At 62.8% G+C, this 922746-nt stretch carries 785 protein-coding genes, 11 tRNA genes, 2 other RNA genes and 17 pseudogenes (2 of these 815 cut by a window edge); 433 read left to right on the forward strand and 382 right to left on the reverse strand.

Translation table 11 applies throughout. From position 1 onward, the window contains the following. The 20 genes from B9N93_RS05970 to B9N93_RS06060 form a co-directional block, all read left to right on the forward strand. Window positions 1-339: the 3' portion of a head completion/stabilization protein gene (locus B9N93_RS05970; RefSeq protein WP_085211790.1), read on the forward strand. The gene continues 198 nt to the left of window position 1, outside the view; 339 of the gene's 537 nt are visible here — the last part of the coding sequence; its start codon lies off the left edge, out of view; its stop codon occupies window positions 337-339. Next, window positions 336-788, forward strand: coding sequence for a phage tail protein (locus B9N93_RS05975; protein WP_085211792.1), 453 nt, complete (start codon window positions 336-338; stop codon window positions 786-788). The genes B9N93_RS05970 and B9N93_RS05975 overlap by 4 nt, the downstream gene beginning before the upstream one ends. Next, on the forward strand, window positions 788-1489 hold the full coding sequence (locus tag B9N93_RS05980; RefSeq protein WP_085211794.1) for a hypothetical protein: 702 nt from the start codon (window positions 788-790) through the stop codon (window positions 1487-1489). The genes B9N93_RS05975 and B9N93_RS05980 overlap by 1 nt, the downstream gene beginning before the upstream one ends. Before the next feature lie 34 nt (window positions 1490-1523). Then, window positions 1524-2654: a DUF2586 domain-containing protein gene (locus tag B9N93_RS05985; protein ID WP_085211796.1), complete on the forward strand. Its 1131-nt coding sequence runs from the start codon at window positions 1524-1526 to the stop codon at window positions 2652-2654. Window positions 2655-2668: 14 nt separating this feature from the next. Further along, on the forward strand, window positions 2669-2863 hold the full coding sequence (locus B9N93_RS05990) for a hypothetical protein (protein ID WP_085211798.1): 195 nt from the start codon (window positions 2669-2671) through the stop codon (window positions 2861-2863). Further along, on the forward strand, window positions 2860-3306 hold the full coding sequence (locus B9N93_RS05995) for a phage protein (protein WP_085211800.1): 447 nt from the start codon (window positions 2860-2862) through the stop codon (window positions 3304-3306). The genes B9N93_RS05990 and B9N93_RS05995 overlap by 4 nt, the downstream gene beginning before the upstream one ends. 2 nt (window positions 3307-3308) lie before the next feature. Beyond that, window positions 3309-3602, forward strand: a complete 294-nt coding sequence (locus tag B9N93_RS06000; protein ID WP_085211803.1) for a hypothetical protein — start codon at window positions 3309-3311, stop codon at window positions 3600-3602. 1 nt (window position 3603) lies between these two features. After that, window positions 3604-3897 carry a hypothetical protein gene (locus tag B9N93_RS06005; protein WP_085211805.1) on the forward strand — a complete coding sequence of 98 codons (294 nt, stop codon included), beginning with the start codon at window positions 3604-3606 and terminating at the stop codon, window positions 3895-3897. Between the two features lie 9 nt (window positions 3898-3906). Continuing rightward, on the forward strand, window positions 3907-4200 hold the full coding sequence (locus tag B9N93_RS06010; protein ID WP_085211807.1) for a putative phage tail assembly chaperone: 294 nt from the start codon (window positions 3907-3909) through the stop codon (window positions 4198-4200). 20 nt (window positions 4201-4220) lie between these two features. Next, a complete protein-coding gene (locus tag B9N93_RS25350) occupies window positions 4221-4367 on the forward strand; it encodes a DUF6890 family protein (RefSeq protein WP_176225150.1) in 147 nt (48 codons plus the stop codon). Window position 4368: 1 nt separating this feature from the next. Then, complete coding sequence (locus tag B9N93_RS06015; RefSeq protein ID WP_085211809.1) at window positions 4369-4854, forward strand: lysozyme; 486 nt, start codon at window positions 4369-4371, stop codon at window positions 4852-4854. After that, window positions 4851-5303: a lysozyme gene (locus tag B9N93_RS06020; RefSeq protein ID WP_176225151.1), complete on the forward strand. Its 453-nt coding sequence runs from the start codon at window positions 4851-4853 to the stop codon at window positions 5301-5303. Before B9N93_RS06015 ends, B9N93_RS06020 begins: the two co-directional genes overlap by 4 nt. 3 nt (window positions 5304-5306) lie before the next feature. After that, entirely contained in the window at window positions 5307-8108 is a 2802-nt protein-coding gene (locus B9N93_RS06025) for a phage tail tape measure protein (protein ID WP_085211813.1), read from the forward strand. A gap of 18 nt (window positions 8109-8126) precedes the next feature. Further along, window positions 8127-9446, forward strand: a complete 1320-nt coding sequence (locus B9N93_RS06030; protein WP_085211815.1) for a hypothetical protein — start codon at window positions 8127-8129, stop codon at window positions 9444-9446. Between the two features lie 698 nt (window positions 9447-10144). Continuing rightward, on the forward strand, window positions 10145-10564 hold the full coding sequence (locus B9N93_RS06035) for a DUF2590 family protein (RefSeq protein ID WP_085211817.1): 420 nt from the start codon (window positions 10145-10147) through the stop codon (window positions 10562-10564). Next, entirely contained in the window at window positions 10561-11742 is a 1182-nt protein-coding gene (locus B9N93_RS06040) for a baseplate J/gp47 family protein (RefSeq protein ID WP_085211819.1), read from the forward strand. Before B9N93_RS06035 ends, B9N93_RS06040 begins: the two co-directional genes overlap by 4 nt. Further along, complete coding sequence (locus tag B9N93_RS06045; protein WP_085211821.1) at window positions 11739-12266, forward strand: hypothetical protein; 528 nt, start codon at window positions 11739-11741, stop codon at window positions 12264-12266. The genes B9N93_RS06040 and B9N93_RS06045 overlap by 4 nt, the downstream gene beginning before the upstream one ends. Window positions 12267-12275: 9 nt before the next feature. Beyond that, entirely contained in the window at window positions 12276-13784 is a 1509-nt protein-coding gene (locus B9N93_RS06050; RefSeq protein ID WP_085211823.1) for a phage tail-collar fiber domain-containing protein, read from the forward strand. Next, window positions 13784-14515 (forward strand): hypothetical protein, encoded by a 732-nt coding sequence (locus B9N93_RS06055; protein ID WP_085211825.1) that lies wholly within the window; start codon window positions 13784-13786, stop codon window positions 14513-14515. The genes B9N93_RS06050 and B9N93_RS06055 overlap by 1 nt, the downstream gene beginning before the upstream one ends. Next, window positions 14502-15062: a baseplate complex protein gene (locus B9N93_RS06060; RefSeq protein WP_085211827.1), complete on the forward strand. Its 561-nt coding sequence runs from the start codon at window positions 14502-14504 to the stop codon at window positions 15060-15062. The genes B9N93_RS06055 and B9N93_RS06060 overlap by 14 nt, the downstream gene beginning before the upstream one ends. Window positions 15063-15116: 54 nt before the next feature. Here B9N93_RS06060 and B9N93_RS06065 read toward each other — a convergent pair whose 3' ends face one another. The 3 genes from B9N93_RS06065 to B9N93_RS06075 all read right to left on the reverse strand — a co-directional run bounded on the left by B9N93_RS06065 (window position 15117) and on the right by B9N93_RS06075 (window position 16717). After that, window positions 15117-15452 carry a hypothetical protein gene (locus B9N93_RS06065; protein ID WP_085211829.1) on the reverse strand — a complete coding sequence of 112 codons (336 nt, stop codon included), beginning with the start codon at window positions 15450-15452 and terminating at the stop codon, window positions 15117-15119. A gap of 2 nt (window positions 15453-15454) precedes the next feature. Continuing rightward, window positions 15455-15997, reverse strand: coding sequence for a hypothetical protein (locus B9N93_RS06070; RefSeq protein WP_085211831.1), 543 nt, complete (start codon window positions 15995-15997; stop codon window positions 15455-15457). Between the two features lie 222 nt (window positions 15998-16219). Then, window positions 16220-16717, reverse strand: coding sequence for a WYL domain-containing protein (locus B9N93_RS06075; protein WP_085211833.1), 498 nt, complete (start codon window positions 16715-16717; stop codon window positions 16220-16222). A 46-nt stretch (window positions 16718-16763) separates the two neighbouring features. On the opposite strand from B9N93_RS06075, the gene B9N93_RS06080 reads away from it, so the two are divergent. Together B9N93_RS06080 and B9N93_RS06085 are read left to right on the forward strand one after the other, a co-directional pair. Beyond that, entirely contained in the window at window positions 16764-17465 is a 702-nt protein-coding gene (locus tag B9N93_RS06080) for a hypothetical protein (protein WP_085211835.1), read from the forward strand. Beyond that, a complete protein-coding gene (locus B9N93_RS06085) occupies window positions 17450-18325 on the forward strand; it encodes a hypothetical protein (RefSeq protein ID WP_125468863.1) in 876 nt (291 codons plus the stop codon). Before B9N93_RS06080 ends, B9N93_RS06085 begins: the two co-directional genes overlap by 16 nt. 468 nt (window positions 18326-18793) lie before the next feature. On the opposite strand, the gene ssrA is transcribed toward B9N93_RS06085, so the two are convergent. From ssrA to B9N93_RS06100, 3 genes are all read right to left on the reverse strand, one after another. Next, window positions 18794-19150, reverse strand: a transfer-messenger RNA (tmRNA) gene (gene ssrA / locus B9N93_RS06090). 109 nt (window positions 19151-19259) lie between these two features. Continuing rightward, a complete protein-coding gene (locus B9N93_RS06095) occupies window positions 19260-19697 on the reverse strand; it encodes a DUF4124 domain-containing protein (RefSeq protein WP_085211839.1) in 438 nt (145 codons plus the stop codon). 18 nt (window positions 19698-19715) lie between these two features. Further along, window positions 19716-20420, reverse strand: a complete 705-nt coding sequence (locus B9N93_RS06100; RefSeq protein ID WP_125468864.1) for a hypothetical protein — start codon at window positions 20418-20420, stop codon at window positions 19716-19718. Between the two features lie 395 nt (window positions 20421-20815). Between B9N93_RS06100 and B9N93_RS06105 the strand changes: the two genes are divergently transcribed. The 4 genes from B9N93_RS06105 (at window position 20816) to B9N93_RS06120 (ending at window position 25960) form a co-directional block, all read left to right on the forward strand. Further along, entirely contained in the window at window positions 20816-22036 is a 1221-nt protein-coding gene (locus B9N93_RS06105) for a toxic anion resistance protein (protein WP_085211842.1), read from the forward strand. A 298-nt stretch (window positions 22037-22334) separates the two neighbouring features. After that, window positions 22335-23345: a type I glyceraldehyde-3-phosphate dehydrogenase gene (gap, locus tag B9N93_RS06110; RefSeq protein WP_085211844.1), complete on the forward strand. Its 1011-nt coding sequence runs from the start codon at window positions 22335-22337 to the stop codon at window positions 23343-23345. A 90-nt stretch (window positions 23346-23435) separates the two neighbouring features. Then, a complete protein-coding gene (gene pyk / locus B9N93_RS06115) occupies window positions 23436-24938 on the forward strand; it encodes a pyruvate kinase (RefSeq protein WP_085211846.1) in 1503 nt (500 codons plus the stop codon). A gap of 23 nt (window positions 24939-24961) precedes the next feature. Continuing rightward, a complete protein-coding gene (locus tag B9N93_RS06120; protein ID WP_085211848.1) occupies window positions 24962-25960 on the forward strand; it encodes a class 1 fructose-bisphosphatase in 999 nt (332 codons plus the stop codon). A gap of 142 nt (window positions 25961-26102) precedes the next feature. Here B9N93_RS06120 and B9N93_RS06125 read toward each other — a convergent pair whose 3' ends face one another. Together B9N93_RS06125 and B9N93_RS06130 are read right to left on the reverse strand one after the other, a co-directional pair. Next, window positions 26103-28439 carry a DUF1631 domain-containing protein gene (locus B9N93_RS06125; protein WP_176225152.1) on the reverse strand — a complete coding sequence of 779 codons (2337 nt, stop codon included), beginning with the start codon at window positions 28437-28439 and terminating at the stop codon, window positions 26103-26105. Window positions 28440-28691: 252 nt separating this feature from the next. Next, window positions 28692-28949 (reverse strand): twin transmembrane helix small protein, encoded by a 258-nt coding sequence (locus tag B9N93_RS06130; protein ID WP_254899343.1) that lies wholly within the window; start codon window positions 28947-28949, stop codon window positions 28692-28694. A 102-nt stretch (window positions 28950-29051) separates the two neighbouring features. Between B9N93_RS06130 and B9N93_RS06135 the strand changes: the two genes are divergently transcribed. The 3 genes from B9N93_RS06135 to ftsY all read left to right on the forward strand — a co-directional run bounded on the left by B9N93_RS06135 (window position 29052) and on the right by ftsY (window position 32458). After that, the gene (locus tag B9N93_RS06135; protein WP_254899344.1) at window positions 29052-29774 is read left to right on the forward strand and encodes an SURF1 family protein; all 723 of its coding nucleotides are present in this window, start codon (window positions 29052-29054) and stop codon (window positions 29772-29774) included. After that, window positions 29771-30355, forward strand: coding sequence for a hypothetical protein (locus B9N93_RS06140; protein ID WP_125468865.1), 585 nt, complete (start codon window positions 29771-29773; stop codon window positions 30353-30355). Before B9N93_RS06135 ends, B9N93_RS06140 begins: the two co-directional genes overlap by 4 nt. Before the next feature lie 84 nt (window positions 30356-30439). Further along, window positions 30440-32458 (forward strand): signal recognition particle-docking protein FtsY, encoded by a 2019-nt coding sequence (gene ftsY / locus B9N93_RS06145; RefSeq protein ID WP_085211856.1) that lies wholly within the window; start codon window positions 30440-30442, stop codon window positions 32456-32458. Between the two features lie 56 nt (window positions 32459-32514). Here ftsY and B9N93_RS06150 read toward each other — a convergent pair whose 3' ends face one another. The 3 genes from B9N93_RS06150 to B9N93_RS06160 all read right to left on the reverse strand — a co-directional run bounded on the left by B9N93_RS06150 (window position 32515) and on the right by B9N93_RS06160 (window position 34899). Continuing rightward, the gene (locus tag B9N93_RS06150) at window positions 32515-33549 is read right to left on the reverse strand and encodes a ribonuclease T2 family protein (RefSeq protein ID WP_085211858.1); all 1035 of its coding nucleotides are present in this window, start codon (window positions 33547-33549) and stop codon (window positions 32515-32517) included. A gap of 110 nt (window positions 33550-33659) precedes the next feature. Then, complete coding sequence (locus B9N93_RS06155; RefSeq protein ID WP_085211860.1) at window positions 33660-34325, reverse strand: DUF1614 domain-containing protein; 666 nt, start codon at window positions 34323-34325, stop codon at window positions 33660-33662. 64 nt (window positions 34326-34389) lie between these two features. Then, the gene (locus B9N93_RS06160) at window positions 34390-34899 is read right to left on the reverse strand and encodes an Hsp20/alpha crystallin family protein (RefSeq protein ID WP_085211862.1); all 510 of its coding nucleotides are present in this window, start codon (window positions 34897-34899) and stop codon (window positions 34390-34392) included. 183 nt (window positions 34900-35082) lie between these two features. On the opposite strand from B9N93_RS06160, the gene B9N93_RS06165 reads away from it, so the two are divergent. Together B9N93_RS06165 and B9N93_RS06170 are read left to right on the forward strand one after the other, a co-directional pair. Next, a complete protein-coding gene (locus tag B9N93_RS06165) occupies window positions 35083-35316 on the forward strand; it encodes a type II toxin-antitoxin system Phd/YefM family antitoxin (RefSeq protein ID WP_085211864.1) in 234 nt (77 codons plus the stop codon). Next, window positions 35313-35699 (forward strand): type II toxin-antitoxin system VapC family toxin, encoded by a 387-nt coding sequence (locus tag B9N93_RS06170; protein ID WP_085211865.1) that lies wholly within the window; start codon window positions 35313-35315, stop codon window positions 35697-35699. Before B9N93_RS06165 ends, B9N93_RS06170 begins: the two co-directional genes overlap by 4 nt. A gap of 43 nt (window positions 35700-35742) precedes the next feature. On the opposite strand, the gene lysS is transcribed toward B9N93_RS06170, so the two are convergent. From lysS to B9N93_RS25355, 3 genes are all read right to left on the reverse strand, one after another. Continuing rightward, the gene (lysS, locus tag B9N93_RS06175; RefSeq protein ID WP_085211867.1) at window positions 35743-37266 is read right to left on the reverse strand and encodes a lysine--tRNA ligase; all 1524 of its coding nucleotides are present in this window, start codon (window positions 37264-37266) and stop codon (window positions 35743-35745) included. A gap of 1 nt (window position 37267) precedes the next feature. Beyond that, window positions 37268-38366, reverse strand: a protein-coding gene (gene prfB / locus B9N93_RS06180; protein ID WP_125468866.1) for a peptide chain release factor 2 whose coding sequence is annotated in 2 segments (ribosomal slippage) — window positions 37268-38290 and window positions 38292-38366 — 1098 coding nt in all. Because the reading frame shifts where the segments join, the coding sequence is not laid out codon by codon here. A 69-nt stretch (window positions 38367-38435) separates the two neighbouring features. Continuing rightward, entirely contained in the window at window positions 38436-38609 is a 174-nt protein-coding gene (locus tag B9N93_RS25355) for a hypothetical protein (RefSeq protein WP_176225153.1), read from the reverse strand. Window positions 38610-39240: 631 nt separating this feature from the next. On the opposite strand from B9N93_RS25355, the gene B9N93_RS06185 reads away from it, so the two are divergent. Next, window positions 39241-40092 carry an HDOD domain-containing protein gene (locus B9N93_RS06185; RefSeq protein WP_085211873.1) on the forward strand — a complete coding sequence of 284 codons (852 nt, stop codon included), beginning with the start codon at window positions 39241-39243 and terminating at the stop codon, window positions 40090-40092. A 182-nt stretch (window positions 40093-40274) separates the two neighbouring features. Here the strand turns inward: B9N93_RS06185 and B9N93_RS06190 are convergent, their stop codons facing one another. Continuing rightward, the gene (locus B9N93_RS06190; RefSeq protein WP_085211875.1) at window positions 40275-41291 is read right to left on the reverse strand and encodes an IS4 family transposase; all 1017 of its coding nucleotides are present in this window, start codon (window positions 41289-41291) and stop codon (window positions 40275-40277) included. A gap of 69 nt (window positions 41292-41360) precedes the next feature. On the opposite strand from B9N93_RS06190, the gene B9N93_RS25945 reads away from it, so the two are divergent. The 3 genes from B9N93_RS25945 (at window position 41361) to B9N93_RS06200 (ending at window position 42784) form a co-directional block, all read left to right on the forward strand. Beyond that, complete coding sequence (locus B9N93_RS25945; protein WP_217807272.1) at window positions 41361-41612, forward strand: DUF3782 domain-containing protein; 252 nt, start codon at window positions 41361-41363, stop codon at window positions 41610-41612. Continuing rightward, window positions 41609-41896 carry a hypothetical protein gene (locus B9N93_RS25950; protein ID WP_217807273.1) on the forward strand — a complete coding sequence of 96 codons (288 nt, stop codon included), beginning with the start codon at window positions 41609-41611 and terminating at the stop codon, window positions 41894-41896. Before B9N93_RS25945 ends, B9N93_RS25950 begins: the two co-directional genes overlap by 4 nt. 126 nt (window positions 41897-42022) lie before the next feature. Beyond that, window positions 42023-42784: a TerC family protein gene (locus B9N93_RS06200; protein WP_085211877.1), complete on the forward strand. Its 762-nt coding sequence runs from the start codon at window positions 42023-42025 to the stop codon at window positions 42782-42784. Window positions 42785-42886: 102 nt separating this feature from the next. Here B9N93_RS06200 and B9N93_RS06205 read toward each other — a convergent pair whose 3' ends face one another. Further along, a complete protein-coding gene (locus B9N93_RS06205; protein WP_085211879.1) occupies window positions 42887-43099 on the reverse strand; it encodes a hypothetical protein in 213 nt (70 codons plus the stop codon). Window positions 43100-43620: 521 nt separating this feature from the next. On the opposite strand from B9N93_RS06205, the gene B9N93_RS25360 reads away from it, so the two are divergent. Together B9N93_RS25360 and B9N93_RS06210 are read left to right on the forward strand one after the other, a co-directional pair. After that, complete coding sequence (locus tag B9N93_RS25360; RefSeq protein WP_176225154.1) at window positions 43621-43797, forward strand: hypothetical protein; 177 nt, start codon at window positions 43621-43623, stop codon at window positions 43795-43797. A 16-nt stretch (window positions 43798-43813) separates the two neighbouring features. Next, the gene (locus B9N93_RS06210; protein WP_085211881.1) at window positions 43814-44182 is read left to right on the forward strand and encodes a hypothetical protein; all 369 of its coding nucleotides are present in this window, start codon (window positions 43814-43816) and stop codon (window positions 44180-44182) included. A 145-nt stretch (window positions 44183-44327) separates the two neighbouring features. Here the strand turns inward: B9N93_RS06210 and mfd are convergent, their stop codons facing one another. Then, window positions 44328-47795, reverse strand: a complete 3468-nt coding sequence (gene mfd / locus B9N93_RS06215; protein ID WP_085211883.1) for a transcription-repair coupling factor — start codon at window positions 47793-47795, stop codon at window positions 44328-44330. Between the two features lie 516 nt (window positions 47796-48311). Between mfd and B9N93_RS06220 the strand changes: the two genes are divergently transcribed. Further along, window positions 48312-48635: an H-NS histone family protein gene (locus tag B9N93_RS06220; protein WP_085211885.1), complete on the forward strand. Its 324-nt coding sequence runs from the start codon at window positions 48312-48314 to the stop codon at window positions 48633-48635. A gap of 337 nt (window positions 48636-48972) precedes the next feature. Here B9N93_RS06220 and B9N93_RS06225 read toward each other — a convergent pair whose 3' ends face one another. The 6 genes from B9N93_RS06225 to epmB form a co-directional block, all read right to left on the reverse strand. Then, entirely contained in the window at window positions 48973-49863 is an 891-nt protein-coding gene (locus B9N93_RS06225; protein WP_085211887.1) for a carbon-nitrogen hydrolase, read from the reverse strand. A gap of 21 nt (window positions 49864-49884) precedes the next feature. Further along, on the reverse strand, window positions 49885-50913 hold the full coding sequence (locus B9N93_RS06230; protein ID WP_085211889.1) for an agmatine deiminase family protein: 1029 nt from the start codon (window positions 50911-50913) through the stop codon (window positions 49885-49887). Between the two features lie 163 nt (window positions 50914-51076). Further along, window positions 51077-51340, reverse strand: a complete 264-nt coding sequence (locus tag B9N93_RS06235) for a hypothetical protein (protein WP_085211891.1) — start codon at window positions 51338-51340, stop codon at window positions 51077-51079. Between the two features lie 50 nt (window positions 51341-51390). After that, window positions 51391-51954 (reverse strand): chorismate mutase, encoded by a 564-nt coding sequence (locus tag B9N93_RS06240; RefSeq protein ID WP_085211894.1) that lies wholly within the window; start codon window positions 51952-51954, stop codon window positions 51391-51393. Window positions 51955-52034: 80 nt separating this feature from the next. Further along, window positions 52035-52541 (reverse strand): superoxide dismutase family protein, encoded by a 507-nt coding sequence (locus tag B9N93_RS06245; protein WP_085211896.1) that lies wholly within the window; start codon window positions 52539-52541, stop codon window positions 52035-52037. A 56-nt stretch (window positions 52542-52597) separates the two neighbouring features. After that, on the reverse strand, window positions 52598-53578 hold the full coding sequence (gene epmB, locus B9N93_RS06250; RefSeq protein ID WP_085211898.1) for an EF-P beta-lysylation protein EpmB: 981 nt from the start codon (window positions 53576-53578) through the stop codon (window positions 52598-52600). An 81-nt stretch (window positions 53579-53659) separates the two neighbouring features. Between epmB and efp the strand changes: the two genes are divergently transcribed. Together efp and epmA are read left to right on the forward strand one after the other, a co-directional pair. Then, complete coding sequence (gene efp / locus B9N93_RS06255; RefSeq protein ID WP_085211900.1) at window positions 53660-54229, forward strand: elongation factor P; 570 nt, start codon at window positions 53660-53662, stop codon at window positions 54227-54229. Window positions 54230-54307: 78 nt separating this feature from the next. Further along, window positions 54308-55300, forward strand: coding sequence for an EF-P lysine aminoacylase EpmA (gene epmA / locus B9N93_RS06260; protein WP_085211902.1), 993 nt, complete (start codon window positions 54308-54310; stop codon window positions 55298-55300). A 226-nt stretch (window positions 55301-55526) separates the two neighbouring features. On the opposite strand, the gene B9N93_RS06265 is transcribed toward epmA, so the two are convergent. The 6 genes from B9N93_RS06265 to B9N93_RS06290 form a co-directional block, all read right to left on the reverse strand. After that, window positions 55527-56168 (reverse strand): tetratricopeptide repeat protein, encoded by a 642-nt coding sequence (locus B9N93_RS06265; protein WP_085211904.1) that lies wholly within the window; start codon window positions 56166-56168, stop codon window positions 55527-55529. A 37-nt stretch (window positions 56169-56205) separates the two neighbouring features. Beyond that, on the reverse strand, window positions 56206-57318 hold the full coding sequence (gene ribD / locus B9N93_RS06270; protein ID WP_085211906.1) for a bifunctional diaminohydroxyphosphoribosylaminopyrimidine deaminase/5-amino-6-(5-phosphoribosylamino)uracil reductase RibD: 1113 nt from the start codon (window positions 57316-57318) through the stop codon (window positions 56206-56208). A 13-nt stretch (window positions 57319-57331) separates the two neighbouring features. Then, on the reverse strand, window positions 57332-57829 hold the full coding sequence (gene nrdR / locus B9N93_RS06275; protein ID WP_085211908.1) for a transcriptional regulator NrdR: 498 nt from the start codon (window positions 57827-57829) through the stop codon (window positions 57332-57334). Window positions 57830-57894: 65 nt separating this feature from the next. Continuing rightward, window positions 57895-59151 (reverse strand): serine hydroxymethyltransferase, encoded by a 1257-nt coding sequence (gene glyA, locus B9N93_RS06280; RefSeq protein WP_085211910.1) that lies wholly within the window; start codon window positions 59149-59151, stop codon window positions 57895-57897. A 317-nt stretch (window positions 59152-59468) separates the two neighbouring features. Continuing rightward, window positions 59469-61649 carry an HzsA-related protein gene (locus B9N93_RS06285; protein ID WP_085211912.1) on the reverse strand — a complete coding sequence of 727 codons (2181 nt, stop codon included), beginning with the start codon at window positions 61647-61649 and terminating at the stop codon, window positions 59469-59471. 260 nt (window positions 61650-61909) lie between these two features. After that, window positions 61910-62581, reverse strand: coding sequence for a Bax inhibitor-1/YccA family protein (locus tag B9N93_RS06290; RefSeq protein WP_085211914.1), 672 nt, complete (start codon window positions 62579-62581; stop codon window positions 61910-61912). A gap of 100 nt (window positions 62582-62681) precedes the next feature. On the opposite strand from B9N93_RS06290, the gene B9N93_RS06295 reads away from it, so the two are divergent. From B9N93_RS06295 to B9N93_RS25365, 6 genes are all read left to right on the forward strand, one after another. After that, window positions 62682-63725, forward strand: a complete 1044-nt coding sequence (locus B9N93_RS06295) for a M42 family metallopeptidase (RefSeq protein ID WP_085211916.1) — start codon at window positions 62682-62684, stop codon at window positions 63723-63725. A 120-nt stretch (window positions 63726-63845) separates the two neighbouring features. Continuing rightward, window positions 63846-64805, forward strand: a complete 960-nt coding sequence (locus B9N93_RS06300) for a Tim44 domain-containing protein (RefSeq protein ID WP_085211918.1) — start codon at window positions 63846-63848, stop codon at window positions 64803-64805. A gap of 60 nt (window positions 64806-64865) precedes the next feature. Beyond that, on the forward strand, window positions 64866-65357 hold the full coding sequence (locus tag B9N93_RS06305) for a TlpA disulfide reductase family protein (protein ID WP_085211921.1): 492 nt from the start codon (window positions 64866-64868) through the stop codon (window positions 65355-65357). A gap of 4 nt (window positions 65358-65361) precedes the next feature. After that, window positions 65362-65784: a protoporphyrinogen oxidase HemJ gene (gene hemJ / locus B9N93_RS06310; protein ID WP_085211924.1), complete on the forward strand. Its 423-nt coding sequence runs from the start codon at window positions 65362-65364 to the stop codon at window positions 65782-65784. Between the two features lie 39 nt (window positions 65785-65823). Next, a complete protein-coding gene (locus B9N93_RS06315) occupies window positions 65824-66054 on the forward strand; it encodes an FmdB family zinc ribbon protein (protein WP_085211926.1) in 231 nt (76 codons plus the stop codon). A gap of 54 nt (window positions 66055-66108) precedes the next feature. After that, the gene (locus B9N93_RS25365; protein ID WP_176225155.1) at window positions 66109-66258 is read left to right on the forward strand and encodes a hypothetical protein; all 150 of its coding nucleotides are present in this window, start codon (window positions 66109-66111) and stop codon (window positions 66256-66258) included. Window positions 66259-66273: 15 nt separating this feature from the next. On the opposite strand, the gene B9N93_RS06320 is transcribed toward B9N93_RS25365, so the two are convergent. The 12 genes from B9N93_RS06320 to B9N93_RS06375 all read right to left on the reverse strand — a co-directional run bounded on the left by B9N93_RS06320 (window position 66274) and on the right by B9N93_RS06375 (window position 83371). Continuing rightward, window positions 66274-66999, reverse strand: a complete 726-nt coding sequence (locus B9N93_RS06320; RefSeq protein ID WP_085211928.1) for a UDP-2,3-diacylglucosamine diphosphatase — start codon at window positions 66997-66999, stop codon at window positions 66274-66276. Window positions 67000-67004: 5 nt separating this feature from the next. After that, window positions 67005-67616: a peptidylprolyl isomerase gene (locus tag B9N93_RS06325; protein ID WP_085211930.1), complete on the reverse strand. Its 612-nt coding sequence runs from the start codon at window positions 67614-67616 to the stop codon at window positions 67005-67007. A 66-nt stretch (window positions 67617-67682) separates the two neighbouring features. Then, entirely contained in the window at window positions 67683-69302 is a 1620-nt protein-coding gene (locus B9N93_RS06330) for a SulP family inorganic anion transporter (protein WP_085211932.1), read from the reverse strand. Between the two features lie 9 nt (window positions 69303-69311). Then, on the reverse strand, window positions 69312-69953 hold the full coding sequence (locus B9N93_RS06335) for a carbonic anhydrase (RefSeq protein WP_085211934.1): 642 nt from the start codon (window positions 69951-69953) through the stop codon (window positions 69312-69314). Window positions 69954-70097: 144 nt separating this feature from the next. Then, complete coding sequence (locus B9N93_RS06340; protein ID WP_085211936.1) at window positions 70098-71657, reverse strand: complex I subunit 4 family protein; 1560 nt, start codon at window positions 71655-71657, stop codon at window positions 70098-70100. 11 nt (window positions 71658-71668) lie between these two features. Further along, on the reverse strand, window positions 71669-73171 hold the full coding sequence (locus B9N93_RS06345; RefSeq protein ID WP_085211939.1) for a complex I subunit 4 family protein: 1503 nt from the start codon (window positions 73169-73171) through the stop codon (window positions 71669-71671). 5 nt (window positions 73172-73176) lie between these two features. Beyond that, on the reverse strand, window positions 73177-74688 hold the full coding sequence (locus B9N93_RS06350; RefSeq protein WP_085211941.1) for a proton-conducting transporter transmembrane domain-containing protein: 1512 nt from the start codon (window positions 74686-74688) through the stop codon (window positions 73177-73179). Then, window positions 74681-77938 (reverse strand): DUF2309 domain-containing protein, encoded by a 3258-nt coding sequence (locus tag B9N93_RS06355; protein ID WP_085211943.1) that lies wholly within the window; start codon window positions 77936-77938, stop codon window positions 74681-74683. The genes B9N93_RS06350 and B9N93_RS06355 overlap by 8 nt, the downstream gene beginning before the upstream one ends. Window positions 77939-77948: 10 nt before the next feature. Further along, window positions 77949-79427 carry a complex I subunit 4 family protein gene (locus B9N93_RS06360; protein WP_085211945.1) on the reverse strand — a complete coding sequence of 493 codons (1479 nt, stop codon included), beginning with the start codon at window positions 79425-79427 and terminating at the stop codon, window positions 77949-77951. A 206-nt stretch (window positions 79428-79633) separates the two neighbouring features. Next, window positions 79634-81226 carry a methyl-accepting chemotaxis protein gene (locus B9N93_RS25370; protein WP_085211947.1) on the reverse strand — a complete coding sequence of 531 codons (1593 nt, stop codon included), beginning with the start codon at window positions 81224-81226 and terminating at the stop codon, window positions 79634-79636. A gap of 782 nt (window positions 81227-82008) precedes the next feature. Then, window positions 82009-82368 (reverse strand): hypothetical protein, encoded by a 360-nt coding sequence (locus B9N93_RS06370; RefSeq protein ID WP_085211949.1) that lies wholly within the window; start codon window positions 82366-82368, stop codon window positions 82009-82011. A gap of 100 nt (window positions 82369-82468) precedes the next feature. After that, window positions 82469-83371, reverse strand: a complete 903-nt coding sequence (locus B9N93_RS06375) for a GTP-binding protein (RefSeq protein WP_176225156.1) — start codon at window positions 83369-83371, stop codon at window positions 82469-82471. 290 nt (window positions 83372-83661) lie between these two features. Here B9N93_RS06375 and B9N93_RS24525 point away from each other — a divergent pair, with 290 nt between their 5' ends. From B9N93_RS24525 to B9N93_RS06390, 4 genes are all read left to right on the forward strand, one after another. Beyond that, window positions 83662-83865 (forward strand): hypothetical protein, encoded by a 204-nt coding sequence (locus B9N93_RS24525; protein WP_125468867.1) that lies wholly within the window; start codon window positions 83662-83664, stop codon window positions 83863-83865. Between the two features lie 185 nt (window positions 83866-84050). Then, complete coding sequence (gene gltX / locus B9N93_RS06380) at window positions 84051-85559, forward strand: glutamate--tRNA ligase (protein WP_254899346.1); 1509 nt, start codon at window positions 84051-84053, stop codon at window positions 85557-85559. A 13-nt stretch (window positions 85560-85572) separates the two neighbouring features. After that, entirely contained in the window at window positions 85573-86964 is a 1392-nt protein-coding gene (gene cysS / locus B9N93_RS06385) for a cysteine--tRNA ligase (RefSeq protein WP_085211953.1), read from the forward strand. Between the two features lie 104 nt (window positions 86965-87068). After that, window positions 87069-87872 carry a hypothetical protein gene (locus tag B9N93_RS06390; RefSeq protein ID WP_085211955.1) on the forward strand — a complete coding sequence of 268 codons (804 nt, stop codon included), beginning with the start codon at window positions 87069-87071 and terminating at the stop codon, window positions 87870-87872. Between the two features lie 34 nt (window positions 87873-87906). Here B9N93_RS06390 and ispH read toward each other — a convergent pair whose 3' ends face one another. The 5 genes from ispH to B9N93_RS06415 all read right to left on the reverse strand — a co-directional run bounded on the left by ispH (window position 87907) and on the right by B9N93_RS06415 (window position 92541). Continuing rightward, window positions 87907-88845, reverse strand: a complete 939-nt coding sequence (gene ispH / locus B9N93_RS06395) for a 4-hydroxy-3-methylbut-2-enyl diphosphate reductase (protein WP_085211957.1) — start codon at window positions 88843-88845, stop codon at window positions 87907-87909. 60 nt (window positions 88846-88905) lie between these two features. Continuing rightward, entirely contained in the window at window positions 88906-89463 is a 558-nt protein-coding gene (locus B9N93_RS06400) for a cob(I)yrinic acid a,c-diamide adenosyltransferase (RefSeq protein ID WP_085211959.1), read from the reverse strand. A 3-nt stretch (window positions 89464-89466) separates the two neighbouring features. After that, entirely contained in the window at window positions 89467-89952 is a 486-nt protein-coding gene (rraA, locus tag B9N93_RS06405; protein ID WP_085216184.1) for a ribonuclease E activity regulator RraA, read from the reverse strand. A gap of 74 nt (window positions 89953-90026) precedes the next feature. Next, window positions 90027-90725, reverse strand: a complete 699-nt coding sequence (locus B9N93_RS06410; protein ID WP_125468868.1) for a glycine-rich domain-containing protein — start codon at window positions 90723-90725, stop codon at window positions 90027-90029. A gap of 82 nt (window positions 90726-90807) precedes the next feature. Then, the gene (locus B9N93_RS06415) at window positions 90808-92541 is read right to left on the reverse strand and encodes a phosphohexomutase domain-containing protein (RefSeq protein ID WP_085211961.1); all 1734 of its coding nucleotides are present in this window, start codon (window positions 92539-92541) and stop codon (window positions 90808-90810) included. 137 nt (window positions 92542-92678) lie between these two features. On the opposite strand from B9N93_RS06415, the gene B9N93_RS06420 reads away from it, so the two are divergent. After that, the gene (locus B9N93_RS06420; protein WP_085211963.1) at window positions 92679-93719 is read left to right on the forward strand and encodes a PspC domain-containing protein; all 1041 of its coding nucleotides are present in this window, start codon (window positions 92679-92681) and stop codon (window positions 93717-93719) included. 1 nt (window position 93720) lies between these two features. Here the strand turns inward: B9N93_RS06420 and B9N93_RS06425 are convergent, their stop codons facing one another. Then, window positions 93721-94401 (reverse strand): hypothetical protein, encoded by a 681-nt coding sequence (locus B9N93_RS06425; protein WP_085211965.1) that lies wholly within the window; start codon window positions 94399-94401, stop codon window positions 93721-93723. Between the two features lie 173 nt (window positions 94402-94574). On the opposite strand from B9N93_RS06425, the gene B9N93_RS06430 reads away from it, so the two are divergent. Both B9N93_RS06430 and B9N93_RS06435 read left to right on the forward strand, forming a co-directional pair. After that, window positions 94575-95792 (forward strand): AAA family ATPase, encoded by a 1218-nt coding sequence (locus B9N93_RS06430; RefSeq protein ID WP_254899461.1) that lies wholly within the window; start codon window positions 94575-94577, stop codon window positions 95790-95792. Continuing rightward, the gene (locus B9N93_RS06435) at window positions 95789-96373 is read left to right on the forward strand and encodes a hypothetical protein (RefSeq protein ID WP_085211969.1); all 585 of its coding nucleotides are present in this window, start codon (window positions 95789-95791) and stop codon (window positions 96371-96373) included. Before B9N93_RS06430 ends, B9N93_RS06435 begins: the two co-directional genes overlap by 4 nt. Window positions 96374-96391: 18 nt before the next feature. Here B9N93_RS06435 and B9N93_RS06440 read toward each other — a convergent pair whose 3' ends face one another. Beyond that, window positions 96392-97450 (reverse strand): alpha/beta hydrolase, encoded by a 1059-nt coding sequence (locus B9N93_RS06440; RefSeq protein WP_085211971.1) that lies wholly within the window; start codon window positions 97448-97450, stop codon window positions 96392-96394. Window positions 97451-97612: 162 nt separating this feature from the next. Between B9N93_RS06440 and B9N93_RS06445 the strand changes: the two genes are divergently transcribed. Together B9N93_RS06445 and lplT are read left to right on the forward strand one after the other, a co-directional pair. Further along, window positions 97613-99775 carry an AMP-binding protein gene (locus tag B9N93_RS06445; protein WP_085211973.1) on the forward strand — a complete coding sequence of 721 codons (2163 nt, stop codon included), beginning with the start codon at window positions 97613-97615 and terminating at the stop codon, window positions 99773-99775. Further along, window positions 99772-100932 carry a lysophospholipid transporter LplT gene (gene lplT, locus B9N93_RS06450; protein WP_085211975.1) on the forward strand — a complete coding sequence of 387 codons (1161 nt, stop codon included), beginning with the start codon at window positions 99772-99774 and terminating at the stop codon, window positions 100930-100932. Before B9N93_RS06445 ends, lplT begins: the two co-directional genes overlap by 4 nt. A 105-nt stretch (window positions 100933-101037) precedes the next feature. Here the strand turns inward: lplT and B9N93_RS06455 are convergent, their stop codons facing one another. The 5 genes from B9N93_RS06455 to B9N93_RS06475 all read right to left on the reverse strand — a co-directional run bounded on the left by B9N93_RS06455 (window position 101038) and on the right by B9N93_RS06475 (window position 107373). Further along, entirely contained in the window at window positions 101038-103086 is a 2049-nt protein-coding gene (locus B9N93_RS06455) for a cytochrome-c peroxidase (RefSeq protein ID WP_125468869.1), read from the reverse strand. Between the two features lie 223 nt (window positions 103087-103309). Next, window positions 103310-103954, reverse strand: a complete 645-nt coding sequence (gene corA, locus B9N93_RS06460) for a copper(I)-binding protein CorA (RefSeq protein WP_085211979.1) — start codon at window positions 103952-103954, stop codon at window positions 103310-103312. A 317-nt stretch (window positions 103955-104271) separates the two neighbouring features. Next, a complete protein-coding gene (gene sucD / locus B9N93_RS06465) occupies window positions 104272-105162 on the reverse strand; it encodes a succinate--CoA ligase subunit alpha (protein ID WP_085211981.1) in 891 nt (296 codons plus the stop codon). An 8-nt stretch (window positions 105163-105170) separates the two neighbouring features. Then, window positions 105171-106340, reverse strand: a complete 1170-nt coding sequence (sucC, locus tag B9N93_RS06470; RefSeq protein WP_085211984.1) for an ADP-forming succinate--CoA ligase subunit beta — start codon at window positions 106338-106340, stop codon at window positions 105171-105173. Between the two features lie 67 nt (window positions 106341-106407). Further along, complete coding sequence (locus B9N93_RS06475) at window positions 106408-107373, reverse strand: HpcH/HpaI aldolase/citrate lyase family protein (protein ID WP_085211986.1); 966 nt, start codon at window positions 107371-107373, stop codon at window positions 106408-106410. A gap of 499 nt (window positions 107374-107872) precedes the next feature. Here B9N93_RS06475 and B9N93_RS06480 point away from each other — a divergent pair, with 499 nt between their 5' ends. The 3 genes from B9N93_RS06480 (at window position 107873) to B9N93_RS06490 (ending at window position 110492) form a co-directional block, all read left to right on the forward strand. Further along, window positions 107873-108802 (forward strand): hypothetical protein, encoded by a 930-nt coding sequence (locus tag B9N93_RS06480; RefSeq protein WP_085211988.1) that lies wholly within the window; start codon window positions 107873-107875, stop codon window positions 108800-108802. Window positions 108803-108951: 149 nt separating this feature from the next. Further along, a complete protein-coding gene (gene pip / locus B9N93_RS06485; RefSeq protein WP_085211990.1) occupies window positions 108952-109905 on the forward strand; it encodes a prolyl aminopeptidase in 954 nt (317 codons plus the stop codon). Next, window positions 109902-110492, forward strand: a complete 591-nt coding sequence (locus B9N93_RS06490; protein WP_085211992.1) for a UbiX family flavin prenyltransferase — start codon at window positions 109902-109904, stop codon at window positions 110490-110492. The genes pip and B9N93_RS06490 overlap by 4 nt, the downstream gene beginning before the upstream one ends. Before the next feature lie 18 nt (window positions 110493-110510). Here B9N93_RS06490 and B9N93_RS06495 read toward each other — a convergent pair whose 3' ends face one another. The 5 genes from B9N93_RS06495 to B9N93_RS06515 form a co-directional block, all read right to left on the reverse strand. After that, window positions 110511-111095 carry a hypothetical protein gene (locus B9N93_RS06495; RefSeq protein WP_085211994.1) on the reverse strand — a complete coding sequence of 195 codons (585 nt, stop codon included), beginning with the start codon at window positions 111093-111095 and terminating at the stop codon, window positions 110511-110513. A 67-nt stretch (window positions 111096-111162) separates the two neighbouring features. Then, complete coding sequence (locus B9N93_RS06500) at window positions 111163-111789, reverse strand: hypothetical protein (protein WP_085211996.1); 627 nt, start codon at window positions 111787-111789, stop codon at window positions 111163-111165. A 96-nt stretch (window positions 111790-111885) separates the two neighbouring features. After that, window positions 111886-113256, reverse strand: coding sequence for a cytochrome C (locus B9N93_RS06505; protein WP_254899347.1), 1371 nt, complete (start codon window positions 113254-113256; stop codon window positions 111886-111888). 519 nt (window positions 113257-113775) lie between these two features. Beyond that, window positions 113776-114225, reverse strand: coding sequence for a type 2 periplasmic-binding domain-containing protein (locus B9N93_RS06510; RefSeq protein ID WP_254899348.1), 450 nt, complete (start codon window positions 114223-114225; stop codon window positions 113776-113778). Then, a complete protein-coding gene (locus B9N93_RS06515) occupies window positions 114222-115331 on the reverse strand; it encodes a porin family protein (protein ID WP_254899349.1) in 1110 nt (369 codons plus the stop codon). Before B9N93_RS06515 ends, B9N93_RS06510 begins: the two co-directional genes overlap by 4 nt. A 159-nt stretch (window positions 115332-115490) precedes the next feature. Between B9N93_RS06515 and B9N93_RS06520 the strand changes: the two genes are divergently transcribed. From B9N93_RS06520 to B9N93_RS06530, 3 genes are all read left to right on the forward strand, one after another. Then, complete coding sequence (locus B9N93_RS06520; RefSeq protein ID WP_085211998.1) at window positions 115491-117269, forward strand: sensor histidine kinase; 1779 nt, start codon at window positions 115491-115493, stop codon at window positions 117267-117269. Then, window positions 117266-118660 (forward strand): sigma-54-dependent transcriptional regulator, encoded by a 1395-nt coding sequence (locus B9N93_RS06525; RefSeq protein ID WP_085211999.1) that lies wholly within the window; start codon window positions 117266-117268, stop codon window positions 118658-118660. Before B9N93_RS06520 ends, B9N93_RS06525 begins: the two co-directional genes overlap by 4 nt. Before the next feature lie 232 nt (window positions 118661-118892). Then, on the forward strand, window positions 118893-120008 hold the full coding sequence (locus tag B9N93_RS06530; protein WP_176225157.1) for a tyrosinase family protein: 1116 nt from the start codon (window positions 118893-118895) through the stop codon (window positions 120006-120008). A gap of 96 nt (window positions 120009-120104) precedes the next feature. Here the strand turns inward: B9N93_RS06530 and asd are convergent, their stop codons facing one another. The 5 genes from asd to B9N93_RS06555 form a co-directional block, all read right to left on the reverse strand. Beyond that, window positions 120105-120980, reverse strand: a complete 876-nt coding sequence (gene asd, locus B9N93_RS06535) for an archaetidylserine decarboxylase (RefSeq protein ID WP_085212002.1) — start codon at window positions 120978-120980, stop codon at window positions 120105-120107. Window positions 120981-121069: 89 nt separating this feature from the next. After that, entirely contained in the window at window positions 121070-121954 is an 885-nt protein-coding gene (ypfJ, locus tag B9N93_RS06540; RefSeq protein WP_085212004.1) for a KPN_02809 family neutral zinc metallopeptidase, read from the reverse strand. Between the two features lie 98 nt (window positions 121955-122052). Next, a complete protein-coding gene (locus B9N93_RS06545; RefSeq protein WP_085212006.1) occupies window positions 122053-123483 on the reverse strand; it encodes a TolC family protein in 1431 nt (476 codons plus the stop codon). Beyond that, window positions 123476-126658, reverse strand: a complete 3183-nt coding sequence (locus B9N93_RS06550) for an efflux RND transporter permease subunit (RefSeq protein WP_085212008.1) — start codon at window positions 126656-126658, stop codon at window positions 123476-123478. The genes B9N93_RS06545 and B9N93_RS06550 overlap by 8 nt, the downstream gene beginning before the upstream one ends. A 22-nt stretch (window positions 126659-126680) precedes the next feature. Beyond that, window positions 126681-127718: an efflux RND transporter periplasmic adaptor subunit gene (locus B9N93_RS06555; protein ID WP_254899350.1), complete on the reverse strand. Its 1038-nt coding sequence runs from the start codon at window positions 127716-127718 to the stop codon at window positions 126681-126683. Window positions 127719-128904: 1186 nt separating this feature from the next. On the opposite strand from B9N93_RS06555, the gene bfr reads away from it, so the two are divergent. Both bfr and B9N93_RS06565 read left to right on the forward strand, forming a co-directional pair. Next, entirely contained in the window at window positions 128905-129369 is a 465-nt protein-coding gene (bfr, locus tag B9N93_RS06560; protein WP_085212012.1) for a bacterioferritin, read from the forward strand. 166 nt (window positions 129370-129535) lie between these two features. Beyond that, window positions 129536-131680 carry a YgiQ family radical SAM protein gene (locus B9N93_RS06565; protein ID WP_085212014.1) on the forward strand — a complete coding sequence of 715 codons (2145 nt, stop codon included), beginning with the start codon at window positions 129536-129538 and terminating at the stop codon, window positions 131678-131680. A gap of 7 nt (window positions 131681-131687) precedes the next feature. Here B9N93_RS06565 and B9N93_RS06570 read toward each other — a convergent pair whose 3' ends face one another. From B9N93_RS06570 to B9N93_RS06580, 3 genes are all read right to left on the reverse strand, one after another. Next, window positions 131688-132308: a Uma2 family endonuclease gene (locus B9N93_RS06570; protein ID WP_085212016.1), complete on the reverse strand. Its 621-nt coding sequence runs from the start codon at window positions 132306-132308 to the stop codon at window positions 131688-131690. A 285-nt stretch (window positions 132309-132593) separates the two neighbouring features. Further along, window positions 132594-133991 carry a sigma-54-dependent transcriptional regulator gene (locus B9N93_RS06575; protein ID WP_085212018.1) on the reverse strand — a complete coding sequence of 466 codons (1398 nt, stop codon included), beginning with the start codon at window positions 133989-133991 and terminating at the stop codon, window positions 132594-132596. 27 nt (window positions 133992-134018) lie between these two features. Next, window positions 134019-134735 (reverse strand): DUF2490 domain-containing protein, encoded by a 717-nt coding sequence (locus B9N93_RS06580; RefSeq protein ID WP_368655804.1) that lies wholly within the window; start codon window positions 134733-134735, stop codon window positions 134019-134021. A gap of 484 nt (window positions 134736-135219) precedes the next feature. Here B9N93_RS06580 and B9N93_RS06585 point away from each other — a divergent pair, with 484 nt between their 5' ends. The 3 genes from B9N93_RS06585 (at window position 135220) to B9N93_RS06595 (ending at window position 138860) form a co-directional block, all read left to right on the forward strand. Continuing rightward, window positions 135220-136794: a Kelch repeat-containing protein gene (locus B9N93_RS06585; RefSeq protein ID WP_125468870.1), complete on the forward strand. Its 1575-nt coding sequence runs from the start codon at window positions 135220-135222 to the stop codon at window positions 136792-136794. Between the two features lie 245 nt (window positions 136795-137039). Beyond that, window positions 137040-138461, forward strand: a complete 1422-nt coding sequence (locus tag B9N93_RS06590; RefSeq protein WP_085216190.1) for a form I ribulose bisphosphate carboxylase large subunit — start codon at window positions 137040-137042, stop codon at window positions 138459-138461. Window positions 138462-138515: 54 nt separating this feature from the next. Further along, complete coding sequence (locus B9N93_RS06595) at window positions 138516-138860, forward strand: ribulose bisphosphate carboxylase small subunit (protein WP_085212022.1); 345 nt, start codon at window positions 138516-138518, stop codon at window positions 138858-138860. Between the two features lie 49 nt (window positions 138861-138909). Here the strand turns inward: B9N93_RS06595 and rnpB are convergent. Further along, an RNA gene (gene rnpB / locus B9N93_RS06600) (RNase P RNA component class A) lies at window positions 138910-139274 on the reverse strand. Between the two features lie 545 nt (window positions 139275-139819). Between rnpB and B9N93_RS06605 the strand changes: the two genes are divergently transcribed. The 19 genes from B9N93_RS06605 to ahbB (B9N93_RS06695) all read left to right on the forward strand — a co-directional run bounded on the left by B9N93_RS06605 (window position 139820) and on the right by ahbB (B9N93_RS06695) (window position 155469). Beyond that, window positions 139820-141178, forward strand: a complete 1359-nt coding sequence (locus B9N93_RS06605) for a Na(+)-translocating NADH-quinone reductase subunit A (protein ID WP_085212024.1) — start codon at window positions 139820-139822, stop codon at window positions 141176-141178. After that, window positions 141178-142383 (forward strand): NADH:ubiquinone reductase (Na(+)-transporting) subunit B, encoded by a 1206-nt coding sequence (locus tag B9N93_RS06610; RefSeq protein ID WP_085212026.1) that lies wholly within the window; start codon window positions 141178-141180, stop codon window positions 142381-142383. Before B9N93_RS06605 ends, B9N93_RS06610 begins: the two co-directional genes overlap by 1 nt. Window positions 142384-142411: 28 nt before the next feature. Beyond that, complete coding sequence (locus B9N93_RS06615; RefSeq protein ID WP_085212029.1) at window positions 142412-143302, forward strand: Na(+)-translocating NADH-quinone reductase subunit C; 891 nt, start codon at window positions 142412-142414, stop codon at window positions 143300-143302. Window positions 143303-143306: 4 nt separating this feature from the next. Then, window positions 143307-143984 (forward strand): NADH:ubiquinone reductase (Na(+)-transporting) subunit D, encoded by a 678-nt coding sequence (locus tag B9N93_RS06620; RefSeq protein ID WP_085212031.1) that lies wholly within the window; start codon window positions 143307-143309, stop codon window positions 143982-143984. 1 nt (window position 143985) lies between these two features. Further along, the gene (nqrE, locus tag B9N93_RS06625; protein WP_085212033.1) at window positions 143986-144594 is read left to right on the forward strand and encodes an NADH:ubiquinone reductase (Na(+)-transporting) subunit E; all 609 of its coding nucleotides are present in this window, start codon (window positions 143986-143988) and stop codon (window positions 144592-144594) included. Between the two features lie 15 nt (window positions 144595-144609). Next, complete coding sequence (gene nqrF, locus B9N93_RS06630; protein ID WP_085212036.1) at window positions 144610-145830, forward strand: NADH:ubiquinone reductase (Na(+)-transporting) subunit F; 1221 nt, start codon at window positions 144610-144612, stop codon at window positions 145828-145830. 133 nt (window positions 145831-145963) lie between these two features. Beyond that, window positions 145964-146155, forward strand: a complete 192-nt coding sequence (gene nqrM, locus B9N93_RS06635) for a (Na+)-NQR maturation NqrM (RefSeq protein WP_085212037.1) — start codon at window positions 145964-145966, stop codon at window positions 146153-146155. Window positions 146156-146256: 101 nt separating this feature from the next. Beyond that, the gene (locus tag B9N93_RS06640) at window positions 146257-146652 is read left to right on the forward strand and encodes a CBS domain-containing protein (RefSeq protein WP_085212039.1); all 396 of its coding nucleotides are present in this window, start codon (window positions 146257-146259) and stop codon (window positions 146650-146652) included. Window positions 146653-146662: 10 nt separating this feature from the next. Continuing rightward, window positions 146663-148090, forward strand: a complete 1428-nt coding sequence (sbcB, locus tag B9N93_RS06645) for an exodeoxyribonuclease I (RefSeq protein ID WP_085212040.1) — start codon at window positions 146663-146665, stop codon at window positions 148088-148090. Between the two features lie 62 nt (window positions 148091-148152). Next, window positions 148153-148689 carry an SRPBCC family protein gene (locus B9N93_RS06650; RefSeq protein WP_085212042.1) on the forward strand — a complete coding sequence of 179 codons (537 nt, stop codon included), beginning with the start codon at window positions 148153-148155 and terminating at the stop codon, window positions 148687-148689. A 5-nt stretch (window positions 148690-148694) separates the two neighbouring features. Next, window positions 148695-149675 carry a YncE family protein gene (locus B9N93_RS06655; RefSeq protein ID WP_085212044.1) on the forward strand — a complete coding sequence of 327 codons (981 nt, stop codon included), beginning with the start codon at window positions 148695-148697 and terminating at the stop codon, window positions 149673-149675. A 211-nt stretch (window positions 149676-149886) separates the two neighbouring features. Next, window positions 149887-151470, forward strand: coding sequence for a nitrite reductase (locus B9N93_RS06660; protein ID WP_085212046.1), 1584 nt, complete (start codon window positions 149887-149889; stop codon window positions 151468-151470). Window positions 151471-151529: 59 nt separating this feature from the next. Then, on the forward strand, window positions 151530-151844 hold the full coding sequence (locus B9N93_RS06665; protein WP_085212047.1) for a c-type cytochrome: 315 nt from the start codon (window positions 151530-151532) through the stop codon (window positions 151842-151844). Beyond that, complete coding sequence (locus B9N93_RS06670; RefSeq protein WP_217807274.1) at window positions 151837-152157, forward strand: c-type cytochrome; 321 nt, start codon at window positions 151837-151839, stop codon at window positions 152155-152157. Before B9N93_RS06665 ends, B9N93_RS06670 begins: the two co-directional genes overlap by 8 nt. After that, the gene (locus B9N93_RS06675; RefSeq protein ID WP_368655805.1) at window positions 152154-153332 is read left to right on the forward strand and encodes a cytochrome D1 domain-containing protein; all 1179 of its coding nucleotides are present in this window, start codon (window positions 152154-152156) and stop codon (window positions 153330-153332) included. The genes B9N93_RS06670 and B9N93_RS06675 overlap by 4 nt, the downstream gene beginning before the upstream one ends. A 10-nt stretch (window positions 153333-153342) precedes the next feature. Further along, window positions 153343-153810 carry an Lrp/AsnC family transcriptional regulator gene (locus B9N93_RS06680; RefSeq protein ID WP_085216194.1) on the forward strand — a complete coding sequence of 156 codons (468 nt, stop codon included), beginning with the start codon at window positions 153343-153345 and terminating at the stop codon, window positions 153808-153810. Next, a complete protein-coding gene (gene ahbB / locus B9N93_RS06685; protein ID WP_254899351.1) occupies window positions 153807-154358 on the forward strand; it encodes a siroheme decarboxylase subunit beta in 552 nt (183 codons plus the stop codon). The genes B9N93_RS06680 and ahbB (B9N93_RS06685) overlap by 4 nt, the downstream gene beginning before the upstream one ends. A gap of 173 nt (window positions 154359-154531) precedes the next feature. Continuing rightward, window positions 154532-154975: an Lrp/AsnC family transcriptional regulator gene (locus B9N93_RS06690; protein ID WP_085212049.1), complete on the forward strand. Its 444-nt coding sequence runs from the start codon at window positions 154532-154534 to the stop codon at window positions 154973-154975. A 2-nt stretch (window positions 154976-154977) separates the two neighbouring features. Further along, complete coding sequence (gene ahbB, locus B9N93_RS06695; protein WP_176225158.1) at window positions 154978-155469, forward strand: siroheme decarboxylase subunit beta; 492 nt, start codon at window positions 154978-154980, stop codon at window positions 155467-155469. 61 nt (window positions 155470-155530) lie between these two features. On the opposite strand, the gene B9N93_RS06700 is transcribed toward ahbB (B9N93_RS06695), so the two are convergent. After that, window positions 155531-156663, reverse strand: a protein-coding gene (locus tag B9N93_RS06700) for an IS3 family transposase (RefSeq protein ID WP_125468871.1) whose coding sequence is annotated in 2 segments (ribosomal slippage) — window positions 155531-156414 and window positions 156414-156663 — 1134 coding nt in all. Because the reading frame shifts where the segments join, the coding sequence is not laid out codon by codon here. A gap of 96 nt (window positions 156664-156759) precedes the next feature. Here B9N93_RS06700 and nirJ point away from each other — a divergent pair. Continuing rightward, window positions 156760-157929, forward strand: coding sequence for a heme d1 biosynthesis radical SAM protein NirJ (gene nirJ, locus B9N93_RS06705; RefSeq protein ID WP_085212053.1), 1170 nt, complete (start codon window positions 156760-156762; stop codon window positions 157927-157929). Window positions 157930-158054: 125 nt separating this feature from the next. Here nirJ and ssb read toward each other — a convergent pair whose 3' ends face one another. From ssb to recQ, 3 genes are all read right to left on the reverse strand, one after another. Beyond that, complete coding sequence (ssb, locus tag B9N93_RS06710; RefSeq protein ID WP_085212055.1) at window positions 158055-158588, reverse strand: single-stranded DNA-binding protein; 534 nt, start codon at window positions 158586-158588, stop codon at window positions 158055-158057. Window positions 158589-158692: 104 nt separating this feature from the next. Further along, window positions 158693-160057 carry an MFS transporter gene (locus tag B9N93_RS06715; protein WP_085216195.1) on the reverse strand — a complete coding sequence of 455 codons (1365 nt, stop codon included), beginning with the start codon at window positions 160055-160057 and terminating at the stop codon, window positions 158693-158695. A 160-nt stretch (window positions 160058-160217) separates the two neighbouring features. Then, entirely contained in the window at window positions 160218-162386 is a 2169-nt protein-coding gene (gene recQ, locus B9N93_RS06720) for a DNA helicase RecQ (protein ID WP_085212058.1), read from the reverse strand. 207 nt (window positions 162387-162593) lie between these two features. Here recQ and B9N93_RS06725 point away from each other — a divergent pair, with 207 nt between their 5' ends. Next, the gene (locus tag B9N93_RS06725) at window positions 162594-163388 is read left to right on the forward strand and encodes a sulfite exporter TauE/SafE family protein (protein WP_085216196.1); all 795 of its coding nucleotides are present in this window, start codon (window positions 162594-162596) and stop codon (window positions 163386-163388) included. 68 nt (window positions 163389-163456) lie between these two features. Here B9N93_RS06725 and B9N93_RS06730 read toward each other — a convergent pair whose 3' ends face one another. After that, the gene (locus tag B9N93_RS06730; RefSeq protein WP_085212060.1) at window positions 163457-166849 is read right to left on the reverse strand and encodes a GH36-type glycosyl hydrolase domain-containing protein; all 3393 of its coding nucleotides are present in this window, start codon (window positions 166847-166849) and stop codon (window positions 163457-163459) included. 332 nt (window positions 166850-167181) lie between these two features. Here B9N93_RS06730 and B9N93_RS06735 point away from each other — a divergent pair, with 332 nt between their 5' ends. From B9N93_RS06735 to B9N93_RS25380, 3 genes are all read left to right on the forward strand, one after another. Next, window positions 167182-169608 carry a phosphoketolase family protein gene (locus B9N93_RS06735; protein ID WP_085212062.1) on the forward strand — a complete coding sequence of 809 codons (2427 nt, stop codon included), beginning with the start codon at window positions 167182-167184 and terminating at the stop codon, window positions 169606-169608. Window positions 169609-169703: 95 nt separating this feature from the next. Further along, window positions 169704-169904 (forward strand): hypothetical protein, encoded by a 201-nt coding sequence (locus B9N93_RS06740; protein ID WP_085212064.1) that lies wholly within the window; start codon window positions 169704-169706, stop codon window positions 169902-169904. A 270-nt stretch (window positions 169905-170174) separates the two neighbouring features. Then, window positions 170175-170669, forward strand: a complete 495-nt coding sequence (locus B9N93_RS25380; RefSeq protein ID WP_176225159.1) for a hypothetical protein — start codon at window positions 170175-170177, stop codon at window positions 170667-170669. Between the two features lie 45 nt (window positions 170670-170714). Here B9N93_RS25380 and B9N93_RS06750 read toward each other — a convergent pair whose 3' ends face one another. Then, window positions 170715-173186, reverse strand: coding sequence for a glycogen/starch/alpha-glucan phosphorylase (locus B9N93_RS06750; RefSeq protein WP_125468872.1), 2472 nt, complete (start codon window positions 173184-173186; stop codon window positions 170715-170717). Between the two features lie 142 nt (window positions 173187-173328). Between B9N93_RS06750 and B9N93_RS06755 the strand changes: the two genes are divergently transcribed. Continuing rightward, window positions 173329-175218 carry a cytochrome c peroxidase gene (locus tag B9N93_RS06755; protein WP_439897115.1) on the forward strand — a complete coding sequence of 630 codons (1890 nt, stop codon included), beginning with the start codon at window positions 173329-173331 and terminating at the stop codon, window positions 175216-175218. An 11-nt stretch (window positions 175219-175229) separates the two neighbouring features. Here the strand turns inward: B9N93_RS06755 and B9N93_RS06760 are convergent, their stop codons facing one another. Further along, a complete protein-coding gene (locus B9N93_RS06760) occupies window positions 175230-175673 on the reverse strand; it encodes a YqaA family protein (RefSeq protein ID WP_085212072.1) in 444 nt (147 codons plus the stop codon). A gap of 95 nt (window positions 175674-175768) precedes the next feature. On the opposite strand from B9N93_RS06760, the gene B9N93_RS06765 reads away from it, so the two are divergent. Next, window positions 175769-175845, forward strand: a tRNA-Met gene (locus tag B9N93_RS06765). A gap of 72 nt (window positions 175846-175917) precedes the next feature. On the opposite strand, the gene B9N93_RS06770 is transcribed toward B9N93_RS06765, so the two are convergent. From B9N93_RS06770 to B9N93_RS06785, 4 genes are all read right to left on the reverse strand, one after another. Continuing rightward, window positions 175918-177033 (reverse strand): tyrosine-type recombinase/integrase, encoded by a 1116-nt coding sequence (locus B9N93_RS06770; protein ID WP_085212074.1) that lies wholly within the window; start codon window positions 177031-177033, stop codon window positions 175918-175920. A 285-nt stretch (window positions 177034-177318) separates the two neighbouring features. Then, window positions 177319-177537 (reverse strand): hypothetical protein, encoded by a 219-nt coding sequence (locus tag B9N93_RS06775; protein WP_085212076.1) that lies wholly within the window; start codon window positions 177535-177537, stop codon window positions 177319-177321. 15 nt (window positions 177538-177552) lie between these two features. Next, window positions 177553-178026: a hypothetical protein gene (locus tag B9N93_RS06780; RefSeq protein WP_085212078.1), complete on the reverse strand. Its 474-nt coding sequence runs from the start codon at window positions 178024-178026 to the stop codon at window positions 177553-177555. A gap of 250 nt (window positions 178027-178276) precedes the next feature. After that, a complete protein-coding gene (locus B9N93_RS06785) occupies window positions 178277-178639 on the reverse strand; it encodes a helix-turn-helix domain-containing protein (protein ID WP_176225160.1) in 363 nt (120 codons plus the stop codon). A 97-nt stretch (window positions 178640-178736) separates the two neighbouring features. On the opposite strand from B9N93_RS06785, the gene B9N93_RS06790 reads away from it, so the two are divergent. From B9N93_RS06790 to B9N93_RS06945, 34 genes are all read left to right on the forward strand, one after another. Further along, complete coding sequence (locus B9N93_RS06790) at window positions 178737-178988, forward strand: hypothetical protein (RefSeq protein WP_125468873.1); 252 nt, start codon at window positions 178737-178739, stop codon at window positions 178986-178988. A 78-nt stretch (window positions 178989-179066) separates the two neighbouring features. After that, window positions 179067-179270, forward strand: a complete 204-nt coding sequence (locus B9N93_RS06795) for a hypothetical protein (RefSeq protein ID WP_085212085.1) — start codon at window positions 179067-179069, stop codon at window positions 179268-179270. Beyond that, entirely contained in the window at window positions 179258-179485 is a 228-nt protein-coding gene (locus B9N93_RS06800) for a hypothetical protein (protein ID WP_125468874.1), read from the forward strand. Before B9N93_RS06795 ends, B9N93_RS06800 begins: the two co-directional genes overlap by 13 nt. 8 nt (window positions 179486-179493) lie before the next feature. Beyond that, window positions 179494-180042, forward strand: a complete 549-nt coding sequence (locus B9N93_RS06805) for a glycoside hydrolase family 108 protein (RefSeq protein WP_217807275.1) — start codon at window positions 179494-179496, stop codon at window positions 180040-180042. A gap of 331 nt (window positions 180043-180373) precedes the next feature. Beyond that, window positions 180374-180931 (forward strand): Rha family transcriptional regulator, encoded by a 558-nt coding sequence (locus tag B9N93_RS06810; protein ID WP_085212091.1) that lies wholly within the window; start codon window positions 180374-180376, stop codon window positions 180929-180931. Beyond that, entirely contained in the window at window positions 180924-181262 is a 339-nt protein-coding gene (locus B9N93_RS06815) for a hypothetical protein (RefSeq protein ID WP_085212093.1), read from the forward strand. Before B9N93_RS06810 ends, B9N93_RS06815 begins: the two co-directional genes overlap by 8 nt. Window positions 181263-181413: 151 nt before the next feature. Further along, window positions 181414-184179 (forward strand): CHC2 zinc finger domain-containing protein, encoded by a 2766-nt coding sequence (locus tag B9N93_RS06820; protein ID WP_085212095.1) that lies wholly within the window; start codon window positions 181414-181416, stop codon window positions 184177-184179. A gap of 400 nt (window positions 184180-184579) precedes the next feature. Then, complete coding sequence (locus B9N93_RS06825; protein WP_085212097.1) at window positions 184580-185032, forward strand: hypothetical protein; 453 nt, start codon at window positions 184580-184582, stop codon at window positions 185030-185032. A gap of 119 nt (window positions 185033-185151) precedes the next feature. Continuing rightward, entirely contained in the window at window positions 185152-185316 is a 165-nt protein-coding gene (locus B9N93_RS25385; protein ID WP_176225161.1) for a hypothetical protein, read from the forward strand. Continuing rightward, complete coding sequence (locus tag B9N93_RS06830; protein WP_085212099.1) at window positions 185306-185536, forward strand: hypothetical protein; 231 nt, start codon at window positions 185306-185308, stop codon at window positions 185534-185536. The genes B9N93_RS25385 and B9N93_RS06830 overlap by 11 nt, the downstream gene beginning before the upstream one ends. Continuing rightward, window positions 185536-185826, forward strand: a complete 291-nt coding sequence (locus B9N93_RS06835) for a hypothetical protein (RefSeq protein ID WP_176225162.1) — start codon at window positions 185536-185538, stop codon at window positions 185824-185826. Before B9N93_RS06830 ends, B9N93_RS06835 begins: the two co-directional genes overlap by 1 nt. After that, window positions 185789-186184: a hypothetical protein gene (locus tag B9N93_RS24530; protein ID WP_176225163.1), complete on the forward strand. Its 396-nt coding sequence runs from the start codon at window positions 185789-185791 to the stop codon at window positions 186182-186184. Before B9N93_RS06835 ends, B9N93_RS24530 begins: the two co-directional genes overlap by 38 nt. Then, window positions 186120-187667 (forward strand): phage terminase large subunit family protein, encoded by a 1548-nt coding sequence (locus tag B9N93_RS06840; RefSeq protein ID WP_176225164.1) that lies wholly within the window; start codon window positions 186120-186122, stop codon window positions 187665-187667. The genes B9N93_RS24530 and B9N93_RS06840 overlap by 65 nt, the downstream gene beginning before the upstream one ends. An 11-nt stretch (window positions 187668-187678) precedes the next feature. Continuing rightward, complete coding sequence (locus B9N93_RS06845) at window positions 187679-189703, forward strand: portal protein (protein WP_125468877.1); 2025 nt, start codon at window positions 187679-187681, stop codon at window positions 189701-189703. 65 nt (window positions 189704-189768) lie between these two features. Then, window positions 189769-190851: a hypothetical protein gene (locus B9N93_RS06850; RefSeq protein ID WP_085212109.1), complete on the forward strand. Its 1083-nt coding sequence runs from the start codon at window positions 189769-189771 to the stop codon at window positions 190849-190851. Between the two features lie 54 nt (window positions 190852-190905). After that, entirely contained in the window at window positions 190906-192210 is a 1305-nt protein-coding gene (locus tag B9N93_RS06855) for a phage capsid family protein (protein WP_176225165.1), read from the forward strand. Between the two features lie 12 nt (window positions 192211-192222). Next, the gene (locus tag B9N93_RS06860; RefSeq protein ID WP_085212114.1) at window positions 192223-192666 is read left to right on the forward strand and encodes a hypothetical protein; all 444 of its coding nucleotides are present in this window, start codon (window positions 192223-192225) and stop codon (window positions 192664-192666) included. Between the two features lie 43 nt (window positions 192667-192709). Further along, window positions 192710-193282, forward strand: a complete 573-nt coding sequence (locus tag B9N93_RS26695) for a cell division protein ZapB (protein WP_085212116.1) — start codon at window positions 192710-192712, stop codon at window positions 193280-193282. Window positions 193283-193285: 3 nt separating this feature from the next. Further along, window positions 193286-193924, forward strand: coding sequence for a hypothetical protein (locus B9N93_RS06870; RefSeq protein WP_085212118.1), 639 nt, complete (start codon window positions 193286-193288; stop codon window positions 193922-193924). A 12-nt stretch (window positions 193925-193936) separates the two neighbouring features. Further along, window positions 193937-194383 carry a hypothetical protein gene (locus B9N93_RS06875; protein WP_085212121.1) on the forward strand — a complete coding sequence of 149 codons (447 nt, stop codon included), beginning with the start codon at window positions 193937-193939 and terminating at the stop codon, window positions 194381-194383. 3 nt (window positions 194384-194386) lie between these two features. After that, complete coding sequence (locus B9N93_RS06880; RefSeq protein WP_085212123.1) at window positions 194387-195025, forward strand: hypothetical protein; 639 nt, start codon at window positions 194387-194389, stop codon at window positions 195023-195025. A gap of 5 nt (window positions 195026-195030) precedes the next feature. Continuing rightward, the gene (locus B9N93_RS06885) at window positions 195031-195387 is read left to right on the forward strand and encodes a hypothetical protein (RefSeq protein WP_085212125.1); all 357 of its coding nucleotides are present in this window, start codon (window positions 195031-195033) and stop codon (window positions 195385-195387) included. Beyond that, the gene (locus tag B9N93_RS06890) at window positions 195384-195989 is read left to right on the forward strand and encodes a phage adaptor protein (RefSeq protein WP_085212127.1); all 606 of its coding nucleotides are present in this window, start codon (window positions 195384-195386) and stop codon (window positions 195987-195989) included. Before B9N93_RS06885 ends, B9N93_RS06890 begins: the two co-directional genes overlap by 4 nt. Before the next feature lie 4 nt (window positions 195990-195993). Then, window positions 195994-196608 carry a phage adaptor protein gene (locus tag B9N93_RS06895; protein WP_085212129.1) on the forward strand — a complete coding sequence of 205 codons (615 nt, stop codon included), beginning with the start codon at window positions 195994-195996 and terminating at the stop codon, window positions 196606-196608. Then, window positions 196605-199493, forward strand: coding sequence for a phage adaptor protein (locus tag B9N93_RS06900; protein WP_085212131.1), 2889 nt, complete (start codon window positions 196605-196607; stop codon window positions 199491-199493). Before B9N93_RS06895 ends, B9N93_RS06900 begins: the two co-directional genes overlap by 4 nt. A 16-nt stretch (window positions 199494-199509) precedes the next feature. After that, window positions 199510-199965, forward strand: a complete 456-nt coding sequence (locus B9N93_RS06905; protein WP_085212133.1) for a phage adaptor protein — start codon at window positions 199510-199512, stop codon at window positions 199963-199965. Next, window positions 199965-202292 (forward strand): hypothetical protein, encoded by a 2328-nt coding sequence (locus B9N93_RS06910; protein ID WP_085212136.1) that lies wholly within the window; start codon window positions 199965-199967, stop codon window positions 202290-202292. The genes B9N93_RS06905 and B9N93_RS06910 overlap by 1 nt, the downstream gene beginning before the upstream one ends. Beyond that, on the forward strand, window positions 202289-203131 hold the full coding sequence (locus B9N93_RS06915) for a hypothetical protein (RefSeq protein WP_085212138.1): 843 nt from the start codon (window positions 202289-202291) through the stop codon (window positions 203129-203131). Before B9N93_RS06910 ends, B9N93_RS06915 begins: the two co-directional genes overlap by 4 nt. Before the next feature lie 60 nt (window positions 203132-203191). Continuing rightward, entirely contained in the window at window positions 203192-203752 is a 561-nt protein-coding gene (locus B9N93_RS06920) for a hypothetical protein (protein WP_085212140.1), read from the forward strand. An 11-nt stretch (window positions 203753-203763) separates the two neighbouring features. Then, a complete protein-coding gene (locus tag B9N93_RS06925) occupies window positions 203764-204210 on the forward strand; it encodes a GNAT family N-acetyltransferase (RefSeq protein ID WP_085212142.1) in 447 nt (148 codons plus the stop codon). A gap of 1 nt (window position 204211) precedes the next feature. Further along, window positions 204212-204631, forward strand: a complete 420-nt coding sequence (locus B9N93_RS06930) for a hypothetical protein (protein ID WP_085212144.1) — start codon at window positions 204212-204214, stop codon at window positions 204629-204631. 3 nt (window positions 204632-204634) lie between these two features. Continuing rightward, the gene (locus B9N93_RS06935) at window positions 204635-205162 is read left to right on the forward strand and encodes a hypothetical protein (RefSeq protein ID WP_085212146.1); all 528 of its coding nucleotides are present in this window, start codon (window positions 204635-204637) and stop codon (window positions 205160-205162) included. A gap of 11 nt (window positions 205163-205173) precedes the next feature. Next, entirely contained in the window at window positions 205174-206610 is a 1437-nt protein-coding gene (locus B9N93_RS06940) for a hypothetical protein (RefSeq protein WP_085212148.1), read from the forward strand. A gap of 118 nt (window positions 206611-206728) precedes the next feature. Then, window positions 206729-223462, forward strand: a complete 16734-nt coding sequence (locus tag B9N93_RS06945) for a PLxRFG domain-containing protein (protein ID WP_085212150.1) — start codon at window positions 206729-206731, stop codon at window positions 223460-223462. A gap of 99 nt (window positions 223463-223561) precedes the next feature. Here the strand turns inward: B9N93_RS06945 and B9N93_RS06950 are convergent, their stop codons facing one another. Both B9N93_RS06950 and B9N93_RS25955 read right to left on the reverse strand, forming a co-directional pair. Then, a complete protein-coding gene (locus tag B9N93_RS06950) occupies window positions 223562-224416 on the reverse strand; it encodes a ProQ/FinO family protein (protein ID WP_085212152.1) in 855 nt (284 codons plus the stop codon). Window positions 224417-224505: 89 nt separating this feature from the next. Beyond that, complete coding sequence (locus tag B9N93_RS25955; protein WP_085212154.1) at window positions 224506-225315, reverse strand: KilA-N domain-containing protein; 810 nt, start codon at window positions 225313-225315, stop codon at window positions 224506-224508. 356 nt (window positions 225316-225671) lie between these two features. Here B9N93_RS25955 and B9N93_RS06960 point away from each other — a divergent pair, with 356 nt between their 5' ends. From B9N93_RS06960 to B9N93_RS06970, 3 genes are all read left to right on the forward strand, one after another. Further along, on the forward strand, window positions 225672-227456 hold the full coding sequence (locus B9N93_RS06960; protein WP_217807276.1) for an ATP-dependent nuclease: 1785 nt from the start codon (window positions 225672-225674) through the stop codon (window positions 227454-227456). Between the two features lie 775 nt (window positions 227457-228231). Then, window positions 228232-228483 carry a hypothetical protein gene (locus tag B9N93_RS06965; RefSeq protein WP_085212158.1) on the forward strand — a complete coding sequence of 84 codons (252 nt, stop codon included), beginning with the start codon at window positions 228232-228234 and terminating at the stop codon, window positions 228481-228483. Further along, on the forward strand, window positions 228480-229010 hold the full coding sequence (locus B9N93_RS06970) for a type II toxin-antitoxin system VapC family toxin (RefSeq protein ID WP_085212160.1): 531 nt from the start codon (window positions 228480-228482) through the stop codon (window positions 229008-229010). Before B9N93_RS06965 ends, B9N93_RS06970 begins: the two co-directional genes overlap by 4 nt. Window positions 229011-229151: 141 nt before the next feature. Here B9N93_RS06970 and B9N93_RS06975 read toward each other — a convergent pair whose 3' ends face one another. Next, window positions 229152-229514, reverse strand: a complete 363-nt coding sequence (locus tag B9N93_RS06975) for a helix-turn-helix domain-containing protein (protein ID WP_085212162.1) — start codon at window positions 229512-229514, stop codon at window positions 229152-229154. Continuing rightward, complete coding sequence (locus B9N93_RS06980; RefSeq protein WP_085212164.1) at window positions 229507-229821, reverse strand: transcriptional regulator; 315 nt, start codon at window positions 229819-229821, stop codon at window positions 229507-229509. The genes B9N93_RS06975 and B9N93_RS06980 overlap by 8 nt, the downstream gene beginning before the upstream one ends. A gap of 2575 nt (window positions 229822-232396) precedes the next feature. Here B9N93_RS06980 and B9N93_RS26215 point away from each other — a divergent pair. Then, a pseudogene (locus B9N93_RS26215) lies at window positions 232397-232696 on the forward strand (hypothetical protein); the annotation flags it as partial. 1444 nt (window positions 232697-234140) lie between these two features. Here the strand turns inward: B9N93_RS26215 and tnpC are convergent. From tnpC to tnpA, 3 genes and pseudogenes are all read right to left on the reverse strand, one after another. Continuing rightward, window positions 234141-235577: pseudogene (gene tnpC, locus B9N93_RS07005) on the reverse strand (IS66 family transposase); the annotation flags it as partial. 78 nt (window positions 235578-235655) lie between these two features. Further along, on the reverse strand, window positions 235656-235997 hold the full coding sequence (tnpB, locus tag B9N93_RS07010) for an IS66 family insertion sequence element accessory protein TnpB (protein ID WP_254899462.1): 342 nt from the start codon (window positions 235995-235997) through the stop codon (window positions 235656-235658). Then, window positions 235994-236296: an IS66 family insertion sequence element accessory protein TnpA gene (gene tnpA / locus B9N93_RS07015; RefSeq protein ID WP_085210508.1), complete on the reverse strand. Its 303-nt coding sequence runs from the start codon at window positions 236294-236296 to the stop codon at window positions 235994-235996. The genes tnpB and tnpA overlap by 4 nt, the downstream gene beginning before the upstream one ends. A 123-nt stretch (window positions 236297-236419) precedes the next feature. On the opposite strand from tnpA, the gene B9N93_RS07020 reads away from it, so the two are divergent. From B9N93_RS07020 to B9N93_RS07030, 3 genes are all read left to right on the forward strand, one after another. Continuing rightward, window positions 236420-237244, forward strand: a complete 825-nt coding sequence (locus B9N93_RS07020) for an IS5 family transposase (RefSeq protein WP_176225166.1) — start codon at window positions 236420-236422, stop codon at window positions 237242-237244. A 63-nt stretch (window positions 237245-237307) separates the two neighbouring features. Next, a complete protein-coding gene (locus tag B9N93_RS26975) occupies window positions 237308-237547 on the forward strand; it encodes a hypothetical protein (RefSeq protein WP_125468878.1) in 240 nt (79 codons plus the stop codon). 382 nt (window positions 237548-237929) lie between these two features. Further along, the gene (locus B9N93_RS07030; RefSeq protein ID WP_085212178.1) at window positions 237930-239378 is read left to right on the forward strand and encodes a lipase family protein; all 1449 of its coding nucleotides are present in this window, start codon (window positions 237930-237932) and stop codon (window positions 239376-239378) included. Between the two features lie 445 nt (window positions 239379-239823). Here B9N93_RS07030 and B9N93_RS07035 read toward each other — a convergent pair whose 3' ends face one another. Continuing rightward, window positions 239824-240441, reverse strand: coding sequence for a response regulator (locus B9N93_RS07035; RefSeq protein WP_176225167.1), 618 nt, complete (start codon window positions 240439-240441; stop codon window positions 239824-239826). A 57-nt stretch (window positions 240442-240498) separates the two neighbouring features. Between B9N93_RS07035 and B9N93_RS07040 the strand changes: the two genes are divergently transcribed. Next, on the forward strand, window positions 240499-242394 hold the full coding sequence (locus B9N93_RS07040) for a sensor histidine kinase (protein ID WP_176225168.1): 1896 nt from the start codon (window positions 240499-240501) through the stop codon (window positions 242392-242394). 517 nt (window positions 242395-242911) lie between these two features. On the opposite strand, the gene B9N93_RS07050 is transcribed toward B9N93_RS07040, so the two are convergent. Next, entirely contained in the window at window positions 242912-243655 is a 744-nt protein-coding gene (locus tag B9N93_RS07050) for a DVUA0089 family protein (protein WP_085212185.1), read from the reverse strand. Between the two features lie 263 nt (window positions 243656-243918). On the opposite strand from B9N93_RS07050, the gene B9N93_RS07055 reads away from it, so the two are divergent. The 12 genes and pseudogenes from B9N93_RS07055 to B9N93_RS07105 all read left to right on the forward strand — a co-directional run bounded on the left by B9N93_RS07055 (window position 243919) and on the right by B9N93_RS07105 (window position 261210). Then, complete coding sequence (locus B9N93_RS07055) at window positions 243919-246546, forward strand: CHASE domain-containing protein (protein ID WP_176225169.1); 2628 nt, start codon at window positions 243919-243921, stop codon at window positions 246544-246546. A gap of 80 nt (window positions 246547-246626) precedes the next feature. Beyond that, on the forward strand, window positions 246627-247379 hold the full coding sequence (locus B9N93_RS07060; protein WP_085212188.1) for an ABC transporter ATP-binding protein: 753 nt from the start codon (window positions 246627-246629) through the stop codon (window positions 247377-247379). Further along, window positions 247379-248179 (forward strand): ABC transporter permease, encoded by an 801-nt coding sequence (locus B9N93_RS07065; protein WP_085212190.1) that lies wholly within the window; start codon window positions 247379-247381, stop codon window positions 248177-248179. Before B9N93_RS07060 ends, B9N93_RS07065 begins: the two co-directional genes overlap by 1 nt. Further along, on the forward strand, window positions 248176-249243 hold the full coding sequence (gene rfbB / locus B9N93_RS07070) for a dTDP-glucose 4,6-dehydratase (protein WP_368655807.1): 1068 nt from the start codon (window positions 248176-248178) through the stop codon (window positions 249241-249243). Before B9N93_RS07065 ends, rfbB begins: the two co-directional genes overlap by 4 nt. Window positions 249244-249283: 40 nt before the next feature. Continuing rightward, entirely contained in the window at window positions 249284-250174 is an 891-nt protein-coding gene (gene rfbA / locus B9N93_RS07075) for a glucose-1-phosphate thymidylyltransferase RfbA (protein ID WP_085212192.1), read from the forward strand. Continuing rightward, entirely contained in the window at window positions 250171-250728 is a 558-nt protein-coding gene (gene rfbC, locus B9N93_RS07080; protein ID WP_085212194.1) for a dTDP-4-dehydrorhamnose 3,5-epimerase, read from the forward strand. The genes rfbA and rfbC overlap by 4 nt, the downstream gene beginning before the upstream one ends. After that, a complete protein-coding gene (gene rfbD / locus B9N93_RS07085; protein WP_085212196.1) occupies window positions 250725-251627 on the forward strand; it encodes a dTDP-4-dehydrorhamnose reductase in 903 nt (300 codons plus the stop codon). The genes rfbC and rfbD overlap by 4 nt, the downstream gene beginning before the upstream one ends. 146 nt (window positions 251628-251773) lie before the next feature. Then, a pseudogene (gene dnaE / locus B9N93_RS26225) lies at window positions 251774-254050 on the forward strand (DNA polymerase III subunit alpha); the annotation flags it as partial. Between the two features lie 6 nt (window positions 254051-254056). Continuing rightward, entirely contained in the window at window positions 254057-256672 is a 2616-nt protein-coding gene (locus B9N93_RS26230; RefSeq protein WP_254899463.1) for a helix-hairpin-helix domain-containing protein, read from the forward strand. Window positions 256673-257183: 511 nt separating this feature from the next. Beyond that, a complete protein-coding gene (locus B9N93_RS07095; protein WP_176225170.1) occupies window positions 257184-259292 on the forward strand; it encodes a DUF3604 domain-containing protein in 2109 nt (702 codons plus the stop codon). Then, window positions 259256-260248, forward strand: a complete 993-nt coding sequence (locus B9N93_RS07100) for a peptidylprolyl isomerase (protein ID WP_085212201.1) — start codon at window positions 259256-259258, stop codon at window positions 260246-260248. The genes B9N93_RS07095 and B9N93_RS07100 overlap by 37 nt, the downstream gene beginning before the upstream one ends. Then, window positions 260245-261210, forward strand: coding sequence for a HupE/UreJ family protein (locus B9N93_RS07105; protein WP_176225171.1), 966 nt, complete (start codon window positions 260245-260247; stop codon window positions 261208-261210). Before B9N93_RS07100 ends, B9N93_RS07105 begins: the two co-directional genes overlap by 4 nt. On the opposite strand, the gene amrS is transcribed toward B9N93_RS07105, so the two are convergent. Next, window positions 261207-262310, reverse strand: coding sequence for an AmmeMemoRadiSam system radical SAM enzyme (gene amrS / locus B9N93_RS07110; RefSeq protein ID WP_085216199.1), 1104 nt, complete (start codon window positions 262308-262310; stop codon window positions 261207-261209). The genes B9N93_RS07105 and amrS overlap by 4 nt on opposite strands. An 82-nt stretch (window positions 262311-262392) precedes the next feature. On the opposite strand from amrS, the gene amrB reads away from it, so the two are divergent. Together amrB and amrA are read left to right on the forward strand one after the other, a co-directional pair. Beyond that, on the forward strand, window positions 262393-263178 hold the full coding sequence (gene amrB, locus B9N93_RS07115) for an AmmeMemoRadiSam system protein B (protein WP_085212205.1): 786 nt from the start codon (window positions 262393-262395) through the stop codon (window positions 263176-263178). Continuing rightward, a complete protein-coding gene (amrA, locus tag B9N93_RS07120; RefSeq protein WP_085212207.1) occupies window positions 263165-263737 on the forward strand; it encodes an AmmeMemoRadiSam system protein A in 573 nt (190 codons plus the stop codon). Before amrB ends, amrA begins: the two co-directional genes overlap by 14 nt. A gap of 132 nt (window positions 263738-263869) precedes the next feature. Here the strand turns inward: amrA and B9N93_RS07125 are convergent, their stop codons facing one another. The 4 genes from B9N93_RS07125 to B9N93_RS07140 form a co-directional block, all read right to left on the reverse strand. Next, on the reverse strand, window positions 263870-264757 hold the full coding sequence (locus B9N93_RS07125; RefSeq protein WP_085212209.1) for a hypothetical protein: 888 nt from the start codon (window positions 264755-264757) through the stop codon (window positions 263870-263872). A gap of 113 nt (window positions 264758-264870) precedes the next feature. Further along, window positions 264871-266322: a DUF1254 domain-containing protein gene (locus B9N93_RS07130; protein ID WP_217807277.1), complete on the reverse strand. Its 1452-nt coding sequence runs from the start codon at window positions 266320-266322 to the stop codon at window positions 264871-264873. A 138-nt stretch (window positions 266323-266460) separates the two neighbouring features. Then, on the reverse strand, window positions 266461-266970 hold the full coding sequence (locus B9N93_RS07135) for a hypothetical protein (protein ID WP_085212211.1): 510 nt from the start codon (window positions 266968-266970) through the stop codon (window positions 266461-266463). Window positions 266971-267398: 428 nt separating this feature from the next. Next, window positions 267399-268217, reverse strand: a complete 819-nt coding sequence (locus tag B9N93_RS07140) for a hypothetical protein (RefSeq protein ID WP_085212213.1) — start codon at window positions 268215-268217, stop codon at window positions 267399-267401. Between the two features lie 500 nt (window positions 268218-268717). Here B9N93_RS07140 and B9N93_RS07145 point away from each other — a divergent pair. Together B9N93_RS07145 and B9N93_RS07150 are read left to right on the forward strand one after the other, a co-directional pair. Next, window positions 268718-269469, forward strand: a pseudogene (locus B9N93_RS07145) (ISNCY family transposase); the annotation flags it as partial. Between the two features lie 199 nt (window positions 269470-269668). Further along, a complete protein-coding gene (locus tag B9N93_RS07150) occupies window positions 269669-270061 on the forward strand; it encodes a hypothetical protein (protein ID WP_085212217.1) in 393 nt (130 codons plus the stop codon). Here the strand turns inward: B9N93_RS07150 and B9N93_RS25395 are convergent. Together B9N93_RS25395 and B9N93_RS25400 are read right to left on the reverse strand one after the other, a co-directional pair. Then, the gene (locus B9N93_RS25395) at window positions 270058-270234 is read right to left on the reverse strand and encodes a hypothetical protein (protein WP_176225172.1); all 177 of its coding nucleotides are present in this window, start codon (window positions 270232-270234) and stop codon (window positions 270058-270060) included. The two genes, B9N93_RS07150 and B9N93_RS25395, sit on opposite strands and share 4 nt — an antisense overlap. Further along, a complete protein-coding gene (locus B9N93_RS25400) occupies window positions 270194-270778 on the reverse strand; it encodes a hypothetical protein (protein ID WP_176225173.1) in 585 nt (194 codons plus the stop codon). Before B9N93_RS25400 ends, B9N93_RS25395 begins: the two co-directional genes overlap by 41 nt. Before the next feature lie 293 nt (window positions 270779-271071). Between B9N93_RS25400 and yjjJ the strand changes: the two genes are divergently transcribed. Beyond that, window positions 271072-272373 carry a type II toxin-antitoxin system HipA family toxin YjjJ gene (gene yjjJ / locus B9N93_RS07165; protein WP_085212223.1) on the forward strand — a complete coding sequence of 434 codons (1302 nt, stop codon included), beginning with the start codon at window positions 271072-271074 and terminating at the stop codon, window positions 272371-272373. A 93-nt stretch (window positions 272374-272466) separates the two neighbouring features. Here yjjJ and B9N93_RS07170 read toward each other — a convergent pair. From B9N93_RS07170 to B9N93_RS07250, 17 genes are all read right to left on the reverse strand, one after another. Further along, window positions 272467-272542: transfer RNA gene (locus B9N93_RS07170), tRNA-Ala, on the reverse strand. An 82-nt stretch (window positions 272543-272624) separates the two neighbouring features. Then, window positions 272625-273245 carry a hypothetical protein gene (locus tag B9N93_RS07175; protein WP_085212225.1) on the reverse strand — a complete coding sequence of 207 codons (621 nt, stop codon included), beginning with the start codon at window positions 273243-273245 and terminating at the stop codon, window positions 272625-272627. A gap of 175 nt (window positions 273246-273420) precedes the next feature. Continuing rightward, window positions 273421-273900: a cupin domain-containing protein gene (locus B9N93_RS07180; protein ID WP_085212227.1), complete on the reverse strand. Its 480-nt coding sequence runs from the start codon at window positions 273898-273900 to the stop codon at window positions 273421-273423. A gap of 65 nt (window positions 273901-273965) precedes the next feature. Further along, window positions 273966-274289, reverse strand: a complete 324-nt coding sequence (locus tag B9N93_RS07185) for a PilZ domain-containing protein (RefSeq protein WP_085212229.1) — start codon at window positions 274287-274289, stop codon at window positions 273966-273968. An 87-nt stretch (window positions 274290-274376) separates the two neighbouring features. Continuing rightward, a complete protein-coding gene (locus B9N93_RS07190; protein WP_085212231.1) occupies window positions 274377-275303 on the reverse strand; it encodes a ketopantoate reductase family protein in 927 nt (308 codons plus the stop codon). A 121-nt stretch (window positions 275304-275424) separates the two neighbouring features. After that, a complete protein-coding gene (gene hda, locus B9N93_RS07195) occupies window positions 275425-276153 on the reverse strand; it encodes a DnaA regulatory inactivator Hda (protein ID WP_085212233.1) in 729 nt (242 codons plus the stop codon). 11 nt (window positions 276154-276164) lie between these two features. Continuing rightward, window positions 276165-276761: an NAD(P)H:quinone oxidoreductase gene (gene wrbA / locus B9N93_RS07200; protein ID WP_085212235.1), complete on the reverse strand. Its 597-nt coding sequence runs from the start codon at window positions 276759-276761 to the stop codon at window positions 276165-276167. Between the two features lie 74 nt (window positions 276762-276835). Further along, window positions 276836-277183, reverse strand: coding sequence for an arsenate reductase (glutaredoxin) (arsC, locus tag B9N93_RS07205; RefSeq protein WP_085212237.1), 348 nt, complete (start codon window positions 277181-277183; stop codon window positions 276836-276838). Beyond that, entirely contained in the window at window positions 277180-277641 is a 462-nt protein-coding gene (locus tag B9N93_RS07210; protein ID WP_085212239.1) for a CBS domain-containing protein, read from the reverse strand. The genes arsC and B9N93_RS07210 overlap by 4 nt, the downstream gene beginning before the upstream one ends. A 184-nt stretch (window positions 277642-277825) precedes the next feature. After that, complete coding sequence (gene truD, locus B9N93_RS07215) at window positions 277826-278863, reverse strand: tRNA pseudouridine(13) synthase TruD (RefSeq protein WP_085212241.1); 1038 nt, start codon at window positions 278861-278863, stop codon at window positions 277826-277828. Continuing rightward, window positions 278863-279345 carry a 2-C-methyl-D-erythritol 2,4-cyclodiphosphate synthase gene (ispF, locus tag B9N93_RS07220; RefSeq protein WP_085212243.1) on the reverse strand — a complete coding sequence of 161 codons (483 nt, stop codon included), beginning with the start codon at window positions 279343-279345 and terminating at the stop codon, window positions 278863-278865. The genes truD and ispF overlap by 1 nt, the downstream gene beginning before the upstream one ends. Further along, the gene (ispD, locus tag B9N93_RS07225; RefSeq protein WP_254899352.1) at window positions 279333-280034 is read right to left on the reverse strand and encodes a 2-C-methyl-D-erythritol 4-phosphate cytidylyltransferase; all 702 of its coding nucleotides are present in this window, start codon (window positions 280032-280034) and stop codon (window positions 279333-279335) included. Before ispD ends, ispF begins: the two co-directional genes overlap by 13 nt. Before the next feature lie 81 nt (window positions 280035-280115). Further along, entirely contained in the window at window positions 280116-280451 is a 336-nt protein-coding gene (gene ftsB / locus B9N93_RS07230) for a cell division protein FtsB (protein ID WP_085212247.1), read from the reverse strand. Window positions 280452-280474: 23 nt separating this feature from the next. After that, a complete protein-coding gene (eno, locus tag B9N93_RS07235; RefSeq protein WP_085212249.1) occupies window positions 280475-281758 on the reverse strand; it encodes a phosphopyruvate hydratase in 1284 nt (427 codons plus the stop codon). 261 nt (window positions 281759-282019) lie between these two features. After that, entirely contained in the window at window positions 282020-283219 is a 1200-nt protein-coding gene (locus B9N93_RS07240) for a class I SAM-dependent methyltransferase (RefSeq protein ID WP_176225174.1), read from the reverse strand. A 131-nt stretch (window positions 283220-283350) separates the two neighbouring features. After that, entirely contained in the window at window positions 283351-284172 is an 822-nt protein-coding gene (gene kdsA / locus B9N93_RS07245; protein WP_085212253.1) for a 3-deoxy-8-phosphooctulonate synthase, read from the reverse strand. Between the two features lie 60 nt (window positions 284173-284232). Beyond that, window positions 284233-285867, reverse strand: a complete 1635-nt coding sequence (locus B9N93_RS07250; RefSeq protein WP_085212255.1) for a CTP synthase — start codon at window positions 285865-285867, stop codon at window positions 284233-284235. Window positions 285868-286060: 193 nt separating this feature from the next. Between B9N93_RS07250 and B9N93_RS07255 the strand changes: the two genes are divergently transcribed. After that, complete coding sequence (locus tag B9N93_RS07255) at window positions 286061-286393, forward strand: DUF4156 domain-containing protein (RefSeq protein WP_085212257.1); 333 nt, start codon at window positions 286061-286063, stop codon at window positions 286391-286393. Here the strand turns inward: B9N93_RS07255 and tilS are convergent. The 7 genes from tilS to B9N93_RS07290 form a co-directional block, all read right to left on the reverse strand. Further along, the gene (tilS, locus tag B9N93_RS07260; RefSeq protein ID WP_085212259.1) at window positions 286383-287753 is read right to left on the reverse strand and encodes a tRNA lysidine(34) synthetase TilS; all 1371 of its coding nucleotides are present in this window, start codon (window positions 287751-287753) and stop codon (window positions 286383-286385) included. The genes B9N93_RS07255 and tilS overlap by 11 nt on opposite strands. 67 nt (window positions 287754-287820) lie before the next feature. Then, a complete protein-coding gene (gene accA, locus B9N93_RS07265; protein ID WP_085212261.1) occupies window positions 287821-288786 on the reverse strand; it encodes an acetyl-CoA carboxylase carboxyl transferase subunit alpha in 966 nt (321 codons plus the stop codon). A 33-nt stretch (window positions 288787-288819) separates the two neighbouring features. After that, window positions 288820-289539 (reverse strand): dienelactone hydrolase family protein, encoded by a 720-nt coding sequence (locus B9N93_RS07270; protein WP_085212263.1) that lies wholly within the window; start codon window positions 289537-289539, stop codon window positions 288820-288822. A gap of 500 nt (window positions 289540-290039) precedes the next feature. Continuing rightward, entirely contained in the window at window positions 290040-290222 is a 183-nt protein-coding gene (locus B9N93_RS07275) for a hypothetical protein (protein ID WP_085212265.1), read from the reverse strand. Between the two features lie 365 nt (window positions 290223-290587). Next, window positions 290588-290863, reverse strand: a complete 276-nt coding sequence (locus tag B9N93_RS07280) for a hypothetical protein (protein ID WP_125468880.1) — start codon at window positions 290861-290863, stop codon at window positions 290588-290590. A 215-nt stretch (window positions 290864-291078) separates the two neighbouring features. Continuing rightward, window positions 291079-291846: a zinc metalloprotease gene (locus B9N93_RS07285; RefSeq protein ID WP_176225175.1), complete on the reverse strand. Its 768-nt coding sequence runs from the start codon at window positions 291844-291846 to the stop codon at window positions 291079-291081. Window positions 291847-292446: 600 nt separating this feature from the next. Further along, complete coding sequence (locus B9N93_RS07290; RefSeq protein WP_085216201.1) at window positions 292447-292845, reverse strand: HMA2 domain-containing protein; 399 nt, start codon at window positions 292843-292845, stop codon at window positions 292447-292449. Between the two features lie 200 nt (window positions 292846-293045). Here B9N93_RS07290 and B9N93_RS07295 point away from each other — a divergent pair, with 200 nt between their 5' ends. From B9N93_RS07295 to B9N93_RS26240, 8 genes are all read left to right on the forward strand, one after another. Then, entirely contained in the window at window positions 293046-294440 is a 1395-nt protein-coding gene (locus B9N93_RS07295) for an ethanolamine ammonia-lyase subunit EutB (protein ID WP_085212271.1), read from the forward strand. After that, the gene (gene eutC, locus B9N93_RS07300; RefSeq protein WP_085212273.1) at window positions 294437-295213 is read left to right on the forward strand and encodes an ethanolamine ammonia-lyase subunit EutC; all 777 of its coding nucleotides are present in this window, start codon (window positions 294437-294439) and stop codon (window positions 295211-295213) included. The genes B9N93_RS07295 and eutC overlap by 4 nt, the downstream gene beginning before the upstream one ends. Window positions 295214-295432: 219 nt before the next feature. Next, window positions 295433-296221, forward strand: coding sequence for a UDP-2,3-diacylglucosamine diphosphatase (locus B9N93_RS07305; RefSeq protein WP_085212274.1), 789 nt, complete (start codon window positions 295433-295435; stop codon window positions 296219-296221). A 3-nt stretch (window positions 296222-296224) separates the two neighbouring features. Further along, window positions 296225-296626: a DUF3329 domain-containing protein gene (locus B9N93_RS07310; RefSeq protein WP_125468881.1), complete on the forward strand. Its 402-nt coding sequence runs from the start codon at window positions 296225-296227 to the stop codon at window positions 296624-296626. 182 nt (window positions 296627-296808) lie between these two features. After that, window positions 296809-296958: a hypothetical protein gene (locus B9N93_RS25405; protein WP_176225176.1), complete on the forward strand. Its 150-nt coding sequence runs from the start codon at window positions 296809-296811 to the stop codon at window positions 296956-296958. A 386-nt stretch (window positions 296959-297344) separates the two neighbouring features. Beyond that, window positions 297345-299342, forward strand: coding sequence for a CehA/McbA family metallohydrolase (locus B9N93_RS07315; protein WP_125468882.1), 1998 nt, complete (start codon window positions 297345-297347; stop codon window positions 299340-299342). Between the two features lie 67 nt (window positions 299343-299409). Continuing rightward, window positions 299410-299781: a transposase gene (locus tag B9N93_RS26235; RefSeq protein WP_085210740.1), complete on the forward strand. Its 372-nt coding sequence runs from the start codon at window positions 299410-299412 to the stop codon at window positions 299779-299781. After that, on the forward strand, window positions 299760-300173 hold the full coding sequence (locus B9N93_RS26240; protein WP_254899464.1) for a transposase: 414 nt from the start codon (window positions 299760-299762) through the stop codon (window positions 300171-300173). Before B9N93_RS26235 ends, B9N93_RS26240 begins: the two co-directional genes overlap by 22 nt. Window positions 300174-300191: 18 nt before the next feature. Here the strand turns inward: B9N93_RS26240 and B9N93_RS07330 are convergent, their stop codons facing one another. Then, complete coding sequence (locus B9N93_RS07330) at window positions 300192-301034, reverse strand: EcsC family protein (RefSeq protein WP_085212280.1); 843 nt, start codon at window positions 301032-301034, stop codon at window positions 300192-300194. Window positions 301035-301160: 126 nt separating this feature from the next. Between B9N93_RS07330 and B9N93_RS07335 the strand changes: the two genes are divergently transcribed. Next, complete coding sequence (locus B9N93_RS07335) at window positions 301161-301370, forward strand: hypothetical protein (protein WP_125468883.1); 210 nt, start codon at window positions 301161-301163, stop codon at window positions 301368-301370. 9 nt (window positions 301371-301379) lie between these two features. Here the strand turns inward: B9N93_RS07335 and B9N93_RS07340 are convergent, their stop codons facing one another. Next, the gene (locus tag B9N93_RS07340) at window positions 301380-302897 is read right to left on the reverse strand and encodes a R3H domain-containing nucleic acid-binding protein (RefSeq protein ID WP_085212284.1); all 1518 of its coding nucleotides are present in this window, start codon (window positions 302895-302897) and stop codon (window positions 301380-301382) included. A 237-nt stretch (window positions 302898-303134) separates the two neighbouring features. Here B9N93_RS07340 and B9N93_RS07345 point away from each other — a divergent pair. The 4 genes from B9N93_RS07345 (at window position 303135) to B9N93_RS07360 (ending at window position 303483) form a co-directional block, all read left to right on the forward strand. Then, window positions 303135-303211 (forward strand) — tRNA-Pro (locus B9N93_RS07345). Between the two features lies 1 nt (window position 303212). Beyond that, window positions 303213-303289: transfer RNA gene (locus B9N93_RS07350), tRNA-Arg, on the forward strand. Between the two features lie 19 nt (window positions 303290-303308). Next, window positions 303309-303384 (forward strand) — tRNA-His (locus B9N93_RS07355). Between the two features lie 23 nt (window positions 303385-303407). After that, window positions 303408-303483 (forward strand) — tRNA-Lys (locus tag B9N93_RS07360). A 195-nt stretch (window positions 303484-303678) separates the two neighbouring features. Here B9N93_RS07360 and B9N93_RS07365 read toward each other — a convergent pair. Next, window positions 303679-304128 (reverse strand): hypothetical protein, encoded by a 450-nt coding sequence (locus tag B9N93_RS07365; RefSeq protein ID WP_125468884.1) that lies wholly within the window; start codon window positions 304126-304128, stop codon window positions 303679-303681. Window positions 304129-304336: 208 nt separating this feature from the next. Here B9N93_RS07365 and B9N93_RS24540 point away from each other — a divergent pair, with 208 nt between their 5' ends. The 29 genes and pseudogenes from B9N93_RS24540 to cax (B9N93_RS07500) all read left to right on the forward strand — a co-directional run bounded on the left by B9N93_RS24540 (window position 304337) and on the right by cax (B9N93_RS07500) (window position 340553). Next, window positions 304337-304642, forward strand: coding sequence for a hypothetical protein (locus B9N93_RS24540; protein ID WP_125468885.1), 306 nt, complete (start codon window positions 304337-304339; stop codon window positions 304640-304642). Then, a complete protein-coding gene (locus B9N93_RS07370; protein WP_176225177.1) occupies window positions 304639-306048 on the forward strand; it encodes a PriCT-2 domain-containing protein in 1410 nt (469 codons plus the stop codon). Before B9N93_RS24540 ends, B9N93_RS07370 begins: the two co-directional genes overlap by 4 nt. After that, window positions 306042-307370 (forward strand): transposase, encoded by a 1329-nt coding sequence (locus B9N93_RS07375; protein WP_085212290.1) that lies wholly within the window; start codon window positions 306042-306044, stop codon window positions 307368-307370. The genes B9N93_RS07370 and B9N93_RS07375 overlap by 7 nt, the downstream gene beginning before the upstream one ends. Window positions 307371-308043: 673 nt before the next feature. Further along, window positions 308044-308571, forward strand: a complete 528-nt coding sequence (gene tssB / locus B9N93_RS07380) for a type VI secretion system contractile sheath small subunit (RefSeq protein WP_085212293.1) — start codon at window positions 308044-308046, stop codon at window positions 308569-308571. Window positions 308572-308605: 34 nt separating this feature from the next. Further along, window positions 308606-310105: a type VI secretion system contractile sheath large subunit gene (gene tssC, locus B9N93_RS07385; protein WP_085212296.1), complete on the forward strand. Its 1500-nt coding sequence runs from the start codon at window positions 308606-308608 to the stop codon at window positions 310103-310105. A gap of 34 nt (window positions 310106-310139) precedes the next feature. Beyond that, window positions 310140-310715, forward strand: a complete 576-nt coding sequence (locus B9N93_RS07390) for a hypothetical protein (RefSeq protein ID WP_085212298.1) — start codon at window positions 310140-310142, stop codon at window positions 310713-310715. 97 nt (window positions 310716-310812) lie between these two features. Beyond that, the gene (tssK, locus tag B9N93_RS07395) at window positions 310813-312063 is read left to right on the forward strand and encodes a type VI secretion system baseplate subunit TssK (RefSeq protein WP_085212300.1); all 1251 of its coding nucleotides are present in this window, start codon (window positions 310813-310815) and stop codon (window positions 312061-312063) included. After that, window positions 312063-312434, forward strand: a complete 372-nt coding sequence (tssE, locus tag B9N93_RS07400; RefSeq protein ID WP_176225178.1) for a type VI secretion system baseplate subunit TssE — start codon at window positions 312063-312065, stop codon at window positions 312432-312434. The genes tssK and tssE overlap by 1 nt, the downstream gene beginning before the upstream one ends. Further along, complete coding sequence (locus B9N93_RS07405) at window positions 312431-314059, forward strand: hypothetical protein (RefSeq protein ID WP_085212305.1); 1629 nt, start codon at window positions 312431-312433, stop codon at window positions 314057-314059. The genes tssE and B9N93_RS07405 overlap by 4 nt, the downstream gene beginning before the upstream one ends. Window positions 314060-314062: 3 nt before the next feature. After that, window positions 314063-314650: a hypothetical protein gene (locus B9N93_RS07410; RefSeq protein ID WP_085212307.1), complete on the forward strand. Its 588-nt coding sequence runs from the start codon at window positions 314063-314065 to the stop codon at window positions 314648-314650. A gap of 2 nt (window positions 314651-314652) precedes the next feature. After that, on the forward strand, window positions 314653-316299 hold the full coding sequence (locus B9N93_RS07415) for a type VI secretion system baseplate subunit TssF (protein WP_085212309.1): 1647 nt from the start codon (window positions 314653-314655) through the stop codon (window positions 316297-316299). Next, complete coding sequence (locus tag B9N93_RS07420) at window positions 316296-316925, forward strand: DotU family type IV/VI secretion system protein (RefSeq protein WP_085212311.1); 630 nt, start codon at window positions 316296-316298, stop codon at window positions 316923-316925. The genes B9N93_RS07415 and B9N93_RS07420 overlap by 4 nt, the downstream gene beginning before the upstream one ends. Before the next feature lie 7 nt (window positions 316926-316932). Next, a complete protein-coding gene (locus B9N93_RS07425) occupies window positions 316933-317265 on the forward strand; it encodes a hypothetical protein (RefSeq protein ID WP_085212313.1) in 333 nt (110 codons plus the stop codon). Continuing rightward, on the forward strand, window positions 317262-318116 hold the full coding sequence (locus tag B9N93_RS07430; RefSeq protein WP_085212315.1) for a hypothetical protein: 855 nt from the start codon (window positions 317262-317264) through the stop codon (window positions 318114-318116). The genes B9N93_RS07425 and B9N93_RS07430 overlap by 4 nt, the downstream gene beginning before the upstream one ends. Before the next feature lie 225 nt (window positions 318117-318341). Next, entirely contained in the window at window positions 318342-319991 is a 1650-nt protein-coding gene (locus B9N93_RS07435) for a PI-PLC domain-containing protein (protein WP_085212317.1), read from the forward strand. A gap of 138 nt (window positions 319992-320129) precedes the next feature. Then, window positions 320130-321080: a type VI secretion system protein IglI family protein gene (locus B9N93_RS07440; protein ID WP_085212319.1), complete on the forward strand. Its 951-nt coding sequence runs from the start codon at window positions 320130-320132 to the stop codon at window positions 321078-321080. 9 nt (window positions 321081-321089) lie between these two features. Next, a complete protein-coding gene (locus B9N93_RS07445) occupies window positions 321090-321476 on the forward strand; it encodes a DUF4280 domain-containing protein (RefSeq protein WP_085212321.1) in 387 nt (128 codons plus the stop codon). Window positions 321477-321494: 18 nt separating this feature from the next. Next, window positions 321495-323183 carry an AMP-binding protein gene (locus tag B9N93_RS07450; RefSeq protein ID WP_176225179.1) on the forward strand — a complete coding sequence of 563 codons (1689 nt, stop codon included), beginning with the start codon at window positions 321495-321497 and terminating at the stop codon, window positions 323181-323183. A gap of 63 nt (window positions 323184-323246) precedes the next feature. Beyond that, the gene (locus tag B9N93_RS07455) at window positions 323247-327452 is read left to right on the forward strand and encodes an FYVE zinc finger domain-containing protein (protein WP_085212325.1); all 4206 of its coding nucleotides are present in this window, start codon (window positions 323247-323249) and stop codon (window positions 327450-327452) included. 37 nt (window positions 327453-327489) lie between these two features. Continuing rightward, window positions 327490-330081: an ATP-dependent Clp protease ATP-binding subunit gene (locus B9N93_RS07460; protein WP_085212327.1), complete on the forward strand. Its 2592-nt coding sequence runs from the start codon at window positions 327490-327492 to the stop codon at window positions 330079-330081. Between the two features lie 2 nt (window positions 330082-330083). Beyond that, the gene (locus B9N93_RS07465) at window positions 330084-333641 is read left to right on the forward strand and encodes a type VI secretion IcmF C-terminal domain-containing protein (protein WP_085212329.1); all 3558 of its coding nucleotides are present in this window, start codon (window positions 330084-330086) and stop codon (window positions 333639-333641) included. 4 nt (window positions 333642-333645) lie between these two features. Then, window positions 333646-334083: a hypothetical protein gene (locus B9N93_RS07470; protein ID WP_085212331.1), complete on the forward strand. Its 438-nt coding sequence runs from the start codon at window positions 333646-333648 to the stop codon at window positions 334081-334083. A gap of 168 nt (window positions 334084-334251) precedes the next feature. Continuing rightward, a pseudogene (locus B9N93_RS07475) lies at window positions 334252-335368 on the forward strand (IS630 family transposase). A 304-nt stretch (window positions 335369-335672) separates the two neighbouring features. Next, complete coding sequence (locus tag B9N93_RS07480; protein ID WP_085212333.1) at window positions 335673-336386, forward strand: DUF3313 domain-containing protein; 714 nt, start codon at window positions 335673-335675, stop codon at window positions 336384-336386. Window positions 336387-336458: 72 nt separating this feature from the next. Then, complete coding sequence (locus B9N93_RS07485) at window positions 336459-336845, forward strand: hypothetical protein (protein WP_085212335.1); 387 nt, start codon at window positions 336459-336461, stop codon at window positions 336843-336845. Between the two features lie 64 nt (window positions 336846-336909). Further along, window positions 336910-337794, forward strand: a complete 885-nt coding sequence (locus B9N93_RS25410) for a hypothetical protein (protein WP_176225180.1) — start codon at window positions 336910-336912, stop codon at window positions 337792-337794. 43 nt (window positions 337795-337837) lie between these two features. Then, the gene (locus B9N93_RS25415) at window positions 337838-338713 is read left to right on the forward strand and encodes a DUF2092 domain-containing protein (RefSeq protein ID WP_176225181.1); all 876 of its coding nucleotides are present in this window, start codon (window positions 337838-337840) and stop codon (window positions 338711-338713) included. Between the two features lie 92 nt (window positions 338714-338805). Next, window positions 338806-339285 carry a glycine zipper domain-containing protein gene (locus B9N93_RS25420; RefSeq protein WP_085212340.1) on the forward strand — a complete coding sequence of 160 codons (480 nt, stop codon included), beginning with the start codon at window positions 338806-338808 and terminating at the stop codon, window positions 339283-339285. A 125-nt stretch (window positions 339286-339410) separates the two neighbouring features. Then, a complete protein-coding gene (cax, locus tag B9N93_RS07500; protein WP_085212342.1) occupies window positions 339411-340553 on the forward strand; it encodes a calcium/proton exchanger in 1143 nt (380 codons plus the stop codon). Window positions 340554-340646: 93 nt separating this feature from the next. Here cax (B9N93_RS07500) and B9N93_RS07505 read toward each other — a convergent pair whose 3' ends face one another. The 11 genes from B9N93_RS07505 to dksA form a co-directional block, all read right to left on the reverse strand. Continuing rightward, on the reverse strand, window positions 340647-341156 hold the full coding sequence (locus B9N93_RS07505; protein WP_085212344.1) for a hypothetical protein: 510 nt from the start codon (window positions 341154-341156) through the stop codon (window positions 340647-340649). Window positions 341157-341170: 14 nt separating this feature from the next. After that, complete coding sequence (locus tag B9N93_RS07510; RefSeq protein WP_085212346.1) at window positions 341171-342250, reverse strand: fatty acid desaturase family protein; 1080 nt, start codon at window positions 342248-342250, stop codon at window positions 341171-341173. An 83-nt stretch (window positions 342251-342333) separates the two neighbouring features. Next, a complete protein-coding gene (nth, locus tag B9N93_RS07515; RefSeq protein ID WP_085212348.1) occupies window positions 342334-342978 on the reverse strand; it encodes an endonuclease III in 645 nt (214 codons plus the stop codon). Further along, window positions 342975-343685 (reverse strand): electron transport complex subunit E, encoded by a 711-nt coding sequence (locus tag B9N93_RS07520; RefSeq protein WP_085212350.1) that lies wholly within the window; start codon window positions 343683-343685, stop codon window positions 342975-342977. Before B9N93_RS07520 ends, nth begins: the two co-directional genes overlap by 4 nt. Before the next feature lies 1 nt (window position 343686). Then, complete coding sequence (rsxG, locus tag B9N93_RS07525; protein WP_085212353.1) at window positions 343687-344310, reverse strand: electron transport complex subunit RsxG; 624 nt, start codon at window positions 344308-344310, stop codon at window positions 343687-343689. Further along, the gene (locus tag B9N93_RS07530; RefSeq protein WP_085212355.1) at window positions 344307-345320 is read right to left on the reverse strand and encodes an RnfABCDGE type electron transport complex subunit D; all 1014 of its coding nucleotides are present in this window, start codon (window positions 345318-345320) and stop codon (window positions 344307-344309) included. Before B9N93_RS07530 ends, rsxG begins: the two co-directional genes overlap by 4 nt. A 10-nt stretch (window positions 345321-345330) precedes the next feature. Further along, window positions 345331-346869 carry an electron transport complex subunit RsxC gene (gene rsxC, locus B9N93_RS07535; RefSeq protein ID WP_085212357.1) on the reverse strand — a complete coding sequence of 513 codons (1539 nt, stop codon included), beginning with the start codon at window positions 346867-346869 and terminating at the stop codon, window positions 345331-345333. Continuing rightward, window positions 346866-347393, reverse strand: a complete 528-nt coding sequence (rsxB, locus tag B9N93_RS07540) for an electron transport complex subunit RsxB (protein ID WP_085212359.1) — start codon at window positions 347391-347393, stop codon at window positions 346866-346868. The genes rsxC and rsxB overlap by 4 nt, the downstream gene beginning before the upstream one ends. A gap of 7 nt (window positions 347394-347400) precedes the next feature. Then, window positions 347401-347982, reverse strand: coding sequence for an electron transport complex subunit RsxA (gene rsxA, locus B9N93_RS07545; RefSeq protein ID WP_085212361.1), 582 nt, complete (start codon window positions 347980-347982; stop codon window positions 347401-347403). A gap of 46 nt (window positions 347983-348028) precedes the next feature. Then, window positions 348029-348964 carry a tRNA glutamyl-Q(34) synthetase GluQRS gene (gene gluQRS / locus B9N93_RS07550; protein WP_254899353.1) on the reverse strand — a complete coding sequence of 312 codons (936 nt, stop codon included), beginning with the start codon at window positions 348962-348964 and terminating at the stop codon, window positions 348029-348031. Window positions 348965-348988: 24 nt separating this feature from the next. Further along, the gene (dksA, locus tag B9N93_RS07555; protein WP_085212362.1) at window positions 348989-349429 is read right to left on the reverse strand and encodes an RNA polymerase-binding protein DksA; all 441 of its coding nucleotides are present in this window, start codon (window positions 349427-349429) and stop codon (window positions 348989-348991) included. A gap of 130 nt (window positions 349430-349559) precedes the next feature. Here dksA and B9N93_RS07560 point away from each other — a divergent pair, with 130 nt between their 5' ends. The 14 genes from B9N93_RS07560 to B9N93_RS07625 all read left to right on the forward strand — a co-directional run bounded on the left by B9N93_RS07560 (window position 349560) and on the right by B9N93_RS07625 (window position 367152). Continuing rightward, window positions 349560-350729 (forward strand): aminotransferase class I/II-fold pyridoxal phosphate-dependent enzyme, encoded by a 1170-nt coding sequence (locus tag B9N93_RS07560; RefSeq protein WP_085212364.1) that lies wholly within the window; start codon window positions 349560-349562, stop codon window positions 350727-350729. Window positions 350730-351008: 279 nt separating this feature from the next. Continuing rightward, on the forward strand, window positions 351009-351620 hold the full coding sequence (locus tag B9N93_RS07565) for an XrtA/PEP-CTERM system exopolysaccharide export protein (RefSeq protein ID WP_085212365.1): 612 nt from the start codon (window positions 351009-351011) through the stop codon (window positions 351618-351620). Between the two features lie 21 nt (window positions 351621-351641). Further along, window positions 351642-353213, forward strand: a complete 1572-nt coding sequence (locus B9N93_RS07570) for an XrtA system polysaccharide chain length determinant (RefSeq protein ID WP_085212366.1) — start codon at window positions 351642-351644, stop codon at window positions 353211-353213. 24 nt (window positions 353214-353237) lie between these two features. After that, on the forward strand, window positions 353238-354152 hold the full coding sequence (locus B9N93_RS07575; RefSeq protein ID WP_085212368.1) for an XrtA-associated tyrosine autokinase: 915 nt from the start codon (window positions 353238-353240) through the stop codon (window positions 354150-354152). Then, window positions 354130-356076 (forward strand): porin family protein, encoded by a 1947-nt coding sequence (locus B9N93_RS24550; RefSeq protein ID WP_125468886.1) that lies wholly within the window; start codon window positions 354130-354132, stop codon window positions 356074-356076. Before B9N93_RS07575 ends, B9N93_RS24550 begins: the two co-directional genes overlap by 23 nt. Window positions 356077-356082: 6 nt before the next feature. Beyond that, complete coding sequence (locus B9N93_RS07585; RefSeq protein WP_085212372.1) at window positions 356083-357132, forward strand: XrtA/PEP-CTERM system-associated ATPase; 1050 nt, start codon at window positions 356083-356085, stop codon at window positions 357130-357132. Window positions 357133-357187: 55 nt separating this feature from the next. Continuing rightward, on the forward strand, window positions 357188-358084 hold the full coding sequence (locus B9N93_RS07590) for an XrtA system polysaccharide deacetylase (protein WP_254899354.1): 897 nt from the start codon (window positions 357188-357190) through the stop codon (window positions 358082-358084). Between the two features lie 5 nt (window positions 358085-358089). Beyond that, window positions 358090-359112 (forward strand): FemAB family XrtA/PEP-CTERM system-associated protein, encoded by a 1023-nt coding sequence (locus B9N93_RS07595; RefSeq protein WP_085212376.1) that lies wholly within the window; start codon window positions 358090-358092, stop codon window positions 359110-359112. Window positions 359113-359136: 24 nt separating this feature from the next. Continuing rightward, window positions 359137-360336 (forward strand): TIGR03087 family PEP-CTERM/XrtA system glycosyltransferase, encoded by a 1200-nt coding sequence (locus tag B9N93_RS07600; protein ID WP_085212378.1) that lies wholly within the window; start codon window positions 359137-359139, stop codon window positions 360334-360336. Next, the gene (gene xrtA / locus B9N93_RS07605; RefSeq protein WP_085212379.1) at window positions 360333-361898 is read left to right on the forward strand and encodes an exosortase A; all 1566 of its coding nucleotides are present in this window, start codon (window positions 360333-360335) and stop codon (window positions 361896-361898) included. Before B9N93_RS07600 ends, xrtA begins: the two co-directional genes overlap by 4 nt. Beyond that, window positions 361895-363058, forward strand: coding sequence for a TIGR03088 family PEP-CTERM/XrtA system glycosyltransferase (locus B9N93_RS07610; protein WP_085212381.1), 1164 nt, complete (start codon window positions 361895-361897; stop codon window positions 363056-363058). The genes xrtA and B9N93_RS07610 overlap by 4 nt, the downstream gene beginning before the upstream one ends. Then, complete coding sequence (locus B9N93_RS07615; RefSeq protein WP_085212383.1) at window positions 363059-364948, forward strand: XrtA/PEP-CTERM system amidotransferase; 1890 nt, start codon at window positions 363059-363061, stop codon at window positions 364946-364948. It begins immediately after the preceding gene. Between the two features lie 21 nt (window positions 364949-364969). After that, window positions 364970-366184, forward strand: coding sequence for a TIGR04063 family PEP-CTERM/XrtA system glycosyltransferase (locus B9N93_RS07620; protein WP_085212385.1), 1215 nt, complete (start codon window positions 364970-364972; stop codon window positions 366182-366184). Further along, window positions 366181-367152 carry a polysaccharide deacetylase family protein gene (locus B9N93_RS07625; RefSeq protein WP_217807278.1) on the forward strand — a complete coding sequence of 324 codons (972 nt, stop codon included), beginning with the start codon at window positions 366181-366183 and terminating at the stop codon, window positions 367150-367152. Before B9N93_RS07620 ends, B9N93_RS07625 begins: the two co-directional genes overlap by 4 nt. 222 nt (window positions 367153-367374) lie before the next feature. Here B9N93_RS07625 and B9N93_RS07630 read toward each other — a convergent pair whose 3' ends face one another. Further along, the gene (locus B9N93_RS07630) at window positions 367375-368601 is read right to left on the reverse strand and encodes an argininosuccinate synthase (protein WP_085212387.1); all 1227 of its coding nucleotides are present in this window, start codon (window positions 368599-368601) and stop codon (window positions 367375-367377) included. 504 nt (window positions 368602-369105) lie between these two features. Here B9N93_RS07630 and B9N93_RS07635 point away from each other — a divergent pair. Together B9N93_RS07635 and B9N93_RS07640 are read left to right on the forward strand one after the other, a co-directional pair. After that, window positions 369106-369768, forward strand: a complete 663-nt coding sequence (locus B9N93_RS07635; RefSeq protein ID WP_176225182.1) for an HAD family hydrolase — start codon at window positions 369106-369108, stop codon at window positions 369766-369768. A 222-nt stretch (window positions 369769-369990) separates the two neighbouring features. After that, window positions 369991-371700, forward strand: coding sequence for a pilin (locus tag B9N93_RS07640; protein WP_125468887.1), 1710 nt, complete (start codon window positions 369991-369993; stop codon window positions 371698-371700). Window positions 371701-371760: 60 nt separating this feature from the next. On the opposite strand, the gene B9N93_RS07645 is transcribed toward B9N93_RS07640, so the two are convergent. From B9N93_RS07645 to B9N93_RS07665, 5 genes are all read right to left on the reverse strand, one after another. After that, window positions 371761-372240 (reverse strand): YchJ family protein, encoded by a 480-nt coding sequence (locus tag B9N93_RS07645; RefSeq protein WP_085212393.1) that lies wholly within the window; start codon window positions 372238-372240, stop codon window positions 371761-371763. 108 nt (window positions 372241-372348) lie between these two features. Continuing rightward, window positions 372349-372606, reverse strand: coding sequence for a hypothetical protein (locus B9N93_RS07650; protein ID WP_125468888.1), 258 nt, complete (start codon window positions 372604-372606; stop codon window positions 372349-372351). Between the two features lie 110 nt (window positions 372607-372716). Then, window positions 372717-373955, reverse strand: a complete 1239-nt coding sequence (locus B9N93_RS07655) for a hypothetical protein (RefSeq protein ID WP_085212397.1) — start codon at window positions 373953-373955, stop codon at window positions 372717-372719. Window positions 373956-374084: 129 nt separating this feature from the next. Beyond that, entirely contained in the window at window positions 374085-375056 is a 972-nt protein-coding gene (locus B9N93_RS07660; RefSeq protein WP_085212399.1) for an alpha-E domain-containing protein, read from the reverse strand. 5 nt (window positions 375057-375061) lie between these two features. Then, window positions 375062-376510 (reverse strand): circularly permuted type 2 ATP-grasp protein, encoded by a 1449-nt coding sequence (locus B9N93_RS07665; protein WP_085212401.1) that lies wholly within the window; start codon window positions 376508-376510, stop codon window positions 375062-375064. Window positions 376511-377385: 875 nt separating this feature from the next. On the opposite strand from B9N93_RS07665, the gene B9N93_RS07670 reads away from it, so the two are divergent. The 3 genes from B9N93_RS07670 to B9N93_RS07680 all read left to right on the forward strand — a co-directional run bounded on the left by B9N93_RS07670 (window position 377386) and on the right by B9N93_RS07680 (window position 380803). Further along, window positions 377386-379368: a TonB-dependent receptor plug domain-containing protein gene (locus B9N93_RS07670; RefSeq protein WP_176225183.1), complete on the forward strand. Its 1983-nt coding sequence runs from the start codon at window positions 377386-377388 to the stop codon at window positions 379366-379368. Between the two features lie 75 nt (window positions 379369-379443). Then, entirely contained in the window at window positions 379444-379959 is a 516-nt protein-coding gene (locus B9N93_RS07675) for a YfiR family protein (RefSeq protein WP_176225184.1), read from the forward strand. A 175-nt stretch (window positions 379960-380134) separates the two neighbouring features. Further along, on the forward strand, window positions 380135-380803 hold the full coding sequence (locus B9N93_RS07680; RefSeq protein WP_085212407.1) for a pilin: 669 nt from the start codon (window positions 380135-380137) through the stop codon (window positions 380801-380803). A gap of 10 nt (window positions 380804-380813) precedes the next feature. Here B9N93_RS07680 and B9N93_RS07685 read toward each other — a convergent pair whose 3' ends face one another. From B9N93_RS07685 to B9N93_RS07695, 3 genes are read right to left on the reverse strand one after another with little or no spacing between them, the layout of a single operon-like run. Continuing rightward, window positions 380814-381563, reverse strand: a complete 750-nt coding sequence (locus tag B9N93_RS07685; RefSeq protein ID WP_085212409.1) for a YdcF family protein — start codon at window positions 381561-381563, stop codon at window positions 380814-380816. A gap of 21 nt (window positions 381564-381584) precedes the next feature. Further along, complete coding sequence (gene thiE, locus B9N93_RS07690; protein ID WP_085212411.1) at window positions 381585-382232, reverse strand: thiamine phosphate synthase; 648 nt, start codon at window positions 382230-382232, stop codon at window positions 381585-381587. A gap of 14 nt (window positions 382233-382246) precedes the next feature. Then, window positions 382247-382987, reverse strand: coding sequence for a hypothetical protein (locus B9N93_RS07695; protein WP_085212414.1), 741 nt, complete (start codon window positions 382985-382987; stop codon window positions 382247-382249). Window positions 382988-383191: 204 nt separating this feature from the next. On the opposite strand from B9N93_RS07695, the gene B9N93_RS07700 reads away from it, so the two are divergent. Beyond that, a complete protein-coding gene (locus tag B9N93_RS07700) occupies window positions 383192-384571 on the forward strand; it encodes a sigma-54 interaction domain-containing protein (RefSeq protein WP_085212417.1) in 1380 nt (459 codons plus the stop codon). An 18-nt stretch (window positions 384572-384589) separates the two neighbouring features. Here B9N93_RS07700 and B9N93_RS07705 read toward each other — a convergent pair whose 3' ends face one another. Both B9N93_RS07705 and B9N93_RS07710 read right to left on the reverse strand, forming a co-directional pair. Continuing rightward, window positions 384590-386089, reverse strand: a complete 1500-nt coding sequence (locus B9N93_RS07705) for a glycosyltransferase family 32 protein (RefSeq protein ID WP_085212419.1) — start codon at window positions 386087-386089, stop codon at window positions 384590-384592. A gap of 389 nt (window positions 386090-386478) precedes the next feature. Then, window positions 386479-387135, reverse strand: a complete 657-nt coding sequence (locus tag B9N93_RS07710) for a PEGA domain-containing protein (protein WP_176225185.1) — start codon at window positions 387133-387135, stop codon at window positions 386479-386481. A gap of 40 nt (window positions 387136-387175) precedes the next feature. On the opposite strand from B9N93_RS07710, the gene B9N93_RS07715 reads away from it, so the two are divergent. Then, window positions 387176-388108 (forward strand): transposase family protein, encoded by a 933-nt coding sequence (locus B9N93_RS07715; protein ID WP_085212429.1) that lies wholly within the window; start codon window positions 387176-387178, stop codon window positions 388106-388108. A gap of 220 nt (window positions 388109-388328) precedes the next feature. Here B9N93_RS07715 and B9N93_RS07720 read toward each other — a convergent pair whose 3' ends face one another. From B9N93_RS07720 to B9N93_RS07815, 20 genes are all read right to left on the reverse strand, one after another. Continuing rightward, entirely contained in the window at window positions 388329-389462 is a 1134-nt protein-coding gene (locus tag B9N93_RS07720; protein ID WP_085212431.1) for an MlaE family ABC transporter permease, read from the reverse strand. 80 nt (window positions 389463-389542) lie between these two features. Then, window positions 389543-390403 (reverse strand): NAD(P)-dependent oxidoreductase, encoded by an 861-nt coding sequence (locus B9N93_RS07725; RefSeq protein ID WP_085212433.1) that lies wholly within the window; start codon window positions 390401-390403, stop codon window positions 389543-389545. 3 nt (window positions 390404-390406) lie between these two features. Further along, window positions 390407-390832 carry a hypothetical protein gene (locus tag B9N93_RS07730; RefSeq protein WP_254899355.1) on the reverse strand — a complete coding sequence of 142 codons (426 nt, stop codon included), beginning with the start codon at window positions 390830-390832 and terminating at the stop codon, window positions 390407-390409. 98 nt (window positions 390833-390930) lie between these two features. Beyond that, window positions 390931-392349, reverse strand: coding sequence for a siroheme synthase CysG (gene cysG / locus B9N93_RS07735; protein WP_085212435.1), 1419 nt, complete (start codon window positions 392347-392349; stop codon window positions 390931-390933). 56 nt (window positions 392350-392405) lie between these two features. Then, entirely contained in the window at window positions 392406-392813 is a 408-nt protein-coding gene (locus B9N93_RS07740; protein ID WP_217807279.1) for a hypothetical protein, read from the reverse strand. Between the two features lie 25 nt (window positions 392814-392838). Then, window positions 392839-393303 (reverse strand): peptide-methionine (R)-S-oxide reductase MsrB, encoded by a 465-nt coding sequence (gene msrB, locus B9N93_RS07745; RefSeq protein WP_085212437.1) that lies wholly within the window; start codon window positions 393301-393303, stop codon window positions 392839-392841. Window positions 393304-393495: 192 nt separating this feature from the next. After that, the gene (locus B9N93_RS07750; protein WP_085212439.1) at window positions 393496-394074 is read right to left on the reverse strand and encodes a hypothetical protein; all 579 of its coding nucleotides are present in this window, start codon (window positions 394072-394074) and stop codon (window positions 393496-393498) included. 56 nt (window positions 394075-394130) lie between these two features. Next, a complete protein-coding gene (locus B9N93_RS07755) occupies window positions 394131-394538 on the reverse strand; it encodes a ClpXP protease specificity-enhancing factor (RefSeq protein ID WP_085212440.1) in 408 nt (135 codons plus the stop codon). Next, the gene (locus B9N93_RS07760) at window positions 394538-395155 is read right to left on the reverse strand and encodes a glutathione S-transferase N-terminal domain-containing protein (protein ID WP_176225186.1); all 618 of its coding nucleotides are present in this window, start codon (window positions 395153-395155) and stop codon (window positions 394538-394540) included. Before B9N93_RS07760 ends, B9N93_RS07755 begins: the two co-directional genes overlap by 1 nt. A gap of 178 nt (window positions 395156-395333) precedes the next feature. Further along, on the reverse strand, window positions 395334-396059 hold the full coding sequence (locus tag B9N93_RS07765; RefSeq protein WP_085212441.1) for a cytochrome c1: 726 nt from the start codon (window positions 396057-396059) through the stop codon (window positions 395334-395336). Further along, on the reverse strand, window positions 396056-397447 hold the full coding sequence (locus B9N93_RS07770) for a cytochrome b (protein WP_085212442.1): 1392 nt from the start codon (window positions 397445-397447) through the stop codon (window positions 396056-396058). The genes B9N93_RS07765 and B9N93_RS07770 overlap by 4 nt, the downstream gene beginning before the upstream one ends. Window positions 397448-397450: 3 nt before the next feature. Beyond that, complete coding sequence (gene petA / locus B9N93_RS07775; RefSeq protein WP_085212443.1) at window positions 397451-398035, reverse strand: ubiquinol-cytochrome c reductase iron-sulfur subunit; 585 nt, start codon at window positions 398033-398035, stop codon at window positions 397451-397453. Window positions 398036-398430: 395 nt separating this feature from the next. Further along, complete coding sequence (hisC, locus tag B9N93_RS07780; protein WP_085212446.1) at window positions 398431-399519, reverse strand: histidinol-phosphate transaminase; 1089 nt, start codon at window positions 399517-399519, stop codon at window positions 398431-398433. Next, entirely contained in the window at window positions 399516-400832 is a 1317-nt protein-coding gene (hisD, locus tag B9N93_RS07785) for a histidinol dehydrogenase (RefSeq protein ID WP_085212448.1), read from the reverse strand. Before hisD ends, hisC (B9N93_RS07780) begins: the two co-directional genes overlap by 4 nt. Before the next feature lie 4 nt (window positions 400833-400836). Further along, window positions 400837-401472 carry an ATP phosphoribosyltransferase gene (gene hisG, locus B9N93_RS07790; protein ID WP_085212450.1) on the reverse strand — a complete coding sequence of 212 codons (636 nt, stop codon included), beginning with the start codon at window positions 401470-401472 and terminating at the stop codon, window positions 400837-400839. A gap of 10 nt (window positions 401473-401482) precedes the next feature. Then, on the reverse strand, window positions 401483-402748 hold the full coding sequence (murA, locus tag B9N93_RS07795; protein ID WP_085212451.1) for a UDP-N-acetylglucosamine 1-carboxyvinyltransferase: 1266 nt from the start codon (window positions 402746-402748) through the stop codon (window positions 401483-401485). A 22-nt stretch (window positions 402749-402770) separates the two neighbouring features. Continuing rightward, entirely contained in the window at window positions 402771-403028 is a 258-nt protein-coding gene (locus B9N93_RS07800; protein ID WP_176225187.1) for an STAS domain-containing protein, read from the reverse strand. Further along, window positions 402976-403842: an outer membrane lipid asymmetry maintenance protein MlaD gene (mlaD, locus tag B9N93_RS26980; RefSeq protein ID WP_085212453.1), complete on the reverse strand. Its 867-nt coding sequence runs from the start codon at window positions 403840-403842 to the stop codon at window positions 402976-402978. The genes B9N93_RS07800 and mlaD overlap by 53 nt, the downstream gene beginning before the upstream one ends. A gap of 2 nt (window positions 403843-403844) precedes the next feature. Beyond that, complete coding sequence (gene mlaE / locus B9N93_RS07810) at window positions 403845-404627, reverse strand: lipid asymmetry maintenance ABC transporter permease subunit MlaE (protein ID WP_085212454.1); 783 nt, start codon at window positions 404625-404627, stop codon at window positions 403845-403847. A gap of 24 nt (window positions 404628-404651) precedes the next feature. Continuing rightward, complete coding sequence (locus B9N93_RS07815; RefSeq protein WP_085212455.1) at window positions 404652-405473, reverse strand: ABC transporter ATP-binding protein; 822 nt, start codon at window positions 405471-405473, stop codon at window positions 404652-404654. A gap of 208 nt (window positions 405474-405681) precedes the next feature. Between B9N93_RS07815 and mtgA the strand changes: the two genes are divergently transcribed. Beyond that, window positions 405682-406428: a monofunctional biosynthetic peptidoglycan transglycosylase gene (gene mtgA, locus B9N93_RS07820; RefSeq protein WP_217807280.1), complete on the forward strand. Its 747-nt coding sequence runs from the start codon at window positions 405682-405684 to the stop codon at window positions 406426-406428. A gap of 27 nt (window positions 406429-406455) precedes the next feature. Here the strand turns inward: mtgA and B9N93_RS07825 are convergent, their stop codons facing one another. The 3 genes from B9N93_RS07825 to speE all read right to left on the reverse strand — a co-directional run bounded on the left by B9N93_RS07825 (window position 406456) and on the right by speE (window position 411425). Beyond that, window positions 406456-410064: a PAS domain S-box protein gene (locus tag B9N93_RS07825; RefSeq protein ID WP_176225188.1), complete on the reverse strand. Its 3609-nt coding sequence runs from the start codon at window positions 410062-410064 to the stop codon at window positions 406456-406458. Window positions 410065-410250: 186 nt separating this feature from the next. Continuing rightward, a complete protein-coding gene (locus B9N93_RS07830; protein ID WP_085212458.1) occupies window positions 410251-410514 on the reverse strand; it encodes a DUF4404 family protein in 264 nt (87 codons plus the stop codon). A 59-nt stretch (window positions 410515-410573) separates the two neighbouring features. Beyond that, complete coding sequence (speE, locus tag B9N93_RS07835) at window positions 410574-411425, reverse strand: polyamine aminopropyltransferase (protein ID WP_085212460.1); 852 nt, start codon at window positions 411423-411425, stop codon at window positions 410574-410576. A 79-nt stretch (window positions 411426-411504) separates the two neighbouring features. Between speE and speA the strand changes: the two genes are divergently transcribed. After that, window positions 411505-413415 carry a biosynthetic arginine decarboxylase gene (gene speA / locus B9N93_RS07840; protein ID WP_085212462.1) on the forward strand — a complete coding sequence of 637 codons (1911 nt, stop codon included), beginning with the start codon at window positions 411505-411507 and terminating at the stop codon, window positions 413413-413415. 48 nt (window positions 413416-413463) lie between these two features. Here speA and B9N93_RS07845 read toward each other — a convergent pair whose 3' ends face one another. The 3 genes from B9N93_RS07845 to B9N93_RS07855 all read right to left on the reverse strand — a co-directional run bounded on the left by B9N93_RS07845 (window position 413464) and on the right by B9N93_RS07855 (window position 416983). Next, on the reverse strand, window positions 413464-415116 hold the full coding sequence (locus tag B9N93_RS07845) for an NHL repeat-containing protein (RefSeq protein WP_085212465.1): 1653 nt from the start codon (window positions 415114-415116) through the stop codon (window positions 413464-413466). A gap of 162 nt (window positions 415117-415278) precedes the next feature. Continuing rightward, the gene (locus B9N93_RS07850) at window positions 415279-415788 is read right to left on the reverse strand and encodes a hypothetical protein (protein ID WP_085212466.1); all 510 of its coding nucleotides are present in this window, start codon (window positions 415786-415788) and stop codon (window positions 415279-415281) included. A gap of 262 nt (window positions 415789-416050) precedes the next feature. Next, the gene (locus tag B9N93_RS07855; RefSeq protein WP_085212468.1) at window positions 416051-416983 is read right to left on the reverse strand and encodes a hypothetical protein; all 933 of its coding nucleotides are present in this window, start codon (window positions 416981-416983) and stop codon (window positions 416051-416053) included. 152 nt (window positions 416984-417135) lie between these two features. On the opposite strand from B9N93_RS07855, the gene B9N93_RS07860 reads away from it, so the two are divergent. Beyond that, window positions 417136-417600, forward strand: a complete 465-nt coding sequence (locus B9N93_RS07860) for a hypothetical protein (RefSeq protein WP_085212470.1) — start codon at window positions 417136-417138, stop codon at window positions 417598-417600. Between the two features lie 19 nt (window positions 417601-417619). Here B9N93_RS07860 and B9N93_RS07865 read toward each other — a convergent pair whose 3' ends face one another. The 3 genes from B9N93_RS07865 to B9N93_RS07875 form a co-directional block, all read right to left on the reverse strand. Beyond that, window positions 417620-418366 carry an HNH endonuclease family protein gene (locus B9N93_RS07865; RefSeq protein WP_085212471.1) on the reverse strand — a complete coding sequence of 249 codons (747 nt, stop codon included), beginning with the start codon at window positions 418364-418366 and terminating at the stop codon, window positions 417620-417622. A gap of 3 nt (window positions 418367-418369) precedes the next feature. Further along, window positions 418370-419665 (reverse strand): AAA family ATPase, encoded by a 1296-nt coding sequence (locus tag B9N93_RS07870; protein ID WP_085212473.1) that lies wholly within the window; start codon window positions 419663-419665, stop codon window positions 418370-418372. Window positions 419666-419745: 80 nt separating this feature from the next. Next, entirely contained in the window at window positions 419746-421206 is a 1461-nt protein-coding gene (locus tag B9N93_RS07875; RefSeq protein ID WP_085212475.1) for an aldehyde dehydrogenase family protein, read from the reverse strand. A 131-nt stretch (window positions 421207-421337) separates the two neighbouring features. On the opposite strand from B9N93_RS07875, the gene B9N93_RS07880 reads away from it, so the two are divergent. From B9N93_RS07880 to siaD, 11 genes are all read left to right on the forward strand, one after another. Beyond that, entirely contained in the window at window positions 421338-422828 is a 1491-nt protein-coding gene (locus B9N93_RS07880) for an AAA family ATPase (RefSeq protein WP_085212477.1), read from the forward strand. 105 nt (window positions 422829-422933) lie between these two features. Beyond that, window positions 422934-424544 (forward strand): inorganic phosphate transporter, encoded by a 1611-nt coding sequence (locus B9N93_RS07885; protein WP_085212479.1) that lies wholly within the window; start codon window positions 422934-422936, stop codon window positions 424542-424544. A gap of 117 nt (window positions 424545-424661) precedes the next feature. Next, window positions 424662-426068 carry a glutamate--tRNA ligase gene (gene gltX / locus B9N93_RS07890; RefSeq protein WP_085212481.1) on the forward strand — a complete coding sequence of 469 codons (1407 nt, stop codon included), beginning with the start codon at window positions 424662-424664 and terminating at the stop codon, window positions 426066-426068. A 46-nt stretch (window positions 426069-426114) separates the two neighbouring features. After that, window positions 426115-426190: transfer RNA gene (locus B9N93_RS07895), tRNA-Ala, on the forward strand. 18 nt (window positions 426191-426208) lie between these two features. Continuing rightward, window positions 426209-426284: transfer RNA gene (locus tag B9N93_RS07900), tRNA-Glu, on the forward strand. A gap of 64 nt (window positions 426285-426348) precedes the next feature. Then, window positions 426349-426786: a VanZ family protein gene (locus tag B9N93_RS07905; protein ID WP_085212483.1), complete on the forward strand. Its 438-nt coding sequence runs from the start codon at window positions 426349-426351 to the stop codon at window positions 426784-426786. 598 nt (window positions 426787-427384) lie between these two features. After that, window positions 427385-428008, forward strand: coding sequence for a PEP-CTERM sorting domain-containing protein (locus tag B9N93_RS07910; RefSeq protein ID WP_085212485.1), 624 nt, complete (start codon window positions 427385-427387; stop codon window positions 428006-428008). 316 nt (window positions 428009-428324) lie between these two features. Next, entirely contained in the window at window positions 428325-430136 is a 1812-nt protein-coding gene (locus B9N93_RS07915; RefSeq protein ID WP_176225189.1) for a SpoIIE family protein phosphatase, read from the forward strand. Window positions 430137-430158: 22 nt separating this feature from the next. After that, on the forward strand, window positions 430159-430698 hold the full coding sequence (siaB, locus tag B9N93_RS07920; protein ID WP_085212489.1) for a biofilm regulation protein kinase SiaB: 540 nt from the start codon (window positions 430159-430161) through the stop codon (window positions 430696-430698). A 14-nt stretch (window positions 430699-430712) separates the two neighbouring features. Then, window positions 430713-431105, forward strand: coding sequence for a biofilm regulation phosphoprotein SiaC (gene siaC / locus B9N93_RS07925; protein WP_085212490.1), 393 nt, complete (start codon window positions 430713-430715; stop codon window positions 431103-431105). 1 nt (window position 431106) lies between these two features. Beyond that, a complete protein-coding gene (siaD, locus tag B9N93_RS07930) occupies window positions 431107-431898 on the forward strand; it encodes a biofilm regulation diguanylate cyclase SiaD (protein ID WP_085212491.1) in 792 nt (263 codons plus the stop codon). A gap of 29 nt (window positions 431899-431927) precedes the next feature. Here the strand turns inward: siaD and B9N93_RS24555 are convergent, their stop codons facing one another. Beyond that, a complete protein-coding gene (locus tag B9N93_RS24555) occupies window positions 431928-435986 on the reverse strand; it encodes a hypothetical protein (protein ID WP_125468890.1) in 4059 nt (1352 codons plus the stop codon). 365 nt (window positions 435987-436351) lie between these two features. Here B9N93_RS24555 and gyrA point away from each other — a divergent pair, with 365 nt between their 5' ends. From gyrA to galU, 14 genes are all read left to right on the forward strand, one after another. Then, on the forward strand, window positions 436352-438982 hold the full coding sequence (gene gyrA, locus B9N93_RS07940; protein WP_085212494.1) for a DNA gyrase subunit A: 2631 nt from the start codon (window positions 436352-436354) through the stop codon (window positions 438980-438982). Continuing rightward, window positions 438966-440048: a 3-phosphoserine/phosphohydroxythreonine transaminase gene (gene serC, locus B9N93_RS07945; protein WP_085212495.1), complete on the forward strand. Its 1083-nt coding sequence runs from the start codon at window positions 438966-438968 to the stop codon at window positions 440046-440048. Before gyrA ends, serC begins: the two co-directional genes overlap by 17 nt. Window positions 440049-440053: 5 nt before the next feature. Further along, entirely contained in the window at window positions 440054-441217 is a 1164-nt protein-coding gene (locus B9N93_RS07950; protein WP_085212496.1) for a phosphoglycerate dehydrogenase, read from the forward strand. 11 nt (window positions 441218-441228) lie between these two features. Further along, the gene (gene pheA / locus B9N93_RS07955; protein WP_085212497.1) at window positions 441229-442332 is read left to right on the forward strand and encodes a prephenate dehydratase; all 1104 of its coding nucleotides are present in this window, start codon (window positions 441229-441231) and stop codon (window positions 442330-442332) included. A 29-nt stretch (window positions 442333-442361) separates the two neighbouring features. Further along, window positions 442362-443477 carry a histidinol-phosphate transaminase gene (gene hisC / locus B9N93_RS07960; protein ID WP_085212498.1) on the forward strand — a complete coding sequence of 372 codons (1116 nt, stop codon included), beginning with the start codon at window positions 442362-442364 and terminating at the stop codon, window positions 443475-443477. Further along, entirely contained in the window at window positions 443474-444343 is an 870-nt protein-coding gene (locus B9N93_RS07965) for a prephenate dehydrogenase (protein WP_085212499.1), read from the forward strand. The genes hisC (B9N93_RS07960) and B9N93_RS07965 overlap by 4 nt, the downstream gene beginning before the upstream one ends. 16 nt (window positions 444344-444359) lie before the next feature. Then, window positions 444360-445688: a 3-phosphoshikimate 1-carboxyvinyltransferase gene (aroA, locus tag B9N93_RS07970; protein ID WP_085212500.1), complete on the forward strand. Its 1329-nt coding sequence runs from the start codon at window positions 444360-444362 to the stop codon at window positions 445686-445688. Next, complete coding sequence (gene cmk, locus B9N93_RS07975; RefSeq protein WP_085212501.1) at window positions 445685-446350, forward strand: (d)CMP kinase; 666 nt, start codon at window positions 445685-445687, stop codon at window positions 446348-446350. The genes aroA and cmk overlap by 4 nt, the downstream gene beginning before the upstream one ends. 108 nt (window positions 446351-446458) lie before the next feature. Continuing rightward, window positions 446459-448129 carry a 30S ribosomal protein S1 gene (gene rpsA / locus B9N93_RS07980; RefSeq protein WP_085212502.1) on the forward strand — a complete coding sequence of 557 codons (1671 nt, stop codon included), beginning with the start codon at window positions 446459-446461 and terminating at the stop codon, window positions 448127-448129. 51 nt (window positions 448130-448180) lie between these two features. After that, complete coding sequence (locus tag B9N93_RS07985; RefSeq protein WP_085212504.1) at window positions 448181-448492, forward strand: integration host factor subunit beta; 312 nt, start codon at window positions 448181-448183, stop codon at window positions 448490-448492. Between the two features lie 103 nt (window positions 448493-448595). After that, the gene (lapB, locus tag B9N93_RS07990; RefSeq protein WP_176225190.1) at window positions 448596-449738 is read left to right on the forward strand and encodes a lipopolysaccharide assembly protein LapB; all 1143 of its coding nucleotides are present in this window, start codon (window positions 448596-448598) and stop codon (window positions 449736-449738) included. A 145-nt stretch (window positions 449739-449883) separates the two neighbouring features. Then, the gene (locus tag B9N93_RS07995) at window positions 449884-450201 is read left to right on the forward strand and encodes a ComEA family DNA-binding protein (protein ID WP_085212508.1); all 318 of its coding nucleotides are present in this window, start codon (window positions 449884-449886) and stop codon (window positions 450199-450201) included. A 126-nt stretch (window positions 450202-450327) separates the two neighbouring features. Then, the gene (cysC, locus tag B9N93_RS08000; protein ID WP_085212510.1) at window positions 450328-450933 is read left to right on the forward strand and encodes an adenylyl-sulfate kinase; all 606 of its coding nucleotides are present in this window, start codon (window positions 450328-450330) and stop codon (window positions 450931-450933) included. Window positions 450934-450949: 16 nt separating this feature from the next. After that, window positions 450950-451828, forward strand: a complete 879-nt coding sequence (gene galU, locus B9N93_RS08005) for a UTP--glucose-1-phosphate uridylyltransferase GalU (protein ID WP_085212512.1) — start codon at window positions 450950-450952, stop codon at window positions 451826-451828. Between the two features lie 63 nt (window positions 451829-451891). Here galU and B9N93_RS08010 read toward each other — a convergent pair whose 3' ends face one another. Beyond that, entirely contained in the window at window positions 451892-453073 is a 1182-nt protein-coding gene (locus tag B9N93_RS08010; RefSeq protein WP_085212515.1) for a pyridoxal phosphate-dependent aminotransferase, read from the reverse strand. Between the two features lie 166 nt (window positions 453074-453239). Between B9N93_RS08010 and uvrB the strand changes: the two genes are divergently transcribed. The 4 genes from uvrB to B9N93_RS08030 all read left to right on the forward strand — a co-directional run bounded on the left by uvrB (window position 453240) and on the right by B9N93_RS08030 (window position 459364). Further along, window positions 453240-455306 carry an excinuclease ABC subunit UvrB gene (gene uvrB / locus B9N93_RS08015; protein WP_085212517.1) on the forward strand — a complete coding sequence of 689 codons (2067 nt, stop codon included), beginning with the start codon at window positions 453240-453242 and terminating at the stop codon, window positions 455304-455306. A 332-nt stretch (window positions 455307-455638) separates the two neighbouring features. Beyond that, complete coding sequence (locus B9N93_RS08020) at window positions 455639-456853, forward strand: polysaccharide deacetylase family protein (RefSeq protein WP_085212520.1); 1215 nt, start codon at window positions 455639-455641, stop codon at window positions 456851-456853. Between the two features lie 170 nt (window positions 456854-457023). Beyond that, a complete protein-coding gene (locus tag B9N93_RS08025) occupies window positions 457024-458583 on the forward strand; it encodes a reprolysin-like metallopeptidase (protein ID WP_085212522.1) in 1560 nt (519 codons plus the stop codon). Window positions 458584-458638: 55 nt separating this feature from the next. Continuing rightward, window positions 458639-459364: a DUF4410 domain-containing protein gene (locus tag B9N93_RS08030; RefSeq protein ID WP_085212524.1), complete on the forward strand. Its 726-nt coding sequence runs from the start codon at window positions 458639-458641 to the stop codon at window positions 459362-459364. 91 nt (window positions 459365-459455) lie between these two features. On the opposite strand, the gene B9N93_RS08035 is transcribed toward B9N93_RS08030, so the two are convergent. The 11 genes from B9N93_RS08035 to B9N93_RS08085 all read right to left on the reverse strand — a co-directional run bounded on the left by B9N93_RS08035 (window position 459456) and on the right by B9N93_RS08085 (window position 469978). Then, window positions 459456-460202, reverse strand: coding sequence for a hypothetical protein (locus B9N93_RS08035; protein ID WP_085212526.1), 747 nt, complete (start codon window positions 460200-460202; stop codon window positions 459456-459458). 12 nt (window positions 460203-460214) lie between these two features. Then, on the reverse strand, window positions 460215-461306 hold the full coding sequence (gene cax / locus B9N93_RS08040; protein ID WP_085212534.1) for a calcium/proton exchanger: 1092 nt from the start codon (window positions 461304-461306) through the stop codon (window positions 460215-460217). Window positions 461307-461486: 180 nt separating this feature from the next. Then, complete coding sequence (locus B9N93_RS08045) at window positions 461487-462305, reverse strand: EcsC family protein (protein ID WP_176225191.1); 819 nt, start codon at window positions 462303-462305, stop codon at window positions 461487-461489. A 2-nt stretch (window positions 462306-462307) separates the two neighbouring features. Beyond that, window positions 462308-462904 (reverse strand): hypothetical protein, encoded by a 597-nt coding sequence (locus tag B9N93_RS08050; RefSeq protein WP_085212536.1) that lies wholly within the window; start codon window positions 462902-462904, stop codon window positions 462308-462310. Window positions 462905-462964: 60 nt separating this feature from the next. Then, complete coding sequence (locus B9N93_RS08055) at window positions 462965-465349, reverse strand: heavy metal translocating P-type ATPase (protein ID WP_085212537.1); 2385 nt, start codon at window positions 465347-465349, stop codon at window positions 462965-462967. Then, a complete protein-coding gene (locus tag B9N93_RS08060; RefSeq protein ID WP_085212538.1) occupies window positions 465346-465549 on the reverse strand; it encodes a hypothetical protein in 204 nt (67 codons plus the stop codon). The genes B9N93_RS08055 and B9N93_RS08060 overlap by 4 nt, the downstream gene beginning before the upstream one ends. Before the next feature lie 31 nt (window positions 465550-465580). Continuing rightward, entirely contained in the window at window positions 465581-466114 is a 534-nt protein-coding gene (locus B9N93_RS08065; RefSeq protein WP_085212539.1) for a hypothetical protein, read from the reverse strand. 66 nt (window positions 466115-466180) lie between these two features. Beyond that, entirely contained in the window at window positions 466181-466390 is a 210-nt protein-coding gene (locus B9N93_RS08070; protein ID WP_085212541.1) for a hypothetical protein, read from the reverse strand. Between the two features lie 40 nt (window positions 466391-466430). Continuing rightward, a complete protein-coding gene (locus B9N93_RS08075) occupies window positions 466431-466868 on the reverse strand; it encodes a hypothetical protein (protein WP_085212543.1) in 438 nt (145 codons plus the stop codon). A 91-nt stretch (window positions 466869-466959) separates the two neighbouring features. Further along, the gene (locus B9N93_RS08080) at window positions 466960-469533 is read right to left on the reverse strand and encodes a heavy metal translocating P-type ATPase (RefSeq protein ID WP_085212545.1); all 2574 of its coding nucleotides are present in this window, start codon (window positions 469531-469533) and stop codon (window positions 466960-466962) included. Between the two features lie 94 nt (window positions 469534-469627). Beyond that, window positions 469628-469978 (reverse strand): hypothetical protein, encoded by a 351-nt coding sequence (locus B9N93_RS08085; protein ID WP_246628592.1) that lies wholly within the window; start codon window positions 469976-469978, stop codon window positions 469628-469630. A 719-nt stretch (window positions 469979-470697) separates the two neighbouring features. On the opposite strand from B9N93_RS08085, the gene B9N93_RS08090 reads away from it, so the two are divergent. After that, entirely contained in the window at window positions 470698-472494 is a 1797-nt protein-coding gene (locus B9N93_RS08090) for a hypothetical protein (protein ID WP_085212547.1), read from the forward strand. Window positions 472495-472564: 70 nt separating this feature from the next. Next, window positions 472565-473335, forward strand: a complete 771-nt coding sequence (locus B9N93_RS08095; protein WP_085212549.1) for a DUF2272 domain-containing protein — start codon at window positions 472565-472567, stop codon at window positions 473333-473335. 180 nt (window positions 473336-473515) lie between these two features. Here B9N93_RS08095 and B9N93_RS08100 read toward each other — a convergent pair whose 3' ends face one another. From B9N93_RS08100 to B9N93_RS08130, 7 genes and pseudogenes are all read right to left on the reverse strand, one after another. After that, on the reverse strand, window positions 473516-474205 hold the full coding sequence (locus tag B9N93_RS08100; RefSeq protein WP_085212552.1) for a HupE/UreJ family protein: 690 nt from the start codon (window positions 474203-474205) through the stop codon (window positions 473516-473518). 12 nt (window positions 474206-474217) lie between these two features. After that, complete coding sequence (locus tag B9N93_RS08105; protein ID WP_085212554.1) at window positions 474218-474553, reverse strand: hypothetical protein; 336 nt, start codon at window positions 474551-474553, stop codon at window positions 474218-474220. Then, entirely contained in the window at window positions 474550-475404 is an 855-nt protein-coding gene (locus B9N93_RS08110) for a peptidylprolyl isomerase (protein WP_176225192.1), read from the reverse strand. Before B9N93_RS08110 ends, B9N93_RS08105 begins: the two co-directional genes overlap by 4 nt. A gap of 91 nt (window positions 475405-475495) precedes the next feature. Next, window positions 475496-475831 (reverse strand): DUF3604 domain-containing protein, encoded by a 336-nt coding sequence (locus B9N93_RS08115; RefSeq protein WP_085212558.1) that lies wholly within the window; start codon window positions 475829-475831, stop codon window positions 475496-475498. Between the two features lie 45 nt (window positions 475832-475876). Next, window positions 475877-476206: a DUF3604 domain-containing protein gene (locus tag B9N93_RS26250; protein WP_254899465.1), complete on the reverse strand. Its 330-nt coding sequence runs from the start codon at window positions 476204-476206 to the stop codon at window positions 475877-475879. Between the two features lie 24 nt (window positions 476207-476230). Further along, window positions 476231-477139: pseudogene (locus B9N93_RS26255) on the reverse strand (DUF3604 domain-containing protein); the annotation flags it as partial. 226 nt (window positions 477140-477365) lie between these two features. Then, the gene (locus tag B9N93_RS08130) at window positions 477366-478094 is read right to left on the reverse strand and encodes a metallophosphoesterase (RefSeq protein WP_085212564.1); all 729 of its coding nucleotides are present in this window, start codon (window positions 478092-478094) and stop codon (window positions 477366-477368) included. A gap of 158 nt (window positions 478095-478252) precedes the next feature. On the opposite strand from B9N93_RS08130, the gene ispG reads away from it, so the two are divergent. Next, a complete protein-coding gene (ispG, locus tag B9N93_RS08135; RefSeq protein ID WP_085212566.1) occupies window positions 478253-479482 on the forward strand; it encodes a flavodoxin-dependent (E)-4-hydroxy-3-methylbut-2-enyl-diphosphate synthase in 1230 nt (409 codons plus the stop codon). Between the two features lie 26 nt (window positions 479483-479508). Here the strand turns inward: ispG and B9N93_RS08140 are convergent, their stop codons facing one another. The 8 genes from B9N93_RS08140 to acnB form a co-directional block, all read right to left on the reverse strand. After that, complete coding sequence (locus tag B9N93_RS08140) at window positions 479509-480336, reverse strand: ferritin-like domain-containing protein (RefSeq protein WP_085212568.1); 828 nt, start codon at window positions 480334-480336, stop codon at window positions 479509-479511. Further along, a complete protein-coding gene (locus tag B9N93_RS08145) occupies window positions 480326-480682 on the reverse strand; it encodes a nuclear transport factor 2 family protein (RefSeq protein ID WP_085212570.1) in 357 nt (118 codons plus the stop codon). The genes B9N93_RS08140 and B9N93_RS08145 overlap by 11 nt, the downstream gene beginning before the upstream one ends. Before the next feature lie 31 nt (window positions 480683-480713). Beyond that, the gene (locus B9N93_RS08150; RefSeq protein WP_085212572.1) at window positions 480714-481769 is read right to left on the reverse strand and encodes a TIGR03032 family protein; all 1056 of its coding nucleotides are present in this window, start codon (window positions 481767-481769) and stop codon (window positions 480714-480716) included. Window positions 481770-481791: 22 nt separating this feature from the next. After that, window positions 481792-483147, reverse strand: coding sequence for a calcium-binding protein (locus B9N93_RS08155; protein ID WP_085212573.1), 1356 nt, complete (start codon window positions 483145-483147; stop codon window positions 481792-481794). A 157-nt stretch (window positions 483148-483304) separates the two neighbouring features. Continuing rightward, the gene (locus B9N93_RS25425; RefSeq protein ID WP_176225193.1) at window positions 483305-486415 is read right to left on the reverse strand and encodes a beta strand repeat-containing protein; all 3111 of its coding nucleotides are present in this window, start codon (window positions 486413-486415) and stop codon (window positions 483305-483307) included. Between the two features lie 264 nt (window positions 486416-486679). Beyond that, on the reverse strand, window positions 486680-489841 hold the full coding sequence (locus tag B9N93_RS08165) for a beta strand repeat-containing protein (protein WP_125468891.1): 3162 nt from the start codon (window positions 489839-489841) through the stop codon (window positions 486680-486682). 199 nt (window positions 489842-490040) lie between these two features. Next, window positions 490041-490805 carry a hypothetical protein gene (locus tag B9N93_RS08170; RefSeq protein WP_125468892.1) on the reverse strand — a complete coding sequence of 255 codons (765 nt, stop codon included), beginning with the start codon at window positions 490803-490805 and terminating at the stop codon, window positions 490041-490043. A gap of 147 nt (window positions 490806-490952) precedes the next feature. Then, window positions 490953-493523: a bifunctional aconitate hydratase 2/2-methylisocitrate dehydratase gene (gene acnB / locus B9N93_RS08175; protein ID WP_085212577.1), complete on the reverse strand. Its 2571-nt coding sequence runs from the start codon at window positions 493521-493523 to the stop codon at window positions 490953-490955. Window positions 493524-493633: 110 nt separating this feature from the next. Here acnB and B9N93_RS08180 point away from each other — a divergent pair, with 110 nt between their 5' ends. Next, a complete protein-coding gene (locus tag B9N93_RS08180) occupies window positions 493634-494560 on the forward strand; it encodes a histone deacetylase family protein (RefSeq protein ID WP_085212579.1) in 927 nt (308 codons plus the stop codon). 65 nt (window positions 494561-494625) lie between these two features. Here the strand turns inward: B9N93_RS08180 and B9N93_RS08185 are convergent, their stop codons facing one another. Then, entirely contained in the window at window positions 494626-495375 is a 750-nt protein-coding gene (locus tag B9N93_RS08185; RefSeq protein ID WP_085212581.1) for a HesA/MoeB/ThiF family protein, read from the reverse strand. Window positions 495376-495597: 222 nt separating this feature from the next. Here B9N93_RS08185 and B9N93_RS08190 point away from each other — a divergent pair, with 222 nt between their 5' ends. The 3 genes from B9N93_RS08190 to B9N93_RS08200 all read left to right on the forward strand — a co-directional run bounded on the left by B9N93_RS08190 (window position 495598) and on the right by B9N93_RS08200 (window position 498824). Next, window positions 495598-497085 carry an NAD(P)H-hydrate dehydratase gene (locus B9N93_RS08190; protein WP_125468893.1) on the forward strand — a complete coding sequence of 496 codons (1488 nt, stop codon included), beginning with the start codon at window positions 495598-495600 and terminating at the stop codon, window positions 497083-497085. Beyond that, window positions 497082-497543: a tRNA (adenosine(37)-N6)-threonylcarbamoyltransferase complex ATPase subunit type 1 TsaE gene (tsaE, locus tag B9N93_RS08195; protein ID WP_085212586.1), complete on the forward strand. Its 462-nt coding sequence runs from the start codon at window positions 497082-497084 to the stop codon at window positions 497541-497543. Before B9N93_RS08190 ends, tsaE begins: the two co-directional genes overlap by 4 nt. Before the next feature lie 105 nt (window positions 497544-497648). Continuing rightward, window positions 497649-498824: an N-acetylmuramoyl-L-alanine amidase family protein gene (locus B9N93_RS08200; protein ID WP_085212588.1), complete on the forward strand. Its 1176-nt coding sequence runs from the start codon at window positions 497649-497651 to the stop codon at window positions 498822-498824. Window positions 498825-498905: 81 nt separating this feature from the next. Here the strand turns inward: B9N93_RS08200 and B9N93_RS08205 are convergent, their stop codons facing one another. After that, complete coding sequence (locus B9N93_RS08205; protein WP_085212590.1) at window positions 498906-499832, reverse strand: alpha/beta fold hydrolase; 927 nt, start codon at window positions 499830-499832, stop codon at window positions 498906-498908. Between the two features lie 314 nt (window positions 499833-500146). Between B9N93_RS08205 and B9N93_RS08210 the strand changes: the two genes are divergently transcribed. Beyond that, window positions 500147-500977, forward strand: coding sequence for a carbohydrate ABC transporter permease (locus B9N93_RS08210; RefSeq protein ID WP_085216212.1), 831 nt, complete (start codon window positions 500147-500149; stop codon window positions 500975-500977). A gap of 68 nt (window positions 500978-501045) precedes the next feature. Here the strand turns inward: B9N93_RS08210 and fbaA are convergent, their stop codons facing one another. The 7 genes from fbaA to B9N93_RS08245 all read right to left on the reverse strand — a co-directional run bounded on the left by fbaA (window position 501046) and on the right by B9N93_RS08245 (window position 509889). Beyond that, complete coding sequence (gene fbaA, locus B9N93_RS08215; protein ID WP_085212593.1) at window positions 501046-502125, reverse strand: class II fructose-bisphosphate aldolase; 1080 nt, start codon at window positions 502123-502125, stop codon at window positions 501046-501048. Between the two features lie 126 nt (window positions 502126-502251). Further along, window positions 502252-504183, reverse strand: a complete 1932-nt coding sequence (locus tag B9N93_RS08220; protein ID WP_085212595.1) for a TIGR03986 family type III CRISPR-associated RAMP protein — start codon at window positions 504181-504183, stop codon at window positions 502252-502254. A gap of 34 nt (window positions 504184-504217) precedes the next feature. Further along, the gene (locus B9N93_RS08225; protein WP_085212597.1) at window positions 504218-504739 is read right to left on the reverse strand and encodes a hypothetical protein; all 522 of its coding nucleotides are present in this window, start codon (window positions 504737-504739) and stop codon (window positions 504218-504220) included. Next, entirely contained in the window at window positions 504736-506145 is a 1410-nt protein-coding gene (locus B9N93_RS08230) for an RAMP superfamily CRISPR-associated protein (protein WP_085212599.1), read from the reverse strand. Before B9N93_RS08230 ends, B9N93_RS08225 begins: the two co-directional genes overlap by 4 nt. 10 nt (window positions 506146-506155) lie before the next feature. Further along, entirely contained in the window at window positions 506156-507691 is a 1536-nt protein-coding gene (locus tag B9N93_RS08235; RefSeq protein WP_085212601.1) for a hypothetical protein, read from the reverse strand. After that, window positions 507678-508280, reverse strand: a complete 603-nt coding sequence (locus tag B9N93_RS08240) for an RAMP superfamily CRISPR-associated protein (protein WP_085212603.1) — start codon at window positions 508278-508280, stop codon at window positions 507678-507680. Before B9N93_RS08240 ends, B9N93_RS08235 begins: the two co-directional genes overlap by 14 nt. Further along, complete coding sequence (locus B9N93_RS08245) at window positions 508273-509889, reverse strand: hypothetical protein (protein ID WP_085212605.1); 1617 nt, start codon at window positions 509887-509889, stop codon at window positions 508273-508275. Before B9N93_RS08245 ends, B9N93_RS08240 begins: the two co-directional genes overlap by 8 nt. Window positions 509890-510278: 389 nt before the next feature. On the opposite strand from B9N93_RS08245, the gene B9N93_RS08250 reads away from it, so the two are divergent. Both B9N93_RS08250 and B9N93_RS08255 read left to right on the forward strand, forming a co-directional pair. Beyond that, on the forward strand, window positions 510279-511496 hold the full coding sequence (locus B9N93_RS08250) for an HD-GYP domain-containing protein (protein WP_085212607.1): 1218 nt from the start codon (window positions 510279-510281) through the stop codon (window positions 511494-511496). 125 nt (window positions 511497-511621) lie between these two features. Beyond that, on the forward strand, window positions 511622-512476 hold the full coding sequence (locus tag B9N93_RS08255; RefSeq protein WP_085212609.1) for an HDOD domain-containing protein: 855 nt from the start codon (window positions 511622-511624) through the stop codon (window positions 512474-512476). A 10-nt stretch (window positions 512477-512486) separates the two neighbouring features. Here B9N93_RS08255 and B9N93_RS08260 read toward each other — a convergent pair whose 3' ends face one another. The 11 genes from B9N93_RS08260 to B9N93_RS24560 all read right to left on the reverse strand — a co-directional run bounded on the left by B9N93_RS08260 (window position 512487) and on the right by B9N93_RS24560 (window position 523583). Continuing rightward, window positions 512487-513926, reverse strand: a complete 1440-nt coding sequence (locus tag B9N93_RS08260; RefSeq protein WP_254899356.1) for an NADH-quinone oxidoreductase subunit N — start codon at window positions 513924-513926, stop codon at window positions 512487-512489. Beyond that, entirely contained in the window at window positions 513923-515407 is a 1485-nt protein-coding gene (locus B9N93_RS08265) for a complex I subunit 4 family protein (RefSeq protein WP_085212611.1), read from the reverse strand. Before B9N93_RS08265 ends, B9N93_RS08260 begins: the two co-directional genes overlap by 4 nt. Next, complete coding sequence (gene nuoL / locus B9N93_RS08270; protein ID WP_085212613.1) at window positions 515404-517236, reverse strand: NADH-quinone oxidoreductase subunit L; 1833 nt, start codon at window positions 517234-517236, stop codon at window positions 515404-515406. The genes B9N93_RS08265 and nuoL overlap by 4 nt, the downstream gene beginning before the upstream one ends. 104 nt (window positions 517237-517340) lie before the next feature. Next, complete coding sequence (locus tag B9N93_RS08275) at window positions 517341-517925, reverse strand: Uma2 family endonuclease (RefSeq protein WP_085212615.1); 585 nt, start codon at window positions 517923-517925, stop codon at window positions 517341-517343. Window positions 517926-517973: 48 nt separating this feature from the next. Further along, window positions 517974-518285, reverse strand: coding sequence for an NADH-quinone oxidoreductase subunit NuoK (gene nuoK / locus B9N93_RS08280; protein ID WP_085212617.1), 312 nt, complete (start codon window positions 518283-518285; stop codon window positions 517974-517976). Then, window positions 518282-518782, reverse strand: a complete 501-nt coding sequence (nuoJ, locus tag B9N93_RS08285) for an NADH-quinone oxidoreductase subunit J (protein WP_085212619.1) — start codon at window positions 518780-518782, stop codon at window positions 518282-518284. Before nuoJ ends, nuoK begins: the two co-directional genes overlap by 4 nt. Next, complete coding sequence (gene nuoI / locus B9N93_RS08290) at window positions 518782-519315, reverse strand: NADH-quinone oxidoreductase subunit NuoI (RefSeq protein ID WP_085212621.1); 534 nt, start codon at window positions 519313-519315, stop codon at window positions 518782-518784. The genes nuoJ and nuoI overlap by 1 nt, the downstream gene beginning before the upstream one ends. Then, entirely contained in the window at window positions 519306-520250 is a 945-nt protein-coding gene (gene nuoH, locus B9N93_RS08295; RefSeq protein ID WP_085212623.1) for an NADH-quinone oxidoreductase subunit NuoH, read from the reverse strand. Before nuoH ends, nuoI begins: the two co-directional genes overlap by 10 nt. Further along, window positions 520247-522922 (reverse strand): NADH-quinone oxidoreductase subunit NuoG, encoded by a 2676-nt coding sequence (nuoG, locus tag B9N93_RS08300; RefSeq protein WP_085212625.1) that lies wholly within the window; start codon window positions 522920-522922, stop codon window positions 520247-520249. Before nuoG ends, nuoH begins: the two co-directional genes overlap by 4 nt. Window positions 522923-522955: 33 nt before the next feature. Beyond that, on the reverse strand, window positions 522956-523378 hold the full coding sequence (locus tag B9N93_RS08305; RefSeq protein WP_085212627.1) for a type II toxin-antitoxin system VapC family toxin: 423 nt from the start codon (window positions 523376-523378) through the stop codon (window positions 522956-522958). Then, window positions 523365-523583 carry a DUF2281 domain-containing protein gene (locus tag B9N93_RS24560; RefSeq protein WP_176225194.1) on the reverse strand — a complete coding sequence of 73 codons (219 nt, stop codon included), beginning with the start codon at window positions 523581-523583 and terminating at the stop codon, window positions 523365-523367. The genes B9N93_RS08305 and B9N93_RS24560 overlap by 14 nt, the downstream gene beginning before the upstream one ends. A 117-nt stretch (window positions 523584-523700) precedes the next feature. On the opposite strand from B9N93_RS24560, the gene B9N93_RS08310 reads away from it, so the two are divergent. The 3 genes from B9N93_RS08310 to B9N93_RS08320 all read left to right on the forward strand — a co-directional run bounded on the left by B9N93_RS08310 (window position 523701) and on the right by B9N93_RS08320 (window position 526337). Next, window positions 523701-524249 carry a winged helix-turn-helix domain-containing protein gene (locus B9N93_RS08310; protein ID WP_085211012.1) on the forward strand — a complete coding sequence of 183 codons (549 nt, stop codon included), beginning with the start codon at window positions 523701-523703 and terminating at the stop codon, window positions 524247-524249. A 20-nt stretch (window positions 524250-524269) separates the two neighbouring features. Then, window positions 524270-524815 (forward strand): transposase, encoded by a 546-nt coding sequence (locus B9N93_RS25430; RefSeq protein WP_254899467.1) that lies wholly within the window; start codon window positions 524270-524272, stop codon window positions 524813-524815. Between the two features lie 589 nt (window positions 524816-525404). After that, complete coding sequence (locus B9N93_RS08320; RefSeq protein WP_085212632.1) at window positions 525405-526337, forward strand: transposase family protein; 933 nt, start codon at window positions 525405-525407, stop codon at window positions 526335-526337. Here B9N93_RS08320 and B9N93_RS24565 read toward each other — a convergent pair. The 7 genes from B9N93_RS24565 to B9N93_RS08350 all read right to left on the reverse strand — a co-directional run bounded on the left by B9N93_RS24565 (window position 526334) and on the right by B9N93_RS08350 (window position 532229). Beyond that, on the reverse strand, window positions 526334-526561 hold the full coding sequence (locus B9N93_RS24565) for a hypothetical protein (RefSeq protein ID WP_125468895.1): 228 nt from the start codon (window positions 526559-526561) through the stop codon (window positions 526334-526336). The two genes, B9N93_RS08320 and B9N93_RS24565, sit on opposite strands and share 4 nt — an antisense overlap. Window positions 526562-526586: 25 nt before the next feature. After that, window positions 526587-527828 carry an NADH-quinone oxidoreductase subunit NuoF gene (nuoF, locus tag B9N93_RS08325; protein WP_085212634.1) on the reverse strand — a complete coding sequence of 414 codons (1242 nt, stop codon included), beginning with the start codon at window positions 527826-527828 and terminating at the stop codon, window positions 526587-526589. After that, window positions 527821-528309: an NADH-quinone oxidoreductase subunit NuoE gene (gene nuoE, locus B9N93_RS08330; protein ID WP_085212636.1), complete on the reverse strand. Its 489-nt coding sequence runs from the start codon at window positions 528307-528309 to the stop codon at window positions 527821-527823. Before nuoE ends, nuoF begins: the two co-directional genes overlap by 8 nt. A gap of 35 nt (window positions 528310-528344) precedes the next feature. Further along, a complete protein-coding gene (gene nuoC, locus B9N93_RS08335) occupies window positions 528345-530090 on the reverse strand; it encodes an NADH-quinone oxidoreductase subunit C/D (RefSeq protein ID WP_085212638.1) in 1746 nt (581 codons plus the stop codon). 10 nt (window positions 530091-530100) lie between these two features. Next, window positions 530101-530745: an NADH-quinone oxidoreductase subunit B gene (locus tag B9N93_RS08340; RefSeq protein WP_085212640.1), complete on the reverse strand. Its 645-nt coding sequence runs from the start codon at window positions 530743-530745 to the stop codon at window positions 530101-530103. 13 nt (window positions 530746-530758) lie between these two features. Beyond that, window positions 530759-531172, reverse strand: a complete 414-nt coding sequence (gene ndhC / locus B9N93_RS08345; RefSeq protein ID WP_085212642.1) for an NADH-quinone oxidoreductase subunit A — start codon at window positions 531170-531172, stop codon at window positions 530759-530761. A 130-nt stretch (window positions 531173-531302) separates the two neighbouring features. Then, window positions 531303-532229 (reverse strand): AEC family transporter, encoded by a 927-nt coding sequence (locus B9N93_RS08350; RefSeq protein ID WP_085212644.1) that lies wholly within the window; start codon window positions 532227-532229, stop codon window positions 531303-531305. Window positions 532230-532323: 94 nt separating this feature from the next. On the opposite strand from B9N93_RS08350, the gene pyrF reads away from it, so the two are divergent. The 4 genes and pseudogenes from pyrF to B9N93_RS25960 all read left to right on the forward strand — a co-directional run bounded on the left by pyrF (window position 532324) and on the right by B9N93_RS25960 (window position 535394). Beyond that, window positions 532324-533052 carry an orotidine-5'-phosphate decarboxylase gene (gene pyrF, locus B9N93_RS08355; protein ID WP_085212646.1) on the forward strand — a complete coding sequence of 243 codons (729 nt, stop codon included), beginning with the start codon at window positions 532324-532326 and terminating at the stop codon, window positions 533050-533052. 10 nt (window positions 533053-533062) lie between these two features. After that, the gene (locus tag B9N93_RS08360) at window positions 533063-534016 is read left to right on the forward strand and encodes an MDR/zinc-dependent alcohol dehydrogenase-like family protein (RefSeq protein WP_085212648.1); all 954 of its coding nucleotides are present in this window, start codon (window positions 533063-533065) and stop codon (window positions 534014-534016) included. A 12-nt stretch (window positions 534017-534028) separates the two neighbouring features. Continuing rightward, a pseudogene (locus tag B9N93_RS08365) lies at window positions 534029-534853 on the forward strand (aldehyde dehydrogenase family protein); the annotation flags it as partial. 112 nt (window positions 534854-534965) lie between these two features. Beyond that, window positions 534966-535394 (forward strand): aldehyde dehydrogenase family protein, encoded by a 429-nt coding sequence (locus B9N93_RS25960; protein WP_254899357.1) that lies wholly within the window; start codon window positions 534966-534968, stop codon window positions 535392-535394. A 48-nt stretch (window positions 535395-535442) separates the two neighbouring features. Here the strand turns inward: B9N93_RS25960 and B9N93_RS24570 are convergent, their stop codons facing one another. From B9N93_RS24570 to recG, 5 genes are all read right to left on the reverse strand, one after another. Next, window positions 535443-535610: a PEP-CTERM sorting domain-containing protein gene (locus B9N93_RS24570; RefSeq protein WP_125468896.1), complete on the reverse strand. Its 168-nt coding sequence runs from the start codon at window positions 535608-535610 to the stop codon at window positions 535443-535445. 140 nt (window positions 535611-535750) lie between these two features. Further along, window positions 535751-536854, reverse strand: a complete 1104-nt coding sequence (locus B9N93_RS08370) for a glycosyltransferase family 4 protein (protein ID WP_085212650.1) — start codon at window positions 536852-536854, stop codon at window positions 535751-535753. Beyond that, window positions 536851-538692: an asparagine synthetase B family protein gene (locus tag B9N93_RS08375; RefSeq protein WP_085212652.1), complete on the reverse strand. Its 1842-nt coding sequence runs from the start codon at window positions 538690-538692 to the stop codon at window positions 536851-536853. Before B9N93_RS08375 ends, B9N93_RS08370 begins: the two co-directional genes overlap by 4 nt. A 143-nt stretch (window positions 538693-538835) precedes the next feature. After that, on the reverse strand, window positions 538836-539264 hold the full coding sequence (locus B9N93_RS08380; protein ID WP_217807347.1) for a Uma2 family endonuclease: 429 nt from the start codon (window positions 539262-539264) through the stop codon (window positions 538836-538838). Between the two features lie 102 nt (window positions 539265-539366). Continuing rightward, on the reverse strand, window positions 539367-541445 hold the full coding sequence (gene recG / locus B9N93_RS08385) for an ATP-dependent DNA helicase RecG (RefSeq protein WP_085212655.1): 2079 nt from the start codon (window positions 541443-541445) through the stop codon (window positions 539367-539369). A gap of 72 nt (window positions 541446-541517) precedes the next feature. On the opposite strand from recG, the gene purT reads away from it, so the two are divergent. Next, window positions 541518-542714: a formate-dependent phosphoribosylglycinamide formyltransferase gene (gene purT, locus B9N93_RS08390; protein WP_085212657.1), complete on the forward strand. Its 1197-nt coding sequence runs from the start codon at window positions 541518-541520 to the stop codon at window positions 542712-542714. A 187-nt stretch (window positions 542715-542901) separates the two neighbouring features. Continuing rightward, window positions 542902-543594 (forward strand): lytic transglycosylase domain-containing protein, encoded by a 693-nt coding sequence (locus B9N93_RS08395; protein ID WP_085212659.1) that lies wholly within the window; start codon window positions 542902-542904, stop codon window positions 543592-543594. A gap of 19 nt (window positions 543595-543613) precedes the next feature. Here B9N93_RS08395 and B9N93_RS08400 read toward each other — a convergent pair whose 3' ends face one another. Next, window positions 543614-544192, reverse strand: a complete 579-nt coding sequence (locus B9N93_RS08400; RefSeq protein ID WP_085212661.1) for a Maf family protein — start codon at window positions 544190-544192, stop codon at window positions 543614-543616. Between the two features lie 125 nt (window positions 544193-544317). Between B9N93_RS08400 and B9N93_RS08405 the strand changes: the two genes are divergently transcribed. From B9N93_RS08405 to B9N93_RS08485, 18 genes and pseudogenes are all read left to right on the forward strand, one after another. After that, the gene (locus B9N93_RS08405) at window positions 544318-544821 is read left to right on the forward strand and encodes a YceD family protein (RefSeq protein WP_085212664.1); all 504 of its coding nucleotides are present in this window, start codon (window positions 544318-544320) and stop codon (window positions 544819-544821) included. A gap of 9 nt (window positions 544822-544830) precedes the next feature. Further along, complete coding sequence (gene rpmF / locus B9N93_RS08410; RefSeq protein ID WP_085212666.1) at window positions 544831-545025, forward strand: 50S ribosomal protein L32; 195 nt, start codon at window positions 544831-544833, stop codon at window positions 545023-545025. Between the two features lie 109 nt (window positions 545026-545134). Continuing rightward, the gene (gene plsX, locus B9N93_RS08415) at window positions 545135-546166 is read left to right on the forward strand and encodes a phosphate acyltransferase PlsX (RefSeq protein WP_085212668.1); all 1032 of its coding nucleotides are present in this window, start codon (window positions 545135-545137) and stop codon (window positions 546164-546166) included. Beyond that, the gene (locus B9N93_RS08420) at window positions 546163-547128 is read left to right on the forward strand and encodes a beta-ketoacyl-ACP synthase III (protein WP_085212669.1); all 966 of its coding nucleotides are present in this window, start codon (window positions 546163-546165) and stop codon (window positions 547126-547128) included. Before plsX ends, B9N93_RS08420 begins: the two co-directional genes overlap by 4 nt. Window positions 547129-547137: 9 nt before the next feature. Then, complete coding sequence (gene fabD, locus B9N93_RS08425; protein WP_085212671.1) at window positions 547138-548094, forward strand: ACP S-malonyltransferase; 957 nt, start codon at window positions 547138-547140, stop codon at window positions 548092-548094. Then, on the forward strand, window positions 548091-548828 hold the full coding sequence (gene fabG, locus B9N93_RS08430; RefSeq protein ID WP_085212673.1) for a 3-oxoacyl-ACP reductase FabG: 738 nt from the start codon (window positions 548091-548093) through the stop codon (window positions 548826-548828). Before fabD ends, fabG begins: the two co-directional genes overlap by 4 nt. Window positions 548829-549005: 177 nt before the next feature. Then, the gene (gene acpP, locus B9N93_RS08435; protein WP_085212675.1) at window positions 549006-549236 is read left to right on the forward strand and encodes an acyl carrier protein; all 231 of its coding nucleotides are present in this window, start codon (window positions 549006-549008) and stop codon (window positions 549234-549236) included. Between the two features lie 86 nt (window positions 549237-549322). Then, entirely contained in the window at window positions 549323-550564 is a 1242-nt protein-coding gene (fabF, locus tag B9N93_RS08440) for a beta-ketoacyl-ACP synthase II (RefSeq protein ID WP_085216214.1), read from the forward strand. Between the two features lie 85 nt (window positions 550565-550649). Continuing rightward, window positions 550650-551495: an aminodeoxychorismate lyase gene (pabC, locus tag B9N93_RS08445; RefSeq protein WP_085212677.1), complete on the forward strand. Its 846-nt coding sequence runs from the start codon at window positions 550650-550652 to the stop codon at window positions 551493-551495. Next, a complete protein-coding gene (mltG, locus tag B9N93_RS08450) occupies window positions 551438-552484 on the forward strand; it encodes an endolytic transglycosylase MltG (protein WP_085212680.1) in 1047 nt (348 codons plus the stop codon). The genes pabC and mltG overlap by 58 nt, the downstream gene beginning before the upstream one ends. A 26-nt stretch (window positions 552485-552510) precedes the next feature. After that, complete coding sequence (gene tmk, locus B9N93_RS08455; RefSeq protein ID WP_085212683.1) at window positions 552511-553140, forward strand: dTMP kinase; 630 nt, start codon at window positions 552511-552513, stop codon at window positions 553138-553140. Window positions 553141-553244: 104 nt separating this feature from the next. After that, the gene (locus tag B9N93_RS08460; protein WP_085212685.1) at window positions 553245-554867 is read left to right on the forward strand and encodes an MFS transporter; all 1623 of its coding nucleotides are present in this window, start codon (window positions 553245-553247) and stop codon (window positions 554865-554867) included. A 90-nt stretch (window positions 554868-554957) separates the two neighbouring features. Continuing rightward, window positions 554958-555962, forward strand: coding sequence for a DNA polymerase III subunit delta' (locus tag B9N93_RS08465; protein ID WP_085212687.1), 1005 nt, complete (start codon window positions 554958-554960; stop codon window positions 555960-555962). A gap of 97 nt (window positions 555963-556059) precedes the next feature. Beyond that, window positions 556060-556416 (forward strand): PilZ domain-containing protein, encoded by a 357-nt coding sequence (locus tag B9N93_RS08470; protein WP_085212689.1) that lies wholly within the window; start codon window positions 556060-556062, stop codon window positions 556414-556416. Window positions 556417-556441: 25 nt separating this feature from the next. Continuing rightward, the gene (locus tag B9N93_RS08475; RefSeq protein ID WP_176225195.1) at window positions 556442-558844 is read left to right on the forward strand and encodes a PAS domain S-box protein; all 2403 of its coding nucleotides are present in this window, start codon (window positions 556442-556444) and stop codon (window positions 558842-558844) included. Between the two features lie 277 nt (window positions 558845-559121). Further along, window positions 559122-559613 (forward strand): annotated as a pseudogene (locus tag B9N93_RS26810) (WD40 repeat domain-containing protein); the annotation flags it as partial. 795 nt (window positions 559614-560408) lie between these two features. Beyond that, the gene (locus B9N93_RS26265) at window positions 560409-561941 is read left to right on the forward strand and encodes a caspase family protein (protein WP_254899358.1); all 1533 of its coding nucleotides are present in this window, start codon (window positions 560409-560411) and stop codon (window positions 561939-561941) included. A gap of 282 nt (window positions 561942-562223) precedes the next feature. Next, window positions 562224-563741 carry a toll/interleukin-1 receptor domain-containing protein gene (locus B9N93_RS08485; RefSeq protein WP_085212695.1) on the forward strand — a complete coding sequence of 506 codons (1518 nt, stop codon included), beginning with the start codon at window positions 562224-562226 and terminating at the stop codon, window positions 563739-563741. Window positions 563742-563781: 40 nt separating this feature from the next. Here the strand turns inward: B9N93_RS08485 and B9N93_RS08490 are convergent, their stop codons facing one another. Genes B9N93_RS08490 through B9N93_RS08500 form a run of 3 tightly spaced genes read right to left on the reverse strand, consistent with a single transcriptional unit; the run spans window position 563782 to window position 569430 of the window. Next, window positions 563782-565173: a TolC family protein gene (locus tag B9N93_RS08490; RefSeq protein ID WP_085212697.1), complete on the reverse strand. Its 1392-nt coding sequence runs from the start codon at window positions 565171-565173 to the stop codon at window positions 563782-563784. After that, complete coding sequence (locus B9N93_RS08495) at window positions 565170-568274, reverse strand: efflux RND transporter permease subunit (RefSeq protein WP_085212699.1); 3105 nt, start codon at window positions 568272-568274, stop codon at window positions 565170-565172. Before B9N93_RS08495 ends, B9N93_RS08490 begins: the two co-directional genes overlap by 4 nt. Before the next feature lie 10 nt (window positions 568275-568284). After that, complete coding sequence (locus B9N93_RS08500) at window positions 568285-569430, reverse strand: efflux RND transporter periplasmic adaptor subunit (RefSeq protein WP_254899359.1); 1146 nt, start codon at window positions 569428-569430, stop codon at window positions 568285-568287. A gap of 721 nt (window positions 569431-570151) precedes the next feature. On the opposite strand from B9N93_RS08500, the gene gpmI reads away from it, so the two are divergent. From gpmI to rpoS, 7 genes are all read left to right on the forward strand, one after another. Continuing rightward, the gene (gpmI, locus tag B9N93_RS08505) at window positions 570152-571798 is read left to right on the forward strand and encodes a 2,3-bisphosphoglycerate-independent phosphoglycerate mutase (protein ID WP_085212701.1); all 1647 of its coding nucleotides are present in this window, start codon (window positions 570152-570154) and stop codon (window positions 571796-571798) included. Between the two features lie 113 nt (window positions 571799-571911). Further along, the gene (locus B9N93_RS08510; RefSeq protein ID WP_125468897.1) at window positions 571912-572730 is read left to right on the forward strand and encodes an RpnC/YadD family protein; all 819 of its coding nucleotides are present in this window, start codon (window positions 571912-571914) and stop codon (window positions 572728-572730) included. 248 nt (window positions 572731-572978) lie between these two features. Continuing rightward, the gene (locus B9N93_RS08515; protein ID WP_085212705.1) at window positions 572979-573353 is read left to right on the forward strand and encodes a helix-turn-helix domain-containing protein; all 375 of its coding nucleotides are present in this window, start codon (window positions 572979-572981) and stop codon (window positions 573351-573353) included. A gap of 86 nt (window positions 573354-573439) precedes the next feature. Then, window positions 573440-573988 (forward strand): BrnT family toxin, encoded by a 549-nt coding sequence (locus tag B9N93_RS25970; protein WP_217807283.1) that lies wholly within the window; start codon window positions 573440-573442, stop codon window positions 573986-573988. Between the two features lie 64 nt (window positions 573989-574052). Then, on the forward strand, window positions 574053-577640 hold the full coding sequence (gene nifJ / locus B9N93_RS08530) for a pyruvate:ferredoxin (flavodoxin) oxidoreductase (protein WP_085212707.1): 3588 nt from the start codon (window positions 574053-574055) through the stop codon (window positions 577638-577640). A gap of 87 nt (window positions 577641-577727) precedes the next feature. Further along, window positions 577728-578720 (forward strand): dihydroorotate dehydrogenase-like protein, encoded by a 993-nt coding sequence (locus B9N93_RS08535; RefSeq protein ID WP_085212709.1) that lies wholly within the window; start codon window positions 577728-577730, stop codon window positions 578718-578720. A 775-nt stretch (window positions 578721-579495) separates the two neighbouring features. Further along, the gene (gene rpoS, locus B9N93_RS08540) at window positions 579496-580485 is read left to right on the forward strand and encodes an RNA polymerase sigma factor RpoS (protein WP_085212711.1); all 990 of its coding nucleotides are present in this window, start codon (window positions 579496-579498) and stop codon (window positions 580483-580485) included. A 138-nt stretch (window positions 580486-580623) separates the two neighbouring features. On the opposite strand, the gene B9N93_RS08545 is transcribed toward rpoS, so the two are convergent. Both B9N93_RS08545 and B9N93_RS08550 read right to left on the reverse strand, forming a co-directional pair. Next, entirely contained in the window at window positions 580624-581352 is a 729-nt protein-coding gene (locus tag B9N93_RS08545) for an ABC transporter ATP-binding protein (protein WP_176225196.1), read from the reverse strand. Then, on the reverse strand, window positions 581349-582092 hold the full coding sequence (locus B9N93_RS08550) for an ABC transporter permease (RefSeq protein WP_085212716.1): 744 nt from the start codon (window positions 582090-582092) through the stop codon (window positions 581349-581351). Before B9N93_RS08550 ends, B9N93_RS08545 begins: the two co-directional genes overlap by 4 nt. Window positions 582093-582467: 375 nt before the next feature. Between B9N93_RS08550 and B9N93_RS08555 the strand changes: the two genes are divergently transcribed. Both B9N93_RS08555 and B9N93_RS08560 read left to right on the forward strand, forming a co-directional pair. Then, a complete protein-coding gene (locus tag B9N93_RS08555) occupies window positions 582468-583538 on the forward strand; it encodes a hypothetical protein (RefSeq protein WP_368655808.1) in 1071 nt (356 codons plus the stop codon). Between the two features lie 304 nt (window positions 583539-583842). Then, window positions 583843-585231, forward strand: a complete 1389-nt coding sequence (locus B9N93_RS08560) for a sigma 54-interacting transcriptional regulator (RefSeq protein WP_085212720.1) — start codon at window positions 583843-583845, stop codon at window positions 585229-585231. Window positions 585232-585309: 78 nt separating this feature from the next. Here the strand turns inward: B9N93_RS08560 and mtaB are convergent, their stop codons facing one another. The 4 genes from mtaB to B9N93_RS08580 all read right to left on the reverse strand — a co-directional run bounded on the left by mtaB (window position 585310) and on the right by B9N93_RS08580 (window position 592485). Then, window positions 585310-586587 carry a tRNA (N(6)-L-threonylcarbamoyladenosine(37)-C(2))-methylthiotransferase MtaB gene (gene mtaB / locus B9N93_RS08565; protein WP_085212721.1) on the reverse strand — a complete coding sequence of 426 codons (1278 nt, stop codon included), beginning with the start codon at window positions 586585-586587 and terminating at the stop codon, window positions 585310-585312. A gap of 124 nt (window positions 586588-586711) precedes the next feature. After that, window positions 586712-589399, reverse strand: a complete 2688-nt coding sequence (locus B9N93_RS08570; protein ID WP_085212723.1) for a PKD domain-containing protein — start codon at window positions 589397-589399, stop codon at window positions 586712-586714. 34 nt (window positions 589400-589433) lie between these two features. After that, window positions 589434-591329, reverse strand: a complete 1896-nt coding sequence (locus tag B9N93_RS08575) for an Ig-like domain-containing protein (protein ID WP_085212724.1) — start codon at window positions 591327-591329, stop codon at window positions 589434-589436. A gap of 16 nt (window positions 591330-591345) precedes the next feature. Next, complete coding sequence (locus tag B9N93_RS08580; protein ID WP_085212726.1) at window positions 591346-592485, reverse strand: hypothetical protein; 1140 nt, start codon at window positions 592483-592485, stop codon at window positions 591346-591348. Window positions 592486-593000: 515 nt separating this feature from the next. Here B9N93_RS08580 and B9N93_RS08585 point away from each other — a divergent pair. The 4 genes from B9N93_RS08585 (at window position 593001) to B9N93_RS08600 (ending at window position 599458) form a co-directional block, all read left to right on the forward strand. Next, window positions 593001-594149, forward strand: coding sequence for a hypothetical protein (locus B9N93_RS08585; RefSeq protein ID WP_085212727.1), 1149 nt, complete (start codon window positions 593001-593003; stop codon window positions 594147-594149). 102 nt (window positions 594150-594251) lie between these two features. Next, window positions 594252-596639, forward strand: a complete 2388-nt coding sequence (locus B9N93_RS08590) for an Ig-like domain-containing protein (RefSeq protein WP_085212729.1) — start codon at window positions 594252-594254, stop codon at window positions 596637-596639. A gap of 134 nt (window positions 596640-596773) precedes the next feature. Further along, a complete protein-coding gene (locus tag B9N93_RS08595) occupies window positions 596774-598315 on the forward strand; it encodes a fused MFS/spermidine synthase (RefSeq protein ID WP_085212730.1) in 1542 nt (513 codons plus the stop codon). Between the two features lie 132 nt (window positions 598316-598447). Beyond that, entirely contained in the window at window positions 598448-599458 is a 1011-nt protein-coding gene (locus B9N93_RS08600; RefSeq protein WP_085212731.1) for a glycoside hydrolase family 18 protein, read from the forward strand. A gap of 47 nt (window positions 599459-599505) precedes the next feature. Here the strand turns inward: B9N93_RS08600 and B9N93_RS08605 are convergent, their stop codons facing one another. The 3 genes from B9N93_RS08605 to B9N93_RS08615 all read right to left on the reverse strand — a co-directional run bounded on the left by B9N93_RS08605 (window position 599506) and on the right by B9N93_RS08615 (window position 603489). Next, window positions 599506-600705 (reverse strand): cytochrome P450, encoded by a 1200-nt coding sequence (locus B9N93_RS08605; protein ID WP_085212733.1) that lies wholly within the window; start codon window positions 600703-600705, stop codon window positions 599506-599508. Window positions 600706-600763: 58 nt separating this feature from the next. Then, window positions 600764-602314: an NAD(P)-binding protein gene (locus tag B9N93_RS08610; protein ID WP_217807284.1), complete on the reverse strand. Its 1551-nt coding sequence runs from the start codon at window positions 602312-602314 to the stop codon at window positions 600764-600766. A 65-nt stretch (window positions 602315-602379) separates the two neighbouring features. Beyond that, window positions 602380-603489 carry a fatty acid desaturase gene (locus B9N93_RS08615; protein ID WP_085212737.1) on the reverse strand — a complete coding sequence of 370 codons (1110 nt, stop codon included), beginning with the start codon at window positions 603487-603489 and terminating at the stop codon, window positions 602380-602382. A 20-nt stretch (window positions 603490-603509) separates the two neighbouring features. Between B9N93_RS08615 and B9N93_RS08620 the strand changes: the two genes are divergently transcribed. Beyond that, complete coding sequence (locus B9N93_RS08620) at window positions 603510-605276, forward strand: carbamoyltransferase family protein (protein ID WP_085212738.1); 1767 nt, start codon at window positions 603510-603512, stop codon at window positions 605274-605276. Beyond that, window positions 605273-607285 (forward strand): iron-containing redox enzyme family protein, encoded by a 2013-nt coding sequence (locus tag B9N93_RS08625; protein ID WP_085212740.1) that lies wholly within the window; start codon window positions 605273-605275, stop codon window positions 607283-607285. The genes B9N93_RS08620 and B9N93_RS08625 overlap by 4 nt, the downstream gene beginning before the upstream one ends. Window positions 607286-607297: 12 nt before the next feature. On the opposite strand, the gene B9N93_RS08630 is transcribed toward B9N93_RS08625, so the two are convergent. Then, window positions 607298-607621 (reverse strand): PilZ domain-containing protein, encoded by a 324-nt coding sequence (locus tag B9N93_RS08630; RefSeq protein WP_085212742.1) that lies wholly within the window; start codon window positions 607619-607621, stop codon window positions 607298-607300. 390 nt (window positions 607622-608011) lie between these two features. Here B9N93_RS08630 and aceE point away from each other — a divergent pair, with 390 nt between their 5' ends. The 7 genes from aceE (at window position 608012) to B9N93_RS08665 (ending at window position 618975) form a co-directional block, all read left to right on the forward strand. Continuing rightward, window positions 608012-610702, forward strand: a complete 2691-nt coding sequence (gene aceE, locus B9N93_RS08635) for a pyruvate dehydrogenase (acetyl-transferring), homodimeric type (RefSeq protein WP_085212744.1) — start codon at window positions 608012-608014, stop codon at window positions 610700-610702. Between the two features lie 12 nt (window positions 610703-610714). Further along, entirely contained in the window at window positions 610715-612385 is a 1671-nt protein-coding gene (gene aceF / locus B9N93_RS08640) for a dihydrolipoyllysine-residue acetyltransferase (RefSeq protein ID WP_085212746.1), read from the forward strand. Between the two features lie 45 nt (window positions 612386-612430). Next, on the forward strand, window positions 612431-613009 hold the full coding sequence (locus tag B9N93_RS08645) for a Uma2 family endonuclease (protein ID WP_085212748.1): 579 nt from the start codon (window positions 612431-612433) through the stop codon (window positions 613007-613009). Between the two features lie 48 nt (window positions 613010-613057). Further along, entirely contained in the window at window positions 613058-614476 is a 1419-nt protein-coding gene (gene lpdA, locus B9N93_RS08650) for a dihydrolipoyl dehydrogenase (protein ID WP_085212750.1), read from the forward strand. 47 nt (window positions 614477-614523) lie between these two features. Further along, window positions 614524-615498, forward strand: a complete 975-nt coding sequence (locus B9N93_RS08655; protein WP_085212753.1) for a glycosyltransferase family 2 protein — start codon at window positions 614524-614526, stop codon at window positions 615496-615498. Between the two features lie 3 nt (window positions 615499-615501). Continuing rightward, window positions 615502-616215, forward strand: coding sequence for a class I SAM-dependent methyltransferase (locus tag B9N93_RS08660; RefSeq protein ID WP_085212755.1), 714 nt, complete (start codon window positions 615502-615504; stop codon window positions 616213-616215). Window positions 616216-616398: 183 nt separating this feature from the next. Continuing rightward, window positions 616399-618975: a DUF6311 domain-containing protein gene (locus B9N93_RS08665; RefSeq protein ID WP_176225197.1), complete on the forward strand. Its 2577-nt coding sequence runs from the start codon at window positions 616399-616401 to the stop codon at window positions 618973-618975. 12 nt (window positions 618976-618987) lie between these two features. On the opposite strand, the gene B9N93_RS08670 is transcribed toward B9N93_RS08665, so the two are convergent. The 4 genes from B9N93_RS08670 to B9N93_RS08685 are packed head-to-tail and all read right to left on the reverse strand — an operon-like array spanning window position 618988 to window position 626272. After that, the gene (locus B9N93_RS08670; RefSeq protein WP_085212759.1) at window positions 618988-622743 is read right to left on the reverse strand and encodes a glycosyltransferase; all 3756 of its coding nucleotides are present in this window, start codon (window positions 622741-622743) and stop codon (window positions 618988-618990) included. Window positions 622744-622765: 22 nt separating this feature from the next. After that, window positions 622766-624265, reverse strand: a complete 1500-nt coding sequence (locus tag B9N93_RS25975; protein WP_085212761.1) for a class I SAM-dependent methyltransferase — start codon at window positions 624263-624265, stop codon at window positions 622766-622768. Beyond that, on the reverse strand, window positions 624255-625481 hold the full coding sequence (locus B9N93_RS08680; RefSeq protein ID WP_085212763.1) for an ABC transporter ATP-binding protein: 1227 nt from the start codon (window positions 625479-625481) through the stop codon (window positions 624255-624257). The genes B9N93_RS25975 and B9N93_RS08680 overlap by 11 nt, the downstream gene beginning before the upstream one ends. Then, on the reverse strand, window positions 625478-626272 hold the full coding sequence (locus B9N93_RS08685; protein ID WP_085212765.1) for an ABC transporter permease: 795 nt from the start codon (window positions 626270-626272) through the stop codon (window positions 625478-625480). Before B9N93_RS08685 ends, B9N93_RS08680 begins: the two co-directional genes overlap by 4 nt. 329 nt (window positions 626273-626601) lie before the next feature. On the opposite strand from B9N93_RS08685, the gene B9N93_RS08690 reads away from it, so the two are divergent. Genes B9N93_RS08690 through B9N93_RS08705 form a run of 4 tightly spaced genes read left to right on the forward strand, consistent with a single transcriptional unit; the run spans window position 626602 to window position 631858 of the window. After that, window positions 626602-627978, forward strand: a complete 1377-nt coding sequence (locus B9N93_RS08690; protein WP_085212767.1) for a glycosyltransferase — start codon at window positions 626602-626604, stop codon at window positions 627976-627978. Beyond that, window positions 627975-629786, forward strand: coding sequence for a glycosyltransferase family protein (locus B9N93_RS08695; protein ID WP_085212769.1), 1812 nt, complete (start codon window positions 627975-627977; stop codon window positions 629784-629786). The genes B9N93_RS08690 and B9N93_RS08695 overlap by 4 nt, the downstream gene beginning before the upstream one ends. Before the next feature lie 24 nt (window positions 629787-629810). After that, the gene (locus B9N93_RS08700) at window positions 629811-630962 is read left to right on the forward strand and encodes a UDP-galactopyranose/dTDP-fucopyranose mutase family protein (protein WP_085212771.1); all 1152 of its coding nucleotides are present in this window, start codon (window positions 629811-629813) and stop codon (window positions 630960-630962) included. Beyond that, on the forward strand, window positions 630962-631858 hold the full coding sequence (locus tag B9N93_RS08705; RefSeq protein ID WP_085212773.1) for a glycosyltransferase: 897 nt from the start codon (window positions 630962-630964) through the stop codon (window positions 631856-631858). Before B9N93_RS08700 ends, B9N93_RS08705 begins: the two co-directional genes overlap by 1 nt. Before the next feature lie 4 nt (window positions 631859-631862). Here B9N93_RS08705 and B9N93_RS25980 read toward each other — a convergent pair whose 3' ends face one another. Together B9N93_RS25980 and mpl are read right to left on the reverse strand one after the other, a co-directional pair. Beyond that, a complete protein-coding gene (locus B9N93_RS25980) occupies window positions 631863-633707 on the reverse strand; it encodes a glycosyltransferase (protein ID WP_217807285.1) in 1845 nt (614 codons plus the stop codon). Window positions 633708-633907: 200 nt separating this feature from the next. After that, the gene (mpl, locus tag B9N93_RS08720) at window positions 633908-635278 is read right to left on the reverse strand and encodes a UDP-N-acetylmuramate:L-alanyl-gamma-D-glutamyl-meso-diaminopimelate ligase (protein ID WP_085212776.1); all 1371 of its coding nucleotides are present in this window, start codon (window positions 635276-635278) and stop codon (window positions 633908-633910) included. Between the two features lie 105 nt (window positions 635279-635383). Between mpl and apaG the strand changes: the two genes are divergently transcribed. The 19 genes from apaG to B9N93_RS08815 all read left to right on the forward strand — a co-directional run bounded on the left by apaG (window position 635384) and on the right by B9N93_RS08815 (window position 653137). After that, window positions 635384-635761 (forward strand): Co2+/Mg2+ efflux protein ApaG, encoded by a 378-nt coding sequence (apaG, locus tag B9N93_RS08725; RefSeq protein WP_085212778.1) that lies wholly within the window; start codon window positions 635384-635386, stop codon window positions 635759-635761. Window positions 635762-635764: 3 nt separating this feature from the next. Then, entirely contained in the window at window positions 635765-636601 is an 837-nt protein-coding gene (locus B9N93_RS08730) for a symmetrical bis(5'-nucleosyl)-tetraphosphatase (protein ID WP_085212780.1), read from the forward strand. Between the two features lie 124 nt (window positions 636602-636725). Continuing rightward, window positions 636726-637349: a ParA family partition ATPase gene (parA, locus tag B9N93_RS08735; protein WP_085216218.1), complete on the forward strand. Its 624-nt coding sequence runs from the start codon at window positions 636726-636728 to the stop codon at window positions 637347-637349. 1 nt (window position 637350) lies between these two features. After that, window positions 637351-637758: a hypothetical protein gene (locus B9N93_RS08740; RefSeq protein ID WP_085212782.1), complete on the forward strand. Its 408-nt coding sequence runs from the start codon at window positions 637351-637353 to the stop codon at window positions 637756-637758. Between the two features lie 146 nt (window positions 637759-637904). Then, window positions 637905-639995, forward strand: a complete 2091-nt coding sequence (flhA, locus tag B9N93_RS08745) for a flagellar biosynthesis protein FlhA (RefSeq protein ID WP_085212784.1) — start codon at window positions 637905-637907, stop codon at window positions 639993-639995. A gap of 44 nt (window positions 639996-640039) precedes the next feature. After that, window positions 640040-641641 (forward strand): flagellar biosynthesis protein FlhF, encoded by a 1602-nt coding sequence (gene flhF, locus B9N93_RS08750; RefSeq protein ID WP_085212786.1) that lies wholly within the window; start codon window positions 640040-640042, stop codon window positions 641639-641641. A gap of 28 nt (window positions 641642-641669) precedes the next feature. Further along, complete coding sequence (locus B9N93_RS08755; protein ID WP_085212788.1) at window positions 641670-642500, forward strand: MinD/ParA family protein; 831 nt, start codon at window positions 641670-641672, stop codon at window positions 642498-642500. Beyond that, entirely contained in the window at window positions 642497-643276 is a 780-nt protein-coding gene (locus B9N93_RS08760; RefSeq protein WP_085212790.1) for an RNA polymerase sigma factor FliA, read from the forward strand. The genes B9N93_RS08755 and B9N93_RS08760 overlap by 4 nt, the downstream gene beginning before the upstream one ends. Before the next feature lie 196 nt (window positions 643277-643472). Then, on the forward strand, window positions 643473-643847 hold the full coding sequence (locus B9N93_RS08765; RefSeq protein WP_246628602.1) for a chemotaxis response regulator CheY: 375 nt from the start codon (window positions 643473-643475) through the stop codon (window positions 643845-643847). Between the two features lie 14 nt (window positions 643848-643861). Next, entirely contained in the window at window positions 643862-644614 is a 753-nt protein-coding gene (locus B9N93_RS08770; RefSeq protein ID WP_085212793.1) for a protein phosphatase CheZ, read from the forward strand. A gap of 12 nt (window positions 644615-644626) precedes the next feature. Then, window positions 644627-646855: a chemotaxis protein CheA gene (locus B9N93_RS08775; RefSeq protein ID WP_085212795.1), complete on the forward strand. Its 2229-nt coding sequence runs from the start codon at window positions 644627-644629 to the stop codon at window positions 646853-646855. A 9-nt stretch (window positions 646856-646864) separates the two neighbouring features. Beyond that, window positions 646865-647935 (forward strand): protein-glutamate methylesterase/protein-glutamine glutaminase, encoded by a 1071-nt coding sequence (locus B9N93_RS08780; protein ID WP_085212797.1) that lies wholly within the window; start codon window positions 646865-646867, stop codon window positions 647933-647935. Next, window positions 647923-648666: a flagellar motor protein gene (locus B9N93_RS08785; protein ID WP_085212798.1), complete on the forward strand. Its 744-nt coding sequence runs from the start codon at window positions 647923-647925 to the stop codon at window positions 648664-648666. Before B9N93_RS08780 ends, B9N93_RS08785 begins: the two co-directional genes overlap by 13 nt. A gap of 3 nt (window positions 648667-648669) precedes the next feature. Beyond that, on the forward strand, window positions 648670-649518 hold the full coding sequence (motD, locus tag B9N93_RS08790) for a flagellar motor protein MotD (RefSeq protein WP_085212800.1): 849 nt from the start codon (window positions 648670-648672) through the stop codon (window positions 649516-649518). Then, on the forward strand, window positions 649515-650315 hold the full coding sequence (locus tag B9N93_RS08795) for a ParA family protein (protein WP_085212802.1): 801 nt from the start codon (window positions 649515-649517) through the stop codon (window positions 650313-650315). The genes motD and B9N93_RS08795 overlap by 4 nt, the downstream gene beginning before the upstream one ends. Window positions 650316-650459: 144 nt before the next feature. Further along, on the forward strand, window positions 650460-650924 hold the full coding sequence (locus B9N93_RS08800) for a chemotaxis protein CheW (protein WP_246628603.1): 465 nt from the start codon (window positions 650460-650462) through the stop codon (window positions 650922-650924). A gap of 125 nt (window positions 650925-651049) precedes the next feature. Then, window positions 651050-651436 carry a DUF2802 domain-containing protein gene (locus B9N93_RS08805; RefSeq protein WP_085212804.1) on the forward strand — a complete coding sequence of 129 codons (387 nt, stop codon included), beginning with the start codon at window positions 651050-651052 and terminating at the stop codon, window positions 651434-651436. Window positions 651437-651513: 77 nt separating this feature from the next. After that, window positions 651514-652149, forward strand: coding sequence for an HpnM family protein (locus tag B9N93_RS08810; RefSeq protein ID WP_085212806.1), 636 nt, complete (start codon window positions 651514-651516; stop codon window positions 652147-652149). Between the two features lie 223 nt (window positions 652150-652372). Further along, on the forward strand, window positions 652373-653137 hold the full coding sequence (locus B9N93_RS08815) for a hypothetical protein (protein WP_125468898.1): 765 nt from the start codon (window positions 652373-652375) through the stop codon (window positions 653135-653137). 88 nt (window positions 653138-653225) lie between these two features. Here B9N93_RS08815 and groL (B9N93_RS08820) read toward each other — a convergent pair whose 3' ends face one another. Beyond that, entirely contained in the window at window positions 653226-654851 is a 1626-nt protein-coding gene (groL, locus tag B9N93_RS08820) for a chaperonin GroEL (RefSeq protein WP_085212810.1), read from the reverse strand. Window positions 654852-654893: 42 nt separating this feature from the next. Beyond that, window positions 654894-655184, reverse strand: coding sequence for a co-chaperone GroES (gene groES / locus B9N93_RS08825; RefSeq protein WP_085212812.1), 291 nt, complete (start codon window positions 655182-655184; stop codon window positions 654894-654896). Window positions 655185-655474: 290 nt separating this feature from the next. Here groES (B9N93_RS08825) and B9N93_RS08830 point away from each other — a divergent pair. Beyond that, a protein-coding gene (locus B9N93_RS08830) for an IS630 family transposase (protein WP_125468899.1) occupies window positions 655475-656607 on the forward strand; the annotation gives its coding sequence in 2 pieces (ribosomal slippage) (window positions 655475-655907 and window positions 655907-656607; 1134 coding nt in all). A gap of 7 nt (window positions 656608-656614) precedes the next feature. Here the strand turns inward: B9N93_RS08830 and yacG are convergent. The 11 genes from yacG to B9N93_RS08885 all read right to left on the reverse strand — a co-directional run bounded on the left by yacG (window position 656615) and on the right by B9N93_RS08885 (window position 669786). After that, the gene (gene yacG / locus B9N93_RS08835) at window positions 656615-656800 is read right to left on the reverse strand and encodes a DNA gyrase inhibitor YacG (protein WP_085212813.1); all 186 of its coding nucleotides are present in this window, start codon (window positions 656798-656800) and stop codon (window positions 656615-656617) included. Window positions 656801-656807: 7 nt separating this feature from the next. Next, window positions 656808-657578 carry a cell division protein ZapD gene (gene zapD / locus B9N93_RS08840; protein WP_254899360.1) on the reverse strand — a complete coding sequence of 257 codons (771 nt, stop codon included), beginning with the start codon at window positions 657576-657578 and terminating at the stop codon, window positions 656808-656810. Window positions 657579-657693: 115 nt separating this feature from the next. Beyond that, window positions 657694-658317, reverse strand: a complete 624-nt coding sequence (coaE, locus tag B9N93_RS08845) for a dephospho-CoA kinase (protein WP_085212817.1) — start codon at window positions 658315-658317, stop codon at window positions 657694-657696. A gap of 4 nt (window positions 658318-658321) precedes the next feature. Continuing rightward, window positions 658322-659191: a prepilin peptidase gene (locus B9N93_RS08850; protein WP_085212819.1), complete on the reverse strand. Its 870-nt coding sequence runs from the start codon at window positions 659189-659191 to the stop codon at window positions 658322-658324. Window positions 659192-659195: 4 nt separating this feature from the next. Further along, window positions 659196-660413, reverse strand: coding sequence for a type II secretion system F family protein (locus B9N93_RS08855; protein ID WP_085212821.1), 1218 nt, complete (start codon window positions 660411-660413; stop codon window positions 659196-659198). Window positions 660414-660416: 3 nt separating this feature from the next. Continuing rightward, on the reverse strand, window positions 660417-662132 hold the full coding sequence (gene pilB / locus B9N93_RS08860) for a type IV-A pilus assembly ATPase PilB (RefSeq protein WP_085212823.1): 1716 nt from the start codon (window positions 662130-662132) through the stop codon (window positions 660417-660419). Window positions 662133-662267: 135 nt separating this feature from the next. Then, window positions 662268-665090, reverse strand: a complete 2823-nt coding sequence (locus B9N93_RS08865) for a valine--tRNA ligase (RefSeq protein ID WP_085212825.1) — start codon at window positions 665088-665090, stop codon at window positions 662268-662270. Window positions 665091-665141: 51 nt separating this feature from the next. Next, window positions 665142-665423, reverse strand: coding sequence for an antibiotic biosynthesis monooxygenase (locus B9N93_RS08870; RefSeq protein ID WP_085212826.1), 282 nt, complete (start codon window positions 665421-665423; stop codon window positions 665142-665144). 56 nt (window positions 665424-665479) lie between these two features. Further along, window positions 665480-665917, reverse strand: a complete 438-nt coding sequence (locus B9N93_RS08875) for a DNA polymerase III subunit chi (protein ID WP_085212828.1) — start codon at window positions 665915-665917, stop codon at window positions 665480-665482. A 9-nt stretch (window positions 665918-665926) separates the two neighbouring features. Further along, complete coding sequence (locus tag B9N93_RS08880; RefSeq protein WP_085212829.1) at window positions 665927-667426, reverse strand: leucyl aminopeptidase; 1500 nt, start codon at window positions 667424-667426, stop codon at window positions 665927-665929. Window positions 667427-667650: 224 nt separating this feature from the next. Beyond that, window positions 667651-669786: a multicopper oxidase domain-containing protein gene (locus B9N93_RS08885; protein WP_176225199.1), complete on the reverse strand. Its 2136-nt coding sequence runs from the start codon at window positions 669784-669786 to the stop codon at window positions 667651-667653. Window positions 669787-669953: 167 nt separating this feature from the next. Here B9N93_RS08885 and B9N93_RS08890 point away from each other — a divergent pair, with 167 nt between their 5' ends. Continuing rightward, window positions 669954-670805, forward strand: a complete 852-nt coding sequence (locus B9N93_RS08890) for an alpha/beta hydrolase (RefSeq protein WP_085212833.1) — start codon at window positions 669954-669956, stop codon at window positions 670803-670805. Between the two features lie 12 nt (window positions 670806-670817). On the opposite strand, the gene B9N93_RS08895 is transcribed toward B9N93_RS08890, so the two are convergent. Both B9N93_RS08895 and B9N93_RS08900 read right to left on the reverse strand, forming a co-directional pair. Further along, complete coding sequence (locus B9N93_RS08895) at window positions 670818-671885, reverse strand: starch-binding protein (RefSeq protein WP_085212834.1); 1068 nt, start codon at window positions 671883-671885, stop codon at window positions 670818-670820. 36 nt (window positions 671886-671921) lie between these two features. Further along, complete coding sequence (locus B9N93_RS08900; RefSeq protein ID WP_085212836.1) at window positions 671922-672719, reverse strand: hypothetical protein; 798 nt, start codon at window positions 672717-672719, stop codon at window positions 671922-671924. 498 nt (window positions 672720-673217) lie between these two features. Here B9N93_RS08900 and groES (B9N93_RS08910) point away from each other — a divergent pair, with 498 nt between their 5' ends. Next, on the forward strand, window positions 673218-673508 hold the full coding sequence (gene groES / locus B9N93_RS08910; protein ID WP_085212839.1) for a co-chaperone GroES: 291 nt from the start codon (window positions 673218-673220) through the stop codon (window positions 673506-673508). Window positions 673509-673566: 58 nt separating this feature from the next. Continuing rightward, entirely contained in the window at window positions 673567-675207 is a 1641-nt protein-coding gene (groL, locus tag B9N93_RS08915) for a chaperonin GroEL (RefSeq protein ID WP_085212841.1), read from the forward strand. Window positions 675208-675333: 126 nt separating this feature from the next. Here groL (B9N93_RS08915) and B9N93_RS24580 read toward each other — a convergent pair whose 3' ends face one another. Both B9N93_RS24580 and B9N93_RS24585 read right to left on the reverse strand, forming a co-directional pair. Then, window positions 675334-676020: a PEP-CTERM sorting domain-containing protein gene (locus tag B9N93_RS24580; protein WP_125468902.1), complete on the reverse strand. Its 687-nt coding sequence runs from the start codon at window positions 676018-676020 to the stop codon at window positions 675334-675336. A 522-nt stretch (window positions 676021-676542) separates the two neighbouring features. Further along, window positions 676543-676749 (reverse strand): hypothetical protein, encoded by a 207-nt coding sequence (locus B9N93_RS24585; protein WP_125468903.1) that lies wholly within the window; start codon window positions 676747-676749, stop codon window positions 676543-676545. Between the two features lie 47 nt (window positions 676750-676796). On the opposite strand from B9N93_RS24585, the gene egtB reads away from it, so the two are divergent. Then, window positions 676797-678089, forward strand: coding sequence for an ergothioneine biosynthesis protein EgtB (egtB, locus tag B9N93_RS08920; RefSeq protein WP_085212843.1), 1293 nt, complete (start codon window positions 676797-676799; stop codon window positions 678087-678089). Then, complete coding sequence (egtD, locus tag B9N93_RS08925) at window positions 678086-679066, forward strand: L-histidine N(alpha)-methyltransferase (protein ID WP_085212845.1); 981 nt, start codon at window positions 678086-678088, stop codon at window positions 679064-679066. Before egtB ends, egtD begins: the two co-directional genes overlap by 4 nt. A 56-nt stretch (window positions 679067-679122) precedes the next feature. Here the strand turns inward: egtD and recC are convergent, their stop codons facing one another. Further along, window positions 679123-682416: an exodeoxyribonuclease V subunit gamma gene (gene recC, locus B9N93_RS25440; protein ID WP_176225200.1), complete on the reverse strand. Its 3294-nt coding sequence runs from the start codon at window positions 682414-682416 to the stop codon at window positions 679123-679125. A gap of 251 nt (window positions 682417-682667) precedes the next feature. Continuing rightward, a pseudogene (locus B9N93_RS08935) lies at window positions 682668-683345 on the reverse strand (ATP-binding protein); the annotation flags it as partial. Between the two features lie 106 nt (window positions 683346-683451). Here B9N93_RS08935 and B9N93_RS08940 point away from each other — a divergent pair. The 6 genes and pseudogenes from B9N93_RS08940 (at window position 683452) to B9N93_RS08960 (ending at window position 689471) form a co-directional block, all read left to right on the forward strand. Next, the gene (locus B9N93_RS08940) at window positions 683452-684144 is read left to right on the forward strand and encodes a TnsA endonuclease N-terminal domain-containing protein (protein WP_085212850.1); all 693 of its coding nucleotides are present in this window, start codon (window positions 683452-683454) and stop codon (window positions 684142-684144) included. Further along, window positions 684137-686074 (forward strand): Mu transposase C-terminal domain-containing protein, encoded by a 1938-nt coding sequence (locus tag B9N93_RS08945; protein ID WP_085212852.1) that lies wholly within the window; start codon window positions 684137-684139, stop codon window positions 686072-686074. Before B9N93_RS08940 ends, B9N93_RS08945 begins: the two co-directional genes overlap by 8 nt. Next, window positions 686071-686961 carry a TniB family NTP-binding protein gene (locus tag B9N93_RS08950; protein ID WP_085212853.1) on the forward strand — a complete coding sequence of 297 codons (891 nt, stop codon included), beginning with the start codon at window positions 686071-686073 and terminating at the stop codon, window positions 686959-686961. The genes B9N93_RS08945 and B9N93_RS08950 overlap by 4 nt, the downstream gene beginning before the upstream one ends. Then, window positions 686919-687386 (forward strand): annotated as a pseudogene (locus B9N93_RS26815) (TniQ family protein); the annotation flags it as partial. The gene B9N93_RS08950 and the pseudogene B9N93_RS26815, both read left to right, overlap by 43 nt. 78 nt (window positions 687387-687464) lie before the next feature. Beyond that, window positions 687465-688034 carry a hypothetical protein gene (locus B9N93_RS26275; RefSeq protein ID WP_254899361.1) on the forward strand — a complete coding sequence of 190 codons (570 nt, stop codon included), beginning with the start codon at window positions 687465-687467 and terminating at the stop codon, window positions 688032-688034. Between the two features lie 459 nt (window positions 688035-688493). Beyond that, window positions 688494-689471, forward strand: a complete 978-nt coding sequence (locus B9N93_RS08960) for a hypothetical protein (RefSeq protein WP_125468904.1) — start codon at window positions 688494-688496, stop codon at window positions 689469-689471. A 280-nt stretch (window positions 689472-689751) separates the two neighbouring features. Here B9N93_RS08960 and B9N93_RS08965 read toward each other — a convergent pair whose 3' ends face one another. The 7 genes from B9N93_RS08965 to B9N93_RS08995 all read right to left on the reverse strand — a co-directional run bounded on the left by B9N93_RS08965 (window position 689752) and on the right by B9N93_RS08995 (window position 698521). Then, window positions 689752-690954 carry an HD-GYP domain-containing protein gene (locus tag B9N93_RS08965; RefSeq protein WP_254899362.1) on the reverse strand — a complete coding sequence of 401 codons (1203 nt, stop codon included), beginning with the start codon at window positions 690952-690954 and terminating at the stop codon, window positions 689752-689754. A 278-nt stretch (window positions 690955-691232) separates the two neighbouring features. Next, on the reverse strand, window positions 691233-691622 hold the full coding sequence (gene smbP / locus B9N93_RS08970; RefSeq protein WP_085212861.1) for a small metal-binding protein SmbP: 390 nt from the start codon (window positions 691620-691622) through the stop codon (window positions 691233-691235). Window positions 691623-691673: 51 nt separating this feature from the next. After that, on the reverse strand, window positions 691674-692039 hold the full coding sequence (locus B9N93_RS08975) for a hypothetical protein (protein WP_085212863.1): 366 nt from the start codon (window positions 692037-692039) through the stop codon (window positions 691674-691676). A gap of 71 nt (window positions 692040-692110) precedes the next feature. Next, window positions 692111-695269 (reverse strand): efflux RND transporter permease subunit, encoded by a 3159-nt coding sequence (locus B9N93_RS08980; RefSeq protein WP_085212865.1) that lies wholly within the window; start codon window positions 695267-695269, stop codon window positions 692111-692113. A 2-nt stretch (window positions 695270-695271) separates the two neighbouring features. Next, window positions 695272-696708: an efflux RND transporter periplasmic adaptor subunit gene (locus B9N93_RS08985; RefSeq protein WP_085212867.1), complete on the reverse strand. Its 1437-nt coding sequence runs from the start codon at window positions 696706-696708 to the stop codon at window positions 695272-695274. Continuing rightward, window positions 696701-698008, reverse strand: coding sequence for a TolC family protein (locus tag B9N93_RS08990; RefSeq protein WP_085212869.1), 1308 nt, complete (start codon window positions 698006-698008; stop codon window positions 696701-696703). The genes B9N93_RS08985 and B9N93_RS08990 overlap by 8 nt, the downstream gene beginning before the upstream one ends. 93 nt (window positions 698009-698101) lie before the next feature. Further along, entirely contained in the window at window positions 698102-698521 is a 420-nt protein-coding gene (locus tag B9N93_RS08995) for a hypothetical protein (RefSeq protein ID WP_125468905.1), read from the reverse strand. Between the two features lie 572 nt (window positions 698522-699093). On the opposite strand from B9N93_RS08995, the gene B9N93_RS09000 reads away from it, so the two are divergent. Genes B9N93_RS09000 through B9N93_RS09010 form a run of 3 tightly spaced genes read left to right on the forward strand, consistent with a single transcriptional unit; the run spans window position 699094 to window position 701299 of the window. Next, window positions 699094-699429: a helix-turn-helix domain-containing protein gene (locus B9N93_RS09000; RefSeq protein WP_085212873.1), complete on the forward strand. Its 336-nt coding sequence runs from the start codon at window positions 699094-699096 to the stop codon at window positions 699427-699429. Beyond that, entirely contained in the window at window positions 699422-700777 is a 1356-nt protein-coding gene (locus B9N93_RS09005) for a type II toxin-antitoxin system HipA family toxin (RefSeq protein ID WP_085212874.1), read from the forward strand. Before B9N93_RS09000 ends, B9N93_RS09005 begins: the two co-directional genes overlap by 8 nt. Window positions 700778-700837: 60 nt before the next feature. Continuing rightward, window positions 700838-701299, forward strand: coding sequence for a ferritin family protein (locus B9N93_RS09010; protein ID WP_085212876.1), 462 nt, complete (start codon window positions 700838-700840; stop codon window positions 701297-701299). On the opposite strand, the gene B9N93_RS09015 is transcribed toward B9N93_RS09010, so the two are convergent. The 4 genes from B9N93_RS09015 to B9N93_RS24600 all read right to left on the reverse strand — a co-directional run bounded on the left by B9N93_RS09015 (window position 701267) and on the right by B9N93_RS24600 (window position 706414). Further along, entirely contained in the window at window positions 701267-702493 is a 1227-nt protein-coding gene (locus B9N93_RS09015; RefSeq protein ID WP_217807286.1) for a hypothetical protein, read from the reverse strand. The two genes, B9N93_RS09010 and B9N93_RS09015, sit on opposite strands and share 33 nt — an antisense overlap. 332 nt (window positions 702494-702825) lie before the next feature. Beyond that, the gene (locus B9N93_RS09020; protein ID WP_085212880.1) at window positions 702826-703770 is read right to left on the reverse strand and encodes a hypothetical protein; all 945 of its coding nucleotides are present in this window, start codon (window positions 703768-703770) and stop codon (window positions 702826-702828) included. After that, window positions 703767-704363, reverse strand: a complete 597-nt coding sequence (locus B9N93_RS24595) for a DUF6932 family protein (protein ID WP_125468906.1) — start codon at window positions 704361-704363, stop codon at window positions 703767-703769. Before B9N93_RS24595 ends, B9N93_RS09020 begins: the two co-directional genes overlap by 4 nt. A 509-nt stretch (window positions 704364-704872) precedes the next feature. Continuing rightward, a complete protein-coding gene (locus B9N93_RS24600) occupies window positions 704873-706414 on the reverse strand; it encodes a hypothetical protein (protein ID WP_125468907.1) in 1542 nt (513 codons plus the stop codon). 485 nt (window positions 706415-706899) lie between these two features. Between B9N93_RS24600 and B9N93_RS26280 the strand changes: the two are divergent. Next, window positions 706900-707073 (forward strand): annotated as a pseudogene (locus tag B9N93_RS26280) (class I SAM-dependent methyltransferase); the annotation flags it as partial. Between the two features lie 465 nt (window positions 707074-707538). Here B9N93_RS26280 and B9N93_RS09035 read toward each other — a convergent pair. From B9N93_RS09035 to B9N93_RS09045, 3 genes are read right to left on the reverse strand one after another with little or no spacing between them, the layout of a single operon-like run. Continuing rightward, entirely contained in the window at window positions 707539-707760 is a 222-nt protein-coding gene (locus B9N93_RS09035) for a GDCCVxC domain-containing (seleno)protein (RefSeq protein WP_085212884.1), read from the reverse strand. A 6-nt stretch (window positions 707761-707766) separates the two neighbouring features. After that, window positions 707767-708042: a mercury resistance system periplasmic binding protein MerP gene (gene merP, locus B9N93_RS09040; RefSeq protein WP_085212886.1), complete on the reverse strand. Its 276-nt coding sequence runs from the start codon at window positions 708040-708042 to the stop codon at window positions 707767-707769. A 15-nt stretch (window positions 708043-708057) separates the two neighbouring features. Further along, window positions 708058-708405, reverse strand: a complete 348-nt coding sequence (locus tag B9N93_RS09045) for a mercuric transporter MerT family protein (RefSeq protein ID WP_085212888.1) — start codon at window positions 708403-708405, stop codon at window positions 708058-708060. A 73-nt stretch (window positions 708406-708478) separates the two neighbouring features. On the opposite strand from B9N93_RS09045, the gene B9N93_RS09050 reads away from it, so the two are divergent. The 9 genes and pseudogenes from B9N93_RS09050 to B9N93_RS09090 form a co-directional block, all read left to right on the forward strand. Beyond that, window positions 708479-708802, forward strand: a complete 324-nt coding sequence (locus tag B9N93_RS09050; protein ID WP_085212890.1) for a YnfA family protein — start codon at window positions 708479-708481, stop codon at window positions 708800-708802. Continuing rightward, window positions 708799-709200, forward strand: coding sequence for an Hg(II)-responsive transcriptional regulator (gene merR, locus B9N93_RS09055; RefSeq protein WP_085212892.1), 402 nt, complete (start codon window positions 708799-708801; stop codon window positions 709198-709200). Before B9N93_RS09050 ends, merR begins: the two co-directional genes overlap by 4 nt. A 244-nt stretch (window positions 709201-709444) precedes the next feature. Next, entirely contained in the window at window positions 709445-710110 is a 666-nt protein-coding gene (locus tag B9N93_RS09060; protein WP_085212894.1) for a response regulator, read from the forward strand. Further along, window positions 710107-711429: an ATP-binding protein gene (locus B9N93_RS09065; RefSeq protein WP_085212895.1), complete on the forward strand. Its 1323-nt coding sequence runs from the start codon at window positions 710107-710109 to the stop codon at window positions 711427-711429. Before B9N93_RS09060 ends, B9N93_RS09065 begins: the two co-directional genes overlap by 4 nt. Then, window positions 711426-712838 carry a TolC family protein gene (locus B9N93_RS09070; protein WP_085212897.1) on the forward strand — a complete coding sequence of 471 codons (1413 nt, stop codon included), beginning with the start codon at window positions 711426-711428 and terminating at the stop codon, window positions 712836-712838. The genes B9N93_RS09065 and B9N93_RS09070 overlap by 4 nt, the downstream gene beginning before the upstream one ends. An 83-nt stretch (window positions 712839-712921) precedes the next feature. After that, window positions 712922-713974, forward strand: coding sequence for an efflux RND transporter periplasmic adaptor subunit (locus B9N93_RS09075; protein WP_176225202.1), 1053 nt, complete (start codon window positions 712922-712924; stop codon window positions 713972-713974). Window positions 713975-713990: 16 nt separating this feature from the next. Beyond that, entirely contained in the window at window positions 713991-717080 is a 3090-nt protein-coding gene (locus B9N93_RS09080) for an efflux RND transporter permease subunit (protein WP_085212901.1), read from the forward strand. Between the two features lie 59 nt (window positions 717081-717139). Continuing rightward, window positions 717140-717550: pseudogene (locus B9N93_RS09085) on the forward strand (transposase); the annotation flags it as partial. 214 nt (window positions 717551-717764) lie between these two features. Continuing rightward, window positions 717765-718292 (forward strand): annotated as a pseudogene (locus B9N93_RS09090) (transposase); the annotation flags it as partial. A gap of 830 nt (window positions 718293-719122) precedes the next feature. Here B9N93_RS09090 and B9N93_RS09095 read toward each other — a convergent pair. Both B9N93_RS09095 and B9N93_RS09100 read right to left on the reverse strand, forming a co-directional pair. Further along, complete coding sequence (locus B9N93_RS09095; protein WP_085212907.1) at window positions 719123-719989, reverse strand: YifB family Mg chelatase-like AAA ATPase; 867 nt, start codon at window positions 719987-719989, stop codon at window positions 719123-719125. An 11-nt stretch (window positions 719990-720000) separates the two neighbouring features. Next, entirely contained in the window at window positions 720001-720261 is a 261-nt protein-coding gene (locus B9N93_RS09100) for an accessory factor UbiK family protein (protein ID WP_085212909.1), read from the reverse strand. A gap of 300 nt (window positions 720262-720561) precedes the next feature. Between B9N93_RS09100 and B9N93_RS09105 the strand changes: the two genes are divergently transcribed. Then, a complete protein-coding gene (locus B9N93_RS09105; RefSeq protein ID WP_085212911.1) occupies window positions 720562-721485 on the forward strand; it encodes an adenylate/guanylate cyclase domain-containing protein in 924 nt (307 codons plus the stop codon). A 38-nt stretch (window positions 721486-721523) separates the two neighbouring features. Then, complete coding sequence (locus tag B9N93_RS09110; protein ID WP_085212913.1) at window positions 721524-722465, forward strand: adenylate/guanylate cyclase domain-containing protein; 942 nt, start codon at window positions 721524-721526, stop codon at window positions 722463-722465. On the opposite strand, the gene B9N93_RS09115 is transcribed toward B9N93_RS09110, so the two are convergent. Genes B9N93_RS09115 through nagZ form a run of 3 tightly spaced genes read right to left on the reverse strand, consistent with a single transcriptional unit; the run spans window position 722452 to window position 724787 of the window. Beyond that, window positions 722452-723189 (reverse strand): S-methyl-5'-thioinosine phosphorylase, encoded by a 738-nt coding sequence (locus B9N93_RS09115; protein ID WP_085212915.1) that lies wholly within the window; start codon window positions 723187-723189, stop codon window positions 722452-722454. The two genes, B9N93_RS09110 and B9N93_RS09115, sit on opposite strands and share 14 nt — an antisense overlap. Window positions 723190-723201: 12 nt before the next feature. Further along, the gene (locus B9N93_RS09120; protein WP_085212917.1) at window positions 723202-723756 is read right to left on the reverse strand and encodes a hypoxanthine-guanine phosphoribosyltransferase; all 555 of its coding nucleotides are present in this window, start codon (window positions 723754-723756) and stop codon (window positions 723202-723204) included. An 8-nt stretch (window positions 723757-723764) separates the two neighbouring features. Then, complete coding sequence (nagZ, locus tag B9N93_RS09125; RefSeq protein ID WP_254899363.1) at window positions 723765-724787, reverse strand: beta-N-acetylhexosaminidase; 1023 nt, start codon at window positions 724785-724787, stop codon at window positions 723765-723767. A gap of 88 nt (window positions 724788-724875) precedes the next feature. On the opposite strand from nagZ, the gene B9N93_RS09130 reads away from it, so the two are divergent. Continuing rightward, window positions 724876-725280: a flagellar basal body-associated FliL family protein gene (locus B9N93_RS09130; protein ID WP_176225203.1), complete on the forward strand. Its 405-nt coding sequence runs from the start codon at window positions 724876-724878 to the stop codon at window positions 725278-725280. Between the two features lie 25 nt (window positions 725281-725305). Here the strand turns inward: B9N93_RS09130 and B9N93_RS26285 are convergent, their stop codons facing one another. The 3 genes from B9N93_RS26285 to B9N93_RS09145 form a co-directional block, all read right to left on the reverse strand. Next, window positions 725306-725770: a transposase gene (locus tag B9N93_RS26285; protein WP_085216151.1), complete on the reverse strand. Its 465-nt coding sequence runs from the start codon at window positions 725768-725770 to the stop codon at window positions 725306-725308. Continuing rightward, window positions 725698-726069 (reverse strand): transposase, encoded by a 372-nt coding sequence (locus tag B9N93_RS26290; RefSeq protein WP_085210740.1) that lies wholly within the window; start codon window positions 726067-726069, stop codon window positions 725698-725700. Before B9N93_RS26290 ends, B9N93_RS26285 begins: the two co-directional genes overlap by 73 nt. A 67-nt stretch (window positions 726070-726136) precedes the next feature. Then, complete coding sequence (locus B9N93_RS09145; RefSeq protein WP_085212921.1) at window positions 726137-726448, reverse strand: DUF1244 domain-containing protein; 312 nt, start codon at window positions 726446-726448, stop codon at window positions 726137-726139. Between the two features lie 157 nt (window positions 726449-726605). On the opposite strand from B9N93_RS09145, the gene B9N93_RS09150 reads away from it, so the two are divergent. From B9N93_RS09150 to B9N93_RS09250, 23 genes are all read left to right on the forward strand, one after another. Continuing rightward, a complete protein-coding gene (locus tag B9N93_RS09150) occupies window positions 726606-726953 on the forward strand; it encodes a hypothetical protein (protein WP_085212923.1) in 348 nt (115 codons plus the stop codon). Between the two features lie 26 nt (window positions 726954-726979). Next, a complete protein-coding gene (locus B9N93_RS09155; protein WP_085212925.1) occupies window positions 726980-727564 on the forward strand; it encodes a septation protein A in 585 nt (194 codons plus the stop codon). A gap of 3 nt (window positions 727565-727567) precedes the next feature. Further along, a complete protein-coding gene (locus B9N93_RS09160) occupies window positions 727568-727867 on the forward strand; it encodes a YciI family protein (RefSeq protein WP_085212927.1) in 300 nt (99 codons plus the stop codon). 44 nt (window positions 727868-727911) lie between these two features. Beyond that, window positions 727912-728190, forward strand: a complete 279-nt coding sequence (locus B9N93_RS09165) for a BolA family protein (protein ID WP_085212929.1) — start codon at window positions 727912-727914, stop codon at window positions 728188-728190. 12 nt (window positions 728191-728202) lie between these two features. Continuing rightward, window positions 728203-729156, forward strand: coding sequence for a peptidylprolyl isomerase (locus B9N93_RS09170; RefSeq protein ID WP_085212931.1), 954 nt, complete (start codon window positions 728203-728205; stop codon window positions 729154-729156). Between the two features lie 282 nt (window positions 729157-729438). Next, window positions 729439-730881, forward strand: coding sequence for a TolC family outer membrane protein (locus B9N93_RS09175; RefSeq protein WP_085212933.1), 1443 nt, complete (start codon window positions 729439-729441; stop codon window positions 730879-730881). A 129-nt stretch (window positions 730882-731010) separates the two neighbouring features. Then, a complete protein-coding gene (locus B9N93_RS09180) occupies window positions 731011-732267 on the forward strand; it encodes a glycosyltransferase family 4 protein (RefSeq protein WP_085212935.1) in 1257 nt (418 codons plus the stop codon). Continuing rightward, window positions 732264-733979, forward strand: a complete 1716-nt coding sequence (locus B9N93_RS09185; protein WP_085212937.1) for a type I secretion system permease/ATPase — start codon at window positions 732264-732266, stop codon at window positions 733977-733979. The genes B9N93_RS09180 and B9N93_RS09185 overlap by 4 nt, the downstream gene beginning before the upstream one ends. Before the next feature lie 196 nt (window positions 733980-734175). Then, complete coding sequence (locus B9N93_RS09190) at window positions 734176-735489, forward strand: HlyD family type I secretion periplasmic adaptor subunit (protein WP_085212939.1); 1314 nt, start codon at window positions 734176-734178, stop codon at window positions 735487-735489. A gap of 111 nt (window positions 735490-735600) precedes the next feature. Further along, window positions 735601-736431, forward strand: coding sequence for a calcium-binding protein (locus tag B9N93_RS09195; protein WP_085212941.1), 831 nt, complete (start codon window positions 735601-735603; stop codon window positions 736429-736431). Between the two features lie 127 nt (window positions 736432-736558). Continuing rightward, on the forward strand, window positions 736559-740536 hold the full coding sequence (locus B9N93_RS09200) for a glycosyltransferase (protein WP_085212943.1): 3978 nt from the start codon (window positions 736559-736561) through the stop codon (window positions 740534-740536). Window positions 740537-740618: 82 nt separating this feature from the next. Continuing rightward, window positions 740619-741581, forward strand: coding sequence for a hypothetical protein (locus tag B9N93_RS09205; protein WP_085212945.1), 963 nt, complete (start codon window positions 740619-740621; stop codon window positions 741579-741581). A 62-nt stretch (window positions 741582-741643) separates the two neighbouring features. Continuing rightward, the gene (locus B9N93_RS09210) at window positions 741644-742762 is read left to right on the forward strand and encodes a glycosyltransferase family 2 protein (protein ID WP_085212947.1); all 1119 of its coding nucleotides are present in this window, start codon (window positions 741644-741646) and stop codon (window positions 742760-742762) included. Between the two features lie 243 nt (window positions 742763-743005). Further along, on the forward strand, window positions 743006-745549 hold the full coding sequence (locus B9N93_RS09215) for a glycoside hydrolase family 99-like domain-containing protein (RefSeq protein WP_085212949.1): 2544 nt from the start codon (window positions 743006-743008) through the stop codon (window positions 745547-745549). Next, window positions 745542-746468, forward strand: coding sequence for a glycosyltransferase family 2 protein (locus B9N93_RS09220; RefSeq protein ID WP_085212950.1), 927 nt, complete (start codon window positions 745542-745544; stop codon window positions 746466-746468). Before B9N93_RS09215 ends, B9N93_RS09220 begins: the two co-directional genes overlap by 8 nt. 182 nt (window positions 746469-746650) lie before the next feature. Next, the gene (locus B9N93_RS09225; protein WP_125468909.1) at window positions 746651-750181 is read left to right on the forward strand and encodes a glycosyltransferase; all 3531 of its coding nucleotides are present in this window, start codon (window positions 746651-746653) and stop codon (window positions 750179-750181) included. Window positions 750182-750370: 189 nt separating this feature from the next. Continuing rightward, window positions 750371-751159: a sulfotransferase family 2 domain-containing protein gene (locus tag B9N93_RS09230; protein ID WP_085212954.1), complete on the forward strand. Its 789-nt coding sequence runs from the start codon at window positions 750371-750373 to the stop codon at window positions 751157-751159. Beyond that, complete coding sequence (locus B9N93_RS09235; RefSeq protein ID WP_085212956.1) at window positions 751160-752755, forward strand: sulfotransferase family protein; 1596 nt, start codon at window positions 751160-751162, stop codon at window positions 752753-752755. Window positions 752756-752801: 46 nt separating this feature from the next. Further along, window positions 752802-753776: a hypothetical protein gene (locus B9N93_RS24610; protein WP_125468910.1), complete on the forward strand. Its 975-nt coding sequence runs from the start codon at window positions 752802-752804 to the stop codon at window positions 753774-753776. A 417-nt stretch (window positions 753777-754193) separates the two neighbouring features. Continuing rightward, window positions 754194-755033, forward strand: coding sequence for a sulfotransferase (locus B9N93_RS24615; protein WP_125468911.1), 840 nt, complete (start codon window positions 754194-754196; stop codon window positions 755031-755033). Between the two features lie 100 nt (window positions 755034-755133). After that, the gene (locus tag B9N93_RS09240; RefSeq protein ID WP_085212958.1) at window positions 755134-755433 is read left to right on the forward strand and encodes a hypothetical protein; all 300 of its coding nucleotides are present in this window, start codon (window positions 755134-755136) and stop codon (window positions 755431-755433) included. Window positions 755434-755827: 394 nt separating this feature from the next. Continuing rightward, window positions 755828-757213 (forward strand): DUF1800 domain-containing protein, encoded by a 1386-nt coding sequence (locus B9N93_RS09245; protein WP_085212960.1) that lies wholly within the window; start codon window positions 755828-755830, stop codon window positions 757211-757213. Between the two features lie 9 nt (window positions 757214-757222). Then, on the forward strand, window positions 757223-758449 hold the full coding sequence (locus B9N93_RS09250) for a DUF1501 domain-containing protein (RefSeq protein ID WP_085212962.1): 1227 nt from the start codon (window positions 757223-757225) through the stop codon (window positions 758447-758449). A gap of 35 nt (window positions 758450-758484) precedes the next feature. Here the strand turns inward: B9N93_RS09250 and B9N93_RS09255 are convergent, their stop codons facing one another. The 7 genes from B9N93_RS09255 to rluC form a co-directional block, all read right to left on the reverse strand. Then, window positions 758485-759702: a DUF3570 domain-containing protein gene (locus B9N93_RS09255; RefSeq protein WP_254899364.1), complete on the reverse strand. Its 1218-nt coding sequence runs from the start codon at window positions 759700-759702 to the stop codon at window positions 758485-758487. Continuing rightward, window positions 759689-759910: a DUF4266 domain-containing protein gene (locus B9N93_RS09260; RefSeq protein WP_085212966.1), complete on the reverse strand. Its 222-nt coding sequence runs from the start codon at window positions 759908-759910 to the stop codon at window positions 759689-759691. Before B9N93_RS09260 ends, B9N93_RS09255 begins: the two co-directional genes overlap by 14 nt. Window positions 759911-759921: 11 nt before the next feature. Beyond that, entirely contained in the window at window positions 759922-760419 is a 498-nt protein-coding gene (locus B9N93_RS09265) for a TlpA family protein disulfide reductase (RefSeq protein ID WP_085212968.1), read from the reverse strand. A gap of 175 nt (window positions 760420-760594) precedes the next feature. After that, window positions 760595-761197, reverse strand: a complete 603-nt coding sequence (locus B9N93_RS09275) for an NUDIX domain-containing protein (RefSeq protein WP_085212972.1) — start codon at window positions 761195-761197, stop codon at window positions 760595-760597. A gap of 11 nt (window positions 761198-761208) precedes the next feature. Next, window positions 761209-762186, reverse strand: coding sequence for a S49 family peptidase (locus B9N93_RS09280; protein WP_085212974.1), 978 nt, complete (start codon window positions 762184-762186; stop codon window positions 761209-761211). Window positions 762187-762226: 40 nt separating this feature from the next. Continuing rightward, entirely contained in the window at window positions 762227-762877 is a 651-nt protein-coding gene (locus tag B9N93_RS09285) for an HAD-IIIA family hydrolase (protein ID WP_085212976.1), read from the reverse strand. Next, entirely contained in the window at window positions 762874-763824 is a 951-nt protein-coding gene (rluC, locus tag B9N93_RS09290) for a 23S rRNA pseudouridine(955/2504/2580) synthase RluC (RefSeq protein ID WP_085216221.1), read from the reverse strand. Before rluC ends, B9N93_RS09285 begins: the two co-directional genes overlap by 4 nt. Before the next feature lie 663 nt (window positions 763825-764487). Between rluC and B9N93_RS26295 the strand changes: the two are divergent. Together B9N93_RS26295 and B9N93_RS09300 are read left to right on the forward strand one after the other, a co-directional pair. Beyond that, window positions 764488-766248 (forward strand): annotated as a pseudogene (locus tag B9N93_RS26295) (Rne/Rng family ribonuclease); the annotation flags it as partial. Between the two features lie 1634 nt (window positions 766249-767882). Beyond that, entirely contained in the window at window positions 767883-769244 is a 1362-nt protein-coding gene (locus tag B9N93_RS09300) for a DUF1800 family protein (RefSeq protein WP_085212980.1), read from the forward strand. 64 nt (window positions 769245-769308) lie between these two features. Here B9N93_RS09300 and B9N93_RS09305 read toward each other — a convergent pair whose 3' ends face one another. The 3 genes from B9N93_RS09305 to B9N93_RS09315 are packed head-to-tail and all read right to left on the reverse strand — an operon-like array spanning window position 769309 to window position 771683. Further along, window positions 769309-769797, reverse strand: a complete 489-nt coding sequence (locus tag B9N93_RS09305) for a WbuC family cupin fold metalloprotein (RefSeq protein ID WP_085212982.1) — start codon at window positions 769795-769797, stop codon at window positions 769309-769311. Window positions 769798-769807: 10 nt separating this feature from the next. Continuing rightward, a complete protein-coding gene (locus tag B9N93_RS26700) occupies window positions 769808-770830 on the reverse strand; it encodes a DUF3298 and DUF4163 domain-containing protein (protein WP_085212984.1) in 1023 nt (340 codons plus the stop codon). A gap of 46 nt (window positions 770831-770876) precedes the next feature. After that, on the reverse strand, window positions 770877-771683 hold the full coding sequence (locus B9N93_RS09315) for a M90 family metallopeptidase (protein ID WP_085212986.1): 807 nt from the start codon (window positions 771681-771683) through the stop codon (window positions 770877-770879). A gap of 99 nt (window positions 771684-771782) precedes the next feature. Here B9N93_RS09315 and B9N93_RS25445 point away from each other — a divergent pair, with 99 nt between their 5' ends. Both B9N93_RS25445 and B9N93_RS09320 read left to right on the forward strand, forming a co-directional pair. Then, window positions 771783-771950, forward strand: coding sequence for a hypothetical protein (locus tag B9N93_RS25445; RefSeq protein WP_176225205.1), 168 nt, complete (start codon window positions 771783-771785; stop codon window positions 771948-771950). Window positions 771951-772048: 98 nt separating this feature from the next. Further along, window positions 772049-772603, forward strand: coding sequence for a hypothetical protein (locus tag B9N93_RS09320; protein WP_085212988.1), 555 nt, complete (start codon window positions 772049-772051; stop codon window positions 772601-772603). An 18-nt stretch (window positions 772604-772621) separates the two neighbouring features. Here B9N93_RS09320 and B9N93_RS26305 read toward each other — a convergent pair whose 3' ends face one another. Further along, window positions 772622-772747: a hypothetical protein gene (locus B9N93_RS26305; protein ID WP_254899365.1), complete on the reverse strand. Its 126-nt coding sequence runs from the start codon at window positions 772745-772747 to the stop codon at window positions 772622-772624. A 224-nt stretch (window positions 772748-772971) separates the two neighbouring features. Here B9N93_RS26305 and B9N93_RS09325 point away from each other — a divergent pair, with 224 nt between their 5' ends. The 4 genes from B9N93_RS09325 (at window position 772972) to B9N93_RS25450 (ending at window position 777155) form a co-directional block, all read left to right on the forward strand. Beyond that, on the forward strand, window positions 772972-773688 hold the full coding sequence (locus B9N93_RS09325; RefSeq protein WP_085212990.1) for a cytidylate kinase-like family protein: 717 nt from the start codon (window positions 772972-772974) through the stop codon (window positions 773686-773688). Between the two features lie 4 nt (window positions 773689-773692). Then, complete coding sequence (atpC, locus tag B9N93_RS09330) at window positions 773693-774145, forward strand: ATP synthase F1 subunit epsilon (RefSeq protein ID WP_085212992.1); 453 nt, start codon at window positions 773693-773695, stop codon at window positions 774143-774145. Between the two features lie 77 nt (window positions 774146-774222). Further along, a complete protein-coding gene (gene ppdK, locus B9N93_RS09335) occupies window positions 774223-776958 on the forward strand; it encodes a pyruvate, phosphate dikinase (protein WP_085212994.1) in 2736 nt (911 codons plus the stop codon). Between the two features lie 50 nt (window positions 776959-777008). Further along, on the forward strand, window positions 777009-777155 hold the full coding sequence (locus B9N93_RS25450) for a hypothetical protein (protein WP_176225206.1): 147 nt from the start codon (window positions 777009-777011) through the stop codon (window positions 777153-777155). A gap of 5 nt (window positions 777156-777160) precedes the next feature. Here the strand turns inward: B9N93_RS25450 and B9N93_RS09340 are convergent, their stop codons facing one another. The 6 genes from B9N93_RS09340 to B9N93_RS09365 form a co-directional block, all read right to left on the reverse strand. Next, a complete protein-coding gene (locus tag B9N93_RS09340) occupies window positions 777161-779395 on the reverse strand; it encodes an FUSC family protein (protein ID WP_085212996.1) in 2235 nt (744 codons plus the stop codon). 47 nt (window positions 779396-779442) lie between these two features. Beyond that, on the reverse strand, window positions 779443-780558 hold the full coding sequence (locus B9N93_RS09345; protein WP_085212998.1) for an HlyD family efflux transporter periplasmic adaptor subunit: 1116 nt from the start codon (window positions 780556-780558) through the stop codon (window positions 779443-779445). 30 nt (window positions 780559-780588) lie between these two features. After that, the gene (locus B9N93_RS09350) at window positions 780589-780873 is read right to left on the reverse strand and encodes a YtcA family lipoprotein (protein WP_254899366.1); all 285 of its coding nucleotides are present in this window, start codon (window positions 780871-780873) and stop codon (window positions 780589-780591) included. Next, the gene (locus tag B9N93_RS09355; protein WP_125468912.1) at window positions 780860-782347 is read right to left on the reverse strand and encodes a TolC family protein; all 1488 of its coding nucleotides are present in this window, start codon (window positions 782345-782347) and stop codon (window positions 780860-780862) included. The genes B9N93_RS09350 and B9N93_RS09355 overlap by 14 nt, the downstream gene beginning before the upstream one ends. Before the next feature lie 48 nt (window positions 782348-782395). Next, entirely contained in the window at window positions 782396-782932 is a 537-nt protein-coding gene (locus B9N93_RS09360) for a MarR family winged helix-turn-helix transcriptional regulator (RefSeq protein WP_085213004.1), read from the reverse strand. Between the two features lie 177 nt (window positions 782933-783109). Beyond that, on the reverse strand, window positions 783110-785071 hold the full coding sequence (locus B9N93_RS09365) for a cyclic nucleotide-binding domain-containing protein (RefSeq protein WP_085213006.1): 1962 nt from the start codon (window positions 785069-785071) through the stop codon (window positions 783110-783112). 213 nt (window positions 785072-785284) lie between these two features. Between B9N93_RS09365 and B9N93_RS09370 the strand changes: the two genes are divergently transcribed. Then, entirely contained in the window at window positions 785285-786643 is a 1359-nt protein-coding gene (locus B9N93_RS09370) for a DegQ family serine endoprotease (protein ID WP_085213008.1), read from the forward strand. Window positions 786644-786696: 53 nt separating this feature from the next. On the opposite strand, the gene B9N93_RS09375 is transcribed toward B9N93_RS09370, so the two are convergent. The 13 genes from B9N93_RS09375 to gmhB all read right to left on the reverse strand — a co-directional run bounded on the left by B9N93_RS09375 (window position 786697) and on the right by gmhB (window position 798860). After that, window positions 786697-787059, reverse strand: coding sequence for a roadblock/LC7 domain-containing protein (locus tag B9N93_RS09375; RefSeq protein ID WP_085213010.1), 363 nt, complete (start codon window positions 787057-787059; stop codon window positions 786697-786699). 22 nt (window positions 787060-787081) lie between these two features. Continuing rightward, the gene (locus B9N93_RS09380) at window positions 787082-787639 is read right to left on the reverse strand and encodes a protoglobin domain-containing protein (protein WP_254899367.1); all 558 of its coding nucleotides are present in this window, start codon (window positions 787637-787639) and stop codon (window positions 787082-787084) included. Window positions 787640-788256: 617 nt separating this feature from the next. Next, window positions 788257-788451: a PIN domain-containing protein gene (locus B9N93_RS09385; RefSeq protein ID WP_217807288.1), complete on the reverse strand. Its 195-nt coding sequence runs from the start codon at window positions 788449-788451 to the stop codon at window positions 788257-788259. A 78-nt stretch (window positions 788452-788529) separates the two neighbouring features. Beyond that, window positions 788530-789546 carry an IS4 family transposase gene (locus B9N93_RS09390; RefSeq protein ID WP_085213016.1) on the reverse strand — a complete coding sequence of 339 codons (1017 nt, stop codon included), beginning with the start codon at window positions 789544-789546 and terminating at the stop codon, window positions 788530-788532. 63 nt (window positions 789547-789609) lie between these two features. Then, a complete protein-coding gene (locus tag B9N93_RS09395) occupies window positions 789610-789822 on the reverse strand; it encodes a PIN domain-containing protein (protein ID WP_085213018.1) in 213 nt (70 codons plus the stop codon). After that, a complete protein-coding gene (locus B9N93_RS09400) occupies window positions 789819-790058 on the reverse strand; it encodes a hypothetical protein (RefSeq protein ID WP_085213020.1) in 240 nt (79 codons plus the stop codon). Before B9N93_RS09400 ends, B9N93_RS09395 begins: the two co-directional genes overlap by 4 nt. A 135-nt stretch (window positions 790059-790193) precedes the next feature. After that, entirely contained in the window at window positions 790194-790886 is a 693-nt protein-coding gene (locus B9N93_RS09405; RefSeq protein ID WP_085213022.1) for a DarT1-associated NADAR antitoxin family protein, read from the reverse strand. Then, entirely contained in the window at window positions 790879-791400 is a 522-nt protein-coding gene (locus tag B9N93_RS09410) for a DarT ssDNA thymidine ADP-ribosyltransferase family protein (RefSeq protein WP_085213024.1), read from the reverse strand. The genes B9N93_RS09405 and B9N93_RS09410 overlap by 8 nt, the downstream gene beginning before the upstream one ends. A gap of 262 nt (window positions 791401-791662) precedes the next feature. Continuing rightward, entirely contained in the window at window positions 791663-792586 is a 924-nt protein-coding gene (locus B9N93_RS09415) for a branched-chain amino acid transaminase (protein ID WP_085213027.1), read from the reverse strand. A 36-nt stretch (window positions 792587-792622) separates the two neighbouring features. Beyond that, a complete protein-coding gene (gene glnE, locus B9N93_RS09420) occupies window positions 792623-795463 on the reverse strand; it encodes a bifunctional [glutamate--ammonia ligase]-adenylyl-L-tyrosine phosphorylase/[glutamate--ammonia-ligase] adenylyltransferase (protein WP_085213029.1) in 2841 nt (946 codons plus the stop codon). 147 nt (window positions 795464-795610) lie between these two features. Then, on the reverse strand, window positions 795611-797350 hold the full coding sequence (locus B9N93_RS09425) for a bifunctional metallophosphatase/5'-nucleotidase (protein WP_085213031.1): 1740 nt from the start codon (window positions 797348-797350) through the stop codon (window positions 795611-795613). Window positions 797351-797566: 216 nt separating this feature from the next. Continuing rightward, on the reverse strand, window positions 797567-798334 hold the full coding sequence (locus B9N93_RS09430; RefSeq protein WP_254899368.1) for a lysophospholipid acyltransferase family protein: 768 nt from the start codon (window positions 798332-798334) through the stop codon (window positions 797567-797569). After that, on the reverse strand, window positions 798321-798860 hold the full coding sequence (gmhB, locus tag B9N93_RS09435; RefSeq protein ID WP_085213034.1) for a D-glycero-beta-D-manno-heptose 1,7-bisphosphate 7-phosphatase: 540 nt from the start codon (window positions 798858-798860) through the stop codon (window positions 798321-798323). Before gmhB ends, B9N93_RS09430 begins: the two co-directional genes overlap by 14 nt. 188 nt (window positions 798861-799048) lie before the next feature. Here gmhB and B9N93_RS09440 point away from each other — a divergent pair, with 188 nt between their 5' ends. From B9N93_RS09440 to B9N93_RS09450, 3 genes are all read left to right on the forward strand, one after another. Beyond that, window positions 799049-799426, forward strand: a complete 378-nt coding sequence (locus B9N93_RS09440) for a HopJ type III effector protein (RefSeq protein WP_254899369.1) — start codon at window positions 799049-799051, stop codon at window positions 799424-799426. Between the two features lie 143 nt (window positions 799427-799569). Continuing rightward, the gene (locus tag B9N93_RS09445) at window positions 799570-799863 is read left to right on the forward strand and encodes a hypothetical protein (RefSeq protein WP_085213038.1); all 294 of its coding nucleotides are present in this window, start codon (window positions 799570-799572) and stop codon (window positions 799861-799863) included. Further along, window positions 799860-801122 carry an MFS transporter gene (locus B9N93_RS09450; protein ID WP_254899370.1) on the forward strand — a complete coding sequence of 421 codons (1263 nt, stop codon included), beginning with the start codon at window positions 799860-799862 and terminating at the stop codon, window positions 801120-801122. The genes B9N93_RS09445 and B9N93_RS09450 overlap by 4 nt, the downstream gene beginning before the upstream one ends. A 1-nt stretch (window position 801123) precedes the next feature. Here B9N93_RS09450 and B9N93_RS09455 read toward each other — a convergent pair whose 3' ends face one another. Next, on the reverse strand, window positions 801124-801978 hold the full coding sequence (locus B9N93_RS09455; RefSeq protein WP_217807289.1) for a pyruvate, water dikinase regulatory protein: 855 nt from the start codon (window positions 801976-801978) through the stop codon (window positions 801124-801126). A 59-nt stretch (window positions 801979-802037) separates the two neighbouring features. Between B9N93_RS09455 and B9N93_RS09460 the strand changes: the two genes are divergently transcribed. Next, complete coding sequence (locus B9N93_RS09460) at window positions 802038-802592, forward strand: NUDIX hydrolase (RefSeq protein WP_085213040.1); 555 nt, start codon at window positions 802038-802040, stop codon at window positions 802590-802592. Here B9N93_RS09460 and B9N93_RS09465 read toward each other — a convergent pair. The 3 genes from B9N93_RS09465 to ispB form a co-directional block, all read right to left on the reverse strand. Next, complete coding sequence (locus tag B9N93_RS09465) at window positions 802589-803095, reverse strand: NUDIX hydrolase (RefSeq protein WP_085213042.1); 507 nt, start codon at window positions 803093-803095, stop codon at window positions 802589-802591. The two genes, B9N93_RS09460 and B9N93_RS09465, sit on opposite strands and share 4 nt — an antisense overlap. Window positions 803096-803300: 205 nt before the next feature. Beyond that, window positions 803301-803377, reverse strand: a tRNA-Pro gene (locus B9N93_RS09470). A gap of 14 nt (window positions 803378-803391) precedes the next feature. Further along, on the reverse strand, window positions 803392-804411 hold the full coding sequence (gene ispB, locus B9N93_RS09475) for an octaprenyl diphosphate synthase (protein ID WP_085213043.1): 1020 nt from the start codon (window positions 804409-804411) through the stop codon (window positions 803392-803394). 229 nt (window positions 804412-804640) lie between these two features. On the opposite strand from ispB, the gene B9N93_RS09480 reads away from it, so the two are divergent. The 4 genes from B9N93_RS09480 (at window position 804641) to B9N93_RS09495 (ending at window position 807867) form a co-directional block, all read left to right on the forward strand. Beyond that, a complete protein-coding gene (locus tag B9N93_RS09480; protein WP_085213045.1) occupies window positions 804641-805153 on the forward strand; it encodes a hypothetical protein in 513 nt (170 codons plus the stop codon). 138 nt (window positions 805154-805291) lie between these two features. Next, window positions 805292-806395 carry a 3-deoxy-7-phosphoheptulonate synthase AroG gene (gene aroG, locus B9N93_RS09485; RefSeq protein ID WP_085216224.1) on the forward strand — a complete coding sequence of 368 codons (1104 nt, stop codon included), beginning with the start codon at window positions 805292-805294 and terminating at the stop codon, window positions 806393-806395. A 269-nt stretch (window positions 806396-806664) separates the two neighbouring features. Next, entirely contained in the window at window positions 806665-807138 is a 474-nt protein-coding gene (locus tag B9N93_RS09490) for a hypothetical protein (protein ID WP_176225207.1), read from the forward strand. 123 nt (window positions 807139-807261) lie between these two features. Beyond that, window positions 807262-807867 (forward strand): peroxiredoxin, encoded by a 606-nt coding sequence (locus tag B9N93_RS09495; RefSeq protein ID WP_085213049.1) that lies wholly within the window; start codon window positions 807262-807264, stop codon window positions 807865-807867. Between the two features lie 82 nt (window positions 807868-807949). On the opposite strand, the gene B9N93_RS09500 is transcribed toward B9N93_RS09495, so the two are convergent. From B9N93_RS09500 to B9N93_RS09505, 3 genes are all read right to left on the reverse strand, one after another. Continuing rightward, window positions 807950-808234: a hypothetical protein gene (locus B9N93_RS09500; RefSeq protein ID WP_085213051.1), complete on the reverse strand. Its 285-nt coding sequence runs from the start codon at window positions 808232-808234 to the stop codon at window positions 807950-807952. 144 nt (window positions 808235-808378) lie between these two features. Continuing rightward, window positions 808379-808477, reverse strand: coding sequence for a hypothetical protein (locus B9N93_RS26820; RefSeq protein WP_368655810.1), 99 nt, complete (start codon window positions 808475-808477; stop codon window positions 808379-808381). A 142-nt stretch (window positions 808478-808619) separates the two neighbouring features. Further along, complete coding sequence (locus B9N93_RS09505; protein WP_085213053.1) at window positions 808620-809636, reverse strand: IS4 family transposase; 1017 nt, start codon at window positions 809634-809636, stop codon at window positions 808620-808622. Window positions 809637-809997: 361 nt separating this feature from the next. Between B9N93_RS09505 and B9N93_RS09510 the strand changes: the two genes are divergently transcribed. Beyond that, window positions 809998-811128: an ISAs1 family transposase gene (locus B9N93_RS09510; RefSeq protein WP_085211327.1), complete on the forward strand. Its 1131-nt coding sequence runs from the start codon at window positions 809998-810000 to the stop codon at window positions 811126-811128. A 386-nt stretch (window positions 811129-811514) separates the two neighbouring features. Here the strand turns inward: B9N93_RS09510 and B9N93_RS09515 are convergent, their stop codons facing one another. Next, window positions 811515-812903: an APC family permease gene (locus tag B9N93_RS09515; RefSeq protein WP_085213054.1), complete on the reverse strand. Its 1389-nt coding sequence runs from the start codon at window positions 812901-812903 to the stop codon at window positions 811515-811517. Between the two features lie 854 nt (window positions 812904-813757). On the opposite strand from B9N93_RS09515, the pseudogene B9N93_RS26985 reads away from it, so the two are divergent. From B9N93_RS26985 to B9N93_RS09555, 8 genes and pseudogenes are all read left to right on the forward strand, one after another. Further along, window positions 813758-814345 (forward strand): annotated as a pseudogene (locus tag B9N93_RS26985) (methyl-accepting chemotaxis protein); the annotation flags it as partial. A gap of 9 nt (window positions 814346-814354) precedes the next feature. Beyond that, a complete protein-coding gene (locus tag B9N93_RS09525; protein ID WP_085213057.1) occupies window positions 814355-814723 on the forward strand; it encodes a response regulator in 369 nt (122 codons plus the stop codon). 44 nt (window positions 814724-814767) lie between these two features. Continuing rightward, window positions 814768-815088, forward strand: a complete 321-nt coding sequence (locus B9N93_RS09530) for an STAS domain-containing protein (protein ID WP_085213059.1) — start codon at window positions 814768-814770, stop codon at window positions 815086-815088. Window positions 815089-815171: 83 nt separating this feature from the next. Next, window positions 815172-817400, forward strand: coding sequence for a chemotaxis protein CheA (locus B9N93_RS09535; protein WP_085213061.1), 2229 nt, complete (start codon window positions 815172-815174; stop codon window positions 817398-817400). A gap of 75 nt (window positions 817401-817475) precedes the next feature. Further along, window positions 817476-819593: a methyl-accepting chemotaxis protein gene (locus B9N93_RS09540; protein ID WP_085213063.1), complete on the forward strand. Its 2118-nt coding sequence runs from the start codon at window positions 817476-817478 to the stop codon at window positions 819591-819593. 15 nt (window positions 819594-819608) lie between these two features. Continuing rightward, complete coding sequence (locus B9N93_RS09545) at window positions 819609-820424, forward strand: CheR family methyltransferase (protein WP_085213064.1); 816 nt, start codon at window positions 819609-819611, stop codon at window positions 820422-820424. After that, the gene (locus B9N93_RS09550; protein ID WP_085213066.1) at window positions 820408-820911 is read left to right on the forward strand and encodes a chemotaxis protein CheD; all 504 of its coding nucleotides are present in this window, start codon (window positions 820408-820410) and stop codon (window positions 820909-820911) included. The genes B9N93_RS09545 and B9N93_RS09550 overlap by 17 nt, the downstream gene beginning before the upstream one ends. A gap of 83 nt (window positions 820912-820994) precedes the next feature. Then, complete coding sequence (locus tag B9N93_RS09555) at window positions 820995-822080, forward strand: protein-glutamate methylesterase/protein-glutamine glutaminase (protein ID WP_085213068.1); 1086 nt, start codon at window positions 820995-820997, stop codon at window positions 822078-822080. On the opposite strand, the gene B9N93_RS09560 is transcribed toward B9N93_RS09555, so the two are convergent. Further along, window positions 822068-823021 carry a LysR substrate-binding domain-containing protein gene (locus tag B9N93_RS09560; protein ID WP_176225208.1) on the reverse strand — a complete coding sequence of 318 codons (954 nt, stop codon included), beginning with the start codon at window positions 823019-823021 and terminating at the stop codon, window positions 822068-822070. The two genes, B9N93_RS09555 and B9N93_RS09560, sit on opposite strands and share 13 nt — an antisense overlap. Before the next feature lie 285 nt (window positions 823022-823306). Between B9N93_RS09560 and B9N93_RS09565 the strand changes: the two genes are divergently transcribed. Then, window positions 823307-824158: a sigma-54 interaction domain-containing protein gene (locus tag B9N93_RS09565; protein WP_085213072.1), complete on the forward strand. Its 852-nt coding sequence runs from the start codon at window positions 823307-823309 to the stop codon at window positions 824156-824158. A gap of 52 nt (window positions 824159-824210) precedes the next feature. On the opposite strand, the gene B9N93_RS09570 is transcribed toward B9N93_RS09565, so the two are convergent. The 3 genes from B9N93_RS09570 to fchA all read right to left on the reverse strand — a co-directional run bounded on the left by B9N93_RS09570 (window position 824211) and on the right by fchA (window position 825828). Next, window positions 824211-824900: a fumarylacetoacetate hydrolase family protein gene (locus tag B9N93_RS09570; RefSeq protein WP_085213074.1), complete on the reverse strand. Its 690-nt coding sequence runs from the start codon at window positions 824898-824900 to the stop codon at window positions 824211-824213. Further along, window positions 824897-825115, reverse strand: a complete 219-nt coding sequence (locus tag B9N93_RS09575; RefSeq protein WP_085213076.1) for a hypothetical protein — start codon at window positions 825113-825115, stop codon at window positions 824897-824899. Before B9N93_RS09575 ends, B9N93_RS09570 begins: the two co-directional genes overlap by 4 nt. A gap of 89 nt (window positions 825116-825204) precedes the next feature. Beyond that, complete coding sequence (fchA, locus tag B9N93_RS09580) at window positions 825205-825828, reverse strand: methenyltetrahydrofolate cyclohydrolase (RefSeq protein WP_085213078.1); 624 nt, start codon at window positions 825826-825828, stop codon at window positions 825205-825207. A gap of 189 nt (window positions 825829-826017) precedes the next feature. Between fchA and B9N93_RS09585 the strand changes: the two genes are divergently transcribed. Further along, entirely contained in the window at window positions 826018-826878 is an 861-nt protein-coding gene (locus B9N93_RS09585) for an NADP-dependent methylenetetrahydromethanopterin/methylenetetrahydrofolate dehydrogenase (RefSeq protein WP_085213080.1), read from the forward strand. Window positions 826879-826989: 111 nt separating this feature from the next. Here the strand turns inward: B9N93_RS09585 and B9N93_RS09590 are convergent, their stop codons facing one another. From B9N93_RS09590 to cysK, 4 genes are all read right to left on the reverse strand, one after another. Next, a complete protein-coding gene (locus tag B9N93_RS09590; RefSeq protein WP_085213082.1) occupies window positions 826990-828825 on the reverse strand; it encodes a family 2A encapsulin nanocompartment cargo protein cysteine desulfurase in 1836 nt (611 codons plus the stop codon). Beyond that, complete coding sequence (locus B9N93_RS09595) at window positions 828800-829729, reverse strand: family 2A encapsulin nanocompartment shell protein (RefSeq protein WP_085213084.1); 930 nt, start codon at window positions 829727-829729, stop codon at window positions 828800-828802. Before B9N93_RS09595 ends, B9N93_RS09590 begins: the two co-directional genes overlap by 26 nt. Window positions 829730-829863: 134 nt before the next feature. Beyond that, window positions 829864-830838 carry a serine O-acetyltransferase EpsC gene (gene epsC, locus B9N93_RS09600; protein ID WP_085213086.1) on the reverse strand — a complete coding sequence of 325 codons (975 nt, stop codon included), beginning with the start codon at window positions 830836-830838 and terminating at the stop codon, window positions 829864-829866. Next, entirely contained in the window at window positions 830816-831793 is a 978-nt protein-coding gene (cysK, locus tag B9N93_RS09605; RefSeq protein ID WP_085213088.1) for a cysteine synthase A, read from the reverse strand. Before cysK ends, epsC begins: the two co-directional genes overlap by 23 nt. A gap of 184 nt (window positions 831794-831977) precedes the next feature. Here cysK and B9N93_RS09610 point away from each other — a divergent pair. Together B9N93_RS09610 and B9N93_RS09615 are read left to right on the forward strand one after the other, a co-directional pair. After that, window positions 831978-833110 (forward strand): IS630 family transposase gene (locus tag B9N93_RS09610; protein ID WP_125468899.1). Its coding sequence is split into 2 segments (ribosomal slippage): window positions 831978-832410 and window positions 832410-833110, totalling 1134 coding nucleotides; the frame shifts between segments, so codons are not numbered across the junction. 327 nt (window positions 833111-833437) lie between these two features. Continuing rightward, window positions 833438-834589 (forward strand): sigma-54 interaction domain-containing protein, encoded by a 1152-nt coding sequence (locus B9N93_RS09615; RefSeq protein ID WP_085216225.1) that lies wholly within the window; start codon window positions 833438-833440, stop codon window positions 834587-834589. A gap of 7 nt (window positions 834590-834596) precedes the next feature. On the opposite strand, the gene B9N93_RS26825 is transcribed toward B9N93_RS09615, so the two are convergent. The 15 genes from B9N93_RS26825 to B9N93_RS09685 all read right to left on the reverse strand — a co-directional run bounded on the left by B9N93_RS26825 (window position 834597) and on the right by B9N93_RS09685 (window position 861940). Then, window positions 834597-834722: a PIN domain-containing protein gene (locus B9N93_RS26825; protein WP_217807350.1), complete on the reverse strand. Its 126-nt coding sequence runs from the start codon at window positions 834720-834722 to the stop codon at window positions 834597-834599. Further along, window positions 834719-835099, reverse strand: a complete 381-nt coding sequence (locus B9N93_RS25995; protein WP_085213090.1) for a hypothetical protein — start codon at window positions 835097-835099, stop codon at window positions 834719-834721. The genes B9N93_RS26825 and B9N93_RS25995 overlap by 4 nt, the downstream gene beginning before the upstream one ends. Further along, window positions 835096-835356, reverse strand: a complete 261-nt coding sequence (locus B9N93_RS09625) for a UPF0175 family protein (RefSeq protein ID WP_085213092.1) — start codon at window positions 835354-835356, stop codon at window positions 835096-835098. Before B9N93_RS09625 ends, B9N93_RS25995 begins: the two co-directional genes overlap by 4 nt. Before the next feature lie 67 nt (window positions 835357-835423). Then, window positions 835424-837037, reverse strand: coding sequence for a ShlB/FhaC/HecB family hemolysin secretion/activation protein (locus B9N93_RS09630; RefSeq protein ID WP_085213094.1), 1614 nt, complete (start codon window positions 837035-837037; stop codon window positions 835424-835426). Next, window positions 837034-837780: a hypothetical protein gene (locus B9N93_RS09635; RefSeq protein ID WP_085213096.1), complete on the reverse strand. Its 747-nt coding sequence runs from the start codon at window positions 837778-837780 to the stop codon at window positions 837034-837036. The genes B9N93_RS09630 and B9N93_RS09635 overlap by 4 nt, the downstream gene beginning before the upstream one ends. Window positions 837781-837793: 13 nt before the next feature. Next, the gene (locus B9N93_RS09640) at window positions 837794-839554 is read right to left on the reverse strand and encodes a putative porin (protein WP_085213098.1); all 1761 of its coding nucleotides are present in this window, start codon (window positions 839552-839554) and stop codon (window positions 837794-837796) included. A 98-nt stretch (window positions 839555-839652) separates the two neighbouring features. After that, entirely contained in the window at window positions 839653-840324 is a 672-nt protein-coding gene (locus tag B9N93_RS09645) for an energy transducer TonB family protein (RefSeq protein WP_085213100.1), read from the reverse strand. 9 nt (window positions 840325-840333) lie between these two features. Next, window positions 840334-840738, reverse strand: coding sequence for an ExbD/TolR family protein (locus B9N93_RS09650; RefSeq protein WP_085213102.1), 405 nt, complete (start codon window positions 840736-840738; stop codon window positions 840334-840336). Window positions 840739-840790: 52 nt separating this feature from the next. Then, on the reverse strand, window positions 840791-842593 hold the full coding sequence (locus tag B9N93_RS09655) for a DUF2341 domain-containing protein (protein WP_085213104.1): 1803 nt from the start codon (window positions 842591-842593) through the stop codon (window positions 840791-840793). Between the two features lie 225 nt (window positions 842594-842818). Then, window positions 842819-853573, reverse strand: a complete 10755-nt coding sequence (locus B9N93_RS09660) for a filamentous haemagglutinin family protein (RefSeq protein WP_085213106.1) — start codon at window positions 853571-853573, stop codon at window positions 842819-842821. A 145-nt stretch (window positions 853574-853718) separates the two neighbouring features. After that, window positions 853719-855347, reverse strand: coding sequence for a hypothetical protein (locus B9N93_RS09665; RefSeq protein WP_085213108.1), 1629 nt, complete (start codon window positions 855345-855347; stop codon window positions 853719-853721). A 630-nt stretch (window positions 855348-855977) separates the two neighbouring features. Beyond that, a complete protein-coding gene (locus B9N93_RS09670; RefSeq protein ID WP_085213110.1) occupies window positions 855978-857948 on the reverse strand; it encodes a PKD domain-containing protein in 1971 nt (656 codons plus the stop codon). Next, the gene (locus B9N93_RS09675) at window positions 857945-860779 is read right to left on the reverse strand and encodes a PKD domain-containing protein (RefSeq protein WP_085213112.1); all 2835 of its coding nucleotides are present in this window, start codon (window positions 860777-860779) and stop codon (window positions 857945-857947) included. The genes B9N93_RS09670 and B9N93_RS09675 overlap by 4 nt, the downstream gene beginning before the upstream one ends. Before the next feature lie 28 nt (window positions 860780-860807). Then, window positions 860808-861458: a helix-turn-helix domain-containing protein gene (locus B9N93_RS09680; RefSeq protein ID WP_085213114.1), complete on the reverse strand. Its 651-nt coding sequence runs from the start codon at window positions 861456-861458 to the stop codon at window positions 860808-860810. Between the two features lie 269 nt (window positions 861459-861727). Then, entirely contained in the window at window positions 861728-861940 is a 213-nt protein-coding gene (locus B9N93_RS09685; RefSeq protein WP_085213116.1) for a YezD family protein, read from the reverse strand. Between the two features lie 466 nt (window positions 861941-862406). Here B9N93_RS09685 and B9N93_RS09690 point away from each other — a divergent pair, with 466 nt between their 5' ends. Beyond that, window positions 862407-866036 (forward strand): PAS domain S-box protein, encoded by a 3630-nt coding sequence (locus tag B9N93_RS09690; protein ID WP_125468914.1) that lies wholly within the window; start codon window positions 862407-862409, stop codon window positions 866034-866036. A gap of 7 nt (window positions 866037-866043) precedes the next feature. On the opposite strand, the gene B9N93_RS09695 is transcribed toward B9N93_RS09690, so the two are convergent. From B9N93_RS09695 to B9N93_RS09715, 5 genes are all read right to left on the reverse strand, one after another. Further along, a complete protein-coding gene (locus B9N93_RS09695; protein WP_085213120.1) occupies window positions 866044-868002 on the reverse strand; it encodes a bifunctional diguanylate cyclase/phosphodiesterase in 1959 nt (652 codons plus the stop codon). A 16-nt stretch (window positions 868003-868018) separates the two neighbouring features. Next, window positions 868019-868675, reverse strand: a complete 657-nt coding sequence (locus tag B9N93_RS09700; protein WP_085213122.1) for a transglutaminase-like cysteine peptidase — start codon at window positions 868673-868675, stop codon at window positions 868019-868021. Window positions 868676-868811: 136 nt separating this feature from the next. Next, on the reverse strand, window positions 868812-872732 hold the full coding sequence (locus B9N93_RS09705; RefSeq protein WP_085213124.1) for a Calx-beta domain-containing protein: 3921 nt from the start codon (window positions 872730-872732) through the stop codon (window positions 868812-868814). Between the two features lie 287 nt (window positions 872733-873019). Next, the gene (locus B9N93_RS09710) at window positions 873020-873430 is read right to left on the reverse strand and encodes a type 2 periplasmic-binding domain-containing protein (RefSeq protein WP_176225210.1); all 411 of its coding nucleotides are present in this window, start codon (window positions 873428-873430) and stop codon (window positions 873020-873022) included. Window positions 873431-873432: 2 nt separating this feature from the next. Beyond that, on the reverse strand, window positions 873433-874686 hold the full coding sequence (locus B9N93_RS09715) for a hypothetical protein (RefSeq protein WP_085213126.1): 1254 nt from the start codon (window positions 874684-874686) through the stop codon (window positions 873433-873435). Window positions 874687-874834: 148 nt separating this feature from the next. Between B9N93_RS09715 and B9N93_RS09720 the strand changes: the two genes are divergently transcribed. Continuing rightward, window positions 874835-875038, forward strand: coding sequence for a (2Fe-2S)-binding protein (locus tag B9N93_RS09720; RefSeq protein ID WP_085213128.1), 204 nt, complete (start codon window positions 874835-874837; stop codon window positions 875036-875038). 79 nt (window positions 875039-875117) lie between these two features. Here the strand turns inward: B9N93_RS09720 and B9N93_RS09725 are convergent, their stop codons facing one another. The 4 genes from B9N93_RS09725 to B9N93_RS09740 all read right to left on the reverse strand — a co-directional run bounded on the left by B9N93_RS09725 (window position 875118) and on the right by B9N93_RS09740 (window position 881339). Continuing rightward, window positions 875118-875870, reverse strand: a complete 753-nt coding sequence (locus tag B9N93_RS09725; RefSeq protein ID WP_085213130.1) for a slipin family protein — start codon at window positions 875868-875870, stop codon at window positions 875118-875120. Between the two features lie 164 nt (window positions 875871-876034). Beyond that, window positions 876035-877369, reverse strand: coding sequence for a DUF1501 domain-containing protein (locus B9N93_RS09730; RefSeq protein WP_085213132.1), 1335 nt, complete (start codon window positions 877367-877369; stop codon window positions 876035-876037). Window positions 877370-877392: 23 nt separating this feature from the next. Beyond that, entirely contained in the window at window positions 877393-879708 is a 2316-nt protein-coding gene (locus B9N93_RS09735; RefSeq protein ID WP_085213134.1) for a DUF1800 domain-containing protein, read from the reverse strand. 278 nt (window positions 879709-879986) lie between these two features. Then, window positions 879987-881339: an esterase-like activity of phytase family protein gene (locus tag B9N93_RS09740; RefSeq protein WP_085213136.1), complete on the reverse strand. Its 1353-nt coding sequence runs from the start codon at window positions 881337-881339 to the stop codon at window positions 879987-879989. A gap of 224 nt (window positions 881340-881563) precedes the next feature. Here B9N93_RS09740 and B9N93_RS09745 point away from each other — a divergent pair, with 224 nt between their 5' ends. Beyond that, window positions 881564-881899: a hypothetical protein gene (locus tag B9N93_RS09745; RefSeq protein ID WP_085213138.1), complete on the forward strand. Its 336-nt coding sequence runs from the start codon at window positions 881564-881566 to the stop codon at window positions 881897-881899. 43 nt (window positions 881900-881942) lie between these two features. Here B9N93_RS09745 and B9N93_RS09750 read toward each other — a convergent pair whose 3' ends face one another. Continuing rightward, window positions 881943-882323, reverse strand: coding sequence for a hypothetical protein (locus tag B9N93_RS09750; protein WP_085213140.1), 381 nt, complete (start codon window positions 882321-882323; stop codon window positions 881943-881945). Window positions 882324-882466: 143 nt separating this feature from the next. On the opposite strand from B9N93_RS09750, the gene B9N93_RS09755 reads away from it, so the two are divergent. The 14 genes from B9N93_RS09755 (at window position 882467) to B9N93_RS09815 (ending at window position 900255) form a co-directional block, all read left to right on the forward strand. Continuing rightward, window positions 882467-882829 (forward strand): hypothetical protein, encoded by a 363-nt coding sequence (locus B9N93_RS09755; RefSeq protein WP_085213142.1) that lies wholly within the window; start codon window positions 882467-882469, stop codon window positions 882827-882829. A gap of 6 nt (window positions 882830-882835) precedes the next feature. Then, window positions 882836-884563, forward strand: coding sequence for an ExeA family protein (locus tag B9N93_RS09760; protein ID WP_085213144.1), 1728 nt, complete (start codon window positions 882836-882838; stop codon window positions 884561-884563). Window positions 884564-884579: 16 nt separating this feature from the next. Further along, window positions 884580-885410, forward strand: a complete 831-nt coding sequence (locus tag B9N93_RS09765; protein ID WP_085213146.1) for a general secretion pathway protein GspB — start codon at window positions 884580-884582, stop codon at window positions 885408-885410. Window positions 885411-885476: 66 nt separating this feature from the next. After that, window positions 885477-889688, forward strand: coding sequence for a DEAD/DEAH box helicase (locus B9N93_RS09770; RefSeq protein WP_085213148.1), 4212 nt, complete (start codon window positions 885477-885479; stop codon window positions 889686-889688). Window positions 889689-889915: 227 nt separating this feature from the next. After that, window positions 889916-890149, forward strand: coding sequence for a hypothetical protein (locus B9N93_RS09775; protein ID WP_085213150.1), 234 nt, complete (start codon window positions 889916-889918; stop codon window positions 890147-890149). Window positions 890150-890333: 184 nt separating this feature from the next. After that, window positions 890334-891629: a tyrosine-type recombinase/integrase gene (locus B9N93_RS09780; RefSeq protein WP_085213152.1), complete on the forward strand. Its 1296-nt coding sequence runs from the start codon at window positions 890334-890336 to the stop codon at window positions 891627-891629. A 251-nt stretch (window positions 891630-891880) separates the two neighbouring features. Then, window positions 891881-892075: a hypothetical protein gene (locus B9N93_RS09785; RefSeq protein ID WP_085213154.1), complete on the forward strand. Its 195-nt coding sequence runs from the start codon at window positions 891881-891883 to the stop codon at window positions 892073-892075. Between the two features lie 131 nt (window positions 892076-892206). After that, a complete protein-coding gene (locus tag B9N93_RS09790; RefSeq protein ID WP_125468915.1) occupies window positions 892207-894669 on the forward strand; it encodes a DUF3987 domain-containing protein in 2463 nt (820 codons plus the stop codon). Window positions 894670-894752: 83 nt separating this feature from the next. Beyond that, window positions 894753-894953, forward strand: a complete 201-nt coding sequence (locus B9N93_RS24620; protein ID WP_125468916.1) for a hypothetical protein — start codon at window positions 894753-894755, stop codon at window positions 894951-894953. A 336-nt stretch (window positions 894954-895289) separates the two neighbouring features. Further along, a complete protein-coding gene (locus tag B9N93_RS09795) occupies window positions 895290-898382 on the forward strand; it encodes a class I SAM-dependent DNA methyltransferase (RefSeq protein ID WP_125468917.1) in 3093 nt (1030 codons plus the stop codon). Window positions 898383-898450: 68 nt separating this feature from the next. After that, complete coding sequence (locus B9N93_RS09800; RefSeq protein ID WP_085213158.1) at window positions 898451-898675, forward strand: hypothetical protein; 225 nt, start codon at window positions 898451-898453, stop codon at window positions 898673-898675. Between the two features lies 1 nt (window position 898676). Then, window positions 898677-899075, forward strand: coding sequence for a type II toxin-antitoxin system VapC family toxin (locus B9N93_RS09805; protein WP_085213160.1), 399 nt, complete (start codon window positions 898677-898679; stop codon window positions 899073-899075). Window positions 899076-899085: 10 nt separating this feature from the next. After that, window positions 899086-899511: an ankyrin repeat domain-containing protein gene (locus tag B9N93_RS09810; RefSeq protein WP_085213162.1), complete on the forward strand. Its 426-nt coding sequence runs from the start codon at window positions 899086-899088 to the stop codon at window positions 899509-899511. Window positions 899512-899520: 9 nt separating this feature from the next. Continuing rightward, the gene (locus B9N93_RS09815) at window positions 899521-900255 is read left to right on the forward strand and encodes a hypothetical protein (protein ID WP_085213164.1); all 735 of its coding nucleotides are present in this window, start codon (window positions 899521-899523) and stop codon (window positions 900253-900255) included. Window positions 900256-900436: 181 nt separating this feature from the next. On the opposite strand, the gene B9N93_RS09820 is transcribed toward B9N93_RS09815, so the two are convergent. The 7 genes from B9N93_RS09820 to B9N93_RS09850 form a co-directional block, all read right to left on the reverse strand. Further along, window positions 900437-900513: transfer RNA gene (locus B9N93_RS09820), tRNA-Met, on the reverse strand. Between the two features lie 76 nt (window positions 900514-900589). Further along, window positions 900590-901114, reverse strand: coding sequence for a phosphatidylglycerophosphatase A family protein (locus tag B9N93_RS09825; RefSeq protein ID WP_085213166.1), 525 nt, complete (start codon window positions 901112-901114; stop codon window positions 900590-900592). Continuing rightward, complete coding sequence (gene thiL / locus B9N93_RS09830; protein WP_085213168.1) at window positions 901092-902054, reverse strand: thiamine-phosphate kinase; 963 nt, start codon at window positions 902052-902054, stop codon at window positions 901092-901094. Before thiL ends, B9N93_RS09825 begins: the two co-directional genes overlap by 23 nt. Beyond that, window positions 902054-902659 carry a transcription antitermination factor NusB gene (gene nusB / locus B9N93_RS09835; RefSeq protein ID WP_085213170.1) on the reverse strand — a complete coding sequence of 202 codons (606 nt, stop codon included), beginning with the start codon at window positions 902657-902659 and terminating at the stop codon, window positions 902054-902056. The genes thiL and nusB overlap by 1 nt, the downstream gene beginning before the upstream one ends. Then, complete coding sequence (gene ribH, locus B9N93_RS09840; protein WP_085213172.1) at window positions 902656-903135, reverse strand: 6,7-dimethyl-8-ribityllumazine synthase; 480 nt, start codon at window positions 903133-903135, stop codon at window positions 902656-902658. Before ribH ends, nusB begins: the two co-directional genes overlap by 4 nt. A gap of 117 nt (window positions 903136-903252) precedes the next feature. Beyond that, window positions 903253-904365, reverse strand: coding sequence for a bifunctional 3,4-dihydroxy-2-butanone-4-phosphate synthase/GTP cyclohydrolase II (gene ribBA, locus B9N93_RS09845; RefSeq protein ID WP_085213174.1), 1113 nt, complete (start codon window positions 904363-904365; stop codon window positions 903253-903255). 78 nt (window positions 904366-904443) lie between these two features. Beyond that, window positions 904444-905100: a riboflavin synthase gene (locus tag B9N93_RS09850; protein ID WP_085213176.1), complete on the reverse strand. Its 657-nt coding sequence runs from the start codon at window positions 905098-905100 to the stop codon at window positions 904444-904446. Between the two features lie 172 nt (window positions 905101-905272). On the opposite strand from B9N93_RS09850, the gene B9N93_RS09855 reads away from it, so the two are divergent. The 3 genes from B9N93_RS09855 to B9N93_RS09865 all read left to right on the forward strand — a co-directional run bounded on the left by B9N93_RS09855 (window position 905273) and on the right by B9N93_RS09865 (window position 910934). Next, complete coding sequence (locus tag B9N93_RS09855; RefSeq protein WP_085213178.1) at window positions 905273-908143, forward strand: tetratricopeptide repeat protein; 2871 nt, start codon at window positions 905273-905275, stop codon at window positions 908141-908143. A 355-nt stretch (window positions 908144-908498) separates the two neighbouring features. After that, window positions 908499-910259 carry an arginine--tRNA ligase gene (argS, locus tag B9N93_RS09860; RefSeq protein ID WP_085213180.1) on the forward strand — a complete coding sequence of 587 codons (1761 nt, stop codon included), beginning with the start codon at window positions 908499-908501 and terminating at the stop codon, window positions 910257-910259. A gap of 15 nt (window positions 910260-910274) precedes the next feature. After that, entirely contained in the window at window positions 910275-910934 is a 660-nt protein-coding gene (locus tag B9N93_RS09865; protein WP_085213181.1) for an SPOR domain-containing protein, read from the forward strand. A 21-nt stretch (window positions 910935-910955) separates the two neighbouring features. On the opposite strand, the gene B9N93_RS09870 is transcribed toward B9N93_RS09865, so the two are convergent. Both B9N93_RS09870 and B9N93_RS09875 read right to left on the reverse strand, forming a co-directional pair. Further along, window positions 910956-912161, reverse strand: coding sequence for an exo-beta-N-acetylmuramidase NamZ family protein (locus tag B9N93_RS09870; RefSeq protein ID WP_085213183.1), 1206 nt, complete (start codon window positions 912159-912161; stop codon window positions 910956-910958). An 18-nt stretch (window positions 912162-912179) separates the two neighbouring features. Next, complete coding sequence (locus B9N93_RS09875; RefSeq protein WP_125468918.1) at window positions 912180-912734, reverse strand: DOMON-like domain-containing protein; 555 nt, start codon at window positions 912732-912734, stop codon at window positions 912180-912182. Between the two features lie 210 nt (window positions 912735-912944). Here B9N93_RS09875 and B9N93_RS09880 point away from each other — a divergent pair, with 210 nt between their 5' ends. Together B9N93_RS09880 and B9N93_RS09885 are read left to right on the forward strand one after the other, a co-directional pair. Continuing rightward, a complete protein-coding gene (locus B9N93_RS09880) occupies window positions 912945-913955 on the forward strand; it encodes a GGDEF domain-containing protein (protein WP_085213187.1) in 1011 nt (336 codons plus the stop codon). A gap of 84 nt (window positions 913956-914039) precedes the next feature. After that, a tRNA-Thr gene (locus B9N93_RS09885) sits at window positions 914040-914115 on the forward strand. Window positions 914116-914136: 21 nt separating this feature from the next. Here B9N93_RS09885 and B9N93_RS09890 read toward each other — a convergent pair. Both B9N93_RS09890 and B9N93_RS09895 read right to left on the reverse strand, forming a co-directional pair. Beyond that, a pseudogene (locus tag B9N93_RS09890) lies at window positions 914137-914412 on the reverse strand (tyrosine-type recombinase/integrase); the annotation flags it as partial. 55 nt (window positions 914413-914467) lie between these two features. Continuing rightward, window positions 914468-915163, reverse strand: a complete 696-nt coding sequence (locus B9N93_RS09895) for an IS5 family transposase (RefSeq protein WP_176225211.1) — start codon at window positions 915161-915163, stop codon at window positions 914468-914470. 79 nt (window positions 915164-915242) lie between these two features. On the opposite strand from B9N93_RS09895, the gene B9N93_RS09900 reads away from it, so the two are divergent. After that, window positions 915243-916259 carry an IS4 family transposase gene (locus tag B9N93_RS09900; RefSeq protein WP_085213193.1) on the forward strand — a complete coding sequence of 339 codons (1017 nt, stop codon included), beginning with the start codon at window positions 915243-915245 and terminating at the stop codon, window positions 916257-916259. Here the strand turns inward: B9N93_RS09900 and B9N93_RS09905 are convergent. From B9N93_RS09905 to B9N93_RS09930, 7 genes and pseudogenes are all read right to left on the reverse strand, one after another. Beyond that, complete coding sequence (locus B9N93_RS09905) at window positions 916184-916690, reverse strand: tyrosine-type recombinase/integrase (RefSeq protein ID WP_085213195.1); 507 nt, start codon at window positions 916688-916690, stop codon at window positions 916184-916186. The genes B9N93_RS09900 and B9N93_RS09905 overlap by 76 nt on opposite strands. 19 nt (window positions 916691-916709) lie before the next feature. After that, window positions 916710-916784, reverse strand: a pseudogene (locus tag B9N93_RS24625) (transposase); the annotation flags it as partial. A 104-nt stretch (window positions 916785-916888) separates the two neighbouring features. Beyond that, window positions 916889-918475, reverse strand: coding sequence for a L,D-transpeptidase family protein (locus B9N93_RS09910; protein WP_085213197.1), 1587 nt, complete (start codon window positions 918473-918475; stop codon window positions 916889-916891). 45 nt (window positions 918476-918520) lie between these two features. Continuing rightward, window positions 918521-919153 carry an HNH endonuclease gene (locus tag B9N93_RS09915; RefSeq protein ID WP_217807290.1) on the reverse strand — a complete coding sequence of 211 codons (633 nt, stop codon included), beginning with the start codon at window positions 919151-919153 and terminating at the stop codon, window positions 918521-918523. Window positions 919154-919156: 3 nt separating this feature from the next. Further along, window positions 919157-920119 (reverse strand): DNA cytosine methyltransferase, encoded by a 963-nt coding sequence (locus B9N93_RS09920; protein WP_085213199.1) that lies wholly within the window; start codon window positions 920117-920119, stop codon window positions 919157-919159. Between the two features lie 65 nt (window positions 920120-920184). Further along, on the reverse strand, window positions 920185-921654 hold the full coding sequence (locus tag B9N93_RS09925) for an efflux transporter outer membrane subunit (RefSeq protein WP_085213201.1): 1470 nt from the start codon (window positions 921652-921654) through the stop codon (window positions 920185-920187). Further along, a protein-coding gene (locus B9N93_RS09930; protein WP_085213203.1) for an efflux RND transporter permease subunit crosses the window boundary here: on the reverse strand, window positions 921651-922746 show its final stretch. It continues 2093 nt past the right edge of the window; the window shows 1096 of its 3189 coding nt (coding positions 2094-3189); the start codon falls outside the window, past its right edge — the gene reads right to left on this strand; its stop codon occupies window positions 921651-921653. Before B9N93_RS09930 ends, B9N93_RS09925 begins: the two co-directional genes overlap by 4 nt.

A 922746-nucleotide genomic window follows, 5' to 3' on the forward strand; every position in this document is an offset into this window, starting at 1 on the left:
GCGATAGCCCTCGGCCATGACCGCCTCGTGGCGGACCCGGCCATCAACGATAGCGACCTTGTGACCTGGGCCGAGGCCCACCCCGAACTGATCGACGGGGAGCCCGTGGTGGCCGTGCTGTACCGCAACGCCGCGTACAACCTCGCCAAGGCCAAAGCCTTGCGCCGGTTCGCCACCATCGACCGCCGCCCCGTCGCCGAGAACGAAGCCAAATCGGGGCCGGACACCGAGGCGTACTTCCTGGACGAAGCCCAGCAAAACCTGGGTGGAATCCAGATGCGGATGCTGCCGGGCAACCCCGGCAAGACCAACCACGGCGTGTACGTGGCGTTGCTATGAACAAGTTGGCCGCGCTCGCCCAATTCCTCTATGCCCTGGACCTCGTGGCATCGGAGCAAATCGACGCCTGGGCCGAGGATATGAGTCTGGTTCCGCGCTACCAGAGCCGGGGCGATGGCGGCGTGATCCTGTTCGAGCGCTGGTATACCGCATGGTTTGTGTTCGAGCGCTGGCCGCACCAGAACATCGACGTGGATATCCTGCTTTCCCACATCATGGTGTGGCTGCTGGCCAACGATCCCGAGCGGGACCGGGACCGGGGCGAAACCGATCCCGAGATCGACGTGGACATCCTGGACAACAACCTCGCGGACTTGACCGTCACGATCCGCTTCCGCGAAGAGGTGGGCATCGTCCCGGACGCAGCCGGGGCCATCGAATACCAGGGCCAGCGCTGGCGGGTCGAAACGCCCGCCGTGTGGCCCGCCGAGGCCGGGGAGATCGCCTGATGCCCGCCACAATCCGCGTTGAGGTGAAGGGCAAGCTGGCGGCGCGGGAACAGCTACGGCTGTTGGCCCTGCCCGAAGCCAAGCGCCGCCGCATCCTGGGTCGCGTAGCCCGCAAGGTGGCGATGGATGCGAAAAAGCGAATCTCCAGGCAAACCGACCTGGGCGGCGCGAAGTATCCGAAGCGCCACAAGCGCCGCAAGGATGGCCGCAAGATGCTGGCCGGGCTGCGTGGGCGGCTGGCGGTGGTGGCGGTGTCCGGGGTGGAAGCCAAGATCGGTTTCAAGGATGGCCGGACCGGCGCCATCGCCAGCCAACAACAAAACGGCGCGTCCCAAACCGTGACGGCGGCCAGCCTGAAGCGGGCCGACCCGAGGCGGCAGAGGAACGGACGCCACGATCTACAGGCGGGGCTGATGGCAACGCCTCGACAGGCCAAGGTGCTGGCCGACGAGTTGAACGCGAAGTTCCGGCGCAAGGGAAGCGGCTGGAAAAAGCAAAGCAAGCGCTGGATCACGCAGAACATTTCCATGCTCCAGGCGGGCGCGATCATTAGATCGATGCGTGGCGGCGGGAAGGCGAGTTGGAATACCACGTTACCGCCCAGGAGCTTTTTGGGACTGCCGGAAGAACCTGAACTTGATCCTTACGTCCAGGAACTCCGGCAACGGATTTTTGAAATGTGCAAGGCGAAGGGCATGTAGCCCGAGCCTTGAGCAACACACCAGAGGTGAACCCATGGCCCTAGGCTCTGTATCCGTCATCGCCGCCAACCAGCAACAAGGCGAAGTCACGGCGATTGAAAAGTATTTTTTGTTCGTGGGCATCGGACCCGAGCATGTCGGCGAACTGGTGTTCTTGAACGCGCAAAGCGACCTGGACGCCGAACTCGGCAGCGCGTCCAGCCAACTGAAAACCCAGGTGGCGGCGGCGCAGTTGAACGGCGGCGAGAACTGGGCGTGCATCGCCGCGCCCATCGCCGAATCGACCGATTGGGACGCGGCGGTCGATCTCGGTACGGGCTACGCCAAGGGCGTGGAAGCGGTGGTGGATTGCCGCGTCATCAACGGCAATGCGAATCGGTTAACGCAAAGCCAGAACAAGGCGGACGCGCTGCTGGCCGCCACCGGACGCCGCATATTTTTCATGATCGCCGCCGCCGCCATCAACAACGACGCCGAGGACGGCCAATCCTGGAGCGATTACATCACCGACACCGCCGCCATCGTTACCAATGCCGTAGCGCCCCGCGTCATGATCGTCCCGCTGATTTTCCCGGACGCCCTGGGCATCCTGGCCGGGCGGTTGTGCCGGGCCGATGTGTCCATCGCCGACAGCCCGATGCGGGTGGCGACCGGCACGATCCTCGGTCGTTCGTCGGCGGATTTGCCGGTGGATATGGACGGTGTGACCTATAGCAATGCCCATGCCCTGGCCCTCAACAACGCCCGCTTGACCGTGCCCCAGGTCTACGCCGATCAAGCCGGGGTGTATTGGAGCGACGGGCAGATGTTGGACGTGGAAGGCGGGGATTTCCAGGTGGTGGAAAACCTGCGGGTGGTGGACAAGGCGGCGCGGCGCGTGCGGCTGATCCTCATTTCCATGGTGGCGGACCGCCGCCTCAATTCATCGCCCGAATCCATCGCCTGGGCCACCACCCGGCTATCCGCGCCGCTACGCGCGATGGCCAAGTCCTACGTGTTCCAGGGCATCCCGTTCGTGGCGGACATAGAACCGCCGCAAGAGGGCGATATCGCCATTCAATGGGTGTCCCGGACCGAGGTGCGGATTTACATGGTGGTGCGGCCTTTCGAGTCGCCGAAAACCATCACCGCCTACATCGTGCTGGACCTGAGCGCCCCGGCCTAAAAGGAAACCGAACCATGCGCCAAGATGAAAAAGTTGCCCTGCTTAGGGCCGCGCTTATCGGTTTGATCGGGGCGGAAACCGAGCAAGAACTAAAGCAGTTGGAGGTGCAAATGCGGTTGATGCCAGCCCCGGAAGCCGACAAGGCGGCGGCGATCAATGGCATTCACGCGCTGTTGGCGACGATGCCCACCCAAGAGGAAAAACCATGAGCCACCTATCCGGCAAGAACTTCCACATCATCATCGGCAACACCGCCGTGAACGTGGAGAACATGACGGCCACTATCACCGACAACAGCACCTTCGCCAGCACCAACGGCGTGCCCGATGGCGATATCGACGGGGATGTGTCGTGCGAGGGCGAACTGGAATTCGGCCTGAAGGAATTCAAGAAGCTGAATGACCAGGCGCAGACCGCCGGTTCCTGGAAAGACCTGGGCGCGTTCGACATCGTGTGTTCGGGCAGCTTCGGGGAACAATCGGAAAAGCTGGAACTGTTCGGCTGCAAGCTGAAGATTTCCGACCTCGTGAGCATCGACCCGAAGGCGGCGGAAAAGGTGAAGCGCAAGGTGCCGTTCTATGTGACCTCGCCCGACTTCGTGCGGATCAACGGCGTGCCGTACCTGCGCAAAACCGACACCCAGGGGCTGTAGCCATGGACCCGTGGAAGGCCGCTTTGACTTTGTACGCCCTGGCCGGATTGGGGGCGCTCGCCCATTGGGCCAAGCGCCGCTTGCGCGGCGAAACCCCGGACGGCTTGTTCGACCACCTGGGCGAGAACTTCGGGCACACCCTGCTGTCGCTGTTCGCCTCGCTGGGGGCGATCACCAGCGAAATCGCCGCCCTCGTGGCGAACGGTACGCCCGTGGACGGTTCGCCGCAGTCGCTGGCCCTGGCCTTCCTGACCGGCTACGGCGCGGATTCGGCGCTGAACAAGGGGAGCGGGTGACATGGCGGTGAACGGGCAGAACATCACGCTGCGCGATGCCTTGACCGCCGCGCTTACAGTGCTGGCGGCGCTGGCCGGGCTGTACATCCATGGCCTTGAGGGCATGGTGGGCAAACTGAGCGAGCGCATGGAACAGGATACCGCCAAGCTGCACGCCATCGAAACCCAGGTGGCGGCGGGCTATCCGACCAAGGACGATTTGGCCCGGTCCATCGGCGGGGTTCACGCCCGCCTGGACCGGATCGAGGACAAGCTGGACGCCCGGATTGGGCCGATTTCCAAACCACACAATTAGGGGATACCCATGCCAGAGACAACACTATCCATCGGCGCCGTGGACTTCGCGTTCACCGTGGACCACACCGCCATCAACACTTTCCTGAACGACACCACGCCCGCCGACAAGATCGGCCCCGCGTTCAATTTCGTGATGGGCTGCGTGGCCCCGGATCAAAAAGCGGCGCTCAAAAACGCCTTGACCTCGGGCGGCGAAATCAAGGGCATCCTGGCCTTGCAGGTGGCCGGGACGCTGGTGGAAGAAGGGGCCGATACCGTCAAGGTGGCGGTAAAAAAGCCCAAGCCCAAGCCGAGCGCCTAGAGGCGGACGGCTACGGGCAGTTGGTTTGGCTGGCCCGGCACTGGCTCCCAGGCCGCGAGCCGGACCCCGAGACGCTCGGGGCCGCGCTGTGGCTGGAACAGCGGCACTGGGAACACATGCGGGCGGCGGTGGCGGCGGGTATCGACAAGGCGTTTTCGGGGAAATGACATGGCGGCGAAGCTCAAGAAAAGCCGGTTGACCGGCGGCGTGCTGGCGGCGGCGGTGGCATTGACCGGGGGCTACGAAGGGCTGCGCACCGTGGCCTATCGCGACCCCATTGGTATCCCCACGATCTGTTTTGGCGAGACTCGCGGCGTCCGAATGGGCGACCGTGCGACCGCCGACCAATGCCGGATCCTGCTCGGTTCCCGGCTGCGCGAATTCGAGGCGGGCATGGTGGCATGCCTGGACCGGCCCGAGTCCATCCCGGACGGTGCCTATATCGCGGCGCTAGACCTCACATACAACATCGGGACCGGGGCGTTCTGCAAGTCCACTTTGCGGCGCAAGCTCAATGCCGGTGACATCGCCGGGGCGTGCGAAGAGTTCCCCCGGTGGAACAAGGCCGGGGGCGTGGAATGGCCGGGCTTGACCCGCCGCCGGGCCGAAGAGCGCGAACTGTGCCGCGCTGGGTTCAAGGGGGCGGGGGCATGAACGCGGAAATGCGGCTATCGGCGAACGGCCTGGACGCCATCATGCGGATGGAAACCTTCCTGTCGGCCTGGGGGCTGGGCAAGTGGGGGCACGCGGAAATCGGCTACGGCCACATCAAGCGACAGGGGGACATGGTGCCCGACCGCTTGACCAAGAACGAGGCTAAAGCGCTGCTGAAGGACGATTGCGAGATCGCGGCCAAGAACATCCGGCTGTATGTCAAGGTGGCGCTGAATCAGCACCAGTTCGATGCGTTGGTGTCGCTGGCCTTCAGCCTGGGCCAGCAAAAGCAATCCTTCGCCGGGTGCGAAGTCGCCAAGCGCTTGAACGATGGCGATTATGCGGGCGCGGCACGGGCCTTCGGGATTTATATCAATGATGGATTGGTGGCTTGCGAATACCTGATCGCCCGGCGACGGGCCGAGCGGGCGCTATTCGAGGGGCGTTGATCCATGGCCGCCGCAACCTCCCGCCTCGAATTCGTCCTATCCCTGATCGACCGCATGACCGGCCCGGCGGGAAAGGCCATGAAGGCGCTGGACAAGCTCACCGGCCATGCCGAAAAGGGCTACCAACGCATCGGCTACGGCGTGGCCGGACTGGTGGGTACCGGCGCGGCGCTGGTCGAGATCGTGAATCCGGCCCGCAAGATGAACAAAGCCCTGGGCGAGGTGAAATCGCTGGGCGTGGCCCAAGATGTCCTCGACAGCCTCAACATCACCGCCCTGAAATTCAGCACACAGTACGGCACAAGCGCCGCGGAATTCGTGTCCGCTTCCTACGACATTCAGGGCGCTATCGCGGGCCTCGTGGGCAACGAACTTCCCGCCTTCACCACGGCCTCGGCCTTGCTCGCCAAGGGCACCAAGGCGGACGTGGGCGATATCACCAGCTACGTGGGCACCATGTACGGCATTTTCCAGAAGACCGCCGACCAAATGGGCCGGTCCAACTGGGTCGAAATGCTGGCCGCGCAAACCGCCATGGCCGTGAACGTATTCAAGACGGACGGCAAGGGCATGTCCGAGGCATTCACCAATCTGGGCGCGAACGCCACCACCGCCGGGATCGCCATGGCCGAACAGTTCGCCGTGCTGGGCACCCTGCAAGCCACCATGCCGGGGGCCGAGGCGGGCACCAAGTACCGGGCGTTCCTGGACGGCGTGGGCGGGGCGCAGAAGGAGCTCGGACTGAAGTTCACCGATGCCCGTGGGCGGCTGCTGCCCATGGTGGACGTGCTGAACAAGATCAAGGGCAAGTACGGCGAGATCGACACCGTGGCCGAATCGGGCGCCCTCAAGAAAGCGTTTGGCTCGGGCGATGCCGTGTCGCTCATTAAGCTCTTGATGACGGACGTGGACGGCCTCGGCAAGAACATCAAGGACATCGGCCAGCAAAAGGGACTGGCCGAACTACAGCGCATGGCCGATGCGATGGTGGACCCGTTCGACCGGGTGATTTCGGGCGCGAACGCGCTACGCATCGCCGTGGGCCAGAAGATGGTTTCGGCGCTCACGCCCACCCTGGACAAGATCACCGCCCTGGAACAGCGCCTGCTGCGCTGGACCTACCTGTTTCCCCACCTCACCGCCGCGCTCGGGAAGGGCGTGCTGGGCATCCTGGCTTTGATCGCCGCCGTATCCGCGCTGTCCATCGCCGTGGGCGTGGGCCGATTCCTGTTGGTGGGACTGCAAGGCGGGATGATGCTGCTACAGGGCGCGGTATGGCTGCTGATCGCGCCGTTCAAGCTGCTGCGCCTGGCGTGGCTCGCGGCCCTGGCCGTGGGCGGGCTGTGGCGCGGGATGCTCGCGGGGCTGCGGGCCTTGATGCTCGCCTTCGCCCTGCAAACCAGCCTGAGCGCCGCCGGGATGTGGCTGTGGGGCGCGGCCAGCAAAGGCGCGGCCATCGCCGCCGGGCTGTGGCGCGGGATGTTGGTGGGACTGCGGGCCTTGATGCTCGCCTTCGCCCTGCAAACCAGCCTGAGCGCCGCCGGGATGTGGCTGTGGGGCGCGGCCAGCAAAGGCGCGGCCATCGCCGCCGGGATGTGGCGCGGGATGTTGGTGGGACTGCGGGCCTTGATGCTCGCCTTCGCCCTGCAAACCAGCCTGAGCGCCGCCGGGATGTGGCTGTGGGGCGCGGCCAGCAAAGGCGCGGCCATCGCCGCCGGGCTGTGGCGCGGGATGTTGGTGGGACTGCGGGCCTTGATGCTCGCCTTCGCCCTGCAAACCAGCCTGAGCGCCGCCGGGATGTGGCTGTGGGGTGCGGCCAGCAAGGGCGCGGCCATCGCCGCCGGGCTGTGGCGCGGGATGCTCGCGGGGCTGCGGGCCTTGATGCTCGCCTTCGCCCTGCAAACCAGCCTGAGCGCCGCCAGGATGTGGCTGTGGGGCGCGGCCAGCAAGGGCGCGGCCATCGCCGCCGGGCTGTGGCGCGGGATGTTGGTGGGACTGCGGGCCTTGATGCTCGCCTTCGCCCTGCAAACCAGCCTGAGCGCCGCCGGGATGCTGGCATGGCAGGCGGCGGCTCGGCTTGCCGGGGCGGTGGGCGCGGTTTGGCAGGGCAGCATGGCCGTGGTGTCCGGGGCGCTGGCCCTGCTGCGCGGCGCGTTGTTCGCCAGCCTGCCCGCCGTGTGGGGTTTCGCCGCCGCCTTGCTGGCGAACCCAATCACCTGGGTTGTCGCGGGCGTGATCGCCCTGGGCGCGGCGGTGGTGGCGGCGGTCGTGTACTGGGATGAATGGACCGGCGCGGTGGGCCGTTGGACCGGATCGATTCTGGGCGCGGTCCAAACTTGGCTGGCGTCCATCGGTTCGTTCGGGGTCGGCGATATCGTCGCCGGATGGGATAGCCTCACGCTGTGGTGGGACGGTTTCACTGCCGGGATGGGCGGCTATGTCGCCAGCATCCTGGGCGCGTGGTCCGGCCTTACAGGCTGGTGGGATGGCTTCATCGGCGGCATTTCCGCCCAATGGCAAGCCCTGGTGGGAGCCATCGCCAGCTTGAACCCGTTCGCCGGGTGGTCGATGCCTTCGTTTACGATGCCCAGCTTCGGGGCCGCGCCCGCCGCCGCCCTGCCCCCGCCCCCGGCGGGATTGGCCGCGCCCAAAGGGGGCGGTGCGCCCGGTGGTGTCGCCAAGCAAATCAGCACCGCCATCAACACCAACAGCAGCCGCTCCATCGGCGCGGTGCATGTCCACAACTACGGCCAGCCCATGAGCGGGCAACGCCTCGCCCACGAACTCAACATGGCCGCGCCCTAAGCAGGAGGTTTATCCCGCATGTCCCAGGCTATTTTCGTCAATAACTGCACCACCGCCTTATCCGCAGACGTGGCCCAGGGCGCGACCTCGCTCCCGGTGCGGGCCGGGGAAGGGACCAAGTTCGGTACGATCTCCACCGGGCAACATATTTGGACCCGGATCGGTCTGCCCAACGGGGATCAGCGGGTGCGGGTGATCGGTCGGACCGGCGACGTGTTGACGCTGGACCCGTCCACCCCAACCACGCGGGCGTGGAGCGCGGGCACGACGGTCAAGGTTACGGTGTGCGCGGAACTCCTGGCCGAAATACAACAGGTGGAAGCGGGCACTACGGCCATCGCCGCCGCCATCGCGGCGCACAAAGCGGAGGAAAACCCGCACCCGGTGTATCTGACCCAAACCGAGGCGGACGGGCGCTATGTCCAGCCGGACGATATCAGCGGGTTTGGGACCGGGGATATGCTCGGATCGCGCAACCTGAACGAAGTCACCGACCCGGCGGAAGCGCGGGGCAACCTGGGTCTGGGCGAGGTGGACAACACCTCGGACCTGGACAAGCCGGTTTCGACGGCCACGCAAACAGCCCTGGATTTGAAGCTGGACGCATCGGCCTATAACGACCGTTTCAAGGGGCTGTACACCACGTTGTCCGCCCTGCAAGCGGCCTACCCCGCGGGGGCGGCGGGTGACTATGCCCAGGTGGACAGCGGGACCGGCGGGGCGCTGCACATCTATTCGTGGGACGTGAGCGACTCGGCTTGGGTGTTGACCAGCGCGGACGGCACCGGGGCGGCGAACACGGACCAACTCCCGGAGGGTACGAGCAACCTTTATTTCACGGTGGGGCGGGCCATCGCGGCCTGTACCGGGGTGTTCCAGGCGGCATCCAGTCTACTATCAGCCATTGCCGCGCTATCCGGCTCGGGCTGGCTCAAATTCACATCCGGCACGCCTTCGGTGGCGGCCATCGCCGTTGCGGACCTTCCCGTCAATATCACCACCTACGACATGGCATTTGGCTACATGGGTAAGCCGGGCGCAGACCAGAAATTCAACGCATTCCGTGTTGTCACCCCAACTGTATTGCCCGCCGGATTAACCGGATCGAGCGGTGCCCCGGTATCGGCCAATCCAACCTCAAACTACGTGGTATCTATCCATGTTAATGGGATACAGATCGGCACTGTGACTTATACCGGCGGCGGCAGTTCGGTGTCGTTTGCCTTGGCAGCCGATGTGACGCTGGCTGTGGGGGATACCATATTGCCAGTCGGGCAAAGCACCACCGATGCCACCCTGGATTATCCGATTTTTACCCTAAAAGGCCGGGTGGTTTAAATGGATTTTTCACGATTCAATCGAAAAAGCCGGGGTGGAATATTAGTCCCGGACTCGGATATTGCCGCCCAGTCCCGGCGCGGACGGTGCGATGGGTTGATGCACTCGATGTTGATGGGGGGCGGCGCTCCAGATACGCGCCCTGTCGTCACCTGGAATCCATTGGATGCCCATGCCAGCATGTCTCTTAGCAACGGCAATCTAACCGCTACGCCGCTATCCTCTGCGGGCACCGGAATAGCTGTTCGCGCCACATCATATATTACCCAATCATGTTACTGGGAAATGATGGCTAATAATTCGTGGGGGGGCGCTCAGTATGCGTGGTTGTGTGGGGCGATAAGCGCAACGCATACGCTGGCGGCGGCACTGGGTAAAGGCACTTATGGCGGTGGTCATACCAAGGCGGGTTACTGGTATATCGACAACTCAAGCTCCGGTGGGCCGGACGGAACGTCGTGGGGCGATAATATTAGAGTCGGCATCGACTTTGATTATTCAACCAGAACGATCTATTTTTATAAGTTGGCATTGGGGTCTATGGTGTTTCAGGCCGCATTATCACTAAGCAATAATGGACCATACTATCCAGCGGTATCGGGAATAGGAAGCGGGTCGTATAGTTTTAATGGGTATTTTAATTCCGCATCACAAGTAAGCGCATCGCCACGCGGATACCCGGCTATAGGTAAGTAGTTATGATCATAAACGACCTCGCCATCAACGAACACGAGAGCGACGGCCAGCCCGGCCCTTCGGCACAGCCCTATCTGGGGAATCCTGGGCTGTATATCGATTGGCGTATTACTAATAATGACCTGGATATAGGCCCGGATTTCGAGCCTATCCTATTAGCGAATAAGGACAGTGTGGTGCAGGACGTGAAGCACATGATCCGGGAAAGCGGCCTGCTATGGCGCTGCATCGCGGAGCGGGACGGGGTGAAGGTCAAAGCGCTACTGGACCGGCTGGTTTTGTTGATCGAAGAGGATATCCGTTTAGTGCCGGGCACGATCACGGTCGAGCGGTCTGATACCCAGACATTCTTTATCCTGGGGGATACCGTGGATTACGGGAAGTTCGGGTTTCCGGCCAGCATATTGCCGGGGCTGTTATGAGTGTGAATGTCGATTTCTGGCAGGTATTGCGGGATGCGGGGATTCCCACCACCCAAGCCGATCTTGAGACGCAATGGCGGACCGAGCTAACGGCGGTGGATTCGCCGATTTCCAACCTCCCGGCTTATTCGCCGTTCTGGCGGACCGTGACGGCGCTCATCACCCAGCCTGTGCTGTGGCTGGTGAAGCTGGTGGCCGATACCGTGCTGCCGAATGCGTTCCTGGCCTATGCGTCCGGGACGTTCCTGGAATTGCTGGCCGATGCGGTAAACCTAAGCCGCAAACCGGGCGTGCGGGCCGAGGGGTTGATGGTTTTCAGCCGCGCCACGGCGGGCGGGGCGCTAACCATTGCTACTGGGACCACGGTCCGCACGGCGGAAATCAACGGCGTGGCCTACGTGGTCACTACCACCGCCGACGCCACGATCCCCACCGGGGAGTTGAGCGTGTCCGCGCCCGTGATCGCCGCCGCCCCAGGCGCGGCCTACAACCTGGGCGCGGGCTACTATTCGATCCTGCCGACCCCGATCAACGGGGTATCCGTAACCAACGAGGCGGACTGGCTGGTCCTGCCTGGCGCGGACGCCGAGACGGATGACGCGCTCAGGGCGCGATGCCGGAACCAGTTCGCCACCGCGTCCAGTTATCACACCGACGCGGCCTACAAGTCCATCATCGCCAGTTTCCCCGGCGTGGATATCGATTCGATCTGGTTTGTCCACGATGCGCCGCGCGGGCCGGGCACCGCCAACGCCTATGTGCTATTCGAGTTCGGGGCCGATGTCACCGAATACCTGAGCGCCATCAATACCCACATCATGGACGATGGCAACCACGGCCATGGGGACGATCTGCTCGTGGCGCAGATGCCCGAGACCGGCTATTCCCTGGCCGTCACGGCCTGGGCCGAACCGGGCACGTCCACCGAGGCCAAGGCGGCGCTACGGGCTGGGGTGGAGGACTTCATCGGGACCGCGTTCCGGGCGAACCTCGCCTATCAGGGCAAGGCTACGCTGGCCCATCCCTATTCCCGATTCAGCTTCAGCCGACTGGCGAAGGAGCTGCACGAGCAATTCCCGGCCCTGCACAGCATCGACTTCGGGGAATCCGACATCGTGGCCGGGCTGTGGATTCCAGTGCTGGACGGCCTGGACGTGACGGTGGAGGACGCCGAATGATCGACCTCAAGTTGCCGTTTTGGCTGAACGGCCCCGAACTCGACAAGCTGCGGCGGGCGGCGCTGTCGTGGTGGACGCGGGCGGAAGGCTGGATGCGCTGGCCGCTCGGACAACTGGACCCGCTGACCTGTGCCGAGCCGATGCTGGATTTGCTGGCCTATCAGCGGCGGGTGGTGCGGTTCCGGGGCGAGCCGTTGCCCCTGTACCGGCGCAGGGTGAAACACGCCTACGCCAACGCCAAGGACTCGGGCCAGACGGCGGGGTTTTTCCGCATCTTTGACCGGCTGGGAATCCCGCTGCTGGACCAACGCGAGCGCGTCGATCCGGTGGATTGGGACGTGATCCTGCTGGTTCTGCCGGACGGTATCACATCCGAATATGGCGCCGTGCTGGACTTCATCGTGCAGGAATACGGGCGCACCTGCCGCCGGTACCGGCTGGGGGGCACCGACACCGCCGGGGTTTTCATCGCGGCGGGCGAGACCGGGCATACCTGGTATTACGATCACGCCGAATTACCGTAGGGAATCACCATGGCATTTATCACCGTAGCCGGGGAAAACTGGTTTGCCGCGCATCAAGTCGCCGGTACCCACCCGAATATCGAACGCTTCGTGCTGGCCTATATCGAAGGGCTGGGCGCAGAGCCCGCCGACCGGATCGAATCCATGCCCGCGCCCGCCGCTATCGTGCTGGAACGGGCCTGGGATCGGCGCGGGTCGGCGGGGCCGAACCAGGTCGTTTATTCGATGCTGTTGGACGCGACCATCGGCGATTTCGTGTTCAACTGGGTGGGGTTGGCCGGGGCCGATGACGTTTTGGTGGCGGCATCCCACATCGCCCCAATCACCAAGACCGCCACGGACGGGGACGTGCGCGGGAACAACTTGACCCGCAATTTCGCGCTGGCTTTTTCCGGGATCGCGGCGTTGCTGGACTTGGACGTGCCCGCCGATGCGTGGCAGATGGATTTCACCTGGGCCGCGCTCGCGGGCAAGCCGGACACATTCCCCCCCGATCCGCACAACCACGATGACCGCTACTACACCGTGGAGGAAGTGGACGCGGAACTCGCGGGCAAGTCGAACACCGGGCACAACCACGATGACCGCTACTACACCGAGGCGGAAGTGGACACGGCCCTCGCGGGCAAGTCGGACACCGGGCACAACCACGATGACCGCTACTACACCGAGGCGGAAGTGGACGCGGAACTCGCGGGCAAGTCGAACACCGGGCACAACCACGATGACCGCTACTACACCGAGGCGGAAGTGGACACGGCCCTCGCGGGCAAGTCGGACACCGGGCACAACCACGATGACCGCTACTACACCGAGGCGGAAGTGGATACGGCCCTCGCGGGCAAGTCGAACACCGGGCACAACCACGATGACCGCTACTACACCGAGGCGGAAGTGGATACGGCCCTCGCGGGCAAGTCGGACACCGGACACAACCACGATGACCGCTACTACACCAAAACACAGCTACAAACCTCAGGCCAAGCGTCGGCACATTGGGACAATGTAGGGACGGGGCGGCGCAATGCCATTACCCATTTGGGTAGCGACCTGCGGGATACCATGCCGTTTTCTGGCGATATGGATGCCCTGGTTACGCCCGGCGATTACTACTACAACTCGGATTGCACCCATGCGCCGTCCGATTATGGGTTGGTGAAGGTATGGCGGGAAGTAGCGGGGGTGGTGTATCAGCAAGCCCAGGAATCACACGGCGGGCGGCTCTATAGCCGTTATTTGACCGGCGGCGTCTGGACGGCCTGGCGGACCTATGCGGATAGCGCCGATGTGGTGCCGAGGGCGGCGGATTTGCGGGTGGGTAGCATCGCGCTGGGCGCGATCTATGGTTTGAGTGCTGGTTATGCGCCGGGCACCGTGTTGGATTCGAGCGGCGACCACAGATTTATTCTGTGGAACATTAACGGCGACAACAACTGGGCCACGCCGACCGGCACATGGGTATCCCTGGGCTGCATAGATGGCGCGGGGTCCGGCCAACTCGCCATCAGGACCGCCTGATGGCCTGGGCACCGCTCGCCATCCGCGCCCCTGGCGGTGATGCCTCGGCCATCCTGGCCGGGATTCCGGCGGCGCTCGGGCTGATTCAGGTGGACCCATGGCAATACGGCGTGGGCGAGGGGAGCGGCGCTTACCGCTACCTGTCCTTTCCCAACGCGGTACGGGCGGCGGTCCAGCGCCTGCCCGCCGACTATGGCGGCGCGGTCCTGGCCATTGGCGTGGCGGCCGCCAGCCTGCCGGACCTGTCGCGTGGACTCGGGGATTTGGCCGCGGGCTTTCCCCTGCCGATGTTCGGCAAGGCGGCGCGGCGGGTGGCGAGCCTCATCAACCTGGAAACCGACAAGTGGAACCTGCCCGCGCCTTTGCCGCCGGGGCTGGGCACGGTGTTGACCGGGGGCTTGCCGTCGCTGGCCGCGATCAAGCGGGCGGCGTTGATGCAGGCCAGCCAAGCGGCGGCGGACGCCCTGGGCGATCCCCTGGCCGCGCTGGACGAACTGGCGGCGGCGAAGGATGAATTCCTGGCCCAGGTGGGCGATGCCCTGGCCGGGGCCACCGCCGGGCTGTCCGGCGAGCCTGCCGGGTGTTGGCGTTGCTATGCCGAGGCGGACTACGCGGCGGCGCTCAGGGCGGGCGTGCCGGGCCACGAGCATACGCTGTCCACCGTGTCGGTGTTCCTGGGCCGGCCGGGCGAGCTGGCGGTTTTGGCGGGGATTCTCGATGCTGTGGCTTGATGGCAAGAAAATCCAGGGCCATGGACTGAGGGTGTCGGCGGCGTTGCCGCTGGCCTCGGAGGACATGAGCGGCAATAGTTCCGCCACCCCGAAGGCCGAGACCGGCGACAAGGGCAAGAGCTTGTCTGTCAGCCTGCAAATCCGCTACCAGGATGCCACGTGGCTATCGGACTTGATCGCCCTGGCCGAGGGCAAGGACGGCAATCAGGAGCGGCGCATGTTCGCGGTTCAGAACCGGACGGCCCAGGCCATGGGCATCAAGCAAGTGAAGTTCGATGGCAACTTGGACGTGAAGGAAGCGGACCGGCTCAGGGCGTGGGAGGTGTCTTTCACCCTGGCCGAATACCGAAGCACGCCCGAGAAGGTGGAGGAACGCAACCCGAAGGCGGCGGCGCGGAAGGTATCCAGTCAAACCGCCACTGGCACGGTGGCGGGCGGCACGAGCGGCGGGACCGGCGCGGCGGCTTCCGGGGCGACCGCCAACAGCGCGGAACCCCTGAGCGGGGTTGAAAAAGTCTTGAAGTGGTTGGATGACAGGGTGAAATAAAAACGGGGCGAAGAACGAGGGAAGGCCGCGCATCCTTGCGCGGGAGAAGAGAGGCTAGATGATTTCGTCGATCAACCGCTGATGGGCGCGGCTGATCTTGGTATGGATGGGTTCCATGAGGCATTGCAGCGAGCCGCCATCCAGCGGTTCGCTACTTGATGCGAGCAGCAAGCGCAAGAGCATGTCCATGGCACCATCGGCCCTACCGAGTTCCTCATATATTTCGTCGAGGGTTTGGAGTCCAGCCAGGATGTCGCGCAGGGCGTCAAGCTGTTCGTCGAATTCCGCGACCTTAAACAGTTGATGGTCGGTCCCGCGCAGGGTTTCCAGGCGCTCGGACACGGTGGCGAGCCGCCGCACGGGATGGCTGTGGAATGGAAGCACGGCCATGGTCAGAACCCCTCCAAGGCGGTTTGCTTGGGGTCTTTGCCGATCAGGGCCACGTCCGGGACGGGCTGGCCGAGTTCGCGGCAGACCTCGCGGATTTGGTCGAGCAGGAGGCGCTGCGAGAAGGCGCACTTGCAGCTTTGCAGGGCGGCGAGGGCTTTCAGGAGGTGGGCGCGGAGGGACACGGCGTCCCGGAGGGATGGCCGCGAACCGCCGCAGAAGTGCCAGACGAAGGCGGCGATGGCGACCTTCGCGGCCTGGGCTTTGGGCTGGCCGGATTCCATCACGACGAGCAAAAGGCCCATCGGATGGTAGACCGTGGTGTCGCGCAATTTGCCGTCAACCGCCGTCAACTTGACGGCGGTTGAGAACTCTTCGATGTAGGGGTTGCGCTCCAAAACCTTGTTCACGCCGTCGCGTGGATCGGCATATTCCAGCCATTCGCCGATGGCGGTTTTGGTGGCGTGGGGGATGCCGTTGACGTGGACGACTTCGGAGAGGGAGACATCGCCCCAGGAGAAGGGCGTGATTTCGGTAGAGGTGGACATGATGAACTCCAAGTGTTTGTCAAGAACCGCCCCGATGGGGGCGACTGTGGCGCTTGACACCTGACTTGGGCAGGCTCCCGGTATTGGGTATTTCCGGGAACACCACAGCCGCGAGAACTCTACGGCCACGGCAAGCGGCTTGCAAGCGGCACTTGCAAGCTGAAAGCGAGGAACACAAAAAAAGCCAAGTCTATCGGGTGGCGCTTCCGCCAAGTGGAGGTGTCAAGCTCCGGCCCACAGGATAACGAGGACGAAGGGCAGGAGCAAGAGCGCCGCCATGCCCAGGCAACCGGATTTGGAATCGGCGGCCTTCCACCCTTCGGTGGGGGCTGGTGAAGCTTCCCGTGCCGAGTCCTTGAACGGAATGAAAGTGCCATCAGAATCTATCCATCCACCCCAGGCGTTTTCAATGTCCGCATCGGTAACGCCTAAGAGTTCTTGGAACTCCAATGGGTAGTAATACTTTTTATCGTGGCGGATTTTGGACTCTATCCGGTGAATGGCGAACGTCCGATAGTCCTGACGGGCTTGGCAATATCCATACAGGTAGACATTCATACGGTCGGATACCAGGACTTTGGAAACATTGACCTTTCGGCGTTCTTTTTTGCCGTCCCGGTCCTTGTAGGTGAATTCGACGGATTTGGGATACCCTGTCCAAACCGGCCTTAACGAGCGCTGCCATGCGTCGAAGTCAAAAGGCTCTTGTTGCTCAGTCATATTGTCAACCCATGGTGATTCAAAATTTGAAGTTTAGGCGGGTTCGATGAAGCTGGAACGGCGATTGAACATCGGCGGCACGCTCTATCCGGTGATCGAGGACCGGGTGATCTTGGACCTGAATTCACCGGGCCGGGCCGAATTCATGGTGGCCGTGGACGGGGGCGGGCCGGTGGCGGAACTCGCGCCGGTGGCCTTCGATCTGGCCTGGGCCAGTTCGGACGATTGGCAACGGTTATTCCTGGGGTATGTCGAGAGTATCACGCCGGTGGACTATACCCGGCAGCGCCTGTTTTGCCGCGAATTGGCCGGGGCGCTGCGCTTGCCTCTGCCCCTGGCGCTGCGCCATTGCGCGATCCCGGACGTATGCAACGCCATCGCCGACGCCACCGGCCTATCCTTCAGCATCCCCGCCGCCGACTATTCCAGGCGGCGCATCCCCAACTTCTACAACATCGGGAGCGGCTACAACGCCCTGGACCACATCGGCGCGGCGTTCCAGGTGGACGATTATTTTTGGCAACAACAGGGCGGGGGCGTGGTCTACGTGGGGACGTGGGCCGATAGCCGCTACGCCGGGCGCGAGGTGGACGCGCCGGACGACCTGTTCCACGAACACCTCGCCAGCGATAGCGCCCGGATCGCGGCGGTTCCGGCGCTGCGGCCCGGAGCCAGCCTTAACGGCAACCGGATCAAGCGCCTCGAATTCCAGGGCAACCACATGGTGGTCACATGGACGACGCGATAAGGCGGATGGTGGAACGGCAGTTCCCCGAACTCTCGGGCGGGTTGCACTTGCCCAAGCACGCCGAGGTGGTGGGCATCCGGGAGGGTTCGGCCTCGGGCGATATCGCCGACCCGTACCGGCCCCGGCTCGCGGTCGATCTCCAAGTGCTGGACGCTCACGGCAACCCGGACACGGCTATTCCCATCCTGCGCGACGTGCCTGTGCCGATCCCGACTGGCGGACACGAGCGCGGGCAGTTCGCCCTGCCGGAACCGGGGACCAAGGTGGAAATGGGATTCGCCTACGGTTCGCCCGATAAGCCGATGATCCGTGCCATCTTGGCCGATGGCCTGGGCTTGCCGGACCTCGAACCCGGTGAACAGCGCCGCCAGCACAGCGCCGAGAGCTTCGACCGGATCGACGCCCAGGGCAACCACGAGCGCCGGACCAATGGGCGGATCACCGATCACAGCGTGGAGCGGGTGATCGAGGCATTGGAGGTGTTGGAACAATTCACCCAGGCCAGCCGCGCCGTGGACGCGGACGAGCTGCACGAGGTGGGCGGACTCTACCGGCTGCGGGCTATGGGGGCGCTACAGGCGTTGAGCGGCGGGCGGCTGGACCTTGGGGCGGTGGGCGATGCCAACTTGTCAAGCAAGGGCGCGGCGAAGATTCGCGCCCCGGCGGTGTGGGTGGGCAGCGAAAGCGAGAACCTGCTGGAACTGGTCAGCCTATTGATGGGCGCGGTGAAGCAGCTTTGCACGATCCTGGCCGCGCACACGCACCCCAGCACGGGGCCGTGCGACCAGGGCGGGGACATTGCGGGCGTGGGCGGGGATGTGGACGGCTACAAGGGTAGGGTGGACGGGATCAAGGCGTGACTGCAATATGGATCGCACGATATCGCGCCGATATTGCACAAAGCGGCGGCGGACAACCCGCTGATCCCACAAGGGAATCAGCGGTTTCTTGGCGATAGGTTGCAGTTTTAACGGGACTCCCTAGGCCGCGATGGAATCGGCGGCGGGAAAGGCCCGCTGGCGGAAGCCGGCGGGCTTTTTCGTGCCCATCGGAAAGGGCGCGGGGTGGGGCTGGCGGCGCGGGATAAGCCAAGCGGGGGCCGGCCGCGCACTCCTCCCCACCTGCCCGGTTTTTGCGCTTTTTTGGTGCATTGCGGTTGGGGTTGCGGCATGGAGTCAGCCGTGTCCCGCGCTCAGCAAGGGCGGAGCAACACGGCGCACCGGGTGGGGATTGATGGATTTGGAGGGGATTTGTTGATGATCGCCGCCGCGCCGCCTCCACTTTATAGCGTCGGCAGGCGCAAACGGCTTTTAGATCAATGACTTAATTGGTGGAGGTGGCGGGAATTGAACCCGCGTCCGCAAATCCTCCGCCATTGGCTCTACATGCTTATCCGACTCTATTGATTTTTAACCGCGCATCACCCGAACGGCAGGGCGGGAGAGCGGCGATTCCGTGGGTTTTAGCGATTCGGCCCCGGACGTGCCTCTTCGCGAGCTTATGATTGTGTTACCCCTGAAAGCCAGCGTCCGTAAGCAAACCCTGGTCAGAGGCTAGCTGCTTAAGCAGCTAGGGCGTAGTTGTCGTCGTTGGCAACTATAAGATTGCGAATTGTTTTACGAGGTAATCCGCACCTCGGCATGCACCTCAGGGTTTGTAATCCACGTCGAAGCCAAGTCACCCCCGGTTCGGAAGATCGGACAGTATAGCGGGGGAAAAGTTTATGGCAAGCGTCCGCCGCGCCATCGGCCCGGATCGCGCCGGGCGGTTCGGGGGTTCGCTTGGGAGCCGGATTTAGCGCCCTCCCGCCGATCCCCGGTTCGTGCCGGAACCGCTGGACGCCGTGTCCGGCGCGATGGGCACGGTCGCTTTCTCCGGGCCGGGGTCCGCGCCCAGGCCGGATTGCCACTGGCCGCCCTTGGTTGAACGGCGGGGGTTGGTTTTCACCGCGTCCAACTCCGCCTTGCGCCGTTGTTGCGTAGCTTTGGCCTCGCGGGCGAGGCTGTCCTGGACCATTTCCCTGCGCTGCTCGTTCCAAAGCTCGGTTTCCCGGCGGAGGCGGGCGGCTTCCTTGGGGTCGGCTTCGATCACCTTGAGTCCCATGGGCTGGCACGATGGCCCGGTCGGTGTGGCGGTGAACACCGCCTTGCCGTTGTCCTCGCATTTATAGATGGTGTCGGCCCCGGCCAGCGCGGGGACCATGACGAACAGGAAGCGCAGCGCCGCTTTCATGCCATCCTCCGGGAAAAGCTACTTGCCTGCCGGGCGTTCCCGGAGCATGAAATAGAACGGGGCGTTTTGCCCGGTTTCGAGCGTGATCTTGTCCGAATAGGAGCGGATTTCGCCGGGGTCGAGGACGATGGGGGCGGGACCGAGTTCGTTGCCGCCGACATCGGCCCGGCCGCTCTGCACGCCGGCTTGGTTGAATAGCATGATTTCCATGGGGGCGCGGGTGGTGGCGCTACCGGGGTTGTACAGCACGACCCGGTATTCGGTGGCTTGTTCGTCGCCGATGCCGGATTGGGTGAACATGATGTTCTTGACCCGGCCCGTGTCGATGGGGATGACCCGGTCGAACACCAAAGGGCGCAGCCCAGGCAGGCGGGCGTGGACTTGCTGGGCGATGAGTCCGGTCATTTCGACCACTTGGGCGTTGAGGTCCTTGATTTCCTTGTCGCCATGCTTGAGGGTGGCGTTCAAGGTTTGCTGCTCGGTTTTTTCCACGTTGAAGCTGGCGTGGATGGCGAGCAGCACCGCCGATTCGATGCCGATGAAGAACAGGAGCGTGCCGATCCAGAGCGAGCGCGGGCGGCTGTAGCGGATGCGCTCCCGCGTCCTGATGCGGCGGCGGCTCCCGCTGTGGACCGGGGGGCGGGGGATTGCGGGCGGGGCGGGGGCCGGTTGGGCGATGAGGGGGTCCATCTCGGAGGTGTCGGGTGCGTTCTGGTCGGTCATGGCGGTGCCGGTGGTGGACGGGGCGGGGATTGCGGTCGTGTGGGGCGCTGGGTTTCCCAGGCGCCCCGGTTCAATTCTGCCGGTCCGGGCATGGGGTTCGGCGCGGTGCGGACGCCCATCCATTCCATCGTCGATGGCGGGATTCCCCTGGGCGCGGTGCGGAGTATATCCAAGGGAGGATACAGGGCATTCAATAACCTTATTCTAGCGGTATCCCCTGGGAGCCGGGAGGTATTCGCGGCGGATCGCCCGGCGGCTGGGGGTGGGGGATCCGCGCCGGGCGGTGGACTCGGGGGCCGCGACGTGGAAAGCTTTGCCGCCCAGGCCGGGAGGCCCAAGGCACCGGACCCGGCATTTCCAATCGTAATAGTAGCAATAGCAACAGGAGTATCGCGATGAGCGCCACCATCGAACTGACCCCGCCGGAAACCTTGACCCCGCCCGCCGCCGTCGCCCCGGTGGAGAAGGAACAGGCGGCCGGCATGGTCAAGCTGGAACCGGCCAAGTTCCAGGAGCTGGACAAGAAGGTCGAGGACTTCGTCAATATCATCCTGAACGAGCAGGTCCAGAGCGAAGCCTTCAAGGCCAAGATTTCCGGGGTCCACACCCTCGCCAACGACGAAATCCGCGCCGCCGCCGGGATTTCCAACCGCCTGTTGGACAAGCCGATGCAGGCCATGAATACCGGCCTGTTCGACGAGGGTTCGGCGATTTCCAAGTCTTTGTTGGATTTGCGGGTGCGGATCGAGGCGCTGGACCCGGTGAAGCAGGGCAATTTGCTGGAGCCTAGGAAGCTGTTGGGTTTCATCCCGATGGGCACCAAGGTCCAGGATTATTTCCGCCAGTACCAATCGGCCCAGACCCATCTCAACGCCATCCTGGAATCGCTCTACCACGGCCAGGACGAGTTGCGTAAGGACAACGCCGCCGTCGAGGAGGAGAAGGCCAATGCCTGGCGGATCATGGAGCGGCTGGAACAATACGTCTATGTAGGCAAGAAGATCGACGCCGCCATCAGCGCCAAGCTCGCCGAGATCGAGGGCCAAGACCCGGAGAAGGCCCGCGTGGTCAAGGAGGAATTGTTGTTCTACGTGCGGCAGAAGGTGCAGGATTTGCTGACTCAGTTGGCGGTCACCATCCAGGGCTATCTGGCGATGGACATGATCCGCAAGAACAATCTGGAACTCATCAAGGGCGTGGACCGCGCCACCACCACCACCATTTCCGCCTTGAGGACGGCGGTGATCGTGGCCCAGGCGCTGGCGAATCAAAAGCTGGTGCTGGACCAGATCGGCGCTTTGAACGCCACCACCAGCGGCATGATCGAGTCCACCTCGGCCCTGCTCAAGCAGCAGGCGGGCCGGGTCCACGAACAGGCCAGCAGCGCCGCCGTCAGCCTCGACAAGCTCAAGCTGGCGTTCCAGAACATCTACGACACCATGGACATGGTGTCCAGCTACAAGGTCAAGGCGCTGGAGAACATGCAGAAGACCGTGGACGTGCTGGGCGCGGAGGTCGAGAAATCCAAGTCCTACCTGGACCGCACCCGCCAGGAAACCGTGCGCCAGGTCAGCGCCACCCTCACCACGGCCTCGGGCGATGAAATCCGGCTGTGAAGCCGCGGATTCCGGGCCGGGCGGGTGCTTGGCGCGATGGTTCCAGGGTTCTGCTGCGGGGCCGCGCACACAGAAGCAGGCTTCCGAAAATTAGGCGCGTTTGTTATATTCCCCGGCTAAATTATCAGGAAAAGCCGGGATTTAGCGGAGCGGGCGACTGGTCCGCGACGCGCCTGTCATCCGGCGACGCCACCCGCCATCCCCGCGCTTCCCGGCGGCGCACAGGCTCTAGGAGCCGGGATTGCCGGAATCTCCGTCCCGCTCCCCATCCTTTCCCTAACCCTTTGGAGAAAAACCCATGACGATCAAAGTTGCAATCAACGGATATGGCCGTATCGGACGCAACGTGCTGCGCGCATTGTTCGAGTCCGGCCGCCAGGACGTTGAAATCGTCGCCATCAACGATCTGGGCGATGCCAAGATCAACGCCCATCTGACCAAGCACGATACCGTCCACGGTCCGTTCAAAGGCACCGTCGTGCTGGGCGAAGGCGAAATCGTCGTCAACGGCAAGAGCATCAAGGCCTTCTCCGAGCGCGATCCTTCCAAGCTGCCCTGGGGCGCGATGGGTGTGGACGTGGTGCTGGAATGCACCGGCATCTTCCGCAACAAGGCCAAGTGCATGCCGCACATCCAAGCCGGTGCCAAGAAGGTCATCATCTCCGCCCCCGCCGACAAGAACGAAGCCGACGCCACCGTCGTCTACGGCGTCAACCATGACGTGTTGAAGGCCGAGCATCAGGTCATCTCCAACGCCTCCTGCACCACCAACTGTCTGGCCCCCTTGGTCAAGCCGCTGAACGACAAGATCGGCCTGGTGTCCGGCCTGATGACCACCATCCACGCCTACACCAACGACCAGGTGCTGACCGACGTCTACCACAGCGACCTGTACCGCGCCCGCGCCGCCGCCCTCAACATGATCCCGACCAAGACCGGCGCGGCCCAGGCCGTGGGCCTGGTGCTGCCGGAACTGAACGGCAAGCTGTCCGGCTTCGCCATCCGCGTGCCGACCCCGAACGTCTCCGTGGTCGATCTGACCTTCGTCGCGGGCCGCGAAACCACCAAGGATGAAGTCAACGCCATCCTGAAGGAAGCTTCCGAGGGCTACTTGCAGGGCATCCTGGGCTACAACGTCGAGCCCTTGGTTTCCAGCGACTTCAACCACAGCACCACTTCCTCCAACTTCGATTCCACCCAGACCCAGGTGATCGGCAATCTGGTGAAGGTGCTGTCCTGGTACGACAACGAGTGGGGCTTCTCCAACCGCATGTTGGATACCACCGTGGCCCTGATGAACGCCCACTAAGCCGGGCCGGGGGCTTTGCGCCCCTCTCTGTTCGCTTGACCGGGACCGCCCACGGGGCGGTCCCAACACATCCGAGGCAAGCTAAATCGAATGAACAAGGTCTTCCGTAGAACCAAGATCATCGCCACCTTGGGCCCGGCTTCCGAGTCGCCCGAGATGCTCGAAAAAATCATCCGCGCCGGGGCCGATGTGGTCCGGCTTAATTTCTCCCACGGCACCGCCGACGAACACCGCGCCCGCGCCGAGCGGGTCCGCGAGATTTCCAAGAAGCTCAAGCGCCATGTGGCGATCCTGGCCGACTTGCAGGGTCCGAAGATCCGCGTCGCCCGCTTCAAGGACAACCGCAAGGTCACCCTGGTGCGCGGCCAGAAATTCGACCTCGACATCGACCTGCCCAAAGACGTGGGCGACGAGACCCAGGTCGGTTGCGATTACAAGGACTTGCCCCGCGACGTGAAACCCGGCGACCTGCTGCTGTTGAACGACGGCCTGATCGCCATGCAGGTCGATACCGTGGTCGGCAACCGGATTAGTTGCACCGTGACCGTGGGCGGCGTCCTCTCCAACCACAAGGGCATCAACAAGCAAGGCGGCGGCCTGTCCGCCCCGGCCCTGACCGACAAGGACAAGCAAGACCTCAAGACCGCCGTCTCCATCGGGGCCGATTATCTGGCGATCTCCTTCCCGCGTTCCCGCGAGGACATGGAGGAAGCCCGCGCCCTGTTGGATCAGGAAGGCAGCGACATGCGCCTAGTGGCCAAGGTCGAACGCGCCGAGGCCATCATCGAAGAAACCCTGATCGGCATCATCCAGGCGTCCGACGCCATCATGGTGGCGCGGGGCGATCTCGGCGTCGAGATCGGCGACGCCCGGCTGCCGCATGTGCAAAAGCACATGATCAAGCTGGCCCGCACCTACAACAAGGTCGCGATCACCGCCACCCAGATGATGGAGTCGATGATCAACAACCCCTTGCCGACCCGCGCCGAGGTGTCGGACGTGGCCAACGCGGTGTTCGACGGTACCGACGCGGTGATGTTGTCCGCCGAGACCGCTTCCGGCGACTACCCGGACGCGGCGGTGGAAGCCATGGCCCGCGTCTGCGTCGAGGCCGAGAAATATCCCCGCGAGCGCTCCAAGCATCGCCTGCACGAGTCCTTCAGCCGCATCGACGAAACCATCGCCATGTCGGCGATGTACGCCGCCAACCATCTGGAGGTCCGCGCCATCGGCGCCTTGACCGAGAGCGGCTCGACCCCCTTGTGGATGTCGCGCATCAGCTCGGGCATCCCGATCTTCGCGCTGACCTCGCACGAAAAGACCTGTCGGCGCGTCACCCTGTTCCGTGGCGTTTATCCCATCAGTTTCGACGACCGGGGCATCCACGACCACGCGGTGCTGAACCGCGCCATCGTCGAGGAATTCATGCGGCGCGGCCTGGTGGACGAGTCCGATACCTTGATCCTGACCAAGGGCGACCTGAGCGGCCATACCGGCGGCACCAACGCCATGAAAATCGCCCATGTGACGGACATCATCGCGGCCGCTCCGGAAAACTGGAAGGACTTATGTCCTGGTTGCGGTAAATCCTAAGAAAATCAAACAGGAGGGAGACAATGCAAGGCCAACACCTGACCCAATTCCTGATTTCCGAGCAACGCCGGGTGGGCGGCACGGGCGAATTGACCCTGTTGCTGACCGATATCGCCGGGGCGTGCAAGGGCATCGGCCACGAGGTGAACCGCGGCGCCCTGGCGGGCAACCTGGACAGCATCGGCAGCCACGAGAACATCCAGGGCGAGGTCCAGAAGAAGCTGGACGTGCTGTCGGATGAAATCTTCGTCAATTCGCTGAGCTGGACCGGCCATCTGGCCGGGATGGCGTCCGAGGAACACGACGAGATCATCCCGATCCCGGAAGGCTATCCGCGTGGCAAATACCTGATTTGCTTCGACCCCTTGGACGGTTCCAGCAATATCGAGGTGAACCTCAGCATCGGCACCATCTTCTCGGTGCTGTTGGCTCCGAACGACAACCCCACCGCCGAGGATTTTCTGCAACCGGGTACGCAGCAAGTGGCGGCGGGCTTTTGCATCTACGGCCCGACCACCATCCTGATCCTGACCACCGGCAACGGCGTCAATGGCTTCACCCTGGACCGCAACGTCGGCGAGTTCATCCTGACCCACCCGAACATCACCATCCCGGAGGACACCTCTGAGTTCGCCATCAACATGTCCAACCACCGCTTCTGGGAAGCTCCGATGCGGCGCTATGTGGACGAGTGCGTGGCGGGCAAATCCGGCGGGCGCGAGAAGGATTTCAACATGCGCTGGCTGGCGTCGATGGTGGCCGAGGTCTACCGCGTGTTGATGCGCGGCGGCTTGTTCACCTATCCGATGGACGAGAAGCTCAAGACCAAGGGCGGCCGCCTGCGCCTGTTGTACGAGGCCAACCCGATGTCCTTCATCGTGGAGCAGGCCGGCGGCATGGCTTCCACGGGCCGCGAGCGCATCCTGGATATCCAGCCGGTCAGCGTCCACCAGCGCGTGCCGGTGATTCTGGGTTCCAAGAACGAAGTGGCGCGGTTGGTTGCTTACCACCTGGAAGGCTGAGGTCTTAGCCGGTCCCGCTGCCCGAGATGGCAAAGCCCGGTCGCGAGGCCGGGCTTTTTTGTGTCCGTGATCGGGTGGGGTCCAAAGCGGGCTTTGGGCTCCGAATATACCGCTCGACCGGGGGGCGGCCGGGGACGCTGGGTCAGGCCGGTTGTTTGTCGGATTGCCCGAGCAGGCTGTGGACCGTCTCCAAGGCCCGGTCCATCAGGGGTTTCTTGGCGATGGGCACGATCCGGGTCTCGCCCCGCGCCATCTCGTGGCAGAGGGTGCGCATGGACTTGACCGCGACCTGGATGCCGCCCTGGTCCACGAAGATGTAGTACGAGGTGTGCGGGCTGAACCAGGACAGCTTGGCCCGGATGCGGGCCTTGGTTTCGGGGACGCCGAACTCGAACCAGGTGCCGAGCTTGACCACCTTGAGGATTTCGGCGTACCGGACCACCTCCGGCGGCAGATACTTGGACGGCGGCTCGGTGGGCGGGAGCGGCGGGTCGATATCGTCCCAGACCGCGCGGTCGGATTGGATTTCCGGCGGGGCGGGGGTGATGTCCAACCGGATATCGGGCAGCGGGCCGGGCGGTGGCTCCAGCAGGTTCCGGGTTTCCTCTTCTTCCTTCGCGCTCAGGAGATCGTCGAACACGGCGTCGATATCGTTCATTACCGCCTTGGTGTTGACTTCGGGGTCGCCGATGAGGGCGAGGCCGTCCTGGATGCGGCTTTTGAGTCCGGGGAGCATGTCCCACAGCTTATACCGCTCCGCCGGGCTGGTTTTGGGTTGCACGCTCCAGATGATATCGGTCACCACCTGGATGCCGTCCCGCCATTGCTGGCTGTCCGGGCCGTTGCGGAGGTAGACCAGCACCAGGAGGTTGGCCCAGGAACCCATGACCAGGGTGTCGATGGTCTTGGGCAGGGGATGGTCCCAGGTCATATCGACCAGCGCCCTGGACACCGCCTGCCGGGCTTCCCGGAGGCGCTCGCGGCCCTTGGCGGCTTCCACCGAACGCTTCTCCATGGCCTCGGAGCGGTGGCCGAACTGGTCGACGAAAGCGGTGAAATCCTCCAACAAAGTGTTGAACAACCGGGTGTCGTCCTCGAAATCCTGGACGACCCGCTCGACCACCCCGCGCATCTTGGCGAAGATGCCTTGGACATCGCCCTCGCCATTGCACAGCGCCCCGGCCTGGGACAGGGCGTTCAGCAGGCGGCGGGCCGGATGTTTGTTGCGGAAGAAAAATTTGCGGTCCAGCATCGCGACCTTGAGGTAGGGCGTATGCAGGTGGCTCAGCAGCGCCTTGGCCGAATCGGGCAGGCTCTTGTCGTTGAGGATGAACTCGAACAGCATCCCCACCAGGTCGATGATATCGGCGTCGGCGCTCGATACCTGTTGTTCCTGCACCAGGGTGGCCAGCGCGGCGGATTGCTGGGCGAAATTTTCCTTGACCGCGTCCAGGGGCATCTGGGCGAACGATACCTGGGCCAAGGACGGGGCGTTGAATTGCAACGCGTTCAGCGAGCGCATCAGGCTGGCGTAATCGGTGTGCATGGCCGGGCTGGTGGCGGTCCGCGCCGGTCGTGCCGCCATGGGGCCGGGCGACTCCGTCGGGGCGTGGCCGGGGAGCGCGGACTCGTCGTCCGGGGGGACGATGGCGGGCAAGGGCTCCCGCCGCCGGTTCGCCAATAAATCCTGGATGCCCTGGAACAACTCGTGTTCCGGGGTGGCTTCGGGTTCCTCGTCCTCGGGCGGGGCGGACGCGGGTGGTTCGACGGGTTCGGGCGGCGTCGGCTTGAGCAGGCTGGAGCCGGTGGTCGCGGCCTCGAAGCCGATGGCCTCCAGCGACAGATGGGGGAGGATGCCGCCCAGGATGAGTTCCCGGTTGTAGGCCTGGTAGAGTCCATCCGCCTGCTGCATGATGCGCCGCTCGAACTCCCCCGCCCATTGGATCAGCAGGTCGAATTCCACCTCCGGGCTCAGGGCTTCCAAGGCGGTCTGCATGGCGTCGCAGATTTGCGCGGGGCAGCCCGGCAGGCCCGGATGGGTCTCGCCCAGCTTGACGCCCCCGGCCAGCACTGCCAGCCGGTGGTTCAGGGCCAGCAACTGGCCCATGTAGGCTTCGTTGGCCTTGCGCGTCACCTCGGCATAGGCCAGGGAAACCTCGTAATCATCCTGGTCGATCAGGCTGAGTTTGCGCTGCTGCTGGGCCACCGGGGTCCTGAGCGGCTCGGCCTGCCCGGCAGCGAAATTGTCGAACCCCTTGGCGATTTCCCCGGTGAAGATTTGCTTGAGGCCGGCTTGGTTGAGCAGGGCGGTATGCATGGCCTCGAAATAATGGCCCCGCTGTTGGTTGGTCTCGGCGTTCTCGGCCAGTTGCAGCATGAAATCGTCCAACTCGTCGAACATAGACTCGAACAACCCGCCGAACCCCTCGACCACCCGGTCCCGGCAAGTCCGCAATAAATCCAGGTAGCGCGGGAGCATGCCTGGGTATGCCGCTTCTGTCGCGCTGGAATGGGTTTTGTAAGAGTCCATCGTATGCAGTCTCGTGATTTATGCTGGGAATTGCGCGGGACGCGGAAATCCGGGCGATGGGGGTTTTATCGGACTGGCCCTGGCGGCGATGCGTGGCCGCGATACATCCGCTGCCGGATCGGGAGGATTCCGCGGTAAAACCCGTATCCCGCGGAAGCGCGTGGCCGGAAACGCAGGCGTCCCATTGGTCGCGACCGGGACTTAGGGTAAATTGCCGGGGTTTTGGGCGGGGCCGGCCAGAGACGCTCCCGAGATATGCCCGCGCACCCCATGGGGTTGGATGATCCCGGTGGCATAGGCCAGCAATAGCAGCAAGAACAATCCGATGGACAATGCGATGCGGACCGTGAGCGCCTTGACCGTGCGCTCGGAGCGGTTGGGGTCTTTGAGCAAGTAATACAGCGCCGAGCCGAGGCTGACGACGATGACCAGGAGTATCAAGAGGATAATTGCCTTCACGGGAAATAGATGCCGATGTGTTTGCTGGAATGCCGGGGGTTCCGGGCTTTGCGCGACGGGGGATGATGTTTGAATCATTATAGCTTTAAACCGGGTTGGGGTATGTCCCTGCTATTTGCCATGGGCTTGGGTTTGTTCCTGGCCTTGGGGATTTGGCAATTGCATCGCGCCGATGAGAAGAAGGCTTTGATGGCCGCGCGCGAATCGCGCGGCCAGGATACCCCCTTGCGCCTGGATGGACAGCAGACCGACCTGGAAGCGCTGCGCTACCGCCGGGTCGTTGTCGCGGGCGAATACGATGCCGCCCACCAATTCCTGCTCGACAACCGGATGCGCGGGCAGCAGCCGGGCTACGAGGTGCTGACGCCCTTGCGCATCGCCGGCAGCGGGATGGCGGTCTTGGTCAACCGGGGCTGGATGCCCCTGGGCCGGGACCGCGCCCGGCTTCCCGACCCCACGCTGGCGGTGGCGGCGGTGCGGCTGTCCGGCGTGGTGGAACATTTTCCGGCGGTGGGGCTCAAGCTCAAGGGGGCGGAGGTGCCCGCGCCCGGTTGGCCCGCCCTGGTGCAGGTGGCGGAACCGGAGGCGCTGGCCGGACGGCTTGGTTATCCGGTGTTGCCGTATCAGGTATTATTGGACGAATCGGCAGGCGAGGGCTATGTCCGCGCTTGGCGGGAGAACCGCCTGACGCCGGAAAAGAATCTGGGCTACGCCCTGCAATGGTTCCTGTTCGCCCTGGTGGCGACCGTGCTGTATATCCGGCACGGTTTCGCCGCCGGGAAACGCGCCGCGAGCCCCGACCCCATCGACCGACCCTGCCCATGACACCACGACCGCATCCCTCCCAATGGCGCAGCCGCGCCGTGATCGTCATCATCGCCTTGCTGGCGGTGGTTCCTTTCGTCCTGGCTTGGTATTACGCCAAGCATCCCGAACTCATCGCCAGCCGCAGCAATTACGGCCAGCTCGCCTTGCCGCCCCGGCCCATCGATCCCGCCGGGTTGCTGAAAAACCCGGTCAGCCCACCGGAAGCCTTGGCCGGGATCAAAGGGCGCTGGGTGTTGCTGCATGTGGCCGCGGGCGGGTGCGGGGCGGTGTGTGCCGACACCCTGCACAAGACCCATCAGGTCCGGTTGATGGTCAACAAAGATATCGCCAGGGTCGCACGCCTACTGTTGGTGCCCGTCGGCACCCCGTTCCAGGCCGACGACGATCTGGTGGTGGCGGGCGCTTCCGAGGCCGTGACCCGCGTCCTGGCCGAAGCCACGGGGGGGCCGTCCAGCGACGACCGGGTGTACCTGCTCGATCCCCTGGGTAACTTGGTATTGTGGTACGCGGGTGGCTTCGATCCCTACGGGCTATTGAAAGACCTCAAGCATTTGCTCAGGGCGTCCCAGATCGGCTGACCCGGACCTTTTCCAGGGCGGCGGCGGGACGACTCCGCCCATCGCGACGATGCGATCCATAACAAGAAACGACAAGCTAGGACCATGTTCAGAAAACTGACCTTTTTAACCCTGTTGCTGGCCTTCTGCGTGGTGGCGGCGGGAGCTTATGTGCGTATTTCCGATGCCGGCCTCGGTTGCCCGGATTGGCCCGGCTGCTATGGCAAGCTATGGGTCGAGCCGCCCCAGCCCGGTTCCGGCGGGGCCGAAGCGGGCTTCGACGCGGTGAAGGCCTGGAAGGAAATGGGCCATCGCTATCTGGCCGGTGCCTTGGGCGTTTTAATGCTGGTTCTGGCGGGGCTGGTGTTCACCGTGCGCGAGAACCGGGGCCGGGCCATTGCCTGGACCTACACCGGGCTGGTGCTGGTGGCGGGGCAGGCCGCGCTGGGGATGTGGACGGTGCGGCTGCATGTGCTGCCGCCGGTGGTGACGGCGCATCTATTGCTGGGCTTGTTGACCCTGGCTGGCTTGTACCGGCTGTTCCTGACCGTGGGACCGCAGTCCGCCCCGGTCGGCGAGACCACGGGTCTGCGCTGGTTGGGCCGGTTCGGGCTGCTGGCCTTGTTCGCGCAACTGTTCCTGGGCGGCTGGGTGTCGTCGAATTACGCCGCGCTATCCTGCCCCGATTTCCCGACTTGCCTGGGCGAACCCTGGCCCGAGGCCGATTACGCCGGGGGCTTCGAGATTTTGCGGGCGCTCGAACCGGGTTATCTCGGGGCTTTGTTGCCGCCGTCCGCCTTGGTCGCCGTGCATTGGGCGCACCGGATCGGGGCCGGGGTGGTGTTCGTGCTGCTCAGCGTTCTGGCCATGGGCGTGACTTCCAATCCCAAGGTGCCGCGTTTGAGCAAGGCCGGGCTGCTGCTGAGCTTCCTGCTGCTGGTGCAGGTCGGGTTGGGGGTGGCGGCGGTGCTGCTGCGCCTGCCGGTGGCGGTGGCCGTGGCGCATAGCGTGGTCGCTGCCTTGTTGCTGCTGGATTTGGTGCATATCCAGTATTTCCTGGGCGTGCCGCGCCGGGCCGAGGTGCCCGCACAACGTCCGCTGCCGGTCGGGCAGGAAATCCCGGTCGGCGAATTACCCACCGAGATCGAGTTGCCGCCGACCTTGGTGCCGCCGCCGCTGGTCGAAGTCCCGGCCCGCGCCCCGGCGGACAACCTGTTCGGCAAGCTCAAGAGCGGCCTCGGCAAGACCCGCGGCGGCTTGACCGGCTTCCTGGCCGATCTGGCCCTGGGCAAGAAGGCCATCGACCGCGATTTGCTGGACGATATCGAAGCCCAGTTGCTCACCGCCGATATCGGCGTCACCGCCACCCGCGATATCGTCGATCATCTCACCGACAGCCTGGACCGCAACCAACTGGCCGACGTGCGGACCTTGACCGCGAAATTGCGCGAATACCTCTACGATATCCTGGCCCCGGTCGATGCACCCTTGGTGATCCCGCCCGAGACCCGGCCCTATGTCGTCCTGGTCGTGGGTGTCAACGGGGTGGGCAAGACCACCACCATCGGCAAACTGGCCAAGCGTTTCCAGCAGGATGGGCATAGCGTGATGCTGGCGGCGGGCGATACCTTCCGCGCGGCGGCGGTGGAGCAATTGCAGACCTGGGGCGAGCGCAACCATGTCCATGTGGTGGCCCAGCACACCGGGGCGGATTCGGCTTCGGTGATCTTCGACGCGGTGCAGGCAGCCCAGGCCCGCAATATCGATGTCTTGATCGCCGATACCGCCGGACGCCTGCACACCAAGTCCAACCTGATGGACGAACTCAGCAAGATCAAACGCATCATGCGCCGCTTGGACGAGACCGCCCCGCACGAGGTATTACTGGTGGTGGATTCCGGTACCGGCCAGAACGCCATCAACCAGGCGCGGCAGTTCAACGACGCCGTGGGTTTGACCGGCATCGCCTTGACCAAGCTGGACGGCACGGCCAAGGGTGGGGTGATTTTCGCGCTGGCCAAGCAGTTCGGGATTCCGATCCGTTATATCGGCGTGGGCGAGGGCATCGACGACTTGCAGGATTTCGACGCCAAGCAGTTCATCGAGGCTTTGTTCGCCGAGTAACGGTGGAGTTGAAACCCCGTCCGCGCCAGGGTGCCCGGTGCGGACGGGGTTTTTTGTTATTGACCAATGGCGTCGATTTTGAAACGCTGGCCACAGTCACCCGCGCCGGGGCTGGCCTCGCCCTGCGCGATCAGGGTTTTCAAATCGCTCTTGGGATCGAGCGGGGCGGGCAGATTGATGGCGACATCGACCAATAGCCCTTTTTTGCAACCCAGGCTTATCTTCTGGCTTGCGCCCACGCCCAGCGCCGTATCCACCTGCTTGAAGAATTCCGCCGTATCCACCGACTGGCCGATATGGTCGCCGACGAAGCGGGCCACGCCGGAATCGTTGAACTCGTGGTCCAGCCGGATCGCCAGCGCGAAATACGCATCGGGCGTCCAAGCCCCGCAAGCGCCGTGCTTATGCCATTCGTGCCGTTCCAGGCAAGAATCGGCGGCGACGCTGGGCATCACCACCCCCAATCCTGCACGTACCGGCCCGCCCAGTTCCACCGGGGGATAAGCGCAGAAGCCGCCCGCCGGTTTGTCCTTCACCGCGCCGCAATAGGCGTAATAGCCCTGTCTTTGGCCGCAGTCCTTTTGGTTGGGCCACAGGCCGTGCAGGGTGAAGTTGCGGGCTTGGAACGCCTTGCGGTCGTCGATCCCGCATTCGGGTTTGTCGCCATGGCTTTCACAGAAAGCTGGCTCCCAGCTCAAGGCCAGGACGTAGCTGTCGGCGTGGTGGGCGATCTGGCAGCTTGCACCGCTGGTGTGGGAAATCGGCGGGTTTTGGGGTGGCCCGGACGCCGTGCCGTCCGCCGTGAAGCTGCCGCAATCCTTTGCCACCCAGCGGGCGGTGCCGCCCACCGCGCCCGGTACGGCGATCTGGTAGTAATCGGGATCGACCGGCTTGTTGAAGGCGAGGACGGTGTAATCGGTGCCGGGTTGGGTTTGGGCGTGGTCCGGGTTGGTCTTTTTGTTTTTCGAGAGATAGGCTTCGCAGGCGCTGTCGGCGTGGAAACTGCCGAGTGGGGCGGCCTGGGCCATGGAAAACCAAGCCGCGCCCAAGGCCAGCGCGGTGCATAAACAATAGGAATGGCGCGTTTGCATTCGGATTCGCTCGTCGACGGGATGGGTGGGGAATCGGCGGATTGGGTTCCGCAAGGATCATCCGGCTTAAGCGGGAATCTGTCGATCAAAACCGGCTGCGGTATCGAGGCTCAACTCAACAATACCGCCACCAGTCCCGTAATGAAAATCCCATCGAACGTCCCGGCCCCGCCGATGGACGCCATCGGCGCGTTCATCGCCCGCACATCCTTGAGCCTGAGCAAATCGGCCCCGATCAACACCCCCAGCGAGCCGGAGATATAGGCCAGCGCGGCGCGGTATTCGCCGCCCAGCCACACCGCCAGCAGCGCCGCCGACACCGGGGCCACCAGCATGGGCATCCCGATACCGACGCCGGGGATCGGGCGGCTCAGCGCATAGCTGATGGCGGCGACCGCCGCCGTCGCGGCCAGCACATGCAGCGGCGGGATCGCCGCATGGCGCAGCAAGAAGCCCGAGAAGAACACCGGCACCAAACAGCCGCCCACGTTCACCGCGATCTGGATGCGGCCCGTGAACGGCAGCAGCGGACGCCGCAGCAGCCCATGGTATAGCAGGTCGATATCGTGGCGCGGCGGGTCCGCCTTCAGGCTGAACAGCGGCAGGTTGATGGCGCTGCCAAGTAGGGAGGTCAGCAGCAAAGTGAAGGCGGAATCGGGGTCTAGCCCTAATTTCTCGAAGCTCAGGGCGATCAGCCCGAGGTTGATGCTGAAGACCAGCCACAGCAGCAAGCCCATGAATAGGAATAGATAGAGGGGCGAAAAGGGAGAACGCATGGGCGGGTGTGGCGGGTATAGGGAAGGGCGGGGCCGCAGCCCTTGGGACCGCGACCCGTGAAGGTCATTCGACCTTGATGGATTGGCGTTTGGCGCTCTGGACCTTGGGGATCGTCAGTTCCAGGACGCCATCCTTGAAGCTGGCCTTGGTGTTCTCGCTATCCACCGCGCCCGGCAGTTGGATGATGCGCTGAAATTCGCCCCGGCTGGTTTCGCGCCGGTGATATTGGCCTTTTTCCTCCTGCTCGTCCTTCTGGACTGTGGCCTTGAGGCTCAGGGTGCTTTCTTCCAAGCTCACTTCCAGGTGGTCCTTGCTGACGCCGGGGAGTTCGGCCCGGACACAGTATTCGGTGTCGCGGTCGATCACGTCCACTTTGGGCATCCGCCCGCCGAAAACGGGGGATGCGCCCAATTCCGGCCAGTGACGGCCTATGAACATGGGCGATAGCCAATGACGCCGGACCTCATCGAACCATTGGTCGAACTCGTCGAGCGGGCTCAGGACTTGGCCCTTCGGGGTTTGGGGGACGGTTTGGTTTTGGGCGGGTTGCTGGGTGTTGAGTTCGGTAGCCATGATCTTGCTCCTTTAATCTCATAACCAACGTGGGGAGGCCGGTTCCGGCCTGTTCCACCCAAAGAAATGGGGGCGGCGGCGGGGGATTTCAATGGCGAAAAACCGGATTGCGATGGGTGTCTTGTATTTACCCCGACATCCCGACATCATGGGTGGGTCAACCGAACTTGGTCAGGTAAAGAGATGAGTACTTATACGATTTATTCCGCCAAAACCCACTTTTCCCGGCTCATCGAGGAGGCTTGCGCCGGCGAGGAAGTCGTCATTGCCCGTGGCAAGCAGCCCTTGGTCAAGCTGGTGCCGATAGAGGCCAAACCGCCCGCACGGGTGTTCGGGGCTATGAAGGGCCGCGCCAGCGTGACCGAGGCGTTTTTCGAGCCTTTGCCGGAGGATGAACTGCGGGTTTGGGAATCATGAAGTTGCTGTTGGATACCCATGCTTTGCTGTGGTGGTTGGATGGGGATGAGCGCCTGCCGGAGCCATGTCGGGAATTGATCGGGGGCGAGGGCAATATCGTTTTGGTCAGCGCGGCCTCGGCCTGGGAAATCACCACCAAGGCGCGCTTGGGCAAGCTACCGGGGGCGGTCGCGGTGGCGGCGGATTTCCGAAAATGCTTGGCCACCCAGGACTTCACGCCTTTGGCGATTTCCCTGGATCACGCGGTGCGGGCTGGAAACCTGCCCGGTCCCCATCGCGACCCGTTCGACCGGATGTTGATCGCCCAATCCCAAGCGGAGGGGGTTCCGCTGATAAGCAACGAAACCTTGTTCGATCAGTACGGGATTCGGCGGGTTTGGTGAGCGCGTTCCCCGCCGGGAGGGCGGGGAACGCGCTTGGTAGCTTTTACACTTCCCGCCGCATATGCGGGAACAAGATCACATCCCGGATCGACGGGCTATCGCTGAAGAACATCACCAAGCGGTCGATGCCGATACCTTCGCCGGCGGTCGGGGGCAGGCCGTATTCCAGGGCGCGGATATAGTCGGCGTCGTAGTGCATCGCCTCCTCGTCGCCGGAATCCTTGTCCTCCACCTGCCGTTTGAAGCGCTCGGCCTGGTCCTCGGCGTCGTTCAACTCGGAAAAGCCGTTCGCCAACTCCCGCCCGCCGACGAAGAACTCGAAGCGGTCGGTGATGAAGGGATTGTCGTCGTTGCGCCGGGCCAGGGGCGACACTTCCGCCGGATATTCGGTGATGAAGGTCGGCTCGAACAGCTTGTCCTCGACGGTCTTCTCGAAAATCTCGGTTTGGACTTTCCCCAAGCCATCGCCCGCCGCGATCTTGATCCCCAAGCCTTGGGCGATGCGGACGGCGCTGTCGCGCTCGGCCAAGTCTTCCGCCTTGATGTCGGGGTTGTAGTGCAAGATCGATTCCAGCACTGTCATCCGCCGGAATGGCTGGGACAGGTCGTAGGTTGCGCCTTGATAGGGAATCTCCAGCGTCCCCACGAGGCTCTGGGCGATGCCGCGCAGCAGTTCCTCGGTCAGGTCCATCAGGTCGCGGTAATCCGCGTAAGCCTGATAGAACTCGATCATGGTGAACTCGGGATTGTGCTTGGTCGATAAGCCTTCGTTGCGGAAGCTGCGGTTGATCTCGAACACCTTCTCGAACCCGCCCACCACCAAGCGCTTGAGATAAAGTTCGGGCGCGATCCGCAGGTACAAATCCATGTCCAGCGCGTTGTGATGGGTGACGAAGGGCTTGGCGCGGGCGCCGCCCGGAATCACCTGCATCATCGGGGTTTCCACTTCCAGGAAGCCGCGCTCGGCCAGGAATTCCCGGATATGGCGCACAATGGCGCTACGCAGCAGGAACACCCGCCGCGAATCCTCGTTCATGATGAGATCGACATAGCGTTGCCGGTAGCGGGTTTCGTTGTCGGTCAGGCCGTGGAATTTCTCCGGCAAGGGCCGCAGCGACTTCGACAACAGGCGGATGTTGTGCGCCTTGAGCGACAGTTCGCCGGTCTTGGTTTTGAACAGCGTGCCCTCGACCCCGACGATATCGCCCAAATCCCAGCCCTTGAACGCCTCGTAAGCGCCTTCCGGCAGCCCGTCGCGTTGCAGGAAGATTTGGATGCGGCCCGACATGTCTTGGAGATGCGCGAACGAGGCTTTGCCCATAATGCGCTTGGCCATCAAACGCCCGGCCAGCTTGGCGGGCAGGGCTAGTGCTTCCAGGTGTTCGGCGGTTTCCTCGCCGAATTGGGCGTGGAGTTCCTGCGCCAGGGCGTCGCGGCGGAAATCGTTGGGGAAGGCCACGCCCTGTTCGCGGATCGCGGCCAGCTTCTCGCGGCGCTGGGCGATCAGGCGGTTGTCTTCTTGGGCCGCTTCCGCTGCCGATGTTTCTACTTGTGCTTCGTTGCTCATCTTATAAACCACTCTTCAAACTGGCCTCGATGAAGGGATCGAGGTCGCCATCCAACACGGGCTGCGGGTTGCTGGTTTCATAGCCGGTGCGCAAATCCTTGATGCGGGATTGATCCAGCACATACGACCGGATTTGGCTGCCCCAGCCGATATCCGACTTGGAATCCTCCAGCTTCTGCTTCTCGGTGTTGCGCTTCTGGATTTCCATTTCGTAGAGCTTGGCGCGGAGTTGCTTCATACACCAATCGCGGTTGGCGTGCTGGGAGCGCTGGCTCTGGCATTGCACCACGACGCCGCTGGGGACGTGGGTGATACGCACGGCGGATTCGGTGCGGTTGACGTGCTGGCCGCCCGCGCCCGAGGCCCGGTAGACATCGGTGCGCAAATCGGCGGGGTTGATGTCGATGTCGATGTTGTCGTCGATCTCGGGCGAGACGAACACCGAGGAGAACGAGGTGTGGCGGCGGTTGCCGGAATCGAACGGCGATTTCCTGACCAGGCGGTGGACGCCGGTTTCGGTGCGCAGCCAGCCGTAGGCATATTCGCCCTCGAAGCGGATGGTGGCGCTTTTGATACCGGCCACGTCGCCGGAGGATTCTTCCACCAGTTCGGTCTTGAAGCCGCGGCGCTCGCCCCAGCGCAAATACATGCGTTCCAGCATCGCGGCCCAGTCCTGGGCTTCGGTGCCGCCGGAACCGGCTTGGATATCGAGGAAGGCGTTGTTGGGGTCCATTTCGCCGGCGAACATGCGGCGGAATTCGAGTCCCGCGACTTGGGATTCGAACTTGGCGAGGTCGGCGGCGACCGATTCGACGCTGTCCTCGTCGTTCTCTTCCACGGCGAGTTCGAGCAGTTCCTCGGCGTCGGCGATGCCTTGTTGGAGGGAATTAAGGGTGTGGACCACGCCTTCGAGCAGGGTGCGTTCCTTGCCCAGGGCTTGTGCCAGTTCGGGCTTGTCCCAGATTTTGGGGTCTTCGAGTTCGCGGAGAACTTCGGTCAGGCGTTCGGCTTTGATTTCGAAGTCAAAGATACCCCCTAAGGGCTTCCTGGCGGCCCCTCAGGTCTTTGATTTGGTGGTAGAGCGGGTTGAGTTCGCGCATGGTCGTTGGGGTTTCCTGTGCTGGTTAAAGGGGTGGGGATGCTAGCACAGAATGGGGGAGGGATTGGCGTTATAGCAAGCTGAAGCCGTGCCCGTCCGGTAGCCGATAGCGGGGAAAACCGGCGGTATCCACCGCCATGATTTCGGTGATGCCGGTTTCGACCGCGACCCAGTAGAGCGAGGCGTCGGCGAAATCCATTTCGTGCTTGCTTGCTTCTGTGTAGCGCTTAATCCATTTCCTCATTTGCGCGGTTAGCCGGGCAATTCAGACGGGGGCGAACCCTATGGATAGGAACATGATGCTTCTCTATGGTGTGAGCTGACCAAGGTTTTTGGGTCCCAAGATAGGGGTTGGTGGGTAGATTATTGGCGAAGTCTGGCGATAGTATCCTGGTGTTTGTATCTTAGCGGTGATCAATAGATGATTTTTTGTGAGTCATTATATGGGGGGTGGTATATGTTTTTTTGATGCATTTGTATATTTATTAGAATATTTGAAATTTCTTAGTATTGCTGTCATAAGTAACACTTGAGAAACAAGGGTTATAATCTGCGTTTTGTCGTTTGCCAAAATTCGATATCAGACTTATCATCAGATCGGGAGTTCGATCATGAGTTTGGGGTGCTGCAAAATGGTTAACTTGCCATCGGCTCTGCGATGATACTGTTTGCAGGGCTAGCGTCGGATTCCAAAGTTTTCGGATTCATTGCCGCGCTGAGTAAAGGCTTGCCAGACTGGCTTTATATCTAAGAAGTCGTGCGGTTTTTTGTATCTTCAGGCCTGTCACACAGAGGGGTGGCATAAAAAAGGTTCCAAACCCCGAAAGTAGGTGGCTGGTCCGGAGATGAATGGCAATATGATTATGGTATAAAATATGAATACTGTGGTAGATAAGTTCGTTATTCCTGCGCAGCCTAGTATTATGATAGAGTTAAACGGGCTGCTGAATAATGATGGTGTAAATATGGATACTATTGCGGAGGTTATTGGTAAGGATCCCGCGTTATCCGCAATGATGCTAAGAACCGTTAATACCCCGTTTTTTTCCCGAGGCCGTAAGTTTAATTCAATTAAACAAGCCACTGGCGTCATGGGGTTGGGTTGCATAAGAAGAGTTATGTTGAGTGCGGTTTTTAAAAGTCAATATTCAAAAATCAACGCAAAGAAGATGGAGCTGTTTTGGAGGCATTCTGAACTTAGTGCGATAGCATGTGAGATTATAGCGAGATGCTGTTATCCTGAATTGTCGGAGAGCGCTTATCTTGCCGGTTTGTTCCATGACTGCGCAGCACCGCTTTTTATCCAAAAATATGATGATTATTGTGAGTTTTTTAATAAGCATATCGAGAAAAGTGATAGCAAAATCGTAGACGAAGAAAATCGACGCTATTCTATAAATCACTGCATTATTGGAAATAGGTTTTGTAAAGCTTGGTCTCTTCCTGAAGTGGTTTGCTCTGGGATACTGTATCACCATGCCTCTTTGGAGAGGTCTACAGGTTTTAGTGAGGCCGCTCAGGCAAACACGTTAGTTGAAAAAATGGTCGCGATTCTTGCTGTCAATGACAAGATAGTCCAGAGGTTCGATTTATCGAAAAAGACTATAGCAATATCTTTGGATGAATATATGGAAAAACATAATGTTTTTATCGAGATATTAAGCATTGATAAGGATGATTTGTTGAATATAAAAGAAGATTTTCTGGATAAGGCATTTGGAGCCTGAGCGTCACCCAAGTCGTATGGGTTAAGCAAAAGCCCTTTCTTTCTCTAGGTCGGCAGCTTGTATGGTGGGTTATCGACATAACAAAACATACGTGTTTTAAATCTGGATATAACTCTATGGTCACTATGTACAGGACAAAACCCGCAATGCCCAGGCGAACTCATCGGACTTCTCGGTTGGGTTCAGGACGGTGTTGCGAAGGAAGTCGAGTCCGTGGCGGAAGAGGGACTTGAGGGGGCGCGACAGCGTTTTTTTTGACGGACGGGGCTGGGGCCGTCGTGGAGCAGTTCGCCGGTGCGGTAGGACCAGGCGAAGGCCAGGGCAAGCAGGCCCATGAGCTTGGCGAGGCGCTTGGGGTCGGTGAGGTGGGTATCCTCCAAGTTGAAGCCCCTGGATTTCAAAGCGCCGAACAGGGTTTCCACTTGCCAACGGTTGGCGTAGGCGTCGATGGCCCCGGCCTGTGGGGTGCCGGAGGAGGCGATGAACAGGAAGCCGCCGTCGTCGAGGCGCAGGGCGGAGAGGTGGACGAAGCAGCCCCACACCGGACGGCGCCCGACCAGGCGGTGGGTCTCGCCGGGCCGGAGCGAGCCGAACAATTGGTCCAAGCGCATCATCCGGATCCAACTGTTGGGAACGCGGGTGTCGCGCTTGAGGCGCTGGTGGAAGGGAATGCCCTTCTGTTGCAGCCAGCGGAACCAGTCCTCGCCGATGAACTCGCGGTCGGCCAGCAGGGCGGCGATCCGGGCGGTGCCGAAGACCTTCAGGAAGCGCTCCATCAACGCGATGCGCTCGGCGGTGTCGGAGTTCCCCGCTTTGCCGAGGACGCTCCAGAACACCGGCACGGCCATCCCCCGGTGGGCGATCCCCAGGACCAGGAAGTTGATCTCGGCCAGGCCGAACTTCCAGTTCGTGCGGTCCAGGGTCAGCCGCCAGGGGCCGTCGCCGACCGGGACCAGCCGCACCAACAGGCGGGCGAGGACGTCCTGGTCCAACTCGAACGCGCGGAAGAAGCGCTGGAGCCGCTTGTAGTGGGACTCCACCTTGGCCGGACCGCCGAAGCCGGTGGCGAGTTCCGCCAGGTTGACGCTGCGCACCTTGAGCAGGGCCAGCAGGAAATGCGCGAGGAAGCCGATCCGGGCCCCGTGCCACGGCAAGTGCTCGGACAGGACGGCCTTGAGGTCTTGATGAGGGTCAGCCATCGGAGGTAAAAGCCGGATAGTTTACGCCTTTGGCAATCAAGCAGTTAGGTTTTTGTCCTGTACTTAGCTATGGTCAACACCGCACTGAAGGAAACCGACTGCCGCCTCAAGAAATTGGGCAAACAAATCAGCAGCCTGGGCGAGAAATTCGGCAGTTTCATCGAAGGGCTGGTCCTGCCGTCCATGCAGAAAATCCTCAACGAACGCTTCGGGATGCAAATCGTCAGCCCCAGCGTGCGGGCCTACACGAACAGCGACCAGAATGTCGCCTATACGTCGAAGTCAAAAGCCATTTGCGCCCCGAGGCCATCGCCCAGATGAAAACCATCCTGAAGGATTTCAGGGAGTTCTTCCCCGAGCATCGGGATAAAACGGTATATGGCATCCTCGCCGCCGTGGACATCAGCGAAAAAATGCGCGAGGAAGTATTGAAAGCCGGGGTTTATGTCGCGGAAATCACGATGGCGTGTTCAGGCTGGATATGCCGGAAGGGTTTCAGCCGATGGCGTATTGAGCCTGGATTCGGTGCGGGACCGTGGCGAATATTCGGTTGCCAAGCACGTCCGGCGGGAATGACACCCTTCCCTATCCTACGAACGGGATAGGGTAGACCATCGCTTCACCGCGCCCTTGGCGACGATGGGTTTTCTGCGGTTCAGCAGATGCCGGGTTGATCGGAGTAGAATCCGGCTCGAATTTCAACCTTTGTCTATTGCCAGGAATGGATTCCTATGGACATTTTCAACGTGGACGTATCGTCCCCCGAAATCTGGTTCTCTTTCCTTGCCCTCGCGTTCATGGAAATCGTGTTGGGTATCGACAATATCCTATTCATTTCCATCCTGGTGGCCCAACTCCCGGCCGCCCGGCAGTTTTCCGCCCGCGTGGTCGGCCTGAGCTTCGCGCTGGTGCTACGGGTATTGTTCTTGATGGGCGTGGTCTGGCTGACCCGTTTGGTGGAACCGGTGGTCGAGGTCGCCGGGATGGCGTTCTCCTGGCGCGATCTGATCCTACTCGCGGGCGGTGTCTTCCTGATCGGCAAGGCCACCACCGAAATCCATGGCACCGTCGAAAGCCGGGAAGCGGACACCAAGGCCGCGTCCGCCCGGCTGTTCGGTCTGGTGATTGTCCAGATCGTATTGCTCGACCTGGTTTTTTCGGTCGATTCGGTATTGACCGCCATCGGCATGAGCGACGTCCTTGGGGTGATGGTGGCTGCGGTATTCGTCGCCATCGTCGTGATGCTCGTGGCTTCGGGGCCGCTGTCGAGGTTTATCGAGCGGCATCCGACCACCAAAATGTTGGCGCTCGCCTTTTTGCTGATAATCGGCATTGCCTTGGTTGCCGATGGGCTCGAATTCCACATTCCCCGTGGATATCTTTATTTCGCGATAGTCTTTTCGGCCTTCGTCGAGTTCCTGAACTTACTGCGTGGGCAACGGCGAAAGCCCGGCAAAAACCCATCGACCCTCCAGGAAAGGCGGGGTGGGTAATTGCGTTGGGGGAATAGTGGTATACTGGATTGTTCTCAGATATGCCCGTGAATCACACCATCTATCCAGGCTGATGCGGAGAGTTAGGCCAACGGCTTCGGCCTATGAACTGCGGTCGAGCAACTCCCATTGCTGATGTTGCAATAGCCGATCCCGCTCGTTCGAACAATCCGCGCTAGGCATTGCCAAACAATCTTCGTATTCCCCTTCCAAGACAGCCTCATGATCGTATTTGGGCGGACTGGGTGTATAAGAGATGCAGCCCGTAATGATCAGGGTTATGGTCATGATGAGAGTGGCTATAAGCTTGTTCATGGATGGACTCCTTTGATTTTGAATAATAAAAAGGTAGCCATTGTTAATCCCAAGGGAGTAACTCGTAAAACTTCGACAGCGTAGATCGAATTAAATTCCGTGGTCACTGCGGCGGCCATTTCCAGCTATGATGCGAGACGGCATTGATTGGAGCTATCCTGGAAAAAACCGCCAAACTTTCCGGGAAATTGTTGCCAAGCGCATTCAGCGCGAAAGACACACCCGTGTTCGACAGGATTTACCCGCTTTTTTCCGGGAGTCCGGTCTCCGGCCCCGGCCTATCGAAGACACATTCCAGGGCTTGACAAGCCCGGCTTTCCCCACTAAAGTTTCGACACGAAACAATAGTGGTCTGGGCTTTTGCCATCATCGTTCCCCGGTTTTTCTCGATGCCGCCCTGGATGCATATACGGCGCGGATAGATAGGGTATTGTCCAAAGGTTTTGACCCTACCGGAATCGGTATTTATGGCCTGGGGCTATTGTGGGCATGTCAACAACCCAAAGAGAGAGGAAACAGCTATGAGCGCACAAATCGGCGAAGAGAAAGATTTGTTCTGGGGCTATGTGGCGCTGGTGACCACATTACTGGTGGTGGTGGTGGCGATGGTCAAGTTGAGCGAGAACGATAAATACGATCCCATCCGCCAGCAACAGGCGGAAGAGGCCGCGCAGATGAATATCCGCGTCATCCATTGATCGGGAGGGCTGGACGATGAATATCACGATAAAATCCGGTTTGGCCCTGGCGGCGGTGCTGGTCGCATACTGCGGCAGCGCCCCGGCCTCGGAATATATCTACCGCGACCTATTGGGCAATACCTTGGCCTCGCGGCAATGCGCGGCCAAATCCGACGCCGAACAGCGGGCCAGCGATGCCTATACTATCGGTAAGTTCGCCAAGCGTTTCTGCGAAACCCAGGGCTATGGCTGGTATGTATCGGAACAGAAAGCACCGGGCAGGCTGGTTTGCGAACCCTGCGCCGGGGCCGACACGGGATATCGCTGCCATGTGGAGGATGTCGAGGTATCTTGCAAGCGGCTCAAACCCGGCTCGGCGGGGTTGATTCCCGGTAAAAGCTAGGGCATTCCAGTTTAGGCTTACCCCTCGGCCGTAGAGTGGGCATGTGCTCATGCCCACCATTTTTAGGTTATCCAAGTGGGCACGGAATACCTGCCCGCCTTTCCCCCGAAGTCGCGGCGGGCCGGGAATACCGGCCCACCCCACGCTATCCCGCCAATTCCCCTACCAATTTCTCCACGAACCCAAGTTTCGCCTCCGGTCCGTCGAAGCTGGCCGTGAAACGCAGCTTGTCCGGCCCGTCCAGCTTGTAGACCTTGGGCTGGGTTTGGATCAAGCGGATCACCTGGATCGGATCGATGGACGGATTGGGATGGAACAAAATCCGCCCGCCGCCCGGCCCCGCCTCGATCTTGCGGATACCCAGCTTCTCCGCCTTGAGCTTGAGCGCGGTGATGGCGAACAGCACCTTGGTCTGCGGCGGCAACAGGCCGAAACGGTCGATCATCTCCACTTGCAGCGCCCTTAAACCTTCGTCGTCGCGGGCGTTGGCGATGCGCTTGTACAGCACCAAGCGGGTGTGGGCGTCCCACAGGTAATCGTCGGGGATCAGGGCCGGGGCTTGCAGATCGATCTCGGGGCCGGCTTCGTGCGGGAGCAGGTCGAGGTCGGGTTGCCGCCCGGATTGGAGTGCTTCCACCGCCCGTTCTAGCATTTCCGTATACATCGTCAGGCCGATTTCCTGGATTTGGCCGCTCTGTTCGTCGCCCAGCAATTCGCCCGCGCCGCGGATTTCCAAATCGTGCGAGGACAGCATGAAACCCGCGCCCAGTTCGCCGCTGGCCTCGATGGCTTCCAGGCGCTTGATGGCGTCGGCGGTCATCAGGCTCTTGGGCGGCACCATCAGATAGGCATAGGCCCGGTGGTGCGAGCGCCCGACCCGGCCCCGGATTTGGTGCAATTGCGCCAGGCCCAGCATATCGGCGCGGTTGATGACGATGGTGTTGGCGCTGGGCACGTCGATGCCACTCTCGATGATGGTGGTGCAGATCAGCACGTTGAAGCGCTGGTGGTAGAAGTCCAGCATGATGTTTTCCAGTTCCCGCTCCGGCATCTGGCCGTGGGCGGTACGGATGCGGGCCAAGGGCACCAGCTTCGCCAATTCCCGCGCCATCTTGTCCATGGTCTCGATCTTGTTGTGGAGGAAATAGGCCTGCCCGCCGCGCTTGATTTCGCGCAACAGGGCTTCCTGTACCAAGGCGTCGTCCCATTCGCTGACGAAGGTCTTGATGGCGTGGCGGTTGGGCGGCGGGGTGGCGATGATGGAAATATCCCGAAGTCCCGACATGGCGAGGTTCAAGGTGCGCGGGATCGGGGTCGCGGTCAGGGCCAGGAAATCCACCTCGCTCCTCAGCTTCTTGAAATGCTCCTTCTGGGTCACGCCGAAACGGTGTTCCTCGTCCACGACCACCAGCCCCAAATCCTTGAACTTCACATCCTTCTGCAACACCTTGTGGGTGCCGATGAGGATATCGAGCTTGCCTTCGGCCAATTCCTTCAACGCTTGCTCCTGCTGCTTCTTGCCGACGAAGCGCGACACGGTCTCGACCCGGATCGGCCAATCGGCGAAGCGGTCGCGGAAGTTCTGATAATGCTGCTGGGCCAGGAGGGTGGTGGGCACCAGCACCGCCACCTGCTTGCCGTTCTGCACCGCCACGAAGGCGGCCCGCATCGCCACCTCGGTCTTGCCGAATCCCACATCGCCGCACACCACCCGGTCCATGGGCCGGGGCGAGGCCATGTCGCCCAGGCAATCGAGGATGGCGCTTTCCTGGTCCGGGGTTTCCTCGAACGGGAAGGCGGCGGCGAAGGCCAGATATTCCTCGGTCTGGGTTTGATGGCCGAAGCCGAGCCGGGCGGCGCGTTTGGCGTGGATATCGAGCAATTCCGCCGCCACGTCGCGCACCCGTTCCAGAGCTTTGCGGCGGGCTTTGCGCCATTGTTCGCCGCCGAGCTTGTGGAGGGGGGCCGCGTCCGGGTCGGCCCCGCTGTAGCGGCCGATCAAATGCAGCGAGGACACCGGCACGTAGAGCTTGTCGCCGCCCGCGTATTCCAGGGCCAGGAATTCGGTGTCGATGCCGCCCACGGTGAGCTTGGCCAGTCCCAGGTAGCGGCCCACGCCGTGGTCCTGATGCACGACCGGGGAGCCGACATCCAGTTCTTCCAGGTTGCGGAGGAGTTGGTCGAGCTTATGGCCCCCGGCGCGGCGGCGGCGGCGGCGCTGCTGGACTTTCTCGCCGGACAGCTGGGTTTCGGTGACGATGGCGAGTGGTGGTTCCGCCAGCCATAGCCCGTGGTCCATCGGCGCGATGACCAGGCACGGGCCTTCGGGCCGGTCGAGGAACTCCCGCCAGCTTTCCACCACCTTGGGCCGCAGCCCGGCCTTGCCGAGTTGTTCCAGCAAAGCCTCGCGGTGGCCGGCGGTCTCGGCCACGAACAAGACCCGGCCTTGCAGTTCGGCGATGAAGGCGGAAAGGGCGGCGGCGGGTTGTTTTTGCTTGGGATCGAGGGCGAGCGGGGGCAGCGGCTTGCAGGTGTAGACCGTGCCTTCAGCGCTCGAATCCGCCGGGTCGATTTCGATTCGGGGATAGGCCGAGAGCCGTTGTTCCAGCGTTTCGGGGTCCAGGAACAGCGTCGCGGGTAGCAGCGGCGGCTTGTCGATATGGCCGGAACGCTGGCGGTAACGGGCTTCGGTTTCGGCATGGAAGGCGTTGGCGGCGGCCCGCGCCGCCCCGCGCAGCACCACCACCGCGCCCTTGGGCAGGTAATCGAACAGGGTTTCCGTGGTATCCACGAACAGCGGCAGGTAATACTCGATCCCGCCCGGCGCGATGCCCTTGCTGACCTCCAGATACAGCGGATTATTGGAAGCCGCCTCCGGGAAATGGACCCGGAACGCCTTCCTGAAGCGCTTGATGGCGTCTTCGTCGAATGGGAATTCCCGCGCCGGGAATAGGTTGATCTCGCCGACCTTCTGCGCCGAGCGTTGGCTTTCGACATCGAAGGTGCGGATCGATTCTACTTCCTCGTCGAACAGTTCGATGCGGTAGGGCACTGCGCTCCCCATCGGGAACAGGTCGAGGATGGCCCCGCGTACCGCGAATTCCCCATGTTGCAACACCTGCGACACGCATTGATAGCCGACGCTTTCCAGGCGTTGGCGGGTTTCTTCCAGGCTCAGGCGGTGGCCCGGTTTCAGGACGAAGGTATTGCCCAGGACGTGGCTGCGCGGCGTCAAGCGTTGCATCAGCGTCGCCACGGGAGTGAGCAACACGCCCTGTCCGGCCCGCGCCAGTGCCGCCAGGGTCTTCAGCCGCTCCGACACGATCTCGGGCAGCGGCGAGAAAATATCGTAGGGCAGGGTTTCCCAATCCGGGAAGTGCAGCACCGGGGCCGCCCCGCCCAGGAAGAAGGCGATCTCGTGTTCCAAGCGCACCGCCGTTTGGGTGTCCTCGGTGGCCACCAGGAACAGCCGCTTTTCCCGCAACACCGCCTGGGCCAAGGCCAGCGCGTCGGCACAGCCCAAAAGGTTCCGCCAAAGGGCCGGGCCGCCCTCGCCCTGGGTGGAAGCTGGGGTCGTGGGAGTCAAAGGAGTGGTGGGGGAGGCTGGGGTCATGCTGGGAAATCCGTGCGGAGGCTATTCGGGAATCCGGGGATTATCGCCGGAAATGGCGGGAAAATCCTTCATGCGTGCGGGTCCAACCGGTAAGTTCGGAATGAACAGGCATGCTGATAGTTTAAGCCAGGGGATTTGCCGGGGTGGGATTCCTTGTATTGCCGCTCCCGCCCGCAGGGATCGGCCACTATTATCGCCGCTTTGGCGGGAGCGGCCCGTGGGCCGCGCCGTCGGCGAATCCTGGGCCGCCGCCAGGGTGCTAGGGTGGGTGGTATGTCGGCACGGAAAGCTTGGGATTGCCCGGCGTAATGGGCGGCTTGCCAAGACCGGGCCTTGGGGAATGGCTACGGTCGGCCCCGCCATAAGGCATCGGCGCATTAAAAGCTAACCCTGGGAAAACTTGGAGGCCCCCACCAAGAATTGTTCTCATATGACAGAATTCATAATATACTATGGACGTGTTAACTGAGATGGTTAACATGCCCCCAGTCCTAAATCCAAACATAGAGGTTTCCCATGAAGAGCAACTTTGCCGAGTTTTCCGAATCAGAGTTGGCCAGTATGATCGACAATGCCCAGAAAGCGCTGAGGGAGAAACACGATAATAAACGCAAGGAAGTTGTTAACAAAATCAAAGAGTTGGCGACATCCATCGGTGTGAACGTGGATATCACCGAAATCACCAAGCCGGTGGGAAGAAAAGGTAGCAAGGTTCCGGTGAAATATCAGAATCCCCAGAACCTTTCCCAGAAGTGGACCGGGCGCGGCATGAAGCCCAAGTGGCTGCAAGCCCTGCTCGAAGAAGGCCGTGACATCAAGGAATTCGAACTCGGCGCTTGAACCGACGAATCCACGTCCCCCGGCGGAATGCCGGGGGACGTTTTTTTATGCCCGGAGGTTTTGGACGGCGGCTATCGGTGGATGGTCGGTATGGACATTGACGCGGGGAGGAAATTCCCGTGCCCGGAGAATAACCCCACTATTGGGCCTTGGCTCAAAACGCCCGATTCCCTTGTCGTAGGGGATCAATACCCCCAATTCCGGCCCAGGGTCCGGTTCTTATCGGCACGTTAAAAACGCTTGGCCAAGCACAATAAGCCGGGCGGCCCATGGGCCGGATCGAGGGCGATATTGGGGTATCCGCCGGGAACGCGCCTCCACGGGCCGATGCCGAGGATCAATCCAGGAAGCGCCGGGTCAGGCCGCCGTATTCGTCGATCCGGCGGTCGCGCAGGAAGGGCCAGATGCGCCGCACTTCCTCGGAGCGGTGGCGATCAATATCCACGATCAGCACCCGGCTTTCCTGGGCGTCGGCCCGGCACAGGAATTCGCCCTGCGGACCCACCGCGAAGCTATTGCCCCAGAATTGGATGCCGGGGCTGTGCCCGCTGGGGTCGGCTTCGTGGCCGATGCGGTTGCAGGCCACCACCGGCAGGCCGTTGGCGACCGCGTGGCCGCGCTGCACCGTGACCCAGGCTTCCAACTGGCGCTGGCGCTCGGCCTCGGGGTCGTCCGGGTTCCAGCCGATGGCGGTGGGGTAGAGCAGGAGGTCGGCCCCAGCCAGGGCCATCAGCCGCGCCGCTTCCGGGTACCACTGGTCCCAGCACACCAGGACGCCCAATTTGCCCACCGAGGTGCGGATCGGCGCGAAGCCCAGGTCGCCGGGAGTGAAATAGAACTTTTCGTAATAGCCCGGATCGTCCGGGATGTGCATCTTGCGGTATTTGCCAATCAGCGAGCCATCGCGTTCCAGCACCACGGCGGTGTTGTGGTAGAGGCCGGGGGCGCGTTTCTCGAACAGCGAGGCGACGATGACCACGCCGAGTTCCTGGGCCAGCGCGGCCAGGCTGCCGGTGGTGGGACCGGGGATGGACTCGGCCAGATCGAAGCGGACGCAATCCTCGGTTTGGCAGAAATAAGGACCGAGGTGTAATTCTGGCAGCAATACCAGTTCCGCGCCCTGCGCGGCGGCCTCGCGGATACCTTGGAAGGAGATTGCCAGGTTGCGGGCGGGGTCCGCATCGCCACAGGTTTGTTGGACGAATCCCAGTTTGAGCGTGGGGTGCATGGCTTGGGGAATCCTCGGGGGCTAAAGCGGGAATTGCATGGTCATGCAATGCAGACTGCCGTATTGACGAATCAAGGGTACACAATCGATGCCGACCACCTCCCGGCCTGGGAAACAACCGGCCAGCCGTTCCAGCGCGATGGCGTCGGCGGGATCGTTATAGGTGGGCACCAGGACCGCGCCATTGATAATCAGGAAATTGGCATAGGTGGCGGGTAGGCGGTCGCCCGCCTCGCTATGGATCGGTTGGGGTATGGGCAGTGGCACTAGGCGGTAGGCCGTCCCGGAATACGTGGTGAAAGTCGCGAGTTGCGCCGCCATCCTTTGGAACTCGGGATATAAGGGGTCTTCCGGGTTTTCGACGGCGGTATAGGCGAGGGTATCGGGCGTGCAGAACCGGGCCAGGGTGTCGATATGGGCGTCGGTGTCATCGCCTTCGGCGTGGCCGTGTTCCAGCCATAACACTCTTTCCGCGCCGAGATATTCCCGCAGCCGGGCTTCGATTCGGGCTTGATCGAGGGAGGGATTGCGGTTGGGGTTCAACAAGCAGCGGGTGGTGGTTAACACGGTGCCCAGCCCGTCGGATTCGACGCTGCCGCCTTCCAGCACGAAATCCACACCGGCCAGGGGTATATCGCCCAGCAATCCCGTGGCATAAAGGTTCCGCGCCAAGGCCGCGTCGGCACCATGTCCGTATTTACCGCCCCAGCCGTTGAAGCGGAAATCCAGGAGTTTCCGTCCGCCTTCCGGGGTCGCGACCGAGAGCGGCGCGGTATCCCGTACCCATACATCTTCATAGGGCAGTATCGCGTAGTGGACCCGCCCGGTATCGACGCCCCGCCCGGCCAGCATCGCGGCGATCCGGGCGCGGTGGGCCGCGTCGCAGCAGGCGACGATCAAGGTTTCCCGCCGGGCGATTTCCGCGCCGATATGGGTGTAGGTTTGTTCCACGGCGGCTAACCAGGGTTGGAAGTCGCTTTCCGGGTAGGGCCAGGCGATGAGGGTGGCCGTTTGTTCGGCCCATTCGGGGATCAGGGTGGCGGTGGACATGGGGTTCACGGGAGCTGTTTTTCTCTGGGTAATCGCTAATTTCGATATTCTATCGTAAAACCGGTATGCCATCGACATAGTGGCTTTTCAGATCGCCGCGCTTGTCCGTGCGGGCGGCGCGGAATGGACCGGAGCCGGGTGCCGCCGTCCGGGGGTGGGACGCTCAGAAATAGCGGGAATAGGGTTTTTGATGCGGGCGCGGCGGGGCGTTCCTGAGCGCTTTCCCCAACAGGTAAACGCTGAGGCTGAGCAGGGTCGCCAAGCCGCCGAATCCGCCATAGAGGATCAAGTCCCGGCCACCCTCCCGGCCCAGGGTGCCGATGAACCCGACCAGGGAGATGCCGATAAAGCCCAGGCTGACCAAACCGCAATAAAGGGTGGCCATCGCGCCCAAGGCCATGAGGATCAGGCCCAGGAAATTCTTCATCGGATCGCGCCCTCCTCGACTGGTGTTGGCGCTGCCAGGAGGCTGCCGCCTCAACGCGGCGGGAATGCCCGTGGCGGTAGCGCGTCCAACAGCGTTTCGATTTGCCCGGCGTCCAACCAAGGGCCGAGATCGTGCCGCAACGCCACCGCCATGGTGTCGGGATGGCCGGCCAGCAGTGGGACGCAACGGTGGATTTCGGGTAGCAAAGTGCTGCCCGCCGCCGCCACGGCCCGGCGCAGGGTGGCGAGGTCCGGCCCGGTGGCATCGCCGTCGGGCGTTTGGGCCTGTACCGCTTTGGACAGGTCGATCAACACGGCGAACAGCTGTTCCGCCGCCGCCGCGGACAATCCTTGCCGGGTGGCGTCGGTCCGCGCCTGCCGCAAGACCTTGGCTTCCTGTGCCGGGTCCGTGAGCGCTACGCCCTCGCGGCGCTTGGCGGCGGCGACCTCGGGCATCAGGGCGAAACGCCGGCCCAGGGCCGCCGCGATGGAGTCCGCGCAGGATTGTGCCGCGGGCGGGGAGGCGGTGGGGAGGGGCGGCGGTTTCGGAGCGGCGCAGGCCGCGAGCAGGAGGGGAGTGGCGAGGAGGCCGGTGGCGAGGCATCGGGGAGTCATGGTGGGGAGGCTTGATGGAGGAAGATTGGATAAAACGCCGCTCCTTGTGCGGGGAACGGCGCTCCGGGCACACCGCTTGCTTATTTCGCCACGCCGCAGGCGATCCGCCCGCCGCCCGGCTGGTCGGCGTAGTTGTCGGCCTCGGCATGGATCACCAAGGCCCGGCCCGCCAAATCGGCGACATGCAAGCGCTTGGCCGTGACCGCCGTCTGGGTGCCGCCATCCGCCGCCACCGTCAGCAGGGGCAAGTCGCCCAGGTGGCCCGCGCCTTCCGGTCCGAGATGCTGTCCAGTCTTGGCGGGATCGTAGTGGCTACCGGCGGCCAGTCCGGCGGCGGGTTTGCCGTCCTTCTCGCCCGGACCGCAGGCCGGGGTTTCATGGACATGGAAACCGTGCGGCCCCGGCGGCAAGCCTTTGAGGTCGGGGGTCAGCACCAGGCCCGCCGGGCCGTCCGCGGCGGTGACGGTGCCCAGGCTTGCACCCACACCTTGAGGGTCGATCTTGTGCAGTTCGAAAACCAAGGGCGCGGCTCCGGCGCCGGTCGTGGCGAGGACCAGCCCCGCCGTCAATAACAGGGATAAACGCATCGCTCTCTCCTGGGATGATTGTTATGGCGAGGCGGCAGTATAGGGGATTTCCCGCATCAGGCGACGGGCCGCTTGAACGCCTCGCCCTCGATTTCCCGCACTAGTTTCGGCACCAGATAACCGGGTAGCGTTGCCCGCAATTCCCGCAGCAAGGCCATGGCCCGCGCCTCGTCCACCTCGAAATGCGCCGTGCCCCGCGCCCGGTCCAAGAGGTGCAGGTAATAAGGCAGGACGCCGTGGGCGAACAGGGTTTCGCCGAGTTCGGCCAGGGCGTCGGCGCTGTCGTTGATGCCGCGCAACAACACGGCTTGGTTGAGCAAGGTCACGCCCGCCCCGCGCAAGGCCAACAGCGCCGCCCCGACCGCGCCGTCGAATTCCCGCGCATGGTTGGCGTGGATCACCAACACCGTCCGCAAACGGCTGTCCGCGAGGTGGCGCAGCAAAGCCCCCGTCACCCGGCTCGGCAGCACCACCGGCAAGCGGCTGTGTAGCCGCAACCGTCGCACCTGGGGGATGGCTTCCAGTGCCGCGACCAGCCGTTCCAAGCGCTCGTCGCCCAGCACCAAAGGGTCGCCGCCGCTGAGGATGACTTCGCGGATGCTGGCGTCCCCGGCGATATGGTCCAGGGCCGCTTGTTCGCGGCTCCGGCCCAACAGATTGTCTTCATACGGGAACTCGCGGCGGAAGCAATAGCGGCAATGGATGGCGCACGCCCCGGTCGCGATCAGCAAGACCCGCCCCCGGTATTTGTGCAACAGGCCGGGGGCCGCCACCGCCGCCAAATCCCCCACCGGATCGGCCAGGAAACCGGGGTATTCCCGGAGTTCCGCGCCCAGCGGCAACACCTGCCGCAAGAGGGGGTCGTCCGGGTTGCCGGGCTCCATGCGGGCGGCATAGCAGCGGGTCACTCGGAACGGGAAATCCAGGGCGGCGGCGTCCAATCCGGGGAAGTCGGCGGGGTCGAGCGCGAGGGATTGGAGCAGGGTTCGGGGCTGGGTGAAGGAGTCGGCCAGTTCGGCCTGCCAGGAGGGATACATCGTGGCTGTGGTTTGGTAAGCGCAAGGCGCTCCATTATAATGGCGTGATTTTTTTCAGCTAATTCAAGCAACGAGGACAGAATGGCGACAGTCAGCACCAACGAATTCAAGGGCGGTTTGAAGATCATGCTCGACGGCGACCCGTACAACATGCTCGAAAACGAATTCGTCAAGCCCGGCAAGGGCCAGGCGTTCAACCGCGTGAAGCTCCGCAACCTCAAGACCGGTCGCGTCCTGGAGCGCACCTTCAAGTCGGGCGACACCTTCGAGACCGCCGATGTGGTCGATACCGACATGCAGTACCTTTACAACGACGGCGAGCGCTGGCATTTCATGGTGGTCGAGACCTTCGAGCAATACGAGGCCGACGCCGCCGCCGTGGCCGACGCCGCCAAATGGCTGAAGGAACAGGATGTTTGCCAAGTCACCCTGTACAACAACGCGCCCATCGGCGTGATCCCGCCCAATTTCGTGGAACTCAAGATCGTCGAGACCGATCCGGGCGTCCGCGGCGACACCTCCGGCGGCGGCGGCAAACCGGCCACCCTGGAAACCGGGGCCGTGGTGCGCGTGCCCTTGTTCATCCAGACCGACGAGGTCATCAAGGTCGATACCCGCAAGGGCGAATACGTGTCCCGCGTCGGCAAATAAGCGCCGGTTCGCCGTGGGCGGTTGCCAGGCCGCGATTGGATCGAGCCAATCGCGGCCTTTGTTTTTGGGAGGGAGATTGTGAGCGCCGACCTTGATTGGATGCCGGCTTGTTCCCTGGACCTCCTGCGGCGGCGGGCGGAACTGCTGGCCGCGATCCGCCGCTTTTTCGCCGGGCGCGAGGTGCTGGAGGTCGAAACCCCGCTGCTCTGCCACGCCGCCGTCACCGATCCCAACCTGCACGCCTTCGCCACCCGCTTCCTGCCGCCCGGTGCCCGCGAGGGCTGTGGGCTGTATCTGCAAACCTCCCCCGAATTCGCCATGAAACGCTTGTTGGCGGCGGGCAGCGGCTCGATCTACCAAATCTGCAAAGCCTTCCGCGACGAGGAAGCCGGGCGCTACCACAACCCGGAATTCACCCTGCTGGAATGGTACCGGGTGGGCTTCTCGCTGGCCGATTTGATGGACGAGATCGAAGCCTTGTTCGCCGCGGTGTGCGGGGCGGGTTATCCGCTGGCGGTTGCCGAGCGCCATGCCTATGCGGACCTGTTCCAGCGCCATCTGGGCATCGATCCCTTGAGCGCCGATATTGCCGATTTCGTGCGCTGCACGGCGGCCCAGGGCTTCCACGAGGCCGAAGCCCTGTGCGGCGAAGACCGCGGCATTTGGCTGGATTTGCTGTTCGGCTATTTCGTGCAGCCGCGGTTGGGGCGGGGCCGGGTGGCGTTTGTCTACGACTATCCCGCTTGCCTGCCGTCGCTGGCCCGCAAGCGCCCGGACGATCCGCGCGTGGTGGAGCGGGTGGAGGTGTTCCTGGAGGGCATGGAACTCGGCAACGGCTTCCACGAATTGGCCGACGCCGTGGAGCAGGAGGCCCGGTTCGAGGCCGATCTGGCGGAACGGCGGGCGCGGGGCGCGGTCTTACCGCCCAAGGATGGCCGGTTGCTGGCGGCTTTGAGCCATGGCTTGCCGGATTGCTCGGGCGTGGCGGTGGGCTTGGACCGCTGGTTGATGTTGCTGGCGGGGGAGCAAGCCATCGGGGGGGTGCTGGCGTTTCCGGTGGACCGGGCTTGAAGCGCCCGGCCACATCTTGACGTCGCAAACCTGGGTGTCGCGTCCGCCCGAAGCCCCGGACTGGCCGGCTTTACGCCGCCATCCCTTGTTCGCCTATGCCGAAGCCTTCCTGTCCAGCCCGGAACTGGCCGAAGCCCTGCTCGCCCCACTCGCCGGGGAAACCGCTCTGACCGTGGCGCTGCTGGCCTACGCGGTCCAGCCATCTCCCGGTTTTATAAGGAAAAGGCTATTTGCTCATCCTCTGGGCGCAGAACGCCTGATGCTCGGCGATGGCCTGGGTCTGGTCGTGTTTCTTGCCGAATTTCCGCTGGGCGATATCCAAAGCCCGCGCATACAGTGGCAGGGCGATATCGTGCTGGCCCTTGGCATGGTAGGCGCTGGCCAGGTTGTCGAGGCTCATCGCGACATTGGGATGGTCCTTGCCGAGACTGGATTCGGTGATCTCGAACGCCCGTTTATACAAGGGCAGGGAATTATCGTGGCGGCCCTGCGAGCGGTAGGCGTCGGCCACGTTGTTGAGGCAATCCACGATATTCATATGGTCCTGGCCGTATTTGCGTTCCTGGATCGCCAATGCCCTTTGGTAATAATCCATGGCCTTGTCGGGCTGTTGCTTGGCGGCGTGGATATCCCCGATGCTGTTCAGGGTATCGACCAGTTTGAAATGGGATTTGCCGAATCTCTTTTCGAGGCGGGCCAGGGTTTTCAGGTGCAGGGGCAGGGCTTGGTCGAAGCGGCCCTGCTTGTGGAGGAATGAGGCCAATAACCGGGAGACGTGGAAAACCAGGGGTTTGTAGAACAGCATCAATCCGATGGGCACTACCAGCAACAGGATGGCGCTCAACAACAACAGGGTGATATTACTCATGGGGTAAGCCTATGGGTATTTTGGGGGATGGGGTGGATCACGCTTTGAGGAAACTCAGCCGGATATCCTGGCCGATTTGCCGGGTATCGGCCAGCCGCAATTCATGACGGTCGGCCATGCGGGATAGCCCCGGCAGATGGAACAGGCCGCGGGCTTGGTCGCCCAGGACCACCGGGGCCAGATAGACGATCCATTCATCCACCAACCCGGCCCGCAACAGGGCACCGTTCAGGGTAGGACCGGCCTCGACCAGAACCTCGTTGCATCCGGCCCGGCCCAGCCATTCGACCACCGTCAATAAGTCTATCCGGTCTTCCGCGCCCGTGGGCAAGGCGACCGCTTCCAACGTGGCGGGGATATCCGCCCGCGCCGCGCGGCCCGCCGCCGTGGTCAGGACCACGGTGCGCACCCGGCCATCGGCGAGCCGAGCCGTGGACGGCAGGCGGAATTGAGAATCCAGCACGATGCGGATGGGCTGGACGATTGCGCCCGCATCTTCGCCGAGCCGGGCCGTCAGTTCGGGATCGTCGGCCAGGGCGGTACCGATGCCGGTGACGATGGCCGAACTCCGCGCCCGTAGCCGATGCACATCGCGGCGGGCATCGGCTCCGGTGATCCACCGGCTTTCGCCCGAGGCCATCGCGGTGCGGCCATCCAGGCTCATCGCCAGCTTGCTGCGGAGCCAAGGGCGTCCGGTGGCCATGCGCTGGCAGAAACCCCGGTTCAGGTTCAAGGCGTCGCCCGCCAACAAGCCGCAGGCGGTGTCGATGCCCGCCGCGGCCAAGCGGGCCAGTCCGGCCCCCGCCACCTTGGGATTGGGGTCTTCCAGCGCGGCCACCACCCGCGTTATCCCGGCGGCGATCAGGGCTTCGGTGCAGGGGGGCGTTCTGCCGTGGTGGCAACAGGGTTCCAGGTTGACATAGGCGGTCGCACCCCGTGCTTCGGCTCCGGCCACGGCCAGGGCTTCGATCTCGGCGTGCGGGCCGCCGGCCTTGCGGTGCCAGCCTTCGCCGACGACGCGGCCTGCTTTCACCAGGACGCAGCCTACCCTGGGGTTGGGGTCGGTGGTGTATAAACCGCGTTCGGCGAGGCGGAGGGCGCGGGCCATGTGGTCCGCGTCGGCGCGGGAGAAGGGGGTGTGGGCATTCATGGGGGCGGGGGATTCAGGAAGCGGCGGGGGGGTCGGAGGGATGGGCCGCGCCGCCGTCGTGGGGGTTTTCCAACTGGTCGATGACTTCGCGGAAGGCGTTCACATCCTGGAAACTGCGATAGACCGAAGCGAAGCGCACATAGGCCACATGGTCGAGTTCGCCCAGTTCGCGCATCACGTTTTCGCCGATCAGCCGGGAGGGGATTTCGCGCTCGCCGCGGGCCAGCAGTTGCTTCTTGATGCGGTTGATGGCGGCTTCGATGCGGTCGCTGCCGACGGGGCGTTTCTCCAAGGCCCGGAGCATCCCGGCGCGGAGCTTTTCTTCCCGGAACGGCTCGCGGCTGCCATTGCTCTTGACGATGCGCGGCAGGTTGAGTTCGGCGGCTTCGTAGGTGGTGAAGCGCTCCTTGCATTCGACGCATTCGCGCCGTCGGCGGACTTGGTCGCCTTCCTGGGACAGCCGGGAGTCGATGACGCGGGTATCGTGGGCTCCGCAAAAGGGACAGCGCATATCGGGTTCGCCTCGCTCGCGGGGCCGGGGACGGCACGCGGCCGCCCGCCGGACCTCCCGCTTAATTAATCGGCATACACCGGATAACGGCGGCAAATCTCGCTGACGTTGTCCCGGACCCTGGCGATGACCGCCTCGTTCTCCAGGTCGTCCAGCACATCGCACATCCAATCGGCCAGGGTTTCGCAATCCTGCACGTTGAAGCCGCGGGTGGTCACCGCCGGGGTGCCGACCCGGATGCCACTGGTGACGAAGGGCGATTGCGGATCGTTGGGCACGGCGTTCTTGTTGACCGTGATATGGGCGCGGCCCAGGGCGGCGTCGGCGGCCTTGCCGGTGATGCCCTTGGCGATCAGGTCCACCAGCATCAGGTGGTTGTCGGTGCCGCCGGAGACGATTTTAAGTCCCCGGTCCACGAAGCGCTGGGCCATGGCGCGGGCATTGTCCACCACGCGCTGTTGGTATTCCTTGAATTCGGGTTGCAGGGCTTCCTTGAGCGCCACGGCCTTGGCGGCGATGACGTGCATCAAGGGACCGCCCTGGATGCCGGGGAACACCAGCGAATTCAGCTTCTTCTCGATCTCCTCGTTGGCCTTGGCCAGGATCAGGCCGCCGCGCGGGCCGCGCAGGGTCTTGTGGGTGGTGGTGGTGGTGACATCGGCGATTTGCACCGGGCTGGGATAGTGGCCGGTGGCGACTAGGCCCGCGACATGGGCCATGTCCACCAACAGGAAAGCGCCCACCGAATCGGCGATTTCGCGGAAGCGCTGCCAATCGACCACGCGGCTATAGGCGGAGAAACCGGCCACGATCATCTTGGGGCGGTGTTCCTGGGCAAGGGCCGCGACCTGCTCGTAATCGATATAGCCGGTGCTGGTGTCGAGGCCGTATTGGAAGGCGTTGTAGATTTTGCCGGAGAAATTGACCTTGGCCCCGTGGGTCAGGTGGCCACCGTGGGCGAGGCTCATCCCCAGCACGGTGTCGCCGGGGTTGAGCAGGGCCATGTAGACGGCGGCGTTGGCCTGGGAACCGGAATGCGGCTGGACGTTGGCGTAATCGGCCCCGAACAATTGCTTGGCGCGGTCGATGGCGAGGCTTTCGACCACATCGACATATTCGCAGCCGCCGTAGTAGCGCTTGGCGGGATAGCCTTCGGCGTATTTGTTGGTCAGCACCGTGCCCTGGGCCTGGAGGACGCGGGGGCTGGCGTAGTTTTCGGAGGCGATCAGTTCGATGTGGTGTTCCTGGCGGTCCACTTCGTGTTGGATGGCCGACCACAGTTCGTCGTCGAAACCGGCGATTTCCATACCTTTGCTAAACATGATTTCTGACCTTCGGGGGGTGAAAAAGAGGGGAGCGGGAACCGGCATCGGGTATGCATGGGCAGGCCGCATGAGGGGGTCTTTATAGCAGAAATGGCGGGGCGTGGCACGGGGGTGGGGCGGTGCCGGAGTGTTCGTTGGGGTGGGGTCGTGGGTGGGAGTCCTGGCTTTGGGAACAAGTAGGGCGTGGTGGGCCGGTATTTCCGGCCCACCGCGATGATTGGAACTGGTGGACATGGGTACATGCCCATCCAGGCTTGCCAAAAACAAAACGCCGCTTCCCGCGAAGGCAGCGGCGTTTCCCGGTTTTCCCCCGCCTACAGGCTCCCGATGCTCTTCAAATAAGCCAGCAATTCCCGCAAAGCCTCCGGCTTGTTGGTCGGCGCGGGCTGGCCAAGCTGGTCGGCGCTATTGACGCCATGGCAGGCCGGACAGGTGCGGATTTCCCCCGGTTGCAGCGATAGCCAATTGCGTTCCCGCACCACGAAATTGCCATCCTTGTCGGTCAATTGCCAAGTCAGCGCCCGGCGGGTGGGCAGGAGCATCGCCACCGAGCCATCGCTGGCGATCTTCACGCTGCCTTGGGGCGCGTCCGCGGCTTGCGGCGGATTGACCTTGACGCTGTGCAGGGGTTGGGCCAGCACCCGCCGACCGGGCCGCGGCCCGTTCGAACCTTTCAAGCCGCGAATCTGGTCGGCCTGGAATGCCTGGAAATGCGCGACCTCGTAGACCTTGCCGACCGGGGTCACGGTCTGGACGCCGCCATCGGCCACCTTTAGGTTGAAGGGCTGTTGCTTGTCGCTATGGTCGCGGCGGGTGACGTTGCGCATCACGGCCAGGGCCAGCCCCTTGCTCTTGAGGTATTGCCGCAGGGCCGCCTCGTCCACGCCTTCTTCCTGCAAGATCTGGGCTTCCGGCGCTTCCAGGCTCGGCAGCAGCTTGGCGGGCTTGGTCCGGGCCTTGACTTCCACCGGCTGCAATTCCCACAACTCGCCCGAGTAATGGATCAGGGAATCCGGGTTGTAGTAGCTCACGTCCTTGCTGATGCCGTCGGTGAGGGTCGGTCCCGCCGCCCAGGTGCCGCCCGGCTGTGGCTGCACGAGGCGGATGCGGAAGGCGTAGCGCGATTTGGGATGGAAGCCATCCCCCGCCTGGGTGCCTTCGTCGCGGTCGGCGCGGGTTTCGAAGGTGTGGGCGGCCAGCAACTTGCCGTCCGAGAGGATGGCCGGGTCGCGGTAATGGCCGCTGTTCTCGGGTGTCGGCTGCTCGCCATCCCCGGTGAACGAGGAAGTACTTTTGTCGGTGAGGTAGGTGGTCCGCATCTGGTCGGCGTTGTAGAGCGGGTTGACGTGGCTCAGGCGCACGATCTGGCCGGCAGCGTGGGTGCCGAATTCGGGAGCGTCGATGCCGATGAAATCGTCCGGCTGGGTTGGGTCTTGGGCGATCTGGAGGAAATTCTCGATCTTGTTGGGGTTGGCGGGATTGGTCTGGTCGGTCAAGGCCGGGTCGTCCTTGAAGACGCCCTGGACGTAGGAACCGCCCAATTCGTGGCGACCGATATGGTTGACCAGTTCCAAGACGGTGCCGTCCTCGTGCATCTGCCAGGGGAAGAAATGGTTGAAGCGGAGTCCGTTCAGGTGGGTGCCGGCCAGGGACACCGTGTCGGAGGCCAGGGGTTCGGGGAACACCTCGGCGCGGCTGTTGAGGATTTTGGCATTGGCGGATTCGCTGGAATAGTTGAACGTCCCGTAGTAATCGCCGAAATTGCGGTCGCTGGCGGCTTGCTGATCTTGTTGCAAATGGTCCCAGCGGGTGAAGGTCACCCGGCCATAGCTATCCACGAACGGTTTGAAATCCCCGGAAGGCGAATGCGTCAACATGGTTTGCTTGCCGGTCTTGGGGTTGAGCTTCCACAGGCCGGTGTTGGACGGGGCTTCCTCGTACTCGTCCAACTGCGGATAGAGATGGGCCTGTCCGCCACGGGGCTGGTCGGAGGCGAAAATGATCTGCTCGTCGGTGCCGTAGGTCGGGCTGGTATTGTTGTAGGCCGGTTGGTTCGGCACCTTGGTGATGACCGGCGGTTCGTTCTTGCCGAGTCCCGTAACTTCGTAGAGCTGCCAGCGGTACTCGTTCCATTGATATTGCTGGGGGGCACCGATGGCCATGCTGAAGATGATTTTTTTGCCCTTCCAATGCACGGCGGGATCGCGCACCTGGATCGACGAGTTGCCCTGCGGACCGGCCTGGCCGTAGCCGGCGGCCTGGGTCAGGTTCTTGAGCGTGCCGTCGGGATAGCGGACCCATAAATCGCCGCCCCGGCCGGAACCGCCGATGGCGGCGGATTGGTTGCAGAAGGGCGAATTGATCGAGCAAAAATCCCCAGGGATCGGTACCTGGGTCACGAAGGCGATGGGATAGGGCGTGGTGATGGCGGCGTGGCCGGGTGACCCAAGCTGCGCCAGCAGGACGAGGCCCAGGGGGGCGATTTTACGGTTCATAAGCTCTCCTCGCGGGCCGGGCCCGGATGGTGGGGGGGTGGGTTGCCGGGACGAATCCGGCCAGGTGGGAGAGCTTAAGCGGTGGGAGTGGGGGTTTCCGTGGCCTATTGCCCGGTTTTGGGGCGTACTATTTGCCGGAAATCGGCCTTGCAGGAAGGTGGAGTTTGGACTAACGGGGAATCGGTCGCTGGAAAGATAGGGATTTGGGCAGGGAGGCGGGCGGCCCCAGCCGCCCGCCAATCAACCGGAAGCCCCCCGGATCAGTCGTCGCCGCCCAGCACGCCCAGGATTTGCAGCAGGCTGGTGAACAGGTTATAGATCGATACGTACAGGCTCACCGTCGCCATGATGTAGTTGGTTTCGCCGCCGTGGATGATCTGGCTGGTCTCGAACAGGATCATGCCGGCCATCAGCACGATGAACATGGCCGACACCGCCAGCGACAGCCCCGGAATTTCGAAGAAGATCGCCCCGAGTCCCGCCAGGAACGCCACCAACACGCCCGCCATCAACATCCCGCCCAGATAGCTGAAATCCTTGCGGGTGGTCAGCGCATAGGCCGACAGCCCGACGAAGGTCACGCCGGTGCCGCCGAGGGCGGTCATCACCAACTGGCCGCCGTTGGCGTAATGGCCGATATAGGCGTTGAGGATCGGTCCCAGGGTCAGCCCCATGAAGCCGGTCAGCGCGAACACAAACCCGATGCCGAGGGTGCTGTTGCGGAACTTGGTGGTCAGGAACAGCAGCCCGAAATAGCCGACCAAGGTCACGATCAGCCCCGGATGCGGCAGGTCGAAAGCCATGGACAGCCCGGCGGTCAGGGCGCTGAACAGTAAGGTCATCGACAACAGCAGATAGGTGTTGCGGATGACCTTGTTGGTTTCCAAAACGCCCGCCTGGGCGCGGGAATAAGCCACATTCACTTCGTTCATAACATAAGCTCCTTGGATTGTTGAACGATGGATAGAGACCGGAAAATGGTACAGTAGTTTTTTCCAGCCGTGCAAAAAGCCCCCGAATAGGAAACCCACCATGTCCGATCCGTTCCGCGAGCGCCTGTTCCGATTGATCGCCGACCTGGTGCTATGCCATTCGCCCAGCGGCGCGGAGCAGGAGATCGACGCCTATCTGCTGGCCTGGCTGGGCGAGCGCGGCATTCCCGCCAACCAGGACGCGGCGGGCAATATCATCGTCCGCATTCCGGGCCGCGACGGTTCGAGGCGCCTGGCCATCACCGCCCACAAGGACGAAATCGGCGGCATCGTCAAAGGCATCCGCGACAATGGCCGGATCGAGGTCCGCAAACTGGGCGGGGCGTTCCCCTGGGTGTGGGGCGAGGGCGTGGTGGACCTTCTGGGCGACCGCGCCACCTTGCCCGGCATCCTGAGTTTCGGTTCCCGCCATGTCTCGCACGAATCCCCGCAAAAGGTCTACGAGGAAGAGCGCCCGCCGCGCTGGGAAACCGTGTGGGTGGATTGCAAATGCAGCCGTTATGAACTGGCGGAGGCCGGCATCCGGCCCGGCACCCGCGTGGTGGTGGGCAAGCACCGCAAGCAGCCGTTCCGCCTGGGCGACGACTACATCGCCAGCTATGCCCTGGACAACAAGGCGGTGGTGGCGGTGTTGCTGCTCCTGGCCGAATCCCTCCGGCATCCGGGGCCGGAACTGTCTTTGGTGTTTTCCTCCAAAGAAGAAGTGGGCGGCATCGGCGCTTTGTATTTCACCCAGCGCAACCCCATCGACGAACTGATCGCCTTGGATATTGCCCCCAAGTCTTCCGAATACCCGATTGTTTCCGACCGCGACCCGGTGCTGTTATCCCAGGACAGCTATGGCATGTACGACGAAGCCCTCAACGCCCGGCTCAAAGCCGCCGCCCGCGAGGCCGGGTTCGCCATCCAGCACGCCATCCTCTGCCAATTCGGCACCGACGCCTCGGTGGCGATGAAATGGGGCCATGTGCCACGGGCCGCGTGCCTGGGATTTCCCGCCGATAATACCCATGGCTACGAAATCGCCCACTTCGGGGCGCTCGAAGCCTGTTTCCGCATCCTGGAAACCTATGGTCGAACTTGAACCGCCGTGGCCGGGTTTGGTCAGAAGGGATGTCACGCAATCGGCCCGCAGGCTTGATTTTGCCCGCGCCAACACCATATAAAACCGCAATCCCCCAGTACCTAGATAGGTTGTTATCCCATGAAGAAACTCACCGGATTGATGTTCAGCGTCTTGATCGCCGCCACCTTGGCGGTGTCGGGCAGCGGCGATGCCTATGCCAAACGCCTGGGCGGTGGCTCCTCCTTCGGCAGCCGTCCGTCCTATAGCCAACCCTATAGCCGCTCCGCCACGCCCAGCACCCAGCCGGGCTACGGCCAACCGGGCGCGACGGCCCAGCAACCGGCCTATTCCCCGGCGGCGCAACGCAACCAAGGCATCCGCGATTCCCTGGCCCAGCGCGGCGGTTTCATGCGGATGCTGGGTGGTTTGGCCCTGGGCGGCTTGCTCGGGGCGATGCTGTTCGGTGGCGGTTTCGAGGGCATCAACTTCCTCGATATCCTGCTGTTCGCCGGGGTCGCCTTCCTCTTGTTCAAGCTGTTCGCGGCGCGGCGGGGTGCCGCGATGGGTCGGCCCGCGCCGGCCCAGGGCTATTATCCGCCCGAGCCGGAGTCCCAATCGCAGCCTTATCAGCGCCAGGCCGGGGCCGGTTTCGATACCGATGTGATGTCCACTAAGAACCACGTGGGCGGGACCGCCGGTTTCCAAGCCGCGCCCGCGTTGCCCGCCGACTTCGACGCGGCGGCGTTCTTGAACGGTGCCAAGGCGGCTTACGCCCTGATGCAGCAGGCTTGGGACCGGGGCGATCTGGCCGACCTCCGCAGCCTGACCACTGACAAGGTGTTCGGCGAATTGCAGGATCAACTGCGCGCCCGTGGCGGTGCCCCCAACCAGACCGAACTGCTCCAGGTCGAGGCCGAAATCCTCGAAGTCCGCGATGCCGGGGCGGATCGGGAAGTGGCGGTGTTGTTCGATACCGTGCTGCGGGAAGCGCCGGGCGCGGCCCCGGCCCAGGTCCGCGAAGTTTGGCACTTCACGCGGCCCCGCAATAGCCGCCAGCCGACTTGGTTCCTGGACGGCATCCAGCAAGTGGAAGCCTGACGACCCTGGCGGGGCCGACCGGGGCGATGTCCCGGTCGGCCTCGCCGCGTTTGGGGCGCTATGAAAATAAAGCTCGGCTTGTGGTTGGCGGTGGCCTGGGTCGCCGTGTTGGCTTGGCGCGGATTCGCGGGCGGCGTTTCCCCCGAGGTGGTGTTCATGAGCCTCCAGGGCGAGCGTATCCGGCTCGGGGACTTGCGGGGGCATCCGGTGCTGGTAAGCTTCTGGGCCAGCGATTGCCGGGCCTGCGTCGAGGAAATGCCCGCTCTGGCCGCGCTCCACCGCGAGTACGCCGGGCGCGGCTTCAAGCTGGTCGCGGTGGCGATGCGCTACGATGTGCCGAACCATGTGGTCGAGTTGTCGCGGGCGGCGCGGTTGCCCTATGTGGTGGCCTTGGACCCCTTGGGGGAAATCGCCGCCGCGTTCGGCGAGGTCGAACTGGTGCCCAACCATTTCCTGCTCGATCCCCAGGGCCGCGTCGTCCTGCATAAGCTGGGGCGGGTTTCCGCCGAGGAACTCAGCCCCTTGATCGAACCCATGCTAGGAGAGAACTGATTCCATGTGGTTGAAAGCCTTCCATTTGATTTTCATGGTGACTTGGTTCGCCGGCTTGTTCTATCTGCCGCGCTTGTTTGTCTATCACGCCATGAGTTCCGACGCGGTCGGCGTGGAGCGCTTCAAGATCATGGAGCGCAAGCTCTACTATGGCATCATGACGCCGGGGATGGTGCTGACCTTCGTGTTCGGTATCTGGATGCTGGCCGATTATGCCTGGGCCAGCTATGGCAGCCAGGGTTGGTTCCACGCCAAACTGGGCTTGTTGGTGCTGCTGGTGGGCTATCACTTCATGTGCGGTAAGTGGCTGGACGACTTCAAGCACGACCGCAATGTCCGCAGCCATGTTTATTACCGCTGGGCCAACGAAATCCCGGTGCTGTTCCTATTCGCCATCGTGGTGCTGGCGGTGGTCAAGCCGTTTTGAAGCCGCCGCGCCTTGTTCATTCATCTTTCGGAGAAAGCCATGCCGACCTACGACTATCAATGCCAAGCCTGTTCCCATCCCTATACCGCCATGCACAAGATTAGCGAATCCGCCCCGCCTTGCCCGGAATGCGGCAGCACCGAGGTGAAGAAGCTGTTATCGGCTCCGGCGGTGCATGGCGGTTCCAGCAGCCGCCAGGAATTCGCGCCCTGCGGTGTGCCGGCGGCGGCGGCGGGCTGTGGTTCGGGGATGTGCGGGCATAGCCATTAGTTCGAGATATCTTCCCGCGGATGGCCCCGCCTGCCGCGGGAGGAGATCGGAACCATGCCGCACTTGATCGATGTCGAGTGGAAGGACACGCGGTTTTATCAGGAAGTGTTCGCCAAGGGTGAAGAGGTGGGCCGCGAGGAGGGCGAAGCCGTGTTGGATTGCAGGGAGCCGCAGGACTTCGCGGCTTGGCTGGCCCGGTCTTGAATCTTGTTCCGGGGTTCAGGCGATCCGCTCCCGCCTGTATCCCGCCGCATCGAAGCACAGCGCCCATTCTTCCCCGTTCCATTCGGGCAGTACGAAGCGCTGGCCGCTTTTCCCCTCGATATTCATGTCATGCACCTGGGGTCTGTGGGTATGGCCATGGATCAGCCGGGCCACGCCCGCCCCGCGTAGGGCTTCCGCCACCGCGTCCCCGTTCACGTCCATGATCTCGTAGGTTTTGCCGCTTTTGTCCAAGCCGCTCTTGATGCGGTACCAACGGGCATAGAGCCGCCGCAGCCACAAGGGTTTGCCCAATGCGTCCTGTTTCCAGGCATCCGTGCGTATCCTGGCGCGGGCCGTTTGGTACTGGACATCGTCGGTGCAGAGCAAATCGCCGTGGGTCAGGAGGGTAGGCGTGCCGTAGAGGTCGATCACAGCGTAATCGCCGAGCAATCGGACGCCGGTTTCCTCCGCGAAGCGCTGGCCCAGCAGGAAATCGCGGTTGCCATGTTGGAAGAAAACTTCGGTGCCGCCGTCCACCAGCCGCCGCAAACCCGCTTTGACAGCGCGGTTGGGCTGGGAATCGTCGTCGTCGCCGAGATAGGCGTCGAACAAATCGCCCAGGATGTAGAGCCTTTCGGCCTGGGATGCCTGGGCGTCGAGGAAGCGCAGGAAACGCCGCGCCGTGTCGGGCCGCGCGGTTGAAAGGTGCAGGTCGGAGACGAACAGCGTTTCCCGGCGCATGGGGCTTATTCGCCGCCGATAAGGGTGGCTTTTTCGATGGTGATGGGGGTTTTGGGCACGTCGCCGTAGGGGCCGTGGTTGCCGGTGGGGATGGTCGCCATCTTGTCCACCACGTCCATGCCGGAGGTTACTTCGCCGAACACGGCGTAGCCCCAGCCCTGCGGGGTTTTGCTCTTGAAGTCCAGGAAGCCGTTGTCCTTGTAGTTGATGAAGAATTGCGCCGAGGCGGAATCCGGGTCGGGGGTGCGGGCCATGGCGAGGGTGCCGCGCAGGTTTTTGAGGCCGTTGTCGGCTTCGTTCTTGATGGGGGCGTGGGTGGGTTTCTGGGTGAAATCCGCCGTGAAGCCGCCGCCCTGGGCCATGAAGCCGGGGATGACGCGGTGGAAGATGGTGCCGTCGTAATGGCCTTCCTTGACGTAGGCCAGGAAGTTCTGGACGGTTGCGGGGGCTTTGGCGGCGTCCAGCTTGATGACGATATCGCCGAGGCTGGTTTGCAGTTTCACTTGGGGGGAGGTGTCGGTCACTTTGGGTTTCTCCTGGGGTTTGGGTTTGTCGGCGGCTTGGCAGTTCAGGGCCAGGCCAAGGGCGCAAAGGAACAGGGCGGCTGGAACTCGCATCGTGGTTCGCTCGTGATATTGGGATTTTTTGGGAAAACCATGGCGGGGTCGCCAGAAGGCGCAAGTTTAACCGCGCCGCCGCCGGTTCCCAAGCGGAGCTTGGGCGTCCGTGGGCGCGGGCCGCGTCCCGGCTGCTGTCACCACCCCGGACTGCCCGTCCAGGTGCTTGTATTCCACCGTGATATTCCGGTCCCGCGCCGCGACCACGAAATCGGCCAGGGTTTCCAAAATATCCTGGTCGATGAACTGCGCCCGTCCGCCATCGACGATGACATAGCCGCCATCCCCGATCCTTCCCAGCACATCGCGCAGCGGTGCCTTGTTCAGGAAGGACACGTCCTTGTGCAGCCGCAACAGGTAATGGTGGCCATCGCGGGTCAGGGTGATGGCGGCGTGGAAGTTGGCGCGGATCACGTAGAACATGCCGCACACCATGCCGATGGCGATGCCTTCGAGCAGATCGGTCAGGAGGATCGCCACCAGGGTCACGAGGAAGGGCGCGAACTGACTGATGCCCTTGCGGTATAGCGCCACGAACAGCCGGGGCCGGGCCAGCTTGTAGCCGGTCAGGATCAAAATGGCGGCGAGGCAGGCCAGGGGGATCAGGTTCAGATAGGCCGGGAGCCACAACACGCTCAAGAGCAAAAGCAGGCCATGGACGAAGCTCGCCACCTTGGTCCTGCCGCCCGCGACCACATTGGCCGAACTGCGCACGATCACCGAGGTCATCGGCAAGCCGCCCAGCAGCCCGCTGAGGATATTGCCCAAGCCTTGCGCCCGTAGCTCGCGGTCGGTGGGTGCGACCCGTTTCCAGGGGTCGAGCTTGTCCACGGCTTCGAGGCTCAGCAGCGATTCCAGGCTGGCGACCAAGGCCAGGGTGAGGGCCACGGTATAGGCTTCGGGATTGTCCCATTGCCCGAAATCCGGCGGGGCCAGTTGTTGCAGGAAGCCCTGGACGCCATGGAAGCCCGGCAGGCTGACCAGATGTTCCGGCGGGATGGCGAATCCGGGCGCGTGGTCGCGGCTGTACAGGTTGAAGCCGATGCCCCAAGCCACGGCGGCCAAGGGTCCGGGCACCAGCGACAACACCGGGTTGCGCTTGAACCATCCGGTTTCCCACAGCCGCATGACCAGGATCGCTCCCAGGCTGACCACCATGGCCCCTGGACACAGCGCGTCCAGCGAATAGGCCAATTCCGAGAAGGTGGTGTGGGCGTCGTTCTGGGTGAAGGCTTCGTCGCCCTCGTAGTCGGCGTCGTAGCCCACGGCGTGCGGAATCTGCTTGAGGATCAGGATCAAGCCGATGGCCGCCAACATGCCCTTGATGACCGCCGCCGGGAAATACGCCCCGATCACCCCGGCCCGCAGCCAGCCCAGCACGACTTGCATGAGGCCCGCCACCACCACGCTATAGAGGAAGGCCGGATAGCTCCCCAGCTTCTCGATGGAGCCCAGCACGATGACCGTGAGCCCCGCCGCCGGGCCGCTGACGCTGAGCTGGGAACCGCTGGCCCAGGTCACCACTAAACCGCCGATGAGTCCTGTCACCAAACCCGCCAGCAAGGGTGCGCCGGAAGCCAGGGCCACGCCTAGGCACAAGGGCAGGGCGACCAAGAACACCACGATCCCGGCGGGTACATCGTGGCGTAGATGGGCGAGATAGTCCGTGGGGCGTTTGGGGTTCATCCCGTAGCCTCAGTCCGGGTCGGCATATTGGTAGATCGATTCGATCCTATGGTCCGGGGTCAGGGTGATCAATTCCTTGATGATGCCGTCGTCGAGTCCGTAGACCCAGCCGTGCAGGGACGGGCGGCGCTCTTGCTTCCAGGCGTGTTGGATGATCGAGGTATGGGCCAGCCGGTACACTTGCTCGATGATGTTGTGCTCCACCAATCTATCGACCTGGGCCTCGCGGGTCGGCAGGGTTTCGATGTCGTCCTGGTGCAAGCGGTACACGTCCTTGATGTGCATCAGCCATTTGTTGACCAGGGTCAGGTCGGGGCGCTGCTTTTGCAGGGCGGCTTTCACGCCGCCGCAGTTGTAATGGCCGCAGACGATGACGTGCTTGACCTTCAGCACCGCCACCGCGAACTGCACCACGCTGAGGCTGTTGAAATCGGTGGTGATGACCTGGTTGGCGATATTGCGGTGGACGAAGATTTCCCCCGGCTCGGCGTTGATGGTGAGTTCGGCGGGCACCCGGCTATCGGAGCAGCCGATCCACAGGAAATCCGGGGTCTGGGCCTTGGCGAGGCGCATGAAATATTCGGGTTCGCGGACGGTCTTCTCTTCCGCCCAGGCTTTGTTTTCCAGTAGCAAGCGTTCGTAGGGTCTCATGGCGGCGTTCCTTGATGGTGGGGCCAGACTGAAGGTCCATGGGGTTTGGGATGGGGCGGAATGTATCGCACCTCTGGCGGGATGGATAGCGGGAATTCGCCGGTTCCCGCGTTCCGTTCCTGGGAGCAGGCCAGGACCGATGGCCTATGGCACCAGATAGCGCGTCGGCGAATTCAAGGTATCGGCATAGGCGGGCGCATCCTCGACCTGGTTCACATGGTAGACCCAAGCCTGCACCGAGGCCCGGCTGGCGTCCAGTACCACGCCGGGCGCAAGCCCTAGCCACAGCGCCAAGCCGGCCAGGATCGCCATCAGCAGGGTTTCGCGGGGCCGCAGGTCCAGCCCGCTCCGGCCAGCATCCGCCGACACCGGCCCGAAGCCCGCCCGCCGGTAGAAGCCCAGGCAATACGCCGCGCCCAGCACCGCTCCGAGCAAGGCCGCGAAGCCCGAACCGGGATGGGCGATGAACGCCCCGATCACGATCAAATGCTCGGCGGCGAAGCCATTGGTGCCCGGCACCCCCATGGTCGCCAACCCGAACAAGAACAGGAAACCGGCCCAGCGCGGCAAGGTCCGGGCCGTGCCGCCCACATGGATAAGGTCGGTCGAACCCAAGCGCTGGTGCAGGCAGCCCGCCAGCAAGAACAAGCCGCCCGAGATCAGCGGGAAATTGATGAGTTGGAACAACGCCCCCTGCACGCCCTGCGGATTCAACGTGGCGAGTCCGATCACCACCAAGCCGGCATGGCTGATGCTGGAATAGGCCAGCAAGCGCCGCAGGTTGGTCTGCCGGAGCGCGAGCAAAGCGCCATACACCACGCCCACGCTGCCCAGAAAACTCAAGAGCCAAGCATGGTGCTGGGCCGCTTCCGGCACCAAGGGCAGGGCGTAGCGCAGCATCCCGAACAAGCCCAACTTCAGCCCGGTCAGCAAGGCCGCGAGTCCCGCCGGGCCTTCCATCGCCACCGTCGGCAGCCAGGTGTGGAACGGCACCAAGGGCGCTTTCACCGCGAAGCCCAGCAACAACAGCAGGAAGACCGCCGTGCGCGGTTCCTCCGCCGGGGCCAGCTTGAGCAGGGTCGGATAATCGAACGACAACCCGCCCGGCAAGGGCAGCCCCATTTGCTGCCCATGCTCGAAGGCCAACAGCAGGATGCCGAACAGCAGGGGAATCCCGCCGCCCAGCATGAACAAGGTGTACTTCAGGGCGGCGTGGCGGCGCTCCGGCCCGATGCCCCATAGGCTGATGAGGAAGAAAATCGGCACCAGGGTCAATTCCCAGCACAGGAAGAACAAGCCCAGGTCGATGGCGCAGAACACGCCCAGGGTGGCGCTTTCCAGCAGCAATAGCAGCGCCAGATACAGCCGGACCTGGGTCAGCACCGCGGTCCAGGACGCCACCATCACCGCGAGGGTCAACAGCGCGGTCAGGGCCGGGAACGGCAGCGACAAGCCATCCAGCCCCAAAGCGTATTCAAGATTCAAACTGGGTATCCAAGGGTGGCGCTCGATGAATTGCATCCCGGTGACCGTGCCGTCGAATGCCGCGAACAGGCCGAGGGACAACGCTAATTCCACGCCCGCCACGGCCAGGGCGTAGCGCCGGGCCGTCCGTGCCTCGCGGCAGCCGAATAACAGCGGGACAGCGGCGGCGAGCGGCAGCAGGACCAGCAGGGAGAGATAAGGGAAACCAGCGGGATGCATCCGGGAGCCTGTCAAGGTTTGGAAATAGGATCGAACCGCGCCGCCAGCGCTCCCACCGAGGTTTCCACCAGGGCCAGCCAAGGCTCGGAATAAAATCCCACGCCCACCAGCACCGCGCATAAACTGCCGGTCAGCAAGGCTTCCGTCCAACCGAGCCGGGTTTTGAGCGGGCGGATCACGGTTTCCCGGCGCGGAGCCAAAAACGCCTGTTGGAACGCCCGCAACAAGAACGCCGCTGCCAGCACGTTGCCGATGGCGAGCGCGGTCGCCACGCCCCAGTCATGGGTTTCGATGGCCCCTTCCAGCAGCAGATGGGCGGCGTCGAAACCGGGCGTGCCCGGCATCGCCATGGTGCTGAGCGCGGCCAGCAGGAAGGTCAGGCCCAGCAGCGGCATGGGATCGAACAATTCCCCCAGCCGCGGCAGCAAGGCGCTGCCGGCCCGGTGCAATACCAAACCCGAGGCGAACAACAAGGCGCTCGCCGCCACCCCGAAATTGACCGCCAGCAGCAGCGCCCCGGCCAAGCCTTCCCGGTTCAGGCAGAACACCCCGATCACCAACATGCCGGTATGGCTGACCGCCGCGAAGGCCAGGAGGCGGCGCAGGTTCAATTGCATCAGGGCCAGCAGCGCCCCGTAGAAAATCCCGCACAGCCCCAGGCCCGCCGCCAGCGGCTTGAAGGCATGGACGGCCTCGGGCAGTAGCGGCAGGAAGCGCAGCAAGGCATAGATGCCCAGTTTGGTGCCGACCAGGAACACCCCGGCGGTGGCCAAGGTGCCGTGCTGGGAGAGTTCGGGTAGCCAGGCATGGAAAGGGAATTGCGCCATCCTTACCCCCAGCCCGAAGAACACGAAGGCGAACGCCAGGTTTTGCAGGCTCCCCGCGGGCGGCGTGGCGGCGAGGTCGGCCAGTTCGAACGACCAATCCCCGGTGGCGTCAGCATGGTTCCAGCCCAGGATGGCCAGTCCCACCCCCAGCAGGAACAAGCCGCTGACGATGAAATGCACATACAACCCTGTGGCCCGCCGCCGTTCGCGGCCCCGGCCCCAGCGCAGCGAAATATAGGCGGCGGGCAGCATTTCGATCCCGGCCAGCAGCCAGAATTGCAGGGCGTCCAGCGCCGTGAACAAGCCCATCAACACCGCCTCGTAGCCGAAGATCGCCGCCATGTACTGGCCGGGCGGTTTGGCCCCGGCCACATGCCCGTACAACACCAGCCACAGGCCCGACAAGGCCGTGGCGGCGATGAACAGCGCGTTCAGCCCATCGATGCCGCTGTGCCAATTCAAAAAGGGCAACAAGGCGACGCGCTCCACGAATTGCGCCTGGGCCGAACCGGGGTCCAGCGCGTACAGCGCATAGCCCGCCAAGGCTAATTCCAGCCCGGCGATCAACAGGGAGGCCAGCAAGGTTTCCCGGCGGCTACGGGTCAGCGGCAGGACCAACAGGCCCAGCCCAGGCAGGGCGATCAAAGCGGCGCAGACCGGGAACGCTGGGCTAGGGGCGATGGGCATGGCGGTTACAAACAGGCGAGCAAAACGATGACGACCAAAAGGGTCGGATAGCGGGGCCGCAACAGGCCCGCCTCGATGCGGTTGAGTTGGGTGCCGAGCTTGCGGCCCTGGGCGATCAAATCACGGCCCACGCCCGCCAGCACCAGCCGTTCCTCGAACCAATGCAGGCTTTCGGCGATGCGTTGGAGGACCCGCCCCGGCAAGCCGCCCAGGTGCGGAGCGCCGCCGTCCACGCTGGGCGCGGCGGGACTCGATAGTCCGATCAGGGGATCGACCACGGCGCCGTCGAAACGCTCCAAATCGGCGGCATAGCCCTGGACTTGCCGGGTGGTGAAGATATCCACCGCCTCCTCCAGCCAGAACCGCCGCGTCGCCGCCAGATACAGCCAGCGCTGCCGCGCCATCCAGGCGGGGGGCGGGCGGGTGGGCATCCCGGCGATGTGGTGCATGAGCGCGGGCGCGGTGAGGAATTGATAGCCGCGCACCACGGCATGGGCCGCGAGATGCCAAGCCGCGAGGCTCCACAGCCCCAGCCCGCATTCCAGGAACATCAGCCCGACCTGGCCCATTGTCGAAAACACCAGGGCCGATTTCACATCGGTCTGCACCAGTCCGCACAGGAAGCCATACAAAGCCGTCGCCAGTCCCAACAGCGCCATCAAAGCCATGACCAGCGGGGCTTGGGAAAACACCGGCTCCAAGCGCAGCACCAAATACACCCCGGCATGGACCATCACCGCGCCGTAGAACACCGCGCTCGAAGGCGTCGGCCCTTCCATGGCGCGGGCCAGCCAGGGCGCGAAGGGTATTTGGGCCGATTTGGCCGTCGCCGCCAGCAGGAAACAGGCGGCGAGGACGCCCGCCTTGGCCGGTTCCAAGGCCGCGCCTTGGGCCAGGATTTGCGGCCATTCCACGCCTCCGGTCCAGACATAGGCGAAATAAATCCCCAGCACGAAACCGGCGTCCCCGACCCGGTTGGTGACGAAGGCTCGGGTGGCGTTGCCCACCGCCGTCGGGCGGTCGTAGGCATAGGCGATGAGCAGGTAGGAACAGACGCCCGCCAGTTCCCAGCCCGCGAAGGCCAGGGGCGCGTTGCCTGCCAGCACGATCAACTGCATGGCCCCGGCGAACAGGGCCAGGATCATGAAAAAGCGGTGGAATCCGGTTTCCCGGTGCAGGTAATGGACCGAGAACCGCGCCACCATCCAGGCGAACAGCCCGAACAACAACGAGAGTCCAAGCCCCAGGCCGTCGGCGTGGAAGCTGATATCGATGCGGTAATCGCCGCTTTCCAGCCAGGGACCGAAGTTGATTTGTTCCGGGATCGAGCCCTGGCCGCGCCAGAAGGTTGCGGCGAGCGCGGCGAGCAGGCTCGACGCGGTCGCGCCCGTGACCAGCCGGGCGCTGGCGCGTTCCCAGGCTTCGCCGTGGATTCGGCCCGTGAGCAGGCCCAGGCCCAGCGCGGCGGCGGCCAGGATGGGCGGTAGGATGATGGCGGGGACGAGCCCATCAAGCATGGGCGCGATCCCCGCCCGCCGCCTGTCGGATCAAAGCCGGTCCCAAGGCTCCGCTTTTCCCCGCATACCAATCCCCGGACCGCGCCACTTCCGCCAAGGGCCGTAGTTCTTGCGTCCAAGGCTCGAAGCCCCGGCCCGGCACGAACCGGGCTATCGCTCCGCTGGCGGGGTCGAGGCTGGCCAGATGCAGCCAGCCATTGCCGATCAATTCCCGCAGCGGCGGCTGGCGTTGGTAGATCGCCGCCAGCACCTCCGGTTGATGCTCCACCACGACCTGCAAGCGCATGGCTTCGTGGATTTCGACCATCTGCCGGGGCAATCCGGTACGCAGGTCGCTGGCCGTGCCTTCCATCACCCCGAACAAGCCCGCCACGTTATGCGGCACTTTGGTCCCGCAGCCATAGCGCTCGTTATCCACGGTGGAAAAATAATATTCCAGGTTGATTCCCGCCCCCACCGGACCCACCGCGAGCAAGATGCCCTCCAACACCGTGCCGGTGGGGTCTTGGCTGGGATCGTAGGAAATCAGGAACACCCGCCGGTCGAAGAACACCCCCCGGCTCAGGGAACGCCGTCCGATCACGGCGGCGGCATTGGTGGCATGGCCCAGTTCCGGGCGGGCTTGGCTGAAATCGGCGGCGCGGCCTTGGATATGGGCCAGGGCGCTGGCGGGGCTGGGTCGGCGCGGGGCCGAGGCCAATCTGCGGCAGCGTTCGTGGGCGGAAAGTTGCCGCGCCCGGTCCAATTCGGCCTTGAGCCGGTCGAAGCCGGGCCGGGCGGCGGGCGGCAGGTCCGCCAGGTCGAACCATTCGATATCCTCGTTGCAGGTGTTGTGTTCCGCCCCGATGAACCGGGTGTCGGCGGGGATAACGATGCCGCGCCCGGCCAGCAGCGCCCGCACCGCCGGGCGGTTGGCCATGGCGGCGAAGGCGCGGGCGTTGGGCCCGCCGTGGCGTCCGCTGCACGCCCCGCAATCGTAGGCCGCGAGATGGGGATTGTTCTGGCTGATCGAGCCATGGCCCATCAGCACCACCAGGGGACCGAAACCATAGGTCAACCCGGTGTTGCGGAGGAAACCGGCCACCCGGTCGGCCTGCTCGGCGTCGGTGAAGCCCAGCCGGGGCCGGGCGGGCGTGGCGGGCGGGCCGTCGTCCGGGGCGGTGAGCGCGAGTTGGGTGGGGACTTGGGGCACCAGCCGGGTTTTGATCCATCCGGCCAGACCGGCTTGGCGCAGGGGCAGGGCGAGCTTGGCCCAGAGGTTCAGCAGGACGCCTGGGGCCAAGACCGGCATCAGCCAGGACGAGGTGACGAGGTTGCGGCGGATTTCCTGATGGAATAGGGCCGAGAGCTTCCGCCAGAAGGCGCGGCCCCGCTCGTGGCGGTCTTGCGCGGCGGTTTGCCCGGCGCGGGGCGTTTCCCGGACTTCGTGCGCGGGCGTGACCACGACGGGACAGAGCGGCGTGACCTGGGCATCGTCCAAACCCCGCCAGTTGAGCGCCACCCCGAAGAAACCCGCCGCGCCCAGGGTTTCCAACCGGGGGTTGATTTCTTCCAGGTGGCGGCGGAAACCTTCCTCGCGGTCGTCCATGCAGAAGATGATTTGCGCTGCGGGCCGTTCCCCGCGCCCGGCCCAGGGACCGCGGCCCCGGTTGTGGGCGAGGGCGTTGAAGAGGTCTTCACGGTAGCGGCGTTCGTAGGCGTTGAGCCAGAGGAAGCCGCGCCGGGAGGGCGTGAATCCATCCAGGGTGGACAATAGTTCCGCGCAGCCGCTGGACGCAACCGCGCGGATATCCCGCCCGCACCAACCGAGGTGCTGGGCCAGGCGGAACAAGCGCCAGCCGTCGCCGTGCGGGGTCGGCGCCTGGGGCCGGCCGGCCCGTTGGTTCCAGGCGAAAACCTGGTCGGCCAGTCCGCGCCAACGCTCGCGGTCGGCGGGTTCGTTCCCGGCCTCGGCCAGTGCGCGGCGGACGGCCTGGGCCAGTGATTCCGGCAAGCGGCCTTGGAACAGGCTGTGCCGCACCAGGAATTCCGAGAAGTTGCGCTCGAAATGACCGCGTAGGGCGGGCAGGGTGGCGGCAACGCCCCAGGTTGCCCGACACACCTGTTCCAGGGCCAGCCGGTCCAGCACCAGCCGGATCGCCAGATAATCCATCAGGGCGGTGGGCGCGGCGCGGTTGGCCGCGTAGCCGGGACGGGTGGCCCGCCAGTTCACCAAACCGGACCAGCCCGGCAATTCCAGCGCCAGCCGCCGCAGATAGCCTGCCCAGCGGTCGCGCGGCAGCTCCAGCCGGGTGAGTTCGCCCGCGACGGCGTCCACGGCCTGGACCGGCAAGGCTTGGAGCGTGGCCCGCCCATCGGGGGTTTCGGCCAGCAGATGGCCCACATCGTCCACGGCCAATCCGCGCCAACCGGCGTAGAGTCCCGCGCCGCGGTCCGGGACGGTCCAGGCGGCCAAGCCTTGGTCCAGGTGGGCGGCGGTGTGGCGGATCAAGGCCGGGCGCACCGTGTCCAGCACATCGGTTCCGGTCAGGCCGAGGATCAGGCCGCGCAGGGTGGTGCCCTCGCCCAGGTCGGCCCAGGCGGTTTCCAGCAGGGCGCGGGCGGCCTCGCGCCGCTGGCGGTGGGCCGATGGGTCCACGGTTGGCGGTGCCGCTGGACCGGGCGGTGCCTCCTCGATGCCCAGCGTTTCCAGGCAAGCGTTCCACAACTCGGCCACCAGCGCCCGCTCGTTGACCGCAGCCCTGGGGTCGGCCCATCCGCGTCGATAGGCGTCGAGGAGGTGGCGACGCGCCGTCGCGGGCAGATCGTCTTGCAGGCGCTCCAGAACCTGGAATTCCGCAGCCCGCCAAGCCAGTTCGGCGGGTGCGAGCGGCTCCACGCCATGGACCAGGGCGATGCGGTACACCGCTTGCCGGGTGATGGCGCGGCCATTCACCGTCCAGCCTTCGGCTCCGTCGGCATGTTCCGCCAGGACGGCATCCAGGTCTTCGTCCAGGATGCGGCCCTGGGCGTAAAAACGGCGGAACTCGGATTCCGGCAGATAGCCCCGGTTCCCGGTCAGGCGCTCGGCGGCGTCCAGCGCCGCGGCAAACGGCAGGTGTTGATAGCCGTGCAAAGTGTTGTGGTGGACGAAATCCAGGATCGGCGCTTGGCCGGGCAGGATGGGGTCGAGCTGGGCCACCGCCGCTTCCAACAAGGCGCGGGGATCGTCGGTGGTGGGAAGAGCGGTCGGGGCGTGCGGCGCGGACATGGCTTCCCCCTCAGAGCGGCGGCATGAATTTGGGGACGAACAAGGCGCTGAGTTCGCCCACCTTGGCGCTCATCAAGGCGATGGCACCGGTCGGGGCCAAGCCCAGCCACAGGATGCCGAGCGCTAGCGCCCCGGCGGCGGCGAGTTCGTGGCCGCGCAAATCGGCGATGCCATTCAGGCCGGGCTGCGGCACCCCGGCGAACAAACCGTCCACCACGCGCAAGCCATAGGCCGCGCCGACCAGGATGCCCACACTGGTGCAGGCCATGGTCCAGCCGAAGCGCTGGAAGCCGCCGACGAGCGCGTGCAATTCCGCCACGAAGCCCGCCGAACCCGGCAAGCCCATCGCCGCCAGTAGGGCCAAGGTGGCGAACCCGGCGCAGCGTGGCGCAGTCTGGGCCAATGCGCCGTAATCGGCGATTTCGCGGGTATGGGTGCGCTCGTACAACAACCCGGCCAGCAGGAACAGGATGGCGGCGGTCAAGCCATGGGCGCTCATTTGCAGGACCGCGCCCAGCAATCCGGCCTGGTTTAGGGAGGCGATGCCGAGCAGGACCACGCCCATATGGCTGACCGAGGAATAGGCGATCATGGCTTTGAGGTCGGTCTGCCGGAACGCCAGCAAAGCCCCGTAGAGGATGCTGACCAGGGCCATCCCCGCCAGCCAGCCGTGTAGTTCCAAGGCGGCGGCCGGGAGCATCCCGGTGGCCTTGATGAGTCCATAGGCGCCCATCTTGAGCATGGCCCCGGACAACAGGATGCTGACCGGGCTGGGCGCTTCGACATGGGCCAGGGGTAGCCAGCCATGCAGGGGGAAGACCGGCATCTTGACCCCGAAGCCGATCAGGAACCCCAGGAACACCCACAGCTGTTGCTCGCGGGGCAGGGCGCGGGCGGTGCGGAGCATGGCGTCCATGCCGGTGGAATGCTCCGCCGAGAGGGTGAAGATCAGCAAAAGGCTCATCAGCATGAACACCGAGCCACCCATGGTATACAGCACGAAATTGAGGCTGGCGGTATGGCGGCGCGGCCCGCCCCATTGGTCGATAAGGAAGAACAGGGGAATCAGGGTCAGCTCCCAGAACACGAAGAACAGCGACCAATCCTGCGCCATGAACACCCCGAGCATCCCGAATTCCAGGGCCAGCAGGGCGATGTGGTAGCCCTTGGCGCGTTGCTTCACGCCGCCCGAGGCCACCAGGGCCACCAGGCATAGCACGCTGGACAGCAGCACCATGGGCAAGGAAACGCCATCCACGCCCAGGGCGTAATAACTGCCGAGTTCCGGGTTCCAGACCCTGGATTCCATGAATTGCACGCTGGGCGCCGTGGTATCGAAACCCCAAGGCAGGCCACAGGCCAACAGCGCGGTCAGCCCGGCGCTGGCGAAGGCGATGCGGCGGATCAAGCGCCTGCGCCAGGGCGGCACGAAGGCCAAGGCCAAGGCACCCAGGAACGGTGTCCAAAGGATCAAACTCAGGATTTGCATGGGTATTCGGAGGGAGTCCGGGCCTTGCCGGCGGGGGCGTGTGGTTGAGGGTGGGATGGAGTGGTTCAAAAATACCATGGACGCTGGTTTAGGAAAACCATCGCGCTGGATTTTTGGCTGGGACGGCGGGATATGAGGTGGATTTGAACCGTGAACCAAGCTGCGCGGGACGAGCCCCCCGGTTTTCCACCGGGGGGCGGGAGCGGTTAGAACGACGTGAATTTGCCCGGCTGCGGCAGGTTGGAGCGCGGAAGGGGCATATGGGCCATGGGTTGGGGAACGAAGTCCTGCTCGCCCCCGGTCCCTGTGAACAGCGCGATGACCTGTTTCAATTCCACCGTCTGGTGCTTCATCTCCTGGGCCGTCGCCGCCAGTTCCTCCGAGGCCGCGGCGTTTTGCTGGGTGGCCAGGCTGATCTGGGCCAGGGCGGTGTTGATTTGGCCGACCCCCGCCGACTGCTCTTCCGAAGCCGCCGTGATCTCCTGGATGAGGTCCGAGGTTTTCTGGATCGAGGGCACGATATTGCCGATGATGAGTTGCCCGGCCTGTTCCGACAGCCGCACGCTCTTGTCCGCCACCGCGCCGATTTCCTGGGCCGCCACTTGGCTGCGCTCGGCCAGCTTCCGCACCTCGGCGGCCACCACCGCGAAGCCCCTGCCGTATTCCCCGGCGCGGGCCGCTTCGATGGCCGCGTTCAGCGCCAGGAGATTGGTTTGGTAGGCGATGTCGTCGATGATCCCGATCCGTTCGGCGATTTGTTGCATCGCCGCCACCGTCTCCCGCATGGCTTGGGCACCGTCGGCGGCCACCGAGGAAGCCTGGGTCGCCACGCCGTTGGTGACTTTCGCGTTCTCGGTGTTCTGGGTCACCGAGGCCGTGATTTCTTCGAGCGAGGCGCTGGTTTCCTCCACGCTGGCCGATTGCTCGCTGGCCCCCTGGCTCAGGGTTTGCGCTGTGGTGTTCACCTGTTCCGAGGCGTTCGCGATCCTGCCCACGGTTTCCGCGAGTTTGGCGACTTGCTGGTTCATCAGGCGGATGATCCAGAAGGCGGTGCCCAGGGAGATAATCAAGGCGCTGGTGGCCAAACCGATCAACCAGACCCGCGCTTGCGCCATGTTTTCTAGCGCGGAGTCGGAGATGGTTTTCATCAGTTCCCCTTGGAATTTTGCCAATTCTTCCAAATCCCCCCAATAGGCGGTACTGGCCGGGCCGAAATCGTGCATGATGAATTGGGCGGCTTTCTGACGGTCGATTTTGATTTGTTGATATAGCGGCTCGTATAGGGTACCCAGCATGGAACGCTTGGCAACAATGGTGTTGAACAGCCCGCGACCGCGGGCGGTGTTAATCATTTTGTCTAATTTTTCCAGGTCTTCGGCATTTTTTCTCCGATTTTCTTCCATCGCTTTGATGGTTTGATCAGTGGTCACTGTATCGTTGAGAAAAATTAGGTTGTGTGCTAAACGCCCATTATCCAAGCTGCGCTTGATAAGCTCGTTGGCGATCACGGTTTTGGGATAGCGGTCCTGGGTAATTTCCTCAAGGGTAATGGCGGTTTGGGAAAGAGTTATAACGGATTTGATCGATATGCCAAGTAATAAAATAATAATAAGCCCGAAGCCCAGTTTTGTTTTTGCGCTCATTGTTGTAAACATAATGCCTCCAAATGTTCGTGTGAAAAACTGGAAAACCGCTATAAGATCGATTTGTATGATGCCGCCGCCTAGCCGGTGGCAATGACTCAATCTCGTATCACCGGAAAAGGCCGAGCCAAGCCCGTCCCACCGATAATGGGCCATCGGGTCTTGGAATTAGGCGCGGGCGATGCTTATCCATCGAACCGCCTGGGTTTCGCCACACGCCAGGAGCTTCCATGCCATGCCCCATCCTACCGGGCTGAAGAATACAATTGTCCAGAGCATAGACCATGCGGGGCGTTTTGGACGGCGAAATCCGCCGCGCCGTCGGCGATGGGATTAAATATATGATTTTTATATGTTATTTCTCTAGGCGCGGAATGGGGACGTAGAGGTGCCCCCTAGTTGTCGGAAAGTTCGTGGTAGGTGTTCGCAGGGGATATGAGAGTCACTTTGGATAGGGGTATTTCCGCTGAAAACGCTATGGGTTGGATGAAAAAGAAGTTGGATTCCGGTCGGCGGCTCAGCCCGAGTCCAAATAGGCAATCCAGTGTTATGGCAGCCACCAAGCACGAATGCGATAAGGGGATATTTTGCCAAAACCGCCCCTCAGGCGATATACAACGAGATGGGGAGTAAAATAAGGGTTTCTATGGAGAGGTTGCGCCAAAAATAGCCGTTAAGGATATTCAGGCTTCCGGCGCTGGGTAGAATCCCGATCCGGGAGTGAAGACCGCCGCCCAGTCAATAAATCAGATAATCGAGGTCGGGTAGTGCCGCCAGGAAAGCGGTTTGCCGGTTGCCTGGAATTGGCGGGCTAGGCCGGGACGGTCGATTTGGACTGGAAGGGGTTGGGAGAGGGGCCGCATTGGCGGAACGCCGGGCGTTCCGCCAATGCGGTTTAGGCTGGATAAACCGGGATCGCTATCGAACCGGGGGGCGGGTTAGATGCGCTTGATCGAGCTTTCCACCTTTTTCAATTCCAGCCGGGCCATCGCCAGATTGGCGCGGCTACGGTCCAGGGCGAGATAGATGAAGATTTCGCGGTTGGAAGTCAGTGGGCGCAGCAAATGATACTGGCTGCCGAGGCTGATCAGGATGTCTTCGATGTTGTCGTCGCCGAGGCCGATGGCATCCATCGCCTTGAGCTTGGACTGTAACACTTCGGTATTGGCCGCCGCGGCGATTTCCACCGGGTAATTACCGACCACCAGCGATTCGAGCATCATGCCGCTGCTGGAATCGACCAGGGCGGCGGCGATGAAACCATCCAGTTTTTTGAGAGAGTCAACGGTATTTGCCATAGATTGAGTTTCCTTATGGTTATGGGTTGCCGCGAGGGAGGGTCCTTCATGGCTTTCGCGGCGGAAAAGGTCCTTGAAGGTTTTGAGAAGGATCGCTTGGTCAACCATGGGCGATGGTCGAGCCGAGCAGGGTCGTGACCAGTTGCATCAGGTCGCCGTGTTGGCGGGCATCGACCTTGAAAATCGGCCAGGATGCACCCCTGGCCTGGAGGGCGCGGGTATATTCGTTCAGCGAGGGGGTGGGGCTGACGTCGTTATGGGTGACGCCGATGACGGCGTGGTGGTTCGCCAGGAATTCCCGGTGGGCGTCCAGATAATAATTCAGTTCCTTGATGGAGTCGCTGGCCGCGTTGCTGACCAGGATGATGATCCCCAAGGCTTTTTGGATGAGTATTTCGCCCATGAAGTCGAAGCGCCGTTGGCCGGGAGCGCCATACACATGGAGTTGGGTGTCCTCGTTCAGGGCCAGGGTGCCGAAGTCCATGGCCACGGTGGTGGATTGCTTATGCAACTGGGTTTGGTCGCTGGGCGCGGCCTCGGTGGAGATCACCTTGTCGCCGCATAGGGTGGAGATGGCGGTGGTTTTGCCCGAACCGACGCTGCCCACGATCAATATTTTCAGTTTCTCCCGCCAGTCGAACGGCTGGGCGCGGGGCCGCGGGGCTGGTTGTAGCCCGGTCGGCGCCGGTGTGGCGAGGGCCAAGGCCTGGCTGATTTCCTTGAGCAGGATGGTGAATTCGAGGGGGGAGGGTGTTTGTCCTTGCGGAGGGCGGCGTAGATGCCAGCGTGCTTCTTGTGGCCGTTGCTGTGAGTAACAAATCAAGCGGTCTTGGGTGAAACCGCCGGTATCGCTATGCCAGCCAGCCAGTTCCTCGGAGGAATTCGCCGTGACCAGCAGCAAATCCGCCATGTCGGCGTCCGGTACGACTTGCCAGGGCTGTTGCCAGCGGTTGGCGTGGGAAAACAGGTTATTCAGAACGGTGGCCTCGTCGGGGTTGGACAATCCGCATAAGGCGATCCGAATAGGGAGGGAGCGGGAGGGGGTATGTGGGTTGTTCATTGCGTGCCTGCGGGTCATGGACAAATTAGTATGCAAAAGGTTCTTGCCAATCGGCAGGTAGGAACTCTCTTTCATGCTGCAATGTCTTTTTGCTATCGGCATAAACCCGTTCCCACCATGAAGGTAGAAGTGATTGTTCGTGTCTTGTCGTGATGATTTTTATCTTTTCCTCTTGATTGATATGGATTTATGTTACGCTGCCCCCGTCTCAAATTTGAGATGGGGGGCCGTCCGTGCCGCTGGGCTACGAATGGAACCGCTGGCAAGCCGACTGGCTGATCCGACCCTGTCGGCCAGCCCGCAAACCAGGTGGGCTGGAAAAGATTTCCAATCCTTTGGCTATTTTAAAAAAACGGGGATGGCATCGTTTTAATGGTGATTTAAGCGGTTTTAGCGGTTTAAAGAGGGTGCTTATCCTCATTACTAATAATAATTGAAAGAAAGTAGCACAAGTTCGCTCGGAGCGTGAAAAACGGCACATTCATTTCCACGCACTTGTGAAGGCTGCGCACCACCTTTTCCCTGGCGGTTGCTTGGCCGTGTTGGCTTCGACAGTCTTTCGTGCGGGATGCTCCGGTTGATGTCAAGGCGCACGGATATCCCATTCCGAACCGAGCCAAAGGTGACAGGGGAAGCCAATCAAGCCGCTCCCCGGCCCTGGGCCAAGGTTGCCCCGCCCAAACCCTTGTTGCTAAAGTTCCCGGCCATCCTCCTTTCCTTCATCGCTTCCATGAACCCGACCAAAACCCGTTTCGCCCCGAGTCCCACCGGGCTGATGCACATCGGCAACGCCCGCACGGCCTTGTTCAGCGCCCTGTATGGCGAAAGCTTCCTGCTCCGCATCGAGGACACCGACGCCGAGCGCAGCCGCCGCGAATTCGTCGATGAACTCCTGGCCGACTTGCGCTGGATGGGCCTCCCCTGGCAGGAAGGTCCGCAAACCGCCGAACCCGGCCCGGATTATTTCCAGTCCCGCCGCGGGGCGGTCTACCAGCGCTATTACGACGCGCTGGAACAGAACGGCTTGGCCTATCCCTGTTTCTGCACCCCGCGTGAACTGGAAATCTCCCGCAAGATTCAACTCAGTTCCGGCCAGCCGCCGCGCTACACCGGCAAATGCGCCCATCTCAACCCCGAGGAAGTGGCCCGCAAACGCGCCGAAGGCTTGGAACCCACCCTGCGGTTCAAGGTGCCGAAGCGGGAAACCGTGGAATTCCTGGACGGGGTGCGCGGACCGCAGAAATTCGCCACCGACGATATCGGCGATTTCATCATCCGCCGGGCCGATGGCAGCGCCGCGTTCTTTTTCTGCAACGCCATCGACGACGCCTTGATGGGCGTGACCCATGTTTTGCGCGGCGAGGACCATCTCGCCAACACGCCCCGGCAATTGCTGGTGCTGAAAGCCTTGGACCTGCCCGCGCCGCAATATGCCCATAATTCGCTGATCCTGGGCGACGACGGCGCGCCCCTGTCCAAGCGCAACGGCAGCCGCAGTATCGCCCAGTTGCGGGAGGAGGGTTATTTCCCGCTGGCCTTGCTCAATATGCTGGCCCGGCTCGGCCACCATTACGACAGCGAGGACATCATGGATTTCGCCGCGCTCAAGGCCCGGTTCGATCTCTCGCGCCTGGGCAAATCCCCGGCCCGTTTCGATATCGACCATCTCAAGCACTGGCAGCAACTGGCGGTGCGGTCGGCGGACCCCGCCACGCTCAAGCCCTGGTTGCACGCCGAGACCCGCGCCCTGGTGCCGGAAGACCAACTCGCCGCCTTCCTCGATATCGTCCGCAGCAATTGCCTGTTCCCCGCCGAGGCCGATGGATGGGCGCGTATCCTGTTCGCCGACGAATTGAAGGCCGAGCCGGACATGGCGGCGGCGGCGCGGGGCGCGGGCGAAGCTTTCTTCCTGGCCGCGCTCGACGCCGCGACCCTGGCCGGGGCGGATTTCGACGCCTTCATGAAAGCGCTCAAGGCCAAGACCGGGGCCAAGGGCAAGGGTTTGTTCCTGCCGCTCCGCGCCGCCTTGACCGGACGCCACGACGGCCCGGAACTCGGCGCCCTGTACCGCATCCTGGACCCCGCCCGCTTGCACCGCCGCCTGGCCGAATTCACCTATGAGTCCGAATAATTGAGTCCGAATCATGCTGACCATCTACAACACCCTCACCCGCCAGAAAGAAACCTTCGTTCCCATCGAGCCGGGCCGGGCCCGCTTGTATGTCTGCGGCATGACCGTGTACGACTATTGCCATCTGGGCCATGCCAGGGTGATGGTGGTGTTCGATATCGTGGCCCGTTATCTCCGGCATCTGGGCTATACAGTGACTTATGTCCGCAATGTCACCGATATCGACGACAAGATCATCAAGCGGGCCAACGACAACGGCGAACCTTACACCGCCCTGACCGGGCGTTTCATCGAGGCCATGCATGCGGACGAACGGGCCTTGGGCGTGTTGCCGCCCGATGTGGAGCCACGGGCCACGGGTTCCATCGCCGAGATGCTGGCGATGATCGAGACCTTGATCGGGCGCGGCTATGCCTATGTCGGCGGCAATGGCGATGTGTTCTACGCCGTGTCGAAGTTCCAGGGCTATGGACGCTTGTCCGGCAAGAACCTGGACGAACTCCGGGCCGGCGAGCGGGTGGACGTGGACGCGGCCAAGCGCGATCCTTTGGATTTCGTGCTGTGGAAGCGGGCGAAGCCGGGCGAGCCTTCGTGGGAGTCGCCGTGGGGACCGGGCCGTCCCGGTTGGCATATCGAATGCTCGGCCATGTCCACCTGCTGCCTCGGAAACCATTTCGATATCCACGGCGGCGGCATGGACCTACAATTCCCGCATCACGAGAACGAGATCGCCCAGTCGGAAGGCGCGACCGGCGAGAAATTCGTGAATCTGTGGATGCACAATGGCTTCGTGCGGGTGAACGAGGAGAAGATGTCGAAGTCGCTCGGCAACTTCTTCACGGTGCGGGAAATCCTGAACCGTTATCGCCCGGAGGCCGTGCGCTTCTTCATCCTCAACAGCCATTACCGCAGTCCCTTGAACTACTGCGACGAGAACCTGGACGAAGCCAACGCGGCCCTGACCCGGTTGTATACCGCGCTGCGTGGCGTGGAGCCGGTGGCCCAGGCCGGAATCGGCGCGGCTTACCGGACGCGGTTCGGCGCGGCGATGGACGATGATTTCAATACGCCCGAGGCGGTGGCGGTGTTGTTCGAACTGGCCCGCGAACTGAACAAGGCGCGTACCGAGCAGCCGGAGGCAACGGCGGGTTTGGCGGCGGTGTTGCGGGAGTTGGGCGCGGTATTGGGTTTGCTCGGGACCGACCCGGAAGAATTCCTCCAGGGCGGGGTGGCCGAAGAGGATTCCGGCTTGGACGCCGCCGCCATCGAAGCCTTGATCCAGCAACGGCTGGATGCCCGCAAAAATAAGAACTGGGCCGAGGCCGACCGGATTCGCAATGAGTTGAAGGAACAGGGGATTGTGCTGGAAGATGGGGCGGGGGGGACGACTTGGCGGAGGGAATAGGCTTTATGATCGATGGCTAGGGCATTTTCATGTTCCCCGCCCCATGGCGCTCATCCGCGCCCTGAAGTTTAATCAACCCTCCCATCAGGGTGACAGGAGGATTCGTGGGACTGTTAGACGATTTGAAGCGCGAAGCCGACCAGGCCCGCACCGCCAAGGAAGCGGAAACCTTGCGCCAGGCCGGGCTGGACCGGATTTTCCGGGCCGAGATCGCGCCGCGCCTGACCCAGGTCCATCGCTATCTGGGCGAGATGCTCAAGCATCTCGAAGATGCCGAGCGTCCGGTGGCCGCCGCCTTCGATATTCCCGCGCTGGGCCGGGTCGAAGGCTTCCGTCAGGAAGCCTATACCTTGCGCATCGACGGCCATGGCACGCCCAAGAAAGTCACCCTGAATTGCGATTGCGTCTTGCCGGAAGAGCGCAAATTCACCGTCCCCCTCGCCGAGGCCGAGTCTTTGCGCCAACACCTCATCGCCAATCAGGTCATGTTCACCGAATGGCCGGTGCGGGGCGGGGCGGGTCCGGTCCAGATGCTGCTGTTCCAGGCCAAGCTCAGGGTGCGGGCCGGCCTCGGTTTCGAGGCCGATATCGAGGCGTCCAAGGTCCGTGTCCTCAGCTACAACTTCGAGGGCTTGTCGATCCGCGAGTATTCCTTCGACTATGCGAGGATCGACGCCGCCTGGCTGGACGACATGGGCCGCTATCTGTTGCGCGAGGCCAAGACCCTGGGCTATCTGGAAATCTCGGAGGAGGCCCGCGCCCGCCTGCGGCAACGGGCGGCGGAGGAAAAAGCCCGCCAGGAGCGGCTGTTGGCGCTGACGCAGGATAAGGATAAGGATAAGAAATCGGCGGAGCGGGGTTTGCTGGGGGGCTTGCGGAGCCTGTTCGGGCCGGGCAAGCGCGATTGACGGGGAATCCCGGCCCGCCGGGATTCCCAGGGGATCAGGCCGAGCGGCGCAGTTCCTTGGGCAGGGAGAACACCACTTTTTCTTCGATGCCGCGGTTCTCGGTCACGGCGATGCCGCCCCATTCCTTGAGCTTGGCCACCACCTGGGTCACCAGGTTTTCCGGGGCCGAGGCGCCGGCGGTGACGCCGATGGCGTTCGCGCCTTCCACCCATTCCCGCTGGAGTTCCTCTGCGTCGTCGATCAGATAGGCCGCCTTGCCCAGTTTCTCGGCGATTTCCCGCAGCCGGTTCGAGTTCGAGCTGTTGGGCGAACCCACCACCAGGATCACATCGCAGCGCCCCGCCAGTTTCTTCACCGCGTCCTGGCGGTTCTGGGTGGCGTAGCAGATATCGTCCTTTTTCGGCCCGTTGATATTGGGGAAGCGGGTTTTCAGGGTATCGACCACGGCCTGGGTATCGTCCAGCGACAGGGTGGTCTGGGTCACATAGGCCAGGTTGTCCGGGTTCTTCACCTGCAAATCCGCCACGTCGGCGGGCGATTCCACCAGGTAGATGCCGCCCTCGGGGTTGTCGTACTGGCCCATGGTGCCTTCCACCTCCGGGTGGCCGGCGTGGCCGATAAAGATGATTTCGCGACCGGCGTGGGCGTGGTGGTGGACTTCGATATGGACCTTGGTGACGAGGGGGCAGGTGGCGTCGAACACTTGCAGGCCGCGTTCCTTGGCTTCTTCCTGGATGGCTTTCGAGACCCCGTGGGCGCTGAAGATCACCGTGGAATTCTCGGGCACCTCCGCCAATTCCTCCACGAATACCGCGCCGCGTTGGCGCAATCCATCCACGACATGGGTGTTGTGGACCACTTCGTGGCGCACGTAGAGCGGTGCGCCGAAGACTTCGATGCCGCGTTCGACGATTTCGATGGCGCGGTCCACGCCCGCGCAGAAGCCGCGGGGATTGGCGAGAATGATTTCCATGGGTTTACCGATGAGTCTGAGTAAAAAACTAGGGAATTCTCACACGCCATCCCGTGCGAATCAACGCGGTGGCAGGATGGGGGGGCGTCCGGGTTGCCACAGGGTTTCGCCGCCCTGGGCCAGTATCCGCGCCAGCACGAACAAAAGGTCGGATAGCCGGTTGACCCAGGCCAGGGCCACCGGCGCGACCGGCTCGGCGCGGGCCAGGGTGGTGAGGGTGCGTTCGGCGCGGCGGCAGACGGTGCGGGCCACCTGGCAATGGGCGGCGGACGGGCCGCCGCCGGGCAGGATGAAGTCCTTGAGCGGCGGCAGGCGCTCGTTGAAATAATCCAGCCAGCGTTCCAGTCCCTCGACATGGCTTTGCTCCAGGCTGGCGCGGCCGGGGATGCAGAGGTCGCCGCCCAGGTCGAACAATCGGTGCTGGACTTCGATCAGGCAATCGCGGACTTCGTCGGGGAGGCCGTGGGCCAGGACCAGCCCGAGATGGCTGTTGAGTTCGTCCAGTTCGCCATAGGCCGCGACGCGGGGGGCGTCCTTGTCGATGCGGCTGCCATCGCCGAGGCCGGTGGTGCCGGTGTCGCCGGTGCGGGTGTAGATGCGGGTGAGTCGGTGGCCCATGGCTTACACCAAGGGGTCGTCGGCGACGACGATGCCATCCTCGTCGGCGTAGAGGTAATGGCCGGTGCGGAAATTGACCCCGGCGAAGGTGATGAGGATGTCTCTTTCGCCCGTGCCGCGCTTGTGACTGCGGAGCGGATGGGTGTGCAAGGCGCGGACGCCGAGGGGCAGGCGGCCGATCTCGACCGAATCGCGGATGCAGCCGTAGACGATGATGCCTTCCCAGCCGTGGTCGCAGGCCAGCTTGGCGAGGTCCGCCCCCAGCAGGGCGCAGCGGTGCGAGCCGCCGCCGTCCACCACCAGGACGCCGCCTTCGGATTTTTCGCCCAGGATTTCGCGGATTTTCACGGGGTCCTCGAACACCTTGAGCGTGGTGATGCGGCCCGAGAAGGCGGTGTGCCCGCCGAAGGAACGCAACAGCGGTTCGGCGATTTGCAAGCGTTTGGATTCGGCGAATTGATCGCAGAGGTCGGAGGTTTTGAAGATCATGGTCGGCTTCCGGGCGTGGGTGGGATGGCCGGTATGATAACCGAGCGGGACGCAAGGTTCCCCGGCGGGCCGGATCAATCGCCGCCGCCGCAACCGCCGTCGCCGCCCGAATCGCCATCCCCGGCGTCGCCCTCGCCGCCGAAGCCGTCCAGGTCGCCATCGATCCCGCTGTCCGAGAAATCCCCGCCGCAATAGCAATCGCCGCGCCCGTTCCGGCGCAAGGCCGCGCAATCGGGGACGTAATGGAAGCCATCGCCGATGCCCAACTGGGCATCCAGCGCGAACAGCAGGGGTAGCCGGTGCGGGGCTTTGGGGTCGATGCCCTCGGCCCGGCAGGCGTACCACCAGGTCCGGCGCAAGCCTTCGTTGCTCTTGCGCCGGGCGGGGCCGAGGACGGCGGCGGGCGTGTGGTGCAGGAAGCGCCCGAAGGCCCGGCCACAGAACAGCTCGTAATTCTTGGTGTAGAGGATGAATTCATGCCAGACCTCGTCCACGATCTGGGAAGGCATGGACACGAATTTTTGGCCGCCATCGAGATAGACCCGGAAAAATTGGCGCAAGCCCCGCTCGACCAGTGCCCAATCGTCCGGGGCCAAACCGGGCCGTTTTTTCGCCGCCCGTTGGATGAGTCCGGGCGGGAAGGCGTAGCCGTCGATGTAGTCGCGCCGTTTCCGCCGCCCGCCGTCGGCGAATTTGGCGCGTAGCGCCCGTAGCGCCGCCCAGCCGGGGATGGCGAGGAATGCCCATTGGAGCAGGGGGGTCAGCTTCGACATATCGTCTCCGGTGGGTCGGGTGGGATGGCACGGTCGCGCCGGATCGACGGCCCTCTGTGGCCTGGGCGCGGATTCCGCCCGCCTATCCGACCAGGCGCTCCAAGCGCCGCAACATCCCGTCGGGTTCCGCCACCGCCCAGGCCGCGATGGCATCGGCCCGAGCCTGGGTGTCGGCCACCGCGTAAATCCGCAGTTCGTCGGCGTTGCCCGAAGGCCGCAGGTGCGCCACATCGCCGTTGGCGAAATACACCCGCACGCCGTCCACATAATTGAGGGCGGTGATCGCGTCGAAGCCCGCCGCCGCCCCGAAATATTCCGCCAGTTCGGCGCGGAGGGCGGCGCAGGCGGCGGCTTCCGCTGCGGTCAGGGTGACGGCCCGCCGGTTCGCGTCGAGGGCCGAGGTTTCGGCTTGCGCGAACACCAGTTCGCGGATCGCGGGATTTTCCGGTGTGAACCGCGCCAGGATGCGGAGGCTCACCGGCCTCGGGAAATCCTTGAGCAAGGCGGCGCGGCTATAGCGCCGGGGCAGCAGCCCGAACAGCGCCGTCAAGGACAGGCCGCGTTCCTTCGCCGCCACCAGCACGGCGACCAGGGGCAGTAGCGCATCCCGCGTCGGCAGGGCCGCGAGCGTCCGCCCATGCTTCACGATATCCGAGCCGGTCAGGAAACCGCCGTTGGCCTCCCAGCCGCACACGGCGTGCTTGCCCTGGGCGCGGGCCGCTTCCATCCCGGCGATGACGAAGGGCGAGCCGATCCGGGTCTTGGGTTCCAGCAAGGACCGCAGCGGTCCCCGGTCGATGGCGTCGTTGCAACTGATGGGCACCACCACGGCATCCGCGCCCAGGTATTCCGCCGCGATCATACCGACCAGATCGCCGCCGAAGAACCGCACCGCGCCCGAATCCACCCCCAGGATCAAGGGGCGGTCGCTGTCGCCATCGGTGGAAACCACGGCGTCCACCGGGCCGTGTGCGGCCACGGCGGCATCGTGCAGGGCTTGGAGCGTCGCCAATTGGGCGGCGTCGATGTTCTCGGTGTCGATGGGCATGAAGGTTTCGCTGCGGCCCGCCGGGAACACCTCGGCCCCGAGTCCGCGCAGAATCTCCACCAGGATATCCCGTCCCACCGCCGAATGCTGGTAGGCCAGCAACCGGATGCCCGCCAGCGCGCCCGCCCCGAAGAAATCTATATAGCGCCGCACATAGGCCAGGGCGGCGGCGGGGTTTTCCGGGGCCAGGTCGCGCTGGCCGGTCTTGAACAGGCCGTCGGCATCGAACGGCGAGCTTGCATAAGGCTCGGCATACAGCCGTTCCCGCACCGTTCGCACCTGGGCGTTGACCGGGGCTTCGTGCTGTTTCAGCAATTCGCCGCGCGAGGTGTTGGTCTTGTAACCGTTGCGGTCGAACGGGATATGGCTGCCGGTGATCATCATGCTGCCCTTGCCTTGGGCGAGGGCGTAGCGGGTCAAGGCCGGGGTGGGGATGCGGCCCAGGTTCACCGGGAGCATCCCGGCGGCACGGATGGCGGCTTCGACCGCTTGGGCCAGTTCGCCGCGCCGGGGATTATTGCCGACATAGGCGCTGGAACTGGGCCTGAGATCGTAGGCGTAGAAAAACTCTTCGCCCCGCACGATGCCGCCGTCCACGACCGGCAGGGCTTGCAGATATTCCAGTTCCCCGAGGGCGCAGAGGTAGATTTCCAACTGGGTCAGGTGGATGACTTCGCCCCGGCGACCACTGGTGCCGAAATTGGCGGCGCGGGGTTCGTAGGCGAGGCGGGCGCGTAGCGAATCCGGGGGATAACTGGCTGGGGTCATGGCGGGAGGCTCCTTGAAAAAACAGCGGGCAGACGATACACCATATCCGGCGGCTTGGGGCGCGGAGCCGTGGGGTACAATGCCCGCAATCTTGGCCTTATCCGCCGCATCCTCTGACTACCCTCCTATCACCGCTTATGTCCACCCCATCCTTACCCAAAACTTCCCGCCGCCGCCTGCAACGCAACCGCCGCCGTAAACGCCTGGGCGGGGTCTGCGCCGGGATCGCCGATTACCTGGAGATGAATCCGACCCTGGTGCGCTTCCTGTTCCTGCTGCTGATCCCGCTGACGGGCAGCTTGATCGTCTGGGTCTATCTGGCGCTGTGGTTCTTGTTGCCCGCCGGGATCGAGACGCCGCTGCCGAAGGTGTCCTGGGAACTGGGGCGCGAACTGCGGCGCATGGACGACAAGATCGCCAAACTACACCGCCGCCACGATCCCGCCATCGCCGATTTGGCCCAGCAGGCGTTCGACGCCATCAAGCTGATCGCCCCGCGCTTCGAGCAACCCGGCGACGCCCCGGTCGGCGCGGAAGTGCGCGAGGCGGTGCTGGTGCGTTTCCCCAAGCTGTTGGAGCGGATCGGCGCGACCCCCGCCGAGGCGTTCGCGGGCGGCCAAGGGGCCATCAACACCGCCGCCGGGACTTTGTTGAATCAGTTGATCGAATTGCACGAACAATTCCAGCAGGTGGCTACGGCCCAGGTGGAGCAGGAATTCAAAGCCAGCTTCCGGGAGCGCACCGACGAATCCCCGGAACTCTCGGCTTGGCGGGAAAAGCTGCGCCCCATGCGCGACCGCCTGCAAGACCGGGTCGGCCCGGAGACGTTGGGGGTGTTGGCCGGGATCGAGGAGAAACTGGCCTTCTTGCTGGAACGGCTGGCTCAGGGCGGGGAGATGTTCGACCTGCGGCCTTTCGAGGTGCGGAAAATCGCCTTCGATTATCTGCCGGACGCGCTGAACCAATATCTGGCCTTGCCGCCGTCCATGGCCCGCAGCCAACGCCTCAACAGCGGCAAGACCGCCGAGGAAGCCTTGGGCGAACAATTGGGCCTGCTCGATACCACTTTGCACGATCTGGCGAAAAGCCTGTTCGAGCAGGACGCCGGGAGCTTGCTGGTGCATGGCCGGTTCTTGAAGGAGAAGTTCGCGGAGCAGCCGTTCCGCTTGCCGGAATGAATCAATAAGGCGGGTCCGCCGGGCCTTCGTAGCCGCACAGGCCCAGCCGGGGCGAATTCACAATGTGGATGGGGGCGCCGTAAGTGTCGTGGGGATGGTTTTGGGCGTGGCGGTCGCACAGCGTCCCCTCGGTCTCGTCGTCGATCAAGCACTCCATGCACAGCCAGGTGGCGGGTTCCTGGCATTCGATGCAGGCGGCGGGCGGCATGAGGTTGCGGATCAAGAGGGTGATGGGATGTTTGCCGATGGGCTTGCCTTCGCGCCGGTCCAGCGGCTTGATCAGCGAGATCGATTCGGTCCCGAAATCGTAGATATGGGTCAGCTCGCCGCCCGCCAGCGCCGAGGCCAGGGATTGGTTCATGGGCAGTTCCTCGCCGCCCCAGCCGCCGTGGGAAAACTGGCTCATATGGCCGCAGCATTCCAGCCAGATGGCCCGGAGGTATTCGTCCAAGTCCTTGAGTTTGGCCGAGCCGCGCATTTCCAGGTCCAGCCAGAATTCCGGCTGTCCCTCGGCCTGCACCCGGAGGTGGTAAAGGGTTTCGGCTTTCCGCTTGCTGCCTTCGGCGTGGGCGGTGGCTTCCTTCCAGGCCGGGCAGGCCGGGAAGTGGCGGGAGGCCATGTTCTTGGCGATGTCCTGCTGGCAGAAGGCACAGCGTCCTTTGCTGGTTTTGGCGCGGGCCATGGGTTTGCTCCGGGTGGATTGAAGGGCTTATCAGGCTACACCTGCCGCTTGGGGATGGCTATGGGGGGTGCTAACTTGGTCTTTTACTCATGCAAAGCTGATTGTTGGGGCTGGACATGTTGACTTCGCTGCGCTTGGTTGGATTCAAGAATTTCCGCGATGCGACCCTGGATATGGGACCGCTGACTTTATTGGTGGGGGCTAATGCTTCCGGCAAGAGCAATCTGCGGGATGCCTTCAGGTTTTTGCACGGCATCGCGCGGGGATATTCGCTGGCGGAGATTATTGGCGAGAAATATGGCGAAGGCGGGGAACGGGTGTGGCGGGGGATTCGTGGCGGAGTGCGCGAATTTGTATTCCAAGGCGGTAATTGCTGCGAATTTGAAGCGGATTTCTTCCTTGATCAAAAAAAATGCAGTTATTTTCTCAAAGTTAATGTAAGTAATGACGGGACACCTCCACGATCAATAAGCGAGAAATTAATATTAGACTCGCGCATAATTTTTGATACAGAAATGGTTTTCCATTTGGAACCCAGCGACCGATTCGATTTAAAGGTTGGTGTGAGAGATCGTGACATTCCTATTGAGGACGAATTCAATCCTTGGGAGTATTATGAATTCACAAGCCTAAGCTTTAGGCCCGCTCTTAATCAAATTGCCGAAAACGCCTCCAATAAATTTATAAATGCTAGCGAGATAGCCCAAGAAGCTTTAAGCGCCTTCGCCTCCATGCGTTTCCTCGACCTCGACCCCGAAGCCCTGCGCCGCCCGTCCATCCCCGGCCAAACCATCCTGGGCGATAAGGGCGAAAACCTGTCTTCGGTCCTGCAAGCCATTTGCCAGCAACCCGAATCCAAGGCCGCGCTGCTGTCCTGGATCGCCGAACTCACGCCCATGGACGCCGTGGATTTCGAGTTCCCGGCGGACCATGCCGGGCGCGTCCTGGTTACGCTGGTGGAGCGGAGCGGACAGCGGATTTCGGCCTACAGCGCTTCCGATGGCACCTTGCGCTTCCTCGCCATGATCGCGGCCTTGCTGGGGCCGGACGCTTCCCGCTTCTATTTTTTCGAGGAGCTGGACAACGGCATCCATCCGGCCCGCTTGCACCTGCTGTTAGGCTTGATCGAACGGCAGGCCGCGCTGGGCAAGGTGCAAGTGGTGGCGACGACCCATTCTCCAGAATTGCTCGCTTTACTGGATGCTAAAACCTTGGAACATGCCTCGCTGATCTACCGCCTGCCCGACAGCCACGAAGGCCGGATCCAGCGCATCCTCGATATACCGGGAGCCGCCGAGGTGATCGAACAGCAGGATATCGCCAAGCTGCATGCCACCGGCTGGTTGGAAGACGCCGCTTATTTCACCAGCGACGAGGACGCGGCGGCGTGAACGTACTTATCATCCCCGAGGATTTCCGCAAAGACCAATACCTGCTGCAACCCATCGTCGCCGCTTTGCTGAGCCATCTTGGCAAGCCCCGCGCCAAGGTCACGGTACTGAAAGACCCCTTGCTCGGCGGGGTGGCGCGGGCACTGGATTTCCAGCAACTCAAACCCATCATCGAACGTTATCGGGGAATGGTGGATGTGTTCTTGCTCTGCGTAGACCGGGACGGCGAACAAAGCCGCCGGTTACGGCTGGGCAATCTGGAAAGCCAAGCGCGGGCGATCCTGCCGGAAAACCGGATATTCCTGGCCGAGAACGCTTGGCAGGAGTTGGAGGTTTGGGCCTTGGCCGGTTTGGATTTGCCCAAGGAATGGGCGTGGCGGGATATCCGCGCCGAACGCGATCCCAAGGAGCGCTATTTCAAGCCTATCGCCGAGCGGCGCGGGCTGTTGGATGAACCGGGCGAGGGGCGGCGGACCTTGGGTATCGAAGCTGCCAAGCGCTACGCCAAGATTCGCCAGCGTTGCCCGGAAGATATCCAGGCGTTGGAAGGCCGGATCGAAACCGCTTGCGCCAGCCGCTGAGTTCCGTGTTGTGGCGTTTCATCGCCCTTTCCCGACCGCCGCCCCGCCTTGCCCGGTCCACGCTCCGTGCGCTTCAGCCGCCTCGGGTCGCAGCGCCGCGGCTTTGAGGTCCGCTCCCGAAGGCAGGCCGCCCGCATGATCTACGGTCCAGGCCGCGATATCCGCCCAGGGCCGTTCCGCCCCCAAATCCCTAAGCAGCAAGTGATAACCGCCTTCGTAATAGCCGATCCGGGTCGGGGTGGTTTTGGGCAGCTTGTCCAGCATCAGCCGGATCGGCTCTTGCGGGATGATTTCGTCCTTGGCCCCGTATAGCACCAGCACCGGCTTGTCCAACTTGGCCGCGTCCTGTTGGGCCGCATCCATCAAATCGGCCAGTCCGGCGATGGCACCCACCCGTGTGGCCTTGATGACCCAGGGATCGCGGCCCAGGCCGATGAGCATGGGGATATTGTCGGAGGCCTGGACCTTGAGGCCGGAGCCGGTCAGTTCCAGTTCCGGCAACGTGCGCGCGGCGATGGATAACAAGGCCCGTTGATACCAGGGCATGGTGTCCCGCGCCCACACGGCGGGGGCCGAGAGGATCGCGCCATCGGCGTCCGGCGGCTGGGACGAGGTCAGCGCGACCAGGGCGACCGCCCCGCCCATGCTCTCGCCCAAGAGGTAGAGCGGCGTTTTGCCGTGACGCTTGCGGAGTTGCGCGACGAACTCGGCGAGGTCGCGGGTATAGGCTTCGATGCCTGCCCAACGGCCCCGGCCCGGCGCCAGTCCGAAGCCGCGCTGGTCGTAGGCGTAGACCGCGATGCCGTGTTCCCCGAGATAACGGCCCGGCGGCTCGAAAGCGCGGCTGTAATCGTTGAAACCATGCAGGCATACCATCACGGCCTTGGGTTCGCCCTGGGGCAGCCAGGAACGCACTGGCAACACCGCGCCGTCGGAGGCGGTGAAATGGGCGCGGGCGAGCCTGGGTGCTTGGTGGGATGCCGGGCCGGGGCTGGGCAAGACGGCGCAGCCGCCCAGCCATAGGGGCAGGAGCAGTCCGAAGGCGATCAGCGGAGGAACGGGGCGATGCTTTAACATAGGCTTCAGGCGGAGGGAATGGATCGGGATAGTATGGTCCGGCGGCGGGCCTGTACCAAGCCCGGCCTGCCGTGGATGGGGGAACGCCGGGTGCGGCGCTCCCAGGACGCATTCCCACCGCCGCGTGGGAAGGAAAATAAACACTACTCAAGAGGAAGCGCGATGGTCAAACAAGGGCTGCGTTGGCTGCTATCCCGGCTGTTCCGGGTCAGGCTCAACGGCATCGATAATTATCATAAGGCCGGCGAACGGGTATTGATCGTCGCCAACCACACCTCCTATCTGGACCCCATCCTGCTGTGGGTGTTCCTGCCGGACGATGTCACCTTCGCCATCAATACCCAGATCGCCCGGCAATGGTGGGTCCGGCCCGGCCTGTGGTTTTCCAAGGTGTTCCCCATGGACCCGATGCAGCCCTTGTCGATCAAGGCGCTGACCCATTATGTGAAGGAAGGCCGCAAGGCGGCGATCTTCCCGGAAGGCCGCATCACCGTGACCGGGGCTTTGATGAAGATTTACGAAGGCGCGGGACTCATCGCCGACAAGGCCGGGGCGCGGGTGCTGCCGGTCCGTATCGACGGGGCGCAATACACCCCGGTGTCCCGCTTGCGCGGCGTGGTGCGGCAACGCTGGTTCCCGCCCATCAGCATCAATATCCTGCCGCCGCAGGCCATCGACCTGCCGCCGGAAAGCCACGGCCACGACCGGCGGCATCTGGCCGGTTTCCTGCTGTCGGACATCATGAGTGATATGGTGTTCGAGACCGGCAACCATCGCCAGACCTTGTTCGCGGCCCTGCTCGACGCCCGCAAAATCCATGGCGGCGGCCACGTCCTGCTGGAGGATGTCCAACGCAAGCCGCTCAACTATAACCGTTTGATCGCCCAAATCCTGGCCTTGGGCGAAAAGCTGGCGGCGGAGACCGAAGCCGGCGAAACCGTGGGCCTGTTGTTGCCCAACCTCAATAGCACGGTGGCGGCTTTGTTCGGGCTGCAAATCCATGGCCGGGTGCCCGCCATGCTGAATTTCAGCACCGGGGTCAAGCAAATGGCCTCGGCCCTGACCACGGCCCAAATCAAGACCCTCGTCACCGCCCGCCGTTTCGTCGAGAACGCCAAGCTGGAGGACACGGTGGCGACCCTGGCCACCCAGGCGCGGATTCTCTACCTGGAAGATTTGGCGGCGGGCATCGGCAAACAGGACAAACTCCGCGCCTTGGCGACCGCGTTCACCGCCGAAACTTGGTATGCCCGCCAAGCCCACCGGCCCGGCGCGGACGATCCGGCGGTGGTGTTGTTCACCTCGGGTTCGGAGGGCGAACCCAAGGGCGTGGTGTTGTCCCATCAAAACCTGTTGGCGAACCGCGAGCAGCTAGCCGCGCGGCTCGACCTCAATGCCCGCGACACCATCCTCAACGCCCTGCCGATGTTTCATGCTTTCGGGCTGACGGCGGGCACCTTGCTGCCGTTGTTGAACGGCATGTACACCTTCCTCTATCCCAGCCCGCTGCATTACCGGATCATCCCGGAAGTCGCCTACGAGATCAACGCGACCCTGTTGTTCGGCACCAATACCTTCCTGGCGGGCTATGCCAAGCATGCCCATCCTTACGATTTCTACAGCGTGCGCTATGTGTTCGCCGGGGCGGAGAAACTGCAAGCCGATACCCGCAAGCTTTGGGCCGACAAATTCGGGCTGCGCATCCTGGAGGGCTATGGCGCGACCGAAACCTCGCCCATCCTCTCGGCCAATACCCCGATGTTCTACAAGGAGGGCACGGTCGGGCGCTTCATGCCGGGCGTCCAATGGCGCTTGGAGCCGGTGGCGGGGGTCGAGGGCGGCGGCAGGCTGCATGTGGCGGGGCCGAATATCATGCTGGGCTATCTCAAGCCGGAGCGTCCGGGGGAATTGCAACCGCCGGCGTCGGTGTTCGGGGTGGGCTGGTACGATACCGGCGATATCGTCCATGTGGACGAGGAGGGTTTCGTCACCATCCTGGGTCGGGTCAAGCGCTTCGCCAAGATCGGCGGGGAAATGGTGTCCTTGGGCGTGATTGAGGAATTGGCGGCGCGGCTGTGGCCCGGCCATCTCCACGCCGCCGTCACCGTGCCCGACGAGAAGAAGGGCGAGCGCATCGTCCTCGCCAGCCAGGCCAAGGACGCCCACCGCAACGCCTTGGCCAAGGAAGCCCAGCGCTTGGGCTATACCGAGCTTTATCAACCCAAGGCGGTGCGGATACTCAAGGAGCTACCGCTGCTGCCCACCGGCAAGGTCGATTATCCGACCCTGACCGCGCAGATACGCGCCGACGAGGTGGAGGCATGAACCGGGGACTCTATGCCTTGGTCGGCTCGCAATTCCTGTCGGCCTTCGCCGACAACGCCATCCTGTTCACCGTCATCGCCATCGTGATGCAGAACAAGGCCACCCCGGCCTGGTACATCCCGGCCTTGCAGAGCGTGTTCCTCATCGCCTATGTGGTGTTGACGCCGTGGGTGGGCCATCTGGCCGACCGTTTCCCCAAGCCCTGGATTTTGATCGCGGCCAACGCGGTGAAGGCGGTCGGCGGCGGCTTGATCCTGGTGGGCGTGGACCCCTTGTTCGCCTATGGCGTGGTCGGCATGGGCGCGGCGGCCTACAGCCCGGCCAAATACGGCATCCTGCCCGAACTCACCGACACCGAACACTTGGTGAAGGCCAATAGCTGGGTGGAGGGCGCGACCATCGCGGCGATCCTGCTCGGCACCGTGGCTGGGGCCAAGCTGGCCGATCATTCCATCGACCTGGGCCTCTGGGCGAGCGTCGGCTTGTTCCTGGTGTCGGCTTTGGCGGTGTTGCTGTTGCCGAAGCTGGCGGCGCGGGGCGTGTCGCCGGGTTCGCCCTTGGGCAAGCTGTGGGGTTTGATCCGGGGCTTGCTGGATACCCAACGCGCCCGCTTGATCCTGTTGGCGCTGAGCTTGTTCTGGGCCTGCGCCGCGACCTTGCGCGTGGCCTTGGTGGCCTGGGCACCCGCCGTGCTGCACAGCCAGACCGCCAGCGATATCGCCGAACTCACGCTGTACTTGTCCATCGGCATCGTGATCGGCTCCGGCATCGTGCCGCGCTTGATTCCGCTGGCACAGGTGCGGCGGGTGCGGTTCGCGGGTTATGGGCTGGGTTGTGCGTTCCTGGCGCTGGCCTTCGTGGATAGCCTGTGGCCGGCGCGGGCGGCTTTGTTGGGGGTCGGGGTGTTCGGCGGCATCATGGTGGTGCCTTTGAACGCGGCCATCCAGCAAATCGGCTATCGCACCGTGGGCAGCGGCAGCGCGGTGGCGGTGCAGAATTTCTTCCAGAACGCGGCGATGTTGGTCAGTGTGGGGGGATATAGTCTGGCCGCCGGCCATGGGGCGGGGCCGGTGGCGACCATTTTCGGCCTGAGTGGGCTGGTGTGGCTGATGACGGTGTTGGTGTCCTGGCGCTTGCCGAAGCAAGTGGCGGAATGAGCGGTTCCCAAGCGGGGGGATGAAGGCGGCGGGTTGGGTGTCATCCCGCCGTTTTTATGCCCGGCATGGCACGCTGGGCTTGCCATGCCGGGTGGGACAATCCGTTCAGGGCCGCAGGAAGCTCTCGAACGGTTGCAAAGGGCCACGGCTGGCCGGACGGCCCAGTTTCCCCACGGCGGGGATGCTCAGCATTTTGTCCGCCGTTTGTTGCGGGTCTTGCGCCGAGGGCTGGATGCCCGCACTCTGCGGTATCGGCAGGGCCGGATGGTCGAAGGGTGCGCGTTCCCAGCGGACCCGCTCGTCGGTGAGCGATTTCAGGAAGGCCACCAAATCCGCCTTTTGCAAGGCGCTGAAGCCCTGCGGAAACACCACGGTGGCGAAATGCTCGGGGTTGTCGAAATTGCCGCCCCGGCTATAGAAATCCACCACTTCTTCCAGAGTCTTCATCCCGCCGTTGTGCATGTAAGGGCCGGTCAGCTCAACATTGCGCAGGCTGGGGATTTTGAACGCCCCCTGCACCGAGGCGAGGGCGCGGCCCTGGCCCGGCTTGGCCAATTCCGCCGCCAGCACGGCGCTGGCGGGCACCTTGGCATAGGGGAGCCGCGCCCCGCAGCCCTCGCTGCCAAGCGGATCGTCCACCCGCTCCGCCGCGACATAATCGCTGGTGAACGGCACATCGAAGGAACAGGCCTTGATGCTGATGGGGTCCGTCAAGGCCGTGCGCGAACCCATCAGCAGTTCCAGGTATTGCGCGGTGTAGGACAGCGGATTGCCGAAGGGATCGGTGCCGCCGAGTCCGGGATCGTAGGCGTCGGGGGTCACGCTGGTGTTGGCGAAACCCTCGTCCATCAGGGCGAAGGCCACGCCCTGGCCGGTGAACGAACCCCGCAGGGTCTTGCGGTTGACCCATTGCGGCCCGGTGGCGGCGGGATAGCTATAAACATAGGGATGCGCCGCCGACGACAGGGTCGGCCCCCGGTGGCAGATCGGACAATGCGCGTCCACGAACAAGACCAGGCCGCGGGCTTGCTGTTCGTTCAGGCCCAGGGGGATGTCGTCGGCGTCCCTGGGGGTGTCGAAGGGCGAATCGTCGGAAATCAAGGTCTCTTGATAGAGTTGCAGGGCCAGCCCGAAGAAGAACGAGAAATTGGCTTCCATTTGGGTGTAGGCGCTGCCTTGGGGCGGAGCGCCGAATTTCCCGATGCCCGACCAATAGCGCGGGGCGAAGGCTTTTTGGACCAGGGCGGCGTAGGTGGTGTCCAAGCCCTGGCCGGAGGCGTGGCGGGACGGGCCGAGGACGCTGTCTTGCTTGTGGACCGCCTGGATGGCCAGGGGGCGGCGTTGCAGGAGCTTCCGGCCCAATTCGGGGAAGGTCCGGCCCGCGCAGGACATTTCGATATCGTTGACCGGCGGGGCCATCGCCTGCGAGGCCAGGGCGGCGTTTTCCAACCGCACTTGCTGTTTTTGCGCTTTGCCGCCGGGCTTCTGGGCGACCCAGACCCCGGCGGCGCTGTCGCGGGCACCGAACGGCGTTTCCCCGTTGAAGATATTGTTGGCGCGGCCATCCCAGAAGTTGCGGGAGTTAAAGGCCGCGTTGATGACGGTCGGCGTGTTGCGGGGCTCGACCCGGCGCGTGTTCAAATCCCGGCGGTGGAATAGTGGGTCTGTGCTGGAGAGGCAGGTATCGCGGGAGCCATCGCCCGCCACCGCTTGGAAATCGGCGTGGAACACCCCGGCGGAAGCGACCACATCGTCGGTGTCGTACAACACCGCCGAGGTTTTGTCGTCCGGGTTGGCGACCTGGTGCAGAGGGAAATCACCCAGCCGCAGCGCATAGCCCGGCCCGCCCTTGGCACCCGAGGCGGTTTTCTCGAAGCTTTGCCCGGTGGCGGCGTCCGTGTGGAAGGTGCCGGGGGCCAATTGGTTGGTGATGCGGCGGTCGGCTCCGGCGTGGAAATGGCAACTGGCGCAGGCCATGCCATCGCTGCCGACATTGATGTCCCAGAACAATGCCTTGCCCAGGACCACGGCGGCGGCGCTATCGACCACGATGGGGTTGGTCCCGTCCAGCAGGCCCGGTGTCGCGGGCACCTGGACGCCTTTGAGCGAGGGTGGGGAGGCACCGTGCGCCCCGGCCTCGCCCCAGGGCAGCATGGCCCAGCAGAGGGGAGCGAGCCATCCAAGAATTATCCGGGACCGGCGGGTCCGGTCCGTTACCAAGCGTTGAAGTTGAAGCATGGCGAGCCTGTCGTGTGAATGCGGAGACGGCCCGGACTAGGGCCGGGCCGTCGATATGGCGGGGAGGGCGGGGGGCGGCTTGTCCCCGCCGGGCCGGGCTTAAGCGGCGCGGGTCCGGCGCGGAGCCGGGACAGGCCCGTTATTGCAGGGACAGCGTGACATCGACCGGGTAGCGGGCGGTGGAGTCGCTGGCACCGGCCCCAGGCGCGATACCGCCGACCACGAACAGGTAGTTGCAGGTTCTCCCGATGGGGAAAGTCCTGACCAGCCGCCCCGGCACGCCATCTTTGACCCCGTGCAAGCCGACGACTTTCGAGGCCTTGGCCACGCCATCCAGGTCGTAGCCGTAGTTTTTGATCTGCATGACGATATTGCCCACGGTCTGCCCGGTGCTTTCGTCCACCGCGCCCAGTTCGAACTGTTGGGCGTTCTGGGCGTAGAAATGGTCGGTGACATAGGTGTCGGGCGCGGTATCGGCCTTGCAGCGGGCCCAGACGGTGACGCCGGGATGCAGGTCCGGGTTGCTGGAGACCAGGGTGAGGGTGGCGGTCTGGCCGGCGGTGCCTTGGAACGAACCCCAGTCGGAGAAGTGGGTCCAGCCCATGTCGCCGAAGGCCGGGTCGCGCCAGGATTTGTAGCGCACGTTGAGCGTATGGGTGGGTTGCTCGGCGCTGAATTGGGCGATGGTGGCGGGTTGGGTGGCCGCTTGGACGGCGGGCGCGGCCCATAGGGCGGTGCCGCCCAGGACGATGGCGAGGGCCGTGGTGCGAAGATTTTGTTTCATGGCATATCCCGTTTGGCTCTAGTTTTGAAAAACCGCTCCGGGCCGGGAGGCAGGAGCGGAACGCCACGGGGAGAGCAATTTGCGGGCCGGATCGAAAGCCGAATGGAATCATTCACCTACGGTATGCATGGAAAAGCGGGCTCGGGCATTTCACGCATAACAATATGGTAAAAGTCTAATATTTATGGGAAGGCCGGGGCCGGGGCCGGGGCCGGGGCCGGGCTCGCGGGGAGCCGGTCGGTCCGTCCAGGGGCTGCAAAAAAGCCGCGGGTTCCTGGGAAACCAGCGGCTTTTCCGCGCGGATGAGAGGGATGGCCCTATTTCACCGCGATCCCTTTCTCCCGCATCGCCTTCAGCACTGTCTGCCCGATATGCGCCGGATTGCGCGAGACATACAGGCCCAGGGCTTCCATGGCGTCCATCTTGGCGCTGGCGGTGTCGGCTTCGCTGGAGATGATGGCCCCGGCGTGGCCCATGCGGCGTCCGGCGGGCGCGGCGATACCGGCCACGAAGCCGACCACCGGCTTGGTCATGTTGTCCTTGGCCCAGCGGGCGGCGGCGACTTCCTGCGGGCCGCCGATCTCGCCGATCATCACCACGATTTCGGTTTCCGGGTCGGCCTCGAACGCCTTCAGCACGGTCACGAAATCGGTGCCGTTGATGGGGTCGCCGCCGATGCCGACCGAGGTGCTGATGCCGAGGCCCAGCGCCGCCATCTGTTCGGTAGCTTCGTAGTTCAGCGTGCCGGAGCGCGACACGATGCCGATGTTGCCCTTCTGGTAGATGTGCGAGGGCATGATGCCGACCTTGCACTCGCCAGGAGTGATGATGCCGGGGGTGTTGGGACCGATCAGGATGCTGTCGCGGCCCACGCGGTAGCGTTGCAGGCGGATCATGTCGTGGATCGGCACGCCGTCGGCGATGGTGACGGCGACCTTGATGCCGGCGTCGATGGCTTCCATCAGCGCGTCGGCATTGAAGGGCGGCGGCACGAACACGGCGGACACATCCGCGCCCGTGGCGGCCACGGCTTCGGCCACGGTGTCGAACACCGGCAGGCCCAAATGGGTGGTGCCGCCCTTGCCGGGGGTGACGCCGCCGACCACCTGGGTGCCGATCTTCATGGCGTCCTGGGCGTGGAAGGTGGCGTGTTCGCCGGTGAAGCCCTGGAAGATGACCTTGGAATTTTTATTTACGAATACGCTCATGGTGCTGCTTACCCTTGTACCGTGGCCACGGCTTTGGCGGCGGCGGCGTCCAGATTCTCGGCGGTGATGAAGGAAAGTCCTGATTCGGCCAGGATTTGGCGGCCTTCCTCGACGTTGGTGCCGGCCAGCCGGACGATCAGCGGAACCTTGATCTGGAGGCTGTTGCAAGCTTGGATCAAGCCTTGGGCGATCCAGTCGCAGCGGTTGATCCCGGCGAAGATGTTGACCAGGATGCACTTGACGTTGGGGTCTTGCAGCACGATGCGGCAGGCGTTGGTGACTTTCTCGGGGGAGGCGCCGCCGCCCACGTCGAGGAAATTGGCCGGGCGTCCACCGTGCAGGGTGATGGCGTCGAGCGAGGCCATGGCGAGGCCAGCGCCGTTGACGATGCAGCCGATATTGCCGTCGAGGGCGATGTAGTTGAGGCCGTGGCCGGTGGCTTCGACTTCCTTGGGGTCTTCCTCGGCCAGGTCGCGGAGGTCGGTGACGCCGCGTTGGCGGAATAGGGCGTTGTCGTCGAAGCTGAACTTGGCGTCCAGCACCATCAGTTTTTCATCGCCATCGCCGACCACGGCCAGCGGGTTGATTTCGGCTTGCAGCACGTCCTTGTCGCGCATGCAGCGGTAGATGGCTTTCATGAGCTTGACCATCTGCGGCATCAGCTTGCCCTTGAGTCCGATGGCGGTGGCGACCTTGCGGCATTGGAAATCCCGGAGGCCAATGGCGGGATCGACCACTTCCTTGACGATCTTGTCGGGATGGGCCTGGGCGACTTCCTCGATATCCATGCCGCCCTCGCTGGAGGCGATCACGGTGATGCGCTGGGTGGCGCGGTCGATCACGAAACCCAGGTAGAACTCGTGCTTGATGTCGCTGGCCTGCTCGATCCACACCCGTTGCACCATCGAACCCGCCGGGCCGGTCTGGTGGGTGACGAGGCGGTGGCCGATCATGGCGTCGGCGGCTTTCTTCACTTGGTCGATGGAGTCGACCACCTTCACGCCGCCCGCCTTGCCGCGACCTCCGGCGTGGATTTGCGCCTTGACCACCCAGCGGCTGCCGCCGAGTTCCTCGGCGACCTGGGCGGCTTGTTTGTCGTTGAAGGCGACATCGCCATTCGGCACCGGAACCCCGAAGGATTTCAAAAGCTCCTTGGCCTGGTATTCATGGATGTTCACTGCTCGCTGTCCTCTCTGTCTCGAATAGGGTGCGGCGGGTGGTGTTCACCCGCCCGACGGGTCTGGCTTATGCGCTGCGGGATTCGATCTGCTCGATTTGCTTCACCACGTTCTCGGCCATGCGGATGGAGGCGGCGTCGATCAAGCGGCCATCCAGGGACACGGCCCCCTTGCCTTCCTTCGCCGCCTGTTCCATCTCGACCAGGATGCGGCGGGCGCGGGCGACTTCTTTTTCGGTGGGGGTGAAAACCTCGTTGGCGAGCGCGACCTGGGAGGGATGGATGGCCCATTTGCCCTCGCAGCCCAGGGCGGCGGCGCGGCGGGCGGCGGCCTTGAAACCCTCCGGGTCGCCGAAATCGCCGAACGGCCCGTCGATGGGCCGGAGGCCATAGGCGCGGCAGGCCGAGACCATGCGCGAGATGGCGTAATGCCATTGGTCGCCCCAGTGGTAGGCGCGGGAACCGTGGTCGTCGGCGTCGGCCAACATGCCGTATTCGGGATTGGCCCCGCCGATCTGGGTGGTGCGGGCGCGGACCGAAGCGGCGTAGTCGGCCACGCCGAACACCATGGCCTCCATGCGCTCGGGGCAGGTGCGGGCGATTTCCTCGACGTTGGCCATACCCATGGCGGTCTCGATCAGGACGTGGATATTGATCGGCTTGTAGCCTTTGTAGGCCTCGATCTGGGACAGCATCGTCGCCACGAACAGCACGTCGGCGGCGCTGCCCACCTTGGGGATGAGGATGGTGTCGAGCTTGTCGCCGCAGGCTTCGACCACATCGACCAGGTCGCGGTAGGCGTAATGGGTGTCGAGGCCGTTCATGCGGATCGACACCGCGCACTTGGACCAGTCGTAGGTGTTCAGCGCTTCGATGATGTTGGCGCGGGCTTGTGCCTTGTCGTCCGGGGCGACCGCGTCTTCGAGGTCGAGGAAGACGATATCGGCCCCGGAATGGGGGGCTTTTTCCAACATGCGTTTGTTGCTGCCGGGGACTGCCAATTCGCTGCGGTGTAAACGGTTCTTAACGGCCATGCCTTGCCTCTGGTTTTTTATGGGTATCGCGTCGGGGTTTCCAAAATAGTTATCCGGGGCACCGTTTTCCCGTTCCTGTCTGGGATGGAGGGACGGGCGGTGCCTGGTAGGTCCGGCCTGATGGATGGGGGGGATCGAGCGGGGCCGGCCTTCCCGTCGGGCGGTCCCGGCCAGCTCACTCGAAAGTTTTGGCGATGCGACCCGGAGTCGCGCGGAAGGCGCTCATGCCCGATGCGGAGGAAGGGCATTATAGCCGCAAGGCCGGGTGGCTCCGCTAGTGAGTAACAGCTTGTTTATCATCGGTCTGTCGGGCTCGGAACCGGATCGGCGGTGGGGTGGAAAGGGCCGTTCTTGGCAATATGGCGATTTTTTGAGATTGGGCAAAAGGACCGATTGTTGTGTGGGCAAATTTTTGTTAGCATCCAGCCGTTACGCAACGGTTTGTTGCTAACACGCAACGGGGTTAACTTCCTAACACTTCGAGGGGGTAAATAAGACTATGAAAACGATCCAAAAAACCACCGGTATTGCCGCCATTATCGCTGTCGGCGCGGTCGCTGGCCTGGCTTCCCAGGGCGCGGTTGCCGCCGAAAAGCATCACCACGCCACGACTTCTTCCACCGCTTCCTCTTCCGCCGTGAACAGCATGGAGCGCCGTCTGGAGCAGATGGAAGCCGAGATGCAGTCCCTGCGTTCCGATCTGGCCCGCGCCCGCACCGATGCCCGCCAGGCGTCCGAGAAGGTCGATGCCCAGCAGCAGCAGGTCGAGCAGGAACTGGCCCAGGTCAAACAAGAAGAAGATGCCTCGAATGATTTGCTCTTCTTCCGGGGCGGTTTCACGCATATGTCCCAGTCTCGCAATAACGAGTTGTTGCTCAACAACCAGTACCTTAATCCAGCCGGCCCGGTGGCGAACGAGGATGGCGATGGTTGGTATGTGGGCGCGGGCTTCGACCACCGCCTGACCAGCGACATGTGGGGCATGTCCGATATGATCGCCGTCGATGGCGAGGTCATGTTCCAATACATGAACTTCGGTTCCAGCTACAACGCGCTGATCCCCTTTGCGTCCAGCAGCGCCGTGCAGATCAAGAACCAGCTCACCCAGCTGACCATCACCGCCTCGCCGAAAATCAAATTCAACTTGATGGATGGCGCACTGCGCCCCTGGATTATCCCGTTCGGTCTGAGCATCAATGTCATCAGCCCGCCGTCCAGCGGCGTCACCGTGTTGGATCCGGGTTTGCAATTGGGTACCGGCGTCGAGTACCAGATTTGGAAGAGCCTGTGGGCGGGTATCGATTTCCGCTATAACTTCACCGGCGGCGACCTGAACTACAAGACCACCCTGCCGGGCGGCACCGTGTTGTTGAACAAGACCAACATCGACGGCCTGACCACCGGCGCCTACCTCGGCTTCGGCTTCTAAGCCCGTCCGAGCTTGGTGATAGAGGGGGCGTTCCGCCCCCTTTTTCATGCCCGTGATTCCCCCCATGTCCGGGCGGCGACGGTGTAGAATCCGGTCCGGGCGTTTCCGCCCTGCCGACCCGCCGTTTTTCCCAGCCGTTCCGGTCCGACATGAAATCCCTCTATCCCGAAATCGAGCCCTATGCCGCCGGGTTGCTCAAGCGCGGCAAGCACCAGATTTACCTGGAACAATGCGGCAATCCCCAAGGGTTGCCGGTGCTGTTCTTGCACGGCGGGCCGGGTTCCGGCTGCAAGTCCTACCACCGCCGTTTCTTCGATCCCGCTAAATACCGCATCCTGCTCCTGGACCAGCGCGGCGCGGGCCGCTCCTTGCCGCACGGCGACTTGGAGGACAACACCACCGCCGATCTGGTCCGCGACCTCGAATACATCCGCCAGCACCTGGAGCTGGAGACCTGGGCGCTGTTCGGCGGTTCCTGGGGCGCGACCCTGGCCTTGTTGTACGCGCAGAAGCATCCGGCCAGGGTGGCGGGGCTGGTGCTGCGCGGGACGTTCCTGGCCCGGCGGCGCGACCTGGATTGGTTCGTGGGCGAGGAAGGCGTGCGCCGGGTCTATCCCGACCGTTGGGAGCATTTGCTGGCCGGCCTGCCCGAGGCCGAGCGCGGCGACCCGGTGGCCGCGCTGCACCGCCGCCTGACCGGCCCGGATGAATTGGCCCGCCGCCGCGCCGCCCGCGATTGGAGCCTATGGAGCGGGCAGGTGGTCTTGGGCGAAAACTTCGCCGCCGACGAAACCAGCGACGCTGTTTCCGCCGCCACGCTGCAACAGGCCCGTGTCGAACTGCATTACGCCGTGAACCGCTACTTCCTGGAGGAGAACGCCGTGCTGGACGGCTGCGGCAAACTGGCCCGCATTCCCACCCTCATCCTGCACGGTCGCCGCGATCTGGTCTGTCCCTTGGAAGCGGCCCATACCCTGCACCACCACCTGCCACGGTCGGAGTTGCGCATCCTGCCGCGTTCCGGGCATGTGGCTGGGGGCGAGGAAATGATCGACGCCCTGGTCGCCGCCGCCGCCGATCTGGCCGCGTGGCTCGCGCCATGAACAAGCGCCTCGTCATCGGCATGACCGGCGCGACCGGCGCGGTCTATGGCCAGCGCTTGCTGGAGGTGCTGCGCGATCTGGGCGGGTGGGAAACCCATTTGGTGGTGTCCGCCGCCGGGGCGCTCAACGTTTTCCACGAACTCGGCATGAAGCGCCGCGAAATCCACGCCCTGGCCGATGTGGTCCACGATATCGACGATATCGCCGCCAGTATCGCCAGCGGTGCCTTCAAGACCGAGGGCATGGTGATCGCGCCCTGTTCGATGAAGACCCTGGCCGCCGTGGCCCATGGCTTCGGCGACAATCTGATTTCCCGCGCCGCCGACGTGGCCTTGAAGGAGCGCCGCCGCTTGGTGGTCGTGCCGCGCGAAACCCCCCTGAACCTGGCCCATATCCGCAACATGGCAGCGGTCACGGAAATGGGCGGCATCATCTATCCGCCCTTGCCCGCGTTCTACGGCGGGGCCAAGACCCTGCCCGCCCTGATCGACGAGACGGTCGGGCGCATCCTGGGTTTGTTCGGGATCGAGGTGGGCTTGTATACGTCCTGGGAAGGGCTGGGCGGGCCGGGCCGGGAGCCTGTTTGAGGATGCCGCCGGTCCTGATTATTTCTTGACGAACGCGCCGCGGGCGAAGGTTTGCTCCCCGTCCGGGGTGACATGCACCAGGGTCAACGTGTCGCGGGCCTGGGGCTGGGGCAGGCCCGGTCCTATCGGGGCGACGCTGAGTTCGCAAAACCCCGTCTTTTGCTGCACCGTGCCCCGGCGCTTGACCAGGTTGAGCCGGTAATGGGCGGCCCGGGGTTTGCCGCCGACGCCCGCGAAGTCGAGCGCGCATTCGGCATAGGCGGTGCCCTGGCGGCTGGTCCTCAGCAGGATTTCGGCGTTTTGCGCGGCGGTGGCGTCGGCGAGTCCGAGCGCGGCGTTGGGCAGGGGGATGCGCAAGCTGCCCGAGAAGGTTTGCTTTTTGCCGGTTATGGTGCGGGTGAACTTGCCCTGGGCCGAACTGCCGGCGGTGTCCCGCGCCTGGGCCACGATGCGCTGGACTGTGGGCGTCGCGGGTGGGGCGCTGGTGGTGTTGCTGGCGCCGGTGGCGGCGTCGTAGCCGGTGAGCAGGGGCGCGGAGCCGACGAGGGCCACGGCCAGCGACAGGCCGGGCAGTCTGGACGCTTTCGCTATGAAAGAGGGCATGGGGGCTTCCTTCGGTGGGAACGGGCGGTGGGACCGGGTTCCGGGGCCGCCCCGGAACCCGGCGTGGCTAGAACGCGCCTTGCAGGAAGGCCGCGCCGTTGGTGTCGGTGGTCACGGTCGCGCTATCGCCGGCTTGGACCGCAGGCACGCCTTGCTGCGCTCCCTCCGTGGACAGGTCGGTATCGCAAAGACCGAAGCGTTCTTGCAAAACGCCGCGGCGGAGGCTGATTTGGATTTTGTATTCGGCCTTGACGAGACCGGAGCGCTTGTTGCGCTTGGTTTTGGTCAGGTCGAAATCGCACTCGGCGTAAGCCGTGCCATCGGCGTGGCTCAAGGTCAAGCTCAGGGTGGCGGTTTCGGCGGCGGCGCGGTCCGGGATGGCGAGCGCGTCGGCGGGCAGGGGAATCCTGAGTTCCGCCTCGAAGCGGGTGGCGCGGGTTTGTTGCCTGAGCTTCACCCGGCCGGACGCCCCGGCTTGCACGGTGCCGCCGAGCGTGGCCGCGAGGGCGGTTTTGCCGTCCGAGTGCCCTTGGCTATCGTCGGACGGATTCCCGGAGTGGTGGTCGGAACCGCTGGCATGGCTTTCGTTTTCCGCGCCGCCGCGCTCGTCTTGGGACGCGAGGCCCGGTGTGGCGCAGAGCGTGGCCAGGAGTATGGCGACCGGGCCGGAAAGGGTTTTGAAACATTTGTTCATGGTATTTATCCTTTTTTATGATGGAGGAAGCAGGAAGTCGCCATCCTTGGCGTTGATCCCGCCGTCCCCGGCGGGGAAATACGCGCGGTCGCCGCTTCAGAACGCCAACCAGCCGCTCACGAACAAGGTATTGTTATTCCCCGCCGCCTTGTTCGCCCCGTCGAATTGGGTATAGCCCACATACTGCACCGCCAACCGCAGGTTCATGAAGGATTCCGCCAAGCCGTAGCTCTTGCCGAAAGGAATATAGTCCAACTCGGCGATGAAGCCCTGGCTAGCGGGCCGGTACGAGGTATAGTCGGCATAGAGCAAGGGGTCTGTGCTGCCGCTGATATCGAAGAATCCTAGGTTGCCGACATAGGTTTGCTGGAAGGTATAACTACCGTTCAGGTTCAAGGTGTTCAACATCAGGTTGGATTTGGCCACGGCTCCCATGGCCTGCGAACCATTCAGGCTTTGGTGTTCGCGGATATAGCTGGCCCGGAACTCGAAAATATGTTCCATCGTGCCCAGGTATTGGTAGGTCAAATCCATGCCCAGGTCGGTATATTGGTTGGTGCCCGAGCCTTTGTTGAAACGGTCGGCATAGGTGGTGGTATCCAGCCCGAAAGTACCCAGCCCCACATATTGCTTATCCCAGCTATGTTGTAATTCCACCCGCCAATAAGGCGCTCCGCCGTTCAACAAGGCATTGCCAGGGTCCCACACGCCCATATTTTTCTGGGCGCTCACCGAGAAGTCCCCATAAGCCCCGGCTTCCAGGTATAGGAAATTGTCGATCATGGCATAGACGCTGCCGCCGCCGACCTGTTGGGCCAAGGCTCCCGAAATCAGGGGACCGGCACCGGGCGAGGGCGCGATGGGCGAGGTGGCGAAGGGAAAGCCCCAGGCCGGGGTGGTATTCCACAGGTCGGAAACCGTGGGCGAATTGTTCAGTGAAATACCATAATCGAACTGGTGACCCAGGATATCGGTGCCGCGCGCGAAACGCAGGTCAATATTATCCACCGCCACGATATTGGCAACCCCGTCATAGGTGAATTGGGCGAATGCCCCGATTGACCCATAAACCCGGCCACCATAGAAGAAGCTGGCTTGATCCATCGCGAAATTATTATTGCTATCGAACCGGGGCGAGCTGGGGCCGGTGGTAGGCTGCGGCTCCTGGTTTTTCTGGGTATTGGTGAAGGAGCCCATCAACATACCGCTGAGGGGTGGGATACCTCGGGTCATCGGTCCCTGGCTGTCGTCGCTGCCCTGGGTATAACCATCGAGTTTGAATTTGCGCCCGAACGGGGTCAAGTTCGGGCCGAAGCTGCTGGTATGGCAGGACGAGCAGGCCATACTGGTCTGCCGGGAGAAACTGGGGATGGCGTGGGCCGGATGGGCATGGAATAGCGAGGCGAGGGAAGCGAGGGCGGCGAGCAAGGCGATATAGTATCGATGCCGGGTTTTCTTGAGAACCATGGCGGGTTCTGAGGGTAAGCGATCTAGGGTCAGCATAGGGAAGCCGTTGGGTTTGGGATAAGGGGTTTTGAGTAACAGGCTGGGTGGATGATTCCGTAGTCGACGGTAATGGCGTAGGCAATAGCCTACGGAAAAAGCCAAGGTGCCCAATAACCACGTGGCTAAAATGATTTCCACCCAGGTGATCTCGATCATTGTTTCCTCTCTATCCTTTGTGATGAGTCCGGTCCCGCATCGGTGGCGCTTGGGTTCGATGGCCCAGGGTTTCCTCTCTATGCCTGCGGGATGGCTTTGGGTTCAGGGGGAAACAGCGTGGCCTCGACCATCGGCGGAAGGCTGGAAGCTCGCGAACACGCTTCCTTGTATGGGAAGCGCCGCTATTGCGGTATAGATAAGCATGAAAAATGCCACGTTGATTTACTTTGTTAAATCAGTGGTTTATGTGGGATTGCTGAAGGTTGGGGCGTTCCTGATCTGCATCCATGCAAAGCTGGACTGCAAATTTGGTATGGATTGGGCTCAGTGCCGCAAGTCCGGGATGGGCAGGAGCAGCAGCACTTTCACCCGCGCGTCCACCAGATGGGCGCGGACATAGCCCATCGCGCCCGGTGTGGCGGCGACGAAGCGCAGCACGGCCTCCTCGGAAGCCAGCACTTGCGGCGGGTTGACGCCTTGGAAATATTGGATGTTCCAGTATTCCTCCAGGTCTTCCGGCAGGGCGTCGAACACGGCCAGCGAGAACGCCCGCCGCAGGGGATCGGCGGCGGGCAGGTTCACCGGAATCCAGCGGATGCCGTGGGGGTCTAGCTGGCTTTTGCGGCTGTAGACCCGCTTGAGGGTGTCGGGCGCGAGTTTGTCCAGCGGGCTGTGGGCGGCGGCGATGACCGCCAGGGGTTCGGCCAGGCTGGCCGGGGCGCAGCCGAGCAGCAGCGCGAAAAGCAGGCTCGCGAGGCGGCGCGGGGCTTTCAAAACAACACCGCGATGGAGCCGTACAGGCCATCCGGGGCGATGGCCTCGTTGTGCGAACCCAGCCGGTATTCCACTTTCCAGACCAGGGGCGGGATGGGCCTGAGCGCCAGTCCGAACACGCCCAATTGCCCTGGCGGTCCCCATTCCTGCTGGAAGTATTCATAGCGCCCCACGGCGTACCAGGGGGTTCCGGCCAGGGGGGCCACGCCTTGCACATAACCCTGCCAGAACCGTTCCTGTCCGCCGGCGCGGAACACCCATTCGCTCATGACCTCGAAGCGCCGGTATGACCAGGCGGCGTCCAGGCCGACCAGGTTCTGGCGCTGGTCGGCGTCGTGGTCGGGGAATTCCACTGGATAGAGGACGGTGATGTTGGAATAGCCCAGGCCGCCCGGCGGCTGGGTGCCGGATGGCGCGTGGTTTTCATCGAGCCGGAAATTGGCATAGGACAGCCCGAGTTCCAGGGTGTCGGTGAGCGCCAGGTTCAGATGGGCACCGACGCTGTTCGCGAACGGGTTGTCCGGCTGCTTGGGGTCCAGGGCGCTGCCCAGGCCGCCGTAGACCTGGTATTCCAGCCGCTTGCCCAGCAGCGGCACGTTGCCATGCAGCATCAGTCCGGTGTCGTTGGTGGCGAACAGCAGATAGGTCGCCACCGGCCGCGTGGTGGTCCAGACCACGGGTTCGGCGTGCAATAGGTTCCAGCGGCCTATGGGGGTGAGGAATTTGCCGAAACGCAGCGCCAGGGCGTCGTCGTGCAGATAGTCCAGGTATAGCCGTTCGATCTCGACCTCGGCCTCGTTCACGCCGAAAGACTGGTCCTGCCCGGCGCTGAGGGCGTTGCTGATCTCGGTTTCGGAGAAGAAGCGCCAGTGTTCCTGTTCCCAGGTGACGAACAGGCTGAGGTCCTTCAGCGCGAAGCTCCATGGTAGCTCGCGGGGTGCGGCCACCACGGCGCTGGCATAGCCGCCGAGCCGGATGCCGCTGTCGCCCAGGGCGTAGCCCCGGCCCAGCCGGTAGCCCATGGCGTCCCCGTCCCCGTCCCCGGCGTGGACGGGCAGGGCGGATAGCAGCAGCAGGGCGGGCACGATGGAGCGGCGGATGGGCATTCGGGGCGGAGGGCGTATCGGCCGGCGGGGTTGAGAGGATTTGTGGTGCCGTGTCGGGTCCGGCGAGCGGGGAATGGTACATTATCGCCGCCGCCGAAAACCCCGAGGAATTCATGAAAATTCCGGGTGGCTCCGCTGTTTCCTCCGCCCGGTACCGCCATGAGCATCGCCCGCCTCTTGCTGATCGCTTTCCTGCTGCTGAATTTCCTGGCCTCGGCCTTGCTGGCGGGGCTGTCGTTCTTCGCTTCGCGGCAGGCCTTGGCCGCCGAGATCGGGCTCAACCTGGGGCAGGACGCCGCCATGCTGATGGAGCAGATCGATATGCTGATGTTCGAGCGTCTGCAAAACGTGCATTCCTGGAGCCATCTCGACATCATGCAGGAGGCCCGGCTCGGCGACGTGGATAAGCGCCTGGCCGGGTTCCTCGCCGAAATCCGCGATGGCTATGGCGATGCCTACCGCGAGGTGTTCTATGCCGATCCCGCCGGGAAGGTGGTGGCGTCCAGCGATCCCGGTAGGATCGGCCAGCCGTTGCCGGTACAGGGGGCTTGGGTGGAAACCCGGGTGCCGATTGGCGAGGTGTTCCTGCGCCTGCCCACGGCGGACGCCATGGACTTGCTGGTCCGTGCCCCGGTCGATAACCGCTATGGGCCGGGCTTGATCGGCGATCTATACGGCGCGGTCGATCTGGCCGGGATTTTCCGGCTGTTCGACCGGACCGAGCGTTCCGAACCCGGCGGCAAGCGGGTCGCGCTGCTGGACCGGGAAGGCCGCTTGATCGCCGCCTCGGAATCCTTGCGCCGCCATGGCTTGTTGCTGGGCGATGCCTTCGCCGCTTGGCGCGAGGGTGGCGGCACCCAGTCGGTCCATGGCGCGGCCCCGGCCGGGCAAGGGCCGGTGCTGGCGGGCTATGCGGTGTCGCGGGGCCATCAGGGCTATCCGGGCTTGGGCTGGTCGCTGTTGGTGTTCCAATCCACCGAGCAGGCGTTCCGGCCCATCCGCAATTTGCTGTGGCTGTTTTCGCTGGCTTTCCTGCTTACCGGCTTGTTGGCGGGGATCGCGGCCCGGATCGTGGCCCGGCGCATCGCCCGGCCCTTGGTGGGGTTGAGGGATTGGGCGCGGAGCGGGGTGCAGGCCGCGCCGCCGGTCCGGTCCGATAGCGGCGGTACCCGCGAGGTCCGGGAACTGGGCGCGGCGTTCGGGCAGATGCTCGATCACCTGGAGCAGTCCCGGCAACAGGTGATCCACGCCGCCAAGCTGGCCGTGGTCGGGGAAATGGCCGCCATCATGGCGCACGAGGTGCGGACGCCCTTGGGCGTATTGCACACCTCGGCCCAGATGCTGCGGCGGGAACCCGAGCTGAGCCCCGAAGGCCGGGAAATGACCCGCTTCATCCTGGACGAATCGACCCGGCTGGAACGGCTGGTGTCGACCCTGCTGGAATGCGCCCGGCCCCGTCCGCCCAAACGACTGCCCCAGGATGTCCACGCCATCCTGCGCCGCGTGGCCGAGTTGCTCGCGGCCCAGGCCCGTAAGAAATCCATCGCGTTCGAATGGCAACTCGACGCCCAGGACGCGGTGGTTCCCTGCGACGAGGAGTTATTGATGCAGGTGTTTTTGAATCTGATTTTGAACGCCATCCAAATCCTGTCCCCTGGTTCCAGGATCGGGCTGCGCTCCCGGCGCGGGGAAGGACGGCTGGTGGTCGAGGTGATCGACGACGGTCCGGGCGTCCCGGTGGAACACCGCCTACGGGTGTTCGATCCCTTTTTCACCCAGCGCGAGGGCGGCATCGGCTTGGGGCTGGCGGTGACCCGGCAGATCGTCGAGGCCCACGGCGGCGGGATCGAGGTGTCCCAATCGGTTTGGGGCGGGGCGGCTTTCGCGGTGGGCTTGCCCTGTTCGGGCGGGGCGTCGTGCGAGGAGGCGATACGATGAAACATTCCCGCGTCCTGGTGGTGGACGACGAGGCCAACGCCCGGCGGATGCTGGAAATCCTCCTGGCCCGGCTGGGGTGCCAAGTGCTGACGGCGGCGGATGGGCAGGAGGCTTTGGACCTCCTCCATGGCGGTGCCGTGCATTTGGTGATCACCGACCTCAACATGCCCCGGTTGGACGGGCTGGGCCTTTTGGCCGCGCTCAGGCAAGAGGACAACCCGGTCCCGGTGATCCTGGTGACGGCCTATGGCACGGTGGAAACCGCGGTGGCGGCGATGAAGCAGGGCGCGTTCGATTACTTGATCCGCCCGCTGGATTTGGACCAGGTGGAACTGGTGGTGCGGCGGGCCTTGGACCGCCAGCGCATCGTGCGGGAGAACGCGTTCCTGCGTGGCCAGATGGACCGGGGTTGGGAGGAATTCGTCGGCCAGGGCGCCGCCATGCGCCAGGTCTACGAACTGATCCGCCAGGTCGCGCCGACCAAGGCCAACGTCCTGGTCACGGGCGAAACCGGCACCGGCAAGGAACTGGCGGCGCGGGCCATCCACCGCCATTCCGGGCGGGAAGGCTTGTTCGTGCCGATCAATTGCGCGGCCATCCCCGCCGAGATTCTGGAAAGCGAGTTGTTCGGCTATGCTAAGGGCGCGTTCACCGGGGCCAACAAGGACCGGGTCGGCAAATTCGAGCTGGCCGATGGCGGCACCTTGTTCCTGGACGAAATCACCGAGATGAGCCCGGCCTTGCAGGCCAAGCTGCTGCGGGTCTTGCAAGAAAGCACCATCGACCGCCTGGGCTGCAACCGCCCGATTGCCGTGGATATCCGCCTCGTCGCCGCCACCAACCGCGATCCCCGCGAGGCGGTGCGTGAAGGGCGGCTGCGGGAGGATTTGTTCTACCGGCTCAATGTGTTCGGTATCCAACTGCCGCCCTTGCGCGACCGCCGCGAGGATATTCCGGTACTGGCCGCGCATTTCCTGGAGAAGTATGGTGCCCAACTCGGTTGTGGCTGCGGGCGGCTGGACCCGGCGGCGGAGCGGACCTTGCGGGCCTATCCCTGGCCGGGCAATGTGCGGGAATTGGAAAACATGATGGAGCGGGCGGCGGTGTTGTGCCGGGGCGGGACGGTGGAGCCGCGCCACCTGCCCTTGGAAATCGCCGGGACCGGCGGGCCGGTGGCGGCTGTGGCCGCGCCGGTGGTGATATCCGCCGACCCGGTGGCGGAGGATTTGGACCTGGAACGGCGGGTGGAAGCCCTGGAACGGGGCTTGTTGACCCGCGCCCTGGCCGAGTCCGGCGACAACAAGGCCAAGGCGGCGCGGCTGTTGAAAATCAGCGAGCGGACCTTGTGGTACAAGCTCAAGAAATATGGGTTTTCGGGTGAAAAAGGGTAGTAGGGAATGGGAACCGCGCTCTGCAACAGGGCCGCTGTTGATCCCATAAATAGGTCAGCGTTGCCTTGTGTGGCGAGGGTGCTACTCTTGCGTTTGGCCGTGTCACGGGGCGGGTTTAGGCGCGGCATTCCTCTGGTGTCGCAAGTTTTCTATCTATCTGGGGTAAATATTGATGTTGTCGCGCAAATCTGTGGTTGGGGGTATTGCCCTAATGGTTCTAGGGTGTGGTGGTATGGATGCGGTTGCCGCTCCGTTCAACCCGATGAATCCACATCTGAGTGTCACTGCGAATGCACTCATCGTTCGCAAGGATGTTAAAAATATGACGGCACGGGAAAAAGCTGATTTTGTGGGTGCCATCTTGACACTGAAGCAAACCCCTTCCCCGACCGACGATATGGTGGGGAATTGGTACGACCATTTCGTCGCCGAGCATATGCGTAAGTTGGTCTGCTGGACGGACCAGCCCAACCAGGGCGGGTTGGGCCATAGCGGCCCGGACCTCCTGACATGGCATCGGGCGTTCCTGCTTGAATTCGAGTACGCGCTTTCGAAAGTCGCCAGGAAACCTATCGCGATCCCCTATTGGGATTGGACCGATCCCGCCTCGGAGGCGGCGATGCTGGCGGACGACATGATGGGACCGGCCGGGAAAGCTGGAGATGGCTATGTCGTCATGTCCGGCCCGTTCAGGAAGGGGCAATGGAAGATCAACGTCAAGGGTTTTACCACCGACAATCCGGGTCAGTTCGACGATCTTGTCCGCGGGACCGGCAAGATGGCCGGTGCGACCACCGCGCCGTTGGCGGCGGACGTGGTGGCGCTCCTGCAACGTCCGGTATATGACATCGCGCCCTGGGGCGTCACCTCCGACACGGCCCAAAGTTTCCGCAATTTCTTGGATGGCGGCATCAACGCGACCGGCCTGGAATGCAAGGACGGTGTGATCTGGGATATCGTCGGTGCCACTTCCGCACGTTTGCATGCCCAAGGCCATATGTATATTGGCGGTGTCGATGCCAACGGCAATCCAGGGTCGCTCACCGACACCGTGACCTCACCGAACGATCCCATATTCTGGTTGCACCACGCGAACGTGGACCGGATTTTGGAGATTTGGTGGAAGAATCACAGGTATCAATACCTTCCGAAAACCGGCGGGCCACGCGGCGACAATATCGGTGATAGCCTCTGGCCTTATCCGAAGTTGACGAATGGCGATATGGCCCGTCCAACGCGGGTATTCGGATACCGCTACGCCGATCTCACGCCGCCGAAGGTGCCTGAGGGACAAACCGGTTCGGAGGGCCAGACGGCCCAGGCCATGGGGACCATGTCCCACCACTGAGGTTCGTGGTCGGCCAGGACCGGCCTGCATGGTGGTTTCGGAAGGCGGGGTATGGGATGTCCCATATCCCGCCAAGAAACCCGGTACCCAACGACCCTATGGGGAAACCACGGCGGTCGGCGCACGGCGTCCCAATTTCCCGCCCATCTTTACCTTGTCCCCTGGCACCAAGCTTTCCCAGCCCACGGTGTTTTCCCCGAACAGCACGATGATGGTCGACCCCATATTGAACCGGCCCATCTCCTGCCCGCGCTCCAGTTTTATCGGGGTGTCCCGGTAATCCCAACTCCGCACCGTGGTCCCGGCGGGTGGCGTGACCACGCCCTGCCATACCGTTTCGATGCTCGCCACGAAGATCGCCCCCACCAGCACCAGGGCCATCGGCCCGGCTTCGGTATCGAAGATCGCCACGACCCGTTCGTTGCGGGCGAACAGGTTCGGTACTTGGCGGGCGGTGGCGTTGTTGACGCTGAACAGCCGCCCCGGCACATGGACCATCTCCCGCAGCGTGCCGGCCAGGGGCATGTGCAGGCGGTGGTAATCGCGGGGCGAGAGGTAGACCGTGGCGAACTTGCCGTTCTGGAACGCCGCCGCCCGCGCCGGGTCGCCGCCCAGGAGTTCGGTGGCGGTGTAGCTTTTGCCCTTGGCCTGCAAGATCGAACCCGCCTCGATAGCGCCGATCTGGCTGATGGCCCCGTCGGCGGGACAGAGTACGGCGTCCGGGTCGGGGCACAAGGGGCGGGCGTCCGGTTTCAGTTCGCGGGTGAAGAAGGCGTTGAAGCTGGGATAGGCACCGGGGTCGGGTTGCAAGGCTTCCGCCATGTCCACCTTGTAGAGCTTGATGATCTGCCGGATGAAGGCGTTCTTGAACGCCCGGTTCTCGCAGCGGGTTAGGCGGTGCATGAGGCGGGACAAGGCGTGGTGGGGCAGGGGATATTGGATCAGGGAGAACAGGATTTCGCGGAGCGGCATGGGCGTCTCGTGGTGCTGGTGCGGGGAACGGTCCGGGGGGGGCGTTCCCGCAAGGTCCATGGGGAAAAGCCGCCATGATAACCCGGAGCCTACAAATCCCGCTCTTTGAACGTGTCGCATTGGCGGATATCGCCGGTTTCGATGCCGCGTTTGAACCAGCGCACCCGCTGGGCCGAAGTGCCATGGGTGAAGGTTTCCGGCACGGCGTAGCCCTTGGCTTGCTGTTGCAGGCGGTCGTCACCGATGGCGGTGGCGGCGGTGAGGGCTTGTTCGATCTCGCCGGGTTCGATGATGTGCTTCAGACTGTCGGCGCGTCGGCCCCAGACCCCGGCGAAACAATCGGCTTGCAATTCCAGCCGCACCGATAGCGCGTTGGCCTGGGCCTTGCTGCGGGCGTGTTGCTGGGCGGCGTGGACCTTGCCGGAAATCCCCAGGAGGTTCTGCACATGGTGGCCGACCTCGTGGGCGATGACATAGGCCTCGGCGAATTCGCCCGGCGCGTGGAAGCGCTGTTTCAGGTCGCGGTAGAAAGCGAGGTCGATGTAGACCTTGCGGTCGCCGGGGCAATAGAACGGTCCCATCGCCGCCTGCCCGGTGCCGCAGGCGGTGGGGGTCGCGCCGGTGAACAGCACCAACTTGGGGTCGAGATATTGGCGGTCCATGTCCTGGAAGATGCCGCGCCAAGTGGTTTCGGTACTGTGCAATACCTTGGCGACGAAGCGGGCCATGTCGTCGTCGGGCGGCGGTTTGTGGGCTTGGACCTGCTGGGGTTGGTGCTGCTCGACCTGGCGTTCGGCCTGGCGCACCAGGCCCAGCATCATCGAGGGATCGACCCCCAGGAAATAGCTCGCGCCCAGGGCCAGCACGATGGCCCCGATGCCCAAGCCACCACCGCCCAGGCCGAAACCGCCGCCGCCACCCTCGCCCCGCCGGTCTTCCACGTTGTCGCTTTCGTTTTCGTCGTCCAGGCGCATGCTTGTTCTCCGCTGGTGTTGGGGAATGGCTTCAACATAGGGGCGGGCGCGGGGGAGCGCAAGGGTGGCGGCGGGTTGGGTTGCCTGCCAGCGGAAGTCTACTGCCAGCCACCACCCAGCGCCTTGTAAAGGTCCACCGCCGCGTTGACCTGCTTCTGTTTGGTTTCGATCAACTCCCGTTTGGCCTCCAGGGCGTCGCGCTGGGTCAATAATACATCCAGATAATCGGCGCGGGCGGACTTGAAAAGCTGGCTGGCGACATCGATGGATTGCACCAGGGAATCGACCTGCTGCCGTTTGAGCCGATAGTTTTTATCTAGATTATCTATATTCGAGAGTTGGTTGGCGACCTCGGCATAGGCGTTGAGGAGGGTTTGCTCGTATTCATAGGCGGTTTGGATTTGCTTGGCGTTGGCGTTTTTATACTCCGCGATGATGGCGTTTTTGTTCACCAAGGGAGCCACCAATTCACCGGCGACCATGGCCGCCAAGGATTCCGGGGTATTGACGAGATATTTGAGGGCGAAAGCGTCGAATCCTATGCCGGCTTTGATGCCGAAGCTGGGATAGAAATCGGCCCTGGCCACGTCGATATTCAAATCCGCCGCCTTCAGTTCGAGTTCCGCTTTTCTGATATCGGGCCGGTTTTGCAGCAACTGCGAAGGAATGCCGGTATCGGGCACTTTGGGCTTCATCTCCATGAACCCTATGGAAGTGCGCTCGATAGGCTGTGGCGTCCGCCCCAATAAGTAATTGAGGCGGTTTTCGACCACGGTGATCTGTTGCATGATCTCGAATCTCCGGCTTTGGTTCTTCGCCACTTCCGCCTGGTAGCGTTTGACCGCGAGTGTATTGGTCCGGGCATAAATCTGGAGTTGCTTGACCACTTCCAAACCGTTTTGCTGGATATCTATATTCTGATTGAGATTTTCAAGCTGGTTGTCCAGGGCGACCAGTTCATAATAGGCATGGGCCACTTCACCGACCAAATTGGTCACCAAAAAGTTTTTCCCTTCCTGGGTTGCCATATATTCCAATACGGCTACTTCTTTGGCGTTCCTCAGCTTTTTCCAAATATCGACTTCCCAGCTTGAAAACAAGCCAAATTGATAATTGCCCAAAAACGTGGGAAAGGACTGGCCATTTGCCAGTTTCAGGCCGTCTTCGACCGCACCGTTGCGCGTGTATTTGCCGACCTTTTCGCCGTCCGCCCCGGCACCGATACCCACGAAGGGCAGATAGGCACCTTGCCGCGCTTGAATCTCGTTTTCAGCGGTGCTGATGCGTTGCAGCATCATATTGACTTCCTTGTTATTCGCGACCGCGATATCGATCAGCTTGGATAAGTTCCGGTCCTCGAAAAAGTCCTTCCATTTCACAGTGCCCGAGGAGACCTTTTCCGAAAGGCCCGGCTTGAAGTGGTCGGGCAAATGGACCTCGGTTTGTTTCTTGGTCAACTCCGGGATGCCACAGGCTTGTAGCGTCAAGCCTATAAAAGTAAGTACCATCAGATGGGATACTTTAATCATAATCGCTCTCGTCGCCCAAGCCATACTGATAGGTTTCAGTCAAAGGATTAACATCTTCCCCGCTAATCAAGCGCTTGCTGCCCATTAGCTTGGCGAACATGTAATAAAGCCCCGGAATCAGCACGACGCCGAATATCGTGCCGAACAGCATCCCGCCCAGGGCGGAAGTGCCTATTGTCCGGTTGCCGACCGCGCCCGCCCCGGTGGCTATCGCCAGTGGAATCAAGCCCGCGATAAAGGCGAAGGAGGTCATCAAAATCGGTCGGAAACGCGCTTTCGCTCCTTCGATAGCCGCCTCTTTGGTGGACATGCCCTGGGCTTGTTTTTGCACCGCGTATTCCACGATCAAAACCGCGTTCTTACCGAGCAAGCCGATCAACATGACCAAACCGACTTGGGAATATACATCGTTGGCTAGCCCCGTTTCTTTAAGCAATAAAAATGATCCAAATAGACCGGGTGGCAAAGACAGTAATACCGCCAATGGCAGGATAAAGCTTTCATACTGGGCCGCCAGCACTAGGTAAACAAACACCAATACGACCACGAAAATAATAAGTGCTTCACTTCCTCGGGCGGCTTCGTCGAAAGATAAACCTTCCCACGCCACGGAATAGCCGCGGGGTAGGGTAGCGTCGGCCACTTCCTGGACGGTTTTGATGGCGTCGCCGGTGGTATAGCCAGCCGCCGGCTCGGCGCGGATGGCCGCCGAGTTATAGAGGTTGTAACGGGTCAGCTCGTTGGGGCCTTGTTGCTTCTTCATGGTCATGAAGGCGGAGTAGGGCACCATCTCGCCCTTATCGTTTTTCACGTAATAATTCAAAACATCCGAAGGAAAACGCCGGAATTCCGGCATGGCCTGGGCGTAAACCTTGAAGAAGTTATTGAAACGGATGAAACCTTGCTCGTAGGTACTGCCGATCATGATGTCCAGGTTTTCCATGGCCTTGTCGATGGAAACCCCTTTTTGCATGGCGAGCTTGTTATCGATAACCAATTCATATTGCGGATAATTGGTCGCGAAAAAGGTAAATAGGCCGGTTAACTCCTTGCGTTTACGTAAAGCCGCCATGAATTCATCGTTGATTTTGCCAAACGCGTAATAATCGGTCGTGGGGTCTTTATTCAATAAGCGGAATGCCAAGCCGGACGCCGCGCCGTAACCCGGAACCGCTGGTGGTTGGAAAAACTCGACGACGGCACCGAAGTCGCGGGTTTTTTCTTCTAGTTCGCGGATGACATCCTGCACGGATACCTTGCGTTCCGACCAATCCTTCAGGTTGATCACGCAAGTACCCGCGTTGGAACCGCGGCCTTCGGTCAGGACTTCATAACCCGCCAAGGACGAAACCGATTGCACCCCATCGATTTTCTCGGCCACGGCTTCCAGTTGCTGAGCTACTTTGTTGGTCACCTCGATGGTGGAGCCGGGTGGGGTTTGGATAATCGCGTAAATCATCCCTTGGTCCTCGCCGGGAATAAAACCGGCGGGCAAGGTTTGATTCACCATGAAAATACCGTAGGAAAACCCACCCAAGGCCAGCAGCGTCACAATGCGCCTAGTGACCACGACGTTGAGGAGCTTGACATAGCGTCCCGTGGCTTTCTCGAAGACATAGTTGAAGGCGTCGATGAACAAACTAATCGGGGTTTTCCGCTTGGGTTGGCCGTGGGTATTTTTCAGGATCATCGCGCATAGCACCGGAGCCAGCGACAAAGCCACAATCGCCGAGATAATGATCGACGAGGCCATGGCGATGGAGAATTGCCGGTAAAACACGCCGACCGGTCCGGTCATAAAGGCCAGGGGGACGAATACCGAAGTCATGACCAAGGTAATCGCGATAATGGCACCGCCGATTTCCCCCAGGACTTTTTGCGAGGCGACAAAGGGTGAACAATGCTCGGCCTCCATTTTGGCGTGTACCGCCTCGACCACCACGATGGCGTCATCGACCACGATACCAATGGCCAATACCAAGGCGAACAGGGTAATCAGGTTGATGGAAAGCCCGAAGGCCGACATGACCGCGAAGGAGCCCACCAGCGAAACCGGTACCGCCAAAATGGGAATCAAGGTGGAACGCCAATCCCCCAGGAATATGAAAACCACCAAAGTCACCAGCACGAAGGCTTCCGCCAAGGTGTGCAGCACTTTCTCGATGGAGGCATCCACGAAACGCGAGACATCGTAGTTGATTTCGTAGTCCATCCCTTCCGGGAACGAGGCTTTCAATTCTTCCAGCTTTGCTTTGACATCCTCGATGACCTTGCTGGCGTTGGTGCCGTAATTTTGTTTAAGCACAATCGAGGCGGAAGGATAGGAGTCCTTGTCCGAATAAATGTTATAGAACTCGCTATTCAAATTGACTTTGGCAATGTCCTTGATGCGTAGAATCTCGCCTCCCGGAGTGGCGCGGATAATGATGTTTTCATACTGCTCCGGTGTGTTATACCAGCCTTGATAAACCAGTACATATTCTTTGGACTGGGCGACCATGCCGGTACTTTGCCCTAGCCGTCCGGGGCGACCGATAATACTTTGCTTGGAGATGGCGTCCATCACCTCGTCGACCGAGACACTATAGGCCCGCATCCGGTCTGGATTCAGCCAAATCCGCATCGCATATTGACGCTCACCCAATATTTGGGCTTGGGCGATGCCATAGACACGCTGGATTTCCGGGATGACACTGACGTAGGCGTAATTGAATAAAAACTTTTGGTCGGCGTTTTTATCTTTACTATAGAGATTGACATACATCAGCATACTGGGCTGAACGAAGTTCACGATCACGCCTTCCAACCGTACCAAGTTGGGTAGGCGGCTCATCACCTGATCCACGCGCGTTTTTACGTTCACCATCGCGATATTGGGATCGACGCCGAGGTTGAAATAGATTTGGATGGTCGCTTCGCCAGCGCTGGTCGCATCCGAGACGATATATTTCATACCGGGCACGCCGTTGACGGCGCGTTCGATGGTAATCAGCGAGGATTTCACCAATACATCGGCACTGGCTCCGGGAAATGATAATGAAATCGTTACTCGGGGCGGCGCTATATCCGGGAATTGGGAAATGGGTAGGGACCGGATCGCCAACCCGCCCATGAACAAAAATAGCAACGACAACACGATCGCCATGACCGGTCGTTTGATAAAAATATTAAACATGGATTAATCCCTTATGGCGGGGTTACTCGGTATACAATTCAAGTTCCGAGCGGACTTTTTCCGGCGCTTTGAAGGCGATTTCCACTTCCTCCCCGGAATGGACTTTACGCAAGCCTTCGAGCAAAATCTTGTCGTCGTCTTTCAGTCCGTCCTTGACAATGAACAAATGCGGTATATCGGCTTCGATATGGATGAGCCGTTGCTCTAATTTGCCTTCCGAGGTGACGACATAAACATAGGTTTTATCCAAGATTTCGAAGGTCGCTTTCTGTGGGATTAGCATGGCGTTGGGATAGGGCTTTTCCATCAGGATCGTGCCGGTTTCCCCATGCCGCAGCAGCCGGTCCGGGTTGGGGAAGGTGGCGCGGAATTCGATATTGCCAGCAGTATTGTCGAAATCCGCTTCGATGGTCTCGATCACTCCGGTTTGGTTGAAAATCTCGCCATTGGCCATCCGCAACCGCACTTGGGTCGGTGTGTTGCTTTGCTTATGGGCTTTATAATCCAGATATTCCGCTTCCGGCACATTGAAATATACCCATAATTTGCTGATATCGGAAAGCGTGGTTAATAGGTCACCCTCATCGAGTAGGCTGCCGTTCCTAGCGGCCAGATGATCCATGATTCCATCGAAAGGCGCATTGATGTCCGTAAAGCCCAAATGGGTTTCCGCTAGTTTCACCTCCGCTTCGGCCTTGTCCAGTTTCGCCTTCGCCAAGGCTAACTCATTGGGCGAGACGATTTTTTGATCCGCCAGTCCCTTGGTGTTGAGATATTCGATATTCATATTGTTGGCTTCGGCCTTCGCCTTCAGCAACTCGGCTTGATAGATGTTCGGCATGATTTTGAACATCGGCTGTCCTTGGCGTACCCATTGTCCTTCGTCCACGAAGATATTCTGCAAGTATCCGCGTTCCAGGGCGCGGATTTCGATATGCCGGATGGCATGGATTTGACAGACATATTCTTTGAAAACGGAAGTGTTTTCGTGGAGGGGTGTGGTTGCTTCCAGTTTTGGAGTTTCTTCGTGCTTTTCGGTGTCTTTGGGGTGGCAACCCATTAAAAGGATACCGATCAAGCTTAGAGCCACGGGTGCTTTGGCGATGTGTTTAGGGTTCATAAGCATGGAATAGGGTGCTTAGGGCAGGTAGCTTCGGGGCTGGGGTGGGCGTGGTTTGGCTAGGTATGCCGTCGGGGAACAGTGGGTTTTGGTAGGGGTTGGAGGGCGGTTTGGCTGTGGCTGGGGCCGGTGTGATTTTGGTGCTTGGCGGTGGTTCGTGGACATATGGGTGATGTTTGATCTTGTTAAGTTGTCGGCCACACCGCATCTTCCGTGCCTAAATCGGTAAGCTTTTGATTTTTAAAATAAAGCTGCCATGCTGTCGGTGCGGTGGGGGTGGTCGACTGGTTGTAATAAACCAAAAATATCCGCGTTTCCTTGGGTTTGGGTTGATCTCGCCGTCATGACGTGGGTGTTCCACCCATGACGGCAGTCCCGCTATCCCAACGCTTAACACCTGGGGAGAGCCTCTGCCACACCACGGGTGCGCCGGTACCGGATCGGGGCTGTTTTTCCGCGTCGTAGGTCAGGGGAGCAGCCCATTTCTGGGTTGCTATCGCCGTGGATATCCGCCCGATGGCGTGTTGGCGCTGGATAGTGGTTTCCATTTTGGAAACAGTGTGGCATGACCGGGCCTATATCCGGCCTTTCCATACCCGCCGGTCCCTGTTTTCTCCCTTTCTTGCGACAATCCGCCCCATTTTGGCGCGGGATTTCCCGCTCCACCGCCCACGCCGGTCCCGGCCGCCGTCCCTTACCGCCCCAAAATCCCCGTCCCGCCTGGGATTGCCAGCCTTCCCGGCCCGCTTCCCGGTCCCGGCACGCCGCTTGCTAAATCTATAGCGCTCTTGGGAGGAAGCTTCCGCAGGTTTTAAAGCCCCCGGAACTGCGGGCCACATGGGCTTCCGGCCCCACGAGGCACAATACCGGGCGGGTTTCTTGCCCTAGGCTTCCTGGTTGCCGACAAGCCCTCCATCGGTCGCAAGCTGGCCTGGCGCAAACCCGCCGCATCGGTTCCTTGGGAGGACTTGGCCTCATCGTCCGGGCCTACGCAAGGCAAGCATCTTCGGTAAAATCGCGGTCGGAACCGGCAGGATGTCCCGGAACGCTGCCGACTTCCGCAACCCTAAAAGGGATGGGGAACACCGGGTTCCATACCGATCAACCTTACCGAAGGAATAAGACCATGAAGGGCGACACCAAAGTCATCGAGTACCTGAACAAGGTGCTGACCAACGAACTGACCGCGATCAACCAGTATTTCCTGCATGCGCGGATGTTCAAAAATTGGGGCTTCAGCAAGCTCAACGAGAAGGAGTACCACGAATCCATCGACGAGATGAAGCACGCCGATAAGCTGATCGAGCGCATCCTGTTCCTCGAAGGCTTGCCTAATCTGCAAGACCTCGGCCGGCTCAAGATCGGCGAGCATACCCAGGAAATGCTCGAATGCGATCTGGCTCTGGAACTGGCGGCGATGCCGCTGCTGCGCGAAGCCATCGCTTATTGCGAGCAGGTGCAGGATTTCGTCACCCGTGAGCTGTTCGAGCATATCCTCGACAGCGAGGAAGAACACGTCGATTGGCTGGAAACCCAATTGGACCTGATCGCCAAGATCGGTATCCAGAACTACCAGCAATCCATGATGTAAACGATGTTGTAAGCGAAAGGCGCACTCGGGCGGCGATAAGCCGCCCTTTTTTTGGGCTGTTGGCCGGATATTTTCCCCAACACGGCCTCCCCCGCTGTAATTCCCAGCGCCATGCTCGGGAAATCGCCTTACAATAGCCGGTTCCGATTTCCCAGCCCCACGCCCGATGAACACAGCCACCGACCTCTTCTCCTACCGGAAATTCTGGGCCAAGCGCTTCGGCCCCGCCCCGCAACTCCCCACCTGCCGCGCCGAAATGGACGCTTTGGGCTGGGATGCCTGCGATATCGTGATCGTGACCGGCGATGCCTATGTGGACCATCCCAGCTTTGGCATGGCGATCATCGGGCGCTTGCTGGAGGCGCAAGGCTTCCGGGTCGGTATCCTGGCGCAGCCGGATTGGACCTCGGCGGAGGATTTCAAGCGGCTGGGGCGGCCCAACCTGTTCTTCGGCGTCACCGGCGGCAATATGGATTCCATGGTCAACCGTTACACCTCCGACCGCCGCATCCGTTCCAACGACGCCTACACCCCCGGCGGCGAGGCCGATAAGCGCCCCGACCGCTGCGTGACCGTGTATTCGCACCGCTGCCGGGAGGCTTTTAAGGAGGTGCCCATCGTTTTGGGCGGGATCGAGGCCAGTTTGCGCCGCATCGCCCATTACGATTATTGGTCCGATACGGTGCGGCGCTCGGTGCTGGTGGATGCCAAGGCCGACTTGCTGGTGTATGGCAATGGCGAGCGGCAGGTGGTTGAAATCGCCCACCGCCTGGCGGCGGGTGTGGCTATCGCCGAACTCACCGATATCCGCGGCACGGCCTTCTTGCGTAAAACCCTGCCCGAAGGCTGGACCGAGTTGGATTCGACCCAGGTGGACACGCCCGGCCCGCTGGCCGCGCCGGTCGATCCGTATCAGGAAGCGCCGCCCGCCTGTGCCACCGAATCCGCGCCCAAAGCGTCCGGCGTGCTGCGTTTCGAGCGCCGCCGCGCCATCGATCCCGCCCGCGCGGTGATCCGCCTGCCCGCGTTTGAGGCGGTGAAGGTGGATACGGTGTTGTATGCCCACGCTTCCCGCGTGCTGCATCAGGAAACCAATCCCGGCAATGCCCGCGCCCTGATCCAGCGCCATGGCGACCGCGAAGTCTGGATCAATCCGCCGCCCATCCCGCTGACCACCCAGGAAATGGATGGCGTCTACGGCCTGCCGTATTCGCGTTTGCCGCATCAGTCCTACGGCGGCGATAAGATTCCGGCCTTCGAGATGATCCAGCATTCGGTGACGATCATGCGCGGCTGCTTCGGTGGCTGCACTTTCTGTTCGATCACCGAGCATGAGGGCCGCATCATCCAGAACCGCTCGGAAGATTCGATCATCCGCGAACTCGAAGCCATCCGCGACACCTCGCCCGCCTTCACCGGCCATATTTCGGACCTGGGCGGACCCACCGCCAATATGTACCGGCTGGCCTGCAAAGACCCCAAGATCGAAGCCGCCTGCCGCCGCCCATCCTGCGTCTATCCTGGCATCTGCAAGAACCTCGATACCGACCACGGCCCGCTGATCAAGCTATACCGCCGCGCCCGCGCCTTGCCCGGCATTAAGAAGATCACCATCGGCTCGGGCCTGCGCTACGACTTGGCGGTGGAATCGCCCGAATACGTGAAGGAACTGGTGACCCACCATGTCGGCGGCTACCTCAAGATCGCCCCGGAGCATACCGAAACCGGCCCCTTGTCCAAGATGATGAAGCCGGGGATGGGCACCTACGACCGCTTCAAGGCGCTGTTCGACCAATACTCGAAGGAAGCGGGCAAGGAGCAATACCTGATTCCCTATTTCATCGCGGCCCATCCCGGCACCACCGACGCGGATATGCTGAATCTGGCGCTATGGCTCAAGCGCAATGGGTTCCGGGCCGACCAGGTGCAGGCGTTCCTGCCTTCGCCGCTGGCGACCGCGACCGCCATGTACCACACCGGCAAGAATCCCTTGCACCGCATTGGCCGCGATAGCGAGGACGTCTATATCCCCAGGAATATGAAACAGCGCCGTTTGCACAAGGCTTTTCTGCGCTACCACGACGCCGAGAACTGGCCGCTATTGCGCGAAGCCCTGAAACGTATGGGTCGGGCCGATTTGATCGGCAATGGCAAGCATCATCTGGTGCCGAGTTGGCAGCCCGCCGGGACCGGCGTACAGCCGGAAGGGGCGCGGGCCGTGCGTAAGTCCCAGCCGTTCCGCACCCAGCACACGGGTTTGCCGCCCTTGGGCGGCAAGCCGGGCAAACCGGCGCGGAAGGGGAAGAAATAGGGCCGGGTTATTCCGGCGGGTGGATTTCGCTCTCGGGTTCCGGCTCCAGAAACTCCACCTTGGCGTAGATTTCCGCCAACGGGATCGAAAATTCCAGGGTCGGAATCCAGAGTTCCGTCCCGCAATCGTCGATTTCTGAGAATTCCCAGATGCCGCCGGTTTTGCGGGTGTAATGCTCGATATGGCAGGGCCGTTGATCGATCAGGATGTATTCCCGCAAGGAGTCCAGGCGGCGGTAGCTGGCGAATTTGTCGCCACGGTCGTAGTTGCGGGTGCTGTTCGAGAGGACTTCCACGATGATGAGCGGATTGGTCGCCGTGTCGCGGCGGTCGTCGCGGTACTCGGGGCGTCCGCAAATCACGGTCACGTCGGGATAGTGGAAGGCTTTGCCGCGATCCGCCTGGACCCTCAAGTCCGATGAGTACACTTGGCAATGGGTCGATTTGAGCCGGTTGCCCAGTTCGCGGGCGATATTGCTGGTGATGAGTACATGGCGGAAGGACGCCCCGCCCATGGCGAAGATTTCCCCGTTCACGTACTCGCTTTTATATTCGGCGGCGCGGTCCAGGGCGAGGTATTCATCGACGGTGTGGCGGTGTGGGCTATGAAACGAGGGTAGGGCGGACATGGCGGCGGACTCCCGGAAGGATGGTGGGCCTTGATTATCCGCCATCCCGCCCGGTTTGGGCGGAAGGCGGTCAGGGTGCGGGGCGGGGTGTCGGCGCGGACGGGGTGGGATTGGGCGCGATTTGAGGGGAAGATTGGACGGGCTGTGGCTCGGGCTGGGACAGTCGGACGACGCCAAACACGATGGCCGAGGTGACGCTTATTCCGGCGATCAAGGTCGATAGGCACGGTGGATTCTCCTCCCAGTAGATGCCCGGTGTAGCGGGCTGGGATTCCCGCCGATAGCCTACACCGATTCCCGCAACCCATATTTCCGCACCCGGTAGCGCAGGGTCTCCCGCGTGGTGCCGAGGGCGCGGGCGGCGGCGGTGACATTGCCCTGGTGCCGGTTCAGCGTGGTTTCGATGATATAGCGGTCCATGTCGTCCAGGTCCATGCTGCCATCGAGCGGGATGAACAGGCCATCGACGCCACCCTCCACCATGGGGCGCACCGCCGCCGGAGTCTGGGCACCGGGCAATTGCAGCCATTGCGTCGGGAACACCGGCCCGTCGGCGAACAACACGCAACGCTCGACCAGGTTGCGGAGTTCGCGCACATTGCCGGGCCAATCATGGGCGCGGAGCGCGGTCCAGACCTCCTGCGGCACCATCTTCACCTGCTTGCCGGCCTTGGCGTTGATCTCGGCGATGAAGATCGGCACCAGTTCCTCCAAATCCTCCTTGACTTCCCTGAGCGGCGGCAGCGCCAGCTTGAACACGCTGAGCCGGTGATAAAGATCGCCGCGGAATTCGCCGTGCTTCACCATGGTTTCCAGGTCGCGGTGGCTGGCGGCGAGGATTTGCACATCCACCGCGATTTCCCGCTCCGAACCCAGGCGGCGGAATTTGCGGTCCTCGATGGCTTTCAGCAGCTTGGCCTGCAAGTCCATCGACATCTCGCCGATCTCGTCCAGGAACAAGGTGCCGCCGTCGGCCTGTTCGATCAGGCCACGATGGCGGCCCGACGCCCCGGTGAACGCGCCGGCCTCGTGTCCGAACAACTGCGATTCCAAGAGTTCGCGGGGCAGGGCGGCGCAATTGAGTTCCACCAGGGGGCTTTGCCCGCGCTTGCCGCCGTAATGGAGGATACGCGCCGCCAGCCCCTTGCCGGTGCCGGTTTCCCCGGCGATCACGATGGCGCTGAACGGCACCTTGGTCAGCCGGGCCAGCATTTCCCGCACGTTGCGGGCGGCGGAGCTGCGGCCCACGAAGGCTTCCGGGGAATAGCGCCGGTAGCCGTGTTCGGCCTGTTCGATCAAGCGGCGCTGGGCCAGGGCGCTGCGCGAGGCGCTGGCCATCACCAAATCCAGCCGGTCCATCTCGCAGGGTTTTTCCAGGAACTCATAGGCGCCGAGCCGCAAGGCCCGCACCGAATCCTGAACGCTGCCATAGCCGGTCAGGAACAGCCATTCGCAATGCGGTACCCGGTCCTTGATTTGTTCCATCAGGTCCAGGGCGTTGCCGTCCGGCAGGTTCATATCGGACAGGATCAGCAAGGGTTCGCAGTGCTGGTCCAACAATAAACGGCGGGCCTCGGCCAGGCTGCGCACCCATTCGACCTCCCAGCCGCCGCGGCGGTAGTGGCGGGTGAGTTCCTGGCCGAGCAGGGTTTCGTCCTCGATAAGCAATAGGCTATTGGGCATGGCGGTCCTCGTGCCGGGGCGCGTCGTTTAGAAGTTGATGAATAGGGAACCCATGATGAGGTGATGCATGGTTTCGGCGCTATGGGTCGCGTTGTCGATGTACTGGTTTAGATAACCCAACTCGGTGCGGAAGTTCGGGTTGAAGGTCCACGCCCCGCCGAGGAAGGCCCGGTTCTGGTCGAAGCCGGATTGGCCACCGACCGGGGTGCTGTTCACCCGCACGAAGAACTCGTCCCAGGCCACCAGCGCCAGCCGTGGCTCGAAATCGAAGGGGCGCATATAGCGGATCATTTGCCTGGGGCGGACCCGGACCGAGTCGGCGACGATGAAGTTGGTCTCCAACAGGGTCCTGAAGGTGAATGTGCCAAAATCGGTCGGTAGGACGTAGCGGAACGCGGGCCATAAATCCTGTTGGGCGTAATAGGGCTTGCCGACGTTCTGGGTGGGCAGGAAGGTATAGCCCATCCACACCGTGGCCCGTTCGCTCAGCGAGTAGCCCAGCGCCACCCGGGCCATGCCCTGGTACCAATGGCTCCAGTTGTCATCCCAGCGCGACTGGCCTTCCAGCCAGAGGCGGCCTTGTTGCAGGTTGGGATCGATGAAGCCCAGGCTGCCCTCGGCGACCACCTGCGCCCAGGAGCCGCCGTCCTCGGTGAGGTCGTCGGCGTGAGCGGCGGGGCTCGCACCCAGGACGGTGCAGGCGGTGGCGGAGATCATCAGGCTTTTGATTTTGGAATTGAGCATGCCTTGGTGTATTGCGACGGTGTGGAGCAAAAAACTATGGGTGAGGGTAGTCCAGGCGGGGCGAAGCGGAATCCGCAAGTGGATTCCCCGCATTGCCTCGGTTAAGGGATTTTGGGGCGCGACGGCTCCGGGGCCGCAGGCGGAAGGCAGCATGGCTGGCGTGCTTTCGTGCTGGGGCGATGGCCTTCTTTAGCGACTTGCATGCCATGGCCGGGCTGGGCCGATAAGCCTATGAAATCGCGCCGTTTATCGCCGTTTCCCAAGGTCGGGGCCGCTTGGAATCCGGTGGATTGGGACCGGAAGTGGTGGATATAAACCTATTTCTGGGATGGCTGTGCCGATGGGGCGATGGGTTAAACTTGGAAGTCGGTCACGGCATGGCGTGACGGCTTATGCAGGAGGCCGCAGCGTCCTGGCGGGCCGGGCTGGTGGGAGGTTCGAGGCTCCGCGACGGGGTCGGCTTTTTTAACGCGAGACTTGAAGCATGCCGAAGCAACGTGGACGCCTGCGGGCGCTTGCGCTCGGGACCGTTTTGGGCCTGGGAGAATTGGGGATGGCGGGCGGGGCCGGAGCCGCCACCTGGACGCCGTTGTGGAATGCCGCGCCCGATAAGGCCGGCACGATGCTGCTGCTGACCGATGGCACGGTCATGGTCCAGCAGAACGGCGCGGGCAATACCGCCCGATGGATGAAGCTGACCCCCGACCCCAACGGCGGCTATGTCGCCGGGACGTGGTCCAAACTGGCGGCCATGGGCACACCCCGGTTGTATTTCCCCTCGCAGGTGCTGCCGGATGGCCGGGTCTGGGTCTTGGGCGGCGAATACAGCGCCTCCGCGACCGCCGTTCACCTCAACACCGGGGAAATCTACGATCCCGTGGCCGACCGCTGGTCCCCCATCGCCCACCATCCGCAATCCTTGTTCGGGGATGTGCCGACCCTGTTGCTGGACGGGGGCAAAATCCTGGCCGGTTCCATCCTGAGTTCGGGCTTTGCCGCGGGCCGCTCCACCTTCCTCTACGATATCGCCAGCAATACTTGGTCGGGCGCGATTCCCAAGGTCCATGCCGATTCCAGCGCCGAGGAATCCTGGGCGCTGATGGGCGATGGCCGGGTGTTGACCTACGATGTCTACAAGAGCAACGCCACGGCGTCCGCCGTCGGCGGCGGCAGGTATGCCGAGGCGTTCGACCCCGCCCATTACACCGACGGCGATCCCGCGACCCGGCCCTGGGTTTCCATCAGTCCCAGCGACGGCACCGCCTCCGGCACGATTCCCTTGCTGGGGCAAAGCGACGGCGAGATGGGGCCGATCCTGCGCCTCTACGATGGGCGGATGTTCCTGATCGGGGCCACTGGCCGCACCGCGTTCTATGCGCCCGACACCCATGCCTGGGCGACCGGACCCAGCGTCCCCGGCGGCTTGGCGGTGAACGACGCGCCCGCCGCCCTCCTGCCCAACGGCCATGTGATCCTGGCCGCCGAAGGGGGCGGGGGGCGGCCTTTGTTCGATTTCAACCCCGCCACCCAAACCATGGCCCGGTTGTCCCTGCCTAGCGCTTTAGCGGGCGATCTGGGCAACACCGCTTATCAAATCAGGCTGCTGTTGTTGCCGACCGGGCAATTGCTGCTGGCCACGGCGTCCACCCGGCTCTGGGTCTACACGCCGGACGGCACGCCCAAAGCGGCCTACCGTCCCTTGGTGAAGAAGGTGGTCGCCCAGGGTTGCGGCAAGTTCACCCTGACCGGCAAGCGCCTCACCGGGCAGTCGGCGGGCGCGGCCTATGGCGACGATGCCGAGATGGACGAGAACTATCCCATCGTCCGATTCCAGGACGCCGCGGGCGATAGTGTCTACGCCAAGACCTTGCATTGGAGTACTACTCATATCGCGACCGGCGACGCCCTGGTCACCACCGATTTCAGCTTGCCAGCCGGGTTCGCCGCCGGGAATTATCAGATGACGGTGAGTGCCGCCGGTATCCAATCCCTCGCCACGGCGGTCAATATCACGGCTTCCCAATTGCCGTCCCAGCCCGGTTGTCCCGCCGCCCGATAAGGCATGGCGGGCCGGTGTTCAAACCGGCCCGTTTTTTTGCGCCCACGGACTGGGCTTTCCAGGATAACCCCGGAAGGCGAAAGGCTATTTATAAGGCTTGGTTATTGATTCAATCATGACAATTTAATTTTCTTTATATACCAAGCCACTTATAGTCTGTTCACTGGATAAGGATGCGGGAGCGGGGGGGCTGGGAATGGAAGCCGCCACATAACAACAATCCAAAAAACGAGGAGGAAGGCCGCATGGCCACGAAAACCTATAGCGCGGGCGTCAAGCAATATCGCGAGACCTACTGGGACCCCGATTACACCCCCGCCGCCACCGATTTGCTCGCGGTGTTCAAGATCACCCCGCAACCGGGCGTGGACCCCGAGGAAGCCGCCGCCGCCGTCGCCTCCGAATCCTCCACCGGCACCTGGACCACGGTCTGGACCGACCTCCTCACCGACCTCGATTATTACAAGGGCCGCGCCTACCGCATCGAGGCCGTGCCCGGCCATCCCGAGCAGTTCTACGCCTTCATCGCTTATCCCATCGATTTGTTCGAGGAAGGCTCGGTGGTCAACGTGCTGACTTCCTTGGTCGGCAATGTGTTCGGTTTCAAGGCCGTGCGCGGGTTGAGGCTGGAGGACGTGCATTTCCCCATCGCCTATATCAAGACCTGCGGCGGTCCGCCCCATGGCATCCAGGTCGAGCGCGACATCATGAATATCTATGGGCGTCCCTTGCTGGGTTGCACCATCAAGCCCAAGCTCGGTTTGTCGGCCAAGAACTATGGCCGCGCCGTGTACGAATGCCTGCGCGGCGGGCTGGATTTCACCAAGGACGACGAGAACGTCAACAGCCAGCCGTTCATGCGCTGGCGGCAACGCTTCGATTTCGTGCAGGAGGCCATCGATAAGGCCGAGGTCGAAACCGGCGAGCGCAAGGGCCATTACCTCAACGTGACCGCGCCCACCCCGGAAGAGATGTATAAGCGGGCCGAATACGCCAAAGCCATCGGCTCGCGCATCATCATGCACGATTTCCTCAGTGGCGGTTTCTGCGCCAATACCGGGCTGGCCAATTGGTGCCGCGAGAACGGGATGCTGCTGCACATCCACCGCGCCATGCACGCCGTCATCGACCGCAATCCCAGCCATGGCATCCATTTCCGCGTGCTGGCGAAGGTGCTGCGCCTGTCGGGCGGCGACCATCTCCACACCGGCACCGTGGTCGGCAAGCTGGAAGGCGACCGCGCCGCCGTGCTGGGCGTGATCGACCTATTACGCGAGCGCCGCGTCAAGGAAGATCGAAGCCGGGGCATCTTCTTCGACCAGGATTGGGGTTCGATGCCCGGCGTGTTCACGGTGGGCTCGGGCGGCATCCATGTTTGGCATATGCCCGCCTTATTGGGGATTTTCGGCGACGACGCGGTGTTCCAGTTCGGCGGCGGCACGCTCGGCCATCCCTGGGGCAACGCGGCGGGGGCGGCGGCCAACCGGGTCGCGCTGGAAGCCTGCGTCGCGGCCCGCAACGAAGGCCGGTCCCTGGAACAGGAGGGCCGGGCGGTCCTGCTGGCGGCGGCGGAGCATTCGCCCGAGCTCAAGGCCGCTTTGGAGACCTGGAAGGAAATCAAGTTCGAGTTCGACACCGTGGACAAACTCGACGTGGCCCGCCCCTGAGCGCGGAGCCTCATCACCATCGACAGATTTTTGATAGCAACGAGGAGCCAAGATATGAGCGAAATCCGGGATTTTTCCCCATCCAGCCGCAAGCTCGGAACCTTTTCCTATCTGAAGGAGATGGAGCCGGAGCGCATCCGCAAGCAGGTCGAGTACATCGTGCGCCGGGGTTGGAATCCGGCGGTGGAGCATAGCGAGCCGGAGAACGCCTTCGATCATTATTGGTATATGTGGAAACTGCCGCTGTTCGGCGAGACCGATGTGGATAAAATCCTGGCCGAGGCCGCAGCCTGCCGCGCCGCCCATCCCCACAACCATGTGCGCCTGGTCGGCTACGATACCCGCAGGCAATCGCAGGGGGCGGCGCTGGTGGTCTACCGGGGTTTGGCGGCGGCTTGATGGGATTGGGAAGGAGGACCGGGGCGTCGGCCCCGGTGCGTAGGGAAATAAGTGGAGTTGGCCGATAAGCCGGGTTCTGTCTTGGACAGCCATTCATCTGGGACACGCCTCGCGACGCGCCTCAAGCGACCTACCCGGGAGCCGTGCGGACCACACGTCCGGGTTGCCCCGATGCCCCCCTATTTGGTCTTGCTCCGGGTGGGGTTTGCCCTGCCACCGCCGTTGCCGGCCGCGCGGTGCGCTCTTACCGCACCATTTCACCCTTACCCCGCCCGCCTGTGAGGGCTGATGGGGCGGTATATTTTCTGTGGCACTTTCCATAGGCTCGCGCCTTCCAGGCATTACCTGGCACCCTGTCCTGTGGAGCCCGGACTTTCCTCCACCCCGAAGGGCAGCGGCTGCCTGGCCGACTCCGCCGCCAAGTCTACCACGAAAAGCGGGGATATCTTGATCCAGGTCAAGAAGTGGCTTGGAGTTTGCCGCTATCCTAATCACCAATGGTGAAGCACTGGTTTACAGTGAATTCATTCCCCTATTCCTTGTCCCCCACCCTGGGTGACATCCACCGAACTTTCGAATCCTCTGGGATGGTGTTGCGGGCTAAGGCATTGCCGAAGCCCGCTTTTTTTTGTCCGCCGCCTGGTTTTCGGAACCCCCACCAGACCCCCCGAAACCGCCGTTTTTCCCTTCTAACTCAAGGACTCGCCGCGTTGAGGCAGTGGGGCATTTATGTTCTAATACCGGACTGGTTTACCTAAGTCTTAGGATTGCGCCGAGCGAACCTCGCGTTGCGCGGTGTCCGAATTCCGGCCATGTCCGGGAACCCGGCTCCCCGTCTTTCGGCGTGCCTTAAACCGAACGAAATCCTTGCACTCCCCCCTGCGTCTTCCTTGTGAACCATTGCGGGCCGCGATGAGGAGTGGTTTGGCCGTTAATTTGTGCGATCCACAGGCTCACTTATGTTAATCAAAACCAAGAAAGGGTTGAATCTGCCTATCACGGGAGAGCCCGAACAGGCCATTTACGACGATGGTGGCGTTGTAAGTTCCGTGGCGCTGTTGGGGCCGGATTACAACGGATTGAAGCCCACCATGGCCGTCGCCGAGGGCGACCGGGTCAAGTTGGGCGATGTGTTGTTCTCCGAGAAGCAAAATTCCAAGGTGGTTTACACGTCCCCCGGTTGCGGCGTGGTCAAGTCCATCGTCCGTGGCGCCCGCCGCGTGCTGCAAGCCGTCATCATCGAACTGGACGGAACCGATAGCGTCGAGTTCAGCGCCTATGCCGAATCCGAACTGTCCAATCTGACCACCGAACAGGTCAAGGATAACCTGCTCGCTTCCGGGCTGTGGACGGCGTTCCGCACCCGCCCCTACAGCAAGGTGCCCGACCCCGACACCGCGCCCCGCTCCATCTTCGTCACCGCCATCGACACCAATCCCCTGGCCGCCAATCCCGAAGTGGTCATCGCGGAACGGGCGCAGGATTTCAAGAATGGCTTGGCCGTCATCGCCAAGCTGACCGAAGGCAAGCTGTTCCTGTGCAAGGCACCGGGCCAGACTTTCCCAGCGGGCGAAATCGGCAAGCTGGAAATCGCCGAGTTCGACGGCCCGCACCCGGCGGGTTTGCCCGGCACCCATATCCACCACCTCGATCCGGTCGGTCCCGCCAAGACCGTTTGGCATCTCGATTATCAATCCGTCATCGCCATCGGTGCGCTATTCACCACGGGCCGCTTGAATGTCGAGCGCGTGGTGTCCTTGGCGGGTACCTTGGTCGAGCGCCCGCGTTTGGTGCGCACCCGTTTGGGGGCCAATCTGTCCGATCTGGTCAAGGGCCAACTGGTGGCGGGCAAGGAACCCCGCGTGATTTCCGGCTCCGTGCTGCACGGTCACAAGGGCGAGGATTGGGCCGATTACCTGGGCCGTTATAGCCACCAAGTCACCGTCATCGAGGAAGGCCGCGCCAGGGATTTCATGGGCTGGATCATTCCTTCCCGCGACAAGTACTCGTTCCTGAACGTCCTCTTGTCCAGCTTGCCCAAAGAGCGCGGGCGCAAGTTCGCCTTCAATACCAACAAGCTCGGCAGTCCCCGCGCCATTGTGCCGGTGGGCGTCTACGAGGAAGTAGTGCCGATGGATATCCTGCCGACCCAGTTGCTGCGCTACATGATCGTGGGCGATACCGATATGGCCCAAGCCCTGGGTTGCCTGGAGCTGGACGAAGAGGATTTGGCGCTTTGCACCTTCGTCGATCCGGGCAAGCATGACTTCGGTGCGGTGCTCAGAAACAATCTCACCCAAATCGAGAAGGAAGGCTAATGTCCAGTACCCGGCAATTTCTAGACAAGCTACACCCGCACTTCGTCAAAGGCGGGAAGTTGGAGAAGCTCTATCCCGTCTACGAGATGGTGGATACCTTCCTCTATAGCCCGCCCGATGTCACCCACGGCTCGGCCCATGTCCGCGACGCGGTGGACCTCAAGCGGGTCATGACCTATGTATGGATCGCGGCCCTGCCGTGCATGTTGATGGCGATCTTCAACACCGGCTATCAGGCCAACGCCGCCATGCAGGCTTTGGGTTTGACCGAAGTCCCGAATTGGCGCGGTCTGATCCAGAACTTCTTCGGCTTCAATCCGAACAATCCCATTTCCGACCTCGTTCATGGCGCTTTGTATTTCCTGCCGGTTTATATCGTCACCCTGGTGGCGGGCGGCATCTGGGAAGTGTTGTTCGCCGTGGTGCGTAAGCACGATGTCAACGAAGGCTTTTTCGTTTCTTCCATTTTGTTCGCCCTGACCCTGCCGCCGGATATTCCCCTGTGGCAAGTCGCCCTCGGTATTTCCTTCGGCGTGGTCATTGGCAAGGAAATCTTCGGCGGTACCGGCAAGAATTTCTTGAACCCGGCGCTGACGGGCCGCGCTTTCCTGTACTTCGCTTATCCGGCTTCCATGTCGGGCGACGCGGTGTGGACGGCGGTGGACGGCTTCAGCGGCGCAACCGCCCTGGGCGTCGCGGCCATGGGTGGTGTGCAAGGTATCCACGAGGCGGGCATTTCCTGGATGCAGACCTTCTTCGGCTTTGAACAGGGTTCCATGGGTGAAACCTCCACCTTCGCCTGTTTGATCGGCGCGGCTTTCCTGCTCTACACCCGCATCGCCAATTACCGCATCATCGCGGGCGTCCTGGTCGGCATGATCGCCACCTCCACCTTGTTGAACATCATCGGCAGCGATTCCAACGCCATGTTCTCCATGCCGTGGTATTGGCATCTGACCTTGGGCGGTTTCGCCTTCGGCACGGTCTATATGGCTACCGATCCGGTCAGCGCGGCCCAGACCAACACCGGTCGGTGGATTTTCGGTGCCTTGATCGGCTTCATGACCGTCTTGATCCGCGTGGTCAACCCGGCCTTCCCGGAAGGCATCATGTTGGCGATCCTGTTCTCGAACATCTTCGCGCCGCTCATCGATTACGCGGTCATCAAGGCCAATATCGCCCGGAGGGTCAGACGCCATGTCTAATTCTGAGAATCTCAACGCCGCGCCGCCGATGCCCAAGAGCAAGCTGGCGCAATATATCGAGACGATGCAGCAGAAGATGCAGCCCATCCTCGACCTGCCCAACGACAGCTTCAAGAAGACGGTGATGGTGGCCCTGTGGTTGTGCCTCGCGGGCGCGGTCGTGGTGGCCGGTTCCGCCGTGTCGCTCAAGCCCTTGCAGGAAAGCAACAAGGCCCGCGATGAAAAGGTCAACATCCTGGAGGTCGCCGACCTGTTGAAGGCCGACACCAATGTGGACGCGGTGTTCAACAACATTGAAACCAAGATCGTGGACCTCGCGACCGGCGACTATGTCGATTCGGTCGATGCCAAGACCTACGATCAATGGAAGGCCGCGAAAGACCCCGGTATGAGCGACGCCATCCCGCCGGAAAAGGACATTGCCAGCATCAAGCGCAAGCCCAAATACGCCAAGGTCTACTTGGTGAAAGAGGGCGGCCAGCTCAAGTCGGTGATCCTGCCGGTCAATGGTTATGGCCTGTGGTCCACCATGTATGGCTTCATTTCCCTGGAAGCGGACGCCCAGACCGTGGTGGGTATGAACCTCTACGACCAGGCCGAAACCCCCGGTCTTGGCGGCGAGGTGGTCAACCCGAAATGGAAAGCCCTGTGGAAAGGGAAGAAGGTCTACAACTTCACCGGCAAGGAACTGCACGAGAGCAACCTGAGCGAAAAGGGCCAGGCCATCGAGATCGGCGAAGTCGCTTTGGGCTTGGTCAAAGGTTCGGTCGAACCCGGCAAGCCCGGTTCCGAATTCCAGGTGGACGCCCTGGCCGGCGCCACCCTCACCAGCCGCGGCGTGAGCAATCTCGTGCAGTACTGGATGGGCAAGGAAGGCTACGGCATCTATCTCGCCAAGCTTAGAAGCGCAAGAGGATAAACCCATGAACCTGAACGCAGAACACAAGAAAGTTCTTGTCGATCCGTTGGTGGACAATAATCCCATCACCTTGCAGGTGTTGGGCATTTGTTCGGCGCTGGCGGTGACTTCCCAATTGTCCACGGCGCTCATCATGAGCTTGGCGCTGACCTCGGTCACGGCTTGCTCCAGCGCTGGTATCGCTATGATCCGCAATCATATCCCGAGCAGCATCCGCATCATCGCGCAGATGGTCATCATCGCCTCGCTGGTGATCGTGGTGGACCAGATGCTCAAGGCTTTCGCCTATGACATCAGCAAAAAGCTGTCGGTGTTCGTCGGCCTCATCATCACCAATTGCATCGTGATGGGCCGCGCCGAAGCCTACGCCATGAAGAACCCGCCCTGGGAAAGCTTCCTGGACGGCATCGGCAATGGTCTGGGCTACAGCCTGATCCTGGTCACCGTCGCCGTGGTCCGCGAGTTGTTCGGCTCCGGCAAATTGCTGGGGTTGGACATCCTACCCTTGGTCAAGGATGGCGGCTGGTACGTCCCGAATGGCCTGTTGCTGCTGCCGCCCAGCGCCTTCTTCCTGATCGGTTTGATCATCTGGGCGGTGCGTTCCTGGAAGCCGAAGCAGGTCGAAAAGGCCGACTTCGCGATCCAACCGGCCCATGGTCTGGCCCACGGGGAGGCCCACTGAGATGGAAGCCTATATCAACCTGTTCATTAAATCGGTCTTCATCGAGAACATGGCGCTCTCCTTCTTCCTGGGGATGTGTACCTTCATCGCCGTCTCGAAGAAGATCGAAACCGCCGTCGGCCTCGGCATCGCGGTCGTCATCGTGCAAACGCTGACGGTCCCGGCCAACAACGTGATCTATTCCTATTTATTGAAGGAAAACGCCCTGACCTGGGCGGGCATCCAAGGCGTGGACCTGTCGTTCATCGCCCTGATGGCCTGTATCGGCGTGATCGCGGCCATCGTGCAAATCCTGGAAATGGTGCTGGATAAGTTCTTCCCCGCGCTCTACAACGCGCTGGGCATTTTCCTCCCGCTCATCACCGTGAACTGCGCGATCCTGGCGGGTAGCTTGTTCATGATCGAGCGCGATTACAACTTCAAGGAAAGCGTGGTGTATGGCGTGGGCAGCGGCTTCGGCTGGGCCTTGGCCATCGTGCTGATGGCCGGTGTGCGCGAAAAGCTGAAATACAGCGACGTGCCCGCCGGTTTGCGCGGCTTGGGCATCACGTTCATCACCGCGGGGCTGATGGCCTTGGGCTTCATGGCCTTCTCCGGTATTCAGCTATAAGGCGGGGCAGAACCGATGTTGGAAATTATCCTAGGTGTATTGTTTTTCACGGTCATCGTGATCGCCTTGGTCTTCGTCATTTTGGGGGCGAAATCCAAGCTGGTCGCGGAAGGCTCCGTGGAAGTTGTGATTAACGACGAGAAGAAGATTCAAGTGCCCATCGGCGCCAAGCTGCTGACCGGGTTGGCGGATGCCAACCTGTTCGTGTCCTCTGCCTGTGGCGGCGGCGGCACTTGCGGCCAGTGCAAGGTGAAAGTGCATGAAGGCGGCGGCGATATCCTGCCGACCGAGCTTTCGCACATCTCCAAGCGCGAGGCGAAGGATGGCGACCGGCTGGCTTGTCAGGTCACGGTCAAGCAGAACATGAAGATTCACGTCCACGACGATGTGTTCGGCGTCAAGAAGTGGGAGACCACCGTGCGCTCGAACCACAACGTGGCGACCTTCATCAAGGAACTGGTGCTGGAGTTGCCGAAGGGCCAGACCGTGGACTTCCGTGCGGGTGGCTACATCCAGATCGAATGTCCGCCCTACCATGCGAAGTTCAAGGACTTCGCGGTGGAGGAGCGCTTCCACGAGGATTGGGACAAGTACAACATTTGGCGCTACGAGTCCGTGGTCAAGGAGCCGGCCATCCGCGCCTACTCCATGGCCAACTACCCGGAAGAAAGCGACATCATCATGCTCAACGTGCGTATCGCCACGCCGCCTCCGGGCCGCGACGAGATTCCGCCGGGCATCATGTCGTCCTATATCTTCAACCTGAAGCCGGGCGACAAAGTCACCATCTCCGGGCCGTTCGGCGAATTCTTCGCCCGCGAGACCGACAAGGAAATGGTGTTCGTCGGCGGTGGCGCGGGTATGGCGCCGATGCGTTCGCACATCTTCGACCAACTGCGCCGCATCAAGACCCGGCGCAAGATGACCTTCTGGTACGGTGCCCGTTCGTTGCGTGAAATGTTCTACGTGGACGATTTCAACACCTTGCAGGCCGAGAACGAGAACTTCACTTGGCATATCGCACTGTCCGAGCCGAAGCCGGAAGACAACTGGACCGGCTACACCGGGTTCATCCATAACGTCCTGTTCGAGAACTACATCAAGAACCACCCGGCACCGGAAGACTGCGAGTTCTACATGTGCGGTCCGCCCATGATGAACTCCGCCGTCATCAAGATGCTGGTGGATAACGGTGTGGACCGCGAAAACATCATGCTGGACGACTTCGGCGGCTGATCGCCACCGGGTCCGATGGTTTGAGAAAGCGGGGGGTGTTCCGGCACCCTCCGCTTTTATTTTCTGGGAAAAGGAGTAAATTCCTCGTCCCATTCCATCCACCCATAACATCGATATTTTCCGAGGATCGATCATGGCTATCTTCCTGGTTACTTTCGTCATCATCGCCGTGGTGATCGCGCTCATGGCGGTTGGCGTCATGTTTGGCCGCGCCGCCATCAAAGGCTCTTGCGGCGGGGTCAACAGCGATTGCGTCTGCGTTACCAAGTGCGACAAACGGCTGCAATGGGAGGCCGAACAAGCCAAGCTGGCCGCCCAGGAATAACCGGCGACGGCGGCGGGTCCGGCGCCGCGCTCCATTCCACCCGCCCACGACCCGCCGCTGCGTGATCCATAGCGGCCCAATAACAAGAAGGAGCAGGAACCATGTTAGCGAACATCGGCGTGCGCGAGCACATGACCGCGAATCCTTTGGTATTCAGCCCGGAGTTGGACGTATTCGAAGCCATACGCCAGCTCATCGACCATAAAATCACCGGGGCGCCGGTAGTGGACGCCAAGGGCAAACTGGTGGGGGTGTTTTCGGAACTGGACTGTATGAAACTGGCGGTGGAGGCGTCCTATCACGAGGGAATGCCGGGCAAAGTGGGCGATAACATGACCACCAACTTCAAAGCGGTCGGCGGCGATACCAGCATCCTCGAAGCCGCCGAAATCTTCGCTAAAAGCCCCTTGCGCAACCTGCCCGTGGTGGACGGGAGCCATGTGGTGGGCATTCTCAGCCGGGTGGACGTGCTGAAAGCGGTCATTAAAATCAGGTGAGTCCCGGCCCGTGACCGCTACGTTCTATTGGTACGACTATGAAACCTTCGGGGCCGATCCGCGGCTGGATCGCCCCGCCCAATTCGCCGGCATCCGCACCGACACCGATTTGAATCCCATCGCCGCGCCCTTGGTGCGCTATTGCCGTCCCGCCCCGGATTATCTGCCCCAGCCCGACGCCTGCCTGATTACCGGCATCACGCCGCAAGTCGCCCGGCGCGAGGGGTTGCCCGAAGCCGAATTCATCGCCGAAATCAACGCCGAGTTCTCGGTGCCCGGCACTTGCGTGGCCGGGTTCAACAATTTGCGCTTCGACGACGAAGTGACCCGCCACAGCCTTTACCGCAACCTGCTCGACCCCTACGCCCGCGAATGGCGCAACGGCAATTCCCGCTGGGATATGATCGACCCGCTACGGCTGGCCCGCGCCTTACGGCCCGAAGGCATTGTCTGGCCTAACGATCCCGCCACCGGACGCCCGAGTTTCCGCTTGCAGGCGTTGACTGCGGCCAACGGCATAGCCCACGCCGACGCCCACGACGCGCTGGGCGATGTCCGGGCCACCATCGCCCTGGCCCGCTTGCTGCGCGAACGCCAGCCCAAGCTGTTCCAGTTCCTGCTGGACCGCCGCAGCAAGCAGAAAGCCGCCGATTTGTTGGGCCTGGGCAAACTGATCCCGGTGATCCACGCTTCGGAGAAATTCCCCGCCGAGCGCCATTGCATCGGCGTCGTGGTGGCTTTGGCGCGGCATCCGACCAATCCCAATGGCGTCGTGGTCTACGATCTCGCTTTCGATCCCACGCCCTTGCTGACGCTGGACGCCGCCACCCTGCGCCAGCGTCTTTATACCCCGGTGGCCGATTTGCCCGAGGGCGTCGAGCGCCTGCACCTCAAGACCGTGCATATCAATAAATGCCCGGTCCTCGCGCCCCAAGAAACCCTGCGGCCCCAGGATAGCGAGCGTTTGGGCTTGGATAAGCGGCGCTGTCTCGAACATCTGGATATGCTGCGCGGCGTGCCCGGCCTCGCGGCCAAGGTCCAAGAGATCGTGGGCGGCGAACGGGAAGAGGCCGGGGACGACGCCGCCACCGATCCCGACACGATGCTCTACAGCGGCGGTTTTTTCAGCGACCACGACCGGGCCGCGCTGGACTATCTGCGCGGCTTGGCGCCCGCCGAATTGGGCCGGGCCAAGCCGGTGTTCGAGGATGAGCGCCTGCCGGAAATGCTGTTCCGTTACCGGGCGCGGAATTATCCGGAAACCCTGGACGCCGCCGAAACCGCCCGCTGGGAAAGCTTCCGCCGTGGACGCCTGCAAGCCGCCCGCGATGGCTACCAAGCCCGGCTGCGGGAATTGGAATCCGGGCCGGATACCCATCCCGGACGGCAACGAATCCTGGCCGAACTCGCGGCCTACCTCCGGGAAATCCTCCCTTAATCGACCGGCGGGTTTGCCTTATACTTCCGCGCTTTGTTCGCTACAACTCTTGGGAGATATTGATGAAAAAGCTGTTGTCCATCGTCGCCGCCGGTTCCTTATTGTGGGGAGGGCTGGCCGAAGCCCACGGCCCCACCCGCCAGAAGATGGTGGAAACCATCGAGATCAACGCCGCGCCGGAAGCCGTGTGGGCCTTGGTCGGCGACTTCGCCCATCCCGAAAAATGGCTGCCCCCGGTCGAAAGCACCACCGCCACCGGCGGCAATGAAAAAGGCGCGACCCGCGAATTGCACATCAAGTCCGGCGGTACCTTGAAAGAAGAACTCAAGGACATCGACGCCGCCAAGATGAGCATCAAGTACAAGGCCATCGACCCGACCGACCCCAAGGTTTTGCCGGTCAACAACTACGCTTCCGAAATCAGCGTCGAATCCAATGGCGCGGGCGGCAGCAAGGTGGAATGGAAGGGCGCGTATTACCGCTGGTTCCTGAACAACAACCCGCCCGAAGGCGAGAACGAAGAAGCCGCCAACGGCGTGGTCGGCAAGATTTACAAGGAAGGTTTGGCGAACCTGAAAGCGGTCGCCGAGAAGAAGTAAGCGCCATGTTCGCGTTGGGCGAAATATCCCTGAAAGCGGCGGCCTTGGCCGCCGCTTGCTTTTGCGTGGGCGGAGCTGCGGTGGCGGCACCCTTCGCCTATATCACCAACCAGAAGGACGATTCCGTCTCGGTCATCGACACCGCCAGTGGCCAGGTGGTGAAAACCCTCGCTGTCGGTGGGCAACCGGCGGGCGTGGCGACCAGCCACGACGGCGCGGTGGTCGCCATCAGCAATCCGGCCGGCAAACGGATCACCCTCATCGACGGGCGCAGCCAAACGGTGCGGGCATCCATTCCCGTGGGCGAAGGACCGTTGGGGTTGGCCCTGGACGCGCGGGGTGGCCGGGCTTTCGTCGCCGATTTCTACGAGAACTATCTATCGGTGCTGGATGTGTCGGAACAGCGGGTGGTTAAGCGGATTGCGGTGGGTAGCCATCCCGCCGGGGTGTTGGTCGGACCCGACGGCGCGAAAGTCTATGTGGCGAACCGCGACGACGATTCGATCACCGCCATCGACGCCGCCACGCTGGAAGTGGGCAAGACCGTGAAGGTCGGCAAACACCCGTTCGGCCTGCTGGTGGTTGGCAATCACCTGTTCGCGGCCAATGTGGAAAGCAACGATGTCTCGGTGGTCGATACCGGGCGCATGGAACTGGTGAAAACCATCCCGGTGGGCGACCGGCCTTATGCCTTGGCCGCGGCCCTGGGCGGTTCGCGGGTGTTCGTGACCAACCAGTACGACAACACCTTGTCGGTGATCGATACCCGGAAGCTGGAAACCGTGGGCAGCGTCAAGGTCGGCGAATACCCGGAAGGCATTGCCGCGCACCCGGACGACCGCCATGTCTATGTCGCTAACTGGTTCAACAACACGGTGTCGGTGGTCGATGCCCAAACGCTCAAGGTCGAGAAGACGGTCCTGACCGGGGATGGCAGCCGGGCGTTCGGGCAGTTCATACCGTTGGGGAAGGGGACGGCGCGTTAGGGGTTTAGGTTTTCTTGAACCGCGCCGCTTCCCGAACCGCCGATGGCGTTGCCTTTGGGTGGACACAAGCCGGTCCGGTGGGCGATTGACAGGCGCGGAATAATTGTTTAGAGTCGAAACTATAATCGGTCGGGGCTGGTTTTCCGGCCCCCGCATCAAATAAATCCAGCGGCCATGGCCGGACCCACTTTGCGCGAGGTTTCTTGTCCCCATGAATAAAGCGATCCTATTTGGCATCGCGGCGGCCCTGTTCGGGGCTGGCGCGGCATCCGCCACCGAATTCACCGCCGCCGACCAACAACGCGCCGAGCAAATCTTCAACGAGAATTGCGCGAGTTGCCACGGCCACGACCTGGGCGGCTACCTCGCCCCGCCCTTGAACCAGGACCGGCTCAAGGGCCGTAGCCCCACCAGCCTCCGCAGCCTCATCATGGCCGGATCGTTCGATACCCTGATGCCGCCCTTCTACGGCAAGCTGTCCGACGAGGACATCCGGCTAGTGGTCAAGCGCATTCTCAATACGCCCAAGCTCGACCCGCAATGGACCCTGGACGATATCAAGAAGTCGCTGAAGGTCCATGTCGCCGACGAATCCACCCTGCCCGATAAACCCGGCTACGCCATCGATAACATGGACGACCTGATCGGCGTCGCCGCCCGCGGCCGCTATGGCCGGGGCGAAGGCTCGAAAGCGGTGTTCATCAACAGCGCCACCAACACCCAGGTCGGCGAAGTCCCCACCAAAACCGCCGCCCATATCATCGAATTCAACCCGGTCAATCCGCGCTGGGCCTATGTCAAGACCGACACCGCCGAGGTCTACAAGGTCGATCTTTATTCCATGAAGATCGTGCGCGAAATCAAGACCGGCCTCAACGGCCCGGCCCTGGGCGTGTCGCGCGATGGTAAATACCTGATGGCCGGTTCCTTCGTGCCGCATTTCGCCGTGCTGCTGGACGCCAACACCTTGGAACCACTGAAATATTTCAAGCTGGAAGGCACCGACCCGGACGGCAAGTTCGTCACTTCCGATTCCGGCATGATCACCGGCACGCCCTATGCCGATATCTTCGCCATCGCCCTGGAAAACGCCGGACAGGTCTGGGTGGTGGACCTGACCCAGCCGGATTTCCCCGTCACCCAGATTCCCAATGTGGGCCGCCATTTGCACGACGCCTTCCTCTCCCACGGCGGGCGTAAGCTGATGGTCGCCTCCTACGACGACAGCATCGTCGCCGCCATCGACCTCGCCGATAAGAAAGTGCTGGCCAAGCTGCCCGCCGGTTGCGTGCCCCATGTCGGCGGCGGCTCGGTGGTGCAGGTGAATGGCCGGACCCTGGGTTTCGGCACCAACTTCGGCGATTGCGCCAAGGAAGTGGTCAGCGTGTGGGACTTGGACAAGATGGAAGTGGTGAAGCAGGTGCCGGTCTCGGGCGGCACCGAATCCCCGGCGGCGCATTACAACGCGCCCTATGTGGCGGTGGACATCATCAGCAAGGACCGCCGCGCCCGCACTATCCAATTGATCGACAAAAACACCCTGGAAGTCGCCAAGACCTTGGATGTGGGTGGCCATGCCTATTTCCCGGAATATAACGCCAAGGGCGACCGGCTCTATGTCAGTGCGGGCTATAACGGCGACGAGGTGGTGGCTTTCGATTCCAAGACCCTGGAACGGGTGGCGTCCTTCCCCATGCAAAGCCCGGCGGGCATCTTCTCCCGCGCCCGCGCCAAGTTCATGACCCGTGGCCTATCGCCGGAAGCGGTGCAAGCGGATTTGGCGAAACCCCAATAAGCAATAAGAACAAGGTCGCGCACGGGGTTCGGCCCCGTCCGGCACAGGAGGACGATTGCATGAAAAGCTTCATTCCGAGAGTTCTAACCGGCTTGGCCCTGGTCGCCGGAACCGCCCACGCCGCCAACCCGGAAGCGGGCAAAGCCAAGGTGGAAGCGGTCTGCGCGGCTTGCCATGGCATCGCCGGCATCAGTGCTTCCCCGGCCTTCCCCAATCTGGCGGGCCAGAAGGAGGCTTATCTCCAAGCCGCCTTGACCGCCTACAAGGACGGCAGCCGCAAGAATCCCATCATGGGCAATCTGGCCGCTGGCCTTTCCGATACGGATATCGCCGACCTCGCGGCCTACCTGTCCGGGCTGAAGCGTTGTGAGTAATCGGCCCTGGGCCTGGATCGCCTGCGGCGGCGGGCTGCTGCTGGGTTCCGCCCAGGCGGCGGACCCGTCGCCGGAACGGCAAGCCGCGCTGACCCATTTGCTGCGGCAGGACTGCGGTTCCTGCCACGGCATGACCTTGCACGGGGGCTTGGGCCCGGCGCTGTTGCCCGAAGCCCTGGCCGGGAAGCCCGATGCCTTCCTGGTTGAAACCCTCCTGAACGGACGCCCCGGCACGGCCATGCCGCCGTGGCGGAGCTTGTTGACGCCGGACGAAGCCGTGTGGCTGGTCCGGCAATTGCGGAAGACGCCATGATCCGAATGAAAAAGCTGGCCCTGGCCTTGACCCTCACCCTGCTGCCCGTCTTGGGCGGGCATGCCGCCGAATTGCGCGGTACCGGCGACCTGGGCCTCGTGGTCGAGCGGGCGGCGGGCAGCGTGCAGATCGTCGATACCACCCACAGGACCAGCCTGGGCCGGGTGCAGGGCTTGGGCGATTTATCCCACGCCAGCCTGGTGTATTCCCCGGATGAGCGCTACGCCTATGTGTTCGGGCGCGACGGGGCCTTGACCAAGATCGATCTGCTGGAAGCCCGCATCGTCAAACGCATCGAGCAGGCCCACAACAGCGTGGGCGGGGCGATTTCCCAGGATGGCCGCTGGATCGCCACCTCCAACTACGAACCCGGCGGGGTGCGGGTGTTCTCCGCCGACACCCTGGACAAGGTGGCGGATATCCCCTCCGTGACCGCCGATGGCAAAGCCTCCAAGGTCGTGGGCTTGGTGGACGCGCCCGGACAGCGCTTCGTGTTCAGCCTGTTCGAGGCCGGGGAAATCTGGGTGGCCGATCTACACGACCCGAAATCTCCGAAACTCCAGAAGTTCAAGGCGGGCAAGGAACCCTACGACGCGCTGATTTCGCCCGAGGGCCGTTATTACATCGCCGGGCTGTTCGGCGAGGAAGGCGTGGCCTTGTTGGACCTGTGGAACCTGGACTCAGGGATAAAGCGCGTCCTGCCGGAACACGCCAAGGACGATCCCAAGTTTCCCGTGTTCAAGATGCCCCACTTGGAAGGCCGAGCGCTGATTGGCGATTACTGGTTCCTACCCGCCGTGGGTCGCCATGAAATGCTGGTGATCGACCGCCGCGATTGGAAGGTGGTGAAGAAAATCCCGCTGGACGGCCAGCCGGTGTTCGTCATCCCCAGGCCGGACGAGCGCCAGGTCTGGATCAATTTCGCCCTGCCCGACAACAACAAGCTGGAAATCATCGATACCCGCGACCTCAGCGTGGTCAAGCGCTTGAATCCCGGCCAGGCGGTGTTGCACATGGAATTCACCCCCAAGGGCGACGAAGTCTGGGTCTCGGTGCGCGACGACGACCGGGTGATGGTCTACGACACCGAAACCTTCGCCGAATTGGCCCGGATCAAGGCCGATAAGCCCAGCGGTATTTTCTTCACGGCGCGTGCCCACCGCCTGGGATTGTGAGGATGCGGCCTTGTCGCTGACCCCGTTGCAAAAGCGCTTGCTCAACGATTTCCAGCGCGGCTTCCCGCTGTCGCCACAGCCTTTCCAAGCCCTGGCCGACGCTTTGGGCGTGGACGAGGCCGAGGTGCTGGAAAACCTCCGCACCTTGAGCGATAGCCAGATGGTCAGCCGGGTCGGGCCGGTGTTCGCGCCCCAGCGGGTCGGGTCCAGCACGCTGGCGGCCCTGGCCGTACCGGCGGAACGCCTGGAAGCCGTCGCCGCCTGGATCAGCGATCTCCCCGAAGTGAACCATAACTACGAGCGGGAACACCGCTACAACCTGTGGTTCGTCCTCACCGCCGCCGACCCGGAACGCTTGGATGCGGTATTGGCCCGGATCGAGCGGCACACGGGATTGGCCGTGTTGTCGCTGCCCTTGCTGGAGGATTTCCATATCGACCTGGGGTTCCCGCTGGACTTCGGGAGCGGACCCACATGAGCGGGATGCCCCTCCGGGCGGTGGATTTCCCCGCCGTGTTTCCCGGTCCGGCCCCGGTCCATTGCGGAACCCATTCCGACGCGGCCAGCGACCTGCGCCTGCTCGCGGCGATCCAACACGGTCTGCCCTTGGTGCCCCGGCCCTATGCCGAATTGGGGCGGCAGACGGGTTTGAGCGAGGCCGAGGTCATCGAACGGCTGGAACGCTGGCTTGAAACCGGGATCATCAAGCGCCTGGGCGTGGTGGTCCGTCACCGCAAACTCGGCTACCGCGCCAACGCCATGGTGGTGTTCGATGTGCCGGACGCCCAGGTCGGTGCCATAGGTGCCCGGCTGGCGGCTTTCGCCTGCGTCACGCTGTGTTACCGCCGTCCGCGCCGGGGCGAGGCTTGGCCCTATAACCTGTTCTGCATGATCCATGGCCGGGACCGCGCCACCGTCGAAACCCAGGTGGAAGCCCTGACCCTGGCCTGCGGCCTGGAAGCCATACCCCGCGCCGTTTTGTTCAGCCGCCGCTGTTTCAAGCAGCGCGGCGCGGTCTACCGTTAAGGATTTGGCTGAAATTAACTTCCCTTTTTTCACGCAAAGGCGCAAAGGCACGAAGGTTTTTTTGCTTGTTTTTTCCTTTGCGTCCCTTGCGCCTTGGCGTGAGGAGGCTTCGATGGCCGACTTTGGAAAACCGGGAAGTTATTCGCGGCCATATCCTAAGCTTTGCCCCATCCATGAACGCACTGGAACGCACCCTCATCAACGACCTACAAGGCGGTTTTCCCATCTGCGAGCGGCCCTACTTGGCGGTCGCGGAACGCCTGGGCTTGACCGAGGAAGCAGTCATCGAAGGACTGCGCGGCTTGTTGGACCAAGGCATCCTGAGCCGTTTCGGGCCGCTCTACCATGCTGAGCGCATGGGCGGGGCGCTGAGCCTGGCGGCGCTGGCCGTGCCCGAGGCCGATTACGAGCGGGTGGTGGCCGAGGTCAACGCCTTCCCGGAAGTCGCCCACAACTACGCCCGCGACCATGCCTTGAACATGTGGTTCGTCCTCGCGACCGAAAAGCCGGAGCGCAAGGCCGAAGTCATCGCGGGGATAGAAGCCACCACCGGCTTGAAGGTCCACGATATGCCCAAGCTGGCCGAATATTACGTGGGCCTGCGCCTGGAGGTATGACCATGCAAGACCGCGATGCCATCGACGAGATCGACCGCCAGATCATCCGCGCCACCCAGGCTGGTTTGCCGCTGACGCCCCGGCCCTACGCGGCCATCGCCGAACAACTGGGCCTCTCCGCCGATGTGGTGATGGCGCGGCTGCGGGCGATGCAGGAACGCGGGGTGGTTCGCCGCATCGGCGCGGTGCCCAATCATTACAAACTGGGCTACCGGGCCAATGGTATGACGGTCTGGGATGTGCCGGATGAATTGATCGACACACTGGGGGCACGGGTCGGTGCCTTGGACGCGGTCAGTCATTGTTACCACCGCCCGCGCCATCGGCCCGACTGGCCTTATAACCTGTTCGCCATGGTCCACGGGCGGACCCGCGACGACGTGGAGCGGGAAACCGCACGCATCGCCGCGCTCTTGGGCGCGGCCAACCGGGGCCATGCCGTGCTGTACAGCACGCGCATCTTGAAAAAGACCGGCTTGCGCATCGGCGATTAACAGAGGTGGCCCCGATTGTTTGAACAAGATTTAAGCCGGGATAAGTGGATACCCTGCTGGGTTAAGCGGCCTTGGGAAGGGCCGGTCGGGGTTTAAAGTAGACCTCATCCGGGGTTTGGCTGTCCAGGCTCGAATGGGGCCGCCGGGTATTGTAGAAATCCAGGTACCGACCGATGGATTCGCGGGCTTCCCGGACCGAGTCGTAGGCTTTGAGGTAAACCTCCTCGTACTTCACCGTCCGCCAGAGGCGTTCGACGAAGACGTTGTCGCGCCAGGAACCCTTGCCGTCCATGCTGATGCGGATGTTCCGGCCCGTCAGCACCTCGATGAACTCCCCGCTGGTGAACTGGGAACCTTGGTCGGTGTGGACGATATCCGGCGGGCCGTAGCGGCGCAGCGCCTCCTCCAGGGCCTCGACGCAGAAGCCCGCGTCCATGGCGACCGATACCCGATGGGCCAGGGCCTTGCGGCTGGCCCAGTCGAGGACCACGCACAGGTAGACGAAGCCCCGTGCCATCGGGATGTAGGTGATGTCCAAGGCCCAGACCGCGTTGGGCCGGTCGATGGTCAGGCCGCGTAGCAGATAGGGATAGACCTTGTGGGCCGGATGCCTCTGGGTGGTTTTGGGACGCCGGTACAGGGCTTCGATGCCCATGCGGGCCATCAGCGTGGCCACATGGCGGCGTCCGACCCGGAAGCCTTCCCGGTTCAGGGTGTCGCGCAGCAGCCGGGCGCCCATGAACGGGTGTTCCAGGTGCAACGCGTCGATCCGCCGCATCAGCGCGAGGTCCGACTCCGGCACCGGCTTGGGCGCGTAGTAGGCGCCGCCCCGGCTGATGCCCAGCAATTCCGCCTGTCGGGTCAGGGAAACATCGTGGTCCCGGTCGATCATCGCTTTGCGCTCAGCTTTCCGGCCTTGCTGAGCGCGCCGGATAAAAAATCGATCTCCAGCGCCTGTTGGCCGATCTTGGCGTGCAGGGCTTTGAGGTCCACGGCGGGTTCGCTTTTGTCGTTCTCGCCACCGAACACGCTGGCGGCCCGTTCCAGAAGTTGGCTCCGCCACTCACCGATCTGGGTCGGATGGATATCGAATTCCTGCGCCAACTCGGCCAGGGTCTTTTCGCCCCGCAGGGCCGCCAGGGCCACTTTGGCCTTGAAACTCGCTGAATGGTTGCGGCGTGGTCGTTTGCTCATCGTATGCTCCAGTCCATCGGCGTTGCCCACGCCGTCAGGGAGCAGTTTATCCACTTAGCCGACTGTTCAGATTTCCGAGACCACCTCTAACCCCCCATGTTCCGCATCACCCAATACATCGCCGAACTGCTGAATCCCCCGGTGGAACCGCCCCCCGCCGCGCCGCGCCGCCGGGTCATGCCCGGACCTGTGGTGATCTGGAACCTGATCCGCCGCTGCAATCTGGCCTGCAAGCATTGCTACACCACTTCGGCGGACATCGATTTCCCCGGCGAACTCGATACCGATGCGGTCTTCGCGGTGATGGACGACCTGAAGGCGTTCCGGGTGCCGGTGTTGATCCTGTCCGGCGGGGAACCGCTGCTGCGGCCCGATATTTTCGCCATCGCCCAACGCGCCAAGGCCATGGGTTTCTATGTGGGCCTGTCCAGCAACGGCACCCTCATCACCGAACAGAACATCGCCGCCATCGCCGCCACCGGCTTCGACTACGTGGGCGTCAGCATCGACGGTATGGGCAAGACCCACGACGATTTCCGCCAGAGTCCCGGTTCCTTCGAGCGTTCGCTGCATGGCGTCCGGCTCTGTCGCGAACGGGACATCAAGGTCGGCCTGCGCTTCACCCTGACCCGTGACAACCACGCCGACCTGCCCGCCCTGCTGGACCTGATGGAACGGGAAGGCGTGGACAAGTTCTATCTCTCCCACCTCAACTACGGCGGTCGCGGCCACCGCAACCGCAAGGACGACGCGGTGTTCGCCACGACCCGCGCCGCCATGGACCTGCTGTTCGACACCTGCCTGGCCCGGCTCCGGGCGGGACGACCCGCCGAATTCGTCACCGGCAACAATGACGCCGATGGGGTTTATTTGCTGCATTGGGCGAGCAAGCGCTTCCCCGATCAGGCCGGAAGGCTGCGCGCCCGGCTGGCCCAATGGGGCGGCAATGCCTCCGGCGTCAACATCGCCAATATCGACAATCTGGGGAACGTCCATCCCGACACCTTCTGGTGGCATTACCGCCTGGGGAATGTGCGGGAACGGCCTTTTTCGGAGATTTGGCGGGATGTGTCGGACCCGTTGATGGCGGGCCTGAAAGCCAGTCCGCGTCCGGTCCAGGGCCGTTGCGCGGAATGCGCCCATCTCGATCTTTGCAATGGCAACACGCGGGTGCGTGCCCACCAGACCACCGGGGATTTCTGGGCCGAAGACCCTGGCTGTTATCTCGCCGACGACGAGATCGGCCTTCAGGCACGGGACCGCTGACGCCGATTGCCCGGTACCGCCCCGTGTCTGCGGCGACCCGCTCCCCTGACCACGTCCCGCGAACCCATACAGCCACAAAAAAGCCCGCTTGCCGCAGGCTTCCAGAAAATTCTGGGTAGAACCCGTCAAAACGGGATATCGTCGTCGAAATCGTCCATGCCGCCGCCTGCCGGTGGCGCGGGCGGGCGTTGGGGCGCTGGGGAACCCGTGGCCTGGGGCGGCGGGGTGTAGCGTTCGGAATCGCGGTCGCGGGTGGCGGCGGGCGGCGTCGCTTCCGACCAGGGGCCGGGGTCGCCACCGCCGCCCATGCCGCCGCCACCACCGGCGCGGTCGAGCATCTGCATTTCGTTGGCGATGATTTCGGTGGTGTAGCGGTCCTGGCCGTTCTTGTCCTGCCATTTGCGGGTGCGGAGGCTGCCTTCGACGTAGACCTTGCCGCCTTTCTTCAGGTATTGGCCGACGATTTCCGCCAGCTTGCGATAGAACACCACGTTATGCCATTCGGTGCGCTCTTGGGGGTTGCCTTGCGGGTCTTTCCAAGAGTCGCTGGTGGCGATGGTGACGTTGGCGACGGCTTCGCCGTTGGACATGTAGCGGACTTCGGGGTCTTTGCCCAGGTTGCCGATGAGGATGACTTTGTTGATGCCGCGAGAGGCCATGGGAAGTTTCTCCGATAGTGTGCATTCGATGTGTCCGGGGCCGTAGGGGCGGCCCGGACGGGTCTTGCCGGGTTCGCCCCGGTCTTGCTGTCGTGTAAGGCGGATCAGGCCGCTTGGGTTTGGAACAATTCTTCGCTCAGGGCGGCGCGGTCCAGGGTGTCTTTGTCCACCTTAAGATAGGCCACGCCGTCCTCGGCCAGCACCACCGCCTCGGCCACGCCCGGCACTTGCAGCAAACGGCCCGAAAGGGTGGCGGCTTGTTCCCGGCTCAACGCGCCGACATTGACCAGGAGGCTGCTGACATGGCGCGGCGGGCGCATCCCCAGGGCCACCGCCAGCCAGATGAGGGCCGCCACCGCGCAATACAGGAACACCGCCGGGATGCCGTGATGCCCGTAAATCCAGCCCCCGCCCGCGCCGCCCGCGAACGCGCCCAGGAATTGGGCGGTGGAATAGACGCCCATGGCCGTGCCCTTGAGGTCGGGTGGGGCGATCTTGGACACCATGGAGGGCAGGGTGGCTTCCAGCAGGTTGAAGCCGGTGAAATACAGGTAGAGCAGCCCGAACACCGCCCAGAAGCTCGCGCCGAAGCCCAGGAAACCCAGGTCGGCCAGCGCCACCACGGCGATGGCCCCGAGGAACACCGGCTTCATCTTGCGTTTTTTCTCGGCCACGATCACGAAGGGCACCATGCTCGCCATCGCCAGCACGAACACCGGCAGGTAGAGATGCCAATGCTGGGCGGTGGGCAGGTCCAAGGTGTCGCGCAGCACCAGGGGCAGCACCACGAAGGTGGCGGTGAGGATCAGGTGCAGGCAGAAAATGCCGAGATCGAGCCGTAACAGTTCCGGGTTGCCCAGCACCGTGCCGAACGCGGCGGTCCTGACCTCGGCGTCGCGGTGGAAGCGGCTGACCACGGGGTCGGGCACGGCGGTATACAGCACCACGATGCCCAGCGCGGCCAGGGCGGTGACCACCCAGAACAAGCCCTTCAGCCCCATCCAGGCCGAGAGCATCGGTCCCGCCACCATCGACAGGGCGAAGGAAAAGCCGATGCTGATGCCGATCAAGGCCATGGCCTTGGTGCGGTGTTCCTCGCGGGTGAGGTCGGCGGCGAGGGCCATCACCACCGCCGCCACCGCGCCCGCGCCTTGCAGGGCGCGGCCCGCGATGATGCCGTAGATATCGTCGGACAGGGCGGCGAGGGCGCTGCCCAGCACGAACAGGACGAGTCCGATGGTGATGACGGGCTTGCGGCCATAGCGGTCGGACCACAGGCCGAAGGGGATTTGGAACAGGGCCTGGGTCAGCCCATAGGCGCTGATGGCGAGGCCGACCAGGGTCGGGGTGGCACCGGGCAGGTCGCGGGCGAACACCGAGAACACCGGCAGGATCAGGAACATTCCCAGCATCCTCAGCATATAGATGCCGGCCAGGGACAGGCTGGCGCGGACCTCGGCGCGGGTCATGGGGGTATCGATTTCCAGGGCCGGTTTCAAGGGAGGCTCCTTCTACGGGATGTGGAAGCCCGGTATGGTAGCAGGTTCGCCCATGGCCTTGAATTTGCGGGAAGGTCCGGTTCTTTTGATTGAGCGTTTCGTTGGGTGGGGCGTGTAGGGCGATGCCGGTTCAGTGGTCACGGGTCCAGCCCGCCAGCAAACACCGCAGCACCTCGTAGCCATATTGCCCGCCCAAGGCCTCGAACAAAGGTTTCAAGCCCTGGCGCTCCTCCTCCGGCAGGCTGCGCCACACGCCTTGGATCCGCCGTATTTCGGCCAGCTCCAAGCCCACCACGGCGCTGGAATCGGCCAAACCCTGGGCGATGGCCCCGGCCAGATGCCCATACACCGTGGTCGGTTTCAAGCCGCGCCGCCCGGCGATGGCCGCCACGTCCAAGCCCTGGCGCAGCAGTTCCAGGGATTCCAAGGCCGTGCCGTTGAGTTCGGCATTTTCCACCACCGGCGGCGGCCCCTGCTCCAGGATCACCTGCAAGAATACCGCGCCATAGCGTTCCAGCTTGGTCGCGCCGATGCCGGACAAACGCCCAAGTTCCAACAAATCCTTGGGCCGGAGTTCCACCATGTCCATCAGCACCGAATCGTGGAAGATGACATAGGGCGGCACGCCTTGCTCGGAGGCCAGCCGTTTGCGCAAGGCCCGCAAGGCTTCCCAGAGCCGGTGGTTGTCGGGATGGGCCAGGCTGGTGGCGGGCACCGTCCCCCGGCTTTGCGGCTTGGCCGCGCCGCGTCGCTCGCGGCTGGATGCCGATGGGTCCGGGTCGCGCCGGAGCCGGAGTTGCGCTTCGCCCCTTAGCACCGGCCTACAGGCGTCGGTCAGCTTCACCACGCCATGGGCTTCGTGATCCACCATCAGATAGCCCAGGGTAATGAGTTGGCGGAACAGCGACAGCCATTGCTTTTCGTCCAAATCCTTGCCGATGCCGTAGGTGCTGAGCCGGTCGTGGCCCAGCCGCAGGAGGCGCTCGCCCGCCCGGCCCAATAGCACATCGATCACATGGCGGGTGCCGAACCGCTGTTGGGTCCGGTACACGCAGGACAGCGCCTTGCGGGCGGCTTCGGTGGCGTCCCAGGTGGCGGGCGGCGACAGGCAGTTATCGCAGTTGCCGCAGGGTTCGGCGAGTTCCTCGCCGAAATAGCGCAACAGCGCCTGCCGCCGGCACGCAGTCGCCTCGCACAGCCCCAGCATGGCTTCCAACTTGTGGCGTTCCACCCGCTTGTGGATTTCGTCGGCCTCGGAATCCTCCACCAGCTTGCGCAGGGTGATGACATCCTGTAGCCCGTACACCATCCAGGCCTCCGCCGCCAAGCCATCGCGCCCGGCCCGGCCCGTTTCCTGGTAATAGGCTTCCACGCTCTTGGGCAGGTCGAGGTGGGCGACGAAGCGCACATTGGGCTTGTCGATGCCCATGCCGAAGGCGATGGTGGCGACCACGACCACGCCTTCCTCCATCAGGAAGCGGCGTTGGTGGCGCTGGCGTTCTTCGCTCGACAAACCGGCATGGTAGGGCAGGGCGGTGAAGCCCTCGCTTTGCAGGAAGGCGGCGGTGTCCTCAACCTTCTTGCGCGACAGGCAATAGACGATGCCGGCGTCCTCCGGGTGTTCGGCGCGGAGGAAATGCAGGAGCTGGGCCTTGGGATTGCGCTTGTCGGCGATGGTGTAGCGGATATTGGGCCGGTCGAAGCCGCTGCAAAACACCTCGGCCCGCTCCAAACCCAGCCGGGCGATGATTTCCTGGCGGGTGCGCTCGTCGGCGGTGGCGGTGAGGGCGATGCGGGGAATCTGGGGGAAGCGCTGGTGCAGCAGGGATAACTGCCAGTAATCGGCGCGGAAATCATGGCCCCATTGCGACACGCAATGGGCCTCGTCGATGGCGAACAGACCGACGGTGGCCCGTGCCAGCGTATCGAGGAAGCGTTCGGTGGTCAGCCGTTCCGGGGCCACGTACAGCAAATCCAGGTCGCCGTCGAGGAACTGGCGTTCGACCTTGCGTTGTTGGTCCGGTGCCAGGGTGGAATTCAGGAAGGCCGCCCGCACCCCCAATTGGCGCAGGGCATCGACCTGGTCCTGCATCAAGGCGATCAAGGGCGACACCACCACGCCGACGCCGGGCCGGATCAAGGCCGGAATCTGGTAGCACAGCGATTTGCCGCCGCCGGTGGGCATCAACACCAAGGCGTCGCCGCCCTGGGCCACCCGCTCCACGATGGCGGCTTGCGGACCGCGGAATTGCCGGTAGCCGAACACGGTACGCAGGATTTCTAGGGGGGATGGGGGCATGCGCCGGTTCCGATGGGGTTGGAAACCTCCATTCTTCCATGCCGTACCGGACCCCGCCACTGTTGCCGCCGTTGCGGCCCGGCGGGCACATGCATATAAGCCTATGCCAAAACGTTATAGCTATAAGTTAGCGGAAGAACATCCGTTATAACGGATGGCACTTATACTGTGCCCCTTTCCTATATCGATCCCAACGAAGGCACTTCCATGGAAACAGCGTACATCGTCTCCGGCGTCCTGGTCGGGGTATTGGTCGGGTTGACCGGCGTCGGCGGCGGTTCCCTGATGACCCCGCTCTTGGTGTTCTTGTTCGGTTTCGCGCCCAGCACGGCGGTCGGCACCGATTTGTTGTTCGCCTCCATCACCAAGACCGGCGGCACTTTGGTCCATCATGGCAAGCACAAGTCGGTGGAATGGAAGATCGTGGGCTGGTTGGCCCTCGGTAGCCTGCCGGCCGCGGGCCTGGTGCTGTACCTGCTGGAAACCACCTTCAAGAAAGACCCCGCCATCACCGCGATCATGACCACGACCCTGGGCGTGGCCTTGCTGCTGACCGCCGTGGCCTTGTTGTTCCGCAACCGCTTGATGAGGAAATCCCACGACTCCGCCCTACAGCGCAAAACCCACGGCGAGCGCTTCGGACGCTGGCAAGCGCCGATCACGATATGCGTGGGCGTGATGCTGGGGGTGTTGGTGACCTTGTCCTCGGTGGGGGCGGGGGCTTTGGGCACGGTGGCCTTGTTGTTCCTGTATCCGCGCTTGGCGACGGTGCGGGTGGTGGGGACCGACCTGGCCCATGCCATTCCCTTGACCGCCGTGGCGGGGCTGGGCCATCTGCACATGGGCAATGTGAATTTCGAGCTGTTGGGGAGCCTGTTGATCGGTTCGCTGCCGGGGATTTATGTCGGGAGCCATTTGAGCGGCAGGATTCCCGAACACATCATGCGCCCCGTCCTGGCGAGCATCCTGGTGTTGATCGGACTCAAGTTCGTGCTGGCTTGATGTCCCATGCCCAATAGGGCGCGATTATCGCGGTGGGCACGGAATACGCGCCCACCAAATAACCACGTTTAGCCGATGCTCACCAGCAACTCGTTCCCGTCCTCCACCCACCGCGCCGATAGATCCGCCAACGGCACCACCGCTCCGCCCGGACGATAGGGATTGGCCCGGCGCTCGAACGCCAGCGCGTTCCCATTCAGGCTTAGGGCCACCACCCCGCACCCCCGCGGCCCGACCCGATAACACAGCGTCAAGGGATGGCCCACCATCCGGGTGTCCACCCGCAAGCCATCCAGGGCCGGCGGTAACACCGGGTCGATCACCAGGGCCGAGGCTTCCCGCTGTATCCCGAACAAGCCGCGCACGATCAAGCCCAGCCCGATCCCCGCCCCGCTGGAATAAATGCGCCAGCCGCCTTCCAGCCCGATTTCACCGCGCAGTGCCTTCCCATAATCGGCGTAGGCTTGGTAGCGGTCGGCGAAATCGGCGTCCGAGCTGGAGTAATAGCAATTCGCCTGGCGTGGCCGTGCGCCGGGCACCCGCGCCGCGATGCCGATGGGATGGGCGAGGCACAAGGCCGCGAAGAACTTTTCGGCCTCGCCCAGCCGGGCCAGCGCCTCGGCGTAGCGCAAATGGGCGTGGGTGTACATCAGGCCGATTTCCCGGCCAAAGTAGGTGCTGCTCTCGGCCCGCTGGAAAAACTTCTGCGGCCCGCCGCGGTAGATCATAGGCCGGTCGAACAAGCGGGCACCGTCCGGGCCGGATAGCTGGCTTTGGATGATGTCGAGGTGTTTGCGGGCTTGATCGGGGCGCAACAGGCCGTTGGTGATGGCGTGGATCATCGGCAACAGGCTGTAATGCAGGCCGGTTTGGCCGTCGCGGGGATGCAGGAGGTAATCGACGCGCCCGTCTTCGTGGAAATAGGCGTAACCGGCCAGTACGCCATCCACCACCAAAAGCCTCTGGAAGTCCTGACGCACGGCTTCTGCCTCGCGCTCGAACCGCCCCGCCGGTAAATCATGGCCCAGACGCCGCAATGCCTGGGCCAAGGTGGTCAGCACTTGGTGGTGCAAGGTCACGGTCCAGGCGCTGCACAGCCGTTCGCGCATGGCGGGATCGACCGGCTGTAGCGAGTCGTTCCAATCGCCGTGCCCATAGGCCGCCAACCAGGTGCCGGGAATCCGGCGGCGGGCGATGACTTCCAAGGCGCGTTCGACATGGATATCCAGGGTGGCGCGTTCGGCCTTATCCTCGCCTTCCGGGTGGAAGAAGGGCAGCACCTCGTTGATGAAACCGGCGTCTTCGCTCGCCAAGAGATATTGCCCCAGCGCCAGCAGCGGCCAGAACACGATATCGCCATGCGAATCCTGCGGCCTGATGCCGCGCTCGCGCTCGAAGAACATGAACCATTGCGGCCAATCGCCGTCCGGGTTCTGGTTCTTGAACACCCGGACCAGGAGGTCGCGGATCGGCGCGGTTTGGCCCAGGGCCAGCAGCAGTTCCACCGGACCTTGGGATACATCGCGGGTGCCCCAGCCGCCGCCGGAATATTGTTCCAGGCCGCGCGGGCTGAGATAGTGGATCAAGGCGTTATGGGCGAACCAAGGCAGGATTTCCACCAGACCGGCCAATTCCGTGGCCAGGGGGCTGTTTTGCGGTGGATCGACCCGCAAGTCGCCCGCCATCGCCGCCCAATAGCTATCGGAATCGGTTTCGTCCTCGTCGGCCAGTGCGGTCTCGACGAAGGCGAGATGCCCGGTGATCCGCAGGCGATGCTCCAAGGCCGGGGCCAGGACCAAGCACAGGAACGGCTGGTTGCGGGAAACCCCGTCGGCGTACAGGAGTTCATCCCCGCCGACCTGTTCCAACAGCGTGCCGGGCAGGGGATCGACCCGGAAGCCGCCTTCGGGGAAACGGCGGCCCACATCGCTGTCCGGGCGGGCCTGGACGAACACGCCTTCCTCGTCCGGCGCGAAACAGGCCGGTCCCGGCACCGCGCCATCGTCGCCGTTCAGCGCGATGTGGTGGGTGACGAGGCATCTCGGGGCCGGTCCCGAATGCACGGCCAGGGCCAGTCCCAATTCATGGCGCTGGGCCGGGGCGGTGGCGCGGACTTCGAGCAAGCCATCGGCGTGGCGATAAAACCAGCGGCAGCCGTCCGGGCTGGTCTCGTAGGCCGAGGGCAGGTCCAGCAAGCGCCAGCCTTCCACCAGTTCCACGAACACCCGTTGCCCGTGCGAGCGGAACAGCCCGAGATAGCTATGGGTGGTCGAGAGGAAACGGTTGATGCTGACATGGCCTTGGGTCAGCATCGAATGGAACACGCCGTTCATCCAGGGGGTGGAGGTGAGGGCGGTTTCGTCCGGCGTGGGCAAGGTTCCGGTGCGGAGGATATGGCCGTGGGGCCGCAACACCTTGAGTTCCTTGGCTTTCAGCACCACATGGCGGCGCTCGTCATGGAAGAAGGACAGGATTTGCCCATCCGCGTCCCGTTCGACTTCGCGGAGGTCGGTGCCGAACAGCGCGGCGAGGGTCTCGGTGTCGAGGTCCAGCGCGGCCAGCGGCGGCGCGGTGGCGAACAGGCTGGGGCAGGGCGGGGCGCTGCCGTCCGGCGGCGCGGCGGGTGCGGGTGGCTGGGCTTCCGGCAAGGCCAGCAAGACATCCACAAAGCCCAAATCCTCCACTGCGGTCGCCGCCGGATGATCGATAATGAAACCGCCGAAAAAGCCGCGTTCGATCCGTTGCCCCGGTTCCAGCCGGAAGGGCGCGTCCTGGATTGCCGCCATCGAATGTTCATGTTGGCGGCGGCTACCGGGCAAGCCTTGGGCGAGTCCCGTCGGCATCGCCCCGGCCCGCTGGGCCAGCCCGTGGACTTGCAGGGCGTCGGTGGCGTAGCTCGCGCCCCGGCCCAGGCTGCCGACGAGGCTCCAAGGGTGGTGGCCCGCCATGGCTTGATTCTGCCGCGAGGCCACGACCCAGCCGCGTTCGGGATGTTCCAGCGGCGTATGGTCCACGTATTGGCTGACGTAATATTCGTTCAGCCGCACCGCGCCATACTGGGCCAGCCCCACATCCTGGGTGTGGATCACATCCAGTTCCGCCGCCGTGTCGCCGGTATTTTCCAGGGCGATATGCCAGAACCACGCGGGCAGAGCCGCGGCCAGCGCCAGCGTCACCGTGTAGCGGAGGCCGCGCCATTGGCCTTGTAGCCGTAGGCGTTCCCCTTCCTGCCAGACCACGCCCCCGCCTCCCGGACCCAGCAACGGCACTGCCTCGACCGTTCCGCCCAGCCAGCGTAGATACAGATTGGCCGGACCGCCCTCGACCGCGTTGCCGGGAAACAGGTTCAGCAAGATATCGCCATGGTCGATGCGGTGGAGCGAACCGTCGGCGTTGAATTGGAAGGCGAGGCCGGACGGGCTAGCGATGCGGAAAGATTGGGGGGTCGGGGCGGCATTCATAGGCGGTTTCCTTGTTGTGGCGGTTGGCGTCTAGAGCATTTTCGGTTGGGGGCTACGCTCAGCCTTAGGGTGGGCACGGAATGCGTGCCCACCCTATAAAAATGTGAAAATGCGCCAGGTTGGGTTCGGCCTTGTCTGGCCCGCTTCATCATAGAAGCTATCCTTCACGGGCGACAGCCGCGGCTTTGCCGTATCCGCCCGCCCCGCTGCGCCCGTTGGGACCGCTACGGCTTCGCGGATACCCAATCCGCACTTTCCGTATTGAAAGCCTTCAAAAAACCGGCGTACCCTTGCCGCCGGATCGTAAAAATCGCACATCCCAGGAGGGACTCATGTCGGATACCGCCCAAGCCAATGCCAGCATCACCGCTTTTGGTCCGGCCCGCGCCACCGTGGCAGGTGCGCCCCTAAGCCCTGAACAATTGCGCCAGACCCACGCCTTCTGGCGGGCTTGCAATTACCTCGCCCTGGGAATGATCTATCTCCAGGACAATCCCCTGCTGCGGGAGCCGCTCAAGCCGGAACAGATCAAGAACCGCCTCTTGGGCCATTGGGGCGCGAGCCCGGCCCTGTCCTTCGCCTATACCCATCTCAACCGCGCCATCCGGCAATACGATCTCGACGCCATCTTCCTGGCGGGGCCGGGCCATGGGGCGCCGGGCGTGCTGGGTCCGGTGTACCTCGAAGGCAGTTATTCCGAAATCTATCCCGACAAGAGCCTGGACGAAGAAGGCTTGCTGGCTTTCTTCAAGCAGTTTTCCTTTCCTGGCGGCATCGGCAGCCATTGCACCCCGGAAACCCCCGGTTCCATCCACGAGGGCGGCGAACTGGGCTATGTGCTGTCCCATGCCTGCGGGGCGGCGTTCGATAATCCGGGGCTGATCGTGGCGGCGGTGGTGGGCGATGGCGAGGCCGAAACCGGACCCTTGGCGACCTCCTGGCATATCAACAAATACCTCAACCCGGCCCGCGACGGCGCGGTGTTGCCGATCCTCAACCTCAACGGCTACAAGATCAATAATCCCACCTTGTTGGCCCGCATCGGCCATGCCGAGTTGGAAAAGCTGTTCGAGGGCTACGGATGGAGGCCGTATTTCGTGGAAGGCTCCGATCCCGACACCATGCACCAGGCCATGGCCGCGACCCTCGACCGCTGCGTCGAGGATATCCGCGCCATCCGGGCCACGGCCCGCGCCGGGGGGCCGGTCCAGCGTCCGCGTTGGCCGATGATCGTGCTGCGGAGTCCCAAGGGCTGGACCGCGCCCGGCGAGATCGACGGCCACAAGGTCGAGGGCTTCTGGCGTGCCCACCAAGTCCCCATCGCCGATGTGAAGAAAAATCCCGCGCACTTGAAGTTGCTGGAAGACTGGATGCGGAGCTACCAGCCGGAAGAATTATTCGACGCCGACGGCGCCCCGGTCCCGGAACTCCGCGCCTACGCCCCGACCGGCAACCGCCGCATGGGGATCAATCCCCACGCCAACGGCGGCTTGTTGCGGAAGGCGCTCAGGATGCCCGATTTCCGCGACTACGCCCAGGCGGTCGAACGGCCAGGCCGGATCGAGGCCGAGAACACCCGGCCCTTGGGCGTGTTTCTGCGCGATATCATGCAGGCCAATATGAGGAATTTCCGGGTGTTCGGGCCGGATGAGAACACTTCTAACAAGCTCAACGCGGTGTACGAGACGGCCAGGAAATTCTGGATCGCCGAGTATTTCCCCGAGGACGCCGATGGCACCGAGATGGACCCCGAGGGCCGGGTCATGGAGATGCTGAGCGAACACACCCTGGAAGGCATGTTGGAAGGCTATTTGCTGACCGGGCGGCATGGCTTCTTTTCCACTTACGAGGCTTTCGTCCATGTCATCGATTCCATGTTCAACCAGCACGCCAAATGGCTGTCGATCTGCAACCATCTGTCGTGGCGGGCGGGCATCGCCTCGCTGAACCTGCTCATCACCTCCACCGTGTGGCGGCAGGACCACAACGGCTTCACCCACCAAGACCCCGGTTTCCTCGATGTGGTGGTGAACAAGAGCGCCCAAGTCACCCGCATCTATCTGCCACCCGATGTGAATTGCCTGCTGTCGGTGACCGACCATTGCCTCCGTAGCGAAAACTACGTCAACGTCATCGTGTGCGATAAGCAGAACCACCTGCAATACCTGGACATGGAGAGGGCCATTGTCCATTGCACCAAGGGTATCGGGCTGTGGGACTGGGCCAGCAACGACCAGGGCGTGGAGCCGGATGTGGTGATCGCCAGCGCCGGCGATATTCCGACCAAGGAGGCGCTGGCCGCCGTCGCCATGCTGCGGGCGGAATTCCCCGACCTCAAGCTCCGCTTCGTCAACGTGGTGGACCTCTTCAAGCTGCAACCGGACACCGAGCATCCGCACGGGCTGAGCGACCGCGATTTCGATAGCTTGTTCACGGTGGACAAGCCCATCATCTTCAATTTCCACGGCTATCCCTGGTTGATCCACCGTCTCGCCTACCGCCGCACCAACCATAAGAACCTGCACGTCCGCGGCTACAAGGAAAAAGGCAATATCAACACGCCCCTGGAATTGGCGATCAACAACCAGATCGACCGTTTCAGCCTCGCCATCGACGTGATTGACCGGGTGCCGAGGCTGCATGTGGCCGGGGCGCACGCCAAGGAGAAGTTCAAGAACCGGCAACTGGCCTGCCGCCATTATGCCTACGCCCACGGGACGGATTTGCCGGAGGTGGCGGATTGGCGGTGGGAGGGTTGAGCGGGGGTTGATATTGGGGCGGGGCGGGGGCGATTCCCGGCCCTGTTCCGTCCCTGTGGAGAAAATCTTGTCGTTCCAGATTCCCGGAGGTTCCGATGTTATCGAAAGTGTTTTTGCCTATCGTCCTGGTGGCGCTGTGGTTGGATGGGTGTTCCGGCGATACCGATAAAACCCCGCAAGATAGGGTGTTGCTGGATGCGGCCAAGGTACCGTTGGACAAAGCCCGTGAGGTCGAGCAGCAGACCTTGGAAGCCGCCGAGGCGCAGCGGCGGCAAATCGAGGAGGAATCGAGGTAGGTAGGCGGGGGGTTCCGACGGCGATCCGTCGTTCCAGCGGGACTGCCGGAACGACGCTATCGAGGTTGCCTTACCGAGAGCGGCGGTATATCCACGGCCTACTTGGCGGGCCGCACCGGCTAACACTGCTTTGTTAAGTTTTTATGAAAATTCGCGGATCGATCCATTTCGCGATAGCGGGAGCCGCCCGATTTGATTTATAAAAGGGGTTAATCGCCGAACTGGCGAGATCATTCAATCCGTTCCATCCTCCCCAAGGAGCAACCGAAGATGGCAAGAAAGCATTCCGCTAGCACCGACACCACCGTGGAAACCACCCCGGAAACCGTGGAAACCACCGAGACCGCCGAAACCGTGGCACTCAGCGAAGCCGTGGAAGCCACCACCGACACCGTGACCGTCAGCGAAGCCGTGGAAACCCCGGAAGCCGCCGGTATCATGGAGTCCGAAGCGGCCCAGACCACCGCCCTGGAAGTGACCCAGGCGCCCAGCGAAGGACTCTCCGAGGCCATCCGCGAGGGCGCGACCGATGCCCGCGCCGCCGTGGCCAGTCTCAAGGGCTTCGTCCGCAAGGGGGTTTATACCGGCTTCTACTACGCCACTTACGGCGTGGTGTTCGGCGCCCTGATGGTCGGCAGCCTGATCCCTAGCAACAACGCCATGGGCGAAGGCGTCCGCGATGGCTTCAAAGCCGCCCAGAAGGACTTCGAGACCGACAAGCACGCCGAGGAAGGTCTGGCCGAAGCCGGATTGGCCGCGGCCTGAGCCCGTGCGGGGAGTGGAACGCCGCTCCCCGCGCTATCCATCCCGTCAAGCCTGGGGCTGGATGTTCCAGATCGACCCGGCATATTCCCGGATCGAGCGGTCGCTGGAAAACCAACCCGACCCCGCCACGTTCAACACCGCCTGCCTAGCCCACGCCTCCCCGTCCCCATAGAGCCGGTCCACCGCCTCCTGCGCCGCCACATAGTCCGCGTAATCGGCCAGCACCGCCCACTGGTCGCCGCCCATCAGCAAGGAATCCACCAGGGGCTTGAACCGATCCGGCTCCTCCGGCGAGAAATACCCGGAGGCGATCATGTCCAAGGCCCGCCGCAGTTCGCTGTTGGCGTGGTAATAATCCCAGGGCTGGTAGCCGCGGCGGCGCAGTTCCGCCAATTCCCCGGCGGTCAGGCCGAAGATGAACAGATTGTCCCGGCCCACCTGCTCGGCGATTTCGATATTGGCCCCGTCCAGGGTGCCGATGGTGAGGGCGCCGTTCATCGTCATCTTCATATTGCTGGTGCCGGACGCCTCGGTGCCCGCCGTCGAAATCTGCTCCGACAAATCCACGGCGGGAATCAGTTCCATGGCCCGCGACACGTTGTAATCGGGCACAAACACCAGTTTCAGCCGTCCTTGCAGCGCCGGGTCGCGGTCCATCACGCGGGCGATGTCGTTGGCGAGCTTGATGACCAGCTTGGCCATGCGGTAGCCCGGCGCGGCCTTGCCGCCCAGGATCACGGTGCGCGGTATCCAGGCCGCTGTGGGCTGGTCCTTGATGCGGTTGTAGCGGGTGACCACATGCAGCAGGTTGAGCAATTGCCGCTTGTATTCGTGGATGCGCTTGATCTGCACATCGAACAGCGAGGCGGGGTCGAGTGCCAGGCCCAGCCGCTGTTTCAGCAGCCCGGCCAGCCGCGCCTTGTTGTCGAACTTGGCGGTGCGGAACCGGCTGCGGAATTCGGCGTCCCCGGCCAAGGGGACCAAACCGCGCAGCCGTTCCAAATCCGAGACCCAGGCGCTATCGCCCAAGGCTTCGGTGATGAGTCCCGCGAGGCCGGGATTGGCCTGGTGCAGCCAGCGCCGGGGCGTGACGCCGTTGGTGATGTTGATGAAGCGGTCGGGGAACAGGCGGGCGAAATCGCGGAAGATGGTGCTTTGCATCAGCTCGCTATGGAGTTTGGCCACGCCGTTGACCTTGTGGCTGCCGACGATGGCGAGGTGCGACATGCGGACCCGCTTGCCGCCGTCCTCGTCAATCAAGGACACCCGCCGGATCAGATCGCCATCGCCGGGGAAGCGCCGCCCGACCTCGTCCAGGAATTTCTGGTTGATGTCGTAGATGATCTGTAGATGGCGCGGCAACAGCCGCTCGAACAAACGCACCGGCCAGGTTTCCAGGGCTTCCGGTAAAAGGGTGTGGTTGGTGTAGGCGAAAATCCGCACCGTGATCCCGAACGCCTGGTCCCAGGCCAGCCCGTGCTGGTCCAGCAGGATGCGCATGAGTTCGGCGATGGCGATGGCGGGATGGGTGTCGTTGAGCTGGATCGCCACCTCGTCCGGCAATTCCGCCAGGTCCCGATGCTCGGTGCCGAAATGGACCAGGATATCTTGCAGCGAGGCGCTGACGAAGAAATACTCCTGCTTCAGCCGCAGTTCCCGGCCCATCTGGGTGGTGTCGTCGGGATACAGCACCTTCGAGAGGTTTTCCGACGAGGTTTTCTGCTCCACCGCCTTGATGTAATTGCCCTCGTTGAAGTAGCGCAACTCGAAATCTCGGGTGGCTTTGGCGGCCCACAGCCGGAGGTTGTTCACCGTGCCCTCGCCGTAGCCGGGGATGGGCAGGTCGTAGGCCATCGCCATCACGTCCTGGGTATCCAGCCATTGATAGCGGCGCTGGCCGTCGGTGTCCTGGGTCTCGACCAGCCGCCCGTAGAATTGCACCCGGTACAGCACTTCGGGCCGGGCGAATTCCCAGGGGTTGCCGTAGCGCAGCCAGTTGTCGGGATGCTCGACCTGCCAGCCGTCCTCGATGCGCTGGGAGAAGATGCCGTAGTCGTAGCGGATGCCGTAGCCGAAGCCCGGCATCCTGAGCGAGGCCAGCGAATCCAGGAAGCAGGCCGCCAGCCGTCCCAGGCCGCCATTGCCGAGCGCGGCTTCCTCCTCTTCGCCGCCGATCTCATCCAGGTTCATGCCCATGTCCTCCAGGGCGAGGCGGAAAGCCTCGTAGCCGCCGGTATTGAGCAAGGCGTTGTCCAGGGTGCGGCCTATGAGGAATTCCATCGACAGGTAATACACCCGTTTGGCGTCGCTCAGGTAATACTGGCGCATGGACTCCATCCAGCGCAGGGTGATTTGGTCGCGCACCACATGGGCCAGGGCGAAGAACCAATCCCGTTCGTGGGTGTCGATGGGGTCTTTGCCGATGGAATAAATCAGGCGGTTGACCAAGGCCGTTTTCAGTTCCCCGATATTCTTGGGATTGGTGGAGGCGGCATCAGCATCATGGAATTCCTTCATGTTGTTCTCCATCGAGTGTTGGAACGATCCGGCTGTGGGGTGGGAGCGGCGGCGCGTTTTGGCACGGGCTTGGATGGGGCGCTCCCGAATAGCGCTTAAACTTGTCCCGACCCTTTCCATTTAAATCCAGACCATGCGATCCATGCACAGTATCTTATCCATGAGCGCGGCGCTCCTCGCCGCCACCGGCCTGCTGGCGGGCTCCGTCCGGGCCGGGGAAGCCGCCCAGCCTTTGGCGCCGGGCTACCAAGAACTCCCGTTCAAGTTGCCGGAACCCGGCTCCTATGAACTGCCCGCCCTGGGCCAGGCCGCCGATGGCCGCGTGCTGGACAGCACGGGCCGGGATTTGAACCTGCACCAACTCTACGGCGACAAGCTGGTGCTGCTCAGCTTCATCTATTCGGCCTGTGGCGATGTGAACGGTTGTCCGCTGGCGACCGCCGTGTTCCACAAGCTGCAAAAGCGCTTGTTGCAACAGCCCGATATCGCCCGCCAATTGCGGCTCGTCACCTTGAGCTTCAACCCCGGCCACGATACGCCCGAAGTCATGGCCCAATATGGGAAATCCTTCGGCGAGGGCTTGGAATGGCGCTTCCTCACCACCCGTTCCGAGGCCGATATCCAGCCGATCCTCGCAGCCTACGGCCAGACGGCGCAAAAGGATTACGACGCCCAAGGCCATTTCACCGGGACATTTTCCCATATCCTCCGGGTGTATTTGATCGACCGCGACCGGCGCATCCGCAACATTTATACCGTGTCGTTCCTGCATCCCGATACCTTGTTCAACGATGTCAGGACGCTGCTGCTGGAACGGCCCAAAACCACCACCGTCCTCCGACCGCCCGCCGCCGGTGCCTTGGGTCCGGGCGATGTCAAAGCTGGCTATGAAAGCGGCGACTACCAAACCCGCTCGGCGGCGTTGACCGAGCGCCAGGGCAAGCGGGCCGATCTGGGAAGCTACATCAAGCATCCACCCTTGGGTTTGCCCAAGGTGCCGGTGCCGCCCGACAACCCCATCACCCCCGCCAAGCTCGAACTCGGGCGCAAGCTGTTCTACGACCGCCGCCTCTCGCTCAACAATACGTTTTCCTGCGCCATGTGCCATATCCCGGAGCAGGGTTTCGCCAGCAACGAGCAGGCCATGGCGGTCGGGATCGAAGGCCGCAGTGTGCGGCGCAACGCCCCGACCCTGTATAACACGGCCTATCTCCAACGGCTGTTCCACGATGGCCGCGAGGACAGCCTGGAACAACAGGTCTGGGGTCCGCTGTTGGCTCGGAACGAAATGGGCGCACCCTCGGTGGGCTATGTGGTCGGCAAACTCAAGGGCTTGGCGGATTATGCCGGACTGTTCGAGCGGGCTTTCAACAAGCGCGGGCCGTCCATGGAAACCCTCGGCATGGCCATCGCCGCCTACGAGCGGGCCTTGGATTCCGCCGATTCGCCTTTCGACCGCTGGCGCTATGGCCAGCAGGCGGGGGCGCTCGGTTCCGCCGCCCAGCGCGGGTTCGCGCTATTCACCGGCAAGGCGGGCTGTTCCGCCTGCCATACGGTGGGGGAAAAATACGCGCTGTTCACCGACCAGGGCTTGCACAACACCGGTATCGGCTACCGTGCCGCCATGGGTCCGGCGGCGACCGCCCCGATCCAGGTCGCGCCGGGGGTCGCGGTGAACATCGATCCCGCCGCGCTGGCCTCGGTCAGCGAACCCAGGCCCAACGACCTTGGGCGCTACGAAATCACCCAGAACCCGGCGGATCGCTGGCAATACCGGACGCCCTCCTTGCGCAATATCGCCCTGACCGCGCCCTATATGCACGATGGCTCGCTGGCGACGCTCAAGGCTGTGGTGGAGTTCTACAACCAGGGCGGCGTGCCCAATGAAAACCTCGATCCTTTGATTAAACCCTTGAATCTCGATGCCGGGGAAAGGGCCGATCTGGTCGGGTTCCTGAACGCCTTGACCGGGTCCAATGTCCGCGACTTGGTGCTGGACGCCTTCGCCGCCCCGGTGGGCGACCCGCGTTGAGCTTGGAGAGGTCAGAGGAAGGCGTAGACGATGGCGGCGTAGCGCAGAGCCTTGCCCAAGGCCATCGCCAGCAAGGAACGCCAGAAGGGTAGCCGTAGCCAGCCCGCGGCGAAGCAAAAGCCATCGCCCACCACCGGCAGCCAGGATAGCAGTAAAAGATAGACCCCATGTCGCCGCACCGCGGCCACGGCTTTTTGGCGGCGCGGGTCGGCGGCGGGGTGTTGGGCGGGATAACGCCCAGCGGCCAACCAGCCCAACAGCCAAGTGGTGACGGCTCCCAGGGTATTGCCCAAGGTGGCTGTTCCCAGCAGGATCAGCGGTTCGTGCCGAGCCTGATGGACCAGATAGGCCAACACCGCCTCCGAACCACCCGGCGCCAAGGTCGCCGAAACGAAGGCGCTGGCGAACAGGCTCCACAGCGCGAACGAGCCTTGCAATGCTTCCACCCGGATCATCCTCCATTCAGGGTAGGCGCCCATCCGACGCGGATGGGCGCGGGCTGTGGATATTGACACGGCGTGGCCGGAAACGTAAGATGCGCGTCTTCCAAGGCAACGTAGCTCAGTTGGTTAGAGCACCGCATTCATAATGCGGGTGTCGCAGGTTCAAGTCCCGCCGTTGCTACCAATGAATTCAAAGGCTTAGGGCATCAGCCCTGAGCCTTTTTTGTTGCCTGGGTAAATCGCTGGGTAAATCCGTTCACCGCGCCACCCGCAACAGGGTCGGCGCTTCTTCCATTTCCACGATGCGCTCCACCGCGTCCAACAGTTCCCGGAGTTCCGCCGGGCTGTAGTGGACGGTGATGTCGCCATCGGCGTGATCCATCAGCGCCTTCCGGGTTTCGAGCGGCACGCCCACGAGGCGCAAGCGCCGGGCGAAGGTGTGCCGGAGGTTGTGGACCCCGGCGAGGGTCCGGTCGTCGCGGGGTAGCCCCGCCGCCCTCCAGGCTTTCCGCCATCCGCTGTTGTTCATACGGTCGATGCGGTGGCCCCGGTAGGTGAACACCCATTCCGGGTCGAGGCCGCGCCGGGCTTCGATGACGGCGCGGGCGGTGCGGTTCAGCACGATCACGCCATCCTCTTTGCTCTTGGTGCCTTCCCAGCCGTAGCGGGCGACGGGTCGGCCCGGCACCATGAATACCTTCGCGTCCAGTTCGGGAATCCCTTCCTCCCAGTCCCAGCGCAGGGAACAGACGACTTGTTCCCGTTGGCCGGTGTTGACGGCGAATAGGGCCATTTCCGCCAGGTGCTTGGGGAGCGCCTGGAACAGCGCCCGCTGTTCTTCCCATTTGAGCGGGTGGGGTTCGGCGGCGTCGTCCCAGTCGGGGGCTTCCAGTAGCGGCACGGCCTGGGATAGCCAGGGTTTGCCGTCCGGGTCGCGCCAGACCCGCGCCGCTTTGGTCAGCACCATGCGGACCACGGCCAAGTCCCGGCGGAGGGTGGAGGATTTGATGCCTTCCCCGCGCCGGGCCGCGATGAAATCCTCCAGGGTGCCCTGGTGGATTTGGTCGAGCGGCAGGTGGCCGATATGGGGGCGGAGCGCCGCGAGGCTGTCGGCGTCGCGCCCGATGCTGGCCTTGGTGGCGGTTTCCAGGTATTGGGCCGCCGCGTCCAGGAAGGTCAGCTTCCGGGGTTGGTTGGCCTGGGCCTGCCCGGTCCTGGCGCGGTCGATGGCGGCGAGGTATTCGGCTTCGGCTTCCTGTTGCGTGCCCGCCTTAAAGCGGTGTCGAACGCGGCTTCCGCCGACGCGCTTGTCGATGCTGCCTTCGCCGGTTTTCTTGTTCCAGTACAGTCCTGGGTGGGTTCGTTTCGCCATGGGGTTTCCTCCGCGTTGTCGGTGGTCACGCCCGGCGACAGGTTGCGGGCCTTATAGTCGTCGAGGGCGTGGTCGAGGTCAACGCGGTCGAAGCCGATGCCCTGCTTGCCGATGGGTATGGCCGGTACGTATGGCTTGATTTCGCGCTCGAACAGGGTGCGGCCCATGCCGCAGTAGTAGGCGGCTTGGTCGGGACGAAAGAAGCGCGGGGGGAATTCAGGCATTGGTTCCCTCCAAGTGGGGAAGGTCGGGCGCGGGGCCGTCCGTGGCCCCGCTGGGGGGTGGTTAGTGTGCGCGTGTGGCTCGGGGCGCGGGTTCCGGCCCGGACGTGCCTTGTTCCAGGCGGCGGATGGCGCGGTCGAGTTCGAAGGCTTCCTGGCTGCGGAGGTGTTCCATGTAGAGCGCGTCCAGGGCTTGGCCGTGGTGGAGTTTGGCGGCGGCCCGCGCCTTGTCCCGGCGGTTGCGGAGCCATGCGAGGTAGAGGCGGCGGGCAAGGAGGGTCATGGCGGCGGGTCTCCCTTAGTAGGCCAGCGCGGCTTCGACGGCGGCGCGGCCTTCTTCCCAATCCGTCGCCGCGTGGGTGCCGATGGGATGGGGGTTGTCGGTGGCGGTCCGGCCCGCGAGTCCGGCTTCCTGGCCTTGGACGTAGTGGGTGCCGGGGCCGTCGCTGGCGGTGGGTCCGGCCTGTGCCGTCCCGGCGGATGGGTGCGGGGCGGCGCTGGCCCGGCCCGTTTCCCAGTCGCCATATCCGATGCCGGGTTTGGAGTAGGGGTTGTTGTCGGCGGTCAATCCCAGCGTGCCCGCCGCCACGCCTTCGCGGAAGGCGGGGCTTTGGGCGGGGGCCGCGTCGTTGGCGGGGTCCGGCAAAATGGCCGCGAGGCGGTCGAGCAGCGCGGACTTGCTGCCGAAGACGTGGGTGTCGGTGGCGTTTTCGCTGGTCATGAGGACGAAGCCGTTGGCGGCGATGTGGATTCCGAGTCGATGGGCGGGCATGGGATGCTCCTGTCGGGTGGGTGTGAAAAGCGCGGGCCGTGGGTCCGGCCCGCCGAGTGGGGCTCACAACAACACGCCTTGGGGACGTGCTGGCGGCTATTTTTACGAGTTTATCGTAAAAGTCAAGCGGGGATTTTACGAATAAAACGTAAAAAAGCCCGCGATGGAAGGCGGGCTGGGCTGGGGGACGGTTTTGGGAAGGGGTAAGGGTCAGCCGTCGGGCGGCGGCTCGGGATCGTGTGCGCCAGGGTCAGGCGGCGTTGGCTGGGGTTTCGGTTGTTTCGGGTGTGCGACCGGGTTGAGGTTGAGATTCCGCAACGTTCCAGATGGTGCGCTTGCCTTGTTCGTTGGTCTGACGGAAGGCCTGGATGATCTGGCGCTCCCGTTCATTCAGCAAGTCTTCGTCGCAATTCAGCACATAGGCCTCGGAGACTTCCAGGACTTTCGCCAGCCGTTTGTAGGTCGAAACCTTCGCTTCGCTCTTGCCGAGTTCGTAGCCGTTCAGCGTGGAGGGTTTCAGGCCCGGCACGCGGTCGCAAACCTCTTGGAGCGTCCAGTTTTTGGCGTCGCGGGCTGCTTTGAGCCGTAATCCGATGATGGTGGTTTCGTCCATGGTCGAATTGTCGGCGGGGGATGGGCGGGTGGCTATCAAATAATCTCGTAGATTTTGGCCTTGACAATTACGAATATCTCGTAAGAATAGGGTGTCCATGAGCAAGATGACCTTGAGCGATTTCATTAGGCAAAAAGGTGATGAGGCCGTGGCCGGGGCGTGCGGGGTGAAACCCCGTACCGCCGCCGATTGGCGGCGCGGCGACCGCGTGCCGTTGGCGAAGTATCACCGTGCGCTGCTGGACCTGGGGTTGAGCATCGAGGGCATTTGCGCCGCGAATGGCCCGCCCCGCCAGAAGCGCCGGTATGTGCGGCGGTATCCCGCGCTCGAATCCCCTCCGGTCCGATGAAGCCCACCGCGCCGGGGATGTCGGCGCTTCCTCCTCTCGCGCCGGGCTGCGGCCCGGCTTTTTTCAGGAGTCCATGCTGTGCCGGATAAGCGGTTCATCAATCTCAAGCTCACCGTGTCGGTGCCGGTGGCCGATGCCTTGGAGCGGTCGGCGGCGCGGCGCGGGGTGAAGCTGGCGACGCGGGCCAGCGAGATATTGGAGGAGAAGTTGCTGGGCGAGGATTGTACGGCCCGGAAGCTGATGGAGCGGCTGGAACGGTCGCACCGCAAGTGCGAGCGATAACGCTGGACTTGCCGATTCCGGCGGAACTGTGGTTCCGCTTGGAGTCGGCGGCGAACCTGCGCGGATGCACGGTCGAGGAGTTCGCGGCCCGGATCATTACGCGGGAGGTCGCCATCGAGCATTTGGTGGGCGGGGACACGGACGCCTTGGTCGCCGATTTCATCGCCGGATTCCAGGCCCAGGCCGGAACCGGCCCGGACCCGGAGTGCGAGTGATGACTGGAATGAGCAATGCGTTTTTGCGGGCGTTCCGCGAGGTGGTGGGTATCGAGGGGCGGTATAGCAACCATCCGGCGGATTCCGGTGGGGAGACCCTGTACGGCATCACGTTGGCGACCGCCCGTGCGGCGGGCTACAGCGGTCCTATGAAGTTGATGCCGCTGAGCGAGGCCCGCCGCATCTACAAGAGGGAGTTTTGGGACAAGTTGAATCTGGATGCCATCGCGGATACCTCGCCGGAGGTGGCGCTGGAGGTGTTCGAGCAGGGGGTGAACATGGGTATCGCCCGCGCCGGACGGAACCTACAGAGCGCTTTGAACGTGTTGAACCGGGCCGGGATCGATTACCCGGATGTGTCGGTGGATGGCAAGGTCGGGCCGGTGACCGCCCGTGCGTTGTTCGGTTTGAGCCAGCGCCGCAAGACGGACGGTTTGAAGGCGTTATGCCGGGCGTTGAATGTCCAGCAAGGGGCGTTCTACCTTGAGCTGGCCGGGCGCAGGGAGAAGGATGAGTCGTTCGTGTTGGGCTGGTTGCTGAATCGGGTGGCCTTGTGAAACGGCTTGCCCTGCCCCTGGCCGATTAGGGGCGTCGTGGCCGTGCTTTACACCCATTCCGCCCGGCGCTATCCTCTTTTCCGCTCCCCGGACGCATCCGGGGCCGGGAGTCGAAACCCGCGAGTCTTGAAGGCGCACAGCCCCAGTTTCGTGCGTACCAGGGGATTTTTTATGTCCATGGTATGCCTATCGAGTGCTGACGGGCGGTGTGTGGGCACGCGCAAGCGTGGCCGGTGCCTTCAAGCCGGTTTTCGACCCCACGCATCGTCCGTCGCCAATCTCTCGTCGAAAAGAGACGCGACGGCTCCAATCTCGCTTGAAGGAGTCCGTCATGGCTAATCAGCCGAATCGTGCCCAAAATCCGCCCGTCGTCTCCATGTCCTCCCGCGAAATCGCAGAGCTTTGTGGTAAGCGCCATGACAATGTAATGGCCGATTGCCGCAAGATGTTGGTCGAGCTTTATGGGGAGGCGGGTCTCCTGAATTTTCAGGACACCCATACGAATCCCCAGAACAGCCAAACCTATCCCGTTTTCATCTTGCCGAAGCGCGAAACCCTGATCCTGGTTTCCGGCTATAGCATCAAAGTGCGTGCCAGGATCATCGACCGTTTGACGGAATTAGAGCAAGCCATCCTCATTCCGCCTATCTCCATTCCCACCCGTTCCCGCCTCCTATTGACCCTCGAAGAGGGCCGCGTGGTCGAGTCGCGGCCCGTGCCGCCGGATGCAGTGCCCGTGTCGGCGCAACTGCTGATGGACCTCTGCGCCACGGTGAATACCCTCGACGTGATCGCCGGGCAGGCCATGGCGTTGGTGGGCGAGTTGCGGACCGTGACCGGCTTGACCTTGCACGGCAAGGTGCGGGACCGGGGGGTGGGCCATGGCTGAAACCGACCCGCAAGTCCTGGCCCTCGAACAGGAGGCCCGGCGGATGCGGGCCGAGGGCTCGTTGAAAGCCCCGAAGCGCAACCGCGCCCACGGGAAAGCCCACGCCGGAGGCCGCGCCAAGGGGCGGACCTGCCGGTATCCCGTTCCGCTGTCGCCCACCACCAAGGAACGGGTGTTGCGGGTGTCCGCCCGGCTGGGTGTCGAGCCGCACGCTTTCATGGCGGACGCCATCGAGGAGAAGGTGCGGGCGGTTTTGGCGGAAATGGAGGCCACGCAGCCGCCCGCGCCGGATGGCCAGCCCGGTGCGGGCCGGACCGGGTATGGGGGTTAGGAATGCCCGCCGCCCTGGTGAAATATGGTTGTCGCGCGGCGACACCTTTCGGGGCTGGGTTCCGGTTTTTTTTTCGCCCGAATCCGGGCCAACCCCGGACCCCGTGGGCTGAAGCGGACACGGAGACTCAGCACAAAGCCGGGAGGCGCTGATGGCCGCCCCGGACCGGATCGATACCCGCGCCGTGCTGGCGGGGGTGGATATTGTCGAGGTGGTGCGCCGGTATTTGGGCGACGGGCTTCGGCGCGATGGCGCGGAATGGGCGGCGTGCTGCCCGTTCCACACCGAGGCGACGCCCTCGTTCAAGGTGAACCCGGCCAAGCAGATGTACCACTGCTTCGGCTGCGGCGCGAACGGGGACGCCATCAAGTTCGTGCGGGACTATGAGCGGGTGGGATTCCGCAAGGCGGTGGAAATCCTGGGCGGCGGGGCGTTCGTGCCCACGTCCAGGCCTGCGGCCAGCCCGGCCCCGCCAGCGCGGAAAGCCAGCGGCGAATGGACGCCCATCGTCCCGGCGGATGCCGATGCCTTCGCGGCGAAGCTGAATCACGGCCATCGGGGTACGCCGGAAGCGGTGTACACCTACCGGGATCAACAGGGACGGCTGCTGGGCTATACCCGGCGCTTCCGCACTTCGGACGGCGGCAAGGATGTCCTGCCGCTGACCTGGGCACGGAACGAAGCCGGAGAGCGCATGTGGCGCGACCTGTCGTTTCCGGTGCCGCGCCCGCTGTATGGATTGGATCGGCTGGCCGGTGGCAAGCCGGTGCTGATCGTCGAGGGAGAAAAATGCGTGGATGTCGCATCCGCGCAAGTGGAAACGGATTTCGTGGTGGTGAGCTGGCCCGGCGGCGGCAAAGCCGTCGATAAGGCCGATTGGTCGCCGTTGGCGGGCCGGATCGTCGCGATCTGGCCGGACTGCGACGCCAAGCGGGTCAAGTTGACCCGCGAGGAAACGGCGGTGGGTGTGGACCCGCTGTCGAAACCGTTGCTGCCGGAGGCGGAGCAACCGGGGATGAAGGCGGCGCGGCTGATCATCGCGCGGCTGCACGCCCTGGAACCGCCTGCGGTGGTGAATTTGGTGGCGATTCCCCGCCCCGGCGACAAGCCGGACGGCTGGGATATCGCCGATGCCATCGGGGAGGGGCTCATCGGCGACGCGCTGGTGGCCCATATCCGTAAAGGGTCCGTCTACATCGCGCCCGAGGCGCATCGAACCCAGACCTGTAGGACCGATGATGGTCCCCCACCCCCGGCTACCGTGTCGCATGGTTCCGGGCGTGTCGCGAGGCTGGGTGGCGATACGGCGCGGCCAGGGGGCGGCCCGGACGATGGCGGGGGCGGCGGCGAGGGCAGGCCGGAGGTCAAGATCGGCCCCGACCGGCTCATTAGCGCCATGTTGGAAGCGGAGCGGGTGCTGTTCGCGGGCACCGACCCGCCCTTTTTCGAGCGGGGCGGGATATTGACGCGGACGGCCTACATCGACCGGGTGCGCGAGCGTCAAGGCGAAGTGGTGGTTGAACCCGGCGCTTTGACCCTGGTGCCGGTCAACGTGGGTTGGTTGCGCCGCCGGATGCAGGTGGCGTGCAAGTTCATGTCTTGGAATAGCCGGGCCGAAAGTTGGCTGCCCTGCAACTTGCCGAAGGAGTACGCGGAATCGTACATCGACGGCAACGAATGGATGGTGCCGGTGCTGCGGGCGGTGGTGGAAGCGCCGGTATTGCGCCCGGATGGCTCGATCATGTCCAGGCCGGGCTTCGACCCGAAGACCGGGATTTATCTGGCCAGCGACGTGAAATGGAAGCTACCGCCAGCCAGGACCAAGGGGGAGAAGATCGACCCCGGCACCGATACGGCGGTGCAATGGGCACGGGCGCAGTTTGAGGATTTGTTCAATCCGTTCAAGCCGGAGGCCGGGGCCGATATTGCGGTGTTGATCACAGCGGTGTTGACCGGGCTGGTCAAGACGATGTGCGGCCCCGCGCCGGGATTCATCATCACCGCCCCGGTGTTCGGTTCGGGCAAGGGCAAGCTGGCGGACATCATCGGCATCATCCTGACCGGGCGCACCGTGCCCATGATGACGATGCCGGTGGATTCCAAGGGCAAGGCCGATGAGAAGGAGTTCAAGAAGGCGCTGTTCGCGACCCTGCTGGGCGGCGAGCGCATCGTTTGTATCGACGAGGTGAATCGGACGCTGGCCAGCCCGACCTTGGATTCGATGCTGACCCAGGAAACGGTGTTCGACCGGGTGTTGGGGGTGTCGAAGAACGCCACCGTGCGGCCCACGGATAGCCTGTTCCTGGCGCTGGGCAACAACGTCACGGTCTCGGCGGACAGCTCGCGGCGCTGGCTGCGGTGCTATTTGAACCCGAACTGCGCGGACCCGCACCTGCGGGTGTTCGACCGCGACGCCATCCTGCACGCCAAGGAAAACCGGGTGAAGCTGGTGTGCGCGGCCCTGACCTTGCTGCACGCCTATGTCGTGGCGGGTTCGCCGGATATGGGGGTGCGGCTGGGCAGTTTCGAGCGCTGGGCGGCCCTGGTGCCGTCCACCGTGCGCTGGCTGGGGTTGCCGGACCCGTGCAAGACCCAGGAGGCGTGGAAGGAACAGGACGAGGACCGGGCCGACCTGGCGCGGCTGCTGGAGGCTTGGGCGGAATGCTACGGGAATTTGCCCATGACTGCCCAAGCGGTTTGCCGGGAGGTATTGGAGCGGCCCAAATCCGAGCCCCACGCGAAACTGGGCGAGGTGCTGAAGGACATTTGCGGCGAAAAGACCGGCTACAACCCCAACCGGCTGGGTGTCCACCTGAGCCGCAAAGGTAAGCGGGTGGTCGATGGGAAGCGCTTTGAGGATGCCGGCAAGGTGAGCCACAAGACGCAGTGGAAGGTGGTCGAGGTCGGCAAGGCGTGAGTCTGGAAATCCCAAAGTACCAGACTCACGGCAGACTCACGGCAGACTCACGGGGATAACCGATTGAATCTGAACGGGTTTATGGCCGTTCCGTGAGTCTGCTGAGTTTGGATTCCATTTCTACGCGCGGGTGGTTTCGCACAAGGCCATAGCCTACAGGGGGAATGATGAAAAAGCTTCCGCGTGAATATGGAAAGCAGACTCACCAGACTCACCAAAGCGGGGTAAATGTTTTGGAAATCATTGGCTTGCGCCCGTGAGTCTGCCGTGAGTCTGCCGTGAGTCTGGGAGTCTGCCCTGTGGCGTGCGCTTATTGGTTTATCCGGTGGGTGCCGGTCGGGGTTTGGTCCTGTCACCAAGAGGCGTGGGGATGGTCGGTTCAGCAACGGGGAATGAAGGCATGAGGCAGGGGAATCCAATCCAGAAAACGGTCACGCCCATCGTCGCCTTGGACGTGGTGGAGGCCACGTTGAAGCTCTGGGGCGAGTACGCGGCGTCCGGGGCGGCGGCGGACGCGGAGCTACGCGGTTATCCCAGGCGTAGCGCCCACGTCCCGCGCCCGCCGCGCTCCGGTCGTTGCGGCCACGACCCGGACCGGGCGGCGGCGGCCCAGGTGCGGACCCTGGCCGGATTGGTCGAAGAAATCCTGCCCCAGATCGAACCCCGGTTGCGGGTGATCCTGCGCCAGCGCTACCAGTTGCGGATGCCGTGCCGCACGGGACGGGAAGATGTGCGGTTGGTGGGCGCGGGCGGCGGGCGGATGGGCGAGCGGGAATACCAATCGCTACGGAAACTGGCGGTGGAACGGGTGGGGCAATTGCTGGGTCATCGTTTGCGCCAGTCGATACGCTAGGGGGTTGCAACCGTGTCGGAGCTGTGGTAGAAAGTAGCTAATATCGAATAGGTATGTCCAAAGCCCGCTATGGCCCATAGCGGGCTTTTTTTTGGCCCGAATTCCACCGGAGGCGGCGCGTGCGGAACTGGAAGACGACCTTGTGCGGACTCGGCGGCGCGGTCGCCGTCGCTTGGCAACCTTATCTGACCGGCGGGCAATCCCCAGAGCCGGAGGATTTGATTCTGGCCGCGACGGTGGCCGCGCTGGGTTTCTTCGCGCGGGACGCTTCCCATGGCGGCTAAGGGCAGGCCCGGCCAGGAAGGCCAGCACGGGGACGACAGGGTGCGGGTCGTGGATATCGACGATGGCCGCACGTTGTCCATCCAGGACATCGCGGATTTCCACGAGTTGATCAACGCCTACAGGGCGTTGAGATGGCTGCTGGCGGCGGGGATCGCCTTCGTGATGCTGGTGGGTTTCGACAAGCTCTACGGTTTCGTCAAGGCGCATTGGGTGGGTTGATGGCTGCGCAAGGGTATTCGTCGTTGGGGGAGGGTATCGCCACGCTGTGGCGCGGCAAGCCCCGTCCGCCCGCCAAGGCCGTCAAGGTCGATCTGGCGGAGGTCCGGGCGCGGGCCATCGAGGAGGCCCGCCTGCGCGGGGTGGACATCGATGTGGATGGGTTGATCGAGGCGGCGGTGGCGGACCGGGGCGTCCTGGACGCGCGGACCCGTGTCGGCGCGGCCCTCGCCCTGGCCGAGGAGGGATTGAGCGATGGAAGCCGGGGAAAAGCCACGGACCGGACAGGTTGAATCGAGGCTGGCGCAAATCCGCGCGATGTTCCGCGAGCGGGGGTTCGACCCCATCGCGGTGGTGATCGAGGAAATCCAGGCCGGGCCACGGGTGGTCGGGGGGATCGTCATGGGGTTGTCGGCGTCGGAGACGGTTTCGGCGGCGCTCGGCGTGGCGAAGCTGGAAGCGGAGTGGGAGAAGATCGAACTCGCCAAGAACCCCCCGGCGGGGAAGCGCGGCGGGGCGCGGGTCACGGTCAACCCGGATGGGTCGGTACAGACCGATATTTTCGCGGACCTGGAAAGCATCTCGGATGAGCAACTCGAACAACGCATCGCCCGCCGACAGGAAGCGCTCGGAATTGTTGGCGCTGGATAGGGAACTGGCGGAACTGGAGCGGCGGCGGGCACGGCGGAAGTTGTTCACGTACTACCCGGAGACCGGCCCGCTCCGGCGTGGGGTGTACCCCAAGCACCTGGAGTTCTTCCGGGCCGGGAGGGATTTCCAGGAGCGCTGCGCCATGGCGGCGAACCGGATCGGCAAAACCGAGGGCATGGGCGGCTACGAGTGCGCCCTGCATCTGACGGGCCGGTACCCGGATTGGTGGCCGGGGCGGCGGTTCGATAGGCCGGTCAAGGCCATCGTGGCGGGCAAGCTGAAGGAGTCCACCCGCGACATCGTGCAGGAGAAGTTGTTCGGGCCCATCCTCTACCGGGGCGGCGGCAAGGCGTTCGCGGGCACGGGCCTGGTGCCGGGCGACGACATCGCCAAGGCGTTGTGGCGCACGGGGATCAACCCGCCGATGGCCGACACGGTGTATGTCGTCCATTGGAAGGAGGGACAACCGGATGGCTATTCGATTTGCAAGTTGAAGAGCTATGAGCAGGGCCGGGCGGTGTTCGAGGGGTTCGAGGCCGATGTGTTCTGGGGCGACGAGGAGCCGCCGTGGGAAGTCTATGACGAGGCGATGATCCGGCTCATGACGACCGGCGGACTGTCGATGCTGACCTACACGCCGCTGGACGGCATCACCGAGGTGGTGGAACTGTTCATGCCGGGGATCGGCATCGGGCCGGTGCCGGAGTCCACCACCAAGTACACGGTCAACGCGGGGTGGGACGACGCGCCGCATTTGAGCCCGGAGGAAATCGCCAAGCGCCGGGCGGAAACGCCGAAAAGGTTGTTGGCGGCGCGGTCGCAGGGGTTGCCGGTGCTGGGGTCGGGGCTGATCTTCCCGGTGGACGACGATGGGATCGTGGTCGATCCGTTCCCCCTCCCGGACCATTGGCCGCGCATCTGCGGGCAGGATTTCGGGTGGGACCATCCGCACGCCAATGTGTGGCTGGCCTGGGACCGGGAGACCGACACCGTGTACGTCTACGACGAGTACGCGGCGTCGGAATCGTCGGCCCCCATCCATGCCTCGGCGATCAAGGCGCGGGGGGATTGGATTCCGGTGGCCTGGCCCGCCGATGGCTTGCAGCACGAGAAGGGGTCGGGCACCCAGTTGGCCGGGCAATACCGGGCCGAAGGCGTGGCGATGCTGCACGAACACGCGAGGTTCCCGGAGGTGGGGGAAAGCACCGAGACGGAATCCAGCCGGGTGAGCGTCGAGGCCGGGCTGAACGAGATGTTGACCCGGATGGAAACCGGGCGTTGGAAGGTGTTCCGGGCGTGCCAGGGCTGGTTGAAGGAAAAGGCCATCTACCGGAGGGACAAGAAAGGCAAGATCGTGAAGACCAACGACGACCGGATCGACGCCAGCCGCTACGGGCTGATGATGCTCAGGTTCGCCCGGACCCGGCCCGTGGCGCGGGACTCCCTGTCCGGCTATTACGGCCGCAAGGCGGGTTGGCGCTGATGGAGGGCGGGATGCAGCAGCGGGTGGTGGACAAGCTGGACCGGGACCGCGACCCGCGTTCCGATGGCCTGACCCTGGCGCAGTTCGAGAAGTTCACCCAGCAAATCCGGGATCAACCGGACTGGCGGGGGGAGGCGGACAGGTGTGCCGACTACTACGACAACAACCAGTTGGACCGGGAAACCCTGGCGCGGCTGGAAGCGCGGGGTATGGGGCCGCTGATCCGCAACCTGGTCAAGCCGACCATCGATCTGGTCCTGGGGATCGAGGCACAGAACAAGCGGGACTGGCGGGTGGAGGCCGATACCGACGAGGTGGAGGCGACCGCCGAGGGGCTTTCCAGCAAGCTGCACGAATCGGAGCGGGAGACGCGGGCCGACCGGGCGATTTCCGATGCGTTCGGCGCGTCGGTCAAGGCCGGGCTGGGTTGGGTGGAGGTCGGGGAAAGCCCGGACCCGTTCGACTATCCCGACACCGTGGAATACATCCACCGCCGGGAAATGTGGTGGGACTGGTTCGCCCGGAAGCCGGACCTGAAGGACGCGGGCTGGTTGATCCGGCGGCGCTGGTACGAGGTGGATTACCTCAAGGGGCTGCTGCCGCAATGGGCCTGGGTGTTCGACACGGCGTTCGACAACTGGGGCCGGGCCTGGATCGATAGCGGCGACCGGCAACCCTGGCTGAGCGAGGGGCCGGAACAGCCCGCGCGGTCCTCGTTGACGGAAATGGAGTGGATCGACCGGACCCGGCGGCGGGTGTGCCTGCACGAGGTCCGGCACCGGGTCTATGTGCGCGGGCATGTACTCGCGCTGCCGGATGGCCGGGTGGTGGAGTTGGACCTGGACAATCCGATGCACCTCCTGGCGGTCAATCAGGGCGTCAGGCCGGAGGCGCGGCTGTATTCCAAGTGGCAGGTGAGCCTGTGGGCCGGACCCTATCGGCTTTCGGCCAGCGACAAAATCCCCAACGGGTTGCCCTGGATTCCGTTCTGGGCGTTCCGGGAGGATTTGACGGGCATCCCCTACGGGATGATCCGCACCATGGTCTCGCAGCAGGACGAGGTGAACGCCCGGCGGCAGATGCTGATGTGGCTGCTGTCGTCGGTGGTGGTGCAGATGGACGCCGATGCCCTGGACCAGAACAACAACACCGTGACGGATGTCATGGAACGGGTGGCCCGCCCGGATTTCGCGGTGATCCTCGACCCGAACCGGACCAACAAGGCGGGCGGGTTCAATATCAGCCGCAACGCCCAGTTGGCGAACCAGCAGTTCGAGGTGATGAAGGACGCAGAACAAGGCTTGCAGTCGGTGGCCGGGGTGTTCGGGCAGATGCTCGGCGACGCCGGGTCGGTGACGGCGGGCACGGCGATCAACCAGCTCATCAACCAGGGCACCACGGGGCTGGCGGAACTGTTCGATAACCTCGGCTATGCCCGGCGGCTGGTCGGCGAGCGGTTGCTGGGCCAAATCCGCCAGCGCATCAAGGGTGTGGAGGTGGACGTGGTGGTGGGCGAACGGGGCAAGCCCCGGTCGATCATCACCCTGAACCGGCCTGCGGTGGACCCGCGGACCGGCCTGGTTTACCTGGAAAACGACACCGAGCGCTGCAAGCTGAAGGTGGCGCTGGAGGATGTGCCGTCCACGCCGACCTACCGCACCCAGCAGCAAACCATGATGGCCGAGATGATCAAGGGCCTGCCGCCCCAACTACAGGCCGTCGCCGCGCCGTATTGGGTGGAACTGGGCGATAGTCCCAGGAAACACGAGTTGGCCGGGGCGATGCGGAAAGTCCTGGGGTTGGACGACGACACCGGGGAAGACCCCGAGAAGATGGCCTTACAGCAGCAGGTCCAGCAACTCACGGCGGCGCTGGAGCAACTCAAGCAAGCGCCGGTCATCGCCAAGACCCAGGCCGAGGCCGAGCGGGCGCGGGCCGACGCCGAGCATAAACGGGCGCAGACCGATAGGTTGCAGTTGGAGACGCTCGACCAAATCCATAGGCCGGCCGGGGACGCCCCGGCGGCCCGGCACTGATTACGGCCCCCCGCCGATACGGGGGATTTTCGGACCTATCCGACAAACTAGGCGAGGGTAATGGGATGAGTGTGAATAGCGGGGATTGGGTGTCGTTCGACGACGCGGACGATGATTCCACGGGATTCGGGGATTTATATCAGCCGGAAGCCACCGGGCCGAGCCTTTCCGAACTGGCGCGGCAGATGGATTCCGGCGCGGTCCAGGTTCCCGGCGGGGTCGCAACGGGCGATAAGCAAACGGCCACGGTCGCGCCCACCGGGGCCAACGGCGGCGGCGAGCAGCCCAACAACCCGGCGGACGAGGAGGGGAGGCCGGTCCTGACGGCGGATGGCAAGCACGCCATCCCCTACGAGGTGTTGAAAAGCACCCGGATGAACCTGCAGGCGATGGAGCAGCGCAACCGCGAGGCGGAAGCGGAAATCGCGAGGCTGAAGGCCCAATTGGGCCAGGAACCGGCGTCAGCCGGGGCCGGGCAGCCACCGGGCGCACAGCCGACGGCGGAGGCCGTTGCGGCGGGCGGGCTGACGGAAGATGAGTTGGCGATCCTGGAGGAGGATTTCCCGGAACAGGCCAAGGCCTACCGGAGCCAACAAGCGGTGCTGAAAGCCCTGCAAGACAAGGTCACCGCGATGGAGGCGCGGGTGGACCCGATCCATCAACAGGCCCGGCAGCAACGCCAGACCCAGGAGCGGGAGCAAATGGCGGCGATCCAAGCCGCCGTGGACCAAGTGCCGGTGTTGAGCTATTTGCGGGCGACGGCGGGGGCCAATCCCGCCAATGCCCGATTGCTGGCCGAGGCCAAGGAGATCGCCGACCGGTTCGAGGGTTTGCCGCGTTGGCGGAACGAACCCCCAGGATCGGTGAGGTTCTTCCAGGCCGTGGCCCAGGAGCTTGAACAGACCGTCGGCAAGGTCGCCCTACCCCCCGAATACCAATCCTCCCAAACCCTCAGGCAGCAAGCGGACACCGCCGTGGCGCGGGCCGGACAGTTCGTGCCGACACGGATTGCCGACCTGCCCGGCGGGGTCGCGCCAGAGTCGGACGAGGGCCGCTACAACCATATGAGCCTGTCGGAGCTTTCCAACCTCATGATCACCATGAGCGAAGCGCAGCGGCAGGAATTCATGCGGCGTCACGTCTGGTAACGATGTCGCCGTCCGGGGATGGCCCCGGATGGCCTTACTCGATTGGGTGCAAGTATGCAGACACAAAGACCCGCGGGCCATGTCGATGCCGTGAAAGCCTATACGGTATCGACCTTTGGCCGCATCGCACGGGCACCGGGATGGTTCAAGAACCTGACCGGCCCCGCCCAGACCGGGCAGGTGCAAGCCCAGGACGCCCTGGAAGGGCGCAGCACGCCGACCATGCCGGTGGTGCGGATCAGCGCCCTGGCCAATACGCCGGGCGACAAGGCCAGCGTCACCCTGTTCGATACGCTGAAGGGTTCGCCGATCATGGGGAACCGCAACCTGGAAGGCAATGAACAGAGCCTGGAGTCGTCCAGCCAGGATATCCGGCTGGACGAGATGGGGCAGGGGGTCGATGCCGGTAAGCGCATGGATCAGAAGCGCATCGTGACCGAACTGTTGCCGATGGCGGAATCGGCGCTGGCCGGGTGGTTCCCCAAAGCCTACAACCAGTTGGCCTTGATCCATGTGGCGGGCTCGCGCGGAACCCGGACGGGCGGCGATTGGGTGATTCCGTTGGCGTCCGATACCAACTTCGACCGGATCGCCGTCAACAGGATATTGGCACCGAGCTACAACCGGCATTTGGTCATCGACGGACCGGGGTTCGCGGGCAACAACGGGGCGGGGCTGGGGTCGGTCGACTCGGGGGACGTTTGGACCCTGGACCACATCGACTATCTGGCGCTGCTGCTGAACGTGCTGGACGTGCCGCTCCAGCCGGTGATCATCCCCGGCGACCGGGCGGCGATGGACAAGCCCATCAAGGCGGTGCTGTTCCTGACCCCCGCGCAGATGAACCAGTTCACCACGCAGAACAGCGGGCGGACCTGGGCGGATATGGTGAAGATGGCTTATGCCCGCAAATCCAGCATGTCCGAGCCGCATCCGCTGTTCGACGGCGAGCCGGGGCTGTGGAAGGGCATCCTCATCAAGGAAATGCCGGTGAACTACGTGGTGGGCTGGAATCCCGGCGACACCACCAGGATCGTCACCGAGGCGGACCGGTATACGGGCACCGAAAGCGATCAAACCGTGAACGGCTCGCTGGGTTCCAGCTATCAGGTGGAGCGGGCCTTGCTGATGGGCGGGCAAGCGCTGGGGTTCCTGGAAGGCGGCTTGAAGTCGAACGGCTATTGGTTCGAGTTGAAGCGGCGCAAGTACGACTACGACCGGGGCAACGCCATCGGGGGCTTCACCTGTATGGGGATGCAGAAACTCCGGTTCACCCCGCAAGCGGCCAACGGCCAGCTGGAACCCACCGATCATGGCGTCATCGTCGTCGATTCGGTGGTCAAGAAAATCTCTTTGTGAGGAGCGGCCCCCATGACGGTTTATTACACGGACCGGATGGTGCCGGTCTACACGCCCGGCGATGGCTGCGCGGTGGTTTATCCGGGGCGGGTGGCGGTATCCGCCGCGCCCGCCCAGGATGACGAAATCCGGTTGGTACTCATTCCCGCCGGGACCGAGGTCCACCGCGTGGTCATCAAAAACCCGGACCTGGACAGCAACGGCAGCCCCGCCCTCGCGGCCAAGATCGGGTTCGCGCCCGCCGATGGGACGGAGGGGGCTTCCGGCGACGATACCCAGGTGAAGGCGGCGGGGGCGTGGGCGCAAGCGGCGGCGACCACGACCTATGAGCTGTTCCCGCCGGTCCAGGTCGATGTGGATTCCTACCTGAACATCGTCGTCACCACCGGACCCGGCACGGGGGCGACCGGCACGGTCTATGGCAAGGTGGAAGGGCGGGCTACGGGCCGACCTTGAACTGGGCGGGGGTTTCCCCGCCTTTTGGGTTTTTGGAGCGTATATGAACACAGTGGTTGCAAGCGGCGCGGGGAATGTGGCCCGGCGGATCAAGTACATCGGCAGCAAGCCGGGGGGACGGCGCGATACGGTGGCGGGAACCGACCTGCATTGGCCCGGCCCCGGCGCGGTGTTGGTGGTCGCGCCGCATGTCGCGGCGAGGCTGGTGGCCTACCCGGATATTTGGGAGGACGTGACCGACCGGGATCAACCCGACTTGTTGGCGGAGGCCGCGTCCAGCGGCTTGGAAGTGGCGCGGTTGCGGGAGGAAAACGCGCAACTGCGCGAGGAGGTGTATTTGCTGCGGCAGGAGAAAGCCTTGCTGGAGGAGCGGATACAACGGTTGGAGGCCGGGCCGACGCGGGCCGGGGTGTTGGAGCCGCTGGCACCGGGCGCAAACGCCGACCCGCCCGCGCCGGAAACCCTTCCCATCCCGCAGGTGCCGGACCTGGACAGGATGGACAAGCGGGCGCTGATGGAATTCGCGCAGCAGGAGTTGCAGTTGGACCTGGACGGGAAACTGTACCCGAAGGACATGCGGGCGCAAATCGCCAGCACATTGATGGCGCGGGGCTAGGCCATGGCCACGCCGGGAGACTTCCTGGGCCATGTGCTGCCAGCGGTGCCGGGCTGCCCGGACCTGGCGGCGAAGCTCGACATCCGGCGGGCGTGCGTCCAGTTCTGCCGCGAGGCGCGGGTGTGGCGGGCCTGGCTCGATCCGGTGGATGTGGTGGCGGGGTGGATGGAATACGCCTTGCCGGTGCCGGTCGGGGCGACCGTTGCGCGGGTCGAGGAGGCGAAGCTGGGCGATACCCGGCTGGGGCCGATGACGCGGGAGGACGCCCTGGCGGCCTACGGGGAAACCTGGGACACGGGCTTGCGCGGGGAGTCCCGGAATTATCTGGTGCCGGGGCCGGGGACGCTGGCCCTGGTGCCGATCCCGGCGCGGGACGGGGCGGGGCTGTTGAAGGTCTTCGCGACGCTGGAACCCACCCCGACAGCGGCCACGGTGCCGGATTGGTTGCTGGCGGATTACCCGGAAACCATCGCGCACGGGGCTTTGGCCCGGTTGTTGGCGGTGCCGGGGAAACCTTGGAGCAATCCGCAGTTGGCGCTATGGCATGGGCGGAGGTTCCAGGCCGATATCGGGAGTTATGCGGCGGTGGTCGCGCAGGGGTGGACGTGTAGGCCGCTGGGTACGCGGTCGGTTTTCAGGTAGCGGGGATGCGGTATGGTGCTGGTGAGGGCGTTGTCGGGCGGTGCCCGCGTGGAGACGGGCAATGGCCATCGATATTATTTTTCCGGGCGGGCGGACGGGACGTTCTGCGCCGATGTGGGCGTGGCGGACGTGGCTTATTTCGCTGGGCGGGCGGCGGAGTTCGAGGTGGTGGATTCCGTGGCCACCGGCCTTGCCAGCGCGACCCTGGCCAATGTGGCGTCCAGCGCCACCAGCGTCGTCTTGGTGGTCGCCAATGCCCGCCGCAATCGGCTCATCGTCGTCAACGACTCGGCCTCGATCTTGTACCTCAAGTTCGGCGTGGGGGCTTCCAGCACCTCCTTCAGTATCAGGCTCTATCCCAACGAGACCTACGAGAGCCCGCCGTCCGGGGTCTATACGGGCCGGGTGGACGCCATTTGGAGCGCGGTCAATGGCGCCGCCCGCGTGACGGAGTTGTAGGCCATGATTTCCTCGCCCAAGGCATTTCTATCCACGACCCTTGCCGCGCTGCTGGCATTGCCCGCCGCCGCTTATGCCGGACAGATCGTCCGCGCCACCGATTACGGTGTGGGGTTCGGTTCCCTGTGGTTTTCCGATGGTTCGGCGTGGCGGTTGCTCGGTCCGACGCAGGTTTACAACACCACCACCGATTTCGTCGGCACCTATGCCGGGGCCACGCTGGTGGCCCAGGTCGTGTTCCCCGCCAATTCGCTGCGGGTGGGGGATGCCTTGTCGCTGGTGATCCGCACGGTGAAATCGGGGACCGCCGATGCGTTCGCCCGGAATATCCGGTTCGGCGGCACCGGGGATATAGGCACCGATAGCAGCGTCTTTTCACTTGGGTATGGGTCCACCAACACCCATACCGCCGAGAATCCGCGCCTCAAGATCGTTTCGGCCACGTCGATCCGGGTCACGACCATTGGCTCAACCGCTTCGTTCAGCGGCGGCACGTCCACCGTGGGCGCGACCGATACCACGATCCCGGACATCGCCGCGAACAATAGCTACCTCAGTATCACCTTCAACAAGAACGCCGGGTCGGCGGGAGAAACCCTGACGACCAAGGAATTGACGATCATCCACCATCCCGGACCCTGACCATCATGCAGAACGTCAAGACACCCGCCGAACGTGACGCCCTCAAGCCGGTCCTGGCCGTCCATGTGGAGGCGGATGATTCCTGGGATTGCTACCTGCCGGGGGATGAACTACCGGCGATGCCGTCGCCTTTGGATAGCATCGTGGCGACTCCCAGCCAGTTCCGGCTCGCCTTGTTGCAAAGCGGCTTGCTGGATGCGGTCGAGGCTTATGTCGCTACCCAGCCGCGCCCGACCCAGATCGAGTATGAGTACGCCCCGCAAATCCATTCCCAGAATCCTTTGATCGTTGCCGCCGCCCAGGCGTTGGGGCTGACGGACGGGCAGCGGTTGGCGCTGTTCCAGTTGGCGGTGACGTTGTGACCACCGCCGCCACGATCATCGACAACGACATCAGCCCGGTGCTGAACGACACCGCCGCGACGTTTTGGAGCGCCGCCGAGCGGCTGGCCGCGCTGAATCTGGCTGTGCTGGCGGTGGTGGCGATGCGGCCCGACCAGTTCGCCACCAATCAAGATGTGGCCCTGGTAGCCGGGTATCTGCAAAACATCCCGGCGGATGGGTTGGCCTTCGTCGATGTCCTGGGGGTGCAGCGGCGTGACTTGGAGATGGCGAACCGGATGAACCCGGATTGGCGGACGGCGGCGGCGGGGGCGACACGGGCGGTGTTGTTCGATCCGCGCAATCCCAGGCAGTTCATGGTATTTCCGCCCGCGATGGCGGGGGCGACGGTGCCCCTGGTCTACGTGAAAACGCCTGCGGCCTTGGCGTCCACCGCCGACACGGTGCCGGTACCGGAGCCGTTCCGGCCCGCGCTGGCGGCCTATGCGCTGGGGGTGTTGTTTTCCAAGGACATCGCGGGGGCCAAGGGGCCGGGGTATTTCCAGTTGTTCCAAGCCTTGATGGGCGGCAAGGTGCCGGTGGACGCCGCGATGGCGCAGCCGGTGCCCACGGCGGAGGCGTAGCGGTATGGCGATGACGGCGGGCGGAATCATCGGTCAGGCGCGGGGGGTCTTGTTGGACCAGATCGGCCTGGATTACCCGGATGCGGAGTTGCTGGCCTGGGCCAACGAGGCGGCGCGGGAGGTGGCGAACCTCCGGCCCGATTTGGCCGTGGTGATCGAGGAGATGGACTTAGTGGTGGGCACCCTGCAAACCATTCCGGCCAGCGGGGTGCGATTTTGGAATTTGCTCCGTAATTCCGCCGGGCCGGGCGTGCAGCATTTGGATAAGGCCGAGGTGGAGCGGTTCAATCCGGGATGGGCGGCGGCGGTGGCCTCGGCCACGGTGAAGGGGTTTTTCCATGATCCGCGCACGCCCACGGTGTTCGAGGTGTTCCCGCCGAATACCGGCGCGGGGCGGGTGTTGTGCGCCTATACGAGGGTTCCGGCGGCGATGGCGTCCTTGTCCGACCCGTGGCCGCTGCCGGATTTGTACGCGGGTCCGGCGGTGGATTGGGTGTTGTTCCGGGCGTTCTCGAAAGACCCCAGGGCGCGGGCGGTGGGGGCCGGGTATCTGGCGGCGTTCGATCACCGGATGGGCGGCAAGGCCCAGGTGGATATGGCGGCGGAGGCGGCGCGATGACGGTATCGGCGGGCGAGTTGGTGGCGCGGGCGTCCACGTTGGTGTTGGACTCGATCAATGCGCGGTTCACGGAGGCGGAGTGGTTGGCGTGGCTGAACGATGCCCAGCGGGAGATCGTGAACCTGCGGCCCGAGGCCAATACCGTGGTCGCGGTGGGCAGGCTGGACCCCGGCGTGCGCCAGGTGTTGCCGGACGATGCGGTCCGGCTGGTGGATGTGCCGCGCAACCTCCGCGCCGTCGCCGTGCCATCCCTGGCTATCGCCGCGGTCGATGCCGACCGGGTGGAGGGCGATGGCGGCGCGACCGGTTTCGTCTTCGCCGTGACGCTTTCCGCCGTGGCGGCGGGCGATGTTTTTGTCGATTGGGGCGTGGCCGGGTCGGGCGGGCATCCGGCGGACGCCGCCGATTTCGTCGATGGGGTTTTCCCCGCCGGGACGCTGACGATCCCCGCCGGGCAAGCTTCCGGCGTCATCACGGTGCCGGTCCAGGGGGATACGGCGGTGGAAAGCGACGAGGGCTTCGCCGTGACCCTATCCAATCCGGTGGGGGCCACGATAGCGGTCGCCACCGCGTTTGGCACGATCATCAACGACGATGCCAATGAGCCGAACCTGTTGATCGCGACGCCGGGCACGCTGGCTTTCACCGCCGACTTCGGGGCGACCTATACCCATATCGGCTATCCCGCCGGGGTCAATCCGCCCTTCGTGTCGATGGCGTCGGATTTGGCGGGCGGGATACTGGCGGCGTACAACCTGCCCGAAGCCGCCGGGATGGGGTTGGCCTATTCCACGGACTATGGGCAAACCTGGGCGGTGGTCGGCGCGGGGCCGGGTATCGCGACGCCCGACAGCGCCTGTGTGCGGTTCGGGGCCGGGCCGCTTTGGGTGGTTTTCGCCACGGATGCCACCGGGGCCGTTTATTCGGCCAGCGACCCCTTGGGCGCTTGGACCGCCCATGCTGCGCTGACGGAAAGCTTGCCGATAGTGGATATGGTCTACTCGCCGTTCGGTTATTGGGTCGCGTTGATGAGCGGGCCGCTGGTCGCTTTGCAAAGCACCACCGATTTCGAGGGCTGGACCGTGGTGGCCAATAGTCATGGAGGTTCGGCCACGGTGCATTTGGATGATGTCGAGGTGGGGGCCGCTGGACGGTCCATCGCGGCCAATGACGACGCCACCCTGGCGATTGTCCAGCCGGTGGCGAATCCTTGGTTGGGGTTGGTCATGGATGCTTTCGATAGGCCCGATCCCCCGGTTGGTTTTGGGATGGGACCGGCCCTTACCGACCAGGATCAACCGCCTTTCTATTACGACACCGAATCTCCCGGCGTGGTCGGTAGTCTGATATGCCCGAATTTGCGTAGGACGGGTTTGGATTGCATGGGCGGCGTAAGGGATATTGTTTATGAAGATGCCAGCGCATTCCATACTTTTGTGGATGGAAACGCGATAAGCTTTGGGCATGGATTGCAGAATGGGAGCGGCCTGCTCATTTTCTCGTCAACTTTTTCGACCCAGGAGTTCACGGTATATTGGAATGGCAGTAACAGCTACCATGGGCCATTCACGGGTTTGGATGCCGTGGATTTGACTGTGAACGGGGCCACGGGTATCTATCTCGATGTGCGTTCCATCGATGTCGGGGATATGATAACGGTGACCCTTTGGTCGGACTCGGGTTTCAACACGGCGAGCAGTGGTTATACCTATACAGCGGGGGCCGCCCAACCGTTTTTCGAGTTCGCCTCTTTCGCGGGGATCGATCCCACGAATATAAGCGCCATTGCTTTGAATGTGGTTTGTGGCGCGGAGGATAGGCTAAATTCTTCATTTTCGCTGGCGTCCATCTCGGCTACCAGGGGATTGCCGGATAAGCTATTGATCGATAATTTTCAAGAACCCCCCCTGGAGCAGGTGATTGTATTCGACGGCGATACCCCCACCACCGCCGACGAAAGCGTATACGATGTGGTGGATACCGCGTTGGGTGGGTATCGCGGCCTGCGTATGTACTTCGGTGGCGATCCGGTTACCCTGGGTGATCGCACCTGCACACTGGTGGCGGGCGGTTTGGGGACTTTGGCTTTTATCCCGGTCGAGGAAACCTTTGGGCTTGAAGTGGTGACTATCGAATCCCTATGGAATGGCCCGGATGGTTTCGACGGCGTATTCGCCGGTCTTGGCGCTATCGACCTGACCGCTACCGAGGGGAATGGTATTTATGTGGAGAATACCGAAGCGCAACCGGCCACCTTGACTATTTGGAGTGGTGGCGGGGCTGTTTCCCATTCGGTCAGCGGGACGCAAGCCCCTATTAGAAGACAAGATTCCGGTAACGGTTTCCAGTTCTTCAATTTCTCGCTATTCACCGGGGCGGGTGTGGACTTGACCGAGGTCAGCGCCATCCGGTTATCCTGGACGGTACTGATCGGACTGCCACAAAATGTACCCCGGATATCGGTGCGATACCTGTCCGATAAGGCGGGGGTGTTATCCACCACGGATGGGATGAATTGGGAAGTATATAGCGCCACAACGATAGACAGCACTTTCCCCGACCCATCGGTACCGATGGACGTATTACGCGCCCAACGTAGTGGGCTGGCGGGTGGCTTTATCGGTGTGCCACGCTCGGGCACTCCGTTACCCGCCGTCTCCTATGGGGTGGGGGGCGTACCCGATTTTGGATATTCTTGGAATATGTGGGATGCGGATAGTCCCGCCACGGACTATTACGAAGGTATCCAGCCCGTGGCGGACAGTTTCGTCATGATCGGCGGCGGACGGCTTTATCGCCAGACTGGCAGCGCGGCTTGGTCGATCCTGCCGGATGCCGGGGTGGATGCGGGGGATCATCCCCGCTCCCTGGTCGCCATCCGCTGAGCCTTGGGAGGAAAAGATGGCGGTTACGGTTGTTTTGGACGCCGCCGGGTTCGATCCGGGGCCGGGCATCGCCTTGACCGAGATGGAGACCCTCCGTGCCTACCGCCCGGATTGGCCGATGGATGCGCCCGCCGATAGGGTCGAGAACTATATGTACGACGAGCGCAAGCCCACCTTGTTCTATGTGTATCCGCCCGCGACGGAGGATGCCCATGTCGAAATCGTCTATGTGCGGAATCCTACGCCCTGCGTCGGTCTGGACAGCGGTTTCGCCTTGCCGGATGCCTACGCCAACGCGGCCTTGTATTACATGCTGATGCGGGCGGCGGAGAAGGCGCAACGGTTCGATGTGGCGCGGGGGTTCGGGGAGCAGTATAGGGCAGCGCTACAGGTGCGGGCGGTGAACGATTTGCGCGGGTCGCCGAATCTGCGGAACCAGGGCGGCGCGGGCGTGCCGGGGCTGGGCGGCTGATGCCACTCATCCGCTTTTCCGGGTTCAAGGGCGAAGCGCCCCGCGTCGCGCCACACCAGTTGCCGCCGGGCTTCGCCCAGACGGCGCTGGATGTGGATTTGCGGCGGGGGATGCTGGAACCCCTGCGCGATCCGGCCACGATCCTGGCCGGGGTAGGCGCGGCGACAACCCTGTTCCTGCATTCCTCCGGGAAGTGGCTGTTGTGGACGGACCCGGTGAACGTGGTCGAGGGGGTGGTGGCGGCGGATGCCACGGGCCGGGTGTTCTGGACCGATGGGGATTATCCGAAGCAGTCGAACACGGCCTTGCTGGACATCGCCGGGGATTACGCGGTGGACACGGTGAACTTCCACCGGCTGGGGGTGCCCGCGCCGGACGCCGCGCCGGTCGTGACCGTCGCCGAGGATGCGCCCGAGGGTTATGGCGTCGAGCGCACCTTCGTGTATTGCTGGACGCACCGGGCCACCTTGGGCGGTCTGTCGGCCCCAGTCACGGTGATGGTGGGGCCGGGGCGGTCGGCCCATATCTTTGGACTGGACGTGGTGCCGCCCACGGTGTTCCCGACCGGGGGCGCGGCGGCGAAGGCCAATAGCTTCAGGAAGTTCCTGTTTGAGTATGACGCCGCCACCGACACCTATGTCCTGGTCAAGAAGCTGGCCTATGACGACGACGGTTATACCGACGACGGGGCCGCGCGGGGGACGCGGAAAAAGACGGCGGCGTTCAAACCCGCCAAGATCGCCGCGCCGACGCCGGGGTGGGGGGTCGATGTGGTGGACGCGGTGCCGGACGCGGCCCATGACCGGGATTATGTGTATTGCTGGCTCTATCAGGGAGCGGGCGGGGTGTGGTGGCGGACGGACGCGAGCGCGGCGGCGACCGTGGCTGGGGTGAAGGATACGGACGCGGTGGCGGTGTCCGGCATGGCGCAGGATTACGCGACGCCGTTCCCGGACGGGGCGCATGGCATCCGCAAGATGGTGTTCCGCACCGATGGCGATGGGGATTTGCGCCTGGTCGCCAAGATTCCGAGGAACGCGGCGCAGTGGCGCGACGCCAAGCCCACGGAGAAGTTGGGCCGCAAGATCGGCCATTGGCCGGTGGGCCTGACCGGTGCCCCGGCCACGCCCACGGCGGAGATCGTGAGTGAGGCGGATACGGAGGTGGTGTCGGTGGCCTATGTCCAAACCTGGGTGACGGGTTGGGGTGAGGAGTCCGCGCCGTCACTGGTCTCGAATACCCTCGACCTGTACCCGTGGCAGGAGGCGTCGGTCGCGACGGCCACCGCCGCGCCCAGCGGCTACGACAACATCACGCAAAAACGGCTGTACCGGGCGGACGTGACCGGGACGTTCCGGCTGGCGACCACGCTGGATTTGGCGGTGGGGGATTGGGTGGACGCCTTGGCCGATGAAGACCTGGGCGACCCTATCGAAACCACGTTGTGGGATGCGCCGCCGGACGATTTGCAAGGGCTGGCGGGGTTGCCCAACGGGGTGTTGGCCGGGTTCGCCGGGAACCAAGTGCTGTTTTCCGAGACGGATGTGCCCTATGCGTGGCCGGTGGCCTACCGCTATACCGTGGCCGCGCCCGTGGTGGCGCTGGCGGTGGTGGATGGGGGCGTGCTGGTGTTGACGGAGGGACGGCCCTATCTGTGCCGGGGCTTCGATCCGGCGGCGGCGGTGCCGGAGTTGATCCGGGAGCGGGCGGCGTGCGTGTCGGCGCGGTCGGTGGTGGATATGGGCGGCTGGGCCATGTGGGCTTCGCCGGATGGGTTGATGTCCACCCGGTCGGGTGCCCCGGCGCTGGAAACGGCGGGCCTTTTGACCCGCGAGCAGTGGCAGGCATTCGCGCCTTCAACCCTAGTGGGTGGATTTTGGCAGGGCCGGTATGTGGGGTTCTACGACGACGGGGAAGCGCCCGCGGCGTTTGTGTTCGACCTGGAAGGCGGGTTTCTCGCCCTGGTGGAAGTAGCGGCGGATGCGTGCTGGAACGATGCGGCCACGGATCGGCTGTTCGTGGTGGCCGGGGGCGACCTGGGGGCGTGGAACGAAGGCGCGGCCAAGGCTTTTATTTGGAAGTCGGGCCGGGCGCTGGTCGATGCGGCCATGACGCCACTGTGTGCGCGGGTGGATGCGGAGGCCTATCCGGTGTTGTTCAAGCTGTATGCCGATGGGGCGCTGAAATTGACGCAGAGCGTGGCGGACAACCGGGCCTTCCGGTTGCCGGGCGGCTACCGGGCGTTTGGGTTTGAGGTTGAAATCGGCGGCACCGTGCAGGTGCGGCAGGCGGTGGTGGCTTCGACGATGGCGGAGTTGGCGGGATGAGCGCCCGCCCGCCCAAGATTCCCGGCCTTCCGCAGCCCACGGACCCGCAGTTCGGGCACCGGGTGCGGGAAGCGCTGCAAACCCTGTTGGGCCAGCGTGGCGGGACGGCGGGCACGGCGGTGACGGAATCCCGGTTGCAGGAAGCCTTGGCCGGGTTGAAATCGGCGGCGCAGACGGTGACGCAGACGGTTTCGCGGGCGGAGGTGCTGGCGATGCTGCGCGGGGCCATCAACCAGGACATGCTGGACGACGAGTTGCAGCAGCGCATCGCGGTCGAGGCCGAGGACGAGGAGGGGCTGGCCGACCAGCGGGTCGAGGACTTGGAGGACCGGGATTTCGATGAACTGGTGGCGCGGGTGGCGGCGCTGGAAGCCTTCCTGGACGCGGACCGGGCGGCGAACGCGGTGTTCGCCGGTCCCGCCGCGGGTGGCGCGGCGGTGGCGGGGTTCCGGGGTTTGGTGGTGGCGGATTTGCCCGCCGTGGTGAATCAACGCCCGGTGCGGGTGGGGTTCGCCGGGACGCCCGTGGGGGGCCAGGTGTTCGGGATCGAGGTGTTCGAGTCGGCCCGCCTGTTCAAGGCCGGGCTGGCGGGATCGGTGGGGCGCGTGGCCGGGGCCAACCCGGCGGCACCCTACACGGTGGCTTTGACGATCTACGACGGCACCGGGGCGGTCCGGGCGGTGGGCGGCTTCGCCATCGATGCCGCCGGGGCGTTTTCGTTCGACTGGAGCGGCGATTACACCACGGCGGCGGGGGATTATCTGGTGATGGTGGGGCAGGCCGCGCCGGATGCGGCCCTGTCCACCTTCGGGGCGGCGCTGATGGCGTGGACGGCGTAGTTTCGGTCCGCGAACGGCTCTTCTATCCATGGGAATGCCTGCCCAAGACGAGGTGAATCTATGTGCGGTACCACCCGACGTTCCGAGCAAAAGGAATCCCCGTATCAAGCGGCTTTGGCGGACATCGCCGAGAATAAGCTGCATTTGTATAACCGGGATTTCAAGCCGCTGGAAAATCAATACATCAGCCGCGTGGATAACCTGGGTAGCCCGTTCCAAACCGACCGGGCCGGCGGGTTGGCCGAGAGCGGGGTGGTGCGGGCGCTTTCCCCCAAGCTCCAAGCCGCGCGGCGCGACCTGGGGGTGTCCGGCGTGGGCGCGGGGAGCGGGGCGGCGGTCATGCGTTCCGCCGCGCTGAGGAGCGCGGGCGGGGATGCGGTGGCCTCCGCCGGGGTCGGCGCGGAGATGGGGCAGCGGACCCGGTATTTGGCGGGACTCATCAACGGGGTGGGGTTGGGCAACGGGCAGGCGGGGCAGGCCGACGCCTCCATGGCGGCCCTGGCCGGACAGGAGGCCTCCCGCGCCCAATCCCAGCTCGAATACGACACGGCCAACGATTTGGCCGTGGGCCGGGGCGTCGGCACGGTGGGCGGGCTGGCCTTGGCGTCGGCGTTGAAATAGGGGGCGGGATCATGGGTGTCCGGTCGGCCACGGTGATGGATGTGCCCGCCCTGGTGGGCTTGGCGAAGGCGATGCACGCGGAAAGCGGGTTCGCCGGGTTGGATTTCAACGAGAACATCATGGCGGCGACCTTCCTGGAACTGCTGGGCCAGGGGCAATTCCTGGCGGTGTACGAGCGGGAGGGGCGCGTCGTCGGCGGCTATGCCGGGTATCTGTCCCGGTGCTGCTTCGGGGCCGATTTGATGGCCCACGACTACGGGGTGTTCGTGGCCCCGGAGGCGCGGGGGTCGCGGGCGGCTTGGGTGTTGGCCAAGGCGTTCGTGGCGTGGGCCCAACAGGCCGGGGCCAAGCAGATCAGGCCGGGGGTGTCCACGGGCGGGGCGGGGGCGGGCGCGGAAGCGCTGTACGCCAAGCTGGGCTTCCGGCGGGTCGGGGCTTTGTTCGCGATGGAGGTTTGAGATGTGCGGCGATGGTGGCGGGACGAAGCAGGAATTCGCGCAGAGCGCCCGGTTCGCGGGGGTGGCGCGGAACCTTTGGGACGATTACCAGCAGCGGTTCGCGCCGGTCCAGCGCACGCTTGCGAACACGTTGCTCATGGATGGCTTGGACGCCAACCGCCAGGCCGACGCGGCGGCGGACACGGTGGGCAAGGCGTTCGATGCCCAGCGGGCCGGGTTCGACCTGGATTCGTCCCGGCGCGGCCTCGTGTTGACGCCCGAGCAGCGGACGGCGGCGGACCGTCAGTTCGACCTGGGGCGGGCCAGCGCCCTGGTGGCCAATCGGAACGCGGTGCGGCAGGGGGTGTTGGACACCGATACGGCGCTGGTGGGGGGCGGCACGTTGTCGTCCGCCGGGCGTGGTATCCAGATGGGGGGTTAGGCCATGCCGGGGATCGTCGATATGGGGCGGGGCTTGCGCGGGCAGGCCTTGCAGAGCATGGGAGAGCTTTCCGCGCAGGAAACGCAGCGGGCGAACACCAACCGGGCCTTGCGGGGGCAGCGGGGCCAGGCGTTGGGGCAGGGGTTGGGGACGCTGGGCGGGGTGGCGGCGAGCTACGTGCTGGGCCAAACGTTGAACGGCGCTGGCTTGGCCATGACTGGCGCGGGCGGCGGTATCACCGGCGGATTGACCACGGGCGGGCTGGGCGCGACGGGTGCCGGAACCGGCCTGACCGGGATGACGGCGGGCGGGAATGCCTTGGTGCTGTCGCCCCAGGCCACCGCTGCCGGGCAAGCGGCGTTGACGCCGGGTTTGGCGAACGCGGGCGGTGTTACGGCAGGGGGTACGGCGGGAACTGCGGGCGGCACTACGGCCAGTTCGACGGGCCTGGGCACGGCATTGGTAAATGGCGCTTACGCGGTTGGTAATGCCGCTGGGGCTGCTTGGTCTTGGCTGGCGGCACTGCTTTAGGAGGCAGAGGCATGAACGGTTCGATGGGTGCGGGTTTGGTCCAAGGCTTGGCCCAGGGGCTGGAATTGGGGGACCAGATGTCGTTGCGGAAGGCCGCGCTGGACCTCCAGGGCCGGGCGGATGCGCGGGCCGAGCAGGAACAGGCGTTCAGCCAAGGCTTGAGGGGCCAAGCCTTGCGGTTGCAGCAAGACCAGTTGGCCGAGCAAACCCGGCAGGCCCAGGCGCGGGAGGGGCAGTCCGAGCGGCAAATCGGCATCGCGGCCCAGGCGTTGGGCTTGGACGAGTCCAAGTTCAAGCAGACGCAACAGCAACAGGCGTTCGAGAACCAAGTCACCAGCGAGAAATTGGGGCGGGAGCGGGCGCTATTCCCCTTGCAGCAGCAGGGCGCGGAACTGGAACTGGCGAAGGCCCGGCAGGCGCAGGCCGAGACCGAAAAGGCGCTGGCGGTGCGGAAATCCATGAACATCCTGACCCAGATGCAGGGCGGGTTGATCGATCCGAACAGCGCCGAGGATTATTACCAGACCTTGAAGACCGCGACCGGCATCGACCCGATGGGCTTCGCCGATGGCCAGGTGGACGGGCTGCTGCGGACCTTCACCGCGGTGCATGACGGCAAGCTGGACCCGAATGCGCCGGAAGCCCTCGACGCGGCGAACGGGATGTTCGGGGCGCGGCTACAGCGGGGGATCGGCGACCGGATCGACCTGCCGGGCGTGCAGGCGGTGGGGGCGGATGGCAAGCCGGTGGCCGGGGTGAAGGGGGAAGTGGTGGACAAACGGCTAAGCCGGGTGATTCCCGTCCCGGACGACGCGGGGAACCCATCGGGGAGGTTCGTCTTCGGGGTGGCTTCGACGGTGAAGGCACCGGACGGGAAGCTCTATACCTACGAAGCGCCGTTGTCGTTGTATGGCACCAGTCATCCCGACGATCCGGCGCTTGTGCTGGATGGCAACGATGTCAGCGGGCACGCGGCGGCGTTGCTGCAAATCCAGCATCGGTACCTGACGGACCCCAAGTTCAAGGCGGGGTTCGATACGATGCTGGTGGGCCGGACCCCGCCGAAGGAGGCGGCGGAGATCGAACTGAAACAGGCCGAGGCCACGAACAAGCGGGCGGAGGCGGTCAAGCACCTGGCGGAGGCGGGAACCCACGACAAGGTGCTGAAATCGGTCCACGACCTTTTGAACAAGCGCTTCGCCGCCGATAGTTTGGAGGGCGTTGCCAAGGATCAGCGGGAATTGATGGACCAAAGCCGGGTGTTGGCCGGGAAGTACCGGGCGCGGTATCCGAACGCCACGGCGGAACAGATTTATGGGGCCGTGGTGCGGGATTTGGGCGGGGGCCAATCCAAGGATTCAGGGGACTACCAGGAGGGGGAGGTTTACCAGGATGGGCAGGGGAACCAGGCGGTTTATAAGGGCGGGAAATGGGTGGATTTGCCGTGATCCGATAATGCCTATCTATACACGGCGATAGCGGATGGTGTGCCTTCCCTGGACGCTGGATTCCGGCATCCATGCCGGGATGACGGCGCGAATCGATTTCTGAACCAAGGGGTTCGTCATGGCCTTCGATCCTTCCACCGCACGGCCCCTTGCGGCTGTTCCTTCGACCTCCGGCGGCGATGATTTCGAGTTGCCCCCGTTGGAGCCTGTCGCCGCGAGGACGACACGGTTCGATCCTTCCACCGCACGCCCTTACAGCCCGCCGCTGTCCGGGCGCGTCAAGGGTTGGGCCGGTGCCGCCCTGTCCCTGGCCGAACCCGAACTGGCGGGCGCGGCCAAGCTGTTGAAAACCCCCGCTTCAACGCCCGCCCCGGAGGCGCAATCGCGCCGGGATTTCATCGAGGCGCTACGCCCCCATGCGGAGCGGGTCGGTGCCCGGCTCGGCATCGCGCCGGAATATCTCATCGCCCAAGCGGCCCAGGAAACCGGCTGGGGCAAGCACGTCCCCGGTAACAACCTGTTCGGGATCAAGGGCCGGTATCGCGGGCAGGGCCGGGAACTCGACACCACCGAGGGCGCGGGCACGCCGGAGCGGGCGGTGTTCAAGACCTATCCCTCCCCCGCCGAAGCGTTCGACGACCTGGGCGCGACGCTGCGGAATCCGCGCTATGCCGCCGCGCTGCATCCGAAGTCGGTGGAGGAATACGGCAACGGCCTGAAAGCGGGCGGCTATGCCACCGACCCCCACTATGCGCGGAACATCGGCGACCGGCTGCGGGAATACCGTGCGGCCCTGGGGCAGGCACCCACGGCGGGCGATTATGGGCGGGTGCTGGCCGGGAGCGCCGGGGCGTTGGTGCCGGAGACCCTGGCCGGGCTGGGGCGCATGGAACTGGGGGCGGAGCGGGCGCTGGGCGTGCGCCCGTTGGGGCGGGATGCGCGGGCGGCGGTTTTCGATTGGCTGGGCGGGCTGGCGAAGTCCACGCGGGATTACTGGCATTCGGGCATGACCCCGGCGGGCCGGGAACAGCTTCTGAATGGCGAGTTGATCCGCAGCGACACCGACCCGGCGACGGGGGAAACCTCGTATGCCTTGGGCGGGCATCCGGGGCAAACCATCCTGTCCGGTGCCTTGGAATCCGCGCCGGGCGTCCTGGCCATGGGGGGCTTGGGCAAGGCGGCGCTGTCCGGGCTGGGCTTCACGGCGGAGCAGGTGGCGGAGCGGGCCGTCGAACACGGCATCGCGCCGGGGCTGGCCGGGTGGCTCGGCAAGGTGGCGACTTCGGGCGCGGCCTATGGCGGCGCGGAGGGTTTGATTTCCGGGGCGCAGGATGCCGAGCAGACTTTCCAGGACTTCATGGCGATCCCGCCCGAGGGCTATACCCGGCTGCCCGCGTTCCGGGAGGCTTTCCTGGAAACCGACCGCGATTTGCCGTTGTTGGAGCGACAGGCGCGGGCCTGGCGGACGGTGGCCGAGCGGGCGGCGCTGGACGTGGGCGCGAAGGCGGGCGCGGTGGCGGGCCTGACCAGCGCGGCGACCGGCGGCGGGATGTTCCGCGCCCTGGAAGCGCCGTCGCGCACGGCGGTGGGCGGTCTGGCCAAGAACGCCTTGGTCGAGGCGGGGCAGGAAGCGCCGCAGAGTGGCTATGAGCAGTGGGCCCAGAACGAGGCCAAGCGGGATTATATCGACCCGGCCCAATCCCCGTGGGCGGGGGTGGCCAATGCCGCCGCCACGGGCGCGGCGGTGGGGGGATTGCTCGGGGGCGTCACGGGTGGATTCACGGGCGGCGGGACCGGCGAACCGGCGCGGGCGGTGGGGGATGTAGCCGAGCAGACGGTTATCCAAGAGGGTGGTGGTCAAACCGCGCCGGGAACCGCGCAAGCCGTTGATGCGCAAAGTATTGGCGAGGGTGCTGAAGCAGCTCCACAAGCTGTGCCCGAAACCCCTATTCCAGCGCCCGCGCCACAGCCCGTCGTGTCCGCGCCCACCGATGCCGATTACCGGGAAGCGGTGATCGCTGCACGGGAGAAGTGGGACCAAAAGCTATCGCCGCAAGCGCGGCAGGTCGCCTTGAACCGTCTGGGCGTGACCGGTGAGGGACTGGCGGATACGGCGTTCTTCGAGTTGCCGCAGGTGGTGCAGGGCGTCTTGGTCCAATCGCGGTTACAAGCGATGGGTAGGGCAAAGCAACCGCCAAAGGCAGAGATCAAGCCCGCCAAACTGCCCAAAGCGAAGAAAACCGCTCCGGCCCCGCCGTCCGCCGCGCCCGCGCCCGCGCCCTTTGACGAGGATGTGCCGCTGTCCTGGCCGACCGCTGGCGGCGGGCCGGCCACCCCGGCCCCGGTCGCGGTGCCCGCTCCGGCGCAAGTTCCGGTCGCGTCCACAGGCCCGGCGGCGCGAAGCCCCGCCGCCAAGCTTCCGGCGGATTTGGCGGGGGCGAAACCCCGGTTCGGGTATCAGGGCCAGGGGTTCGGGTTGGATTTCGAGTCCGACCTGGACAAGGCGGCGTATATCACGGCGCAGGCGACGCAATCGAAGCGGGATGCCGATTATCTGCGCTTCGTCCAGGACCATACCGGCTGGGACGAGCCCGCCGTCCGGGCGCATGGGGCACGGGTCCGGGAGCGGGTCAAGGCGCTGGCGAAGGCGGGCGATTCCGCCGCCGGGCCGTTGCGGGTCGTGGCCGAAAAGCCCGCCAGCCCTATCGACCAAGCGGCGCATACCGCCGCGACCTCGCCGCGCAATCCGCTACCGGAACCTTCGCCAGCCCAGAAAGAGGCGGGTAACTACCCAAAGGGCCATGTGCGGGCGTTCGGCTTGGATTTGAGTATCGAGAACCCCGAAGGCTCGGAGCGTACGGGCGTCGATCCGGGCGGCAAGCCCTGGTCGGTGCGGATGCGCGACCATTATGGGTATATCAAGGGGACGGTGGGCAAGGACAAGGACCCCATCGACCTGTTCATCAAGCCGGGCACGTCGCCGGACCATGGGGGGCCGCTGTTCGTGGTCGATCAGGTGGGCGGGGATGGCCGGTTCGATGAACACAAGGTGATGGCCGGGTATTCCAGCCGCCAGGAGGCCGAACGCGCCTATTTGCGGAATTACGCTCGCGGCTGGAAGGGGCTGGGCGCGATGACCGAGATGTCGCCGGACGGGTTCAAGTCCTGGTTGGCGAGCGGTAAGACCCGGCGTCCGGCGGCGGAATTTATGCCTGAGGGGGCGCGGCCCGGCGATCCGGTGCCGACCGGGGGGAATGTCGGCGAAGCCGACTCCGGTGAAGTGGCCGGGCCGGGGCGGCGAAGCGATGGGGACGGCGGGGCTGTGGTTCCGCCTCCGTTCGGGGTTTTGCCGGAGGGGGGTGGTGTGGGCGAAGCCGCCGCACCCGAGGCCGTGGCCGGGCCGGTACAGGATGGGGCGGGTGGGGCGGTGGCGTCGTCCGAAGCTCTGGACCGCTTCAAGGACAACAAGCTGTTCACTGCCGACAAGGTGGCGGCGGCGCGGGCGCGGCTGAAATCGAAGCTCGGGCAGTTGAATAGCGGTTTGGACCCCGAGTTGCTGGTCGATGGCATGGTCATCGCCGGGGCGTATATCGAAAGCGGGGTGCGGTCGTTCCGCGAGTATGCCCGGTTGATGATGGACGACCTGGGCGATACGGTGAAGCCCTACCTGTTGTCGTTCTGGGAGGGGGCGCGGAATTATCCAGGGCTGGATACCCAAGGCATGACCGGGGTGGAGGAGTCGCGGCGGGATCATGCGGCGTTGATGGCGGGAAAAGATTTGGAAGGAATTAAGCCGTTGTCCGCCGCACCAGAAGCCGCGCCCGCCGGGGGCTCCGGCGATGATCGGACGAATCCGCAAAATTCGGGCGGGGATTCGTCCGTTTCCCCGGCGGCGGATGAGGGACAGGCTTATCATGCTGGTGTGGCCGATTTTCTGGCCAAAAAGCCCCGTGTGTTGCCGAGTTATTTCACCAAGCCCAGCGGAAAGCTGGCTAGGGATTGGTACCGGGGGTGGGATGCGGCGAACTTGGCCGCGCCGGTTGCCGAACCGAACCAACCACAGGAGCAAACCCATGAACAACCCACCCAATCCAACCCCACCAGCGCAGGACGGCCCGGACTTCGAGCAGTGGGTGCGGAGGACGGCGCGGAGGTTCCAGGAAGCGGACATGACGCAAGCGATGGGAACGCCCAAGCAGAAGGCCATGATCGCGTATTGGAAGGAATATCGCCCGAAGATGTACCAGCGGATGAAGGCGTTGAGGCTGCTGGAAAAGCTGGCGTTCGTGCTGGAAAACCTGGCGATAGAGGAAGAGGACCGCAACCTGAAGGGCGGCATGGGCTGGCCGGACAGCCGGGAACAGGCGGAACAGGGGTGGCTGTTGATGGAGCCGGAGGAGGACGATCCGTTGGAGAACCTGCCGCCAACGGAGAGGCGGCAGGCGGAGAGGTTCCTGGAGTGGGAACGGGAGGCCGAGGCGAACGGGACTCCGGCGGAGGATCGTTGGTGGCGGCAACACCTGGAGGACTGGGGGGTACCCTGGACTCAAACGCCGGGACCGTGGACGGAGCTACAGCAAGCCCTGGACCACGGGCAGGAGCTGGTGGCGCAGTCGCAAGCGCGGCGGGCGGCAAAGGCAAGCGTCGAAAAAAGGCCGCCGAAGAACCCGGCGTAACCCCGGAACTGCGGGTGGAGGTGGACGGCGGCGAACAGACGCGCCTGCCGAACTATCACTTGACCGACCCGAAAGCCATTGTTGGCGGCGGGCCGAAGGAACGCTTCCGGCGTAATCGGCGGGCCATCGAGGCCTATAACACCCTGGTGGACGAGAACCGCCAGCCGACCCCGGAAGAACGGGACGCCCTGGCGGCTTATATGGGGTGGGGGTCGTTCGGCCAGGAGTTGTTCCAAGGGTCTTGGGCCAAGCCGGTGTACCGGGAGGGCTGGCAGGCGGAAAACGATTGGCTGCGCGAACACTTGGGCGAGGAGGCTTGGAAGTCGGCCCAAGGGTCCATCCTCAACGCGCACTATACCGACCCGCCCACGGTGGAAGCACTGTGGGGCATGGTCGAGCGCATGGGTTTTATCGGTGGGCGGGTGTTGGAGCCGTCCATGGGGATCGGCAATTTCTTCGCGCTGATGCCCCGGCATTTGATGGCGTCCAGTGACTTGACCGGGATTGAACTGGACCAGATGACCGCCGGTATGACGCGGTTCCTGTACCCGGATGCCAATATCCAGCGCAAGGGCTACGAGGAGTCGCAGACGGCGGACGATTTCTACGATGTGGTGATCGGCAATTGGCCGTTCGCGGCGCAAGGTCCATCCGACCGGCGCTACAACAAGTACGCGCCTTCCCTCCATGATTATTTCTTCCTGAAAGCCCTGGACCAGGTGCGGCCCGGTGGGCTGGTGGTCGGCATCACGTCCGCCGGTTCGATGGACAAGCAGGGGAGGACGGTGCGTTTGGCGCTGTCCAAGGCGGGGAATCTGGTGGCGGCGTACCGGTTGCCTACGGGGGCATTCCAGGATTACGCCGGGACCAAGGTGGTGACGGACATCCTGGTGTTCCAGAAAAAGGGCGAAGGGGTGCCGAACGGGATTCCCGCCGAGGAGTGGATGGAGGCCGACCATGTGATCGGCCAGCGTAGCGACGGCTCGGACGTGCGGGTGAACCGCTTCTGGCAGAAGCATCCGGCCAACATCCTGGGCGAAATGGCTGTGGGGCGCGGCACGACGCAAGGCCGGGACGGGATGATCGTGAACCGGACGGAGGATTTCGAGCGCTGGTTGCGGAAGTTGCCGCAGTTGGTACCGGAAAACATCATGACCCGGCGTGAGAGCCTGGGGAATGTCAGCTACATCAATAATACCGTGAAGGACCGCGAGGGCGCGGTGGTGGTGAAGGCGGGCGGGTTGTTCGTGGTCCAGGGCGAGCGGCTGGCGGCGCTGGCCGATGTGAAGAATTACCGGATGAAATCGGCGGCTGAAACCGCCAAGCGGGAGGCGCAGGTCCGTGCCTTGGTGGGCATGCGCGAAGCCTATGACGCGCTGATTGCCGCCGAACGGTCGGGTGCGGCTCCAGAAGTGGCGCGGTTGGCTTTGGCTGGCCAGTATCGGGCGTTTGTAGATGAGCATGGGCCGTTGGCCGAATCCAAAGGATTGAAAATCCTGAAGGATGTGCGCGACCCGTACTATCCGGCGCTGGCGGCACTGGAAACCCGGACACCGGAAGGCCGCTACGAACCTGCGGCGATTCTGTCGCAGCCCACGATGCGGGCGAAGGCGCGGCCCGCCAATCCCGGTATCCGCGATGCCTTCGTCTTGATGCGGAACGAGTCGGCCCAGGTCGATCTGGCGCGGGTGGCGGAGTTGGCGCGGACCACAGAGGAGGCCGTCGCGGCGGAACTCCTGGGCGCGGGGGCGGTGTTCAGGACACCCGCCGGAAGCTACGAGGTGCGGGACGTGTACTTGTCGGGCAACGTGCGGCGCAAGCTGCGCGAGGCTATCGAGGCGCAGGACGCGGGCCAGGACATGGCGGCGAATATCGAAGCCCTGAGGCCGGTGATTCCGCCGGACATCCCGTATTTTTCCATCGAGGCCAAGCTGGGGGCACCGTGGGTGCCAGCCGAATATTACCGGCAGTTCGTGGCCGGGCTGGTCGGGGTGTCGGGGAAGGAGGTTGGGGATATCAATATCCGGCCCATGCCGAACGGCTGGAAGGTGAAACTGGAGACCTGGATCAACAACAAGCCGGAAGCGACCAACCTGCACGGGGTGCCGTTCCATCCGTTTTCAGGGTTGGTCCAGGCGGCGATGAACAACACCAGCATCACCATCCGGGTGCCGGACAAGGACGGCAACCTGGTGGTGGACGAGGCCCGGAGCAAGGCGGCGAACGAGAAGGCTGGGGCGATCCGGGAGAAGTACGGGGAATGGGTATGGAAGGATGCCGCCCGTCGGATCGAGTTGGAGCGGGCTTATAACGAGACGATGAATGCGGCGGCGGAACCGCAGTTCGATGGTGCGTTCCTGACCTTCGAGGGGATGGCGCTGCATCGTGGCCAGGGGGAATTCAACCTCCGGTCCCATCAGCAGGATGCCATTTGGCGGGGCATCGCCAACGGGAAGGGCATCTACGCGCACGAGGTCGGGACCGGGAAGACGTTCACGATGGGCGGGCTGGCGGTGGAATCGCGCCGCTATGGCTTGGCCCGGAAGCCGGTGATCTTCGCCCACAACGCCAACAGTGCCAGCGTGGCGGCGGAAATCCAGGAGATGTATCCGGCGGCGAAGGTGCTGTATGTGGATAACCTGACGCCGGATACCCTCCCGACCACGTTGCGGCGTATCGCCAACGACGATTGGGACGCGGTGGTAGTGCCGCATTCCTTGATCGACCGCTTCGCCCTGTCGGAAAAAACCTTGAAGGGTCTGGCCGAGGCTGATATTGCCGCGTTGGAAGAGGAGGCCATGGACGCGGCGCAGGATGATGGTGCCGATCTGACGCCGGGCATGATGGACGACGAGGAGGCCATGAAAAAGGTCCGGTCGTCCACCGCCAAGCAGTTGGTGAAGGCGCGGAACGCCATCAAGAAGAAGGTCGCGGACATGGCGGTGCGGGCGTCCAGGCCGGACGCGGTGATTTTCGAGGACTTGGGGATCGACATGATCCTGGTGGACGAGGCCCACGAGTTCAAGAAACCGCCGCTGGCGACCCGGATGAAGCTCAAGGGTTTGAATACCGGCACGTCCGATAGGTCCATCACCTTGCGGTTCCTGACCGACTATGTGCGGTCGATCAGCGGCGGGAAGGGGGTGCATGTGTTCACCGGCACGCCCATCACCAACACGCTGAACGAAATCTACAACCTGATGCGCTACGTCATGGACGAGGACATGGCGCGGGACGGGGTGAAGAACTGGGATGCGTGGTTCAACACCTTCGCCGACCAGACCACCGACGTGGAGTTGACCGCGACCGGGGAGTACGAGCCGGTGTCGCGGTTGGCGGCGTTCGTGAACGTGGCGGAACTGCGGCGGATGGCCGGGCAGTTCATGCATATCGTGTTCGCCGACGAGATGCCGGAGTTCAAGCCCAGGGCCACGGCCAGCGGCAAGACCAACTTCGACAAGGATTTGACCGAGGCCGAGCGCGACGAGCTTTTGAACGGGCGGAACGAACACCCGGCGGGGCGTCCGTATAAGAAGATCGTGAATGAAACCGCCGAGATGAACCCGGTCCAGCGGTCCATCCTCGCGGAATTGATTGGCCGGGCGCGGTCGTTCAAGAGCGCGACCAAGCGGGAGCGGCGGGAAATCATGCTGTCCGGTGATCCGCGTTCTCCCATCCTGGTGGAGACGGCGGCGGGGAATGCCGGGTTCGATGCGCGGCTGTACGACCTGTCCGCGCCGGACGATCCGAACAGCAAGGTGAACCGGGCGGTGCGGAACGTCCTGGCCCATTACCATGAACATCCCCTGGCCACCCAGGTGATTTTCATGGAGCGCGGCTATAACGATTCCAGCGTGCAGCGTGGACAGAAGGTGCCCAAGTTCAATATCGCCAAGGATATCGTGGACAAGCTGGTGGCGGGCGGGGTGCCCCGCGAGCAAATCGCCATCGTCACGGGCGATACCTCGAAGGATAAGCGCAGGGATATCGCCGAAGCCATGAACCGGGCGGACATCCGGGTGGTGATCGGGAGTTCCGCCACGCTGGGCGTGGGCGTGAACATGCAGGCGAACCTGCGGGCCATGCACCACTTGGACGCGCCATGGATGCCGGGCTTGCTGGAACAGCGCAATGGACGCGGCCAGCGGCAGGGGAATAGATGGAATACGGTGTTGGAATACCGCTATTTGACGGAAGGACTGGACGGGCGGCGCTGGCAAGTCCTGGCGGTGAAGCAGAAATTCATCACGGCGTTCCTGAAGGCCGATGCGTCGGTGCGCGTCATCGAGGGCGATGCCGTGAACCTGGACGAGGGCGAGGGGATGGACGACCTGGCCGAGTCGTTGAGTTCGGCCAGCGGCGACCCGCGCATCCTGGTTCGGGAGAAGCTGAAGGCCGATGTGCGCAAGCTGGAAATGCGGGAGCGGATGCACTCGCAGGGGATCGAGGATGCCCAGCGGCAGGCGCGGCGGTTGGTGGAGGATAACGTCGATCTGGAGGCGCGGCTGGCCGCGTATCGGGGTGATGCGGACCTGTGGGCGGCGGAGAAGGACAGGCCGTTCGCGATGGTGGTGGATGGCAAGTCCTATGCCGAACGCAAGGCGGCGCAGGAGGCCATGGCCCAGGTGTTCAAGGGTGTCCTGGATTTCGATTGGCATCCGTTGGGGGAATTCCGCGGCTTCGCCCTGCGCTGGCGCAACCGGGCGACCGCCGGGGGGATGATCGAAATCACGGTGGAACTGCACCGGCCCGGTAGTCGCTATGCCCAGGTGGACGTGACGCATTATGCCGAGGGCACCATCGCCAGTATCGAGGGCAAGTTGCGGGCGTTGCCCCGCGCCGTGGAGAACCTCCAGGAGCGTATCCGGGATAACGAGTCAGCCATCGCCAAGTTCCAGATGGCGGCGGAAACACCGTTCGGACAGGAAACCGCGTTGAAGAAGAAGCGGGAACTGCTGGCCCAGACGGAACGGGACTTGGCCGATTTCCCGGCGGCGGCTCCGGCCTGGCTGCGGAACGGTGCGCCCACAGGGACGGATGTGTTCCTGAAAGATGAGGAAGCGCCTACGGTCTACAAGGTGCCGGGCTATGGTTGGGCGCGGCCCTTCAAACGCGGCGATGATCCGCTCGGAGCCGATTTGATCGAGGGGTACGGCTGGTTGGTTCCGGCGAATCAGGGCGATGTCCGGCCCACCCAGGAGCGGCGCACGGCCACCGTGCAAAGCCATCGGTGGGGCCGGGACAACTGGTGGGTGCTGGTGGACGATGGCGAGAAGGTCCGGGCGGTGCCCTATACCGACTTGCGCGACGAGAACAATTTGCCGGTGTTCGAGGCCAGGCCGTTTGAACGCCCGCCGATGGCCGGGGTGGGTCCGGCCACGGTGGGACAGGTTTCCGCGCCCGCGCCGGACAGGCCACGTGCGGCCACGCCCAAGGGGGTGAAGGTCGGCGATGTGGTGCGGTTCGAGGGGCGGGAAGGGGATTGGGTGGTGGGCCGGTTGGTGCCGCCCGGCAATTCCGCCGATATGGACCGCGAAAGCCGGTGGAGCCTGGAGGTGGAGCCGGTCAGCGGCGGGGAAAGGGAGATGCTTCCGGCGGGGGCGGTGGCGGCGCGAGAAGCAGGGGAAGCCGGTAAGTTTTCGCGCCACAGGTTTTCCTGGGAGGCTGACCAGGGCGGCGGTACGCCGGAATCCATCCGCGCCGAACTGGCCAAGCGCTTCGGGGACCGGCGGGTCCGGCGCTTGGAGCGGGCGAAGCGCTTGTACATCTTGGATTCCTGGCAGGCGCTACGCCGGTTCGCGCCCGAGGCAGGACCTAACGACAAGGCGCTGTTCAAGGAGGGCCGGGTGTACTTGGTCGCGCCGAATATCCGGGCGGGGGATGCGGTCGGGGTGTTCCTGCACGAGACCGGGGTGCATGGCGGGCTGGTGGACTGGCTGGGCGGGCGCTTCCCGGAATTCGCGGCGCGGTTCCATGAACTGGTCGGGGCCGGGGACGCGGCGGCGGTGCGGGCCGAGGCGCAGGTGCAACGGTTATTGCGCGACAACGCGCTTAACCCCGCCGATGCCGACGAAGAGCGCATCGCCTATCTGGTCGAATACGTGACCCGGCTGGATGGCAAGGATCGGGCGCGGCTGTCGGCGCGGGTGCGGGCCTGGGTCCGGGAGGTGGTCGCGGCCTTGCGGGCGGCGCTGTATGCCTCGCCGCTCGGGGAGTGGCTGCGAAAGCGCGGGTTCGAGTTGACGGCGCGGGATTTCGCGGCCTTGGCGCGGGCGGCGGTGCGGCGGAATGCGGCTTCAATCTCCACGGATTCGCGGAGATTGGCTAGCCAGTTCAACCTCGCGCCGATGTTCTACTCGGCGTTGACCCGCGCCGTGCAGGCCATGAAGCAGCCCAAGGCACCGGGTAGCCAGTGGGCGGCGATGATCGACAAGGCTCCCGGCGTGAAGGCGGAGGAAGTCGAGTGGTCGGGGGTGAAGGAATGGCTGGCCGGGCGCGGGGGTTCGGTGGGCAAGGCAGAGTTGCTGGATTTCCTGGCGCAGAACGAGATCAGGGTGGAGGAGGTTCAATCGCCGGAAAATGCCTCTATCGGGACCATGGATTTTCGGAAATACCAAGTGCCGGGCGGCGGCGGGTATCGGGAAGTGTTGTTGACCTTGCCGCCCAAGATGCGCGATGCGTGGGAGGTTTTCGATCCCCGTTCGGGTGAAGTGGTGGATACCTTTTCGACCGAGGCATCGGCCAGGGATCATGTGGATGATCAGAACCGGCGCGGGGCCACCTTGGATTATGGCCGTATCCAAGTGCCCGATATTGCGCTGTCCTATCGCTCCGGCCATTGGCGGGAACCCAATATCCTGGCCCATATCAGGTTGAACGAACGGGCGGACGCCGAGGGGCGGCGGGTGTTGTTCCTGGAAGAGGTGCAGAGCGATTGGCATCAAGAGGGGCGGAAGCGGGGGTATAAGCCGAGCATTCAGGCTTTTCGGGTTGAGCGGAAGGATGATGGCGATAGTTTCGGGGAGTGGGCCGTTATCGGGCCGGATGGCGAATATGGGCGCTATATGCGTGAGCAGGACGCGCAGCGCAGGGTAGATGCCGATAATTCGAGGCACATACAAAAGTTCGTACCCGATGCGCCGTTCAAGCAATCGTGGGCGCTGTTGGCGATGAAGCGCATGATCCGCTACGCCGCCGAAAACGGCTTCGACCGGATCGCGTGGGCACCGGGGGCGGTGCAGACGGAACGGTATGAGCTGAACCGGCAGGTGGACAGCATCCTCGTGAACGCCGACCCGGATGGCGGGCGGAGGCTGGACATCGATATGGTCGGTCGGCGGGAGTATGAGGCGCTGGTGAATTTGACGGTCGGCCCGGACGGGAAGGTGTTGGCCGGGGATATGGCCGAGGCGGTCGGGAAGCCGCTGGACGAGGTGGTCGGCAAGGAGATGGCCGAGCGGGTGATGGCGGTCGAGGGGGTGAAAACCTTCGAGGGCGACGGGTTGCGCGTCGGCGGCGAGGGGATGAAAGGGTTCTACGACAGGATTCTGCCCGCCGAGGTGAACAAGTACGTCAAGAAGTGGGGGGTGAAGGTGGTGCCGGTGGAGTTGGGCCGGGAGGTCCGCCCGGAACCTTGGGAACTGGACGACGATGAGGCAACTCCCGCGCCGCGCTATGGGCGAACCCTGGTCGCGCAGGGCGTGGACATCACGCCCGCGATGAAGCTGGCGGCGCTGGAGGAAGGACAACCGTTGTTCAGCCGCGATGGGGCGGCGGGTGGTGGCCGCTTGGCGGAGGTGTGGAAACTGTTGGCGCGGCATTCGGAGGCGTTCCAGTATTCCAAGCCCCAATCCGGCGACATGGCGGACATCGCGGCGGAGATCGATCCTGGCATGGAAGTGACCGACCTGGGCGGTTCCTCCACCGGGGAGAACCGCCATCTGTGGTTTGTTCAGATGCCGAACGGCGATCCCGCCACGGTACGGGAGGACCGGCAAGGCCGGGTGATCGTCAACGCCGCTTCGTTGACCGAGGGCGGGGGCGGCAGCGCCCTGTACGCGCTGGTGTCGGCTTATGCCCACAACAACGGCAAGGTGTTCATCGGCGACCCGGAGGGGTTGTCGGACGAGGCTTTGTTCCGCCGCACGGAAAATATGCTGTCGTCGGCGCTGAAATACGGCACCACCCGGCATCTCCGGCCCCACCCCCGGCAGGAGGGGTTCTGGAAGCGGTGGGGGCTGGCCTGGAAGGACGGCGACGACGCGCACAACCTGGAAACGCTGTTGCTGGCGTCTTATCATGCCGTGACCGAAGCTTTTCCCGAAATAAAGGATGTTGTTTATGACTTCGATGCCCGAGCCTTCCGAAACACCCGCGACGGCCAGTTCGTGGGCGACCCTGATTTCAAGCTTGCCGCCGCTCAGTCCCGAGGAGGAAGAGCGGCTAAGGCTGGGAGCGCTACGCTTAAAAGAACGGTTATCACCAATACCCTGGTACGCGGAGCAGGCGGAGATATGTGGGGAGGGCTATTGGGAGAAGCTCTACGCCAGCCGGGTGAACGAATAGACCCGGCCCTACAGAAAATCCTCTACAGCCGGGCCGACCAGGAACCCGACCCCGCCGCAGTCCAGTCTTCCGCACGGGAAATGGGCCGGGCGGCGCGGCTGTTGAAGCGTGGGTGGCGGGATTTGGGCGACGGCTTCGACGGGCTGGCGGACGACGCGAAAGCCCTGGCGCTGGGCGGTTTCACGGTGCGGATGAACGCCGAACTGGCCCAGGGATACCTGCCGGTGCTGGAACAGCGCTTCGTACCGGCGATGGCGGCGCGGGAGGCGGTGGCGGGGCAGGTGCGGGAATATTTCGCCAACCGGATCGGCATCCCCTTCGAGAAGCTGTACGCGGCCCATCCGGCGGAAGCGGACGCGGTGGCGGAATTGCTCCAGGAGGCGACGATCACCGGGGTGAACCCGGCGGAAACCGAACGGCAGATGTTGCGGCGGGCGGCGGCGGGGTTGGGCATCACGGATGAACCCGGATGGGAGGACGGCGCGGATTACGCGGCGCTGGTCAAGGGTGCGCAAGAGGCGGTCAAGCTGGAAGCGGCGATGGCGGCGGCTTCGGGGAATCCGCCACGCGATGGCTCGGCGGTGGTGCATCGCTTCGTGGCTGACCGGCTGGTGGCGCACTATCGGCAGCAAATCGCCCATATCAACCGGCGGTTGAAGTCGCTGGATACCCTCGGATCGAACCCGGCGCGGCAAATCGAGCTGTTCGAGCAGCGCAAGCGCTATGACGTGGCCATCGGCCACGAGGTGAACCGCGACCGGGCGCGGGAGGACGTGGTGGGGCGGTATCGGCAGTTGTCGGCCTCGGCGTTCTACACCCAGGGCGCGGCGCGGTATTCGGCGCGGTCGCTGTTCGCGTCGGTGGTGCGGTTCGAGGACCGCATCGCGGACCTCGAAACCGCGGCGCTGGAACGCAAGATCAACGACCTGGAAATGGACGCGAAGCAGAAGGCCAAGATCATGGCTTCGCTGCGGAAGAGCCGGCAGTCGCTGCGGGTGCAGGGGCCGTATATCCCGCTGTCGCGGTTCGGGCGGTTCTGGGTGGCCAGCAAGGAGCAGGATAGTTCGGAGTTCGATGTGCCCCTGACGCTGCAAACGCTCGGGAATGGGCGGTTGTTGGTGGCCGGGCGGGAAATGCGGGAGCATGAGGAGTGGTTGAAGTCCTTGGGCGGGAAATATAGCCGGGCGCGGGGCGGGATGCTGTTCGGGGTGCGGCGGTCGCGGGAGGTGGCGCAGCGCATCCGGGAAAGCGGCCTGCTGGAAAAGACGGCGTATGTGAAGCCGGGCGCGGTGCATTACGAGCGGTTCGAGACTTCGCGGCAGGCGGACGAGCGGATCGCGGAGATCAAGGCGAACCCGGATTTGGAGTTCCTGGGGCATGGGTTGAACGTGCCGGACGAAAGCCAAATGCGCTTGATCGACCCGGCCTATGTGGCGGAGGTGGATACGCTGCTGGCGGGTCTCGGCGAGTCGCCGGAGGTACAGGCGATCCGGGACGCGATGTACCAGGGGTTCCTGCGGCGCTTGCCGGAGGTGTCGGCGCAGAAGCATTGGCTGCATCGGAAGAAGACGCCGGGGTTTTCGCGGGATGTGCTGCGGGCCTTGGCGAGCAAGGCGGTCCACGACGCCCACAATATCGCCAGGGTGAAGCATGGCTATCAGGCGTCCGACGCGCTGGACGAGGCCGAGCAAGCCTTGCGGGCGGCGGGCACCTTGAACAGCTTCGGGGCGGCGGTGGCGAAGCTCGGGGCGCTGGAGACCTATCAGCGGGATTGGATGGGGGTGCCGAAACTGGATTTCGAGGTGGGCATGGACCGGGTGGAGGATGTGACCGAGCGGAAGCGCATCCAGGAGGCCCGGCGGTTGTTCGGGAAGGATTCGGTGGCGCTGGCGCGGGCCATCGCCCGGCAGCGGCGGATTCTCGCGCAGGCGGGTTCGATCCGGGCCGGGAACAAGGAGCGGGCGGCGGCGCTGGCGCTGGGCGAGATGCGGAAAGCCTACGACGACGCGGCCAATCCGACGATCCACCCGATGGCGCTGAAGCTGAACGGGCTGGGCTTCGCGATGCACATGGGCATCAGCCCGGCGGCGGCGCTGGTGAACACCTTGCAGACGCCCATCATGACGATGCCGGTGGTGGCGGCGCGGTTCGGGTTCGGCCCGACCCACGCGGCGTTCGGCAAGGCGCTGGGGGATTTTTTCAAGGGGGCGCGGAACCGGGAGGGGGATATTTCCATCGAGACCGGCGGTTTGGACGCCATCGAGCAGCGGGCGCTGTACCGGGTGCGGCGGCGCGGGATGCTGGATAAGACCCTGGCGCACGATACCAGCGAACTTTCCAACGATCCGGCCTTGCTGATGGCCCCGCGCCGGGCGCTGCGGCGGGTGATGGCGGGAATGTTCCACCATGCGGAGCGCTTCAACCGGGAGGTGTCGTTCGTGGCGGCGTTCCGGTTGGCGCGGGCGGCGGGGGATGGTTTCGACACCGCGTATGCCTATGCGGAGAAGGTGTTGCATGACACCCATTACGATTATGCCCAGTGGAACCGTGCCCGTTTCATGCGCGGCGACTGGCCCAGGGTGGTGTTCCAGTTCAAGCAGTATTCCTTGGGTACCACTTGGCTGTTGACGCGGAATTTCCTGTGGACGGTGAAGGAGTTCTTGCGGGCGGCGAAGGGGGAGCAGTCGGTGAAGGACGCCTTCCGGTCGGAAGCCTATAAGACGCTGGCGGGCATCATGGGGATGCAGATGTTGTTCGCGGGGGCGCTGGGTTTGCCGTTCGTGGGCGGGATCGCGCTGGCGGTGAATCTGGCCGCGAAGGGATTCACCGACGACGACGACGAGCCGTTCGAGTTCGAGGTGTGGTTCCGGCGCTGGGCGGCGGAGACTTTCGGGGTGGAGGCCGGGAACGCCATCAGCAAGGGGTTGTTCCCCTGGGCGGTGGGGCAGATTCCGGGGGTTCCGGCGGTGGACCTGCAAGGCAAGCTGTCGATGGCGGATTTGTGGTGGCGGGAGCCGGACCGGGAGCTTGAGGGCAACGATGCGGCGCTGTTCTGGGGGACGCAGTTCATGGGGCCGACCGCGCAACTGTTCGTGAACGCCTTCGCCACGGCCAAGCTGTGGGGCGACGGCCATCCCTGGCGGGCGGTGGAGAAGATCGTGCCGTTGAAGGCGGCGGCGGACCTGATGAAGGCTTACCGCTACGCGACCGAGGGGGCGACGACCTTGAAGGGGGACGAGTTGGTCGAGGACGTGAACGCGGCAGAGGTGTTGGCGACCGCCTTGGGGTTCGCGCCGATGCGGATCGGCGAAACCTACGCGGAGAACCACGCCTATGTGAACGCCAGCAAGGCGCTACACGAACGGCGGCAGGACATCCTGGACACGGTGGCGCGGGGGCGGATGAAGGACGACCCGGAAGCGCTGGGCCGGGGGCTGGCGGAGGCGGAAGCCTTCACGGCGAAGCATCCCGATATGGCCATCTCGGGGGGCGACGTGGCGCGGTCGGTGAAGGCGCGGTTGCGGCGGCGGGCATTGACGGAGGGCGGGCAGTATGTGCCGCCGAAGGAAAGGGAATTGCGGGATCGGTTCCGGTTCGGGGCGACGGAATAGGGTGGGCCGGGATGGGAAAGGCCGGGAGGGGGAACCTTCCCGGCCTTTTTTCGTGGTTAGCGGTTGGCGGGCCTGCCGCGTCATGCGGTGTGTGGCGGCTTAGGGTTTGGGCTTGGGTTTCAGGCTGAGTTTTGGTTTGCCGAGCGGGGACGGGGTGGGTTGGGGCGGTTGCGCCGGGGGCTGCGGCTGCGCCGGGGCGCGGGACTTGGCGACCGTGACCACCGGGACGGGTTTGCCGGAGGTGGCCGGGGCGGGTTTTTGGTCCGGGGCGGGCGCGGGCGTGGCTTGGGGCTTGGGCCGGTTGGGCGGCTTCTTGTCCTTGACCCGGATGTGGGCCGAGTCGATCCGGGGTTCCTGGGCGTCCAGCTTGATGACGCCTTCGACCACGACCACGGGTTGCCCGGCTTCGCGGAAGGCCGCGACCGCCTTGCGGAAGCTGGTGGGGTTCAGGTGGGCGGTGAATTCGCGTCCGTTGATATCGACGGCGATGGGCACGGTGGCCGCGCCTTCGGTGGCGTGGTCCAGGCATTGGCGGAACGAGTCGTTTTGCAGGGTGATGGCGAGCTGGGTTTGGACGGCTTTCATGCGGAGGGTCTCCAGGATGCGGGCGTGGGCTTTTTTGCCGTGGCGCTGGCGGCGGCGGCGGTAGGGCTTGCCGGGGTGTTCGAGGTGGTGGGCGGCTTTGTGGCGTTCGGCGGGCGACACCGGGCCGACGGGTTGGCCGTCGAGGCCGATGCGGGGCTGGGTGCCGTCGGCCAGGGCGCGTTGGTAGGCGGCGCTGGCGGTGTAATGGGCCAGCGCGGCGCGGACGGCTTCGAGGTCGTGGCCCTGGGCGACGAGGGTTTCGCGGATGCCGATGGCGAGGGGCAGCACGGCGTCCGGGTCGTCGGGGAAGGCCAGGGGGTATTGGCGGCGCAGGGTCGCCAGCAGGGGGGGTGGCGTGGTGGGGTCCATGGGGTTCTCCTCAAGGGTGGATCGGGCGGGGGTGGGGTGCCCCCGCGAACGAAGCACAGGGCGGTTAGACCCCCCTGTGCGGTGTTGGATCAACGGGCTTGGCTCCTGCCGTACCAGGGGCGGCCGGTGCGGGCTTCGAGGGCGTGGACGGCGTCCATCGCCGCCGCGACGCCGATTTCCGCCGTGCGGACCTGGGCGCAGAGGGTGTTCAGTTCTTCTTCGGTCAGCGTGACCCACCCGGCGGTTGCCGGAGGCGCGGCCCGCGTGGTTTGGGCGGCGGCGCGGAGCAGGTAGTAGTCGCGGGGTCCGTCGCGGCCTTCGCGGCAGACGGCCTTCTTGCGGATGAAGCCGAGCCGGTGGAGCAGCTTGCCCATGGGGGCGTGGGCGCGGCGGTGGGGGTCGGTGTCGGGGTCGCCGAGGAACATGGCGATGAGGTCGCGCACCGAGACGTAGGCCAGCCCGGCGACGTGGGCGGCGATGCGGGTTTCCAGGTCGGGCGGGATGTCCACGAAGGGCGCGGGGGCGTCGGGGAGGTAGCGCAGGGCGTTGCGCGGTTGGGTCGCCAGCGCGTCGTAGGCACGGATGACCTTGAGGTGGAAGGCCGGGCTGATCCACATAGCGTAGCTGTAGACCAGTTCCTTGACGACGAAGGTGCCGCCGTACCTACCAGCTTTGGACTCGATGGGTTTAATTCCGGGAATTCCCGGAATTAGATTTTCAGCTGAATCCATGTGTTCGCGCTCAAGCTCAGCAATCAAATCCTGAGTTTGTTGGATGCGTAACCAGTCCGATGGCTGATGCTTTTTCTTGCCGCCGCTGGCCTTGTGAAGATCGTTGAGGGAGTAACGCCCTTCGGCGTCTTGATGGATGCGGGTGTCCGCGATGATGAGGTTAGCCATGATGGCCTCCTGAGCTGGGTTTGAGGCCGTCACTTTTCTTTTCGACGAGAATTTGGTGACGGACGATGCGTGGGGTCGAAAACCAGGGCTCAGGAACCCGGCCACCCTTACAGGTGCCCACGCATCGCCGTCATGACTCGGGCGCATCGCGGACATGAAAAATGCCCGATGCGCGGAATTTGGGGGCTATGCGCCTGAGCTAAGTCCAGGTTTCGACACCCGGCCCCGGATGCGTCCGGGGTTCAACAGCGTAGGCGCGTTTTTGGGCGGTTGTCAATGGTGAATATTTACGTTGACGGGGAGGATGGGGGTGTTGAAGGATTGGTGGGCGGCATAAAGCCCTAGATTGATGGGGTATGCTGGAAAAAATTAATAATCGCCAATATAATATTATTGGATTCTCTATGAAAATTCAGCAAATTATTATTCATAACTTTCGATCTGTGCTTGATGCTGACATTGAGGTGCATGATTACATGTTATTGGTTGGAGCGAACAATGCTGGTAAAAGCACTATTTTGAATGCATTGCGAGTTTTTTATGATGATATAAAATGGTCAACAGAAGACTTCCCAAAAACGGAAACGCTTGATAACGAGTCATGGGTACAGCTCAAATTTAAATTAGATGATGAGGAATGGGTTGGACTTGCAGATGAATATAAAAGAGGGGTAACCAGCCAATGCTTAACAGTTCGTCGCTATTTTAAATCTGATGAAAAAGGTAGAGTTCAAAAGGAGCAAAGTAATATTTATGGTTTCGTAAATGGAGAAATCAGCAAAGAGCTATTCTATGGCGCAAAAAATGTCGGAACAGCTAAGGTCGGTCAGGTTCTATATGTGCCAGCGCTAGCTAACCCTACCGATCAAACAAAAATGAGCGGTCCATCACCTCTTCGCAACATGCTCAACTTTTTATTAAAAAAAGTCGTCTCTAAAAGCGAAGCTTTTAAAGAGGTTACTGCTGCCTTTGAAAAACTTAACGAAGAGGCCAGAAAGGAAAATGGTTTTTTAACAGAAATATCAAATCCGCTTAACGTCGCAATCGAAGCGTGGGGCATTAAAATTGATCTCTCGGTCGACTCTGTCGCGCCAGAAGATATTTCAAAATCATTGGTTAGATTTGCATTTTTAGATGCATCGTTAGGTGATACTGGTTTTGATCTTGATCGCTACGGACATGGGTTTCAACGTTCTGTAATTTATGAGCTAATTCGGTTGGCACCGACATTCAAAGATGAGAAAAAAACCAGTAAAAAGGAGTTTAATCCATTATACAATCTAGTGCTTTTTGAAGAGCCAGAGGCATTTTTGCATCCAAGCCAGCAGGAAAGCATGGCTTATCACTTGCGCCGTCTAAGTGCAGAAAGTGGACAACAGGTATTTATCACTACCCACTCACCGATCTTTGCTGGCAAAGCTGCTCAGCAAATTGGTCAGATTATCCGTGTTCAACGCAGTAATGGCGTGACCAAAATTTTCCAACCTAAAGGAACACAGATAAATGAAGTATTCGATCAAGGTGGTGAATTGCTTATAGCCCTACAGGCATTCGTTGCAAATAAAACCATACATGACAATAAAAAAAGTCGTGCACGTAAAATGATTGAAAACCCACCTGAAGCTGATATTGCTATTCAAGAGGAACGCTTTCGCTTTCAACTTTGGCTGGATAGTGAGCGGTCTTCCTTGTTTTTTGCGGACAAAGTGCTTTTAGTGGAAGGTGCGACAGAGCGAGCTTTATTTAACTATCTTCTCGCCAATGATTGGCATGATCTTAGTACGCAACGCATCTGTATTGTTGATGCTCTTGGGAAATTTAATTTCCATCGATTTATGGCGTTATTTAAAGTTTATGGCATCCCTCACGGTGTCATGCTGGATGATGACAACAACAATGGAAAAGATGCCGCTTTCCATGGTGCTATAAATGATTTAGTTGGAGCGTCGGCTAATTTGCATACGCTCGCCACACCAGTAATGTTTCCTATATGCCTGGAAAATTTTTTAGGATTACAAACACCAGATAGAGATGATAAAAAACCCTTGGAAATACTGAAAGTAATTGCATCTGGACAAGTCGCAACTAACAGTCTCTTGGCGCTTCGAGAGAAGTTTTGTGAGGCACTTGCAATTGCTTAAAGCTGAAGCAAAAGTGTGAACGGCCCGCGCAACCAGCATGACGGGATAACAGCCGGGCGGGCCAGTATTCCCGGCCCACCGGGGTGTTCTACCCGACTGCCTGAAGGTAAAACTCGGAACATGTCATCGATGGATAAACCCAGATGAAGGCATCAAGCGTATTTCTGCTCAGTATTTTCATGGGTTTAACCCCGTCACTGGCGCTTTCCATTTGTCCTTCAACACAGAAAAAATGCCTGGGTAAAGGTGGGTTTTGGGCAGAGACTTTTGACGGGTTGCATTATTGCGAAGCATCTATAAGTGATGGAAAGCGTTGTACTGGTAGCAATGACTGTGATAATGCATCCTGTATTTACTACAGACCCTATCCAAAGAATATCGGGCAACCGCTACTAGGTTTTTGCCTTGGGACAGAAAAGCCGGGAGACGGGCTGATGGGGTGCGAGGTACATCCCGGCTGTAGCGGGCGGATTGAAAATGCGCACCTGCTTCATCCTGATGGGATGAGATGTATGGTTCTGGATTAGCCGGGTAGCCCGTGTAGGGTGAAATAGCCGGTACTCTGGCGTATTCCGCCGCATGGATGGGGGCTCCGCATCCGGCGCAATACGGGAGTACCCTATTGCGCCCTACGCGCTCATGAAAATCACAATTAGGTGGGGTGGGCCGATATTCCCAGCCCGCCGTGATATTCGGAGGCGGTGGGCATGAGTACATGCCCACCCTACATATACGGCCCGACCGGCCAACCCTGCCCCTTTTTGGAGAACCCGAAATGCACATCGAAACCGAACTGGACGACATCCACGCCGCCCGCCTGCTGGAACTGCAAAAACACTCGGATCAACCCTTGGCGGAAATCGTCGCCCAACTCCTGGCCCAAGCCCTGGACGAACCCCCCCCGCCTCTGGAAACCGAAGGCGGCAAGGTGCTACGCATCCTGGAACAACGCGGGTTGCTCGGCTGCATGGAGGGCGATGGACAACTTGCCGTCGATTACAAGAACCATCTCTGGGGCAAGCCGTGATTATCGCCGACACCGGGTTTTGGGTGGCCTTGCTCGACCGGCGCGATAACCTACACGCCCGCGTGAGGGCCAAAGCGGCCCGACTCACCGAACCGCTCATCACCACCGTGCCCGTCGTCACCGAAGTTTGCTATTTGTTGCAAACCCGCCGTGGCCCGGAAGTGTCCGCGCAATTCCCGCTCGCGCAACAGGATGGCCTGTTCCGGCTTTTCAGCATCGAAGAAAGCCATCTGCCACGCATGGCGGAACTCATGCGGCAATATGCCAACCTGCCCATGGATTTCGCCGACGCATCCCTGGTCATCCTGGCCGAATACCTGGGGCATGGGCGCATTGTTTCCATCGACCAGCCGGGTAGGGTGGGCCGGTATTCCCGGCCCACCGGGGTGTTTGGAATGGTGGGCATGAAGTACATGCCCACCCTACTTCGGTTGCCGTGCTGCCGGAATCCCGGCGGTTTCATTCACAAGCTCAACGGGACGGTATGGGACAGGCGGATCACGGCGGGGTGTCGCGCAGCCGGGTAGGGTGGGCTGGTATTCCCGGTCCACCGGGATGTTTGGAGGTGGTGGGCATGAAGTACATGCCCACCCTACTTCGGTTGCCGTGCTGCCGGAATCCCGGCGGTTTCATTCACAAGCGCAACGGGACGGTATGGGACAGGCGGATCACGGCGGGGCGTCGCGCAGGACTTCGGGATGCCGGGCGACGATGCCGAGCAACACGCGGGCCGCGCCGGAGGGCCGCTTACGGCCCTGCTCCCATTCCTGCAAGGTGCGCTTGGAGACGCCCAGGCTCTTGGCGAACTCGGCCTGGGACAGCCCGGCCTTGGCGCGGGCGTTCAAGGCCGCCCAGCGCTCGGCGGGAATGACGCCGTCCTCCTCGACCGTGCCATCGGCGCGGGTGACGATGCGCCGCGCCGACCCGTCCGGCTGCTCGACGTACTCGGTCTTGCAAGCCCAGGTTGCGGTTTTCATCTCGCGGACCGATTGCAGCAGGTCTCCGCAGAACCTCTCCATTTCCTCATCCATCGCTGGCTTCCCCTCTCAGTTGGTTAAGGACCGCCGTGGGCAGGTTGTCGAACTTGGCCTTGGTGTAGACGATCAGCAGCACGATCAGCCCGTTGTCCAGTGGGTTGAAATAAATGATCCTCGCGCCCCCGCGCTTGCCCATGCCTTGGCGCGCCCAGCGTACCTTGCGCAGCCCGCCGGTGCCGGGGATGACCGCGCCCGCCTCGGGATGCGCGGCGATCCAGTCGATGAATTCCTCGCGCTCCGCGCCGGTCCACACCGTGGCGGCGTATCTTTGGAAAGTGGGGGTTTCGACGACCGTGTACATGGACGGGATTGTACGCCCTTGGCGTATATCCGCCAACGCGGGCGGCTATGGGCGGTGCCCGTGGCCTCCGCTTCCGCTCCTTGACCCTTGAGGTGCCCCGCCTATGAATTGCCTGGAAAAACACTTGGACGCCATGGTTGCCCAGTCCCGCATTGCCCCACAGGACCGGGACGCCCTGTTGCAAGCCGCCGAAGCCCACCGGGCGGGCGGGATGGTCTGGGCCGAAGCCCAGGTCCGGGCCATCGATGATCGGCTGGAAGCGTTGCGGGCGGAGCGGGCGCGGGCCGGGGTGGCGGCGGGGTCCGCCGACGCGGGTGAGCATCCGGCGATGGCGCGGGGGGAAGGCAAAACCGGCGAGGCTTCGCGCCACAGGTTTTCCTGGGAGGCCAGCCAGGGCGGCGGCACGCCCGAATCCATCCGCGCCGAGTTGGTCCGCCGTTTCGGGGGCCGATTGATCCGGCGGCTGGAGCGGGCGAAGCGGCTCCACATCCTGGATGCCTGGCAGGCGCTGCGCCGGTTCGCGCCCGAGGCAGGACCTAACGACAAGGCGCTGTTCAAGGAGGGCCGGGTGTACTTGGTCGCGCCGAATATCCGGCCCGGCGATGCCGTTGGGGTGTTCCTGCACGAGACCGGGGTCCATGGCGGGCTGGTGGACTGGCTGGGCGGGCGCTTCCCGGAATTCGCGGCGCGGTTCCATGAACTGGTCGGGGCCGGGGACGCGGCGGCGGTGCGGGCCGAGGCGCAGGTGCAACGGTTATTGCGCGACAACGCGCTTAACCCCGCCGATGCCGACGAAGAGCGCATCGCCTATCTGGTCGAATACGTGACCCGGTTGGACGGCAAGGGCAAGGCCAAGCTGTCGGCGCGGGTGCGGGCCTGGGCACGGGAGGTGGTGGCGGCCTTGCGGGCGGCGCTGTATGCCTCGCCGTTCGGGCAATGGCTGCAACGGCGCGGGTTCGAGTTGACGGCGCGGGATTTCGCGGCCTTGGCGCGGGCGGCGGTGCGGCGGGATGCGGCTTCAATCTCCACGGATTCGCGGAGATTGGCTAGCCAGTTCAACCTCGCGCCGATGTTCTACTCGGCGTTGACCCGCGCCGTGCAGGCCATGAAGCAGCCGAAGGCACCGGGTAGCCAGTGGGCGGCGATGCTCGACAAGGCTCCCGGCGTGAAGGTGGAGGAAGTCGAGTGGTCGGGGGTGAAGGAATGGCTGGCCGGGCGCGGGGGTTCGGTGGGCAAGGCGGAATTGTTGGATTTCCTGGCGCAGAACGAGATCAGGGTGGAGGAGGTTCAATCGCCGGAAAACGCCTCTATCGGGACCATGGATTTTCGGAAATACCAAGTGCCGGGCGGCGGCGGGTATCGGGAAGTGTTGTTGACCTTGCCGCCCAAGATGCGGGATGCGTGGGAGGTTTTCGATCCCCGTTCGGGTGAAGTGGTGGATACCTTTTCGACCGAGGCATCGGCCAGGGATCATGTGGATGATCAGAACCGGCGCGGGGCCACCTTGGATTATGGCCGTATCCAAGTGCCCGATATTGCGCTGTCCTATCGCTCCGGCCATTGGCGGGAACCCAATATCCTGGCCCATATCAGGTTGAACGAACGGGCGGACGCCGAGGGGCGGCGGGTGTTGTTCCTGGAAGAGGTGCAGAGCGATTGGCATCAAGAGGGGCGGAAGCGGGGGTATAAGCCGAGCATTCAGGCTTTTCGGGTTGAGCGGAAGGATGATGGCGATAGTTTCGGGGAGTGGGCCGTTATCGGGCCGGATGGCGAATATGGGCGCTATATGCGTGAGCAGGACGCGCAGCGCAGGGTAGATGCCGATAATTCGAGGCACATACAAAAGTTCGTACCCGATGCGCCGTTCAAGCAATCGTGGGCGCTGTTGGCGATGAAGCGCATGATCCGCTACGCCGCCGAAAACGGCTTCGACCGGATCGCGTGGGCACCGGGGGCGGTGCAGACGGAACGGTATGAGCTGAACCGGCAGGTGGACAGCATCCTCGTGAACGCCGACCCGGATGGCGGGCGGAGGCTGGACATCGATATGGTTGGGCGGCGGGAGTACGAGGCGCTGGTGAGTTTGACGGTCGGCCCGGACGGGAAGGTGTTGGCCGGGGATATGGCCGAGGCGGTCGGGAAGCCGCTGGACGAGGTGGTCGGCAAGGAGATGGCCGAGCGGGTGATGGCGGTCGAGGGGGTGAAAACCTTCGAGGGCGACGGGTTGCGCGTCGGCGGCGAGGGGATGAAAGGGTTCTACGACAGGATTCTGCCCGCCGAGGTGAACAAGTACGTCAAGAAGTGGGGGGTGAAGGTGGTGCCGGTGGAGTTGGGCCGGGAGGTCCGCCCGGAACCTTGGGAACTGGACGACGATGAGGCAACTCCCGCGCCGCGCTATGGGCGAACCCTGGTCGCGCAGGGCGTGGACATCACGCCCGCGATGAAGCTGGCGGCGCTGGAGGAAGGACAACCGTTGTTCAGCCGCTCCGCGATGAAGGACATCGACGCCAACATCCGCAGGGGGCGGGACGCCCTGGCGAAGGCCGTCTTGGAGAAAACCTCCGTGCATCGCGCCATGTTCCGCAATGGCCTGGGATGGGTCGATTTCGTGTGGGGCAAAACCGGGCGGGTGAAGCCTTCGGGCAAAACAGTCGGCGGCATGGGGTTGGCCCATATCCTGGAAGCCAGGGGGCGCAAGGATGGAATGGCAGAGGCGGAGGCGTTGCGCCTGTTCGATCATTTGATCGAAACGATTGCCGCCGGTACGGAAATCCGTAGGAACGAAACCGGCGGTTCTATCAGGGCTGTGATCGCCAAGGGCGGCTACGAGGCCGTGCTGGTCCGTAACCGTGGAAGCAATGCGTGGGTTTTGAGCGGGTGGCGGGTGAATCCCGGTGCATCCGTGGAGGCCAATGACACCGACGGCGCTACGCATATCGCGGCTGACTCTAGCGACCATAATATGGGCGCGGGATTCGATTCAACTATAGGCCCGCATGATGGGATTGACAATATCCGTTTCAGCCGGGCCGATCAGGAACCCGACCCCGCCGCAGTCCAGTCTTCCGCACGGGAAATGGGCCGCGCTGCGCGGATCATGCGGCGGGCAGGGCGGGATGTCGTGGATGGCTTCGATGGGATGGCCGACGACGCCAAGGCCGTGGCGCTGGGCGGCTTCACGGTGCGGATGAACGCGGAACTGGCCCAGGGATACCTGCCGGTGCTGGAACAGCGCTTCGTACCGGCGATGGCGGCGCGGGAGGTGGCGCAGCGCATCCGGGAAAGCGGCCTGCTGGAAAAGACGGCGTATGTGAAGCCGGGCGCGGTGCATTACGAGCGGTTCGAGACTTCGCGGCAGGCGGACGAGCGGATCGCGGAGATCAAGGCGAACCCGGATTTGGAGTTCCTGGGGCATGGGTTGAACGTGCCGGACGAAAGCCAAATGCGCTTGATCGACCCGGCCTATGTGGCGGAGGTGGATACGCTGCTGGCGGGTCTCGGCGAGTCGCCGGAGGTACAGGCGATCCGGGACGCGATGTACCAGGGGTTCCTGCGGCGCTTGCCGGAGGTGTCGGCGCAGAAGCATTGGCTGCACCGCAAGAAGACGCCGGGGTTTTCGCGGGATGTGCTGCGGGCCTTGGCGAGCAAGGCGGTCCACGACGCCCACAATATCGCCAGGGTGAAGCATGGCTATCAGGCGTCCGACGCGCTGGAAGAGGGCGAACAGGCGCTGAAGGCGGCGGGCACCACCCATGGCATGAAGGCGGCGGTGGCGCGGCTGGCGGCGCTGGAAACCTATCAGCGGGATTGGCAGGCGGCGTCGAAGTTGGACTTCGACGTGGGGATGGACGCCCTGGAGGACGCCGGGCAGCGGAAGTTGATCCGGGAGGCGCGGCGGTTGTTCGGGAAGGATTCGGTGGCGCTGGCGCGGGCCATCGCCCGGCAGCGGCGGATTCTCGCGCAGGCGGGTTCGATTCGGGCCGGGAATAAGGAGCGGGCGGCGGCGTTGGCGCTGGGCGAAATGCGGCGGGCCTACGACGACGCGGCCAATCCGACCATCCATCCCCTGGCCTTGAAGCTGAACGGGTTGGGTTTCGCGATGCACATGGGGATTTCCCCGGCGGCGGCGCTGGTGAACACCTTGCAGACGCCCATCATGACGATGCCGGTGGTGGCGGCACGGTTCGGGTTCGGCCCGACCCACGCGGCGTTCGGCAAGGCGCTGGGGGATTTTTTCAAGGGGGCGCGGAACCGGGAGGGGGATATTTCCATCGAGACCGGCGGTTTGGACGCCATCGAGCAGCGGGCGCTGTACCGGGTGCGGCGGCGCGGGATGCTGGATAAGACCCTGGCGCACGATACCAGTGAGCTTTCCAACGATTCTTTTTCCCGACGGCGATGGGGCGGATGGCGTTCTCCACTGGATTGTTATCCACGGGCAAATCGCCGGTCTCGGCATAGCGGACGAGGGCGGGCCAGCGTTTCAGGGTGTAGTCCAGCGCCTTGGCGGCCCCGGTGCCCGGGGCGGTGCGGGCGCGGGTCTCGGCCAGCCAGGCGCGCAGGGACTCCAGTTCCGGCAGGGCGCGTTCGGCCCGCAGCCGCTGGCGGGCCGGGATGTCCAGCGACCGGGCCTCGGCTTCGACGGCGTAGAGCTGGCCGATGCGCCGCAACGCCTCCCCGGCCATGGGGCTTTGGTTGGCTTGGTGGAGTTCGAAGAACTTGCGCCGCGCATGGGCCCAGCAGCCCAGTTCGACGCAGGGCGGGGCCGCTTCCCGTTCCGGGGCGAACAGCGCCTTGTACCCGGCATAGTCGTCGACCCGCAGGTGGCCTTGCCAGGTGCCGAGGAACGCCCGCGCGTGCCCGCCGCCCCGGCCCGGCCGGTAGTCGAACACGACGATGCGGGGTCCCGGTTCCAGGTCGTTGCTGCGGTAGGCCCAGAGGTAGGCCTTCTTGGCCTTGCCGCTGCCGGGGTCGAGTTGCGCCACCGGGGTTTCGTCGGCGTGGAGCATGCCGCCCCGGCGCAGGTGCCAGGCGAGCCGGTCCGCCAGGGGTTGCAGGGCCACGCCGAGGCGGCCCACCCAGTCGGCCAGGGTCGAGCGCGACAGGACCACCCCGTCGCGGGCGGCGATCTGTTCCAGGCGGTACAGGGGGAGGTGGTCGACGTGCTTGCCGATCAGCACCCAGGCCAGCAAGCCCACCGCCGCCAGGCCGCCGTCGATGACGGCGGGCGGCACCGGGGCGGCGGCGACGGTTTCGCAGGGGCGGCAGGCATATTGGGGCCGGATGTGGCGGTGGACGAAGAACCGGGCCGGTTCGACGTCCAGTTGCTCGGTGACGTCCTCGCCGATCAGGACCAGGTCGGTGTTGCCGCAACGGGGACATTGGCAGGCCTCCGGTTCGTGGCGGTGCTCGATCCTCGGCAGGGGGTCCGGCAACGGCTGGCGTCCGGCCCTCGCGCGCTTCGGCTTGGCGGCGGCGGGGGCCGCCGCGCCGTCGGCCAGGCGCTCGATCTCCGCCTCCACCGCCGCCGAGTCCTCGTTCCAGGTGTCCTGGAACAGGTTGCGCTGGGTCTGGGGCAGGGCTTCGCTTTTGACCCCGAAGCGGATCCGCCGCAAATGGGCGAGTTCCAGGGTGAGCGCCTGGATCTTGAGGTCCTTGGCTGCCGACGCCCTTTGCAACGCCGCGATCATCGCCGCCAATCGGGTTCTGGCGGACGGTTCCAGGTTCAGCAGGTCGAGTTGGGCCAGCGCTTCCATAGCCCCGATCATACCCCCGCCCGACCCCCCGGAACCCTTGGAAACACTGGGTTCCGGGGGAATGCTCCGTCCCCGTCCTCAGGCTTGCCAATCCACCGGCGGCGTGGCCGACAGGCGTCGCCAGTCCACCCCCGCCACCAACCATTCCCTCTGCGCCGGCGTCAGCGCGAACACCGCCTCGCCCAGCGCGGGCCACGCGAACCCGCCCCGGTGCAGCCGACGCTGGCACAGCCACGCCCCGTTCCCGTCCCACACCAGCAGCTTCAGCCGTGTGCCCGCCTTGTTCCGGAAGATGAACCCCGCGCCGGAACACGGCGACCGGCCCAGCCGGTGCTGGACATGGGCCGACAGCCCATCGATGCCCCGCCTCATGTCCACCGGCTCGACCACCAACCACAGATGCTCCGGACGCCGGATCACGCCAAGCCCCTCAGCAATTCCGCCACCCAGCGCGCCGGTACCGTCGCGGGAATATCCAACCGGACACCCGGGGCCAGCCGCAGCACCAAAGCCGGCCCCTCCTCGGCGGCGACCGGGGCCGGGGCCACCCGGACCGGAATCAATCCAAGGCCGGCCAACCCCCCGGCGGCGGGTTCCCGCTTCACCCAGCCCGAGAAGGTCTTGGGGTTCACTCCCCGTTGACGGCAATACTCGGCCTGGCTCAACCCGCTCTTCCTCCACGCCTCGACGTGGACCTCCGGCAAATCCCGCTTCTTCATCCCGCTCCTCCAACAAAAGGCCCAAGGGTGTCGCGGTTTAGAGGACATCCGGCACATCTTGTGCTTTTCGCGGCGAGCGTTTAAAAGCCCCGTTTTTTGCAAGGCGGGAAGCGAAGGAGAGTCGTGAGTTGCTTGGAAATCTCGGATCGACTGTGGGAGCGGGTAGCGTCGTTGTTGGAGCCGTTCAAGCGGCGCAGGCCGGGCGGTTCCAAGCCGCTGGGGTTCCGGACGGTCATGAATGGGATTTTGTACGTGCTCAAAACTGGTTGCCAATGGAATTGCCTGCCGCCCTGCTATGGCTCGAAGAGCGCGGTCCACGAACACTTCCAGCGATGGGCCGCTGCGGGCGTGTTCACGGAGATGTTCCGCTGGTCGGCGGCGGATTATGAGGAGCTTGAGGGTTTTGAACTGGCCTGGCAGTCGATGGACGGCAGCCTGGTGCAGGCCCCGGTGCGCCAAGCCCACTGCCGGAAGGACGAGGGGTTGGGGCGCAATCCCACGGATCGCGGGCGTAGTGGCGGCAAGATCCACCTCCAGGTGGATGGGAAAGGGATGCCCTTTGCCGTCGTGCAAGCCGGGGCCAACGTACACGACAGCCGCTTGGTGACTGTCACGGTCGAGGCGGCCGTGATCGCGGCACCCGCCGGCACCCAGCAAGGACCCCGGCATCTTTGCCTGGACAAGGGTTATGGGTACGAGCGGGTTGAGCGGGAGGTTGCGGGATTGGGCTACGTTCCCCACATTCGCAAGATCGGCGAGGAAAAACGCCCCGGCTCCGCGGAAACACACCCCGCTCGGCGGTGGGTGGTGGAGCGGACATTCGCTTGGCTCAAGGGCTTCCGGGCCATCCGAACCCGCTACACCTGCCGTGGAGCCAATTATTTGGCCCTTCTTCAATTCGCCTGCGCCCTAATCCTTGAAAGACGGATCAAGGCCAACTCCGCGTAAGCAGCTTATGTGCCGGATATCCTCTTAGCCAGGGCGTCCATGTGGGAGGGTTGGAGGCTTACAGTGGAAACCCTGTTCGGCGCTTTGAAATCCAGGGGCTTCAACTTGGAGGATACCCACCTCACCGACCCCAAGCGCCTCGCCAAGCTCATGGGCCTGCTTGCCCTGGCCTTCGCCTGGTCCTACCGCACCGGCGAACTGCTCCACGACGGCCCCAGCCCCGTCCGTCAAAAAAAACGCTGTCGCGCCCCCTCAAGTCCCTCTTCCGCCACGGACTCGACTTCCTTCGCAACACCGTCCTGAACCCAACCGAGAAGTCCGATGAGTTCGCCTGGGCATTGCGGGTTTTGTCCTGTACATAGGGCAACTGGATTCATAATGCGGGTGTCGCAGGTTCAAGTCCCGCCGTTGCTACCAATGAATTCAAAGGCTTAGGGCGTCAGCCCTGAGCCTTTTTTGTTGCCTGGGTAAATCCGTTCACCGTGCCACCGCAACGTAAGCGTCCGGCCACCGCCCGAGTGCGCTATTCGATGGACGGCGGTTGCTGGAGTTATTAGACGGGTGTAGGATTGTATCGTGTCTCGATGGTTTGTCATAATACCCAGTTGTCCGCAAATTAAACCCTAGGAATTCATAAATTTTTTACTAGGGTATAAAACACAACAAAATTTCAAGAGAAACCCTCATGAAAAAAGCAAATGCAGTTGCCAATAAGGTAGTCATAATCCTACTTGCCTGTTTGGCCTCAATATCAAACGCCGAAAGCGCTGCGCCAGAGTGTCTGAATACTATGGCCCCGCCGAAAAATAGCTTCGACCTCACTCAGACCGCTTATTTGTTCAATTTTATCGCGAATGCCGACGCCTCGATTCGCGGCAACCCGCAAAATCTCGCTGACTTTGTTTTTGCTGCGGTTACCAATGGCAACGAAAACAGGCCTTATGTATTTGTCGATAAAACGGGCAATGCGAGTTTCAAGTCGGTAGCCCCCGGATTGATTAAAACATTAGGTCCAAGGCTAGCCGGTGGAGATTGGGAGCTTGTTTGGGGGCCTGGTGTATATGAGTTATCAGACAGTAACGGCGAATCCGATAACGCTGCCTTTGTGGTTCATAGCGCCTCCCAAGATGCTTACATTCTCGCTATTGCTGGCACCAATCCCAGCGCGAACTTGGATTGGTTGCTGGAGGATTTCAAGGTCGGCCCGGACTATCTTGTCAAATGGCCGCTGTCTTTCGATTATCCGCCGACAACCATTCCTCGCGATCAAGTGGTTAACTCGGACCAGATGATTTCAACGGGAACCGCCAAGGGCGTTTATTATCTTTTGACCAGCCTCGTCCAATCGCGATACGCACCATCGGTGAGGCTCACGTTACAAGCCTTTTTATCGCGATTATCACAAAGTTCAAGCGGCAATACTAAGCTTATCGTGACCGGGCACAGCTTGGGCGGCGCACTTTCTCCAACGGTTGCGAACTGGGCGCAGGACACACTCACCGCTATTGATTCAAGATGGGCGGGACATGTCTTTGCCATGCCAACCGCTGGCCCCACGCCCGGCAATGCCGCCTATGCCCGTAGCTGGAATGTTAAGTTCCAGCCATGCACCGTACCAGTTAACGACGGCAACATTGTCAAATCCCTGAATTCATTGGTTTATAGCCAATGGGATATTGTTCCCCATGCCTGGGACCGCATCTTTAAACCATTGGCTACACAAGAGGAAAATTATTACTTATGGGATCCGCATCCCATCGGTAAACGCTATGGTATCAATACCCAGCTTGGTGAACTTTCCCTACCCTCGAATAAAACCTCCAAAGCGTTTGGTGCAGCTGTTGTCGCGGCCCAACGCTTAGGAGACGAGGCTGGCATGACATCACAAAGAAGCAAAATAGAAATCAAGGATAATAATGCCAGGCCACCTTATGCGGCTTGGCCGGTTCTCACTTTGGATACTGGCAATTTCAATCAAGTTGTGCCTTATTATATGCCAGACTCACCAATACAAGATCTTGGTACGTTTTTTGATGCTATTGGTAATATTCACACTTGGGGATATACATCCGCATTCGGCATACAAATCCAAGATATACAAGATATATTCCCGCTTACGCAACGTATCAAATAAAACGGGAGCGCTAAATTGCAAGGTGTGAGTCGAATTTTAAGCGCCGCCTGGTAAAATACCTACGAGTTCGAGACTGACGAGGTGATCGACTTCGTATTCCTTCGGTTGGCGATGCCCTAGTTCCGTCCGATGAAATTGATCTTTCAGCATTTGGGGGACGGCACGCACGGTCTTGATATAGCCGGGCGCAGAGCGTGCCCTTGTCGGTGGTCAGGACCGGCACCGCCTTGGCGGGCTAGGCGGGGCGAATCCTGTCAAAACGAGGCGGGGATGCACGGGGAAATGTTTCTAAGTTATTGATGCGATTTCCATTTTTATGTGGCAACTGGTTTCATAACGCGGGTGTCGCAGGTTCGGGTCACGCCGTTGCTACCAGATAAATCAAGCCCTTGCGCGTAAGCCAAGGGCTTTTTTGTTGCCCGTGGACCAGCACAGGGCCAACCCCTCAGCTTTCCGGCAAGGACTCGAACAAACCCAGGGCTTCGACCTTGCGGATCAACTGCACCACGTTGTTCACGCCCAGCTTGCGCAGGATATTCTCGCGGTGCTTGTCCACGGTGCGGGTCGATAGGGCAAAGCGCTCGGCGATGGCCGGGTTGGCCCAGCCCGCGCAGATCAGGTGCAAGACCTGGAATTCACGCGCCGTCAGGTTCAAATCGGCTTGGTCGATCCGCTCCCGCACGTTGTTGGGGATCAGCCTGCCGCCGCCGCCCACGGTACGGACGGCGGCGAGCAGGGCTTCCGCCGAACCTTCCTTCAAGAAAATGCCGTCGGCTCCGCTATCCGCCAGATGCTTGAGCAACGCCCCGGAGCGCTCGGCAGTCAGCATCAGCACCCGCAGTTCCGGGTGGCGCTGCTTGAGATAGGCCAGCGTTTCGCCCACATCCCCACCCGGCATGTTGTAATCCAGGATCAAAAGCTCGGGTCCGTGTTCGCGGACCAGGGCTTTCAGCGTTTCCGCCGTGCCGGTCTCGGCCACGATCCGGCATTCCGGGCACTGGCCGAGCAGCAGCTTGAGTCCTTCCCGAAAGATCATGTGGTCGTCCGCTATGATGATGCGCATCGCTGTCATCCGCCGCTGTGAAAAATGGTTTCAATCCCGCGATCCCGCCGTGCCCTGTTGTACATCTTGTTATGGCCGCTGGCGATGTTTTCGTCCGCCGCCGGGGGGGGCGGCGATGCCCTGGTGGTGACGCCCGCCGTCGAGCGGGTCGCGGCGCGGTCCTATGCGGGGTTCCTGGATGATCCGGGCCAAACCCTGACCCTGGCCGAAGTGCTGGCCGACCCAGGGCGTTTCTCCCCCGCCGGACGCTATCAGTCCCGCTTGGGTGGCGTGGCGATGCGCTGGGCGCGGCTGCCGCTGCTCAATGCCGGGGCCACGACCGGCCATTGGTTGCTGGCCCTGGGTGTGCCCGACGCCGAAGTCTTGGAGGTCTACCGGGTGGCGGACGGCCACACGGCCATCCTGGCCCGGCTTGGGCCGGATGCGGATTTCGCCGCCCGGCCCGTGCCGTCCCGGATGTTGGCGGTGCCGGTGGCGTTGGCGGCGGGGCAGCGGGTCGAACTTTATCTGCGCTACCGCACCCATGCCAACACCCCCCTGAGCCTGGAATTATTATCCCCGCAACGGTTCCAGCGCGATTTGGCCGAGGGCGATTTCTTCAACGGCTTGGTGGTCGGCTTGTTGTTGGCCCTGACCGTGTTCGCGCTGCTGCAATATCTGGCGCTGGGCCGGGCGGCGTTCCTGGCCTATATGGTCCTGGCCTTGCTGATGGCGGTCTTCGTGTTGGAATTCGAGGGTTACGGTTTCCAATACTTGTGGCCGGGCCGGGGGGCCTGGAACCAGGACGTGCCGTTCTATCTGACCATGGGCGTCCAGGTCGGCCATGCCCTGTTCGCGGTGCTGTTGTTCGACCTGCGCCGCGAGTCGCCCCGCTTGTGCCGGGCCTATCTCGCCTATCTCCCCGTGCCGCTGTTGTGTTTCCTGGCCTACCGCCTGGGCTATTGGACCTGGCCCACCTTGTTGGCGATGCTGATTTACGGCGGCTTGGTATGCGCCACGGGCGTCCTGTGCCTGCGCCGGAGGTTCCCGGCGGCGGCGTGGTTCCTGGCCGGTGCCCTGGGTTATGTCCTGTTCATCAATCTTCTGTTCGGGTTGAGTGTGTGCGGGTTCGCCCCCGAAGGGTTGAATCCTTTCGTGTTGCCCAAGCTCGGTTATGTCTGGGAGGCGGTGTGCTTCGCCACCGCCTTGGCGCGGCAAGTCCAGGCTTTGCGGCGGCGTTTGGAGGACGGCCTGCGCCGCCATCTGGCCGAGGCCGAGCAATTGGCGCGGGTCGAGGCCGAGAAGAACCGCGCCCTGCTGGCCGCCCAGGCCCAGCAATTGCAATGGGCGGCGGCCGGCCACGACTTGGCCCAGCCCTTGGCCTCGATCCGGTTCGGGCTGGCGGTACTCCGCGCCCAGGCCGGGAGCGAGGCCGCCACCCGCCATCTCGACCAAGCCCTGGATTACACCGAGGGTTTGCTGCGGGCCTTGATCGACGAGGCCAAGCGTGGCTATGCGGCGGGACAGCGGGCGCTGGACCTGGAAGACCTCCTGGCCGAGGCCCACCAGCGCCATCTTTCCGCCGCTCGGCGCAAGGGCTTGGAATTGCGTTACAGCCCCACGGGCCAGCGTATCCAAGGTTCGGCCCTGGTGCTGGGGCGCATCCTCGATAACCTGATCGGCAACGCCATCCGCTATACCGAACGGGGCCGCGTCCTGGTCGGGGTACGCCGCCGCGCCGATGGCCTGGAAATCCAGGTGTGCGACACCGGCCCTGGCTTCGATACCGCCCGCCGCGAGCGTTTGCTGACGCCCTTCGCCCAAAGCGGTGCCCTGGTGGCCGAGCGGCTGGGCCATGGCCTGGGGCTGCATATCGTCCACGCCCTTTGCGCCCAATCCGGTTATCGCTTCCATATCGCGGCCAAGCCGGGCCGGGGCAGCGTGTTCGGGGTGGTGGTGCCGTTCCCCCGGTGAACGGCGGCTATGCGGTACGGACCCTGCGGCCCAGGGCTTTGAACCGGCGCGGCCCGATAGAGGGTGGTTCCGGGGCCGTGCCGATGGCGTGGCGCGGGGGCCGGCCCCGTCCGGGGCGGTGGTCCCGGTGCCGGAATGGCCGGTTTCCCAGGGGCTGCCGAAATAGATATAGCCAGCTGCCGCCGGGCCGTCGGTGTCGATTTCCAAGACCGGGGGAGGGCGGAGGGTGGCACCGTCGCAGCCGTCCATGGCATCGGTCCGCAGGTACAGCCCCGGAGGGTCGGCGGGATGGTCCAGCCAAGCCTTGACGATGTGGGTCACGTCCACCGTCACCCATCGCCGCGCCGCCGCGACCCACAGCGACAGGGTGGCCTTGCTGACCAAGCCGCTGCCGAATGGGTCCGGCAGGCTGGAGAGGTCGAAGTGCAGCAGGCGGGCGCTGCCGCCGCTGGATAGGGCGCGGAGTCCGGGCGCGGCCAGTGGGGAAGGTCTCATGGGAGAAGGGTCCGCCCGGCGTTCAGGACTTGTGGCCGGGCCGGGTCCGCCACAGGGCGGCGAGGCCCAAGGCGGCGAGGGTCGCTGTGCCCGGTTCTGGCACCGGCACCGGGCCGCTGGCGATATCCAGCGCCCAGCCGCCGCCGCGCTCGGTGGAGTCCGGGGTCCAGAACGGGCTGTCGCCGGAGCCATTGCCCCAGTCCCAATAGGTGAAGTTGTCGATACCGATTTCCGCGACGCTGTTGTACTGGAGGTAGTCGTCGGTATAGGGGCTGGCGGCGACCAGATGTTGGGGCAGGGTGCCGGGGTCGGCGTTGGCGTAGACGGCGACCACCGCGTAATAAAGACCGGCTTCGAGGATGAGCTGGAAAGCGATATCGTGGTCCCCGCCGGAACCGCCGTCATGGCTGGCGAGGGTCTGGAAGTCGTCGGCCCGGCCATTGCCCCCCGCGAACACCGACACCACCGGGATGAAGCCGCCCGCCGCGACGCTGGCGCCCGCGCCATTGCTACCGCCGTCGGCACCGAAGCTGATGAAATCCACCACGCCCGGAGCGCCCAGGCTGAACGCGATGACTTGGTATTCATCGTCCTGGGTGAAGCTGCCGCTGTAGGACATGCCGCCAGCATAGCCGGTGCCGGTGAGACCGGTGTGGACGATAGGGGCGGACGTTGCCGGGTCCGCCAGGGCCAGGAGCGCCAGCACGGCGCAGGAAAGCCAAGAGTGGCTCCCGCAGGCGGGGGGGAACCGGGAATCGGAGCGCATGGACGACCTCGTTCTAATTTTTATCCGGGAAACGCCACCGACGGCTGTGGGCGGCGGCGTGGATGTTAGGGAGGGTGTCAATACGGATAAATACGCGAACCCGCGTAATTGCAGGGGCGGTTGCCGTGGCCGGGAAACGCCTGGATGGGAGGGCTTCCCTAATCGAGGGGAAGCCCTAAGCTTAGGCCAAGTGGTCTCAAGCGGGTTTATCGACAATGGGCAGTAGGCAGGTTGGCCTGGGGTTCCGTGTTTTCATTATCGCCATGGCCGCGGCCATTTACCTGGGCCTGGGGGCGCTGGGACTTTGGTTCGCGATCCCGCCGGGCTATGCCAGCCCCATTTTTCCGGCTTCGGGCTTCGCGGTGGCGGTCGTGCTGTGGTCGAAAGGCCGGGCTTGGCCTGGGATATGGCTGGGTTCTTACGCCCTCAACCTCGGTGTGGCCTGGCTACACCAAGACCTCGGCGGACGGGCGGTGCTGAGCGCCTTGGGCATCGCTTGCGGGTCCACCTTGCAGAGCGTCGCCGCCGGATGGCTGCTGGCGCGTGGCGTGCGCAACAGCTGGCAAACCTTGGTGGTGGAGCGCGATATCATCCGCTGCATGGTGCTGGGCGGCCCGGTGGCCTGCCTGGTTTCCGCCAGCGTGGGCATGGCGGTTTTGTTCGGGGCTGGCGTCTTGTCCTGGGCCGAGTTGCCCTACGGTTGGTGGAACTGGTGGTCGGGCGACACCCTGGGGGTTTTGGTGTTGTTGCCGCTCAGCCTCGCCGTGCTTTACCACCACCGCCCGCTCTGGCGTGGCCGGTTGACGACCTTGGTCTTGCCGATGCTGATCGCGCTGGGTTTGGTGGGCAGCGCCTTTTTCGCGGTGTCGGAATGGGAGGTGCGCCAGCAAACACAGGTCGTCCAGGGCTACGGGGAGAAATTGACCCAGCTCCTGAGCCAGCGCTTCGTCGCCCACCAGGAAGCCTTGTCGGCCCTGCGCCGGTTGCAGGAAATCCTGCCCGACATGGGCTACGAGCAATTCGATTATTTCACCCGCATCACCCTCGAAGACAATCCCGATATTTTCGCCTTCAGCATCAATCCTTCCGTGCCCTTGGCGCGGCGGGCGGCGTTCGAGCGGACGATGGCCCTCAAGACCGGGGCCGCCGGTTTTGAAATCAAGGAGCGCGATGGCCAGGGCCGCTTGGTACGGGCGGCGGATCGCCCGGACTATGTCGCCGTGGCCTATATCGCGCCCCTGGAAAAGAACCGTCCGGCCCTGGGCTACGATATCGATTCGGAACCCGTCCGCCATGAGGCCATCGAACGCGCCAGGGCGCTGGGGACGCCCGTTGTGACCGCGCCCATCCATTTGGTGCAGGAGAACCAGGAGCGGATCGGCGTCCTGCTGCTGCATCCCGTCCGCTCGTTGCGCCCGGCCTCCGTTTCCGATCCTGGGTTGGCGGGTTTCGTGGTCGGGGTCGTCAAGATGGACGAGATGGTCAGGATCGCCCTGGGGGCGGCGCTGCCGGAGGGGCTGGCGCTGCGGATCGAGGATGCCCAGGCCCCGGCGGGCCGGTCCCTGCTGTACCGTTCCGGCGAGGTGCTGGCCGATGCCCAGGCTTGGCGCAAATCCATCGCCATGGCGGACCGGACCTGGAATTTCAGCTTGGCCCCGACACCCGCTTTCCTGGGCAGCCAAAGCCATTGGATGGCTTTGGCGGTGGGTTCGGGCGGGTTGGCGTTGGCGGTGTTGCTGCAAATCCTGCTGCTGGTCACCACGGGCCGCACCGCCGTGGTGGAGGGTATCGTCTGGGAGCGCACCATGGAACTCCATGCCAAAAGCGAGGCGCTCCAGGACCGTCATGCCGAATTGGACGCCTTGTTCCGGCTCAGCCCGGATGGTTTCGTGGCCTTCGGCCCGGATAACCGCATCAAATTCGCCAATCCCGCGTTTCGGAAAATGCTCGGCCTCGGGGACGAAGGCCCGGCGGACATGGCCGGACTGGACCGGCTGTTGCGGACCCGGTGCGAGGGGGCCGGGCCGTGCGGGATTGCCGATTTCTTCGAGGGCGAGGCCGGACACAAGATTTTGACGCTGAAAGCCCCGCGCCCCGCCGTCCTCTACCTCCTGGGTGTGGTCAGCGGGTCGCTCAGCGTCCCGCGCATCCTCTATCTGCGCGATATTACCCGTGAAACCGAAGTGGACCGCATGAAGAGCGAGTTCCTATCCCATGCGGCCCATGAACTGCGCACGCCCATGACCAGCATCTTCGGCTTCACCGAGGTGTTGCTCAATATGGAAGTGGACGCGGCGACCCGCCGGGAGTTGCTGCAAATCATCCACCGCCAGACCCAATGGCTGATCGATATCGTCAACGAGTTACTGGACTTGGCGAAAATCGACGCCGGGCGCGGCAAGGATATTCGGATCGAGGTGTTCGATCTGGTCGCCTTGGTACGCGCCACCGTGGCCGATATCGCGGCGGAGGCGCAACAGCGGCCCTGGTTGCTGGATTTGCCCGGCGATGAAAGACCGGCCCTGGCCGATGTTTCCATGTTGCGCCAAGCATTGTTGAACGTCCTCAGCAATGCCCGCAAATTTTCGGGACCGGATGCCGCGATCCACATCGCCTTGTTGGAGGAAGGCGATAGGCTTGGTGTGGCGGTGACCGATCATGGGGTCGGCATGACACCGGAGGAGCTTGAGCATTTGGGCGAGCGGTTTTGGCGGGCCGATCCCTCGGGGCAAATCCCCGGCACCGGCTTGGGCATCGCCATTGTCATGGAGGCGATGAAAATGCAGGGTGGGCGTATGGAGGTGCGTTCGGAGAAGAACCGGGGAACGACGGTGACTTTGTGGGTGCCGGGGCAGGGGCGGGGGGAGGTTGCCGGGGATGTGGCTGTATAGGCAGGGTGGGATTGAGCCTCCGCCCGCCCCGCGCCTTTGCTAAAATCGCCCCCCACCGTCCCCGCAACCCGCCCCACAGCATGAAACCCCAAAACCCCAGCCCCGCCGCCCTGTCCATCTCCGACCTGTCCTACGCCTACGGCAAGAAAAAAGCCCTCGACCAAGTCGGCTTCGAGGTCGAACCCGGCCACTGCGCCATCCTGTTGGGACCGAACGGCGCGGGCAAGACCACGCTGTTTTCCCTCATCACCCGGCTCTACGACAGCCGCGAAGGCTCCATCCGCATCGCCGGGTTCGAGGTCCGCGCCGAATCCACCCGCGCCCTGGCCCGGCTTGGCGTGGTGTTCCAACAGCCCACCCTCGACCTCGATCTCAGCGTGATGCAGAACCTCCGCTACCATGCCGCCCTGCACGGCCTGTCCCGCCGCCACGCCGAAACCCGCATCCAAGCCGAATTGGAACGCCAGGGCATGTACGACCGCCGCCAGGAAAAGGCCCGCGACCTCAACGGCGGCCACCGCCGCCGGGTCGAAATCGCCCGCGCCTTGCTGCACGAACCCAGCCTCCTGCTGCTGGACGAACCCACGGTCGGGCTGGACGTGCCGAGCCGCCGTGCCATTGTCGATTATGTCCACGAACTGGCGGGTTCGGGCCGGGTGGCGGTGTTGTGGGCTACCCATCTGATCGATGAAATCCACCCCAGCGACCGGCTGGTGGTGCTGCATCAAGGCCGGGTGCGGGCGCTCGGGACCGTGCCCGAAGTGCTGGCGGCGACCGCCGCCGCCGATATCGGCGCGGCTTTCAACCAACTGACCCAGGGGGGCAAACCCTGATGCGCTATCTCCGCGCCCTCATCGGCATCATGGCCCGCGAGCTATTCCGCTTCGTGCATCAGCGCGAGCGCTTCGTGTCGGCCCTGGTCCGGCCTTTGATGTGGCTGTTCATCTTCGCCGCCGGGTTCCGCTCGACGTTGGGCGTCGCCATCATCCCGCCCTACGAGACCTATATCCTGTACGAGGTCTACATCACGCCCGGCCTGTTGGGCATGGTGCAATTGTTCAACGGGATGCAAAGCTCTCTGTCCATGGTCTACGACCGCGAAATGGGCAGCATGAAAACCCTCTTGGTCAGCCCCTTGCCGCGCTGGTATCTGCTGGTCTCGAAGCTGTTGGCCGGGGTGTTGGTGTCGGTGCTGCAAGCCTATACCTTCCTCGCCATCGCCTACGCCTATGGCATCGAAGCCCCGCCCATCGGCTATCTTGACGTCTTGCCCGCCTTGGTGTTGTCGGGGCTGATGCTGGGGGCCTTGGGGCTGCTGTTGTCGTCCTTCGTCAAGCAGTTGGAGAACTTCGCCGGGGTGATGAATTTCGTGATCTTCCCCATGTTCTTCCTGTCCACCGCGCTCTATCCCCTGTGGAAAATCCAGGAATCCAGCGAATTCCTCTACACCTTGTCCAGCTACAACCCGTTTTCCCAGGCGGTGGAATTGATCCGCTTCGCCCTTTACGGGCAGTTCAATCTTGCCGCCTGTATTTATACGGGGGTGTCCTTGCTGGCTTTCCTGCTATTCGCCATCATCGGCTACAATCCCTCGCGCGGCATGATGCAACACAAAGGTAGACCCACAGCATGAGCGAACTGAAAACTATCCTGGTCACGGGCGGCGCCGGTTTCATCGGCGGCAATTTCGTACTGCGGCAGATCGCGCGCGGCGGCATCCACGTCGTCAACCTCGACGCCCTGACCTACGCGGGCAACCTCGACACCCTGGAAAGCGTCAAGGACGATCCCCGCCATACCTTCGCCTTGGGTTCCATCGGCGATAGGAATTTGGTGGATTACCTCCTCGACCGCCACCAGCCCGCGGCTATCGTCAACTTCGCGGCGGAAAGCCATGTGGACCGTTCCATCGATTCGCCCGAAGCCTTCGTCCAAACCAACCTTTTAGGCACCTTCCAACTGCTGGAAGCGGCCCGCAAATACTGGCGGCGCTTGTCCGGCGAAGCCCATGACAATTTCCGGTTCCTGCATGTTTCCACCGACGAGGTTTACGGTACCCTGGGCGAAACCGGCTTCTTCACCGAGGACAGCCCCTACCAGCCCAATTCGCCGTATTCAGCCTCGAAAGCCGGTTCCGACCATCTGGTCCGGGCCTATTTCCATACCTACGGGATGCCGGTGCTGACCACCAATTGTTCCAACAATTACGGTCCCTACCAGTTCCCCGAGAAGCTTATTCCCTTGGTCACCCAGAACGCCATGCACGGGAAACCCCTGCCGGTCTACGGCACCGGGTCCAATATCCGCGACTGGTTGTATGTGGAGGATCATTGCCGGGCCATCGAGCGGGTGCTGGAAGCGGGTATACCGGGCGAGGTCTATAACGTCGGCGGCAACAACGAAAAGACCAACCTGGACGTGGTCCACACCATTTGCGACCTGTTGGACGAGATGCTGCCGGATTCGCCCCATCGCCCACACCGCCAACTCATCACCTTCGTCGCCGACCGTCCCGGCCACGACCAGCGCTACGCCATCGACGCTGGCAAGATGCGCCGCGAACTGGGCTGGGAACCCCTGGAAACCTTCGAGACCGGCCTGCGCAAAACCGTCCGCTGGTATCTGGATAACCAGACCTGGTGCGGGCGGGTGATGGATGGCAGCTATCGCGGCGAACGCCTGGGCCTGGAGCGATAAGCCCTGCCCGTATCCTACGAACCTTAGATAGATACTCCCGATGAGCAAACCGATTAAAGGTATTATCCTGGCCGGGGGTTCCGGCACCCGGCTGCATCCCTTGACCCACGTGGTCAGCAAGCAATTGCTGCCGGTCTACGACAAACCGATGATCTACTATCCCCTGTCTGTGCTGATGCTGGCCGAGATCAGGGATATCCTCATCATCACCACCCCGCACGACGCGCCGATGTTCCGCCACCTGTTGGGCGACGGCCAGCAATGGGGCATCAACCTCCAATACGCCGAGCAGCCGCGCCCCGAAGGCTTGGCCCAGGCGTTCATCATCGGCAAGGACTTCGTCGGCAACGACCGTTCCAGCCTGATCCTGGGCGATAACATCTTCTACGGCCACGGCTTGCAGCAGGTGCTGCGCAATGCCGCCGAGCGCGAAGCCGGGGCCACCGTGTTCGGCTACTGGGTGAAAGACCCCGAGCGCTACGGCGTGGCCGAATTCGACCCGGAAGGCCGGGTCATCGGCTTGGTCGAGAAACCCAAGCATCCCAAATCCAATTACGCCGTTACCGGACTCTATTTCTACGATAACCAAGTCGTGGACATGGCCGCCGAGTTGAAGCCTTCCCATCGCGGCGAATTGGAAATCACCGATATCAACAAGATTTATCTGGAGAAGAACCAGATCAGCGTCGAGAAACTCGGGCGCGGCACCGCTTGGCTCGACACCGGCACCCATGATTCCCTGCTGCAGGCCTCGAACTTCATCCAGACCATCGAGGAACGCCAGGGACTCAAGATTTGCTGCCCCGAGGAAATCGCCTGGAATCACGGCTGGATCGGCGTGGACGAGCTGGAACGCCAAGCCGGGTTGCTGAGCAAGAACAGCTATGGCGAATACTTGTTGAGACTGCTGCAAAGGGACATTACCCCATGATGATCGAAACCACCACGCTGCCGGGCGTGCTGTTGATTAAACCGGATGTGTTCGGCGACGCCCGCGGTTTCTTCCTGGAAACCTGGAACCGTCAACGCTATGCCGAGGCTGGCTTGGACAAGGACTTCGTGCAGGACAATGTGTCGCAATCGCGGCAGGGTATTTTGCGCGGCCTGCATTTCCAGAACCCCAGGCCGCAGGGGAAATTGGTGCAGGCGCTCAAGGGTGTCGTGTTCGATGTGGCGGTGGATATCCGGGTGGGTTCGCCGACCTTCGGCCAGTGGTACGGCGTCACCCTGTCGGAAGAAAACCACTGGCAACTCTACGTGCCGGAGAATTTCGCCCACGGCTTCTGCGTGCTGAGCGAAACCGCCTTGTTCGCCTACAAATGCACCGATACCTATAATCCGTCCGCCGAGTTCTCGCTGCGCTGGGACGATCCCGATGTCGGCATCCAATGGCCCATCGACAGCCCGCAACTCTCGGCCAAGGACCAAGCCGGGAAACTCCTGAAGGAATTCCCCACCGAAGCCTTGCCGGTATACCAGCCATGAAAATCCTGTTGATTGGGCGGCAAGGTCAAGTCGCCTACGAACTGCGCCGTACCCTGGCTTGTTTGGGCGAGGTGGTGGCCCTGGACCGCCAGACTTCGATCCGGGCCGACTTGGCCGATTTGCAATCGCTGCGGGATGCGGTGAACCAAATCCAGCCCGAGTTGATCGTCAACGCCGGTGCCTATACCGCCGTGGACAAGGCCGAGCAAGACACCGAACTGGCGTTCCGGGTCAACGGCGAGGCACCGGGCGTGCTGGCCGAGGCGGCGCGGGCGGTGGATGCGGGTTTGATCCATTATTCCACCGACTATGTGTTTCCCGGCGACGCCGACACGGCCTATGTGGAAACCGACGTGGTCGGTCCCTTGAGCGTTTATGGCAAGAGCAAACTGGCGGGCGAGGAGGCCATCCGGCAGGTGGGCGTGCCGCATCTGATCCTGCGGACGGCCTGGGTCTACGGGCGGCGCGGCCAGAATTTCCTGCTGACCATGCTGCGTCTGATGCGGGAGCGGGAGTCGCTACGGGTGGTCGCCGACCAGTACGGTGCGCCGACCTGGAGCCGCATGATCGCCGAGGCCACGGCTTTACTGGTCGCCCGCACCACCTATGAGGGCCGGTTCGAGCCTGCCGAGAGCGGTGGCACCTACCATCTCACTTGCGGTGGTCGCACCACTTGGCACGGGTTCGCCGCCAAAATCCGCGAACTGGGCCTCGCCCAGGGCTTGCTCCCCGAGACCTGCGCCAAGCTGGAAGCCATCCCGACCTCCGGCTATCCCACCCCGGCGCACCGGCCCGCGTTCTCGGTGCTGTCCAATGAGAAGCTCCTGGACGAGTTCGAGCTGGCCTTGCCGGATTGGGAGGACGGTTTGGCTCTGTGCCTGGAGGAAATGCGCGGCTGATTTTCCGCCCGGACCCACGGCGAACTTGTAGGGGCGAATTCATTCGCCCCTACGTCGTTTTGGGCCTTGAAACATTTGCAGCCCGCCCAGCCCCGCCGATAATTTTTTGATCGATCCCGTCACGATTCCCCTTCCAACGAAACCCCATGGCCGACCAACTCCCCGAACCCCGCTTCATCCACCTCCGCCTCCACACCGAATATTCCCTGGTCGATGGCCTCGTCGATGTGAAACCCCTGGTCAAGCGCTGCGCCAAACTGGGGATGCCAGCAGTAGCTGTGACCGACCAGATGAATCTATTCGCCCTGGTCAAGTTCTACAAGGCCGCGCAGGGCGCGGGCCTGAAACCCATTGCCGGGGCCGATCTCCTGATCCAAAACGAATCCGACCCGGCCACGCCCTATCTCATGCCGCTGTTCGTGCAGGACGAACAGGGCTACCGCACCCTCACCGAACTCATTTCCCGTGGCTACCGCGAGAACCAGCACCAAGGCGTGCCCCAGGTCATGGCCGCGTGGCTGGCGGAAAAGAACGCGGGGCTGATCGCCCTTTCGGGTGCCCGCCAGGGCCAGATTGGTCGGGCGCTGCTGTCGGGCAACCGCGACGAGGCCCGGCGCATCCTGGAACATTGGCTGGGCGTGTTCGGCGACCGCTTCTATCTGGAGTTGCAGCGCACCGGCCGTCCCGGCGAAGACGACTATATCGAAGGGGCGCTGGCCCTCGCCGTCGAATGCGATGTGCCGGTGGTCGCCACCAACGATGTGCGGTTCCTCGATGCCAGCGATTTCGAGGCCCACGAGGCGCGGGTCTGCATCAACCAGGGCCGGGTCTTGGACGACCCGCGCCGTCCCCGCGACTACACCGACCAGCAATACCTAAAAAGCCCGGCGGAAATGGCGGCGCTGTTCGCCGATCTGCCCGAGGCGCTGGAAAACACCGTGGAAATCGCCAAGCGCTGCAATATCCGCCTGACGCTGGGCAAGAATTTCCTGCCGCAATTCCCGGTGCCGGAGGGCATGACCACCGCCGACTTCTTCGCCGAGGAATCGCGCAAAGGCTTACGGGAGCGCCTCGCCGTGCGCCCGCCCACCGGCCAGGGCACGCTGGCCCAGCGCACCAAAGCCTACGAAGAGCGGCTCGAACTCGAAATCGGCGTCATTAACCAGATGGATTTCCCCGGCTACTTCCTGATCGTGGCCGACTTCATCCAATGGGCCAAGCAAAATGGGATTCCGGTCGGGCCGGGGCGTGGTTCGGGCGCGGGTTCCCTGGTGGCCTATTCGCTCAAAATCACCGACCTCGACCCCATCGAATTCGAGTTGCTGTTCGAGCGCTTCCTGAATCCCGAGCGCGTGTCCATGCCCGATTTCGACGTGGATTTCTGCATGGACCGGCGCGACGAGGTGATCGCCTATGTCGCCGAGAAATATGGCCGCGACCGGGTCTCGCAGATCATCACCTATGGTTCCATGGCGGCCAAGGCGGTGGTGCGCGACGTGGGCCGGGTGTTGGGGCATCCGTATGGTTTCGTGGACCGCATCGCCAAGCTGATCCCGTTCGAGCTGGGCATGACCCTGGAAAAAGCCTTGCAGGACAGCGAGGACTTGAAAAAGCTCTACGACGCCGACGAGGAAGTGAAGGCGCTGATCGATCTGGCGCAGTCACTGGAAGGCTTGACCCGCAACGCCGGCAAGCATGCCGGGGGCGTGGTGATCGCGCCTTCGCAGTTGATCGATTTCAGCCCGCTCTATTGCGAACAGGGCGGCGATAGCCTCGTGACCCAGTTCGACAAGGACGACGTGGAAGCGGTCGGCTTGGTCAAGTTCGATTTCCTGGGGCTGCGTACCCTGACCATCATCGATTGGGCGCTGGAAACCATCAACCAGCAGCGGGCCGCGCAAAAATTGCCGCCAGTCGATATCACCCAAATCCCGCTCGACGACCCCGACACCTACAAACTCCTGAAAAGCTGCCAAACCACGGCGGTATTCCAGCTCGAATCCCGCGGCATGAAGGATTTGATCCGGCGCTTGCTGCCCGATAATTTCGATGACATCGTGGCCTTGGTGGCGCTGTTCCGGCCCGGGCCTTTGCAATCGGGGATGGTGGACGACTATATCAACGTCAAGCACGGCAAGCAGAAAGCCGAGTATCCCCATCCCATCCTCGAACCCATTTTGCAGCCGACCAATGGGGTGATCCTGTACCAGGAGCAGGTGATGCGGATTGCCCAGGATATGTCGGGGTATACGCTGGGCGGGGCGGACCTACTTAGGCGCGCCATGGGAAAGAAGAAGGCCGAGGAAATGGCGAAGCAGCGTGATACTTTTGTAGTGGGTGCTGAAAAGAATGGAGTAAACAAGGATATCGCCAATTTTATATTCGATTTGGTGGACAAATTTTCAGGGTATGGTTTCAATAAGTGCATTATTGGTGACACAGTTATTGTAGAGGCTAATACCGGAGAAAAAATCACAGTTGAAACGCTTTTTGAAAAACCCAAGAGATTCGCTATACACGCGCTCGATGAAGTCGGAAAATTACGGGTAAGGCCCGTATCCCGCGTGATGTGGAATGGACCGAAGCCAGTATTTGAATTGACGACCGCCTTGGGCAAGCGGATTACCGCGACGGGCAATCACCCATTCCGCACCTTGAACGGCTGGACCCACCTTGAAAACTTGAATGTCGGCGACCGCATCGCCGTGCCCCGTAAACTCCAGGTCGCGGCGGAAAAATCCTGGCCCCGGCATGAGTTGATTACCTTGGCGGGCCTACTATCGGAAGGCAACACCTGCCACCCCACTTGCCTATATTTTTATGGCAACGAACCCACGTTGGTCGAGGATTTCGCGACCGCCGCCGCACAATTCCCGGATTCGGTGGCCCGCGTCTATCCACGCCTCAATAATCGGCTTGAGGTCTGCGTCAGTACCGGGCGGGACACCCGGTTCAAAACGGGGCAGATGCCTTGGAATGCAAGCCAACCCCAGGTGTCTGGGTGTTTGGCGCTGGTTGCGGAATCCGAGCCGCCACCCAGCAGGAGCGGGGCTTTCCTGTGGGCGGAAAGCCTGGGTATTTTGGGCCTAAAAGCCACGCAAAAAGCTATTCCGGCGCAAGTATTCCAACTGTGCGATGCTGATTTGAAGCTGTTTATAGGCCGATTATGGGCGGGCGATGGTTTTATCGCCACCGAATCCCAAGCGATACCGCCCTATTATGCGACTTCTTCCAGGACTTTGGCCGAAGATGTGCAAACTTTGTTATTAAGGCTGGGAATCATCAGTCGTATAGAATCCAAGCAATTCAAATATCGCGGCGGCTTGAAGCCGGGATTTGCCGTTTGGTTGCTGGGGGAAAATAGCTTGGATGTTTTCGCCAAGGATGTTGTGCCCCATATTGTAGGACGCGATGCCCAGGTCGAGTTATTGCGCGGGCGCTTGGCGGCTACGCAACCCGGCATGACCAGCAAGGATATTATTCCTGCGGAAGTCCGCGCCTGGGTTGCCGCCGAGCGCATACGGACGGGATTGACTTGGAAGGAATTGGCAGAACGCTCGGGCGTCTCTATGAAAGAATTCTTGGGCAAGGGATCGGCGAAGAAGCAGGGATTTCGGCGCTTCACGATAGCGCGTCTGGCCCGGTTTTTAGGGTCGGAGCGGCTCGCGTCCTTGGCTGGTTCCGATATATTCTGGGACCGTGTGGTATCCATCGAACCCAAGGGAGTTATCAATACCTATGATCTGACGGTCGAAGAGGACCATAATTTTGTCGCCAACGGGATTATAGTCCATAATTCCCATTCCGCCGCATATGCTTTAGTTTCCTACCAAACCGCCTGGCTCAAAACCCATTATCCCGCCGCCTTCATGGCCGCGGTGTTATCCTCCGATATGGACAAGACCGACAAGGTCGTCGTGTTCATCGAGGAATGCCGCCAAATGCGGCTGACCCTGTTGCCGCCCGATATCAACCGCTCCGAATTCCGCTTCACCGTGCTGCCCGGCGGCGCGATCCAATACGGCCTCGGGGCCATCAAGGGCGTGGGCGAGAACGCCATCGGCGATATCCTGGAAGAGCGCCGCCGCAACGGCCCTTATCAAGACCTCTACGACTTCTGTCAGCGCATCGACCTCAGGAAGGCCAACCGCCGGGTGCTGGAAGCCTTGATCCGGGGCGGGGCGCTGGATTCGTTCGACGCCAACCGCGCCCGCCATCTGGCCGAATTGCCCGACGCCCTCAAGGCCGCCGAGCAACACGGGGCCATGGCCGATTCCGGGCAGGACGATTTGTTCGGCCTGTTGGGCGGCGGCGCGGTCGAGGCGGTGGAAAAGCCGACCCGGCCCGTGGTCCAGGTCGAGCCTTGGAGCGAGGCCGAGCGGCTCGAACATGAAAAAAACACTTTGGGGCTTTATCTCACCGGCCATCCCATCAGCCCCTACGAGGCGGACATTGTCCAATTCGTCACCGACCGCCTGGGACCGCTGGCCGAGAAGCACGATAGGAGTCCCGCCACCCCGAGTTGGCAACGCCAGGAAACCAAGATCGTGGTGGCCGGGCTGGTGGTGGAACTCCGCACCAAGCAGAACAAATCCGGCAAGCGCATGGGTTTCGCGACCCTGGACGACCGCACCGGGCGGCTGGAGGTCGCGGTGTTTTCCGAGGCGTTCGAGAAATACCGGGATTATCTGGAAAAGGACAGCTTGTTGGTGGCTGTGGGCAACCTGGGCTTTGACGATTTCGCCGGGCAATTGCGGCTGAGCGCCGAGCGGTTGCTGCGTATCGAGGAAGCGCGGGCCGAATTCGCCAAGCGCCTGACCATCGCCTGGCCGGGACCGGAGACGGCGCTGGCGGTGGACGAATTGCGGGAATTGCTCGCGCCGCACCGGGGCGGGGCGTGCCCGGTCCTGGTCGAATACCGGGGCCGTTCGGCCCAGGGCTTGATCCAACTGGGGCAGGCGTGGCGGGTGGTGCCGGGAGCCGAATTGCTGGCCCGGCTGGAAAAGCGGATCGGGGCGGAGCGGGTGAAACTGCTTTATCAATGAAGCGCCCCGCCCCTGGGGCGCGGTTCGCGGGTTGCGCGGATGCATGGGATGGCGATGCCCGCCGCCGGGATGGACATTGATTAGCACGGTACGGATGCGTTGTTGCCGGCGTGGAGCGGTATGGCAAACTTTGGCGCGTTCCCAACCGATGGCACCGTCGGGTGTCGGCCCGGCGATCCTGTCCAACCGATACCCGCCCCGAGGGACATGTTGCGCTTGCGTGTACGGCCCAGGCCCGGATGATAGACCGCTTGCCTCTGATAACGTTACGTTGTACGGTAATCGCCGATGCTTGAGTATAAGCGTCTACATAATAAATAGGCCGGGAGATTAACGCAAACAGGGAGAGTAGGCTCGGCGGGATGTTTTTAAACATAGAGGCACAACCATGAAAAAAAGGTATATCTTGTTAACGGGTTTGCTGATGGCCGACTTCGTTTCGGCAAAACCCAAGCCGCCATTCGAAGTGACCGAACCCGAAACCTCCCGCCCACGGTGTGCCGATTATGATGTGAATCGAAAACCCTATTTCGGCGAAACCCACTTGCATACCGGATTGTCCTTCGATGCCAGCACCCGCTTCGTCAATACCCGGCCCAACCAAGCCTATGATTTCGCCAAGGCCAAAGGCTCCTTGACTTTGCCCGATGCCAACGGTGCCCAAACCGTGAACGTGGTTATCGACCGGGCTTTGGATTGGGGGGCGGTCACCGATCATTCCGAGTTTTTCGGTGAAATGGGCGTCTGCAAGGACTATATCAATAGCAAACCCGAGGCCAGATACTCGCTCGAATGCCAGTTGCTCAACGGCGATAACTGGACATTCGCGGCGATACCCAACAACGATACCCAGTATGAGTTTTCCGGGCTGGGTTTCCAGATGCTGGTATCCCAAGGCTTGGGGCCGGCTTCCTTCAACAAGCATTTGCCGGTCTGTACCAGCAGTGCCGATAACCGGGAACAATGCGATGCCGCCGAGGCGGCGGTGTGGGGGGAAATACGCCAGGCCGCCGAAGATGCCTATGACCGCACGCCGAATTGCACCTTTACTTCTTTCAATGCCTACGAAGTGACTTCGACCCCTTCGGGCACCACTTGGCATCGCAATGTGATTTTCCGCAATGATAAGGTGGTCGCGAAACCCATTACCGCCATCGATATGGCGGTTGAATCCAACCCCGATGTGCAAAAAGCGCCCGCCATTTTCTGGACGTTCGATAGTAATGGCAATTCCGTACCTCCCAAGCCGGAAAACCTTTGGAATGGTTTGGATTGGTCTTGTCTGCAAGGCCACGATACCACACCCGGTACGGCGACCCGCTGCGATGTATTAACCATCCCCCATAACACTAATATCGGGGGCGGCGTGAAAGCCCCGAATGGAATGGTCCTGATTCCCCCGTCGTTTTATCCGCCGGGAAATACGGCGCTGGCCGAACAGCGTGCGAATTGGGAACCCTTGGTGGAAATATTCCAGGTCAAGGGCAGTAGCGAATGCCGCTTCGATCCCCGCGCCCAAGCCGGTGTGCTGACGACCGATGAGTTTTGTAATTTTGAATTATTGGATGGGCTAGGGGCACCCAGCGCCGGGGTGAACGGGAGTACCGCACCATCGCCCAGCGATTTCAGCCCCAATGCCTTTGTGCGCAATGTTTGGAAAGATGGTTTGAGCCTCGCCGATAGCTATAAAGACGCCGCGCATCCCAAAGGGATTAATCCTTTCAAAATGGGGGTGGTTTCTGGTTCGGATGCCCATACTGGCGTGTTGGGTTGGCACCCAGAAAATAGGACTTGGCCGGGACATGCGGGCTATGACGATGCCATTCCGACCCGCGCTGGTTCGGCGATAGAAAATAATACCGGCGGTTATACGGTCGCCTGGGCGGAGGAAAACTCTCGCGATGCTATTTTTTCCGCCCTGAAAAGAAAGGAAACTTATGGCACCAGTGGTACACGGCCCATCGTGCGGTTTTTCGCGGGTTGGGATGCCAATATGCCTAGCGACCTGTGCGCGAAGAATTTCGTGCCATACGCCTATCAAAATGGCGTGCCCATGGGCGGGGAATTGGACGCTTTGCCGAAACCCACCAATGCCAAGAAGCCCAGGTTTATCGTCGCGGCCTGGAAGGACGATATGATTAATACCCCTTTGCAGCAAATCCAGATCATTAAAGGCTGGGTAGACCCCGCCACCCAGCAAGCCTACGAGGAAGTTGTCCATGTCGCGGGTGACGACGCGGTCGCGGGCGATGCCCCCGGTGGGGTCGATACCCAATGCCGTAAGCTCGCGACCGGGTATGACCAACTCTGCAAGGTCTGGACGGATAAGAATTTCAATCCCAAGCAACGCGCATTTTATTATGCGCGGGTTTTGGAAACCCCGGTTTGCCGCTGGAGTACGGATATGTGCCAAGCCAATTATGGTTTGAATCCATTGAAGCCGGCCCAGTGCAAGAATACCTTGAATCAACTACGCGCATCCGATAACCCGGAAGATCGGCAGAAAGCGGTCAATGGCGCGGCTTGCTGTAATAACGAAACCACCAAGTTTAATATCGTGCAGCCGGTTATTCAGGAGCGAGCATGGACTTCCCCAATATGGTACGAACCCGCACAATGATCGCGGAGGCGCTGCGTAAACCCGCCTTGCATTTTTTAATACTGGGTACATTCCTTTATGGTGGAGAGGCTTATTATAAAACACGGGTTTATCCAGGCCCTGGATCGCCGAAGCAAGTCGTGATTCCTCATTATGAGATAGAAAAAGCGCGGCAAGAGTTTTTCGCGGTCAACAACCGCTTGCCCGATACGCGGGAACAAGAGGCGATGAATAGCGCCTTGGTGGATAACGAGGTGCTTTATCAATATGCCTTATATCTGGGGTTGAATAGCCAGCCTGTCGTACAAAGGCGGCTGGCCCAGATCGCGGCTTTTGTCGAGGAAAACCCGGACGAGGCGAAATCCATGGAGACCTTGGCCTCGCAGGCGCAGCGGATCGGCTTGCAGGAAGGGGATTTGGTAGTTCGCAGGATGATGATCGATGGTGCCCGGCGCCTCATCCGCGCCGGGATTTTGGCACGCCTGCCAGACGATGAGTTATTACAGGCTTATTTGAAGGAGAATCCAGGCCAGTTCCAGCGGCCTGGAAAAACCCGTTTGGTACAACTTACTTTCAACGCTTTCGCGCATGGTAAGAATGCCGAGGCCAAAGCCAACGAGGTTTTGTCGAAGATTAGGAAAAACGCTTTGTCGCCCGAGCAGGCGGTGCGATTGGGTGATGATTTTTGGATCGATTCTTCCATACCCTTGGCCACGGACCAGGAATTGATGCGGGATTTCGATCAAGGTTTCGCCCTGGCGATCAAGGCGATTCCGCTGAATCTCTGGTCCGGCCCGGTGAAATCACGTTATGGGCAACATTTGGTTTTGATCCAAGAACGCACCAGCCCTTATGTTCCTGCTTTGGACGAGATACGCAAGGAAGTCAAACAACGCTTATTGCAAAAACTGGCGGATGAATGGTTAGCTTTGCGGTTACAGCAATTGAAGCAGGAATTCAAGGTGAGGGTGCAATGATACGTTTACTGTTATGGCTCGCCTTGTTGAATCTATTCAGTATGCCTGGATATGCCCATCAATTCGCTCCGGCCTTATTGGAACTGCAAGAATTAAATGGCGATCAGGTTGGGGTACGCTGGAAAGAGCCGCTCATCAGGGTGCTAGGAAGCCAATTGCAGCCGGCATTGCCCGTGGATTGCGCGGCGCTGGATACGCCTACGGTCAGCGAGGAAAATACCGGGCGGGTGTCGAAATGGACCCTGCGCTGCCAAGGTGGTTTGGTTGGGAAAAAGCTGGAAGTGGCGAATATCGCCAGCAGCGGTGCCAATGTATTATTAAGAGTCAGGTTTTTGGATGGTCATGTTTTGCGCCAAATATTAAGCCCGGCGGAGCCGGGTATCACTATTCCAGATATTGAGGATCGATGGGCGGTATTCTGGAATTATGCCAAGCTAGGCATCGAGCATATTATGAGCGGGATCGACCATTTGCTGTTTGTATTGGGCTTGACCCTGTTGGTGCCCGGCAAACGGTTATTGGCAACGGTCACGGCATTTACCGTAGGGCATAGTATAACCTTGGCTTTGGCGGCGCTGGGCTGGATTCATGTATCGACCACGGCGATAGAAACTGGGATCGCCTTGAGTATTTACATGCTGGCGGTGGAACTTGCCGGTCGCGATAGGCGCGGGTTCTTAGGCCGCTATCCTTGGGGGATGGCGGGAGCGTTCGGGTTATTGCATGGACTGGGATTTGCCGGAGCCTTGTCGCAGGTGGGCTTGCCGGATGGGGAAATCCCATTGGCTTTGTTTGCATTTAATATCGGCATAGAATGTGGGCAAGTGGCATTTATCGCCGTGGTATTGCTAATATGGAGTGGCTTGAGGAGGGTGCCCTATCGCTGGCCGGAATATATACGGCTAATCCCGGCCTATTCAATCGGCTCGCTTTCGGTATTTTGGTTCTTTCAGCGTATCTAAGCCGTCGCCCGCCGATTCAAGCCCACCGGCACCCGCTTCGCTCCCCATTCCCCAGGCCGCGCCTCGAATACCCCCGCACAAGCCGTACCGCAGCGATTACATTTTCCTTCCGCCGTCAGGTTCCAATCCGAAAGCTGGTACCAATCGCGCCCGATCAATAATTGTCCACACTGGTGGCAATAGGTGCTGGACCCGGATTTGTGATGCACATTGCCGACATAGACATACCTAAGGCCATTCTTCAGCGCGATGTCCCGCGCCCGGACCAAGGTTTCCGGCGGGGTCGGGGGGATGTCGCGCATCTTCCAATCGGGATGGAAAGCCGAGAAATGCAAGGGCACGGCCGGTCCCAGCTTATCCGCTATCCAGGCGCTCAAGCTTTCCAATTCCTGGTCGGAGTCGTTTTCCCCTGGAATCAGCAAGGTGGTGATTTCCAGCCATACTGGGGTTTGGTGATGGATATATTCCAGGGTTTCCAGCACCGGGGCCAGATGCCCGCCGCAAACCTTGTGGTAAAAGCGGTCGCTGAAGGCTTTCAAATCGATATTGGCCGCGTCCATATGCCGGTAGAACTCGGCCCGTGGCTCGGCGCACGTATACCCCGCCGAAACCGCCACCGATTGTATTTCGAGTTTCCGGCATTCCTCGGCCACGTCGATGGCGTATTCATGGAAAATCACCGGGTCGTTATAGGTATAAGCCACGCTGCGGCAGCCCAATTGCCGGGCGGCTTCGGCGATCAAGGCCGGGCTGGCTTGGTCCAATAGAGCATCCTGTTCGTGGGATTTACTGATATCCCAATTCTGGCAGAATTTACAAGCCAGATTGCAGCCCGCTGTGCCGAAGGAAAATACCGGCGTGCCTGGCAAAAAATGGTTGAGGGGTTTTTTCTCGATGGGGTCGATACAGAATCCGCTCGACCGGCCATAGGATAACAGCACGATTTTCCCGCCCCGGTTGCCGCGCACAAAACACAGGCCGCGCTGGCCTGGGTGCAGCTTGCAAAACCTGGGGCACAACGTGCATTCGACGCGGCCATCGTCCAAAGACCGCCAGTAACGGGTGGGGAACCCCGAGGATGAATCGAAATCCAGGTCCATGGCACACCTATTGATATGGGTTTGCGAACAGGTTTGTAATAGGGCGTCCACCGATTCCGGTGTTACTACGAGGCCATCAGTCATGACTACTTTCCGTAGACCCGCCGTCGCCGGAGCGTTCTATCCCGCCGACGCCCGCCCACTCCACGACATGGTCCAGGGCTTCCTGTCGGGGTCCACGGCGGTGGGGAATCCGCCCAAGGCCATCATCGCCCCGCACGCCGGTTATGTCTATTCCGGTCCCATCGCCGCCAATGCCTATGTTTTGCTCGCGCCTAACCGGGGCACAATCCGGCGGGTGGTTTTGATGGGTCCGTCGCACCGGGTGGGTTTTCAGGGCATCGCCGCCACCCAGGCCGACGCCTACACCACGCCGTTGGGGGATATTCCGATAGACCGGGCGGCTATCGCAAAGATTCTGTCCTTGCCGTTCGTGGGTTATCTCGACCAGGCCCATGCCCAGGAGCATAGCCTGGAGGTGCATTTGCCATTCTTGCAAGAGATATTGGGTGAATTCCAAATGGTGCCCCTGGTGGCGGGGAATGCCACACCTGAACAGGTGGCGGCGGTATTGGATTTATTATGGGGTGGGCCGGAAACCTTGCTGGTCATTAGTTCCGACCTCAGCCATTACCATGATTACGCCACCGCCCAAAAGTTGGACCAAGCCGCTTCCCAGGCCATCGAAAACCTGGATTGGGCGGCTTTGGATCATGAATCGGCCTGTGGCCGGGTGCCGGTCAGCGGTTTGTTATACGCGGCCCGCCGCCGGGGTATGCGGGTGCGGACCGTCGATTTACGCAACTCCGGCGATACCGCCGGTGGTAAAGATCGTGTTGTGGGGTATGGTGCCTATGTCTTCGAATAAATGTGCGCTGCCGGAGAATCTGCAAAAAGTGGTGTTGAATCTCGCCCAAACCTCGATCAAGGTCGGGCTGGCCAACCAAGCGGCTCCCAAGGTCGATGTGCAGGCGTTCCCGCCCGAACTCCGGGAACTACGCGCTACATTCGTGACTTTAGAGTTGGACGGGCATTTGCGGGGCTGTATTGGTTCTTTGAGCGCGAGCCGACCCTTGGTGGAAGACGTGGTGGAAAACGCCTTCGCTGCCGCGTTCCGCGACCCGCGGTTTCCGCCGGTGACGGAGGTGGAACGGGCGCGGCTGGCTATCCATGTGTCGCTGTTGACGCCCGCCGAGCCGATGAGTTTCCGGTCGGAAGAGGATTTGCTGGGGCAGATCGTGCCGGGGGTGGATGGTTTGATTTTGGAGGACGCGGGACGGCGCGGGACGTTTTTACCCGCGGTGTGGGAGTCCTTGCCCGAGCCTTGGCAATTCCTCATGCATTTGAAGCGCAAGGCCGGGTTGTCCGAGCATCATTGGTCGGACACGGTGAAGGTTTGGCGGTATCGGACGGAAGTGGTGGGTTAGGGGGTTTTCATAGTTTCTGTAGGGTGGGCACGTATTCCGTGCCCACCGCTGAGCCTACACCCAAACCGGAAACGTCCCAGGGCATGTCCTAAGGCGCTGTCCGCTTCGGGGGATGTTTCCGCGGATCGGGGATCACCAATAGCCCGTCAAGCCCACGAAGGGGCCGTTGAGGGTGGCGTTGGTCTGGATCGGGCCGCCCTTGTCGATGTTGTAGCGCAGTGCCTTATAGCCCAGTTCGATGGAGGTGGGCATGTCCAGGATCGTGGTGCGGTAGCCCACGGTGCCCAACAGGGAGCCGGTGAACTGCACCCCGCCCGCGCCGAAGCCGCCGAAATTCCCATCCACCAAGACGAACCATTCCGGGGAAAAGCCGACCATGAACCGCGCCCCCAGCACCGGGCTGGTGAACGACTTGCTGGCCGAGAAACTGCGCGGGCCGTTCAATGGATTGCCGAACGGGGTCTTGAAGTCGACGCTGTTGTCGAGCCAGAGCGTGCGCGCCCCGGCGTAGGCTTCCAACCAGTTGGCGTTGCCCTTGTTCGCCAGGGTGGCGGGCAACTCCGCCGCCGAGGGACCGAGTACGCGATAGGCCAAGCCGTAATCCATCACGCCCAGGTCGCTGTCGATGCCATTGCTGATATCGCCGAACTTGGGCTTGAACCGCAGGCTCATGTAGTTGCCATCGAGATAGAAACCGAAACGCCCGTAATGGGCGCCGAAGCGGCCCATGAAGCCCAGCGGGAATTGCCGCGACTTGTTGTTGATGTCGATGAAACTGGCATCCACCGACTGGCTGGTCGGTCCCGCGCTGAAATTGCCCTTCACCCCGGATGTCCAGAGGTAGGCGGTGAGGTTGAAGGCCCAGGGGTTTTCCGGCGCGGCCATGGCCGGAGCCGCCGATCCGGCCTGGACCCAGGAGGTGAATGCCAGGGTCGCCAGCCCCGCCCAGCGCGGACTGTGGCGGACTCGGGTTCGCGGCGTTTGCTGGGCCGATGGCTGCGATATCTCCAAAAAACTCATGTCTTGATCTCTCCCCAAGGTTGTTAAATCCGGTTGGAATGGGGTTGGCACGGTCCGTCGGCGGGTGTTGCCGGTTTCGCCCTGGGCCGCGCCGAAAGCGTGTGGTCGATCCTTCATGGGACTGGCTTGAGCGCGGGCGGCTTCCAGGTCCCGTCCAGCACCGAGGGGGTTTGGTCGTTGGGCCAGTACATGCGCATCGTCAGATTGAATTCGCCCTTGGGGGCGGGCAGCCAGTTCGCCGCCTGCGCCTGGCCGGGTGGGTCGGCCTGGATGAAGAGGTCGAGCGAGCCGTCGGCATTGCGCTTGAACGGCATCCAACTGCTCACGGCGTAGCGGTTGGCCGGGTTGGGGACGAAGAACGAGCCGGGGTCGTACATCGTCACCGACCAGAAGGCGCGGACCGGCGGTTCCTCGCCCTTGGCGAAATGCAGGACGTAGCGGTGGGCCCCGTTGAGCGGTTGGCCTTCGCCATCGACATAGGCCGATGGATATACGGCGTCCGCGGCCAAATTCGCCCCGAGCCCGATCAGCGCGACCACCGCCCGCGTCCCGTAGTCCGTGCCGAAGTCGGCCAGTTGCATCGACGGAATCCGCCAACCGTTGACGGGGGCGCCGGCCTGCTTGGAAGCGGCCGTCAGTTTTTCCAGCGCGGCCGGCAGCGCCTGCTCCAATCCCTTCGCCAAGGCCGGATCGAGCTTGGCGGGATCGAAGGGCTGTCCTGGCACGATGCCGATCTTGGCGAGCTTGGCCAGTACCGGCGCATCCGCCGGGGGCGGGGGGTTGTCCTGCATCAGGGCGGTCAGCGTATTGAAGAAGGCCGCGCTGCCCATCTTGGCAACGGCTTCGACCGGTGCCAACCGCATATCGACCGTCGGGTCCACCGCCGCCGGGGGCGGGGTGTAGGGTTTCCCGAACGCCGACAGGGGCGTGAGTTGGTATTGCCGCTGGACCGCATGCACGGCGGCGTAGTCTTTCGGGCCATTGGTCTGCGTGCGCCCGATGATCCAGACCAGGTTGGTCGGCGACTTCAGTGGTTTCACGTCGGCGGGTAGATTGCCGGTCCAGCCCGGCCCGGTGATCGCGTAATGTCCTGGCCGGGTTCCGGTGGTGCGCTTGCCGGGGGAGGCGAAGATATTGGTCCAGGCGTCGAGCATCGGCATCAGGTAGTAGCGGCCATGGGTGTCGGGCACCGACAGCACGATGGGTTCCTTGGACAGGTCTAGCCACGCCGTCGAATAAAGGGTATCGACATTGGCGCGTACCACGTCCTTGAACGAAGCATCCGGGAATTGCGGCATGTGCGAAAACTGGTTGACGGGAGCCGCTGTGGGTCCGGCCATCGCCACGTTCGACATCTTCTTGCGGGTGGCGTCCATGATGACCAGCGGAAAACCATAGACGACCGCTTCGATGCCGGCTTGGAGGCCTTCCTGCTCCTTGGCCGCGTCCGTGGCGGCTTGGCCTGGGGGGGCCGTTGGCGTGACCGCTTTCCAACCGCATGCCGCAGGGGCGATGGCGGCCAGTAGCATGAGGGTGGTCTGTGCGTTGATGTTTTTTTTCTTCATGCGATCCTCTGTGGCGAAGGTCCAGGTCCAAACCTTGGACTGCTAAAACCGCCCGTCGGGCGGGCGGAAACCCGCGCGATTATACGCATCCATTCGCATGTATATGCATCGCGCGGGAAGGCGGCGGGCCGGATTGCTTCAGGGTTGCGCCTGTTTCCCCTGGCCCAGGAATAAGGAGACGAATTCCCGCTTGCCGATGACCCGGATGAGTTCCCTGAGGGCGCAATACACGAAGAACAGCACGATCAGCCACATCTGGATCAGCCAGAAACGCGGCCAGACGACTTCCTCGAGCAAATGCCGGTGGGCTTCCGCCAAGTGGCCGTATTGCTTGAAAAAGGGCAGCAGGTGTTCCGCGTACCGGACCAAGAAGGTGGCGGTCAGGTAGATGCCGGTTTTCCACAACACGTTGTAGATCAGGGGTTTGCCGGGGAAGCGGTTGACGAAGGGGAGGGTATCGACCACCAGTACGACCTTGCCGACGATCAAGGCGCCGATCAGGGCACCGCCGAAATTCGCGAGGGGTATGCCGTATTCCTGGTCGATCAACCTTTGGGTGATGACCAGCAGGCAGAACGTCAGGAAAAAGAAAACCGTGGGTGGAATCACCGCCAGGAATTCGTGTTTCAGGGTTTTCAGCAACTTCACGTTCCGCTCCTCTTTCTTGGTGTTCTAAAACGGTTTCGGTATCGGCGGGGTCCACCCGAAGCATGCCGCAAGGCGCATAGGATTGCCTCCCCCGTACCCGGCTGGGCAACGAGGCCGGGTGCCGGGCACCGGGCGCTTTCGTCTCCGACCCATGCGGTTTCCTGGGGGATGTCAACGGAACCTGGCATGGCGTGAAACAACAAAAAACCCGCAAGTCCTTGAACTACGCGGGTTTCTGGTGTGTTGTGGGGTTCCGTGAAACCCCAAAATGGTGGAGAAGAAGGGGATCGAACCCTCGACCTTCGCATTGCGAACGCCCGGTAACCCTGCCGAGCCATTTTAAATCAACAACTTGCGGAGCCTTGCCGTTGCACGTATCCGGACTTCGCAAATCGTTGTGAATAGTATCAGACACAAAGCTGGCACAGCTACCCGCCCACCGTAGCCATCTGTGGCCCCACCCAGTCCGACGTGGACCCGTCCGGCTCGACCTCCGACACCCAGGCGAACCACGTCCCGGCGGGCAGGAACTCCCTGTGGCTCTCGGCTGTCCCCGTCTCGATGGCGTAGGCATCGGGGTGGTCCATGCTGTTGGTGGGCGATACCAGCAACTCGAACGTGTTCCCGGCGGACCCGCCGCGGTCCCAGGCCCAGGTCGCCGACGAGGGGCCCTCCCATTGCACGTGCAGGTTGGTCGGTTCCGGTACGTCGTCCGGGTCGTCGTCCACGGTGAAGTCCCGCGACACGGTCCACATGTGGTATTGCCCGGAGAGGCTCCCCAGCCGGCGCGACCACAGCTTGATGGTGATCGAATTGTTCAGCCGCCCCAGGCCGGAGTTGGCCTTCTCCTTCCGCCATACGAACTTGGTGCCGCGCTTGTTTTTCACGGTACGGACCAGTACGCCGTTTTCGTTGTATAGCTCGATCAAGTAGCTGACCTTGCCTTCCGGGCCTATGTTACCCTCGTCCTGGCGCACGATATATGCCGTCTGCTGCGCCCGGCTCCGGTGCGCCCAGGACAGGCGGAGCCGCCCGGAGATGGTGGCCGGGTAGAGTTCATCGTTGATCTTGAAATTACCGGGAGGGTAGGGCAGGTAGGCCCTGCCGATGGTGGTGATCGACAACGGATAGGTGTCCTCCTGGGGCAGCACACCCAGCATGGAGGCGGGCAGCACATAGGCTTGCACGGTTTCGCCAGGGGAATACTCCACCCAGTCTATGGCGCGGAGGGCGCTATAAATGAACAACCTGGCCCCTGAGTTATGGGTGGACGGCACGGTGTCCAGGATGCCCCGGTAGACGGTGAGGGTCTTGGCGGAAGTGTCGATAAGCCAGGCCGAGTATTGCCGTCCTATGTACAGGACAAAACCCGCAATGCCCAGGCGAACTCATCAGACTTCTCGGTTGGGTTCAGGACGGTGTTGCGAAGGAAGTCGAGTCCGTGGCGGAAGAGGGACTTGAGGGGGCGCGACAGCGTTTTTTTTCTTGGATAGCAAGCGCGACTACTCCCTTGCCGACCAAAGAACGCCTAGCCTCAAGATCGAAGGTTGCCATTAAATTCAATGGTTTGCATAAAAAAGCGATTGGGTGTTCTTTCGCTTTGAAGGGAGTAAAGGGTCTAACCCAGTATCGGCATGAAGTTGCCGAACCGAGGAGAACCGCCATGGCTAGGACCACACCCCGCCCGCCTGCGACCCAAACCTTGGTCTTGCGCTGCCTCGACCCGCCGTGTCCGGTCTGCGGCAGGCTGCGTTGGTTCTCGTACGAGGATTATCGGAAAGCCACCACCCTGGACGCCGTGCTGGGGTTGACCTTGCAGGTCCGGCGCTGCGTGAACCCGGATTGCGCGCTTTACCACCAAGCTTACCGTCCCGAGGAGGAAGGCCGGCTGGCGCTGCCGCACCACGAGTTCGGGCTGGACGTGATCGCGTGGATCGGCGCGTGCCGGTACCGGGAATCCCGCAGCCTGCCGGAGATCCACCGGGGGTTGGTGGAGCGCGGGGTCCAGGTGGCGGCGCGCACGGTCGATGGACTGCTCCATCGCTACGAGGAACTGGTGAGTGTGGCGCTCGGGGAGCCGGCCCGGCGGCGGTTGCGCGGACAAGGGCGGTTGATCCTGGCGTTGGACGGCTTGCAGCCGGACAAGGGCCACGAGGTGCTATGGGTGGTGCGGGAGGTTTTGTCGGGTGAAATCCTGGCGGCGCGCAGCCTGCTGAGCTCTTGCCGGGAGGAACTGGCCGGCCTGCTCCGCGAATCCCTGGCGGGGGTGCCGCACCAACCCTGCCAGTTCCACTATCTGCGGGAGGCGGGCCGTCCGGACCGCCACGCCCGGAAGGAACTGGGCAAGCGGGTGCGGGACGGGTGCGGGACGTGCGCGCCATCGAGCGCCAGGCCGAGGACCGCGCCGATCCCGAAGCCGACATCGTCCTGGGTTATTGCGCGGCGGTTCGCGGCGCGTTCGGCGACGGTGGCCAGCCGCCGCTGCGGCCCGGCGGCCTGCTGTTGCGGGAGCGCCTCGGCGCCATCGAGGCCAGCCTGGACCGGGCGGCCCCAAAAGTCGCCCAAGGCTGGCTGGAAGAGGCGGCGGCCATCCTGGCCAACCCCGACGGTACCGACAGCGCCGGGGTGCGGACCCGGTACGACCGGTTGTTGACCGATATCCGGGACGAGGCCTCGCCCACGCTCCCCCCTGCGGCAGATGGCCGCGCAATTCATCAAGGTCACGGCCAGCTACGGCGCGCAGATCTTCGCCTGCTACGACGTGCCGGGCTTGCCCCGCACCGACAACGACCTCGAGCAACTCTTCGGCGGGGTCCGCCATCAACTCCGAAGAACCACCGGCCAGAAGAACGCTCCGGCCAGCCTGGTTGTCCGGGGTGCCGCGCGCCTGCCCGCCGCCGTCGCCAGCCGGGAGCGGCCCTTCACCGCCACCGACCTGGCAGGGGTCGATACCAAACGCTGGCGGAAACAGCGGGCCTTGCTGAAGCAGCGCCACCTTCCGCGCCTCCTCGGGCGGCGCTTCCGGCGAAATCCCCAGGTCTACCTCCAAAAACTCGAAGAGCAATTGGTCAAGCTGAGTTTGCCACCCTAGTTTTTTTGACGGACGGGGCTGGGGCCGTCGTGGAGCAGTTCGCCGGTGCGGTAGGACCAGGCGAAGGCCAGGGCAAGCAGGCCCATGAGCTTGGCGAGGCGCTTGGGGTCGGTGAGGTGGGTATCCTCCAAGTTAAAGCCCCTGGATTTCAAAGCGCCGAACAGGGTTTCCACTTGCCAGCGGTCGGCGTAGGCGTCGATGGCCCCGGCCTGTGGGGTGCCGGAGGAGGCGATGAACAGGAAGCCGCCGTCGTCGAGGCGCAGCGGCACCGAAGACCTTCAGGAAGCGCTCCATCAACGCGATGCGCTCGACGGTGTCGGAGTTCCCCGCTTTGCCGAGGACGCTCCAGAACACCGGCACGGCCATCCCCCGGTGGGCGATCCCCAGGACCAGGAAGTTGATCTCGGCCAGGCCGAACTTCCAGTTCGTGCGGTCCAGGGTCAGCCGCCAGGGGCCGTCGCCGACCGGGACCAGCCGCACCAACAGGCGGGCGAGGACGTCCTGGTCCAACTCGAACGCGCGGAAGAAGCGCTGGAGCCGCTTGTAGTGGGACTCCACCTTGGCCGGACCGCCGAAGCCGGTGGCGAGTTCCGCCAGGTTGACGCTGCGCACCTTGAGCAGGGCCAGCAGGAAATGCGCGAGGAAGCCGATCCGGGCCCCGTGCCACGGCAGGTGCTCGGACAGGACGGCCTTGAGGTCTTGATGAGGGTCAGCCATCGGAGGTAAAAGCCGGATAGTTTACGCCTTTGGCAATCAAGCAGTTAGGTTTTTGTCCTGTACTTAGCAACCAAGGACTCCATGGAAGTGCGGAGATAAAGAAATTCACACATCCCGGCTTCAGGCATTGGATGCAATTCACCGTCTCCTTGGCGACCATCGGTCGCGTTTGCTCCCCATCCACATCATCTATTCACCTAAGCCAATGTGAATTTCTATAAGTCATTGTTCTAAATGAGGTAAATTACGGCTATCATCTACAATAATCTATTCATAATTTATTCAACACTGGCATGGCTTCGATCATCGAGGTTCTTGAGCGCCTAGGAGTAGCCAGCAGGCAGCGCATCGCCGAGGAACTCGGCGTCAGTCAGCCGACATTCTCGCGCTTGTTCCAAGCCCACAGCGACCAATTAGTCCAATTGGGGCGGGGCCGTTCGGTACGCTACACCTTGCGGAAACCACTAAGCCGGGTCAAATCTCCCATTCCCGTATGGCGGGTTTCACCCGGGGGTCTGGTCCGGCCCTTCGGCGAACTCGAGCCTGTGGTCCACAGCAAGTTCCTGTTCGATAGCCAATTGTTCGACGACCTGCCTTGGTTCCTATGGGACATGCGGCCCCAAGGTTTCATGGGTAGGGCGTTCGCACGCCGGGAAACCGGCCTGGGGTTGCCCCAGAACCTGTTGAACTGGTCCAGCGAGGACATTTTGGTGGCGCTGACATGGCGCGGGGAAGATTGCCCAGGGGATTTGATCGCCGGACACGAATCATTAGAACGGTATCTGAGTGGGCGCTTGGTGGCACCCAGGGTGTCCCGAGCGGATTATCCCGAATTGGCCAATGCGGCTTTAGAAGGGGGAGAAGCCGGATCTTCCGCCGGGGGTGAACAGCCCAAATTCGCAGTGACCCTCGCCCCGGATGGGGAAAACGCCATAGTGAAATTCTCCCCGCCGGTCCATGAATCCGCTGCGGCGCGACGCTGGGGCGACTTGCTCGTGTGCGAGCACATCGCGTTGACGGTCATGCGCGACCATGGCCAAGAAGTCGCCCCGACCATGCTCATCGAAGGGGGGGGACGGATTATGCTGGAATCCGCGCGGTTCGACCGGACGCCGGAGGGACGGCGGGCAATGCTGTCCGGCACCGCAATCGACATGCAGTTCGCCGGGGTGGGCGAGGACTGGGCCAAATTAGGGGAAGCCTTGCTGAAAGCCCACGTTATCCCGACCGACGTGGCGGAAACCCTTGGACTATGGAGCGCGTTCGGAAGGCTAATAGGGAATTCAGACATGCACCTAGGCAATGTTTCCTTCCTTACCGAGGATTATCGCCAGTTCACGCTGGCCCCGGCCTACGACATGTTGCCCATGCGTTGGGCACCATCGACAAATGGAGAGATCGTCGAAAGGGAACTGGATATCCCCGTGCGTTTCCTGGTTCCGTGTGCTTTCGGTTTGGCCGCAGATATGGCAGAGGACTTCTGGACCAGGGTGCGGAGTTGTGAATGGTTGGAAGGGCGTTGGTCCGGAATTGCGGAGACCGCATCGATGGCCGTGGCGCAGGCCAGGGAAAAAATGAGGTTACTCCGTGGTTGAGGCGGGTTGTGGTCTGCTGTAACCAGATTCACTTGGGCAGGAAATTGACACAAAGAAAAGGCCCTCAAAAATGAGGGCCTAAGTCTTTGATTTTGGTGGAGAAGAAGGGGATCGAACCCTCGACCTTCGCATTGCGAACGCGACGCTCTCCCAGCTGAGCTACTTCCCCGAAAACGAGGCGCAATCCTAGACCATTTCCGCGCCCATCTCAAGGCCCGCCGTTGCAAAACGCCGGGCCGGGGCGATGGCGATCACAGCGGCGGTGGGGCGGGCGGACGGCCACCCAGTCCCAGGCGGCGGGCGTTTTCCTTGAAGGATTCGAGTTCGCGCTGGGCCTCGGCTTTGGAGGCATGCGGTCCCTTGAGCCCTTCGCGGGCGATGAAAAACCATTCGATATCGCCCTTGCCGGGATTCCATTGCTGCAAGAGCCGGTCCGGGGAATAGAGATGCCAGGTGCGCTGGATATTCTTGGGGCCGGGTTGGGCTGGGGGCGGGGGCTCCCTGCCCCCGGTGAGGTTCAGCTTGTTGGAGATGTTCTTGAACAGGTTGAGTTCGTACAAGGCCCGTTCCTTGGATTCGTATGGGCCTTTGATGCCTTCCCTGGCGTTGAAAAACCATTCCGGCAAGCCCGTGGCCATGTTGGTTTGCATGAAAACCCGGTGGGTGCTGAATTTGGCGGGGGCGGCGGGTTCGTCGGACCGGCCCCCGGTCAGGTTCAGCCGTTGCGCGGCGATCTTGAAGACATTCAACTCGTAGAGGGCTTGTTCCCTGGAGTGGTGCGGGCCTTTGATGCCTTCCCTGGCGGTGAAGAACCATTCTTGCAGCCCGGTGTTCGTGTTGGTTCGTTCAAAAATACGGGTACTGTTGAACATCGGACGGCCTCTGCACAGCGTGTGATATAGGAAAGTTAAATATATCCTTGGATCGCATCCGGGGAAAGTTACCCACCGGGGGACAGCCTTGGGGTCGTCGCGACGACCGGACCCGGCACGCAGTATAGGCTGGGGAGCGGTGCGTGTGGTTCCGTGTTTCTACGGATGTCCCGGTTCAATAGGCCGTGCCGTCCTTGTGGAAAAAGCCGTAGCCGCCACGCACGGCGCGGGCTTCGAGGTCGGCGTCGGGATAGTGCGCCTGGTCGCCGGGCAGGCGGTCGCCGACTTCGAGATAGACCGCGACCGCTCCGCCCCGGTTGACGAAGTGGTGGCCGTCAGGCTGGCCGGCCGGGAAGCCCGCGCAGTGGCCGGGGTGTAGGCATTGCTCGCCGGACTCGGTGACGAGGGTCAGTTCGCCTTCCAGCACGTAGATGAATTCGTCTTGGCGGGTATGCCAATGGCGCAGGGCCGACATCGCGCCCGGTTCCAGCCGCACCAGGTTGACGCCGAAGTTCTGTAGGCCCAGCGCGTCGCCCAGGGCGTGTTTGGCGCGGCCTTGGGCGGCGCGGCGGAATGCTTCGGTGGGATAGGTGGAGCCGGTCCGGGCCGGTACCGAGTCGGGGTCGAGGGCGGGCGGGATCGGGGTGGGTCGCATCGGTTGGTTTCCTCGTGGCGGTGTGGGTTGTTTGCCGTCGGGCGGGGGGCGAATATGGCCCTCGCTTATCCGCCATCTTCCGGTGGCCGGGCGATGAAGACCGAGCCGGGGTCCCAGGCATGGCGCTCGGTGAACATGAAGCCCACCAGGAAGCCTTTGCCCGGCCCTTCCTTGTCGATCCGCATGGCGCGGGCGCAGCCCTCCAGGTGCAGATCGGGCAGGCGTATCCTCACTACGTCGCCGACGCCGAAGGGCGGGACGCGCTCGAAATGGGCCTTGAAGCCCTCGACCGACAAGTCCTTGAGTCCGAATTGGAGTTCGCCCAATTCCATCAGGACGATGCCGTCGGACCGGGTTTTTTTGCGGAAGAATCCTCTGTTTTCGTTCATGGCGGGCGTTTCCATGAGGCGGATGGTGATGGACCGACCGGGGCCGGGTCGCGTTGGATGCGCGGCGGTCCGGTCGGGGTTGCGGGGTCAGTGGGAAGCGGCGCGGGCTTCCACCAGCCGCATCAGGCCGTACAGCGTCGCAAGGTGCGGTACGTCGAGTCCGAGGCGCTGTCCGGCCCGCACCGCGTTGCCGAGGATGGCTTCGGTTTCCATGGGGCGGCCAGCCTCGTGGTCCAGCAACATGCTGGTTTTGTAGGGCGGCATTTTGCGGGTACTGGAAACCTGTTTCTCCACCATGTCGGTGGGCAGGGGATGGCCCAGAGCGTTCGAGATCAGGATCGTTTCCGCCATGATGGCCCGCACCAAAGGCTCCGCCGTGTCCAGGATGGCGTGGGTGTCCAGGCCGCCCGACAGCACCGACAGCGGGCTGAACGCCGCGTTCCACACGCATTTCTGCCACCGCGCCCCGACCACGTCCTCGCTGGTCGCGCATGGGATGCCCGAGCCTTCGAAGGCTTGGCACAGGGCCAGCGTGGCCGGGGAGACGCCCCGCGGATAATCGCCGAGGGCCAGGCGGCCATAGGCTTGGTGCCAAATCTCGCCGGGCGCGGTGCGGGTCACGCAGATGAAGGCGAGGCCGCTGATGAGGGCGTGGTCCGGGTAGGCCGCGGCGATCTCGTCCTCGATCTCGACGCCGTTGGAGACCAGCACGATGCGGGTCGCGGGGCCGAGCGCGTCCTTGAGTAGGGCGGCGCGGTCCGCGCCCGCCACCACCTTCACGCACAGCAGCACATAGTCGGGCTTTTCATCCAGTTCCAAGGCGCTGCGGACCACGCGGGCGGGCCGGAAATGGTAGTCGCCGACCGCCGGGACGGCGCTGCGGATGTGGATGCCGTGCGCCCGCACCTGTGCATAATCGGAGCGGGCCAGCACCGAGACTGTCGCGCCTTGTTTGGCGAGTAGCGAACCATAGAAGCCGCCGATGGCTCCGGTGCCGATGATCAGTATGTTCATTGCGTTACCTTGTCGATTGGAAAGGAAGGCGCGGCGCTTGCGGTGCGGCCTGGATGAGGGTAGCCGAATCCGGGAAGACTGGGCAGCCCCCGGTGTTTGATGGCGGTCCCCATGTGCGGGATTATGGCCTGTTCGGGGTGGCCCTGGCCGGTGGCGGGTCGATCCCCAGGAAGCGCTTCACGAAGGGGATGGTGAGCTTATGTTGCGCCGCCAGGCTGGCTTGGTCCAGGCGTTCCAGCAAGGCCCGCAGGGTCTGGGGATCGCGGCGGTGGTGGGTCAGTAGGAAGCGCCCGACCTGGGGCGGCAGGTCCAGCCCCAGCGAGCGGGCGTAGAGGGCCAGGACCGCCAGCTTGTCCTCGTCGCGCAGGGCTTGCAGCCGCAGGGTCAAGCCCCAGCCGAAGCGGGTCTTGAGGTCGGGCAGGCGGATCGGCGAACGGGCCGGGGGGGCGCTGGCGGTGGCGATGAGGTCGCGGCCCAGGTCGCGCAGCCGGTTGAACAGCTCGAACAGCGCCTCTTCCCAGGCGGCGTCGCCGGCGATTTGTTCCAGGTCGTCGAGGCAGACCAAATCCATGTGTTCCAAGCCTTCCAGCATCTCCGGGCCGTAATCCCGCACCACGCCCAGGGGCAGGTAGGACACCGTGCGCTGGAGTTGGCAGGCGGTGCGGCAACAGGCGTTGAGCAAATGGGTCTTGCCGCTGCCCGGTTCGCCCCACAGGAAGATCAAGGACTCGCCCGCCCCGGTGGCGGTGCGTTGCAGATGCCGGACCTGCTCGGCGTTCACCCCGGCGTGGAATTGCTCGAATCCGAGTTCCGGGTTGAAGGTGAACGGCAGGGGCAGTTGCTCGGGCATGGCGCGTGGGCTTATCCGGCCCTATCTTGCTTGAGCGCCCTGGCGGTGCGGGCCAGCCGCGCGCCGAAGGCCCGGCAGAGCTGGCGTTCTTCCTCGCTGACGCCGTCCTTGCCGCTGTGGCGGCTGGGTCCGTAGGGGGTGCCGCCGCTCTGGGTCTTGCTGAGGGCGGTTTCGCTGCTGGGGATGCCGACCAGGATCATGCCATGGTGCAGCAAGGGTAGGAGCATGGTGATGAGGGTGGCTTCCTGGCCACCGTGCAGGGACGAGGTCGAGGTGAACACCCCCGCGGGTTTGCCCGACAGCGCCCCGGAAAACCACAGGCTGCTGGTGCTGTCGATGAAGTATTTGAGCGGGGCGGCCATGTTGCCGAAATGGGTGGGGCTGCCGAGGGCGAGGCCGTCGCAGTCGCGGAGGTCTTCGAGGCTGGCGTAGGGGGCGCCGGAATCGGGGATGCTGTCTTCGGTCGCCGCGCAGACGGGGGAGACTTCCGGCACGGTGCGCAGCTTGGCGACCGCGCCTTCGACTTCTTCGACGCCGCGGGCGATGAGGTTCGCCAGTTCCGAGGTGGCACCCCAGCGGCTGTAGTAGAGGATCAGGATTTCAGTCATTGGAGTTGTAAGCTAAGGCTATGAATGATAATGGATGGCCCGCTGGGCGGGGGTGGGCCGGGGATGCCGCCGCCTCAAAGTATCCCGAGGATGTTTTCCGGCGGGCGGCCCAGGGCGGCCTTGCCGTTCGCGAGGACGATGGGCCGTTCGATCAGGATCGGATGCGCCACCAGGGCGGCGATCAGGGCGGCGCGGTCCAGGTCCGGGCGGTCCAACCCGGCCTCTTGGTAGGCGGCTTCGCCCTTGCGGATCAAGGCGCGGGGTTCCAGGCCCAGAAGTTCCAGGATATGTTCCAGTTCGGCGGCGTTGGGCGGGGTTTTCAGGTATTCCACCACGCGGGGTTCGATACCCCGCGCCCGCAGCAATTCCAACGCACCGCGCGATTTGCCGCAGCGCGGATTGTGATAGATCGTGACGCTCATGGTTCCAGGCTACCCCGCTGGGTCCGTTCCCGCGCCCGCTCCTGGTTGACGATCTTGGCCAACTGGCCCAATTCCCCGGCCAGGAGTTCCAACAGGTCGTCGCTGGCGACGATGCCGACCAGATGGCCTTGGCCATCGACCACCGGCAAGCGCCGCACGCCCTGGGCCCGCATCCGCTGCATGATCTCCCACAGCCCTTCGTCTTCCCGCGCCACGGCCAGTGGGTAGCTCATGATATCGCCGACGCCGACCGCGGCGGGGTCGAGCCCGGTGGCCAGGATTTCCACGACCAGGTCGCGGTCGGTCAGGATGCCGATGGGTTTCGGCCCGGTCCCGGCGTCCTCGACCACGACCACGCTACCGACATGGGATTCCCGCATCAGCTGGGCCGTCGCGGCGATGGAATCTTCCTTCCTGACGGTGACGGTATTGCGGTTGCATAGCTGTCCTATCGACATGGCTGCCTCCATTCTGTGTAGGGCTGAACGGGGGATAGTTTAGCGCGGTTGGGATAAACCCAGGTATGGGTATGGGATTGGGGCGGGGTTAGCCGGAGGTCTGGGCGCGGAATTGGGGAAAATATCCGGGGAATCCATTTCCCGGACGCCGTGATCCATCCGGGCCACGGGTCCGGGAGGGGTTTCAGCCGTCCGAGAAATCGGTGCTGACCAATTCGCGCAACAGGGTGGTGGCGTAGGCGCCGGAAGGCAGGGCGAATTGCAGACGCAGGCTTGCCGGGTCGGGGAATTCCCAACGCAGGTCTTGGGGGCAGAGCCGGAAGGGCCGCCGCGCCGTGTCCAGGTCGAAGCGTTCCAGCCCGCGGCAGAAGTCCGCCAGCGCTTCCGCCACCGCGAGTTCCAGCGCCGCCGCTGCGCCGGTGGCGGCGGATGCGCCCTTGCCCCATAGCACGCCGCTGGGGTGGATGTCCCGGTCTGCCAGCCGTTGCAGGATTTCCGGGGTGATGGCCTCCGGTTTGAAGAAGCTCCGCGAGTCCCCGAACATGAAGGCGTCGCCCTCGACGGCTTGGTTCCAGGTGCCGTCCGTGACGCGCCGGGCCAGCAGGCGGTTGAAAATCTCGGAGCGGGCGGCGGACAGATAAAGCCCGCGCTTGTGGGGATCGATCCGGCCCAGGGTGCCCGCGAACAATTCGGCGGCGCGGGCGAGGTTCTGGCCTTCGCGGCCGAAGCGTTGCTCCCCGAAATAATTGGGCACGCCGAACTCCCCGATCTGGCGCAAGCGGGCCGAAAGCACCCCAGGGTCGCCATCGACCTGCTTCAGGGTGATGACGAAGCGGTTGCCGCTGGCCGCGCCTTGCTTGAGCTTGCGGCTGTTGCGGTGGGTTTCGAGGACGCGCAGCGAAGGCGAGGCCAGGGCGTTCCAATCGGGTCCGTCCTTGCCTGGCAGTTGCACGCTATACCATTGCACGGTGAGTCCGTGGCGGTCCTTCAGCCCGGCGTAGCCGACCTCGCGGGAGCCGACCCCGGCGTGACGCGCCAGTTGGCGGGCGACATACTCGGTGTTCTCGCCGCGTTTCTCGACCTTGAGGAATACATGTTCGCCCGTGCCGGAAGGCTCGAAGCCCAGGATTTCCTCGACGATGAAGTCTTCCGGGGCGGCTTTCAGGGTGGCGGTGCCGACGGGACCGCCGTGGGCGTAGGGCAGGGGGGCGGGAATATCCATCAAACAGGTACCTTGTGCAGCAGGGCCACGGCATAGGACGAAATCCCTTCGCCCCGGCCCTCGAAACCCATGCCTTCGGTGGTGGTGGCCTTGACATTGACGGCGTCCACGCCGATTTCGAGGTCGGCGGCGATGTGTTCGCGCATCTTGGGGATATGCGGGGCCATTTTGGGGGCTTGGGCCACCAGGGTGACATCGACATTGCCGACCGCGTAGCCCAATTCCTTGAGCTTGGCCATGACGTTGCGGACCAGGATGCGGCTGTCGATGCCTTTGTAGGCGGCGTCGGTGTCCGGGAAATGCTTGCCGATATCGCCTAGGGCCGCCGCGCCCAACAGGGCGTCGCACAGCGCGTGCAGGGCCACATCGCCGTCCGAATGCGCCGCCATGCCGTGGATGAAGGGGATTTTGACCCCGCCGATGACGATGTGGTCGCCCGCCTTGAATTTGTGGGCGTCGTAGCCCTGGCCTATTCGCAACATTGCCGCTCCATATAAAAAACGGCCAGGGGCAAATCCTCGGGCCGGGTGATTTTGAGGTTGTCGGGCCGTCCCTCAACCAGCTTGGGACGCAAACCCTTGAGTTCGATGGCGCTGGCTTCGTCGGTGACGGCCCAGCCGTTCAGCGCCGCTTCCTCCAACGCCCCGCGTAGCGTGCCGTAGCGGAACATCTGCGGCGTCAGCGCCCGCCAGACCCGGCTGCGGTCCACGGTGCTGGTGATCTGGCCCGCGTCCACGCTTTTCAAAGTATCGCTGACCGGCAGCCCTAGGATGCCGCCGACGGGGTCGTCCTTGAGCGTCGCCATCAGTTTTTCCACATCGGTTCGGGCGAGGCAGGGCCGGGCGGCGTCGTGGACCAAGACCCAATCCTCGGGATCGGCCTCGTTTTCCAAGCTACGGAGTCCCGACAGCACCGAATCGGCGCGTTCCTTGCCGCCGGGGGCGCGGCGGATTTTGGGGTGGGTGGAACAAGGGAGGTCGGGCCAATAGCCGTCCTCAAGCCCCAGCGCGACCACGATGCCGGAAAAGGCTTCGACGCTCAATAGCCGTTCCAGGGTGTGTTGCAGGACGGGTTGGCCCAGGACTTCGAGATATTGCTTGGGCACGTCCGCGCCCATGCGCTTGCCGACACCGGCGGCGGGGACGACGGCCCAGAAACGGGGTGTGTTCACTCGGGGATACTCATCGCGAGGGTGGGGGAACTGCGGGACGCGATTGGATCGCGGCCTGAAGGCCATTCCTACGGGGTCGGGTTATCGCCCTTTGCCAGGCGGTTTGATCGCGGTGCCCGCCTTCTCCGGCGGCGGCAAGGGATGCGGCTTTTCGAACACCTGCACGAAGGTCTCGCCTTCCTTGACCATGCCCAATTCCTGGCGGGCGCGTTCCTCGACGGCGTCGGTGCCTTCCTTCAAATCGTTCACATCGGCTTCGAGAGCGGCGTTGCGCTCGTGGAGTTTGTCGCCTTCCTCCTTGAGTTGCTCGATACGGGCTTGCAGTTCGTGCAATTCGTAGATGCCGCCATCGCCGAACCACAAACGCCATTGCAGCAAGGCGATCAGCACCAGCAGAAAAATGATGAGCTTTTTCATGCCGGTGCCGGCCTTATCTCAGCTTAGAACGCCCGCTTGAACGCGCTCTTGCCGGCGTAGACGGCCTTGTCGCCCAGTTCCGCCTCGATCTTCAGCAGGCGGTTGTACTTGGCGATGCGGTCGGAACGGCTCAGGGAGCCGGTCTTGATCTGGCCGGTGGAGGCGGCGACGGCGAGGTCGGCGATGGTGCTGTCCTCGGTTTCGCCGGAGCGGTGCGACATCACGGTGGTGTAGCCCGCCGCCTGGGCCATGGCGATGGCTTCCAGGGTCTCGGTCAAGGTGCCGATCTGGTTGACCTTGATCAGGATGGAGTTGGCGATGCCCTTGTCGATGCCTTCCTTGAGGATTTTCGGGTTGGTCACGAACAAATCGTCGCCCACCAGCTGGATGCGCGAACCGAGTTTCTCGGTCAGGACTTTCCAACCCGCCCAGTCGCTCTCGTCCAGGCCGTCCTCGATGCTGATGATCGGGTACTTATCGACCCAGGAGGCGAAGAAGTCGGCGAATTCCCCGGACGAGTACTTCTTGCCCTCGGAGGCGAGGTCGTAGACGCCGTCCTTGTAGAATTCGGAGGCGGCGCAGTCCAGCCCCAGGAAGATGTCCTTGCCAGCGGTGTAGCCCGCGTTGGCGATGGCTTCCAGGATGACTTCGATGGCGGCTTCGTTGGACGGCAGGTCGGGGGCGAAACCGCCCTCGTCGCCCACGCCGGTGGCGAGGCCGCGCTGGCCCAGCACCTTCTTGAGGGCGTGGAACACTTCCGCGCCGTAGCGGATGGCTTCGCGGAAATTGGGGGCGCCCACGGGCAGGATCATGAACTCCTGCATGTCCACGCTGTTGTCGGCATGGGCGCCGCCGTTGATGATGTTCATCATCGGGACCGGCAGGACGCAGTCGCCACCCTGGTGCAAATGGGCGTACAAGGGTTTGCCGGCTTCGGTGGCGGCGGCGCGGGCCGAGGCCAGGGAGATGCCGAGCAGGGCGTTCGCGCCCAAGCGGCCCTTGTTGTCGGTGCCATCGACTTCGATCATCTTGGCGTCGAGACCGGCCTGGTCGGCGGCGTCGAGGCCCAAGACGGCGGAGCGCAGTTCACCGTTGACGTTGGCGACCGCCTTGGTCACGCCCTTGCCCAGGTAACGGGCTTTGTCGCCGTCACGCAGTTCGATGGCTTCGCGGGAGCCGGTGGAGGCTCCGGACGGCACCATGGAGGTGCCGATAGCGCCGGATTCGAGGACGACATCCACGGCCACGGTCGGGTTGCCGCGGGAGTCGAGGACTTCGAGGGCTTTCACTTCTACGATTTTGCTCATGTTGGCTCCATGATGGGTTGCGGGAATAACGGTAATGTTCTGCTCCGTCCATAGGGTAATTGAGGCGATTCTATTCGCCGATAAAATGGCCGGGCAGGGTGGCTAGGTGTGCCGGTTCATGGTTTTCATTGGCACCGCCAACCCCCAGAAATTCATTCAAGACTTGTACCATTGGGGCGCATCCGGTCTTGGTTTGAATAGGGCTGGCGGAAACGCTGGGTCACGATGGACGGCATTCGTTCTTTCAATGGCTTGCAGGGCTCAAGGTTTCTTGAGGATGTAATGCCCCGCCGTCGGTGCCATCAAGCCCTGTTCTATGAAGAATTCATCCAGGGTCATCAATAAATCGTATAGCGCCGTCCCCGCTTTCGATTCGTGGTATTTGCACAAACAACCCACCGGGGCGATATAGCGGACGAAACTATGGGTTTCGCTTTTTTGCACCACCTCGAAACGCTCCAGGAAAATCTTGGGTATCTCTTGTGAGCGGATGGATTCGAAAGGCGATTTCAGCGGTAGCTTGGGGCGTTTGGGGGGTTGTATCTGCTTTCGTTGCAGGCGGTTATAGGTATATTGCTCCGGGATGGCTTTGAGTAGGGCGGTGGTCAGTTCGATCAACCTATCGGGATACTGGAATTGCGAGTCGCCGATGAAATCGTTCAGCCAAACCAGCCCGCCGGGTTTCAAGGCCGCTTTCATCCGGTCGGCGACATCCTCCAGAAACAGGCAATGGTGCAGGGAGGTCGAGGCGACGATCAAGTCGTAGGTGTCGGAGGGGAGTTCCACGAAGTTCAAATCCCCCTGCGAATAAGTGCAGGCCAGACCTTCCGTGGCCGCCATCGCCCGTGCGCTGGCGAGGGCGTCCTCGGCGATATCGACGCCGTGGAAACTGCGCACGATCCCTTTGTTCAACCACTCCCGTTCCAGCCGCCCAGCCCCGCAGCCCAAGGACAGCGCGTGGTCGAAGGTCAAGCCTTGGCTTTGGACCCAGGGCATGAAGTTGACCGAATGCCGACTCAGGCCGAGATGGAAGCCCGCCCTTCTTTCCTCGTCCAAGACGCTTAGGGACTCCTGTTGCTGCTGTTGCTTGTTGGGTAATACCTTACCCCAATGGGCCGCTTCTTTTTCGGCCATCTGGTCATAGATGACACGGTCGCTTTTAGCGGTATTGGCAATGGCGATGGCTTCTTCCTGGGAGGGTAGGAGGGGGGTTTCCTTGAAGGGTTGGGCCAGTATTTTCCTTAGTATTGCTAAAACATCACCATTGACCTGTGGGTCGTCCGCGTAGGCGGGTATTCCAGACTCGGTATCGGGGTCGGCGAGTTCGCGGGGGGCGATGCCGCCCAGGTCCGCGGCTTTGAAGGCGGAGATACGGTTATGCTCGTATAAGAAAAAAGCCAAGGTGCGCCTGATCCCGGCGGTCGGGTCTTCGCCATCCAATAAGGGTTGCGTACTGGACATGGAGTCAAATCCTCGATGGGTTTCGATTGATAGGAAAGCCATTGCCCTAATCTGGGTTTTGGGTGGCTTTAGCGTAGCACAGCATTGTCTATTGGTTTTTCTCGTAAACTCATCGGCGCTAGGATTTTGGTTTATAGGAAACCGCTTGCCTTTACGGCCTGGTCCAAAGCCAGCAATACTTCCAACAAACCCCGCATCTTATCCAAGGGCCAGGCGTTCGGCCCATCGCTCAAAGCCTTATCCGGGTCCGGGTGGGTTTCCATGAACAGGCCCGCGACCCCCACCGCCACGGCGGCTTTCGCCAGGGCCGGCACGAACTCGCGCTGCCCGCCGGAACACGAACCCTGCCCGCCCGGCAATTGCACCGAATGGGTGGCGTCGAACACCACGGGACAGCCGGTGTCGCGCATCACCACCACCGAGCGCATGTCCGACACCAGGTTGTTATAGCCGAAGGATACCCCCCGTTCGCAGACCATGATTTGCTCGTTGCCGGTGGCTTTGGCCTTGTCGGCGACGTTTTTCATGTCCCAGGGCGCAAGGAATTGGCCCTTCTTGATGTTGACCGGCTTTCCAAGGCCCGCGACCGCCTGGATGAAATTGGTCTGGCGGCAGAGGAAGGCCGGGGTTTGCAACACATCGACCACGCTGGCGACTTCGGCCAGGGGTGTATCTTCGTGGACATCGGTCAGTACCGGCACGCCGATGGTTTGCTGGACCTGTTCCAGGATACGCAAGCCCGCTTCCATCCCCAAGCCGCGGAAACTCTGGTGGGAGGAGCGGTTGGCCTTGTCGAAGGAGGATTTGTAGATGAAGGGGATGCCGAGGGCTTGGGTGAGTTCTTTGAGGGTGCCGGCGGTGTCGAGGGCGAGTTGTTCGCTCTCGATCACGCAGGGACCGGCGATCAGGAAAAAAGGAAGGTGGAGGTCGGTGTCGAAGCCGCAAAGTCGCATGGAGGGTCCTGGCCTAAGCCCCCTCCGCAAGGGAGGGAGAAGTGGAAGCGCGGAACCGCATCAGCCGTTCCGGTGGGCGCGGTATTCGCCCGCCGCGCGGACGAAGCCGGTGAACAAGGCGTGGCCGCCGCGGGGGGTGGAAGTGAATTCCGGGTGGAATTGGCAGGCCAGGAACCAGGGATGGTCGGGGATTTCGATGGCCTCGACCAAGCGCCCGTCCAGGGATTTGCCGCAGACTTTCATCCCGGCTTCTTCCAACGCCTTGAGGTAGTTGTTGTTGAACTCGTAGCGGTGGCGGTGGCGCTCGGTGATGACATCCTTGCCATAGACCCGGTGGGCCAGGCTGCCCGTGACCAAGCGGCATTTCTGCCCGCCCAGCCGCATACTGCCGCCCAGGTCGGAATGGGGGCCACGCTGTTCGATCTGGCCGGAATCGTCCTGCCATTCGGTGATGAGGGCGATCACGGGATGCGGGGTCTTGGGCAGGAATTCGGTGCTGTGCGCTCCTTCGAGTCCGGCCACGTCGCGGGCGAATTCGATCACCGCGACCTGCATCCCGAGGCAGATGCCGAGATAGGGGATTTTGTGTTCGCGGGCGTATTTGACCGCCGATATTTTGCCTTCGATGCCGCGCTCGCCGAAACCGCCCGGCACCAGGATGGCATCCACGCCTTCCAAGGCGCCGGTGCCCTTGTCCTCGATCTCTTCCGATTCGATGAAGCGGATTTCGACCTTGGTCTTGGTGTGGATGCCGGCGTGGATCAGGGCTTCGGTCAGGGATTTGTAGGCGTCGGAATGGTTGACGTATTTGCCGACCATGGCGACAACGACCGTGCCGGCCGGATGCTTGAGCCCGTCCAGCACCGCCTGCCATTCCGACAGATCGGCGGGATGGGCTTCCAGCTTGAGCTTTTTCACCACGATATCGTCCAGCCCTTGCGCGTGCAGCGAGAGCGGGATGCGGTAGATGGTGTCGGCGTCCACGGCGGAGATGACCGCGTCCTCGTTGACATTGGTGAACAGGGCGATCTTCTTGCGCTCGGATTGCGGCACCAAGCGGTCGGAACGGCAGATCAACACATCGGGCTGGATGCCGATAGTGCGGAGTTCCTTCACCGAGTGCTGGGTCGGCTTGGTCTTGAGTTCGCCCGCGCCCGCGATATAGGGCACCAGGGTCAGGTGGATGAACAGGCACCGATCCTCGCCCAATTCCACCCGGAGTTGGCGGATGGCTTCGAGGAAGGGCTGGGATTCGATATCGCCCACAGTGCCGCCGATTTCGATCATGGCGACATCGTAGCCCTCGGCGCTCAGGCGGATCACCCGCTTGATCTCGTCGGTGACATGGGGGATGACTTGCACGGTCGCGCCGAGATATTCGCCGCGGCGTTCCTTGCGGATCACGTTCTCGTAGATTTGGCCGGTGGTCCAGTTGTTGACCTTGCCCATGGTGGTGCGCAGGAAGCGCTCGTAATGGCCGAGGTCGAGGTCGGTTTCGGCCCCGTCCTCGGTGACGAACACCTCGCCGTGCTGGAACGGGCTCATGGTGCCGGGATCGACGTTGATATAGGGGTCGAGCTTGGTCATCGTCACCTTGAGGCCGCGGGCTTCGAGGATGGCGGCCAGGGACGACGCGGCGATGCCTTTGCCGAGCGAGGAAACGACACCGCCGGTAATGAAAATGTACTTGGTCATGCGCGAAGGGGGAGGGTTGACCGCGGTCGCCCGCTTGGGGGCCAGGGACGGATGCGGTGGATGGCGGAATATAAGCGTGGCATTTTACCCGACACGGGGCGTTGCGTCATCGCCAGCCTTGGTTTCAAATCGGCGGAAAGCCGGTTTACCATAGCGGGATCAAGTAATAATCCAGGTTTTCAGGAGGAACTAGATGGGCGGGACAAGGCGATTCAGGATGTTGGCGGGCGTGGCGTTGCTAGGCATTGTGGCGGGTTGTGCCTGGGTTGATCTCAAGCCGCAGGGCGAGAAGGTCCGGGTGTTGTCGAAGTCGGAAGTAGGCCGTTGCAAACTGTTGGGCCAGGTCACGGCCAATACCACGGCGACCCTCGGTTTCATCGCCCGCGGCAAATCGGTGGTCCAGGAAGAAGTGTATCGGCTGGCCCGCAACAACGCGGGCGGCATGGGCGGCGATACCATCGTCACCAAGGGGCCGCTGTTGGAAGGGGAGCAGTCGTTCGAGGTCTATCGCTGCATCAATCCGTAGCGGGGTTTTCCGATAGGGCGCGGAGAGGCGGGGGTGGAAACCATTCGATCATGATATTGCGCCCCGCCGGGTCGCCCGCGAATGCCTGGCAAATCCACCTTCCCCCCACCGCCACCAGCCGTCCATCCACATAGACCAAGGGCGTCCGCTCCCGCACCCAGGGCGGAATCCCGGCTTCCTGGAACAGCTTTTTCAAGTCCCGCGAGCCTGTCCGGCCCAGGGGGCGGCAGGTTTCGCCGCCTTGGCGGTAGCGCACGGTAATGGCTGCCGTCCGCCACAATCCAGGCGCGATGCCGGGGCCATCGATGGGCCGGGCGATGAGTTCGCCGTTGCCATCGGGCAGGAGCAGGGGCGCGAGGCCGTCCCAGGCGATGATGGTGCCGCTATCGAATGGCCCGGCGGGTGGCAGCAAATACAACTCGTTCCGATAGCGGCGGATTTCCCCCTCCCGCCAGCGCACCGCGGGACTCCGCTCGGGATGGGCGTTGAGGGCGCAATCCAACACCTGTTCCAACACGCGGGCCGAGGGCGTTCGGAAACCTTTGGCCCCGATCCATTCCCGCAGCACCAAACGCCGATCCGCCGCCGCATAAGCCAACAGGCGGTCCACGCACAGCGTCCCCCGCTCCGGGTTCAGCGCCGCATGGCAGAGGTCGCGGGCCAGCGCCGCCAGGGTGGCCTGGGCCTCGGCGCAATGCCGGGCGGAGCGGCTGAGGGTGGCGCCGACGGCGGGCCAGCGCTCGGCCAGCACCGGCAGGATGCGGTGGCGGATGAAATTGCGGTCGTAGCCCAAATCCCGGTTGCTGGGGTCTTCGAGCCAATCCAGTTCGAGCTTTTCGGCGTAATCCCGCAGTTCGGCGCGGCCATGGTCCAGCAAGGGCCGCGTGAGGAAACCGGGGCCGAACGCCGCCCGCTCCGGCATCGCCGCCAAACCCGGCAATCCCGCGCCGCGCAGCAATTGCAGTAGCAAGGTCTCGGCCTGGTCGTCCCGATGTTGGGCGGTGAGCAAGGTATCGCCCGTCGCCATCAATGTGGCCAGGGTTTGGTAACGGGCGGCGCGGGCGGCTTCCTCGGGGCTTTGGCCGGGACGGGGCCGGGCATCGACCCGCAGCAAACGGAACGCCACGCCCTCGGCCTCGCAGGTGGTCCGGCACTGTTCGGCCCAGTGTTCGGCGGCGGCTTGCAAGCCATGATGCACGTGGACGGCGGTGCAGCGGAAATCCTGGGAAACGCGGGCCAGTTCGGCGCACAGGCGCAGCAGTACCCGCGAGTCGAGTCCGCCGCTATAGGCGATCCAATAATGGGGGGAGGGCGGATGGCGGGCGAGGCTGGCCCGTAAAGTGTCGGCGGAGAGGTTCATGGAAGCGGGGTGTTCCGTGGCCCGGATGGAACACAGTGGAATCCGGGCTACGGGGTTGGGAAGCGGGTCAGGCGTTGGCTTCTTCGTAGACGCCATAGCTCATCAGGCGGGCATAGCGCCGTTCCAGCAATCCCTCCATGGGGGTGCGGAGCAGTTCCTCCAGGTGGCGCTTGATCGCCGCCTTCAGGTTGTTGGCGGCTTGCTGGCGGTCGCGGTGGGCGCCGCCCAGGGGTTCGGGCACGATCTCGTCGATCAGCTTGAGTTCCCGCAAACGGTCGGAGGTGATGCCCATGGCCTCGGCGGCGAGTTCGGCCTTGTCGGCGCTTTTCCACAGGATCGAGGCGCAACCTTCCGGCGAGATCACCGAATAAGTGCTGTATTGCAGCATCAAGAGCCGGTCGCCCACGCCGATGGCCAGCGCCCCGCCCGAACCGCCCTCGCCGACCACGGTGCAAAGGATCGGGGTACGCAGGGTCGCCATCTCGAACAGGTTGCGGGCGATGGCCTCGCTCTGGCCGCGTTCTTCCGCGCCGATGCCGGGATAGGCGCCGGGCGTGTCGATGAAGCAAAGAATGGGCAGGTGGAAACGCTCGGCCAAGCGCATCAGGCGCAGCGCCTTGCGGTAGCCTTCCGGGCGCGGCATTCCGAAGTTGCGGTGGATTTTCTCCTTGGTGTCGCGGCCCTTCTGATGGCCGATCACCATGACCGGCAGGCCGTCGAGTTTGGTCAGACCGCCGACGATGGCCGGATCGTCGGCGTAGGCGCGGTCGCCGTGCAACTCATGGAAATCCCCGAAGATCAATTCCAGGTAATCCAGGGTATAGAGCCGTTGCGGATGGCGGGAGATTTGCGAAATCTGCCAGGCGGTCAGCGAGGAAAACACCGATTCGGTGAGCTTGCGGCTTTTGTCTTCGAGGCGGGCGATTTCTTCGCTGATGTTGATTTCGTTGTCGAAGCCGACCCGTTTGAGTTCGCCGATCTTGGCTTCGAGTTCGGCGATGGGTTGTTCGAAATCGAGGAATTTCAGGTCCATGTTTTAGTTGTCTCGGCGCGGACGGAAAAACGGCTATTTTAACACCTCGGCTAGGAAATCTTTGAGGCTTTCCCAGGAACGGCGGTCGGCGGTTTCCTGGTAGACCGTGCCGAAGCCAGGGTCGTTGGCCCTGGGGTTGGTGAAGGCGTGGACGGTGTGGCCATAGGCGTGGATTTGCCAGTCGGCCCCGGCCTGGGTGAGTTCATGGCCCAGGGCCACCATTTGTTCTGGCTTGACCATGGGGTCGTCGAAGCCGTGCAGGGCCAGCACCTTGGCTTTGATCTTATTGTTGCCGGTATTGCCGGGCGGGATGAACAGGCCATGGAAGCTGACCACGCCGCGTAGGTCGGCCCCGGTCCGCGCCAAGTCCAGCACGCACAGCCCGCCGAAGCAAAAGCCCATGGCGGCGATGCGCCGCGCATCGACTTCCGGTTGCAGGCGTAGGGTATCGAGGGCGGCGGTGATCCGGCTTTGCAAGAGGACGCGGTCTTGCACGAAGGGTTGCATGAGTTGGGCGTTTTCTTCCGGCCCCGAGCCCAGGACGCCCTTGCCGTACATGTCGAGCGCGAAGGCGGCGTAGCCGAGTTCGGCCAGTTTGCGGGCCTTGTCGCAGACGAACTCTTCGCGGCCTGCCCAGGCATGGGCGATCAGCACGGCGGGCAGGGGTTGGGCGCGGCGGTTGTCGTAGGCGAAAAAGCCTTCGAGCGCGGTGTCGGCGTGGGTGTAATCGACGGTACGGGTTTGGATCGCCATGAAGCTTATCTCCGGTCGGGAAATGGGTGGGGAGGCCAGCGGCGGCGATACCCTAGCAGAAGCCGGGCCGGGAATGCCATGGTTGCGGGCGGGCGCTGACCACGCTCCGGGCTTGGGTCGCGATGCTGGTCATCGGTGGCCGACCAAAACGGGAGCGAGCCGTATGGGGTTTTGGGGATGCTTGAAACATCGGCCCGGTGGGCGGAGAGGATGCTTGGATGACTGCGAAGGCTGGTGGCGGAATTTTCGCTTAGGGGAACCTAAGCAAAAAAGCGACGGCTTACTCCTGGAACAAAAGTATTAAGAAGAAGCCGTCGGTAAAGTGGACTTTGCCGAAAGTTCTCTCGGGTTCCGTGTACGAGTAATTAAACCATCGACATGAACCGGGATTGCCACATCCAACAAAGTCTGCTGAGGTTTTTTTTACTGGGATGCCCCGCTTGCGCCGCTAGGATATTTCCGGGCTGGGCAGGCGGGGCATAGGTGCTTTTACCTTGTTATTATTTGGAGTGCTGGCGTTCGATCTGCTTTTCCACCTCAGCCTTGGATTCGGCCTGGGCTTGTTGATTCTTGACGCCGGCTTCCAGATCATCACGCGCACCGCGCATGGCGAACACGACAACGACCGCTAAAAGGATAACGCCGCCGATGTACAACCAAAAATTGTCTTTCTCTTGTTCCATATTTACCTCCTCAGTCTTTCGTCTTTCGTTGATATTGAAAAATCACGCCCTTCTGGTTGGGGCGGGAATAAAATATCGGAGATCAGAGGCTGTTTGGTTACAAAACCGTGTAAATTTCATTTCAAATGAATACGTAATAAATGAAGTTATCATAAAAATTTCATGATTTGATCGATATGCTTGATGGCGATGTATTCATGAAACGGCGGGCCGCTCCCGGTCGGGACGACGATATACCATGCGGCCTGGGTGGGACGGGGCGGATTCGGCTGGAACGCCGAGGAACGGCGGGTCCGGCCTTCAAAACTGGCGGGAGCCTTGGAACGGTTCTGGGGGGCGGCTTCTAGCGATCCGAAGAGGGCCGGTCAATCGGTTTCCTCTTGCTGGCGGATCAGCGAGCCTTCCAAGGTATACAGGGATTCATATTCCCTGCCGTTTTCTTTGAATTCTATGACGTAGGCCGGACTGCCTTCGAAGCGCTGGGCCTCGTACTCCACGTCCCGAGCGTTCGGGTGTGCTTGCTCGAAGGAATCGAGTACGGCTTTCGGCACTTGATCTTTGCCGATATCGTTGGCGTTGGCGGCCGCCGGACCGAATACCGCCAAATATGTTGCAAATCCAACGAGCATGTTGGTCTTCATGAATCCCTCCATTCGGGCATCGAACGGCTACGCCGCAAAACGCGGATCATTGGCGAGAAGCGCCGTGCAGTCAATCCTGGGTTTGTGTCGAGAGGAACGGGGGGGCAAACTTCAGTTTGCACGCGGGGGTGGCCTGCGAACAAACCGAAGTTCATGCTCCGGGGCGATGCGGGGGGGTATTTATGACATATTCCTGGGCCGATGGAGGGTATCCGTCACGGCACCAATGAGGGCTTGAACGCCAACACCTGGGCTTGCATGCGCTTGACTTGGCCGATGCTGAAACCGGTCATACAGGCATCGGCGCTGTAATCCATGTAGTTGGTCACCGGGTCTTTGCCTAGCTTGTTCGCGCAGGTATCCCTTTTGACGGGGCAATCGAAATTCGGGCTGCGCTCGATGGCGGTGTCGCCCACCAGATCATTATCCACGGCGCAACTGGTCTGGCCATCGTCGAAAGTATGATAGAGGCCCAGATAATGCCCGATTTCATGGGTGGCGGTATCGCCTTCCCCATAAGGAGACGGACCCCCTGGAAGCGACCGATAATTTAGCACAACCCCGTGCATGGCGCTCGATTCCGCATACATATCGGGAAAGGTCGCGAAGCCGAGCAAACCAGAGCCGCTGTTGCAGGTATAGGCGTTCAAGGTATGGCTGGGATCGACCGCTAATTGTTTTTTATAAACGGGTTCCAACGCCTCGCTATCCAGGCATTGATCGAACCAATCGGCGCTTTCCGTCCTATCGGTACCGGCCAGGGAAAACTGGAATCCACTGCCTTGATAGGCGTTATTCAAAACCGTGATTTGCTTGGCGATAACCGTGTTCGAAATATTACCTTTGGGTTGGCCGGACACGACCTTATAGATAACATGGAACCAAACCGGGATGGTGACGGGCTGATTGGGCGGCGGGAAGGTTTTGGCGGCCTGCCTGCTGGCGGCGTTGAAAACGGTTTCGCTTTGCAGTTTTTCGGACATATTCCGCACCGGGGTCCTGCACTTCATCTGGGGTATTTCTTCCGCTGTGGCATACGATGCCATACCGGTCGCACCAAGGAGCGTGGCGAGGCAATAGCCACCGAGCAAGTTGATCCTGGATTGGGTTTTATCGTGCATATGGATGATCTCCTAGCCTAGGTATATGGGCATCAACGGCTGTTTCAGCGCCAGTGGAGTCGGCGGGCGGGCCGGAATGACACGGAGATCATGCACCTGTGGGACGAGCGAGGTCTACCGCAGTTTCACTACCCAGGCTGGCCTGGGGCACAATGGCTGGATGTCTTTTGACATGGACAGCATGGCGTGCGACGGAATCCGGCGCGGTGGGTGGGAACCCCAAAGCCTTCGGATTCCGCCGTGCCGCATCTTTTGCCGCCATTCGATACGGGCGGCTAGCTATTGGGAAAAGCGGATGGCTGGGCATAGGCTCCCAAACGCTGTTTGGGAGGCCGTCCTTCCAAACTCCGCTTGGCGTGGGACGGAAAGCAGGGTTATTCCCAAGCCGGGCTTAGGAATCAGCATCCATGCTTCATGTTGAAAACGCGCTAGGCGTGGAGGAAAGCGGAAAAGCTTGTGTAATCAGGCCGAAATAATGGCCGCGACCACGATCCCGGCGATGAGGTTCCCGAAGATATCCACGAAAAGCTCCCGCGTGAAAAAGGCCGCCGGACTCATTTTGCCGATTTTCTGGCTTTTGCTCTTTTCGGGGAGTTTAATTTTGCCTTCGGCGATTTCGCGGATCGAATCCTCGACCAGGGCGAGGACGCCGGCTTCGGTATGGTGGGCCGGATGGTATTTGATCAACAGGGTGCCGGTGATGATATTCGGTTCGGCATGGTATATGCCTTTGGCTTCAGGCCGCTTGAGCAGCCGGAGTTTCAGTAGATCGGCGATGGCGGCTTGGTTTTTGATGCAGGGCGCGCGCAGGCGTATTCTATTGGGGACTTTGTTGTGGGCGATGGCTATTGAGGTTGGCATATCACCGTGCATAAGGGTTTACCGTGGATAGATAATACGGGTGGGGTGGAAAGTATCTGGTCATGGCTTAGAAGGGTAGCCATGAGAATGGCGCGGTTTCCAATTATAACAAAATGCCGGGGCTGGCGCGGAGGGTGGGGTGTCATGATAATGTCATGCTGGGATGTTAAATAGGGGGTTAATCCTTTTGTCGTTGTGCGATGCTTTATACCGATGCCGCCGGGGGTAGGCGTTATTCATTCCCCGATCTTAAAACCCTGCTGGGCAAGGCTTCGCCCTTGCGTTCGGCGGACCAACTGGCCGGACTCGCCGCCGAGTCCGAGGCGGAACGGGCCATCGCCCAGCGCGTGCTGGCCGGGGTGCCGTTGCGGCGCTTCCTGCAAGAACCCCTGATCCCGCCCGAACGGGACGAGGTCAGCCGCTTGATCTTCGAGCGCCACGACGCGGCGGCTTTTGCGCCTATCGCCGGGCTAACGGTCGGCGAATTCCGGGAGTGGCTGTTGGCCGACACCACGGCGGATGCCGAAATCGAAGCCATCCGGCCCGGCCTGATGCCGGAAATGGCGGCAGCGGTTGCCAAACTCATGCGCAACCAGGATTTGATCGCCGCCGCCCGGCGTTGCCGGGTGACGACCCGGTTCCGCAATACCTTGGGGCTGTCCGGGCGTTTATCGACCCGCTTGCAGCCCAACCATCCCACCGATGATCCCCAGGGCATCGCCGCCAGCCTCCTCGACGGCTTGCTGTACGGCAATGGCGACGCGGTCATCGGCATCAATCCCGCCACCGACAGCCCCACCAATGTGGCTGGCTTACTGTACCTATTGGACCGGATCATCCAGGAATACGCCATCCCCACCCAAAGTTGCGTGCTGGCCCATGTCACCACCACCATGGAATTGATGCGGCGGGGCGTGCCGGTGGATTTGGTGTTCCAATCCATCGCCGGGACCGAGGCGGCGAACCGCAGTTTCGGTGTGGACCTCGCGATGCTCGGGGAAGCGCGGGAGATGGCGCTTGCCCTCAAACGCGGCACGGTGGGCGACAACGTGATGTATTTCGAGACCGGCCAGGGTAGCGCCCTATCCGCCGAGGCCCACCACGGCATCGACGCCCAAACCTGCGAGGCCCGCGCCTATGCCGTGGCCCGCGAGTTCGCGCCGCTGTTGGTCAATACCGTGGTGGGTTTCATCGGGCCGGAATATCTCTACGATGGCAAGCAGATCATCCGCGCCGGGCTGGAGGATCATTTCTGCGGCAAACTCCTGGGCCTGCCGATGGGTTGCGATGTTTGCTACACCAACCACGCCGAGGCCGACCAGAACGATATGGACAACCTCATCACTTTGCTGGGCGTGGCCGGTTGTACCTATTTCATGGGGGTGCCGGGGGCGGACGATATCATGCTGGCCTATCAAAGCACCTCGTTCCACGATGCCTTGTATCTGCGCCGGGTTTTGGGGTTGCGGCCCGCGCCGGAGTTCGAGGATTGGTTGAATCGCATGGGCATTTTCGATGGCCGCAATGCCTTGGCCGGGAATCCGGCCCCGCGCTTGCTGGAGGCCGTCTGCGGTCTGGCGGGAGGTCCGGCATGAACGACGACGCTTGGGAACCGCTACGCCGGTTCACCCAGGCCCGCATCGGCCTGGGCCGCGCCGGCCACGCCCTGCCCACCGGGGCGCTATTGGACTTCCAATTGGCCCATGCCAGGGCGCGGGACGCGGTGCATCTGCCCTGGAATATCGAAGGCTTCGCCGCGGCGGTGCGGGCGCTGGGCAGCAAGTGCCTGATCCTGGAAACCCCGGTGACCGACCGTGGCGAATACCTGCGCCGTCCCGACCTGGGCCGCCGCTTGACCGAATCGGCCCGCGCCCGCCTGGCGGCTGGGACCGGGCCGGACATCGATATCGCCTTGATCGTGACCAACGGCCTGTCGTCCACGGCGGTGGAGGCGCATGGTATCCCCTTGTTGCGGGCGATCCTGGAACGCTACCACGCGCTGGGACTCAAGCCCGGCCCGGTCTGCGTGGTGGGGAATGGCCGGGTGGCCGTGTCCGACGCGATCGGCGCGGCGCTCAAGGCCCGTTTGGCGGTGATCGTGGTCGGCGAGCGGCCCGGCCTCAGCGCGGCGGATAGCCTGGGGATTTACCTGACCTATGGTCCCAGGCCCGGCACGACCGACGCCGGGCGCAATTGCCTGTCCAATATCCGCCCGCCCGAAGGTTTGGATTACGCCACCGCCGCCGCCAAGCTGGCCTATCTGACGGTCGAGGCGCTGCGGCGGGGTTTGTCCGGGGTGGATTTGAAGGACGAGATGGTCCTGCCGGGCCAAGATGGCGCGGTCTTCGACACCCTCCCGCAGCTTTGAGCTTGCGCCCAAGGAATTTGGGAGTCCGCGTGGAATCCGGCGGGTCGAACAGGATTCGACCCTGGGAAATACCGGGTTTTACGCCGCCGGTTTTCATCTTAATGCAACGGTTTTCGCGGTAACTTGGGCGCGTTTCCCTTGGACGGCCCTGAGGGCGCGGACCCGCGCCGGGACCGGCCTCGCCCCCATCTTTTTCCATCGCGAGAGTAGCGACCAACGATGCAAGTTCGAGCCATCTTCATTTCCGATGTGCATCTCGGCACCCGCGCCTGTCAAGCCGCCCGTTTGGTGGATTTCCTGCGCGAACATCCTTCCGAATATCTTTATCTCCTGGGTGATATCATCGATTTCTGGGCCATGAGCCGGGGCGAAATCTACTGGTCCAGGGCGCAGAACACCTTTGTCCAGAAGGTGCTGAGGCGCGGCCGCCATGGCGACAAGATCATCCTGGTGCCCGGCAACCACGACGAAGCCCTGCGCGAATACCTGGACATGGCCTTCGGCGATATCGTCCTCAAGGGCGAATACGTCCACACGGCGGTGGATGGCAAGCGTTATTTGCTGCTGCACGGCGATGATTTCGACCAGGTCACCCGCTACCACCGCTGGGTGGCGGTGCTGGGCGATGTGTCCTACAACTTCCTGGTGCGGGTGAACGCGCTCCTATCCTGGTTGCGCCGCCAATTCAAGCGGCCCGGTTATTGGTCCTTGGCCGGCTACGCCAAGCGCAAGGTCAAGACGGCGGTCAATTTCATCTTCGATTTCGAGGATTCGGTGTTGCACCATGTGCGCGAGCGCGGTTTCGACGGCGTGGTCTGCGGCCATATCCATTGGGCCGAGATCAAGCAGATCGATGGCTTGTCCTATATGAACTGCGGCGATTGGGTCGATAGCTGCACCGCCATCGTCGAACATCTGGATGGGCGCATGGAATTGATCGTATGGCACGGCGACCTGGCCGCGCCCGAGCAACCCGACGCCCCGGTCAGCCAAATCGCCACCGCCTGAGCCATGGACGCCCCCGTCGGAATAGACCGGAATACGTCCCTGTCGGAGTCGGAGCCGGTCGTGGTCCAGGACGGCGACGCCGGGGCAACGGGCCGGGCCGGACCCGTGGAACCCCAGGCGGAAAACGTCCCCGTCCGCGACCTGCCCCACGATGTCGGCTACCTCTTGCTCGCGGGCGGGCTGATCGGTGTCGTGGCACCGGGCATCCTGGGGCTGGATATGCTGGCTTTGGGTACTTTGATCCTCTGGCCGGGCAACCAGCGGCGGGTGGAGCGCTGGTTGCAGGGCGATCCCTCGACCCCGAGATTCCTGCGCGGCAGCCTGAAGCAGGTGGAGCGCTTCCTCGACAGCCTGGAAAAGCGCTATCCCCGGCGCGATCCGTCGTCCAAACCGGGCCGGCCCTAGCCCGCCTTCCGCCATATCCCACCGGATATCCGCCCGCCCGTTCCCAAGCCCGGCTTGGGAACGGGTATCCATGCCCACGCCCAGCCAATATCGATGACAGGAGGCCGTTCCACCGTAATGGACGGTTTTTCCGGCGTTCCCATGTCCATATCCTGGCAGCCATCCTCCAGTCGGATTGCCGCGTGGAGAGAAGACGCATCTCCATCCTGGCCCTGATTATCCAGTCCATCGAGGATTACTTTGTACCCGCCGCGGTGGCCGGTTATTTATGTCGGCATATCGCGAACAGCGCCCTGGCCATCATTCCGGCGCGGGGGCATTTTCCGCTCTGAGCGCGCCCATCGAGGTCGCCGCCGCCTTGCGTGGTTTCCTATGAACCCGCTGGGGCGCGGGGGATCGCCTTTGTCCAATACGGCGGAATACAACGGGTTGCCGGAGGCGGACATGTATCGGATTGGCGAGGATATGCGATATGGTGTTGGCATGGGGCGCTCCTGGCGGATACCGTGGTTTTACGGTTGGACAGGATATGGCCTTTGGGTTCGGATAGACTCGACTATGTTTCCTGGGTATCCTTCCATGCCCATTGGGGTCGATATATCCAGGGCGGTCGCCATCTGGCGGGTGGGGGCAAGGCTTGCTTGGCGTTTTAATATGGGGTGGAACCCGCTGGGTTTCCGGCCATCGATGTGGGCGGCGCTCACCGGAGAAAACAATCATGGTCTCATCGGTAAAGCAGAGAAAACCATCATATCTGATATTTTTGGCCGGCTGGGTGGGCCTGTCGCCCCTGGCCCAGGCCGCGCACACCGCGCGCATGTTGGAACCCACCTATGTGGTCGCGGGCCAACCGACCGCCTTCAAGTACGAACTGACCGTCGGCGAGCAGGGGATTCCGGTGGGTGGCAGCGTTGTGGTGGGTTTCCACCACGCCTCGAAATGGCAGCCGCGGTTGCAATTCGGCCAGCCCACCTTGCCCGCCTATGTCAAGGTGACGGGCAAGGTCGCCAATAATTTCAAGATGAGGTTTCAAAATGTCGGCCCGACCTCTTTCGCCAAGACGGCGGACAACCTATACCACATGGTGATCGTCGCCACCGTGAGCAAAACCGCCCTGGTGCCGGGCGAGGTGGTCACCATCAGCATCGGCAGCGCCCAATATGGGGGCATATTCCAGATCATGGCGGACGACCACCATGAATTGCGGATCATGGCCGACACCAACGCCGACGGCAAATTCGAATGGGTGGCCTCGCCCCAGTTCGATATCATCCCGGCCCCGACCCACCACCTGCTGATGGTCGCGCCTTCGCAAGTCACCGTGGGCCAGCCGTTCAATGTCCAAATCCATGCCGAGGACGCCTACAACAACTTCGTCAACGGCACTTATTTCTCAACCCCCGTGCCCACCTATAACGGGAAGGTCACGATCATCGACGAGAGCGAGGGAGTACTGGCGACCGGTGTCCAGGTCACCGATGGCTGGGCGAGCGTGCCGGTGCGGGTGTCCAAGCCCGGTCCCCATTGGCTCAGGGTCAGCGATGGGGCATCGGGCGATGCCGGCGGCAGTGGCGAAGGGGGCGGAACCTCCGGAGGCAACGATGGAACCTTGGCGGGTGTCAGCAACCCCTTCAAAGCCTTCGCGGCGGACCCCGAATACAAGATATATTGGGGCGATGTCCACGGCCATACCAAGGGGTCCGATGGCTTGGGCGAATCCCAGGAGCAATATTTCTGGTACGCGCAAAAAGCCCAGCATTTGGACATGTGTGCCCTGAGCGACCATGGCCAGAAAATGTGGCCGCAAACCATGGCCGCCGTCCGCTCGTTCTATCGGCCTGGGGAATTCGTGACTATCCTCGGTGCCGAGGCCAGTTTGAGAGGGGGGCATGTCAATGTCTATTTCAGGGGGGATACCGCCGCGCTCCTTCCCAAAAATTGGAACCTGATGAACCATGTCACCTTCATCGATGCGGTTGCCCAGCAATTCGGGACCGACGCCCTCATGGGGCCGCATGCCTTCTCCCATGCCACCACCGAACCCTATCCTTTCTCCTTCTGGAACGACACGGTCGAGCGTTTCGTCGAGGTTTATTCGATGCATGGCACCAACGAATATCCCGGCAATGCGCGGCCGCTGGCGCAGGCCATCGAAGACCCCGCCCATTTCCTGCAAGGGGGCTTGGTCGCAGGGCGGCGTTTCGGGGTGATCGCTTCCGCCGATGGCCATGATTCCCATCCGGGGCGGTCGTTCGGCGGGGTTTATCCCACCGGGCTGGTGGCGTTCCGCGCCAAGGAACTGACGCGGGACGCCATCTACGACGCCTGGCGGAACTATCAGGTCTACGCCACCAGCGTGGAACGCATCTACCTGGATTTCTCGATCAATGGCTCGTGGATGGGGGCATCCTTGACTACCGGCGATCCGGTCCAGGTGCATTACGAGGTGATCGGGCAGGATAAAACCTTCAAGGCCGAGTTGCTCCGTAATAACATGGTCATCAGGACCGATACCACAACCAATGGGACGGTCGCGGTCGATTTCCAGGATACGCCCCCCGATCCCAATAATTATTATTATCTGAGGGTGTCGCAGGCCAATGGCGAACGGGCTTGGTCCACCCCGATCTGGGTCGATAAGCCGCCCGCCCCGGATGCGCCGCCCGCCGCGGCCAAAGCACCGCGCTCGGCAAAGAAGCGGGCACGCGCTTCTTAAGAAACTGTCTGGCAAAAAGGAATTCATGTAGAGTCAAGCCCCCGTTGATTTTCCAAGGTTCCCCGACATGAGCTATCCGAGCGACCTGAGCGACGAAGAATGGTCGTTGATCGAACACCACTTCCGCCCGAAGGACCGGCGTGGCAATGCCAGCAAGCACCCGCGCAAGCGGGTGGTGGACGCCATCCTGTACGTGGTGGAGGGCGGCATCAAATGGCGGATGCTGCCGAAGGACTTCCCGCCCTGGCAGACCGTGTACGACCATTTCAGCCGTTGGAACAAGGCCGGGGTCTGGGAAACGGCCCTGGACGAGATCAACGCGCGGCATCGAAAAAAAAGCATCGGGCCGGTTCCCCGAGCTACGCCATCATCGACTCGCAGAGCGTCAAGACCCAGTACGCCAGCGAGGAGCGGGGGATCGACGGCGGCAAGCGCGTGAAGGGGCACAAGCGGCACATCGTCGTGGACGTCCTGGGCCACCTGCTGCATGTCGAGGTCCACGCCGCCAACCTGAGCGACACCGTACGCGGCTGCGAAGTCATGCGCCGGGCGGCGGAGAAGCATCCCGGCATCGAGGCATTCTCCGGCGACACGGGCTATCGCGGCACGGCGGTCGAATACGTGGAGGAAAAGCTGGGCTTGGTCCTGCACATCTCGCAAAGGATCGTGGACGGCTTCGCCGTCCTGCCGAAACGCTGGATCGTCGAGCGGACGTTCGCCTGGTTCGGCTCGTTCCGCCGGTTGAGCAAGGATTTCGAAACCCTTACCGCCACCGCCGAGAACGTTATCCGCATCGCCATGCTGAGGACCACCCTTGCAAAATGTGTCTGAGCTTTTGCCAGACAGCTTCTAAACCCCATGGGTTAGCCTTTCATATTCGGCCCGCGTCAATTCCAGCCCGTAGGTCCGCTCCAGGCGGCGCATGGTGAAATGGGCGCGGGCGATCTCCTGGAAATGTTCGATGAACACCAGGTTGATGAGGCTGCCGGTACCCGCGCCCAGCAGCGGAACCATTTGCAGGGCGGCTTTCTGGCTCACCGCCACGCCGAAGCGGGCGGCGATCTCGGCGATGAAGCGCACCAGCCCCGGCGGATTCATGCGCACGATGCCCACTGTCGCTACCCGCTCGGAAATCCGGGTCAGGTGCATCCCCAGCGCGAGGCGGATGCCGTAATAGCCGATATCGGTGGCGTCGTCGCTGGGCGAGCGTCCACCCAGCGCGAATACTTCCATACAAGCCAAGCGGGTTTCCTCGTCGTCCAAATCCTCGCCCTGGGCTTGGGCGATATCGGCGATGGAACGCAGGATGATGCCCGAAGTCACCGGCAATTCGGCCAGCACGGCGGGCAACCCGAACAAGCCGCCGACCGCGCCCGACAGCATCCCCATGGCCTTGTGCAAGCGGGCGTTGCCGCCGCGGCCGGGGCGTTTGCCCAGCGAAAGGATGGCGATCCGCAAGGTGCGCTCCAGGTGGCTGCCGAGGCTGGCCTGCATCCGGGCGTGCCAGCTTTCCGGCAGCGCTTTGAAGAAGCGTTGGATTGGGGCGCCGATGCGGCTGGTCATGCGGGCGGCGAAGCCGGGGCATTCCAGGCGGCGATGGGCGAGGCGCAGGGCTTGGATATCCTCGGTGGAGAGGGGCGCGGCGCTGGCCGGGAGCAAGCGGGTAGCGGAGCTATCGGATATGGCGTTCATGGTGGCGGACCCAAGTGGCGGTCACGGATGGAGCGGAAGATGTTAACCCAAACCGGGAGGCTTGAAGCCGGGCCGTCGGTCGGGCATAGTCGGGGTTCCACCCATTCTGACTACCCAATGATGAACATGATCCGTGCGACCGGCCTGACGTTCCTGCTCGGCCTTGTCGCGGGCTGCGGCCCCGACCACCTGGGCCGCCTCGCCTACGGCACCGCCGCAGCGATCCAGCAGCAAAATTGCCTGGATAGCCCCGTGGCCCGCAAGCAGGACTGCTTGCAAACCGAAACCTACGATCAATACCAGCGCCAACGCGGCGAAGCCGATCCGCCGGGCTGAGGTCCGGCCTCATACCGGATAGATCACCAAGCGGCGCTCCGGCTCCACGCCGACGCTCTCGGCCACCAGGCCATGGCGGGTGACGATGCGGTGCTGGAGACGCCGTAGCGTGGAAGGCCGGGGATCGAGTTCGGCCTTGACCCCGCCCGCCTTCACTTCCCGCACCGCCTGCTCGGTTTCCCGCACCATATCGTCCACCTCGGCTTGGTCCTGTCCATGCACGATGTTGAACAGGCTGGCCAGCAGCGAGCGGAGCTGGGCCGTGGTGTTCTTCTTCACCCCATGCACACCCACCTGCGAGCGGTCCACCAAGCGCGATAGTTTGGGATCGTCTTCCCGTGCCCGCAGCGTCAGCACCAAGTCGGCTTGGTCGGGGAATTTCACCGTGCGGGCTTGGATTCGCAAGTCGCGGATGGCCCGGTCCACCAAGTCGCGGCTGAGAGCATAGGCGTAGACGCGCACCGGCCGGTCGCCCTGGGCCGGGAAAACGCGGGGCTCGGGCCCGGTGTCCGCGGGCGAGGGATCGGCGGCGCTGTCCCCGTCTGCCTCGTCGGGTTCGGACAGGCCGCGGCGCACGCCCCGCGCCGGGTGGCCGCGCAGCAGGTTGTCCACGGCGCGGGCGGCGTCGGGATGGGCGATGACTTCCCTGCGGCTGACGATTTCGACCACGGCGTCGAAGGTGGGCGCGGCCTTGCGCTCGCTGATGGTTTTCTGGGTGCCGCGCAGCCTAGCCTCGTCGTCGCCCAGGATCACCGTCTGCACGCCGCCGACCAGGTCGCTCAGGGTGGGATTGCCCACCAGGTTGTCCAGGGTGTTGCCGTGGGCGGTGCCGATCAATTGCACGCCGCGCTCGGCGATGGTGCGGGCGGCCATGGCCTCGTCCAGGGTGCCGATCTCGTCCACCACGATGACCTCGGGCATATGGTTCTCGACGGCCTCGATCATGACGGCGTGTTGGCGGTCGGGAGAGGCCACCATCATCCGCCGCGCCCCGCCCACCGCCGGGTGGGGAATATCGCCATCGCCCGCGATTTCGTTGGAGGTATCGACGATGACCACACGCTTGCCGAAGTCGTCGGCCAAGACCCGCGCCACCTCGCGCAGCTTGGTGGTCTTGCCGACGCCGGGACGGCCCAGCAGCAGGGTGCTCTTGCCGCTTTCGATCAAATCGCGGATCAAATCGATGGTGCCGGAGACCGCCCGCCCCACCCGTAGCGTCAGGCCGATGACATCGCCCCGCCGGTTGCGAATGGCCGAGACCCGGTGCAAGGTGCTCTCGATGCCGGCGCGGTTGTCGGCCCCGAATTCGCCGACGGCGCGGACCACCGCGCCCAGGTCTTCGCGGTTGACCGGATGTTCGGATAAATCGATGGCGGCATGGAGATAGCGGGCCTGGGGTGGACGGCCCAGGTCGAGGATGATTTCCAACAATTCGGCGGGTTCTTGCCGGGCCAGCGCGGCTTTGATGTGGCTCGGCAGCAGGCGGGTCAGCAGGTGCAGGTCGTCGGTGGCGGAATGGCTATTCACGGGCGTGTTGCGGCTAGGTCGGTGTGTGCATCATACACCTTGGGCGGGTCGGACCACTGTAGGCGGACGAGGGCCGTTTAGGTTTGGATAGGCGGGATAAGCGGCGGTTCGAGACGTGGCCCGGACCCAGCCTGAGGCTGAAAAAAACAACTTCAAGCGTTGACGGACCGATCCGACCTCGGTATTATTCGCGCTCTTGATGGTTCGCCTCGTGACCGACCTGAAAGAGTAATCGTCCGGGGTATAGCGCAGTCTGGTAGCGCGTCTGCTTTGGGAGCAGAATGTCGGGGGTTCGAATCCCTCTACCCCGACCAAGCGCTTGTAGCTCAGCCGGATAGAGCATCGGCCTTCTAAGCCGAGGGTCGCAGGTTCGAGTCCTGCCAAGCGCGCCATCTACAAGATTTCGCGATGGTGACTGTAGCTCAGTTGGTAGAGTCCAGGATTGTGATTCCTGTTGTCGCGGGTTCGAGCCCCGTCAGTCACCCCACCCTTTACAAGGGTAAAGTTTTTGGGTCGTTAGCTCAGCTGGTAGAGCAGTGGACTCTTAATCCATCGGTCCAAGGTTCGAATCCTTGACGGCCCACCATATAGAACAAAGGCTTGCATGGTTAAACCCGGCAAGCCTTTTTTTTTCGAAAAAAAATTCTGAAAAAATCCTGGAATCAACCTTCCCCGCTGGGCTTTCACCGGCACCAATGTACGCGACACATAATTTGATTATCAGCGACACATAGATTGATAAAAAAATTCGCCGCTTTCCCCGTGTGCAAAGTGGCCTTACTCAGCCGCTAGTCCCTCTCGGCCAAATCTGCCCGGTGGTCGGTCGCGACGGTGCCGATGTCCCGGCGGGAGCCTTGAGGTCGATGGACAATGTGTCGCCAGTCCTGACCCCGAACTGGTGGAGGCCGAACGGCGTGTCCACCATGTCCGCTACGCTCACGAAGTAGACCTTGGACGGGTTCAGCCCGGACACGGTGAAAGCGCCCGTGGTGGCGTCCGACACCGCGTCCCCGATGAACGCCTTGGAGTCCTGGTCCCACACGCTGACGGTCCTGGCCACCGGCACGCCCCCGCTGTAGACGTTCCCCGTGATCGAACCCGCGTTGGTGCCGCCCGTGAACTTGTAGACCAGGCTGTCGGTGGTGAAGTGGTTGGGCAGGGCGGACGGTCCCGACGATCCCAGCGACAGCCCCATTGGCGCATTGACGTAGCCGGTGGAGAGGGTCGCCATCGCCCGTAGTGGCGACGATCATGCTGCGACCCACGATGAGTTTTTCCCTGGCCATGCAGCAGGCGGGCCGGGCGATTATTTTGGACCATGCCGGGAACATGATTAAACACGGGTTGCCCACCGAGCCAGTGACATGGACCTTGGACGGCATGGATAAGCCCGCACGGGCCGGGAGCGACCTGAACCCTGCTTTGGCTGCAAAGCCCTGGTGCCCGTCCGCTTGGCCGAATGCCCCTATTGTGGCCGGGAACTCCGCAAGGTCGAGAATCCCGTGGTGGAAGCGTTGCAGACGGAAGACCTGTACGCGGCGGCGGAAGGCGAGTTATTGGAACTCACGCCCGAGCGCCGGAAAGCGTTGACGCGCTGGCGGGAACAAGCTGAAAAGGTGTGCAAATCCATTGAAGAACTACAGCAGGTGGGGCGAGCTTGCGGCTATAAGGAGTCATGGGCGCGGCACCGCTGGCGGGAGTTGCAGGCGCAGGCTCAACCCCGGCCACAGGCGGGGCGGACATGATGCCGGGTCCGCAAAACCGAGAAATCCCACCGACCCGGTATAACGTGTGGTCGGCACTGCGTTACGTTTCCCCGAGTTGCGACCATCGGGCATGGTTCCGCATCCTGGCCGCGATCAAGGACGCCCTGGGGGAGGATGGCCGGGACATCGCCGATGAATGGAGCCAAGAGGGCGACAGCTACGATAAGGTCGCGTTCCGGGACGCCTGGAAGTCCGCCAAGCCGGGCGGGAAAGTCACCATCGCTACCCTTTGGCGAATGGCCCTGGACGGCGGATGGAAGCCGGACAGCGAAACCCAGCCCGAAACCGAAGCGGAGCGCCAAGAGCGCGAGCGGCAACGCAAGGCACGGGCCGAACAGGCGGCGAAACAGCAGGCGGAAGCCGCGCAAAGGGCGGCGACCAAAGCCGCCGCGCTGTGGAAGGCATCGGCCCCGGCGACCACCGACCAGCCCTACCTTGCCCGGAAGCTTCCCGGTATCACCCCACCCGACACCTTGCGCGAAACCACGGCGGAACAGGCCGCTTCGATCTTGGGTTATACCCCCAAGAGCGACGAGGAATCGTTGGCCGGGCGCGTGCTTGTGGCCCCGGTCAAGATCGATGGCAAGCTGTCCACGGTGGAATTGATCGACGGCCAGGGCAGGAAAACCGCCATCGCGGGCGGGCCGAAAGCGGGCGGCTTTTGGGCCGCGCAAACCCTGCCCGAGGGCGACGGCGGCGGCTTGACCCTGGCTATCGGGGAAGGCGTGGCGACGGTCCTATCCTGCCGTGAGGCGGTATCCTGGCCGGTGTTCGCGGCGCTCTCGGCCAGCAACCTACCCACCATCGCCAGAACCCTACGGGCGCGGTTTCCCGCCGCCCGGCTGGTGATTGTGGGGGATATCGGCGGCGGGCTGGAATACGCCCGCCAAGCGGCGGCAGCGGTGGGCGCGGCGCTGGCCGTGCCCGTGTTCGCCGATGAAGAAGTGATGGATTGGGTACGCGGGCACAGCAAGCCCCCCACCGATTTCAACGACCTGCACCAAGTCGCCGGGCTGGACGCCGTGGCCCGCCAGTTGCGGCGGGCGGTGGAGGGCGAACCCAGGCCGGTCCCGCCGATCCCCGTCGCCATTCCCGCGCCGCTTCCCGAATCCCGGCCCAAAGTGGTGGATTTGACCGGGGAGAATGAGGCACGGCTTACCCTTGAGGCGCGGATAGCGGCCACCGATGATTTCGAGATACTCGCCTATCAAATCGGCCCGGAAGTCATCAAGTCCGGCTTGCGGGAATCGACCAAGGCCCGCTTGCTTAAAATCATCGCCAAGAAATCCGGAATATCGGTTAAGGCTCAGCCCTTTCAAACTGGAATAATCAATAACCCTATCCAATTCATAAATACCCCTACCGCGAGTCGAGAGCCATGCTAGAGCTATTCCGCCAGAAAATGCCCCTGTCCTGCCTGTTGTACGGCCTACTCGAACGCTGCTTTTCGGCGGAGAGGCTGGACCGGATTTTCCTGGAGAACGCCAAGGAGCAATACACGCGGGAAATCCTGTTCTCGACGGTATGCGACCTGATGCTGAGCGTCGTCCTCAAGGTCCATCCCTCGATCAACGCGGCTTATCAGAAACAGCCGGAACCCCTTGGGGTAACGGTATCCGCGCTGTACGAAAAACTCAAGGGCGTTGAATTACCCGTGTCCCAAGCCCTGCTGCGCGATACCTCGGAAGACCTATCGGCTATCCTCGATGCCTTGGGTTTCATCCCCGAACCCTGGTTGCCGGGATACCCGGTCCGCATCCTCGACGGCAACTGCCTGGCGGCGAGCGAGAAACGCCTCGCCGTCCACCAGAACGTCAGCGGGGCCGCGTTGCCGGGCAAGTCGCTGGTGGTGTTCGACCCGGAACGCCGCCTGATGCGGGACGTGTTCCCTTGCGAGGACGGCCATGCCCAGGAACGCCGCCTGCTCGACGCCGTGGCCGACAGCATGAAGGCCGGGGAACTGTGGATCGCCGACCGCAACTTCTGCACCCTGGGACTCCTCGGCCAAGTCCATGGCCGGGGCGCTTACGCCTTGATGCGCTTGCACCAGAACCTGCCGCTGACCGAGGAAACCCTGTTTTCCTGCGCCGATGAAAATGCGGGCCGGCGGCTATTGGAAAAGCGGGTCGGCGTGGCCGGGCGGCCCTATCGCCTGGTCCGCGTCGAACTCGAACAACCCAGCCGCGACGGAGACGCCTTCATCGACCTCCTGACCGACCTTCCCGCGGAGATACCCGCCGCCGCCGTCGCCGACCTCTACCGCAGGTGCTGGACCCTGGAAACCGCTTTCCAACACGTCGAAAAGCATTTCAATTCCGAGATCGAAACCCTGGCCTATCCCAAGGCCGCCCTGTTCGGCTTCGCCGTGGCCCTGGTGGCCTATAATATTTTCTCGGTGATGATCTCGGCGCTGGACTGCGCCCATCAAAAACCCGTGTCTAAGGATATCTCCGGGTATTATATCGCCCACGAGATCGCCGCCACTTTCCTCGCGCTCATCCAACTGGGCGAAGGCTTGGATTGGCGGTTCGTCGCCGCCTGCGCCCCGCCCGAATTCGCCGCCTGGCTGCGTGACACCGCCCGCCACGTCAATCTGCGCGCCCTGAAAAAGCATTCACGCGGCCCCAAACAGCCCAAAACCAAGCCTCCCTACGATCCTAAACAGCCTCATGTCTCGACTTATCAATTGCTTAGGGGTAAAAAGTAGTCACTTTGAAAGGGCTGGGAATACCGCTTATCGGAGACGCTATCGTCGAATACGACACAGGCGTTTGGATGTTGTGTGATGTTGCCTTTTATTATGGACCAAGCCGCCGACGGCGTGATATTGTCTTCATTGAGATAGCGGTTTATGGCGTCATGTGAAAAGGCGGGATGATGGTGATGGTCCGCGAAATAGGTTTGAGTGTAATTGGTCTGTGTGATTATGAGGAATTGGCAGTAGTCCTGGCATCGCGGGGTCATGGCACGAAAAACCTCTTGAAAAAATCGCCTTAAATACTCAATAAGTATAATACGTTTTTAAGATTTCTGTGTAAGTCCTAATCGAATATTGGTCGCGCAGGGCAGGGCGAAGCCTTCCAATCTTCATCTTCAACTCCACGCTATTTTTCATCTGACAAGCAAATCAAATGCCCAGAGCTAGGTTTGCTCTTTTAAAAATGGACGGTTTTCTGTAAAAAGATCGAGTCTTGACATCTCAATAAAAAACATCCCTTGAAAATTACAAAACGCTCCGAATACAATTCATCGGAAAAGCATCATCCATAAAAACTTCCTTTTTGCATGGATTATCGCCGGGACCAGCAAATTAGGCCCGGTCAGCTATGCTTTATCGATTGCAAAGGCGTCCTTATCCACAACCGTTCGGAGAGTTCAACGTGGCGATTCAAGATGAAATACCGAAATCACGCCTGACCCTGCGGTATAAGACCGAGGTCAACGGGCAACCAGAAGACATCACCTTGCCCTTGCGGCTCATGGTCACCGGAGATTTTTCGCAAGGCACCTCCGCCGACCGTAAAGTCGATCTCGATGAAAGACGGGTGCGCAACCTTGATGGCACCAATACCGACTCGATCATGAAGGACATGGGTATGACCCTGTCCTTCGCGGTGGAAAATAAAATCGACCCCGAGCGTGGGGAGGATTTACAGGTTTCTCTGCCCATCGACTCGATGAAATCCTTTTCGCCCGACCATGTGGCGCAGAATATCCCCAAATTGAAGGGCTTGCTCACCCTCAAGCGCCTGGTGGAGGAAATGCTCTCGAACGTGGATAACCGCAAGGAATTCCGCAAGTTGCTGGACGAATTGATGAGCCGGCCCGAGGACCTGGAAAAGATACTGGCCGACCTCAAGGGCTTCGAGGGTTTCAAACTGCCGGGCAAAGACGCCCCGGCGCAGTGATCCCGGTATTCATCATTTATTTTAAGGAGGCTACATGGCCGAAGAAACCGCAACAGCCACCGCCACCGGCGAGGCTTTGGACCTCAAACGTTTCCTGTCCAGCATGAGGCTCAATCCCGAGATCGGCGAGCCGGTGCCGATGGTGACCGACAACCTGCAAACCATCTCCGAGGATATCCGCGACGAGGACCGCTTCCTGTCGGGGATGGCCGCCGTGCTGATGAACATCGACGCGGGCGGCGGCAAGTTCGACAAGGGCGCGGTGCAGACCCTCATCGCCCGTATCGACGAGATGGTCAACGCCCAGCTCAACGAGGTCATCCACCACGACAAGTTCAAGCAGATGGAGTCGAGCTGGCGTTCCCTAAACGATTTGGTGCGCAACACCAATTTCAAGGCGAACGTGATGATCGACATGATCGATGTCGGCAAGGACGAACTCTACGAGGATTTCGACAGCAACGCCGTCGATATCACCGGCAGCGCTTTGTTCAAGAAAGCCTATCTGGCCGAATACGACCAATACGGCGGCAAGCCCTACGGCAGCATCATAGGGCTGTACGAATTCGAGCATACCCCCCGCGACGAATTCTGGCTGAAGACCATGGGCAAGATCGCCTCCGCCAGCCACGCGCCCTTCGTCGGGGCCATTTCGCCCAAATTCTTCGGCTGCGAGACTATCGAGGAACTCTCGGCCATCAAGGACTTGGAAGGGCTGATGAACCATCCGCGCTATGGCTCCTGGAACGCCCTGCGCGAGTCGGAAGCGGCGGCCTATATCGGGTTGACCCTGCCGCGCTACATCCTCCGCCAACCCTGGGACCCGGACCTCAACCCCTGCGGCAACCTCGCCTTCAAGGAGGAGGTGCGCGGCGACCAGAACTCGGATTACCTCTGGGGCAGTTCGGCGGTCCTGTTCGCCCAGAACATGGTGCGCTCGTTTACCACCTCGGGTTGGTGCCAATACCTGCGCGGTCCCAAGGGCGGTGGCTTGGTGAGCGGCCTCCCGGTGCATATGTTCAACATCCGGGGCGAAGAGGAAATGAAAATCCCGGTGGAGATGACCATTCCCGACTACCGGGAATTGGAATTCGCCAACGCCGGGTTCATGCCGCTGATCTACCGCAAGGGCACTTCCGACGCTTGTTTCTTCAGCTGCCAATCCTTGAAGAAAGCCAAGAAGTTCAAGGACCCCAAAGACAGTGAAAACGCCCAGTTGGTCACCAACCTGTCCTACACCTTCTCGATCACCCGCATCGCCCACTACGTCAAGTGCATCATGCGCGACAACATCGGCAGCAGCGCCGACGCCGGGTATATCTCCAAGACCTTGAACGCCTGGCTCTTCAAATACGTGACCACGGTGGTCAACCCCGACGACCTGACTTTGCGCTACTACCCGTTCAAGGCGGCCTCGGTGAACGTGGTGGAACGTCCCGGCATGATCGGCTGGTACGATTGCTCGATTTCCGTGTTGCCGCATATCCAATTCGAGGGAATGGATGTGGAATTGCGCCTGGATGCGCGCCTGTGACCCCTTAAAGACAACCACCGCGAGGAACTAACGAATGGCTTCTTCAAACTACGATTGCAGTGTCACCCAGGGTTTCAATTTCAAGAAGGACGAGCAGGTGTTGGTCGGCCATGTGGTCGCGCTCACCATCGGCGGCACCACCTTCACTGCCGACATGACCTTGACCGATCCCATCGACAACACCAAGACCGTGACGGCGGTCGGGGTGATTTCCAATATCAGCTGGGGCGGCGGCTATGCCGAGCCGATCATGCTCTACTTCCAGATCAGCAGCGAGAACAAGAAGGCGGCCAGCATCCTGATCCATCAGAACATGATGGACACCACCGCCACCATCACCTTCAACGTCTACGACTTCGACCAGAAGGCCAAGACCTATTACAAGGCGTTCTGGACCAACGACGCCAATATGAATGGGCTGGTCTTGAAGCAGGGCGGCGAGCTGGCGTTCACGGTGGCCGACGACGAGGGCCGTGAAGTGATTTCGCCCAGGAACTTCGCCATGGGCCTGGGTGTGATGCCCCAGGACACCCAGCAAGCCATACAGATGGCGGTTTCCAACACCGACAAGTTCAGCAAGCAATGGGGCGTGACGGTGGGCGGCACCTGATCCGCCGCCGGGAAAGCGGCGGGAATTCCGGGATTTTCCCGGTATTCCCGCCGACCCGGCGCATCCCTTCGCGGCTTAACCGGCTCCACGAAAATATATGACCACCCGTATTGCGCGTGTGCGCTGGGCCATGGGGCAGACGCTCCTGCCGGGGCATTTGTCCGCCCTGGAGGAATCCCTGCTGGCCGACGCCGCCACCCGTTTCGGCCTGCAAGGCTTGCCCAACCATGGTCTGGCCGGGTTGCGCTGGAACGAAACCCTGCTGGCCGAAGGCGTGCTGTCGCTGGAGGCGCTGTGCTTGCTGCTGCCCTCGGGCCTGCTGTTGGAATTGGGCGGCAATGCGCGGGCCGAACCCCTGAACCTCAATGCCGCCGCTGGCACCCTGCTGCCGGTCTACCTGCATGTGCGCAACCCGCCCGGAAACCAGGGCGAGCGTGACGACCTCCGCCCGACCGTGGAACGCGACGGCATCGCCTGTTGGCTCTGGCGCTTGGAGCTTTCCACCGAACAGGAGAACCCCGACACCCGCGAGAGCTTCCGCTTGGCCGACTTCGAGAAACTCCCCGAAGGCTCCTGGCGCTTGGCGGCCCGGTATATCCCGCCCTTGTTATTGGTCGGCGCGGTGCCATTCCTGGCCGCGGAACTGCGCGAACTCAAAGAAAGGCTGGACGCCTTCTACCAACGTTTGACCCAGGATATCGCCGCCATCTACCTCTCCGGCGAGCATTTGATCAACGCCAAGCAATGCCTCAAAAGCGTGCTGCGCTTGCAACGCTTCCTGGTGAACCTCATGGGCCAGATACCCCGGCACCCCTACGAGGTTTACGAGGAACTGAAGCGGTTTTATATCGACCTCTGTTTCTATCACGAAAACCCGCCGCAATTCGCCACCGAAGCCTACCGGCACGAGCGGCTGGCCGAGGTTTTCGCACAAATCTTGATTCCTTTGTGTCAGGAATTACAACTGAACCAAAGCCGCTCGGCCTACCTGCCTTTCGAGCCGAAGGCCGGGGTATTGCAGGTAGCATTGCCGCCCGCGATCCGGGAGGCCCAGGAAACCTATCTCTTGGTGCAAAAAGGCCGGGTATCGCAGGCGGCGAGCCTCAACGGCATCAAATTGGCTGCGGTATCGCGCATCCCCGTCGTGCATAAATTCTATTTACAGGGCATCTCTTATAAGCATATCGAGCGGCCCCCGTTCCAGCATTCCTTCGGTCCCGAGGTGGATATTTACCAATTGGCGGCGGGCGAGGAATGGGACCATGCCTTGCGGGAATTGACGGTGGGTTTCTATGCCGATCCGGTCCAAAGCGAAGCGAAATTCTTCCTCTATTGGCGGGCTCACTGATGGACCTGCTACGAAAGCTGGGAAATAACACGGCGACGGGGGAACGCGACTTGGTATTGGGTATCGTCGATAACCTAAATCATGTATTGAACAGCAAGCGAGGTTTCAGTTATTTCCTGGAGGATTTCGGTATTTCCGATTATAACCACCTGAGTTCACGAGAAGATATTGCGCGGGCCGTCATGCGCGAGGTCCGGGAGAATATCGAAGCCTTCGAACCCAGGATCAAGCTCGTCGATATCGTGGAAATACCGGACGCTTCGCTGTTCCGGTTGTCGTTCCGCATCAACTGCATCGTGCGGGAAAATTCGCGCTCCTTGAGCATGATTTTCGACCCGCGCATAGAACGCTACTGGGTGAACGCGGAATGAGCTTCACCGAAGACCTCGCCATCCAGTTGACCCTGACCATTTCCGGCCAGGGCTATACCATTCCGCCAGGGCAGGTGAAATCCCTGGAAATTTCCCTGCATAACTATGGTTTCCAGGGCAAGATAAGTTTCGTGGTCTCCGCCGAGCAAAGCAGCGATAGCCTACTTTCCCCGTTCACCCAACAGGATTTGATCGAAGTGGCCCTGACCGTGGGCACTTATATCAATCCCGAAAATGCCCAAATCCAAACCCTGAGCCTGACCGGCTTCGCGACCGACAAGGGTTTCTCCGAACATATCCTCGACCACGTCGATTTGCAGCAAAATCCGGTGCTTTATCGGCATTATCAGCTGTCTTTCGCCGATCCCGCCCAAGTGTTATGGAAGCAGCATTATCCTTGCGATTTGCTGGTGGATTCGACTTTGCAAACCTTGATCGGCAACCATGCGGGCGAGAAAATCAGCCTGCAATATAATTGGGATGCGTTGCAAACCCAGTATTCCCTACTGGCTTTATCCTTGGGGCAGGCAGGCAACCCGGCCAGTTTCTACGATTTCATCCTATGGCTGGTCAATACCCAGAATGGGGTTTTCAGCTACGACGCCGCTAATAATAGCTATTCCCTCGCCAGCGCCAAAAGCGCGGACGGCACCGCCATCGCCCTGGATTTCCAAGAAGTCGCCGCCCACCGCCTCGAATTTCCCGCGACTTGGCGTTATCAACCCCAGGTCTTGAACGCCTATTCGGAAAACCCGCAGACCAAGCCGATCACCAATGCGCAGATGACCAGCCCCATGCGGCATGATTACATCGCCCGTTATCCCATCGCCGCCGATTTGGATTCTAGGGTCACTCTAGAAACCGGGCGTTTCATCCAACGCCAGCACGAAGTCGCGGTGTATTACCGGAAATTTCCCTTGCAGGCGAATCCGCCGGGGCAGTGGGTGAAATTCTCGGGGGCGGGCTGGATTTCCGATTTGTTCGTGAACGGCAATACCTACCGGGTACGGGATTGGTATTTGGAAGCGCGGGCGGCGGAAGAAGAATTGACCCTGGACCATGGTGCGGCCTATGCCCGCTATACCATCGATTTGAGCCAGCATTTGGAATTGAGCGCCGAAACCTGGGTGAATCTGCCGCCCTTCGTGGCCCCCGTTTATCCCTTGCTGGTCGAGGGCAAGGTGGTCAGCGATCAAGGCGAAGAGACCGACACCACTTATCAAACCTATCAGGACCAGGATACTTCGGTGACTTATTACGAAGTCACCATACCTTTATGGAATAACCTGAAAATCCGTGCCCCCTTCGAGCCTAATTTCGCCATGGGCCAGTTTTATTTCCCGCTCTATAAAAACGAGCGGGTTTTGGTGGGGCTGAACCTGACGACAGCGGTAATCTTGGGCTATTTGGATTGGCGCGATGGCGCGGCCCTGCCCCTCGATACCCAGGGCAACCAATTGGTCATGGGCCAATCCACCAGCAGCCAAACCAGTTTGCAACATACCTATGTGGATCAAAAGCCGCAGTTCCAAATCCTGCGCACCGACCAAAGCGATACCCAGCTTTTGCAGATGAGCGAGGGTTGCATCGTGCTGCAAACCCAAGAGCAGGAACAGGGGAACTGATCCATGGCCTTGGTATGCAAGATCGAACTCAACAAGACCTCGGGGATCACCCTGACGGTCACCAATTCCGACGCCAACATCACCCAGACCGCGACCTTCGACGGCACCACCATCACCTTCACCTGCCAGGGTCAGGACGCCACCAGCACCATCACCCAGACCACCGACGCCATCACCCTGAAATGCAATACCTTCACCGTCGAGGCCGAGAACATCACCTGTAAATCCAGCCAGGACAGCCTCTACCAAGCCCAGGGCAAATTCACCCTGGACAGCACCGATACCGCCACCCTCAAATCCTCGGCGGACATGGGCATCACCGCCAACACCAAGCTGAGTCTGAGCGGCTCGGAACTCGCCGCTTCGGGCCAGAGCAGTGCGGAACTCACCTCGGCCTCGACCAAGGTCAACGGGGATACCAAGGTGGAGGTGAGCGGGGCGGAATTGTCGATGTCGGCCCAAGGCAACGCCAGCCTCTCGGGCGCGATGGTCAAGGTGTCCGCCGACACCACCATGGACGTGGAGGGGCTGACCACCACCCTCAAGGGCCAAATCACCAATGTCCAGGGCAGCCTGGTCAAGCTGGGGTAGCCATGGGTGCCGACGACGCGCTTTACCGGACTTTCCTCGAAGAACTGCGCGCCCTGGCCGAGTTCCGCCTGGACTACAACCTGGAACATCCCAAGTCCGGGGTGGAGTGGGACGACCCGGACGTGAAACGCTTGATCGAGGCGCTGGCCTTCTTCGGGGCGCGTTCGCAACTGGTGGCCCTGCGCAATGTGGACGGCACCCGCCGCCGCCTGTACCAGCAATTCTTCCCTTATCTGCTGTCGCCGCTGTCGTCCATGGCGATGGTCCAGGCCCAGCCCACCGGACAACTGGCCGAGGTGCTGAACCTGCCCGCCGGTTCCGAAATCCTGTTGCAGCCCGAGCGCGGCGGTTCGGCCATCTTCCGTACCCTGCATCCCTTGCGGGTGTTGCCGCTGCGCTTGGTCCAGATCAAGCAGGAGGCTTTGGACGGGGCCGGGGTCCGGCTGCTGCTGTCCTTCCAGGCGGCTTTCGCCCTGAACGAAGCGCCGGGACCGCTCCGGCTGCATATCAACTATCTGAACGATTTCGGCATCTCGCTGAAGCTGTTCGCCTATCTCAAGCACGGCCTCCGGGCCGCGAAACTCCAGTTCGGTGCCTACGATCCCGACCAGCCGGGCGCGGATTGCCCCTTCGCGTTCGGCGTGCCCCCGGCGGGGCTGGACACCGACGAATGGCGGCATCCCATCGAGGAACTGCGCTATTACTTCCATTTCCCGCAGCAGGAGCTATATCTGGAACTGGAACTGCCGGAACCGCCCCGGCATTGGACCGGCTTCGCCCTGGCCCTGGATTGCGCCGAGCCCTGGCCGCGCCAACTCCACCTCAACCGGGATGCGTTCCAGTTGTTCACCGCGCCCATCGTCAACAGCCAACGCGCCTTCGCCCAGCCCATCGTCCACGACGGCACCCAGGAGCGCCACACGATCCGCCATCCCCAGCCCGAGTTCGGTTTCAGCCTACAACAAGTGTTGGGGGTCTACGAGGTCACGGACCAGGGGATGCGGCCCTTGCGGCCCGGCATCCTGTCCGGGGGCGAGGGTTCGTTCGAGATCGAGCAGGGACCGCCCCGCGAACAAGGCGACCCTTTGTCGTGGCTGGTCCCGCACCTGCCCAGCGCCTTGGAGCGGCCCCGCACCCTGGCGGTCGAGGCCTTGTGGCTGCAAACCTGGTACGACCAGGACGCGCCGGGACGCCACGCCCTCCGGCCCTTACGCCGCCAGACCCAGGGGGTGCGATGGGAGTTGCTGGACAACCCGGTGGTCCACGCCGATAACCGCCGGTTCGACGCCACCGCCGGTTTCCTGCATTTGCTGACCCTGATGCACAAGGATTGCCTCAGCGTCCAGGACATCCGCGACCTGCTCTCGGCCCTCGGCAGCGTGGAGGCGGGCCGGTTCCAGGGCGTGTTCCGCAGCCTGGAGGACGCCCGGCTCGAAGAGGAACCTTTGGGGGGACGCGAAGGCCGCATGACCAAACAAATCTACCATCTCCGCTTCAAGGCCCAAGCCGGGGATAGCAGCGAGCTGACCGAAACCTTCGTCGAACATGTCGGGCGGGTACTCGACCTGTGGCTGGCCGAAGCGCTGGTGGAAGCGCGGGCCGAACCCCAGGCCGGAACCCACGCCACCGAACAGGGGGACCGCCTATGAACCTCGCCTTCTGGGGAATCGTCGCCGATATCAACACGTTGTTGCTGCCCCTGCGGGAAGCGGCCAGCCCCGCCGCCATCGAGAACATCGATCTGGTGGACTTACGCGCCAAGCTGCGCACCCGGCTGGAACATCTGCGCGCCCTGCTGGCCGAGCGCCATTCCGAGCGCGACGCCTATTTCGCGCTGTTCCCCTTGGTCGCGCATTACGACGAACTGGTTAAAACCCTGATCCTCGACCTGAACCAATTGCGCTGGCCGCCGATACAACAGGAGCTTTATCAAGTGGCCGACGGGGGCGATTTGTTCTACGAATCGCTGGACAGCGTGCTTGGCAAGCCGGAAACCCTGCCCTTGGTGTATGAGACCTATTATTTCTGCCTGGAAGACGGCTTCATGGGCCGCTACGGGGCCAACCCCGACAAACGCGCCGATTACCGGCAAAGGCTGAAAGAGCGCATCCGTCCCCCCGCCGTGGACGCCCAAGCCCCGCGCTGGACCGCGACCCCGCACCAAGCCCCGTTGCGCCTGCCGAATTGGATTTACTACGGCGCGGCGGGCTTGGCGCTGTGGGTGGCCTATGCCTTGCTCAGCACCTGGGCGCGTTCCTGGAACCCCTGGGGCTGAGCCCGCCATGGCCGACCGGATCGACGAATTATTCAACCCCGAGCGCCTGCGCCGACATTGGGAAGCGCCGTCCGCGCCAGTGCCGGAACCCGCCGTCCCGGAGGATCCATCGGTCCCGGTACGGGCGCAATACCAAGCCCTGCTGGATTCACTGGACCAGCGCTATCCGGGCGCGGCGGCCTTGAGGTTCCCGCTGGAAACCCTGTCCGGCCTGATCGACGCGGCGTTTCCGACGGAAGGCGGTGGTGCCGATCCCAAGCAACGCGGGGCCATCGTCGCCGCGCTGGAAAATCTGGAAGAAACCCTCTGGGCCTTGGATGTGGCCAGGGTGCGCCGATGACGCCGCAGGAAGCCCTGATCGCCCGGAAAATCCGGCGCTTCGATCCGGTCTGCCTGGTGCGCAGCCTGATGCACCTGGGCTATGCCTTCGAGGATATTTGGTTCCGCAGCCATTACGGCACCTGCTCGCAAGACTCGCTGGTGGAGGCCATCGAATTCCGCCACGAGCCCCGCCGGGCCATCGTGACCTTGAACCTGGGGCTCCTGGGCGGGCAGAGCATCCTGCCGAGCTATATGTTCAAGCAGGTGCATAGTGACCAGATCGAAGCCCAGCGCTTCACGGAATTCCTGTGGTTCTTCGACGACCGCCTACTGCGCCGCTATCTGCTCGCCATCTATCCCGAGATGGACACCGGGCTCTACCAGGATTGGGAAGCCCGCAAGCGCGGCGGCGTGTTCAGCCTCAGGCTGGAATCGGTCGCTACCCTGCATTGGCTGGCGCAACAGGTGTTCCCGGAATTGCAGGTGCGGGTCGAGAAAGCCGCCCTGACCCGCGATATCGAGTTGGACCCGCCGGTCCTGGGCAAGACCCAACTCGGCTATCAAGCGGTGTTCGGCAAGCGGGTGAAGTTACCGGTGCCGGGCCACAAGATCACCTTGATCGCCGAGGAGGACGAATTCGCCTCCGGCCAGCCCTGGCCGCAGGAGATCGAACGCCGCCTGGACGCGCTGATTTTCCCGTTGCTGCGGGTGGTGGGGGTCGACCTGGAGGTCTGGCTGGTGATCCGCGCCCAACGCGGCTGGCTGCGCCTGGAACAGCAAAGCTACCTGGGCTACGAAGGCATGCTGGGCGGCAAGCCGGGTTTCCGCCGTATCCGCATCTTCGCAGGGCATTTGTTCGATTGGCATTGAGGGGCTTGGTGGCCCGTCACTCGTGGTGGGGCGGGTCGCGACCCGCCGGATGGGATGGCGAACCGGAATTGGTGGGTTACGCTACCGCTAACCCGCCCTACGGCAATCCCGTTCCGCAAGGCTGACAAAACACTAGGTTGATATTCAAACCGATGTTTCAACCCGCGCTTTTTCTTTATATGCGATTGCGCTACCCACGATAACAACGTATTCCCGGAGGCAAAAATGGCACTTACTCCAAAGGTCGCAAACCTGATTTCCCTTTACTTCAACCAGTGCATGTCATCGACTTCGTTAGGAGCGAAGAAAACCAAGTTGAAGGAAGTGTTGGATCATCTATTCACGCTCGGGAATGACAACGAGGCATATGATTACCTTAATGAAAACCTCACTGACACTGACAGCGACCTCAGTAAGGCCATCGATAAGAAATCGGGATTGGGAAGTTTTTCAAGCACGGCTTCACATACCCGGTCCAAGCTCAACGAATTGCTCAATAAAATAAACCCCATACAACTGGTCCACAGCCGCCTGTCGAGTCAGGTTTACGATAATATCTCTTTGAAAATCGACGAATGTATTGGGTCCACTGCGGACGAGAACAAAAAGGAAGAGTTAGATACGCTTAAAACCATGTTATTAAGGCAGGCAAGCGATCAAGAGGCGATAGTCATACTCAGGGATAAATTGCAGAACGACATGCGCTTTAAAAGCGTCATTGACAAGCATACCAATAGCATCAGCGCATTACGGGACAAACAAACCAATACCAGAATCCAATTACAGAATCTACTTGACACAATATCCTCATTATCCCCTGATAACCGAAACCTCCATAATTGGATGGATCAGTTGGCCGATGATACCCCTTTGCGCCAAATCACCATGCCGGGTAGCCACGATGCGGGCGTTTACGACGATCCCAATGACCTTGCGAACCGTCCAATCACAAAAGGCGCGAGCGCGAAATCATGGGGAATCTGTCATGAATTGTCGATCTATAACCAATGCAGGGCGGGAGTCCGTTATCTCGATATCAGGATAGCCGAAAAAGATAAAGGGCAATGGTATGCCCTACATGCGGAGATGGGGCAAGGGGTGTGGGGGGCCAAGGCCGATAGGATGCTCGATGACTTAGCTAGGTTCATTACCGAAAACCCCAGCGAAGTCCTATTCTATAAGGTTACCCATACCCATGACCTGCAATATTTGCAACATGCCATCCGTAAATTGCATCCCCATCTTTGTACCCGCAACGATGCGTTCCAAACCCAAAACATAACCCTCGCCGAAGTTCAACTCAGTCGTCTGAGGGGAACAATCGTTATGCTGCTTGAGAACGATGAGAAGATTCGGCAAATGAACCTACAGCAAAATCATCCTGAAATCTTCGATGTTACTTTCCCATTCTCCAACCTGAAAGGGGACAATCAGCGGGACACCAATCCAGCGCCCCAATATAACGCGCAGCGGCTATACATATTTGGCGGCAATACCGGTAAAGGCAGCGTTAGGGATATGATTCATGGACAGCTAAACAAGGCGGTCGCCTTTAAAGCTTTGCCGGACAATTATCTATTCCAGATGTCCTGGACCCAGATGGGCACCCAAAAAATCGGGGCCGGCGATATTAGAACCAAAGCCAAAACCCCTTTGAACGGCAACCGTGGCGGCGGTCCCCATAGCACCCTGCCGTTTTTATGCCTTACCTTAAGGGGCCGCCAAGGCGAAGTGAGGCATGTGGATTTCATATCATGGAATGGGAATTTGAGAATAGGCGAAGACGTCTACATCAGGCCCAACTTCATTCATATGGACTTTTCTTGCGCCAATAATAGCGGCCTGATTATTGCGCTCAATACAAACTGGAAATAACCAAGGCGGATTGATGCTGGCGAAACCCGCCGGTTCGGGACCATCCCTGTTGGCGGGCCGCGACCCGGTACGAAGCGCCGGGGCAAAGGGTCGCCCACGCCCCGGCCAACCCACCCTGAATCCAAGGGAGCCACTCTCATGCGTATAGATTTATTGTTGGGCGAACTGCCGGTCACGGAGCATCCCGGCCTTGATTCGGGCGATCCGCGTTTCGACGAAATCGCGGGGCTGGTCCAGAACGGCGACCACGCCGCCGCCGCCCAGGCCAGCGAGGCGCTGCTGGCCGAGGGCATCTACGACATCCGGCTGATCTGCTATTTCCTCTACGGGCATTGGCTGGAACAGGGCGTGGCGAGTTGGGGCGAGGTGCTGGAAGCGCTGGGCAACACCGTCCTGAACCAATGGGAAGCCATCGGCCCCGTCGAGAAGCGCGAGAAGAAGGTGGAACTCAGCCTGAACTGGCTGTTCAAGCAGGTGCTGAAAACCCTGCAATACGAGGAAGGTAAGCAATCGCCGACCTGGAACCGCTGGCTCTCGGACACCTCCTCCGAGGAACTCGACCCGGTGCTGGATGCCGTGCAAGCCTTCGGTCCCGGCATCGGCGAACGCCTGGGAGATGGCGCGGGCACCGTCCTCGACGTGTCCAGCAAAATCCGCGAATGGCTGCGCAATTTCCAACGCTTGGTCTATCGGGAACCCGAGCCCGAACCCGAGCCGGTCGAGGAAATCCCCGAGGCCGAGGAACCCGAACCCGAGCCCGAACGGCGGGCCGCCCCCAAACCGGCGCTGGGATTGGAGGGCGAACTGTCCTACCCCATGGCGCTTTTGCTCAGGAAGCTGGCGGCGTTCGAGCGACTGGTGGCGGAGGAGAAATTCCCCCGCGCCGCGCTGGTGGCCGACGATATCAACCAGACCTTGGCCAACTTCGATCCCAAGCTCTATTTCCCCCAGATTTTCGCGACCTTCGCCCGCTTGCAGGCGCTCAACATCGGCGAACTGCTCAACTATGCCGACCAGCGCGACTCGCCGGAATGGCAGGCCATGCAGGAATGGTTCAAGGTCGATATCGATTCCTTCACCGACGAATAGGACTACGCCATGGGCTTCCTCGTGACCGGAAACGCCGTGCTCAAATGCTCCTTCGGCACCACGCCCTCCACCCTGGAGGTTTTGCCAGTTACCCCGGTGATGGTGGAAATGCCCGCCGCCAGCATCGTGGACAATGTGCCGTTGCTCAACGTGCTGCCGTTCGGCATGTGTTCGAGCATCCTCAACCCCGAAGTGATCGCCGCCACCGCCGCCGCGCTGGGTGTGTTGACGCCCATGCCTTGCATACCCGTGACCGTCGCGCCCTGGATCGTCGGCGAACCCACCGTCCTGATCGGCGAAATGCCCGCGCTCAGCGATTCCAGCAAGCTGATGTGCTGCTGGGCCGGGGTGATCAGCATCGAGTTCGCCGGGCAGGCCACGGTGCAACTGGGATGACGCGCCGGGGCCGCCGTGGTGGGTGAAGGGCCGGAATCCATCGCCGCCGAAGATTTCGCCCAGGTCGAAGCCGGATTGTGGCTGGAAGGGCCGGTCGCGGTGGCCGATTGGGCTTGGCTGGAACGGAGTTGGCAGGCTCCCGCAGCGTTCTGGAAGGCGCTGCACGGGCAATGGGAGCGGCGGCAACCTGGCGTGACCAAAAGCGCCCCCTCGCGCCATTACGACTTCCATCACGATTTGATCGGACGCCAGCGGGATTCCACCACCCCGGCCTTGGCCTGCTTCGAGAGCGGGGCTTGGCAAACGTGGTCCTATGCCGAACTGGGCGCGGCGGTCGAGGGCTTGGCGGCGCGTTGGGAACAGGCGGGCGTGGAGGCCGGGGATATCTTGGCGATCCTCCATCCGCCGGGGCCGCGCTGGCTGGTTTCCGTGCTGGCGGGGCTCAGGTTGGGCTTGGTGGTCTCGGTCTTGCCGCCGCAGGGACCGGCCTTCGTCCAACGCCGCTTGGAAAACCTGGCCCCGCGTTGGCTGGCCTTGGAGCCCTTGTGGTTGCGGAGGCTCCCGGAAAGCTGGCGCGATAGCGCCCTGCCCGACGAAGCCGTGGCAACCGCGCCCACGCGCCGTTCCCATGTGTACGCGGGAACCGATGTGGTCGCGCTGTGCTTCGACCCGGCCAGTGCTACGCCGGATGTGCCGCGCCCGCTGGACGCCGATGGCCTGTATCTGGGCGCGTTGCGGGATGGCTTCCTGGCCTTGGGGGTCAGGCCGGGATCGTTCTGCGCCGCGCCCGGCTGGCATTTTTTGGAAAGCCAACCCGGCATGGCTTTGGCGGTGCTGCTCTGCGGGGGCTGTTGGGTGGAGATCGAACTGGCCGAGGTGGAACAGAACCCGGCGCGTCTGCTGGAACAGCCCATCACGGTGCTGGGCGTAAGCTTGGAACTGCGCGAGGTGTTGCGGAAACAACCGCCACAGGGCGTGAAGCCGTGGCGGTATTGGTTCCGCCATCCAGCGGAATCCCAGGATTTGTCCTCGTGGACGGAGTTCGTCACGGGCTTGGGTTTAGAAGATTGCTACGCCGGGAACCTCCTGTGGAATACCGCCTTGGGCGGGGCGCTGCTGTTCTCGGTCCGGCGCAAAGGCGCGGCCCATCCCGAGACCGTGCCCGCCGCCGCGGCTTGTTGGCAACTGGGCGCGGTGGCCGCCCCGGAATTGCCCGCCTTGGGCGGCAGCGGGCGTTTATGCCTGGGCCAGCGCGGCGGGAAGGAAATCGTCTGGACGCCAGCGCCCTATCTCCTGACCCGGAACCGGGGTGGCTGGCTCCATCTGGGCCAATATCCGAAGGGCCGGGTCGGGCGTACTTACCCAGTTCAGGAAGTGCTGGATGTGCTGGCGGGCCGGGTGGCCTACTCGGCCTTGGTGGAAATGCCCACCGGCGTGGGTGATCCCTTGCAAGTGCTGCTGGTGTTCGGCGAGGCGGCGGACGAGGAATCGTTGCGAACACGCATCGCGGGCGAGATGGGCCGGGAGTTCCTGCCGGACCGGATCGAACACCTGAAGCTCCTGCCCCGGCGCGACGAGGAAGGCAAAGCCGATCCCGCGTGGTGCCAAGCCCATTACCCGACCGGGGAACTGCACCGCCGCCAGCGCGACCCGGTTTACCAAGCCTTGTCGGAATTGAAACGCGCACTGCTGGCCCTGGACGGCTGAACGCCCGGCCTTGATTGACACAAAACCATCCATTGCCAAACCGGACCCGAAGGGGGACACGCCATGCCCAAGCTCGAACAACTCAAGGCCGATATGGAGCGCAACGAGGCTTTCCGCGCCTACGGGGCCAAGGCACCCGATACGGCCACCCTCGGCGAACAATTGCAGAAATACCATGAGTGGCTGGGCAGGGAGCGCACCCGGATCGACGAAGAAACGGGGCTTAACCCGGACGAACTGCGGGCGCACCGCTGCATCAGCCTCTACAGCCTTTCGCAAACCCAGGCCTTCCTGGACACCCTGCGCCAGCGCAACCCCGAATATTTCGATACCAGCGTGCGGGGGCTGTTGGGCCTGTCGGTCCTGAGCTGGATGCGCTTGCCGCCCACCGATTCCGCGCCCCTGGTCAAGCATTACCGGCATTGGCTGGACGACGCCCTGGACGATACCACCGTGGCGATGACCGAACTCGGGGTTAGGGCGCAATTGGGACGCGACGAGCGCGAAGCGTTGACCCACGGTTTCGGGAAATACCAGCACGAAGACCTGGGCGAGGCCCGCCAGGCCGGTTTGCTATACCAACAGGCCAAGGAAACCGAGAACGAGGTCAAGCGCAGGGTGCTGGCCCTCCTGGGACAGGACGGGGAAGATGTTTCCGGCCTCTCGGCCCGGAAATGCGGGGAACTGGCGCAGGCAGGCATCGACCGCCTGATCCAGGAAATCGCCTATTGCGCCGACACGATCCTCGAAAGCCGCCGCGACCATCCCCAAGACCCGGAGGAAAAGCGGTTCCGCCGCGGGTTGCGGCGCAGCGTCCGCGACCGCCAGGAACTCATCGAAAGCCTGGAACTCTGCCAACGGCAGTTGCGGGAAACCGCCGCGACGACCACCGGGGCCGAGGACATGCACAGCCAGGAAACGCGGATGGCGGAACTTATGTTCGCCCCCTTGAACCAGAAATTCCGGGCGCTCAACCAGAAGGTGGTGGACGCGGGGCTGGACCTCCGCACCGACGTGAACCGGATCGAGGCCAACATCGCCCGCAAGAAGCTGGAACTGCAACGCCTGATCGCGCTCATCCCCGCCCAGCACGAGCAACTGGCCTCCGAAAGCGAAACCCTCAAGAAGCTGCAAGCCTATCCCCGCTCGGAAATGCGGGCCGAATACGCCCGCTCGGTCCAGGAGCTAAAAGGCCGCATCGAGGCCACCCAGCACTACCACGAGCAAGTGGCCCGCGAACTGGCTTTCCTCGACGCCCAATACACCGCCGCCCGCGACGCCATCGACCAGGAATTGGAGGAACACGAGCAACTCCTGGCGATGCGCGACGCCGCCAAGGACGAATTGGCCTGGATCAAGAAGCTGCGCAAGGTGGACAAGGCGCTGAACATCTATTGCTCGGCCTTCGGCGTCAGCTTCCCCCTGTTGCTGCAAATCGGCCATTTGGTGGGCGGCACCGGCGGCGGGGCGGTGGGCGGCACGAGTACGGCCTTGGTTGCGGGACTGCAAGGCTTCTTCGCGGCGGGCGGCGGCACAATGGGGCTGCTGAGCGGTGCCCTGGAAACCGGCGGGGTGGGCGCGATCCTGTATCAATGCAAGCCCTACGACACCGGGAGTTTTTCCCTGTCGCTGAAACTGGGGCTGTCCTTCGGCCTGCCCGGCGATTGGGGCGGGAAGGTCGGCTTGGCCCTGGTCTACGACGCCGGGATCAATATCCAGGACGACCGGCGTTTCCGCGCCACCAGCACCCTGACGGTGCAGGCCGCCGCCGAGGCTTCCTTGCCCGAGTTGTTCGAGGCGTCGATCTCGGCGGATTTGGTCAAGGACGCGACCACCTTCGAGTACAAGGACCATTACCAATGGGCGGCTTGGCTGGCCCAGAAATGGGCCAATATCTTCGCCTGGGCGCGGGCCTGCGCCCTGTACCAGCGCTCCGGCAACCGGCTCGACCAGCCCACGCCCAAGGATTTGGCCAATATCCGCGAATTGGCCCTCATCACCCTGACCAACCACCCCAAGACCCGCGAAATCTTCAACCGCACCGCGAAATTCATGGAGGAACCCATCCTCCGGGTGGAACAGCGCGAGCTATTGGGCGGGATGTCCGCCGAGGTGTCGTTCGTGGAGGTGTTCGGGGCCGGTTTCGAGGGCGAGAGGCCGGGCGAACCCCACTACATCAAGCGCGAATACGATGCCCATACCCAAAGGCTCCGGGAGATGCAGAAGGAGGGCCGCAACTGGTCGGTCGGCGGCAGCCTGACCGTGCTGGCGAGCGTCGCGCTGACCTATTCCAGCACCGAGCGCCACTCGAACCCGGACAACAACGGCTACGCCCTCAACCTCAAGCTGTCCTATCCCGGCACCACCCAGAGCAGCACTTGGCTGAACACGCCCTCCCAGGAAGCCCCGGCCACCCATTTCGGGGAATGGATCGAAACCCATCTCTCCCCCCTGGCCGACAAGCTGTCCAAGGGCGCGCCCAGCTTCCAGAACTTCAGCGGCCCCCTGAAGACGACCGAATTCACCCAGCTTTCCACTGCCCTCAGCCTCGCCGATATCGAGATCAATTTCGTGCGCTCGGACCTCCCGGACGGCAAGACCGCCTGGGTCTTGCAGTATTGGCGGCCCGTGTTCTCCTCGACCACCAGCCTGAGCCAGAGCATCCCCCTGCATGCCGGGATCAATCTGGATGTGGGCGGCTCGCTGGGGCTCTCCCGCAGCTACAAGGAACAACTGGGCACCAACACACTGACCTATGTCAGGCTGGTCTACCACGGCTTCATGAACCGCACCCCGCCCGATTTCAGGGGCGATCCCGAGAAAACCCGGCCGGAGGAAGCCTGGGGTTGGACGCTATGGGACGGGTTCGCGCAGGCCCATAAAAAGCAGCTTTACAAGCTGTGCCGGAATGTCGCCAAGGACGATACCTGGGCCGCGAAGGAAGCTTTGCTCCTGACCGGCCACGAAGCCTTCATCGCGGCTTGCAAGAAACTTCCCAAGGACTTCGACGACAAGGCGTTCGGCACCGCCAAGAAGGCGCTGGACACTTTCCTGGAAGCCGCCCGCAAAACCGATTACCACAAGGATTGCGAAGACGGCTGGAAGGTCTTGGAAGCCGGGGAATTCATGTGGTCGATCAACCCCTACCAACTGGCCTTGGAAATCGCCCGCACCCGCTCGGCGGCCTATAAGCTGGACCACGCCACCCAAGGACTGCACGCTCCCCGGCGCGGTCTCAAAGAACAGATCGCGGAGGACCGCACGCCCAAACCCGACGGCCAGAAGAATCCCGCCTATTGGATACCCGATGCCCAAGCGCCCAAGTGCATGGCTTGCGGCGTCCGCTTCGGCCTCGTTACCCGCCGCCATCATTGCCGCAATTGCGGCGGGGTGTTCTGCGGCAAATGCTCGTCCAAGCAGCGTCCCGTGCCCGCCCGTGGCCACCGCGAGCCAGTCCGGGTCTGCGATGCCTGCGATACCTTGCTCAGTGGCAAAACCGGCGCCCCGGTCCGGGTGCTGGACCCGGCCAAGGCGCAACTGGCCCAGGGCTTGCGCAATCCGGTGTTGGGTCAGGGCGGTCATCCCCAGATTCAAGCCAAGCCTTCCAGCCAACATCCCCTGCTGCCGCCGAAACAGGACTCCAAGCATGAGGATGGCGACGGCGAATTCGTGATGATCATCGAGGAATCGGAACCCCATAAGGGCAAAGCCACCGACCTGCTGGGCAAGGGCGGCAAACCCCAGGAAAAGCCGGGGCTGATGCTCAAGGGTTCGGGGGGCAAGGGCAAGGATTCCGGCACCTTGAATTATTCGCTCACCGAAGGCCATCAGCGCTTGCTCGAACAAGCCCGGCGGAAAAACCTCGCCGTCCCCGCCAATGGCGATTGCCTGTTCGCCGCGCTCGTCGCCATGGGGGCTTACCAGGGCACGGCCCGGCAATTCCGCACGGCGGTCGCCCAGCAGGTCAGGAGCGGTAAAATCGATGTCCGGGCTTCCGGCATCGCCAAGGCCACGCTGGCGGACTATCTGGAGCGGCCCGGTTTCTTCGGCGGCACCGAACAACAGGACTGCATCGCGGACAGCTTCCCCCAGGTCATCGCCCTGGCCTTGAAGGCCAACCTGCATATCTACAACCCGACCGGGGACCTCACCCAGATCGAGGTGCCCGGCGCGAAAAAGACCTATCCCCTAATCCGCTTCGAGGCCCGCGACGGGCAAGGAGGGGACGAGCGCAAAGTCCCGCATTTCCATGCGACTCAACCCCTATGAGTCCTGCCACCCTCCCTGAAAATATAAGGACGGCCCGATGATCATCGAAAAATTCAATCTCAAAGCCCAGGAGGCCATCGAAGCCGCCTGCCGTTTGGCGGTGGAAAAGGACCATGGCTATGTCACGCCCTGGCATCTGCTCCACACCCTCCTGGCCCCGCAGAACGGGCTGGCCCGGCAATATCTGGCCGAAGCCAAGCTGGATTTGGCCGCGCTGGGCGCGAAGGTCGATGCCCAACTCCTGGCCCAGCCCAAGGCGCTAAATAACGCCCAGCAAACGCCGGTCAACCGTGACCTGGAACGCTGGTTCATCCACGCCGAGCGGGCTTCCACCCAATTGGGCGATCAATACATCGGCATCAACCATGTGCTGCTCTCGGCCTGGGAATTGCCGGAATTGGCGGAAGCCCTGGCCCAAATCGGCGGCGACCGGGACAAGCTCAAAACCGCGCTGGCGCAAGCCCCCAAAGGCGGCTACCAAAGCGGCGAAGGCGGCGGCGAATTCGAGTACCTCGCCAAGTACGCCCACGACCTCACCCTGGCGGCACGGGAGGGCAAGCTCGATCCGGTGATAGGCCGCGATGAGGAAATCAAGCTGGCGATCCAGGTACTCTGCCGCAGGATCAAGAACAACCCCATCATCGTCGGCGAGCCGGGTGTGGGGAAAACCGCCATCGTCGAAGGACTGGCCCAGCGCATCGTGGCGGGCGACGTGCCCGCCGATTTGCGCGGGTGTTCGGTGTTGTCGGTGGACCTGGGATTGTTGGTGGCCGGGGCCAAATACCGTGGCGAATTCGAGGAGCGGTTCAAGCGCTTGCTCCAGGAAATCACCGACGCGGGCAATGTGCTGACCTTCATCGACGAAATCCACACCCTGGTCGGCGCGGGCAAGGCCGAGGGCTCGATGGACGCCGCCAACCTGCTGAAACCCGCCCTGGCCCGTGGCGAAATCCGCTGCATCGGAGCCACCACCCAAGAGGAATACCGCAAGCATTTCGAGAAGGACACCGCCCTCATCCGCCGTTTCCAGATGGTGAAGGTGGACGAGCCCGACGACGCCTCCACCTTGATGATCCTCCGGGGCATCAAGGAAAAATACGAGATGCACCACGGCATCCACATCAGCGAGGCGGCCCTGAACGCCGCCACGAGGTTCGCCCGCCGCTATATCGCCGACCGCTTCCTGCCCGACAAGGCCATCGACCTCATCGACCAGACCGCCGCCACCGCTCGTATCGGCCTCGCCGCCAAGCCCGCCGAATTGGAAGCCCTGGACCGGCGCGTGGTGGCCCTGGAAATCGAGTTGCAATCGCTGGCCCACGAAGCCGCCGAAGCCCGCAAGCAGCAATTGGCCGAGGAACTGGCCGAATTGAAGGCCCAAAGCGCCGAACTCACGGAGCGCTGGGAGCGGGAAAAACGCGCCATGGGCGAAATCCAGAACGCCCGCAAGGTGCTGGAAGAAGCCCGCCGCGAGATGGACATCAAAATCCGTGAAGAAGACTTCGTGCGGGTGGCGGAGCTACAGCACAAGATCATCCCGCAGGCTGAAAAGACCCTGGCCGAATACGCCGATATCGACCTGGACGCCGCTCAGGGTGCCCAGAAGAACGCCATCACCGAAGAGGATATCGCCGCCACCGTGGCCCGGCTGACCGGCATCCCGGTGGCGAAGATGCTGGATTCCGAGCAACAACGGCTGTTGAACCTGGAAAGCCATCTGCGCGAGCGGGTGGTGGGCCAGGAGGAAGCCGTGGCGGCGGTGTCGAAAGCCATCCGCCGGGCGCGGACCCAGGTGCAGGACGCCAACCGGCCCTTGGGTTCGTTCCTGATGCTGGGGCCGACCGGCGTCGGCAAGACCGAATTGGCCAAGACCCTGGCGCAGTTCCTGTTCGACGACGATGCCGCCATGGTCCGCATCGACATGAGCGAGTTCATGGAGAAACATTCGGTCTCGCGCCTGACCGGGGCACCGCCCGGCTATGTGGGCTACGAGGAAGGCGGGGTGTTGACCAACCGGGTGCGCACCAAGCCCTATAGCGTGGTGCTGTTCGACGAGGTCGAGAAGGCCCACCCGGACGTGTTCAACCTGTTCCTGCAAGTGCTGGACGAAGGCCGTTTGACCGATAGCCAGGGGCAGGTGGTGAATTTCGCCAATGCCTTGATCCTGCTGACCTCCAACCTGGGCTCCCAGCATATCGAGCCGGTGGAGACCGAGGAGGAACAGCGGGCCATGCAATCCCAGGTGATGGAAGCGGTGCGCGGCCATTTCCGGCCCGAATTCCTCAACCGGCTGGATGATATCCTGATCTTCCGCCAACTCACCTTGGAAACCATGCGCCCCATCGCCGATATCCAATTGCGCCGCCTCGCCCGCCGTTTGGAAGAGCGCAACATCCAACTCGACCTTAGCGAGGAAGCCGCCAACGCCCTGGCCGAATGGGGCTATAACCCGCTGTACGGTGCCCGTCCCTTGAAGCGGGTGATCCAGACCAAGTTGCAAGACCCGCTGGCCGAGTCGCTGCTACGGGGCGAAATCCGCGATGGACAGCGGGTGCGGATCGATCTGGCCGAGGGGGCTTTGGTGTTCACGGGACAGGAGGTCCAAGTCGTGGCCGAAGCCGGGGGCTAGGCATGGAGCGTGCTGAAAAAGCGGCGGCGGCATTGCCGGGGCTGTTGACCTGGCCGGAATGGCTGGGCCTGATCGTCGCGCTGGTTTTGGTGGGGGTGCTGGCTTTCCTGATCTGGCGGCGGCGCGGATCGGGCGCGGGGAAACCGCCCGCGGCGGCTCCGTCCGCTCCCCCGCTCGCCGCCAACCGGCTGCTGAAAATCTGGCGCAGCTTCGAATCCGGCATCCCTTTGCTGATGCGGCGGCAAGCCTTGGGCACGCCCTTGTACGTGGTGGTCGGCGAGGCCGGTTCCGGCAAAACCGCCATGATCGACCAGTACACCCATTGGCAGGGCCAGAGCTACCGCTTCCACCCCAGCGCCACCGACGATCCCCTGTTGCAAATCTATCTGGGGACCAAGGCGCTGGTGTTGGAAATATCGGCCTCGCTGCTCTACAACACCGGCGTCGGCGCTTACCGGGCCTTGCGCCGCTTGTGGAAGAACCTGCCCACCTCGCCCGAGGCCATCGCGGTCATCGACGCCCGCACCCTGCTGGAACCGCAACCTGAGCGCCTGCGATCATCGGCCCAGGCCCTATTCGGCAAGCTCGAAGTCTTCGGCGAACTGGAAGGCGAAGCCCTGCCGCTCACTCTGGCCCTGACCCACATGGACCAAGTCGAGGGCTATGCCGAGTTCTGCGCCTTCCTGGAAGAGAGTGGTATCCCCTTGCGGCTGGATTTCCCCGAGGGCGATGGACTGCGCAGGCTCGCGACCTGCCTGGAAGGCTTCGAGCCGCATTTGAGCCGCGCCCTCGCCACCCGTCCCGCCCAGGATTACCTCAAGATCGTCGGTTTCCTGAGTCGGACGCCGCGTTTGCTGGAAGCCCTGGCCGAATTCCTGCGCGTGGCCGGATTGGAACAGGGCGCGTTGCCCTGCCCGATCATGCGGCTGTGCCTGTTGTCCGAGCAAACCCACACCTTCGGCGGCCATCCCTTCCTGCCGCTGCCGGGCGATACCCCGCCGCCACCGCCGTTCAAGCTCGGCGGACATGCCAAGGCCGCGCTGGCCCTGGCCGCGTTGGGCATTTGCTATCTGGTGGGTAGTTACCGTTATCAACAGCGGGTGCTGTCGGATATCCTGGAAAGACTCGATACCGTCCGCATGACCCCGATAGAGCGGTATCCCGAGAAAATCAGCCCGATGTTCGTGGATTTCAGCGCGGACCTACGCAAGGATCCGCTGGTGGGATTGCCGAATTATTTTCCGAATATCAGCGATTATGCGCGGCTGCGCCTGATCCGGGATATACGGAAGTATTACCTATTCCCCCTGCTGAAAAGCTATCAGCTGGAACCCGACGCGCCTTTCAGAACCAACCGCATGTTGGCCCTGCTATACGCCACTCCCGAGAACAAAATCGGGGAAATGATCGCGACGCGCATGTTCAGCGATCCCTCCGGCGATATGATCCGGTATAAGACCTTGATCACGGATTATGTGGCGAATAATACCCATACCGAGGAATTGGATGATATCCTTAATAGCTTCGATTATGCCAAGTCCAAACAGGCCAGCGAGGACACCACCCAATGGCTGATCCTGTTCCGCGAGTTGCAACAAATCATTAAAAAACCCTATATCCGGCAAGCCGAATTAACCCAGGTCCAGCAACAATCCACCGAATTGCTGCAAATGGTCAACCGGGTGATGGTTTACCGCTATCAGCCGGAAATCGTGGAATGGCTGACACATCACACCGGGTTGCGGCAGGCCATCCATACCGAGTATTACAGCGAGACCCAACTGCGACAGGAAGGGATTTGGAAACTCCTGGAATTGCTCAAGCACCTGCGATTGGACGATGCCGAATCCTGCACGCCCAATATCCCCTTGAACGACTGTCTGGCCCAAGTCCAGGCCGTGGCCCAGGCCAAACCCGAAGCCGTGCCCACCGTCATGAACTTCACCCTGGACGGCGAATCCTTCGGTTTCGACAGCGGGCAATGGACCGATTTGATCGCCCGCAGCCGGGTCACCGCCATGCTGCGCAATATCGTCTACGGCCATAGGAGCCACGACGGCTGGGTGTTCTTCGAGGAACCCACGCCCTATCCCGATATCGAGATGAACCCTTCCAACGAAGGCGCGGTCCTGTTCGCGGGCAAGGGTCACATCGATGGACGCTTGACCGCCGACGCCTTCGCGCAACAGGTGAAACCCGCCGTGCTGGCCTTGGACACCGTGATCGCCAAATTGCCCATCGACGCGGAGGAGAAAAAGCACTTCGGCGATTTCGTGCTGAACAACCTGCGTACCTATGCCGACCGTTATGCCACCGCCTACGCCAATTATTTCCGCCAGTTCCAGGTGCATATCGATTCGCCCTGGGCGCTGAAATACGTCCTGAACCAGATACAGCAACCCAATTCGCCGCTATTGCAGGCCCTGGTGCAGATCAAGACCAACACCGCCCTGGATTTGTCCGGGTCCACGGCCTTCAAGGGTTTCGGCGAGCGGCTGGCGGCGTTTCGCTTCATCCAGCGCTTGATGCAGGAGCAGAACGGCACCTATCCCGAGTTCGCCAAATACCAATTGCTGATGCTGCAAATGCAGACCGACCTGGAATCCCAGGAGCCCTATGCGCCCAAGAAGTCCGACGAGGCGGGGGGATTCAAGAAGGCGCTGTCGCCGATGGGGCGCTTGGCCTGGGGCATCATGCTGAACGAGGAGAGTTCCTACCTGCGCCTGACCAAGGCTTGGCTGCAAAACGCCGGGATCACCGATTTCTGGCAGCAGCCCTTCCTGGCCCCGCCGCAGAAGGTCGGGGAATTCGGTTCCGCCGAGATCAAGCTGAGCATCGACGGCATTTGGAACGACCTGTGGAATTCCAACGTCCAGCCCATGTTGGCGAAATTCCCCTTCGCGCCCACTGCGGGCCGCGACCGGGAAGTCTCGGTGAACGAGTTGACCGGGATCATGCACCCCAAGCAAGGGTTGTTTTGGACCGGCTTCCGCGACTATCTCACGCCGCTGTGCCGTTATATGAACGGGGCTTGGGGCCAACGCAACGAGTTGATCGGCCTGTTGAACCTGCCGGAGGGCATGTTGGCGCGGCTGAACGCGGCCCAAGGTTTCAGCGCGATGCTGTGGGACGACCAAGGCAATCCCAAGCCCCTGCCCATCGCCGCCAAGGAGGAGCCCTTGCCCAGTTTCAACCGCGCCCTGATGCCCGACGCGCCCTTGGTGTCGCTGGGCTATCTCCGGGCGGGCGGTGCCTCGGTGCTGGCCTTCAACCAGCAGCCCGCGTGGCAGAAATTCCCGCTGGCTTGGTGGCAACCGCAACCGGCGGCGGTGGGATTGGAATTCCGCGCCGATAACGAGGCGGTCAGGACCTACGCCGATATGAGCGTGGCCGATGGCACCTGGAACTTCTTCAGGCTGCTGCAAAAGGGCCAGGCCACCGCCAACAACCGCTATGCCTGGGCGCTGTCCCATCCCGATTTCCCGCAGCCCAAGCTCACCCTGGAATACACTTTCCAGGCCGATCCTTGGTTGTTGTTCACCAGCCTCGCCGGAAGCTAAGACCATGCCTGTCCCGTCCCGCCGCTCCCCCGCGCTGCCCTTGTTGATCGCGGCCTGCCTCGGTGCCTGCGCCAGCGGTCCCGAGCCACCGCCGCCGATGGAGTTCGATTTCAAGACCGAGCCACAGGCCAACGATGGCCGTTTGTTCTATTTCATGGCGCGGGCGGTCAACGAAAAGCAGTTCATGATGGAGAGCTACCAGGATGTCGCCGCCAAGGCCTTCGCGGACCCGCCCGACCCTTCAGTGTTGGGGGTGTTTTCGGTGATCCCCGGTTCCAAACAGGAATTCACCGTGACCCAGCCCGCGCAGGGCACGGTGGCCTTGTATTTCCTGTTGACCCGTCCGGGCCAGCAGTGGAAGCGGCTGTTATCGCCGCCCTTGGACGACGATTACGATATCTCGATAGCGGCGGATAATCTGGTGAAGGTCGAGGAGGATTAGGTTCCGGCATGGTGGACCGCCGTCGCCGCCTCTCCCCGGCGGAAATAATCCCAGGCCATGAAATAGTGATGAATGGCGCGTTCCAGAGGACCCGCCATGGACGAACGCGCCGCCATCTTTGCCATGAACTCCCCGATTCGTAAGCCTCCAACCCTCCAACCCTCCCACATGGACGCCCTGGTTAAACCGCGACACCCTTGGGCCGAGGACGAGAAGGCGGGGTTGGAAGGGTTGTTGAGGAGGGGTAAAAGCGCGGCGCGGAAGCAGGCGCGGGCCCGGATACTGCTGAAGGCGGCGGAGGGCTGGCGGGACGAGGAGATGGCGCGTGCGGTGGGGGTTTCGACGGCGATGGTGGCGAGGACGCGGCAACGGTGCGTGGAGGAGGGGTTGGAGGCGGCCCTGAGCGAGCGGCCCCGTCCCGGCCAGAAGCCGAAGCTGACGGAGCGGTAGGCGGCCCACATCATCGCCATCGCTTGCAGCGACGCGCCGGACGGGCACGACCACTGGACCTTGAGACTGCTGGCGGGCCGAGTGGTGGAATTGGAGTACGCCGACTCGTGCAGCCACGAGGCGATCCGGCAACTTTTAAAAAAACACCCTCAAGCCCTGGCAGCACGAGGAGTGGTGCATTCCCAAGGTCGGCGCGGAGTTCGTGGCGGCGATGGAAGACGTGCTGGACCTGTATGAGGAGCCCTACGATCCCGCCCGGCCCGTGGTCTGCTGCGACGAAAGCCCCCGGCAACTCGTGGCCGAGGTGCGCGAGCCGGTCCCGGCGGGGCCGGGCCAACCCGCCCGCCACGATGTGGAATACCCGCGCAAGGGCGTGCGCGACCTCACGATGATTTGCGAACCCAAGCGGGGTTTCCGGGAGGTCATGGTCACGGCCCGGCGGACCAAGGTCGATTTCGCCCGCTGCATGAAGCGCGTGGTGGAGCTTTATCCCGACGCCGAGGTGGTGCGGGTCGTCGTGGACAACCTCAACACCCACACCGCAGGCTCCCTCTACGAGGCCTTCCCTCCCGAGCAGGCCCGCGCCCTCGCCCGGAAACTGGAATTCCATTACACCCCCAAGCACGGGAGTTGGCTCAATATCGCCGCGATTGAACTCGCCGTCCTCGCCAACGGCTGCCTGTCCCGGCGCATTCCGGACGAGGACACCCTGCGCTGGAAGATCGGGGCCAACGTGACGGAGCGCAACGCCAAGGCCAAGCCGGTCAACTGGCGCTTCACCGCCCAGGACGCCAGGCGCAAATTGGCCAGGCTTTATCCGGCTGTTTCAGGATGACTGGCCACTAGGCTTGGCAGGGTCGGCGGCGGCCTGGTGGAGGATGGACATACTGGGGCTGGGCCCCGCGTTCGGGGGCGGAGGCGGGCCGTTGATCGTTCCGCGATTCCCTACGGCCTAGGCTGGCTACTAGAATGTCACCGTCCTTGGGGCGCGGCCAGCCCGGCTTACACTTTGCCCCAAGACCCTGGTGGTTTGGACCGGGTGTTTCCGTGCCGCCCGACCCAGGGTGGGGCCGATCCGGCCAATCCGCCCATAATTTCCGAAGCCGGTAGTAAAAAAACATTTTTGGAGAAAACAGCACATGACCCATGCACCGAATGGCATCCGTTCCCGCGCCGCCGCGCCTCTGCTGGCGCTGGGCCTGTTAGCCCTGAGCGCTTGCTCCACGGTCCAGCAGGCCAAGCTCAAGGAGGATGGCCTGGCCTGCGGCTTCCTGGGCAGCGTCTGCACCAAGCTCACCCCCGGCGGCAAGGACCAAGCGTCGCTGCGCTATATCAACCCGGCGGTGAAATGGACCCAATACAGCAAGATCATGGTCGCGCCCGTCACCCTATGGGGCGGCGATATCACCAAGGTGTCCGGGTCCGATCAGCAGATGCTGGTGGACTTCTTCCATCAGCAACTGGTGCAGGAATTGGGCAAGAAGTTCCAAGTGGTCGATAAGCCGGGTCCGGGCGTGTTGAAGCTGGACGTGGCCTTGTCCGACGCCGAGGCCGCGACCCCAGGACTCCGCAGCGTGTCCATGATTATTCCCCAGGCCCATATGATCAGTAACCTTAAGTATCTGGCGACCGGCTCCTTCCCTTTCGTGGGCGGGGCGCAGGGCGGGGCCAAGCTGAGCGACGCCCAGTCCGGCGAGGTGCTGGGGGCGTGGGTGGACCGCCAGATCGGCGGCGGTAGTTTTACCACCGGCTTCCAATGGCAATGGGGCGATGCCGAGAACGCCATCACCGAATGGTCTAAAACGATGGCGGAGAAGCTGTCGTCCTGGACCTCCGGCGCGGTCACGCCGTAATCCCTTTTCCCCGGCGGGGTCCGGCCAGTCCAGGCCGGACCCCGGCATCGTCTACCCTTTGGGAGCATCAGCATGGAAAACACCGAATGGAGCGGATCGCGGCGGGCCGGGCGCTTGCCGGCGTGGTTGGCGCTGGCGGGTTTGGGCTTGGCGCTGGCCGGTTGCGTGACCGACACTGAATTCCTGGCCCAGAATTCCTCGGCGGCCCTGCGTGCCGCCGAGGCGCGGGGCGGTTTCGAGCTGGACTGCGGCGGCGTCCAGTCCAGGGTGCTGAGCCAGAAGGTCGTCCAGGGCGTCCAGGGCGGCTATGGTTGGCGCGGCGCGGGGGCTTGGGCCGGGCCTTGGACCGAATATACCGTCGGTGTCAGCGGTTGCGGCAAACGGGCCGTATACATGGTCGTGTGCCGCGACGAGAGCGCCTGCAACGCCTTTTCCCAGACGGCCCGGGTGATCGATTAACCCAGTCGGCGGGGCGGCGGTTTCCGCGCCCCGGTCATCATTTTTTCCTAGGAGGTAAGCCAATATGAGCGGATATAGATACGGCCTGGTCTTGGGTCTGGCGGCGGCGACCCTGTCCGCTCCGGCGGGGGCGTGGGTGGGCTACCACGGCGGCGGCGAGGGTGCGGCGGCGGGAGCGCGGGGCGCGGCGAGTTGGAGCAATGGTTCGGGACAGGCGGAAGGGCGCTACGGCGGTTCGGCCTCTTGGAACCATGGCTCCGGCAGCGCGACCGGCGCTTATGGCGGCAGCGCGTCCTGGGATCGCGGCGAGGGCGGCACGGCCACCACGGCACGGGGCGGCACCGCTTCCTGGAGCGGCCACGATTCCGGCAGCGTCAACACGGCGCAGGGAGGGTCGGCCTCCTGGAACCAGGGCACCGGCAGCGCCGAAAACCGCTATGGCGGCTCGGCCTCCTGGAACCATAACACCGCCATCGCCACCACGGCCTATGGTAATTCGGCGAGCTGGAACCGGGGTTATCCACCGCCCCCGCCGCCGGCCTACCATCCGCCGGAGACCGCCTATTACCATTCGACCACGGTTTATGCCGCACCGCCGCCCCCGGCGTATTACCATCCGCCGGTGGCGGTCTATGGCGGCGGTGGCTGCTGCTATGGCTGCTGCAATTCCAATGGCGAGGCGGTGGCTGCGGGCGTCGCCGGGTTGGCGGTCGGGGCCATGGTGGGCGCGGCGGCGACCAAGTCGTCGCAGCCCGCCACCACCAACACCACCGTGGTGGTGCAGCAATCGGCGGAACCCATGCCGGTCGGCACCCGCGTCACCAGCCTGCCCGGCGGTTGCGTCAACACCATGGTGGGCAGCGCCGAGTACTACCATTGCGGCGCGACCTGGTATAAGCCTTATTTCGGCGGCTCCGGCGTGTACTACCAAGTGGTCATGGCCCCTTGAACCGCCCAACCTGAATGACAACACCACTCATGGAGGATCGATCATGCGAGAACACCACACCCGCCGCGCCTTATGCCTGCCCGGCTTCCTGGCGCTGACCTTGTTCGGTTGCGCCCACGGCCCCAAGCCGCCCGCCGCCCCGGCGCAGCCATCCCCTCCCGCCGCTGCGGCCCCCGCGCCCCAAGCGGGCGGCACCCAGCCCGCCCCGGTGATAGAGCAACGGGCCTTGGACCTGCTCAAGCAAATGAGCCAAACCCTGGCTTCCGCCAAGTCCTACACCTATAGCTCGCGCAGCGCCATGGAAGTGCCGGGCAAGACCGGGCAATATCTGACCTTTTTCTCCCGCGCCGACGTGGCCTTGGAGCGTCCCGACAAACTGCGGGCCAGGATCGGCGGCGATATTCCCAGTTTCCAGATCGTCTACGACGGCAAGCAGGTCGCGGCCTACGATCCCGACAAGAACCTCTACGCCACCGCGCCCGCGCCCGCCACCCTCGACGACACCCTGAAAATGCTGATGGACCAATCCGGCGTTTATTTTCCCTCGTCCGATGTGATGGTCAGCGATCCCTACGCCACGATGACCCAGGGATTGCAAAGCGCCTTCGTGGTCGGCACCAGCGCGGTGGACGGTTTGCCCTGCGAGCATCTGGCCTTCATGGCGCCGGGCATCCACTGGGAAATCTGGATCGAGACCGGGAAACACCCCTTGCCCCGGCGCTTGGCGGCGACCTACACCGATGCGGCCAATTTCCCGAGGTTCCAGGTCGAGTTCGCGGATTGGAATTTGAAACCCAGGCTGGCCCCCGGCGCGTTCGTTTTCAAACCCCCGGCGGGTGCCAAGCGGATCGAATTCGCCAGCGAGAAGGGCGCGATCCTCAAACAACTGGAAGGCGGCGGAGGCGCTCCCCAACCCTGAGCCGGCGGGTATCCCAGGGCGCGGGCGGGTGGGCACGCCGCGCCCGGCCCATCCTGATTTCTAAACCAAGATCATCGAGAGGAGGAATTTCCATGGCGAATCCCTTAGCCATCCCGCTCCGGCGCATCCTGGCCTTGCTGGCTGTGGCCGCGGCGGTCCAGGCCGAACCCATCGTCTATCCGGCCAAGGGCCAGAGCGCCGCCCAGACCGCCGCCGACAAATCCGAATGCCAAGGCTGGGCCACCCAACAAACCGGCGTCAATCCCGCCGCCCAGGCGCAAGCCCCGGCCCCGGCCCAAAGCCCGCAGGGTGGCTTGCTGCGGGGCGGTGCCAAGGGCGCGGCGGCGGGGGCCGCCATCGGGGCCGTCGCGGGCGATGCCGGCAAGGGCGCGGCCATCGGCGCGGTGGCGGGCGGCATGGGCGGGGCCATGCGCCGCCACGGCCAGCAGCAGCAACAACAAGCCCAGGCCCAGCAGGCCCAGGCCCAATCCCAGGCCCAATCCCAGGCCATGGCTAATTTCGACCGGGCCTATAGCGCCTGCCTGAAAGGGCGCGGATACTCGGTCGAATAACGGCGCTCGTCCCTGGCGTCGGGCCACCCGGTCCGGCCGTCCAGTCTCCGCGAAGCCGTCCCGTCTTACCTTCCCAATCACAAACGACAGTCCCACCTCCCCTTTACAATTCCCGGAGAACCATCATGGGCGAACCCAAAGAAGCGATACACGGCGGCGCGGAACCGGCGGCCAAAGGTATTTCCCTGCAAATGTGGCTATTACTGGCGATTCCCATCGCGCTGGTGTTGCGCTGGACCGACGCCAGCCCGATCCTGGTGTTCCTGGTCTCCCTGGTCGCGATCTACCCCCTGGCCGAGATCATGGCCGAGGCCACCGAAGCCCTTGCCGTCACCTTGGGACCGACCGTCGGCGGCCTGCTGAACGCCTCGCTCAATAACGCCCCGGAAATCATCATCGCCATGTTCGCGCTCAAGAACGGGCTGGGCGATGTGGTGAAGGCGTCGATCACCGGTTCGATCCTGGTGGAACTGTTGTTCGGCTTGGGGCTGGCGATGATGTTGGGCGGGCTCAGGCACGGCACCCAGCGCTTCAACGAGGAGGCCATCCAGATCAACGCCGGTTTGTTGACCTTGTGCAGCTTCGGGCTGGTGATTCCCGCCGTGTTCCATCTGTCTTCGCCCAAGGCCGAGGAGGAATTGAGCTGGGAGATTTCCGCCATCTTGTTGCTGATCTACGCCATCAACCTGGGGGCGACCCTGCTGTTCAAGAAGAAGGACGAGGAACCGGCCGGTGCGGTGGCCCAGACCGTGCCGGAGGAAAACGGCGAAGCCGCGCCGGGATGGTCGCAGGGTAAGGCCACCGCCATCCTGGTCGCCGCCACCCTGGTCCTGGCGGTGATGAGCGAGGTGGTGACCGACGCCCTCGAACCCACCAGCAAGCAACTCGGGCTGTCCGATGTGTTCAGCGGCATCATCCTGCTGGCCGGGGCGGGCGGCATCGGCGAGATCATCAGCGCCACCCGCTTCGCCCGCAGCAACAAGATGGACCTCGCCATCGAGGCTTCGGTGGGGTCGAGCATCCAGATGATTTTGCTGGCGGTGCCGTTGCTGGTGTTCGCCGCACCCTTGCTGGGGACCGAGATGAACCTGTTGTTCACGCCGTTCGAGATCGTTTCCATCGTGCTGACCACGGTGGTGATCCGTAATATCGTCACCGATGGGCGCTCGACCTGGATGGAGGGGCTGATGTTGCTGGCGGTCTATATCATGCTGGGCATCGGATTCTATTATCTGCCCGCCGATGCCGGTGCCGGCGGTTTGGGCTGATCCACGGCACGGACCCGCCGCCCGCCACCCACGAAAAAAGCCGGACGGCAATCACCGCCCGGCTTTTTCTTGGCCCAGGTTCCGGGGCCGGGCTCAGGAGCCGCCGGTTTCCGCCGGACAAGCCGCGCCTTCCGCCGGTTCCGCTTCCGCCGGGACCAATTCATAGCGGGCGTAATACTGCAACAACGCTTCCTTCTCCCCGTTCTCGGCGAAACCCTGGTGATGCGGGGGTTCCGCATAGCCCTTGCGTAGTTTCTGGCGGATCGGGCACCACATCTTCTCGGTTTCCGCCGCGATTTTCTGGGCGTAGCGCAGGACGCCGTTGGCGTAGCTGCAATAGTGGCAATTGAACCGGTCCATGAAGTTCAGCGATTCGTAGCCCTGGCGCGGGATACTAACGAACCGCCGACGTTCCACCTGGGCCAGCCCATAAATGGGGAAACACAGGTATTGGTACAGGCTCACCACGGCGTCGAGCAGGGCGATGGGCACGATCAAGGCGTAGATGAACGCCATGGTCACGACCAGCTTCAACAGGCCGAGGATGGGGAAGCCGGGGTTCTTGCGCGGGTCGAGCCGGTAGCTTTGGTATTCTCCGATCATGGTTTTACTTCTTCTCAAGGTTGGGGGGTGGGGACGAACTCGGCTTCCGTGCCCAGCCGCTTGAGCGATTCGGTGGAATCGAGCAGGCAGCGCAACGGGGTTTCCTCGTTGTAGATGATGCCGTGGCGTTCGCAGAAGCTGCGGGTGATGGCCGCCACCTCCGGCAGCTTGTGCCAGGAAATGCCCGGCCATAGATGATGCTCGGTCTGGTAGGCCAGCAGTCCCCAGAACCAGCGCCCGAACGGCCCGGAGACATTGCGCGAGGTGTAGGTTTGCAAGGTCAGCCGGTCCACCGGGAATTCGCCCGATACGGTGGGCAGACCGACATGGTTCAGCGCGAACACGATGCCGATGACGAAGCCCGCCGCCAAGTATTTGTAGAGCAGCAGCAGCAGGCCGATCCACACCGGCTGGGCCAGGAACAGGGTGAAATTATTGGCGAGATAGCCCAGCGCCAACAGGCCCAGCACCAGCGCCCGGTTGCTCTGCACCTGGAACGGACGGCCCTTGAACTCCTGCTTGAGCAGGAACACCACGCTCTCGTAGGCCAGGCCGAACACCAGCAGCGACAAGGCCATCCAGTACAGGATGTGCTGGCTCTTGGCGATGCCGCGCTGTAGGGGGGTGTCGGCCACGCGCTTTTGATGTTCGCCCAGGATGAAGGGCGGGGTTTCGATGTCGGGGTCGCCGTCGCCGTTGCGGGCGACATTGGTGAGGCGGTGGTGCAGGGTGTGTTTGCGGTCCCAGAATTCCTGGCTCAGGCCGAGCAGGAAGGCCCACACGAATTCGCCCAGATAGCGCTTGTAGCGGGCGTCGTTGGAGACCGCGCCATGGGCGAGGTCGTGGGCGATGAAGCCCAGCCGCAACATGTACACGGCGTCGATGCTGACCCAGAGCAGGCACAGCCAGGGATTGGGCGTCACCGCCAGCAGGTAGAGCATGGCGACATGGACGGTGACATACCAGGCCAGGCGCCGCAGATAAAACAGCGGTTGGCGGGAAAAGCTGTCGATGGGTTTCAGGAGTTCGGTGAGTTCGAGGAATAGGGGCGTGCGGTCGGTTCTAAGATAATCCTCGCTGGCGGAGTGGATCATAGCGTCTCCTCTGGGGGTTGTTTTTTATCGTGTGGCGGGACGTCCGTATTTTATAGGGCGGTCAAGGCGGTTTAGAACAGGCTTTAAGCCGGGGTGGCGGGGGTTTTATCGGGGTATTCGCACAGGTCGGCGATGGGGCACTGTGGGCATTTGGGTTTGCGGGCCACGCAGGTATAGCGCCCGTGCAGGATCAGCAGATGATGGGCGTCCTTGAGGAAGGCCGTGGGCGTGGTGTGTTCCAAGCCGCGCTCCACAGCCAGGACGTTCTTGCCGGGGGCCAGCCCGGTGCGGTTGGCAACCCGGAAGATATGGGTATCGACCGCGATGGTATGGGCACCGAAGGCGGTGTTGAGGATCACATTGGCGGTCTTGCGTCCCACGCCGGGGAGGGCTTCCAGCGCTTCGCGGGTGCGCGGCACCGCGCCGCCGTGCTGTTCCAGCAGGAGGCGGCAGAGGGCGATGATATTCCTGCCCTTGCTGTTGTAAAGGCCGATGGTCTTGATGTATTCGCGCAGACCTTCTTCCCCCAATGCCAGGATGGCCGCGGGCGTATTGGCGACCGGGAACAACTGGGCCGTGGCCTTGTTGACGCCTTTGTCGGTGGCCTGGGCCGACAGCACCACCGCGATCAATAGCTCGAACGGCGTGGAATATCGCAGTTCCGTGGTGGGTTCGGGGATGGCGGCGGCGAGGCGCTGGAAGATTGCTAGGCGTTGTTCGGCGTTCATGCTTCGTCGGGGCTGGGGCGGGTGATTTGGAATTGCGGGCCGGTTTGGGCGGCGGTTTGGCGGCGGCGGGCACGGGCATCCACTAGGTTTCTCACGGCGACCAACAGTCCTAAACCGATGAACGCGCCGGGCGGCAGCACTGCCAACAGGCAGCCGCCGTAATCCTCGAACACCGGCACGGCCCAATCCCGCGCCGCCGCCCCGAACAGCAGATCGGCCCGGTTCAACACGCGGCCCGTGCCGACGACTTCCCGCACCGCCCCGAGCGCCACCAGCGCCAAGGTGAACCCCAGCCCCATCGCCCAGCCATCCAGGCAGGCCCGGTCCACCGGCTGCTTGGAAGCGTAGGCTTCGGCCCGGCCTATGATCGCGCAATTGGTCACGATCAGCGGGATGAAGATGCCGAGTATCCGGTGCAACTCATGGAAATAGGCGTTCATCGCCAAATCGATGACGGTGACGATGGAGGCGATGATGAGGACGAACAGCGGCAGGCGGATTTCGCGGGCGATGAACCGGCGCAGCAGCGAAATCGAAGTATTGGAGAGGACCAGGGCGGCGGTGGTGGCGAGTCCCAGCCCCAGGCTGTTGACCACCGAATTGCTTACCGCCAGCAAAGGGCAGAGGCCGAGCAAGGCGACCAGGGCTTGATTATTGCGCCATAGGCCGTGGTGGAGGATATCGCGGTAGGTGTGCCAGCGGTTCATGTCATTCTCCCTGGGTGGCGTCGAATAGCCGCGCCCGGTTCCGTCCGAAAAATACCAAACTCCGCCGCACCGCGTTCACCACGGCCCTGGGCGTGATCGTGGCCCCGGTGAACTGGTCGAAAGCGCCGCCGTCGCGTTTCACCTTCCAGCGCGGTTCCGGCGGGTCGGTCAGCGAGCGGCCCGTGAAGCCCAGTATCCAATCCGATTTGTCGGCGTCGATGGGATCGCCCAGGCCGGGCGTTTCCCGGTGCGCGACCACCCGCACACCCGCCAGCACGCCATCCGCCCGTATCGCCACCAATAGCTTGATCGCGCCGTTGTAGCCGTCCGCTGCCGTGGGTGACAACACCAGCGCCACCGGCTGGCTGTGTTGGCGGGCGCGGTAGACCGTCACGGCTTGCCGGGGGTCCAGCGCAGTATCCTCTACGGTCAGGGTGTCGGCCAGGATATCGTTGTCGAAACTGGCGGGCGGCACCAGGATTTCCAAAGCTTGCAACAAGGCGGCGCGTTCGTTGGCGGCGATGCGGTCCTGGGTGTGGTCGTGGACCCAGGCCACGAGGCCCAGCCCGGATATTGAAAACACCCCCAGCAAGGCGGCGGCGTAGAGCGGTTGGGGAAGCGTCATGTGCCGTAGACCCTGGGCCGGGTGTAGTGGTCGAGCGTGGGCGCGGCGAGGTTCATCAACAGGACCGCGAAGGCCACGCCGTCGGGATAGCCGCCATAGGCGCGGATGACGAACACCAGCGCTCCGGCCCCGACCCCGTGAATCCAGCGGCCTTGGGGGGTGGTGGCGACGGTCACGGGGTCGGTGGCGATGAAGAAGGCACCGAGCATGGTCGCCCCGCCGAACAGATGGAACAGCGGCGTCGGCGTGCCCGCCGGTTCCCACAGGAACCACGCCAGGGCGCAACCCGACAAGGCTCCCAGGAAACCCACGGGAATCCGCCAATCGATCAGCTTCCGTCCCAGCAGCCACAGCCCGCCGAGCAGGAAACCCCAATTCGCCCAGGCCCAGCCCGTGCCCAGGCTTGGTGGGATGGCCGACGGGTTTTTCAGGGCGTCGAGCGGGGTCGCCAGGGCCAGGGCGTCGAGCGGGGTCGCCAGGGCCAGGGCGTCGAAGTTCAAGCCTTCCGGCAGTTCCCGGAGGAAGATGGCGTTCCAGGTCTCGGCGAAACCGAGCGGCGTGGCATTCCAATCCACGGGCGGCAGCCAAGCCGTCATCGGCTTGGGAAACGAGATCAACAGCACCGCATAGCCCACCATCGCCGGATTGAACGGGTTATAGCCCAGCCCGCCATAAAGCTGTTTGCCGACCAGGATGGCGAACGCCGCCCCGAACACCGCCAGCCAAGCCGGTGCCAGCGGCGGCAAGGACACCGCCAGCAAGACCGCTGTCAGTGCCGCGCTGCCGTCCGCCAGCGTCGCGGCGATGGGCCTATCGCGCAGGCGCAGGGCGGCGGCTTCGGCCAGCAGCGCGGCGCACAGCGCGATGAGGCACTGAATCAACACACCGGGGCCGAATTGAAAGACCAGCGCGGCCAGCCCCGGCGACAAGGCCAGCAGCACTTCGGCCATGATTCGGGGGGTGTGGCGGGCCGGGGCGAGATAGGGTGGTGTGGGGGTGGCGAAGCGCATGGTTGGTATTTTACGGTTCGGAGGCTTCGGTGTCGGCGGGATGGGGTATCGCCGGGGTGGGCGCTTTGTCGGCCCGTTTCTGCTTGGCCCGCGCCAAGGCGTCCTTCACCGCCGCCGCCTTGTCCAGATTGGCCTTGCGGCGCTGGGCCGCTGCCGCCCGTTCCCGCTGTTCCTCCGCCTTGCGGGCCGCGCGGGCTTCGTAGCGCTGGCGGGCGTGGTCGGCGTGTTCGCGCTCGCGTTGCTGGGCGGCGGCTTGGCCCTTGGCGGCACGGAAATGCTGGACCAGCGGAATCCGGCTGGGACAGGCCACATCGCAGCAACCGCATTCGATGCAGGCGGACAACTGGTAATCGGCGGCGCGTTCGAGTTGCCCCGAGCGGCTGTACCAATACAACTGCTGTGGCAGCAGGTGGACCGGGCAGACTTCGGCGCAGGCACCGCAGCGGATGCAGGGCAGGGCGCGGGTTTCGGCCAGGAATTCGCCCCGGCCCGCGACCAGGACGCAATTGGCCGATTTGACGAGGGGCAGGTCGTCGCGGGGCAAGGCGTGGCCCATCATCGGCCCGCCCAGGATCAGGCGTTCGGCGGCTTCGGTGTAGCCGCCCGCTTGTGCAATCAAATCGGCGATGGGCGTGCCGATCCGCGCCAGGAAGTTGCCGGGTTGCCGCACGCCTTGCCCAGTCACGGTGACGATGCGTTCGATCAAGGGTTGGCCGTGGACGATGGCCCGGTAGACGGCGGCGGCGGTGCCCACGTTGAGGCAGGCCACGCCGATATCGGCGGGCAGGCCGCGGTGCGGAACTTCCCGGCCCGTCAACACCTGGATCAATTGCTTCTCGCCGCCGGTGGGATAGAGCGTCGGCACCGGCACGAGGTCGATAGCGCTGGTGGTTTGAGCCAAACGCAGGGCGGCGAGGGCTTCCGGCCTTTCGTTCTCGACCGCCAGCAAGACCCGCCCGGCCCCCAGGATGTGGCGGAGGATTCCGCCTCCGGCCAGGACCGCGGCGGCGTGGTGGCGCAGCAGGCTGTCGTCGCAGGTGATATAGGGTTCGCACTCGGCCCCGTTGAGGATCAGCGTGTCGATGGGGCGGGTGCCCGGCGCGATTTTGCGGGCGGTGGGGAAGGCCGCGCCGCCCAGGCCCACGATGCCCGCTTCGTGGATCAAGCGCCGGAGAGCTGCGGGCGGATGTTGGCGGAAATCTGCGAGGCCGGTATGGGCCAGGGCTTCGTCTTCGCCATCGGTCTCGATCACGAGGCAAAGATCGGACAGGCCGGAAGGATGCGGCAGCGGTAGCGTTTCGATGGCCGCGACGATACCGGAACTCGCGGCATGGAGCGGTGGTTGCTGGTCCAGCGGGTCGCGGGCGACGACCTGGCCTTTCAGCACGCGTTCGCCCATGCCGACCAGGGGTTGGGCCAGCACGCCGCCGCGCTGCGGCAAGGGATAGATCAAACGGGCAGGGATGGCGGCGCTTTGCAGCGGCAGCCGGGTGGATTCCTGTTTATGCCCGTCCAAGCGCAGGCCGCCGTGGAAATTCCAGAGTTTCATCGCGGTGGGGGACTCCGCCAATCGGCCAGGGTGGCGGGGACCGGCACCATGTGGATGCAATCCACCGGACAGGGGGCCACGCACAATTCGCAACCGGTGCATTCCTGGGCGATGACCGTGTGCATGTATTTGGCCGCGCCCAGGATGGCATCGACCGGGCAGGCTTGGAGGCACAGGGTGCAGCCGATGCAGATATTTTCGTCGATGACGGCGACCGCCTTGGGTTTCGCCACGCCGTGGGTGGCGCTCAGGGGTTTGGGTTCGACGCCGAGTAGATCGGCCAAAGCTTGCACGCCATCGTCGCCGCCGGGCGGGCATTGGTTGATATCGGCTTCGCCCTGGGCGATGGCGCGGGCATAGGGACGGCAGCCGGGAAAACCGCATTGGCCGCACTGGGTTTGCGGCAGCAGGGCGTCGATTTTCTTGACCAGGGGATCGCCCTCGACTTTGAAACGCCGGGCCGAATAGCCCAGCAACCCGCCGAGTCCGGCGAACAACAGGCAAATCGCGAGGACGGCCAGCATCGCGCCCTCAACCCTTGACCAGGCCCGCGAAGCCCATGAAGGCCAGGGAGAATAAACCGGCGGTGACCAGGGCGATGGCGCTGCCCCGGAACGGCTCGGGCACGTCGGCCACCTCCACCCGTTCCCGCACGGCGGCGAACAGCACCAGAACCAGGGTAAAACCCAAGGCCGCGCCGAAGCCATAGAGGAAGGATTCGACGAAGCCGTGCCGCTGCTGCGCGTTCAACAGGGCCACGCCCAGCACCGCGCAATTGGTGGTGATGAGCGGCAGGAAAATCCCCAAGACCTGATACAGCAGCGGGCTGGTTTTATGGACCACTTGTTCGGTGAATTGCACCACCACGGCGATGACCACGATGAAAACGAGGGTACGGAGGTATTCGAGTCCCAAGGGTTCCAGCAAATAGGTATCAACCAGATAGCTGCTGACCGCCGATAAGGTCAGCACGAAAGTGGTGGCGAGGCCCATGCCCAGCGCGGTTTCCTGTTTTTTCGACACGCCCATGAAGGGGCATAGCCCCAGGAATTTGACCAACACGAAATTGTTGACGAGGCTGGTGCCGAGCAGGATGAGCAGATAGTCCTTCATGGCGTGGCTGGGTATGGGTGGGTCGGGGATTGTAGGGGAAAGCGGGTCAGGGCTGGAACCGCCGCGCATCGACCGCGATGCTGGTGCTAGCCGACAGCCGCCGCGCTTCCCAGTGCCGCACCGCCCATTCCAGGATTTCCGCCGCCGCCGCTCCGGCCAATCCGGCGGGCGGTGCTTGCTTCAACAGGCCGAGCAGGTGGAACAGCAAGCGTCCGGGTTCGGCGGTGGCGGCGGCCGGGGCGAAGTTCTGTTTGCTGAGCTTCTGGCCGGTGTGGGCGTCCACCAGGATGGGGATGTGGGCGTAGGTCTTAGCCGGGAGTCCCAACAGCCGTTCCAGATGGATTTGCCGGGGCGTGGAATCCATCAGGTCGATGCCGCGCAGGACTTCGGTGATGCCTTGTGCGGCATCGTCCAGGACCGTGGCGAGGTGGTAGGCGTAGACCCGGTCGCGCCGGTACAGGATGAAATCGCCGACCTCGGTTTCCAGGTGTTGGGCGATGCGGCCTTGCAGGGCGTCGGCGAAGGCCAGGATTCCGCCCTGGACCCGCACCCGCAGGGCGTGGGCGGCGGGCGGCGGCGGGCCGATCCTGGCCCGGCAGAAACCGGGATAGACCCCCGCCGCGTAGGCCGCCAATGCCTTGCGGGAACAGGTGCAGGCGTAGACCCGGCCCGCTGCGCGGAGCCGGTCCAGGGCGGCGGCGTAGGCGTCGAGGCGCTGGCTTTGGTAGAGGACGCTCCCGTCCCAATGCAGCCCCAGTGCGTCGAGGCTGCGCTGGATGTGGTCCGCCGCGCCGGGCACGCAGCGGGGCGGGTCGAGGTCGTCGATGCGGAGGAACCACGCACCGCCACGCGAGCGGGCTGCAAGGAAACCGGCCAGGGCCGTGTAGAGCGAACCGAGATGTAAGGGGCCGGTGGGCGAGGGCGCGAAACGGCCCCGGTACTCGGGAAAACGGGTGGGAGGGGAGGGGATGGATTCCCGCAAGGCGCGTGATTCCGGGATGAAGGTTTAGCCGATTTGTTTTTCGCGGAGTTCGTCCAGGGTTTTGCAATCGATGCATTGGGTGGCGGTGGGGCGGGCTTCGAGACGGCGCAGGCCGATTTCGATGCCGCAGGTTTCGCAATAGCCGTAGTCGCCGCGTTCCAGGTTTTCCAACGACTCCTCGATCTTCTTGATGAGCTTGCGTTCGCGGTCGCGGGTTCTAAGCTCAAGGCTGAATTCCGATTCCTGGGTGGCGCGGTCGTTGGGGTCTGGGAAATTGGCCGCTTCGTCCTGCATATGGGAGACGGTGCGGTCCACCTCGCGCATCAGTTCTTTTTTCCAATTTTGTAGAATGCGGCGGAAATGCTCGACTTGCGGCTCGTTCATGTATTCTTCGCCTTCCACCAGGGGGTAGGGCTGGAAGCTGAAAGGCGTCGCTTGGGATTCGGTTTTTTTGGCGCTGGACATCCACTGAACTCCTAAAACCAGGTTCAAAAAACCGAATATTACTAGCAGGAAATACGGTAAGGGGCAATAGCAAGTCCCGCTTTTTACCACCGTCCCGGTCTTGCCTTACTTGTCGAGGAATCGCCCGCCGATGCAGATCGCCCGCCGCACGTCCGATATCCGCCCTTTCCATGTAATGGAAATCCTGGCCCGCGCCCAGGCGCTGGAGCGCGAAGGCCGCGACGTGGTCCACATGGAGGTCGGAGAACCGGACTTCCCGACCCCGCCCTGGGTGGTGGAAGCCGCCCTGGCGGCTATCCAGGGCGGCGGCGTGAAATACACCCCCGCCGCCGGCCTGCCCGAGTTGCGCGAGGCCATCGCCGCTTATTACGGACAGCGCTACGGGGTGCGGGTCGAACCGCGGCGGGTGTTCGTGACGCCGGGAGCTTCGGGGGGATTTTTGCTGGCGCTGGGCTTGTCGGTGGAACCGGGGGCCGGGGTCGCCCTGGCCGATCCGGGGTATCCGTGCTACGCGAATTTCGTCCGCTTGTTCGATGGCGTGCCCCATCTGGTTCCGGTCGATGCCGCCGACCGTTTCCATTTGAGCTGGGAGCGGGTGTCCCATTATTGGGGCGGCGGGATGCGCGGGGTGGTGGTCGCCTCGCCCGCCAATCCCACCGGCACCTTGATCGAGCCTGGGGTATTGCGGGAGTTGATCGGATTCGTCCAGGAGCGCGGCGGTTTCGTGGTTTCCGACGAGATTTACCACGGGCTGGAATATGGCGCGGCTTCCCCTACGGCCCTGGAATTTTCCGACGAGGTTTGCGTCGTCAATAGTTTTTCCAAATATTTCGGCATGACCGGCTGGCGGGTGGGTTGGGTGGTGGTGCCGGAGGGTTTGGTCGCTGCCGCCGAGCGCTTGGCGCAGAATATTTTCATCTCCACCGCCATGCCGTCCCAGGTCGCGGCCTTGGCGGCTTTCGCCGAGGAAAATATCCGGGAATTGGAACGCAGGCGCGGCTTGTTCCGGGAGCGGCGCGATTTCCTGTGGGCGGGTTTGCAGGAACTGGGTTTCGGGATACCGGCCCGGCCCGAGGGCGCGTTCTATATCTATGCCGATTGTGGTCCGTTCTCGCGGGATAGCCAGGACTTCGCCCGCTCGCTGTTGGAGGAAACCGGGGTTGCGCTGACGCCGGGCTTGGATTTCGGCAAACACCGGCCCGAAGGTTTCGTCCGCCTTTGCTATACCGCCCCGCTGGCCCGTTTGGCGGAGGGTTTGGCGCGTATCGGCGGGTTTGTGCGGGGCGGTCCGGGTGGGTAATCATCGAGAAAGAGGCGAGCTATGCTAGAATCGCCGGCTCAAGGGGGGTGGTCATCCCGCAAGTATTCGCCAGAATCCGCGCTGCAATCGACGCGGAAACCGCCGGTTGGGCCGACCGCTTCGATAACCCGTGATCGCCCGCAATCCTCTCTTCCCGCGTGGGCGGGAACCTCTTGTTTATCCTATAGGGAATTCCGCCGATCCATACCGGCCCCGACCCGCCGTGGATGGCGGGTGCCCGGAGCCAGCCGTATTATCCAAGCCAATCGGGAGTGAACGATGCCGCTAACAAGACCTCGAACCTACGCCTTCCTCGTGGTCTGCCTGTTTTTACTCGGCGGGTGCGAAACCGCTCCCCTGGCACCCAATGTGGAGCCGCCCACCGAATACACCTATATCATCGGGCCGGGCGATAACATCGAGATGTTCGTCTGGGGCAATCCCGAGGTGTCGCGCTCGGTGCCGGTCAGGCCGGATGGCAAGATCAGCGCCCCCCTGGTAGAGGAATTGCCCGCTTCCGGCAAGACCCCGTTCCAACTGGCCCGCGATATCGAGCGGGAACTTGGCAAATATATCCGCAATCCCCTGGTCAGCGTGATCGTTTCCGGCTTCGTCGGCCCTTATAGCGAACAGGTGCGGGTGGTCGGCCAGGCCGCCAAGCCCCAGGCCGTGCCCTACAAGGAAAACATGTCCCTGCTCGACCTGATGATCCTGGTCGGGGGCATGACCGAATACGCCGCCGGCAACCGCTCCACCATCGTCCGCACCGTGAACGGCGTGCAGCAGCAATTCCGGGTCCGGGTGGACGACCTCCTCGACAACGGCGATATCTCCGCCAACGTGAACGTCCTGCCGGGCGACGTCCTCATCATCCCCGAAGCTTATTTCTAGTCCCCGTCCGAGGAACGCTCCATGCATGAGTTGATAGGCGATCTCCTGAACCACGCCCAGGGGGCGACCCGTTACAAATGGACCATGGCGGTCACGGCCTGGCTGGTGTGCCTCCTGGGCTGGGTGTTCGTCTCGCAGATGCCGGACCGCTACGAGGCCGAGGCCCGCGTCCATGTCGATACCCGCTCGGTGCTGCGCCCCCTGCTCACCGGCCTCGCGATCCAACCGGACGTTTCGGGCCGCATCCGCCTGATGGCGAAACTGATGTTCAGCCGCCCCAACCTGGAGAAGGTCGCCCGCATGACCGACCTCGACCTCGGGGTCAAGAACGAGACCGCCATGGAGGAACTGGTCAAGCGCCTACAGGATTCCATGAAGATCAGCGGCGGCGAGAGCGATTTGTTCACCATCGCCTTCCAAGACCCCGACCCCAAGGTCGCCAAGAAGGTGGTGCAGGCTTTGCTGACCATCTTCGTCGAGCAAACCCTGGGCGAATCGCGCGAGGATTCCAATTCCGCCCAGAAATTCCTCGACCAGCAGATCAAGGAATACGAAACCCGGCTCCAGGTTTCGGAAAAGGCCAGGGAGGAGTTCAAACGCGCCAATTACGGGATGCTGCCGGGCGAAGGGGCCAATATGTACGACCAGGTGTCGGCCTTGGCCAAGCAGTTGGAGGAGGCCAAGATGGCCCAGCAGGAAGCCATGGACCGCCGCGACGAAATGCAAAGGCAGTTGGAGGACGAAGAGGCCACGGCGGCGGAGCGTGGTGCCGAGACCCCGGCGCAGGAAGCCGAAACCACGCCCTTGGATACGCGCATCCAGACGCTACAGTCCAAATTGGACGAATTGATGCTCAAGTACACCAAGAGCCATCCCGATGTGGTCGCCGCCCGCAAGACCTTGGCCGATTTGGAGCGCCAAAAGGAAGAAGAGTCCGCCAAGGCCAAGGCCGCAAGCCGCGCCGACGGGGGACCGCCGCCCGGCGTGGCCGAAAATCCCGTGTATCAGCAGATGAAGCTGGCCCTGGGCGAAGCCGAGGCCAATGTCGCCACCCTGGCCTCCCGCGTCAAGAACTACGAAAGCAAGATCGAGAGCCTCAAGCAGCAAATGGACCAGCGCCTCAAGGTGGAAACCCAGTTGCAGGGGTTGAACCGCGACTACGAGGCCATCAAGACCAACTACAACCAATTGCTGACCCGGCGCGAAACCGCGCGCATGTCGGAGAACGTCGAGCAGAATACCGACAGCGTCAAATTCCGCATCGTCGATCCGCCCCAGGTGCCCACCAAGCCCGCCGCACCCAACCGGATATTATTATCGACCCTGGTGCTGTTCGTGGGGGTCGGCGGCGGTTTGGCCCTGGCCATCTTCCTGGCCCTGTTACGCCCCGCCTATGCCAGCACCCAGAAACTCAGGGAAGTCACCAACCTGCCGGTGCTGGGCAGCGTGTCCATGAACTGGATACCCGATGTCAGGCGGCGCAAATGGCGGCAATTCGTGAATTTCGTAATCTCTTTCGCGGTGTTGTTATTGGTGTTCGCGGGGGTGTTGACCCTGGAGGTCAAGGGTTATCACCTGCCTCCCTTTATTTAAAGCCAGGAGCGTGCCCCAGTGAGCATGATCGAAAAAGCCGTCAACAAGGCGATGGAACTGGACCCTTTCCAAGCCCCGCCCGAACCCGAGGTCCAGGTCCAGCCCGAAACCCGGCGGGCGGCGGTCCCGTCCGAAACCCCCGATATCGCCCCGCTGGCGGAGCCGCGCCAGGTGTCCAAGAGTTACCCGGTGGATTGGGTTTCCCTCAAGGCCCGTGGGATGCTGGTGCCGGAGATGGCCACCACCGCCCTGGCCGAGGAATACCGGGTCATCAAGCGGCCTTTGCTGATGAACGCCTTCCCGGAAGAGGACAACGGCATCGAGCGGGCCAATCTTATTTTGGTGACCAGCAGCGTGCCGGGCGAGGGGAAAACCTTCACGGCCATGAACCTGGCCCTGAGTATCGCGATGGAGCGCGACAAGAACGTATTGCTGATCGACGGCGACGTGGCCAAGCCCTCCATCGCCGGCTTGTTCGGCATCCCGGTCGAAACCGGCCTGACCGATTTGCTCAAAGACAAGAGCTTGCGTTTTTCCGATGTCGCGGTGAAAACCGATATCCCTAATTTCACCCTATTGCCGGCCGGTAAGCAGGACCGCCATTCGACCGAATTGTTGGCCAGCGACGCCATGAAGAAACTGGTCAGGGAGTTATCCGAGCGCTATCCCGACCGCATCGTGATTTTCGATTCGCCGCCGCTCCTGGCCGCGACCCAGGGCGCGGTATTGGCGAGGTTGGTGGGGCAAATCGTCCTGGTGATCGAGGCCGATTCCACGCCCCAGTATGTGGTGCAGGAGTCCATCGCCAAACTCGAAGGCTGCGATGTCGTGGGTTGCGTTTTGAATAAGACCAAGAAGGGGTTTGGTTTCAATTATTACGGATATTTCTACGGCTACGGCTACGGCTACGGGTTTTATGGGCAACATCAGAAAGACTAGGGATGCTTGCCGTGAAGCCTGGCCGGAGGGCCGGGCGTCCGCCGTAGCCGCGCTGGTATCCGTGGGGGTGGCCCTGGTGCCGGGGGACGCCGCTGCCGAATACTGGCGCAATAACTTATATGTGCAAGGTAGCGAAATCTATTCGAGCAATATCAACCTCTCCAATGCGGCCACCGGGTCGCAAAAAAACCAGGATTCCTTCACCACCCTGCTCAGGCCGGGAATTTCGATCCAGCGCCAGGGGAAATGGAATCTCAACTTGAATTACAGTATGCAGAACCTGTTTTACCAGGGGAGCGAATCATATTCGAGGATCAGTAATTTTTTGCAACTCAACACCCACGGCGAGGTGATTAAAAAATCATTGTTCGTAACGGCTTATGGCACGGTTGGTCAATATAATAATAGCTCTCTATTAAACCCGCGCTATCAATTGGATAATATATCCAGGCCGGGCAATTCTAGCGAATATAAGACGTTTAGCGTCAATCCTTATTGGACCCCACACTTTGGCGGATACGTCGATGGCGTGGTAGGGGTGAGATACTCCAATGTGTCGGGTATTTCCGGTGGCGGCGTGAATGGTGGCGGGAGTAGCGGTTCCAATTTGGTGGGCGAATATTTGAACTTATATAATGGCAAGGAGTTCAATATTCTGGGGTGGCGGGCGAATTTTATTAATCAAGATAGTTTCCTGGAGAATTCTAGCTCCAGCAGCAATAACTACGCTTATCGCAACTTGAATGGGGAAGTACGTTATCGCTGGAGTGAGCAATTTGAGCCTTTCATCCAGGCCGGCAGTTTTCAGAATAACTTCGGCGGCAACACTTCGAGCGTGAACAGCGCCCGCAACGGTGGCTATTGGAACGCGGGCTTGATTTGGTCGCCAAGCCGTAAAACGTTTTTGCAGGCGGGGTATGGGCCGAATAATTATTTCATATCCGCCTTGTGGCAGCCTAGCAAGCGGACCTACTTCAATGTCACGTTCCGTGATAGCAATGTGGGCGGAGGTTATGGGGGCTATGGGGGTAGTAGTTATGGTGGTGGTTATCAGGGGTATAGTAGTAATAATAATAGCTATGGTAGCAGTGGCAGTGGTCAAACGGGAGGGACAGGATTTTCGGGTGCTGGAATAAGCAGAGGAAACGGAAGTAATTGCGGTGCCAATGCGAATGGATCATTGGGCATGGGCAGCATGGGTGGCCTAGGCAATCTGAGCGGGATGGGTAGCGGATTGGGCCTCGGCGGTTATGGTACCGGAGGCTTGGGAGGATTCGGCAGTTTGTCGGGTGTCAGCAATGTCGGGGGGACAAACAATGGATCGGTGGGGCAATTGGGTGGATTCAATGCCGGTACCACATGGAATGCCTTTTTTTGCCACGCTACCCGCTTGACGAGTTTACTGGCCTCATATAACGAGTATATCACCACCTCCCAGATCGTACTGGCGAACCAGCAGGTTTTTGACCAGGGCGGCGGAGCGGGTTCCGCCAATAACCAATTATTCATACCGATCAACCAGCCCACGCTCACCAACGAGGCCATTACCCAGAAAAGAGGTCAGGTGGGCGTGGGTATCCATTTTTCCAAAACCAATCTCAATTTTTCCGGCTACCAAGCCAATATCGATTATCAATATTCAGGTAGCCAGGATTTATTGGGGCTGTCCGCCGCTTGGAGTTGGCGTTTCATGAAAAACACCACGTCGCAATTGATGTTCGCATGGCAATCCACCGATGCCACCAACTCATCTCAATTGAAAAGCAGTAATGATTTCTCAATGGTATCTTTGGGGATATATCGGACGTTTGCCAAGGGGATGAGTGGAGGTTTGAACTACTGGCATTCCGAGCAAACCTCTAGTAATCAAGCCAATAGTTATATCGAGGACAGGGTGATGGCCAATGTGTTCGTAAGGTTTTAAGCCGCCATGTATGACGCTTTCTACAATCTGAAGAAAAAACCCTTCCAACTCAATCCGGACCCCGAGTTTTTCTTTAACAGCGCGGTGCATCGACGTGCTTTGGCTTATTTGCGCTATGGCTTGGCCCAGGGCGAGGGTTTCGTGGTGGTAACTGGCGCTCCCGGTACCGGTAAGACCATGTTGGTCAAAGAACTGTTCGAAACCTTGAGCAACAAGCGCGTTGTGGCCGGTTTGATGGTTACTTCCCAAGTCGGGGCGGAAGATACGCTGCGCATCGTCGCGGCGACCTTTGGCTTATCCTATGATGGCGATGCCAAGGCGATTTTGCTGAAAAACCTCGAAAATTTTTTCAAACTCAAGGCGCGGGAAGGCAAACGGGTATTATTGGTGGTGGACGAGGCGCAAAACCTGCCATTCCAATCCATGGAGGAATTGCGGATGCTGCTGAATTTCGAAATGGACGGCAAGCCGATATTCCAGGTTTTCATGCTGGGCCAGGAAGAACTACGCTCTACCTTGAAAGGCAATAAAATGGAGCAGGTCAGGCAGCGGATTACCGCGATCTACCATTTGCGGCCGCTGGAGGAAGAGGAAGCCAAGGAATATATCTTGCACCGCTTGACGACTGCGGGTTGGAATCATGATCCCAAAATCAGCGACGGGGCTTTTCGCGAGATTTATCAATATACTTCGGGAACCCCCAGGATCATCAATACCCTCTGTGATCGATTGATGCTCTATGGGTATCTCGAAGAATTGCATGAATTGGATGAAGTATCTGTCAAAACCGTGGTTGGCGAGATTGAACAAGATGCCGTTCGTAGCCGGTCCTCGGTGATTTCAGAAACCGATGAAACCACGCCAATGGAACATATCCATGCGGGTGCCGCTAGATATGAAATGCCATCGGGTAATATCGAGGAGCGTTTGGCCCAACTGGAACGCACGGTGGCCGGGTTACGTAATACCGTGAATAAAGAGCGGGCTTTGCTGAGGAAGGCGATTTTATTGCAATTGGATATGGAACAAGTTTATCAGGATACCCCGATAGAATAGCCATGCCAATGGGGCGTTTTTATACCATGCCATTTGTTTGTTTCGGGGTGATAGCGTGTTAGCGAAAATATCGGGAACCGCGTCCGATCATCAACCGGTCAATGCCATGACGGTGGATGTGGAGGATTATTTCCAGGTTTCGGCCTTCGAACCTTATATTCCACGTCAAGCGTGGGATCGCTTGCCGTGCCGGGTGGAATCGAATACCGATAGGATATTAGCCTTGTTCGCTGGGCGCGGGATAAAAGCCACGTTTTTCACCCTGGGCTGGGTAGCGCGGCGCTATCCAGGTTTGGTGCGTCGCATCGTCGAGGCCGGCCATGAATTGGCTTGCCATGGACTTGCTCATGTCCGGGTGACCCAACAAACCCCTGATGAATTCCGGGAGGATGTCAGGCTTGCCAAGCATATACTGGAAGATATTTCCGGCCAGCCCATCCTGGGTTATCGTGCGGCCAGTTATTCCATCGGAGCCAAGAATCTATGGGCGTTTCCGATATTGGAAGAACTGGGGTTCCAATATAGCTCCAGTATCTATCCGGTCCGCCATGATTTATATGGGATGCCCGAAGCTCCCAGATTTGCATTCCATCCCACCGCTTCCGGCGATGGGTTATTGGAGTTGCCCGTCACTACCGTGAAGTTGGGCGGGAATAATTATCCTTGTGGCGGGGGCGGCTATTTCAGGCTATTACCCTATCCTCTATCGCGCTGGGCGATGCGGCGGGTGAACCGGATCGACAGGGAATCCTGTATATTTTATTTTCACCCTTGGGAAATCGATCCCGATCAGCCACGCCAATCGGGAATCGGCCTGAAAACCCGTTTCCGCCATTATCTCAATCTTTCCAAAATGGAAACCCGCTTGACCGCCCTATTGCGTGATTTCGTCTGGGATACCATGGCGAATGTTTTCCTGTCCAAAACCGAAATCCACTCCGCTGTCCGGTAAGCCCCATGCAGATCAAAGTATTAGATGAGAACCGCGAGGGCGAGTGGGATGCGTTTGTGGAAACTTGCCCGGAGGCGGGTTTTTTCCATAAGGCTGGCTGGAAACGGGTGGTCGAGCAAGCCCTGGGACATCCCCAGACCTTCCTCTATGCCGAGGCGGCGGGTCGCATCGTCGGGGTTTTGCCCTTGGGGCAGGTCAAGAGCTTATTATTCGGCAATGCTTTGATTTCCAGCCCATTTTGCGTCTATGGCGGCGTGGCGGCGGAATCCCCAGAAGCGCGGCAGGCTTTGGAGGCGTATGCGGTGCGTATGGCCCATGAACTCCAGGTCGATTATCTGGAGTTCCGCAACCGGGTCGCCTCGGGTTCCGGGCGTCCCACCAAATCTCTATATGTGACTTTTCGCAAAACCTTGGACCCCAATCCAGACCAGAATATGAACGCCGTACCCCGGAAACAGCGGGCCATGATCCGTAAGGGGATCGCGGCGGGGTTATCCAGCGTTATCGATACCGGGGTGGACCGGTTTTACGATGCCTATGCCGAAAGCGTCCGCAACCTGGGGACGCCGGTATTCCCCAAACGTTTATTCATCCTGCTCAAGCAAGTGTTCGGCGAGGCTTGCGAAATCCTGACCGTGGAATACCAAGGGCGGCCTGTCGCCAGCGTGATGAATTTTTATTTCCGCGACCAGGTGCTGCCTTATTATGGCGGTGGTATCGAACAGGCCCGCGATTTGAAAGCCAATGATTTCATGTATTGGGAAGTCATGCGCCGGGCGGTGGAAAAAGGCGTGCGGGTGTTCGATTTTGGCCGTAGCAAGGAGGGCACCGGGTCTTATCGTTTCAAGACTCATTGGGGTTTCGAGCCTGAACCTTTGCCCTACGAATATGAATTGGTGCGGGCCGGGAAAATGCCCGATATTAACCCCTTGAATCCGAAATACCGTTTGTTCGTGGCGGCGTGGCGACATTTGCCGGTGCCGATGAGCAAACTGGTCGGGCCTTGGATCGCCCGTAATCTGGGTTGAGCGCGCGGGGAATGCCTACCAGCCATGAAAGACATTTTGTTTCTCGCCCACCGCATTCCATTTCCGCCCAACAAGGGCGATAAGATACGCTCGTTCCATTGGTTGAAGTATTTATCGGAATCCTACCGGGTGCATTTGGGCGCTTTCGTGGACGACCCCGAGGACCTGCGCCATATCCCGGAGGTGGAGTGCTATTGCGCCGGAACCTGCTTATTGCCTTTGCATCCCAAACTCGCCAAGCTCCGCGGTTTGAAAGGGTTGGTGAGCGGCGCGGCTTTGAGTATCCCTTATTATGCGGATCGGCGGATGTCGGCTTGGGTCGATGGCTTGCTCGCCCGCACCCAGGTCGCGGGTATCCTGGTGTTTTCCTCGGCCATGGCCCAGTATGCCGAACCCCATCCCGCCGTGCCGTGTATCGTCGATTTCGTGGATGTGGATTCCGATAAATGGCGGCAATATGCCGGGAATAAACCTTGGCCGACCGCCTGGATTTATCGCCGGGAGGCTAAGAAACTCCTGGATTTCGACCGCCGCGTCGCCGCTCATGCGACCCATGCCTTGTTTGTTTCGGAACACGAGGCCGGTTTGTTCAAAACCCTGGCTCCGGAGGTGGCGGCGCGGGTGCGGGCTTTGGAAAATGGTGTGGATACCGATTATTTCAATCCAGGACAGGATTATCCCAATCCCTATCCCGAGGATGTGAAACCCCTGGTATTTACCGGGGCCATGGATTATTGGGCCAATGTGGACGCCGTGGCGTGGTTTGCCGACGCGGTGTGGCCCGCCCTGCGCCGCGAATGCCCGCAAGCCCGGTTTTATGTGGTGGGTTCCCGGCCTACGGCGGCGGTGGCGGCCTTGGGGCGGCGCGATGGGATCGTGGTGACGGGCGCGGTACCCGATGTCCGGCCCTATCTGCATCATGCCCGCTGCGCGGTGGCTCCCCTGCGGATCGCGCGGGGCATACAGAATAAGGTGCTGGAAGCCCTGGCCCTGGCCAAGCCGGTGCTGGCCTCGTCCCCGGCGATGGAAGGCATCGAATGCGGGTCGGCCCCGTTGGCGGTGCGGGTCGTGGATGGGGCGGAAAGCTGGCGCTCGGTCGCCCTCGATCTGTTGCGCGACGCTGCCTTGCCCGCCGTGGTGCCGGAGAACCGGAGTTTCGTGCTGGAACGTTATGGCTGGAGCAATAGCCTGGCCCGCTTGGGCGGCTGGTTGGAGGCGCTATGAAAATACAGGATTCGGCCCTGGGTGGGACCGGGGCGGAAGTGGTTCCCGGCTGGCCCAAGGCCTTGGGCCTGACCCTCGCGGCGGTCGCGGCCTTGTTGGGTCTCTACCACGATACTTTGGCGTCGATGCTGGCGATTTGGCAGCGCTCCGACACCTACGCCCATGGTTATTTGATCTTTCCCATCAGCGTGTGGTTGATCTGGCAAAAACGGGCGGTGCTGGCGCGGATCGCCCCCCGGCCCGATTACCGGGCGGCGCCGGTGCTGGCCCTGGGTGGATTGGCTTGGTGGCTGGCCCATGCCATCGATGTATTGGTGGTGGAGCAATTGGCCTTGGTGGGCATGATTCCGGCCCTGGTGTGGTGGATGCTGGGCTGGCCGGTGTTGCGGGCGGTGTTGTTCCCCATGGGCTTCCTGGTTTTTGCCGTGCCGATGGGGGAATTCCTCGTCCCGCCGCTGATGAATTTCACCGCCGATTTCACGGTGGCGATGCTGCAATTCACCGGCATCCCGGTGTTCCGCGAAGGTACTTTCTTCAGCATCCCCAGCGGAGATTGGTCGGTGATCGAGGCGTGCAGCGGGCTGCGCTATTTGATCGCCTCGATCACCCTGGGGTTTTTATATGCCTATATGAGCTACGTATCACCGTGGCGGCGGCTGGCGTTCATGGCCTTGTCGGTGGGCTTGCCGATCATCGCCAATGGTCTCCGGGCCTATATGATCGTGATGATCGGTCATCTGAGCGGCATGACCTTGGCGGTAGGGGTCGATCATTTGATCTATGGCTGGGTGTTCTTCGGTTTCGTGATGCTACTGATGTTCTGGGTCGGTTCGTTCTGGACTGATATCGACGTGGCCCAGGCCGCTTCCCCGGTTCCGGCCCCGGCCGGTACCGCGCCCGATGGTTGGGCTTTCGGCAGGGCGTGGGTGCTCGCCTTGCTGGTCGCCGCCGTGGGACCGGCGCGGGCCGCCTATGTCGGAGCCCTGGAAGCCAGCCGGGACCGGGACCCGGTGGTGATGGCCTTGCCGGAAGGCGGCGGGGCTTGGCAAGCTGTTCCGGCCTTCACCGAATGGACGCCCCATTATTCGGGCCAGGACGCGGGGGCCGACCGTGCCTATGGCAACGGCGCGGACAAGGTGGCGGTCTATGTGCGCTATTACCGCCATCAAAAGCAGGATGCGGAATTGATCAACTCCCGCAATATGCTCATCCCCCAAATCCATGATGTTTGGAAAATGCCGGAGGAGCGGTCGGTCGAAGTCTCCTTGGCGGGTCAGCCGGTCACGGTATTGCAAGGCTTATTGAAATCCACGGCGGGACAACGCCTCCTGGTGTGGCGCTGGAACCGCATCGGCGGCAGCCGTACCGCCGGCGATTACCAGGGGAAACTCTTGGAAGCCAAGGACAAACTCCTGGGTGGTTCCGGCGAGGGTGCGGCTTTCATCTTCGCCACCGAATATAGCGGCGACCCCAAGACGGCGGAGCCGGTCTTGCGGCGCTTCGCCGAGGCGATGCTGCCCGTCCTGGAACACAGTCTGGATCAAGCGGTGGCCCGGCGATGAACCCGGCGCCGTTGATCGTCCATATCATCTACCGGCTTGGCGTCGGCGGCCTGGAAAACGGCTTGGTGAACCTCATCAACCACGGCGGACGTTATCGCCATGCCGTGGTCTGCCTCAAGGACGCCACCGAGTTCCGCCAGCGCCTGCCGCCGGAGGTGCCGGTCTACGAGTTGCACCGCAGGGAAGGCCAGGATTTCGGCCTGTATGGGCGGGTCTACCGTTTGCTGCGGGAATTGCGGCCTGCCTTGGTCCACACCCGCAATCTGGCGGCGCTGGAATGCCAATTACCGGCTTGGTGGGCGGGGGTCCGGGCGCGGGTGCATGGCGAGCATGGCTGGGATGTGTTCGACCCCGAGGGCCGCAACCGCAAATACCAATGGCTGCGGCGGGCCTATAAACCCCTGGTCCAGCGCTATATTCCGCTGTCCCGGCATTTGGAGGATTATCTGCGGGAGCGCGTCCGGGTACCGGAAGACCGTATCACCCGGATTTGCAATGGCGTGGATACCGCCGTGTTCCATCCGCCGCGGCAGGGCCGGGCGCTGATCGGGGGATGTCCGTTCGGCGCTGGCGAAGGGCGGGTGTTGCTGGGCACGGTGGGGCGGATGCATGGCGTCAAGGACCAGCTCAATTTGGTGCGGGCTTTCCTCCTGTTGCTGGAACAGCGCCCGCAATGGCGGGAAAACCTGCGTTTGATCCTGGTGGGCGACGGCCCTTTGCGGGCGGAAGCCATCGGCTTGCTCCGCGCCGCCGGGGCCGAAGCCCTGGCCTGGTTGCCCGGCGAGCGCGGCGATGTGGCCGCGATCCTGCGCGGCCTGGATATTTTCGTCCTGCCGTCCCAGGCCGAGGGCATTTCCAATACGATCCTCGAAGCCATGGCGACGGGGTTGCCGGTGGTCGCCACGGCGGTGGGTGGCAATCCCGAACTGGTCGCCGACGGCCTGACCGGAACCCTGGTCCCCAGGCAAGACCCGGCGGCCTTGGCGGCGGCGCTGGCCCGTTATCTGGACGACCCGGACACCCGCCGCGCCCAGGGCGAGGCCGGCCTGGCCCGCGTCCAGGAACGCTTCAGCCTGGACGCCATGGTGCGGAACTATGAGGCGGTCTACGCTCAATTGCTCGCGGCCCATCACCCCGCCCAACCAGAGGGAACGCCTTAAATGTGCGGAATCGTCGGCATTTTCGACATCCAAGGCGGGCGCGGCATCGACCGGGATTTGCTCGGGCGCATGAATCAACGCCAGTTCCACCGGGGACCGGACGAGGGGGGGGTGCATACCGAACCCGGCCTGGGTTTCGGCCATCGGCGGTTGTCGATCATCGATCTGTCCAGCGGCCAGCAACCCTTGTTCAACCGGGATAAAACCGTCGTCGTCACCTACAACGGCGAAATCTACAACTTCCAAGCCTTGCGGGCCGAACTGGAAGCGTTGGGCCACCGTTTCGAGACCCATTGCGATACCGAGGTCATCGTCTACGCCTGGGAAGCCTGGGGCGAGGCTTGCGTGGAGCGGTTCCGGGGCATGTTCGCCTTCGGGCTGTGGGACCGGACCCGGCGGACCCTGTTCCTGGCCCGCGACCGGCTGGGCGTGAAACCCTTGCATTACGCCGTCCTGCCCGATGGCTGCTTGGTGTTCGGCTCCGAACTGAAAGCCCTGCTGGCGCATCCGGGCCTGCCCAGGCGGATCGACCCACAAGCGGTCGAGGATTATTTCGCCTATGGCTATGTCCCCGATCCCAAGACCATCTACCGCGATGTGTACAAGCTGCCGCCCGGCCATACGCTCACGCTCCGGCGCGGCGGGCCGGTGGGTGCGCCCGTGGCTTATTGGGACGTGCCGTTCGCCGTGCGTGAAAACCTGGACGAGGCCCAGGTCCGTGGGGAATTGATCGAACGCCTGCGCGAAGCCGTGGACATTCGCCGGGTGGCCGATGTGCCGCTGGGGGCGTTCCTCTCGGGCGGGGTCGATTCCAGCGCGGTGGTGGCGATGATGGCGGGTCTTTCCGAGCAGCCGGTCAATACCTGTTCGATTGCCTTCGGCGATCCGGCCTACAACGAATCGCGCTACGCCGCCGAGGTTGCCGGGCGTTACCACACCCATCACCGGGTGGAACAGGTCGATCCCGAGGATTTCTCGCTGATCGACCGCTTGGCCGGGCTGTACGACGAACCCTATGCCGATAGTTCCGCCCTGCCGACCTACCGCGTCTGCGAATTGGCGCGGAAGGAGGTCGTCGTGGCCTTGTCCGGCGATGGCGGCGACGAGACCTGGGCCGGTTATCGGCGCTACCGCTTCCATGGCTACGAGGAACGGGTGCGTGCGCTGCTACCCTTGGGGCTGCGCCGTCCGCTGTTCGGGACGCTGGGCCGTTGGTATCCCAAGGCCGATTGGGCGCCCAAACCGCTGCGGGCCAAGGCCACCCTGGAAGCCCTGGCGCGGGATTCGGTCGAGGGCTATTTCCATGGCGTGTCACTGTTGTCCGATGTCCAGCGCGGACGGATGTTCAGCCCCGGCTTCAAGCGCGAGTTGCAGGGCTACCACGCCGTCGAGGTCTTGCGCGGCTGGGCCGCGAAGGCACCGACCCGGCATCCCATTTCCCTGGCGCAATATCTCGACCTGAAAACCTACCTGCCCGGTGATATCCTGACCAAGGTGGACCGGGCCAGCATGGCCCATGCGCTGGAAGTGCGGGTGCCCTTGCTGGATCATCCGCTGGTGGAATGGGTGTCCTGCCTGCCGCCCGCGCTGAAACTACGCGGCACGGAAGGCAAGTTCCTGTTCAAGCAAGCCCTGGAACCCTATTTGTCCAAGAATATCCTCTACCGCCCGAAAATGGGTTTCTCGATCCCCTTGGCGGCTTGGTTCCGGGGACCGCTTCAAGCCAAGCTGCGGGCGGCGGTGTCGGGTCCGGCGCTGGCCGGGTCGGGCTGGTTCGATATGGACTATCTCAAAGCCATGCTGGACCAGCACCAATCCGGTATCCGCGACCACAGCGCCGGGTTGTGGGCGCTTTTGATGTACGAATCATTCCTGCGCCTCGACCCGTAAGCGCCACTGCTCCCGATACCTATGCGAATACTCCATATCCTCGACCATTCCATTCCCCTGCACAGCGGGTATACCTTCCGTACCCGCGCCATCTTGGAGCAGCAACGCGCCCTGGGCTTCGAGACCTACCATATCACCTCGGCCAAGCACAAAGGGCCGGCGGCCTGGGTCGAGGACGTGGAGGGTTTCCGGTTCTTCCGCTCGCCGCCTTCGGCCAGTTGGTACGCCCGGCTGCCGGTGTTCAACCAGTTCGCCATCGTCGATAGCCTGGCCAAGCGCCTGGGCGAGGTCATCGAGGACGTGCGGCCCAATATCCTCCATGCCCATTCGCCGGCCCTGAACGGCTTGGCGGCGCTGCGGGTGGCGCAATGGTATTCGCTGCCCCTGGTGTACGAATGCCGGGCGTTCTGGGAAGACGCGGCGGTGGACCACGGCACCAGCCGCGAGGGCGGTTTGCGCTACCGGGGCACGCATTTCCTGGAAACTTATGTGTTCAAGAAGGCGCAGGCCATCACCACCATCTGCGAAGGCTTGCGCCAGGATATCATCGGGCGCGGCATCCCCGCCGGAAAGATCACGGTGATTCCCAACGCGGTGGATATCCAGCGCTTCCAGATCGCGGGCGAACCCGATGCGGCTTTGCGCGGGGAACTGGGATGGGTCGGCAAAACCGTCTTGGGCTTCATCGGCTCGTTCTATGCCTACGAGGGCTTGCCGCTGTTATTGGAGGCCATGCCCCGGTTATTGGCGCAACGGCCCGATTTGCGTTTGTTATTGGTCGGCGGCGGTCCGCAGGAGGAATATCTGCGTGGTAAGGCCACCGAATTGAATCTCGGCGACAAGGTGGTTTTCCTGGGCCGGGTGCCGCATGACAAGGTGCAGAAATATTACGATCAGGTGGATATTTTCGTGTACCCGCGCCGTTCCATGCGGCTGACGGAATTGGTGACGCCCTTGAAACCCTTGGAGGCCATGGCCCAGGGCCGTTTGGTGGTGGCTTCCGATGTGGGCGGACACAAGGAATTGATCGAGGACCGCAAAACCGGCTGGCTGTTCAAGGCAGGCGCGGTGGACAGTTTGGAACGGACCCTCCTGGAATTGCTGGACCGGCCCGGCTGCTGGCCGGATATCAAGCGGGCCGGGCGCGAATTCGTCGAGACCGAGCGCAATTGGCAGGCCAGCGTGAAACGCTATCTCCCGATCTACCAAAAATTGGCCGGGGAGCGCTGTCCGTGAGCCTGTGGGAAGCGGCCTACCGGCTGGCGGCGCGGGGGTTGTCGCCGGCGGGCGGGCGGGCGCGGCTCAGCATCCTGATCTACCATCGCGTGCTGCCGGAGGCCGACCCGTTGTTTCCGGGGGAAACCACCGCCGCCGGTTTCGACCTGGAAATGGGCTTGCTGAAACGGGTGTTCGCCGTGCTGCCCTTGGGCGAGGCGGTCGCCCGCCTCAAGGCCGGCACGCTGCCCGCCCGCGCCGCCTGCGTGACTTTCGACGATGGCTATGCCGACAACGCCACCCACGCCTTGCCGATCCTGCGGAAATACGGCTTGCCCGCTTGTTTTTTCATCGCCACGGCCTATCTGGACGGGGGCCGGATGTTCAACGACACGGTGATCGAGGCGGTGCGCCGGGCCAAGCCGGAACGGGTCGATCTCGGGCGTTTCGGCCTGGGCGAACACGATCTTTCCAGCCCGGAAGCCAAGGCCCGCGCCATCGGGGCTATCCTGTCCCAGGTGAAATACCTGCCGCCGGATCGGCGCGAGGACACCGTCGCCGGATTGGCGGCGGCGTTGACCGGCGCGGCTTTGCCCACCGACCTGATGCTGACCACGGCCCAACTCCAAGCCCTGCGCCAAGCCGGGATGGACATCGGTGCCCACACCCATCGCCATCCCATCCTGGCCAAGCTCGATCCCGCCGCCGTCCGCGCCGAAATCGCCGAGGGCGTGGCGGCGCTGGAGGGGATTCTGGACCAACGGGTCGGCCTGTTCGCCTATCCCAACGGCAAGCCCGGCAGTGATTATCTGCCGCAACAGGCCGCCATCGTGCGGGAACTGGGCTTCGACGCGGCGGTGTCCACCCAATGGGGCGCGGCCTGCGCCGCCAGCGATCCTTTCCAATTGCCGCGGTTCACGCCTTGGTCCAGGGATAAGGCCAGATTCCAGCCGCAGTTGTTGCGGAACCTCGTGCGTTCCTATTTCTAGCCGGAAGTTTCCGCGCTAAGTTAAGGCTTGCGAATAAGGTTCCGGCATTCCTATGGAGGTGCTCATGCAAGCCGCTCCCGACCTTGAACAACCTAATAGTTCAAAATTTTTGATCTACCCGCAGGAAGCGGATGGACGCCAGTTTCGGCTGAATCCCGGCCTCTTTATACAAGGAAAAAGCCCGCGATGGCGGGCTTTTTCGTGGGCGGGAGGGAAACGGCGTTAGGCGAACTTCGCGCCCTTCTTGGCCGCGATCCGCATCCTGAGCGCGTTCAGCTTGATGAAGCCTTCGGCGTCCTTCTGGTTGTACGCGCCCTTGTCGTCCTCGAAGGTGGCGATGTTCATGTCGAACAGGCTGTCGCTGGCCGACTGACGGCCCACCACGCTGACATTGCCCTTGTACAGCTTGACCCGCACCTCGCCGTTCACCTTGGCCTGGGAGGCGTCGATCATCTGTTGCAGCATCAGGCGCTCGGGGCTCCACCAATAGCCGTTGTAGATCAGGCTGGCGTAGCGCGGCATGAGTTCGTCCTTGAGGTGGGCCACTTCGCGGTCCAGGGTCAGGGATTCGATGGCGCGATGGGCTTTCAGCATGATGGTGCCGCCGGGGGTTTCGTAGGCGCCGCGCGATTTCATGCCGACATAGCGGTTCTCCACGATATCGAGCCGCCCGATGCCGTTGGCCCCGCCCAGTTGGTTCAGCTGGGCCAGCACCTGGGCCGGGGTCAGGCGTTCGCCGTCGATGCTGACGATATCGCCTTGCTCATAGCCCAGCACCACGTAGGTGGCTTGGTCCGGGGCGGCTTCCGGGCTGACGCTCCAGCGCCACATGTCTTCTTCCGGCTCGGCCCAGGGGTCTTCGAGGATGCCGCCTTCGTAGGAGATATGCAGCAGGTTGGCGTCCATGGAATAAGGCGAGCCTTTGCCGCGCTTCATTTCGATGGGGATGTTGTGCTTTTCCGCGTAGGCCAAGAGGGTTTCGCGGGAACTCAGTTCCCATTCGCGCCAGGGGGCGATGATCTTGATATCGGGCTTGAGGGCGTAGGCGCCCAGTTCGAACCGCACCTGGTCGTTGCCCTTGCCGGTCGCACCGTGGCAGATGGCGTCGCAGCCGGTTTCGTTGACGATCTCGATCAAACGCTTGGCGATGAGCGGGCGGGCGATGGAGGTGCCGAGGAGGTATTCGCCTTCATAAATGGTGTTGGCGCGGAACATCGGGAATACGAAGTCGCGCACGAATTCTTCCTTGAGGTCGTCGATATAGATTTCCTGGATGCCCATCGCCGTGGCCTTGGCGCGGGCGGGTTCCAGTTCTTCGCCCTGCCCGAGGTCGGCGGTGAAGGTGACGACTTCGCAGCCATAGGTTTCCCTGAGCCATTGCAGGATGACGGAGGTATCGAGCCCGCCGGAATAGGCGAGGGCGACTTTTTTCACGGTTTGGGTGGACATGGTGATTAGCTGATCCGGGAACGGGAAAAGCGGGAGATTATAGCCGCGACCACGCGGATTCCGGGCAAAAAAAAGCCGCCTTCCTAGGGCGGCACCGAGACAGGGTCAAGAGGGAGTAACTCAAAAGGCGGAAGCCGGTGGGAGCCGCCGGACCAAGGCGGTCTCCCGGAATTTGGTGCGTGCCGATGAGGGCGGGCCGAAAGCGTTTTTCATGCGACACCGTGCGGATGAAAATCACTTTCGGGCGGCATCCTTGCCTGGCGCTCACCGGCCGCTAGGGCTTATAAAGCAGGCTCCGTGCCAAGCGCGATGCCCGCTAAATCCGGCGGGGTGGCGGCGGTGTGCGCCATCCTGTGGGGCAAAATCCGGGGAAAGCTCCGGGAATTGCCGCATGTGGCATCCCATTCCGGTGCCGGCCCGGCTTGTGTTCCCCCGCCCGCCGTGGACAATGGCCTTCCCGCGCCCGATGGCGCGGCCTCCCGAATTCCAATCCGGCGGTACCTCATGAAATCAGCGGCCTTTTTCGATCTCGACAAAACCCTGCTTCCGTTTTCCACCGAGAAGCGTTTCGTCCAGCGGCTCCACGCCCGCAAACTGGTGGGCCTGCGGCAGTTGCTCGGCGTATTGCTGGCCTATCTGCGCTATCAGCGTTTGGACGAGGCCGGCTATGCGGCGATGAAGCGGGGCATTGTCCGCGACTTGCTGCGCGGGAAATCCCGGGCCGAAATCGCGGCGGTGGCGGAACAGGTGTTCCGCGAAGTGTTCGCACCAGCCATACACCCGGAAGCCCGCGCCGTCATCGCCCAACATCGGGCCGAAGGCCGGGCGGTCTACCTCGTGTCCGCCACCGTCGATGCCGTGGCGGATTGTTTCGCCGCGCATCTGGAAGTGGACGGCTGCCATGCCACCACCTTGGAAGTGGTGGCGGGGCGGTTCACCGGCGAGGTCGTGGGCGGGGTGTGCTATGGCGGCGCGAAGGCCGGGATCGTGCGCGAAATCGCTGAACGCGAAGGGATCGATCTGGCTTTGAGCCATGCCTACGGCGATTCCTACGAGGACCGTTATATGTTGGCGGCGGTAGGTTATCCGGTGGCGGTCAATCCCGATCGGCGCTTGGCGGCCTGGGCCGGGGAGCGAGGCTGGAACTTGGCGCGGTGGGGGACATAGGTAGGAATATGGAAAAGGGCTTTTGCTGCAATCCTCCGAACACAAGTGCGCTCTGACGTGGAACGAATGAGTGGCCCTATCAAAGGGATAGGCGGCATATGGCTCAATGGCGTGGCTTGTGGGTCTTGAAGTTATAATGAATGTGTTTCTTGATGTGGTTGGGGTGCGGCGCTAATCCGCACCGCCTGTATTTAAAGGCACTATATGTCTAGGAGATACCGAATGAACTTTGAGTCCCGCAAGTTTTTTGCCGGACTGGGGACGGCAAGCGAACCCCGCCGCCGTCGCTCCCCAAGGTCCGCCGTGCCGTTGGTTTTGGCCTGTATCGGCGTGATCGCGCCTACCACCCTTTACGCGAAGCAGACCCCGGCGCAGGCCATCCAGTCCCAGGTCGCCGAGGGTTTGAGGCTCGCCGTTACCGCCCAGGCCAAGGTCGCGGAATATTTCGCGTACCGGGGCATAGCCCCTGCTGATCGGATTGACGCCGGCCTGAGTGCCGCGCCCAGCGATACCATCGGTAAATATGTGACCGCGCTCGATATTTCCGGGGGCGTGATCACCCTCACCTACGGGAACCAGGCGAACGCGGAGATCGTCGGTGCGACCCTCACACTCACTCCTGGGCGTTCAGCGGACGGCAGCATATCCTGGCAATGCGGCCTCGCCCCGGTGCCGCCCGGTGTTATGCCCCTGCCCGGCGTGGGGGCGGGATCAACCTCGGTCCCAAACGAGTATTTGCCCGCGCCCTGCGGCCTGTCGAACGCTCCATCCATCCCATCCCAGGTTAACGAGGGCTTGGGTCTGGCGGTGGCGGCGCAGGCCAGTGTCGAGCGCTACATCAAATCCCATGGCACCGCGCCCCAGGACCGGAGCCAGGCCGGGCTTTCCCCGTCCCCGACCGACACGGTGGGCAACTATGTTTCGGGGGTGGATATTAGTGGTGGGGTGGTCAATATCGCCTATGGCAATTTCGCGGCCGCCCCCATCGCGGGCATGGTCCTCGCGCTGACCCCGTACCGCTCCGCCGACGGGTCGATCACGTGGCAATGTGGGCTGGCCCCCGCGCCGGTGGGTTTGAATCCGGTGGGGAGTATCGGAAACACCACCCTGGATAGCCAATATCTTCCGGCGCAGTGCAGCGCAGCTGGTGCGGCCGCGATCCCGAAGCAGGTATTAGAGGGGTTGAAACTGGCAGCTCCGATCAAGCTCAAGGTGCAGAACTACATCGCCAAGGTGGGTTCCGCTCCGGCGAACCGGGCCGCTATCGGCCTGACACCTAGTGCCGCCGATACCAGCGGCAATTATGTGAGTTCGGTGGATGTCCGGGGCGGTGGGATTACTATCACCTATGGCAACCGGGCTAGCAGCAGGATAGTCGGCCAGAGCTTGGGCCTCACACCTTGGCGGAACAATGGTGGCGATGTGGTCTGGCAATGTGGCAATTCAGTTGTGCCCACTGGAACGACTCTCCCTAACGGTAGTGTTCCTCCAATAACCACTTTCAACGATACTTACTTACCGCCGAATTGTCAGATTGGGGGTGTCGCTCCTATCGACAAAGACATCCAGGAAGGCTTGCGCTTGGCAAGGAAACTACAGGCCACAGTTGAAAAGATTTATAAGACTCAAGGGATGCTCGCCAATGCCAACAGTACCAATTTGGGTTTGCCATATCCTTCGGATATCAGTGGTAATTATGTGCAAGGGATCGCGGTGGCTGCGGGAGCATTGACCATCACCTATGGTTGGGGTGCGAATGTGAATCTTACGGCAAGGACGCTGGGCTTAACCCCCTATGTTTCGCCGGATGGCAAGCTTACTTGGGTCTGTGGCAATGCCAACATTCCGACGGGCTTCTTTTCACCTATAGGGGGAGGTTTAGCAGCGACCACCGTTGCCAATGAGTATCTGCCTATAAACTGCCGACCCTAAGCCCCACCTAATCCGACCCAGTGCCGTGGTCTCCGCAGCGGGACCACGGCGTGGGCTTCGTTATCCGCAGCACTTCTTATACTTCTTCCCGCTCCCGCAAGGGCAGGGCGCATTGGCCAGCGTCTTGCCCTGGTGGGCGATCTTGCCGTGATAAGCGATGGTGCCGTCCAGATAAACCCAGCGCCCTTCCAACCGGTGGAAGCGGCTGACCTCGTGGATCATATAGGTGTCCTCGCCCAGTTCGAACTGGGCCTTGAATTCCACCACGCCGCGCTGGTCGTCCTCGCCACCGCCGAGGGTGGCGAGGATATCCAGCTTGGACCAGACGCGGGCGTCGCCTTCGAAATCCAGCTTGGCCGGACAGTGGGCCGGGTCCCAGGTGTCGCGGACGTAATCGGCGTCGCGCAATTGGAAGGCGGTATAGCGCGAGCGCATCAAGGCTTCCGGCGTGGGGGCCGGGAATTGGCGGGACAGTAGGGGGCCGCAGCACTGGCCGTAAAGCTGGCCGGAGCCACAAACGCAGGGGGCGAAAATATCCATGGAACAAACTTGCAAGGGGATTGGAAGATGCCCCGGAAGGCTCGTGGGATAAGCCGTCCGGCGCGGGAGCGGGGATTCTAGCAGGGTCGAGGGACGCCTGGCTTCATCCTATTTTTTGTTCTTTTCTTCTTTCGACTGATGTTCGCGGTCGTATTCCATCCCCGCCTTGACCTCCTGGATGGCTTGGTTGATGGCTTGGATCGCGGAGCCGCGATGGCCGCCCTTATCCTGGCTCGCCCTTTGCAAACTGTCCTTAGCCTGTTTCAGGTAGTCCAGGGCGTTTTGCATATTCGGCTGCTCAGCGAGGCAATGGGAAGAGCCGAGTGTCAAGACGAGTGCTGGGATGATCAGGGAGTGTGTTTTCATGGGGCTTACCTCTCGCGGGATGAAGGGATGAGCGGGCCGCGCCGGAGCGCCGACCGGGCCGCGGCAGTATGCCATTCCTCCCGCGCCGGGTCGATGTCCGCCGCCCAGGCTCAAGCGGCGACTTCGGCCTGCAAGGCCCGCAAGCTTTCCTCCACCCCGGCAGCATGGGTCAATTCCGCCACGTTGTCCTTGGTGAAGAAGCCTTGGAAATCGCCGAAGCGCTGTACATATTCCACGATCAAAGAGGAATATTCCGAAGCGCTGGAGAAAATCTGTTTCAAGCCTTCTTCCTGCGAGCCGATCACGTCCAGCAGGAAATCCTTGCCGCATTCCCGCAGGGTATCGACCACGTAATCGATATTGGTTTTGCCCTGGGTTTCGCCATCGTTCACCGCCACCGCGAGATGATGCAGGCGCGGCCCGAAGTTACGCACGAATTGCTCGGTGGGCGAGGGCAGTTTCAGCAGGTGGTTGACGAAATAGGGATGGTTGGCCGCTGTAAATACCTTGGCCGGGCTTTCCAACTCGTTCTCGTAATGCACGCTCTTGGTGACATTGGTCGAGGAGTTTTGCGCGGCGATATCGTAGGAACCCCAATAGTAATAACTGGTGAGCGTCAGATATTCCAGGATCGAGGCTTCGCGGTTCTGGCTGTAAATACGGGTGGCGAGATGGTCGATAGGTAGCAGCAAGGGATCGAGCCCCAGTTTGGCGCGGGTTTCCTTGGCTTCGAGATAGGCCCGCTGCACATCGTCGCGGATGCAGCTCAAGCCCAGCGCATAGACGCGGATACTTTGCTCGGGCCGTTCCCAATAACCCACGATATTATGGGTATAAGGCGAAGGCTTGACCACGGCCATATTACCCGGTAATTCCAGTTTGCGGATTTGCTCTTGGTTGAAGAAACGCACATCGCGGGACTTTTGTAATTCCACCACCTCGTGCAGGTTGCTGACCCGGAACACTTCGCCCATATAGCGCGAATTGGGTTTATGGGCACCGATGGGGTAGACCTCGTTCAGGCTGCGGAAAATCCCCTGGGTCATGGGGTTTTTCACCTCGCGCACCAGGATATCCGGCGCATTCATGTCGATGCGCAGGATGTGGGTGTTATGGCTTTCCGATTCCAACGTCACCAAGTATTCATAGGGCGTCATCAGGCAGAGTTCGCCCACATAGGGTACGGAATGGCCGGGTTCCACCGTAATCATCAGGGCGTCGATCTGGCGGATCATCTCGGTCAGGCCGACCCGGTCGCGTTCTTCCAGGAGGTTGGTCAGATATTCCTCGAAGAAAGGGGAGTTTTGCTTGTCGCCATAACGGGGGAAATGCAAAGAAGAAACGGTCATCGAAAGCCTTTTTGTCTTTTTCGTTCCCGCGCGCCGCGTGGGAATGGGTTCAAGGACGCGCCGCGTCCCAGGATTGGAAAAATAGCCCGGATGCGGCATAGCTGAATCCGGGCTATGGGGTTTACTGGACTATGCCGCTTGCTGCTGCGTAGGCGGCAAGGTTTCCGGTTGCTCCCGATAGAAATACTGCGCCGAAACCGCCGCGTGAATATCGCCGAAATCCTTCTGGCATTGGTCCAGATATTCGTGCAGCACGGCGGGGGTCAAACCCTCCCAGCGCAAGCCCGCCAAACGCCGCCAGGACCGCCGTGCCGCCCGCATGGCCTGGGCGTGGTCGGGCAGGGTGGAGAGGCATTCGTCGATCTTGGCGAGGCAATGGCGCACGGTGCGTGGGAAATGCGGGTCCAGCAGCAGATAGCTCAACACGGCGGTGCCGCGCACATGCACATCGACATGGCGGCGGTACATCTGATAGGCGCTCAAAGCCTTCAAGACGCTCATCCATAGCCGTTCCTGGATCGGCTCCAGGGCGCCGCCATCCCGCGGCAACAGCACGGCGGAATTGATATCGACGATGCGCGAGGTCATGTCCGCGCGTTCCAGGTTGCGTCCGAGTTCGATGAATTGGTAGGCCAGATCGTGGCTCATACAGCCGACCAACATCCCCGCCAGGGATTGGCCGCGGTCCACCACCTGGTTCAACACCTCGTAGCGCTGCGCCCGATTCTGGGCGGCGGCGGGGGCGTGTTCGCGCATATAGAGATAAAGCCCGTTCACCCGCTCCCAGAATTCCTTGGGCAGGATTTCGCGGAAGGTACGGCTGTTCTCGCGGGCGCAGCGCACGCAGGACACCAAGGAACTTGGATTGCGCTCGTCCTGGATCAGGAAGCGCATGATATTGGCTTCGTTGGCCTCGGTATAATGTTCGTCGAATAACTTATCTAGCCCGACCACTTTCAGCAGGATATCCCAGCCGAAGGACGCGCCCTTCGGTAGGTCCAGCAGTACTTGGGTGGTGGTATTGATGAGGCGGGCGGTATTCTCGGCCCGTTCCAGATAGCGGGCCATCCAATAAAGATTCTCGGCGACTCGGGATAACATTTTACTTATTCCTCCGTATCTACGATCCAGGTGTCTTTGCTGCCGCCGCCCTGCGACGAATTCACCACCAGGGAACCAGCCTTCAAAGCCACGCGGGTCAGGCCGCCGGTGGTGGCGTACAGCCGGTTCGATTGCAACACGAAAGGCCGCAGGTCGAGGTGGCGCGGCGAGAGATGGTCGCCGACCAGGGTGGGGGCGGTCGAAATATCCAAGGTGGGCTGGGCCATATAGTTGCGCGGATTGGCGCGGATCAATTCGGCGAATTTGGCGCGCTCCTCCGGGGTGGCCCTGGGGCCGATGATCATGCCGTAGCCGCCGGATTCGTTGGCGGGTTTCACCACCAGCTTGTCCAGGTTGTCCAGCACATAATCCCGTTCCTCGTCGTACATACAAAGATAGCTCGGCACATTGGCGAGGATGGGCTCTTCGTTCAAATAGTATTTAATGATTTTGGGCACGAAGGCATAGACCACCTTGTCGTCGGCCACCCCGGCACCGGGGGCGTTGGCGATGCCGACCTTGCCCGCCCGCCACGAGCGCATCAGGCCGCGCACGCCGAGGGTGGAATCCTCGCGGAAGACTTCCGGGTCGAGGAAATCGTCGTCGATGCGGCGATAGATCACATCGACCCGGCGCGGCCCGGTGATGGTCCGCATATACACCTGGTCGTCGCCGCCGACGAATAAATCCGAACCCTCCACCAAGACCGCACCCATCTGCTGGGCCAGATAACTATGCTCGAAATAGGCCGAATTGAAGATGCCGGGCGTCAACACCGCCACCACCGGGCGTTCGACCTCGCGCGGGGAAAGCGCGGCCAGGGTGTCGTAAAGCTGGGTGGGGTAGTCGTCCACCGGCAGGATGATGGAGGATTGGAACACCTCCGGGAACAGCCGCTTCATCAACTGGCGGTTTTCCAGCATGTAGGACACGCCGGAAGGTACGCGCAGATTATCCTCCAGCACATAGACCGTGCCGTCCTTGTCGCGCACCAAATCGGTCCCGCACACATGCGCCCACACGCCGAAACGGGGCGAAATCCCCCGGCATTGTTGGCGGAAATTGCGCGAGCCTTCCAACACCTCGGCGGGAAACACCCCGTCCTTGACGATTTGCTGGGTGTTATAAAGATCGTTGATGAACAGGTTGAGCGCGGTCAGGCGCTGTTTCAGTCCTTCCTCGATCCGTATCCATTCCTTTTTCGCCAAGACCCTGGGGATGATGTCGAACGGCCAGGCGCGGTCGATATTGCCGGCCTCGCTGTAGACGGTGAAAGTGATGCCCATGGTCATGATGGCGGCGTCCACCGACTGGCGGCGGGCATCCACCTCGCTGGGCGGGAGCGAATCGAGGTATTCGAACAAGGCCCGTGCGGCGGGCCGGGGTTTGAGGTCGGTGTCTAGGAGCTCGTCGTAAGCTTGGTTGAGGGCATATTCGTCGTGGGCGATTTTCATGGGCGCTGTCCTGGGTCTTTTCGCTCGGGGTTTGCAGAAGCCGTGCCACGGGGTGGGGGCGCGGGAATGGCGGGCCTGCGGGCCGGAACGGGGTGGGCCGGGCCGGGCCGGGATGGGGGAGTTTTCGGGCGTGGCTTGCACCTGGATGGTGCGTGGACGGATTTTGGGCGTCCAAGCGCTCGATGCCGATAGTGAAGGGCGGTGGCTGTGTGGGTTCCCGCCAAGACCCGCCGCTCCGGGATAAACTCGCTTGTCTTGGTGGCGGAGAGCGCTTGCTTCGGCATTGAAACCCCGCATCTGATCCAGAAGCCCGCTTTCTCGGGGATTAAATAACCGTTTTCAGGTTTTCATAAAAGCGCCTGCTGGAGGGTGCCGCAAAACGGTACTTTCGTGGATTGGGAGACAGCTTATAATCGGTTCCGCGACATCTTCCATATCGCCGCCAACGGGGACCGTACCCGGATCGCGATGCCGTTCGCGCCGTCTTGGTCGAGCGTTTGAATCAATTGGCCGCTTCATTTGAAGTTGGTGGGCGCTGGCGACACCAAGGAATTGCTGGGAACGGGATTTGGATCGATCCGGCGAGTTTGATGGTGGTTTGAGGAGAAGCCCGCGTGGCTCCGCTCCGATTAGCCTAGAGCATTTTCGGTTTGGGTGTACACCCAAGCCGTAGGTTGGGCACGTATTCGTGCCCACCGAGCCATGTGAAAATGTTCTGGCGTAATCGGAGGGCATGAATCCGTGCGATTGCGCCGCGCTAGCCGCGCCTACGGGCTTGTAAGCAAAAGCCCATAATTTTGCATTCATGAGCAACCGCTCCGCCCCGCCAGTCCATGTGCCTATCCCGTTTCAGCCTGGTTTTGCTTTTTATCCGCATGGCTATCTTATGGACCATCGCGAATACCATCGGCTTTGGAGCTGAACTGGACGAATTGATCGATTTGCCATTAGAACAGTTGATGAATATCGAGGTGTATAGCGCCTCGAAATTTCCGCAGAAAAAAATCGATGCGCCGGCGCTGGTCAGTATTGTTACCGCGCAGGATATCCAGGATTATGGATACCGGACCTTGGGCGAAATACTCAATAGTATTCGCGGTCTGTATACCCACTACGATTACAATTATAGCTATCTCGGCGCGCGCGGTTTCAGCCCATCCGGCGACTACAACTCCAAAATCCTGCTGCTCATCGATGGTTATCGCACCAACGATCCAGCCGCCGACCAGGCTTCCCTGGGAACCGACTTTCTGCTCGATGTCGATTTGATCGACCGGGTTGAATATGTTTCTGGACCAGGGTCCGCCTTGTATGGCAATAATGCTTTTTTTGGCGTCGTCAACGTCATCACCAAAGACGGAACGCATTATCAAGGCGGCGAATTGTCTGGGCAATATGGTAGCTTCGGCTATAACAAGGAACGGGGCACCTACGGCAAACAATTCGATAATGGTGCCAACCTGCTATTATCCGGCTCGCGCCAATCCGCCGATGGACAAAACCTGGTTTTCCCGGAATTCAATGCGCCCGATTCCAATTCGGGCCGGGTTGCGCATGCGGATGGCGACCGCGCCGACCGTTTGTTCGGCAAACTGTCGTACCGGGGATTCAAATTCGAAGGCGGGTTCGTGAACCGCAAGAAGGAAATCCCGACCGCCTCTTTCGGACAGTTGTTGGGTGTTGGTGGAAGCTTCACCCTTGACCAGCAGTATTTCATCGACCTATCTTATAATGGATCTCTTTCCGAGAGTCTCGACTTATATGCCCATGCTTATTCCGGCAGCCATGACTACGATGGCGATTATATTTACAGTCCACCGACCCTCAATAAAGACCGGGGCCGGGCCAATTGGGCCGGTACCGAATTAAAATTCGTCAGCACCTATTTTGACCGACATAAGCTTGTGTTCGGCGGCGAATACCAGAATAATTTCAACCTCGAAGCCGCCAATTTTGATGTTAATCCTTATCTGGCTTACACGGAAAGCGATGTACATAATTATCGCTACGGTTTTTACGCCCAGGACGATGTCAATATCTTCCACGATCTAACGCTAGATGCCGGGCTTCGCTACGATTATTACAGCACCTTCGGCGATACCGTCAACCCCCGTGTCGCGCTGATTTATAAACCTTGGGATAGCACGGCGTTCAAGCTCCTGTACGGTACGGCGTTCCGTGCGCCGAATGCCTATGAACTCTATTATGCATCGGGAGGTTCCCGGTCGAATCCCGATTTGCAGCCGGAGAAAATCGCCACCTATGAAGTCGTGATCGAATATCAACCCTCGAACCGTCTGCGGATGGCGGCTTCGGGGTTTCGTTATGAGATCACCGATTTGATCAATCTCACCACCGACAACGATCAACTGATTTTCCGTAACCAAGACAAGGCCAACGCCTGGGGAACCGAGGCGGAAATCGAATACTTTTGGGAGAATGGCACCCGGTTGCGGGGGAGTTATACCTGGGTGGATGTGAAACAACAGGGCGTTTTGATCGATGGAACCCCCCCGAATTCGCCTGGGAACCTGGTGAAACTCAATCTTTCCCTACCGCTCTGGGACAAGGCTTTCCGCCTGGGGACGCAGTTCCTCTATACCGGTGGCCGCAAAACCCTGCCGGGGCGGGGCAAGTCCTTGGAAGCTTATCCCGTGATCGACCTCACATTGAGGACCGACCAGCTTTTCAAAGGGCAACTCAAGGATTTCGAGGTTTCGGCCAGCGTTTACAACCTGTTCGATCAAACTTATTTCGGTGTGGCCGGGGAGGAACATTGCGATAACTTGGGAGCCTGCCTGAATGGCATCCCCCAGTTAGGTCGTAATTTCCGGGCCATGCTGAATTACAGGTTTTAGGGCATCTTGCGATTCATGTATGCGATGTCTTCGCGCCGCCCGAGCCATAAACTCCTGGCCCGATGGTGCTTATTGATGATCGCCATGGTGTTGGTGCTTATTACATACCCGGTATCCGCCGGGTCGGATATCTCTTCGGAATATAAGGTGAAAGCCGCCATCCTGGTCAATCTCGCGAAATTCACCGAATGGCCACGGGGGATTCTCGCCGATTCGGCACCCTTGACGATTTGCTTGGTGGGCGAACCCATTATGGCCGCATTGTTGACGGAAGTGAGCGGAAAAACCATCTATAACCATGAAATCAAGGTGTTGGCTTTAATCGCCGCCGCCGACCACGGATTCGGCTCCTGTCAGGTATTATTTATGGGTCTGCCCGCGAGCGCCCAGGCGGAAACCCTGTTAAATAAAATCATGGACCGGCCTATTTTGACGGTCAGCGATATTCCCGGCTTCGCCCGGCAAGGCGGCATGATCGAACTCGTCAGAAAGGACGATCACCTGGGTTTCGATATCAATCTCGGCAAGGCAAGAAAAGCCGGTCTTATGCTCAGGGCGCAGTTATTGGCATTGGCTAAGATTATCGAGTGAGAATATGGGTTTTGTCTTGATCCGGGGCATTAAGGCGCTGGGGCGTTTTCATGTTTTCTATAGGGTGGGTGCGTATTCCGTGCCCATCCTATGCTGAGGACCGTATACCCAAACCGAAAACACTCTAGCCGAAATCCGCCCAAAGCCTTGGGCTTTACTGTATAGGAGTTGTCGCTTGATTAAAGTCTTGATCGAAATCCTCATCGGCCTGCTCGCGGTCGTCGCCGCGCCGCTCGCGTTTCAGGCGGTGTTCCAATCCAAGAGCCGCATCGGGCGCTTGGCCCAGACTATCGCGGGCATCACGCTCGTGGTCGGCTTCCTGGTGGTGTGGGGCGATACCGGCCGCGATCCGCTGCAATGGGTCTATTGTTGGCTCAATCCCGGTGCCTATTCCTGCCAGGATACCGATATGGCCGCTATGGCCGCCGCGCCTCCTCTGAATGGTATTCCACAGCCGGATGCCCCCATCCGCAGCCAAATCCAAGAAGCCTTGTTATTGGGGGCACCAGGAAAAATGGCGGTCACGGAAGTCTACGCCTCGCTCGGCCAATTCCCGCGCGACAACCCGGCGGCGGGCCTGCCGGACCCGGAGCAACTCATCGGCAATTACACGACCGGCATCGCGGTCGAGGACGGGGCCATCCATATCGCCTTGGGCAATCGCGCCGACCCGGTTATCAACGGCAAAACCATCAGCTTGCGTCCCGCCCAGGTCGGGGATAACCCGGCCAGCCCGCTATCATGGTTGTGCGGCTATGCGGAGCCGGTCCGGGGCATGGTGGCCCACGGCGTGAACCGGACCTCGGTGCCCGCCGCGTACTTGCCGGTCGAATGCCGTCCATAACCGGCCCACATCACCCGCGTAGCCGGTACCACACCCTTCCCACCCATTCATGGCAGGCGTAATAGCTGGACATCAGGGCGCTGGCGCTGGGCAGGAAATCGAAGAAATGGCTGTCGCCGCTGGATTGATAGCCGGTTCCGGCGGCGACCACGCCGAAACCCTCGCGCTCGAATTCGGGGATGGCGCGGGGCAGATGCCAGACATGGCTGACCAGATAGATGCGGCGGATGCCCGCCGCCTTCAGCAAGGGCGCGGAAAAACGCGCGTTCTCGCGGGTGTTGGCCGAGCGCTCCTCCACCCAGGCCACCGGCACCCCGAATTCCGCCTCCAACGCCGCTTTCATCAACGGCCCCTCGGCGCTTTCGTTGTCCGGGGCACCGCCCGTGACCAGGACCGGCTTGCCGGTCAGACGTTGCAAACGGGCACCATAGCGCACCCGCTCCAAGGTCCGGGCGTTCAAGGTGTCGCCGCCGCCGAATTCCGGTGCGTCGTAGCGCAGCCCGCCGCCCAGGATCACGATGGCCTCGGCCTCGTCGCCCCGGATGGGCGCGTAGGGCGGTTCCAGGGTCGCCAGCAGGCGCCCCGCCACCCAGGGCGTCGCGAGCAACCATAATCCCAACAAGGCCAGCCCGAGCAAGCTAAGGCCCAGGCGCGGACGCCGCCGCGCTTGCCAGTATCCCGCCGTGCCCAGCAGCAATAGGTTCAGCGGCGGCAATAGCAGGCCGGCGGCTAGGTGGGTGAATAGCCAGTTCCAATTCATGTGGGATAGGTCGGGTCGGGGTCAAGTCGGCCCGCCTCGGCCCGGTTCGAACAACGGCGCGAACCGCCGCGCCGCGGCCGCGGGGTCGTCGCCGCCGAACACGCCTTCCACCACGGCCAGGAGTCCGGCCCCGGCTTCCAGCAGGGGAGCGGCGTTGTCGGGGGTGATGCCGCCGATGGCGGCCAGGGGGATGTGGAGCCGCCGCCGGGCCTCGATCAAGGTATCGAGCCGGGCCAGCGGTGCGCCGGGTTTGGTGCGGGAAGGAAAGAAGCGCCCAAACGCGGCATAATCCGCGCCCGCCGCTTCCGCCGCCAGGGCGAGTGCCACCGAGTCGTAGCAGGACACGCCGATGATGGCCCCATCGCCCAAGCGCCGCCGGGCTGCCTGGGGACTGGGATCGTCCCGGCCCAGATGCACGCCGTCGGCCCCGGTTTGCGCCGCCAGTTCCACCGAATCATTGATAATCAAAGGCACGCCCGCCGCCCGGCACAGCGCCAGCAGCCGTTCCGCCGCCGCCGTGGGATCGGGGGCGGATTTGGCGCGGTATTGGACCAGGACGGCCCCGCCCCGGAGCGCCGCCGCCACGGCCAGGCAGAGGGCGTCGATATCCTCGGGACCGTCGCGGGTGATGGCGTACAAGCCTTGCGCGGGCAATGGTTTCGCTGGCATGGGCGTCCCGTCGGTTAGTTGTTTTTCCAGCTCCGGCGGCGCGAGGAATCGGTGACCAGGGCGTCGCCGACCTTTTCCTGGGCCTGCCGGAACACGTCGAACACGCCGTTGATGGCGATGCGGGCGGTGTCGCCCTTGTCGCAGACGAAGCCGCCGGCCTTCACCGCCAGCACCGCCTCGGCGAACTGGGTCTTGCAATACTCGGCGGCGATGGAGTGCACCTTCTTCATCACGTTCTGGGCGCTTTCGCCGGTGATGATGCCGGGGGCGACCACCAGCACATAGCCGGTCTCCAGCTTGACCACGAGGTCGGTCGGGCGCATGGAATTGGCCAGGACGCGCTGCACGGCGGCGGTGGCCTGTTCGGCGGGCAGCAGGGTGGTTTGGTTGTGGTCCACCATGATCTGCAACATCACCACGGCGGTGCGGCCCTCGCGGCCCAGCGCCTTGGCCAGCCAGCGCTCGGTCTCGCCGATCAACTGATAGCGGTTCTGCTGGCCCAGGCCGTTGTCATAGGACACCAGGGTGAGAAGTTTTTCGCGCTGGGCTTGCAGGAAATACACCGGCAAAGCCACCATCATCCCGAAGCCGGCCGGCGTGCCATAGGTGCGGAGCAATTCCCAGAGGCGCTCCGGTAGCGGGCAATCCTGTGTCGTGAAAAAGATGAACGACCACAACAAGCCATACGCCACCAGGAACGCCAGCCCCCCGGCCAGCAACGGTAACGACCAAGAAAAAAATCGCAGGATCGACATGACAAAAACCACGTTGCTAAGACAAGTTGAAATGACCGCGCATTCTATACATTACCGTCCTTCTTGTTACCGCCGCCGGGCCGGAAAATTCGCCACGGACCGGGTGGCGGGCCGGGGAATTCGCGCCCGGTGTCGCGGTTGCAACGCGATTTAAACGCCCCTATGTTGCACCGAACCTTTTGACCTTGGAACCGGAATCCCATCGTGAATACTTTTTCGCCCGCTTTCAAACCCTGGATCGCCGCCGTCGGGGCCGAACACAGCCTGGCGAGCTTGGCGGAGCTATTGGATGGTGCCGCCGTGTACGCCATCGACGCCCAGGGCCGCGTATTGTATTGGAGCCAGGCCGCCGAGCGCCTGCTGGGTTTCGCCGCCGCCGAAGCCTTGGGCCAACTGGCCGAGACCGTGCTGCGTTGCCAGTCTTGCGACGGTCCCGGCGTCCTGATCGAACGCGGTCGATTGGACCATGAGCCGACCTCGGTGCGGAAGGCCGATGGCGGGTCGATCCGGGTCCGGCGCTCGGCGCGGGCCTTGTTCGACGCCCAGGGCGGTTTCGCCGGGGCCATCGGTGTGCTGTGGCCGGAACCGGAAGAGCCGGACGACGGCGAGGGTTTCGGCGGGCGGGAGGCGGTGGAGACCTTCCATGGGCTCGTCACCCGCGACCCGGCCATGAAGCAAGCCCTGCAAATCATCCGCAACGTGGCCGAAACCGACGCCTCGGTCTTGATCCGGGGCGAATCCGGCACCGGCAAGGAACTGGCCGCCCGCGCCCTGCACGAGGAAAGCCGCCGCCGCGGCCGTCCCTTCCTCGCCATCAATTGCGCGGCCCTGAGTCCCGCCCTGCTGGAAAGCGAATTGTTCGGCCATGTGCGCGGCGCGTTCACCGGGGCGGTCAAGGACCACGCCGGGCTGTTCAAACGCGCCGACCGCGGTACCTTGTTCCTGGACGAGGTGGCGGAATTGCCCTTGGAATTGCAAGCCAAGCTGTTGCGGGCCTTGCAGGAAAAGACCTTCCTGCCGGTGGGCGCGGACAGGCCGGTGACGGTCGATGTCCGTATCGTCGCCGCCACCCACCGTTCCTTGCGGGAAGAATCCAAAGCCGGGCGGTTCCGGGAAGACCTGATGTACCGGCTGCGAGTGGTGCCGGTGTTCCTGCCGCCGTTACGGACCCGGCGCGAGGATATCCCCTTGCTGCTGCGGCATTTCATCGACCGCCATAACCTCAGGGGCCAGCGCCGCATCCTGTCCATCGAGCCGGAGGCGATGCGGGCGCTGTTGGATTACCGCTGGCCGGGCAATATCCGCGAATTGCAGAACGTGGTCGAGTACGCCTTCGCGGTGGGGCGCGGCGATAGTTTGGGGCTGGGGGATTTGCCGCCTGAATTCGGCGAGGCGGCGGGCGAGGCGGTGCCGTCGGTGGCACGGTCGTGGTCGCCGCGGCCGGTGTTCGGGGCGGGCTTGGACGAGGCGGGGCGGTTGCGGGCGGCGCTTGAACATACGGGCGGCAAGATCGAGGACGCCGCCGCCTTGTTGGGGATGAGCCGGGCGACGTTTTGGCGCAAGCGGAAGAAGTGTGGGGTGTGAGCGAACTGTGTTTGCTTATTATTCTGGCCAAGGATAAGAGTATTTCTTGCAAAAATAGCTTAAGGCATCCAAAGTTCCTGGTGCCAGCAAGGTTAATATATTTTTGGTAAATTCTGGCTTATCGATGCCGGATGCCTGGGGGCCGGAATACTCTGTCGCCTGGCTCCCCAAAGGCGTTGTAAATTCCAGTGGCTGTAATCTCGCGCTCAGCATCCTGAATAAAGCCGTGCCGTCTTCGATCTTCAGGGTTTTGACCGCAGGGATTTTATCCTCGATCAATCTATTCCATAGCAAATAAATTTGCGCCGCCCTTTCCCATTCGTTGTGGCAAGCCTCGATATCCACGCCGAAATATTTTTCGATCACCCGCCTCCGCTGGATATAGGAGGCATTTTGCCTGTTATCGGCTTCGTTTTCGAGGATCAGGCTAGGTATGTTCTGGAAGGGATTTCTAATCAGCCGCGCCACCATGTCGGCCACATAATAACGCCGGGACAGGTCCGGGCCGGTATTCCAGACAAAACCCACCCCAGGTTTCAGCAGCCGGGTAGCCCGTAGTTCCACGCAATTTTCATCGATATTGAAAACCGTATCCACCAAAGAAGATGAGAGGATACCATGGTGGCCTATGGTGGTTTCTTGGGGAATGTCGAAACCCAAGCTCCGGGCATATCGCGATAAATACCGAATTCCCGTGCGGGGGGCGGCCAATATCAGCAAGGGGCAATAGCTCCAATCCTCGGAGTCCAGGATACTGGTGGCGAAGATGGGTTTTGTTTTTTGCTGTTTGCTCCAATGCTTGTCGGCTTGCCGGTATTTCAAGCCGGGAACACTGCGGAAATTGTTTTGCGAGATCAAGTGATGCCAGCTGCTTTGTTGGATCGCCTGGGATTCGATAGTGGTTTGATGCAGGATCGGTGCAATAAATTTATTGAAAACCGGCGTTCCCGCTAAATCATAAAGATTCGAGGAATGTCTGGTCCTGATATTTTCCAACGCATCCTGCAATATGCTCGAAAGCCAGGGGTTTCCCGGTTTGGCCCAGATGAGTCCATTAATCAGCCGCGGCTTGTCCAGTGTATTGCTTTTGCTTACCAGAAACAGATTTTTCGACAGATCGACCCAGGTTTCAATTGGGCGCAGGCATTGCAGGTTGATATTGACGAACATCCCGCCATGCGTGACCAAGGCGGCCAACCGTAGCAGATCGGCCTTGGCCACCGGGTTTTCGAGGTCATTCAACGCCGCCCGGACCGCCTCGCTTTGGTGAAAACCGGCTAGGTATTCTTCCAAATTTTCATTGGTTATCAGATGGTGGGTCCAGCCAGGATTGTTATCGATCCAGGATTGCTTGGGGGCGGTCAACTCATCGGGAAGGCGAGAATCTTCAGTGTCGCTCAGCCAAATTTGAAAAATGATCCTGGGTCCATCGTTGGTAATATTTTGATTGGGCGCGGTATCCGCTGTTTTTTCGGGTATTATTGTGGGATTTTTTTGGGGGGATTTTATGGTATTCATGTGCGAGGTGGATTTGTGGGTTAATGTAAGATATAACCCAGGGAATTGGCGATTTATTCGGTCGGCTGCATGAAATACGGATAATCGCTAAAAGTGTATTTATAGTCGGCTTTGAAGAGGGGTTTGGCTATGGTGGTGTGTTTCTTCCGCGTTGGCCTGTAGCCCGGATTCCGTTGTACTTAATTCGGGCTGCGATTTTTTCTTTTGCGAGACGATGCTGGGCACTAAAATCCGTGGTTTAGGGGTTGGTTTTTCAGCGGGACTATTTTGAGGGTTTTTTCCATGGGTGTACGTCTGTGGTTTACGTGGGTGTGATTTTCGCGAGATAGCGGGTCGCGACCCGCCCACGGTCTATGGCTTTATTCCATTCCTTGAGGGCTAATGCTTGGTTATTCTGCCTTGCGTGGGCTTCGTTGAACGATCAAGAGCGGTATAATTATTGAGAATAGTCCTATGATGGTTCCTAAATACCATTTATTTTGCTCTCTAAGCTCTTTAATTTCTTCCCGAATTGAATTTGATAGCTCTTCTTGTATTTTGAGCTTTTCGCGAATCAGCGGTAAAGAGATCGCGTCATCTGGGTTGGATATTACAGCGGCTTTAAGCTTTTCAATGTCTCTGCGAAGCGACTTCTCACTTTGCGAGAGAGTGATGGCTGGCGCGGGTTGAGGCAAAATCGTTTTTATCTGGTTTGATAAAGGTATGAGCTGGATGTTTAAAAAGTCATTGGCTTTGCCGCCTGAAACATAAACGGCATGTTGTGCTGGTTCATAGCCTTGTTTTTCAGCTTCAATGACATAAGTGCCAATTTTGAGATTTGTATTTAGCGGGGATTTTCCTGAACTAATGCCATCGATTTTTATAATTGCATCGGCTGGTGACGTTGCAATTATGAAATGGTGTGTGTCTAAGAGTTCTTGATATATTATTATTACAAGAATCGCGCCAGCCCCTAAGGTTATTAATATTTCTAATAGAGATGTTCCCAAAGCCTCATAAATATTCTGTTCATAATTGTTACTGCAAGGTCCGCAGAGTAAGATCAATCGCAATTCCCCACGAATCCTTTTTAATGGTGCTTCCACAATGATCTTTAGCAGCCTTGACGACATCGGCAATGATCGTGTTTGCAAAGCCTTGACCGGACTTACCAAAGATCAGTTCAAGCATTTACTTCTGTCTTTTGAATCAACTTATCGTGACCAGTACGGTGGCCCTTCGCTCGACGCGCCTAGCCCCGCTTTCCCAGGCTATCTATCTAGCTTTGGACACCGGCTGTTTTTTGTCCTTTATTACTTGAAAAACTATCCCAGTTACGACGTACTGGGCTATCTCTTTGGTTTCAGTGGAGGCCATGCTTTCGATCATTTAGAAACACTGCTGCCCATCCTTCAAGCGAGCCTAGCCCATCTGAAAACACTTCCCGAACGTTCGGTCAAGACGGTTGAGGCGCTGGATAGACTCCTTGAAAAACAACCTACTATCATCATTGATGGCACGGAGCGGGCGACCCTCAGGCCCCAGGATAAATCCCAACAAGAGCAACGCTACAGCGGTAAAAAAAAACATCACGGCGTTAATAACCTAGTGATTGCCAACCCCGCCAAGAAAATCCTATTCATTAGCTCCACCGTGCCGGGAAGTGTCCACGACTATGCCCTGTTTAAGACGGAATTTCCGCCCGCCTTGCCATGGTTTCAAAAGCAACTTATCGAGGTTGATCTCGGATTCCAAGGCATTAAAAATGATTATCCCCACGCACGGGCCATTCAAATCCCCCATAAAAAGCCAAAGAAGTCCAAAGCGAATCCTGATCCGAAATTAACACCAACACAGAAGAAACATAATCGGAAGCTTGCTAAAACCCGCGTGGCTGTTGAGCATGCCATCGGCGGGATGAAATGTCTGCATAGTTTAGTACATCGCTCAAGAAACCATCTGGCACATTTATTAGATACCTTCATTTATATTGGTGCTGGCCTCTGGAATTTTAAATTATCATTAAAAACAATAGGTTAGCTTGGGAACATGTCTAATATTAATTCTCCCGAATTTTTTATTGCTAAATAGATGTATTTGATTGATGGCATTTGATATGATCCGAAATATCAAAATGGAAGTTCTATGCTTTTGGTTGATTCGCAAAAAATTTACACTTTCCCGTTCTTTGAATCAAGCCTTATTCTCTAGGCTTGATTTGATCTATCTCTAGCCATGTATTTTTGATAATTATTAAACCCTACAAACTCAACTTCAAAGTAGTAATCACCAAAGTCAACACCGCATCGGCCACCACGATATACACAATACCCGTCACCACCGCCGAGGTCGTCGCCAAACCCACTTCGGTGGAATTGCGCCCGCACTGCAAACCCCGCATACACCCCGCGATCCCCACCAACAGCCCGAATACCACTGATTTCGAGATGCCCGTCATGAAATCCCCCACTAAGAGCCGGTTCTCGATCTGGTTGAGGAATTCCGCATAGGACACATCGAACAGCGAAGACGCCACCACCGCCCCGCCCAATATCCCCATGAAATCCGAATACAGGCACAATAGCGGCAAGGCCAGCATCAAGGCCACGAGCCGCGGCAGCACCAGGAATTCCATAGGCGGAAACCCCGTGGTCTTGAGCGCGTCGATCTCGTCGTTGGCCTGCATCGAGCCGAGTTGCGCCGCGTAGGCCGCCCCGGTGCGCCCGGCCATGATGATCGCGGTCATCATCGCGCCCATCTCGCGGGCCATGCCCAGCCCCACCAGGTCGGCGATGAAGACCTGTGCCCCGAACATCCGCAACTGCACCGCCCCCACGAAAGCCAGGATCATCCCCACCAGGAAGCTGATAAGGCTGACGATGGGCACGGCGTGGGGTCCGCACTCCACTAGCAAATCCACCAAGTCCACGCCCCGGAACCGCGCCTTGCCCCGCAGCCCCCGGCCCACCGCCAAGGTGGCCTGTCCCAGGAAATCCAACAGCCCCAGGGTTTCGGCGTAGGCGTCCAGCGCCGCCCGGCCCAGCCCGGCCAAGAAGCCGGTTTCGGGTGGCGGGCGCTGGGTGTCCTGGCGTTCGGGCACGGCGCGGGCCAGTGCCAACATGCCGCGCACGCCCGGCGGCAGTCCTTCGCAGCGGGCTTCGATGCCGTGCGCTTCGCAGGCGTTGAGGATTTTGAGGAGGAAGGCGAGCAGCAGGCTGTCCCAGTCGGTCAGGGCTTGGCAATCGAAGCCGAGGGCGTGGGGCGGGGCGGTGGCGAGGCGATCCAGCACGGGGCCGGGCGGGGGAATCCCGGACCCCACGGTCCAGCCGCCGCCCAGTTGGAGTTCCAGGCCGTCGGCGGTGTCGATGAGTGCCAGCGTGGGGGGAGGGGCCATGGTCGCCGGGTATTGAGGTGGGTTGCCGCCCGTTCCCAAACTCCGCTTGAGGAGCGAGCGGGTTCCTGATGGGGTGGGAATCAGCGGGCCGGGCGTTTCAAACGGTACAGCGCGGAAATATCCTCCTCGCCGTGGCCCGCCGCCATCAGCCGTTCGTAATCCTGGCGGGTCGCGGTGCTGAGCGGCAGCGCCGTGCCCAAATCTTCCGCCATGGCCTCGCAGATTTTCAAATCCTTGTGGTGCAGGGCCAGCTTGAAACCGGGCCGGAACACATCCTGGGTCATGGTCGGGCCACGCTTGTCCAGGAACCAGTTACCCGCCGCCCCGCCCGACACCACTTCGATCAATTTGCCCATGTCGAGGCCCAGCCGTTCGCCGAAAGCCAGGGCTTCGGTCACGGCTTGGTTGATTCCAGCGCACATGACTTGGTTCACGGCCTTGGCGGCTTGGCCCATGCCGGTGTCGCCCATGTGGACGACGCGGCTGCCCATCGCCGCGAGCAGGGGGCGGGCGCGTTCCAGGGTGTCCGCCGCGCCCCCGACCATGATCGCCAGGGTCGCGTTGCGGGCACCTTCGACCCCGCCGGTCACGGGGGCGTCGAGGAAATCCGCGCCGCGTTCCCGCACCCGCCGGGCCGCTGCCCGCGCCGTGGCGCTGCCGACCGTGGAAAGATCGATCACCAGCGTTCCGGGACGCAGGCCCGGCAGGAGGGCGTCGATCATCGCCAGCACATCGGCGTCGGCGGAGACGCAGATCAGCACGGCATCGACGGTTGCCGCCAATTCGGCGGGGGAGGCGGCACAGGCGACGCCCAGTTCTCCGGCCAAAGCTTGGGCGGTGGCCGGGGTGCGGTTCCACACCGCGCCGAGCCAGCCTTGTTGCGCCAGATTCCGCGCCATGTGGGCACCCATGGCCCCCAGTCCGATGAAACCCGCCCGCATGGCTTATTGCCCCGCTTGGGCGCAGGTGTCGGAGGCGGCGTTGCCCATCATCACGATATCGATGGGGATTTCCTTCTTGTCGAGGAAATGGACCGCCTCGGCCTTGCTCAGGCGCTTGGAGATGGTTTTGGCCATGCATTCGCAGGTCGGGCCGAGTTGCTGGTCGCTTTTGACTGGGCTGTCGGGGTTGTCTTGCTGGCCTTTCACGCAGAGTTCGACGTATTTCTTCTCGAACTTTTGGTGTTCGGATTCGGTGACGGCGGCAGAGGAAGCGGCGGTGGGTGGGGCCACCGTGGTCTTGGGGCTGGTGCTGGCCGGGGGTTGTGGCGGGTCGCCGCCGCCGCAGCCGACCAGGACGAAGCCCAGGAGGCCGGTCAGGAGGGTGGCGATCAATGGGGAAGTGGCGGGTTTGGCCCCTTGCTCTTTCATGTGGTGCGCTCCATGTTTTCGATGTGAGGGTGATTCGGTGGTTTCCACCCGGAATCTGTACAGGGCCGGGGAACAACAACCGGGCGGGATTATAGCTTTTAGGGCGTGGATGTTCCGGGACTCGCGCCTTGGAACCACGCCAGTTTGCCGTGCAGGCCGACCACGCCGCCGACGATGACCAGGGTGGGAGCGCTGACCCCGGCTTCTTCCACCAAGCCGGGCAGGCTGTCCACGGTGCCGGTGATGACGCGCTGACGGCGGGTGGTACCCTGTTGGATCAAAGCGGCGGGTGTGTCGGGGATGCAGCCGTGCCCGATCAAGGCGGCGCGGAGTTGCGGCAATGCCTGCAAGCCCATGTAGATGACCAAGGTTTGGCCGGGGCGGGCCAGCCGTTCCCAATCCAGCTCGCCGATGCCGCCTTGCTTGAGATGCCCGGTCACGAAGGTGACGGATTGGGCGTGGTCGCGGTGGGTCAGCGGTATCCCGGCATAGGCGGCACAGCCGGAGGCGGCGGTGATGCCTGGTATCACCTGGAACGGGATGCCTTCTTCCATCAGGGTTTCGATCTCCTCGCCGCCGCGCCCGAAGATGAAGGGATCGCCGCCCTTGAGCCGCACCACGCGGCGGCCTTGTTTCGCCAAGCGGGCCAGCAGGGCGTTGATTTGATCCTGGGGCAGGGTGTGGCGGCTGCTTTCCTTGCCCGCGTAGATTTTCTCGGCGTCGTTGCGGACCAGGGCCATGACCTCGGGCGAAACCAGCCGGTCGTAGACCACCACGTCGGCGGCCTGCATGGCCCGCAGCGCCCCCAGCGTGAGCAAATCGGGATCGCCCGGCCCCGCGCCCACCAGCGAGACGAAACCGCCGCCGGTGTCGGCGTGGTCCGGTCGCCCGGTTTCCAGCAGGTCGTGCAGGCGTTGTTCCGCTTCGGCTTCGCGCCCGGCGAACACCAAGTCCGCCACCACGCCGCCCAAGGCTTGTTCCCAGAATCGGCGGCGGCGGTCGGGTTCCTGGATGGCTTGTTTGACGCGGGACCGGAACTTCTCCGCCAGATCGGCCAAGCGGCCATAGGCCAGGGGCAGGGCGCTTTCCAGCTTGGCGCGGATGAGGCGGGCCAGCACCGGCGAAGCCCCGCCGGTCGAAACCGCGATGACCACGGGCGAGCGGTCCACGATGGCCGGGAAGATGAAGGAGCAGAGTTCCGGGCAATCGACCACGTTGACCGGGAGGTTGCGCCGGGTCGCGGCGGCGTGGACCTGTTCGTTCACCGCGCGGTGGTCGGTGGCGGAGATGACCAGTTGGAAACCCGTTAGGTCGGATGGCTCGAAAACCTTGGCGAGATAAGCGATGCGCCCGTCCGCCGCCAGGGGCGCGAGCGCCGCTCCCAGCGCGGGCGCGAGGACCGTGACCGCGCCCCCGGCTTTGAGCAGGGCCGCGACCTTGCGGGCGGCGACTTCGCCGCCGCCGACGACCAGGCATTGCTGCCCGGCGAGTTTCAGGAATATCGGTAGGAAATTCATCGGGCTGGATAGAAGGGGGTGGATTCTGGGGGATCTATCGACGGGCCGGGCCTTGGCTAATAAACCCACCACGGCCCCGGTCCCCACATCCCCCAATTCAGCGCGGCATCTTCGTTCATTTGCGCCGCCATGCGCTGGTCTTCGGCGATTTCCTTGCTGAGGGCCAGTTGTTGATAGGTTTGGTAGGCCGATTCGTCGCCCCAATACATGCAATGGCAGCGGGTGGCGTCGGCATAGACATAATAGGTTTTGCCCTCCTGCGAATGCGGTACCAGCTTGAGTTGGGTGAGTGCCTCGACGTGGGCGAGTTTGTCCGGGGTATCGGCCAGCTTGACACGGAAACCGGCGGCGGCCAGCAGTTGTTCGGTCTCGCGGGCTTGGTTCACCGCCATGATGCTGCAAGCGGCCAGCGGGATTGCCAGGGCCAGGAGCAGCGGGCGGGCGAAAAACGGGGCTGGGCGCACGGGGAATTCCTGCTCCGGGGCCGGTTTAGCGGCCATCCTCGAAAAGAGGGAGGTACTCCCCATAACCTTCGGCCTCCAGGTTTTCCTTGGGGATGAAGCGCAAGGAGGCGGAATTCATGCAATAGCGCTTGCCGGTGGGCTGGGGGCCGTCGTCGAACACATGGCCCAGGTGGGAATCGCCGTGCTTGCTGCGGACCTCGATCCGCGCCATGAAGTGCGAGCGGTCTTCGCGGCAGGCGAGGTTGTCGGGTTCCAAGGGCTGGGTGAAGCTCGGCCAGCCGGTGCCGGAATCGAATTTGTCGATGGAACTGAACAGCGGCTCGCCCGACACCACATCGACGTAAATCCCGGCCCGGTGGTTGTCCCAGTAGGCGTTATGGAACGGGCGTTCCGTGCCTTCGCGCTGGGTGACGTGGAATTGCTCCTCGCTCAGATGGCATTGCAATTGTTCGGCGCTGGGTTTTTTGAATTGGTTGGCATCCCATGACATGGCGGTATTCCTCGGGGGGTTGGTTGGATTCGACCCATGGGCCGGGGTTCGGTGGCTTTATTGGCGTCCGAAGCCCGCTTTGGGTTTTTTCCGATCATCGGCCAAAACCCGCTTCGGACTCCGGGCGGGTGAAAAAAGGGGACCGAGCGTCCCCTTGGTATGATCGATCCAGCGGGTCGGGGCGATGCCGGCTTATTTGGACTTGGCCCAGCGGTATTCCGGGTCGGCCAGCGTCCGGGCCAGCGTGTCCAGGGCCAACGCGCAGCCGCTATAAACCACGGCGGCGCCCAGATAGCCCGGATAATCCCGCAGCACGCCCAGGCTATAGGCGACCCAGTCGGCCCCGTCCAAGCGCCCGGACAGCAGGAAGAAGCTGCCGTTGGAAATCACGAAGGCCACGGTCGTGGCCAACGGCAGGGCCAGCGCGATCCGGCCCCAGGGCAGGGCGTCGCCGACATGAGTACGCCCGGACCTGCGGCCCGCCCACCACAGCGCGGCATAGGTCGGGATCAGGAAGCCATAGGCCGGGGTTACGCAATAATCGCTGACGCCCATATGGGCGATGGCGGCGTAGTCGATGGCGCAGGCGGCGAGGAAGAATCCGGCGAAGGCCAGGGGACCGCCGCCATACCAGCCCAGCAGGAAAAAGACCGCCAGCGAGGCGTCGGGCAAACTGAAGGCCGTGCCTTCGTGGTGGAACCGGGTCGCCGCCATCAGCAGCGCCAAAGCGGCCATGATCCAGCGTGAATGGTGGGAAGCGGTTGCGCCCATGGGTGTTCTCCTTGGAAAGATGGGGGGGTGCGGTGGATTTTAGCGCGGACGCCCGCTTATTTGACGACCTTGAGCGCCGGTCTTTTCTTGGCGGGCGCGGGTTCGGCCGGGGCGTTCTCGGCGGGTGGCGGGGTGTGGTCGTCCCCGTTGCCGTCCTCGTCCTCGTCGAAAATCATGCCCTTGCCGTTCTCCTGGGCGTAGATCGCCAGCACGGCGCGGGTCGGCACATCGACCTGCATGGGCTTCCCGCCGAAGCGGGCGTTGAACACGATGTTCTGGTTGCCCAGCGCCAAGCCGTGGACCGCCTGCGGGCGCAGGTTCAGCACGATCCGGCCATCCTGCACGTATTGCCGGGGCACGACCACGTCCTCGGCCTCGGCGTTGACCAGGAGGTAGGGCGTGAAATTGTTATCGACGATCCAGTCGTAGATGGCGCGGATCAAATAAGGCTTGAGTGAAATCATCAGACGGAAGCTTCGGCGAGGGTGGGATATTCCCGTTCGCGGGCGCTCAGGCTGGCTTTGAAGGCCGGGCGCTGGAACAGGCGGTTGGCATAGGAGCGGATGGGTCCGGCCTGGGCGGGCAAATCGATGCCCAACGCGCCCAGCCGCCACAACAAGGGGGCGAGGGCGCAATCCACCAGGGAGAAATCATCGCTCAGGAAATAGGGTTTGGCATCGAACACGGGACTGGCACCGACCAATTCTTTTTGGAGTTGCTTGGCGAGCTTGGATTTTTTCCGGAGGTCGGGCAACTGGTCGATCTGGTCGAGATAGCCGAACCAATTCTGGTCGATACGCCGCACCGTCATCCGCGCCCTGGCCCGCGCGACCGGGTCCATGGCTTGCAAGGGCGGATGGGGGAAACGCTCGTCCAAGTATTCCATGATGATGCGGGGGTCGGACAGCACCAAATCCCGGTCCACCAGGGTGGGGGTGTTGCCCAGGGGATTGGCTTCCAAGAGGTCGCGGGGGACGGCGTTGCCCTGGAGATATTCGATATCCGCCGCGATGGCCTTCTCGGACAGTACGAAGCGCACACCATGGCCATAGGCGCAACGGGGGGAGCAGTACAAGGTCATGGGAGATTTGCGGCTGGGGGAAGTCGTCACCCGAAGCACCTCGCGGGGAATCCAAAGTTCCAAGCCGGGTGCCCCGCCATGGCGGAATTCCCCGGAGACCTCGCGGTATCCGGGGATGCGCTGGGGGTGGGCGTCAGGTCAGTATCCGCCTGGAACTTCGGATTCTACCACGAAGCCCTTAGTGGACATCCTTCCAATACTCCTTTTTCAGCTTATACAGGATGAACGTGAGGAATATCAGGAAGGCGATGACATATTTGCCCAGCGGCAGGCGTTCCAGCTTGGCGGGTTCCGACACATAGGCCAGGAAATTGGTAAGGTCGGTGGCGACCTTGTTGAATTCCTTGGCGGAGAGCTTGCCATCGTCGCCGCGCTTGACATCGACCACGGTGTCCTGACCGTGGACATTGACGACCACGGGGATTTGGGTGCCTTGTAGTTCCCACAGCACATTGGGCATGGCCACGTTTTCGGCGACCACGTTGTTGACGCCGAAGGGGCGCTTGGGATCGGCGTAGAAGCCTTTCAGATAGCTATACACCCAGTCCGCGCCCCGCGCCCGCACGATCAGGGACAAATCCGGCGGCACCACGCCGAAGGCCATCTCGGCATCGGTGGGGGCCATGGCGGTCTTGGCGTAGTCGTGGATTTTGGTGTCGCCGAACATGATTTCCCGTTGCATCATGTCCGCATCGAGCTTCAGGTCTTTGGCGATGCGGGAATAGCGGATTTGTTTGATGCCATGGCAGCCCAGGCAATATTGGCTGAAATAACCCGCGCCCCGGCGCACCGATTCCAGGTCGAAAATATCCACATCGGCTTTTTTCAAGGGTTTGCCCGCTTCGGCGGACGCGATGCCGACGCACGAGAAAACCAACAGGAGTATTGCGAGCGCCTTGTTCATTGTTTTTTGCTTCCCAGGTCTATGACGCTATCGATGATCCCGCACACGCGGCCCTTGGCCTTTTGCACCGCCGGGCAGCTATCCAGCTTATGGCCGATTTCTTCCAAGGCTTTTTCTAGGAAGCGCCAGATGACGCCCTCGCGCTTGGCAAGCGGGATGACCGGCTCGGTCAGGCGTTCCGGGACCGGCTTGTTCTTTTCGATGCAGGAAATCACCGGCAGCAACAAGAAGAAGCCGAAGTACACGGCGGAGAAGACCCGCGCCAGCAAGGTCGCGACCGGCGTGACCGGCTTGGTGCCGAGGACGCCCAGCACGATGAAGCTCAGCACGAAGGCGGCCAGTCCCCATTTGAAGGCGTCGCCCCGATAGCGGATCGACTTGACCGGGTTGCGGTCCAGCCAGGGCAGGAAGAACAACAGCACGATGGCCGCGCCCATCGCGATCACGCCGAACAGTTTGTCCGGCACGGCGCGGAGGATCGAATAGAACGGGGTGAAGTACCACACCGGCTGGATGTGTTCCGGCGTCTTCATGGGGTCGGCGGGATCGAAGTTCGGATGTTCGAGGAACATGCCGCCCATTTCCGGCGTGTAGAACACGATGAAGGCGAAAATGGTCAGGAACACGCCCACCACATATAAATCCTTCACGGTGTAATAGGGGTGGAAGGGAATCCCATCGACCGGGATGCCCTGGGCGTTCTTGTTCTTCTTGATCTCGATGCCGTCCGGGTTGTTGGAACCATTGGTACGGAGGGCCGCGAGATGCAGCACCACCAAGCCCAGGATGGCGAGCGGCAGGGCCACCACATGGAAGGCGAAGAAGCGGTTCAAGGTGGCGTCGGCGATGACGTAATCGCCGCGGATCCAAGTCGTCAGGTCTTCGCCGATCACGGGAATGGCCCCGAACAGCGAAATGATGACCTGTGCGCCCCAGTACGACATCTGGCCCCAGGGCAGCAGATAGCCGGTGAAGGCTTCCGCCGCCAGCAGCACGAAAATCACCATGCCGAACAGCCACAACAACTCACGCGGCTTCTTGAACGAGCCGTAGAACAGCCCCCGGAACATGTGGAGATAAATCACCACGAAGAACAGCGAAGCCCCGGTCGAGTGCAGGTAGCGCAACAGCCAACCCCAGGGCACATCGCGCATGATGTATTCCACCGAGTCGAAAGCCAGGGTGGCATCGGGCTTATAGTTCATGGCCAGGAATATGCCGGTCAGGATTTGATTGACCAGCACCAAACCCGCCAGGGAGCCGAAGAAATATAGGAAATTGAAATTTTTGGGCGCGTAATACTTGGTTAATTGATCTTCCAGGAATTTACTGACGGGCAGGCGTTCATCCACCCACCGCACGATTTCTTTTTGTTTTTCATTGGCCATCGCTTATTCCCCCTCTCCCACCATGATACGGTTATCCGCGAGATAGCGATAAGGGGGTATCGCCAAGTTGATTGGTGCCGGCACCCCCTTGTAGACCCGTCCCGCCAGATCGAAGCTCGACCCATGGCAGGGACAGAAGAAGCCGCCCTTCCAATCCGGGCCGAGGTCCGCCGGGGCGATTTCGGGCCGGTACAGCGGCGAGCAGCCGAGATGGGTGCAAACGCCGATGGCGACGAAGATTTCCGGCTTGATGGCGCGGAATTCGTTGTGGCTGGATTCGGGTTGCTCGGATTCGTTGGATTGGGGATCGCGCAGTTTGTCGGTCAGTTCGGACAGGCCCGCCAAGGCTTCGGGCGTCCTCCGCAGGAGCCAAACGGGCTTGCCCCGCCATAGCACGACAATCCGCTGGCCCGGCTCGATCTTGCTGATATCGACTTCCACCGGGGCGCCCAGGGCTTCGGCCTTGGCGCTCGGTTTCATGGAGGAAATAAAGGGTACCGACAAGAAACCCACGCCGACGGCACCGACCACCGTGGCCGCTTGGGTTAGGAATCGGCGCTTTTCGGTATCCACGCCTTCGCTAGTCATGCAATATCTCCATGTTTTGGGCTTTTATTGGATCGAACGGGTGTTTTGGAAGGGGTTGTTCAAACGTTCGCATTCTTGTTGTTTAACACTGAGTTTCGCGGGCGTGGATTTTGTGTGAGAACGCCCAATCGGTCAAGACAAAGACAACAATTGTAGGTTTATCGACAAGGGAAACGCCTATTCCCGCCGGAACGGGAAAGGGTCGGGGAGGGCGGCTTTGCGCTCCGGTGGCGGCCCGTCGCTCTTGGCTGGCGAACGGTCGGGCGCGGCGTCGCGCCCAGGCTGGATGCGGAACCGCCGGGGCGGTTCGCGGGGCCGGGACAACCCTGCGTTGGGTGCCGGTATTATCCTGTGCCGTGTGGGAAAAACCTATAGGAAGAAATCTTGGGAAGCGCCTATCCCAACAGCGCCCGCAACACCTCGACGAAGCGTTGGTTCTCCTCCGGCGTTCCCACCGTCACCCGCAGGCATTGGGCCAGCGGCCCCCCGGCGGGATGCAGGTTTTTCACCAAGATGCCCGCCGCCTTGAGTGCCTGGAAAATCTGCGGGGCGTCGTGCTTGAGCAGCTTGAACAGGATGAAATTGGCCCGGCTGTCATAGACCCGGATGCCGTCGAACTGGGCCAAGCTTGCGGCCAGCACGGCGCGGTCGCGCAATAGGCAACGCACCTGTCCATCCAAGACCGGGAGCTTTTCCAGGGCGAATTCGGCGCTGATGCGGGTCAGCACGTTGATGTTGTAGGGCAGGCGGATTTTGTCGAATTGCCCGATCCAAGCCCCGGCTCCGGCCAGGAACCCCAGCCGCAGCCCGGCCAAGCCCAGCTTGGACAGGGTGCGCATCACCACGAGGTTGTCGAATTCCAACACCCTGGGCATGAAGCTGGCGTCGGCGTAGGGCGCATAGGCTTCGTCCACCACCACCAAGCCCGGTGCCGCCGCCAATATCCGCTCGATGTCCGCCGCCTCGAACAGGTTGCCGGTCGGATTGTTGGGATAGGCCAGGAACACCACGGCGGGTCGGTGCGTGGCGATGGCCGCCAGCATGGCGTCAAGGTCCAGCCCGAAATCCGCCTCCCGCAAAGGCACGCCGACGAAGCGCAGCCCCAGGCTGACCGCGATTTGCCGGTACATCACGAAGGTGGGTTCCGGAGCCAGGATGGTGACTTCCGGTCCGGCCACCGCCATCAGGATGATTTGGATGATCTCGTCCGAGCCATTGCCCAGCAGCAGTTCCGCGCCCGCCGGGACGCCGTTGGCTTGGCACAAGCCCGCTTTCAGGTCGGCGCAGGCGGGATCGGGGTAGCGGTTGGGTTCCGCGCCGCGCAGCCGTTCCAGCCATTCGGCGACCATGTCTTCCGGCCAAGAATAGGGGTTTTCCATGGCGTCCAGCTTGATGTAGCCCTTGGCGTCCGGGACGTGATAGGCCGAGAGTGCCAAGACTTCCGGCCTGAGCAGTTTCCCAACTTTATTGTCCAGCCCGCTCATGATGCGGATTCCACGATGCGGTATTCCGCCGAGCGGGCGTGGGCGGTCAAGCCTTCGCCACGGGCCAGGACCGAGGCGGTACGGGCCAGGGTGTCCGAGCCTTGCGGCGAACAGAAAATCACGCTGGACCGCTTTTGGAAATCATACACGCCCAGGGGCGAGGAGAAGCGGGCCGTGCCCGAGGTCGGCAAGACGTGGTTCGGTCCCGCGCAATAATCGCCCAGGGCCTCGGCGGTGTGGCGGCCCATGAAGATGGCCCCGGCGTTGCGGATTTTGCCCAGGAGCGCGTCCGGGTCCGCCACCGAGAGTTCCAGATGTTCCGGCGCGATGTGGTTGGCGACGGCGGCGGCTTGGTCCAAATCTTCCACCAGGATCAAGGCACCCCGGTTCGACAGCGAGGTCTTGACTACCCCGGCCCGTTCCAAGGTCGGCAGCAAGCCGCGGATGCTGGCTTCCACCGCATCGAGGTAGGCGGCGTCGGTGGCGATGAGGATGGCTTGGGCATCCTCGTCATGTTCGGCCTGGGAGAACAGGTCCATCGCCAGCCAATCGGGATCGGTGCCGCCGTCGCTGATGACCAGGATTTCCGAAGGCCCGGCGATCATGTCGATGCCGACTTGCCCGAACACCAGCTTCTTGGCGGTGGCGACATAGATATTGCCGGGACCGACGATCTTGTCCACACGGGGCAGGGTGGTGGTGCCATAAGCCAGGGCGGCGACGGCTTGCGCCCCGCCGACCCGGAACACCCGGTCCACCCCCGCGATATGCGCCGCCGCCAGCACCAGCGGGTTGGTTTCGCCGCCGGGAGTCGGCACCACCATCACCAGTTCCGGCACGCCCGCGACCTTGGCCGGGATCGCGTTCATCAGCACCGAGGAGGGATAGGCCGCCTTGCCGCCGGGGACGTACAGACCGACCCGGTCCAGCGGCGTGACCTGCTGGCCTAAACGGGTGCCGTCGGCTTCGGTGTAGCTCCAGGGCGCCATTTTCTGGTGTTCGGCATAGGCCCGGATGCGCTGGGCGGCGGTTTCCAGGGCGGCGGCGACTGCCGGGGCCAAACCGTTCCAGGCGGCTTCCAAGGCCGCTTGCGGCAATTCCAAGGCGGCGGCGCTCACGGGGTCGTGGCGGTCGAAGCGGCGGGTATATTCCAACAACGCCGCATCGCCGTCACGCCGGACCTGGGCGATGATCTCGGCGACTTGCTCATGGATATCGGCGTCGGAGGCCGGATCGAAGGCCAGCACGGCGTCGAGTTGGCGGTCGAAATCCGGTTGGCGGGCGTCGAGGCGGGTGATGGAGAAATCGGCCATGGGTTCACTCCGGGGATTGGGCGAGGGCTTGCCTGAGTTCGGCGATGAAGCCGGTGACTTCGGCGTGTTTCATCTTCATCGCGGCCTTGTTGAGGATCAAGCGGCTGCTGATGTCCATGATGAGTTCCTTGGGTTCCAGGCCGTTGGCCTTCAAGGTGTTGCCGGTGTCCACCACGTCCACGATGCAATCGGCAAGGCCGACCAAAGGGGCCAGTTCCATCGAGCCATACAGCTTGATGATATCGGCTTGGATGCCCCGGCCCGCGAAATAACGGTGGGCGGCGTTCACGTATTTGGTCGCGACCCGCAAGCGGCCACCGCGCAGCGTCGGTTCACCGGGCTTCCCGGCGGTCATCAACCGGCAACGGGCGATGCCCAGGTCCAGCGGCTCGTACAGCCCGTTGGAATCGTATTCCACCAGCACATCCTTGCCGGCCACGCCCAGATCGGCGGCCCCGTATTCGACATAGGTCGGCACGTCGGTGGCGCGGATGATGAGCAACTGCAAGCCGTCCCGATTGGTCGGGATGATGAGCTTACGGCTCTTGCCGGGATCGACCGTGGGTTGGATGCCGATGCGGCCCAGCAGGGCCACGGCTTCGTCGTAGATGCGGCCTTTCGATAACGCGAGGGTGAGCATGGCGGCGACCTCAGTGCGGGACGCGGCGGATTTCCGCGCCCAGGGCCGACAGCTTTTCCTCGATGCACTCGTAGCCGCGGTCGATGTGGTAGATGCGGTCCACCACGGTCTGGCCTTCCGCCACCAAGCCCGCCAACACCAGGCTGGCCGAGGCGCGGAGGTCGGTCGCCATGACCGGCGCGGCGTTGAGTCCCGGACGTCCGCGGATGATGGCGGTGTTGGATTCGACCGTGATGTCCGCGCCCATGCGTTGCATCTCGTGGACATGCATGAAGCGGTTCTCGAACACCGTCTCGGTGATGACGCCGACGCCATCCGCCACCGTGTTCATGGCGGTGAACTGGGCCTGCATATCGGTGGGGAAGGCGGGATAGGGCGCGGTGCGCAGCGAAACCGCGTGCGGGCGCTGGCCCTGCATATCGAGTTCGATGGTGTTCTCGGTGCAGGTCAGCTTGGCCCCGGCTTCGCTCAGCTTGAGCAGGACCGAATCCAGCAAATCGGGCCGGGTGTCCTTGAGCTTGACTTTGCCGCCGGTCATGGCGGCGGCGACCAGATAGGTGCCGGTTTCGATGCGGTCGGGCAGGATGCGGTAGCGCAAGCCTTCGCCCGACAAGGAGGGGACGCCCTCGATTTCCAGGATGTCGGTGCCCGCGCCGTGGATTTTGGCGCCCATGGCGTTGAGGAAATTGGCGAGGTCCACCACTTCCGGTTCGCGGGCGGCGTTCTCGATGAGGGTGGTGCCTTTGGCCAGCGCCGCCGCCATCACCAAATTCTCGGTGCCGGTCACGGTGACTTGTTCCAGCACCAAGCGGCAGCCTTTCAGGCGGTCGGCCTTGGCGTGGATATAGCCGTTCCTGACGCTGATGTCCGCGCCCATGGCGGCGAGCCCTTGCAAATGCAGGTTGACCGGGCGGCTACCGATGGCGCAGCCGCCGGGCAACGAGACCTCGGCCTGCCCGAACCGGGCCAGCAACGGACCCAGCACCAGGATCGAGGCCCGCATGGTCTTGACCAGTTCGTAGGGCGCGAAGAAGTTCTCCATGTGCGAGGTGTCGGCCTCGATGTTCATCTTTTCGTCGATCATCAGCCGGACGCCCATGCGGCCCAGCAGTTCCATGGTGGTGGTGATATCGTGCAGGTGGGGGACGTTGCCCACGGTGACGGGGGCTTCGGACAACAGCGTCGCCGCCAGGATGGGCAGCGCGGCGTTCTTGGCCCCGGAAATGCGGAGTTCGCCGGAAAGGGGTTTGCCGCCGGTGATGATGAGTTTGTCCATTCGCTTGCTCTTGGAAGTGCGGTTAATCGGTTGCGGGGTCCGGGGAGAGGCATTCGGCCAAACCGCTCACCCGCGCCATGGCCTGGAGGTGTTCGGGCGGGCGGGCGTAGCGCAGGCGGATGTCGGCCTCTTGGGCGAGGCGCAGCCATTCGACCAACAAGGCCATTCCGGCGCTGTCGGCGCGTTCTATCCCTGCGAGATCGAAACATAGCGTGGTCCCGCCGTCTTTAAACAGCCCGGCGGTTTGCTTGAGGGCTTGGGTGGCTGTGGCGAAGGTCAACGCCCCACGGCAGGCGTGGCCCCCGGCGGTTTGGGCCAACTCGAACCCACCCGGTTGCTCCGTGCGGCTCATGGGTTGGAGCCTTTGCCTGCGGCTTTGCCGGGGTGGCTTTCGGTCTTGGGATCGGCTTTTTTGCCTTCGGCCTTGGCGGAATCCCCTTTGGCCGGGTGGGCTGGTGCGGTGTCGTGGTGTTGGGGGGGGCTGTGCCGGTGCTTTCGGCGGGGCCGGGCGCGTCTTCCGGCGCTGGGGCCGCGCCGGTGTCCGCCCTAGGCGCGGGGTTCACGGCGGGGGCGGCGGAACCGGAGTCCGCCGAATCGTCATCGGACCCGCCGCTGTTGTTGTTGCCCGAGCCGCTTTCGGCCTTGTTGAACAGAAACCGGCTGATGACCTGTTCCAGGACGATGGCCGACTGGGTCAGTTCCAACTCGTCGCCGTCCTTGAGGGTGTCGTCGAAGCCGCCGGGCGAGAGCCCGATATATTGCTCGCCCAGGAGGCCCGCCGTCAGGATGCTGGCGCTGGTGTCCACCGGCAAGGTGTTGAATTGCGGTTCGATCCGCATCTCGACGATGGCCTCGAAGGTCTTGTTGTCGAAGCCGATATGGCTGACCCGGCCGATCTTGACCCCGGCCACCGAGACCGGCGCCCGCACCTTGAGGCTGCCGATGTTCTCGAACCGGGCCGTGATCTTGTAGCTGGCCTCGTTGGTCTGGAGTTCGGCCAGGTTGCTGACCTGCATCGCCACGAAGAACAGCGCGACCAAGCCCATCGCGACGAATAAACCCACCCAGGTTTCGATTGTTTTGCTAGCCTGCATTATTAGGCGTCTCCAAACATCAAGGCCGTCAACACGAAATCCGATCCCAGTACCGCGAAGGCCGAGTACACCACCGAGCGGGTCGTCGCCCGGCTGATGCCTTCCGCCGTGGGTACGGAATCATAACCCTCGAACACGGCGATCCAGGTCACGATCACCCCGAACACGGCGCTTTTGATGAGTCCGTTCAGGACATCGTCATAAAAATCGATCTTGCTCTGCATCTGCGACCAGAACGCGCCCTCGTCCACGCCCAGGAGCCCCACGCCCACGAAATAGCCGCCGATCACGCCGATGGCGGTGAAGATCGCCGCCAGCAAGGGCATGGAGAGCAGCCCGGCGAAGAAGCGGGGCGCGACGATGCGGCGGATGGGATCGACCGCCATCATTTCCATGCCGGACAGTTGCTCGGTGGCTTTCATCAGGCCGATTTCGGCGGCGAGGGCGGAACCGGCCCGGCCCGAGTACAACAGGGCGGCGACCACCGGCCCGAGTTCGCGCACCAGGGAGGCGGCGACCATGACCCCGAGGGTTTGTTCCGCGCCGAAATCCGACAGCACATAGAAGCCCTGCAAGCCCAGCACCATGCCGACGAACAGCCCGGAAACGCCGATCAGCAGGATGCTCAGCACGCCGACCGAATACATCTGCGCGGCCAGGAGCCGCGGTCGCCACAGGGTCTCCGGCAGGCCGCCCAGGACTTGGGCGATGAACAGGTGCGCCCGCCCCAGTTTGCGGAGGGCGCTCAGCGTGACGTGGCCGAGGTGCTGCAAGGGACCTAGCATGATAGGGCTCGGGGTGGCTGGGGTTCAGTCGCGTGCGGCGAACAAATCATCGAGATAGGCGGGGGCCGGATAATGGAAGGGCACGGGGCCGTCGGCCAGTCCGTGGATGAATTGCCCGACCCAGGGCGAAACGGATTCCTCGATCTGGTCGGGCGTGCCCTGGCCCACCAGCTTGCCCTCGGAAACCAGGAACACCTGGTCGGCGATGCCGATGGTTTCCTCGACATCGTGCGAGACCACGATGCTGGTGAGTCCCAGTTCCCGGTTGAGGTCGTGGATCAGCTTGACCAGCACGCCCATGGAAATCGGGTCTTGGCCGGTGAAGGGCTCGTCGTACAGGATCATCGTGGGATCGAGGGCGATGGCCCGCGCCAAGGCCACCCGTCGCGCCATGCCGCCCGAAAGCTGCGCCGGCATTAAATCCCGCGCCCCGCGTAATCCCACCGCCTGTAATTTCATCAGGACCAGGGTGCGGATCATGGATTCCGGGAGCCGGGTGTGCTCGCGCAGGGGGAAGGCGACGTTCTCGTAGACGCTGAGGTCGGTCAGCAGCGCCCCGCTTTGGAACAGCATGCCCATGCGCTTGCGGAGTTCGTAGAGCGCCGAGCGCCCGAGTTGATGGACATCCTGGCCGTCCACGTAGACCTTGCCGCCGTCGGGCCGGAGCTGGCCGCCGATCAGCTTGAGCAGGGTGGTTTTGCCGGTGCCGCTCGGTCCCATGATGGCGGTGATCTTGCCGCGGGGGATGTCGAGGCTGACGCCATCGAAGATTTTCCGGTCGCCGCGGCTGAAGACCAGATCGCGTATGGAGATTAAGATGCCGCTGTCCGACGGGTCGCCGCTCATGTGTCGATGGGGAGCCAAGCTGGGCGTATCGCAAAGGGGCGTATTCTGGCGAGCGCCGCCGGTTCAGTCAACTCGCTTGGTTTTTCGCTATGATGGCGGTTGGCGTGCGGGGGCTTCCGGGCCGATGCGCGACCGGAATAAGCGTGTTTTTGGACTCCAGGGCTGGCTTTGGCGGGGCGGGGGCATCGAAAGCAAGCTTTGGACTCCCATGCTTTCCATCGTTGAATCGCCATCCATGTTCCGGCGCAAGCCATCCACTCCCGCCGTGTCCTGGCCAGGCCGCTGTTTCCGCTGGTTGCGCGGCCTGGTGCTGGGCTTCGTCTTGCTCACGGTGGCGTCGGTCGCCCTGCTGCGCTGGCTGCCGCCGCCGATCACCAGTTTCATGTTGATCGCGCAAGCCGAGGCTATCGCTGCCCGGCGCACGGATTTCCGCCTGAATTACCACTGGGTCGATTGGGACGGAATCTCCACGTCCGCCAAGGATGCCGTGATCGCCGCCGAGGACCAAGGGTTCTTCGAGCATGGCGGCTTCGATTTCCAGGCCATCGAGCAGGCGTGGCGGCATAACCAAACTGGCAAGCGTCTGCGCGGTGGCAGCACCTTGTCCCAGCAGACCGCCAAGAACCTGTTTCTGTATCCGGGGCGCAGTTATTTGCGCAAGGGCTTGGAGGCTTATTTCACCGTGCTGATCGAAGCCTGTTGGCCCAAGGAGCGCATCCTGGAGGTTTATCTCAATATCGCCCAGTTCGGCGATGGCATCTACGGCGTGGCGGAGGCGGCGCGGATTTATTTCGGCAAGACCGCCGCCCACTTGGATGAAAAAGAGGCGGCGCTGTTGGCCGCCGTGTTGCCCAATCCCATCGTGCTGAAGGCCGGAAAACCCTCGGCTTATGTGGGACGCCGCCAGCAATGGATTGTGCGGCAGATGCGGCAACTGGGCGATTTGGGCGTGTAGCCCGGATGGAACGTAATGGAATCCGGGCTATGTCGGCGGGGTGTTGGGGTTGTGGGCCAGCAATGCCCGGATGTCCTCGGGATCGACCGGCTTGACCCGGTGCGCGTCGAACCCGGCTTCCCGCGCCAGCCGGATATCCCCGTCCTGCCCATAGCCCGTCACCGCCACGATCAAGGTCTCCGCCATCCCGGCCTCGCGGATTTTCCGGCAGACCTCGTAGCCGCTGAGTCCTGGGAGGCCGATGTCGAGCAGGATCGCCTCGGGCCGTTCGGAAAGGGCCAGGGCCAGGGCTTGGCGGCCATCGTGGGCTGTCAGGGTTTGGTGGCCTTCGAGGCCGAGCAACAGGGACAGGCTGTCCGCCGCGTCCTCGTTGTCGTCCACGATCAGCACCCGGCGCGGGCTGGGTGGGGTGCCCGCGGGATCGGACGGGATGGCGCGGGCGGGGTCTGGCTCCGCGAGCCGGGGCAAGCGCACCACGAACTCGCTACCCCGGCCCCGGCCCGCGCTATGGGCTTCCACCACGCCGCCGTGCAATTCCACCAGCCGTTTGACCAGGGACAGGCCGATGCCCAAGCCGCCCTGGGTACGCTCCAGGGTTTGCTCCACCTGATAGAACAGGTCGAACAACTCGGGCAGCGCGGCGGGGTCGATGCCGCGGCCATTGTCGCGGACGCTGATGACCACCCGGCCGCCTTCCGTCCAGGTGCCGAGCTCGATCCTGCCGCCGGGGTCGGTGTACTTGGCCGCGTTGTTGAGCAGGTTCGACACCACTTGCGCCAGCCGGATCAGGTCGCCCCGCACCCACAACGGGGGGTCCGGCAGGGTCACGGCCAGTTGGTGCCCTTGGCTTTCCAGGGCGGGGAGGCTGGTTTCCACCCCGCGACCGAGGATGGCCGCGACTTCCACCGCGGTTTGCTTGAGGTCGATATGGCCGCGGGTGATGCGCGACACATCGAGCAAATCGTCCACCAGCCGGGTGAGTTGTTCGATCTGGCGTTCGATGATATCGCGGCACCACCCCAATTCGCCGAGGGCGAGGCGCGGATGGCGCAGGATATTGGCGGCATTGCGGATCGGGGCCAGGGGGTTCCTGAGTTCGTGGGCCAGCATCGCCAGGAATTCATCCTTGCGGCGGTCGGCTTCGCGTAGGCGCTGGGCTTGCTCCCGCAGCTTGGCCTCGTTTTGCTTGCGCTCGGAAATATCGCGCAGGATCGCCTGTAAGCGTCCGCCGGGCAGCCGCCGCGCCATGATTTCGCCGGGGAACAAGGAGCCATCCTTGCGGCGGAACAGCCATTCGCTGCACGCCACCGTGCCTTCCGCCAACCGGGCCACTTCCGGGGCGAGGCGGGGGATTTCGGGGGGCGCGACCGTATCGGTGAGGCCGAGTTGCAAAATTTCTTCCCGGCGGTAGCCCAGCATGGCCGCGCCCGCCGAATTGATATCGAGGTAATGGCCCTCGGCGTCGCTGACGAAAATACCGTCGGCGGCCTGCTCGACCAAGCCGCGGTAGCGCTCTTCGCTGGCCTGTAGGTCGTGCTGGCTCAGGATGCGCTGCATGGCGACGGCGACCTGGTCGGCCACGATCCGCATCAACTCGATGTCGGCGATGGCGAAGCGGGACCGGTTGCGGGTACCGAAGGCCAGGGTGCCGATCAGGCGCGATCCGGCGACCAGCGGATGGCAACAATAAGCTTGGAGTTCCAGGCTTTGGAGCAGGATGGCGCGGTCGTCCCCGGAGTTCGCGATATCTTCGATCACCACGCGCCGCTGGGTCCGGGCCATGTTCCCGCAGATGGCTTCGCCCAAACCCAGGTGTTCGATATCCGCCGCCACCGCCGCGGGGACGCCGGCCCAGGCGTTCAGGCGCAGGCGCTGGCCGGATTCGTCCACCAGATGATTGAAGAAGGCCTGGCAATCCAAATGCGCCATGACCTTGTGGCAGAGTTCGTTGATGAGTTCGTGCGGGTCTTCGGCGGTGAGCAGGCGGCCGGCGGTGTCGGACAGCAGGCGGTAGCGGTTCTCGCTGCGGTTCAGGGCGATCTCGGCCCGGCGCTGGTCGGTGATATCGCGGAACACGGTGTACACCCGCCAGGGCCGGGTTTCCCCAGGCCGGAATTGCGGCACGCTGTGGATGGAAATCCAGCGCCAATCGTTTTCGCGGGGATTGCGGAAACCCATGACCACGTCGCGTACCTCCCGCCCGGTACGCAGCGACACCAAGGCCGGATGTTCCGTGCGGGGGAAGGGCGAGCCGTCCTCCCGCACGCAGGCTTGCTCCAGGTTGAGGGAAGTCCCGCCCATGAGTTCCGCCTGCGAAAGGCCCAGGATGCGCTCGGCGGCGGGGTTCATCAGGATGATCCGGCCCGCCGCGTCCTGGTAGGCCACGCCGACCGGGATGGTCTCGAAGAAGGTGCGGAAGCGCTCCTCGCTCTCGCGGAGGGCGGTCTCGGCCTGTTTGCGCCGGGTAATATCGCGCAGGATGATGGTGAAGAAGGGCTCGCCCCCGGTCTCGACCCTCGATATGGAGGCTTCGATGGGGAATTCCTCGTTGTCGGCCCTGAGGCCGCTGAAGAAGCCGTCGCGGCCCATGGCGCGGGCTTGGGCCGGTCCGCTGCCGAATTGGCGGAAGTGTTCGCGGTGGGCGGCGCGGAGTCCTTGCGGGATGAAGCGCTCCAGCGGACCGCCGATGGCCTCCGCCGCCGGGCAGCGGAAAATCCGCTCGGCGGCGGCGTTGAACAGCACCACCCGTTGCCAGGCGTCCACCGTGATGATGGCGTCCATGGCCGAATCGACGATGCCGGCCAGCCGGGCTTGGTGTTCCTGGGCTTGGGTTTCGGCCTGCTTTTGCCCGGTGATGTCGCGCAGCATCAGCAGCGCCGAGGTTGGCCGCACTTTGCCGCTGGGAGAGTGGCGGAAAAACACCTGTTTGCGTACCGATAACCAGCGCACCTGGCCTGCCGGGGTCAGGATGCGGTGTTGCAGCGCCAGCACGCCATGCTCGGGCCGCAAGGCGCGGGCGATCTGGGCGTCGATGGCGGCGCGGTCCTCGGGGTGGAACAGGCTGTGGACCAGGGCGCGGGGCACGGTGCGGAGCGTGTCGGGCAGTCCCAGGACGGTGGCGGCCTCGGGGCCGAGCTTCATCATGTCGGCGAGGTAGTCGATTTCGATGACGGCCAGCCCCGCCAGTTCGGAGCCCAGCCGCAGCCGCGCCTCGCTGCCCCGGAGTTCGCGGGCCAGGGTGTGGCGGAGGATGGCGTTGTCCATGGCGCGGACGAGGCTGTCGGCGTTGATCACCCGCCTGCCGATCAAATCCTGGGCGCCGGCCCGCAAGGCCCGCCCGGTGTCGAGCTTGGAATCCTCCTCGGCCACCACCACCACCGGGCAGCAGGAGACCGGGTAGTCGCCCAGGGCGTCCAACACCTGGAGCGCGTCGCCATCGGGCAAGCGTTCGGCCAGCAGGACGCAATCGGGCGGGACCGCGCCATTGTCCAGGCAAGCCCGCAGGCCGGCGGTGCCATCGGCGCATTCGATGAAGTGGTAGCGGCGTCCCGGACCGGTTTCCAACAAACGCCGGATTTGGGTCCGCTGTTCCAGGCTGGGGTCGATAATCAGCACCCGTCTGGCGGTGTTATCCATGGTTGGTCCGTATTCCTTGCACCAGGGTGCCCGCAGGGGGGGACGGATGGAAAATCTGCCCCGGCGGGCTGGGCCGAGAGGGGCGGGGAATGCGAGAAGTGGGGGGGAGAGACCGGCTGGCCCGGTCCGTGGTGCCGCCTCGCTGCCAGGAGACGATGCCATGGGCCGGGTGTGGATGCAAGAAGCTTAGATGCCCATGTTGCCCAGGGCGACCATGAGGTTGTTCAGGATGCCGGTGAGGGTGGGGTGTTCGACCTCGAATTGGGAAACGGCTTCTTTCATGTCTTCCACCAAGTGCAACTGCTGGTCGTCCTCGGCGGCTTCCAGTTTGTCTTCGAGATCGTCCAGCAGGTCTTCGAGCTTGGACTTGAGTTCGATGTTGTCCTCGTCCAGCCGTTCGATTTCGCCGCGCAGGTGGAATAGCGCTTCGCTGACTTCTTTTTCGGCCATGGTGGTGGTTCCTCTTTTGGCGGTAGGGCGGGTCGCGGCCCACCCTACGGGGGTTGTTGTTATCGGGGCAGCAGGGGCTTGAAGAATTCCGGGGCCGCGAACGCCGCCCGGTGTACCTCGGGATTATAGTAGGTGGTGGCGAAGGGCCGCTGCCGGGCGTCTTCCTCGCGGAACCGGTCCAGCGTTCCCTTGCCCGCCAGGGTGCCGCTCCACCAGCCGGAGGGATAGATGAACTGCGGGAAGAATAAGGTGCGGGTTGTGGCGAAACCGGCCCCGCGCATCGTGTGGTGCATGTCCCGGATCAATTCGGCGTGAAACAAGGGCGATTCGCTCTGCTGGACCAGGAGGCCGTCCGGCTTCAGGCAGCGGAAGCACTCGCGGTAGAACGCGGCGTTGAACAGGCCTTCCGCCGGACCGACGGGGTCGGTGCTATCGACGATGATGAGGTCCACGCTGCCTGCGGCGGCGTCCTTCACCCACTGGATGCCGTCGATGAACAGGAGTTCGGCGCGCGGGTCGTGGTTGGAGTCGCATAGCTCCGGGAAATATTGCTCGGCCAGCCGGGTCACGCGCTCGTCGATCTCGATCTGCACGGCTTTTTTCACTTCCGGGTGTTTCAGGACTTCCTTGAGGCTGCCGCAATCGCCGCCGCCGATGATCCAGACGGTTTCCGGATTGGCGTGGGTGTAGAGCGCCGGATGGGTCATCATCTCGTGGTACAGGAAATTATCGCGGTCGGACACCATGGTGCAGCCGTCGATGACCATCAAGGTGCCCATCCATTCGGTCTCGTAAATCTCGATACGCTGGAACGGGGTTTGTTCTTCGTGCAGTTTCTCGACCACCTTGAGCGAGATGGCGCTGCCGTGTTTGGGATAAACCTCGGTGAACCAGCCGTTGTCGTTGACCATGGGGACTCCTTAATGAATAGAAAAAGCGGGCGATTTTCCACATAATCTAAACCTTTTCAAAGAGATTTTGGCGACGACCATGACTTGGAGCGTGCAGGATTCCCGCGAGACCTTCGGCCTGGAACACTGGGGCGAGGGCTATTTCGACATCAACGACCGCGGCCATGTCGCCGTCCATCCGCGCAAAGACCCGGAGGCGGGTTCGGTCGATCTATTCGATCTGGCCCAGGAAATCCGCCGCGAGGGTTTGGCCCTGCCGGTGCTGGTGCGTTTCACCGATGTGTTGCGCGACCGGGTGCTATTGCTGCAAGCCGCCTTCGACCGCGCCCGCGCCGAGTACGACTACACCGGCGGTTATACCCCGGTCTATCCGATCAAGGTCAACCAGCAGCGCGGCGTGGTGGAGGGCTTGATCCAGGGCGATGGGCGCGGCATCGGCCTCGAAGCCGGCAGCAAATCGGAATTGCTCGCGATCCTGGCTTTGTCGAAGGGCGGCACGGTCATCTGCAATGGCTACAAGGACCGCTCCTATATCCGGCTGGCCCTGATCGGGCGCAGCCTCGGGCTCAACCTCCACATCGTCATCGAGAAACTCTCCGAACTGGATACCGTGCTGTCCGAGGCGGAGGCGCTGGGCATCGAGCCGCAAATCGGCGTGCGGGTGCGGCTCGCCAGCATCGGGGCCGGCAAATGGCAGAACAGCGGCGGCGAGAAATCCAAGTTCGGCCTCCATGCCGGGGAAATCCTCAGACTGGTGCGGCGGCTGAAGGAGGGCGGCAAACTCGGTTGGCTCAAGCTGATGCATTTCCACATGGGCTCGCAGGTCGCCAACATCGCCGATGTCAAGACCGCGCTACGCGAGGCCGGGCGCTATTACGTGGAACTGCGCCGCCTGGGCGCGGAGATCGAGGTCGCCGATGCTGGCGGCGGCCTGGGCGTGGACTACGAAGGCACCCGCTCCACCGGCGAATGCTCGATCAACTACAGCATGGACGAATACGCCGGGAGCATCGTCCGCGCCTTCGCCGAGATTTGCGAGGAGTACGGCTTGCCGCAGCCGCATCTGGTCACCGAATCGGGCCGCGCCATGACCGCCCATCACGCTGTGCTCATCACCCACATCATCGATGTGGAAGCCGTGCCCGACGATGCCACGGCCCCGGTGTTCGCCGCTGCGGTCGACAGCGGCGCACCGGCGGGCATCCGCCCCGCCCAGCCGTTGCTCGATCTGGTCGAGTGCCTGGAGCGGCTGGATTCGGAAGCCGTGCTGGGTATCTACCACGATGGGCAGTTCGACCTAGCCGAGGCCCGCGCCATGTACGTGCAGGGCAAGCTGAACCTGGCCGAATTGGCCGAGGCCGAACGCTTGAACGCGGCGCTCAGCCATGCCGTGCGGCGGCGCTTGGATATTCGGCTCCGCGCCCACCGCGAGGCGCTGGACGAATTGAACGAGCGTTTGGCCGACAAGGTGTTCTGTAATTTCTCGCTGTTCCAATCGATGCCCGATGCCTGGGCCATCGACCAGATTTTCCCGGTGTTGCCGCTGCAACGGCTGGACCAGGAACCCACCCGCCGTGGCGTGATCCAGGATTTGACCTGCGATTCCGACGGACAGATCGATACCTATCTCGACCGCCAAAGTTTGGAGAATACCTTGGCCCTGCATGAACGCCGTGCGGGCGAGCCGTATTTGATCGGAATTTTCCTGGTCGGGGCTTATCAGGAAATCCTAGGCGATATGCACAACCTGTTCGGCGATACCCATTCGGTGAATGTGGAACTGGACGGGCGGGGCGGTTATCGCATCGTCGATATCATGCGCGGCGACGGGGCCGACGAACTGTTGCGCTATGTGCATATCGACCCGGAGGAATTGAAACGGGCCTATCACAAGAAGCTGTTGGAGGCGGAATTGCCCCTGGCCCAGCGCAAGTTGTACGAGAGCGAGTTGATGGCGGGATTGGGAGGCTATACCTATCTCGAAGAATGAACCGGACCGGAAGCTCCGCCCAGGGCCGGGCGGAGCCGGGCGCGGGCGTTATTGTTTCGGCAGCACCACGATATTCGCCGAATCGCACACCGCCGCCGCTTGCTTCGTGGGCTTCGCGCAGACTTTCAGCACGCCCTGGTTCGTCACCTGGGCCTTGACGGGTTTCCAGGCCAGTTGGCCCTTCTTGTTGGGGATGGTTTTGAGGCGCTTGAACCGCGCCCCGCCGTTCTTGGAGAACTTGACGGTGACGCTACGTTTGCCATCGATCTGCTGGGTGGTCCAGGAGAGGGTTTGTTTCTCGCCTTGCCGCCAAGTGCCGGGGGCGTCCAAGTTCAGCGATGGGCTACCCGTGGGGGTGGGTGTTGGGGTCGGTGTGGGCGTTGGGGTAGGGGTGGGCGTTGGCGATGCGCCCGCATCCAGCCGGGCCAGGCCCAGGTCGTTCGTGCTGCCATAGACGCCTCCCGAGATCACGGCCTTGCCATCCCCGGTCAGGGCCAAACCCCGGCCCAGGGCCATCGCGTCGCCGAAGCCGATCACGGCCTTGCCGCCTTGGCCGAAGCCGGTGTCCAGCACGCCTTGGGCGTCGAGCCGGTAGACTGCGAAATCGCTTGGGTTGCTGGTGCCACCGACCAGTAATTGCCCGGAGGCCGTCACGGCCACATCATGGCAAGCACCGTCACCGCCGTTGAATATCCCGCCGCTGCCGAAGCCGGTGTCCAGCGCCCCATCCTTGCCATAGCGGACGACCGCGCAGGTTTCGGTGTAGGGTTGCACCAGGGATTGGCCACGGTTGCCGGCCACCACGATGGCGTCGTCCGCTTGCACTGTGACGCCATAGGCGTGGATGTATTGGTCGCCGAAATCGCCTATCACCCAGCCATTCTGGCCGAAACCGCCATCCACCGAGCCATCGGTGTTGAAGCGGGCGATGGCGATGGCTTCGCCGTTGGCGGAGGTTTTTTGGAAGCCCGCGACCACGATCTTGCCGCCGCTTTGCAAGGCCACCCCGAGGCCGTTCTGTTGCACCCCCCCGAAATCGACGGAAACCGTGCCGCCATCGCCGAAGCTGGTGTCCGGGCTGCCATCGGGCAGGAAGCGGGCCAGCGCGAAATCGCCATCGTCGGCGGCTTTCAAGGTGCCGACTACGATGATCTTGCCATCGCTTTGCACCACGAGGCCGGCGCCTTCGGCGAAAGCGTCCGTTCCCAACGGGGCTGCGGCCAAGCCGTTGGTGCCGAAAGCCGTGTCCAGCGAGCCGTCCGGGTTGTGGCGGGACACCACCATGCGGCTGGTGTTGTTGGCGCTGGTGGCGCTGCCTGCGGCCAGGATTTTGCCGTCCGCCAGGATTTTCACGGCCCTGGCCCCGTCGTAGACCTCGCCGTAATCGACCGTGGCCTTGCCGCCGGTGCCGAAGCCCGTGTCCAAGCTGCCATCGGTGTTGTAGCGCACCAGTAGGGCGTCGGTGTTATAGGTCGCCGAGTCTTGCAGGGCACCCGCTTGTACGATTTTGCCGTCGGCTTGCACCGCGACATCGGCGGCGTCCACCGACGCGGGGCTGAACGAGGTCAATACTTTACCGTCCGTGCCGAAGCCAGGGTCCAGGTCGCCGGGAGCCGCCGCCGCCAGCGTGGAGGCCAGGGCCAAGCCGAGGGCGGTGGTATGGACATGGGTTTTGGAAGCGGGATGTTGTTTTTGGTTCATGGTTGTAAATGGCGGGAGTGGGATGGGACCGTTTGGCGCGGCTGGGAAACCGGATGATGTCGCTGGATCGTCCGATGGGGTTAAGGGTAGATGGGGACTATCGCCGGATCAACCCGGCTCAAGGCGACAACCCCGCCGGTATCCAGGACGGAGGCTGGTGCGTCAGCGCTTTTGACCGCCCAGCGTGCCCCGGTCCGTCCCATACGGATAGCCGGGCGCGGGTTCCCCCTGGCCGGGCGGATTCGGTTGGACCGGCGGCAGCGGGCGCACCGGATAGCCATAGCCCGGCCAGAAACCGCCCGGATAATAGACCGGCGGGACGGTTTGTGGTTGATTCTGCCATTGTTGCTGCTCGGCCATGCGGCGCTGGGCCTCGGCCTGGATTTCGGCGGCGCGGGCCGCTTCTTCCTGGGCGCGGATCAGGCGCTCCCGGTCTTCCCGTTCTTGTGCCTGGTGCTCCTGTTCCTCTTGTTCGAGCTTCCGCGTTTGCAGGCGGGCGACTTCCGCCGGGTCGGGCTGGACGACCTTGAGGTCCATTTCTTCGCAATAGAGGCCGGGTTCGTCGGTGAAATAAACGGGTTTGCCTGCTTCCTGGCAGCGGTAGACCGGGTTGGCTTGGACGGCGGGCGTGATGGATAGCAGGGTGGCGATCAGGGCAGGCTTGGGATTCATAGGCGTGGCTCCTGGCGGATGGATGTGCTTGGAAGGGCGGTGGTTCGCGGTCGGGTTCGACCTGTGGGTGTCCGGTGGGCGGGGAACGCCCGCGTCGCCTGCCATCCTATCGGCGAAACAATGTCCCAAGCTATCCGCGTCCTCCTGAATCTTGGCTTAATGGTGATAGGCCGCGTCCTGGGGGAAGGGTTCGCGCTCATGGGTGCGTTTCCGATTAGAGTAGGGGTCGGCAGTTTACCGCGGTCGACCCCGCTATATGGGCCTAGGGTTGCCGCGCCTCGCCGGAATTGGGGTCGATCATCAGCCCGGAGCTGTCCACCGCCTCGAAGGCATCGCCTTTGACGCCGCCCAGGAGATGCAGGAGGTCGTTGTCCCAGCGCGGGTCCGGCACGCCGGTCACATACCAATCCGAGCCGTTGTCGGCCAGGATCAGGCCATAGCGTTTCATCGCGGTCAGGAGTACCTGCGCTTGCGACGGATAGCTGCTGATATCGTAGCCGCGCTTGAGCCGGAACCTGAGTCCCATCGGTGGGAGGCTGGGATCGTCCGGGGCGCTGGTCTGGTGGCGGGCGGGCCAGACATGGCCGCGGGTGATATGGGCGGTGAAGCGCAGGGCGTGTTTGATCGCGCCTTTCGCCACCTCGTCATAACGCGCCAACCCTGGCAGGATGGGCAGGCCCGCCGCGTCGGCGGAGGTCCAGCCGTCCGGGCGGAGTGGGTTGCCACCCAGGTTGAAGATCGCCCCCGAACCCGCCCGCCAGGCCCCGGCGTTGGTTTTCTTGGTGTTCCAGGTTTCGTAGAGCAGGCAGCTATCGCGGTCCAGGATCAGCATATGGTGGTCGCTGGGATATTCGAGCTTGGGTTTGTTCGGAATGGGGTAGGGGCCGGGGTCGCTTTGACCGCTGTATTGGAAGCCGATGGCTACGGGCGCTTGGGTCGCCCGCACCACGTTGTAGGGGATGCCGATGGGACCGCCGTCCCAGTTGCCCGAGCCGAAGTCCATGTGGAGTCCGGTGGTCCGGCCCAGGGTGTCGATGTATTGCTTGGACAGGGGATGGACCGGCAGCTTGTCGATGCGGGTGTTCCAGATGTTGTTGGCGGGGAGCATCGGGCAGCCGTTCAGGCTGGGCGCGGCGGTCGCGGGGCCGGACGTGATCAAAACGGCGATAAGGACGAATGGGGATGGACGGGACATGGCGGTTCTCCGAGGGACGGGAAAGCCGCGGAGTTTAGGTGGCCTGCGCAACGTCGTTCGGGACCGATTTCCCAAATCCGGCAAGGAAGCGTAGTAGGATGGCCGGCGCAAGCCGCTTTATCTTTCATCAGCGCCAATCTCAGGAGGCAAGTATGATCCATCATTTTTCCCTGGCCGCCCGCGATCCTGGGCGGGTCGCCGGAGTGTTGGCCGAAGTCATCGGCGGCCAGGTGTTCGATTTCAGCCCGTTTCCGGGCAGCCGCATCGTGGTCGCCGACGACGGGCACGGCACGGCGATAGAGGTCTACCCGTTGGGTTTGGAACTGGCTCCCGGCACGGGGTCCGATCCGGTCCATGGCATCGACAATCCCGGCCCTTCCGATTTCACCGCGACCCATGCCGCCCTTTCGGTGGCCTTGGACGAGGTGGCGCTGTTGGAGATCGCCCATCGGGAAGGCTGGCGGGCGGTGGTCTGTGCCCGGACGGCGGAATTCCGGGTGGTCGAGTTCTGGCTGGAAAACCGGGTGATGCTCGAATTCCTGACGCCGGAGATGGCGCGGGATTATTTGCGGGCGATAGCGCCGGATAATTTTGAGCGGGCGCGGCGGGAAGCGTAGGATCAAACCCTCCAGGCTTTTATCGATTTATCGAAAAATCCGCCATGCATTTTTCCCAGATGAGTGGGTGTTGTTCACGCAAATCCTTGAAAGGGGGATGATGCTGTCCGGTTCCTATAAATATCCAGCCTAGTAGGCCATGCTCATCGTCGGCGGATAAGGATTCGAGCAGGTGGCTGGCGGAAAACGATGGGTTTTCCAGGAAATTATCGATAATGCGCGAAAGCCTGCGCAGCGTCTTCAAATATCCAGCCTCGAGCGCTTCCCGCCGATCCAAATGTAGGGTTTCCACGGTTTTCTCGCCTTTTGGCGACCAGGCATTGATCCGAGGATCGAACCGCGCCTTGATATGGCCAGTTTCAGGGATGAAATCTAGGTGTTCCCAAGGTTCTTCCTTGGTGGGGTCGATCAAGAGCGGACGTTTTCCATCGGTGGGGAAACGATTGCCTTTCAGTCGCCCGCACTCGGTGCAACATAACAACAGGTTCCGCCAGCGGAACATCCGTTTATGGTGGAGGGCTTTGGGCCTGAAATGCTCGATATCCGAGCCGTGCGAATCCAAGCAATACATGCAGCGTTCGCGGGAGCCCATCATTTTTTGAAGGGTTTTTAGCACCGCTTGCATGGTTTGGGTTTTCCGGGCGCTTTTCCATTCCTTTTCAATATCCAATACCCCAGCTTCGGCTTTACGGTTGGTATTTTTTTGGCACCGGCCCAAATACGCCACGGCCTTTTTGCCTAAAGGCAGGCGTTTCACACGCCGCATGGTTTATAGTTCCTCGGGATTCTTGGCGAATATTTCGAGTTGCTTGAACCGGCTTTCTTCTTCCTTGGTGAAGCTTCCGCCGCCACGCTTTTTGGCTTGCAACTTGGAATACTCAGCCCGGTTTTCGACCACACGGGGCGAGCGGGTATTTTTTAGATTGAATGCCGGACTAAGTAGAATCGTATCGGGCCTGGATATAACCACTTTTTGATATTCTTCGGGGGTTAAGGCGCGTGGCCGTTCGTCGCTGCCCGGTTCCGGCAGAACGAAGAGCCCATTGGGGTCCGCCGCTTGGCAGATCAACGGGCTATGGCTGGTGACGAGGAATTGGATGTTCGGAAAATGCCGGGTCAGCCAAAAGCCGATTTCCCGCTGCCATTCCGGGTGCAGATGGGCGTCGATTTCGTCTATTAAAACCACGCCGCTGCGCTTGATGATCACCTTGCCGTCGATTGTATCGAATAAACCATCGCTGCCATATTTGTTGATTAAATGCCGAACTATATCGGCTAGCAAGGCCAAGGCGGCACGATAACCATCGCTCATTTCGCTCCAGGCCAATCTTACCCCGTTTCTATCCTTAAGCCATAACCCATCTGAATCGACCCGATCCGCGCTGATTTGGTTGGGCATCAAATCATCGTTGAGCAGTTGCAGCAATAATTCCAATTGCGCTTTTTCTTCCGCTTTGTTTTCCAGCGCTTTATGATTTAGATTTCTGAGCCATAAATCGACTTCGGCCAAAGAGGCAGCTTCTTGGAACATGGTGACAAAACGTTCTGTCATCGGCGCGACCATTTGCCTTGTCGCGTCTGGCGAAGCACCGAATACCCGGCGGAAAGGACCATAACCGCAGGAGAACCAGCCTTTGGCATCCAATGACCATATGCTGCGTTGAGGAGCGGAATAATTTTTAGCTTTCCTTTCAGGAATAGCGGTTTGCAACAATGGTTCTTTTTCCCCATTTTCCAATAAGATTTTGGCAGGGAATTTTATAGGAGGATTTCTGCCAGGATCGGATATTGCGTCGTCGTCCGGGCAGCGGACAATCTCGATTTTGATAAAAGCTTCGTTGGTCGTGCCTTCACGTATCCAGCGGCGAAAACTAGGTTGCAAAGCCCTAGCGGTATCCTTCCCGGTCAGGCCAATGGCGATGGCTTTGAGCAGCGTGCTTTTCCCGGAACCATTATCCCCAGTGAATACGGTCCAGCCAGCATAGCGTCCGCCATCTCGGGTAAGGTCGAAATCCAATTCCGTGAAGCCACGGATGTTCTTTAAGGTGATCCGGCTGATATACATAATCGCCTGGGTGGATAAGGGTTAGCGTGGTGGGTTTTCCCGCCATTACTGGTGTGTGGAATGGCGGGAAATCCAAGATTTTATAAAGCCACCGTCACCGTCTTGACCTCGATATAATTCTCCAAGGCATAGCTGCCCAATTCCCGCCCGATCCCCGACATCTTGAACCCGCCGAACGGCGCGGCGGCGTCGAACACGTCATAGCAATTCACCCACACCGTCCCGGCCTTCAACTCGGCGGCGAGGCGGTGGGCCTTGCCGATATCCCGCGTCCACATGGCGGCGGCGAGGCCGTACAAGCTGCAATTGCCACGGGCGATGACCTCGTCCACATCCTTGAACGGAATCACCGACAGCACCGGCCCGAAGATTTCTTCCTGGGCGATGGTCATGCCGTCGTCCACATCGGCGAACACTGTCGGTTCGATGAAATAACCGCGCTCGCCAACCCGCCCGCCGCCGCGCACCAACTTCGCGCCTTGCTCGCGGCCCGTTTGGATGTAACCCATGATCTTGTCGAATTGCTCCTGGCTGACCTGCGGGCCTTGGGTGGTGTTGGGATCGAAGGGGTCGCCCACGATTTGCCGGGCGGTGCGGGTGGCGACCCGCTCCACGAATTCGTCGTAGACCTTCTGTTCCACGAACAGCCGCGAACCGGCGCAGCAGCATTGCCCCTGGTTGAAGAACAGCCCGAAGAACGCGCCCTCGACGGCGGCGTCCAGGTCGCTGTCGGCGAACACGATGTTCGGGCTTTTGCCACCGAGTTCCAGGGTGACGCGCTTGAGGTTGGAGCGGGCGGCGGCCTGCATGATGATCTTGCCGACCTCGGTCGAGCCGGTGAACGCCACCTTGTCGATGTCCATGTGTTCGGCGATGGCCGCGCCCGCCGTCGGCCCGAAGCCGGAAATCAGGTTGATGACCCCCGGCGGGAAGCCCGCTTCCATGGCTAATTCGCCCATCCGCAGCGCCGACAGCGGCGTCTGCTCGGCGGTTTTCATCACGATGGTGCAACCCGCCGCCAGCGCCGGACCCCATTTCCAGGCCAGCATCAACAGCGGGAAATTCCAAGGGATAATCTGTCCGACCACGCCCACCGGCTCGTGCCGGGTATAGGTGAAGTGGTTGCCGCGGATGGGGATGGTCTTGCCTTCCAACTTGTCGGCCCAACCGGCGTAATAGCGCAGGCAATCGATGGCCAGGGGCAGGTCGGCATTGCGGCTGTCACGGATGGGCTTGCCGTTGTCGAGGGTTTCCAGCGCGGCCAGTTCGTCGATGTGTTGTTCCATCAGATCGGCCAGGCGGTACATGAGGCGTCCGCGTTCGCGGGCGTCCATCTTGCGCCATGGGCCTTGTTCGAAGGCGCGGCGGGCGGCTGCGACGGCGCGGTCCACGTCTTCCTTGTCACCTTCGGCCACGCGGGCGATGACCGCGCCGGTGGCGGGGTTCAGGGTCTCGAAAGTCTTGCCGCTGGCGGCGTCTTGCCAGACGCCATCGATCAAGAGTTGGGTTTGGCGGATAGCTACGGGGCTTGGATTGCTCATGGCTTGCTCGCTAGGGCTGGGGTTGTAAGCGGCGGGTTAGGGTCTCCCGCTCTGTCCGGGCCGCGATTTTTTTACAATCGCCGCCCTCGAATCTGAGAGCATATAGCGTCCCAAATCATTCGGAAATCGCCATGAACGACGAATTGATCGCCCGCATCAAAAAAGGCCTCGCGTCCCGCTATCCCTTGTTCTATGTGTTGTGCCGGGAAGAGGAGCGGCTGGAAAGCGTCCTCGGCCATGTTTCCCGGATGCACTACCAGGATAACCGTCCGGTGGTGTCCTGGTCGGCCTCGCGGGGTTTCCGCAACCTGGGGAAAAAGGAACTGGCCCATAACGATCCCTTGCAAGCCTTGAACGCCATCCTCAACGCCGAACAGGACGGGTTTTTCCTGCTCAAGGATTTGCCCGCCCTGTTCGATAGCCAGCCCTTGGTCTTGCGCGGCCTGCGCGATCTTTATACCGAGCTGGGTGATAAGAACCGCGCCGTCTTCATTTCCTATCCCGAGTTGAAATTGCCGGAAGGCTTGAAGGACCAGGTGTTCATGGTGGATTTGGGCAGTCCTGGCGAAGCCGAAATCCTGGAATATCTCAAGGCGGTGGATACCAAACTGGAGTTGAAGGGGAGTTTCTCCGAGGATTGGTTTTTCCGTGCCGCCAACGCCATGAAGGGCATGACCTTGAACGAGGTGCGGCATTTGTTATTGCGCCTGATCCGCGAAAAGCGTTTCGATATCGAGGGTGCCCTGCCGGAAATCTACGAGGAAAAAACCCTCTCCTTGCTCAAAGAGGGCTGTTTGCAATTCGTGCCGAAAATCATCCCGGTGGAGAAGGTCGGCGGCTTGGATATTCTCAAGGAATGGGTTTTGAGCCGGAAATCCTTATTCAACAAGCAAGCCTTCGATGCGGGAGCGCCTTTGCCCGCCGGTATCCTGTTCATGGGCGTCAGCGGTTGCGGCAAGAGTATGGCGGCCAAGGTGATCGCCAGCGCTTGGAACCTGCCGCTGGTGCGCCTGGATATGAATTTGGTGATGTCGGGTGCCTATGGTTCGCCCGAGTATGCCTTCGACCACGCGGTGAAGGTGGCCCAGAATATCTCGCCCATCGTGCTGTGGATCGACGAGATGGAGAACAGCTTCGGCTATGACGAAATGTCGGGCAGCAGCGGCGGCAATAACAGCATCTTTTCCAGCTTCCTGACCTGGATGCAGGAAAAGCCGCCCAGCGTGTTCGTGGTCGCCACCGCCAACCGTATCCAGAAACTCCCGGCGGAAATCATCCGTAAAGGCCGTTTCGACGAGCTATTCTTCCTGGATTTGCCCAGCGACGAGGAGCGGCGGGCGATTTGGGGTATCCATCTCAGGAATTACGGGGTCGATCCCGAAGCTTTGAACATGAATTTCCTGTCGGCTTTGACCAAGGATTGGAGCGGGGCCGAGATCGAGCAGGCGGTGAAATCCTCGCGCATCCGCGCCCAGAGCGAGGGTCGGGAATTGGCCGAGAAGGATATCACCCATGTCACCGGGCGCATGGTGCCCTTGTCGCGGACCATGGAGGAGCAGATCAAGGCTTTGCGGCAGTGGTCGAAGACGCGGGCCACGCCTGCGTCCAGGGTGGAAGGTTAGTCTCGCAGGGTAGGGCGACCCGTGCGCTGGTTCCCCAACTCTGCTTGTGAGTCAGCGAACGGACCATTTGTTTTCAAAATCAAAATCAAGATCAAGATCAAGACGATGAATAGCGATAGCTCCTCCATAGCCGCCGCCACGGCCACGGGCCGTCCCGACCTCGACCAACGGGCGCGCCCGGCCACCGGTTGGGTCTTCCTCGGGCTGCTGGTCGGTGGCCTGCTGTTCACCGGCTACAACCTTTTCCACGATGTGACCGCGCCCAGCGTCGGTACCCTGGCTTGGCTACCCTTCCTGCTGCTGGGGGTCGCCCTGTTCATCGCCCTGGGTTTCGAGTTCGTCAACGGTTTCCACGACACCGCCAACGCCGTGGCCACGGTGATCTATACCCATTCCCTGCCGCCGCTGGTCGCCGTGTTGTGGTCGGGCACCTTCAACTTCCTCGGCGTTCTGGTATCCAGCGGCACGGTGGCTTTCGGCATCATCGCGCTGTTGCCGGTGGAGCTGATCCTACAAGTCGGTTCCAACGCCGGTTTCGCGATGGTGTTCGCCTTGCTCATCGCCGCCATTATTTGGAATCTCGGCACCTGGTGGTTGGGCCTGCCCGCCTCGTCCTCGCATACCATGGTCGGTTCCATCGTCGGCGTCGGGGTCGCCAATGCGCTGATGCACGGGCGCGCCGGTACCGGCGGCGTGGATTGGTCGCAGGTCGCCAAGGTGGGTTATTCCCTGCTGTTGTCGCCGATCATCGGCTTTTGCTGCGCCGCGCTGTTGTTGCTGGCCTTGCGGGCGTTGGTGAAGCACCCCGAACTCTACCAACAACCCCAGGACCGGCAGCCGCCGCCCTGGTGGGTGCGCAGCTTGTTGATCCTGACCTGTACCGGGGTTTCCTTCGCCCATGGTTCCAATGATGGCCAGAAGGGCATGGGCCTCATCATGTTGATCCTGGTGGGCACGGTGCCGACCGCCTATGCCCTGAACCACGCCATGCCGCCCGACCAGATGACCCAGTTCGTCGCCCTGGCGCAGGCCACCCAGCGGGCCGTGGCGGATGCGGCACCCGGTCCGGCACCCGCCGATCCGCGTGCCGCGCTGGCCGATTACGTGCGTACCCATAACCCGGTGCCGGAAACCTTGCCGGCCCTGGCGGCCCTGGCCGGGGACATCGGTATCCAAGTGAAGCGGCACGGCCATCTCGACCAGATGCCGACGGCGGCGGTGACCAATGTCCGCAACGACATGTATCTGGTTTCGGAAACCATCCGCTTGTTGGAAAAATCCGGTTCGGCGGCGCTGGGGGCCGATGCCGGGGAGAACTTACAGGCGTTCAAACAATCCATCGACGCGGCCACCAAATTCATCCCGACCTGGGTGAAAGTGGCGGTGGCCATCGCGCTGGGCTTGGGGACGCTGGTGGGCTGGAAGCGCATCGTGGTCACGGTGGGGGAGAAGATCGGCAAGAGCCACCTGACCTATGGCCAGGGGGCGGTGGCGGAAGTGGTGGCGATGTTGACTATCGGCGAGGCCGATGCTTTCGGCCTGCCGGTATCCACCACCCATGTGTTGTCCTCGGGGGTGGCCGGCACCATGGCGGTGAGCGGTTCCGGCCTGCAATTCGCCACCCTCCGCAATCTGATGCTGGCCTGGGTGCTGACCCTGCCGGCGGCGATCACGCTGTCGGCCTGCCTGTATTGGATGTTCGCGCAGTGGTTATAGGCGGGTGCCGGAACCCACCATCAAACAGCCCCCGCCCGAGTGGTATCATGCCGCTTGATTCCAACCATCGGCGTTCCTGGTGGACGCCGATTTGTTTCAAGCACTTAGGCATTTACGATGACCACGATACGCACCCGTTTCGCCCCCAGCCCCACCGGCTACCTCCACATCGGTGGCGCCCGCACCGCGCTGTTTTCCTGGCTCTATGCCCGTAAGCACGGCGGCACCTTCGTCCTCCGTATCGAGGACACCGACCTCGAACGCTCCACCGCCGAGTCGGTGAACGCCATTTTGGAAGGCATGACCTGGCTGGGCTTGGAATACGACGAGGGTCCGTTCTACCAAACCCACCGCTTCGACCGCTATAAGGCGGTGATCCAACAATTGCTGGACCAGGGCAAGGCTTACCATTGCTATTGCACCAAGGAAGAGCTGGACGCGATGCGGGCCGAGCAAATGGAGAACAAGGAAAAGCCCCGCTACGATGGCCGTTGCCGCCACCGCGCCGAACCCCGCGAGGGCGTGCCCCCGGTGGTGCGTTTCCGCAACCCGGACGAGGGCGAGGTGGTGATCGAGGATTGGGTGCGGGGCCGGGTGGTGGTCAAGAACGGCGAATTGGACGATCTCATCATCGCCCGTTCCGATGGCTCGCCCACCTATAATTTCACCGTGGTGGTGGACGACCACGATATGAACATCACCCACGTCATCCGTGGCGACGACCACCTGAACAACACGCCGCGGCAGATGAATATCCTGGCGGCCCTGGGCGCGAGCATCCCGCATTATGCCCATGTGCCGATGATCCTGGGCGCGGACGGGGCGCGGCTCTCCAAGCGTCATGGCGCGGTCAGCGTCATGCAGTACCGCGACGACGGCTATTTGCCGGAAGCGGTGCTGAATTATCTGGTGCGGCTGGGCTGGTCCCATGGCGACCAGGAGATTTTCTCCATCGACGAGATGATCCAACTCTTCGATATCGACGCGATCAATCATTCGGCCTCGACCTTCAACCCGGACAAGCTGCTGTGGTTGAACCATCATTATTTGATGCACGGCGACCCGGCGCATGTGGCCCGTCATCTGTCCTGGCATCTGGGGCAACTCGGCATCGATCCCAGCGCGGGACCGGACCCGGTGGAAATCGTCAAAGCCCAGCGAGAGCGCTGCAAGACCTTGGTGGAAATGGCGAAGGCCAGCGAGTTTTTCTACCGCGAGTTCGAGCAATACGATGACAAGGCCGCCCACAAGAACCTGACGCCTGCCGCCGCCGCGGCGCTCGAAGCCCTGCGGGAGAATCTGGCCGGACTGACGCCTTGGGGCAAGACCGCCCTCCATGAGGCCGTGGCGGCGACGGCGGAAGCCTTGGGCGTGAAAATGGGCAATGTCGCCCAGCCTTTGCGGGTGGCGGTGTCCGGCACGGCGGTTTCGCCGCCTATCGACACCACCTTGGAATTGCTGGGTCAAAACCAGACCTTGGCGCGGATCGACCGCGCCTTGGAATTTATCGCGAAAAAAAGCTAGACAAGCAGTCCGGGTTACTATATTATTCTCGGACTCACAGCGCAGTGGGGCCATAGCTCAGCTGGGAGAGCGCTACAATGGCATTGTAGAGGTCGGGAGTTCGATCCTCCCTGGCTCCACCAAATGTGACCCGAGTCCAAGTCCCCATCGTCTAGAGGCCTAGGACACCGCCCTTTCACGGCGGCGACGGGGGTTCGAATCCCCCTGGGGACGCCATATAAAAAAACCCGGTTTGACCGGGTTTTTTTATGCCTGTTGTTCGATGGAATGAACGAACCCGATGCAAACCGACCCGCCCCCGTCCCAGTCGAGCGGCCATGGCGCTGGCTTGAATTATACCCGCCTATGGCAAGCGATGGCCTGGGGCATGGTCCTCGCCGTTGCCTGGCTCAGCTTGATACCCCATCCGCCCCAGCCTCCCGCCCTCCTGGGCTGGGACAAAGCCCAGCATCTGCTCGCCTATGCCAGCCTCATGTTTTGGTTCCGGCAGGTGTTCGCGGGGCGTGGGCGCTGGCCGGTGTTCCTGCTGGTCCTCGGAATCACGCTCGAATGTCTCCAAGGTTTGGGCGGGTTCCGAACCTTCGATCCAGCCGATATGGTGGCCAATACGGCGGGGGTCGGTGCGGGTCTGTGGCTCGCGGGCACCCCCTTGGGCAAGAGCTTACGCGGCCTCGACCACATTCTTAGCAAAATACTACCACCCCGGTTCCGGCGATAAGGAGGATGGCGCTTCTTAGGGATGCTAAGACACGGGGTGTTACGAAAAAGGTACGGTCATCAGTGGCGAAGGTGATATGGCGGGTTGGTAATAAGGTCCGCAGGCGCGGTATCAGCGAATTGCTAATCACTATGTTCAATATTTATGTCACAAGTCAAATGTCTTTCGTAGCGCGGCTTGCGCCTCATGGCCGGATTTGGCCCAAGCGCTCGATGGTTTCTGGCGCGGTTGGCCTGCTTTAATGACCATAAGTGATCTTGGTTTCTGTCTACGTTTCTCTGGCGACGCTTTATCTTATGCTGGTACCATATTTCTGTGCCGTATCTCCCAAATCTCAAATTATGCGAAATTTTACAATACAGGTAGGGCACGATGCCAAACGTATAAGCGGAACGGGGCGAACGGCAAGTTTATCGGTGATTTGACCCTTATATATCCTGGAAACTTCGGGTTGGAGCAAACGTTGCATGTGGTCTTGGTGGCCGTTGCGCCTACTCACCAGCCCGTTCTTTTACAGCCGGAAGTTGATGCTTAAAGCTCTCCGCACCTTAGTGTGCTAGGAGACCAAATCTCAGTAAAATTTTTAGGAAAAGCAGCTATGAAAAAAATCTTTGCTGGCTCATTGATGGCAATAAGCGCCCTCGCTTTTGCCGATGCCTCTCATGCGGGGCTCGCTTTCATCAATGGGAGCGCATCTTTGGGCGGGACAGCGTTCACCATTTCAGGAACTGATTTATCCAATCCTGGAAATGTGACTTTCTCCCCCCTGGTGGTTAATAGTCTTATTCCTCCTACAGGAGACCTTGCCCCTATCAGCCCCACCGTTACTTCCCTAACCCCTAATCCATATATCCTCCAAGTTAACGCCGGAACCGCAACCTTGGGTAGTTTCGCCATATCCGGACCCAGCGGATTTGGTACGTTCACGCCCTCCGCTTATCAGATAGTGACGCAGACTGCTACATTTTTAAATGTAATTGTTTCTGGTATTTATCATGCCGGTACGCTGACGGGCACCCAGGCGGGCGGTTGCAACACCGGGGGTAATACCTGTGAAGATACCAGTGCCAGCATAAACTGGGCTTTAATCAAAGTGGGGTCTGCCACTTCGGGTAATGCGGTTTTGAGCGTCGTGCCCGAACCCGCCACCTTGCTTTTATTGGGCGCGGGTCTCGCTGGTATGGCCACCCGCGTTCGCCGCTCTACACCCGTAAGTGCCTAACTCGATGGTGCCGGATAGAGCCGCTCATGTTGCTTTATCCGGCCATCGCGATGGCCCAGATAAGCCCGGCTTGTCTGGGTTTTTTTACGGCTGAAAACCGGCGTTTTTGCCGGCATCGAGACGGTCGTGCCCAGCCACGGACCGGGGCGTGGCCTGCGGGGCGGTCTTCTCCAGTCTATCCTCGCCTACGGGGCTGGGTGGGGCCATGGCGGTTGCGCCGCGATCCCCAGACCGGATTGCAACGGGTTGCCGCGGCGCGGTTCCTCGATTTACCTTTGGAACATGGATCGTTCCCGGACCGGAGGGCTTATACGGGGTGGGTGGATTCTGTAATATCTTCGCCAAGCCCTGGCAGTACCATCCCCGCAGCGTGAATATTTCCCCCGGTAAATTCAGGACGCTCAGCCTCTCGGAGCAGCAGGCGGGGCGGACCTTGTCGATACAGCGCAGTTTCGCGCTGCTCGCCTTCTTCAACGGCATGGTCCTGGTGGCCCTGGTCGCCAGCTCGATGCTGTTGCTGAACGCCGCCCAGAAGCTGAACCAGACCCATCTATTGCGTTACCAGTCCTATCTCCTGGCCGACGAGCTCCGGCAAAACTCGGACACTTTGAGCCGCCTCGCCCGGACCTACGCGGTGACCGGCGATCCGGTATGGGAGCGGCGCTATTGGGAGACCCTGGCCATCCGCGATGGCGGACAGCCCCGTCCCCAAGGTTATGCGGTCCTGGATTGGGATAGCACGGTGGCGGACCCCGGTTTCCGGGTCGATACCCCGGCGACCCAGGTACCCTGGACCCGGCGCATGGAGCGGCTTGGGTTTTCCCCCCAGGAAATCGCCCAATTCACCCAAGCCGAGGCCGATATGGGCGAATTGCTCAAGGTCGAGGCCACCGCCCTCAACGCTGTCAAGGGCGTGTTCGCGGACGCGCGAGGCGGATTGGTGCGGGGCAAGCCCGACCCGGCCCTGGCCCAGCGCTTGCTGTACGATACGGCCTACCACGCGGCCAAGGCCGGGATCATGCGCTCCATCGGCGCGGCCTACGACCTGTTGGACGCCCGCACCCGGCGCCAGGTCCGGCTGGACACCCAACTCCAGGAGCAATGGCTGGACCTCACCCTCTTGTTGGTCATCCTGATGGGGATGTCCGCCATCGCCTCCTACCAGATCATCCGCCGCTATATTGTCAACCCCCTGACCTCGCTGGCGGAGGAGGCCCACCGCATCGCCGACGGCCATTGGGACGGGCGCTTGACCGTCTATTCGGGCGACGAGGTCGGGCGCTTGACGGCGGCGTTCAACGCGGCGCTGGATAGGATGTCCGAGGCGCTCAAGGCCGCCGACGCCGCCAACCGGGGTATGGCCGCCGCCCATAAGCAGATCGACGACTCCATCGACTACGCCCGCTTGTTGCAGCGCACCATCCTGCCCGAGCGCCAATTGCTGCGGGTTTTCGCCGAGGACCATTGCGTGTTGTGGCAGCCCAGGGACCGGGTGGGTGGTGACTTCTATGTATTCCACGGCGACGATGGCCGCTGTTTGATCGGCATCGGCGATTGCGCCGGGCATGGTGTGCCGGGGGCGATGATGACCATGCTGGCCCGCGCCGGCATCGACCGCGCCATCTATCAGACCGGTATCGCATCGCCCGCCGCCGTCCTCGCCAAGACCGACGAGGTGATGCGGGCCATGTTGGCCGACGCCCATCTCACGCGGACGGTGGCGACCAGCATGGATGTCGGGTTGGTCCACCTGGACCGGACGGCGCGGACCCTGCGCTTCGCCGGGGCCAAGATCGGCCTGTATTGGAGCGATGGCGCGGCGGTGGGCGAGGTCGCGGGCGAACGGCGGGCCCTGGCCGACCGCCGCCCCGGCACCTACCGCGACCACGACCTGGATTGGCGGGAAGACCGCACCTATTACCTGACCACGGACGGTTTCCTCGACCAGGCCGGCGGGGAGCATGGCTTCGGCTTCGGCGGTGGCCGCTTCGCCGCGATGCTGCGCGAACATGCCCGCCTGCCTTTGGCCGAGCAAGGGGCCGCGTTCAATGAAGTACTCTCGCGTTACCGCGGGGAACTGGCCCAGCGCGACGATATCACCTTGTTATCCTTCCGGCTCACCGTATGAGCCACCCACCCCGGTGCGAACCATGAAAACCCCCAGCCTATATTCCTTGCGGGAACGCTTCAACGGCGAGAATATCCTGATCTGCTTCAACGGCCCGATTTCCCGGAGCTTGATCGAGGAAATCGGCAACGCCCTGCGCAATTATCTCCAATCCGCCGAGGTCCGGGCCGCGGCGGTGATGGATGTGTTCAGCGTCTATATCGAGATGAGCCAGAATATCCGCCATTACGCCATCAGCCATGGCTATGGCGAAGCCGAGGCCACGGCCACGGTGGTGATCGCCAACGACGAGCGGGGGCATTACACGGTGTCGGCGGGTAACCTGGTGGAAGTGGCCGACGGCGCGGCCTTGAAGGCCCGGGTCGAAACCCTCGCCACCCTCGATAAGGTCCAGCTCAAGGCCGCCTACAAAGAGCGGCTCCGCAAGCCCCGCGAACCGGGCGCCACCGGGGCCGGGCTCGGCCTGATCGAAATCGCCCGCAAAGCCAGCGAACCCCTGGAGGCCAGCCTCGACGAGCTGGGTTCGGGCCGGGCCTTTTTCAGCCTCCGCGCAACTATTTAAACCGGCACACGGCCATGAACGACCAATCCAGAGACTTATCCATCGACGGTACCCAGTCCACACCCGAAATCCGGGGCGATTGGGAGGCCGGGGTTTTGATCCTGCGCGGGGATTCTTATCCCGAAAATACCTTCGAGATTTTCGACCGGGTGATCGGTTGGGTGGAAAACTTCCTATCCGACGGGAGCCGCGCTTTGCGGGTGGAGTTATCCCTGGTCTATCTCAATACCAGCAGCATCCGCGCCATGATCGATATTCTCGATGTTTTGGAGGCGGCCCACGGGCGGGGCCAAACGGTGGATTTGCGCTGGTTTTACGACCGCCGCAACGAAAGGGTGGCGGAATTGGCGGGGGATTTTAAGGAGGATTATACCTTCCCGTTCCAAATCCTCCCCTTGGGTGAGTGAGATGTCCCCGCGCCGCCAGGATGATTCCTTCGAGCAACTGGTCGAAGCCTTGTTGGCGGACGAGCAATACCAGGGGCATCCTTTGCGGGAGGCCTTGGCTTTGCTCTGGCAGCACACCCGCGAGCAACTCGTCCGGCTGGAGCGCGTTACCCATATCTCCGACCGCTACCAGAACGTCGCCCAGGAACAGGCCCGTTCGATGGCGGAACGCTACCACCGGCAGTTGCGCCAAATCGAGAAGATCACCCGCATTTCCGACCGCTACCAGGGCATGCTGCAAGACCTCAACAACGCGCTGAAGGAGGCGTCCACCCACGACGCCCTGACCGGCTTGCCCAACCGGCGGCTATTGACCGAGTGCATGAAGCAGGAGGATGGGCGGGGCGGGGATTATGCCTTGGCGGTGATCGACGCCGACCGCTTCAAGCGCGTCAACGACGATCACGGCCATGAAACCGGTGACCGGGTGTTGGTGGCGCTGGCGCGGACCTTGAAAGAGGGGTTGCGGGAAGGGGATATGTGCGGGCGCTGGGGCGGCGAGGAATTCCTGGCCTTGCTGCCGGGAATCGACGCCGCGGTGGCCGCGGGCGTGGCGGAGCGCTTGTTGGCAGGGGTACGCCGCTTGCGGGTGGCGGTGGACGGGGTCGAATTGCCGATCACGGTCAGCATCGGCCTGGCCCGGCGGCGCGATGGCGAGGGCTATCACGAGACCTTGCTGCGGGCCGACGCGGCCTTGCTGGAAGCCAAACGCGCCGGGCGGGACCGCTGTTACGTCGCCGGGGACGGCGCGTAGCCCGGTTTTATGCTGCCGCTCCCGGATTGCTACGGCTCCGGTGGATCGGCCTTGGGCCGGGTCCGCCACCATCCATCCGCCGCGTAGGCTTTCCAGCCCCAACGCAGCCAATCCAACAGCGCATACGCCAACCACAGCGCCCAGGCCAGCATCAGCCCCCGGTACAGCCACAAGGGTGCGGACACCACCCAGGGCCGGGGCGGTCGGGATTCCGCCCGGTCCTGATACCAATGCAGATGGTAGGCGTCGGAGCCATTGCCCGCGACCTGCATCTCGGGCAATCCCAGCAAGCCTTGTTGCACGGCGTCCAGCAGGCTCGCCAAAGCCGCCAGGGTCAATAGGGCCAACCCGGTTTGCAGCGCGTTGAACCCCCGGTCCCCCAGCGTCCGCCCGACCCGTTCCCGCCAAGCCAGCCCCAACAGCCAAGCCACCACCAGTATCCCGCCGAACGCGGGAATCTGGCTCAGGCCCACCAGCAGCAGCGCCCATTGCCAAGGCCGCAGCGGCGACAGCGGCACCCGCCCCAGCCCGTAGGCCAGCAGCAGGATCAACAGCAACACGCCCCAGAACAACACCGCCGGTCCCAGCGCCGGTCCGCCCAGCAGCAAGACCCAGCGGTCCGGTCCCAGGTCGATCTGGGTACTGGCGTTGACGCTGGGCGCGCCCAAATCCAGTGCCGGGGCGCTCAGGCGGGTATCGATCCCGTGGTCGTCGCGCCAAACCAGGGTGGCCGTCTGGGTGCCGGGATGCAGGGGCAGGGAAACCGTCCGGCCTTGCGGGCGGATGGGTTGCGGGGTGCCGTCGATGCTGACCGATTGCAGGACGGCGGCTTCCGGCAATTCCAGATCGTGGCGTCCGCCCTGGGAACTGCGCAGGCGCAGGCTCAGCGTGGCTTCGGTGGCGCGTTGGCCCGGAGCCAGCCGCAACTCGCTGGCGTCCAGCGTCAGCGTCCGGCCCGGAATCCCCACGGGGCGCGAGAGCCGCAAAGTCACGGATTCGCCCGGCCAGGGCCGCCACTCGGGTAGCCAAGCGCCCGCCGGATTTTGGTGATGGACCACGGCCAGCCCTTCACTGCCCATATGCCAAATCGGGCTGACATCGGCCTGCCAGAATTCGGTCCAGGCCGTGGTATTGGGCGCGGTCAGGGTCAAGCTTGGTTGGGGTTCCAGCACCGACTCCCAGGACAGCTGGGTTTGTCCGGGCAACAGGTTCGCCAGCAGCTTGCCATCCTTCACCCGCACACCGCCCGTGACCACCGATTCGCCGGGAATCAAGGGAATCTCCACCGCCACCGGGCTATCCGCCGGGAATTGCCGTTGGACCCAGGTTTCCACCCGCCACGTCAAGCCCAGCCGTAGCACGCGGCGCACTTCCAGGAAAGGCGGCAAGGGCCGGGCTTCCAGGGTCGGCGTGGCTTCCGCGCCCTGGCGCTCCGCGGTGCGGATCAATTGCAGTTGTGGTTCGGGGACGCCGTTATCGCCGATGCCCGCCACCGTCCAGCCGGTGCCGGTGGCCTCGGCCCGGCGCGGCTTAAGCGGCAAGGGCAGGGCGATTTGTTCGCGGGGCGGCAAGGGACCGGCCAGGACCACGCTATGCCGACCCGGCTCCAGGACCAGCCATAGCAAACCTCCGCTATCGCGGAACAGGCTTTGCGCCGGTTTGCCATCGACCTCGGCCCGCGACGGCGACCATTGCCCCGGCTGGGCGGGTAGGGGCACAGCGGTTTGGGCGGCGCTGGTGATGTCGAGGGTTTGCCGGAGTTCGCCGGGCGCGGTTTCCAGCCGCAGCAGTGGGATTTCCGCGCACCGGGGTTGGCAATCGGGCGGGGCCAACAGGCGGTCGCGGAGGGTGTCCAATAGCTCCGGGCTGGGAATCTCGGCCTTGGCTTCGGGCAGGAACAGCAACAGCGGAATCAGCAGGAACGGAAGCGACCCGCGCCGCGGCGCCGCGCCGCCCGGCCCGGATGGGCGCGGACCCGGCTTGCCCCAGACCAGCAATCCGGCCAAGCCCAGCACTAGCAATACTTCCAGCAGGTTCAACACTAGGTTGGCGGCGGGTGGCAGCAGGAATAGGCGCATCTCCTGGGCGCGGGTGACGGGTCCGTTCCAGCTCAGGGGAATCGTGGTCCAGCGCCATTCCGGCAGGCCCGGGCCGGTTTGGGTGATGGCGTTGGGATCGATGGCGCGGGGTGGTTGGGCCGGGGGCGCGGCGGCTGGGGTAGCGGGGGCGGAAAGCTGTGCCGCTTTGCTCATGGCCCGGAATGTCCGGTCCAGCGTGGCCCCGGCTGTGGGAGCCGCCTCTTCGACAGGCTGCCGGGCGGGTACCGCCAATTCGGCTTGCGCGGCGGGGGCCGCTTGCGCCACCCAGGGATATTCCAACTGCGGATAAAGCCCCACCCGGATGCGCTCCGCCATGAACGGCAGGGCGATCAAGGCCAGGGCCAACGCGGCCAGATTCCGGTACCCGCCCGCCACTTGCCGCGCCCGTCCCTCCGGCAGGTTCCGCGCCAAAGCCACCGCCGCCAGCACATGCAGCCAGATATAGCGCGGCGCGTCCGGTTCGTGCCAGGACAGGGCCAGTCCCGCCACGGCCAGCCCGGTCCAGGGCCAGCCCCACAAGCGCCCCACCGCCAGGGCGGCGATCAAGACGATGAACAAATCCAGCAGGCTCCACCGGGCGATCCAGGTGCCGGGCGCTTGATCCACCCCGGTCGCGGCCAGCAAGCGCCAGCCGGGCGGTAGGTTCAATTCGGCGTCCACCTGCCGGAAATCCCGGTCCCAGCCCGCCACCGACAGCGTGGCGGAACCCGGCAAGCGGCCATCGGCGGACAGGGCGAGTTCGCCCCGCCGCACTTCCACGCCGATGCCGCCGCCGGTGGTGTCGTGGGTGATGGATTGCGGCTCGCCGTCCAGGGACACGCGGCCCAGGTCCAAACCCTGGCCCGCGTTCAAGCGCCAACCCTGGGTCATGCGCCCGCCGATCTGGTCGTTGACGGTGTAGCCCTGGCCGTCGAAATCCAGCCACAGGCGGCGGTGCAGGTCGAGACTGTCGGGTTCGGGGTCCGGGTCGCCGCGGCGGAGGGTTTTGAAGACCATGGCCGCGCCCGGTTCCAGGTGGTAGGCGGGCAGTTGTTTCCAAACTTCGGGTAATTCGGTCTGGCGCGGATCGAGGGCCGGGACGCCTTCGATCTCGGCCAGCCGGATGCCGGGGTTGGCGGCATAGGCCCAGATTTCCTCGGCGGGCCAGGGTTCGGCCGGCGTGCCCGGTTTCAATTCGCCGACTTCGCCGGGCTGGCGGGTGATGATGTCCAGGCTCCAATGGCCGGGCCGGGCTTGGACCCGCAAGCGGCCATCCGCTTCCAAGCGGGCGGGCAGGGGGCTATCCACCCGCAGCGGGATGGCGTGGTCCAGCACCGCGCCTTGCAGCAGCAATTCGCGGGGACGGCCCGCGATATCCAGGTCGAGATGGGTGGTGATTCTGACCGGGACGCTGTCGTCGATACGGCGATAGACCTTGAGCGCCAGGGTGTCGGCGATTTCGGCGGGCTTGGCCGCGCCTTCGTTGTGTATCCACAATGCGCCGTCGTCGTTGAAGGCCGGGATCGAGACCGGCTTGCCCTTGAGTTTGAGTTCGATCAGGCCGATGTGGGCGGGCAGGGGCAGGCTTTCCGGCAGGGCGTCCCAGGTGTAGTGCCCGGTCACGGTGTGGGAGCCGGGCGCGAGACGCAGGCCGGGGCGGTCGTCTTGCGCTTCCAGTGCCGTCGGTTGGCCGTCGGCTTCGACCGCGCCCGGCCAGTGTTCCGCCGCGCCCGGCAGCGCCACCCAACTCGGGGTGTAGACCTGGACCCGCAGTTCGAACCGCCCGCCGTGTTCGTCCAGGTCCAGGGCCAACCGGGCCGGCCAGACGCAGGGGCGTTCTCCGTCCGCGCCGGGCATCGGTGGGCAATTGCGGTCTGGGTGGTCCCATAGTGCCCAATCGACCCAGGGCTTGAGGGCGTCGGGCACTTGGCTTGGGGGCAATGGCCCGGCTTGGGCGATGGCGGCGAGGCAGAGGCACAACAGGACGGGCAGGGTGTACCGGCTGGGCATGGGCAGTCTCCTTCCGGGGGCATGGCGTGGTGGTTGCCATCATAGGGCAGGGCTTCCACGGCCCACAACCGCCAGGATGCGGGCGAAAAAAAGGCCGGTTCGCGGGGAACCGGCCAAGTGCTTCCTTCAGGTAGTGCCATTCACGGGGGGGGATATTAGGGCGGCTGGCTTAAAACAAGCTTAAACGTCCGGCGGAACCGGTTTCGGTAACGGGCGGGCGGGTCGATGCCGGGTCGGCCCGCCCTCGCGCGGTGGAGCCAGACCGCCCCACCCGCTATAATGCCGTTCTTTTTCAACACGCTTCCGTGCCGCCTCGCGGGCCAGTCCGCCGGGGTGTCGCCGCCACCAGAGCCGCCCAGCCCTCCATGACTTCCTTCGCCAAAGAAATCATCCCGGTCAACCTCGAAGACGAAATGAAGCAGTCCTATCTCGATTACGCCATGAGCGTGATCGTGGGCCGGGCGCTTCCCGACGTGCGGGACGGGCTGAAACCCGTGCATCGCCGCGTCCTCTATGCCATGCACGAGTTGGGCAACGATTGGAACAAGCCTTATAAGAAATCGGCCCGCGTGGTGGGCGACGTGATCGGTAAATACCATCCGCATGGCGATGTGGCTGTTTACGATACGATTGTTCGCATGGCGCAGCCCTTTTCCCTGCGCTATATGCTGATCGACGGACAAGGCAACTTCGGCAGCGTCGATGGCGATCCACCTGCCGCCATGCGTTACACCGAAGTCCGCATGGCCCGTATCGCCCATGAGCTACTCGCCGACCTCGACAAGGAAACCGTCGATTTCATCCCCAACTACGACGAATCCGAGCGGGAACCCACGGTCCTCCCCACTCGGATTCCCAACCTGCTGGTCAATGGCTCGGCCGGGATCGCGGTCGGCATGGCGACCAATATCCCGCCGCACAACCTGGGCGAAGTCATCGACGCCTGCCTCCACCTCATCGAACAGCCGGAAGCCAGTATCCAGGATTTGATGGGCCATATCCCCGGCCCGGATTTCCCCACCTTCGGGCTTATCAACGGGGCTGGCGGCATCCGTGAGGCGTACCTGACCGGGCGGGGCCGCATCTACCTCCGCGCCCGTTGCGAATTCGAGGAAGACGGCCACCGCACCAGCATCGTGGTTCACGAGCTGCCGTATCAGGTCAACAAAGCCCGGCTCCAGGAAAAAATCGCCGAACTCGCCAAGGAAGGGCGTTTGGGCGGGATTTCCGGCCTGCGCGACGAATCCGACAAGGACGGGATGCGCTTGGTGATCGAACTCAAGCGCGGCGAAGCAGCGGAAGTGGTGCTGAACAACCTGTACCAATTGACCGCGATGCAGACCGTGTTCGGTATCAACATGGTGGCTTTGATCGATGGCCGTCCGCGCTGCCTGAACCTCAAGGAGTTCCTGGCCGCTTTCATCGACCACCGCCGTGAGGTCGTGACCCGGCGCACCTTGTTCGATCTCCGCAAGGCCCGCGAACGCGCCCATATCCTGGAAGGTTTGGCTGTGGCCCTCGCTAATATCGACGCGGTCATCGAGCTCATCAAGACTTCGCCCAACCCCGCCGTGGCGAAAGAGCGTTTGTTGGAGCCGGTATGGCGTCCGGGCGTGGTGATGGACCTTTTGGCGCGGGCCGAGGATGCCATCCGTTCGCGTCCCGAAACCCTGCACGCCTGGTTCGGTCTGGGCGATCAAGGCTACCGCCTGTCGCCGGAACAGGCCCAGGCCATTTTGGAACTGCGCCTGCACCGGCTGACCGGCCTGGAACAAGACAAAATCATCGCCGAATATCGCGAAATCCTCGCCAAGATCGATGAATTCCTGGCGATCCTGGGCAGCGATGTCCGGCTGATGGAAGTCATCCGCGACGAACTCGCCGCCATCCGCGAGCAATTCGCCGACAAGCGCCGCACCCGGATCATCGCGGACCATCTCGACCTCAGCCGCGCCGACCTCATCACCGAGGAAGACATGGTTGTCACCGTGTCGCACGAAGGCTATGTGAAATCCCAGCCGCTCACGGCCTACCGCGCCCAGCGCCGTGGCGGTCGCGGCAAGGCGGCGGCGACCACCAAGGAAGAGGATTTCATCGAGAAGCTGATCGTGGCCAACACCCACGACACCATCCTGTGTTTCTCCAGCGTCGGCAAGGTGTATTGGCTCAAGGTCTACGAATTGCCTGTGGCGAGCCGGACTTCCCGCGGCAAGCCCTTCGTCAACCTGTTGCCTTTGGAGGACGGTGAGCGCATCAATGCCATCCTGCCGATCCGCGAGTTCGACGAAGGCCATTTCATCTTCATGGCGACTGCGTCCGGCATCGTCAAGAAGGTGGCGCTGAAGGAGTTCGAGCGGCCCCGCAGCCTGGGCAAGATCGCCATCGACCTGCGCCAGGACGACCGTTTGGTCGATGTCGCCATCACCGACGGCCAGCAGCATGTCATGCTGTTCAGCGACGCGGGCAAGGCGGTGTGCTTCGACGAGGACGATGTGCGGGTCATGGGGCGCGGCGCGGCGGGCGTCCGCGGCATGGCCTTGGGCGACGATCAGAAGATCATCGCCCTCATCATCGGCACCGAAGGCTCGGTGCTGAACATCACCGAAAAGGGCTACGGCAAGCGCACCGATATCGCCGATTTCCCCAGGCATCGCCGGGGCGGGCAGGGCGTCATCGCCATCCAGACCAACGAGCGCAACGGCGCGGTGGTGGGCGCGGTGCTGGTGAACGAAAGCGACGAACTCATGCTGATTACCGATGGCGGCACCCTGGTCCGCACCCGGGTCGAGGAAATCCGCGAACTGGGCCGCAACACCCAGGGCGTGATGGTGATCCGCCTCAATCCGGGCGAGAAAGTGGTGGGCGTGGACCGTATTCCGATGTTGGAAGGCGAGTCCGACGATATCGCCGAGACCGGCGAAGAATCCGCCGGGACCGATCCGACCGAAATCAATCCGATTAACCAAGAAGGAGAGAGCGATGGCGAGGGTGTATAACTTCAGCGCGGGACCGTCCACGCTGCCGACGGCGGTACTCGAAAAGGCCCGCGACGAATTGCTCGATTGGGGCGGCACCGGCATGTCGGTGATGGAGATGAGCCATCGCAGCAAGGCCTATGTCGGTATCGCCGAGCAGGCCGAGGCCGATTTCCGCGCCTTGCTGGCGGTGCCCGCCGATTACAAGGTGCTGTTCCTGCCGGGCGGGGCCACCGGCCAGTTCGCCGCCATCCCCATGAACCTGCTGCGCGGCAAGACCAAGACCTGCTATGTCAACACCGGCATCTGGTCCGAAAAAGCCATCGCGGAAGCCAAGCTCTATTCCGAAGTGCTGATCGCCGCAAGTTCCAAGGACAACCAGCACACCGCGATTCCGGCCCGCGCCGATTGGAAGCTCGACGCCGAAGCGGCCTATTTGCACTACACCTCTAATGAAACCATCGGCGGCGTGGAATTCCATAGCGTGCCGGACAGCGAAGGTCTCCCGCTGGTTTGCGATATGTCTTCCGATATCTTGTCCCGCCCGGTGGATGTAGCCCAATACGCGCTCATCTACGCCGGGGCGCAGAAGAACATGGGACCGGCCGGCATCGCCATCGTGGTGGTGCGCGAGGATGTGCTGGGCCAAACCCTGCCGTTCACGCCTTCGATCTTCGATTACAAGAAGCAGGCCGAGAACGGCTCCATGCTCAACACCCCGCCCACCTATAACTGGTATTTGTTGGGGCTGGTGCTGGAATGGTTGAAGGAACAGGGCGGACTCGCCGCCATCGAGGCGCTCAATACCCGCAAAGCCGACAAGCTCTACGCCGCCATCGACAATTCGCCGTTCTATTCCAACCCGGTCGATCCGGCCTGCCGTTCGCGCATGAACGTGCCGTTCCGCATCGCCAACACCGATTTGGAAAAAACCTTCCTGGCCGAAGCCAAGGCGGCGGGTTTGGTGAATCTGGAAGGCCATCGTTCGGTGGGCGGTTTCCGCGCCAGTATCTATAACGCCATGCCGGAAGCGGGCGTCGATGCCTTGGTGGACTTCATGGCTGGCTTCGAAAAGCAACACGGGTGAAATCCATGCTCAAAATCCGCACCTACAACAACATCTCGCCCCTGGGGCTGGAAAAATTCCCCCGCGACCGCTACGAGGTCGCTTCCGAAATCCAACATCCCGACGCCATCCTGCTGCGTTCCTTCGACCTGCACGGGGTCGAAATCCCCGCGACGGTCAAGGCCGTGGGCCGGGCCGGGGCCGGTGTCAACAACATCCCGGTGTCCGAATATACCCAGCGCGGCGTGCCAGTGTTCAACGCGCCGGGAGCCAATGCCAACGCCGTGAAGGAACTGGTGCTGGCCGGGATGCTGCTGGCCGCCCGCAAAATCTGCGATGCCTGGAATTACGCCAAGCACCTGGAAGGCGACGACGACTCGATCCATCATCAAGTGGAAAAGGGCAAGAAAGCCTTCGTCGGTTTCGAGTTGACCGGCAAGACCCTGGGGGTGTTGGGGCTCGGGGCCATCGGTGTGAAGGTCGCCAATGCCGCCATCGATCTCGGCATGAATGTCATCGGCTACGACCCGCTGTTGACGGTCGAAAGCGCTTGGATGCTGTCCTCGAAAGTGGCGCGGGCCAGCAGCGTGGACGATCTGATTTCCCGTTCCGACCTTGTCACCCTGCACGTCCCCCTGGGCGAGCAAACCCGCCATCTCATCAACGGCCCGCGCCTCGGTTTCATGAAGAAGGGCGCGGTCTTGTTGAATTTCTCGCGTTCGCCGGTGGTGGACGAGGACGCCGTCCGCGCCGCCTTGGATTCCGGCCAGTTGCAAACCTATGTCTGCGACTTCCCCGGCCAAGCCCTCCTCAGCCATGCCAAGGCCATCGTGCTGCCGCACTTGGGCGCATCCACCCACGAGGCCGAGGAGAACTGCGCCATCATGGTGGCCGAGCGGGTGCGCGATTTCTTGGAGAACGGCAATATCCGCCATTCGGTGAACTTCCCCGAAGTCGTCATGCCGCGCAGCCAAGGTCATCGTCTCGCCATCGCCAACGAGAACGTGCCGAACATGGTCGGGCAGATTTCCTCCGCCCTGGCCGAAGCCAACCTCAACATCATCGATTTGTTGAACAAGTCGCGGGGTGATTACGCTTACACCTTGATCGACCTGAACGCTGCGGTGCCCGCCGAAACCCTGGAGCGCATCGGGTCCATCAAGGGCGTGTTGTCGGTACGGACCCTCTGAAGCTCCAGCCCATGCGGAATCCAGAAATCACCCCCGTCGAACATCCCCTGGCCGGGATACGCCGCGAAATCGACGCCATCGACGACCAGCTTTTGGCGTTGCTGAACCGCCGCGCCGCTTGTGCCCAGCAGGTGGCGGAGATCAAGACCGCCGCTGGCGAGGTCGAGTGTTTCCACCGGCCCGAGCGCGAGGCCGAAGTGTTGCGGCGGATGGCGGAGCGGAATCCTGGACCGTTGGGGCGGGACGTGGTGGTGCGGTTTTTCCGGGAACTGATGTCGGAATGCCTCGCCCTGGAAAAACCACTGGCCGTGGCTTTCCTAGGGCCGGAAGGCACCTTCACCCAGCAGGCGGCGTTCAAGCATTTCGGCCACGCCATCGCGGCCAGTCCGTTGCCGTCCATCGACGAGATTTTCCGCAGCGTCGAGGGCGGCGCTTGCCAATATGGCGTGGTGCCGGTCGAAAATTCCACCGAAGGCGTCATCACCCATACCCTGGACAGTTTCATGCGTTCGGGGTTGTTGATTACCGGCGAGGTGAGCCTGCGTATCCATCACAACCTGATGGGGCAGTGTGAGGATTTGGCCGGAATCCGCGAGGTGTTTTCGCATCAGCAATCCTTGGCCCAGTGCCGGGGTTGGCTGGACCGCCAGTTGCCGGGCGTTCGGCGCACGGCGGTTAGCAGCAATGCCGAGGCGGCGCGGTTGGCGGCTGAAACGCCCGGTTGCGCGGCCATCGCGGGCGAGGTGGCGGCGGAATTGTATGGCCTGGGGATTTTGGCGCGGAATATCGAGGACGAACCGGACAACACCACCCGGTTCCTGGTGATTGGCCGCAATCCGGTGAACCGCACCGGCCAGGACAAGACTTCCCTGCTGCTGACCACGCGCAACGATCCGGGCGCGTTATATGGCGTGTTGGAGCCTTTCGCCCGCCATGGCATCAGCATGAGCAAGATCGAATCGCGGCCTTCCCGGCGCGGGGCTTGGGATTATGTGTTCTTCGTCGATGTCGAGGGGCATCGGGACGATCCGACCCTGGCCGGTGCGCTGGCCGAACTCGAACGCAAAACCACCTTGCTGAAAATCCTCGGCTCCTATCCCAAAGCCGTGGCCTGATTAAAAACAAGAGATAGCGCAGCCTTTCCATGCAAGCAGCCGATTTAGCCATCCCCGGAGTGCGTGGCCTGACCCCTTATCTGCCCGGCAAACCCATCGCCGAGTTGGAACGGGAGTTGGGTCTTGCCCATATCGTCAAGCTCGCTTCCAACGAGAATCCCTTGGGGCCGAGTCCCAGGGCTTTGGAAGCCGTCCGCCGCATCCTGCCGGAACTGCATTTCTATCCCGATGGCGGTGGTTTCGAGCTGAAATCCGCATTGGCCGGGAAACTGGGCGTCGAATCCGCACAGATCACTTTGGGCAATGGCTCCAACGATGTGTTGGAACTGGTCGCCCGCGCTTTCCTGTCGCCCGCGGTCAACGCGGTGTTTTCGGAACATGCCTTCGCGGTCTATCCCATTGTCACCCAGGCGGTGGGCGCTGTAGCCAAGGTGGCGAAGGCCCACGATGGCAGCCGGGGTTCCCGCTATGGGCATGATTTGGCGGCGATGGCCGCTTTGGTCGATGCCGATACACGGGTGGTGTTCATCGCCAACCCGAACAATCCCACCGGCAATTACCTGACCCGCACCGAGTTGCACGCTTTCCTGGCCGGGCTGCCCGAACATGTCATCGCCGTGGTGGACGAGGCTTATTTCGAGTATGTCGCGGTGGCCGATTACCCGAACGCTTTGTCTTGGCTGCCGGAATTCCCCCATCTGGTGGTGACGCGGACTTTCTCCAAGGCGTATGGCTTGGCCGGGCTCCGGGTGGGTTATGCCGTGTCGAGTCCCGCCGTCGCCGATGTGTTGAATCGGGTGCGCCAGCCCTTCAACGTCAACCTGCCCGCCCTGGAAGCGGCCAAGGCCGCGCTGGACGACGCCGAACATCTGGAAAACACCGTCCGCCTCAACCAGGCCGGTTTGCGCCAATTGGGCGCAGCCTTCATCGCCCGTGGCCTGGAATTCATTCCTTCGGTCGGCAATTTCATCACCTTCGACCTCAAGCGTCCCGCCGGGCCGGTGTACGAGGCTTTGTTGCGGCAAGGCGTGATTGTGCGGCCCATCGGCAATTACGGCTTGCCTCATCATCTGCGGGTCACGGTGGGCACGGAGGCGCAGAACGCCGTGTTCCTGGCCGCGCTGGACCGCGTGCTGGCCGCATGATCCAGCGCCTTTGCGTCATCGGCGTCGGGCTGATCGGCGGTTCCATCGCTTGCGGTACCCGTGCGGCGGGCGAGGTTGGCAGCGTGGTCGGCGTCGATGCCGATGCCGCCAATCTGCGGGCAGCCCTGGACTCGGGCGTCATTGATTGCGCCTATGACAATGTCGCCGAGGGCGCGGCGGACTGTGATTTAGTGGTCATCGCCACGCCGGTCGGGGCCATCGAATCCGTGTTAAAGGCGTTGCGGCCCGTCTGGTCGGACAGCGCCGTCTATACCGATGTCGGCAGCACCAAGGGCAATGTCATCGCGGCGGCAGAACGGGTTTTCGGCGCGGTGCCGCCTAATTTCGTGCCGGGACATCCCATCGCCGGGGCCGAGCGTAGCGGGGTCGGTGCCGCCAAGCGCGATTTGTACGCGGGCAAGCGGGTCATCCTGACGCCTTTGCCAGAGACCCGGCCCGCCGCAGTGGACGCGGTGGAAACGTTGTGGCGGTGTCTCGGGGCCAGGGTTTCGCATATGGCTCCCGGCCATCACGACGAGGTGTTGGCCGCGACCAGCCATCTACCGCACGTCCTGGCCTTCGCGCTGACGGCCATGCTGGGCCGCAAGGACGAGCAGGACGAAATCTTCCAGTACGCGGCGGGCGGTTTCCGCGACTTCACCCGCATCGCTTCCAGCGACCCCGCGATGTGGCGGGATATCTGCCTCGCCAACAGTGGCGAAATCGTGGCCTTGCTCGAACTGTTCCGCGCACACCTCGAAATCGTCGAAAGCCATATCAAGCACCGTTCGGCGGACGAGTTGTTCGCCCTCTTCACCGAAGCCCGCGATGCGCGGCAACGTTTTCTCGACCAATTGGAAAAATAACCAGAGCCTTAACGCTATGAGCAACAGCAACGTCATCTTCCGGGTTCAACCGGGCGGCAGCTTGCGCGGCGAAGCCCGCGTTCCCGGCGACAAATCCGTGTCCCACCGCTCTATCATGCTGGGTTCGCTGGCCGAAGGCACGACCCGGGTTTCCGGTTTCCTGCAAGCGGAAGACTGCCTCGCCACCATGAACGCCTTCCGCGCCATGGGCGTCGAGATCGAGGGTCCGGTCGAGGGCTGCGTCACTATCCATGGCGTCGGGATGCACGGCCTCAAAGCGCCGACCCAAGAGCTTTATCTGGGCAATTCCGGGACTTCCATGCGTTTGTTGTCGGGTCTGCTGTCCGGGCAAGCGTTCGATAGCGTCCTGACCGGCGATCCTTCGCTGTCGCGCCGCCCGATGAAGCGCGTCACCAATCCGCTGCGGGAGATGGGCGCGGAAATCGAAACCACCGCAGCCGGGACTTCCCCGCTCAAGATCAAGGGCGGCGCGAAGCTCAAGGGCATCCATTACGACATGCCGGTGGCCAGCGCCCAGGTGAAATCCTGCTTGCTGCTGGCGGGGCTCTACGCCGAAGGCGAAACCTCCGTGCGCGAACCGGCCCCGACCCGCGACCACACCGAGCGGATGCTGACCGGCTTCGGCTATCCGGTGGAGCGCGAGGGCGATGTCATCAAAGTGCGTCCGGGTGGCAAGCTGACCGCCTGCGATGTGGATGTGCCCAGCGATATTTCTTCCGCCGCGTTCTTCATGGTGGGCGCGTCCATCGCCGAGGGCGCGGATGTGACCTTGAAGCATGTCGGCATCAACCCGACCCGGACCGGCGTGATCGATATCCTCAAGCTGATGGGCGCGGATATCGAGATCATCGACCCCCGCGAGGCGGGCGGCGAGCCGGTGGCGGATATCCGCATCAAATCCAGCCCACTGCATGGCATCGATATCCCGGAAGCTTTGGTGCCGCTGGCCATCGATGAATTCCCGGTGTTGTTCGTGGCCGCCGCCTGCGCCGAAGGCCAAACCCGCTTGACCGGCGCGGAAGAACTCCGGGTCAAGGAAAGCGACCGCATCCAGGTGATGGCCGACGGCCTGCAAATCCTGGGCATCGACGCCCAGCCGACCCCGGATGGCATGATCGTCCAGGGCGGCAAGCTTGGCAGTGGCAAGGTCGATTCCCACGGCGACCACCGCATCGCCATGGCTTTCTCCATCGCGGCGCTTAGGGCGTCCGGCACCATCGAAATCAGCGATTGCGCCAACGTCAATACTTCCTTCCCGATCTTCGTGGAATTGGCGCGGGGCTTGGGCCTCGACATCGTATCGATTGAAGGCGAAATCGTATGAACCTGGAAATTCCGGTCCTGACCATCGACGGACCCAGCGGCTCCGGCAAGGGCACTGCCAGCCGGGCCGTGGCGCAACGCCTGGGCTGGAATTTCCTCGATAGCGGGGCGATCTACCGCTCGCTGGCGGTGGCGGTGCTGCGGGCGGGCGTTCCGCTCGACGCCGTGGACGCCATCGTGCGGGTCGCCGAAGCCATGGATTTGAGCTTCACCGCCGACGATCCGCCCAAGGTGCTGCTGGATGGCGAGAACATCGCCGGGGAAATCCACACCGAAACTTGCGGTAACGCGGCTTCGCGCATCGCGGCCCATGGCCCGGTGCGTCAGGCGCTGCTGCAAAAGCAGCGCGATTTCCGCCGAGCGCCCGGCCTGGTCGCCGATGGACGGGACATGGGCACGGTGGTTTTTCCCGAGGCGGTTTATAAGGTTTTTCTCACTGCCAGTGCCGGAGTGCGCGCCCTCCGGCGTCATAAGCAGTTGAAAGAGAAGGGGATCGATGTTAGCCTTGGCGGCTTGACAAGAGAAATCGAGGAACGGGACCGGCGCGACCGCGAGCGGGCCGAAGCCCCCCTGCTGATGGCCGAAGGCGCGGTTTTGATCGATTCATCGGCATTGACGATAGACGAAGTCGTCGTCCGCTGTCTCGCCGTGGTCGGGCTGTAATCCCCTCGATCTTCGTTTTTTTTGGAGCCATCGGCACCGCCGGTGGTGGTTTCAATCCAACCCCATGAATGGCCGCGACCCGGCTATTTACCCAACCGAACCTTTTTTATGACCGACAGCTTCGCAGCATTGTTTGAAGAGAGCCTGGCCCAAGCCGAAATGCGTCCGGGCAGCATTATCCGCGGCACCGTGGTGGACATCGGCAACGATGTGGTGGTCGTGAACGCCGGACTCAAGTCCGAGGGCGTGGTGCCCAAGTGGCAGTTCCTCGACGCCGAAGGCCAGATCGAAGTCCAGATCGGCGACACCGTCGAAGTCACCCTGGAATTGCTGGAAGACGGGCTGGGCGCGACCCTCTTGTCCCGCGACAAGGCCAAGCGTCTCAAGGCTTGGCTGGACCTCGAACAGGCTTTCGAGAAGAACGAGACCGTCACCGGCAAGCTGACCGGCAAGGTCCGCGGTGGTTTCACCGTCGCCCTCGGCGCCCTGCGGGCGTTCCTGCCAGGTTCCTTGGTCGATGTGCGCCCGGTGCGCGACACTTCCTACCTGGAAGGCCGCGACCTCGAATTCAAGGTCATCAAGATCGACCAGAAGCGCAATAACGTGGTGCTGTCCCGCCGCGCCGTGGTCGAGTCCGAATACAGCGCCGAAAAAGAAGCCCTGCTGGAAAACCTCAAGGAAGGCGCTATCGTCGCCGGCGTGGTCAAGAACCTCACCGATTACGGCGCGTTCATCGACCTGGGCGGTATCGATGGGCTGCTGCACATCACCGACATGGCTTGGAAGCGCGTGCGCCATCCGTCCGAAGCGGTGCAGATCGGTCAGGAAATCCAGGTCAAGGTGCTCAAGTTCGACCAAGAGAAGAACCGCGTTTCCTTGGGGCTCAAGCAACTGGGCGAAGACCCGTGGCTCAATATCGCCCGCCGTTATCCGCCGGGCACCCGTTTGTTCGGCAAGGTCAGCAATCTGACCGACTACGGCTGTTTCGTGGAACTGGAAGAAGGCGTGGAAGGTTTGGTCCATGTGTCCGAAATGGATTGGACCAACAAGAACGTCAACCCGGCCAAGATCGTGCAGTTGGGCGAGGAAGTCGAAGTCATGGTCCTCGACATCGACGAAGACCGCCGCCGTATCTCCTTGGGCATGAAGCAGTGCCGTCCCAATCCCTGGGAAGAGTTCGCCGGTACCCACAAGAAGGGCGACAAGATCAAGGGCAACATCAAGTCCATCACCGATTTCGGTATTTTCATCGGGTTGGATGGCGGCATCGACGGTTTGGTGCATCTGTCCGATATCTCCTGGAGCAATACCGGCGAAGACGCCATCCGCCAGTTCAAGAAGGGCGACGAGGTCGAAACCGTCATTCTGGCCATCGATCCCGAGCGCGAACGCATCTCGCTGGGCGTCAAGCAGCTTGAACAAGACCCGTTCCAGAACTATCTCGCCACCCACGAGAAGGGCGGCGCGGTGCGCGGCGTGGTCAAGGAAGTCGATGCCAAGGGCGCGGTCATCGTCCTGGCCGACAGTGTCGAGGGCTATCTCCGGGCTTCCGAGATTTCCCGCGACCGGGTCGAGGATGCCCGCACCCAGTTGAAGGTCGGCGACGAGGTCGAGGCCAAGTTCATCGGTGTGGACAAGAAGAACAAGACCATCACCCTGTCCATCAAAGCCAAGGACCAGGAAGAAGAAGCCGCCGCCATCAAGGGCTATTCCCAGCAGGCATCGTCCGGGATGCCGACCTTGGGCGACATCTTCAAGGAACAGATGGAGAACAAGTAATCCGGCCAAGCAAGGGGGGCGTGAGCCCCCCTTCATTCTGTGGATAAGACGGTGACAAAGTCAGAACTGATCAACTTGCTGGCGGAAAAATACAGCCATATCGCTTTCAAGGATGTCGAGTTGGCGGTGAAAGGAATGATCGACCATATGACCGTGGCCCTGTCTTCCGGGGAGCGGATCGAAATCAGGGGGTTCGGGAGTTTCTCCCTGCACTACCGCCCGCCCCGGGTCGGGCGTAATCCCAAGACCGGCGATGCCGTCGAACTCGCCTCCAAATTCGTCCCCCATTTCAAGCCCGGCAAGGAATTGCGGGACAAGGTCAATCAATCCCGCGAATATTTCGAGCTTTCGGCTCCCGATTGATGGCGGCGACCTCCCCGACGGTGATCGGACCCGGCCTCGACCGGTTTTCGGCGTGTTCGTTCACCGTTTTCCGCCTTCCCTCCCCGACCGGCGCGTACCGCCCATGCTGGAATTATTGGCGCTCCTGCTTCCCGTAGCCGCCGCCTCCGGTTGGCTCGCCGCCAAGCGGCATTACACGCGGAAATATCTGCTCGACCACGCCCGCCCGATCAACCAGGCCTATTGCCGGGGCTTGAACTACCTGCTCAGCGAAAAAACCGACCAGGCCATCAAGGTTTTCGCCCATATCCTGGAAATGGATCACGAAACGGTGGAAACCCATATCTCGCTGGGCAATCTGTTCCGCAAGCAGGGCGAGGTGGAGAAGGCCATCGAGGTCCATGCCCGGCTGTTGGACGAACCCGGCCTGGGCGAGGCCCAACGCGCCCACGCCCGCTATGCGCTGGGGGTGGATTACATGGCGGCGGGGCTGTTGGACCGGGCCGAATCCATCTTCGATGCCCTGGCCGAACATGAGGCCCACCGCAAATCTTCGCTACAACGGCTGCTGCAAATCTATCAGCAGGAAAAGGAGTGGCATAAGGCTATCGCCTGCGTCCGTAAACTGCTGCGCTTCGCCAAGGCTCCCAAGGGCGAGAGCGTGGCCCAATTCCTGTGTGAACTGGCGGAAGAATCCGTGGCCCGGTTCGACGACAAGGCGGCGCGGGATTACTTGGACCAAGCCTTGCGTGCCGACCCCGCCTGCGTCCGCGCCAACCTCGTCAAAGCCCGCCTGCAATTGGCCGCCGCCGATTACGCCGGGGCCTTGCGGACCTTGCGTGAGGTGGAAGCGCAAAATCCCGATTACCTACCCGAGGTGCTGCGCCCGGTCGCGGTGTGCTATGCCCAACTGGGCGACGGGCGGGGCTGGGCCGATTATCTGGAATACCTGTGCCGGCGCTATGGCCTGACCGCCGCCGCGCTCGATCTGGCGGTCTGGATGCGCGACGCGGCGGGGATTCCGGCGGCGTTGGATTATTCGCTGTCGGCGCTGGAGGCCAAGCCCTCCCTGGGCGGCCTGGGCCATGCCGTGCGTTTGTTGTCGGTTTCTGGCGATGGGCCGGAATTGGAGCGTCTGGCTTCGGTCATCGACCGCTTGGCGGCGGAAATCCCCCGTTACCGCTGCGTGGAATGCGGCTTCGGCGGGTCGGAACTGCATTGGCGCTGTCCCTCGTGCCAACATTGGGCTTCCATCAAACCGGCCTGAACCGGACGTGTAGGGAAAAACCTACAAGAAAATCGGCATAGCCCTACAAAAAAATCCGCGACCGCCTACAAACAAGCCCTTTTGGGCGGTCGGGAATGATGGTTAGCTTAGCCACCCATTCCGGGTTGTGATCACGAGGTTGACCATGCGTGCGCTACTGAAGTTTTTGTTGCTCTGGGGTTTGCTAGTGTCGCCGTTCTGGGTATCGGCGGAGGTTTTGGATATTAATACCGCGACGGCCGGGCAGTTCGACGATACCTTGGTGGGCGTCGGCAAGGCCAAGGCCCAGGCCATCGTCGAGGACCGCGAGAAAAACGGCCCATTCAAATCGGTCGACGATCTCGAACGGGTCAAGGGCATCGGTCCCGCGACCATCGCCAAGAACCGGGACAAGATCACGGTGGGCGCGGTCCCCCCCGCTACGGTCGCCACACCGCCGGAGGCCAAGCCCAAGCAAAAATAGTACCGTATCCAGACCCGTTCCAGGCTCCTCCTCCGGGAGCCTTTTTTTCGCCCTCGTTTGGGGGATGGCGGGTTCGTGGCTAAAATGAAGCTTGTTTACTCGAACCACCGACGGTGAATTTTACCTATGAGCTCAAACATCCAATGGCACCATGCCGTAGTCACCCGTCCCCTGCGCGAACGGTTGAATAATCATAAAAGCTTCATCCTGTGGTTCACGGGCTTGTCCGGCGCGGGCAAATCCACCCTGGCCCACCGGGTGGAGGAATTGCTTTTCGAGCGAGGCTGCCGGACCTACGTGTTCGATGGTGACAATGTGAGGCATGGGCTTTGCGCGGATCTCGGCTTCAGCATCGAGGACCGCCACGAGAATATCCGCCGCATCGGCGAGATGAGCAAGTTGTTCGTCGAGGCCGGCGTGATCGCCTTGACGGCGTTCATTTCCCCGTTGCGGGCCGACCGGGATATGGTCCGCAGCCTGGCCCAGGCCGGGGATTTCATCGAGGTGTATTGCAACGCGCCCCTGGAGGTCTGTGAGGAGCGCGATGTGAAAGGCCTATATAAGAAGGCCCGGCAAGGCGTCATCCCGGAATTCACCGGCATTTCCTCGCCCTACGAGGCACCCGAGAACCCCGAGATCACCGTCCACACCGGGCGCGATGGCCTGGAAGCCTGCGCCTTGCAGGTCGTCCGTTTCCTGGAGGAGCGGGGACAGATCCAAACCATAACGTAAAAAAGGGAGAGCGAGCATGAAGAAACCAGTGAAGAAAGCCGTATTTCCGGTGGCGGGCCTGGGTACCCGGTTCTTGCCGGCCACCAAGGCCAGCCCCAAGGAAATGCTGCCTATCGTCGATAAGCCCCTGATCCAATACGCGGTGGAAGAAGCGGTGGCGGCGGGCATCGATGTTTTGGTGTTCGTCACCAGCCGCACCAAGCGTTCCATCGAGGATCATTTCGACAAGGCTTACGAACTCGAAACCGAGTTGCAGACCCGCGGCAAGGCCGAGACCCTGCGCATCGTGCAGAACGTGGTGCCGCCCCATGTGACCTGCGTGTTCATCCGCCAGGCTGAAGCCCTGGGGCTGGGCCACGCGGTCAATTGCGCCCGTTCGGTCATCGGCGACGAACCCTTCGCCGTGGTGCTGGCCGACGATATGGTCGATAACGGCGCGGATGGTTGCCTGTCCCAGATGATCCGGGTGTTCGACCAATGGCAATGCTCGGTGCTGGGCACCGAACGGGTCGATCCTTCGGAAACCCAGAGCTATGGCATCGTCCAGGCCAATCCGATCCAGGAGTCGTTGAGCAAGTTGGACGGCATCGTCGAGAAGCCCAAGCCGGAGGATGCCCCGTCCAATCTGGCGGTGGTGGGCCGCTATATCCTGACCCCGGCGATTTTCGACAAACTCGACAAGGTGACGCGGGGCGCGGGCGGTGAGATTCAACTGACCGATGCCATCGCCGCCCTGCTCAAGGACGAGCCGGTGCTGGCCTACGAGTTTGCCGGCAAACGCTACGATTGCGGCTCCAAGCTGGGCTATCTGATGGCGACGGTGGAGCAGGGTTTGAAGCACGAGGAATTGCGGGAAAGCTTCAAGGCTTATCTGTCCTCGCTGCGCTTCGATTGAGCCAAACGCCGACGGGCGGGGCGGCTGGCGATGCCAGCCGCCCCGCCCGTTGCGTTGATGGCCTTAGGCCAGGGCTTGCTTGATGCGGCCCAGGGCTTTTTCCAGGTTGGCCATGCTGGTGGCGATGGACAGCCTCATGCAGCCCGGAGCCCCGAAGGCCGACCCTGGCACCACGGCCACGCCGCCTTGCTCGATCAGGAATTCCGCCAAGCCCAGGTCGTCGGCGATGCCGTCGAGCCGGTCGATGACGCCCTGCACATTGGGCAGCACGTAGAAGGTACCGTCGGTCGGCAGGCATTCCACGCCGGGGAGGGTGTTCAATTCGGCCACCACATAATCGTGGCGCTGCTTGAAGGCCTGGACCATCTCGCCGATGAAGGCTTGGTCGCCATTGAGGCCGACTTCGGCGGCGACCTGGGAAATCGAGGTCGGGTTGGAGGTGCTTTGCGACTGGATGTTGGTCATGGCCTCGATCAACTTGGCGGGGCCGGCCGCGTAGCCGATGCGCCAGCCGGTCATGGAATACGCCTTGGAGACGCCGTTCAAAACCATGGTGCGGTCGTAGAGGTCGGGGCAGACGTTGAGGATGTTGACGAAAGCGCCGTCCCACACGATATGTTCGTACATGTCGTCGGTGGCGACGATGAGGTCCGGGTGCTGGCGTAGCACCTCGCCCAGCGCCTTGAGTTCCTCGGCGCTATAGGCCATGCCGGTGGGATTGGATGGGCTGTTGATGACGAACAGCCGGGTTTTCGGGGTGATGGCGGCGGCGAGCTGTTCGGCGGTGATCTTGAAGCGCTGGGCTTGGGGGGCTTCGACGATGACCGGGATGCCGCCCGCCAGCAGTACCATGTCGGGATAGGACACCCAGTACGGGGCCGGGATGATGACCTCGTCGCCGGGGTTCAACAGGGCTTGGGCCAGGTTGTAGAAGCTCTGTTTGCCGCCGCAGGACACCAGGATTTGCTTGGGCGTGTAGTCGAAGCCGTTCTCCCGCTTGAACTTCGCCACGATGGCCTGTTTGAGGCCGGGGGTGCCGTCCACGGCGGTGTATTTGGTGAAGCCCGAGTGGATGGCCGCTATCGCCGCCTGTTTGATGTGTTCGGGGGTGTCGAAATCGGGTTCGCCGGCTCCGAGTCCCACGATATCCTTGCCGGCGGCCCGCATGGCGGCGGCGCGGGCGGTGACGGCCAGGGTGGGGGAGGGCTTGATGGATAGGACGCGGTCGGAGAGTCTGATGTTCATCGTGGGCGCTGTGCGAAGGCGTGGAAAAAGCGAGAGGATAGCCATGCGGGGCGGGGCTGTCGAGTATGGAACCCCGGCCCCGGCCCAAACCATTCCGGGTCATCTCCGCCTAATATCGGGGCATCCGCCCATCCGATCCACCCGCGTTTATAGGTAGCGCACCATCATGCCGATCAAACCCGTGCTAGACGAATCCCTCCCGCAACAGCCGACCCAGGGCAAGCCGTTCCGCCTGCGCAGCCCGTTCCAGCCTGCGGGCGACCAACCCGAGGCCATCCGCCAATTGGTGCGGGGCGTCAACGATGGCTTGTTGCACCAAACCTTGCTCGGCGTTACCGGCTCGGGCAAGACCTACACCGTTTCCCAGGTGATTCAGGAAACCCAATTACCCACTTTGATCCTGGCCCCGAATAAAACCCTGGCCGCCCAACTTTACGGCGAGATGAAGGAATTCTTCCCGGAAAACTCGGTGGAATACTTTGTTTCCTATTACGACTATTACCAGCCCGAAGCCTATGTCCCGTCTTCCGATACCTATATCCAGAAGGACGCCTCGCTCAACGAGCATATCGAGCAAATGCGGCTGTCGGCTACCAAGGCGCTGATCGAGCGGCGCGATACCGTGATCGTGGCGACGGTGTCGGCCATCTACGGTTTGGGCGAACCGGCCTCGTATTTCAGCATGGTGCTGCACTTGGTGCGCGGCGATATGATCGACCAGCGCACCCTGCTGCGCCGTCTCGCCGAACTGCAATACACCCGCAACGATACCGAATTGCGCCGCGCCACTTTCCGGGCGCGGGGCGAGGTGGTCGATGTGTTCCCGGCGGAATCCGAACGCGAAGCCCTCCGTATCGAATTGTTCGACGGCGAAATCGAACGCCTGTCGTTGTTCGATCCCCTGACCGGCGCGATCCTGGCCCGCATCGCCCGCTACACCGTGTTCCCCAAGACCCATTACGTCACCCCGCGCGAAAAAATCCTGGAGGCCATCGACCAGATCAAGCTGGATTTGAAGGCGCGGCTGGACGAATTGCGCGATGCCCATAAGCTGGTCGAGGCCCAGCGCCTGGAACAGCGCACCTTGTTCGATTTGGAAGTCATGCTGGAAGTGGGGTATTGCCCCGGCATCGAGAACTACTCGCGCTATCTCTCCGGGCGCGGGCCGGGCGAGCCGCCGCCGACCTTGTTCGATTACCTGCCCGCCGAGGCCCTGGTGGTGATCGACGAAAGCCATGTCACCATCCCCCAGTTGGGCGCGATGTACCGGGGCGACCGCTCGCGTAAGGAAACCCTGGTGGAATACGGCTTCCGCCTGCCTTCGGCCTTGGACAACCGGCCTTTGCAATTCGAGGAATTCGAGGCACGCGCCCCGCGCCGCATCTATGTTTCGGCCACGCCCGGCCCTTACGAACTCAAGCATTCCGGGGCCATCGTCGAGCAGGTGGTGCGCCCGACCGGCCTGGTGGACCCGGAGGTCGAAATCCGCCCGGTGCTGAACCAGGTGCAGGATTTGCTCTCGGAAATCCGCCAGCGTGTCGCCAGGAACGAGCGGGTCTTGGTGACCACGCTGACCAAGCGCATGGCCGAGGATTTGACCGAATACCTGTATGAACACGGGGTCGCCGTGCGCTATTTGCACTCGGACGTGGAGACGGTGGAGCGGGTCGAAATCATCCGCGACCTGAGGCTCGGCAAGTTCGCGGTGCTGGTCGGCATCAACCTCTTGCGCGAGGGCTTGGATATCCCCGAGGTGTCCCTGGTCGCCATCCTCGACGCCGACAAAGAAGGCTTCCTGCGCTCGACCGGCTCCTTGATCCAGACCATAGGCCGCGCCGCCCGCAACGTCCACGGCAAGGCCATCCTCTACGCCGACACCGTCACCGGCTCCATCGCCCGCGCCCTGGAGGAAACCGAACGCCGCCGCGCCAAGCAAATCGCCCACAACCTCGCAACCGGGCAGGTGCCGCAAAGCATTGTCAAACGGGTGGTGGATATTTTGGAAGTGCCGATCCCCGGCGCGGCAACGGGGGCGAAAACCCGGTCCGCCGCCCAGGTGGGCGAACCCCAGGCCGGTTATCGTGCGGTGAAACCCAAGGACGCGGCCAAGCTCGTCAAGCAGTTGGAAGAACAGATGTACGCCCACGCCAAGGAACTGCGCTTCGAGGAAGCGGCGCGGCTCCGGGATGAAATCCAGCGCCTCCGGGACGAGGTTTTGGTCGGCGGCGCTTGACCCGGACCCTATGGGAACGCGGGTCTTGGCTTGTCGCTCGGGTTGTACGGTGCAAATCCAGGTTCGCGCTCCGGGTCTCCGGGGCCTGAGGCCGGTTTGGCACTGGCGGGCGGGTTAATGCGCTGTTTATAGTCCGGCCATCCGGCCAGTATCCGGGGCGGGACCGGGAGATACCCTGTCCCAGGCGGGTTGAGGCCAGCATCGTCCAATGGCTCGCTTCGGGAAAAAGATTGTTCGGTTTCCGACAAGGCTTGCCCTTGTCACAAGCGATGCCCGCGCCCGGCATAATAGCGGTCGAAATTCTTTCAGAATCCCATTCCTAGCGAGCCGCTATGTCCATCATCCATCACGCCCTGGTCCTCAATCTCCACCAGCCGCCCGGCAACCTCGAACATCTCCTCGCGGAACAACCCTGGGAAGCCCGTGAAATCCTCTACGCCTACGACCGCATCCCGCGCTTCCTCTGGGGTTACGAGGATGTCGCCAGGGTTCATCTTTCCTTGTCGGGCACTTTGCTGGAAACCCTGTCCAGCCCGGAATTCCAGAGCAGTGTCTATGGCATCATCGATTGCGGCTCCCTGTTATGGCATTTGCAGAACGAAAAGATCATCGATATTTTGGGCACGGGTTATTACCACCCGGTATTCCCCCTGATTCCCGAGGCCGACCGCGACGAGCATATCGCCCGCTGGCAGGGTATCGCCCGGCATTTGTTCTGGCGCAATGGATTCCAGGGGTTTTGGCCGCCGGAAATGGGTTTTTCCATGGAACTGATTCCGCTGCTGAAGAAATTCGGCTACCGCTATGTGATCGTGGATAGCGAGCATGTGGAGCCGGTCACGCCCATGGATTGGCACGAATTACGTTACCGTCCGCATATCGCCCGCTATGGCGACGACGAGATCATCGTCATCGTGCGCGACCGCGAATTGTCCGACGCCCAGGAGTCGGGCATGGATTACATCTGGTTCGTGAAGGAAGTGGCCCAGCGCACCCAGTGGTGCGAATTCGAGCCACTGGTCGTCACCTGTACCGATGGCGAGAACGGCGGCTGGTTCCGCAACACCCAGAACGAGGTCAATTTCTGGGGCGCGTTCTACCGCGAGCTTTTGGACGAGGCCCGCAAGGACAGCCTGATCCGGCCCACCTTCATCAAGGATTACCTGGATAAGCACGGGGCCGTGGGCGAGGTGCGGGTGAAGACCGGGGCGTGGAACACCGGCTGGCACCATGGCAACGATTTCGTCCAATGGACCGGCTCGCAGGCGCAGAAGGACTCGCTGGCGCGGGTCGAGAAGGTGAGCGCCCAGGTCCACGAGGCGCTGATCGAAGCCGCCGAGCGCGAATTGGGCGACCAGGAGCGCTATGAATTGGAGTCCGCCCACTGGCGTTTGCTGCGGGCCGAGACCAGTTGCAATTTCTACTGGGGCGAGGATTGGGTGAACCGTTGTCATGCCGACCTGGACGCGGCGGTGGCGACCTTGAATCGCTTCCGCGCCAAGAAATATTCTTTGGACGGCGATCCCGGTTGGCATCTTCCCGGCTGAGCGGCGCGGCCTTGGTCTGGCTGCGGCATGGCGGAATCGACGCTCCGCCCCGGCTGCCGGATCGCGCCGCGTTCCATCCGGGCTCGGCGGTCCTGGATTTCCCTTCCCACCCAAAACCGTCTTCCTCAGGGCTATAATCCCAGGACTCGCGCTATTCAGGAGTCTCCGCCATGCGCTATCGAACCGCCTGGATTATCGGCCTGTTGACCGGCTTGGCCGGGAACCCCGCCCAAGCCGGGAATCCCGGCCCCCAATCCCTCCAAATCCTGCTGCAAGATATTTCGACTCCCTCCGGCGTGCGTTTCCACGTCGCGCCGGAGATCGCCCAGGATCGCATCCAGGCCCAGCCGGAAGGCACGGCCTGGCCCGATATTATCCGTAGCCTGCTGCGTGGCTATAACTACGCCGGTACGTGGTCGGCTGGCGGCAAGCTGACCGAGGTCAATGTCACCGGGCGCAACGGCGATGGTCGGGCACCCGCCGCCGCCGCGCCGTCGCCGGGCGAACTGTTCGCCTACCGTCCCGGCCGGTCGATCCCGGCCCAATACCGGATTTACGCGCCGGGTTCGGTCTACCCCATCGACGTGCCCGCCCGGCGCCTCAGGAACATGAAGAAGGGCGAGCGCCTCTATGCCAACCTGCCCGATGGCCGCTATGCCTTGGTCCACGACAACGCCTGGAAACACGACAATGGCGACCTGACCTGGGTCGGTTATCTCGACGGCCCGCAAGGCCGTTACCGGGCGCTGTTGACCTTGGGCGAGGGAGCCTTGGCCGGGCAAATCCTGACCCCCGGTGGCTTGTACAAGTTGGAATCGGACGAGGGCGGCGGCCAATGGTTGGTCGATATGGAGGCCTCGGGCTTGCAGAACGGCGGTTTCGAAGGCGACGAAAGCCCGGTGTCCAGCGGTGTCGGCGGGGCCGGTCCGTTGCCGCAATCCGTGGTGGGCGAGGGGGCGAAGGTCAAGGTGCAGGATGGCGGGGGTTCGACCCAGCCCGTCGATACCACCGCCACCCAGGATGGCAAGACCCGCATCGACGTGTTGCTGCTCTACACCGCCGGGATGGGCAATGCCGGGGTCTCCACCCGTTTGAACCAACTCATGGCGCTGGCGAACCAAGCCTTGGCGGATAGCCAGGTGAACGCCGTGTTCCGCTTAGCCGCGGCCCAGAAGGTCGGGTATGCCGACCGTACCCTCAACGCCACCGCCCTGGACCGGCTGACCTATGCCGGCAAGGGCTTCCGCAATATTCCCCGCCTACGCGCCCGGTACGGTGCGGACGTGGTGGCCTTGGTCCGTCCCTTCAAACCGCAGAGCCAGGGCGGCAACTGCGGCATCGCCTGGGTCGATGGCGGCGGCGACACCCCGCTGACCGCCGACCAGGCCTTCGCTGTGGTGGGCTATGGCGCGGCGGGCGGTTATTACTGCTCGGACTACGCCCTGGCCCACGAGATCGGCCACGTCATGGGGGCCACCCACGACCGCGCCCATGCCACCACTCCCGGCAAATTCCCCTATTCGTATGGCTATGGCATTCCCGGCCAATTCGGCGACATCATGAGTTATTACGATCCCGAGGTCGGGGTCTACGCCAATCCCGACCTGGCTGTTTGCGCGGGTTCGGCCTGCGGAGTGCCCATCGACCAGCCGGGGGCGGCGAACGTAGCCCTGACCTTCAACCAGACCGCGCCGACCGTGGCGGCTTTCTCGCGGTCGACCTCCCCATAGATGGGGATTTCCATTTCCATCCTCTTCCCACCACCATAACCAAAACGAGGCATCCATGCGTTTCCTGTTCCCGCTCAAATCCTTCGTCCTCGCCTTCGCGGTCCTGGGGCTGGCCGGTTGCGCCGGTTCCAAGATCAAGAACACCACCGAAATCGCCGCTTCCGGCCTGCCCAGGCCGCAGCAGGTCTTGATTTATAACTTCGCCGTCAGCCCCTCCGAGGTCAAGGCCGGTTCCGGGCTACTGTCCAAACTCCAGAACACCGATCCCACCGCCGAGGAAATGCAGATCGGCCGGGAAGTGGCCGACGCCCTGGCGACCGAGCTGACGGTGAAACTCCAGTCCTGGGGTTTGAACGCGATCCGGGCCGACCAGAACATGCCGCTGAATCCGGGGTCGATCCTGATTACCGGGCAATTCGTCAACATCGACGAGGGCAGCCGCCTGAAACGGACGGTCATCGGTTTCGGCGCGGGGCAATCCTCCATCGACGCCAATGTCAGCGTGATGGCCCCGACCAACCAGGGCTATCAGCAATTGATCGGCTTCGACGCCCACGCCGACAGCGGCAAGATGCCCGGCGCGGCGGTCATGGGTCCGGTCGGCGCCGCCGCCGGGGCTGGCACGGCGGCGGTGGTGGCCACCAACGCCACCTTGGGCGCGGTCAAGAACTACAAATCTTCCTCGGCGCAGGAAGCCAAGGGCATGGCCGACGAGGTCGCCAAGGCATTGGGCAAGTATTTCGCGGAGCAGGGCTGGATCGATCCCAGCTTGGTCAAGTAGCGGGCGGGGCGCGGGGTTCCGCGCCAAAGTCCGGGAAACGACAACGGCCCCGCCGGGCGGCGACGCCCGGCGGGGCCGTTCGCGTCGGGGGTCAGAGTTCGATGGACTGCCTGCCGCCGGGGATGCCGTCGCCCGCCAGGAGGCAGCTTTGCGGATACACCCAATCGCCGTCGTCGGGACCGTGGATCAGGATGCCGGTCATGAAGGCGTAGTCGTAGACCTTGGGATCGACCCCGCCCAGCAGGCGTTCGCCGTCCTCGCGGATGATCTGGCAGGCCAGCCGGGTGGCGGCCAGGAGGTCGGGTTGTTCGCCATAGCGGAGGCCGGACAGCAGCTTCTGGCGGACGCAGCATTGTTCGAGGTCGTCGAAATCGGTGCGCGGATCGATGCGGCCCGAGGCCAGTTCCTTGAGTACCGCCGCCAGCGAACCGCAGGCGTGGGAAGCCTCGTGCAAGCCCTCCCGGTAGACCGCCCCGATTTCCCCTTCCCCGGAAATGGCGATATGCGGCAGGGCGAAGAACACGAAGCGCCGCCGCCCGCCCACCAGGGGGGCATGGGACACGCCGGTCAGGATGCCGCTGCGCCCCAGCAGCAGGAAACCGCCCAGGCTGCGGCAGCCGAAGGTCTTGCCCCAGTGGCGGGTGACCCCGGTCACGAAGGCCGAGGCGATTTCGTCCCGGCACACCGCGACCATCCCCAGGGTATTGGCGTCCTCGAAGCCGTGGTCGGCGAGGCGGACGGCACCGCGCTGGAGATAGTCGTCCAGGGGCAGGCTGCCCGGCAGGCGGGTATCCAGGGCTTGCCGGAACAGCGGGAAATCGTTGGATGGCGTGGGCATCGGGGCTCCGTGTCAGGGGTGGAAATAGAAAGCCGTGCCCAATATCCCATAGGTGGTGAGCAGCAGGGAACCTTCCAGCCAATTCGAGCGGCCATCGGCGCTGATGGAATTGGCGATGCCCACCGCGATGACCGCCGCCACCAGTTCGAAGGAATGGAATTCCAGGTTCATGGGCTTGCCCATCAGGAAGCCGACGATGACCAGCACCGGCGCGACGAACATGGCGATTTGCAGGCTCGACCCCACCGCCACGGCGACCGCGAGGTCCATCTTGTTCTTCATGGCGAAATTGGCGACGGTGATGTATTCCACCATGCCGCCGAACAAGGGGATCAGGATCACGCCGATGAACAGCTCGGTCAGGCCCATGCTGGTGATCGCCAGCTTGAGGCTGTCGACCAGCAACTCCGAGACGAACACCAGGAGGCCGCTTCCCGCCAGCAGGATGAGGATGGGTTTCCAGAGGGCGACTTGCTCTTTGGCGGCGTCCTCGTCCGAATGCAGCGAGGCTTCGTCCAATTCGTAGAGCTGGCGGTGGTTCTGCATCGAGAATACCAGGGACAGCATATAGAACATCAGCAGCAAACCGGCGGCGACCAGGGAGAAATGGTCGAGCAGTTTGGGGTCCAGCCCGGAGGAGGTGTAGTGGATCGCGGTCGGGGTCAGCAGCACCACCAGGGCCAGGTTCAGGGAGGAGGCGTTGATGCGGGCGACCCGCGAGGGGAAGCGTTGCTCGCGGTGTTTCAGGCCACCCAGGAGCATCCCGGCCCCCAGCGCCAGCAGCAGGTTGGCCGCGATGGTGCCGGTGATGCTGGCCTTCACCACATCGCCCAAACCTTGGGACAGCGCCACCACCGAGATGATCATCTCGGTGGCGTTGCCGAAGGTGGCGTTGAGCAAGCCGCCCAGGGTGGGGCCGACTTCGCCCGCGATGGTTTCGGTCGATTCGGCGATGAGGGCGGCGATGGGGATGATCGCCAACCCCGAGATCAGGAATACAGCCATCGGATCGAGCGCCAGCCGCTCCGCCAGGAAACTGGCGGGCACCAGGATCAGAATCCACCATACGGTCTTGCTGCCGAGTTCGCGGGGCAGGGTTCCCATTGTTTGCCTTGTGTTTTTACTTCGTCCAGAGGGAGGGTTCGTGGCCGGGATGGCCGATGCGGGGAGTGAGCGCCCGCGCTTATCTTATGGCGGCGGAGGGCCGGACCGGCCCTCCGCCGCGGTGATTCCGCTGATTCGGGTATGCGTCCCGAGTTCCGTAAAACGATTGATGCGGGCGCGCTAAATCGGCGCGATCCAGGCCACTTTGCCCCGCTCGCGCAGCCAGCGCTCCTGGAATACCCGCTTGGCCGCCACCCCGGCTCGGCTGACGAACTGCCGGTTTAAATAGGCGTTGAAGGCAATATTGAAACCGGGGATTAACGCGCCCAGTTCCGCCCCCAGCACCGCCCGTTGCAAGGCCTTGTTGGCCGATTCTTCCATCGCCTGGTTGATGAGCGAGGTTTCGATCTGGCGGCGGTGGCATTCCAGGGCGCGGGCTTTTTGTTCCGGGGTCGCGGCCAAGGATAGCGCCAGGATGCCGATCATGGTGTGCCGGTCGGCTTCGCCATGGGCCGCGTAGCCATAGGCCTGCGAAACCTCGTGGATCACCCTGAGGGCACCGAACAGCAAGGCGGGGATGCCCACCGCCGTCGAGACCGGCCCGCCCGCCCCGGTGGCCGCGCCCATGCCGAGGGCGATGCGGCTGGCGTCGGCGATGATCCGGTCGGCCAGGGCGTCGCAAAATTCCAGCGGCTGGGCGGCGATATCGTCGAGGCTGCGCATATCCGTCAAGCGTAGGCGCTTATCCTTGAAAATGCTGTCGTCGCGGGCGATTTGCCCGGCGGCTTTGTTGAGGGCGTTCATCGCCGCCTGGACCGGGGCGTCGGGGATGAGCTTGCCGCTCAGCTTGCCCAGCGAACCCGCGACTTGGTTGGCCAGGCGCTTGGTCATACCGGGCTTTTCGCCTTTCCAGGCCGCGATGGCGCAGACCTGCCGCAATTCATATTCGTTCAGCACATGCGGGGTGCCGTCAATCGCGGTAAGGCTCTGCGCGGCCATGCTCAGCGCTTGCTCCCGTCGTGTGGATAACGCCGCTCCAGATCGTCCAGGAAACGGTTGATTTGCTTCATGCCGCCCCGGGCGAACTTGGGCGAGTGGCCTTGCCGCCATTTTTCCAGCCGTTTGCGGTTGCCGGGCCAGAGGGCGGCGGCCCCCGCGATCAGGAAGGGCGTGCCGAGGACGCCCGGCACCACGACGCCGATCACCCCGGCCACGATCAGCACCCAGGCCACATCCTTGGCGAGATGCTCGACGCGGTCCACGACATCCGCGTCATTGGCGTCGCCGTCGCCGGTTTCCGGGGCGATTTTGACGAGGCAGGGCAGGGTGGCGGGTGCCGCTTCCGGTGCGGAGTGCGTGTCGTTGGCTTGGGTTGCCGCCGTGACCGGTGCCGCTTCGGGGTTATGTTCGGGGGGCGGTGTGGCTGTGTCGGTGGCCGCGGTGTCGGTGGCCACTTCCAAGGTGGAGCCTGGGGCCGGTGTGTCGTCGTGGGGGCCGGGTGCCGCCGGTTCCGTGGGGGTGGGCGCTAGGGCGATGTCCGCGCCGGGCTGGGCTTTCCGGCGTCTTTTTTTGGGGGAGTTGGTCGTGTTGGCGTTCATACCCTGAATCTCTTTATATGAATTGCGGCGGGCGGGGAGGCGTTCCCCGCCCACTAGGCGCTAGACCGTCAACCGTGCGGGCTGGTTGCGGCTGGCGGCGCTGGCGCGCAACGAAGCCTTGGCGGAACGGTAGACGTTGTATACGGCGATATTGGCCAGGATGCCCGCCGTGATGCCGTTCAAGAGCCCCGCGAACGCCCCGACGATGCAGAGCAGGTTGGGGATCATCGCGGTGCGGCAGGTTTTGACGATACGCTCGCGGTTTTCCGCCGAGAGCGCCGCGATATCCGCCAAGGGTTCCAGCGATTCGCCGAGCAGCACGATATCGACCGCCACATCATCCGCCAAATCGGCCCCACCGGCCAGCGCGACGGTGACGTGGGCGTGTTCGCGCAGGGCCGGGCTGGTGCGGGAGTTTCCTATCCAGACTGGGCGCACGTCCCGGCGGCGCAAGCCTTCCAGGAACAGGGTTTTGCGCTCCACCGACAAATCGCCGCTGTGAAGTTCCACGCCGAGTTGCTGGGCGAGGGCGGCGGTTTCGGCTTCCGGTTGGTCGGAGACCAGGAAGACCTGGAATCCGTGGCGGCGCAGGCGGGTCACCGCTTCGGCGGCTTGCATCCGGGCGGCGCGGCGGAATTCCAATTCGGCCACTGCGGTGCCGTCGATCTCGACTTCCAAATGCGCGGTGGTGTCGCCCACGGGCTTGGCTCCGCGCAGGACGATGCGGTGCTTGCCATCGCGCACGGTCACGGAATCGGCGTCCATGGCCTGCAATTCGGGTTGGCGCACCACGAGGCCGCGTTCCGCGCACGCCCGCGCCAAGGCCGCCGAGCGCTCGTCGCCCAGGTACAGCCCCGCCCCCGCCACGTGCTGCAACAAGGCGTCGGTTTCGGGAATGCGGGAGCGCATGGCGCCGAGGTCCAGGGCGCGTAGACGCAGGGCCGGTTGATCCTCTAGCACCACGAACTTGCTTTCATGGAAGCGTTGCAGGGCGCTGGGGTTGAGGATCAGGGCGCCGCGTCCCGCCGCCAGTTTGATATCGCGGGAAGTTTCCAGGGGCACGGCGAGTTCGGCCCCGCTTAGCCAATCCTGGTGCAGGATCGCGCCGACGGTAAACAAATCGCCGACCACGAGGCCGACGCCCGCCGCTGCCAAGGTCGGGGGTACGGTGCGGTCCACCAGGGCGATGGAACGTTGGTTCAGGGCCGGGTCCCCGGGGATGGCCGCGACGGTGCGGGCCATGGATTGGGCGATCTGGGCGGCGCGGGTTTCCTGGCCGGTGCGTTCCACTTCGATTTGGATGCGGCCCGCGATCACGGTGCTGCCGGCATAGACGGCGTCGCCAGGGATTTTACGCACCGAGGTGGCCGCGCCGGACAAATGGGTTTCGTGGACCAGGGCCGAACCCTCGATCACCCGGCCATCGACCGGGATGAGATCGCCTTCCGCCGCGCCGATGGCGTGGCCGGGCGTGAGTTGCTCTACCGGGGTCATGACCTCGATGCCTTCGGTGGACAGGAAGCGGGCCTGTTCCGGGGCCGGGATGGTTTCCCGCGCCAGGGCTTGGCTGTGGGTGGCGACATCCTTGCGCCAGCGCCGCGACCAGTAGCGGAACGACCAGTCGGTCAGGGCGTAGGCCAGGACCTGGCCGCTGACGATGGAACAGGCCAGAAGGGCGGTGGTCCAGACCGGGGTGCCGAATTTGCCCCGGCGCAATTGCTGGCCGGCTTCGCGCAACATGCCGAAATTGGTGACGACCAATAGCCCGGCGCAGACCGGCGTGGCCAGCGGCAACACCAGCTCGCCCACGGTGGCGAGCCCGACCGAGGCGTTGGCGACGGTCAAATCCACCGGTTTGGCTTGTGGCACCGCCATGGGGGAAGAGCCATGGGCTGCGGGCCGTTCGACGGCGCGGAGGAGGGCGGCGGGTGTGACGATGCGCCCGTCGTAGCTTACCCAGAGCTTGCCGGAGCTGCGGATGGCGCTGGCGTCCTTGACGCCGGGCAGGCCGCGCAGGGCCTGCTCCGCCGCCAGCCCGAAGGCCGGGTCTTGCAGGATGCCGGGATGGCGCAGTTGCAGCTTGCCCCGGCTATCGCCCAGGATTTCCCAGGTCGAGATCAGGTCGCCATGGCGGTGGAAGGTCACGGCCTCGCTCACGCGCCAAGCCGGGAGGGCGCTGTCGGCGATGGCTTGGCCCTGGCCTCCGACGGCGGCGGACAAACGGGCCAGGAAGGCTTTTTTATGGGCCGCGTCCACCTCGAAGCGGATCAGGGCGGCGTCTTCGCCGGGCAGCAAGGCCAGCGAGCGCAGTTCCGCCAAGCCCAGCACCCGGCGGGCGAAGCAGCGGAGCAATTGTGGATCGGTGCCCGCGAAAATCCGGCCATCCTCGATACGGATCGAATCCGCGCCCAGGCTGATTTTGGGTTTTAGGACGCTGCCATTCATGCGAGGCTTCCCCCGGTCCAGGGCTTGAGCTGGCCCATATCGACCAGACGGTCCAGTTCCGCCACGACCTTGGCATCGTCGGCTTCGAGGACGTTGTAGAGTTCGCGCAGCTTCTCGCGCTTCCTATGGATTTCGAACCCGACCGCCGCGATGAGGGCCAGGCCGAGGATCAGGGTGACGGTATTGGATGCTTGCTCCATGGTGTGCTTTCCGGGCGGGTGGTGGAATGTTTTAGTTCGGTTGGATCATGATTTCGGTGCCGGTCCTGATGACCTCGATGGCGCCTTTGATGCCGTCGCGGTGCAGCTTCTCGCGGATATCGACCTCGATGTTCTGGCTGTGCCGGTGGATGGCGAGGAAGGCCAGGAATTCCTGGAGGGCGGCCAGCGCCTTGCTGGGGTGCTTGATGACGCCGAGGTTCAGGTGGAAGCCGTGGTATTCGGGACGGCCCGCGTGGTTCACCGCGTTGAGGTCGCGGGCCAGCAGGATCGGGTCCTTGCCGATGAAGTGCGGGTTGCGGCGGATCAGGTCGGTGGATTGCTCCCGTGTCAGCACGAACAAGGGATCGTGGTTCTGGAATTGCAGGATCATGTCCAGGTTGTCGCGGATCACCTTGGCGGCGGCGCAATCCCAGCCGGAATCGATCAGGAAGAAATGGAACCGGGCCTTGGGCGGATGGTCGGCCTGGAAGGGCGCGGGTTCCTGGGATTCCGCCATGGCCGGGCGGTGGCCTGCGTGTTCGGGGCTGGGGGCGGTATCGGACATGGCTACACCTCGTTGGCGATGGGCTGGGATCGGAGGGAGTGCGGCCCGGCGGTCCGGGCCTTCGGCTCAGGGCAGGCTGGAACCCGGCGTCCAAGGCTTGAGTTTGCCGTCCTCGACCATTTGCTCCAGGGCGATGCAGATATGGCGGTCGTCCTTGTCCAGCACGTCGTAGGTTTCCCGGAGGCGCTTGCGTTTGCGCGAAATCTCGAAGCTGAACCAAGCCACCGCCAGGGTGGCAGTGAGTCCCGCGATGATATTACTGAATTGTTCGTTCATCTTGTTCTCCCCGGTGTGGGTGGAAGGATGGAGGTACCCGTCAAATCGAATGGCGCAGCAATTCGATGGTTTGGGCCAGACCTTCGCGGTGCAGTTTCTTGCTCAGGTCCTTCTGGATATCGGGGCTACCCGCGTGTTCGGCCACGAAGCGCAGGAAGTCCTGGAACAGTTGCAGCGCTTCCTGGCCGTCCTTGGCCCGGCCCAGGCTGAGCCGGAAGCCGTGGTAGCCGTCGCCGCCGTTGTGGCCCAGCACATGGGTGTCGTGGACGATCAGGCAGGGGTCGGAGCCGATCAAATGCGGGTCGCGCTGCAAAACCGCCAGCGATTGCTCGCGGTTCAGGACGAACAAGGGACAGCCGCCCAAACAGGCGTTGATGACCCCCAGGTTCTCATGGATCACCCTGGCGTTCTCGGTCTGCCAGCCCAGGTCGAGCAGGAAGACATGGTAGCGGGGGGTATGTGGGCGTTGGGTTTGCATGGCGGTTTCTCTCTAGGCGGTGTTGTGGGGAATCGGGCCGGACCCGGCCACCGGGACTTGTTTACTGTCCCGGTGGCCGCTGGGCTAGGGATCAGGCTTCTGCCACGACTTCCACTGCTGGCTTGGCTTCGGGATCGTAGCCGGCCCGTTTGAGTTCCAGTTCCAACTGGTGCCGCCGTTCGGCCTCCAGATGGGCGACCTTGCGCATGGGCCAGACGCCGTTGGCCAGCGCTCCGAGCGCCGCGACGTTGTTGGTCAGCACCGAAGCGCCGATGCCGAAGCCCATCGTGAACACGCCGAGTATGCAGGCGACGTTGGGAGCGACGATCATGCCCCAGCTGCGGGCGATGTTCTTGTCCAGTTCGCGGGCGATGTCGCGGAGTTCGCAGAGCTTGCCGAGCCCTTGCTCCATGAACACGATGTGGGCGGTGTCGGTGGCGATGGAGGTCGCGCCGCGCAGCGAGATGGAAACGTTAGCCTTTTTGAGGGCGATGGAATCGTTGATGCCGTCGCCGACGAAGCAGACCTTCTTGCCTTCCTGTTGCAGCTTTTCCACGTAATCGGCCTTGTCCGCCGGCAGGACTTGGGCGAAGTAGCGGTCCATGCCCAGTTCCTCGGCCAGTTTTTTGGTGGGGGCTTCGTGGTCGCCGGAGATGATGGCGAGATGTTTGACGCCGCGTTCCCGCAGCCCTTTCACGATGTCGCGCACTTCGGGGCGGATCGCCGCTTGCAATTCCAACGCGCCGCCGAGTTGGTCGTCCACGCCGACCATCACCATGGTGTCGCCGTTGCGGTGGACTTCGTCGAGGACCGCTTCGACTTCGGGGGGGATGGCGAGTCCTTCCATTTCCATGTAGCGGCGGCTGCCGACGCGGATGGTGTGGCCTTCGATGCCGACGCTGATGCCATAGCCGACCTTGTATTGGGTCTCGTCGGTGGGCGGCAGGTCGATGCTTTCCTCCTCGGCCTTGTGCAGGATGGCGAGGGCGATGGGGTGGTGGAATTTGCGTTCCGCCGCCGCCGCGTAACGCAGAATATCCTTGGCGGTGTGGCCGTTGGCGGTGGTGATGCGGCCCACTTCCGGGCGCTCGCGGGTCAGGGTGCCGGTCTTGTCGAACAGCACGGTGTCCACTTCGTTCATCAGTTCCAGGGCGCGGCCATCCTTGACCAGGATGCCCTTTTGGGCACATAGGGCCAGGGTGGAGAGCATCGCCAAGGGCGCGGCCATGCGGATGCCGGTGCCGAGGTCGCTATTGAGTACCGCCACCGCGCCGAACGGTCCCATGACGGCATAGGCCAAGGAACCCAGTGCCAAGGTCGGTACCACGGCGGTATCGGCGAGGCGTTCGCCCTTGTTTTGGGAGGTGAGCTTGTAGCCCGCCGTGTCGTTGAGGATTTGGCTGATCTTGGCGGAGGCGGTTTCGCTGCCGGCCTTTTCCACCGAGACGAAAATCTTGCCCGCCACTAGGATGGTGGAGGCGAACACGCGGTCGCCCACGCCTTTTTCCGCCGGGGTGGATTCGCCGGTCAGGGCGTGCTGGTCGATCATCGCCATGCCTTCGACGATATGGCCGTCCACCGGCACGGCGTCGCCGGTATGCACGACCACCAGGTCGCCCTGCTGGATCTTGTCGAGGGAGACTTCGATCTCGACGCCATCCTTGTACAGCCAGACGAAGCGCGGCTGTTTGCCGAAGGCGCTCAGCAGCATCTTCTTGGAATTGTCCTCGGTCTTCTTGACCAGCATGCGCCCGAACGACAGGCACCACGCCAGCACCGCGCCGGGGAGGATTTGCAGCGTGCCCAGGCAGCCCAGCACCACGATAGCGTCCAGCACGTCCACGCCCAGCCGTTTTTCCTTGAACAGGACTTCGTAGGCGCCCTGGAAGCTGGGGATGGTGGTGTAGGCGAACAGCGCGGCGGCGGCGGGCAACAAGGCCGGTGCCGCCAGGGTGGTCGCCCCCGCCAGGACCAGGGAGCCGGTGCAGATGGTGAGGTCGAGGTCGAGCTTGTCCAGTTCTTCCTGGCGCTCGGCATTGGCGAGGGCTTCGTCGAGGATTTCGATGAGTTGGTTGCGGGTCAGGCGGCGCGGGTCGTATTCGATCTGCACGCTGCATTTGAGGGCGTGGGTTTTATAGCGGTCCACGCCCAGAATGCTCATCAGCTCGCGCTCGATGGCCTGGCAGTACACGTTCTTGCGGTACAGCACCGGATTCTTGAGCTTGAGCGAGCCGACCTTGTCGTGGGTGATCTGCCAACCGGTGACGTGGTTGCCATAGCGGTGGTAATGCACCACGCCATGGCGGTCGCGGGCGGTCATCGCCGGGGCGACCGCGGCCAGTTCGGTGCCGGGGCGGCCATCGCCCTGGAATTTATAATCGGCGGGCACCGGCTCCTGGGTGGTCAGGGATGCGGCGACCAGGGCCAGCACTTCGCGGGCGCTGTGGTGGCGCGGGTCGAAATACAGGTCCGCCGCCGGATGCTCGGCGCCATTGAGCTTGGCGCCGGTGAGTTCCGTGGCGCGGAAGACGCGGCCCAGGAAACGGCGGCAATCGGGGGTTTCTGGATCGGCGAACAGCGCGGTGCTGTGGATGCGGATCGCGCCGGGGGTAGGTAGTGAAATTTTGATATCCAGGGGCGCGGGGGAAATGGAACGCTCGGTCATGAGTGGAGTGCCGTTCGATGGTTAGGGAAAACGGGGATGGCGGACCGGGGGGTTCGCCGTGGCCGGTGGCACGGCGAAGCGACGGGCAAGTACTTTAGGCCGAAAGGGTGCTGTCGCCGGTCTTGATGCCTTTGGCTTCGTTGACCGCGTCGATGGCGGCGCGGCCACCGTCGGCGAAGCCTTCCATGACCGGATTGTCCTGCGGCAGCGATTTGGCCAGGAACACGGTGGCATAGACCACGCCGTAGGAAACCATGTAAGCGCTGGTGTAGGCGAAGCGCGAGGCGGAGCGCATCACGTCCGGTCCCGCGTTCTTGAGTTTCTCCTTGGCCTTGGTGGCGTCCTCGCTGGCCGAATGGATGGCGTCGCGCATGGCGTCGGCCACCGACTCGAAGGGATCGGGATGGGCGGCGGTTTGTTCGTCGATGGTGGAGTTGGCTGACATGGTTTTAGTCCTCGATTGGGCTTTGGATTGCAAGGGGCTGGATGGATTGTGATGTCTCTGCGGGCAAGATGCTAAAAGCCTCGTCCGATTTCGGCAAGAATATCCCTTGGGAAGTTGTCTTTAGCCCCGAATATCCCTGTCGGGCACATTGCGATCCATCGTAGCAAATTCTCTGGCTTGGAATCCCCACGGTTTCTTGAAAATCCCGCCCTGGGTCGCGGGGGCTTTTGAAAACGATAAAAGCTTTGAGGGTGAAAAACAAGTCATGTGCTATGTAAACATGACAGAATGGCTGTGAGGAAGCGGGTGCGAGAGGGTATGGGATGGCTTTTTTGCGGGGGTTTCCGGTTTTTCGGTGGGGGATTGCGCTATATGTGTGCGATAAAGTGCTTAAGCTGTCTATTAAATAGCTAATCCAGAGGAAGGTCGCTTCTTATTTTAAAGACGGGCAGTGTTATCTATATTTGACTATGTTACATAACCCGCTACGCTCCCTGGGCAAGCGGTCTTATGGTTCACGAGACGATATGGCGGCTATGGTTCGGAAACCCAGCTTTGTATCCAACCTTGGGAGGATAGCGGGTTCTGGGTTCTAAGGTGGCGTCCGCGATGGGCTAAAAACGGAACAACCTGTTTTTCCAGAGTAAACCATGCCGTGTCGTTTTTGCCGGTTATACTCGGGAAACCAGCCTGGAATTCCCTTTTCCTCAGCCACATCCATGCCTAGAATCACGCCTCGCTTCCTCATCCGCGCCGCCCGCCCATTATTGCTGGCTGCGGTCCTGCCTGTGAGCGCCGCCGGGGTGGCCGATACGGCTTGCCCGGAAAATCCGGCGGCACTGCTGTGGACTTCGCCCGCCCACCCCGTGCCCGGCGAGCCGGTCAAGCTCATGGCGGTATTGACCGACGGCCCGGCGGAAGCCCTGTCCGCCACCGGGCCGGACGGCGAATCCATCGCCCTGGACAGCGCGGCGCGGGGTGGCCCGCCCTGGAGCCTGGAGGCCGAATTCGATCCCCCACGGGGTGGAACCTACCGGGTGGATATCCAGCGCGGCGGCGAGTCCATCGCCTGCCGGACCGTGGCGGTGGGTTCCGCCGCAGAAGGCTCCGGCAATCCCCGGCCCGGCGAATGGAACACCGCCGCCGAAGCCTTTTATGCCGCCTGGATCGAAAAGCTGTTCGACGCCCCGCCCGATGAAAACCTGAGCTTTCCTTCCCTTGAACCCGTGATCCGCGATCCGGGACGCAATTTCCTTTATGACCATTTCGGCAGGAACGAGGATGCCCGCCTGCCCGCCACGCCCGATTGCGCCGACCTGCCTTATTTCCTGCGGGCCTATTTCGCTTGGAAGGTGGGTTTGCCGGTGGCGTTCCGCGCCTGCGACCGGGGTGGGGCCGGGCGTCCGCCGCATTGCGGCGCACCCAATCTCAGTGCGGCTTTCACCCAGGGTCCGGTGCCCACGGCCAGTTTCAACGGCCTGATGCGCAAAATTGCCGACACCGTGCATTCCGGCAGCGCCCGCACCGCGCTGTCCGCCGAGGCCACCGATTTCTACCCCTTGCCCTTGGAACGGGAAGCGCTGTGGCCCGGCACCGTGTACGCCGATCCTTATGGGCATACCCTCATGTTGGTGCGTTGGATGCCGCAGACGGCGGGTCGGAGCGGCCTGCTGTTGGCGGTCGATGCCCAACCGGATAATTCGGTCAGCCGCAAGCGGTTTTGGGAGGGGACGTTCCTGTTCGCCGACACGGGGGCCGCCGGGCCGGGATTCAAGGCGTTCCGGCCCGTGCTGCGCGGTGGGGCGGGGCGCTGGGAACTGCCGTCCAACGCCGATTTGGCGGCGGGCGGCCCGGTGGCCCCCTATTCCACCGCCCAGGGCGAACTCGCGCCGGAGGATTTCTATGCCCGTATGGGGCAACTCATCAATCCCAGGGGCTTGGCCCCGCGCCAGGCGTATGAGGCCATGCTGGACGCCTTGGCCGAGCAATTGCAAACCCGCGCCGAATCGGTCGAGAACGGCGAGGGTTACATGCGTAAGCATCGCGGCGCGATGGTGCCGATGCCGTCGGGCGCGGCCATCTTCGAGACCCAGGGCTTGTGGGAGGATTATTCGACGCCGTCGCGGGATATGCGCTTGTTGATCGCCATGAAGGTGCTGGATAGCCTGCCCGAACATATCGTCCGTTATCCCGATTTGTTCGCGCTGGGCGGGCAATCCCCGGAAGCGGCCCGCGCCGCCATCGAGGCTTTGCACCGGCGGCTGGTCCAGGAACGGCGGTTCAGCTATATCCGCAGCGATGGCAGCGCTTGGGAACTGACCGTGGCCGAGGCCATGGCCCGCCGCGCCGCCTTCGAGACCGGCTACAACCCCAACGATTGCGCCGAAGCCCGTTGGGGTGCCCGGCCCGGTACCCCGGAATACGCCACTTGCAGCCGCCACGCGCCCGCCGAGCAACGGGCCAAGATGGAGCAATACCGCGCCTGGTTCCACGAGACCCGCAGGCCCACCCGCTGATCCGGCCCGCCCGCCGGCCCCGGCCTGGGGCCGGCCCTGTTTTTTCTCCTTTCCGATCCATCCCGGACCCATGATGAATTCCAAAGCGCTGGTTTTATCGCTCTGCGTGGCCCTGGCGGGCTGCGCCGGCCACAAGAAAAAGCCCGAGCCCGCCCCGGTTCCCGCCCAGCCTTCCCGCACCGCCACCCACAAGCCCGCCGAGGCGGAAATGTCGCCGGTCAAGCGGGACATCATCGAACTGGCCCGGCGGGAATGGGAATTTTTCGGGCGGCAGACGGTGGTGTTGGATGGGGAAGAGGAGAGCATTCCCCATGTGGGCAAATGGGAGGACGACGCCGACGCCTATATCTACCGGGTGAATTGGTATTGGCGGGCGGTGGACAAGCCCCACCTGGACGGTAGGGATTGCCGCCAGCCCTGGTCCGCCGCCTTCGTCAGTTGGATCATGCGGGAGGCGGGGGTGTCGTCGTACCAGTTCGAGCCGTCCGAGGCGCATTGGGGCTATCTGAGCCGGATCGTGGCCGAGGCGGGCGATCCCTACGCCGCCTTCGCGCCCAGGGAAATCGGTGAATATTCGCCCCGGCCTGGGGATTTGATCTGCGCGACGCGGGGCGGTCCCGACGAGATGCCGGTGCCGGGGCAGGGATTCCGCTCGGTGTTATTGGAACACACCAAACTGCATTGCGATATCGTGGTGGAGCGCGGCGGCGATACCCTGGCCGCCATCGGCGGGAATGTCCGCAATTCGGTGTCGAAAACCCTGCTCAAGCTGGACCCGGAGGGCTTGGTGCGGCCCTCGCAGCGGCGGCCTTGGTTTATGGTGTTGGAGAATCGGTTGTAGGGAGGCGTAGTGTGGTATATGACAGGCTGAAACCTGGGTGGCTGGGTAGAGGCGAGGTGCGGCGATGCTTTGCCTCAAGCTTCAAAGCCTGGGTTTCAGCCCGCATGTCTCCGATTGGCGCAGCGTAATCGGAGACATGCAATCCGTGCGATTACGCCGCGCTAATTCCATCTACGGCGCTCACAGGCCGGGCCAACCCAAACCCGGCAAACTGGCCGCGAGCCGCTGGAAAAACCAAAATGCCGCCACCGTGCCCAGGGCGTAGCCCGGCACATGGGCCACCAATCCCGGCCAGCGGACCGGCAAGGCCCGTACTCCCGCCAGCACCAGCAACACCACGCCGACGAAGACCAGTTGGCCCGCTTCGATGCCGATATTGAAGGCGAACAAGGCCAGCGGAATCTCGCCTTCCGGCAAGCCCACCTCGGCCAAGGCACCGGCGAAGCCCAGCCCATGCAGCAGCCCGAACAGCCCGGCGATCAACCAGGGACAACGGTCCATCAGGTTGGGTTTGCGCTCGGGACGCGGGGCCAATTCCACCGCCAGCATATAGATGCTGAAGGCGATCCCGGCCTCGATGGGCTGTTGCGGCACATGCACGAAACCCAACACCGCCAGGGCCAGGGTCAGGCTATGGCCCACGGTGAATGCGGTCACGGTCCACAGCAGCCGTTTCCCGCCCCGCACCAGCAAGACCAGCCCCAGCACGAACAACAGATGATCGACGCCGCCCAGGATATGCTCGAATCCGATGCGGCCATAGCCCGCCATCACATCCAGCGCCCCCTCGCGTTCGGGCACCTGGAATTCGGGATGGTCCGCCGTCAGCACATGGCGCACCGAACGGCCATCGGCCAGGGCCAGCCGCAACAGGGCGTCGGCTTAGCTATCGGCCAGCCCTTCCAAGCGCAGGCGATGGCCGGTCAGTCCGCCCGCGCATTCCAACTCCCAGCTTTCCACCACGCCCGTGCCTTCGCTGTCGGTGTAATGTTCGCCGCGTTCGTGGCAATTGTCGGGCATGATGGGGAACAAGCCGCTGCCCAGCGCCCGGATGGCCGGTTGTTTCCAGCGTACCAGGGCGTGGCCGGGGCCGGTTTCGCGGATTTCGAGCAGGGCGGGGGCGAAGGTATGGCTCCAGGCCGCGCTCCAGGCCAGCAGCGCCCACAGGGCGAACAGCCAGCGGGCCGGGTGGGCGGCGTGAATTCCGGGCTGGGTCATAGCTTGGATTCCTCCGTCTTGTCGCCATCGGCGATCTGGATCGAAAACTCGCCCTTGAGTTGTTCCAGCCGCACGGCCAGCCATTCATCCGCCAGTTTGGCGCGGACCTCGGTGCGGACCTCCTTGCGGACTTCGGCCAGCGGGGGCGTGTGTTCCATCACCCGTTCCCGCACGAACACCAGGTGCATCCCGTAGCGCGAAGCCACCGGCCCGCTCCATTCGCCCACCGGCAGTTGCGCCAGTTCGGTGGCGAACCGATGCCCGAATAAGCGCTCCAATTCCCGCTCCGGCAGGTCGGGCAGTTCGGGTTTCACCAGCCCGGCATCGCCGTAATTGCTGGCCGGCACCGCGTCCCGGCGCAGCCGTTGCAACAGGTCGCGGGCGTCTTGTTCCGCCCGTGGCTTGTGGGCGTCGATCAAGACTTGGCTGATACGGGTCCGCGCCGGGCGTTGGAATTGCTCGGGATGGTCGCGCAGGTATTGTTCCAGCAGCGGGTCCGGCGGTTCGCGGACCAGGATGCCGGCCCGGATCAAGCGCCGCGCCCCGTCGATCATGATCCGCCGCACCACCAGATCGCCCTCGCCGATGCCCAGCGACACCGCCTCGTCGGCGCGTTCTTCCACCGATTTGGCCTCGTGCGGGTTTTCCGCGACGAAGGTGGCGATCTGCGCCAGCCGTTGTTCCACCACCGGGTCTTTATCCAGGCCCAGCCGCTTGGCGTAGGCGTACAACACTTCCTGGTCCACCACAGCCTTGGTGACGATCCGGCTTTCCTCGGGCGAGAGCGGGCGGCCACTGAGCCGCTCGTATTCTTGCAAGGCCGATTCCACGCGGGAGGTGGGGATGAGCAAGGGCGGGGCCGCGGGCGGCGTCCCCCGGACACCGCCGTATACCACAGTCCGCCCAGCGCCGCGTAATGCAGCGCCGGGGATTTGAGCAGCTTCAAAGCCGGGAGGGGGAATACCAGATGGGGGAAGTCCATGCCCGTTCCTGTGTGACCGGTTGCACGTAGGGGGTCGTGGTTTCATTGCTACAGCATTTCGCCGCTTCGGCCTGCTGCTGGGCGGGCAGGGTGGCGAGGTTGGAGGAGCAATGGTCCGGGTCCAGCGGGTTGAGATCGTAGGTCTTCTGGCAGATCAAGGTGCTGTAACGGCAGACCGGGTTTTCCAACACCCTGACATAATAGAAGGCCCGTTGCTTGGCGTCGAAATCCGGGTCTTTCCAGACCGCGCACAGCGAGGGGTAGCCCTCGCCCACCCGGTTGCATTGCTTGTCCACCGAGGCAGCCCTTTCAAAGTGGTTTACCCGGTTGGCGAAATCGGGTTATGTAAGTCCCTGATTTTGCTGTGGCCCATGTCGCCGTTGGTGGCGTCCTACGCTTCGACACAGAAAAACGGCCTTTTCAACCCATTGATTTAGAAGGGCTATTTTTACACTTTGAAAGGGCTGGTCCACCGAGGCTCCGTTGTCGGCGTTGCCGGCCACGGTGTAGACCTTTTCCAAGGTTTGGCCGTTTTCGACCCAGCCCTTGATGATCTGCACCTGTTGCAGGGGCGTGCCGATATAGTCGTCCATCCAGGCCGCCGCGATGAAGCTGGGCGCTTGGCCGGGTGCGAGCTTGCGCTGCTTGGGCAGGTCGCCGCCCATGGGCACGCCCTGGTCGTAGTTGTGCGGGATGGTGATGACATCGCAGCCGGTGCCCGCCTTCAGGCATTGGTCGCGCAGTCCGTCCCACAGCTTCTCGATATCCGGTCCGCCCTTGACGATTTGCCGGGGCGCGGTGGTGTTGGGGTCGGGGTTGGGCTTGCGGGCCAGGTCGATGGCGGTGATGGGGCGGGAGACCACCTTGTCGTTACGGAAGATCACATTGCGGTGCCAGTTCTCGCCCAGGGGGGTCGAGGTCATCTCGTAGGCGATGAAGGTGGTGAAGCTGCATTCCGAGCTGCGGTCGTAATAGGCTTCGGCGGCGGCCTGGATTTCGTCCCACACCCGGCGCTCGCCCTCGAAGCAATTGGCCTCGCCATCCACGCACATCGGCAAATGGGTGTTGAAGGTGCTGGGGCCGTCGTTGGGCAGGGTCAGCAGGTTGAAGGCGCTGGTCGCCATGGAACGTTGGGCGGAACCGGGGAACAGGCCCGGCTGCCACCAGAAACCGCGCAGCAATTGGCATTCGAAGGAATAGCGGCCATTCATGTCGGCGCTGTTGCACACGCCCATCTCGCCGAAGTGTTCGGAATGGTCGGTGACGGCGGCGAAGTCCAAGGGCCGGTCTTAGTGATAGGTGCGGGTCTTGAAGCCATTAGGACCGCCCCCCCTGACGCTGCCGCCCTTGGCGAATTTATAGGCGTCGTGGGGCATGGGCGGGACGAAGCGGATGCTGGCGTCGAAGGACAGCGCCGTATGGAGATGGGTTTCGCCGAAGAACGGCTGGCGCAGGGCATCGTAGTTCTTGCAGGGTTCGCGCTGTTCGGTCCGCTCGAAGGCGGAGGCGTCGGCCAGGCCGAACAATAAGCTGGCTGCCAGCGCGGCAGACCAGGCCGGAGGGGCGGTTCGCGCCGCCCATTGCAATCGGTAACGCACGGACATTGGGATATCCTAGGTAAAGTTATCGTTGTATGGAACGGCGGTAGTGGAAGCTGCGGCGTTCGGCGTTAACGTCCATATTTCGATACAGATGTCATTCTGTAAGAACACATTGTGGGGGAGGTGAGCTATTCCAGGAGGGAAAATTAAAGTATATGGTGACAAAAACAATGGTACCCGGACCGGGCGGTTGTTTTGCCACGCCGTGGGGCGGGCCGTCGATGCCAGTTCACACCTCGACCACGCGGGCGGGATCGAATTCGGGCACCCGCCGGTCCGGCGCATAACCCCGCGCATTGCATAGGATGCGGGCGCCCGCGCACAGGTAATCCGATACCGCGTGGGTATGGCCGTGGAACCACGCGGCGATTTCATAGCTGTGCAGCACCTCCTTGAGGTCGCTGTAATAAGCGTGGCGTTTGACATCACCGGGGTTGTCGCGCCAACTCCAGGGGCTGGGCGCGTGGTGGGTGACGATCACCGTCTTGCCGGGGAAGGGCAGGGCCAGTTGTTCCAGCAGCCAGCGGCGGGAGGCGGCATAGAGCTTTTTGTAGGCGTCCGGGTCCAGCCGGTCCGGGCCGCGGCGGATTTTGCGGAAATCGTTGACCCGCCGCACCAGTTCCGCCAGGTCGTCGCGCTCCTGCCCGCCCAGGTCGCTCCACAGGGTGCAGCCCAGGAAACGGATATCCCCGCACAGCCAGGATTCCCGCTCCAAGAACCGCACGTTGCTGCCCGTCGCGGCCAGGCGCAGGGCCGTCACCGTCGCGGCGTGTTCGTGGGTGTAGAACTCGTGGTTGCCCGCCACATAGACCACCGGCTTGGACAGGGTCTTGAGCCAGTCCAAGCCTTGCAGCCCCAGCCCGATATCCCCCGCCGCGACGATCACATCCGCTGCGCTGTCGGACAGGTCGAGCGGGCCGAATTCCAGGTGGATATCGGAAAAATACTGGATAAGCATGGCTTTACACCCGGATTGCCCGGCGCGGGCCGGGGTGGAGGCTTGACACCCGAGTGAGGAACTCGGAAATTACCGGCGGCAATCGGACCAAACCCTTCCCATCCGCCGTTGGCGTTAAAATGGCGGCTTCCCGCATTCCCCTAGCTAGGTTTCTCAGCATGATCGTTCGTAAAAACACCGTTGGCGTAAGAATAGGCGATGTCCAAATCGGCGGCGGCGCGCCCATTGTCGTGCAATCGATGACCAATACCGACACCGCCGATATCGACGGCACCGTCGCCCAGGTCGTGGACCTCGCCCGCACCGGCTCGGAACTGGTCCGCGTCACCGTCAACAACGAGGAAGCCGCCGCCGCCGTGCCGCATATCCGCGAGCGGCTGGACCGGCAGGGGTGCAAGGTGCCCTTGATCGGCGATTTCCATTTCAACGGCCACAAACTACTGGAGAAATACCCCGCCTGCGCCGAGGCGCTGGCCAAATACCGTATCAATCCCGGCAATGTCGGGCGCGGTGCCAAGCGCGATCCGCAATTCGCCCAGATGATCGAATTCGCCTGCCGCTACGACAAGCCGGTGCGGATCGGGGTGAACTGGGGCAGCCTGGATCAATCGGTCTTGGCGCGGCTGTTGGACAAGAATGCCCAACGCGCCGACCCGGAACCCTTGGAAGCCGTGATGAAGGAGGCGGTGATCGCCTCCGCGTTGGAGAGCGCCGCCAAGGCCGAAGAACAGGGTTTGCCGCGCAGCCGCATCGTGGTGTCCTGCAAGCTGAGTCGGGTGCAGGATTTGATCGCGGTCTACCAGAGCCTTTCCGCCCGTTGCGACTATGCCCTGCATCTGGGCTTGACCGAGGCCGGCATGGGCACCAAGGGCATCGTGGCCTCGACCGCCGCGCTGGGCGTGCTGCTACAACAAGGCATCGGCGACACCATCCGCGTCTCGCTCACCCCGGAACCCCAAGACAACGACCGCACCCGCGAAGTCATCGTGGCCCAGGAAATCCTGCAAACCATGGGGCTGCGCTCGTTCACGCCGATGGTCACGGCCTGCCCCGGTTGCGGGCGCACCACCAGCACTTATTTCCAGCAATTGGCCCAGGACATCCAGAGCTATCTGCGCCACCAGATGCCGGTGTGGAAGAAGCAATATCCCGGCGTCGCCGAGATGCAGGTGGCGGTGATGGGCTGCGTGGTGAACGGCCCTGGGGAGAGCAAGCATTCCCATATCGGCATCAGTCTGCCCGGCACCGGCGAAGACCCGGTGGCTCCGGTGTACGAGGATGGCGTCAAGACCGTGACCTTGAAGGGCGAGCGTATCGCGGAGGAATTCCAGGCGCTGGTTGAAAGGTATGTCGAGAGCCATTACGGCTCCGGGGCGCAGGCCCAGTAAATAAAAATCTGATCGGCCCGGCGGCGCTATGCCGTGCGGGCCGATGATCCCGCTTCCAGCGTCTCCAACCGCGCCAACTCCCCCTCCCCGAACCCCGCCGCGAGCCGTGCTTCCCGGTTGAACGGCCCCCGCACCCCGCCCTTGATGTGGGTCCGCACCAAGTCGAAATAAGCCGCCTCCGGCTCCAAACCCCGCGCCGCGCAGACTTCCCGGAACCAGCGGGTGCCGCAAGCCACATGGCCGATTTCCTCGCGCAGGATCATGTCGAGGATGACGACGCTTTGCGTGTCGCCGAGTTGCTGCAATTTCACGATCATGCCGGGCGAGACATCCAAGCCCCGCGCTTCCATGAAACGCGGCACCAGGGCTAGCCGCGCCAGCACATCGTCGGCGGTGGTTTCCGCCAAATCCCACAAACCCCGGTGCGCCGGGCAATCGCCATAAGTCCCGCCGAAATCCCCGAGCCGCTGGTCCAGGGCGCGGAAATGCTTGGCTTCCTCGATGGCGACCCGCAGCCAATCCAGGCGGAATGCGTCGGGCATGTCGCGGAAGCGGTAGCCGATATCGAAGGCCAGATGGATGGCGGTGAATTCGATATGGGCCAGGGCATGCAGGAAGGCGATGCGCCCGGCGGCGGTATGCAAACCCCGCCGCGGCAAATCGCGGGGATCGACCAGACGGGGCCGCTCGGGAAACCGGACCGCGGTGGCCGGGCGGGGTGGTTCCGGTGCGGCGAAGTCCAGATGGCCGGATGCGAGCGCCGCCGCCGCCCGGTCGGTGGCGGCGAGCTTGGCGGCGATGGATGGGGAATACAGGCAGGCTTCCGCCAGGGCGTGGAAGGATTCAGTCGGCATAATGGGCGCTGGCCTGGATGACTTTCAGGTCCGGGCCGAAGCGCAGCACTTCGATCACCAGACGCCCGCCCGCCCCGCGATAATGCAGGGCGAGGCTGTCCACGCCGACCAAGGTGGCGATAGGCTCGAAATGCAGGTCGGGAATCAGCGCCAGCGCCTTGGCCCAGTACGCGCCCACCGCCGCCTGGCCGCGCAGCATGCCGGAAGCTTCGCCGGCCAGCTTTTGAATCATGGGCGAAGTCATCTCGAAGTCGTCGGCGTAGTGCGCCAGGATGCGCGGCAGGTCGTGGCTGTTCCAGGCCGCCAGCCATTCGGCGGCGAAGTCTCGGGCGAAATCGGGGTCCATGGTTGGGGTCTCGGGAGGGGAAAAGAGGCATTCAGCCGGAAAACGGCCCGACATTCAAGACGCGGCGGATTTCGTCGGTCTTGAAGCCCAAGGCCATGGGACGCCGCGCGCCGGGCAGCGCCACCACGTCGTACAACTCCTCGACCAGGCCATCCAGTCGTAACCAATGCACCAGATCGCCACTCCTGAGGTCGATCACCTGCACTCCGCAGCGTGGTTCCACATCGCGCCCCTGCAAGCGTCCGTCCAATGCCAACCCGGCGAAGGTTTTGTTATGGCGCGGCTTGGACAGGCCGACCAAGGCGTAAGCCCCATGGAAACTCAAGCCGCGCAGATAGCCGGGACAGAAACACACCGGTTCGAACCGCCCGGCGGCGGCATCGACATAGCCGAATTCGCCGGTCCCGGAATTCAGCAGCCACAGCCTGCCGTCATGCCAGCGCGGCGAATGCGGCATGGACAGCCCGGACAGCACGGTTTCGCCGCTGCCGACCTCGACCACCACCCCGCCATCGCGGCGGCGGTCGCGCCAACCGTCGGCGGCATCGCTGCGGCTGATGGCGGTGACGAAGGCGGGGAGCCCGTCGCGCATCGCTAAGCCGTTGAGATGACAGCGGTCCTCGGCGGCGAGTTTGCTGATGAAGGGCGGCTTCCAGACCGGCACGAAGCTATGGCTTTCGCTCAGGGTCGCGAGGCAACTGAACAAGGTGTTGACGAAGATCAAGCGCCCGTCGCGGTCCACCCCGAGGTCGTGGGCATCGACATCGCCCGTGGTATAGCCGACCTGGGGCAGATAAAGCCGGTCGTAGCCGTCCTGGGTCTGGCCGGGTTCCAGCAGGTTCTCGAAGCGCCAGATTTGATAGAGGCTGCCGAGGTAGAGGCTATCGCCCTGGGCGCACAGGCCCATGCTGCGGTTGAAGCTGCGCTCGAACAGGGACAGGCCGCCATCGGGTTTCAGCCCTACGAAGAACAGCTTGCCGATTTGGTAGGTGGTGAAGGCGAAGCTGATCCCGGTTTCCGCCATCCAGGCGGTGAGTTGGCGGGAAGCGCTGATTTCCAGGGTGGGGGCGGGTTGTTGGGATTCCATGCGTCGGGTCCGGTGGGGATGGCTAGAGTAAATCGGCGTTGACCCACACCTGGGCCGGGCCGTTCGCGAAGCTGTGGTAGGCGGTGCCGAGCAGGGTCACGCTGCCGCCCTCGACCCAGCCGCCGTCGCTGAAATGGAGGGTGTCGCCCGCCGCGCCGTCGATGCGGAGGATGCCGCTTGCGGGGGCGAGGTCCAGCACGGCCTGCCGGTCCAGGTTCAAGCGATTGTCCGCCGCGTCGCCGAGGTCGATGGCGTCGAGCCGGACCAAGCCGTATTCGGCGATGGCCGCGCCCAGGTCCAGGTTCAGGCCGTGGCCGTTGAAGATCAAGGTATCCGAACCCGCCGCCTCGGCTTGCAGCGGGACGGTGCCGGGGCGGTCGCCCCCCGGCAGCAATAGATATTCGACATTGGGCGGCAGGGTATAGGGCACGGTGCTGACCGCCATATCGTCGCCACCGCCGGGCGCTTCGTCGATTTGGTCGCGGGGATTGTCCACCTTGTAGAGATCGTTGCCGTCGCCGCCCGCCATGGTGTCGATGCCCGCGCCGCCGTCCATCAGGTCGCTATCGGCCCCGCCATACAGCGCGTCGCGTCCGCCGCCGCCGTGGAGTTCGTTCCAGCCATCCCCGCCGTACAGTGTGTCGTTGCCGCTCCCGCCGTACAGGAAATCGCCGCCCGCCTCGCCATATAAAGTGTCCGAACCGCTGCCGCCAAGCAGGGTATCGTCGCCGTCCCCGCCCCACAGCGCGTTGTCGCCCGCGTTGCCGGTCAGGCGGTTGTCCAGGGTGTTGCCATGACCCGCGAGCGTGCCATTGCCCAAGAGCGCCAGGCGTTCGACCTCCGGGGCCAGGGTGTAATCGATCCAGCTTTGCACGGTGTCCAGCCCATCGCCGGGGTTTTCCAGCACCGTGTCCCCAGGGTCGTCCACGACATAGCTGTCGTTGCCCACGCCGCCCAGCATCAGGTCTGCGCCGGTGCCGCCGTCGAGGCGGTCGTTGCCCCGGTCGCCGATCAAGCGGTCGTTGCCGCCGCCGCCATCCAGGGTGTCGTTGCCACCCAGTCCTTCCAGATAATCGCCTTGGCCGGTGCCGGTCAGCAGGTTGGCGGCATTGTCCAGGGCGGTGCCGGGAGTGTCGTCGCCGACCAATAAGTGGCTGCCGTCGGCGAAGCCGAAATGGGCGGAAGCGAGATTCGCTGCTTGGGTTCGGGCCAGCACGATGGTTTTGTCCGGGCCGGACAGCCACAGGTCGCGGCCCGCTTGTCCGAGGGCCACCGCCGCCGCGCCCCAGGCCGGGTCGCCGAACCACAGCGTATCCTGGGCCGGGGCGAAAGCGAGGGTTTGCTGGTCGGCCAATGCGCCGAAATCGTAGGTTGCCATGGGTGTATCGCGGGTGGGTAGCGGAAGCCGGGATGGGTGTCCGGGGGATGGGGCGATTATAAACCGGGAAGGGCGGTGGTTGGGGGGAGGCTTCCCGACAAGCGGTGGGGATGGGCGCGATACCGCCGTCGGGATGGGGTTGTGGTGTGTGCCGCCGCTACACGGCGGTCAGGGCTGCATCCAACAGGACATGGGCCGCGCCATTGTCGAAGACATGGTAAGTGGTGCCGACCAGGGTGACATTGGCCTTTTGGACCCAGCCGGTATCCGAAAAGTGGTAATGATCCCCGGCGTTACCGTCCACTTGCAAGGTGTTGCCGGTGTCGCTGAGATTCAGCATGTCGCGCTTGAGGAAGGTCAGGGTGTTGTTGCCGTTGCCGGTGAGGTCGATCTTTTCGATGTCGAAAAGCTGGTTGCGGAAGTTCGCCAAATCCAGGTTTTGACCGCCGCCGGTCAGCATCAGGGTGTCGGTGCCGCTGCCGCCGTCGGCTTTTTGGAAACCCAGGTCGTTGACCTTGATGAGATCGTTGCCTTGGCCCCCGTAGGACACATCCTTGCCGCCGCCGCCGGTCAGGGTGTCGTTGCCTTGGCCCGCGACGAAGCGCTCGGCAGCGCGGGTGCCGTTGAGGGTGTCGGCGCTGGCGCTGCCCAACTGGGTGACGGCCCCGGTGAAGTTGCCGCCGTAGATGACGCTGCTGGAGCCGCTGACGATAAGGTCGGCGAAGCCATCGCCATTGACATCGCCCGCCGCGCTGACCGATGCGCCCGAAGAAGCATACGCCGCCGCGCCGTCCAACCGGAAGCCGTTGCTGCCGTCGAGCGTGGACAGGTCCACGCTGGCCGCGAACCCCGACGCCTTACCGAACACCACATAGCTGGAACCGGCTAAGTAAGGCCCGGGCGGGCTGGCTGCCCAAGCTCCGATGATGAGGTCGGCATAGCCATCGCCGTTGACATCGCCCGCCGCGCTGACCGAAAAGCCCGATTCGTCGTTCACATCACCGTTCCCGTCCAGCCGGAAGCCGTTGCCGCCGTTGAGCGTGGACAGGTCCATGTTGGCCCCGAACCCCGATGCCTTGCCGAATACCACGTAGCTGGAATCGGTTCCAGGTGCTCCGATGATGAGGTCGGCGAAGCCATCGCCATTGATATCGCCCGCCGCGCTGACCGAAAACCCCGACCAGTCGAGTGCCGCTACGCCGTCCAACCGGAAGCCGTTGCTGCCGTTGAGCGTGGACAGGTCCAGGCTGGCCGTGAACCCCGCCGCCTTGCCGAACACCACGTAGCTGGAACCCGAAACAATCCCGTGCGGGCTGGCTGCCCAAGCCCCGATGATGAGGTCGGCATAGCCATCGCCGTTGACATCGCCCGCCGTGTTGACTGAAAAACCCGATTGCTCAACCTTCGACGTGCCGTCCAATCGGAAACCATTGGTTCCGTCGAGCGTGGACAGGTCCATGTTGGCCGCGAACCCCGACGCCTTGCCGAACACCACGTAGCTGGAACCCGAGTAAGTTCCGATCCCGCGCAGGCCGTAAGACGTCCCGATGATGAGGTCGGCATAACCATCGCCATTGACGTCGCCCGCCGCGCTGACCGAAATGCCCGAAAAGTCATACGCGGTCGCGCCGTCCAATCGGAAACCATTGGTTCCGTCGAGCGTGGACAGGTCCATGTTGGCCGTGAATCCCGACGCCTTGCCGAATACCACGTAGCTGGAGCCCGAATCAATCCCGTGCGGTTCGGATGAAGGTGCCCCGACGATGAGGTCGGCATAGCCATCGCCATTGACATCGCCCGCCGCGCTGACCAAAGTCGCAGTGCCCGACGTGACATGTGTGGTCGCCATGCCGTCGAGCCGGAGGCCGTTGCTGCCGCCGAGCGTGGACAGGTCCAGGCTGGCCCCGAATCCCGATGCCTTGCCGAATACCACGAAGCTGGAGCTGGAGCCAGGATATCCGGCATTTAGCTGGTAAGGCCCGATAATCAGGTCGGCGTAGCCATCGTTATTGACATCGCCCGCCCCGCTGACCGAAGTGGTCGGCGCGGCATACGCTCCGATGTTCAGATGGAATCCATTCGTCCCATTCAAACTGGAAAGCGGCACTACGCCATCGATATTCGCCGCGATGCTTCGATCCACCCACAGCGTGGCCCCGTCCTGGGTATAAACGTGATAGGTATGGCCCTTGGCGACGGCATCCGCTCCCTGTGTCCAACCGCCGCCCGCGTTGACCACGCTTTTGCCGTTGCCATCCACCACTAGCTTGTCGGTCGTGCCGGACAGCCCCAGCACACTGGCCGGGGTCAGGCCCAATAGGTTCGCGCCGTTGAGGTTGATGGCTTCCAGGTTCTTGAGCCGTGCCCCCAGCGCGGTGAGGTCGAGCGTCAGATTGGAGCCGGATAGCTTCAGCGTGTCGGTGCCCGCGCCGCCATCCAAGCCTTGGAAAGCCAGGCTGGGCACCACCAAGGTATCGTCGCCCGCCCCGCCCAGAAGGCTATCCGCGCCACCGTTGCCGTTGAGGATGTTATTGCCGCTGTCGCCGGTCAGCGTATCGGCAAAGATACCGCCGCTCAGGTTCTCGAAATTCCTCACCGTATCCGAACCGGAACCCCTGGTCGCCTGGGCCGTGGTCACGGCCAAGCTCACCTTCACCCCGGCTCCAGCGTACAGATACGACAGCGTGTCGTTGCCCGCACCGCCATCGAGGACGTTATTGCCCGCATTGGCATAGATATTGTTGGCTAAGCCATTGCCAGTGCCATTGAGAGTGCCGACCCCCATCAGCCGTAGATTCTCGACGTTGGCCGGCAAGGTATAGCTGATATAGGACTTGACGGTATCGATCTGGGAGGGTTGGGGGTTGGTCTCGATTACTTTATCCCCGGTGTTATCTACCACATACAGATCGCTGCCATCGCCGCCGGTCATCGTGTCCGCTCCGCCCCGGCCATCTAGATAATCCGACCGGGCCGTGCCGATAAGGGTGTTCGCCGCGGCGTCGTTGGCGATGGTGGGCATGTCGTCGCCGACCAAGACCTTGCCGCTGTTGGCGAAGCTGAAGTGGGTGCTGGATACTTGGCCCAAGGCCATTCCGACCAGTTTGATGGTCTTGTTGGCATAGGTAATCCACAGGTCCGCACCGTGCTGTGCGAACACGCCCGATGCCGCCAGCAGGGCGGTGTTATCGAAGTTCAAGATATCCATACCGGGCTTGAAAGCCAGGGTTTGGTTATTGGCCAGGGTGCTGAACTTATAGAGGGCCATGCCTGTATCTCCAAGTTGAAGCTTATACGGCGCCGGTTTAAGCAAGGCAGGAACAAGGCAGGTGTTTTGAACGGGCGGTAAGGTACAGAATAATGGTTGATAACTCAAACCGCTTGGGTTCCGGGCCAATTAGTGGGTATTTGCCGGGTATGAAAAAGCCGGTTGGACCAAGTGGCTGGCACCTTCATCGTAACCGGCTTTCGCTTGGGGATTTCGTATCTACGGGGGCGAGCCTCGCCCGGACCCGCCCAAGGTGACGGCGTGCTACACGGCACTCAGCGCCGCGTTGACCAAGACATGGACTGCGCCGTTATCGAAGCTGTGGTAATCCACGCCCACCAGGGTCACGTCGGCCCCTTGGGTCCAGCCGCCGTCCGAGAAGCGGTAATGATCCCCAGCGTCGCCGTCCACCCTGAGGGTGTTGCTGGTGTCGGACAGGTCGGCCACGTCGCGCCGGCTCATGGACAAGGTGTTATCGCCCGTTCCTGTGAGGCTGATCCGCTCGATGCCCTCCAGGCGTCCGCGCTCATGGGCGAGATTGAGCGACAGCCCGCTCCCGTCGAGGGCTAGGGTATCGATCCCCGCGCCGCCATTGGCGCGGAGGAAACCGAGGTCGGCCACGCGCAGGGTGTCGTTGCCCGCCCCGCCCGAGAAGGCGTCCGCGCCGCCCTTGCCGATCATCAGATCGTTGCCCAGGCCGCCGACGAAACGGTCCGCCCCGGTGGTGCCGATCAGGATGTCGTCGCCGGTGCCGCCTTGCTGGACCGCCCCGCCGGTGAAATTCCGCCCGAACAGCACATAGCCGGAACCGGCGTTGTCCTTGCCGCCCGGATCGGCCCCCGGTGCCCCGATGGCCATATCGTCGTAGCCATCGCCGTTGATATCGCCCGCCGCGCTCACCGAGACGCCGAAATAGGGCGAGACCCCCACGCCGTCCAGGCGGAAGCCCTGGCTGCCGTCGAGGTGGGCGACATCGATATGGGCCGGGAAGCCGCCCGCGTGGCCGAACAGCACATAGGCGGAACCTTGGTAGGAAGAAGAATAGGGCTGGTCGAACGCCGCCGTGCCGAACGCGCCGACGATGATGTCGTCGTAGCCATCGCCGTTGACATCGCCCGCCCCGGCCACGGCGATCCCCAGCCGGTCCATCCATTCCGCGCCGTCGATGCGGAAGCCTTGGGTGCCATCGACCGGGTCGAGGTTCTGGGTGGGCGCGTAGCCTCCGGTCTTGCCGAACAGGACGTAGGCCGAACCCGCGCCCAGTCTTTGGTCGGGATCGGCCCAACTGGCTCCGATGCCGAGATCGGCGCGGCCATCGCCGTTGATATCGCCGATGCCGCTCACCGAGGTGCCCGCGTTCTGGCCGGCGCTGCCGTCCAGCCGGAAACCGTCGGTGCCGTTCAACTGGCCCAGCGCCATATCGGCGGGGAAGCGTCCGGCCTTGCCGAACACCACGTAGCTGGAGCCGGAATCATGGCCATTGGCCTGGTTCCACATCGCCCCGACGATCAGATCGCCGTAGCCGTCGCCGTTGATATCGCCCGCCCCGGCCACGGAGACGCCGGTTTGGGTGGAATCCGCGCCGCCTTGCATCTGGAAGCCGTCCTTGCCGTTGAGCAGGTCCAGGTCCGAATGCGCCGCGAACCCCCCGGCCTTGCCGAACACCACCGAAGCGACCCCCGCGCCGGGCGCACCGATGATGATATCGGCATAGCCATCGCCGTTGACATCCCCCGCCGCGCCGACCGAACCGCCCGTGAACGTCCACGAGCCCTTCCCGTCGAAACGGACGCCGTTGTCGCCGTCGAGCGTGGCGAGGTCGAACACCGCCGGGTAGCCCTGGGCCTTGCCGAACACCAGATAGGCCGCTCCCGCCGCGTAGTCGTTGGCCGGGGTGGCGTGGGCGGCCCCGATCAGGAAATCGGCGTAGCCATCGCCGTTCACATCCCCGGCCCCGCCGACCGCGCCGCCGGTATAGGCGGACGGGTCCACGCCATCCAGGCGGAAGCCGTCCTCCGGCGCGAGTTGGGCGAGGTCGGTCGCGGCGGGGAAACCGCCCGCCGTGCCATAGAGTACATAGGCCGAGCCCACCGTGCTGAATTCGCCTTGGGGATCTGTTTCCGAAGCGCCGACGATGAAGTCGTCGTAACCGTCCCGGTTGATATCACCGGCCCCGCCGACCCAGCCCAGCCCATCGCCGGGGGCCGCGCCGTCGATTCGGAAGCCTTGGCTGCCGTCGAGCGCGGCGAGCGGCAGCGTGGCGTTGAGGTGGACCTGGGCGATGGCGCTATCCAGCCACAGGGCCGTGCCGTCTTGGGTATAGGTATGGTAGGTCCGGCCCTGGAATTGGGCGTCGCCGCCCTGGCTCCAGCCCAGGTCGGTATAGACTTGGTAGTCCGCGCCGGCCTGTACGATCAAGGTGTCGGTGCTGCTGGAAAGGTTCCGCACCGCGTCGGCGGTCAGCAGCAAAGCCCCGGAATTCCCGGCCTTGAGGATTTCGATGTCGTGGAGGCGCGGGCCGACCTGGGCCAAATCCAGCCGCGCCCCTGCGGGCAGGGCCAAGGTGTCGGTGCCGGTGCCGCCGTCGATGGCGGCGAAATCGAGGCTCGCCACCCGCAGTACGTCGTTGCCGCCCGCGCCGTAGAGGGCGTCGGCCCCGTAAACGCCGCCATCGAGGACGTTTTTGCCGTCGTCGCCGACCAGGGTGTCGGCGAACCTTGTGCCGATCAGGTTCTCGATATGCAGCAGGGTGTCGTGGCCGGAACCCCCGCTGACCTGCCCCGTCGCCAGATTGGCCGCCACCCCCACGGCGCCATAGGTGCCGGTGTGGAAGTTCACGGTATCGATGCCCTGGCCGCCATCGATGATATTGTCGCCGGGGCTGGCGTGGATCAGGTTGTTGAGGCTGTTGCCGGTGCCATCGCTGTCGCCCGGTGCCAATAGGCGTAGGCGCTCGACCCGGTCGGGCAGGCTGTAGGCGGCGAGATAGGAAGACACGCTGTCGATCTGGCCAGGATCGGCGTCGTGTTCGATCACGATATCGCCGGGATTGTCCACCACGTACACATCGTCGCCGCCGCCTCCGGTCATGAGGTCCGCGCCGCCCAGGCCGTTCAGGTAGTCCCGGCCCCCGCCGCCGATCAACAGGTTGGGGAGGTTGTCGTTGGCGGTGCCGGGCGTGTCATCGCCGACCAGGAGCTTGCCGCCGTCGGGGAAGCTGAAATGGGCGCTGGAAAGCTGCCCCAGGGTTAGGTTGGCGAGGCGGATGGTCATGCCTTGGAGGGACAGCAGCAAATCCGCGCCGTCCTGGCGCAAGCCGAGGTTGGCGGCATGGTCGCCGGGCTTGTCGAACACCAGGATATCGGTCGCCGGGTCGAAGTCGAGGGTCTGTTTGTAATGGAGCTGGCTGAAGGTGTAGGTGGTCATGGGATTGGCCTGGGCGGGTGGGTGGATCGGATGAGGCCGTTTGGCTTGGCCTATGTTGGCCCGCGCCAGGGTGTCCGCAAAATGAGGCAGACAGATTCCGCCCCGTGGCCCGGTGCCAAACACAAGGGGCGGGCATGGAAACCATGCCCGCCCCTTGCCTATCGCCGGGGACTCGCGCCCTGGAATGGAGGCCCGAAGCCTATTCCGGACCCGGTTTATTCTCGTGGGTATGGAGTACCCACTGCTCGACCTGGGCTACCGCCCATTGGTTGGCGGGGCGGGCATTCAGGCGGGAAGCCAGGTTTTTCTTGGTATGGGTCCAGATGCACGATTCCCCGACCCGCCGGATGCCATCGGTCCCTTCGGGCCATAACGGGACCAACCATTTGGCGGTATGGCTGAGCAGGACAAAAGGCCATCGGTTTTTCTGGCCCAGCACCGCCAGTTGCGAATCGGCCCCGGCGGAGAAGGGGAAATGCTCCGCTTTCACTTTGCAGTACCGGGCGTCCCACGCCGCGATCCCGGAACCGACGGCGTGGACATAGGTGTCTTTCTTCAGCGTTCTTTGATAGGAAATGATTTTGCTGACATCGGTGAAATCCGGGGTATCCGTGAACAAATGCCCATGGAATCCACAGATGGTGGGGCCGGGGTATTTGCGCAAGCCGGCCACCAGGGTTTTGGCATAATCTTCTGGATAGGCGATATCGTCGTCTATGCTGAGGATAATCCCTTCCTCGATAGATTCGATCATGGCGAATTTCGCCTTTGGATATCCCCGTTGACTGAATTTCAAGGTGATTTTATCGTGGCCGGGTCCGCGCAAGAAATCGGGGGGTTCGCGGTGGCCGTCCAGGCAAAGGTAGAGGTGGTCCACCTGGGGCAGGATCGATGCCACGACTTGCGATAGCATGTCTTCCCGTCCAGGAATGCTGGATAGCGCGGCGTAAATGGGTGGGTTCATATCGAGTCGGTATCTTGGGTTGGGCTATTCTGGGTGAAAGGATGGCATCGGATTCGAAATCCCGCCGGTCCCGCTCCGGGCCTAGGGTACAACAAAAAAAGCGGGCGTGAAATTCACGCCCGCTTTTGTGCGCTTGGGCTGGGTGGATTAGCCCGCCACGGCGACTTTTTCCGCTTTCCGCTGATAATCCGCCAACTGATCGAAATTCATATAGCGGTAGGTATCTTCCGCCTGGGTTTCCAGACTGTGCATATAGCCCATATATTCCTCGACGGTGGGAATCCGCCCCAGCACCGAACATACCGAGGACAATTCCGCCGAGGCCAAGAAGACATTGGCCCCGGCGCCCATGCGGTTCGGGAAGTTGCGGGTCGAGGTCGAAACCACCGTCGCGCCGTCCGCGACCCGCGCCTGGTTGCCCATGCACAGCGAACAGCCCGGCACCTCGGTCCGGGCACCGACCTTGCCGTAAGTAGCGTAATAGCCCTCGCCGGTCAGTTCGGTCTGGTCCATCCGGGTCGGCGGCACAATCCACAAGCGGCCCGGCACCTGCTTCCCGAACTGGTCGAGAATCTTGCCGGCGGCGCGGAAATGGCCGATGTTGGTCATGCACGACCCCAAAAACACCTCGTCCACATGCGTCCCGGCCACCGCCGACAAGGGCTTGGCGTCGTCCGGGTCGTTGGGGCAGCACAGCAGCGGCTCTTTGATCTCGTCCAGGTCGATCTCGATGACGGCGGCATATTCGGCGTCGGCGTCGGGTTCCAGCAAAACCGGGTTCGCCAGCCAGTCCTCCATGGCCTGGATACGGCGGGTGATCGTGCGCACGTCGCCATAGCCCTGGGCGATCATCCATTTCAGTAGCACGATGTTGGAACGCAGGTATTCGGCGATGGGTTCGGGATTCAGCCGCACCGTGCAGGCGGCGGCGGAACGCTCGGCGGAAGCGTCGGCCAGTTCGAACGCCTGCTCGATCTTGAGATCGGGCAAGCCCTCGATTTCCAGGATGCGGCCATTGAACACGTTCTGTTTGCCCTTCTTTTCCAGGGTCAGCAGGCCGCGCTGCAAAGCCGCATAGGGAATGGCGTGGACCAAATCGCGCAGGGTGATACCGGGCTGCATGGTGCCCTTGAAGCGCACCAGCACCGATTCCGGCATGTCCAGCGGCATGACGCCGGTGGCGGCGGCGAACGCCACCAAGCCCGATCCCGCCGGGAACGAAATCCCAATCGGGAAGCGGGTGTGGGAATCGCCGCCGGTACCGACGGTATCGGGCAGCAGCATCCGGTTCAGCCAGGAATGGATGATGCCGTCCCCCGGACGCAGCGACACGCCGCCGCGGTTCATGATGAAGTCCGGCAGGCTGTGGTGGACCTGCACGTCGACCGGCTTGGGATAGGCGGCGGTATGGCAGAACGACTGCATCACCAGATCGGCGGAGAAGCCGAGGCAGGCCAAGTCCTTCAATTCGTCGCGGGTCATGGGTCCAGTGGTGTCCTGGGAACCCACGGTGGTCATGTGCGGTTCGCAATAGGTACCGGGCCGGATGCCCGCCACGCCGCACGCCTTGCCCACGATCTTCTGCGCCAGGGTGTAGCCCTTGCCGCTGTCGGCCTGGGGCACGGGACGGCGGAATACGGTCGAAACCGGGAGGCCCAACGCCTTGCGGGCGCGGTCGGTGAGGCCACGGCCCACGATCAAGGGGATGCGTCCGCCCGCCTGGGCCTCGTCGAGGATGATGTCGTTCTTGAGCGCGAATTCGCAGACCACCGCGCCGCCGTCGTGGCGCTTGACGACCCCGGCATAAGGGTAGATGTCGATGACATCGCCGGTGTTGAGTTGGGTGACATCGCACTCGATGGGCAAGGCGCCCGAGTCTTCCATGGTGTTGAAGAAGATCGGGGCGATTTTGCCGCCGATGCAGACGCCGCCGTCGCGCTTATTGGGGACGTGGGGAATATCGTTGCCGATGTACCACAGCACCGAGTTGGTGGCGGATTTGCGGGAAGAGCCGGTGCCCACCACGTCGCCGACGAAGGCGACCGGGAAACCCTTGGCCTTGAGTTCGGCGATTTGGGTTTCGGCGTGGGTCACGCCGTCGCGGGGCACTTTGAGCATGGCCTTGGCGTGCAGCGGAATATCCGGGCGGGACCAAGCATCCTGGGCGGGCGAGAGGTCGTCGGTGTTGATTTCGCCCGGTACCTTGAACACGGTGACGGTCACGCAATCCGCCACAGGAGCGCGGCTGGTGAACCATTCGGCATCGGCCCAGGATTGCAGCACGGCCTGGGCGTGGGCGTTGCCCTGGGTTGCCTTTTCCTGCACATCGTGGAAGGCGTCGAATACCAGCAGGGTATGGGATAAGCCTTTGGCGGCGATGGGACCGAGTTCCGGGCTGTCGAGCAATTCGATCAAGGGCGCGACGTTGTAGCCGCCGAGCATGGTGCCCAGGAGTTCGGTGGCGCGGGCCGGGGCAAGGATCGGCGACACCGATTCGCCTTTGGCAATCGCGGCCAGGAAACCGGCCTTGACATAGGCGGCTTCGTCCACGCCCGCCGGGACGCGGTTGGCGAGCAAGTCCAGCAAGAACGCCGCCTCGCCCGCCGGGGGATTCTTGATGAGTTCCACCAGCCCGGCGGTCCATTCGGGACTCAAGGGTTTGGGAACCAGTCCTTGCTCCGCCCGTTCGGCGGCGTGTGTGCGGTAGTCTTGCAGCATGTAAAGCCCTATGAGTGGTGATGGGGTCCGAGTTGGGCCGCGGTCCGGCCCAACCCTGCGCCCGGTTATTATATGATTCCACAACCCCCCCGCCATGCCGGAACCATGCCATGAACACCCTACTTTATACCCACCCCATCTTCCTGCACCACGAAACCGGCCTGGGCCATCCCGAGAGCGCCGCCCGCCTGGAATCGATTGCCAAGGCGCTGGAAAAGCCCGAATTCGCCGCGCTGGACCGGCGGCTAGCGCCCAAGGCCGACCTCGACACCCTGCGGCTGATCCACAGCGAAAAGCACGTCAAGCGGGTGTTCGATAGGGTGCCCAAGATCGGCTTCGGCTACCTCGACGCCGACACCATCCTGTCGCCGGAATCGGGCGACGCGGCCTTGCACGCTGTCGGTGCGGCCTGCGCCGCCGTGGACGCGGTGTTCGCCAAAGAAGCGCGGAATGGTTTCTGCGCCCTCCGTCCGCCAGGGCACCATGCCACGCCCGAACAGGCCATGGGCTTTTGCCTATTCAACAATATCGCCATCGCCGCCGAACACGCCCGCAAACGCCACGGCATCAAGAAGGTCGCGATCCTGGATTTCGATGTCCACCACGGCAACGGCACCCAGGACGCCTTCGCCAAGAACCCGGAGGTGCTGTACGCCTCCACCCATCAAGCGCCTTGGTATCCCGGCACCGGCACCGTCCAGGAAACCGGGGTGGGCAATATCATGAACGCGCCCTTGAAGGCGGGCAGCGGCTCCCAGGAATTCCGCGCCGCGCTCACGGATAGGATTCTGCCCTTCATCGACAAGTTCGCGCCGGAACTGGTGTTGATTTCGGCGGGTTTCGACGCTCACCGCGACGACCCCCTGGGGGAATTGAAACTCGGCGAGGACGATTACGCCTGGGCCACGGGCGAATTGATGAAACTCGCCGACCAGCATTGTGCGGGCAGGGTGGTGTCGTTGTTGGAAGGAGGGTATCACCTGGACGCGCTGGGCCGCAGCGTGGCGGCGCATGTACGGACGCTGCTGTCCACATGAGCCGAGGGTTTGGGCAAGCTGGGTAGGGCGGGCACGTATTCCATGCCCGCTCCGACTGCAAACTCCTATTCCCCCACCCCACAAGTCGGACAATGCGGATTCCTCCGCAATTTCATCTGCCGCCATTCCAGGTTCAGGGCATCGAACAGCAGTAATCGCCCGGATGCCGTCTCGCCGATCCCCAGCAATAATTTCATCGCCTCCAGCGCTTGCATCCCGCCGACGATACCGGGTAGGGGCGCGATGACGCCGTTGCGGGCGCAGCTTTCCGGCAGTTCTCCTTGTGTCGGATACAGGCAGTTGTAGCACGGGCTGTCGGGCTGGCCGGGGGTGAACACGGCCAGTTGGCCCTCGAAGCGGATCACCGCGCCGGACACCAGAGGCTTCCGGGCCTTGACGCAGGCGGCGTTGACCGCGAACCGGGTGGCGAAATTGTCCGAGCAATCCAGCACCACATCCACGGCGGCCACAGCGGCGTCCAGGTCCGCGCCTTCCAGGCGGCGGTCCAGGGTGTGGAGCGTGATATCGGGATTGAGCCGGGCCAGGGTCTTGCGGGCCGATTCGACCTTGGCTTCGCCCAGGTTGTCGGTGCCGTGGATGATCTGGCGTTGCAGGTTGGAAAGATCGACCCGGTCGTAGTCGTTCAGCACCAGTTCGCCGATGCCGGCGGCGGCGAGGTACATGGCGGCGGGCGAACCCAGCCCGCCCAGCCCGATCACCAGGACGCGGGCGTGCAATAGCTTGTCCTGGCCCCCGGCGTCGATCTGGGGCAACAGGATGTGGCGGCTATATCTCAGGAGTTGGTGGTCGTCCATGGAGCTTGGTTCGGTCGGTGGTTGGGACGGGGATTATCGGTCGGCGCGGGCCGGGGCGGGAATAGGGCCATCGCTTGCCGTTCCCTGGACGCTGGATTTCGGCATCCGCGCCGATAATGACGGGCTTTCCAGCCCCTGGGAATGGTCGCTCTTGTTGCGGCACTCGCCACTGTTTCCCGTTTTACGCCACAATAACCGGAATCACCCGCCCGAGGTATGCCCATGATCCAAACCCAGCCCCGAACCCTGCCCAAAGAATTGCACCGCGCCCAGGAAGTGCGGGCCATGGACCGCTACGCTATCGACATCCTGGGCATTCCGGGGCTGGAACTGATGCGTCGGGCCGGTGCCGCTGCCTTCGCGGCGCTGTGCGAGCGCTGGCCCACAGCGCGGACCCTCTCGGCCATCTGCGGGGCTGGCAACAACGGCGGCGATGCCTATGTGGTGGCGCGGCTGGCCCATGAGGCGGGCTGGGATGTCCGGGTCTATCCGGTCGCGCCTCTGGCGGGGTTGAAGGGCGATGCGCTGGCGGCTTATCAGGAATACCGGACGGCGGGCGGCGCGGTGCTGGATTTCATCCCGGCGGATTTCGAGGGCGCGGAAATCCTGGTGGACGGCCTGTTCGGCACCGGGCTGGACCGCGAGGTCGAGGGCTTGTTCGCCGAGGTCATCCGCGCCGTCAACCGCTTCCGGGGCAAGGTGCTGGCCTTGGATATTCCTTCCGGCCTGTGCGCCGATACCGGGGCGGCGCTGGGCGTAGCGGTGCGGGCCGCTGTCACGGTCAGCTTCATCGGCCTGAAACAGGGTTTGTGTACCGGCGAGGGACTGGAATACGCGGGCGAACTGGTGTTCGCCGATTTGGAGACCCCGCCCATGGTGAAACACGCGGTCAAGCCTTCGGCCCTGTTGCTGCCGCCCTTGGCGCAGGGGTTGCCGCCGCGTCCGCGCTATGCCCACAAGGGCCATTTCGGCCATGTGCTGGTGCTGGGCGGCGAACAGGGCTATAGCGGCGCGGCGCGGCTGGCGGCGGAAGCGGCGGCGCGGGTCGGGGCTGGGCTGGTGAGCCTTGGCACCCGCCCGCAACACGCGGCTTTCCTGAATCTGGACCGGCCCGAACTCATGTGCCACGGCGTCACCCGGCGCGACGAGGCGCAAGACCTGCTGGGCCGGGCCACGGTGGCGGCGGTGGGACCGGGACTGGGGCGTTCGGACTGGGCGGCGCTGTTGCTGGATGCCGCCATCGACAGCGGCCTGCCCTTGGTGGTCGATGCCGACGCCCTCAACCTCCTGGCCGCGCAGCCGCGCCGCTGCGAGCGCTGGGTCTTGACCCCGCATCCGGGCGAGGCCGGGCGCTTGCTCGGGACCGGCACGGCGGCGGTGCAGCGCGACCGCTATGCCGCCGCCCGCGCCTTGCAGGACCGCTATGGCGGCGTGGTGGTGCTGAAGGGCTCGGGCACGCTCATCGTCGGCGCGGACGAATTGCCCAGGGTGTGCATCGCGGGCAATCCCGGCATGGCTAGCGGCGGCATGGGCGATGTGCTGACCGGGGTGGTCGCGGGGCTGTTGGCCCAGGGTTTGGAGCCGCTGGAAGCCGCCACCCTGGGCGTGCGCCTCCATGCCGCCGCCGGTGACGAAGCCGCCCGCGATGGCGAGCGTGGCCTGTTGGCGGGCGATTTGATGGCTCCCTTGCGCCGCTGGGTGAACCGATGAATGCGGTCCTGGACCTGCCCGACGAGGCCGCCACCCTCGAATTCGCCGCCCGGCTCTACCGCCATCTGCCGCCGGGCTGCCTGGTCTATCTGCACGGCAATCTCGGCGCGGGCAAAACCACCTTTGTGCGCGGTTGCCTACGCTCGACCGGCTTCACCGGCGCGGTGAAAAGCCCGACCTTCACCCTGGTCGAGGAATACGCGCTGCCCGACCGCACCTTGTTCCATTTCGACCTATACCGGCTGAACGACCCGGAGGAACTGGAATGGATGGGTATCCGCGATTATCTCCGGCCCGGAGCCACCTGTTTCATCGAATGGCCCGAACGCGGCGCGGGACTCCTGCCGGGGGCCGACCTGGATATCCGCCTGGAAATCCTGGGGCCAAGCCGCCGCGCCACGTTGGCGGCGACGAGCGAACAGGGCAGGGCGATCCTGGCCGCGTGGGCGGCGGGGTGATGGAGTCGCCCCGGTGATTCGGTTTTGCGTAATAAGTCCCGCTCGAAAGCTTGCGTAGCGTGGAATGCGCGGCTATTTTTCCCAAGCGCTTCAGGGGTATCCAACATGAACAAAAAATCGGTATGGGGTGGTTTATTGTGGCTGGCCGTGTGGGTGTCCGGGGAATCCGGCGCGGCCGCGGTCTGGGTGAAATCGGTGCAATGGGGGGCGGGGCCGCATCCGCGTTTGATGGTGGATTTTAGCGGGGTGCCGGGGTATCGGGTGATCAACTTGGGAAGCGACGCGCCGCTCGCCATCGAACTGGCCGATACCGCCCTGGCCGGGGGCTTGGCACAACCGCCCGCCGCCCATCCGGTCGCGGCCCGGATCGGCTCCTTGCCCGGCAAGGCCAAAGGCAGTCTCCGCCTCCTGGTCGAGACCAAGCGCAACGCCCCCCATCAGGCCCGCATGGAGCAATGGCCCGACCACGCCCGCCTGACCGTGGAGTGGACCCCGTCCGCCGTCCCGGCACCCGCGGCTGCTTCCACCAATTCCGCCCGCGCCCGCGCCAAACCGGTCCATTCCTTCGTGGTCGCCATCGACGCCGGGCACGGTGGCAAGGACACCGGGGCCATCGGACCCGGCGGCACCTTGGAAAAGAACGTGGTGATGGCGATTGCCCGCAAGTTGGCGTGGTATGTCCAGGCCGAGCCGGGGATGAAGGCGGTCTTGGTGCGGCGCGGCGATGAGTTCGTCGATCTGCGCCACCGCGCCGCCATCGCCCGTAAGGTGCGGGCCGATTTGTTCGTGTCCATTCATGCCGACGCCTATACCGACGGCGGGGTGAAGGGTTCCTCGGTGTATACGCTGTCGGAACACGGCGCGTCCAGCGAGGCGGCGCGGTGGCTGGCCGACAGCGAGAACGCCGCCTTGGTGGGCGGTCCCAAGCTCAAGGACAAGAACAAACTGCTGGCCTCGGTGCTGGTGGACCTGTCCAAGAACGCCACCCTGGATGCCAGCGACAAGGCGGCGGAAAAGGTATTGCGGGAACTCAGGAAGGATTTCGCCGTGCATCACGACGAAGTGCAGAAGGCCGAGTTCGCGGTGCTGAAATCGCTGGACGTGCCGTCGATGCTGGTCGAGACCGCCTTCATCTCCAACCCGGAGGAGGAACGCAACCTGACCAACAACGCCCACCAGGACCGGGTGGCGCGTTCGGTGTTCCGGGGAATCAGGGCTTATTGCGCGGAGTCGCGTCGGAGCGCGGGGGCGGCGGGGTTGCGGGTGGCGGAAGTGCCCTGAGGATTTCCCGCAGTCGATTTGCAAAAGCCCCGGTGGTGAGAGCGGGGCTTTTTTGTGCCCAAAGTGATGGGGTTTGGGTATTCAAGGGGTATTCGACGGTGGCGCAGGGGCTAGGAAACTCGATAGTTGCTCCACCAAAAATGCCGGCGCTTCTTCCGGCACGAAATGGCCGCTGTCTTCGGCGATGGCCGACTTGATAATATCGGCCTTGGCTTGCAGCGCCTTGGAAAGCTTGTCGGCAACCCCGTAGCGTCCGGCAACGGCTAGGACGGGCATGGCGAATTTCTGATCCGCATAGGCCGCGACGAACTGGGCATCGTCCAGCAAGGCGCGGTAATAATTGAACCCGGCGGTCATGCCGCCTGGGCGGGCATAATGCTTGGCATATTCGTCTATGGCCTGCGGGGTAATGGCCTGTTTTCGATGCGCCCATTGCTTGATTTGCGCCGCGATATATTCCCGCTCCCGGTTTTTGGTCAGCATCTCTGGAAAACCCGCTGCCATGTGGAATCCATAATGCCACATGCCACCCTTGGCGGAATCCATATTCTCGGTTCCGGGCGGCATGCAATCCACTAGGACCAACTTGGCTACCAATTCGGGATGGACCAGGCCGAGGACATAGGCCGCTTTGCCGCCCATGTCGTGGCCCACGACGAAGGCCGGACCCCTGCCCAAATGCTGGATCAGCGCCGCTATATCATTGGCGATAGTCGGCTTGTCATATCCCGTCCGGGTTTTTTCCGAGAGTCCCAGGCCGCGCAAATCCGGGGCGACGACGGTATATTTCCCGGCGAGCATCGGCATGATCCGGTGCCATTCATACCAAGTTTGCGGCCAGCCATGTAATAGGAGCAGCAGCGGGCCTTTTCCCATTTTTACATAATGCATTTGGATGCCATTCACCTGCGCGAATCCGCTCTTCGCGCCTTTGGGCAAGGGGTTGGCTTGGGCCGGAATAACCAGGCATGACAGGGCTAATAATAACGGGGGTATTAGTTTCTTCATGGGTGGATCGAACTGGGTGGCGGGAGTTGAACATCGGTTTTTGCGCTTTGGCGTTGGTACGCGCCAAGGCGGTCGGTGATTTGCCAATGCCCGGCGGGTTTATCGCCCTCGAAACCAGCGGGTCGGTATTGTCGGCTCACCGCCGGGTTATTGCTTGCGCCCGTTTATAATACCAGTCCCCATGTCCGCTCCGCCTTCGCTATTATGCGGCCCAGCCATAAGCGATACACATCCAGACCCCGCAGTGGCAAACACGGTACCGAAACCGCCCTCAAATGGTTAAAAACCACCTTTCCAATACCCTGAATATTCCCATGCCCGGCTTCCGCGTCGTCCTCCAATCCACCCTCCTACACCTCGCCCTCGTCGCCGCCGCCGTCCTCACCCTGTTCCCCCTGCTGTGGATGGTCGCGGTTTCCCTGATGTCGCCGGACGAGGCCAACCGCTTCCCGCCGCCGCTTTGGCCGGAACAACCCAGCCTCGCCCATTACCGCGCCCTGTTCGCCCGGCTCGATATCGCCCGCTACGCCTTCAACAGCCTCGCCGTCGCCACGGCGGTGACGGCGCTCTCGCTCCTGTTCAATGCCCTGGCCGGTTACGCCTTCGCCAAGCTGCGCTTCCGGGGCCGCGACCGGCTGTTCGGGGGCTTGCTGGCGGCGATGGTGATTCCGTCCCAGGTCGCCATGCTGCCCTTGTTCCTGCTGCTGAAAAGCCTGGGGCTGGTCAACAGCTTCGGCGGCGTCGTCGTCCCCGGACTCGCCAGTATCTTCGGCATCTTCCTGATCCGCCAATACGCGCTGTCCATCCCCGACAGCCTGCTCGACGCCGCCCGCATCGACGGCGCGGGCGAATTCCGCATCTTCTGGTCGTTGGTGCTGCCGCTGTGCCGCCCGATCCTGGTGACGCTCGCCATCTTCACCTTCATGGGCACCTGGAACGATTTCATGTGGCCCTTGGTGATCCTCACCGACAGCCAGCGCTATACCTTGCCGGTGGCCCTCGCCAACCTCATGGGCGAACGCGCGCTGGATATGGAATTGATGATGGCGGGGGCGGTGCTGACCGTGCTGCCGGTGGTGGCGTTGTTCCTGGCTTTGCAGAAGTACTACATCGAAGGCTTGGTGCTGGGCGGCGTCAAGGAATAGCCCAAACGGCGGGCACAAAAAAGCCGGGGCGAACCCCGGCTTTTTCCGTCCTTAACGGTGGCGGACGCTTACAGCGTGCCGACCGCGTTCAGTTCCTTGAACGCCTGTTCCAGGCGGGCCACCATGCTGGTTTGGGCGGCACGCAGCCAGACGCGGGGATCGTAGAACTTCTTGTTGGGCTTGTCCGCGCCGTCGGGGTTGCCGATCTGGCCTTGCAGATAGCCTTCGTTCTTCTGGTAGTACTGGCGGATGCCGTCCCAGGTCGCCCATTGGGTGTCGGTGTCGATGTTCATCTTGACCACGCCGTAGCTGATGGACTCGGCGATTTCTTCCGGGCTGGAGCCGGAGCCGCCGTGGAACACGAAGTTCAGGCTGTTGGCCGGGATGCCGAACTTCTCGGACACGTACTTCTGGGAGTTGTCGAGGATTTTCGGGGTCAGCTTGACGTTGCCGGGCGAGTACACGCCGTGGACATTGCCGAAGCTGGCGGCGATGGTGAAGTTCGGGCTGATCTTGATGAGGTGTTCGTAGGCGTAGGCCACGTCTTCCGGCTGGGTGTAGAGCGAGGCGTGGTCCGCGCCGCTGTTGTCCACGCCGTCTTCCTCGCCGCCGGTCACGCCCAGTTCGATTTCCAGGGTCATGCCCAGCTTGGCCATGCGCTCCAGGTACTTGGCGCAGATTTCGATGTTTTCTTGCAGGCTTTCCTCGGACAGGTCCAGCATGTGGGAGCTGAACAGCGGCTTGCCGGTCTCGGCGAAGTGCTTTTCGCCGGCGTCGAGCAGGCCGTCGATCCAGGGCAGCAGTTTCTTGGCGGCGTGGTCGGTGTGGAGGATCACGGGGACGCCGTAGGCTTCGGCCACGGCGTGGACATGCTTGGCCCCGGAGATCGCGCCGAGGATGGCGGCTTGTTGGCCTTCCAGCTTCAAGCCCTTGCCGGCGTAGAACTGGGCGCCGCCGTTGGAGAATTGGATGATGACCGGAGCCTTGGCCTTGGCGGCGGCTTCGAGGACGGCGTTGACGGAATCGGTGCCCACCACGTTCACCGCGGGCAGGGCGAATTTGTTCTCCTTGCAAATCTCGAAGATTTTCTGGACATCTGCGCCGGTGGCTACGCCGGGTTTAACTGCGTCTAGGATTTTCTGTGACATGGGAAGCCCTATCTACAACGGGTTGGAAAGCCGGGCATTATAGCCGAAACGGGTTGCGCCACGACAGGGAAAACGGGGGCGGGCCGGTGGTTCTTGGGGTTCCACCCCGGCCCGCCCCGGAGGCGCTCAGGGTTCGTAATCTTCCAATACGTAGAAATTCTCCCGCTTCTTGGCCTCGACGAAATCGTTGCGCCGGGTTTGGTGGTCGAGGACCATGGGGTTCAGGTGCCGTCCTTCGCCGATGGAGGAATCGGCCATCGCCAGGAGGGTGGTGATCTGGTGCGAATTGCGCCAGCCGCCCGGTTCCTGGTCGCGGCAGGCTTGTTCCATGGTGGCGCAGAACATCAGCCCGCATTGTTGCAGCACCCGGCCCGCCGGTTCGGTGGGCAGGCCGGGGTCGTTGGCTTGGAGCTTGACCCGGTCCAGTTCGAGGCGGACCTGCCCGAATCCCAGGGGCTTGCCCGTGCCCAGTTGGTGGACGAGGTTGCGGTCGCCGTTCCAGGTCAAGGCCCAGACCAGGCCGCCCAGTTCTTCCGGCTTGAGGTTGTGGAACCTGAGCTTGCCTTTGAAGGTGGCCCCGGTCTTGAGCGGATGCAGGGTGGAAGTCACCTTACTGGGTTGCAGGCAGCGCGGCGGATGGAAGGGCTTGCTGGGATAGCGCTTCCAGCCCCTGAGTTCGGCGAATTCGTCCATCAGGGTGGTGTAGCCCTGCGCTTCGGGGTCGAGTTGCATCCCGTTGGCGGCGGTGGCTTGGCGGATGTAGTTGGGGTAATAGCTGGGCTTGGGGCTGTTGAGGATGACGGTCACGCTGTCGCCGAAGCGGGCGTCGTCGGAGAAGGCGGCCCCGAACGACACCCGGCTTTTCAGGCCGCGGCGGCCCTGGGCCTCGGCCTGGGTGCAGCCGAACAGCGTCTCCACGAAATCCAGCCGGCCCTGTTCGCAATGGTCCTCGGAAGAATTGCGCAGGGCGTCGTGGATCGACAACTTGTAGGGCAGCTTGAACATCTGCGCCAAGCCCAGCGAGGCGATGCGGCCGCCCTCGTAGATGAAGAACACCGGGATGGCGTCGCCCGATTGCCAATGGCGCTGCTTCCAGTATTCCCAATCCTTGGAATCCTCGTGGATTTTGAGGAAGCCGCGCATCACGTCCTTGCTGGGTTCGATGGGGTGTTGCTCGGTCTGGTAGAACAGGAATTCCATGTGCTTGCGCGGGCTGGGCTGGCCGGTCAGCACCAAACGGCCCTTGCGCCGGCCATGGCCGATCTGGGCGGCTTTGCTGTAGCGCAGCAGGTTGCCGCGGCTGTGGGGATGGTCGCGCAACGGGCCGGGCTCGAAGCGGATGTCCGGCCTCCCGCCCAATTCCTCCCATTTGCGGTATTTGGCCTGGGCGCTGCGTTGGCTGTCGTCGAGCTTACCCAACACGAAATCCTTGAATTCGCGGCCCGCGTCCGGACCCAGCAGGGCGGTCAAATCGTCGTGTTCGATGCGCGAATGGCGGCAGGGATAGACCTTCCACACCCCCTGCTCGAAGCGCAACCAACCGGTTTCGGCGCGGGCGCGGTAGGCTCGGCCCACCTTCTCGGTCATGGCCTTGGCGTAGGCGGGCATCCCGCCCGAGAGGTCGCGTATTCCCAGGTGGCGGTCGTCGATCAGGTGCATCTTGCCGAAGGTGGCGATTTCCAGGACGTTGCGGATCATACCGCGCAGGCTGGAACCGGGGATCATGGGACGGCCATCGGGGGCGATGATGAAGCGCTTCTCGCCGACCTCCTGCTCGTGGGCCACCAGCAGGGGCGATTCGGTGTGGAGCGTGAATTCCAGGGTGCCGCTGATGCCGTCCGAGAACGGCAGGTCGTGGCTGGCGGACGCGCTCCACGGCGGAAAATACACCCAATCGGCCAGCGGTACGAAGTTATACGGGGCTTGGATGCCGCGCAGGGCGGCGGCGGGGCGGGGGATGGCGTTCATATTGGGTTTGCTGAACTCGCGCTTGGAGTGGGGCGCATTCTGCGCGGACGGGTTGGCCCTGGAATCGCGGTGTTGGATGGGACGGTTCATGGAGGATACCTTGGGCTGGGAGATTGAAAGAGGCCTAGGCGAATCCGAGCAAACGGGCGGCGAACTGACGCCAGCCCGAGTCCTCGTCGTAGCGCCAATACACCCGGTAGCGCAGGTGGGCGCCGAAGGCTTGGCCGGTGGCGGGCAGGTGGTCGACCCCGGCCAGGGATCGCTCCTGGCTGAGGTGGCCGCCGTCCGCGGCGGGGATGTCGGTGATATGGGTCAAGCGCCAGCCCTCGGCGACCCGGCGGACCCACAGGCTGCCGCGCGCGCCCGCCAACTCCCCGGCCAGGATGGGGTCGAAATCGCCATCGGGACCGGGCCGGGATGCGCCCCCGAGGACCAGGGCCAGCCGGGATTGGCGTTCCAACCAGCCGGCCTGGGCGTCGAAGCCCCGGATGGCCTGTTCCACCGTGTCCGGGTCGGTGGCGAGGCTGGATTCCAGGCGGACCACGCAGGGCACCAGGTCCGGGAGTCCCGGCGGGCCGAATTCCCGCCAGGCCTGGGCCAGTTTGAGTTTCCGCCAATCTTCGGCGGTGCGGTGGGCGCGGTTCATGGGGTGGACTCCTTGAGTTCGTCGCGGACGATATCGCCCTGGAAATAGCCCAGACCCCGCGCACTGGCCGCGCCCAGGGCCAGACGGCCTTCGAGCAGGTCGTCCAGGGTGGCGCGGAACGCCTGCCTCACCGTCTTGGGGGCGCCCCGCCAAATATCCTTGGCGACCCGCAGCCGCAGTTGGAAAGCGTTGCCGTAGACCGCCTCTTCGCAATAGAACACCCCGTCGCGCACCCCGCCGGTGAAGCGGTCCAGGCTGTTATGGGCCAGCCGGAAGGTGGTGGGATCGTCGGCCACCGCGTCTTCGATCAACACATGGCCACCGCGGCCCCGGGCCGGGTCCGGGCCGCCGTGGCCGAACAGGTAGCGGGTGGCGGGATTGTGTTCGGGGGTTTCCTGTTCGAGGCGGCGGGGGTCGAGCCCGTCGGCGTAGTGCCGGGTCAGGCGGTTGTAATGGAAGGCCGTGCGGTGGGCCAGGGCGCCTTTGACCGCGCTGGCCGGGACGATCACCCGCCGCCGGGCCAGGTGTCCCCTGGCGCCGACCCAGGCCACCCGCTCCTCGGTATAAGGCAACGCCTCGCTGGACCGGGTGGCGTCCGTCACCGGGATATCGCCGCCACCGAAGCGCCAGAAATCTTCCGCCTCCAGGTTGAGGTCCAGCCGCAGCCAGTTTCCCGCCGGGCCGGGATTCGCCACCAATTCGATCTCGCGCAAGGTTTCGGCAGGCCGGTCCAGCCGCCGGGGATGGCGGGCATAGGCCCGGAAGTCCGCCGGTTCGCGCAGATCGAAGCGGCGCTCGGCATAGCGCTGGACATGTAATTGCCCATAACCGCGCCGGGTCGCCCCCCCGAGCCGGAATTCGGCCCCGGCCAGCACCGCTTGCAGCGCTTCCCAGGCCGGGGCCAGGGCATCCCCGTCCCCGTCCCACAGGGCCATCTCGAAACTGAACCGATGTCCCGGCGCGACGAAGCGCTGTCCGAACCGGCCTTGGAATTGCGCCACGCCCCGGGTTCCCATGCGCATATGGTCGCGGTGGGGTAGTTCGTTGACCGCGAAGGCCGAGAGCAAGGGGTCGCGGGTCCAGGCGCGTTCCAGGTCCAGGCCGTCCATGGGGCGGTCGTGGCCGTCGTGGATATGCGCCCAGGTCACGGAAAGGGGCGAGGGCGTGCTGTCGTGGTCGCTGGCTTGGCCGAACACGGCCCGGGTGGCCGCAAGACCCAACCGCCGCGCCAAGGCGTGGCGCAGGGCGCCGGCCAGGGCGGTGCCGGGGATGGCCGGGAGGCCGTTGGCGTCGGTGACGACCTGGGTGTCGAACAAGGTGTTATGGCGCCCCGTGGACAACGACAAGGGACTGGTGGCTTCCAAGGTGATCCGCGCCAGGCGGAGGATGGGCGTGTTGGCCTGCATCGGGGGACTCCTAAGGTTTGGCGGCGAGGCGGCGCTGGGCCAATTCGGCCAGGAGGCCGATGGCGCTGGGCGCGTCCTCGGGGCGTTCGGCCAGCTTGGTCTCCAGCCAATCGCGGTAGGTCAGGGGGTGGCCCGCCGCATTGGCGGTGGGCCGGTTCCAGTCTTCCGGATGGATGCGGCACACCGCGTTGGCGTCGCCGAACAAGGCTTCGCGCAATCGCCGGTGGCTATGGGGCGCGGCGGTGGCTTGGCGGGCCGCTTCCGCGACCCGGCCCCATTGCGAACGTCCGGGGGAAGCGGCTTGGTCTTCGCGCAGGCCGTTGAGGCGGCGGGCGTTGCGTTCCAATTGATCCAACTCGGCCAGGGCTTGGCCGGCCCAATGGCGCATCCCGCCTTGCACCGAGCGGGTTTCCGCCGCGTCCAGCAGCCAGCGGGCCAGGGGATGGTCCGGTAGGCCGGGGGCCGGGGTGGCCGGGGTGGCCGGGGCCGTTTCCGCGAAACAGGGATGCCGGGTCGCCAGCAGGGCCGGGGCCAGGGCGCAACGGCCCAGTCCGGCCTCCCGGTGCAGCCCCAGCCCCCGCTCGACCCGCGCCGTCAAATCGGCCCAGGCCGCGGCGTCCAGGGGTTCGCGCAGCCGGTAGGCCAGCACCGAACCTTGGCTCAGTACCTGCCGTTCCGAGCCATAAAGCTGGTGGAAGCCGTTGTAGGGCGAATAGGCCCGGCTGGCGGCGAAGGTCTGGCGCGGCAGGGGATCGGCGGGTGGCAACCCCAGGTCTTCCGCCGCCGGGGTCAGGGTCGGGAAGCCATGGCGGTCGTAGGCGGCGAGGTCGGAGAGCAGCCACAGGCTCAGTTCCGGCCCGGCCAAGTCCAGGCGTGGGGGATGCGCCAGCGGTTGGGCCACCGGCTCGCAACGGACCCGCCCGTATTGGGCCGAGCGCGAGCGTCCGAAATGCAGGATGGGCCGCGCCGCGAAGAATGTTTCCAACGCCGTTACCAAGCCCGTGGCGACTTCCGCGTCGTAGGCGATCTCGCCCAGGAAGTGCTGCCCTTCGGCCAGGCTCTCGTAGCCGAACGTGCGTTCTTCCGCCGGGTGTCCGTTTTCGCGGGAAACCACGGTTTTCATGCGGAACAGCATCTTGGGTTTGAGGTATTGGCCGGACAGGGCGACATAGCCCTGTGGCAAGGGCAGGGTCGCCGGGGGCGGGACGTCCGGGCACCCGTGCATGAGGTTGTGGACGTGGTCGGCCCTGATCCGGCCCCGCTCGCACCAGCCGGGCTGGTCGGCGCTACGGTGCCAACACAGCGGTAAGGGCCAGGCCGGTTCCCCGTCCAGCGCGGGCAGGGCGTTGCCGAAGCGGACCTGGCCGGAGTGAAACAGGGTCCAGGCGTCGCGCCGCGACAGCGTCCGATACAGCACCGCCGCCACCGCGCCCAGAAGGTTGGCACCGGGCAGGTAATCGAGTCCGGGTTGTCCACCGGCTGAGGCCGCCCGGCTGCTGATGACCACTTCGTCCAACAGCTCGAAGCGCAAACTAAACCGCCCCATGCGTGCCTCCGTCGAGGATGCGCATGGCGCAACGGCCCAGGCCGCGGGTGCGGTAGGCCCCGACCGCGCCCGTCAAGGGCAGGGCCAAGGCGAGGCTGGCCCGCCAACCGGTCGGCAGGTCCGCGCCGGCCAGGGGTTCCAGTGCCGCGTGCAGGGTCACCGGCACGATGGCTTCCATGCCGCGCGGGCGGCGTTCGCGGGTGGTGCCGGTGGTTTCGTCCACGGCGGCGGTGAACAATTCCCGCGACAAGGCTTGGCGGTAGGGCGTGCTGGCGGATGCGCCCAGCCAAGCGCGCAGGGCTGGGGGCAGGCGGGCGTCGGCCACCCGCAGGCCACCGGGCAGGTTGTGCGCTTCCGGGCTGTTGGGTGCGCCGAACAAGGCCAGGGCGGTTCCCGTCGGCACATGGCCCAGGGCTTCGCAACACAGGGATGCTTCGCGCAGCAAGCCTTTGAGCAAGCGCCCCGGTACGAAGGGCAGGCCCAGCGAATCGCGTTCGGCCAGCCGGTCGAGATAGTCGCCGCTGCCCTTGCCGCTGCCGCAATGCCAATAATCGAGCATTTCGATTTCCAGGATCGTCGCTTCAGGCATGGGCGGGCTCCCGGAAGGATGGCGCGGGTTGGGTGGCCAGGCCGACCGTCCGCAACACCAAGGCGTCCACCAGCGGGGAAAACAAGCGGTCGTCGCGCCGCCGCGTCGGCCAATCCGGATCGCGGACGCCGAGCGCCGCTAGCAAGGCGTCCAGTCTTTCCAGGCGTTGGGGCAGGGCTTTGCCGACCACGTCGCGCCAGCGCCGGTATTGCCGGGCCGCGTCCTGGGCGGGCAGACGCAGCAGAAAGGCCAATTGCCGGACCGGCCCGATGGCGAGATCGTCCTCGCTGAGCAACGCGGCCAGGTCGGCCAGCGCCGACCAGGGGGGCAGGGGGCCGGTGGGAAGTCCGTAACCGGGTAGCCCGTTTTGCAACGGGGCCGCTTCGGTGTCGGCGCGGAGGGCCGGTCCGCTGGTCGCGCCCGCCAGGGCGAACGCCAGACAGGCCGGGGCGGAGCCGCCGGTTTGGACCCGCGCCCGGCACGCCTCGGTCCTGGCCTGTAGGCAGAGCGTTTCGGCCAGCGGATCCGCCGACCACAACGGGTGCCCGGCCTTGGTGAAGGCGAGTCCCGCGCAGGCCGTCAAGCCCGCGCCCTCGTAGTCCAGGTCGGCACGCAGCCCGGCCAGGTGGCGCTCGGCGGCCAGCCCGAAGCCGGCCAGGAACGCCGCCGCGAACGGCACACCCAGGTCGGCGCGGACCAGGGCCGTGAATTCGCCATCCCGTAATAAGAGGGGCCGGGCGGGCAAGACCGCGATCCCGCCCTCGCGGGCCAGGGCGGCGGGGACCAGCACCTTGGTGCCGGCCTCCAGCGCCGCTTGCCGCAGCGCGGCCTCGACACCTTGGGAAAACAGGCGGAACAGGGCGGTGAATTCGTCGGGCCGGGTTTCCGCGGCGGTGGCCAGGCCGGCCAGCCAATCGGCCTGGCCTTCGATACCGATGCGCAAGGTGGCGAGATAGCCATTGCCGGGCAGCCAGGGAAACCCAGGTTCCTGGGCGGTGGCGGACTCTTTGGGGTGCAGGCGCACCGGCCAGGCCGGATGGCCGGGCCAGCCTTCCATGAGCGGATGTTCGGCCAGGCTGGGGTGGCGGTCGGGGTTGGGTCCGGGAAACGCATGGCGCTTGCGCAGGCCGACCGCGTCGTAGCCTTCGCGTGGGTGGCGCGATTCCAGCACCGCCGCCCGGCCCGAATAGGGATCGCGGCGGGCGATGGGCGGGGTTTCCGGGAAGGCCGGATCGCGGCGTCGGCTCAGCCAGTCCAGTTCTTGGCCGGCCCGGTAGACCGCTTGGTACTGGGTGTCCCCTGCGGCCAGGGCGTGGGCGAATTCCAGCGCCGGGCAATAATGCCCCACCACGATGCCCCATAGGTCGCGCAGGCGGCGGGCTTGTTCGGCGGCGTGCGCCCCGCCCAGGACGGCCTGGAAAGCCCCCGCCGTGCGGCGGCAGAAGCGGATATCCTCCCCGATGCCCAGGGTGTCGAGGACGGCGGAAAGGGGTTCGCCGCAAATCGATTCGATCAATTTGCCCGCCGCGATTTGTTCGGGGAGGTTCCGGCCTTCCAGAATGTAGTCCTGGACGGAGCGGGCCTCGAAAAGATATGCCCAGTAAGTCACTGTGATTCCTTGGTGGGGGGTCCCTGCGGGGAAATGACCGGATGGCCGGGCCGCGTTGAAAAGGCGTCCGCAGTAAATCCCATCCAAAGCTTGGGTTCAAGTCGGTAACTTGCTGAAAATTTTGTAGGGAAATCCCTACAAAGCCGGTTCGGCCCGGTGGCGGGAATGGGGTTGGGCGGGGGTGCGGTCGTTTGGAATGGCTTGGGGATGGGGCGCGGCCCTGGCCGGTTTCAACTGTGGAAAAACGGTCTGTTCGTAGCTACTACATTGTCTATACTAAGCCGGAACCGCCTTTCATCCGGTGCAGCGCCTCCTTTACGATGGCTGGTTTTGCTGGACGGACCCCATCGCTTGCAACGGCCAGGCCCCCCGCTTTTCCGCATCCGCCCATGTTGAAAAAAATCAAAATCCAAGACTTGCGCCTGGGCATGTATATCCAAGAACTCTGCGGCAGTTGGATGGAGCATCCGTTTTGGAAAACCTCCTTCAAACTGGAGCGCCAAAAGGATTTGGACACGCTTTTGACCTGCGGTATCGAGGAACTATGGATCGATGCGGCCAAGGGTTTGGACGTGGAGGCCAGGGTCGAGACGGTGTCCCCGGAAGTCCAAAGCGCCGAGGTCGATACCGCGCTGCGGTGCGCGGCCCGGGTCGGCCAGTCCAAGCCCATCTCCAGAGTGGCGTTGCGCGACGAACTGGCGCGGGCCAAACAGGTCCACGCCAAGGCCAAGCAGGCCGTGGTCGCCATGTTCACCGAGGCCCGCATGGGCAAGGCCATCAAGCTGGAGCAGGCCGCCGCCCTGGCCGACGAGATCAACGCCACCATCGCCCGCAACTCCGGCGCCCTCCTCAGCTTGGTCCGGCTCAAGCACGCCGACGATTACACCTATCTGCATTCGGTCGCCGTCTGCGCCCTGATGATCGCGCTGGGGCGGCAACTCGGCTTGGAGGGTGATTTGGTGCGGGAAGTCGGCGTGGCCGGGTTGCTGCACGACGTGGGCAAAATCTTCATTCCCCCCGAAGTCCTGAACAAGCCGGGGCGGCTGACCGACGCGGAGTTCGAGACGGTCAAGCGCCACCCGCGGTTGGGTTGGGAACTGCTCCGCACCACCGACGGCATCCGGGAGATCGCGCTCGATGTCTGCCTGCACCACCACGAGCGGATGGATGGCCGGGGTTATCCCGACCGCCTGTCCGGCGAGGCGTTGACCCTGTTCGCACGGATGGGCGCGGTCTGCGATGTGTACGATGCCATCACTTCGAACCGTTGCTACAAAGCGGGCTGGGAACCCGCCGAAGCCCTCCGCAAGATGGCCGAGTGGCGGGACGGCCATTTCGACCCGGCGGTGTTCCAATCCTTTGTCAAGGTCGTCGGCATCTATCCTACCGGCACCTTGGTGAAGCTCAAATCCGGAAAACTGGCCGTGGTGGTGGAGCAAACCCCCAACAACCTATTATCCCCGGTGGTCAAGATATTTTTTTCCACCCGGTCCAATTCACCCCTCATGCAGGAAACGGTGGATTTATCGAAATCCCAGGACGCTATCGCCAGTCCGGAGGAACCCCGCAAATGGGGGTTCGACAAGGATAAGCTTTTGGGGTTATGAGCGGGGCCGGGCCGGGGAATCCACACCAACGGATGATGGGGTGGAACCAGCCGGATGAATTGCTAATAAGATACCGAAAAAACCGTGCTTGGAATCCAAGCCGCTAACCAACCAGAGGCTCCATTATGAACCCTAGGGAAGAAGAACTCTTGCAAGCCGCGCAGGCGGTCTTGAAATCGGTGGCCATTCCGGCCCAGCCCCGGATCGTCATGGAATTGATGAAGCTATCGAACCAGCCGGGGGTCGATGTCCATCAGATCGCCAAAAAGGTGGAAAAAGACCCCGCCTTGGCGGCGAAGGTCTTGAAAGTCGCCAACTCCCCCTTGTTCGGCCTCAAGCGCTCCCTGGATTCCATCGGCCAAGCCCTGCATCTGATGGGGTTCCAGTTGTTCCAGCGGGCGATATTGGCTTCGTCCTTGCGCGATGTGTTGCAGGGCGACCGCTCGCCGACCAGCGAGGTTTTCTGGATCCATTCCGAACTGACCGCCCGCTGCTGCGAGGTCGTCGCCAAGCGGCTCAGGCCGCAACTGGCCCAGCAGGCTTATCTGGTCGGGTTATTCCATGATTGCGCAATCTCGATATTGGGCAGGAAATTCCCGGATTACCAGGATTTGGCGCACAAGGCTTTGAGTTATCGGCAGGAAGCGGTCGAGGAAGAGGAGCGGCGCTACTCCACCAATCACTGTGTGATGGGGTATCTATTCACCCGTTCGTGGTATCTGCCCGAGACGGTGCGGCTGGCGATACTCCGCCACCACGATGGCGAGCCGGAATACTCGGACGATATCGATGCCCGTGCCTTGGCCGCGATCCTGAGGGTGAGCGAATACATCGTCCAGAATTACGACGCCTCGGGGAATATGAAAACCGTCGAGGTTTCCGAATGGCTGGAGGCTAGTTCGGGGTTTCTGGATATTCTCGGACTTTATTCCCAGGATGTGGTCGATATCGAGGAACAGTTCCTCGATGCGGTCCGTTGAGCCGCCGTCCTCAGCGCGATCCGCCGGCCGCCGCCAACAGCTCGATCAAGCCGCCCGGATAAACCCCGAGGCCCAGCAGCAATAGCGTCAGAAACCCCAGCACCATGCCGCCCGCCCAGGGCAGGGGTGCTTTAGGCACCGCCCCGTCCGCCGGGTCGGGTGCCCGCGCCATCTGGACGATCACCCGCAGGTAGTAATACAGCCCCAGCCCGCTGCCCACCACCAGGGTGCCCAGCAGCGCCCACAACGCGCCCCGTCCGCCCGAAGCGAAGATGTAGAACTTGCCGACGAAACCGGCGGTCAAGGGAATCCCCGCCAGCGACAACAGCGCCACGGCCAGCACGCTGGCGGGCCAGGGCCGGGTGTGGAACAGCCCGGTGTATTCTTCCAGGCGTTCGGCCTCGCGGTCCTGGGGACTGAGGACGGCAACCACCCCGAACGCCGCCAGGCTGGTGATGAAATAGGCTGCCAGATAGAACAGCAAGGCTTCGGCGGCGAAGTCCGCGCCGATCCGCCCGCCCGCCACCAGCACCACGGCCAGATAGCCCATGTGGGCGATGGAGGAATAGGCCAGGAGCCGCTTGAGGTTGTCCTGGCGCAGGGCCAGGAGGTTGCCGGCCAGCATCGACAAACCCGCCATCAGGCCCAGCGCTTGCTCCAGCGCGGGTGTTTGCGCCAAGCCGCCGGCCAGGGTGTAGCGCAACAACAGGACCAGCACCGCGCCCTTGGCGACCGTGGCGAGCAAGGCCGTGACCGGCACCGGCGCGCCTTGGTAGACATCGGCGGTCCAGAGGTGGAACGGGAACAGCGAGAGCTTGAAACCCAGCGCGGCGACGATGAGCAGCAGGCCGGTGAGGCTGAGCAAGCCGCCGTCCGCCGTTTGGGCGAAGGCGGCGAATTCCAGGCTGCCGGTGTCGGCGTAGACCCAGGCCATGCCGAACGCCAACAGGCCCGAGGCCGTCCCCGACAGCACCAGATATTTCATGCCCGCTTCCAAAGGCCGCTCGTCCCGGCACGGGTAGGCGATCAAGGCGAACAGCGACACGCTGAGGGTTTCCAATCCCAGGAAGAACCCGGCGAAATGGCGGCTCGCCGCCAGCACGAACGCGCCCAACAGCGCGGTCAGCAGCAGCAAATAAACCTCTTCGGGCTGTTCGGCGCGACCGGCGAAATAATCCCGGCACAGCACGGCGACGCACAACCCGGCCAGCCCCGCCAGGCCCATGAAGGCCAGGGCGTAACCGTCCACCCGTAGCAAGGGCGTGACCGTGCGCGGGGCCAGTTCCGCCGCGAAAGGGATCGAACCCAACGCGGCCAAGATTCCCGCTGCCGCCAGCCCGAAAATCAGCCCATGATGGCGATAACAAGCGATGGCCAATAGCCCCAAGACCGCGCTACCCGCCAAGGCCAGCAGCGGTGACAGGGCGATGAGGTCGGCGGCGGCGATCATGGATGGCTCCGGTGGGCGAGGGTGGGGCTGACGATGGGAGGCGGCGTGGCGTGGAGGATATCGATCAGGGGTTGCGGATAAAGGCCCAGGCCCAGGCTGGCGGCGATCAAGACCGCCAGCGCCGCCGTTTCCCTGAAGCCGAAATCCTCGATGCCGTGGGTTTCCGTCCGCGGGCCGTGGAAGGCGCGTTGCACCAGGGCCAGCGCATAGACCGGCCCGATCACCAGCCCCAAGGCCGCCAGTGCGGCGGTGCCCTGGTGCAGTTGGAAGGTGCCGGCCAGCACCAGGAATTCGCCGACGAAATTGCCGAGGCCGGGCATTCCCAAGGCTGCGACCGAAAAGAACAGCCCGATGGCGGCCATGCGCGGCACCGCGCCCCACAAGCCGCCCATGCGGTTCATGTCGCGGGTGTGGAGGCGGTTCTGCAAAGCCCCGGCCAGCATGAACAAGGCGGCGGCGCTGAGGCCATGGGCCAGCATCGTCAGCACCGCGCCCTGGAAACCCAGCCCGGTCTGGGCGTACAGGCCCACCAGCACGAAGCCCATATGGCTGATGCTGGAATAGGCGACCAGCCGCTTCATATCGGTCTGGGCGAAGGCCAGCATCCCGCCGTAGATGATCCCCACCACGCCCAGGCCCATGGCGGTGGGCGCGAATTCCGTCGTCGCGCCCGGAAATAAGGGAATCGCGAAGCGCAACAGCCCATACGCCCCGGTCTTGAGCAAGACCCCGGCCAGGATCACGCTGCCGCCGGTCGGTGCCTGGGTATGGGCATCCGGGAGCCAGGTGTGCAAGGGCACGGTCGGCAGCTTGACCGCGAAGGCTACGAAGAAGCCCAGCATCAGCCAGCGGGCGGTGACGGGATCGAGTTCGGTGCCGAGCAGGGCGAAATAATCGAAGCTGAATTGGCCGGTCTTGGCTTGGTGCGCGAGGGCCAGCGCCACCGCCGCCATCAGCATCAAAAGCCCACTGACCTGGGTGAACAGCAAGAACTTGAGGGCGGCATAGCCCCGGTTCTCGTGCCCCCAGACCGCGATGAGGGCATACATGGGCAGGATCATCAGTTCCCAGCACACGAAGAACAGGAACAAATCCAGCGCCAGGAACACCCCCATCACCCCGGCCAGGGTCCATAGCAAGCAAGCATGGAACGGCCCGGTCCGTTGCCCGATCTCGCGCCAGGACACCGCCACCGCCATCAGCCCCAGCAGCACCGTGAGGGCGGCGAGCAACAGGCTCACCCCGTCCAGCCCCAGATGGAAGCCGATCCCGAAGCGGGGAATCCAGGCCAGCCGGATTTGATCCAGCCAGACCCCATCCGCCACCGCCCCCGGCGCGGTGAAATACGGCACCAGCACCCCGCCTTCCCCGGCCAAGCTTAATAGCGCCAGCCAGCGCGGCGCGGCGGCATGCGCCCGTTCCGCCGCCCAGCACAAACCGCCCCCCACCACCAAGACCCCGATCAGCCACACCAGCATCATGACAAAATCCCCAAGGCGAGGGCGAACAAGACCCCGGACGCCAAGCCCGCCGCGTACCAGCGCAATCTACCGTTCTGGGTGGCGGACAGGAGGCGGTGGCCTTCGCGGCCGAGATAGGCCAGGGCGTGGCTGAAATCGTCCAGCACATCGGCGCGGTTGGCCTCGGCCAGCCAGCGGAACGGCTCGACCAACAGCCGTTCATACAGCCCATCGAAGCCCCAGCCGCTCTGCCAAAACCGATGCAGGGCGGCCCCCAGGGGAGCGCTGACCAGCTTGTCCACCGACCATTCCCGGAACAGATAGAACTGCGCCGCCATCAAGATGCCGGCCCAGGGCGCGAGTTCGGTGATGAGCTGCAATGTGTAGGGAAGTTCGGCGGCGGGCGGCTTGGGGAACAGCGTGTGCAAGGGCAAGCCAAACCAGCCCCCGGCGATGGCCAGCCCGGCCAGGATCAGCAAGGGCGCGGTCATGGCGAAACCCAGCCGTTCACGGGTGTTCGGGGTTTCCGGCCCGTAGAAGACGACGAAGATCAAGCGGAAGCTATAAAGTCCGGTCAAGGCCGCGCCCAGGACGCCCGCGCCCCACAGCCATAAGCCTTGCGGCGCGGCCTGGGCGGCGGCGAGGATGGCGTGCTTGCTGTAATAGCCCGAGGTATAGGGCAGGGCGCTCAAGGCCGCAGACCCGATCACGAAACACCCGAAGCTCAGCGGCAAGCGCCGCCTCAGCCCGCCCATGCGGAAAATATCGTGTTCGTGATGATAACAATGGATGACCGCCCCGGCGGCGAGGAACAACAGCGCCTTGAAATAGGCATGGGTGGTGAGGTGAAACACCGCCGCGCCATAGGCACCGACCCCCAGCCCCAGGAACATATAACCGAGCTGGCTCAGGGTCGAATAGGCCAGGATGCGCTTGATATCGTGCTGGGCCAGGGCCGAACAAGCCGCCATCAGCAAGCCCGCCGCGCCCAGATAGGCCACCACTTCCCGCACCGGCGGAGCCAGTTGGAACAGGACGTGGGTGCGGGCGATGAGATAAACCCCGGCCGTGACCATAGTGGCGGCATGGATCAAGGCGCTGACGGGCGTGGGACCGGCCATGGCGTCCGGGAGCCAGGTTTGCAGCGGCAACTGCGCCGATTTGCCCACCGCGCCTCCGAGCAACAAGGCGGCGGCGACCATGGGAAAAGCGGTGTTCACCGGCCATTGCAAGGTGGCGCGTTGCATCAGGGTTTGGATATCCAGGCTGCCCAGCACCTCGAACAACAGCAGCAGCCCCAGCAAGAACGCCATATCGCCGACGCGGGTCATGACGAAGGCTTTGCGGGCGGCGGCCCCGTTGGCCGGGTTCTCGTACCAAAAGCCGATCAGGAGATAGCTGCACAGCCCCACGCCCTCCCAGCCCGCATAAAGCAACAACAGGTTATCCGCCAACACCAGTACCAGCATCGCCGCGACGAACAGGTTCATATAGGCGAAGAAGCGGGCATAGCCCGGATCGTCGGCCATGAACCCGGCGGAATAGAGATGGATGAGGAAGCCGATGCCGGTCACGATCAGCATCATATTCAGCGACAAGGCGTCGAGGTACAGCCCGAAGCCGGAGGAGAATTCGGCCACCCGTAGCCAGGTCCACAGCGGCAGCTTGTAATAGGCGATGTGGTCTCCCAGGAAATGCTGGCCGATGAGTCCCGCCAGCACGGCGGCGATTCCGACCGAACCCACGCCGATCCAGGGCGTGAGGCGGTGCGGCATCCGGCCTTGGCTCAATACCAGCACCACGCAGCCCAAGAAGGGCAGGGCGGGGACGAGCCATAAATAGTCCAGCATGGGGTTCTCCTGTTGTTGTTCTGGTCGTTCCGTCGCTGGCCGGGCCGGTCGAAACTTGGCGCGTAGCCCGGATACAGCGCAGCGGAATCCAGGATCGCCCGATTTCAGGCCAGCTTGATTTCCAAGCCCACTTCCCGCCGCACCCGCCGGTAAATCGCTTCCACCGCCAGTTCCAAACCCACCGATTCCAGGCAGAAAATATCCCCGGCATAGTAGGATTCCGGTTGCCAATCGCGGTTGCGGCGGAAAATCCGTAAATGCGGCGTGTCCTGGGAGACCACGACATATTCCAGCAAGGACGGGATTTGAATATAGTTGTCGAATTTCTCTTTCAAATCGTTGCGGCGGGTCGAGGCGGAAAGCACCTCGACGATTAGGATAGGATTGGTGCGGGTATATGGGTCGTCGGTGTTTTCTCCACAGGCCACCATAATATCCGGGTAGTAGGCATAAAATTTACCTTGGGCTTTTATTTTTACTTTCATATCAGCCATCCACGCCCGACAGGTGTCTGGCAGGATGTTATTGATAGCCGTATGGAAATCCGCTGCTACCGTATTGTGTAGTTCGCTGGCACCGCCCATCGCATAGATTTGGCCGTCCACATATTCATGGCGGACATCGGCTTCCCGCTCGTCTTCCAAATATTCCTCGAAGTCCACGTAAATCTGTTTTACCGCATGTGACATATGGCGTTCCTCATAAAATCTAAAACCTAATGCCTATGCGGTATGATTTTATCCCCGCATCCCGCTCAAAGCATCCGCGTCCAAGGTCTTATAAGTCCGATAAATCCGCATCACCAAGCCCAAGGCCACCCCGATTTCCGCCGCCGCCAAGCTCAGCACCAGCACGAACATGATCTGCCCATCCGGCTGGTTCCAGCGCGAACCGGCCACGATGAAGGCCAGCCCGGCGGCGTTCAGCATGATTTCCAGCGACATCAATACCGCGATCAAATTACGCCGCATCAACACGCCGGTCAGTCCCAGCGCGAACAAAATGGCCGACAATGCCAAACCATGCTCCATCGGCACCAGGCCGTTCATCGCGCCGCCTCCGGCCGTGCCAGATGGTAAGCCCCGACCAGTCCGGCCAGCAGTAGCATCGAGGCCAGTTCCACCGCGATCACATACGGTCCCAGCAAGGCGATGCCGACCTCCTTGGCGGTCACGATATGCCCGGTGGGATGGCGTCCGTCGCCCAGCAACACCACATAGGCGAATTCGATCAGCAACACCGTCGCCATGGCCGAAGGCCAGCGCCAGATCGAGGGTTCCAGCCAGCGCTTTTCCTGCTCCTGGGTTTGCTGGCCCAGGTTCAGCATCATCACCACGAACAGGAACAGCACCATGATCGCCCCGGCATAGATGATGACTTCCAGCAGCGCCGCGAAATACGCCCCCATCAGATAAAACACCACCGCCGAAGCCAGCAGGGACAGGATCAAGTACAGCAGGGCATGGACCGCGTGGGCGCTGGCGACCACCAATAGCGTCGAGACCACCGCCACCCCCGCTGCCGAATAGAACAGGATTTGCAGCATCACGGCAACAGGCTCCGAATATCCACCGGGGCGGCTTCGTGTTCGGCCCCGCCCTTGTCTTTCCCTGCGATGCTTTTGCCCGCCACCCGGTAGAAGTGGTAATCCGGGTATTTGCCGGGGCCGTCGATGAGGAGGTGCTGTTTTTCGTAAACCATGTGGTGGCGGTCGTATTCGCTCATCTCGAAATCCGGGGTGAGTTGGATGGCATAGGTCGGGCAGGCTTCTTCGCACAGTCCGCAATAGATGCAGCGCGAGAAATTGATGCGGAACCATTCCGGGTACCAGCGGCCTTCCGGGGTTTCGGCCTTTTGCAGGGCGATGCAATCCACCGGGCAGACCACGGCGCAGAGGTTGCAGGCCACGCAGCGTTCCTGCCCGTCGGGGTCGCGGGTCAACACGATGCGGCCCCGGTAGCGCGGAGCGAGCCGCGGCATTTGTTCCGGGTACTGTACGGTATCGGCGCGGGCGAAAGTATGCGCCAAAACCGTCCACAAGGTCTGCACCTGGCTGAGGAAACCGCCGATCAAGCCCATAGCAGCAGCCCTCCGGTCGCCAATAGGTTGAGCAGGGACAAGGGTAGCAAGACCTTCCAGCCGTAGGCCATCAATTGGTCATAGCGAGGCCGGGGCAGGGCGCCGCGCATCAGGATGAACAGCAGGATGAACAACAGGGTTTTCAGGACGAACCACACGACCGGCGGCAGCCACGGCCCCAGCCAGCCGCCGAAAAACAAGGTCGTGATCATGGCCGCGCCCAAGGTGATGCCGATGTATTCGCCGACGAAGAACATGCCGAACTTCATGCCGGAATACTCGACATGGAACCCCGCAGCCAATTCGGTTTCGGCTTCCGGCAGGTCGAAGGGTCCGCGATGGCTCTCGGCCACGGCGGCGACCAGGAACAGCAGGAAACCCAGGAACTGCGGCCCCACGAACCAGCCCTCGCGTTGCGCCTCGACGATGGCGCGTAAATCGAAGCTCCCCGCCAGCATCACCACGCCCATCACCGACAAGCCCATGAAGACCTCGTAACTGAGGGTCTGCGCCGCCGCCCGCAGCGCCCCGAACAAGGCGTATTTGCTATTGGAGGCATAGCCCGCCAGGATCACGCTGTACACCGACAGCGAAGCCAGGGCCAGGAAGTACAACAATCCGAAACCCAGGTCGATGATGCCCACTCCCGGCGCGATGGGCACCACGGCGAAGGCGGTCAGCCCCGTCAGCATCACCACGGTCGGGGCCAGCACGAACACCGGGGCGTCGGCGAAGGGCGGAATCCAATCCTGCTTGCTCAGCATCTTCAGCATGTCGGCGACGATCTGGAACAGCCCCAAAGGCCCGAGCCGGTTGGGCCCGAGCCGGTCCTGCCACAGCGCCAACAGCCGCCGTTCGACCCAGATCAGCCAAGCCGCCACAACGATCAAGGCCGCGAGGATCGAGACCACGTTGAGGGGCGAACCCACGCTCATGGCTGTTCCTCCTGGGGAACCCATACGTCCACCCGTTCCGGTAATCCCCCCGGAACCCCGCCTTCCGGGAGGCCGATCACACCCTGGGCCAAGCCCGGTTCCGGGCGCAGCGGCAAATCCAAGCGGCATCGCTCCCAGGCCACGGTCACGCCATCGCCAAGGCCCAGCCGGGCGATATCGTCCGGGTGCATGAGGGCGCAGGCCGCGGGTGCCCGCTCGATGATGGGCGGGGCCAAGGCGCTGAGTTCCTCGCCGCCGAAAATCCGGTGCAGGATGACGGCGCGGAAACCGGGTTCGTCCGGGGAAAGGAGGGGCGGAATATCCTCGAACCAACAGGGCGCGGGGGTGTCCGCCGGTTCGATCAAGCGCACGCCCGGATCGCCGCCGCGCAAAGTCCCGCCCGCCTCGTCCTGGAATTGGGTCGTCGCCTGCTGATGGGAATTCCAGCGCGGCGCCCAGGCCACGGGCCGCAAGGCCGGAGGAATCCCGGTGTCCGCGCCTTCCATGCTGTAGCTCAGGGCCGAATCGGGATCGTCCGGCGGCTTGGGTTCGTGCAAACGCTGGTCGGCGTGCATCGCGGTCCTGCCGCTGTAGCGGGCCGGGGCGCGGGCGATCTTGTCGCCTTGGACCCGGAATCCGGTTCCGGGCGCGGCCTCGACGATGCGGGCGAACACCGGCAAGGCCGCGGCGCAGGCGGCGGTGACGGCGTCGAGGTTTTGCCAAGTATCGCGCTGTGTGGCGAACGGCCAGCGCCAAGCATCGCGGGCCGCGCCCAGGGGCGGCATGACCGAGAAGAAGCGCTGCGCCCGGCCCTCCAGGCTGACGAAGGTGCCCTCGGTTTCGGCGAAGCTGCCCGAGGGCAGGAGCAAATCGGCACGGGCGGTGGTGGCGTTGCGGCTGTGGTCGATCACGATGCGCTGGCGGAACCGGGCCAGGGCCGCATCGACCGTCGCGGCGGGTGCGCGGCGGTATACATCGTTTTCCAGCACGATCAAGCTGGGCGCGTCGTTTTCCCGTGCCGCCGCGAAGGCGTCCTCGACACTGCGCCCATCCATCAGCGCCAAGCCCAGCGTGTTGCATTCCGGCACGGCGTAGCACAGGTCCACCGTGGGCACGTCGCGTTTCGCGGCCAGGGCGCGGGCGATATTCCCCGCCGCCCGCACCACGGCCAGGTTGGCGCAGCCCATCCCCGATATCAGCAAGGGCCGCTCGGCGGCGGCCAGGGCGGCGGCGATGGTTGCCGCTAGACGTGTTTCCGTTTCGGATAGACCGGATACCGCCGGGGCTGCGGCGTCCAGCGCGTGGACTATCGCGAAACCCAGCCGGGCGATGGCTTCCGGCGTGGCGCGATGGGTCGCGCTCGCCACATCGTCCAGCCGGGTCGGCGCGGGGCTGGCGATGAACAGCGGGCTTTTTTCGGCCTGGGCCGCGTGGCGGGCGGCACTGTCCAACCAAGCGGGAATCTTGAGCGCCGCGGCGATAGCCAAGCCCCGGTTGCGTACCGCCTGCCGCAAGGTCAGCGCCAAGCGCGGTGCGGTGTTCGTCACATCTTCGCCCAGGATCAGCACGGCGTCGGCCCGTTCCATTTCCCGCACCGCGGGCACCCGCACCGGCCAATCGCGCAGGATGTCCACAATCGCCGCTGCCAATCCGGCCTCGATGCGGGAAAACCCGGCGTAGAAATTCGCAGACCCGACCCGTTCCCGCAACACGAAATTGGCCTCCAACGAAGCGCGGGGCGAACCGATGCCGATGACGCGCCCGTTCGCCATGCGGGCCAATTGGGCCACGGCGGCGTGGGGCGAGACCGGCTCGCCATGCAGTTCCGCGTGCATGATCCGCTGCCCGCCGTTCACGTAGCCATAGCCGAACCGGCCACGGTCGCACAGGAAATAGCCATTCACCGCGCCGTGATAACGGTTGATGACGCGCCGCAGCCTGCCCAAGCGCTCGCCGGGGCTGATATTGCAGCCCACCGCGCAATGCGGGCAGATCGACGGGGCGTAGCGCAAATCCCATTTGCGGGCGTAATGGGCGCTGAAGGTCTTGTCGGTGAACACCCCGGTCGGGCAGACCTCGACCAGATTGCCGCTGAATTCGTTCTCCAAAACCCCGTCTTGCGCCCGCCCGAAATAGACGTTGTTGCGGATGGAAAACACCCCCAAGTCCTCGCCGCCCGCATAATCGCCGTAATAGCGCACGCAGCGGTAGCAGGCGATGCAGCGGTTCATTTCGTGGTTGATGAAGGGGCCGAGCTGTTGGTTGCGGTGGGTGCGTTTCAAGCCCCGGTAATGGCGGACGGTGTGTCCGGTCATCACGGTCATGTCTTGCAGATGGCATTCGCCGCCTTCTTCGCAGACCGGGCAGTCGTGCGGGTGGTTGGTCATTAAGGCTTCGATGATCCCGGCGCGGAAGTCCTGGGCTTCCGGGGCTTGGAGGTCGGCGCGGAGTCCTTCGGTGACGGGCGTCAGGCAGGCCATGGTCAAGCGGCCTTGCTGGTCGTTCTCATCCTTGTAGAGCCGCACTGCGCATTGCCGACAGGCACCGACCGAACCCAGGGCCGGATGCCAGCAGAAGTAAGGCAGCTCCAGCCCCAGCGACAAACAGGCTTGGAGCAGGTTGCCGCCGGTTTGGACTGTGTGGGTTTGGCCGTCGAGGATGATGGTTGCCATGGTTCGCCACGCTATGCGCTCGGGTTCGGATTATTAATTGTGGAGGAACGGATTAATCACCGGTATGCCGCTGGATGCAAAATCATCGATATTGCGGGTAATGACGGTCAAACCGCGGTGAAAAGCCGTGGCGGCTATTTGTTTGTCGATGGCGTTTTCTGGATGTGGAACCATTAATTTTCCCCATGTCATCGCGATTTCCTCGGTGAAGTCCAGGATGCGATCCGCATATTCCTCACGCACCGATTCAAGCCAGCTTTCTAAAACTATGGTCTGTTGTATATCTCCACGATGCTTAACCAATTCAACGCCGCGCCTCAATTCTCCGATGGTTACGACAGATAGAAAACACAAGGCATCGTTTCTCTCCGCTTCGTCGAAAAATTTTTGGACGCCAATATTGGCTCTTCGGCCTTTGCGGATTTCGCTGACCACATTGGTGTCAATCAAAAACATCGCTGGGCCTGCTCGTGCTGTGGATCCGCTCGAAATCCTCGTCCAATCCTACATCTGGCATTTCCCTGAGTTTTTGGATAAAAGATTTTTTAACCGGCTGTGCGGAATGTTTCCGCTCCAGGGCGATCACGAAATCCAATACTTCCATCCGTAAGTCCGGTGGTAGATTGGCTATGTGTTGATTAATCGTTGCTTGTATGTCCATGGAACACCTATTTGTATTTGCGGTCATTGGCTAAAATGGCAATATCCCCGATTACTCCCTTCCCGCCTAAAGAACGGCTAAGCTTCTAGGCAATGGAACTAGACCGGGAAAGGCAAGATGAACCGCTCTATCCGCATCCAACGGCTGGCCCCGCAGGACCGCGAACGGTGGCAGGCGCTGTTCTACCGCCACCAGCAGCAGAGCCGGCGGCGTAGGCTGCTGGCCTTGAGGTCCCTGTGGGACGGCGAGAGCATGGCCGAGGTCTGCCGCAGCCAGGGAGTCCAGCGCAAGACGCTGGAGAAGTGGCTGGACAGCTACCTTCATGGCGGCTTCGACGCCCTGCTGGCCCCGCAAAGGCGGCCCCGCCCGCAAACCCTGAACCCGCAGCGGCGCAAGGTTCTGCGCTACATCCTGCTCCACAAGGCGCCGGCGGACTATGGCATCGACAGCTACCAATGGACGGCGGTCCACGTCCAGGACTTGCTCAGCAAGAAATGGGGCCTGTCGCTGAGCGCCAACCGGCTTTACGAAATCTTCGACGAACTGGGTCTCTCCCTCCAGCGCGCCCACCGCGACTACGGCCCCGCCAAGCCCGCCGAGCGGGCCAGCTTCGTGAAGGATCTCGAAAAAAAACCGCCGAGGCCGGAACCGACACCGCCCTTGTAGCCCTCGACGAGTTCGCCCTGCTGTCCACGACCGGCACCCATTATGCCTGGGCGGAGAAGAACACCGCCCCGGCGCCGCCGAGCAACGAGAAGCGGCGGGAGAAACTGAACGGCTTCCTGGCCCTGGACCTGAACAGTGGCCGGACCACCGTGGACTTCCAGCCCCAGGCCAAAACCGGCAACGCCGTCTACGTCATCGCCCTGATCGTCCTGCGATATGCCCGCCTGGGCTTCCGCCACATCCTGTTCATCCTCGACAACTGCTCCATCCACAACGACTCCATGAAGGCCGCGCTGGCAGACCTGCTGGCGGAAATCGCCCTGGCCCAGGGCATCGCCGTGGACTTCCTCCACACCCCGGCCTACTCCCCCAAGTTCAACCCGGCCAAATACCTCATCCACCCCGTCAGGAAGAACTCCCTCTACCACCTGCCCCACGCCATGACCGTCCAGCAGCGGGCCGAGCGTGTCCGTCGGCACTTGGCCCAGGCCCCTCCGCAAACGCCCCAGCAGATCAAAAACATCCTCAGGCATATCTACCGCCTGCCAAAAAGTGGGTGGTCTTAGGCCGGGAAGGGAGTAATGGCTTGCTCCATTCCAATACGTCGGCTTGTGATTCCTCATCCTCATCCTGAGCCATTATTTATCGTTCCCACGGTCTCCGTGGGAACGATAAGATGGTTATATTCTATAATGCGCTGAATCAAACGGAATTCACTGGAATGACTATGTTGTGGTATGAGTCAAGCAAGTAAACTTTGGAAAAATTGTGTTTGATAGTTGTTGATGCTGAATTTGGAGAGCGCAAGTCGCCAGTCATCATCATTTCTGGGAGAACAATTAATAACCATCTTTCCTCTACGGGGCGAATATATATTTTGGGGTCTTTTTCCATTATGGCTTCATCGATGTATTCGGTTCCTGCTTCCGCCGTGTCATAAAAACTAACAATGTCTCTTGTTGGGTTTTGGGCTGCTGGTTCATATATCCTTATGATTTTTATGTGATTTTTTATTAATTCATTGCCTGTGTGATTATCTATATTAGAGATGTTCCCAAGGCCTCATAAATATTCTGTTCATAATTGTTACTGCAAGGTCCGCAGAGTAAGATCAATCGCAATTCCCCACGAATCCTTTTTAATGGTGCTTCCACAATGATCTTTAGCAGCCTTGACGACATCGGCAATGATCGTGTTTGCAAAGCCTTGACCGGACTTACCAAAGATCAGTTCAAGCATTTACTTCTGTCTTTTGAATCAACTTATCGTGACCAGTACGGTGGCCCTTCGCTCGACGCGCCTAGCCCCGCTTTCCCAGGCTATCTATCTAGCTTTGGACACCGGCTGTTTTTTGTCCTTTATTACTTGAAAAACTATCCCAGTTACGACGTACTGGGCTATCTCTTTGGTTTCAGTGGAGGCCATGCTTTCGATCATTTAGAAACACTGCTGCCCATCCTTCAAGCGAGCCTAGCCCATCTGAAAACACTTCCCGAACGTTCGGTCAAGACGGTTGAGGCGCTGGATAGACTCCTTGAAAAACAACCTACTATCATCATTGATGGCACGGAGCGGGCGACCCTCAGGCCCCAGGATAAATCCCAACAAGAGCAACGCTACAGCGGTAAAAAAAAACATCACGGCGTTAATAACCTAGTGATTGCCAACCCCGCCAAGAAAATCCTATTCCTTAGCTCCACCGTGCCGGGAAGTGTCCACGACTATGCCCTGTTTAAGACGGAATTTCCGCCCGCCTTGCCATGGTTTCAAAAGCAACTTATCGAGGTTGATCTCGGATTCCAAGGCATTAAAAATGATTATCCCCACGCACGGGCCATTCAAATCCCCCATAAAAAGCCAAAGAAGTCCAAAGCGAATCCTGATCCGAAATTAACACCAACACAGAAGAAACATAATCGGAAGCTTGCTAAAACCCGCGTGGCTGTTGAGCATGCCATCGGCGGGATGAAATGTCTGCATAGTTTAGTACATCGCTCAAGAAACCATCTGGCACATTTATTAGATACCTTCATTTATATTGGTGCTGGCCTCTGGAATTTTAAATTATCATTAAAAACAATAGGTTAGCTTGGGAACATGTCTATTGAACTTTGCAGCTCTTTGCTTTGTTTTTCTAAGTCGAGCTTTCTATACTTTTCTGTAATCTCAAGGCCAATTGTTTTGTTATCTACACTTATTATAAAGTCTGGGGGTTCTGGTTTGTCGTAAAGTACATCGTATTTTATTTTTAATAAATTAAATGCTTTTTCAAGGTGTTCTCTTTCTTTTATTTTTTGTGATTCCCTAGTCATCTTGTTTTCCCCTGTTGGAGTGATGCTATAAATACCGCTCGAAATCCCCCCGGAAATACTTCAAAGCACTCTGCAAAGGCTCCGCCGCCCCCGGTGCCAGCGCGCAAAAAGTATTGCCCGGCCCCATGAACCGCGCCAATTTCGCCAACTGGTCCAAATCTTCGGGCCGACCGCGCCCTTCGACCAAATCCTCCAGGATTTGCGCCACCCATGGCAGGCCATCGCGGCAGGGCGTACACCAACCGCAGGATTCCTGGGCGAAGAAGCGTTCCAGGTTCAACACCATCCGCACCGGGCAGGTCCGGTCGTCGAGGACGATCATGGTGCCGGTGCCCAGGCGACTGCCCGCTTTTTGGAGGGTGTCGTAATCCATGGCGAGGCCCAGGTGTTCCGGCAACAGGAAGTCGGTCGAAGCCCCGCCGGGCAGGAAACCCCGCAGTTCATAGCCCGGTTGCATGCCGCCCGCGTGTTCTTCCAGAATCTCGCGGATCGGCGTGCCCATCGGCAATTCCCACAGGCCCGGACGGTTGACCCGGCCACTCGCGCCGTAAAGCTTGGTGCCCGCGTCCTGGCTGCGGCTCAAGTCCTTGTACCACGCCGCGCCCTGGGCCACGATGCCCGGCACATTGCACAGGGTTTCCACATTGTTGACCACGGTGGGCTTGCCCCATAGCCCCGCGATTTGCGGGAAGGGCGGCTTGGTACGGGGATTGGCGCGTTTGCCTTCCAGGGCGTTGAGCAAGGCGGTTTCCTCGCCACAGATATAGCGCCCGGCGCTGGTGTGGAGGTGGATGTCGAGGCTGAATTCCGTGCCCAGGATATTCCGGCCCAACAGCCCGGCGGCGTGGGCTTCGGCCAGGGCGTGTTCCAGGCGGCGGGCGGCTTCGATGTATTCGCCGCGCAGGAAGATATAGGCGGTATCGGCCCCGACCGCGTAGGCCGCCAGCGCCGCGCCTTCGAGCAAAAGATGCGGGTCGCCTTCCAGCAAACGCCGGTCCTTGAAGGTGCCGGGTTCCATTTCGTCGGCGTTGACCACCACGTATTTTTGGCTCGGTGTCCGGGGAACCAAGCTCCATTTCACCCCGGTCGGGAAACCCGCGCCGCCCCGGCCCCGGAGTCCCGCGTCTTTGACCCGAGCCACGACTTCGGCGGGGGCCAGATCGCGGAGCGCCGTGCGCCAAGCGTCATAGCCGCCGGTGTTTTGATATTCGGCCAGGGTGGCGGCGCTGCCGTCCGGCTTGAGGTTGCGGGTCAGGGGCTTATCCACGGTGTTGCTCCCGTGCCAGGAGCGTGTCGATCTTGGCGCTGTCGAGGTCGCCGTGCAATTGTCCGCTCAGCATCAACACCGGCGCGTGGTCGCAAGCCCCGAGGCAGACGATGGGCAGCAAGGTATAGCGGCCATCCTGGGTGGTTTCGCCCAAGCCGATGCCCAGCCGCTTGCAAAGATGCGCCCGCACCGCGTCCGCGCCCAGCAGCCAGCAACTCACGCTGTCGCAATAATGGATGACCTTACGGCCCACGGGTTTCCGGTAGATCAGGTTGTAGAAGGTGGCGACGCCTTCCAATTCGGCGATGGGCATGCCCAGCAAATCGGCCACGGCGGCTAGGGCTTGGTCCGAAACCCAGCGGCGGTGGTGCTGGACGATCTTGAGGGCTTCGATGCTGGCGGCGGCGGGGTCGGGATAATGGGTGAGGGCCGCTTGGATTTCGGCGGTTTCGGCGGGGGTGAGGGCGGTGTCGGTGTTCATCGTGGGTGCCTCCAGAGTGCCAGTCATCGCCGCGCTTATCGATCCACATCCGCCATCACGAAATCGATGCTCCCCAGGATCGCGATCAAATCCGCGATCATCAAGCCTTTCGCCATCAGCGGAATCATCTGCAAATGCGCGAAAGACGGCGTGCGGATGCGGGTCCGGTACGACATCGACCCGCCATCGCTGACCAGGGCGTAGCGGTTCAACCCCTTGGTGGCTTCCACGCAGGCCGAGGTTTCCCCGGCGGGCATCACCGGCCCCCAACTGACGTTGAGGAAATGCTGGATCAGGGTTTCGATATCGTGCAGGGTGCGCGGTTTGGGGGGCGGCGTGGTCAGGGGATGCTCGGCCTTGTAGGGACCGGAAGGCATGTTCGCCACGCATTGCCGGAGGATGCGGACGCTCTGCCGCATCTCTTCCACCCGCACCCGGCAGCGGTCGTAGCAATCGCCGTTATGGCCGGTCGGCACCTCGAATTCGAACTGTTCATAGCCCGAATAAGGCCGCGCCTTGCGGTAATCGAACGCCAGCCCGGTGGCCCGGAGACCCGGCCCGGTCGCGCCCCAGTCCAAGGCTTGCGCGGTGGTGTAAGCCCCGATGCCGACGGTACGGCCTTTGAGGATGCTATTGCCCATGACCATTTTGTCGTACTGGTCCAGCCGCTTGGGGAAATAGTCGCAGAATTCGGCGAGTGGCTTATCCCAGCCGTCCGGCAAATCCAGCGCCGTGCCGCCGATGCGGAAAAAGCTGGAATGCATCCGCGCCCCGCTGATGCCCTCGATGATCTCGAACACCTTCTCCCGGTCCACGAACATATAGAAGATCGGCGACAACTGCCCGACATCCTGGGCGAAGGTGCCATAGAACAGCAGATGGTTGGCGATGCGGTAGAGTTCGGACAGCATCACCCGGATGGTCTGGGCGCGGGCCGGGACTTCGATCCCGGCCAGCTTTTCCAGGGCCATGACATAAGGCAGGTTGTTGAGGGAGCCGCCGAGATAGTCCACCCGGTCGGTGTAGGGGATGTAGGAATGCCAGGATTGGCGCTCGCCCATCTTCTCGGCCCCGCGGTGGTGGTAGCCGATATCGGGCACGGCATCGACGATTTCTTCGCCGTCCAATTGCAGGGCGACGCGGAACACCCCATGCACGCTGGGATGGTTCGGCCCGAGGTTCAGGAACAGGAAATCGTTGTGTTCGCCGTGGCGCTTCATGCCCCATTGCTCGGGGACGAAGCGCAGGGCGGCTTGTTCGGCTTCTTCCTTGCGCGGCGGCAGGGTGTAGGGTTCCATCTCGGTGGCGCGGGCGGGATGGTCTTTCCGCAGGGGATGGCCGTTCCAGGTCGGCGGCATCAGGATACGCCGCAGGTTGGGATGGCCCTCGAAGCGGATGCCGAATAGATCGTAGGCTTCCCGCTCGTACCAATTGGCGTTGGGATAGATCGGGGTGATGCTGGGCGCGGTGGGCTTGTCGGCGGGCAGGGCGAGTTTGAGGCGGATGTCCTGGTTGCGGCCTATCGAGAACAGGTGGTAGACCACGGTGAAGGCGCTGTCGGGCTGGCCCGCCCGGTGCTGGCGCTGGCGCTCGTCGATGGCGTAGAGGTCGAATAGCATGGTGAAGGGCCGGTCGATTTCGCGCTTGAGGTAGGCGACGATTTTCAGCAGGCGTTCCTTCGCCAGCCACAGCGTGGCGATGCCGTCGGCGGCGGCTTGGCGGACGAAAGTGTCCGCGCCGTAGCGCTGTTCGAGTTCGGTGATGAGCGGGCTGCTGTCCATTACTGTCCTGCTAGTCCATCGAATCCGGTTCCCTGAGCAATGTGGCCCGCATCCTTTCCGGCGTTTTCAAATCGCGGAAACTGGGCAAAGCCGTTTTATCCTGGATGCCGCCGGGACCGACCACCTGGCCCAAGGGCCGCCGCTCCTGGCCGATGGCCTGTTGCAGCAAGAGCAAACCTTCCAACAAGGCATCGGGCCGGGGCGGACACCCCGGCACATACACATCCACCGGCAAGAATTGATCCACCCCCTGCACCACGCTGTAGATATCGTACATGCCGCCGGAATTGGCGCAGGAACCCATCGAAATCACCCAGCGCGGTTCCAGCAATTGCTCGTACAAGAGTTGGATCACCGGGGCCATCTTCATGAACACCGTGCCCGAAATCACGATCAGATCGGCCTGGCGTGGGCTGGCGCGGATGACCTCCGAGCCGAAGCGGGCGATGTCGTAGCGCGAGGTGAAGGCGGTCGCCATCTCCACATAGCAGCACGACAGCCCGAAATTGAACGGCCACACCGAATGGGCGCGGCCCCAGGCGATCATATCGTCCAGCTTTGCCAACAGCAGGTTGCGGCGGAAGATGTCCTCGTTGACCCGTTCGCCAGGGGTGGGCGCGGGGTCGGCATCGGCGGGAGTGAGGCTCCAGCGCATGGCGGTGGCTCCTTCAGTGCTTGAAATAGGCGTCTTGGCTGCGTTGCCGCCGGGTGCGCCAATCCAGGGCGCCCGAGCGGCAGAGGTAGAACAGCGCGGCCAGCAAGACCAGGATGAAGGTCAGCATCTCGACATAGCCCGGCCAGCCCGCCTCCCGGAAGGCCACCGCCCAGGCGTAGATGAAGATGGCTTCGAGGTCGAAGATGACGAAGAACAGGGCGACGGGGTAATACTGCACGGCCAGCCGCACATGGATATCGCCGACCGGCACCACGCCGGATTCGAACGGGCTGCCGGTATAGCGTCCCGGCGGGCGCTGGCCGGACAGGAAGCGGGGCAGGGCCAGCATCGCCGCCACCACGGCCAGCGCGGCGGCGGAATAGGCGATCAGCGGCCAGAGTTGGGAGACCTGTACGAAATCGTCCATCGCGAGGCTCCGTAGGGTGGCCCGGTCGGGCCGGTGGACCCAAGCCTAACGGAAATCCCCGGCGCTGCAAAGCGGGTGGAGTTGCGGAGGGGCGCGGCGACCGGGCTTTGGATTCCAGGCGCGTCCAGCGTTATCCCGCCAACGCCGCCTGCCCATGCCAATACGGCAAGGACAGCATCGCCCCCAGCGTCGTCAGCAGCACCGCCAAGGCATAGAACGCCGTGTCCAGCCGGTAGCGGTCGCAATAGACCACGCCCAGCAACATGCTGGGCATGGCCGATTCCAGCACCAATGCTTGGTAGGTCTCGCCCTGGAAATCCAGCCAGCGTCCCAGCCACAACCCGCACAGCGGCATCGCCATCAGCTTCAGGGCCATGACCAGCCCCGCCGTGGGCAGGTTGCGCCAGCGCCAGGAATCCCAGTGCAGTCCCAGTCCCAAGGCCAGCAGCATCAAGGGCACGACCGGGGACGCCAGCAATTGCAGCGGGCGGGCCAGCCAAGCGGGTTCGGCCACGCCGCCGGCATCGAGTCCCATCGCCAGCAAGGCCGCCCACAGCGGCGGATTCACCAGCAAGGGACGCAACAGCCCTTCGCTCGGGGTTTCCGCCGTGCCGTAATGGCGGGCGATCAACGCGCCCAAACCCAGCAGCAGGGGCGTGTTGGCGAATAGGTCGAGTTGGATGGCGACGGCTCGCGCCCAGGGACCGAAGATATGCTCCAACACCGGCAAACCCATATAGGTCACGTTGGCGAAGGCCACGGCCAGGATGGCCGCGCCGCGCCGCCGGGGCTGGACCCGCAACAAGGTGAACAACAGCCAAGCCGCCACGACGCCCGCCAGCACGGTCCCCAGGCCGAACAGGGCGATAGCGAGCGTTTGCCGCCCCAGATCGGCTTGCCATAGCACCGTCAGCACCAAGGCGGGCAGCGAGAAATTGAATACCAGGGTGGTCAGCACCCGCCGGGCCAGGTCGGCATCCACGCCGCCCGGCCTTATAATGCGCCACGCCGCGCCGCAGAGGATCAACGCGCCCATCTGCATCAGCACCCCAACCATCGCCGTTCCTCTTGTTGAACCGGGCGGCTATTCTAGCAAGCGGGGTGCCAGGGCTGCCGGCCCCACCGCTCAACCCTCAGACTCAGGAACGACCATGACCGAATTGCTTTCCCAGAACAACATCCCCCCCCACGAACGCCTCATCATGGCCCTGGATGTGCCCGGCGTGGCCGAGGCCAAGGCACTGGTGGAGACCTTGGGCGACGCCGTGGATTTCTACAAGATCGGCCTGGAGTTGTTCATGGCCGGCGATTATTTCGGGCTGGTCGCATGGTTGAAAGGCCGGGGCAAGCGGGTGTTCGCCGACCTCAAGTTCTTCGACGTGCCGGAAACCGTGGGCCGGGCGGTCAAGGCCTTGAGCCAGCACGGGGTGGATTTCGCCACCGTCCACGGCAACGACGCCATCATGCGGGCCGCCGCCCAGAGCAAGGGCGAGGTGAAGGTGCTGGCCGTCACCGTGCTGACCAGCCTGGACCAAGGCGATATGGACGACCTGGGATTCTCCTGCGATGTGCAGCAATTGGTATTATCCCGCGCCCGCCGCGCCTTGGCTTTGGGCTGCGACGGGGTGATTTCCTCCGGCCTGGAAGTGCCCGCCCTGCGCCGCGAGGTGGACCATAAGCTGCTGGTGGTGTCCCCCGGCATCCGCCCGGTGGAGAACCGCCCCGCCGACGATCAGAAGCGGGTGGTGACGGTGGAGCAAGCCTTCCAGAACGGGGCGGATTACATCGTGGTGGGCCGTCCCATCCGCGACGCGGCAGACCCGAGGGAGGCCGCGCTGCGGGCGCAAGCCCAGATCGCGGCAGTGTTCGGCGCGGTCTGAGGGCCGGGCCATGCGGGCGCTGTGGCTGGAAGATCAACGGCTGTCCTTACGCGCAGAACTGCCCGAGCCCGTCCCCCGTACGGGCGAGGCGCTGGTGCGGGTCCGCCTCGCCGGGATTTGCGGCACCGATTTGGAACTGGTGCGCGGCTATTATCCGTTCACCGGCATTCCCGGCCATGAGTTCGTGGGCGAGGTGGTGCAAGCCGACGATCCCGGCCTCGTGGGACGGCGCGTGGTCGGCGAGATCAACGCCGTTTGCGGTGAGTGCGAAAACTGCCGGGCCGGACGCCCCACCCATTGCGAGCGCCGCGATGTGCTGGGCATCCGGGGCCGTCATGGCGCGTTCGCCGACTATCTCGCCCTGCCCGCCCGGAACCTCCAGCCCGTGCCGGATAGCGTCCCGGACGAGGCGGCGGTGTTTGTCGAACCTTTGGCGGCGGCGCTGCAAATCCAAACCCAGGTCGCGGTAAGCCCGGATAGCCGGGTGCTGTTGGTTGGGGCCGGGCGCTTGGGCCAATTGATCGCCCAGACCTTGGCCCTGACCGGCTGCGATTTGCAAGTGGTGGCCCGCCATCCCCAGCAATGCCGGTTATTGGCCGGACGCGGTATTCCCACCGTCGAGGCCGCAAACCTGGCGGAACGGCGGTTCGATCTGGTGGTCGAGGCCACGGGTTCGCCGTCCGGTTTCGAGTTGGCCCGGAAAGCCGTGCGTCCGCGCGGCACCCTGGTGTTGAAATCGACCTATCGTGGCGAAATCAGCGTCAATTTTTCCGCGCTGGTGGTGGATGAAATCAGTGTGGTGGGTTCGCGCTGTGGACCGTTCGGCGCGGCCTTGCGCTGCTTGGAACGGAGACTGGTCGATCCCACCGGCTTGATCGAGGCCGAATATCCCTTGGCGCGGGGGCTGGAAGCCTTCGCGGCGGCGGGGCAGCCGGGGGCGTTGAAATTCCTGCTGCGGCCCTGAGCCGCGTCCGCCATGGATTATTACAGCCTGAATCCCGCCACCGGCGTTTTGCTTCACACCCGCCCGGCCTGGACCGACGCCGAACTCGACGCCGCCCTGGCTCAAACCGCCGAGGCCGCGCCCGCGTGGCGAGCCACCCCGCTGCCACAACGCGCTGCTATCCTGCGCCGCGCCGCCGGTCTTCTGCGCCAGCGGCTCGCGACCTACGCCCGCCTCATCGCCCTGGAAATGGGCAAGCCCCTCCAGCAAGCCCGCGCGGAAATCGAAAAGTGCGCCCTGGCCTGCGAGTTCTACGCCGATCACGCTGCCCATTGGCTGGAAGACCAAGCCATCGCCACCGAGGCCCGCGCCAGCTACGCCGCTTATGAGCCTATGGGCACGGTGTTGGCGGTGATGCCCTGGAATTTCCCATTCTGGCAGGTGTTCAGGTTCGCCGCCCCGGCCTTGATGGCGGGTAATAGCGGCCTGCTGAAACATGCGCCCAATGTGCCCCAATGCGCCGCTGCCATCGACGGCCTATGGTTGGAAGCCGGGTTGCCGCCCGGCGTGTTCCGCTGGTTGCCCATCACCCACGCCCAAGCCGAAGCCTTGATCGCCGGGCCGCGGGTACAGGCGGTCACGCTGACCGGCAGCGAAAAGGCCGGCCGCCGCATTGCCGCCCTGGCGGGCGCGGCCCTCAAGAAAACCGTGCTGGAACTTGGCGGTTCCGATCCCTTCGTGGTGTTGGACGATGCCGATATGGCGGAGGCGGTCGCCGCGGCGGTGACGGCGCGGTTCCAGAACGCGGGCCAAAGCTGCATCGCCGCCAAGCGCTTCATCCTGGTGGAAACCATCGCCGACGAGTTCCTGGAACGGTTCCGCGCCGGAGTCGCGGCCTTGGCCGTGGGCGATCCGCTGCCGGGAAGCCACCCAGGTCGGTCCCTTGGCCCGCGCCGATTTGCGCGATGGTTTGCACGTCCAGGTGGAAGCCTCGATCCGGCTCGGGGCCGTGCCGGTGTTGGGCTGCGTCCCGTTGGACGGGCCGGGGTTTTTCTATCCGCCCTCAATCCTGGACCGGGTATGGCCGGGAATGCCCGCCCATGACGAGGAGATGTTCGGTCCGGCTGCGGTTATCGTGCGGGCCAAGGACGCGGCGGAAGCCTTGGCGCTCGCCAACCAGCACCGCTACGGGTTGGGCGCTTCGGTGTGGACGCGAGATTTGGAACGGGGCGAATGCTTCGCCCGTGGCTTGGAATGCGGACTGGCCTTCGTCAATGGCGTGGTGCGGAGCGACCCGCGGTGTCCGTTCGGCGGGGTGAAGGCTTCGGGCTATGGGCGCGAACTCGGCGGGTTCGGGCTGCGCGAGTTCGTCAATGTCAAGACGGTGTGGGTGGGTTGATGGTTAGAGGGACGGGGGAACGGCGGTCCGCTCCCCGTCGGCTGGAGGTCAGCCCCGCTTGCGGCCACGCCATTTGACGAAGGCCAGGGCGCCGGCACCTAGCGCCCATAGGCTCAAGGTTTCAGGCTCCGGGACCGGCGCGCTTGCGGAAGCGATTTGGGAGATCAGCATCAAGGACACAATGCCGACGACTTTGGAAAAAATGTTGTTGTTCATAGGGTTTCTCCTGTGGAATGGAAAAAGGGGATGGCATCGATGCCATCGCCAAAGATTGTATTGAAAACAAGGCCCTACTGCAACCCCAGCGCTACGAATGGGGGTCCGCACCGGGTGGGCCCATCGGTCCGGCCCGGCGCTTAGGCCGGGCCCGGGCCGGAACCGCGCACGGCTTCCCGGTACACCGCGAATAGCCGTTCCCGCACCTCGTCCCAGGCATATCGCCGCACCAAAGCCAAGCCCGCCTCCCGCAGGCGTCCGTACAATTCCGCGTCTTCGAGCAGGCGGACGGCGGCGGCCGCCATGGCCTCGGCGTCGCTGGGCTTCACCAACAGGGCGGTGGTTCCGTCCTCGACCAGATGGGGAATCCCGCCCACATCGGTGCTGACCACCGGCACCCCGGAAGCCAGCGCCTCCAGGACCGAAATCGGCATGTTATCGGCCAGGCTGGGATTCAGCATCAGTTGGGCGTCCCGGTAAAGTTCGGCCATGTGCTCGTTATCCAAGTGGCCGGTGAATGTCGTGGCCGAAGCGATGTCCAGCGCCTCCGCCAGTCGCCGCAGTGTTTCCAGGCGGGGACCGGAACCGGCCACGCTCAGCCGCGCCCTGGGGAAGCGTTCCCGCAGCAGCGCGAACGCCCGCAAGGCGGTGGGGATGTCGTAGATATCCTCCAGGTTCCGCGCCACCACCACCTGGGGGGCGGCATCCATGGCATCCGCGCCGGTGGCCGGGGAAAAGCGCGATAGGTCGATGATATTGGGCACGATGCGGGGCGCGAAACCCCGGCGGCGGAACACCCCGTCCAGGAAGTCCGACGGTACGGCGATCACGTCGGCCCGCCGCAGGGTCGGGCGCACCCAGGCGAAGGCGCGGGCGAAGAATTCCTCCGCCTCGCCGCCCCGGTAATTGACCACCACCGGCACGCCGCGCAACCGGGCGATCCACACGGCGGGCGTGGTGAACAAATGCCAGGACCAGCCGGAATTCGCCATCACATGCATCAATTGGCAACGCCCGGCGGCATTCCATAATTCCCTAAGGTATGGCAACAGGCGGAATAGCGCCCGCACGCCTTTCAGCCGCCCGGCCCAGGCGGGGCGGTAGGGCGCGTTGACCCGCACCACCACGACTTCGATCCCGGCTTCGGTCAACAGGCGGGCCAGTTGCCGGGTTTGGTTGGCCATCCCGCCCGAGGGCGGCGGCAGCGGTCCCACCAAGGCCAGAGTGGCGACGGGCGGGTTCATAGTCCGCTCCCGCCAGCCTTGGCCGAGAACCACAGTTCCAACATCATCAGAATCCAGATCAATTCGCCGTAATAACCGGCGTGTCCCGATTGGTGCATCTGGATCGCCTCGTCCAGGAACGAAGGCCGGAAATAGGGCCGGTCCTTGAGTTTCAGCACGTTGTCGTAGGCCAGTTCGCGCAGGGGTGGGTGTTCCTTGAGCCAGACGCCGAAGGGCAGGCCGAAGCCGTGCTTGGATTTGGCGAGGATGGCCGGGGGCAGGAAATCGGCCATGGCCTGTTTATAAAACCAGCGCAATTGCCCCAGCTTGAGTTTCATTGCCGACGGCACCCGGCAGGACAACTCGACCACGGCGTCGTCGAGCATGGGATAGGCCACCGCCACCCCGGCCAGTTCGCACATCTGGTTGACTTTCACCAAATCGTTGTCGTGCAGGGTGGTTTTCCAATCCAGATATAGCATCCGGTTCAGCGCCGAAGCCGACGCCGGGCGCTGGTAGCTGGCGCGTTGGATTTCCAGCGGCGCGTCGCCATCGACCTGGGCCAGGAAATCGGCGGCGAACACCGCGTCCAACTTGATGCGGTGCAGGAAGTTGTAATCGTGCAGGCGGTCGGGCAGTGGGGTCTTGGCCTGTTCGAGGTAGCGGACCAGCTTGCGCAAGGGGAAGGTGCCGGCCAGAGATTCCGGCAGCGCCCTGAACGCGGTTTCGATACCGCCGCGTACCGCGCCCGGCAAGGCCAGATAGGGCTGGAACAGCCGTTGGGTGGCATAGCGGGTGTTCCCGGCGAACAACTCGTCGCCGCCATCGCCGCCCAGCAATAAATTCATCCCGTGCGCCTTCGCCAGCTTGGCGCAGAAATAAGTCGGCAGGGCCGAGGAATTGCCGAAGGGTTCGTCGTAGGCGGCGGCGATTTGGGGGATGGCGGCGACGGCGTCGTCGGGGCTCAGGTAATACTCGTGCGCTTGGGTCTTGAAATGGGCGGCGGCGATGCGGGCGTAGGCCATCTCGTCGTAGCCCTCGATCGGGAAGCCCATGGAGAAGGTCGGGGCCGCGCCCGGCCTCGCCCGCGCTAAGGCGCCGGCCACGGTGGAACTGTCCAAGCCACCGCTCAGGAACGCGCCGAGCTTGCGCCCGTCCGCGCCCAACCGCGCCACCGCTCCGAACAGCCCTTCGCGCAGGGCTTGCGCCAGTTCGGCCAGAGGCGCGGCGGTTTCGCTGAACTCGGGCTGCCAATAGCGCCGGACCTGGATTTCCCCGGCTTGGAACAGCAGCAGTTCCGCGCCGTCCAGCTTGCGGAGGTGTTTATAGATGGAACCGGGGCTGGGGCAGTGGTGGGAATAGACGTAATCGAACACGGCTTGCGGGTCGATTTCGCCGCTCACGCCGGGATGGGCGCGGACGGCGTCGGCGTGGGTGCCGAATACCAAGCCGGTGGCGGTGCGGGCGTAGAACAAATGGCGCTGGCCGATACGGTCCAGGGCCAGGAGGGTGCGCTGTTGGGCCGGGTCGATCAGCGCCAGCACGAACGCGCCGGCGAGTTCCCGTACCAAGTCCGCGCCGTGGCGGCGGTAGGCGGCGGCCAGGGCGGCGGCGTGGCCCAGGTCCGCCGCGAGTTGGGCGAGTTCGGGGTTTTTCCACTGTGGATGGCCGATGAGCGCGGCCAGCAGGCCATCGGCTTCCCGCCGCGTATCGCCGCCCCAGGTGGCGCAGAGGCCGGAGCCTTCCCGTGCCGACGACCGGGGCAGCGGGAACAGGGCGTCCCGTTCCACCCGGTCCAACAGCGCCGCGGCTTCCGCCGGGTCCAGGGCCGGGTCGTGCCAGCCGAACAATAAAGCCATGGTGCATCCCCTTGATTGCTGGTGCGGTGGAAATGGGCGGGGATTGTAGCGGGTCGGGGTTTGGGGCGGGTAGGTGGCGTCTGTTCGGGCTGGCATCCTTGCCAAAACGACAACTGCCCTGTCACCGCAGCCTACGCACGGAATCACACCCGCACCCGGCACCCACATTCCAACATGATATCCACGGGTGAAACCCCCTGTTCCGTCCCATCCCGCCGCACATGCAAAACCGCCAGGGTATAGGGATTGAATACCACCACATCCTTCACGCCCTGGGCCAGATAGAAACCCGGCCCTATTTCCAAATCCTGGTATTCGTAGCCCTTGCTGATGACCTCGATCACCGCTTCGGGAATCAGGGTGATGGCTTCGTCCTCTTCGTCCGGCTCCCGGCAGAAGAGGGCGATATCGGGCCGCTTGAGCGAACCATCCGGGAAACTCACATAGACATCCGAGGCGTGGATACAGCAAGCCTCCGGCCCGACCGGCGCGATACTGGCGCGGATGCGGTCGATGGCCTTTTGGTGCTTGTAGACCGGCTGGGCTTCCCATAACGGGATGCCGTTGACGATTTACAGGCGGCGCCGAGTTCGTCGGCGGTGAGTAGGTGTGGATTCATGGCGCGTTACCGGGGGTGACGGATGGAAGATTTCGATTTTACGCATTCACGCCGCTCAAGCCTCCACATACCGCGCCACCTCCTGCCCCATCCACCTGCGGATTAAGGGTTCCACCCACTCGGGATGCCGTTGCAACAGCGTATCCGCCACGGCGTGGACCTCGTCCAACACACTCCCGTCCCGCCCTAAATCCGCCACCTTGAATTGCACCTGCCCGGTTTGGCGGGTGCCCAGCAATTCGCCGGGGCCGCGCAGTGCCAAATCTTTCTCGGCGATGACGAAACCGTCGTCGGAGTCCCGGAGGATGCCCAGCCGTTCCTTGGCGCTGGGCGACAGCGGCGGCTGGTATAGCAGCACGCAATGCGCCTCGCCCGGCCCACGTCCGACCCGGCCCCGCAATTGGTGTAATTGCGCCAGGCCCAAACGCTCCGGGTTTTCGATAATCATCAGGCTGGCATTGGGCACATCCACGCCGACTTCGATCACCGTGGTGGCGACCAGCAGGTCGGTCTGTCCGTCTTTGAAGGTTTGCATGGCGGCTTCCTTGTCGGCGGGTTTCTGGCGGCCATGCACCAGCCCGACCCGCAGATCGGGCAGGGCGGCGGCCAGGAGTTCCGCTGTTTTTTCCGCCGCCTCGCATTGCAGCACTTCGGATTCCTCGATCAAGGTGCAGACCCAATACACCTGCCGCCCCTTCGCCACCCAATCGCCGATGCGGCCCACGATATCGGCCCGGCGCGTGGTCGGCACGGCGGCGGTCTTGACCGGGGTTCGCCCTGGGGGGCGTTCGTCGATGATGGACAGGTCGAGATCGGCATAGCCCAGCATCGCCAGGGTGCGGGGGATGGGCGTGGCGGTCATGATGAGTTGATGCGGATAGCCACCGTCGCGGGAGCCCTTCTCGCGCAGGGCCAAACGCTGATGCACGCCGAAACGGTGTTGTTCGTCGATCACCACCAACCCTAACCGCTGGAACGCCACTTGTTCTTGGAACAAGGCATGGGTGCCGATCACCACGCCCGCCGTGCCCAGGGCCACGGCCTCCAGGGCGGTGCGGCGCTCTCCGCTTTTGAGCTTGCCGGCGAGATAGGCCAGCCGTACTTCCAGGGGCTCCAGCCATTGCCGGAAGCTGCGCTGGTGTTGGTCGGCCAGGAGTTCGGTCGGGGCCATCACCGCGACTTGATAACCCGAAGCCAGCGCCGCCAAGGCCGCGCAAGCCGCCACCACGGTCTTGCCGGAACCGACATCGCCTTGTACCAAGCGCATCATCGGGCGTGGCCGGGCCAGGTCGGCCTCGATTTCGCCGATGACCCGGCGTTGCGCCCCGGTCAGGTGGAACGGCAAGCTGGCCAGGAAGCGGGCCGAAGTGGCGGGATCGGCACGGAGCGCGGGCGCGGCGTGGGCTTGGGTCTGGGCGCGGAAGCGGCTCAGGCTGAGATGGTGGGCCAAGAGTTCGTCGAAGGCCAGCCTGGCGCGGGCCGCTGTGAGTTGGGGCGACGATGGATCGCAGCCGGTCGGTGGCTGGTGGATCAGCCGGAGCGCCTCGGCCAGCTTGGGGCGGCGGCGGGCGGTGACGGCGGGCAGCCAATCGGGGAGTTGTTCCGGGACGGCGTGGAGCAGGGCTTGTTCGATCAGCTTGCGCAGGGTTTTTTGGTGCAGGCCGTCGGTGGAGGGATAGACCGGGGTCAGGCTGGCGTCGGGTTGGCCGATTTCATCTTCTCCCAGGATTTCATAATCGGGATGGGTCATTTCCACGCCGTAGTAACCGGCCCGGACTTCGCCGTAACAGCGCAGCGCCCGCCCACGGCTGAACAAGGCGTGCTGTCCCGGCGAAAAATGGAAGAACCTGAGGTTCAGGAAGCCGGTGCCGTCGGCGATGCGGACCACCAGGGAACGCTTGCCCTTGGCGCTGACTTCGGCCAACTCGATCCGGCCTTCGACTTGGTAGCTCAGGCCCGGTTGCAACGCGCCCAGGGGTTCGACGCGGGTGCGGTCCTCGTAACGGAACGGCAGGTGCAGCAATAAATCCAGCACGCTGGCAAGGCCCAGCCGTTCCAGCCGCTTGAGGGTTTGTGGACCCGCGCCCTTGAGCGCGGCGATGGGGATGAGGTCGGGGGAGGTGTGCTGGTTCATGCCGAAAACCGGGCCGTGCCGGGTGAAACCGTATTAAACTGCCGCATATTATCCATATCACGGGGATCAAGCATGAGAATCGGTACGGCGCTCACGCCCGGCGCGACGCGGGTGATGTTCCTGGGCAGCGGCGAATTGGGCAAGGAAGTGGTCATCGCCTTGCAGCGCTACGGGGTCGAGGTGGTCGCGGTGGACCGCTATCCCCACGCGCCCGGCCAGCAGGTCGCCCACCGCGCCCATGTCATCGATATGACCGACCCCGTGGTCCTGCGCCGATTGGTCGAGCAGGAGCGGCCCCACATCATCGTGCCCGAAATCGAAGCCATCGCCACCCCAACCCTGGCCGCCATCGAGTCCGAAGGCTTGGCCCGTGTCGTTCCCACCGCCCGCGCCGTGGCCCTGACCATGAACCGCGAGGGCATCCGCACCCTGGCGGCGGAAACTTTGGGCCTGCCCACTTCGCCCTATGTGTTCGCCGACAGCCTGGAAGGCTTGCGGGCGGGCGCGGCGAAGGTCGGCTATCCCTGCTTCGTCAAGCCGATCATGTCCTCGTCCGGCAAGGGCCAGTCGATGCTGCGTTCCGAGGCCGAGGTCGAGGCGGCTTGGCGGTATTCGCAGGAAGGCGGGCGGGTGAAGAACGCCCGGATCATCGTCGAGGGCCGGATCGACTTCGATTACGAAATCACCCTGTTGACGGTGCGGGCCTTGGATGGGCGCGGCGAAGTGGCAACCCGGTTCTGCGAACCCATCGGCCACCGCCAGGAACAAGGCGATTATGTCGAGAGTTGGCAACCCCAGCCTATGAGTCCCGCCGCCCAGGCCGAAGCCCGCCGCATCGCCCAGGCGGTGACGGACAACCTGGGCGGGCTGGGCCTGTTCGGGGTGGAATTGTTCGTGCGCGGCGATCAGGTGTGGTTCAGCGAGGTCAGCCCCAGGCCGCACGATACCGGCATGGTCACGATGGTGACCCAGGCCCAGAGCGAATTCGAGCTACACGCCCGCGCCATCCTGGGCTTGCCGGTCTCGACCGCATTGCGCGACACCGGGGCCAGCGCGGTGATCTATGGCGGCGTGGCGGGGGAGGGCGTCGCCTTCGAGGGGATGGAGCAAGCCTTGGCGGTGCCGACCGCCGAAGTCCGTTTGTTCGGCAAGCCGGAGGCTTTCCCGCGCCGCCGCATGGGGGTGGCTTTGGCGGCGGGGGCCACGGTCGAGGAGGCGCGGGAGCGGGCGCGGACAGCGGCGGGGCGGGTGCGGCCTGTGTTGCCCTGAGATTCTGGGACCGGGTTGGCACCGGGCCGTCCGGCCTTGGTTTAAGCTGGACCTAAGCCCGGTTGCGGCAAGTTAAGCCCGCTCCGCCCGATGCGGCGTAAACCCATCGTCTTTGCAAAAAAAACGATCCGTGTCAGACTTTTCCGGTTGTGTATTGGATTCGGTCACCAAAAAAAGGGGGAAACCGATGTCGAGAGTGTTCCGTGGCTTGCCGTTGGCTTTGCTGACCTGTTTCATGTCCCATGGCGTCCAAGCCGATGTCTATAAATACATCAATCCGGTCAACGGTCATGTGGAATACACCGATAAGCCGAACCATAAAGGCTTCCACAGGATTATCGAAACCCCCGAGCCTTTCACCCGACCCGCCAAGGTGACTTTCGGCGGCAAAAGTACGCTGGGAAACAAGAGCCTGTTCGGTGGCGGCCTGTTCGGGTCCGCGCCCGCCAATAACAATGCTAAAAGCGCCGCCCGCCACGCCGCTCTCGAACGCAATCGCAGCCAATACGCCGGACTCATCGCCGAAGCCGCCAACCGCCATGGGCTCGATCCGGCTTTGCTGCACGCCGTCATCCGCGCCGAATCCTCCTACAACCCCGGCGCGGTCTCGAACAAAGGCGCTATCGGCATGATGCAACTCATGCCCGCCACCGCCGCCCGCTACGGCGTGCAAGACCCTTACGATCCCGTGGATAACGTCTATGGCGGGGCGCGTTACCTCAGCGATTTGCTAGGCATGTTCTCGGATGTGCCGCTGGCGGTCGCGGCCTACAACGCCGGGGAAAACAATGTCATTAAGTACGGCCACCGGATTCCCCCGTTCCAGGAGACCCAGAACTACGTCAGCCGCGTGCTGGGTTATTACAACCGCTTCGATTGACGGATGCGCCCGGACCGTTTCACAACACCGCCACGCCGCAAGCTTCCAATAGCCGGGTCAAGCGGATCAGTGGCAATCCCACCAAGGCGTTTGGGTCTTCCCCCTCGATCCGCTCGAACAGGGCGATGCCCAAGCCTTCCGATTTGAAGCCCCCGGCGCAATCGTAGGGCCGGTCCCGATCCACATAGCGCTCGATCTGTCCGGGCGAAAGTTCCCGGAACACCACGGCGCAGCGGTCGATATCGGCCTTGGCTTCCCCCGTCGCCGCATCCACCACGCACAGCGCCGTGTGGAATTCCATGGTTTTTCCCGATGCCTTGCGCAATTGCGCGAGGGTGTGGTCGCGGGTCATGGGTTTCCCGAGTTTTTCGCCGTCCAGCACCGCCACCTGGTCCGCGCCGATGACCCAGCCGTCCAGCGATACGCGGGCCACGGCCAGCGCCTTCTCGGCGGCGAGGCGTGCGGCCAGCGCCGCCGGGGCTTCGCCGGGCAGTGGCGTTTCATCGACGCCGGGTGCGATACAGTCGAAGGGCAGGCCGAGTTTCGCCAGCAATTCCCGCCGGTAGGGCGAGGTCGAGGCCAGGATGAGTCGGGTCATGGCGGAAGTCCGGTGTATGTGCTGAAAACCCCGTTTTTACCGGCTTGGCGCAGTCACGGGAAGAGCGGTTTCCAAGGAAGATGTTTTTGACAGGGATCAAGCTTTCCCGATAACATTGACCGATTATGCTCGACCACTTGCCCGATAAGCTCGACCCCTATGAATTCGTCGAAAAAAAGCGGCGAATCAAGGGGAAGCTTGCGCTCTCGGCTTTGGACCGGCTGCACGATCTCCTCCTGAATTTCGAAGGCGTGGCGAACATCGACCTCGAATTCCGGCGCGAGGCAAGGATCGCGGCGGTCGTGGGGCGGATCGAGGCCGAACTGGTGCTGCGGTGCCAGTGTTGCCTGGAAGCCCTGCCCTGGCCGGTGGCGAGCGAAGTGCGCTTGGGGCTGGTCCGCTCCATCGACGAGGCCGACCTCCTGCCGGAAGCGTTCGAGCCCTTACTGGTGGAATCCGAAGAGCCGATGGCCTTGGCGGATATTGTCCAGGATGAATTATTGCTGGCGATACCGCCGATCCCCCAGCACGAATACTGCGGCCCGCCGAAAAAACCCGGCAAGGCCGCTGCGGAAGCCCGCGAAAACCCCTTTGCCGCCTTGGCGCAGCTTAAAAAAACCAACCTTTAGGAGTCCGAAATGGCCGTCCAACAAAACCGTAAAACCCGTTCCAAGCGCGGTATGCGCCGTTCCCACGACGCGCTGACCGCCGCCGCCCTGTCCCTCGAACCCACCACCGGTGAAGTCCATCTGCGCCACCACATCAGCCCCGATGGTTTCTACCGGGGCCGCCGGGTGTTCGCCACCAAGCCCGAAGGAACCGGCGACGAATAAGCGCCGGGCTTCCCGCCCGCGCCCCAGGCGGCAGGGGCCGCCGAGCCTTGAGTATCCCGCGCGATGCCGGTCCCGTGCCGCGCTGTTTGATTGAAGAAACTCCTACGCTATGACGCAAAAGCTGACAATCGCGCTGGATGCCATGGGCGGCGACCACGGCCCCACAGTCACCGTGCCGGCCGCTTTGGACAGCGTCGAGGCCGACCCCCGCTTGCATCTGATCCTGGTCGGCGACGAGGCCATCCTCCGCCAGCATCTGGGCGAAGCCGCCACCCGCTACGGCGACCGCCTCGTGATCCGCCACGCCTCGGAAGTGGTGGAGATGCACGAACTCCCCTCTAAGGCTTTGCGCAACAAGAAGGATTCTTCCATGCGCGTCGCCATTAACCTGGTCAAGGAAGGCGTGGCCTCGGCCTGTGTCAGCGCGGGCAATACCGGAGCCTTGATGGCCATCGGCAAGTTCGTGCTGAAGACCATTCCCGGCATCGACCGTCCCGCCATCATCGCCATCCTGCCCAATAAGCAGGGGGGACACGTCCATATGCTGGACCTCGGGGCCAATATCGATTGCACGGCGGAGCATCTTTTCCAGTTCGCCGTCATGGCCTATGAATTGGTCCGTGCCGTCGAGGACAAGGACCAGCCCAGGGTGGGCCTGCTCAATATCGGCGAAGAAGAAATCAAGGGCAACGAACAGGTCAAGCAGGCCGCGCGCTTGTTGGCCGACTCCCATCTCAATTTCACCGGCTTCGTGGAAGGTAACGATATCTTCAGCGGCGAGGTGGATATCGTCGTGACCGATGGTTTCGTCGGCAATGTGGCGCTCAAAACCCTCGAAGGCATGGCCAAGATGCTCAGCCAATCGCTCAAGGACGAATTCGGGCGCAACCTCTTCACCAAACTGGCCGGCTTGATCGCCTTGCCGGTGCTGAAAGCCTTCAAGAACCGTTTCGATCCCCGCAACTATAACGGCGCTAGCCTGATCGGCCTGCGCGGCATCGTCATCAAGAGCCATGGCAACGCCGACCGCCATTCCTTCGGCAACGCCATCCAGATCGGCGTCAAGGAAGTCGAGAAGGCGGTGGTTTCGCGTATCGGCGAACGGGTGGAGAACATCTTCGCCGAGAGGAAGAGCGCGTGAGCCGTTATTCCACCTTGCTCGGAACCGGCGGCTACCTCCCCGAAACCATCCTCACCAACGACCAGATCGCCCAGACCGTCGAGACCTCGGACGCCTGGATCGTCGAGCGCACCGGCATCCGCCAACGCCGCATCGCCGCCCCGCACGAGACCGCCTCCAGCATGGCGGAAATCGCCGCCCGCCAAGCCCTGGACGCCGCCGGGCTGGAACCCGGCGACCTCGACCTCATCATCGTCGCCACCGGCACGCCCGACCGGATATTCCCCAGCACCGCCTGTTTATTGCAACAGCGTTTGGGGGTGCGGGAATGCGCGTCCTTCGATGTGCAGGCGGCCTGTTCCGGCTTTATTTTCGCGCTCAGCGTCGCCGACCAATTCATCCGGGCGGGCAGCGCCCGGCGGGCCTTGGTGGTGGGCAGCGAAGTTTATTCCCGCATCGTTGATTGGTCCGACCGCGCCACTTGCGTGCTGTTCGGCGATGGCGCGGGGGCGGCGGTGATCGGCGTGTCCGACCAACCCGGCCTCCTCAGCACCCATATCCACTCCGACGGGCAATACCAGAACTTGCTCTACGCGCCCAATCCGGCCAATAACAACGGCCTGCGCGACGAGGGCCGCTTCCTCAAGATGGAAGGCAACGAGGTGTTCAAGATCGCGGTCAACACCCTGGGCCGCATCGTCGATGAAACCCTGGAAGCCAACGGCCTGGACAAATCCGATATCGACTGGCTGGTGCCGCACCAGGCCAATATCCGCATCATCACCGCCACCGCCAAGAAACTGAGGATGCCCATGGCGCGGGTCGTGGTCACCATCGAGAACCAGGGCAATACTTCGGCGGCGTCGATTCCCCTGGCCTTGAACGAGGCCATCCGCGATGGGCGCATCCGGCGCGGGCAGACGGTGTTGATGGAAGCCTTCGGGGCGGGCTTCGCTTGGGGCTCGGCTTTGCTGCGGTATTGAGGTAGGTGTATGGAAGTGAAAGTGACCGATCATCATTTGGCGTTTGTGTTTCCGGGACAGGGCTCCCAGGCGGTGGGCATGTTGGCTGGTTTGGCTGCGGTCCACCCGGAAGTCGAGGCGACCTTCGGGTTCGCTTCCGAGGTGCTGGGTTACGACCTGTGGGACTTGGTCCAGCACGGTCCCGCCGAGCGTTTGAACCAAACCATCCATACCCAACCGGCCATGTTGGCGGCGGGCGTGGCGGCGTGGCGGGTGTGGTGCAGGCAAACCCAGGTCAGGCCGGGCTGGCTGGCCGGACATAGCCTGGGCGAATACACCGCGCTGGTTTGCGCCGGGGCTTTGGATTTCCAGGCGGCGGTACGCTTGGTCGAAGAACGCGCCCGTTTGATGCAGGAGGCCGTGCCCGCCGATGTCGGGGCCATGGCCGCGATCCTGGGGTTGGGCGATGCCGAAGTGGTGGAGGTTTGCGCCCGCGCCAGCAGCGACAGCGAAATCGTGACGGCGGCCAATTTCAACGATCCCAAGCAAATCGTCATCGCGGGCGACAAGGCGGCGGTGATGCGGGCGGTCGATCTCGCCAAGGCTGCCGGGGCCAAGCGGGCGGTGGTGCTGCCGGTCAGCGTGCCTTCGCATTGCCCTTTGATGAAGCCCGCTGCCGGGCGCTTCGCGCCGGTCTTGGACGCCACCGCCATCGCGCCGCCGACCTTCGCCGTGGTCCACAATGTCGATGTCGCCACCCATCCAGAGCCCGCCGCCATCCGCGCCGCCTTGGCGCAACAACTCCATGGCGCGGTGCGTTGGGCCGATTCCGTCCGCTATATGTCCCAACAGGGCGTGGACCGTTACGTCGAATGTGGCCCCGGCAAGGTGCTGGCCGGTCTCAATAAGCGCATCGTCCCCGAGGCCAAGACCGAAAGCCTGTTCGATCCTGCCTCCCTAGCCAAAGCCTTGGAGCTTGCCCCATGAGTTCACAGATCGCGATAGTCACCGGCGCGAGCCGGGGCATCGGCCGCGCCATCGCCCTGCGTCTCGCGCAGGACGGCCACACCGTCATCGGCACCGCCACCACCGAAGCCGGGGCCGAAGCCATCACCCAGACGCTGGCCGAAGCCGGTCTGAAAGGCGCGGGCAAGGTGCTGAACGTGGCCGAGGCCGAAGCTATCGAGCCTTTCATCAAGGCCGTGTCGGACCAATTCGGTGTGCCCACGATCCTGGTCAACAACGCCGGCATCACCCGCGACAACCTGATGCTCCGCATGAAGGACGAGGAATGGGACGAGGTGATCCGCACCAACCTGACCTCGATTTTCCGCCTGAGCAAGGCTTGCCTCAAGGGCATGATGAAGGCCAGGACCGGGCGCATCGTCAACGTCACTTCCGTGGTCGGGGCTACCGGCAACGCCGGGCAGGCCAATTACGCGGCGGCGAAGGCGGGCATCATCGGCTTCGGCAAATCGCTGGCCAAAGAGGTCGGTTCCCGCAATATCACCGTGAACTCGGTCGCCCCCGGCTTTATCGACACCGACATGACCCGCGCCTTGCCGGAAGAACACCGCAAGGCGCTATTGAGCAACATCCCGTTGGCCCGCCTCGGCGAGGCCCACGAGATCGCCAGTGCCGTGGCCTTCCTCTGTTCCGACGGGGCTGGTTACATCACCGGCGAAACCCTGCACGTCAACGGCGGAATGCATATGGCATAATGCGGCCCCGCGTGGCCGCTGGTGCCATCGGGGAAGGGAAACCGCGCAACCAGCGCGGTTCCAGCATCCCAGGCGGATCGAAATTCCCCGCCGCGGAGAAAAATCTTGTAATCATTGGGTTTCAAATTAAAATTTGCCAACTCGATTAAAACCAGAGAAACATTTGAGGATATAAAAATGAGTGATGTAGCTGAGCGTGTTAAGAAAATCGTGGCCGAGCAATTGGGCGTGAAGGAAGAAGTCTCCAACGAAGCCTCCTTCGTCGATGATCTCGGTGCCGATTCCCTGGACACGGTCGAACTGGTCATGGCTTTGGAAGAAGAGTTCGAGTGCGAGATCCCGGACGAAGACGCCGAGAAGATCACCACCGTGCAACAGGCCATCGATTACATCGAAGCTCACGTCTAATCGATAGGGCCGGATCACCGCCCCGCAAGTCGATACTTCGCGGGGCTTTCTTTTGTATTGACGCAATCCGCTTGGAAGGAAAGACCTTGAGTAAGAGACGCGTGGTCGTCACCGGGCTGGGCGTGGTTTCCCCCGTCGGTCTGTCGGTGGGCGAGGCCTGGGATAATGTGCTGAATGGCCGGAGCGGTATCGGGCACATCGAACATTTCGACGTATCGGAGTTCTCGTCCCGCATCGGCGGCAGCGTGAGGAATTTCGACATCGCCCGCTATATCAGCGAGAAGGAAGCCAAGAAGATGGATATTTTCATCCATTATGGCATCGCCGCGGGTTGTCAGGCTTTCGAGGATTCGGGGCTGGTGGTGACGCCGGAGAACGCCGAGCGCATCGGGGTCGCCATCGGTTCCGGGATCGGTGGCATCACCGGCATCGAACACGGCCACGATTGTTTTCTCAAAGGCGGGCCGCGCAAGATTTCCCCTTTCTTCGTGCCTAGCAATATCATCAACATGATTTCGGGCAACCTGTCGGTCAAGTACGGTTTGCAAGGCCCGAATTTCGCTATCGTCACCGCCTGCGCCACCGGCACCCATAACATCGGCGAGGCCGTGCGGCTGATCGCCTATGGCGATGCCGACGCCATGGTGGCGGGCGGCGCGGAAATGGCGACCTCGCCGACTTCGCTGGGCGGTTTCGCCTCGGCCCGCGCCCTGACCCGCCGCAACGACGATCCCTTGCGGGCCAGCCGTCCCTGGGACAAGGACCGCGATGGCTTCGTGCTGAGCGACGGTGCCGGTGTCCTGGTGCTGGAGGAACTCGAACACGCCCAGCGGCGCGGCGCGAGAATCTACGCCGAAGTGGTGGGCTACGGCCTGAGCGGCGACGCCTACCATATGACCCAGCCGCCGGAAAACGGCGAGGGCGCGGCCCGCTGCATGAAAGCCGCCCTGCGCGACGCGGGCCTCAATCCCGAGGACATCGATTACATCAACGCCCACGGCACTTCGACCCCCGCCGGGGATATCGCCGAAACCCGGGCGATGAAAACCGTGTTCGGCGACCATGCCTACAAGGTCGCGGTGAGTTCCACCAAATCCATGACCGGCCATATGCTGGGCGCGGCGGGCGGCATCGAAGCCCTGTTCTCGGCCTTGGCTTTGCGCGACCAGGTGGCCCCGCCCACCATCAACCTCGACCATCCCGATCCCGAGTGCGATCTGGATTTCATCCCCCACACCGCCCGCGAGATGAAGCTGGAATATGTCATGTCCAATTCCTTCGGCTTCGGCGGCACCAACGGCACGGTGATCCTCAAGCGCTACGCTTGAGGTTCCCGGCAGCGGGGGCTTCTTCCGGGAAGCCCTGTCGATTCCTTCCCGCCTGCATGCATCGAAGGTGGTCCCGGTGAGCGCGATGGTTTTGGTGAATGGCGAGCCGGCGTCCCAGGTGGACGTGGCCGACCGGGGTTTCCAGTATGGCGACGGCGTTTTCACCACGCTCAAGGTGCTGCGCGGCGTTCCCCTGTTCCTGGAAGCGCATCTAGCGCGGTTGGAACGCGACGCCGCCCGGCTGTTCCTGCCGGTGCCCGACCGGGCGGTCCTGGAGGCCGAAGTCCGCCAACTCTGCGGACTCAAGCCCGAGGGCGTGCTGAAAATCCAGTGGACCGGCGGCGGTGGTGGCCGCGGCTATCGCCGCCCCGACGCGCCCACCGGTACGCGGGTGCTGGGCCTCCATCCCTTGCCGGATTATCCCGCCACGCTCCATGACCAAGGCGTCGCGATCCGCGTGTGCCGGACCCGGCTCGGCATCAATCCCGCCCTGGCCGGACTCAAACACATGAACCGGCTGGAACAAATCCTGGCCCGCGCCGAATGGTCCCAAGCCGATATCCGCGAAGGCTTGATGCTGGACACCGGGGGCCATGTCGTCGAAGGCACCATGACCAACCTGTTCCTGGCCCAAGGTGGGAGGCTCCATACCCCCAAGTTGGATGGGTGCGGCGTGGCCGGGATCATGCGCGGCTGGGTGCTGGTGGGCGCGGCGGAACTGGGACTGGCCGTCGAGGAACGGCGCTTGTCCCTGGACGAGGTCCGGGCGGCGGACGAACTTTTCTTGACCAACAGCGTGATCGGGCTGTGGCCGGTCAGCCGCCTGGAAGCGCGAGCCTATCCGGTGGGCCCGATCAGCGGGGCGATATGGCGATGGTTGACGACGAAAATCCAGGCGGCACTGGACCCCAGCGGCCCCATTTCCCATTAGGCTACCGCCTGCTGGGCGGTCTGGTCCTGTTGTCCAGCCTGCTGGCCGGTTGGCTGTGGATGGATTACCGGCGCTTCGTCGACAGTCCCCTGGGCCTGAAATCCCCCGTCGTGTTCGAGATCGGCCAGGGCGAGGGCTTGCAGGCCATCGCCCAGGGTTTGAAACGGCGCGGCATCCTCAGGAAACCCCTGTGGTTCGAGTGGCTGGCCTATAGTGGCGGTGCCCACCAGCGCCTGAAATACGGCGAATATGAAATCCCGGTGGACGCCACGCCCAGAACCCTCCTCGATAGGATCGTGGCGGGTAAAGTCCTGCAACATCCCGTCACCGTGGTGGAGGGCTGGAAATTCTCGGAGATGCTGGCCGCGTTGGCCTTGAACCCGGTCCTGAACCATCGGCTGGCCGGCCAACCGCCCGAGGCCGTCATGGCCGCGCTCGGGTTTCCCGGCCAAGCGCCGGAGGGCCGCTTCTTCCCCGACACCTATTTCGTCACCAAGGGCACCAGCGACCTTGAAATCCTCCGCCGCGCCCATGCCAAGATGGACGATATCCTCGACCGGGAATGGCAAGGACGCCCGGCGGGATTGCCGTTCGCCTCGTCCTACGAGGCGCTGATCCTGGCCTCCATCGTCGAGAAGGAAACCGCCCGTCCCGAGGAACGCACGGCGGTGGCGGGCGTGTTCTTGCGGCGGTTGCAGAAAAAGATGCGGCTGCAAACCGATCCCACGGTGATCTATGGCATGGGCGCGGCCTATGATGGCGATATCCGCAAGGGCGACCTGTTGCGCGACACCCCTTACAACACCTATACCCGCTCCGGCCTGCCACCGACCCCCATCGCCCTGCCCGGATTGCCCGCCATCCACGCCGCTTTGCATCCCGATGTGGGCGATAGCCTGTATTTCGTGGCGCGGGGCGATGGTTCCCATGTGTTCTCCGCGACCTTGGAGGCACATCGGCGGGCGGTGGAGCGGTTCCAGAAACGTTGATTCCCCGGTTGAACAGGAAAGCATCTATGCACCCAGGCCGCATGATCGTCTGCGATGGAGGTAACGGCGCGGGCAAAACCACCGTGTTGAAAGCGATGGAAACCCATCTCGTGGCGCGGGGCCGCGACCCCATCATGACCCGCGAACCGGGCGGAACTCCCATCGGCGAGAAAATCCGCCAAGTCCTCCTCAGCCCCGATACCCCGGAAATGTGCGATGTGGCGGAATTGCTGCTGTTCGCCGCCGCCAGGGCGCAGCATCTGCGCGAGAAAATCCTGCCGGCCCTGGCGGCGGGCCGGGTCGTGGTGTCGGACCGCTTCGATTCGGCCACGGTCAGCTTCCAGCATTATGCGCGGGGTTTGCCGCTGGCCTTGATCGAGCAAATCAACGCCATCGCCATCGATGGCTTCAAGCCCGACCTCACGATCATTCTCGATATCGATCCGGTGTTGGGGCTGGAACGCCTGGGTCGGCGCGGCGACGGCCTGGACCGGATGGAGCAGGAGAACCTGGATTTCCAGTGCCGGGCGCGGCGGGGCTATCTGGAACAGGCCCGGCGCGACCCGGAACGTTTCGTCGTGATCGATGCTTCCCGAACGCTGGAACAAGTCGTAACCGCAGCCCTCGCGGCGCTGGACCGGGCCTTGGCGCGATAGGCGGCGCGGCCTGGAATCGGTCACAATCCCCCAAGGCCGCCCTGGCCCGGTATCGCCATCGCGACGGGGGCGGCGACTTCCCCGACTAGGCCAGGAGCGCCCCCATGCCCCAACACCTTCCCCAAACCCAAACCAGCAGCCCATGGGCGCCTTTGCGGCAACCCGTGTTCCGGGCGCTCTGGATCGCGGCCTTGGCTTCCAATATCGGTACCTGGATGCAGGATGTCGGGGCTGGCTGGTTGATGACCAGTTTGTCCACTTCGCCCTGGATGGTGGCCTTGGTGCAGGCGGCGACTTCCCTGCCCATCATGCTGCTGGCGTTGCCGTCCGGCGCCCTGGCCGATATCGTGGACCGGCGTCGGCTATTGCTGTTGGCCCAGGGCTGGATGCTGTTGACCGCCGCCGTCCTGGGCGGCTTGACCCTGGCCGGGCTGACCACGGCGGAATCCCTGCTGGGGTTCACCTTGGCCCTGGGGTTGGGTTCCGCCTTCACCTTTCCGGCCTGGGCCGCCATCGTCCCGGAACTGGTGCCGCGCCAGGATTTGCATGCCGCCGTCGCCCTCAATGGCTTGGCGATGAACGCTTCCAGGGCGGTCGGTCCCGCCGTGGCCGGCTATCTGGTGGCGCTTAGTTCGCCGGGTGTGGTGTTCTTGCTCAACGCCCTGTCTTTCCTCGGCATCATCGCCGTGCTATCCCGCTGGAAACGCCCGTCCAATCCCAGCGAGTTGCCCGCCGAGCGCTTGGCCGGGGCCATACGGAACGGCCTGCGCTATGTGCGCCATTCCCGCACGATGCGTTCGGTCTTGATCCGGGCCGGGGCTTTCTTTTTCTTCGGCAGCGCGTCCTGGGCCTTGTTGCCGTTATGGGTGCGGCAGGGTTTGCACGGGGGGGCGGGCGATTATGGCCTGACCTTGACCGCCATGGGCCTGGGCGCGGTGCTGGGGGTGTTCGCCCTGCCCCGGCTACGCGGCTGGATGGGGATCGATGTGCTGCAAAAGTCCGCCGCCACCCTTTACGCGGCCATGTTGGCGCTGCTGGCCTGGGCACCGGACCTGTCCTGGCTGGCGGTCGCCGCCCTGGTGTCGGGGGTGGCTTGGTTGATCGCGATCACCTGCCTGCAAAGCGTCGCCCAGACCGCCTTGCCCGCCTGGGTGCGGGCGCGGGGCTTGGCCTGGGTGATGATGGTGTTCATGGGTGGCATGGCGGGCGGCTCCCTGGCCTGGGGCCGGATCGCGACCGCGCTGTCGGTGCCCGAGGCGCTGAGGATGGCGGCGGTCGGGTTGGCCTTGGGGGTGCTGGCTACTTGGCGGGTGCGCTTGCTGTCGCGGGAAGGCGTCGATTTGACGCGCTCGATGCATTGGCCCGCGCCCGCCGTGGACCAAACCCCGGAGCCGGACCGGGGTCCGGTCCTGGTCACCGTGGCCTACCGGGTGGACCCTGGGCATCTGGCCGAATTCCTGGGCCTGATGGCGAGGCAGGGTGCCGCCCGGCGGCGTAGCGGGGCGTTCTACTGGCAATTGTTCCAGGATGCCGCTGCCGGTGATGCTTATCTGGAGACCTTCCTCACCGAGTCCTGGCTGGAACATCTGCGCCAGCACGAGCGCGTCACCCAGGCCGAGCGGGTGTTGCAGGAAAAAATCCGCCGCTGCTTGCTCGAACCCGCCGGGTCGCCGGTGGTTTCCCATTATCTCGCCGTGGCCAGCGGCGGCAGCGTGGCCTGTGGCTAGGGCCGGGGCAACTGTGGCGCGTCCTCCCGCCACAAGGTTCATTTTTGGCCGCGAACAGGCCAGAATGCGCCTTTTACCCGTGGAGGGGCGATGCCCACCGAAATCGAACTGTACCCCTGGCTGGCCGGGGCTTGGCATATCCTGGGAGCGCACCTGGCCGCCGGGCGGGTGCCGCAAGCCTTGTTGATCCTGGGCGCGGCGGGAATCGGCAAGACCCATCTGGCCGGATGGTTCGCCCAGCGCCTGCTGTGTACCGCCCCCGGCGAATTCGGCTGCGGCCAGTGTCCCGCCTGCCGGTTGTTCCTGGCCGGCACCCATCCCGATTTCCTCAAGGTCCAACCCGCCGAGCCGGGCAAGGGCATCGGCGTCGATGCCATCCGCCATTTGACCGCCGACCTCGCCCTCAAATCCCAGTTCGAAGGCTACCGGGTGGTGGTCATCGCCCCGGCCCAGGCCATGAACATCAGCGCCGCCAACGCCTTGCTCAAGACCTTGGAAGAACCCGCCGAGCGGACCGTCATGCTACTGCTGAGCGAAGCCCAGGCCGGCCTGCCCGCCACCATCCTCAGCCGCTGCCAACGCTTGCCGGTGGCGCTGCCGGATGCGGCCACCGCCTGCCGCTGGCTGGAAACCCGCCATCCCGGCTGCGGCGCGGCTACCCTGTTGGCGGCGGCGCAGGGTTCGCCCTTGCGGGCCTTGGCCCTGGCCGGTACGGAAGTGGCGGAGCGGCGGCGCACGGTGTTCCGCCAATGGGGCGGGGTGCTGCTGGGCCAGGAAGAGCCGGTGGCGGTGGCGGAACTCTGGGAAAAACAGGCCCACGAGGAATTCGTCGAATGGATTTCGACCTGGACCATGGATTTGATCCGTCTGCTGAGCGTCCCCGCCGACCCGCCCCGCTATAACCCCGATCTCGCCAAGGGTATGCGGACCTTGGCTGGGCGGCTAAACTTGCGGGACTTGTTTGAGTATTGGAACCTTGTCCTGCGTTCCAAACGCGCCTTGGGCGGCCAGGCCAACCGGCAATTGCTGTTGGAAGAATTGCTGATCCATGGGTCGCGCCTGGGCCGTTCCGCGAATCCACCACGCTTGGGTTGAAGCCGACCTTGGGGTACAAGCTTTGGTTTGTACGCGGGCCTGGGGCGTTGGTGTCCTGGTGTCCCCATAGTCCGAATTGAAAAAAGCGAGCCTCCCGATGAGCGATACCGAAAGCCGTGCCCGGCAGGGCATCCTGTCCCTGACCATCCGCGACAAAAGCGTCCTGTATTCGGCCTACATGCCGTTCGTGAAGAACGGCGGCCTTTTCATCCCCACCAACCGCGCCTATAACCTGGGCGACGAGGTGTTCATGCTGCTGAACCTGATGGACGAGGCCGACCGCATCCCCATCGCCGGCAAGATCGTGTGGATCACGCCCAAGGGCGCGGAGGGCTACCGTTCCCATGGTATCGGCGTTCAGTTCAGCGACGAGGACGGCGGCGCCACCCGCAACCGCATCGAGAACCACCTGGCCGGCATCCTCGAATCCCAGCGGCCCACCCATACCATGTGAACGGGCACCGGGCGGGTCTACGCCTATGATCTCCCTCAAGGCCATGAACACTGTTCATGCGCGCTGGCCGGTACCGGCGCGTTACGCGCTGGCCGCGCTGGTCTTCCTCGTCGCGGCCCTGGTGCGCTGTTGGGTTTTGCCCATGGAATCGCGGATGACCTTCACCACGTTCTATCCCGCCCTGGCCCTCAGTTTCTACCTGGGCGGGACCGGGCCGGGCATCCTGAGCGTCCTGCTCAGCGTGGCCACCGGCTATGTGGTCCTGACGCCGCCCTTCATGCTGTTGCAGCACAAGCCCCTAGGCGATATGGCGGTGGCGACCTTCCTGCCCTCCGCCTGCATGATCGGCTTCATCGTCAAGCAACTCCAGGCCCATTCCTTCCGTACTTCGGCGGCGCTCGCCGCCCGCCTTGATACCGAGCGGGCCTTGCGCCATGAACACGGCAAGAGCCAAGCCTTGCTACGCAACGCCAGCGACGGCATCCACATCCTCGACGAACAGGGCCATATCGTCGAGTCCAGCGATTCCTTCTGCCAGATGATCGGCTACCGCCGGGAAGAGGTCTTGGGGATGCATGTCTCTCGATGGGAGGCGGGTGCCGTGGGCGAAGACCTCGCGGCCCTGCTCGGGTGGCAATTCGGGCAGCCGGGGCGGTATCTGTTCACGACCCGGCACCGGCACCAGGACGGCGGCGTGTTCGATGTCGAGATTAGCGGGTGCGTACTCGAATTCGGTGGGCGGCGGGTGTTGTTCAATTCCTCCCGCGATATCACCGAGCGCAGGCGGGTGGAGCGGGCGTTGCGGCGGAGCGACCAGCGTTTCCGCACGGTGTTCGAGTCCTCCCCGGACCCAACCTGGCTCATGGAGGGCCACCGCTTCGTGGAATGCAACCAGGCCGCCCTCGACCTGTTCGGCTATGGCGAGAGATCGGCCTTCCTCGATGTCCACCCCGCGCAGATTTCCCCGCCCACCCAGCCGGACGGCGAGGATTCCCAGGCCAAGGCCGAGCGCATGATGCGGGTGGCCGAAATCAACGGCCTGAACCGCTTCGAGTGGGTCCATCGGCGGGCCGACGGCGGCGATTTCTACGCCGAGGTCACCCTGTCCTCCCTCGCCTTGGAGGACCGCGACGTCCTCTACGCCGTGGTGCGCGATATCTCCGCCCGCAAGCGGACCGAATTCGAACTCGAGGAATACCGCCAGCGCCTCGAAGAACGGGTTTCCCAGAAAACCGCCGAACTGGGTGTCGCCTTGGAACAGGCCGAGGCCGCCAACCGTTCCAAGAGCGCGTTCCTGGCGAACATGTCGCATGAAATCCGCACGCCCATCGGCACCATGCTCGGCCTCGCCCATATGATGCATAGACAAACCGACGATCCCCGCCAACTCCAGCGCCTGGAGAAAATCATGGAGGCGGGGCGGCATCTGCTGTCGGTCATCAACGACGTCCTCGACCTGTCCAAGATCGACGCGGGCAAGCTCGCCCTGGAGGAAAAGCCGCTGCGGATCGAGGCCGTGGTCGCCAATGTCGTCTCGATGCTGAAGGAGCGGGCCGACGAACGGCGGCTGGAGTTGATCAGCGAGGTGCAATCCGCGCCCCGGCAGTTCGTGGGCGACCCGACGCGCTTGCAACAAGCCCTGCTGAACTACGCCAGCAACGCCCTCAAATTCACCCCGGAAGGCCGGGTCCGGGTTTCGGCGCGGCTGGTGGAGGAGGACGGGGCCAGCGGGCTATGGCGGTTCGAGGTGAAGGATACCGGCATCGGCATCGCGCCCGAGGCGATGTCCCGGTTGTTCGCCGCGTTTGAGCAGGCCGATAGTTCGATGACCCGGAAATATGGCGGCACCGGCTTGGGCTTGGCGATCACCCGGAAAATCGCGCTGGCGATGGGGGGCGATGCGGGGGCCGAAAGCGTCTTGGGGCAGGGCAGTTCCTTCTGGTTCACGGCGCGGCTGCGGAAAGGGGCGGTGGCTGCGGCGGTGGAGGCGCTGGCCTTGGGGGCCGCCGAGGCCGTGCTACGGCGGGACTACGCGGGCACCCGAGTGCTGGTGGTCGAAGACGAGCCGATCAACCGGGAAATCGCCATTCTGATGCTGAAAGACCTGGGCCTCTTGGTGGATTGCGCCGAGGACGGCGTCCAGGCGGTGGAGATGGCGGGCCGCTATGCCTATCCGCTGATCCTGATGGATATGCAGATGCCGCGCCTGAGCGGCCTGGACGCCACCCGCGCCATCCGCCAATTGCCCGGAGCCGCCACGACGCCCATCGTCGCCATGACCGCCAACGCCTTCAGCGAGGACCGCCGGGCCTGCCTTGAGGCTGGGATGGACGATTTCCTGAGCAAGCCGGTGGAGCCGGAGCAGCTTTACCGGGCGCTGCTCAGGTGGTTGGGCGGGGTGGCCCAGGCCCGGCCACCCAGGGGTTGAGAAAGCTGACCGTATTCTTGACGCCTTGGCCGCTTGATGTGAGCCTTTCGGGCTTCTTGCCCGCTCGTCTTCTTCCTAAGCCGCGCTGGCTGGGTCACGGCTTCCTTTTATTGCATAGATACTGCATCATTTCCGTGCAATGGGGGTCGGTCGAGCCTGGGGGAATAAAACGATGTGGAAACGTGTTGTTTTGATGGGGTGTGTGTTGTGCTTGGCTGGGTGTGTAGTATTGCCACCTGACCCAAAGCGGGAGCCAATATTGCGTATCGAAACACGTATGCATACCGGAACCATACGCCGTGTCGCCGTCGATGCCGCCGGGCGCTACCTCGTGACTGGTTCAGACGATAAAACAGCACGGGTTTGGGACGCTGCTAGCGGTAAGCTATTGCAAACCCTGCGTCCGCCTATGGGTGATGGCGACGAGGGCAAGGTTTTTGCCGTGGCCATCTCCCCCGATGATTCGATGGTGGCGGTGGCGGGCTGGACCAAGACTGCGGAAGCTGGCTATGAAATATATCTTTTTGATCCTACCAATGCCCGGCTGCTGAAGAGATTGGTTGGGCTACCAGGGCCTATCCTTGATCTGGAGTTTTCACCAGATGGCCATTATTTGGCGGTGGCGATGGCGAAAGGTATTCGGGTTTATTACCGTGAATACTGGAATTTAGCTCTTAGTGATGATGACTATTGTGATAGTAGTTTTTCGGTCGATTTCGACCCGACAGGGCGGCGGCTGCTCAGCGCGAGTCGTGACGGATATCTACGCTTATATGAACTCGGCTTGGAAGTTGGGCGTTTGCCCAGATCGGACAGCGATGGATATCCACGACCATCTAGTGTGGAGCCGCCACTGAAGCGAAAGGCGTTGGGAGGGTATTTTCCTTATGTGGCAAGTTTTTCACCCAACGGGGAAACCATCGCTGTAGGCTTTGATGATTCCACTAAGATCGAATTATTATCCGCCAAGGACTTAAGTGAGCTATATTTATCGGACCCGTTGGAAAATATAGGTAAAGCCAAGCTGACCAATATAACTTGGTCGCTTGATGGAAAATCTTTATATGCGGGGGGTGCCTATATTGATAAAACAACCCTCCATCCCATCATCGTGGGTTTGGACGCAGCGGCTAAAAACCTATTTTTGCGTTACCAACCGTTGTCTTATCAGATCATGGATTTGAAGCCACTGCCCGAAGGCCACCTGGCGTTCGGGGCCGATGGTCCCACTGTAGGCGTTTTGGATAGTCAAGGCCATAGGGTCTGGGAATCGCATGGATCTATTCTCGATTACAGGGGCAATCCTGCCCGCTTGCGGGTGTCCGGAGACGGAACCATAATCGAGTTTGGTTTCGATACTCTGGACGCCAATGGAAATAACCATCGGGATACGGCTTATTTCGACCTTACTAGACTCGCCCTACAGCTTGGAGAGGCACCACCCCAAGCCCGTTTGAACGCACCAAATACAACGAGGGAACTCCAGCAAAACCAAGGGGTTGCTATCGGTGGCAAATTTGATAATCCTAGCCTTAAGCCGCGGATTGAAGCTGATAATATGCCTATGAGCCTCACGAAGGAAACCGTACCCACTGGTCTTCTGCTGGGTAAGGATTCCCGGCTGTCCTACTACGATGTTCCTGATCGGCAGCGTTGGGAAACCGTCGTGCCCGGTGCCGTTTTTGCCGTTAATCCTAGCGGCGATGGTCGCTACGCCGTGGTTGCTTTGGGCGATGGTACCCTTCGTTGGTATGAAACCCGGCATGGCAAGGAAGTCTTGGCTTTGTATGTCCATCCCGATAAGCGTTGGGTTGCATGGACCCCGGAAGGTTTCTACTACGCCCTGCCCGGCGCGGAAAGCCTGATCGGCTACCACCTCAACCAGGGCGTGGACCACGAAGGGAAATTCGTCAAGGCCAACCAGCTGAAGGAACGCTATTACCAACCCAACCTCATCGCCCGCCGCCTCAGCCCCGAAGGCGACCGCTTGATCGCCGAAGCCGTGGGTCGCTTGGGCGACGTGCGGCAGGTGTTGACGCGGGGCTTGCCGCCCAAGGTGGAATTGGTCTCCTTGGACGCTGCCGAAACCCCCGGCGATTATTGGCTCAAAGTGCGGGTGATCGATCAGGGTGGCGGCATAGGTCCGGTCAGTTTGCAACTCGACGACAATGAGGTAATCCAGGCCCGCGACCCCGGCATTCCGGGCGGTTCCGGCGACATCGTGACTGCGCGGATTTCCCCGCCCTCGGGACAGCACACTATCGTCATCACTGCCCGCAACCCGCTGGATGTGGCCTCCGACCCTATTTCGGTACCGCTCCAAGTCCAGCCCAGATCCGGGCAGCCCCGGCTACACCTGCTGGCGGTGGGTATCCGCGACTATTACAACGACGCCACCCTCGCCAGGGGCGTCAGGTTCGGTGCCAAGGACGCACAGGCCATGGCCCGGCAATTCCAGGCCCAAGGGGCCAAGCTCTACGCCCCTGGCAAGGTCGAAGTGCTGCTCGATCGCCAAGCTACCCGCGATGGCATCGTCGCCGCCATGGCCCGGTTCAAGGATGCCGTCACGCCGGACGATGTGTTCGTCCTCTATCTCGCCGGGCACGGTTTCGCCTTCAACGGCGACGACTACCATTTCGTGCCCGCCGACGCTAGCTTCCCCGACCGCGACACCCTGCGTCGCCAAAGCCTGGGCGAAGCCCTGTTGCGCAGTTTCTTATCCGCCATCAAAGCCAGCAAGACCCTGGTGATGCTGGATTCCTGCGCCTCGGCCGCTTTCTTCGACGGGCGCGGACCCGGCCAGAAAGGGGCCATCGAACGGCTGGCCACCCTCAGCGGACGGGCCATCCTCGCCGCCGCCGCCGAGGACAAGATGGCGCTGGAAGGCGAGGGTGGCCACGGGGTCTTCACCTACGCCTTGCTCGAAGGCTTGGGCGGAGTCGCCGACCGCGATGGCAATGGCACCATCGAAGTCGGGGAATTGGCGGATTATGTCCAGGACCGGGTGCAGGAAATCACCCTCCGCAAATGGAGCGAGCGGCAAGTGCCCTTGCGCGAACTCAATGGCGCGTCGTTCCCGGTGTTGCCCCGCCCGTAAACATGGGTACGCAAGTCTTTGAGCAGAAAGGGAAAACTCGCCGGAACCGCGTTTAAAACCATCGATTCCACGTTTGCTATCGATGATTCGATGCGCCGAAAGCTGGAATTATGCCTCGAATCGACAGCCAGGTGCGTGGAACGCCCGATTCCATGCGGCGGATTTTCGATTCGATGGGTGGAATCGGAAGCTCCGCACATCATATCGACGGCTCGACGCCTGGTATCGTCCATTCCAAACGCGCCTTGATATCGCCAGTCCACAAAAACCAAGGTTGGAACCATGCGTGACCAAGTTTTCATCAGCTACAGCCATGAGGACGGCGACTACCTCGCCCAACTCAAAAAGCACCTTAAACCTCTGGTACGCGCCGAACAGATGGGTCTTTGGACCGATTTGGATATCGAACCGGGCCAGGAATGGTTCGCCGAAATCAAATCCGCGCTGGACCGGGCCAAGGTCGCGGTATTGCTGGTTACGCCCGATTTTTGGAACTCCGAATTCATCGAGAGGCATGAGTTCAAGCCCTTGCTGGAATTGGCTAGGCAAGGACAGGTGACCCTGCTCTGGGTACCGGTCCGCGATTCCATTTGGAAAGAGACGCCGCTGGAATCACGCCAAGCGGCTTTGGACCCGCGCAAACCCATCGCCAAAATGGTGGGGGCGGATCGGGATTCGGCCTGGGTCGAGGTTGCGGAACGGATAGGATGGGCGTTAGGCGCGGAATCTGCCCTCGGCACCGAACCGGCGGGATCGGGTAGCAAACCCAATGCGCCTTGGAATTGGCCGCGTCTCCGGCTGACCCTGGCCCTGACCTTGGGAGGCGGGTCTTTGTCCATCCTCATTCAATTGTTCTCATCGCCGGAAATCGCTGGCCATCTCGAAAAAGCCCGCCAACGCCTCGACATAGGGCTTTACGCCGACGCGGCGGCGGAGTACCAAGCCGTCCTTGAGCTTGTTTCCGGCCACGCCGAGGCCCGCTTCGGCAAGGCCAAGGCCGACCTGGGGCGTAGGCTCGCCACCGGCACCGATTTGGAGGTGGTCGCGCCGGAGTTGAAAACGATGCATGGCCGGGCGCCCCAGGATGCCGATTTGCTGGTGCTGATGGGCGACCGCTGCTATCGGGAAAAAATCCAGGAAGACCGGGATTGTGCTTGGCAGTATTACCAAGCCGCTTTGGCTAGTGATCCCCGCCTGCCCGAAGCGCATTACCGCTACGCGGTGTTATTGAACGAAGTGGGGCAATTTGGGGAGGCCGCCATCGAATTCCACAAAGCCCATGAACTCGCCCCGGAGACGCCGCATTACATGCTTGGCTATGGCGTGGCCTTGATGAAGCGGCAACCCGCCGACTACGGCGCGGCCAGCCTGCTGCTGGAACAAATCGAGGATTCGCCGCTGGCGCGGCTGGAAGCCGCCAAAGCCCGTTGGGCGGTCGGCGATATTGGCGACGCGGCGCGGGATCAAGCGAAAGCCATCGAATGGTTGCCAAATCCCGCCACATCCGCGACCGACCGCGCCGGTTGGAAATTCGGCCTGTCGGATAAGACGCGGATACTCCATCTGACCAGCGCCGCGGGCAAACGCTGTTACGCCGGGCTGGCCCTGGCCGCCAGCCGCTTTTTGCAAGGCGACCAAGCGGCGAGCGAGGCGGCTTTCCGGCAAGCCGCTTGTCCCGCCGATGCCCGCGATATAAAAGCCGCCATCGCCGTCGACCTCGAAACCTACGCCGAACCCCGCCCGAAACTCGCCGAACGGAGCCAAGCTTTCCGCCGTCGGCTTTTGGATGAAGGCGGATAGCGTCCCGGTCCGCATGTTCGCCCGGTACCGCCGTCGCCCGCTATTTCGACCGCAGTTCCAAAGGCCGAACCGCCCCGGCCTTCCCCGCCGCCACGCCTTCCAACACTCCCACCAGCAGGCCCGAAGCCTTGAGCGCGTCCAATTCCGCCTCGGTCTCGGCCTGGATCAATTCCAAGTGCGACAGCCGGATATCAGTGCGCGAGCGGGAAGCGTCCAACAGTTCCAGCAGCGTGCCCTGGCCCAGCCGGTAGGAGTTTTCCGCCATTTGCTTGAGGTCCGGCAGGTGGGCCAGGACTTCCCGCTCGAACCTGTCCCGCGCCGCCCGGCGGCGTTTGAGCAATTCCGTGGCCCGTTCCAACTCCACGCGGGTACGGGAAGCCACGAAATCGCGCTCGGCCTGGACCCTCCGTTTCTCGGCCTCGGCGCGGGCCAGGCCGCCCTGGCCCCGGTCGAAGATCGGCAGTTCCACCGCGATGCCGACATAGGGCGTCATGCCGTAGGGCTTGTCGGTGTAGGCGGTCCCGGCTTGCAGGGTGGGCGTGGGCCAGCGTTCGCGGCGGGCGCGTTCGATGTCGGCCTCGGCGGCGATTTCCTCGCGGCGCATGGTTTCGAGTTCGGGGTTTTTTTCCTCCGCCGAGGTCCAGAGTTGGCGCGGGTCGTCCGGCACGCCCAGGGGGCCGGGTTCGCCCAGGGCTTCGGGCCGCCAGCCGGGTAGCCCCAACAGGATGCCGATTTCGCCGGCGGTGGCCGTCTGTTCGGTACGGGCGTTTTCCAGCCGGGTTTCCACGTTCTTGGTCTCGACGCCGATCTTCAGGAGGTCGTAGGGACTGGCGCTGCCCGCCATTTCCCGGCCCGCGACCAGGGCGCGCAGATGGTCCATGTCCCGCGCCGCCTCGTCCAGGATATCCACCCGTTCCCGGCCCGCTTGCAGCTTGAGGAACAAGCCCCAGGCTTCGCGCAGCAAACCGGCGAATTCCGCCTCGACCCCGGCCGCGGTGGCTTCCACCTTCTTTTCCGCCGCTTCCACCCGCGCCCCGCGCTGTCCGGCGATCAGGACCGGGACTTCGACCAGGAGGTTTTCCTGGGATTTGCCGTCGTACATGGTGTTGTTGCGGCTGCTGAGTTGGAAAGTGCCGTAAGTCACCCGTGGGTTGGGCAGGACGCCGGCCCCGACCACCTCGGCCTGGGCGGCATCGACGCGGGTGCGGGCGGCGGCGTAGCGCGGGCTGTGTTCGCGGGCGATGCGGAGCAACTGGCCCAGGTCGATGGCCTGGGGCAGGGCGTCGGGCGGCGGCGCGGCGGCTTGGGTCGGAAGGGCCAGGGCCAGCAGCAAGGGCAGCCAGTGCCAGGATCGTCGGGGTTGGGGGGAACGCGGAGCGTCCGGGATGGCGTTGCCACGCGGGGTGTGGGAACGATGGCGTGGTGGAGTCATGTGGGGTCCGGCAGTTCGTCTTCTTCTTCGGGGGAGAGGAGATGTTGGGGGGTGATATAGGAATAGAGGACGGGCAGCACGAACATGGCCACGAAGAAGGTGGTGAACATGCCGCCGACGATGACCACGGCGAAGGGCTGTTGGGTCTCGCTGCCGATGCCGGTGGAGACGGCCATGGGCAGGAGGCCCAGCAGGGCCAGGGTCGAGGCCATCAGCACGGGCCGCAGCCGGTCGGTGGCCCCGCCGACGATGGCCGCCCGGAGTGCCATCCCGGCGTGGCGGCGCTCCTCGGTGGCGCTCAATACCAAGAGTCCCATCAGCGACACCTGGCCCAACAGGGCGATGAAGCCGATGGTGGCGCTGACCGAGAGCGCGATCCCGGTGAACAGCAGCACGAACGCGCCGCCGGTCAGGGCGAACGGGGTCGAGAGCAGGATGGCGAGGGCGCTGCGGGCCGATTGCAGGGCGCTGTACAACAGGGCCAGCACGATCAACACCGCCACCGGCACGATCACGCCCAGCCGTCCCATGGCGCGTTGCTGGTTCTCGAATTCGCCGCCCCAGACCAGGAAATGGCCTTCGGGCATCTGGACCTTGCCCTCGACCGCCGCCCGGGCGTCGTGGACCACGGAACCCAGGTCGCGGCCTTCCACGTTGAACTTGAGGGCGAGGAACCGGCGGTTGGCCTCGCGCTCGATGGAGGTGCGGCCTTGCTCGATCTGCTGGTGCGCGACTTCGCGCAAAGGCACGCGGGCGCCCGAGGGCGTCGGGATCATCAAATCGCCGTAATGCTCCATCTCGTCGCGCTCGGCGGTGGGCAGGATCACCCGCACCGGGACGGGCCGCTCGCCCTGCCAGAGTTGCGTGACCACCTTGCCGGCCATGGCGGTTTCGATGGTGTCCTGGGCGGCGTCCACCGTGATGCCTTGCCGGGCCAGGGCCGCGCGGTCCAGCTTGAGTTGCAGTTGCGGCACCAGGGATTCGCGGTAGAGGTCCAGGTCGATGATGCCGGGCACGGCTTTGAGCCGCTCTTTGGCGTCTTCCAGGGTGGAGCGCATTTTTTCCAGGTCGCCGCCGTAGATTTTCAGCACCACCTTGCCGCGCACGCCGCTGACGGCTTCCTCCACGTTGTCCTTGATCGGCTGGGAGAAATTGAAGCGCACGCCGGGGATGGCCGAGAGCGCCGCGCGCATGTCCTCGACCAGTTGTTCCTTGCTCAAACGGGGCCGCCATTCGCCGTGCGGTTTGAGGTGGACGAAGGTCTCGCTCATGTTGACGCCCTCGTTGTCGGTGCCGTCCTCCGAGCGGCCCTGCTGGCTGAGGATGCCCTTGACCTCGGGGAAGCGCAGCAGGCGTTGCCGCATGTCCTGGAGGATGTCCTGGCCCTTGCCCAGGGCGATGCTGGACGGCATTTCCACGAACACATGCACGTCGCCCTCGTCCAGCTCCGGCAGGAATTCGCTGCCCAGGCGCGAGATCGAGACGCCCCCCGCCACCAGCAAGGCGACCCCGGCCAGCAAGGTCGAGGCCCGGTGGTCGAGGGCGAATTCCAGTAGGCGGCGGTATTTCCCGCGCAGGAACACCAGGAAGCGCGGCTCCTCGATCATGGCGTGCCTGGGTTGGATCAGGGCGGCGCACAAGGCGGGCACCAGGGTCAGGGCGAACACCAAGCCGCCGACCAGGGCGAAGCTATAGGTCAGGGCCAGGGGCCGGAAGATGCGGCCCTCCACCCGTTCCAGGGTGAACACCGGGATCAGGGCGGCGATGATGATGAGCATGGCGTAGAAGGTGGGTTTGGCGACCGACAGGGCCGCGTCCACGATCACATGCACCATGTCGCGCCGGGTTTTGGGATGGCGGTGCGAAGCTTGGTGGATGACGCTCTCGACCAGCACCACCGCGCCGTCGAGGATGATGCCGAAGTCGATGGCCCCCATCGAAATCAAATTGGCCGGGAGCCCCAGCCGGTACAGCCCGGCGAACGCCACCAGCAGCGACAAGGGGATGACCACGGCGACGATGAGGGAACCGCGCACGCTGCGCAGGAACAGCCAGACCACGCCCACCACCAGCAGGAAGCCGTGCAGCAGGTTGTGGTAGACCGTGTCCAGGGTGTTGTGGACCAGTTCGGTGCGGTCCAGGAACGGCACCACTTGCATGCCGGCCGGCAGGATGCGGGCGTTGAGTTCCGCCACCTTCTCATGCACCGCTTCCAGCACGCGGGAAGGATTCTGGCCGCGCCGCAACAGCACGATGCCTTCCACCGCTTCCTTCTGGCCGTCGAGGCCCACCGTGCCCTGGCGCGGGGTATAGGCCTGGACCAAGCGGGCCACGTCGCCCACGGTGACGGGGGTGCCGCCTTCGCTTTTCAGCACGATGCGCTTCACGTCGTCGGGCGAACCGAGATAACCCACGCCGCGCACCACCATCTGCTGGTCGCCATGGCGCAGGAAGCCCGCGCCCACGTTGCGGTTGGAACTGGCGATGGCCTGGTTCACCTCGTCCAGGGTCAGGCCGAAGGCGTCCAGCCGCATCGGATCGACCTCGACATGGATTTCCTTGTAATAACCGCCGAAGGTCAGCACATCGGCCACGCCCTGCACCTGGCGCAGCACGCGGGACACGTTCCATTCCATTTCCGAGCGCAGTTCGTAGAGGTCGTGGCGGTCGCTGACCACCATGAACTTGTAGATTTCGCCCAGCGGCGTGTAATCCGGGGCCAGCACCGGCTGCACGCCGTCGGGCAGTTCCGCCCCGTGCAGCCGCTCGGTGATCAAGGTGCGGGAATAGAAGCTATCGGCCTCGTCCTGGAAGGTGATGGTGATGAGCGAGAGGCCGAACAGGCTTTGGCTACGCATTTGCAGCATGTCCGGCGTGCCGTTCAACACCCGTTCCAAGGGCACGGTGACTTGGCGTTCGACCTCCTCCGGCGCGTAGCCCGGCATCAGCGAAATCACCGTCACCTGGGTGTTGGTCACGTCCGGGTAGGCTTCGATGGGGGTTTCCAAGTAGGCGTGCAGGCCGGACAGGGCGACGACCACGGTGAGCGCGATCACCGCCAGGCGGCGGTGTACGCAATGCTCGATCAATAAGCTCAGCATGGTTCCCGGCCTAGAGCAGCATGGCGGCTTCGGTGTCGATCAGCAAGGCGCCCGAGACCACCACCCGCTCGCCACCCTTGAGACCGTCGAGGATGGGGGTCATGCCGCTGCGGGCCGGGCCGATCTGCACTTCCCGTGGCTCGAACACGCCCTCGGCGGTTTCCACATAGACCAGGGTTTGCTTGCCGTCCTTGATGAGGATGGCCGTGGTGGGCAGCACGATATGGCCCGGCCCCGCCGCCTCGATGGACACCCGCGCATACATGCCGGGCCGCAGCGGGGTCTTGGGGTCGTCGGGTTCGATGAAGACCTGGCCGCGCCGCATGTCGGCCTGGATCGCGGCGCTCTCGCCCACCACATGGCCGCCGATGGGCTGGGGCAGGGAAGCGAGGCCGATGCTGGCCGCCGCGCCTTTTTCCACCAGCAACAAATCCGGCTCGAACACGTCGGCCACGATCCACAGCGAGGACGGTTCGCCCAGGTCGAACAGCGCCGAACCCGCCGCCACCGTCGCCCCCGCCGCCACATAGGCCCGCAGCACCGTGCTGTCCATCGGGGCGCGCACCACGACCTCCTCCGCCACGCCGTTGCCCAAGAGGCGCAGGGCGTCGCGGGCGCGTTCGTAGTCGGCGCGGTCCTCGTTCAACTGGGCTTCCGCCTCCATGCGCTCGATTTCCAGGCCGACGCCGCTGCGCTTCATCTCCTCTTGGCGCTGGTAGCGGTATTCGGCGCGGGCCAGTTCCACCTTGGCGCGGGCGAAATCGGAGCGCATCTGCGCGGCCTCGGCGCTGGCCAGGGTGACGAGCGGGTCGCCCGCCTTGACCCGGTCGCCAATCTGCACATGGATTTTGCCGATCCGGCCCGCCACCACCGTGCCCGCCGTGGAAATGGCCTTGGCCCGGAAATCCACCCGGCCCGGCGCGGTCACCACGCCCGCCGAAGCTTGCGGCGAAATCGCTTGCACTTTGATATAGCCGAGGGATTCGGCACGGAGCTTGACGACGCGCTGGGGCGTGGGGTGTTCGGCGGGCGAGATGGCCAGGGGCGGTGCCGCCAGGGCGGAAGGTTCATGGTGGCCGCAGCCGGCGATGAGCATCGCCGCCGCGGGTCCGGCGAGTCCTGCAAGGCGCATGGTGGTTTTGGTTCGGGTGTTCATAAGCCTAAAGTATCCGCAAGCGGGGTAGGTGCTTGCCATAGGGCGCGGGACGCGGAGGTTCCGGTGCCATCCGTGAATTATAGTATCGTGACGATACTTTTGGGTCTGTCTTAATTTTAGGCGGGAAATAAACTTTTATTGCTAAACGTCCCGGAAACAATGGGGCCGGCGTTGTGTGGGAGCTTATCCAACGGTTGGATAACCCTGTGGCCGCTGCACCGTCGGGTGGATGGGAGGGGTGTGGCGCGGCCAGCGGCGGGTAGCGCTTGGGTATCCGCCCCGCAAGCCGCAGAAGAGGTGTCGGGACCGTGGGTCGGCGGCTTGGTCCGCCCGGTGCGTGCATGGGGGTTTGCCAAGCGCTGCCGGGCGATGCGCCCCACCCGTTTGGAAACGGGGAGGTTCGGCATCCATGCCGACAGGGGGCGTCCCTGCGTGTTAAAAAGCAGGTTCCATGCCAAGCCATGGTCGGCCTGGAGGCCCAAGCGTTCCGGGTATTTGCGTGGGAAGCTGGGACATGGGGACGACCCGGTAGGTTGAAAAACGCCATGCTTCCTGTGGATTTCAACCAGGGTATTCCGGCCCGGTCCCGAAACGCAGCATTCATCCGCCGGGCCTCCGGTCCCGTCCTGCTTGCGGGCGGCGTTTCGATATATCATGCCCCGGTTCCGCCATCCCCGGACGGCGCGGAATCCCTTGCCCATCATCACTCACGGTAAACATCATGCTGAATAAGCTAGCCGCCTTCCCAGGCATCCCAGGCCCGGTCGTCACCATCGTCCTCGACGGTTTCGGTTTTAGCGACCAGACCGAGGGCAATGCCATCGCCCAGGCCTATACCCCTACCCTGGACCGGCTGTTCGCCCAATACCCCCACACCCTGTTGAAAGCCCACGGCACCGCCGTTGGCATGCCCAGCGACGAAGACATGGGCAATTCCGAGGTCGGCCACAACGCCATCGGCGCGGGCCAGGTCTACAACCAGGGCGCTTCCCTGGTGTCCGAGGCCATCGCCAGCGGGGCGCTGTACCAAGGCCAAGCCTGGAAGGAAGTGGTCGCCAACGTCAAGGACCACGGCTCGACCCTGCATTTCCTGGGGCTGTTCTCCGACGGCAACGTGCATTCCCATATCGACCACCTCAAGGCGTTGATTCAACGCGCCAAGCTGGAAGGTGTCGCCCAGGTCCGCGTGCATATCTTGATCGATGGCCGCGACGTGCCGGAAACCTCCGCCCTGGAGTATGTCGAGCCGTTCGAGGAATTCCTGAAGCAAGTACGCGGCGAGAGCTTCGATGTCCGCATTGCCAGTGGCGGCGGGCGCATGTTCATCACCATGGATCGCTATGAAGCCGATTGGAAGATGGTCGAGCGCGGTTGGCACACCCATGTGCTAGGCGAGGCCCAGCAATTCGCGTCCGCCGCCGAGGCCGTGCGCGGGCTGCGGGAACAGCATCCCGGCATCATCGACCAGGATTTGCCGGCCTTCGTCATCGCCGAGAACGGCCAGCCGGTCGGCAAGATCGTCGATCACGACAGCGTGGTGTTCTTCAATTTCCGTGGCGACCGCGCCTTGGAAATCACCCGCGCCTTCGAGGAAGGCCCGGAATTTTCAGGCTTCGACCGGGGCGAGGTGCCGAACGTGACCTATGCCGGGATGCTGCAATACGACGGCGATTTGAAAATCCCCAAGCGCTATCTGGTCGAGCCGCCCGCCATCCGTAACACCCTGGGCGAGCAACTGGCCGAGGCGGGCATCACCCAACTCGCCATCTCCGAGACCCAGAAATACGGCCATGTCACCTATTTCTGGAACGGCAACCGTAGCGGTAAGTTCGACGACAAACTCGAAACCTATATCGAGATTCCCTCCGACAACGTGCCGTTCGAGCAGCGTCCGTGGATGAAGTCCGCCGAAATCACCGACGAGTTGATCCGCCAAATCCGCAGCGGCAAGCACAAGTTCCTGCGGGTCAACTACGCCAACGGCGACATGGTCGGCCATACCGGGAATTTCCAGGCCACGATCAGCGCGGTGGAAGCGGTGGATATCGCCCTGGGCCGCTTACTGCCGGTGATCGACGCCATGCAGGGCGTGGCGATCATCACCGCCGACCATGGCAACGCCGACGAGATGTATGAACTCGACAAGAAGACCGGCCAGCCCAAACAGGGTAAGGACGGGCGTTTCAAGGCCAAGACCGCGCACACGCTGAACCCGGTGCCGTTCATCTTCTACGATAACCAGACCCATGGCGCGGCCCAGATCGACGAGAACCATTTCGGCCTGAGCAACCTCGCCAGCACCATCGTCAACCTGTTGGGCTACGCGGCCCCGACGATGTGGGATCGCGGCATTTTGCGCTTCAAGTAAGCCCCGCCCGGCTCCCGGCCCCTTCCGGCGGGGCCGGGGTCCGCCGTTGTCCCCGCTGCCGGTGCGGAATTTATCCGCTATCCTCACACAGGATGGACCACACGACCTTTCCCATGGGCGACAAAGACATCCTTTCCAAATCAATCTTCAAGGCGCTGGTGCGCGACTTCGCGACCTATTTGTTCCATCTGCCGGTCGTCGAGGTCAAATTGTTGGAAACCGCGCAGCAGCGGGTCGAGGAGCGCCGCGCCGATCTCGTCGCCAAGGTCGCCCTGGCCGATGGCCTGCCTTTCATACTGCACATCGAAATCCAGAACGATAATCTCGCCGTCATGCCGGTGCGGATGCTGCGCTATCTGACCGACATCCTGTTGGAGAATCCGGGCCTGCCGGTGCGGCAATATCTGGTCTATATCGGCAAGAAACCGCTCGGCATGGCCGATGGCTTGAACCTCCCCGGTTTGGCCTACCGCTACGAATTGATCGACATGCACCGGGTGGATGCGGAATCCTTATTACGGCAAGACGCGCCGGATGCCTGGGTGTTGGCGATACTCTGCGATTTCCGGGGCCGGACGCCGCGTGAATTGGTGCATGGGATTCTCGAGCGCTTGGTCAGGGAATTCTGGGGCCAGCCGGGCAAATTGCGCGAATATGTGCGGATGCTGGAAATCTTGGGCAGCAACCGTGATTTCGAAGTGGATATCGAGGAGGAATTGGAGATGTTGAAGATCGAATATGAGAAGTTGCCGACTTATCGGATGGGGCTGAAGAAGGGCGAGCAATTGGGAGAGGAAAAAGGGGTGGCAAAAGAAAAAATAGAGAGCGCAAGAGCGATGCTGGCCCTGGGATTCGATAGTACGCAAATTGCGTTAGTTACGAAATTACCGATGGTGGAGATTGAGCGGTTGCGGACTGAGAACTCTCAATAACCATGCGGCAATACCCGGATAGGCCGGAATTATATCGAGGGTGTTTATGTGGCGGATATGTATTTGTATTCCATGGATCGGGATTTGTTGCGGGCGGCGTGATTGTAAAAGAAACCCTTTTAACATCGTTCCTACGGTCTTTGCAGAAAATATAGGCGTGCTTATTGTGTGGGCTAAGGGGGTGCTTAATGAGTCGGAAATATGCTTGGCATAAAATGTTAATATTTATTTAATAGAGGCGCGACGTTATGAACCAAATTTTTTTAACTCCAGAGGAAGTGGCCGAGTTGCTCCGCGTTTCCACGGATGATGTTGTTGAACTTATAGAGGATGGTTCTTTATCTGCCTTACAGATAGGAGGGAGTTGGCGTGTTACTCAGGAAAGCTTAACGGGATTTTTATCTAATGGGTTGAAAGCGCAAAATTTAAAAGCTATAAATCGGGTAATGCAAGACCCAATTGCTTGGGCGAATATGCTACGCGAGTTTCCCGATGTGGCGAATAGTATAATTGATGGCGATTTTAAAGATGGGACTTTTGGAGAGTTTTTGCAAAAAGCACTTGCTACATCTAATGGCGTAGCATCGGGGGCGATTACTACCCTTCATTCACGTAAATTGTAAGTTTGGATATATTCATGGCCGCACGGCTTTTTTGTTAATGAATCTTAAGTTCAGTATGAACGAATATGTGGCGATGTGGCGATCTTATGATTTATGACTTCGAATGGGATCCACATAAAGCCGACATAAATTACCGCAAGCACGGCATTAGCTTTGAGCGGGCTTCCGAGGTTTTCCGCGATCCCTTGGCTTTGACGGTTTATGACGTAGCGCATAGCGACTATGAAGAACGCTGGAATACCTTGGGTTTGGATCAAAGTCTCACGTTATTAGTGGTCGCCCATACCTATCAGGTAACTGGCCCGTCCAATGCAATCGTGCGAATTATATCCGCTAGGCTGGCAAGCAAGCGGGAACAGCAAAACTACTCGGAAGAACCGAACATCATGGGTGTAGCTATGAACCAGGATAATATTTTGGATCAAAACGACGACCTCCCGGCTGAAATAGACTTCAGCAAAGGGACGCGGGGCAAGTTTTATCATCCCGACCTCAAGTTCAATATACCGATTTATCTGGATGAGGAAGTACAACGTTATCTCGCGGCTATCGCATCGCGCAAAGGTATCTCTATTTCCGATGTCGCCAACGATTTGCTCAAGAAAGATATCGCCATGATCGAAGCCATGCGCTGAGTCGGATACTGAATTATCCGCCTACCGCATTCTATTATTTAGCACCAATCTAAGGGGTAATCCGATGACCCAATCCCAAGTCATCACCCTGGAAGGCAACGAAGCCGTCGCTTACGTCGCCTACCGCGTCAACGAAGTCTGCGCGATCTACCCGATCACGCCCTCATCCACCATGGCCGAACTGGCCGACCAATGGTCCGCCGAAGGCAAGAAAAACCTCTGGGGCGAAATCCCCCTGGTCGTCGAAATGCAGAGCGAAGGCGGGGCCGCCGGTGCGGTCCACGGCGCTTTGCAGACCGGGGCGCTCACCACCACCTTCACGGCCTCGCAAGGGCTGCTGTTGATGATCCCCAACATGTACAAGATCGCCGGGGAACTCACCCCGACGGTGTTCCACGTCGCGGCGCGGGCCTTGGCGGCGCAGGGTTTGTCGATCTTCGGCGACCATTCCGACGTGGCGGCGGTGCGGCATACTGGCTTCGCCCAACTCGGTTCGGCCTCGGTGCAGGAAGCCCACGACATGGCCCTCATCGCCCAAGCCGCGACCCTGGCGACACGGGTGCCATTCGTGCATTTCTTCGATGGCTTCCGCACCTCGCACGAAGTCAGCAAGCTGCATCTCATCCCCGACGACCAGATGCGGGCCATGATCGACGAAAGCCTCGTCCGGGCGCATCGGGCGCGTGGCCTCAATCCCGACAATCCCTTCATCCGCGGCACGGCGCAAAACCCGGATGTGTATTTTCAGGGCCGGGAAACGGTGAATCCGTTCTACGCCCAATTGCCCGCCACCGTGCAGCAGGTCATGGACCGCTTCGGCGAACTCACGGGCCGCAAGTACCACCTGTTCGATTATTACGGCCATCCCGAGGCCGAGCGCGTCGCCGTCGTCATGGGGTCCGCGGTCTACACCCTGCGCGAAACCGTGCGCCACCTGGAGGCCCAGGGCGAAAAGGTCGGTGTGATTCATGTCCGGCTGTGCCTGCCGTTCTCGGCGGAACATTTCCTGGCAGCGCTACCCAAGACCGCCCGCGCCATCGCCGTGCTGGACCGCCTGAAAGCGCCCGGTTCTTCCGGCGAGCCGCTTTACGGCGATGTGGTGTCCACCCTGGCCGAAGCCTATCTCGGCGGTAAACTGCAAAACCTGCCGCGCATCATCGGCGGGCGCTATGGCTTGTCGTCCAAGGAATTCAATCCCGGCATGGCGAAGGCGGTGTTGGACGAACTCAAGAAGGATGAGCCGAAGAACCATTTCACGGTCGGCATCCACGACGATGTGTCGTTCACCAGCCTGGACTACGACGCCGGTTTCGATATCGAGCCGGATAATGTGGTCCGCGCTTTGTTCTTCGGCCTGGGTGCGGATGGCACTGTCGGCGCGAATAAGAACAGCATCAAGATCATCGGCGAATCCACTGATCTCTATGCCCAAGGCTATTTCGTCTACGACTCCAAGAAATCCGGTTCCCGCACCGTGTCGCATGTGCGCTTCGGGCCGGAACCCATCGAAGCGCCGTATTTGATCCAGAAGGCCAGCTTCATCGGCTGCCATCAATTCAACTTCGTGGAAAAGCTCGACGTGCTGGCGAACGCCAAGCCCGGCGCGACTTTGCTGCTCAGCAGTCCCTACGGTGCCGACGAGGTTTGGGACCGGCTGCCCCGCGAAATGCAGCAACGCATCATCGATTTGCGGCTCAAGTTCTACGTGATCGACGCCGCCAAGGTGGCGCGGGATACCGGCATGGCCGGGCGCACCAATACCATCATGCAGACCTGTTTCTTCGCGCTGTCCGGCGTGTTGCCGCGTGAAGCCGCCATCGCCAAGATCAAGGAAGCGATCAAAAAGACCTACGGCAAGAAGGGCGAGGACGTGGTGCGGAAGAATTTCGAGGCGGTGGACCAGACCTTGGCCCATCTCTACGCAGTGGACGTGCCCGCCGAGGCCAGCAGCCGCATCGAGTTACCGCCGGTGGTGTCGCCGGACGCGCCGGATTTCGTGCGGAAGGTGACGGCCCTGATGATGGCCGGGCGCGGCGACGAATTGTCGGTCAGCCAAGTGCCGTTGGACGGCACCTATCCGTCCGGCACCACCCAATGGGAAAAGCGCAACATCGCCCAGTCCGTGCCGATGTGGGAGCCGGAGATTTGCATTCAATGCGGCAATTGCAGTTTCGTCTGCCCGCATAGCGTGATCCGCGCCAAGTTCTACCATCAGGACCAGCTCGCCGGTGCGCCGGAAAGCTTCCAGTCCGCGCCGATCAGCGCCCGCGGCTTCCCGGAAACCCGCTACACCTTGCAGGTCTACACCGAAGACTGCACCGGCTGCGGCCTGTGCGTCGAGGTTTGCCCGGCCAAGAGCCTCAAGGAAAGCGGCGTGAAAGCCATCAATATGAAACCGAAAGACCCGCTGCCGACGAAGGACCGCGAAAACATCGGTTTCTTCGAGACCCTGCCGGTCAACAACCGCGCCCGGGTGGATTTCTCCTCGGTGCGCGGGGCGCAGTTCCTGCAACCGCTGTTCGAGTTCAGCGGGGCGTGCGCGGGCTGCGGTGAAACACCTTATGTGCGCTTGCTTTCGCAGTTGTTCGGCGACCGGCTCATCGTCGCCAATGCCACCGGCTGTTCTTCGATCTATGGCGGCAACCTGCCGACCACGCCGTGGACCACCGATAGCGAGGGCCGGGGACCGGCCTGGTCGAATTCGCTGTTCGAGGATAATGCCGAGTTCGGCCTAGGGTTCCGGCTGACGGCGGACCAGCATTTGAGCTTGGCGCAACGCCTAGCGACCGGACTCAAGGCCACGCTGGACCGGCCCGCCCTGGTCGATGAAATCCTGGCCGCGCCACAACTCACCGAATCCCAAATCCGCGCCCAACGCGAACGGGTGGCCCAACTCAAGGCCGCGCTACTGCGGCGCGACGACGAGGCGGCCAAGGATTTGCTGTCGGTGGTCGATCATCTGGTGCGGCGCAGCATCTGGATTGTCGGCGGCGATGGCTGGGCCTACGACATCGGCTCGGGCGGTTTGGACCATGTGTTGGCGTCGGGGCGCAATGTGAATGTGCTGGTGCTGGATACCGAGGTGTATTCCAACACCGGCGGGCAATCGTCCAAGGCCACGCCGCTCGGGGCCGTCGCCAAATTCGCCGCCGCCGGTAAGACCGTCGCCAAGAAGGATTTGGCCTTGCAGGCCATGGCCTACGGCAATGTCTACGTGGCCCGCATCGCCATGGGGGCCAATCCGCAGCAGACTTTGCTGGCCTTCCGCGAGGCCGAAGCCTATCCGGGGCCGTCGATCATTCTGGCCTATAGCCATTGCATCGCCCACGGCATCGACATGCGCCAAGGCTTGCAGCAGCAGGATCGGGCGGTGGCTTCCGGCTATTGGCCCTTGCTGCGCTATAACCCGGCCCTGCGCGAAACCGATGGGAATCCCTTCGTATTGGATTCGCCGCGGCCCCGGATCAAGTTCAAGGACTACGCCCAGAACGAACTGCGCTACAAAATGTTGAGCCGCACCCATCCCGAGGAATACGAGAAGCTGATGGGCATGGCCCAGCAGGTGCTGCGGCAGAAATGGCAGGTGTACGAGGAGATGGCGACGCGGGGCGGGGCGCAGTTCCACCCAGATGCCAGCGTCAAGCTGAAATAGCCGCCTATCCGGCACGGCGCGGATTTCCAGGCCAACCTTGGCAATCCGCGCCCGGCGATACAACAACGTTTTAAAGGGGTATTCCGAATGGACCTAAGCACCCAATACATGGGCCTGAAGCTGAAACATCCCATCATCGCCTCGGCCTCGCCGCTCTCCGAAACCCTCGACGGCATCCGCCGCCTCGAAGACGGCGGCGCGGCGGCCATCGTGATGTTTTCCTTGTTCGAGGAGCAAATCCGCCACGAGAACGCCGCTTTCGACCGGCTGCTATCCCACGGGTCGCAGAGCTTCGCCGAATCCCTGAGCTATTTCCCGGAGATGGGCGATGATTTCGCGGTCGGTCCCGACGCTTATCTCGATCTGGTGCGCCGCGCCGCCGAGTCCACCCATATCCCCATCATCGCCAGCCTGAACTGCGTCACCAGCGAAGGCTGGATCGAATACGCCCGCCAGTTGCAACAAGCCGGTGCCCACGGCCTGGAACTCAACCTCTACGCCATCGAGGCCAATCTGGATGTTAGCAGCCAGGAGGTCGAACAGCGCTATCTCGACAGTCTCAAGCTGGTCAAACAGGCGGTTTCGATTCCGGTGGCGATGAAGCTCAGCCCGTTCTTCAGCGCCTTCGGCCACATGGCCAAGCAACTGGACGCGGCGGGCGCGGATGCCCTGGTCCTGTTCAACCGCTTCTACCAGCCCGATTTCGACATCGACACCCTGGAAGTCGCCCCGACGCTGAAACTCAGCCAGGCCGGGGAAATTCGCCTGCCCTTGCTGTGGATCGCGCTGCTCTACGGCAAGCTCAAGGCTTCGCTGGGCGCGACCCGCGGCGTGGAGACTTCGCTGGAAGTGGTCAAGTACCTCCTGGCCGGGGCCGATGCCGTGATGACCACGGCGGCCCTGCTCCGCAACGGCCCCGGCTATATCGCCCAACTCGTCATCGGGCTCGAAGCCTGGATCGGGGAGCGCGGTTTCGAGTCCGTGAGCGCTTTGCGCGGGGTCATGAGCCATGCCAAGGTCGCCGATCCCCTGGCCTTCGAGCGGGCCAATTACATCAAGATTCTCGAAAGTTACCGCTGACCTAGGGTTACTACGGAGATAACCCGGTATTTCTACGGGGGTAATCCAGGCCGGTGGATTTCCCCCTGATATTCCCCAGCTAAATTCCGGCCCTCTCGCCATGACTTACCCGTCCCAATTTCCCGCCAAAGCCATTGTGAATGTCGGCTTGGATGACATTGCAACCCCTGCCAGGTAGCGGATGATCCAAGGGGGGATTCTGTTGTCCATGCCTTGATGATTCCCCTGCGTTTTGATTCTGCCGCCGCGCCGTACCGATGCCGAAAATGGCTGCCAATGTCGATCAAGTTTTTGTTTTTAAAAAATTTTTGTGTTGATACCGGCGCTGTGACGTGGTTGAGCCGAATGACCGGGCCGGTCCCGCCGCAGTGGTTTGGAAAAGCTTTTTTCGGCGGCAACGGGTAGTTATACGAGGTTGACATCTATCTTGGGTTTATTAACCGATCCGTCACAAAATAAATAATTTGATACGAGACGGAAAAAGGTGAAAAATATCTCTAAAGAAGTTCTGTGCTTGGCCGTAACAAGGTCCAAGCCATTCCGGGTTTCCAATCCTCTACGCCCGCTGCCGGTACTGAATGCACTGTCCTGGGCATGGGTGTCTTGAGGGTGGAAATTGTTGGGTAGTTCACACCCGACATCCGTGTCGCGATGCACAATAGCTTTACGCTGGGATCCTTTTGCGTCCTGGCATCCCTTAGCTAAAACATCGATGACATATTCGGACCGGAGAAAGCCAGTGTTTACTTTCAAACTATCCCTGTGGAGCTTTGGTATGTCTGAACAGGCCATCGACGAAATGAAGCCCTATGGCGAGCCGGCCCTATTCGATGAGATCGCGGCCTTCGTGGAAGAAGTCGATGTGGAGGATGAGAGCGGCGCGGAAGGTTCCGGTTGGAGCGACTCCGATTTCGACGACGTGGGGCCGGACTACCAGTACGATGCCACCCGTCTTTATTTGAAGGAACTGGGCGCGTCCCAACTCCTGACCGCCGACGAGGAAAAATACTACGGGAACCTGGCCCTGCGGGGCGACCCGGCCGCCCGTAAGAAGATGATCGAGAGCAATCTGCGCTTGGTGGTGAAGATTTCCCGCCGCTATCTGAACCGGGGGCTGCCCTTGCTGGACCTGATCGAGGAAGGCAATCTGGGACTGATCCGGGCGGTGGAGAAGTTCGAGCCGGACCGGGGTTTCCGGTTCTCCACCTACGCCACTTGGTGGATCCGCCAGACCATCGAACGCGCCTTGATGAACCAGACCCGCACCATCCGCCTGCCGATCCATGTGGTGAAGGAGATGAACGTCTACCTCAAGGCCTACCGGCAATTGGCGAGCCGCTTGCACCACGATCCCAGCGCCGAGGATGTGGCGAAGCATCTGGATAAGCCGATCAAGACGGTGGAAAAGATGCTCAAGCTGAACGAGCGCGTCACCTCCATCGACGTGCCGGTGAAGAAGGATTCCGAGAAGTCGCTGGTGGAATGCCTGACCGAGGAGAACAAGCCTTCCCTGCCCGATATGCTGCAAAACGAGAACATCGCGTCCAGCATCGGCGAATGGCTGGACCAACTCACCGATAAGCAGCAGGAAGTGGTATCGCGGCGTTATGGCCTCAGGGGTTTCGAGGCTTCGACCCTGGAGGAGGTGGCGGCGGTGATGGGCGTGACCCGCGAGCGCGTGCGGCAAATCCAGATGGAAACCCTGCGCCGTCTCCGCGAAATCCTGGAGACCGCAGGTTATACCGCCGAGGTGATTTTTAGCTGATTCTTTTCCTTCCTGCTTGGGCCGGGTCAGGGACGATCCGGATTCTTCCGCACCCTTCGCTGCCGTCCTTTCCTCCCGCCTGATACTCTCCCCCGATTTTTTCTTCGAACACGGTATTCATCTCGCAAAAACCTCCCGCTACAACAACGCCCGTATCCCCGGATAAGCCTCGTACAAGCCCCGCCGGAACGCCTCGACCGCCCCTTCGTCCCGTCCTTCCCGCGCCAAATCCACCCGCACTTCGCCCACCACCCGCGCAGGGCCGGCCGCCAAGAACACTAAGCGATCCGCCAATTCCACCGCCTCGCGTAAATCATGGGTGACGAATAACACCGTATGCGGGCGCTCCCGCCACAGCGCGATCACCAGTTCCCGCACCCGCCGGGCGGTCGGCGGGTCCAGAGACACGAACGGCTCGTCCATCAGCAGCAAATCGGGATTGACCGCGAAGGCCCGCACCAGGGCGGCCCGGCGGCTCATGCCCAGCGACAGCCGTTCCGGGTAGACATCGCGGGCCTCCGTAAGGCCCACCACCTCGAATAGATGATCGACATGGGCCGGGTCCGTCCCGGCGGGCAGGGCCAGGGCGATGTTTTCCCGCACCGTGCGCCAGGGCAGCAGCCTCGGGTTTTGGAACACGTAGCCGATGCGCGGCACGGTTCCCGCCGCGCCGATGCGGATTTCTCCGCTGTAATCACGGTCCAGCCCGGCCAGGATATTGAGCAGGGTGGTTTTGCCGCAGCCGGAAGGCCCGACCAGACAGACGAATTCGCCCGAGGCCAACTCCAGCCGCAAATCCCGCAGCGTGGGGCCGGACGACTGGCCGCGATAGGTTTTGTCGCGGATCGCGATATGGACCTCGGTCATCGCCGCCACCTAGCGGCGTGGCGGTCCAAGGGTTTCAAGACCCAGAGTTCGATGCATTGCACCACCACCACGAAGGCGAGGGTATAGGCCAGGATGGCCGGGACGTTGAACATTTGGAAGAACAGGTGCAATTGATAGCCCATGCCGTTGCTGCGGCCCAGCAGTTCCACCACCAGGATGATTTTCCAGATCAGGGCCAGGCCGGTGCGCGAAGCGGCGATGACGAAGGGATAAAGCTGGGGCCAGATCACATGGCGCAGGGTTTTCAGCCGCCCGAAACGGTAGACCCCGGCCATTTCCAGCAGGTCGCGGTCGAGGTTGCGGGTGCCCTCGCGCACGGTGACGATGACATTGGGCAGCTTGTTGACGACCACGGCGGCGATGGCGGCGCTTTCCACCAGCCCGAACCAGACATAGCACAAAATGATGGTCACCAGGGCCGGGATGTTGAGGAACAACACCAGCCAGCTATCGAAGAAGCGGTCCAGCTTGGGATGGCGGCCCAGCAGGATGCCGAGGGCGGTCCCCAAGCCCATCGCCAGCACGAAGCTGGCCGCGAGTCGGGCCAGGGTGACGCCGAGGTGGTAGGGCAATTGGCCGGAGCGGATTTCGGCCAGCAGCACCGCCGCGACCGTGGAGGGTGTCGGCAAGGCCGGATGGGCGGCGGCCAGGGCGGCGAGCTGCCACAGTAGGCCGAAGGCGGCGATGGAGGCCAGGGGATGGGTCAGGATTTTGGGCATGGTCGGTGGATGCTATTCCGGGATGGGGTGGGACCGGGTTCGCCGCTCCGCCGGGAGGCGCTATTTTAAGGCCTTAGGGGATGCGGTGAATAACTGCGGGTCCTGTATCGGCGATCTTTGCTTTGCCGTTCATGGCCTGGATTCCGGCGAGGGTTACGCCCTGGATGAGGTGGTTCCGGTTTCCCGTTATTATGCGGAGTTCCAAGAGTTTTTTAATGATGTAATGGAGCGGTCCGAATGGTCCCTTTGTATTTTTTGCACATCCCGAAAACCGCGGGCACGAGTTTTTCGTCATTGATCAGCTCTTTTTATGAGCCTGAGGTGGTGTGTCCGGCGTATTTATTACCACAATTGTTCGGTTTGGATAAGGCCGATTTGATCGGATACCGTTTATTCAGAGGACACTTTTGGTATGGTGTCGAGCGGTATCTGGGTTTCGATGTGGATTATATGACCCTGCTCAGGCATCCTTTCGCGCGCACCCAATCTTGGTATAGGCATGTCCAGCATGATCCTAATGCCTACCGCCATCGGGAGGTGGTGGAGGCGGGGTGGAGTTTCGACGATTTTATCTCGGATACCGATACCCAGTGGGATTTTGTGAATGCTCAAACCCTTTATCTGGCGGTCGATTTGGATTGGGCCAGATTGGCGGCGGACCCGGTGGATTATGGCCGGGCCACCGTGCGCGGCTATGCCCGGCGCCGGGATGACAAGACGATCCTCGCCACGGCCAAGGACCGGCTTGCGCGTATGGCCTATGTGGGTATCGCCGAGCGGGCCGTCGATTCGGCGGCTTTGCTGTGTGCGCGGTTTGGTTGGGAGCGGGCCATGCTGCCATGGTTGAACGAGTCGCCCAATCGCCAACAGGATTCAAATCTGTCCCAGGAAACCCTCGCCAAGCTCCATGAGCTACTCCGGTTGGACCTGGAGCTTTACCAATTCGCCTGCGAACTCTTCCAGGAGCGGATGGAGCAATTTTCGCGTGCCGGAACCGTGGTTGGGGCGGATCAAGGCGTGGAACTGAAAAAGCCGTTGTATGGTACGCCCTTACCTGCGGAGCAACGGCGCTGTATACGTATCTGTGGGGTTTATACGACCGGGAATCCACGCCCTGGCGAAAGGTTTACGGTCGGGGTGGAAATTGTCAACGATTCGGGGTGCATGCTGGCGTCGTTTGGGCTTTATCCAGTGAATATCGCCTACCACTGGATTGCTGTGGATACCGGGGATATGGCTGTTTTCGATGGCGAGAGGACCCAGTTTAATAAGCCTTTGCCGACGGGATCGGTCGGGGAATATGCGGCGCATGTGCTGGCTCCCGCCGCCGAGGGGCGGTACCTGCTGCGTATAACCTTGGTGCAAGAAGCCGTGGCTTGGTTCGACGAGGACGATAGCGGGGTTTTCTGGGAGCGGGAATTCGTGGTGGGTCGTCGCTCCGATTGATGGCGGGGCGCGGAGGTTGCGCCCAGCATTCGGCGGGTCCGTGCGGTGGGGAGTCGCCGGGTTCCCTGGGACGGGGTGGACCCCATCCAGGCCCGGCGCACCGTGTTAGTATGGCCCGCGAATCAAGGAAGATTGCGCCGGGAACCGGGCTGTCCAAGCCCCGCCCGGCGTCCGGTCCCAAGGTCGCCATCCTTGCCGTGCGGCGCATGTTCCCCGAAGCCCGCCATGGTCCGAAGCGATCACGGACGCCCGCATCCGGCGGTTTTTTCCTGGCCGTCCGGGGCGAACACCAGGATGAACGACGATGGTAGAAACACGGACGCGGGTTTTGTTGGCGGACGACGATATCCACGCGCTGCGCAGGCTGGCGCTGCGCCTGACCGCTGCGGGGTTCGATCTGGAAACGGTGGACAGCGGCGTGGCGGCGCTGTCGCGGGTGTCGGTGTTCCGGCCCCATGTGGTGGTCGCCGACCTCGGCGGCGAAGCCATGGACAGCATGGGCCTGTTCGACGCCCTGCATTCGCAATATCCCACCTTGCCCGTCATCCTCATGACCGCCCATGGCACTATCGGCGACGCGGTCCACGCCACCCGGCGCGGGGTGTTCGGCTTCCTGGCCAAGCCGGTGGACAAGGAGGAACTGGTCGAACTGATCCAGGAAGCCACCCGCATCGGCTTGGTCGAGAGCGGCGGCGCGGACCCGGACCTCTGGCGCAAAGCCATCCTCACCCAAAGCCCGGCCATGGAAGAACTCCTGAGCCAGGCCCAGCGCATCGCCCAGAGCAAGGCCAGCGTGTTCATCGGCGGCGAGAGCGGCACCGGCAAGGAACTGCTCGCCCGCGCCATCCACGACGCCAGCACCCGCCGCGACGGTTCCTTCGTCGCGGTCAACTGTAGCGCCATCCCTGAAAACCTGCTCGAATCCGAATTGTTCGGCCACCGCAAGGGCGCGTTCACCGGCGCGACCCGCGACCACAAGGGCTTGTTCCGCGCCGCCGATGGCGGCACCTTGTTCTTGGACGAGATCGGTGACATGCCGCGCTCGTTCCAGGTCAAACTGCTGCGGGCCTTGCAGGAGATGAAGGTGCGCCCGGTCGGGGCCACCGAGGACGAAACGGTCGATGTCCGCATTATTTCCGCCACCCATGCCGATCTGGACAAGGCCATGGCGGAGGGGAATTTCCGCGAAGACCTGTATTACCGGCTGAATGTGGTGACCTTGCGCTTGCCCCGGCTGGCCCAGCGCCAGGAGGATATTCCGCTGTTGGCGGCGCATTTCATCCGGGAATTGGCCGAGACCTATGGCGACCGGGTCAAGGGGTTTTCGCCCGAGGCCATGGAGATGCTGGTGGGTTTCGATTGGCCGGGCAATGTGCGGCAGTTACGCAATCTGGTGGAACAATGCGTGGCCTTGTCCACCACGCCCTTGATTCCGCTGACCCTGGTGCAACGGGCGCTGCGGGACGAACCCGCCGCGTTCCTGCCCTTGCAGGAGGCGCGGGACCAGTTCGAGCGCAATTACCTGATCCGGCTGTTGCAGATGACCCATGGCAATGTCACCCAGGCCGCCAAGCTGGCCAAGCGCAACCGCACCGAGTTCTATCGGTTGTTGAACCGGCATGGGATGAATCCGGCTTTGTTCAAGACGCTTCCCGAAGGGCCGGAAGGGGAGGTTTCGGATGTGGTGGGGTAGGGGATTTATCGATAAGGGTGCGGCTTGGATGAGTGGCGTAGCCCGGATGAAGTGAAACGGAATCCGGGCTATGCGGGTTCAGGCCCAAAGGCAATCCCCCCCATCCGCCAAACCCATTACCCGCACCGTGGTGACGCGATAACTCAAATCGCACTCCCCGGAAACCGCCATCCCCACCCGCAGATAATTCGGCGTATACCCGTAAATCACCCCGCGCCCATCGTCCTCGCGGCGCACGCCTTCCCACAACACCGGAAACTCCCGCCCCACGTACTGCGCCAAGGTTTCCCGCCGCTGCCGCTCCGCCAGCGCATGCAAGGCCCGGCCTCGCGCCTGTTTCACCTCGCCATGCACCGGATTCGGCATCGAAGCCGCCGCCGTCCCCGTCCGTGGCGAGAAACCGAAGATATGGATGGCCCCGAAGCCGGTCCGCTCGACGAATTCCAGGGTTTCCGCCCATTCCGCCGCGCTCTCGCCGGGAAAGCCGACGATCAAATCGGTGGTGATGTTGATGTCCGGCACCGCCGCCCGCAAGCCCGCCACCAGTGCCGCGAAATCCCCGGTCCGGCAGCGCCGCGCCATCCGCTTCAGCACCGTGTCGGAGCCGCTCTGCAAGGGCAGGTGCAGATGCGGCATCAGCCGGGGATTCTGGAACAGCTCCACGAAGCCCGCCGGAATATCCCAAGGTTCCAGCGAACCCAGGCGCAGGCGCGGAATTGCCGTTTGCTCCAGCACCGCCGCGACCAATCCGGCGAGGTCCGTTCCGATCTCGCCGCCATAGCCGCCGAGATGCACCCCGGTCAGCACAGTTTCCTGTATGCCTTGCCGGTGCAGGGCGTCGATTTCCTCGACGATCTCGGCGATGGGGCGGCTGCGTTCCTCGCCGCGGGCCACGGTGACGATGCAATAGGTGCAACGGTGACGGCAGCCGTCCTGCACCTTGACGAAGGCGCGGTGCCGCCCCAGCCGGAACAAGGCGGTTTCTCCGGGTTCGGTGGCCAGCGCGGGCCGGGTGGGAAGGTCGAGCCGGTCGCGGGCGATTTCGACCAGCCGGTGCTTGTCGGCGTTGGCGATCACCAGATCGACACCGAGTCCTTCCGCCTCCTCGTGGTTCAGGGTGGCGTAGCAGCCGCTGAGGACCAGCTTGGCGGCGGGATTTTCCCGTGCGGTTTTGCGCAGGAGGTGGCGGGATTTACGCACGGCGTCCTGCGTGACCGCGCAGGAGTTGAACACCACCAGGTCGGCGGTCTCGGCCTCGTCCACCACGCGGTGGCCCTCGGCTTGGAATTGCCGGGCCCAGGTTTCGAGTTCGGCTTCGTTGAGGCGGCAGCCCAGGGTTTTGAAATGGATGCGCATGGCTGGGAAAGGGGGATCGGTTGGGGAACCGGGGATTATAACGGGCGGGGGCTTGAGGGCATGGCAAAAAAACGGCCCGCCATCGTGGCGGGCCGGGTGGGGATGGCCGCGGGATGGCCCGTTCCTAGCGTTTGCCCTGTGGGGTGAAGTTCTGGCCGTCGTCGATGGCCGCACGGTTGCGGGCGGTGGGGACTTGGACCGTCACCGTCCCCGAACAACCCGCTCCCCCATCCACGGTGGGCGGGGTGGCCGTGAAATACACGGTGTAGACCCGGCCATTGGCGGCTTTGCCCCGCTTGCGGTCGGCGCGGAGCAGGACGCTGTCCTGGGCGCTGCCGGCTTTGGCCGGGACGATCACGGCGGCGGGCCCGGTACCATGGGCGAGGCCCAGCGCCCGCAGCCAATACGGCGAGGATTTGGCCTTGATCGGCTCGTCGGCGGTGACGCCGGTGATGTCCACGGTGTAGCTGCCGGTGGGAACGAAGTGGGTCGGGGTGGTGATGCCGACGATGGCGATGGATTTCATGCCCTTGTTGGCCGGGAACAGGCGGGCGGGTTGGGCCGTCGCGGTGGAGCAATCCAACAAACCCAGGTTTTGGGTCACGCCCACGTTGGTGGTGGCGGTGGTGGAGAGCGGGTTGGGCGTGAAGGCGTCGGTCGCGGTCAGGCTGAAGCTCAGCTGGGTGCTGCTGCCGTCCACCACGGATGGGTTGGGCGCGGTGAAACTGAGGCTGGGACCATCGACCTTGTCCAGCACCACGGGCGTGCCGCCGGTTTGCTGCCAGAGGTAGCTGGCGATGCCGTCGCCGTCCGGGTCGGTGACGCTGGCGTTCAGGGTCACACTGTCGCCTGGGCTGGCCTGTAGGGTCTGCGGGATGATCGCCACCGTCGGTGGATTGTTGTCGGCGGTGAGCTTGACCGCGACCTGGCTGGCGGCGCTGTCGAGCTTGCCGTCATCGACCTTGAGCGAGAAGGTCAAGGTTTGGCCCGCCAGCGTCAAGGGCGCGGTGAAGGTGGGTTTTTGCGCCTTGGGGTCGGATAGGGTGATCCCGGCGGGGGCGGTCCAGGCGTAGCCGAGGCTGTCGCCGTCGGGGTCTTGGCTGTTACCGCCGTCGAGGGTGACGAGGCTGCCGGCCCGGACGGTCTGGCCGTCGCCGGCGTCGGCGACGGGCGCGTGGTTCTGCTTTTTCACCGTGATGTTGACGGTGGCGGGATCGGCGCTGTCGTTGCCATCGGGGTCGGTGACGGTGAGGCTGAAGCTCAATACGGTGTTGGCGGCGACGTCGGGCGCGGTGAAGGTGGTCCGTTGGGCGGCGGCGCTGTCGTTGGCGCTCAGGGCGACGGCGGGGGTGCCGATTTGTTGCCAGTGGTAGATCAGGTTGGCGGCCTGCCCTGGGGTGGGGTCGCTGCTGCCGCTGCCGTCCAAGGTGACGGTCGCGCCGGCGTCCACCGTTTGGTCCGCGCCGGCGTCGGCGCTGGGCCTACCGCTGGCGTTGTCGCGCACGGTCACGGCCACGCTGTCCGCCGAGCTGTTGACGCCGCCGCTGTCGGTGACCACCAGGTCGAAACCGAGGACCGTGTCGGCATCGACCAGGGGTGCGGTGAAGCGGGGGGTCGCCACGCTGTTGGAGGCCAGTCCGGTGGCGGGATCGAGCAGGGTCACGGTGGGACCGCTGGTTTGGGTCCATTTATAGGTGAGGGTGTGGCCGCCGAGGGCGTCGGTCGATTGCGTGCCCGACAGCGTGACCTCGGTATTTTCATCGACCGCGATATCGGCCCCGGCGTTGGCCGTGGGCGGGATGGGCACGATGCTGGTGATACGCACGGTGGCATAGGCGCGGACGCCGGGAATGGTGGGGTCGAGGGTGTCGGTCTTGGTGCCGCCGACCACGCTGTAGCAGGTGCCGCGGCCCTGGCCCTGGCTGCACACGCCGGATTCGCCCCCGGCCCAGATGGCGTAATCGCCCGCCGCCAGTTTCAGGGTCAGGGTTTCTGTCAGTCCGGCGTTGCCCTGGACATGGCCGGGGTTCTCGAAGCCGCCCGTGGTCGTGGTGCCGCAGTTCGGACCGCTGCAAGGCGTTTCGCTGACCGAGGCGATGTAGTGGATTTCGGCCCACTCGCCGTCGTCGTTGGCCATGCTCCAATCGCCGAAGGCGTCGAACTGGCCGTGGTAGGAGGCGTAGTAATCGCCCAGCGGCGTGTGGTTCAAGGTGTCGCGGTAGCCGTTATGGGCGGTATAGAGCGCGGCGTATTGGCCCGCGACCGCTGCCGTCCAGGCCGGGTTGGCCGGGGTGGTGTAGTCCGGCAGGGCCAGGAATTGGGCGATGTTGGGGTCGCCTGGCGCGGCGTCCTTGGGGCTGGCGATGGGCGGGTAGTTGACGTTGCTGTTGTCGGTGGGGTTCAGCGGGTCGCTGTTGGCCTCGTCGTCGTGGGCGCCTAGGGGCATGATGCCCTTGTAGACGCTGAGCGCCGGATTGAGCGTGGCCCCGTCCACGCTGTCGGCGCGGACTTCGATGGTGACGGTGGCAGGCCGGTCGAGGTGGAAATCGAACTCGTCGGCGTTGGTGGTGACGTAATGGCTATCTTCCAGGAAGGGCGTGGTGCCGCCTTCCCAGCCGTAGCGGGTGAAGTTGTTGGAACTCTGGCACAGGCTGGCGGCATCGGCGCAAGGGTCGGCGATGGTGTGGCCGTTGGCGGTGGTGACCGGCCTGGGTGCTTGGTTGAGGTCGTGGTTGGCGACATGGGCCTGGGCCACCGGGCCGCCGAGGGCGGCGGCGATGGCGAGGGCCAGGGGTTGCAGGTTTTTGTTCATGGTCCGGTGGCTCGTGTTTGGCTGGGCCTGGGCTTCACATGCACATGGCGGCCATGCTGGAGGTTTCCGCCGCCCAAGCGGTGCCGTCCGGGCAGGTGGGACCCTTGGCGGCGCAATTGGCCGGGGCTCCGGCCAGGGCGAGCGTGGCGGATTCGCCATTGGCTTGGGCGAGCAGGGCGCAGGGGACATTGCTGGCCTCGACGCTGCCGGTGTATTGCCAGGTGCCGCCGTCCACGGTGATGGGGATGCCGGTCAGTCGGGTGCCATCGGGGAAGCCGAGGGTGATCGCCTGGCCGGTGGGTCCGGTGCCGCTCACGGTGTACTGTTCCTTGGCGGCGTTCCATTGCGCCGCCGTGATGGCGAGCGATTGGGAAGCGCCGGCGGCCTGGGCCGTGAAGGTGAGGCTCAGCGGCTGGGATTGGGTGGGCTTGCCGTCGATCTTGGATTTGGCGGTGAAGCTCGCGGTGTAGCTACGGCCCGTTTGTTTGGCCTTGGGTTTCCACTTGAGGGTGGCGACCCATTGGCCGTCCTTTTTGCGGACCGGGCCGAGCGTGGCGCCCGGCGGCAGTCCTTTGGCTTTGAGGAGGGGCTTTTTGCCGGAGGTGTTGATCGGTAGGTCCAGCATCAGCCGTTGGCCGACGGTGGCGCTTTGCTGGGTGGCGACGCCGGGGGCGACCAGCGGGTCGCCCGCCGTGATGGTGAAGCTGCGGGCGGCGCTGGCGGTCCCGTCGCTGACCTGGAGGGTGAAGGTGTCGGTGCCTTGGTAGCCGCTGTCGGCGGTATAGGTCAGGCTGCATTTATCGGTATTGGATAAGGAGTCTAAGGGGTCGATGCTGGCCACGGTGATGAGTGGGCTACAGTAAGGGGTGATATCGGTCTTGCCGGATTGGGCGGTGACGTTGCTGAAGCCCAGGCTGCCATGGGCCGGGGCCGTGACGGGGGTCCAGGTGAGGGTTTGGCCGCTGTCGGTGTCGCTGACGTGCAGGTTGGCGGTGAGGTCCACCGTGGTACCGGACAGGACCGTGAACGCGGGGGTGCCGCTGACGAAGGCCGGTGGCGTGTTGACGGCGATGGGCGTGGCCGAGTTGCTGTAGGTCAGGGTGGCGCTGAGCGAAGGGGTGCGGCAGGCGTTGTTGGTGGCGTTGTCGTTGCAGGCCGCGCCGCCCGCCGCGATGGTGTAGTCGCCCGCCGGGAGGAGCTGGTTGCTCAGGGTCTCGAAACCGCCGTGGTTGTCGTTGCGGTGGGTGAGGTATTGGACCGCGCTCCACCAATCGCCGTCGGTGCGGCCTTGGCTCCAGCCATCCAGGGCGTTGAATTGGCCTTGGTAGAACTGGAAGTTGTTGCTGGCCGATTGCGGCGAAACCGTGTCGCGGAACGGCGAGACGATGCCTTGGACATCGGCGACCGCACCGGTGTCCTTGTCGTTCTGGGTGGGGGCGAACGCGGCGTCCAGGGGATTCAGCGGGTCGGATTCGGTGTCGTCGTGGCCGTAGTAGACCAGCAAGCCCCGATATAGGGTGAATGCCGGGTCCAGGCCGTCGTCGCCTTGGGTCCAGGTGATGTTGACATAGGCCGGTTGGTCCAGGTGGAAGTTGAAGAATTGCACCGCGTGGCTATCGCCCAGGCTGGGGTTGGTGCCGGCGATCCAGGAGAAGCGCTTCACGCCGTCCACCGTGACCGAGACCGTCCGGGGGGTGTCGGCGGTGGCTTCGGTGATTTGCCAAGTCCCGCCGCCTTCGACCTTTTCGTCGTGGGTCGTGTCCAGCGTGGGCAGGGCGGTGCGGCTATCGCCCGGCGTCCGGTCGGAGCGGTCTTTGATCTGGTAGCCCTTGTTCAAGTCGTAGTATTCGAGGTGCGCCGACGCCGTTCCCGTCCAGCCGCCCAGTCCCGCCAGGGCCAAGCCCGCGCCGATGATCTTGTTCGTTTTCATGGTTCGATTCCTCTGGTTACATGCATTGGGCGGGTACGCCGTTGTCTTCCGGGTGCCATTGCGCGGGGTCGGTACAGACCGGCGTGGCCACGCAGGCCGCGGGGGCCGAATCCACCGCGAGAGTGGCGGTTTGGTTGCCCGTCCGGGCCTGGACCGCGCAGGGGGCGTTGGCGGCTTCGACCTGGAGGCTGTGGCTCCATAGTCCTTGGCCGTCCACGCTGATCGGGACGTTGGTGAGCGCCGTGCCGTCGGGGCTGAAGCCCAGGCTGATGCTTTGGCCCTTCGGTCCCTTGCCGGTCACGGTCAGTTGGGAACTGTCCGCGTTCCACCGGGCTTGCTGGATGAGCAGGGTGGCGGCGGTGAAGGTGACGCCCAGGGTGGATTGCAGGGCGGTGCTTCCATTCTTGCCGATGGCGGTGAAGGTCGTGGTGTAGCTGTGGCCGGTGTGCTTGGCCTTGGGCTTCCATTTGAGGACGGCGGTCCATTGCTGGGTGTTGGGGGTTTTGCGGGTGGGTCCGAGGGTCGCGCCGGGCGGCAGGCGGCTGGCCTTGATCCGTACCTTGCTGCTGGGGGAACTCACCGTCAGCGGGAATTTCAGCCGCTTGCCGACCTCGGCGGTTTGTTGGGTCGGGATCGCGGTGGAGAAGACCGGGGTCGGGAGGTCGCCCAGCGACAGGGTGACTTGTTGCTTGGTGGTGCCACCGAGGTAGGTGTTGCTGGCGACGAAGGTGATGGTGGTGTTGGGGTAGCGGGCGGCGTCGCCCGCCGCGGCGGTCCAGGTATAGCGGCCCAGCCCCTTGAGCGCGTTGAAAGCCAGGCTGGCACCGGGCGGGGTGTTCGCGGGCAGGGCTTGCAGGCTGAAATCGTGGTACAGCCCCTGGGTGTCCCTGGGGTCGTAGACCTTGATATCGAGGGTCACGGTCTCGCCTTCCTTGACGGCGACGATGCCTTTGACGGAGGAGCCGTCGGCTGCGGTGATGACCACGGTGGGCGGGACCGGGTCGGGTTTGGTGGTGGCGGCGGTAACGCCGTCGATGAAGAGTCTGGGTTCGGCTCCACCGATGCCTAGCACCAGCGCGGCCACCAGGGATTTGCCGAGCGGCCTGGAAACCGGGAAGCGGAGGAGGGCCCGTGCTTGGAAAAAGGGTTTGCGCATGGTCGGAGGTTCCGGGGGGCTGGGTGGTGTTAAGTACATGAATAATCTAACAAAATCCACCGTCTTGCGAAATTCGCCAAATAGCGCATGTGCTGTGTTATTTGGCGCATATCCCTGGCCCGATCCAACCGGAGGGGTACTGCATAAGCGGCGGCCCGGGGACTGCCGGAAGTCCCGGAAGCGGGTGCCCCCGGATCGGAAAGGGTTCGCGGAAACAAAGTGTTGAGTCCGCCTATAAGTAAGGCGTCGGTAGCGCACGCCCCGGTAGCGGTGTATCTGGCATGTTAATTGTTTGTGCCTGTGGGCTTTTTCCGGCTGAATCCGGCTTGACGGTGCCGCCTGCCACGGCCGCCTAACGGTGGGACTGGGGAGATGGACGGCGGGTCGTGGATTCGGCGTGGGAGGAGGGGGAAAGACCGCGGCGCTCGACCTTAGCGGGGCGCTGAGCGCCACGGACATCGCCGTATCGTGCAATACACAAAACCCACACAACACAGCGACTAGGTAAGTTTATTATGAAAAACAACACGAAGCTTTTCCGCGCCGCGAAAATCGCGGGCGCCATGACCGCCTTGTTCCTGGCTTCCGGCCAGGTTTCCGCCCATGTCAGCTATGGCCACGCGCTGTACGACGATTCCGGTACCAACCCGGGCGGCAATGGCGGTACCGTCGCCGAGGAAACCGTCATGCATGTGGCCGCCAGTAACAAGGGCACCGCTTCCTGCCAAGGCGCGGGTTGCGCTAGCGCGGTGACCAGCATCACCGCCAGCGGCAACGCCGGCTGGCTGGGAGGCCACAACGCGACATTCTGGGGGAATAGCCACGACAACCGCTTCATGTGGTTCTATATCTCCAAGCCCACCGTTATCCAGTTCACCATCACCGGCAACGCCAACGCCGATTTCACCAGCACGATGCCGGGCAGCACCCTGGGCACTGTGCCTATCGACACCCTGAACCCGGCCTACAACCTGTTCTATGGCGCGGTGCCGCATCTTTCCCATGACGGTGCCTACGGTGCGTTCAACACCGGCTTCGCCCAATGGTCTTCCTGGGCCCAGGCGTCCCTGCCGGCCGGCCAGAAAACCTATATCACGGGTCCGAACAAGAAGTTCCGTTTCATCGGCACGGGAGCCGTCACGTCTGAAGGCAACGCGATCTATAACCGCCCCTATACGACCGATGCCGGTTCCTTGAACTTGCCCAGCCAAGCCATCGCGGCAGGCACCACCCAGCACATGGGCACCTACGGCGGCTTCAAGACGCCGGGTACCTGCCCGAGCGGCGCGGGCGGCTTCTGGATGGCCAACAGCGTCACCCAGGTGACCTACGGCGATGGTTCCTCGCTGACCGATCACAGTGCTTGCCTGGAGTTCGTGCGCGGCGCGGCCAATACCACCGGCAACACCTTGGATTCCGGCAGGATCAAGCTGACCAAGCCGGGCGTTTATACCCTGATCGTAGGCGGTGCCAACAAGGTTGACTATACCCAGCTGTTGGCCGACGCCAAGCTGACCGGCATGGGGCCGGAAGGTTGCGCGACCGACGCCAGCGGCAATTGCCTCAACGGCAGCGCCGCCACCGCCACCGATTGGGACCGCTACAAGAATGTGGACCGCAGGGCGCGTAGTTTCACCATCCAGTTCAGCGGCACCCCCAAGTAAGTCTGGTTCGGGGCGGGTCCGCACCGCCCGGCCAGTGCTAGACATCATCGCCGCGGCGTCCGCGCCGCGGCGATTGCTGATCATCGACAGGGAGCGCCCGTCATGAAACAACCCCTATTCCCACGCGCCCGGCTTGCCGCCTGGGGTGCCGTCCTCTGCTGCCTGGGCGGGACCGCCTCGGCCCATGTCGCCAACAACGATATCACCACCACCGGCAAGGCGGACAACGGCAATTTCCACCGTTATGGCTGGATCGATGGCACCAACGCCACCTTGGGTGATAGCCACCATATCGCCGAGGGCAATTTCTTCACCTTCCATTTGAACGTGCCTTCGTTCGTGGATATCGGTTTCGCCGAGATTTCCGGGAACGGCGGCACGGTGACCACCAGTGGTGGTCTGGACCCGGCATTTTCCCTGTATTCGGGCTTGCTGCCGCTGTTGGCGCATGACGACACGCCCTACGATCCCATGTTCGGCAACACGGTCGATCTGGCACCGGCGGGCCATATCTATCTACCGCATGACGGCTATCGGGATACGGTCAATTTCTCGGCCACGGGCGGGAAGCCCTATACCGGCCAGTTCGACGCGCTGGGCGATTGGAGCATGGCCAACGAGGATGCCATACCGGGCGACCCTGGCAGCCTCGATGGCAATTGGGCCAAGATCAAATACCTGACCCACGTCAACGCCAACGTCACCACGCTCGGAGCCAATCTGATGCCGAGCGGGGCGGTGAACGACGCTCCCGAATTCCTAACCCATTACCCCTTGCCCGCGGGCGACTACACCATCGCCGCCGGCGGGGCCGCCTGCGACAACCCAAGCATCGCGGCCTGCACCAATCCCAACTTGTGGGGCCGGGTCACGTTCAGCGCCACTGCCAATATCACGCCCAGTTTCACCGGCGGCAAGACCGCCTTGACGATACCGGTCAATATCGCCGGGGCCAACCTCAAGCCCAACTTGCGGGCCAGCGACACCGACACCGGCCAGACCGAAACCTGGACCCAGGCTACCGCCCCGGCCCATGGCAAGTTGAGCTTTTCCGGGGCCACGGCGGCTTCGGGCAGCGCCAATATCACCTCCGGCGGCACGATCACCTATAAGCCCACGGCCAATTATTCCGGCGCGGATAGCTTCGCCGTGCGGGTGGGCGACGGCCTGTCCAGTTCAGTGCGTACCTTCAGTGTCACCGTCAAGCCCAATACCGCGCCTAGCTATACCGGCAAGGTCACGGCTTTGAATCTGGTGCAGAACTACGGCTCCAACCTAAAAGCCCTGTTGACGGTCAGCGATATCGATGCCGGCCAGACCGAAACCTGGAGCCAGAACACGGCACCCCAGCACGGCAGCTTGACCTTCACCAACGCCAAAGCCGATTCCGGCTCCACCGCGATCAATCTGGTGGGATCGGTGGTTTACCAACCCGCCGCCAATTACACCGGCGCGGATAGTTTCGCCATCCGGGTCGGCGACGGCATGGCGACCACGGTGCGGAATTTCACCGTGACGGTGGGGGCGAACACCGCGCCCAGCTTCACCGGCACCACTACCGCGCTGACCCTGGCCCAGAACGTGGCTTCCAACCTGCGGCCTTATCTCACGGTCGGCGATACCGACAACGCCCAGATCGAAACCTGGAGCCAGCAGACCGCCCCGGCCCATGGCAAGCTGACCTTCAGTAATGCCACGGCTTGGTCCGGTTCCACCAACATCACCTCCGGCGGCACCATCGCGTATACCCCGACCACGGGTTATAGCGGTCCCGATAGTTTCGCGGTCAGGGTGAGCGATGGCATTGCCACCGCCGTCCGTACCCTCACTGTGACGGTGCAGCCTAATACCGCGCCCAGCTTCGTGGGCACCACCACCGCCCTCAAGATCGTCCAGAACAGCGCGGCGGTAAATATCAAACCGGTCCTGAACGTCAGCGACACTAACCACGGCCAGACCCTGACCTGGAAACAGGCGGTCGCGCCCGCCCATGGCGGCTTGGTGTTCACCAGCGCCACGGCCACCAGTGGCGGTACCAATATCGGTCCTGGCGGCACCATCACCTATAAGCCCACGGCGGGGTATAGCGGTGCGGATAGCTTCACCGTGCAGGTCAGCGACGGCGTCGCCAGCGCCAACCGTCTGTTCACCGTGACCGTCGGCCCGAACGTGGTCCCGAGCTTCGCGACCCCGACCAACACCCTGAACGTGGCCAAGAACGGCGCGGCGGTGAATCTGAAGCCGAGACTATCGATCAGCGATATCGACCTGGGCCAGACTGAAACCTGGAGCGTCGCCACCGCGCCCGCTAACGGAACCCTGGTCGTCACCGGGGGCACGGCGGCTTCCGGTTCCACCGGCATCACGCCGGGCGGCACCTTCACCTACCAGCCCAAGGCCAACTGGACCGGCTCGGAAACCTTCAAGATCAAAGTCACCGATAGCCTCGGGGGCACCGCGACCAGCAGTTTCACCATGAACGTGAAATAAGCCGGGACGGGGTCGGCAGCCAGTACCGGCCCTGGCGGACGGCTTCCCCTAAGCGATTCGATTTTCCTGTATCCCCCAGGTCCGGCGCGAACAGCGGGCCTGGGGGTTTTTTATGATTTTCCCGCGAGTCCCGCATGAACAAGCCCTCCACCCCCGGCGGCACCTGGCCGCTCTACCTGACCGTCACCCTCAGCGGGGCGGCGGTGATGATCCTGGAATTGCTCGGTACCCGCATCATTGGGCCGTTCTACGGGGTTAGCCTGTATGTCTGGTCCGCGCTGATCGCCGTGACCCTGATCGCCCTGGCCCTGGGTTATTACCTGGGTGGACACATCGCCGACCGCCATCCGGGGTTCCGCTTGGAGCATGTGTTGCTGGCGGGGGCGCTGGCCACGGTGGCGATCCCCTACGCCGACGGCCCGGTGCTGGCCTTCACCGATCCCTTGGGCATCCGGGTCGGGGCGTTCGCCAGCGCCTTGTTATTGTTCACGCCGTCCCTGACCTTGCTGGCGATGGTCGGGCCTTACGCCATCAAGCGGGCCACCCGCGACCTGGACCGTGTCGGCGCGGCGGTGGGTTCGGTGTATGCCGTCAGCACCTTGGGCAGCGTGGCGGGAACCTTGTTGCTGGGGTTCTACCTGCTACCGCGTTTCGGCACCCGCGCCATCCTGTTCAGCCTGGGCGTGGCCTTGGTGGCCTGGGCCTTGCTGTTGGCCTGGACCGGACGGCGCGAGCGGGCGGTCGCCGGGGCGTCCGGGTGGGTGTGGCTGGTCGGGTTGGCGGTGGGTTTATTGTCGGTGGCGGGTTACGCCCAACCCTTGCGGCAGACGCCCGGTTTTGGCCTGTTGCACGAGGCCGAGAGCATCTACGGTTGGGTGCGGGTGGTGGAGGACGAGAACAACGGCTATCGCCTGTTGCTGTCGGATTCCTCGGTGCTGAGCGCGGTGGAGACCAAGACGGGCCGGAGCCTTTTGAATTACCAGACCTTTTTCCGCTGGATTCCCTTGTTCCGGCCCGAGGCCCGTCACGCGCTGTTGATCGGACTGGGCGGCGGCCATGTCGCCCGCGATTTGAACGCGGCGGGCATCACCACCGACACCATCGAGATCGACCCGGAAGTCGCCCAGGCGGCGCGGGATTATTTCGGATTCCAGCCGGTGGGGAAGTTCATCGTCGGCGACGCCCGTTTCGAGATCAAGCGGCTGGGCGATCAGCGCTATGATTTCATCATGCACGATTGCTTCACCGGCGGTTCCGAGCCCACCCATCTGCTGAGCCGGGAAATGCTGGGCGAGCTGCGCGGGCTATTGGGCGAAGGCGGCGTGCTGGCGGTGAACTATGTCGGCTTCCGCAGCGGCGAGGGTTCGGAGGCGGTGGCTTCGGTTTATCGCACGCTCAAGACCTTGTTCCCGCAGATACGGGTTTTCACCACCGAGAAAGAGGATTTCACCGATTTCATCTTCCTGGCTTCCGACCGCCCGTTGGAGGTCGATACCCACAGCCAGGACCGGCGCATCCAGATATTGTTGGAACATGAATACCGCGTGCCGGAAACCCCCCCCGGCATCGTCATCACCGACGATTACAACCCGATGGAAAGCTTGCAGGTGCGCAAGGCCGAGACCTACCGTAAGGTCTTCATGGAGCGGATCGCCTACGATTTGTTGCTGCGTTGAGAGGTTTGCACGGTCGGATCGGGTGGAATCCCGATCAAGTCTCACCTTGGCCGGGGGCGCTTGCCTATAGTGGAGGATCAGTTTGGGCCGGTACCCATGTTGGGGCGGCCCCCTCATCCACGGAGCCACCCCATGCCGATCAGACCCCATGCCCTCCTCGGTTGCGCCTTGTCCCTGGCGCTCGCGTCCGCCGCCACCGCCGCCCCGCTGTTCAGTCCGTACAAGGACATCGCCATCTCCATGAACTGGAACAACAACGTCATGTCCAGCAACGTGAGCGGCGTGTTCCAGCCGCTGTTGAGCGTCTTGCCGCCACGGGTGCCCGCCGTCACCTGGGCTTTCGCCACCGGGGAATGCGGCGCGGAAACCTGGGCGGGACTCGACCCCGACGCCCTCGCCCAGGCCAATGTGCCCTTGTTCGTCAAGCGCAAAGTGGGCTATATCATTTCCACCGGCGGCGCGGCGGGCAAGTTCACCTGTTCCAGCGCCGCCGGGATGCGGGCTTTCATCGACCGTTACGCCTCGCCCCGCTTGCTGGGCCTGGATTTCGATATCGAAGCCGGCCAGAGCGCCGCCGAGATCAACAGCCTGGTGGACCAACTCGCCGCCGTGCAGGCCGATTATCCGGGATTGCGCTATAGCTTCACCCTCGCCACCCTGGGTTCGTCCACCGGCCAGGTGTCGAGCCTGCCCTATGGCGATTTGAACATCACCGGCTATACCGTGATCCAGGCCATCCAACGCGCCGGACTCGCCAATTACACCCTCAACCTGATGGTCATGGATTACGGCGGTCCGTCGCCCTGGGTCTGCGTGGTCGCCAAGGGGCATTGCGACATGGGACGGACGGCCATCCAGGCCGCCCAGAACCTGAACGCCAAGTTCGGCATCCCCTACGCCCAGATCGAATTGACGCCGATGATCGGCAGGAACGACGTGGTGGACGAGGTGTTCTCGCTCAAGGATGCCAACACCATGATCGGCTGGGCCAAGGCCAACGGTTTGGCCGGGGTGCATTTCTGGTCGTTCGACCGCGATACGCCGTGTGCCTTGCCCTATGCCTCGGCGACTTGCAGTTCCGTGGCGGATGTGCCCGCCTTGGCCTACACCAAGCGCTTCCGCAACCAAGTCGCGGCCCCGTGAGGGCGGATGTCCGGGGCGCGGGCGGATCGCTCCGCCCGGTTCCGGCGTCACCACACCGCTTCCAACCGCTCCAAGCCCCGGATGGTCAACGAAGATTTCCAGCGGGGCCGGTCGCCGTCCGGTAATTCCAGCCCCGGCAAACGCCGGAACAACACCGCGAGCGCGGTTTCCAGTTCGATCCGGGCCAGCCGTGCTCCCAGGCAATAATGCACCCCGCCGCCGAAGGACAGGGGATTCGCCGCGCCTGGACGGTCGATACGGAAGGCGTCGGGCTCGGGGAAAGCCGCCGGGTCGCGGTTGGCCGCACCCAGGCCGACGTAGAGGGTTTCGCCCCGCCGCACGCCGACGCCGCCCAGCGCCACGTCTTCCAGTGCGGCGCGGGCGGCGATCTGCACGGCGGGTTCGTAGCGCAAGGCTTCGTTGACGGCTTGCGGAAGTAGGTCGGGCCGGGATTGGAGCCGGGCGAGTTGGTCCGGGTGGCGGTGGAGGGACAACAGCGTGTTGCCCAGCATATTGGCCGTGGTTTCATGCCCGGCCACGAACAGCAGCGTGATATTGGCGACGATCTCGTCCTCGCTCAAACGTTGGTCGCCGTCTTCGGCCCGCAGCAGCAGCGAGATCAAATCGTCCCCCGGCGCTTGGCGCCGCGCCCGGCAGACCGCGCGGAAATAGCCATCGAACATCCGGGCCGCGTGGTTGGCGGCGTCGATGTCGGCGCGGGCCAGCCGGGACATCTCGAACACGCGGGCCAGGGCTTGGGTTTCGCGTTGGAATTCCAGGTTGTCCTCCAGGCGCAAACCCAGCATGGCGCAAATCACCCGCACCGGCAGCGGATAGGCCAAGGCCGCCATCAGATCGGCCCGGCCCTGGCCGATAAAACCCTCCACCAGGGTTTCCGCCACGTCCAGGGCCAAGCGCCGCAATTCCGCCGCCTGCTTCACCCCGAATGCCTTGCCGACCAAGGCCCGCAACCGGAGATGCTCGGGCGGGTTCATCACCAGCATGAAGCGGTTGACCACCTGGAACACCGGCTCCTCCACTGCGTCCGGGCCGTAGCGCCGCGCCACGGTGGACAAATAATCCTTGGCGAAACGTGGGTCGCGCAGGATGCGGTCGGCCTCGGCGTGGCGGGTCACCAGCCAGGCACCGGGTTGCAAGGGGAACAGGGGCGCGGTTTCGCGCAGGTGCCGGAAGGTGGGATAGGGATCGGCGAGGAATTCCGGGCTGTGCAAATCGATGGATGACATGGCGGGCCGCTCCGGGTGGGCAGGATGGAAGCGGCGGACTATACCCCAACCGCGCCGGTTACGAGACCCCGGCCAAAGCGGCTTGCGCGGCCACGATGCCCCGGTATTGGGCTTCCTCGAACAGCGAAAACCCCGAAAGATCGGAATGGGCCGGATGGATGCGCCCGGAGCCTTCCGCCACGAGTTCCCGCCCGCCGTCCCACAGGAAGCCCGGACGCGGTCGCGCCATGGCGTGGCCCCAGCGGAATAGATCGACCCGCTCGGTCAACTCGCGGATGTCGGGATGGGGCCGGGCCAAGTCGGCCAGGATGGCTGCGGTCCAGTCGTAGCCGCTGCGGTTCGATAGCAGCTTGCGGCCTTGCGCCGGGGCCAGTTCGCTGAATGGCCGGTAATAGGTCAGCACCGTGCCGCGTTCCCGGCTGCGCCAATGCTGGTGGGTGGCGACCACATAGCCCAGCGAAGGGCTTTGGTACAACACATTGTCCCAGGCCAGGGGCGCGCCATGCCGGGATTCCGGGACATCGTGCAGGCTCAGGTTCGCCACCAGCCAGGGCGCGTAATCGAAACCGGCCAAGGCCCGCCGCGAGGCTTCCGGCCAGTCCGGGCAGACATGGGGCAATAGGAAGCTGGGCGCGGCCCAGACGACGTGGGCGGCTTGCCAGCGGGTCGCGGTTTGGCTGGCTGGATTCCAGGCGTCGACCGTCACGCCGCTATCGGTTTCCTTCATGCGGAATGCCATCTGTCCACGCTCGATCCAGGGGTCCAGCCGTTCCAGCAGGCGGCGGACGATCCAGCCATTGCCCTCGGGCCAGGTCAGTACCGCGCCGTCCCGTGCCGCCTCGGCGCTGCCGGTGCGGCTGGCGAAATAATGGAGGCCGGCCCAGGCCGAAGTGTCGGCGGCGCTGCAACCGAAATCGTCGCGGCAGGCATAGTCCACATACCAATGCAGATAGGGCGAATCGTAGCCTTGCGCCAGCAGCCAATCCCGCATCGAACCCTGGTCCAGCGCCAGGAAGCGCGGGTCGCGGGAGCTTTGCGCCATAGGCAGGGTGAAAGCGCGGCGGCCATCCTTGCCCACGGTATCGCGGTAGCCGCGCATGGCTTCGGCGAAGCGCTGGTATTGGTCGAGATCGCGGCGGGCCACGCCGCGCTTGGGTAACAAGCCCTCCTGCCAAGCGCCGTGCAGGAACAGCCGTTCCTGGGGCGCGAAGCAAAGGTGGCGTTCGTCGTAGCGTGGTTCCGGCGCGGCGGGGTCGCCCAGCAGCACGCCCAAGTCGGCCAGCAGCCGCCGCACCCAGGGCAATTCCACGCCGGGCAACGGCAGATAATGCGCCCCCCAGGGATAGGCCGAGATGGGATTCTCGCCCCAGCGGGCATTGCCGCCGGGTTGTTGTTCCAGTTCCAGCAGGCGGAACGACTCGAAGCCGTTGCGCTTCAGCCACCAGGCAGCGCAGAGTCCGGCAATGCCGCCGCCGACGATGAGCAGGGGGATGGCGCGGTGTTCGGTGGGGGAGGGCCAGTCCTTGCCGCGCAGTTGGTGGCCGGTCAGGAAAGAGGGGCCGAGCAGTTCGCCAGCGGGGCGGGGATCGGGGCCGGGGGTGGCGGGCATCAGGCTTCCGCCCAGGCCGGATAGTAGGGAAAGACAGAAGTGGCGGCGGTGCATGGGTTGGGTGGCTATGGTGTGCGATGGGCCTTGTAGTGGGATGCGGCGTGTTCGGTATGCATTTCTACGCGGTTCGCGGTGGCGAGGGAGGGTCCAGCCCAGCGCCGATAACCCGCGCTATGGTTCTTCACCCAAATCGCCGTCCAGAGGTATCCACAAGGCAGGGCCAATCCCACATCCAAACTCCGTAGCTTGGGATAGGGCGTGGCGGCGTGGCGGTGGTGGTCGGCGTGGCGGTTCAGCCCCAGGAAGATGAACAGGCTCACGGCGGAATCGCAGGTCCAGGCCGTCGCCCCGGCCCGGCCCGAATCCTGGGTCAGGCCGAGATGCTGGAAATAATTCACCGCCTCCAATAGCTTCACCGCCACCACGGCCTGATACACCAGCATCGCCAGGGCCAGCGGCCCGAACGCCCAGCCAAACGCCAGCGCCAGCCCGGTTTCCGCCGCCAATCCCGCCGATACCGCGCCGGGTTCGGCCCGCCAAGCGATCCGCCATTGCGCCGCCACCGAACGTCGGAGGAAACCGCCGTAATCCTCGCCCACGCGGGCGGTGGAGGGGTCTCCGGCCCCGCCTAGTTTGGCATGATGGCCCCGGCGGTGGGCGATATAAAAATGGTCGTAGCCCACCGTGATTAACAGCGCGCGCCCCAGGAGCTGTTGCAGCCGTCCGCGCCGGTGGATCAATTCATGGGCGGGCGCGATGGCGGCGCAGCAGGAATTGGTGCCGACCAAAATCCGCAGGGCCAGAAGGTTGGCGCATCCCGTGCCCCAATCCGCCGCCGTGGCCCAGGGCAGCCGCGCCACCATCCAGCCCATCCCCAGGATATTCAGGATTTGCAGCAATACTAAGGCATACAGCAGCCCGTCGAAGAACCAGCCCGGCGCTGTTGTTGGAACCATCCGCCGTTCCGCCGGTCCCCAATGGTCGGCGGCGATCAACAGCCAGACCGGCAGGGTCCATAACAGGGCGGACGCCGCGCCATGCGGGCCGGTCAGCAAGAAGGCGAGGGTACAGGCGGGAAGGAACAGGCACAGCCCGAATCCCAGCCACCATAGGGATAAGGCTTGGCGGGCCGCATCGGTAATTCCTTCCGCAAAGGGTTGGGCTGGAATGGGCATGAGGATTTGGAATAATAATTATGAATATTATAAAAACAGCGGGCACATATTATCTTGGTCTTTGCAATACCTATCACGATCCGGCTTTGGCCATCGTGGATGCCGAAGGCAATGTGTTATATGCTGAAGCCACCGAGCGCTATCTGCAATATAAACGGGCGCTGAACCACGCGCCGGACGATTTGCATTTATTACCCGCCCTGCTGCGGGAATATTGCCCCGATGCCCGGCGCTTCGTGGTGGCCGGCAATTGGCGGTCGCGGCGGCCCCTCTATGAACGGCTGGCCCAATATTTGGGCTGGCTCACCCCCAAGGGCATCCTCGGCTACCGGGGGCGGCGATTGACCGCCTGCGTCGAAACCTGGGAACTCAACCATATGCAGGCTTGCCAGCATCACGCCCTGCGTCGTGCCGGGATCGGGCTGGCCTGCGTCCTGCGGCGGGATTTTCCCGGTGTGCCGGTGGATTTCCGCCATTACGACCATCATCTGGCCCATGCCGCGTTGGCCTGTCAGGGTAGCCCGTTCGCGACGGCGGCTTGCGCCGTGATCGACTCCTACGGTGAACAGGGTTCACTGGCGTTCTTCGAGTATAGCGGCGGGAAACTGGTTCCCCGCCACGCGGCGCGGGGACCGGAGAGCCTCGGGTTCTTCTATATGAAGCTCACCGAACTATGCGGCTTCGAGTGGCTGGGCGGCGAGGAATGGAAAACCATGGGCTTGGCCGCTTATGGCCGTATCGACGAGGAGGCGCTGGGCTGGCTGCGGGCCATGATCCGGGTGGAGGGTGTGCGGCTGGTGCAGGACCGCGCCAGTTTCTTCCAGATGCTCAAACGCCTGGAAACCCGCCGCCGCGGCCCGCACCTGCCGCCGGAAACCGCCGCCGACCTGGCCCATACCGGGCAATATTTCTTCGCGGAAACCGTCGGGCGCTTGCTCAACAACCTGCATGGCCTCCAGATTTCCGGCAACTTGGCGCTGGGCGGCGGCTGTGCTTTGAACTCGGCCTATAACGGGCAGATTCTGGCCGGGACGCCGTTCGAGGCGCTCTATGTGCCGCCCGCGCCCGCCGACGATGGCACGGCCTTGGGCGCGGCTTGGCTGGCGTTCCGGCAGGATCGTCCGGGTTTGGCCGTCGTGCCGCGCTTGCTTTCGCCCTACCTGGGCAGTTCCATCCGGGACGAGGCTATCGAACGCTACGCCCGCCATTCCGGGTTGCCGGTCGAATATCTGCCCGGCGAGGCCATGGTGCCCAGGGCGGCGCGGCTGTTGGCGGCGGGCAAAATCCTGGGTTGGGCGCAGGGCCGGGCCGAATTCGGTCCCCGCGCCTTGGGCAACCGTTCCATCCTGGCCGATCCCCGTACCCCGGACATGGGCGAGCGCATCAACCGCGAGGTGAAATTCCGCGAGCGGTTCCGGCCCTATGCCCCGGCCATCCTGCACGAATATGGCCCGGAGTATTTCGAGGATTACCAGGAAACCCCGTACATGGACCGCACTTTGAAATTCCGCCCGGAGGCGCGGGCACGGGTGCCCGCCGTGGTCCATGTCGATGGCACCGGGCGGCTGCAAACCGTGAAGGCGGAGTGGAACCCCAGGTTCCATGCCTTGCTGGCCGAATTCCACCGCTTGAGCGGGGTGCCGGTCCTGCTCAACACCAGCTTCAATGTCATGGGCAAGCCCATCGTGCATGGGGTGGAGGATGCCATGGCGGTGTTCCTGGGGTCGGGATTGGATGCCTTGGCGCTGGGGGATTGGCTGTTCGCCAAGCCGGGGAGGTGGACATGAACGGTTTGCGCCGCCTGTGCCATGCCTTGTTGAAGGGTCCGGTTGTCCCCGCCGATGTGGAAGTCGCCGGAGCGCGGTTGGCGGCGGGTTTGGCCGGGGCCGGAGAAGACGAGGCCCGCTATCCGTTCGCCGAAACTTGGCACCCCGTCGGCTTGCCCGAGCCGGACGATGCCGCGAGTCGGAGGAGGGCGCTGTGCGCCCTCGCGCCCGTCGCCTTGCTGGACGGCGTCTGGCTGGCCCGCGTGGCCCAGCCCGCCACCGCCCATCGGGCCAGCGAATGCCATTTGTTCGATCTGTATTGCCGCCTTGTCGGTTTGGACGATCCGGCCTGTTCCCCGGCCCTGCGTTTCCGGGCCAAGCTGGTCGAGGCGGGCGTCCACCTGCCGCCGCTGGAGAGTCCGGCCTGCTTCGCCGCCGTGCCGGAGGCCGGGCTGGAGTTCGCCGCCGCGCATCTGGGTTTGATGCACCGGCCCCGGCGCTGCTTCCCGGAATTACTCGGTTACACCCTGGCCCATGTCCAGCGCGAACCAGGGTGGTGGGACGCGGAATCCGCCGGGCAACGCGGGCCTTACCGCGCCTTGGCGCTGGCCGCCTGGGCAGCCTATCCGCAACGGGAAGCACAGGCCGGGCGCATCCGGCGGGGCTGGTGTTTATACCGGCGGTTGTTCGATGGCTTGGCGCGGAATGTGGCCGTCGAACTGGCCCGGCGCTCCAACGCCGCCGCCGCCATGGCCGATCTGGTGCGGGCCAAATGCCGCCACGCTATCGGCTACCATGGCCGGATCGAACTGCGGGGCCGGAGCCTCGATGCTTGGCTGGCCGCGAGCGCGGACGATCCCGGCCCCTTGCTCGCGGCCTTGCGCGATTCGCCTTGGGTGGACCGGGCTTGTCCCGCGGGCAGCCGCTTGATCCGGGCGGTGGATTTCGGCGGGCCGATGTTCGGGGTGTTCGACGCGGACGAGCGGCGGGCTTGCCTGGAGTGGATCGCCGACCCACAAGCTCCGGTCGAGGTGGCGTACACATCGTGTACTGGGACGCCCTCCGATCCCGGACCCCGGCGGGGGCATGGCGCACGCACGCGAACCCCGCCGCGCAGGATCGATGCCCGCGACGTGTTCACCCGCTTACTCGCCACCGAATCCCCCGCCGAGGCTCCGCCGGAAGCCGACGCCGTGATCCTGGGCGTCCTCCGCCGCGCCCGCTGCTGCGCCCCGTTGCAACGCGGCCACCGCCGTTTTTTCCCCTATACCCCGGAAGGCTTCCACGCCCGGATCGAGGCCATGCACCGCCGCGAGGTCGGGCGCTACCGGCCTGGATCCGGCCCGCCCCGGCCCGGTCGGGAGGATTGCGAATGGGCGGTTTTGCAACTGGCCCCGGCCATTTTGGTCGATGGCGCTTGGCTGGCGGGCGTGGGCAGCGCCGCCGACTGTCTGGGGGAAACCGGGCGGCATTTGCTCAAGACCTATGCCGATGAACTGGGCGCGGGCCGGCCCGAATGGAACCATCCCAATGTCTACCGGCGCTTGCTGGAGAGCCTGGGTTTCGAGTTGCCGCCCTTCGATGGCGTGGCGTTCGCCCGCAGTCCCTTGTTTTTGGACGCCGCTTTCGAGATTCCGGCCTATCTGCTGGCGATGGGGCTGAGGACGGAGCGCTATTTCCCGGAATTGTTGGGGCTCAACCTCGCCATCGAACTGAGCGGCCTGGGCGCGGGCTATTTGCGGGGAGTGGATATCCTGCGCCATCACGGTATCGACCCGGCCATCCTCCAACTCCATTTGAGCATCGACAACCTCGGCAACGGCCACGCGGCGCGGGCGCGGGAAGCGGTGATCCTGTTCCTGGACGAGGTCCGGCGACGGGAAGGGGCCGGGGCGGTGCAGGCGCAATGGCGGCGGGTGTGGACGGGCTATCTATCGCTGCACGCGGCGGCGTTGGGCTTGGCGCTGGGGTTTTTGGGGCGGTATTTGCGGCACAGGCTGGTTGGGAAGCCCGTGCCACAAGCGGCCTAGGACGGGCCAGGCCTAGGCTTGTCCGGCCCGCCGCTGTAAGGAAGGCAGGCGCCAGAACGCCACGCCCAATCCGTGCCGCGCTTCCCGTACGATCAGCACCGAGTGGCGGACCAGCCGGATGACGTTGCCCTTCCTGAGGGCGAATACCAGCCGGGCGGTTTCGCCCACCAGCCATTCCTCCGGGGTCTGGGTTTCGACGAACACCCCGGACCGGCTCAGGTTCTTCGCCACGCCCCGGAGTTGGTGGCCCGAGGGGGTGATGAGGTAGGCGGACAGGGAGGCTTGGGAGCGCGGTGCGCCGCGCCGGTCTTTCTGGGTGAAGATTTTGCTCAACATGGTGGGGTCCGGGTTGAATGGGGATGTTTGGCTTTTTCGGGTATCAAGGATTGGGAGAGGAGCCTATCGTGCAGGATCGGACCGGATGTTACAAGCAAGCCATGCGCCAGCAAGCGGAATGCCTTGTATAACAGGGACTTGTTTTTAGGGGTAGCTACGAGTGTAAGGCACTCATGACGGAAATGAGACGGATGGGACCCGTTTTTCAGATTAGCGGCGGAAATTGTCAGCTTGGACGGTAGCTGCGCCCGGAGCAAGGGGGTTGCTTGGGGGGGCGGTGGGGGGCGGCGGGGTGGAAATCGATGGATCATTGCGGAACCCTTTGTCTATAATCCCCGCTTCCAGCCGGACGACACCCATCCCAGTTCCAGTCATAAGGACTCTATCGCTATGGCAGCCGTTAATCCCGCCCAACCTTCCCAGAATACTGCTTCCGGCGACCTTGATCCCGCCGAAACCCGCGAATGGCTGGAAGCCCTGGAGGCGGTCATCGAAGCCGAGGGCATCGAGCGGGCGCATTTCCTCATCGAAAGCTTGGTGGACCAGGCCCGGCGGGCCGGGGCCAACTTGCCGTACAAGGCTAATACCGCCTATATCAACACCATCCCGCCGCATTTGGAGCCGCAGCCGCCGGGCGATCCGGCCATCGAGGACCGCATCCGCGCCTATATCCGCTGGAACGCCATGGCCATGGTGGTGCGGGCCAACCGCAAATCCAGCGAATACGGCGGGCATATCGCCAGCTTCGCCTCTTCGGCCATGTTGTACGACGTGGGCTTCAACCATTGCTTCCGCGCCCCGGCCAAGGATTTCGGCGGCGATCTGGTCTATTTCCAGGGCCACGCCGCGCCCGGCATCTACGCCCGCGCCTTCATCGAAGGGCGCTTGAGCGAGGAACAACTCGACCATTTCCGTGCCGAGATCGAAGGTAAAGGCAAGGGTTTGTCTTCCTATCCGCATCCCTGGCTGATGCCGGATTTCTGGCAGTTTCCCACCGTGTCCATGGGGCTCGGACCGATCATGTCGATCTATCAGGCCCGCTTCATGAAGTATCTGGAAGGCCGCGGCATCGTCGCCACCCAGGGCCGGAAGGTCTGGGCCTTCTGCGGCGATGGCGAGATGGACGAACCGGAATCCATGGGAGCCATCGGCCTCGCGGGCCGCGAGAAACTCGACAACCTGATTTTCGTGGTCAACTGCAACCTGCAACGGCTGGACGGTCCCGTCCGCGGCGATGGCAAGATCATCCAGGAACTCGAAGCCGAGTTCCGTGGCGCGGGCTGGAATGTCATCAAGGTGATTTGGGGTTCGCGCTGGGATTCCTTGCTGGCGCGGGATACCAAGGGGTTCCTCAAGAAGCGCATGGAAGAGGCGGTGGACGGCGAGTACCAAGCCTACAAGGCCAAGAACGGCGCCTATGTCCGCCAGCATTTCTTCGGCAAGTACCCAGAACTCGCGGCCATGGTCGCCAATATGTCGGACGACGATATTTGGCGCTTGAACCGCGGCGGGCACGATTTCCTCAAGGTCTATGCCGCCTACGACGCCGCGCTGCGCCATACCGGCCAGCCCACCGTCATTTTGGCCAAGACCGTCAAAGGCTATGGCATGGGTCCGGTCGGCGAGGGCCGCATGACCACCCACCAACAGAAGAAGATGGACGACGCCTCGATCAAGGTGTTCCGCGATCGTTTCAATATCCCGGTCCACGACGACCGCCTGGGCGAGGTGCCCTACTACCGCCCGCCAGAAGACAGCCCCGAAATCCGCTATGTCAAGGAACGCCGCGCCGCGCTGGGCGGCTTCCTGCCCCAGCGCCGCTTGGACGCCCCGCACATCCAGGTGCCCGATTTGGAAGTGTTCGAGCCTTTGCTGAAGAGCAGCGAAGACCGCGATATGTCCACCACCATGGCCTTCGTGCGGATACTCACCCTGCTGCTACGGGATAACAAGGTGGGCCGCTATGTGGTGCCCATCGTGCCGGACGAGGCCCGCACCTTCGGCATGGACAGCCTGTTCCGCCAATACCGGATTTATTCCTCCACCGGCCAGTTGTACGAGCCGGAAGATTCCGGCAGCGTCATGTACTACCGCGAGGACAAGACCGGGCAAATCCTGGAAGAAGGCATCAACGAGGCCGGTTCCATGTGTTCGTGGATCGCGGCGGGCACGGCCTACAGCAACCACAACGTGCAGATGATCCCGTTCTACATCTACTACTCCATGTTCGGCTTCCAGCGGGTGGGGGATTTGATGTGGGCGGCGGGCGATATGCGCACCAAGGGGTTCCTTCTCGGCGGCACGGCGGGGCGCACCACGCTGGCGGGCGAGGGCTTGCAGCACCAGGACGGCCATACCCAGTTGGCGATGGCGGCGATCCCCAATTGCGTGGGCTACGATCCTTGCTTCGCCTATGAATTGGCGGTCATCATCCAGGACGGCCTCAAGCGCATGTACCAGGAGGGCGAGCAGGTTTTCTATTACATCACCGTGATGAACGAGAACTACGCCCACCCGCACATGCCGGAAGCCGTGCGCGAAGGCATCGTCAAGGGCATGTACAAACTGCGCGATGCGGGCCAGGCCGCCAAGGTGCAATTGCTGGGCAGCGGCACCATCCTGCGGGAAACGATCTTCGCCGCCGATTTGCTCAAGGCCGATTTTGGCATCGAATCCACCGTGTGGAGCGTGACCAGTTTCAGTGAACTGCGCCGCGACGGGCTGGACAAGGAGCGCTGGAACCTGCTGCATCCCGAACAGCCGCGCAAAATCAGCTATGTGGAGGAATGTTTGAAGGATGTCCCCGGCCCGGTGGTGGCGGCGTCCGATTATATGAAGATCGTAGCCGACCAAATCCGTCCGTATATGTCGCGCTCCTATACGGTGCTGGGTACGGATGGCTTTGGCCGTAGCGACCGCCGCTCGGAACTGCGGAGGTTCTTCGAGGTGGACCGCTATTACATCGCCGTGGCCGCGCTCAAATCCCTGGCCGACGCGGGCGGAGTGCCCGCCGCCAAGGTCACGGAAGCTATCGCCAAATACGGTATCGATCCCGAAAAGCCCAATCCGGTCACGGTCTAAAGGAAACCATCTATGGCAGTAGCTGTGCAAGAGGTCGTCGTCCCCGATATCGGCGATTTCAAGAATATCGAGATCATCGAAGTCTTGGTCAAACCGGGCGATGTCATCCAGCCCGAGGATTCGCTGATTACCCTGGAAAGCGACAAGGCGGCGATGGAAGTGCCGTCGCCCTTGGGGGGCGTGGTCAAGTCCTTGAAGGTGAAACCAGGGGATAAGGTCAACAAGGGCTCGCCTATCCTGACATTGGAAGTCGCGGAGGCGGGTGCGTCCGCGCAGCCCCAACCGGCTCCGCCCGCGCCCCCGGTGGCTGTCGTCCCGGAAACCCCGGCTCCCGCCACCGCGCCCGTGGCTCCGCCGCCGCCCGCGGCCACCGCATCGGCGGGGCCGGTCGAGCAAGAGGTCGTCGTCCCCGATATTGGCGACTTCAAGGACATCGAGATCATCGAAGTCTTGGTCAAGCCGGGCGATAGGATCGAGGCCGAAGCGTCCTTGATCACCCTGGAAAGCGACAAGGCAGCGATGGAAGTCCCGTCGCCCTATGCCGGACTCGTGAAAGCCGTGAAGGTCAAATCCGGCGACCGGGTCAACAAAGGGACGCCCATCCTGGTGCTGGAAACCCAGGACACGGCGGCGGCTCCGCAAGCGGTCCCCGTGGCGGTGGAAACCGCCGCCGCCGAGATCAAAGCCTCCGCCGCCCAGGAAGCCCCCGAGCGGGTGAGGCCGGTCGCGGTTGCCGGTGGAGAAACCACGGGCGACCGCAAAACCCCGCCCCACGCCAGCCCCGCCATCCGCCGCTATGCCCGCGAACTCGGGGCCAACCTGGAACGTATCCAGGGCAGCGGACCCAAGGGCCGCATCCTCAAGGAAGATGTGCAGCGCTTCGTCAAGGACAGCCTGCAACGGGCCGAACAAGCCGCCACGGCTCCCGCCGCCCCAGGGGGCGCTTTCGCCCTGCCGCCCATCCCCGAGGTGGATTTCAGCAAGTTCGGCCCGGTCGAGACCCTGGCCCTGACCCGCATTCAAAAGCTGTCCGGTCCGTTCCTGCACCGCAATTGGGTCGGCATCCCCCATATCACCCAGCACGACGAAGCCGATATCACCGACCTCGAAGATTTCCGCAAAGCGCTCAAGGCCGAGGCCGAGAAGAAAGGCATCAAGCTGTCGTTCCTGCCCTTTGTACTGAAAGCGCTGGTGGCTTCGCTCAAAGCCTTCCCCAGCTTCAATGCCTCGCTCGCCGCCGACGGCCAGTCCTTGATCCTGAAGCGATACTTCCATATCGGCGTCGCCGTCGATACCCCGGAAGGCTTGGTGGTGCCAGTGCTGCGCGACGTGGATCGGAAGAGCGTCTTCGACCTCGCCGCCGAACTGGCCGAACTCAGCCAGAAAGCCCGCAACAAGAAACTGCGCGGTCCCGACTTGGAAGGCGGTTGCTTCACCATCTCCAGCCTGGGCGGTATTGGCGGCACGGCCTTCACGCCCATCATCAACGCGCCCGAAGTCGCGATCCTGGGGTTGTCCAAGAGCCAGATGAAGCCGGTGTGGCAGGACGGCCAGTTCGTGCCGCGGTTGATGTTGCCCTTGTCCCTGTCCTACGACCACCGGGTCATCGACGGTGCCCAGGCCGCGCGGTTCATCGTGCATCTGGGCGCGATGCTGGCCGATTTGCGGCGGGTGCTGTTGTAGTTGCCATGTCCGCCCAGCGGGAGGCGGGCTTTTCGCGGGGGTGCCATGAACGTCGCGCAGCAACGGTTTTTCAGCGCCGAGGAATATCTGGCTTGGGAAGAGCGGCAAACCGTCAAGCATGAATACCTCCGGGGCGAGGTCTACGAAGTCTACGCGATGGCCGGGGCGCGGGACGCCCATGTGACCGTCGCGGGCAATGTGTTCGCCCTGCTCAAATCCCATCTGCGCGGCACGCCCTGCCGTACCTATATCGCCGATATGAAGTTGCGGGTGGAAGCCGCCGACGCCTATTTCTATCCCGATGTGTTCGTGACCTGCGATGTCCGCGACCGGGCTTCCGACCTCTGCAAATCCCATCCGCTGCTGGTGGTCGAGGTCTTGTCCGATTCGACTTCCGGCTACGACCGGGGCGGCAAATTCGCCAGCTACCGGCGACTGGACGATCTCCAAGAATACGTCCTGATCGATCCCGAGGCCCGCACGGTCGATGTGTTCCGCCGCGACACGACCAGCCATTGGGTGCTCCACCCCTACGCGGGCGGGGCCGAGGCCGAATTCGCCAGCCTGGACTTCCGGGCACCGCTTCCCCTGATTTTCGAGGACGTGGTCCCGCCCGCCACCTGAGGCGGCACCCCGTCCCCATCCTCCATCCCAACCAAGGATCATCCAGCCATGACCGAAAACGCAGCTTTCCATGCCGAAGTCCTCGTCCTGGGCGGTGGCCCTGGCGGCTATACCGCGGCTTTCCGCGCCGCCGACCTGGGCAAGCAGGTCGTCCTGGTCGAGCGCTATCCGACCCTGGGCGGCGTTTGCCTCAATGTCGGTTGTATCCCGTCCAAAGCCCTGCTGCATGTGGCCCAGGTCGTCCACGAAGCCGCCGAAGGCTCCAGTTTCGGCGTCAAATTCGGCCCACCCGAGATCGATCTCGCCAAGGTCCGCGACTATAAGAACAAGGTGGTCAAAACCCTGACCACCGGGCTGGCCGCCCTTGCCAAGCAGCGCAAAGTGACCGTGGTGCAGGGCGTCGGCCAATTCGTGTCCGACAAGACCCTGGCGGTCGAAACCGCCGAGGGTCCGAAAACCATCGGTTTCGATGCTTGCATCATCGCGGCGGGTTCGCAGCCGGTGAAGATTCCGGGTTTCCCCCACGACGATCCGCGTTTGATCGATTCCACCGGCGCTTTGGAACTGGCCGAGGTGCCCAAGCGCTTCCTGATCGTCGGCGGCGGCATCATCGGCCTGGAAATGGCGACGGTCTACCACGCCCTGGGTTCCGCCGTCAGCGTGGTGGAATTGATGGACCAGCTCATTCCGGGCTGCGACGCCGATCTGGTCAAGCCCCTGCACCAGCGCATCAAGAAGCAATACCAGAACATTTACCTCAAGACCAAGGTGGTCCGCATCGAGCCGGAGGCCGAAGGCTTGCGGGTGTTCTTCGAGGGCGAGGGCGCGCCCGAATCCGAAGTATTCGACCGGGTGTTGGTGGCGGTGGGGCGGCGTCCCAACGGCAAGCTGATCGGGGCCGAGCAAGCCGGGGTCCGGGTGGACGAACGCGGCTTCATCCCGGTCGATGCCCAGCAGCGCACCAACGTCCCCCACATCTACGCCATCGGCGATATCGTCGGCAACCCCATGCTGGCCCACAAAGCCACCCACGAAGCCAAGGTCGCGGCGGAAGTCATCGCCGGGCACAAGGCGGCGTTCCAGGCGCTGACCATCCCCTCGGTAGCCTATACCGACCCCGAAATCGCCTGGATGGGGCTCACCGAAACCCAGGCGCTGGCCCAGGGCGTCGAGTATGACAAAGCGGTATTTCCTTGGGCCGCGAGTGGCCGGGCCTTGGGTATCGGGCGGCGCGAAGGCTTGACCAAGATACTCTATGCCAAGGAGAGCCAAAGGATTCTAGGCGCAGGTATTGTCGGCACCAATGCCGGGGAATTGATCGCGGAAACCGTATTGGCTCTGGAAATGGGAGCCGATGTGCAGGATATAGCGCTTACCATCCATCCGCATCCCACTTTGTCCGAGACCTTTGCCTTCGCGGCGGAAATGGCGGAAGGGACGATTACGGATTTGTATATTAAGAAATAACGATCCTTCCAGTACGCCAGTGATCCGTGATAATAGCGCCGATGATAATGACGAACCAGAATCCACGCCCGCCCGCCGCCGATTCCGTGGTGGGTTTATCGCTGGTAGTGCCCGTATTCAACGAGGAAGAAGCGGTCGGATTATTCCTCGATAGGATAAGCCGGGTTTTCAGCGGGGATACTTCGGTAGCGGTCGAGGTGGTCTTCGTGAACGATGGCAGTACCGACCGCACCCTGGATTGTTTACTCGAACTCCAGCGGGAAAACCCCTGGGTACGGGTCGTCGATCTGAGCCGCAATTTCGGCAAGGAAGCCGCCTTGACCGCCGGTCTCCAACATGCGGGCGGACAGGTGGTGGTGCCCATCGATGTGGATTTGCAAGACCCCCCCGAATTGATACCGGCGATGATCGCCCAATGGCGCGAGGGTTATGAAGTCGTGTTGGGACGCCGGATCAATCGAGATACCGATTCCAGGGCCAAACGCCTATCGGCGGATTGGTTCTACCGTATTCATAACTGGATGTCGGATTCCCAGATTCCCGAGAATGTCGGGGATTTCCGTTTGATGGACCGGGCCGTGGTCGATGCCTTGAATAGCTTGCCGGAATCCAGACGCTTCATGAAGGGCTTGTTCGCCTGGGTGGGATTCCGCACCGCCGTGGTCGATTATGTGCGCCCGGAGCGTTCGGCAGGCACGACCAAATTCAACGGCTGGCGTTTATGGAATTTCGCCCTGGAAGGGCTGACCAGTTTCAGTACTATCCCGTTGCGGGTTTGGAGTTATATCGGCGGCTTGGTGGCGCTAGCGTCATTCATTTATGGCCTTTATATCATGCTGCGGGTGTTGATCCATGGGATCGATATGCCGGGGTATGCGTCCATTTTTACCGCAGTCACTTTTCTGGGGGGGTTGCAGTTGCTCGGTATAGGTATTATCGGCGAATATTTGGGCCGCACCTATATCGAATCCAAGCGGCGTCCGGTGTTCCTAATCCGTCATATCTATGAATCCAAGGATTGAACGATGGATGTTAAAGAGGTAGATATTCTGGGCGATGATATCGTGGGCCATTGGTATTACCGCTCCAAGGCCAAGGCGATGGTGCGCTTCCTGGATGGGGCGGTGCCCCGGAAGATATTAGATGTGGGTGCGGGTTCAGGTTTCTTTTCCAGTTATCTGCTCTCCCATACCACGGCCTCCGAAGCTTGGTGCGTCGATATTGGTTATGGAGCGGACCTGGAGGGCGCGGAAGGAGGGAAGCCGGTCCATTACCGGCGCTCGGTGGACAGGGCCGATGCCGATTTGGTCTTGCTGATGGATGTGCTGGAACATGTGGACGACGATGCCGGGCTGCTCGCCACCTATGCCGACAAGGTGCTGCCCGGCACGCGCTTCCTGATTTCGGTGCCGGCCTTCCAATTCCTGTGGAGCGGGCACGACGAATTCCTCGAACACAAGCGGCGTTATACCCTGGCCCAACTCGAAGCCGTGGCCGGTCGGGCCGGTCTTGAAGTGAAATATGGGGGATATTATTTCGGCTTGGTGTTTCCCCTAGCCTGGCTCACCCGCTTGGGAAGCCGGTGGTTGCGGCGGCAAGGCCCGGCGAGGTCGCAACTCAAGCGGCACCATCCCTGGGTGAACGCGCTGCTCGGTGCGGTGTGCCGGGTGGAGTTACCGTTCGCCCGGTATAACCGGCTGGCCGGTCTGACTGTGTTTTGCTTGGCGGTGCGCGCCTGAGACCGGCCCGAGCCGGGCGCGGGGCGTCCGTCCCCGACCGCTATTTCCTTCCTTCCGGTAGGTTCGGCGCGATACCGCGCAAGACCCGCCGGAAACTTCCCATTCAACGACAACCGCGGTTGGCCCCGCTGGACTCCCGGATTGCCTGGGCCGATGCCAGCCGCTCCCGCCCACTGGGGTTCCATGATTTTCTTCAAAAAGCACGTGGGCATCGAAACCGCCCGCTTTTGGCGCGAGTTCATCATCGCGGGTCGCTTTGGCATGGTGGGGGTCGCCGCCACGGCGGTCCATATCACGGTGGTGTGGCTGTTGGTCGGGACGGGGTGGTTCCCGGTGTTGGCCGCCAATTTGGTGGCATTCCTGACGGCTTTCGGTATTTCCTTCACCGGAAATTATTGCTGGACTTTCAGCAGGCCCGGCTGTCCACGCCGGGCGTTGGCGAGGTTTTTCTTGATTTCCGGGAGCGCGTTCGCGGCCAATACCGTGGTGCTGGCGGCCTTGTTGCGGACCGGATGGCTCGCGCCCCAAGTCGCCGCTGTGGCCTCGGCGGCGCTGATTCCCGTGATTACTTTTCTCGCTAGCAGGTTGTGGGTATTCCGCGCATCCGTGGCGAGGTCCGGGGCAAACCCGGCGGGCACCGGCTTTGCGATGTTCGACGGCGGGAATCGGGTTGGGTGGATATCGGTATTGCCCGTGGTTTTGGGGGTAGCCGCATTCTGGATGGTGGTTGGGCCGAGGGTATTGGATCCGACCAATATCGCCTGGCTCGACGATGGCGATCCCGCCACCCATTATCTGGGATGGCAGTTTTTCCGGCATTCCGATTGGCATTTTCCCTTGGGCTTGAACCCCGATTATGGCCTCGAACTGGGCAATGCCATTGTCTTTTCCGACTCAAATCCCCTGATGGCGTTCCTGTTTAAACCGGTGGCGGCCCTGTTGCCCGAACCTTTCCAGTATTTCGGGTTATGGATGCTGGCCTGCTTCATCTTGCAGGCGTGGTTCGCCTGGAAACTGCTTGGATTGGTTGTCGATAGTCCGTCGATACGCGCTTTGGGCTGCGGGTTGTTTTTGTTCTCCCCGCCGATGATTTGGCGCTTGAATGGGCATATCAGCCTGATGGGGCATTTTTTGATCCTCGCCGGCCTTTATCTGGCTTTGAACCCTTGGTCGGAACGGCGCTCGTCGGCTTGGGGCTTGCTACTGGGGGTTGCCGCCTTGGTCCATTCCTATTTCCTGGCGATGGTCGCGGCCTTGTGGCTGGCCGATCTCGCCGGACAAACCCGCTGGGGCGGGCGGGGTATCCGTGGAGTCCTTGCCGAACTCGCCCTGAGCCTCGCGCTGGTCGGCGTCATTTGTTGGCAGGCTGGTTATTTTAGTATTCGTGGCGGTATGATCGTCGGTGGCTATGGGTTTTATCGGATGAATCTGCTGTCCCTTTTCGATGCCGATGGATGGTCGTATGTCTTGAATGATATACCGGGCGGGAGTGGGGACTATGAGGGGTTCAATTTCTTGGGCTTGGGTGTGGTGTTACTGTTGCTTTGGTCCATCCCATCCGTGATCGGGATACGGGTGGATTTGGGGGTGGTACTACGGAAAAGGCCCGCTGTAATAGGCTTGTTTGTCGCCTTGGGTGTTTTTGCGGTTTCCAATAAAATCGGTATTGGACCTTATAATATTGAATTCTCTCTGCCGGAATGGGGGACGCGGCTGACCAATACCTTCCGTAGTTCTGGGAGGATGTTTTGGCCGGTGTTTTACGCGCTGCTATTGACGATTATTTACGTGATCACCAGGGCGCATGAAAAACGGGTGGCTGTGAGTTTGCTGGCCGTGGCTCTGGCTGTTCAGGTGGTGGATACCGGGGCGGCTTGGCAGGATTTCCATGCGAGGTATATGGCGACCCCGGCGGTGGAATGGAAAACCCCTTTGCGCGACCCTTTTTGGGCCGAGGCAGCGACCCATTATAAGAAAGTCCGCTGGGTCCGCCCGGAAAACCATACCCCGGATTGGCAGGTGTTCGCGGCCTACGCGGGCCATTATGGCTTGGGGACCGATGCCGTCTACCTCGCCAGGGTCGGCGCGGGGCCGTTGGTCGCGGCCCAAGTCCAGGCTGGGGAAGCCATCGCCACCGGGCGCTACCAACCGGATTCGCTCTACATCCTCGAAGGTGGCGTGTTGGGTCCGGCCCTGCTCGGCCTCGATGCCAAAACCGATCTGCTGGCCCGGATCGATGGCTTCAATGTGCTGGCTCCAGGCTGGAAAACCTGCGCCGGATGCGGGCCTGTCGTCGGCGAGTTGGCGTTGACCGATATTTTTCCGCCAATCCGGGTGGGCGAGCGGATTCAATTCACGCGGTCCGCCCCCGGCACCGCTTATCTGGTAGCGGGATGGGCGGGGCCGGAGCCGTGGGGAACATGGTCGGAGCGGTCCGCGGCCAAGATCAGGCTGCCGTTAGCGAGTGCCGATGCCCAGGAGATACTGATCGAGGCCAACGCCCTGGTGGCGTCCCCGCATCCCGAGCAGGCGGTCGAGGTGTGGATGAACGGGGTTTTGGCCGGTACCGAGCGCCTGACCCGATATTCCGGCAACCAAATCCGCATGGCCATTCCCCAGGCCGTCCGCGACCAACTCGGGACGGACCCGGTCTTGAACCTGAAATTCAAATTCCCAGGCGTGGTCCGCCCGGTGGACATTGGCCTCGGCGACGACAAGCGCCACCTCGCGCTGGGGCTCATCGCCATCACCGTGCGCTGAGGCGTGCCCCGGTTAGCTGTCCCCCCGCACCACCCGGAGCAAGCCCTGGGCGCTCTCGGCCCAGGTTCGCCAGGGCAATCCTTGGGAGCGGGGCTGTGCGCCCTGGACCCATAGCTCCAACCAGTCCCGGACCGCCCGCGTCAGTGCTTCCGGCGTGTGGCCCTCGAAGAAAAAGGCGTGGTCCCGCGCCACTTCCCGGAATACCGGAATATCCCGTGCGATGATCGGCAGCCCATGCCGGGCGGCTTCGATCAAGGGCAGGCCGAAGCCTTCCCCCAAACTGGCGGCGATCAGGCAGGCGCTGGCCGCGTAGACCCGCCCCAGGTATTCGTCGCTGATCCCTTCCAGCCAGAAGAGGCGCTGGCCGAGTTGGGGATGTTGGCGCAATATCTGGACGGTTTCCGGGATGTCGCGCCGGGCGGGGTCGGGCAAATCCCCCCAGCCTTCCTTGCCGACGATCACCAGATTGGCCTCCACGCCCGCGTCCCACAGCTGGAAAAAGGCTTGGATGGCTTGCAGATACCCCTTGCGCGGCTCGACGGTGCCCACCATCAGGAAGCTGGGGCGGGCCTCTAGGGCGGCGAGTACGGCGTCCGCGTCTTCGGGCAGGCCCATGGAAGGCGCGGAATTCGCGAAATCCGCGCCGTGATGGGAACAGCCGATATGGAACTGGTCGGCGCGGTCCGGCGCTTCCGCCGCCAGCCAAGCCGCCAGGTCGTCCGCGACCGCCTGGGAAATGCACACCGCGCCGTCGAACTGGGCGATGGCCCGTAGCCAGCGGGCATGGTTTTGCTCGGCACCCGGCGCGAATACTTCCGGCATCCGCACCGGGAGCAGGTCGTGGACCATGAAATACACCCGGACCCCATGGTTGCGGTAATGGGCGAACAAGCCGGCTTGCTCGGCCTGGATCAGCCGGTCCCCGGAAATATCCAATCCCACTAGCAGATCGCCGCTGTCCGGTTCCACCCAGTCGTCCGCCAGTGCGTCCGGGGGGCAGCCCAGCAGTTCCAGGGCGTAGCGCCGGGCGTAGCGGTATTGCCAACCGGCGGCGGACTGTTCCAGATAGACCGGCTCGACCCGGAAACCCGCGGGCGGCGCGTTCAACAAGGCCAGGGTTAGCGCCCGCACCACCCGCTCGATGCCGGTTTTGAGGTCGTGGTGGCAGGTCGCCGAAACATCCAGCAGCAAGCGCCGCCCGGCCCGCCGGGGCGGGAAATCCGCCGCCAGCGCCCGCGCCAGCCCGGCCCGCTCGGCGTCGGTGGGTCGCCAGTCCGGGGTCGCGGCGAGGGTGTCGATCAAGGCCGGTAGGGCCGTAGCGGCGGTGTGGTGGAAATGCTCGATGGCCGTGGCGTAGCGGGCCGCGCAGGCCGCCGGGGAGTGCCGGGTCGCGATGACCTCCCTGGCGTTCGCGCCCAGTTCGGCACGTGTTTCCGCCGAGCGCCACAGGGTTTCCAGGGCTTCGACCAAATCGGCGTCGGCGAAGCCGTCCGCCAGCATCCACACCGCGTCCTGGGGGAGTTCGGCCATCGAGCCATTGGCGTTCACCACGGTGGGCAGGCCGTGGGCCATGCAGTCGAGGACCGTCCCCGAGGTTTCGCCGCGGGAATGGGCCCGCAATTGTACGGCCAAATCCGCCGCCGCGAGATAGCGGCGGTAGAGCGGCGTGTCGGCCCAGCCGGTGATGGCGATGCGGTCTTCCAGGCCGTGGGCGTGGATGGTCGAGAGCAGCGCCGCGCCGTAGTCCCCACCATGGTTCTCGCCGACGAACACCAGTTTGCAGCGCCCGGAACGGGCCAGGTCCGAGGCCAGCCACGCTGCCAGCAGGCGGTGGTTCTGCTTGGTTTCGCCCAGCAGGCCGAAGCTGCACACCAGGAAGTCGGATTCCGCCAGGCCCAGCCCGACCCGGATCGAAGCGCGGTCCGGGTTGTCGGTGCCGATCCGCAAATGCGGGATCACCGCCCAGTCCCGCGGGAACTCCGGCCCATACCACTCCTGGGCGAGGCGGCGCGAATATTCGGAATGCACGATGACGCCCTGGGCCTGCCGGAGAATATCGAGGTTGGCCGGGAACACCCGTTTGACTTCGTCGATATCCGCGAGATAACGGTCCCGTACCGCGCCATAGCCATGGGCGGCGTAGAGCGCCGCCGTCCACACCGGGCCGGAACCGGCGCAGAGTTCTTGGTAGGACATCAGGCCGCTCAGATAGAAATCATGCAGGACCACGGTGCCGGGGACCGCTTGCAGCAGGGCCACCATATGCCAATGGAAGGGCGAATTGCCCATCTGGTAGACCACGCGGTCGAGGGAATCCCGGTTCGCCAAGAGCCAGGGCACGTCCCGGAGGGGGCAATGGGCCTTGATCCAGGGATCGGATACTGCGGCTTGGTCCACCACGACTTCGAGGTCGTAATGGGTGGCCAGGGCGGGCAGCAATTCCGCGCTGTAATCGGCGATGCCGGTGCGTTCCGGTGGCAGGGGCGACACGAAGGCCAGGCGCGGACGCCGCCCCGGCGGCGGTGCGCTGGGCGGCGGCGGCGAGCGCCGCGCCCACAATCGCTCGAAGGCGGCCCAGGCCCGGCGGGCGCTCTCGTCCCAGGAGAAACGGGCGGCTTGTTGGCGGCCATGGGCCTGTAATTCCGCGCGGAAGGCGTCGTCGCCCAGCGCCTGGGCCATGCGCGAGGCGATGGAGCGGGCATCCATCGGGTCGAACAAGGCATCCTCGCGCCCGACCACCTCCGGCAGGCTGGAAGTGTTGGCGGCGATGACCGCCGCCCCGCAGGCCATGGCTTCCAGGGCGGGCAACCCGAAGCCCTCGTGCCAGGATGGGAACACGAACAAGCGGCACAGGGTGTAGAGCTGGACCAGTTCCTCGTCCGGGATGTAGCCGGTGAACACCACCTCGTCGCCGCCCAGGCCGAGCGCCTTGGCCCGGCTCCGCAATTGCGCGAGGTCCGCCGCGCAGGATTTGCCCGCCAAAACCAATTGGTGCGCGTTCCGCAGGCCGCGGGGCAGGGCGGCGTAGGCTTCGAGTAAACGGGGCAGGTTCTTGCGTTCGTCGGTGCCCCCGGTGTAGAGGACGAAGGGCCGCGCGCACCCCCATTTCGCCCTGAGGACGTCGGCTTCGTGGGCCGGGATGGCGCTGGGCTTGAACCGCCCGTCCACGCCTTCCGAGGTGTTCACCACCTGCTCGCCCGCCACGTCCAGGCAGGCCAGGGTTTCCGCCCTGGACGACTCCGAAACCGCCAGCAACAGGTCGGCCTGCCGCAAATAGCGGGCCTTGCGCTGGTAGAAGCGGTCGTAGGCCGGTTGGGGCTTGAGGTAATGCTCCGGGTTCAAGAGCGGGATCAGGTCGTGGATGGTCACGCAGACCGGCGTGGTCCGGTCGAAGCGGCCGATGCTGACCACCGCGTCGTCGATGAAACCCTCGAACAGGCTGGGGATGAACACGATATCCGGTGCCAAACTGGCCAGGAAGGCTTCCCTGATTAGCTCGGCCCTATCGCGCCGTCCCAGGTTGGCCGCGTCGTCCTCGCGTACCGGCCCCGGCGCGTACCAGACCCGGAGATGGGTGGGCGGCAGCAGGCCGGCCAGGGCGGCGCGGATGGGCTGGATCGAATCCGGTAAAAGGCCGTTCAGCGCCAGGACGATTTCATGGCCGCCCCGGTGGCGGATCATGGCTTCTATAAGCGACAAGGTGTAGCGGCCTATGCCGCGGAAGCGGCTTTCGGTCTGCGCTCCCTGCAGGTCGATGACAATACGCATCGAAGATTCCCCCTTGGATGTCTTATGGGTTGTTGTCGGTTTTGGTTTTCAAGGCCAAATAGATACGGCGGGCCTCGGGCGTCAACGTGGGCAGCAGGGCGCTTTCGTCTAGGCCGGGGTCGGGGTCGGGTGCGCCGGGGGTGGCGACATGGAGTTTGCCTTGGCCATCGACCACGACCACGCCGGTGTTGAGGGCGACGCGCCGCAGGCGGCGATGCAGCCAGGGAAAGCAGGTCTTGAGCAGCGTACTCAGCGGATGGCCGAGGGCCGGCCTGGACAGCAGCCGGTGGATGGAGGCCGCCAGGAGCGGGCGCAGGGTTTGCTTGGTTTTGACGCTGGTGTGCCAAGCCACCGAAAAATCGCCCTTGATGATTTGCCGGGCGAGGCGCAGGGCTTGGGCCAGGGGGCGGCGGGCGTGGCTCGCCTGCAACCGGCTGGAAAGTTCGGTCGAGGCGAGCTTGGCGTATTGGGCTTGGATGGCGGCTTGCCGGGCGTGGTCTTCCGCTTGCGCGGCCTGGGCTTCGGCCTGTTCGGCGCGGGCCAGCGCCTGTTCGGCTTGGGCTTCGGCCTGTTCGGCCCTGGCCAGCGCCTGTTCGGTCTGGGCTTCGGCCTGTTCAGCCCTGGCCAGGGCCCGCCCGGCCTGGGTTTCGGCTTCGCGGACGAGTTCGGCGAGTTGGGCTTGTTCGTGTCGGAGCGCGGCTTCCAGGTCCGCGCCCCGCGTTAGCGCCTGCCCGGCCTGGGCCGCGGCGTGTGCGGCCTGGGTTTGGACCTGTTGGATGCGCTCGGCCAGTTGCGACTGGTAGCGCCGGGTCAGGGTGTCGAGGTCGAGCCCGTATTCCACCGCGAAGGGCGGGTCCAGGGCGGTGGTGGCCGTTTTCTGGGCCACGACAGCGTAGTCGGGGCTGGCACCTTCCAGCACGTCCTGGAGGGTCAGCGCCGTGGCGGGATCGGCGAGCGCCTTGGATTCCTGGAGGCGCAGGATTTTGTGGCGGGCGAAACCGCTGTGTTCGGCGAGGAAGGCGAGCAGGGCCGGCGGGATAGGGCGGCGGTGGGTCGGGTCGAGGTAGAACTCGCGGGTGGCGACCAGAATGTTTTCCGGGTTCGGGGTTTCCATGATGAGCAAGCCGCCGGGCACCAAGACGCGCAGCGCGTGCGCGACCAGGTCTTGCAGGCATGGAAACGGGATGTGTTCCACGAAATGGAAGGCGGACACCAGTCCCAGGCTGGCATCCGGCAAGGCGGCGATGAAGTCGAGCGCGTCGCCGCGTTCGGCCTTGAGCCCGAGTTGGCGGCAGGCCGCCAACATGCCGGGATCGAGGTCGATGCCGGTGGCGTCGAAGCCCAGCGAGGCCAGCAGTTCCAGCCATTCGCCCCGGCCACAGCCCAGGTCCACGGCCCAGGCCCCGCCGTCCAGGTCCAGCAAGGGCCGCACGAAGGGCAGGTAGACCTGTAGGCGGGATTGGATCAGCTCGCGCGGGCCGCGGTAGCGGTCCTCGAACGCGAAGTAGAAGTTATCGCTCAACTGAGTTCTCCAGGGCTGGGGGTAGCCAGGCGACCCCGACGAAAGGGGTTTGGTCGATATTGATGACTTTGAACACCAGGGCCAGGTCGCGCCATTCGTAGTTGCGGGTGATATGGACCGGGGAGGCGTGCAAGGCCACGGCGATGGAATAGGCGCCCTCGCCCAGGTTGGCGGCGAAATGGAAGATGGATTCCACGCGGGCGCCTTGGGGCACGGCGGCGAGGGGGCGGTCGAGGTGGTGGGTGTTGGTGCCGAACACCGGCTGTCCCAGCCGGTCCTTGATCATATAGCCCACCACCAGTTCCGGGAGGTCGGCGTTGGCCTGGGCGGTGATTTTGAGCTTGAGCTTTTGGCCGACGTTGACGAATTCGACCGGCGCGTCGCTTCCGTCCAGCAGCGCCACGTCGAGGATGCTGGCCTCGCCGGTGCCGGAGACGGTCCGCGCCCTGCCATCGTCGAGGAAGGATTGCTCGACCTTGCTGTTTTCCTTCTGGGCGATCAGGGCGTTGTAGAAATCCATCACCGTCTCGGGGTTGCCGTCCTGGATGACGCGGCCCTGGTCGAGCAGGATGGCCCGGTCGCAAATCGCCTGGATGGCCCCCCGGTCGTGGGAAACGATGAGCAGGCTGCTGCCCTGGCGTTGGAACTCGCGGATGCGGGCGAAGCTCTTGTGCTGGAAATAGGCGTCCCCCACCGACAAGGCTTCGTCGATGATGAGGATATCGGGCCGGTGGGCGGTCGCCACGGCGAAGGCCACCCGCATTTGCATCCCGCTGCTATAAGTCCGCACCGGCTGGTCGAAATATTCGCCGATTTCCGCGAATGCCTCGATGGCGTCGATCTCGGCGTCGATCTGGCCGGGGGAATGGCCCATCAACCCCGCCGCGTGGTAGGCGTTCTGGCGGCCGGTGAGTTCGGGGTGGAAGCCCATCCCGAGTTCGAGGATGGCGGCGACGCGGCCCCGTACCGCGACACCGCCCTCGCTGGGCCGGAGCGTCCCGGCGATGATCTTCAGCAGGGTGCTTTTGCCCGCGCCGTTCTGGCCGGCGATGCCGACGGCTTCCCCCGGTTGGAGGGCGAAGGACACGTCCCGCAGCGTCCAATGTTCCTCCCGTGGACGCAGGGGCAGGCCGAACCAGGAGAGGACGCGCCGCCATTCGCCGCCGAAATCGCGGTAGGCTTTGCCCAGATGGGAGACTTCCAGCACGGCGCTCATAGGACGTCCACCATTTCTTCGCTGGCCCGCCGGTACAGGAACAAGGCCAAGCCCAGCGAGGCCATCGCCCACAGGGCCGGATAGGCTAAACCGGGCCAATCCGGGGCACGGCCATACATCAAGATGGCTTGATAGCCCGCCACGATGGGGGTCATGGGGTTGTAGGCCAGCCATCCGGCATAGTCGGCGGGCAAGACCTGCGGAGCGTAGACGATGGGAGTGAGCCAGAACCAGAATTGCAGCACGATGGGGAGGGTCTGGCCGATATCGCGCAGGAACACATTGATGATCCCGAGGCACAGCCCGAGGCCCGCCGCCAATCCCAGCGTCAGCAGGATCAGCACCGGCAGCCATAAGCCCTGCCAAGTGGGCGGGTGTCCCAGCAGGCCGAACACCGCCAGGACGGCGGCCAGCAGCATCAGGTTGTTCAACAAGGCACCGCCGACCACGATGAGCGGCAGGGCGAGTTTGGGGAAGGCCATTTTCTTGAGCAGCGGGCCGTTGTCGATGAAGACTGTAAGGCTTTGCCCCAACACCTCGGCGAACAGCGACCAAGCCGCCATGCCCGCCATCAGATAGATGGCATAAGCGTGTTTGTTGTCGATGCCCGGCAGCCGCGCGGCCAGCACTTCCGATAGGACCAGGGCGTAGATGGCCACCTGGGCCAGGGGGTGCAGGATCATCCACAGCCCGCCCAAACGGCTGCGGACGAAGCGGACGACCAATTGGTTTTTGATGGAACTGGCGATGAAATGACGGTATCGCCAAACCGGGAGCAGGATCGCTTTCATCAATGGGTGTGGTTCGGAAGGAACGGTGGATTATCGCCGCCCATCGCGCTTTGGGGGAATCCTGTGGCCTGCAATCGCCGGCGCGGGGCGTCGGGATGCCATGGCAATCTAGCCGCGGATGCGGTTGGGACGCTGGAGGAGCGTCGGGCTTGGGGCCGGGCCGGACCCGGACTCCAGGGGCGCAGACTTTACCAAAGCCGGGCCTGTTATTATAGGTGCCGACCGGCGCGGCCGGGAAAGCGCCCACCGTGGGCGGACCTGTGGGCGCGGGTGTACCCCGAATACAAAAACGTACAAACCGAGGTTTGTATTTCAGACAGTGGCAGTGGATGCGGAGAACCCCCTTGGGCTGGTTTTATCCTGGCTTGAAGAAAAATATCCTGGCGCGTTGGATTTGGCGCTGGGCTAAATGGGTGGCCGCCACCCCGCCTTGCGCCGTTTTGATTGGCAAACTGGCCCAGGCCAATAGTGCGAACCCGCGCACTGGTTTGCCCCCCGAAGTCTTGTTGCCACTGATCGATATCGACCCACGGCAGGGCGGGCGGAAAAACGCGCTGTTGGTCATCCCCTATGTGACCGACAATGCCTATTTCAATCTGGTGGAATATCTCGATAAAACCCTGATCGATCTGAGCTACGATATCCACGCCGTCGTGCATAATAGCGAAGGGATAGCGGCAAGGAAACCTTGGTGGACCTCCTATTATTATGTCAGGGCCACGACCGGGAAATTCCTTTCCCTGTACCAAGATAAACAGCGGAAAATCCCCATCGACAATCACCGGGTGGACGATTGGTGTGGTCCCGAGTTGATGCAATTCGTGGCCGCCTTGCATGGGCTTTTGAAATTCGATGTGTGCGTGGTCCATTATGTGTTTTTCTCTAAGGTTTTCGAGCTATTCGATAACTCCACCCTCAAATTGCTGGTGACCCATGATTGCTATTCGGAACGCAATGCCCGGCTCCTGCGCCATGGTTTGGAACACAGCCTATGGTTTTCCACTACACGGGAAGAGGAAAAGAAAGGATTGATGCGTGCCGATAAAGTGTTCGCCATCCAAGAGGCCGAAGCCGATTTCTTCGCCGGATTGGTCGGGGCGGACAAGGTGGTCACGGTGCCGTGGATACCTGAAAAGCGCTATATCCAGCGCAAAGCTTGCCGGAAAAGGCCAGTATTAGGATATCTGGCCTCGGATTATCTCAATAATGTTAAAGTATTCCAGGATTTCTATCGGCGGTTTGCCGCCAATGCGGCGCTCACCGAGCATTTCGACCTATGGGTGGGAGGGCGTATTTGCACAGCCATCGGCAAACCCAAGCAATACCCCAAGGCCCGATTTTTCGGGGTATTGGATAAGGTCGAGCCATTTTATGCCCAATGCGACTTGATGGTGAACCCGGATTTTTTCGAGAGCGGTTTAAAACTCAAGGGGATCGAGGCACTTGCGTATGGGATGCCCTTGGTCACTACCATCCAGGCGACCCGTGGCCTGGGTTTGACCGATAGATTACATAACTGTCCAGACCTGGATGCCGTATGCGTTGCACTCGAAGCCATCGCCCAGGACCATACCTTGCTCTCCAGCATGGCCGAAGCTTCCCGGCAGGCTTACGATAATCTATATACAAAATACGATGCCAAGCGCATTCTGGAAAGAATCATCGCGGATCATGGATATCCGAAAGCATGGGATGACGCGGCATGAATCACGCCTTACATAATCTCGTGCTGCCCGGTTTGGACTTCGGTGCGCCTGCGGAACTCTATGCCAGGGTCGATGGCAATTGCCGGGTTTCGCTGGCACAGCGCAAGCTATATTTCAAGACGGGAGGTCGGGTTGCTTTCGATACCTATTTCAATGGTTTTTCCGTGGATACTTGGAAACGGGTATGCGGAATATCCAGCTTGAGTTTGAGTTTATGCGGTCAAGGCAGTTTCGTGGCGCGAATCGGACTCCACCGGGCCAGCCATGAACATACTCGTGCCGGGCATCGTCTCCGCCCAGTCCAGCGCTGGTGGGACGAGCGCGAAATCGAACTGCGCGATGGCGAACCCGGCGGATTCGATTTGCCGTGCTGGGATCAAATCGAGACTGGAATGCTATATCTCGAATTGGAAGCGCTGGGAGAGGGGCGCTTGGATTCGGGGTTTTTCGCGACCACAAGCCCGCCACCACACCGGGTGAAGCTGGGTATTGTGATTACCCATTTCAACCGCAAACAATATGTATTACCGGCCATCCGGCGCATCGCCGACGGATTGCGGAATCAACCGGAGTGGTTGGACCGTATCGGCTTGGTCGTGGTGGACAATTCGAGGACTATTGATCCCGCCGAGGCGGTGGGAGCCACTTTGATCCCGAGCCGGAATCTCGGGGGTTCAGGGGGATTTGCACGGGGTTTGTTGTATTTGCAGGACCAGGGTTCGTATACCCATGCCTTGTTTATGGACGACGACGCCTCTTGCGAACTGGAGTCGATATTCCGCACCTATGCTTTGCTGGGTTATGCGCGGGTGCCGAAACTCGCGGTGGCAGGGAGTTTATTGCGCGAGGACGAGCCTTACCGCCTCTTTGAAAAGAGCGCGAAATTCGATGGCGCTTGCCGCTCGCTGAAATCCGGTTTGGATTTGCGCCGGGTAGACGACCTATTGGAAGCGGAGCGTACCGAGGTCCGGCCCGATTATGGCGCTTGGTGGTTTTTCGCCTTTCCTATCGCCGAGACCCGTTATTACCCTTTCCCTTATTTCGTGAGGGGCGATGATGTCATGTTTGGAATCACCAATGATTTTGCGATCCATACCCTCAATGGAATCGGCGGGTGGGGCGGTGATTTCGGCATCAAAAAAAGCCCTTGGACCAGCTATCTGGATATGCGCTCCCATTTGCTGAATTCCATGGTGTTGCGGAATAAAAGCGTGACTTTCCTGGCGGTGTTATTCGCCTATAACCTGGGGCGGCAGTTGTTTTCTTATAATTACGCCTCGGCCCGTGCGATCAATCTCGCCCTGGCCCATTTGCTTGAAGGAGCCGGGTTTTGGCGACGGAATATCGATACCCTGGCGATCCGGGCAGAAATCGCGGCTTTTTCGGGTGCGGAGGCGTTGGTGCCTTTGGATGCTTTGGATTTCGCCGCCGTTCATCGGGAGGATAAACCGGAATCTTGGCTGCGTCGGCTAGGGCGGATCGTCACTATGAATGGCTTCCTGGTGCCTGGAGGTTGGCTCGACGCCAGGGTTTTATACCAGTCCAAGGGTTTCTATGGTTCGGCGAAGGATATTTTTTTATATAGACGGGTATTGTACCAATGCGAAGGGCTGGGTATCGGTTATCTAGCTAACCATGATAAACGCCTGTTTTTTACCGAATTAATGCGCGGAGTGCGTTTGATGTGGGTTTTGTTGCGCCAAGGCCAGAGATTGCGTGCGGAGTATCGGTCGGCGGTCGCGGAATTGGCTTCCCCCGCGTTTTGGCGTGGCGTATTTGCCACGGATGCCCGCTCCGCCACCGAGTAAAGTCTTATGAGTGGATGTTTTACGATGGCCAACCTAGGCGTGGTGGGGGCTGGTTTTTCCGGTGCGGTCATCGCCCGTCAACTCGCCGAGGCGGGGTATGCGGTCGAGGTATTCGAGCGGCGCGGCCATGTGGCGGGTAATTGCCATACCTGGCGCGATCCCGAAACCGGAATCTTGGCCCATGTGTATGGGCCGCATATTTTCCATACCGATAACGCGCGGGTATGGCGCTATGTCAACCAATATACCCGTTTCGAGCCTTATACCAACCGGGTCAAGGCCGTGGCCGGGGGGCGGGTATTTTCCCTGCCGATCAACCTGCTGACCATCAATCAATTCTTCGGCAAAACCTTCAATCCCCAAGAGGCCGCCGCGTTCGTGGCGGGATTGGGCGATGCCGGTATCGTCGATCCGCAATCCTTCGAGGAGCAGGCTTTGCGTTTTATCGGACGCGAGTTATACACGGCGTTTTTCGAAGGATATACCATCAAGCAATGGGGGGTGTCGCCCGCCGAACTCCCAGCCAGCATTCTCAAGCGCCTGCCGGTGCGTTTTAATTACGACGATAATTATTTCGCCCACAGTTACCAGGGAATGCCGCATGCAGGTTATACCGCCCTAGTTGAGCGTTTACTGGATCATCCCGCCATCGTCCTTCATTTGGATGCGGCTTTTGAGCGGGAAGCGTGCGGGGATTATCTCCATGTGTTCTATAGCGGTCCCATCGATGCTTGGTTCGGATATACCGAAGGCCGCTTGGGCTATCGCACCCTGGATTTCGAGCCAATCCGGGGCGAGGGAGATTTCCAGGGGTGCGCGGTGCTGAATTATTGCGACCGCGACATACCCTATACCCGGATCAGCGAACATAAGCATTTCGCGCCCTGGGAGCGGCATGATAAAACCCTGTGCTTCAAGGAATTTAGCCGTTATTGCGAGCCTTCTGATATTCCGTACTATCCGATCAGGCTGGTCCGCGAGAAGGCCCAATTAAGCCGGTATGTCGAAATGGCACGGGCCGAGCGCGGCGTCACCTTCGTCGGGCGTTTGGGGACTTATCGCTATCTCGATATGGATGTCACTATCCGCGAGGCTTTGGAAACCGTTGATTTGTTCCTGGCCGCACGCCATTTGGGCGTGGCGATGCCCGCCTTCGCCCACGATCCCCTGGCCTAATGGAAACGCCGCCGCCCAAAGTCGTCGCCGTGGTGGTGACTTATCACCGCCCGGTCGAATTGCGCCTAGTGGTCGAAGCCTTGCTGAACCAGACCCGGCCCCCCGAAGCCATCGTGGTATTCGATAACGGCGGGCCGGTGGCGGCGGCGGAGGTGCTGCGCGGCTGCGGCGGACGGGTCGAGATCGTCCGCAGCGCCGCCAACCTGGGTGGGGCGGGGGGCTTTGCCGGGGGCTTGGCGCGGGCGTTGGAATTGGGGGCGGATTGGGCCTGGCTGATGGACGACGACGCCGTGCCCGAACCCGGTGCCCTGGCGGCCTTGCTGGCGGCTTTGCCCACCTTGCCGGCCCGCGCCGGGGTACTGTGCGGCGCGGTACGCGAGTACGGGACTTTGGCCTTGCGCCACCGCCGCGATTTCGAGCCTTGGTTCGGCGGGGAATGGCCCTTGGCGGCGCGGGCTTACCGCCGGGCGGCGGTGGAGATCGGGACCGGCTCGTTCGTGGGCTTCATGGTCGCTGGGGAGGCCGTCCGCGCCGTGGGTTTGCCCGAGGCGGGATTCTTCCTGGCCTACGACGACACCGAGTATTCGCTGCGGCTGCGGGCGCGGGGCTGGCGCTTGTGGTTGGTGCCGGGCAGCGTGATCGAACATCTGAGGACGCCGGAGGCCCGCTTGCGTGGCGGGCCGTTCGGGGCCAAGCATTATTTCAATATCCGCAACCGCATCGTGGTGAAACGCCGTTATAGCCGCTTCCCGTTCTGGGCTGGGTTGGGCGGTGTGGCGTTCGGCGGGCTGTTATGGCTGGCGGCGCGGGGTTGGCGGCGGTCCGACAGTCTCGCGCTTCTGGCGCGGGCCGTCGCCGATGGCTGGCGTGGGTGCTTGGGTCCGTATCCCGGCTGAGGCATCAGCCCCGCGCCCGCAAGGGTTCCGGCCGGGTGGCGGTCGGCGCGGCTCCGGTGGCCAGGAAAGCCCTGGGATCGAAACCCATGTCCCGCGTGGCCGGACCATGGTCGAAGCACATGTCCAGGTTGATCCGGTTCGCCATTTCCGGTGTCAGGTGCCGGTAGATCGGCAAACAGGACAGCCCCCGCAGGAAAATCCGGAAGGCCGGCAAGGGGATGGTGACGATGCGGGTCTGCCTGCCCTGGCTGTGCGCGATCCGTTCCACCATTTCCCGGTAGGTCAGGGTTTCCCCGCCGCTGAGGTTGTAGGCCTTGCGGTAGGTCCGGGGATTGTCCAGGGCTTGGACGCAAGCGCGGGCCAAATCCTCGGCGTGGACCGGCTGGCGCAGGCCGTGGCCCGAGCCGACCAGCGGGAAGAAGCCGAAGCGGCGGACGAAATTGGCGATGGTGGTGACGTTCTTGTCCCGGCCCAGGCGGTAGACCAGGGTGGGGCGGAACACCGTCCATTCCATGCCATGGGTGGCGCACAGATCCGCCAGCCGGTCCTCCGAATTCTTGAGGCCATGGGCCATCAGGCGTTCCTTTTCGTAGCTGGATTGGAACTTGGTGAACAGGCTGGTCGAACTGAAGCCAATCACCCGCCGCACCCGGCTCCCGGCCAGTTTCTCGACCAGGGGCGGCAGGGTCCACAGCGGGGCCAGGTGGACGATGGCCTCGGCTCCGAAGGCGTCGCCCGGATCGTCCTGGGTAATATCGAACCGATGCCAATGCAGCGACGGATGCGGGTCGCGCTGGGGGGGATTGCGGCTGAGGGCGTGGACCTCGAATCCCAAACCGGCCAGTTCCGGCAGGAGGTAATCCCCGATCAAGCTGCTCGCGCCCGTGACCAGGATGTGCCGGCGCTCGCCGCCGGGGGATGGGGGAAGGGGCGAGGGATGGGAGGGTTCCGTTAACATGGGTGTGGGTTTGGCGATAAAGGCATGGGTCAAAAGGTATCCCATGGCCCGGACCAGGAATCTCATTCCTATCGCCATGAGTACCAGCCACATCAGCATGGCAGGGTATTGCCGTCTGAAGAATTTCCGGTAGAACCTGACCATGCCCTTGTGTTTGTAATACTCGACCGAGATCGGCCGGGAATGGCTGCATACCCCCCCGACATGCAGGATTTCGACCGTGGGCACGAACAGAATCTCCAGGCCCGATTGATGGAAACGCATGCACCAATCGAGGTCTTCGCAGTGCATGAAATAACCCTCGTCCATCAGTCCCACCCGGTCCATGGCGCTGCGCCGCACCAGCATGAACGCCCCCGAGATCGCCTCGACCTCCACCGGCTGGTCCGGCATCGGCTGTCCGGTCTGGACATAGCTTTCGAAGCGGGGATCGTATTTGGCGAGGATGCTGAGTTTGGTGAGGCGGATGAAGGTGCGCCAGGGCGTCGGGACGCTGCGGCGGCAGCCGGCCTGTTCGCTGCCGTCGGGGTTGCGGATCAGGCAGCCCGCCATCCCGGTTCCGGGATTCGCCGCCAGGGTTTCCAGCATGCGGGCCAGGGTATCCGGCTGGATGATGCAATCCGGGTTCAGGAACAAAAGATAATCCCCCCGCGTCCAGGGGATCGCCGCGTTATTGGCCTTGGCGAAACCGAGGTTATCGGCGTTCTCGATGATTTTCAAGCGCGGCTCGTCCGGAAAACGCCGTCGCAATTCGGCGATGCTGGCATCCTGGGAACGGTTGTCCGCCACGATGATTTCGACCGGCGTGGTCGAGGCCAGCGCCGAGCGCACGCATTCCGATAATAAAGGGCCGGCGTTGAAATTCACGATGATTATGGAGATAAGGCTCATATTTTCCTGCACCTGAGTGTGTATATCCATGAGGCGCGGAATCTTGGATTCCGCCGATATCCTTGGTGTTGTGGTTATGGTCGGTCTTGGGAGGCCCGGAGGCCGGGGCTGGCTCCGGGCGGGGCATTGGAATTCGAAGTGGCGGCGGCCTGGGGGTCTTGGCTGGGAACGGGCGGTGCGTCCGCGATCCGGCGGTGAGGCTAGCCCGGTTGGCGTAGGCGCGCCTCCGTTTTGGCGTGGATGCCGCCGAAGCCGCCGTTGCTCATGAACACGAGGTGGTCGCCGGGGCGGCAATCACGGGCCAGCCGGTCCAGGATGGCCTCGTGGCTGGCGCTGACGCTGATATGCGCCGCGCCCTGGGTGGCGGCGGCGGCATCCCAGCCCAGGTCTTGCGGTTGGTAGATGATGGCGTGGTCGGCGCTCCTGAGCGAATCGGCCAAGGTGGCCGCGTGGACGCCCAGTTTCATGGTGTTGGAGCGGGGTTCCAGCACGGCGATGATGCGCTCGGTCCCGACCCGCGCCCGCAAGCCTTCCAGGGTGGTGGCGATGGCGGTGGGATGGTGGGCGAAGTCGTCGTAGAGGGTGATGCCGTTGACGCAAGCCCTGATTTCCAGCCGCCGCTTGACGCTCTTGAAGCCGCAGAGGGCCGGGATGGCCTGGACCGGGTCCACGCCCGCGTGCTGGGCGGCGGCGAGGGCGGCGAGGGCGTTGTGGACGTTGTGCCTGCCGGTCAAGCCCCATTCCACCGTGCCGCATTCGTTGCCGTCGTGGAAAACCAGGAAGCGCCCGCCTTCCGGCGACAGCAGCCGGTAGCGCCATGCGGCTTTGTGGGCGCTCTCCGCCGGGGCGGTGTGGGCTACCGGGGTCCAGCAACCCATGCGCAGGACTTCGGCCAGGTTGTCATCCCATGCCGGGGCGATGATGAGGCCGTTGCCGGGGATGCTGCGCACCAGATGGTGGAATTGGCGCTGGATGGCGGCGAGGTCGGGGAAGATATCGGCGTGGTCGAATTCCAGGTTGTTGAGGATGGCGGTGCGTGGGCGGTAATGGACGAACTTGGAGCGCTTGTCGAAAAAGGCGGTGTCGTATTCGTCCGCCTCCACCACGAAATAGCGCCTGCCGCCGATCCGCGCCGACACCCCGAAATCCAGGGGCACGCCGCCGATCAGGAAGCCGGGATTCAGCCCGGCCTGTTCCAGGATATGGGCCAACATGCCGGTGGTGGTGGTCTTGCCGTGGGTGCCCGCCACGGCCAGCACCCAGGCGCCCTTGAGCGCGTGGTTGTACAGCCATTGTGGACCGGAGGTGTAGGCCAGCCCCAGGTTCAGCACCGCCTCGACCTCGGGATTGCCCCTGGACACCGCATTGCCCACCACCACCAAATCCGGCTGGGGCGAGAGGTTGGCGGGGGAATAGCCCGACATCAGGCGGATGCCTTGTTCCGCCAACTGGGTGCTCATGGGGGGGTAGACATTCTGGTCCGAGCCGGTGACGTGGTGGCCCAACTGCTTGGCCAGGATCGCCAGCCCGCCCATGAAGGTGCCGCAGATGCCCAGGATATGGATATGCACTGTGAAGTCCTCGTTGATCGCCGTCCCGGTCGGCGTGTGCCCCCGGCCGGGACTTTATGTTTAAACTATCCGCCCGCTTGAACGCCGCCAGCCATGTTGCCACCGATGAGCAAGAAATACCGTATCGATATCAGCGCCGTCACCCAATACCTGGAATCGCAGTCCGCGCCGGAGGAAGGGCGCTATGTGTTTTCCTATACCATCACCCTCCACAACGCCGGGGAAGCCCCGGCCCGGCTGCTGTCGCGGCATTGGATTATCACCGACGCCCATGGCAAGGTACAGGAAGTGCGCGGCGATGGCGTGGTGGGCGAGAAGCCCCGGCTCGCGCCGGGCGAATTCTTCCGCTACACCAGCGCCGCCATGATCGCCACCCCGGTCGGCACCATGCGCGGCGAATACCGGATGGTGGGCGATGAAGGCGATGTCTTCGACGCCGATATTCCGCCCTTCACCCTGTCCATCCCCCGGACCTTGCACTGAGCCATGGCGATCTACGCCATCGGCGATGTCCAGGGCTGTTACGCCGAACTGCGCCTGCTGCTGGACCGGCTGCGATTCGATCCGGCCCGCGACCGGCTGTGGTTCGCCGGGGATTTGGTGAACCGGGGACCGCGATCCTTGGAAACCCTGCGTTTCATCCGCTCGCTCGGCCCGGCCGCCACTGCGGTCCTGGGCAACCACGATCTGCATTTGCTGGCGGTGGCGGCGGGGGTGTCGCGCACCAAGCACCGCGATACCTTCGGCGATGTGCTGACCGCGCCCGACCGCGAGGAATTGCTGGATTGGCTGCGGCGGCGGCCCCTACTATACGGCGAAGGCGGATTTTACCTGATTCATGCCGGGCTGCCGCCCCAATGGCGGATCGAGGACGCCGCCCGTTACGCCCGCGAGGTCGAGGCTTGCCTGGCCGGGGACGACACCGGGGAATTCTTCCGGCGCATGTATGGCGATACGCCCGACCGCTGGTCCGAGGGCTTGGAATATTGGGATCGGCTGCGCTTCGCCATCAACTGCCTGACCCGGCTGCGTTATTGCACGGTGGAGGGCCAGCTCGATTTCAAGCAGAAGGGCGCGCCGGGCAGCCAACCCAAGGCGCTGCTGCCTTGGTTCCAGGTGCCGGGGCGTTTGAGCCGCGACGCCCGGATCGTGTTCGGGCATTGGTCCACCCTGGGGTTTTATGCCGGGGAGGGCGTGTTCGGGTTGGATACCGGCTGTTTATGGGGCGGGGCCTTGACCGCCTTGCGCCTGGACGGGGACAGGGCGCGGACCAGCGTCCCCAGCCTCAACGGCGGCCATCAGCGGCCCCGGCTGTCCGATTGATGCGTGCCAAGCCGCTGGAGTCCAAAGCCCGCTTTGGGCATTGCCGCAACCCGCCAAAGTCGGCTTTGGACGCCAAAATCCCAATGGCATCGACCCGGAATCCACCTTCCTCCTCAGGCCACCCATGATTATCGCCGTACTCAATCAGAAAGGGGGCGTCGGCAAGACCACGCTCTCCGTCAACCTCGCCGCCGCCCTGGCTTTGTCGGGCCAGCGCAGCCTGTTGATCGACGCCGACCCCCAGGGCAGCGCCCTGGACTGGCAAGCCGCCCGCAAGGGCCAAAGCCTGTTCCCCGTGGTCGGCCTGGCCAAGCCCATCCTGCACAAGGACGTGCCGGGCCTCGCGGTGGGCTACGACCATGTGGTCATCGACGGTCCGCCCCGTGTCAACGAATTGGCGAAATCGGCTATCCTCGCCGCCGATGCCATCCTGATCCCGGTGCAACCCTCGCCCTACGATGTCTGGGCGGCGGACGAGATCGTCAAGCTGATCCAGGAAGTGGCCTTGTACAAGGCAAGCCTGCGCGGCCTGTTCGCCATCACCCGCAAGATCGGCAACACCGCCATCGGTCGCGACGTGGCGGCGGCGCTCAAGGATTATCCCTATCCGGTGGCGGCGACCGCCATCGGCCAGCGCGTGGTGTTCGCCGAGAGCGCTGCTACCGGCTTGTCGGTTCTGGAAGCCGAACCCAAGGGGTCGGCGGCTAAGGAAATCCGTTCCCTCCTGCGCGAAGTATTGGAAAGTTAAAATGGCAAAGAAAAAATCCGTAGCGATTACCCGCAAACCCAATGCCATCCGGGAAATCCCCGCCGATGAGCCCACGGCCACCCGCCACCAAGACGGAGCCGCCGCTTTCGACCTGGCCCTCGACCCGCCCACGGGGCCGGTCCATGTCCGGCCTGCCGGCCCGGAAGCCGCGAAGCCTGCCGCCAAAGGCGCGGCGGGCACGGCCTGTCCTTTGGGCAAGCTGGTCTATGGCACGGTGTTCGGGATTTCCTATGGCGTGGTGTTCACGGCGATCCTTCTGGGCAAGCTGATTCCTGGGAGCGGCTTGATCCGGCGGGCCATGGGCGACGGGGCGGTTTCGGCGGAGCGGTTTTTCGAGGAAAGACCGGAGCGGGAAAGGGCGTTCGAGCCGGGGCGGTTGCGGGCGTAGCCGGGCGTCGATTCCGGGTTTGCTGGAAAAAAGCCCCGCCGTGATGGCGGGGCTTTTTTGTTGGGCGCGGCCCATGCGCTGGCATCCCCGCGGCACGGAAATTGACCCATCCACCCAAAACAACCTCCACACGTCCGATTTCCGTCATGGCCACCGTACTCGAAAGACTCAAGCTGGTCGGCGCGATGGGCCTGGGCGCACCGATCATCATCCTGCTCATGATGATGATGATGGTGGTGCCGCTGCCGCCCTTCATCCTCGACCTGTTCTTCACCTTCAACATCGCCTTTTCCCTGCTGATCCTCTTGGTGACGGTCTACACCCTGAGGCCGCTGGATTTCGCCATCTTCCCGACAGTGCTGCTGGTCGCGACCCTGCTCCGGCTCAGCCTCAACGTCGCCTCGACCCGCGTGGTGCTGCTCGAAGGCCACACCGGCCCCGACGCCGCCGGCAAGGTGATCGAGGCTTTCGGCGAATTCGTGATCGGCGGTAATTACGCCGTCGGCCTAGTGGTGTTCATCATCCTGATGATCATCAACTTCGCGGTGGTGACCAAGGGCGCGGGCCGCGTGTCCGAGGTGAGCGCGAGGTTCACCCTGGACGCCATGCCCGGCAAGCAAATGGCCATCGACGCCGATTTGAACGCCGGTCTCATCAACCAGGACGAGGCCAAGCTGCGCCGCAAGGAAGTGGCCCAGGAAGCCGATTTCTACGGCTCCATGGACGGTGCCAGCAAGTTCGTGCGCGGCGACGCGGTGGCGGGCATCATGATCCTGTTCCTCAACGTCATCGGCGGTTTGCTGGTCGGCCTGTTGCAACACCAGATGGCGTTCACCGACGCGCTGCAAAACTACACCCTCCTCACCATCGGCGACGGCTTGGTGGCGCAGATTCCTTCGCTGCTGCTGTCGGTGGCGGCGGCTATGATCGTGACCCGCGTCGGCGGCACCAACGAGAATGTCGGCGCCCAATTCAGCGCCCAGTTTTTCAACGATTCCCGGCCCTTGGCCTTGTCCGGCGGCGTGGTGGGCTTGATCGGCCTGATTCCGGGGATGCCGAATATCGCCTTCCTGTTGCTGGCCGGGGCCATGGGCGGCTCGGCCTATATGATCCAAAAGCGCAAGCGGCGGCAACAGGAAGAGGCCGAACGCCTCGCCGAAGCGCCCAAGCTGCCCGCGCCGCCGGAGGTGAAGGAATTGGGCTGGGACGATGTGCAGCCGGTGGATTTGATCGGGTTGGAGGTGGGCTACCGCATGATCCCGCTGGTGGACAAGAACCAGGGCGGCCAACTCATGGCCAAGATCAAGGGCGTGCGCAAGAAGTTATCGCAAGACCTCGGGTTCCTGATTCCCTCCGTGCATATCCGCGATAACCTGGATTTGGCACCCAACACCTACCGCATCACCCTGCTGGGCGTCACGGTCGGCGAGGCCGAAGTCCTGCCCGAGCGGCTGATGGCGATCAATCCGGGCCGGGTCTACGGCACTTTGCGCGGGGTCGAGGGCCGAGACCCGGCGTTCGGTTTGGAAGCGGTCTGGATCGAACCGGCCCAGAAGGACCACGCCCAGACCCTGGGCTATACCGTGGTCGATCCCGGCACCGTGGTCGCCACCCATCTCAGCCATATCCTGCAATCCAACGCCCACCAACTGTTCGGCCACCAGGAAGCCCAGCAATTGCTGGACATGTTGGCCAAGACCACGCCCAAGCTGGTCGAGGATTTGTGTCCCAAGACCCTGCCCTTGAACGTCATCGTCAAGGTGTTGCAAAACCTCCTGGCCGAGGACGTGCCGATCCGCGATATGCGGACCATCGCCGAAACTTTGGCGGACTTCGGTCCCCGTAGCCAGGATGCCGCCATTTTGACGACGGTGGTGCGGGCGGCCTTGGGACGCTTGATCGTCCAGAGGATCACGGGAACCGAGCGGGAGATACCCGTCATGACCCTCGATCCCGATCTGGAACAATTGTTGCAAAAAATCCTGCAAGGGGCCGGCCAGGATGGGGCCGGCCTGGAACCGGGGCTGGCGGAGCAAATCCACAAGTCCTTGGAAGAAAAAACCCAAAAACTGGAAATGGAAGGCCATCCGGCTATTCTTTTGGTCTCTTCGCCGGTACGCGCTTGGCTCGCCCGCTTCGTGAAGCACACCATCGGTTCCCTGAGCGTCTTGGCCTACAATGAGATTCCCGAGGACAGGCAGGTCAAGGTAGTAGCTAGCATAGGACAGCGGGGTTGATGTCTTCCCTATGACAACAGGCTTTCCGGCCGCAAGGTGCTCGGATGAAAATCAAACGCTATTTCGCCCCCGATATTAAGCAAGCCATTCGTATGGTGCGGGAAGAGCAGGGACCGGACGCGGTGATCCTGTCTAACCGCAAGGTCGATGGCGGTGTCGAGATCGTGGCGGCCCAGGATTTCGACGAGCAAGCCCTGTTGGACCGCGGCAAGCCCCAGGACCGCCCTGCCGCCGATCCGCAAGACTTCCCCGCCGAACCCCGCGCCACCGCCGATGCCAAGCGCCGCGCCGAGGATGCCTTCCGCGAAGCCCTGGGCAAATACGCCCCCGACACCGCCCCGGCCCGTGCGCCCGAACCCGCGCCGCGCCGCGCCGAGTTCGCCCAACCCACCGCGCCCGCGTCCAGACCGCAAGCCGCCGCGCCCGCCGCCAGGCCCCAGCCCGCCGCTTATTCCGAACCCGGCACCTACCGTGAACCGGTCCCGAACCCGTCCCGGTCGCACCCCGGCCTGAACCTGGGCCGGGGACTGCTCGACGAGATCGAACGCGCCGAACAACAGCCCGCCCCGCGCCGTCCTGAACGGCCCGCGCCGGAGGCGAGGCCGAACCCATCGCCGCCCTCCCGCCCCGCCGAACGCCCGCAGCGTCCCGCCGCCGCCGCCCGGTTCCATGAAACGACCCAAATCCGCCACGCCGCGCCCGAAACCAGCGAGTCCGGCCAAGTCCTCCGGGCTTTGCAGCGGGAAATGCGGCAGATGCGGCAGGTGTTGGATAGCCATTTGGGCGAGTCGCGCTGGAATGCCGAGGCCCAGGCCGCCCCGACCCGGTTGGACCTGTTGCGCGGCCTGGGCGAACTCGGCTTTTCCAAGAAACTGAGCCTGGAGGTCGCCGAACGCGCCGGTTATACGGAAGATTTCGACGCGGCTTGGCGGCAGGCCCAGGAGGTGCTGGCCCGCCGCATCCCCATCGCCGACGACAACCTGCTGGAATACGGCGGCGTGGTGGCCCTGGTCGGCCCGACCGGCGTCGGCAAGACCACCACCATCGCCAAGTTAGCTGCAAGGTTCCGCATGAAGCATGGTTCGCGGCAGGTGGCTTTGATCACCACCGACAATTACCGTATCGGCGCCCAGGAGCAACTCGGCACTTATGGCCGCATCCTCGACGTGCCGGTGCGCAATGCCGGCAGCATCGACGAACTGCGCTACCACCTGGCCGGTTTCCACGACCGCCGCCTGGTCTTGATCGACACCGCCGGCATGGGGCCGCGCGATATGCGGTTGGCCGAGCAAATCGCCTTGTTCGCCCGCAGCGAAACGGCGGTGCGGTCCTATCTGGTGCTGTCCGCCGCCAGCCAATACCGGGCCATGCGCGAAGCCATCGAAGCCTTCGGCGGCTTCGCCCCGGAAGCCGCGATCCTGACCAAGCTGGACGAGACCGCCCAACTCGGCACGGCCTTGTCCGCCCTCATCGAAAACCGGCTGCCGCTCGCTTTCCTGTGCGACGGCCAGCAGGTGCCCGAAGACCTCCACCAGGCGCGCCCGCATGTGCTGCTGGACCGGTGTTTCACCGCGCCCACCGACGACGCGGACCTCGAACACACGCCGCTTGCCTACGAAGACTGGGTGTCCCATGCGAATTTTTGAAACAGACCAGGCCCATGGAATCAGAGTTATGAGCCAGACCAATCCTATCCGCGTGATGGCGGTATCCAGTGGCAAAGGGGGCGTTGGCAAGACCAACGTGGCGGTGAATATCGGCGTATCGCTCGCGGGGATGGGACGCCGGGTCGTGCTGTTGGATGCCGACCTGGGGCTGGCCAATGTGGACGTGCTGCTTGGACTCCATGCCAAGTACAACCTGTCCCATGTGCTGAGCGGGGAGCGCACCCTGGATGAGATCATGGTCGAGGGGCCGGGCGGGCTGAGGATCGTGCCGGCCTCCTCCGGCATCCAGCGCATGTCCGAGCTGAACCATGCCGAGCAGGCGGCGATCATCCGTGCCTTCGCCGACCTGAACCAGGACATCGACGTGCTGATGGTCGATACGGCGGCAGGCATCGCCGGCGGCGTGGTGAATTTCGTCCGCGCCTGCCAGGACGTCCTCTTGGTGGTGGTGGACGAACCCACCTCGCTGACCGACGCCTATGCTTTCATCAAACTGATGAACCGGGATTATGGCGTGTTCCGCTTCCATATCCTGACCAATATGGTCCAGGACGTGGTCCACGGCCAAGCCTTGTTCAGCAAGCTGTGCAAAGTGACCGACCGCTATCTGGACGTGGCCTTGCATTTCCTGGGGGCCATTCCCCAGGACGAATATCTGCGCCGGGCGGTGCAGAAACAGAATCCGGTGGTCCTGGCCTATCCCAACAGCAAATCCGCCCAGGCCTTCAGGGCCACGGCCCTGCGTACCGACGCCCTGCCGATCAGCCAGCGCGGCGGTGGCGGCCTGGAATTCTTCGTCGAGCGCATGATCCGCTATAGCAATACGGCAACGGTATGAACGGAATAGCTTTGTACGCCCAGGTGCAATCGCCCGGCACCGATGCGTTGGTGGCGCAGAACGCCTTCCTGGTCAAGCGCATCGCTTATCATCTGATGAGCCGCTTGCCGCCCTCGGTGCAGGTCGAGGACATGATCCAGGCCGGGATGGTGGGGCTCTTGGAAGCCGCCCGCCAGTACGACGCCGGGCAGGGCGCGACCTTCGAGACCTATGCCGGCATCCGCATCCGGGGCGCGATGTTGGACGAACTGCGGCGCTACGATTGGACCCCGCGCTCGGTGCATCGCAAGGCCCGCGAGGTGGCCGAGGCCATCCGCGCGATCGAGGCGCGGACCGGGCGCGACGCCCGCGATGCCGAGGTCGCCGAGCAATTGGGCCTCTCGATGGACGACTACCACGATATCCTCCGCGACGCGCAAAGCTGCCGGGTGTTCAGCATCGAGGAATTGACCGAATCGGGCGATGGTGTCTTGGAAGAATGCGCCGATCCCTCCGCATCGCCATCCGAGAGCCTGGTGCGGGCCGGCTTCGCCGAAGCCCTGGCCGATGCCATCGCCGGCCTGCCCGAGCGGGAACGCCTGGTGGTGTCGCTGTACTACGAGCAAGAGCTGAACCTCAAGGAAATCGGCGAGGTGCTGGGGGTGAGCGAGTCCCGCGTCTGCCAGATTCAAGGCCAGGCCATGCTGCGCCTCCGGGCGCGGATGCAGGGCTGGCTGGACGCCGAGCGGATGCCGGTGAAACGGCGCGAAGCTAGGGGCCGGAGGCTGGGGGCTTGATGGGACCCTGGGTTCCGGCCTCCCGCCTCCCGCATCAAGCCGCCCAATTGTGTGCTAGCCTCATTGGCATAGATCGAATCCACCAAGCCATTCCGGCCGATGCCCAATCCAGAGATAAGCTCCCAGGTCGCCCCCGCCGGGGCGGGGAGCGTCGGCCCGAACCGTCAGACCGAGGTGAAAGACCTTGAATAAGAACATGAGAATCCTGATCGTGGACGATTTTTCCACGATGCGCAGGATCATCAAGAACCTCCTGCGTGAACTCGGCTTCAACAACACCGTGGAAGCCGACGACGGGCAGTCCGCCTGGCCCAAGCTCCTGGGCGGCGGTATCGATTTCCTCATCACCGATTGGAATATGCCGGGCATGAACGGCCTGGATTTGCTGCGCATGGTCCGGGCCGAACCCAACCTCATGCATATCCCGGTGCTGATGGTGACGGCGGAGGCCAAGCGCGAGCAGATCATCGAAGCCGCCAAGGCCGGGGTGAACGGCTATGTCATCAAGCCTTTCACCGCCGCCACCCTTCAGGAAAAGATCGAAAAAATCTTCGAGCGCCTAGACGCTTGAACGGAAGTTAGCCCATGGCCAAGAAAAAGAACGCCGCTCCGCTTCCCGCCGACGCCGACCCGCGTATCGCCCAGGCGCTGGCCCTGGTCTCCGCCTTGGAGCGGGGCGACCAGGTCGAAGCCGACCAAATCCTCGACGACATAGGCCGGGTCCGCGAAATGACCTTGTTCCAGGAAGTGGGACGCCTGACCCGTCAACTACACGACACCCTCGCCAGCTTCGCGGTGGACGATAAGCTCGCCCATCTGACCGAGCGCGAAATCCCCGACGCCAAGGAGCGCCTCAACTATGTCATCGCCATGACCGAACAGGCGGCCAACACCACCCTCAACGCGGTGGAAACCCTGCTGCCCATGGCCGAAGCCTTGGCGGGCCAGGCCGGCGAACTGGGCGGCCAATGGCAGCGCTTCCGCCAGCGGGAAATGCCGTTCGAGGAATTCAAGCAGCTCAGCCTGGACCTGGCCGAGCATCTCGCGCAGTCCGGGCAGCAATTGGCGACCATGCAAACCCTGTTGGGCGAAGTCTTGATGGCGCAGGGTTTCCAAGACCTCACCGGGCAGATCATCCGCCGGGTGATCCAGTTGGTGCAGGAGTTGGAATCCAATTTGGTGGACATGGTGCGCTTGTCCAGCCGCCGCTACCGCGCGGAAGGCGACGCGCCGGAACCCGCCGTTCCCGCCTTGGGTCCGTGCGTGCCTGGGGTCGATGCCAACGCGGTGCATAGCCAGGACGATGTGGACGGCTTATTGTCCAGCCTGGGGTTTTAAGGGAAAACGGCCATGGCCATCGATCTCGACGACGAAATCGTCCAGGATTTCCTGGTGGAAGCCGGGGAGATATTGGAAAAGCTCAACGGGCAATTGGTCGAGCTGGAAAACACGCCCGACGACTACGATTTGCTCAACGCCATTTTCCGGGGCTTCCATACCATCAAGGGCGGGGCTGGTTTCTTGAACCTGGGCGTCCTGGTCGGGGTGTGCCACCGCGCCGAGGATGTGTTCAACGCCTTGCGCCAGGGCGAGCGGCGGGTCGATGCGGCTTTGATGGATGTGATCCTCGAAGTCCTGGATGTGGTCAACTCCATCTTCAAATACATCCGCAACGGCAAGGACCCGGAGCCGGTCGATCCCGATTTGCTGGACCGGCTGTCGCGCCTGCTGCAACCGCAGGCCGTGTCCGAGCCCGCGCCATCGCCACCCGTGCCGCCCGTGCCATCCGCCGCCACTCGGGCACAACCACCCGAACCCGTGGCGACCCTTCCGGTCGCCTCCATGCCCAAGCCCAGCAATGTGGTGGAAGCCGATTTGTTCGCCATGCTGGAACCCGGCCTCGTGGGCGAGGTTCCCGCCGCCGAACCTGTGGAACCCGCACCGGCCCAGTCCCAGGCCGAACCCGACGAAATCACCGAGGAGGAATTCGAGCGGTTGCTGAACCAGTTGCACGGCGCGGGACGGCATGGTTCGGCGGCGGCCAAGCCGGTTCCGGTGATTCCGCCCGCGATTCCCGCCGCCGGGCCTACGGTCCCCGTCGGCGATACAATTTCCGAGGACGAGTTCGAGGCTTTGCTCGACGATTTGCACGGCAAGGGCAAGCATGTCGGCGCGCCTCTAGGCGGCGTGGATGAGCCAACCCCGTCCGCCCAACCCGCCGCCGACCTGATCAGCGAGGACGAGTTCGAGGCTTTGCTCGACAACCTGCATGGCAGGGGCAGGCATCTCGGCATCCCCCAAACCGAAGCGGCCAAGCCTTTGGAGCCTCCGCCCGCTTTCCACGAGGCCGCCCATTTCGATCCCGTCAAAGCGGCCAAGTCCCCCGCCTCCCCCCCCACCACCACCACCGCGGTGGAAACCACGGTGCGGGTCGATACCCAGCGCCTGGACGAGATCATGAACATGGTGGGCGAACTGGTGCTGGTGCGGAACCGTTTCCAGACCCTGCGCAGCGCCTTCAACGACGACGCCATGACCAAGGCTATCGCCAACCTGGACGTGGTGACTTCGGACCTGCAATTGTCGGTGATGAAAACCCGGATGCAGCCGATCAAAAAGGTGTTCGGGCGTTTCCCCAGGGTGGTGCGCGACCTGGCCCGCAGCCTCAACAAGGAAGTCCAGTTGGAACTGCGCGGCGAGGAAACCGACCTCGACAAGAACTTGGTGGAAGCCCTGGCCGATCCCTTGGTGCATCTGGTGCGCAACGCCGTGGACCATGGCATCGAAACCCCCGAGGAGCGGGTCGCGGCGGGCAAGCCACGGGAAGGCCGGGTCGTGTTGATCGCGGCCCAGGAAGGCAACCATATCGAACTCGCCATCGAGGACGATGGCAAGGGCATGGACCCGGAAAACCTGCGCCGCAAGGTGGTGGAAAAAGGTCTGATGGACCAGGAATCCGCCGCTCGTTTGGACGACCGGGGCTGCTATGAACTGATCTTCATGCCGGGGCTTTCGACCAAGACCGAGATTTCCGATGTCTCGGGCCGGGGCGTCGGCATGGACGTGGTGAAGACCCGCATCAGCCAGATGAATGGCACGGTGGCGGTGGATTCGGTGCTGGGGCGGGGTACCCGCATCATCATCAAGCTGCCCTTGACCCTGGCGATCATGCCCACCCTGATGGTCAAGCTCAACCAGCAGCCGTTCGCGCTGCCCCTGTCCAGCGTGGTGGAAATCCTCGACCTCGACCTGTCCAAGACCAACACCGTGGACGGCCAGTTGGTGGCCCTGGTGCGGCAGAAGGTGCTGCCCTTGTTCTATCTCAAGGATTGGCTGATTCCGGGCTACGATCCCGAGCGCGGCAAGGCCGGCCATGTGGTGGTGGTGATGGCGGGCGGGCGGCATGTCGGCTTCGTGGTCGATCATTTGATCGGACAGGAGGAGGTGGTCATCAAGCCCCTGGGGGCCAAGCTGCGCGGCGTGCCGGGCATGGCCGGGGCGACCATCACCGGTGACGGCCAGATCGCCTTGATCCTGGACGTGCCCGGCCTGATGAAGCGCTACGGGCCGATGCGGTAGGGGGATGGGATGGTTTACCGGGTGCTGGTGGTCGATGATTCCAATTTCATGCGCCATCGCCTGACCGAAATCCTCAACGGCGACGACCACCTCGAAGTGGTGGGTAGCGCCGGCAACGGCCTGGACGCCATCCGCATGGCCGCCGAACTCCAGCCCGATGTCATCACCATGGATGTGGAAATGCCGGTCATGGACGGTATCACGGCGGTGCGCCGGATCATGCGCGAACGGCCCACGCCCATCCTGATGTTCTCGGTCTCCACCCAGGCCGGTGCCCGCGCCACCCTGGAGGCGCTGGACGCCGGGGCCATGGATTTCATCCCCAAGCAATTGCACGAAATCAGCGCCGACAAGGAAACCGCCAAGCGGATGCTGTGTGGCCGGGTGTTGGAACTGGCCCGGCATCGCGCCAAGGTCCACGCCTCGCCCACGCCCCGCCCGGCCATCCGCTCCGCCCCCCGTCCCCGGCATCCGCCATCCCAGTCCGGCCATTTGCGCGGCGTGAACCTGATCGCCATCGCCGCCTCGACCGGCGGACCCACCGCCGTCCAGAAGGTCCTGGCCGCCTTGCCCGCGCAGCTGCCGGTGCCGGTGCTGGTGGTGCAGCATATGCCGGGCAATTTCACCGGCAGCTTCGCCGAACGCTTGAACCAGGTTTGCGCCATCGAGGTCCGCGAGGCCAAGCACGGCGACGAGTTGCGGCCCGGCCTGGCCTTGGTGGCACCGGGCGGCGTGCAGATGGAACTGCGCGAACAAGCGGGCCGCAGAACCATCGCCCTCCGCGAGGCCGCCGAGGGTGAATATTTCCGGCCCAGCGCCGATGTCACCTTCGCTTCCCTGGCCGGTCTGGCGCATAGCCCGCGGGCGCTCGTCATCGTGCTGACCGGCATGGGTTCGGACGGCAGGCAGGGCGCGGCGCGGTTGAAGGCGCGGGGCGCGGCGGTCTGGGCGCAGGACGAACGGAGCTGCGTGGTCTACGGGATGCCCAAGGCCATCGTCGATGGCCGGTTGGCCGACGCGGTCTACGATCTCGACGACATGGCCGATGAATTGGCGCGGGGACAACCATGGACGGCTTGACCATCGCCGGCATTTTCCTCGGGGTGGGGGCCGTCATTTTCGGCAATTTCCTGGAAGGCGGCCATATCGGCTCGTTGCTGAACGGCCCCGCCCTGGTCATCGTGATCGGCGGCACCCTGGGCGCGGTGATGCTGCAAACCCCACCGGCCGTGTTCGTCTACGCGCTCAAGATGCTGCGCTGGGTGTTGTTCATGCCGTCCATCGATCCGGGCGAGGAGATCAAGAAGCTGGTGGGCTGGAGTACCCTGGCCCGGCGCGAGGGCTTGCTGGGCCTGGAGAATTTCATCCCCAACGAGGTCGATTTGTTCTCCCGCAAGGGCTTGCAATTGCTGGTGGATGGCAACGAACCCGAAGTTATCCGCGACACCCTGGAACTGGAACTGGGCGTCAAGCAACAGCGCGACCTGACCGCCGCCAAGGTGTTCGAGGCCATGGGCGGTTATTCGCCCACTATCGGCATCATCGGCGCGGTGATGGGCTTGATCCATGTCATGCAGAACCTGTCCGATCCGGCCAAGCTGGGCAGCGGCATCGCCACGGCCTTCGTCGCCACCATCTACGGCGTGGGGCTGGCGAATTTGTTGTTCATCCCCGTCGCCAACAAGCTCAAGGCGCGGGCCTCGGCGCGGCACCGGGCGCGGGAATTGGTGCTGGAAGGCGTCATCGCCATCGCCGAGGGCGAGAACCCCCGCAATATCGAATTGAAGCTGACCGGCTTCCTGGATGGGTGAGCCATGGCGAGACGCAAGCGCTCCGAAGACGAGCATGAGAACCTGGAACGCTGGTTGGTGTCCTATGCCGACTTCATCACCTTGCTGTTCGCGTTCTTCGTGGTGATGTATTCGATTTCCTCGATCAACGAAGGCAAATACCGGGTGTTGTCGCGCACCCTGGCCGAGGTGTTCATGGAGGATGGCCGCAAGGTTTCCAGGGCCGGCGAGCCGGTTCAAATCTACGATGGGGCACCGGGCGAGTATCTGGTCGGCAGCCCAGAAACCGGCCTGGGCGCGGAATCCCCCGAACCCACCGCCGGTGCCGATCCCCAGCAGGAACAGGCCCGGCTGGAAGCGGTCGCCGACCGGCTGGAGGCCGTGTTGTCGCCCTATATCCAGGACGATCTGGCGGTCGTCAAGCGCCATGAGTTCTGGCTGGAGGTCGAGATGAAGAGCGGGCTGTTCTTCCCCAGCGGCAAGGCCGCGCTCGCGCCCGAATCATTGCCGGTGCTGTACCGCTTGTCGGAAATCTTCCGCGAGATCCCCAATCCCATCAACATCGAGGGCCATACCGATAACATGCCCATCAGCACCGCCGAATTCCCCTCCAACTGGGTGCTATCCTCGGCCCGCGCCGCCGCCGTGGTGGGTCAATTGACCCGCAATGGCATCGACCCGCGCCGCCTCGCCGCCATCGGCTATGGCGAATACCATCCGGTGGCGGAGAACACGGCCGAGGAAGGCCGCTACCGCAACCGGCGGGTGGTCTTGGTGGTGATGTCGAACGGCGCGGCGCGTTACGGCGCACCGGCCCAGGACGCGCCGCCCCGACCCGCCGCCCCGCCCGTGCCGGCGACGGTGAAGCCATGAAGGTCTGGGCGGTTTCCAACCAAAAGGGCGGGGTGGGCAAGACCACCACCGTGGTTTCGCTGGGCGGCTTGCTGGCCGAGCGCGGCTATCGCGTCCTGTTGGTCGATCTCGATCCGCACGGTTCCTTGACCGGCTATTTCAAGATGAACCCGGACGATATCCAGGGCAGCGTCTACGATTTGTTCCAGGACGCCCTGGCGCGGCGCAAGCTCGAACTGGACCGCTATGTGCGGCCCAGCGGCGTCGAGGGCTTGTCGATCCTGCCCGCGTCCTCGGCGCTTTCGACTATCGAGCGCCAGAACGGGGCCGGGGGCTTGGGGCTGGTGATGGGCAACGCGCTGGCCGGGGTGCGTGGGCAGTACGATTTCGCCCTGATCGACAGCCCGCCCATGCTCGGTGTCCTGATGGTCAACGCCCTGGCCGCCAGCGAGCATTTGTTCGTGCCGGTGCTGTGCGAATTCCTGGCGCTCAAGGGCTTGGAGCGGATGCTGCACACCCTGGCCATGATCGGCAAATCGCGCCGGGTGGCGCTGCGTTTCACCATCGTGCCGACCATGTTCGACCGTCGCACCCGCGCCGCCCTGCAAACCCTGGAGGTCATCCGCCAGCGTTTCGGCGACCAGTCCTGGCGCTCGGAAATCCCGGTCGATACCCGCATCCGCGAGGCCAGCCAGACAGGACAGCCGGTGTCCCGCTTCGCGCCCGGCACCAAGGCCGCCGCCGCCTATGCCGAATTGCTGGAGGACGCCCTGAGCGGCGGATTGACGCCACGGCCCGAGGCGCGGGTCCATGGCTAACCGGCCAGGCTGCAATCCCGATCTGAATTGGAATCCAAAGCTTGCTGTGGTATGGATTCCAGCCGTCCAAAGCAAACACGGGATTCCAGGGCCAGTTTGAACCCCACCCCCCCCAATCACAACGAGGCCACCATGAGCGGAGCCATGCAAAAACGTACCGAACCGGTCAACCAATGGGTAACTTTCCGCCTGGGCGACGAGACCTACGGGGTCAATGTGATGCAGGTGCAGGAAGTCCTGCGCATCAGCGAAATCGCCCCGGTGCCGGGCGCGCCCGACTATGTGGTCGGCATCATCAACCTGCGCGGCAATGTCGTCACCGTGATCGACACCCGCAAGCGCTTCGGCCTGTATCCGAAAGACCCCGACGACGCCTCGCGCATCGTCATCATCGAGGCCGTGGACCAGGTCATCGGCATCCTGGTGGACAGCGTGGCCGAAGTGGTGGAGTTGCGCGGCTCCGAGGTCGAGGCCGCGCCCAATGTCGGCAACGAGGAAAGCTCCCGCTATATCCAGGGCGTCACCAGCCGCAACGGCCAGTTGCTGATTCTGGTCGATCTCAACCGCTTCCTGAGCGAAGAGGAGCGGGCCGACCTCGAATTCTTCTGACGGTCCCGTTCCCGCGCGGTCTTGGCGCATAATATGGGTCGGGTCCGGCCCGTGGTCCCCGCCAACCCCCTGTCCACCGCCCGCCCAAGCCCGCGAACCCTTTCCCCCTATCGACGATACGCCCGATGAACTGGTTGCCTTATTTCGCGCTCCTTGCCTTGTCGGCCCTCCTGGCGGCGGGCTTGTTCCTGCTGGCCCGCGCCCACCGCAAGCTGGCCCGCGACCACGCCGCCCTGGCCGAGGGCATGGCCCGGCAAGGACAGGATTTGATGGGCCTGTGCGCGGCGGCGGTGCAGGTGGACCGGCGGGTGTTCGGCCAGGAGGAGCGCCTGCGCGAATGCCTCGCCCGCATCGAGGAACTCGCCACCCGCGAAACCACCCAGCAACCCTATTACACCGCCATCGACAAGGTGAAGGCCGGCGCCCGCCCCGAGGAACTGGTCGCGGAGTTCGGCCTGTCCTTGTCCGAGGCCAACCTGCTGGTGAGCCTTTACGGCCAGCCGCGCCGCTGACGGGTACCAAGACCCTCCCATCCCAAATCCCGGCGGTTGTGCTATATTCGCCCGCCTAGCCGAGCAAGGGGAATATTATGATTTTTAAGCTGATATTGGGTTTGTGGCTGGTATGCCTCGCGTCTTTCCCGGCTTGGGCCGAGCCGGTGGACGAAGCCAGGAAACCCGTGGACAAACTCAACGAGACGCTCATCCAAGCGATGAAGGGCGCGGACAAGTTGGGGTATCAGGGACGCTATAAATTGATCGGGCCGGTGGTGCGGGATACTTTCGAGTTCGAGGCGGTATCCCAGATCGCCCTGGGTAGCCATTGGAAAAAACTGGACAAGGCGCAGAAAACCGCCTTCATGGAAAAACTGATCGATCTGAGTGTTGCCACCTATGCCGCCCAATTCAATGGCTATGGCGGCGAATCCTTCGTGTTCGACAGCAGCCAGGATTTGAAGAACGGCAAGCTATTGCTACGCTATAACTTCACCGCCCCCAAGGAAAAACCCATCAAGTTCGAGTATATCGTGGGTGAACTCAATGGGCAGTGGCAGATCATCAATATCATTGTCGATGGTATCAGCGATTTGGCCCTGAAAAAGGCCCAATATACCAGCGTCATCGACCGCGAGGGTTTCGACAGCCTGTTGAATAAGCTCTCCCAAAAAATCACCGATTACTCCCACAACAACGCCGCCCCGGCCAAGCCGGGCAAGCCGGGTTGAGACGGGAAGCCAGGTATCTACGGGGCACCTTCGGGTGCCCTTTTTTTGGACTGCTATCGAAGGCGGGCTGATTCACGGAACCCTCCGGGGCGCGGTCCCGTGTTCTTGCCTTGCTTGTAATAAGCTGGCTACACTTCCCGCTTTGCGCCTGGGCAGGGCCACGGATATGGCGGGGAAAAGGCCGGTTGGCCGGGGAGATGAAATCAATGCTAGGGGGCGATGAGTGTTTCCGATAACGAGAAGTCGAAGGGCGCGGGGTGGGCTGCTGGTGCTGGCCTTGCTGTTGTGCCATCTGGCCTATGGCGGCCAGGTGCGTTCTTTGTTCAACCCCAATAATTTCATCGCCGAGGATGGCGCCCTGCTGACGGAGCAATTCTGGTCCACGCCCGATAACAAGCTCTATGGCAAGGCGATGACCGAATGGGAAGACGCCGATTTCTCCGAATTGGAGACCGAGTTGCGGCGGGCGGTCTATGTGCTGTCCCTCAGCCAGAACCCTTATCGCCATGTGCAGGTGGACCGTTTGCAGCGGGCGGTGGATTTGGTACCGAGCTTCAAGCTCTGGGTCAGGCACGCGAAGGAAGGGGCCGCCCCGGTCGAGGGCGAGCGTAAATTCGCCAAGGACAAGCCCGCCGCCCAGGCGGAGCCGAAGTTCGCGGGCCTGAAGGGAAAAGCCCTGGCATGGATCGAGGCCGCCTTGCCGGTTTGGCTGGTTAAATCCTATTATTGGCAGCGGCTCGGGTTTTATTCCGGCAAATATATCCTGCCTTATCTCCTGCCCACCTTCATCGTGTCGGTGTCGGCGAGCGTGTCGGGTATGGTTTGGTACCATCTCTACCGGCGCCTCAACGTGTTTTACTGCCCGAAATGCAAGACCAGGGACAGGGCCAAGCTCAGGGTGGGCACCCGTACTTTCAAATCGATCTTCCGCCGCGGCAAGCGCAAATGCTATTGCTCGGTCTGCAACTATAAGTGGATACAGCGCTGAGTTTCGGTATCCGGTCATGGTTCCCATGAAAAAGCCCCGCCGGGTTTCCCTGGCGGGGCTTTTTTTCGGGGCGATCAGCCGGGGCCGATTACATCATGCCGTCCATGCCGCCGGGCATCGCCGGGGCCGATTCCTTCTTGGGGATTTCGGCGACCATGGCCTCGGTGGTGAGCATCAGGCCGGCCACGGAGGAGGCGTTCTGTAGCGCGGAACGGGTCACCTTGGTCGGGTCCAGGATGCCCATTTCGATCATGTCGCCGTATTCGCCGTTGCCCGCGTTGTAGCCGAAGCTGCCGCTGCCTGCCTGCACCTTGGACAGCACCACGGAAGCCTCTTCGCCGGCGTTGGTGACGATCTGGCGCAGCGGTTCCTCGATGGCGCGGCGCAGGATGGCGACGCCCACGGTCTGGTCGTGGTTCTTGCCCTGCAAGTCCTTCAGCGCGGCCTGGGCGCGGACGAAGGCCACGCCGCCACCGGGCACGATGCCTTCTTCGACCGCGGCACGGGTCGCGTGCAGCGCGTCTTCCACCCGGGCTTTCTTTTCCTTCATTTCGACTTCGGTCGCGGCACCCACCTTGATGACCGCCACGCCGCCCGCCAACTTGGCGACGCGCTCTTGCAGTTTCTCGCGGTCGTAGTCGGAAGAGGTGTCTTCCATCTGCTTGCGGATCTGCTCGACGCGGGCCTTGATGGTGGCGGCGCTACCGGCCCCGTCGACGATGGTGGTGTTTTCCTTGTTGACCTGCACCTTCTTGGCTTGGCCCAGGTCGGACAACTCGACCTTCTCCAGCGACAGGCCGACATCCTCGGAAATCACGGTGCCGCCGCTCAGGATGGCGATATCTTCCAACATGGCCTTGCGGCGGTCGCCGAAGCCCGGCGCCTTCACCGCGCAGACCTTGATGATGCCGCGCATGGTGTTGACCACCAGGGTGGCGAGGGCTTCGCCTTCCACGTCCTCGGCCACGATCAGCAGGGACTTGCCGGACTTGGCGACCTTTTCCAGCACCGGCAGAAGGTCGCGGATGTTGGAGATTTTCTTGTCGTGCAGCAGGATGAACGGGGAATCGAGTTCCACGCTCATGGTTTCCTGGCTGTTGATGAAATAGGGGGAGAGGTAGCCGCGGTCGAACTGCATGCCCTCGACCACGTCCAGGGTGTTGTCGAGGCCCGAGCCGTCTTCCACGGTGATGACGCCTTCCTTGCCGACCTTATCCATGGCGTCGGCGATGATCTGGCCGATGCTCTCGTCGGAATTGGCCGAGATGGAGCCGACCTGGGCGATTTCCTTGCTGGTGGTGCAGGGTTTGGACAGGGCTTGCAGTTGCTTGACCACGACCGCGACGCCGAGGTCGATGCCGCGCTTGATGTCCATCGGATTGGACCCGGCGGTGACGGATTTCAGACCCTCGCGCACGATGGCCTGGGCCAGCACGGTGGCGGTGGTGGTGCCGTCGCCGGCGATATCGGAAGTGCGGGAGGCGACTTCCTTCACCATCTGGGCACCCATGTTCTCGAACTTGTCCTTGAGTTCGATTTCCTTGGCGACGGACACGCCGTCCTTGGTGACGGTGGGAGCGCCGAAGCTCTTTTCCAGCACCACGTTGCGGCCTTTGGGGCCGAGGGTCTGTTTGACGGCGTCGGCGAGGACGTTCACACCGACCAGCATGCGTTGGCGGGCGTCGTCGGAAAAGCGTACATCTTTGGCTGCCATGGTTGCTTAATCTCCTAATGTGTCGGTTGGCGGTCGGTGGGTTTAGGCTACGAATACGCCCATGATGTCGTCTTCGCGCAGCATCAGATATTCGGTGCCGTCGATCTTGACTTCGTTGCCGGCGTATTTGCCGAACAACACCTTGTCGCCGACTTTCACGCCGGGGGCGCGCACATCGCCATTGTCCAGGGGTTTGCCTAGGCCGACAGCCACCACTTCGCCCTTGATGGGCTTTTCCTTGGCCGAATCGGGGATCACGATGCCGCCGGGGGAGGTGCGTTCTTCTTCCCAGCGCTTGACGACGACACGGTCATGTAAAGGGCGGATTTTCATGGTTTACGATCCTTTTCCCGATCATCCGGGAGTTGTGTTGGAAACTGTGGCGGGCCGGTCAGGCGGCCCGCCTCCGTCGATTTGTTGGAGTGCCGAACGGTGTTAGCACTCGCCCTTGAGGGCTGCTAGCGAAGTAGAGACGGGGCTGTTTGTTTTCAAGGGCGGGGAGCAAAAAATTTTTGCGTACACCCAAACCGAAAATGCGCTAGTGCAGCATCACGCCTAGGTTGCCGGGTCTAAGGCTTGAAGGTTTGGCGGGCATTGCCAAACCGAGGGACCGGAGGTGTGAGATGGCGAAGCGATACCGGGTGACGCTCACCGCCGAGGAGCGGGGCGATTTGAAGGGGTTGATCGGGAGTGGCAAAGGCGCGGCGCGGAAGCTGGCCCATGCCCGCATCCTGTTGCAGGCCGACGAGGCCGAGGGCGGTCCGGGCCGCACCGACGCCGGGATAGCGGAGGCGTTGAACGTGGACGTCCGCACGGTGGAGCGGGTACGGCAACGTTTCGTGGAGCAGGGCATTGAAGCCGCCTTGGTGCCCAAACCGACCGACCGGGTGTACGCCCGCCTGCTGGACGGGGAGCAGGAGGCGCGGCTGATCGCGCTGGCCTGTTCCGAGCCGCCCGGGGGCAAGCCGCGCTGGACGCTGCGGTTGCTGGCGGACCGGATGGTCGAACTGGACTACGCCGAAACCGTGTCCTACGAAACCGTGCGGCGCACGCTCAAAAAAACGAGCTCAAGCCCCACCTCCGCAAGATGTGGGTCATCCCGCCCAAGGCCTCGGCCGAGTTCGTAGCCGACATGGAGGACGTGCTGGAGGTCTACCGGCGGCCCTACGACCCCAGGCTGCCGGTGGTCTGCTTGGACGAGTCCTTCGTCCAGTTGGTGGGCGAGGTGCGCGAACCCCTGCCGATGGGGCCCGGCCAGCCGGAGCGCTACGACAGCGAGTACGTCCGCAACGGGGTGGGCAGCCTGTTCATGGCCTTCGAGCCCCTGGCGGGATGGCGCGAGGCCCGGGTCACCGAGGGCCGGACCCGCAAGGACTTCGCCGGAATCGTCCGGGACCTGGTCGATGGACGCTACCGGGACGCGGACAAGGTCGTGGTGGTCATGGACCAGTTGAACACGCACTCGGCGGCCAGCCTGTACGAGGCCTTCCCGCCGGAGGAAGCCCGGCGGATCGCCGAGCGCTTGGAGATCCACCACACGCCCAAGCACGGCAGTTGGCTGGACATGGCCGAGATCGAACTGAGCGCCCTGGCCCGCGACCTGCCCGAGCGCGTCGGCCAACGGGACGACCTGGTCCGCCACGTCGCCGCCTGGACAGAGCGCCGCAACCAAACCCAGGTCAAGGCCAATTGGCAATTCACCACCGCCGACGCCCGCATCAAGCTCCGCAAGCTCTACCCCACATTCGACGGGTGACAGAGCACTAGGTGTCGGGGTCCGCCGGAGCGGCGGGAGGCTGTTCGGCTTCGGCCGGGATGGCGTAGGACTCGGTGGCCCACGCCCCGAGATCGATCAGCTTGCAGCGCTTGCCGCAAAAAGGCCGGAACGGCCAGGCTTCGGTCCATTCCACGGGCCGGCCGCAAGTGGGGCATCGCACCGTCGTGGCCATGGTGGCTTCACAACAGGCAGCAGGTGAGTTGGAACCGCACGTCTTCCGGGCATTGCACGGGCCGTCCAGTGGCGTCGGGCCGCATGAAGCGCACGGTAAAGCGGTGTTTGCCGCCGCTGATCTCGGCGAAATAGGGCTGGCCGCGCTCGATTGCCACCCGTAGCAATTGGTAGGGCAGGGTGTGGTCCAGGGTTTTTTGGAAAAAACCCGTGGCGGCGATTTCCAGGCCGGGCGTGCCGTAGCTGCGGATGAAGTTGAGCAGAAGATCGATGGCGGTGCGGATCGCCTGGAACGGGAGGATCCATTCCTCCAGGTCGCGCCGACGCTGGGCGTCGTCGAGTTGCAGCCAATAATGGAAGGCGGGCAGGTCGAAGCTGCATGTTCCGCCGGGAATGGTGCTGCGCTGCGAGATGCTTTTGAACAGGTCGTTCTCCATCAGGGAGACGCCGATCTTGCCGGGATTGCCGTAGAGTTCCTTGCTCAGGGCGTCGAGCCGGGCCAGGAGGGTCTCCACCTTGCCATGGTCGATATCCGGTTGGGTGCGGGTCAGCTTGGCCAGCGCCGCCGAGTGCCGGTCCAGTTCCTTGAGCGTTTCGGATTTGAGGTCGTTGCGGCTGAACAGGCTCAGCACGTCCAGCAGGGTCGAGATGACGGCCCGGCTGTCCCAGACCGAAGCCCCGGCCACGAAGTGATCGACCTGTTGGAACAATTGTTCGAGGCGCATGAAGAGGCGGATCCGTTCGTTCAGCGGAAATTCGTAGATAGTGAAGTTGTTCAAGGGGAAGAATCCGGTCAGGGATGTCGGGGGCCAATCCGGTTTGGCTTGGGTGGGTGCCCGTCCATAGGCGGGCAACATTTTCGTTGATCGACCTTATTAGTCAATAGCGACGGTTTTATGGCGGCGGCGCGGCGTTTCCGGGCCTGGAATCCGATGCGAGGGCCAGATAAAGCCGGTGCAGGCGTTCCACCGGCCCGGCGAGGTCGGCCACGGTGCCGGTGTTTTCGAGGATATCGTCGGCGGCGGCTTGGCGTTGCGGGCGGTCGATCTGGGCGGACAACATGCGGTTGGCCTGGGCGGCGTCGATGCCGTCCCGCGTTTGTAGCCGTTGCCGCTGGAGACCCACCGGGCAATCCACCACCAGCAGCCGGTCCACCAAGCCGCGCCGACCGGTTTCCAGCAGCAAGGGGACGACCAAGAGGCAATAAGGCGTGGCCAGCGCCGCCATCCGCCGTTCCAGTTCGGCGTAGACCCTGGGATGGAGCAAGGCTTCGAGCCAGCGGCGCTCCGCGGGGTCCGCGAACACGATCCGCCGTAGCCGTTCCCGGTCCAGGCAGCCCGCCTTGAGGATATCCGGGCCGAAACGCCCGGCGATGGCGGCGAGGGCCGGTTGGCCGGGTTCGACCAGATCGCGGGCGACCCGGTCGGCGTCCAGCACCGGCACGCCCTTCGCCGCGAACAGTTCGGCGACCGTGGTTTTGCCGCTGCCGATGCCGCCGGTCAAGCCCACTTTGAACATGGGTTTAGTGGAATTGGCCGAGATAGGCCGCGTTGATGGCATCGCCCCAAACCAGGGCGATCCAACCGGCGATGGCGAGGTAGGGGCCGAACGGGATCGGTGTACCCCGTTCCTGGCGGGACAAGAGGATCATGGCGATGCCGATCACAGCGCCCACCAGCGAGGACAATAAAATCACCATCGGCAGTTTGTCCCAGCCCAGCCACGCGCCGATCAGGGCCAGCAGCTTGAAATCGCCATAGCCCATGCCTTCCTTGCCGGTCGCCAGTTTGAACAATTGATAGACCGTCCACAGGCTCAGATAGCCGAAGATGGCCCCGAGGATACTGGCCGTGCTGTCGGTGAAAATCCCGAACAGGCTGAGGAACAGGCCCAGCCACAGCATCGGCAGGGTCAGGCTGTCGGGCAGCAATTGCCGGTCGATATCGATGAAGGTCAAGGCGATAAGGCACCAACTCAGGGGCAGGGCGGCGGCGGTTTGTGGCCCGAAGCCAAAACGGTAGGCCACGGCCACCGAGACCAGGGCGGTCAGCAATTCCACCGCCGGATAGCGCGGCGAAATCCGCGTCCCGCAGCCGGAACAACGCCCGCGCAGCAGCAAGTAGCTGAGGACGGGGATGTTCTCCCCGATGCCGACCGGCTTGGCGCACTGGGGGCAATGGGAGCGGGGCGTCAGCAGGTTGTAGGGCGCTTCCGGCGCGGCCTCGGGTTCCAGTTCCAGGTAGTTGCGGCATTCCTGTTTCCAGGAACGTTCCAGCATGATGGGCAGCCGGTGGATGACCACGTTGAGGAAGCTGCCGACCGTCAGGCCCACCAAGCCGACGACAGCCAGGAACCCGGCGGGGTTTTCGGCCAGGATATCGAATGAATTCATAGGCTTAGATGGCGGAACCCAGTTTGAAGATCGGCAGGTACATCGCGATCACCAAGCCGCCCACGATCACGCCCAGGATCGCCATGATCATGGGTTCGAGCAGGCTGCTTAGGGAGTCCACGGCGTTATCGACCTCCTCCTCGTAGAAATCGGCCACCTTGCCCAACATGCTGTCGAGGGAGCCGGATTCCTCGCCGATGGCGACCATCTGGATCACCATGTTGGGGAACAAGTCGGCCTGTCGCATCGACATTTGCAACTGGGTGCCGGTGGATACGTCGTCGCGCATTTTGAGGACCGCTAGGGAGTAGACGATATTGCCGGTGGCCCCCGACACCGATTGCAAGGCCTCCACCAAGGGCACGCCCGCCGCCGACATGGTGGACAGGGTGCGGGCGAAGCGGGCGATGGCGGCCTTGTGGATGATCACGCCGATGGCGGGGATTTGCAGGATCAATCGGTCCAGCCCGTGGTTGAAGGCTTTGGAGCGCTTCTTGAGGTTGATGAAAACCCAGCCCACGCCCATGACGGTCCCGAGGACGATGTACCAGTAAGCTTGGAGGAATTGCGACATGGAGACCACCATCTTGGTGAAGGCCGGCAAGTCCGCGCCGAAGCCCTTGAACAAGGCCTCGAACTGGGGTACCACGAAAATCAAGAGGATGGCGCTCACGATCATGGCGATGACCAGCACCGCCGCCGGATAGGTCAGCGCCTTCTTGATCTTGGCCTTGATCGATTCGGTCTTTTCCTTGTACTCGGCGATCTTGTGTAACAGGGTTTCCAGGACACCGGCTTGTTCGCCGGCATGGACCAGGTTGCAGAACAATTCGTCGAAATATAAAGGATGCTTGCCCAAGGCTTCGGCCAGGGTGCTGCCGCCTTCGACATCGGCTTTGATGGCGAGGATCAACTCCTGCATGCTGGGATTTTCATGGCCGCGGCCCACGATCTCGAAGGCTTGGACTAGGGGCACGCCCGCCGACAGCATGGTCGCCAACTGGCGGCTGAAGATGGCGATATCCTTGGTGGTGATGGCTTTCTTGGAGGGGGAGAACAGCGGCTTGGGCTTTTTCTTGAGCTTGACGACCTTGATGCCTTGCCGCCGCAGTTCGGCCTTGGCCACCAATTCGCTGCGCGAGGTCAGTTCGCCCCTCATGCGGGCACCGTTGCGGTCGGTGCCTTCCCAGACGTAGAGGACAGTTTCTTCTTTGGCGGCCATGGCTTAATCCCGGGTGACGCGGTCGATTTCGGCCAGGCTGGTGACACCGGCCTTGACCTTCCTGAGTCCCGAATCCCTGAGGTCGGCGATGCCGTCCGCCTTGGCTTGTTGGGCGATCTGCATCACGTTGCCCCCTTCGAGGATGATGCGGTTGATGGATTCGGAGATGGGCATGACTTGGTAGATACCCACCCGGCCTTTATAACCTTTCACGCATTTGTCACAGCCGACCGGACCGTAGAGGGTCATGTTGGCCAGGTCGCTTTCGCGGAAACCGGCCTGGATCAAGACCTCGGGCGGCAGTTGGATTTCTTGCTTGCAGTTCTCGCACAGCCGCCGCGTCAGGCGCTGGGCCATGATCAAGAGGATGGCGGAGGCGATGTTGAACGGCGGGATGCCCATTTGCATCAGGCGGTTCAGGGTTTGCGGGGCGTCGTTGGTGTGCAGGGTGGACAGCACCAAGTGGCCGGTCTGGGCGGCTTTCACCGCGATTTCGGCGGTTTCCAGGTCGCGGATTTCGCCGACCATGATGACGTCGGGGTCTTGGCGCAGGAAGGCGCGGAGGGCTTCGGCGAAGGTGAGGCCGGTCTTGACGTTGACGTTGACCTGGTTGATGCCCGGCACCGTGATTTCTACCGGGTCTTCGGCGGTGGAGATATTGGTGTCGGGGGTGTTGAGGATGTTGAGGCCGGTGTAGAGCGAGACGGTCTTGCCGCTGCCGGTCGGCCCCGTCACCAAAATCATGCCGTAGGGCTTGTGGAGCGCCTTGAGGAAGTTTTCCTGTTGTTCCGGCTCGAACCCCAGCCGCTCGATGCCGATCTGGGCGGCGGTGGGGTCGAGGATACGCAATACGATCTTTTCGCCGAACAGGGTGGGGCAGGAGTTGACGCGGAAATCGATGGAACGGGTACGCGAGAGGGTCATCTTGATACGGCCATCCTGCGGTACCCGGCGCTCGGCGATGTCCATGCGCGACATGACCTTGAGCCGGGCCGAGATGCGCCCGGCGAGGGCCGCCGGGGGCGCGGCGATCTCGTGCAACATGCCGTCGTGGCGGAACCTGACCCGGAAGTTCTTTTCGTAGGGCTCGAAATGGATATCGGACACGCCGCGCTTGATGGCGTCCAGCAGGATTTTGTTGACGAAGCGCACGATGGGGGCGTCGTCGATGTCGCTGCCCTCGCCCTCGGCCGGGCCGTCGACGTCGTCGCCGCCGGTGACGGTGAGGTTTTCGAGGTCGGCGTCGAGCAAATCCTTGAAGCTGGTGTCTTGGGCTTCCAGCGCGGTTTCGATGGCGCGGACCAGTTTGTCCTCCTCGACCAGGACGCTCTCGGTACCGAGCCGGGACTGGAATTTGATCTCGTCCAGGGCTTGCAGGTTGGTGGGGTCGGACACCGCCAGGAACAGGCGGTTGCCGCGCAGGAACAAGGGCAGGGCGTGGTGCTTGCGGATCAGTTTCTCGCTGACCGATTTCAGCGGCAGCATCTCCGGCATCATGGCGTTCAAATCGAACAGCGGGATGCCGAATTCCTTGGAGGCCGCGTTGGCGATGGTCAGGCTATCGAGGATTTTGTTGCTGACCAGATGGGTGACGAAGGGGACGCTTTTGCGTAGGGCTTCCTCGAAATGGCTATGGGCGTCGGTATCCGACAGGAGTTCTTCTTTGACCAGGCATTTCGCCATGCCGCTGAGCGGGATTTTGGAAGCAGATATCGCCATGATGCTTGCTGGGTGGTAAGGAACGGCCATCCGGCCCTGGTCGGCGGGTTCCCGGTCCCGTAAAGCTTAGTTGAGTGGCGGGCTTTTACTACGGGCCGGGAATCCGCCGACCAGGGCGGCTGTTCGGATTATGCCCTATAGCGCCCGGATTTTCTCCACTTGCGCATGCAATTCCGTCAAGCTGGCTTGAATCTCCTGTAACCGGGTACGCTCCTTGGCGACCACCTGCGGCGGTGCCTTTTCCACGAAGGCGGGATCGTTGAGCTTGGCCTCGATGCGGGGGGCGTCTTTGCCGAGGCGCTGGATTTCCTTGTCGAGCCGGGCCAGTTCGGCTTCCTTGTCGATCAGGCCGCGCATGGGGATCAAGACCTTCAATTCGCCGACCAGGGCGATGGCCGCTTCCGGCGCGGCTTCGTCGGCTTCCAACCGGCCCAAGCTTTCCAAGCGGCCGAAGCGGACGATGAAGTCGCGGTTATGGGCGAGATAGGCCCAATCCTGGGCCGAGCCGTTCTGCAACAGCACCGGAATGGCTTTGCCGTCGGCGATCTTCATCTCGCCCCGGATGCGGCGGATGCCCATCAGCACGTCCATGACCCAGCGCATTTCCTGCTCGGCCTCGGCGTCCAGCGGCCAGGATTCGGCTTGCGGATAGGCGTGGCGCATGATCGTCGCGCCGGATTGGCCCGCCAGTGGCGCGACCCGCTGCCAGATTTCTTCGGTGATGAACGGCATAATGGGATGGGCCAGTCGCAGCAGGGTTTCCAGCACCCGCACCAGGGTTTGGCGGGTGCCGCGTTGCTGGGTTTCGTCGCCGGTCTGGAGCGCCACTTTCGCCAGTTCCAAATACCAGTCGCAGTATTCGTTCCAGGTGAATTCGTAAATGGCGCGGGCGGCGAGGTCGAAACGGTAGTCCTCGACGGCGGCGATGGTCGCGGCGATGGTTTGGCCCAAACGGGAACGGATCCAACGGTCGGGTAGGCTGTAGCTGCATTCGCCGGTCAGGCCGGTGTCCTGGCCTTCGGTGTTCATCAAGACGTAGCGGGCGGCGTTCCACAGCTTGTTGCAGAAATTGCGGTAGCCCTCGACCCGGCCCATGTCGAATTTGATGTCGCGCCCGGTCGAGGCCAGCGAGGCGAAAGTGAAACGCAGGGCGTCGCACCCATAGGCCGCGATGCCACCGGGGAATTCCTTGCGGGTGCGTTTTTCGATTTTTTCCGCGTCTTGGGGGCGCATCAAGCCGGTGGTGCGTTTCGCCACCAAAGCTTCCAGGGTGATGCCGTCGATGATGTCCAAGGGGTCGAGGACGTTGCCCTTGGATTTCGACATCTTCTGGCCTTCGGCATCGCGCACCAAGCCATGCACATACACCGTCTTGAACGGCACTTGCGGCGAGCCGTCCGGGTGTTTCATCAAGTGCATGGTCATCATGATCATGCGGGCGACCCAGAAGAAAATGATGTCGAAACCCGTCACCAGTACGTCGGTGGGGTGGAAGGTCTTGAGTTCCGGCGTCGTGTCCGGCCAACCCAGGGTGGAGAAGGTCCACAGCGCCGACGAGAACCAGGTGTCCAGCACGTCGTCGTCTTGGCGCAGTTCGATGCTGGCATCGAGGCTGTATTTGGCGCGGACTTCGGCTTCGTTGCGGCCTACGTAGACCCGGCCTTGGTGGTCGTACCAGGCCGGGATGCGGTGGCCCCACCACAGTTGGCGGGAGATACACCAGTCCTGGATATCCCGCATCCACGAGAAATACAGGTTTTCGTATTGCTGCGGCACGAAGCGGATGCGGCCCTCTTCCACGGCTTCGATGGCGGGTTTGGCGAGGGTTTTGGCGTCCACATACCACTGGTCGGTGAGCCAGGGTTCGATGACCACGCCGGAGCGGTCGCCGCGTGGCACTTTCAGGGTGTGCGGGTCGATCTTTTCCAGCAGCCCCAAATTCTCGAATTCGGCGATGACTTGCTTGCGGGCCTCGAAGCGGTCGAGTCCGGCGTAGGCTGCGGGGGCTTGCTCGCCGTGCGTTCCGGCATAGCCCTCGAAGGTCAGCACGGTGAATTCGCGCAGGATGCGGGCGTCACGGTCCAGCACGTTGATGAGCGGCAGGTTGTGGCGCTTGCCGACTTCGTAGTCGTTGAAGTCGTGGGCCGGGGTGATCTTCACGCAGCCGGTGCCGAATTCGGGATCGACGTAGTCGTCGGCGACGATGGGGATTTCCCGGTGGGTGATGGGCAGGCGGATCATCTTGCCGATCAAATGTTGATAGCGCTCGTCTTCCGGGTGGACGGCGACGGCGGTGTCGCCCAGCAGGGTTTCCGGGCGAGTGGTCGCGACCACCAGATGCCCCGAACCATCCGCCAGCGGATAGCGGAAATGCCACATGAAGCCTTTTTCTTCCTCGTTCTGCACTTCGAGGTCGGAAATGGCGGTGTGGAGCTTGGGGTCCCAGTTCACCAGCCGCTTGCCGCGGTAGATCAATCCATCGTCGTACAGGCGCACGAACGCCTCTTGCACGGCTTTCGACAGCCCTTCGTCCATGGTGAAGCGCTCGCGGCTCCAATCCACCGAGGAACCCAGACGGCGCAATTGCCGGGTGATGGTGCCGCCGGATTCGGCTTTCCATTCCCAGACCTTTTCCAGGAATTTCTCGCGCCCGAGGTCGTGGCGGGTGACGTTGTGGGCGGCGAGTTGACGTTCGACCACCATTTGGGTGGCGATACCGGCGTGGTCGGTGCCGACTTGCCACAGGGTGTTGTGGCCCTGCATGCGGTGGTAGCGCACCAGGGCGTCCATGATGGTGTTGTTGAAGCCATGGCCCATATGCAGGCTCCCGGTCACGTTGGGCGGCGGGATGGCGATGCAGTAAGAGGGGCCGGTGCCGGAGGGCTGGAAATAGCCGCTCGCTTCCCAGGTTCGATACCAGGCTTGTTCTATGGCTTGGGGTTCGTAGGTTTTGTCCATGGCGTTTGGCGTGTGGATGCGAGGTAAAGGCGAATAGGCGCGGAAGGTGGGTTATAACGCGCCGCGCTCGATTTCTTGTAGATAAATGAATTCCGGGGCTTTGACGCCCGCTTTTTTCCTGATTTCCACCAATTCCGGGGACTCGAAAAAGCGGCGGGCATGCTCCAATGAGGACCATTCCGAAAAATGGACGATGTTATTGGCTGCGGCGTCGTAGCGGAGCAGTTGATAGGCGATTTCACCGGCATTTTTCCGCATCCCGGCGGCTTGGTCGAAAATGGTTTTCCATGCGGGATAGGATTCGACTTCATGGATGATTAAGACATAGTGCATCGGGATACCTTGGGATGGCTTTGGGTGGGGTTTGATCCAGGTTGGAAAATGGCTTATTACCGGATATCCAGCTTATGGGTTTCCGGCACATGCCCCGCTTCCTTATAAGCCTTATACCGCGCCCGTCCGGCCCGTTTCACCGCCTCGTCCTCGTCGATGAATTCCGCCACCCGCTCGAACCGGGCGTAATCCTCGGGCACCTGGGTTCCCAGGTTCACCAGAACATCATTCATGGCGAGCGGCGCGGGGCCGTGACCCAGCATCACCGGGGCTTCGGTCGGCGCGGAAGGCGGCCCCGCCACTTCGTGCGGGACGAAACTGCCTTGGCGGAAGGTCCACAGCAGATTATCGAGGGACTGGGTTTCCTCGGGCGAGGCCGTGCGCAGGTAGACGCGATGGCCCTGCCGGTAGGCTTTTTCGATCAGCTTGCAAGCGGTGAGGCGGCGCTGATAAGCATCAGCGCCCGGTAGCAGATAAAAGTCGATGCGGGGCATGGGGCGGGATTATTCGGCGGCGGCGGATTCCGCCGCCCGGTCGATGAGATATTGGGTCAGCAAGGGCACCGGGCGACCGGTCGCGCCTTTGTCCGCGCCGTTCTTCCAGGCCGTGCCGGCGATATCGACATGCGCCCAAGGGTATTCCTTGGCGAAGCGCGACAGGAAACAGGCGGCGGTGATGCTGCCGCCATCCGGCCCGCCGATATTGGCGAGGTCGGCGAAATTGGATTTGAGCTGTTCTTGGTAATCGTCCAGCAGCGGCATCCGCCACACCCGGTCGAAACTGGCTTCCCCGGCTTGCAGCACCGCCCCGGCCAAAGCTTCGTCATTGCTCCACAGCCCGGACACCACCTTGCCCAAGGCCACCACGCAAGCGCCGGTCAGGGTGGCCACGTCGATGACGGCGGCGGGTTCGTAGCGCTGGGCATAGGCCAGCACGTCGCACAGCAGCAAACGGCCTTCGGCGTCGGTGTTGAGGATTTCGATGGTCAGTCCGGCCATGCTCTTGACGATATCGCCGGGCTTGTTGGCTTTGCCGTCGGGCAGGTTCTCGGAGGCGGGGACGAGGCCCACCACGTTCAGCGGCAAGCCCATTTCGACCACGGCGGCCAGGGTGCCGATCACGCCCGCGCCGCCGCACATGTCGTATTTCATCTCATCCATGGCGGCGGAGGGCTTGATGGAGATGCCGCCCGCGTCGAAGGTCAGCCCCTTGCCGACCAGCACGTAGGGCTTTTCATCCTTGTCCGCCGCGCCGTGGTATTCCATGACGATCAGCTTGGCCGGTTCGTGGCTGCCCTTCGACACCGACAGGAACGCGCCCATGCCTAGTTCGTCCAGGTCGGATTCGTCGAGGATTTTCACCTTGAGCTTCTTTTGTTTCTTGCCGACCTTTTCGGCTTGCTCGGCCAGATAGGTCGGGGTGCAGACATTGCCGGGCAGATTGGCGAGTTCCTTGGCGAGGTTCATGCCGTTGGCGATGGCCTGGCCTTGGGCGATGGCGGCTTTGGCGGCGTCGGCCCCGGTCTGGAACACCAGCTTGGCGAGGCGGGCCTTATGGTTCTCGGTTTCGCTTTTCATCTGGGTGAAGCGGTAGAGCGAGGCTTCGAGGATTTCCACGAACTGGCGGATTTGCCAAGCGGCATCGCGGCCTTCGACCTCGGCCTCGTGCAGGAAACTGGCCGCTTGCTTGACATTGGCGTCCTTGAGCGCCTTGGCGGCGGCGGCGAGGGCTTTGCGGTAGGTGCCGGGTTTGAGTTCTTCCTTCTTGCCGAGGCCGACCAGGATCACCCGTTCGATCCCGCCTTCGGGCAGATGGGGCAGGGCCAGGATATCGCCGGGCTTGCCTTCGATATCGTCGCGCTTGAGCAGTTTTTGCAGGAGTCCGTCCAACTGCTCGTCCAGGGCCAGGGCGGACGGGGTGAGCTTGCGTTTTTGGTAGAAGCCCAATACGGCGCAGGGCGTGGAAAGGGAGTCCAGGGGTTCGGATTTGGCGTGGTAGTCCATGATTGCGGTTCGCTTGCGTTCGGGAGCGCCGCCGGTCGGGCGGCGGGGTCCGGTGGGAGGGCGCTTTCCCGGCTTGGGAAAGGGATTGTCACCAAGGATAACAAGCGAGGGGGCCGGGCGTCCAAGGGGGCGGCGGGGACGCGGGCCGGGATTGGCGGAGGGATCGGGCGGACCGGAGGGATCGGGGCGGGTTTCCAGGCCGGGGCTTGGAAACCCGCTTCGGCTTATTTCGCCACTTTATAAGGCCGCATCATCTCGTTGTCCTCGTGGTTGATGATGTGGCAATGCCAGACATATTCCCCGTCGCTGGGATCGAACGGGTATAGGTTGCGTCCGGCGTAGGATTGATGCTTGAGGACCGGGGTATCGGTCGGGGTCCAGCGCACCAAGACCCGCAGCACTTGGTGGCCGTAGGCGGTCGCCGTGTCCTTCCAGCCGGTTTCCCCGGCGGTGGGCGCGGTCGGCGTGCCCAGCAGGAACGGCCCGACCGCCGGATTGCCACCCACCGCCCCGTCGGCGTTGGGCGTGTTGTAGGACAGCGGCGGGCCGTAGCCCGGACAGGCTTTGCCCGGCGTGCAAGTGGTGGGCAAGGGAGCCGGTCCCTTGCCGAACGCGCTTTCCCAGGCCGCGAGATAGCCCTTCACGTCGAATTCCTGGCGGTTGAGGACTTGGAATTGCGCCAGATGGGTGTGGACCGGGTGGTACTGCGTCGCCGTGCCCGGAGAATAGGCGTTGATGATTTCCCACAATTCGACCGAGCCGACCCTGGGGGTTTCGCTGATGCCGTCCTGGGGGAATTCCGCCGCGATGCTGGGCGAGCGCCGCCCGTCCCATTTGGTGTTGTTGACCAATTCGTCCAGGGTTTGGGGGAAGTCGAAGTTCTCGTTGAGGACCATTTGCCGGACCTTATCGATCTTTACCTTGGCCAGGATATGGCCCTTGCCATCGGTCAGCCGCGCCGCCAGGGCCGGCCAGATGCAACCGCCTTCGGCGGCGGACAGGCCGGGATCGCAACTGGGATCGCCGCCTTGCGGGGTCTTCTTGACCTGGAAGCGCATGATCTCGGGCAGTTGGAACATCTCGCCCGCTTCGTCGTTGCCGAGGATCACATTGCCGCCCGCCAGCTTGGAGAAATCGACGATCAGATCGGCCCGCTCGCCCGGCGTCAGATGGACTTTCCGTACCCTAACGGGCCTGCCCAGATAGCCTTCGTCCGAGCCGATCTGGTAGACGATGGCCTTGCCGAAATTCAAGTCGTAGCCGCGGTGGTTGGAGCCGTTCAGTACCCGCAAACGGTAGCGGCGCGGTTCCACCTCGAAATAAGGCCAGGGCGCGCCGTTCACCGTCGCCACATCGCCTTCGTACATCACCGACCAGAACGGATGCGCTTTCACCGGGGCGTCCACCGGGAAATACAATTGGCTTTGGGTATCGAACTGGCGGTCCTGGAGCGCCAATTCGACTTCATAGGCGCCTTGCGGCAATTGTTTGGGTTCCCGCTCGGGGTCGCGGACGAAATAAAACCCGGCCAAGCCCGCCGCCACGTTCAAGCGGGTGGTGCCCAAGGTGTGGTCGTGGAACCAGAGGGTGCCGGGTTCCTGGGTGTTGGGATATTCATAGATGGCCTTGCCCGCGCCGGGATTGCCCAGGGTGACATAGCCCGACCCGGTCCGGCCATCGGGCGTGAACCAGGAATCCGGGCCGCCGTCGAACCGCGCCGGGAGGACGCCGCCGTGTAGATGCACGGTGGCGGGCACCGGCCCGGTATAGGGTTGGCAGCAGGGGCTGGCGGCGTTGGCCGGGGTCGAGCAATCGCGGGTTTCCATGCCGCACATCTGCTGCAAGGGGTCGGCCCAATGCAAGGTCTGGTCCACCAGGAACAGCCCTTGCACCAACCCGGCCCCGCGCGGGTTGGCGGGGTTGAAGCTGGGCAGGGCGTTGACGTATTTGATCCGGGTGGCGAGCCGGGCCTGGGTGTCCAGGGTCACGGCGGGCCAATTGGCCGGGCCTAGCACCTTGCGGGTTTGGGCGTCGGCGGTTTCGTAGGCCCAGACGCGGGTGGTGCCGAATTTGACACCCTTGCCGCAGGTGTCGCCCTGGTCTTTGGGCAGGACTTGCTGGTCGATTTCTTTCATCGTCACCATCAGCGCGGGATGCTGGACGGCATCCACCCGCGGGATGGAGCCGGCCGGTCCGAACACCGGCAAGGCTGTCGCGTATTTGGGGATGCAAGCGCCGTCCAGCGGGGTTTGCGGGACCAAGACGCTGGCCTGGGTGGGGGCCGTGATTCCCCAGACCAGGAGCAATAAGCCGGCCTTGTTTGAAGTTCGTTGTGGAGGGCGGTCTATCGTGTTTGGCATAGCGGTATCCTGAATGATAGGCATGATGGCCGATGGGGCGGATGGTGAGGGGAATATCCAACGCCAGGATGGGCAACCAAACTCATCCTAGGAAGAGGGTCTATACGAATAAATACGCGAAACCACGCAATTATGCGGCGGGGGTCGGTTTTTTGAGGGAGGCTGCAATGAACGGGCGAGATGCAAGCGGCGGCGTTTGGCGGGAAATCCATGGCAAAGGCGGGCCGGGCCATACGATTGTCGGCGATGTGCGGGCCTGCTATGGGCTGTACAGCCCGCAACTCGGGGATCGCCGGGATATTTTCGTCTACCTGCCGCCTGGCTATGCGGGCGGTGGCGGACCCTATCCGGTGATCTACATGCAGGATGGGCAGAACCTATTCGACCAGGCCATCGCCTACGCCGGGGAATGGCGGGTGGACGAGACCTTGGAAAGCCTGGCCGCCGAGGGCGTGGCAGCCATCGTGGTGGGGGTCGCCAACGGTGGGGCGCGGCGCTTGGAGGAATACAACGCCTATGCCGGGCAGGGCGGGGCGTATCTGGATTTCCTGGTGGATACGGTCAAGCCTTTGATCGACCAAAGTTTCCGCACCCGCCCGGAGCGCGGGGCCACCGGGATACTGGGGTCCTCGATGGGCGGTTTGATCGCGCTCCATGCCTTTTTCAGCCGTCCCAGGGTGTTCGGGCTGGCCGGGGCGCTGAGCCATTGGATGTGGATCGCGGGCCGGATCGATCCGGCCCAAGTCTGCGGCTTCGTCGCGGGTTCTGAATATGCGCCGGGCAGGCTCTATCTCGATATCGGCGACCGGGAATGCGTCGATGCCACGCTGACCGGGCTGGCGCTCGCGCCGGAGCAACTGGTCGTGGAGACCCGTCGGCTCCGGGATGCGCTGCTCGCCAAGGGCTATGCGGAGGGCCGCGATTTCAAATACCTGGAAATCGCGGGCGGAGGCCACGGGGAAGGCGATTGGGCGGCGCGGCTCGCCGCCGTGTTCCGCTTCCTGTTGGGCGCGGGCTAGCTGGCGGCGGGGTCAGGGCGCGAGATCGAAGGTTTTTCCGGGTGCCAGTTCGACGATGCCGCCGCCCTGGCGCAGGAATACCGGCAACGCGGACGGGTTGTAGACGCGGTGGCCGTCGGCGGAAAACCGCACCGCCCGTATCGCCGCCAGATATTCGGCCACCTCCGCCGCTCCCGCGTACCAAATATCGGTGCGATGGCCCATCATGGCGCAGAACTCCTCGATATAGCCCCAGTGGTTGTTCGGCTGGTGGTCGTTGATTTCCCAGCTATGGCCCCAGACGAAGAACAGGCTCGGCTCCTCCGGGGCGAGGGCGAGGAAGTGCCGGGACAATTCCAGCGCTTGGGTTTGGTGGGCGCTGGGCCGCCATAACAAGGGATTGCCGGGCAGCCGGAAATCGTGGGTGTCGCCGACCAAACGGCCATAGATCAAGCCCCATTCCGGTAGCAGCCGTTCCAGGGCGGGATGGGAAACCCCGAACGGATAGGCCAAACCGCGTACCGGATAGCCGACCCACCGCTCCAGCGCCCGGATATCCCCGAGGATTTCGCTTTCCAGCCGCTCTTCCGCCAGCGAATCCAGGAAGGGATGGGTGGTGGAATGGCCCGAGACCTCGTGGCCCGCGTAGACGGTGGCGATATCCGCCGCATGGACCTTGCCCGGACCTTCGGTCAAGCCGGAATTGATATGGAAGGTGCCCTTGAGGCCATGGGCGTCGAAGCGTTCGATCAAGTGGCGGTCTTGCTCGCTGCCGTCGTCGAAGCTCAGGACCAAGGCTTTCAGCTTGCCGCCGGGGAAGGCGAAATGCCGCAAGCGGTCGGGGTCGGTTTCCCACAGTTCCCCTTCCACGCACCAGCCTTCCGCCAGCCGCCACCGCAGGTCCACGGTCTGGGAGCCCGCGCCGTCGTTGAACACGAGATTGGCGGTTTCCTGGCCCGCGAGTTCGAGGCGGTACCAGTCGCCGTGTTCCGGGTCCATCTTCGCGCCCGGCCAGGCCGGGGATTCGGCCCAGGGCGTCGCGTTCCAGTGGTACAGATAAGCGTCGGGCCAGTGCCGGGGTTTTTTGAAATGGATAATCATGCCGGGAGGTTCGCGGATGGGGATGGGGGACGGGATTCACTGCGAGGTGACATTGAACACCGGGCTGTCGGCGTCGATCACCCAGCCGCCATCGTCGCCGATATGGCCGTTCCAGGCAACGCTTTCGTAGGTGCCGGGGTCGAGGATGAACAGCAGGGCGGCGGGGGGCCGGTGGGCGTGGCGCAGGATCGCCCGCATCCCCCGGTCTTCGGGGTGGCCGCGCTTGATGGTGTTGGAAGGCGTGCTGAGTGTGAACGGCATATTGGGATCGGACCCCAGGCTCGCCACATGCTTGGCGATATCGGTGACGAAGCTGGCGCAATCGAAGTCGTGTTCGTTGCGGACCCGGTAGCGCTGTTCCTGCCAGCGCCTATGGATTTCGTCGGCGGCCTGGTGGCTGATGGGCCAGTTCAACAGCCAGAAGGCGTACAGGCTGGGTTTGCCGCGCACATGGTCGATGCGGAAATAATCGGCGGCCTGGCCGTTTTTCAGCACCCGCCCCGGCGTGGCGTGGTAGAGGTAGGTATGGGATTCCTCGCCGGGGAATTTGCCATGGCGGTGGATGCCGAAATAGGAATGGCCCGCGCCGGGTCCGTAGGCGACTTGGCCGACCACCGCCAAGGGCAGATGCCGCCCGGCGTGGTGTAAACAGGGCCGCAGGTGCGCCGAATCGCGCCGGACCGCCATGATTTCGGGCTGGCCCTGGTTCCAATTGTGGAACTGGGGGGCCAGGCGCTGCTTGATGTGGGTGCCGAGTCTGGGGAAGTGCTGTGCGGGGAAGAACGGCTTGAGGGTTTGCCGTGCGGAATCGGGGTCGGGAATGGCATGGTGCATGGCGCTTGGACTCGTGGGGTGATGGGAAAGGAATAAGGCATTGATAATTATCACATAAACGGTTCGATGCGATGCCCATGTTTGTTGTTGGTGTCAAGAAAATACAGAGTTAAAAGAGAGTGCGGATAACGATGGAGCAAGCCGGGGCTTTTTTGCACAAGGATGGGATAAGCCATGCATGCCACCACCCAGGGGAAGGGGGCGGCACTGTCTCCCATGGGGTTGGAGAGGAGGGGAGGGGAGGGCCGGGCCGGGCCGATGCCGGGAATCCGCCTTGAAGTCGATGGGACGCGCCGCCATTTAGAGGTCAGCGTGGCGGATTGGCGTTTTGAGGCAAGCACCCGCGGGATTTTTCCAGGGAACCGCGGCACCTCCGCTGAATCCCCACCTTGACACAGATTCCCGCCCCGCTATGATTGGCACTCACATTGAGCGAGTGCTAACAACGGCAGTCGGCCCGGATAGCAATCCAACCCACCTAACCAAAGGAGAATCCCGATGAACATTCGTCCCTTGAACGACCGCGTGATCGTGAAGCGCTTGGAAGAAGAACGCACCTCGCCGGGCGGCATCGTGATCCCCGATAGTGCCACCGAAAAACCCTCCCGCGGCGAAATCCTCGCCGTCGGCACCGGCAAGACGCTGGACAACGGCCAGGTCCGCGCCCTGGCGGTCAAGGCGGGCGACAAGGTGCTGTTCGGCAAGTACGCCGGCACCGAAGTCAAGATCGACGGCCAGGAAATCCTGGTGATGCGCGAGGAAGACATCATCGCGGTGTTGGAAGACTAAGCCCACCGGCCCGCTTTTTGACGCATTCAGCAACAATCGACAATAGGTTTATAAAGATATGGCAGCGAAAGACGTAAGATTCGGCGACGACGCCCGTGTCCGCATGGTGCGCGGTGTGAACATCCTGGCCCAGGCCGTGAAAGTGACCCTCGGCCCCAAAGGCCGCAACGTGGTGCTGGAAAAGAGCTTCGGCGCCCCCACCGTCACCAAGGACGGCGTGTCCGTCGCCAAGGAGATCGAACTGTCCGATAAGTTCGAGAACATGGGTGCCCAGATGGTGAAGGAAGTCGCCTCCCAGACTTCCGACGTGGCCGGCGACGGCACCACCACCGCCACCGTGCTGGCCCAGTCCATCCTGGTCGAGGGCTTGAAGGCCGTCGCCGCCGGCATGAACCCGATGGACCTCAAGCGCGGCATCGACAAAGCCACCGCCGCTGCGGTCGAAGCCATCCACGCCATGGCCGTGCCCTGCGCCGATAGCAACGCCATCGCCCAGGTCGGCTGCATCTCCGCCAACTCCGACGACAGCATCGGCCAGATCATCGCCGACGCCATGGACAAGGTGGGCAAGGAAGGCGTCATCACCGTGGAAGACGGCTCGGGCCTTGAAAACACCCTGGATGTGGTCGAGGGCATGCAGTTCGACCGCGGCTATCTGTCGCCCTATTTCATCAACAACCAGCAGAGCATGAATGTCGAGCTGGAAAATCCGTTGATCCTGATTTCCGAGAAGAAAATCTCCAACATCCGCGACATGCTGCCGGTGCTGGAAGGCGTGGCGAAATCGGGCCGTCCCCTGCTCATCATCGCCGAGGACGTGGAAGGCGAAGCGCTGGCGACCCTGGTGGTCAACAACATGCGCGGCATCCTCAAGGTCGCCGCCGTCAAGGCGCCGGGCTTCGGCGACCGCCGCAAGGCCATGTTGGAAGACATCGCCGTCCTGACTGGCGGCACCGTGATTTCCGAGGATATCGGCCTGTCGCTGGAAAAGGCCAGCCTGAACGACCTGGGCACCGCCAAGCGCGTCCAGATCAGCAAGGATGAAACTACCCTCATCGACGGTGCCGGTGCCGCCGACAAAATCCAGGGCCGTATCGCCCAAATCCGCAAGCAGGTGGACGACACCTCTTCCGACTACGACCGCGAGAAGCTGCAAGAGCGCTTGGCCAAGCTGGCCGGCGGCGTGGCGGTGATCAAGGTCGGCGCGGCCACCGAAGTCGAAATGAAGGAAAAGAAGGCCCGCGTGGAGGACGCGCTGCACGCGACCCGCGCCGCCGTGGAAGAAGGCATCGTGCCGGGTGGCGGCGTCGCCTTGGTCCGCGCCCTGCAAAGCCTGAAGGACCTCAAGGGCGTGAACCACGACCAGGATGTTGGCATCGCCATCCTGCGCCGCGCCATGGAAGAGCCGCTGCGCCAGATCGTCGCCAACGCGGGCGACGAGGCTTCCGTGGTGTTGAACAAGGTCGCGGAAGGCACCGGCAACTTCGGCTACAACGCCGCCACCGGCACCTATGGCGACATGGTGGAAATGGGCATCCTCGACCCGGCCAAGGTGACCCGTACCGCCTTGCAGAACGCGGCTTCCGTGTCCGGTCTTATGATCACCACCGAGGCCATGGTGGCCGAGGAACCGAAGGAAGAAGGCGCGGGCCATGGCCCGGACATGGGCGGAATGGGTGGCATGGGCGGCATGATGTAAGCCCGGCCCCGTAGCCAATCCCCGATCAAGAAAGCCCCGGTCGCGAGACCGGGGTTTTTTTGTGGGCGGTTCTGAATGACGAATGATTTTTTGGGGTACGTATATATCCCGTCCGGTTACGCTTTGCTAACCGGGCCTACGCGGGCTAAGGGTGTAATTTTGCTTTTTTCTCATTTGCAAAAAGCATAATAATAAGCCAGAACCAAATAACCAAGTTGTTGCTGGTTCAGGGACGCTGGGGGTCAGCGAAAAATTAAGATTGTCCGCGTAACCATCATTGCTCGACCCTGAAAATCTTATGGATTGAAGATTAAACCGGATTGAGGCCGTAAGGCTTGGTAGGATGCCTGTTGCGGTTTGAAAGTTTGGGCTGTTTCCAGCTATAGGAGTGCTGCTCCATAAGCTGGGCTGATGTGTTGCAGAGTCAAGGGCTGTCGATCCAAGCAGGCTTCCGCTTGCGCCAATTCCAGAATAAAAGGAAACTGTGAAAATCGAATGATCGGTTTGGCTTCGGTAGCCAAATAAATCGGCGGACATATTGAAATTCAAACCAACACTTGACAAGGTGCTTGTATCTGAAGCGGTCAAGTTATATATCTGAAAAATACTATTCGAGGCTACATTGCCTCCCCAATAATATTTCCCGGTATTAATGTTTGGAAAGTCATACTCACCTGATCCACCTGGTTGAGCGGTATAAGTCCCGCTCCAGCCAGAGGTGTTATTATCAAAGGTGCCATTTGTAATTAAATTCGCCATGCTAATGCTGGGTAGCAGGGATAGTGCAATTAATGTGAGACTAAGTTTTTTCATTATAATTTCTCTGTTTGATGGTTTAAGTGGCTTGAGATGGATGCGGAATAGGTGGGGTGCCTATATGAATGTAGCTAAGTTGCGATTACGCTAGTGATAAACTCCACTTTATTCGTCGATGAAAGAATTTCTGCCTTATTTATAGTCAATCAATTAAAAGAAATATCGGGTATCTGTGCTAGGCGTTTTTTAGAAGATAGGGGAAATCGTGGATTCCACCCAAATCCGCCAAGCTCAAAGGCGAAATTGTCAGGTTCGGCAACCTGTTTGTTAGCATCGTCGCTTTAATCGACAAGCACTGTGGCATGGTGGAGGAACAGTGGCCTACCAGTATAAAGCTTCGGAGCGGGCAGCGCATCAAGCTTAAATTAAGCGCTGCCTGTTCGGACGGTTTTGACCAGGGTTTTCGCTTGCCGCTACCATTATGTCCAGTCCATCAAGTAAGTCTTAGGGCGTGTTCATAAACTTCCTAGAGGCTGGATGCTTTAGTGGACCCCTGGTCAAGACAAAGCCGAACCGAAATTAAGAGGGTGCCGGATCACCCGCAGCGGAACGGCGCTGCCCCGATGTGGCGGGATTCGGTGTCCCGCCGTTGAAATGATCCACGATCCTGGCCTCGCCGCCGATGCCGGTCCGGTAGACCCGGCCGGGGGTGAGGTAGCCCAGCGACTGGTGCTTGCGGAAAACCGTCCGCGGTCCTTGTAGGTAATCGTCCAAGCTGACGCGCACCGCGCCCTTCTTTAGAATCGGGCGGGCCTTAACCGCGAGGATTGCCTATGTCCCAGGCCGAGCAGCGTCTCCCGGAATCCACGGCCACCCTTGCCGCGCTAGCCGGGCATTATCGAACCGTGCGCCTGGACACCGAAACCCTGTGTCGGCCGCTGGCCTTGGAGGATTACGGGGTCCAGGGCATGGCCGATGTCAGCCCGCCGAAATGGCATCTGGCCCATACCGCTTGGTTTTTCGAGCGCTTCGTGCTGCGGCCCTATGCCCATGCTTACCGGGTTTTCCATGCCCGTTACGACGAGCTTTTCAATTCCTATTACCAAACCGTGGGCGCTTGCTGGCCGCGGGAGCGGCGCGGAGTGCTGTCCCGGCCCACGGTAGGGGAGGTGATGGACTACCGCGCCCAGGTCGATGCCGCCATGGCGGCGCTGCTCGACGCGGTGCCGGGATCGGCGCGGGAAGAGGTCGCCGCCCGCACTTTGTTGGGCATCCATCACGAGCAACAGCATCAGGAATTATTGCTCGCCGATATCCAATACAACTTCGCGCTCAATCCCTTGCGGCCCGCGTACCGGGAAGCTCCGGCCCGGTCCGGGGACAAGGCTCCGGCTTGGCGCTGGCAGGATTACGCGGGCGGACTCCGCGATATCGGCCATGCGGGCGCGGGCTTCGCCTACGATAACGAGATGCCGCGCCATGCGGTTTATCTGCGCGGCTACCGTCTGGCCTCGCGCTTGGTCACGGGCGGCGAGTATCTGGAATTCATGCGCGACGATGGCTACCGCCGCCACGGACTCTGGCTAGCCGATGGCTGGGCCAAGGTCCGGCGCGAAGGTTGGACCGCCCCGCTGTATTGGGAATGGCGCGAGGGCGCGTGGTGGCGGATGGGCCTGGGCGGGTTGGAGCCTTTGGATTTGGAGGAGCCGGTCTGCCATATCAGCTTCTACGAGGCCGACGCCTACGCCCGCTGGCGGGGCTGCCGTCTGCCCACCGAAGCGGAATGGGAGGCCGCCGCCGCCGGGCTGGAGATCGCCGGCCAGTTCCGCGAGGCGGGCTGTTACCGCCCGGCGGTGGCCGTGGCGGCTCCAGTGGAAGGACCGGCGCAAATGTTCGGCGCTGCCTGGGAATGGACCCAAAGCGTCTACGCGCCTTATCCGGGCTTCCGGCCTTTGGCGGGTTCCCTGGGCGAATACAACGGCCAGTTCATGTGCAACCAAATGGTGTTGCGCGGCGGTTCCTGTGCCACGCCCCGCGCCCATATCCGGGCCAGCTACCGCAATTTCTTCTATCCGGGAGATCGCTGGCCCTTCACCGGCATCCGTCTGGCCGGGGACGCGCCATGACCCAGTGGCTGCGCTTCACCCAAAAAGCCGCGGGGGCGGCGGATTTTCGGGCCGAGGTCTTGTCGGGGCTGGGACAGGCGCACAAGCGCCTGCCGTCCAAGTTCTTCTACGACCGGGAAGGCAGCGCCCTGTTCGAGGCGATCTGCGCGACACCAGAGTATTATCCGGCCCGCGCCGAGGCCGCCATCCTGCGCGACCAAGCCGCGGCCATCGCCGAGACCGTGGGCCGGGATTGCGTGTTGATCGAACCGGGCAGCGGGGCCAGCCGCAAGGTGCGGCTTTTGCTGGACGGGTTGCGGCCCCGTCTCTACTTGCCGCTGGATATTTGCGGGGAATACCTGCTGGGTGCGGCCCGCGGCCTCGTCGCCGAGCGGCCCGGATTGCGGGTACACGCCGTCTGTATGGACTATGGCCAGGGCTTGGACCTCTTGGAGTCCTGCTTGCCGCCGGGCGATCACAAGCGGGTGGTGTTCTTTCCGGGTTCGACCATCGGTAATTTCGAACCCGGCGAAGCCCTGGCCTTCCTGGGGCAGGTGGCCCGGCTGGTGGCCCCGGCTGGCGGGTTGTTGATCGGGGTCGATGTGCGGAAGGAGCCGGAACAACTGCACCGCGCCTATAACGACGCCCAGGGGCTGACCCGCGAGTTCAACCTGAACCTGTTGCGCCGTATCAACCACGCTTTGCAGGCCGATTTCGATCCGGGCCGGTTCTACCATTACGCCTTCTACCACACCCGCAAGTGCCGGGTCGAAATGCACTTGGTCAGCCGGGGCGCCCAGCGGGTCAGGGTGGCGGGCGAATCCTTGGGCTTCGCCGACGGGGAATCCATCCACACCGAGAATTGCTACAAGTACACGGTGGAGGAATTCCGGGCCTTGGCGGTCATGGCCGGGTTCCGGGCGATGGGTTGTTGGCGGGATGAGGCGGGTTTGTTCAGCGTGCAGTATTTCGAGTTGAGGGGACAGGACGCGGGTTAGCGGACCGGAGGCGCATGCCGGGCAAAGCTTGGGAACCGGCGCGAATTCGGAATGGCCTATCCGGCTTGCTCCATCGCCAGTACCAACGGTCCCAACACCGCCACGGCCAAGCGCTCGAATTCCCCGTCCAAAGGATCGGTGGTCCGATACACCGCTTGGTAGTAAGCGTTGCCGCCTTCCCCCCCCACGAAATCCGAACCCGCCCACACCCCCTGGGCCTGTTCCAGCGCCTGCTCCCGCAGGGCTGCCGGGTCGAGGGCGGCCAGTTTCTTGGAGGGGGCTAATAACGCCTTGGCGTAGGTGTAGGACGTTTTCGGAAACAGCGGCAGCGGACGGCGCAATCCCGCCGCATAGGTCCGCAATAGCTGGGCCAGCTCGGTGGTCGCGTCGGCGACTGCCCCAAGTTCGATGGTTTTTTGCGGCGTGCGCAGGACCGAGCGTTTTTCCACCCCCTCCGGCGCGGCCAGGCACAGCAGCAGATGCCGCAGCCACAGCCTTACCAGTTGGTGCGGCTTGGGGCTGTCGAAGCCATATTCCAGTATCCCCAATGCCGACACCCCGGCCAGGAACCCGCGCAGCACCAGCCCGTCCGCCGCCAATTCCACCGGCAAGGGGGCCAAACGCGGCGCGTCCAGGCCATCCAGCAACTCCGGCGCGAAAGTCTCGACCAAACTGCGCTCCCGCCCATGCAGCACCAAACCGACCGGCCCGTGCGGCAACAAGCCTTGGGCTTCCGCCACCGCCAGGGCGCTGCTCCCGGCCCGGCCTTGGCGGAGGGCGTGCAGCACATCGCGGCGGATGGTGTCGCGGGCGTCGTAGCTCAGGGCGAACGGCTCGCGGATATCGAAACCGGCGTCGGCTTCTTCCAGGGTCAGGTTCAGCCGCCGCCGCAACAGATAGCGGGCCGGGTTGCTGTAGAAATACACGAGGCTGTCGGGGTCGAGCGTCCGCCATTCATCTTCCGGTTCCGGCAGCTCGGCCTCGAACAACGGCACCGGGTTTTTTTCGCCCCGGCCAATCTTGCGGGCGGCGTCCAGCCAAGTCGTGGAAAACCCCGGCAGCCGCCCATCCCCCTTGAAATAGGCCGGGTCGAACGGCTGCAAGGGATGCACGGTGACGAGATGTTGCGCCAAATCGCCGGGGTTCCCATCCGCTAGCCGCAACACCGCGCTTTGCTTCGCCACATCGACCAATTCCGACACCAGGGGCGAGGGCGGCAATTCGCTGTTGTCGCGGATGCCGCGTCCCACATAGCTGAGATACAGCCGCTCGCGGGCCGACAGCAGGGTTTCCAGGAACAGGTAGCGGTCGTCCAAACGCCGCGAACGGTCGCCCCGGCGCGGATGGCGCGAGGTCAGGTCGAAGCCGGGCGGATGGAAATTGCGCGGGAAGGTGTCGTAGTTCAACCCCAGCAGCGCGATGACCCGGAACGGTAGGCTGCGCATCGGCACCATGGCGCAGAAAGTCACATCGCCGGTGAGGAAACCCAGTGTGCCCGCCGCTTTGCCGAGCCGTCCCGCCAGCCAGCTTTTCACGGTGCGGGCGGCGAGCGGGTCGCGGAAGCGGGCCTGTTCCGCCGTGTCGCGCAGGGTGTCGATATGATTCCGCAATTGAGCGAGGACGGCTTCGTCGTCGCCGCGGGGGTCGAACATCCGGTCGATGAACAGGTTCAGGGTTTCGGCCCATTCCGCTGGGGAACGCTCGCCCTTCAGCCGTTCGGCCCACTCGAACAGGGTTTCCAGGAATTCCGCCAAACCGCCCAGGATCAAAGCCCGCCCGCCCTCGATATCGTCGAACGGCATCGCGCCCTCGAATAAAGGCGGGGCCGAACCCGCCACTTCACACGGCAGCGCATAGCCCAACATCAGGCGTTGCACGGCGTCGCGCCAGGTATGGCGCGGCGTTTCCGGCAATTCATAGGCGGCTTTGTGGGCAGCGTCGCGGCCCCAGCGGGCACCCACCGCCCGCGCCCAAGCGTGGATTTGCGGCAGATCGTCGGCGGACAGGCCGAAGCGGCGCAGGATGGCGGGCTGTTCCAGATGGGCCAGGGTGGCATCGGCGCTGAACCGGCTCTCGTGCAGATCCAACAGGCTCAGGAAATTTTCCAACAAGGGATGGCGGTGGGCCAAGCCGCGGTCGGCGATGCTGAATGGGATGCGGGTGGCGGTGCGGCTCCCGGCGAATACGGCTTCGATATAGGGCGTGTATTTCTCGATATCCGGGGTCAACACCGCCACATCGCCGGGCTGGAGGCTGGGGTCGGCGTCGAACCAAGCCAGGAGATGGTCGCGCAGGACTTCCACTTCGCGCATGGCCGAGTGGCAGACGTGGATTTGTACGGAGCGGTCGGCGGCGGCGATTTCGGCTTTTTCGGTGTTCTTGCGGTCGATCAATTCCAGGATATCGGCTTGCAGCAGGTGGAGCAGGGTATCCCGCTCGGGGTTTTCGTCGAAATGGTCGTCGGGCTGGGCGGTGTCGGCCAGGGCGTCGAAGAATTCCCGGCCTTGCTTGCCCAAGGAGGCCAGCAGGGGATGTCCCACTTCTAGGTATAAATCCTCGGGTCGGCGCTCCCCGGCCAGCTTGCCGATTTCACGTGGATCCCGGATTTCGCCCCAGTATTCGCGGCAAGGATTGAGGGTGTAGAGCGCCACATCGCAATAGTTTCCCAGCGCCTTCAAGAGTTCGGTGAACATCGGCGGCAAGGCCGATACCCCGAACACGCTGAGCCGCTCCGGCAGGGCGGGCCGCGACCTATCGGGCAATTTTTCCCCGGAACCCACCGCCTTGATCCGCGCCAATAATTGCCGCATCCACCGCGCCCGATGCGCCGCCGTTTCACCAGCCACCAGATCGCGCCACAGCAGCGCCTGCCAAGCCTCGTCGCCGTCCAGGTCCAGCAGTTGATTGTTTTCCCAAGCGCTGATCCAGTCTTCCCGGTACATCAGATATTGGTCGAACACATCGGCGATCCGCGCCGCCAGATGGAAGCGGCGCAACTCGCCCCCGCCCTGGAGATACCCGGCGAGGCGCGGGGCGCGTTCGAGGTTCTCGGGTAGGTCCAGCCAAGCCATGATGCGGAAGGTCAGCACCTCGGTGGCGAAGGGCGAGCGGCGCGGCAGTTCGCCGAACAAGCGGCGGCGCAGTTCCCAGATGAAGGCTGCGGGCAGGATGAAATCGACATTGGCGCAGATGCCCAGTTGGTCGGCCAACCGCAGCGATATCCAGCGGCCCATGCCGAGGCTTTGCACGACCATGACGTCGGGCTGGAACGGGGAGGACGGCGGGCGGTGTTGTTGGGCCAGGAGTTGGGCGAGGATTTCGAGTTTGTCGGCTTGGTAGAGGCGGAGCATAGGGGGAAGGGTGCGGTGGGTTAAAGCAATCCTTGGCGGTGGGCTTCGTACCAGACGAAGGGGCTGCGGCGCTTCCTGAACTTGAAGTATTCGATATCGCCACTCAAGAATGCGATACGAAGTCCATCGCGAAAGCGAGGGAAATGCCGTGTTTGTCCATATTGATCTTATCTTTGGCGGGGTCGAATTCGATAAGCATCGGCTGGTCTGGCCCATATCGCTTTGATTTCTCCAAGGTTGGTTTGATGCAATCAAGCCTTCCCCGGCTTGGCCCCCCGATCCAACTTCCGATACCCAATCGCCTCGCTCAAATGCGCCACCGAAATCTGTTCCGTCCCCGCCAGATCGGCGATGGTCCGCGCCAGTTTCAAAATGCGGTGATAGGCCCGGTGCGATAGTCCCAACTTCTCGATGGCGTGTTCCAACAGCCGGTGGCCCTCGTCGCTGACCGCGCACACCCGCTTGACCTGCTGCGGCGTCATCCAGGCATTGGGCCGCCCGCTGCGCTCCAGCGCCAGGGCGCGGGCCTTCGTCACCCTGGCGCGGAGGGTGGCGCTGGTTTCCTCGCCGCCGGGCGTGCCGTGGCGCAGCATTTCATGGGAGACGCGGGGCACCTCCAGATGCATATCGACCCGGTCCAGCAAGGGACCGGAAATCCGCCCCCGGTAGCGCAGGATTTGCTCGGGCGAGCAACGGCAGCGCCCCGAAGCATCGCCCAGATAGCCGCAAGGACAAGGATTCATGGCGGCGACCAATTGGAACTTGGCCGGGAAATCCACCTGCCGCGCCGCCCGTGAAATGGTGATGGCCCCGGTTTCCAAGGGTTCGCGCAGGACTTCCAGCACCTTACGGTCGAATTCCGGCAGTTCGTCGAGGAACAACACGCCATTGTGCGCCAGCGAGATTTCCCCCGGCTTGGGATTGCCGCCGCTGTGACTTTCGGAAATAGATGCGACTGACATAGGAAAAATTCAATCAGTTAGCTATGCTTTACCGGAAATAGCTGCAACAGATTTACCGGAAATAGCTGCGACCGTGTCTAAAAATACCGAAAATAAATGCGACTGTGTTGAGGTTTCCCAGGTACGCAAAATTGGCCCTACCCGCCGCAGCGTATCCGGCGTGTATATGTTCCGTGGAAAAACGCCGATCCAATTCGAGTCCACGCTGGAGCGGGACTTTGTGATCCGCGAGGAATTCTCCCTCGCTGTCCAGCGGGTGGTTCCACAACCATGCCAAATTCCATTTTTAACCACGAAAGGTCGGACGTACAAGTACACGCCTGACTTCCTGGTCGTTTACGGACCGGGTTCCTGCTACTCCAAGCCAAAATTGGTCGAGATTAAACCGGAAAAGGAGTGGCGTGCTCATTGGCGGGAATGGCTTCCCAAATGGAAGGCTGCATGGAGATATGCCAGCGATCTTGGCTGGGACTTCCATATTCATGACGAAACTCGAATTAGAGACCGGACGTATCAAAACATAAGGGATCTTGACCGTTATAAACGAATGAGGTTCGGCGACGAGAAAAGCCGGGCGGTTATCGAGATCGTCCTTCAGGCTGGCCGTATCCCGCTTCACCAGCTTCTTACTAATAGCAGCATGGGCGAGAACCCAATGGAGAATGTCGCCCATATATGGCATCTGTTGGCGGTCCGTCAACTCGATTGCGATATGTCGGGTCCTTTAAACGACTCCACCATGCTTTGGATTCCCGGCAATGAGTAAAAAAAACCAGAATGCCCAATCGGCACCGACCGGTCTCAAGCTATCGCGCCAGAAGATTGATATTCGGGAGGGCAATTTAGTTGGGTGTGACGGTGTGGTCTATCGTATCAGCGATGTCATTGATTTTGAATCGATCCTAGCCATCAATGTTGAAACGGGGCGCAAATGCCCCTTATGCATAGGCGATTTGATGCCTATGGAATCTTTGGAAACTGGCGATCCCCCTCGCCCCGAGGTGGATATAGACGAAATCGCCGATGCGGACTGGAAGATCGCCGAGCAACGTTTTGCCGCTATCGAACCCCTGATCAAGCATCCGAACCTTAAACGCCACGATGTTGACTCCCGCGCCAAGGCGTTGGGGATTCATCCCACCACCCTCTATCGTTGGATAACCCTATATACCGCTTTCAGAAGCCTATCCACCCTGATTCCCAAAAAGCGTGGTTGGAAAACAAATGGAAGCCGCCTTTCCAAATCTGCCGACGCTATCGTCGAGGAAGTTATCAATAACTATTACCTCACAATACAACGCCCGACCGTTAAGGAAACCATCAAGGAAATCAACCACCGCTGTGATTTATGCGGCACAAAGCCGCCCGCCGCCAGTACCATTCAATCCCGGATTGAAAAAATACCCGAAAAGGAAAGGCTTATGAAAAGAGGGTACAAGGAAAAGGCAAAAAACAAGTTCCTACCCGCCGCCAGGAAATTCCCTAATGCCAATTTTCCGCTGCAAGTAGTGCAAATCGACCATACTCCGGTGGATATCATTCTTGTGGACGATTTCTACCGCAAACCCATCGGTCGTCCATGGATTACCCTGGCCATGGATGTGAATAGCCGGATGGTCACCGGCTATTACCTTTCCTTTGACTCGCCGTCTGAAACCTCGGTGGCCATGTGCGTGGCGCACGCCATGCTTCCTAAGGATGAATGGCTCATGCTGCACAAAGTGGACGCCAAATGGCCGGTGTGGGGTATTCCAGTGACCATTCACGTGGATAACGGCCCCGATTTCCGTTCTGATAATTTTCAACGGTCATGCCAAATGTATGGCATCAACCTGGAATTCCGGCCCGTCAAGCAACCGCGCTTTGGCGGGCATATTGAACGATTGCTTGGTACGTTGCTCAAGGAAATTCATGCCCTTCCGGGAACCACCTTTTCCTCTATTAAAGAAAAGGATGAATACAATCCGGAAAAGCACGCCACTATGACTAAATCCGAATTCGAGGAATGGTTGGTTACATTGATTTGCAAAGTATACCACCAGCGCCTGCACTCCACGATTGGAATGTCCCCCCTGCGCAAGTGGGAGATCGGGATTTTCGGCAATGCCGAAGTACAAGGAATTGGCATGCCGGAACGCCTTACCAACCGCCATACCGTTCATTTGGACTTCCTGCCTTCGTTCCGCCGTAGCGTCCAACCCACCGGGGTCCGCATCGAGGGAATGAAATACTATGCCGAAGCGTTGCGGTCATGGATCAGTGCGGCGGATCCGGAATCTCCCGACAAAAAACATGAAATGGTGTTCCGGCGGGATCCAAGGGACATCAGCGTCGTTTGGTTTTTCGATCCAGTTGTTAAAGAGTACTACAAGGTGCCATTCGCCGATCAATCGTTACCTTCCATGAGTGTCTGGGAATTTCGGCAGGCCAAGGAATTGTTACGGAAAGAGGGGATAAAAAGTGCTACCGAGCATCAGATCAACGAGGCCATTACGGAGTTGCGTAGCATAGTGGAGGCCGCCAAGGAAAATACCAAGAAGGCGCGTCGGCAGTCTCAACGCCGGAAGGAGCATGAAAAAGGGATAACGCCTGGCAATCCCTTGGCAGCCGAAACAGTTAAGCTCGCGACACATCCCCCGGAGTTTTTCTCAGGTTTAGTGGATGGGGATGTTGAGGCATTCGGAGACATTTCATGATGGACTTGAGTCATATTCACCCAGACTTCCGCGCTATTGTCGGGTTATCCGACAGGGAAAGGATCAAATTCATGGATGAGCCTCGATGGCTTGGTTACCGGATTGCCCAGAAGATTCTGAAGCGTCTTGAAGACCTGATGGAAAAGCCGACCCGCCCCAGGATGCCAAACCTCCTTATCGTGGGGGATTCAAATCATGGAAAAACCACTATTATCCAACGGTTCAACGAACTCCATGGTCAGGGTTATGTTAACCAAGATAGCGAGCCGGTCAAGCCGGTCATCATCGCGCAGTCACCCCCGAGCGCGGATGAAAAAGGGCTTTATATTTCAATATTGAGAAGATTTTTTGTTCCCTATCGTGTGGGCGATTCTGTTCTGAAGCATCGCGACCAGGTCATTCGTGTATTTCGTGAATGTCATACCCGGATACTGGTTATCGACGAAATCCATTCCCTGCTGACCGGTTCCGCCACCAAGCAGCGGGAAGTGATGAATGCCATCAAACTTTTGTGCAACGAGCTTGCCATACCCATCGTGGGCGTGGGGACCCGCGAAGCCATCAGGGTATTGCATACCGATTCCCAGCATGCCAGTCGGTTCGAGGTGGCAACGCTCCCGCTTTGGTCGTTGGACAAGGAGTTCCAGCGATTCCTTGCCAGCTTCGAGATGGTGCTGCCTCTCAAGAAGCCTTCAAAGCTCTCTCAACCCGAGCTTGCCACTCTTTTGCATACGATTTCCGACGGCAATACCGGCAATCTCCATACCCTGTTGGTGGCATGCGCCACCGAAGCGATCACGAGCGGAAAAGAATGCATCGACAAAGGCATTATCGAGGGCAAGGTATGGTTACGGCCTACGCGTGGCATCCGGGAGCTACGCCTGTAAATCCTCGGTGGGTGGTTTCGGTTTGTTTATTTCCAGACGAACTGTTTTCCTCATGGTTGACACGGGCCGCACTTACCCAGGGCTGCGATCCCCTTGTCCTGACGGGCGATATTTGGCCCAAGTGGCGGGTGTGGACGCTCGATCCTGATCGAGGGGTAACGGGTGACCGGATCGAAGCGCTTTCACGTCTGTCAGGCATAGCGAAAGAAGCTTACGAAGCCGCCATGTTGCGTCCCATCGCGGAAGTCGTGTCCGGGAACTCCCTACATGACAAGTCCACATGGCCATGGGTGCTCGCCCTGGGATCCCGCAACAGGAGGCGCCGGGGCGGATTGCAGTATTGCCCTCGATGCCTGGCGGAAGACAGAAGGCCTTACTTCCGGCTTCATTGGCGGTTGGCCTGGCATACGGGGTGCCCAAGGCATGGATGCCGGTTGCTGGATAGGTGTCCACATTGCACCTCGCCCATAGAGCCGCACCGGCTTTCGGCGAAGGAACTCACCATGGCGGTCTGCGCCGCTTGCGAGAACGATTTGAGAATGGTTGGGCCAGTCGATGCGGATGCCGATGGTTTGGCTTTCCAACGGGCCGCCGACGAGGCTGTCGCTTCGTTGGAAGGGCACTATGGCGGGAAAGCCCTCCCGGCCAGCGAATGGTTTTCCCTCGCCAGGTATTTCGTGACGCTGTTGCGGAAGATGGGCATGGGCAAAACCGAGGGTTTGATGGCATTGGCACGATCCTTTGGCGTGGACACCGATGCATTGCAAGCGCCCGCGACCGGATTGGCCATCGAACTCCTTCCCGTGGATGAGCGCGCCGCCTTGCTGGGGGATGCCTGGAAGTTCATGTCCGGCAACCCCAACGATTTTCTAAAAGCCGCGCAACGCGCATCGTTGACCGTCCAATCCTTGCGGGAACCACGCCAACGGCTTCCGGCTACTATCGAGAAACTTGTCATCGAGTTACCGGACAAGCGGACAGTCCGCGTCGGCAGGGCGGAAAGGGAACCGTTCAAGCCCTACTCGCGCCAGGCCGTGATGAGAATGTGGGCACGTTTTCAACGCAAGATGTAGATGGCTTCCTTGAACCGGCCTTCCCATTGCGATGAATGTGGAAAACCCATCGCGAAAGCCCATCGGGTGCTAAAGGGACATAGGTATTGCTCCACCTGCTACGCCCGCGTATTCAAGCGCCGGATGTGTCCGAAATGCGGAAACTTCGCCCGGTTGCCGAAGAAGGATCCAAACGCCGTATGCCGACGCTGCGAAGTGAACAGGCCCTGTGCCCGTTGCGGCAAAACGGAGTACGAGGTCGCCAGGAAAACTCCCTATGGGCCGGTTTGCAATGTTTGCGAGCATTATTTCAGGGAGCCAGAGCCGTGCGAGATATGCGGAACCCCATCCACTCTACTAGCGCGTGTTGCTAGGTTGGGACACGACCACCGTGTTTGCCCCAAGTGCGCCCGGATCGATCATCGCAGCTGCCAAGCTTGCCGACGCCATCGTTTGCTTGGGGAGGCGCCGGATGGCCGAATGCTCTGCAAACCGTGTCTGGAAAAGGGCGAGGCGCTTTGCCCCTCCTGCGGACGCCCCATGCCCGCAGGCCGGGGGAAAGTGGATTGCGAAACGTGCTATTGGGAAAAATTGTTCAGGAAACGACTCGACATCGACCGGGCGGCGTTTTCCTCGCCGGGCATGGAGGAGGTTTTTGGCGAATTCGGAGAATGGTTGTTCAACGAGGTGGGGGCGCAGAAGGCGGCCCTGTCCATTCACCGCTACCTGCCTTTTTTCATGGAAATCGAGAACCGATGGCGCGCCGTCCCCGCGTATGACGGTCTCCTCGCCCATTTCGGGGCCGAGGCATTGCGCCGTGTCAGGCTGCCGATGCGGTGGCTGGAGAAGGCCAAGGCCATCGTTCCGGACGCAGTAGCCAAGAACGAAGATTCGGACCGCCGCCGCATCCGGGAAATCATAGACTCCATTCCGGATGGAACTCCTGCCGGAACCGCGTTGAGATCCTACAACGACATGTTGATGGTTCGGGTCGAAGCGGGAAAAACGAAGATCGGATCGGTTCGTCTCGCGCTCCGGCCAGCGGCATCCCTGCTATCGCGTACGGATCCGTCCGGGAAGAAACTTCCCGACAAAGCCGCTTTGGATGGCTATCTCTTGGAAGCCCCCGGCCAGAAAGCGGCCATCACCGGATTCATCAACTTCCTGAATGAAAAACACGGTCTCGGGCTGATTCCGGAAGTTTCCCGGCAGCGCGTGGCCGAAGCGCGGAAGAAAAAACTTGAAAAAGAACTCCTGGCCCTCGCCCGCCAGGGTGGGGAAGGCGAAGAATTCAAGCACGCGTGGCTGTCGACCGCCCTCGCATTTTTCCATGGACTTTCGCGGAACGTGGGTAAGAAACTGGATGACTCCCAGATCGCCATCGAGGAGGATGGCGGTTTCGAAATTACTTGGGATGGCCAGAACTACTGGATTCCCAAATGGGATCGAAATCGGTAACTGACCCTTACTTGGACCGCCTACCGCTCTTTGCTCCTTGCCGGAACGAAGCGGCATGCTGGGCCTTCCCACCGCCTCCGCGTCGTTGCCGTCGTTCTTCCTATTCTTGCGGTACGGCACCATTTGGGGGGTGATTACCTCTTCAATTTGGCGCCCGCCAAGCATTGCGGGCAGCGGGCGAGGAATGCCAATGCCAAACCCGATACGCACAGGAAGGTACTGGATACCTATCCTTCGCATCCTTCCTTATAAATAAGCCGAGTGGCGCTTTCAGCGGTATTCAGGCGCCGGACAGAAAGTATTTCGCCATGGACTTGCGCAAAATCGCCTCCAACCGGGAATCATCCAACCCATGAAGTTCCCGGTACAGGGATGCCGCGATGGTCGAAAAGACCCGGACGAGATGGGGATCGAAATGCGTGCCGCTGTCCTTCTCCAAGGCCGCGACGGCTTCTTCCACCGGCCAAGGCTGCTTGTAGGGGCGCGGGGAGGTCAGTGCGTCGAACACGTCCACGATCGAAAACAGGCGCGCGTTCAAAGGGATCGCTTCGCCGCTCAGTCCTCTCAGGTAGCCGCTGCCATCGTATTTCTCGTGATGGAACTCGACCACGTCGCGCGCGCCCTGGAGCCAGCTTGCCCGTTTTAGAACGTCAACGCCCAAGGTCACATGGGTCTTCATAACCTCGAACTCCTCCGGCGTCAGCCGGCCCGGTTTGAGGAGGATCGGATCCCGGATGCCGATCTTGCCGACATCGTGCAGGAACGCCCCGGCGATCAGGTTCCGCAGTTCCCACCGGGATAATCCGAGGCGCTGGCCAAACCCCAGGGCGTATAGGGTGACCCGATAATTGTGGCTATTGGTGTCGGAGTCGCGTTCGGCGATGGCGCAGCCCAGTACGTCCAATAGCTCGACATTGCCCTTGAACAGGGTGGCGGCGAGGCGGACGAGCCAGCGGTTGAGGTTCATGATGATGGGGGACAGCAGCGCGGCGGCGAGGGCGAGGCTCGTCGTCACCAGGACGATCACATGGACAATCTCCTCCTCGAGTTTGGCGCGTTGCGCCGGATCTACTTGGTAGACTCCCTCGAAATAGCCCGCCGGGTTCCCTTGGGGATATTCCAGGGGAAGCACGATCGCCAACAGTAGTCGTCCCTCGAGGTAGTGCAGTTCGCGGGAGGACTCGCCTTGCTCCGGAATCCGATGCCTATAGTGCGCAACCTCCCGCCCGATGGAGGATGCGCCATCCCTGGCGGCTTCGAAGCGGAGCTTTCCATCGGGACCATAGATTTCCACGGTCAGGAAATGCTCGTTCACCGATCGCTGGATTTTGCGCCCCAATGCCTGTTCCAGGGCGGGCTCGTCGGAATTGAGCGAGCGGACGGCTTCCCGGCCGAAGCCGGTTATTTCCGCGACGGCCATTTGATGCACTACCAGTTTCACCCGGTTGAATTCGAACAGAAGAACGGCACCGATGACCGTCATGCTGAGCAATAACCAACCGGTTATAAGCCGGATCAGTATCCTTCGCCGAATATGCGCGCCGGCGGCGAGCGCTTCCCGGAAATCCGGGGGGGGAACCCGGACGCGGGAAGCTCCCTTCCTGGCCGTGGAGGTATGCCACATACGCCTAGATCCCTTTTTCTTGAGGGTACCGGTCGATGAATATGCGGTGCCCGGAACCTGCTTGGGACATTCCCGGCCCAGCGCCCTTGACACCGGGTGTTCTAGACGCTTGAAGCCGGGAATCCCCAAATCAGCCCCTACTTGGATTGCTCCTTGTCCTGGAGGTGTTGCTTGGCCTGGCCGGCGGCTTCCCCGGTTTCCTGGGCATGGCCCTTCGCGGCATGGCCCTCGGCCTTGCCCATCGCGCCGAATGCCTGCTCGTCATGTTCTTGTTTTGGATTCTCGCCACTGATCTTCTTGGGCGATTTCCGGTAAGGCTTGGCCTTGTTCTGCTGGATCGCGTGTTGTTTCGCCTCCTCGGTGTGCTTGCCAGCCGCTGCGGTATCGCCTTGCTTGGCGCTTTCCACGGCTTGGTCGAGGTGCTGGGTGGCTTCCTGGCCGTGCTGCTCTTCGGCGGAGCCGACCATTGGGAAAGCTAAAACCAGCGTGGTAGCCATCAGGCCGATTAGAGTGTTGCGTGCATTCATGGCGTATCTCCTTGTTGTGTTGAGTGGAACCGGAAGTATAGATACTTGCGATTAGTGGGCGGCTTCAGCCATCTTCCGGTGCATGTCCGCCATTTGGCGGTTCGCATCCACGATTTGCTGGTAGTGGTAGATCAGTGCCTGGCAGTGTGCTTGCCAGGTGGCGGCCTGTTTTCCATAGAGGTAGCTCTTCGCTTGGTATTCCGCCAAGAGCTTCTTGTGCTCCTCGACCTGGGCCTGGGCGTCCTGGGCCGCCTGCTGGTAATGATTGGCAAGCGCCAGATGGTCGGTTGGGGTTTTAGCGCTCTGGACGGCCGCCGTCATGTCCATCGGATGGGGATTGGGTTGGGCGCAGCCTGCCAGGAATCCCAGGGTCAGGAGCAGGATTAGCGCGGTTTTGAGGGTGGATAGGGTGTTCATGGCGGTTTTCCTCTGTTAGTCGATCAATAGGGTTCGGGGTTTGTACCTGAGGGTGTCTAGGTGTTTTCGGCTTAGCGCCTCCCTGGGTTGGATGGATCGTCGATGCCCAAATCACGCGGTTTATCCAGGCCATGCCCCTTCACCAGGGCATAGATCGCGGGAATAACAATCAGGGTCAGCACGGTGGACGACACCATGCCACCCACCATCGGCGCCGCAATCCGGCGCATGACTTCCGAGCCCGTGCCATGGCTCCACATGATCGGCACGAGTCCGGCCATGATCGCGGCCACGGTCATCATCTTGGGGCGGAGACGTTCGGCGGCTCCGGTCATCAAGGCCGCGTTTAGGTCGTCGAGGGTGAAGGGCCGCCCTGCCATTTCGCAACCGTGCCGCCGTTCGGAATGGGCATGGTCGAGGTAAATCAGCATCACCACCCCGGTCTCAGCGGCCACCCCGGCCAGGGCGATAAAGCCGACCCCCACCGCCACGCTGACGTTGTAGTCCAACAGCCACAGCAGCCAGACCCCGCCAACCAGGGCAAACGGCACCGACAGCATCACGATCAGCGTCTCGGCGAGCCGTCCGAAGTTGAGGTAGAGCAGGACGAAGATGATGGCACCGGTCAGTGGGACCACCAGTTTCAGGCGCTGGATCGCCCGTTCCATGTACTCGAATTGGCCGCTCCAGGTGACGTAGTAGCCAGGCGGGAATTTGACCGCGTCGGCGACCGCCCGCTTGGCGTCGGCCACATAGCCCGCGATGTCGCGGCCGCGCAGGTCGACATAGACGTAAGTCGACAGCAAGGCGTTTTCGGTGCGGATGCCGGGTGGTCCTTGGCTGATCCCGATCCGCGCCAATTGGCCCAAGGGGATCGAGGCACCTGTGGCGGTGGGGACCAGGATGTGCGAGCCCAGGGCCTCGGGGTCGTCGCGGAGTTCCCTCGGGTAGCGCACGATCACGCCAAAGCGCTCCCGTCCCTCGACCATTGTAGTCACGGTCTCGCCACCGATAGCGGTGCCGACCAGGTCCAAGAGGTCGCCCACCATCAGGCCGAACCGGGACAGCGCCTCGTAGTCGGGGTCGAGGTTCAGGTAATAGCCGCCGGTCACGCGCTCGGCGTAGGCGCTGGTGGTACCCGGCACCGTCTTGACCGCCTGCTCGATCTCCTTCGCCAGACGCTCCATCTCGTTGAGGTCTTTGCCGAACAGTTTGATGCCGACGGGGGTGCGGATGCCGGTGGCCAGCATGTCGATGCGGTTTTTGATCGGCATGGTCCAGGCGTTGGTGACGCCGGGGATTTGCAGGGCGGTGTCGAGTTCGGCGACCAGAGTTTCCAACGTAAGGCCGGGACGCCATTCCGCTTCCGGCTTCAGGTTGATGATGGTTTCGCCCATCTCCAGGGGGGCCGGGTCGGTCGCGGTCAGGGCGCGGCCCGCCTTGCCGAACACCGATGCCACCTCAGGGAAGCTTTTGATAATGCGGTCCTGGGTTTGCAGGAGTTCCGCCGCCTTGGTCACCGACAGCGCAGGCAGGGTCTGAGGCATGAACAGCAGGGTGCCCTCATTCAGCGTCGGCATAAATTCGCCGCCCAACCGGACCATGGGATACCAGGACACCAGTAGGATCAGCACGGCCAGGGCAATGGTCGTCTTCTTCCAGCGCAGCACGGCGGAAATCATCGGCCGGTAGCACCAGATCAACACCCGGTTCACCGGATTTCGGCCCTCTGGCAGGATGCGCCCGCGCACGAACAGCGCCATCAGCACCGGGACCAGGGTGACGGACAACACCGCCGCCCCGGCCATGGCGAAGGTCTTGGTATAGGCCAAGGGATGAAACAACCGCCCTTCCTGGGCTTCCAGGGCAAATACCGGCAGGAATGAGACCGTGATAATCAACAGACTGAAGAACAGGGCCGGTCCCACCTCGCGGCAAGCCTCTAAGAGGATGTCTAGGCGCGGACGCTTGCCGCTGTCTCGTTCCAGGTGCTTATGGGCGTTCTCGATCATGACGATGGCGGCGTCCACCATGGCGCCGATGGCGATGGCGATACCGCCGAGGCTCATGATGTTGGAGTTCATACCCAGCGCGTGCATGACCATGAAAGCGATCAGCACCCCGACCGGCAGCATCAGGATAGCGACCAGAGCACTTCTGAGATGCAGCAGGAACAGCGCGCAGACCACCGCCACCACCGCGCTTTCTTCGACCAGGGTACGGCGCAGGTTATCAATGGCGCGGAGAATCAGGTCGGAGCGGTCGTATACCGTTTTGATGCCGACGCCTTCCGGGAGGCCCGCTGTGAGCTCGGCTAGGCGGTTTTTGACATGCTCGATCACTTCCAGGGCGTTCTGGCCGTAACGGGCCAGCGCGATACCGGAGACTACCTCGCCCTCGCCATCTAGTTCGGCGATACCGCGCCGCTCGTCCGGGACCAGTTCTACCCGCGCCACATCGCGCAGCAGCACCGGGGTACCGTTCTCGGCCTTGAGGACCAGGCGTTCCAGGTCGGGTTTGCCGTGCAGATAGCCGCGCCCGCGTACCATGTATTCGGTTTCCGCCCGCTCGATCACCCGGCCGCCGACGTCGCGGTTGCCATTCTTCAACACCTGGGTCACGGTGCCGAGGGGTATGCCGTAAGCTTGCAACTTGTGGGGATCGACCGTGACTTGATACTGCTGGACGAACCCCCCCAGGCTCGCGACCTCCGCTACCCCCTGGGCCTTGGTCAGCTGGTAGCGCACGAACCAGTCCTGCAAGGTGCGCAATTCCGCCAGCGAATAGGCCTTGCCCAGTAGGGCGTACTGATAGACCCAGCCTACCCCGGTGGCGTCCGGTCCTAGTTGAGGCGTCACCCCGCTAGGCAAACGTCCAGCGGCGAAGTTGAGGTATTCCAGTACGCGGGAGCGCGCCCAGTAGATGTCGGTGCCGTCCTCAAAAATGATATAGATGAAGGACGCACCGAAGAAGGAGAACCCCCGAACCACCTTGGACCGTGGCACGCTCAACATGGACGTGGTCAGGGGATAGGTCACCTGGTCCTCGACTACCTGGGGGGATTGGCCCGGATATTCGGTATAGACGATCACTTGGGCGTCCGAGAGGTCCGGCAGCGCGTCCAAGGGCGTTTTCATGACCGCGTACAGACCTCCAGCCACGAGCGCCAGGGTGGCCAGCAGCACCAGGAACCTATTGCGCAAGGACCAACCGATGATGCGTTCCAACATGGCTAGTGCCCTCCATGTTGATGCGCGGCGGGCTGGGGCGATTCCGGCTCTCCGGGCGCGGCTAGGCTATCCAGCGCCGCCTTGAGGTTGCTTTCGGCGTCGATTAGGAAATTGGCGCGGGTGACGACCTTCTCCCCGGCGGACAAGCCCGCCAGCACCTCGAAATAGTCGTCGGCGTAACGGCCGAGTTTGACCTCGCGCGGCTCGAACCGACCTTCGCCCTTCTCGACTAGGACCAGCTTGCGGACGCCGCTGTCGAGCACGGCCGAATCAGGCACCGCCAAGGGCCGTTCCGGCTGCCCGCCCGCCGCAAGGGTCACAGAGCCATAGAGTCCTGGCCGCAAGAGACCTTGCGGGTTGGATAGTTCGACCCGGACCTTGACAGTACGGGTTTCCGGCGCGAGGGTCGGGTAGATGAAGCCGATCTTCCCCGCGAATTCCTTATCCGGGTAGGCGTTGATATGTACCTGGACCGCCTGCCCGAGCCGGATCCAGTCCAAGTCCTGCTCGAACACGTCGGCCAGCAGCCAGACCTCGCCCAGGTCGGCCAGCCGGAACAGCACCTCGCCCGGCATGAAGCGCATCCCCTCCACCGCCGGTTTCTCCAAAACCACGCCGGAAACCGGGGCCGCCAGCGGCAGGGTTTCCAGCGGCGCGCCCTGGCTTTCCAGGCGGTCCAGCGCCTCCTGGGGAATATCCCAATAGCGGAGGCGTTGCAGGGAGTTCTTGACCAGGAGCTCGGCGGTGGCGCGGGCCTGGACGCTGCCTTCGCGCAGGGCGGCGAGGCCGTCGCGGGCGATGAGGTATTCCTGTTCAGCGGTCAGGAGGTCCGGGCTGTAGATATCGAGCAGGGGCTGGCCCCGGCGCACCGCCTGCCCGGTGACGTTGACATGGAGGCGCTGGACCCAACCCTCGAATTTGGGCGCGACCGCATGGACCCGGCGCTCGTCGATCTGGATACCGCCCAGCACGCGCACATTGCGGACCAGGGCGCGGATGGCCACGGCTTCGGTCCGTACCCCCAGTTTCTGGACCTTCTCCGGGGTGATCGCGATTTGCCTGGAATTAGCCGCCTCCCCCTCATACACCGGGAGGTAGTCCATGCCCATCTCGTCCTTCTTCGGGACGGGCGAGGTATCGGCGGCCCCCATCGGATGGCGGTAATAGAGGATGCGGTCGGTCTTGCCGGGCGCGGCCTGGGGATTCAGGTCTTCCGGGTACACCGGGATGAAATCCATGCCCATTTCGTCCTTGGCGGGCGTGGGCGAGGTCACCTTGGGGTTCATGGGATGGCGGTAATAGAGCGGCTTCTTTTCCGCCCGTGCCGGGAGTTCTGCCGTATGTGGCGTCAGCTGTTGGAACAGCACAGCGCCACCCACCCCAAGTCCCGCGCCTAATAGCACCGCCACCATTAACCACGCGATTGAACCCTTAGTCATGAGCCACCTCCAGTCCGGTGGCGGCTGCGACTTCCGCCAGAATTTGCTGGGTCCGGGTCAGGGACTGCCAGTATTGGGTCTGGTACTGGAACAGGGTTAGCTGCGCCTTCAGGAGGTCGGTGAAATCGGCCTTGCCCACCGGATAGCCTGCCATCAGGGAACGCACGGTCTGTCGCGCCTGCGGGATAATCTCGTGTTCATACAGGGATAGCCGTTCCTTGGCGTGCAGGTATTCGGCAGTCTTGGCGGTGATTTCCGCCTGCACCCGGTGATGTTCGTCCTCGAAGGCATACTGTTCCTGGAGGTACTCGCTCTGGCGCTGATCGACCGCCTTGGATTGCTTGTCCCCGGCGTAGATCGGGAGGTTGACGCTCAGGCGGATACTGGCGAAATCGCTGCGGGACTGCCCGGTCGGCGTGTCCTGACGGACGGCGTAGCTGGCCCCGACGGTGACGTCGGGATAGAAATCCTTTTGCGCCAGATCGACCCTGGTTTTGGCGGCGTCCAGCATTTTCCGGCGCTGGGCCAGTAGGGGCCGGATTTCCTGGGCCTTCTCCAGCAAGTTGGATTCCTGCAACGCCATCTGGGCGAATTCGGCACTGGCCGGGAGGACCACCAGAGTGGACGGGGGACGATCCAGCAATACGTTGAATTGGGCGGTCGCGGCGTGACGCATCCCGATGAGTTCCAAGCGTTCATCCTTGAGCTTCGAGAGTTCCAATTGGGCCAGTTGCACGTCCTGCTGCTGACCCTGGCCAACCCGGTATTGGGCCTGAGCGGTATCGACCAGTTGCTGGAAGAATTGCTCGGATTCCTGGGTCACGTTCAAGGCCCGGTCGTAGAAAAACAGTCGCCACCAGCCATCCTTGACCTCGCGGACCAGTCGCAGCCGGGCTTCCTCTACGGAGTCCGCTGCCGCTAGGGCTTCCTCTTCGGCGATTTTTCGCTGGAGATCGCGCTTGCCGGGGAACGGGATGGTCTGGCTGACGCCGAACTCCAGCATGGTCATGTCCTCTTGGCGGAGGCTGAAACTTCGGGTCGGAACATTCAGAAGGTCCACGTTGAAGGTGGGATCGGGCATAGCCCCAGCCTGGGGCGGGACGGCGGCCAACGCCTGGGCACGGGCTTTGATCTCGGCGAGGCCGGGGTTCCCGGCCAGGGCCAGTTCGACCGCATGTTGAAGGGTGAGTTCGGGCTCGGCCGCTTGCGACACGGGCGGGAGGGCTGCCAAGCAAAGCAAGACCAGGGCTTGCCTCCAAGGCTTCCGGCGCGAACGCCGGGGATGGGCGGTAACAGACATAGGGAATCCTCTCGATGGAAAAACCGTGGACGCGCGCGGACGCGGACCCACACGGCGCCGTTTTTCAGGCGCGGTTCGGATCGAGGGGACGGGCTAGTTCAGGAGGGTGCAGAACCGGTAGATGAGCGGAATCCGCCTGCCGGAGGGCGGATCAAGACCCCAAGGGATACGCGCAGCCAGGCCCGCGCCCAGCCAGGCGTCGAAGACCAGGATGACGAATAGGGCAAGTATCGGCACATCTCCGTTCGGGGGGCTGGCCGGGAAGACAGGACTGGGTTGGGATTCGAGGCAGGGTTTGAGGGAGCAGGCTTGGAGCATCTTGGACGGTGCGTCCGAATGCCCCAGATGGCCGATCTGGTCCGGGCAGGTCTGCATCATATCCGGCATGGCCTGAGCCATGACCGGCATCGTGCAGGTGGCGGAAATCAGGAAAGCGAGCCACGCGAACAGCCCCGCCGCGAGCACGGCGTGCAGGTATGGGCGGTTTCTACGCAGACGCAATCGGGACAACATGGATTTTCCCTTAACACTACAGGACTCTCCTAGCTTCAAGACTACCACAAGGCCGGGATATATGGTGGTGAAAATCCGGAATTTGCGTCGGATCGGGAAAATTTTTTCAAAATCCCTTGACCTTGCCATGATGGGAAGTTGCAGCATGATGGTTCCCGAGCATTCGATCCAGGGAGCCGATTTCACATCCGACCGACCCTGCCGGCCCGGTTTCCAACCTGCTGGCGCTGAGGACGGCCCTGCACTGCCGGCTGCGCGATCGGTACGGAGTGTTCCCGCTCTTGATTCGCCAGGGCCAGTGTTCGCCAGCAAAAGGAACGACTTTCAAAACCGATGTCGTCCTGTGTGAAAGGCGATCCGGCGAATCAGGCAGGAATCGTCCCCGGCCCATACGCGGAAATAGGTCTTGATTCGTGAAGTATTCCGTCCAGAACAGCGCCGCCGGCCCCATCCATCATGGTGTGACAGGACGCCATGGCGTTACGGATGAGCCATGTCTTATTTTGCAAATTACTTCATATATGAAGTAATATATGCTTAATTTGGTTAAAAAGCATTGAATAAGATGACTTATGAGCGTGTATTTCAAAACAGACATAGAGATCGCGAAAATCCTGGGAGAACGCATCCGGAATTACCGGGTTTCGGAATCTGGTGCCTCGATGACCAGGGATGCGCTGGCCGCAAAAGCCGGCGTATCGTTGTCTTCTTTGGAGCGGCTTGAGGGGGGAGGCAATTCACGTCTTTTGACGTTGATTTCGGTGCTTCGGGAATTGGGTCTCTTGGATAATTTTTTGGAATTGGTCCCGGACATTTCAGAGCCAACGCCCATGGATTTGCTTGAACACAAAAAACCGAATCGTGTCCGGGCCTATGCTTCCAGGAAAAAAAGGGGGGATCATGAGTAAAGCCAATGTTGTCCTGGTCAAGCTTTGGGGCAAGCTGGTCGGAGTGGTCTCCGGGAACCGGCACCGGCCTGGCATATATTCGTTCCAGTACGACAGAAAGTTTTTAAGCTCAGATCCAGAGCTCAACCTTTCGCCAGCGTTGGGGAATGCCTTCCCGTTCAATGCGGCGCCCAAGTTCTTCCCGAGCCTGAACCCGGAAACCTTCCATGGCTTGCCTGGCTTAATCGCCGATGCCTTGCCGGATAAATTCGGTAACGCGCTGATCGATGCCTACATGGTCAACTTGGGGATAGCGCCTTCCGATATTTCGACCATGCAAAGACTGCTTTACATGGGGCACAGAGGAATGGGGGCTTTGGAATTCGAGCCGGCGATGACTTCCAAAGAAGAGAAGGTCGCCGTTCCATTGGTCATGTCCGAGTTGGTCGAAAATGCGCGGCGGGCATTGTGCGGAAAAATAGAGGATGTCGGACCGGACATTATCCGTATCGGGTCTTCGGCCGGCGGCGCGCGCGCCAAGGCCGTGGTCGGATTCAATTCTGAAAGCAACGATCTTGTCTCCGGACAATTCGATCTGCCGGATGGCTATGAACACTGGTTGCTGAAATTCGACGGGGTAGGAGAGAACGGGAATTTCGGCTCGACCAATGGCTTTGGAAGGATCGAATATGCCTACCACCTCATGGCCAGGGCGGCGGGCATCGATATGATGGAATGCCGGTTGCTGGAGGAAGGCGGACGAGCCCATTTCATGACCAAACGCTTCGACCGGGTGGGAAATGAGAAACTCCATGCCCAAAGCCTGTGCGCATTGCTCCACGCCGATTTCAACGTTCCCTACGTCCACGATTATGGCCTTTATTTCAGAACCGTACAGATACTCAGGCTTGGGAAGCTGGCGCTAGGACAGTCCTATCGAAGGATGGTCTTCAATGTCATGAGCAAGAACTGCGATGACCATACCAAGAACCTTTCTTTCCTAATGGACAAGAATGGCTCGTGGTCGCTGGCTCCGGCATACGACCTAAGCTATGCTCACAATCCAGCCGAAGGCAAATGGACCCGACAGCACCAGATGCTGATCAATGGAAAAGCCAAGGATATTACCGAGCGGGATTTACTCGAGGTGGCGCATCAGTTCAATATCAACCATGCAAACGAAATCATCCATGAAGTCAAGGAAGCGGTTTCCCAATGGGAATATTTCGGCAACCAAGCGGGCGTCGAGCCTGAAACGATAGATTTCATTGAACGCCACCATGAATTGGTTCGTTCCAGACCATTTTTCACCGGACCGCCAAAAATTGAAGGGGAAACGGACGACGAGGATGGTTCACCAAAGCTTTAGCCCGCTTTTAAGAATTGCCGACACGTTCACGCTATTAAAATCAAGAAGGTGGTGGATCGCATGCGCAGTTGCTGCAAACAGGTGAAGGATTTCCTGGAATTCGGGAAACACCTCCACGGCGAGATCAAGCGGTTCTATGACCGGGCCAACGAGGAAACCGGATCCGAGCGAATCCGGATGCTGCTCGATTACCTGAGCCGACACGAGCAACATCTCGAGGAATCGCTCGCCCGTTTCGAGAAGGGTTCCCGGAGCGGCATCCTGAACACCTGGCTGGAATATCCCCCGGATCTCGATGTCGAAGCAGTGATCGGCAAACACAATCTCGGGGAGATCAACTCTTCCGAGGCTCTGATCTCCATCGCCATGGATTTCGACGATACCCTGGTGGCGCTTTACCGGGAGGTGTCCGCCAAGGTGGACGAACCGAAGCTCAAGGAAGTGTTCCTTAACCTATTGGCGCTGGAGGAAAAGGAAAAAATCCAGGTGCTACGGGCCGCCATGTCCTTCCAGGATATGTAGCCCAGCGGGATTATTTCCCACTCCCCCTGGGAGGGTCCGGGCGATCTTCTTAAGGATGGAGCGGTTTTCGCCGAAGGTACAGATCGCCTTGCAGTGTTCGCTCAAATCGCCGAAGGGGATGAAGGCGATAGGTAATCCGTCGAGCGAGTGGCGGAAGGCGGGACGCGCTAGTTGCGCCATCACTTCCTTTTCGCGGCGGTTCGGCGCCACCAGGTAAAGGTCACACCCGCAATCCGGTATCGACCGCGCCAAATCCTCCAGGCGGAGGATCCCCGAATAGATGGAAGTGCTCTTCTCCACTTCGAAGGCGCCGACGATCTCCCCAGTTCCCGGCTCCAGCCATAGCACATCGATCAGGCGCACCGTCTCCCTGACCTCGTCGGGCCACTCACGGGGGGGCAAATCGGGAACGGTGAGCAAGGCGAAGGACTGGCCGTCGTAGGCGCGGTGGCGGTCGTTGCGCGCCACATGGACCTCGTAGCGGAGCGCGCGGCCGATGGTGATCAGGAGGTGTTGTATCCGCGTGTGTTCGGATTCCTCCCGGCGTTCCTCCAGGACTGCTGAGTGACGGGCCTGGGCCGCCTTTTCCAGCTTGGCCTTTTCCAGGGCGGGGACCGCTTCCGTATTGTTCCCTATCGGCAATCTTCCCGTGCCGATCTCATACAGCAAACCCGAGAATGCGCCGAGATCCTTGGACAAGTGATTCCGGACGCGCTCGTTCGCGTTCAGGATCACCTCCCGCATGGCGAGGTAGCTTTCCCAGGACCCCAATTTCTTCTTGTCCGCGAACAAGGCATTGAAGCCATTGAGCATCGCTGTGTTGAAGGGCGGTATGGCCGTGGGATGCAGGAAATACAGGATGTTGGCCACGGCGGGTCCCAGTCCCTTGATCCTGGCATCGGCCAGTCCGCTGATTTCGGCCAGGATGCGCTCCGTCTGGTTCGTGGCGAGGCAGGCTTGCAAAAAGCCGCCAAACTTGTGCTTGTTGGCCTCGTTCTCGTAAATATCGGGAATGCGGAGCTTGGGTTTCCAGTAGAACGGGTGGGCCGCGCCCTCGAACACCTGTTTCTGCTCGGTGATGGCGGCCAGTACCGTCTCCAAGGGCGAACCCTTGAAATCGTTACCGAACGTCCCCTCGGCAATGCCGTCCACGACATCCCGCACTCCGCGCCGGATGGTGCGGAAGGCTTTCATGCGTTCTCCGCCGTTAATGAACCATGTGTTATAGACCGATTCCGAGTCGGACTTATAGCGATCAATCAATTCGGTCAACGGTGCGGTTTCAAGCATGTCATCAACGGTTTGTGGGTTTTTAAATCATAGGGTGGGGCCATCCAAGCCTTTGCGAATAGGGGCAGCGTGGGTCATGGGCGATACCGCGCTTCCGACGGTACTGTCCGTATCCAGCGCCCGTCATGTGATGCCCCGGCCTGCAACCTCGCCAGGGTGCCCCGGTAACCACTGCCCATGGATATCTTCCCCGAGTCCTCCGGAGGGGAGCCGAATATCACGATGTCGGCGCCGATCTAATTCACGGTCTCTTTGGGATCATCGCTACTGGCCCAATCGGGGTTATCTAGCAACCGATAGCGAGGCCGGCCATTTCCTACTCGGGTCACCATAAGCGTGATGCTCGCCTTTTGGCGCAAATGCGTATTTATATCTTCGGGATTGATAATAGCCGGTCCGATTTTTCCGGATATCACATCACCGCTTTCCTGTATCCGAAATTCAAAGGTCCGCCTTTTGGGAAGGATTCCTTGAAATTCGCCAGTCAAGTTTTTTTCCTCTTCGTGCAGGTTATCGCCACTGAGGCGTTCCCAACTCCGGCGGACTTGTTTAATATCCGTAAACTGGAAAACCTTATTGCCGAACCTCAAGGCGCAAACCGCTTCGTTTTCGGCAAGCGTATTAACGAAACCGCGTATCTTGTCCAAGGCCCTTGGATCGAGTTCGGCGGCGGAGTCCGCCAATAATTCATCATCTGGCTCGATAGAACCTTGGAGTAGGTTTTGGGTACGCTCCAAAGCCAATTCAACGGGGGTTTGCTCGTCAAGTGGCATCTGCCTTACCCGGTATTCCTCCAATTCGAAGCCGAACGAGCCCAGGGCGGTGTTCGTGATAAGCAACTGGTTTTGTTCCCTGTTAGGGATCGGCCCCATCGCCGACAATGGGGCTGTCAGGGAGGCCGCCACGGCGGCCACCGCCTCGGTAAACCCATTCACGGCTTTCATGGCGAAGTCGGCAAAAATGCCGTGGCTGCCACCCACCACGGGACGTCCGCTGAAGGTCAAGCACGCCCGCGCAGGTTCATGCTCATCGACTTGTGCTTGGCCAATCTCATCCTCAACCTCTTCCAGTCTTGCCAATAAGCTGCTGCGGTCAAGCACGTCTTCTTCCGGCGTGCTGGCGATCATTTTTTGAAGTGTGCTGCGTTCGCCAAGCAGATTCAGCAAATCCACTTTGTTCATGGCTGTGCTCCTGGGTTTCCGGATCCGATCAATATCGCTTTTGCGGCGACGTCTTCAACCGGAGCCAGATCGATTTGCAAATAACCTTTCCATAGTTGATTTCGACGATGCGACCACATGCTATACCAATAGGCGCTGCTCGCCACCAATCGCTCTTGAAGCGTGGTATCCAGGCATACCATATAGGCATCGGTATGATAGATGGCCTTGAAGGCTTTCCTGGCAGATTTAGTAGCCGGAAACAAGAGAGGCGCTTTATTCAATAAATCGGTCTGGGAAACGTTTGGAGGGAGTTGATAGAAAGTCACCACGTCAATATCCTCCGGCGCACGAGATTCTAGAAGTTCCACATCTTCCAGAAAGCTGCCATCGAGCCATTGAAAGCCGATGGTCAATCCCAATTTATGCAGTTCGGCGCGATAATTCAGGAAGCCGTCCAGTATTTCAAGTCGCTGCGGAGTATGGCTAAACCTGGAGACGAACTCATTTAGAGATATCGGATATGGCGATCGATCCACCGAAACTGGATTAAGCTCATTTATAGGCGGAATAACTCCCCTAGAATTCCAAGTTGGTATCGATGTGAGCGGCATGCGGCTTCCTTTTTCGTTTTTATTTAACCTAGTTTCAGGCGCGGTCAATCCACAGTGGAGTTACATCAACTCAAGAAACCTGGGTTATGATGCCTGAGTTTAAGTTAAATTATATCACAGCGAGTACAGTCTAACGATGAAGGAAAGTGTGGGGGAGCCGTCTGGGAGCCGCTCCTATGTGTTTTTTGTTTATCCCCATTCCCGCCCTCCATCGATGTGGATGATGCCGGGCGATATGGTCGTGGCCGGGACGGATCGGGAGGGCCGCAGCCGCATGGCGCGGAGGCAAACGATTCGGCTTGGATCGGGCTTATTCCCGATCCAAGCGGCAGATCCACTCCGCTCGGTTCCATGGGGCCGGTTGTCTTCGCGTACCCGTATGGATGTGCGCAAAAATCGGTGCGGATTTTTGACAAGCTCTAGCCATTGCCCATTGCACGGAATGACCGCTTTCGTGTCCAACAGCATCCATCCAGCATCTGGAAACGCAATAATTTTTGTTCTGTCGGCTAAGTATTTCCGTTTTTCCAATCGCTTAGAATCGTGGCAACCCATTCGCAATCCATCTTGGCGCATGGCTCCGCTTCGATGATGATGGCACCGAGAGGATGCTCAATCGGGTCGGCTTCTATGAACAGGTAAGCATTCGAAGAAATAATTCCATCGATCTTGATGACGGAAACATACCGAGGTCTTGGTTTGTGGCTGGAACCAAGGATTGTGCTGAGTGGGTGAACGGTATCATCATCCAAGATGGCCTTCGGCATTTTTGATATTTGGGGATGGAGTTGTCGAGGATTAAGGGCGACGAAACTTATAGTATTGAAATCATCGGATAAGCCCGATACGAATTTTTTAAGGTATTCTGTGAATTTTGGATTTTCTGGGGGATAGTGGTCTGGAAACGATAGGTTGCCAAACGCAATTATATCTATCGGCAAGAGATCGTTTTTACCTTCTCCCTGGACAACGCTGGCCTCGGTGCTTGGATTCCGTCCCGAAAATACAGCAACCCCTTCTTGTGGATCGGTTCGATATATTTTCTTGGTTAGTAAATCAGGAAACCGGGCCGTGTAGCTGACAGGCACCTCTTTGGGCTGTAGCGCCTGATCGGGTGGTTCCTCGTGCAAGTTCAAGGTTGTTTTGTCGTCAATTTCCCCCGGTCCTTGATCATCCTCCGCGCCGCCTTTCGCAGACGCTGCTGCGCTCCCAAACATTTTCGATGCCATGGTATAGGTCAGTTTTTCAAAAGGAAAAGGGTGGGAACAGGAAATTATTTGAAAAACCAGAAATTTTTGGTCGCCGAGCCACATGCCGTTGACCTTTATTGTTGATTTGCCCTCAAAAGGTAGTTTGGCCATTGGGTAGATTTCATCTATCGAGGATGCCAGTAGCGATGACGATAATGATTGAATGCAGCGCTCGGCGTATGGATCGAAAGCTATCCTGGCAATATCCGCAGCTGAGTAGCCCCTCAATCCAGGCGAAATATCGACATGCGCTATTCCATTGGACTTATCAATGCGGGCGTTTTCCCAGAGGTTGTTTGTATCAAATGGAGCTTGAAAAATACGCACAATTAACTCGCTGGACGATCCAAAATAGAATCGAATAATCTCTATCGCGGGAATTATGACGGTTCTTTTACATCCAGTCTGGGCAACCAAACACCATGAATTTGTATGCATGCGGTGGTAGGGGTGGATGTTAAATGGTATAAGGTAGTTATCATGGTCGTCAGTAACGCCCGACTTGGCTAGCCGCGTCATTTCCTTATCGGATACCACATCAAATACTTCTTCGTTACAGTATTGGGTGCCAACCAGTTTTCCGCTTTCCCAAAGTGTCCCAATGGAAACCATTGGCAATAAACCAATTGGGATCGGTATCCGTCTTTGCCCTTTTAAAGGGTATGGAAAAGTTGTTTCGAAGCGAGACAGCCTTGCATTTATGAATGGGCTTTTGTCGCGCTTTCCTCGCGAGAAGAATAGGTTTCCTATCCAATCAAGGCGCCATATATTTCCATCATGTGGGAATACCTTGATTTCCATATTGAAATGCGGAGTCATTTGCGGTCTTTGGTTGCTTGCGTTGGGGCAAGCATCATGCACCAGATCAGAATGCCACGCCAACAATCCATTATTCCTGTCAAAACATTGGGGAGGAGGATTTAGGTGTTACCCCCCGTCCCATCGCCAAGCGCCACAGCAAAGATGCTCCAAAGTGTAGGGGGGCGATGGGGTTGGCCCCACCTGCCCGATGCAAGCCGGGGGCACCGGCGTCGGCAAGGCATCCCCTTCTGGAAGGACTACCCGAAGCGGGCAAATGTGTTCCCTCGTGGAATTGGGATTTCGGGCATAAGCTGGCGCACCGTAGGATAGCGACTATGAACATGAATTTGACTTCATTGGCCGTTGTACGCCCCCAGTCGACCGATTTTTTGTAATTTTCAAAAATTCATCTAAATAATTGATTTGTAATTTATTTTGCCTATTTTTGCGGGCAAAACAAGTAAATCATCCGTACATGGACGGAAATGGTCGCCGACCTCGCCGGGAATCTGATCGCCCTGGCGGAGGCCAAGGCGGAAGCCCAAGCCCTGCGGAACATCGAGTTCCGCGTCGCCGACATGCTGGACCTCGGTTATCCCGACGGAAGCTTCGACGCCGTGGTGTGCGTGTTCGGCATCTTCTTCGTGCCCGACATGGCCGGGGCGGTCGTGGAGTTGTGGCGCATGGTCCGGCCCGGCGGCCGCCTGGCGATCACGACCTGGGGTCCGCGCCTGTTCGAGCCCGCCAACGGGGTTTTTTGGGAAGCGGTCGAGGCGGTCCGGCCCGACCTGCACCGGGGCTTCAATCCCTCGGACCGCATTTCCGAACCGGCGGGACTGCGCGCCATGTTGGCCGAGGCCGGGGTACAGGGCGCCGACATCGTGGCCGAAGCGGGAACCCATCCGCTCGGATCCCCGGAGGATTGGCGGAAGATCGCCATGGGGAGTGGTTACCGGGGCACCTTGGAACAATTGGAGGCCGGGACATTCCACCGGATTCGGGAAATGCACCTATCCCGCCTCCAGAGGGAAAAATCGCGGCCATCGAGACCAACGTCATCTATGCCCTGGCGACCAAGCAATAGGACAGGGAAGTCCTGTGGATCGAAGGCTGGGTCACATGCCCTAGCCGCAACATCCCCCGGCCTTGCCATGCGCCTGTACCGGCGGGCACTTCACGGAACCGTAGGAGCAGAAAACACAGCAATCGCCCGGCTTGGGACGGAGCAAGACCTGGCAATTCTTGCATTCGTAATAGAACTGGCAAGCATCCGTGGGCATGGTCTCCCGCTGGGCGAAACCGCATCCGGGACAGGTGATGACGGATTCCAGGACGAGGCTATCCATGGATGTTCAGGGATGGAGCGTGGAGGGATAGCCGACCTGCGTGGTGGCTTGGATCAAGGCGTCCGGGGTGGCCCGCTCCGGGTCGTAGGTGACCGTGGCGGTTTTCCGGTCGAAATCGACTTTGGCTTCGTTGACTCCGGGGACCCGCTCCAAAGCCTTCCTGATCGTGATCGGGCAGACCGCGCAATCCATGCTCCGCACGTCCAGCATGACGGTCCGGGGTGTGCCGGCGAAGCTCAACAGGGGTGGCAGGGCGAGGGCAAGCAGGATCGTCAGACGCATATCATTTCCTCGGAATCAGTAGAAAAGCGGCGCGGCCCATGGACCGGCCAGGAGCCCTAGCGAGAGCAGGGCGACCCCCCAAAAAATCAGCCGCTGCCGCTTGAGGGTCGGTTTATCCCGGCAGGCCGAGCCGGGTTCGCAGGCCCGGGACGGGAAATAAAGCTCGCGAAATGCGAGTGCCAGGAATAGGAGCGCCGCCGCCATGAAAGCGGGCCTGAATAGCGCCATGGCCGTCAGGCGGCCGATCCAGGCTCCGCCGAACCCCAGCGAAAGCAGGACCAACGGCCCCAGGCAACACGCCGAAGCGCCTATCGCGGCCAAGGTTCCGGCGAGCAGCGAGCCTTTTGCGTTCAATCGGGACATCTCGGTTCTCCAGGTTCCGGCGCGACTCTAAACCCCGTACCATGGTACGGAGTCAAGCCTATCGGGATTCAATATGACCACCCCCCTGTATTACACCCTGGCCGCCTTCTTCGAGATCGCCGGTTGTTTCGCCTTCTGGAGCGTTGTGCGGCTCGGCCGGTCCTGGCTGTGGCTCAGCGCCGGCATCGCCAGCCTCTGCGCGTTCGCCTGGCTGTTGACCCGCGTCGAGGTCGAGGTGGCGGGGCGGGCCTACGCGGTCTATGGCGGCGTCTACATCGTCGCTTCGCTGTTGTGGCTGTGGGGGATCGAAGGCCACCGGCCGGACCGCTGGGACCTGGCGGGCGCGGTGGTTTGCCTCTCGGGCGCGGCCATCATCCTATGGGGACCGCGTTCATGAGCGAAGGCCTGCTCACCATCGGTGCCTTGGCTAAGCAAGCCGGGGTGAACGTGGAAACCATCCGGTATTACCAGAGGCGGGGCTTGCTGGACGAGCCGGACAAGCCCTTGGGTGGCGTGCGCCGTTATCCGGTTGCCTTGGCCGGGCGGATCCGCTTCATCAAGCGGGCACAGGCGCTGGGTTTCACCCTGGAGGAGGTCGGCCTTTTGTTGCGGCTCGACCAAGCCCGCGCCTGCGCCGAAACGCGGGAACTGGCGGCCCGTAAGTTGGCCTTGATCAATCGCAAGATCGCCGATCTGGCCTCAATGCGTGACGCCCTGGAGACCTTGTCCCACGAATGCGACGAAAGGTCTGGGGAAGCATCCTGTCCGATTATCCAAGTCTTGGAGCAAGGCTAACGTCCCCCATGGGACTTCTCATACCTGCCGACCCGGAACCCAATCCGAAGAAAAGTATTCGTTGCGCCTAGGGGCGCTGTCTGGTCTCCATGGGCGTCGGCGCAAGCGTCCGCTTTCGCCAACGGGCATAGCGGCCATGCGGAACCCCACGTACCGCTCCAGCAAGCCATTTTGGATTTCTTAATTCCCACTTAACCCTCGCCGCGCCAGACTACCGGTAACACTTCGAAAACCGGGGGCTGCGATGCGTTTGTTATTGGTCGAGGACGATCCGATGATCGGCCAGGCGATTTGCGAGGGCCTGGACCAGGATGGCTTCGTGGTCGATTGGGTTCGGGATGGCGAACACGCCCGGCTCGCCTTGGCGAATCCGGGTGCGTGTTACGCCGCCGTATTGCTCGACCTGGGATTGCCCCGCCTGTCCGGCCTGGATCTGCTCGCCGAGTGGCGCCGGAATGGGAATGCCGTTCCGGTGCTGATCCTGACCGCGCGCGACGCCGTGGCCGACAGGGTCAAGGGGCTCAACAGCGGTGCCGACGATTACCTGGTCAAACCGTTCGACCTGGAGGAATTGGCCGCCCGCATCCACGCCCTGGCCCGGCGGAGCGCGGGACGGGCCGCAGCCCTCATCGAGTACGGCGGCCTCCGCATGAATCCGGCGACCCACGAGGTCTGGTGGCGGGAACGGCCGGTGGAGTTGTCCGCCCGCGAATTCGCGCTGCTCCATGCCCTGCTGGAAAAGCCGGGGGCGGTGCTGTCCCGCGCCCAACTCGAAGAGCGCCTGTACGGCTGGGACCGGGAAGTCGCCAGCAACGCGGTCGACGTGCATCTCCACAACCTGCGCAAGAAACTCGGCGGCGAGGTCATCGCCAACGTGCGCGGCGTGGGTTTCCGGGTGGTGAAGGCATGAACCTGTCGATCCGGCACCGGCTGCTGCTCGGATTGCTGCCGATCCTGGCGCTGGCGGGCGTGGCCTTCGCCGTGCCCACTTGGCTCAACGTCCACGAGGAAATCGACGAACTGTTCGACAAGGTCTTGCGGGAAACGGCCTATTCCAGGGCGGATGCCGCCCCGCCGTCGGCGGTCCTTCCCCCATCGATCCCGCCCGCCGACGCCGACGGCATCGATCTGGTCAGCCAAGCCTGGCGGGCGGACGGCACCTTGCTTTATCGCTCGCATCCCTTTCCGCCGCTGGCCTATCCGGCGCAAGCGGGTTTCGCCACGCTCGATTGGCGCGGGGAGCCCTGGCGGGTGTTCACCCTGAAGACCGCCGATGGATGGGTCCAGATCGCCCAGGCGGTCGGCGAGCGCCGGGAAACCGCGAACGAGGTCGCGCTACACCTATTGACGCCCTTGCTGGCCTTGCTGCCCGCTTTGGCCCTCCTGGTCGGGTTCGGGCTGGAGCGGGGCTTGCGTCCCTTGCGGAACTTGGTCGCGGCGGTGGAGCAACGCCGCCCGGAGGCTTTGGAACCCATCCCCGACCGAAGTTTGCCCACCGAGATCGGCACCTTGGTCGCCGCCCTGAACGGCTTGTTGCGGCGGCTGGATGAAACCCTGGCGGCGCAGCGGCAATTCACCGCCGACGCCGCCCACGAACTCCGCACGCCCCTGACCGCCCTGTCCTTGCAGGCGCAAGTGGCGGAACGCGCCACCGATCCGCGCAAAAAATCCGCCGCCCTGGCCGCCCTGCGCGAGGGCATCGCCCGCGCCAGCCATCTGGTGGGCCAATTGCTGACCCTGGCCCGGCTCGACCCCGAGGCCGCCCAAACGGCCCTGCTCCCCTTGCGCCTGGACACGCTGGCGCGGGACTGCGTGGCCGACCGGGTGCCCCTCGCCGCCGACCGGGGCATCGATCTCGGCATGACCGGGGCGGATTCGGCCTGCGTCGTGGGGGACGGGGAAGCCTTGCGGATATTGCTGGGCAACCTGCTCGACAACGCCATCCGCCACACGCCGACCGGTGGCCGGGTCGATGTGGGCGTGGTGGTCGATAATCACGGCGTATTGTTGGAAGTCGGCGACACCGGTCCCGGCATCCCCGAGGCCGAGCGGACCCGGGTGTTCGACCGCTTTTACCGGAGCCCCGGCAACGCCGGGCCGGGCAGCGGGTTGGGCCTCGCCATCGTCAAGCGCATCGCCGACCGCCATGGGGCCGCCGTGTCCCTCGCCGAGGGCGAAGGTGGATGCGGACTCAAGGCCAGCGTCCGGTTTCCCAAGCGATCCCCATGAAAGCCCACGTGCTGCTCATCACCGCGTTACTCCTTCCGGGCTGCGCCGAATACACCGCCCAGCCGTTGACGCCCACCGCGACCCTGGCCAAATTCGAGGCGCGAAGCCTGCGCGACCAGGGCTTGAGGCGGTTCACGGCGGCGGGCTTGCACCGCGAGCCGACGCCCTGGCCGCCAACCGCGTGGGATTTCGACGCGCTCACCCTGGCGGCGCTCTATTACCATCCCGATATGGCGGTGGCGCGGTCCCAACGGGATTTGGCCGAGGCCGGGGAGATCACGGCGGGCCAGCGCCCCAATCCCAGCCTCGCCTTTTCGCCCACCTACGTCACCAATATCGCCAGCGTGCCGTTCACCAATCCCTGGATCATGGGGCTGAACCCCGATATTCCCATCGAGACGGCGGGCAAGCGCGACGACCGGATCGCCCACGCCCAACACCTGACCGAATCCGCCCGGATGAAAATCGCGGCGGTGGCCTGGCAGGTCCGTAGCCGCTTGAGGGCCAGCCTGCTCAACCTCCACGCGGCGCGGAGCGCGGAAACCCTGCGGGCCGAACAACTCGCCCAGCAGCGGGCTTGGTTCCGGCTTCTGGAACAACGGTTGGCCGTGGGGGAAATTTCCCGTCCCGAACTCACCACGGCGCATCTGGCCCTGGCGCAAGCCGACTTGGCCCTGCGGGAGGCGCAACGGCAGGCGGCGGAGACCCAGGTTCAACTGGCCGATGCGCTGGGGGTGCCCGCATCGGCCTTGTCCGGCCTGGAAATCTCATTCGAGGCCGTGGCGCAACCGCCGTCCCTGGAAAATCTCCAACCCGGAACCCTGCGGCGGCAAGCCCTGCTCAACCGCGCCGATATCCTGGCCGCCCTGGCCGATTACGCCGCCACCGAAGCCGCCCTGCAACTCGAAATCGCCAAGCAATATCCCGACGTACATCTCAGCCCCGGCTACATCTTCAACCAGGGCGAATACAAATGGGTGTTCGGGCTGAGCTTGTCCCTGCCGGTCCTGAACCAGAACCAAGGCCCCATCGCCGAGGCCGAAGCGCGGCGCAAGGAGGCGGCGGCCCGGTTCGAAGCCTTGCAGGCCAAGGTCGCCGGGGAGATCGACCGGACGTTGGCGGGTGCCGTGGCCACCCGGCAAAAGCTGGCGGCGGCGGAACAACTACTCGCCGATCAGGCGCGGCAACGCCGTTCCGCCGAGGCGCTGTTCCGCGCCGGGGAAACCGACCGCTTGGCCCTGGTGGCTGCCGACCTGGAATACGCCACCACCGCGCTGGCCCGCTTGGATGCCCAGGTCAAGGCACAGCAAGCCCTGGGATTGCTGGAAGACGCTTTGCAGCGGCCCTTGGACGATGCCATAGCCCTTCCGCCCATGACCGAAGCCCCGCCCGGCGACGGTTCCCGTTGAACATGCCACAGGTTTGCCTTATGCGCTTTTTCGATTCAGGGCGACGTTCCCGAACGTCCAGGTTGATCCTGGCCGGAATCTCGTTGTTGATCTTGCACGCGCCGGTCTCCGGCGAAGAAGACGCCGCCGCCGTTCCGGTGGAGACGGATGTGGCGGTGGAACTCGGCCACATCGCCCGCATGACCTTGCGGGCCTATGTGACCGCCTATGGCGCGGTGGAGGCGGAACCCGCCCAGGGCGGCAAACCCCCGGCCAGCGCCTGGGTGGCTGCGCCGCTGGCGGGACTGGTCGCCGAGGCGCGTTGCGAGGAAGGCCAGCGGGTCCAGCGCGGCCAAGCCCTGTTCAGCCTGGATCACCGCTTGGCCGATATGCAGGTCGAGAAAGCCCGCCTCGCGGTCGTGCTGGCCGAACGGAACCTGCGCCGGAAGCGTTCGCTAAGTCCTGATGACAATATTTCCCCGAAGCTTTTGGACGAGGCTGAACACCTGTGGGAAACGGCCCGCCAGGATTTGGCCCAAGCCCAGGTCCAGCGGTCCCTGCTGGACATCGTGGCCCCGTTGGGCGGTACCGTGGTCAGGGTCAATGTCCGGCCCGGCGAGGCGGTGGGCGGCAACGCGCCCGTGGCCGAGATCGTGGACCTGGACCGGCTGGTGGTGAACGCCGCCGTGCCCGGCGCGGAAGCGCAACCGGTGAGGATCGGCCAGCCGACAGCGCTGTCCGTCGCGACCGGGACCGGGAGCGGCACAAAGACGGACGCCACCCCGTCATCGGCCCCGGGTTTGGTCGCCTTCATCGGCCTGCAAATCGACCCCAAGACCGCCACGGTCCCGGTGCGCATCGCACTGCCGCCCGGATCGGGGGTGCGTCCAGGGCAATTCGTCCAGGCGAGGATCGCCGTCGAGGTGCGCCCGGACCGGCTCGCGGTTCCCTTGGAAAGCGTTGTGACCCGCGACGGGGAAAGCGCGGTTTTCGTGGTGGAAGGCGACCGGGCGCGGCGCGTGCCGGTGCGTTTTGGGCTGCGCGATGGCGATGCGGTCGAGGTGGAAGGCGAAGGCTTGCGGGAAGGCTTGGAGATTGTGACCGTCGGCGCGTTCGGCTTGCCGGACAACACCCGCATCCATGCCATCGCCCGCTAGCCCGCCGGATTCGCCCATGACCCTACATTCATCCAGGCTGGGACGCTTCGCTGTCGAGAACGCCCCCGCCATCGTCTTCATCTGCGTGGCCCTGTGCCTCGCGGGAATCTATGCGGCGCTGACCCTGCCATCCTCGGTGTTCCCGCGCACCGATTTCCCCCGCGTCGTGGTCTTGGTGGACAACGGCGTCATGCCCGCCGACGAGATGATGGCCACCGTCACCCGCCCCATCGAGGAAGCTATGAAGGACATTCCCGGCGCGGAAACCCTCCGTTCCGCCACCGGGCGCGGGGCCGCCGAAGTGAATATCTTCTTCGATTGGCGGACCGACATGGTCCAGGCCGAGCAATACGTGTTGGGGCGGCTGGGCCAAATCCGGGCCAGCTTGCCGCCCACCGCCAGCGCCTCGGTGTTCCGGTTGACCTTCGCCTCGTTCCCGGTCCTCGGCGTCAGCCTCACCGGACCGGGACGCGCCATCACCGACCTGTGGGAAACCGCCCGCTACGATATCAAGCCCCGGTTCCTGCGCATCCCCGGCGTGGCCCGCGTCAATCTGGTCGGCGGACGGGCACCGGAATTCCATGTCATCGTCGATCCGCTGGCCCTGCACGCCGCCAACCTGACCCTGGCCCAGGTCGCCGACGCCCTGAACCGCAACAACCTGATCCTGCCGACCGGCATGCACGAGGAGAACCATACCCTCTATCTCGCCGTGGTCGATAACCGGGCGCGGGGTATCGGGGACATCGAAAACCTGACCGTGCCGGGACCGGGTGGCCGCCCCGTGCCGCTCAAGGAATTCGCCCATGTGCTGCGGGCACCGGAGCCGGTGTTCAACCGGGTCACCGCCGAAGGCGTCGATGCGGTACTGCTCAATGTCTACAGCCAGCCGGACGGCGACACCCTGGCCATCGCCGGACGGATCGAGGATGAGTTGCGGGCGCTGGCGGGCGGATTGCCCCCCGCCCTGAAGCTGGCCTTGTTCTACGACCAATCGGTGTTGGTGCGCGATTCGGTGAGGAGCGTCTGGGAGGCCATCGGTTTCGGCCTGTTGCTGTCGATGGCGATCATCCATGGCTTCCTGAAAACCTGGCGCACCACGCTGACGGCGGCGGCGGTGATCCCGGTGACGGTGCTGGCGACCCTGGTCGCCATGCGGGTCGCGGGATTGAGCCTGAACCTGATGACCCTGGGCGGTATCACGGCGGCTATCGGCCTCATCATCGACGACGCCATCGTGGTGGTGGAGGCGATCCACGCCAAGCTGGCCGCCGGGACCGAGCGGTGGGCGGCGGTGTCGGCGGCCATCGCCGAAATCCTGCGCCCGCTGCTGGGCTCGACCTTGACGCCGGTGGTGGTGTTCCTGCCGCTGAGCCTCCTGGACGGCATCCCCGGCGTGTTCTTCCGCGCCCTGGCCCTGACCATGACCGTGTCCTTGTTGACTTCCTTGGTGTTGGCGGTGACTTTGACGCCGTCGCTCGCGGCTGGATTGATGCGCGGACAGCATTCGCCGACCGGGGACGAGGCGGGCGGTCCCCTGTTGGGCCGTGTTGTCCGCCGCTACGAGATCACCGTCCGCGCCGCTCTGCGCCGTCCCGGAATCACCCTGTGGGCCTGCTTGGCGGTACTGTTGCTGGGTGCGGGGATTTATGGCCGCTTGGACAGCGACTTCCTGCCCGCCATGGACGAAGGCGGCTTCGTCATCGATTACAACGCCGCCTGGGGCAGCAGCCTCGCCGAAACCAACCGCCAATTGCTGCAAGCCGAGGCCATCCTGCGTTCCTTGCCCGAGGTGGAAAGCTATTCCCGCCGCACCGGCGCACGCCTGGCCCTGGCGATCACCGAACCGCATAGCGGCGACTTGCTCGTCAAGTTGAAGCCGGATCGGGAGCGCGATACCGAAGCGGTCATCGCCGAATTGCGCGAGCGCTTTAACGCCGCCGTGCCCGGCCTAGAATGGGAATTTGCCGGGATTTTGGGCGATTTGATCGGCGACTTGGCGTGGTCGCCCAAGCCGGTGGAGATCAAGTTGTTTTCCACCGATATCGCGTTCCTCAAGCGCAAGGCCCCGGAGATCGAGGCGAAGATCAAGCGGGTGGCCGGGGTGGTGGATACCTTCGATGGGCTGGCGATGACGGGACCGTCGCTACGGGTGCGGGTGCGACAACTCGAAGCGCAGCGCCTAGGATTCAGCGCCACCGATGTGGGCAACGCGCTCGGCACCGCCATGCTCGGCCAAAAAGCCTCCTATGTGCTGGAGGGCGACCGCCTGGTCAATATCCGGGTGCGCCTGGATGCGGCCAGCATCGACCGGGTCGAGGATTTACGGAACCTGCTGCTGCGGGCACCGGACGGGACGCCGGTCAAGCTGTCCCAGATCGCCGCTATCGGCGAGGAACCCAGCCAGTTGGAATTGCACCGGGAGGATTTGCGCCAGAACGTGGCCGTGACCGCCCGGCTCGAAGGCCGCGACCTGGGCGGCGCGATAGGCGAGATCAAGGCCTTGCTGGCCGGGGATAAGACCTTGCCGCCCGGCGTGCTGGAACTCGGTGGGCTGTACCGGCAACAACAAGCGTCCTTCCACAATCTGCTGCGGGTGCTGGCGATGGCGGTGTTCCTGGTATTCACCGTGTTGTTGATCGAGTTCCGGTCGTTCTCCGCGCCTATCGCTATCGTCGCGGGGGCCGTGCTGGCTTTGTTCGGCACCTTGTTGGCGCTGTGGCTGACCGGCACCTCGCTGAACATCGTGTCCTTCCTGGGCGCGATCATCGGCATCGGGATCGTCGCCAAGAACGGCATCTTGATGCTGGATTTCGTCGAGCATCTGCGAGCCGGGGGCCAGGGCTTGGCGGAGGCGCTGGCGCGGTCGGGGCGGCGGCGCTTGAGGCCGGTGTTGATGACTTCCTTGGCGGCGGCGCTGGGCCTGTTGCCGCTCGCCCTGGGCGTCGGCTCCGGCGCGGACATGCTGAAACCCCTGGCCATCGCGGTGATGGGGGCGTTGGGGATGTCCGTGCTGCTGTCGCTGGTAGCGACGCCCGCCGCCTATTTCCTACTGATGCGGTCGCGGGAAAAACCGGTTCCACACCGGATACCTCCCCATGGTTGATCGAAGGCCCGGACCTGGACGGCAATGCCTCCACGCCTCCGCCGCGTAAGCCCATGACGGAACCGGAGGTGGCCGAGGCGAGGACGGTCCGCCTCAAGCAGAAGATGGAGACGCTGAAGACCCGGCTGGCGGAGTTGAAGCGGATGCAGGCCCGCTTGGAGGACGCGCCGGACGAGCAGATTTCCCTGACCGACCCGGATGCCCGCGCCATGGCGACCAGTACCAGCCGGGGCCTGGTCGGCTACAACGTGCAGACCGCCGTCGAGCCCCGGCATCACCTCATCGTCGCCCACGAGGTGACCAACGTCGTCAGCGACCGGCGGCAACTGGTAAAAATGGCGGAGCAGGCCCGGAAGGCCATGGCGGTTGACGGTCTCCAAGCCATCGCCGATCGCGGCTATTTCAACGGCGACGAGCGCTGCGAGACATGGAGCAATGCGAATGCGCGCGTGTCGAGTAGTCTCCGGTAGCCGAGGCACCACGGGCGGGTTTCCTCGGAAACCTGCAAGGTGGTGCTGCGACCGGCGTAACGTCATCTGCGAGCCATGCAGGCGACCCCGTTGTCGCCGAGCGGGTCGAGCGGGGACAGCCGGAGGCCCGTCGGCTCGAGACATTGACCCGCGCCGCTTTTCCAGGGCGTGAGGGTCAGGACGACCCTACAGCCACTTCTGGAAAACCAGCGCGCAATCAATCCGGGCCTGCGAGGAGGCGGGCATCACCCCCTTCGTCGCCAAGCCGATGACCTCGGGCGCCAAGGCGGATGGCCGGTTCGACAAGGAGGACTTCATCTACAATCCCGCGTCGGACGAGTACGCGTGCCCGGCCGGAAGCCGCCTGATCCGGCGCTTTTCCCGGATCGAGAATGGCCTCCACATCACCCGCTACTGGAGTTCCGACTGCCCGCGCTGCCCGATCCGGGAGAAGTGCACGCCGAGCCGCTACCGGCGAGTCAGCCGTTGGGAACACGAGGCCGCCTTGGAGGCCATGCAGAAGCGCCTCGACCTGAACCCCGGGGCGATGCGCATCCGCCGCCAGACGGTCGAGCATCCCTTCGGCACCTTGAAGCACTGGATGGGGGCGACCCACTTCCTGACCCGCACGCTGGGGCGGGTCCGCGCAGGGATGAGCTTGCACGTGTTGGCCTACAACATGAAGCGGGTCATGAACATCCTGGGCGTTGCGGGGCTGATCGCGGCGATGCAGGCCCTATAGGGCCGCTTTTTGCCTCTCAAAGCCCCGCAAAAACCGGATCCATAGGGCGAAATCCGGAACGGCGACTTTCCATCCCCCTTTCTTTCCCGTTCTGGGATTCCGTCGAATTCACGTTTTCACACAGCCTGGCCGAACTCCGGTCCCATCATGTCTTTATTGCCGGGGACAGTGTATTTGAGCCCGTTGGTCCTATCCTCTGCGAGAACGATAAGCCCAATCCGGCTTTATTCAGCATCTTGAACGCAAATCAATGCTCATCAGCGGAAAAGCCAAGGATGCCGCCAAACACTGGACGAGGGTATCGGCGAGCGGCGAAAAATGACCAGCCGTTCGCATTGAATTCAGCGCGCGCTTACAGGCGAGGGGGGATGGCCTAGGCGCCGAAGGCACTAAACCGTCCCGCTGAACGCTGTCGAAGGCGCAGGGACCCGTCGGCGAAAAGCGCCCGAGCGCCTCCGGCATCGCCCAGAAGATGCGGTTCCCCGCGCTTTTTCAGCGTCCGCCGATAGTTTATGCAGGTTGCAACGCCTTGCAGAAATATCGATGTCACCGGTTCGGCAGAAGCTACGTCCAAATACGGCATGGTTTGCACGGCGCCGAACCTGGCGGAATTCCACCTCGCACCTATCGACTACCTCGGGGGCGTCGGACGGGTTGCGTTTCCATGTCCTACTTTAACGGATAACGGAACTTCACCTTGCTCAATCCATAACGCTCAATTGATTGCTCCGTACCTCGCGAAGACTGGGCTGCCCGTCGGCGCTTTTGAACTGCGGTAGGTCTTGGTTAGCCGCTAATGCTCAGTCGCATTTATTTCCGGTCAGTCGCATTTATTTCCGGTGATCACAGCCGCCGCCGACCAAGGCCGGGGCCGAGGCCGTGTGGTGCGGCGAGCGGAACGGCGGCCTGCGCCAACTGCGCGGATCGAACGGATGCTCGCTGACCGAGGCGATGGCGGCGCTTTCCAGCGCCTCGTCGTCGGACAGCGGCGGCATTATCCCTGGCAAACGGGAGGCCAACATCGATTTGCCGGTACCGGGCGGGCCGAGCATCAAGAGGTTATGGCGACCGGCAGCGGCGACTTCCAGCGCCCGCTTGGCGTGGTAATGGCCGTGGACATCGGCGAAATCCGGGGTGTCCTCACTGTCGGCGGCTGCCGGGGCGGGCGGCTCGAACTCGATCCGGGTTTGCCCGTTGAGATGGGCGCAGACTTCGAGCAGATGCCCGGCGGGCAGGATTTGGGCATTTTCCAGCAAGGCGGCTTCGCCGGCGTTTTCGCGGGGCACGATCAAGGCCCGGCCCGCCGCCCGCGCCTGCATCGCCACCGGCAACGCGCCTTTGATCGGGCGCAATTCGCCGCCCAGGGATAATTCCCCGACGCATTCCACATTTTCCAAGGACTGCGTCCGCAATTGCCCGGACGCGGCCAGGATGCCCAAGGCGATGGCGAGGTCGAAGCGCCCGCCTTCCTTGGGAATATCCGCCGGAGCCATGTTGACCGTGATGCGCTGCAAGGGGAATTCGTAACGGCAATTAAGCAGGGCGCCGCGCACCCGGTCCTTGCTTTCCTTCACCGCCGTCTCGGGCAGGCCGACGATGGACAGGCTGGGCAGGCCGTTGGAAATATGCACTTCCACGGTCACGAGCGGGGCTTGGATGCCTTGCCTGCCCCGGGTGTAGACGACGGCCAGGGACATGTGGGCCTCGGCTAGATTGTAGGAGGGGAGGGAAGTTGTTGTTCCAAGGCGGCGACGCGGGTTTCCAGGGCGGCGAGCTGCTCGCGGGTGCGGGCGAGGACGGCGCGTTGCACTTCGAATTCCTCGCGGCTGACCAGGTTCATCTTGGCGAAATGGGCTTGCAACAGGGCTTGGAAATTCCTTTCCAGGTCGCCGCGCAACAGTTGGAAATCGGCGGGGACGGTTTCGGCCAAGCGCTTGGCGAGGTCGGTGAAGGGATTGGTGTCGAACATGGCGGCTCGTGGTGTCGAAGGTTGTGGGGGAAACCCGGCCCGGAGGCACCGGGGTCGTGGCGGGATGGCAAGGATAGCAACAGCCGGGCCTCGGCGTCCAAGCGTGGCGGCGGAATCCAAAGCCAATCTGGAACTTCTCATTTCGCTGGAATGTGAATTTTTCAAGGACCCTGCCGTGGGTCCCGCCCCTCCTGTATCATGGGCGCTACCCATGCGGGACACGTTCCGGTCCGGCCGCCTGGGTAATCCAATCCAAACACCCAGATCGACGATGGCCCACGCTAGACGAGGAGCGCTGCCATGACTTTCCTCCGGCCCGATGCGAAACAAGCGTCCACCCTGTGCGTGCTGTCCGCCAAGGTGGCGGATACCCCCCTTATTTTCCAAGCCCTGGGCGGGAGCGAAGGCGCGGGCCTGATCTTCGATTGCCTGGGGTTGATGAATTCGGTCATCCAATGCTTCGGAGGCCGCGTCCTGCATCCGCTCGGCGACGGGCTCTTGGCCGCTTTCCCCAGCGCCGACAACGCCGCCGCCGCTGCCGAGGACATGATGCGCCGCATCCACCGCGAGCCCGGCCAGGGCGTGGGGCAGGCGGCTTTGAGGGTCGGCCTGCACCAAGGGCCGGTCTGGGTCCGGGAGAGCGATATCTGCGCCGGGCAATACCACGCCTTCGGCGAAACGGTCCGCGTCGCCACGCGCATGGCCGGATTGGCCAAGGCCGGGCAGATCATGGCGACCCAGGCCACCCTGCAAGCCTTGCCGGCCCGCTGGCGGCAGGCGGCGCGGCTGTTGGAGGCGCTCACCGCCTCGGGCAACCGCGCCTGCGAATTGGCGTGGCGCCACCCCGACGGCAGCACTATGATGACCCGCTTGCCGACCTCCCTTCCCAAGGGTGCCTTCAACCAGGCGACTTTGCGTTATCATCAACTCCGCTTCGTGCTGGACGACAGCCATAGCAGCCTCAGTCTGGGGCGCGAGTACATCAACGATATCGTGTTCGACGACCGGCGGGTTTCCCGCCAACATGCCAGGGTCGAGCGGCGGCGCGACAAGGTCGTCTTGATCGACAACAGTACCAACGGCACCTACGTCACCTTCGAGGGGGCGCATGAAATTCCCCTGAAGATGGAGGAAATCGTGCTGTCGGGGCGGGGCACGATCAGCCTGGGCTGCGCCCATCGCGGCGGCGACGGAGCGGGCGTGCTGGAGTTCGAGGTGCTGTGAGCGTCGCCCGATCCATAGACCATCAAGGACCAAAGACCATGACTACCGACGGGACCCAGACGAGTTCTTCGTTGACACCCCTGTGCGTGCTGTTCGCCGATGTGTCCGGCAGTACCCATTTATATGAATCGCTGGGCGACAAGCAGGCCATGCGGATCATCGGCGAGTGCATCAAGCGGATGGATTCGGCCACCAAGCTCCACGGCGGGACGACGGTGCAGATCGTCGGCGACGAGATCATGGCGACCTTCCCCAACCCGGAACTGGGCATGGAGGCCGCCGCCGACATGATGCGGCGCATCGTCGAGCAGCGCGAGGTGGTGGGCCTCCGGCTGGCTTTGCGGATCGGCCTGCACCATGGGCCGGTGCTGTTGCAGAACAATTATGTGTTCATCGACCAGCCCGATATTTTCGGCGACACGGTCAACACCGCCGCCCGCATCACGGCCCTGGCCAAATCCAACCAAATCCTTGCCAGCGCCGAGACCGTCGAATTGATGCCGCCGCGTTGGCGGCAGGCTTCGCGCAGCCTCGACGCCTTCAGCCTCAAGGGCAAGAGCGAGGAGATGCGGATTTGCGAATTGCTGTGGGAGGACAAGGAGGATGCCACCATCATCCGCATGCCGGTGGCGACCTTGCAGGTGCGCTTGGTGCTGAGCTATCTGGACCGGCGCTGGGTCTTGGACGAGACCCAGCGCGGCGTGAGCCTGGGCCGCGAGGCCGACAACGATTTCGCCATCGACGACCGGAGGATTTCGCGCCAGCACGCCACCATCGAGCGGCGGCAGAACAAATTCGTGCTGATCGACAAAAGCACCAACGGCAGCTTCGTCACCATCGAGGGCTATGGTGAAATCCCGGTGCGGCGGGAGGAATTCATCCTGCATGGCCGCGGCCATATCAGCCTGGGCCATGCCTACGACAACGCCGACCTGGCGGGGACGCTGGCGTTCGAGGTGGCCGGGTTCAGCCCGATATGAAGCGCTTGAGGACCACCGCCAGATCGGCCATGCCGCGCTGTAGGTTGGCCTCGATGTCCGCCAGGGTGATTTCCCCTTCCACCTTGCCTGCCGCCCAATTGGCGACCACGGCGCAGCAGGCGTAATCCAGCCCGGCTTCACGCGCCAGCGCCGCTTCCGGCATCCCGGTCATGCCCACCAGGGCGCAGCCGTCGCGTTCCATGCGGGCGATTTCCGCCGCCGTTTCCAGCCGCGGGCCTTGGGTACAGCCATAGGTGCCGCCATCGACCATGGGGATACCGGTGGCCTGCGCGGCACCGAGCAGTTTTTGCCGCAAGGTTTCGTTATAGGGCCGGGTGAAATCGATGTGGGTGACGTGTTCGAGGCCGTCCTCGAAGAAGGTGTGGGCGCGGCCATAGCTGTAGTCGATGATCTGGTCTGGCACGGTCAGCACGCCCGGTCCCATATCGGCGCGGATGCCGCCCACCGCCGCCACTGCCACCACCCGCTCGATGCCGACTTGCTTGAGCGCCGAGAGGTTGGCCCGGTAGTTGACCTTATGCGGCGGGATCGTGTGCGGATCGCCATGGCGGGCCAGGAATACCACGTCCTGCCCATGGAAACGCCCGTACACGAGGTCGGCGGAAGGCGTGCCATAGGGCGTGCTGACCACGGCGCGGCGGACAATGCTGAAATCGGGCAGCCGGGTCAAGCCGGTGCCGCCGATGATGGCGATGCGTGTCATCCTGGGTTCCCCTCAATAGACGGTCGTGCAGGCGTAAATCCCCGGCCAGTTGCGGAGATAGCCCTTGTAATCCATGCCGTAGCCGAATAAATAGCGGTTCTCCGCTACCAAGCCGGTGAAATCGGCCCGGCAGGGTTTGTCCCGGCCCAAATCCTTGTCCACCAACACGGCGATATGCACGGCGGCGGCACCTTGTTCCAGGCACCAGCGGCGTAACTCGGCCAGGGTGATGCCCTCGTCCAACACATCGTCCACCAATAGGACCACGCGGCCTTCGAGCGGGGTGTCGGGCTGGTGCTGCCAACGCAGGGCGGCTTCGCCGCGGGTCGCGCCTTGGTAGCGGCCTGCCTTGATGGAATCGATTTCCAGCGGGAACCGGAGCCGCAGCAACAGCCGGGCGGTGGGCAGGATGCCGCCGTTCAGCACCGATAAAACCAGGGGGGTTTGATGTTGGAGGCGGGCGGTGATGTCCGCCGCCATCCGGTCGATCGCGGCGTCGATCTGGGCTTCGGTGTAAAGGCAGTCGGCCTCGGCGGCGACCCGTGCGATTTCTTCTGGTGTGGTCATGGCTGGGTTCAAGTGGCGGAAAGAGGGGCGATCAAATCCACGGCGGCGCGCCAGCCGGGGCTGGCGAGCAAGTCGGCGCGGGCGATGGGGAAAGCACCGCGCATCCGTTCCAAACGGGCCGACCGCGCCGGATCGGCGGGCAGGCTGGACAGGGTTTCCAACACCTGTTCGGCGGCTTCGGGGGCGTTGCAGGCCAGCACCATATCGCAACCGGCTGCGAGCGCCAGATGGGCGCGGTCGGTGTGGTGGCCGACGAAGGCCGCGCCCGCCATCGAAAGATCGTCGCTGAATACCGCGCCCGCGAAGCCCAGGCGGCGGCGCAGTACCTCGCGTATCCAGAACGGCGAGAACCCGGCGGGCTGGGCGTCGATTTGCTCATAGACCACATGGGCCGGCATGATGCCTTGCAGTCCCGCCGGGATCAGGGCGCGGAAGGGCACGAGGTCGCGCTTGTCGAGTTCGGCGAAGTCGCGGCGGTCGATGGGCAGGGCCAGATGCGAATCCTCGACCACGCCGCCATGACCTGGAAAATGTTTGCCCACCGCCGCCATGCCGGCCCGGTGCATGCCGCGCAGGAAGGCCAGGGCCAGCGCCGCGACGGTGTCGGGGTCGTGGGCGAAGGCGCGGTCGCCGATGACCTGGCTGAGGCCGCATTCCACGTCCAGCACCGGGGCGAAGCTGAAATCTATATCGAAAGCCCGCAGTTCCGCCGCCATCAGCCAGCCCCCCGCTTCGGCCAAGCGGGCCGGGTCGGTGCTGGTTGGGTAGCGGACGGCGGGCGGCAGGCGGGTGAAGCCCCCGCGGAAACGCTGCACCCGTCCGCCTTCGTGGTCCACGGCGATGAGCGCGTCCGGGCGGGCTTGGCGGATGGAAGCGACCAGGGCCGCGAGCTGCTCCGGGTTTTGGTAGTTGCGGGTGAACAGGATGATGCCGCCCGCCGCCGGGCTCATCAGCTTGTCCTTGTCTTCCGGGGCCAGGGCGGTGCCCTGGAGGTCGAACATGACGGGACCCGGTGGGTATTTCGTTGGCATGGGGGTGGTTCCGGGGCAGGGCAGGGGGCTGTGGATTTTAAACTATAATCGGGCCGAGGCGGCGTGGTGCCGCGTAGGGAGGTCCGGTATGGGAAAAGTCAGAATCGTGTTGGTGGCCTTGTGCTTATGGGCCGGGAGTTCCGCCGGGCTCGCCAACGAAGGCGGGGGCGGCGGGGAAGAAGGGGGCATGGAATATCTGCCCTTGGAGGCGGTCTTGGTCAATCTGGCGGGCAAGCGCCATTATCTTAGGGCCGATATCCAGCTTTTGGTGGAGAGCAAGGAGGACGCCGACAAGATCAAGGCCCATATGCCCTTGATCCGCCATACCCTGATTATGTTGTTCTCCAACCGCGACCCGGCGGAAATCGCCGCCGTCGCCGAGCGCGAGAAATTGCGCCAATCCGCCCTCGAACAAATCACCGCCAGCCTCGAACAGGTCGGGGCCGACCACGGCCTCGAAGACCTGTTCTTCACCGACTTCATGGTGCAATAGGCTTTAGAAGCTGTCTGGCAAAAGCTCAGACACATTTTGCAAGGGTGGTCCTCAGCATGGCGATGCGGATAACGTTCTCGGCGGTGGCGGTAAGGGTTTCGAAATCCTTGCTCAACCGGCGGAACGAGCCGAACCAGGCGAACGTCCGCTCGACGATCCAGCGTTTCGGCAGGACGGCGAAGCCGTCCACGATCCTTTGCGAGATGTGCAGGACCAAGCCCAGCTTTTCCTCCACGTATTCGACCGCCGTGCCGCGATAGCCCGCGTCGCCGGAGAATGCCTCGATGCCGGGATGCTTCTCCGCCGCCCGGCGCATGACTTCGCAGCCGCGTACGGTGTCGCTCAGGTTGGCGGCGTGGACCTCGACATGCAGCAGGTGGCCCAGGACGTCCACGACGATGTGCCGCTTGTGCCCCTTCACGCGCTTGCCGCCGTCGATCCCCCGCTCCTCGCTGGCGTACTGGGTCTTGACGCTCTGCGAGTCGATGATGGCGTAGCTCGGGGAACCGGCCCGATGCTTTTTTTTCGATGCCGCGCGTTGATCTCGTCCAGGGCCGTTTCCCAGACCCCGGCCTTGTTCCAACGGCTGAAATGGTCGTACACGGTCTGCCAGGGCGGGAAGTCCTTCGGCAGCATCCGCCATTTGATGCCGCCCTCCACCACGTACAGGATGGCGTCCACCACCCGCTTGCGCGGGTGCTTGCTGGCATTGCCACGCCGGTCCTTCGGGCGGAAGTGGTGTTCGATCAACGACCATTCTTCGTCGCTCAGGTCGCTCGGATAGCTCATGTCGGGGAACCTTGGAAAATCAACGGGGGCTTGACTCTACATGAATTCCTTTTTGCCAGACAGTTTCTCACTGCCCGGCGGTCGCTTTTTGCCGCTGGCGCTCCGCGTAGGCCGCCGCTTGCTCCGGGGTGGCTTCCTTCTGGTGTTGGGCCTTCCATTCGGAATAGGGCACCCCGTAGATGAGCGCCTGCGCCGCCGGGTAGTCGAGATCGAGGCCGCGTTCCTGGGCGGCGGCGGCGTACCATTTGGCAAGGCAGTTGCGGCAGAAATCGGCCAGGATCATCAGGTCGATGTTCTGGACTTCGGGGTGGGCTTGCAGATGTTGCACGAGGCGGCGGAAAGCGGCGGCTTCGAGTTCGGTGCGGGTCGGTTGGTCCATGGTGGGTTTTTCACATCAAGGGGTGTGCCGGGGTTCCGGCAAAACGCCCTCCTCCGGGAGGTGGTCTTTGCGGGAAGCCCCGTCTCTTATGTCATCGAGTTCTAGGAATTATTGTGTATTATATCCATTGAATCGGTAAAGCTGCGGCTAGCCCCGTATGGACATTCGCAAGACCGCTTTCTATCCTGTCGCCGTCCCGCCCGCGCCGATGCGGACGCGGTCCGAAGCGGCGGGAGCGCTGGACCCCCAGGCGGCCCGGAATTCCGAAACTCCCGCCCCAAGCACCAGCCAGGAACGGTTCCGTCCCGTCGATCCCGCGTCCCGGCCCGCCGAAGGGCGTACACGATACCGCGCTGAGGACGCCACGGACCGGGTCGAGCGTCAAACCGCCTTGAACGCCAAGGCCCAACAAGCGCTACGAGCCTATCTAAGCCACGAACAATTCGCCCAGCAGGAATCCCGCACCGCCCTCAACCAAACCCTAGGCGTCGATTATTACGCCTGAGTTCATCCCAGTCGCGTTCAACCCCTATGAAGCTATTGCTCGATTTTTTTCCCATCCTGTTGTTTTTCATTGCCTATAAGCTTGGCGCGGGCTGGGTACCGGACGATTATCCCCTGTTCAAGGAAAATCCCATCTATCTCGCCACCCTGGTCGCCATCGTCGCCTCGGTCCTGCAAGTCTCCTACCTGTGGCTCAAGCATCGCAAGGTCGAGAACATGCACCTGGTGTCGCTGGTGCTGATCGTGGTGTTCGGCGGTGCGACCTTGTTCCTGCGCGATCCGCAGTTCATCAAGTGGAAGCCCACCGTGCTGAATTGGCTGTTCGGTACCGTATTCCTGGGTAGTCAGGTGATCGGTCGGAAAACCATGATCGAGCGGATGTTGGGTGGTCAGTTGGAATTGCCGGCCCTGGTGTGGGGGCGTTTGAATCTGGCTTGGGCGGCGTTCTTCATCGTCATCGGCGGGGTCAACCTGTATGTGGCCTACCAGTTCGAGGAACAGGTCTGGGTCAATTTCAAGCTGTTCGGGATGCTGGGCTTGACCTTCCTGTTCGTGATCCTGCAATCGTTCTATCTCTCCCGTTACCTGCCCGAAACCAAACCGGAGGAATAAACCTTGCTCTACGCCATCTATTGCGAAGACTGCGCGGGGAGCCTGCCGCTCCGCCAGCAAACCCGCCCGGCCCATCTCGAACGCCTGCAAGCCTTGCGGGCGGAAGGCCGCTTGCTGCTGGCCGGTCCCTTGCCCGCGGTCGATAGCGAAGACCCCGGCGAGGCCGGCTTCACCGGCAGTCTCATCGTCGCCGAATTCGCCAGCCTCGAAGCTGCCCAAACCTGGGCCGAGGCCGATCCCTACCGCCACGCGGGCGTCTATGCCCAGGTGACGGTAAAGCCCTTCAAGAAGGTTTTCCCCTAGCCCCCCGCCCGGCGGGTCGGGCACCATCCCTAGCGAGGTTCCCCATGAGCGACCGTGTCGAAAGAATCAGGAATACCCTGGAAGCCGGGCTGGCCCCGGTGCATCTCGAAATCGTGGACGACAGCCATGCCCATGCCGGGCACGCGGGGGCCGCGAGCGGGGGCGGGCATTTTTCCGCCCTCATCGTATCCACCGCGTTCGAAGGCAAAAATCCGGTGCAGCGCCATCAATTGGTGTACCGGACCTTGGGCGAACTGCTGCGTGCCGATATACACGCCTTCAGCCTGAAGGCGCTGACGCCCGCCGAGTTTCAATCACCATAAGGAAAACATCGCATGAAGAAGTATCCGCTTATCGCCATCGCGGTCGCGAGCGCCTTGCTGGCCGCGGGTTCCGCCCAGGCCGCCGACGCCGCTAAGCCGACCGGGGACCCCATCGCCATCGTCAATGGCAAGCCGATCAGCAAGGCGGCGTTCGAGTCGGTGCAGGCCGAACTGGCCCAGCGCCGGGGCGGCGGTTCCGCGCCGGACGACAAGATCGTCGAGGAATTGATCAAGCGCGAGGTCTTGGCCCAGGAAGCCGAGTCCCAAGGCCTCGACAAAGACCCCAAGTTCGCCGCCCGCATCGAAAACGCCCGCCGCTTGGCGATGGCGCAGAACGCCGTCGAACATTACATGGCCACCCTCCAGGTCAGCGACGATGAACTGAAGAAGGAATACGACCAGCGCATCGGCGCCAACAAGGCCACCGAATTCAAGGCCCGCCACATCCTGGTGGAATCCGAAAAGACCGCCAAGGAAGTCCTCGCCAAGCTGGATAAGGGCGGTAAGTTCGCCGATCTCGCCAAGAAATATTCCAAAGACCCCGGTTCCAAGGACAAGGGCGGCGACCTCGGCTGGTTCAACCCGCAGCAGATGGTGCCGCAGTTCTCCGAGGCCGTGACGGCGCTCAAGAATGGCGAAACCACCAAGGCTCCGGTGCAGAGCCAGTTCGGCTGGCACATCATCCAGCGCGAGGAATCCCGCGAACAGGCACCGCCGCCCTTCGATGCGGTGAAGGACCAATTGCGCAATATGTTGCAGTCGCAAAAACTGCAACAGCATATGGCCGAACTGGAAAGCAAGGCCAAGATCGAAAACCGCCTGCCGCCCAAACCCGCCGAACCCCCGGCTCCCCCGGCCGGCGCCGCCGCGCCCGGACTCGAAGCGGGCAAGCCCCAACCTCCCGCCGAAAAACCGGCGCAAACCGCCCCCGCGGCCCCTGCCCCGGCACCCAAGCCCGCCCATTAAACCTTGCGGCGGGTCCGGCATCGGTCCGGTCCCGCCCTTGTTTTCCGCCCGTGCTTATTGGGGTTTCGCCAAGGAAACGGTGCCGATCAATACCGTCGGCCCGGCGATGGGGCAGGGGTGCGAACCGCCGCCGCTTCCCGCGTCCCGCCCGGTTCAAAGACCGGGCGTCCCCGGTGGTTCCGCAGTCCACCTCGTCTGGTCGGGCTGGATTGGCGCAAGTTTCGTGTATGCTTGGTGGATATAAGCGTTTTGCCGTATGGGCGGGCGGCTCGTAGAAAGGTTATGAACAAAACGATTCCCGCGCTGGTCCTTTGCGGGCTGGCAAGCCTGCCGGCCTATGGCATGGATTTATTGGAAGCCTACGAACTGGGACTCAAGAGCGACCCCTTGGTCTTGCAGGCGGAGGCCAAACGCAATGCCATCCAGAAGAACCGGCCGATCAATCTCGCCAAACTGTTGCCGAACGTGAGCTTCAACGGCGATTACACGCAAAACCATACTTCGACCCAGAATTCCTTTATCACCACCCAGCAATTCACGGACGTGACCTACCAAGTCGGCGAATTCACCTTGCGCTTGTCGCAGCCGGTGTTCCATTACGATTATTGGGTGCAACTCTGGCAGGCGGACAACCAGATCGCCCAGGCCCAAGCCCAGTTGGAGGCCGCCTACCAGGACTTGGCGATGCGGGTGGCGACCAATTATTTCAATGTGCTGTATGGCGAAGAAAACCTGGAAGTGACCGCCATGCAGTTGCATAGCCTGGATGTGCAGATTGAGCAGGTGAAGGAACGTTTGGCGGTGGGTTTCAGTTCGCTGGTGGACCTCAACGCGATCCAAGCCAAGCGCGACCAGGTGGCGGCCGATTTGATCGTGGCCGACCAGAAGCTGAACGATGCCAAGGAGAGCCTGCGGGAAATCCTCGGCAACATCGATATCGATCTCGCCAAGGTGCCCGAGCAGGTAGCGCTGAACAAGCCCCAGCCCGAGGATATCGAGGCTTGGCGCGATATGGCGATGAAGAACAACATGGACATCATCGCCGCCATGAGCGGGGCCGAGGTCGCCAAGCAGACCATAGATGTGAATTCCGCAGGCCATCTGCCGACCGTGGATATCCAGGGCACCAAGGGTCTTTATCACAGTAACCGCCCGCCCTATGGTTTGGACAACGACAGCGAGACCATCGGCCTGTACGTCAACGTCCCGGTGTTTTCGGGCGGTGGGGTGAATGCTAAGGTGGAGCAGGCCAGGGATTATTACGCGCAGGCGATGGCGCAGGTGGACCAGCAGCGCCGCGCCACCCAGCGCCAGGTCAAAGATGCCTACCGCGGTGTGTTCGCGGCCATAGGCGAGGTGGGCGCTCTGGCCACAGCGGTCAAATCGGCGGAGGTGGCCCTGGAGGCCAGCCAACTTGGGTTCCAGGTCGGTACGCAATCGGCGGTCGATCTATTGGTCCAGCAGAACACCTATTTCCAGGCCCGGCGCGATTACGCACGGGCGCGGTATGACTATCTACGCAATGGATTATTGCTCAAGCAGGCCGCCGGCACTTTGGCGCGGGACGATATCGACGCGGTGAACGCCTTGATCCACCGGCCCCATGCGCCTGGCCTGTTGTCGAAGCAGCCTCCGCTGCCCGGCCAACTGCCTACCGACGAGCCGTCCAAGGCTGCGGCGCGGTCGCCCGCCGGGCGCAAGTTGGAGCCGTGGCGCGTTCCTTAAGGAGCCTGGGCTTTTTCCACCGGCACCGGATGGCGGGGTGCCGGGCCTTCCCTTGCGGGGTTTCCCTGCGGCGGGCAATCGATCCTCTTCCTCCCGAGGGGGGATTTCCGAGCGGTTTAAGGTGTGACGATGAAGCTACTCTTCATCCATAAGAATCTTCCCGGGCAATTCGAGCATTTCATCCATGTCTTGGCGCAGGAACCCGGCAACGAGTTGGTCTGCATCTGCCAGGAATTCAAACCCCAGCAATACCGATTCAAAGGGCTGAGGGTCGAGACCTACCAGGGGGGAGCCCATCTGGGGGGGGTGTCCAGCGAATACCTGTATAGTAGCGAGCAGGCCATCGCCAACGGCTTGGCGGTGGCGGCCAAATTGACCGACCTCAAGCGCGATGGCTTCGTACCGGATATCGCCCTCGCCCATCTCGGCTGGGGCGAGTCCTTGTATTTCAAGGATATTTATCCGCATACCCCGCTGGTGGGGTATTGCGAATTTTACTATCATGCCAGGGGCGTCGATGCCGACTTCGACCCCGATTTCCCGCTGGGGCTGAGCGATGCCTTCCGCATCCGTACCGCCAACGCGACCAAACTGCTGGGGCTGGTGGGCATCGACCTCGGCGTCAGTCCGACCGAATGGCAACGGAGCCTGTTCCCCCCCGAGTTCCAGCGCAAGATCACGGTCGTCCACGACGGGGTGGACACGGTCCGGATCAAGCCCAATCCGAACGCGGCGTTCCGCCTGCCCAACGGCCAGGTGTTGACCCGCCAGCAGCCGGTCGTCACTTACGCGACCCGTAACCTGGAACCCTACCGGGGTTTCCCCGTGTTCATGCGGGCCGTGGCCGAGATCGGGCGGCGGCGACCGGATTGCCAGTTCGTCATCGCCGGTGGTGACGAGGTCAGCTACAGCGCCCATCCGCCTGCGGCGGGAACCTACCGTGAGCAGATGTTGCGCGAGTTGAGTTCCGCCATCGACCCCAAGCGCGTCCATTTTGTGGGGCGCCTGCCTTTCGAGGAATATCTGAAGTTGTTGCAAATCTCTTCCGTACACGTCTATCTCACCGTGCCCTTTGTGTTGTCCTGGTCGTTGTTGGAGGCGATGGCGGCGGGTTGCGTCGTCATCGGTTCCAATACCGCGCCGGTGCGGGAGTTCCTGAAACATGGGGTCAACGGCCTGTTGGTCGATTTCTTCTCCCCCGGCGAGATCGCCGATATGGTCGACCGGGTGCTGGAAAACCCCCGCCGCGACCGCGAGTTGGGGCTCAAGGCCCGCGCCGATATGAGACGGCGCTATGACGTGGCGGAGTCCATCCGCCGCTACCGCGAGTTGATCGATGGGGTGTTGTCCAATCATTTATTGTTCGTGGGGGATGCTGTGCTATGACGCCGCGCGAGGTCGTATCGAATTGCCGGGGCTTCTTTTTCTACCTGGCCATTTTCAGTTTCGTGGTCAACCTGTTCGCGCTGGCGACCCCGCTCTACATGATGACGGTGTTCGACCGTGTCCTGACCAGCAGGAGTAACTCGACCCTGATGGTCATCACCTTGATCTTCATGTTCGCGCTGGCGATCCAGGCGGTGCTGGAATCCTTGCGTTCGCGCTTGTTCAAGCAACTGGGGGATACCATCTACTCCAAGCTGCGGCAACCGGTGTTCGATACCATCCTGCGGTTCAAGCGGCAGGGTGAGGGAGATAAACACGCGATGGAGGATTTGGATATCATTAAAAACTTCATGTCCGGTGTCGGGCTTAAAGCTGCTTTTGAAATCCCCTGGATACCGGTGTTCCTGCTGGTGCTGTGGGCCTTCCATCCGGCCTTGTGCATGATCGCCGTGGGAACTTCCGTTGTGTTGTTCGCCCTGACCTGGCTGGAGGACGTGATCACCTCCAAGAACCAGAAGGAAGCCAACCTCAAGCAGCGCGAATCCAACGACCTTATGGGGCATATCCTCAAGAACGCCGAGGTGGTGGGGGCCTTGGCGATGCAGGAGAACGTGCAGTCCCGTTGGAGCAAGGTCAATGATCAATACCTCGAACAAGCGCGTATCACCTTGCAACGGGTGGGCACCATCATCAGCGTGTCTTTCTTCGTCAAACAGGTGCTGCATATCTTGGCGATGGGGACCGCCGCCTATTTGGTGATCAATGTCCAAGGCGTCACCAGCGGCGTCATGATCGCTTCGACCATGCTGATGGGCAGGGCCATTTCGCCCATCCTGAACGTACTGGGGGCGTGGCGTTCCTTTTTGAACTTCCGCCTCTCTTATGCGCGGCTTGAAGAATTGCTGAAGGACCGCTTGTGGATGAACGAGGGCCTGCGCCACGCGCCGCCCGAAGGCCACCTGTCCGTGGAAAGTCTGCTATTTTTTCTGGACCGGGATCGCACGATCCTGAACGGGGTGAATTTCAAACTGGAAGCGGGCGAAGTCTTGGGCGTGATCGGCTCCAGTGGTTCTGGTAAATCGTCCTTGGCGCGTTTGATGGTGGGCATCTACCAGCCCAGCGACGGCTCGGTGCGCTTGGATGGTGCGGATATCTTTCATTGGGCGCAGCATGGCTTGGGGGAACACATCGGCTATCTGCCCCAGGAGCAGCAATTGTTTCCGGGCAGCGTGGCCGAGAACATCGCGCGGATGGGCGACGCCTATGGCAAGGTGGCGGATGTCGTGCAGGCGGCCAAGCGGGCCGGGGCGCACGACATGATCCTGCGCCTGCCCAAGGGCTACGATACCGATATTGGGGTGGCCGGGAACAAACTGTCGGGTGGGCAAAGGCAATTGGTCGCCTTCGCCCGGGCTTTGTTCGGGCGGCCCCGCTTCATCGTGCTGGACGAACCCAACACATTCCTGGATGGTCAATCCGAATTGGTTCTCCTGGCTACGGTCCGGGATTTGAAGGCGGAAGGGGCGACAGTGGTGATCGTCAGCCACAAACCCAGTTTGTTGCAGGATGCCGATAAAATCCTGGTGTTGGGTCAGGGCAAGCAGTTGATGTTCGGGCCGCGGGAAGAGATCATGCGCCGGTTGGGGCATGTGAGCGGCGTGGTTGCCCCGGCTTCGGAAATCCCGGCCCTTGGAAGCGGTATCGCCGCCTAAGTGGGCGGTGCGCCTTGGATATGGCGGCGGCTCCCCGTACAATCAGATACAAACCTATCCGGTCCGGGCTATCGCTTTTGGATAAACTGTGATGAATCGGAAGTTGCCAGGGGTCGGTGTTGATTTTTATTGAACAATGCGTTCCCTGCGGTTTGGGGGCGGCTTTCATCGAACTCAAGCGATTTCCTAAGCTTTTATGTTGACTGTTACCTTTGACGAAACCGGGGAAGCCAGCCGCATCGTGCGGGTGGGGATGTTCATCATCATTTTCTTCGTCGGCGGGTTCGCCGCATGGGCCTTCATGGCACCGATCCAGGGAGCTGTGGTCGCCGAGGGCATCATCAAGATCGAAACCAAACGCAAAACCATCCAACATCTGGAAGGCGGGGTGATCCGGGAAATCCTGGTCCACGAAGGTCAATATGTGAACCAAGGCGATCCCTTAGTGATATTGGAAGATGCGGAAGTCAAGGCCAATCTGACTATCCTGCATGATCAGCTCAACGCGCTCTTGGCCAAGGAGGCCCGGCTCCAGGCCGAGCAAAGGTTCGCGGACAAACTGGAGTTTCCCAGCGAGCTTTTGGCTAGCCAAGACCCCAAGGTCCGGGAAATGTTGACCAATGAGAAGACTTTATTTCTTTCTAAGAAAAAGAGCGTTGACGAGCAAATCGCGATAACCCGTCAGGAAATGGTCGAAGTTTCCCGCGAAGCCGAAGGGTATCAATTAGAAGTCAAAGAAACCGAGCGCAGCATCCGCTTGAAAGAAGAACGGGTAGCTATGGGGGAAGCGCTAAGTTCCAAGCAGTTTGTCGATAGAAGCACTTATATGGGTTGGCAAGAGGCGCTGGCGGATATGCGGGCAAATCTGGGCCAGACTATAGGTAAGCTAGGGGCTTCCTTACAAGCGCATAAGGAATTGGAGTTGAGGATCATCAATCTGCGCAATGAATATATCAGATTGGCAGATGATGAATTGAAAGAAACCAAGAGTATTATTTTTGAATTACAGCAGAAAATCCAGCCGGCCGAGTTGGCGGTTCAACGCTTCCGTGTGATCGCCCCTAGCGATGGGCAGGTGATAGACCTGAAAGTCTCGACTATTGGTGGGGTGATCAGGCCCGGCGATGCCTTGATGGACTTGGTTCCTAAGCAACAGGAGTTGCTGATGGAGGTTAAGGTCATGACCAAGGACATTGAATTGGTTCATGTGAATCAACATGCGGATATACAATTATTAGCCTATAATAGTCGCACGGTTCCCCATATCGCTGGTACGGTTATATACGTGTCGGGCGATGCCCTTGAGGATAAATCCAATCCTAGTGCGCCCTATTATTTTCTAGCCCATATTAGGGCCGATGCGGACATGCTTAAGGATCTTCCCGAAGTTTCTCTGGCACCGGGAATGCCCCTTAGCGCATTCATCCAAACAAAGTCAAAGACTTTTTTCGATATCATCTTTAAGACCTTCGAGGAATCTGTCTCTAGGGGCTTGCGCCAAGAGGCTTGACTACTACATTATATAAACTGGGTAAACAGTCCTTGATGGAGTGTTTGTGACCTCGGCTTTATTGAACAACATTTGGAACGGCTTCAACGACACACTTAAGAGGAACTCATCATGGCATCAGAAATCGGCGGCGCACAGCTGAACCTTCATATCGGTAGTTCGGGGAGTACCCCTAACAACGACACCCAGTTCAACCAAATCAGCACGTTCTTCCACGGGTTCTACGATAACAGCATCTTCAACACCACCACCGATCAAGGTGGCTTCCAGCAGAACGTCGTTACCGACCTTGGCAGGACGTTTATCGTATTCGGCGACCAGGGTACTGGTACAACTGCCAACTTCGCCGGCAGCGGTGACGGTGCGGTCGGTACTGGTCAGGATACCGCCATCAAAGCCGGTAACGGTGACAACGACATCATCATCACCGACAACAGCAACCATGCTGCCAACCTCGGCAAGGGTAACGACTTCATCCAAAACACTGGCACCGGTGCTGTCACTGTGAAGGCTGGAGCAGGTAATGATGCCGTGGTCGGTGGGGCTGGCAATGACAACATCAATGGCAACAAAGGGAATGACTTCCTACAGGGTGGGGCTGGTAATGACACCATCAATGGTGGCAATGGTGCCGATACCCTTGTTGGCAATGCCGGCAACGATGTAATGAGCGGTGGGAAAGGGCACGATGTATTCCTTTTCAGCAACGAGACCACCGGCAACGATACGATCAACGATTTCAAGAAGGGCGATATCTTGCAAATTGCTGATCGTAATGACGATGGTAGCATTAACACCTCGGGTGCCAATGCCGATGTTACCATCACGCAAGATGGTAAGGATACTGTCCTGACCTTCACCAATGGTGACAAGATCACCTTGAAGAACGTCGATTCCAACGATCTGAGCCAGGATAACCTTAACGGGCAATTCCACCTCTAATCCGTTGTTATTTCAACGGTGAAACCCCTTAAGTAGCTTCCTATTCCAAAGGAAGCTACTCTTCGTCAAGCAAACGGCTGGGGAGGCCATCGTGCCCCCCACCATTGCGCAAGTCTCCTAATCAGCGATGACCTCGATACAGACTTTACAGATTCATGCTTACGACGACTTATTGATTCTGTATTGGCGGCGCGAGGCTAAGATTTCAGGTCAGATCAATGTGTTCTTGGACGATATTCCCATGGGCAAGCCCATCTTGGGGATGGAGTTCGTAGACCGCCCCGATTATCTCTTGGTCGCCTATCAACCGGGCTTGGCGCAACACGGGAACTTCCGTGTCCGGATCGCCGATGCCGAAGCCCGGGTTTTGGCGGAAGCGGAATGCGCGAAAGCCCTGCCACTTCCGAAAAAGTGGTTGGCGACCTTGTCCCCGGCAAACCGTCTGCGTTTGGAAAACATCCTGATGTTGCGGGTCGCTAAATCCTTCCCCACCCTGGGGATGGTGACCAGACGTAAAATAGCGCTCGCTTTGGCCGATATTCCCCTCACCTGTCTATCCGGCCCGGATGGGTTGTTTTATGCCAGGCTGCCTTGGTCCGCTGCGACAGGGATGGGTCTGATGGATGTTTCATTGCAGATGTTGCCAGCGGCGAGGTCCGGCAATTTTCCCGAGACCATGAAGGCTTTGCTGGAGGGCGGATTCCTGCATTTTTTCTCCCGGTCGCTGGCTCCCTATTGGCGCCGGGATCGGGTATGGATACTGGAGGTGGGTGAAACCCGCCATGCGCCGTTCCAACTTCCTGAACTGCCCCCGATAGAACACCAAACTTTGGGCGATTGGTTGGGCGCTATTTTCGCGGGCTACGAGGGTGAAAAAACCGTCCTCAAAGGTTATGCGGTCGCGCTCTTCGGTCCGCGGTTAGGCGATACCCTGGCGACCACCCCTCAACGCGATACCGTCCGTTTGCTGGGCAAAGTCGAGGGTATCCGGGCGGGCCGGGTTTTTGGGTGGGCTTTCCATCCCGACCGACCGCACCATCCCGTCAAATTGGCCGTGACGGTGGATGGCGACAAGATCGGCGAAACCCAGGCCCACTTGCCCCGGGTCGATAGCGAATTGCGGGCCTATGGCAATTGCGGTTTCGTTTGGCAACCGGACGAAGATTTGTTGAACGGAGCCACCCGCCAATTCAGATTCCACTGCTTGGAGACCGGCAACGAATTGCAAGGCAGCCCGATCCAATTGGGCGGCGGGGAGTACGATGGCGATTTCCGCCTGGAAGAGGATGGTTATTTGGTGGGCTGGGTGCGCGAAAGATGCGCTTCCGCCAAGAACCAGCGTCCGTATTTGCGCCTCCTGATCGACGGGGAACGGGAGGGCGAAATTCCCGACGGCCAGATCGGCTTGGCACAGGCCGATGGCCGTTATGATTTCCGGGGAACCCTGCCGGATAAGGTGTTCGATACCCAGCCCCATTCGATCCAAATCGAGGTGGTAGGCAAAGCGGGGCGGCCCAAGCGCCTAGGCCAGGCGCTTAAAATCCAGGCCGGTTATCGCGGTTATGTCGATACCACGGGCGTCGAGCGGGTCAGTGGTTGGGTGGTCAATACCAGCGCCCCCAACCGCCCGGTAGCCCTGGATTTGTTCGTGAACGGCCTCCATACCGCCGTCATCAAGGCCGACCAGGTCCGCCCCGATATCGCGGAACAGCCCGGCAGCCGTAGTGGTTTCGAGTTCAGGATACGCCCGCAGAGCTGGGAATGCGCTAGCCTCACCTTGGACCTGCGCTTGGCCGGCACCGAACTCCGGGTACTCGGTCCGAGCATCGTCTATACCCCTTACGATATTGCCCTGCGTTCGCTGACCACCCTCGCCGAGATTTTGAACGACCGTTCGCGCTGGCAAAGCTTGGCGGGCGGGTTGGCTTTCGACGAGGATGTCACCACTTGGCTGCGTACCCAAATCATCGCCAAGGCGACGAACGAACTGCGCCGGGCCAAGCGTATCCCTGGCCGGATCGATCTACAACTCGCTTCCCTGGTCAAGTTGCCCGGCCACCACGAACGCCAGCCCATCGTGGACGTGATCGTGCCGGTTTACCTGGGACGGGAAGACGCGCTGCGGTGTATTGCCGGCGTATTGGCCACCCGTTGCCAAACGCCGATGGAATTGGTGGTTATCAACGATGCCAGCCCCGATGCCGATTTGAGCGCTGAACTGAGGAACCTCTCCCAGGCGCGGCGTTTCACCTATCTGGAAAACAAGGACAACCTGGGTTTCGTCGGGACCGTGAATCGGGGGATGCGCTTGCATCCAGGTCGCGACGTGGTTTTGCTCAACTCGGATACGGCGGTGGCGGGCGCTTGGCTGGACCGCTTGCGGGGAGCCGCTTACCATTCGGGAAACATCGGCACCGCCACGCCCTTGTCCAATAACGCCACGATTTGCAGTTTCCCCGGATTTTGCCGGGAAAACCCGATCCCGCCCGGCCTTTCGGTCGAGCGTTTGGATGCCTTGTTCGCGGAGTCCAATCCTGGACTGGTGGTGGATATCCCCACGGCAGTGGGTTTTTGTATGTACATTAAACGCGACACTTTGGACGAGGTCGGTTATTTCGACGAGGCTCAATGGGGTAAGGGCTATGGCGAGGAAAACGATTTCTGCCTACGTGCCGCCACCTTGGGATGGCGGCATGTGGCGGCTTGCGATGTATTTGTCGAGCATGAGGGCGGGGTTTCCTTCGCCGAGAACAAGAAGGACCAGATTCAGCGCAACCTGGCCAAGCTGAACGGGCTTTATCCTGATTATGCCGCGACCATCCAGCGTTTCATCGTCCAAGACCCGATGGCACAGGCGCGTAATCCGGTTTCCAAGGCCTTGCTGCGGGAACACGCTCCGCGCTATATGCTGTTCGTGATCCATAGCCTGGGCGGCGGTACCCAAAGCGCGGCGGATTACTTGGCGGCGGGTTTGGCGCGGGAAGGCGTGCCGGTGCTGGAACTGATGTCGATAACCGCCGAACGCTGGCAATTGGTTTGCCACGGGTTGCCCTATACAATTCATTATCGGTATCCAGAGGATTGGGCGCGGCTGATCCAGGACCTGCGCGATCTCCGCGTTTGGCATATCCATTACCATCAAACCATGCATTATCCCAAGCGCATTTGGGAATTGCCCCGCCTGTTGGGAACGGCCTACGATTTCACCGCGCACGATTACCTGCCGATTTGTCCGCGTATCAATATGATCGACGAAACCGGCTATTACTGTGGCGCGTCGCAGTTCACCCCGGAAGCCTGTACCCGTTGTGTGAAGCTCAATGGCTTGGAACACGACCTCGACGATAAATACGCGGAGTTCGGCAGCGATGTGGGTGCGTGGCGGGCTGTTTATGGCGAAGTCCTGGGCCAGGCCCGCCGGATTTTCGCGCCCAGCGAGGATGTGGCGCAGCGTTTCCGCGAGCATTTCCCGCTGTCGAACCTCCGGGTCTTGCCGCATCTGGAACCGCGCTGCGAAATCCCGGCGGTACGCCAGGGCGAACCCTATACCGTGGCGGTCATCGGCGCGATAGGCGTGCATAAGGGCAGCGATATCCTGCTGCGCTGCGTCCGCAACGCCGAAAAGGAAGGCCTGCCCTTGAGGTTCGTGATCATCGGCTATACCGGCGATGACCAGGCGTTCAGCCGGTTCGGCAATGTGTCGATCTATGGCGCTTATCAACGCGAAGACCTGCCGCGCCTGATCGAGGCCAGCCAAGCCAGGATCGCCTTATTCCTGAGCCCTTGGCCTGAAACCTATTGTTTCGCCTTGTCCGAGGCCTGGCAGAACGGACTCTATCCCCTGGCCTTGGATATCGGCGCGGTCGGCGAACGGATACGGTGCACCAAGGCCGGTCGGCTCCTGCCGTTGACCGCCAGCCCCCGGCGCATCAACCGGACACTGATGAAGCTGTTCGAGGCCGAACCCGCGTTTCCTGCGGCGGTGGCGCTTGGCTGGGAGCCTCCCGAAATACTGAAAGATTATTATGATTTGAGCGCCGACGTCGCCATGGGAACCGCCGAAACCACCCTGGGGGTGGCGAAGCGGGCCATCGGCGGTGGCTGAGCGCAACGGGGGTGGGACCGCCTATGTTGTTCCCGAACCCACCCAACGCCGTGCTGCGTAGCCCAACCCATCCGGAAGCCCGATGAGTCTCAAGGATATTTTTAAGGCTTTTCCGTTTTCCAAAGGGAAAACCAAGGACAAGGCCGTCCCTTCCGAACCCCCCCCGCCGGAAATCCCCCCACCCTCGCCTTATGCCGAATTGCTGGAAGCGGAAATGGCGGCGTCCATCTCGGCCGCACCCCAGGCTCCCTTGCGGATCCGCGATGTATTCCTGCTGGATAACCTGACGGCCAAGCCGAAAAGCACGGTAGGTTTGCTGTTCCAAAATCCGGGCGTGGCGGTCATCAGGGACCCCTACCGGGGCAGTGTCGGACGCTTGCTGCCTTGGCGGCTTGACGGCGTATCCTTCGCTTTGTATGGGGATTGGTTGGGGGTCGGAGTCGAGTCCATCGGTTTTTTCCACCGTCCCAGCCGGTACTTCTTCCTGTGGCGTAGCGATTCCATCGGTGAACCCGAGATACAGTTCCCCTTCGGTCCCCATGATTCCAATTGGATACCGCTGGCCGGGGATTGGGATGGCGATGGCCTCGATGGCGTGGGCTTTTACGATCCCGACCGCAGTGTATTCATGCTGCGGAACCAACTTACCGCGCCCGCTTTGCCCGAACTCGAATTCGCATTCGGCAGCCAGGGCAAGGGCTGGTTGCCGGTCGCCGGGGATTGGGATGGCGACGGTGTCGATGGCATCGGTTTGTTCGACCCCGCCACCGCCACTTTCTATTTACGCGACACTTTATCGGAAGGGCCGTTCCAGCATAAATTGCGTTTGGACCGGATCGGCCCTGGCTGTCGGCCCATCGCCGGAGATTGGAATGGGGATGGCGTCGATGGCGTCGGATGCTACGATGGTTCCAGTGGCACTTTCTATCTCAGGAATGCTTTGAATGATGGCGAACCTGAGGAGTTCTTTAAATTCGGTCCCCATGAAATCCCAGGAATGCCGTTTAGCGGTCGATGGGTATTGCCGGAAGGATCGCATAAATAGATGCTGGATACTTGGTTGATGATGGAAATCCGGGACGGGTGGGGCCGGATGGGGCGGTGGCAATGAGCGGGTTACAGGAATATCTGGGCTTGGCCCGATCCGCCTTGCAAGCCGGTCGCTGGGAAGAGGTGCCCCGGCTTTATGGCGAGGCCACCGAGGCCATCCGGCAGGATGCGCAGATGAAGGAAATGTTGGCCTACGCGCTGTTCGTGATGGGCCGGTATGCCGAATTACTGAATATCGAGGGCATCGACCGCGATAGCCGGATGTGGGTGCTGTCCCAGGATTTGGCGGGGAGCGACCTTGCCGGACAGCATCGTTTGGTATGGTACGGCCCGCCCCTGCCGCAAGTCGCTTATGTGTCGATGGTCAAGGACGAAGAAGATATAATTTTTATCAACTTGCTATGGCATTATAGTTTGGGGTTCCGTAGGTTCGTGTTGATCGATAATCTATCGACCGACAACACCCGGGGGGAAATCGGATTTTTCGCCGCAACCTTCAAGGATGCCGTGGTCATCGTCATGGAGGATCCCATCGTCGGGCATTTGCAGTCCGAGTTCACCACGGCGGGATTCCGGGTCGCTTGCAGCCTGTGGCCCGAGGTAGCCTGGGTATTTCCCATCGATGCCGACGAGTTCCTCTGTGCCGAAAAACCTTTGGGCGGAATACTGGCGGTCGTTCCGGAAACCGTAAATGCGCTACTATTGCCCAAGGCGCAGTACGCGCCCACCCGCGAGTTTTATGCGTTGGAAAAACAGCAACCCATGTTCCGGCGATTCCGCTACCGGGAGCGCCTTTCCCACAATTCTTCCAAGATTGTGGTCAGAAGCCATCCGTTTTTGGAGATAGGCCAGGGCAACCATGTGGCGACTTTTCGCGGTCAGGATATAAAATCCTATGCGGGAGGTTTACGGCTGGGCTTGCATTACCGCGAATATTTCCTACGCTCTCAGGAACACGCGAGGAAAAAGGTGATCAATGGCGGGCGAGCCATCGAAGCCGCCGAGGCCATGGGCAAGAAGGATGTAGGCGGGGATCACTGGAAGATATGGTATCGGATTTACCAGGAAGGAGGGGAGTCGGCGATCATCTCGATATTCGAATCCCACCACCGGCACGTTAAGGATTTGATCGACGATCCTCTGCCCATGGGTTCGGTGGTTAGCCGATGGTTATAATTCAACTAGGCATCTGAGCTTGGCGAGGTTTATATTTTGGCCTTGCCTATACTATCCCGCATGGATCGCCCTCGTGTTGATTTCCGCTTCGGTGCCTGGAAGGGCAGAGCGGGGATGGGTTTCCCCGGAAAATTTTAATTAGGACTATACGGTTAGGATCGGCGCTAACGGATGGGATATTCGCGCGTGTCCTTCCGGTTCGTCCTTGGGTTTTGAATACAGAGCGTACATTCGGGTAATGACATGACTGAGCAAGAAAAGGGATTGCAGGCTGAAATCCAATTGGCTTTGTTGGTGAAAGGAATACTGGTGATCGCGGGCACGATTGGCGATGCCGATGCCCCTGTGAAATCGATAAAGGTTACAGGGGTCCGCAAAAACCTCGCCAAGAATATCTACCGCTTCAATCGCGATAGCACGGGCTTCTACCCACAAACCGAAGCGGCCAAAGGGGCCGACTTCCTATTGCTGATGAAGGCGAAAAACCTCGATCAAGAGGGCATGATCGAATTCGAATCGGATGCAGGATCTGTAGCGTTGGCATATCGCCTTGAAGATCAGGCGAAAATATCCCGTAGCTTGGTCGATCACCTGCGCCATGCCGCCGATTATCTGGATATTGAAGAGTTGCGGGAAAGCCTGGGAGTAGCGGTTCAATATATTTCATTTGATGGTATCCAAGGAGCTAAACAAGGATATTTTGGCTGTTTAGATATTATAGATGGCAATGGTATACAAGGCTGGGCTGTCAACCTTGCCAAACCATCCGATCCTCTGAAAATCAGGGTTTTGTTGCGGAGCCGGATTATCGGCACGGCTTACACGGTATTCAGTCGTAACGATGTTTCGGCCAGCGCGGGCGTTCCCTTGCCCGCTTGCGGGTTCCACCTCAAATGGAACCGTGTCACCCTGCCTCCTGAATTGAAACAATTAGACCGGGATAACCCCTGCGAATTATTAGTGCAAATCGAGGGAACCAATCTCGTATTGGTCAATTTGAAAGGGAAATGGCCCAGCGTGGGAGATTTATTGGGGTGGTGCAATCCCCAACCGGTACCTATGTCGGGATCGGCTAAAAAAATAGCGGTGGAAACCTTTTTAGACAAGGACCCGGTCGAGAATGAGGTCGCGGCCAAGGTAAAGGCAATCGCATTCTTTCTGCCCCAATTCCATCCTATCCCTGAAAACGATGCTTGGTGGGGGCCTGGGTTTACCGAATGGACCAATGTTACCCAGGCCAAACCTTCTTTTCCAGGTCATGAACAACCCCATATACCGGGCGAATTAGGTTTTTATGATCTTCGCTTACCGGAATTGCGTGAAGCCCAAGCCAGGCTTGCTAGGGAATATGGAATTTATGGTTTTTGTTACTATTATTATTGGTTTGCGGGTCGCCGTATTCTAGAGCGTCCTTTGGACGATATGCTTAAATCCGGTAGCCCCGATTTCCCATTTTGCATTTGCTGGGCGAATGAAAGCTGGTCTAAGCGGTGGGATGGTTCGGAAGATGAAGTTTTGTTGAAGCAAGAACACACTCCGGATACGGACGTTGCGTTTATCCGGGATGTTATTCCGATACTCAAAGATCCTCGCTATATTCAAATCAATGGTGCGCCATTATTAATTGTATATCGGGTGAATCTTTTTCCCGATCCAAAGCGCACGACTGCGGTATGGCGTAAAATCTGTGCGGATGAGGGGCTGCCCAATATCCATCTGGCCGCTGTCGAATTCACCGGGTTTAACGATCCCTATGGGAATGGTTTCGATTCTTCGATTGAATTTCCACCTTTGAATATCTCTCCGGCAGAAACCGTAACCAACGAAATAGATGAGTTGGATAAGGACTTCAGTGGCGGAATTTACGATTATCGACAGTACGCGATTCAAGTGATGCTGAGAGAACCAGCCCCTTATCGGCGTTACCGTGGGATCATTCCCGGCTGGGATAATACCCCGCGACGTGGTAAACGGGCTAGCCTGTTTGTGGACCCAGAGCCGCAAACTTATGAGATGTGGTTACGTGCGATAGTGGAGGAAACTCGTAATGCATTACCTGTCGGTGAAAGGTTTATATTCATTAATGCTTGGAACGAGTGGGCTGAAGGTGCCCATCTGGAGCCGGATATACGTCATGGACGAGCCTATCTTGAATCCACCCGACGGGGGTTAACCGGACGTAGTGATTGGCAGGTATTGGCCGAGTATGCACGGGTAAAAGGCTCATTAAGTGGTTCGGAGTTGGAAGACTGGTTATCGGATATCGAATCACAATTGCTGGCCCGTGACCGTTCGTTGCAATATTTAAGGCGGCTACACTCGATGAAAACTCCTTTGGAATTTAACCGGGTGATCTTTAGTCCAGTTCCCTCTTCGATGTTGGAATATAACTATAATGTCAAAGGAGGAGGTCATGGGGTGTTGGATACGGTGAATAACCAAGCGCTACACGAACATATCACTCTCGATCATCGGCGCTGCGCTTTGTTCGCGGGTTGGTGTATTGCTCCGGAAGCCCACGTGGGCGCTCAAAGTGCTACGCTATTTTTCCTCGAACATTTAAATAACCGGAAACGTTATTTCGCTTCGGTTATAGGAAGAGCAAAACGTGAAGATGTAGCGAGTACGTTTCCCGATATGGGAGAATCAGTTACCCTTTATGCCGGCTACCACTTTTATGGGGAATTGTCTCAGCTAGATGCGGGAGAATACCGCATGGGAGTATTTCAACGTGCTGAGCAAAAAAACATAGAAACCCTATTCGATGGAGTTTTGAGAGTTGTCTAACCCAGCAGACCATGAATTAGTCAGTGTTGTTATTCCCGCCTATAAACATGCTAGCTATATTGTGGCGGCTTTGTCATCGGTTGCGGAGCAGACCTATCCAAATCTGGAACTCGTGATTGTGGATGATTGTTCGCCCGATGCTACCTTGGAGGTGGCTGCGGAATGGTTGTCTTCTCCTGAGGTGGATTCCCGGTTTGCTTCAGTTCTTCTTTTGAAGAATGAAACAAATTCTGGCGCTCATGCTAGTATTAACCGTGGAATTCTGGAATCCAAAGGTGCGGTTATTAGTTTAATGAATTCGGATGACTTATATCATCCAGAACGGATTTCTAAACTGGTTGCAGCTATAAAGATTAATAGGACAGAATTTGCCTTTTCCAGGGTCAGAGCCATTGATGATGATAATATGGCTATTCCTCCTTGGCGACTGCCTGATTCCTTGAGGAATGTGTTTGATTTTGCCGATCAGGTTTCTGCTAACTTCCCAGCCTTAAGTTTTGGATTTTTGGCGCAGAATATGGCGGTTTCAACTGGAAACTTTGTGTTTAAACGAGAGTTATATGAGCGCATTGGTCAATTTAAGCCGTTACTCTATGTGCATGATTGGGAATTCGTATTGAGGGCAATATTTGAATGTGAGCCAGCTTATGTGGATGAAGATTTATATTTATATCGTATACACAATACGAATTCGTTTAGCCAGTTGAGTCATGTGGGGGAAATTGAAGGGTTGATCGTGGCCGAGCTATTTTATCGGCTGTCTCGCAATAAAGCTATTAGAAATATTTTGGCACCTGTACCAGATAATTGGCCAACAGTGTGGGAAATATACAAAGAACGCCTTTTGATGCTGAATGTGGGGTCGATGGCAATACGGCAGAAGACACAGCAAAATAAAAGGGTTTGTAAAAGTAAATAAAAAACAAAAATGGCGGTGTGCATCTAAAATCGAAGTAAAGGGTTATTTGTATTATAAGCTTCGCAGGTTTAGCTATGTCTAGAAGTGGCTAGCCTGATCTAGCATGGGTGTATTGCTTATTAAGTGTGGTTTTTAGGATCGCTATCTTGCCTTTTTAATTGTTTAGATTTTAGGAGGAGTGCTTGAGCGAGTTAAAGTTTGCTGCGAACAATCCCAAGAACCGAAATAAAAAATATTCCGGAAATATTGATGATATCAACGAAGAATATTTGTCGGGCTGGGTTGTCAATAATAAATTTCCCGATGAACGACTTCGATTGGAGTTGTTAATTAATGGGCAAGTTATCGTGGGCTTCGATGTTGACCAGTTGCGCCCTGATATTGTGCAGCAAACTGGGGTGGATCAGCTATATGGGTTTTCTTTAAATATTACTGAAAGCCTGAATGCATACCTTGCCGAGCACCCGGAGTTTGTTGAGATTATTTCATCCGAAAAAGTTGAGGTGGCTGTACGTATTGCGGATACCGATACTTTTGTCGGTCCATCTACCTATAAGCTGGATCTTCGTGACATGGCCCAACGTGAAATATCTACGACATCCAAGCAAGATGCCCTCGAAGAAAATATGCCCAATATGGTTAAACCAACTGATGATGTAGATATCGACTTACATGGCTCCGCAGGAGCAGTTGGGGTTATTATGGATGCCATAGAATTACCGAGTGCTACTGGTTTGGAAAGGGCAGGCACGGACATCCATGAATTATCTGGTACCGTTAGTGTCGGAGGAAGTGCTGAGGTGGTTGCGGTGACAGATTTGACGAACCTGATAAAATCGGAGCCTGCCGGATTCAGTATGCCTAATAATGAAGTTATTGATTTGTCGACTCAAAAGCAAGTTGCTATGCCACATGGCAAAGTATCAAGTTCTCTTGCTAAGGAAAATTTGATTTCTCCCCCAGAGCCTCCATTGATCGAGGGAAATGTGGATATGGTCCGGGGTGGCATGGCGTATGGATGGGTATGGAATAAGAATGGACCTGACCAGCATGTTCCAGTTGAACTATGGGTCGATGGGGCTTTGATGGGGCTTGGGTTTGCTAATCAAGAAAGGCCGGATTTAGTCGAAGTGCAGGTCGGAAAAGGGGACCATGGATTTTCTTTTGAATTGCCATCAGAATGCAGGGATGGCAAAATCCATACCATTGTGATTAAAGAATCCCTTACAGGATCAGAGCTTAGCCCGGGTGCATTGGAATATGAATTGGATATGACATTGCGTTCGTGGATAGATGGTGTCCATGGAGCATCGCTTACGGGATGGCTTGCTAGGGAATATCCATCGGTTTTCGGAGTGGATATTACTGTTTGGGAGGGTAGGGATATAGTTGCTCAAGGGCGTGCTGATCAGCCTATGGAGGATCCGGACGCGGCACGCTTCAATATTCCATTGCCTTCACGCCTGTTTGATAGCAGGGTTCATCATTTCATAGTTAAGGATGAAAATGATGACATCCTGGGCGAATGTGTCCAAGCATTACCTTATATATTAACCCCGGAGGATGCTTTACTTAAATATGGCGGTGGCCATTTGCGGGGACAACTTATTGCTACGAACGCGGCAAAACGTTATGAATCTTTACGCTATCAATTTTTCTTGCTTGGTCAAGATTCATCTATTGACCCGGCCCTGAGGAAGCGTTTAGGCCAGATTTATGATGCTCATGAACATGTTTTACATGCGGTTATGCAAACTCCTAAGGGAGCAAGATACCTTCCTTCCTTGGTATTTCCTGAAATAGATAATCCTGACGTATCAATTGTTATACCTGTTCATAATAAGTTTGAGGTAACTTATAACTGCCTCGCTTCGCTGATCCTTTCTCCTAATAAAGTCAGCTTTGAAGTAATTGTCGTTGATGATGGTTCTCAAGATGAAACTTTAAATATCAATAGTTTAGTCTCTGGAATAACTTTATTGCGTAATGAGTCGGCGCAGGGGTTTGTTCGGAGTTCCAATCGCGGTGGATCAGTTGCGCGTGGGCGCTATATTGTAATGTTGAATAATGATACCGAGGTGGGTGCCCGTTGGCTGGATGAGATGTTATCGATATTTCATGAGCAGCAGCGGGTTGGTATGGTCGGAGCTAAGCTGGTATACCCAAATGGTACTTTGCAAGAGGCTGGTGGGGTTGTTTGGAATACTGGCGATCCTTGGAATTATGGAAGGGGAGCTAACCCATATGATCCCCGCTATAATTATGTACGCGATGTAGATTATCTCTCGGGCGCTTGTATTATGCTACCGAAGTCGCTATGGGATGAGTTGGATGGCTTTGATATAATGTTTGCGCCAGCTTACTTCGAGGATACAGACTTAGCATTCCGCGTGCGAGCCAAGGGATTACGTACCGTTTATACACCGTTTTGTGAAATTATTCACTATGAAGGGGTGAGCAGCGGGACCAGCACCAGTTCGGGAATGAAGCGATACCAAGAAATTAATCGTCCAAAATTTAAAAAGCGTCATGTGCCCGCTTGTTATTATAATGGTATGGTGGGGGTTGATGTCGAATTGAATAAAGATAGGAACATTCGGTATCGGGTTTTAGTGATTGATGCTACTACGCCAACTCCAGATAAAGATGCGGGCAGCTATGCAGCGATTCAGGAAATGCGCCTGCTGCAATCATTTGGCTGTAAACTCACGTTTATTCCTGAAAATATGGCTTATTTGGGGCGATATACTGAAGAATTGCAACGGATGGGAGTGGAATGTGTTTATGCACCGTTTGCAACCTCACCGCTAGAGCTTTTGAAAACTAGGGGGAGAGAGTTTGATTTGGTATACATTACGCGCTATACGGTTGCTGAAAAATATATTGAATCAATTAGAGAGTATGCCCCTGCGGCACGGATAGCATTCAATAACGCGGATTTGCATTTCTTACGTGAGTTGCGTCTTGCTATCGCGAACCATGATCAGAACATCATGTCGCAAGCGCTCAGAACCCGAGATGCCGAATTGGCTGTTATGAGGCAAGTGGACCTAACCCTTTCTTATAATGAAGTTGAACATGCGGTCATACTTTCACATAATTTGGATTCTTCTCAAGTTGCAAAATGTCCATGGGTAGTTGATGTACCCGAGAATATCCCTGAGTTCGGTCACCGTAGTGATATTGCTTTCTTAGGTGGGTATGGCCATCCACCGAATATAGAAGCGGTAGAGACTTTCGTGCATGAGGTTATGCCTTTGCTTCGTAAGCGCCTACCAGGCGTATGTTTTCGAATTTATGGAAGCAATCCGCCTAAAAGCTTTGATGCTTTGAAGGCAGATGACGTTATAGTCGAGGGATGGGTAGAAGATGTTGCGGAGGTATATAATACTTGCCGTGTTTTTGTCGCTCCGCTTAAAACTGGAGCTGGACTAAAAGGTAAAGTGGTTGGAGCCTTAGCTTATGGAGTGCCTAGCGTAATTTCTCCTGTTGCTGCTGAAGGAATTGGTTTGCGGGATGGTTTAGAAGCACGCATAGTGGCTAAATCTGAAGCATGGGTAGATGCTATCGCCGAGTTGTACGAAGATGAAGCAAAATGGCTTGCTTGCTCTGAAGCAGCCCGTAAGTTTGCTTCTTTTGAGTATAGCTTTGAGCAGGCCAGGGTATTGATGGGAGAAGCTTTAGCGCAAGTGGGTATTTTTGCTGAGCAGTAAACTGGTTTGATAGTAAGGATTAAGGTTTAGCCATGGATGGCTTGTGTTATAGATATAAAGCCTCTTGTAATAACTATTAGTGTTGCATAATTGTGATTTTAATCCAGAAAAGCGCTATTATAATTAATAATGCGTTGTATTTTGCATGGTTATAGTTAAGATTTTGATTGAGGGCAGGTACGGGTTGTTGTGGCTAAACGTAAAGTTATTCTTCATTACCATATTTTCAAAAATGCGGGTACTTCTGTAGATCGTATGCTGGAGCAGTCATATGGTAATTGCTGGTTGAACTACGATAAATCTGAAAGTGGAGAAAAAATATCGGCATTTGAAATGGAGGCTTTTATATTGGATCACCATGATGTGGTTGCTTTCTCTTCTCATCAAGTAGTGCCTCCGCTTCCATCATCGAGATTTTTAAAAGTTTTTCCAATAATAGTTTTGCGTCATCCTATTGATCGGGCTTATTCAGCATATTTATTTGAGTGGAAAAAGCAACAAGGAAATGGTATTCCAATAGGAACGTTTGCTGATTATATTGCTGAGAAGTTTCAGTTTTTCCGGAAAAATGCAATTGAAGATTTTCAAACTTTTCATCTTGCTAATCAAGACTATCATAGCACGTCGACCTTCCTGTCTGAAGGACTAACGAAAGATGAAGAAGCGTTAAAGAGTGCCCGCCAATTTCTTGCTCAAGTTGGATATTTTGGTATAGTTGATTGTTATACTGAATCTTTGAGGTTATTTAAAAAGATGCTCTCCACGGAGTTTCCTGATCTTGTTTTTGATGAGTATCATGAGAATATGCTGCAAGATAAGGGATTGAGTATTTGTGATAAAGTTGCATATATTAAAGGGATTTTGGATGAGGTAAGCTACACATCTTTAGTGATGCGTAATCAGCTAGATTTACGCTTATATGAATATTCTCTTGGATTATTTTATAAAATTTATTCCACAAAGATTAAGGGGAAATAAATGGGTGTTTTTATTATTGGTATGCACCGTTCAGGGACATCCATGGTGGCACGTATACTGAATTCACTAGGTTATTATTTAGGAGAAGCAAAGGATATGCTACCCCCAAAGCCTTCAAATCCAGAAGGCTTCTGTGAACGTCTTGATGTGGTGCGTATTAATAACCAATTGCTTAGCTTGGCGCATGCAAGTTGGGATTGGCCCAGGCCGCTTAACGAGAAGTTTTGGAATAGGATTGATACGATTCCTTCATATGAAAAGTTAGTTGGCTCAACTCGTGAGTTATTAGGTGTGCTAGATAGTCATACGCCTTGGGCTATTAAAGATCCTAGACTATGTTTAACTTTACCGTTTTGGCGTGAATTGGTCCCATCGGGGAAATATTTAATATGTGTTAGAAATCCATTTGAAGTTGCTCAATCTCTTAGTCATCGACATCAACTTACGGAAAATTTTGGCATACAACTTTGGCAAGTATACTATGAAAATTTGCTTAAAGCGCTTGGTGAAAATAATAAAAACGTATTTATTATAGATTACAAAGAAGTTCTTGAGAATAAAGAGTGTCAAATTCGTAAATTGGCGTCATGGCTTGATATTTCAGCAAGTGAAAATGATATATCTAGAGCTATTGATGTGGTTAATTTTGGTTTTTACAATAAAAAAGTAAGTGATTATAAAAAAAGATTAGAACAGCCAAGATATTCTAAAATAAAAAGCATTTATGAGTTTTTTTTGAAGGACGTGGTTGAAAAGGTTAATGATGGTGGAATTATCGATGCTTTGAAAAATCAAAGAGATGACCTTGATAAAGTAGTTCAAAATAAAATTCAATCAGACTTAGGGGGCAGGAGGAAGGTTATTGTACATTATCATATATATAAAAATGCAGGGTCGTCCGTCGATAAAATACTAGATAAAAATTTTGGACGTACAGCTTGGGTTAAATGGGAAGGAAATGGCAATAATGCCTCTCCCGAAGCGCTATCTGCATTAATTACATCGCGAACGGAAGTTATAGCAATATCTTCTCATTTGGCTGATATTAGTTCTCCAGCAATTGACGGCACAGATATATACCCAGTTTTATTTTTAAGGCATCCTTTAGATCGTATTTCCTCGGTATATAATTTTGAGCGGAGACAAGAAAAGGATGGTCCTGGACCTAATCAAGCTAAACAGCTTGATTTACGGTCCTATGTAGAGTGGCGCTTAGATCATGATCGCTTATTTAAAAATTATCAAACAATGCGTTTAGCGGCATGGTTTAACAATCCCGAAAAGCGGTTATTGCCTGAGTTGACGAGAGCACTTAAAGCGCTTGCGGAACTTCCTTTTTTTGGGTTAGTTGAGCGGTTTGATGAGTCTATATTACGATTAGAATCTTGGCTTAAGTCTGAATTCCCTGGTTTTAAATGTGAATCAGTACGTGATAATGCTACAAGTAGTTCAGACATTACTTTAGAGCAGAAATTAATTATATTGCGTGAACAGTTAGGAGATAGTCTTTATTCTCGAATAGAACAGGAAAATGGTAACGACTTAATTTTATATGATGCTGCGATGGCAATTTGGAATGACCGTAGGTTAAGTTGATAAATTTATCCTAATATGGATTTTCAAAATTAATGGGGAGATAAAAATGCGGGAAATTACAATGCATATTGGTCGTCATAAAAGCGGCACTTCATCATTACAGCATTTCCTTGTGAAGAATGAAAGCGTTTTAGCTGATTTAGGGTATTTATACCCTAAGTCTATGCGAACACCAAAAGTTGCTCACCATTCGCTTGCGGAATTTTTTAAAAATAGCTATCAAAGAAAATGTTCTGATAAAGAATGGATGGTTTTAGATAATGAATGTAAGCTATTTTTGAAAGAAATTGATGGGGCATCGAAAATTTTATTAAGTAGTGAGGCATTTCAGGCCGTAAAACCAAGCGAGGTAAAAGATTTTTTTGGGCCTGCGGTAAATATTATTGTGTATATCCGCGAGCAGTTTGAATATCTGATATCTTCATATGCACAAGCTGTACAAAATCAAAAAATTACTTTAACGCTTGAAGAGTATGAAAAGCGTTTTTTTTACGATTATTCTAGGTTTTTGAAGTCATGGGAAGATGCTTTTCCTACGGGTAAAACGACTGTTCGAATATATGATCGTGCTGAACTTGCTGAAGCCGATATTAGGCTGGATTTTATTTTGGCGCTCGGACTAAAAAAGGATAATTTTATTTTTGATGTTGAGGAAAAAAATCCTAGTATTGGTGGTATTTTATTGGAATTTAAGCGGCGGCTTAATATGATGGATTTCGAGTCAATAGTTAGTGCTGGTAAGCTTTATGAAATTTTGGGTAAGGCGGCTGCAATTAATCCATCGCTTGTTTGTGGAACATACTGGAACTCAAAATTGATTGAAGAAATCGATAAAAAATGTCTGCAACCTAATAAAATAGTATGTGAAAAATTCTTCCCTGGAAGAAAAACCCTTTTTAATCGAAAGGCTCAGTTTTATGAAGAAAAAAGTGTTATGGCTACATTTGATGATGTCGCTAGTACTATTGATGCAATAATCCCAAGCGTTGGAACAAAGCTTATGAGTTTGATTTCAAGGTAATTTTTTACAATTATAGCGGTTTCTATATTAATAAATTAGGTATGAAAATTTGATTTTCATTAAATCAATGACTTATATTTGATATCTCGTGTTTTTCTAGACATAAGCTTTGGTTGATTATTTGATGGGTTTATTCAAGTTATAGGCTTTTTTGTTGAAGTTGCTACGTATATTTTTTATTACATTATTATGTAATAACTTATAAATTTACGGTTGTTGTGTTTTTTTGATTTAGATACTAAAATAGTGTTTATTATTTACTCCCTTCAAAGCGAAAGAATACCTAATCGCTATTTTACGTAAGCCATTGAGTTTGAATGAAGCATATCGATTTTGAGGCTGGGCGCTCTTTGAGCGGTAATGGAGTGAAAAAATATTTAATATTATAATGCTATATAAGCACTTTTTGGAAAAGCCATGCCTATTATTGAGTCTGATATTGTTGCTCAGTTAACTGAAAAAAGTCTTCCTAGCGCAGACGATTATTTCAACCTAGCTGGTGAAATCGCAAATGATGGTAATTATGAATTGTCCGCTAGGGCTATTTTTGCTGCAAGATATTTATTTAAGCACACTTCTGTTTTTAATCAAAAAATAACAAGGCTAAGAAATGATTTTCCTGGACTTGGAGATTTTTTACGGTGCGACGACAGTGAGTTGTTAGGTCTTAATAAAACCAAGGTATTTGGGATAGGTTTGTCTAGGACTGCGACTAATAGCTTATCAGAGGCTTTGAAGATTTATGGGTATAAAACCGCTCATTGGTTAAATGATGATAATGAAATTATTGGATGGGGGGATTTTTTAGAGTATGATGCGTTGTGTGATACGTCGGTTTCTTTTATTTTTGAAACAATTTATTTTGCATATCCTGATGCAAAATTTATATATACCGTCAGGAACGAAAAGGATTGGCTTGATTCTATTGTAAAGCATTTTCATTGGGTTGGTGGTTTTGATAAGTTATTGTTGTTGTGCGAGGAGAATAAACGAAAATCTGGTAGGGTAGGAACACCTTTATGGAAAATAATTCATAGAAGTCTTTATGCCAATAGCAAGAATTGGTTGGGTGCATATAAGGCTTACGATAAGCGTGTAACCAAATTTTTTAACAATAAAAAAGATGTTTCTTTTCTGAAGATTGATTTGACAGATAAATCTTATACAAGTTTAGATAAGTGGAACATGCTGGGGAAATTTATTGGTGCAAAGCGTGTCCCCTTGCTTCCATTTCCGCATAAAAATAAAAAATCTTAATACCTAACCTAGAATTTTTATTCTATAGCAAGTGAGTGTGGATGGCTGAAGATTTTTGTTTATTGGGTTTTCCGTAATCATAATGTGAAAGGTGAATGCAATGCATATCAATGAAGTGGTCGAGTTGGTTAAGGGCGTGGATCCCGCTCTGCTCAAAGGTATTCCTGATAAAAAGGTAGCCAAGATCATACGGGAGGCTTTTGTTCAAGTAAGCAACCAGGTAGAAAACACAGAGGAAGGTGTTATTGCTGTGCCTGGTTTAGGGCGCTTTCAGATTAGAAAGCTTGAGCGCGAAGTGAATGGCCAGACTGTGTTTAATAAACGGGTCATATTCAAACTCCGCAAGGCCGTGACTTCAGATACCGCCCAAGATCAGGAAGCCGAGCGCGAAGAGGCTTAAAGCTATAAAATTTATGGGTATAGATTCTGTTTGTATTTGTGGGTTTTTGGAAATGTGGATGGCCGGGGCGAATAATCCTCCCGAAATAATAATGATCAGTTTATGAAGCCATTCGCTGACAGTTAAAAGCCATGTGATGGCGAAGAAACTGAAAAGCTCATTGGGTATCCTTGCTAAAAGATGCTTGTGATGCCCAGGTTTCTTAACTATATTCATGGCTTTGCTTCAAAAGCGCCTTTTTACGGTCATTGTAAATAAGACTGAGTTTGCTGAAGGGTGTTCTGACCAGCTTCGCGGTTTCAACTGCTTCCAATCTTTCAGCGGGTATGAAAGTTGGCAGTTAGGCCGTGAATGATGCGGCTTATTGTTGCTTTGTCGATCAATTCGACCATTTATGGATAAACCTTTTCATGTAATTCGTCGATTAACCCTCGGCTTTACCCTGGCCGAGGTGGACTCTGTACGCCGTCAGAGTTTCGAAGCATTTATCCATGGCCAATTGAATCCAGAAACCCTGCCTGAGCCTCTATCGCTACAGACTGGATTGTCGCCTTTGGCGACTTTGCGCCTGCAAACCACGGAACTATTCCGTGAATACGGCCCCCCGATCAAACGCAAAGCTACGTTATTCCAAGGTGAGGAATTACGGCGTCTACGCAGGCTTACCCGGTTACCCACGGTCGAAGCGGCTTCCGCGAGGTTGCTCCGGGCCGTGCAAAGCCCCCGCCAATTGCAAGAAATCCTGGTGGATTTCTGGTTTAACCATTTCAATGTTTTCTTCGAAAAGGGGCCGGTCCGCGTATGGGCGGGCGCTTATGAAAGGGATACCATCCGGCCTTTTGTGTTCGGGAAATTCCGCGACATGCTTTCCGCTACGGCGCGGCATCCCGCCATGTTGTTCTATTTGGATAATTGGCGGAATGTGGCTCCCAGGAATCCCACCGCAACCGGTAAATCCAGGGGAATCAACGAAAACTATGCCCGCGAGCTTTTGGAATTGCACACGTTGGGCGTGGATGGCGGTTATGGGCAACAGGATGTACGCGAACTAGCCCGGATTTTAACGGGTTGGGGACTGAAGAATCTGGGTAAGGAGGACGGACCGTCGGTATTTTTCTTCGATCCGGAAAAGCATGATAGCGGCGGAAAGGTATTGCTCGGTCGGCCTGTGACCGGGAAGGACCAGCAGGAAATCGAGGAAACCCTGGCTTTCCTGGCCGGACATCCCTCCACGGCCCGGCATATCGCCTATAAACTCGCCCAGTTATTTGTAGCGGATAATCCGCCCGCTACTTTGGTGGATAAGCTGGCCCGGCGCTTCCAAGAAACCGATGGAGAAACCCGGGCGGTTTTGGCGACCTTATTCGCCAGCGATGAATTCTGGGATGGACGTTATTATGGCGTCAAATTCAAAACCCCGTTCCGATATTTGGTTTCTTGCCTGAGGTTGCTGGATATTCCGGTGAGCGACCCTGAAACATTGGCGGGTCTGTTGCAACAATGGGGTATGCCCTTGTATGGCTGTCCGACGCCGGATGGTTACCACCTGACCCAGGAGGCTTGGCTGAATCCCGATGCTTTGATGCGCAGGATCGATTTCGCCGGCAACCTGACCCACAGTATGAGTCCGGGGGAAATCAAGGCGGCACCGGATGCGGATAAATTGCGGTCGGCTTTGGGCGGCTTTTTCGGGCCGCAAACCTTGGCGGCGCTCGATGCGGCCCCGCCCCAGGACCGTCTCGCCTTGGTGTTGGCGAGTCCCGAGTTCTTGAGATATTGAGGGTTGGCGATGCAACGGCGCGAATTCCTGGCGGGTTTGGTGGGTGGCGCGGCCGCGTGGGCCTTGCCGGTGGGTTGGGTCCGGGCCGCGGTGCCACCCGGCGCGGAACCCCGGCGGCTGGTGGTGATTTTCCTGCGCGGCGCTATCGATGGCTTGAACGTGGTCGTGCCCTATCGCGACGCGGCCTATTACCGGGGACGGCCCACCCTGTCGATTCCAGCCCCTGGACGCGAGGGTGGGGCCTTCGATCTGGATGGGCGCTTCGGCTTGCATCCGGCGCTGGAGGCCGTGTTGCCGTTCTGGAAAGACAAGACCCTGGCTTTCGTCCACGCCTCGGGTTCGCCCGATCCGACCCGTTCCCATTTCGATGCCCAGGATTACATGGAAGGCGGCGAACCCGGCAATAAAAAGACCCAGGATGGCTGGATGAACCGGCTTATCGGCGCTTTGCCGGACCGGATTTCCCCGGTCAAGGCGGTGAACGCGGATATCGCCCTGCCCAGGATACTGCGGGGCGGGCGGCCGGTGGCGACGGTGGCGCTGGGGTCGGCGACTCCCAAGGCGGCGAATGGGGATTCCGGCCAGGATGTATTCGAACGGCTGTACGCGGGCGATGCGGCACTGGCCCAGGCCTATCGCGAGGGCGCGGCGGCGCGGAGGCGGATACAGGAGGACTATGCCAAGGAAATGGCCGCCGCCGATGGTGGGGCGGTGCCGGCCCGGAGTTTCGCGGGCAGCGCCCTGGGATTGGGACGCTTGATCCACGCCGATCCCGAAATCCGCTTGGCCTTCCTGTCGGTGGGCGGCTGGGATACCCATGTCAACCAGGGTGGAACCACCGGGCCGATGGCGAAGAAACTGGGTGCCTTGGGCGAGGGGCTGGCCCGCTTGGTCGAGGGCTTGGGGAATAGCTATCCGCAGACCGTGGTGGTGTTGATGTCCGAGTTCGGGCGCACGGTGCGCGAGAACGGCAGCCAGGGCACCGATCACGGCCATGGCAATGTGATGTGGTTGCTGGGCGGGCGGGTCGATGGCGGGAAGGTGTTGGGGCGCTGGCCGGGCCTGGACGAAGAGGATTTGTACGAGGCGCGTGATCTGGCCGTGACCACCGATTTCCGCGCCGTGCTGGGCGGGGTGCTGCGCCAGCATCTCGGGCTGGCCCCGGCCCAGCTGGCCACGGTGTTCCCCGGCTTCGCGCCGCCCGCCGACGCCGGTTTGACCCTGTTGCGGACTTGACCGGCGCGGCCCCACCGGCCTGGGCCGTGCTTCCCTCAGAACTTCAGGTTCAGGCTGACCGTGAACACCGAATAGGTGAAGTTGTCCAGCGCCGTGCCTGGGCCCCGCTGCATCCCCATCCCCTGTTCCCGCTTGTAAAAATCGACCGCCGCCGCCACCCGTAGCCGATCGAGGAATTCCTTGTGCAATTGCGCCCCGCCGCCCACCGCGCCGAAATCGGCCATGCGGTAGTCGGTGGAGTAATGCCCATCGCTACGCGCCGTCTGGAAATAGGGTTGGTAGAACTCCGCCGCCGATTGCGAGTAATAGCGCACATGCGGCACCAGGACCCAGCCCTCGTAGACCGGTTGGTGCCAGGCGGCCTCGAAGGTGTGGGCGGAAATATCCCAGGTGTCGGCGTAGAAGCGGTAGTCGAAATGCAGGGCGGCGGCGTTGAGTTCCGGGAAGTCGCGGACATAGCGCAGCAGCAGGTTGAATTGGTCGCGGTTCGAGGGGCGCGAATCCAGGGTATAGCAGCTCAGGGTGTAGGCGTATTCCGGGTCGCAGACGACGGCGGGGCCGGGATCGACCACCAGGGCGTATTTGTAGGGGTCGGCCAGATAGCCCTCGCCGTGGGTATAGGTCAGGTTGGCCTGGAGCAGCGAGTTCTTGTCGAGGACTTGGGTGATCCCCAGCAGGCTTTGGAAGGTGGATTTGTCGCCGCCCACGCCCGGCACCCGTTGGTGCTGGTTCTTGCCGACGTTGGTGACGGCCCACACCTGGTCCGAGGCGAAGCCGAAGCCCGCCGCCAGGGTGGTGAGCTTGTCGTTGATGTCCCAGCGGCCATCGAGGTTGAAGAAATCCGAGGTGTAGTCGTTCTCGCTGGAACGGCCCACGTCCACGGACAGCGTGCCCTGGTCGAAGGCGTAGCTGGCCCCGAGGTCCACTTCGTCGCGCACGTCGTGGATCGAGGCGCGGGAGCGGATTTGCGCCAACTGGCCGCGGCTGAGCGCGTTGGCGACCGGCGACGCCCCGGTGACCACGTCCTTGACGCCGTTGGCCTTGACGCTCCAACGGTCGCCGAGCGGCGAGGTCGCCACCGCTTGGTAGACATCCACCCGCATCCGGCCATCGCTTTCCTCGTAGCGGGAAAAGGCGGTGTCGATCTCCGGGTTCAAGCCCTCGGCCTGGGTTTTCGGCACCATCCCCGGCAGCGCCAGGGCGGCGGCGGTGAAGGCGGCGAGCCGCGACGAACCGGCCTTAGTTGCAGCCACAGCCACCTCCGCCGACGCCATAGCCACCGGAAGCGGCTTCCTTGGAGGCGGCGGTATGCCGTTTCAGGGCCGCGTCCAGGCCGTCCGGGTCCAGGGCCATTTGCGGTTTGGCGAGGGTGCCGCGCTCCCAGGGCGCGACCTTGGGCAGGGCGCAGCCCGAGCAGAGCAGGGCGGGGAGCAGGGCGAGGGCCGGTAGTGTGGCGTTCATCGGGATTCCGCCTAGCGTTCGTTCAAGAGCGCTTGCACTTGCTGCTTGATCGCGGCCTTGTCGCCGTCGCGGAAGCCCATATGCACATGGCGGATTTTGCCTTGCCTATCCACCAGGAAGCTGGTGGGCATGGCCTTCACGTCGAATTTCTGCGGGCATTTGCCCTGGGGGTCGGAGGCGATGGGGAAGCTAGCCGGATATTTCCGGAGGAAGTCCTTGGCGTCCTGGGCCTCCTCGTCCAAGTTCAGGGCGATGATTTCCAAACCCTGGGCCTGGAATTCCCGGTGCAACTCGTTCATGAACGGGAAGGATTGGGCGCAGGGTCCGCACCATGAGGCCCAGAAATCGATATAGCCGACCTTGCCCTTGAGTTGAGCCGGGTCCAGGGTGCGGGATTGGTCCAGGGCCGTGGCTGGGCAACTCGGCACCGGGCCTTCGGTGGCGGCCTCGGCGGTCGCGCCGAGGGTGGTGGCGAAAATCAAGGCGATCAAACGGCGTGTAGGTATCATGGCTGGCTCGGAAGGGTGGGAGATCGGCATGGAAGCAAGGCGACAGCACATTCCGAGCCATCCGGGCGGGGCGTTTATGAATCAAATGGGTAGGGTGGGGGCGGTGTTGCGGGTGGGTTATATCGCGCAATATATGTTTGAAATAACGCAAATATGGAACGCCAAGGCTGGCGGATCAGGAGGAGGCCCGTAGCCGCTCCCGGTTCAGGGCCAGCCATTGCAGGCCGATGATAGGCACCGCCGAGTCGATGCGGCCTTGTTCGACCCAGGCCAGGGCTTCCGCGAAATCCACCACGCTAGCCAGGATATCCTCGTTTTCCTCCGCCAGCCCGTGCAGTCCGCCCAAACCCGCGCTGTCCACCAGGCCGCAGAACAAGGTGATGCGCTCGGAACAGCCGCCCGGCGTCGGGAAGAATTCGCCGATGCGGATCAATTCGCGCACAACGCAGCCCGCTTCCTCGGCGCATTCGCGGTGGGCGACCGCCTCCGGGCTTTCGCCCGCCTCGATGGCCCCGGCCACGATTTCCAACAGCCAGGGGTTTTCCTTGACGCCCAGGGCGCCGACCCGGAATTGTTCGACCAGGACCACCCGGTCGGTGACGGGATCGTAGGGGATCACTGCCACGGCCCGGCCCCGGTGGAACAATTCCCGCTCCAATACCCCGCTCCAGCCGCCCTGGTAGAGGGTGTGGCGGAGCTTGAGCCGGGTCAGCTGGAAGAAGCCCCGGTAGACCGGGGTTTGCTCGACGATCTCGAACGCCGGTTCGGTTTGGGCCATGGCGCGGACTCCTAGCGTAGGGCGGCGCTGTCGAGGGCGTTCCACAGGAACGAACCCACGGCGGTGCCGAAACGGTGGCCGATGCGGTCCAGGAAGTTCTGGTCGGGGGTGAAGTTGACGGTCTTTTTCGCGCCGATGACATCCTCGGCCACATGGCGCAGGTCGCCGACCTCGTCCGCCAGGCCGAGCTTGATACCGTCCGCCCCGGTCCAGACCAGCCCCGAGAACATGTCCGGGGTTTCCTTGAGCCTATCGCCCCGGCCTTGCTTCACGGCGTCGATGAATTGGCGGTGGACGGTGTCCAGCACCGATTGCATATGGGTCTTGGCGATTTCATCGACCGGCGAGAACGGATCGAGGATGGCCTTGTGCGCCCCGGCGGTCATCACCCGGCGCTCCACCCCCAGCCTGCCCATGGCATCGACGAAGCCGAAACCGCCCATGATGACGCCGATGGAACCCACCACGCTGGCGTTGTTGACGAAGATTTTGTCGGCGGCGGAGGCGATGTAATAGCCGCCCGAGGCGCACATATCGGCCACCACGGCATAGATCGGGATGCCGGGTTTGAGGCGTTTCAGGCGGCGGATTTCGTCGTAGACATAGGCCGATTGCACGGGGCTGCCGCCGGGCGTGTTCATCCGCAGCACGATGCCCTGGGTGTTTTCGTCCTCGGCGGCGGCGCGTAAACCTTGGATGATGGTGTCGGCGCTGGCGGGTTGGCCCGGCGCGATGGTGCCGACCACGTCGACTACCGCCGTATGGCCCTTGCCGTCGCCGCCGCCGCGCAGGTCCATCAGGGGTTGGGCGCCCAGCCATAAGATCACGGCCAGATAGACCATCAGCAGCGATTTGAAGAAGATGCCCCACAGCCGCGCCCGGCGTTGTTCGGCGATCGAGGCCATCAGGACTTTTTCCAGGGTTTCCCGCTCCCAGGGCGTCGGGGTGGCGGGAGTGGGTTCGGGCGTATGTGGGTGGGTTTCGCTCATGGGGAGACCTCGCCGGAAGCATCCGGGGTTGGGGGTGGACTCAGGTCAAAAGGGGTAGGAGTTCGCGTGTGGTTTCGAGGCAGAGCAGCGGCTTGAGTTCCGCCAGTTCGTCCAGGGTGTTGGCCCCGCAGCCCACGGCGATGGCAGCGATGCCGGCGTTGTCCGCCATGCGCAGGTCGTGCAGGGAATCGCCGATCATCAGGGTGCGTCCGGGCGGGATGGCGAGTTCGTCCATGAGTTGGAACAGCATCTTGGGATGGGGTTTGGAGGCGGTTTCGTCGGCGCAGCGGGTGGCGTGGAACAAGCTGCCCATGCCGGTTGCGGCCAGGGCGTGGTTCAGCCCGTTGCGGTTCTTGCCGGTGGCGACCGCCAGCCGATAACCCCGCGCCCGCAGCGCGTCTAGCAACTCGGGCACGCCTTGGAACAGTCCGTCCACCGTGGTCGGGCGGGTGTGGTAATGCTCGCGGTAATGCCCGACCAGGGTATCGACCTGGGCTTGGGTGGAGCCTGGACAGATGGCGTCCATGGCGGCCTGGATGCTGAGTCCGATCACCGATTTCGCCAGCGCGTCGGAAGGGACCGGCAGGTCCGCGGCCTTGGTCGCGTACTGTAGGCATTCGACGATCCAGCCTATGGAATCGAACAGGGTGCCGTCCCAATCGAAAACCAGCAAATCGAAACGTTGTTTCATCGGGCTAGGGTGTTGAGGAAATCGGCGAGTTCCGGGGGCAGGGGAGCCTCGAACTTCAAAACTGCGCCGGTGCGGGGATGGTGCAGGGTGGTCGCGGCGGAATGCAGGAACAACCGCTTGAGGCCCAGTTGCTTGAGTCCGCGGTTGGCGTTCTCGTCGCCGTAGCGCTCGTCGCCCGCCACCGGATGGCCCATCGATTGGGCATGGACGCGGATTTGGTGGGTGCGCCCGGTGATGGGGCGGGCTTCGACCAAGGTGGCTTGGGCGTAGCGCTCTCTGCGGCGGAATTCGGTCACGGAGGGCTTGCCGTCGCGGGCGACTTTCACCAAGCGCTCGCCGCTTTGCAGCACGTTCTTCTGCAAGGGGGCATCGACGATCCAATGGTTGCGCGCCCAGACTCCGGCCAGTAGCGCCAGATAGACCTTCTTGACCTCGTCGCCCCGGAATTGCTCGTGCAGCCCCCGCAGGGCGCTGCGTTTCTTGGCGATCAAGAGGCAACCGGAAGTCTCGCGGTCCAGCCGGTGGACCAGTTCCAGGAACCGCGCCTCGGGCCGGATTTCCCGCAAACCCTCGATCACCCCGAAGCTCAAGCCGCTGCCGCCATGCACCGCCAGCCCGGAAGGCTTGTTGATGACCAGTAGGTCTTCGTCTTCGTGGAGGATGTTGCCTTCGATGCGGTTGCGGAGGGCGCGGCCCGGGATTTCCGGGGTTTCGCGCTCGGCTAGCCGGATCGGCGGTATGCGGATTTTGTCGCCGGCCTCCAGGCGGTCCTTGGGCTGGACCCGTCCGCCGTTGCGGCGCACTTCGCCGCTGCGGAGGATGCGGTAGACGTGGCTTTTGGGGACGCCCTTGAGGCGGGTGAACAGGAAGTTGTCGATACGTTGGCCCGCGGTTTCCGCGTCCACGTCGAGCCATAGCACGGCGCTGCCGGTGGGTGGTGCGTTCATGGGCGGCATAATAGCAGTTTCACCGCTTAAATTGATGCTTTCGCCGGGGATTGCTATAGTTGCCAATGGTTGTTATTCGATCCCGGCCCGGTCCGCCCGATACCCTCAGTGGCGGGCGGGGATCGGCCAGGGAATAACCATCATCGCGGAACGGCGCTATCCCCGCCGCCCTACAGCCCGATCCATCCCAGTCCATGCGGATCCGCCCGCGGTTATGGGAGGCAGACATCCCATTCACGCCACGGCACGCATCCAACGCCGTTTCCATACCCGCCCCCCTTCGGTGGCCGACCGGACACCACACGGCCCGGTGCCGCGTGCGGGCGCTGACGAATTCCCGCGTGAACGGTTTTTCCTGGGCTGGTTTTCCCCGGCGCGTAGGTGCCGGCCGGGGCGGATGGGGTGTTCCGCCGCCGCGGTGTTTGCCCATGGACCTGACCAGGTACGACGTAAAGGGTTTTTTCGCTCGACCCACGATGAGCGAACATCACGCGGCCCGGAAGGCCGGCAAGTGACGCCCCCCGCATCCAGCGGGAGCGGCCCCGCCCGGCGGGGGTGAGACTCCCTCCAGGGCGCATCGAAGGTCAAGCCTTGACCCAAAATAACAATGGCTGCGAGACCACTTGCCCGGCTTTCACGGGAAGACGCCAAAGGAACAGCCGAATGAGAAGAATGCTAATCAATGCCACGCAGCCCGAGGAACTCCGGGTCGCGTTGGTGGATGGACAGAAACTCTACGATTTCGATATCGAAGTCCCTTCCAAGGAGCAGAAAAAAGCCAATATCTACAAGGGCATCATCACCCGGGTGGAACCCAGCCTGGAGGCCGCTTTCGTCAACTTCGGGTCGGAGCGCCACGGGTTCCTGCCCTTCAAGGAAATCACCCCCAATTATCTCGGGGGTTCTTTGGACGAGGATTATACCCGCCGCGAAATCAAGAACCTGCTCCGCGAGGGCCAGGAAGTCATCGTCCAGGTCGAGAAGGAAGAACGCGGCACCAAGGGCGCGGCGCTCACCACCTATATCAGCCTCGCGGGCAGCTATCTGGTGCTGATGCCCAACAACCCCAGGGCGGGCGGCATCTCCCGCCGCATCGAGGGCGATATCCGCTCCGATATGCGCGAGGTGATGAGCCAGCTCGAAATCCCCGAGGGCATGGGCCTGATCGTCCGCACGGCGGGCGGCGGCAAGAGCGCCGAGGAATTGCAGTGGGATTTGAACTACCTGCTGCAACTGTGGGAGGCCATCGAGCGCTCGTCCAAGGAGAAGACCGCGCCTTTCCTGGTGTTCCAGGAGAGCAATGTCATCATCCGCGCCCTGCGCGACCATCTGCGCGGCGATATCGATGAAATCCTCATCGACAGCGATCCCACCTTCAAGTTGGTCAAGAGCTTCTTGCAGCAGGTGATGCCGCAATTCATCCAGAAGGCCCGGCTCTATCGCGACAACGTGCCGCTGTTCAGCCGCTACCAGATCGAAAGCCAGATCGAACTGGCCTACGCCCGCGAAGTGCCCTTGCCCTCCGGCGGGGCCATCGTGATCGACCACGCCGAAGCCCTGACCGCCATCGATATCAACTCGGCCCGCGCCACCAAGGGCGGCGATATCGAGGAAACCGCGCTCAACACCAACCTCGAAGCCGCCGACGAGATCGCCCGCCAATTGCGCCTCCGCGACCTGGGCGGGCTGTTCGTGATCGACTTCATCGACATGATGGCGTCGCGTAACCAACGGGCGGTCGAGAACCGCCTGCGCGACGCCATCAAGGCCGACCGCGCCCGCATCCAACTGGGGCGGATTTCCCGCTTCGGCCTATTGGAGATGTCGCGCCAGCGTTTGCGGCCTTCCTTGGGCGAATCCAGCCTCTTGACCTGCCCGCGTTGCCACGGCCAAGGCTCGGTGCGCAGCGTGGAATCCTTGGCGCTCGCCGTGCTGCGCCTGATCGAAGAAGAGGCGATGAAGAAGAACACCGCCAAGGTGATCGCCTACCTGCCGGTGGATTCCGCCACCTATCTGCTCAACGAGAAGCGGCCCAGCGTGCAGGATGTGGAGAAGCGCCACAACGTCGCCATCATCATCGTGCCCAGCAAGCAGTTGGAAACCCCGGCCTACGAGGTCCAGCGCGTCCGCACCTCCGGCCCGGAAGAGGAGGTCGAAAAGCGGCCCAGCTACCAAATCGCCAAGCCCGCCGAGCCCGAAACCGCCAAATACGGCAGGGAAGCCCCGGTCGGCAATGGCGGCACCGAACCCGCCGTCAAGGAATTCATGCCGGCCCAGCCCGCGCCCGCCGCCACCGGCATGGTGGCGCGCACCAGCGGCGGCGGTTTGATTAAGCGCTTCTGGACCATCCTCACCGGCAACAAGCCCGAGGAGGAACCGGAAGTCCGCACCGCCACCGTCGAATCCAGTCCCGCGCCCGCGCCGCAAATCCCGCCCACGGTCCAGCCCCCTGCGCCGCCGCCGCCGCAGCGTGGGCCCAGGCCGCCACGGGGCGAATACCGGCAGCAGCGCTACCCGGAACCCAAGCCGCCGCGCCCGGCCCCGCCCGCGCCCGCCTTCGCCGAGCCGCCCGAGTCCGAGCCCGAGGAAGACATCCGGGAAGGCGCGGCTTCTTTCGACGAGGCCCAGAACGGCGAACGCAAATCCCGCGAAGGTGGTCGCCGCGGCAATTCGCGCCGCCGCCGCCAGCGCCGGGAGGGTTACGCGCCCCGCGGTCCCGAGTCGTTCCAGGACGCCGCCGGAGAAGGCGTCGAGGAGTCTGTCGCGCCCCTCGCCGCAACTCCGGCGGAAGCAGCAGTACCAGACTTCGACGAGCATCCTGCCGCCGGGCCGGACGAGGCTCCCGAGGCCGTGCCCCGCGAGCGCGGCTCTCGTCCCCAACGCCCGCCCAGGGTGACGTTCACCTTCGCCCCGGCGCCGGGTTCGGAAGACGATCCCGCATGGGCGATCCCGCCCCAGGTGGAAGGCGAAGCGCCGGTCGCCGAGACGGTGGAACCGGAATCCGCCGATAGCGGGGAGGACGAAGCCGAGTCGCGGCCAGTGCGCCGTAATCCGTTGCGCCGGGCTTCCAGCCGCCGCCGCGGGCGGGGAGGGCGGCGCGATAAGCCCGCGGCTGACGGAACCGGCGAGCCGGGTTTCGCCGATGCCGATGGTGAAGGCGAAGAGTTGGCGGAGGGTATGGAAGAAACCCTGGCCGATGCCGATGCGGAAACGGTCGTGGCGGAGCCAGCCCCGGAGCCACCGGAAGCCACGGCTTCCCTGTTCCAAGGCGCGGAAGCGGTCGTTCCCGAACCGGTCGTGGTGCCCGAGGTGCCGGAAGCCGAAACGCCGGTGGTCGAGAGCGCTGCCGCGGCGGAAGCGCCGACAGTGTTGGAAGCCGCCGTCGTGGTCGAGACGGTGGCGGTGGCCGATGGGTCGGCGCTGGCCGAAGCATCCGCCGAGCGGGCCGGACCTGCCGGGACCGGCGCTGTCGAACCGACCGGAACTCCCGCGGTCGCCGCGGTGGCGGAGGCACCCGAGCCCGTGCCGGTCGAAGCCGTCGAAGTCACCGAGGCCGGGCTTGAAGCGCCGACGGTGGCCGAGGTTTCCAATGAGGTTGCCGCGCCCGAAGTGGTCGAAGCCGAACCCACCGCGCCCGGATCGACTGAAGCCGTCGCGCCCGAGGTTCCCGTAGCCGCGGAAGCCGTCGCCATCGAAGCCTCCGTTCCGGTGCCTGCGCCGCCCGAGTCCGCCGAGGTCGCCGAGGTCGCCGAGGTCGCCGAGGTCGCCGAGGTCGCCGAACCGCCCGCCCCCGAACCTGGGGTGGTCGCCGCGGTCGAAGCCACCGAACCCGCGCCGGTCGCGGAAACCGCTACCCCCGCCGTCGAGGAGGCCAAGCCCAAGCCCGCTCCCGCCGCGGAATAAGCCTGGAAATCCCGGACGGGGATGGTGTCGCCCGGTGCGATGCCATCCCCGTTTGCGTGGGTGCGGGTCCGGGGGATGGGCAAGCATCCGGGCCGCGTCCATCATCATGCCCGGCTCCGGGCCGGATCGGTCCTAGGTTCGAGGCGGGTAGCAGGATGGCGAGGGAGTCCCACGATATGGCGGAGCAAGGCGAGGGAGGCGGATTCGCCCGTTTGGTGTTGGGCTGGTTCGGCTATGGTCCCGGTCCCGCCGATCTGGCGGCGTTCGTGGCGCGGGGTTTCGGGCCTTGGCTGGAAACGCAATTGGCCCCGCCACCGGGCGACGATCCCGAAGTCGTCCAGCGCCTCGCCCAGGTTCGGCTCAATATCAAATATCCCGCCGACGCGCATTGGCCCGCCGTCAATGAACAGCGGCCCCTCGCCAGCCTGGATCGGCCCATCGAGGCGCTCTGGCCCTTACTGGACGCCCAGCCCCGCCATCCCGCCGAGCGGGCTTGGCCCCGCTACGAGGTGATCGCCGCCACCTTGATCCGCGCCATCTATAGCCGCTATCCGCTGCGCGAGGTGCTGGCCCAGTTCTGGCGCGACCATTTCAATGTCAACGCCTTCGGTCCCAATGCCATCGCGGTGGCTTTGCCGGTCTACGACCGCGAAGTGATCCGCAAGCACGCCTTGGGCAATTTCCGCGCCTTGCTGGAAGCCGTGGCCGGTTCCACGGCGATGCTGTATTACCTGTCGAACCGTTCTTCCCGCGCCGGGGCCGCCAACGAGAATTACGCCCGCGAGCTGTTCGAACTGCATACCCTGGGCCGCGACGCCTATCTGAACGACCAATACAACCGCTGGCGCGACGTGCCGGGCGCCGTGGCAGGCCGGCCCGAGGGCTATATCGACCAGGATGTCTACGAAGCGGCCCGCGCCTTCACCGGCTGGGAGGTCGAAGATGGCACGGCTTTGGACGGCCAGCGCAAACTGCCCGCCACCGGGCGTTTCGCCTATGTCGAGACCTGGCACGATGGCTATCAAAAGCGGGTGCTGGGCCAGGAATTCAACCCCTTCGCCGCTGCCCTGGACGATGGCGGCAAGGTGTTGGATTGGGTTGCCCACCATCCCGCCACCGCCCGCCATCTGGCCGGGAAGCTGTGCCGCCGCTACGTCGGGTCGGACGCGCCACCGGAACTGGTCGGGCGGATCGCGGAGGTCTGGACCCGCACCACCCAGGCTCCCGACCAAATCGCCCAGGTGGTCGCCAACAACAAGAGCCAGGGCACCGACCATGGCCGGGGGGGCTTGATGGCGGTGTTGGGCGGCAAGGTGGCGGGCGGGCGGTGTTATGGGCCGTGGCCGGGTTTGCGGACCGGGCAATTGGAGGAAGGTGTCGATCTCGCCGTCACCACCGATTACTGGCGGGTGCTGGCCGAGGTCTTGGGCTGGCAGACCGGCGCGAAGGGCAATCCCTGGTTTCCGGGCTACGACTATCCGGGCGGCTTGGGTTTGTTCGCGGGAGGGCGGGGGTAATCCTCCGGGACGGGTGGTTCGCGGCGGAGGCTTGAGCCGGGACCCGGATATGTGGCAAACCCGTTCACCAGGCGGGCGCTTGTTCTCCCGCCTGCGCCGTCCGGTACCACTGTTCCAACAAGCCCGCCGCCGCCACGCCCTCGGCGGGGGCCCAGGCCGCGCAATCCTGTTCCGCGACGGCGCGATAAGGGCCGGGTTTCACCTCGAACATCACCGTCTCCGGGACCATGACCACGGCGGCGTGCCAAGTCTGGGCCGGGATTTCCAGGGCGAGCGTGCCTTGCGTCGCGCAAAGCTCGATGCGTTCCGCTACCCGTCCCGCGTCGTCGAAAATCAAGATCGAAAACGCGCCGCGTAGCGCCAACATCAATTCCCAATCGGCGTGGCGGTGGGGCCGGACATAGGTGCCGGGGGCCAGGGCGTTGAACAGGCGTTGCACCGGGTCTTCCAACGCCGGATGCAGGTTGAGGTTCTTGCGCAGCCGGGGCAGGGCGGCGGCGGTGGCGCTGAGTGCGCGGAGATCGGTGTCGGCGAGGGTCTTGAGCGGGGACATGGGCGGACCTTCAGGGTTTGGCGTTGCGCGAAGCCAGCGGTCCATCCTGGCGATAGAGTCCCGCCAGCGCCCGGTGGGGAATCACCGCCCGGAAATGGCCTTCGGCATAGCTCGCCACCGCGTACGGCGAGAAATGGAAGGCCAGCCCGACTGGCAGGATACTGAAGCTCAGTTCATCCTTGTCGAGTTCCTTGGTGAAATCCTTGATGCCGCCGTCCACCACCGAGGAGGCTTTCTGGCGCTTGAGTTCGGTGACGATGAGGCCGGAGAGCTTGTTGATATGGGCCGGGGATTTTTGCAGCACATCCCACAGCTTGAGCGGGCGGACCGCGCCGCCTTCGCCGATGACGTAGTCGCGGGCATCCAGCCCGGTATTGCCGTGCGCCCCGCCCGAATATTCATAGGCGGTACACAACAGGCTGACCGTGTTGGGCAGCACGCTTTCGACATCGCAGGAGGTGGTGGCGGACAGCCGATCTTGGGCGGCGGACCCGCCCGGAGCGCTTTGCAGTTCGGTCCGCACGTCCTGCACCGATTTGAGGTTTTGGGCCAGGTTTTGTTGGGCTTCGCCCGCCAGGAGTCCGTTGAGCTTGGCGTAGCGCGGATCGTCGAACTTGGGGAAATCGACCCAGATATTGCTATCCGGGCTGACCAGGGTTTCGATGTGGGCCAAGCGGGTCAGGGCCAGGGGCAGGGTTTTTTTGCCGTCGGCGCTTTTCCAGGTGCCGGTGCCGGTTTTGCCGTCGGCGGCCAGCTTGCCGGAGAAGGTGCCGGTGGGTTTGCTGTCGTTGTCGGCACGGGTCCATAGGCTTTCTTTCCACTCGAAGCCGTCCTTGCCCGCCGTCCCGGCCAGTTCCAGGCCGTCCGCGCCGCTGGCGTCGTAATAAATCTGGCCGTGGTACATCCCTTCGTTCAGGCGCAGGCTGGCGATGGCCTGGATATGGCCGTCGATCACCACGCGGTAAACCTCGCCTTCGGCTTGGGCCAGGACGGGGAGGCAGAGCGCGGACAGGAGCGCTAGGGATGTTCTCATGGCGGGGTCCGGTGTGTTGGGGGGGGCGTGCGAAGATAGCGCCGCCTCAGGGAGCTGGCAATACGGGTTCCGCGCCGGGGTGGGGATAGGGCGGTAGCCGCGCCGCCGGGTCTTGCCGGTAGAAGCGGGCGAGTTGCTGGTAGACCTCGGGGTATTCCAGCATGACCAGTTCCGGCCACTCGAAGAAATATTCGCTGAGGACGGCGAAGAATTCGCCCGGTTCCTGCGCCGCGTAGGGATCGAGGGCGGTGTCTTCGCCCGCGTCCAACCGGGCGTTGAAATCCTGGTAGGCTTGGGAAAACACAGCCGACCATTCCCGCCGTTTCATATCGCGGTGCAGGGGCGGGAAACCATCGGGCGGGCCGTTGAGCAAATCCAGCTTATGGGCCATTTCGTGGATCGCCACGTTATAGCCTTCGCACAGCCCGGAGGCTTCGACATCGGCCCAGGACAGCACCAAGGGGCCCTGTTCCCAGGCTTCGCCGCCGAGGATATCCTCCCATTCGTGCATCACGCCGATAGCGTCGAACTGCGAGCGGGGCCGTACGAACGCGCCGGGATAGACGATCACGGTGCGCCAGCCCGCATACCAGCCATCATCCAGCCCCAGGATCGGCAGGCAGCAGAGCGCGGCGATCCGGGCGCGGATGCCGTCGTCCAGCACCATGCCGCCGGCGGGTTCGATGAGTTTGTCGGTGAGGAAGCGGGCGGCGAGTTGGCGGAGCTTCAAGGTTTCGGCGGCGTCCAGGCCAACGAGGATCGGCAGTTCGGCCAAAGGCGCCCAGAGGCGATCGGCCAGCGGTGGCGGTCCGGCGGCGGGGCGGGCGAACAGGCGGCGGAAGAACGGGAGCATGGGCGGGTCCGGGACTGGGCAGGGGAGTGGAATTTAGCCGATGGCTCGCGGGTCTACAACGCCCGTGATCGGGATCAATCTACGTGGGGAGTTCGAGGCATGGTGAATTATTTGCTGATGATCGTGGCGTCGGTGGCGGGGATCGTGGTCCTGGACGAAGACCCGAGCAGCGTGTCGCCCCAGGAATGGATTTTGTTCGCGGTGATGGCGTATTCGACGGTGGGCCTCCTGCGTAAATTGCAGGAATTCATCCGGGACAATACCTGAAGGCCGGGCCGGGGATTTTGGCCTACACTCAGGAGCATCGCGGCGGGGGGCGGTTTTCCCGCCGGATCGTCCCAATATTAACAATCGAGGAGTCCGCCATGTCCAAGCGCTTTATCCCGGTATTCATGGCCTTGGCGCTGGCCTTGCTGCCGCCGGTCCAGGCCGGTGCGGCGGGCGTCAAGAACGATGTGGCGGGCCAATGGAGTTTGGTGTATACGCCCAGGCCCAAGCTGAAGGTTTCCGCGTTCGGCCAGCCGGTGCGGGGCCGGTTCCAACTGCCGCAATTGCCGAAAACCGACGCCGTCACGTTCACCCCGGACCCGGCTTTTCCGGGGACCGGCCAGTTCGCCACGCAATTGTTTTCCGGGGTATGGAAGCAGAGCGGGGCCAAGGTCAAAGGTACGCCCACCCAGACTGTGATCGAATCGATGCTGGCCGGCTATCTGCAACAAGGGAGCTTGTACGGGGTGAGCTTCTCGGGGGGCACGCTGGTCAGCGCCAAGAACCAGCTGACCGCCGTGGTACAGAAGAACGGCAGGCTCACGGGCACCTTCCTGCATGTCAGCACTTGGCGCATCGCCGTCACCCAGCCCCAGGCGATGACGGTGCCGTTACGGATCAAGCTTTTGGCCCATTTCAAGGGGAAGCGTTGAACCTGGGCGGGGGGCGGTTCATGGGCGCGGGTTCCCGGATTTCCCCGCGCCATCCCGGAGTTTCCGCGCCGCCCGATAGGTCAGAAAGATCAGCGCCGCCGGGATCATGATGAAAGCCGCCAGGAAGCCGTATTCGTCGAACATGGTTCACCTCCGCAGGAAACAGGGTTAACGACGGGCACCGTGGCGGTCCGCATCGCGGTGCTTACCCTAACACCCCGATGTGGACAAAGGCATGACATCATCAACGGCGATGTACCAAGATTAAATGCCAGGATTTTTTGGGATTAACTGCCATAATTCAAACGCCGCGCCCCGGAAGCCCGGCCAGGCATCCAAGGAACCCCCGTCCCGCCACGAGGAAGCCCATGTCCACCCAAGACCCCTACGCCTTTCTCAAGGCCATCCTCACCAAGGATTTCGAGACCGGCAGCCCTCATATCAACGGCAAACCCCATGATCCCTTGATCATCACCTTGTCGCGGGATTATGGGGCGCGGGGCGAGGTCATCGCCGAGCGACTGGCCTCCTGCCTCGCGATTCCGCTCTACGACCAGGAAATCCTGGAGCGGGTGGCGAAGCAGGCCAAGATCGACGCCTTCAAGTTCAAGCCCCAGGACGAAACCGTGTCCGCCGGGATTTCGACCTTCCTCTACAGCCTCATGACCGGCACGGCGGGCGAGATGCAGACCTACCGCCGCCAGCTCTACGCCACCGTGTTGGAACTCGCCAAGCAGGATGGCCTCTTGGTCGGGCGCGGTGCCCACCTGATCCTGTCCGGGCGCAAGGTGTTCCGGGTGCGGATCGTCGGTTCCAAGCTGGTTTGCGCCAAGCGCGTGGCCGAGGAGCAGGGCATCCCGCAGTTGGAGGCCGAACGCAAGGTCTACGAGGTCAACACCAAGCGCCATAAGTCGATCTTGAACCTCTATGGCGATAGCTTCGAGCAGTGTTCGCTGGAACACGCCCAGAACTTCGACCTGGTCATCAACACCGACCATATTTCCGCCGAGAGCGCCGTGTCCTTGATCCTGCTCGCCCTGCGGCAAGCGGGCTTCGAGCTACACCGGCGCATCCCCCCAACCTGAAACCATGCCAGCCACCCACACCCTCCTACAAGTCGAAATCGCCGACGTGGCCCGCCTCATCTACGCCGGGCCTTGCGACCGGCTGGTGGCCCCCGCCGCCCTCGGCGAAGTCTGCATCCTGCCGCGCCATGCGCCGTTCCTGGCCCAACTCCGGCCTGGCGTGGTCCAAATCCAAACCCCGGACGGGGCGCGGCAAAGCTTCTTCCTCTCCGGCGGCTTCATGGAGGTCAAGGACAGCACCGTGCATGTGCTGGCCGACCACCTGTTGCGCTCGGAGGAAATCGACCGCGACGCCGCCCTCGCCGCCCGGCGCGAGGCGGAACGCATCCTCAAGCACAGCCCGCTCTTTAGCGAGCGCGACCGGGCCAAGCTGGAGCTGACCAAGGCCCTGGCGCAACTCCGGGTACTCGAACATGCCGAGGTCCACAGGCTGAAACAACAACGCGGCAACCTATAGGCGCGATCCTCCCAGGATTCCGCACCGGCCTGTCGCGTCCGGCCCGATTCCCTTACAAACCACAAGGAGACAAGCCCATGAGCAAGAAATACGTTTATGCCTTCGCGGAAGGCGACGGTCACAACAAACCATTGTTGGGCGGCAAGGGTGCCAATCTATGCGAGATGACCCAGATCGGCTTGAATGTGCCGCCGGGGTTCGTCATCACCACCGAAGCCTGCCTCGAATTCCTGGACCAAAAAGCCCTGCCGATGGGGCTGTTGGAAGAGATCGGTGAACATATCCGCAACCTGGAACAACAGACCGGCAAACAATTCGGCGGGGCGGACAACCCGTTGCTGGTGTCGGTGCGCTCCGGTTCCGCCATGTCCATGCCCGGCATGATGGACACCATTCTGAACCTGGGGCTGAACCAGGAAACCCTGCGCGGCTTGATCCAACAGACCGGCAACCAGCGTTTCGGCTACGATGCCTACCGCCGCTTCATCCAATTGTTCGGCAAGATCGCGCTGGGCGTGGACGACCATCTGTTCGACCACGAATTTGACGAGGTGAAACGCGCCGCCGGGGTCAAGGCCGATATCGGCCTCAGCGCCGAACATTTGCAGGATATCAGCGCCCGGTTCCTGCGGGTGGTCCACGACGCCACCGGCAAACCCTTCCCGGAGAATGTGTTCGAGCAATTGGAAATCGCGGTCAAGGCCGTGTTCAATTCCTGGATGGGCAAGCGGGCCATCGATTACCGCCGCGAATTCCACATCACCCCGGCCATGGCCAACGGCACGGCGGTCAATGTCGTGACCATGGTATTCGGCAACATGGGCAACGACAGCGCCACCGGCGTGGGTTTCACCCGCAACCCCGGTACTGGCGAGAACGAGATGTATGGCGAATATCTGGTCAACGCCCAGGGCGAGGACGTGGTGGCTGGCATCCGCACGCCCAAGCCCGTGGCCGAGATGGCCAAGGAAATGCCCGAGCTGTACCGCCAACTGGTGGAACTCCGCAACAAGCTGGAAGCCCATTACCAGGAAGTCCAGGACTACGAATACACCATCGAAAAGGGCGTCCTCTATTGCCTGCAAACCCGCAACGGCAAGATGAACGCTACCGGCATGGTGCGCAGTTCGGTGGAGATGTTCGGGGAGGGCTTGATCACCAAGGAACAAGCCCTGCTGCGGGTCAACCCCAGCCACCTCGAACAATTACTGCACCCGCGCCTCAATCCCAGCCACAAGGAAAAACCGCTGGCGACCGGCCTGCCCGCCTCGCCCGGCGCGGCCAGCGGCAAATGCGTGTTCGACGCCGATCAGGCCGAATTGCTGGGCCGGGGTGGCGAAAAGGTCATCCTGGTGCGCGAGGAAACCAAGCCGGAGGACATCCATGGCTTCTTCGCCTCGCAAGGCATCCTCACCAGCCGCGGCGGCAAGACTTCGCACGCGGCGGTGGTGGCTCGCGGCATGGGCAAAGCCTGTGTGGCCGGGGCCGAGGGCATCCAGGTTGATAGCCGGTCCCGTCTGGCCCGCGTCGGCGAACTCACCCTGCGGGAAGGCGATATCATCACCATCGACGGTAGCAACGGCAATGTTTACCTGGGCGAAATCCCCACCATCCCGCCCAAGTTCTCCGAGGAACTGAAAACCCTGTTGGGCTGGGCCGACGAGGCGGCCCGGCTCAAGGTGTTCGCCAATGGCGATACCCCGGACATGGCCGCCGTGGCGATGGAATACGGCGCGATGGGCATCGGCCTGTGCCGCACCGAGCGCATGTTCAACGCCAGCGAGCGCCTGCCGGTGGTGGTCGAGATGATCCTGGCCCGCAACACCGAGGAACGGCAGGCTTCGCTCGACAAACTCCTGCCCATGCAGCGCCAAGACTTCATCGACATGTTCAAGATTTGCGCCCCGCGTCCGGTGACGGTGCGCCTGCTCGATCCGCCCATGCACGAGTTCCTGCCCAGCGAACAGCAATTGCTGGACGAAATCGAGGGGCTGAAGGAATACCGCCTCGCGGTGAAGGGCCGCGCCGCCGCCCTGGCCGCGCTCAACGCCTTGCAGCACACCCACGCGGTCAACACCGACCTCAGCGAGGACTTGGTGAACAGCGTCATCTCCAAGAAGGAACTGATGCTGCGCAAGGTGCGGGAACTGCACGAGGTCAATCCGATGCTGGGCCATCGCGGCGTGCGCCTGGGAATCACCTATCCCGAAATCTACGAGATGCAGATTCGCGGCATTTTGGAAGCCGCCGCCGAATGCGTGAAGGACGGCGTGGAAGTCAGCCCCGAGATCATGGTGCCCCAGGTCATCACCGCCCAGGAACTCAAGTGGGTGAAGGCCGGGGTGGACAAAGTCCGTGCCGAGATCGAGCAGCGTTATGGCCTGAGTTTGAAATTCAAGTTCGGCAGCATGGTGGAAACCGTCCGCGCCTGTTGCCGAGCGGGGGATTTGGCCGGTATCGCCGAGTTCTTCTCGTTTGGCACCAACGACCTGACCCAGGCGGCGTTCTCGTTCTCGCGCGAGGACGCCGAGAACAAGTTCCTGCCGCTCTACACCGATAGCGGTATCTTGCAGGACAACCCGTTCGAGGTGCTGGATGTGAAGGGCGTGGGCGTCCTGATGCAAATGACGGTGGAACTGGGCCGCAGGACCAATCCCGACCTCAAGGTCGGCATCTGCGGCGAACAGGGCGGGCATCCGACCTCGATCCGCTATTGCCACGAGTTCGGGCTGAACTATGTGTCCTGCTCGCCGCACCGGGTGCCGATTGCCCGGCTGGCGGCGGCCCATGCCAAGCTGTTGACGGAGCAATGACTACGGGTCGCTGCGGGCGACATCGCCACGCTCGGCAGGCGCTGACGCAGATGAACCTGCGATTGCAGCACGCGGTGGACCGGGAAGCGGATCATCCGGGCGATCCTGGCTGCGCCTCGCGCCCCTTGGTTCAGCGCGGCGCTGAACCTCCCGGCTTCCTGCGGATGGCCGCATCCCGCATCGTGTCCGCCCGGTGATCGGTTCAACCCCGTTGGATCGACGCCGGGCTTGAGGTGTCCCCGAGGTTGTCCACAAGCGATTCGAGTCCCTCCATGTAATCCAGGAGGATTTTGTCGAGGTCGACACAGGCGAGTATCGACTTCTGGGTTTCCCAGTCCATACCGGGGGTGCTGATCAATTCGCGTGCCGAGTTTTCCAGTTGCGTCAACAGGGGACGGCAGGAGGGCGCGGGAGGGGAGGGCTTTTGCTCGATCCGATGGATCATGCGGGACAGCGTTTCGGAGAGGGCTTGGTTGAGGGCGTCCTGTCGTTCGAGCAGGGGTTGTGTTTTCGCCCGGAACGAGCTGTCGAGATGGTAGCGATGGCGGGCCTGCACGACCCGCGCGACGCCGTGCATGGCATCGAGGACCAGATCGATGGCGTAGACCCGGGCGGCGGCTTCCGGCTTTTGGGCACCCGGCTCGATTTCGGCGTGTTCCAGTAGGCTCGCGGAGCGTTGAAGGTCCGCGTCTATCGACCGCATCAAGGCACCCGCCGACAGCGCTTTGTCGGCGGAGGCTGTTTCCAGCGATAGGAACTTGCCCAGCGTGCGCAGCGTGGCTACCAGCCGGGCCATCGACATGCGTTCCGAGTGCTGCGGCCAAACCAGGTAATCGATCAGGCCGGCCACGACGATGCCGAGCAGGATGCCCAGGACCCTATCCCAGGCGCTTGCCAGATGGGTGACCGGCCCATACCCCGGTAAAACGGCGTTGGCGAAGGAAAAACCGATCTGGGTGCCGATATAGGCGATGCGGGGGCTGCCCGACCCCACCCAGGCCGCGAGCCAGCACACCGGGGCGATGGCCAGTAGGAATCCCGCCACCGTGTCCAGCGCGGGCTGGACCGCGATGATGAAGGTATAGGCCAACACACCGCCGAGGATGGCGCCGACGATCCGCAACAACGACATGCGATAGCTGGCGCCAAGGCTGGATTGCGCCACGATGACGCAGGTCAGCATCGCCGTGCCGATATCCGGCCAATGCAGGGCTTCGATCACCAGCAGGCAAACGAGGGTGGCCAAGGCGAACTTCATGCCGAAATGGAGCGCGTCGATGTTGTCGATCCAATAGGCCCGGCCCAGCAGGGCGGGCAGTCCCGGTGGCTCGAATTTCGGTTCCGGCCTGGCGCCGAAGGCGGGCGCTTGCGCCTCCGCGCCGTGCAGGTCGGCCAGGGTTTTCCTGATCCGCGAGGCGGCGTCGTCCAACCGATGCACGAAGTGGGCGACCGGCGGGTCGGAAGGCGGTTTCGGCGCGGTGTGTTCGGGAAGCCGGGGAGCTGGTTCCGGGCGCGGCACCTTGGACTCCAGGAAATCCGCCCGTAATTCCCGGCATAGGGCCGCGTTGTCCAGCAGCCGCGAAAATTCCCGCCCGCCGAACCGGCGGGGGGTTTCCCTACCTTGCACGAGGCGGGTCAAAGCGGACACGTTGTTGAACCAAGTGTCGATCTCCACGATCAAGTCGGTCCATTCGGGGCGCTTGGCCTTGATTTCGGGGTGGGCGTATTCGGCGTTGCCCAACAGGTGGAAATGGCGGGAAATGGCACCGGGCCTGGGCCGGTCGCGGAGGGGTGGGTCGCCGTTGGCGGCGTCGGCCTGGCCGGGAGCCACCAAGCGGTCGAGCATGTGGATGATCGTATCCAAGCGGCCGGACAGGTGCTGTTTGAGTTCGTCCAGCGGGTCTTGGGGCCAGAGGGTGAGATGGGCGACGAGGGCGCTGCCGAAGGTGAGCATCACCAAGGTGGGAAAGAGCCAAAGCGCGGAATAGATGTTCCTGCCGGGCTGTTCGGCGTTCATCAGCACCACGGCCACGTACAGCACGGCCATGATGGTGGGGCTCCCGGTCGTCCGGGCATGGAACAGCAGCAAGGTGATGAGGCCGAACGACCAGGGCACCAGGAACCAGGGCTGGTCGCCCCACAGGGCCAGGCTCAGGATGCTGAGGCCAATCGCGATCAGCACCAGCTTCACCAGCCGCAGGGCGGTCAGCAGGGTCATCGCGTAGTCGGTCATGGCGGACCCGAGCATCATCACGAAGGCGAAGCTCAGGGCGATTGTCGGGGGCGGACGCAGGGTGACGCTGACCAGGCTGATGAACATCAGCACCGCGAAGAGCCGGATCGTGAATATCCGGCGGACCGGTGTCCAGCGGAGTTCCACGCGCAGGAAATCCGCCAGGGACAGGCCATACCAGAGGCTACGCCAGAGGTTCCGCATCTAGGGTGCCCCGCCGATGGGGGAAGGGAGTCCGGGGCGGTCGGCCATCAAGGCGGACCGGAGGCCGTGCCGGTGCCCACGACGGTGGTGAAGGCCGTCATGCCCATGCGGAACGGGTGGCGGGGGTCGCGGTCGAGCAGTTTGATGCGCACCGGGAAGCGGGAGGCCAGCACCACCCAGTTCAGCGTCCTTTCCACGGTCGGTAGCGAACCTTGCTCCTTGATGTTGTCGGGATAGTTGGCCCAGCCGATCCCTTGGACCTCGCCCCGGAACCGCTGGCCGGGATACGGCACCAGGAACACGTCCACCGCCATCCCCGGTTGGATGTGCTCCAGATAGGTTTCCTTGTAGTTGGCGACCACATACCAATCGCGGTCGTCCACCAGGGCGAACAGCTTCTGGCCCGGCTGCACGTATTCGCCGACCGCGGTGTTGAGGTTGGTCACGTAGGCGTCGAACGGGGCGCGGACGGCGCAATATTCCACATCCAATTCCGCGCCCCGGACTTCGGCGCGGGCGGCTTCGATCTTGGCGAACACCTCGCCGAATTGGGCGAGGTTGGCTTCGGCTTGCAGGTGTTCCTTGTGCGCGAAATCCACGCCCAGGGTCGCCGCGCGTTGCTTGGCGACGGCGTCCCGGAGGGCCGCCGCCGAGGCGTCGCGGGCCGCCGTGGCCTCGTTTACCTTGTTCGCGGTCACGAATTCCTGGGCCAGCAGGGGCTTGATCCGGTCCAGATAGCTTTGGTCGAATCCGGCCTTGGCCCGGAGCCGGGCGATTTCCGCTTCGGCGGCCAGGCGTTCTTGTTCGGTCTGCCGGACCTTGGCGGCGCTGGCTTCGATCAAGGCCCGATCCGATTCGACCGCCTTTTCGGCCAGTTGCAGCTTGGCCCGCGCTTGGTCGAGTTTGGCCTGGTATGGGCGCGGGTCGATGACATAGAGCAGGTCGCCCTGCTTGACCCGTTGATTGTCGGCGACATGCAATTCGACGATAAGGCCACTGGCATGCTGGGGGGCGATGTCCACGATATTGGCCCGCACCATCGCGTCGTTGGTGCGCGGGTGGGCGAGGTTTTCCCGCCACGCCAGGACCCCGGTCAGCACGGCCCCCAGCACGAACACGGCCTGTAGCCACCGGCCTATCCAAATCCTGGTGTTCTCGTTCATCGCGCGGTGCCCGTAGGGTTGTTCGAAGCATCACACGGCATAGCCGACCAGCCAGATGGTGAAGGTCAACAAGGCCCATAACGCGGTGTAGGTGATCAGGGGGTTGCCCAGATACGGGGAGAGCTTCAACGCCGAAAACGCCAGGGAGGCGGCGGCGGCGAGGACCAGGCCGGACAGCATGCAGACGATCCAGGGGGGCCAGAACGAGCCTTGGACGCTCAACAAGGGATCGCAGCCCGTCAGCAGGAGCGGTCCGGCCCAGGCGAGCGACCGTGGCATGGGGAGGCGCGGAGTGGCATGGTTAACTGGGTTCATCTGAACTTCCCGTGGCGTAGACCAAGGTGGCGACCGCATTGAGCAGGTTCGCCCGGCTCTCGATCTCGGTGGACCGGGCATGGGCGAGGTTGCGCTCGGCGGTCAGTAGATCGATGGCGGTGGAAAGGCCGTTGGCGTAGCTTTCCCCGAGCGCCTCGTAGGATTTTTCCGCCGCCTTCAGCAAGGCCATGGCGAACTCGCGCTTGCGCAAGGCGGTTTTGACATTGGCATAGCTTTTCCACACCTCCTTGACGATCTGCAATTTCAAGGCGTCGAACTCGGCCCGCGCCGCATCGCGCCGCGCCGTGGCTTGGCGGACGGCGTTGGTGCTGGCCCAGCCCTCGAACAGGTTCCACTCGAACGCGAGCCCCGCGCCATAGTCCAGGTAGCCGGCCCTAATATCGTTCGGCAAAGGGGCCGGCCCCGAGAGGTAGCGGTAATCGAACACGCTGGCACCGGCCTTGGCGTTCAACGACACGGTGGGCAGGAACGCCGCCTCGGCCTTCTTGATGTCGGCTTCCTTGGCGCGGAGTTCGGCCAGCCGGGCGGCCAGGTCGGGACGCTGGCCCAAGGCCTGGTCGATCAATTCGTCGGCGTTGGCCTCGATGGCCCCAGGGACGGGAAGGCTATCGATCCCGGCCATCTTCAGCTCGATATCGGGCGTCAATCCCAGGCTTTCGGCCAGTTCGGCGCGGGTATCCGAGACCTTGCCCAGCGCCGCCTGGAGTTCGTAATCCGCCTGGGCCTTGTCTTGTTCGGCGAGCAGCAGATCGGGCCGGGTCGCCAAGCCCCGCTCCAATTGCGCCCGTACCGACGCGGCGTTCATGCCCGTTTGCCGTACGGTGGCCTCGGCGGCTTGCACCTGGGCCAAGGCCGCGTTGTGCGCGAAAAACGACTTTTGGATATCGTAGACGACTTTTTGATGGACCCGGTTGAAGCTGAAGTTGGTGGCCAGTAGCTGCTGCGTGGCCTGATCGATCTTTGCCGGGCGGCTTTGGTCGAAAAGCATCCAGGAAAGCCCGAGGCTGGGGGTGCTGGTGAATCCCCGGAACAGGAACACCGCTTCGGTTTGCTGCCCGTAACCGGCGTTCGCCTTGGCGGTCAGCACCGGGAGCCAGACGGATTCGGCGATTCCGAGGCCCGCCGCCGCGGCCCTGGCTTGTTCCCAGGCGGCGCGGGTGGCGGGGTTGGCGCGTAGGCCAAGATCGACCAGGTCGGATAGCTTGTATTCCTTGCGCGGTTCGATCCAGGCTTTTGCCGCCACCTCCACGCCGGACGCGGCGGGTTGGGGCGCGGGGCTGGGTACGGGACGCCAATCGGCGTGGCGGGTGGCGGGCGCGGCCAATTCCGGCGCGAGAACATGCGCGATTTCCGGTGGGTAGGCCGGATGCGAACAACCGGCCAGGCCGATGGTGGCCGCCAATGCCGCTATGCCGAACACCATGGGGGCAGGCCCGCTAGGCTTGACTGTCAACTGCAACCTCCGTGCTGGCTTTGAAGGGATGGTCGGTTCCGTCCCCGGTTATGGCCAATCGGGGGCCGGAGATTCCCCAAGCGGGTCCAAGTCCTCCGCGTCGAATCCCGACCCGGCTTCCGGCTGTCCTGGCAGGCCGTCGGTGGCGAGGGTGGCGGCGTTCACGGCTTGGCGCAACTTCGTCAAAGCGGCATGCAACAGCGCGATATCCGCCGCGGCGTAATCTTGGAAGAGCTGTTCTAGATAATCGAGGTGTTCGGGAAAGCCCCGTTCCCACAGGGCGTGGCCCGCCTGGGTCAAGCGGACGATCTGGCTGCGCCCATCCTTGGGCGAGGGCGTGCGTTCGACCAGCCCCTTGTCCTCCAGGCGTCCGACCACGCCCGACAAGGTGCCTTTCGTGATCAGGGTTTTCTCGCCCAGCGCCTTGTGGGGCATGCCCGGTGTTCCGCCCAGGGCCAGGATCACGTCCAATTGGGGCAGGGTCAGCCCCAGCGTTCCCGCGTGCTTGGCGGCATAGGACAGGAAGGTTTGATGGGTGCGGATGAGTTCGCGCAGGACCGGCGGGAATATGGCGGGAAGGTGCATCAGACTGTTAGAAAGTTCTAATGGAAACCAAATATAAACCCAACATGCGCCGATCTCAACCTGAATTCTCTAGGTTCTGTTGACGTAAGCTTGGCCGATGGGGGCAGGTTCAGTGGGCGAACCGACTGGGAATCGGCGATGCAGAGTGGGAAGTGATGCGCCCCATCCTGATGGGCGTCAGCCCTCGATCAGCGAGCGCAGCAGCGCCCGGCCCGGTTCCAGCCCGAGCAGGCCGCCCAGGACCAGGGCGGCCAGCAACAAGCCGGCCAACAAGGCCCAGAGCGCTTGCTTGGCCAGGGAAGCCTTGGGCAGGTTGGCGGAGGTTTCGCGCATCGCCACCGTGGCGGCGACCTCGCGCACGGATATCTGGGTTTTGAGGGTTTGGGTCTCGGCCTTGAGCTTGGTGTTCTCCGCTTCGATCTCGGAAGTCCGCGCTTGCAGGGCGGCGACCTCGGCCAGGGCGTGCTGGCGCACCATTTCCAATTCCGAGCGCAGGGCTTCCGCTTCCCCGCCCCCTGAATAATCGCCGCTGTCGAGGAATTCCTCGACCACGGTTTTCAATTCCCCCACCTGTTTGTGCAGGGCTTCGACTTCCTGCTCGGCGGCTTCCTTCTCGAACAGGGCTTGGGAATGCGCGGCCTTGAGTTCCTCCAGTGCCTTGCGGAGTTCTTCCAGGCCCGCCCCCCCGGCCGCGGCGCGCGCCGCTTGGGCTTCCGCCAGTTCCCGCGCCAGCCGCCCATGGTCCTGGACCAGGCTTTCCAGCCGGGATTCATGGCGTTGCAGGGTTTGCTTGGTTTGGTCCAATTCGGCCAGGGCGGCGTCTTTTTCCCGCGCGAGTTGGCCGCGCTCGGTTTCCAGGAATTGCAGTTCCCGTTCGGCCCGCGCCAGGCGGTCGCGTAGTTTGCGGGTGTCGTCGGTGGGTTCGCCGTCGGTGGGCGCGACGGGGTCGGGGGGAGTCCATCCGGGGGCCGGGGGTTCCCAGGCGGCCAGTTCGATATCCAGGTCGATGTCGTCGGTTCCGGGCGGCGCGGCGGCGGGGTCTGGGTCCTGGGGCGGGTCGCCGGGGCCGGGGTTGTCGGTCGGCCCGGCTTGGACGATGAGTTCCGGCGGCAGGGTATCGATGCCGCCCCGCAGGGCATAGGCCTCGAAGCCATGGCGTAGCAGGAGATACGACCCCGCCGCGCTGACCTTGCCATCCTCGCAGACCAGCACGTATTTGCGGTGGCGTTCCAGCGAGGGCAGCATCATCCTCAGGGAAAAGAACGGGGTGTTGATCGCGCCGCGGGGGTGGCCCTGTTGGTAGATATCCGGCAGGCGCAGGTCTAGCCACTGGCCGTCCTGTTTCATCATCGCCCGCGCCTCGGCGCTATCGACGTAGCCGATGACCGGCTGGCCGACCAGCTTCATGAAATTGGCCTTGTCGAGGCGCAGCAGGACGCCGTTGGTCGCCATGGTCACGGTGACGGTGCGCGGCTTCTCGGAGATCAGGGCGTCCTCGCCGAAGGTGTCGTAGTCCTTGAGGGTGGCGAGCTTGATGTCCTTGGCGAGTTGCGAGGGCTTGCGGGTCAGGGCGCATTGGCCTTGTTTGATGATGTAGAAATAATCCCCCGGATCGTCCTGCTTGCAGACGAACTCGCCTTTTTTATAGGGGATTTCCTCGACGGCGCGGAGCAGGGCTTGCAGGTTGGAGGGCGGCAGGCGGCGGAATATCGGCGAGCGCAACAGGGCCGAGATCCAATCGCCGCCGGAAGTGTCCGGCGAATGGCTGACGGTGTAGCCGGGCAGCGGGGCCGGGCCTTCGTCGCGCTGGTTCACCTGGTCGGTGGCGACGCGCACGTAGCGCACGCGGTCCTTGGCGACCGCCGACACCTTGCGCGGGTTCTGGTGGGCGAGGGCGAAGCGGCCGGTTTCCGAGCCGCCGGTCACGGCGTCCATTTCCACGCCCCCGGCTTGCAGGGAAATGGTGCCGCTCAGCACATAGACGAATTCGTGGGTGGGATCGCCCTGGCGGAACAGGAGGGTGCCCTTGGGTCCGTCCTCGATTTTGAGTTCGGCGCACAATTGCTCGAAGCGGGGGGCCGACAAGGTGTTCAAGGGGATGAGCCGACGCAATTCCTGCGCTTCTGGGGAGATCGCCATGGAGGGTGTTCGTTAGTGGTGTCGGGTAGGGAAGTGGGGGCCGGGCCGGCTTGGGGTCGGGCCTGTGCCACGGGTGGCGGAGGGGTCCGGCCCGAGCTTTAAATCCGCACGGGGTAGCCCAATATAATAGACCATCGCGGCGTCACTCCAAGCCTTTGTAAAGGCCCGGAATCCGGGCGGGATGCCGGTATAAAACAGCGTTCGAGGTCAAACATGTCAAGATTTCCGCAGAGATTGCTCGCCTTGGTTTTGATGGGGGGGTTGGCTTGTTCCGGCATGGCGTCGGCGGCCTGGCCGATAGGCGCGGATGGACAACCCATCCCCAGCCTTGCGCCCATGCTCAAACGCACCACCCCCGCCGTGGTGAATATCTCGACCCGCACCCAAATCCAGGAAGCCGAGCATCCCTTGATGCGCGATCCGTTCTTCCGGCATTTCTTCGATATCCCCAACCAGCCGCGGCGGCGGGAGGGTTCCAGCTTGGGGTCCGGGGTGATCGTGGACGCCCGCCGCGGCTATGTGCTGACCAACAACCACGTCATCGACAAGGCCGCCGAGATCATGGTCACGCTCAGCGATGGCCGCAAGCTCAACGCCAAGCTGGTCGGGGCCGATCCCGAATCGGATATCGCCGTGGTCAAGGTCGATTCCAAGGACTTGGCCGAATTGGCGGTGGCCGATTCCGACAAACTGGAGGTGGGCGATTTCGTGGTCGCCATCGGCAATCCGTTCGGGCTGGGGCAGACGGTGACTTCGGGCATCATCAGCGCCTTGGGGCGGTCGGGGCTGGGCATCGAGGGCTACGAGGATTTCATCCAGACCGACGCCTCGATCAACCCCGGCAACTCCGGCGGCGCCCTGGTCAACCTCAAGGGTGAATTGATCGGCATCAACACCGCCATCCTCGCGCCCAGCGGCGGCAATGTCGGCATCGGCTTCGCCATCCCGGCCAACATGGCGGTCAGGATCATGAACACCCTGGTTGCCCATGGCGAGGTGCGGCGTGGCCTGTTAGGCGTTTCGGTGCAGGACGTGAGCCACGAACTGGCCCAGGCCTTCGGGCTGAAGGAGACCCAGGGCGCAGTCGTCACCGGGGTGCAGCCCGGTTCGCCCGCCGACCAGGCCGGGCTGGAAGCGGGCGATATCGTCCTCGCCATCAACGACCGCAAGGTGCGGAGCAGCATGGATGTCCGCAACGCCATCGGCCTGTTGCAGGTCGGCGAGGCGGTGCGGATCGAGGTGTTGCACAAGGGCGAGGCCGAGACCCGCGAGGCCAAGATCGCCGCGCCCCGGCTGGAGGTGGCCGAGGGCCAGAAGCTCAGTCCCAAGCTGGCGGGAACCCTGCTGCGCAACGCCGAGGACGGTGGCGGGGAAAGCGGCGTCCTGGTCGAGAAGATCCATACGGCGTCCGCCGCCTTCCAGGCCGGCCTGCGCCCCGGCGATATCATCGTGATGGCGAACCGCAGGCCGGTGAAGGATGTGGCGGACTTGGAAAAGGTGGCCAGGGGCGGAGGCCAGTTGTTGCTGAATATCGAGCGGGATGGTGGCGGGTTCTTCTTGCTGTTGCGTTGACGCGGGAGGCCCGCCGGAATCGTCGGCATTTCCCGGAAACCGGCGGGTGTCGGCTAGATGAGGCTGGCGATGCTCTCGGCGGCGCGTTTCACATCCAGGAAGATCAGGCCGAGCTTGGCATTGGGCTTGGCCATGATGGTCAGGACGGCCTCCTCCCCGGCGTGGGTCATCAGCACATAGCCCTTGACGCCTTTGATCAACACTTGTTCCAAGCCACCCCGGCCCAGTTCCTGGGCCGTCCTGAATCCCAGCGACAGCATCGCCGCGCTCATGGCGCCGACCCGGTCCTCGTCCAGTCCGGCGGGCAGGGCCGCGGCCATCATCAGACCGTCGGTGGAAATCACCCCCGAAGCCTCGATATCCGCCGAGGTGCCGTTGAGTTCTTTTAATACGGATGTCAGAAAATTATCTCGCATATATCACCTAATCTACGGTTCGTTAATCTTTATAAGCCTTCGCGAGATTGGCGAACAATATCCGGCTGATACCGGATATTTTGAGGAATTTATCCAGTTCCTCGGCGATGGTCGAGGCTTGATAGGATTGCTGCATGACGATCAAGGTGAACCCAATCACGGCGTTGATGGATTTGATGAGGGTTTGCACCTGTCCGGGGCTGTCTTGATAAATCGAATATACCAGGTCGGATAGTTTCTGCTGGAGGATGGTCATACCACCGGCCATGAATTCGACCGGGAGCTTGACCTGGACGTGGACCGCTCCGACCCGGTACATGGCTTGGGTGTAGCTGTCATCGAAGGGTCCGCTGAACAAGCCCTCCATCCAACGCAGATGGGTGGCTTTGAGGGCGGCAACCCGTCCTTCGAGGAAGCGGTTCGCGGATGGGACGGCCAGCAGGTGGGCATAGAATTGTTCAGTGATTTCAGGCAGATGTGGCTTGATATCCGGCCCCGCAGCGAGCAGGCTGGCCTCGCGTTCCGGGGTTAAGCCGGAGAAGGCTTTGGCGTATTTCGATAGTTCTGTGAAGTTTTCCATGGGTATGTCGCTGGTTTGCGCTTGTTGTTGTGGATTGTCTGGAAGGGTGGTTTGTGCGAACCCCCGCTTTAAAAAGGAAAAGCCGCACTTGAGAAGTTTAGCATATGCTGTTTTCCGTAAGCGCTTTCGGCGGAAGGTTTTTAACTTTACCCCGTATTAATGCTGGACCCCAGGGGTTTATTAATTACTAAGAGCGTCATTGGTTGGTGAGTGGGGTTCGCCTATTTGGTGTGCGGTCTATGAAGGGTGGTATCCTGCCGTCAAAATGGGTTATGGGCGTTGCGTGGTTTTGGGGGGCGGATCGGTTTGAAGTGGGCCATGGATATTAGAATAGTGGTGGACGGGAAGCCCTATCGAAGTCGGTGGAGCCGTGCCTGGACAGCGTCAATTGAGGTTGTTCCAGGGCCGCCGAATCGCAAAGAAGGGTGGCCGCGGTGGGCTTTGTGGAATCCGGGGTGGCTTCTCCCGGATTCCGGCGGGATGCGACTTTCCGGGTTAAATCGGAGTCAGGGGATCGAGGCTGGAGCCGGGGCCGACCAGCCTGTGGATGTGGCGGACGGAGGGGGCCGCGGCGTTCGCGGAGGGTGTGGTTCCTGTCATCACCGCGCCCTACGGCCCTACGCACAGAATGGGTTCAGCAACCGAACGCCAGTGCGCTCGACGTCCTTAACGTTGCGTGTGACCAGGATCAGGCCATGTTCAAGCGCGGTGGCCGCCAATAGGCTGTCGATGACCGGCAAAGGACCGCGGGCGTTCAGGTATCCCCAGCGCTCGGCGATGGCTTGGGTGATGGGTAGGATTCGCCCGGCCATTTGGGTTTGTATGGATTGCCTATGTACAGGACAAAACCCGCAATGCCCAGGCGAACTCATCGGACTTCTCGGTTGGGTTCAGGACGGTGTTGCGAAGGAAGTCGAGTCCGTGGCGGAAGAGGGACTTGAGGGGGCGCGACAGCGTTTTTTTTGACGGACGGGGCTGGGGCCGTCGTGGAGCAGTTCGCCGGTGCGGTAGGACCAGGCGAAGGCCAGGGCAAGCAGGCCCATGAGCTTGGCGAGGCGCTTGGGGTCGGTGAGGTGGGTATCCTCCAAGTTGAAGCCCCTGGATTTCAAAGCGCCGAACAGGGTTTCCACTTGCCAGCGGTCGGCGTAGGCGTCGATGGCCCCGGCCTGTGGGGTGCCGGAGGAGGCGATGAACAGGAAGCCGCCGTCGTCGAGGCGCAGGGCGGAGAGGTGGACGAAGCAGCCCCACACCGGACGGCGCCCGACCAGGCGGTGGGTCTCGCCGGGCCGGAGCGAGCCGAACAATTGGTCCAAGCGCATCATCCGGTTCCAACTGTTGGGAACGCGGGTGTCGCGCTTGAGGCGCTGGTGGAAGGGAATGCCCTTCTGTTGCAGCCAGCGGAACCAGTCCTCGCCGATGAACTCGCGGTCGGCCAGCAGGGCGGCGATCCGGGCGGTGCCGAAGACCTTCAGGAAGCGCTCCATCAACGCGATGCGCTCGACGGTGTCGGAGTTCCCCGCTTTGCCGAGGACGCTCCAGAACACCGGCACGGCCATCCCCCGGTGGGCGATCCCCAGGACCAGGAAGTTGATCTCGGCCAGGCCGAACTTCCAGTTCGTGCGGTCCAGGGTCAGCCGCCAGGGGCCGTCGCCGACCGGGACCAGCCGCACCAACAGGCGGGCGAGGACGTCCTGGTCCAACTCGAACGCGCGGAAGAAGCGCTGGAGCCGCTTGTAGTGGGACTCCACCTTGGCCGGACCGCCGAAGCCGGTGGCGAGTTCCGCCAGGTTGACGCTGCGCACCTTGAGCAGGGCCAGCAGGAAATGCGCGAGGAAGCCGATCCGGGCCCCGTGCCACGGCAGGTGCTCGGACAGGACGGCCTTGAGGTCTTGATGAGGGTCAGCCATCGGAGGTAAAAGCCGGATAGTTTACGCCTTTGGCAATCAAGCAGTTAGGTTTTTGTCCTGTACTTAGATGGATTGCAGCCATTTTTCCAAAGAAGCCACCGCGATTTCATCCCTCCGGCGTATGCGTTCGACGCCGCCCCGGAGTTCTCCCACCGTCAGCACGGAAATAAAGAGCGCATCGCCTGGGGTTTGTGAAAACCAGCGTTGAACGTCTGGATTGGCCCGCGCTTTTTTGCGTAATTCGGAAACCACGTTGGTATCCCTCAGGTATTTCATAAGGGGGCGCGTCCGTAATCGAGCGGGCGGGCGAAATCCTCGTCCTCGCCCACGTCCGGCATGGCGGACAGCAGGGCTTTCAGGGCTTGGCCTTCGGGGCTGTCGTCCGGGGGTTCCGGCGCGGGCGGTGTGGTGTCGAGCAATACGAGAACCCGGAGTTGAACCCCGTCCGGCACGCTGTCGGGGATGCGGATGGTGTGGCCGTGGGCGATGGTCTCGAATTCGATGGCTTGCATGTGGGGGGACTCCTGGTGAAGGAGGTCAAGGGTAGGACAGGGGGCGTGGTGCGGCAAGCCTGTGGATGTGGTGGACGGTGCGGCTCCTGGCGTCACCGCACCCTACGGCCCTAGTTGGACGCGGGCAAATCTAGGCTAAAGAATGCGAATTTGACGGATATCGGTGGAATGTGATTGTTTTAGTGAGTCAGCTAATACAAAGGAAATAAAGCTATCTTGTGTGGCTAATGCCTTGTCCATTAAATCTAATTTTAGCAAGGAAACAAGGAGGGCACAGGTTCTTGCTTGGCAGTTAATTGACTTTTCAGGGTTGAATTCAATATCGGTAAAACCTTTGTATTTAAACAACCTTTTTAAGTACTCTTGATGTGGCTGTAGTGCAGTTAAAAAGAGCCAATCATAAAAGGCTGTTTTAGGTATTAATGGCCATTCTTGTCCAAAATAGTTAAACTTTATTAGTTTTCCAGATTGCTTCAGTCTTTCATCCCTTTTGGCTTCACGACTTTCTTTTGTGTAAATATCTGTATATGGCCCTCCGTTTTCAAAAACTTTGCTGCCTTGAAAAGCAGCTTCAACACTGATTTCACCAATGTTGGATTTTATTTTTAAACTAAAAGCGCTAAGACGCTGGCCTAATAATTCTTCTGATTTGGTGGAAACCTCTAATAATGGGAAAAATCCTTTACGCTTTGCCGCATCATGCAAAGCCGCAACGTTTTTCTTTTTTTGGCTGACTGAAAAACCTGGATTCCACTCAAAGTCGGTTTGGATTTCATCCACCAGATGATCCTGTTTAAAAACAGGAATAAAAACGGGTCGTTTAGCCATTTTTAATGCCCAAAATTTTTTCAATAGGAACTATGTTTGGCACAAGGATTTCTGATTTTTCCGCTGCTTGTCTTCTTTTTTTAATATCAGGGTCTTTCCAATCCATGTGTGTAAAAAGTACCTCAAAATCAATTTCTGTCAATGCTTGAACAAGGTTCAATATGGGAACCCCTGCTTTATTAGATACGGCTGAACAAAACAAAATTCCATTTTCCAATAAGATAGACGAATCAATTTTTAGCCAAATAGGATTTTTTATCCGTCCATCTTGCTTTGCTGTGTACAGCATAGGATGGTTATCCACAAAGGCTAAATGAACATATTTGTGCATCCCTTTGTGTTTATCAGCATTATGGCTCCAATCATTGCCACCAGGAGCAGGTATATCGACTCCTCTTCTTTCTAGCTCTCCCAGAGACAATAAGCCTTGCTGTTGTTTTATTAGCTCTAGATTTGAGCGATCAGTAAAATGCCATACACCATCAATTTTATACTTTTCAAGAATTTTTTTCATAGTGCCATATGCCTTAGGGATGAGTATAAAGAAATCCTAGCCATTGTTCGGATAGCGTGGCTTCCATGTTGGCTACAAAGATACGCCTTCTGGTTTATACCGTCAATATTAAATAGCATGAAGACAGGATGGCGTAATTTATCGAGCAATATGGTAATGCTGTGTTGGCAGATGCGACGCCAACTGCCCATGGATCATAAAAAAATCTCAACCACAAAAAAAGGGGCTTTCCAGCCCCTTTTTTAATCTCGCGGATATTCGCTCAATCCACGTAATTCAACCACTCGCCATGGTCTTCCCGCCGCCCCTGCACATAATCGAAATACAGGGCTTGCAGCTTCGCGGTCACGGGGCCGCGCCCGCCCGCGCCGATCACGCGGCCATCGAGTTCCCGGATCGGGGTGACTTCCGCCGCCGTGCCGGTGAAGAAGGCTTCGTCGGCGACATAGACCTCGTCGCGGGTGATGCGCTTCTCGACCACTTCCAAACCCTGCTCCTGCGCGAGGGTGCAAATGGTTTCGCGGGTGATGCCTTCCAGGGCCGAGGTCAGGTCCGGGGTGTAGAGCTTGCCGCGGCGCACGATGAAGATGTTCTCGCCGCTGCCTTCGGCCACATAGCCTTCGTGGTCCAGCAACAGCGCCTCGTCGCAGCCGCATTCGACCGCTTCGCGCACCGCCAGGATGGAATTCAGGTAGTTGCCGTTGGCCTTGGCCTTGCACATCACGCTGTTGATGTGGTTGCGGACATAGGACGAGGTGCGGACCTTGATGCCGCGTTCCATGTTCTCCTGGCCCAGGTAGCTGCCCCATTCCCAGGCGGCGACCATGACATGGACCTTGATGTTCTTGGCGTGCAGGCCCATGCCTTCGGAACCGAAGAAGCACATGGGGCGGAGGTAGGCGCTGGCCAGCTTATTGCGGCTCACGGCCTCGCGCTGGGCCTGGTCGAGCGTGTCCTTGTCGAAGGGCATCGCCATGTTCATGATGTGGGCGGAACGGAACAGCCGGTCGGTGTGGTCGCGCAGGCGGAAGATCGCCGCGCCGCGTGCCGTCTGGTAGGCGCGGAGTCCCTCGAAGACGCCGCAGCCATAATGCAGGGTATGGGTCAACACATGCACCTTGGCGTCGCGCCAGGGTAGCCATTCGCCGTCGAGCCAGATGACGCCGTCTTTGTCATCCATCGCCATCAGTCTTTCTCCGAGTGCTTGTAGTGGAAGGGGGAATCAGCGCTCCATGTGGTCCCGCCAAAGGCGTTGGACCTCGGCGCGGAGTTCCGGGTATTGGTCCGTGGGGGCCAGGGTGGGGATGTCCAGCAGCGCGGCGCGGTGGATGCGCTCGCGGAATTGGCAATAGGCCCGCCGCAGCAGTCCAGCGGCGTCCGGGTCCAGGAATCCCGCCGCCGTGAGGGAGTCGAGTTGGCGCACCACATCGGTCCATTCGGTCAGGGATTCCCGGTCTTGGGCGCCCGAAAGAACCCCGAATTGTACAAGAAACTCGATATCGACGATACCGCCCGAATCTTGTTTCAAGTTGAAGAAACCGGGCTCCTTGGAGCCTAAATTGGCCCGCATCTTCTCGCGCATGTCGCGAACTTCAGCGCGGAGTTGTTCGGCATCGCGGGGTCGGCAGAGGGATTGGGCGCGGATGGCGCGGAATTTCTCCCCGACCTTGGGATCGCCCGCCACGCAACGGGCCTTGACCAGGGCTTGCTGTTCCCAGGTCCAGGCGCTTTGCATTTGGTAGTTCTCGTAGGCTTCCAGGCTGCTGACCAAAAGCCCCGAATTGCCCGAGGGCCGCAGCCGCAAATCCACCTCGTACAGCACGCCCGCCGGGGTGTTGGTGGTGAGCAGATGGATGATGCGCTTGCCGACGCGGGCGTAGAACTCGGCGCTGGTGACGGGCTTCGCCCCGGTGGTGGGCGTGGTGCCGTGGCCGTCGTAGAGGAACACCAAATCCAGGTCGGAGCCATAGCCCAACTCGAAACCGCCCAGCTTGCCATAGGCGACGACCGCGAAGCCGCAGGCTTGGTCGGAACCGGCGCAGGGGGGCGGGCCGTGTTTGGCCGCCGTCATCCGCCAGGATTGGGCGAGGGCTTCCGCCAGCACGGTTTCGGCGATAGTGGTGAGATAGTCGCTCACCACCATGATCGGGATGGCCCCGGACAAATCCGCCGCCGCCACCCGCAGCACATTGGCCTGTTTGAACTGGCGCAGGACGATCATCAGTTGCTCCGGGTCGTCCGGGTTCGCCGCCGCCAGCCGCCGGGCCAGGTCGCATTCCAGTTCGGCCTTGGACAGCGGCGTGTACAGGCTGCGCGGGTCCAGCAGTTCGTCGAGCAACAACGGATGGCGGGCGATGGTGTTGACGATCCAGGGGCTGCCCGCCGCCAAGCGCACCAATTGCGCCAAGGCTTCCGGGTTTTCCGCCAACAGGGTCAGGTAGACATTGCGGCTGGAGATGGCCTCCAACAGGCCCAGCAGCCGCTCCAGCACGGCTTCCGGTGGGTCGGTGGCGGCGGTGGCGCGTAGCAGTTTGGGCAAGAGGCGGCGCAGTTCGGCCTCGCCGCGCTGGGTCAGGTGGCGGACGGCGTGGGTGGTGCGGAAGCGCTCCAGGTGCAGGGCGGCGGGTTCCGGGTTCTGCCAGCCCAGGTTCGCCAGCGCGGCCAGCAAGGGTTCGCGTTCGGCGTGGAGCGCCCAGGTTTCCGCCGTCTCGGCCTGCCCGCCGGTCACAACTTGGCGGAAGATTTCATCCACCCCGGCCCGCACCGCGTCCAGTTCCCGCTTGAAACCCTCCCAATCGGCATGGCCCAGCGCATGGGCGATGGCCAGCCGTGGGCGGGGATCGTGGGGCAGGTCGTGGGTCTGGCGGTCGGCGTATTGCTGTAAACGGTTCTCGACCGTGCGGAGCTGGCGATAGGCCGCTTGCAGCCGCGCCACCACCGCCACCGGCAACAGCCGCAGTTCGCCCAGGCTGTCCAGCACCCGCAAAATTCGCCGTTCCCGCAAACGCGGTTCCTGCCCGCCCCGGATCAACTGGAAGGCTTGGCCGATGAATTCGATCTCGCGGATGCCGCCGGGGCCGAGTTTGACATTGTCCTGGCGGTCCTGGCGGGCCAGTTCGCGGGAAATTTTCTGCTTGAGCTCGCGCAATTCGCCCAGGGCGCGGTAATCGAGATAGCGCCGGTACACGAACGGGCGCAGGAAGCTTTCCAATTCCGCCCCCGCCGCGACATCCCCGGCGATAGTCCGCGCCTTGACCATGGCGTAGCGCTCCCATTCCCGCGCTTGGCCCTGGTAATAGGCTTCCAGGGCGGCGAAGCTCATGACCGGCGGGCCGCTCTCGCCGAAGGGCCGCAGCCGGGTATCGACCCGGAACACGAAGCCGTCCTCGGTGATGGCGTCCAGCACCTTGACGAGATTCCGCGCCAGCCGGGCGTAGAACTCGGAATAATGGGTCGCCTTCTTGTCGGGCAGGATGCCGTCGTCGCGGTAGGCGAAGATCAGGTCGATATCGGAGGAGAAATTTAGCTCCCACGCCCCCAGCTTGCCCATCCCCAACACCACCAGTGATTGCGGCTCGCCCTGGGCGTTGACCGGCGTGCCCCGCGCCGCGCAAGCCAGCTTGAACAAAAAATCCAGGCTGTGGCGGACGCAGGTTTCGGCCAGCAGCGACAGGTCGCGCAAGGTTTCTTCGAGTCCGGCCCAACCCGCGATATCGCGCCAGGCGATGCGGACCATCTCCAGGTTGCGGAAGCGGCGCAGGACGGCCATCAGTTCGGTTTCGCCCGCGATGCCGTCCAGCCTTTGGCCGAGGCGCTCGGCGTATTCGCCTTCGCGGTTCGGGCGCAGCAGCCGCCCGGATTCGAGCAATTCGGCCAGGAGGGCGGGACGGCGCACGCATTCCTGGGCCACGAAGGGGCTGGCGGACCAGACCAAGGGCAGGGCGGTTTCGATTTCGGGCGGGAAATCCGGGACGGCGGTACCGGCGCGGGCGAGGTATTCGGCCCAGGCCAGGGCGACGGGAGGGCGCAGGGCTGCGGGGAGGGCTTCAAGGTTGGGCGGCATGGGCGTCGGCGGATGGTGGTGGGATTGCCGACATTGTAGCAATCGGCTTGGGTTCCGCTGGCCGTACCCAGGCTTGGCGGTTCCACCGCCGAAAAAAAACGGCGGAGGGAGCGGCCCCCTCCGCCGTGGTCCGGGCCGCGCCGGGGATTACGGCAGTTGCTGGATGCGGTCCAGCGTCGGCGGGGCGACGGGCGAGTGCGCCTGGAAATAGGCTTCCAGCGCGTCGCTGTCCAAAGCGCCGCCCAGGCGGTTGCCGCCCTGGACCAGCACGCTGAAGTTGTCGCCGCCGTCGGCCAGGAAGCTGTTGACGGTGATGCGGTAGCTGGCGGCGGGATCGACTACGACACCGCCGATCTTGATGCTGGCCGGATCGATCTTGTCGCAGGCCGGGCCGCTGGCGCTCCAGGCGTAGCCGACGCTGGCGGAGGGCAGCAGGATGCGGTTGAAGGGCTGGTTATTGGCGCAGCCGGTGAATTGCTGTTCCAACAGGGTCTCGATCTGCGCCCCGGTCAGGGTGAGGGTCACGAGGCTATTGCCGAAAGGCTGTACGGTGAAGGCTTCGCCGAAGGTCACGTTGCCATCGCCCTCGCCTGCGGCGCCGCCCGCGAACAGGAGGTCGGCCCGCACCCCGCCCGGATTCATGAACGCGGCCACCGCGCCGCCGAAGCCGGGAGCTTGGGTGGCTTCCCACTGGGCGTCGGCGATCACGTCGCCCATGGCGTTCTCGCCGCCTGCGCTGTTGGCGCGGGTCAGGTCGGCGGTGATGCTGCCGATGGTGCGGTTGGCGATGGGACCGGCCAGCGACTTGTAGCCATCGACGATCTGCTTGATGCCGGCGTCGGGGGTGATGGCGGCGTTGCGGCGGTCCACGACCACGTTGGTGGCGTTGACGCTGATGACATTGCCGGAGGTCTTGTTCAGGACCATGTCGATATCGGTATAGACCCGGCCCTGGCTGTTGGCGCTGGTGACCGGGATCGAACGGCCTACCCGGTTCGGCAGCCTACAGTTGTAGGCTTGGTGGGTGTGGCCGGAAATCACCAGGTCGATGCGGTTGTTGAGTCCGGCGACGATGGACTTGATGGGAGAGCCGTCCAGGTTGCCATCGCAGGTGTTGATGGTCGCCGCCGCCTGGGTGACGGGGAGGGTGCCGCCTTGGTGGATCAACACCACCACCGCCTTCGCGCCCTGCGCCAGCAATTCGCGGCTGGCTTGGTTGATGGTGTGGGCCTCGTCCTTGAACTTGAGCCCGGCCACGCCGCTGGGGGTGACGATGGTCGGGGTTTCCTTCAGGGTCACGCCGATGAAGCCGACCTTGACGCCTTCGTATTGCTTGATGGTGTAGGCCGGAAAAATGGGTTGGCGGGTGGTCTTTTCAATCACGTTCGCCGCCAGGAATTGGAAGGTGGCGCCCTCGAACGGGACCGGGGTGCCCACCGCAGCGCCTTGGCAGCTATTGGGGTCGGTGGGATGGCAGCCGCCGTTCTGCATCCGCAGCAGTTCGGCCTTGCCCTCGTCGAATTCGTGGTTGCCGACGGCGTTGATTTCGAGTCCGGCCCGGTTCATGGTCTCGATGGTGGGTTCGTCGTGGAAAAGCGCCGACACCAGCGGGGTGGCTCCGATCAGGTCGCCCGCCGACACCACCACGGTGTTGGGGTTCTTGGCCTTGAGGTCGGCGATGGAGCCGGCCAGCCAGTCGATGCCGCCGACCGGAATGGTCGCGCTGGCGTCGGTCGGCAGGTTGCGGAAATTGCCGGGGGATTCCAATTGGCCGTGGAAATCGTTGATGGCGACGATTTTCAGGTGGACTTTATTGCCGGTGGCATGGCCGATCCCGCAGCCCGCCAGGGTTAATGCGACCGCCGATGCGATGTGACGTGGGTTCATGCGGAGTTACCTTGGTTTGTTTTTGGTCGTTGCGGTAGTGTCCGGGGGGATGGCGTGGATGTTTGGCAGGAAGCTGGCCGCGCCGCCGCCCATGGAGCGGGGCGGGATGCTAACGGGCCATTGTGAAGGGCGGCGCAAGGAAGCGTGAAGCTCTGGTGACGTGGGGGGACGGGCCGCGTTCCGGTCGCGATGGAACCCGGCCTGTCAAAGCGGCGCTTATCCGGTGGTTTCTCGCGGTGTCGATGCCGCTTGGGCATAGGGACCGAAGCCGGTGATTTCGGCCATTTGCGCTTCGATCCAGGCTTCGGCGCGGCGGTTGACCTCGCCGCTCCCGATTTCGGCGGCGTCGAGCATCGGGCCGATGCGGACTTGGATCACGCCGGGGAATTTCAAGAAGCCGTTCTTGGCCCAGTATTCCCCGGCGTTGTGTGCCACCGGCACCACCGGGCAGGCGGCGCGGTGGGCCAGCATGCCGCCGCTGCCGCCGTATTGGCCTTTCTGGCCAGGCGCGACGCGGGTGCCTTCCGGGAACAACACCACCCAGCGCCCCGCCTGGATGCGGGCCGCGCCGTCCCGGAGGATTTGCTTGAGCGCCTGCGCTTTGGCCTGGCGGTCGATGGCGATGGGTTCCTGGGTCGCCATGGCCCAGCCCCAGATGGGGATGCGCAGTAATTCCTGTTTCAGGATGAACACCACCGGCGGGAAGATCGCCTGCAAGGCAATCGTCTCGAAGGCCGATTGATGCTTGCAGATGACGACGCCGTTGCGGGCCGGGATGTTCTCCAGGCCGTGGACTTGGTAGCGGAGGCCGCACACGGCCTGCAACAGCCAGAGGCAGAACCGCACCCAGAGGTTGGCGGCGGCGTAGCGGGTCTCGAAACGGAACGGCTTCAGCATCAGCATGGCCGGTCCGATCAAAAGGGTGGCTAGGAATTGCCCGGCGAAAAAGAGGGACGAACGGAGATAAACGCTAAGCATGGTCATGGATGAGGTGCTGGGCTGCTGCATAGAGGTTGGGGAAGATGGGTATGTCCAAATCGGGATGGCGGGCCAGGGTGCGTTGGCCCTTGCCGGTTTCCAGCAGGATGGGCGCGGCCCCGACCGCCCAGGCCGCCTCCAGGTCGCGGTAGGAATCGCCCACCGCCGGGATTTGGTGCAAGTCCACGCCGTAGCGCTCGGCGAAGGCCCGGAACAGGCCGGGTTTGGGCTTGCGGCAAGCGCAGCCGTCCTCGGGTCCGTGCGGGCAGTGGAAGATGGCTTCGAGCCGCCCGCCCGCCTGGGTGATGGCCGCGAGCATCTTGGCGTGGATGCGGTCGAGGGCGGCGGTGTCGAACAGCCCCCGCGCCAGCCCGGATTGGTTGGTCAGGACCACGAGCTTGAAGCCCCGCCGGCTCAGGAGGGCGATGGCTTCGAGGCTGCCGGGGATGGGAATCCATTCCTCGGGGCATTTGATATAGGCGTCGGAGTCTTCGTTGATGACGCCGTCGCGGTCGAGAATGATGAACGACATGGGCTGGGTGGCTCCTTGTAAACCAGCGGGCGCGGAAGGATAAGCCAGTTGCGGGAAGCCCCGCCAGTGGTCCGGGGGGCGGAGCCGGTTTAAAACCGTAGTATCATGCGCCCGCTTCGCCCGGCCCGGCTTCCGCGGGGACCGGGCCGGAGCCTTTTCCGACCCGCTATTTCAGGATTCCGATGCCCGTGAACACCGCCACCCCCCCCGAACTCGCAGCCTTCCTCGCCCAAGTCGCCGCCGGCCAGCCGGTCGCCTTCCGGGAGACCCTGGACATGATCGCCGCCCATTACGACTACCGCCCGGCGCGGTTCCATAACGGCCTCGGGGCGGAGCGCCTGACCAACGAACCGGGAATCAACGAGGGTTCTTGCAAAATCTTCGCCTTCGCCCGGTGCCACGGCCTGCCCGAAGCCGCGACCCTGGCCTTGTTCGGCGAATATTACCGCGACGAGGTCTTGCCCAACCCGGATGGCGAGGGTCATAAGAACATCCGTGCCTTCATGAAGCACGGCTGGGCCGGGGTGGCGTTCGAGTCCGAGCCTTTGACGCCGCGCTTTGCCTGATTCCCTGCGCCGTCTGGTCCCTCCGCCCGATTTCGTGTTTAATCGCGGCCCGATGCGCGGCACCGGCCCGGTGCGGGAACGTTCGTGGCGGGGCTTTTGTCTCAGCGCTGGCGAATTTCGGCCTGATCCCCAAGGAGCATGACATGGCTTTTTTCCTACAAATCCTGGCGGTGGTGGTTGCGCCGCTGATCTTCATCATCGGTCTCATCAAGCCCAAATGGGTCCTGTTCTGGATGAAGGAACCGGACCGGCTCTGGTCTACCACCATCGCGTTGTTGTTGTTCATGGGTTCGTTCACCGCGTGGTCGGAAATGCGGATGCCGCACAAGACCGCCATGGAACGTGAACACGAGATGGAACTGAAGCAACAGCGGCAAGAAAAACAGAAGCGCGGCTCCCCCGAGCGCCAGAACGAGTTGCAATTGGATCGCCTATGATCCCCGCCCGGCGCGCCCTGTCGCGGGCACGCCGGCCCGGCCTCTTGGCCGTCCCCGCAAGGCCGATCCTCCCCATGATGCCCCGCGCCGTTCTCCAATTGCCCGCCACCGTTTGGATGTTGGGCTGCATCAGCTTCCTCAACGATACCGCCGGCGAACTGGTCTATCCCTTGCTGCCGATCTATTTCGCCGTGGTGTTGCAGGTCGAGCCGCGGATTTTCGGTTTCATCGAGGGTTCGGCCTTGGCGGTGAACAGCCTGTTGCAACTGGTGTCGGGGCGGGCGGCGGATCGTAGCCGTTCGGCCAAGGGCTGGGTGGTGGCGGGGTATGGCATCGCGGCGGTGTCGCGGCCCATGCTGGCTTTCGCCCAGTCCTGGCCGGTGGCGATGGGGTTCCGTTTGGCCGACCGGATGGGGAAGGGCTTGCGCTCATCGCCGCGCGATGCCTTGCTGGCCTTGTCCGCCGCGCCCGGACAACGGGGTTTGGCCTTTGGCTTCCATCGCGCCATGGACAATGTCGGGGCGGTGGCCGGTCCCTTGATGGCGGCGTGGTTGTTGGAGCAAAAAGCCGATTTGCGGCAGGTGTTGCTATGGACCGCCGTGCCGGGCTTGCTGACGGTGGCGCTGACCCTGTGCCTCAAGGATGTGGAGCGCGAGGCGCGGCCCGCCGTGCCGTTCGATTGGCGGATCGGGACGTTCTCGCTGGCGTTCCGGCGCTATTTGCTGGTGCTGGGCGTGTTCACGCTGGGATTCCCGTCCAGCTTGTTCTTGTTGTTGCGTGCCCGCGAATTGGGGGTGCCGGATGCCGAGTTGCCTTTGCTGTGGGCCGGGGTGTCCTTGGTCGCCGCGCTGTGTTCCACGGGGTTTTCGGCCTGGTCCGACCGGGTGGGGCGCAAAACCATGATCGTCGCGGGCTGGTGGGTGTATTCGGCGATCTTGCTGTTGCTGGGTTTCGATGGTTGGTCCAAGGCGTGGCTGTGGCCCTTGTTCGCCATGTATGGCCTGTTCTTCGCCGCCACCGAGGGGGCGCAGAAAGCCCTGGTGGCCGATATGGTGCCGCGCCATGGCGTGGGCACGGCCTTCGGCTGGTTCAACCTGGTCACGGGGTTGTTGTTGCTGCCGGCTTCCTTGATCTTCGGGGGACTGACGCAGGCGTTCGGCTCGGCCTGGGCCTTCGGGTTCTCGGCGGCTTGCGCGGTGGCGGCGACGGTTTTGCTGATCGTCGCCGTGCCGCGCCCGGAGCGGCATCCCGACCCGTAGCTCACCATCGCAACCGCTTCAATGCCGAGCGGTGCAGGACGGTGGTGGCGATTTCCTCCACCGACATATTCGAGGTATCCAGGCAGGGGATGCCCGCCGTTTGGAACAAGGCCGCGGCGGCTTGGATTTCCCGGCGGCATTGCGGGAGCGCGGCATAGCGGCTGCCGGGCCGGCGTTCTTCCCGCAGCAGGTGCAGGCGTTCCGGGGCCAGCGTCAGCCCGAACAGCTTGTCCCGCCATGCCCGCAAGGTCCGGGGCAATTCCACCCGTTCCAGTTCTTCCTCGGCCAGTGGATAATTGGCCGCCGCGACGCCATATTGCAGGGAGAGATAGAGGCAGGCCGGGGTTTTCCCTGAACGCGACACGCCAACCAGGATGATATCGGCTGCGCCGTAGGCATCGGCCCTCAGCCCGTCGTCGGTGTCCAGCGCGAATTTCAGCGCCTCGATCCGCTCCCGGCCCTGGGCGTGGAATCCATGGGCGCGTCCCACCGCCTGCGCCGATTGGAGTCCCAGGGCGGTTTCCAGCCGCTCGATATGACCCTCGAACACATCGAACACCACCGCGCCGCTGGCCATCAACAGGGTGCGTAGCCCGGCGTTGGCGAGGCTGCTGAACACCAGGGGCGCTTGCCCGCTGTCGCGCTGGCTGGCTTGGATGCGCTGGCAGGCGGCGCGCAGTTTGACCTCGGTATCGACGAAGGGCAGGGTGGTGCGCTCGAACCGGAAATCCGGGAACTGGCTTAGAAGGCTGCGGCCCAGGGCTTCCGCCGTGATGCCGGTATGGTCGGAGATGAAGAAAACGGCGCGGTCCATGGCGGTGCCTCTCTGGGTGGCGCGGGTCGAATCTTCCGTCATCCGAACGGTTTTTTCCACTACGCGGCCCGCCGGCGCGGGCCTCCACATGAGGGTGTTTTATGGATTCGGAGCGTTTGCGGAACAGCCCCGCCAGTCAATTCCGCCATTGTCCCGGATGCGGCGCGCCCGGTCCCGACGTGTCGGCGGTGCGCCATCTGCGTTGCGGCCAGTGCGGGTTCTTGTTCTTTTTCAACGCCGCCGCCGCCGCCGGGGCGTTCGTGTTCCATGGCGGTCGGCTGATCCTGTGTGTGCGGGCCAAGGCGCCGGGGCGGGGGATGCTGGATGTGCCCGGTGGCTTTGTCGATTTCGACGAGAGCGTGGAGGAGGGTTTGCGCCGGGAAATCCGGGAGGAATTGGGGATCGCGGTGGGCGGCTTCCGCTATTTGCTCAGCGCCCCCAACGATTATCTCTATGCCCAGGTGCCGTATAAGACCACCGATATTTTTTTCGCCTGCGAAGCCCCGGATATCGGTGGCATCCGGGCGGCGGACGATGTGGCGGATTATGTGCTGTTGGCGCCTGGGGAGGTCGATCCCGAACGGTTCGCCTTCGCCTCCACCCGGCGGGCGTTCGCGGCCTTGTTGGACCTGTTGCGGGAGGAGGGCCGGGCCTAGGCGGGCGGGTCGCGGTAGGTCCGCCAAATGAGCCGGAAGGCGGCGGTGAGCGTCCCGTCGTCCGCCGCCACCCAGGCGTCCACCGCCGTCGGCGCGAACCAGCGGCCCGCGTCGATCTCGTCGGGGTTCAGCCGGAAACCGCCCGCGTGTTGGGTGTGGTAGACCTGGACGAATTCCCAGCCGGTCTGGGCCGAGGCGGCGAGCTTGAACAAGGGGTGGAGTCCTTCCGTCGGCGCGACGCCCAGTTCTTCCGCCAGTTCGCGCCGGGCGCAGTCCGCGTAGCTTTCCCCGAACTCCACATGCCCGGCGGCGGAAGTGTCCCAGCGGCCCGGACTGATATCTTTGGTCATGGAGCGCTTCTGTAGGAATAGCTCGCCGTGCCCGTTGAATACCAGGATATGCACGGAGCGGTGCCTGAGTCCCAAGCGGTGCAATTCCCCGCGTGGCCGTGGACCGATAACCCGGTCCGATTCATCGACTTCGTAGAGCGATTCGTCGTCCATGGGGTTTGCCAAATCTCGGCCTATGGGTTGGGATAGGGGATTTAACCCAGGGTTTTGGGCTGGCCGGAAACGGGGAGGAAACCGGGTATCGGAAATGATGCCACCGACCTGGAGCGGGCGGTGCGCGAAGGAATTATATAAGGGGAATAGGGGAAAGAGGATTACGTCCGTTGAAATCGGGAAGGACGTAACGAATGGGCTTGATTGGTCGGGGTGAGAGGATTCGAACCTCCGGCCCCTGCCTCCCGAAAGCAGTGCTCTACCAGGCTGAGCTACACCCCGAAAACGCTGGATTTTTAGAAACTACGCTCGACTGAGAATCGGGCGAGACTTTCCAAAGCTTCTTTATATTCGGATGCCGGAAGGACCGAAAGCGAGGTTATCGCGATATTGGCTTCTTCTTTGGCACGCAGGGAAGTATAAGCGATTGCGTCGGTGGATTCAATGATTTTGTAAACTTCGCGGAAAGCCTCGCGGTCGCCGTTTTCGATGGCGTGGCGTAATACCGCGCTCTGGGCAGCGGTGCCGTGTTCGATGGCATAGATCAAGGGCAGGGTGGGCTTGCCGTCCGCCAAATCATCGCCCAGGTTTTTGCCGAGTTCCTCCGGGTTGGCCCGATAGTCCAAGGCGTCGTCGATCAATTGGAAGGCGATACCCAGGTGTAAGCCATAGTCGCGCAGCGCGGTCTCTATCGGCTCCGGCGAGGCGTTCAGCACGGCGGCGAGCTGGGCGGCGGCGCTGAACAGGATGGCGGTCTTGCGGGCGATGACCGCCAGGTATTTCTGCTCGGTGGTGGCGGGGTTGTTGCAGTTCAGCAGTTGCAGCACCTCGCCCTCGGCGATGGAGGTGGTGGTTTGCGAGAGGATGTCCATCACCCGCAGGTTCTGTGCCCGCACCATCAACTCGAACGAACGGGAATAGAGGTAGTCGCCGACCAGGACGCTGGCCGAATTCCCCCAGAGGGCGTTGGCGGTGTCCTGGCCCCGGCGCAGGGTGGATTCATCGACCACATCGTCGTGCAGCAGGGTGGCGGTGTGGATGAACTCGATGACCGCCGCCAGGGTGATATGTTGTTGGCCCGGATAGCCCAAAGCCTTCGCGGCCAGCAAGAGCAACATGGGCCGGAGGCGTTTGCCACCGCTGTTGATGATGTAATGGCCGATTTGATTGATCAGCAGCACGTCGGAGCTGAGTTCTTGCAGGATCAACCGGTCAACCGCGGCGGTTTCCGCCCCCACCAATTGGCGGACTTCGGCGAACCCGCTGGGCGGATTGGAGGCGGTGGCGTTCATGGGGGCGGGAGTGGATAAGGTCATTTAAAAATATCCGCGACTGGGCTGGCAGGATTCGAGCTTGGGGCCGGAAAAAACTGGGGAATGCTATGGACGAGGGGCCGATGTGTCAAGCGGAACCGGGGGGCGTGGAATCCCGGCCCCGAATGACCGGAACCGTTGCAAGGTCTTGTTCAAAAAGCCGGTATCGGCTGTGGGATAATCCTTGGACCCGTCGCGCACGGTCGGGTCGGATTCATCAGCGGAGAATCTTATGAGCTTGCAGGAATTGTTCGCCCAGGTCGAGGCGAACCCGGTGGCGGTGTTGGCCTATTTCGGTGCCATCCCCGCCTTGGCGTGGCTGGCCGGGCGTTTGCATCCCAAAGGTTGGGTGGGCGCTTCCCCGGTGCGCTATGCCTACACCGGCTTGATCTACGCGGTTTGCCTACCGGGGATCATGGCGGCGGTGGCCTTGGCCGACACCTTGGGCCATGGCCGCTTGATGCAGGCCGGTGTGTTGTCGGAGTTGTTGCCCCTGCTGTCCATGACGGTCACTTTGGGCCTGGTCCGCAACCAGGCCGATCCGGCGCAGATCCCGGGGTTCCGCAGGCTGACGGGTTTCATGTGGTTGCTGGTGTTGACCGCGGTGGCGGTGTTCTTGCTGATGAAAACCCGCATCTGGATTTTTTTCGGCGGGGGTATCGGGACGCTGCTGGTGCTGATGGCCGCGCTGTTTTTCCTGTTGCGCTGGGCGTTCGAGCGGGCGTTCGGGCCGGGGCGTGGCTAAGGCCCTGTATTCATGGACGGACCCTTTCCCCTTGCGGGTAGCCCTGCCCTTGGGCGGCACGTTAGAATGCCGGACTTTACGGTACGCCCCCGCGTTTTTGCCGGGCGTTCCCAAGCCTAATCAGCGGTGATGAAGAATATGAATCAGCATTCCGATATCGTGGCGGTTGCCCACAACCAGTACAACACGGACGATCTGCGGATCACCGAGATCAAGGAGGTGCTCCCGCCGCACGACGTCCACGAGGAGTTTCCGATCAACCAGGAAGCCGCCACCACCGTCCTCACGGCCCGGCGTGCGATCCACCGGATACTCAAGGGCCAGGATGACCGTCTGCTGGTCATCATCGGTCCTTGCTCCATCCACGATCCCAAGGCGGCGGTGGATTACGCCCGCCGCCTCCTGGAAGCCAAACGGCGGTTGGTGAACGATCTGGTGATCGTCATGCGGGTCTATTTCGAGAAGCCGCGCACCACCGTGGGTTGGAAGGGGCTCATCAACGATCCTGACCTGGACGAGAGCTTCAACATCAACAAGGGTTTGCGGTTGGCCCGTGGCTTGTTGCTGGAAGTCAACCAGCTCGGGATGCCCGCCGCCACCGAATACCTGGATTTGATCACCCCGCAATATGTGTCCGACCTGATCGCCTGGGGGGCCATCGGGGCGCGCACTACCGAGAGCCAGGTCCACCGCGAGCTGGCTTCAGGCCTGTCCTGCCCGGTGGGTTTCAAGAACGCCACCGATGGTGGGGTGAAGGTCGCCATCGACGCCATCGGGGCCGCCATGCGCCCGCACCATTTCCTGTCGCTGACCAAGGCCGGGCATTCGGCGATTTTCTCCACCACCGGCAACGAGGACAGCCATGTGATCCTGCGGGGCGGTAAGCAGCCCAACTACGACGCCGCCAGTGTGCAGGCCACCGCCGAGGCGCTGGCGGCGGCGGGCTTGCCGCCCAATGTCATGGTCGATTTCAGCCACGCCAACAGCATGAAGGACTATCGTCGCCAGGTGGAAGTCGGGCGTGAAGTGGGCGTACAGATCGCTGCGGGCGACCGGCGCATTTTCGGGGTGATGGTGGAAAGCCACCTCAATCCCGGCAACCAAAAGCTGGAGCCGGGCAAGGCCCCGGCCTACGGGGTCAGCATCACCGACGCCTGCATCGGCTGGGAAGACACCGAACTCTTACTGGGCATCCTGGCCGATGCGGTCGCACACCGCCGTGAAACCGCCCGCGCGGCCTGAGCCGATTCCCATCCTTATCCCCGCCCAGCGGCCGCCGGTCCAGCCCGGTTTCCGCTGGGATATCCCGCCGATCCGATCCGGTTCCCGGTGGCTTCGTCGCCGCGCTCCATACCAAAACCGTAGTTTCCCCGGTTGGCTTTATCATGCCCGCCGGATTGCGGACTACATTTCTTTCCATGGATTTATTCGCTTGGGTCGCCGATAGTCTTGGCGTCCTATCAAGACCAAGGCATCCCCGCGTGGGAATGCCCCACCTTAGGAGGTGTCCGATGCTCCCTAGAATCTCAGCCGCGAAAGCCCCGCCCCCCCCTCAAGAGTCCCAGCACGGGGCCGCGCTCGCTGTCGTCCGGGATCGCGCCCTAGGAGCGTCCACCCTGGATTTATCCCTGCCGGAGTTTTCCGAACGCCTGGAACGGCTAGCCCGGCAGGAAATAGTCTGTGTCGTCAGCATCTCCCACACGGCGTTCGAGCGTTGGCACCGGGGCACGGTCCAGCGCATCAGGCACGGCGAAGGCCGTTTCGAAATCCTCGGCGACAATTTCGCGCTCTATCTCAGAGAGGACAATATCGGGACCATCCGGCTGATCGACGACCGCGCCGACCCGGAAGCCGGACCCGCCATCGAATTGCACAACCGGGCCGGGCACCTCCTGGCGCGTCTCCAAGGCGAACCGGAATCCGGGGCCAATGCCCGCTGGCGCGGTGTCATGGGCGGGCGTGGGCCACAGGCCGCGGGTAGATAATTTCTGAGTGTTTCCGTGTAGAATTCGGACGCGCAATGCATTCGACCTGGGGGCCGCCCGCCCGGAAATCCCGGCGGGGCCGTCCCCGAACCCCAATGACAAGACCGTTAAGGAGATTTTCAGATGAGCGTACTCGTCGGTAAACCCGCCCCCGATTTCACCGCCGCGGCCGTGCTGGGCGATGGCAGCATCAAGGACAGCTACACCTTCTCCGCCGAAACCCAGGGCAAGTATGTGGCCGTGGTGTTCTATCCCCTGGACTTCACCTTCGTCTGCCCGACCGAGCTGGTCGCCCTCGACCACCGCCTGGACGAACTCACCAGCCGTGGCGTCGAAGTGCTGGCGGTTTCGGTGGATTCCCAGTTCACCCACGCCGCGTGGCGCAACACCCCGGTGGACAAGGGTGGCATCGGCCCGGTCCGCTACACCATGATCGCCGACGTCAGCCACGCCATCGCCAAGGCCTATGACGTGGAAGTCGAAGGCGCGGCGGTGGCCTACCGTGGCACCTTCCTGATCGACAAGTCGGGCAAGGTCCGCCACCAGGTCGTGAACGACCTGCCGCTGGGCCGCAACATGGACGAGCTGATCCGCATGGTGGACGCGCTCCAGTTCCACGAAGAACACGGCGAAGTCTGCCCGGCCGGCTGGAACAAGGGCAAGAAGGGCATGAACGCCGACGCCGCGGGCGTCGCCGCCTACCTGAGCGAGAACGCCGCCGCGCTGTAAGGCGTCCGGCTCCAAGGCCCACAAAAAACGGGCGGCGGGTTGAAAAACCCGCCGCCCGTTTTTTTATGGGGGCCGGTGCGGCCTATTGCGCCAAGGGCGCTCTCGGCAGCAAGAACTTATAAACCACGAGCGCCACGGCCAGCCCGATCAAGACCGACGAGAGGTTGGCGATCCCGGCCATCCCGGCGTTGTTGGCCGCGTGCAGGGAATTGACCCAGGGCTTGGCCACGGCCAGCGACCAGATGAAATTAGGCAGGTAATAGGCGAGGGTGCCGGCCACGGCCCATTGGAAATTGGGAAGGCCGCGGGTTTCCGCGGCGCGGTAGAACCCGTATGCGATGACTATCGCGACGATGCCGCCGATCATGGCTATCTCCTCTCTGTGGGTGGTGTAGTGGGTATGGTGGAACTGGCGCGACCGGGGAGCCCGGTCCGATGCATGTGACCGGCGGAGGAGAGGGAAGTTCTGGGGCGCGGCGTGCCGGTGGACGTCCTGGGGGGAGGGCCGTGTTTAGGCCGCCGCCAACGCCATGTGCGGTTTGCGCCGTCCGCCCGCCCGGTAGGCCAGCGCGGCGGCGAGTCCCAGGGCCAGCGTGCCGGGTTCGGGCACGCTGCCGATGATCAGTGTGGCCGAATCGGCGTGGCCACCGCTGCCCCAGGTCCAGGTGTAGGTTCCGGGCGTAACGCCGAGGCCTATGTACAGGACAAAACCCGCAATGCCCAGGCGAACTCATCGGACTTCTCGGTTGGGTTCAGGACGGTGTTGCGAAGGAAGTCGAGTCCGTGGCGGAAGAGGGACTTGAGGGGGCGCGACAGCGTTTTTTTTGACGGACGGGGCTGGGGCCGTCGTGGAGCAGTTCGCCGGTGCGGTAGGGCCAGGCGAAGGCCAGGGCAAGCAGGCCCATGAGCTTGGCGAGGCGCTTGGGGTCGGTGAGGTGGGTATCCTCCAAGTTGAAGCCCCTGGATTTCAAAGCGCCGAACAGGGTTTCCACTTGCCAGCGGTCGGCGTAGGCGTCGATGGCCCCGGCCTGTGGGGTGCCGGAGGAGGCGATGAACAGGAAGCCGCCGTCGTCGAGGCGCAGGGCGGAGAGGTGGACGAAGCAGCCCCACACCGGACGGCGCCCGACCAGGCGGTGGGTCTCGCCGGGCCGGAGCGAGCCGAACAATTGGTCCAAGCGCATCATCCGGTTCCAACTGTTGGGAACGCGGGTGTCGCGCTTGAGGCGCTGGTGGAAGGGAATGCCCTTCTGTTGCAGCCAGCGGAACCAGTCCTCGCCGATGAACTCGCGGTCGGCCAGCAGGGCGGCGATCCGGGCGGTGCCGAAGACCTTCAGGAAGCGCTCCATCAACGCGATGCGCTCGGCGGTGTCGGAGTTCCCCGCTTTGCCGAGGACGCTCCAGAACACCGGCACGGCCATCCCCCGGTGGGCGATCCCCAGGACCAGGAAGTTGATCTCGGCCAGGCCGAACTTCCAGTTCGTGCGGTCCAGGGTCAGCCGCCAGGGGCCGTCGCCGACCGGGACCAGCCGCACCAACAGGCGGGCGAGGACGTCCTGGTCCAACTCGAACGCGCGGAAGAAGCGCTGGAGCCGCTTGTAGTGGGACTCCACCTTGGCCGGACCGCCGAAGCCGGTGGCGAGTTCCGCCAGGTTGACGCTGCGCACCTTGAGCAGGGCCAGCAGGAAATGCGCGAGGAAGCCGATCCGGGCCCCGTGCCACGGCAGGTGCTCGGACAGGACGGCCTTGAGGTCTTGATGAGGGTCAGCCATCGGAGGTAAAAGCCGGATAGTTTACGCCTTTGGCAATCAAGCAGTTAGGTTTTTGTCCTGTACTTAGCGCCGAGGCTTGTAAAGCTTTGATTCAGCCAAGTCGCAGAGCCCGAAAGCGCGGTGCCCGAGACATAGCCACGGGGTACATACAATCCGAAGTTGGCGATAATGGCAAGGATGTCACCCGTGCCAGTGTCCGCGAAGATTTTGCTACCCGTGCCGAAATTTGCCGCACCGCTTACGGTATAGAAATCGACTGGGTGGTTGGTCGTTGGGCCAGGGCAATCGCACGAAGGAAAGCTTGACAGCATAGGGCCATAAGTGGTTGATGGCGGGTCTTTGCCTTGGACAAGGAGCCCCGATGGAAACCGCCGAGAAGAAGCCGCTGCTGGAGCATTTCGCCGACCTGGAAGACCCGCGCACCCGCCAATCCCGACATGATTTGAAGGAGTTGCTGCTGGTGGCGGTCTGCGCGGTATTGAGCGGAGCGGACGGCTGGGCGGCGGTGGCGTTGTGGGGCCGGGCCAAGCTGCCGTGGCTGCGGCGGTTCCTGCCGTTCGAGAACGGGGTGGCCTCGCACGACACGTTCGGACGGGTGTTCGCGCTGCTGGACGCGGCGGGATTCGAGGAGCGGTTCATCGCCTGGATGGGCGGGGTGTGCGGGGCGCTGGCGGGGCTGCAAGTGGCCATCGACGGCAAGACGGCCAAGCGGTCGAAGTCGGCGGGCGGGAAGGCGCTGCACTTGGTGTCGGCGTATGCCCATGGGCTTGGGCTGGCGTTGGGGCAGGTGAGGACGGCGGAGAAGTCGAACGAGATCACGGCCATCCCGGAGTTGCTGGACGCCCTGCTGCTCAGGGGCTGCGTCGTGACCCTCGACGCCATGGGCTGCCAGAAGGCCATCGCCGCGAAGATCGTGGGGCAGGAGGCCGACTACGTGCTGAGCGTGAAGAACAACCAGCCCGGCCTCGCGGCGGCCCTGGACGGCTTCTTCGACGAGGGCGGGCGCGACGGTTGGGAAGGCAGGCCCCACACCCACGCCGAATGGGTGGAGAAGGACCATGGCCGGATCGAAACCCGCCGCTGCGTGGTCGCAGAGGATGTGGACGGACGGGTGGACCGCGCCGACTGGCCGGGGGTCAGGACGCTCGCCATGGTCGAGGCCATCCGCGAGGTGGGCGGGACCACCAGCCGCGAGCGGAGGTATTACATCAGTTCGCTGAGCGTGGACGCCGCCCGTATGGGCGAAATCGTGCGGGGACACTGGGGCGTGGAGAATGGCCTGCACTGGTCTTTGGATATTGCCTTCGGCGAGGACCAGGCCCGGATGCGCGAGGGCAACTCGGCGGAGAACTTCTCCATCCTGCGCCGCATCGCCCTCAACCTGCTCCGCCAGGACAAAACCACCAAGGCCGGCATCAAGAACCGGCGGTTGCTGGCCGGATGGAACGACGAGTACCGCCAACATATCCTCGGAATTCAAACACTTGCTTGATGCGATTGCCCTGGTCGTTGGGCCGACAGTCAGGACGCTAGAGCCGCTGCCTAAGGGAAATAGGCCCCAAACTAAACTGGAAGTAGACGCGGCAACGGCAGTTAAGCCCGTAATATCGGCGCTGCCACTGCCCGTGGCGACGACATCGGAGCCAGCTTCCTGCATGGTGAAAATCAAACCGGCCTGGGCGGTGGTGGGTAGGGTGGCTTGGAGTAACGCCGCGCAGGCGAGTGGAATGAGGTATTTCATAGGGAGGGATTCCTGGTGATAAGGAAATATGTCGCGACCGGATATATGAAACAGAAGATTGATGGCCCGGTACCGGTTTGAATTATATGATGCCCGGAACCGAAGCTTAATAGGCATGCAAGTCTTTTGTGAAAGGGTTATATGCGCTTCCGCCGGTATGCATAAAACGGCAATCCCGCCGCCAGCAGAGCCAGCCCTATGCCTGTTTCCACCGGCCTCCGTAGCGCGATGCTGATGCAGAACAGCAGAGCGACCCCGGCGAACACCAGGGGAATCCAGGGATAGCCCAGGGTGAGATAAGGCCGGGGCAGGTCGGGATGGCGGTGGCGCAGGGCGATCACCGCCAGCACCGTGATGCCGTAGAACCCCCAGGTGCCGAACAGCGCGTAATCCAGCATCCGCTCGAACGCCGCGTTATCCCCGCCCAGCAGCAAGACCAGCCCCGAAGCCAATATTCCCTGGACGATGAGCGCCTTGGCCGGGGTATGCCGCGTCGGGTGCAATTCGGCCAGCGGGCGGAACAACAGCCCGTCCCCGGCCATGGCGTAGAAAATCCGCGCCCCCACCAAAATCGAACCGTTCAAAGTGGCGAAGGTCGATACCAGCGCCGCCAAGCTCAAGGCCGTCCCGCCCCAATCCCCCAGCACCAAGCGGGCGGCGTCCTGCGCCACCCTGGGCGATTGCTGCACCGCCGCGAGCGGCAAGGCGTAGAAGCAGGCCAGGTTGGTCAGCATATACAGCCCCGCCACCCCCAAAATGCCCAGGATCAGCACCCGTGGAATGGTCCGGTGCGGGTCGCGGATTTCGGCCCCGACCAGGGTGAGGTTGTTCCAACCATCGTAGGCCCACAGCGCCGCCGCCATGGCCGCACCGAAATGGGCTAAAAAATCGCCTACACTTCGGGCAGGCCCGGCGGCGGGGGCGGTTTGGAAATGGTTCCAATCCCCTTGTCCGCTGCCTAGCACCCAGGCGGCCAAGGCCAGGATCGCCCCGACCTTGAGCAGGGTCAGGAAACCCTGCACCGCCCCGCCCAGCGCGACCCCGGCGTAATTCACGGCGGTCAGCAGGGCGATGGCGCCGATGGCGACGGCTTGCAGTCCAGTGAGCCTCCAGGCTTCCCATGCCAACCAGGGCCGGTCCAGCCCCGGCAGGAAATAGCCCAGGAAGATCGCCAAGGCGATGGCGATGGCGCCGATGGAGCCGGTCTTGCCGATCACCACTTGCTGCCAGCCGAACAAAAACCCCCAGACCGGCCCATAGGCGCGGCTGAGGAAGACATATTCGCCGCCGGCTTCGGGCAGGGCCGCGCCGAGTTCGGCATAGGTCAGCGTCCCGGCCAGGGACAGCACGGCGCCCAGGGTCCAGACCAGGAACACCAGCCCCACGGAATCGACTTCGCGGGCGATGGTGGAAGGAACCAGGAAGATGCCGGTGCCGATGACGGTGCCGGTCAGCAAGGCGCTGGCGGCGAAGGGGCCGAGCGCCCGGCGTAGGGAGGGGGCTTTCGAGGATGTGGGTTCGTGCATGTGCCTCCGCGAGGTCGGGCTAGACTTCCGGGTACTGTGTACCGGCCCCGCCGCGAATGCAAGGGCGGAACCCTGGCGGTGTCCGCATCCCGATAAAGCGCCGGGCATCGTCTACACTGTAAAAAAATCGCCGGTGTAACGTTGAATTCATTAGGCGATCTTGCTTTCAAGGTGGTGGCATGTTTGTAGAAAATCCAGGAAAACCCGGATACGGTGGGGCTGTCGGACACGCTTCGGACGACGGGGAGCGGGATGCCATGGAGCGCGAGTTTTCGGCCGTGGAGGGGCTCAGGCGCGGCCCGCTATACGTAGCAGCGCTGGGCGTGGTGGGCTTGCTGCTGGTGGCACCCGGTTCTTGGCTGGGTATCGGGCTGGGCTTGGCCTTGTTGCTGGCGGGCTGGGGGATCGGCCAATGGCAAGCCCAGCGGGCGCGGCGCGAGTTCCAGGCCCGGTTGGACCAGGCCGCTTCCCGCGTCAAGTCGGACCTGCGCTCCAAGGACGAGCATCTGCGCCATCGGCTCCAACAACTCGGCGACCGCGCGGCGGCGGTGTGGATCCAGCAGATCGAAATCGCCCGTGCCCAGATGGAAGCCGCCGTGATATCCCTCAGCCGCCAGTTCTCCACCATCGTCAAGCGCCTCGACAGCACGGTGCTGGCCCAAGGCGGGCATGGCCATAGGCAGGAAGACCAAGGCAGCCATACCCTGACCGTCCTCGCCCATAGCGAAAAGAAACTGATGGGCATGATCCGCGAGTTGAACAGCACCCTGAGCGACAAGAGCGGCCTCCTGGAAGAGTCGCGCTCCCTGGTACGGCTCAACGAGGAACTCAAGCACATGGCGGCGGATGTCGCCAGCATCGCCGACCAGACCAACCTCCTGGCCCTGAACGCGGCTATCGAGGCGGCGCGGGCGGGCGAGGCGGGCCGGGGTTTCGCGGTGGTGGCGGGCGAGGTCCGCACCTTGTCCAATCGTTCCGGCGAGACCGGCAAGCGCATCAGCGAGAAGGTCGAGATCATCAGCCGGGCCATCGAATCCTCTTGCCATAGCGTGGAGCAATCGGCCCGCCGCGATGCCGAATCCATCGCCCTGTCCGAATCCAGCATCGAGGCGGTGCTGGCCGAGTTCCGCACCCTGGCCGAGAACCTCGCCCATTCCACCCAGGAACTGCGCCAGGAAAGCGAAGCCATCCGCGGCAACATCTCCCACGCCCTGGTGGAATTGCAATTCCAGGACCGGGTGGGACAAATCCTGGGCCATGTCGAGAGCAACGTCCGCGTGCTGCACGACCAATTGACCCGGATGGATGCCGATTTCGAGACCCTGGATGTCGAACATTTGCTGGCGTCCCTGGAAACCTCCTACACCACCGTCGAGGAGCGGCGCAACCATGGCGCCGAACCCTCGGCGGACCACGACAATTCCGAAATTACGTTCTTCTGAGGAAAAACCATGGCCAAGACCATACTCATCGTCGATGACTCGGCGTCCCTGCGGCAAGTGGTCAATATCGCCCTGAGCGGCGCGGGCTACGACGTCATTGAGGCGGGAGACGGCAAGGACGCCCTGACCAAGCTGGATGGCCGCAAAATCCACCTCATCATCAGCGATGTGCATATGCCGGTGATGGACGGTATCGCCTTCGTGAAGGAGGTAAAGAAACATCCGTCCTACAAGTTCACCCCCATCATCATGCTGACCACCGAATCCCAGGAATCGAAGAAGCTAGAGGGGCAGATGGCCGGGGCCAAGGCCTGGGTGGTGAAACCGTTCAAACCGGAGCAAATGCTGTCCGCGGTCAGCAAGCTGATCCTGCCGTGAACGCGGCGGGATCGATCCCAACCCCATCAGCAGGAGTACCCCTTATGCCTATCGTCGTGGAGACCTTGGACAACGGCACCGCCCGGCTCGGCGTCGGCAGCGGGATGACCATCTACGAAGCGGCCGGACTCAAGGCCGATTTGCTGCGGGCCGTGGCCGAACACACCGAATTGGACATCGATCTTTCGGAAGTCGCCGAACTCGATACCGCCGGCCTGCAATTGCTGGTGCTGGCCAAGCGCGAGGCGGTCAAGGCCGGGCACGTCCTGCATTTGTCCGGGCATAGCGGGCCGGTGCGGGAAGTCCTGGGGCTCTACCGCATGGAATCCTATTTCGGTGATCCCGTGGTGTTGCCCGCCGATTAGCGTCCGGAGCGCCCGCCCCCGGCTTGTCCGGCATATTCCCCAGCCTTCCCCGGAGCGGGCGGGTTTCAAGCAGAGGTATCACGATGAATTTCGACGCAGCCATACAAAGCTATATCGCCGAGAGCCGCGAATTGCTCGACACCATGGAGCAATCGCTGATGGCCCTGGAAAACGGCGGGGGCGACGATGACCTGATCCACGCCATTTTCCGCGCCGCCCATACCATCAAGGGTACCGGGGGCATTTTCGGGTTCGATCCCATCGTTCATTTCACCCACGATGTGGAAAGCCTGCTGGACCGCCTGCGCGGCGGACTCCTGGCCTTGGACGGCGACATCGTGGCCCTGCTCTTGCGCAGTTGCGACCACATCCGTTCCTTGCTGGAACCCGTCACCGCCGGGGAGGCGCTGGATGCGGATTTGGTGGAACAGGGCCGGGCGCTGTTGGGCGGGTTGGCCCGTTATCTCGGCCATGGCGATGGCCCGGAGCGGGCGGCCTCCGCCGACGTGCCGGTGCCGGTGGAAGAACCCACCGCCGAGCCGGTCGGCGGCGGCATGGCCAGCGCCGACCATTGGCATATCTCCCTGCGCTTCGGGCGCGACGTGCTGCGCAACGGCATGGACCCTTTGTCGTTCCTGCGCTATCTGGCGCAGCTCGGCGAATTGGTCGATGTGGCCACCCTCACCGACGCCCTGCCCGAAGCCCCGGAAATGGACCCCGAATCCTGCTACCTGGGTTTCGAGATCGGACTCAGGAGCGGGGCCGAGCGCGATCAGATCGAGGGCGCGTTCGAATTCGTGCGCGACGATTGCGCGATCCGCATCTTGCCGCCGCATAGCAAGGTCAGCGAGTACATCCAACTCATCCAGGACTTGCCGGAAGATACCGTGCGGCTGGGCGAAATCCTGGTCGGTTCCAAGGCGCTGACCCAGGTCGAACTGGACTGGGGTTTGAAGCTCCAGGTCGACGAGGAGCGGGTCGCGGCGGCGGGCGGCGCGGAACACCACCGGCTGCTGGGCGAAATCCTGGTCGAGGAGGCCGTGGTGCCGGCCAAGGTGGTATCGGCCGCCCTCGACAAACAACAACAGATCAAGGAGCGCAAGGCCAGCGAGAACCGTTTCATCCGGGTCGAGGCCGAGAAACTGGACCAACTGGTCGATCTGGTCGGCGAATTGGTCATCGCCGGGGCCAATACCCAATTGCTGGCCCACCAGGCCGGGGCGGTCGAGGTGATCGAATCCGCCGCCAACCTGTTCCGGTTGGTCGAGGAACTCCGCAACCGCGCCCTGGGTCTGCAAATGGTGCAGATCGGCAGCACCTTGCAGCGCTTCCAGCGGGTGGTGCGCGACGTGGGCAAGGAACTCGGCAAGCAGGTCGAGCTATATATCAGCGGCGGCGAGACCGAACTCGACAAATCGGTGATCGAACAGATCGGCGATCCCCTGATGCACCTGGTCCGCAACGCCCTCGATCACGGTATCGAACCGGCCGCCGAGCGCCTCGTCAAGGGCAAGCCGGAAAAGGCGCGGGTGGAACTCAACGCCTACCACGAGTCGGGCAGCATCGTCATCGAAGTGACCGACGATGGCCGCGGCCTGGACCGCGATAAAATCCTGGCCAAGGCGGTCTCGCGTGGCCTGGTCGGGCCGGGCCAGAACCTGCCGGATGGCGAGGTCTACAACCTGATCTTCGAGCCGGGATTCTCCACCGCCGACAGTATTTCCAACCTGTCCGGGCGCGGCGTCGGCATGGACGTGGTCCGGCGTAATGTAGAAGCTTTGCGCGGTCATGTGCAGTTGCATAGCCAACTCGGCAGCGGCACCACGGTCCGCATCCGCCTCCCGCTGACCCTCGCTATCATCGACGGCTTCCTGGTGGGCCTGGGACCGGCCCGCTACGTCATCCCCATGGATATGTTGGTGGAATGCCTGGAACACAGCGGGGAAGACCGGGCCAAGGCCATCCGCGAGGGCTATCTGAATGTGCGTGGCAAGGTGCTGCCCATCCTGCGGTTGTCCGAGGTGCTAGGGGTGGAAACCCAGAGGGTCCGGCGCGAAAGCGTGGTGGTGGTCCGCTTCGGCGAATTGACGGCGGGCTTGGTGGTCGATGAGTTGCTGGGCGAGTTCCAGACCGTCATCAAGCCCCTGGGCGCCTTGTTCGGCCATCTGGCCCCCATCGGTGGTTCCACCATCCTGGGCAGCGGCGAGGTGGCTTTGATTATCGATGTACCGGGCCTGCTGCGGCGGGTCCAGCAACACCAACATAGCCAGCATGGCCAGACGGTTTCCCGCGCCCTGGCCGCCACGGCGTGATGAGCGGGAACATAATTCCCGGCGCGCTCGTTCTGTTATTCGGCGCCGGTCACCATTCCTAATGGGGTAACCCAAATGATGAACCTGAATAAGTTGACCATCGCCCAGCGTCTGATCCTGGCGAGTTCGGTATTGGGGGTGTTCTATGTGGCGGTCGGTCTCATCGGCGCGGTGAACCTGGCCGCGTGCGGGCGCGATACCGAACTCGTCTTATTGTCCGGGGTATGGGGTACTGGTGCCGTGCTGTCCCTGGCGTTCGCCTATCGTGTCATCCAAAGCATCGTCAAGCCCATGGAAGGGACTTTGCAAACCTTGGACGCCATGACCAAAGGCGATTTCACCCAGGCACCACCCAAGCCCGAGGGCCAAGACGAGATCGCCTGGATGCAGCATTGCGTCCGCGAACTCTGGAAGCTGGTGTCGAGTTTCATCGGCGACATGGACCGGATGGCCAGCGAGCAGGAGGTCGGCAAGAACGACTCGCGGATGGATGCCGCCCGGTTCCAGGGTTCGTTCAAGGCTATCGCCGAGAACGTCAATATCATGGTGGCCGAGCATATTTCCCTCAAGATGAAAATCCTGGCCCTCATCGGCCAATATGTGGAGGGCGATTTCTCCGAGGCTATGCCGGACCTGCCCGGCCAGCGCGCCATTATCACCCGTCGGGTCAACGAGGCACGGGAATTGATGCGGGCGGCGGCGGAAGCGGCCCAAGAACAGCTGCGTATCCGCAATGCCCTGGATAATTGCAGCACCAGCGTGATGATCTCCGACAACGATGGCATCATCGTCTATATAAACCCGGCGGCGCGGGATACGATGAAAGTCGCCGAGCCCGAATTGCGTAAACATCTGCCACATTTCGACGCCGATAAGTTGCTGGGTTCCTGCTTCGATCAGTACCACCGCAACCAGCCCCATCAACGCAATCTGGTCGCCAGCCTCCGGGAGACCTACAGGACCGAGATCAAGGTGGCCGGACTGACCTTCCGTTTCACGGCCAATCCGGTCTGCGACAAGGCGGGTAAGCGGATCGGCACGGTGGTCGAATGGCTGGACCGGACCATGGAAGTGCGCACCGAGAACGAAGTCAGCACGGTGGTCGGCGCCGCTTCGCTGGGGGATTTCACCAAGCGGTTGAGCGTCGAGGGCAAACAGGGCTTCTATAGGAATTTCGCCGAGAAGCTCAACCAACTGATGGAGACCAGCGCCTACAGCCTGGAGGAATTGCAGCGGGTACTCACCGCTCTGGCCCAGGGCGACCTGACTTATCACGCCAAGGGCGAATACACCGGCATTTTCGGCGAGCTGATGAACGCCGGCAACACCACCGTGGAACAACTCGCCCGCACCATCACCGATGTGGTCGGGGCCGCCGATAGTTTCGCCAATGCCTCGGCCCAGGTCAGCCAGACCGCGCAGATGCTATCCCAAGCCACCAGCGAGCAGGCCGCCAGCGTGGAGGAGACCAGCGCCTCGGTCGAGGAAATCACCGCCTCGGTCCACCAGAACGCCGAGAACGCCAAGGTCACCGACGGCATGGCCCTCAAAGCCACCCAGGAGGCCAATGACGGCGGCATCGCCGTGCGCGAAACCGTGGTGGCGATGAAGAGCATCGCCAGCAAGATCGGCATCATCGACGACATCGCCTACCAAACCAACCTCCTGGCCCTCAACGCCGCCATCGAGGCGGCCAGGGCCGGCGACCACGGCAAGGGTTTCGCGGTGGTGGCGGCGGAGGTCAGGAAACTGGCCGAGCGCTCCCAGGTCGCGGCCCAGGAAATCGGCGAATTGGCGGTCAGCAGTGTGCGGCTGGCCGAGCGGGCGGGGAATTTGCTCGGCACCATCGTCCCGGCCATCCAGAAGACTTCGGACCTGGTGCAGGAAATCACCGCCGCTTCCACCGAACAAGCCGAGGGCTTGGGCCAATTGAACACCACCATGAATGAACTCAGCCGCGTCACCCAGCAGAACGCTTCGGCTTCGGAGGAACTCGCCGCCACCGCCGACGAGATGAACGGCCAATCCCAGGATTTGCTGCGCATCATCGGCTTCTTCAAGGTGGAGCAAAGCGCTCCTGTGGAGTCTTCGCGGCTACAGGGCTTGGCCCAGCGGACGGCGGAAGTGGGCCATGTGCGCCGGATTGCGGGCGGCGGGCGGATGGACGCCCCGTCGGGTTTCTTGCGGTTTTAAAGCGGACGCCGCGCCATGGAAACGCTCAGCATCACCGACAAGGAATTCGCCCAAATCCGCGATTTCATCTACCGCAAGACCGGAATCGCCATGGGCGACAGCAAGAAGGCCCTGGTGTCCGGGCGCTTGTTCAAGCGCTTGCAGCATTGCGGGCTCCGTAACTTCAACGAATATTTCGCCCTGATCACCAGCGGTTCCTTCCCCAAGGAACTCCAGACCGCCATCGATTTGTTGACCACCAACGAGACCTATTTCTTCCGCGAAGAAAAGCATTTCGAGTTCCTGAAGACCCAGGTGTTGCCTGCGGCCAGGCGCGGCGGCACCTACCGGGTGTGGAGCGCGGCCTGTTCCTCCGGGGAGGAACCTTATAGCCTCGCGATGTTGCTGGCCGACAGCCTGGGCGGGATGGAGTTCGATATCTTGGCCTCGGATATCAGCACCCGCGTCCTGGAGAAGGCCCGCCGGGGCTTGTATCCGATGGAACGGGTGGAGCGGATCCCCCCCGAATACCTCAAGCGCTATTGCCTGCGGGGGACCGGGGAGTACGACGGCATGTTGCTGATCGAGAAGCAACTGCGGGCCAAGGTGCGTTTCGAGCAGGTCAACCTGATCGCGCCCATGCCCGATGTCGGCCAGTTCGACCTGATTTTCTTACGCAACGTGATGATTTATTTCGACATGGAAACCAAACGGCAGGTGGTCGGGCAGTTATTGAAGGCGCTCAAACCACGGGGCTATTTCTTTATCGGCCATTCCGAGAGCCTGATGGGCGTCACCGACAAGCTCACCATGCTGCGACCCTCGATTTACCGCCATGCATCCGCCGAGTGACCTCATAGAAATCTTTCTACAGCCAGGGGAGTTTTATTTCGGTGGGGAGAATACCCGAATCCGCACTTTGCTGGGTTCCTGCATCGCCATCACTTTCTGGCATCCCCAAGCCCGCTTCGGCGGGATGTGCCATTTCCTCCTGCCCCGCCGTCCCGATCCGGCACCGCGCGGGCACTTGGACGGGCGCTATGGCGACGAGGCGCTGCTTTGGCTGATCCGCGAGGCGGTGGCCCACCATACCGATCCCGGCAAGTACGAGGTCAAGGTGTTCGGCGGCGGCAATATGTTCCCCGGTTCGAGCGCCTCCGGGCGGGGCGAAGTGGGGCTGCGCAACATCGAGCGGGCTTTCCGCTTGCTCGGGGCTTATGGGCTGCCCGTGGCGGCCAAGCATGTGGGCGGACACGGCCATCGCAACCTGATCTTCGATGTGTGGAGCGGCCATGTCTGGTTGAAATTCGTGCGGACGGACGGCCAGGGGCCGGGCTGACGAACCCCCGCGCCTGGTTCCGGGCCGTGTGCGGGATGTGCAACCGAATTGGGCGGACCCATGCCGTCCGTAAAGGATTTATCATGAAACCCATCAATGTCTTGATCGTCGACGATTCCGCCGTGGTGCGCCAGATCGTCTCCGCCCTGGTGGCCCGCGACCCCTCGATCCAGGTGATGGCGGCGGTGTCCGATCCCATCCTGGCCATGGAGCGCATGAAGCGCCAATGGCCGGATGTCATCCTCCTCGATATCGAAATGCCGCGCATGGACGGCATCACCTTCCTCAAGAAGATCATGGAAGAGCGGCCCACCCCGGTGGTGATCTGCTCGACCCTGACCGAGCGCGGCGCGGAAACCACCTTGCAAGCCCTGTCGGCCGGCGCGGTCGGTATCCTGACCAAGCCCAAGCTGGGGCTCAAGAAATTCCTGGAGGAGTCCTCCATCGAGTTCATCGACGCGGTGAAGAGCGCCGCCCAGGCCAATCTGCGCCGGCTCGGGCCCACGCCCAGGCCGTCCGCCGCCGCGAACCCGGCGGCGGTGCCCCACGTCCCGCCGCCCGCGCCCAAATCCACCCCCGATTCCCGCGCCCTGGCCAGGACCACCGACCGCATCGTCGCCATCGGCACCTCGACCGGCGGCACCCAGGCGCTGGAAGTCTTGTTGACCGCCCTGCCCAGGGTGTCGCCGGGGTTGGTGATCGTCCAGCACATGCCCGAGCGCTTCACCGCCATGTTCGCCCAGCGCCTCGACGGCCTGTGCGCCATCGAGGTGCGAGAGGCCAAGGACGGCGACCGGGTGTTGCCGGGGCTGGCCTTGATCGCGCCGGGCGGGAAGCATATGCGGGTCAAGCTCAGCGGTGCCCAATATATGGTCGAAGTGCTGGACGGCCCCTTGGTCAACCGCCACCGGCCTTCGGTGGACGTGCTGTTCCGTTCGGTCGCCAAGTACGCCGGCAAGAACGCTTTGGGGATCATCATGACCGGCATGGGCGACGACGGCGCCAGGGGACTCAAGGAGATGCACGAGGCCGGGGCCGACACCATCGCCCAGGACGAGGACTCCTGCGTGGTGTTCGGCATGCCCAAGGAGGCGATCAAGCTGGGGGCGGCGGGGCGGGTGTTGACGCTGCGGGCCTTGGCTCCGGCGATCCAGGCCTATGGCGCGTAAAGCGCCGCGACCGCCGGATCATGCGGCGGTTCCAGCGTCCGCATGGCCCGCTTGACACCCTCCCTCAGCCAGTGATGGGCGGCGTCCTTTTCCCGCGCTTGGTGCCAGATCAGGAACACGGCCACCTCCGGGGCGGGATAGGGTAACGGGAAAATCTCCAAACCGAACCGCTCCGCGCACAGCGCCGCGAAGCGCTCGGGGAGTAGCGCCACCAGGTCGGTTTGTCCCACCACCGCAGGCAAGCCCAAGGCCGACCAGACTTCGATGGCCACCCGCGCCGGGAACGCCGCCATCGCGTCTTCGAGCGCATTGGGCCGGTCCTGGGGCGGATGCGGGTCGTAGCAGGCGACCTGCTCTTCGGCTTCCAGCATTTCCAAGGTCAATGGGCCACGCATCCGGGGATGGTCCCGCCGGGCGATGACGACCAATCTTTCCATTTCCAGCAGTCCATGCACCAGGGCCGGGTCGGGATAGCGCACATAATCGATGGCCAGGTCCAGGATGCCTTCCCGCAGCAGGCGGGGGATTTCCTCGGACTGTTCGAGCGGGCGGATCGATAGTGTCGCCCTGGGCGCTTCCCGCCGTATCCAATTGTGCAATCCCACCGCCAACAACACCCCGCCCCCATAGGGTGTCGCCACCTTGAACGCCCGTTCGGTCGATGCGGGATCGAACTCCCGGCCATGCTCCACCCCCTCCCGGATCAAGTCCAAAGCGCCGCGCACCTGTTTGTACAGGGCGTCGGCCGCGGGCGTGGGGTTCACGCCCCTGGAACCTCCGACCAGCAGCGGGTCTTTCAGCACATAGCGCAGACGGTTGACGGCGTTGCTGACCGCAGGCTGGGTCATGCCCAGCCGGGCGGCGGCGCGGGCTTGGTTGCGTTCCTCGTAGACCGCCTCGAAGACGGTGAACAAATTCAGATCGATACCCCTGAGATTCATGATGTGAATACCTGAATTATCATTATTGAATTGGTATTTTTGAAGCGAAATATTAATACTCATCACCCAGCCGCCAGTCCGGCGATAACCCAGGCAATTTTCCGCAGTACCGGGGATTTTAAAGTAAGGAATCCCGGTGCGGGCGGGTTTCTGGGTCGCGCAAACCAACCGTTCCATCAAGGGATATAACCTGGGGATACCAGGTTATGCCGAAGGCGTCGGCCCCCGTCGAGGCTTTTCCGGCGGGTCTGCCTTCCATCGCAACCGCAAACAGTGGGTGATTTTATGTTCGAATTGCTGCTCGGCCGCAACCCCGCCTTCCAAGCCTTGCTGCGGGATGCCCAGACCGCCGCCGCCGCCAACGTGACCGTGCTGATCGCCGGGGAAACCGGTACTGGTAAGGAGTTATTGGCCCAAGCCCTGCACCATCATAGCGCCCGCGCCGCTAAACCCTACGCCACGCTGAATTGCGCGGCGGTAGCGGAGGGGCTGGCGGAATCCGAATTGTTCGGCCACCGCCGGGGCGCGTTCACCGGGGCCGATGCCGATGGCACCGGGCGGCTGCGGGCGGCCCATGGGGGGACGCTGTTCCTGGACGAGGCCGATTCCCTGCCGCCCGCCTTGCAGGCCAAACTGCTGCGCTTCCTCGAAAGCGGCGAAATCCAGCCCTTGGGGGAAACCACCACCCGCAAGGTCGATGTGCGCCTCATCGCCGCGACCAACGCCGACCTGGAGGCCCAGGTCGCCTGTGGCTTGTTCCGCGCCGACCTCTACTACCGGCTGAACGTGCTGCCCTTGCGCATCCCGCCGCTTCGGCAACGCCCGGACGATGTGCCCTTGCTGGCGGGCCATTTCATGCGGCTGTTCGCGGCCCGTTACCAGCGGCGGGAGGCGGTGTTCAACGTGGATGCCATGATCGCCATGGCGGAATACGCCTGGCCGGGCAATGTCCGGGAATTGCGGAATGTGTGCGAGCGGTTGGCCATCTTCCGGGCCGGTGAAGTGGTCGGGGTCGGGGATTTACCGCCGGAGATACCGGGGTATTCCAGGCCGTACAGGCCGGTGGCCGGTTTTCCGGTGAAGGCGCGGGGGCGGGGGGCCGCCGGGTTCGGGATGGGGAAATACCGGGTGAATTGAGGGGGTGGGCCACTGTTTGCCTGCGCGGATGCGGAGGGACGGTGGCAACACTTCATGCCGCCGCCGCGACCCGTGCCTGCAATGCCAGCCCGTGGCCCAATAAACGGGCTTCCAGCGTATCCCCCGGCTGTAGGCGCGAGACGCCCTCGGGCGTGCCGGTGAAGATCAAATCCCCCGCCCGCAAGCTGAAATGGCGCGAAAGATAGGCGACGATCTCCCCGCAGCTGAACAGCATATCCCCGGTGTTCCCGGCTTGGCGCAGCAGGCCGTTGACCCGGAGTTCGAAGGCTAGCCGGGCCGGGTCGGCCACTTGCGCGGCGGGCAGGAACGGGCTGAGGGGACCGAAGCCGTCACAGCCCTTGGCGATGGCCCAGGGGTTGCCCTCGGCCTGGGCCTTGCGCTGCCAATCGCGGGCGGTGATGTCGATACCCAGGCCATAGCCCGCGATCCAGTCTTGGGCCGATTCTACCGGGACGTGGCGTCCGCCCCGGCCCAGCAGGATCACGATTTCCAATTCGTGCTGCACGTCCCGGCTGTCCGGCGGCAGGACCACCACGCCGCCGTCTTCCAGCAGCGAGGTCGCCGCCTTGAGGAAAACCACCGGCTCCGGTGGCGGTTCGTTACCGAGTTCACGGGCGTGGGCGGCGTAGTTGCGGCCTATGCCGAACACGGTGCCGACCGGCACCGCGCCCGTGCCTTGCAGGTGGACGGTGATGGGTGGAGGAGCCTGGAAAGCGCTCATGGCGGGGAATCCTGTGGATGGGTGGAAGCAGTCAAGGTGGAACGCGCCGCCGCCTCCCGCGCCGCGTGCTCGGACAGGCCGGCCTCGAACATCATCACCGCCATGCGTTCGGCGAAGGCGGTGGCGCGGTCGCCGTCCGGCATGGGCAAAGCCTGCGCCTTGGCCCAGGCGAACAGCCAGCGGATGTCTTTTTGGTGCTGGGGCAGTTCCTTCATGGCGGTGGCCGTGGATGGTTCACTGGCGGGCGAGTTTGGGCTTGCCTACCGGATTGCCCCGCGCAAACCCAAGTTCGCGCTCCAGCGTGTTAGAGCTTGCCTTTCACCAGGGCGTAGACCTCGCGGTCCATTTCCTCCATCCCCGCCATGATGCGGTCCAGTTCGGCCAGGCGCGAGGCGACGAATTCCCCATCTTTGATCGAACCCACGTTGACATGGACGTTCAGCGCCGAGCAGCGCAGGGCGGCGTAGCCCGCCGCCACCGCCGCTCCGGCGTCGCTGGCCACGTTGCGGTTGCCTTTTTCCGCCGCGATCCGGCTCAACCGCACGATTTCGGCGCAGGCGCGGGCGCAGTCCAAGGGCACGTCGGTGGCGGTCTTGAGCGCGGCCTGGATGGCTTCGGCGCGGGCTTGTTTCTGTGCGTCGGTATCCTTGGGCAGGGCGTAGGCGCCCATCACCTGCTTGAACGCCTCGACATCGGCCCGGATCAGGTCGGTGAGGCGGGCGCGGAGGCCGTCCGCCTGTTCCAGCATCGCCTTCATTTCTGCCTCGACCGCTTCGTAGTTCTTCTTGCCCACGGTCAGGTTGCCCACCATGCCCACCAGGGCGGCCCCCATGGCGCCCATGATCGCCGCCGCGCTGCCGCCGCCGGGGGTGGGTGCCTTGCTGGCCAGTGCGTCCAGGAAATGTTCGATGGGTTGGTCTTTGATCATGGGGTCGCTCCCTGTGGCCGGTACTGCGGAAAAAGGGCCGGATTATAAAGCACCCGACCCGGTCGGAAACCCGATTTGCAAGAGACGGGCCGCTGCGCTACCGTTGACAATCATCCCGGCCCAAGGCTCCGGCCCTGGGTGTCCATCTCCCCGACCGGATCGCTCCGGCCCCAGCTTACCGGCATGGTTATGAAAAAACTCCTGTTCCAGTTCGATACCGATACTTATCCGTCCGTATTCGATACCGTGGTGGCCTACGACGGCGGGGCCGACCAGGTCATCGGCCACGGTGGTTTGACGCCCGCGACCGTCGGTCCCTTGGTCGAGGGCACCATCTTCACCCGCGCCCCCAAGGACAAGAAAAACACCGCCATCTTCATCGGTGGCAGCAATATGGTGGCCGGACAGGATTTGCTGAAGGCGGTGAAGAAGAAGTTCTTCGCCGATTTCCGGGTCTCGGTGATGCTGGACAGCAACGGCAGCAACACCACGGCGGCGGCGGGCGTCGCCAAGCTCCTAGGCAGCGGGGCCATCGCCGGGAAGCGTGCCGTGGTGCTGGCCGGGACCGGACCCGTGGGCCAACGGGCGGCGGTGATGCTGGCCCGCGAGGGCGCGGCGGAGGTCGCCATCACTTCCCGCTCCCTGGCCCGCGCCGAACAGGCTTGCCAGGATATGAAGGCGCGGTTCGGGGTCGATCTGGTGCCGGTCGAGGCCTTCGACGGCGATGCGCGGGGCCGGGCCATCGCGGAGGCCCAGATCGTGTTCGCGGCGGGCGCGGCGGGGGTGGAACTCCTGGAAGCCCGGCACTGGCAGGACAACCCGCATATCGAACTGATGGCCGACGCCAACGCCACTCCGCCCATCGGCATCGGCGGCACCGATATGATGGACCGGGGCGCGCTGCGCGAGGGCAAGATCGTGTGGGGGGCTATCGGTTTCGGCACTTTGAAGCTGGCCTTGCACCGGGCTTGCATCGCCCAGTTGTTCGAGTCCAATAATCAAATTCTCGACGCCGAGGAAATCTTCGCCATCGCCAAAGCCATGGCCTGAGCGTCATCCGGCGGAACTCCCGTAGCCCTTCCACCAAAGCATTCCCACCCCGATCCAGGAAAAAAGCCGATGGCCTGTCAAGGCGCATCGGCTTTTATCGGCGCGGTTCAATCAGCGGCGCAGGCCATGGCTCCCCCCCTGTATCCGGCGCACGGTATCCACCAGGGTGTCGATCTCTTCGCGGGTGTTATAGAACGCCAGCGAAGGCCGCACCGTCGCCTCCTGCCCGAAACGGCGCAGGATGGGCTGGGCGCAATGATGGCCGGAGCGCACCGCGATCCCTTCGCGGTTCAGCGCCTCGCCCACTGCCTCCGGGCGGAACCCCCGCAGTACGAAGGACAACACCCCGGCCTTGTCCGGCGCGGTGCCGATCAGGGTCAAACCGGGCACGCCCAATAAGCCCTCGGTGGCATAGCACAGCAGTTCATGCTCGTAACGCTGGATATTGTCGATGCCGATCCGCGCGACATAATCCAGGGCCGCGCCCAATCCCACCGCGTCGGCGATATTGCCGGTCCCGGCCTCGAAACGGGCGGGCGCTCCGTGGTAGACCGTTAGCTCGAAGGTCACGTCCTGGATCATATTGCCGCCGCCCTGCCAAGGCGGCATGGCGTTGAGCAGGTCCAGCTTGCCATAGACCGCCCCGATCCCGGTTGGCCCGAACACCTTGTGGCCGGAAAACACATACCAATCGCAATCCAGCGCCTGCACATCGGCCCGCATATGCGAAACCGCCTGCGCCCCGTCCAGCAAGACCCGCGCCCCGTGGCGGTGGGCGATTTCGATCATTTCCTTCGCGGGCGTCACCGTGCCCAGCGCGTTCGAAACCTGGGAGAACGCCACCAGCTTGGTGCGGGCGTTGAACAGGCGTTCGTATTCGTCCAACCGGATTTGGCCGCGCTCGTCCACCGGCGCGACCCGCAGCCTGGCCCCGGTTTCGGCGCATAGCCGCTGCCAGGGCACGATATTGGCGTGGTGTTCCAGCCAGCTGATGACGATCTCGTCGTCCTTGCCGAGATGGCGGCGGCCCCAGCTTTGGGCGATCAGGTTGATGCCTTCGGTGGTGCCGCGCACGAACACGATCTCGTCGCTGCTGGCGGCGTTGAGGAACCGGGCGACCTTGTCCCTGGCCGCCTCGTAGGCGTCGGTGGCGCGCGCCGCCAACTCGTGGGCCGCCCGGTGGATGTTGGAGTTTTCGTGGGCATAGAAATACGCGAGCCGGTCGATCACCGCCTGGGGCTTTTGGGTGGTGGCGGCGTTGTCCAGCCAGATGAGGGGGCGTCCATGCACGCGTTCCTGGAGGATGGGAAAATCCCGGCGCACGGCCAGTACATCGAAGCCCGGATGGGCGGAGGTCTGGCTGGGGCCGGGGCCGGACCCAGGACGGGCCGGTTCGGGCTGGGAGGCTCCCGAGGTCGAGTGGAGTTCGTCGAGGAAGTAGAAAGAGAGGGCCGATAGCTCGCCCCCGCCGGTCATGGGCGAACCCTGGGGTGGCGTCCAGCCGGTTCCTGCGGGTTGGGAGCCGGGCACGCCCGACCGTTCGCCCGGCGAGGGAATATCCGCCAGTTCCGGGAACTCGAATTCCCCGTCGCGGGTTTTGAGTGCCACCAAGGGCGCGGAGCGCGGCGGCGGCGGTTGGGTTGCACGCAGGAAATACAGCGGCGCTGCGCCCTCGTCGCCGCTGGGCGCGGTGGCGAGCGCCGCCGGTTGCTGGCCGGAGCCGCCCGCCAGGACGGCGGGCAGCTTGCGGAAGTCGGCTTCGTCGGGCAAATCCCCCAGCGGCGCGGCGGACGTGGCCGCCGGTGCCACGTTCAGGGCCGACCCGCCGGAGGCTCCCGGCAGGGCGGCGAAGAACTCGTTGGCGAGCCGGGCCAACACCGCCGGATCGGGCAAGCCGGACGGCGCCGCCGCACCGGGCGGATTAGCGGTATTCAGGCTGGTAATCATGGTACTTGCCCACATCGACGTTTTCGAGCACGGCCAGGGCGTCCTCGGTCAGGACGGCCAGCGAGCAGTACAAAGACACCAGATAGGAGGCGATGGCCTTGCGGCTGATGCCCATGAATTTCACCGATAGCCCCAAACCCTGCTCGCCCGGCAAGCCCGGTTGATACAGGCCCACCACGCCCTGGCGGCTCTCGCCGGTCCTGAGCAGGAGGATTTTGGTCTTGCCGTCCTCGACCGGCACCTTGTCGCAGGGCACCAGTGGCAAGCCGCGCCAGGTCAGGAACGGCGAGCCGAACAGGTTGGCGGTGGGTGGCGGCACGCCGCGGCGGGTGCATTCGCGGCCAAAGGCGGCGATGGCCTTGGGGTGGGCCAGGAAGAAGGCCGGTTCCTTCCACACCTTGGTGATGAGTTCGTCCAGGTCATCCGGGGTGGGCGGGCCGGACAGGGTGGAGATTTTCTGGTCGGGGTGGACGTTGTTGAGCAGGCCGTATTCCGGGTTGGTGAGCAACTCGTTTTCCTGGCGCTCCTTGATGGTTTCGATGGTGAGGCGCAGTTGTTCCTTGATCTGGTCGTGCGGGCTGCCGTAGAGGTCGGACACGCGGGTATGCACGTCCACCACCGTGGTCACGGCGCTGAGGAAATATTCCCTGGGGTTCTCGTCGTAATCGACGAAGGTTTCCGGCAGGTCGCGCTCGTCGCGCTGGGAGCAGGCGGTCAGCACGCGGGAAGCGTCCTTGACCTTGTTGAGGCGGTAGATACCGGCCTCGACCCCGATCCAGGGCAGCAAGTGGACCAGCCAGCGCGGCGTGATCGTGGTGAGCTGGGGAACGGTCTTGGTGGCGTTGGCGAGTTGGCGGGCGGCGGCATCGCCTAGCGCCCGTTGGATGTCTTGGTTTTCTGCCATAGTGGTTCGCTCTGGTTTTTGTGGCGGTTGTCCGCGTGGGGCGCGGGCACCGGGAGTGGCCCTGGGGCCGGGTGGGGCGCGGTGCGCCCCGGACGCATTCCCACGCGGCGCGTGGGAACGAGAAAGCTGGGGGATTAAATCCCGGCCCCGCCGTCGAAGACTTCGTTGCGGGCCTGGGCCTGGGTGATATTGCTGTTGGGCGGCACGTTGCGGGTTAGCCAGACATTGCCGCCGATGGTCGAACCCCGGCCCAGGGTGATGCGGCCCAGGATGGTGGCCCCGGCGTAGATCACCACGTCGTCTTCCACGATGGGATGGCGGGCGTTGCCCTTGAGCAGGACGCCGTTCTCGTCCACCGGGAAGCGCTTGGCCCCGAGGGTGACGGCTTGGTACAAGCGCACCCGCTGGCCGATGAGGGCGGTCTCGCCGATTACCACCCCGGTGCCGTGGTCGATGAAGAAACTGCCGCCGATGGTGGCTCCCGGATGGATATCGATGCCGGTGGCGGAATGGGCGATTTCGGCGATCATGCGGGCGACCAAGGGCACGCCCAGCCGGTGCAGTTCATGGGCGAGCCGGTGGCAGGTGACGGCGGCGATGCCGGGATAGCACACCAAGACCTCGTCCACGCTGCGGGCGGCGGGGTCGCCTTGGTAGGCCGCTTCCAGGTCGCTTTCCAGCAGGGCGCGGACCGGGGGCAAACGGGCGGCGAAGCGGCGGACGATGTCCAGGGCGCGGGCATCGCCGTCGGCGTCCACGGTGCCCGCTTGTTCGGCGGCGAAGCGCAATTCCCGCCGCACCTGGCCCAGCAAGGCCCGGAGATGGGCGTCCAGGGTGTGGCCCACGAAATAATCCACCCCTTCCAAGGACAGGTCGCCATGACCCAGCCGGTTGGGGAACAGGGCGGTGGCGAGGCCGTCCACGATCTCCACCAAGACCTTGCGCGAGGGCAATTGGGGCGGGCGGCGCTCGCGCCGGCGGCTTTCCAGGGAAAGCTCGCGCAAGGCCCGCAACTCGGCGACGATGGTCTCGATATCGAATTGGGACGGGGACTCGGACACGGGGGCGGTCCGCTGGTGCAAGGGATCAAGCCGCGAATCCGTGAGCATCGAACACCCCCTCGAATAACACCGAACTCAGATAACGCTCGCCGGAATCCGGCAGCACCACGACGATGGTCTTGCCCGCGTGTTCGGGCCGCTGGGCCAGCCGCACCGCCACGGCGGCGGCGGCCCCGCAGGAAATCCCCGAGAGGATGCCTTCCTCGCGGGTCAGGCGGCGGGCGAACTCGATAGCTTCTTCGTTGCTTACCCGCTCCACGGCGTCCACCAGCGCCAAATCCAACACCTCCGGCACGAAGCCCGCGCCGATGCCCTGGATTTTGTGGGGGGCGGGCTGCAAAGGCTCGCCGGCCCGCTTTTGGCTGAGGACCGGGCTGGCGGCGGGTTCCACCGCCACCGACAGGATCGGCTTGCCCTTGGCGTGTTTGATGTAGCGCGACACCCCGGTGATGGTGCCGCCGGTGCCGACCCCGGACACCAAAATATCGATGGCCCCCCCGGTGTCGTCCCAGATTTCCGGGCCGGTGGTGGCTTCGTGGATGGCCGGGTTGGCCGGGTTCTTGAACTGTTGCAGTAATACGTAGCGCTCCGGGTCGGAAGCGGCGATTTCCTCGGCCTTGGCGATGGCCCCGGCCATGCCTTTGGACCCTTCGGTCAGGACCAGCTTGGCCCCGTAGGCGATCAGGAGCTTGCGGCGTTCCAGGCTCATGGTTTCGGGCATGGTCAGGGTCAGGGGGATGCCCCGCGCCGCCGCCACGAAGGCCAGGGCGATGCCGGTATTGCCGCTGGTCGGTTCCACCAGGGCCTTGCCCGGACCCAACAGGCCGCGCCGCTCGGCGTCCCAGACCATGGCGGCCCCGATCCGGCATTTCACCGAATAGGCGGGATTGCGGCCTTCGATCTTGGCGAGCACGGTCGCCCGCGCCCCGTCGGTGACGCGGTTGAGTCTGACCAAGGGCGTATGGCCGATGGCGTGCGAGTTGTCTTCGTACCAGTGCGGCATGGCGATCTCCGTTGACGTGGTGCCTGGGCGTGCGGTTGCGGCCAAAAAAAACCAGCGTTCCATGGCGGGAGACGCTGGCTTCCGGTGGTCCGGTCGGCACTAGTGCAGCATCACGCCTAGGTTGCCGGGTCTAAGGCTTGAAGGTTTGGCGGGCATTGCCAAACCGAGGGACCGGAGGTGTGAGATGGCGAAGCGATACCGGGTGACGCTCACCGCCGAGGAGCGGGGCGATTTGAAGGGGTTGATCGGGAGTGGCAAAGGCGCGGCGCGGAAGCTGGCCCATGCCCGCATCCTGTTGCAGGCCGACGAGGCCGAGGGCGGTCCGGGCCGCACCGACGCCGGGATAGCGGAGGCGTTGAACGTGGACGTCCGCACGGTGGAGCGGGTACGGCAACGTTTCGTGGAGCAGGGCATTGAAGCCGCCTTGGTGCCCAAACCGACCGACCGGGTGTACGCCCGCCTGCTGGACGGGGAGCAGGAGGCGCGGCTGATCGCGCTGGCCTGTTCCGAGCCGCCCGGGGGCAAGCCGCGCTGGACGCTGCGGTTGCTGGCGGACCGGATGGTCGAACTGGACTACGCCGAAACCGTGTCCTACGAAACCGTGCGGCGCACGCTCAAAAAAACGAGCTCAAGCCCCACCTCCGCAAGATGTGGGTCATCCCGCCCAAGGCCTCGGCCGAGTTCGTAGCCGACATGGAGGACGTGCTGGAGGTCTACCGGCGGCCCTACGACCCCAGGCTGCCGGTGGTCTGCTTGGACGAGTCCTTCGTCCAGTTGGTGGGCGAGGTGCGCGAACCCCTGCCGATGGGGCCCGGCCAGCCGGAGCGCTACGACAGCGAGTACGTCCGCAACGGGGTGGGCAGCCTGTTCATGGCCTTCGAGCCCCTGGCGGGATGGCGCGAGGCCCGGGTCACCGAGGGCCGGACCCGCAAGGACTTCGCCGGAATCGTCCGGGACCTGGTCGATGGACGCTACCGGGACGCGGACAAGGTCGTGGTGGTCATGGACCAGTTGAACACGCACTCGGCGGCCAGCCTGTACGAGGCCTTCCCGCCGGAGGAAGCCCGGCGGATCGCCGAGCGCTTGGAGATCCACCACACGCCCAAGCACGGCAGTTGGCTGGACATGGCCGAGATCGAACTGAGCGCCCTGGCCCGCGACCTGCCCGAGCGCGTCGGCCAACGGGACGACCTGGTCCGCCACGTCGCCGCCTGGACAGAGCGCCGCAACCAAACCCAGGTCAAGGCCAATTGGCAATTCACCACCGCCGACGCCCGCATCAAGCTCCGCAAGCTCTACCCCACATTCGACGGGTGACAGAGCACTAGGGAGGGCGGCGCGGTGGGATTCGGGAATCCTGGGCACCGCCGACGGCTTCGGGGGAAACTTTAATCGAAGTTTTATATGCTGCGAAAGAATCAAAGATGATTCTTTAATTCTTTTTTGTTATTAAAGCGACTCTGCCGGATCGGGGCTGGCTACGGTCTCTTGATTTTTTATAACCTTTGAGAATTAAAGAAGACGTTTTTATTATTTTTGATGTGGATCGCTGTTGCTATAGTCGCCATCTGCAAGCCCGGCCCGGTCGGTTTCCTGTCCGCCGGTTGATTGTTTTTTGGGAATCCCTCGCTCAAAACCATGGACATGCTAGCCACAGACGCCTTTTCCACCCCCATCACCGAAGCCTTGTTCCACGAGTTCCGCGGTTCTACGGAGCATGACCGCACCCCGCCGGTGCTGACCTTCCCGGAACCCAGGGCTTTGAGCCTATCCATCCGCGCTACCGCCTTGGTGTTTGAAGACCCGCGCTCGCAAGCGCTGTTCGCCCGGCTCGAACGCATCGCGCCCAGCGAGGCCAGCGTCCTGGTGATTGGCGAAACCGGCACCGGCAAGGAACTGGTGGCCCGCCAGGTCCACGCCCTGAGCCGCCGCGCCGGTGGGCCGTTCGTGGCGGTGAATTGCGCGGCCCTACCGGAAACCTTGATTGAAAGCGAGTTGTTCGGCCACGAGAAGGGCGCCTTCACCGGGGCGGTGCAGGCCAAATCAGGCTGGTTCGAGACCGCCCACGGCGGCACCTTGTTCCTGGACGAGATCGGCGATTTGCCGCTGGGCGTGCAAGTCAAGCTGCTGCGGGTGTTGCAGGAGCGCGAGATCGTGCGGGTCGGTTCGCGCCAGCCCACGCCCATCGACGTGCGCTTGATCGCCGCCACCCATGTCAACCTGGAACAGGCGGTCCGGGCCGGTACCTTCCGCGAAGATTTGTTCTACCGGCTCAATGTCGCGCCGCTGGACCTGCCGCCCCTGCGCGAAAGACCGGGCGATATCCTGCCCTTGGTCCTGCATTTCCTGCGGGTCTATGCGGAGCGGTTGGGGCGGAGCGGGGTGTCCTTGACCCAGGAGGCGGCGCGGCGGCTCCAGGAATACGAATGGCCGGGCAATATCCGCGAGTTGGAGAACGTCATCCACCATGCCCTGTTGGTTTGCGCCGGGTCCGCGCTGAAACCCACGGACCTGCATTTTTCCTCGACCTCGTTCCAGCGCCCGGCCCCGCTGGCGGAACCCCAGGCCGACAGCGGCGAATTGCGGCGGGTGCTGTTCCGCCTGTTCGAGCAAGCCCCGCCCAATCTGATGGAAACCATCCAGGAGACCCTGATCCGCTCGGCCTACGATTATTGCGAGCATAACCAGGTGCATACCGCCCGCTTGCTGGATATCAGCCGCAATATCCTCCGGGCGCGGCTAGCGCGGTATGGTTTGATCGGGGTGGCGGAGAAGGCGGAGCCGGTGGAGGTGTAGCGCCCGGCTAGCGGTGGCCTGGGTTGGATTGTTCGCGGGCCAGCCGCAAAGCTTCCGCGTGTAGCGCATCGCCGATATAAAAACCGGCCTTATGGCGTAGCGCATCCAGGCAAGGGCCGATTTCGGCGATCAGGCTTTGGCGGCGAGCAGGATTCCCAAGACGCCCACCGGCTTCAAACCGAGGCCCAGGGCTTTATGCCTGCCGTCCCGCTCGTCCAGCAAGATCAAAGAAGCTTTGAGTTCCAAAGCCAGGGCGATGCTTTCGGCCTCACCGGGGTCGAGGTCTTGACGGAGGGCCGCGACCAAGGCGCGGTTGCCCGGCGTATGGCGTTGAATCCAATCCGCATTCGCGACCTCGTGGCGGCCCGGCCAAATTTTCCCGGCGAAATTCAATTCCGCCCAAACAGCTTCCGCGATATGCAGCGAGCCATAAAGCGCCCGTAGCACGCCGAACTGGCCGATGGCGGCCAGATTGGTCAAGGGCGAGGTGTCGCTGACCACCAGGCTCATGGCAGTGTTGCGCCGGATTCGAGCAGGCTGGCCCAATCTTCGTGCAAATCCTCCACGTCGTAATGGGGCGGTATCCGCCGCGAGGCCAGCAGTTGCCGGAACTCCCACAAGGACAGGCCCGCGAGTTCACGGGCCTTGCCGATGGCGAGCCGCTTTTGGGCGTAGAGCGCGACGGCCAATTCACACTTGAGATCGTCCACGGACAGACGGGCCGAATCGAGGATATCCTGTGGAATAGCGAGCTGGGTTGTGGTCATGGGCTTGTACCGGGGTGGAAAACCACAGGATAAATTCCGGGACCACGGATGGAAACCCCGCGCTTCCCTAAAACTCGTAGCTCACCCTGAAATCGATGCGCTGCTGCCCGACATCCACCGTGCCCTGCCGGTAGAACGGATAGCCCCAATCCAACTCGCCCACGAAATGCCGGAGGATTTGGGTCCGTAAGCCCACCCCGGTCGCCGCCAGCTGGTAATAGCTGGGATTCCCTGGCAAGGCGTCCTGTATCCACAGATAGGCCCAGTCGTAGAAGGCCAGCAGCCTAAGGTTCTGGACATAGTCCGCGCCTTCGGGCCACAGCCTGGGGCTATAGAGTTCCGCCGACAGGTTCAGCCCGCTGTCGCCCAATTGCTGGGTTTGGTAATAGCCGCGCACGCTCTGCATCCCGCCCACCGCGAATTGCTCGTTGCTGATCAAGGGCTGGTCGGAAATCTGCCCCGAGGCCCGCGCCAGCATCACCAGATCGTAGGGCAAATCCTGGCGGTGTTTGAGGTCGGCGGTGAAATAGAAGAAATCCGGCTTGGCGTTGTAGCGCTTGTTCTCGAATTCCTCGGCGTTGTTGTCCATGCCCCGGATCGAGAAATGCCCGGCGGCGCTCAGGCTGGTGGCCCATTCCCCGCCGCGCCAGCTGGCGTCGTAGCCCAGCATCAAGGGGATATAGTGGATGGGCGTGTTGCCGGTGTCCTGGCCGACCAGGGTCACGCCCTGGTTGAAATCCTTGTAGTCGAAGCCGAAGGTCAGGCTGTGGGTGTAGCTGTCGCGGGCGGGCAGGGGTTTCACCAGGCGGGCACCGTAGATCGAGCCGGTGCCGACGACCGCCGTGCCGCCCACGCTGGCTCCGAGCTGGGTGTTGGAACTGATGCCGATGCCGTACAGCGCCAAGCGGGTATCGGCCCAGCCGGTGGGGAGGACGTAGGTGCCGGACCAGACTTCCACCTCGTCGCTGTTCTCCGGGGAAACCTGGTATTGCAGCGAGGCGCTGTGGAACCGCTGCCACAGGTTGTCGTAGCGGATTGAGCCGATCAGGCGGGTGCGGGTGGTGTGTTCGGTGTTGCGGCCATTGAGTTCCACGCTGCCATGCACCGGCAGTTCGTCCTTGACCTTGAGTTCCACCTCCATCTGGCCGGGGGTCGAACCGGCCCGGAATACCGGCGTCACGCTGCGGTCGGCGGATTCCTGGGCCAGTTTGCCGATTTGTTCCTGGACGGCGGGCATGTAGGGCACTTGGCCCTCGGCCAGGGCCGGGACGCCTTCGCGTATCTTGCCCAGCGAGTAATAGCGGGCTCCCGTGACCCTGAGGATTTCCACGCTGCCTTCCACCACTTTCAGGCGCACGGTGTTCTGGTTCACGTCCTGTTCCGGGATATCCACCACGACGGTGGGATAGCCTTTGTCGCGGTAGCTGGCTTCCAGGGCGGCGCGGGCTTTTTCCACGTCGTCGATGGTCTTGCCCGGACCCAGGAAAGGGTAGACCGCCCGCTCCACCGCTTCCACGTCCAGCACGGTGTTGCCTTCGACGTGGTAGTCGTACACGTCGAAAGTGGGCGCGGCTGTGGTGGGGGCCGGTTCGGCGGTGGCGGTCGGCTCGGCCCAGGCCGGGGGATGCACCAAGCTCAAGCCCAGGCACAGGCCCATGGCCCGGATGCGGTACGGCTTCATGGCTGTTCCCCCGTGCCTTCTTCTTCCACCGCCGCTGGCGCGGGCGGGTTTTCCTGGGGCGCGACCGCCGGTTGGAACGGCGTGGCCTTGAGCTGGTGGAGCTTGTAGCGGTAGTCCTCGGCGGCGTTCTCGGTCTGGACCTTACCCAGCCCGGTCAGGGGTTCGAGGTCGGTCACTTGGTCCCAGAAGCCTTTTTCCTTGTACTTCTCCACCAATTCCTGGTTGGCGCTCAAGAGCGAGCGGTTGCGCTCGCCGCATTGGGCGATCCATTGCTCGCGTTCCTTCACCGCCTCGACCAAAAGCTGGTTGTCGGCCTGGATATCCTTGGCCTGGGCGACGATATCGCGTTGCCTGCCCATAAGGGTTTGTTCGCGGCCCTTGGCCTGCTCGATCCTGCTATCGAAATCGGCCTTGGCGCTTTGCAGGGCTTCGGTCCCGGTTTTCTTGCACTGTTCGAGTTGGGCGGGCAGGGGTTCCAGCTTGCGGACGGCTTGCTCCAGGGTTTTCACCTGGGTTTCCAGCGCGGCTTTTTCGCCGAGGAGGCTGGCTTTCTCGGCTTCGAGCGCGGCTTTTTCCGCACTGAGTTGATGCAGCACGCCTTGGGCCTTACGCAGCACTTCCTTGAGTCCCGCGTCCTGGGATGGGGATTTGGGCGCGGCCCCAGCCGCGCCGCCCGCGAGCAGCAGCGCGGCGCAGAGGGCCAGCATCGCCGCCCGCGATCCGTGTTGGTTAGCCAATTCCATCGCTATGCCCTCCTTAGAACTTGGCGTTCAGGTCGAGGTTGAGGGTGTCGATGCTCAAGGGTGGGCCGCTCACTGCGTCGCTGGACAACCAGCGTAAATCCACCCAGGTATTGGTCGCCAGACCGTACTGGGCGCCGACCGTCCAGCCCTTGGCGTTGGTGCCGCCCTCGTGGAAGATCGGATCGTTGAAGGCGTCCAGGATCGCGTCGCTTTCGATATAGCGGTAGCTGAAGAACAGGTTCCAATCGTTGAAACGCTTGAGTTCCGGGCGGCCCACGTCGAGCCGTACCATGTAGGCGTTGGTGTGCGGCTGATAGCTGTCGCCGAATTCGCTGGCGATATAGGCCGAATCGAAGCCGAAGTTCTTGGCGTAGTCGGCGGTCAGGAGGACGTGGGTGGGCGCGAATCCGGCGTAATCGAAGGCCGCCGTGATATCCATGACCTGGAAGTTCGAGGCCAAACCCACTAGGCATACGTTCTGCGCCCCCAGCGCCCCGGTGTTGCAGGCGGTTTGGTTCTTGGCGTCGTTGATGGCGACCAGGGTGTTGCCCTTTTGCATGAATTGGGGCGCGGTCCAGTCGTATTGGTCGCTGTCCAGGCTGTTGCGGACGGCGCGGACGTTGCTGAAATCGTAATAGGCCGCCGCCAGCTTCAAGCGCGAATCCTGGAACGGCAGCCAATCGGCCCCGGCCTGGAACGCGAACAGCCACTTGTCGGCGGAGGAGAAATTCACCTCCTGCAAGGGCAGCACGCCCGCCGTGGCGAAAATGGTATTGGGGGTCTGCGGGCCCAGGTTGATGCCATAGCGCCCGGTCGCCAAGGGCGCATGGTAGGAGGACACGGTCGGGTCGTCCTGCCCGAACCGCCACCGCGCCGTGCCGACCAGCCCCTCGAAGCTGAGCATGGCGCTATAGAGCATCTCGGTGGACATGAAGGGATTGGGGATGCGCCCGCCCCACAGCGTCAGCCAATCGTTGCCCTGGCCATCGACGTAGTCGTATTGCAGGAAGGCGCGGTCCAGGGCCACGATCCAGGCCGAGTTGTAATCGCCCAGGGTTTGGTTGGTCGAGACCGGGCTGTAGATATTGGTGGTGGTCAGGCGGAACCCGGCTTTCAGCCCTTCGGTGATCTGGGCGTCGAAACCCACCCGGAAGCGCTCGTTGATGCGGGCGCGGTCGATGGTGCTGTTGAAATAGGCGTCGTTCTTGGCCAGGGCTTGGGAAATGCCGCCGTCGCGGTTGATGGCTTGCCAATCGTAGAACTGGGCGTTGCCGGCGGGGAAGAATTCGTCCGAAAACCGGAGGCGGGCGTCCATATAGGGCTTGATGCGGTGGACCCAGTCCGGGATGGCATCGGCGAAATTCCATTGCTCGGCCTTGGCGGTCTTTTTCACATCCTTCAACACCTCGTCCTTGAGTTCGGCCCGCACCTGGTCGTGGATTTCCTTCTTCACGAACTCGGGCACGTAGCCGACGTGGATATCCTTGCCCTTGACGTTCTGGGCCGGGGCGGCGGGTTCCGGTGGGTGGGCTTTGGCTTGCGCCGCTTCCTGGGCCAGCTCCGCCTTGGCTTCCTTCACCGCTTTGGCCTGGGCGTCTTGGATCATGGCGTCGGCGCTGGCGCGGTCGAGGATGCCCTTTTGCACCAGGGCTTCGATCAGGTTGACGGTCATATTGCGGTTGACCAGGGTGGCTTCGCGGTCTTCGGCGGCCTGGACGCCCGCAAGGGAGGAACCCGCCAAAAGGGCGGCGAAGGTGGTTCTAGCGGTTTTCATCGGATAGCCCTGTGGTGTTCTTATCGGCCCCCCGCCCGACCGGAGTCCAAAGCCCGCTTTGGACTCCGGTCGGGCGGGGGGCTAGGGGAGATTGCGTGTTAAATCCGGGAGGTCAGCCTGATCTTCACCGGCTGCGGCATGTTCTCGGGGGGTGGTTTTTGCAGGGCCAGCTTGAGCTTCGGGAGGGCGTCGCGGATGGCCTGGTCCACCTCGGGCTTGCCGCTGCCGCGGGTCAGTTCGGCCCGGCTCAGGCGGCCATCCGGGCCGATCCAGATATCCAGCATCACGGCGTAGCTACTTTTGCGGGCGTGGGTGTCTTCCAACAGCGCGTGCAATTCGGTTTCGAGCTGGTGCGAAACCTGTCCACCGTACCAATGGATCAAGCTGCCAGGCGTGCCGCCCAGCAGCGAGCGCCCGCCCTTGCGGGCCGCCAGCCCGAAGGCGTCGGAACCGGCGCTGCCTTCGCCATCCACGCCCAGTTGCTCGCCGGGCGGGGCTGCGTCTGCTTCCGGGGCGGGCTCGGGTTCTTTTTCGGGTTCGGGTTCCGGCTCCTCGATCTTCTCCTCCTTCACCTCGGGTTCCGGCGGCTTTTGCTCGGGCGGCGGCGGGGGCGGCGGTTGCACCACGCTGATTTGCTGGACCACGCGCTTGGTTTGCGGTCCTTTCTGGAACAGGTCTTTCAGCAGGAACACGCCGACCGCGATCAACACGCTCAAGCCCACCCCGATCAAGAGCGGCAGACGCTGCAGCCAGGTTTTTTTCTTGTCCATCGGGCGGGCCTATTTCACGAGTTTTTGTGTGACCAGCCCGAGTTGGCTGATTTCGAGCCGCGTCACCACGTCCAGCACCTGTATGACTTTTTCGTACTGGATGGAGGCGTCGGCCTTCAGCACCACCGGCAAATCCGGCGTCGCCGCCTTATATTGCGCCAGCCGGGTTTCCAGTTCCTGGATCGACACCGGGTAGGTGTCGAGGTAGATCGTCCCGTCCGGGGTGATGGAAATCGCCTTGGTCTTGGGTTTGGAGAGGCTCGGCGTGCTGCTGGCCTTGGGCAGGTTGACCGTGATGCCCTGCACCGTGGCCGTGGTCATGATGATGAAGATCAACAGCAGCACATAGGCCACGTCCAGCATGGGCGTGATGTTGATGTCGTCGTAGACCTTCTCTTCGGATTCGACTTTCATGGGGAGGCGCTCCTGGGTGTGGTGGCGTCATGGCTGGGCCTGGGAATGGCGTTCATATCCCGTCGCCGCCGATGCCGACGCCGCGCTGCCGTACCGCCACCCGCATGGCGAGCAGGGCCAGGAATTCGTCGGTGAACACCCGCATATCGGCGGTGATTTCCTTGATGCGGGTCAGCAGGTAGTTGTAGGCAAACAGGGCCGGGATCGCGACCGCTAGCCCGGCCACCGTGGCCAGCAAGGCCGCCGCGATGCCGGGGGCGATGGAATTGATGTTCACGTCGCCGGTGGCGGCGATGGTGGCGAAGGTGATCATCACGCCCATCACCGTGCCGAGCAGGCCCAGGAACGGCCCGCCGGCGATGGCGATGGTCAGCAAGACCATATTGCTGTTGAGACGCTGGCTTTCCCGCACCACTTGCGAATCCAGCCGCACCCGCAACAGGTTCCAGGCTTCGGGCGGCACCGGCTGGTCGTCGGCATCGCCCACGAAGATTTTCAGTTCGCGTATGCCGGTGTGGTACAGGTGGTAGAGCGTGGAGCTTTGGAAATGGTCGTGTTTGCCGATTAGGGCGGTTAGGAGGTCGGAATCGCCGATGTCCTGTTCTTCCTCGGTTTCCTCCTGGTCGAGGGCGCTGAGATGGGCGGCGTCGAGCTTGTGGTAGCGGGCCAGGAACGCCCGGTTGTCCTTGGCGATGCGGGAGATCACCACGCCCTTGACCACCATGACCAGCACCGCCACCACGAACATGATCCCGGTCAGGCCGATCACGACCCAGCCGTCGAGGGTGACGTTTTGAACGATCACCCTGAAATGGCCGCCGCCCTCGCTGGCGTTGGCTTCGTCCTGGCCATAGGCCAATACCGCGAAATCCGGGCTTTGGCTGCGGTAGCTGAGCTTGATCCAATCGGCGGGGCGGGCGGTGGCGGCGATTTGGACTTCGTCCAGGAGGCCGGTGAAACCCTTGCCGATGGCGAGGCTGGGATTCAGTGCCGCGAGCTTGATCGCCGCGCTCCCGGCCAGTGCGCCATCCACATAGAGTTCCAACTGGTCCGGGCGGGCGACGAGGGCGATATGCTGCCAACGCCCAGGCGTGAGCTTGGCGGCGGGGGTGGCGATGCCTTGGTAACGGGCCGAGAGCGCCGTGCCGTCCAGATTGAGTTCCAGGGCGTTGGCGGCGTCGCGGGCTTCGAGCAGGCTGGCGGTGGCAGGCGGCGCGTCGAATTTGACCCAGGCCGAATAGGTCCAGCCCTTGGCCGGGTCCACCGCCAGTTGCGGGGCCGGATTGACCGTGATCGGTCCCGCCCCGGTGAATTGGGCCGCCGCGCCGATCCAGCCGCCCGGATCGATGCCGGCCTTGGAATCCGCCGCATGGGTGGCGTAGGCCGTGGCGTCCTGCGGCAGGGTTTCGCCTTCGGTGAAGTGGTAGGCCAGCCCTTGGGCCACGTCGTACAGCCCCTTGCTGTCCGAGCCATCCGGCGCGTTGGCGTTGCCGTAATAGAACCACACGGCGTCGGTCGCCACCCCGCCGCGCACTTCCGGCAGCTTCACCCAGACCAAGCCCATTTCGTTGAGGGCGTCGATTTTTTCGACTTGGTGCTTGAGCGCGATCTTATCGTCCTTGAGGAAACGGATATCGCGGCCCTGTTCGGCCAGTTCCCCGAAATAGCCGAAGTTGCCGCCATGTAGACGGATTAACAGCGGGAAATCGGCCAAGGTGTTTTGGATGTCCGCGCCGGTGGCGCTGGCGTCCACCGTGAGCTGGCGGCGCGAGGTCCATTCTTCGTTCCACCAGCCCAAGGCCAAGGCCGGAATCAGGAGCAAGGCCAGCCCCAAGGGCAGTTGTTTTCTGGTCATTTTGCAGTGCCGTGTTTTTTCAAGTCTTTGTTTATTTTTAGCTATTTTTCAAACCGGGCTTGGAAGCGCCACTTCAACGCGTGGCCGCGCAATAGGATTTCCGGGCCTTGGATTCCCCGGCGGAGCTTGGGAATCGGCGGTTGGTGGGAGCGGCGGGGATTTTTCGCCACCGGCTTTAGCGTATCGCTAAACGCGCCCACGCTATATACCTTATGTGGAAACGGTCTAGTTGGTCGCCGTGGGGTCGCCGCCGCAGCCCGGTTTGCCGTTGCGTACATCGGTCACGCTGCACTGGCCGTAACCCACCACATCGGCGTTGAGCAGGCTGTTGCCGACGGCCTGGGCCTTGGCGAGGCTCTCGTTCTCCGCCTGGGCCTTGCCTGGGTCGTCGAGCCCGCCCGACTGGGTCGCGGCCTTGGCCGCGCCCGCCGCCGCGCCCGCGACGCCGCCGGGTATCACCGGGGGCGCGACCGCCGTGGGTACGCCCACCGTGCCGCCCGACGCCTGGATGTTGGAAGCGCCGATCACCGCGCTGGCGGCGATTACCACCCGCCCGCCGCTGATGCCGGCCTCGCCCGCGTTGACCACGCCCGCCGGGGCCGCCAGATAGACATTGCCTTGCTTGCCGCTGCCATCGGCAGGGGTGATGGCCTGGATGCCGCTGCCCGAGACGATGGGCGGGAAGAGGGTGACGATGTTGCCCTTGTCGTCGAGGGTGGTGGTGGGCGGCGGGGCGGAGATGGCCGATTTGGCCCCCTTGCCCGCGTCGATGCTGCCCGCCGAGGACCAGAGGGCGATATCGCCGCCGCCCATGGTGAACACCCGTGATTGGTTGACGTTGAAATCGCCCTTGGCGAAGGCGTTGAGGTCGCCCTGGCCCTGGACCACGATGCCGAGTTGGTCGGCGCTTTTCTGGAGTCCCGCCACCTTGCCCGCCAGCCCTACGTCCACCTTGCCACCGGGCGTTGCGAGGTTGATATCGCCGCCGCTGAAACTCTTGATCTGGCTGAACACCAAGCCTAAATCGCCGCTGTATTGGTCGCCGGGGAACAGCTTGGCGATGGCGTCGAAGCCGCGTTGATAGAGCGCCTTGCGCTGGCCTTCGGGCGCTTTGGCGGCGGCGGCGGCGGCGAGCTTGATCTCGCTGAACAGGATTTTCTGGACCAGGCCGAGTTGGGTGGTGTTGGGCAGGCTTTCGAGATAGGCCAGCTTGTCCGCTGGGGAAAGCTGGGCGAAGGTATCGTCGCCCGGAAGCGCCAGCGTCTTGAGATAAGCGCTGTCCGGCGCGAGATAGGCGTCGAAGAAGCTCTTGAGGTCGAGCGGGTCCGAGAGTCCCGCCAGAATGTCGATGGATGCGCCGGTGCTGGACAGGGCCGGGTTGGACAGGTTGCCGACGCTCAGGATGCCCACCGAACTGCCCAGGTTGATATCGCGCCCGGCCAGTACTTGCAGCCGCCCCGGCCCGGATTGCTGGATGCGTTGATCCAGGCCGTTGACATTGCCGTTGTTGTCCAGGCTGGTGTCGAAGCCGATATCGCGCTGGGCTTGGATCAGGCTGATATCGCCCGCCGCAAGGTTCTGGGTGTAGAAGCTGACGTTGCGGATATCGCGCCCGGCCTGGACCTGGGTGGGCTTGGACAGGAAGAAGCGGATGCGGCTGCCGCCGGACACGGCGATATCGCCCTGGCCCGCCACCAGCAGGGCCGGCGGGGTATCGCCGCTATGCACCGGGGTGGCGGCGTGGATCACGCTGGTGGCCGGGTTGGACGGGTCCAGCCGTTGGTTCAGCAGGATGGGATTGTCGGCGTTGCCCACCAACTGCGTGACCGGGAGCGCCACGCTGGGGAAACTGGCCGGATCGGCGTCCGAGAGGTTTACCGTCAGGGCGTTGTCGTCCGGGTTGTCGGTGGTGAGGTCGTTCCCGGCCAGGAGTTCGAGTTGGCCCTGGGGCGATGGATAGAGGTTGATGGAACCGTCGATGCGGATATCGCCCCGCGCCGCCACGGCTTTGAGCGTGCCGGGGTACAGCGCCAGGTTGAATTCGGCCAGTTCGTCCTGGGAATAATTCTTGACGGTCTTCCAGGCGTCCAAACCGCCTTGCAAGGTGATATGGCCCGCCGCCGACCACAGGTTCACCGCGCTCGTGGGGTCGTAGGTGATGAAATCGGCGGTCTGGCCGCTGGCGGCGTCGGGGATGACGCGCTGCGGGAGCAGGGTGGGGTTCAAGGCCGTGCCCAGGACCACATCCTGCCGCGCCTTCAGGTCGAAGCGGGCATCGCCCAGTTCCACGATGCTGGCCAGCCCGGAATCCGCCGCCCGGATCGAGCCGCCCGCTTCCAACAGCCCCGCGCCCTGGCCGGTATAGAACTCGCCGCCCCGGATATCGCCGCCCGCTTGCACGGCGAGGTTGCCGCCGCCCTGGACCACGGTGCCGTTTTCCAGCCATTGGCTGTCGAGCCCGGCAGTGGGTCCGGTGTTGGGTTTGCCGCCGTTGCCGGGGGTGGTGAGGACGCCCATGGGCTTGCCGGTGGTGGGGATCATCACCGACAAATCCGCCACGTCGCCGCCCGCCCGCACCGTGACATCGCCGCCGCCCAGGGCGCCGACGTTCTGGTTGAAATAGCGGTTGCCCTGCTCGTTGAGCGCGATGGGGTTGCCGTGTTCGTCGGTGATGGGATTGCCAGAGGCATCGGTGATGGGCGTGCCGGTGCTATCGGAATTGGGCTGGCCGTCGTCGCCCACCGTGATATTGGTGGTATTGGCCGTGGTGCCGCTGATATTGATGCCCCAGGCGGTGGGGGTTTTGCCGGTGTCGTTGGGGTCGTCGTTCCAGGTGCCGGAGCGCACCAGCCAATCGCTGCTCAACTGGCCGGTCTGGATGCCGCGGATATCGCCCCCGGCGCTCAGGTCGATATTGCCGCCGTGGGTGGGATATTCGGCCAGGAAGGCCCAGGCCACTTGGTATTCGTTGAGATAGCCCCAGCGCAGCAAGCTCGCCATCTGGGTGGAATCGAGGCCGCGCAGATAATCGGCGAGCTGCATATTGGGATCGGGCTTGGGCACGCCGGGAATATTGCCCAGCAGCAAATCGCCCCAGGAATAATCGGCGGGACGGCCCATCGTGTAGACGGCGGCGGCCTTGGTGGAATCCTGGGCGTCGGCGACGAAGGTGATATCGCGGCCCGCCTGGATATCGATATCGCCGGTGCCGGTCCTCACCACCACTTGCTTGGACAGGGCCGTGGTGGCGTCCAGCGAATTGGGCACCTGATACTGGTTCGCCAGCAGCACATCGCGCCCGGCCTGGAGCTGGTAGCTCCAGGAATAGCCCGGCTGGATCACATCCTGGAAGCGCAGGGTGCCGGGCTGGTCGGGTAGGACGATATTGAGCGGATCGGGCAGGGCCGCGATGGCGAAGCCGTCGCTGAGGGCGGCGTTGATCTTGAGGTCGCCGCCCGCGTCCAGGCGCAGATAACCCGGCACGCCGTCCCAGCGCCATAGCGCCGTTTGGGTGCCGGTGGCGGGGTCGGTGGCTTTCGCCATGAAATCCCACACGCTGTTGAGCGCGAGGTCGCCGCTATTGCGGATATCGAGGCCCGGTGCCAGCAACACGCCCGCGCCGGAATGATCCGCCGGGGCTTGCGCCTGGGCCATGAAGGCGGCGGTGTCGGCTTGGTATTGGGCGATGGCGGCGGCATCGATCACGCCGACGCCGGTATAGACCCGCGTGGCTTCCAGCACGGTGCGGGCGCTGCCGGTGATCCGGGTGTCGATGGCGCTGGCGTTGACCGCGCCCGTCGCCTCGTCGCGCCCGGTGCGTAGATGCACCGAGCCGCCATCCCCACCCGCGCCGCCGGAAACATCGAGGGTCGAAGCCGCCGCCAGGTCTAGCCGCCCGGAATGGGTGTCGTCCAGGCCGGTCGCCACGGTGTCCAGGGTGACGCTGCCGCCTTTTTCCCCGGCGCTATGGGCATGGGCGTCGATGGCCGCGCCGGAGGTGAGGGCGATGCCTTGGGCAGCCTGGACCGAGACCGTCCCGGCGGTCGCGCCCGAGGCGTCGATGCGGCCCGCGATCCGGGCCGAGCCTTGGTCCACCGCGAGATCGAAGCGGTGCGCGGTCAGGGTTTGTCCCGCCGCCAACATCACATTGCCGGTGCGCTGGCGGATCGACACCATGTCGGTGAAGCCCGCCGCCGCCAGTTTGGCGTTGAGGCCGGACAAGGCCGCGCCGCTGTCCTGGTCGGCGGTGGAGCCGGTCGCCACCACATCCAGCGTGAACCGGCCCGCCCGCGAACCCGTCGCCGGAGCGTTGGCGCTGAGGTTTCCATTCCAATCGAAACGGCCTTGCGGAGCTTGCACGGCGAGGCTGCCCGCATCGCTGGTCTGGTCGCTGCCCGCCGCGACCGTGGCTCCCGCAAGCTTGAGACTGGCCCCGCTCTCCAGGGCGATATTGCCCTGCGTGGCGCTCAGGGTAACTTGGCCCGCCGGGACATAGCGGGTTTGGCTGCCGATGGCGACCGCCCGCCCTGAAACGTCAATCGCCGTGCCGGAAGCCAGGGTTAAATCGCCGCTCCGGGCCGTGAGGTTCAGCAGGCCGGCAGGCAGGTCGAAGCGCCCGGCTCCGGCGATGCTGTCCGCCGTGAGCTTGAGGCTGACGCCCAGGCCGGTGGTTTGGGCCGCATCGGTCGGGGCCGGGGTCGCACCCAGGGTAAGCTTGTGGCCGCTGGCGTCGATGGCGAGGGTCGCGCCGCTGTCTCCGCTGATATGCCCGGCGTTCAGGGTCAAATCGCCCGCGACCGCGAGCTGGCCTACGGTGGGGCCGGTGCTGGTGCTACCCGCCGCGGTCTGGGGAGCGGCTTGGGCCAGCAAGGCTTCGTTGGCGTTGAGGTTGACTTGGCCGAAGCCGGTGATGGCGTATTGGCCGCCGCCCAGTTCGATGCGTCCGGCGTCGAGGTTCAAGCTGCCGTCGCCGCTGCCGGTCGCGTGGGTGGTGGCGGCGGCGGGGTTGCTCCACGCCAAGGTTCCGGCGCTCAGGTGGGCCGTGTTGCCTGTGCCATAGCCATTGAGGGCGGCGGCCTCCAGGCTCAGGGTTTTGGCCGAGACCGACACCTCGCCATAGAGGTTGATGGCCCCGGCGCTGATGAGGCGTAAATCGTCCACGGCGAGCTGGGTGCCGGACAGCGCCAAGCCGCCGGTATGGGCGGGGGCATCGCCCAGGCTGATCTGGCTGGACTTGAGCGAGAGCGCCCCGCCCCGCATGGCGAAACTGCCCGCGAAACGGGTGTCCTGGGTGGAATCGAGCAGGATGGAGCCTGCCGATTGCAACCGCGCCCCGCGGGCGACGCTGAGGACGCCGGTATCGCCGGTGGTGGTGGGGTCGCGGACGACTTCGACTTGATCCAGGGAGGACACCCGCAGCAAAGCGCCGTCGCTATTGGCCGGGGCGTCGCCCGCGACCCGGTTCGATACCAGCAGAGTGTCGGCCTTGCCGCCGGTGCTGCCGGTGCTGGCCACCACCGCCCCGGCTTCGATTTTCACCTCGTCCTTGGCGGCCAGGATGATTTCCCGGCCCGCGAGGTCGGCATCGCCGGAAACCGTCACGCTGTCCGCCGTCACGCTGATGCGCTGGCCCTTCGCTTCCTGGCTGCGCAAACCGCCCAGCAACAGGCTTTCCACGCCCAGCCGGTCCAGATCGTCGGCCAGCACGGCCACCGTGCCTTGCGGCTGTTGGGTCAGCCCGGCGGCTTGGCCGACCACGGCCAGATGGTCGGCGCTGATATCGACCCCGCCGCCCCGGCCCCCCACGGCGGCGGGGGCGTAGACGCTGGCGTCCAGGGTCAGGGCCGTGGCGGCGGACAAGGCGAGGCTGCCCGCGTCCATGGGCAGGCGCGGCACCGTGCCGTTGTCGCTTTTCGCGGCCTGGGCGGTGAAGAAGCTATTGGCCGAATAATCGTGGTATTCCGAATAGAGGCGGGCGGTGGCACCCGGCGCGACCGCGAAGCCCTGCCAGCGGGCGTCGCGCAGGCCGGTGTCGGCGACTTGATAGCGGCCCGCCACCACGGTGGAGCCGTCCGCCAGTTGGTAGGATTGGCCGGGGTTCAAGTCCCGCGTGCCGGTTTCCGGCGTTACCAGATAGGCGCCGGGCAACAGGGCATAGTGCGCGGGCAGCAAGGTGTAATCCCCGGCGGGCAGGCCCGAGCCGCCGCTCAAATGCACGCTATCGCCCACTTGCAGGCCGGAAGCCGGGAATTCCAAAGGATCGTAGGGCGTGGAAATTCCCCGCACGCCCGGAATCACCGCGAACTTGGCGGAGAACGCGGCGTCGGTCGGGTCCAGCACATCGTTGGAACCGCCCGGCCCGGTGATGAATTCGTAGGCGAGCAAATCGCCGCCGCCCGCAAGGTCCACGATGGCGTCGGGTTGCAGGCGCACGGTCTGGCCGTCCAGGGCGATGCGCTTTTCCGGCGGGGTGTCGATGGCCCGGTTGATCAGTCCGGTGGAATCCAGCGGATAGAGCCAGTTCAGCCCGCCCGAACCGCGCCCGAACGGCACGGTCAGCCCCGCGCCCGACACCGAGGTCAGGCTGCCCGAGGACAATTGCAAGAGCTTGGCGGCATTGAGCTTGATCTGGCCGAAGGGGGCCACGACCACGCCGGCCTGGACGATATTGCCCGCGTTGACGGTCAGGCTGCCGCCCGCCGAATAGACCGGGGCGCGTTCGCCGCCCGAGCTTTGGACCGACAAGGTGGCTGCGTCGCCGGTGAGGGTCAGGGCGTAGTCGCTCAGGGTGGTGGGATAGACCTGCTGGGCCAAGAGGCTCAAATCCCCGGCCAGATGCAATTCGCCCCGGTAATCCTTGGCTTCCTTGGCTTGGCGGATGCCGATGGCGCGGATATCGCCCGCGCTATTGAGCGCGACCTGGCCGAAGCCGTCGAAACTCAGCCCGCCCACTAAGTCGATGCCCTGGGCGGAAACCTGCAACCGGCCCGCGCCCGCGACCGCGTCCGGGGCCAGTTTGGACGCCAGCACGCTGGAGCCGGACAAGGTATCGACCCGGCTTTGGGTCGAACCGAGCTGGACCAGGGGCGCGACCAGCCCGACCGTGCCGCCGCTGTCCGCCGACCAGGCCAGGGTCGGGGAATCCAGGGTGATTTGCCGGTCGGCGGTCAGTTGCGCCGCGCCCTGGAAGCGGATGCTGCCGACATAGGCGTTGTTGATATTGACGGCGTCGGTGCGCAGGGTGAGGGTGCCGAAGCCTGCCGCGTCGATCCGCTCGGCGGAAAGTTGGCCGAGTCCGCTGAAATCCGCCGTCGGTAAGTCCTGACCGAAGTTGAGGGTGGACGGCAGGGCCGGGCTGGCATCCGCCGCGACGATCAAGCTGCGCGGGGCGTCGGGGTTGCGGTCGTCGGGGAAGACACCGCCCGGAATCAAATCGGTGGGTTTGCCGCGCAGGGTGCCGTTCAATTCCAGCTTGAGGCTGCCGCCGCTGGCTCCGGCTCCGCCGCCCTGGGCCAGGAACGCGCCGTCGGCCACCAGTCCTTCGCCCGCGGTCAGGTGGATGCTGCCGCCATCGGAGGGGATGCTGCGCTCGCCGATGTGGGGGGTGTCGGGATCGTCGCGGAATTGCAGGGTGGCGGCGGTGCCGGAGACATCGATGCGCGAACCCGTTTCGGCCACGATGTAGCCGCGCCGCGCCGTCAGGTCCACGCTGCCGCCCGGCAAGACTTCGCCGGTGCGGAGTCCGGTGGCGTCGCGGGCCGGGGCGAAGACGCCCCGCGCCGACAAGCGGCTGTCGCGGCCCAGCCAAATCGCCTGCGCCGCGTAGAAACCATGGTCGCCCGCCGTGGGCTTGACCAGATCGAGCGCGATTGACCCGGCGGGGGCGTCGATGCCGCCCTCGACATGGATCGAGGTGTCGGAGGTCAGCTTGACCGCGCCCAGCCGGTCCACCGCGATTTGGGCATTCTTGCCGACGCTCAGCACGCCGTCGCGGTTCTGCTCGGCGCTGTGGGCGACTTGCAGGCTCAGATTGGCCGCGCCGCGCAGGTCGTCGGGCAGGGTGATGGCATGGGTACCGGCGGGCAGATGATCCAGGGAATGCAGGCCGGTGGCGTTATCGGGCAGGGCCAGATTCCGCTGTAGCGGATGGAGTTCCAGCCCATCGGCCACGGTCAGGCCGTCGAGGTTGGCCGTGAGGCTGTAATTGGCGAAGCCGCCGCGCCGGAAGCTGGCGGGCGACACCACCAGGGGCACCACGCCCGGTGTTTGCGGCGGGGGCGCGTCCCGGTCCGCGCCGATGAACACCGCGCCCGAGGCCAAATCCAGGCTGCCGCCTTGTTTGAGTCCCCAGGCCGATACCGTGCCGCCCAGGCTCAAATTCGAGGGAGGGCCGCCCTGGACCTGGGTTTGGGCACGGAGTTGGATCGACCCGCCTCGCCCCGCCGTGAGTTGGGTATTCCCGGCCAGCCACGCCCCGCCGCTGGCATCGATGCGGCTGCCCGGCAATAGGGTCAAATCACCCTGCTCAGTGACGAGGCTGACGCTGCCGCCCGCGATATCCACGGTCCAGGGCTGGCGGGATTGTCCCACCGGGTCGGCGAGGTCGTTCACCCAGCGGCCTGCCACCGAAATAGCCGCTTGCGGACCCAGCACGATGGCGCTGGCTTGCGGGAGGGGTTTGCCATCGACCTCGATGGCGATGGGTTTCAGATCGACCTCGCCGCCGGGAGCGCTGATCTTGCCTTCGATATCGAAGCCGCCCGCCGCGAGGTCCAGCTTGCCGCCGCCGGGCAAGGCGAGCCGGGCGCCGCGTTCCAGGCTGAGTTTGCCATTGGTCGCGATGGCGACCTGGGTGAAGCCGGTGCCGCGCAAAGCCGCCGCGCTTAGGGTCAACGCGGCGGCGGTGGCGCTGCCGTCCGCCGCCGGGACCGTGGGGAAAACCCCGTCCGCGCCGAGGCTCGCCGCCGCTTGGGTGGCCTTGGCGAACACCACATCCTGCTGGCCCTGCAAATTGCCCTGGTTCAGGTCGATGGACAATTCTGCCCCCGGTGTCCTCGTGCCGGATTGGCGTTGCAGCCTGCCGTTGACCGTCTGGCCTTTGAGATAGCCGTCCAACATGGCGTTATAGGCCGAGAGATTGAGCTTGCCGCCGTCCTGGCCTTCCACATAGCCCGGCTCGTAGCGCTGTAGGCCCACGCCCGCCCGCGCCCAGCGTTCGGTGACGCCCCATTTGCTGTGGACCCGCACGATATCGCCAAGGATGCCGGTGTAATGGCGGTTGGGATCGGCCTGGCCGATGTCGTAGAGGCGGTGGCCCGAAATCAACTGCGTGGTCTGAATGTAGCCCGAACGATAGGCCATCGAACCGCCCGAGACATCCAGCACGCTGCCGGGGCGGGCGATCAAATCGCCGCTGGAGGCGATGTTGAGGGTGCCGCCCGTGGTGCTGCGTTCGTCGATGTTGCGGGCGATGCGGGCCAGGGCGCCCGAAATATCGGCGATGGGGATATGGCCGTCGGCGTCCACGTCGCGGAGGTCCACCGCGACGGTTTTGCCGTGCAGCACGCCGTCGCGCTGCAAGGGCGCGTCGCGCAATTCGTTGTTACGGAGTTCGACCTTGACCACGTTGCGCGACATGGGCAGGGCCACATTCTTCCCGGACACATCGATGCGGCTGCCCCGGTCCAGGTAGACGCGGCTGTCGCCTTTGACGGCGGCATTGTTGGGGTCGTCGCTGGCGGTCAGATCGACCACGCCGGAATAGGCTCGCACGCTGGACTGCGCCTGGGCCAGGATGCGCTGTCCGGCGATTTCGATGTGCGAGCGGCCCTGGGTCTGGGCATCGACGGCGGTTTCCGCTTTGTTGGCGTCGAGTTCGACCGAGGTCAGGCTGTTGGGGCCGAGCGTGACCTGGGCTTTGAGCCCGAGGCCATCGCCCGCGTCCAGGGCGCGGCGGGTGGAGAGGGGTTGCAAAGCCCCTTCGGTGTTGGCCTGCGCCCCTTCCCGCGCCAACAGCCGCACCGAGCCGTTGAGCTTGACCGAGGTGCTGGCCGAGACCAAGCCGTTCTGGTTCACCGCGAAGCCGATCAGGCTGGCGTTGCCGTGCTGGGCGATGATCTTGCCGATGTTGTTGACATCGCCGCCGGTGCCGACTTCGACCAGGAGGCCGCGGATACCGGAATCGGCGTCGGCCTGTTGCAGATAGACCTTGTCCTGGGACGCGGCCACGATGACCTGGCCGTCCGGGGCTTCGATAACGCCTTGGTTGGTGATCGAGGGCGCGGCCAGGATGATGCGGCCATTGGCGGCGTGGGTGGCGATGGTCGCCCCTTGGTCCACGAAAATCTGGATTTTGACCTTCTGGCCGTGCTGGTCCAGCACCGGATTCCCGGCGGCGTCCTTGAGGTAAAGCTGCTGGGTGGTCAGGCCCTGGGCGTCGGTGGCGGAGAGGGCGGCGCTGCCGTCCTTGCCGAAACCCTGGGCCAGGCCGAGTTGCAACACCGAGTCGCTGATGTTCAAGGTGCTGGCGACCAGGGAATTGACGTTGACCTGGGCGCTTTTGCCGAACACGAAGCCGTTCTGGTTGACCAGGTAGATTTGGCCGTTGGCGGTCAGGGTGCCGTAGATGCGGCTGGGGTCGGCTTGGTGGATGTGGTTGAGCGCCACCGAGGTGGCGGCGGGTTGCTGGAATTTGACCGTGTTGCCGACGCCGATATTGAAGCTTTTCCAATCGAGGGTGGCTTTGTCGGAGAGTTGGCGGATGGTCATGGTGTTGCCCTGCACCACCGGAGCCTGGACTTGGCCCGCGCCGGGCGCGACCAGGATATCGGCGGGCACCGGCAATTCCGCCCGGCCTGGGCGCGGCCCGCCGCCGAACAACAAACCGCCCGCCAATAGGCCACGGATGGCCACGGCCAAGGGCAGCGGCGGACTCACCCGCGCGGCGGGGAACAGGGGATGTAGGAGGTGCTTGCGCGTCATCGCGTTTTCACCTGGCGTCGGCTGGCCTGGGCCATTCGGTTTCCGTTATCGATGGGGTGTCGCCGGTGCTGGGGACCGGCGGTCCATGGGGATGCGGGTGGGGGGGCGGAAGCCCGCCCCCCGGTCCTGCCTTGGGCGGGTTTCCTTAGGGAAGCTTCACCGTGCCCAGCTTGCCGCCGTTGACGACCGGCAGCAGCCAGTCGTTCAACGCGCCATTGACATGGGTGTAGGGGATGATCGGGTTGTTGGGATCGAAGGCCGCGCTGAGGGTCTTGACGCTGGAATCGGTGCTGACGCCGAACAGGCCGGTCGCGCCGATGACACTGCCCAACTGGGCGTTGACCTGGGCGGCGGCGCTGGGCGAACCCAGGACGGCGGCCAGTTTCTTGAGGATCAGCAACTTGTCGCCGGTGGGGATTAGGCCGGTGAAGGTCGCGGTCGCGCCGGTATAGGTTTTACGCCATTGCAGGGTTTGTTCCGCCCACAGCGGGTAGCCGCCGATATGGATGTTCGCCAGGGTCGGGGCATAGCTGTCGATGCGGACGTAGCGGTAATCCTTGGCGTAGCTCGGGTTCCAGTCGGTGCTTTGCTCGGCCACGCCCCAGCGCTTGGGCGGGGTGCCGCCGGAAACCGCGGGCGGGTTCAGGCCGCTGACGTTGGTGCCGTTCTGCCAATCCAGCAAGACCTGTTCTTGCTGGGAAGCGCCCGGTGCCTGGGTGACATAGGGCAGGGCCAAGGGGTTCAACAAGGTCGGTTGGCTGGCGGGCGGAAAGGCGCTGGCGAGGGTGGGATAGTTCAGGAGCTTGGCGCTGAAGGCGGCACCGACCGCGGCCCCCTTGTTGCGGTTGCCCATGCTGACCGGGGAGACGGCGCTGGAGCCGCTACCGACCTGGGTGGGGAGGGTGATGCCATTGGCCGAGGCGATCTCCGGCAGGGTTTTCCCGACCCCGGCCGAATTGAACACTACCACGCTATCCCAGGACTTGATCTTGCCGGCGATGAGCGAGGCCGCGAACTGGCGGGTCAGGGTCGGGATGCGGGCCGCTTGGTTATACGAGCCCAAGGGGGTGGTGGAAGGCAGGGTGCCGCTATAAATCTGGGCCGCCTGCAACACCTTGTAGAAATCTTTGGTCACGGCGAGGCCATAGGTCAAGCCGCCCGCCGGGGTGACGGCGAGGCGCGCGCTCACTTCGCTGGGCACGGTTTCCGTGGTGCTGAACACATCGCCCACCCCGGTGCCGGACGGCTGCGGGTAGTTGCCGCCGGTCAGGATGCTCGGGTTCACGCCAGTGATGCCCGCGTCGGCATACTGGCCGGTCTGGGTGCCCGAGACCACGTAGCGGTTGTTGGTCGCGTCGAAGGTCCAGGAATTGGCCGGGGTGAAATCCAATTGCTTCACGGTCGGGGGCGGGTCTTGGATCAGGGGGATCACGCCATAGCCGGCCCCGCCGTTGGAACGCTTGTAGATGAGGACGTTGACCGAGGCACTGGACAGGCCCGGCACCTTGCTGGTGTTGGTGGTGAAGAAATAGGCGCGGTATTTGGAGCCGTTGGGGTTGCCGTTGTCGTAGTAGATGTCCAGGGTGCCGGAGGCGGCGAGGTTGTCGGCGATGAGCTTGTCCAGGGCGGGGTCTTGCGCGGCCCCGCCGGCCAGGTAGATGGTGTGGGCCGCGTCGGGTAGCGGGGTGGTGGGCGGCAGGGCGAGGGCGCTTTGCGCTCCCACCCAAAGGCCCACCGCCGCCGCCGATTGCTTCAGGCCGTTGCTTTGTTTCATAGTGATTCCTCGATGTTTTCCAAGGCCCAAGCTACCGGGCCGTCAATATCTCGATTAAGTCGAACCAATCAGTATGCGCCCAGGAATATTGGGGAGCTTGCCGCTCATTGATAATCCCTTGTTTAAACCTTTTTATGGGTTTATGTTTTTCCTGTTCAAAGCGCTGTTAGCCGCCAAGAGGGTCCACCGTTGCAAGTCGGAGCTGGGGTCTTGGCTCGGTTTATAATATAAAAGCCTAAAAACCAGTCGGCCAAGAATTTCGGGTTATAAACATAGTTGGTTGGGTGGGTGATCCAGTTTGATTGTCCGTCTATCCAATATAATGGATTGATATTGCGTACCGGGCTATCCAGGGTATTCCCATCGCGGGGCCTATAAAATTATCTACGCACCCGGTTCGATCTGAATCCGATATTTCGGCAGGGATGGCGAACGTGCCGAATCCACCGCTATAGCTTGATCCGCGCCGCCCTGCGAACCGCGAAACCTTGCCGTCCGTGGCCTGGATTCCGGCGTTCCCTGCCGGAGTGACGTAAAAGCGTTGCGCGAACCTGTTCGATAATCCCGGCATCGCGGGGCACGGGAATGTCCCGGCCTGTATTCCCGCGTGGAATTGAAGGGCGATGTTGTTTAGCCGCCGGGTATGGCCTGCACGGAGATATTCGACACCTCGTCGCAACTCGCGGGATTTTTAATATCCTGGCACGCCTGGATCACCCCTTGCCGGGTAATATCGCGCTTGCCGGGTTTCCAAAGGTAGGTGCCTTTTTTCAGGGAAACCCGCGCCAAGGGTTTGAAACGCCGTCCGTCGGGGGAGAATCTCAAGGCCACCTTGGCTTTGTTCCCCAATTGGAAGCCGGTGATGGCGATGGTTTGGGCGCGGCCCGCCAGCCAGGTGGTCGGGGCGTTCAGGACCACGCCGGGGCCGGCTTTCACCTGGATTTCGGTCGAGGCGTCGGCTCCGAGCCCGTCGGCCACGATCAGCTTGAAGCGGTAGATGCCGGGGGCGGCGGCGGTGAAACGGGCCACGGCGGCATCGGCGGGATCGGGCCGGGCCGTGGTCGGGCCCGCGAGCGGAATCCAGGCGTAGACCAGGGCGTCGCCGTCGGGATCGCTGCTGCCGCTGCCGTCCAGCACCACGGCGGCTCCTTGGCCGACACGGGCGTCGGCGCTGGCCCGCGCCACCGGGGCGTGGTTGGGGTCCACCGTGATGGTGGCGGTGGCGCTGGCGCTGGCCCCGTGGTTGTCGATGACGGTGAGCTTGAAGACGTAAGCGCCCACCACCTCGGCTTTGAACCGGGCGCTGGCGCTATCGGCCCCGTTCAAGACCGGCGTGGCCGGTCCCGAAACCCATTCCCAGCGGTAGGCCAGGCTGTCGCCCGCGTCGGGGTCGGTGCTGGTGCCGCCGTCCAATGTGACCAGGGTGCCGGTGTTGACCGTGGCCTGGGCGGGGGTGGCGTTTGCCACCGGCGGATGGTTGACCGGGGGCGTGAGGGTCACGGTGACGCTGGCCGAGGCGCTGGCCCCGTGGTTGTCGGTGACGGTCAGGCTGAAGCTGTAATCGCCGATGGCCGTGGCCTTGAAGCTGGCGGTGGCGGTGTCCGCCCCACCCAGGTTGACCGTGGCGGGACCGCCGGTCTGGGTCCAGGCATAGCTCAGGGTGTTGTTGCGGTCGGGGTCGGTGCTGGCGCTGCCGTCCAGGGCGACCGGGGTGCCGGTGACCGCCGTGTCGGGGGCCGCGATCTTGGGTTCGGGCGGGTGGTTGGTCGGCGGGGGCGGGGGTTCGCCGCCCGCCGGGACGTAGACCAATTGTCCGGCCTGGGTCAGTTGGATGGTGCCGAGCGGGGTGATGGCGTTGGGGTTGCCGGGTTGGAGCGAGGGATTGGTGATCCAGAACACCTGGCCCTCGGTGCCCGCGCCCGCGATGGCGGTGTTGCCGGTGCCGTCGGCGTTGCCCACGACGATCCCGGAACCGCCCAGATTGTTCCATGAGGCGGCATCCCAGGCGGCGGCGTCGTCCGGGCCGATCAGGACGGTGTCCGTGCCCGCGGTGGGGGTGGCTCCCGCCGCGGCCAGGGCGGTGTTCACCGCGTTCCAATAGGACTGGACGCCGTTGTTCAGGGTGTTGTTGAGGTCGTTGACATCGGTGCTGAAGATGTCGGCCGCCGTGCCGGACGCGACCAGGCCCCATTGCGCGTTGCCGTCGATGGAATCGTCGAAGGGCAGTTCCACGCCGTTCTGGTCGAGGTTGGCCTTGCCGTTGTCCGGGTTCTGGTAGAGGGCGTAGGCGGCGACCAGGTTGAAGGTCAGCGGGTCTTGGCTGATGGCGAGGTAGTTGGGATCGGCGGACAGGTCGAACTGGGGGACCGCGTTGCCTTGCACCAAATCGGAATAGCGCCAATGGGTATTGACCAGCAGGGTTTTGCCTTGGTTGGGGGAAGCGCCGGCGGCGGTATCGACGATGACCACCAGCGTATCGCCCGGACTCGGGATGCCGGAACCGCCGAGGGTGACGCCATCGTTCAAGGTGCTGGCCGTCGCGGTCCCGGCCAGGGTCCAGCAGAACGCGCCGGTCAGGAGTCCGGTCCAGTGGTATTTCATGGGTGGGCCGCCGCGACTTCGATGTCCACGCTGTCGCAGACGGGTTGCTTGGCACCGGGCGGGGCGCAGACCTGGAGGATGCCCTGGGCGGCGATGTGCTGTTTGGCCGGTTTCCAGCGGTAGCGGCCTTTGGCCACGGTGGCGCTGCCCAGCACTTGGAAACGTCCGCCGTTCTTGGAGAAACGCAGCTTAGCCTTGGTTTGGCCCTTGAGGCCCAGTCCTTGGAACGTCACGGTCTGGGCTTGGCCGACCCGCCAGACCGTGGGCACCTGGGTGAAGGCGATGCCCGGCCCCGGCAGGGTCGCCGTGACTTGCACGCTGGCCTCGGAGGCCAGCCCCGCGCTGTCGGTGACGGCCAGCTTGAAGGCATAGGTGCCCGCGCCACCCGCGATGAAGATGGGCCGGTCGGTGTCGGCGCTGCTCAGGGTGGTGGCCGGTCCCGACACCTGGGTCCAGCGGTAGGCGAGGTGGTCGCCCGTGTCCGGGTCGGCGCTGGCGCTGCCGTCCAGGGCCACCACCGCGCCGACCTCGACCGTTGTCGGGGCGGTCGCGGCTGCGGTCGGGGCGTGGTTGACCGGGGTGTCCACCGTGACCTTGACCGTGGCTAGCGCGGCCAGTCCTTGCGGATCGGCGACAGCGAGTTGAAAGACATAATCGCCCGGCTGCGTGGCGCCGAAGCTGGCGGTGGCGGCATCGGCCCCGCCCAGGTTCACGGCCACCGGGCCGGAGAGTTGGCTCCAGTGGTAGCTGAGGTTATCGCCTTCGGGATCGGCGCTGGCCTCGCCGTTCAAGGCCACCACTGCGCCGGGGTTCACGGTTTGGTCCGGGCCGGGATGGGCGCTGGGCGCTTGGTTGCGGTGCTTGACCTGGATATCCACCGTCGCGGCCGCGCTGGGCGCGCTATCGGCATCGGTTACGACCAGGGAGAAGCGATAGGTTTGGTCGCCCAGCGCGGTCGGGGCGGTGAAGCTGGGTTTTTGCGCGGTGGGATCGCTGAGGCTGATCCCGTCCGGGGCGGTCCAGCGATAGGCCAGGGTGGCGGCCTGGCCGCTGTCGGGATCGCTGCTGGCGGAGCCGTCCAGGGTCACGCGCTCGCCTTCGTCCACGGTCTGGGTGCCGCCGGCGTTGGCGGTGGGGGCGCGGTTGCGGTGTTTGACGGCGATGTCCACGCTGGCGGGGGCGCTGGCCGCGCCTTGGCGGTCGGTGACGACCAGGGTGAAGCGGTAACTGGCGTCGGCGTTGCCGGTCGGGGCGGTAAAGCTGGGTTTCTGCGCCGTGGGGTCGCCGAGGCTTAGTCCTGCCGGGGCGGTCCATTGATAGGTCAGGGTGGCGGTCTGGCCGGTGTCGGGGTCGCTGCTGGCGGAGCCGTCCAGGGTCACGCTATCGCCTTCGTTGACGCTCTGGGCGCTGCCGGCGTTGGCGGTGGGGGCGCGGTTGATATGGCGCACCAGGACCGCCACCGTGGCCGGGGCGCTGGCCGCGCCTTGGCTGTCGGTGACGACCAGGGTGAAGTTATAGGTCCGGTCGGCGTCGGCGGTCGGGGCGGTGAAGCTGGGTTGCTGCGCCGTGGGGTCGCTGAGGGTTATTCCCGCTGGGGCGGTCCATTGATAGGTCAGGGTCGCGGTCTGGCCGGGGTCCGGGTCGCTGCTGCCGGAGCCATCCAGGGTCACGCTATCGCCTTCCTTCGCCACTGCGGGCTGGGCGATCTGGGCGGTGGGCGCGTGGTTGCTGAGGTGCTGGACGGTGATGGCGACCGTGGCCGGGGCGCTGGCGGTGCCGGCGGGATCGGTCACGACCAGGGTGAAGGTGTAGACCCGGTCGGCCTCGGCCACCGGGGCGGTGAAGCGGGGTTTTGGGGCGGTGGGATCGCTGAGGGCGATGCCGTCCGGGGCGGTCCATTGATAGCCGAGCTGGGCCGTCTGGCCGCTGTCGGGGTCGCTGCTGGCCGAGCCGTCCAGGGTCACGTCCGCGCCTTCGTCCACCGTTTGCGCGGGGCCGGCGTCGGCGGTGGGGGCGTGGTTGGCACCGGCGGCGGAATAGCTCAGGACGCCCGCCGCCGAGAGTTGCAGCGTGCCCAGCACGGCGACCGCGTTGGGATGGCCGGGGTCGAGCGAGGGGTTGGTGATCCAATACAGCTTGGCGATATCGCCGACGCCGTTGACGGTGCTGGCGTCGGGGGTCAGTCCCAGTCCCGTGCCGCCGAAATTGCCGCTCCAACTGGCTCCCCAATCGGCGGCGTCGCCCGAATCGACCAGGACCGTGTCCGGTCCCGAGTTCTCGGTGGCCCCGACCCCGGCCAGATCGGCGTTTACGTTGTTCCAATAGGTCTGGACACCGCTCAGCAGTGAATTGTTGAGATCGTTGACATCGTGGCTGAACGCGGCTTCGTCGTGGCCGCTGGCGACGACGCCCCAGGGTGCGTTGTTCGGCACCCCGTCGTCGAAGGGGAAGGTGGCACCGTCCCGGTCGAGGTTGGCCTTGCCGCTGTCGGGGTCCAGGTAGAGTCCATACGCCCCCACCACGTTGTATTGCAGGGCGTCGCCCTGGATGGCCTGGAAATCCGGGTGGGCCGCCAGGTCCAGCGGGATCACGGCCACGCCGTTCACCAAGTCGGCGTAGCTCCAGCGGGTGTTCACCAACAGGGTCTTGCCCGCGTTGGGGGAATCGCCGGGCCCGGCGTCGAAAATCGCCAACAACACCGTGCCGGGGCTGGGGGTGTCGGGGTTGGGGTTGCCGAACACGCCCAGGCCCAGGCCGTCGTTCAGGGTGTTGGCGGTCGCGCCCTGGCCGAACGCCACGCATCCGGCCAAGGCCCAAGCCTGCAAATTCATCGGGCGCACTGTGTTTCCTGAGGGTCGTTCATACGGGGGGTAGGGGGCGGTAGCGGGGTTCGGCATAGGCCATGACCAGATAGAACCGCGTCTCGGTCGGGCCGGGATTGCGATAGCTGCGCGGCAGGTCCGCCGCGAAGCAGATCGCGTCGCCGGCCGAGAGCGGATACCGCTTTTGTTCGATGAGCAATTCCAATTGGCCCTGGCAGACCACCAGATTGGCCCTGGAACCCTGGGGATGGGGTTCCGCCGCTTCGCTGGCCCAGGCGTCCAGGGTCGATTCGTAGAACTCGACCTTGCCGGCCATGTCCGGGGTGAACAGCGCCTGCGAGCGCAGCCATCCCGAAGGCGAGGACACGATGCGGGCCTGGCCGGCGGCGATGGTGCGCGGGCCTTCCTGCATGTCGCGGTTGAGCAGGGCGGAGATCGGCACGTCCAGGGCGCGGGCGATCTTCCACAGCACGGTGATGGTGGGGACGCTGCGGCTCAGTTCGATCTGGCCCAGCATGGCCCGGCTCACCTTGGCGAGCCGCCCGAACTGCTCCAGGGACCAGCCCCGTTGCTTGCGGAAGCGGCGTAGGTTGTCGCCGATTACCCCGGCGAGTTCGGTTTCCTGGCCGGCCACCGCGGCGGGAGGAGTCCGCGCCGGGGTGGTCGGCCCTATGGCTGCGGCTTTCATCAAGTCCGCCTCCCGCCGCCGGTAAGCGTCGGCATCGGGCTGGAGCCGGGAGAAGTGGGGGTGGGGGTTTGCATGGGGAGGCTCCTGAAGCGGGGGGGACGGTACGGACTACTGGGCAGACAGCGTGCCAAAATAAAAAGGCTTTGATAACAGAGGCTTGCGAGGCTTTGCCGGAGGAACGCTGTTGTCCTGGCAGCAGGGTTCTGTTGATCCGCTGTTGAGCTGGGAACAGTGGCGGGCGGGGCCGGGCGACAGCGCGGAGGCGGGGGTTATGTCGGGGACGGCGCGATTTTCGGACCCAGGCCGGAAACGGCGTCGCGGCCTGGATAGAGCCGTTGCCTGCGTTCGATTTGGACCACCCGGCCTTCGTGGACGACCACTTCGAGGGTGCCGGAATCGATGCCGCGCAGGGCGTGCTGTAGATGGTCGAACAGGGTGTCCTGGGTCGGCCTGTAGGGATGGGACGGGGGTTTGGATGCCATGGGGGAATACTCCGATGATGGGATGGATCGGCGGTCATCATGGCAAAGCCCATAGCCTGCTGGAAAGAATAATTCGGCGCTTATTTATTCCGGCGGGATGGGATAATAAATCCCTTTATCGGCTGGGCGGAGATAGGGTGTATAAATCCGGTATCCAGGATATTTTTCCGTGTTAAAAGAAAATTATCGGCGGGGCGGGCTGGAACGGCTCCCCGGCTTCCGGTGCAAGCCAAGCGGGGGGTTTGACTTGGGCGGGGTGCCTGATCCCGCCAGCATTCCGTGGTCATCTCGCCTATGCTGGAAGCCAGGGGCACCCAATGCAATCGCATGGGTGGCATGGGCTGGCGGGGCCGTAGGCCAGCAAAAGGTGGGCGGTGCCGTCCTGCGAAGCCTTACGCCATGGCAGGACTGGCGGTATCCGGGGGGGTCGCCGCACTGGATCAACAATAATCTCCGGGACCGAGAGATGTCAGACCCGATTTTCAATCCGTTCTCCCTGGGTGGCTTCATACCGCATGGCTATTGCTTAAACTGGTCGCCGTGGCTGCTATGGACCATGGCGTTGAGCGACGCCGTTATTTTCGTCTCCTATCTGTCCCTGCCGGTCGCCCTGGGTTATTTCGCCCGGCACCGCGCCGATTTCCCCTATACACGGCTACTTTGGCTATTCGTGGCGTTCATTCTGGCTTGCGGCATGACCCATCTGATGGGGGCGGTCGTTTTGTGGAAGCCGTTCTACTGGCTGGATGCTTTATTCCGGGCCATCACCGCCGTGGTTTCCGCCTTGACGGCCGGGATGCTGTGGCCCTTGATGCCGCAACTGCTCAAGTTTCCCAGCCGCTTCGCCCTCCAGGAGGCCAACGAGCGGCTCCGGCGGGAAGTCGCCGAACGGGGCCGGGCCGAGGCGGCCTTGAGGGAGGCCAAGGCGCTGCTGGAGCGCGGCCTCGCGGCGGAGCGCATGCGGATGGCCGCCATCGTCGAATCCTCCGGCGACGCCATCATCGGCATCGACCTGGACGGGGCCATCACCAGTTGGAATGCCGCCGCCGAAAGGATTTTCGGCTATGCCGCCGGGGAGGCCATCGGCCAGCCGTTCCAGATGATGGTTCCCCCCGAATGGGCCGACTGGGACGGCGAGACCACGCGGCGCATCCTCGCCGGGGAAACCATCCAGAATTTCGAGACCGCGCTGCTGCATAAAAGCGGGCGCCGGATCGAGATTTCCAAGACCCTCTCGCCGATCCGGGACGGCCAGGGGCAGGTGGTCGGACTCTCCCGCATCCTCCGCGATATCACCGAGCGTAAGCGGGCCGAGGCGGCGCTGGCCGAGAGCGAGGCGCTGCTGCGCCTGTTCATCGAGCATAGCCCGGTCGCCCTGGCGATGTTCGACCGCGAATTGCGCTATATCGCCGCCAGCCAGCGCTGGATAGCGGATTACGATTTGGGGGGGCGGGACATCATGGGCCGGTCCCACTACGAAATCTTCCCGGACCTTCCCGAGCACTGGAAGGCCGCCCATCGCCGCGGTTTGGCGGGCGAGGTGGTCCGTATCGACGAGGACCGTTTTTTGCGCCGGGACGGCAAGACGCTGTGGTCCTGCTGGGAAGTCCGGCCCTGGAGCCGGAGCAGCGGCGCGACGGCGGGCATCATCATCTTCAGCGATGACATCACCGACCGGAAACTCGCGGAGGAGTCTTTGCGGGCGAGCCAGCGCAAGTTATTGCAGGCCCAGTACATCGCGGGGATGGGCGATTTCGAGTGGGATATCGGCAGCAACGAGATCGCCTGGTCGGATGGCATGTACCACCTGCTGGGCTACGATCCCGGCGAAGCCATCGACTACGCCAAGGTCAACGCCAGTATCCACCATCCCGACGACTTGGCGCGGGTGACGCGCTGGTTGTACGAGGGCATTGCTTTCGGCGTGGACGCCCTCGCCCCCCATGAACACCGCCTGATCCGCAAGGATGGGACGGTCATCCATGTCCAGGCCAATGGCTGGATCGTCCGGCAGGACGGCAAGGCCGCCAAACTGTACGGCACCTGCCTCGACATCACCGGGCGCAAGCAGGCCGAGGAAGGGCTGCGGAAGCTGTCCTTGGCGGTGGAACAAAGTCCCGCCAGCGTGGTGATTACCAACACCCGCGCCGAGATCGAGTACGTCAACGAAGCCTTCGTCAAGGTGACCGGCTATGCCCGCGAGGAAGCCCTGGGCCAAAACCCGCGCATCCTCCAGTCGGGCAAGACGCCCCGCGCGCATTTCGAGGCGCTGTGGAAAGTGCTGCGCCAAGGCCGGTCCTGGCACGGGGAATTCGTCAACAAGCGCAAGGATGGCGTCGAATACACCGAAACGGTGGTCATCGCGCCCCTCCGTCAAGCCGACGGGGAGATCACCCATTATGTGGCGGTCAAGGAGGATATCACCGACAAAAAACGCGCCCTCGACGAGCTGGAACGCTATCGCTGCAAGCTGGAGGAACTTGTTTCCGAGCGGACCGCGCAGCTCGAAGAGGCGCGGCGGCAGGCCGAAGTCGCCAACCAGGCCAAGAGCGTGTTCCTGGCCAACATGAGCCACGAAATCCGCACGCCCTTGAACGCCATCCTGGGCCTGGTCCATACCTTGCGGCGCGATCAGCCCACGCCCGGGCAGGCCGAACGGCTGGGCAAGGTCGATGCCGCCTCCCGCCATCTGCTCGGCGTCATCAACGATATCCTCGACATTTCCAAGATCGAGGCGGGCCGCTTGCAACTGGAGAAGGTCGATTTCCCCCTGGGGGCCATCCTGGAGCATGTGCGCTCCTTGATCGCCGAGCAAGCGCGGGCCAAGGGGCTGGATTTGAAGATGGATGGCGACAGCGTGCCGTTGTGGTTGGTGGGCGATCCGACCCGGCTGCGCCAAGCCCTGCTCAACTACGCCGGGAACGCGGTCAAATTCACCGAGACGGGTTCCATCGCCCTGCGGGCCGTCCTCCTGGAGCAGGACGCCCAGGATTTGCTGGTGCGCTTCGAGGTGGAGGACACCGGCATCGGCATCGCGCCGGAGGATTTGCCCAGGTTGTTCGGCGCGTTCGAGCAGGCCGATGCCTCCACCACCCGCAAGCACGGGGGGACCGGCCTGGGGCTGGCCATCACCCAGCGCTTGGCGCAGCTGATGGGCGGCGAAGCGGGCGCGGAAAGCCTGTTGGGCCGGGGCAGCCGGTTCTGGTTCACGGCCCGGTTGGAACGGGGGCGGGAAGACGCGCCCTTGGATGCCAGGGTTTCCTGGGAGCAAGCCGAGGCCGAATTGCGGAGGAAGCACCTGGGCGCGAGATTGCTGCTGGCGGAGGACAATGCCATCAACCGCGAAGTCGCCATCGAACTGCTGCAACGCGCCGGATTGGCGGTGGATATCGCGCTCGACGGACGCCAAGCGGTGGAGAAGGCGGAGGCCTATCCCTACGACCTCATCCTCATGGATATGCAGATGCCGGAAATGGATGGCTTGGAAGCGACCCGCACGATCCGCGCCATGCCCGACCGCCGGGAGGTTCCCATCGTCGCCATGACCGCCAACGCCTTCGACGAACACCGCCGCAACTGCCTGGACGCGAAGATGAACGACTTCGTGGCCAAGCCCGTGGACCCGGAAATCCTCTACGCCATCCTGCTCAAATGGCTGCCGCCCACCGCCCCGAGGCCGGTATCCGCGCCTGCTGGCGGTGCCGTTCCGCCGGACCGGGACGGCCTGGAGCGGCGGCTCGCGGCGATTCCGGGTTTCGATGCCGGGTTCGGCTTCGCCAGCGTGCAGGGCAACATCGGTATGTATCTCCGCCTGCTGGGGATGTTCGTGCAATATCATGGCGCCGACCCGGAGCGCTGCGCCGGATATATGGCCCAGGGCGATCTCGCCGGTCTCGGGCGGCTCGCCCATACCTTGAAAGGATCGGCCGGGGCTTTGGGGGCGAAGCGGGTGCAGGAACTGGCGGGCGGCTTGAGCGAGGCCATCCGCCACGGGGTGGATAGGGCGGAAATCGGGCGGCGTTGCGCCGCGCTCGGGGATGAATTGGCTGCCTTGCTGGCGGCGTTCCAAGACGTGCTGGCGGCGCTGGAATATTGATCCGGGCCTAATCGGTTTCGCCCGGCTTGCAGATCAAATACCCCTGGATACCGTCCACCAAGATCGCCGCCAAGGCTTCCCGCTCCTCGGCGGTCTCGACGCTCATGGCGATGACCTTCATGTCGATCTCGTGGGCGGTCCGCGTCAGTTCCCGCAGGAAGAACTGGTTGTCCTGGTCGAGGTGGAGGTTGCGGACGAAGCTGCCGTCGATCTTGATATAGGCCGCGCCGATGGAATGCAGATAGGCGAAAGAGGCGAAATTGCGCCCGAAATGGTCGATGGAGAAGCGGCTGCCGAAGGGCCGCAGCCGTTGGACGAAGCGCTTGGCCGCTTCGACATCGCCCACCACGCCGTATTCGGGCACTTCGAAGGTGAGGCGCTTGGCCCGCTCGGGGAAGGCTTTCAATTGCTGGCACAGCCAGTCCACGAAACCGGCGTCGCGCAGCGAACCGGGCGTGAGGTTCACCGCGTAGGCTTTGGCGAGGCTGGGGGTTCGGCCCATCCGCTCCAACACGGCCTGGACCGCGATGCGGTCGAATTCCGGGGCCAGCCCCACCCGCTCGGCCATGGGCAGGAACGTCCCCGCCGTCAGCATCTCGCCGGACTCGCCGCGCAAGCGCAGCAGGACTTCGCGGTGCATCGCCTCGCCGGGAGCCGCGCCCAGGGGCAACACCGGCTGGAAACTGAGTTCGATCCGTTCCTCGCGCACCGAGTCCTCCAGGAATTTGCGCCAGTTCCGGGCGCCGCTGGGCACGTCTTGTGGTTGGGCCGGGCTGTGGAGGTGCCAAGCGCAGGCACCCTGGGCCTGGGCCGTGCGCAGGGCGTGGTCGGCGTGGCCCAGCAGTTCCGAGGCCGTTTGCCCGGTGGCGTACATCGCCACGCCGATATGGCCCAGACTCTGGCCGTCCAGTCCGCCCTGGTCGCGCAATTGCACCAAGCCCGCGGCCAGGCGTTGGGCCAGGGCTTCCACCGTTTCCTTCTGGCCATGCGTCACGATCACGCCGAAACTGCCCCCGGCCAGGCGGGCCAAGAGGCAGCCGGTTTCCGCGGGGCAGGCTGCGCGGATCGATGCCGCCGCCTTCCTGAGCAGTTCGTCGCCGCTGACATAGCCGTGGCGATTGTTGAACTCCTTGAAATCCGCCAGTTCCATCAGCAACAACGCGCCGCCCGCGAATTCGTCGGGGTATTGGATCAACTGCCCGAGTTGGGCATCGAAATAGCGGCGGTTGCCGAGTCCGGTCACTTCGTCCACATAGACCTGGGCACGCAGGGCGTCGGCGATGGCCGATTGGTCCGCGAACGCCTGCTTCACCCGCGCCGACATGCGGTTCATGGCCAGCACCATGTGGCGTAGTTCCCGCGTCTTAGGAATATCGTCCTGGATCGGATAGCGCCCGTCGCAAATGGCCTCGGCCTGCGCTTCCACCGAGCGCAGGCGTTTGAGGATGATATGGATCAGTCCCAGGCCCAGCCCCAGGGCGGCGGCGGTGCAGGCTGACAGCCACAGCAGGGTGTCGGCGCTGGTGCGCCAGAGTTCGGCATAGGCGAGGCCGGGATGGCTGGTCACCCGGAGCGTGCCCAGTTCCATCCAGCCATCGACCAGCAGTGCCGTGCCGGGCGGTGTTTCCAGGGGAGTCAGCTCGACGAACCAAGCCGGCACCCCGGCGATGCCCGCCGGGTTGTTGCGTTCCAGCAGCCGCTGGCCGTCCACGCCCTCGATCACCAATTCGCGGTAATAACCCCGGTCGAAGATGGCATCCACCATGGAGCGCGTGGTGGTCGTGTCCTTCCGCGCCAGGACCGGCGACAAAGACAGGCCCAGCGCGGTCGCGGTGTCCTGGGCGTGGGATTCCAGTTGCCGGGCCAGGTAATGGCGGGCGTTTTCGAGGCTGATGGCGAAGGTTCCCATGAAGATGAAAACGAACGACACCAGGATGATGAACACCATCTGCCGGGATAAAGTCATGGCTTGTTCTCGTCGGTCATCGGGGTTGGCCGGGCGGCACGCCCATCCGCGCCAGCAAGCCGCGCCACAGTCCGATCCGTTCGGGGCCGCCGACCCGTTCCTTCGCCAGCCACAGGCCCTGGACGTTGAAACTATAGATCGGTTGGAGGTCGGTTCTTTGGGTGGCGGGTTTGATGGCCGGGTCCAGGTTGTCCAGCACCCAGGGCACGGCACCGGGCGTGGCGGTATAGGTCAGCACCATATGGGCCTGGTCGAGCTTCAGCGCCTTGACGTAGACCAAGCGCAGCCGCTCTTCCGGCACCCCGAGCGATCTTAGGGTGAAGTATTTGGCGATGGAGAAATCCTCGCAATCGCCGCCGTTGGTGGCGAGCGTCTCGACCGGCGTGGCCCAGTAATCGGCCTGGCCCCAGTGTTCGTCGTCGCCCACGAATTCGAGGCGGTTGAAGAAGGCGTTGACCTGGGCGATTTGCTCCGGCTCGGGCTTGCCCTGGTTCTGGGCGATCAAGCCCAGCCAAGCGTCGACCCGGCCACGGGCTTCCGGGCCGTAGCGTTTCCCGACCTCGGCCAGGAGACCCTGGGCCGTTCCGAGCCAGTCGGGTGGGGTGGCCGCGAATCCGGCGGTGATCAGCAAAAACAGGCAACCGATAAGCGCGGTGGTTTTGGATGGGGTCATGTATTTCCGGCGCTTAAGGGCCATGACAATCGAAATACACCGCGCATGGCCCTCAAGCCGGGACCGCCGTCCGCGCCCTGGGCACGGACGGCGGTTCCTACGATAACACCGCGGCCTTGGGCGGCGGTGTCCCGCCTCAATCGTCGTTGATGATGCTGCCGGTGGCCGTGGCGATTTTCAGGATGTAGGGCGAGGGCGAGGAGAGGTTGCCCAAGATCAAGCCGAGGGTCTCGGTCGCCTCCCTGACATTATCGCCGATCACCGGGACCAGGATGGTTTGGGTGAGTTGCCCAGGCTGGAAGCTGAGGGTGCCCGAGGTGGCGGTGTAGTCGGAATCCGCCGTCGCGGTGCCATCCTGGGTGGCGTAATCGACCGTGATGGTTTCGGTCGGGGCTTTGCTCAGGGTGACTTTGAACGGCAGGGAACTGGTGGTGCCGTCCATGCCTTCCTTGACCGAGCCATTGGCCACGATGAGGGTCGGGTTGATGAAGTTCGCGATGCTGCCCTTGCCCACGGCGGTTCTGAGGATGTAGGGCGAGGATGGGTTGCCGAGGGCCAGGGTGAAGGTTTCCGCCGCCTCCGCGATATTATCGCCGATCACCTCGACCAGGATCGTCTGGGTCAGTTGGCCGGCCTCGAAGGTCAGGGTGCCGGATTGCGCGACGTAGTCCTGCCCCGCCACTGCGGTGCCGTCCTGGGTGGCGTAATCGACCGTGATGGCCTGGGTCGGGGCCTTGCTCAGGGTGATTTTGAACGGCAGGGTGCTGGTGGTGCCGGCGTAGCTTTCGCTGGCCGCGCCGTTGGAGACGCTGACGGTGGGGTTGATGAAGTTCGCGATGCTGCCCTTGCCCACGGCGGTTCTGAGGATGTAGGGCGAGGATGGGTTGCCGAGGGCCAGGGTGAAGGTTTCCGTCGCCTCCGCGATATTATCGCCGATCACCTCGACCAGGACCGTCTGGGTCAGTTGGCCGGCTTCGAAGGTCAGGGTGCCGGATTGCGCGACGTAGTCCTGCCCCGCCACTGCGGTGCCGTCCTGGGTGGCGTAATCGACCGTGATGGCCTGGGTCGGGGCCTTGCTCAGGGTGATTTTGAACGGCAGGGTGCTGGTGGTGCCGGCGTAGCTTTCACTGGCCGCGCCGTTGGAGACGCTGATGGTGGGATTGACGAAGTTCGCGATGCTGCCGGTGGCCGTGGCGGGTTTGAGGAGGTAGGGCGAGGATGGGTTGCCGAGGGCCAGGGTGAAGGTTTCCGTCGCCTCCGCGATATTGTCGCCGATCACCGTGACCAGGACCGTCTGGGTCAGTTGGCCGGCCTCGAAGGTCAGGGTGCCGGATTGCGCGACGTAGTCCTGCCCCGCCACCGCGGTGCCGTCCTGGGTGGCGTAATCGACCGTGATGGCCTGGGTCGGGGCCTTGCTCAGGGTGATTTTGAACGGCAGGGTGCTGGTGGTGCCGGCGTAGCTTTCGCTGACCGCGCCGTTGGCGATGCCGAGGGTGGGGTTGACGAAGTTCAGGATGCTGCCGGTCACGCTGGGAGTCCTGGCCGTATAGGCCGCATAGCTGCCGACCGGGTTGCTGAGCAGCAATTGGAAGGTTTCCGTGGGTTCGACCAGGGCGTCGCCGAGGATCGCGATTTGCACGGTCTGGGTGGTCTGGTTCGGGGCGAAGGTCAGGGTGCCGGATTGGGCGATATAGTCTTGCCCCGCCGTCGCGGTGCCGTCCTGGGTGGCGAAATCGACGGTGGTGGGGGCCGTGGAGGGGACGCTCAGGGTGACTTTGAAGGCCATGTAATTGGTGGTGCCGGTCGGTCCTTCGGTCAGCGACGCGGCGGTGGCGATGAACGTGCTGGCGACCGCGAAGTTGGTGATGCTGCCGGTGCCGGGGTTGGTCTTGAAGGTATAGCCCGCGCTCGGGTTGCTCAGCACTAGGCTGAGGGTTTCGGTCGGTTCCTGCACGCTGTCGCCGAGGACTTGGACCCGCACCGTCTGCGTGATCTGTCCGGGGAGGAAGGTCAGGGTGCCGGACTGGGCGACGTAGTCGGAACCCGCCGTCGCGCTGCCGTCCTGGGTGGTGTAATCGACGGTCACGGTCTGGGTGGCCTTGGCGCTGAGGCTGACCGGGAACGACAGGTAGCTGGGGGTCGCCCTGGTTTCCGCGACCTGGGCGTTGCCGACGCTGATCCCGGAGAAGCCCGCCTGGGTGAGGGTCGCGATGGCTTGGTTGTCCGCGCCGACCGTGAGCTTGGCGGTGCGGGCGACGAAGCCGGGATTCGGTTCGATTTGGTATTCCACCGTGCCGCTGCCCTGGCCGCTGGCACCGCTCGACACGGTCAGCCAGGGCGAATCGCTGGCGACGGTCCAGGCGCATTGGCTGGGCGCGGCGATGTTCAGGACCGGCCCGGTGCCGCCTTCTGGCTGTACGCTCGGGTCGGCGGGCGTCACGGAGACCTTGCAACTCGTGGAGACCCGGAAGTTCGCTACGGTGTAGGCGGTGTCGTTGAGGACGCGGGCGTTGTCGGCGTCGCAGTCGGGATTGCTCGGATTGCCGAACTGGCAGGAAGTGTTGGTGCCTTCCGCCGCGCCCAGCGGCTTGTTGCTGTAGGTCTTGAGCGGGTTGGACCAATAGGGCAGGCGGGTGCAATTGAAGCCGCTGTTGGCGCATTCGTTGTTATACGCCATCACGGTGCGCCAACGGCCCTCGGGGTTCACGTAGCCTTTGTTGTAGGTGTAGGGCGAATTCTTGGAGGTGTCCACGAACCAGTCGTGGGTGGCTCCCATGATGTGGCCGAGTTCATGGCCGAAGGAATAGTAGCCGGTGGCGCAATCCTGGCTCACCAGGGCATAGGCGTATTCGCTGAAGCCGGTGGAAACCGAACTCATTTGCCAGGACATCCCGCAATAGGCGGTGTTGGCGACCAGCAGCACGGTCGCGTCGGCGTTGTAGGTATCGCGCAGGATGGGGACGTTGTCGAGGTATTGGTCGGTCTTGTTGCTGAGGCGGTAGAGGGTGTTGACCCAATCGAAACCGGTCTCGTCGTAGACGATTTCTTCGGCGTGGGCTAGCTTGATCCGCTGGTTGATCCCGCTGTTGGCGTAGTTGGTGTTGGTTTCGCTGATGGCCAGGTCGATCAGGGCCTGCATGGCCAGGTCGCCGCCGGCCGCCTGTTTCGCCGCCGCGTCATAGACCACCAGCACGTCGATCTGCGAGCCGTCGTCGCTGGGTGGGGCAGTCTCGTCGGCGGACGGCGCGGCGATGCCCGTCCGCGCCTGGTCCCGCGCCGGCTTGGGCTGGGTTTCTGGCAGGGTGACGGGGAGCGGGTCGCCTTCGGGGGGCAGGCTGGATTGGTCGATTTCGCGGATGCTGTGTAGTCCGTTGCCGACGTAGCGGATTTGGTAGGCACCGCCCGGATGGACCACGTTGGCCATCATCACATCGCCCTCGACCACCATGTTCACCGTGCTGAGCTGGATACCGCTCAAGCGGCCCACATAGGCCGTCTTATCCGGCCCAAGTTTGTCCACCTGCTTGATCTTGGCTTTGAAGGCGGCGTCGTTGAACAGGTTCAGGGGCAGGCTGTCGCCCTGTTTGAGCTGGGCCGCGTTCAGCCCTTGGAGATTGACCCGGACATGGCGGGTGCGGGTGGCTTCCCTGGGGGAGGCCAGGGCGCTGCGGGCCGTTTTATCGGCCACGTCGCTGAATAATTCCAGCCCAACTTCCCTGCCGCCCGCCGCCGACGAGGGCAGTTGATTGATCCTGTCGAACACGGCCCGCTGCCAGGGTTCTTCGAGCGCCCAGGAAGCCAGGACGCCGACGAGGGCACCCGTGGCGGCCCAGTATAAGGGCGCGAACCTGCCCGCCGCGTCCTGGGGCCGCCCACGGCGGTAAGCCAACCAGCACAACAGGAACGCCCCGGCGGAAAGGGCGGTTATCCCAAGCGCCAACAGCCAATCCGGCAAGGTATATGCCCAGGGGAGGTCCGTGGCCGGAGTCTCGGCTATAGCAGCGCCATGCGTTACGGCCATCGCCAGGATAGCCGCGATCCGGGTCAAGATTTTCATGGTCAATTCCTTAATAGTTAGAACTGTACTGTTTAGTGTAGCTCATGTTACGCGGTTTCATGGGTGTGGATATGCCGGGATTTCTTGTATGGTCCGGCGCAGGACTTGGCTCGGGTGCGGGAGATATGCATCATATACGATTGGTGGAATGTTACAAACGGCGACGGCGCAAATTTTATGGACATAGCGCGGAAACCAGGGGAGAGCGCCATTTTTTCCGGCGCTGCCGAATGAATCCCGCCGCGCCTTTGATTTTTCCGACGTGGGCTGGAGAGGCCCCGACCGGGTTATCGCAACATCAACAATACCCGGACCGTCCCATCCACATGCGTGGCGTCGATATAGCCGAGCGCGTCCTGGTTTGCCCTGACGGTCTGCAACATCGCCGCGTCGTCCGGCAATTGGGGTGGGGGGGAGGATTGGCCGGTGAACAACAGCCGCGCCCAATAGGCGTCGATCTGCTCGATGGGCCGTCCGGTCAGCCTTTGGTAGAACTCGGCCCGTAGCGGCGAGGCTTGGTCGAGGGGCAGGGCGAAGTGCTGGTTGGGGAACAAACGGGTACGGCCCAGGAAAATATCCCGCGCCTCGCGCTCCGACAGCGCCGCCAAATCGTTCCCCGGATGCGCGATCACCGCCACATCGGCCAAGGCCGGCAACGCGAATCCTCCTAACAGTAAGGCGAGGAAGGATGTCTTCATGGCTAGAACACGAAATCCACGCCCACCGACCACACATTGACCTGCGTGGGGATCGGTGGCTCCGGGTTGGTCCAGTACAGCGCCCCGTCCCGGCCCAGCCAGAAATGGCTCCATTGCGCCTTGAGGGCGATGTTTTCATAGACATCCCAGCGCAGTCCCAGCGAGGCCGATTGCTGGTCGGCCTGGATGCCGTCGAGCAAGGTGTTGACATAGCTCCGCAAGGTTTCGACCGAGGCCAACGGGATCGCGGTCTTGGGCAGGGTCTTGTGGTCGTTCAGTGATTCCGCCACGCCATACAGGCCATACACGGTGACATGGCCGAAGCGGCGGCCCAGGCTCAGGTAGCCGCTCACCAGCGAGGGGAATTGCTGGATGTTGGAGGAACCGGCATAGCTGGCCTCGGTCTGGATTTGCCACAGGCCGTCGTCGTAGGCCAGCCCGACCGAGCCGTAATGGATTTGCTTGTGTTCGACCTTGAGCGTCGGGATCAGGCTTTGCGCGCCGGGCCAGAGCAGGTTCACCCAGGGGTCTTCCAGGGTTTGGTACAGGCTGCTTTGGCCCAGGTCGTTCAGGGTATCGACCTGGGCATAGCCGAGGCGGGCCCGCCAGTCGCCGGATTCGTAGGCGAGGTTGCCGCCGTAGAGGACGGTGCGCAGGCTGGCATCGCGGGTATGTTGGAGCAGCGACGACATCTGGTTGAGGCTGTAGCCGCCATAGGCCTTGACCGAGAGATAGCCCTCGCCCAAGGCGAAGCGCTGGGTGATATCCGCCCCGTTGAAATGGTAGGGCACCAGCAGGGCGTAGAACTCGTGCGGGGGCCGCATCCAGGGGTAGGCGTAGCCCAGGTTGCGGTGGTCCGAGAGCATGAAGGCGTCGGCACCGATGCGGCCCGCCCGGATATCCAGGTCGTCGCGGGGCCGCCAACGCAGGAAGGCCCATTCCAGGTTCTGCTCGAAGAAATCGCCGGCGTGGTTGCGGGCGACCCATTGCACCGTGGCGTGGAAGGCGCGGTTGAAATCCGCGTCCACCTGGAGGCCCAGGCGGGAATCGATATCGACGGTTTCGGCGTTGCCGTGATAGGTCGCGCCACCGGTTTGGGTGAAATCGCGGCGGAAGCCGATACGGTCGGTATCGGTGCCGATCACGCCGAGGGTGCCGAAGCCCTTGAAGCTGAAGGCCGGGCCGTCCGCCCAGGCAGGCGCGCCGAGCGCGGCCAGCAGGGCCAGGACGGGCGGGAGGGAAGGGAAGCGATGCATAGCTGGGCACCCCGGTTGCCCACGGGAGCTGGTTTTTTAATGGGCCTCCCGGATTCTGGCGGGGGCGGCCAAGGATAATCGAAGCCGCCGCGCTTGCCGAGAACGCCGGACGCTAAAATAGCCGATTTCCACGCCGGGCCGCCGTCAGATGAATCCCACCGAACTCCAGTCCAAACCCGAAGTGATCTGCCGATGCAGCGGCACCACCACGGCACAAATCCAGCGCCAGATCGACCGGGGCGTGACCGACCTCGACGCGATTTCCCAGGCCACCGGGGTGTGTTCGGGTTGCGGGGGGTGCGAGGCGGAGGTGTTGGAGTTCTTGGCGGGGTGTGTGAGCGGGGCGGGGTAGGGCGGGCGTTTGGCCCGGCCCGATCCAGACGTATGCCCCCGATCCTTAGGCATGGTCGGGGATCGGCGGCGATTCCGCCTCAATCCGCCTTCCGCGCCAGCGCCCCGGCGAATTCCCGCGCCAAATTCACGAAATCCGACGGCAGCAGCACGATGGTGGTGGTGTTCTGCTCCGCGCCCACCTCGGCGATCATCTGCATCCGCCGCAGTTCCAGGGCGATGGGGTTCTCGGCGATTTGGCGGGCGCCGTCCGAGAGCTTGAGCGAGGCTTCCTGTTCGGCCTCGGCCTTGATGATCCGCGCCCGCTTCTCGCGCACTGCTTCCGCCTCCCGCGCCATGGCCCGCTGCATGGCCTCGGGAATCTCCACATCCTTCATCTCCACCATCTCGATCTGGATGCCCCAGGCCTCGGTGGCCCCGTCCACGATGCCCTTGAGCGCCCGGTTGATCGAATCGCGCGATTTCAACACCTCGTCCAGCACATGCTGGCCGATGATATTGCGTAGGCTGGTGAGGGCGATCTGATGCACGGCGACCGCGTAGTTCTCGACGGCGATGACCGCCTTGGCCGGATCGACGATGCGGTACCACAACACCGCGTCCACCTTCACGGTGACGCTGTCCTTGGTGATGGTCTCCTGGCGCTCGACCGTGACCGTGCGGGTGCGGATATCGATGCGCGTTTGCCATTCGATCAGCGGGACCAGCCAATACAGGCCCGGTCCCTTGATGCACCGGTAGCGTCCCAGCCGGAACACCACGCCGCGCACGTATTCGTTGGCGATGCGGAAGCCAGAGAGCAGGATGAGGGCGAAGATGAGGGTGGAGGTCATGGCGTGACTCCGGGGGTTGGCGAGGCTGTCAATTGTAGCCGCCGTCTTGCCCGCCGGATGCGAACCGCCGGGCGTTCCGGGAACGGGAATATCCCGCCCGCAAAAAAGCCCCGCCCGGTGCGCCGCCGGACGGGGCCATACCAGCCGGGTTTACCCGGCGCACTTCACAGCATGAATCCCACGTCGGCGCTCGGGAACAAGCCCAGGTTGGGGAACACCTGCGCCAGTTCGCTATCGGTCGCCCCGAACCAGTGGCCCAAGGTCGCGCCGAATTGCGCCGTGCCGATCTTGGGAATCCACACGCCCCGGCCATTGGCGTCGTCCGGCCCGTTCAGCACGAACTGCGGCATCTGCCCATAAATCCCGCCTTTCACCGCTCCGCCCAGCACGAGGTGATGGTTGCCCCAGGCGTGGTCGCTGCCGCTGCCATTGGATTGCAGGGTGCGGCCAAATTCCGATTGGGTGAACGCGGTCACGTTCTGGGCCAAGCCGACCTCGCCGCAAGCGTGGTAGAAGGCATCCAGCGCCTGCGAGAGCTGGATGAACAAATCCCATTGCTGCCAATCCTGCGAGCCGTGGGTGTCGAAGCCGTCCAGCGAACAGAAGAACACCTGCCGTCCCGGTCCCTGCTGCGAGCGTAGCCGGATCAGGCGCATCACCTCCTTGAGCTGGTTGCCCAGCGCAGTGCCGGGAAACACCGTGTTCAGGGGCGAGAGGTTGGCGTTGGATTTGAGCGCGTCGGCCAGTTGCAAACCGTCCAGCATGGCTTGGTTGGCGGCCTGCCGCACCGCGCTGCCGGCGTCCAAGCCCAGGATTTGGTTCAGGGCTTGCCGCCGGGCCAGGGCGGCGGAACTCGGCCACATGTCCATGCCCGACAGGCTCAAATCGGTGCCGGGCGTGACCACGTTGCCGACCACCTGGTTGCCTTGCAGCAAGGGCGCGGGCGAGGATACCGAGATGGCCGCGAGGCTGTCGTTCGCGGTCAAATGATCCAGCAAGCGCCCGCCCCAGCCGCTGCTGCTCCCGGCGGGCAGGCCGTTCTGGGCCTGCATGGTCTGGTCCGGGTGCGAGAACAGGCTGGTCGGCACGTTCGCGCCCTGGAGGTATTGGGCGCGGGTCAGGGGTTGCTGCAACATGCCGGTGTTCAGCACCACGGCCATGTGTCCTTGGTTGAACAGCGCGTTCAACTCCGGGAGGCCGTAATGCAGGGCGTAGGGATTGCCATAGCCGTCGCTGATGGGCGAGAGCAGCTTGCCCGCGCCCAGGGCCAGATTGCCCCGGATGCCCTGGTATTGGGCATAGCGGGCGTTGTCCACGGGGACGATCAGGTTGTTGCCGTCGTTGCCGCCGTAGAGGTAGATGCAGACCAGCGCCTTGTAATCGCTGACCGCGGCCTGGGCTCCGCGGATGCCTAGCCCCAGGCTCATCAAGCCGAGGGAAGCCAGGCCGGCGCTGAGTTTCAGGAAGCCGCGGCGGTGGGGGTTGTGTGCGTGTGTCATGGTCGGATGCTCCGGGAAGAGGGTTAGCGTTGCACCGCGTACTCGCTGGAAATCGCGGCGAGGTACAGGGCGCCCAGGGCGCGGCTCTGGTTGTCGGGGGCGGTGTTGCCCAGCGCCACCAGGATTTGGCGCAGTTCGTTCGACATCTGGCCGAAGAACAGCGTCTGGTTGATTTTCTCGGCCAGGGTGGCGGAATTCCCCGCCACCGCCACGAAGGGCGATAGATCGAAGACCAGCGAGCTACCTAATTGCCCGGTCAGGATTTGGTAGATGAAATTGGCGCGTTGAATGGAAAGGCCCGGTCCGTAGATTTGGAATTCCGGCCCGGACATCCCCGGATGGCCCGGCAAGGGGGCCAGCGGCGAATAGAAGCTGAACACGGTGTTGGGCGACAACACCAGATTCCCCAGGTTGCGGAACACATAGGCGTACATGTTGGGATCGTTGAATTGCATCCCCAAGGCCCGGCCCAGGCCCACCACATGCAGCATGGGGTCTTTCAAATGCCCGGTGTCCAGCGAGACCGGATGGGTGGCTTCGCCGTCGGTGAGGATGGCGGTCAGCACCGCCCACAGGTCGCCGCGCACGCCTTGTCCGTTGTCCTGGAACACCTCGGCCACCCGCTGGATATAGCCGGGGCTGGGATTGCTGGTGACGAGGCTGCGGATCAAGCGGGTGGCGATGAAGGGCGCGGTATTGGGGTGGTTGAACAGGTTGTCGATGACCGCTTCCAAATCCTGGGTGACGGTCTGTCCGGCGGGAATCACCGTGCCGTTCAACAGGGTCTTGCTGCCGGTGTCGTGGTTCTGCGGGCGTGGTTCCATCAGGCCGACGAAATATTCCCAATTGTTGGATTGCGGGGTGTTGCCGGGGGCGGTGGGATAGGTCCAGCCGGTCAGGGCGCGGGCCACTTCCCGCAGGGTGTTCTGGTCGTAGGTCAGGATCGATTGGCCCTGGCCGTCCAACTTGAGGCTGCCGTCCGGGTTCAGTTGTTTCAGGCCGATGCTGAAGAGCTGCATCACCTCCCGCGCATAGTTCTCGTTGGGCGAGGTGCTGGCACCGGCCTTCATGCTATTGGCGAGGTCCAGGTATTTGCCCATGGTGGGGCTGAGGGTCACATCGCGCAGCAGGGCGCGGTAATTGCCGAAGGCATGTTTCGATAACAGCCGCACCCAGGGGATCAGTTCTTCCCCGTTGACGTTCTTGTTGGTCGAGACCACCAGGATTTGGCTGAGGGCGTAGATCATGCGCTGGCGCAGCGAGTCCGGGCCGTTCGCCATGTTGTAGAAGGTCTGGGTCACCACCTCGTTGGCGTTGAGGCCGTCGGGGAGGGCGGTTTCCGGCAGGTTGGCCTGTTGCGCCATCCAGTATTGGAGTCCCTCGGTTTGCACGGTGGCGACGCTGGCCGATGTCGGGCCGAAGCTGGCCTGGCCCAAGAAACGCACGGCGTCGGCTTTGCTCACCGGGATCATGCTGGCGGGCAGGGCGGGCGGTTGCGGCGCGGGCGAGGGGCTGGGGTTGGCTTCGGTGGCGGGCGTACCGCTGCCAGAACCACCGGAGCCGCCGGAACCCGAGCCGCTGCCCGAACCCGTGCCCGGATCGGAACCGCCGCCCTGGGCCACTTGTCCGGTCGAGGTGATGGTGTAATGGCCGACCTCGTTCCACACGTCGTAGATCACCACGTCGATCTGGGTCTTGCCATCGCACAGCCAGGCGTTCACGGTGCCGCCGCTGCTGGCCGGGTTGCTGGATATATACAGCTTGAGATTGGGATTGGCGGCGTCCTGGGCCGGGACCGTGGCCGTGACCGGGGCCGCGCAATTGGCCGGTTGCGGCAAGGTGTATTGGGTCACGTTGGGATCGAAGGCCGGGCTGAGACCGGCGACATTGAGGGAGGTCAGCTTGCCGCTGACCGGGGGCACGGGGGGCGGTGGTGGGGCGGCATCGACCGCAGTGATGGTATAACGACCTTTCTCCACCCAATTCTGGTAGATGACGATATCGGCCTGGCCGGTGGCGTTGCAGATATAGGCGTTGACGGTCTGGCCGTTCTTGGCCGGGTTGTTGGCGATGTAGAACTGGCTCTTGCTGTCCAGTCCTTGCGCCGTGGCGGTGATGGCAACGCCGCAGCTACCGGCCACCTTGGGCACGGTGTACTTCTTGATGTTGGGATTGAAGGCCGGGCTGAGGTTGGGCACCGCCAAACTGGTCAATTTGCCGGTGGCGGCGGCATGGGCGGTGCCACCCAGCAACAGGCCCAGGGCGGGTAACAGCGCCAGCGCGGCGCGGGGCCGGGCGGGGGTACGCCGGGCCGGATAGGTGGATGGTTGTTGGCGCATGGCTCCTCTCCTGAAGGATCGCCGTCCGGTCGGGCCGGTCGGGGCTGGGGTCGCTGGGGTGGACGGGCCGGGTCGGCCCGTCCTTGGATTCGGGCTCCGGCTGTCGCGGGGAAGCTGTACCGGAGTTGTGAATAAGCCTAGCGATGGGGAGGGGAAACGGGCGGTGAATATTACCGGTTTGCGGTGGGGATATTCCGTCTGGCGGGAGCCGCCGGGGGACGGCGCCGGTTCCCGGACGGGGCTTGGGAACCGGCGGATTAGGAAGAGGCGGGAGCGGGTTAGCCGCGGTCGCTCTTGTCGAGCGAGAAGGGCGCGACCGTCTGGGGCTGGTAGTTGGGCAGGTCGGCGTCTTCGAAGGTGAACACGAAGAACTTGTTGGGACCGGCCACGGCGGGCAGGAAATCGTTGTCGTTGGCGATGAACAAGGTGTGCTTGGTCACGCCGCCGACGCTGAGGTCGGGACCGAAAGCCACGCCTTCGATCTTGGCCGGGACTTGGTCGGCGGGGACGCCGTTGCTCCCGAGCAGGGCGACCAGGTCCAGGAACGGGGTCTTGGCGACCAGGGTGGTGGTGGCGGTATTGAGGACGGACTGGCCGGAAATATCGGTCGCGCCGCTAATATCGATCTTGTACAGTTTTTTCACCACCGCGCTGGAGCCATCGCCCAGGCCGGCCCCGTCGCGCTCATCGACCAGGAATTCATGGTCGTTGATGGCGACGATTTCGCTGACGCCGCTGCCGTCGGTCAGCAGATAGGCGTATTCGTGGGTCGTGCCGGTTTCGGTGTCGATGGTGAAGAGGCGCAGGTATTTCTTGGTGTCCTGCAACAGATTCTGCTGCATGATGCCGACCAGGGTCTTGCCGTCGGGGGTGATGGCCAGCCCTTCCATGCCTTTGTTGTCGATGCGGCCCACGGTGTTGTAGGGTTTTTCCTCGTTCTTGCCCATGCTGCTGGGCTTGGCGACCGCGTAATATTTGGGCGGGTTGAAGACTTTGATCCGCCTGCCGTTGACCCGGTTGAATTTGTAGATGTAGGGGCCGTATTCATCGCTGATATAGACGAATTTGCCATCGTTCGATACCCGGATGCCCTCGGGATCGAAGCGGCCATCGAAGGCGTGGGTGCTGGGCTTGGCGGCGTTGAAATTATCCGAGCGCCCGGAGAAATAAAACTGGGTCGGGCTGTTGAGACCCGGCGCGCCGCCGGTGGCGTACACCAGGGGCAGGCCGCTGGACAGCAGGGTGGTCGCGCTGAGGGCGGGCGAGAGGATATAAGGCAGGGAGCCCACGGTGCCGACGGTGTAATCGGGGTTGGGCGCGAGCGACAGATGGAGGGTCTGGAAGCGCGGGATATAGCTGGTGGTGTCGTCCACGTTGGCGTTGTAGGCCACGGCGTTGGGACCGCGGTCGGGCAGGCCCAGGAAGATGTTGCCGCCCGCATAGGCCAGGCCGGAGCCGATGCCGCCGAGGCGGTTGCCGGCCACGCCGTTTTCCAGCGGGGTGGCGGTGCGGGTGGAGAGGTCTTGGTAATTGCCGTCGATCTGGCCGATGGCGATCAGGTCGATCTGGGCCTGGGCGGCGCTGGCCGCGAACAGCAGCGGTAACACGCGGCAAAGCTGGGTTTTAAGCATCGTTACGGAGTCCATGAAGTTGGAAGGGGGAAGGCGCTTCGGTCGCAATCGACAAAAGGCGTGGCATTCTGGCCGGTGCTTGTTACCGTGGCGTTAAGCTTGGAACCCGAGCCAAGCCACCGGGTCCTGGCCTCTGGCTTCGGAAATGCCGGATACTGTGGATTTGGCGCGGATCGGCCCTGTGGATACGGGCTGGTGCGGGGCATTGAAAGCGAGGTACTGCAATGAAGATCATCGAACACGATTTCGGCAAGAAGGCGCGGCAGGTGGTGCGGGATTTCCGCGAGCGCCTGTCCCTGGAACCTTCGCACGAATCCAATATCCAGGCCAATCCCTTGCCCTATCTGGAGCGGGCGGCGGAGCGGATTTTCCGGCTGGAAGAGGCTTTGTTCGAGGCGGTGAAAGCGGTCGCCCCGCCCGATGGTGCCGCGCCTTGCGGGGAGACGGTCCAGGTGGACAAGGCCGAGTACCAGCGCTTGCTGCGGTGCCGCGACATCGTCGAGCGGGCGCTGGTCGAATACGCCAGCGACGAGGCCCCGTCGCCGCCCGGACCCGCCTGACCCGCCTGGAAAAGGGCGGGGCCATCGGCCCCGCCCCGGCCCGTCAGGGCTTCACCTCCACGAAACGGATCAACGATCCCCAGCAGCCTTCCTTGCTCTTGGCCTCGACCGCCACCCGCACCTTGCCCGGCTGGGCGATGGGCTGGGGCAGGCTGGCTTTGACCTCGTAGTCGCCGTTGCGGCGTTGGGTGATGGTGGGGGTGATTTTGCCGGTGCCGATTTCGATGCCGAGGCTGTCGATGTCGGTGTTGTCGGAAGCGATGAAGCCGAATTCGGACAGCGCGGCCACGGGACCTTCGGGCTTGGCTTCCTGGAAGCTGGGTTCGGCGCAGGCCGCCCCGCCGCCCCCGCCGCCGCCATAAGCCCAAACCCCGCCGCCATAGAGCGCAGCCGCCAGCCATGCCGTCATGATGATCGTGCGCATATCGGTTCTCCTCTGTTGGATGTCGTGGTGCAGTGACCGGGCGTTTGGACTCCAACAGAAGCCGGGTTATCCGTCAATCCCGCGTGGGGCGGGCCATGGCCTTGGGCCGGATCGGGTAGAATCCAGCCCAGGAGGATCAGCCCATGCCCAAGCTCTCTGGACCTTTGATTTTGTTGGCCGCGTTCGGCGGCTTCTTTCTCGCGCTGTTCTTGGTGTTCCAGGTGGTGGATAGCGAATTCTTCCGGGGCGATCCCGATCTCGGCGGCTCGGCGGTGGCGGTCAAGAACGCCAAGACCGCCGAAGCCCATGCCCAATGCGCCAAGGCCGCCCACGCCGCCCACCCGCCCGCCGATTACACCGCCTGGGATTTGGGTTTCGACCGCTATCTGGTCAAGGTCGGGGCGGGGGACGGCGCGGTCCGGCCCTATCTTTGCCGCGCCCTGAACCCCGGCGGGGCGGCAGCATGGACGGTGCAAAGCCTCGAATATCCCGGCGATCCCGACTGAAACCCGATGTACACCCAGTTTTTTAAGTTCGCCGAACCGCCGTTCTCCATCGCGCCCAATCCGCGCTATCTCTATCTCAGCCCCCAACACAAGGAAGCCCTGGCCCATCTCCTGTACGGCATCGGCGTCGGCGGCGGCTTCGTGGCCTTGACCGGCGAGGTCGGCACCGGCAAGACCACGCTGTGCCGCTGCCTGTTGGAGCAGTTGCCGGAAGACGTGGATATCGCCTTGATCTTCAATCCCCGCTTGGATTCCAGGGAGTTGGTCGAGAGCCTGTGCGACGAACTGCATATCGCCCATCCCGCCGGGGCCAGCCTCAAGCCCTTGATCGACGCTTTGAACCGGCATTTGCTGGACGCTCACGCCCAGGGCCGCCGCACCATCGTCCTGATCGACGAGGCCCAGAACCTGAGTTTCGAGGTGTTGGAGCAAATCCGCCTGCTGACCAACCTGGAGACCCATCAGGCCAAGCTGTTGCAAATCATCCTGGTGGGCCAGCCCGAACTCGGGCAATTGCTGGCGCGGCGGGATTTGCGCCAGTTGGCGCAAAGGATCACGGCGCGTTACCACCTCGATCCCTTGTCCCGCCCGGAAACCGCCGACTATGTGCGCCACCGTTTGGCGGTGGGCGGCACGGAGGAAACCATTTTCAGTCGCGCCGCGCTGGCCGAAATCCATCGCCGCACCCAGGGCGTGCCGCGCTTGATCAACGTGTTGTGCGACCGTGCCTTGCTGGGCGCGTACAGCCTGGGGCGGCGCAAGGTGGACCGGGGCATCGTCCGCAAATCGGTTCGGGAACTGCGGGCGGAGCGGACCCCGCCGCGCTGGCCGTGGTGGGCCGCTGCCGCCGGGGTGGCTTTGGGTTTGGGGGCTTTGGCCGGGCTGGCGTATTTTCGGCCCGTGCCTGGGCCGGATTTCGCGGCTTGGCTCGGCGCGGCGCGGAAGACCGTCGTCGGCGAAGCGCCCAAGCCATCCGCAGCGGTGGCCCCATTGCCGCCGCCGGTCCCGGCCCAAGCGCCGACCCAGCCTCCCGCTCCGCCGTCCCCGACCGCCAACGCCACGCCCGCCACCCCGGTTCCAATCCAGGCCCCGGCCACCCAGCCGCCGGAGCCGCCCGCCGCCGTGCCGCTCGCCCAAGCCCTGGCCGATCCGGCACCGACCCGTGCGGCGGCGTTCGCCCGCTTGTTGGCGCTGTGGCAACGGGAACCGCCTGCCGCCAGCGAAGACCCCTGTACCTATGCCGGGCAACACGGCCTGCGTTGCCTGTCCTGGCATGGAACGTGGTTCAAACTGCGGAGCTTCGACCATCCGGCGCTGTTGGAACTGGTCTTGCCCGGCGGCGGGCGGGGCTATGCCGCCTTGACCGCCGTGGCCGCTGGCCGGGTCGAACTGGATTGGGGCGCGGGCGTCCATGGCTACGATCTGGCGGAATTGCTGCCATTGTGGAAGGGCGATGCGGTCTTGCTCTGGCAGCCGCCCTTGGGCGGGACCGCGACCCTGGTGCCCGGCGAGCGGACGCCGCTGGTGCGTTGGGTCCGGGAGCGGTTGCGGCTTCCTGCGTCGCTGGGCGGGGAAGAAGAATTCGATGCCGATTTGAAGGCCCGCGTCGTCGCCTTCCAGACCGAACACGGCTTGGTGCCCGATGGCAAGGTGGGAACGCAGACCCTGATTTATCTGGAGGCGCTGGGCGGTGATCCGGCGGTTCCGCGGCTCGAAGCCGTTCCTCCCCATTGAAGTTGGAAGCGCGTCCATGTCCTATATCCTCGAAGCCCTACGCAAATCCGAGCGCGACCGCCAAGCGGCCCAGACGCCCACCTTGCCGCATTTGCTCAACCAGCCGCCGCCGCGGCGTCCGCATTGGATAGGCTGGTTGCTGGCCGGGTTGTTGGTGGTGAACGGCCTGGGGCTGGCTTGGCTGGCTCTCTACGACCGGGGCCGGAGCCAGCCGGATGCGCCCGTTGCCTCGCCACCGGCCCCGCCAGTGGCGCCCGTCACGCCCAAGGCATCCGCCGACGCCGCGCCCAATGCCGTCGTCAGCCTGAACCCGCCGCCCGTCGCCCCATCCACCGTCCCGAAGCCCGCGCACCTGTCCACCGAGGCCAAAGCGCCCGCCAAGCCCGCCGTCCACACTGTCAAGCCGCATACGGCGAAACCAGCCAAGCCCGCGCCACTGACGGAGGCAGACACGCCCGAGCTGGCCTGGACGGAAGACGGCGAGGCCGCGTCTCCGGTTCTGGCGAGGCCGAAGCTGCGTCCTGCCCTGCGTCCACCGCCGCCCCGGCCCGCTGAGGAAGATCGGGGGGACGAGGCGGATCAACCCGCGCCCCAAGCGGAGCGCCTGGCCCACGACCCGATTCCTTGGCTCAGCGCCTTGCCGGGCGAATTCCGCCAGCGGTTGCCGCAGTTCAAGATCAATATCTTCGCCTACTCCAGCCTGCCGGAAGAACGCTTCGCCATCATCGATATGCGTAAATACCGGGTGGGCGACCGTATTCCGGGCGAGGCCTTGTTGCTGGATATTCGGGCCGATTGTTTAGTGCTGGAATGGGAAGGCCAAAAGTTCCGGTTTCCCCGCCCCTGAGCCGGGACGCCGTTTCCCGGTTTATGCGAAAATTTCCCTATTGTTGTGTTGACGAGGCGAATTTGGATGGCTGTTGATGAAGGTGTCGCCGACGATTGGATGGCGAAATATCTGGCCTTGCCCGAGAAAGAGCGCGAGGCCATCAATCTGCTGGCGGTGAATTGGGGACCGCTGTCGGTTTCCCAAATCAAGAACAGTTTGGGCATCGTTTCCAAAACCCGACTGAGTACCGAGGCTTGCGAGCGCCAGGGATTTTTGGTGCGGGTGCGGGGCCGGATGCCCAGCGCCAGCACCGGCCACCTGCTCAAGTGTGCCCCGGCCCTGGTCGAGCGGGTGGCCCGGTATCTGGCCGCCGCGGGGCGGTTTGAGTCTTTCGCCCAGCGCGCCCGTAAGGCCTGGCCGTTCGGGCGGAGCCTGACCGGATTCCGGGCCGAGCCGGGGGACTTCCTGTTCGAGAGCCCCGAGCAATTGATCCGCGAAGTGCGGATCGGGCTTTATCTGAACGACGAGGCGTATAGCGAGCGCATGTGCGCCATGTTGCGGCGGACCCGCTATAGCTATTACGGCCCGGAATGGGGTTTGTTCGAGCATCCGCAGGTGGTGTACGCCATGATTTGCGCCAATCCTTTCGACGGCGATTGGTTCCGGGGCTTGTCGGCCAACGTCCGCAAGCTGGCCCTGCCCGGTACGGCCTATCAACTCACCATGGACTGGCAGATGGACCCGGCGGCCTACCACATGCTGGCCGAGCAAAACCGGGAGTTGGGCGGGGCCGGCCCGATCATGGCCCTGGCCGCTGTGCTGCGCGGCGAGCCACAAGCGGCGCAGAGCTGGTTGGAAGGGCTGAAGCCGGGGGTCGAAACCGCCAGCGTCCAAGGTATCTTGAGCCTGTTGCACGGCCAGGACGACGCGGCCATCAAAAGTTTCGAGGAAGCCCTGCGCCACTACCGCCGGGAAAGCGGCCAGCGCAAAGCCTTCATGCCGGGCCTGGGCGGGGTGTTCTATCTCCTGGCCCTGAGCCTGCGCAACCAGGGCAAGGATATTGAAAAAGCCCAGGGCTTGCTGGAGCAGCCTTTCGTGAACTCGCCGTTCACCGATATCCATTGGCTGTTCAAGCGCGGCCTGCCGATAGAGAGCGACGCCAAGCACCTCGACCCTTACCGGCAGCAATTGGAACACGCCCTGAAAAAAGCCGCCCCGGCCAGTCCCTGGACCCTGTGGATCGGCTTGCTCCTCCTGCACCGCTACGACGATAAGACGCAGTCCTTCGCCCCCTACCTGTCCCAACTCGATCCATTGCGGGAGCGGGCGGAACGCCTGGAACTGGCCTGGCCCGCCGCCGAACTGGCCCAGTTGCAAGCCCGCTTGCAGCCGCATAAAGCCGGGCTGGCCGAAGCCGCCGCCGCCTTCAAACAGCGTACCGGCCTGGGCTTGGTCGTGGACCGGGTCCGCTTCCAAGCGTCCTGGGAACGGATGCTCAACGCCATCCGCAACAGCGCCCCGTCGGCACCCACCGCCCGGCCCGAATCCGCCGAAACCGGCGGCGAATTACGGCTGGCGTGGTTGGTCGCGGAAGACTATTCCGATACTTTTTCCTTGGAGGCCCGCGAACAAAAGCGCAGCGGCAAAAGCTGGACCAAGGGCAAGACGGTCTCCCTGAAAAGCTTGCAGGAAAACGTGTTCACCCGCCCTTATCTGACCGAACAGGACCGCCGGGTCGCCGCTTGTGTCACCATCGACCCCTACACCCGCGGCTACCGGCTGTCGGACCGGGGTTGGCTGGCACTGGCCGGTCATCCGGCGGTGTTCTGGGAACCCAGCGGGGTGGCGGCGGAATTGGTGTTGGCACCGCCCGAACTCCGGGTCCGCCGCTTGAAGGACAGCCAGGTCTGGATCGAGTTCTGGCCCCAGCCCGGCCGGGAAGACCGCACCCTGGTCATCACCAAGGAAGGGCTGACCCGGCTCAAGCTGACCGAGTTGAAACCCGAGCATCACCGCCTGGTCCGCATCATCGGCGAAGGTTTCGAGGCACCGGCCTCGGCCCAGACGCAAATCCTGGAAGGCTTGGGCGCGGTGTCCTCCCTGGTCGCCATCCATTCCGATATCGGCACGGTGGAATCCGCCACCGCCGAGACCGTGGTGGCCGACAACTGCCCCAGGGTGCAATTGCTGCCGGAAGGCGAGGGCTTGCGGGTGGCGGTGCTGGTGCGTCCTTTCGGCGAGCAAGGTGCTTATTTCATACCGGGCAAGGGCGGGGCCGGTTTGATCGCCGAACTCGGGGGCCGCCGCTTGCAGACCGAGCGCAATTTGCGCGAGGAACGCCGCCGGGTGGCGCAATTGATCGTGGCCTGCCCCGCCTTGGAAGAATCCGCCGACCCGGACCAGCCCTGCCAATGGTTCATGGAAGATACCGAAAGCAGCCTGCAATTCTTGCTGGAACTGGGCGCGGCGGGCGCCGACAAGGCCGTGGTCGAATGGCCGCAGGGCGAGAAGTTCAAGGTCTTGGGACAGGCTGATTCGGGCCAGATGAGTGTGCAATTCCGCCAGCAGCGCGATTGGTTCGCGGTCGATGGCCAACTCAAGCTGGACAACGGCGAAGTGATCCAGATGCAAACCCTGCTGGCCTTGCTGGATGCCAGTCCGGGCCGGTTCCTGCGCCTGGACGGCGACCGCTTCCTGGCCTTGACCGATGCCTTCCGCAAGCGGCTGGCAGACTTGCGGAGCTATACCGAGCAACATGGCCAGGGGCGGCGGGTCCATCCCCTGGCCTTGCCGGTGATGGAGGAACTGACCGAGGGTCTGGGCCAGGTCAAGACCGATCAAGCCTGGAAGCGGCGCATCGAGCAATTGCGCGAGGCCGAGCGGTTCCAGCCACAGTTGCCCGGCACCTTGCAAGCCGAACTGCGCGATTACCAGCGCGATGGTTACGTCTGGCTGGCCCGCTTGGCGGCTTGGGGCGTGGGGGCTTGCCTCGCCGACGACATGGGCCTCGGCAAGACCGTGCAGGCCATCGCCTTGATCCTCAGCCGCGCCGCCGAAGGCCCGTCCCTGGTGATCGCGCCGACCTCGGTGGGGTTCAACTGGCATAACGAAGTGGGCCGGTTCGCACCCACCCTCAAGCCCAGAAGCCTGACCGGCGGCGACCGCCAATCCCTGATCGATGGACTCGGCCCCTACGACCTGTTGATTTGCAGCTACGGGCTGTTACAGCAGGAAGCCGTGGGCGAGTTGCTCGCTAAGGTGCGCTGGCGCACCCTGGTCCTGGACGAGGCCCAGGCCATCAAGAACGCTGCCACCCGCCGTTCCCAGCAGGCCATGGCTTTGCAGGCCGATTTCAAGCTCATCACCACCGGCACCCCGGTCGAGAACCATCTGGGCGAGTTGTGGAATTTGTTCCGCTTCATCAACCCCGGCTTGTTGGGCTCCCTGGCCAGCTTCAACGAGCGCTTCGCCGGTCCCATCGAGCGCGACCAGGACCGCGAGGCCCGCCAGCGGCTCAAACGCTTGATCCAACCCTATCTCCTGCGCCGCACCAAGGCCCAGGTGTTGGACGAATTGCCGCCGCGCACCGAGATCGAGCTACGGGTGGAACTGGGCGAAAAGGAAGCGGCGTTCTACGAGGCATTGCGCCGGAAGCTCCTGGACGAACTCGACGAGACCGAAGGCCCGATCCAGGACCAGCGCTTCCGGGTGTTGGCGGCCATCACCAAGCTGCGCCGCGCTTGCTGCAATCCCAACCTGGTCGCGCCGGAACTGGGTCTTTCCAGCAGCAAGCTGGACCTGCTGGGCGATGTGTTGGGCGAGCTATTGGAGAACCACCACAAGGCGCTGGTGTTCAGCCAGTTCGTGGACCATCTCGCCCTGGTCCGTGAATTGCTGGACCGCAAGGGCATCGCCTACCAATATTTGGACGGCCAGACCCCCGCGCCCGAACGCAAGACGCGGGTGGAAGCTTTCCAAGCCGGGGAGGGCGAGGTGTTTTTGATTAGTCTCAAGGCGGGTGGGACCGGGCTGAACCTGACCGCCGCCGATTATGTGATCCACCTCGACCCTTGGTGGAACCCGGCGGTCGAGGACCAAGCCTCCGACCGCGCCCACCGCATCGGCCAGAACCGCCCGGTCACGGTCTACCGGCTGGTGGCGAAGGGCACCATCGAGGAGCAAATCGTCTCCCTGCACCGGCATAAGCGGGAATTGGCCGACAGCCTCTTGGAGGGCGGCGAGATCAGTGCCAAGATCGGGGCGGAGGATTTGTTGGAATTGATGCGGGCGGGTTGAGAGAAGTGGCTCCGGAAATTTGAACAGCCGGTTAAGTGGATAAGATCAGCCCTTTCAAAGTGTAAAAATAGCCCTTCTAAATCAATGGGTTGAAAAGGCCGTTTTTCTGTGTCGAAGCGTAGGACGCCACCAACGGCGACATGGGCCACAGCAAAATCAGGGACTTACATAACCCGATTTCGCCAACCGGGTAAACCACTTTGAAAGTGGCTGGTGGATAAGATGTGATGGCGCAATACCGCCGCCGGATTCTGGATTTGCGGACGACGCTATCCAAATCCCCGACCAACGCCAGGATGATTTTGAAGGAGTATCTGAAGGAAGTTCGGCTGGAAGCCGACCAGGAAGGAATTTACGCGCAGATAAAAGAAAGCCCCGCCAGCCTACTGAGTTCGGCCGACGGGGCGTTTCTGGTAATGGTAGCGGGGGCAGGATTTGAACCTACGACCTTCGGGTTATGAGCCCGAAAAACTAAGCATTTTTCGGCGTTGATCTGGATTCCAAAAAACACATAAGTCTTTGAAAAGGTGAAAAACATATAGCCATTTCGGTTGCTTGGCGTTGATCGGGATTGATAGAATCGGGCTACATAAGGGCTGCATAAAATCCAATGTAGCCAGCCCCATCAACCTTCGGAGCAACGCCATGAATCGTCAACGGCTCACCTTACAGCGGATAACCGCCTTTACCTGCGAGTCCGGCAAAGGACAGGATTTTCTTTGGGATACCGATGTACCGCGACTCGCTGTGCGGGCAACGGGGGCCGGAGCCAAGTCCTTCATCTTCGGGGGCAAACTCGCCGGCACGTCAATCAGGGTGACGATTGGCTCGGTGTCCGACTGGCTGATCGATGACGCCCGCGCCGAAGCCCGCCACCTGCAAACCTTGGTTGACCAAGGCATAGACCCGCGTGTCGCCAAGGCCGAAAAGACCGCCGCGAGCCATGCGAAACGCGAAGAATTGATTCGCCGCGAAGTGACCATGGCCGAAGCCTGGGCGGTCTATATCGAGGCCCGCCGCCACAAATGGAGCGAGCGCCATCTTACCGACCACATCAACCTGTCCTATCAGGGCGGCGATCCGGCCAAACGAGGAAACCGCAAGAAATTGCCCGGTGCGCTGGCATCCTTGATGCCGTTGCGGTTGATGGAAATCGACGCGGCGCGGGTAAAGGCATGGCTGCGCGATGAAACCGCCAAACGACCCGCGCAAGCCCGGCTCGGGTTCGGTGCGCTACGCGGCTTCTTGAACTGGTGCGGCGATACCCCGGAATATGCGGGGCTCGCGCAACGCGAAGCTTGCGAAAGCCGTGTGGCCCGCCAAAACCTGCCGAAAAAACAAGCCAAGCGCGATGTGCTACAGCGGGAACAGCTTGCCGATTGGTTCGCCGCTGTCCGGGGGCTCGATAACCCGGTGATTTCGGCCTATCTCCAAGCCCTGCTGTTGACCGGCGCACGGCGCGAGGAACTGGCCGGGCTGACCTGGGATAACCTGGATTTCAAATGGAACGCCATGACCATCCGCGACAAGGTGGAAGGAGAGCGAACCATTCCCTTAACCCCCTACGTGGCCCAACTTCTCGCCGCCCTGCCCCGCCGCAACGAGTGGGTGTTTTCCAGCCCCGCCGCCGCATCCGGTCGGCTACAGGAACCCCGCATTCCCCATAACCGGGCGCTCGCCAAGGCGGGGATAGAAGACCTGACCTTGCACGGGTTGCGCCGTTCGTTCGGTAGCTTGGCGGAATGGATCGAATGCCCGGCGGGCATCGTGGCACAAATCATGGGACATAAGCCATCCGCGACCGCAGAGAAGCATTACCGGGTTCGCCCCCTCGATCTACTGCGCATGTGGCATTCCAAGATCGAGGCTTGGATGTTGGAACAAGCGGGTTTGCCGTTCGACGCGGAGCAAGCCAAGCCGGGTTTACGGGTGGTAGCTTGATAAGCCTTCCCGGAAAAACCCTCCCGTATTGCTGGCATGGTGTGATAGGCAGGGCCAGCAAGCCGATATGACGCGGCGCTGTCTTATTGGAAGGAGTGGAATAAGCGCCTCAAGCGCAAACCGCGATGACCTGCGTTGCATCCCCACAACAAAAATAGCGTGGTAGTTGCGGAAAACCCCCCGATTTAGCCCATCCCAAGGGTTGAGGATACGTCCATACCGCGCAAGCGGGTTTATTCGGATGTATCCACATGCAATTCAATCTTTCGACGGAAGCCTTCGCTTCCCAACTCAACATCAAGCCGCAATCGATCCGGGCGCGGGTATGCCGCACCGGGAGCTATTTCGGCATCCTTCCCAAAAAGCTGCCGAATGGTCGGCTCCTCTGGCCGTCCGATGCTTCGGAGCGCCTCCTGCAAATGGGCGACAAGCCCGAAGGCGCATAGGGGGCGGCGATGATGGACAGCAAAAACCCCGCCCCGGCTGGCACCGGGTACGGGGCTCATCAGAATCGAACGGCCTATCATAACCCACCCGCTTCTACCCCAAGACGCCGTTTTCCGGCGCTGGGAGGTGGATGATGCGCGGCGCAACCGAGCCATTCAGGGCGGCGATGCTATCCGCCGGATTGAACCCGCCGGACTTGATCGAGCCGGGGAAATTCCACCGCTTCCCCGGCATCGACAAGGGCCGGGGCGATGACGCCGGGTGGTGCAAGCTGTTTCCCGACGGACGCGGCGGGGTATTCGGCGATTTCAGTTCCGGCCTATCCGAGCATTGGCAGGCTGAATCCGACCGGCGTTATTCGTCGGCGGAACGCGAAGCCTTCAAGCGCCAAATCGCCGAAGCCAAGCGTCAAGCCGCAATCGAGGAACGTCGGCAACATGAGGAGGCGGCGCAAGTGGCTGCCGATATTCTGGCGGGGGCGAATGCCGATCCGGCAGGACATGCTTATGCCATCAAGAAATGCCTTGCCTTGGGGCCGATGGTGAAGCGCGGCGCATGGCCGCAACGGGGTTGGACGGATGCCTTGTTGATCCCGATTTATCACACCGATGGTCGGGTATGGACTCTCGAAGCTATCAATGCCGATGGCGACAAGGACTATCTCAAGGCTGGCAAGAAGCGCGGTGGGTTTTACCCGTTTGGCCGGATTCGCGGCGCAAGCCGGGTGTTCATCGGCGAGGGACTGGCAACAGTGGCGGCGGTGGTGGCGGCGGATAGCCCGCCAGCCGCTGCGGCCATGGACAAGGACGGTCTGCTGCCCGTGGCGCGGGCGGTGCGCGAACTGGCCCCGGATGCCGAAATCGTGTTTATCGCCGACAACGACCTCAAGCCGAATGGCGGCAATCCCGGCTTGTCTGCCGCCCTGGCGGCGGCGCGTGAAATAGGCGGTCGGGTGGCGATTCCCCAACTGGACGGGCGCAAGTGCGATTTCTGGGATGTATGGCATGAGCGCGGCGCGGACGCGGTGCGCGAAGCCCTGGCCCGTGCCGCCAGCCCACCACCGGACCCGCCAGCGCAGACCCCGGATGTTTCCGGCGCGGGCGACTGGCCGGAACCCAAACCTTTGCCCCAAGGCTTGCCACCCGTGGCGGCATTCGATTACGCCCTGTTGCCGGAAACCTTGCGACCCTGGGCACGCGATATTTGCGAGCGCGTCCAATGCCCGCCGGATTATGTGGCCGCGACGATCATGGCCGGATTGGGCACGGTGATTGGCCGTAAGCTAGGCATCCGTCCGCAAGCGCAAACCGATTGGACGGTGGCACCGAACCAATGGGCTTTGTTGGTCGGGCGTCCCGGTGTGCTGAAATCACCGGCCATGGAAGCCGCATTGTCGCCGCTGAAACGGCTGGCGGCGCAAGCCACCGAGTGCCACGCGGCGGCCACGGACGAATACCGGCTGGCACTGAAAGTTGCCAAGCTACGGGCCGAAGAAGGAGAGAAGGCGGCACGTAAAGCCCTGAAGAACTCTGCCGAGGCGGACCTTTCGGCTTGGCTCGGTAGCGCGGAACCGGAAGCGCCGGTCTTGCGGCGGTACATCGCCAACAATTCCACGGCGGAAGCCTTGGGCGAGCTTCACCGGCAGAATCCGAACGGCTTGATGGTGTTCCGGGATGAACTGGTATCCCTGTTGAAGAGCCTTGACCGGGAAGACCAGTCCGAAGCGCGGGGTTTCTATCTGACCGGCTGGAATGGCGACAGTCCCTACACGTTCGACCGCATCACGCGGGGCATGAACCTACATATCCCGGCGGTGTGCCTGTCCTTGCTGGGTTCGACACAACCGGGCCGGATTGCCGAATACATCCGGGCGGCGGTGCGCGGCGGTTCCGCCGACGATGGGTTGATTCAGCGCTTCGGGTTGCTGGTGTGGCCCGACATCGGCGGCGATTGGCGGGACGTGGACCGCTGGCCGGATAGCGCCGCCAGCCGCGAGGCCCATCGGGTTTTCGGGCGTCTGGATAGCCTGGACCCGGCAGCCGTCGGCGCGGTGCAAGACACCGACACCGCTACCGGCAAGCCCGATGGCCTGCCCTACCTTCGTTTCGATGTTGATGGGCTGGCGCTATTCCGGGAGTGGCGAGCCGACCTTGAGGCCAAAGTGCGCGGCGGCGATCTGCATCCGGCCATGGAATCGCATCTTTCCAAATATCGGAAGCTGGTTCCGAGCTTGGCTTTGGCGCTGCATTTGGCCGATAACCGTACCGGGCCGGTGGACCATGCGGCGACGTTGCAAGCCCTGGCTTGGGCCGAATACTTGGAAACCCACGCGCAACGCGCCTATGCCAGTGTCGCCACGCCCGAAGTGTCGGCGGCCAAGGCCATCCTGCAACGCATCCGCAAGGGCGATTTGCCCGGCACTTTCGCAAGCTGGGAAGTCTGGCGACCGGGTTGGGCGTTGCTGTCCGACCGCGAGCAAGTGGCCGATGCCTTACGCCTGTTGGTCGAACTCGATTGGCTGGTTTGTCGGCAGCAGGAAACCGGCGGGCGTCCCCGCGGGGTCTATGAGGTTAACCCGCGGGGCTTGGGATGATGGGTTATTTGGAGCGGCTGAAAGCCGAATGTTGCGCCGACGGCCCGCCCCCAAATCCGCCGCCCGCCGGGTCCGATACGCCCATGGCGGCTACTGCAAAAACCGCAAAAAGCCCTTTTTACAGTTTTTGCGGTAGCCCAAGTGGGCCATTGGCTGAAATCAAAGCAGTGAAACGCGAGCCGGTTATCGCGGAACTGGCCCGCGTTCGGGCTTGGCTGGCCCATATCGGCGAAACCGATGCCGCCATCGTCGGCGATGTGCTGAGCCGTTGGCTTATTTCCTGAACCGGGCCGGAGAGAACCTGGTTCCGGTGGTGGTCGAGGATGACCGGCGATGTTGCGCTCAATGCGCGAATTTGACCCCGGCGGGGCGCTGTCTGGCGGCATGGCGGGGCGAGATCGTGGCAGCGCGGCATTATGCGCCGGTTCCCGGTTTGCCCCGGCGTTGCGCGGGCTATGTGCCTAAGCCGGATGATCCCGATGGGCGACAGGGGCGGGAGCGTTGGCCGGGATTGGACGGCAAAACGGCAAATAATGCCCCATGACCGGCACAGTGATACATGGGACAATTCCGCCCATAACAATCCGATCACGTTTCTAATCTGCTTCATAAGGAAAGCCATGACCCCGCAAGAATTCATTGCCAAATGGAAAGACAACAAGCTCAACGAGCGGGCCGGTGCGCAATTGCACTTTATCCATTTATGCCGCTTGCTCGATGTTCCCGAACCCCTCGACCCGGACAGTTACTGCTTCGAGCGTGGCAAACAAACCGGGCAAAATGGCAAAGAAACCTGGTGGGCCGATGTCTGGAAAAAAGGCTGCTTCGCCTGGGAGAACAAAGCGCCCGGCGTGGATTTGGACAAAGCCCTGGAACAAGTCACCCGGTATGCCGATAGGCTGGATAACCCGCCGTTGCTGGTGGTCTGCGACCGGGAAATGATCCGTATCAAAACCCGCTTCAACGGCCATCCGAGCCAGACCCACCACATTCCCATCGAAGAAATCGGACGCCCGGAGAATCTACAAAAGCTCCGCAACCTCTTTTCCGAGGATGGGGTCGAAACCTTCCGCCCCAAGGCCACCACGCTGGATGTCACCCAAGCGGTCGCCCGCGATATAGGCGGCATCGCCACGGCGTTGATTAAGCGGGGTCATCCCAAGCCGACGGTTTCCCATTTCCTGATCCGCATCGTGTTCTGCCTGTTCGCCGAGGATTGCGGCCTGTTACCCGCCGGGTTGTTCGCCCGGATTATCGCCAATAGCCAGGGCGACCCGGCCCGGTTCGGCGGCTTCCTGAAAGAGTTGTTCCGCGCCATGAAGAAAGGCGGAACCTTCGGGGCCGATGGCATCAAGTGGTTCAACGGTGGCCTATTCAACGACAACGCCCCACCGCTGCCCTTGTTGCCCGCCGAAATCGCGGCGCTTGGCCAAGCCGCCGCCGAGAATTGGAACGCCATCGAACCTTCGATTTTCGGCACCTTGTTTGAGAACGGCTTGGAGAACCGCGCCGAGCGCGGCGCTCATTACACCGATCCCAAGACCATTGGCAAAATCATCCAGCCGGTGGTGATCGCTCCTTTGCGGGCCGAATGGCAGGCGCTTAAAGACAAGGTCGAAGCGCCTTTGCTGGCCGCACGGGCCGAATTGGACGCGGCCCAAAAGGAAGCCAAGAAGCGCGAGAAAGCCATCCTCAAGGCCGCGCAAGCCGACACGGCGGGGGCCAAAGTGGAAATGGAAGCCTTGCGCAAACGCTTGGGCAAGGCCGAGAAAGCCCTGAACGCGGCCCGCAAAAGCGCTTTGCAAGCCATACAGGCCATGCTCAAGCGCTTGAACGGGTTCCGGGTGTTGGACCCGGCCTGTGGTTCGGGCAATTTCCTGTATCTGGCCTTGCGCGACCTCAAGAATTTGGAACACGAGGTCGGGCGCGAGGCCGAAAACTGGAATTGCGGTTTCACCCGGCAGACGCAAACCGAAACCTCGCCCGCCAATGTGATGGGCATCGAAATCGAGCCTTATGCGGCGGAATTGGCACGGGTGACGGTATGGATCGGCGAAATCCAATGGCTGAGGGAAAACGGGTATCCGGTGCGGGAGAACCCGGTTTTGCAAAACCTCGAACATATCGAAAACCGCGATGCCTTGATGAACGAGGATGGCGGAGAGGCGGAATGGCCGGTGGCGGATGTGATCGTGGGGAATCCGCCGTTTTTGGGCGATAAGAAAATGATCGGGGAATTGGGGGAGGATTATGTTTCCCGGTTGCGGAAGCTTTATAAGGGCCGGGTTCCGGGCGGGGCGGATTTGGTGACTTATTGGTTCGAGAAAGCGCGGGCGCAGATTGCGGGCGGGAAATTGCAGCGGGCCGGATTGGTGGCGACGAATAGCATTCGCGGCGGGGCGAGCCGGAAGGTGTTGGAAAGGATTTGCGAAAGTGGGCGGATATTTGAGGCTTGGAGCGATGAGGAGTGGGTTAATGATGGAGCAGCAGTTAGAGTAAGTCTGATAGGGTTCTCAGCCAAATCTCAAAACCCGTCTAGTTCTTTAGATGGAAAAAATGCGGAAACAATAAATTCCAACTTAACCTCTAATAATAAAAAATTCTCAGACCTTACCAAGGCAAAACGGTTATCAATTAATTTAGGAATTGCATTTATAGGGACGCAAAAAAACGGCTCTTTTGATATTCCAGGATATATAGCAAGAAAATGGATAAATTTACCAAATCCAAATAGCAAATCAAATCGTGATGTATTGCGCCCATGGGCTAATGGACTAGATATTACTAGAAGACAGTCAGATACATGGATAATTGATTTTGGGGTTAATATGTCATTCAGTGATGCAACTTTGTATGAAAAGCCATTTTCTCATATTAAAGAACTCGTGGAAAAATTTCGCTCTACAAATCGTAGAGAAGCCTACAAAACAAAATGGTGGATACACGCAGAAGCTCGCCCAGGCATGAGAAAAGCAATCACGGGAATAAAACGTTATATTGCCACTCCAAGAATATCCAAACATCGCCTTTTTGTTTGGTTAGTTGATTGCATATTGCCTGACTGCCAGATTGTAGTTATAGCACGATCAGATAGCTCTGTTTTTGGGATTCTTCATTCCCGTTTCCATGAGCTTTGGTCATTACGCATGGGCACAAGCCTTGAAGACAGGCCACGCTACACCCCGGCCACCACTTTTGAGACCTTTCCTTTCCCCGAAGGCGTATTGACCGATCCCGACCCGGACGCCCGTTTCCCGGAAATCGCCGCAGCCGCCAAAAACCTGAATCAACTCCGCGAAAACTGGCTGAACCCGGAAATCTGGGTGGATTGGGTCCAAACCCCGGAAGAAGCCGCCGCCGGTTTTCCCAAACGCCCCGTTGCCAAGCCCGGCTTCGAGGCCGATGTTAAAAAACTCACGCTGACGAATCTGTACAACAAACCACCTGCCTGGCTTATTAATACCCACCAAATCTTGGATAAAGCCGTCGCCGCCGCCTATGGCTGGAAGGATTACGGCCCAGAATGGACCGACGAAGACATACTGAGCCGCCTGTTAGCGCTGAACCTGGAACGGGCGAAAAACCAAGCCGCGACCCCAAGCACAACCGAGGGCGAACCGGACGAAGACGCCGATCCCCAGGACCATGAAGCACCGTCGGCGGAACCCGCCCCCAAGCGCACCAAAAAAGCAAAGCCGAAAACCCCGGATTGATGGCCTGCGGCGTTTGAACTACAGTCCCGCCAAACCCCACCCCATTAACCACTCAAGAGCCAACCCCCATGTACACCGCGATTAAAGGTATCTATGAAAACGGCAAGGTAACACTTGAAGAAGCCCCGCCAACCTTGCGGAAAACCAAGGTTGTGGTGATGTTTCTCGCCGATGACGTGAAGCCCACAGAAAGCCCGCGCAAAGGCGTCAAGATAGGCAGCTTGGCCGGTAAAGGTTATGCCATTCCCGATAGCTTTAACGAGCCGCTGGAAGACCTGAGCGAGTATCAATAACATGCGCCATCTAATAGATACCCAAATCCTGATTTGGACGATAATCAGCCCCGAAAAGCTGACCGCGCAGACAATAGACCTACTGCAAAATAACGAGATTTTCGTCAGTCAAATCTCGTTCCTTGAGATAGCCATAAAGCAGAAGATAGGCAAATTGCCAGAATTGGATTTATCCATAGCCGCTTTAACCACCCGTGCGGAACAAGACGGCTTCAATCTGCTTATGCTGCAAACCCGCCATATCGATACCTATGGCACTATTCCGCTATATCCAAACCACCGCGATCCATTCGACAGGATATTGCTAGCCACAGCCCTGAGCGAAAATATCCCCATCATATCGGCGGACGAAAACTTTGACCTTTACGCACCGCAGATTCAGATTATCAAAAACGCATGAAGGGTAAAGCATGATCCAATATGATGCTTTCGATGCCATCCGGGATAATGCTTTGGAAAGACTGAAAGAATTCTCAGCCCATATCGAATCTGGCGGCTATTCTTGGAGTCCTATGCACGAAGCCGCTAAACTGGGACGCACGGAACTATTGAAATACATCCTTGCGCAACGATTCGTAGATATAAACGACGAATTTGAAATAGGCGAGCCCGATGATTTCCGCCGTGGAACCGCCCTGACCGAAGCGCTATTGAATGGTCATGTCGAAACCGCCGTGTTCCTGATCGAGCAAGGCGCAAACGTCAACGCGGAATATTATGGCTACGAAAACACCCACTGCCTTGGCTTGGAATTCGAGGAATCGGGCAATTGCCTAACCTTGGCTTTGGCGACAGGTAACAGCGAACTGATCCGACTCATAAAACCCTTCGAGTGAGGCTCCAAGATGACGAAGCAGGAAACAGACAAACCCTTACCGGAAAAGCCCGGCATTCCCGATAAAGCCGATACGGGAGCCAAAAAAGGGCATACCAAAACGGCGATTTGGCCCACCTTCCGGGCGGCTTATACCGACTATTTATACTCGAAAGCCCCGCCCGGAAGCCTGGATATGGCGGAAATCACCCGCGAACTACAGGCCCGGAACGACGAGGTGTGGGATGGGGATTTACGCCAGCTTGAAGCGATGTTGAATACCCAAGCGCATAGCCTGGATGCTATGTTCCACGCCCTGGCCGAACGCGCCGCCCTGAACATGGGCAAGAACCTGGGAACCACCGAAACCTATCTGAAACTGGCGTTCCGCGCCCAAAATCAATGCGCACGGACCCTGGAAGCCTTGGCGACGATGAAAAACCCATCCGTGGTCATCGCCCAACAAGCCAACATCGCGCAAGGGCACCAGCAAGTGAACAACGGCACGGCGACATCCACGCCCCCACGCACGCGCCCGGCAAAAAACACCGGGTCGAATCATTCCCAAGTTGCGCAAAACAAACTGATAACGGAGCCGAAGAATGGCGAGACACTGGACGGCAGAGGAACGGGCGCGGCAATCGGCACTATGCCGCCAATCGCGCCCATGGTTGAACTCGACCGGGCCAAGAACGCAGGCGGGCAAAGCCAAGGTCGCCAACAATGCATTCAAGGGCGGCGTGAGGCCCACCTTGAGGGCGCTTAGCCGCGAACTGCGGAAGCAGGATCAATTCCGGCGGCAAATCGAGGACGATCTCTGTTGATGATGGCGGTGATTCGCCGGGAAGTGATGATTGGGATGGATCGTTGCGAGCTACACTGGGGCTACATGAACCGCCAAAAACAAAAAGGCTCACAGATTTTCATCTGTAAGCCTTTGTTTTATTTGGTAGCGGGGGCAGGATTTGAACCTACGACCTTCGGGTTATGAGCCCGACGAGCTACCAGACTGCTCCACCCCGCGTCAACTGCATATACTATACCAGAACCCTTCGGAATTAAGCAAGCCTTATTTTACAAATCCGCTAAATCTTTCCGCTTCAAGCACTTACGTAGGGCAAAAGCAGGTGCAAACCGCAAGCCGCGAACACCCCGGCCAGCGCGTCGTCCAGCATCACCCCGAACCCGCCCGCCACGTCCCGGTCCAGCCGTGAAATCGGCCAAGGTTTCAACACATCGAACAACCGGAACAGTGCGAAACCCAACACCACCGCCGGCCACGAAAATGGCACGCCCGCCATGGTGATCAAAAAGCCCACGATCTCGTCCCAGACGATGCCGGAATGATCGTGTATCCCCAAGCGCCGTTCACAGCGCTGACAAATCGGCACGCCCGCCGCGAACAAGCCCAGCACCAGCCCCGCATAAACCGGGAATGCCAGCCCCGCCACCAGCGCGTAGACCGGGACCGCCGCCAAGGTGCCGAAGGTTCCGGGCGCGACCGGGGCCAGCCCCGAACCGAAGCCGAACGCCAGGAAGCAATAAGGATCGCCGAATACCCGGCGGGCCGGGATACGTAGGCGAGATTTGGCCTTGGAGGCGTTAGGCGTGGGAGAAGTGTTCATAGCCACTCGGGTTCAGGTCGATCAGGCGGCCCTCCTTCAGGAGCCGCAAGCCCGGTTCCGCTTCGATGCGCCCGATGGGGAACGCGGCCAGGCCGGTCCCGGCCAGACGCCGCGCCAGTTCGTCCCGCTTGTCCTCGGAGACGGTGAAACACAATTCGTAATCGTCGCCTGCATGCCAGGGCATAGCCCAATCGCCGGTCGCGGCGATATACCGCGCCACCCCATCGGTTAGCGGCAGGGCGGCGCAGTCGAGCGCCGCGCCCACACCGCTGGCCGCGAGGATATGGCCCAGGTCGGCGGCGAGCCCGTCGGAGACATCGATGCAGGCCGAAGCCAGCCCGCGCAGTTGGAAGCCCAGCGCGACTCGTGGTTCGGGCCGTTCCAAGCGGGCCAGGGCCGCAGCGTCTTGAAGGTCGGTCTGACCCAGGCGCTGTTTGAGGCCCAACCCTGCCGAGCCGATAGGCCCGCTCACATAGATGCCATCGCCGGGCCGCGCCCCGGAGCGGCACAAGGCCCGCCCTTCCGGCACCCAGCCCATGGCCTGGAGGGTGATCGACAAGGGACCGCGGGTGGTGTCGCCGCCGATGATCTCGACGCCATGCCGTTCGGCCAAGGCGAACAGGCCGCGGGCAAAAGCTTCCAACCAGTCCGCGTCAACCTCCGGCAAGGTCAGCGCCAAGGTGGCCCAGCGCGGTTCCGCGCCCATCGCCGCCAAATCGCTGAGGCTCACCGCCAGCGCCTTGTGACCCAGGCTGTCCGGTTCGACCTCGGGCAGGAAATGCACCCCGGACACCAGGGTATCCACTGTCACCGCCAACGCCCCGCCCGCTTCGCAGCGCAGCAAGGCGCAATCGTCGCCGACGCCCAGCGCCGTACCCGCGTGGCGGACCGGCTGCCGGGTGAAAAACCGCCGGATCAGATCGAATTCGCCCAAGGCCACTAGCGTTGCACCCGGCGACCGAATTCCGCCGCCCGATGCTTGCGGGCCAGCTTGTCCATCAGGCCGTTCACGAATTTGTGGCTCTGGCTGGCCCCGAATTGCTTGGCAAGGTTGATGCCTTCGTTGACCGCCACCCGGTAGGGCAACTCAGGCTTGAACATCAGCTCATACGCGCCCAGCCGCAGGATGGCCCGTTCCACCGGACCGAGTTCGTGGACCGGGCGGTCGGAGAATTCGCCTATCGCGGCATCGATGACATCGATCCGGGCCGGCACCTCGTGCAGCAATTCCTTGAAATAGCCTTCGTGGATATCCGGGGTGCAGCATTGGGGCAGCAGGGCTTCCAGGGCGATGGATTCCAGGGCGTCGCCCTCGCCTTCTTCCTCGGGCCGGGAGCGGCAATATTTTTCCAAGGACTCTTCCAGCATGTCGCGCTCGGCCACGGTCAAGACCTGCCCGGCGCGGAAACGGCGCGACAGTTCCCGCGCCACCGCCAGTTCCTCCAGGAATTGCGCCTCGATGTCGGCCAGATTGCCCTGGGCCATCTGCCATTGATACAAGGCCTGGGTGGCGCAGCGCCGGGCCAGGGTGCGTGGGTTGCTCATCCGGCGTCGATCTCGCGCAGTAGGTTGACCATTTCCACGGCGGACAGCGCCGCCTCGGCCCCTTTGTTGCCGGCCTTGGTGCCGGCCCGCTCGATGGCCTGTTCGATGGTATCGACGGTCAGGACACCGAAGGCCACCGGCAGGCCGTGCTTGAGGGACACGGTCGCCATGCCCTTCACGCATTCGCCCGCCACGTAGTCGAAATGCGGGGTCGAACCCCGGATCACCGCGCCCACGGCGACGATGGCGTGGTAGCGCCCGGTTTCGGCGACTTTCTGCACCGCCAGCGGCAGTTCATAGGCACCGGGGGCTTTGACCAGATCGATATCGGCGTGCTTGGCCCCGTGGCGCAGCAAGGCGTCCACCGCGCCGCCGACCAGTTGATCGACGATGAAACTATTGAAGCGCGAGGCCACGATGCAGAACTTCGCGCCATGGATGAGGAGTTGGCCTTCGTAGGTTTTGATGTCGTTCATGGGAGTTTTCCTTGGGTCGTGAATCTTGGGGAAAATCGGGTTATGGCGTCCAAAGCCCGCTTTGGGCCGCATCCGAAGCAAGCTTTGGATTCCGGGGATGGAGGCTGTGCTGCGGCGCTACTCCGCGGCGACATACTCGACCACTTCGAGCCCGTAGCCCGACAGCCCCAGGTATTTCTTGGGCGAACTCCCCAGCACCCGCAGCTTGTGTACGCCCAAATCGGCCAGGATTTGCGCCCCGGTGCCGGTGGTGCGCCAGTCCTCGGAATGTTCCTCGGGCGGGGCGATGGCGATGCCGTGGTCTTGCATCTGGTAATGGTGGATACGCTCGACCAGGGATTTATCGTCCTCCTCGCGGCGGATCACCACCAGGATGCCCCGGCCTTCCTCGGCGAGGCGCTGCATGGCGCGTTTCAGGGTCAGCCCGCCATCGCCGCGGCGGCCGCAGAGCAAATCCCGCAGCAGGTTCCGCCCATGCACCCGCACCAGCACCGGCTCCGGTCCCGACACCTGGCCCAGGGTCAGGGCCAGATGCAGGCGCTGGTCCACCTGGTCTTGATAGGCGTAGAGGCGGAACTTGGCGTACTCGGTGGGGAATTCGCATTCGCAGATGCGTTCCACGGTCTTTTCGTTCTGTATGCGGTAATGGATCAGGTCGGCGATGGTGCCGATCTTGAGCCCGTGCAATTCGGCGAATTGTTCGAGGTCGGCGCGGCGGGCCATGCTGCCGTCCTCGTTGAGGATTTCGACGATCACAGCGGCGGGTTCCAGCCCGGCCAGCCGCGCCAGATCGCAACCGGCCTCGGTGTGGCCGGCCCGGTTGAGGACGCCGCCGGGCTGGGCCATCAGCGGGAACACATGGCCGGGCTGGACCAGATCGTCCGGCTTGGCGTAGGCCGACACGGCGCATTGGATGGTGCGGGCGCGGTCCGCCGCCGAAATGCCGGTGGTGACCCCGGTCGCGGCCTCGATGGACACGGTGAAATTGGTGGAATGCGGGGTTTTGTTCTCGTTGACCATCAAGGGCAGGCGGAGCTGCTGGCAACGCTCGCGGGTCAGGGTCAGGCAGATCAGGCCACGGCCATAGCGGGCCATGAAATTGATATCCTCGGGCCGGGTGTGGACCGCCGCCATCACCAAATCGCCCTCGTTCTCGCGGTCCTCGTCGTCCATGAGGATCACCATTTTGCCTTGGCGGATATCCTCGATGATTTCTTCGCTGGTGTTCATTGCCGTCGTCGGTGGAATGGGGGGCGGTAGCTTACACCATCCGGGGGCCGGTCGGGTCCGCAGGGCGGGAACCTCGGATCAGGCCACGAAACCCGAAGTCCGCAGCAATGCCATCGTCACGCCGGAACCACCCTCCGCCGCCTTGTCGCCCAGCAATAGGCGCTCGGTATAGCGGGCCAGGAGATCGACCTCCAGATTGACCCGCCGCCCGGTTTCGGTGCTGCCCAGCGTGGTTTCCTTGAGGGTGTGGGGCACGATGTTGAGACCGAACCGCGCCCCATCCACCGCGTTGACGGTGAGGCTGATGCCATCGACGCAGATCGAACCTTTTTCGGCGATGTATTTGGCCAGCGGCGCGGGGGCTTCGACGGTGAAGCGCACCGAGCGGGCATCGGCGTGCTTATCCACCACCACGCCCACGCCATCGACATGGCCGCTGACCAGATGCCCGCCCAGCCGCGTGGTCGGCAGCAAGGCCAGTTCCAGATTGACCTGCGCGCCGGTCCTGGCCTCGCCCAGGGTGGTGCGGGACAGGGTTTCCCTCGACACATCGGCGCAGAAATGGCGGGGGCCGAGTTCGACGGCGGTCAGGCACACGCCGCCGACGGCGATGCTGTCGCCGAGTTTCACATCGGCCAGGGGGAGCTTGCCGGTGTCGATGGTGAGGCGGCAGTCGCCGCCCTGGGGTTCGATGCGGGATAAGGTGCCTACCGCCAGGATGATGCCGGTGAACATGGGGGATTGCCTCGGAGAGTGAAGATGGAGCGGATTATGCCGCGGAATCGGCGGGCGGTGGGCGGGGGTGGCGCAAGCTCCCCAATGGACAAGCCGCCACCCAACGAAGCCTGCGACCCAGCCCGGAACCCCGCTACAATGATGCCACCCCAACCCCACCCCGACCCCCACCGTGCCAGACTCCCCCAGCTACGACCTGCTCATCAGCCACACCCCCGCCCACGGCCCCGCCGTGCGCCCGCTGCTCGAAGCCCTGCGCCAACGGGGCGTTTCCTACCGCACCGCACCCGCCCACGAATGCCCCGACCTGCCCGCCGGATTCGGCCTAGCCAAAGCCTGCTTGATCTGGGCTTCGGAAGATTATTTCCAATCCCGCGCCGCTCAAACCCACTTGGCGGCGGTTTTTTCCGCCCAAGACCACGCCACCGCCCCGCCCGCCCGCCGCCTGCTACTCGTTAACGCCGGGACCGGAACCCGGCATATCTATCCGGTGCGACTCCGGGACTGGCGCTATGCCGCCGCGCCGGATATCCAGGACGCACCCGGCCATGCCGCGCTGGCCGCATCCCTCCACACCCATTGCGCGGCCCTGGTCGGTTGCTTGGCCCAGGCCCGGCCCTGGGTTCCGCCGCCCTGGCACGCGGCCCATCAGGAACGGCCCGAACCGACCTTGATCTTCCTGCGGCGCGAACGGGAACTCTGGGATATCCACGCCTGGCTAAGCCCGGACCCCGCCCCGTCCGCCGATACGGAACCCGGCCCGGTGGTGGCTGTGGCGGGCCTCGAAGGCCAGGGCAAATCCACCCTGGCGCGGGAATACGTCCACCGTTTCGGCCCGGCCTTCCCCGGCGGCATCTTCTGGCTGACGGCGCGGGAGGCCAAGCCCACCGCCAGCGTGGCCGAGCTGGCCGAGAATCCGCCGCTCAAGATGCAGCTCCTGGCCTTCCTGCACACCTTGTCGCCGCAAGACCCGACCCCACCCGCCGCCGACACCCCCGCCCTGCTGGAACGGCTGGGCAGCCGCCTGGCCCAGGCCGGACAGCCGTTCCTGTGGATCGTGGACGACCTGCCCGAAGGACTGAACGGCCCGGCGCTCCGGCAATGGTTGGCCCCGGCGGGCCACCTGGGCCGCACCCTGCTCACCACCCGCGGCCAACGCTACGACGAACAGCTCGAATGCATCCACCTTCCCCCCCTGGACGAGGAAACCGCGTGGCGCTTGCTGACCTGGAACCTACCGCCCACCAGCGGTCCCGAACGGGCCGCGACCGCCCGGTTGCTGGACGAACTGGGCCGCCAACCCCTGGCGATCACGGCGGGCAACGCCGCCGCCCGCGGCAACCGCCGCCAGCGCAACGCCCCTTACACCGCGTTGCGGCGGCGGCTGGGCGATCCAGCCTATGGGGCCGTGATCGTCGCCGCCAATCTGCACAGCGGCCTGCCCAAGGCCCAGGAAACCGCCCTGGCCGGTGCCTTGCTCGCGGCCATGAGCGCGATGGGGGAAGCGGGCCACGATGTGCTACGGCTGGCGGCGAACCTGGCCGACGCGCCCCTGCCGCTGGATTTCGTGGTGGACTGTCTCGCGGCCAGCGGTCTGTGCGGGGAACAACAGCGCCAACATCCGCTGCGGGCGCGTTGCCTCGAACTCCTGGGAATACCACGGCCCAGCGCCGCCGAACTGGCCCAGCGCCACGCCGGGACGGCTATCGCCGTGCTGGACCGGCTCGGCCTGGGCGAAGCCACCGGTGGTCATCTACACCTACATTCCCTCACCGTACACACCATGCGGATCGCCAACCACGACCTGCGCCGGTTGGCGGCGCTGCACCGGGCGGCGGTCAGCGTGCTGCACGATTTGGCCGCGACCTGCGCGGCGGCGGACGATTGGCGGCGCTTGGCGGCGCTGGCCCCCCACGCCCGCGCCCTGACGGCGGACCCCCGCGAACACAGCGCCCAGGAAACCCAGGCCGACCTCGCCTGTCGCGCCCGGCTGGCCGCGTTCCTGGGCGATATGGACATGGCGCATGGCCTGCCACAACGCGCCCTGGACATGTATCGCCATGCCGGGGCGGGCTTGGCGCGGGCGGTGGCGGCGGACGCCGAAGCCTGGGATTGGCTGGCCGAACTGGCGCGGATACGGGAACGCACCGGCGACATCCTGGCGGCGCGGGGCGACGCGGCGGGCGCGCTCGACACCTATCTGAAAAGCCTCCGCATCCGCAAGCGCCTGACCGCGCAAGACCCTGGCCGGGAAGATTGGCAGCTCGGGCAATGGAGCCTTTATCTCAAGGCCGGGGAAGCCCTGGCCCAGGGCGGCGACCTGGACAAGGCCCGCAACAGCTACCGGGCCGGGCTGACCCAGCGCTCGGCCCTCCCCTCGGCGGCCCTGGCCGATGGCGAGCGGGAATACGCCCTGGCGGCGGCTTTCGAACGGCTGGCCGGGCTGTATCGCAAGCAGAAACAGGTCGGCGCGGCCCTGGACGCCTTGGGTCCGGCCTTGGAGATTTACCAAAAACTGGCCGGACAAACCCCCGCGAACCCCAAATCCGCCGCCGCCCCGGCGCGGGTCCACGGCCAGCTCGCCGAAATCCTGCGCGAACGCGGCGAAATCCAGCCCGCCCTGGAACATTACCGGCAGGCCATCGCCGCCTATACCCAGCTCTCGGGCCAGGATTCCGCCAATCTGGAATGGAAGCGCCAACTAGCCCAATGCCATCGGTGGGCGGGCGAAATCTCGGTGGCGCAATCCCAACCGGAAGCGGCCATCAAACACTACCGCGCCCGCACCAACCTACTGAAGCGCTTGATGCCACAAGGCAGTCCCGATGCCGCGCTACAGCGGGAAATCGCGGTCAACTACGCCAAGCTGGGCCTGTTGTGCGACCAGACCGGGGATATTCCCACCGCCCTGGGGTATTACCGCAAGGCGCGGGCCGGGGCCGCGCTCTGGGCCGAACTGGTGCCCGAGGATAACAGCCTGCAAGGCGAATTGGCTTGGGTGGAAAAACGCCTCGCCCAGGAGGAAACCCCATCGGCGGCCTGAATCCGGCGGCCTGGATGCTCCAAAACCGGACACAGCCTTTCCCGCGAGACAGTCCGGCAAGCTTGTCCGCCGCCGTATCCAGGTTTGTCGCAAACCCGGCGGGCATGTTTCGATAACCCTATCCTGTAACCCGCCCGCAGGCATATCCCGGACATTTCGTCACCCACGAAATAACCTATTTCCCCGCCCACCAATTCCCCGGCCCGGCGGCGGACATACCCCGAATCACCCACCCAGCCCGCCGCGCCTTATCCGCTCCGCGCCCGGCCCGAGGCCAAGTTCCACGCCGCATTGCCAGCGCGGCGGCGATTTTAGGATAATGGCGGGCCTTAATTTTCCCCCTTGTCCCACCCCCATGAAAAAACGCCTGGAAACCCTGTTGCGGGGCGCGGTCGCCCGTTTGCAAACCGAGGGCGCATTGCCCGCCGATTTGGAGCCTACCGTCCTGGTGGAGCGCACCCGCGACGCCCAACACGGCGATTTCGCCACCAATCTCGCCCTGGCCCTGGCCAAACCGGCCCGCGCCAACCCCAAACAACTGGCGGAGAAACTGGTCGCCGCGCTCGAACCCGATGCCACTGTGGTCAAGGTGGAGATCGCCGGGCCGGGCTTCATCAATTTCTTCCTCGACCCGCAGGCGCAGTTCGGCGTGATCCGCGCCATCCATGACGCCGGGCGCGGTTATGGGCTGGGCCGGGCCGGGGCCGGAATGAAGGTCCAGGTGGAATTCGTCTCGGCCAATCCCACCGGCCCCTTGCATGTCGGGCACGGGCGCGGCGCGGCCTATGGCGCGGTGGTGGCGAATCTGTTGGCGGCGGCGGGTTTCGAGGTCCACCGCGAATACTATGTGAACGACGCCGGGCGGCAGATGGACATCCTCGCCGCCAGCGTGTGGCTGCGCTATCTGGAGGAATGCGGCGAAGTCCTGGTCTTTCCCAGCAATGGCTACCGCGGCGAATATGTGCGGGACGTTTCCAGGGAGCTGCACCAGCGCCACGGCGAGGGCTTCCGCCATCCCGCCGCCGCGGTGTTTGCCGACATCCCCGCCGACGAGCCACAAGGCGGCGACAAGGAAATCCATATCGACGCCCTGGTCGCCCGCGCCAAAGCCCTGCTCGGGCCGGAAGGCTATCGCACGGTGTTCGATGCCGGACTCGACAGCATCCTCGGCGATATCCGCCAGGACTTGGAAGAATTCGGCGTCCGCTACGACCAATGGTTCTCCGAACGCGGCCTGACCGAAACCCAGGCGGTGGAACGCGCCCTGCGAAAGCTGGAAGCGGCGGGCCATCTCTATCAAAAAGACGGCGCGACCTGGTTCGCGTCCAGCCGCCTGGGCGACGAGAAAGACCGGGTGGTGGTGCGTGAAAACGGCCAGATGACCTATTTCGCCTCCGACATCGCCTATCACATGGACAAACTGGACCGCGGCTTCGACCGGATCATCAACATCTGGGGCGCGGACCACCACGGTTATATCCCCAGGGTGAAAGCCGCCATCCAGGCTTTGGGCGGCGACCCCAATAAGCTGGATGTGCTGCTGGTGCAATTCGCCGTGCTGTACCGGGGCGAGGAAAAAGTGCAGATGTCCACCCGCTCCGGCGAGTTCGTGACTCTCCGGCAACTCCGCAACGAAGTCGGCAAGGACGCGGCCCGGTTCTTCTACGTGATGCGTAAATCCGACCAGCACATGGATTTCGACCTCAAGCTGGCGACTTCCCGCAGCAACGAAAACCCGGTCTACTACGTGCAATACGCCCACGCCCGCGTATGCAGCGTATTCCGCGAGTTGGACGAGAAAGGCTGGGCCCGCGATTTGGCGCTGGGCATGGCGCATTTGAATAAACTGGTCGAACCCCACGAAACCGCCCTGGTCGGCACCTTATCGCGCTACCCGGAAGTGGTGGAGCAATCGGCCCTGCAACACGCCCCGCACCATCTCCTGCACTATCTCCGCGAGTTGGCGGCGGAATTCCACGCCTACTATTTCGCCCACAAGTTCCTGGTGGAGGACGCCGCCCTGCGCGACGCCCGCTTGAACCTGATCGCCGCCATCCGGCAGGTGATCGCCAACGGCCTGGGCCTACTGGACGTATCGGCCCCCGAAGCCATGTAACCGCGAGAACCACGCATGTCCAAGGACTACAAAAACCGCATCCCCGCCTATCGCCGCGAAAACCAGCGCAAAAGCCCGGCGCGGGCCTGGGGCTGGGCCGGGGCGGCGGTCCTCGGCCTCGGGGGGTTGACAACCTTGGGCATGCATCTGTTCGGGGAGCGCGGCGCGGAACCGACGGCGGCGGCGGAAACCACGGACATGCCCATGCCGCCCCAGGCCAAGCCGGGCGAGGGCAAGAAGCCGCCGACCACACCGGGCCAGGGCCAGCCCACCACCACCAAGCCCGGCAAGCCCCCGGAACCCGCCCCGGTACCGACCGCGCCGGTCGAACCGCGCTTCAGCTTCTACAAGGTATTGCCGGAAAAGGAAGTCATCATCCCCGAGAACGAGATCAAGACCCTCAAGCGCGAGGAAGAAAGCTTCGGCAAACCGGGGCAGAACGGCATCTATATGGTGCAGGCCGGTTCCTTCACCCACCAGCAGGACGCCGAGAAACTGAAGGCCCAGCTCGGCCTGCTCAAGATCAAGGCCAAGCTGGAGATGATCAAGCTGGAAAACACCGCCTGGTTCCGGGTCAAGGTCGGTCCCTACGCCAGCCTCGCCGACGCCGACAAGGTGCGGCAATACCTCCGCGCCAACAAGATCGACAGCGTGGTGCAGCGGGCGACCAAGTAGCCAGGCCGCCGCCGCCACGGCTCAGCGATACAGCAACACCGCCTCCCGCTCCGCCAACCACGCCGCCTCGTCCGGCCCGGCCCAGGTTTCGAGGTCGCCCGGCTCCGCCGCGGCGTCGTCCACCCACAGGCGTAAGTCTTCGCCGCCGTTGATGAGATCGATGGCGAGCCGGCCATATTCGTATTCGTAGGGGAAATCCCGCCACAAGGGATAATCGGGATCGAGCTTCCGCAGCGCCTTGAACGCCAGCGCCTGCAACCGCCAAGGCCGGAAAGCGGCGTGGTCGTAGGCGGCGTCCTCGACCTGGATTTGCACCCCGGCGCACAGCCGCCCCACATGCTTGTGGAAGGTCGGCTCGAACCAGCAGGTCCGCAACCGGCAGCCACGCAGCCACTCCGGGGCCAAACCGCGCATGGTGGCGACCAACCGCTCCGCGTCCAGATCGGGGGCGCCGAAGCCTTCCAGCGGGCGGGTGGTGCCGCGGCCTTCCGATAGCGTGGTGCCTTCCAGCATCACCGTGCCCGCATAGCACCGCGCCATCCACAGGTTGGGCGCGTTGGGGCTGGGGTTGATCCAGGCCCGCACGCCCAGCGGCCAGCCATAGCCGGGCGCCCGCTCCGGTGCCCAGCCCGTCATCGCCACCACCCGATAATCCACCTCCAGGCCCAACCTGGTCACGAACCAATGGCCCAGTTCGCCCAGGGTCAAGCCATGCCGCATCGGCAGCGGACCCGCGCCGACGAAGCTCTCCCAGCCCGGCTTGAGGATCGAGCCCTCGACCGGACGCCCCACCGGATTGGGCCGGTCCAGCACCCACACCGCCTTGCCATGGCGGGCGGCCTCTTCCAACACATAGCGCAAGGTGGTGATGAAGGTGTAGATGCGGCACCCCAAATCCTGCAAATCCACCAGCAGCACATCGAAGTCGTCCATCATCGCCGGCGTGGGACGGCGCACCGCGCCATACAGGCTATACACCGGGATGCCGTGGACCGGATCGCGGAAATTGGGCGATTCGACCATATTGTCCTGCTTGTCGCCGCGCAGCCCGTGCTGGGGTCCGAAAGCGGCGCTCAGGTAGATATCGTCCAGTGCCGCCAGGGCGTCCAGGCTATGGACGCCCTCCGCCGTCACCGAAGCCGGATGGGCCAGCAAAGCCACCCGCCGCCCCTCCAAGGGCGCGCGCAGGGTGGCGTCTTCGAGCAGGCGGTCTATGCCGAATCGCATCGGGTCTCTCCTTGGAAGCTAGGGATGGGAAGGGGACAAGACCAGGGCGAAGCCGTGGTCGTGGTGGAAATCCGGTCGGCCCGGCGGATGGGCCAAGGCCCAGTAGGACAACCCGCCGTCCCGGTCCTCCACCACGGCGGACAGGGCCATGCGGTAGCCGGTCCCGGCGGGCTCGGGCACCAGCCCCCGCAACTCGACGGTGGCGCTCAATGCGAGCCGATAAGGCGTGCGGTGGACCTGGACCAGCGGCGGCTGGGCGGGTTCCGCCACCGCCATGCCCGCGCGGTAGGCCCGGAAACGGTAGGCCGCCCAGGCCCCGCAAGGCGAGAAATTGAATTCGAGATACCCAGGCAGGCCAGGCCGGGCCAGGAACGCCTCGCAGCAGGTCTGCCGCCACAGGCCATCGGCCCGGCCCGGAGCGGCGGGCGCGGGGATCAAGAGTCCGTCGATATCGCCCTCGACGGCGTATCCCAGCGCCAAGCGTCCAGAGGGATCGAGTCCGGCCCGGACCTGGAAACGATGGATGGCGGCACAGGGCGTGGCGGGATGGGGCTGCAAAACGATAACGGACATGGCGATCAACATCCGGGCGAGGAACGGGGCGGCACGGGCCGGGCAGCATAGTATAAGGTCCGCGCTTCCCGGCCCCATCCTCCCTGTGCGGACAAATCCACAGGAGCATCCTGTAAATCCTGCTATTAATTTAATCAGCACCGCACTTCCAGCTTCCTTCCGCCGGACCCGCGACCTCTGAAAACCATCCTCAAAACCGGGCCGCCCAACATGCCATATACACCCCGCCTGCTCGATCAAATCGCCCTGCTGACCGGAATGCGGGATATCGAACTCCTGGAATTCAGCCTGCTGAAAACCCTGAGCGAAGTGACCCAGCCCACGGCGATCAGCCTGCTCCGCCTCGACAAAAACGACCATCCGACCTCTATGCTGCGCTATCGGCGCGAAGGGCGGCACGAAGTCGACTTCGGCGATATCGAGCTTCCGGCCGAGGTCGTGGACTTGCTCCCGGTGGTGAAACGCACGCGCAAACCCCACAGTCGACGCGGCGAAGACGGCAATTTCCTGACGATCTACCTGGGGGCCGAATCGCAAACCGCCGACAGCTACCTGCTGGCGACCACCGACCACCCACCCGCCAACGACACCAAGCGCCTATACACCTGCTTCTTGCAAATCTACCAGAACTTCTGCGCCCTGCTCGACGAGTCCCAGCGCGACCCGCTGACCGGACTGCCCAACCGCAAGACCTTCGAGGACAGCATCAACAAAGTCCTGGGCCTGATCCCACACCGCCCGCTGCCCGCCGCCACCTCGGACCGGGCGACCTCGTATTGGCTGGGGATCATCGATATCGACCGTTTCAAGAGCATCAACGACACTTTCGGCCACCTCTACGGCGACGAGGTTTTGCTCCTGGTCGCGCAACTCATGCAACGCCATTTCCGGGGTGGGGATTTGTTATTCCGCTATGGCGGCGAGGAGTTCGTGGCGATCATCGCCGGGGCCGACCAAGAAGGGGCGAAAAGCGCCTTCGACCGCCTCCGCGCCTCCGTGGCCGGCCACCCCTTTCCACAGATCGGCGAAGTCACCATCAGCATCGGGGTGGTCCAGATCATGCCCGATGCGCTCACGCCCACCCTGCTCGACATGGCCGACCGGGCGCTTTATTACGCCAAGCAGAATGGCCGCAACCAAGTATGCCTGTACGAGGAATTGGTGGAACACGGCGTTATCGAGCCGCACCTAGTGGATTTGAATCCCATGGAATATTTCTAGCGGAGGGGGGTAGCCCGGACCTGGCCCTTCGGGTCCGCCTTGTGCCCAGGGGCAGTGTTTCCTATAATCTGCCGTCCAACCGATGCCGGTGTAGCTCAGTCGGTAGAGCAGCACATTCGTAATGTGCGGGTCGTAGGTTCGATTCCTATCATCGGCTCCAATACTTTCAATAGCTTAGACGCTATTTTGCCAATCTCAGAACCGTCGTGCGGGAACCTTTGCGGGAATCCGGTTCTGAGATGGCATTTACCGCCCCCCGCAATTTCCCGATTTCCGCAGCGCTGTAGTGCGTAGTCACTCTTCCGGCATGATGGCCGAGCAAGTCTTGGCGATCTTCGAGGCTTACGCCTGCCGCACGTAACCTGCTACCGAACGTGTGCCGTAGATCATGCACACGCACTGATGGCAACCCGACTTTTTCCCTAGCGTTCTGCCAAGCCGAGTTGTTCATACGAGTTACCGGCTTGCCACGGAAGGAAAAGACCTAAGAGGATATCCGGCACATAAGCTGCTTACGCGGAGTTGGCCTTGATCCGTCTTTCAAGGATTAGGGCGCAGGCGAATTGAAGAAGGGCCAAATAATTGGCTCCACGGCAGGTGTAGCGGGTTCGGATGGCCCGGAAGCCCTTGAGCCAAGCGAATGTCCGCTCCACCACCCACCGCCGAGCGGGGTGTGTTTCCGCGGAGCCGGGGCGTTTTTCCTCGCCGATCTTGCGAATGTGGGGAACGTAGCCCAATCCCGCAACCTCCCGCTCAACCCGCTCGTACCCATAACCCTTGTCCAGGCAAAGATGCCGGGGTCCTTGCTGGGTGCCGGCGGGTGCCGCGATCACGGCCGCCTCGACCGTGACAGTCACCAAGCGGCTGTCGTGTACGTTGGCCCCGGCTTGCACGACGGCAAAGGGCATCCCTTTCCCATCCACCTGGAGGTGGATCTTGCCGCCACTACGCCCGCGATCCGTGGGATTGCGCCCCAGCCCCTCGTCCTTCCGGCAGTGGGCTTGGCGCACCGGGGCCTGCACCAGGCTGCCGTCCATCGACTGCCAGGCCAGTTCAAAACCCTCAAGCTCCTCATAATCCGCCGCCGACCAGCGGAACATCTCCGTGAACACGCCCGCAGCGGCCCATCGCTGGAAGTGTTCGTGGACCGCGCTCTTCGAGCCATAGCAGGGCGGCAGGCAATTCCATTGGCAACCAGTTTTGAGCACGTACAAAATCCTCTAAGTACAGGACAAAAACCTAACTGCTTGATTGCCAAAGGCGTAAACTATCCGGCTTTTACCTCCGATGGCTGACCCTCATCAAGACCTCAAGGCCGTCCTGTCCGAGCACCTGCCGTGGCACGGGGCCCGGATCGGCTTCCTCGCGCATTTCCTGCTGGCCCTGCTCAAGGTGCGCAGCGTCAACCTGGCGGAACTCGCCACCGGCTTCGGCGGTCCGGCCAAGGTGGAGTCCCACTACAAGCGGCTCCAGCGCTTCTTCCGCGCGTTCGAGTTGGACCAGGACGTCCTCGCCCGCCTGTTGGTGCGGCTGGTCCCGGTCGGCGACGGCCCCTGGCGGCTGACCCTGGACCGCACGAACTGGAAGTTCGGCCTGGCCGAGATCAACTTCCTGGTCCTGGGGATCGCCCACCGGGGGATGGCCGTGCCGGTGTTCTGGAGCGTCCTCGGCAAAGCGGGGAACTCCGACACCGCCGAGCGCATCGCGTTGATGGAGCGCTTCCTGAAGGTCTTCGGCACCGCCCGGATCGCCGCCCTGCTGGCCGACCGCGAGTTCATCGGCGAGGACTGGTTCCGCTGGCTGCAACAGAAGGGCATTCCCTTCCACCAGCGCCTCAAGCGCGACACCCGCGTTCCCAACAGTTGGAACCGGATGATGCGCTTGGACCAATTGTTCGGCTCGCTCCGGCCCGGCGAGACCCACCGCCTGGTCGGGCGCCGTCCGGTGTGGGGCTGCTTCGTCCACCTCTCCGCCCTGCGCCTCGACGACGGCGGCTTCCTGTTCATCGCCTCCTCCGGCACCCCACAGGCCGGGGCCATCGACGCCTACGCCGACCGCTGGCAAGTGGAAACCCTGTTCGGCGCTTTGAAATCCAGGGGCTTCAACTTGGAGGATACCCACCTCACCGACCCCAAGCGCCTCGCCAAGCTCATGGGCCTGCTTGCCCTGGCCTTCGCCTGGTCCTACCGCACCGGCGAACTGCTCCACGACGGCCCCAGCCCCGTCCGTCAAAAAAAACGCTGTCGCGCCCCCTCAAGTCCCTCTTCCGCCACGGACTCGACTTCCTTCGCAACACCGTCCTGAACCCAACCGAGAAGTCCGATGAGTTCGCCTGGGCATTGCGGGTTTTGTCCTGTACATAGGGAAAAGACATACTCGTCATGTCTTCCACGCTGAGCGTCTACTACTGCTTGCGCAACACTGTTCAGCACGATGATGCGATTTCTGCCGTTTTTCGTGCGCTCGCCTTCGAGCAGGAACACTGACCCGTCATCCAGTTGAATTTCCTCTTTCCAGCACAGGCCGCAGATTTCCGAATCTCGGCAGCCTGTATGCACCGCAAAAAGCGCCATGCTGGTAAGGTGGGAGGGCAACTCGGCGATTACTCCCTTGCCGACCAAAGAACGCCTAGCCTCAAGATCGAAGGTTGCCATTAAATTCAATGGTTTGCATAAAAAAGCGATTGGGTGTTCTTTCGCTTTGAAGGGAGTAAGGCTATTTCTGAAAAAGGTCATACCGGGATAGCGGGCTGGTGAAGTGGACCCGGCACCGTTGCCAACTGGCCGGGAACACCTGCTGAATAGCCGCCCTCAAGCCTTCGTGGGCGTCGACTGTGGGAGCGCGTGTCGCCCTTGTTGGAGCCGTGTGGCGGCATGAGTTAATTATGTAAGGCGAGCATGAATCTGAATCCATATCGTAGGTCTACGAAAATCTCACCCCCCAAACAACACCCGCTCCAACGCTCCATCCCGGTTATAAATGTCCGGCGCGAAATGCACCCCGTCTCCCTCGATCAAGGCCGTGCGGTAGATCAAATGCACTGGCATGGCCTTGGCTAGCGCCACACTGGTGTGTTCGCCGCTGGCGATGGTGGCCTGGACCCGCTCCAAGGTCCAGGGCGGATTTTCCTTCGCCAACACCCAGGCCGCCAGTTCATAGGGCTGGCCCACCCGCACGCAGCCATGGCTGTAAGTGCGGCGGCTCTTGGCGAAGAAGCGTGGCTCCGAGGTGTCGTGCAGATAGACGTTGTATTTGTTGGGGAACATGAATTTCACCGTGCCCAGGGCGTTCCAGGGGCCGGGGTCTTGGCGCAGCACGTAGCGCTCCATCGCCGCCGGGGTCGTCAGGTTCCAATCGATGCCGCGGGGGTCGATCTCGGCGGCGTCCTTGGCCCCGCCGGAAAAGAAGCGGATGTGCTTTGGCTTGAGGCTGGCCGGGTTTTTGCGCAATTCCGGCAGGTACTCGTTGACAGCGATATCGTGGGGCACATGCCAATCCGGGTTGAATTCCAGATACTCCAAGCGCTCGTCGAAGGCCGGGGTCGGTTGGTCGAGTTTGCCCACCACCACCGGCATGGTGATTTCCACCGCCCCGTCTTGCAGTCCCCACAGGGTGAAACTCGGGATGTTGACCCAGATTTGCCGCCCGGCGCGGTCGGCGGACAGCCAGCGCCAGCGTTCCAGGTTGACGATGATTTGGCGGATGCGCTGCTCCACCGGCACGTTGAGGGCGGCGAGGGTTTCCGGGCCGATGACGCCTTGCGGGGGCAGGGCGTGGCGCTTTTGGAAGCGCTTGACGGCGGCGGCGAGCGCTTCGTCGTAGGTCTTGCCGTGGCCGGGTTCGGCGGCATCGGTGAGGGCGAGGCGCTGGCGGATCAAGGGGATGCGCGGGTCGCTCATGCCCGGTTGCAGGGTGGGGCCGGAGGGGATGGTCGGCCAGCCGCCTTGCTGGGCCAGGGCGCGGTAGTCCTTGAGGGCTTGTTTGAGGGCGGTGTATTCGGGGTGTTGCGGCGCGAGGTGTTCGAGGAAAAGGGCGAGGCCGGGAATTTCCAGTCCTTTCCGTAGGGCGGCGGATGGGGTGGCCTGGGGTTGTTCTTCGAGGCGGCGGGCCGCGTCCCGGCCCCGGCCCAGGTCGGCGGCGTAGCGGAGATAACCCTGGGTCAACAAGAGTTCCAGTCGGGCTAGGCTGTCGGGGTCGGCTTTCAGCCAGAGCCGGCCAATGGCCTCGGTCCCGTAATCCTCGGGGTGCAGACCTTCCGCGCCCGCGTCGTCCAGGAAGCGGCGCAAGACCTTGGCTCGCGCCGAAGGTTCGCCGCCCGCGATCCAGAACGGCTTGAAACCCTTGGTGCGGTAGAGTTTGGTGAGATTGGCATCCGCGCTGGGTTCGGTCGCCAAGAGGGTTTCGAGCGGGGAGGGCGGGGTTTTGGCGGCGGGCGGGGCGGCGTGGCCGATTGGCGCGGCCAGGAGCAGGGCCAGGCAGATGGAGGGAGATAGGCGGCGCTTGGAGTGTGGTTGAATCATCGACTCTGGGGTCTGGGTATCCGGTTCATTGGTGCTGATGACGTTTTAGTCGCGATCCTTAGCTAAGACGGGTTTCGCGGTGTCGGCAAGCGCTTCAACTGCTTGTTTAGGGAATTTTTTGATAAGCCATTTCAATGCTTCAAGTTGATCCAAAGCGGTAGCGCGACGGATTTGGATAAGAAGCTGCTTCAGGTCGGGACGGATCAAAGTGGCATTTTGTGCGCCTTCGTTGCAAACCGAGCAAATGGCGCGGAGATTCCCATGATCATCGCTCCCTCCTTTGCTCTTATCGATGATATGTCCGATATGGAGCCGGGTTTTTCGCGTTGAGTCGAAAGGGTGGGGCTCCCCGGCTACCGCGCCGCACATCTGGCAGGTAAACCCGTTCCGGTCGAGGATATAGGCGCGGGTTTCTTTCGAGATGGCCCGCTCGAAGGCGGGCAGGGGTTTATCGGATTCCAACAAGTATTGGCCGGGTTTGAGGTGGCTCCGGTCGTTATGGGTCAGGATTTGATAACCCTCTTCGTTGCGCAATTCCCTAACCCTTCTGGCCCATTCCGATTGATTATCGGCGACAGTGCGCAACTCCTCAGAATCCATAATCCTGCCGATATTGGCTAGGAAATATGCCCTCAGTTTGGCACGGACTCCCCCTTTTGAATTTTTATCCTCGGCCATGTCTCACGCTCTTTTTTGTAATTTCGATCTTGCTTCCGATTCCAAAGCCGTCCATATCTGAATTCCAACCACCCGCGCCACCGGCGGGGGAAACGCATTCCCGACTTGGCGATAAGCCGCCGTTTTCTTGCCGCTGAAAAGCCAATCGTCCGGGAAACCTTGAATCCGCGCCGCCATGCGCACTGTCAACCGCGGCATCCCCACGAAATCGCGCTGCGGCGCGGAATCCAGGATACCCATCCCGTCCACCCCCAGCGCGGCCCAGGCTTTCTTGGCGCGGGTGGGGCCGAGGTCGGGGCCGCCGTGCTTCTTGCTGCCGCCGACCAGGGTGGGCGCGATATCGCAGGCCCGTTCCCGCCATTCCTGGGCACCGTGCCAGCCGTTCTCGGCCATGAGGTCGTAAAGCGCTTCGCCCACGGTCAGGGGCGGCGTATCGCGGGGCGTGGGCCAATCGAAATACCGCGCCGCGTTCTTTTCCAGCGCCACGCACACCACCCTGGGCCGTAGCTGCGGCACCCCGAAATCGCTGGCGTTCAGCAAGCGCCATTCGGCGTGGTAGCCCAGCTTTTTCAAATCCCGGACCAGCTTCGCCCGGTAGTCGTCGAACACGGCGTCGAGGAGGCCGCGGACGTTTTCCAGCATGACGGCGCGGGGCTGGCTCTCGGCGATGAGGCGCAGGGCTTCGGGGAACAGGTCGCGCTCGTCTTCGCGCCCAAGCTGCTTGCCCGCTTTGGAGAACGGCGGGCAGGGCACCCCGCCGGCCAAAAGTTCGATGCCCCGCCACGCGCTGGCCGAATAATCGCGCAGGTCGCCTTCGACCACCCGCCAGTGGGCGCGGTTGAGTTTGAGGGTTTGGCAAGCCGCGGCATCGATCTCGACCAGGGATTCGTGCCGGAAACCAGCCTGTTCCAGGCCCAAGGCTTGCCCGCCCGCGCCGGCGCATATTTCTAGCGATGAAAAAGCCATGTCGTTGTGGTGCTGTGTTCGGAAGTGCGGGCAACCCTAAGTCGCCCCCGGAAGGGCGTCAAGCCTTACGGACTGAACAGCCGCTCCGCCTCGGGCAAATCCGCCTGGGGTATCCCGAATTCTTCCCAACCCCCGCCCAAAGCCTTGTACAAAGCCACCAGGGTGGTCGCCGTCGCGGTCTGGCTTTGCGCCAGGTCGCGCTGGTCTTCCAGCAGGCGCTTCTCGGTATCCAGCACGGTGAGGAAGTTTTCGACCCCGTCGTCGAAGCGCAGATGCGCCAGCCGGTAGGCTTCCAAGCTTTCCGCCGCCGCCGAGGTCAACAGGACTTGGCGTTCGCGCACCCGGTTGTAGTTCACCAGGGCGTTTTCGGTTTCCTCCAGGGCGCTCAGCACCGTTTGTTCGTACTGGGCCAGGGACGCTTCGGCGCTGGCGTCGGCGGCGCGGATGCGGGCGTAGACCTGTCCCAGGTTGAGCGCGGCCCAGGTGATGCGCGGGCCGAAGGAATAAGCGCCCGAACCGGCGGAACCCAAGCCGGTGAAGGATTGCGCTTCCAGCGCGAAGGTGCCGTTGAAACTGACCCTGGGGAACAAATCGGCGGTGATGACGCCGATGCTGGCGGTGGCCGAGGCCAGTTGGCGCTCGGCGGCGCGGATATCCGGGCGGCGGCGCAAGAGTTCGGCGGGCTTGCCGATTTGCACCAGATCGGGGATCGGCGGGATCGGCTCGGGTTTCAGCAGTTCGTCGGCCAGGGCGGCGGGCAATTGCCCGGTCAACACGCCGATGCGGTGTACGTCCTGATGGATCAGGCTGTCGATGGGCGGGACGGTCGCCAGCGTGGTATTGAGCTGGGCCTTGGCGCGGGCGGTGTCGAGGCTGGTGCCGACGCCGGCGTCCAGCCGTTCCTGGGTCAGTTCCACGGTGTGGGTTTGGTTCTCGGCGTTCTTCTGGGCGACGTAGAGTTGGTTCTGATGGCCGCGCAACTCGAAATAGTTGCGGGCCACTTCCGATACCACGCTGACCAAGAGCGCCCGGCGGTCGGCCTCGGCGGCTTCGATATTGGCTTCCTGGGCTTCGATGTTGCGGCGGATGCGGCCAAAGATATCGACTTCCCAGGCGGCGTCGAAGCCGGTGTTGTACAGCTTCAAATCGCGGGGCACGAAGTTGCGCCGGTTCAATGAATCGAAGCTGCGGTGCTGGTCGGTGTAATTGGCATGGGTGGTGATGTGGGGGAACAGGTCCAGCCCGGCATCCAGGAACAGCGCCCGCGCCTGCCTGAGGTTGGCCTCGGCGGCTTTGAGGTCGCGGTTGTTGAGGACCGCGAGTTCGATCAGCTTGACCAGGCGCGGGTCTTTGAACTGCTTCCACCACGCGCCTTCGATGCCTTGGGTTTGGAACTCGGGCTGTTGGGCGTTGGCGAAGCCGGGACCGGGGTCGGTCTTGGGCTTTTGGTAATCCGGCCCGACCATGCAGCCCGCGAGCTGAACCGCCAGCAGGGTGGGCAGGATGGGTTTGCGGAAGTTGTTGTGTTTCTTCATGGATGTTGTCCTTCCACTGCCGTGGCTTGGGGTTGGGGGGCGCGACGCTCCACCCAGGCCCGGATCGTCACATAGAACACCGGCGTCAACAGCAGTCCGAAAAAGGTCACCCCCAGCATCCCGCTGAATACCGCCGTTCCCAAAATCTGCCGCGCCTCGGCTCCCGCCCCGGTCGAGACCATTAAGGGGAACACCCCCATCACGAAGGCGAACGAGGTCATCAGGATGGGTCGGAGCCGGAGCCGCGCCGCCTCGATGGCGGCGGTCTTGCGGTCCAAGCCTTGATCTTGGCGCTTGCGGGCGAATTCCACGATCAGGATGGCGTTCTTGCTGGCGAGGCCGACCAGGACGATGAACCCGACCTGGGTGAAGATGTTGTTGTCCATCCCCCGCAGCCACACGCCCGCCATCGAACTCAACAGGCACATCGGCACGATCAAGATCACCGCGAACGGCAGCGACCAGCTTTCATACTGCGCCGCCAGGGCCAGGAACACGAAGATCACGCTCAGCGGGAACACGATAATGGCGGTGTTCCCGGCCAGGATTTGCTGGAGGCTGAGTTCGGTCCATTCGTAGCCCACGCCGGCGGGTAGGTCGGCTTTCAGGATATTTTCCATCACCGCGATGGCTTGGCCCGAACTTAAGGAAGGCAGGGTCATGCCGTTGATTTCCGCCGCCGGGAACAGGTTGTAATGGTTGATGCGGTCGGGGCCGCTGGATTCCTCGGTCTTGACCAGGGTGCCGAGCGGGACCATCTCGCCCGCGAGGTTGCGGGTTTTGAGTTGGGCGATATCCTCCGGGGTCACGCGGTGCTGGGCGTCGGCCTGGGCCACCACCTGATAGCTGCGCCCGAACCGGCTGAAATCGTTGATATACAGCGACCCCAGATAAATCTGCAAAGTCTCGAACACCTCGGCCAGGGGCAGGCCCATGGATTTGGCCTTGGTGCGATCCACATCCAAGTGCATTTGCGGCACGTTGGCGCGGAAGGTGGTGAACACGCGGGCCATGCCCGGCTGCTGGTTGGCCTTGGCGATGATGTCGTTGGCGGCTTTTTCCAACTCGGTGGGGCCGAGGTTGGCGCGGTCC

This window comes from Methylomagnum ishizawai (assembly GCF_900155475.1).
Classification (GTDB): Bacteria; Pseudomonadota; Gammaproteobacteria; order Methylococcales; family Methylococcaceae; genus Methylomagnum; species Methylomagnum ishizawai_A.

What these genes read in the sequence shown, in the direction of transcription:
- B9N93_RS08370 (WP_085212650.1), bottom strand. Translation starts at nt 536,854, where the DNA reads ATGAACCCGCCCGTCGCCACTCTGGCCTTGGTGGGACCGCTGCCGCCG.
- B9N93_RS06160 (WP_085211862.1), bottom strand. Translation starts at nt 34,899, where the DNA reads ATGGCTACCGAACTCAACACCCAGCAACCCGCCCAAAACCAAACCGTC.
- rfbD (WP_085212196.1), top strand. Translation starts at nt 250,725, where the DNA reads ATGAAAATCCTGTTGATTGGGCGGCAAGGTCAAGTCGCCTACGAACTG.
- B9N93_RS06070 (WP_085211831.1), bottom strand. Translation starts at nt 15,997, where the DNA reads ATGTCCACCTCTACCGAAATCACGCCCTTCTCCTGGGGCGATGTCTCC.
- B9N93_RS08610 (WP_217807284.1), bottom strand. Translation starts at nt 602,314, where the DNA reads ATGCCCGCCACCCCCGGCCCCGATCCCCGCCCCGCTGGCGAACTGCTC.
- wrbA (WP_085212235.1), bottom strand. Translation starts at nt 276,761, where the DNA reads ATGACTGAAATCCTGATCCTCTACTACAGCCGCTGGGGTGCCACCTCG.
- B9N93_RS06565 (WP_085212014.1), top strand. Translation starts at nt 129,536, where the DNA reads ATGAACACAGCCACCGACCTCTTCTCCTACCGGAAATTCTGGGCCAAG.
- B9N93_RS09905 (WP_085213195.1), bottom strand. Translation starts at nt 916,690, where the DNA reads ATGACCTTTTTCAGAAATAGCCTTACTCCCTTCAAAGCGAAAGAACAC.
- B9N93_RS09100 (WP_085212909.1), bottom strand. Translation starts at nt 720,261, where the DNA reads ATGTTCGACACCAATCCCTTCACCGACCTCGCCAAGCGCTTGGCCGAA.
- apaG (WP_085212778.1), top strand. Translation starts at nt 635,384, where the DNA reads ATGAGCAAGAAATACCGTATCGATATCAGCGCCGTCACCCAATACCTG.
- B9N93_RS08700 (WP_085212771.1), top strand. Translation starts at nt 629,811, where the DNA reads ATGGCCAACCTAGGCGTGGTGGGGGCTGGTTTTTCCGGTGCGGTCATC.
- B9N93_RS07760 (WP_176225186.1), bottom strand. Translation starts at nt 395,155, where the DNA reads ATGACCTTGTACTGCTCCCCCCGTTGCGCCTATGGCCATGGTGTGCGC.
- B9N93_RS06605 (WP_085212024.1), top strand. Translation starts at nt 139,820, where the DNA reads ATGTTAATCAAAACCAAGAAAGGGTTGAATCTGCCTATCACGGGAGAG.
- B9N93_RS08165 (WP_125468891.1), bottom strand. Translation starts at nt 489,841, where the DNA reads ATGACCACCTACACCTTCAGCCAGCTCCATTACAAACAGACCCTCGAC.
- B9N93_RS07695 (WP_085212414.1), bottom strand. Translation starts at nt 382,987, where the DNA reads ATGTCGATCCTGCGATTTTTTTCTTGGTCGTTACCGTTGCTGGCCGGG.
- B9N93_RS07105 (WP_176225171.1), top strand. Translation starts at nt 260,245, where the DNA reads ATGATACGTTTACTGTTATGGCTCGCCTTGTTGAATCTATTCAGTATG.
- nuoK (WP_085212617.1), bottom strand. Translation starts at nt 518,285, where the DNA reads ATGAACGGCCTGGTGCCGATGGAGCATGGTTTGGCATTGTCGGCCATT.
- merR (WP_085212892.1), top strand. Translation starts at nt 708,799, where the DNA reads ATGAGCGAAGGCCTGCTCACCATCGGTGCCTTGGCTAAGCAAGCCGGG.
- B9N93_RS24530 (WP_176225163.1), top strand. Translation starts at nt 185,789, where the DNA reads ATGGAAGCCGGGGAAAAGCCACGGACCGGACAGGTTGAATCGAGGCTG.
- B9N93_RS08495 (WP_085212699.1), bottom strand. Translation starts at nt 568,274, where the DNA reads ATGCTGAGCTTATTGATCGAGCATTGCGTACACCGCCGCCTGGCGGTG.
- B9N93_RS09625 (WP_085213092.1), bottom strand. Translation starts at nt 835,356, where the DNA reads ATGACCACAACCCAGCTCGCTATTCCACAGGATATCCTCGATTCGGCC.
- thiE (WP_085212411.1), bottom strand. Translation starts at nt 382,232, where the DNA reads ATGCCAGCGAAACCATTGCCCGCGCAAGGCTTGTACGCCATCACCCGC.
- tssE (WP_176225178.1), top strand. Translation starts at nt 312,063, where the DNA reads ATGGACCTGCTACGAAAGCTGGGAAATAACACGGCGACGGGGGAACGC.
- B9N93_RS08485 (WP_085212695.1), top strand. Translation starts at nt 562,224, where the DNA reads ATGCGTGACCAAGTTTTCATCAGCTACAGCCATGAGGACGGCGACTAC.
- B9N93_RS06220 (WP_085211885.1), top strand. Translation starts at nt 48,312, where the DNA reads ATGAAGAGCAACTTTGCCGAGTTTTCCGAATCAGAGTTGGCCAGTATG.
- acpP (WP_085212675.1), top strand. Translation starts at nt 549,006, where the DNA reads ATGAGTGATGTAGCTGAGCGTGTTAAGAAAATCGTGGCCGAGCAATTG.
- B9N93_RS07565 (WP_085212365.1), top strand. Translation starts at nt 351,009, where the DNA reads ATGCCGCTAACAAGACCTCGAACCTACGCCTTCCTCGTGGTCTGCCTG.
- B9N93_RS07670 (WP_176225183.1), top strand. Translation starts at nt 377,386, where the DNA reads ATGGCTATCTTATGGACCATCGCGAATACCATCGGCTTTGGAGCTGAA.
- B9N93_RS08765 (WP_246628602.1), top strand. Translation starts at nt 643,473, where the DNA reads ATGAGAATCCTGATCGTGGACGATTTTTCCACGATGCGCAGGATCATC.
- B9N93_RS09155 (WP_085212925.1), top strand. Translation starts at nt 726,980, where the DNA reads ATGAAGCTATTGCTCGATTTTTTTCCCATCCTGTTGTTTTTCATTGCC.
- B9N93_RS09350 (WP_254899366.1), bottom strand. Translation starts at nt 780,873, where the DNA reads ATGAACCCAGTTAACCATGCCACTCCGCGCCTCCCCATGCCACGGTCG.
- ahbB (WP_254899351.1), top strand. Translation starts at nt 153,807, where the DNA reads ATGAGCGGGATGCCCCTCCGGGCGGTGGATTTCCCCGCCGTGTTTCCC.
- B9N93_RS08985 (WP_085212867.1), bottom strand. Translation starts at nt 696,708, where the DNA reads ATGACTAAGGGTTCAATCGCGTGGTTAATGGTGGCGGTGCTATTAGGC.
- B9N93_RS07250 (WP_085212255.1), bottom strand. Translation starts at nt 285,867, where the DNA reads ATGACCAAGTACATTTTCATTACCGGCGGTGTCGTTTCCTCGCTCGGC.
- B9N93_RS06050 (WP_085211823.1), top strand. Translation starts at nt 12,276, where the DNA reads ATGGCATTTATCACCGTAGCCGGGGAAAACTGGTTTGCCGCGCATCAA.
- B9N93_RS06545 (WP_085212006.1), bottom strand. Translation starts at nt 123,483, where the DNA reads ATGATTAAAGTATCCCATCTGATGGTACTTACTTTTATAGGCTTGACG.
- B9N93_RS09115 (WP_085212915.1), bottom strand. Translation starts at nt 723,189, where the DNA reads ATGACACGCATCGCCATCATCGGCGGCACCGGCTTGACCCGGCTGCCC.
- bfr (WP_085212012.1), top strand. Translation starts at nt 128,905, where the DNA reads ATGAAGGGCGACACCAAAGTCATCGAGTACCTGAACAAGGTGCTGACC.
- B9N93_RS08705 (WP_085212773.1), top strand. Translation starts at nt 630,962, where the DNA reads ATGGAAACGCCGCCGCCCAAAGTCGTCGCCGTGGTGGTGACTTATCAC.
- cysC (WP_085212510.1), top strand. Translation starts at nt 450,328, where the DNA reads ATGAGCTCAAACATCCAATGGCACCATGCCGTAGTCACCCGTCCCCTG.
- nirJ (WP_085212053.1), top strand. Translation starts at nt 156,760, where the DNA reads ATGTTCCGCATCACCCAATACATCGCCGAACTGCTGAATCCCCCGGTG.
- B9N93_RS09180 (WP_085212935.1), top strand. Translation starts at nt 731,011, where the DNA reads ATGAAGCTACTCTTCATCCATAAGAATCTTCCCGGGCAATTCGAGCAT.
- ndhC (WP_085212642.1), bottom strand. Translation starts at nt 531,172, where the DNA reads ATGGACGATTTCGTACAGGTCTCCCAACTCTGGCCGCTGATCGCCTAT.
- B9N93_RS06850 (WP_085212109.1), top strand. Translation starts at nt 189,769, where the DNA reads ATGAGTGTGAATAGCGGGGATTGGGTGTCGTTCGACGACGCGGACGAT.
- B9N93_RS09165 (WP_085212929.1), top strand. Translation starts at nt 727,912, where the DNA reads ATGAGCGACCGTGTCGAAAGAATCAGGAATACCCTGGAAGCCGGGCTG.
- B9N93_RS08960 (WP_125468904.1), top strand. Translation starts at nt 688,494, where the DNA reads ATGCTCTGCAAACCGTGTCTGGAAAAGGGCGAGGCGCTTTGCCCCTCC.
- B9N93_RS09530 (WP_085213059.1), top strand. Translation starts at nt 814,768, where the DNA reads ATGCCTATCGTCGTGGAGACCTTGGACAACGGCACCGCCCGGCTCGGC.
- nqrM (WP_085212037.1), top strand. Translation starts at nt 145,964, where the DNA reads ATGGCTATCTTCCTGGTTACTTTCGTCATCATCGCCGTGGTGATCGCG.
- B9N93_RS08060 (WP_085212538.1), bottom strand. Translation starts at nt 465,549, where the DNA reads ATGGAGCAAGCATCCAATACCGTCACCCTGATCCTCGGCCTGGCCCTC.
- B9N93_RS25365 (WP_176225155.1), top strand. Translation starts at nt 66,109, where the DNA reads ATGCCGCACTTGATCGATGTCGAGTGGAAGGACACGCGGTTTTATCAG.
- B9N93_RS07730 (WP_254899355.1), bottom strand. Translation starts at nt 390,832, where the DNA reads ATGAAAGAGCAAGGGGCCAAACCCGCCACTTCCCCATTGATCGCCACC.
- B9N93_RS07880 (WP_085212477.1), top strand. Translation starts at nt 421,338, where the DNA reads ATGAACGACGAATTGATCGCCCGCATCAAAAAAGGCCTCGCGTCCCGC.
- petA (WP_085212443.1), bottom strand. Translation starts at nt 398,035, where the DNA reads ATGACTAGCGAAGGCGTGGATACCGAAAAGCGCCGATTCCTAACCCAA.
- B9N93_RS06945 (WP_085212150.1), top strand. Translation starts at nt 206,729, where the DNA reads ATGGCCTTCGATCCTTCCACCGCACGGCCCCTTGCGGCTGTTCCTTCG.
- B9N93_RS06965 (WP_085212158.1), top strand. Translation starts at nt 228,232, where the DNA reads ATGCACATCGAAACCGAACTGGACGACATCCACGCCGCCCGCCTGCTG.
- B9N93_RS07845 (WP_085212465.1), bottom strand. Translation starts at nt 415,116, where the DNA reads ATGAACCAAAAACAACATCCCGCTTCCAAAACCCATGTCCATACCACC.
- tmk (WP_085212683.1), top strand. Translation starts at nt 552,511, where the DNA reads ATGCACCCAGGCCGCATGATCGTCTGCGATGGAGGTAACGGCGCGGGC.
- B9N93_RS08770 (WP_085212793.1), top strand. Translation starts at nt 643,862, where the DNA reads ATGGCCAAGAAAAAGAACGCCGCTCCGCTTCCCGCCGACGCCGACCCG.
- mfd (WP_085211883.1), bottom strand. Translation starts at nt 47,795, where the DNA reads ATGACCCCAGCCTCCCCCACCACTCCTTTGACTCCCACGACCCCAGCT.
- B9N93_RS09785 (WP_085213154.1), top strand. Translation starts at nt 891,881, where the DNA reads ATGCAATTCAATCTTTCGACGGAAGCCTTCGCTTCCCAACTCAACATC.
- B9N93_RS26265 (WP_254899358.1), top strand. Translation starts at nt 560,409, where the DNA reads ATGAGCCTCACGAAGGAAACCGTACCCACTGGTCTTCTGCTGGGTAAG.
- siaC (WP_085212490.1), top strand. Translation starts at nt 430,713, where the DNA reads ATGAACGACCAATCCAGAGACTTATCCATCGACGGTACCCAGTCCACA.
- serC (WP_085212495.1), top strand. Translation starts at nt 438,966, where the DNA reads ATGGCGAGGGTGTATAACTTCAGCGCGGGACCGTCCACGCTGCCGACG.
- B9N93_RS08785 (WP_085212798.1), top strand. Translation starts at nt 647,923, where the DNA reads ATGGACGGCTTGACCATCGCCGGCATTTTCCTCGGGGTGGGGGCCGTC.
- B9N93_RS09550 (WP_085213066.1), top strand. Translation starts at nt 820,408, where the DNA reads ATGCATCCGCCGAGTGACCTCATAGAAATCTTTCTACAGCCAGGGGAG.
- B9N93_RS09010 (WP_085212876.1), top strand. Translation starts at nt 700,838, where the DNA reads ATGCGCAGTTGCTGCAAACAGGTGAAGGATTTCCTGGAATTCGGGAAA.
- cysS (WP_085211953.1), top strand. Translation starts at nt 85,573, where the DNA reads ATGCTGACCATCTACAACACCCTCACCCGCCAGAAAGAAACCTTCGTT.
- B9N93_RS07270 (WP_085212263.1), bottom strand. Translation starts at nt 289,539, where the DNA reads ATGGCGATCCAAACCCGTACCGTCGATTACACCCACGCCGACACCGCG.
- B9N93_RS06825 (WP_085212097.1), top strand. Translation starts at nt 184,580, where the DNA reads ATGAGGCAGGGGAATCCAATCCAGAAAACGGTCACGCCCATCGTCGCC.
- B9N93_RS09690 (WP_125468914.1), top strand. Translation starts at nt 862,407, where the DNA reads ATGTCAGACCCGATTTTCAATCCGTTCTCCCTGGGTGGCTTCATACCG.
- B9N93_RS08395 (WP_085212659.1), top strand. Translation starts at nt 542,902, where the DNA reads ATGTCGAGAGTGTTCCGTGGCTTGCCGTTGGCTTTGCTGACCTGTTTC.
- B9N93_RS25400 (WP_176225173.1), bottom strand. Translation starts at nt 270,778, where the DNA reads ATGGCTGACCCTCATCAAGACCTCAAGGCCGTCCTGTCCGAGCACCTG.
- B9N93_RS09810 (WP_085213162.1), top strand. Translation starts at nt 899,086, where the DNA reads ATGATCCAATATGATGCTTTCGATGCCATCCGGGATAATGCTTTGGAA.
- nusB (WP_085213170.1), bottom strand. Translation starts at nt 902,659, where the DNA reads ATGAGCAACCCACGCACCCTGGCCCGGCGCTGCGCCACCCAGGCCTTG.
- B9N93_RS08220 (WP_085212595.1), bottom strand. Translation starts at nt 504,183, where the DNA reads ATGAACCGTCCCATCCAACACCGCGATTCCAGGGCCAACCCGTCCGCG.
- B9N93_RS06790 (WP_125468873.1), top strand. Translation starts at nt 178,737, where the DNA reads ATGAGCAAGATGACCTTGAGCGATTTCATTAGGCAAAAAGGTGATGAG.
- ribH (WP_085213172.1), bottom strand. Translation starts at nt 903,135, where the DNA reads ATGAACGACATCAAAACCTACGAAGGCCAACTCCTCATCCATGGCGCG.
- B9N93_RS07470 (WP_085212331.1), top strand. Translation starts at nt 333,646, where the DNA reads ATGCCTGTCCCGTCCCGCCGCTCCCCCGCGCTGCCCTTGTTGATCGCG.
- B9N93_RS25995 (WP_085213090.1), bottom strand. Translation starts at nt 835,099, where the DNA reads ATGAGCCTGGTGGTCAGCGACACCTCGCCCTTGACCAATCTGGCCGCC.
- B9N93_RS06665 (WP_085212047.1), top strand. Translation starts at nt 151,530, where the DNA reads ATGAAAAGCTTCATTCCGAGAGTTCTAACCGGCTTGGCCCTGGTCGCC.
- nuoG (WP_085212625.1), bottom strand. Translation starts at nt 522,922, where the DNA reads ATGGCAACCATCATCCTCGACGGCCAAACCCACACAGTCCAAACCGGC.
- B9N93_RS06445 (WP_085211973.1), top strand. Translation starts at nt 97,613, where the DNA reads ATGGTCAAACAAGGGCTGCGTTGGCTGCTATCCCGGCTGTTCCGGGTC.
- nuoJ (WP_085212619.1), bottom strand. Translation starts at nt 518,782, where the DNA reads ATGCTGCAAATCCTGTTCTATTCGGCAGCGGGGGTGGCGGTGGTCTCG.
- asd (WP_085212002.1), bottom strand. Translation starts at nt 120,980, where the DNA reads ATGCCGCTCCGCGAAATCCTGTTCTCCCTGATCCAATATCCCCTGCCC.
- B9N93_RS08805 (WP_085212804.1), top strand. Translation starts at nt 651,050, where the DNA reads ATGAACTGGTTGCCTTATTTCGCGCTCCTTGCCTTGTCGGCCCTCCTG.
- B9N93_RS06420 (WP_085211963.1), top strand. Translation starts at nt 92,679, where the DNA reads ATGTCCACCCCATCCTTACCCAAAACTTCCCGCCGCCGCCTGCAACGC.
- B9N93_RS09710 (WP_176225210.1), bottom strand. Translation starts at nt 873,430, where the DNA reads ATGAAGACATCCTTCCTCGCCTTACTGTTAGGAGGATTCGCGTTGCCG.
- B9N93_RS06820 (WP_085212095.1), top strand. Translation starts at nt 181,414, where the DNA reads ATGGCCGCCCCGGACCGGATCGATACCCGCGCCGTGCTGGCGGGGGTG.
- B9N93_RS06900 (WP_085212131.1), top strand. Translation starts at nt 196,605, where the DNA reads ATGACGGTATCGGCGGGCGAGTTGGTGGCGCGGGCGTCCACGTTGGTG.
- B9N93_RS06225 (WP_085211887.1), bottom strand. Translation starts at nt 49,863, where the DNA reads ATGCACCCCACGCTCAAACTGGGATTCGTCCAACAAACCTGTGGCGAT.
- rfbC (WP_085212194.1), top strand. Translation starts at nt 250,171, where the DNA reads ATGATGATCGAAACCACCACGCTGCCGGGCGTGCTGTTGATTAAACCG.
- B9N93_RS09705 (WP_085213124.1), bottom strand. Translation starts at nt 872,732, where the DNA reads ATGAAAATCTTGACCCGGATCGCGGCTATCCTGGCGATGGCCGTAACG.
- B9N93_RS07430 (WP_085212315.1), top strand. Translation starts at nt 317,262, where the DNA reads ATGACGCCGCAGGAAGCCCTGATCGCCCGGAAAATCCGGCGCTTCGAT.
- fbaA (WP_085212593.1), bottom strand. Translation starts at nt 502,125, where the DNA reads ATGTCACAGAAAATCCTAGACGCAGTTAAACCCGGCGTAGCCACCGGC.
- B9N93_RS07185 (WP_085212229.1), bottom strand. Translation starts at nt 274,289, where the DNA reads ATGAACGAAAACAGAGGATTCTTCCGCAAAAAAACCCGGTCCGACGGC.
- B9N93_RS08090 (WP_085212547.1), top strand. Translation starts at nt 470,698, where the DNA reads ATGCCTAGAATCACGCCTCGCTTCCTCATCCGCGCCGCCCGCCCATTA.
- glyA (WP_085211910.1), bottom strand. Translation starts at nt 59,151, where the DNA reads ATGTTTAGCAAAGGTATGGAAATCGCCGGTTTCGACGACGAACTGTGG.
- B9N93_RS09450 (WP_254899370.1), top strand. Translation starts at nt 799,860, where the DNA reads ATGATCCCCGCCCGGCGCGCCCTGTCGCGGGCACGCCGGCCCGGCCTC.
- nuoE (WP_085212636.1), bottom strand. Translation starts at nt 528,309, where the DNA reads ATGAACACCGACACCGCCCTCACCCCCGCCGAAACCGCCGAAATCCAA.
- B9N93_RS09430 (WP_254899368.1), bottom strand. Translation starts at nt 798,334, where the DNA reads ATGACCATGCTTAGCGTTTATCTCCGTTCGTCCCTCTTTTTCGCCGGG.
- pabC (WP_085212677.1), top strand. Translation starts at nt 550,650, where the DNA reads ATGGTTTTGGTGAATGGCGAGCCGGCGTCCCAGGTGGACGTGGCCGAC.
- B9N93_RS08880 (WP_085212829.1), bottom strand. Translation starts at nt 667,426, where the DNA reads ATGGACTACCACGCCAAATCCGAACCCCTGGACTCCCTTTCCACGCCC.
- B9N93_RS09740 (WP_085213136.1), bottom strand. Translation starts at nt 881,339, where the DNA reads ATGCTTAAAACCCAGCTTTGCCGCGTGTTACCGCTGCTGTTCGCGGCC.
- B9N93_RS24550 (WP_125468886.1), top strand. Translation starts at nt 354,130, where the DNA reads ATGGGCAACATCAGAAAGACTAGGGATGCTTGCCGTGAAGCCTGGCCG.
- nuoL (WP_085212613.1), bottom strand. Translation starts at nt 517,236, where the DNA reads ATGCTGGACTATTTATGGCTCGTCCCCGCCCTGCCCTTCTTGGGCTGC.
- B9N93_RS09400 (WP_085213020.1), bottom strand. Translation starts at nt 790,058, where the DNA reads ATGCAAGCCATCGAATTCGAGACCATCGCCCACGGCCACACCATCCGC.
- nagZ (WP_254899363.1), bottom strand. Translation starts at nt 724,787, where the DNA reads ATGCCAACGAAATACCCACCGGGTCCCGTCATGTTCGACCTCCAGGGC.
- B9N93_RS06245 (WP_085211896.1), bottom strand. Translation starts at nt 52,541, where the DNA reads ATGCGTTTATCCCTGTTATTGACGGCGGGGCTGGTCCTCGCCACGACC.
- lplT (WP_085211975.1), top strand. Translation starts at nt 99,772, where the DNA reads ATGAACCGGGGACTCTATGCCTTGGTCGGCTCGCAATTCCTGTCGGCC.
- B9N93_RS08320 (WP_085212632.1), top strand. Translation starts at nt 525,405, where the DNA reads ATGATCTTTAGCAGCCTTGACGACATCGGCAATGATCGTGTTTGCAAA.
- B9N93_RS06925 (WP_085212142.1), top strand. Translation starts at nt 203,764, where the DNA reads ATGGGTGTCCGGTCGGCCACGGTGATGGATGTGCCCGCCCTGGTGGGC.
- B9N93_RS25410 (WP_176225180.1), top strand. Translation starts at nt 336,910, where the DNA reads ATGAGCGGATATAGATACGGCCTGGTCTTGGGTCTGGCGGCGGCGACC.
- B9N93_RS08550 (WP_085212716.1), bottom strand. Translation starts at nt 582,092, where the DNA reads ATGCCCAAAATCCTGACCCATCCCCTGGCCTCCATCGCCGCCTTCGGC.
- B9N93_RS06080 (WP_085211835.1), top strand. Translation starts at nt 16,764, where the DNA reads ATGAAGCTGGAACGGCGATTGAACATCGGCGGCACGCTCTATCCGGTG.
- B9N93_RS08180 (WP_085212579.1), top strand. Translation starts at nt 493,634, where the DNA reads ATGAACACCCTACTTTATACCCACCCCATCTTCCTGCACCACGAAACC.
- B9N93_RS06575 (WP_085212018.1), bottom strand. Translation starts at nt 133,991, where the DNA reads ATGCCCAATAGCCTATTGCTTATCGAGGACGAAACCCTGCTCGGCCAG.
- B9N93_RS07650 (WP_125468888.1), bottom strand. Translation starts at nt 372,606, where the DNA reads ATGAAAACACACTCCCTGATCATCCCAGCACTCGTCTTGACACTCGGC.
- smbP (WP_085212861.1), bottom strand. Translation starts at nt 691,622, where the DNA reads ATGAATGCACGCAACACTCTAATCGGCCTGATGGCTACCACGCTGGTT.
- B9N93_RS08020 (WP_085212520.1), top strand. Translation starts at nt 455,639, where the DNA reads ATGTCCATCATCCATCACGCCCTGGTCCTCAATCTCCACCAGCCGCCC.
- B9N93_RS09235 (WP_085212956.1), top strand. Translation starts at nt 751,160, where the DNA reads ATGGGTGTTTTTATTATTGGTATGCACCGTTCAGGGACATCCATGGTG.
- B9N93_RS09790 (WP_125468915.1), top strand. Translation starts at nt 892,207, where the DNA reads ATGATGCGCGGCGCAACCGAGCCATTCAGGGCGGCGATGCTATCCGCC.
- coaE (WP_085212817.1), bottom strand. Translation starts at nt 658,317, where the DNA reads ATGTTCAAAGTGGGCTTGACCGGCGGCATCGGCAGCGGCAAAACCACG.
- B9N93_RS09730 (WP_085213132.1), bottom strand. Translation starts at nt 877,369, where the DNA reads ATGACACACGCACACAACCCCCACCGCCGCGGCTTCCTGAAACTCAGC.
- B9N93_RS07660 (WP_085212399.1), bottom strand. Translation starts at nt 375,056, where the DNA reads ATGTTATCCCGAGTCGCCGAGAATCTTTATTGGATGGCCCGCTATCTG.
- B9N93_RS07305 (WP_085212274.1), top strand. Translation starts at nt 295,433, where the DNA reads ATGCAAGTTCGAGCCATCTTCATTTCCGATGTGCATCTCGGCACCCGC.
- B9N93_RS06165 (WP_085211864.1), top strand. Translation starts at nt 35,083, where the DNA reads ATGAGTACTTATACGATTTATTCCGCCAAAACCCACTTTTCCCGGCTC.
- B9N93_RS09320 (WP_085212988.1), top strand. Translation starts at nt 772,049, where the DNA reads ATGTCCAAGCGCTTTATCCCGGTATTCATGGCCTTGGCGCTGGCCTTG.
- sucD (WP_085211981.1), bottom strand. Translation starts at nt 105,162, where the DNA reads ATGAGCGTATTCGTAAATAAAAATTCCAAGGTCATCTTCCAGGGCTTC.
- B9N93_RS06805 (WP_217807275.1), top strand. Translation starts at nt 179,494, where the DNA reads ATGAGCAATGCGTTTTTGCGGGCGTTCCGCGAGGTGGTGGGTATCGAG.
- B9N93_RS25425 (WP_176225193.1), bottom strand. Translation starts at nt 486,415, where the DNA reads ATGGCCCTCTATAAGTTCAGCACCCTGGCCAATAACCAAACCCTGGCT.
- B9N93_RS07065 (WP_085212190.1), top strand. Translation starts at nt 247,379, where the DNA reads ATGCGCTATCTCCGCGCCCTCATCGGCATCATGGCCCGCGAGCTATTC.
- B9N93_RS06980 (WP_085212164.1), bottom strand. Translation starts at nt 229,821, where the DNA reads ATGTACACGGTCGTCGAAACCCCCACTTTCCAAAGATACGCCGCCACG.
- B9N93_RS09120 (WP_085212917.1), bottom strand. Translation starts at nt 723,756, where the DNA reads ATGACCACACCAGAAGAAATCGCACGGGTCGCCGCCGAGGCCGACTGC.
- aceF (WP_085212746.1), top strand. Translation starts at nt 610,715, where the DNA reads ATGGCAGTAGCTGTGCAAGAGGTCGTCGTCCCCGATATCGGCGATTTC.
- B9N93_RS09390 (WP_085213016.1), bottom strand. Translation starts at nt 789,546, where the DNA reads ATGGCTGACCCTCATCAAGACCTCAAGGCCGTCCTGTCCGAGCACCTG.
- B9N93_RS08460 (WP_085212685.1), top strand. Translation starts at nt 553,245, where the DNA reads ATGCCCCAACACCTTCCCCAAACCCAAACCAGCAGCCCATGGGCGCCT.
- B9N93_RS05975 (WP_085211792.1), top strand. Translation starts at nt 336, where the DNA reads ATGAACAAGTTGGCCGCGCTCGCCCAATTCCTCTATGCCCTGGACCTC.
- B9N93_RS25415 (WP_176225181.1), top strand. Translation starts at nt 337,838, where the DNA reads ATGCGAGAACACCACACCCGCCGCGCCTTATGCCTGCCCGGCTTCCTG.
- egtD (WP_085212845.1), top strand. Translation starts at nt 678,086, where the DNA reads ATGACCCAGTGGCTGCGCTTCACCCAAAAAGCCGCGGGGGCGGCGGAT.
- B9N93_RS08660 (WP_085212755.1), top strand. Translation starts at nt 615,502, where the DNA reads ATGGATGTTAAAGAGGTAGATATTCTGGGCGATGATATCGTGGGCCAT.
- B9N93_RS09660 (WP_085213106.1), bottom strand. Translation starts at nt 853,573, where the DNA reads ATGACGCGCAAGCACCTCCTACATCCCCTGTTCCCCGCCGCGCGGGTG.
- fabG (WP_085212673.1), top strand. Translation starts at nt 548,091, where the DNA reads ATGAGTTCACAGATCGCGATAGTCACCGGCGCGAGCCGGGGCATCGGC.
- B9N93_RS07480 (WP_085212333.1), top strand. Translation starts at nt 335,673, where the DNA reads ATGACCCATGCACCGAATGGCATCCGTTCCCGCGCCGCCGCGCCTCTG.
- B9N93_RS06520 (WP_085211998.1), top strand. Translation starts at nt 115,491, where the DNA reads ATGAGCATCGCCCGCCTCTTGCTGATCGCTTTCCTGCTGCTGAATTTC.
- murA (WP_085212451.1), bottom strand. Translation starts at nt 402,748, where the DNA reads ATGGACAAACTCATCATCACCGGCGGCAAACCCCTTTCCGGCGAACTC.
- B9N93_RS06315 (WP_085211926.1), top strand. Translation starts at nt 65,824, where the DNA reads ATGCCGACCTACGACTATCAATGCCAAGCCTGTTCCCATCCCTATACC.
- B9N93_RS09265 (WP_085212968.1), bottom strand. Translation starts at nt 760,419, where the DNA reads ATGATACCTACACGCCGTTTGATCGCCTTGATTTTCGCCACCACCCTC.
- B9N93_RS09700 (WP_085213122.1), bottom strand. Translation starts at nt 868,675, where the DNA reads ATGACCCCATCCAAAACCACCGCGCTTATCGGTTGCCTGTTTTTGCTG.
- B9N93_RS09910 (WP_085213197.1), bottom strand. Translation starts at nt 918,475, where the DNA reads ATGATTCAACCACACTCCAAGCGCCGCCTATCTCCCTCCATCTGCCTG.
- B9N93_RS07855 (WP_085212468.1), bottom strand. Translation starts at nt 416,983, where the DNA reads ATGTCCCGTCCATCCCCATTCGTCCTTATCGCCGTTTTGATCACGTCC.
- B9N93_RS06125 (WP_176225152.1), bottom strand. Translation starts at nt 28,439, where the DNA reads ATGCTCCCGCGCTACCTGGATTTATTGCGGACTTGCCGGGACCGGGTG.
- ftsY (WP_085211856.1), top strand. Translation starts at nt 30,440, where the DNA reads ATGTTCAGAAAACTGACCTTTTTAACCCTGTTGCTGGCCTTCTGCGTG.
- B9N93_RS09680 (WP_085213114.1), bottom strand. Translation starts at nt 861,458, where the DNA reads ATGAAAGCCGCAGCCATAGGGCCGACCACCCCGGCGCGGACTCCTCCC.
- rfbA (WP_085212192.1), top strand. Translation starts at nt 249,284, where the DNA reads ATGAGCAAACCGATTAAAGGTATTATCCTGGCCGGGGGTTCCGGCACC.
- B9N93_RS09060 (WP_085212894.1), top strand. Translation starts at nt 709,445, where the DNA reads ATGCGTTTGTTATTGGTCGAGGACGATCCGATGATCGGCCAGGCGATT.
- B9N93_RS06075 (WP_085211833.1), bottom strand. Translation starts at nt 16,717, where the DNA reads ATGACTGAGCAACAAGAGCCTTTTGACTTCGACGCATGGCAGCGCTCG.
- B9N93_RS06975 (WP_085212162.1), bottom strand. Translation starts at nt 229,514, where the DNA reads ATGGATGAGGAAATGGAGAGGTTCTGCGGAGACCTGCTGCAATCGGTC.
- B9N93_RS26290 (WP_085210740.1), bottom strand. Translation starts at nt 726,069, where the DNA reads ATGAGCTATCCGAGCGACCTGAGCGACGAAGAATGGTCGTTGATCGAA.
- truD (WP_085212241.1), bottom strand. Translation starts at nt 278,863, where the DNA reads ATGGATATTCCCGCCCCCCTGCCCTACGCCCACGGCGGTCCCGTCGGC.
- B9N93_RS07645 (WP_085212393.1), bottom strand. Translation starts at nt 372,240, where the DNA reads ATGGATATTTTCGCCCCCTGCGTTTGTGGCTCCGGCCAGCTTTACGGC.
- B9N93_RS08590 (WP_085212729.1), top strand. Translation starts at nt 594,252, where the DNA reads ATGAAACAACCCCTATTCCCACGCGCCCGGCTTGCCGCCTGGGGTGCC.
- B9N93_RS09375 (WP_085213010.1), bottom strand. Translation starts at nt 787,059, where the DNA reads ATGCGAGATAATTTTCTGACATCCGTATTAAAAGAACTCAACGGCACC.
- B9N93_RS07390 (WP_085212298.1), top strand. Translation starts at nt 310,140, where the DNA reads ATGGCTTCTTCAAACTACGATTGCAGTGTCACCCAGGGTTTCAATTTC.
- B9N93_RS07030 (WP_085212178.1), top strand. Translation starts at nt 237,930, where the DNA reads ATGAAAAAAGCAAATGCAGTTGCCAATAAGGTAGTCATAATCCTACTT.
- B9N93_RS09920 (WP_085213199.1), bottom strand. Translation starts at nt 920,119, where the DNA reads ATGGCTTTTTCATCGCTAGAAATATGCGCCGGCGCGGGCGGGCAAGCC.
- mlaE (WP_085212454.1), bottom strand. Translation starts at nt 404,627, where the DNA reads ATGCTAGGTCCCTTGCAGCACCTCGGCCACGTCACGCTGAGCGCCCTC.
- B9N93_RS06505 (WP_254899347.1), bottom strand. Translation starts at nt 113,256, where the DNA reads ATGGTTCTCAAGAAAACCCGGCATCGATACTATATCGCCTTGCTCGCC.
- B9N93_RS06150 (WP_085211858.1), bottom strand. Translation starts at nt 33,549, where the DNA reads ATGCAAACGCGCCATTCCTATTGTTTATGCACCGCGCTGGCCTTGGGC.
- B9N93_RS25955 (WP_085212154.1), bottom strand. Translation starts at nt 225,315, where the DNA reads ATGGCTAACCTCATCATCGCGGACACCCGCATCCATCAAGACGCCGAA.
- B9N93_RS24600 (WP_125468907.1), bottom strand. Translation starts at nt 706,414, where the DNA reads ATGGAAATCAAGGTATTCCCACATGATGGAAATATATGGCGCCTTGAT.
- B9N93_RS09525 (WP_085213057.1), top strand. Translation starts at nt 814,355, where the DNA reads ATGGCCAAGACCATACTCATCGTCGATGACTCGGCGTCCCTGCGGCAA.
- B9N93_RS26275 (WP_254899361.1), top strand. Translation starts at nt 687,465, where the DNA reads ATGGCGGTCTGCGCCGCTTGCGAGAACGATTTGAGAATGGTTGGGCCA.
- hisG (WP_085212450.1), bottom strand. Translation starts at nt 401,472, where the DNA reads ATGCTCACCCTCGCGTTATCGAAAGGCCGCATCTACGACGAAGCCGTG.
- B9N93_RS07905 (WP_085212483.1), top strand. Translation starts at nt 426,349, where the DNA reads ATGCAAACCGACCCGCCCCCGTCCCAGTCGAGCGGCCATGGCGCTGGC.
- B9N93_RS25380 (WP_176225159.1), top strand. Translation starts at nt 170,175, where the DNA reads ATGGCAAGAAAGCATTCCGCTAGCACCGACACCACCGTGGAAACCACC.
- B9N93_RS06040 (WP_085211819.1), top strand. Translation starts at nt 10,561, where the DNA reads ATGAGTGTGAATGTCGATTTCTGGCAGGTATTGCGGGATGCGGGGATT.
- B9N93_RS25980 (WP_217807285.1), bottom strand. Translation starts at nt 633,707, where the DNA reads ATGAGCCTTATCTCCATAATCATCGTGAATTTCAACGCCGGCCCTTTA.
- B9N93_RS08470 (WP_085212689.1), top strand. Translation starts at nt 556,060, where the DNA reads ATGAGCGATACCGAAAGCCGTGCCCGGCAGGGCATCCTGTCCCTGACC.
- B9N93_RS06170 (WP_085211865.1), top strand. Translation starts at nt 35,313, where the DNA reads ATGAAGTTGCTGTTGGATACCCATGCTTTGCTGTGGTGGTTGGATGGG.
- amrB (WP_085212205.1), top strand. Translation starts at nt 262,393, where the DNA reads ATGACTACTTTCCGTAGACCCGCCGTCGCCGGAGCGTTCTATCCCGCC.
- B9N93_RS24620 (WP_125468916.1), top strand. Translation starts at nt 894,753, where the DNA reads ATGGCGGCTACTGCAAAAACCGCAAAAAGCCCTTTTTACAGTTTTTGC.
- B9N93_RS06355 (WP_085211943.1), bottom strand. Translation starts at nt 77,938, where the DNA reads ATGTCCGCGCCGCACGCCCCGACCGCTCTTCCCACCACCGACGATCCC.
- B9N93_RS09500 (WP_085213051.1), bottom strand. Translation starts at nt 808,234, where the DNA reads ATGATCGGCGGCATCGTCGCGATAGTCATCGCATACGGGTTCTACCGC.
- B9N93_RS24595 (WP_125468906.1), bottom strand. Translation starts at nt 704,363, where the DNA reads ATGCCGCTCACATCGATACCAACTTGGAATTCTAGGGGAGTTATTCCG.
- groES (WP_085212812.1), bottom strand. Translation starts at nt 655,184, where the DNA reads ATGAAAATCCGCCCTTTACATGACCGTGTCGTCGTCAAGCGCTGGGAA.
- B9N93_RS09455 (WP_217807289.1), bottom strand. Translation starts at nt 801,978, where the DNA reads ATGACGGAAGATTCGACCCGCGCCACCCAGAGAGGCACCGCCATGGAC.
- B9N93_RS08850 (WP_085212819.1), bottom strand. Translation starts at nt 659,191, where the DNA reads ATGAATTCATTCGATATCCTGGCCGAAAACCCCGCCGGGTTCCTGGCT.
- B9N93_RS06580 (WP_368655804.1), bottom strand. Translation starts at nt 134,735, where the DNA reads ATGCTCAATTCCAAAATCAAAAGCCTGATGATCTCCGCCACCGCCTGC.
- pyk (WP_085211846.1), top strand. Translation starts at nt 23,436, where the DNA reads ATGAACAAGGTCTTCCGTAGAACCAAGATCATCGCCACCTTGGGCCCG.
- B9N93_RS09495 (WP_085213049.1), top strand. Translation starts at nt 807,262, where the DNA reads ATGAGCGTACTCGTCGGTAAACCCGCCCCCGATTTCACCGCCGCGGCC.
- B9N93_RS06895 (WP_085212129.1), top strand. Translation starts at nt 195,994, where the DNA reads ATGGCGATGACGGCGGGCGGAATCATCGGTCAGGCGCGGGGGGTCTTG.
- B9N93_RS08155 (WP_085212573.1), bottom strand. Translation starts at nt 483,147, where the DNA reads ATGGCAACCTACGATTTCGGCGCATTGGCCGACCAGCAAACCCTCGCT.
- B9N93_RS09280 (WP_085212974.1), bottom strand. Translation starts at nt 762,186, where the DNA reads ATGAGCGAAACCCACCCACATACGCCCGAACCCACTCCCGCCACCCCG.
- B9N93_RS08670 (WP_085212759.1), bottom strand. Translation starts at nt 622,743, where the DNA reads ATGCGTATTGTCATCGACCTGCAGGGAGCGCAGACCGAAAGCCGCTTC.
- B9N93_RS26305 (WP_254899365.1), bottom strand. Translation starts at nt 772,747, where the DNA reads ATGTTCGACGAATACGGCTTCCTGGCGGCTTTCATCATGATCCCGGCG.
- cax (WP_085212534.1), bottom strand. Translation starts at nt 461,306, where the DNA reads ATGGGAACCCTGCCCCGCGAACTCGGCAGCAAGACCGTATGGTGGATT.
- B9N93_RS08965 (WP_254899362.1), bottom strand. Translation starts at nt 690,954, where the DNA reads ATGACGGTCATCGGTGCCGTTCTTCTGTTCGAATTCAACCGGGTGAAA.
- argS (WP_085213180.1), top strand. Translation starts at nt 908,499, where the DNA reads ATGAAAAAACGCCTGGAAACCCTGTTGCGGGGCGCGGTCGCCCGTTTG.
- B9N93_RS25445 (WP_176225205.1), top strand. Translation starts at nt 771,783, where the DNA reads ATGGTGAATTATTTGCTGATGATCGTGGCGTCGGTGGCGGGGATCGTG.
- fabD (WP_085212671.1), top strand. Translation starts at nt 547,138, where the DNA reads ATGGAAGTGAAAGTGACCGATCATCATTTGGCGTTTGTGTTTCCGGGA.
- B9N93_RS09460 (WP_085213040.1), top strand. Translation starts at nt 802,038, where the DNA reads ATGGATTCGGAGCGTTTGCGGAACAGCCCCGCCAGTCAATTCCGCCAT.
- B9N93_RS24610 (WP_125468910.1), top strand. Translation starts at nt 752,802, where the DNA reads ATGCGGGAAATTACAATGCATATTGGTCGTCATAAAAGCGGCACTTCA.
- B9N93_RS09315 (WP_085212986.1), bottom strand. Translation starts at nt 771,683, where the DNA reads ATGCTCCCGTTCTTCCGCCGCCTGTTCGCCCGCCCCGCCGCCGGACCG.
- B9N93_RS09515 (WP_085213054.1), bottom strand. Translation starts at nt 812,903, where the DNA reads ATGCACGAACCCACATCCTCGAAAGCCCCCTCCCTACGCCGGGCGCTC.
- B9N93_RS07285 (WP_176225175.1), bottom strand. Translation starts at nt 291,846, where the DNA reads ATGTCCGAAAAACTGCAAAGCGAAACCGTTTTCAACGCCGCCAGCAGG.
- B9N93_RS06475 (WP_085211986.1), bottom strand. Translation starts at nt 107,373, where the DNA reads ATGGCCGTTAAGAACCGTTTACACCGCAGCGAATTGGCAGTCCCCGGC.
- B9N93_RS07575 (WP_085212368.1), top strand. Translation starts at nt 353,238, where the DNA reads ATGATCGAAAAAGCCGTCAACAAGGCGATGGAACTGGACCCTTTCCAA.
- B9N93_RS08070 (WP_085212541.1), bottom strand. Translation starts at nt 466,390, where the DNA reads ATGAACGAACAATTCAGTAATATCATCGCGGGACTCACTGCCACCCTG.
- B9N93_RS09675 (WP_085213112.1), bottom strand. Translation starts at nt 860,779, where the DNA reads ATGAATTTGCAGGCTTGGGCCTTGGCCGGATGCGTGGCGTTCGGCCAG.
- B9N93_RS08075 (WP_085212543.1), bottom strand. Translation starts at nt 466,868, where the DNA reads ATGCAAACCCAACGCCCACATACCCCCCGCTACCATGTCTTCCTGCTC.
- B9N93_RS08080 (WP_085212545.1), bottom strand. Translation starts at nt 469,533, where the DNA reads ATGACCGAGCGTTCCATTTCCCCCGCGCCCCTGGATATCAAAATTTCA.
- uvrB (WP_085212517.1), top strand. Translation starts at nt 453,240, where the DNA reads ATGCCGATCAAACCCGTGCTAGACGAATCCCTCCCGCAACAGCCGACC.
- B9N93_RS08105 (WP_085212554.1), bottom strand. Translation starts at nt 474,553, where the DNA reads ATGACCCAGCCCGGAATTCACGCCGCCCACCCGGCCCGCTGGCTGTTC.
- amrS (WP_085216199.1), bottom strand. Translation starts at nt 262,310, where the DNA reads ATGGACCTGGATTTCGATTCATCCTCGGGGTTCCCCACCCGTTACTGG.
- B9N93_RS06880 (WP_085212123.1), top strand. Translation starts at nt 194,387, where the DNA reads ATGATTTCCTCGCCCAAGGCATTTCTATCCACGACCCTTGCCGCGCTG.
- B9N93_RS07860 (WP_085212470.1), top strand. Translation starts at nt 417,136, where the DNA reads ATGATCCATCATTTTTCCCTGGCCGCCCGCGATCCTGGGCGGGTCGCC.
- pip (WP_085211990.1), top strand. Translation starts at nt 108,952, where the DNA reads ATGAAATCCCTCTATCCCGAAATCGAGCCCTATGCCGCCGGGTTGCTC.
- B9N93_RS06845 (WP_125468877.1), top strand. Translation starts at nt 187,679, where the DNA reads ATGCAGCAGCGGGTGGTGGACAAGCTGGACCGGGACCGCGACCCGCGT.
- B9N93_RS09200 (WP_085212943.1), top strand. Translation starts at nt 736,559, where the DNA reads ATGACCTCGATACAGACTTTACAGATTCATGCTTACGACGACTTATTG.
- B9N93_RS06370 (WP_085211949.1), bottom strand. Translation starts at nt 82,368, where the DNA reads ATGGCAAATACCGTTGACTCTCTCAAAAAACTGGATGGTTTCATCGCC.
- mltG (WP_085212680.1), top strand. Translation starts at nt 551,438, where the DNA reads ATGGTTGACGACGAAAATCCAGGCGGCACTGGACCCCAGCGGCCCCAT.
- B9N93_RS07280 (WP_125468880.1), bottom strand. Translation starts at nt 290,863, where the DNA reads ATGAAGACCAACATGCTCGTTGGATTTGCAACATATTTGGCGGTATTC.
- B9N93_RS09570 (WP_085213074.1), bottom strand. Translation starts at nt 824,900, where the DNA reads ATGAGCGCTTTCCAGGCTCCTCCACCCATCACCGTCCACCTGCAAGGC.
- B9N93_RS09800 (WP_085213158.1), top strand. Translation starts at nt 898,451, where the DNA reads ATGTACACCGCGATTAAAGGTATCTATGAAAACGGCAAGGTAACACTT.
- B9N93_RS09760 (WP_085213144.1), top strand. Translation starts at nt 882,836, where the DNA reads ATGTACACCCAGTTTTTTAAGTTCGCCGAACCGCCGTTCTCCATCGCG.
- gltX (WP_085212481.1), top strand. Translation starts at nt 424,662, where the DNA reads ATGACCACGATACGCACCCGTTTCGCCCCCAGCCCCACCGGCTACCTC.
- B9N93_RS06755 (WP_439897115.1), top strand. Translation starts at nt 173,329, where the DNA reads ATGCACAGTATCTTATCCATGAGCGCGGCGCTCCTCGCCGCCACCGGC.
- B9N93_RS08200 (WP_085212588.1), top strand. Translation starts at nt 497,649, where the DNA reads ATGAACAAAAAATCGGTATGGGGTGGTTTATTGTGGCTGGCCGTGTGG.
- B9N93_RS07715 (WP_085212429.1), top strand. Translation starts at nt 387,176, where the DNA reads ATGATCTTTAGCAGCCTTGACGACATCGGCAATGATCGTGTTTGCAAA.
- ispB (WP_085213043.1), bottom strand. Translation starts at nt 804,411, where the DNA reads ATGACCTTATCCACTCCCGCCCCCATGAACGCCACCGCCTCCAATCCG.
- B9N93_RS09215 (WP_085212949.1), top strand. Translation starts at nt 743,006, where the DNA reads ATGACTGAGCAAGAAAAGGGATTGCAGGCTGAAATCCAATTGGCTTTG.
- B9N93_RS08225 (WP_085212597.1), bottom strand. Translation starts at nt 504,739, where the DNA reads ATGAACCGCGCCCACCGCACCGCCGAAGATTGGCGGAAACTCAAACTG.
- epmB (WP_085211898.1), bottom strand. Translation starts at nt 53,578, where the DNA reads ATGTATCCCTCCTGGCAGGCCGAACTGGCCGACTCCTTCACCCAGCCC.
- B9N93_RS08510 (WP_125468897.1), top strand. Translation starts at nt 571,912, where the DNA reads ATGGGCGACAAAGACATCCTTTCCAAATCAATCTTCAAGGCGCTGGTG.
- B9N93_RS09750 (WP_085213140.1), bottom strand. Translation starts at nt 882,323, where the DNA reads ATGCGCACGATCATCATGACGGCATGGCTGGCGGCTGCGCTCTATGGC.
- B9N93_RS07865 (WP_085212471.1), bottom strand. Translation starts at nt 418,366, where the DNA reads ATGCGGCGTGTGAAACGCCTGCCTTTAGGCAAAAAGGCCGTGGCGTAT.
- B9N93_RS09370 (WP_085213008.1), top strand. Translation starts at nt 785,285, where the DNA reads ATGTCAAGATTTCCGCAGAGATTGCTCGCCTTGGTTTTGATGGGGGGG.
- B9N93_RS07770 (WP_085212442.1), bottom strand. Translation starts at nt 397,447, where the DNA reads ATGGCCAATGAAAAACAAAAAGAAATCGTGCGGTGGGTGGATGAACGC.
- B9N93_RS06095 (WP_085211839.1), bottom strand. Translation starts at nt 19,697, where the DNA reads ATGAAAGCGGCGCTGCGCTTCCTGTTCGTCATGGTCCCCGCGCTGGCC.
- B9N93_RS09425 (WP_085213031.1), bottom strand. Translation starts at nt 797,350, where the DNA reads ATGAACCCACGTCACATCGCATCGGCGGTCGCATTAACCCTGGCGGGC.
- B9N93_RS06320 (WP_085211928.1), bottom strand. Translation starts at nt 66,999, where the DNA reads ATGCGCCGGGAAACGCTGTTCGTCTCCGACCTGCACCTTTCAACCGCG.
- B9N93_RS06775 (WP_085212076.1), bottom strand. Translation starts at nt 177,537, where the DNA reads ATGACCCTCCTTGCCCGCCGCCTCTACCTCGCATGGCTCCGCAACCGC.
- pheA (WP_085212497.1), top strand. Translation starts at nt 441,229, where the DNA reads ATGCGGAATCCAGAAATCACCCCCGTCGAACATCCCCTGGCCGGGATA.
- B9N93_RS07365 (WP_125468884.1), bottom strand. Translation starts at nt 304,128, where the DNA reads ATGGCGACCCTCTCCACCGGCTACGTCAATGCGCCAATGGGGCTGTCG.
- B9N93_RS08595 (WP_085212730.1), top strand. Translation starts at nt 596,774, where the DNA reads ATGAACAAGCCCTCCACCCCCGGCGGCACCTGGCCGCTCTACCTGACC.
- nifJ (WP_085212707.1), top strand. Translation starts at nt 574,053, where the DNA reads ATGACCCAATCCCAAGTCATCACCCTGGAAGGCAACGAAGCCGTCGCT.
- rraA (WP_085216184.1), bottom strand. Translation starts at nt 89,952, where the DNA reads ATGATCTTCAAAACCTCCGACCTCTGCGATCAATTCGCCGAATCCAAA.
- cmk (WP_085212501.1), top strand. Translation starts at nt 445,685, where the DNA reads ATGAACCTGGAAATTCCGGTCCTGACCATCGACGGACCCAGCGGCTCC.
- B9N93_RS26700 (WP_085212984.1), bottom strand. Translation starts at nt 770,830, where the DNA reads ATGAGAACATCCCTAGCGCTCCTGTCCGCGCTCTGCCTCCCCGTCCTG.
- B9N93_RS06045 (WP_085211821.1), top strand. Translation starts at nt 11,739, where the DNA reads ATGATCGACCTCAAGTTGCCGTTTTGGCTGAACGGCCCCGAACTCGAC.
- B9N93_RS06855 (WP_176225165.1), top strand. Translation starts at nt 190,906, where the DNA reads ATGCAGACACAAAGACCCGCGGGCCATGTCGATGCCGTGAAAGCCTAT.
- B9N93_RS09545 (WP_085213064.1), top strand. Translation starts at nt 819,609, where the DNA reads ATGGAAACGCTCAGCATCACCGACAAGGAATTCGCCCAAATCCGCGAT.
- B9N93_RS09490 (WP_176225207.1), top strand. Translation starts at nt 806,665, where the DNA reads ATGCTCCCTAGAATCTCAGCCGCGAAAGCCCCGCCCCCCCCTCAAGAG.
- B9N93_RS07885 (WP_085212479.1), top strand. Translation starts at nt 422,934, where the DNA reads ATGAATAGCGATAGCTCCTCCATAGCCGCCGCCACGGCCACGGGCCGT.
- B9N93_RS08515 (WP_085212705.1), top strand. Translation starts at nt 572,979, where the DNA reads ATGAACCAAATTTTTTTAACTCCAGAGGAAGTGGCCGAGTTGCTCCGC.
- B9N93_RS06055 (WP_085211825.1), top strand. Translation starts at nt 13,784, where the DNA reads ATGGCCTGGGCACCGCTCGCCATCCGCGCCCCTGGCGGTGATGCCTCG.
- B9N93_RS07875 (WP_085212475.1), bottom strand. Translation starts at nt 421,206, where the DNA reads ATGAGCAATCCAAGCCCCGTAGCTATCCGCCAAACCCAACTCTTGATC.
- B9N93_RS06935 (WP_085212146.1), top strand. Translation starts at nt 204,635, where the DNA reads ATGCCGGGGATCGTCGATATGGGGCGGGGCTTGCGCGGGCAGGCCTTG.
- B9N93_RS07870 (WP_085212473.1), bottom strand. Translation starts at nt 419,665, where the DNA reads ATGTATATCAGCCGGATCACCTTAAAGAACATCCGTGGCTTCACGGAA.
- B9N93_RS08580 (WP_085212726.1), bottom strand. Translation starts at nt 592,485, where the DNA reads ATGCGCAAACCCTTTTTCCAAGCACGGGCCCTCCTCCGCTTCCCGGTT.
- eno (WP_085212249.1), bottom strand. Translation starts at nt 281,758, where the DNA reads ATGAGCAAAATCGTAGAAGTGAAAGCCCTCGAAGTCCTCGACTCCCGC.
- B9N93_RS07240 (WP_176225174.1), bottom strand. Translation starts at nt 283,219, where the DNA reads ATGTCCAGTACGCAACCCTTATTGGATGGCGAAGACCCGACCGCCGGG.
- B9N93_RS07150 (WP_085212217.1), top strand. Translation starts at nt 269,669, where the DNA reads ATGGCCGCGCAATTCATCAAGGTCACGGCCAGCTACGGCGCGCAGATC.
- B9N93_RS06780 (WP_085212078.1), bottom strand. Translation starts at nt 178,026, where the DNA reads ATGCCCGCCCATCGACTCGGAATCCACATCGCCGCCAACGGCTTCGTC.
- B9N93_RS06750 (WP_125468872.1), bottom strand. Translation starts at nt 173,186, where the DNA reads ATGAAGGAATTCCATGATGCTGATGCCGCCTCCACCAATCCCAAGAAT.
- kdsA (WP_085212253.1), bottom strand. Translation starts at nt 284,172, where the DNA reads ATGCGACTTTGCGGCTTCGACACCGACCTCCACCTTCCTTTTTTCCTG.
- B9N93_RS06100 (WP_125468864.1), bottom strand. Translation starts at nt 20,420, where the DNA reads ATGACCGACCAGAACGCACCCGACACCTCCGAGATGGACCCCCTCATC.
- B9N93_RS06590 (WP_085216190.1), top strand. Translation starts at nt 137,040, where the DNA reads ATGGCCACGAAAACCTATAGCGCGGGCGTCAAGCAATATCGCGAGACC.
- B9N93_RS08145 (WP_085212570.1), bottom strand. Translation starts at nt 480,682, where the DNA reads ATGGACCCCGATTTCGCCCGAGACTTCGCCGCCGAATGGCTGGCGGCC.
- glnE (WP_085213029.1), bottom strand. Translation starts at nt 795,463, where the DNA reads ATGCCGCCCAACCTTGAAGCCCTCCCCGCAGCCCTGCGCCCTCCCGTC.
- gap (WP_085211844.1), top strand. Translation starts at nt 22,335, where the DNA reads ATGACGATCAAAGTTGCAATCAACGGATATGGCCGTATCGGACGCAAC.
- B9N93_RS06595 (WP_085212022.1), top strand. Translation starts at nt 138,516, where the DNA reads ATGAGCGAAATCCGGGATTTTTCCCCATCCAGCCGCAAGCTCGGAACC.
- B9N93_RS07435 (WP_085212317.1), top strand. Translation starts at nt 318,342, where the DNA reads ATGGCACTTACTCCAAAGGTCGCAAACCTGATTTCCCTTTACTTCAAC.
- speA (WP_085212462.1), top strand. Translation starts at nt 411,505, where the DNA reads ATGACTTGGAGCGTGCAGGATTCCCGCGAGACCTTCGGCCTGGAACAC.
- B9N93_RS06490 (WP_085211992.1), top strand. Translation starts at nt 109,902, where the DNA reads ATGAACAAGCGCCTCGTCATCGGCATGACCGGCGCGACCGGCGCGGTC.
- B9N93_RS07815 (WP_085212455.1), bottom strand. Translation starts at nt 405,473, where the DNA reads ATGAGCGGCGACCCGTCGGACAGCGGCATCTTAATCTCCATACGCGAT.
- flhA (WP_085212784.1), top strand. Translation starts at nt 637,905, where the DNA reads ATGGCCACCGTACTCGAAAGACTCAAGCTGGTCGGCGCGATGGGCCTG.
- B9N93_RS24565 (WP_125468895.1), bottom strand. Translation starts at nt 526,561, where the DNA reads ATGACTAGGGAATCACAAAAAATAAAAGAAAGAGAACACCTTGAAAAA.
- B9N93_RS06585 (WP_125468870.1), top strand. Translation starts at nt 135,220, where the DNA reads ATGCCGAAGCAACGTGGACGCCTGCGGGCGCTTGCGCTCGGGACCGTT.
- B9N93_RS07275 (WP_085212265.1), bottom strand. Translation starts at nt 290,222, where the DNA reads ATGGAACAAGAGAAAGACAATTTTTGGTTGTACATCGGCGGCGTTATC.
- B9N93_RS06725 (WP_085216196.1), top strand. Translation starts at nt 162,594, where the DNA reads ATGGAAACAGCGTACATCGTCTCCGGCGTCCTGGTCGGGGTATTGGTC.
- B9N93_RS09755 (WP_085213142.1), top strand. Translation starts at nt 882,467, where the DNA reads ATGCCCAAGCTCTCTGGACCTTTGATTTTGTTGGCCGCGTTCGGCGGC.
- recG (WP_085212655.1), bottom strand. Translation starts at nt 541,445, where the DNA reads ATGAACCAGCACACCTCCCCCGACCTCATCCCCATCGCCGCGCTCAAG.
- B9N93_RS07310 (WP_125468881.1), top strand. Translation starts at nt 296,225, where the DNA reads ATGGACGCCCCCGTCGGAATAGACCGGAATACGTCCCTGTCGGAGTCG.
- speE (WP_085212460.1), bottom strand. Translation starts at nt 411,425, where the DNA reads ATGGTCAACGACAACGGCTGGTTCACCGAGGTTTATCCCAAACACGGC.
- B9N93_RS08010 (WP_085212515.1), bottom strand. Translation starts at nt 453,073, where the DNA reads ATGAACATCAGACTCTCCGACCGCGTCCTATCCATCAAGCCCTCCCCC.
- B9N93_RS09665 (WP_085213108.1), bottom strand. Translation starts at nt 855,347, where the DNA reads ATGAAACAAAGCAACGGCCTGAAGCAATCGGCGGCGGCGGTGGGCCTT.
- siaB (WP_085212489.1), top strand. Translation starts at nt 430,159, where the DNA reads ATGAAAACCCCCAGCCTATATTCCTTGCGGGAACGCTTCAACGGCGAG.
- B9N93_RS07175 (WP_085212225.1), bottom strand. Translation starts at nt 273,245, where the DNA reads ATGTTCAACAGTACCCGTATTTTTGAACGAACCAACACGAACACCGGG.
- B9N93_RS08810 (WP_085212806.1), top strand. Translation starts at nt 651,514, where the DNA reads ATGATTTTTAAGCTGATATTGGGTTTGTGGCTGGTATGCCTCGCGTCT.
- aceE (WP_085212744.1), top strand. Translation starts at nt 608,012, where the DNA reads ATGGCAGCCGTTAATCCCGCCCAACCTTCCCAGAATACTGCTTCCGGC.
- B9N93_RS06105 (WP_085211842.1), top strand. Translation starts at nt 20,816, where the DNA reads ATGAGCGCCACCATCGAACTGACCCCGCCGGAAACCTTGACCCCGCCC.
- B9N93_RS08570 (WP_085212723.1), bottom strand. Translation starts at nt 589,399, where the DNA reads ATGAACAAAAACCTGCAACCCCTGGCCCTCGCCATCGCCGCCGCCCTC.
- B9N93_RS08375 (WP_085212652.1), bottom strand. Translation starts at nt 538,692, where the DNA reads ATGGCTTTATTGTTCGGCTGGCACGACCCGGCCCTGGACCCGGCGGAA.
- B9N93_RS08535 (WP_085212709.1), top strand. Translation starts at nt 577,728, where the DNA reads ATGGACCTAAGCACCCAATACATGGGCCTGAAGCTGAAACATCCCATC.
- rsxG (WP_085212353.1), bottom strand. Translation starts at nt 344,310, where the DNA reads ATGACGCTTCCCCAACCGCTCTACGCCGCCGCCTTGCTGGGGGTGTTT.
- B9N93_RS07460 (WP_085212327.1), top strand. Translation starts at nt 327,490, where the DNA reads ATGATCATCGAAAAATTCAATCTCAAAGCCCAGGAGGCCATCGAAGCC.
- B9N93_RS06570 (WP_085212016.1), bottom strand. Translation starts at nt 132,308, where the DNA reads ATGTCCGCCCTACCCTCGTTTCATAGCCCACACCGCCACACCGTCGAT.
- B9N93_RS09880 (WP_085213187.1), top strand. Translation starts at nt 912,945, where the DNA reads ATGCCATATACACCCCGCCTGCTCGATCAAATCGCCCTGCTGACCGGA.
- B9N93_RS09015 (WP_217807286.1), bottom strand. Translation starts at nt 702,493, where the DNA reads ATGAAAGCCTTCCGCACCATCCGGCGCGGAGTGCGGGATGTCGTGGAC.
- B9N93_RS07440 (WP_085212319.1), top strand. Translation starts at nt 320,130, where the DNA reads ATGCGTATAGATTTATTGTTGGGCGAACTGCCGGTCACGGAGCATCCC.
- B9N93_RS07640 (WP_125468887.1), top strand. Translation starts at nt 369,991, where the DNA reads ATGAACTTTGAGTCCCGCAAGTTTTTTGCCGGACTGGGGACGGCAAGC.
- B9N93_RS06295 (WP_085211916.1), top strand. Translation starts at nt 62,682, where the DNA reads ATGTCCGATCCGTTCCGCGAGCGCCTGTTCCGATTGATCGCCGACCTG.
- B9N93_RS08260 (WP_254899356.1), bottom strand. Translation starts at nt 513,926, where the DNA reads ATGATCGCCGCCGCCGACCTCATCGCCCTGTCACCGCTGCTGGCCTTG.
- B9N93_RS06205 (WP_085211879.1), bottom strand. Translation starts at nt 43,099, where the DNA reads ATGAACAAGCTTATAGCCACTCTCATCATGACCATAACCCTGATCATT.
- ypfJ (WP_085212004.1), bottom strand. Translation starts at nt 121,954, where the DNA reads ATGCGCCTGGACGACGAAAACGAAAGCGACAACGTGGAAGACCGGCGG.
- B9N93_RS07950 (WP_085212496.1), top strand. Translation starts at nt 440,054, where the DNA reads ATGCTCAAAATCCGCACCTACAACAACATCTCGCCCCTGGGGCTGGAA.
- B9N93_RS09150 (WP_085212923.1), top strand. Translation starts at nt 726,606, where the DNA reads ATGGACATTCGCAAGACCGCTTTCTATCCTGTCGCCGTCCCGCCCGCG.
- B9N93_RS06815 (WP_085212093.1), top strand. Translation starts at nt 180,924, where the DNA reads ATGGCTGAAACCGACCCGCAAGTCCTGGCCCTCGAACAGGAGGCCCGG.
- hemJ (WP_085211924.1), top strand. Translation starts at nt 65,362, where the DNA reads ATGTGGTTGAAAGCCTTCCATTTGATTTTCATGGTGACTTGGTTCGCC.
- B9N93_RS07335 (WP_125468883.1), top strand. Translation starts at nt 301,161, where the DNA reads ATGATCCGTGCGACCGGCCTGACGTTCCTGCTCGGCCTTGTCGCGGGC.
- egtB (WP_085212843.1), top strand. Translation starts at nt 676,797, where the DNA reads ATGTCCCAGGCCGAGCAGCGTCTCCCGGAATCCACGGCCACCCTTGCC.
- B9N93_RS08740 (WP_085212782.1), top strand. Translation starts at nt 637,351, where the DNA reads ATGGCAAAGAAAAAATCCGTAGCGATTACCCGCAAACCCAATGCCATC.
- B9N93_RS05995 (WP_085211800.1), top strand. Translation starts at nt 2,860, where the DNA reads ATGAGCCACCTATCCGGCAAGAACTTCCACATCATCATCGGCAACACC.
- B9N93_RS09170 (WP_085212931.1), top strand. Translation starts at nt 728,203, where the DNA reads ATGAAGAAGTATCCGCTTATCGCCATCGCGGTCGCGAGCGCCTTGCTG.
- B9N93_RS09185 (WP_085212937.1), top strand. Translation starts at nt 732,264, where the DNA reads ATGACGCCGCGCGAGGTCGTATCGAATTGCCGGGGCTTCTTTTTCTAC.
- B9N93_RS07560 (WP_085212364.1), top strand. Translation starts at nt 349,560, where the DNA reads ATGCAGATCGCCCGCCGCACGTCCGATATCCGCCCTTTCCATGTAATG.
- B9N93_RS09250 (WP_085212962.1), top strand. Translation starts at nt 757,223, where the DNA reads ATGCAACGGCGCGAATTCCTGGCGGGTTTGGTGGGTGGCGCGGCCGCG.
- B9N93_RS08665 (WP_176225197.1), top strand. Translation starts at nt 616,399, where the DNA reads ATGATTTTCTTCAAAAAGCACGTGGGCATCGAAACCGCCCGCTTTTGG.
- hda (WP_085212233.1), bottom strand. Translation starts at nt 276,153, where the DNA reads ATGCCCGAGCAACTGCCCCTGCCGTTCACCTTCAACCCGGAACTCGGA.
- B9N93_RS09805 (WP_085213160.1), top strand. Translation starts at nt 898,677, where the DNA reads ATGCGCCATCTAATAGATACCCAAATCCTGATTTGGACGATAATCAGC.
- B9N93_RS06030 (WP_085211815.1), top strand. Translation starts at nt 8,127, where the DNA reads ATGTCCCAGGCTATTTTCGTCAATAACTGCACCACCGCCTTATCCGCA.
- mtgA (WP_217807280.1), top strand. Translation starts at nt 405,682, where the DNA reads ATGCTTTCCATCGTTGAATCGCCATCCATGTTCCGGCGCAAGCCATCC.
- B9N93_RS09720 (WP_085213128.1), top strand. Translation starts at nt 874,835, where the DNA reads ATGAATCCCACCGAACTCCAGTCCAAACCCGAAGTGATCTGCCGATGC.
- flhF (WP_085212786.1), top strand. Translation starts at nt 640,040, where the DNA reads ATGAAAATCAAACGCTATTTCGCCCCCGATATTAAGCAAGCCATTCGT.
- B9N93_RS09650 (WP_085213102.1), bottom strand. Translation starts at nt 840,738, where the DNA reads ATGAAAGTCGAATCCGAAGAGAAGGTCTACGACGACATCAACATCACG.
- B9N93_RS07410 (WP_085212307.1), top strand. Translation starts at nt 314,063, where the DNA reads ATGGCCTTGGTATGCAAGATCGAACTCAACAAGACCTCGGGGATCACC.
- B9N93_RS08980 (WP_085212865.1), bottom strand. Translation starts at nt 695,269, where the DNA reads ATGTTGGAACGCATCATCGGTTGGTCCTTGCGCAATAGGTTCCTGGTG.
- B9N93_RS08340 (WP_085212640.1), bottom strand. Translation starts at nt 530,745, where the DNA reads ATGCGCTGGAGCCTCACTCCCGCCGATGCCGACCCCGCGCCCACCCCT.
- B9N93_RS08945 (WP_085212852.1), top strand. Translation starts at nt 684,137, where the DNA reads ATGAGTAAAAAAAACCAGAATGCCCAATCGGCACCGACCGGTCTCAAG.
- B9N93_RS07290 (WP_085216201.1), bottom strand. Translation starts at nt 292,845, where the DNA reads ATGCCAACCTCAATAGCCATCGCCCACAACAAAGTCCCCAATAGAATA.
- B9N93_RS08990 (WP_085212869.1), bottom strand. Translation starts at nt 698,008, where the DNA reads ATGTCTGTTACCGCCCATCCCCGGCGTTCGCGCCGGAAGCCTTGGAGG.
- B9N93_RS06430 (WP_254899461.1), top strand. Translation starts at nt 94,575, where the DNA reads ATGGGACCGCTGACTTTATTGGTGGGGGCTAATGCTTCCGGCAAGAGC.
- B9N93_RS08475 (WP_176225195.1), top strand. Translation starts at nt 556,442, where the DNA reads ATGATCTCCCTCAAGGCCATGAACACTGTTCATGCGCGCTGGCCGGTA.
- B9N93_RS09825 (WP_085213166.1), bottom strand. Translation starts at nt 901,114, where the DNA reads ATGAACACTTCTCCCACGCCTAACGCCTCCAAGGCCAAATCTCGCCTA.
- ftsB (WP_085212247.1), bottom strand. Translation starts at nt 280,451, where the DNA reads ATGAAAAAGCTCATCATTTTTCTGCTGGTGCTGATCGCCTTGCTGCAA.
- B9N93_RS06675 (WP_368655805.1), top strand. Translation starts at nt 152,154, where the DNA reads ATGATCCGAATGAAAAAGCTGGCCCTGGCCTTGACCCTCACCCTGCTG.
- B9N93_RS08800 (WP_246628603.1), top strand. Translation starts at nt 650,460, where the DNA reads ATGCAAAAACGTACCGAACCGGTCAACCAATGGGTAACTTTCCGCCTG.
- B9N93_RS07635 (WP_176225182.1), top strand. Translation starts at nt 369,106, where the DNA reads ATGAAATCAGCGGCCTTTTTCGATCTCGACAAAACCCTGCTTCCGTTT.
- B9N93_RS09695 (WP_085213120.1), bottom strand. Translation starts at nt 868,002, where the DNA reads ATGACTTTATCCCGGCAGATGGTGTTCATCATCCTGGTGTCGTTCGTT.
- dksA (WP_085212362.1), bottom strand. Translation starts at nt 349,429, where the DNA reads ATGTCCAGCGCCAAAAAAACCGAATCCCAAGCGACGCCTTTCAGCTTC.
- rpoS (WP_085212711.1), top strand. Translation starts at nt 579,496, where the DNA reads ATGTCTGAACAGGCCATCGACGAAATGAAGCCCTATGGCGAGCCGGCC.
- B9N93_RS07425 (WP_085212313.1), top strand. Translation starts at nt 316,933, where the DNA reads ATGGCCGACCGGATCGACGAATTATTCAACCCCGAGCGCCTGCGCCGA.
- arsC (WP_085212237.1), bottom strand. Translation starts at nt 277,183, where the DNA reads ATGAGCGTCACGATCTATCACAATCCGCGCTGCGGCAAATCGCGCGGT.
- B9N93_RS09510 (WP_085211327.1), top strand. Translation starts at nt 809,998, where the DNA reads ATGGAAACCGCCGAGAAGAAGCCGCTGCTGGAGCATTTCGCCGACCTG.
- B9N93_RS09345 (WP_085212998.1), bottom strand. Translation starts at nt 780,558, where the DNA reads ATGAACGAGAACACCAGGATTTGGATAGGCCGGTGGCTACAGGCCGTG.
- recC (WP_176225200.1), bottom strand. Translation starts at nt 682,416, where the DNA reads ATGCTCCGCCTCTACCAAGCCGACAAACTCGAAATCCTCGCCCAACTC.
- B9N93_RS07100 (WP_085212201.1), top strand. Translation starts at nt 259,256, where the DNA reads ATGGACTTCCCCAATATGGTACGAACCCGCACAATGATCGCGGAGGCG.
- parA (WP_085216218.1), top strand. Translation starts at nt 636,726, where the DNA reads ATGATTATCGCCGTACTCAATCAGAAAGGGGGCGTCGGCAAGACCACG.
- B9N93_RS08140 (WP_085212568.1), bottom strand. Translation starts at nt 480,336, where the DNA reads ATGCCGACTGAATCCTTCCACGCCCTGGCGGAAGCCTGCCTGTATTCC.
- B9N93_RS07750 (WP_085212439.1), bottom strand. Translation starts at nt 394,074, where the DNA reads ATGGGCGCAACCGCTTCCCACCATTCACGCTGGATCATGGCCGCTTTG.
- B9N93_RS09145 (WP_085212921.1), bottom strand. Translation starts at nt 726,448, where the DNA reads ATGGACCAACCGACCCGCACCGAACTCGAAGCCGCCGCTTTCCGCCGC.
- B9N93_RS06025 (WP_085211813.1), top strand. Translation starts at nt 5,307, where the DNA reads ATGGCCGCCGCAACCTCCCGCCTCGAATTCGTCCTATCCCTGATCGAC.
- tsaE (WP_085212586.1), top strand. Translation starts at nt 497,082, where the DNA reads ATGAATGCGGTCCTGGACCTGCCCGACGAGGCCGCCACCCTCGAATTC.
- rsxB (WP_085212359.1), bottom strand. Translation starts at nt 347,393, where the DNA reads ATGCTGGCCGTCCTCGCGATTTGCCTGTTGTTCGCCGGACTCGGCGGG.
- B9N93_RS09815 (WP_085213164.1), top strand. Translation starts at nt 899,521, where the DNA reads ATGACGAAGCAGGAAACAGACAAACCCTTACCGGAAAAGCCCGGCATT.
- B9N93_RS07910 (WP_085212485.1), top strand. Translation starts at nt 427,385, where the DNA reads ATGAAAAAAATCTTTGCTGGCTCATTGATGGCAATAAGCGCCCTCGCT.
- B9N93_RS07720 (WP_085212431.1), bottom strand. Translation starts at nt 389,462, where the DNA reads ATGGCCCCTCCCCCCACGCTGGCACTCATCGACACCGCCGACGGCCTG.
- rluC (WP_085216221.1), bottom strand. Translation starts at nt 763,824, where the DNA reads ATGAACGCACCACCCACCGGCAGCGCCGTGCTATGGCTCGACGTGGAC.
- B9N93_RS07675 (WP_176225184.1), top strand. Translation starts at nt 379,444, where the DNA reads ATGATCGCCATGGTGTTGGTGCTTATTACATACCCGGTATCCGCCGGG.
- lysS (WP_085211867.1), bottom strand. Translation starts at nt 37,266, where the DNA reads ATGAGCAACGAAGCACAAGTAGAAACATCGGCAGCGGAAGCGGCCCAA.
- B9N93_RS09735 (WP_085213134.1), bottom strand. Translation starts at nt 879,708, where the DNA reads ATGCGCCAACAACCATCCACCTATCCGGCCCGGCGTACCCCCGCCCGG.
- B9N93_RS09195 (WP_085212941.1), top strand. Translation starts at nt 735,601, where the DNA reads ATGGCATCAGAAATCGGCGGCGCACAGCTGAACCTTCATATCGGTAGT.
- B9N93_RS06410 (WP_125468868.1), bottom strand. Translation starts at nt 90,725, where the DNA reads ATGTCGAAGCTGACCCCCCTGCTCCAATGGGCATTCCTCGCCATCCCC.
- tssK (WP_085212300.1), top strand. Translation starts at nt 310,813, where the DNA reads ATGACCACCCGTATTGCGCGTGTGCGCTGGGCCATGGGGCAGACGCTC.
- B9N93_RS06325 (WP_085211930.1), bottom strand. Translation starts at nt 67,616, where the DNA reads ATGCGAGTTCCAGCCGCCCTGTTCCTTTGCGCCCTTGGCCTGGCCCTG.
- B9N93_RS09870 (WP_085213183.1), bottom strand. Translation starts at nt 912,161, where the DNA reads ATGCGATTCGGCATAGACCGCCTGCTCGAAGACGCCACCCTGCGCGCG.
- pyrF (WP_085212646.1), top strand. Translation starts at nt 532,324, where the DNA reads ATGACCGAATTGCTTTCCCAGAACAACATCCCCCCCCACGAACGCCTC.
- B9N93_RS25420 (WP_085212340.1), top strand. Translation starts at nt 338,806, where the DNA reads ATGGCGAATCCCTTAGCCATCCCGCTCCGGCGCATCCTGGCCTTGCTG.
- B9N93_RS08995 (WP_125468905.1), bottom strand. Translation starts at nt 698,521, where the DNA reads ATGTTGTCCCGATTGCGTCTGCGTAGAAACCGCCCATACCTGCACGCC.
- B9N93_RS09560 (WP_176225208.1), bottom strand. Translation starts at nt 823,021, where the DNA reads ATGAATCTCAGGGGTATCGATCTGAATTTGTTCACCGTCTTCGAGGCG.
- B9N93_RS09865 (WP_085213181.1), top strand. Translation starts at nt 910,275, where the DNA reads ATGTCCAAGGACTACAAAAACCGCATCCCCGCCTATCGCCGCGAAAAC.
- B9N93_RS25450 (WP_176225206.1), top strand. Translation starts at nt 777,009, where the DNA reads ATGAACCTGCGATTGCAGCACGCGGTGGACCGGGAAGCGGATCATCCG.
- B9N93_RS09540 (WP_085213063.1), top strand. Translation starts at nt 817,476, where the DNA reads ATGATGAACCTGAATAAGTTGACCATCGCCCAGCGTCTGATCCTGGCG.
- B9N93_RS06360 (WP_085211945.1), bottom strand. Translation starts at nt 79,427, where the DNA reads ATGCAAATCCTGAGTTTGATCCTTTGGACACCGTTCCTGGGTGCCTTG.
- B9N93_RS08615 (WP_085212737.1), bottom strand. Translation starts at nt 603,489, where the DNA reads ATGCCCATTCCAGCCCAACCCTTTGCGGAAGGAATTACCGATGCGGCC.
- B9N93_RS26235 (WP_085210740.1), top strand. Translation starts at nt 299,410, where the DNA reads ATGAGCTATCCGAGCGACCTGAGCGACGAAGAATGGTCGTTGATCGAA.
- B9N93_RS09925 (WP_085213201.1), bottom strand. Translation starts at nt 921,654, where the DNA reads ATGAAGAAACACAACAACTTCCGCAAACCCATCCTGCCCACCCTGCTG.
- B9N93_RS06530 (WP_176225157.1), top strand. Translation starts at nt 118,893, where the DNA reads ATGGATGCGGTTGCCGCTCCGTTCAACCCGATGAATCCACATCTGAGT.
- B9N93_RS06120 (WP_085211848.1), top strand. Translation starts at nt 24,962, where the DNA reads ATGCAAGGCCAACACCTGACCCAATTCCTGATTTCCGAGCAACGCCGG.
- B9N93_RS06835 (WP_176225162.1), top strand. Translation starts at nt 185,536, where the DNA reads ATGGCTGCGCAAGGGTATTCGTCGTTGGGGGAGGGTATCGCCACGCTG.
- B9N93_RS08025 (WP_085212522.1), top strand. Translation starts at nt 457,024, where the DNA reads ATGCGCTATCGAACCGCCTGGATTATCGGCCTGTTGACCGGCTTGGCC.
- nuoC (WP_085212638.1), bottom strand. Translation starts at nt 530,090, where the DNA reads ATGGACAGCAGCCCGCTCATCACCGAACTCGAACAGCGCTACGGCGCG.
- epsC (WP_085213086.1), bottom strand. Translation starts at nt 830,838, where the DNA reads ATGCTCACGGATTCGCGGCTTGATCCCTTGCACCAGCGGACCGCCCCC.
- nqrE (WP_085212033.1), top strand. Translation starts at nt 143,986, where the DNA reads ATGGAAGCCTATATCAACCTGTTCATTAAATCGGTCTTCATCGAGAAC.
- rfbB (WP_368655807.1), top strand. Translation starts at nt 248,176, where the DNA reads ATGAGCGAACTGAAAACTATCCTGGTCACGGGCGGCGCCGGTTTCATC.
- B9N93_RS06350 (WP_085211941.1), bottom strand. Translation starts at nt 74,688, where the DNA reads ATGCTTGATGGGCTCGTCCCCGCCATCATCCTACCGCCCATCCTGGCC.
- B9N93_RS06875 (WP_085212121.1), top strand. Translation starts at nt 193,937, where the DNA reads ATGGTGCTGGTGAGGGCGTTGTCGGGCGGTGCCCGCGTGGAGACGGGC.
- ispH (WP_085211957.1), bottom strand. Translation starts at nt 88,845, where the DNA reads ATGGAAATCATTCTCGCCAATCCCCGCGGCTTCTGCGCGGGCGTGGAC.
- B9N93_RS06615 (WP_085212029.1), top strand. Translation starts at nt 142,412, where the DNA reads ATGCCCAAGAGCAAGCTGGCGCAATATATCGAGACGATGCAGCAGAAG.
- B9N93_RS09240 (WP_085212958.1), top strand. Translation starts at nt 755,134, where the DNA reads ATGCATATCAATGAAGTGGTCGAGTTGGTTAAGGGCGTGGATCCCGCT.
- B9N93_RS06905 (WP_085212133.1), top strand. Translation starts at nt 199,510, where the DNA reads ATGGCGGTTACGGTTGTTTTGGACGCCGCCGGGTTCGATCCGGGGCCG.
- B9N93_RS06840 (WP_176225164.1), top strand. Translation starts at nt 186,120, where the DNA reads ATGAGCAACTCGAACAACGCATCGCCCGCCGACAGGAAGCGCTCGGAA.
- B9N93_RS07510 (WP_085212346.1), bottom strand. Translation starts at nt 342,250, where the DNA reads ATGATCCACTCCGCCAGCGAGGATTATCTTAGAACCGACCGCACGCCC.
- B9N93_RS08900 (WP_085212836.1), bottom strand. Translation starts at nt 672,719, where the DNA reads ATGCACCATGCCATTCCCGACCCCGATTCCGCACGGCAAACCCTCAAG.
- B9N93_RS09260 (WP_085212966.1), bottom strand. Translation starts at nt 759,910, where the DNA reads ATGAACGCCACACTACCGGCCCTCGCCCTGCTCCCCGCCCTGCTCTGC.
- B9N93_RS08185 (WP_085212581.1), bottom strand. Translation starts at nt 495,375, where the DNA reads ATGGACGACCACCAACTCCTGAGATATAGCCGCCACATCCTGTTGCCC.
- B9N93_RS24580 (WP_125468902.1), bottom strand. Translation starts at nt 676,020, where the DNA reads ATGAAAAAACTTAGTCTCACATTAATTGCACTATCCCTGCTACCCAGC.
- B9N93_RS08870 (WP_085212826.1), bottom strand. Translation starts at nt 665,423, where the DNA reads ATGCACTATGTCTTAATCATCCATGAAGTCGAATCCTATCCCGCATGG.
- B9N93_RS07665 (WP_085212401.1), bottom strand. Translation starts at nt 376,510, where the DNA reads ATGAAAATCGCCCACGACGAATATGCCCTCAACCAAGCTTACGACGAG.
- B9N93_RS09900 (WP_085213193.1), top strand. Translation starts at nt 915,243, where the DNA reads ATGGCTGACCCTCATCAAGACCTCAAGGCCGTCCTGTCCGAGCACCTG.
- B9N93_RS07765 (WP_085212441.1), bottom strand. Translation starts at nt 396,059, where the DNA reads ATGAACAAGGCGCTCGCAATACTCCTGTTGGTTTTCTCGTGCGTCGGC.
- B9N93_RS06810 (WP_085212091.1), top strand. Translation starts at nt 180,374, where the DNA reads ATGGCTAATCAGCCGAATCGTGCCCAAAATCCGCCCGTCGTCTCCATG.
- gpmI (WP_085212701.1), top strand. Translation starts at nt 570,152, where the DNA reads ATGCTGAATAAGCTAGCCGCCTTCCCAGGCATCCCAGGCCCGGTCGTC.
- B9N93_RS08255 (WP_085212609.1), top strand. Translation starts at nt 511,622, where the DNA reads ATGAACCCTAGGGAAGAAGAACTCTTGCAAGCCGCGCAGGCGGTCTTG.
- B9N93_RS09385 (WP_217807288.1), bottom strand. Translation starts at nt 788,451, where the DNA reads ATGGCCGGGCGAATCCTACCCATCACCCAAGCCATCGCCGAGCGCTGG.
- B9N93_RS09095 (WP_085212907.1), bottom strand. Translation starts at nt 719,989, where the DNA reads ATGTCCCTGGCCGTCGTCTACACCCGGGGCAGGCAAGGCATCCAAGCC.
- B9N93_RS06830 (WP_085212099.1), top strand. Translation starts at nt 185,306, where the DNA reads ATGGCGGCTAAGGGCAGGCCCGGCCAGGAAGGCCAGCACGGGGACGAC.
- B9N93_RS06085 (WP_125468863.1), top strand. Translation starts at nt 17,450, where the DNA reads ATGGACGACGCGATAAGGCGGATGGTGGAACGGCAGTTCCCCGAACTC.
- B9N93_RS07570 (WP_085212366.1), top strand. Translation starts at nt 351,642, where the DNA reads ATGCATGAGTTGATAGGCGATCTCCTGAACCACGCCCAGGGGGCGACC.
- B9N93_RS09565 (WP_085213072.1), top strand. Translation starts at nt 823,307, where the DNA reads ATGTTCGAATTGCTGCTCGGCCGCAACCCCGCCTTCCAAGCCTTGCTG.
- siaD (WP_085212491.1), top strand. Translation starts at nt 431,107, where the DNA reads ATGTCCCCGCGCCGCCAGGATGATTCCTTCGAGCAACTGGTCGAAGCC.
- merP (WP_085212886.1), bottom strand. Translation starts at nt 708,042, where the DNA reads ATGCGTCTGACGATCCTGCTTGCCCTCGCCCTGCCACCCCTGTTGAGC.
- efp (WP_085211900.1), top strand. Translation starts at nt 53,660, where the DNA reads ATGGCGACAGTCAGCACCAACGAATTCAAGGGCGGTTTGAAGATCATG.
- B9N93_RS09745 (WP_085213138.1), top strand. Translation starts at nt 881,564, where the DNA reads ATGAAGATCATCGAACACGATTTCGGCAAGAAGGCGCGGCAGGTGGTG.
- B9N93_RS09445 (WP_085213038.1), top strand. Translation starts at nt 799,570, where the DNA reads ATGGCTTTTTTCCTACAAATCCTGGCGGTGGTGGTTGCGCCGCTGATC.
- rpmF (WP_085212666.1), top strand. Translation starts at nt 544,831, where the DNA reads ATGGCCGTCCAACAAAACCGTAAAACCCGTTCCAAGCGCGGTATGCGC.
- B9N93_RS08600 (WP_085212731.1), top strand. Translation starts at nt 598,448, where the DNA reads ATGCCGATCAGACCCCATGCCCTCCTCGGTTGCGCCTTGTCCCTGGCG.
- B9N93_RS06240 (WP_085211894.1), bottom strand. Translation starts at nt 51,954, where the DNA reads ATGACTCCCCGATGCCTCGCCACCGGCCTCCTCGCCACTCCCCTCCTG.
- pilB (WP_085212823.1), bottom strand. Translation starts at nt 662,132, where the DNA reads ATGGCGATATCTGCTTCCAAAATCCCGCTCAGCGGCATGGCGAAATGC.
- B9N93_RS06330 (WP_085211932.1), bottom strand. Translation starts at nt 69,302, where the DNA reads ATGAACCCCAAACGCCCCACGGACTATCTCGCCCATCTACGCCACGAT.
- B9N93_RS08685 (WP_085212765.1), bottom strand. Translation starts at nt 626,272, where the DNA reads ATGAAAGCGATCCTGCTCCCGGTTTGGCGATACCGTCATTTCATCGCC.
- B9N93_RS06140 (WP_125468865.1), top strand. Translation starts at nt 29,771, where the DNA reads ATGACACCACGACCGCATCCCTCCCAATGGCGCAGCCGCGCCGTGATC.
- B9N93_RS06455 (WP_125468869.1), bottom strand. Translation starts at nt 103,086, where the DNA reads ATGCTGCCCTGGGGCGAGGCCGGGGCGCACGGTGCCTCCCCACCCTCG.
- acnB (WP_085212577.1), bottom strand. Translation starts at nt 493,523, where the DNA reads ATGCTGCAAGACTACCGCACACACGCCGCCGAACGGGCGGAGCAAGGA.
- B9N93_RS06920 (WP_085212140.1), top strand. Translation starts at nt 203,192, where the DNA reads ATGTGCGGTACCACCCGACGTTCCGAGCAAAAGGAATCCCCGTATCAA.
- B9N93_RS09110 (WP_085212913.1), top strand. Translation starts at nt 721,524, where the DNA reads ATGACTACCGACGGGACCCAGACGAGTTCTTCGTTGACACCCCTGTGC.
- B9N93_RS08895 (WP_085212834.1), bottom strand. Translation starts at nt 671,885, where the DNA reads ATGATTATCCATTTCAAAAAACCCCGGCACTGGCCCGACGCTTATCTG.
- B9N93_RS07585 (WP_085212372.1), top strand. Translation starts at nt 356,083, where the DNA reads ATGTATGACGCTTTCTACAATCTGAAGAAAAAACCCTTCCAACTCAAT.
- B9N93_RS09405 (WP_085213022.1), bottom strand. Translation starts at nt 790,886, where the DNA reads ATGGCTAAACGACCCGTTTTTATTCCTGTTTTTAAACAGGATCATCTG.
- B9N93_RS09080 (WP_085212901.1), top strand. Translation starts at nt 713,991, where the DNA reads ATGACCCTACATTCATCCAGGCTGGGACGCTTCGCTGTCGAGAACGCC.
- B9N93_RS05980 (WP_085211794.1), top strand. Translation starts at nt 788, where the DNA reads ATGCCCGCCACAATCCGCGTTGAGGTGAAGGGCAAGCTGGCGGCGCGG.
- rsxC (WP_085212357.1), bottom strand. Translation starts at nt 346,869, where the DNA reads ATGAAACTCTGGAATTTCCACGGCGGCCTGCGCTTGGACGGGCATAAA.
- cax (WP_085212342.1), top strand. Translation starts at nt 339,411, where the DNA reads ATGGGCGAACCCAAAGAAGCGATACACGGCGGCGCGGAACCGGCGGCC.
- B9N93_RS06910 (WP_085212136.1), top strand. Translation starts at nt 199,965, where the DNA reads ATGCCACTCATCCGCTTTTCCGGGTTCAAGGGCGAAGCGCCCCGCGTC.
- ispF (WP_085212243.1), bottom strand. Translation starts at nt 279,345, where the DNA reads ATGTTGCGAATAGGCCAGGGCTACGACGCCCACAAATTCAAGGCGGGC.
- B9N93_RS06495 (WP_085211994.1), bottom strand. Translation starts at nt 111,095, where the DNA reads ATGCCCTCTTTCATAGCGAAAGCGTCCAGACTGCCCGGCCTGTCGCTG.
- B9N93_RS08350 (WP_085212644.1), bottom strand. Translation starts at nt 532,229, where the DNA reads ATGGTTGGGGTGCTGATGCAGATGGGCGCGTTGATCCTCTGCGGCGCG.
- B9N93_RS07180 (WP_085212227.1), bottom strand. Translation starts at nt 273,900, where the DNA reads ATGCGACCCACCCCGATCCCGCCCGCCCTCGACCCCGACTCGGTACCG.
- B9N93_RS06735 (WP_085212062.1), top strand. Translation starts at nt 167,182, where the DNA reads ATGTCGGATACCGCCCAAGCCAATGCCAGCATCACCGCTTTTGGTCCG.
- B9N93_RS08760 (WP_085212790.1), top strand. Translation starts at nt 642,497, where the DNA reads ATGAACGGAATAGCTTTGTACGCCCAGGTGCAATCGCCCGGCACCGAT.
- B9N93_RS09715 (WP_085213126.1), bottom strand. Translation starts at nt 874,686, where the DNA reads ATGCATCGCTTCCCTTCCCTCCCGCCCGTCCTGGCCCTGCTGGCCGCG.
- B9N93_RS06555 (WP_254899350.1), bottom strand. Translation starts at nt 127,718, where the DNA reads ATGGGTTGCCACCCCAAAGACACCGAAAAGCACGAAGAAACTCCAAAA.
- B9N93_RS08150 (WP_085212572.1), bottom strand. Translation starts at nt 481,769, where the DNA reads ATGGAATCCCAACAACCCGCCCCCACCCTGGAAATCAGCGCTTCCCGC.
- groL (WP_085212841.1), top strand. Translation starts at nt 673,567, where the DNA reads ATGGCAGCGAAAGACGTAAGATTCGGCGACGACGCCCGTGTCCGCATG.
- B9N93_RS08690 (WP_085212767.1), top strand. Translation starts at nt 626,602, where the DNA reads ATGCGGAGAACCCCCTTGGGCTGGTTTTATCCTGGCTTGAAGAAAAAT.
- B9N93_RS06515 (WP_254899349.1), bottom strand. Translation starts at nt 115,331, where the DNA reads ATGCCCATCCGCCGCTCCATCGTGCCCGCCCTGCTGCTGCTATCCGCC.
- B9N93_RS09020 (WP_085212880.1), bottom strand. Translation starts at nt 703,770, where the DNA reads ATGAACAAAGTGGATTTGCTGAATCTGCTTGGCGAACGCAGCACACTT.
- B9N93_RS09770 (WP_085213148.1), top strand. Translation starts at nt 885,477, where the DNA reads ATGGCTGTTGATGAAGGTGTCGCCGACGATTGGATGGCGAAATATCTG.
- B9N93_RS07455 (WP_085212325.1), top strand. Translation starts at nt 323,247, where the DNA reads ATGCCCAAGCTCGAACAACTCAAGGCCGATATGGAGCGCAACGAGGCT.
- B9N93_RS09305 (WP_085212982.1), bottom strand. Translation starts at nt 769,797, where the DNA reads ATGTCCCCGCTCAAGACCCTCGCCGACACCGATCTCCGCGCACTCAGC.
- B9N93_RS25950 (WP_217807273.1), top strand. Translation starts at nt 41,609, where the DNA reads ATGAAAACCATCCTGAAGGATTTCAGGGAGTTCTTCCCCGAGCATCGG.
- B9N93_RS07330 (WP_085212280.1), bottom strand. Translation starts at nt 301,034, where the DNA reads ATGAACGCCATATCCGATAGCTCCGCTACCCGCTTGCTCCCGGCCAGC.
- purT (WP_085212657.1), top strand. Translation starts at nt 541,518, where the DNA reads ATGAGAATCGGTACGGCGCTCACGCCCGGCGCGACGCGGGTGATGTTC.
- lpdA (WP_085212750.1), top strand. Translation starts at nt 613,058, where the DNA reads ATGACCGAAAACGCAGCTTTCCATGCCGAAGTCCTCGTCCTGGGCGGT.
- B9N93_RS24570 (WP_125468896.1), bottom strand. Translation starts at nt 535,610, where the DNA reads ATGAACAACAACATTTTTTCCAAAGTCGTCGGCATTGTGTCCTTGATG.
- B9N93_RS06230 (WP_085211889.1), bottom strand. Translation starts at nt 50,913, where the DNA reads ATGTCCACCGCCACCCTGATCCCCGAATGGGCCGAACAAACGGCCACC.
- B9N93_RS06760 (WP_085212072.1), bottom strand. Translation starts at nt 175,673, where the DNA reads ATGATCCGGGTGGAAGCATTGCAAGGCTCGTTCGCGCTGTGGAGCCTG.
- B9N93_RS09655 (WP_085213104.1), bottom strand. Translation starts at nt 842,593, where the DNA reads ATGACCAGAAAACAACTGCCCTTGGGGCTGGCCTTGCTCCTGATTCCG.
- B9N93_RS08620 (WP_085212738.1), top strand. Translation starts at nt 603,510, where the DNA reads ATGAATATTATAAAAACAGCGGGCACATATTATCTTGGTCTTTGCAAT.
- B9N93_RS08045 (WP_176225191.1), bottom strand. Translation starts at nt 462,305, where the DNA reads ATGGCCGCGCAGAGCCTTACCGCGATTGACGGCACCCCGCATGTGCTG.
- B9N93_RS08170 (WP_125468892.1), bottom strand. Translation starts at nt 490,805, where the DNA reads ATGAACCCACCCATTTACGCCGCGCTATCCAGCATTCCTGGACGGGAA.
- B9N93_RS09365 (WP_085213006.1), bottom strand. Translation starts at nt 785,071, where the DNA reads ATGGCGATCTCCCCAGAAGCGCAGGAATTGCGTCGGCTCATCCCCTTG.
- B9N93_RS06340 (WP_085211936.1), bottom strand. Translation starts at nt 71,657, where the DNA reads ATGCATCCCGCTGGTTTCCCTTATCTCTCCCTGCTGGTCCTGCTGCCG.
- B9N93_RS08975 (WP_085212863.1), bottom strand. Translation starts at nt 692,039, where the DNA reads ATGAACACCCTATCCACCCTCAAAACCGCGCTAATCCTGCTCCTGACC.
- B9N93_RS08400 (WP_085212661.1), bottom strand. Translation starts at nt 544,192, where the DNA reads ATGACCCGACTCATCCTGGCCTCGACCTCGCCCTACCGGCGGGAATTG.
- B9N93_RS08065 (WP_085212539.1), bottom strand. Translation starts at nt 466,114, where the DNA reads ATGTCCGATACCGCCCCCAGCCCCGAACACGCAGGCCACCGCCCGGCC.
- B9N93_RS09590 (WP_085213082.1), bottom strand. Translation starts at nt 828,825, where the DNA reads ATGATTACCAGCCTGAATACCGCTAATCCGCCCGGTGCGGCGGCGCCG.
- B9N93_RS06785 (WP_176225160.1), bottom strand. Translation starts at nt 178,639, where the DNA reads ATGGACGAAACCACCATCATCGGATTACGGCTCAAAGCAGCCCGCGAC.
- B9N93_RS06015 (WP_085211809.1), top strand. Translation starts at nt 4,369, where the DNA reads ATGGCGGCGAAGCTCAAGAAAAGCCGGTTGACCGGCGGCGTGCTGGCG.
- B9N93_RS09555 (WP_085213068.1), top strand. Translation starts at nt 820,995, where the DNA reads ATGAAACCCATCAATGTCTTGATCGTCGACGATTCCGCCGTGGTGCGC.
- accA (WP_085212261.1), bottom strand. Translation starts at nt 288,786, where the DNA reads ATGGACCTGAAATTCCTCGATTTCGAACAACCCATCGCCGAACTCGAA.
- motD (WP_085212800.1), top strand. Translation starts at nt 648,670, where the DNA reads ATGGCGAGACGCAAGCGCTCCGAAGACGAGCATGAGAACCTGGAACGC.
- B9N93_RS07725 (WP_085212433.1), bottom strand. Translation starts at nt 390,403, where the DNA reads ATGCGGGCGGGTTTCATCGGACTGGGGGCCATGGGTGCCCACATGGCG.
- B9N93_RS07420 (WP_085212311.1), top strand. Translation starts at nt 316,296, where the DNA reads ATGAACCTCGCCTTCTGGGGAATCGTCGCCGATATCAACACGTTGTTG.
- B9N93_RS09915 (WP_217807290.1), bottom strand. Translation starts at nt 919,153, where the DNA reads ATGGCCGAGGATAAAAATTCAAAAGGGGGAGTCCGTGCCAAACTGAGG.
- B9N93_RS08310 (WP_085211012.1), top strand. Translation starts at nt 523,701, where the DNA reads ATGAACCGCTCTATCCGCATCCAACGGCTGGCCCCGCAGGACCGCGAA.
- plsX (WP_085212668.1), top strand. Translation starts at nt 545,135, where the DNA reads ATGACGCAAAAGCTGACAATCGCGCTGGATGCCATGGGCGGCGACCAC.
- B9N93_RS08755 (WP_085212788.1), top strand. Translation starts at nt 641,670, where the DNA reads ATGAGCCAGACCAATCCTATCCGCGTGATGGCGGTATCCAGTGGCAAA.
- B9N93_RS08030 (WP_085212524.1), top strand. Translation starts at nt 458,639, where the DNA reads ATGCGTTTCCTGTTCCCGCTCAAATCCTTCGTCCTCGCCTTCGCGGTC.
- B9N93_RS06940 (WP_085212148.1), top strand. Translation starts at nt 205,174, where the DNA reads ATGAACGGTTCGATGGGTGCGGGTTTGGTCCAAGGCTTGGCCCAGGGG.
- B9N93_RS09410 (WP_085213024.1), bottom strand. Translation starts at nt 791,400, where the DNA reads ATGAAAAAAATTCTTGAAAAGTATAAAATTGATGGTGTATGGCATTTT.
- B9N93_RS08605 (WP_085212733.1), bottom strand. Translation starts at nt 600,705, where the DNA reads ATGTCATCCATCGATTTGCACAGCCCGGAATTCCTCGCCGATCCCTAT.
- B9N93_RS07315 (WP_125468882.1), top strand. Translation starts at nt 297,345, where the DNA reads ATGGTCTCATCGGTAAAGCAGAGAAAACCATCATATCTGATATTTTTG.
- B9N93_RS07965 (WP_085212499.1), top strand. Translation starts at nt 443,474, where the DNA reads ATGATCCAGCGCCTTTGCGTCATCGGCGTCGGGCTGATCGGCGGTTCC.
- B9N93_RS07415 (WP_085212309.1), top strand. Translation starts at nt 314,653, where the DNA reads ATGGGTGCCGACGACGCGCTTTACCGGACTTTCCTCGAAGAACTGCGC.
- hisC (WP_085212498.1), top strand. Translation starts at nt 442,362, where the DNA reads ATGCAAGCAGCCGATTTAGCCATCCCCGGAGTGCGTGGCCTGACCCCT.
- B9N93_RS08545 (WP_176225196.1), bottom strand. Translation starts at nt 581,352, where the DNA reads ATGACCGAGGTCCATATCGCGATCCGCGACAAAACCTATCGCGGCCAG.
- B9N93_RS09670 (WP_085213110.1), bottom strand. Translation starts at nt 857,948, where the DNA reads ATGAAATACCACTGGACCGGACTCCTGACCGGCGCGTTCTGCTGGACC.
- B9N93_RS08360 (WP_085212648.1), top strand. Translation starts at nt 533,063, where the DNA reads ATGCGGGCGCTGTGGCTGGAAGATCAACGGCTGTCCTTACGCGCAGAA.
- B9N93_RS09850 (WP_085213176.1), bottom strand. Translation starts at nt 905,100, where the DNA reads ATGTTCACCGGCATCATCCTGGCGGTAGGCACCTTATCCCGCATCGAA.
- B9N93_RS07655 (WP_085212397.1), bottom strand. Translation starts at nt 373,955, where the DNA reads ATGACCGTTTCTTCTTTGCATTTCCCCCGTTATGGCGACAAGCAAAAC.
- B9N93_RS09615 (WP_085216225.1), top strand. Translation starts at nt 833,438, where the DNA reads ATGCTAGCCACAGACGCCTTTTCCACCCCCATCACCGAAGCCTTGTTC.
- B9N93_RS08250 (WP_085212607.1), top strand. Translation starts at nt 510,279, where the DNA reads ATGTTGAAAAAAATCAAAATCCAAGACTTGCGCCTGGGCATGTATATC.
- B9N93_RS08730 (WP_085212780.1), top strand. Translation starts at nt 635,765, where the DNA reads ATGGCGATCTACGCCATCGGCGATGTCCAGGGCTGTTACGCCGAACTG.
- B9N93_RS08050 (WP_085212536.1), bottom strand. Translation starts at nt 462,904, where the DNA reads ATGAACGCCAACACGACCAACTCCCCCAAAAAAAGACGCCGGAAAGCC.
- B9N93_RS06035 (WP_085211817.1), top strand. Translation starts at nt 10,145, where the DNA reads ATGATCATAAACGACCTCGCCATCAACGAACACGAGAGCGACGGCCAG.
- B9N93_RS09415 (WP_085213027.1), bottom strand. Translation starts at nt 792,586, where the DNA reads ATGGCGATGGATGACAAAGACGGCGTCATCTGGCTCGACGGCGAATGG.
- B9N93_RS09340 (WP_085212996.1), bottom strand. Translation starts at nt 779,395, where the DNA reads ATGCGGAACCTCTGGCGTAGCCTCTGGTATGGCCTGTCCCTGGCGGAT.
- ribBA (WP_085213174.1), bottom strand. Translation starts at nt 904,365, where the DNA reads ATGAACACCAGCGAAGAAATCATCGAGGATATCCGCCAAGGCAAAATG.
- B9N93_RS25355 (WP_176225153.1), bottom strand. Translation starts at nt 38,609, where the DNA reads ATGAGGAAATGGATTAAGCGCTACACAGAAGCAAGCAAGCACGAAATG.
- B9N93_RS26695 (WP_085212116.1), top strand. Translation starts at nt 192,710, where the DNA reads ATGAACACAGTGGTTGCAAGCGGCGCGGGGAATGTGGCCCGGCGGATC.
- nqrF (WP_085212036.1), top strand. Translation starts at nt 144,610, where the DNA reads ATGTTGGAAATTATCCTAGGTGTATTGTTTTTCACGGTCATCGTGATC.
- B9N93_RS09645 (WP_085213100.1), bottom strand. Translation starts at nt 840,324, where the DNA reads ATGGACAAGAAAAAAACCTGGCTGCAGCGTCTGCCGCTCTTGATCGGG.
- B9N93_RS07405 (WP_085212305.1), top strand. Translation starts at nt 312,431, where the DNA reads ATGAGCTTCACCGAAGACCTCGCCATCCAGTTGACCCTGACCATTTCC.
- B9N93_RS08575 (WP_085212724.1), bottom strand. Translation starts at nt 591,329, where the DNA reads ATGAAAACGAACAAGATCATCGGCGCGGGCTTGGCCCTGGCGGGACTG.
- B9N93_RS07595 (WP_085212376.1), top strand. Translation starts at nt 358,090, where the DNA reads ATGCAGATCAAAGTATTAGATGAGAACCGCGAGGGCGAGTGGGATGCG.
- ahbB (WP_176225158.1), top strand. Translation starts at nt 154,978, where the DNA reads ATGCAAGACCGCGATGCCATCGACGAGATCGACCGCCAGATCATCCGC.
- B9N93_RS09775 (WP_085213150.1), top strand. Translation starts at nt 889,916, where the DNA reads ATGGCGCAATACCGCCGCCGGATTCTGGATTTGCGGACGACGCTATCC.
- B9N93_RS25945 (WP_217807272.1), top strand. Translation starts at nt 41,361, where the DNA reads ATGGTCAACACCGCACTGAAGGAAACCGACTGCCGCCTCAAGAAATTG.
- atpC (WP_085212992.1), top strand. Translation starts at nt 773,693, where the DNA reads ATGCCAGCCACCCACACCCTCCTACAAGTCGAAATCGCCGACGTGGCC.
- B9N93_RS09105 (WP_085212911.1), top strand. Translation starts at nt 720,562, where the DNA reads ATGACTTTCCTCCGGCCCGATGCGAAACAAGCGTCCACCCTGTGCGTG.
- xrtA (WP_085212379.1), top strand. Translation starts at nt 360,333, where the DNA reads ATGAAAATACAGGATTCGGCCCTGGGTGGGACCGGGGCGGAAGTGGTT.
- hisC (WP_085212446.1), bottom strand. Translation starts at nt 399,519, where the DNA reads ATGAGCGGGCTGGACAATAAAGTTGGGAAACTGCTCAGGCCGGAAGTC.
- B9N93_RS09050 (WP_085212890.1), top strand. Translation starts at nt 708,479, where the DNA reads ATGACCACCCCCCTGTATTACACCCTGGCCGCCTTCTTCGAGATCGCC.
- B9N93_RS25370 (WP_085211947.1), bottom strand. Translation starts at nt 81,226, where the DNA reads ATGGCCCATTATCGGTGGGACGGGCTTGGCTCGGCCTTTTCCGGTGAT.
- B9N93_RS07125 (WP_085212209.1), bottom strand. Translation starts at nt 264,757, where the DNA reads ATGAGTTTTTTGGAGATATCGCAGCCATCGGCCCAGCAAACGCCGCGA.
- B9N93_RS07060 (WP_085212188.1), top strand. Translation starts at nt 246,627, where the DNA reads ATGAAACCCCAAAACCCCAGCCCCGCCGCCCTGTCCATCTCCGACCTG.
- B9N93_RS08950 (WP_085212853.1), top strand. Translation starts at nt 686,071, where the DNA reads ATGATGGACTTGAGTCATATTCACCCAGACTTCCGCGCTATTGTCGGG.
- B9N93_RS09725 (WP_085213130.1), bottom strand. Translation starts at nt 875,870, where the DNA reads ATGACCTCCACCCTCATCTTCGCCCTCATCCTGCTCTCTGGCTTCCGC.
- B9N93_RS07505 (WP_085212344.1), bottom strand. Translation starts at nt 341,156, where the DNA reads ATGATCGGAGAATACCAAAGCTACCGGCTCGACCCGCGCAAGAACCCC.
- B9N93_RS08235 (WP_085212601.1), bottom strand. Translation starts at nt 507,691, where the DNA reads ATGGGGCGGTTTAGTTTGCGCTTCGAGCTGTTGGACGAAGTGGTCATC.
- rpsA (WP_085212502.1), top strand. Translation starts at nt 446,459, where the DNA reads ATGACCGACAGCTTCGCAGCATTGTTTGAAGAGAGCCTGGCCCAAGCC.
- B9N93_RS25970 (WP_217807283.1), top strand. Translation starts at nt 573,440, where the DNA reads ATGATTTATGACTTCGAATGGGATCCACATAAAGCCGACATAAATTAC.
- B9N93_RS08655 (WP_085212753.1), top strand. Translation starts at nt 614,524, where the DNA reads ATGACGAACCAGAATCCACGCCCGCCCGCCGCCGATTCCGTGGTGGGT.
- B9N93_RS24615 (WP_125468911.1), top strand. Translation starts at nt 754,194, where the DNA reads ATGCCTATTATTGAGTCTGATATTGTTGCTCAGTTAACTGAAAAAAGT.
- B9N93_RS07685 (WP_085212409.1), bottom strand. Translation starts at nt 381,563, where the DNA reads ATGAATTGGAACTGGCTATTCACCCACCTAGCCGCCGGCCTGCTATTG.
- hisD (WP_085212448.1), bottom strand. Translation starts at nt 400,832, where the DNA reads ATGGCCGATTTCTCCATCACCCGCCTCGACGCCCGCCAACCGGATTTC.
- B9N93_RS06960 (WP_217807276.1), top strand. Translation starts at nt 225,672, where the DNA reads ATGCTGGAAAAAATTAATAATCGCCAATATAATATTATTGGATTCTCT.
- B9N93_RS08630 (WP_085212742.1), bottom strand. Translation starts at nt 607,621, where the DNA reads ATGTTGAGCAAAATCTTCACCCAGAAAGACCGGCGCGGCGCACCGCGC.
- B9N93_RS09780 (WP_085213152.1), top strand. Translation starts at nt 890,334, where the DNA reads ATGAATCGTCAACGGCTCACCTTACAGCGGATAACCGCCTTTACCTGC.
- B9N93_RS07445 (WP_085212321.1), top strand. Translation starts at nt 321,090, where the DNA reads ATGGGCTTCCTCGTGACCGGAAACGCCGTGCTCAAATGCTCCTTCGGC.
- B9N93_RS09640 (WP_085213098.1), bottom strand. Translation starts at nt 839,554, where the DNA reads ATGAAAACCGCTAGAACCACCTTCGCCGCCCTTTTGGCGGGTTCCTCC.
- B9N93_RS09005 (WP_085212874.1), top strand. Translation starts at nt 699,422, where the DNA reads ATGAGTAAAGCCAATGTTGTCCTGGTCAAGCTTTGGGGCAAGCTGGTC.
- B9N93_RS09130 (WP_176225203.1), top strand. Translation starts at nt 724,876, where the DNA reads ATGGGAAAAGTCAGAATCGTGTTGGTGGCCTTGTGCTTATGGGCCGGG.
- B9N93_RS08240 (WP_085212603.1), bottom strand. Translation starts at nt 508,280, where the DNA reads ATGCCTGAAGCGACGATCCTGGAAATCGAAATGCTCGATTATTGGCAT.
- B9N93_RS06740 (WP_085212064.1), top strand. Translation starts at nt 169,704, where the DNA reads ATGTTATCGAAAGTGTTTTTGCCTATCGTCCTGGTGGCGCTGTGGTTG.
- B9N93_RS06155 (WP_085211860.1), bottom strand. Translation starts at nt 34,325, where the DNA reads ATGCGTTCTCCCTTTTCGCCCCTCTATCTATTCCTATTCATGGGCTTG.
- B9N93_RS09245 (WP_085212960.1), top strand. Translation starts at nt 755,828, where the DNA reads ATGGATAAACCTTTTCATGTAATTCGTCGATTAACCCTCGGCTTTACC.
- B9N93_RS06620 (WP_085212031.1), top strand. Translation starts at nt 143,307, where the DNA reads ATGAACCTGAACGCAGAACACAAGAAAGTTCTTGTCGATCCGTTGGTG.
- B9N93_RS07035 (WP_176225167.1), bottom strand. Translation starts at nt 240,441, where the DNA reads ATGCGCATCATCATAGCGGACGACCACATGATCTTTCGGGAAGGACTC.
- B9N93_RS06020 (WP_176225151.1), top strand. Translation starts at nt 4,851, where the DNA reads ATGAACGCGGAAATGCGGCTATCGGCGAACGGCCTGGACGCCATCATG.
- B9N93_RS08645 (WP_085212748.1), top strand. Translation starts at nt 612,431, where the DNA reads ATGAACGTCGCGCAGCAACGGTTTTTCAGCGCCGAGGAATATCTGGCT.
- B9N93_RS08490 (WP_085212697.1), bottom strand. Translation starts at nt 565,173, where the DNA reads ATGACTCCACCACGCCATCGTTCCCACACCCCGCGTGGCAACGCCATC.
- B9N93_RS06440 (WP_085211971.1), bottom strand. Translation starts at nt 97,450, where the DNA reads ATGTTAAAGCATCGCCCCGTTCCTCCGCTGATCGCCTTCGGACTGCTC.
- B9N93_RS08130 (WP_085212564.1), bottom strand. Translation starts at nt 478,094, where the DNA reads ATGCTTATCCAGTATTTTTCCGATATCCACCTGGAATTCGGCCCGCTC.
- B9N93_RS06930 (WP_085212144.1), top strand. Translation starts at nt 204,212, where the DNA reads ATGTGCGGCGATGGTGGCGGGACGAAGCAGGAATTCGCGCAGAGCGCC.
- B9N93_RS08190 (WP_125468893.1), top strand. Translation starts at nt 495,598, where the DNA reads ATGATCCAAACCCAGCCCCGAACCCTGCCCAAAGAATTGCACCGCGCC.
- B9N93_RS06415 (WP_085211961.1), bottom strand. Translation starts at nt 92,541, where the DNA reads ATGACCCCAGCCAGTTATCCCCCGGATTCGCTACGCGCCCGCCTCGCC.
- B9N93_RS09875 (WP_125468918.1), bottom strand. Translation starts at nt 912,734, where the DNA reads ATGTCCGTTATCGTTTTGCAGCCCCATCCCGCCACGCCCTGTGCCGCC.
- B9N93_RS06690 (WP_085212049.1), top strand. Translation starts at nt 154,532, where the DNA reads ATGAACGCACTGGAACGCACCCTCATCAACGACCTACAAGGCGGTTTT.
- B9N93_RS08305 (WP_085212627.1), bottom strand. Translation starts at nt 523,378, where the DNA reads ATGTTTTTGATTGACACCAATGTGGTCAGCGAAATCCGCAAAGGCCGA.
- B9N93_RS06210 (WP_085211881.1), top strand. Translation starts at nt 43,814, where the DNA reads ATGAATATCACGATAAAATCCGGTTTGGCCCTGGCGGCGGTGCTGGTC.
- B9N93_RS06400 (WP_085211959.1), bottom strand. Translation starts at nt 89,463, where the DNA reads ATGGGCCACCGACTCACCCGCATCTACACCCGCACCGGCGACACCGGC.
- B9N93_RS06500 (WP_085211996.1), bottom strand. Translation starts at nt 111,789, where the DNA reads ATGAACAAATGTTTCAAAACCCTTTCCGGCCCGGTCGCCATACTCCTG.
- yjjJ (WP_085212223.1), top strand. Translation starts at nt 271,072, where the DNA reads ATGGCTTCGATCATCGAGGTTCTTGAGCGCCTAGGAGTAGCCAGCAGG.
- B9N93_RS08035 (WP_085212526.1), bottom strand. Translation starts at nt 460,202, where the DNA reads ATGCCCACGCCATCCAACGATTTCCCGCTGTTCCGGCAAGCCCTGGAT.
- B9N93_RS06185 (WP_085211873.1), top strand. Translation starts at nt 39,241, where the DNA reads ATGAATACTGTGGTAGATAAGTTCGTTATTCCTGCGCAGCCTAGTATT.
- B9N93_RS06000 (WP_085211803.1), top strand. Translation starts at nt 3,309, where the DNA reads ATGGACCCGTGGAAGGCCGCTTTGACTTTGTACGCCCTGGCCGGATTG.
- B9N93_RS06715 (WP_085216195.1), bottom strand. Translation starts at nt 160,057, where the DNA reads ATGACCCGCGCCGAGGTCCGCGCCAGCCTGTCCCTGGCCGGCATCTAT.
- B9N93_RS09175 (WP_085212933.1), top strand. Translation starts at nt 729,439, where the DNA reads ATGAACAAAACGATTCCCGCGCTGGTCCTTTGCGGGCTGGCAAGCCTG.
- B9N93_RS05990 (WP_085211798.1), top strand. Translation starts at nt 2,669, where the DNA reads ATGCGCCAAGATGAAAAAGTTGCCCTGCTTAGGGCCGCGCTTATCGGT.
- B9N93_RS07295 (WP_085212271.1), top strand. Translation starts at nt 293,046, where the DNA reads ATGCTTTATACCGATGCCGCCGGGGGTAGGCGTTATTCATTCCCCGAT.
- B9N93_RS09635 (WP_085213096.1), bottom strand. Translation starts at nt 837,780, where the DNA reads ATGGAATTGGCTAACCAACACGGATCGCGGGCGGCGATGCTGGCCCTC.
- B9N93_RS06135 (WP_254899344.1), top strand. Translation starts at nt 29,052, where the DNA reads ATGTCCCTGCTATTTGCCATGGGCTTGGGTTTGTTCCTGGCCTTGGGG.
- B9N93_RS06640 (WP_085212039.1), top strand. Translation starts at nt 146,257, where the DNA reads ATGTTAGCGAACATCGGCGTGCGCGAGCACATGACCGCGAATCCTTTG.
- B9N93_RS08795 (WP_085212802.1), top strand. Translation starts at nt 649,515, where the DNA reads ATGAAGGTCTGGGCGGTTTCCAACCAAAAGGGCGGGGTGGGCAAGACC.
- B9N93_RS09210 (WP_085212947.1), top strand. Translation starts at nt 741,644, where the DNA reads ATGAGCGGGTTACAGGAATATCTGGGCTTGGCCCGATCCGCCTTGCAA.
- B9N93_RS07485 (WP_085212335.1), top strand. Translation starts at nt 336,459, where the DNA reads ATGGAAAACACCGAATGGAGCGGATCGCGGCGGGCCGGGCGCTTGCCG.
- B9N93_RS09275 (WP_085212972.1), bottom strand. Translation starts at nt 761,197, where the DNA reads ATGGCCCAAACCGAACCGGCGTTCGAGATCGTCGAGCAAACCCCGGTC.
- B9N93_RS08500 (WP_254899359.1), bottom strand. Translation starts at nt 569,430, where the DNA reads ATGAACACCCGAACCAAAACCACCATGCGCCTTGCAGGACTCGCCGGA.
- groES (WP_085212839.1), top strand. Translation starts at nt 673,218, where the DNA reads ATGAACATTCGTCCCTTGAACGACCGCGTGATCGTGAAGCGCTTGGAA.
- B9N93_RS25360 (WP_176225154.1), top strand. Translation starts at nt 43,621, where the DNA reads ATGAGCGCACAAATCGGCGAAGAGAAAGATTTGTTCTGGGGCTATGTG.
- ssb (WP_085212055.1), bottom strand. Translation starts at nt 158,588, where the DNA reads ATGGCCTCTCGCGGCATCAACAAAGTCATCCTCATCGGCAACCTGGGC.
- B9N93_RS09795 (WP_125468917.1), top strand. Translation starts at nt 895,290, where the DNA reads ATGACCCCGCAAGAATTCATTGCCAAATGGAAAGACAACAAGCTCAAC.
- B9N93_RS06265 (WP_085211904.1), bottom strand. Translation starts at nt 56,168, where the DNA reads ATGAGTAATATCACCCTGTTGTTGTTGAGCGCCATCCTGTTGCTGGTA.
- B9N93_RS06915 (WP_085212138.1), top strand. Translation starts at nt 202,289, where the DNA reads ATGAGCGCCCGCCCGCCCAAGATTCCCGGCCTTCCGCAGCCCACGGAC.
- B9N93_RS06885 (WP_085212125.1), top strand. Translation starts at nt 195,031, where the DNA reads ATGCAGAACGTCAAGACACCCGCCGAACGTGACGCCCTCAAGCCGGTC.
- B9N93_RS09045 (WP_085212888.1), bottom strand. Translation starts at nt 708,405, where the DNA reads ATGTCCCGATTGAACGCAAAAGGCTCGCTGCTCGCCGGAACCTTGGCC.
- rsxA (WP_085212361.1), bottom strand. Translation starts at nt 347,982, where the DNA reads ATGAAGGACTATCTGCTCATCCTGCTCGGCACCAGCCTCGTCAACAAT.
- B9N93_RS09630 (WP_085213094.1), bottom strand. Translation starts at nt 837,037, where the DNA reads ATGAAGCCGTACCGCATCCGGGCCATGGGCCTGTGCCTGGGCTTGAGC.
- B9N93_RS07130 (WP_217807277.1), bottom strand. Translation starts at nt 266,322, where the DNA reads ATGAAGAAAAAAAACATCAACGCACAGACCACCCTCATGCTACTGGCC.
- B9N93_RS24555 (WP_125468890.1), bottom strand. Translation starts at nt 435,986, where the DNA reads ATGCCCAGCCGGTACACCCTGCCCGTCCTGTTGTGCCTCTGCCTCGCC.
- ribD (WP_085211906.1), bottom strand. Translation starts at nt 57,318, where the DNA reads ATGAATGCCCACACCCCCTTCTCCCGCGCCGACGCGGACCACATGGCC.
- B9N93_RS06870 (WP_085212118.1), top strand. Translation starts at nt 193,286, where the DNA reads ATGGCCACGCCGGGAGACTTCCTGGGCCATGTGCTGCCAGCGGTGCCG.
- B9N93_RS09065 (WP_085212895.1), top strand. Translation starts at nt 710,107, where the DNA reads ATGAACCTGTCGATCCGGCACCGGCTGCTGCTCGGATTGCTGCCGATC.
- B9N93_RS06060 (WP_085211827.1), top strand. Translation starts at nt 14,502, where the DNA reads ATGCTGTGGCTTGATGGCAAGAAAATCCAGGGCCATGGACTGAGGGTG.
- B9N93_RS07530 (WP_085212355.1), bottom strand. Translation starts at nt 345,320, where the DNA reads ATGCGCTTCGCCACCCCCACACCACCCTATCTCGCCCCGGCCCGCCAC.
- B9N93_RS09765 (WP_085213146.1), top strand. Translation starts at nt 884,580, where the DNA reads ATGTCCTATATCCTCGAAGCCCTACGCAAATCCGAGCGCGACCGCCAA.
- nuoI (WP_085212621.1), bottom strand. Translation starts at nt 519,315, where the DNA reads ATGGGCTTGATCGGCGGTTTCCTCAGCCAGGTGCAGACCTTGTGGACG.
- B9N93_RS07370 (WP_176225177.1), top strand. Translation starts at nt 304,639, where the DNA reads ATGATGCCGGGTCCGCAAAACCGAGAAATCCCACCGACCCGGTATAAC.
- cysG (WP_085212435.1), bottom strand. Translation starts at nt 392,349, where the DNA reads ATGAATTTCCTACCGATATTCCTGAAACTCGCCGGGCAGCAATGCCTG.
- B9N93_RS07995 (WP_085212508.1), top strand. Translation starts at nt 449,884, where the DNA reads ATGCGTGCGCTACTGAAGTTTTTGTTGCTCTGGGGTTTGCTAGTGTCG.
- B9N93_RS09205 (WP_085212945.1), top strand. Translation starts at nt 740,619, where the DNA reads ATGAGTCTCAAGGATATTTTTAAGGCTTTTCCGTTTTCCAAAGGGAAA.
- lapB (WP_176225190.1), top strand. Translation starts at nt 448,596, where the DNA reads ATGCTGGAATTATTGGCGCTCCTGCTTCCCGTAGCCGCCGCCTCCGGT.
- B9N93_RS09325 (WP_085212990.1), top strand. Translation starts at nt 772,972, where the DNA reads ATGTCCACCCAAGACCCCTACGCCTTTCTCAAGGCCATCCTCACCAAG.
- B9N93_RS07620 (WP_085212385.1), top strand. Translation starts at nt 364,970, where the DNA reads ATGCGAATACTCCATATCCTCGACCATTCCATTCCCCTGCACAGCGGG.
- B9N93_RS07615 (WP_085212383.1), top strand. Translation starts at nt 363,059, where the DNA reads ATGTGCGGAATCGTCGGCATTTTCGACATCCAAGGCGGGCGCGGCATC.
- ispG (WP_085212566.1), top strand. Translation starts at nt 478,253, where the DNA reads ATGATCGTTCGTAAAAACACCGTTGGCGTAAGAATAGGCGATGTCCAA.
- corA (WP_085211979.1), bottom strand. Translation starts at nt 103,954, where the DNA reads ATGAAACAAAATCTTCGCACCACGGCCCTCGCCATCGTCCTGGGCGGC.
- B9N93_RS06200 (WP_085211877.1), top strand. Translation starts at nt 42,023, where the DNA reads ATGGACATTTTCAACGTGGACGTATCGTCCCCCGAAATCTGGTTCTCT.
- B9N93_RS08055 (WP_085212537.1), bottom strand. Translation starts at nt 465,349, where the DNA reads ATGAATGGCAGCGTCCTAAAACCCAAAATCAGCCTGGGCGCGGATTCG.
- B9N93_RS07465 (WP_085212329.1), top strand. Translation starts at nt 330,084, where the DNA reads ATGGAGCGTGCTGAAAAAGCGGCGGCGGCATTGCCGGGGCTGTTGACC.
- fchA (WP_085213078.1), bottom strand. Translation starts at nt 825,828, where the DNA reads ATGATCAAAGACCAACCCATCGAACATTTCCTGGACGCACTGGCCAGC.
- yacG (WP_085212813.1), bottom strand. Translation starts at nt 656,800, where the DNA reads ATGGCCACGACGGTGCGATGCCCCACTTGCGGCCGGCCCGTGGAATGG.
- B9N93_RS09395 (WP_085213018.1), bottom strand. Translation starts at nt 789,822, where the DNA reads ATGAAATACCTGAGGGATACCAACGTGGTTTCCGAATTACGCAAAAAA.
- B9N93_RS09465 (WP_085213042.1), bottom strand. Translation starts at nt 803,095, where the DNA reads ATGGACGACGAATCGCTCTACGAAGTCGATGAATCGGACCGGGTTATC.
- B9N93_RS06285 (WP_085211912.1), bottom strand. Translation starts at nt 61,649, where the DNA reads ATGAACCGTAAAATCGCCCCCCTGGGCCTCGTCCTGCTGGCGCAGCTT.
- B9N93_RS08230 (WP_085212599.1), bottom strand. Translation starts at nt 506,145, where the DNA reads ATGCAGGCCAACACGCCCATCCTCCGCCTGGCGCGGATCACCTTGGAA.
- B9N93_RS08885 (WP_176225199.1), bottom strand. Translation starts at nt 669,786, where the DNA reads ATGCCAAACACGATAGACCGCCCTCCACAACGAACTTCAAACAAGGCC.
- gyrA (WP_085212494.1), top strand. Translation starts at nt 436,352, where the DNA reads ATGACTTCCTTCGCCAAAGAAATCATCCCGGTCAACCTCGAAGACGAA.
- B9N93_RS06550 (WP_085212008.1), bottom strand. Translation starts at nt 126,658, where the DNA reads ATGTTTAATATTTTTATCAAACGACCGGTCATGGCGATCGTGTTGTCG.
- B9N93_RS09070 (WP_085212897.1), top strand. Translation starts at nt 711,426, where the DNA reads ATGAAAGCCCACGTGCTGCTCATCACCGCGTTACTCCTTCCGGGCTGC.
- B9N93_RS06235 (WP_085211891.1), bottom strand. Translation starts at nt 51,340, where the DNA reads ATGAAGAATTTCCTGGGCCTGATCCTCATGGCCTTGGGCGCGATGGCC.
- tssC (WP_085212296.1), top strand. Translation starts at nt 308,606, where the DNA reads ATGGCCGAAGAAACCGCAACAGCCACCGCCACCGGCGAGGCTTTGGAC.
- B9N93_RS07600 (WP_085212378.1), top strand. Translation starts at nt 359,137, where the DNA reads ATGAAAGACATTTTGTTTCTCGCCCACCGCATTCCATTTCCGCCCAAC.
- B9N93_RS08680 (WP_085212763.1), bottom strand. Translation starts at nt 625,481, where the DNA reads ATGAGCGCCGTGCTGGAAGTCTCCCATCTGGGCAAAGCCTACCGCGAT.
- B9N93_RS07255 (WP_085212257.1), top strand. Translation starts at nt 286,061, where the DNA reads ATGGGCGGGACAAGGCGATTCAGGATGTTGGCGGGCGTGGCGTTGCTA.
- B9N93_RS06005 (WP_085211805.1), top strand. Translation starts at nt 3,604, where the DNA reads ATGGCGGTGAACGGGCAGAACATCACGCTGCGCGATGCCTTGACCGCC.
- B9N93_RS06770 (WP_085212074.1), bottom strand. Translation starts at nt 177,033, where the DNA reads ATGGCGAAACGAACCCACCCAGGACTGTACTGGAACAAGAAAACCGGC.
- aroA (WP_085212500.1), top strand. Translation starts at nt 444,360, where the DNA reads ATGAGCAACAGCAACGTCATCTTCCGGGTTCAACCGGGCGGCAGCTTG.
- nrdR (WP_085211908.1), bottom strand. Translation starts at nt 57,829, where the DNA reads ATGCGCTGTCCCTTTTGCGGAGCCCACGATACCCGCGTCATCGACTCC.
- B9N93_RS06345 (WP_085211939.1), bottom strand. Translation starts at nt 73,171, where the DNA reads ATGCCCATCGCCCCTAGCCCAGCGTTCCCGGTCTGCGCCGCTTTGATC.
- B9N93_RS09595 (WP_085213084.1), bottom strand. Translation starts at nt 829,729, where the DNA reads ATGGCAGAAAACCAAGACATCCAACGGGCGCTAGGCGATGCCGCCGCC.
- B9N93_RS06650 (WP_085212042.1), top strand. Translation starts at nt 148,153, where the DNA reads ATGAAAAAGCTGTTGTCCATCGTCGCCGCCGGTTCCTTATTGTGGGGA.
- B9N93_RS08405 (WP_085212664.1), top strand. Translation starts at nt 544,318, where the DNA reads ATGCTCGACCACTTGCCCGATAAGCTCGACCCCTATGAATTCGTCGAA.
- B9N93_RS07705 (WP_085212419.1), bottom strand. Translation starts at nt 386,089, where the DNA reads ATGAATACCATAAAATCCCCCCAAAAAAATCCCACAATAATACCCGAA.
- B9N93_RS07830 (WP_085212458.1), bottom strand. Translation starts at nt 410,514, where the DNA reads ATGGCCGAAAAAGAAGTCAGCGAAGCGCTATTCCACCTGCGCGGCGAA.
- B9N93_RS07630 (WP_085212387.1), bottom strand. Translation starts at nt 368,601, where the DNA reads ATGTCCACCCAAACCGTGAAAAAAGTCGCCCTCGCCTATTCCGGCGGG.
- B9N93_RS08560 (WP_085212720.1), top strand. Translation starts at nt 583,843, where the DNA reads ATGGTAGAAACACGGACGCGGGTTTTGTTGGCGGACGACGATATCCAC.
- B9N93_RS09000 (WP_085212873.1), top strand. Translation starts at nt 699,094, where the DNA reads ATGAGCGTGTATTTCAAAACAGACATAGAGATCGCGAAAATCCTGGGA.
- B9N93_RS09480 (WP_085213045.1), top strand. Translation starts at nt 804,641, where the DNA reads ATGAGCTTGCAGGAATTGTTCGCCCAGGTCGAGGCGAACCCGGTGGCG.
- B9N93_RS08865 (WP_085212825.1), bottom strand. Translation starts at nt 665,090, where the DNA reads ATGGACAAAACCTACGAACCCCAAGCCATAGAACAAGCCTGGTATCGA.
- eutC (WP_085212273.1), top strand. Translation starts at nt 294,437, where the DNA reads ATGAACGACGACGCTTGGGAACCGCTACGCCGGTTCACCCAGGCCCGC.
- B9N93_RS06950 (WP_085212152.1), bottom strand. Translation starts at nt 224,416, where the DNA reads ATGGACCCCACCACGCCACCCCCCCTGCTGGCGACCCTGCGCCGCCAA.
- nth (WP_085212348.1), bottom strand. Translation starts at nt 342,978, where the DNA reads ATGAACGCCGAACAACGCCTAGCAATCTTCCAGCGCCTCGCCGCCGCC.
- galU (WP_085212512.1), top strand. Translation starts at nt 450,950, where the DNA reads ATGAAGAAACCAGTGAAGAAAGCCGTATTTCCGGTGGCGGGCCTGGGT.
- B9N93_RS09300 (WP_085212980.1), top strand. Translation starts at nt 767,883, where the DNA reads ATGGCGAGGGAGTCCCACGATATGGCGGAGCAAGGCGAGGGAGGCGGA.
- B9N93_RS06335 (WP_085211934.1), bottom strand. Translation starts at nt 69,953, where the DNA reads ATGAGACCCTACGAACGCTTGCTACTGGAAAACAAAGCCTGGGCGGAA.
- tnpA (WP_085210508.1), bottom strand. Translation starts at nt 236,296, where the DNA reads ATGAAGAAGCGGGATTTGCCGGAGGTCCACGTCGAGGCGTGGAGGAAG.
- B9N93_RS06655 (WP_085212044.1), top strand. Translation starts at nt 148,695, where the DNA reads ATGTTCGCGTTGGGCGAAATATCCCTGAAAGCGGCGGCCTTGGCCGCC.
- groL (WP_085212810.1), bottom strand. Translation starts at nt 654,851, where the DNA reads ATGGCAGCCAAAGATGTACGCTTTTCCGACGACGCCCGCCAACGCATG.
- B9N93_RS08205 (WP_085212590.1), bottom strand. Translation starts at nt 499,832, where the DNA reads ATGAAGAAACTAATACCCCCGTTATTATTAGCCCTGTCATGCCTGGTT.
- B9N93_RS08585 (WP_085212727.1), top strand. Translation starts at nt 593,001, where the DNA reads ATGAAAAACAACACGAAGCTTTTCCGCGCCGCGAAAATCGCGGGCGCC.
- recQ (WP_085212058.1), bottom strand. Translation starts at nt 162,386, where the DNA reads ATGCCCCCATCCCCCCTAGAAATCCTGCGTACCGTGTTCGGCTACCGG.
- B9N93_RS06065 (WP_085211829.1), bottom strand. Translation starts at nt 15,452, where the DNA reads ATGGCCGTGCTTCCATTCCACAGCCATCCCGTGCGGCGGCTCGCCACC.
- B9N93_RS07210 (WP_085212239.1), bottom strand. Translation starts at nt 277,641, where the DNA reads ATGTCGATAGGACAGCTATGCAACCGCAATACCGTCACCGTCAGGAAG.
- B9N93_RS07755 (WP_085212440.1), bottom strand. Translation starts at nt 394,538, where the DNA reads ATGATTTCACTCAAGCCTTATTTGATCCGCGCCATCTACGACTGGATC.
- B9N93_RS07825 (WP_176225188.1), bottom strand. Translation starts at nt 410,064, where the DNA reads ATGGATAACACCGCCAGACGGGTGCTGATTATCGACCCCAGCCTGGAA.
- B9N93_RS06010 (WP_085211807.1), top strand. Translation starts at nt 3,907, where the DNA reads ATGCCAGAGACAACACTATCCATCGGCGCCGTGGACTTCGCGTTCACC.
- B9N93_RS06860 (WP_085212114.1), top strand. Translation starts at nt 192,223, where the DNA reads ATGACGGTTTATTACACGGACCGGATGGTGCCGGTCTACACGCCCGGC.
- B9N93_RS06305 (WP_085211921.1), top strand. Translation starts at nt 64,866, where the DNA reads ATGAAAATAAAGCTCGGCTTGTGGTTGGCGGTGGCCTGGGTCGCCGTG.
- B9N93_RS08625 (WP_085212740.1), top strand. Translation starts at nt 605,273, where the DNA reads ATGAACGGTTTGCGCCGCCTGTGCCATGCCTTGTTGAAGGGTCCGGTT.
- B9N93_RS06300 (WP_085211918.1), top strand. Translation starts at nt 63,846, where the DNA reads ATGAAGAAACTCACCGGATTGATGTTCAGCGTCTTGATCGCCGCCACC.
- aroG (WP_085216224.1), top strand. Translation starts at nt 805,292, where the DNA reads ATGAATCAGCATTCCGATATCGTGGCGGTTGCCCACAACCAGTACAAC.
- msrB (WP_085212437.1), bottom strand. Translation starts at nt 393,303, where the DNA reads ATGTCATGGGATGCCAACCAATTCAAAAAACCCAGCGCCGAACAATTG.
- B9N93_RS07055 (WP_176225169.1), top strand. Translation starts at nt 243,919, where the DNA reads ATGGCCGCGGCCATTTACCTGGGCCTGGGGGCGCTGGGACTTTGGTTC.
- B9N93_RS08780 (WP_085212797.1), top strand. Translation starts at nt 646,865, where the DNA reads ATGGTTTACCGGGTGCTGGTGGTCGATGATTCCAATTTCATGCGCCAT.
- B9N93_RS09035 (WP_085212884.1), bottom strand. Translation starts at nt 707,760, where the DNA reads ATGGATAGCCTCGTCCTGGAATCCGTCATCACCTGTCCCGGATGCGGT.
- B9N93_RS06480 (WP_085211988.1), top strand. Translation starts at nt 107,873, where the DNA reads ATGAAAACGATCCAAAAAACCACCGGTATTGCCGCCATTATCGCTGTC.
- B9N93_RS07610 (WP_085212381.1), top strand. Translation starts at nt 361,895, where the DNA reads ATGAACCCGGCGCCGTTGATCGTCCATATCATCTACCGGCTTGGCGTC.
- amrA (WP_085212207.1), top strand. Translation starts at nt 263,165, where the DNA reads ATGTCTTCGAATAAATGTGCGCTGCCGGAGAATCTGCAAAAAGTGGTG.
- B9N93_RS08465 (WP_085212687.1), top strand. Translation starts at nt 554,958, where the DNA reads ATGCCCACCGAAATCGAACTGTACCCCTGGCTGGCCGGGGCTTGGCAT.
- nuoH (WP_085212623.1), bottom strand. Translation starts at nt 520,250, where the DNA reads ATGAGCGTGGGTTCGCCCCTCAACGTGGTCTCGATCCTCGCGGCCTTG.
- B9N93_RS06610 (WP_085212026.1), top strand. Translation starts at nt 141,178, where the DNA reads ATGTCCAGTACCCGGCAATTTCTAGACAAGCTACACCCGCACTTCGTC.
- B9N93_RS08890 (WP_085212833.1), top strand. Translation starts at nt 669,954, where the DNA reads ATGAACGGGCGAGATGCAAGCGGCGGCGTTTGGCGGGAAATCCATGGC.
- B9N93_RS06525 (WP_085211999.1), top strand. Translation starts at nt 117,266, where the DNA reads ATGAAACATTCCCGCGTCCTGGTGGTGGACGACGAGGCCAACGCCCGG.
- B9N93_RS07050 (WP_085212185.1), bottom strand. Translation starts at nt 243,655, where the DNA reads ATGCGCTCCGATTCCCGGTTCCCCCCCGCCTGCGGGAGCCACTCTTGG.
- B9N93_RS24560 (WP_176225194.1), bottom strand. Translation starts at nt 523,583, where the DNA reads ATGGACATACAAGCAACGATTAATCAACACATAGCCAATCTACCACCG.
- B9N93_RS09685 (WP_085213116.1), bottom strand. Translation starts at nt 861,940, where the DNA reads ATGGCATCCAAACCCCCGTCCCATCCCTACAGGCCGACCCAGGACACC.
- B9N93_RS09285 (WP_085212976.1), bottom strand. Translation starts at nt 762,877, where the DNA reads ATGAAACAACGTTTCGATTTGCTGGTTTTCGATTGGGACGGCACCCTG.
- gmhB (WP_085213034.1), bottom strand. Translation starts at nt 798,860, where the DNA reads ATGTCGTTCATCATTCTCGACCGCGACGGCGTCATCAACGAAGACTCC.
- B9N93_RS08855 (WP_085212821.1), bottom strand. Translation starts at nt 660,413, where the DNA reads ATGGCCGCCAAAGAAGAAACTGTCCTCTACGTCTGGGAAGGCACCGAC.
- B9N93_RS06290 (WP_085211914.1), bottom strand. Translation starts at nt 62,581, where the DNA reads ATGAACGAAGTGAATGTGGCTTATTCCCGCGCCCAGGCGGGCGTTTTG.
- B9N93_RS07520 (WP_085212350.1), bottom strand. Translation starts at nt 343,685, where the DNA reads ATGAACCGCTGGCACACCTACCGCGATATCCTCCACCACGGCCTATGG.
- B9N93_RS07375 (WP_085212290.1), top strand. Translation starts at nt 306,042, where the DNA reads ATGCTAGAGCTATTCCGCCAGAAAATGCCCCTGTCCTGCCTGTTGTAC.
- B9N93_RS05985 (WP_085211796.1), top strand. Translation starts at nt 1,524, where the DNA reads ATGGCCCTAGGCTCTGTATCCGTCATCGCCGCCAACCAGCAACAAGGC.
- B9N93_RS09505 (WP_085213053.1), bottom strand. Translation starts at nt 809,636, where the DNA reads ATGGCTGACCCTCATCAAGACCTCAAGGCCGTCCTGTCCGAGCACCTG.
- B9N93_RS09585 (WP_085213080.1), top strand. Translation starts at nt 826,018, where the DNA reads ATGAAAAAACTCCTGTTCCAGTTCGATACCGATACTTATCCGTCCGTA.
- B9N93_RS06425 (WP_085211965.1), bottom strand. Translation starts at nt 94,401, where the DNA reads ATGGCCCGCGCCAAAACCAGCAAAGGACGCTGTGCCTTCTGCCAGCAG.
- mlaD (WP_085212453.1), bottom strand. Translation starts at nt 403,842, where the DNA reads ATGCAGGCTAGCAAAACAATCGAAACCTGGGTGGGTTTATTCGTCGCG.
- B9N93_RS08275 (WP_085212615.1), bottom strand. Translation starts at nt 517,925, where the DNA reads ATGTCACATGCGGTAAAACAGATTTACGTGGACTTCGAGGAATATTTG.
- cysK (WP_085213088.1), bottom strand. Translation starts at nt 831,793, where the DNA reads ATGCCGCACTGGTACGAAGACAACTCGCACGCCATCGGCCATACGCCC.
- B9N93_RS09190 (WP_085212939.1), top strand. Translation starts at nt 734,176, where the DNA reads ATGTTGACTGTTACCTTTGACGAAACCGGGGAAGCCAGCCGCATCGTG.
- B9N93_RS07850 (WP_085212466.1), bottom strand. Translation starts at nt 415,788, where the DNA reads ATGAATCCCAAGCCTGCCCTGATCGCCACCCTGCTATCCATCACGCCC.
- B9N93_RS09380 (WP_254899367.1), bottom strand. Translation starts at nt 787,639, where the DNA reads ATGGAAAACTTCACAGAACTATCGAAATACGCCAAAGCCTTCTCCGGC.
- ppdK (WP_085212994.1), top strand. Translation starts at nt 774,223, where the DNA reads ATGAGCAAGAAATACGTTTATGCCTTCGCGGAAGGCGACGGTCACAAC.
- B9N93_RS07190 (WP_085212231.1), bottom strand. Translation starts at nt 275,303, where the DNA reads ATGAACATACTGATCATCGGCACCGGAGCCATCGGCGGCTTCTATGGT.
- B9N93_RS08265 (WP_085212611.1), bottom strand. Translation starts at nt 515,407, where the DNA reads ATGATGCTGGTGTGGCTGATCGGGGTCTTGGTGGTGGGGGGCGGTTTG.
- B9N93_RS09575 (WP_085213076.1), bottom strand. Translation starts at nt 825,115, where the DNA reads ATGAAGGAACTGCCCCAGCACCAAAAAGACATCCGCTGGCTGTTCGCC.
- mtaB (WP_085212721.1), bottom strand. Translation starts at nt 586,587, where the DNA reads ATGCGCATCCATTTCAAAACCCTGGGCTGCCGCCTCAACGAAGCCGAA.
- B9N93_RS06190 (WP_085211875.1), bottom strand. Translation starts at nt 41,291, where the DNA reads ATGGCTGACCCTCATCAAGACCTCAAGGCCGTCCTGTCCGAGCACTTG.
- tilS (WP_085212259.1), bottom strand. Translation starts at nt 287,753, where the DNA reads ATGAACCTCTCCGCCGACACTTTACGGGCCAGCCTCGCCCGCCATCCG.
- B9N93_RS08875 (WP_085212828.1), bottom strand. Translation starts at nt 665,917, where the DNA reads ATGCCCCGCATCGACTTTTATCTGCTACCGGGCGCTGATGCTTATCAG.
- B9N93_RS08095 (WP_085212549.1), top strand. Translation starts at nt 472,565, where the DNA reads ATGATGAATTCCAAAGCGCTGGTTTTATCGCTCTGCGTGGCCCTGGCG.
- B9N93_RS09360 (WP_085213004.1), bottom strand. Translation starts at nt 782,932, where the DNA reads ATGCACCTTCCCGCCATATTCCCGCCGGTCCTGCGCGAACTCATCCGC.
- B9N93_RS08085 (WP_246628592.1), bottom strand. Translation starts at nt 469,978, where the DNA reads ATGTCAGCCAACTCCACCATCGACGAACAAACCGCCGCCCATCCCGAT.
- B9N93_RS08775 (WP_085212795.1), top strand. Translation starts at nt 644,627, where the DNA reads ATGGCCATCGATCTCGACGACGAAATCGTCCAGGATTTCCTGGTGGAA.
- B9N93_RS08210 (WP_085216212.1), top strand. Translation starts at nt 500,147, where the DNA reads ATGCCCGGCTTCCGCGTCGTCCTCCAATCCACCCTCCTACACCTCGCC.
- B9N93_RS06660 (WP_085212046.1), top strand. Translation starts at nt 149,887, where the DNA reads ATGAATAAAGCGATCCTATTTGGCATCGCGGCGGCCCTGTTCGGGGCT.
- B9N93_RS08695 (WP_085212769.1), top strand. Translation starts at nt 627,975, where the DNA reads ATGAATCACGCCTTACATAATCTCGTGCTGCCCGGTTTGGACTTCGGT.
- B9N93_RS06730 (WP_085212060.1), bottom strand. Translation starts at nt 166,849, where the DNA reads ATGAATGCCGCCCCGACCCCCCAATCTTTCCGCATCGCTAGCCCGTCC.
- B9N93_RS09535 (WP_085213061.1), top strand. Translation starts at nt 815,172, where the DNA reads ATGAATTTCGACGCAGCCATACAAAGCTATATCGCCGAGAGCCGCGAA.